The organism is Porticoccus sp. Uisw_050_02 (assembly GCF_047729555.1).
Lineage (GTDB): Bacteria > Pseudomonadota > Gammaproteobacteria > Pseudomonadales > Porticoccaceae > Porticoccus.
This window is the reverse complement of the sequence record NZ_CP159825.1, coordinates 173,015-1,095,760: the sequence shown is the minus strand read 5'-3', so window position 1 is coordinate 1,095,760 and position 922,746 is coordinate 173,015. Positions and strand designations below refer to the sequence as shown.

Annotated in this window: 853 protein-coding genes, 26 tRNA genes, 2 other RNA genes, 6 pseudogenes and 1 riboswitch (2 of these 888 only partly in view); of the genes and pseudogenes, 386 read left to right on the top strand and 501 right to left on the bottom strand. The window is 41.1% G+C overall.

The features are described from left to right. Positions 1-276 carry the 3' portion of a hypothetical protein gene (locus tag ABXT41_RS05255; RefSeq protein ID WP_415390475.1) on the top strand. It extends 141 nt beyond the left edge of the window, so the window shows 276 of its 417 coding nt (coding positions 142-417); its start codon lies off the left edge, out of view; its stop codon occupies positions 274-276. A 20-nt stretch (positions 277-296) separates the two neighbouring features. Here ABXT41_RS05255 and ABXT41_RS05250 read toward each other — a convergent pair whose 3' ends face one another. Then, a complete protein-coding gene (locus ABXT41_RS05250) occupies positions 297-920 on the bottom strand; it encodes a glucosaminidase domain-containing protein (RefSeq protein WP_415390474.1) in 624 nt (207 codons plus the stop codon). Between the two features lie 184 nt (positions 921-1,104). On the opposite strand from ABXT41_RS05250, the gene rnr reads away from it, so the two are divergent. The 13 genes and pseudogenes from rnr to ABXT41_RS05185 all read left to right on the top strand — a co-directional run bounded on the left by rnr (position 1,105) and on the right by ABXT41_RS05185 (position 13,450). Then, positions 1,105-3,444, top strand: coding sequence for a ribonuclease R (gene rnr / locus ABXT41_RS05245; RefSeq protein WP_415390473.1), 2,340 nt, complete (start codon positions 1,105-1,107; stop codon positions 3,442-3,444). 11 nt (positions 3,445-3,455) lie between these two features. Then, positions 3,456-4,220, top strand: a complete 765-nt coding sequence (gene rlmB / locus ABXT41_RS05240; protein WP_415390472.1) for a 23S rRNA (guanosine(2251)-2'-O)-methyltransferase RlmB — start codon at positions 3,456-3,458, stop codon at positions 4,218-4,220. Between the two features lie 22 nt (positions 4,221-4,242). Then, complete coding sequence (locus tag ABXT41_RS05235; RefSeq protein ID WP_415390471.1) at positions 4,243-4,884, top strand: CDP-alcohol phosphatidyltransferase family protein; 642 nt, start codon at positions 4,243-4,245, stop codon at positions 4,882-4,884. 225 nt (positions 4,885-5,109) lie between these two features. After that, positions 5,110-5,565, top strand: a pseudogene (gene rpsF / locus ABXT41_RS05230) (30S ribosomal protein S6); the annotation flags it as partial. Between the two features lie 137 nt (positions 5,566-5,702). Beyond that, positions 5,703-5,933: a 30S ribosomal protein S18 gene (gene rpsR / locus ABXT41_RS05225; protein WP_415390470.1), complete on the top strand. Its 231-nt coding sequence runs from the start codon at positions 5,703-5,705 to the stop codon at positions 5,931-5,933. A 9-nt stretch (positions 5,934-5,942) separates the two neighbouring features. Beyond that, entirely contained in the window at positions 5,943-6,791 is an 849-nt protein-coding gene (locus ABXT41_RS05220) for a hypothetical protein (RefSeq protein ID WP_415390469.1), read from the top strand. A gap of 59 nt (positions 6,792-6,850) precedes the next feature. Continuing rightward, positions 6,851-7,303 carry a 50S ribosomal protein L9 gene (gene rplI, locus ABXT41_RS05215; protein ID WP_415390468.1) on the top strand — a complete coding sequence of 151 codons (453 nt, stop codon included), beginning with the start codon at positions 6,851-6,853 and terminating at the stop codon, positions 7,301-7,303. Positions 7,304-7,415: 112 nt separating this feature from the next. Next, positions 7,416-8,780 (top strand): replicative DNA helicase, encoded by a 1,365-nt coding sequence (dnaB, locus tag ABXT41_RS05210; protein ID WP_415390467.1) that lies wholly within the window; start codon positions 7,416-7,418, stop codon positions 8,778-8,780. A gap of 17 nt (positions 8,781-8,797) precedes the next feature. Continuing rightward, entirely contained in the window at positions 8,798-9,643 is an 846-nt protein-coding gene (gene panC, locus ABXT41_RS05205; protein WP_415390466.1) for a pantoate--beta-alanine ligase, read from the top strand. Between the two features lie 11 nt (positions 9,644-9,654). Further along, positions 9,655-10,035 carry an aspartate 1-decarboxylase gene (gene panD, locus ABXT41_RS05200; protein WP_415390465.1) on the top strand — a complete coding sequence of 127 codons (381 nt, stop codon included), beginning with the start codon at positions 9,655-9,657 and terminating at the stop codon, positions 10,033-10,035. 128 nt (positions 10,036-10,163) lie between these two features. Further along, the gene (locus ABXT41_RS05195) at positions 10,164-10,649 is read left to right on the top strand and encodes a YajQ family cyclic di-GMP-binding protein (protein WP_415390464.1); all 486 of its coding nucleotides are present in this window, start codon (positions 10,164-10,166) and stop codon (positions 10,647-10,649) included. Between the two features lie 91 nt (positions 10,650-10,740). Continuing rightward, a complete protein-coding gene (acs, locus tag ABXT41_RS05190; protein WP_415390463.1) occupies positions 10,741-12,678 on the top strand; it encodes an acetate--CoA ligase in 1,938 nt (645 codons plus the stop codon). A 52-nt stretch (positions 12,679-12,730) separates the two neighbouring features. Continuing rightward, positions 12,731-13,450, top strand: a complete 720-nt coding sequence (locus ABXT41_RS05185; protein WP_415390462.1) for a YebC/PmpR family DNA-binding transcriptional regulator — start codon at positions 12,731-12,733, stop codon at positions 13,448-13,450. Positions 13,451-13,518: 68 nt separating this feature from the next. On the opposite strand, the gene ppa is transcribed toward ABXT41_RS05185, so the two are convergent. Beyond that, the gene (gene ppa, locus ABXT41_RS05180) at positions 13,519-14,055 is read right to left on the bottom strand and encodes an inorganic diphosphatase (RefSeq protein WP_415390461.1); all 537 of its coding nucleotides are present in this window, start codon (positions 14,053-14,055) and stop codon (positions 13,519-13,521) included. Between the two features lie 248 nt (positions 14,056-14,303). Continuing rightward, a riboswitch (TPP riboswitch) is annotated at positions 14,304-14,403 on the top strand. Between the two features lie 52 nt (positions 14,404-14,455). Here ppa and ABXT41_RS05175 point away from each other — a divergent pair. The 4 genes from ABXT41_RS05175 (at position 14,456) to ABXT41_RS05160 (ending at position 18,358) form a co-directional block, all read left to right on the top strand. After that, a complete protein-coding gene (locus ABXT41_RS05175; protein ID WP_415390460.1) occupies positions 14,456-16,708 on the top strand; it encodes a TonB-dependent receptor in 2,253 nt (750 codons plus the stop codon). A gap of 68 nt (positions 16,709-16,776) precedes the next feature. Continuing rightward, a complete protein-coding gene (locus ABXT41_RS05170) occupies positions 16,777-17,025 on the top strand; it encodes a hypothetical protein (RefSeq protein WP_415390459.1) in 249 nt (82 codons plus the stop codon). A 2-nt stretch (positions 17,026-17,027) separates the two neighbouring features. After that, on the top strand, positions 17,028-17,621 hold the full coding sequence (pnuC, locus tag ABXT41_RS05165; RefSeq protein WP_415390458.1) for a nicotinamide riboside transporter PnuC: 594 nt from the start codon (positions 17,028-17,030) through the stop codon (positions 17,619-17,621). After that, positions 17,618-18,358, top strand: coding sequence for a choline/ethanolamine kinase family protein (locus tag ABXT41_RS05160; protein WP_415390457.1), 741 nt, complete (start codon positions 17,618-17,620; stop codon positions 18,356-18,358). Before pnuC ends, ABXT41_RS05160 begins: the two co-directional genes overlap by 4 nt. On the opposite strand, the gene tatC is transcribed toward ABXT41_RS05160, so the two are convergent. From tatC to ubiE, 8 genes are all read right to left on the bottom strand, one after another. Next, on the bottom strand, positions 18,355-19,104 hold the full coding sequence (gene tatC, locus ABXT41_RS05155) for a twin-arginine translocase subunit TatC (RefSeq protein WP_415390456.1): 750 nt from the start codon (positions 19,102-19,104) through the stop codon (positions 18,355-18,357). The genes ABXT41_RS05160 and tatC overlap by 4 nt on opposite strands. Beyond that, positions 19,101-19,379 (bottom strand): Sec-independent protein translocase protein TatB, encoded by a 279-nt coding sequence (gene tatB / locus ABXT41_RS05150; protein ID WP_415390455.1) that lies wholly within the window; start codon positions 19,377-19,379, stop codon positions 19,101-19,103. Before tatB ends, tatC begins: the two co-directional genes overlap by 4 nt. A 53-nt stretch (positions 19,380-19,432) precedes the next feature. After that, positions 19,433-19,654 carry a twin-arginine translocase TatA/TatE family subunit gene (gene tatA / locus ABXT41_RS05145; RefSeq protein ID WP_415390454.1) on the bottom strand — a complete coding sequence of 74 codons (222 nt, stop codon included), beginning with the start codon at positions 19,652-19,654 and terminating at the stop codon, positions 19,433-19,435. 44 nt (positions 19,655-19,698) lie between these two features. Continuing rightward, complete coding sequence (locus ABXT41_RS05140; RefSeq protein WP_415390453.1) at positions 19,699-20,037, bottom strand: phosphoribosyl-ATP diphosphatase; 339 nt, start codon at positions 20,035-20,037, stop codon at positions 19,699-19,701. Then, positions 20,034-20,417, bottom strand: coding sequence for a phosphoribosyl-AMP cyclohydrolase (gene hisI, locus ABXT41_RS05135; protein WP_415390452.1), 384 nt, complete (start codon positions 20,415-20,417; stop codon positions 20,034-20,036). The genes ABXT41_RS05140 and hisI overlap by 4 nt, the downstream gene beginning before the upstream one ends. A gap of 87 nt (positions 20,418-20,504) precedes the next feature. Beyond that, the gene (ubiB, locus tag ABXT41_RS05130) at positions 20,505-22,124 is read right to left on the bottom strand and encodes a ubiquinone biosynthesis regulatory protein kinase UbiB (RefSeq protein ID WP_415390451.1); all 1,620 of its coding nucleotides are present in this window, start codon (positions 22,122-22,124) and stop codon (positions 20,505-20,507) included. Positions 22,125-22,126: 2 nt separating this feature from the next. Further along, a complete protein-coding gene (locus tag ABXT41_RS05125) occupies positions 22,127-22,804 on the bottom strand; it encodes an SCP2 domain-containing protein (protein ID WP_415390450.1) in 678 nt (225 codons plus the stop codon). Between the two features lie 11 nt (positions 22,805-22,815). Continuing rightward, complete coding sequence (gene ubiE / locus ABXT41_RS05120; RefSeq protein WP_415390449.1) at positions 22,816-23,565, bottom strand: bifunctional demethylmenaquinone methyltransferase/2-methoxy-6-polyprenyl-1,4-benzoquinol methylase UbiE; 750 nt, start codon at positions 23,563-23,565, stop codon at positions 22,816-22,818. Positions 23,566-23,828: 263 nt separating this feature from the next. Between ubiE and ABXT41_RS05115 the strand changes: the two genes are divergently transcribed. Beyond that, positions 23,829-24,878 carry a hypothetical protein gene (locus ABXT41_RS05115; protein ID WP_415390448.1) on the top strand — a complete coding sequence of 350 codons (1,050 nt, stop codon included), beginning with the start codon at positions 23,829-23,831 and terminating at the stop codon, positions 24,876-24,878. A gap of 30 nt (positions 24,879-24,908) precedes the next feature. On the opposite strand, the gene ABXT41_RS05110 is transcribed toward ABXT41_RS05115, so the two are convergent. The 4 genes and pseudogenes from ABXT41_RS05110 to ABXT41_RS05095 form a co-directional block, all read right to left on the bottom strand. After that, positions 24,909-25,328, bottom strand: coding sequence for a GFA family protein (locus tag ABXT41_RS05110; protein WP_415390447.1), 420 nt, complete (start codon positions 25,326-25,328; stop codon positions 24,909-24,911). After that, a complete protein-coding gene (locus ABXT41_RS05105) occupies positions 25,325-25,705 on the bottom strand; it encodes a glutathione S-transferase N-terminal domain-containing protein (protein ID WP_415390446.1) in 381 nt (126 codons plus the stop codon). The genes ABXT41_RS05110 and ABXT41_RS05105 overlap by 4 nt, the downstream gene beginning before the upstream one ends. 184 nt (positions 25,706-25,889) lie before the next feature. Further along, positions 25,890-26,819: a 30S ribosomal protein S6--L-glutamate ligase gene (rimK, locus tag ABXT41_RS05100; protein ID WP_415391457.1), complete on the bottom strand. Its 930-nt coding sequence runs from the start codon at positions 26,817-26,819 to the stop codon at positions 25,890-25,892. Positions 26,820-26,912: 93 nt separating this feature from the next. Continuing rightward, positions 26,913-27,269: pseudogene (locus ABXT41_RS05095) on the bottom strand (ATP-dependent zinc protease); the annotation flags it as partial. Positions 27,270-27,387: 118 nt separating this feature from the next. Between ABXT41_RS05095 and ABXT41_RS05090 the strand changes: the two are divergent. Both ABXT41_RS05090 and ABXT41_RS05085 read left to right on the top strand, forming a co-directional pair. Next, a complete protein-coding gene (locus tag ABXT41_RS05090) occupies positions 27,388-29,064 on the top strand; it encodes an NAD(P)/FAD-dependent oxidoreductase (RefSeq protein WP_415391456.1) in 1,677 nt (558 codons plus the stop codon). Positions 29,065-29,153: 89 nt separating this feature from the next. Further along, positions 29,154-31,376, top strand: coding sequence for a YgiQ family radical SAM protein (locus ABXT41_RS05085; RefSeq protein WP_415390445.1), 2,223 nt, complete (start codon positions 29,154-29,156; stop codon positions 31,374-31,376). Between the two features lie 11 nt (positions 31,377-31,387). Here ABXT41_RS05085 and ABXT41_RS05080 read toward each other — a convergent pair whose 3' ends face one another. After that, positions 31,388-31,771: a gamma-butyrobetaine hydroxylase-like domain-containing protein gene (locus ABXT41_RS05080; RefSeq protein WP_415390444.1), complete on the bottom strand. Its 384-nt coding sequence runs from the start codon at positions 31,769-31,771 to the stop codon at positions 31,388-31,390. A 244-nt stretch (positions 31,772-32,015) separates the two neighbouring features. Between ABXT41_RS05080 and ABXT41_RS05075 the strand changes: the two genes are divergently transcribed. The 4 genes from ABXT41_RS05075 (at position 32,016) to ABXT41_RS05060 (ending at position 34,796) form a co-directional block, all read left to right on the top strand. Further along, on the top strand, positions 32,016-32,423 hold the full coding sequence (locus ABXT41_RS05075) for an LEA type 2 family protein (RefSeq protein WP_415390443.1): 408 nt from the start codon (positions 32,016-32,018) through the stop codon (positions 32,421-32,423). Positions 32,424-32,495: 72 nt separating this feature from the next. After that, on the top strand, positions 32,496-33,179 hold the full coding sequence (locus ABXT41_RS05070) for a M15 family metallopeptidase (protein ID WP_415390442.1): 684 nt from the start codon (positions 32,496-32,498) through the stop codon (positions 33,177-33,179). 3 nt (positions 33,180-33,182) lie between these two features. Next, positions 33,183-34,022, top strand: a complete 840-nt coding sequence (gene cysE / locus ABXT41_RS05065; protein WP_415390441.1) for a serine O-acetyltransferase — start codon at positions 33,183-33,185, stop codon at positions 34,020-34,022. A gap of 246 nt (positions 34,023-34,268) precedes the next feature. After that, entirely contained in the window at positions 34,269-34,796 is a 528-nt protein-coding gene (locus ABXT41_RS05060) for a Smr/MutS family protein (RefSeq protein WP_415390440.1), read from the top strand. 80 nt (positions 34,797-34,876) lie between these two features. Here the strand turns inward: ABXT41_RS05060 and ABXT41_RS05055 are convergent, their stop codons facing one another. Both ABXT41_RS05055 and ABXT41_RS05050 read right to left on the bottom strand, forming a co-directional pair. After that, entirely contained in the window at positions 34,877-35,455 is a 579-nt protein-coding gene (locus ABXT41_RS05055) for an SPOR domain-containing protein (protein WP_415390439.1), read from the bottom strand. 95 nt (positions 35,456-35,550) lie between these two features. After that, on the bottom strand, positions 35,551-37,791 hold the full coding sequence (locus tag ABXT41_RS05050) for a primosomal protein N' (RefSeq protein ID WP_415390438.1): 2,241 nt from the start codon (positions 37,789-37,791) through the stop codon (positions 35,551-35,553). A gap of 135 nt (positions 37,792-37,926) precedes the next feature. Here ABXT41_RS05050 and rpmE point away from each other — a divergent pair, with 135 nt between their 5' ends. Further along, a complete protein-coding gene (gene rpmE / locus ABXT41_RS05045; protein WP_415390437.1) occupies positions 37,927-38,142 on the top strand; it encodes a 50S ribosomal protein L31 in 216 nt (71 codons plus the stop codon). A 182-nt stretch (positions 38,143-38,324) separates the two neighbouring features. Continuing rightward, a complete protein-coding gene (locus ABXT41_RS05040) occupies positions 38,325-39,377 on the top strand; it encodes an alpha/beta fold hydrolase (protein ID WP_415390436.1) in 1,053 nt (350 codons plus the stop codon). Between the two features lie 10 nt (positions 39,378-39,387). Here ABXT41_RS05040 and ABXT41_RS05035 read toward each other — a convergent pair whose 3' ends face one another. Continuing rightward, complete coding sequence (locus tag ABXT41_RS05035) at positions 39,388-40,653, bottom strand: DEAD/DEAH box helicase (RefSeq protein WP_415390435.1); 1,266 nt, start codon at positions 40,651-40,653, stop codon at positions 39,388-39,390. 250 nt (positions 40,654-40,903) lie between these two features. Between ABXT41_RS05035 and ABXT41_RS05030 the strand changes: the two genes are divergently transcribed. The 5 genes from ABXT41_RS05030 to ABXT41_RS05010 all read left to right on the top strand — a co-directional run bounded on the left by ABXT41_RS05030 (position 40,904) and on the right by ABXT41_RS05010 (position 45,407). Next, a complete protein-coding gene (locus ABXT41_RS05030) occupies positions 40,904-41,443 on the top strand; it encodes a tetratricopeptide repeat protein (protein ID WP_415390434.1) in 540 nt (179 codons plus the stop codon). A 135-nt stretch (positions 41,444-41,578) separates the two neighbouring features. Beyond that, positions 41,579-43,150 carry a Re/Si-specific NAD(P)(+) transhydrogenase subunit alpha gene (locus tag ABXT41_RS05025; RefSeq protein ID WP_415390433.1) on the top strand — a complete coding sequence of 524 codons (1,572 nt, stop codon included), beginning with the start codon at positions 41,579-41,581 and terminating at the stop codon, positions 43,148-43,150. A 13-nt stretch (positions 43,151-43,163) separates the two neighbouring features. Then, on the top strand, positions 43,164-44,561 hold the full coding sequence (gene pntB / locus ABXT41_RS05020; RefSeq protein WP_415390432.1) for a Re/Si-specific NAD(P)(+) transhydrogenase subunit beta: 1,398 nt from the start codon (positions 43,164-43,166) through the stop codon (positions 44,559-44,561). A gap of 130 nt (positions 44,562-44,691) precedes the next feature. Beyond that, on the top strand, positions 44,692-44,907 hold the full coding sequence (locus tag ABXT41_RS05015; protein WP_415390431.1) for a TIGR02450 family Trp-rich protein: 216 nt from the start codon (positions 44,692-44,694) through the stop codon (positions 44,905-44,907). Next, positions 44,904-45,407: a hypothetical protein gene (locus ABXT41_RS05010; RefSeq protein WP_415390430.1), complete on the top strand. Its 504-nt coding sequence runs from the start codon at positions 44,904-44,906 to the stop codon at positions 45,405-45,407. The genes ABXT41_RS05015 and ABXT41_RS05010 overlap by 4 nt, the downstream gene beginning before the upstream one ends. Positions 45,408-45,451: 44 nt before the next feature. Here ABXT41_RS05010 and ABXT41_RS05005 read toward each other — a convergent pair whose 3' ends face one another. The 3 genes from ABXT41_RS05005 to ABXT41_RS04995 form a co-directional block, all read right to left on the bottom strand. Next, positions 45,452-46,774, bottom strand: a complete 1,323-nt coding sequence (locus ABXT41_RS05005) for a DEAD/DEAH box helicase (RefSeq protein WP_415390429.1) — start codon at positions 46,772-46,774, stop codon at positions 45,452-45,454. A gap of 76 nt (positions 46,775-46,850) precedes the next feature. Further along, positions 46,851-49,970 carry an efflux RND transporter permease subunit gene (locus ABXT41_RS05000; RefSeq protein ID WP_415390428.1) on the bottom strand — a complete coding sequence of 1,040 codons (3,120 nt, stop codon included), beginning with the start codon at positions 49,968-49,970 and terminating at the stop codon, positions 46,851-46,853. A gap of 13 nt (positions 49,971-49,983) precedes the next feature. Then, positions 49,984-51,039 (bottom strand): efflux RND transporter periplasmic adaptor subunit, encoded by a 1,056-nt coding sequence (locus tag ABXT41_RS04995; RefSeq protein WP_415390427.1) that lies wholly within the window; start codon positions 51,037-51,039, stop codon positions 49,984-49,986. A gap of 274 nt (positions 51,040-51,313) precedes the next feature. Between ABXT41_RS04995 and ABXT41_RS04990 the strand changes: the two genes are divergently transcribed. After that, complete coding sequence (locus tag ABXT41_RS04990) at positions 51,314-51,718, top strand: acyl-CoA thioesterase (protein WP_415390426.1); 405 nt, start codon at positions 51,314-51,316, stop codon at positions 51,716-51,718. Positions 51,719-51,782: 64 nt separating this feature from the next. Next, entirely contained in the window at positions 51,783-52,436 is a 654-nt protein-coding gene (locus ABXT41_RS04985) for a hypothetical protein (protein ID WP_415390425.1), read from the top strand. A gap of 164 nt (positions 52,437-52,600) precedes the next feature. Here ABXT41_RS04985 and ABXT41_RS04980 read toward each other — a convergent pair whose 3' ends face one another. The 5 genes from ABXT41_RS04980 to ABXT41_RS04960 form a co-directional block, all read right to left on the bottom strand. After that, positions 52,601-61,285 (bottom strand): autotransporter domain-containing protein, encoded by an 8,685-nt coding sequence (locus ABXT41_RS04980; protein ID WP_415390424.1) that lies wholly within the window; start codon positions 61,283-61,285, stop codon positions 52,601-52,603. A gap of 442 nt (positions 61,286-61,727) precedes the next feature. Continuing rightward, positions 61,728-61,803, bottom strand: a tRNA-Phe gene (locus ABXT41_RS04975). Positions 61,804-61,888: 85 nt separating this feature from the next. Next, positions 61,889-62,161, bottom strand: a complete 273-nt coding sequence (locus tag ABXT41_RS04970; protein WP_415390423.1) for an oxidative damage protection protein — start codon at positions 62,159-62,161, stop codon at positions 61,889-61,891. Between the two features lie 3 nt (positions 62,162-62,164). Further along, on the bottom strand, positions 62,165-63,247 hold the full coding sequence (gene mutY, locus ABXT41_RS04965) for an A/G-specific adenine glycosylase (RefSeq protein WP_415390422.1): 1,083 nt from the start codon (positions 63,245-63,247) through the stop codon (positions 62,165-62,167). Then, a complete protein-coding gene (locus ABXT41_RS04960) occupies positions 63,247-65,139 on the bottom strand; it encodes an AsmA family protein (RefSeq protein ID WP_415390421.1) in 1,893 nt (630 codons plus the stop codon). Before ABXT41_RS04960 ends, mutY begins: the two co-directional genes overlap by 1 nt. Positions 65,140-65,508: 369 nt before the next feature. Here ABXT41_RS04960 and hisB point away from each other — a divergent pair, with 369 nt between their 5' ends. From hisB to hisA, 6 genes are all read left to right on the top strand, one after another. Next, entirely contained in the window at positions 65,509-66,102 is a 594-nt protein-coding gene (hisB, locus tag ABXT41_RS04955) for an imidazoleglycerol-phosphate dehydratase HisB (protein WP_415390420.1), read from the top strand. 201 nt (positions 66,103-66,303) lie between these two features. Then, positions 66,304-66,933 carry an energy transducer TonB family protein gene (locus tag ABXT41_RS04950; RefSeq protein WP_415391455.1) on the top strand — a complete coding sequence of 210 codons (630 nt, stop codon included), beginning with the start codon at positions 66,304-66,306 and terminating at the stop codon, positions 66,931-66,933. Positions 66,934-66,951: 18 nt separating this feature from the next. Next, a complete protein-coding gene (locus tag ABXT41_RS04945; protein ID WP_415390419.1) occupies positions 66,952-67,557 on the top strand; it encodes a MotA/TolQ/ExbB proton channel family protein in 606 nt (201 codons plus the stop codon). Between the two features lie 2 nt (positions 67,558-67,559). Continuing rightward, the gene (locus ABXT41_RS04940) at positions 67,560-67,979 is read left to right on the top strand and encodes an ExbD/TolR family protein (protein ID WP_415390418.1); all 420 of its coding nucleotides are present in this window, start codon (positions 67,560-67,562) and stop codon (positions 67,977-67,979) included. Positions 67,980-68,085: 106 nt separating this feature from the next. Further along, on the top strand, positions 68,086-68,739 hold the full coding sequence (hisH, locus tag ABXT41_RS04935) for an imidazole glycerol phosphate synthase subunit HisH (protein ID WP_415390417.1): 654 nt from the start codon (positions 68,086-68,088) through the stop codon (positions 68,737-68,739). A 115-nt stretch (positions 68,740-68,854) separates the two neighbouring features. Continuing rightward, positions 68,855-69,595 carry a 1-(5-phosphoribosyl)-5-[(5-phosphoribosylamino)methylideneamino]imidazole-4-carboxamide isomerase gene (gene hisA, locus ABXT41_RS04930; protein WP_415390416.1) on the top strand — a complete coding sequence of 247 codons (741 nt, stop codon included), beginning with the start codon at positions 68,855-68,857 and terminating at the stop codon, positions 69,593-69,595. A gap of 31 nt (positions 69,596-69,626) precedes the next feature. Here the strand turns inward: hisA and argF are convergent, their stop codons facing one another. The 5 genes from argF to ABXT41_RS04905 all read right to left on the bottom strand — a co-directional run bounded on the left by argF (position 69,627) and on the right by ABXT41_RS04905 (position 74,479). Beyond that, entirely contained in the window at positions 69,627-70,529 is a 903-nt protein-coding gene (gene argF, locus ABXT41_RS04925) for an ornithine carbamoyltransferase (RefSeq protein ID WP_415390415.1), read from the bottom strand. Between the two features lie 7 nt (positions 70,530-70,536). Next, a complete protein-coding gene (locus ABXT41_RS04920; RefSeq protein WP_415390414.1) occupies positions 70,537-71,706 on the bottom strand; it encodes an aspartate aminotransferase family protein in 1,170 nt (389 codons plus the stop codon). Positions 71,707-71,843: 137 nt separating this feature from the next. Then, positions 71,844-72,611 (bottom strand): PepSY domain-containing protein, encoded by a 768-nt coding sequence (locus ABXT41_RS04915; RefSeq protein WP_415390413.1) that lies wholly within the window; start codon positions 72,609-72,611, stop codon positions 71,844-71,846. A gap of 43 nt (positions 72,612-72,654) precedes the next feature. After that, the gene (locus ABXT41_RS04910) at positions 72,655-73,284 is read right to left on the bottom strand and encodes an FMN-binding protein (RefSeq protein ID WP_415390412.1); all 630 of its coding nucleotides are present in this window, start codon (positions 73,282-73,284) and stop codon (positions 72,655-72,657) included. Further along, positions 73,259-74,479, bottom strand: coding sequence for a porin (locus ABXT41_RS04905; protein WP_415390411.1), 1,221 nt, complete (start codon positions 74,477-74,479; stop codon positions 73,259-73,261). The genes ABXT41_RS04910 and ABXT41_RS04905 overlap by 26 nt, the downstream gene beginning before the upstream one ends. Positions 74,480-74,729: 250 nt before the next feature. On the opposite strand from ABXT41_RS04905, the gene ABXT41_RS04900 reads away from it, so the two are divergent. The 5 genes from ABXT41_RS04900 (at position 74,730) to ABXT41_RS04880 (ending at position 78,802) form a co-directional block, all read left to right on the top strand. After that, positions 74,730-75,011 carry a hypothetical protein gene (locus ABXT41_RS04900; RefSeq protein WP_415390410.1) on the top strand — a complete coding sequence of 94 codons (282 nt, stop codon included), beginning with the start codon at positions 74,730-74,732 and terminating at the stop codon, positions 75,009-75,011. A 65-nt stretch (positions 75,012-75,076) separates the two neighbouring features. Beyond that, a complete protein-coding gene (locus ABXT41_RS04895; RefSeq protein WP_415390409.1) occupies positions 75,077-77,170 on the top strand; it encodes a TonB-dependent receptor in 2,094 nt (697 codons plus the stop codon). Between the two features lie 198 nt (positions 77,171-77,368). Next, the gene (gene grxD, locus ABXT41_RS04890; protein ID WP_415390408.1) at positions 77,369-77,689 is read left to right on the top strand and encodes a Grx4 family monothiol glutaredoxin; all 321 of its coding nucleotides are present in this window, start codon (positions 77,369-77,371) and stop codon (positions 77,687-77,689) included. A gap of 182 nt (positions 77,690-77,871) precedes the next feature. After that, positions 77,872-78,477 (top strand): peroxiredoxin, encoded by a 606-nt coding sequence (locus tag ABXT41_RS04885; protein ID WP_415390407.1) that lies wholly within the window; start codon positions 77,872-77,874, stop codon positions 78,475-78,477. Positions 78,478-78,595: 118 nt separating this feature from the next. Next, positions 78,596-78,802 carry a SlyX family protein gene (locus ABXT41_RS04880; protein WP_415390406.1) on the top strand — a complete coding sequence of 69 codons (207 nt, stop codon included), beginning with the start codon at positions 78,596-78,598 and terminating at the stop codon, positions 78,800-78,802. Positions 78,803-78,835: 33 nt separating this feature from the next. Here the strand turns inward: ABXT41_RS04880 and ABXT41_RS04875 are convergent, their stop codons facing one another. Next, positions 78,836-81,127 carry an NADP-dependent malic enzyme gene (locus ABXT41_RS04875; RefSeq protein ID WP_415390405.1) on the bottom strand — a complete coding sequence of 764 codons (2,292 nt, stop codon included), beginning with the start codon at positions 81,125-81,127 and terminating at the stop codon, positions 78,836-78,838. Positions 81,128-81,337: 210 nt separating this feature from the next. Between ABXT41_RS04875 and ABXT41_RS04870 the strand changes: the two genes are divergently transcribed. Further along, positions 81,338-81,637 (top strand): 2Fe-2S iron-sulfur cluster-binding protein, encoded by a 300-nt coding sequence (locus ABXT41_RS04870; protein WP_415390404.1) that lies wholly within the window; start codon positions 81,338-81,340, stop codon positions 81,635-81,637. Between the two features lie 79 nt (positions 81,638-81,716). Here the strand turns inward: ABXT41_RS04870 and rnt are convergent, their stop codons facing one another. Both rnt and pyrC read right to left on the bottom strand, forming a co-directional pair. Beyond that, positions 81,717-82,328: a ribonuclease T gene (gene rnt, locus ABXT41_RS04865; protein WP_415390403.1), complete on the bottom strand. Its 612-nt coding sequence runs from the start codon at positions 82,326-82,328 to the stop codon at positions 81,717-81,719. 28 nt (positions 82,329-82,356) lie between these two features. Further along, positions 82,357-83,397 carry a dihydroorotase gene (gene pyrC / locus ABXT41_RS04860; protein WP_415390402.1) on the bottom strand — a complete coding sequence of 347 codons (1,041 nt, stop codon included), beginning with the start codon at positions 83,395-83,397 and terminating at the stop codon, positions 82,357-82,359. 224 nt (positions 83,398-83,621) lie between these two features. On the opposite strand from pyrC, the gene ABXT41_RS04855 reads away from it, so the two are divergent. The 4 genes from ABXT41_RS04855 to alr all read left to right on the top strand — a co-directional run bounded on the left by ABXT41_RS04855 (position 83,622) and on the right by alr (position 87,349). Next, positions 83,622-84,842, top strand: a complete 1,221-nt coding sequence (locus ABXT41_RS04855) for an argininosuccinate synthase (protein ID WP_415390401.1) — start codon at positions 83,622-83,624, stop codon at positions 84,840-84,842. A gap of 63 nt (positions 84,843-84,905) precedes the next feature. Next, positions 84,906-85,295, top strand: a complete 390-nt coding sequence (gene gloA / locus ABXT41_RS04850) for a lactoylglutathione lyase (protein WP_415390400.1) — start codon at positions 84,906-84,908, stop codon at positions 85,293-85,295. An 18-nt stretch (positions 85,296-85,313) separates the two neighbouring features. Beyond that, a complete protein-coding gene (locus ABXT41_RS04845) occupies positions 85,314-86,171 on the top strand; it encodes an aminotransferase class IV (protein ID WP_415390399.1) in 858 nt (285 codons plus the stop codon). An 83-nt stretch (positions 86,172-86,254) separates the two neighbouring features. Continuing rightward, positions 86,255-87,349, top strand: coding sequence for an alanine racemase (gene alr / locus ABXT41_RS04840; protein WP_415390398.1), 1,095 nt, complete (start codon positions 86,255-86,257; stop codon positions 87,347-87,349). Here the strand turns inward: alr and ABXT41_RS04835 are convergent. Next, complete coding sequence (locus ABXT41_RS04835; RefSeq protein WP_415390397.1) at positions 87,342-88,445, bottom strand: phosphoribosylaminoimidazolesuccinocarboxamide synthase; 1,104 nt, start codon at positions 88,443-88,445, stop codon at positions 87,342-87,344. The two genes, alr and ABXT41_RS04835, sit on opposite strands and share 8 nt — an antisense overlap. Before the next feature lie 127 nt (positions 88,446-88,572). Further along, on the bottom strand, positions 88,573-88,968 hold the full coding sequence (locus tag ABXT41_RS04830; protein WP_415390396.1) for a DoxX family protein: 396 nt from the start codon (positions 88,966-88,968) through the stop codon (positions 88,573-88,575). 191 nt (positions 88,969-89,159) lie between these two features. Between ABXT41_RS04830 and fabV the strand changes: the two genes are divergently transcribed. From fabV to ABXT41_RS04800, 6 genes are all read left to right on the top strand, one after another. Further along, positions 89,160-90,347, top strand: a complete 1,188-nt coding sequence (gene fabV / locus ABXT41_RS04825; RefSeq protein WP_415390395.1) for an enoyl-ACP reductase FabV — start codon at positions 89,160-89,162, stop codon at positions 90,345-90,347. A gap of 53 nt (positions 90,348-90,400) precedes the next feature. Next, the gene (gene lpxL / locus ABXT41_RS04820; RefSeq protein ID WP_415390394.1) at positions 90,401-91,330 is read left to right on the top strand and encodes an LpxL/LpxP family Kdo(2)-lipid IV(A) lauroyl/palmitoleoyl acyltransferase; all 930 of its coding nucleotides are present in this window, start codon (positions 90,401-90,403) and stop codon (positions 91,328-91,330) included. A gap of 121 nt (positions 91,331-91,451) precedes the next feature. Continuing rightward, a complete protein-coding gene (gene dapA, locus ABXT41_RS04815) occupies positions 91,452-92,333 on the top strand; it encodes a 4-hydroxy-tetrahydrodipicolinate synthase (RefSeq protein ID WP_415390393.1) in 882 nt (293 codons plus the stop codon). Positions 92,334-92,367: 34 nt separating this feature from the next. Continuing rightward, positions 92,368-93,417 (top strand): outer membrane protein assembly factor BamC, encoded by a 1,050-nt coding sequence (gene bamC, locus ABXT41_RS04810; RefSeq protein WP_415390392.1) that lies wholly within the window; start codon positions 92,368-92,370, stop codon positions 93,415-93,417. A 3-nt stretch (positions 93,418-93,420) separates the two neighbouring features. Continuing rightward, positions 93,421-94,182 carry an MBL fold metallo-hydrolase gene (locus ABXT41_RS04805; protein ID WP_415390391.1) on the top strand — a complete coding sequence of 254 codons (762 nt, stop codon included), beginning with the start codon at positions 93,421-93,423 and terminating at the stop codon, positions 94,180-94,182. Positions 94,183-94,718: 536 nt separating this feature from the next. Beyond that, positions 94,719-95,531 carry a class I SAM-dependent methyltransferase gene (locus tag ABXT41_RS04800; RefSeq protein WP_415390390.1) on the top strand — a complete coding sequence of 271 codons (813 nt, stop codon included), beginning with the start codon at positions 94,719-94,721 and terminating at the stop codon, positions 95,529-95,531. A gap of 33 nt (positions 95,532-95,564) precedes the next feature. On the opposite strand, the gene dapE is transcribed toward ABXT41_RS04800, so the two are convergent. The 7 genes from dapE to map all read right to left on the bottom strand — a co-directional run bounded on the left by dapE (position 95,565) and on the right by map (position 103,775). Beyond that, positions 95,565-96,713 (bottom strand): succinyl-diaminopimelate desuccinylase, encoded by a 1,149-nt coding sequence (gene dapE / locus ABXT41_RS04795; RefSeq protein ID WP_415390389.1) that lies wholly within the window; start codon positions 96,711-96,713, stop codon positions 95,565-95,567. Positions 96,714-96,724: 11 nt separating this feature from the next. Beyond that, complete coding sequence (gene dapD / locus ABXT41_RS04790) at positions 96,725-97,759, bottom strand: 2,3,4,5-tetrahydropyridine-2,6-dicarboxylate N-succinyltransferase (RefSeq protein ID WP_415390388.1); 1,035 nt, start codon at positions 97,757-97,759, stop codon at positions 96,725-96,727. A 39-nt stretch (positions 97,760-97,798) separates the two neighbouring features. Continuing rightward, complete coding sequence (locus ABXT41_RS04785; protein WP_415390387.1) at positions 97,799-98,158, bottom strand: ArsC family reductase; 360 nt, start codon at positions 98,156-98,158, stop codon at positions 97,799-97,801. A gap of 151 nt (positions 98,159-98,309) precedes the next feature. Continuing rightward, the gene (nth, locus tag ABXT41_RS04780) at positions 98,310-98,963 is read right to left on the bottom strand and encodes an endonuclease III (protein ID WP_415390386.1); all 654 of its coding nucleotides are present in this window, start codon (positions 98,961-98,963) and stop codon (positions 98,310-98,312) included. A gap of 8 nt (positions 98,964-98,971) precedes the next feature. Then, positions 98,972-100,177, bottom strand: a complete 1,206-nt coding sequence (dapC, locus tag ABXT41_RS04775) for a succinyldiaminopimelate transaminase (protein WP_415390385.1) — start codon at positions 100,175-100,177, stop codon at positions 98,972-98,974. Between the two features lie 89 nt (positions 100,178-100,266). Then, positions 100,267-103,005: a [protein-PII] uridylyltransferase gene (gene glnD, locus ABXT41_RS04770; protein WP_415390384.1), complete on the bottom strand. Its 2,739-nt coding sequence runs from the start codon at positions 103,003-103,005 to the stop codon at positions 100,267-100,269. After that, a complete protein-coding gene (map, locus tag ABXT41_RS04765; protein WP_415390383.1) occupies positions 103,005-103,775 on the bottom strand; it encodes a type I methionyl aminopeptidase in 771 nt (256 codons plus the stop codon). Before map ends, glnD begins: the two co-directional genes overlap by 1 nt. A gap of 315 nt (positions 103,776-104,090) precedes the next feature. On the opposite strand from map, the pseudogene rpsB reads away from it, so the two are divergent. The 28 genes and pseudogenes from rpsB to ABXT41_RS04625 form a co-directional block, all read left to right on the top strand. Next, positions 104,091-104,816: pseudogene (gene rpsB / locus ABXT41_RS04760) on the top strand (30S ribosomal protein S2); the annotation flags it as partial. Between the two features lie 216 nt (positions 104,817-105,032). Further along, positions 105,033-105,896, top strand: coding sequence for a translation elongation factor Ts (gene tsf, locus ABXT41_RS04755; protein WP_415390382.1), 864 nt, complete (start codon positions 105,033-105,035; stop codon positions 105,894-105,896). An 81-nt stretch (positions 105,897-105,977) separates the two neighbouring features. Continuing rightward, positions 105,978-106,715 carry a UMP kinase gene (gene pyrH, locus ABXT41_RS04750; RefSeq protein WP_415390381.1) on the top strand — a complete coding sequence of 246 codons (738 nt, stop codon included), beginning with the start codon at positions 105,978-105,980 and terminating at the stop codon, positions 106,713-106,715. Beyond that, positions 106,708-107,265 carry a ribosome recycling factor gene (frr, locus tag ABXT41_RS04745; RefSeq protein ID WP_415390380.1) on the top strand — a complete coding sequence of 186 codons (558 nt, stop codon included), beginning with the start codon at positions 106,708-106,710 and terminating at the stop codon, positions 107,263-107,265. Before pyrH ends, frr begins: the two co-directional genes overlap by 8 nt. A gap of 14 nt (positions 107,266-107,279) precedes the next feature. Then, a complete protein-coding gene (gene uppS, locus ABXT41_RS04740) occupies positions 107,280-108,041 on the top strand; it encodes a polyprenyl diphosphate synthase (RefSeq protein WP_415390379.1) in 762 nt (253 codons plus the stop codon). A gap of 2 nt (positions 108,042-108,043) precedes the next feature. Further along, the gene (locus ABXT41_RS04735; RefSeq protein ID WP_415390378.1) at positions 108,044-108,886 is read left to right on the top strand and encodes a phosphatidate cytidylyltransferase; all 843 of its coding nucleotides are present in this window, start codon (positions 108,044-108,046) and stop codon (positions 108,884-108,886) included. A 19-nt stretch (positions 108,887-108,905) separates the two neighbouring features. Then, a complete protein-coding gene (gene ispC, locus ABXT41_RS04730) occupies positions 108,906-110,081 on the top strand; it encodes a 1-deoxy-D-xylulose-5-phosphate reductoisomerase (RefSeq protein WP_415390377.1) in 1,176 nt (391 codons plus the stop codon). A gap of 52 nt (positions 110,082-110,133) precedes the next feature. Continuing rightward, positions 110,134-111,486: an RIP metalloprotease RseP gene (gene rseP / locus ABXT41_RS04725; RefSeq protein ID WP_415390376.1), complete on the top strand. Its 1,353-nt coding sequence runs from the start codon at positions 110,134-110,136 to the stop codon at positions 111,484-111,486. Positions 111,487-111,557: 71 nt separating this feature from the next. Further along, positions 111,558-113,894, top strand: a complete 2,337-nt coding sequence (bamA, locus tag ABXT41_RS04720; RefSeq protein ID WP_415390375.1) for an outer membrane protein assembly factor BamA — start codon at positions 111,558-111,560, stop codon at positions 113,892-113,894. Between the two features lie 61 nt (positions 113,895-113,955). Further along, positions 113,956-114,477 (top strand): OmpH family outer membrane protein, encoded by a 522-nt coding sequence (locus ABXT41_RS04715; RefSeq protein WP_415390374.1) that lies wholly within the window; start codon positions 113,956-113,958, stop codon positions 114,475-114,477. Positions 114,478-114,516: 39 nt separating this feature from the next. Continuing rightward, complete coding sequence (gene lpxD, locus ABXT41_RS04710) at positions 114,517-115,530, top strand: UDP-3-O-(3-hydroxymyristoyl)glucosamine N-acyltransferase (RefSeq protein ID WP_415390373.1); 1,014 nt, start codon at positions 114,517-114,519, stop codon at positions 115,528-115,530. Between the two features lie 43 nt (positions 115,531-115,573). Continuing rightward, the gene (gene fabZ, locus ABXT41_RS04705; RefSeq protein ID WP_415390372.1) at positions 115,574-116,008 is read left to right on the top strand and encodes a 3-hydroxyacyl-ACP dehydratase FabZ; all 435 of its coding nucleotides are present in this window, start codon (positions 115,574-115,576) and stop codon (positions 116,006-116,008) included. Positions 116,009-116,013: 5 nt separating this feature from the next. Beyond that, positions 116,014-116,790 carry an acyl-ACP--UDP-N-acetylglucosamine O-acyltransferase gene (gene lpxA, locus ABXT41_RS04700; RefSeq protein ID WP_415390371.1) on the top strand — a complete coding sequence of 259 codons (777 nt, stop codon included), beginning with the start codon at positions 116,014-116,016 and terminating at the stop codon, positions 116,788-116,790. A gap of 3 nt (positions 116,791-116,793) precedes the next feature. Further along, complete coding sequence (gene lpxB, locus ABXT41_RS04695) at positions 116,794-117,936, top strand: lipid-A-disaccharide synthase (protein ID WP_415390370.1); 1,143 nt, start codon at positions 116,794-116,796, stop codon at positions 117,934-117,936. Between the two features lie 70 nt (positions 117,937-118,006). Further along, complete coding sequence (rnhB, locus tag ABXT41_RS04690) at positions 118,007-118,612, top strand: ribonuclease HII (protein ID WP_415390369.1); 606 nt, start codon at positions 118,007-118,009, stop codon at positions 118,610-118,612. A gap of 160 nt (positions 118,613-118,772) precedes the next feature. Continuing rightward, complete coding sequence (gene dnaE, locus ABXT41_RS04685) at positions 118,773-122,270, top strand: DNA polymerase III subunit alpha (RefSeq protein WP_415390368.1); 3,498 nt, start codon at positions 118,773-118,775, stop codon at positions 122,268-122,270. Positions 122,271-122,461: 191 nt separating this feature from the next. After that, a complete protein-coding gene (locus ABXT41_RS04680; RefSeq protein ID WP_415390367.1) occupies positions 122,462-123,409 on the top strand; it encodes an acetyl-CoA carboxylase carboxyltransferase subunit alpha in 948 nt (315 codons plus the stop codon). Between the two features lie 194 nt (positions 123,410-123,603). Further along, positions 123,604-124,962 (top strand): tRNA lysidine(34) synthetase TilS, encoded by a 1,359-nt coding sequence (gene tilS, locus ABXT41_RS04675; protein ID WP_415390366.1) that lies wholly within the window; start codon positions 123,604-123,606, stop codon positions 124,960-124,962. A gap of 195 nt (positions 124,963-125,157) precedes the next feature. Continuing rightward, positions 125,158-126,783 carry a CTP synthase gene (locus ABXT41_RS04670; protein ID WP_415390365.1) on the top strand — a complete coding sequence of 542 codons (1,626 nt, stop codon included), beginning with the start codon at positions 125,158-125,160 and terminating at the stop codon, positions 126,781-126,783. Between the two features lie 3 nt (positions 126,784-126,786). Continuing rightward, entirely contained in the window at positions 126,787-127,656 is an 870-nt protein-coding gene (kdsA, locus tag ABXT41_RS04665) for a 3-deoxy-8-phosphooctulonate synthase (protein ID WP_415390364.1), read from the top strand. A gap of 64 nt (positions 127,657-127,720) precedes the next feature. Beyond that, entirely contained in the window at positions 127,721-129,007 is a 1,287-nt protein-coding gene (gene eno / locus ABXT41_RS04660) for a phosphopyruvate hydratase (RefSeq protein WP_415390363.1), read from the top strand. A 96-nt stretch (positions 129,008-129,103) separates the two neighbouring features. Next, complete coding sequence (locus tag ABXT41_RS04655) at positions 129,104-129,382, top strand: septum formation initiator family protein (RefSeq protein ID WP_415390362.1); 279 nt, start codon at positions 129,104-129,106, stop codon at positions 129,380-129,382. 30 nt (positions 129,383-129,412) lie between these two features. Next, positions 129,413-130,108, top strand: coding sequence for a 2-C-methyl-D-erythritol 4-phosphate cytidylyltransferase (ispD, locus tag ABXT41_RS04650; protein WP_415390361.1), 696 nt, complete (start codon positions 129,413-129,415; stop codon positions 130,106-130,108). Then, a complete protein-coding gene (gene ispF / locus ABXT41_RS04645) occupies positions 130,105-130,572 on the top strand; it encodes a 2-C-methyl-D-erythritol 2,4-cyclodiphosphate synthase (RefSeq protein ID WP_415390360.1) in 468 nt (155 codons plus the stop codon). The genes ispD and ispF overlap by 4 nt, the downstream gene beginning before the upstream one ends. A 105-nt stretch (positions 130,573-130,677) precedes the next feature. Then, entirely contained in the window at positions 130,678-131,769 is a 1,092-nt protein-coding gene (gene truD / locus ABXT41_RS04640; RefSeq protein ID WP_415390359.1) for a tRNA pseudouridine(13) synthase TruD, read from the top strand. A gap of 35 nt (positions 131,770-131,804) precedes the next feature. Further along, positions 131,805-132,476, top strand: coding sequence for a protein-L-isoaspartate(D-aspartate) O-methyltransferase (locus ABXT41_RS04635; RefSeq protein WP_415390358.1), 672 nt, complete (start codon positions 131,805-131,807; stop codon positions 132,474-132,476). 32 nt (positions 132,477-132,508) lie between these two features. Beyond that, the gene (locus ABXT41_RS04630; protein ID WP_415390357.1) at positions 132,509-133,450 is read left to right on the top strand and encodes a DUF368 domain-containing protein; all 942 of its coding nucleotides are present in this window, start codon (positions 132,509-132,511) and stop codon (positions 133,448-133,450) included. A 50-nt stretch (positions 133,451-133,500) separates the two neighbouring features. Next, a complete protein-coding gene (locus ABXT41_RS04625) occupies positions 133,501-134,217 on the top strand; it encodes a peptidoglycan DD-metalloendopeptidase family protein (protein ID WP_415390356.1) in 717 nt (238 codons plus the stop codon). Between the two features lie 4 nt (positions 134,218-134,221). Here ABXT41_RS04625 and ABXT41_RS04620 read toward each other — a convergent pair whose 3' ends face one another. After that, positions 134,222-135,022 carry an inositol monophosphatase family protein gene (locus ABXT41_RS04620; protein ID WP_415391454.1) on the bottom strand — a complete coding sequence of 267 codons (801 nt, stop codon included), beginning with the start codon at positions 135,020-135,022 and terminating at the stop codon, positions 134,222-134,224. Positions 135,023-135,290: 268 nt separating this feature from the next. Between ABXT41_RS04620 and trmJ the strand changes: the two genes are divergently transcribed. From trmJ to der, 16 genes are all read left to right on the top strand, one after another. Continuing rightward, complete coding sequence (trmJ, locus tag ABXT41_RS04615) at positions 135,291-136,040, top strand: tRNA (cytosine(32)/uridine(32)-2'-O)-methyltransferase TrmJ (protein ID WP_415390355.1); 750 nt, start codon at positions 135,291-135,293, stop codon at positions 136,038-136,040. 130 nt (positions 136,041-136,170) lie between these two features. Next, positions 136,171-136,605 (top strand): Rrf2 family transcriptional regulator, encoded by a 435-nt coding sequence (locus tag ABXT41_RS04610; RefSeq protein ID WP_415390354.1) that lies wholly within the window; start codon positions 136,171-136,173, stop codon positions 136,603-136,605. A gap of 43 nt (positions 136,606-136,648) precedes the next feature. Then, complete coding sequence (locus ABXT41_RS04605) at positions 136,649-137,863, top strand: IscS subfamily cysteine desulfurase (RefSeq protein ID WP_415390353.1); 1,215 nt, start codon at positions 136,649-136,651, stop codon at positions 137,861-137,863. A gap of 32 nt (positions 137,864-137,895) precedes the next feature. Further along, positions 137,896-138,291: a Fe-S cluster assembly scaffold IscU gene (iscU, locus tag ABXT41_RS04600; RefSeq protein WP_415390352.1), complete on the top strand. Its 396-nt coding sequence runs from the start codon at positions 137,896-137,898 to the stop codon at positions 138,289-138,291. Between the two features lie 23 nt (positions 138,292-138,314). After that, the gene (iscA, locus tag ABXT41_RS04595; protein ID WP_415390351.1) at positions 138,315-138,638 is read left to right on the top strand and encodes an iron-sulfur cluster assembly protein IscA; all 324 of its coding nucleotides are present in this window, start codon (positions 138,315-138,317) and stop codon (positions 138,636-138,638) included. Positions 138,639-138,671: 33 nt separating this feature from the next. Beyond that, the gene (hscB, locus tag ABXT41_RS04590; protein WP_415390350.1) at positions 138,672-139,202 is read left to right on the top strand and encodes a Fe-S protein assembly co-chaperone HscB; all 531 of its coding nucleotides are present in this window, start codon (positions 138,672-138,674) and stop codon (positions 139,200-139,202) included. 24 nt (positions 139,203-139,226) lie between these two features. Next, positions 139,227-141,098: a Fe-S protein assembly chaperone HscA gene (gene hscA, locus ABXT41_RS04585; RefSeq protein ID WP_415390349.1), complete on the top strand. Its 1,872-nt coding sequence runs from the start codon at positions 139,227-139,229 to the stop codon at positions 141,096-141,098. Position 141,099: 1 nt separating this feature from the next. Further along, complete coding sequence (gene fdx / locus ABXT41_RS04580) at positions 141,100-141,438, top strand: ISC system 2Fe-2S type ferredoxin (RefSeq protein ID WP_415390348.1); 339 nt, start codon at positions 141,100-141,102, stop codon at positions 141,436-141,438. A 14-nt stretch (positions 141,439-141,452) separates the two neighbouring features. After that, complete coding sequence (iscX, locus tag ABXT41_RS04575) at positions 141,453-141,653, top strand: Fe-S cluster assembly protein IscX (protein ID WP_415390347.1); 201 nt, start codon at positions 141,453-141,455, stop codon at positions 141,651-141,653. 290 nt (positions 141,654-141,943) lie between these two features. Next, complete coding sequence (gene ndk, locus ABXT41_RS04570; RefSeq protein WP_415390346.1) at positions 141,944-142,369, top strand: nucleoside-diphosphate kinase; 426 nt, start codon at positions 141,944-141,946, stop codon at positions 142,367-142,369. A 39-nt stretch (positions 142,370-142,408) separates the two neighbouring features. Further along, positions 142,409-143,569: a 23S rRNA (adenine(2503)-C(2))-methyltransferase RlmN gene (gene rlmN, locus ABXT41_RS04565; protein ID WP_415390345.1), complete on the top strand. Its 1,161-nt coding sequence runs from the start codon at positions 142,409-142,411 to the stop codon at positions 143,567-143,569. A gap of 22 nt (positions 143,570-143,591) precedes the next feature. Next, a complete protein-coding gene (ispG, locus tag ABXT41_RS04560) occupies positions 143,592-144,707 on the top strand; it encodes a flavodoxin-dependent (E)-4-hydroxy-3-methylbut-2-enyl-diphosphate synthase (RefSeq protein ID WP_415390344.1) in 1,116 nt (371 codons plus the stop codon). Next, complete coding sequence (gene hisS / locus ABXT41_RS04555) at positions 144,704-145,978, top strand: histidine--tRNA ligase (protein ID WP_415390343.1); 1,275 nt, start codon at positions 144,704-144,706, stop codon at positions 145,976-145,978. The genes ispG and hisS overlap by 4 nt, the downstream gene beginning before the upstream one ends. Positions 145,979-145,990: 12 nt before the next feature. Beyond that, complete coding sequence (locus ABXT41_RS04550) at positions 145,991-146,686, top strand: YfgM family protein (RefSeq protein WP_415390342.1); 696 nt, start codon at positions 145,991-145,993, stop codon at positions 146,684-146,686. Next, a complete protein-coding gene (gene bamB / locus ABXT41_RS04545; protein ID WP_415390341.1) occupies positions 146,683-147,888 on the top strand; it encodes an outer membrane protein assembly factor BamB in 1,206 nt (401 codons plus the stop codon). The genes ABXT41_RS04550 and bamB overlap by 4 nt, the downstream gene beginning before the upstream one ends. A 99-nt stretch (positions 147,889-147,987) precedes the next feature. After that, positions 147,988-149,385 (top strand): ribosome biogenesis GTPase Der, encoded by a 1,398-nt coding sequence (der, locus tag ABXT41_RS04540; RefSeq protein WP_415390340.1) that lies wholly within the window; start codon positions 147,988-147,990, stop codon positions 149,383-149,385. A gap of 16 nt (positions 149,386-149,401) precedes the next feature. On the opposite strand, the gene argS is transcribed toward der, so the two are convergent. The 4 genes from argS to ABXT41_RS04520 all read right to left on the bottom strand — a co-directional run bounded on the left by argS (position 149,402) and on the right by ABXT41_RS04520 (position 154,698). Further along, positions 149,402-151,138, bottom strand: coding sequence for an arginine--tRNA ligase (argS, locus tag ABXT41_RS04535; protein ID WP_415390339.1), 1,737 nt, complete (start codon positions 151,136-151,138; stop codon positions 149,402-149,404). Between the two features lie 149 nt (positions 151,139-151,287). Then, positions 151,288-152,454 carry a cation:proton antiporter gene (locus ABXT41_RS04530; protein WP_415390338.1) on the bottom strand — a complete coding sequence of 389 codons (1,167 nt, stop codon included), beginning with the start codon at positions 152,452-152,454 and terminating at the stop codon, positions 151,288-151,290. Between the two features lie 47 nt (positions 152,455-152,501). Then, positions 152,502-152,999 carry a DUF934 domain-containing protein gene (locus ABXT41_RS04525; RefSeq protein ID WP_415390337.1) on the bottom strand — a complete coding sequence of 166 codons (498 nt, stop codon included), beginning with the start codon at positions 152,997-152,999 and terminating at the stop codon, positions 152,502-152,504. Continuing rightward, on the bottom strand, positions 152,992-154,698 hold the full coding sequence (locus ABXT41_RS04520; protein WP_415390336.1) for a nitrite/sulfite reductase: 1,707 nt from the start codon (positions 154,696-154,698) through the stop codon (positions 152,992-152,994). Before ABXT41_RS04520 ends, ABXT41_RS04525 begins: the two co-directional genes overlap by 8 nt. Positions 154,699-154,941: 243 nt before the next feature. Here ABXT41_RS04520 and ABXT41_RS04515 point away from each other — a divergent pair, with 243 nt between their 5' ends. Beyond that, a complete protein-coding gene (locus ABXT41_RS04515) occupies positions 154,942-155,067 on the top strand; it encodes a hypothetical protein (RefSeq protein ID WP_415390335.1) in 126 nt (41 codons plus the stop codon). Positions 155,068-155,156: 89 nt separating this feature from the next. Here the strand turns inward: ABXT41_RS04515 and ABXT41_RS04510 are convergent, their stop codons facing one another. Both ABXT41_RS04510 and metH read right to left on the bottom strand, forming a co-directional pair. Then, complete coding sequence (locus tag ABXT41_RS04510) at positions 155,157-155,390, bottom strand: DUF2970 domain-containing protein (RefSeq protein ID WP_415390334.1); 234 nt, start codon at positions 155,388-155,390, stop codon at positions 155,157-155,159. Between the two features lie 8 nt (positions 155,391-155,398). Further along, positions 155,399-159,094, bottom strand: a complete 3,696-nt coding sequence (gene metH / locus ABXT41_RS04505; protein ID WP_415390333.1) for a methionine synthase — start codon at positions 159,092-159,094, stop codon at positions 155,399-155,401. A 430-nt stretch (positions 159,095-159,524) separates the two neighbouring features. On the opposite strand from metH, the gene nfuA reads away from it, so the two are divergent. Then, positions 159,525-160,106 carry a Fe-S biogenesis protein NfuA gene (nfuA, locus tag ABXT41_RS04500; RefSeq protein ID WP_415390332.1) on the top strand — a complete coding sequence of 194 codons (582 nt, stop codon included), beginning with the start codon at positions 159,525-159,527 and terminating at the stop codon, positions 160,104-160,106. Positions 160,107-160,136: 30 nt separating this feature from the next. Here nfuA and ABXT41_RS04495 read toward each other — a convergent pair whose 3' ends face one another. The 3 genes from ABXT41_RS04495 to ABXT41_RS04485 all read right to left on the bottom strand — a co-directional run bounded on the left by ABXT41_RS04495 (position 160,137) and on the right by ABXT41_RS04485 (position 167,610). Further along, complete coding sequence (locus ABXT41_RS04495) at positions 160,137-161,210, bottom strand: 3-deoxy-7-phosphoheptulonate synthase (protein WP_415390331.1); 1,074 nt, start codon at positions 161,208-161,210, stop codon at positions 160,137-160,139. A 173-nt stretch (positions 161,211-161,383) separates the two neighbouring features. Continuing rightward, entirely contained in the window at positions 161,384-164,878 is a 3,495-nt protein-coding gene (locus ABXT41_RS04490; RefSeq protein ID WP_415390330.1) for a UvrD-helicase domain-containing protein, read from the bottom strand. Continuing rightward, on the bottom strand, positions 164,875-167,610 hold the full coding sequence (locus ABXT41_RS04485; RefSeq protein ID WP_415390329.1) for a PD-(D/E)XK nuclease family protein: 2,736 nt from the start codon (positions 167,608-167,610) through the stop codon (positions 164,875-164,877). Before ABXT41_RS04485 ends, ABXT41_RS04490 begins: the two co-directional genes overlap by 4 nt. Positions 167,611-167,872: 262 nt before the next feature. Between ABXT41_RS04485 and ABXT41_RS04480 the strand changes: the two genes are divergently transcribed. The 3 genes from ABXT41_RS04480 to ABXT41_RS04470 all read left to right on the top strand — a co-directional run bounded on the left by ABXT41_RS04480 (position 167,873) and on the right by ABXT41_RS04470 (position 170,597). Then, a complete protein-coding gene (locus ABXT41_RS04480) occupies positions 167,873-168,514 on the top strand; it encodes a glutathione S-transferase family protein (protein ID WP_415390328.1) in 642 nt (213 codons plus the stop codon). Between the two features lie 155 nt (positions 168,515-168,669). Further along, positions 168,670-170,022: a DNA recombination protein RmuC gene (locus tag ABXT41_RS04475; RefSeq protein ID WP_415390327.1), complete on the top strand. Its 1,353-nt coding sequence runs from the start codon at positions 168,670-168,672 to the stop codon at positions 170,020-170,022. Between the two features lie 62 nt (positions 170,023-170,084). Continuing rightward, the gene (locus ABXT41_RS04470; RefSeq protein ID WP_415390326.1) at positions 170,085-170,597 is read left to right on the top strand and encodes a DUF2489 domain-containing protein; all 513 of its coding nucleotides are present in this window, start codon (positions 170,085-170,087) and stop codon (positions 170,595-170,597) included. Positions 170,598-170,652: 55 nt separating this feature from the next. Here the strand turns inward: ABXT41_RS04470 and ABXT41_RS04465 are convergent, their stop codons facing one another. The 5 genes from ABXT41_RS04465 to ABXT41_RS04445 all read right to left on the bottom strand — a co-directional run bounded on the left by ABXT41_RS04465 (position 170,653) and on the right by ABXT41_RS04445 (position 175,236). After that, positions 170,653-170,979, bottom strand: a complete 327-nt coding sequence (locus ABXT41_RS04465; protein WP_415390325.1) for a DUF1330 domain-containing protein — start codon at positions 170,977-170,979, stop codon at positions 170,653-170,655. 89 nt (positions 170,980-171,068) lie between these two features. After that, a complete protein-coding gene (locus ABXT41_RS04460; protein WP_415390324.1) occupies positions 171,069-171,365 on the bottom strand; it encodes a hypothetical protein in 297 nt (98 codons plus the stop codon). 117 nt (positions 171,366-171,482) lie between these two features. Beyond that, on the bottom strand, positions 171,483-171,902 hold the full coding sequence (locus ABXT41_RS04455) for a cupin domain-containing protein (RefSeq protein WP_415390323.1): 420 nt from the start codon (positions 171,900-171,902) through the stop codon (positions 171,483-171,485). Positions 171,903-172,013: 111 nt separating this feature from the next. Further along, positions 172,014-174,248, bottom strand: a complete 2,235-nt coding sequence (locus tag ABXT41_RS04450) for an NADP-dependent isocitrate dehydrogenase (protein WP_415390322.1) — start codon at positions 174,246-174,248, stop codon at positions 172,014-172,016. A gap of 418 nt (positions 174,249-174,666) precedes the next feature. Further along, the gene (locus tag ABXT41_RS04445) at positions 174,667-175,236 is read right to left on the bottom strand and encodes an autotransporter outer membrane beta-barrel domain-containing protein (RefSeq protein ID WP_415390321.1); all 570 of its coding nucleotides are present in this window, start codon (positions 175,234-175,236) and stop codon (positions 174,667-174,669) included. Positions 175,237-175,591: 355 nt separating this feature from the next. Here ABXT41_RS04445 and ABXT41_RS04440 point away from each other — a divergent pair, with 355 nt between their 5' ends. The 4 genes and pseudogenes from ABXT41_RS04440 to ABXT41_RS04425 all read left to right on the top strand — a co-directional run bounded on the left by ABXT41_RS04440 (position 175,592) and on the right by ABXT41_RS04425 (position 180,670). Next, the gene (locus ABXT41_RS04440) at positions 175,592-176,023 is read left to right on the top strand and encodes a hypothetical protein (RefSeq protein ID WP_415390320.1); all 432 of its coding nucleotides are present in this window, start codon (positions 175,592-175,594) and stop codon (positions 176,021-176,023) included. 51 nt (positions 176,024-176,074) lie between these two features. Further along, positions 176,075-176,632: pseudogene (locus ABXT41_RS04435) on the top strand (ABC transporter ATP-binding protein); the annotation flags it as partial. 160 nt (positions 176,633-176,792) lie between these two features. Then, entirely contained in the window at positions 176,793-179,429 is a 2,637-nt protein-coding gene (locus ABXT41_RS04430) for an FtsX-like permease family protein (protein WP_415390319.1), read from the top strand. Next, positions 179,417-180,670, top strand: a complete 1,254-nt coding sequence (locus ABXT41_RS04425) for a lipocalin-like domain-containing protein (RefSeq protein ID WP_415390318.1) — start codon at positions 179,417-179,419, stop codon at positions 180,668-180,670. Before ABXT41_RS04430 ends, ABXT41_RS04425 begins: the two co-directional genes overlap by 13 nt. A gap of 370 nt (positions 180,671-181,040) precedes the next feature. On the opposite strand, the gene ABXT41_RS04420 is transcribed toward ABXT41_RS04425, so the two are convergent. The 7 genes from ABXT41_RS04420 to ABXT41_RS04390 all read right to left on the bottom strand — a co-directional run bounded on the left by ABXT41_RS04420 (position 181,041) and on the right by ABXT41_RS04390 (position 187,358). Beyond that, positions 181,041-183,017, bottom strand: coding sequence for a hypothetical protein (locus tag ABXT41_RS04420; protein WP_415390317.1), 1,977 nt, complete (start codon positions 183,015-183,017; stop codon positions 181,041-181,043). Between the two features lie 171 nt (positions 183,018-183,188). After that, positions 183,189-183,395 (bottom strand): cold-shock protein, encoded by a 207-nt coding sequence (locus tag ABXT41_RS04415; protein WP_415390316.1) that lies wholly within the window; start codon positions 183,393-183,395, stop codon positions 183,189-183,191. Between the two features lie 134 nt (positions 183,396-183,529). After that, entirely contained in the window at positions 183,530-184,612 is a 1,083-nt protein-coding gene (trmA, locus tag ABXT41_RS04410; protein ID WP_415390315.1) for a tRNA (uridine(54)-C5)-methyltransferase TrmA, read from the bottom strand. A gap of 82 nt (positions 184,613-184,694) precedes the next feature. After that, positions 184,695-185,048, bottom strand: a complete 354-nt coding sequence (locus tag ABXT41_RS04405) for a 4a-hydroxytetrahydrobiopterin dehydratase (protein WP_415390314.1) — start codon at positions 185,046-185,048, stop codon at positions 184,695-184,697. Between the two features lie 23 nt (positions 185,049-185,071). Continuing rightward, positions 185,072-185,386 (bottom strand): TusE/DsrC/DsvC family sulfur relay protein, encoded by a 315-nt coding sequence (locus ABXT41_RS04400; protein ID WP_415390313.1) that lies wholly within the window; start codon positions 185,384-185,386, stop codon positions 185,072-185,074. A 6-nt stretch (positions 185,387-185,392) separates the two neighbouring features. Next, positions 185,393-186,043 (bottom strand): Bax inhibitor-1/YccA family protein, encoded by a 651-nt coding sequence (locus ABXT41_RS04395; protein WP_415390312.1) that lies wholly within the window; start codon positions 186,041-186,043, stop codon positions 185,393-185,395. Positions 186,044-186,164: 121 nt separating this feature from the next. After that, positions 186,165-187,358, bottom strand: coding sequence for a patatin-like phospholipase family protein (locus tag ABXT41_RS04390; protein WP_415390311.1), 1,194 nt, complete (start codon positions 187,356-187,358; stop codon positions 186,165-186,167). Between the two features lie 261 nt (positions 187,359-187,619). On the opposite strand from ABXT41_RS04390, the gene msbA reads away from it, so the two are divergent. The 11 genes from msbA to ABXT41_RS04335 all read left to right on the top strand — a co-directional run bounded on the left by msbA (position 187,620) and on the right by ABXT41_RS04335 (position 197,473). Further along, entirely contained in the window at positions 187,620-189,506 is a 1,887-nt protein-coding gene (msbA, locus tag ABXT41_RS04385; RefSeq protein ID WP_415390310.1) for a lipid A export permease/ATP-binding protein MsbA, read from the top strand. Continuing rightward, the gene (gene lpxK, locus ABXT41_RS04380) at positions 189,507-190,571 is read left to right on the top strand and encodes a tetraacyldisaccharide 4'-kinase (protein WP_415390309.1); all 1,065 of its coding nucleotides are present in this window, start codon (positions 189,507-189,509) and stop codon (positions 190,569-190,571) included. Positions 190,572-190,635: 64 nt separating this feature from the next. After that, positions 190,636-191,400 (top strand): 3-deoxy-manno-octulosonate cytidylyltransferase, encoded by a 765-nt coding sequence (kdsB, locus tag ABXT41_RS04375; RefSeq protein WP_415390308.1) that lies wholly within the window; start codon positions 190,636-190,638, stop codon positions 191,398-191,400. Between the two features lie 10 nt (positions 191,401-191,410). Beyond that, positions 191,411-191,890, top strand: coding sequence for a low molecular weight protein-tyrosine-phosphatase (locus ABXT41_RS04370; RefSeq protein WP_415390307.1), 480 nt, complete (start codon positions 191,411-191,413; stop codon positions 191,888-191,890). After that, positions 191,890-192,942, top strand: coding sequence for a UDP-N-acetylmuramate dehydrogenase (gene murB / locus ABXT41_RS04365; protein WP_415390306.1), 1,053 nt, complete (start codon positions 191,890-191,892; stop codon positions 192,940-192,942). The genes ABXT41_RS04370 and murB overlap by 1 nt, the downstream gene beginning before the upstream one ends. A 2-nt stretch (positions 192,943-192,944) precedes the next feature. After that, positions 192,945-194,819, top strand: a complete 1,875-nt coding sequence (gene uvrC / locus ABXT41_RS04360; protein WP_415390305.1) for an excinuclease ABC subunit UvrC — start codon at positions 192,945-192,947, stop codon at positions 194,817-194,819. A 41-nt stretch (positions 194,820-194,860) separates the two neighbouring features. Continuing rightward, positions 194,861-195,430 (top strand): CDP-diacylglycerol--glycerol-3-phosphate 3-phosphatidyltransferase, encoded by a 570-nt coding sequence (gene pgsA, locus ABXT41_RS04355; RefSeq protein ID WP_415390304.1) that lies wholly within the window; start codon positions 194,861-194,863, stop codon positions 195,428-195,430. 87 nt (positions 195,431-195,517) lie between these two features. After that, positions 195,518-195,591, top strand: a tRNA-Cys gene (locus ABXT41_RS04350). A gap of 80 nt (positions 195,592-195,671) precedes the next feature. Further along, a tRNA-Leu gene (locus ABXT41_RS04345) sits at positions 195,672-195,758 on the top strand. Positions 195,759-195,954: 196 nt separating this feature from the next. Continuing rightward, positions 195,955-197,169: a tyrosine-type recombinase/integrase gene (locus ABXT41_RS04340; protein ID WP_415390303.1), complete on the top strand. Its 1,215-nt coding sequence runs from the start codon at positions 195,955-195,957 to the stop codon at positions 197,167-197,169. A gap of 73 nt (positions 197,170-197,242) precedes the next feature. Continuing rightward, entirely contained in the window at positions 197,243-197,473 is a 231-nt protein-coding gene (locus ABXT41_RS04335) for a helix-turn-helix transcriptional regulator (protein ID WP_415390302.1), read from the top strand. Positions 197,474-197,964: 491 nt separating this feature from the next. Here the strand turns inward: ABXT41_RS04335 and ABXT41_RS04330 are convergent, their stop codons facing one another. Next, a complete protein-coding gene (locus ABXT41_RS04330; protein ID WP_415390301.1) occupies positions 197,965-199,119 on the bottom strand; it encodes a hypothetical protein in 1,155 nt (384 codons plus the stop codon). Further along, positions 199,116-199,397, bottom strand: coding sequence for a hypothetical protein (locus ABXT41_RS04325; RefSeq protein WP_415390300.1), 282 nt, complete (start codon positions 199,395-199,397; stop codon positions 199,116-199,118). The genes ABXT41_RS04330 and ABXT41_RS04325 overlap by 4 nt, the downstream gene beginning before the upstream one ends. 192 nt (positions 199,398-199,589) lie before the next feature. On the opposite strand from ABXT41_RS04325, the gene ABXT41_RS04320 reads away from it, so the two are divergent. From ABXT41_RS04320 to ABXT41_RS04255, 14 genes are all read left to right on the top strand, one after another. Next, positions 199,590-200,015 carry a hypothetical protein gene (locus ABXT41_RS04320; protein WP_415390299.1) on the top strand — a complete coding sequence of 142 codons (426 nt, stop codon included), beginning with the start codon at positions 199,590-199,592 and terminating at the stop codon, positions 200,013-200,015. 68 nt (positions 200,016-200,083) lie between these two features. Further along, the gene (locus ABXT41_RS04315) at positions 200,084-200,698 is read left to right on the top strand and encodes a hypothetical protein (RefSeq protein WP_415390298.1); all 615 of its coding nucleotides are present in this window, start codon (positions 200,084-200,086) and stop codon (positions 200,696-200,698) included. A 76-nt stretch (positions 200,699-200,774) separates the two neighbouring features. Beyond that, positions 200,775-201,077, top strand: coding sequence for a hypothetical protein (locus ABXT41_RS04310; RefSeq protein ID WP_415390297.1), 303 nt, complete (start codon positions 200,775-200,777; stop codon positions 201,075-201,077). A gap of 108 nt (positions 201,078-201,185) precedes the next feature. Continuing rightward, positions 201,186-201,470 (top strand): DUF6804 family protein, encoded by a 285-nt coding sequence (locus ABXT41_RS04305; protein WP_415390296.1) that lies wholly within the window; start codon positions 201,186-201,188, stop codon positions 201,468-201,470. A 54-nt stretch (positions 201,471-201,524) separates the two neighbouring features. Further along, entirely contained in the window at positions 201,525-202,304 is a 780-nt protein-coding gene (locus ABXT41_RS04300) for an MORN repeat-containing protein (protein ID WP_415390295.1), read from the top strand. Further along, positions 202,305-203,423, top strand: coding sequence for a hypothetical protein (locus ABXT41_RS04295; protein ID WP_415390294.1), 1,119 nt, complete (start codon positions 202,305-202,307; stop codon positions 203,421-203,423). 37 nt (positions 203,424-203,460) lie between these two features. Beyond that, on the top strand, positions 203,461-203,937 hold the full coding sequence (locus tag ABXT41_RS04290) for a hypothetical protein (RefSeq protein ID WP_415390293.1): 477 nt from the start codon (positions 203,461-203,463) through the stop codon (positions 203,935-203,937). Next, positions 203,937-204,920: an MORN repeat-containing protein gene (locus ABXT41_RS04285; RefSeq protein WP_415390292.1), complete on the top strand. Its 984-nt coding sequence runs from the start codon at positions 203,937-203,939 to the stop codon at positions 204,918-204,920. The genes ABXT41_RS04290 and ABXT41_RS04285 overlap by 1 nt, the downstream gene beginning before the upstream one ends. A gap of 1 nt (position 204,921) precedes the next feature. Then, positions 204,922-205,476, top strand: a complete 555-nt coding sequence (locus ABXT41_RS04280; RefSeq protein WP_415390291.1) for a hypothetical protein — start codon at positions 204,922-204,924, stop codon at positions 205,474-205,476. A 62-nt stretch (positions 205,477-205,538) separates the two neighbouring features. Beyond that, on the top strand, positions 205,539-206,282 hold the full coding sequence (locus ABXT41_RS04275) for an MORN repeat-containing protein (protein WP_415390290.1): 744 nt from the start codon (positions 205,539-205,541) through the stop codon (positions 206,280-206,282). A 17-nt stretch (positions 206,283-206,299) separates the two neighbouring features. Further along, positions 206,300-207,001, top strand: coding sequence for a hypothetical protein (locus ABXT41_RS04270; protein WP_415390289.1), 702 nt, complete (start codon positions 206,300-206,302; stop codon positions 206,999-207,001). A 120-nt stretch (positions 207,002-207,121) separates the two neighbouring features. Further along, a complete protein-coding gene (locus tag ABXT41_RS04265) occupies positions 207,122-207,631 on the top strand; it encodes a hypothetical protein (RefSeq protein WP_415390288.1) in 510 nt (169 codons plus the stop codon). Positions 207,632-207,652: 21 nt separating this feature from the next. Continuing rightward, positions 207,653-208,132 carry a thermonuclease family protein gene (locus tag ABXT41_RS04260; protein ID WP_415390287.1) on the top strand — a complete coding sequence of 160 codons (480 nt, stop codon included), beginning with the start codon at positions 207,653-207,655 and terminating at the stop codon, positions 208,130-208,132. A 64-nt stretch (positions 208,133-208,196) separates the two neighbouring features. After that, the gene (locus ABXT41_RS04255) at positions 208,197-209,123 is read left to right on the top strand and encodes a hypothetical protein (protein WP_415390286.1); all 927 of its coding nucleotides are present in this window, start codon (positions 208,197-208,199) and stop codon (positions 209,121-209,123) included. 158 nt (positions 209,124-209,281) lie between these two features. Here ABXT41_RS04255 and ABXT41_RS04250 read toward each other — a convergent pair whose 3' ends face one another. Continuing rightward, positions 209,282-209,476: a YHYH domain-containing protein gene (locus ABXT41_RS04250; RefSeq protein ID WP_415390285.1), complete on the bottom strand. Its 195-nt coding sequence runs from the start codon at positions 209,474-209,476 to the stop codon at positions 209,282-209,284. 171 nt (positions 209,477-209,647) lie between these two features. Between ABXT41_RS04250 and ABXT41_RS04245 the strand changes: the two genes are divergently transcribed. The 7 genes from ABXT41_RS04245 (at position 209,648) to ABXT41_RS04215 (ending at position 216,618) form a co-directional block, all read left to right on the top strand. Then, complete coding sequence (locus ABXT41_RS04245; protein ID WP_415390284.1) at positions 209,648-211,501, top strand: hypothetical protein; 1,854 nt, start codon at positions 209,648-209,650, stop codon at positions 211,499-211,501. Between the two features lie 2 nt (positions 211,502-211,503). Beyond that, positions 211,504-212,265, top strand: coding sequence for a hypothetical protein (locus ABXT41_RS04240; protein WP_415390283.1), 762 nt, complete (start codon positions 211,504-211,506; stop codon positions 212,263-212,265). Beyond that, positions 212,258-213,361: a hypothetical protein gene (locus ABXT41_RS04235; protein ID WP_415390282.1), complete on the top strand. Its 1,104-nt coding sequence runs from the start codon at positions 212,258-212,260 to the stop codon at positions 213,359-213,361. The genes ABXT41_RS04240 and ABXT41_RS04235 overlap by 8 nt, the downstream gene beginning before the upstream one ends. Further along, the gene (locus ABXT41_RS04230) at positions 213,358-214,083 is read left to right on the top strand and encodes a hypothetical protein (protein ID WP_415390281.1); all 726 of its coding nucleotides are present in this window, start codon (positions 213,358-213,360) and stop codon (positions 214,081-214,083) included. Before ABXT41_RS04235 ends, ABXT41_RS04230 begins: the two co-directional genes overlap by 4 nt. Positions 214,084-214,112: 29 nt before the next feature. Continuing rightward, the gene (locus ABXT41_RS04225; RefSeq protein WP_415390280.1) at positions 214,113-214,604 is read left to right on the top strand and encodes a DUF805 domain-containing protein; all 492 of its coding nucleotides are present in this window, start codon (positions 214,113-214,115) and stop codon (positions 214,602-214,604) included. A gap of 746 nt (positions 214,605-215,350) precedes the next feature. After that, positions 215,351-216,304 (top strand): hypothetical protein, encoded by a 954-nt coding sequence (locus ABXT41_RS04220; RefSeq protein ID WP_415390279.1) that lies wholly within the window; start codon positions 215,351-215,353, stop codon positions 216,302-216,304. A gap of 137 nt (positions 216,305-216,441) precedes the next feature. Then, positions 216,442-216,618: a hypothetical protein gene (locus tag ABXT41_RS04215; protein WP_415390278.1), complete on the top strand. Its 177-nt coding sequence runs from the start codon at positions 216,442-216,444 to the stop codon at positions 216,616-216,618. Between the two features lie 58 nt (positions 216,619-216,676). On the opposite strand, the gene ABXT41_RS04210 is transcribed toward ABXT41_RS04215, so the two are convergent. Continuing rightward, positions 216,677-216,910, bottom strand: a complete 234-nt coding sequence (locus ABXT41_RS04210) for a hypothetical protein (RefSeq protein WP_415390277.1) — start codon at positions 216,908-216,910, stop codon at positions 216,677-216,679. Between ABXT41_RS04210 and ABXT41_RS04205 the strand changes: the two genes are divergently transcribed. The 13 genes from ABXT41_RS04205 to ABXT41_RS04145 all read left to right on the top strand — a co-directional run bounded on the left by ABXT41_RS04205 (position 216,911) and on the right by ABXT41_RS04145 (position 228,981). After that, positions 216,911-217,054, top strand: a complete 144-nt coding sequence (locus ABXT41_RS04205) for a hypothetical protein (RefSeq protein ID WP_415390276.1) — start codon at positions 216,911-216,913, stop codon at positions 217,052-217,054. It begins immediately after the preceding gene. Positions 217,055-217,476: 422 nt separating this feature from the next. Next, positions 217,477-217,959 carry a toxin-antitoxin system YwqK family antitoxin gene (locus tag ABXT41_RS04200; protein ID WP_415390275.1) on the top strand — a complete coding sequence of 161 codons (483 nt, stop codon included), beginning with the start codon at positions 217,477-217,479 and terminating at the stop codon, positions 217,957-217,959. Between the two features lie 536 nt (positions 217,960-218,495). After that, positions 218,496-219,122: an alternative oxidase gene (locus ABXT41_RS04195; protein ID WP_415390274.1), complete on the top strand. Its 627-nt coding sequence runs from the start codon at positions 218,496-218,498 to the stop codon at positions 219,120-219,122. A 290-nt stretch (positions 219,123-219,412) separates the two neighbouring features. Further along, positions 219,413-220,228 carry an outer membrane protein gene (locus tag ABXT41_RS04190; RefSeq protein WP_415390273.1) on the top strand — a complete coding sequence of 272 codons (816 nt, stop codon included), beginning with the start codon at positions 219,413-219,415 and terminating at the stop codon, positions 220,226-220,228. Positions 220,229-220,349: 121 nt separating this feature from the next. Beyond that, positions 220,350-221,354 carry a CobW family GTP-binding protein gene (locus ABXT41_RS04185; RefSeq protein ID WP_415390272.1) on the top strand — a complete coding sequence of 335 codons (1,005 nt, stop codon included), beginning with the start codon at positions 220,350-220,352 and terminating at the stop codon, positions 221,352-221,354. A gap of 219 nt (positions 221,355-221,573) precedes the next feature. Then, positions 221,574-223,313, top strand: coding sequence for a protein adenylyltransferase SelO (locus ABXT41_RS04180; RefSeq protein ID WP_415390271.1), 1,740 nt, complete (start codon positions 221,574-221,576; stop codon positions 223,311-223,313). A gap of 126 nt (positions 223,314-223,439) precedes the next feature. Continuing rightward, positions 223,440-224,072 carry a peroxiredoxin gene (locus ABXT41_RS04175; protein ID WP_415390270.1) on the top strand — a complete coding sequence of 211 codons (633 nt, stop codon included), beginning with the start codon at positions 223,440-223,442 and terminating at the stop codon, positions 224,070-224,072. Positions 224,073-224,664: 592 nt separating this feature from the next. Then, the gene (locus tag ABXT41_RS04170) at positions 224,665-225,609 is read left to right on the top strand and encodes an SPFH domain-containing protein (RefSeq protein WP_415390269.1); all 945 of its coding nucleotides are present in this window, start codon (positions 224,665-224,667) and stop codon (positions 225,607-225,609) included. Between the two features lie 3 nt (positions 225,610-225,612). Beyond that, positions 225,613-226,071: an NfeD family protein gene (locus tag ABXT41_RS04165; protein WP_415390268.1), complete on the top strand. Its 459-nt coding sequence runs from the start codon at positions 225,613-225,615 to the stop codon at positions 226,069-226,071. Positions 226,072-226,486: 415 nt separating this feature from the next. Then, a complete protein-coding gene (locus ABXT41_RS04160; RefSeq protein ID WP_415390267.1) occupies positions 226,487-227,509 on the top strand; it encodes a hypothetical protein in 1,023 nt (340 codons plus the stop codon). A 56-nt stretch (positions 227,510-227,565) separates the two neighbouring features. Further along, positions 227,566-227,724 (top strand): hypothetical protein, encoded by a 159-nt coding sequence (locus ABXT41_RS04155; protein ID WP_415390266.1) that lies wholly within the window; start codon positions 227,566-227,568, stop codon positions 227,722-227,724. A gap of 10 nt (positions 227,725-227,734) precedes the next feature. After that, positions 227,735-228,448 (top strand): MORN repeat-containing protein, encoded by a 714-nt coding sequence (locus ABXT41_RS04150; RefSeq protein WP_415390265.1) that lies wholly within the window; start codon positions 227,735-227,737, stop codon positions 228,446-228,448. Then, positions 228,445-228,981, top strand: a complete 537-nt coding sequence (locus tag ABXT41_RS04145) for a hypothetical protein (RefSeq protein WP_415390264.1) — start codon at positions 228,445-228,447, stop codon at positions 228,979-228,981. Before ABXT41_RS04150 ends, ABXT41_RS04145 begins: the two co-directional genes overlap by 4 nt. A 157-nt stretch (positions 228,982-229,138) precedes the next feature. Here the strand turns inward: ABXT41_RS04145 and ilvD are convergent, their stop codons facing one another. Continuing rightward, entirely contained in the window at positions 229,139-230,818 is a 1,680-nt protein-coding gene (gene ilvD, locus ABXT41_RS04140; RefSeq protein WP_415390263.1) for a dihydroxy-acid dehydratase, read from the bottom strand. Positions 230,819-231,185: 367 nt separating this feature from the next. Between ilvD and ABXT41_RS04135 the strand changes: the two genes are divergently transcribed. Beyond that, positions 231,186-231,782, top strand: coding sequence for a hypothetical protein (locus tag ABXT41_RS04135; protein WP_415390262.1), 597 nt, complete (start codon positions 231,186-231,188; stop codon positions 231,780-231,782). A gap of 7 nt (positions 231,783-231,789) precedes the next feature. Here the strand turns inward: ABXT41_RS04135 and msrA (ABXT41_RS04130) are convergent, their stop codons facing one another. Further along, positions 231,790-233,067 (bottom strand): peptide-methionine (S)-S-oxide reductase MsrA, encoded by a 1,278-nt coding sequence (gene msrA / locus ABXT41_RS04130; protein ID WP_415390261.1) that lies wholly within the window; start codon positions 233,065-233,067, stop codon positions 231,790-231,792. Positions 233,068-233,207: 140 nt separating this feature from the next. Between msrA (ABXT41_RS04130) and ABXT41_RS04125 the strand changes: the two genes are divergently transcribed. Beyond that, a complete protein-coding gene (locus tag ABXT41_RS04125; protein ID WP_415390260.1) occupies positions 233,208-234,479 on the top strand; it encodes an O-acetylhomoserine aminocarboxypropyltransferase/cysteine synthase family protein in 1,272 nt (423 codons plus the stop codon). 119 nt (positions 234,480-234,598) lie between these two features. On the opposite strand, the gene ABXT41_RS04120 is transcribed toward ABXT41_RS04125, so the two are convergent. Next, entirely contained in the window at positions 234,599-235,027 is a 429-nt protein-coding gene (locus ABXT41_RS04120) for a phosphate-starvation-inducible PsiE family protein (RefSeq protein ID WP_415390259.1), read from the bottom strand. A 195-nt stretch (positions 235,028-235,222) separates the two neighbouring features. Continuing rightward, positions 235,223-235,627 (bottom strand): surface-adhesin E family protein, encoded by a 405-nt coding sequence (locus tag ABXT41_RS04115; protein ID WP_415390258.1) that lies wholly within the window; start codon positions 235,625-235,627, stop codon positions 235,223-235,225. A gap of 150 nt (positions 235,628-235,777) precedes the next feature. On the opposite strand from ABXT41_RS04115, the gene ABXT41_RS04110 reads away from it, so the two are divergent. Then, positions 235,778-236,011, top strand: a complete 234-nt coding sequence (locus ABXT41_RS04110) for a hypothetical protein (RefSeq protein WP_415390257.1) — start codon at positions 235,778-235,780, stop codon at positions 236,009-236,011. A gap of 109 nt (positions 236,012-236,120) precedes the next feature. Here the strand turns inward: ABXT41_RS04110 and ABXT41_RS04105 are convergent, their stop codons facing one another. After that, entirely contained in the window at positions 236,121-236,522 is a 402-nt protein-coding gene (locus tag ABXT41_RS04105) for a hypothetical protein (protein ID WP_415390256.1), read from the bottom strand. Between the two features lie 370 nt (positions 236,523-236,892). Here ABXT41_RS04105 and ABXT41_RS04100 point away from each other — a divergent pair, with 370 nt between their 5' ends. After that, complete coding sequence (locus ABXT41_RS04100; protein ID WP_415390255.1) at positions 236,893-237,219, top strand: rhodanese-like domain-containing protein; 327 nt, start codon at positions 236,893-236,895, stop codon at positions 237,217-237,219. A gap of 86 nt (positions 237,220-237,305) precedes the next feature. Further along, positions 237,306-237,920, top strand: a complete 615-nt coding sequence (locus tag ABXT41_RS04095) for an SOUL family heme-binding protein (RefSeq protein ID WP_415390254.1) — start codon at positions 237,306-237,308, stop codon at positions 237,918-237,920. Between the two features lie 54 nt (positions 237,921-237,974). On the opposite strand, the gene ABXT41_RS04090 is transcribed toward ABXT41_RS04095, so the two are convergent. Further along, positions 237,975-238,391 carry a hypothetical protein gene (locus ABXT41_RS04090; RefSeq protein ID WP_415390253.1) on the bottom strand — a complete coding sequence of 139 codons (417 nt, stop codon included), beginning with the start codon at positions 238,389-238,391 and terminating at the stop codon, positions 237,975-237,977. Between the two features lie 102 nt (positions 238,392-238,493). Continuing rightward, positions 238,494-240,935: a bifunctional [glutamate--ammonia ligase]-adenylyl-L-tyrosine phosphorylase/[glutamate--ammonia-ligase] adenylyltransferase gene (glnE, locus tag ABXT41_RS04085; protein WP_415390252.1), complete on the bottom strand. Its 2,442-nt coding sequence runs from the start codon at positions 240,933-240,935 to the stop codon at positions 238,494-238,496. A 111-nt stretch (positions 240,936-241,046) separates the two neighbouring features. On the opposite strand from glnE, the gene ABXT41_RS04080 reads away from it, so the two are divergent. Then, a complete protein-coding gene (locus ABXT41_RS04080) occupies positions 241,047-242,612 on the top strand; it encodes a SulP family inorganic anion transporter (protein WP_415390251.1) in 1,566 nt (521 codons plus the stop codon). Between the two features lie 13 nt (positions 242,613-242,625). Here the strand turns inward: ABXT41_RS04080 and ABXT41_RS04075 are convergent, their stop codons facing one another. Next, positions 242,626-243,402 (bottom strand): SDR family oxidoreductase, encoded by a 777-nt coding sequence (locus tag ABXT41_RS04075; protein ID WP_415390250.1) that lies wholly within the window; start codon positions 243,400-243,402, stop codon positions 242,626-242,628. Between the two features lie 378 nt (positions 243,403-243,780). Here ABXT41_RS04075 and ndhC point away from each other — a divergent pair, with 378 nt between their 5' ends. The 14 genes from ndhC (at position 243,781) to ABXT41_RS04005 (ending at position 258,888) form a co-directional block, all read left to right on the top strand. After that, on the top strand, positions 243,781-244,203 hold the full coding sequence (gene ndhC, locus ABXT41_RS04070) for an NADH-quinone oxidoreductase subunit A (RefSeq protein WP_415390249.1): 423 nt from the start codon (positions 243,781-243,783) through the stop codon (positions 244,201-244,203). Next, entirely contained in the window at positions 244,200-244,838 is a 639-nt protein-coding gene (locus tag ABXT41_RS04065; RefSeq protein WP_415390248.1) for a NuoB/complex I 20 kDa subunit family protein, read from the top strand. Before ndhC ends, ABXT41_RS04065 begins: the two co-directional genes overlap by 4 nt. Positions 244,839-244,865: 27 nt before the next feature. Further along, positions 244,866-246,617: an NADH-quinone oxidoreductase subunit C/D gene (gene nuoC, locus ABXT41_RS04060; RefSeq protein WP_415390247.1), complete on the top strand. Its 1,752-nt coding sequence runs from the start codon at positions 244,866-244,868 to the stop codon at positions 246,615-246,617. Further along, positions 246,614-247,132 (top strand): NADH-quinone oxidoreductase subunit NuoE, encoded by a 519-nt coding sequence (gene nuoE, locus ABXT41_RS04055; RefSeq protein ID WP_415390246.1) that lies wholly within the window; start codon positions 246,614-246,616, stop codon positions 247,130-247,132. Before nuoC ends, nuoE begins: the two co-directional genes overlap by 4 nt. After that, positions 247,132-248,454, top strand: a complete 1,323-nt coding sequence (gene nuoF / locus ABXT41_RS04050) for an NADH-quinone oxidoreductase subunit NuoF (protein WP_415390245.1) — start codon at positions 247,132-247,134, stop codon at positions 248,452-248,454. Before nuoE ends, nuoF begins: the two co-directional genes overlap by 1 nt. A 3-nt stretch (positions 248,455-248,457) precedes the next feature. Further along, positions 248,458-251,253, top strand: coding sequence for an NADH-quinone oxidoreductase subunit NuoG (gene nuoG / locus ABXT41_RS04045; RefSeq protein ID WP_415390244.1), 2,796 nt, complete (start codon positions 248,458-248,460; stop codon positions 251,251-251,253). Then, positions 251,246-252,217 carry an NADH-quinone oxidoreductase subunit NuoH gene (nuoH, locus tag ABXT41_RS04040; protein WP_415390243.1) on the top strand — a complete coding sequence of 324 codons (972 nt, stop codon included), beginning with the start codon at positions 251,246-251,248 and terminating at the stop codon, positions 252,215-252,217. Before nuoG ends, nuoH begins: the two co-directional genes overlap by 8 nt. A 2-nt stretch (positions 252,218-252,219) precedes the next feature. Next, a complete protein-coding gene (nuoI, locus tag ABXT41_RS04035; RefSeq protein ID WP_415390242.1) occupies positions 252,220-252,735 on the top strand; it encodes an NADH-quinone oxidoreductase subunit NuoI in 516 nt (171 codons plus the stop codon). A gap of 76 nt (positions 252,736-252,811) precedes the next feature. Next, the gene (nuoJ, locus tag ABXT41_RS04030) at positions 252,812-253,342 is read left to right on the top strand and encodes an NADH-quinone oxidoreductase subunit J (RefSeq protein ID WP_415391453.1); all 531 of its coding nucleotides are present in this window, start codon (positions 252,812-252,814) and stop codon (positions 253,340-253,342) included. Then, on the top strand, positions 253,342-253,656 hold the full coding sequence (nuoK, locus tag ABXT41_RS04025) for an NADH-quinone oxidoreductase subunit NuoK (protein WP_415390241.1): 315 nt from the start codon (positions 253,342-253,344) through the stop codon (positions 253,654-253,656). The genes nuoJ and nuoK overlap by 1 nt, the downstream gene beginning before the upstream one ends. A gap of 2 nt (positions 253,657-253,658) precedes the next feature. Next, positions 253,659-255,494 carry an NADH-quinone oxidoreductase subunit L gene (gene nuoL / locus ABXT41_RS04020; RefSeq protein ID WP_415390240.1) on the top strand — a complete coding sequence of 612 codons (1,836 nt, stop codon included), beginning with the start codon at positions 253,659-253,661 and terminating at the stop codon, positions 255,492-255,494. Further along, complete coding sequence (gene nuoM, locus ABXT41_RS04015; RefSeq protein ID WP_415390239.1) at positions 255,494-257,008, top strand: NADH-quinone oxidoreductase subunit M; 1,515 nt, start codon at positions 255,494-255,496, stop codon at positions 257,006-257,008. The genes nuoL and nuoM overlap by 1 nt, the downstream gene beginning before the upstream one ends. Continuing rightward, positions 257,005-258,420, top strand: a complete 1,416-nt coding sequence (locus ABXT41_RS04010; protein WP_415390238.1) for an NADH-quinone oxidoreductase subunit N — start codon at positions 257,005-257,007, stop codon at positions 258,418-258,420. Before nuoM ends, ABXT41_RS04010 begins: the two co-directional genes overlap by 4 nt. Positions 258,421-258,447: 27 nt before the next feature. Next, positions 258,448-258,888, top strand: a complete 441-nt coding sequence (locus ABXT41_RS04005; protein ID WP_415390237.1) for a CBS domain-containing protein — start codon at positions 258,448-258,450, stop codon at positions 258,886-258,888. A gap of 43 nt (positions 258,889-258,931) precedes the next feature. Here ABXT41_RS04005 and ABXT41_RS04000 read toward each other — a convergent pair whose 3' ends face one another. Continuing rightward, on the bottom strand, positions 258,932-259,372 hold the full coding sequence (locus ABXT41_RS04000) for a hypothetical protein (RefSeq protein ID WP_415390236.1): 441 nt from the start codon (positions 259,370-259,372) through the stop codon (positions 258,932-258,934). Positions 259,373-259,442: 70 nt separating this feature from the next. Beyond that, positions 259,443-260,003, bottom strand: a complete 561-nt coding sequence (locus tag ABXT41_RS03995; protein ID WP_415390235.1) for a hypothetical protein — start codon at positions 260,001-260,003, stop codon at positions 259,443-259,445. A 336-nt stretch (positions 260,004-260,339) separates the two neighbouring features. On the opposite strand from ABXT41_RS03995, the gene ABXT41_RS03990 reads away from it, so the two are divergent. From ABXT41_RS03990 to hrpA, 10 genes are all read left to right on the top strand, one after another. Beyond that, on the top strand, positions 260,340-260,996 hold the full coding sequence (locus ABXT41_RS03990; RefSeq protein WP_415390234.1) for an MBL fold metallo-hydrolase: 657 nt from the start codon (positions 260,340-260,342) through the stop codon (positions 260,994-260,996). Positions 260,997-261,070: 74 nt separating this feature from the next. After that, entirely contained in the window at positions 261,071-261,691 is a 621-nt protein-coding gene (locus ABXT41_RS03985) for a dUTP diphosphatase (RefSeq protein ID WP_415390233.1), read from the top strand. 4 nt (positions 261,692-261,695) lie between these two features. Continuing rightward, a complete protein-coding gene (gene ttcA, locus ABXT41_RS03980; protein WP_415390232.1) occupies positions 261,696-262,553 on the top strand; it encodes a tRNA 2-thiocytidine(32) synthetase TtcA in 858 nt (285 codons plus the stop codon). An 83-nt stretch (positions 262,554-262,636) separates the two neighbouring features. Continuing rightward, positions 262,637-264,430 (top strand): DNA polymerase III subunit gamma/tau, encoded by a 1,794-nt coding sequence (dnaX, locus tag ABXT41_RS03975; RefSeq protein WP_415390231.1) that lies wholly within the window; start codon positions 262,637-262,639, stop codon positions 264,428-264,430. A gap of 180 nt (positions 264,431-264,610) precedes the next feature. Beyond that, positions 264,611-265,204 carry a recombination mediator RecR gene (gene recR / locus ABXT41_RS03970; protein WP_415390230.1) on the top strand — a complete coding sequence of 198 codons (594 nt, stop codon included), beginning with the start codon at positions 264,611-264,613 and terminating at the stop codon, positions 265,202-265,204. After that, the gene (rnd, locus tag ABXT41_RS03965; RefSeq protein ID WP_415390229.1) at positions 265,204-266,361 is read left to right on the top strand and encodes a ribonuclease D; all 1,158 of its coding nucleotides are present in this window, start codon (positions 265,204-265,206) and stop codon (positions 266,359-266,361) included. Before recR ends, rnd begins: the two co-directional genes overlap by 1 nt. A 31-nt stretch (positions 266,362-266,392) precedes the next feature. After that, complete coding sequence (locus tag ABXT41_RS03960; protein WP_415390228.1) at positions 266,393-266,686, top strand: YcgL domain-containing protein; 294 nt, start codon at positions 266,393-266,395, stop codon at positions 266,684-266,686. 21 nt (positions 266,687-266,707) lie between these two features. Then, positions 266,708-267,175, top strand: coding sequence for a YcgN family cysteine cluster protein (locus tag ABXT41_RS03955; RefSeq protein ID WP_415390227.1), 468 nt, complete (start codon positions 266,708-266,710; stop codon positions 267,173-267,175). 546 nt (positions 267,176-267,721) lie between these two features. Then, entirely contained in the window at positions 267,722-269,404 is a 1,683-nt protein-coding gene (locus ABXT41_RS03950; RefSeq protein WP_415390226.1) for an AMP-binding protein, read from the top strand. A gap of 10 nt (positions 269,405-269,414) precedes the next feature. Further along, complete coding sequence (gene hrpA / locus ABXT41_RS03945) at positions 269,415-273,347, top strand: ATP-dependent RNA helicase HrpA (protein WP_415390225.1); 3,933 nt, start codon at positions 269,415-269,417, stop codon at positions 273,345-273,347. An 85-nt stretch (positions 273,348-273,432) separates the two neighbouring features. On the opposite strand, the gene ABXT41_RS03940 is transcribed toward hrpA, so the two are convergent. Then, on the bottom strand, positions 273,433-274,680 hold the full coding sequence (locus ABXT41_RS03940; protein WP_415390224.1) for a putative porin: 1,248 nt from the start codon (positions 274,678-274,680) through the stop codon (positions 273,433-273,435). 411 nt (positions 274,681-275,091) lie between these two features. On the opposite strand from ABXT41_RS03940, the gene ABXT41_RS03935 reads away from it, so the two are divergent. From ABXT41_RS03935 to ABXT41_RS03925, 3 genes are all read left to right on the top strand, one after another. Beyond that, the gene (locus tag ABXT41_RS03935) at positions 275,092-275,880 is read left to right on the top strand and encodes a VacJ family lipoprotein (protein WP_415390223.1); all 789 of its coding nucleotides are present in this window, start codon (positions 275,092-275,094) and stop codon (positions 275,878-275,880) included. Positions 275,881-275,962: 82 nt separating this feature from the next. Next, a complete protein-coding gene (locus tag ABXT41_RS03930; protein ID WP_415390222.1) occupies positions 275,963-277,141 on the top strand; it encodes a PP2C family protein-serine/threonine phosphatase in 1,179 nt (392 codons plus the stop codon). A gap of 1 nt (position 277,142) precedes the next feature. Next, a complete protein-coding gene (locus tag ABXT41_RS03925) occupies positions 277,143-277,634 on the top strand; it encodes an STAS domain-containing protein (protein ID WP_415390221.1) in 492 nt (163 codons plus the stop codon). A gap of 20 nt (positions 277,635-277,654) precedes the next feature. Here ABXT41_RS03925 and ABXT41_RS03920 read toward each other — a convergent pair whose 3' ends face one another. Both ABXT41_RS03920 and dusA read right to left on the bottom strand, forming a co-directional pair. Further along, a complete protein-coding gene (locus tag ABXT41_RS03920; protein WP_415390220.1) occupies positions 277,655-278,095 on the bottom strand; it encodes a TerB family tellurite resistance protein in 441 nt (146 codons plus the stop codon). A gap of 18 nt (positions 278,096-278,113) precedes the next feature. Further along, positions 278,114-279,124 (bottom strand): tRNA dihydrouridine(20/20a) synthase DusA, encoded by a 1,011-nt coding sequence (gene dusA, locus ABXT41_RS03915; RefSeq protein WP_415390219.1) that lies wholly within the window; start codon positions 279,122-279,124, stop codon positions 278,114-278,116. Positions 279,125-279,321: 197 nt separating this feature from the next. Between dusA and gltX the strand changes: the two genes are divergently transcribed. Next, positions 279,322-280,806 carry a glutamate--tRNA ligase gene (gene gltX, locus ABXT41_RS03910; protein ID WP_415391452.1) on the top strand — a complete coding sequence of 495 codons (1,485 nt, stop codon included), beginning with the start codon at positions 279,322-279,324 and terminating at the stop codon, positions 280,804-280,806. A 68-nt stretch (positions 280,807-280,874) separates the two neighbouring features. Then, a tRNA-Ala gene (locus ABXT41_RS03905) sits at positions 280,875-280,950 on the top strand. Between the two features lie 58 nt (positions 280,951-281,008). Here ABXT41_RS03905 and ABXT41_RS03900 read toward each other — a convergent pair. Both ABXT41_RS03900 and ABXT41_RS03895 read right to left on the bottom strand, forming a co-directional pair. Further along, positions 281,009-281,308: a hypothetical protein gene (locus ABXT41_RS03900; protein ID WP_415390218.1), complete on the bottom strand. Its 300-nt coding sequence runs from the start codon at positions 281,306-281,308 to the stop codon at positions 281,009-281,011. Between the two features lie 550 nt (positions 281,309-281,858). After that, on the bottom strand, positions 281,859-283,136 hold the full coding sequence (locus ABXT41_RS03895; RefSeq protein WP_415390217.1) for a citrate synthase: 1,278 nt from the start codon (positions 283,134-283,136) through the stop codon (positions 281,859-281,861). 316 nt (positions 283,137-283,452) lie between these two features. On the opposite strand from ABXT41_RS03895, the gene sdhC reads away from it, so the two are divergent. The 13 genes from sdhC to ABXT41_RS03830 all read left to right on the top strand — a co-directional run bounded on the left by sdhC (position 283,453) and on the right by ABXT41_RS03830 (position 298,581). Then, positions 283,453-283,830, top strand: a complete 378-nt coding sequence (gene sdhC, locus ABXT41_RS03890) for a succinate dehydrogenase, cytochrome b556 subunit (RefSeq protein WP_415390216.1) — start codon at positions 283,453-283,455, stop codon at positions 283,828-283,830. Then, positions 283,821-284,195 (top strand): succinate dehydrogenase, hydrophobic membrane anchor protein, encoded by a 375-nt coding sequence (gene sdhD, locus ABXT41_RS03885; protein WP_415390215.1) that lies wholly within the window; start codon positions 283,821-283,823, stop codon positions 284,193-284,195. Before sdhC ends, sdhD begins: the two co-directional genes overlap by 10 nt. 16 nt (positions 284,196-284,211) lie before the next feature. After that, complete coding sequence (gene sdhA, locus ABXT41_RS03880) at positions 284,212-285,978, top strand: succinate dehydrogenase flavoprotein subunit (RefSeq protein ID WP_415391451.1); 1,767 nt, start codon at positions 284,212-284,214, stop codon at positions 285,976-285,978. Between the two features lie 22 nt (positions 285,979-286,000). After that, the gene (locus ABXT41_RS03875) at positions 286,001-286,705 is read left to right on the top strand and encodes a succinate dehydrogenase iron-sulfur subunit (RefSeq protein WP_415390214.1); all 705 of its coding nucleotides are present in this window, start codon (positions 286,001-286,003) and stop codon (positions 286,703-286,705) included. A 75-nt stretch (positions 286,706-286,780) separates the two neighbouring features. Continuing rightward, positions 286,781-289,612: a 2-oxoglutarate dehydrogenase E1 component gene (locus ABXT41_RS03870; protein ID WP_415390213.1), complete on the top strand. Its 2,832-nt coding sequence runs from the start codon at positions 286,781-286,783 to the stop codon at positions 289,610-289,612. Between the two features lie 55 nt (positions 289,613-289,667). Beyond that, positions 289,668-290,858: a 2-oxoglutarate dehydrogenase complex dihydrolipoyllysine-residue succinyltransferase gene (gene odhB, locus ABXT41_RS03865; protein WP_415390212.1), complete on the top strand. Its 1,191-nt coding sequence runs from the start codon at positions 289,668-289,670 to the stop codon at positions 290,856-290,858. A gap of 31 nt (positions 290,859-290,889) precedes the next feature. Then, entirely contained in the window at positions 290,890-292,332 is a 1,443-nt protein-coding gene (gene lpdA, locus ABXT41_RS03860; protein WP_415390211.1) for a dihydrolipoyl dehydrogenase, read from the top strand. Between the two features lie 70 nt (positions 292,333-292,402). Then, positions 292,403-293,572: an ADP-forming succinate--CoA ligase subunit beta gene (gene sucC / locus ABXT41_RS03855; RefSeq protein ID WP_415390210.1), complete on the top strand. Its 1,170-nt coding sequence runs from the start codon at positions 292,403-292,405 to the stop codon at positions 293,570-293,572. Continuing rightward, positions 293,572-294,444: a succinate--CoA ligase subunit alpha gene (gene sucD, locus ABXT41_RS03850; protein ID WP_415390209.1), complete on the top strand. Its 873-nt coding sequence runs from the start codon at positions 293,572-293,574 to the stop codon at positions 294,442-294,444. The genes sucC and sucD overlap by 1 nt, the downstream gene beginning before the upstream one ends. Positions 294,445-294,627: 183 nt before the next feature. Next, positions 294,628-296,586 (top strand): molecular chaperone HtpG, encoded by a 1,959-nt coding sequence (htpG, locus tag ABXT41_RS03845; RefSeq protein WP_415390208.1) that lies wholly within the window; start codon positions 294,628-294,630, stop codon positions 296,584-296,586. A 56-nt stretch (positions 296,587-296,642) separates the two neighbouring features. Beyond that, entirely contained in the window at positions 296,643-297,659 is a 1,017-nt protein-coding gene (locus tag ABXT41_RS03840; RefSeq protein WP_415390207.1) for an NAD(P)H-dependent glycerol-3-phosphate dehydrogenase, read from the top strand. A gap of 42 nt (positions 297,660-297,701) precedes the next feature. Next, positions 297,702-298,076, top strand: coding sequence for a DUF4389 domain-containing protein (locus tag ABXT41_RS03835; RefSeq protein ID WP_415390206.1), 375 nt, complete (start codon positions 297,702-297,704; stop codon positions 298,074-298,076). A gap of 217 nt (positions 298,077-298,293) precedes the next feature. Continuing rightward, complete coding sequence (locus ABXT41_RS03830; protein WP_415390205.1) at positions 298,294-298,581, top strand: hypothetical protein; 288 nt, start codon at positions 298,294-298,296, stop codon at positions 298,579-298,581. Between the two features lie 22 nt (positions 298,582-298,603). On the opposite strand, the gene folE is transcribed toward ABXT41_RS03830, so the two are convergent. After that, positions 298,604-299,149, bottom strand: a complete 546-nt coding sequence (folE, locus tag ABXT41_RS03825) for a GTP cyclohydrolase I FolE (protein WP_415390204.1) — start codon at positions 299,147-299,149, stop codon at positions 298,604-298,606. 278 nt (positions 299,150-299,427) lie between these two features. Here folE and aroC point away from each other — a divergent pair, with 278 nt between their 5' ends. From aroC to ABXT41_RS03805, 4 genes are all read left to right on the top strand, one after another. Next, positions 299,428-300,510, top strand: coding sequence for a chorismate synthase (gene aroC / locus ABXT41_RS03820; protein ID WP_415390203.1), 1,083 nt, complete (start codon positions 299,428-299,430; stop codon positions 300,508-300,510). A 30-nt stretch (positions 300,511-300,540) separates the two neighbouring features. Next, a complete protein-coding gene (locus ABXT41_RS03815) occupies positions 300,541-301,701 on the top strand; it encodes an MFS transporter (protein WP_415390202.1) in 1,161 nt (386 codons plus the stop codon). Positions 301,702-301,775: 74 nt separating this feature from the next. Beyond that, positions 301,776-302,039: a hypothetical protein gene (locus ABXT41_RS03810; RefSeq protein ID WP_415390201.1), complete on the top strand. Its 264-nt coding sequence runs from the start codon at positions 301,776-301,778 to the stop codon at positions 302,037-302,039. Positions 302,040-302,135: 96 nt separating this feature from the next. Then, positions 302,136-302,777: a TetR/AcrR family transcriptional regulator gene (locus ABXT41_RS03805; RefSeq protein ID WP_415390200.1), complete on the top strand. Its 642-nt coding sequence runs from the start codon at positions 302,136-302,138 to the stop codon at positions 302,775-302,777. A 44-nt stretch (positions 302,778-302,821) separates the two neighbouring features. On the opposite strand, the gene ABXT41_RS03800 is transcribed toward ABXT41_RS03805, so the two are convergent. Then, the gene (locus ABXT41_RS03800; RefSeq protein WP_415390199.1) at positions 302,822-304,456 is read right to left on the bottom strand and encodes an electron transfer flavoprotein-ubiquinone oxidoreductase; all 1,635 of its coding nucleotides are present in this window, start codon (positions 304,454-304,456) and stop codon (positions 302,822-302,824) included. Between the two features lie 265 nt (positions 304,457-304,721). Here ABXT41_RS03800 and ABXT41_RS03795 point away from each other — a divergent pair, with 265 nt between their 5' ends. Beyond that, on the top strand, positions 304,722-305,477 hold the full coding sequence (locus tag ABXT41_RS03795; protein WP_415390198.1) for an electron transfer flavoprotein subunit beta/FixA family protein: 756 nt from the start codon (positions 304,722-304,724) through the stop codon (positions 305,475-305,477). Beyond that, positions 305,477-306,421 (top strand): FAD-binding protein, encoded by a 945-nt coding sequence (locus ABXT41_RS03790; protein ID WP_415390197.1) that lies wholly within the window; start codon positions 305,477-305,479, stop codon positions 306,419-306,421. Before ABXT41_RS03795 ends, ABXT41_RS03790 begins: the two co-directional genes overlap by 1 nt. Here ABXT41_RS03790 and xthA read toward each other — a convergent pair. Together xthA and ABXT41_RS03780 are read right to left on the bottom strand one after the other, a co-directional pair. Further along, on the bottom strand, positions 306,418-307,230 hold the full coding sequence (gene xthA / locus ABXT41_RS03785; protein WP_415390196.1) for an exodeoxyribonuclease III: 813 nt from the start codon (positions 307,228-307,230) through the stop codon (positions 306,418-306,420). The two genes, ABXT41_RS03790 and xthA, sit on opposite strands and share 4 nt — an antisense overlap. Positions 307,231-307,235: 5 nt before the next feature. Continuing rightward, positions 307,236-309,365: a carboxy terminal-processing peptidase gene (locus ABXT41_RS03780; protein WP_415390195.1), complete on the bottom strand. Its 2,130-nt coding sequence runs from the start codon at positions 309,363-309,365 to the stop codon at positions 307,236-307,238. Between the two features lie 205 nt (positions 309,366-309,570). Between ABXT41_RS03780 and ABXT41_RS03775 the strand changes: the two genes are divergently transcribed. The 6 genes from ABXT41_RS03775 to ABXT41_RS03750 all read left to right on the top strand — a co-directional run bounded on the left by ABXT41_RS03775 (position 309,571) and on the right by ABXT41_RS03750 (position 313,929). Then, positions 309,571-310,353 carry an SDR family oxidoreductase gene (locus ABXT41_RS03775; RefSeq protein ID WP_415390194.1) on the top strand — a complete coding sequence of 261 codons (783 nt, stop codon included), beginning with the start codon at positions 309,571-309,573 and terminating at the stop codon, positions 310,351-310,353. Positions 310,354-310,355: 2 nt separating this feature from the next. Beyond that, positions 310,356-310,766 carry a 2-amino-4-hydroxy-6-hydroxymethyldihydropteridine diphosphokinase gene (gene folK / locus ABXT41_RS03770; protein ID WP_415390193.1) on the top strand — a complete coding sequence of 137 codons (411 nt, stop codon included), beginning with the start codon at positions 310,356-310,358 and terminating at the stop codon, positions 310,764-310,766. Positions 310,767-310,832: 66 nt separating this feature from the next. Beyond that, positions 310,833-311,813: a malate dehydrogenase gene (locus tag ABXT41_RS03765; RefSeq protein WP_415390192.1), complete on the top strand. Its 981-nt coding sequence runs from the start codon at positions 310,833-310,835 to the stop codon at positions 311,811-311,813. A 160-nt stretch (positions 311,814-311,973) separates the two neighbouring features. Continuing rightward, positions 311,974-312,450 (top strand): thioredoxin-dependent thiol peroxidase, encoded by a 477-nt coding sequence (gene bcp, locus ABXT41_RS03760; RefSeq protein ID WP_415390191.1) that lies wholly within the window; start codon positions 311,974-311,976, stop codon positions 312,448-312,450. A 75-nt stretch (positions 312,451-312,525) separates the two neighbouring features. After that, positions 312,526-312,861, top strand: coding sequence for a preprotein translocase subunit YajC (gene yajC, locus ABXT41_RS03755; RefSeq protein ID WP_415390190.1), 336 nt, complete (start codon positions 312,526-312,528; stop codon positions 312,859-312,861). A 159-nt stretch (positions 312,862-313,020) separates the two neighbouring features. Then, positions 313,021-313,929 (top strand): 5'-nucleotidase, encoded by a 909-nt coding sequence (locus ABXT41_RS03750; RefSeq protein ID WP_415390189.1) that lies wholly within the window; start codon positions 313,021-313,023, stop codon positions 313,927-313,929. 10 nt (positions 313,930-313,939) lie between these two features. Here the strand turns inward: ABXT41_RS03750 and ABXT41_RS03745 are convergent, their stop codons facing one another. From ABXT41_RS03745 to ABXT41_RS03735, 3 genes are all read right to left on the bottom strand, one after another. Next, positions 313,940-314,725 carry a sulfite exporter TauE/SafE family protein gene (locus tag ABXT41_RS03745; protein ID WP_415390188.1) on the bottom strand — a complete coding sequence of 262 codons (786 nt, stop codon included), beginning with the start codon at positions 314,723-314,725 and terminating at the stop codon, positions 313,940-313,942. Between the two features lie 156 nt (positions 314,726-314,881). After that, positions 314,882-315,217, bottom strand: a complete 336-nt coding sequence (locus ABXT41_RS03740) for a hypothetical protein (protein WP_415390187.1) — start codon at positions 315,215-315,217, stop codon at positions 314,882-314,884. Positions 315,218-315,264: 47 nt separating this feature from the next. Continuing rightward, positions 315,265-315,996: a phosphoadenylyl-sulfate reductase gene (locus ABXT41_RS03735; RefSeq protein ID WP_415390186.1), complete on the bottom strand. Its 732-nt coding sequence runs from the start codon at positions 315,994-315,996 to the stop codon at positions 315,265-315,267. 214 nt (positions 315,997-316,210) lie between these two features. Here ABXT41_RS03735 and thrH point away from each other — a divergent pair, with 214 nt between their 5' ends. Next, a complete protein-coding gene (gene thrH / locus ABXT41_RS03730; RefSeq protein ID WP_415390185.1) occupies positions 316,211-316,828 on the top strand; it encodes a bifunctional phosphoserine phosphatase/homoserine phosphotransferase ThrH in 618 nt (205 codons plus the stop codon). 22 nt (positions 316,829-316,850) lie between these two features. Here thrH and pabB read toward each other — a convergent pair whose 3' ends face one another. Next, positions 316,851-318,239: an aminodeoxychorismate synthase component I gene (pabB, locus tag ABXT41_RS03725; RefSeq protein ID WP_415390184.1), complete on the bottom strand. Its 1,389-nt coding sequence runs from the start codon at positions 318,237-318,239 to the stop codon at positions 316,851-316,853. A 165-nt stretch (positions 318,240-318,404) separates the two neighbouring features. Here pabB and rraA point away from each other — a divergent pair, with 165 nt between their 5' ends. Beyond that, on the top strand, positions 318,405-318,899 hold the full coding sequence (gene rraA / locus ABXT41_RS03720; RefSeq protein WP_415390183.1) for a ribonuclease E activity regulator RraA: 495 nt from the start codon (positions 318,405-318,407) through the stop codon (positions 318,897-318,899). 79 nt (positions 318,900-318,978) lie between these two features. Here the strand turns inward: rraA and ABXT41_RS03715 are convergent, their stop codons facing one another. Further along, positions 318,979-320,574 (bottom strand): isocitrate lyase, encoded by a 1,596-nt coding sequence (locus ABXT41_RS03715; RefSeq protein ID WP_415390182.1) that lies wholly within the window; start codon positions 320,572-320,574, stop codon positions 318,979-318,981. A 215-nt stretch (positions 320,575-320,789) separates the two neighbouring features. Between ABXT41_RS03715 and ABXT41_RS03710 the strand changes: the two genes are divergently transcribed. Both ABXT41_RS03710 and ABXT41_RS03705 read left to right on the top strand, forming a co-directional pair. Beyond that, entirely contained in the window at positions 320,790-321,728 is a 939-nt protein-coding gene (locus tag ABXT41_RS03710) for a LysR substrate-binding domain-containing protein (RefSeq protein WP_415390181.1), read from the top strand. Positions 321,729-321,865: 137 nt separating this feature from the next. Continuing rightward, positions 321,866-324,067: a malate synthase G gene (locus ABXT41_RS03705; protein WP_415390180.1), complete on the top strand. Its 2,202-nt coding sequence runs from the start codon at positions 321,866-321,868 to the stop codon at positions 324,065-324,067. A gap of 62 nt (positions 324,068-324,129) precedes the next feature. On the opposite strand, the gene ABXT41_RS03700 is transcribed toward ABXT41_RS03705, so the two are convergent. From ABXT41_RS03700 to ABXT41_RS03680, 5 genes are all read right to left on the bottom strand, one after another. Next, a complete protein-coding gene (locus ABXT41_RS03700; protein WP_415390179.1) occupies positions 324,130-325,068 on the bottom strand; it encodes a cupin domain-containing protein in 939 nt (312 codons plus the stop codon). Positions 325,069-325,121: 53 nt separating this feature from the next. Further along, positions 325,122-326,489, bottom strand: coding sequence for an adenylosuccinate lyase (gene purB / locus ABXT41_RS03695; RefSeq protein ID WP_415390178.1), 1,368 nt, complete (start codon positions 326,487-326,489; stop codon positions 325,122-325,124). Between the two features lie 166 nt (positions 326,490-326,655). Next, entirely contained in the window at positions 326,656-327,282 is a 627-nt protein-coding gene (gene hflD, locus ABXT41_RS03690; protein ID WP_415390177.1) for a high frequency lysogenization protein HflD, read from the bottom strand. A 51-nt stretch (positions 327,283-327,333) separates the two neighbouring features. Continuing rightward, on the bottom strand, positions 327,334-328,464 hold the full coding sequence (mnmA, locus tag ABXT41_RS03685) for a tRNA 2-thiouridine(34) synthase MnmA (RefSeq protein ID WP_415390176.1): 1,131 nt from the start codon (positions 328,462-328,464) through the stop codon (positions 327,334-327,336). 100 nt (positions 328,465-328,564) lie between these two features. Beyond that, positions 328,565-329,161, bottom strand: a complete 597-nt coding sequence (locus ABXT41_RS03680; protein ID WP_415390175.1) for a pseudouridine synthase — start codon at positions 329,159-329,161, stop codon at positions 328,565-328,567. Positions 329,162-329,491: 330 nt separating this feature from the next. Here ABXT41_RS03680 and clpS point away from each other — a divergent pair, with 330 nt between their 5' ends. Both clpS and clpA read left to right on the top strand, forming a co-directional pair. Then, positions 329,492-329,845, top strand: a complete 354-nt coding sequence (clpS, locus tag ABXT41_RS03675) for an ATP-dependent Clp protease adapter ClpS (protein WP_415390174.1) — start codon at positions 329,492-329,494, stop codon at positions 329,843-329,845. Positions 329,846-329,863: 18 nt separating this feature from the next. Beyond that, positions 329,864-332,134 carry an ATP-dependent Clp protease ATP-binding subunit ClpA gene (clpA, locus tag ABXT41_RS03670; protein WP_415390173.1) on the top strand — a complete coding sequence of 757 codons (2,271 nt, stop codon included), beginning with the start codon at positions 329,864-329,866 and terminating at the stop codon, positions 332,132-332,134. A gap of 24 nt (positions 332,135-332,158) precedes the next feature. Here the strand turns inward: clpA and infA are convergent, their stop codons facing one another. The 4 genes from infA to trxB are packed head-to-tail and all read right to left on the bottom strand — an operon-like array spanning position 332,159 to position 334,899. Then, positions 332,159-332,377 carry a translation initiation factor IF-1 gene (gene infA, locus ABXT41_RS03665; protein WP_415390172.1) on the bottom strand — a complete coding sequence of 73 codons (219 nt, stop codon included), beginning with the start codon at positions 332,375-332,377 and terminating at the stop codon, positions 332,159-332,161. Positions 332,378-332,436: 59 nt separating this feature from the next. After that, positions 332,437-333,192, bottom strand: a complete 756-nt coding sequence (locus ABXT41_RS03660; RefSeq protein ID WP_415390171.1) for an arginyltransferase — start codon at positions 333,190-333,192, stop codon at positions 332,437-332,439. 28 nt (positions 333,193-333,220) lie between these two features. Then, positions 333,221-333,943 carry a leucyl/phenylalanyl-tRNA--protein transferase gene (gene aat, locus ABXT41_RS03655; protein ID WP_415390170.1) on the bottom strand — a complete coding sequence of 241 codons (723 nt, stop codon included), beginning with the start codon at positions 333,941-333,943 and terminating at the stop codon, positions 333,221-333,223. Between the two features lie 5 nt (positions 333,944-333,948). Continuing rightward, positions 333,949-334,899: a thioredoxin-disulfide reductase gene (gene trxB, locus ABXT41_RS03650; RefSeq protein WP_415390169.1), complete on the bottom strand. Its 951-nt coding sequence runs from the start codon at positions 334,897-334,899 to the stop codon at positions 333,949-333,951. A gap of 218 nt (positions 334,900-335,117) precedes the next feature. Between trxB and ABXT41_RS03645 the strand changes: the two genes are divergently transcribed. From ABXT41_RS03645 to gorA, 6 genes are all read left to right on the top strand, one after another. Further along, on the top strand, positions 335,118-337,439 hold the full coding sequence (locus ABXT41_RS03645) for a DNA translocase FtsK (protein WP_415391450.1): 2,322 nt from the start codon (positions 335,118-335,120) through the stop codon (positions 337,437-337,439). 2 nt (positions 337,440-337,441) lie between these two features. Continuing rightward, positions 337,442-338,089: an outer membrane lipoprotein chaperone LolA gene (lolA, locus tag ABXT41_RS03640; protein ID WP_415390168.1), complete on the top strand. Its 648-nt coding sequence runs from the start codon at positions 337,442-337,444 to the stop codon at positions 338,087-338,089. Positions 338,090-338,163: 74 nt separating this feature from the next. Continuing rightward, a complete protein-coding gene (crcB, locus tag ABXT41_RS03635) occupies positions 338,164-338,535 on the top strand; it encodes a fluoride efflux transporter CrcB (RefSeq protein WP_415390167.1) in 372 nt (123 codons plus the stop codon). 16 nt (positions 338,536-338,551) lie between these two features. Beyond that, complete coding sequence (gene serS / locus ABXT41_RS03630; RefSeq protein WP_415390166.1) at positions 338,552-339,838, top strand: serine--tRNA ligase; 1,287 nt, start codon at positions 338,552-338,554, stop codon at positions 339,836-339,838. 25 nt (positions 339,839-339,863) lie between these two features. Continuing rightward, positions 339,864-341,243 carry a siroheme synthase CysG gene (gene cysG / locus ABXT41_RS03625; protein ID WP_415391449.1) on the top strand — a complete coding sequence of 460 codons (1,380 nt, stop codon included), beginning with the start codon at positions 339,864-339,866 and terminating at the stop codon, positions 341,241-341,243. An 18-nt stretch (positions 341,244-341,261) separates the two neighbouring features. Beyond that, complete coding sequence (gene gorA, locus ABXT41_RS03620) at positions 341,262-342,614, top strand: glutathione-disulfide reductase (protein ID WP_415390165.1); 1,353 nt, start codon at positions 341,262-341,264, stop codon at positions 342,612-342,614. A 277-nt stretch (positions 342,615-342,891) separates the two neighbouring features. Here gorA and ABXT41_RS03615 read toward each other — a convergent pair whose 3' ends face one another. The 7 genes from ABXT41_RS03615 to ABXT41_RS03585 form a co-directional block, all read right to left on the bottom strand. Further along, complete coding sequence (locus ABXT41_RS03615) at positions 342,892-343,791, bottom strand: Brp/Blh family beta-carotene 15,15'-dioxygenase (protein WP_415390164.1); 900 nt, start codon at positions 343,789-343,791, stop codon at positions 342,892-342,894. Next, a complete protein-coding gene (locus ABXT41_RS03610; protein ID WP_415390163.1) occupies positions 343,775-344,917 on the bottom strand; it encodes a lycopene cyclase family protein in 1,143 nt (380 codons plus the stop codon). Before ABXT41_RS03610 ends, ABXT41_RS03615 begins: the two co-directional genes overlap by 17 nt. Then, on the bottom strand, positions 344,914-345,801 hold the full coding sequence (locus ABXT41_RS03605) for a phytoene/squalene synthase family protein (protein WP_415390162.1): 888 nt from the start codon (positions 345,799-345,801) through the stop codon (positions 344,914-344,916). The genes ABXT41_RS03610 and ABXT41_RS03605 overlap by 4 nt, the downstream gene beginning before the upstream one ends. Further along, positions 345,798-347,264 carry a phytoene desaturase family protein gene (gene crtI / locus ABXT41_RS03600; protein ID WP_415390161.1) on the bottom strand — a complete coding sequence of 489 codons (1,467 nt, stop codon included), beginning with the start codon at positions 347,262-347,264 and terminating at the stop codon, positions 345,798-345,800. Before crtI ends, ABXT41_RS03605 begins: the two co-directional genes overlap by 4 nt. Then, positions 347,261-348,199: a polyprenyl synthetase family protein gene (locus ABXT41_RS03595; protein ID WP_415390160.1), complete on the bottom strand. Its 939-nt coding sequence runs from the start codon at positions 348,197-348,199 to the stop codon at positions 347,261-347,263. Before ABXT41_RS03595 ends, crtI begins: the two co-directional genes overlap by 4 nt. A gap of 71 nt (positions 348,200-348,270) precedes the next feature. After that, the gene (locus ABXT41_RS03590) at positions 348,271-349,014 is read right to left on the bottom strand and encodes a bacteriorhodopsin-like (RefSeq protein ID WP_415390159.1); all 744 of its coding nucleotides are present in this window, start codon (positions 349,012-349,014) and stop codon (positions 348,271-348,273) included. Between the two features lie 154 nt (positions 349,015-349,168). Beyond that, positions 349,169-349,876 (bottom strand): bacteriorhodopsin-like, encoded by a 708-nt coding sequence (locus ABXT41_RS03585; RefSeq protein ID WP_415390158.1) that lies wholly within the window; start codon positions 349,874-349,876, stop codon positions 349,169-349,171. Between the two features lie 374 nt (positions 349,877-350,250). Between ABXT41_RS03585 and ABXT41_RS03580 the strand changes: the two genes are divergently transcribed. Together ABXT41_RS03580 and bioA are read left to right on the top strand one after the other, a co-directional pair. Further along, positions 350,251-350,940 (top strand): orotate phosphoribosyltransferase, encoded by a 690-nt coding sequence (locus ABXT41_RS03580; protein WP_415391448.1) that lies wholly within the window; start codon positions 350,251-350,253, stop codon positions 350,938-350,940. A 104-nt stretch (positions 350,941-351,044) separates the two neighbouring features. After that, positions 351,045-352,343, top strand: coding sequence for an adenosylmethionine--8-amino-7-oxononanoate transaminase (gene bioA / locus ABXT41_RS03575; protein WP_415390157.1), 1,299 nt, complete (start codon positions 351,045-351,047; stop codon positions 352,341-352,343). A 30-nt stretch (positions 352,344-352,373) separates the two neighbouring features. Here bioA and trpS read toward each other — a convergent pair whose 3' ends face one another. The 17 genes from trpS to rpoE form a co-directional block, all read right to left on the bottom strand. Then, positions 352,374-353,411: a tryptophan--tRNA ligase gene (trpS, locus tag ABXT41_RS03570; RefSeq protein ID WP_415390156.1), complete on the bottom strand. Its 1,038-nt coding sequence runs from the start codon at positions 353,409-353,411 to the stop codon at positions 352,374-352,376. A gap of 97 nt (positions 353,412-353,508) precedes the next feature. Further along, entirely contained in the window at positions 353,509-354,798 is a 1,290-nt protein-coding gene (locus ABXT41_RS03565) for a M18 family aminopeptidase (RefSeq protein ID WP_415390155.1), read from the bottom strand. A 107-nt stretch (positions 354,799-354,905) separates the two neighbouring features. Continuing rightward, complete coding sequence (locus ABXT41_RS03560; RefSeq protein ID WP_415390154.1) at positions 354,906-355,706, bottom strand: undecaprenyl-diphosphate phosphatase; 801 nt, start codon at positions 355,704-355,706, stop codon at positions 354,906-354,908. Positions 355,707-355,723: 17 nt separating this feature from the next. Continuing rightward, entirely contained in the window at positions 355,724-356,410 is a 687-nt protein-coding gene (gene tsaB, locus ABXT41_RS03555; protein ID WP_415390153.1) for a tRNA (adenosine(37)-N6)-threonylcarbamoyltransferase complex dimerization subunit type 1 TsaB, read from the bottom strand. 13 nt (positions 356,411-356,423) lie between these two features. Then, on the bottom strand, positions 356,424-357,455 hold the full coding sequence (gene hemH, locus ABXT41_RS03550; RefSeq protein WP_415390152.1) for a ferrochelatase: 1,032 nt from the start codon (positions 357,453-357,455) through the stop codon (positions 356,424-356,426). A gap of 72 nt (positions 357,456-357,527) precedes the next feature. Further along, positions 357,528-358,181, bottom strand: coding sequence for an adenylate kinase (gene adk / locus ABXT41_RS03545; protein WP_415390151.1), 654 nt, complete (start codon positions 358,179-358,181; stop codon positions 357,528-357,530). A 112-nt stretch (positions 358,182-358,293) separates the two neighbouring features. Next, positions 358,294-359,118 carry a nucleoside triphosphate pyrophosphohydrolase gene (gene mazG, locus ABXT41_RS03540; RefSeq protein WP_415390150.1) on the bottom strand — a complete coding sequence of 275 codons (825 nt, stop codon included), beginning with the start codon at positions 359,116-359,118 and terminating at the stop codon, positions 358,294-358,296. After that, complete coding sequence (gene cysM, locus ABXT41_RS03535; protein WP_415390149.1) at positions 359,111-359,998, bottom strand: cysteine synthase CysM; 888 nt, start codon at positions 359,996-359,998, stop codon at positions 359,111-359,113. The genes mazG and cysM overlap by 8 nt, the downstream gene beginning before the upstream one ends. Positions 359,999-360,154: 156 nt before the next feature. Then, complete coding sequence (gene acpS, locus ABXT41_RS03530; RefSeq protein WP_415390148.1) at positions 360,155-360,526, bottom strand: holo-ACP synthase; 372 nt, start codon at positions 360,524-360,526, stop codon at positions 360,155-360,157. Then, a complete protein-coding gene (gene recO, locus ABXT41_RS03525) occupies positions 360,526-361,248 on the bottom strand; it encodes a DNA repair protein RecO (protein ID WP_415390147.1) in 723 nt (240 codons plus the stop codon). The genes acpS and recO overlap by 1 nt, the downstream gene beginning before the upstream one ends. Positions 361,249-361,272: 24 nt before the next feature. Then, on the bottom strand, positions 361,273-362,175 hold the full coding sequence (gene era, locus ABXT41_RS03520; protein ID WP_415390146.1) for a GTPase Era: 903 nt from the start codon (positions 362,173-362,175) through the stop codon (positions 361,273-361,275). Continuing rightward, positions 362,156-362,839 (bottom strand): ribonuclease III, encoded by a 684-nt coding sequence (gene rnc, locus ABXT41_RS03515; RefSeq protein ID WP_415390145.1) that lies wholly within the window; start codon positions 362,837-362,839, stop codon positions 362,156-362,158. Before rnc ends, era begins: the two co-directional genes overlap by 20 nt. A gap of 19 nt (positions 362,840-362,858) precedes the next feature. Beyond that, a complete protein-coding gene (gene lepB, locus ABXT41_RS03510; RefSeq protein WP_415390144.1) occupies positions 362,859-363,608 on the bottom strand; it encodes a signal peptidase I in 750 nt (249 codons plus the stop codon). Positions 363,609-363,615: 7 nt separating this feature from the next. Beyond that, complete coding sequence (gene lepA / locus ABXT41_RS03505) at positions 363,616-365,415, bottom strand: translation elongation factor 4 (RefSeq protein WP_415391447.1); 1,800 nt, start codon at positions 365,413-365,415, stop codon at positions 363,616-363,618. Positions 365,416-365,609: 194 nt separating this feature from the next. Further along, a complete protein-coding gene (locus ABXT41_RS03500) occupies positions 365,610-366,059 on the bottom strand; it encodes a SoxR reducing system RseC family protein (RefSeq protein ID WP_415390143.1) in 450 nt (149 codons plus the stop codon). 109 nt (positions 366,060-366,168) lie between these two features. Beyond that, positions 366,169-366,780 (bottom strand): sigma-E factor negative regulatory protein, encoded by a 612-nt coding sequence (locus ABXT41_RS03495; RefSeq protein WP_415390142.1) that lies wholly within the window; start codon positions 366,778-366,780, stop codon positions 366,169-366,171. A gap of 81 nt (positions 366,781-366,861) precedes the next feature. Continuing rightward, positions 366,862-367,446, bottom strand: a complete 585-nt coding sequence (gene rpoE / locus ABXT41_RS03490; protein WP_415390141.1) for an RNA polymerase sigma factor RpoE — start codon at positions 367,444-367,446, stop codon at positions 366,862-366,864. A gap of 156 nt (positions 367,447-367,602) precedes the next feature. Between rpoE and nadB the strand changes: the two genes are divergently transcribed. After that, complete coding sequence (gene nadB / locus ABXT41_RS03485) at positions 367,603-369,222, top strand: L-aspartate oxidase (protein ID WP_415390140.1); 1,620 nt, start codon at positions 367,603-367,605, stop codon at positions 369,220-369,222. A gap of 14 nt (positions 369,223-369,236) precedes the next feature. Here nadB and ABXT41_RS03480 read toward each other — a convergent pair whose 3' ends face one another. Beyond that, positions 369,237-369,494, bottom strand: coding sequence for a succinate dehydrogenase assembly factor 2 (locus tag ABXT41_RS03480; RefSeq protein WP_415390139.1), 258 nt, complete (start codon positions 369,492-369,494; stop codon positions 369,237-369,239). A gap of 100 nt (positions 369,495-369,594) precedes the next feature. Here ABXT41_RS03480 and ABXT41_RS03475 point away from each other — a divergent pair, with 100 nt between their 5' ends. Together ABXT41_RS03475 and ABXT41_RS03470 are read left to right on the top strand one after the other, a co-directional pair. Beyond that, complete coding sequence (locus ABXT41_RS03475) at positions 369,595-370,581, top strand: YgfZ/GcvT domain-containing protein (protein ID WP_415390138.1); 987 nt, start codon at positions 369,595-369,597, stop codon at positions 370,579-370,581. A gap of 84 nt (positions 370,582-370,665) precedes the next feature. Further along, positions 370,666-371,079, top strand: a complete 414-nt coding sequence (locus tag ABXT41_RS03470; protein ID WP_415390137.1) for a PGPGW domain-containing protein — start codon at positions 370,666-370,668, stop codon at positions 371,077-371,079. Here the strand turns inward: ABXT41_RS03470 and ung are convergent. Beyond that, positions 371,076-371,786 (bottom strand): uracil-DNA glycosylase, encoded by a 711-nt coding sequence (ung, locus tag ABXT41_RS03465; RefSeq protein WP_415390136.1) that lies wholly within the window; start codon positions 371,784-371,786, stop codon positions 371,076-371,078. The two genes, ABXT41_RS03470 and ung, sit on opposite strands and share 4 nt — an antisense overlap. A gap of 154 nt (positions 371,787-371,940) precedes the next feature. Between ung and ABXT41_RS03460 the strand changes: the two genes are divergently transcribed. The 3 genes from ABXT41_RS03460 to ABXT41_RS03450 all read left to right on the top strand — a co-directional run bounded on the left by ABXT41_RS03460 (position 371,941) and on the right by ABXT41_RS03450 (position 374,057). Continuing rightward, entirely contained in the window at positions 371,941-372,489 is a 549-nt protein-coding gene (locus tag ABXT41_RS03460; protein WP_415390135.1) for an inner membrane-spanning protein YciB, read from the top strand. 107 nt (positions 372,490-372,596) lie between these two features. After that, positions 372,597-373,673 (top strand): COX15/CtaA family protein, encoded by a 1,077-nt coding sequence (locus ABXT41_RS03455; RefSeq protein ID WP_415390134.1) that lies wholly within the window; start codon positions 372,597-372,599, stop codon positions 373,671-373,673. An 84-nt stretch (positions 373,674-373,757) separates the two neighbouring features. Beyond that, a complete protein-coding gene (locus tag ABXT41_RS03450) occupies positions 373,758-374,057 on the top strand; it encodes a c-type cytochrome (RefSeq protein ID WP_415390133.1) in 300 nt (99 codons plus the stop codon). Between the two features lie 81 nt (positions 374,058-374,138). Here the strand turns inward: ABXT41_RS03450 and purL are convergent, their stop codons facing one another. The 8 genes from purL to guaB form a co-directional block, all read right to left on the bottom strand. Continuing rightward, positions 374,139-377,582, bottom strand: coding sequence for a phosphoribosylformylglycinamidine synthase (gene purL, locus ABXT41_RS03445; protein WP_415391428.1), 3,444 nt, complete (start codon positions 377,580-377,582; stop codon positions 374,139-374,141). After that, positions 377,551-378,006, bottom strand: a complete 456-nt coding sequence (locus tag ABXT41_RS03440) for a hypothetical protein (RefSeq protein WP_415391427.1) — start codon at positions 378,004-378,006, stop codon at positions 377,551-377,553. The genes purL and ABXT41_RS03440 overlap by 32 nt, the downstream gene beginning before the upstream one ends. A gap of 123 nt (positions 378,007-378,129) precedes the next feature. Next, complete coding sequence (gene tadA, locus ABXT41_RS03435; RefSeq protein WP_415391426.1) at positions 378,130-378,606, bottom strand: tRNA adenosine(34) deaminase TadA; 477 nt, start codon at positions 378,604-378,606, stop codon at positions 378,130-378,132. Positions 378,607-378,696: 90 nt separating this feature from the next. Then, positions 378,697-379,701 (bottom strand): metal-dependent hydrolase, encoded by a 1,005-nt coding sequence (locus ABXT41_RS03430; protein ID WP_415391425.1) that lies wholly within the window; start codon positions 379,699-379,701, stop codon positions 378,697-378,699. Next, positions 379,701-381,011 carry a dicarboxylate/amino acid:cation symporter gene (locus tag ABXT41_RS03425; protein WP_415391424.1) on the bottom strand — a complete coding sequence of 437 codons (1,311 nt, stop codon included), beginning with the start codon at positions 381,009-381,011 and terminating at the stop codon, positions 379,701-379,703. Before ABXT41_RS03425 ends, ABXT41_RS03430 begins: the two co-directional genes overlap by 1 nt. Further along, on the bottom strand, positions 381,008-381,304 hold the full coding sequence (locus tag ABXT41_RS03420) for a hypothetical protein (protein WP_415391423.1): 297 nt from the start codon (positions 381,302-381,304) through the stop codon (positions 381,008-381,010). The genes ABXT41_RS03425 and ABXT41_RS03420 overlap by 4 nt, the downstream gene beginning before the upstream one ends. Positions 381,305-381,412: 108 nt before the next feature. Further along, positions 381,413-382,987: a glutamine-hydrolyzing GMP synthase gene (gene guaA, locus ABXT41_RS03415; RefSeq protein WP_415391422.1), complete on the bottom strand. Its 1,575-nt coding sequence runs from the start codon at positions 382,985-382,987 to the stop codon at positions 381,413-381,415. 97 nt (positions 382,988-383,084) lie between these two features. After that, positions 383,085-384,554 (bottom strand): IMP dehydrogenase, encoded by a 1,470-nt coding sequence (guaB, locus tag ABXT41_RS03410; protein WP_415391421.1) that lies wholly within the window; start codon positions 384,552-384,554, stop codon positions 383,085-383,087. Between the two features lie 201 nt (positions 384,555-384,755). On the opposite strand from guaB, the gene xseA reads away from it, so the two are divergent. Both xseA and pepF read left to right on the top strand, forming a co-directional pair. Beyond that, complete coding sequence (xseA, locus tag ABXT41_RS03405) at positions 384,756-386,135, top strand: exodeoxyribonuclease VII large subunit (protein WP_415391420.1); 1,380 nt, start codon at positions 384,756-384,758, stop codon at positions 386,133-386,135. Further along, the gene (pepF, locus tag ABXT41_RS03400; RefSeq protein WP_415391419.1) at positions 386,125-388,014 is read left to right on the top strand and encodes an oligoendopeptidase F; all 1,890 of its coding nucleotides are present in this window, start codon (positions 386,125-386,127) and stop codon (positions 388,012-388,014) included. The genes xseA and pepF overlap by 11 nt, the downstream gene beginning before the upstream one ends. A gap of 43 nt (positions 388,015-388,057) precedes the next feature. On the opposite strand, the gene ffs is transcribed toward pepF, so the two are convergent. Next, an RNA gene (gene ffs, locus ABXT41_RS03395) (signal recognition particle sRNA small type) lies at positions 388,058-388,152 on the bottom strand. 258 nt (positions 388,153-388,410) lie between these two features. On the opposite strand from ffs, the gene ABXT41_RS03390 reads away from it, so the two are divergent. From ABXT41_RS03390 to ABXT41_RS03375, 4 genes are all read left to right on the top strand, one after another. Then, positions 388,411-390,072 carry a peptide ABC transporter substrate-binding protein gene (locus ABXT41_RS03390; RefSeq protein ID WP_415391418.1) on the top strand — a complete coding sequence of 554 codons (1,662 nt, stop codon included), beginning with the start codon at positions 388,411-388,413 and terminating at the stop codon, positions 390,070-390,072. After that, complete coding sequence (locus ABXT41_RS03385; protein ID WP_415391417.1) at positions 390,072-391,007, top strand: ABC transporter permease; 936 nt, start codon at positions 390,072-390,074, stop codon at positions 391,005-391,007. Before ABXT41_RS03390 ends, ABXT41_RS03385 begins: the two co-directional genes overlap by 1 nt. Beyond that, positions 391,008-391,916, top strand: a complete 909-nt coding sequence (locus ABXT41_RS03380) for an ABC transporter permease (protein ID WP_415391416.1) — start codon at positions 391,008-391,010, stop codon at positions 391,914-391,916. It abuts the gene before it with no gap. A gap of 81 nt (positions 391,917-391,997) precedes the next feature. Further along, positions 391,998-393,698 carry an ABC transporter ATP-binding protein gene (locus tag ABXT41_RS03375; protein ID WP_415391415.1) on the top strand — a complete coding sequence of 567 codons (1,701 nt, stop codon included), beginning with the start codon at positions 391,998-392,000 and terminating at the stop codon, positions 393,696-393,698. Here the strand turns inward: ABXT41_RS03375 and dbpA are convergent. The 3 genes from dbpA to msrA (ABXT41_RS03360) form a co-directional block, all read right to left on the bottom strand. Next, positions 393,676-395,067 (bottom strand): ATP-dependent RNA helicase DbpA, encoded by a 1,392-nt coding sequence (dbpA, locus tag ABXT41_RS03370; protein WP_415391414.1) that lies wholly within the window; start codon positions 395,065-395,067, stop codon positions 393,676-393,678. The two genes, ABXT41_RS03375 and dbpA, sit on opposite strands and share 23 nt — an antisense overlap. A 169-nt stretch (positions 395,068-395,236) precedes the next feature. After that, positions 395,237-395,590, bottom strand: coding sequence for a hypothetical protein (locus tag ABXT41_RS03365; protein ID WP_415391413.1), 354 nt, complete (start codon positions 395,588-395,590; stop codon positions 395,237-395,239). 297 nt (positions 395,591-395,887) lie between these two features. Beyond that, positions 395,888-396,577: a peptide-methionine (S)-S-oxide reductase MsrA gene (gene msrA / locus ABXT41_RS03360; RefSeq protein ID WP_415391412.1), complete on the bottom strand. Its 690-nt coding sequence runs from the start codon at positions 396,575-396,577 to the stop codon at positions 395,888-395,890. Positions 396,578-396,641: 64 nt separating this feature from the next. Between msrA (ABXT41_RS03360) and ABXT41_RS03355 the strand changes: the two genes are divergently transcribed. Continuing rightward, entirely contained in the window at positions 396,642-397,316 is a 675-nt protein-coding gene (locus ABXT41_RS03355) for a glutathione S-transferase family protein (RefSeq protein ID WP_415391411.1), read from the top strand. Between the two features lie 23 nt (positions 397,317-397,339). On the opposite strand, the gene ABXT41_RS03350 is transcribed toward ABXT41_RS03355, so the two are convergent. The 15 genes from ABXT41_RS03350 to ABXT41_RS03280 form a co-directional block, all read right to left on the bottom strand. Beyond that, positions 397,340-398,539, bottom strand: coding sequence for an O-succinylhomoserine sulfhydrylase (locus tag ABXT41_RS03350; protein WP_415391410.1), 1,200 nt, complete (start codon positions 398,537-398,539; stop codon positions 397,340-397,342). Between the two features lie 64 nt (positions 398,540-398,603). Continuing rightward, positions 398,604-400,133, bottom strand: a complete 1,530-nt coding sequence (gene purF / locus ABXT41_RS03345; RefSeq protein WP_415391409.1) for an amidophosphoribosyltransferase — start codon at positions 400,131-400,133, stop codon at positions 398,604-398,606. 50 nt (positions 400,134-400,183) lie between these two features. Further along, a complete protein-coding gene (locus ABXT41_RS03340; protein ID WP_415391408.1) occupies positions 400,184-400,678 on the bottom strand; it encodes a CvpA family protein in 495 nt (164 codons plus the stop codon). Positions 400,679-400,758: 80 nt separating this feature from the next. Beyond that, on the bottom strand, positions 400,759-401,283 hold the full coding sequence (locus ABXT41_RS03335; RefSeq protein WP_415391407.1) for an SPOR domain-containing protein: 525 nt from the start codon (positions 401,281-401,283) through the stop codon (positions 400,759-400,761). 38 nt (positions 401,284-401,321) lie between these two features. Then, on the bottom strand, positions 401,322-402,704 hold the full coding sequence (locus ABXT41_RS03330) for a bifunctional folylpolyglutamate synthase/dihydrofolate synthase (RefSeq protein WP_415391406.1): 1,383 nt from the start codon (positions 402,702-402,704) through the stop codon (positions 401,322-401,324). Further along, a complete protein-coding gene (gene accD / locus ABXT41_RS03325) occupies positions 402,682-403,575 on the bottom strand; it encodes an acetyl-CoA carboxylase, carboxyltransferase subunit beta (RefSeq protein WP_415391405.1) in 894 nt (297 codons plus the stop codon). The genes ABXT41_RS03330 and accD overlap by 23 nt, the downstream gene beginning before the upstream one ends. A 39-nt stretch (positions 403,576-403,614) precedes the next feature. Continuing rightward, positions 403,615-404,430 (bottom strand): tryptophan synthase subunit alpha, encoded by an 816-nt coding sequence (gene trpA, locus ABXT41_RS03320; RefSeq protein ID WP_415391404.1) that lies wholly within the window; start codon positions 404,428-404,430, stop codon positions 403,615-403,617. Between the two features lie 70 nt (positions 404,431-404,500). Further along, a complete protein-coding gene (gene trpB, locus ABXT41_RS03315; protein WP_415391403.1) occupies positions 404,501-405,706 on the bottom strand; it encodes a tryptophan synthase subunit beta in 1,206 nt (401 codons plus the stop codon). Between the two features lie 41 nt (positions 405,707-405,747). Next, positions 405,748-406,368 carry a phosphoribosylanthranilate isomerase gene (locus tag ABXT41_RS03310; protein WP_415391402.1) on the bottom strand — a complete coding sequence of 207 codons (621 nt, stop codon included), beginning with the start codon at positions 406,366-406,368 and terminating at the stop codon, positions 405,748-405,750. A 113-nt stretch (positions 406,369-406,481) separates the two neighbouring features. Next, positions 406,482-407,267 (bottom strand): tRNA pseudouridine(38-40) synthase TruA, encoded by a 786-nt coding sequence (gene truA, locus ABXT41_RS03305; RefSeq protein ID WP_415391446.1) that lies wholly within the window; start codon positions 407,265-407,267, stop codon positions 406,482-406,484. Positions 407,268-407,400: 133 nt separating this feature from the next. Continuing rightward, entirely contained in the window at positions 407,401-408,519 is a 1,119-nt protein-coding gene (gene asd, locus ABXT41_RS03300) for an aspartate-semialdehyde dehydrogenase (protein WP_415391401.1), read from the bottom strand. A gap of 62 nt (positions 408,520-408,581) precedes the next feature. Next, positions 408,582-409,655: a 3-isopropylmalate dehydrogenase gene (leuB, locus tag ABXT41_RS03295; protein ID WP_415391400.1), complete on the bottom strand. Its 1,074-nt coding sequence runs from the start codon at positions 409,653-409,655 to the stop codon at positions 408,582-408,584. A gap of 50 nt (positions 409,656-409,705) precedes the next feature. Further along, complete coding sequence (gene leuD, locus ABXT41_RS03290; protein ID WP_415391399.1) at positions 409,706-410,353, bottom strand: 3-isopropylmalate dehydratase small subunit; 648 nt, start codon at positions 410,351-410,353, stop codon at positions 409,706-409,708. After that, positions 410,350-411,783: a 3-isopropylmalate dehydratase large subunit gene (leuC, locus tag ABXT41_RS03285; protein WP_415391398.1), complete on the bottom strand. Its 1,434-nt coding sequence runs from the start codon at positions 411,781-411,783 to the stop codon at positions 410,350-410,352. Before leuC ends, leuD begins: the two co-directional genes overlap by 4 nt. Positions 411,784-411,856: 73 nt before the next feature. Next, positions 411,857-413,632, bottom strand: coding sequence for an acyl-CoA dehydrogenase (locus tag ABXT41_RS03280; protein ID WP_415391397.1), 1,776 nt, complete (start codon positions 413,630-413,632; stop codon positions 411,857-411,859). A gap of 336 nt (positions 413,633-413,968) precedes the next feature. On the opposite strand from ABXT41_RS03280, the gene ABXT41_RS03275 reads away from it, so the two are divergent. Genes ABXT41_RS03275 through ABXT41_RS03265 form a run of 3 tightly spaced genes read left to right on the top strand, consistent with a single transcriptional unit; the run spans position 413,969 to position 418,727 of the window. Then, positions 413,969-414,907, top strand: coding sequence for an ABC transporter ATP-binding protein (locus ABXT41_RS03275; RefSeq protein ID WP_415391396.1), 939 nt, complete (start codon positions 413,969-413,971; stop codon positions 414,905-414,907). A 1-nt stretch (position 414,908) separates the two neighbouring features. Further along, complete coding sequence (locus ABXT41_RS03270) at positions 414,909-417,773, top strand: Gldg family protein (protein WP_415391395.1); 2,865 nt, start codon at positions 414,909-414,911, stop codon at positions 417,771-417,773. A 12-nt stretch (positions 417,774-417,785) separates the two neighbouring features. Further along, positions 417,786-418,727: a DUF4340 domain-containing protein gene (locus ABXT41_RS03265; RefSeq protein WP_415391394.1), complete on the top strand. Its 942-nt coding sequence runs from the start codon at positions 417,786-417,788 to the stop codon at positions 418,725-418,727. A 2-nt stretch (positions 418,728-418,729) separates the two neighbouring features. Here the strand turns inward: ABXT41_RS03265 and ABXT41_RS03260 are convergent, their stop codons facing one another. From ABXT41_RS03260 to ABXT41_RS03210, 11 genes are all read right to left on the bottom strand, one after another. Beyond that, the gene (locus ABXT41_RS03260) at positions 418,730-419,509 is read right to left on the bottom strand and encodes a TatD family hydrolase (protein ID WP_415391393.1); all 780 of its coding nucleotides are present in this window, start codon (positions 419,507-419,509) and stop codon (positions 418,730-418,732) included. Positions 419,510-419,581: 72 nt separating this feature from the next. After that, positions 419,582-420,538 carry a DNA polymerase III subunit delta' gene (gene holB / locus ABXT41_RS03255; RefSeq protein WP_415391392.1) on the bottom strand — a complete coding sequence of 319 codons (957 nt, stop codon included), beginning with the start codon at positions 420,536-420,538 and terminating at the stop codon, positions 419,582-419,584. Between the two features lie 3 nt (positions 420,539-420,541). Further along, entirely contained in the window at positions 420,542-421,180 is a 639-nt protein-coding gene (gene tmk, locus ABXT41_RS03250; RefSeq protein WP_415391391.1) for a dTMP kinase, read from the bottom strand. Between the two features lie 17 nt (positions 421,181-421,197). Next, on the bottom strand, positions 421,198-422,157 hold the full coding sequence (gene mltG, locus ABXT41_RS03245) for an endolytic transglycosylase MltG (RefSeq protein WP_415391390.1): 960 nt from the start codon (positions 422,155-422,157) through the stop codon (positions 421,198-421,200). A gap of 53 nt (positions 422,158-422,210) precedes the next feature. After that, positions 422,211-423,056, bottom strand: a complete 846-nt coding sequence (gene pabC / locus ABXT41_RS03240) for an aminodeoxychorismate lyase (RefSeq protein ID WP_415391389.1) — start codon at positions 423,054-423,056, stop codon at positions 422,211-422,213. An 87-nt stretch (positions 423,057-423,143) separates the two neighbouring features. Further along, positions 423,144-423,380, bottom strand: coding sequence for an acyl carrier protein (gene acpP, locus ABXT41_RS03235; RefSeq protein ID WP_415391388.1), 237 nt, complete (start codon positions 423,378-423,380; stop codon positions 423,144-423,146). A gap of 183 nt (positions 423,381-423,563) precedes the next feature. Then, positions 423,564-424,307: a 3-oxoacyl-ACP reductase FabG gene (gene fabG / locus ABXT41_RS03230; RefSeq protein ID WP_415391387.1), complete on the bottom strand. Its 744-nt coding sequence runs from the start codon at positions 424,305-424,307 to the stop codon at positions 423,564-423,566. Between the two features lie 24 nt (positions 424,308-424,331). Beyond that, positions 424,332-425,282: an ACP S-malonyltransferase gene (fabD, locus tag ABXT41_RS03225; RefSeq protein WP_415391386.1), complete on the bottom strand. Its 951-nt coding sequence runs from the start codon at positions 425,280-425,282 to the stop codon at positions 424,332-424,334. 46 nt (positions 425,283-425,328) lie between these two features. Next, positions 425,329-426,375: a phosphate acyltransferase PlsX gene (gene plsX, locus ABXT41_RS03220; RefSeq protein WP_415391385.1), complete on the bottom strand. Its 1,047-nt coding sequence runs from the start codon at positions 426,373-426,375 to the stop codon at positions 425,329-425,331. A 26-nt stretch (positions 426,376-426,401) separates the two neighbouring features. Next, positions 426,402-426,581, bottom strand: coding sequence for a 50S ribosomal protein L32 (rpmF, locus tag ABXT41_RS03215; protein ID WP_415391384.1), 180 nt, complete (start codon positions 426,579-426,581; stop codon positions 426,402-426,404). Positions 426,582-426,606: 25 nt separating this feature from the next. Continuing rightward, a complete protein-coding gene (locus ABXT41_RS03210) occupies positions 426,607-427,152 on the bottom strand; it encodes a YceD family protein (RefSeq protein ID WP_415391383.1) in 546 nt (181 codons plus the stop codon). Between the two features lie 184 nt (positions 427,153-427,336). Here ABXT41_RS03210 and ABXT41_RS03205 point away from each other — a divergent pair, with 184 nt between their 5' ends. Beyond that, positions 427,337-427,978 carry a Maf family protein gene (locus ABXT41_RS03205; protein ID WP_415391382.1) on the top strand — a complete coding sequence of 214 codons (642 nt, stop codon included), beginning with the start codon at positions 427,337-427,339 and terminating at the stop codon, positions 427,976-427,978. Positions 427,979-427,997: 19 nt separating this feature from the next. Here the strand turns inward: ABXT41_RS03205 and ABXT41_RS03200 are convergent, their stop codons facing one another. Together ABXT41_RS03200 and rluC are read right to left on the bottom strand one after the other, a co-directional pair. Continuing rightward, positions 427,998-428,642, bottom strand: a complete 645-nt coding sequence (locus ABXT41_RS03200; RefSeq protein WP_415391381.1) for an HAD-IA family hydrolase — start codon at positions 428,640-428,642, stop codon at positions 427,998-428,000. Positions 428,643-428,645: 3 nt separating this feature from the next. Continuing rightward, positions 428,646-429,593 carry a 23S rRNA pseudouridine(955/2504/2580) synthase RluC gene (rluC, locus tag ABXT41_RS03195; protein ID WP_415391380.1) on the bottom strand — a complete coding sequence of 316 codons (948 nt, stop codon included), beginning with the start codon at positions 429,591-429,593 and terminating at the stop codon, positions 428,646-428,648. 396 nt (positions 429,594-429,989) lie between these two features. Here rluC and ABXT41_RS03190 point away from each other — a divergent pair, with 396 nt between their 5' ends. The 12 genes from ABXT41_RS03190 (at position 429,990) to ABXT41_RS03135 (ending at position 445,951) form a co-directional block, all read left to right on the top strand. Beyond that, positions 429,990-430,145 (top strand): hypothetical protein, encoded by a 156-nt coding sequence (locus ABXT41_RS03190; protein ID WP_415391379.1) that lies wholly within the window; start codon positions 429,990-429,992, stop codon positions 430,143-430,145. Positions 430,146-430,235: 90 nt separating this feature from the next. After that, on the top strand, positions 430,236-432,872 hold the full coding sequence (locus ABXT41_RS03185; protein WP_415391378.1) for an Rne/Rng family ribonuclease: 2,637 nt from the start codon (positions 430,236-430,238) through the stop codon (positions 432,870-432,872). 142 nt (positions 432,873-433,014) lie between these two features. Continuing rightward, a tRNA-Ser gene (locus ABXT41_RS03180) sits at positions 433,015-433,102 on the top strand. Between the two features lie 95 nt (positions 433,103-433,197). Next, positions 433,198-434,580 carry a tyrosine-type recombinase/integrase gene (locus tag ABXT41_RS03175; protein WP_415391377.1) on the top strand — a complete coding sequence of 461 codons (1,383 nt, stop codon included), beginning with the start codon at positions 433,198-433,200 and terminating at the stop codon, positions 434,578-434,580. A gap of 210 nt (positions 434,581-434,790) precedes the next feature. Then, positions 434,791-436,215, top strand: coding sequence for a hypothetical protein (locus tag ABXT41_RS03170; RefSeq protein WP_415391376.1), 1,425 nt, complete (start codon positions 434,791-434,793; stop codon positions 436,213-436,215). A gap of 399 nt (positions 436,216-436,614) precedes the next feature. Next, positions 436,615-438,639: an autotransporter domain-containing protein gene (locus ABXT41_RS03165; RefSeq protein ID WP_415391375.1), complete on the top strand. Its 2,025-nt coding sequence runs from the start codon at positions 436,615-436,617 to the stop codon at positions 438,637-438,639. Positions 438,640-438,768: 129 nt separating this feature from the next. Beyond that, entirely contained in the window at positions 438,769-439,236 is a 468-nt protein-coding gene (locus tag ABXT41_RS03160; protein WP_415391374.1) for a hypothetical protein, read from the top strand. Between the two features lie 323 nt (positions 439,237-439,559). Then, entirely contained in the window at positions 439,560-440,105 is a 546-nt protein-coding gene (locus ABXT41_RS03155; protein WP_415391373.1) for a recombinase family protein, read from the top strand. Positions 440,106-440,684: 579 nt separating this feature from the next. Then, complete coding sequence (locus ABXT41_RS03150) at positions 440,685-442,106, top strand: cryptochrome/photolyase family protein (protein WP_415391372.1); 1,422 nt, start codon at positions 440,685-440,687, stop codon at positions 442,104-442,106. Between the two features lie 73 nt (positions 442,107-442,179). Further along, entirely contained in the window at positions 442,180-443,028 is an 849-nt protein-coding gene (locus ABXT41_RS03145; RefSeq protein WP_415391371.1) for a PA4780 family RIO1-like protein kinase, read from the top strand. Between the two features lie 127 nt (positions 443,029-443,155). Next, on the top strand, positions 443,156-444,763 hold the full coding sequence (locus ABXT41_RS03140) for an ABC-F family ATPase (RefSeq protein ID WP_415391370.1): 1,608 nt from the start codon (positions 443,156-443,158) through the stop codon (positions 444,761-444,763). A 39-nt stretch (positions 444,764-444,802) separates the two neighbouring features. Continuing rightward, entirely contained in the window at positions 444,803-445,951 is a 1,149-nt protein-coding gene (locus ABXT41_RS03135) for an aminotransferase class V-fold PLP-dependent enzyme (RefSeq protein ID WP_415391369.1), read from the top strand. Between the two features lie 48 nt (positions 445,952-445,999). On the opposite strand, the gene ABXT41_RS03130 is transcribed toward ABXT41_RS03135, so the two are convergent. From ABXT41_RS03130 to sohB, 3 genes are all read right to left on the bottom strand, one after another. Continuing rightward, positions 446,000-446,422, bottom strand: a complete 423-nt coding sequence (locus ABXT41_RS03130; protein ID WP_415391368.1) for a DUF4399 domain-containing protein — start codon at positions 446,420-446,422, stop codon at positions 446,000-446,002. A 56-nt stretch (positions 446,423-446,478) separates the two neighbouring features. Continuing rightward, positions 446,479-446,757: a BolA family protein gene (locus ABXT41_RS03125; RefSeq protein WP_415391445.1), complete on the bottom strand. Its 279-nt coding sequence runs from the start codon at positions 446,755-446,757 to the stop codon at positions 446,479-446,481. Between the two features lie 127 nt (positions 446,758-446,884). Then, positions 446,885-447,910: a protease SohB gene (sohB, locus tag ABXT41_RS03120; RefSeq protein WP_415391367.1), complete on the bottom strand. Its 1,026-nt coding sequence runs from the start codon at positions 447,908-447,910 to the stop codon at positions 446,885-446,887. Between the two features lie 270 nt (positions 447,911-448,180). Here sohB and nhaB point away from each other — a divergent pair, with 270 nt between their 5' ends. Continuing rightward, entirely contained in the window at positions 448,181-449,689 is a 1,509-nt protein-coding gene (gene nhaB, locus ABXT41_RS03115; RefSeq protein ID WP_415391366.1) for a sodium/proton antiporter NhaB, read from the top strand. Between the two features lie 36 nt (positions 449,690-449,725). Here the strand turns inward: nhaB and dnaQ are convergent, their stop codons facing one another. From dnaQ to ABXT41_RS03100, 3 genes are all read right to left on the bottom strand, one after another. Continuing rightward, the gene (gene dnaQ / locus ABXT41_RS03110; protein ID WP_415391365.1) at positions 449,726-450,451 is read right to left on the bottom strand and encodes a DNA polymerase III subunit epsilon; all 726 of its coding nucleotides are present in this window, start codon (positions 450,449-450,451) and stop codon (positions 449,726-449,728) included. Between the two features lie 41 nt (positions 450,452-450,492). Then, positions 450,493-450,930, bottom strand: coding sequence for a ribonuclease HI (rnhA, locus tag ABXT41_RS03105; protein ID WP_415391364.1), 438 nt, complete (start codon positions 450,928-450,930; stop codon positions 450,493-450,495). Between the two features lie 79 nt (positions 450,931-451,009). Beyond that, on the bottom strand, positions 451,010-451,804 hold the full coding sequence (locus tag ABXT41_RS03100; protein ID WP_415391363.1) for a class I SAM-dependent methyltransferase: 795 nt from the start codon (positions 451,802-451,804) through the stop codon (positions 451,010-451,012). Positions 451,805-451,953: 149 nt separating this feature from the next. On the opposite strand from ABXT41_RS03100, the gene gloB reads away from it, so the two are divergent. Further along, positions 451,954-452,721: a hydroxyacylglutathione hydrolase gene (gene gloB, locus ABXT41_RS03095; RefSeq protein WP_415391362.1), complete on the top strand. Its 768-nt coding sequence runs from the start codon at positions 451,954-451,956 to the stop codon at positions 452,719-452,721. A gap of 161 nt (positions 452,722-452,882) precedes the next feature. Further along, positions 452,883-454,136: a LysM peptidoglycan-binding domain-containing protein gene (locus tag ABXT41_RS03090; protein WP_415391361.1), complete on the top strand. Its 1,254-nt coding sequence runs from the start codon at positions 452,883-452,885 to the stop codon at positions 454,134-454,136. Between the two features lie 36 nt (positions 454,137-454,172). On the opposite strand, the gene nqrM is transcribed toward ABXT41_RS03090, so the two are convergent. The 10 genes from nqrM to ABXT41_RS03040 form a co-directional block, all read right to left on the bottom strand. After that, positions 454,173-454,436 carry a (Na+)-NQR maturation NqrM gene (nqrM, locus tag ABXT41_RS03085; protein ID WP_415391360.1) on the bottom strand — a complete coding sequence of 88 codons (264 nt, stop codon included), beginning with the start codon at positions 454,434-454,436 and terminating at the stop codon, positions 454,173-454,175. Positions 454,437-454,438: 2 nt separating this feature from the next. Then, entirely contained in the window at positions 454,439-455,494 is a 1,056-nt protein-coding gene (locus tag ABXT41_RS03080) for an FAD:protein FMN transferase (RefSeq protein WP_415391359.1), read from the bottom strand. Between the two features lie 40 nt (positions 455,495-455,534). After that, on the bottom strand, positions 455,535-456,758 hold the full coding sequence (gene nqrF / locus ABXT41_RS03075) for an NADH:ubiquinone reductase (Na(+)-transporting) subunit F (protein WP_415391358.1): 1,224 nt from the start codon (positions 456,756-456,758) through the stop codon (positions 455,535-455,537). Between the two features lie 22 nt (positions 456,759-456,780). After that, positions 456,781-457,398: an NADH:ubiquinone reductase (Na(+)-transporting) subunit E gene (gene nqrE, locus ABXT41_RS03070; RefSeq protein WP_415391357.1), complete on the bottom strand. Its 618-nt coding sequence runs from the start codon at positions 457,396-457,398 to the stop codon at positions 456,781-456,783. Next, on the bottom strand, positions 457,398-458,051 hold the full coding sequence (locus tag ABXT41_RS03065; protein ID WP_415391356.1) for an NADH:ubiquinone reductase (Na(+)-transporting) subunit D: 654 nt from the start codon (positions 458,049-458,051) through the stop codon (positions 457,398-457,400). The genes nqrE and ABXT41_RS03065 overlap by 1 nt, the downstream gene beginning before the upstream one ends. Before the next feature lie 14 nt (positions 458,052-458,065). Continuing rightward, positions 458,066-458,836: a Na(+)-translocating NADH-quinone reductase subunit C gene (locus tag ABXT41_RS03060; protein ID WP_415391355.1), complete on the bottom strand. Its 771-nt coding sequence runs from the start codon at positions 458,834-458,836 to the stop codon at positions 458,066-458,068. Beyond that, on the bottom strand, positions 458,829-460,031 hold the full coding sequence (locus tag ABXT41_RS03055; RefSeq protein ID WP_415391354.1) for an NADH:ubiquinone reductase (Na(+)-transporting) subunit B: 1,203 nt from the start codon (positions 460,029-460,031) through the stop codon (positions 458,829-458,831). Before ABXT41_RS03055 ends, ABXT41_RS03060 begins: the two co-directional genes overlap by 8 nt. A 2-nt stretch (positions 460,032-460,033) precedes the next feature. Then, on the bottom strand, positions 460,034-461,407 hold the full coding sequence (locus ABXT41_RS03050; RefSeq protein ID WP_415391353.1) for a Na(+)-translocating NADH-quinone reductase subunit A: 1,374 nt from the start codon (positions 461,405-461,407) through the stop codon (positions 460,034-460,036). 264 nt (positions 461,408-461,671) lie between these two features. After that, on the bottom strand, positions 461,672-463,132 hold the full coding sequence (locus ABXT41_RS03045) for a glyceraldehyde-3-phosphate dehydrogenase (protein WP_415391352.1): 1,461 nt from the start codon (positions 463,130-463,132) through the stop codon (positions 461,672-461,674). A 150-nt stretch (positions 463,133-463,282) separates the two neighbouring features. Further along, entirely contained in the window at positions 463,283-463,888 is a 606-nt protein-coding gene (locus ABXT41_RS03040) for a hypothetical protein (RefSeq protein ID WP_415391351.1), read from the bottom strand. 291 nt (positions 463,889-464,179) lie between these two features. Here ABXT41_RS03040 and mfd point away from each other — a divergent pair, with 291 nt between their 5' ends. Together mfd and ABXT41_RS03030 are read left to right on the top strand one after the other, a co-directional pair. Further along, the gene (gene mfd / locus ABXT41_RS03035; RefSeq protein WP_415391350.1) at positions 464,180-467,644 is read left to right on the top strand and encodes a transcription-repair coupling factor; all 3,465 of its coding nucleotides are present in this window, start codon (positions 464,180-464,182) and stop codon (positions 467,642-467,644) included. Continuing rightward, positions 467,641-468,381, top strand: coding sequence for a CsiV family protein (locus ABXT41_RS03030; RefSeq protein ID WP_415391349.1), 741 nt, complete (start codon positions 467,641-467,643; stop codon positions 468,379-468,381). The genes mfd and ABXT41_RS03030 overlap by 4 nt, the downstream gene beginning before the upstream one ends. An 88-nt stretch (positions 468,382-468,469) precedes the next feature. Here the strand turns inward: ABXT41_RS03030 and ABXT41_RS03025 are convergent, their stop codons facing one another. Both ABXT41_RS03025 and nagZ read right to left on the bottom strand, forming a co-directional pair. Next, positions 468,470-469,567 (bottom strand): mechanosensitive ion channel family protein, encoded by a 1,098-nt coding sequence (locus tag ABXT41_RS03025; protein ID WP_415391348.1) that lies wholly within the window; start codon positions 469,565-469,567, stop codon positions 468,470-468,472. Between the two features lie 33 nt (positions 469,568-469,600). Beyond that, positions 469,601-470,620 carry a beta-N-acetylhexosaminidase gene (gene nagZ / locus ABXT41_RS03020; protein WP_415391347.1) on the bottom strand — a complete coding sequence of 340 codons (1,020 nt, stop codon included), beginning with the start codon at positions 470,618-470,620 and terminating at the stop codon, positions 469,601-469,603. 312 nt (positions 470,621-470,932) lie between these two features. Here nagZ and lexA point away from each other — a divergent pair, with 312 nt between their 5' ends. Beyond that, positions 470,933-471,547: a transcriptional repressor LexA gene (lexA, locus tag ABXT41_RS03015; RefSeq protein WP_415391444.1), complete on the top strand. Its 615-nt coding sequence runs from the start codon at positions 470,933-470,935 to the stop codon at positions 471,545-471,547. A 16-nt stretch (positions 471,548-471,563) separates the two neighbouring features. Here lexA and ABXT41_RS03010 read toward each other — a convergent pair whose 3' ends face one another. The 4 genes from ABXT41_RS03010 to ABXT41_RS02995 form a co-directional block, all read right to left on the bottom strand. Next, positions 471,564-471,815, bottom strand: coding sequence for a hypothetical protein (locus ABXT41_RS03010; protein WP_415391346.1), 252 nt, complete (start codon positions 471,813-471,815; stop codon positions 471,564-471,566). A gap of 92 nt (positions 471,816-471,907) precedes the next feature. Further along, complete coding sequence (locus tag ABXT41_RS03005; RefSeq protein ID WP_415391345.1) at positions 471,908-472,426, bottom strand: DUF6586 family protein; 519 nt, start codon at positions 472,424-472,426, stop codon at positions 471,908-471,910. 62 nt (positions 472,427-472,488) lie between these two features. Beyond that, positions 472,489-475,125: a type I DNA topoisomerase gene (gene topA / locus ABXT41_RS03000; protein ID WP_415391344.1), complete on the bottom strand. Its 2,637-nt coding sequence runs from the start codon at positions 475,123-475,125 to the stop codon at positions 472,489-472,491. Positions 475,126-475,378: 253 nt separating this feature from the next. After that, the gene (locus ABXT41_RS02995; RefSeq protein WP_415391343.1) at positions 475,379-475,879 is read right to left on the bottom strand and encodes a hypothetical protein; all 501 of its coding nucleotides are present in this window, start codon (positions 475,877-475,879) and stop codon (positions 475,379-475,381) included. 178 nt (positions 475,880-476,057) lie between these two features. Between ABXT41_RS02995 and ABXT41_RS02990 the strand changes: the two genes are divergently transcribed. The 4 genes from ABXT41_RS02990 to ABXT41_RS02975 are packed head-to-tail and all read left to right on the top strand — an operon-like array spanning position 476,058 to position 480,190. Continuing rightward, entirely contained in the window at positions 476,058-478,100 is a 2,043-nt protein-coding gene (locus ABXT41_RS02990; protein ID WP_415391342.1) for a transglycosylase SLT domain-containing protein, read from the top strand. After that, complete coding sequence (locus tag ABXT41_RS02985) at positions 478,097-478,918, top strand: TatD family hydrolase (protein ID WP_415391341.1); 822 nt, start codon at positions 478,097-478,099, stop codon at positions 478,916-478,918. Before ABXT41_RS02990 ends, ABXT41_RS02985 begins: the two co-directional genes overlap by 4 nt. Positions 478,919-478,931: 13 nt before the next feature. Then, on the top strand, positions 478,932-479,144 hold the full coding sequence (locus ABXT41_RS02980) for an RNA-binding S4 domain-containing protein (protein WP_415391340.1): 213 nt from the start codon (positions 478,932-478,934) through the stop codon (positions 479,142-479,144). A gap of 29 nt (positions 479,145-479,173) precedes the next feature. Then, positions 479,174-480,190 carry an NADP-dependent oxidoreductase gene (locus ABXT41_RS02975; RefSeq protein ID WP_415391339.1) on the top strand — a complete coding sequence of 339 codons (1,017 nt, stop codon included), beginning with the start codon at positions 479,174-479,176 and terminating at the stop codon, positions 480,188-480,190. 33 nt (positions 480,191-480,223) lie between these two features. On the opposite strand, the gene ABXT41_RS02970 is transcribed toward ABXT41_RS02975, so the two are convergent. From ABXT41_RS02970 to ABXT41_RS02930, 9 genes are all read right to left on the bottom strand, one after another. Then, entirely contained in the window at positions 480,224-480,475 is a 252-nt protein-coding gene (locus tag ABXT41_RS02970) for a glutaredoxin family protein (RefSeq protein WP_415391338.1), read from the bottom strand. Next, on the bottom strand, positions 480,468-482,657 hold the full coding sequence (gene rlmKL / locus ABXT41_RS02965; protein WP_415391337.1) for a bifunctional 23S rRNA (guanine(2069)-N(7))-methyltransferase RlmK/23S rRNA (guanine(2445)-N(2))-methyltransferase RlmL: 2,190 nt from the start codon (positions 482,655-482,657) through the stop codon (positions 480,468-480,470). Before rlmKL ends, ABXT41_RS02970 begins: the two co-directional genes overlap by 8 nt. A 17-nt stretch (positions 482,658-482,674) precedes the next feature. Then, positions 482,675-485,362, bottom strand: a complete 2,688-nt coding sequence (gene pepN / locus ABXT41_RS02960) for an aminopeptidase N (RefSeq protein ID WP_415391336.1) — start codon at positions 485,360-485,362, stop codon at positions 482,675-482,677. 66 nt (positions 485,363-485,428) lie between these two features. Further along, positions 485,429-486,238 carry a DUF2797 domain-containing protein gene (locus tag ABXT41_RS02955; RefSeq protein ID WP_415391335.1) on the bottom strand — a complete coding sequence of 270 codons (810 nt, stop codon included), beginning with the start codon at positions 486,236-486,238 and terminating at the stop codon, positions 485,429-485,431. Positions 486,239-486,271: 33 nt separating this feature from the next. Beyond that, complete coding sequence (locus ABXT41_RS02950) at positions 486,272-486,556, bottom strand: YeaC family protein (RefSeq protein WP_415391334.1); 285 nt, start codon at positions 486,554-486,556, stop codon at positions 486,272-486,274. Between the two features lie 52 nt (positions 486,557-486,608). Then, positions 486,609-487,280, bottom strand: coding sequence for a rhomboid family intramembrane serine protease (locus ABXT41_RS02945; RefSeq protein WP_415391333.1), 672 nt, complete (start codon positions 487,278-487,280; stop codon positions 486,609-486,611). A gap of 17 nt (positions 487,281-487,297) precedes the next feature. Beyond that, positions 487,298-488,191 (bottom strand): NAD(+) kinase, encoded by an 894-nt coding sequence (locus ABXT41_RS02940; protein WP_415391332.1) that lies wholly within the window; start codon positions 488,189-488,191, stop codon positions 487,298-487,300. A 270-nt stretch (positions 488,192-488,461) separates the two neighbouring features. Further along, a tRNA-Asp gene (locus ABXT41_RS02935) sits at positions 488,462-488,538 on the bottom strand. Positions 488,539-488,556: 18 nt separating this feature from the next. Beyond that, positions 488,557-488,632: transfer RNA gene (locus ABXT41_RS02930), tRNA-Val, on the bottom strand. A gap of 123 nt (positions 488,633-488,755) precedes the next feature. Here ABXT41_RS02930 and queD point away from each other — a divergent pair. Continuing rightward, entirely contained in the window at positions 488,756-489,112 is a 357-nt protein-coding gene (gene queD, locus ABXT41_RS02925; protein ID WP_415391331.1) for a 6-carboxytetrahydropterin synthase QueD, read from the top strand. 16 nt (positions 489,113-489,128) lie between these two features. On the opposite strand, the gene ABXT41_RS02920 is transcribed toward queD, so the two are convergent. From ABXT41_RS02920 to thrS, 11 genes are all read right to left on the bottom strand, one after another. Beyond that, on the bottom strand, positions 489,129-490,037 hold the full coding sequence (locus ABXT41_RS02920; RefSeq protein WP_415391330.1) for a TIGR01777 family oxidoreductase: 909 nt from the start codon (positions 490,035-490,037) through the stop codon (positions 489,129-489,131). Positions 490,038-490,094: 57 nt separating this feature from the next. Then, positions 490,095-491,438 (bottom strand): phosphomannomutase CpsG, encoded by a 1,344-nt coding sequence (locus ABXT41_RS02915; protein ID WP_415391329.1) that lies wholly within the window; start codon positions 491,436-491,438, stop codon positions 490,095-490,097. Between the two features lie 142 nt (positions 491,439-491,580). Beyond that, positions 491,581-491,657: transfer RNA gene (locus tag ABXT41_RS02910), tRNA-Pro, on the bottom strand. Between the two features lie 102 nt (positions 491,658-491,759). After that, on the bottom strand, positions 491,760-492,116 hold the full coding sequence (locus ABXT41_RS02905; protein ID WP_415391328.1) for a MerR family transcriptional regulator: 357 nt from the start codon (positions 492,114-492,116) through the stop codon (positions 491,760-491,762). Next, complete coding sequence (locus tag ABXT41_RS02900) at positions 492,100-492,399, bottom strand: integration host factor subunit alpha (protein WP_415391327.1); 300 nt, start codon at positions 492,397-492,399, stop codon at positions 492,100-492,102. Before ABXT41_RS02900 ends, ABXT41_RS02905 begins: the two co-directional genes overlap by 17 nt. Next, positions 492,399-494,783, bottom strand: a complete 2,385-nt coding sequence (gene pheT, locus ABXT41_RS02895; protein WP_415391326.1) for a phenylalanine--tRNA ligase subunit beta — start codon at positions 494,781-494,783, stop codon at positions 492,399-492,401. The genes ABXT41_RS02900 and pheT overlap by 1 nt, the downstream gene beginning before the upstream one ends. 67 nt (positions 494,784-494,850) lie before the next feature. After that, positions 494,851-495,864, bottom strand: coding sequence for a phenylalanine--tRNA ligase subunit alpha (gene pheS, locus ABXT41_RS02890; protein WP_415391325.1), 1,014 nt, complete (start codon positions 495,862-495,864; stop codon positions 494,851-494,853). A 98-nt stretch (positions 495,865-495,962) separates the two neighbouring features. Beyond that, entirely contained in the window at positions 495,963-496,319 is a 357-nt protein-coding gene (rplT, locus tag ABXT41_RS02885; protein WP_415391324.1) for a 50S ribosomal protein L20, read from the bottom strand. Between the two features lie 32 nt (positions 496,320-496,351). After that, on the bottom strand, positions 496,352-496,543 hold the full coding sequence (gene rpmI, locus ABXT41_RS02880; protein ID WP_415391323.1) for a 50S ribosomal protein L35: 192 nt from the start codon (positions 496,541-496,543) through the stop codon (positions 496,352-496,354). 117 nt (positions 496,544-496,660) lie between these two features. After that, positions 496,661-497,161, bottom strand: coding sequence for a translation initiation factor IF-3 (infC, locus tag ABXT41_RS02875; protein ID WP_415391443.1), 501 nt, complete (start codon positions 497,159-497,161; stop codon positions 496,661-496,663). A 59-nt stretch (positions 497,162-497,220) separates the two neighbouring features. After that, positions 497,221-499,146 (bottom strand): threonine--tRNA ligase, encoded by a 1,926-nt coding sequence (thrS, locus tag ABXT41_RS02870; RefSeq protein WP_415391322.1) that lies wholly within the window; start codon positions 499,144-499,146, stop codon positions 497,221-497,223. 237 nt (positions 499,147-499,383) lie between these two features. On the opposite strand from thrS, the gene ABXT41_RS02865 reads away from it, so the two are divergent. Then, positions 499,384-499,459 (top strand) — tRNA-Val (locus ABXT41_RS02865). Positions 499,460-499,493: 34 nt separating this feature from the next. On the opposite strand, the gene uvrB is transcribed toward ABXT41_RS02865, so the two are convergent. Further along, the gene (uvrB, locus tag ABXT41_RS02860) at positions 499,494-501,509 is read right to left on the bottom strand and encodes an excinuclease ABC subunit UvrB (RefSeq protein WP_415391321.1); all 2,016 of its coding nucleotides are present in this window, start codon (positions 501,507-501,509) and stop codon (positions 499,494-499,496) included. Between the two features lie 126 nt (positions 501,510-501,635). Between uvrB and ABXT41_RS02855 the strand changes: the two genes are divergently transcribed. After that, positions 501,636-501,711 (top strand) — tRNA-Asn (locus ABXT41_RS02855). A 155-nt stretch (positions 501,712-501,866) separates the two neighbouring features. Here the strand turns inward: ABXT41_RS02855 and pyrF are convergent. The 9 genes from pyrF to gyrA form a co-directional block, all read right to left on the bottom strand. Continuing rightward, positions 501,867-502,565 carry an orotidine-5'-phosphate decarboxylase gene (gene pyrF, locus ABXT41_RS02850; RefSeq protein ID WP_415391320.1) on the bottom strand — a complete coding sequence of 233 codons (699 nt, stop codon included), beginning with the start codon at positions 502,563-502,565 and terminating at the stop codon, positions 501,867-501,869. Then, positions 502,565-502,855, bottom strand: coding sequence for a lipopolysaccharide assembly protein LapA domain-containing protein (locus tag ABXT41_RS02845; RefSeq protein ID WP_415391319.1), 291 nt, complete (start codon positions 502,853-502,855; stop codon positions 502,565-502,567). Before ABXT41_RS02845 ends, pyrF begins: the two co-directional genes overlap by 1 nt. Positions 502,856-502,960: 105 nt before the next feature. After that, on the bottom strand, positions 502,961-503,245 hold the full coding sequence (locus ABXT41_RS02840; RefSeq protein ID WP_415391318.1) for an integration host factor subunit beta: 285 nt from the start codon (positions 503,243-503,245) through the stop codon (positions 502,961-502,963). A gap of 80 nt (positions 503,246-503,325) precedes the next feature. After that, positions 503,326-505,008: a 30S ribosomal protein S1 gene (gene rpsA, locus ABXT41_RS02835; protein WP_415391317.1), complete on the bottom strand. Its 1,683-nt coding sequence runs from the start codon at positions 505,006-505,008 to the stop codon at positions 503,326-503,328. Between the two features lie 118 nt (positions 505,009-505,126). Next, positions 505,127-505,816 (bottom strand): (d)CMP kinase, encoded by a 690-nt coding sequence (gene cmk / locus ABXT41_RS02830; protein ID WP_415391316.1) that lies wholly within the window; start codon positions 505,814-505,816, stop codon positions 505,127-505,129. Continuing rightward, a complete protein-coding gene (locus ABXT41_RS02825) occupies positions 505,813-508,032 on the bottom strand; it encodes a bifunctional prephenate dehydrogenase/3-phosphoshikimate 1-carboxyvinyltransferase (RefSeq protein WP_415391315.1) in 2,220 nt (739 codons plus the stop codon). Before ABXT41_RS02825 ends, cmk begins: the two co-directional genes overlap by 4 nt. A gap of 3 nt (positions 508,033-508,035) precedes the next feature. Continuing rightward, on the bottom strand, positions 508,036-509,142 hold the full coding sequence (hisC, locus tag ABXT41_RS02820) for a histidinol-phosphate transaminase (protein ID WP_415391314.1): 1,107 nt from the start codon (positions 509,140-509,142) through the stop codon (positions 508,036-508,038). Between the two features lie 30 nt (positions 509,143-509,172). Then, complete coding sequence (pheA, locus tag ABXT41_RS02815; RefSeq protein WP_415391313.1) at positions 509,173-510,258, bottom strand: prephenate dehydratase; 1,086 nt, start codon at positions 510,256-510,258, stop codon at positions 509,173-509,175. Positions 510,259-510,296: 38 nt separating this feature from the next. Then, positions 510,297-512,852 (bottom strand): DNA gyrase subunit A, encoded by a 2,556-nt coding sequence (gene gyrA, locus ABXT41_RS02810; protein WP_415391312.1) that lies wholly within the window; start codon positions 512,850-512,852, stop codon positions 510,297-510,299. A 179-nt stretch (positions 512,853-513,031) separates the two neighbouring features. On the opposite strand from gyrA, the gene ubiG reads away from it, so the two are divergent. The 3 genes from ubiG to ABXT41_RS02795 all read left to right on the top strand — a co-directional run bounded on the left by ubiG (position 513,032) and on the right by ABXT41_RS02795 (position 515,264). Then, positions 513,032-513,739 carry a bifunctional 2-polyprenyl-6-hydroxyphenol methylase/3-demethylubiquinol 3-O-methyltransferase UbiG gene (gene ubiG, locus ABXT41_RS02805; RefSeq protein WP_415391311.1) on the top strand — a complete coding sequence of 236 codons (708 nt, stop codon included), beginning with the start codon at positions 513,032-513,034 and terminating at the stop codon, positions 513,737-513,739. Positions 513,740-513,769: 30 nt separating this feature from the next. Further along, on the top strand, positions 513,770-514,444 hold the full coding sequence (locus tag ABXT41_RS02800) for an HAD family hydrolase (protein ID WP_415391310.1): 675 nt from the start codon (positions 513,770-513,772) through the stop codon (positions 514,442-514,444). Positions 514,445-514,517: 73 nt separating this feature from the next. Next, the gene (locus ABXT41_RS02795; RefSeq protein WP_415391309.1) at positions 514,518-515,264 is read left to right on the top strand and encodes a YciK family oxidoreductase; all 747 of its coding nucleotides are present in this window, start codon (positions 514,518-514,520) and stop codon (positions 515,262-515,264) included. 17 nt (positions 515,265-515,281) lie between these two features. On the opposite strand, the gene rluB is transcribed toward ABXT41_RS02795, so the two are convergent. The 4 genes from rluB to ABXT41_RS02775 all read right to left on the bottom strand — a co-directional run bounded on the left by rluB (position 515,282) and on the right by ABXT41_RS02775 (position 518,418). Further along, entirely contained in the window at positions 515,282-516,103 is an 822-nt protein-coding gene (rluB, locus tag ABXT41_RS02790) for a 23S rRNA pseudouridine(2605) synthase RluB (protein ID WP_415391308.1), read from the bottom strand. Continuing rightward, the gene (gene scpB, locus ABXT41_RS02785; RefSeq protein ID WP_415391307.1) at positions 516,093-516,824 is read right to left on the bottom strand and encodes an SMC-Scp complex subunit ScpB; all 732 of its coding nucleotides are present in this window, start codon (positions 516,822-516,824) and stop codon (positions 516,093-516,095) included. Before scpB ends, rluB begins: the two co-directional genes overlap by 11 nt. Positions 516,825-516,845: 21 nt before the next feature. Then, complete coding sequence (locus ABXT41_RS02780; protein ID WP_415391306.1) at positions 516,846-517,664, bottom strand: segregation and condensation protein A; 819 nt, start codon at positions 517,662-517,664, stop codon at positions 516,846-516,848. Positions 517,665-517,794: 130 nt separating this feature from the next. Then, on the bottom strand, positions 517,795-518,418 hold the full coding sequence (locus tag ABXT41_RS02775; RefSeq protein WP_415391442.1) for an L-threonylcarbamoyladenylate synthase: 624 nt from the start codon (positions 518,416-518,418) through the stop codon (positions 517,795-517,797). Between the two features lie 185 nt (positions 518,419-518,603). Here ABXT41_RS02775 and ABXT41_RS02770 point away from each other — a divergent pair, with 185 nt between their 5' ends. The 6 genes from ABXT41_RS02770 to ABXT41_RS02745 are packed head-to-tail and all read left to right on the top strand — an operon-like array spanning position 518,604 to position 522,224. Then, positions 518,604-519,308, top strand: a complete 705-nt coding sequence (locus ABXT41_RS02770) for a VC0807 family protein (RefSeq protein ID WP_415391305.1) — start codon at positions 518,604-518,606, stop codon at positions 519,306-519,308. Positions 519,309-519,321: 13 nt separating this feature from the next. Then, complete coding sequence (locus ABXT41_RS02765; RefSeq protein ID WP_415391304.1) at positions 519,322-519,621, top strand: YciI family protein; 300 nt, start codon at positions 519,322-519,324, stop codon at positions 519,619-519,621. After that, positions 519,618-520,022, top strand: a complete 405-nt coding sequence (locus ABXT41_RS02760) for a hypothetical protein (RefSeq protein ID WP_415391303.1) — start codon at positions 519,618-519,620, stop codon at positions 520,020-520,022. The genes ABXT41_RS02765 and ABXT41_RS02760 overlap by 4 nt, the downstream gene beginning before the upstream one ends. Positions 520,023-520,069: 47 nt before the next feature. Beyond that, positions 520,070-520,639, top strand: coding sequence for a peptidylprolyl isomerase (locus ABXT41_RS02755; protein WP_415391302.1), 570 nt, complete (start codon positions 520,070-520,072; stop codon positions 520,637-520,639). 1 nt (position 520,640) lies between these two features. Further along, positions 520,641-521,411, top strand: a complete 771-nt coding sequence (locus ABXT41_RS02750) for a pyridoxine 5'-phosphate synthase (RefSeq protein WP_415391441.1) — start codon at positions 520,641-520,643, stop codon at positions 521,409-521,411. Between the two features lie 42 nt (positions 521,412-521,453). After that, positions 521,454-522,224 (top strand): TrmH family RNA methyltransferase, encoded by a 771-nt coding sequence (locus tag ABXT41_RS02745; protein WP_415391301.1) that lies wholly within the window; start codon positions 521,454-521,456, stop codon positions 522,222-522,224. A 6-nt stretch (positions 522,225-522,230) separates the two neighbouring features. Here the strand turns inward: ABXT41_RS02745 and ligA are convergent, their stop codons facing one another. The 14 genes from ligA to ABXT41_RS02675 all read right to left on the bottom strand — a co-directional run bounded on the left by ligA (position 522,231) and on the right by ABXT41_RS02675 (position 536,945). Further along, positions 522,231-524,261 (bottom strand): NAD-dependent DNA ligase LigA, encoded by a 2,031-nt coding sequence (gene ligA / locus ABXT41_RS02740; RefSeq protein WP_415391300.1) that lies wholly within the window; start codon positions 524,259-524,261, stop codon positions 522,231-522,233. A 1-nt stretch (position 524,262) separates the two neighbouring features. Beyond that, the gene (zipA, locus tag ABXT41_RS02735) at positions 524,263-525,090 is read right to left on the bottom strand and encodes a cell division protein ZipA (protein WP_415391299.1); all 828 of its coding nucleotides are present in this window, start codon (positions 525,088-525,090) and stop codon (positions 524,263-524,265) included. Positions 525,091-525,224: 134 nt separating this feature from the next. Beyond that, a complete protein-coding gene (smc, locus tag ABXT41_RS02730) occupies positions 525,225-528,743 on the bottom strand; it encodes a chromosome segregation protein SMC (RefSeq protein WP_415391298.1) in 3,519 nt (1,172 codons plus the stop codon). A gap of 60 nt (positions 528,744-528,803) precedes the next feature. After that, positions 528,804-530,012, bottom strand: coding sequence for a c-type cytochrome biogenesis protein CcmI (gene ccmI, locus ABXT41_RS02725; RefSeq protein WP_415391297.1), 1,209 nt, complete (start codon positions 530,010-530,012; stop codon positions 528,804-528,806). After that, complete coding sequence (locus ABXT41_RS02720) at positions 530,012-530,521, bottom strand: cytochrome c-type biogenesis protein (protein ID WP_415391296.1); 510 nt, start codon at positions 530,519-530,521, stop codon at positions 530,012-530,014. Before ABXT41_RS02720 ends, ccmI begins: the two co-directional genes overlap by 1 nt. Positions 530,522-530,568: 47 nt before the next feature. Next, positions 530,569-530,937, bottom strand: coding sequence for a carboxymuconolactone decarboxylase family protein (locus ABXT41_RS02715; RefSeq protein WP_415391295.1), 369 nt, complete (start codon positions 530,935-530,937; stop codon positions 530,569-530,571). A gap of 210 nt (positions 530,938-531,147) precedes the next feature. Beyond that, positions 531,148-531,672: a DsbE family thiol:disulfide interchange protein gene (locus ABXT41_RS02710; RefSeq protein ID WP_415391294.1), complete on the bottom strand. Its 525-nt coding sequence runs from the start codon at positions 531,670-531,672 to the stop codon at positions 531,148-531,150. Positions 531,673-531,738: 66 nt separating this feature from the next. Further along, the gene (locus ABXT41_RS02705) at positions 531,739-533,691 is read right to left on the bottom strand and encodes a heme lyase CcmF/NrfE family subunit (RefSeq protein ID WP_415391293.1); all 1,953 of its coding nucleotides are present in this window, start codon (positions 533,689-533,691) and stop codon (positions 531,739-531,741) included. Between the two features lie 52 nt (positions 533,692-533,743). Continuing rightward, entirely contained in the window at positions 533,744-534,217 is a 474-nt protein-coding gene (ccmE, locus tag ABXT41_RS02700; RefSeq protein WP_415391292.1) for a cytochrome c maturation protein CcmE, read from the bottom strand. 73 nt (positions 534,218-534,290) lie between these two features. Then, positions 534,291-534,476, bottom strand: a complete 186-nt coding sequence (gene ccmD, locus ABXT41_RS02695) for a heme exporter protein CcmD (protein ID WP_415391291.1) — start codon at positions 534,474-534,476, stop codon at positions 534,291-534,293. A gap of 54 nt (positions 534,477-534,530) precedes the next feature. After that, a complete protein-coding gene (gene ccmC / locus ABXT41_RS02690) occupies positions 534,531-535,283 on the bottom strand; it encodes a heme ABC transporter permease CcmC (protein WP_415391290.1) in 753 nt (250 codons plus the stop codon). Between the two features lie 34 nt (positions 535,284-535,317). After that, on the bottom strand, positions 535,318-535,989 hold the full coding sequence (ccmB, locus tag ABXT41_RS02685) for a heme exporter protein CcmB (protein ID WP_415391289.1): 672 nt from the start codon (positions 535,987-535,989) through the stop codon (positions 535,318-535,320). 2 nt (positions 535,990-535,991) lie between these two features. Next, positions 535,992-536,657 (bottom strand): cytochrome c biogenesis heme-transporting ATPase CcmA, encoded by a 666-nt coding sequence (gene ccmA, locus ABXT41_RS02680; RefSeq protein WP_415391288.1) that lies wholly within the window; start codon positions 536,655-536,657, stop codon positions 535,992-535,994. Positions 536,658-536,768: 111 nt separating this feature from the next. After that, positions 536,769-536,945, bottom strand: coding sequence for a PA3496 family putative envelope integrity protein (locus tag ABXT41_RS02675; protein WP_415391287.1), 177 nt, complete (start codon positions 536,943-536,945; stop codon positions 536,769-536,771). Positions 536,946-537,319: 374 nt separating this feature from the next. Between ABXT41_RS02675 and ABXT41_RS02670 the strand changes: the two genes are divergently transcribed. After that, the gene (locus ABXT41_RS02670) at positions 537,320-537,859 is read left to right on the top strand and encodes a DUF2062 domain-containing protein (RefSeq protein ID WP_415391286.1); all 540 of its coding nucleotides are present in this window, start codon (positions 537,320-537,322) and stop codon (positions 537,857-537,859) included. Between the two features lie 16 nt (positions 537,860-537,875). Here ABXT41_RS02670 and ABXT41_RS02665 read toward each other — a convergent pair whose 3' ends face one another. The 17 genes from ABXT41_RS02665 to ABXT41_RS02585 all read right to left on the bottom strand — a co-directional run bounded on the left by ABXT41_RS02665 (position 537,876) and on the right by ABXT41_RS02585 (position 556,293). Next, complete coding sequence (locus ABXT41_RS02665; RefSeq protein WP_415391285.1) at positions 537,876-539,111, bottom strand: ABC transporter permease; 1,236 nt, start codon at positions 539,109-539,111, stop codon at positions 537,876-537,878. Between the two features lie 2 nt (positions 539,112-539,113). Beyond that, positions 539,114-539,833: an ABC transporter ATP-binding protein gene (locus ABXT41_RS02660; protein ID WP_415391284.1), complete on the bottom strand. Its 720-nt coding sequence runs from the start codon at positions 539,831-539,833 to the stop codon at positions 539,114-539,116. Next, positions 539,823-541,067 carry a lipoprotein-releasing ABC transporter permease subunit gene (locus ABXT41_RS02655; protein ID WP_415391283.1) on the bottom strand — a complete coding sequence of 415 codons (1,245 nt, stop codon included), beginning with the start codon at positions 541,065-541,067 and terminating at the stop codon, positions 539,823-539,825. Before ABXT41_RS02655 ends, ABXT41_RS02660 begins: the two co-directional genes overlap by 11 nt. A gap of 126 nt (positions 541,068-541,193) precedes the next feature. Then, entirely contained in the window at positions 541,194-542,618 is a 1,425-nt protein-coding gene (gene sthA / locus ABXT41_RS02650; protein ID WP_415391282.1) for a Si-specific NAD(P)(+) transhydrogenase, read from the bottom strand. Between the two features lie 143 nt (positions 542,619-542,761). Next, entirely contained in the window at positions 542,762-544,639 is a 1,878-nt protein-coding gene (locus ABXT41_RS02645) for a SurA N-terminal domain-containing protein (protein ID WP_415391281.1), read from the bottom strand. 128 nt (positions 544,640-544,767) lie between these two features. Beyond that, complete coding sequence (locus tag ABXT41_RS02640) at positions 544,768-545,043, bottom strand: HU family DNA-binding protein (RefSeq protein WP_415391280.1); 276 nt, start codon at positions 545,041-545,043, stop codon at positions 544,768-544,770. 135 nt (positions 545,044-545,178) lie between these two features. Further along, the gene (gene lon, locus ABXT41_RS02635; RefSeq protein ID WP_415391279.1) at positions 545,179-547,587 is read right to left on the bottom strand and encodes an endopeptidase La; all 2,409 of its coding nucleotides are present in this window, start codon (positions 547,585-547,587) and stop codon (positions 545,179-545,181) included. A gap of 144 nt (positions 547,588-547,731) precedes the next feature. After that, positions 547,732-549,021 carry an ATP-dependent Clp protease ATP-binding subunit ClpX gene (gene clpX / locus ABXT41_RS02630; protein ID WP_415391278.1) on the bottom strand — a complete coding sequence of 430 codons (1,290 nt, stop codon included), beginning with the start codon at positions 549,019-549,021 and terminating at the stop codon, positions 547,732-547,734. Positions 549,022-549,105: 84 nt separating this feature from the next. Beyond that, positions 549,106-549,744 (bottom strand): ATP-dependent Clp endopeptidase proteolytic subunit ClpP, encoded by a 639-nt coding sequence (clpP, locus tag ABXT41_RS02625; RefSeq protein WP_415391277.1) that lies wholly within the window; start codon positions 549,742-549,744, stop codon positions 549,106-549,108. A 48-nt stretch (positions 549,745-549,792) separates the two neighbouring features. Then, the gene (tig, locus tag ABXT41_RS02620) at positions 549,793-551,127 is read right to left on the bottom strand and encodes a trigger factor (protein WP_415391276.1); all 1,335 of its coding nucleotides are present in this window, start codon (positions 551,125-551,127) and stop codon (positions 549,793-549,795) included. Positions 551,128-551,165: 38 nt separating this feature from the next. Next, positions 551,166-551,250, bottom strand: a tRNA-Leu gene (locus ABXT41_RS02615). 186 nt (positions 551,251-551,436) lie between these two features. Beyond that, positions 551,437-552,615: an acetyl-CoA C-acyltransferase FadA gene (fadA, locus tag ABXT41_RS02610; protein WP_415391275.1), complete on the bottom strand. Its 1,179-nt coding sequence runs from the start codon at positions 552,613-552,615 to the stop codon at positions 551,437-551,439. Between the two features lie 58 nt (positions 552,616-552,673). Continuing rightward, complete coding sequence (fadB, locus tag ABXT41_RS02605) at positions 552,674-554,854, bottom strand: fatty acid oxidation complex subunit alpha FadB (RefSeq protein ID WP_415391274.1); 2,181 nt, start codon at positions 554,852-554,854, stop codon at positions 552,674-552,676. Positions 554,855-554,881: 27 nt separating this feature from the next. After that, positions 554,882-555,781 carry an aspartyl/asparaginyl beta-hydroxylase domain-containing protein gene (locus tag ABXT41_RS02600; protein WP_415391273.1) on the bottom strand — a complete coding sequence of 300 codons (900 nt, stop codon included), beginning with the start codon at positions 555,779-555,781 and terminating at the stop codon, positions 554,882-554,884. 236 nt (positions 555,782-556,017) lie between these two features. Next, positions 556,018-556,093: transfer RNA gene (locus ABXT41_RS02595), tRNA-His, on the bottom strand. A 25-nt stretch (positions 556,094-556,118) separates the two neighbouring features. Continuing rightward, positions 556,119-556,195 (bottom strand) — tRNA-Arg (locus ABXT41_RS02590). A 21-nt stretch (positions 556,196-556,216) separates the two neighbouring features. Next, positions 556,217-556,293 (bottom strand) — tRNA-Pro (locus ABXT41_RS02585). A 163-nt stretch (positions 556,294-556,456) separates the two neighbouring features. Between ABXT41_RS02585 and folD the strand changes: the two genes are divergently transcribed. Beyond that, positions 556,457-557,308 (top strand): bifunctional methylenetetrahydrofolate dehydrogenase/methenyltetrahydrofolate cyclohydrolase FolD, encoded by an 852-nt coding sequence (gene folD / locus ABXT41_RS02580; protein WP_415391272.1) that lies wholly within the window; start codon positions 556,457-556,459, stop codon positions 557,306-557,308. A gap of 43 nt (positions 557,309-557,351) precedes the next feature. On the opposite strand, the gene cysS is transcribed toward folD, so the two are convergent. Together cysS and ABXT41_RS02570 are read right to left on the bottom strand one after the other, a co-directional pair. Further along, complete coding sequence (gene cysS / locus ABXT41_RS02575) at positions 557,352-558,761, bottom strand: cysteine--tRNA ligase (RefSeq protein ID WP_415391271.1); 1,410 nt, start codon at positions 558,759-558,761, stop codon at positions 557,352-557,354. A 56-nt stretch (positions 558,762-558,817) separates the two neighbouring features. Continuing rightward, positions 558,818-560,488: a glutamine--tRNA ligase/YqeY domain fusion protein gene (locus ABXT41_RS02570; RefSeq protein ID WP_415391270.1), complete on the bottom strand. Its 1,671-nt coding sequence runs from the start codon at positions 560,486-560,488 to the stop codon at positions 558,818-558,820. A gap of 152 nt (positions 560,489-560,640) precedes the next feature. Between ABXT41_RS02570 and ABXT41_RS02565 the strand changes: the two genes are divergently transcribed. The 3 genes from ABXT41_RS02565 (at position 560,641) to ABXT41_RS02555 (ending at position 562,988) form a co-directional block, all read left to right on the top strand. Further along, on the top strand, positions 560,641-561,579 hold the full coding sequence (locus tag ABXT41_RS02565; protein ID WP_415391269.1) for a DMT family transporter: 939 nt from the start codon (positions 560,641-560,643) through the stop codon (positions 561,577-561,579). 106 nt (positions 561,580-561,685) lie between these two features. Next, positions 561,686-562,195, top strand: coding sequence for a peptidylprolyl isomerase (locus ABXT41_RS02560; protein ID WP_415391268.1), 510 nt, complete (start codon positions 561,686-561,688; stop codon positions 562,193-562,195). Between the two features lie 76 nt (positions 562,196-562,271). Further along, positions 562,272-562,988: a UDP-2,3-diacylglucosamine diphosphatase gene (locus tag ABXT41_RS02555; protein ID WP_415391267.1), complete on the top strand. Its 717-nt coding sequence runs from the start codon at positions 562,272-562,274 to the stop codon at positions 562,986-562,988. Positions 562,989-563,010: 22 nt separating this feature from the next. Here ABXT41_RS02555 and ABXT41_RS02550 read toward each other — a convergent pair whose 3' ends face one another. Both ABXT41_RS02550 and ABXT41_RS02545 read right to left on the bottom strand, forming a co-directional pair. Continuing rightward, entirely contained in the window at positions 563,011-563,970 is a 960-nt protein-coding gene (locus ABXT41_RS02550; protein WP_415391266.1) for a quinone-dependent dihydroorotate dehydrogenase, read from the bottom strand. Between the two features lie 146 nt (positions 563,971-564,116). After that, entirely contained in the window at positions 564,117-564,731 is a 615-nt protein-coding gene (locus ABXT41_RS02545) for a tRNA-(ms[2]io[6]A)-hydroxylase (RefSeq protein WP_415391265.1), read from the bottom strand. Between the two features lie 362 nt (positions 564,732-565,093). On the opposite strand from ABXT41_RS02545, the gene ABXT41_RS02540 reads away from it, so the two are divergent. Both ABXT41_RS02540 and ABXT41_RS02535 read left to right on the top strand, forming a co-directional pair. After that, entirely contained in the window at positions 565,094-565,297 is a 204-nt protein-coding gene (locus tag ABXT41_RS02540; RefSeq protein ID WP_415391264.1) for a hypothetical protein, read from the top strand. After that, on the top strand, positions 565,294-568,098 hold the full coding sequence (locus ABXT41_RS02535) for a bifunctional aconitate hydratase 2/2-methylisocitrate dehydratase (RefSeq protein WP_415391263.1): 2,805 nt from the start codon (positions 565,294-565,296) through the stop codon (positions 568,096-568,098). The genes ABXT41_RS02540 and ABXT41_RS02535 overlap by 4 nt, the downstream gene beginning before the upstream one ends. A gap of 50 nt (positions 568,099-568,148) precedes the next feature. Here ABXT41_RS02535 and ABXT41_RS02530 read toward each other — a convergent pair whose 3' ends face one another. Continuing rightward, positions 568,149-569,147 carry a rhodanese-related sulfurtransferase gene (locus ABXT41_RS02530; RefSeq protein ID WP_415391262.1) on the bottom strand — a complete coding sequence of 333 codons (999 nt, stop codon included), beginning with the start codon at positions 569,145-569,147 and terminating at the stop codon, positions 568,149-568,151. 195 nt (positions 569,148-569,342) lie between these two features. Here ABXT41_RS02530 and ABXT41_RS02525 point away from each other — a divergent pair, with 195 nt between their 5' ends. The 12 genes from ABXT41_RS02525 (at position 569,343) to ABXT41_RS02470 (ending at position 582,400) form a co-directional block, all read left to right on the top strand. Next, a complete protein-coding gene (locus tag ABXT41_RS02525; protein ID WP_415391261.1) occupies positions 569,343-569,831 on the top strand; it encodes a molecular chaperone DnaJ in 489 nt (162 codons plus the stop codon). A 440-nt stretch (positions 569,832-570,271) separates the two neighbouring features. Then, a tRNA-Arg gene (locus tag ABXT41_RS02520) sits at positions 570,272-570,348 on the top strand. A 112-nt stretch (positions 570,349-570,460) separates the two neighbouring features. Further along, positions 570,461-571,585 carry a tyrosine-type recombinase/integrase gene (locus tag ABXT41_RS02515; protein ID WP_415391260.1) on the top strand — a complete coding sequence of 375 codons (1,125 nt, stop codon included), beginning with the start codon at positions 570,461-570,463 and terminating at the stop codon, positions 571,583-571,585. A gap of 511 nt (positions 571,586-572,096) precedes the next feature. Beyond that, a complete protein-coding gene (locus ABXT41_RS02510) occupies positions 572,097-573,137 on the top strand; it encodes an acyltransferase family protein (protein ID WP_415391259.1) in 1,041 nt (346 codons plus the stop codon). 358 nt (positions 573,138-573,495) lie between these two features. After that, positions 573,496-575,070 carry a hypothetical protein gene (locus ABXT41_RS02505; RefSeq protein ID WP_415391258.1) on the top strand — a complete coding sequence of 525 codons (1,575 nt, stop codon included), beginning with the start codon at positions 573,496-573,498 and terminating at the stop codon, positions 575,068-575,070. A 447-nt stretch (positions 575,071-575,517) separates the two neighbouring features. After that, positions 575,518-576,201: a class I SAM-dependent methyltransferase gene (locus tag ABXT41_RS02500; protein WP_415391257.1), complete on the top strand. Its 684-nt coding sequence runs from the start codon at positions 575,518-575,520 to the stop codon at positions 576,199-576,201. A gap of 546 nt (positions 576,202-576,747) precedes the next feature. After that, a complete protein-coding gene (locus tag ABXT41_RS02495) occupies positions 576,748-577,188 on the top strand; it encodes a ferritin-like domain-containing protein (RefSeq protein ID WP_415391256.1) in 441 nt (146 codons plus the stop codon). Between the two features lie 596 nt (positions 577,189-577,784). After that, positions 577,785-578,120: a hypothetical protein gene (locus ABXT41_RS02490; RefSeq protein WP_415391255.1), complete on the top strand. Its 336-nt coding sequence runs from the start codon at positions 577,785-577,787 to the stop codon at positions 578,118-578,120. A gap of 220 nt (positions 578,121-578,340) precedes the next feature. Continuing rightward, a tRNA-Thr gene (locus tag ABXT41_RS02485) sits at positions 578,341-578,412 on the top strand. A gap of 400 nt (positions 578,413-578,812) precedes the next feature. Further along, a complete protein-coding gene (locus ABXT41_RS02480) occupies positions 578,813-579,766 on the top strand; it encodes a hypothetical protein (RefSeq protein ID WP_415391254.1) in 954 nt (317 codons plus the stop codon). Positions 579,767-580,287: 521 nt separating this feature from the next. After that, positions 580,288-581,808: an FAD-binding domain-containing protein gene (locus ABXT41_RS02475; RefSeq protein WP_415391440.1), complete on the top strand. Its 1,521-nt coding sequence runs from the start codon at positions 580,288-580,290 to the stop codon at positions 581,806-581,808. Between the two features lie 28 nt (positions 581,809-581,836). After that, a complete protein-coding gene (locus ABXT41_RS02470; RefSeq protein ID WP_415391253.1) occupies positions 581,837-582,400 on the top strand; it encodes a demethoxyubiquinone hydroxylase family protein in 564 nt (187 codons plus the stop codon). A gap of 245 nt (positions 582,401-582,645) precedes the next feature. Here ABXT41_RS02470 and ABXT41_RS02465 read toward each other — a convergent pair whose 3' ends face one another. From ABXT41_RS02465 to ABXT41_RS02450, 4 genes are all read right to left on the bottom strand, one after another. Next, positions 582,646-583,041 carry a surface-adhesin E family protein gene (locus ABXT41_RS02465; RefSeq protein ID WP_415391252.1) on the bottom strand — a complete coding sequence of 132 codons (396 nt, stop codon included), beginning with the start codon at positions 583,039-583,041 and terminating at the stop codon, positions 582,646-582,648. Positions 583,042-583,422: 381 nt separating this feature from the next. Continuing rightward, a complete protein-coding gene (locus ABXT41_RS02460; RefSeq protein WP_415391251.1) occupies positions 583,423-583,623 on the bottom strand; it encodes a hypothetical protein in 201 nt (66 codons plus the stop codon). Positions 583,624-584,019: 396 nt separating this feature from the next. Further along, positions 584,020-584,766, bottom strand: a complete 747-nt coding sequence (locus ABXT41_RS02455; protein ID WP_415391250.1) for an FkbM family methyltransferase — start codon at positions 584,764-584,766, stop codon at positions 584,020-584,022. Between the two features lie 313 nt (positions 584,767-585,079). Further along, positions 585,080-586,657 carry a hypothetical protein gene (locus ABXT41_RS02450; RefSeq protein ID WP_415391249.1) on the bottom strand — a complete coding sequence of 526 codons (1,578 nt, stop codon included), beginning with the start codon at positions 586,655-586,657 and terminating at the stop codon, positions 585,080-585,082. A gap of 875 nt (positions 586,658-587,532) precedes the next feature. Between ABXT41_RS02450 and ABXT41_RS02445 the strand changes: the two genes are divergently transcribed. Continuing rightward, entirely contained in the window at positions 587,533-587,724 is a 192-nt protein-coding gene (locus tag ABXT41_RS02445; RefSeq protein ID WP_415391248.1) for a hypothetical protein, read from the top strand. Positions 587,725-587,792: 68 nt separating this feature from the next. Then, positions 587,793-588,002, top strand: a complete 210-nt coding sequence (locus ABXT41_RS02440) for a hypothetical protein (protein ID WP_415391247.1) — start codon at positions 587,793-587,795, stop codon at positions 588,000-588,002. Between the two features lie 33 nt (positions 588,003-588,035). Here the strand turns inward: ABXT41_RS02440 and ABXT41_RS02435 are convergent, their stop codons facing one another. From ABXT41_RS02435 to ABXT41_RS02405, 7 genes are all read right to left on the bottom strand, one after another. Beyond that, the gene (locus ABXT41_RS02435) at positions 588,036-589,355 is read right to left on the bottom strand and encodes a 2-oxo acid dehydrogenase subunit E2 (protein WP_415391246.1); all 1,320 of its coding nucleotides are present in this window, start codon (positions 589,353-589,355) and stop codon (positions 588,036-588,038) included. A 60-nt stretch (positions 589,356-589,415) separates the two neighbouring features. Further along, entirely contained in the window at positions 589,416-592,064 is a 2,649-nt protein-coding gene (gene aceE / locus ABXT41_RS02430) for a pyruvate dehydrogenase (acetyl-transferring), homodimeric type (RefSeq protein WP_415391245.1), read from the bottom strand. 288 nt (positions 592,065-592,352) lie between these two features. Continuing rightward, the gene (gene katG / locus ABXT41_RS02425; RefSeq protein WP_415391244.1) at positions 592,353-594,635 is read right to left on the bottom strand and encodes a catalase/peroxidase HPI; all 2,283 of its coding nucleotides are present in this window, start codon (positions 594,633-594,635) and stop codon (positions 592,353-592,355) included. A 230-nt stretch (positions 594,636-594,865) separates the two neighbouring features. Beyond that, positions 594,866-595,123: a hypothetical protein gene (locus ABXT41_RS02420; protein ID WP_415391243.1), complete on the bottom strand. Its 258-nt coding sequence runs from the start codon at positions 595,121-595,123 to the stop codon at positions 594,866-594,868. A gap of 100 nt (positions 595,124-595,223) precedes the next feature. Continuing rightward, complete coding sequence (gene queE, locus ABXT41_RS02415; protein ID WP_415391242.1) at positions 595,224-595,889, bottom strand: 7-carboxy-7-deazaguanine synthase; 666 nt, start codon at positions 595,887-595,889, stop codon at positions 595,224-595,226. Continuing rightward, positions 595,886-596,545 carry a 7-cyano-7-deazaguanine synthase QueC gene (gene queC, locus ABXT41_RS02410; protein ID WP_415391241.1) on the bottom strand — a complete coding sequence of 220 codons (660 nt, stop codon included), beginning with the start codon at positions 596,543-596,545 and terminating at the stop codon, positions 595,886-595,888. Before queC ends, queE begins: the two co-directional genes overlap by 4 nt. Positions 596,546-596,580: 35 nt before the next feature. Then, the gene (locus tag ABXT41_RS02405) at positions 596,581-597,093 is read right to left on the bottom strand and encodes a glutathione peroxidase (RefSeq protein WP_415391240.1); all 513 of its coding nucleotides are present in this window, start codon (positions 597,091-597,093) and stop codon (positions 596,581-596,583) included. 258 nt (positions 597,094-597,351) lie between these two features. On the opposite strand from ABXT41_RS02405, the gene ABXT41_RS02400 reads away from it, so the two are divergent. Both ABXT41_RS02400 and ABXT41_RS02395 read left to right on the top strand, forming a co-directional pair. Beyond that, the gene (locus tag ABXT41_RS02400; protein WP_415391239.1) at positions 597,352-597,801 is read left to right on the top strand and encodes a TlpA family protein disulfide reductase; all 450 of its coding nucleotides are present in this window, start codon (positions 597,352-597,354) and stop codon (positions 597,799-597,801) included. Positions 597,802-598,010: 209 nt separating this feature from the next. Then, on the top strand, positions 598,011-598,319 hold the full coding sequence (locus ABXT41_RS02395) for a M48 family metalloprotease (RefSeq protein ID WP_415391238.1): 309 nt from the start codon (positions 598,011-598,013) through the stop codon (positions 598,317-598,319). Between the two features lie 36 nt (positions 598,320-598,355). Here ABXT41_RS02395 and ABXT41_RS02390 read toward each other — a convergent pair whose 3' ends face one another. Then, the gene (locus tag ABXT41_RS02390) at positions 598,356-598,799 is read right to left on the bottom strand and encodes a DUF3429 domain-containing protein (protein WP_415391237.1); all 444 of its coding nucleotides are present in this window, start codon (positions 598,797-598,799) and stop codon (positions 598,356-598,358) included. Between the two features lie 158 nt (positions 598,800-598,957). On the opposite strand from ABXT41_RS02390, the gene ABXT41_RS02385 reads away from it, so the two are divergent. Then, positions 598,958-599,512 carry a lipocalin family protein gene (locus ABXT41_RS02385; RefSeq protein ID WP_415391236.1) on the top strand — a complete coding sequence of 185 codons (555 nt, stop codon included), beginning with the start codon at positions 598,958-598,960 and terminating at the stop codon, positions 599,510-599,512. A gap of 150 nt (positions 599,513-599,662) precedes the next feature. Here the strand turns inward: ABXT41_RS02385 and ABXT41_RS02380 are convergent, their stop codons facing one another. The 6 genes from ABXT41_RS02380 to ABXT41_RS02355 form a co-directional block, all read right to left on the bottom strand. Continuing rightward, entirely contained in the window at positions 599,663-599,848 is a 186-nt protein-coding gene (locus ABXT41_RS02380; RefSeq protein ID WP_415391235.1) for a DUF6435 family protein, read from the bottom strand. 88 nt (positions 599,849-599,936) lie between these two features. Continuing rightward, positions 599,937-600,689, bottom strand: a complete 753-nt coding sequence (locus ABXT41_RS02375; protein WP_415391234.1) for an SDR family NAD(P)-dependent oxidoreductase — start codon at positions 600,687-600,689, stop codon at positions 599,937-599,939. Next, positions 600,689-601,219, bottom strand: a complete 531-nt coding sequence (locus ABXT41_RS02370) for a DUF3833 domain-containing protein (RefSeq protein WP_415391233.1) — start codon at positions 601,217-601,219, stop codon at positions 600,689-600,691. Before ABXT41_RS02370 ends, ABXT41_RS02375 begins: the two co-directional genes overlap by 1 nt. Positions 601,220-601,271: 52 nt before the next feature. After that, positions 601,272-602,426: a class I SAM-dependent methyltransferase gene (locus tag ABXT41_RS02365; protein WP_415391232.1), complete on the bottom strand. Its 1,155-nt coding sequence runs from the start codon at positions 602,424-602,426 to the stop codon at positions 601,272-601,274. A 12-nt stretch (positions 602,427-602,438) separates the two neighbouring features. After that, positions 602,439-603,206 carry a DUF1365 domain-containing protein gene (locus ABXT41_RS02360; protein WP_415391231.1) on the bottom strand — a complete coding sequence of 256 codons (768 nt, stop codon included), beginning with the start codon at positions 603,204-603,206 and terminating at the stop codon, positions 602,439-602,441. Beyond that, positions 603,200-604,471 carry an NAD(P)/FAD-dependent oxidoreductase gene (locus ABXT41_RS02355; protein ID WP_415391230.1) on the bottom strand — a complete coding sequence of 424 codons (1,272 nt, stop codon included), beginning with the start codon at positions 604,469-604,471 and terminating at the stop codon, positions 603,200-603,202. The genes ABXT41_RS02360 and ABXT41_RS02355 overlap by 7 nt, the downstream gene beginning before the upstream one ends. 305 nt (positions 604,472-604,776) lie before the next feature. On the opposite strand from ABXT41_RS02355, the gene ABXT41_RS02350 reads away from it, so the two are divergent. Together ABXT41_RS02350 and ABXT41_RS02345 are read left to right on the top strand one after the other, a co-directional pair. After that, positions 604,777-605,832, top strand: coding sequence for an inverse autotransporter beta domain-containing protein (locus tag ABXT41_RS02350; RefSeq protein WP_415391229.1), 1,056 nt, complete (start codon positions 604,777-604,779; stop codon positions 605,830-605,832). Positions 605,833-605,890: 58 nt separating this feature from the next. Then, positions 605,891-606,862: a hypothetical protein gene (locus ABXT41_RS02345; protein ID WP_415391228.1), complete on the top strand. Its 972-nt coding sequence runs from the start codon at positions 605,891-605,893 to the stop codon at positions 606,860-606,862. Between the two features lie 86 nt (positions 606,863-606,948). On the opposite strand, the gene ABXT41_RS02340 is transcribed toward ABXT41_RS02345, so the two are convergent. Both ABXT41_RS02340 and ABXT41_RS02335 read right to left on the bottom strand, forming a co-directional pair. After that, positions 606,949-607,656: an SDR family oxidoreductase gene (locus ABXT41_RS02340; protein WP_415391227.1), complete on the bottom strand. Its 708-nt coding sequence runs from the start codon at positions 607,654-607,656 to the stop codon at positions 606,949-606,951. Next, the gene (locus ABXT41_RS02335) at positions 607,653-608,042 is read right to left on the bottom strand and encodes a thiol-disulfide oxidoreductase DCC family protein (protein ID WP_415391226.1); all 390 of its coding nucleotides are present in this window, start codon (positions 608,040-608,042) and stop codon (positions 607,653-607,655) included. Before ABXT41_RS02335 ends, ABXT41_RS02340 begins: the two co-directional genes overlap by 4 nt. Positions 608,043-608,310: 268 nt before the next feature. Between ABXT41_RS02335 and ABXT41_RS02330 the strand changes: the two genes are divergently transcribed. From ABXT41_RS02330 to ABXT41_RS02300, 7 genes are all read left to right on the top strand, one after another. Next, on the top strand, positions 608,311-609,426 hold the full coding sequence (locus ABXT41_RS02330; RefSeq protein WP_415391225.1) for an NAD(P)/FAD-dependent oxidoreductase: 1,116 nt from the start codon (positions 608,311-608,313) through the stop codon (positions 609,424-609,426). A 67-nt stretch (positions 609,427-609,493) separates the two neighbouring features. Next, on the top strand, positions 609,494-610,234 hold the full coding sequence (locus ABXT41_RS02325) for an HNH endonuclease family protein (protein WP_415391224.1): 741 nt from the start codon (positions 609,494-609,496) through the stop codon (positions 610,232-610,234). 112 nt (positions 610,235-610,346) lie between these two features. Beyond that, entirely contained in the window at positions 610,347-611,057 is a 711-nt protein-coding gene (locus ABXT41_RS02320; protein WP_415391223.1) for a 16S rRNA (uracil(1498)-N(3))-methyltransferase, read from the top strand. Positions 611,058-611,182: 125 nt separating this feature from the next. Further along, positions 611,183-611,824, top strand: coding sequence for a glutathione S-transferase family protein (locus ABXT41_RS02315; RefSeq protein WP_415391222.1), 642 nt, complete (start codon positions 611,183-611,185; stop codon positions 611,822-611,824). A 40-nt stretch (positions 611,825-611,864) separates the two neighbouring features. Further along, positions 611,865-613,796 carry a polysaccharide biosynthesis protein gene (locus ABXT41_RS02310; protein WP_415391221.1) on the top strand — a complete coding sequence of 644 codons (1,932 nt, stop codon included), beginning with the start codon at positions 611,865-611,867 and terminating at the stop codon, positions 613,794-613,796. A gap of 89 nt (positions 613,797-613,885) precedes the next feature. After that, on the top strand, positions 613,886-615,178 hold the full coding sequence (tviB, locus tag ABXT41_RS02305) for a Vi polysaccharide biosynthesis UDP-N-acetylglucosamine C-6 dehydrogenase TviB (protein WP_415391220.1): 1,293 nt from the start codon (positions 613,886-613,888) through the stop codon (positions 615,176-615,178). Further along, positions 615,175-615,750, top strand: coding sequence for a sugar transferase (locus ABXT41_RS02300; protein WP_415391219.1), 576 nt, complete (start codon positions 615,175-615,177; stop codon positions 615,748-615,750). Before tviB ends, ABXT41_RS02300 begins: the two co-directional genes overlap by 4 nt. Positions 615,751-615,780: 30 nt before the next feature. Here ABXT41_RS02300 and ABXT41_RS02295 read toward each other — a convergent pair. The 8 genes from ABXT41_RS02295 to msrB all read right to left on the bottom strand — a co-directional run bounded on the left by ABXT41_RS02295 (position 615,781) and on the right by msrB (position 620,161). After that, positions 615,781-615,868, bottom strand: a tRNA-Ser gene (locus ABXT41_RS02295). A 134-nt stretch (positions 615,869-616,002) separates the two neighbouring features. After that, entirely contained in the window at positions 616,003-616,563 is a 561-nt protein-coding gene (locus ABXT41_RS02290) for a nitroreductase family protein (protein WP_415391218.1), read from the bottom strand. Positions 616,564-616,637: 74 nt separating this feature from the next. Then, on the bottom strand, positions 616,638-617,462 hold the full coding sequence (gene queF, locus ABXT41_RS02285; protein WP_415391217.1) for an NADPH-dependent 7-cyano-7-deazaguanine reductase QueF: 825 nt from the start codon (positions 617,460-617,462) through the stop codon (positions 616,638-616,640). A 23-nt stretch (positions 617,463-617,485) separates the two neighbouring features. After that, positions 617,486-618,259 carry an ABC transporter permease gene (locus ABXT41_RS02280; protein ID WP_415391216.1) on the bottom strand — a complete coding sequence of 258 codons (774 nt, stop codon included), beginning with the start codon at positions 618,257-618,259 and terminating at the stop codon, positions 617,486-617,488. Next, positions 618,256-619,200 carry an ABC transporter ATP-binding protein gene (locus tag ABXT41_RS02275; RefSeq protein ID WP_415391215.1) on the bottom strand — a complete coding sequence of 315 codons (945 nt, stop codon included), beginning with the start codon at positions 619,198-619,200 and terminating at the stop codon, positions 618,256-618,258. Before ABXT41_RS02275 ends, ABXT41_RS02280 begins: the two co-directional genes overlap by 4 nt. A gap of 229 nt (positions 619,201-619,429) precedes the next feature. After that, positions 619,430-619,505: transfer RNA gene (locus ABXT41_RS02270), tRNA-Gly, on the bottom strand. A 35-nt stretch (positions 619,506-619,540) separates the two neighbouring features. Beyond that, positions 619,541-619,616, bottom strand: a tRNA-Glu gene (locus ABXT41_RS02265). Positions 619,617-619,768: 152 nt separating this feature from the next. After that, complete coding sequence (gene msrB / locus ABXT41_RS02260; protein WP_415391214.1) at positions 619,769-620,161, bottom strand: peptide-methionine (R)-S-oxide reductase MsrB; 393 nt, start codon at positions 620,159-620,161, stop codon at positions 619,769-619,771. Between the two features lie 91 nt (positions 620,162-620,252). Here msrB and ABXT41_RS02255 point away from each other — a divergent pair, with 91 nt between their 5' ends. Next, positions 620,253-621,482 carry a pyridoxal phosphate-dependent aminotransferase gene (locus ABXT41_RS02255; protein ID WP_415391213.1) on the top strand — a complete coding sequence of 410 codons (1,230 nt, stop codon included), beginning with the start codon at positions 620,253-620,255 and terminating at the stop codon, positions 621,480-621,482. A gap of 37 nt (positions 621,483-621,519) precedes the next feature. Here ABXT41_RS02255 and ABXT41_RS02250 read toward each other — a convergent pair whose 3' ends face one another. Continuing rightward, positions 621,520-622,608 carry a 4-phosphoerythronate dehydrogenase gene (locus tag ABXT41_RS02250; protein ID WP_415391212.1) on the bottom strand — a complete coding sequence of 363 codons (1,089 nt, stop codon included), beginning with the start codon at positions 622,606-622,608 and terminating at the stop codon, positions 621,520-621,522. Between the two features lie 44 nt (positions 622,609-622,652). After that, positions 622,653-623,222: an elongation factor P hydroxylase gene (locus ABXT41_RS02245; RefSeq protein WP_415391211.1), complete on the bottom strand. Its 570-nt coding sequence runs from the start codon at positions 623,220-623,222 to the stop codon at positions 622,653-622,655. 244 nt (positions 623,223-623,466) lie between these two features. On the opposite strand from ABXT41_RS02245, the gene ABXT41_RS02240 reads away from it, so the two are divergent. After that, positions 623,467-624,168, top strand: a complete 702-nt coding sequence (locus ABXT41_RS02240) for a hypothetical protein (protein WP_415391210.1) — start codon at positions 623,467-623,469, stop codon at positions 624,166-624,168. Positions 624,169-624,203: 35 nt separating this feature from the next. Here ABXT41_RS02240 and ABXT41_RS02235 read toward each other — a convergent pair whose 3' ends face one another. Then, the gene (locus tag ABXT41_RS02235; RefSeq protein ID WP_415391209.1) at positions 624,204-624,440 is read right to left on the bottom strand and encodes a YheU family protein; all 237 of its coding nucleotides are present in this window, start codon (positions 624,438-624,440) and stop codon (positions 624,204-624,206) included. Positions 624,441-624,560: 120 nt separating this feature from the next. Here ABXT41_RS02235 and ABXT41_RS02230 point away from each other — a divergent pair, with 120 nt between their 5' ends. Next, entirely contained in the window at positions 624,561-625,082 is a 522-nt protein-coding gene (locus ABXT41_RS02230) for a glycine cleavage system protein R (RefSeq protein ID WP_415391208.1), read from the top strand. Between the two features lie 29 nt (positions 625,083-625,111). On the opposite strand, the gene ABXT41_RS02225 is transcribed toward ABXT41_RS02230, so the two are convergent. Further along, positions 625,112-625,882, bottom strand: coding sequence for a VIT1/CCC1 transporter family protein (locus tag ABXT41_RS02225; RefSeq protein WP_415391207.1), 771 nt, complete (start codon positions 625,880-625,882; stop codon positions 625,112-625,114). Between the two features lie 156 nt (positions 625,883-626,038). Between ABXT41_RS02225 and trmL the strand changes: the two genes are divergently transcribed. The 6 genes from trmL (at position 626,039) to cmoB (ending at position 633,723) form a co-directional block, all read left to right on the top strand. Beyond that, complete coding sequence (gene trmL / locus ABXT41_RS02220; protein ID WP_415391206.1) at positions 626,039-626,503, top strand: tRNA (uridine(34)/cytosine(34)/5-carboxymethylaminomethyluridine(34)-2'-O)-methyltransferase TrmL; 465 nt, start codon at positions 626,039-626,041, stop codon at positions 626,501-626,503. Between the two features lie 27 nt (positions 626,504-626,530). Further along, positions 626,531-627,133, top strand: a complete 603-nt coding sequence (gene fldB, locus ABXT41_RS02215) for a flavodoxin FldB (protein ID WP_415391205.1) — start codon at positions 626,531-626,533, stop codon at positions 627,131-627,133. Positions 627,134-627,153: 20 nt separating this feature from the next. Further along, positions 627,154-629,241, top strand: a complete 2,088-nt coding sequence (mnmC, locus tag ABXT41_RS02210) for a bifunctional tRNA (5-methylaminomethyl-2-thiouridine)(34)-methyltransferase MnmD/FAD-dependent 5-carboxymethylaminomethyl-2-thiouridine(34) oxidoreductase MnmC (RefSeq protein WP_415391204.1) — start codon at positions 627,154-627,156, stop codon at positions 629,239-629,241. Between the two features lie 112 nt (positions 629,242-629,353). Then, entirely contained in the window at positions 629,354-632,284 is a 2,931-nt protein-coding gene (locus tag ABXT41_RS02205) for an insulinase family protein (RefSeq protein WP_415391203.1), read from the top strand. A 10-nt stretch (positions 632,285-632,294) separates the two neighbouring features. Continuing rightward, on the top strand, positions 632,295-632,699 hold the full coding sequence (locus tag ABXT41_RS02200) for an acyl-CoA thioesterase (protein ID WP_415391202.1): 405 nt from the start codon (positions 632,295-632,297) through the stop codon (positions 632,697-632,699). 4 nt (positions 632,700-632,703) lie between these two features. Further along, entirely contained in the window at positions 632,704-633,723 is a 1,020-nt protein-coding gene (gene cmoB, locus ABXT41_RS02195) for a tRNA 5-methoxyuridine(34)/uridine 5-oxyacetic acid(34) synthase CmoB (RefSeq protein WP_415391201.1), read from the top strand. 16 nt (positions 633,724-633,739) lie between these two features. Here the strand turns inward: cmoB and ABXT41_RS02190 are convergent, their stop codons facing one another. The 6 genes from ABXT41_RS02190 to ABXT41_RS02165 all read right to left on the bottom strand — a co-directional run bounded on the left by ABXT41_RS02190 (position 633,740) and on the right by ABXT41_RS02165 (position 639,297). After that, positions 633,740-634,294, bottom strand: coding sequence for a flavodoxin (locus tag ABXT41_RS02190; RefSeq protein ID WP_415391200.1), 555 nt, complete (start codon positions 634,292-634,294; stop codon positions 633,740-633,742). 37 nt (positions 634,295-634,331) lie between these two features. After that, positions 634,332-635,561: a hypothetical protein gene (locus ABXT41_RS02185; protein WP_415391199.1), complete on the bottom strand. Its 1,230-nt coding sequence runs from the start codon at positions 635,559-635,561 to the stop codon at positions 634,332-634,334. 5 nt (positions 635,562-635,566) lie between these two features. After that, positions 635,567-636,391 carry an outer membrane lipoprotein-sorting protein gene (locus ABXT41_RS02180; protein WP_415391198.1) on the bottom strand — a complete coding sequence of 275 codons (825 nt, stop codon included), beginning with the start codon at positions 636,389-636,391 and terminating at the stop codon, positions 635,567-635,569. Between the two features lie 76 nt (positions 636,392-636,467). Then, the gene (locus ABXT41_RS02175) at positions 636,468-638,804 is read right to left on the bottom strand and encodes an efflux RND transporter permease subunit (RefSeq protein WP_415391197.1); all 2,337 of its coding nucleotides are present in this window, start codon (positions 638,802-638,804) and stop codon (positions 636,468-636,470) included. 183 nt (positions 638,805-638,987) lie between these two features. Continuing rightward, positions 638,988-639,064 (bottom strand) — tRNA-Arg (locus ABXT41_RS02170). A gap of 156 nt (positions 639,065-639,220) precedes the next feature. Next, positions 639,221-639,297: transfer RNA gene (locus ABXT41_RS02165), tRNA-Arg, on the bottom strand. 219 nt (positions 639,298-639,516) lie between these two features. Here ABXT41_RS02165 and pgi point away from each other — a divergent pair. After that, on the top strand, positions 639,517-641,124 hold the full coding sequence (gene pgi, locus ABXT41_RS02160) for a glucose-6-phosphate isomerase (protein WP_415391196.1): 1,608 nt from the start codon (positions 639,517-639,519) through the stop codon (positions 641,122-641,124). Between the two features lie 436 nt (positions 641,125-641,560). Here the strand turns inward: pgi and ABXT41_RS02155 are convergent. From ABXT41_RS02155 to ABXT41_RS01935, 45 genes and pseudogenes are all read right to left on the bottom strand, one after another. Further along, positions 641,561-641,719 (bottom strand): annotated as a pseudogene (locus ABXT41_RS02155) (phosphomannomutase); the annotation flags it as partial. Continuing rightward, positions 641,715-642,647 carry an NAD-dependent epimerase/dehydratase family protein gene (locus ABXT41_RS02150; protein ID WP_415391439.1) on the bottom strand — a complete coding sequence of 311 codons (933 nt, stop codon included), beginning with the start codon at positions 642,645-642,647 and terminating at the stop codon, positions 641,715-641,717. The pseudogene ABXT41_RS02155 and the gene ABXT41_RS02150, both read right to left, overlap by 5 nt. 14 nt (positions 642,648-642,661) lie before the next feature. Next, complete coding sequence (locus ABXT41_RS02145) at positions 642,662-643,576, bottom strand: glycosyltransferase (RefSeq protein ID WP_415391195.1); 915 nt, start codon at positions 643,574-643,576, stop codon at positions 642,662-642,664. A 4-nt stretch (positions 643,577-643,580) separates the two neighbouring features. Next, the gene (locus ABXT41_RS02140) at positions 643,581-644,882 is read right to left on the bottom strand and encodes a hypothetical protein (protein WP_415391194.1); all 1,302 of its coding nucleotides are present in this window, start codon (positions 644,880-644,882) and stop codon (positions 643,581-643,583) included. Beyond that, positions 644,882-645,463, bottom strand: a complete 582-nt coding sequence (locus tag ABXT41_RS02135; protein ID WP_415391193.1) for a class I SAM-dependent methyltransferase — start codon at positions 645,461-645,463, stop codon at positions 644,882-644,884. Before ABXT41_RS02135 ends, ABXT41_RS02140 begins: the two co-directional genes overlap by 1 nt. Positions 645,464-645,714: 251 nt before the next feature. Next, entirely contained in the window at positions 645,715-647,175 is a 1,461-nt protein-coding gene (locus ABXT41_RS02130; RefSeq protein WP_415391192.1) for a hypothetical protein, read from the bottom strand. Positions 647,176-647,192: 17 nt separating this feature from the next. Next, complete coding sequence (locus tag ABXT41_RS02125) at positions 647,193-647,927, bottom strand: WbqC family protein (RefSeq protein WP_415391191.1); 735 nt, start codon at positions 647,925-647,927, stop codon at positions 647,193-647,195. Next, the gene (locus ABXT41_RS02120; protein ID WP_415391190.1) at positions 647,927-649,012 is read right to left on the bottom strand and encodes a DegT/DnrJ/EryC1/StrS family aminotransferase; all 1,086 of its coding nucleotides are present in this window, start codon (positions 649,010-649,012) and stop codon (positions 647,927-647,929) included. Before ABXT41_RS02120 ends, ABXT41_RS02125 begins: the two co-directional genes overlap by 1 nt. A gap of 94 nt (positions 649,013-649,106) precedes the next feature. Further along, a complete protein-coding gene (locus ABXT41_RS02115; RefSeq protein ID WP_415391189.1) occupies positions 649,107-650,336 on the bottom strand; it encodes an aminotransferase class I/II-fold pyridoxal phosphate-dependent enzyme in 1,230 nt (409 codons plus the stop codon). A 28-nt stretch (positions 650,337-650,364) separates the two neighbouring features. Next, positions 650,365-651,171: a sulfotransferase family protein gene (locus ABXT41_RS02110; protein WP_415391188.1), complete on the bottom strand. Its 807-nt coding sequence runs from the start codon at positions 651,169-651,171 to the stop codon at positions 650,365-650,367. A 23-nt stretch (positions 651,172-651,194) separates the two neighbouring features. Next, positions 651,195-651,887, bottom strand: coding sequence for a class I SAM-dependent methyltransferase (locus ABXT41_RS02105; RefSeq protein WP_415391187.1), 693 nt, complete (start codon positions 651,885-651,887; stop codon positions 651,195-651,197). Further along, positions 651,880-652,770 carry a glycosyltransferase family 2 protein gene (locus tag ABXT41_RS02100; protein WP_415391186.1) on the bottom strand — a complete coding sequence of 297 codons (891 nt, stop codon included), beginning with the start codon at positions 652,768-652,770 and terminating at the stop codon, positions 651,880-651,882. The genes ABXT41_RS02105 and ABXT41_RS02100 overlap by 8 nt, the downstream gene beginning before the upstream one ends. Before the next feature lie 143 nt (positions 652,771-652,913). Then, entirely contained in the window at positions 652,914-654,035 is a 1,122-nt protein-coding gene (locus tag ABXT41_RS02095; RefSeq protein ID WP_415391185.1) for a DegT/DnrJ/EryC1/StrS family aminotransferase, read from the bottom strand. Further along, positions 654,032-654,445: a sugar 3,4-ketoisomerase gene (locus tag ABXT41_RS02090; protein WP_415391184.1), complete on the bottom strand. Its 414-nt coding sequence runs from the start codon at positions 654,443-654,445 to the stop codon at positions 654,032-654,034. Before ABXT41_RS02090 ends, ABXT41_RS02095 begins: the two co-directional genes overlap by 4 nt. Positions 654,446-654,460: 15 nt before the next feature. Then, complete coding sequence (locus tag ABXT41_RS02085) at positions 654,461-654,883, bottom strand: MaoC family dehydratase (protein ID WP_415391183.1); 423 nt, start codon at positions 654,881-654,883, stop codon at positions 654,461-654,463. Next, complete coding sequence (locus ABXT41_RS02080; RefSeq protein ID WP_415391182.1) at positions 654,873-655,625, bottom strand: N-acetyltransferase; 753 nt, start codon at positions 655,623-655,625, stop codon at positions 654,873-654,875. Before ABXT41_RS02080 ends, ABXT41_RS02085 begins: the two co-directional genes overlap by 11 nt. Positions 655,626-655,636: 11 nt before the next feature. Beyond that, a complete protein-coding gene (locus tag ABXT41_RS02075) occupies positions 655,637-656,965 on the bottom strand; it encodes a glycosyltransferase family 61 protein (RefSeq protein ID WP_415391181.1) in 1,329 nt (442 codons plus the stop codon). Beyond that, positions 656,962-657,705, bottom strand: coding sequence for an ABC transporter ATP-binding protein (locus tag ABXT41_RS02070; RefSeq protein ID WP_415391180.1), 744 nt, complete (start codon positions 657,703-657,705; stop codon positions 656,962-656,964). The genes ABXT41_RS02075 and ABXT41_RS02070 overlap by 4 nt, the downstream gene beginning before the upstream one ends. Positions 657,706-657,710: 5 nt before the next feature. Continuing rightward, on the bottom strand, positions 657,711-658,499 hold the full coding sequence (locus ABXT41_RS02065; RefSeq protein WP_415391179.1) for an ABC transporter permease: 789 nt from the start codon (positions 658,497-658,499) through the stop codon (positions 657,711-657,713). An 18-nt stretch (positions 658,500-658,517) separates the two neighbouring features. Next, positions 658,518-659,174, bottom strand: a complete 657-nt coding sequence (gene cysC / locus ABXT41_RS02060; RefSeq protein ID WP_415391438.1) for an adenylyl-sulfate kinase — start codon at positions 659,172-659,174, stop codon at positions 658,518-658,520. Between the two features lie 198 nt (positions 659,175-659,372). Beyond that, on the bottom strand, positions 659,373-659,918 hold the full coding sequence (gene rfbC / locus ABXT41_RS02055; protein ID WP_415391178.1) for a dTDP-4-dehydrorhamnose 3,5-epimerase: 546 nt from the start codon (positions 659,916-659,918) through the stop codon (positions 659,373-659,375). 2 nt (positions 659,919-659,920) lie between these two features. After that, a complete protein-coding gene (gene rfbA / locus ABXT41_RS02050; protein ID WP_415391177.1) occupies positions 659,921-660,802 on the bottom strand; it encodes a glucose-1-phosphate thymidylyltransferase RfbA in 882 nt (293 codons plus the stop codon). A 2-nt stretch (positions 660,803-660,804) separates the two neighbouring features. Continuing rightward, positions 660,805-661,710, bottom strand: coding sequence for a dTDP-4-dehydrorhamnose reductase (gene rfbD, locus ABXT41_RS02045; RefSeq protein WP_415391176.1), 906 nt, complete (start codon positions 661,708-661,710; stop codon positions 660,805-660,807). Further along, positions 661,707-662,774, bottom strand: coding sequence for a dTDP-glucose 4,6-dehydratase (rfbB, locus tag ABXT41_RS02040; protein WP_415391175.1), 1,068 nt, complete (start codon positions 662,772-662,774; stop codon positions 661,707-661,709). Before rfbB ends, rfbD begins: the two co-directional genes overlap by 4 nt. Before the next feature lie 367 nt (positions 662,775-663,141). Beyond that, positions 663,142-665,463 (bottom strand): efflux RND transporter permease subunit, encoded by a 2,322-nt coding sequence (locus ABXT41_RS02035; protein ID WP_415391174.1) that lies wholly within the window; start codon positions 665,461-665,463, stop codon positions 663,142-663,144. A gap of 59 nt (positions 665,464-665,522) precedes the next feature. After that, positions 665,523-666,578, bottom strand: a complete 1,056-nt coding sequence (locus ABXT41_RS02030) for a WD40/YVTN/BNR-like repeat-containing protein (RefSeq protein ID WP_415391173.1) — start codon at positions 666,576-666,578, stop codon at positions 665,523-665,525. 198 nt (positions 666,579-666,776) lie between these two features. Beyond that, complete coding sequence (locus ABXT41_RS02025; protein WP_415391172.1) at positions 666,777-668,225, bottom strand: DUF1329 domain-containing protein; 1,449 nt, start codon at positions 668,223-668,225, stop codon at positions 666,777-666,779. A 92-nt stretch (positions 668,226-668,317) separates the two neighbouring features. Then, positions 668,318-670,102 carry a DUF1302 family protein gene (locus tag ABXT41_RS02020; RefSeq protein WP_415391437.1) on the bottom strand — a complete coding sequence of 595 codons (1,785 nt, stop codon included), beginning with the start codon at positions 670,100-670,102 and terminating at the stop codon, positions 668,318-668,320. Positions 670,103-670,589: 487 nt separating this feature from the next. Continuing rightward, the gene (locus tag ABXT41_RS02015) at positions 670,590-671,573 is read right to left on the bottom strand and encodes an NADPH:quinone reductase (RefSeq protein ID WP_415391171.1); all 984 of its coding nucleotides are present in this window, start codon (positions 671,571-671,573) and stop codon (positions 670,590-670,592) included. Between the two features lie 24 nt (positions 671,574-671,597). Continuing rightward, a complete protein-coding gene (locus ABXT41_RS02010; protein WP_415391170.1) occupies positions 671,598-672,863 on the bottom strand; it encodes a thiolase C-terminal domain-containing protein in 1,266 nt (421 codons plus the stop codon). 97 nt (positions 672,864-672,960) lie between these two features. Then, positions 672,961-674,571 (bottom strand): class I adenylate-forming enzyme family protein, encoded by a 1,611-nt coding sequence (locus ABXT41_RS02005; RefSeq protein WP_415391169.1) that lies wholly within the window; start codon positions 674,569-674,571, stop codon positions 672,961-672,963. 15 nt (positions 674,572-674,586) lie between these two features. After that, on the bottom strand, positions 674,587-675,438 hold the full coding sequence (locus ABXT41_RS02000; RefSeq protein WP_415391168.1) for a hypothetical protein: 852 nt from the start codon (positions 675,436-675,438) through the stop codon (positions 674,587-674,589). Between the two features lie 2 nt (positions 675,439-675,440). Then, on the bottom strand, positions 675,441-677,720 hold the full coding sequence (locus tag ABXT41_RS01995; protein WP_415391167.1) for a hydantoinase B/oxoprolinase family protein: 2,280 nt from the start codon (positions 677,718-677,720) through the stop codon (positions 675,441-675,443). Between the two features lie 15 nt (positions 677,721-677,735). After that, complete coding sequence (locus ABXT41_RS01990) at positions 677,736-679,883, bottom strand: hydantoinase/oxoprolinase family protein (RefSeq protein WP_415391166.1); 2,148 nt, start codon at positions 679,881-679,883, stop codon at positions 677,736-677,738. 65 nt (positions 679,884-679,948) lie between these two features. Further along, positions 679,949-680,353 (bottom strand): acetone carboxylase subunit gamma, encoded by a 405-nt coding sequence (locus tag ABXT41_RS01985; RefSeq protein WP_415391165.1) that lies wholly within the window; start codon positions 680,351-680,353, stop codon positions 679,949-679,951. After that, positions 680,353-682,290 carry a hydantoinase/oxoprolinase family protein gene (locus ABXT41_RS01980; RefSeq protein ID WP_415391164.1) on the bottom strand — a complete coding sequence of 646 codons (1,938 nt, stop codon included), beginning with the start codon at positions 682,288-682,290 and terminating at the stop codon, positions 680,353-680,355. The genes ABXT41_RS01985 and ABXT41_RS01980 overlap by 1 nt, the downstream gene beginning before the upstream one ends. A gap of 494 nt (positions 682,291-682,784) precedes the next feature. Beyond that, positions 682,785-682,875, bottom strand: a tRNA-Ser gene (locus ABXT41_RS01975). A gap of 146 nt (positions 682,876-683,021) precedes the next feature. Then, positions 683,022-684,257: an aspartate kinase gene (locus ABXT41_RS01970; RefSeq protein ID WP_415391163.1), complete on the bottom strand. Its 1,236-nt coding sequence runs from the start codon at positions 684,255-684,257 to the stop codon at positions 683,022-683,024. A 168-nt stretch (positions 684,258-684,425) separates the two neighbouring features. After that, positions 684,426-687,026, bottom strand: a complete 2,601-nt coding sequence (alaS, locus tag ABXT41_RS01965) for an alanine--tRNA ligase (protein WP_415391162.1) — start codon at positions 687,024-687,026, stop codon at positions 684,426-684,428. Between the two features lie 110 nt (positions 687,027-687,136). Next, positions 687,137-687,487 carry a histidine triad nucleotide-binding protein gene (locus tag ABXT41_RS01960; RefSeq protein WP_415391161.1) on the bottom strand — a complete coding sequence of 117 codons (351 nt, stop codon included), beginning with the start codon at positions 687,485-687,487 and terminating at the stop codon, positions 687,137-687,139. A gap of 45 nt (positions 687,488-687,532) precedes the next feature. Then, on the bottom strand, positions 687,533-687,718 hold the full coding sequence (locus tag ABXT41_RS01955; RefSeq protein WP_415391160.1) for a Trm112 family protein: 186 nt from the start codon (positions 687,716-687,718) through the stop codon (positions 687,533-687,535). A 158-nt stretch (positions 687,719-687,876) separates the two neighbouring features. Next, positions 687,877-688,740 (bottom strand): M23 family metallopeptidase, encoded by an 864-nt coding sequence (locus tag ABXT41_RS01950; RefSeq protein ID WP_415391159.1) that lies wholly within the window; start codon positions 688,738-688,740, stop codon positions 687,877-687,879. Positions 688,741-688,755: 15 nt separating this feature from the next. Beyond that, positions 688,756-689,214, bottom strand: coding sequence for a regulatory protein RecX (locus ABXT41_RS01945; RefSeq protein ID WP_415391158.1), 459 nt, complete (start codon positions 689,212-689,214; stop codon positions 688,756-688,758). A 134-nt stretch (positions 689,215-689,348) separates the two neighbouring features. Further along, positions 689,349-690,395, bottom strand: a complete 1,047-nt coding sequence (gene recA, locus ABXT41_RS01940) for a recombinase RecA (protein WP_415391157.1) — start codon at positions 690,393-690,395, stop codon at positions 689,349-689,351. Between the two features lie 217 nt (positions 690,396-690,612). After that, entirely contained in the window at positions 690,613-691,770 is a 1,158-nt protein-coding gene (locus tag ABXT41_RS01935) for a class I SAM-dependent RNA methyltransferase (protein ID WP_415391156.1), read from the bottom strand. 239 nt (positions 691,771-692,009) lie between these two features. On the opposite strand from ABXT41_RS01935, the gene fdxA reads away from it, so the two are divergent. Further along, positions 692,010-692,333, top strand: coding sequence for a ferredoxin FdxA (fdxA, locus tag ABXT41_RS01930; RefSeq protein WP_415391155.1), 324 nt, complete (start codon positions 692,010-692,012; stop codon positions 692,331-692,333). Between the two features lie 82 nt (positions 692,334-692,415). Here the strand turns inward: fdxA and sppA are convergent, their stop codons facing one another. Genes sppA through arsC form a run of 4 tightly spaced genes read right to left on the bottom strand, consistent with a single transcriptional unit; the run spans position 692,416 to position 695,590 of the window. Beyond that, the gene (sppA, locus tag ABXT41_RS01925; RefSeq protein WP_415391154.1) at positions 692,416-694,266 is read right to left on the bottom strand and encodes a signal peptide peptidase SppA; all 1,851 of its coding nucleotides are present in this window, start codon (positions 694,264-694,266) and stop codon (positions 692,416-692,418) included. After that, complete coding sequence (locus ABXT41_RS01920) at positions 694,263-694,634, bottom strand: DUF2069 domain-containing protein (RefSeq protein ID WP_415391153.1); 372 nt, start codon at positions 694,632-694,634, stop codon at positions 694,263-694,265. Before ABXT41_RS01920 ends, sppA begins: the two co-directional genes overlap by 4 nt. An 18-nt stretch (positions 694,635-694,652) precedes the next feature. Next, positions 694,653-695,246: an NAD(P)H:quinone oxidoreductase gene (gene wrbA / locus ABXT41_RS01915; protein WP_415391152.1), complete on the bottom strand. Its 594-nt coding sequence runs from the start codon at positions 695,244-695,246 to the stop codon at positions 694,653-694,655. Next, a complete protein-coding gene (gene arsC, locus ABXT41_RS01910; protein WP_415391436.1) occupies positions 695,246-695,590 on the bottom strand; it encodes an arsenate reductase (glutaredoxin) in 345 nt (114 codons plus the stop codon). Before arsC ends, wrbA begins: the two co-directional genes overlap by 1 nt. 105 nt (positions 695,591-695,695) lie before the next feature. Between arsC and ABXT41_RS01905 the strand changes: the two genes are divergently transcribed. Both ABXT41_RS01905 and ABXT41_RS01900 read left to right on the top strand, forming a co-directional pair. Next, the gene (locus tag ABXT41_RS01905; protein ID WP_415391151.1) at positions 695,696-696,940 is read left to right on the top strand and encodes a YihY family inner membrane protein; all 1,245 of its coding nucleotides are present in this window, start codon (positions 695,696-695,698) and stop codon (positions 696,938-696,940) included. Further along, on the top strand, positions 696,931-697,431 hold the full coding sequence (locus ABXT41_RS01900; RefSeq protein WP_415391150.1) for a TlpA disulfide reductase family protein: 501 nt from the start codon (positions 696,931-696,933) through the stop codon (positions 697,429-697,431). Before ABXT41_RS01905 ends, ABXT41_RS01900 begins: the two co-directional genes overlap by 10 nt. Here the strand turns inward: ABXT41_RS01900 and hda are convergent. Beyond that, positions 697,421-698,125, bottom strand: a complete 705-nt coding sequence (gene hda / locus ABXT41_RS01895; RefSeq protein ID WP_415391149.1) for a DnaA regulatory inactivator Hda — start codon at positions 698,123-698,125, stop codon at positions 697,421-697,423. The two genes, ABXT41_RS01900 and hda, sit on opposite strands and share 11 nt — an antisense overlap. Then, positions 698,125-699,240: a DUF2066 domain-containing protein gene (locus ABXT41_RS01890; protein ID WP_415391148.1), complete on the bottom strand. Its 1,116-nt coding sequence runs from the start codon at positions 699,238-699,240 to the stop codon at positions 698,125-698,127. Before ABXT41_RS01890 ends, hda begins: the two co-directional genes overlap by 1 nt. 160 nt (positions 699,241-699,400) lie before the next feature. Between ABXT41_RS01890 and purM the strand changes: the two genes are divergently transcribed. From purM to ABXT41_RS01875, 3 genes are all read left to right on the top strand, one after another. Then, a complete protein-coding gene (gene purM, locus ABXT41_RS01885) occupies positions 699,401-700,459 on the top strand; it encodes a phosphoribosylformylglycinamidine cyclo-ligase (protein WP_415391147.1) in 1,059 nt (352 codons plus the stop codon). A 3-nt stretch (positions 700,460-700,462) separates the two neighbouring features. Further along, the gene (purN, locus tag ABXT41_RS01880) at positions 700,463-701,134 is read left to right on the top strand and encodes a phosphoribosylglycinamide formyltransferase (RefSeq protein WP_415391146.1); all 672 of its coding nucleotides are present in this window, start codon (positions 700,463-700,465) and stop codon (positions 701,132-701,134) included. Positions 701,135-701,338: 204 nt separating this feature from the next. Then, positions 701,339-701,986 carry a DUF3108 domain-containing protein gene (locus ABXT41_RS01875; RefSeq protein ID WP_415391145.1) on the top strand — a complete coding sequence of 216 codons (648 nt, stop codon included), beginning with the start codon at positions 701,339-701,341 and terminating at the stop codon, positions 701,984-701,986. Here the strand turns inward: ABXT41_RS01875 and dcd are convergent. Both dcd and apbC read right to left on the bottom strand, forming a co-directional pair. Continuing rightward, entirely contained in the window at positions 701,976-702,548 is a 573-nt protein-coding gene (dcd, locus tag ABXT41_RS01870; protein ID WP_415391144.1) for a dCTP deaminase, read from the bottom strand. The genes ABXT41_RS01875 and dcd overlap by 11 nt on opposite strands. Positions 702,549-702,634: 86 nt before the next feature. Further along, positions 702,635-703,462 carry an iron-sulfur cluster carrier protein ApbC gene (gene apbC / locus ABXT41_RS01865; RefSeq protein ID WP_415391143.1) on the bottom strand — a complete coding sequence of 276 codons (828 nt, stop codon included), beginning with the start codon at positions 703,460-703,462 and terminating at the stop codon, positions 702,635-702,637. A 155-nt stretch (positions 703,463-703,617) separates the two neighbouring features. Here apbC and metG point away from each other — a divergent pair, with 155 nt between their 5' ends. From metG to ABXT41_RS01825, 8 genes are all read left to right on the top strand, one after another. Beyond that, complete coding sequence (gene metG, locus ABXT41_RS01860) at positions 703,618-705,687, top strand: methionine--tRNA ligase (protein ID WP_415391142.1); 2,070 nt, start codon at positions 703,618-703,620, stop codon at positions 705,685-705,687. A gap of 120 nt (positions 705,688-705,807) precedes the next feature. Further along, the gene (gene rsxA, locus ABXT41_RS01855; protein WP_415391141.1) at positions 705,808-706,383 is read left to right on the top strand and encodes an electron transport complex subunit RsxA; all 576 of its coding nucleotides are present in this window, start codon (positions 705,808-705,810) and stop codon (positions 706,381-706,383) included. 10 nt (positions 706,384-706,393) lie between these two features. Further along, positions 706,394-707,026, top strand: coding sequence for an electron transport complex subunit RsxB (gene rsxB / locus ABXT41_RS01850; protein ID WP_415391140.1), 633 nt, complete (start codon positions 706,394-706,396; stop codon positions 707,024-707,026). Then, a complete protein-coding gene (gene rsxC / locus ABXT41_RS01845) occupies positions 707,023-708,990 on the top strand; it encodes an electron transport complex subunit RsxC (RefSeq protein ID WP_415391139.1) in 1,968 nt (655 codons plus the stop codon). The genes rsxB and rsxC overlap by 4 nt, the downstream gene beginning before the upstream one ends. 12 nt (positions 708,991-709,002) lie before the next feature. Then, positions 709,003-710,127 carry an electron transport complex subunit RsxD gene (gene rsxD, locus ABXT41_RS01840; RefSeq protein ID WP_415391138.1) on the top strand — a complete coding sequence of 375 codons (1,125 nt, stop codon included), beginning with the start codon at positions 709,003-709,005 and terminating at the stop codon, positions 710,125-710,127. Next, on the top strand, positions 710,117-710,791 hold the full coding sequence (rsxG, locus tag ABXT41_RS01835) for an electron transport complex subunit RsxG (RefSeq protein ID WP_415391435.1): 675 nt from the start codon (positions 710,117-710,119) through the stop codon (positions 710,789-710,791). The genes rsxD and rsxG overlap by 11 nt, the downstream gene beginning before the upstream one ends. Then, positions 710,784-711,497: an electron transport complex subunit E gene (locus ABXT41_RS01830; RefSeq protein ID WP_415391137.1), complete on the top strand. Its 714-nt coding sequence runs from the start codon at positions 710,784-710,786 to the stop codon at positions 711,495-711,497. Before rsxG ends, ABXT41_RS01830 begins: the two co-directional genes overlap by 8 nt. Positions 711,498-711,648: 151 nt before the next feature. Continuing rightward, positions 711,649-713,385, top strand: a complete 1,737-nt coding sequence (locus tag ABXT41_RS01825) for a DEAD/DEAH box helicase (RefSeq protein WP_415391136.1) — start codon at positions 711,649-711,651, stop codon at positions 713,383-713,385. A 45-nt stretch (positions 713,386-713,430) separates the two neighbouring features. On the opposite strand, the gene ABXT41_RS01820 is transcribed toward ABXT41_RS01825, so the two are convergent. Genes ABXT41_RS01820 through ABXT41_RS01810 form a run of 3 tightly spaced genes read right to left on the bottom strand, consistent with a single transcriptional unit; the run spans position 713,431 to position 718,108 of the window. Beyond that, positions 713,431-714,009 carry an SIS domain-containing protein gene (locus ABXT41_RS01820; RefSeq protein ID WP_415391135.1) on the bottom strand — a complete coding sequence of 193 codons (579 nt, stop codon included), beginning with the start codon at positions 714,007-714,009 and terminating at the stop codon, positions 713,431-713,433. A gap of 47 nt (positions 714,010-714,056) precedes the next feature. Beyond that, entirely contained in the window at positions 714,057-716,984 is a 2,928-nt protein-coding gene (locus ABXT41_RS01815) for an insulinase family protein (RefSeq protein WP_415391134.1), read from the bottom strand. 56 nt (positions 716,985-717,040) lie between these two features. Next, complete coding sequence (locus ABXT41_RS01810; protein WP_415391133.1) at positions 717,041-718,108, bottom strand: AI-2E family transporter; 1,068 nt, start codon at positions 718,106-718,108, stop codon at positions 717,041-717,043. A gap of 255 nt (positions 718,109-718,363) precedes the next feature. Here ABXT41_RS01810 and ABXT41_RS01805 point away from each other — a divergent pair, with 255 nt between their 5' ends. Continuing rightward, entirely contained in the window at positions 718,364-719,758 is a 1,395-nt protein-coding gene (locus ABXT41_RS01805) for a M48 family metalloprotease (RefSeq protein WP_415391132.1), read from the top strand. Positions 719,759-719,781: 23 nt separating this feature from the next. On the opposite strand, the gene nadA is transcribed toward ABXT41_RS01805, so the two are convergent. The 15 genes from nadA to ABXT41_RS01730 all read right to left on the bottom strand — a co-directional run bounded on the left by nadA (position 719,782) and on the right by ABXT41_RS01730 (position 731,625). Continuing rightward, entirely contained in the window at positions 719,782-720,789 is a 1,008-nt protein-coding gene (gene nadA / locus ABXT41_RS01800) for a quinolinate synthase NadA (protein ID WP_415391434.1), read from the bottom strand. A 175-nt stretch (positions 720,790-720,964) separates the two neighbouring features. Then, positions 720,965-721,040: transfer RNA gene (locus ABXT41_RS01795), tRNA-Lys, on the bottom strand. A 111-nt stretch (positions 721,041-721,151) separates the two neighbouring features. Further along, complete coding sequence (locus ABXT41_RS01790) at positions 721,152-721,919, bottom strand: tetratricopeptide repeat protein (protein ID WP_415391131.1); 768 nt, start codon at positions 721,917-721,919, stop codon at positions 721,152-721,154. Positions 721,920-722,048: 129 nt separating this feature from the next. Beyond that, positions 722,049-722,525, bottom strand: coding sequence for an OmpA family protein (locus tag ABXT41_RS01785; RefSeq protein ID WP_415391130.1), 477 nt, complete (start codon positions 722,523-722,525; stop codon positions 722,049-722,051). Between the two features lie 66 nt (positions 722,526-722,591). Then, positions 722,592-723,878: a Tol-Pal system beta propeller repeat protein TolB gene (gene tolB, locus ABXT41_RS01780; protein ID WP_415391129.1), complete on the bottom strand. Its 1,287-nt coding sequence runs from the start codon at positions 723,876-723,878 to the stop codon at positions 722,592-722,594. Between the two features lie 3 nt (positions 723,879-723,881). Next, complete coding sequence (locus ABXT41_RS01775) at positions 723,882-724,394, bottom strand: energy transducer TonB (protein WP_415391128.1); 513 nt, start codon at positions 724,392-724,394, stop codon at positions 723,882-723,884. Between the two features lie 155 nt (positions 724,395-724,549). Further along, complete coding sequence (gene tolR / locus ABXT41_RS01770) at positions 724,550-724,978, bottom strand: protein TolR (protein WP_415391433.1); 429 nt, start codon at positions 724,976-724,978, stop codon at positions 724,550-724,552. Positions 724,979-724,980: 2 nt separating this feature from the next. After that, complete coding sequence (gene tolQ / locus ABXT41_RS01765; RefSeq protein WP_415391127.1) at positions 724,981-725,655, bottom strand: protein TolQ; 675 nt, start codon at positions 725,653-725,655, stop codon at positions 724,981-724,983. Further along, complete coding sequence (gene ybgC, locus ABXT41_RS01760) at positions 725,652-726,080, bottom strand: tol-pal system-associated acyl-CoA thioesterase (protein WP_415391126.1); 429 nt, start codon at positions 726,078-726,080, stop codon at positions 725,652-725,654. Before ybgC ends, tolQ begins: the two co-directional genes overlap by 4 nt. A 25-nt stretch (positions 726,081-726,105) precedes the next feature. Then, positions 726,106-727,113 (bottom strand): Holliday junction branch migration DNA helicase RuvB, encoded by a 1,008-nt coding sequence (ruvB, locus tag ABXT41_RS01755; RefSeq protein WP_415391125.1) that lies wholly within the window; start codon positions 727,111-727,113, stop codon positions 726,106-726,108. Between the two features lie 89 nt (positions 727,114-727,202). Further along, the gene (gene ruvA / locus ABXT41_RS01750; RefSeq protein WP_415391124.1) at positions 727,203-727,841 is read right to left on the bottom strand and encodes a Holliday junction branch migration protein RuvA; all 639 of its coding nucleotides are present in this window, start codon (positions 727,839-727,841) and stop codon (positions 727,203-727,205) included. A gap of 18 nt (positions 727,842-727,859) precedes the next feature. Next, on the bottom strand, positions 727,860-728,408 hold the full coding sequence (gene ruvC / locus ABXT41_RS01745) for a crossover junction endodeoxyribonuclease RuvC (protein ID WP_415391123.1): 549 nt from the start codon (positions 728,406-728,408) through the stop codon (positions 727,860-727,862). Between the two features lie 167 nt (positions 728,409-728,575). After that, a complete protein-coding gene (locus ABXT41_RS01740) occupies positions 728,576-729,118 on the bottom strand; it encodes a hypothetical protein (protein ID WP_415391122.1) in 543 nt (180 codons plus the stop codon). Positions 729,119-729,234: 116 nt separating this feature from the next. Further along, positions 729,235-731,007, bottom strand: coding sequence for an aspartate--tRNA ligase (gene aspS / locus ABXT41_RS01735; RefSeq protein ID WP_415391121.1), 1,773 nt, complete (start codon positions 731,005-731,007; stop codon positions 729,235-729,237). Between the two features lie 183 nt (positions 731,008-731,190). Further along, positions 731,191-731,625 (bottom strand): HIT domain-containing protein, encoded by a 435-nt coding sequence (locus tag ABXT41_RS01730; protein ID WP_415391120.1) that lies wholly within the window; start codon positions 731,623-731,625, stop codon positions 731,191-731,193. Between the two features lie 86 nt (positions 731,626-731,711). Between ABXT41_RS01730 and ABXT41_RS01725 the strand changes: the two genes are divergently transcribed. Continuing rightward, on the top strand, positions 731,712-733,463 hold the full coding sequence (locus ABXT41_RS01725) for a proline--tRNA ligase (protein WP_415391119.1): 1,752 nt from the start codon (positions 731,712-731,714) through the stop codon (positions 733,461-733,463). 36 nt (positions 733,464-733,499) lie between these two features. Here ABXT41_RS01725 and secF read toward each other — a convergent pair whose 3' ends face one another. The 4 genes from secF to queA all read right to left on the bottom strand — a co-directional run bounded on the left by secF (position 733,500) and on the right by queA (position 738,700). Further along, positions 733,500-734,417, bottom strand: a complete 918-nt coding sequence (gene secF / locus ABXT41_RS01720; RefSeq protein WP_415391118.1) for a protein translocase subunit SecF — start codon at positions 734,415-734,417, stop codon at positions 733,500-733,502. 10 nt (positions 734,418-734,427) lie between these two features. Beyond that, a complete protein-coding gene (gene secD, locus ABXT41_RS01715; protein ID WP_415391117.1) occupies positions 734,428-736,290 on the bottom strand; it encodes a protein translocase subunit SecD in 1,863 nt (620 codons plus the stop codon). A 216-nt stretch (positions 736,291-736,506) separates the two neighbouring features. Then, positions 736,507-737,622, bottom strand: a complete 1,116-nt coding sequence (gene tgt, locus ABXT41_RS01710; protein ID WP_415391116.1) for a tRNA guanosine(34) transglycosylase Tgt — start codon at positions 737,620-737,622, stop codon at positions 736,507-736,509. Beyond that, positions 737,612-738,700, bottom strand: a complete 1,089-nt coding sequence (gene queA / locus ABXT41_RS01705) for a tRNA preQ1(34) S-adenosylmethionine ribosyltransferase-isomerase QueA (protein ID WP_415391115.1) — start codon at positions 738,698-738,700, stop codon at positions 737,612-737,614. Before queA ends, tgt begins: the two co-directional genes overlap by 11 nt. A gap of 154 nt (positions 738,701-738,854) precedes the next feature. On the opposite strand from queA, the gene ABXT41_RS01700 reads away from it, so the two are divergent. Further along, a tRNA-Leu gene (locus ABXT41_RS01700) sits at positions 738,855-738,941 on the top strand. An 824-nt stretch (positions 738,942-739,765) separates the two neighbouring features. After that, positions 739,766-740,167, top strand: a complete 402-nt coding sequence (locus ABXT41_RS01695) for a hypothetical protein (RefSeq protein WP_415391114.1) — start codon at positions 739,766-739,768, stop codon at positions 740,165-740,167. Between the two features lie 31 nt (positions 740,168-740,198). On the opposite strand, the gene ABXT41_RS01690 is transcribed toward ABXT41_RS01695, so the two are convergent. Next, positions 740,199-740,474 carry a polyhydroxyalkanoic acid system family protein gene (locus tag ABXT41_RS01690; protein ID WP_415391113.1) on the bottom strand — a complete coding sequence of 92 codons (276 nt, stop codon included), beginning with the start codon at positions 740,472-740,474 and terminating at the stop codon, positions 740,199-740,201. A 140-nt stretch (positions 740,475-740,614) separates the two neighbouring features. Here ABXT41_RS01690 and ABXT41_RS01685 point away from each other — a divergent pair, with 140 nt between their 5' ends. Next, positions 740,615-741,073 carry an RDD family protein gene (locus tag ABXT41_RS01685; RefSeq protein WP_415391112.1) on the top strand — a complete coding sequence of 153 codons (459 nt, stop codon included), beginning with the start codon at positions 740,615-740,617 and terminating at the stop codon, positions 741,071-741,073. A 61-nt stretch (positions 741,074-741,134) separates the two neighbouring features. Here ABXT41_RS01685 and lptG read toward each other — a convergent pair whose 3' ends face one another. Next, the gene (gene lptG, locus ABXT41_RS01680) at positions 741,135-742,367 is read right to left on the bottom strand and encodes an LPS export ABC transporter permease LptG (protein ID WP_415391111.1); all 1,233 of its coding nucleotides are present in this window, start codon (positions 742,365-742,367) and stop codon (positions 741,135-741,137) included. Next, positions 742,367-743,473, bottom strand: a complete 1,107-nt coding sequence (gene lptF / locus ABXT41_RS01675) for an LPS export ABC transporter permease LptF (protein ID WP_415391110.1) — start codon at positions 743,471-743,473, stop codon at positions 742,367-742,369. Before lptF ends, lptG begins: the two co-directional genes overlap by 1 nt. Positions 743,474-743,597: 124 nt before the next feature. On the opposite strand from lptF, the gene ABXT41_RS01670 reads away from it, so the two are divergent. From ABXT41_RS01670 to ABXT41_RS01660, 3 genes are all read left to right on the top strand, one after another. Beyond that, a complete protein-coding gene (locus ABXT41_RS01670) occupies positions 743,598-745,094 on the top strand; it encodes a leucyl aminopeptidase (RefSeq protein WP_415391109.1) in 1,497 nt (498 codons plus the stop codon). After that, positions 745,087-745,515, top strand: a complete 429-nt coding sequence (locus tag ABXT41_RS01665; RefSeq protein WP_415391108.1) for a DNA polymerase III subunit chi — start codon at positions 745,087-745,089, stop codon at positions 745,513-745,515. The genes ABXT41_RS01670 and ABXT41_RS01665 overlap by 8 nt, the downstream gene beginning before the upstream one ends. Positions 745,516-745,662: 147 nt before the next feature. Next, positions 745,663-748,431: a valine--tRNA ligase gene (locus ABXT41_RS01660; RefSeq protein WP_415391107.1), complete on the top strand. Its 2,769-nt coding sequence runs from the start codon at positions 745,663-745,665 to the stop codon at positions 748,429-748,431. Between the two features lie 37 nt (positions 748,432-748,468). On the opposite strand, the gene lysS is transcribed toward ABXT41_RS01660, so the two are convergent. Further along, positions 748,469-749,980, bottom strand: coding sequence for a lysine--tRNA ligase (gene lysS, locus ABXT41_RS01655; RefSeq protein ID WP_415391106.1), 1,512 nt, complete (start codon positions 749,978-749,980; stop codon positions 748,469-748,471). Between the two features lie 72 nt (positions 749,981-750,052). After that, positions 750,053-751,148 (bottom strand): peptide chain release factor 2 gene (gene prfB, locus ABXT41_RS01650; protein ID WP_415391105.1). Its coding sequence is split into 2 segments (ribosomal slippage): positions 750,053-751,075 and positions 751,077-751,148, totalling 1,095 coding nucleotides; the frame shifts between segments, so codons are not numbered across the junction. A 229-nt stretch (positions 751,149-751,377) separates the two neighbouring features. On the opposite strand from prfB, the gene ABXT41_RS01645 reads away from it, so the two are divergent. After that, positions 751,378-753,279, top strand: a complete 1,902-nt coding sequence (locus ABXT41_RS01645) for an ATP-binding cassette domain-containing protein (RefSeq protein WP_415391104.1) — start codon at positions 751,378-751,380, stop codon at positions 753,277-753,279. Positions 753,280-753,302: 23 nt separating this feature from the next. Here ABXT41_RS01645 and recJ read toward each other — a convergent pair whose 3' ends face one another. The 13 genes from recJ to ffh all read right to left on the bottom strand — a co-directional run bounded on the left by recJ (position 753,303) and on the right by ffh (position 765,373). Then, on the bottom strand, positions 753,303-755,063 hold the full coding sequence (gene recJ / locus ABXT41_RS01640) for a single-stranded-DNA-specific exonuclease RecJ (protein ID WP_415391103.1): 1,761 nt from the start codon (positions 755,061-755,063) through the stop codon (positions 753,303-753,305). A 90-nt stretch (positions 755,064-755,153) separates the two neighbouring features. Beyond that, positions 755,154-755,420, bottom strand: a complete 267-nt coding sequence (locus tag ABXT41_RS01635) for a hypothetical protein (protein WP_415391102.1) — start codon at positions 755,418-755,420, stop codon at positions 755,154-755,156. 110 nt (positions 755,421-755,530) lie between these two features. Further along, entirely contained in the window at positions 755,531-755,833 is a 303-nt protein-coding gene (locus tag ABXT41_RS01630) for a HopJ type III effector protein (RefSeq protein WP_415391101.1), read from the bottom strand. 129 nt (positions 755,834-755,962) lie between these two features. Then, complete coding sequence (locus ABXT41_RS01625; protein ID WP_415391100.1) at positions 755,963-756,796, bottom strand: 23S rRNA (adenine(2030)-N(6))-methyltransferase RlmJ; 834 nt, start codon at positions 756,794-756,796, stop codon at positions 755,963-755,965. A gap of 63 nt (positions 756,797-756,859) precedes the next feature. Beyond that, positions 756,860-758,257: a threonine synthase gene (gene thrC, locus ABXT41_RS01620; protein WP_415391099.1), complete on the bottom strand. Its 1,398-nt coding sequence runs from the start codon at positions 758,255-758,257 to the stop codon at positions 756,860-756,862. Between the two features lie 73 nt (positions 758,258-758,330). Then, on the bottom strand, positions 758,331-759,635 hold the full coding sequence (locus ABXT41_RS01615; RefSeq protein WP_415391098.1) for a homoserine dehydrogenase: 1,305 nt from the start codon (positions 759,633-759,635) through the stop codon (positions 758,331-758,333). A gap of 210 nt (positions 759,636-759,845) precedes the next feature. Beyond that, positions 759,846-760,604: a DsbC family protein gene (locus tag ABXT41_RS01610; protein ID WP_415391097.1), complete on the bottom strand. Its 759-nt coding sequence runs from the start codon at positions 760,602-760,604 to the stop codon at positions 759,846-759,848. A gap of 37 nt (positions 760,605-760,641) precedes the next feature. After that, positions 760,642-761,547: a site-specific tyrosine recombinase XerD gene (xerD, locus tag ABXT41_RS01605; RefSeq protein WP_415391096.1), complete on the bottom strand. Its 906-nt coding sequence runs from the start codon at positions 761,545-761,547 to the stop codon at positions 760,642-760,644. Positions 761,548-761,725: 178 nt separating this feature from the next. After that, entirely contained in the window at positions 761,726-762,082 is a 357-nt protein-coding gene (gene rplS, locus ABXT41_RS01600; RefSeq protein ID WP_415391095.1) for a 50S ribosomal protein L19, read from the bottom strand. Between the two features lie 75 nt (positions 762,083-762,157). Further along, the gene (gene trmD / locus ABXT41_RS01595; protein WP_415391094.1) at positions 762,158-762,922 is read right to left on the bottom strand and encodes a tRNA (guanosine(37)-N1)-methyltransferase TrmD; all 765 of its coding nucleotides are present in this window, start codon (positions 762,920-762,922) and stop codon (positions 762,158-762,160) included. A gap of 52 nt (positions 762,923-762,974) precedes the next feature. Next, on the bottom strand, positions 762,975-763,532 hold the full coding sequence (gene rimM, locus ABXT41_RS01590; protein WP_415391432.1) for a ribosome maturation factor RimM: 558 nt from the start codon (positions 763,530-763,532) through the stop codon (positions 762,975-762,977). A 24-nt stretch (positions 763,533-763,556) separates the two neighbouring features. Continuing rightward, positions 763,557-763,802, bottom strand: coding sequence for a 30S ribosomal protein S16 (gene rpsP / locus ABXT41_RS01585; protein ID WP_415391093.1), 246 nt, complete (start codon positions 763,800-763,802; stop codon positions 763,557-763,559). 179 nt (positions 763,803-763,981) lie between these two features. Beyond that, positions 763,982-765,373, bottom strand: a complete 1,392-nt coding sequence (ffh, locus tag ABXT41_RS01580; RefSeq protein ID WP_415391431.1) for a signal recognition particle protein — start codon at positions 765,371-765,373, stop codon at positions 763,982-763,984. A gap of 295 nt (positions 765,374-765,668) precedes the next feature. On the opposite strand from ffh, the gene ABXT41_RS01575 reads away from it, so the two are divergent. Both ABXT41_RS01575 and ABXT41_RS01570 read left to right on the top strand, forming a co-directional pair. After that, positions 765,669-766,460 (top strand): inner membrane protein YpjD, encoded by a 792-nt coding sequence (locus tag ABXT41_RS01575; RefSeq protein WP_415391092.1) that lies wholly within the window; start codon positions 765,669-765,671, stop codon positions 766,458-766,460. A gap of 133 nt (positions 766,461-766,593) precedes the next feature. Then, positions 766,594-767,886, top strand: a complete 1,293-nt coding sequence (locus tag ABXT41_RS01570) for an HlyC/CorC family transporter (protein ID WP_415391091.1) — start codon at positions 766,594-766,596, stop codon at positions 767,884-767,886. Between the two features lie 13 nt (positions 767,887-767,899). Here ABXT41_RS01570 and ABXT41_RS01565 read toward each other — a convergent pair whose 3' ends face one another. Next, complete coding sequence (locus tag ABXT41_RS01565) at positions 767,900-768,082, bottom strand: DUF1289 domain-containing protein (RefSeq protein ID WP_415391090.1); 183 nt, start codon at positions 768,080-768,082, stop codon at positions 767,900-767,902. 180 nt (positions 768,083-768,262) lie between these two features. Between ABXT41_RS01565 and ABXT41_RS01560 the strand changes: the two genes are divergently transcribed. From ABXT41_RS01560 to feoB, 3 genes are all read left to right on the top strand, one after another. Next, on the top strand, positions 768,263-768,805 hold the full coding sequence (locus tag ABXT41_RS01560) for an NUDIX hydrolase (protein WP_415391089.1): 543 nt from the start codon (positions 768,263-768,265) through the stop codon (positions 768,803-768,805). A 120-nt stretch (positions 768,806-768,925) separates the two neighbouring features. Next, positions 768,926-769,159 carry a FeoA family protein gene (locus tag ABXT41_RS01555; protein ID WP_415391088.1) on the top strand — a complete coding sequence of 78 codons (234 nt, stop codon included), beginning with the start codon at positions 768,926-768,928 and terminating at the stop codon, positions 769,157-769,159. Next, positions 769,156-771,486, top strand: coding sequence for a Fe(2+) transporter permease subunit FeoB (gene feoB, locus ABXT41_RS01550; protein WP_415391087.1), 2,331 nt, complete (start codon positions 769,156-769,158; stop codon positions 771,484-771,486). The genes ABXT41_RS01555 and feoB overlap by 4 nt, the downstream gene beginning before the upstream one ends. A 27-nt stretch (positions 771,487-771,513) precedes the next feature. Here feoB and ABXT41_RS01545 read toward each other — a convergent pair whose 3' ends face one another. The 9 genes from ABXT41_RS01545 to efp form a co-directional block, all read right to left on the bottom strand. Continuing rightward, the gene (locus ABXT41_RS01545) at positions 771,514-772,806 is read right to left on the bottom strand and encodes an adenylosuccinate synthase (protein ID WP_415391086.1); all 1,293 of its coding nucleotides are present in this window, start codon (positions 772,804-772,806) and stop codon (positions 771,514-771,516) included. Positions 772,807-772,837: 31 nt separating this feature from the next. Beyond that, positions 772,838-774,019: an ATP phosphoribosyltransferase regulatory subunit gene (locus tag ABXT41_RS01540; protein ID WP_415391085.1), complete on the bottom strand. Its 1,182-nt coding sequence runs from the start codon at positions 774,017-774,019 to the stop codon at positions 772,838-772,840. A gap of 67 nt (positions 774,020-774,086) precedes the next feature. After that, positions 774,087-774,956 carry a protease modulator HflC gene (gene hflC / locus ABXT41_RS01535; RefSeq protein ID WP_415391084.1) on the bottom strand — a complete coding sequence of 290 codons (870 nt, stop codon included), beginning with the start codon at positions 774,954-774,956 and terminating at the stop codon, positions 774,087-774,089. Then, positions 774,957-776,087: an FtsH protease activity modulator HflK gene (gene hflK, locus ABXT41_RS01530; protein ID WP_415391083.1), complete on the bottom strand. Its 1,131-nt coding sequence runs from the start codon at positions 776,085-776,087 to the stop codon at positions 774,957-774,959. 111 nt (positions 776,088-776,198) lie between these two features. Then, positions 776,199-777,491 (bottom strand): ribosome rescue GTPase HflX, encoded by a 1,293-nt coding sequence (hflX, locus tag ABXT41_RS01525; RefSeq protein ID WP_415391082.1) that lies wholly within the window; start codon positions 777,489-777,491, stop codon positions 776,199-776,201. A gap of 25 nt (positions 777,492-777,516) precedes the next feature. After that, positions 777,517-777,762: an RNA chaperone Hfq gene (gene hfq / locus ABXT41_RS01520; protein ID WP_415391081.1), complete on the bottom strand. Its 246-nt coding sequence runs from the start codon at positions 777,760-777,762 to the stop codon at positions 777,517-777,519. A 54-nt stretch (positions 777,763-777,816) separates the two neighbouring features. Next, positions 777,817-778,869, bottom strand: coding sequence for a tRNA (adenosine(37)-N6)-dimethylallyltransferase MiaA (gene miaA, locus ABXT41_RS01515; protein ID WP_415391080.1), 1,053 nt, complete (start codon positions 778,867-778,869; stop codon positions 777,817-777,819). Beyond that, on the bottom strand, positions 778,835-779,797 hold the full coding sequence (gene epmA, locus ABXT41_RS01510) for an EF-P lysine aminoacylase EpmA (RefSeq protein ID WP_415391079.1): 963 nt from the start codon (positions 779,795-779,797) through the stop codon (positions 778,835-778,837). Before epmA ends, miaA begins: the two co-directional genes overlap by 35 nt. A 30-nt stretch (positions 779,798-779,827) precedes the next feature. After that, on the bottom strand, positions 779,828-780,391 hold the full coding sequence (gene efp / locus ABXT41_RS01505; RefSeq protein ID WP_415391078.1) for an elongation factor P: 564 nt from the start codon (positions 780,389-780,391) through the stop codon (positions 779,828-779,830). Between the two features lie 53 nt (positions 780,392-780,444). Between efp and epmB the strand changes: the two genes are divergently transcribed. Further along, a complete protein-coding gene (gene epmB / locus ABXT41_RS01500; protein WP_415391077.1) occupies positions 780,445-781,464 on the top strand; it encodes an EF-P beta-lysylation protein EpmB in 1,020 nt (339 codons plus the stop codon). 19 nt (positions 781,465-781,483) lie between these two features. Here the strand turns inward: epmB and serB are convergent, their stop codons facing one another. Next, positions 781,484-782,704 (bottom strand): phosphoserine phosphatase SerB, encoded by a 1,221-nt coding sequence (gene serB / locus ABXT41_RS01495; RefSeq protein ID WP_415391076.1) that lies wholly within the window; start codon positions 782,702-782,704, stop codon positions 781,484-781,486. A gap of 124 nt (positions 782,705-782,828) precedes the next feature. Between serB and ABXT41_RS01490 the strand changes: the two genes are divergently transcribed. Further along, positions 782,829-784,055, top strand: a complete 1,227-nt coding sequence (locus ABXT41_RS01490) for a hypothetical protein (protein ID WP_415391075.1) — start codon at positions 782,829-782,831, stop codon at positions 784,053-784,055. Between the two features lie 56 nt (positions 784,056-784,111). Here ABXT41_RS01490 and ABXT41_RS01485 read toward each other — a convergent pair whose 3' ends face one another. Both ABXT41_RS01485 and ABXT41_RS01480 read right to left on the bottom strand, forming a co-directional pair. Further along, complete coding sequence (locus ABXT41_RS01485) at positions 784,112-784,936, bottom strand: peptidylprolyl isomerase (protein WP_415391074.1); 825 nt, start codon at positions 784,934-784,936, stop codon at positions 784,112-784,114. Between the two features lie 75 nt (positions 784,937-785,011). Beyond that, positions 785,012-785,920, bottom strand: a complete 909-nt coding sequence (locus ABXT41_RS01480) for a hydroxymethylglutaryl-CoA lyase (protein WP_415391073.1) — start codon at positions 785,918-785,920, stop codon at positions 785,012-785,014. Between the two features lie 95 nt (positions 785,921-786,015). Here ABXT41_RS01480 and ABXT41_RS01475 point away from each other — a divergent pair, with 95 nt between their 5' ends. Then, positions 786,016-786,735 carry a methyltransferase domain-containing protein gene (locus ABXT41_RS01475; RefSeq protein ID WP_415391072.1) on the top strand — a complete coding sequence of 240 codons (720 nt, stop codon included), beginning with the start codon at positions 786,016-786,018 and terminating at the stop codon, positions 786,733-786,735. 19 nt (positions 786,736-786,754) lie between these two features. Here the strand turns inward: ABXT41_RS01475 and ABXT41_RS01470 are convergent, their stop codons facing one another. Continuing rightward, positions 786,755-787,366 carry a pseudoazurin gene (locus ABXT41_RS01470; protein ID WP_415391071.1) on the bottom strand — a complete coding sequence of 204 codons (612 nt, stop codon included), beginning with the start codon at positions 787,364-787,366 and terminating at the stop codon, positions 786,755-786,757. A 348-nt stretch (positions 787,367-787,714) separates the two neighbouring features. On the opposite strand from ABXT41_RS01470, the gene sat reads away from it, so the two are divergent. Further along, positions 787,715-788,908, top strand: a complete 1,194-nt coding sequence (gene sat, locus ABXT41_RS01465) for a sulfate adenylyltransferase (protein ID WP_415391070.1) — start codon at positions 787,715-787,717, stop codon at positions 788,906-788,908. Positions 788,909-788,933: 25 nt separating this feature from the next. Here sat and mce read toward each other — a convergent pair whose 3' ends face one another. From mce to scpA, 5 genes are all read right to left on the bottom strand, one after another. After that, positions 788,934-789,338 (bottom strand): methylmalonyl-CoA epimerase, encoded by a 405-nt coding sequence (mce, locus tag ABXT41_RS01460; RefSeq protein WP_415391069.1) that lies wholly within the window; start codon positions 789,336-789,338, stop codon positions 788,934-788,936. A gap of 40 nt (positions 789,339-789,378) precedes the next feature. Beyond that, a complete protein-coding gene (gene meaB, locus ABXT41_RS01455; protein WP_415391068.1) occupies positions 789,379-790,356 on the bottom strand; it encodes a methylmalonyl Co-A mutase-associated GTPase MeaB in 978 nt (325 codons plus the stop codon). A gap of 77 nt (positions 790,357-790,433) precedes the next feature. Beyond that, entirely contained in the window at positions 790,434-792,422 is a 1,989-nt protein-coding gene (locus tag ABXT41_RS01450; protein WP_415391067.1) for an acetyl-CoA carboxylase biotin carboxylase subunit, read from the bottom strand. A 62-nt stretch (positions 792,423-792,484) separates the two neighbouring features. Beyond that, positions 792,485-794,020 (bottom strand): acyl-CoA carboxylase subunit beta, encoded by a 1,536-nt coding sequence (locus tag ABXT41_RS01445; protein ID WP_415391066.1) that lies wholly within the window; start codon positions 794,018-794,020, stop codon positions 792,485-792,487. A gap of 6 nt (positions 794,021-794,026) precedes the next feature. Beyond that, on the bottom strand, positions 794,027-796,183 hold the full coding sequence (scpA, locus tag ABXT41_RS01440) for a methylmalonyl-CoA mutase (protein WP_415391065.1): 2,157 nt from the start codon (positions 796,181-796,183) through the stop codon (positions 794,027-794,029). A gap of 298 nt (positions 796,184-796,481) precedes the next feature. Here scpA and ABXT41_RS01435 point away from each other — a divergent pair, with 298 nt between their 5' ends. The 3 genes from ABXT41_RS01435 to ABXT41_RS01425 all read left to right on the top strand — a co-directional run bounded on the left by ABXT41_RS01435 (position 796,482) and on the right by ABXT41_RS01425 (position 799,832). Then, entirely contained in the window at positions 796,482-797,423 is a 942-nt protein-coding gene (locus ABXT41_RS01435) for an AraC family transcriptional regulator (RefSeq protein WP_415391064.1), read from the top strand. 51 nt (positions 797,424-797,474) lie between these two features. Next, a complete protein-coding gene (locus ABXT41_RS01430) occupies positions 797,475-798,962 on the top strand; it encodes an NAD-dependent succinate-semialdehyde dehydrogenase (RefSeq protein ID WP_415391063.1) in 1,488 nt (495 codons plus the stop codon). A gap of 87 nt (positions 798,963-799,049) precedes the next feature. After that, positions 799,050-799,832 carry an alpha/beta fold hydrolase gene (locus tag ABXT41_RS01425; protein ID WP_415391062.1) on the top strand — a complete coding sequence of 261 codons (783 nt, stop codon included), beginning with the start codon at positions 799,050-799,052 and terminating at the stop codon, positions 799,830-799,832. 15 nt (positions 799,833-799,847) lie between these two features. On the opposite strand, the gene gcvP is transcribed toward ABXT41_RS01425, so the two are convergent. After that, positions 799,848-802,703 carry an aminomethyl-transferring glycine dehydrogenase gene (gcvP, locus tag ABXT41_RS01420; RefSeq protein WP_415391061.1) on the bottom strand — a complete coding sequence of 952 codons (2,856 nt, stop codon included), beginning with the start codon at positions 802,701-802,703 and terminating at the stop codon, positions 799,848-799,850. An 82-nt stretch (positions 802,704-802,785) separates the two neighbouring features. After that, positions 802,786-803,913, bottom strand: coding sequence for a glycine cleavage system aminomethyltransferase GcvT (gcvT, locus tag ABXT41_RS01415; RefSeq protein ID WP_415391060.1), 1,128 nt, complete (start codon positions 803,911-803,913; stop codon positions 802,786-802,788). 126 nt (positions 803,914-804,039) lie between these two features. Here gcvT and ABXT41_RS01410 point away from each other — a divergent pair, with 126 nt between their 5' ends. Next, on the top strand, positions 804,040-804,888 hold the full coding sequence (locus tag ABXT41_RS01410; RefSeq protein ID WP_415391059.1) for a LysR family transcriptional regulator: 849 nt from the start codon (positions 804,040-804,042) through the stop codon (positions 804,886-804,888). 1 nt (position 804,889) lies between these two features. Here the strand turns inward: ABXT41_RS01410 and ABXT41_RS01405 are convergent, their stop codons facing one another. Further along, positions 804,890-805,594 carry an NrdJb gene (locus tag ABXT41_RS01405; protein ID WP_415391058.1) on the bottom strand — a complete coding sequence of 235 codons (705 nt, stop codon included), beginning with the start codon at positions 805,592-805,594 and terminating at the stop codon, positions 804,890-804,892. 14 nt (positions 805,595-805,608) lie between these two features. Then, the gene (locus ABXT41_RS01400) at positions 805,609-807,759 is read right to left on the bottom strand and encodes an adenosylcobalamin-dependent ribonucleoside-diphosphate reductase (RefSeq protein ID WP_415391057.1); all 2,151 of its coding nucleotides are present in this window, start codon (positions 807,757-807,759) and stop codon (positions 805,609-805,611) included. Between the two features lie 717 nt (positions 807,760-808,476). Between ABXT41_RS01400 and ABXT41_RS01395 the strand changes: the two genes are divergently transcribed. After that, on the top strand, positions 808,477-808,956 hold the full coding sequence (locus ABXT41_RS01395; protein ID WP_415391056.1) for an FKBP-type peptidyl-prolyl cis-trans isomerase: 480 nt from the start codon (positions 808,477-808,479) through the stop codon (positions 808,954-808,956). 123 nt (positions 808,957-809,079) lie between these two features. Here ABXT41_RS01395 and rimO read toward each other — a convergent pair whose 3' ends face one another. The 7 genes from rimO to ABXT41_RS01360 form a co-directional block, all read right to left on the bottom strand. Next, a complete protein-coding gene (rimO, locus tag ABXT41_RS01390; protein WP_415391055.1) occupies positions 809,080-810,450 on the bottom strand; it encodes a 30S ribosomal protein S12 methylthiotransferase RimO in 1,371 nt (456 codons plus the stop codon). Between the two features lie 98 nt (positions 810,451-810,548). Further along, on the bottom strand, positions 810,549-811,205 hold the full coding sequence (locus ABXT41_RS01385; protein WP_415391054.1) for a CoA transferase subunit B: 657 nt from the start codon (positions 811,203-811,205) through the stop codon (positions 810,549-810,551). 17 nt (positions 811,206-811,222) lie between these two features. Then, the gene (locus ABXT41_RS01380) at positions 811,223-811,924 is read right to left on the bottom strand and encodes a CoA transferase subunit A (RefSeq protein WP_415391053.1); all 702 of its coding nucleotides are present in this window, start codon (positions 811,922-811,924) and stop codon (positions 811,223-811,225) included. 207 nt (positions 811,925-812,131) lie between these two features. Next, positions 812,132-812,425, bottom strand: a complete 294-nt coding sequence (locus ABXT41_RS01375) for a DUF2288 domain-containing protein (protein ID WP_415391052.1) — start codon at positions 812,423-812,425, stop codon at positions 812,132-812,134. A gap of 79 nt (positions 812,426-812,504) precedes the next feature. After that, entirely contained in the window at positions 812,505-813,701 is a 1,197-nt protein-coding gene (locus ABXT41_RS01370) for an NAD(P)/FAD-dependent oxidoreductase (RefSeq protein WP_415391051.1), read from the bottom strand. Between the two features lie 97 nt (positions 813,702-813,798). Then, entirely contained in the window at positions 813,799-814,083 is a 285-nt protein-coding gene (locus tag ABXT41_RS01365) for a GIY-YIG nuclease family protein (RefSeq protein WP_415391050.1), read from the bottom strand. Beyond that, a complete protein-coding gene (locus tag ABXT41_RS01360; protein ID WP_415391049.1) occupies positions 814,083-814,658 on the bottom strand; it encodes a SprT-like domain-containing protein in 576 nt (191 codons plus the stop codon). The genes ABXT41_RS01365 and ABXT41_RS01360 overlap by 1 nt, the downstream gene beginning before the upstream one ends. A gap of 103 nt (positions 814,659-814,761) precedes the next feature. On the opposite strand from ABXT41_RS01360, the gene ABXT41_RS01355 reads away from it, so the two are divergent. Genes ABXT41_RS01355 through ABXT41_RS01345 form a run of 3 tightly spaced genes read left to right on the top strand, consistent with a single transcriptional unit; the run spans position 814,762 to position 816,521 of the window. Next, complete coding sequence (locus ABXT41_RS01355) at positions 814,762-815,583, top strand: PHP domain-containing protein (RefSeq protein WP_415391048.1); 822 nt, start codon at positions 814,762-814,764, stop codon at positions 815,581-815,583. Between the two features lie 59 nt (positions 815,584-815,642). Further along, positions 815,643-815,981, top strand: a complete 339-nt coding sequence (locus tag ABXT41_RS01350) for a hypothetical protein (protein ID WP_415391047.1) — start codon at positions 815,643-815,645, stop codon at positions 815,979-815,981. 45 nt (positions 815,982-816,026) lie between these two features. Next, on the top strand, positions 816,027-816,521 hold the full coding sequence (locus ABXT41_RS01345) for a methylated-DNA--[protein]-cysteine S-methyltransferase (protein ID WP_415391046.1): 495 nt from the start codon (positions 816,027-816,029) through the stop codon (positions 816,519-816,521). Here the strand turns inward: ABXT41_RS01345 and ABXT41_RS01340 are convergent. Continuing rightward, a complete protein-coding gene (locus tag ABXT41_RS01340; protein WP_415391045.1) occupies positions 816,518-817,003 on the bottom strand; it encodes an FKBP-type peptidyl-prolyl cis-trans isomerase in 486 nt (161 codons plus the stop codon). The two genes, ABXT41_RS01345 and ABXT41_RS01340, sit on opposite strands and share 4 nt — an antisense overlap. Positions 817,004-817,104: 101 nt before the next feature. Here ABXT41_RS01340 and ABXT41_RS01335 point away from each other — a divergent pair, with 101 nt between their 5' ends. Both ABXT41_RS01335 and ABXT41_RS01330 read left to right on the top strand, forming a co-directional pair. Beyond that, positions 817,105-818,001 (top strand): putative RNA methyltransferase, encoded by an 897-nt coding sequence (locus ABXT41_RS01335; protein WP_415391044.1) that lies wholly within the window; start codon positions 817,105-817,107, stop codon positions 817,999-818,001. 72 nt (positions 818,002-818,073) lie between these two features. Beyond that, on the top strand, positions 818,074-819,261 hold the full coding sequence (locus tag ABXT41_RS01330) for a hypothetical protein (RefSeq protein ID WP_415391043.1): 1,188 nt from the start codon (positions 818,074-818,076) through the stop codon (positions 819,259-819,261). Between the two features lie 10 nt (positions 819,262-819,271). Here the strand turns inward: ABXT41_RS01330 and ABXT41_RS01325 are convergent, their stop codons facing one another. From ABXT41_RS01325 to rlmE, 28 genes are all read right to left on the bottom strand, one after another. Continuing rightward, on the bottom strand, positions 819,272-819,748 hold the full coding sequence (locus ABXT41_RS01325) for an FKBP-type peptidyl-prolyl cis-trans isomerase (RefSeq protein ID WP_415391042.1): 477 nt from the start codon (positions 819,746-819,748) through the stop codon (positions 819,272-819,274). Positions 819,749-819,835: 87 nt separating this feature from the next. Beyond that, positions 819,836-820,624 carry an ABC transporter ATP-binding protein gene (locus ABXT41_RS01320; protein ID WP_415391041.1) on the bottom strand — a complete coding sequence of 263 codons (789 nt, stop codon included), beginning with the start codon at positions 820,622-820,624 and terminating at the stop codon, positions 819,836-819,838. Positions 820,625-820,638: 14 nt separating this feature from the next. Beyond that, positions 820,639-821,619, bottom strand: a complete 981-nt coding sequence (gene lipA / locus ABXT41_RS01315; protein ID WP_415391040.1) for a lipoyl synthase — start codon at positions 821,617-821,619, stop codon at positions 820,639-820,641. A 78-nt stretch (positions 821,620-821,697) separates the two neighbouring features. Next, positions 821,698-822,381 (bottom strand): lipoyl(octanoyl) transferase LipB, encoded by a 684-nt coding sequence (lipB, locus tag ABXT41_RS01310; RefSeq protein WP_415391039.1) that lies wholly within the window; start codon positions 822,379-822,381, stop codon positions 821,698-821,700. Positions 822,382-822,387: 6 nt separating this feature from the next. After that, positions 822,388-822,708 (bottom strand): YbeD family protein, encoded by a 321-nt coding sequence (locus ABXT41_RS01305; protein WP_415391038.1) that lies wholly within the window; start codon positions 822,706-822,708, stop codon positions 822,388-822,390. After that, entirely contained in the window at positions 822,705-823,865 is a 1,161-nt protein-coding gene (locus tag ABXT41_RS01300; RefSeq protein ID WP_415391037.1) for a D-alanyl-D-alanine carboxypeptidase family protein, read from the bottom strand. The genes ABXT41_RS01305 and ABXT41_RS01300 overlap by 4 nt, the downstream gene beginning before the upstream one ends. Before the next feature lie 138 nt (positions 823,866-824,003). Continuing rightward, positions 824,004-824,900: a septal ring lytic transglycosylase RlpA family protein gene (locus ABXT41_RS01295; protein ID WP_415391036.1), complete on the bottom strand. Its 897-nt coding sequence runs from the start codon at positions 824,898-824,900 to the stop codon at positions 824,004-824,006. 25 nt (positions 824,901-824,925) lie between these two features. Then, positions 824,926-825,933, bottom strand: coding sequence for a lytic murein transglycosylase B (gene mltB, locus ABXT41_RS01290; protein ID WP_415391035.1), 1,008 nt, complete (start codon positions 825,931-825,933; stop codon positions 824,926-824,928). A gap of 54 nt (positions 825,934-825,987) precedes the next feature. Beyond that, positions 825,988-827,145: a rod shape-determining protein RodA gene (rodA, locus tag ABXT41_RS01285; protein ID WP_415391034.1), complete on the bottom strand. Its 1,158-nt coding sequence runs from the start codon at positions 827,143-827,145 to the stop codon at positions 825,988-825,990. Next, complete coding sequence (mrdA, locus tag ABXT41_RS01280; RefSeq protein ID WP_415391033.1) at positions 827,142-828,983, bottom strand: penicillin-binding protein 2; 1,842 nt, start codon at positions 828,981-828,983, stop codon at positions 827,142-827,144. Before mrdA ends, rodA begins: the two co-directional genes overlap by 4 nt. A gap of 121 nt (positions 828,984-829,104) precedes the next feature. After that, positions 829,105-831,246, bottom strand: a complete 2,142-nt coding sequence (pnp, locus tag ABXT41_RS01275; RefSeq protein WP_415391032.1) for a polyribonucleotide nucleotidyltransferase — start codon at positions 831,244-831,246, stop codon at positions 829,105-829,107. Between the two features lie 231 nt (positions 831,247-831,477). After that, a complete protein-coding gene (gene rpsO, locus ABXT41_RS01270; RefSeq protein WP_415391031.1) occupies positions 831,478-831,744 on the bottom strand; it encodes a 30S ribosomal protein S15 in 267 nt (88 codons plus the stop codon). 69 nt (positions 831,745-831,813) lie between these two features. Then, the gene (gene truB, locus ABXT41_RS01265; RefSeq protein ID WP_415391030.1) at positions 831,814-832,746 is read right to left on the bottom strand and encodes a tRNA pseudouridine(55) synthase TruB; all 933 of its coding nucleotides are present in this window, start codon (positions 832,744-832,746) and stop codon (positions 831,814-831,816) included. Positions 832,747-832,748: 2 nt separating this feature from the next. Next, positions 832,749-833,159, bottom strand: a complete 411-nt coding sequence (rbfA, locus tag ABXT41_RS01260; protein WP_415391029.1) for a 30S ribosome-binding factor RbfA — start codon at positions 833,157-833,159, stop codon at positions 832,749-832,751. 15 nt (positions 833,160-833,174) lie between these two features. Continuing rightward, complete coding sequence (gene infB, locus ABXT41_RS01255; protein WP_415391028.1) at positions 833,175-835,712, bottom strand: translation initiation factor IF-2; 2,538 nt, start codon at positions 835,710-835,712, stop codon at positions 833,175-833,177. A gap of 29 nt (positions 835,713-835,741) precedes the next feature. Further along, positions 835,742-837,235 carry a transcription termination factor NusA gene (gene nusA, locus ABXT41_RS01250; protein ID WP_415391027.1) on the bottom strand — a complete coding sequence of 498 codons (1,494 nt, stop codon included), beginning with the start codon at positions 837,233-837,235 and terminating at the stop codon, positions 835,742-835,744. Between the two features lie 21 nt (positions 837,236-837,256). After that, positions 837,257-837,709 (bottom strand): ribosome maturation factor RimP, encoded by a 453-nt coding sequence (gene rimP, locus ABXT41_RS01245; protein WP_415391026.1) that lies wholly within the window; start codon positions 837,707-837,709, stop codon positions 837,257-837,259. A 145-nt stretch (positions 837,710-837,854) separates the two neighbouring features. Then, positions 837,855-837,931, bottom strand: a tRNA-Met gene (locus ABXT41_RS01240). 234 nt (positions 837,932-838,165) lie between these two features. After that, the gene (locus ABXT41_RS01235; RefSeq protein WP_415391025.1) at positions 838,166-838,798 is read right to left on the bottom strand and encodes a hypothetical protein; all 633 of its coding nucleotides are present in this window, start codon (positions 838,796-838,798) and stop codon (positions 838,166-838,168) included. A 147-nt stretch (positions 838,799-838,945) separates the two neighbouring features. Next, positions 838,946-839,173 (bottom strand): hypothetical protein, encoded by a 228-nt coding sequence (locus ABXT41_RS01230; protein WP_415391024.1) that lies wholly within the window; start codon positions 839,171-839,173, stop codon positions 838,946-838,948. Between the two features lie 49 nt (positions 839,174-839,222). Next, a complete protein-coding gene (locus ABXT41_RS01225; protein ID WP_415391023.1) occupies positions 839,223-839,912 on the bottom strand; it encodes an ion transporter in 690 nt (229 codons plus the stop codon). 349 nt (positions 839,913-840,261) lie between these two features. Continuing rightward, positions 840,262-840,346: transfer RNA gene (locus tag ABXT41_RS01220), tRNA-Leu, on the bottom strand. Between the two features lie 17 nt (positions 840,347-840,363). Continuing rightward, a complete protein-coding gene (gene secG, locus ABXT41_RS01215) occupies positions 840,364-840,705 on the bottom strand; it encodes a preprotein translocase subunit SecG (RefSeq protein ID WP_415391022.1) in 342 nt (113 codons plus the stop codon). 35 nt (positions 840,706-840,740) lie between these two features. Beyond that, complete coding sequence (gene tpiA, locus ABXT41_RS01210; RefSeq protein WP_415391021.1) at positions 840,741-841,469, bottom strand: triose-phosphate isomerase; 729 nt, start codon at positions 841,467-841,469, stop codon at positions 840,741-840,743. Between the two features lie 115 nt (positions 841,470-841,584). Further along, positions 841,585-842,943 (bottom strand): phosphoglucosamine mutase, encoded by a 1,359-nt coding sequence (gene glmM, locus ABXT41_RS01205; protein WP_415391020.1) that lies wholly within the window; start codon positions 842,941-842,943, stop codon positions 841,585-841,587. Then, a complete protein-coding gene (gene folP / locus ABXT41_RS01200; RefSeq protein ID WP_415391019.1) occupies positions 842,940-843,782 on the bottom strand; it encodes a dihydropteroate synthase in 843 nt (280 codons plus the stop codon). The genes glmM and folP overlap by 4 nt, the downstream gene beginning before the upstream one ends. 144 nt (positions 843,783-843,926) lie before the next feature. Then, positions 843,927-845,825: an ATP-dependent zinc metalloprotease FtsH gene (gene ftsH, locus ABXT41_RS01195; protein WP_415391018.1), complete on the bottom strand. Its 1,899-nt coding sequence runs from the start codon at positions 845,823-845,825 to the stop codon at positions 843,927-843,929. 119 nt (positions 845,826-845,944) lie between these two features. Further along, a complete protein-coding gene (rlmE, locus tag ABXT41_RS01190; RefSeq protein WP_415391017.1) occupies positions 845,945-846,568 on the bottom strand; it encodes a 23S rRNA (uridine(2552)-2'-O)-methyltransferase RlmE in 624 nt (207 codons plus the stop codon). A gap of 276 nt (positions 846,569-846,844) precedes the next feature. Here rlmE and ABXT41_RS01185 point away from each other — a divergent pair, with 276 nt between their 5' ends. Then, entirely contained in the window at positions 846,845-847,147 is a 303-nt protein-coding gene (locus ABXT41_RS01185; RefSeq protein ID WP_415391016.1) for a YhbY family RNA-binding protein, read from the top strand. Between the two features lie 16 nt (positions 847,148-847,163). Here ABXT41_RS01185 and greA read toward each other — a convergent pair whose 3' ends face one another. The 7 genes from greA to grpE form a co-directional block, all read right to left on the bottom strand. After that, positions 847,164-847,640: a transcription elongation factor GreA gene (gene greA / locus ABXT41_RS01180; protein ID WP_415391015.1), complete on the bottom strand. Its 477-nt coding sequence runs from the start codon at positions 847,638-847,640 to the stop codon at positions 847,164-847,166. Next, positions 847,637-850,858, bottom strand: a complete 3,222-nt coding sequence (gene carB / locus ABXT41_RS01175) for a carbamoyl-phosphate synthase large subunit (protein WP_415391014.1) — start codon at positions 850,856-850,858, stop codon at positions 847,637-847,639. Before carB ends, greA begins: the two co-directional genes overlap by 4 nt. Then, complete coding sequence (carA, locus tag ABXT41_RS01170; protein WP_415391013.1) at positions 850,842-851,984, bottom strand: glutamine-hydrolyzing carbamoyl-phosphate synthase small subunit; 1,143 nt, start codon at positions 851,982-851,984, stop codon at positions 850,842-850,844. Before carA ends, carB begins: the two co-directional genes overlap by 17 nt. A 268-nt stretch (positions 851,985-852,252) precedes the next feature. Further along, positions 852,253-853,071 (bottom strand): 4-hydroxy-tetrahydrodipicolinate reductase, encoded by an 819-nt coding sequence (dapB, locus tag ABXT41_RS01165; protein ID WP_415391012.1) that lies wholly within the window; start codon positions 853,069-853,071, stop codon positions 852,253-852,255. A gap of 105 nt (positions 853,072-853,176) precedes the next feature. Continuing rightward, positions 853,177-854,292, bottom strand: a complete 1,116-nt coding sequence (dnaJ, locus tag ABXT41_RS01160) for a molecular chaperone DnaJ (RefSeq protein ID WP_415391011.1) — start codon at positions 854,290-854,292, stop codon at positions 853,177-853,179. A gap of 157 nt (positions 854,293-854,449) precedes the next feature. Next, a complete protein-coding gene (gene dnaK / locus ABXT41_RS01155; RefSeq protein ID WP_415391010.1) occupies positions 854,450-856,393 on the bottom strand; it encodes a molecular chaperone DnaK in 1,944 nt (647 codons plus the stop codon). A gap of 105 nt (positions 856,394-856,498) precedes the next feature. Next, on the bottom strand, positions 856,499-857,104 hold the full coding sequence (gene grpE, locus ABXT41_RS01150; RefSeq protein WP_415391009.1) for a nucleotide exchange factor GrpE: 606 nt from the start codon (positions 857,102-857,104) through the stop codon (positions 856,499-856,501). 189 nt (positions 857,105-857,293) lie between these two features. Here grpE and recN point away from each other — a divergent pair, with 189 nt between their 5' ends. Beyond that, positions 857,294-858,973: a DNA repair protein RecN gene (recN, locus tag ABXT41_RS01145; RefSeq protein ID WP_415391008.1), complete on the top strand. Its 1,680-nt coding sequence runs from the start codon at positions 857,294-857,296 to the stop codon at positions 858,971-858,973. A gap of 15 nt (positions 858,974-858,988) precedes the next feature. Here recN and fur read toward each other — a convergent pair whose 3' ends face one another. Continuing rightward, entirely contained in the window at positions 858,989-859,393 is a 405-nt protein-coding gene (gene fur / locus ABXT41_RS01140; protein ID WP_415391007.1) for a ferric iron uptake transcriptional regulator, read from the bottom strand. A gap of 74 nt (positions 859,394-859,467) precedes the next feature. Between fur and ABXT41_RS01135 the strand changes: the two genes are divergently transcribed. Further along, positions 859,468-859,878, top strand: coding sequence for an outer membrane protein assembly factor BamE (locus ABXT41_RS01135; protein WP_415391006.1), 411 nt, complete (start codon positions 859,468-859,470; stop codon positions 859,876-859,878). 112 nt (positions 859,879-859,990) lie between these two features. Here ABXT41_RS01135 and ABXT41_RS01130 read toward each other — a convergent pair whose 3' ends face one another. The 3 genes from ABXT41_RS01130 to ABXT41_RS01120 are packed head-to-tail and all read right to left on the bottom strand — an operon-like array spanning position 859,991 to position 862,184. After that, the gene (locus ABXT41_RS01130; RefSeq protein ID WP_415391005.1) at positions 859,991-860,338 is read right to left on the bottom strand and encodes an RnfH family protein; all 348 of its coding nucleotides are present in this window, start codon (positions 860,336-860,338) and stop codon (positions 859,991-859,993) included. Further along, on the bottom strand, positions 860,338-860,772 hold the full coding sequence (locus ABXT41_RS01125) for a type II toxin-antitoxin system RatA family toxin (protein WP_415391004.1): 435 nt from the start codon (positions 860,770-860,772) through the stop codon (positions 860,338-860,340). The genes ABXT41_RS01130 and ABXT41_RS01125 overlap by 1 nt, the downstream gene beginning before the upstream one ends. Then, the gene (locus tag ABXT41_RS01120) at positions 860,772-862,184 is read right to left on the bottom strand and encodes a sodium-dependent transporter (protein WP_415391003.1); all 1,413 of its coding nucleotides are present in this window, start codon (positions 862,182-862,184) and stop codon (positions 860,772-860,774) included. The genes ABXT41_RS01125 and ABXT41_RS01120 overlap by 1 nt, the downstream gene beginning before the upstream one ends. 141 nt (positions 862,185-862,325) lie before the next feature. Between ABXT41_RS01120 and smpB the strand changes: the two genes are divergently transcribed. From smpB to ABXT41_RS01100, 4 genes are all read left to right on the top strand, one after another. Next, positions 862,326-862,805, top strand: coding sequence for an SsrA-binding protein SmpB (gene smpB / locus ABXT41_RS01115; protein WP_415391002.1), 480 nt, complete (start codon positions 862,326-862,328; stop codon positions 862,803-862,805). 77 nt (positions 862,806-862,882) lie between these two features. Further along, positions 862,883-863,258, top strand: a transfer-messenger RNA (tmRNA) gene (gene ssrA / locus ABXT41_RS01110). A 97-nt stretch (positions 863,259-863,355) separates the two neighbouring features. Further along, positions 863,356-864,624 carry a tyrosine-type recombinase/integrase gene (locus tag ABXT41_RS01105; protein WP_415391001.1) on the top strand — a complete coding sequence of 423 codons (1,269 nt, stop codon included), beginning with the start codon at positions 863,356-863,358 and terminating at the stop codon, positions 864,622-864,624. A gap of 193 nt (positions 864,625-864,817) precedes the next feature. Further along, the gene (locus tag ABXT41_RS01100) at positions 864,818-865,111 is read left to right on the top strand and encodes a hypothetical protein (protein WP_415391000.1); all 294 of its coding nucleotides are present in this window, start codon (positions 864,818-864,820) and stop codon (positions 865,109-865,111) included. Positions 865,112-865,381: 270 nt separating this feature from the next. On the opposite strand, the gene ABXT41_RS01095 is transcribed toward ABXT41_RS01100, so the two are convergent. From ABXT41_RS01095 to ABXT41_RS01070, 6 genes are all read right to left on the bottom strand, one after another. Next, positions 865,382-866,839 (bottom strand): DUF5906 domain-containing protein, encoded by a 1,458-nt coding sequence (locus ABXT41_RS01095; protein ID WP_415390999.1) that lies wholly within the window; start codon positions 866,837-866,839, stop codon positions 865,382-865,384. A gap of 463 nt (positions 866,840-867,302) precedes the next feature. Further along, the gene (locus ABXT41_RS01090) at positions 867,303-867,647 is read right to left on the bottom strand and encodes a hypothetical protein (protein WP_415390998.1); all 345 of its coding nucleotides are present in this window, start codon (positions 867,645-867,647) and stop codon (positions 867,303-867,305) included. A 28-nt stretch (positions 867,648-867,675) separates the two neighbouring features. Then, complete coding sequence (locus tag ABXT41_RS01085; protein ID WP_415390997.1) at positions 867,676-868,128, bottom strand: hypothetical protein; 453 nt, start codon at positions 868,126-868,128, stop codon at positions 867,676-867,678. A gap of 16 nt (positions 868,129-868,144) precedes the next feature. Further along, positions 868,145-868,864, bottom strand: a complete 720-nt coding sequence (locus tag ABXT41_RS01080; RefSeq protein ID WP_415390996.1) for an MORN repeat-containing protein — start codon at positions 868,862-868,864, stop codon at positions 868,145-868,147. After that, positions 868,864-869,445 (bottom strand): hypothetical protein, encoded by a 582-nt coding sequence (locus tag ABXT41_RS01075; protein WP_415390995.1) that lies wholly within the window; start codon positions 869,443-869,445, stop codon positions 868,864-868,866. The genes ABXT41_RS01080 and ABXT41_RS01075 overlap by 1 nt, the downstream gene beginning before the upstream one ends. After that, on the bottom strand, positions 869,445-869,684 hold the full coding sequence (locus tag ABXT41_RS01070) for a hypothetical protein (protein ID WP_415390994.1): 240 nt from the start codon (positions 869,682-869,684) through the stop codon (positions 869,445-869,447). The genes ABXT41_RS01075 and ABXT41_RS01070 overlap by 1 nt, the downstream gene beginning before the upstream one ends. Positions 869,685-870,222: 538 nt before the next feature. Between ABXT41_RS01070 and ABXT41_RS01065 the strand changes: the two genes are divergently transcribed. Then, positions 870,223-872,208, top strand: coding sequence for a hypothetical protein (locus tag ABXT41_RS01065; RefSeq protein ID WP_415390993.1), 1,986 nt, complete (start codon positions 870,223-870,225; stop codon positions 872,206-872,208). A gap of 393 nt (positions 872,209-872,601) precedes the next feature. Here ABXT41_RS01065 and ABXT41_RS01060 read toward each other — a convergent pair whose 3' ends face one another. After that, positions 872,602-873,585 (bottom strand): hypothetical protein, encoded by a 984-nt coding sequence (locus ABXT41_RS01060; RefSeq protein ID WP_415390992.1) that lies wholly within the window; start codon positions 873,583-873,585, stop codon positions 872,602-872,604. A 384-nt stretch (positions 873,586-873,969) separates the two neighbouring features. Here ABXT41_RS01060 and ABXT41_RS01055 point away from each other — a divergent pair, with 384 nt between their 5' ends. Continuing rightward, positions 873,970-874,524, top strand: a complete 555-nt coding sequence (locus tag ABXT41_RS01055) for a recombinase family protein (protein ID WP_415390991.1) — start codon at positions 873,970-873,972, stop codon at positions 874,522-874,524. 123 nt (positions 874,525-874,647) lie between these two features. Here the strand turns inward: ABXT41_RS01055 and ABXT41_RS01050 are convergent, their stop codons facing one another. The 4 genes from ABXT41_RS01050 to ABXT41_RS01035 are packed head-to-tail and all read right to left on the bottom strand — an operon-like array spanning position 874,648 to position 876,283. After that, complete coding sequence (locus ABXT41_RS01050) at positions 874,648-875,013, bottom strand: hypothetical protein (RefSeq protein ID WP_415390990.1); 366 nt, start codon at positions 875,011-875,013, stop codon at positions 874,648-874,650. Next, complete coding sequence (locus ABXT41_RS01045; protein WP_415390989.1) at positions 875,003-875,314, bottom strand: heavy-metal-associated domain-containing protein; 312 nt, start codon at positions 875,312-875,314, stop codon at positions 875,003-875,005. The genes ABXT41_RS01050 and ABXT41_RS01045 overlap by 11 nt, the downstream gene beginning before the upstream one ends. An 11-nt stretch (positions 875,315-875,325) precedes the next feature. Then, complete coding sequence (locus ABXT41_RS01040; RefSeq protein ID WP_415390988.1) at positions 875,326-875,970, bottom strand: hypothetical protein; 645 nt, start codon at positions 875,968-875,970, stop codon at positions 875,326-875,328. Beyond that, positions 875,963-876,283 (bottom strand): metal-sensitive transcriptional regulator, encoded by a 321-nt coding sequence (locus tag ABXT41_RS01035; RefSeq protein ID WP_415390987.1) that lies wholly within the window; start codon positions 876,281-876,283, stop codon positions 875,963-875,965. Before ABXT41_RS01035 ends, ABXT41_RS01040 begins: the two co-directional genes overlap by 8 nt. 222 nt (positions 876,284-876,505) lie before the next feature. Here ABXT41_RS01035 and ABXT41_RS01030 point away from each other — a divergent pair, with 222 nt between their 5' ends. Then, on the top strand, positions 876,506-877,012 hold the full coding sequence (locus ABXT41_RS01030; protein ID WP_415390986.1) for a DUF2237 family protein: 507 nt from the start codon (positions 876,506-876,508) through the stop codon (positions 877,010-877,012). A gap of 151 nt (positions 877,013-877,163) precedes the next feature. Here ABXT41_RS01030 and ABXT41_RS01025 read toward each other — a convergent pair whose 3' ends face one another. Beyond that, positions 877,164-877,313: a DUF2256 domain-containing protein gene (locus tag ABXT41_RS01025; protein ID WP_415390985.1), complete on the bottom strand. Its 150-nt coding sequence runs from the start codon at positions 877,311-877,313 to the stop codon at positions 877,164-877,166. Positions 877,314-877,356: 43 nt separating this feature from the next. After that, positions 877,357-877,911: a carboxymuconolactone decarboxylase family protein gene (locus ABXT41_RS01020; RefSeq protein ID WP_415390984.1), complete on the bottom strand. Its 555-nt coding sequence runs from the start codon at positions 877,909-877,911 to the stop codon at positions 877,357-877,359. A 149-nt stretch (positions 877,912-878,060) separates the two neighbouring features. Between ABXT41_RS01020 and ABXT41_RS01015 the strand changes: the two genes are divergently transcribed. The 3 genes from ABXT41_RS01015 (at position 878,061) to ABXT41_RS01005 (ending at position 882,797) form a co-directional block, all read left to right on the top strand. Then, entirely contained in the window at positions 878,061-878,975 is a 915-nt protein-coding gene (locus ABXT41_RS01015; protein ID WP_415390983.1) for an efflux RND transporter periplasmic adaptor subunit, read from the top strand. Further along, positions 878,976-882,086 (top strand): efflux RND transporter permease subunit, encoded by a 3,111-nt coding sequence (locus ABXT41_RS01010; RefSeq protein WP_415390982.1) that lies wholly within the window; start codon positions 878,976-878,978, stop codon positions 882,084-882,086. It begins immediately after the preceding gene. 72 nt (positions 882,087-882,158) lie between these two features. Next, positions 882,159-882,797, top strand: coding sequence for a class I SAM-dependent methyltransferase (locus ABXT41_RS01005; RefSeq protein ID WP_415390981.1), 639 nt, complete (start codon positions 882,159-882,161; stop codon positions 882,795-882,797). A 26-nt stretch (positions 882,798-882,823) separates the two neighbouring features. Here ABXT41_RS01005 and ABXT41_RS01000 read toward each other — a convergent pair whose 3' ends face one another. Beyond that, positions 882,824-884,194 (bottom strand): Do family serine endopeptidase, encoded by a 1,371-nt coding sequence (locus tag ABXT41_RS01000; protein WP_415390980.1) that lies wholly within the window; start codon positions 884,192-884,194, stop codon positions 882,824-882,826. Between the two features lie 139 nt (positions 884,195-884,333). Here ABXT41_RS01000 and ABXT41_RS00995 point away from each other — a divergent pair, with 139 nt between their 5' ends. The 4 genes from ABXT41_RS00995 (at position 884,334) to dxs (ending at position 888,526) form a co-directional block, all read left to right on the top strand. After that, positions 884,334-885,350 carry a quinone oxidoreductase family protein gene (locus ABXT41_RS00995; RefSeq protein WP_415390979.1) on the top strand — a complete coding sequence of 339 codons (1,017 nt, stop codon included), beginning with the start codon at positions 884,334-884,336 and terminating at the stop codon, positions 885,348-885,350. A gap of 60 nt (positions 885,351-885,410) precedes the next feature. Next, entirely contained in the window at positions 885,411-885,644 is a 234-nt protein-coding gene (locus ABXT41_RS00990) for an exodeoxyribonuclease VII small subunit (protein ID WP_415390978.1), read from the top strand. Beyond that, entirely contained in the window at positions 885,644-886,537 is an 894-nt protein-coding gene (locus tag ABXT41_RS00985) for a polyprenyl synthetase family protein (RefSeq protein ID WP_415390977.1), read from the top strand. Before ABXT41_RS00990 ends, ABXT41_RS00985 begins: the two co-directional genes overlap by 1 nt. An 87-nt stretch (positions 886,538-886,624) precedes the next feature. Further along, entirely contained in the window at positions 886,625-888,526 is a 1,902-nt protein-coding gene (gene dxs, locus ABXT41_RS00980) for a 1-deoxy-D-xylulose-5-phosphate synthase (RefSeq protein ID WP_415390976.1), read from the top strand. A gap of 23 nt (positions 888,527-888,549) precedes the next feature. Here dxs and dinG read toward each other — a convergent pair whose 3' ends face one another. The 11 genes from dinG to ABXT41_RS00925 form a co-directional block, all read right to left on the bottom strand. Beyond that, a complete protein-coding gene (gene dinG, locus ABXT41_RS00975; protein ID WP_415390975.1) occupies positions 888,550-890,718 on the bottom strand; it encodes an ATP-dependent DNA helicase DinG in 2,169 nt (722 codons plus the stop codon). Between the two features lie 124 nt (positions 890,719-890,842). Next, the gene (locus tag ABXT41_RS00970; RefSeq protein WP_415390974.1) at positions 890,843-891,994 is read right to left on the bottom strand and encodes a 1-acyl-sn-glycerol-3-phosphate acyltransferase; all 1,152 of its coding nucleotides are present in this window, start codon (positions 891,992-891,994) and stop codon (positions 890,843-890,845) included. Positions 891,995-892,051: 57 nt separating this feature from the next. Further along, the gene (locus tag ABXT41_RS00965) at positions 892,052-893,059 is read right to left on the bottom strand and encodes an aspartate carbamoyltransferase (protein WP_415390973.1); all 1,008 of its coding nucleotides are present in this window, start codon (positions 893,057-893,059) and stop codon (positions 892,052-892,054) included. A gap of 67 nt (positions 893,060-893,126) precedes the next feature. After that, a complete protein-coding gene (gene sbcB, locus ABXT41_RS00960; protein ID WP_415390972.1) occupies positions 893,127-894,554 on the bottom strand; it encodes an exodeoxyribonuclease I in 1,428 nt (475 codons plus the stop codon). An 88-nt stretch (positions 894,555-894,642) separates the two neighbouring features. Further along, positions 894,643-896,163: a fumarate hydratase gene (locus ABXT41_RS00955; protein ID WP_415390971.1), complete on the bottom strand. Its 1,521-nt coding sequence runs from the start codon at positions 896,161-896,163 to the stop codon at positions 894,643-894,645. A 77-nt stretch (positions 896,164-896,240) separates the two neighbouring features. Further along, on the bottom strand, positions 896,241-897,035 hold the full coding sequence (locus tag ABXT41_RS00950) for a hypothetical protein (RefSeq protein ID WP_415390970.1): 795 nt from the start codon (positions 897,033-897,035) through the stop codon (positions 896,241-896,243). 136 nt (positions 897,036-897,171) lie between these two features. Continuing rightward, the gene (locus ABXT41_RS00945) at positions 897,172-897,810 is read right to left on the bottom strand and encodes a urate hydroxylase PuuD (RefSeq protein WP_415390969.1); all 639 of its coding nucleotides are present in this window, start codon (positions 897,808-897,810) and stop codon (positions 897,172-897,174) included. A gap of 160 nt (positions 897,811-897,970) precedes the next feature. Further along, entirely contained in the window at positions 897,971-899,638 is a 1,668-nt protein-coding gene (gene groL / locus ABXT41_RS00940; RefSeq protein ID WP_415390968.1) for a chaperonin GroEL, read from the bottom strand. A gap of 75 nt (positions 899,639-899,713) precedes the next feature. Beyond that, positions 899,714-900,007: a co-chaperone GroES gene (locus ABXT41_RS00935; protein ID WP_415390967.1), complete on the bottom strand. Its 294-nt coding sequence runs from the start codon at positions 900,005-900,007 to the stop codon at positions 899,714-899,716. 155 nt (positions 900,008-900,162) lie between these two features. Then, complete coding sequence (locus ABXT41_RS00930; RefSeq protein ID WP_415390966.1) at positions 900,163-900,618, bottom strand: FxsA family protein; 456 nt, start codon at positions 900,616-900,618, stop codon at positions 900,163-900,165. A 23-nt stretch (positions 900,619-900,641) separates the two neighbouring features. Next, positions 900,642-901,958 carry an AmpG family muropeptide MFS transporter gene (locus ABXT41_RS00925; RefSeq protein WP_415390965.1) on the bottom strand — a complete coding sequence of 439 codons (1,317 nt, stop codon included), beginning with the start codon at positions 901,956-901,958 and terminating at the stop codon, positions 900,642-900,644. Positions 901,959-902,129: 171 nt separating this feature from the next. Here ABXT41_RS00925 and ABXT41_RS00920 point away from each other — a divergent pair, with 171 nt between their 5' ends. Together ABXT41_RS00920 and ABXT41_RS00915 are read left to right on the top strand one after the other, a co-directional pair. Further along, positions 902,130-902,963, top strand: coding sequence for an ABC transporter ATP-binding protein (locus ABXT41_RS00920; RefSeq protein ID WP_415390964.1), 834 nt, complete (start codon positions 902,130-902,132; stop codon positions 902,961-902,963). Between the two features lie 9 nt (positions 902,964-902,972). After that, the gene (locus tag ABXT41_RS00915) at positions 902,973-904,028 is read left to right on the top strand and encodes an ABC transporter permease (protein ID WP_415390963.1); all 1,056 of its coding nucleotides are present in this window, start codon (positions 902,973-902,975) and stop codon (positions 904,026-904,028) included. 28 nt (positions 904,029-904,056) lie between these two features. Here the strand turns inward: ABXT41_RS00915 and ampD are convergent, their stop codons facing one another. After that, positions 904,057-904,602, bottom strand: coding sequence for a 1,6-anhydro-N-acetylmuramyl-L-alanine amidase AmpD (gene ampD, locus ABXT41_RS00910; protein WP_415390962.1), 546 nt, complete (start codon positions 904,600-904,602; stop codon positions 904,057-904,059). 228 nt (positions 904,603-904,830) lie between these two features. Between ampD and nadC the strand changes: the two genes are divergently transcribed. The 3 genes from nadC to ABXT41_RS00895 are packed head-to-tail and all read left to right on the top strand — an operon-like array spanning position 904,831 to position 906,541. Beyond that, a complete protein-coding gene (gene nadC, locus ABXT41_RS00905) occupies positions 904,831-905,670 on the top strand; it encodes a carboxylating nicotinate-nucleotide diphosphorylase (protein WP_415390961.1) in 840 nt (279 codons plus the stop codon). Next, a complete protein-coding gene (coaE, locus tag ABXT41_RS00900) occupies positions 905,670-906,281 on the top strand; it encodes a dephospho-CoA kinase (RefSeq protein WP_415390960.1) in 612 nt (203 codons plus the stop codon). Before nadC ends, coaE begins: the two co-directional genes overlap by 1 nt. A gap of 29 nt (positions 906,282-906,310) precedes the next feature. Next, positions 906,311-906,541: a DNA gyrase inhibitor YacG gene (locus tag ABXT41_RS00895; RefSeq protein WP_415390959.1), complete on the top strand. Its 231-nt coding sequence runs from the start codon at positions 906,311-906,313 to the stop codon at positions 906,539-906,541. Here the strand turns inward: ABXT41_RS00895 and mutT are convergent. The 14 genes and pseudogenes from mutT to ABXT41_RS00825 form a co-directional block, all read right to left on the bottom strand. Continuing rightward, positions 906,538-906,936, bottom strand: coding sequence for an 8-oxo-dGTP diphosphatase MutT (mutT, locus tag ABXT41_RS00890; RefSeq protein WP_415390958.1), 399 nt, complete (start codon positions 906,934-906,936; stop codon positions 906,538-906,540). The two genes, ABXT41_RS00895 and mutT, sit on opposite strands and share 4 nt — an antisense overlap. Beyond that, the gene (gene argJ, locus ABXT41_RS00885) at positions 906,936-908,153 is read right to left on the bottom strand and encodes a bifunctional glutamate N-acetyltransferase/amino-acid acetyltransferase ArgJ (RefSeq protein WP_415390957.1); all 1,218 of its coding nucleotides are present in this window, start codon (positions 908,151-908,153) and stop codon (positions 906,936-906,938) included. Before argJ ends, mutT begins: the two co-directional genes overlap by 1 nt. A gap of 79 nt (positions 908,154-908,232) precedes the next feature. After that, positions 908,233-910,950: a preprotein translocase subunit SecA gene (secA, locus tag ABXT41_RS00880; RefSeq protein WP_415390956.1), complete on the bottom strand. Its 2,718-nt coding sequence runs from the start codon at positions 910,948-910,950 to the stop codon at positions 908,233-908,235. Positions 910,951-911,116: 166 nt separating this feature from the next. After that, complete coding sequence (gene lpxC / locus ABXT41_RS00875; protein ID WP_415390955.1) at positions 911,117-912,031, bottom strand: UDP-3-O-acyl-N-acetylglucosamine deacetylase; 915 nt, start codon at positions 912,029-912,031, stop codon at positions 911,117-911,119. Positions 912,032-912,225: 194 nt separating this feature from the next. Continuing rightward, positions 912,226-913,398, bottom strand: coding sequence for a cell division protein FtsZ (gene ftsZ, locus ABXT41_RS00870; protein ID WP_415390954.1), 1,173 nt, complete (start codon positions 913,396-913,398; stop codon positions 912,226-912,228). A 41-nt stretch (positions 913,399-913,439) separates the two neighbouring features. Further along, on the bottom strand, positions 913,440-914,678 hold the full coding sequence (ftsA, locus tag ABXT41_RS00865) for a cell division protein FtsA (RefSeq protein ID WP_415390953.1): 1,239 nt from the start codon (positions 914,676-914,678) through the stop codon (positions 913,440-913,442). Positions 914,679-914,789: 111 nt separating this feature from the next. Next, positions 914,790-915,557, bottom strand: coding sequence for a cell division protein FtsQ/DivIB (locus ABXT41_RS00860; RefSeq protein WP_415390952.1), 768 nt, complete (start codon positions 915,555-915,557; stop codon positions 914,790-914,792). Positions 915,558-915,593: 36 nt separating this feature from the next. After that, on the bottom strand, positions 915,594-916,502 hold the full coding sequence (locus ABXT41_RS00855) for a D-alanine--D-alanine ligase (RefSeq protein WP_415390951.1): 909 nt from the start codon (positions 916,500-916,502) through the stop codon (positions 915,594-915,596). A gap of 37 nt (positions 916,503-916,539) precedes the next feature. Beyond that, positions 916,540-917,961 carry a UDP-N-acetylmuramate--L-alanine ligase gene (gene murC, locus ABXT41_RS00850; protein WP_415390950.1) on the bottom strand — a complete coding sequence of 474 codons (1,422 nt, stop codon included), beginning with the start codon at positions 917,959-917,961 and terminating at the stop codon, positions 916,540-916,542. Continuing rightward, positions 917,958-919,001, bottom strand: a complete 1,044-nt coding sequence (murG, locus tag ABXT41_RS00845; protein ID WP_415390949.1) for an undecaprenyldiphospho-muramoylpentapeptide beta-N-acetylglucosaminyltransferase — start codon at positions 918,999-919,001, stop codon at positions 917,958-917,960. The genes murC and murG overlap by 4 nt, the downstream gene beginning before the upstream one ends. A gap of 13 nt (positions 919,002-919,014) precedes the next feature. Continuing rightward, positions 919,015-920,084: pseudogene (ftsW, locus tag ABXT41_RS00840) on the bottom strand (putative lipid II flippase FtsW). A gap of 104 nt (positions 920,085-920,188) precedes the next feature. Continuing rightward, positions 920,189-921,544: a UDP-N-acetylmuramoyl-L-alanine--D-glutamate ligase gene (gene murD, locus ABXT41_RS00835; protein ID WP_415390948.1), complete on the bottom strand. Its 1,356-nt coding sequence runs from the start codon at positions 921,542-921,544 to the stop codon at positions 920,189-920,191. A gap of 7 nt (positions 921,545-921,551) precedes the next feature. Then, positions 921,552-922,634, bottom strand: a complete 1,083-nt coding sequence (gene mraY, locus ABXT41_RS00830) for a phospho-N-acetylmuramoyl-pentapeptide-transferase (protein WP_415390947.1) — start codon at positions 922,632-922,634, stop codon at positions 921,552-921,554. Continuing rightward, positions 922,635-922,746, bottom strand: partial view of a UDP-N-acetylmuramoyl-tripeptide--D-alanyl-D-alanine ligase gene (locus tag ABXT41_RS00825; protein ID WP_415390946.1) — the 3' portion only. The gene runs 1,268 nt beyond the window's last position; only the last 112 of its 1,380 coding nucleotides appear in the window; the start codon falls outside the window, past its right edge; its stop codon occupies positions 922,635-922,637. It lies immediately after the preceding gene.

Below are 922,746 nucleotides of genomic sequence, written 5' to 3'. Positions count from 1 at the left end.
AAAGCAGTTGCTCATGCATCCAAAAGCTTTGAACTGAGATGCCAGATACTTGAAAATTTGAGCCAAGAATCTTTCCCTGAATCAGAAATAGATATGCTGTCCATGGAGATTATTAGAAAATCTAATGCTAGAAATGGAGAGTATGCCTATGAGAAAAAGCTATTTAAGGGGGCCTATCAAATCTCCATACAAATAAAGAAACAGTTAGCTGAGGCTCATGACGGCCAAAATAACTTTAACAAAAAGCCAAGAATGAGAGTTTCTGGAGGCGTTTAGTTTACATCATTAAACTTCCGTTATAGGCTCGTATCGTGACTAATATAACCATTATAGTTGATAATCTTAGTTAGCTCACTGCCGTATTCGGCGCCTTTTTCAGAATATTTATCTAAATACTTGACTAGCTCAAGTGGATTTTTGGTGAGAAGTTTCTGTCGATTGAATTCCTTAAATGCCTTCCCATTACTTATAAGATTATAATAGTCACGGACGCTATCGGAAACAGAAGAGTATTTTTTTAGCCAGATAGTTTTAGAGCCTCTTTTTTCGTTAGCGGAGATACGGTCATCCTTCTTGCTAAAAGACCAAACACCAAAATAGTTATTGGCTTCTTTGGCGAATCGAGAAGTGCCCCAGGCGCTCTCCATCGCTGCTTGGGCTATAGCAATACTCTTAGGGTGTGGATATATCCGCTCCTTAAGTTCTTCTAGGTTAACACTGTTGTATCTTTTAATTAATAATTGTATTTCTGAGATGGCATTATTTTTTTCTAAAACTTTGATTTCTTTATAAATTAGCATACGTTCGTCGAATACTTCGTCGATAGCTGGCAATATTATTTTATGGAAGTATGCTTTTTTGTCAGCAACTGAGATAATTTTGTCTTTATGGTCATCATCGGATGATATGAATTGATACAAAAATAAGCTTATTATTGCTAAGACGCTTAGGCACATGTTTTTATAGTTCATGTCATGTCACTTTGTTTTTTATAAGTGGTTGGTTAATTTTAAAACAATATGTTTTGATAGCATGCAGTAATTTGATCATTATTGAAAATAAAAAAGACCATCTCGTAAGACATTATCATTTAATGAAGAAAAAATGAAAAAACATATCAATAAAGATTCTTTTGCTGAAAGAGAGGCTGCGAAGTATGACAACCCTATACCCAGCCGAGAGTATATCCTTGATTTTCTCAGCAAAAGCCTAGGTCCGCTTACCCATGAGGAATTATGCTTAGATTTTAGCATACAGGATGAACGTGCCTGTGAGGCAATCAGACGTCGTCTAATTGCAATGGAACGAGATGGGCAGCTAGTCAAAAATCGCGACCATGCTTATGGTGCTTTGAATAAAATGAATCTTATAAAAGGCAGGGTTATTGGCCACCCAGAGGGCTTTGGTTTCGTTACACATGCGAATGGAGGGGGAGATTTATACCTGTCTAGTCGTCAAATGCGGAGAGTCTTAGATGGAGACGAGGTCCTTGTCAGAGCTGCTGGGATAGATAAGCGCGGTCGACAAGAGGGATCTATTGTCGAAGTGATAGAGCATAGAACAAAGACTTTGGTCGGTCGATTCTTCATGGAGAACAGCATTCAGTTTGTCAGGCCTGATAATCCAAAAATTACTCACGATATTATGATTCCTGTTGGCCAAAACAATAATGCAGAATCAGGGCAAATTGTAGTGGTCAAAGTTGTTGTGCAACCGAGCAGAAATAATCTGCCTTCTGGCCACATCATTCAGGTTCTGGGAGGGCATCTGGCTCCAGGGATGGAGATTGATATTGCTGTGCATAATTATGGTATTCCAAGCATATGGCCTGATTTGGTATTGAGCGATGTTGAATCTATTGATGATGAGGTTTCAGAAAAGGATAAAAAATCTAGGGTAGATTTACGCCATTTGCCATTTGTAACAATTGATGGCGAAGACGCTCGAGACTTCGATGATGCGGTATATTGTGAGCCGCGTGCCCGAGGCGGCTGGTTATTATATGTTGCCATTGCGGATGTCTCCCACTACGTTCCTGTATCAAAAGCTCTGGATAAAGAGGCATATAAAAGAGGAAATTCTGTATATTTTCCTCAACATGTTATACCTATGCTGCCAGAAAAATTATCCAATGGTTTGTGCTCTCTTAATCCCCATGTGGACCGCTTGACGTTAGTTTGCGAAATGACGCTAGACAAAAATGGAAGTGTGACGCGATTTAGATTTCTGGAGGGGCTGATCCATTCTCATGCTCGCCTCACATACACCCAAGTAGCAGGAATTATAGCCCAAAAAAGTGACATCAGGAGCGGCATTCGAAAACAGTTTCACCTTATAGCTAAGCACATAGATAACTTAACAGATCTTTATTGTGAGCTACTTAAGGCAAGAAAACTAAGGGGAGCCATTGAATTTGAATCTCAGGAAGCTCAGATTATTTTTGATGCGGAGCGAAAGATTCAAGAGATAACCCCAGTTATCCGAACACAGGCTCATAGGTTAATTGAAGAGTGCATGCTTTGCGCTAATGTTTGTGCAGCTAAATTTTTGAAAAAAAATAAAATTCCTGCACTATATCGGTCTCATCAAGGACCTAGGCAGGAAAAATTAGATAATCTTAGAGAGTTTTTGGGAGAGTTAGGCCTGGGTTTACCGGGCGGAGATGACCCCAGCCCTAAAGACTTCCAAGGAATTCTTTCCCAGACTTTTGGGCGCCCAGATGCCAGTGTTATTCAGACAGTCATATTACGGTCAATGAATAGGGCCGCTTATACGCCAGAAAATGATGGCCACTTTGGTTTAAATTACGCTGAGTATACGCATTTCACTTCCCCTATTCGTCGCTATCCTGATCTTTTGGTGCATAGAGCGATTCGATATTTAATTCGCAAGAAGCAAAAAGCCCTGTACACGCATATGGTCGCAGGCGCTCCAATTTTAAGTCAGGCCCAGATATACCCTTATGATGAGAAATCTCTAGCAACTGCTGGCGAGCAGTGCTCAATGGCAGAACGAAGAGCAGATGAAGCCACTCGAGATGTTGTTAATTGGCTGAAATGTGAGTTTTTGGTATCTCGTGTGGGTGAAGAATTTTCCGGTGTTGTTGTTTCGGTTACTGGGTTTGGATTATTTGTACAGTTAAGTGAAATGTATATTGAGGGTTTGGTTCATATAACCGGTTTGCCAAAAGATTATTATCATCATGAAGTGGCTCATCATCGTTTGGTAGGGGAGAGAACTGGTAGGATTTTTCGTCTTGGTGATAAATTGAGAGTCAAAGTTGCTAGAGTTGACCTAGATGAAAGAAAAATTGATTTTGAACTTGTAGAAAAAGAGCAAAAGAAAAGCGAAAAAACTACTAGGCATATTAAAAAATTATCTAAAAAACTTAGCTCTAGCAGAAAAAAGCACCCTAAAAAGAAAATAAAAAATAAGCTTAATTAGGCAGGCCGTTAATGACTGAAGGTACAAAAGAAAAATGTAGCCATGAATGCGAGTGGTTGTTTGGGTTGCATGCCGTCCAGTCTGTATTGAAAACTTCAGGATCAAAAATTCAAGAATTGAAAGTCCAAAAAGGACGTGATGACCAGAGATTAAGAAAAATTATTAATTTAGCTGAACTTCAGGATATCCCAGTTATATGGGTTCTGCGGTCAGATTTAGACGCTCTATCAAACGGCCCTCATCAGGGCGTAGCGGCTCTTTGCGAGGGGGCTGGAGTTCAAGACGAGAATTATTTATTTGCACTTTTGAGTTGCTTGAATCGGCCTCCATTTTTGTTGATTTTAGATGGAATAACAGACCCTCATAATCTTGGTGCCTGTATGCGCTCAGCTGAGGCAGCGGGTGTTCAAGCGATAATTGTGCCCAAAGATAATGCTGTAGGTGTAACGCCAACAGTGCAAAAAGTTGCTAGTGGTGCAGCAGAAATAATCCCGCTCGTTGTTGTTACGAACCTATCTCGAACATTAAAACAACTTCAAGAAAGAGGCATCTGGATAATAGGTGCTGCAGGCGAAGCAGAGCAATTAATTTATGAGACAGACTTGAAGGGCCCATTGGCCATTGTCATGGGTGCAGAGGAAAAGGGTTTACGTCGCTTAACAAGAGAGAATTGCGATATATTGGCCAAACTTCCTATGATGGGGCTTGTCAGTAGCTTAAATGTTTCTGTTGCCACGGGTATCTGTTTGTTTGAGGCTCTAAGGCAAAGACAATGAAAAATTGATGCTAGGTTAGGATATGGGTTTAAAAGAAGGAAGGACCATAAAAGATAGGGTGATCAAAAATAATCAGGCGGCTACTGATAATTTTGTTCTAAATTTTCCTAATGTGGTCAGCTCAATTAGAGTGGCATTGGCTCCATTCCTTGTTTATTTAGCGATAGAAAAGCAGGCGGATATTTTTTTATGGATTCTAGCTTTTTCATTAACTACAGACTGTTTAGATGGATATTTAGCCCGGCGCCTCAATCAAGTAACAGAATTTGGCGTTAGGCTCGATAGTTGGGCTGATTTAATTACATACTTAGTCATGCTGATTGGGTTATTAATCTTGTGGCCAGCAGTTTTTCATAGCGAGCTTAGCTATTTAATTATCTCGGTTAGTTGCTGGATTGTTCCATTGTTGGTCTGCGGATCAAGATTCGGTTGTTTTCCTAGCTATCATACATTTGCGGCTAAAATTGCATCTATCGCAATTGCACCAGCTTATTTTATAGCGACCCTGTTGGGGGATGCTGTGTTCTTACGAGGTGTGTTGTTATTCTATGTTTGGGTGGCATTAGAGCAGGTCATCATCACTTCAATTTTACCTCGATGGCAAAGTAATATCGCAGGATTTTGGGTTGCAGCTGAGATAGCCAGAAATAAGAACGAAAAATAATTTTTGATATCAACTATCCTCTGATAGTGATTCCACATCTTTTAATTCAGCCTTAAGACTGAAATTCTGTATCTAAAATAGATTCCAATAAAGATGTATACCCTCGATTTATACTTGAAATACCAAGATTCTCACCGTAAAATGCGCGCCTTTGTTTTACTTAGAGCAAGATACTCCTTGTTGCATCGCATTGGGCGAGCACCTATTTACCCGTAAGGAGGTAAAATGCGTCATTACGAAATATTATTTATGGTTCATCCAGACCAGAGCGATCAGGTTTCTGGGATGATCGAACGCTATTCCACTACCATTGCTAGCGGTAATGGGAAAATCCATCGCCTAGAAGATTGGGGTAGACGCCACTTAGCTTACCCTATAAATAAAATTCATAAAGCTCATTATGTGCTAATGAACATTGAATGTAATCAAGATGTATTGCAAGAACTGAATACTAATTTTCGTTACAACGATGCCGTCATTAGAAGTGTGGTCTTTAGCTGCAAAGAAGCTATTACTGAAGAATCTTACATTTTAAAGGCTGACAAGTCTGAGAGGTCAAATCGTCGCGAGCGCTCAGAAACGAATTCTGATAGAGCGACCCCGGTTGAACCCCCAAAACAGACTGAAGCAACTAAAGTGTCAGCTGATGAGCCCGCAGAAACTGCAAAACCAGCTGATGAGCCCGCAGAAACTGCAAAACCAGCTGATGAGCCCGCAGAAACTGCAAAACCAGCTGATGAGCCCGCAGAAACTGCAAAACCAGCTGATGAGCCCGCAAAAAAGTCTGTTGATGAATCAACGGAAAAGGAGAGTAAATAATGGCTCGATTCAACCGTCGTCGTAAGTTCTGTCGTTTTAGCGTCGAAGGCGCTGACCAGATAGACTATAAAGATCTTGAGATGCTAAAACAGTATATTTCTGAAACAGGAAAAATTGTGCCAAGTCGTATTACTGGCACCAAAGCTAAGTATCAGAGGCAACTGTCAACTGCTATTAAGCGTGCTCGTTATGTGGCGCTATTGCCTTATACCGACAGCCACGGCGGGTAGAGAGATTTCTTGATGCGGGCCTTAGCTGAATTTATTATGCGCGGCCGCATGCAAGCCGGATTAGTTGCTTTTTTTGGCAATCTTGTTCCTTTTTTTTCTCCGGCTGCAGTTTCTCTGGTTACGTTAACTAGAGGATCATCAGAGGGATTTTTATTGGCACTCTGGGCGCTAATGCCATTGCTAGTAATCCTCTTTACTAGTAACGACGCTAACGCTATCGTGATGCTGCTATCTATTGTAAGTGTTGTCTGTGTATGGCTAGCCTCAGAGTTAATGAAGTTGAGATCTTCATGGCCTGAGGTGCTGATTTTTATTGTAGCAATGAGCGCTATATCAACTATATTGATGGCTATTTTTTTTGCTGATAAGTTGACGGCATTGGAAATCTTGATTGCAGAGTTTTTCAAAGGGGCTCAGCAGTACGAAAATAAATTTGCAATAGGTAGAAATTTTTTAGTTGGTGTTGCTGGCTATGTCGTTGCGCTAACTTCAGTTTTTTCGTTGATGTTAGGCCGTTGGTGGCAAGCAGCACTTTATAATCCTGGTGGATTTAAGCTAGAGTTTCATCAATTGCGATTTAGTGTGACATCCTCTGTTATTATTTTAGTGGGAATGTTTATTTTTGAGTATGTTTTGCAAGACTGTTCGAGCTGGGCGAGCTTATTAAGCTTGCCGCTAATGCTGAGTGGAATCGCCTTATTGCATTACGGTGTGACGTTCTTTCAATTAAATAGTTATTGGTTGCTCGTTTTTTATGCGGCGCTCTTATTTTTGAGTCCATTAAGTATTATGCTAGTTGGGGTTGGATTCCTGGATAGTATTTTTAATATACGCTCACGATTGAGTAAGCATCCTTAGTGCGGATGTGTATTTTATTTTGCGCGACAAACAGGTTTAAATAATAGAGGATATCCGAGATGGAAGTTATTCTTCTGGAAAAAGTTGGAAATTTAGGAAACATTGGCGATAAAGTTAATGTTAAGCCAGGTTATGGCCGCAATTACTTAGTACCTAATGGCAAGGCAGTGTTTGCTACTTCAGCCAATATAGCTGATTTTGAAGCTCGTCGTTCTGAACTAGAGGCTGCTGCATCAGTTAGTCTTACTGAAGCAACTGCTCGTGCAGCTAAGATAGAGGCAATAGGCCCTGTGACCATCACTGCAGTTGCCGGGGAGGAAGGTAAGCTTTTCGGCTCTATTGGCACAAAAGATATTGCTGATGCAATAATTGGTGCTGGCATTCAAGTAGAGAAAAGCGAAGTAAAGTTGCCTGATGGCTCTATACGAGAAATAGGCGAATTTGATATTTCTATCCAAGTGCACGCTGACGTTACTCAGGTGGTGAAGCTTGTGGTTGCTGCTGAGGAATAGTGCGACTATTCACTACTATACCGATATCGGTAATAATGGGGCGCTGCACAGCTGTATTGACTGTGTCTCAGTGCCTTTTTTATAGGCGATAGTTCTTATAGGTAGTGTCACTATGGTTAAAAATCAGACCATTGAAGAGAATCAATTACCGCACTCGATCGAGGCGGAGCAAGCTGTGCTTGGCGGTCTGATGCTGAGCAACGGGTCTTTTGATGCTGTTGCTGAGTTTGTTGCCGAATCTGATTTTTTCTCTCAAGACCATAGACTGATATTCCAGACCATGAGAGCTTTGTCTGTTGAAAGCAGGCCTCTGGATGTCATCACCCTTTCTGAAACCCTTCAAAATACCAATGAGCTCGATCATGTTGGTGGCGCCTCTTACTTAGTGGAGCTTGCTAATAATACGCCTAGTTCGGCCAACGTCATAGCTTACGCTCAAATAGTTTTAGAGCGCTCAATAATTCGACAGCTGATAACCGCAGCCAGCGATATTGTTAAAAAGGGCCACAATCCTCTTGGTTGGGATAGCAGTAAACTCTTGGCTGATGCAGAAAAAAAACTCGCTGATATTATAGAAAATAGACCTAAACTTGGTGGTTTTCAAGGCATCAATGCACTAATCGAGGAATCTTTAGAGCGTATAGACGAGCTATTCAATAGTGAAGCTGAGATTACAGGCCTAAGTACTGGCTTTGCAGAATTAGATAACATGACTTCCGGCTGGCAGAAATCAGACTTAGTTATCGTAGCTGGAAGACCCTCTATGGGTAAAACCTCTTTTGCTATGAATATGGTTGAACATGCAGTTTTAAATCAAGAAAAACCCATACTTGTTTTTAGTATGGAGATGCCTGCCAACCAATTAATAATTCGTATGATGTCATCTTTGGGGAAAATTGATCAGACTAAAATGCGCTCAGGAAACTTATCTGATGATGACTGGCCTAGATTAAGCAAAGCTGCATCACGCCTCAAAGACAGGCCTCTCTATATTGACGACACGCCAGGCATTTCGCCGATGGAACTGCGCAACAGGATTCGCCAGTTAGCCCGCGAACATGGAGATATTGGTATGATCATGGTGGATTACCTGCAATTGATGAGCGGGAGTGTTCCCACTGAGAACCGTACTAATGAAATCACCCAAATTTCACGAGAGTTAAAAAATATAGCTCGCGAGTTTAACTGCCCTGTTTTAGCCTTATCTCAGCTTAGTCGAAATGTGGAGCAGCGCCCCAATAAAAGGCCTATTAATTCAGACCTTCGTGAGTCTGGGGCAATTGAGCAAGATGCCGATGTTGTTTTGTTTATCTATCGTGATGAAGTTTACAACGAAGAAACTACTGAGAAGAAAGGGATCGCTGAAATTATTATTGGCAAGCAAAGAAACGGGCCTATTGGAACCTGTGAGTTAACATTTATTGGCAAATATACTCGCTTTGAAAATCTCGCTAGAGATTACTCTTCTGATCAGTAAGCATTTGGGGTCAAGGAATGGAGATTTTTCGAACAATCAAAAGCATTAGATCGATGCTTGATGGGGCTCGACTTCAAGGAAAAAAAGTTGGCTTTGTTCCAACTATGGGGAATCTTCATCAGGGCCACATAGAGTTAATAAAGCTAGCACAAAAGACAAGCGATATAATCGTCTGCTCCATTTTTGTTAATGGCCTTCAGTTTGGCTTGCATGAGGATTGGGATAAATACCCTAGGACTTTTCAAGCAGATTGTGAAAAACTACAAGCAGTATCATGTGATGTGCTTTTTTATCCTGATGAAAATCAAATGTATCCTAATGGTTTGGGCTCTCAGACACGAGTTATCTGCTCTTCGATGACTGAATACCTCTGTGGCGCGAGCCGACCTGGACACTTTGAGGGGGTAACAACTGTAGTATCAAAATTATTGAATATCATTCAGCCTGATAAAATGATCCTAGGGAAAAAAGATTACCAGCAGTTAGCAATATTGCATCGCATGGTTGAAGATCTTTGTTTTCCAGTGAATATTGTGGAAGCTGACATTCATCGCGAAACAGACGGTCTAGCCATGAGTTCGCGTAATTCTTACTTAACAATTTTAGAGCGCCATAATGCTGGCCAGTTGCATAAAAGTTTGAGATGGGTTGCTGACAAAATACGCTTAGGGGATAGAAATTTTACGGCTCTTGAAAAAGAGGCAATTAGACAAATACATGAAGCAGGCTTTAAGCCTGACTATATTTCTGTTTGTAACAGCAAAACACTTGAAATGGCGGAAACTAATGATGCAGATATCACTGTGTTGGGAGCCATGTATGGCTCCTCCGCTCGATTAATTGATAATATTTCCCTGAACTAGAGGAATAGACTATGTTGAGCACTTTACTGAAAGCTAAGTTGCACATGGGTTCGATAAGCCAAGCAGAACTTTGGTATGACGGCTCATGCGCCATTGATTCTAATTTACTTGATCTTGCGGGGTTGAGTGAATTTGAAAAAATTGATATTTATAATGTTAATAACGGTGAACGACTGACTACTTATATCATTAAAGCTGAAGCCGGCTCAGGTATCATCTCGATGAATGGTGCAGCTGCGAGAAAGTGTCAGGTTGGTGATCGAATTATCATTGCTGCTTATGCCCAATATGAGATAGATGAGGTTGTCGAGCACAAGCCAAGACTAATTTATCTGCATGCAGATAACTCTGTTGACCGCACAACTAACACGATACCCGTCCAGACACTCTAGCGTAGAATTAAGATCGCTAGTTATTCTGCCATTGTTTGAAAAATAGCCATAAGGTCTCAAGCTAAAAACCTTGAGATTTTTTTGATAATTAGATAATTTCTCGTTAATAGCTTACTAGGATTCTCTTAATGCCTTCATTTGATATTGTTTCAGAAGTAGAACTAGAGGAAATTCGCAATGCCGCAGATAATACTGTTCGTGAGATAGCCACACGTTTTGATTTTAGAGGCGTTAGTGCGCATGCTGAGTTTGATAATGGCGAGGTGATTCTTTCCGCTGAAGCCGACTTCCAGTGCCAGCAGTTGTTAGATATGCTGCGAGGAAATTTAGCGAGAAGAAAGATTGACCCTTATGCTATTGATCCCGAGGAAAAATCACTGCACAGTGGAAAAATATTTTCTTTGAAGGTTCGGTTCAAACAGGGAATCGATCAATTAATGGCCAAAAGAATCATTAAATTAGTAAAAGATGCGAAGATAAAGGTTCAGCCTGCCATTCAGGGTGAAAAGTTACGAGTTACCGGTAAAAATAGGAATGACCTGCAAGCTGTCATTGCACTAATTCGCAGCGCGGATCTTGGGCAACCCTTTCAGTTTGATAATTTTAGAGATTAATTTAATTTATATGATGTGTAGTTTAAATTGACAGATATCAGTGATGGTAATTTGAGTTCTAAGATAAGAAATTATAGCGGGGGAGCGACGAATGTCAGAAGCCAAGGTGTATCCTGCTCATAAGGCGTTTGCAGGCAAGGCTCATGTAAATCTTAAAATGTATGAGAAAATGTACCGTGAATCTATAGATAGCCCAGATAATTTTTGGTCCAAACAAGCAAAAGATTTTTTAGATTGGAGAAAACCCTGGGATCAAGTTAATTCTTATGATTTTGATACAGGTGAAGCTGCTTGGTTTGCTGGAGGCCGGCTAAATGTCACAGTTAACTGCATTGATAGACACTTGGCTACCAAAGGAAATCAAACGGCTATTATTTGGGAAGGCGATAACCCTAAAAATAGCCAAAAAATTACCTATCAAAAGTTAAGCGACCAAGTAAATAAATTATCCAATGTGCTTAAATCTCGTAACGTGCAAAAGGGAGATAGAGTGTGCATTTATATGCCTATGATCCCAGAGGCGGTTTATGCCATGCTTGCTTGCGCACGCATTGGCGCCGTTCACTCTGTAGTTTTTGGTGGATTTTCTCCAGATGCCCTGAAAGATCGTATTCTTGACTCCGACTGCCAGGTAGTCATTACAGCTGACGAAGGGGTTAGAGGTGGACGTAATATTTCTTTGAAGGCTAATGTTGATACTGCTATCAGTCATTGCCCTTTGGTTCATACTTGCTTAGTTATTGCTCATACTCACGGTGTAATTGATTGGTCAGAAGGTAGAGATGTCTGCTATCACAAGGCAATGGTGGATGCAGAAATACACTGTGAGCCTGAATGGATGGATGCCGAAGATCCTTTATTTATCCTTTATACTTCAGGTTCTACAGGGAAACCAAAAGGCGTCCTGCACACAACGGCAGGATATCTGTTGCAGGCTGCTATGACACACAAATACGTCTTTGATTATAAAGATGGGGATGTTTATTGGTGTACCGCAGATGTTGGGTGGGTTACAGGGCATAGCTACATTGTCTATGGGCCATTATGTAATGGGGCAATAACATTAATTTTCGAAGGCATTCCAACCTATCCAGATGCATCTCGTTTTTGGCAGGTTGTGGACAAACATCAAGTGACAATTTTTTATACGGCCCCAACGGCAATTCGCACGCTATTGGGCGCAGGCGACGAATTTGTTCTAAGTACAGATCGCAGCTCTCTGCGCTTGCTGGGAACAGTCGGAGAGCCTATCAACCCAGAAGCTTGGGAATGGTATTATAAGACCATTGGTGAATCTAGGTGCCCCATTGTTGACACTTGGTGGCAAACAGAGACGGGGGCTCATATGTTGACTCCATTGCCTGGCGTCCATGATATGAAACCAGGTTGCGCAACCGCCCCTTTTTTTGGTGTGCAACCCGTATTACTAGACAATGAAGGTTGTTTAATTGAAGGCCCCGGAGAGGGAAATTTAGCGATTAAGTCTTCATGGCCATCCCAAATTCGTGGCGTATATGGCGATATGGTCCGTTTTAAAGATACCTATTTTTCATTATTTCCTGGCTATTATTTTACGGGAGACGGCGCGCGTCGTGATAAAGATGGGCACTACTGGATTACCGGTCGAGTAGATGATGTCTTGAACGTATCAGGACACCGCATGGGTACGGCTGAGATCGAAAGCGCACTGGTGCTTCATTCTGATCTAGCGGAGGCAGCAGTAGTAGGATGTCCTCATGACATAAAAGGCCAAGGCATATATGCATACATAACACTAATGTCCGGAATACAGCCGTCAGATAACTTGTATGCTGAACTGTTAGCTATTTGCAGAAAAGAGATAGGCTCCTTTGCGAAACCAGATCAGATCCAGCTGGCACCGGGGTTACCAAAAACTCGTTCAGGTAAAATTATGCGTCGAATTTTGCGTAAAATAGCAGCTAATGAGATAGAAAATCTTGGTGATACTTCAACATTGGCAGATCCTTCTGTAGTCAAGGATTTGATTAAAAATCGACTGAATCAATAGATTTTGACTCAAAGGTTTTCAGTATAAATTATCTTGAGGGGGTAACAGTGATATGGGTAGAGCCTACCAGAATCGCAAAGAGTCTATGGCAAAAACTTCTGATATGAAGGCTAAAGTATACAGCCGTTATGGTCGAGAAATTTATGTTAGCGCCAAGTCTGGAGGCGCAGATCCTAGTAATAATCTATCATTGCGCAGTTTGATTGATCGAGCTAAAAAAGATCAAGTTCCAACGCATGTGATTGATAAAGCTATCGAAAAAGCCAAAGGCGGAGCTGGCGAAGATTTTTTTCCTGCTCGCTATGAAGGTTATGGCCCAGGGGGCAGTATGGCCATTATTGAGTGCCTGACAGACAACCCTAATAGAACGTTTGGTGATGTTCGTCTTGCGTTCACCAAGACTGACTGCAAGATTGGCACGCAGGGTAGCGTTGCCCATCAATTTGATCATGTAGCTATTTTTGTGTTTGATTTTGATAATGAAGAAGCTGCTTTTGATGGCCTAATGGCTGACGATATAGATGTCACTGATATTGAGTATGATGATGGAAAAGTATCTGTTTTTGTTTCACACACAGATTACTTTAAAGCAAAACAGTCGTTGTTAAATAGCTGTGGCGAGGTAGATTTCGAGGTTGATGAAGTGCAGTTTATTCCGCATGATTATGTTTTTATTGAGGGTGACGACACTGTTTTGTTTGATAAATTTATGACGATGCTAGACGAGCTAGATGATGTCCAGCAGGTGTATCATAATGTTAAATTGTTGTAATTATTAATAATAAAAAAGCCCTGCAATGCAGGGCTTTTTTGTTTGGATTAGAGCGCTGTTGTTGGCGCTTAAGATTCCTCTTGAAGATACCGTTCACGTGATGCGTTGATTTCAAGACACGCAGCTGCTGCGTTATCCCACCCTTCAACTTTAACCCATTTTCCTGCCTCAAGGGTCTTATAATTTTCAAAATAGTGTTGAATTTGTTTGATTAGAAGTTCTGGCAGATCACTAATTTCACTCACATGATCATATAGCTTGGTCAGCTTAGTGTGAGGGACAGCCAGCAGTTTTGCATCGACACCAGATTCGTCTGACATCTTTAGCACACCAACAGGTCGACTGCGAATTACTGCGCCTGGCATTACAGGGTAAGGGGTAACCACTAATACATCTAGAGGATCGCCGTCTTCAGATAATGTTTGAGGGATATAGCCATAGTTTGCCGGATAAAACATTGGCGTGGCTACAAATCGATCGACAAAAATAGCATCCGCATCTTTGTCGACCTCATATTTAATAGGATCATGATTGGCTGGTATTTCTATAACCACATTAATATCATGGGGAAGGTCATTGCCAGCAGGGATCTTGTTGTAGCTCATGTCTTTTTCTGTCTCGTAGTTAAAAGTATTAATATAAATGCATGTAAGCACATTCCATGAATTTCTATGGATCTATAGTTTTCAAAATAAATCGAATTATACTGTTGGAGAGCATTTATTGCTAGCTCCACCTGGGGGGATATTCGACAGAAAAGCAATCTGAAGATATTTTTATTTCATCGATTTACAATTATTGCTATTTAAAAAATATTCTGTAAAATTATTTTGTAATTCGCCATGATATGGTGATTATTCCTAAGGGGAGGCTGGCAGCCTGAGACATCTTCGGATGGACCCTTTGAACCTGATCCGGATAGTACCGGCGTAGGGATAGGACGCAGAATTCAACGTTCCATCTTTCCCCTTCCGGGTCTCTTGACTTTTGTTAATGAGGCTTTATATGTATTTAGTGTCTAGAAAAATAAAAACTACTCTTGCAGTTATTTTATGGATTGCATTTCACCTTACAGCTCAAAACTCTTATGCTTCCGGTGAGCTGAAAACCACCTCTGTTGATTCTCGATCTGAAGGTTCTATAGCTCAAGCTTTGGAGGTCGAAGAAGATACTTCGCCTACAAATGAAATTTCAGAAATTGAGGAAGATGGCTTGATTGCTGAGGTCGTCGTTACAGCAAAATTTCGCGATATAAACGTATTGGATACAGGTAATAGCATTACCGTGATTAACAGCAAGACGATTAATCGACGTGAAGCCCAGCATATTGAGCAGGTGCTCAACTTGGCACCTAATGTAAATTTCTCCAGCGGCTCATCTAGAGGAAGATTTTTTCAAATCCGCGGAATTGGTGAACGCAGTCAGTATGTTGAGCCCATTAATCCCTCTGTTGGACTCTTTATAGATGGTATTGATTTTAGTGGGATTGGCGGGGCCGCAACTATGCTTGATATTAGGCAGGTTGAAGTCTTTAGAGGCCCGCAAGGTACAAGCTATGGAGCGAACGCCATGGCAGGGTTGATTGATATTCAGTCGAATGATCCCTCGGAAAAATTTGAAGGCAGCGTGGAGTCATCATTTTCTGAATATGAAGCTCGAACATTTTCCAGTGTGTTGAGCGGCCCTATAACAGATGATATGGGCTACCGTCTTGCTGTGCAGCGCTCCAAAAGAGATGGTTATGTAGAGAATGAATTTCTTAATCGAGATGATACCAATAATATTGATGAGCAAACTATTCGAGGAAAATTACATTGGCGGGCTAGTGATAGCCTAAATATTAAGATTGTTGGATTGTATGTTAATGCAGAAAATGGATACGATAGCTTCTCATTAGATAATACGCGCCATACTTTTTCTGATCAACCCGGTCACGATCGCCAGGAAACATTGGCATTTTCTGTAGAGAGCACATGGAGCAATAGTAGTAATTTTGATGTGGTTTCCTTGATAGGGCGCTCTAATCATGATACCGAGTACGGTTTTGATGAAGACTGGAGTTATGCAGCTATATGTTCAGATTATGCATGTAGTGGCTCAGCATATGAGTCTGTTGATAATTACAGACGTGATAGAGTAACAACAACGCTAGATTTTCGTTTGGTATCAAATGATCAGGGATTGCTTTTTGATGATTCCACGGACTGGGTTGCCGGAGTTTATTTTCGCGAGCAAAAAGAATCTTTATTGCGTGAGTGGACCTATGATTCTGATTTTACCAGCGACTTCGATACCAAAAATTATGCCATCTATGGGCAATTAGGAAGCCAGCTTAGTCATAAATTAAGACTAACAACTGGGTTGCGGTTGGAGTACCGGAATGCTGATTATATGGACAGAGCATCTGTTGGTTATGCAAAAGGTGAGCGTCTTTGGGGGGGGCGATTGGGGTTAGAATACTTTGCAACAAACAATACTATGATCTATGGATTAATCTCGCGGGGCTATAAAGCAGGCGGGATTAATAGTAGCTCATCGCTAGATGCTAAAAATAAAAAGTTTGATACCGAATATTTATGGAATTATGAGACTGGTATAAAAATGGATTGGTTTGATGGAAAATTAAATGGCCAACTAGCAATATTTTATCAGCAGCGACATAAAATGCAGGTAAAACAATCTTTAGTGGATTGCTCCGGAGGGGGTGCGTGTACGTTTACTGATTACTTTGAGAATGCTAAAAAAGGTGCCAACTATGGCACTGAACTGGAGCTCAACTGGCTCCCTTTTTCTGGCGTGAATTTTTATAGCAGCTTAGGTTTATTGAAAGCAATATTTAAAGATTATGAGAGTTACTCTCATGTTGAGGTCGACAGACATGCAAGCAATCCTACCCCTAAAGATCTTAGCGGAGATAAGCAGGCTCATGCGCCTTCATATCAGTTCGCACTAGGCGCTGAGTTAGACCTTACAGCTAATCTTGTTGCAGGGTTAGAGGTAGAGGGAAAAGGGGCGTTTAATCTCTCTCCTCGCCACAATGCAAAATCTAATCGTTATGAATTGTTAAATTCTCATTTGAATTATAGGTATGGCGTTTGGGATTTCTCTCTTTGGGGGAGAAATTTGACAGATCGTGATGTGATTGTGCGAGGATTTGGAAGTTTTGGTAATGATCCTCGAAAAAATTATGCACTAGAACCTTATTATCAGTTTGGTGAGCCAAGAGTGATAGGTGCAACAGTTAAGTTTAACTTTTAAGATATTCCAGTCTTGACGTTATAGATTAGAGAGCAGCATTTATTTTATTCTTTTTTTAGGGGGTCGCTATGGAGTTGACTATTGATATCAGCATGTATCCCAATCAAGAGAACTTTGTTGTCCCTATTGATGGATTTATAGAGAAAATCAATAAATATAGTGACTTAAAAATAAAGACCTTTCCTACTAGCACTGTAGTGCAGGGAGAGTATAGCTATGCAATGAATGCAGTCCAAGAAACTATCTTGAGTTGCTATAAAGAATTTGGCATGGCGGTCTATGTGGTGAAGTATATTCCGGCCTATGAGGCTCTTTAATCATGGAATCATGGCTAAATTTAAGCTGGATAACTCTTGAAACATTGGCGGTAGTCCTAGCTTTTGGTTACTTGGCATTTGCTATACAAGAGAACAGCTTATGCTGGTATTTTGTTTTTTTTAGCGCAGCAATTTATGTGTGGATTTTCTTTGATGCCAGGTTATACATGGTGTCCTTGTTGAATGTCTATTATGTGCTGATGTCGCTTTATGGTTGGCAGCAATGGCGAAGGGGGGGAACGCAACAAACAGGCTTGCTTATTTCACGCTTAACACCTTTGTGTCATATCCTAGTAGTTAGCTTGGTTAGTTTGTTTTCCTTGATTATAGGGTATTTTCTGGGTGCATATACTGATGCGGAGTTGCCGTATTTGGATTCTTTTACGACGCTAGGATCAATAGTGACAACGGCAATGGTGGCAAGAAAAATTCTTGAAAATTGGCTGTATTGGATTTTTATTGATGGGGTTTCAATCTATTTGTATTTCAGCCAGAATCTTTATCAGACTGCCGTCCTTTTTGTGCTTTATGTCATATTGGCTATTTTGGGTTACTGCACTTGGCGTAAGCGCTATCTTGAGCAGAATAATCTTTGAGTAGGGTAGAATTTCTTCTAGAGAAAACACTTTCTGGCTGGAGAGGTTGGAGGACCTCTTGGCCTGATGAGCCTAGGGTTGTTAGGGAGCTACTAGGTGGGCGAACTAACCGATCTTTTTTGGTTAAATCTGGCGCCTATCAGGCAGTTGTTAGAATAAACAATGAAGATAGTATAAGTTTAGGTATCAATCGTCATCAGGAAATAGAAATACTTTCCCTGCTTCAGGAGTTCGATTTTTCTCCTAAAGTATTATTTGTGGATAGCCATACTCTAGTTAGTGATTATATTGAAGGTTATCAATGGCTTGAATCTGATCTTAACGCGCCATTAAACATAAAAAAAGTTACTAAAATTATAAATAAAATTCATAGCGTCTCGCTTCCATGCCATGCTGTAAAGCGAAATTATTTAAGCTATTGTCAGTATTACATACGACAATTACCAGTTTCGATATGCACTTTAGAGAAATTATTTTTTGATGAGCTGCTTCATGTGGCTGCAGCTATAGACAGCCAGACCTGGGCGCCAGTAATTAATCATCATGATATTGTTCCGGGAAATCTGATAGAAGCCACTACTGGATTATTTCTGATTGATTGGGAATACGCTGCTTTTGGTCACCCAGAAATAGATTTAGTTAGACTGCATGGGTTAAGTGATAAAATTTCAATAACTGAGAAGATATTTTTTTTACAGCAGGGCCTTGATAGGCTTTGGTCTCTCGTGCAAAGTTAGCTTGCTGCACTTTTTTCTATTGATTCAGGTTTGATGATTTTGCTAAAAGCAATGCCTAGTTCAAACAACAGCCACATGGGTATCGCTAGAAGGGTTTGTGAAATTATATCTGGCGGAGTCAGCAGCATGCCCAGCACAAAGCATATAACAAACACATAAGGACGTCTTTTTGCTAATTGGGTTGGATTTACGAGGCCCATCCATGACAGAATTACTATTGCGATGGGAATCTCAAAGCTCAAGCCGAATGCAAAAAATAACTTAAGGATAAAATCGAGATAACTTCGAATATCTGTCATTACTAATACACCCTCTGGGCTTACACTAGTGAAAAATGTAAAGATTAAAGGGAAAACAATATGGTAAGCAAAAGCCATTCCTCCGTAAAAGAGAGCAACGCTAGAAAGAAATAATGGGACCACTATTTTTTTTTCACGCTGGTATAGGCCCGGGGCGACAAAAGCCCAAATCTGATAAAGAATAAATGGCATTGCAGCAAATACGGATAACACTAAGGCTAACTTGAAGGGGGTTAGAAATGGTGATGTTACATCAGTAGCAATCATCGAGGATGTTGCTGGTAGATGAATTGTCAGAGGCTCTGATATATAAATATAGAGCTCATTACTATAAGCAAACAATCCTAAAAAAATAATAAAAATCACCACGATACATTGTAGCAGTCGATTTCTCATCTCTAGTAGATGAGCCACTATCGGTTGTTTTGATGATGGTGTATCAATCATTTTGAGTCATCTTTAGGAGTAATGGCGGTGGCTTCTTTTATTGTAGTGGCGGTGGTTTTGAGGTCGCGCATAATTTGCTCATTATGCAATTGTCGTTTGACGTCATCCATACCCACCTCATCTTCTAGTTGCTGGCGTGCAGATGAAAACACTTGCTTAAACCTGCCTAGCCAGAGGCTGATAGAGCGCACTGCTTGAGGCAATCGCTTCGGTCCCATTACGATTAAAGATACTACAGCAATTAAAAGTAGCTCCAAGAAGCCAATATCAAACATGGATTTAACCTATTTTATATGTTAAAAATAGCGAATATTAGGCATGAGAGCAGTTATTTTGCAGTTTTATCATCATCATGCTTGGTATTGCTTTTGACCTGCTTCTCTATGGATGCATCATTGGTTTCTGTATTTGATACGTTGCTTGATACGGAGTCTTTGAAGCCTTTTACTGCTCCCCCTAAATCAGATCCAATACTGCGTATTTTTTTTGTTCCAAAAATTATTGCAACAATGACCAAGATAATGAGTAGTTCTTGCCAGCCAGGTATCATAGCGATATCTCTTTTTTGTGATCTAGGTTATTTTAATATTAAGTTTATTGGTTTTTGATTCGTTGTTTTTTTTCTTCAAGACCTGATAAATCAAACCGACGTTCCAGTTCTTTCAGTACTGATTGGGCATTCTCCCCTAAATGAGACAGCATAACTAATGAATGAAACCATAAGTCTGCTGTTTCATAGATTAATTTTTTAGTATCCCCGGTTTGCTCTGCATCCCGAGCAGCCAGAAGGGTTTCGATGCTCTCTTCCCCAACCTTCTCTAGAATTTTATTTAATCCTTGATGGTGAAGACTGGCCACGTAGGAATCCTTAGGATCAGATTTTCTTCGAGCTTCAATAGACTCTGTTAGCTTAGTCAACACATCAGCGCTCATGTATATATCTCTCCTGGGTTTTTAACGACAGGATCTACTGTAAGCCATTCTCCGTCCTGCAATATTCTATAAAAACATGAAGCTCTTCCGGTATGGCAGGCTATACCACCTATCTGCTCAACCTGCAAAATCAGCACGTCGCTATCGCAGTCGAGACGTATTTCTTTTACATGCTGAACATGCCCAGACTCCTCACCTTTATACCACAATTTTTTGCGCGATCGAGACCAATAAACAGCACGCTGCTCTTGTACGGTGAGCGCCAATGCTTCACTATTCATCCAGGCGACCATTAACACTCTGCCTGAAGTAGCATCTTGCGCTACGACGGGAAGTAAGCCGTTTTCATCCCAAGTAATTTTGTTAATAAAGTTATCCATAGTAGTTATTATGACATCTGTTGTTATATCAGCAATATTGATTTTAGGTAAATAAGCTTAAGTGCTGAAAACTATTGCATGATGATGCTATTTTAGCAGCATCATCATTAATCCAATCATAACAAAGATTAGGCTATTTTCTGGTATGTTATTAGCAGTTTCGGACCAATTTGAAAGCCCTAATCCTAACCCGACACCTATTAATGCAGGCCCTATCCAGTCTCGTATTATTTTTTTCACAGAAACTGATCTATTCAAAACAGAAGGTGGAGTAGCAACAGATTTTTGTGTGTTAGCCTGAAGATTCTCAAGTCCCTGAAAAATAAGTTGTGGCATCTGCGGAAGCTGTTCTAGCCACTCTGGACCATGGCGTTTTAATTTTTCAATAAACGCTTTTGGCTTAAATCGTTCTTTGAGCCAGCGCTCTAGAAAAGGATGAGCGGTATCCCATAAGTCTAAATCTGGATAAAGCTGTCGCCCCAATCCTTCTATATTGAGTAATGTTTTTTGCAGCAGAACAAGAGACGGTTGTACCTCCATATCGAAACGGCGCGCAGTTTGAAACAAGCTAACAAGAATATAGCCAAATGAAATATCTCGTAATGGGCGCCCAAAAATAGGCTCACAGACTGATCGAATAGCAGAAGTAAATTCGCCTATATTGGTATCTTCCGGCACCCAGCCAGACAGAACATGTAGTTCAGCTACTTGACGGTAGTCGCGTCGAAAAATGGCGAGCAGATTTCGTGCCAGATAGTATTGATCAGCATCTGTAAGGGTTCCGATGATTGCGCAATCGATCGCAAGATATTTTGGTTCTTTTGGGTTGCTACAATCTACAAAAATATTACCGGGATGCATATCAGCATGAAAAAAATTGTGTTCAAACACTTGTGTGAAAAAAATTTCCACGCCTCTTTCCGCTAAGACTTTGAAATCCACATTATGCTGTTGCAGCGCCCCTATATCTGTAACAGGTGTCGCATAAATTTGTTCTGCTACCATTATATTTTGGTTTGTGTATGCCCAGTGGATATCGGGAACATAAAGCATGCTGGATTTTTCAAAGTTGCGGCGAAGTATGGAGGCATTCGATGCCTCGCGTTGTAGGTTAAGCTCATCAAAGATTGTGACTCTATAATTGTTGACTACCTCTATAAGCCTCATTCTCGGTCCATCAATAGTATTTTTTTCTAGCCATGTAGCGATAGACAGCATTAACTGAATATCTTGTTCAATTATATTTTTTATATCAGGACGAATTACTTTAACGACTACTTTCTGACCATCCGGGAGCACTGCAGAATGGACTTGTGCTACAGACGCCGACGCCAGAGGCTCATGGTTGAATTCTTGAAATAAATCGTCAATACTTTTATTAAGAGCCTCTTCGACAATAGTGACAAATTGCTCGTTATTAAATGGAGCGACATTATCTTGAAGGTGGCTCAGTTCAGAGCATATATCGGATGGGATTAAATCGGGGCGAGTCGAGAGTAGCTGGCCAAGCTTAACAAATATAGGCCCTAGGTTCTCCAGGGCAGCCCTCAGTCTTTCTCCTCTGGGTTTGCTGGTATTAGGAAAAAATTTCGTGACTACAAATAACAGTCTTAGGCTGCGAGGTAGCTTTTCTTTCTCGACAAATGTATCGAGTCGATAGCGCACAAAAACACGGATAATAGTAGCTAGTCGACTAATTTTCGACATTTTTAGGTATCCTTTACGTGTTTCAAGTGTTTATTATCATTTAAAAAAATACTATCCATCTTGTTTTTTACTTTGCTGGTGCGAGCTGCTAGGCGCTCCACTTCGTTACGTGTATGTTGAATTGCCTCATTGAAGTCAACAACCTCATTGAGGCTTGGTGTTAAGCGTGCCTCTTCTTGACTAAATTCCACAGCCCCTGTTACAGCTCGTTTGAATATATTTTTCTTCCAGTCGATAGATGACCTTAATGATTTTCCAATTAAATGTGCAGGAATATCACCAATTAGATCTGAAAGCCCAGTTTCCCATTCTATGTCTAGATTTTTTAGAAGCTGTTGGAGCTGGCCAAGCAGCTCTTGGTCACCGGAAATTGTGACGCCTGAATCAAAAAAAGAGACGCGCTGATCGCCATTAATAGATAAAGAGCCTAAAGATAGGACGCTTCCCTTAAGGACGGCATCTGCAGCGCCTTTGTGATGATGCTCTAAGTGGACCGTTTTTCCCCCGAAAATAATATAGAAAGAAATTGAGGGAGATGTGCATTCTATTTCAAGAACCTTATTTCTTAGCCTGCCAATAGCATTTTGACTAGAGTGATCATATTCTAGCGCCTTATTGAGAGTGACCTCAAGAGACTTTAGAGCTGGACCTTTAGCTTTTTTAAAAATTTTATTTTTCATAAGATCGAGAATCAAGACTTAAAACCTCGATGTAGAGCGACGATGCCGCCAGTCATATTATAATATTCAGTGTTTACAAAATTAGCAGCTGTCATCATATTCTGTAGGGTATTTTGGTCTGGATGCATGCGTATGGATTCCGCTAAATATTGGTAACTATCGCTGTCATTAGCTATAAAGTCACCAATTTTTGGGAGTAATTTAAATGAGTAAAAATCATAGAACTTTTTAAGAACAGGGTTGGATGGCTTGGAGAATTCTAACACCAATAAGCGGCCACCAGGCTTTAATATGCGGTTCATGGACCGGAGAGCCATATCTTTATCGGTGACATTTCTTAGACCGAAAGCAATGGTAATGCAGTCAAATGTGTTATCTGGAAATGGCAAACATTGAGCGTCAGCCAAAGTGTAAAGAACCTGATTTGAGCATCCCATATCAATCAGCTTGTCACGCCCAATTCTCAGCATAGACTCATTGATATCAACTAATATTATTTTCCCTGTTTTGCCTACAATCTTTGAAAATTTAGCAGTTAGATCACCTGTGCCGCCAGCAACGTCTAGTACTGATTGCCCAGCTCTAACTCCAGATAATTCAATAGTGTAGCGCTTCCAGAGCCTATGAACACCTGCAGACATCAGGTCATTCATTAAATCGTATTTTGCAGCTACAGAATGAAATACGTCAGCCACCTTTTTGGCTTTCTCCTCAATGGGTACAGTTTTGAAGCCAAAATGTGTTGTTTTGTTATCTGTCATTGGAAAAATACACGCTCTTGTGGGGGGATCAATTATATACCGATGTTATCTCGTTGTCCTTGAGCGCGCTAGCTAAGGATGCTGTTGGCAGAAACCTGAGTATTTTTTAATTAATTAAGGCGCGCCATGTTTTGCATATGACTACATTTTTTGATGCCAATATCTGATGGTTTGTGTCGTATATTTTTTGTTAAAATGCTAGATTAAACCCTGTTTTATTGACGAAACCCTGTACAGGACATTCAAAGACACTGGGAAGTAAAATGCGCTTAATTATTATTTTTATGACAACCTTTGCCATATCTGCTTGCTTGCCTTTAAAGCAGTCAAGTTACTTAGCGTCTTTTGTTAAAGAGAAGCCTTTATCGACTTTACCGGAAGTGAGGGATGTGCAGGTATCCGGTGATAGAAAAACAATTAAAGTAGAAAATCGGGCTGTTGTCCCTTATTTTGAGGTTATTTTCCATGATATAAATAACCCTATTTTTTCTGAAACGGAAGAGAGTAATGAGCAGATAAATTCAAAATTAGTGGGGATACCCGTTGAGCTACTCCAGCGTGTTACAGATCAATCCTATAGGTATTTTATGAGTGAAATGAAAGCACAGGGCATAGAGATACTTCCCATTTCGTCATTAAGTAACTCACAGACGTACCAAAAATTTTTGATGAGCAGGACTGAAGAAAAAGTAGATGTAATGTCTATTTCGCCATCGGGAATGAAATTGCCTAATTTATCAGACATTAAAGGCAAACAGATAAGTAAAATTATGGATGAGATGAATGCCTCTGTTATGGATGTAACTTTGTATGTAAATCATATGGACAAGATTCAAGACGAAGCATCAATCTCAACTAATGGTCTTAAAGTTGAGCAAAAAATTTCTGTGACCAGCGGCTCTAGGATGAAATTTTTTGGGTTAGAGGCCTCCAGATGCCAAGGATATTGCTTGAGTCCGGTGGTGAGTGCCAAATTGGGCAAGTCGATTTACAGTACTGAAAAGGTAGGAGATCTTGTACGAAAAATAAAAATATCTGAAAAGATAGAGCCTGAAAAACAAACAGCTATGAAGCAAGGAGACCTTAAATCACAGGCTATTGACCTTAGCAGAAAAGCAGTTGATCTTAGCGAGAAGGCTATAGATTGGGTTTCCACACTTTCAGCAAAAGACGATGATGCTGCTGTATATGAACTTCATGCAGATCCAGTTGAATATGAAAAAATTGTTAGTCAAATCTTAAGAGACTCAACCAAAAAATTAGTCCACGGAATTACTTATTATGACCCTAGTGATATAAAGGCAGATAAGTAATCAGATAGCGGTTCTTAACTTGAGTTTGATTTATTTAGTAGGGAGCTCATCATGTTTAAGGAGTTCACTTACATCCCTGTGCCATAAAGCTTTGGATTTCCAAAAAATATTTTGCATTGGTCTTATTGAGGGGTCAGTGTCCAGTGTTCCTGCTGGAATGACAATAGCTTTCTTGGTCTTTCCCAACCATGGGAGGGAAGATCCACATTTTTTGCAGAAAGCTGTAGCGAAGTGTTTCGTCTCTTTGGGTTCAAAGCACTGAACTAGTAGTGCGCCCGCAGTCCACCTGAAGTGCTCTTTTGCAATTAAAATGTTTGATGCAAAAGCGCTACCCGTAAATTTTCTGCACCTACTGCAATGACAATACTGAAATATGCCTAGATTTCCAGAAATTTCATAGGCTACCTGTCCGCACAGACAGCTACCTCTGGCAATTTCGCTATTAGTCATGCGCTACTTGTGGCCTCAGCCACTCTGTCTTCTAGGTATTTAATAATATCTGATGACTCATACATCCAGTGTATATCAGTATCATTGGCTTCAATTTTTAGGCAGGGAACTTTTAATTTTCCACCAGCCTCAAGCAATTCTTGGCTACTGTGGTCGCATAATCTTGGATCGATTAATTTGACAGACAAGCTATGTTTCTTAATTGTACGTCGAACTTTTACACAAAAAGGACATGCTGGATATTGGAATAAAGTAAGGCCGGCAGTTTTTTCATTTAATTTAGCTTGTGAGGATGGATTTCTTTTAATGATTTTAGGAGAAAAGATCCAATTGAGAGATAGAATCAGTGAGCCTAATATCCAGCGAATAACTGCCATTTTTTATGCCTATTGAATAAGAATTTTTTAGTTTTTTTCCCAAAAAGGGCTATTTATCCGGTAAGTATAACTGATGAAAAGCAACCGATAAAAGAATAAAATCTTGTGTTGGTTTATTAATTTTTTTGTTTATGCTATAAAAATTTATAGTGCCTAAATTCTGATCGTTGGCATAGTTAATTAGTTATATCTGCCAATTTAGTTTTTTTTCAATCGAAGCAATTATCATTCCTGCAATATCTTGCCCCGTTGCAGATTCGATTCCTTCAAGTCCCGGGGAAGAATTCACCTCTAACAGCAGCGGTCCTGATTTAGATCGAATGATATCGACCCCAGCTACCTGTAAGCCAAGTACTTTAGCTGCCTTTATGGCGAGCATTTTTTCCTCCATCGTTATTTTTACTACAGATGCTGTGCCTCCTTGATGAAGGTTGGCGCGAAATTCACCAGGAGCCGCTGATCTTTCAATCGAAGCAACAACTTTCCCGTTGATCACAAAACACCTTAAATCTTTCCCATTGGCCTCTTTGATAAATTTTTGTACCAAGAGGTTTGCACGTAAAGATTTAAACGCGTTAATGACGCTTTCTGCAGCTTTTTGTGTTTCAGCCAAAACAACGCCTCTTCCTTGTGAGCCCGTTAGTAATTTTACGATTAGTGGTGCGCCTCCAACCATATTGATGAGATCTTTTGTATCTATAGGCGAGTTAGCAAAGCCAGAAGTAGGAATGTTAATGCCATTTTTTAGCATAAGCTGTAACGAAAATAGCTTATCTCTTGACTGAGAAATGGCGGTAGATGTGTTTGTTGTATAAACCCCCATGCTTTCAAATTGGCGAGCTAATGCTGTACCATAAAATGTTGCGCTAGGCTTAATACGAGTAATAACAGCATCTAGATTGCCAAGTAATTTTCCTCCGCGATAATGTGCTTCAGGCTTGGTAGCATCTAGCTTCATGTAGCATTGCATCACATTCAGAAAAATGATGTTATGACCTCGTTGCTCTGCAGCTTCAAGTATTCTTTGGTTGCTATACAATTCTTCGTTGCTTGCAAGCAGCGCTATATTTAAGCCGTTCTTTGTTGTTTTTTTCTTGCCGTAGAGTTCTGAAATTTTTTCATCAGTAATATCTCCCATTAGGCATACTTCGGCTGGATCAACAATAAGTCTTCCGTTCATCGCTTCTCGGCCTAGAAGCATCCTAAAGCCCATAGAGTCACGATTAGCAAGAGTGAGCTCTATCTCCCAGAGTTCATCGCCTAATTTAAGTGGAGCGCTTACAACATACCGAGTTTCTGTCAATCCGGTCGAACTTTTAATGACCCTTTTGTCTATAACGGCGCGCTCACATCTGACTACTGTTCTCCTATTTTTTTGTATGGGGTGAACCTCAAAGCTGACCCAAGATACACCATCTCGATGAAAATTTTGTATGTTGAATGCCTGTATAGATGAAGTTTTTGCGCCAGAATCTACTCTGGCCCTAATAGCATGTAGGCCTAAAGCAGGAAATGAACACCATTCTTCTGATCCAATGGTTTTTTTGTTAGCTGATATATTCAATATGTTGCCTCTTAGTAAGTATTTTAGCCCATCATGATGTTAAAATAATTTAGCCCACTGCGCTAATAGTTAGATTATAGTGCGTCTATTTGGATCCAAAATTAACGATAAAGCTGACATGTTACGACTTAGTGATATTAGATTACATCTTAATCATACCGATGAAGAATTAAATAAAGCAATAATTGAAAAGCTGAACCTTGCAGATGAAGATTTATTGGGGTTTAGTATTTTCAAGAGAAGCTATGATGCACGAAAAAAGACTAATATTGTCCTTATATATCAGTTGGATGTAATGTTGACGACTATTGCGCAATGTAGGGTATTGGAGCAGTACAACGATCAGCCATTCTTGACGTTATCTCCGGATAATAGCTACCATTTTGTCGCGAAAAATATTGAAAATTTTCCTCAAGATAATCAGTTTCGCCCCCTTATTATTGGCTTTGGTCCCTGTGGGATCTTAGCTGCTTTAATTCTGGCGCAAATGGGATTTAAGCCAATAGTGTTAGAGAGAGGCAAGGATGTAAAATCTCGCACTCGAGATACTTGGGGGTTTTGGCGGAGCAGTAAGCTTAATACGGAATCTAATGTGCAATATGGAGAGGGCGGCGCAGGCACTTTTTCTGATGGTAAACTTTGGAGTCAGGTAAAAGATAAGCGATATCTGGGGCGTAAAGTTTTAACTGAGTTTGTGAAAGCGGGTGCTCCAGAAGAAATCATGTATGTTAGCAAGCCACATATTGGGACTTTTAAGTTGGTGCCAATGGTGGAAAATATTCGCAATCAAATTATTGAGCTTGGTGGAGAGGTGCGCTTCGAGACCAAAGTAGATTCAATCATTCGAGACACTTTGCCGTTGCTAGAAATTAAAGAGGGCCTTGTTGGTAAAAATGTAGGTCAAATTGCTGGTGTTGTTTTAGATTCAGGTGAGGTTATAAAAAGTCGACATGTAATTTTGGCTATCGGCCATAGCGCCAGAGACAGTTTTCAAATGCTTTTGGAGCAGGGTGTTTATATTGAGCCCAAACCTTTTTCTATTGGATTTCGTATTGAGCACCCTCAAAAAGTTATTGATAAGGCTAGATTTGGCGAGCATGCAGGGCACCATATTTTGGGTGCTGCAGATTACAAGTTGGTGCATCATTGTAAAAATGGACGCAGTGTGTACAGTTTTTGTATGTGCCCAGGAGGCACTGTTGTAGCTGCCGCTTCTGAGGAAGGAGCCGTCGTCACTAACGGGATGTCGCAATATTCTCGTAATGAGCGCAATGCCAATTCAGCCATTGTGGTTGGAATAAACCCAGAGAAAGACTACCCGGAGCACCCATTGGCTGGTATTGATCTTCAGCGACAATTAGAAACTCTGGCTTACAAGTTGGGTGGATCCAACTACAACGCTCCCGCGCAGCTTGTTGGCGACTTTCTTCAAAACAAACCATCCGATAAACTTGGGTCAGTCACTCCATCTTATGCCCCAGGCATAACTTTGGGTGACCTTGGTCAGGCGCTACCTTCGTTTGCTATTGAAGCTATCCGTGAGGCAATCCCGGCATTTGAGGATAAAATAAAAGGTTTCTCTATGGCAGATGCAATTTTGACTGGCGTGGAAACTAGAACTTCTTCTCCTGTCTGCATAAGACGTGGAAAGGACTACCAGAATATAAATACTCGTGGACTGTATCCTGCGGGAGAAGGAGCTGGCTATGCTGGAGGTATTTTGTCTGCAGGTATAGATGGAATAAAAGTGGCTGAAGCTGTAGCTTTAGACATACTAGGAGCCCCTACTACATAAGCTTTAGGCCTTTGTTCTTTCCGATAGATTGATTTAGATAAGAACTACAATTTTCTGTATAATATTTCCTTTTTGATTATTTGATCATTATGACTACTTTAACTGTCCAGCCATATATTCCTCAGTCTGCTCCAGCGCTGTTTTCTCACCGTAAGTATTGGGCAGAATGCTATGGTATTGCCCCCTTTCTCCCAATGAGCCGACAGGAGATGGACGAACTGGGCTGGGATACCTGCGATATTATTATTGTTACCGGTGATGCTTATGTTGATCACCCTAGTTTTGGTATGGCGGTAATCGGCAGAAGTCTGGAGGCACAAGGATTCAGGGTTGGAGTTATCGCTCAGCCAGACTGGAGTTCAAAAGATGCCTTTATGGGGCTAGGTAAACCAAATCTTTTTTATGGTGTTACATCAGGCAATATGGATTCCATGATTAACCGCTATACTGCAGATCGACGCATTAGGAACGACGATGCGTATACGCCCAATAATGCTGGTGGAAAGCGCCCAGATCGAGCTGTAACAGTCTATTCTCAGCGCTGTAGAGAGGCATACAAAAATGTCCCATTAGTGATTGGAAGTATTGAGGCTAGCTTGCGTCGTTTAGCTCATTATGATTATTGGACTGACAAAGTTCGTCGTTCTGTTTTGGTCGACTCCACCGCAGATATCTTGCTTTATGGTAATGCAGAGCGGGCTATCATTGAAATTGCTCATCGCATTTCTTCGGGAGAAAAAATTTCTGATATTACTGATGTGCGTGGAACAGCATATATTTCCAAGAAGATGCCTAATGGATGGAGAGAAATAGATTCTACTCGCATTGATGCTCCCGGAAAAATAGATCAACTTTATAGCCCTTATGAGGCGACCGACCAAAAAAACCCTTCGAATTGTCCATCAAATACAAAGAGTCTTGAGCAGGATAAAAATAATATCCCACAAGTGCTTTCTATACTGCCTAGCCCAGATGCAAAATCTTCGGATGATGATAAAGTCTATATCAGGCTGCCATCTTACGAAAAGCTTAGAAATGACCCGGTTCTTTATGCTCATGCATCGAGAGTCTTCCATAAGGAAACTAATCCCGGTAATGCCAGGGTTTTGGTTCAACGCCATGGAATCCATGAGCTTTGGGTAAACCCTCCACCGATTCCTTTAGATACAAAGGAGATGGATTGGGTTTTTGATCACTCATATCAGAGGGTTCCCCACCCAGTATATGGAGATGCAAAAATTCCTGCTTACGAGATGATTCGATTCTCTGTCAATATCATGCGTGGTTGTTTTGGCGGCTGCACATTCTGCTCCATCACTGAGCATGAGGGAAGAATTATACAAAGTCGCTCTGAGGACTCAATCATTAGTGAAGTTGAAAAAATTAGAGATATGGTTCCTGGTTTTACTGGCACCATATCTGACTTAGGTGGCCCCACTGCAAATATGTACAATCTTACTTGCAAAAGCAAAGAAATCGAAGAGAGCTGCCGAAGACCCTCTTGTGTGTTTCCAGGTATATGTAAAAATTTGATTACTGACCATAGCCCTACTACTCAGTTATATCGTCGAGCTAGAAATGTGCCTGGAGTAAAGCGGGTGGCAATTGCCTCAGGTTTACGATATGACCTGGCGATAGAGGATCCAGAGTACGTAAAAGAATTAGTAACACATCATGTTGGAGGGTACCTAAAAATTGCCCCTGAGCATACTGAAGATCAGCCATTATCGATGATGATGAAGCCAGGAATGGGTGCATATGATAGCTTTAAAAAAATGTTTGATAAGTACTCTAAAGAAGCAGGTAAAGAGCAGTACTTAATCCCATATTTCATTGCTGCTCATCCGGGAACCACTGATGAAGACATGATCAATCTGGCGATTTGGTTGAAAAGCAATGAATTTCGAGTAGATCAAGTTCAGAATTTTTATCCATCTCCCATGTGTGTTGCTACCGCAATGTATCACTCTGAAAGAAATCCTCTGAAAAAAGTTAAATATAAAAGCGACAAGATTCTTAGTGCAAAAACGAAAGCGCAGCGCGTGCTACATAAGGCCTTGCTGCGTTATCATGATCCAGATAATTGGGCTTTAGTTCGAGATGCTTTGAAAAAATCCGGTTTTGCTAAGCTCATTGGCGAAGGTAAGCACCATTTGGTCCCATCAGAGGGTGCAGAACAAAAAGGTAAGAGATTGCAGATGAGAAGAGGGCAGATAGCATTAACCCAACACAATGGCTTGCCACCTCAAAAATTTAAAGCAATAACAAAAAATAAAAAACCTAAAAAGGGCCTCAAAAGAACTCGACTTTAATAAAAAGAAAATTATTTTGGTTGCATTAGCTGCACAATTTGAACATCTGGCTCTCGACTTTTTTCCGTATTATGCAGTGCCGTTAAGTATGCATGCCAATACTTGGCATGATTGCTAGCAAGATCATAAAGATAACCCCAGGTGTATATACCACTGTCGTGCAAATCACTAAAAGTAAGCTTGAGAGCATAGTTTCCAGAAGACTCTACATTGCAGATTTTAATGAACTTTTTGCCATATTGTAAAATCTCTTGCCCTTTTCCATGCCCGCGGACCTCTGCGCTAGGCGAGTGAACACGGAGATATTCACCCGTAAGAATAAAATGATCACCATTGCTGTATTCTAAAGACAAACTACCTTCTTTTTTGCAAAGTTTTATTTTGATCGGAGCCATTTGGTCGACCTATTTGTAACATTAATTTAATTAATATATTGTTTTAAGTGAGCCACAAAATAACTGCACTCAATGGTAAAGTATGAGTTTAAATATCGAATGTATTCTGTGCTGTAATGTTGCAGTCTGCAAGAATCATTTTTTAGTAGTTAAGTAAATTTTAGCTGAATTGGAAGTTTTAATGAGAAAAATGAAGGTATGTGGGCTGCTATTATTTGCTATCTTTTTAAGTTCATGCGCCTCAATGACGACCACCTACGAAAAACCAGAAGTAAGTTTAGTGAGTTTTCAGCCGTTATCTCGCAAAGGCATGGAGCAGACGATCGTGATTCAGTTAAACATCAAGAACCATACTAAGAAAGAATTAAGTATATCAAAATTTTCTTACAGCCTTAAGGTAGAAGAACTGGAAGCCGTTAGGGGTGTATTTTCTAACTTAAAACCCATACCTGCTTTTGGTGCCACCAAGATAGAATTTCACGCAACTATGAATATTTTTTCTGCTTTCAGGATTTTGGAATCTGCTATTAAAAGCAAGAATGGTGCTATTAGATATGCGCTAAATACCAAGATTCATTCTGCATGGTGGAAACTTGCATCGACCTCGGCGAAGTCTGGTCAGATCAACCTAGGTAGCACGTACAACCTTTAGTTTATAGTTTGAATTTTTAGTTCTATATTGATGGCTTACATCAAATAAAGTGTTAATTTCAGAGAGACATGCATGGAAATAACAACGGATACTATGAGTGGAAAAAAGCAGGCGCATTTGGTTGCTGTAAATAACTCATGTTTGTTGCATGCAGAAGTTGTGACTCCTTTTTCTGAATTAAAAGCAGCAGCAGCGATCCACGGGTTTGATCTGCAGATAATTAGTGGATTCCGCTCATATGAGCGTCAATTACTGATCTGGAATGAAAAAGCCTCAGGAAAGAGAATATTGCTAGATGACCTGAGTCATCCTTTAGATGTAAGCTCACTGACCGACAAGCAGCGAATTTTTGCTATTTTGCGTTGGTCTGCGCTACCCGGTTGTTCTCGACATCACTGGGGTACTGATATGGATATATGGGATGCTGCTGCAGTTCCAGCAGACTACCAGCTTAAATTAATTGCCTCAGAATACGATCCAGGGGCCCCGTTTTACGGTTTATCCTGCTGGCTGCGTCAGTATTCAAAAGATTTTGGTTTTGAAATGCCGTATTCTGTTGATCGTGGGGGGGTAGCAAGGGAGCCTTGGCATTTAACTTATGCCCCTTTGGCTAAAAGATTCGAAGAAATATTAGATCTATCATATGTACGCTCAACAATAGATGTTAATGCGCTAGCTTTAGGTGATGCTGTAATTGAGTATCTCGATGAAATATTTCTGAAGTTTATTGAGAATCCAAACAGAATAAATGGCTGAAATATGAGTCAGTACAAAGGTAATAAGAGGTCTGCTATTGGAGGTCGCTCGGCTGCTGCGATCGAGGATTCGTTGTGGGCTTTAATTTATAGTGAAGTTGATGAACATGCACGTGCAGAGCCTTTGCTGTGTAATTTTTTGCAAAATGCAATACTTGCTCATAGCTCTTTGGAAGATGCACTTTCTTGGGTTTTAGCAGAACAATTAAAGAGCGAAACCATGTCCGCGGATAGTATCAGGACGCTTGCTAGAGAGGCATTCAAGGCTGATGATTCTATAAGAAAATACATCAGAATGGATCTTTCTGCCTACGTAGAGAGAGACCCTGCTTGCCATCAATACTGTCTTCCTTTGCTTTATTTTAAAGGATTTCACGCTCTACAAATCTATCGTGTTAGCAGTTGGTTGTGGGGAAAAAATAGAAAATATTTAGCATTGTCTTTGCAGAATAAGGCTTCAGAAATTTTTTCTGTAGATATTCATCCTGGCGCAAAAATTGGTGGTGGGGTCATGATTGATCACGCTACAAGTTTGGTTGTAGGTGAGACAGCCGTCATAGATGATAATGTTTCTATGCTACATTCTGTGACACTGGGGGGTACCGGCATAGGGGCCGTGGATCGACATCCTAAAATTCGCACTGGAGTAATGCTTGCTGCAGGAGCAACAATATTAGGAGATATTGAAATTGGGAAAGGAGTAAAAGTAGGTGCAGGCAGCCTTGTGCTAGATTCGGTTCCTCCCCATACAACGATAGCAGGAGTGCCGGCAAAAATTGTTGGATCCCCAGATGAGAATGAACCATCCAGAGAAATGAACCAAAAATTAACCCGGACTAAATAGACTTAAGATTGTATCAATAGCTGGCTGATTCGCCTAAAGACCAAGATTTGTCAGCAATCTTGTTATCAGTTGTTGTATTTTTTGGCACTTGGTTGCCAATTGGATTCAATTGATTTGTATAGATCTTGGATTATATTTTTGATCGACATGAGTAATATTAAATTGGAATTTTAGTAGGTTGTCAGTGTTAATAGTTGAGATAAATTTTTGATTTACACAGCTATAGCAAAAGGAGAACCATCATTTATGAAAAAAGACGATTCAGAATCTTTTCAGCAGCAGATGGCTGATGTGAAGCCCTTGCAGGCGAATAGGGTTTATTTGCATAAAAGAAAAGACCAGATTCCTGGCATAGCTAATCGCAGGGACGCTGCTCAAAACACTCTTTCAGCTCATACTTTAGAGCCAATAGAATTGACAGGCCAGATAAGACCAAGAGATATCCTAAGCTATAGACAGGAAGGCCTGGAGGACAAAATTTTTAAAAATTTACGTCAGGGCAAGCTCCCTATTGATTCAAAAATCGATCTTCATCAGATGACTGTTATGCAAGCTCAGTTTCAAATTTCAAGATTTATACATGAGTGCATACTTGATGGTGCCCGTGTCGCAATTATTGTTCATGGCCGTGGAGAAGGGAGGGAGAGGCCAGCTTTGCTAAAAGGCTGGACCAATTATTGGCTAAAACAAATAGATTCAGTACTGGCTTTCCATAGTGCCCAGCCCCAGCATGGAGGAACAGGAGCTATATATTTATTATTGGATAAAAAATGACCCCGCCAAATCTTATTTTAGGCACTAGGTATCTGTTATCCCTGAATTTAGCTTGAATATTCTTCGGGATACCCTCATGCCTATCTTGATGGAAGCTGACTTTTCCTTTTAAGGAGTAGCGACTCAATTCTATGGTCGGCTAAGATTTTTTTTGCTTCAGCCAGCGCTGATGGATTGCTGAATGGGCCAACGATCACGCGGTGCCATGCTTCATTTTTGTTAGAGATTACTTTCTCTATTACTGTATTCAAGTTGAGCAGTAGAAGTTGGGCACGCAGATTGTCTGCTTCTGCTTCAGTTCTAAAAGACCCTGTTTGAAGTAAAAAGATATCGTTTGAATTGTTTTCTTTGCTGGAAAACGTTGTTATTTTTGGTGTCTTCGTAACCATCACCTCAGCTTCTTTTAATAACGTGTAAAAGTTAAATTGAGGCTTGCTCTGTTTGTCACCAGAAAGATCGGTCAAGTTGTTATTAGTGCGCGCTGGGTTTCGCTCATTCGATATTTCTGATAGCTTAAATAAAGGTATGATTAGAACGCCAAGAAATACCCCTGCAAGAAATACAAGCCAAGGTGACCAAACTTTATTGTTTGATTTTTTTTTCGCCCCTCTTAAAGAGGAGCGAACCTTTGGTGGCTGCCCAGCATAATCTTTCGTCATGATCTTTATGCGCTCCTAGGATAAACGTATTGTATTGCTAAGCTAGTTTTTCGGCTAGTTATGATTGATGTTCTCTCAGGCTTTAATTGGTTGCTTTAGCTTATGTCTTGGGGATCAACGTCTACCGACCAGCGAACACGCCTGGCCAGCGATGAATTTTCAACCTTGAGGCAGAGTCTTTTTATTAGCCCTTGGAGCTCCCCGCGGTCTGCGCAATAGATACTAAGTATATGTCGAAAGCGATCATTGCGCCTTTCCATTGTTGCAGGCAACGGCCCTAGGTAGTTAACTTCTGTATTTTTAGGGGGTAGAGATTCTGCGCATTGCCTATAATATTTTAAAAAATCAACTGCCGCCGCGTTATTTGTAGCCTCAGACCTAATGATGGCCATGTATCTGTATGGTGGAAGCCGAGCAAGTTTTCGCTCTTTGCGGATCTCTTCACTAAAACCTTCGTAGTCATTTGATATCAGGGATGAAATAAAGGGGTGATCGCAATAAAGGCTTTGTAGTATAACAATCCCAGATTTTTCGCCTCGCCCTGAGCGACCAGCAACCTGAGTGATAAGCTGACCCATTCTTTCTGGTGCGCGGAAATCAGGACTGAAGAGTCCGCCATCAGCATCTAAAATTCCGACTAATGTGACGTTAGGAAAATGATGCCCTTTGGCCAGCATCTGTGTTCCTATCAATATACAAGGATTTCCTTTATTGATTTGAGCCAGCACTTCTTTCATGGCAAGTTTTCTGCGAGTGGTATCGCGATCCACTCTTAAGATTAGTGTATTTGGAAACAAGGCTTTCAGTATGTCTTCGCTGCGCTCAGTGCCTTGGCCAATGCACTCAAGCTGTGAGCTGTGGCAAAAGGGGCATTTTGAGGGTATTGGGCTCATACGCTCACAGTGATGACATACTAAGCGATTAGGTGTTCGATGCACTGTTAGCCTTGCTTCACAGCTGGAGCAATTAGAAATCCATCCGCACTCATGGCAGGTTAGGGTTGGTGCAAATCCTCGTCGATTTAAGAAAATCAACACCTGATCTCCTTCTGACAGTGCTTGAGTTATAGCCTCAATCAACTCTCGTGAGTAACCGTTAGTTAATTTGGACTTACGAATATCGACAGGGATCCAGCATGGAGCAGAAGCTTTGCCGGGACGACGGGATAATACCAACTTGGTATACCGGTTTTTTTCACAGTTATATAAAGATTCAAGAGATGGTGTGGCGGAACCTAAAATCAAGGGAATAGATTCTTTTTGCGCGCGAATAACAGCTAAATCTCTAGCGGAATAACGATAACCTTCCTGTTGTTTGTATGAGCTGTCATGTTCTTCATCGACAATTAATAGCCCAGGTGATTTTAATGGTGTAAATATTGCTGATCGTGTACCAAGAACAACAGACGCTTTTCCTGTGCGTGCTGCATCCCATGCGAGACCCTTCTCCCTGTCGGTTAGACCAGAGTGCAGTACAGCGATACGGCAGTTAAAGCGTTGTTTGAAACGATCAAAAGTTTGTGGGGTGAGGTTAATTTCAGGGATCAGAACTAACGCTTGTTTCCCGCAACGAACTACTTTTTCAATAGCCTGAAGATAGACCTCAGTCTTTCCGCTACCAGTTTCTCCAAATAGCAGGTAGGGGTTAAAGCTGGTTACGTCAATGCTATTTAGGGCTGCTTTTTGCTCTAGATAAAGATCAAGGGGCTGCTCAGCGAGAAGATCATTCTTGCCATGCACTGTACTGACCTTTTCTGATACATTGGTCAGCGCGATTAAATCTTTCTCTGCTAGCTGTTTTAACGCAGGAAATGAAATTTTTCGCCGCCTAAGGTCATTCTGGCTTATGACTTCCTCAAGGTGAAATAAAGCAAGAATTTCTTGCTGCCTCGGGGCTCTACTGAGTTGCTCGAGGGAAAAATTTTGTCCCTGTTCTGTTATGCGCCAGTGCTTTATTGTCTGAATAGGCAGATCCTCTCCTTTTCTTAGCAGAGCTGGGAAGGAATGGAAAAGGGCATCTCCAATAGGGTGTTGATAATAGTTAGCCGCCCAGACGTATAATCGAAAAAGATATTGAGGAATTAAAGGCTCATTATCAATTATAGATGCAATAGGCTTAAGTCGAGATAGAGGAAGGTCGCTGGTATTGTCAATCATCACGATAATACCGACGATTTTTCGATGCCCAAATGGAACGAAAACCCTTGTTCCGGCGCGCAGAATTTTGCTATCCGACACTTCGTTTTGTGCTACTGGGGAAAGATAATCAAACAAGCGCCTTAATGGTGATGGTACAGCTACGCGATAGACTGTCTGTTTGTTGTTAGGGTTTATCATTGTCGAGTATTTTCTTTAAAACCTTGAATGCACAGTAGTTTCTGGTAGTATGCCTTTTCGGTTAAAAAGAGACATATGGTGCCTAACAGTATGATGATTGGGTGGCGGTATGCAAGACATTGAGGCAATGAAAACATGAAAACAGATATTCATCCAAATTATGGCAATATGACAGCAACATGCAGTTGTGGCAATGTTATAGCTGTGGGTTCAACAAAGGCTACTACTATTCATCTTGATGTGTGTTCTTTATGCCACCCTTTTTATACCGGCAAGCAAAAAACTGCAGATACAGGCGGACGTATTGATCGATTTAATAAGCGATTCGCTGGGCGGTCTGCCAAGAAATAATATTATTAATTCTTGTCTCTTGAGGCAAATGATTCGGGCTCTTGGTTAATTTCTTGAGCCCGTTTTTTTTGCTTAAACTCTATATATCTTTTTTTTTTCAGTATTTCTTATATTGAGTCTTTTGATAGGATGCTAGATGCTGATACAGTATGTTTTTGTATATTGGAAGAAGGAGATTTTAAATGCTAGAAAATGACTATTATTCGCAAGAAAATCATGGCCCATACACTCTTTTTAATCTCGGTGATTTCAAGCTAGAAGACGGCGGAATGATAAAAAATTGCCAACTCGCCTTCACTACTTTTGGCAAATTAAACCCTCAGAAAAGCAATGCAATTCTTATGACCACCTGGTACTCGGGCACGAGTAAGATTATCGAGCAAGTTTATGTGGGAAAGGACCATGCTATTAATCCAGATAAATACTTCATTATTGTAGTGAACCAAATTGGCAATGGGCTATCTACATCGCCCCATAATATCCCAGCTCCGAATGGAATGGCATTGTTTCCAAAAGTGCAAATAGGGGATGATGTTCGCGCCCAACATAAATTAATTACAGAGATGTTTAACTTAGACTCCTTGGCTCTTATTGTGGGTGGTTCTATGGGTGCCCAGCAAACTTGGGAGTGGGCTGTACGCTATCCTGAGATGGTCAAGCGTGCTGCCGCTATTGCTGGAACGGCTAAAAATACATCACATGATTTTTTGTTTACAAAAACATTAAATGAAGCAATTACTTCAGACCCAGCTTGGGAGAATGGTTTCTATAAAAAGTCTAACGCAGTATGCGAGGGGTTGCGCCGACATGCAGATTTATGGTCTGTGATGGGTTATAGCACTGAAATGTTCAAACAAGAATTATGGCGTGATATTGGATTTTCTTCTCCTGAAGAATTCTGCGAGGGGTTTACTCAGGCTTATTTCGCACCCATGGACCCTAATAATTTGTTGTGCTTGGCTTGGAAATGGCAGCGAGGCGATGTAAGCAGAATAACAGGCGGAGATCTTGAAAAAGCACTAGGCCGAATCACTGCTAAAATGTATGTAATGCCCATTAATACAGATATGTTTTTTCCGCCCAAGGACTGCGAAGATAACCAAAAAATGGTAGAAAATAGTGAGTTTAGAGTGATTGAGACCAGCTGGGGTCACCTGGGATTACTTGGTATGGATCCTTTGTACATAGAGCAGATTGATCGTCACTTGGAAGAGCTGCTAGCAGCACCCGTTTAGCGAAAAATAATTAGGGTCTATTGGAAAAAGATTGCGGTATTCTAGGTTGGAGATCAAGCCCTTTATTTTTTTTGGGGCCTAAAATCTTCTTTGAAGAGCTAAGTTTTTTCGGTTTTATTATTAATCCCGAGTCGGGCACATTGTGATTGGGCTCAAAACCATCGATTATTTTTCGAGGTAATACTCTTTTAATGAGCACTTCAATCTCATGTAGTGCTATGAACTCATCTGCACTCACCAAAGATACAGCTTGCCCTGACAGCCCCGCTCTTCCAGTCCGACCAATTCTATGGATGTAGTTTTCTGCAATAGTAGGTAGATCAAAATTAACTACTTGCTGAAGTTTCTCAATGTCCAGCCCTCGAGCGGCTACATCTGTAGCAATAAGTATGGCTGTGATACCATTCTTAAAGTCGGATAGAGCTTTAACCCTAGAGGCTTGGTTTTTGTCCCCATGAATTGCAGCAGCTTTTAGCCCTTTAGTATCGAGAAAACAGGCAAGTGTATCCGCACCTTTTTTTGTTTTAGTAAAAATAAGGACCTGAGTCCAGCCATAAAGAGAGATCAGCTCTACTAGCAGGTCAGGCTTAAGTTTCTTGTCTACTGGAATAATCCATTCTTTGATACTGGTGGCCGTTGTATTTTCCGGAGAAACTGATATTTCAATGGGATTTTTAAGCAATTGGGCGGCAAGGTTTCGAATATCAGCAGAAAATGTGGCTGAAAACATTAAATTCTGGCGATGATTTGGTAGTAGAGAGAAAATCTTGCATATATCCTTTGTAAAGCCGAGGTCCAGCATGCGATCGGCTTCATCTAGAATTAGTATTTCTAGCTGTGGAAATTTGACTGCATTTTTATTATATAGATCTATGAGTCTTCCGGGAGTTGCTATTAGAATATCAGCCCCTTTACGAAGGGACATCATCTGAGGGTTTATTTTTACCCCACCATAAACTACGATTGTTCTTAAAGAGAGGAATCTGCCATATTGAGACGCATTTTCTCCCAGCTGAATAGCTAATTCTCTTGTGGGCGCCAGTATAAGTGATCTAGCTTGATTGGATTTTGCTTTTACTCCCCTCGTTAGCAGTTCAAGCATTGGAAGTACAAAACCAGCTGTTTTTCCAGTCCCAGTTTGTGCGGCAGCTATAATGTCTTTGCCTTGCAAAATTAGTGGGATTGATTTGGTCTGGATGGGGGTTGGACTAAAGTGCTGTTCTTCCTTTAAAGCTTTTAGTATCTCTGTAGATAGGCCAAAATTGGCAAAACTCATAGCATGTGCTCGTATACTTTAAAAAAGGTATGGCAATAATTAGGTGATTGCAACTGTAAAAATCGAATTTTTATTATGAGCGCAACCTGCAAAAAATTTATTATACATACAAGAGCAGGTATATGCTTTTATCTTAGAAAGTGAGCAACAAGAAAAATGTAGTATTCTTGGATCGATATTAAGATAATTCTTTCTACGTGTAAAAAATTGCCATATTTAATTGACTCTTAGCCAAGAACAGGGAATTTTAATGAAAAGTGTATTGCATTATTTTAGTTTGATTTTTTTAGCTCTATGGGCGACAGCCTCTTATAGTGCCTCCATTGAAGAAGCATACGATATTATTAGAAATGGCAATCCTGAGGTCGGGTATAAAATGCTTCTTCCCTTTGCAGAAAAAGATGATCCCAGGGCTTACTATGGGATTGCTCTTCTTTATAAGGACGGCTGGGGTGTACAGAAAAATAGCAAACAAGCCATAGATTTTTACCAGAAAGCCGCGGATCGGGGGCATCAAAGAGCAATGTTTGATTTGGGGATGTTTTATCAAAATGGATATTTAGTTAAACAAGATTATGTTGAAGCGATTAAATGGTATGAAATGGCCGCCAATAAAGGCTATGCAGCAGCAATGTATGGCTTAGGGGGGCTTTATTTTAATGGCCTTGGTGTTAAAAAAGATCAAGATTTAGGGAAATCTTGGTTCACTAAAGCCGCGAGTTCTGGTTTTGCCCCAGCCATTGAATTTCTTGATGAAGCATATAATTTTGGAATGTCTTCAAAAAAATAATATTTATGTATAGGAAGAATAACGTTCGGTTATAGCAGTAATTTCTCTGATGCGATAGTATCGTGTTAAGTCTTTATTCGTAAATAATGGTTGCCATGCCTGGTTAGATACATAGTGCTAAGGAGGGAAGTATTGATGATGAAGTTAGGTGTACCTAAGGAAGTATTTCCAGATGAAAAAAGAGTAGCGGCAACACCGGCCTCTGTCCTGAAATTAATTAAGCTTGGTTATGAGGTGGCTGTAGAGTCGTGCGCTGGCATGGCGGCACACTATGACGATCAAGCCTATACTGATGTAGGGGCCTCAGTATTGACTGAAACCGAAACGCTTTGGAGACAATCTGACTTTATTTTAAAAGTACGCGCACCCATGACTCATCCAGGTCTAGGGGTCCATGAAGTGGACCTGATGAAACAGGGCGCCTATATCGCTAGTTATATATGGCCTGCTGAAAATTCAGAACTGCTAGAACAATTTTCCTCAAAAGAGGCTACGGTTTTTGCTATTGATAGCCTCCCTCGTATTAGTCGTGCACAAAAAATGGATGCCTTGAGTGCGATGGCTAACATTTCCGGTTATCGTGCAGTTATTGAGGCTGCAAGCTATTTCGGACGTTTTTTTACTGGCCAAGTTACAGCTGCTGGTAAAGTTCCTCCAGCAAAAATCATGGTCATTGGTGCCGGTGTAGCGGGATTGGCTGCAGTGGGAACAGCCAACAGCATGGGAGCCATCGTACGTGCATTCGACACTCGATTGGAAGTGAAAGAGCAAGTTGAAAGCATGGGTGCTCAATTTCTAGAGCTAGATTTTTCGGATGAAGATGGTGGGGGTGGCGGAGGTTACGCCAAACAGATGAGCGATGAATTTATCGCAGCTGAAATGGCATTGTTTGCTGAACAAGCAAAAGAAGTTGATATTATTATTACTACAGCGCTTATTCCGGGAAGACCGGCTCCTAAACTTATCACTGAGGCCATGGTTCAGTCTATGAAGCCAGGGAGTGTAATTGTCGATTTGGCTTCGGAACGTGGTGGTAACTGCGAGCTCACTGAGCCAGGAAATGTAGTAGAGCGACATGGAGTTACCCTTATTGGCTATACCGATCTACCTAGTCGTATGGCGAAAGTTTCTAGTGATTTATATGGAAGCAACTTGGTTCACTTGCTGTCTGATCTAACTCCAGATAAAGATGGAAATCCTCATGTAGATATGGAAGATGTGGTGATTCGCGGGGTTACAGTTGTTAATGGTAAGAAAGTCACCTGGCCACCACCGAAGGTTGAGGTTTCGGCTGCACCGTCCTCTGCTGCAGCAAAAGAAGCAATTGAGGCTCCTGCGGTAAAAGAGCCTACTTTTTTAGATAAGTGGCTTGGCAAAAGTGCTCTTTTGGCTTTTACTTTGGCTGTGTTGATAGGTGTTGGGGGCTATGCTCCAGAAAGCTTTCTAAGTCACTTCACTGTCTTCGTGCTAGCCTGCTTTATTGGTTACCAGGTTGTCTGGAACGTCACAGCGTCATTACATACGCCGTTGATGAGCGTAACTAATGCTATAAGCGGTATTATTGTGATAGGAGCGATCCTTCATTTGATTGCCGCCGAGAATGGTACTGTTGGTGTTATGTCTTTTGCTGCAGTTTTGATTGCAACTATTAATATAGCTGGTGGGTTCAGAGTGACTCATCGCATGCTTAAAATGTTCCGCAAATAGGAGGCGCATATTTATGGGTACAGGATTCGTTAGTGTGGCCTATGTTTTGGCCAGTGTGTTATTTATTCTCAGCTTGGGCGGTCTAAGTCATCAAGAGTCGGCTCGTCGGGGTAATCTTTTTGGAATAGCAGGGATAGTTATTGCTGTTGGTGCAACTATCGCTGGTGTCAATATTGGTATTGGCGGAATTTCGACTATTGTTTTAGCATTAGTTATTGGTTCTATTGCAGGGTTGTTTCTCGCTAATAAAGTAGAAATGACGCAGATGCCCCAACTAGTAGCTCTGCTGCATAGTTTTGTTGGTTTGGCGGCAGTTTTGGTGGGGTTTTCGGGACATCTTGAACCGCTAATTGCAACTTCTGGCGCTGAGCATTCCATCAAGATGGTGGAGATATTCTTGGGTATATTTATTGGTGCTATTACCTTTACAGGATCATTGATTGCTTGTGGGAAGCTTGAAGGATTGGTATCTAGTTCCGCCTTAACTCTTCCAGGAAGACATGCAATGAACCTTGTGGCTTTGGGTTTAGTGGTTGCTTTAGGTGCATGGTTTCTCGAGACAGGGAGCCTGTCAGCCCTGATTATTATGACATGTGTGGCATCTGTATTAGGCATCCATCTTATTTTAGCTATTGGCGGCGCTGATATGCCAGTCGTAGTATCTATGCTGAATAGCTACTCTGGTTGGGCGGCCGCATCCATTGGATTTATGCTAGGTAATGACCTGTTGATTGTTACTGGAGCGCTGGTTGGCAGTAGTGGCGCTATTCTTAGCTACATCATGTGTCGTGCGATGAATCGTTCTTTTATGAGTGTTATCTTGGGTGGTTTTGGTCAGACATCCGGAGGTTCAGGTGCTGCTGTCGTTGATACTGATATGACAGTGCAAGAATCCTCTATAGAAGAGGTATGTGAAGAGCTGGCTTCTGCTCAATCTGTGATTATCGTACCGGGCTACGGCATGGCTGTTGCTCAAGCGCAAAGCGCAGTAGGTGAAATCACGAAACTTCTTCGTGATAGAGGGATAATGGTGCGATTTGGTATACATCCTGTAGCAGGGCGTTTGCCGGGGCACATGAATGTGTTGTTGGCGGAAGCTAAGGTGCCGTACGATATTGTATTGGAGATGGATGAGTTGAATGATGATTTTCCGACCACTGATGTGGTGCTAGTGATTGGTGCGAATGACACTGTCAACCCTTCTGCTATGGATGATCCGAATAGCCCTATCGCCGGTATGCCTGTTCTAGAAGTCTGGAAGGCCGCTCAAGTAGTAATATTGAAGCGTGGGATGGCTTCAGGTTATGCCGGTGTTGATAACCCTCTCTTTTTCAAAGACAACTCACGCATGCTGTTTGGCGATGCTAAAGATAGCGTTGACAAATTGCTTGGAGGCTTGAGAGCTGTTTAATACTAAAAAATAAAGCGCTTTGTTTTTTAAAATTCAATGAAGCAGGGCGCCTTGTTTATTTTTTGAGCATGTTGGTCCATATTGGCTCTACAAGGTATGTTGGTAGCAGCTTAAAATATCGAGAATGCTAGTGAATCAGATTAATCCACAAAAACTGCTTAACAGTAAATGGACAGCCATTAGGCCAGAAAATAACGAAAAACATTTCATAGTTACAAAAATCCAATTTGATGAGCAAGGAATCGTTACTGTTTGTTCTATAGAGTCGGTTTTATCAAACCGTATGATGTCTCTGTGCTGGAGGGATCTAAAAGACCAGAATGCTTGGGCGCATGGTTGGATATGAAGACAATTCTTGTAAACGATAAGATGCAAACTGATTACTCATATGATCTAGTTGCTCCTATGGGTAAAAAATTTAGCGCTATTTTTGAGCCACAACTTACTCCAAAAGAAATGTTAGCTTTAGGAGTATTTGGTGGAAAATACATGAATGATTGTAGGGTCGAATTTCCTAGTGATTGGTTTGCTGAAGCAAGGCTGAGTCAGACTGAGAAGAATATTGGCTTAAATTATTTTTCTGTAGATGCATCTCAACCACTGAGCGAGTGGAATAAAAAGGGGTGGATACATCCTCAAGATCCTCGAGGCTGGTTTCAGTGGTATTGTCGATATTACATGGGCAGGAGAACGCACGATGAAGACCTCCGGCAAATCAAGCGATGGAGGGCGTTTAGTCGACACGCAGGGGCAGTAAAAAAATATTGCGAGCCTTATGACTTGGGCTGTAGAAAAAAACAAAGGCAGGCTTTATTGCATTGGGCTTACGATTCTAGAGATATGTAAAATATTCTTAGGATTACTGTAAATAAAAAATTATTAAATAATTTTCATTTTGTCTTTAATAACACTCCAAAGCCATCACCTTTTCCAGTAAGAGGCCGGGCTTCTTTTGATCGCTTCGTGACTGCAGTTTTAGACTTCCCTTTTTTAGAATTTTTAGCACCCTTTTTCTCAAGCTTCTTTTTCTTTGTGCCGGCTATTTTCCCAGAATTTTTAAGATTTTTTGGGCCGCTATAGCTGGCTGTGAGCCCCTTAACTATTCTTCGCTCAAAACGGATTTTCAGGTAGCGCTCGATGCTAGACATTTGATTCCAGTCGTTGGCCTCAATTAAGGTAATCGCCTTACCTTTTTCTCCAGCACGACCGGTTCGCCCAATACGGTGTATATGTTCGTCTCCAGATAGCGCAAGGTTGAAATTGATAACTAACTCTACATTGTTAATGTCTAATCCGCGGGCTGCCAGATCGGTAGCAACAAGTATCTCTATGCTACCTTGACGAAATTTATGTATGATTTGTTTTCGGTCGCTTTGGGGTATCTCGCCGTGGATACAAGCAGATCGATATTTTTTAAAGCTCAGCAAGTTACTGAGTTGCTGGCACTGTATTCGGGTTTTACAGAAAATAAAGACTTTCTGTGCTTTCTCCTCATTGATCACCGCTTCAACCAACGCTTCTTTATGTTTTTTGTGATCACACAAAATAATTTGTTGAATGATTTGTGGAGGAAGTTGTCGAGAGGGATCAACTTCTATAAATTTTGGATCCATAAAGGTTGCTTTGATCCGCCCAAGCTCTTTGTGGTGAAGTGTTGCTGAAAACAGTAAATTTTGCCTCTCTTGGCTACAGCTTGCTGCAATCGTATGCATATCAATAGCAAAACCCATATCAAGCATTCGATCTGCTTCGTCTAATACCAGAATCTCTAGATCATTAAGATCGGGCGTCCCTCTTTCAATATGTTCCACCAGCCTCCCTGGAGTTGCTATGAGAATTTCTGGATTTTTTCTGAGAGTCGCCACCTGATATTTAAATGCCTCCCCTCCAATAATGAGACCGCATTTAATGTAAGTGAAAGATGCTAGCTGCTCTAGATAGTTTTTTGTTTGCAATGCTAATTCTCGCGTGGGAAGCAAAATAAGAGCACGAGTGCCAGACTGAGGGGCGTCCTGCATCAAGATGCGCTGCAATATAGGTAGTAAAAATGCCGCAGTTTTTCCGCTACCCGTCTGCGCTGACACCATTAGGTCTTTACCTTCTAGTATTAGTGGAATTGCTTGTTCTTGAACATCCGTAGTCTCAATTAAAGCCATTTTGTCCAAGGCTTTAAGGAGTTGTTTGTGTAGAGAAAGAGAGTGAAAAAGAGTCAATGGAGCCTTCCTGAGCTAATGTGTCTGATTTATGGTTAAGTTAAAACAATTAGTAACTTCTTAATATTTAAGCGGACTATTTTTTTTTACGATTAATAAAGTCTAGAGTTGTTGGGATTATATTTTTTATAGAAGAAAGCTTCCCCATCAGTTCTTCTCCCATTACCAACAGGCAGGGGGTTAGAGCAAGAGTTAGCAGAGTGGCAAACGCCAACCCTCCGGCAATCGCACTAGCCAGTTGTGTCCACCATTGTGTAGAGGGAGCACCAAAGCTAATACTGCGGTCAAAAAGGTCTATATTCATGGCCAGCACCATAGGCATTAACCCAAGGACGGTAGTAAAAGCCGTTAAAAATACAGGACGGAGCCTTCTTCGGCCGGTTTCGAGGGCAGCATCAATGGGATTGAAGCCATTTTTACGCATGCGATTATAGGTATCTATCAATACTATGTTGTTGTTAACTACAATACCGGCCAATGCGATAATACCTAGTCCAACCATGACTATTCCGAAGGGTTGCGCTGTTATGAGGAGTCCTAAAAGCACTCCTGTGGTAGAAAAAACGATAGCAGATAACACTAGAAGCGCTTGGTAAATAGAGTTGAACTGGGTAACCAAAACTAAAGCCATTAGTATTAATGCCGTCAAAAAAGCACCAAGAAGAAATTGCATGGCTTCCCGTTTTTCTTTATCTTCCCCTTTAAAATGGATGTATACCTGAGAATCCGGGTTAGTGGATTTTAAAATTTTCACCAGTGCTTTGAGTTGCGTATCTGGCAGCACATCTTCAGCAACATCGGCTTTTAATGTGATAGTTCGATGCGCGTTAACTCGGGTGATGGAGCCACTCTTTGGAGCCGGCTGTATAGTTACAAAATTTCTGATGGGAATCATCCCGGCCGCTGTGGAGATGCGTAATTGATCCAATTGGCCTAAATGACGATCGCTGGCGGGGAATCTAACCATAACATCCACCTCATCATCGTTGTCATCTGGACGGTAATCCGTCACTTTTATGCCTGAGGTAACCATTCTTATTGACTGACCAAGTGTTGCTATGTCTGCGCCATAACGAGCAGCTAAAGCTCTATCAACTTCAATCTGCCATTCAATTCCTGGCAGGGGTAAATTATCTTCAATATCTACATAGCCGCCCTGATCCTCCATAAGTTGACGAATTTTTTTCACAGCAGGTGGTACTCGAGAAAAATCATAAGCATTAAATTCAAGATGTATTGGCTTGCCTGCTCCTGGACCATCTTTGGATTTACGAAATTCAAGTTTAATGCCTGGAATACCCGAAGTCAGTTCTCGCATTTCATTGAAAATCTGTACAGCGGGCCGCCTTTCATCCCAATTTAGAAATTCTAGTTGAATAGTTCCAATGACATCCGCTGCAGTATCTTTTCGATTCTCTTTGTTGAATGAGCGAGCATATACTGAGCGTATCTCTTTCATGCCTGATATTTGATCCTCTACTTTTCTGACAATCTTATCTTTTTCGTATATTGAAAGATCGCCTCTAGCTTGGATTTGAATTAAACCAAATTCAGGCTCAACTTCAGGGAAGAACTCGAGGCCTTTACTCAAGAATCCATATAAAATAAAAACACTTGTCATTACAGCAAGAGCTATTCCTAGGGTTTTTACCGGCATTTTCAAAAGTTTTCCCAGAAACCAGATATATTTTTCTGTGATAGGCCCACTAACTGCCTTGCTCGCTATTTTGTTTTTTTGGTTAATAGCTTTGCCCAACACAGGAATAAAAATTAACGCCATGGATAAAGAGGCAATTAAAGCAATGATTACTGTGATGGGCAAAAATTTCATAAACTCTCCCACCATGCCAGGCCAAACAAGCAACGGCATAAAGACTGCGAGGGTAGTGATGGTCGAGGTGGTTATTGGCCAAGCCATTCGTTTCGCTGCAGAGAGGTAGGCCTCTTGCGGCAGCATCCCTTCATTCATTCGCCTGTCAGCTAGCTCAACTACAATGATTGCACCATCAACTAACATACCAACCACAAGGATAAGGCTAAATAGAACTACAATGTTAAGAGTGTAACCGAGAGTATTTAATACAAGTATTGCTGCAAGAAAGGAGCTCGGTATCGCAAGACCAACTAGCAAAGCAGAACGAAATCCTAGGGCAGCAATCATGATAATAACAACAAGAATGATTGCTGAAAGAATGTTGTTTTGTAGGTCGTTCAGCATGGCTCTAATTTTGTTTGATTTGTCTTGCATGTAACGCACTTCTAGCGAAGCTGGTAGTAATTTTCGTTCGGCTTCAACAAGTTCTCTGACATCATTAATGGTTTCAATAATGTTAGCGCCAACTCGCTTCTTGATTTCTAACGTTACGGCAGCCTGTCCTCCAACTCGTGCAAAACTTGACGGATCTTTATAGCTTCGTTTGATGCTAGCAACTTCGCCAAATGTGACCACGCGATCGCCTTCGACTTTGACCGGCATACTTAACGCGTCTTCCATATTTTCGATAACACCTGGTACTTTGAGCACCAGTCGACCAGCTCCGGAGTCTAATGCTCCAGCTGCCACTAAAAGATTGTTATTGCGGATAAAAGAGAAAAGCTCCTCATATTTTACTTGGTACGTCTCCATGACAGCTGGATCTACCACTATCTCAAGAATTGCTTCTCGATCACCGCCAATGTTTGCCTCTAAGACGCCGGGTAATGATTCAATCCGATCCTTCAGGGATCGAGCGATCCCAACTAAGCTGGTTTCAGGCACAGGGCCAGATAAGGAGACAGTCAGCACAGGAAATAAAGCCACATTTATCTCTATTACATCTGGCTCATCTGTATCGTCTGGAAGTTCCGTTTTGGCTGTATCGACTTTTTCTCGCACATCTGATTTAGCTTTTTTACTATCAAATCCTGCACTAAATTCAAGTTGAACTGAGGCGTATCCCTCTCCAGAAGTGCTCTTCATTTCCTTCAGTCCTGTTATGGATTGTAATTCTTTTTCCATCGGTTTAACGAGTAGTCGTTCGGCGTCCTCTGGTGAGATACCTTCATGTCTCATAGAGACGTAAATAAACGGAATAGCAATGTCTGGCTCAGCCTCTTTGGGTATATTCTGATAGGCAGTGGCGCCAAAAATTAAAACAAATAGTAAGCCAAGAAGAACAGTTCTACTGCGTGAAAATGCGAGATCAATGATCGTCATCGGAATAACAGCCTCAAGATGGGGGAACCCCTTTCACAGATTCACCCTCGTTAACAAATCCGTGACCCTGAGTGATAATTCGCAGCGTATGAGGCAGGCCTGTTATCCAAATTCCTTTTGCTTCTGTACGCAGGAACTGAACGGGATGGAAATTAACTAGGCCTTTTTCAGTTATAGATTTTACTCCCACATTACCCTGGACATCCAAGGAAAGACTTGCTGCGGATATAAAGTGAGCAGTCACATATCCTGTGGTGATATGCATTCTAGCACTAGCCCCAGACTTAAGCGTTCTAGCAGGATTGATTAGTTCTGCCTCCACCTTGAAGCTATGGGTTTTTTCGCCTCCAGCGTTGGCAATATAACTGAGTTTGCCTTTAGCTTCCTGTCCGTCTAGCAGGTGAACCTTGACCGCTTGCCCAAGACGTAGTTTTCCGACACTTTGTTGTGAAACATAACCTACCGCTTTGACTGTTGATTCATCTAAAATAAGAGCGAGAGCGTCCCCTTTTTCGACATGACTTCCAACTTCCACCATACGGTCTTCCAGTACTCCGCTAAATGGTATTTTAATTAAGATATTTCCTCGTTCTGACACCATCTTTCTAAGGTTCTTTTCAGCTATTGCAGCTTCATTGCTGGCTGTCTCGAGCTTAGGCTTTATGGAGGGATTGCTGAGCGCTAGTTCCCGTAGTTGTGATTCTTTATCTTTAGTCGCCGTCAGTTTTGCTTTAGCGCTAAAAAATTGAGCCGATCGATCTGCTGTAGCTAACCTAAAAAGAAGAGATCCATCTGCAAAAAAAGAGCCTTTTTCTCCTATAATTTTTAGCACATGCGCCGCAGTATGCGATCTGATTGTTATTTTTCTCAAGGGCCTTATATCACCTTGCACAACAATTTCATCTGAAATCTCTTGTGAGGTAATCTCTGTGGCTTCTACAATCATTTTTTGCTTTAGGTCGGATAAATTTGATGAGTCGGGCACCTGAGTAGCAGAGAATAATCCACTAAGCATCCATAGCGCGACTACTGAGCTTATTATTAGTGAAAAGCGAATCGATTTTTTCATAATTATCTTTTAAGTATATTATTAAGTTATTCGATTAGCGCCCTAAGGGGCAAGTCTTTCGGCTCCCTACCGAAAGGCTGTTTTATCGGTAACGGGGAGATGTATTATGCAATACCTCTTATATTAAGAAGTGACCGAGGTTGTTTTATATGCTCATAATAGTATGGCCAAGCTTTTAATAAAATAATTATTAAAGCACAGAGAAAAGATTTACTAATGGCAGCGTTAAATTTGGCTATAATTCAAACATATTAGATAATAAATTATTGGGGTTATGATGCTTTTTCGAACTAGAAAAATGATTAGCGCTAGGGACTTAAATTCAAACGGCACTTTATTTGGCGGCCGAGTTCTGGCATGGATTGATGAAGAAGCATTTATATTTGCGACTTGTCAAATTGGCTCTGAAAAATTAGTCACTAAGCTGATTTCTAGGGTTGAATTTGTTTCCACAGCTAGAATTGGAGATATTGTCGAAATAGGTACCGAGCTAATCAGTCTCGGGACGACTTCGTTAACGCTATCCTGTGTTGTTAGAAATAAAAAGACTACCAAGGTTATCACCCAGGTTTCTGAATTAGTTTTCGTTCATGTTGATGAGGATGGTGTTCCGTCGCCGCACGGGATCACAAAACCTATTGATGATGTTGTGTCTAGCGGAAGAGGCTTTACGGCATAGCCTCTTTCTTTGATCCAAGCATGTTGAGAACAGCAACAAAATTTAGCTAGCTGGCATTTATTTTATGAAAAAACTTTCTCAGAATGAATATTTGGTAAAACGTCACAGGGCAGAGGTTGTTGAAGCCGATGGTTTTGGCGACAAAGTGTTATACCTTCCTGATGGAACTTACTTTAAGTTATTTAGACGTAAGCGATTAATTTCGTATTCGTTAGTTTTCCCATATGCGAAACAGTTTGCGCTAAACGCATTAAAACTAAAAAAACTTGGTATCCCCACCGTAACAGTTATCGATGTTTATCGTATCCCTTCAGTGCAGCGAACAGCTGTGCACTATGATGCTCTGGAGGGTTGCATACTGAGTTCTTTATCTTGTAAATTTGATGAGGATTTAATGTTTAAATTTGGTGAGTTCCTCAGATATCTTCACGATAACGGCGTCTATTTTCGCTCACTTCATTTTTCTAATGTGGTTCTTACCCCAGAAAATAACATTGGTATTATTGATATCGCTGACATATATTTCAAGGAGTTTTTAACTCGCTCGCTCTCTTTGAGGTTAAGAGTCAGAAACTTCAAGCATATTTTTAGGTATGCAGAAGACCAAAGAATTTTAAGCGAGAGGTTGGAAGCTTTTGAAAAAGGATATGAATCTAGAGGCCAATCAGTTGTTACACGTCAGATATTAGAAAATATGTGCATGAAAGATTTCAAATAATACTCTACGCAATCTACTTACCTCCTTCTTTTGCCAACACACCCAGCTAAACAATTATAGGATGAATTTTCGGGGTGATGTAGTTTTTATTCCAAGAAATGGTGCCCAGAGACGGAATCGAGCCGCCGATAGGAGGATCATAAGGTCTGTCGATGATATTGTGCCTAGCGGAAGAGGTCTTGCTGAATAGCCCCCATCCTGCGAGCCCAAGGTCTCACTGAGCCTCTAGCTGTTGACAGATTTTTAGATGCCCTCAGTGCTTCTGCCTTACTTTCATAGTTACCGTATATGACGCTAAACCATTGACCATTGTTTCTTTTGTGCTTAAAGACATGCAATTCTTTCAAGCCTTTGTATTGTTGGATATATTTTATGGCTGCTTGTTCTGTTGAGACTCCAATGAGTTGCAAGCTGTAGTTGCTAGGATTCTTAGAGTTTATCCAGTTTCGACCTGATGTCGCTGCTGGAGAGAGAGCCTCTACCGCAAAGAGGGCTACTTGTTTGGCAGAATCAAATAAATCCTTTTGAACGGCATCCAATTTACGGATCCAAGGTTTTGTTGAACCGCTGGCGATTATCATCTTGGATGCCTCGAGCGCCTCTGCCTTGCTTTTGTAATTGCCGTATATAACGCTAAACCACTGAGCATTATTCTTTTTACTTTTAAAGATGCGTAGTAGCTCTGAGTATTGTTGATACCGGATATATTCTTTTGCCGCCTGTTCTGTTGAGACCCCAATGAGCTGCAATGTATAGCTATCTGATTCTCTAGAGTTGATCCAGTCTTGGCTTGAAAGCATGGTCAAAGACGTTTTCCGTAACATCTCTGTTAGTGGATTTTTTGAAATGCTAGTTTTTTCATAAGTAGCAACAGACAAGTGTGGCACCTTTGCTTTATTGCGATTAGCTCCTCGCCTTGGTGTCTGAGTGGGTATGCCGACTAAATCAAATGTCCACGAAAGATTAAGATAAATGCTGTCACTGTATGCGTTCAGCGACCCTGGCTCTTTTCTCTTTTCAAAGCCAAGGGTGGCATCAAGGTTGTCTTGAGAAAATACTTCGACACCCAGCCCAATTTTCCAGTCAGTATTGGATGCATTGCCTGTCTGTAAGTTATAAATGGGATGATTTGTGATGTCCTTTTGTGAAACATAAGACATTTTTGCATCAGATACATCTGTTATACCAAAGCCATACTCTAGTTTTGCAAAGGGCTTGATAGTCGTGTCGTTTAATTGGAATGCATAATGCATATCTGCCCCAGCAGAAATTCTAGTATTGATCATATATTGATCTTCAAAAGTTAACGCTGTGTAAGCGCCACTTTCGCTGAATTCATCAAACTTTGTATAAGACATATCGATCTTGCCATATGGAGAAATTGCCCAACTATTTTTGCCGCCTTTACGACTGCCATTAAGTTCTAGAGCTCTTAGCGATAGCGATCCATATAGTTGATTTGCATCACGATCACCCTTAAGGATGCTGAGTTCATCTGTGCGGGTGGTATCGTATTTTAGGTGCCCATATCCAAGAGCAGCCTCAAGAATGGATTCGTTATATCCAGGGAAGGCGCCATAGAGAGACAGACTATAATTGTCAGACTGAATCTTTGTTTTATCTTCCCCAATATCGGTCTTATCTTTCCCTATACCTAACGCCACCCCTAGTAGTCCCATATTATTTTTTAAGGGTTTATCCATACCTAGATGGAGGGATTTATTTTTAGACTCCATAGAGGACGAGTTAGTTTTTCCAAGAGTAATTTCGCCGCTACTCCAGAATGACCAGTTGCCTATCAGTGGCCCAAAGGTTGGATTTAGGCTACCTATGGCGCCATCCCTAATTTTTGCTGCTTTATTAATGGCAACATTTTGAAGAGTAGATGTAAGATCGATACTGCTCATCTCGCCTTGAGCGCTTTCAGCTTGAGCTGTATTTTGGAGTTGACTGTTATTGCATAATGATCTGTTTTTCATAGATGTAGGAGTGATTTCAGAGGTAGTTTTGCTAGGATCTGACTGCTCTTCATAGATGCTGGTGAACAGATCCTGCTGGATCGCAGTATAGCTACGAATCTGCGGACTGAGCTTGGCGAGCGTTGGAGGCATATTTTTCAGTGCAGCAAGTGCTCTCGCTTTGGTCTCAAAGTCGCCATAAATAACACTAAACCACTTGCCGCCACTGTTTTTATTTTGAAAAATATGTAAACCTAATAGAGCCTGATAGTTTCTGATATAAAGAACTTTTGCCAGCGGATTAAAAGCTTCTTCTGTTGCAACCCCATCAAGTTGCAAGGTGTAATGGTTGGAATCTCTGCTCTTTATCCAGTCTCGGCTTTGCTTGACAGAATCCGTCATAACTTGCTCGATTTGAGAAGATTTTAATTCTTTTTTTGTTGGCGTATTAATTAAATTCCCAGTTTCCTTGAAGCACTGTTGTTTGGTAGCTTTGCTTTCAACAGCTCCTGTTAACGGCCCTTGAGGTGCTGGCGTAGTGTTCATGATCGAATTGAGCGCTTCATTTTTAAAACGAACTTTGATGCCCTGATAAGAGGTTTTCTCGCTACCTTTATTACGGTCTAGCCAGCTTAATCGATGATGAATGGCATCAATATTAGTGTAACTCCATCGACTAGCAATATCTTGAGTTGCTTTTAAGCTATCTACAACATCTTGCTTAAGAGTCGGATCAGTCAAGGTCTGCTCTTTTATGGTGACGATCCAGTCTTCAGTGTCACTCGCACCGGTATCATCTGTCGCAGTGATAGTGATTTCATAGGTGTTGTTGCTGTTGCTATCCACTGGGTTATTCCAATCACGCGCCACCATAGTCACCACTCCGGTGGAGGAGTTGATGCTAAAATCGTCCGCGTCGTTTCCACTGATTGTATAAATCATCGGAGTGACCGGCGTGCCAGTAAGATTGGGGGTTATGCTCGTGTAGACGGTGCCTTCCTCAATAGCAATATCATCAATACCAGTAATGCTAAATTCACCTAAATTGACGACAGTGACAACCCAGTCTTCAGTGTCTGAATTACTGTCGGTATCTGTTGCAGTGATGGTTAGCGAGTAAGTGTTATTCGTGTCGTTATCCACGGGATTCTCAAAATCACGCGCCACCATAGTCACCACTCCGGTGGAGGAGTTGATGCTAAAGTCCGCGGCATCAGTGCCGCTGATAGCATAAGTGACAGCTCCAACAGGTGAGCCGTTCACAACGGGGGTTACACTCCCGTAGCTAGCACCTTCATCAATGTTGACATCATTGATTGATTGAAGTGTAAGTCCTGCTTCAGATACATCGGCTATCGTGACAACCCAGTCTTCAGTGTCTGAATTACTGTCGGTATCTGTTGCAGTGATGGTCAGCGAGTAAGTGTTGTTGGAACCTGCATCTGCTGGTTCTTCATAGTCCTTCCCTGTCATAGTGACGACGCCAGTGGAGGAGTTAATCGAAAACTGGCTAGAATCGTTGCCACTGAGTGCGTAAGTAACACCAACAATAGGTGTCCCAGTAATATTAGGAGTCACACTGGTATAAGTGGTGTTTTCATTAATGGTGACATTAGAAATAGTGTCGATGGTAAAATCAACTGCCTCGTTTATGTCTACTACCGTTACGGTCCAGTCTTCGGTGTCGGTGTTTCCATCGGTATCGGTGACGGTGATCACAAGGTCATAAGTGTTACCGGTGTCGCTATCTACAGGGTTCTCAAAATCACGCGCCACCATGGACACCACACCAGTAGAGGAGTTAATAGTGAAGTCAGCAGCATCAGTCCCGCCGATAGTATAGGTGACCGTGCCGATGGGTGTCCCGGTGAGCGCCGGAGTCACACTAGTGTAAGCAGCGTTCTCATTGATATTTAAATCAGCAATGGCGTCTAGGTCAAAGCTGGCGGCTTCCACGACATTTAACACCGTTACGGTCCAGTCTTCGGTGTCGGTATTGGCGTCTTCATCGGTGACGGTGATCACAAGGTCATAAGTGTTACCGGTGTCGCTATCTACAGGGTTCTCAAAATCACGCGCCACCATGGACACCACACCAGTAGAGGAGTTAATAGTGAAGTCAGCAGCATCAGCCCCGCCGATAGTATAGGTGACCGTGCCGATGGGTGTCCCGGTGAGCGCCGGAGTCACACTAGTGTAAGCAGCGTTCTCATTGATATTTAAATCAGCGATAGGGTTAATAGTAAAGCCGGAGGCTTCCACGACATTTAACACCGTTACGGTCCAGTCTTCGGTGTCGGTGTTTCCATCGGTATCGGTGACGGTGATCACAAGGTCATAAGTGTTACCGGTGTCGCTATCTACAGGGTTCTCAAAATCACGCGCCACCATGGACACCACACCAGTAGAGGAGTTAATAGTGAAGTCAGCAGCATCAGTCCCGCCGATAGTATAGGTGACCGTGCCGATGGGTGTCCCGGTGAGCGCCGGAGTCACACTAGTGTAAGCAGCGTTCTCATTGATATTTAAATCAGCGATAGGGTTAATAGTAAAGCCGGAGGCTTCCACGACATTTAACACCGTTACGGTCCAGTCTTCGGTGTCGGTGTTTCCATCGGTATCGGTGACGGTGATCACAAGGTCATAAGTGTTACCGGTGTCGCTATCTACAGGGTTCTCAAAATCACGCGCCACCATGGACACCACACCAGTAGAGGAGTTAATAGTGAAGTCAGCAGCATCAGTCCCGCCGATAGTATAGGTGACCGTGCCGATGGGTGTCCCGGTGAGCGCCGGAGTCACACTAGTGTAAGCAGCGTTCTCATTGATATTTAAATCAGCAATGGCGTCTAGGTCAAAGCTGGCGGCTTCCACGACATTTAACACCGTTACGGTCCAGTCTTCGGTGTCGGTATTGGCGTCTTCATCGGTGACGGTGATCACAAGGTCATAAGTGTTACCGGTGTCGCTATCTACAGGGTTCTCAAAATCACGCGCCACCATGGACACCACACCAGTAGAGGAGTTAATAGTGAAGTCAGCAGCATCAGTCCCGCCGATAGTATAGGTGACCGTGCCGATGGGTGTCCCGGTGAGCGCCGGAGTCACACTAGTGTAAGCAGCGTTCTCATTGATATTTAAATCAGCGATAGGGTTAATAGTAAAGCTGGCGGCTTCCACGACATTTAACACCGTTACGGTCCAGTCTTCGGTGTCGGTATTGGCGTCTTCATCGGTGACGGTGATCACAAGGTCATAAGTGTTACCGGTGTCGCTATCTACAGGGTTCTCAAAATCACGCGCCACCATGGACACCACACCAGTAGAGGAGTTAATAGTGAAGTCAGCAGCATCAGTCCCGCCGATAGTATAGGTGACCGTGCCGATGGGTGTCCCGGTGAGCGCCGGAGTCACACTAGTGTAAGCAGCGTTCTCATTGATATTTAAATCAGCGATAGGGTTAATAGTAAAGCCGGAGGCTTCCACGACATTTAACACCGTTACGGTCCAGTCTTCGGTGTCGGTGTTTCCATCGGTATCGGTGACGGTGATCACAAGGTCATAAGTGTTACCGGTGTCGCTATCTACAGGGTTCTCAAAATCACGCGCCACCATGGACACCACACCAGTAGAGGAGTTAATAGTGAAGTCAGCAGCATCAGTCCCGCCGATAGTATAGGTGACCGTGCCGATGGGAGAGCCAGTATATGAGGGGGTTACGCTGGTATAAGCAGCGTTCTCATTGATATTTAAATCAGCAATGGCGTCTAGGTTAAAACTGATTTCTGATACTATATTCGTTACCGTGACAATCCAGTCTTCAGTGTCTGAATTACTGTCGGTATCTGTTGCAGTGATGGTCAGCGAGTAAGTATTGTTGGTGTCACTATCTGCTGGCATTTCAAAGTTTCGCGCCACCATGGACACCACACCAGTAGAGGAGTTAATAGTGAAGTCAGCAGCATCAGTCCCGCCGATAGTATAGGTGACCGTGCCGATGGGTGTCCCGGTGAGCGCCGGAGTCACACTAGTGTAAGCAGCGTTCTCATTGATATTTAAATCAGCGATAGGGTTAATAGTAAAGCTGGCGGCTTCCACGACATTTAACACCGTTACGGTCCAGTCTTCGGTGTCGGTGTTTCCATCGGTATCGGTGACGGTGATCACAAGGTCATAAGTGTTACCGGTGTCGCTATCTACAGGGTTCTCAAAATCACGCGCCACCATGGACACCACACCAGTAGAGGAGTTAATAGTGAAGTCAGCAGCATCAGTCCCGCCGATAGTATAGGTGACCGTGCCGATGGGTGTCCCGGTGAGCGCCGGAGTCACACTAGTGTAAGCAGCGTTCTCATTGATATTTAAATCAGCAATGGCGTCTAGGTCAAAGCTGGCGGCTTCCACGACATTTAACACCGTTACGGTCCAGTCTTCGGTGTCGGTGTTTCCATCGGTATCGGTGACGGTGATCACAAGGTCATAAGTGTTACCGGTGTCGCTATCTACAGGGTTCTCAAAATCACGCGCCACCATGGACACCACACCAGTAGAGGAGTTAATAGTGAAGTCAGCAGCATCAGTCCCGCCGATAGTATAGGTGACCGTGCCGATGGGTGTCCCGGTGAGCGCCGGAGTCACACTAGTGTAAGCAGCGTTCTCATTGATATTTAAATCAGCGATAGGGTTAATAGTAAAGCCGGAGGCTTCCACGACATTTAACACCGTTACGGTCCAGTCTTCGGTGTCGGTGTTTCCATCGGTATCGGTGACGGTGATCACAAGGTCATAAGTGTTACCGGTGTCGCTATCTACAGGGTTCTCAAAATCACGCGCCACCATGGACACCACACCAGTAGAGGAGTTAATAGTGAAGTCAGCAGCATCAGTCCCGCCGATAGTATAGGTGACCGTGCCGATGGGTGTCCCGGTGAGCGCCGGAGTCACACTAGTGTAAGCAGCGTTCTCATTGATATTTAAATCAGCAATGGCGTCTAGGTCAAAGCTGGCGGCTTCCACGACATTTAACACCGTTACGGTCCAGTCTTCGGTGTCGGTATTGGCGTCTTCATCGGTGACGGTGATCACAAGGTCATAAGTGTTACCGGTGTCGCTATCTACAGGGTTCTCAAAATCACGCGCCACCATGGACACCACACCAGTAGAGGAGTTAATAGTGAAATCAGCAGCATCAGTCCCGCCGATAGTATAGGTGACCGTGCCGATGGGTGTCCCGGTGAGCGCCGGAGTCACACTAGTGTAAGCAGCGTTCTCATTGATATTTAAATCAGCGATAGGGTTAATAGTAAAGCTGGCGGCTTCCACGACATTTAACACCGTTACGGTCCAGTCTTCGGTGTCGGTATTGGCGTCTTCATCAGTAGCGGTAATAGTGAAGGAGTAAGTGTTACCGGTGTCGCTATCTACAGGGTTCTCAAAATCACGCGCCACCATGGACACCACACCAGTAGAGGAGTTAATAGTGAAGTCAGCAGCATCAGTTCCGCTAAGAGTGTAGGTGACCCCAACAATAGGTGTCCCAGTGATGTTAGGAGTTACACTGGTATAGGCAGCGTTCTCATTGATAGTAACATTAGAAATTTCATCGATGGTGAAACTAACTGGTTCATTTACATCCGCTACCGTCACGATCCATGGCTCAGTATCATATCTCCCGGCTTGATCTGTGGCTCGGATGGTCAGTGAATAAGTGTTGTTGATGTCGCTATCTACAGGATTTTCAAAATCACGCGCCACCATAGTCACTACTCCGGTGGAGGAGTTGATGCTAAAGTCGGCGGCATCAGTCCCGCCAGTGATAGTGTAGGTAAGAAAACCAGAAACAGAGCCAGTGTACCCCGGGGTGACACTGGTATAGGCAGCGTTCTCATTAACACTGACATCAGCAATGGCATTGAGTGTGAAAGCCGATCCTTCAGACACTTGGGTTACCGTGACAACCCAGTCTTCGCTATCGTTGTTTCCGTAAGTATCGGTCGCGGTAATAGTTAGCGAATAAGTATTGTTAGCGCCACTGTCCACCGGATTGTCATAGTCTCGCGCCACCATGGACACCACACCAGTAGAGGAGTTAATAGTGAAGTCAGCAGCATCAGCTCCGCTAAGAGTGTAGGTGACCGTACCGATGGGTGAGCCTGTGAGTGCTGGGGTTACACTGGTGTAGGCGGTTCCTTCAGCAACAGATACATTGCTAATAGCATTAATTGTGAAGTCTGTTGTAGCCTGTGTAATGACACGAATGTAGTCACCTTTTTGACCGTTGGCGGTACCAACTCTTAATGTTTTGTCATCAGAACCAATACTAATCCAGTCACCAGCAGATGTAGAGCTAGAGGTGTTGTTGCCATAAATGGATCCGAATTCAAAAGCACGCTTGCTGGCAGGGCTAGTAGGGTAGGTGGCGCCAGATTTTGAAACCCCCGTTCGAAATATAGTGTTGGATGAACTGGTATATATACCAAGAATTTTATTTTGAAATACTATTTGCCCTATTTTGTTCTGTCTATCTGAATTTGAATGATCATCGTTCAGGAATACTAAATAGGAGTTAACCGGAAAATTTGCAGTGTTCCGACTGGCTGAAGTGTTTGATTCGCCACTATTGACGGCGTTATAGGTTGGCAGCTGGACAGTGTTAATATTTTCACGCTCAAGGACGACAATAAAGTCATATCCGGAACTAGATCGTTGACCATTGCCACATGAATCATCGCGAGAACACAAGTTGGTTGCAGTGTGCTTTTCTTCTACATAGCTGTTGACGCTGGTAATGCCATAATCTGCATTCGCGGACAATGGAATTAGAAAAAGTAGACATAAAAGAAATATAGTCTTGAAGCGGTCATTTGTTCCGAAAAATCCAATACAACCCATTTTTCGGAACCACCTTAAAATTAACAATTTGCCCGTTCAATTTTCAAATCACTGATAATGAGCTCACTGTATTTTTAGCAATTAAGTAGATTTTATCAAAAAAATTGAAGGAAGAGCAAGCAGGATAATGATTGTTGCTGTGAGTAGTGTTTTTATTTCCCTAACTCATCCTTTAGTTTTTTCTTACAAAGGGTAATTTAACTTAGCTTAGTTTGATTTTGAGGTATAAAGATTTCATCTTTTTAATACAAGATGCTTATTTACGTATTTTCAATTTCAGCTATTTTGTATGGGGGTGGGTACTATTAATAACAAGGAAGCGGAATATAGCCCCCCATGCCCTAAATTTAGTCTACATTTTAGTCTACATTTGAAAGTTTTATTATGAAGAAGGCTTGAAAGCCAACGGTAGTAGTGGGTACAGAGAGGTATAAAATAAACGTGGTGCCCAGAGACGGAATCGAACCGCCGACACGAGGATTTTCAATCCTCTGCTCTACCAACTGAGCTATCTGGGCGTAATAAAGATGAAACAATGGACCTGCAAAAAGAAGCGCGTATTAAACCTCCTCATCTTTGTATCGTCAATAGTATCGCAGTAAATTACTTTGAAGTGGACAAATACCCTTCAGCTTGATCAATTTCTTCGCCCGAAAAAAACTTATCTCTTTGTTCATTTAGATAGGTTCTCGCTGTGAGGTCCATCATATTTAAATGCTTCTCATTAATCAGCCGAGTTTGATGCTCTAGCCACTCATCCCAAGCTTCCTTAGAAATGTTGTCAAAAATCTCAAGTCCTTTGGGTCCTGGAAAGGGTTGGGTGTCAAGACCTTTTGATTCCTTGCCTATTTTTTTACAAAACACCATACGTGCCATAAGTTAACCTCTTTTTTGTTTAATTTCACCTAGTAGGCTTGCTATAGGTTTGGCTATGCCGATCTCTAATGGTGTGTTGGGGTTATACCAGAGAATGTCCTGCTTAGCTAAAGCACTTTGAGGATCACATTCTATCATGACTGGCTGGTAATCTAGATGAAAGTGGCTAAAAGTATGACGTTTAGTTGGAAGTATTGTCCATGATTTTGCGGACTGATTAAGGTGCTCGCAAACAATAGAGATGTCTTTTTCATCGTCACATTGAGGGAACACCCATAGCCCGCCCCAAAGTCCTTTAGACCGGCGTTTTTGTAGTAAAAATTCACCACTTGAATTAGAAATCATCAGAAAAAAACAAGTTTTTGTGGGGATTTTTTTGGTAGGTTTTTTTGCCGGATAACTTTCTGGATTTCCTGCATTAAAGCTTTTACAGTCAGATTTAACAGGACATTCCTGGCATCTAGGTTTTGTTCGGGTGCACAGGGTAGCACCAAGGTCCATGATCGCCTGCGTGTAGTCTGCTGTCCTTTCTTTTGGCGTACGCTTTTCGGCAATCCCCCATAGGATTTTTGTCGTTGCGCTTGCCCCAGGCCAACCGCTGATAGCTTCATGCCTTGCAAGCACCCTCTTGACATTGCCATCAAGAATGGATGCAGTTTTCTGATAAGCAATAGCGTATATTGCTCCTGCTGTCGATCGGCCTATTCCTGGCAGGTCTTCTAGTTCCTCCAAACTTTCCGGAAAGTTACCATCTAGGGTGGATGTGAGCAGCTTTGCTGTCTTGTGTAGGTTCCTGGCGCGAGCATAGTAACCAAGTCCACTCCAATGATGAAGGACTTGATCTTCGGTTGCTCCAGCTAGACTTTTTAGGCTAGGAAAGCTGGCCATAAAGCGTTGGTAATAGGGGATCACAGTGCTAACTTGAGTTTGCTGAAGCATAACCTCGGAAATCCATACTCTGTAGGCCGAAGGATTATGTTGCCATGGCAGATCTTTGCGACCATACAGATCAAACCATTGCAGCAATTTAGACGCAAATAACTTTGCGTGGTAATCTGGGGTTATTTTACGGACGGCGATAACCACTATTTAAACAGGCCTTTTAGTAACGTATCCATGATCTGCTCTTTGACGTCTTTAGGCTCAGCTCCCCCGCTTTTTTCTGCACCTGCATCAGATTTGGAATTTAGTAAGCTGTTAATGAGTTTTTCTTTGATTGTCTCTTTTAAGAGCTGTTTGATAAATCCTTTTTCAGGAAGGCATCTCATGCTGCCATCTGGTGCAAATGAGCCGCTGCAGCGCAGAGGTAGATCTTTATTTCTTATGCTTTTGCTTTTAATGGGACAACCGGATTCAGAGGTTTGGTCCCCTTTAAGGTTAGCCTTTATTAGTACACTATAAGTTTGTTCTTTTAGGTTAACTTGACCATCCCCGGAGATAGCAAGATTGCCCAGACCACTGGTTAGACTAGGTATGGTAACGATTTTATTGTCTAATGAAAATTTGGTTTTTAAGCTCTGTAGTTCAGTGTAGTTAGGCCATGATTGGCTGGACAGGGCACGTTTTTCTATGATGGACGCCATCTCACAATAGCTTTGTTCCACATTAATTATGTTGAGCTTCAGGTTTTCTGCCAACAGCTCACCGGCCCCATGCATATTGTCGATTAGTATATCTTGAGTATCTCCTCGACTAGTTGCACTAAAATCTGCGGAGAGCGTCCCACTGATATCTGATAGATCCACAAGAGATGATAGCGCTTTATTTATATTAATATCCTTGAGCGTGTTGGAAAATTCTATACGAGGCATGTTGCTGCTGAGATCAATTCTTGTCGTTGCTTGGAAGACGCCATCAAAAACTTCTCCAGACAGGTCTGTTATTTCTATGACCTTGTTGTTGGAAAATAAGTTCAGGTGAAGTTTGCTAATAATGATTTGATCAACACTAAAGCTATCCAGGCTTATCTCGATATGACCCTTGCCGCCCTCCAGTAGAGCAAGAGGTACAACAATAGGAGAAAGCAAAGCTTGTGCGGCAGATCCTTTGTGATTTGATAGCTGGTCATTAGTAGCTTTTTGGTCAACTTTTTGCAAGGCTGTAGGCAGAATTAAATCAGTACCTCTGAGCTTTATGTTGAGTTTGCGGGGGCTAGTCAACTTCAGCGAGGCATCACCGTTAATAGTGAAATCATCCGAGTTAAACTTAATATTATCTAGAGTTAGCAATTTTTCTAGCTGATAGTTAGCATTAAAACTTAAGGCAATGGGCAGATTTTCGATGCCATTAACGCTCAACTTTGTGGATTCTAGCGCTATCATTTTTTCTTTTTCATGAAATATAATTTGAGAGCTGAAAGTTACATCAATTGGAATTGGATAGTCTGGATGGATGGTTGAAAATTGTAATCCTACAGAAAATGGTTTTTCATCTAAATTAAGATTTTTTCCGGTAAGATTTAGTTTTTCTACAACTGTTTTCTGTTGGGCTGCTGAGACAACAGTAAGCTTAGCATTCTTGAGATTTAGGCCATCAATAGCAAGCTCGAAGGGGAGGGCTGGAATGCTTATATCTTGTTTTTTTGTGGAGGTAATTTTAGTCGAGGCGACGACAATATTTTCAGCTTCTGCGGTTGCCTGAATGGTAATGTCTGCACCATAGATCGATATCGTCTTGAGGCGTACGGTGCTAGACAGTAGAGCCATCCAGTCTAGACTGAAGTCAGCCTGCTCAAAACGAATCTCCGGAATATTTTTTCCTGATATCGATGTAGCGCCGGCATTAACTGCCAGATTTGGGAAGAATGACCAGCTAAGATCACCATCTATTGCTAGATCGACACCATTTTCTTTGGCAAGTTTTGATAGCTCAGGTTTATAGCTATTTGGATCTACGCCTACCATTAAAAACGATGCCGTTGTAATAGCAACTATGCCAAGTAGACATATTACCCAAATAAAAGCTTTTAATAGTTTCAATTAGATCGCTCCTGTGGCGACATTTTTGTATTTATCCCAACATCCACCAAAACCATAGACTGCTAAGTAGGTTACCATAGGTTAGCATTTTACCTGTAGGTGCTTTATTTATTCTAGTTAATGAAGCTTCTTGTATCTTTTGTTTATGATAAAAGTGGAAATTTAAGGGCATATAAAAATTATTCCTAATATAAGTTGCAATAAATATACCCTTATTCTGGAAGGGCTCCTTCGCTAGCACTATAATGAATGAGAATGGGCTGAATGAAATTTTTTATGTATGATCATCTTGGTTTATAGAATGATGGTTGTTCTAACAAGTCTGAATGAAAAGAATCTTGTTTTATATAAAGTGTTTTGGAGAAATACATGACGCAACGAAAAGCTAAAGTGAGTCGCGACACGCTTGAGACTCAAATCTCTGTTGAGGTTAATATTGACGGCACAGGGCAGGCAAGCTTTGAAACTGGCGTACCATTTCTTGACCATATGCTCGATCAAATTGCGCGACATGGCCTCATAGATCTTACTGTGAAAGCTAAAGGTGACACTGAAATAGATGATCATCATACAGTAGAAGATGTGGGCATCACTATTGGGCAGGCGTTCAAACAAGCGCTCGGAGATAAAAAAGGTATTCGTCGCTATGGCCATGCTTATGTACCTCTAGACGAAGCTTTATCTCGTGTTGTTGTGGATTTTTCGGGGCGCCCTGGATTAGAGATGTTTGCTGATTTCTCTCGCCCTAAAGTTGGAGATTTTGACGTAGATTTAACCTATGAATTTTTTCAAGGATTTGTTAATCATGCAGGAATTTCACTGCATATTGATAATTTTCGCGGCAATAATGCACACCACCAAATTGAAACAATTTTTAAGGCATTTGGCCGCGCTTTGCGTATGGCCGCAGAGTTTGATCCAAGAATGGCAGGAGTGATGCCCTCAACAAAGGGGTCACTCTGAAATACTTAAATTTGATCATCTCATTGAAAAATTACTGAATAGAGGCTTTATGCAGCTATTTTTTGTGCCGTAACCTCCGCTAAATTAGTTTGTCGATTATTCGGCAATGAAATTTTACCTAGTTACTGATAATTACTTATGTTAGCCAAACTTAAAGATTGTTTAAGCCGATTTAACATAAAAGACGCGCTTTTTTTGTCAATGCTCATTCATGGGATACTGATAACAGATCTATTGATTTTAAAATTTGATAAAGCTGAAAGTAGCAAAGAATTGATGAACTTTGAGGCTATTCTGTTATCAAAAAGTGTTCTAGAGCCTTCTCCTCCTTTGGCAGAAAAAGCCTCTGAGGAGGCTGACTCAAAAATAGTAGAAGAATTCGAACCAGAAATTACGAAAGATAATATTGCATCTATACAGGAAGAGATAACTCCTGTTGAACCCGAATCAGTTCAACAGCAGCAAGAATCAGCAGTATCCGCTCCAGAGCCGGTCGAAACTCCAGAAGTAGGAGAGGATGATGCAAGAAATGCTGGATTGGCAGCATTAGATGACTTTAGTCGGCAATTTGCAATGCATGTTGCACAATATAAAAAATACCCCAGAATTGCCCAACGTCGAGGATGGCAAGGAGAAGTCGTCCTGCAGGTTAAATTGACACATCAAGGGAAATTGATCACAAAAGAGCTAAAAAAATCAAGTGGGTTTAAAGCTTTAGATAAGGAAGGCTTAGATATGATCGATAGGGCAGCACCCTTTCCAGCGCCGCCAAGTATTTTAAGTGGAAAAATATTTACAATTTTAGTGCCAATTAAATTTACATTGCTTTAACTTTATCAGGAAAAAATTATGTGGGAAGTAATTCAGGCTGCAGGTTGGCCAATATGGCCATTAATTTTCACTTCCATAGTGGCTTTCGCAGTTATCATGGACCGGCTAGTTGCTTTGCGAGATAGCGTCGTAATTCCAGAAAATTTAGTTAGCGATCTAGAATTACAGTTACAGGATGGCCCGCTAGATAAAGAGGTGTTAGAGCGGCTCAGTAAAAGCTCTTTATCAGGCTTAATGCTAGCTACTGCTATTGAAAATCAAGGCGAGTCACCGGAAATTCTTAATGATGCTATCGTGAAGACAGGTGACTCTATTAGTCATCAATTAGAAAAATATCTTTTTATTTTGGCAATGATTTCAACAGTAGCACCCTTGCTGGGACTGTTTGGCACAATTGTGGGAATGGTGGAACTATTTAGTTCTTTTACAAGTAATGGTCAAGATGTGGAACAGTTTGCACGTGGAATTTCTGTTGCACTGTATAATACTGGCGGTGGTATTGTTGTAGCAATCCCAGCTATGATTGGTTATAAAATTTTTCGTGCAAAGATAGATCATCAGATTCATGTTATGGAAAATAATGCGCAGCGAATAATTAATTTTTGCAGTGTTGAGGGTAAATAAGCATGCGCTCAAAAAGAAGAAATCACGATGACGATATAGAACTTAACTTTATTCCGTTAATAGATGTTTTATTAGTAGTGATTATCTTTCTAATGGTAACGACGACGTTTGCGAAGTTGAGCGAAGTTAAAATTAATTTACCTATCGCTGAAAAAAATCAAGTAAATGAAGAAACGGCACCCATTAGGGTCGAAATCACCGAAGATGGCCATTATTTCATCAATAACGAGCCCCTGGTCTCCACTGAAATTGAAAGTATCGCGAACGTTTTGAGAGAACTTGCGCAAGACAAGCAAGACACACAAGTCATTATAAGCGCTGATGCAAACGCTCGCCATCAGTCTATCATTAACCTCATGGAGGCTGCTCGAAAAGCTATGCTGAGCAAGATTGCGTTTGCCACAAAATCTAATAATGAATAGTAATATTATGGAGAATAATTTTAAGTTTACCTTTAGGCTAAAATTTGCCTCCCGGCTTCATTAGGTAAAAATTGCGTAATTAAAAACCCCACTGGTATCAAGGGATATGACAGATTTTCGTACAAAGATTGCCGTACTAGATTATGGTATGGGGAACCTTCATTCTGTTTCTAAAGCTTTGGAGTATATAGCTCCTCGAGCGGAAGTGATTGTGACGGAAGATCCTGTAGAAATTGATAGTGCTGATCGCTTAGTTTTCCCTGGCGTAGGCGCCATGCGCGACTGCATGTTAAATATTCGGCGTCTTGGGTTTGACAAGCTAATACTCAAAGCGATAACTGAAAAGCCAGTTTTGGGTATTTGTCTGGGAATGCAGGCATTGCTGGGGCATAGCGAAGAAAATAATGGAGTTGAGTGTCTGGATGTCTTTTCGGGCAGCTCTAAGTTCTTCGGCCATAATATGCGTGATACCAGTGGAGAAAAGCTAAAAGTACCCCATATGGGCTGGAATCGTGTTCACCAAGAAATGGACCACCCTATGTGGCAAGGTATTGAGCAAGATGCGCGTTTTTACTTCGTGCATAGTTATTTTGTCGAGAATAACTTTACAGAAATTGTAGCTGGAACCACTGATTATGCATTTAAATTTGCAGCAGCACTCACGACAAAAAATTTATTTGCTGTGCAGTTTCATCCGGAAAAAAGTCATTCGTCTGGGTTGCAGTTGCTCGAGAATTTTGTGACCTGGAAGGGTATCTGAGGACCTCAAAGAGCACTTATTTTTTTATATGAGTCAGAATATTTTGCTGAGCATGTGTGCACCAAGGCATGCATATATTTTGTGTGGTGTGTAGTTAACCTATAGGAATAAATTTTTGCTAATTATACCGGCTATTGATTTAAAAGACGGACAGTGTGTGCGCTTAAGGCAGGGTCGCATGGAGGACTCTACAGTATTTGATGGAAATCCTGTAGATATAGCGGGACGCTGGGTTGATGCTGGAGCTCGCCGATTGCATTTGGTTGATCTAAACGGTGCTTTTGCCGGCAAGCCGGTAAATAGTGACGTAGTTGCTGCTATCTCTCAAGCATATCCTGAACTACCTATTCAGATTGGTGGTGGTATCCGTAGCGGCGATATTATCGAGACCTATCTTGCCGCAGGCGTGATGCATGTAATCATAGGGACCAAGGCTGTAAAAGATCCGAGTTTCGTGACAGACATGTGTAAGCAATTTCCTGGTCATATTATTGTTGGTATTGATGCAAAAAAAGGTCTCGTAGCAACTGATGGCTGGGCTGAAGTGACAGATGTTAAAGCTACAGACTTGGCTAAAAGATTTGAGCATGATGGCGTTAGCGCCATTGTTTATACTGATATTGATCGCGATGGAATGATGCAGGGCGTTAATGTTGAAGCTACTGTATTAATGGCAAAGGCCTCTTCTATTCCCGTTATTGCCTCAGGTGGAATCACTAATATGGAAGACATTGTGGCGCTCAATGGCGTGGTTAAGCCTGGTATTTACGGTGCTATTACCGGAAGGGCAATCTATGAAGGAACTTTAGATGTTGCCGCCGCCCAAGATTTATGTGATCGGCAATCAGTCAAGTAGGAATCTAGCACTGTTGGCTGACAGGTTTTATCTATTTAAGAAGCAATTCTATCAAGGCCTTCTGTGAGTGAAGTCTGTTTTCAGCCTCACTCCATACTACAGACCACTGAGACTCCATGATGGTCTCGCTTATTTCTAGCCCGCGATATGCAGGAAGGCAATGCATAAACAAAGCGTCAGCGGCAGCTAAACCCATTGCCGCTTCGTTCACCTGAAACCCAGAAAAAGCTTTTTTTCGTAGCTCACTTTCTGATTCTTGCCCCATAGAAGCCCAGGCATCAGTTGCCACTAAGTTGGCTCCAGAGATGGCTACAGTTGGATCACGCACTAATGTGACGTGACTACTTAATTGATTGAGCAGTGTGGAGCAGGGTTCGAATCCTTTTGGACAGGCAATCAGAAGTTCAAAGTCAAGCATTTCTGCTGCATGCATATAGGATTGACACATGTTATTACCATCCCCCACCCAAACGACTCGTTTCCCTTGAATGCTACCTCTGTGCTCAATATATGTTTGCATATCTGCAAGCAGCTGACATGGATGATGATCATCGGTTAGAGCATTAATCACAGGGACTGAGGAGTACGCTGCAAAATTTTCAATTGATTGCTGGCTGAATGTCCTCATCATGACGATGTCTACCATGCTTGAGATTACTCTTGCCGAATCTTCTATGGGTTCGCCGCGGCCAAGTTGCGTATCGTTAGGGGAGAGAAAAAGTGCATTGCCACCTAGTTGAGCCATGCCTGTTTCAAAAGACACCCTAGTTCGTGTCGAAGATTTTTCAAAGATCATCGCCATAACCTTGCCTATGAAAGGCTGATAGATAACCCCTTTATGTTGGGCTTGCTTGAGTTCAGCGGCTCTCTCTAAAATTTTTTTAAATTCTTTTTTTGATAAATCTTTGAGTGTTAAAAAATGTCTAGGTGTCATTTCTCTATTATCCTTGTTCGATCACATCAGTGAGAATATTGACTAAAAGTTCAGTTTGTTCATTCGTGATATTAAGAGGGGGAAGTAGTCGAATGACTGATCCAGCGGTAACGTTAATTAACAGTCCCTGCTCGGCTGCACTATCAACTAAATCTTTGCAAGGAAAGTCGAGCTGAACCCCAATCATGAGACCTTGGCCCCGTATATCGATCAATTTCGAGCAATTTAAAAGCTTGTGTTGAAGTTGCTCCTTGATATAGTTTCCTTGCTCTTTAGCCCTTGAGCAAAGCTCTTCATTGATGATGGTTTCTACAGTAGCAAGCGCCGCAGCGCATGCTAATGGATTTCCGCCAAAGGTGGATCCATGACTACCAGGATGCATTAAATCAGCTGCTTTTTTACCGGCAAGACAGGCCCCAATAGGGACACCGTTGGCCAAGCCCTTGGCTGTAGTTACAATATCGGGAAGAAGGTTATATTGCTGGTAGTTAAAATAAGACCCGGTACGGCCGTTACCTGCCTGAATTTCATCTACTATCATCAACCAGTCATGTTCATCGCAAATTTGACGTATTTGCGGCAGATAGTCTGCATCAGGAACTATAACTCCCCCTTCGCCTTGTATTGGCTCAACTAGAATCGCGACTATATTCTTGTTATTTTTAGCAATTGCATTGATTGCATCAATATTATTGTAGGGAGCCCGAATAAATCCCTCTAGCAGCGGCCCAAACCCAGTTTGGTAGCTTTTGCTCCCCGTAGCTGACAATGTCGCTAATGTTCTACCATGAAAAGAATTTTCCATCACAATAATAGTGGGTGCAGAAATATTTTTTCCACTTCCAAATAATCTTGCCAGCTTGATCGCAGCCTCGTTAGCTTCAGCCCCAGAGTTGCTAAAGAATAATTTCTCCATACCAGAGATAGCTCTTAGTTTTTCTGCTAGCCGCTCTTGTGTCTGAATGTTGTAGAGATTAGAGCAGTGGATAATAGATGCAGCTTGAGTCGATATAGCTTCTGTCACGGCAGAGTGTGCATGCCCTAGGCCACAAACCGCAATCCCTGATAGCGCATCTAGATACCGCTTGCCGAGATCATCCCATACCCAGGAACCTTCGCCTTTGCACAGGGTAAGTTTTCTTGTACCGTAATTATTCATTAATGCACTGCTGGTCATACTTGTTACTCTGCTATCTATGAGAAATAAGGATTAAGCCGCTGCGCTAACTTAAGAACGAAAAAAGGCAGCTGCTGCTGCCCACAATCAGAATACTATAAGGATTTTCTTGAATTGGCAATGGCTAGAAGGACTGATTAATAGTCCTCTTTCGGGGGCTTAATTTTCACCTTGCGGCGCCCAAGCCAAGACCATAGGCCCGTTATAGCTAAAAAGCAGGTTAACAAACCAATAAAGTCGAAAAATAGAACACCTATGTTGCCAAAAAAACGTCCACTATGTAAATCTAAAATAAGCGTCTCTAGAGAAATGCCAGGTAGTTGCGAGTCTTGATTGAGTTTCAGTCTAATCTCTGACGGGAGAGATCTTGATGTTTGCCACTGTTTAATTTCAGTCTTGCTAGGCAGAATCTCAAGTGTTTCAAGATCTAACGATAATATTTGTGAATTAGATTTGATGAAGGTTGTATTATAAAAGTATCCGAGATTGGTTGTGTCTTTAGGTAAGCCGTTTGACAGATTAATTTTTTCTACAAGCTCTCCACTAGAGGTAAGGATAACTAGCTCATCAGTACATAACGCTAATAAAAATTCAGGCGTTACCACACCACTAAGAAGGGGAGGGTTGCAGCTAGCAACAGGCTCAGTATCCAGAAATAATGTCCTCTCCCCAGGATGATGTAACCATTTTTCGCCAACTAAAAAACCTGACAACGAGGCTGTTTCAAACCCATACCAATCAAGCAGCCATGCTGAGCTTAAGATTTTTTTATTGAGCCCTGCAGCTGGCGAATGATTTAACAATACCCCTGTGATAGCGAGAAGAACTAGCATTAGCGTTACCGATAAGCCAACTCGTCGATGCCACCGCAGGTTAAAAGAAATATTTTTTGGTTTACTTTGCATCAAGTAGGGACTTCCTATGGTGGGGTATGGGTATTTCTTATCGTTATTTCTTTAGGGTCAATACTTGTTGATGGTAAAAGAGGGCAAGTCTAGCCGTCTTGTTGAGCGCCCTAACCGATAATGTTGCCCCTGTAATACCATCGATATATTGGTCTAATTTATAATCAGTCGTCATTTTTACATTCTTATACTGATTCGTAAATGATGGATAGCGGACTTCCCATCCGCGTGTTTCTCTAAAAGCTAAAACCTTCACATGCTGTATGTGAAAATTCTCCAGAGTGCCGTTTACCAAGATACCAATAGTGATGGGCTTCTCTTTTCCAATTTCCTCTAATATCCAAGCAGTTTTTTCGCCTTCCTGATAGTACCTAACACGCATTCCTCTGACATTGCGACCAAGAATGTCACTTGATTGCTTTTTTAGCTCCGGAGTCAGCCAAAGTGATTTAGCTTCAAGTATTGGCGAGTTGAAATTTTCAGATAAAAAATCAGGGGTCGTTTGATAGGTTTTACTGTATACATTGCTTGAGATCAAAGCGGAGAGGACCATATGTAGAAAAAAGAAAGCTACATATGTAGCTTTCTTTTGAGTACCCTTTTTTTTGAGGGACAACAGGCCTACAACTTTAGAGATAATATTAATTTTAGAAACTCCAGCCAACGCCAACATTATAACCCTTGTATTCTGCCCCGCTGTCATTGTTTTGATCAAAGTAGTCTACTTTAAGCACGACTTGCTCATGTATCCAGTAATTGAAACCAAGATCAGCTTGTTTTTTCTCTGATCTCTGGTTGCCGCCAGCAGTATTATCATACTGGTTGAAGCGAGCAAAGACTCCTAGCTTGTCAGTGATTTGGTAAGATGGCTCAACATACCAACCTTCTTGTTCATCTGCGCCCGCTTGGATGATTTCGATATCGCTATCGAGATCCCAGTGAGCATATAGCGCCCTAAAACCGAATGGACCGTTTTTATACGCCACATGCGCTTCAATTAGGAGGGCGCTAATACCTTCTTTTCCAGATAGCTTTTCACCCTGCCAGATATCCCCTTGATGCTGAACGGTGGTTGCTAACTCAAGACCTGGTGCACCGGTGTATTTTAGACGAGCTGTATATGCAAGATCATCACCTTTGGCTTTGCTGACCTTCTGACGACCATCGCGAATTTTATAGTTGCCAGCACTCGGACTGATATACAGGCCCGAATGAGCGCCCGCATCATAGCTAAGGCCTTCACTGATTTCGCCGCTGAACATTGCACCACCTTCCCACCATGTAGACGGGATAATATTTTTCTCGATAGGGTTGCGCTCTGTACCATAGAAAGTTTCAGGCTCATGTGTTTCGTTGAGCATGCCAACAGGTATCAAGAATACACCTGCCTTGGCCCTATGGTTGTCAGCGTAGTCGTATTCGACATAAGCCTGTTCTACCTCAACTTCACCAGACTGTCCTTCACCAGCAACACTGTGTTCGATCTCAAATTCTGAAAAAAATCTTAACTTATCGTTGTATTGATGGCCTGCAAATAATACAAATCTATGGAGGTCAAACTCATTTTTTGAGTCTGCTGAGTTGTCAGAGCTATGATTATTGTAATGAAGCTCGCCATAGCCACCTATACTTGTCTTGCTGGCCCACTCAGCTAGCTTTGCTGCTGGACCTGATGTGACTTCTTCTACAGCAACAAATGCAGATTCAGTTTTGGCGTCATTCTCAGACAGACCTTTTTTTAAGCTATTTATTTCTGCTTGTTGTTTTTGGATCAGCTCCCACATTTCATCCAAACTGGGTCTTGAGTTAGCCTCTGCTGAAAGAACAGCAAATAAAACTAGTCCGACTGTCATTATGCCTCGCAACATAGATCCTCCTTTTTTAATCAATTTTTATGTTAAGTGAGAGAAGTAGAGTTGGCGCAAGTAAAGAATCGCATAAACTGTATCGCCATTTTGATAATCATAACCTATCTAAATGCAAATGAGAACAGTTATCATTATCATTGTTCATTAAAAAAATAATATGGATTTTTGGCTTGTATTTTTTCTTGAAGAGGTAGCGGTATTGCTATAACATGCAGTCCCTTCATGGTACAAGTGAATTAGTTAAGTCGTCATGATAAGTAAGAAAATTTTATTATTAGCTGCATTTTTTTTTAGTTTTTCTTTTAATGTTCATTCAAGTACAGCGCACAGTATTGAGCATTTTGGTTATGATCATAGCGGTTCCGCTGAATGCCAAGATTGCAACCTAAGACAACAAACAGCCAAGCTACTTAATCCTCTAGAATTTTCTGATTTTAGCCTATTAGTTTTTTCAGCCCCCAAAAGTGATATCTACGAAGACAGTCAAATTTTTCGCAGACTATTGCTGACAAAGCAACCCCAAGCCCCATAAGCAATTCCTAGAAGTAAAACTTAGTTTAATTATTTTTTAGCTAAATTCTTTATAGGAATATTACTATGCGTCATTTTATGTTGTGCATTCTTGCGGTGTGCTTTTCAGCACATGCTGAGAACGTCAAAATTAATATACAAGAAATACCAGTAACAGCGAATCCGCTTAATTTATCTTCTAGCGAGATGGTTGCCCCGGTAAAGATAATCAGTAACAGCGACTTAAGAAAAAATAGCTCTGCTTCTCTTGGGAGAAATTTAAAAAACATACCAGGTATAAGCAATAGCGGGTGGGGTGATGCCATTGGTCGACCAGTTATCCGTGGAATGGATGGCAATCGAATCAAAATCCTTAATAATGGCATGGAGGTGAATGATGTTTCTGCCATGTCAGGCGATCATCCTGTAGGCATAGATGCTTTACCTGCAGATCAAATTGAGATCATAAAAGGTCCTACATCTGTGATTTATGGAGGTGGCTCTGTTGGTGGAACTATTAATATTATCGACCATGCTATTCATACTGAAATCAGTAAAGGACTTCATGGCACCTATGATTTAAATCATGGCGGTTCTCTTAGAGAAACCACAAACTCGCTTTCAGCAGATTATGGTTTTGAAAACATCATGCTGCATTTTGATGGATTTAAACGTGACAGCAAGAACCTAAAGATACCTGGCGACTCGGTATCATCCAAGCTCAGCAAATCAAGGGCAGCAGAGGGCGAACCCCTTGCCAGGTCAGCTAATGGCAAAAATACACTCAATAATTCATATAATGACAGTCAAGGAGGTTCTCTTGGAGCGTCCTACATCTTCGATGATGGATACACTGGTTTTTCATACAAGGGCTATGATCTGGAATACGGTAATCCAATTGAAGATGGCGCAATGATGGATGTTGAGTCAGATAGGTATAATTATGTATACCAAATAGATAACCTCTGGTCTGGCATCAATAGCCTAAAGTTTGATACAAGTTATACTGAATATGAACATAGTGAATTAGAGCCAAGTGGTGAAGTCGCTACTCAGTTCTTAAGAAACACCTATGAGGGGAAAATTGAGCTAACTCATTCTCTGATTAGTCAAGCAAAAGGTGTTGTCGGCGTTGATTTTGGGGCATCGAGATTTACTAAAAATCTTGGTGATCCAATGATCGCAAATAACGATTCCAAAAAAATATCATTATATATGTTGGAAAAGTTTTCTTTTAGCAACCAAGAGCTTACATTGGGTCTGAGGCAAGGTTACGTCAGATATAATGGCAATGATTTTGTGAGTGATGATGGATGTACTCACGATTACACAGAAGAAAAAGATTGTGAAGCTTCTGGTGGAGTCGAAAACTCAACTAGCTTCGAGGACTCTGAAAAAACATTTCAGACTTCAAATATATCCCTAGGAACAAAGATGCAGTTAAGGTCTGATCTGTCGCTAGGTGTTACTTTGAGTCATATACAAAGAGCGCCTGCTTACGAGGAATTATTTGCATATGGTCACCATCATGCGACAGAAACAATTGAACAGGGAGATAGAGGTCTTAGTGAAGAGCGCTCAAATTCATTGGATGTGACGCTAGAATGGGTTGGTAAAGATAAAGAATTTACATTCTCTCCTTACTATACTCGCTTTAATAGTTATATAGCCTTGTTGAATTCTGGACAGACTCAAAAACATCTCCATGAGGGCGAAGAAGAAAGTGAAGGTATTGGAGTTTATAAATATCAAAATATCCCAGCTGAATTTTATGGCTTTGAGTTCCAGGGTGGTTTTGACTTAACTAAAAACTATAAGTTAAGTATTTGGGGTGATTATGTCAGGGCTAAAAATAGAGATGGAAGTGATGATTTACCCAGAATACCGCCACTCACTTTAGGCGCTGCTGTCTTTGCTAACTGGGGCGGCCTAACGAGTGATTTAAGTATGAGGCAAGTTTTTAACCAGAGTAAGATAGGCAAGTATGAGCTCAAAACTGATGATTATTTTGACCTTGCGCTTAATCTAAGCTATCAAATTCCTGCAAAAAAATCGGTAAGCATTTTTATAAAAGCTGAAAATTTACTTGATGAAGATATTAGAGACCATGCCTCATTCATAAAAGATCAGGTTTTATCTGGAGGAAGGTCAATCACAGGAGGAATTTCATATAATTTTTAAAGAAATACGACTATCAGGTAATTATTCCATATTGCTCTACACAGGCCACTTTGGTTGTCTGTGTAGAGTAGGTAATAATTATACTTTTTGAATGGATAATTTTTAGGAAAGAAATGGGTTTAGCGAAATCAATAAAAGAGCTAAAATATCAACAAATGAATTTAGTTATATTTTGTTTCTTTCTGGAGATGTAAATTAATGGATATTATGGACACCATTCGCGAGCAAATAGAAGAGAACCCTATTATTCTTTATATGAAAGGATCTCCAAATGCACCGCAATGCGGTTTTTCTGCGCGCACTATAGAGGCGCTCACTGCTTGCGGTGAGCGTTTTGCTTTTGTGGACATATTGACTAACCCAGAGATTCGATCGAATCTTCCTCTATACGGAAACTGGCCGACATTCCCCCAGCTTTGGGTAAAAGGTGAGCTGATTGGAGGTTGTGATATTATTGCAGAGATGCATGCAAAAGGTGAGCTAGCCCCATTAATCAAAGAGGCGTCCCAAGCTGCTTGATTTGGTTTCTGGCTCCAAGCGCAGACGGCGTAGTTAGTTGTTAGTGTTTGCCTATAAATGCTATAGAAAATTACAATGTAACTGCCATCTTTGATAGTGTAATATTACCATTGTTATCTTAAAAGGATGATGAGATAGCTGACTGTCTTGGCTGTTTAATTACGACAAAAAGGAGTTTTATTATGGGAGTATTAGTAGGCAAACAGGCCCCAGACTTCACTTCTGGTGCGGTACTGGCTAATGGTGAAATTGTTGATGAATTTAACTTGCATGCAACCATCAAAGGAAAGAAAGCGGTCATCTTCTTTTATCCTTTAGATTTTACGTTTGTATGCCCTTCAGAATTAATTGCATTTGATCATCGTATCGAAGAATTTAAGAAACGAGGCGTTGAAGTAATAGGTGTTTCTATTGATTCTGTGTTCACTCATAACGCATGGCGCAACACAGCGATTAACGACGGCGGTATTGGGCAGGTAAGATACCCGTTGGTTGCTGATATGAAGCATGAAATTTGTCAAGCTTACGATGTTGAGTTTGGGGACGCTGGAGTTGCTTTCCGCGGCTCATTCTTGATTGGTGAAGACGGTATTGTGTACCATCAAATCGTTAATCATTTGCCATTAGGGCGTGATATCGATGAAATGCTTCGTATTATTGATGCGTTAAGTTTTCATCAAGAGCATGGCGAAGTATGCCCAGCTGGCTGGAAAGATGGCGATAAGGGTATGGCGGCATCTCCTGATGGGGTTGCATCTTATTTGGCAGAAAATGCAGATAATCTTTAATTTCGACAGACAAAATTAAAGATTATATTTTCAAGCTATTTGGGAATACTATAAAGACCGCAGAAGAATATTCTGCGGTTTTTTTTGTTAGACAGATAACTATTTTTTGGAGACTCTAGTGTCTATAGAAAGAATAATCGAGTTGGAAACTAAGCTGGCCTACCAAGAAGACACTATTCTTCAGCTCAACGATGTAGTATGTCGACAGCAAAATCAGATCGATGCGCTGCTCAAGAGGTATGAGCTATTGGCCTCATCAACAAAGATATTATCTGATAAGTTTTTAGAAGAGACTGAAGAAACAGTTAGACCCCCACACTACTAAATAATTGTGCTGTCACTCTAGCTAAGATTTACCTTAGCTCTCAGTCTCCACTTGATCACCTGTGGTGAAAAAATCCGACCCCATCATAGCTGTAGTATTTAAAATTCCCCTCCCTGAGACCGAAGGTATCAATATATGTGCTGGTTTTTCTAGACCATTAAGAAAAGGCCCTACAAGACGAGCATTGGTGAGCGAGCGGATCAAACCCAGAGCTATGCTTGCAGCATCCATGTTTGGCATAATCAATACGTTTGCTCTTCCGGTAATGTTGGTGCTATTACAAATAGTCTCCCTGAGTGTTTCATTGAGAGCAGACATAGCATGCATTTCACCATCAATTTCAGTATGAGAAATTTCAATGCGAAGTTTTTCCGCAGCTCGTTTCATTTTATGAGCTGACTGGTCGTCATACGTTCCGTAGTTGGAGTGTGATAGTAGAGCGACTTTGGGCGTGACGCCGCATCCTTTTACAAAATTGATCGCATCTTTTGTGATATCAACAATCTGCTCTTCAGTGGGATTTACATTAATAAATGCATCAGCCAGAAATAGCGGCCCATCATCCAATAGTAAAATGCAAACAGATGAAACGCTGCTGTTGTTATTGCGCGGAGGAATGATACTTGTAATCTTGCTGAGATGTTGGTCATAGCGACCAGATTTTCCGCAGATTAATCCGTCAGCATCTCCCAATGCCACCATGATAGATGCAATCACTGTATTGTCTGTATGTATTGAGTTCCTTGCGGTTTCCACAGAAATACCAGCACGCCCCACACATTTATGATAATGCCGCCAGTAATTTTCATGATGATCGCCATCCTCAGGATTAAAGATCTGCAGATCAACACCCGGGGTGATGCGTAAGTTCATTTCTTTGATTTTACGGTCAATTACAGCGGGCCGACCAATCAATATTGGCGTGGCTATTTTTTCGTCAATAACACCTTGCATAGCCCGAAGTACGTCATTATTTTCACCTTCAGCATAGGCTATTCTTGGCGGATTTCTTCGGGCTCTTTCGATCATAGGTTGCATAAATAGCTGACTACGATTGACGTAGCTATGCAGTTTATTCCGGTATGCTCGAAGGTCTTTTATTGGTCTGGTGGCAACACCACTTTTCATGGCTGCTTTGACAACGGCTAAGGGTATCTCTTCAATAAGACGAGGATCAAACGGCTTAGGAATAAGGTAATCTGGGCCAAATTTGAGGTCTTCTCCGACATAGGCTTTAGCAACTACCGGCGAAACTTCTCGGTGAGCTAGATCGGCAATAGCCTTTACGCAAGCTTGTTTCATTTCATCATTGATTGTGGTTGCCCCGCAATCTAAGGCACCCCGAAATATAAAAGGAAAACAGAGAACATTGTTGACTTGATTTGGATAATCAGAGCGGCCTGTTGCTATGATGGCATCAGGTCTAGCAGCCTTAGCCAATTCGGGCATAATCTCAGGCGTTGGGTTAGACATAGCAAGTATTAATGGATTGGGCGCCATCTTTTTGACCATATCTGCTTTTAGAATTCCTGGACCAGACAGGCCTAAAAATAGATCGGCGTTTGCTATAGCGTCATCAAGGGTTCTATCACTGGTTTCAACTGCATAATCTTCTTTCCAGGGGTTCATTCCAACCCCTCTACCTTTGTATATGACGCCATTACGGTCAATCATTCGAACATTTTCTTTGCGCAGACCCATCGTTACAAGAAGGTTTACGCAGGCAATACTTGCCGCGCCAGCGCCAGTCACAACAATTTTTATGTCCTCTATATTTTTTTCTACGATTCGCAGACCATTGTATATGGCTGCAGCCGACACAATGGCTGTTCCATGCTGATCATCATGGAAAACAGGTATGTTCATTCGCTCTCTTAATTTCTGCTCAATAAGAAAGCATTCAGGGGCTTTAATATCTTCTAGGTTGATACCACCAAAAGTTGGCTCAAGCGAGGCAACGATATCTATGAATTTATCTGTATCAAGCTCGTCAATTTCGATATCAAATACATCGATATTGGCAAATTTTTTAAATAAAACTGCCTTTCCTTCCATCACAGGTTTCGATGCTAGGGGTCCTATGTCTCCAAGACCCAAAACTGCGGTCCCGTTGGTGATTACACCGACAAGGTTGCCGCGAGCAGTAACTTTATCTACGTCTGCAGGGTTTTTTACAATATAACCACAAGCGTAAGCTACTCCTGGTGAGTATGCCATGGCTAGATCGCGCGCATTAGCCATTGGTTTGGTAGGTCGGATTTCCAGTTTTCCTGGCGAGGGTTCCATATGATAGCGAAGAGATCTTTCTTTGAATGAATCGTCCATCGTTCTTTCTCGTAATTTAAGGATCAGGGTAATTTTGGGTTAAATTCTAATACCCTGAGAATTCGATATTCTAACGCGAGAGTGAATATTATTCCTAAGAAAATTGCCTTATTCTAATTTTAATTATTGAGTTACTGGGGGGTTATGCTTTGAATATAGATTTATGATGTAAGCAACAATGTTATCAGCAACAGGTACGAGGCAAAAAGTATGTCGCTTATCCATTATATTGAATCTAATGGTGACGAATATGAGATCGAGCTAGCTCTTGATAATTCGGTGATGCAGAGTCCAGCAGAGTCTACAATTGACGAAATTCTAGCTGAATGTGGAGGGAAATGCCTTTGCGGGACTTGTCACTGTTATGTCGATGAAGATTGGGTGGGCAGAGTGGGGGAAGCGAGTGACGCAGAAAAAATCATGCTAGAAATGGTTGTTGACCCCCAGACCAATAATCGACTGAGCTGTCAAATAGTAGCAACTAAAAAAGTTAGACGGATTGGTAGTTAGGCTACCTAAATCGCAGTATTGATAAACCTAGGCCTGCTTAGGACGCTTACCAGCATGTTGTATGTAGATAATTTTCTGATTAATCCCAGCCTCCGAGCTCGCCCCACTTGTTGACTACCTTGCAGAATAATTCTGCAGTTCTTTCTGCATCATATAGTGCAGAATGAGCCTCACTATTATCAAACTCTATGTCTGCAGCCTTGCATGCTTTCGCTAAAACTGTTTGTCCGTAAGCTAGACCGCCTAATGTAGCTGTGTCAAAGCATGAAAAACTATGGAATGGGCTTTGCTTGATATTATTTCGTTTGGCAGCGCTGTTTAAAAAACCGAGATCAAAATGAGCATTATGGCCAACCAGAACAGCCCTACTGCAGCGAGCCTCTTTGGTTGCATCACGAATTTCTTGAAAAAATAAATTTAACACTTCCTCTTCATCTAAGGCTATGCGGTAAGGGTCATTTGGGTCAATTCCTGTTATATCGAGAGCGGCTTGTTCAATATTTGATCCTTCAAATGGAATCACCGAGTGAAAAATATTACAGTCTGGCCTCAATATACCTTCATCATCAATGGAGAGAGTGACGGCCCCAATTTCTAAAAGGGCATCTGTTTCGGAATTAAAGCCACCTGTTTCCACATCGACTACAACGGGCAAGAAGCCCCTAAATCTGTCCGACATTAATTGATGCATGAGTCCGCCACTTAAGTTAGTTGTCAGGCTATGTTACTTGCCATTGCCTCATTTCGCCTGCCCCAAGCGGGGTGATTGTATTTTTCATAAAAGGTAATTTAGTAGGATTCTTCCAGGGCATTTTTTTTAGCGTGATAGTATCGATATTGCGAGGAAGTCCATAGAAGTCCGGACCATGATGGCTAGCAAAACCTTCAAGCTTATCAAGAGCTCCAGCTAACTCAAAGGCTTCTGCATAGAACTCAATGGCTGCATGATTTGAGTAACAGCCGGCGCAACCGCATGCATTTTCTTTACTGCATGTTGTATGTGGCGCGGAATCAGTTCCAAGAAAAAATCTAGGATCGCCGCTAGTAGCCGCAGCAATTAGTGCTTTTTGGTGGACGTCTCGTTTCAGAATAGGCAAGCAGTAGTAATGAGGCTTAATTCCACCTGCAAGCATGTGGTTACGGTTATATAGAAGATGTTGGGGGGTAATGGTTGCAGCCAACCCATGAGGTCTTTCAGCTACAAATTGCGCGCTTTCCTTTGAGGAAATATGCTCAAGAACAATATTGAGTTCGGGAAAATTATGGATTAGTTTTTGTAACTGCTGGTCTATGAAAACAGCCTCGCGATCAAAAATATCAACGTTATGGTCATTAACTTCGCCATGAAGCAGCAAGGGTATTGATTCTTTTTCCATCTGTGAAAGAACGGAGGCGATGTTGCTTAGTTTTGTGACCCCTGAATCAGAGTTTGTGGTGGCGCCAGCAGGATAATACTTACATGCGAAGATTTGACCAGAGGCTTTAGCTTGGCTGATTTCTTCTGGCTTTGTATTGTCAGTAAGATATAAGACCATCATGGGTTGCCATAGTGAACCAGCCGGCCGACTCTCTAAGATACGATTACGGTAAGCCATAGCTTGCTTTGTATTCATCACTGGCGGGTTTAAATTAGGCATGACAATAGATCTGCCGAAGTATCGTGCAGCGTCTGGCACAGTATGAATTAACGCTTCATTGTCTCGCAAATGAACATGCCAATCATCTGGTCGAGTGATTGTTAGCTGTATTTTATTTGTCATTTTTGCTGCGCTTCTAATCATTTTTTAGTTAGATTCGGTACTGAATGCTACCGGAATTTAGATATGCTTTATAGTAAGTAGCACATAATTATAACCTTTCTTATTGGTATGCTTGTTGTTTTCTGTGTTTATTATCGCTTGTTTGCTGTGAAACTTGTCAACAGCATATTAGAATAGTGAGTATTGGTGGTTGTCAAAGTTGTCTAATCAGGAGTTTATTTATAGTGTCCGAGATCAAGAAGGTGGTTTTAGCTTACTCTGGAGGTCTTGATACCTCAGTAATTGTCAAATGGCTGCAAGAAACATATCAGTGTGAGGTGGTAACTTTTACAGCCGATATTGGCCAGGGGGAGGAGGTAGAGCCTGCAAGACTCAAAGCTGAAGCTTTAGGTGTTAAAGAGATCTACATAGATGATTTGCGTGAAGAGTTTGTTCGCGATTACGTATTTCCCATGTTTCGTGCAAATGCTATTTATGAAGGCGAATACTTGCTAGGCACTTCAATTGCACGCCCTTTAATTGCCAAGCGATTAATTGAAATTGCTAACGAAGTAGGCGCTGATGCCATATCCCATGGCGCAACAGGTAAGGGGAATGACCAGGTGCGTTTCGAGCTAGGCGCTTATGCTTTAAAGCCAGGAATTAAGGTGATCGCCCCGTGGCGTGAATGGGATTTGAACTCAAGAGAAAAACTGATGGATTACTGTGAAACCCATCAAATCCCTGTTGATTTTTCTGGGAAAAAGAAAAAATCACCTTACTCAATGGATGCAAATTTACTGCATATTTCGTATGAAGGTGGGGTTTTAGAAGATCCATGGATGGAGTCAGAAGAGGATATGTGGCGTTGGACGGTTTCTCCAGAGAAGGCGCCTGAGAAACCTACCTATGTAGAGCTCAGTTACGAAAAAGGAGATATTGTTGCAATTAATGACCAGTCCATGTCTCCGGCAGAAGTGCTAACCTATTTAAATAAAGTGGGTGGCGACAACGGTATAGGTAGGCTGGATATAGTTGAAAATCGTTATGTTGGCATGAAGTCTCGGGGTTGCTATGAAACCCCAGGCGGCACAATTATGTTGCGTGCGCATAGGGCCATTGAATCACTGACCTTGGATCGCGAATCGGCGCATCTGAAAGACAGCTTGATGCCTAAATATGCAGAGGTTGTTTATAACGGATACTGGTGGTCACCAGAACGTTCAATGCTTCAGGGGCTGATCGATGCTACACAGGATGTAGTTAACGGAACCGTGCGATTGAAGCTATACAAAGGCAATGTTGTTGTAGTGGGTCGTAAGTCGGAAGATAGTTTATTCGATGAAAAAATTGCTACCTTCGAGGATGACGATGGAGCTTATGATCAAAAAGATGCTGAGGGCTTTATAAAGCTGAATGCGTTACGCCTAAGGATTGCTGCAAATAAGGGCCGAAAACTAGGCTGATGTTTACGATAAGGTCCATTCCTGGGCTGTTTAAAAAGTATTTAGCCGGAGAAAATTCAAGATATGCGCTTACTACATACTATGTTGCGTGTTGGAGATCTCAATCGGTCTGTGTATTTCTATACTAATATTCTAGACATGAAGTTGCTGAGAACGAAAGATTATCCTGAAGGTGAATTCACATTAGCTTTTTTGGGTTATGACGACGAATCAGTTAGTACTGTTCTTGAGTTAACCCATAACTGGAATATAGACCATTACAACCTAGGCGATGGATATGGGCATATTGCTATTGGGGTGCGAGACGTCTATAGCGCTTGCGAGCAGATAAGAGCTTCTGGTGGGGTTATTGTGCGTGAACCCGGACCCATGAAGCATGGCAGTACCTTGTTGGCTTTTGTGGAAGATCCTGATGGCTATAAAATAGAGTTATTGTCCGAAGATGAAGCATAACTATCTGGTGGGTATTGAATGAGTATAGTTTTTTTGAACCATGCTTATCTTCCTGCGGAGGAAGCTAAAATATCACCAATGGATAGAGGGTTTCTGTTTGGGGACAGTATTTACGAGGTGTTGCCCTCATACAACGGCGAGATAATTGGATTTAACCTTCACATCAATCGCTTGAATAGGAATATGTCTGCAATAGGCATTAGATTGGAATGGCCTCATGACGAATGGATGAAGGTGTGTAAAGCCCTTCTTGAAAAGAATGGTCTTGGTAATTTGGGCATTTACTTGCAAGTAAGTCGAGGCACAGCTCCTGTACGTTCGCATGCTTATACAAAAGATATTGATCCAACAGTTTTTGCTTTTTCTTTTGAAATTAATCCGGAGCAGTCGGCAAGCAAGTCGAAGGTGACCCCTTACAAAGTGGCTACAAGCCTCGATCTTCGGTGGGCTCGTTGTCAAATTAAGTCTACGGCATTATTAGGCAATGTTATGCATTTCCAACACGGACATCAAAAAGGTTTTAACGAGACGCTGCTTTATAATGACCACAATGAATTGACAGAGGGCAGTACCTGTAATGCCTACATAGTTAAAAATGGAGTAATCTCTACACCATCGCTAGATAACCACGTTTTACCAGGAGTTACCCGACACATCTTACTGGATCTTTTGCGAAGAAATGACTCCATGCAAATTGAGGAGCGAGTTATTTTAATGGATGAGGTGTTTGCTGCTGACGAGGTTTGGGTGACTAGTTCTTCTAAAGAGATAATTCCAGTTATTGAGGTTGATGGCAAGACAATCGGAAACGGTGAGGTTGGAGACGTATGGTTGGCCGCGCAAAAAATTTACTCTATCGGGAAAAGAGGCTATTAAGATAGTTAGCTTTTCTATTTTTATGTAAGCTCGCTTATGCGATAAGTGTCTATAAACGGTTGCGAAGGAGTGTTACCTGCATTATGTCTCGTCCCACTAAAGCATTAATTGATCTGGATGCATTGAGATATAATTGCAGTCTAGCCAACAGCCTGTCTCCTTGCTCTAAAACGATGGCAGTTATTAAGGCTGATGCATATGGACATGGCGCGCTAGCTGTTGCTCAAGCCCTTAAGGATGTTGTGGCAGCTTTTGGCGTTGCTTCGACAGAAGAGGCCGTCGAGCTTCGTGACGGTGGGGTTAAAAATCCAATTCATTTACTTGAAGGCACATTTTCTGATGATGAGGTTATGCTCGCCTCAAAATATGGATTTTCTCTTTCATTAGTCAATGAAAGCCAAAAACGAGCCATACTTGGCGCCAAACTCCCTTCCCCGTTAGATGTTTGGATTGATGTTGATACAGGGATGCATCGTCTTGGTATAGCCCCAAAAGATTTGCTAACCACCTATCAAGAGCTATTGGCTTCAAGTAATGTGACAAAAAATATTGTTTTGGCTACCCACTTTGCTTGTGCTGATGATGCAAATAATGACTTCACAGCAATACAGTTAGCTCGCATTAATGAAGCAATGAATGGGCTCTCCGTGCCTACCAGTTTTGCTAATTCAGCAGGGTTGCTGGACTGGCCACAAACGAGATCAGACTGGAATCGATTGGGTCTCATGCTTTATGGAAGTTCACCATTTACATCACATCAGGATGAATCCACTACCTTGCAACCAGTAATGACGCTAAGGTCTGAAGTTATTGCTCTTCGTTCTATCGAAGCCGAAGAAACGGTTGGCTATGCCGCCACTTGGACAGCTCGCCGTCAGACAATTATTGCTACTGTGGCAATAGGTTATGGCGATGGCTATCCCCTTAGTGCATCAAATGGTACGCCGGTATTGATTCGCGGACAACGATGCCCCTTAGCTGGCAGGGTCTCCATGGATATGATTACGGTAGATGTAACAGATCTTCCATCTGTAGAGATGGGAGATGAAGTTATTCTTTGGGGGAAAGAGCTCTCTGTTAATGAGATTGCCGAAAGCTCTGGCACTATTAGTTATGAGTTACTCGCACGGATGCCTTCTCGCACCCCTCGATTTTATACGGAAGATTATACTAGGTAATCAAACCATATTCTTTTCTGAGTATTTCTATGATCTCAGTCTTGGGATTCTCTGATAGACCTATTTTTTCACCGGTAATCTTTTCGGCAATAGAAGCATAAGTTTTTGATACAGCCATTAGCATTTCTTCTGGCAGTTCGGTGTCTCTAGCAATGGCTTGGCGCTCATCCATACGATCTTTATTTAATAATATATCAGGATCAGGGAAATAGTTAAGCAGTAACTGACGAAAATCTTCCTTTGAATTTTCTATTATTTTTCCATCTCTGTAGCTGGGCCCATCCCAAATTCTTGAAGAATCAGGCGTACCAACTTCATCCATATAGATTAGCTTCTCGTTTCCTTTTTTGTCTGTAATGTAACCAAATTCAAATTTTGTATCCACAAAAATTTGATCTAACTTAGCTAGTTCAGCACTTATGACATCAAAACCCTGCGTTAGCAATGTCTCATAAAGATTGATATCAGAGATATTTTTAAAATTTAAAGCTTGATAGTTAGAAGTCATATCAGCCCGAGTGATGTTGACATCATCTATTTCAGGTATACCCGGCAGGCCTTTTAAAATTCCTTTGGTTGATGGTGTAATCAAAAGCTCAGCGAGTCTCTGGTCTTTTTTTAGTTCATTTTTAATCTGGATCCCGCAAAATTCACGCTCACCTTTAGAATATGCCCTCCACATAGAGCCAGTAATATATTGCCTGCATATGGCTTCAATCATTAAAGGCTTTGCTTTTTGTACTATCCAGACAAAGGGGTGGGGAATATCAAGAATATGGCTATCAGCTAAATTTTTTTCGCGGAACAACTTGAACCAATGATTAGAAATAGCATTAAGCGAGGCCCCTTTCCCTGGCACTCCGTTCATCTCTTTCTCTCCATGCCAAATACAGTCAAAAGCAGAAATTCGATCGCTAATTACCATGACTGCTAGTGGAGCATCAGGGGCTAAATTGTAGCCCTTTTCTTCTATTAGTCGCTGACTATCTTCGGGTGTGAGTGAATAGACTGAACGGACTTTTCCGCTATGAATTGGTCTATCTGTGCGTATGGGCAGATCATTGTTAATAGCTAGTATTTTGTCAGCAAGGGCCACTCTAAATCATCCTATTTTGTTATCTTTTTGGTTATTCTTCTCATAATTGAGTTTTTTGGCACGAAATTCTACCAGATGATGCTTGCGTTGTTACATATTTCGACCTCTTGGCGCTAAAATTAAGAATCTAGCTTGGCCTGACCGCATATTGCCCACTGCCTTGTAGAAAAATTATTACTGCTCCAATAAGATAAAAGCCCTGAAGCTCTAGAGCCCAACCACCATAATTGTCGGTTTGTAACAACTGATGGCTATGAAATAGAAGAATGGCAAATATCATATTAATAGCTATTATAAATGCTCCGACGCGTGTCTTAATGCCAATGATGATCATCAGGGGAGCAAGCACCTCGCCTAAGTAGACACCGTAAGACAGGAGAGGATGCAGGTTAAAATCTGCTAGATTTTCTCCTATTTTTTCGATTGATGAAGGGTCTATTATTTTATCTATACCGTGAAATAGGAGCAATATTCCCACAGCTAAACGCAGGGATAACTTGGCGAGAGATTCACTATGAAGCATGGCTTTACCTTATCTTAGAGCTAAAAATTTATGTTGAGGTGTTAGTTTTATTGAAAAAGAGAATTTTTGCTAGACCATTTTTTATTTTTTTAGGGTGACCTGATGTCTTGGTGGTCATATCACTACAAGGTATCATAGTACCTCATTTAACTGACAATATGCCTGCTTGGGTATTTCCGTGGAGATTGAGAATGATTATCAAGCCAAAAGTTCGTGGATTTATGTGTATTACTACGCATCCGTTAGGCTGTGATGCGAATGTCAAAGAGCAAATTGACTACATTAAAGGTAAGGGGTCTTTTTGCGGACCAAAACGCGTATTGGTAATTGGATCCTCCACAGGATATGGATTAGCTGCTCGTATTGGTGCTGCATTTGGAAGCGGTGCTGCTACTCTGGGGATATTTTTCGAAAAAGAAGGTAGTGAGAAAAAAACTGGAACAGCTGGTTGGTACAATTCAGCTGCTTTTCACAAGTATGCTGAATTGGATAATTTGTATGCTAAAAGTATTAATGGGGATGCATTTTCTGATGAGATCAAGCAAAAAACAATTGAAATCATTAAAGCTGATCTTGGTCAGATAGATCTTGTTATTTACAGCTTGGCATCCCCCCGCAGACAGCATCCAAAAACTGGCGAGGTGTTTAATTCGACACTGAAACCCATTGGAAAAAATGTTACGTTGCGTGGTATTAATACTGATAAAGAAGAGATACAAGAGTTTAGCCTTGATGCTGCTAGTGAAGAAGATATTGATCAAACTGTTGCAGTGATGGGGGGCGAGGATTGGGAAATGTGGATGAAGTCACTCAATGATGCTGGAGTTTTGGCTAAAGATGCTAACACTACGGCATTTACTTATGTGGGCGAAAAAGCTACATGGGACCTTTATTGGAATGGCACTATTGGGCGCGCTAAAAAAGATTTAGATAAAAAAGTAGAGGGTATTCGAGCGATGCTTTCTGTTACAGGAGGGGATGCTCGAGTGTCAGTTTTGAAGGCTGTGGTCACTCAAGCCAGCTCTGCAATTCCAATCATGCCTCTTTATCTTTCACTATTGTTTAAGGTGATGAAGGAAAATGGTACTCATGAAGGCTGCATTGAGCAGCTCTATCGACTTTACACAGAGTGCCTTTGCGCTGCGGAACCTCGTTTAGATGCAGAAGGTCGATTAAGAGTTGACGAGTTAGAGCTTCGTCCTGAAGTGCAGGAGAAGGTCGCAAATGCTTGGATTAAGGTCACTACAGCCAGTCTGCCTGAACTTGCTGATTTCAAGGGATATAAAAGTGAGTTCCTTAAATTATTTGGTTTCGGTGTAGCGAGTATTGATTACGATGTCGATGTTGATCCTGTGGTTGAAATAAAAAATTTAGTTTGAGCTTAAGTTACCTATAGAACCTATTAATCTTGCAAGTATATTTTTGGTGATTAATGAAAAGTAAGCAGCAGCTTATGTGGAGGCATTTCCACCCCAGACTGTGGCTAACATGGCTTGGATTTGGGTGTTGGAGGCTGGTTGTAATCCTCCCCTATCCTGTAATGATGGGGCTAGGGCGGCAGCTAGGATTATTTCTGCATTTTGTTGGCGGCTATCGTTATGAGATAGCAAAAATTAATTTGACACTCTGTTTTCCAGATATGCCGGAAGCAGCTCGTCTGCAACTCTTGCGTGATAATTTCGTTAGCTACGGCATGGCATTTTTTGAAGTTGGAATCGCTTGGTGGTGGCCCACAAAACGATTGAAAGATATTACTCATGTGGAGGGGGTGGAGCATATTCATGCCCTGCAAAGTCAGGGTGCCCTATTAATGGCTGTTCATTACACAACTCTCGAGGTCGGAGCTTCGGCTCTTATGATAAGACATGGAATTGATGGTATGTATCGTCCGCACAAAAACATTGTTTATGATTATTTTCAGAAAAAAGGCCGGCTTGTAAGAAATTCAGAATCTGAGGTCTATACGCGCGATGATGTCCGGGGAATATTGAAAGGTCTGCGACAAGGAAGAATTATTTGGTATGCCCCAGACCAGGATTATGGCCCTAAGCAGAGCGTGTTTGCCAATTTTTTTAGCATGAAGGCGGCCTCTGTAGCGGCAACTGCCAAATTTGCGACATTGGGTAATGCTGCCGTACTTCCTTTTTCCCATGTAAGATTACCCAACAACAAGGGGTATAAGGTTGTAGTGCATCCACCATTGAAAAATTTTCCATGCGATGATGAAGTGGCTAGCGCGGAAATGATTAATAGGAGGGTTGAAATTATGATTCTCGAACAACCTGACCAATATTTGTGGGCGCATAGAAGATTCAAGACGCGCCCATCGGGAGAATTAAGACCATACCCCAAGAAAAGATAAGACAAAAGATCACTGAAGGGCAGTTATACTAGTCAAAATCATCAGCAAATGCTTGTTCTGCTTGGTTGGTGTCAGTACCATAAGACTTTAAAATTTTTGTGAGCATGCATCGAGGAGCTATATGATCACCGGCAGCATTGTTGCTTTGGTAACACCCATGATTCCTAGTGGTCTTGAGATTGACTGGGATTCCCTTAAGGGCCTGGTCGAATGGCATATTCAACAGGGAACAAATGCTATTGTAGCGGTTGGAACTACAGGAGAATCGCCCACTCTCGATGTGCAGGAGCATATGGCGACCATTGCTGCTATTGTTGAAGATTCAGCTGGACGCGTCCCTGTAATTGCAGGCACTGGAGCAAACTGCACAAAGGAGGCCATCGAGTGGACGCATCGTGCTCAAGAGTCTGGTGCTGATGCCTGTTTGTTGGTGGCCCCTTACTACAACAAGCCAACTCAAGAAGGGCTTTATCTCCACCATAAAGCTATTGCTGAGTCGGTAGATATACCGCAGATTTTGTACAATGTTCCAGGCCGAACTGCATGCGATATGCTTCCCAGTACAGTATGTCGTTTAGCGGAAATTGAAAATATTATTGGGATCAAAGATGCTACTGGTGACCTGGGTAGAGCGAGAGAACTTATTGAAACATGCCCCCCAGAGTTCGCTGTGTACTCTGGAGACGATTCTACAGCAGTAGAGCTAATATTAATGGGCGGACATGGTAACGTATCTGTGACCGCTAATGTTGCGCCACGTCTAATGGCTGATATGTGCAGGCTTGCTTTGGCTGGGGTTACCGATGAAGCTCGCGATATAAATAAATTTCTTTCCTTAGTCCATGACGCTATGTTTGTTGAATCTAATCCGATTCCAGTAAAATGGGCTGTAGCTGAAATGGGGTTAATGAAACATGGCATTCGGTTACCTCTCACTGAACTATCACATGAGCTAAAAGCCCAGGTCTCCAAAGCATTGACATTAGCCGGGCTTTTGAATTAGCAAGAAAATTCTACAAAAAATTGGAGTATGATTAATGGCATCAAACATAAAATTAGTGATGTTGATTTCAGCGGTGCTGGCTATCACTTCTTGTAGCGGCAGCAATGCCCCAATACGCAATCGCGCTAATGACTATCTTCAATCTTCGGAAATTCCTCCCATGAAGGCGCCATCTGAAGCTGCTTTGGGTGAATTATATGTTGTTCCAGATATACCTGTTTCTGGGCTTCCGTTAAAATCGTTTAATGCTCCAAGACCTCAACCTCTCTCAGAAAAGCTATTTACACAGACTGTCGACATAGTATCCTTCTCTGGCAAACGCTGGATTTCGATCAACAAGCCTCCTGCTGAGATTTGGCCTAGATTAAGAAGTATTTTGACGAGGAGCGCGGTCCCAACTGCAAAAATCGACCCCCCCAAAGGGATTTTGGAGACAGGATGGTTGGAGTTTAAAGACGATACTGAGTATAGCCATAGATTTCGTTTTGTTATTTTGCCGGGTGTCGGTGTTAGTAGTAGCGAGGTCAGAATAATCCAAATGCAGGCGCCTTTAGGGGCAGACGGCTCGATTGGTGAGTGGCCAACAGGCTCAATGAACATCTCAAGAGAGAAGGAATTTACCGAGATAATAGCTAACGCAATGGCTGCTGACATCACCGGCAGTTCTGTATCGCTACTTGCTCAGAATATTGGAGGCGATTCAAAGGTCAATGTTATTGTTCCTAAAAATTCAGCACCTTATATCGAATTAAAATTAAATTATGCACGCAGTTGGAATAGCTTGCTGCAATCTCTTTCTTTGGGCGGGTTTTCCGTTGCAGGCCAAGATCAGTCGGAAGGGTATTTTTTGACAGATTTTGTCGAGGTGATTACGGTGAGTGAAGATGAGTCAATACTTGGGCTAGTGAATACTTTTCTCGATAGCCGCAAGGAAGAAAAAGAGCCAGACGCCCTTAAGTATAAAGTAAAAGTTACACAGGAGAAAAATAGTGTTGAGGTGCGTATTACAGACAGAAATAATAAGCCTCTTGAACAGCTTTTAAGTATTAAATTGCTAAAAATTATACGTGGAAATCTTTCTTGATTTATGAGATTTTCTTCGTTAGGTAGCGGCAGCAAAGGAAACAGTACAGTCGTGCAATGTGACGACACTGTGATTCTGATTGATTGTGGGTTTTCGATAAAGGAAACAGAAAGAAGACTGGATTTTTTGGGGTTGCAGCCTGAAGATATAAATGCGATTGTAGTTACTCATGAGCATTCTGATCATATTCGAGGTGTTTTTCCTCTCGCAAAAAAATATAAAATTCCTGTAATGATGACTTCTGGAACGAGCAAGTTTTTAAAAGGCGACCCTCAAGCAGGCTTAACGCTAATTGATACCCACTCAGATTTTTTTATTGGAAAGCTTCAGATAACCCCTGTGCCTGTTGCGCATGATGCACGTGAGCCCGTTCAGTTTGTAGTTAGAGCGGAGGGCTTGACTCTTGGGATTCTGACTGACTTGGGTACTGTAACGCGACATGTTATTGAGTGCTACAAGCAATGCGATGGGTTAATTGTGGAATCAAATCACGATATACGTATGCTTGCGAATGGACCCTATTCTAGTGCTCTGAAGAAAAGAGTGGGTGGTGCCTGGGGCCATTTGAATAACGCGCAAATGCTGTATTTTTTGAAAAATATACAGCTTTCTCAGTTACAGCAATTAGTGATTGGACATATTAGCCAGAAAAATAATAGCGTTTCTCTTGTAAGGGCAGCTATTTCTGAAGTAGGCAATCAACTTGCATCTATTTCTTACGCAACACAGGATGAGGGTTTTCTTTGGGTTAAGCTGAAAATATAGCATACAAATAAATAAGATTTTCTTGGGCGAACTAAGAGGCTTATAACTAGTTGTTTTGCTAACATTTTTTTATAGTATGAGAGGTTTTCCACAATCATACCGATTGCTTCTTATGATTTTTTAAACAACAACCTAAGTTATTGATATTAGAATTTAATTTTATAAGTTATTGTTTTTATTAAATATTTTTAGTTGATTAAAAAATGACCAATTTAACTTAGGCTCCCAAAGCGAGTGGCCCTTACTGAGTTTTATTGAGGTAATCCACAAAGTTATCCACAGATATTGTGGGTAACTTTACGGCATCAAAAAACAATAGATAATCAATAAAAATTCGATAGTTGTCTCTCCTGGGGTTTGCGGATTAGTGCTAAATTTCTCTCTATCCTTGTCCCCTGCGCGCAGGTTGGTTTTTGGGGTGAATATTTGTACTATAAAATAAGTTATATCAGCGATAGTTTTCATGAAAAATATATTCTTTTTTCTTTACACATTACAGGTAAATAAAATTACAGCACTACAAAATGAACTATTTTATGAATAAAAGTTGCATGCCCTTGTGCGTAACATTTTTGGATGGACTCGAATCTTCAGCTTGTGTAATTGCTGCAGATCTTAGTTTACCTGTCTTAGAATACAAAAAAATTGATAAGATGAAGGATGGGACGATTCTGGTCCTAAGCCACCTTGGTTTAGCTATACAGGGGTTAGGTAAAAACTCTCCCGGACCTGTACGTTGTGATTTTATTAACGGCACAGCAAATCACCGTCGTTTGTATGGGGGAGGAAAAAATCAAGATATCGCAAAAGCTGTAGGAGTATCAAATGGTGGATATAAACCGTTTGTGGTAGACCTAACTGCTGGCTTAGGCGGTGACGGCTTTGTTTTAGCCTCATTGGGGGTAAAAATGTTAATGATTGAGCGAAATCCGGTAGTCTCGGCTCTGCTTCATGATGGGCTTGCTAGGGCAAGAAGCGAGGTAACGGATACAGGGACTGATTTGGAGAAAATATTGAAACGTATTTCTCTGGTGCATGGAGATGCGGATTTTTACCTAAGGGGTCTCGAAGAAACATCGAGGCCTGATGTTTTTTATCTTGATCCTATGTTTCCATGTAGAGAAAAATCAAGCAAAGTAAAAAAAGAAATGCAACTACTGCACCAGTTGCTGGGGTCAGATGATGATGGATCCAGCCTCCTTGCTTTGGCAAAAGAAAAGGCAAGATACCGTGTTGTAGTGAAAAGATCAGCCCATGCACCATTTTTGGCGAATCAACAACCCGGGTATTCTCTGAAAGGAAAATCAACTAGATTTGATATTTACCCGCTAAAAAAATTACCTAGTTGAAAAATACCGATTTTAAGCGACTGATTTTTGGTTCTAGATAAGTAGTTTTTCAAGGATTCTTTGATAGATTTCACTCAGGCAGTCAAGACCCTTAACGCTCGTACATTCGTTAAGCTGATGGATGGTGGCATTGATTGGCCCCAACTCAACAACTTGGCTTCCATGGGGTGCAATGAAGCGACCATCCGATGTACCCCCTGCAGTCGATAATTGAGTTTTTATACCAGCCACCTCTAAAATACTTTCTACTGTTGATTCTACCAGAGAGCCCTTGGAGGTAAGGAATGGTTTTCCGCTCAACACCCATGAGATTTTATAGTTGAGATTGTGTTTATCTAAGATTTCTTCTGTCCGGGCTTTAATTTCTTTTTCTGTAATCTCAGTCGAATACCGAAAATTAAACAATACTTTAGCTTTTTCTGGGATCACATTGGTGGCTCCTGTGCCACTTTGAATATTAGATATTTGAAAACTTGTAGCCGGAAAAAATTCGTTTCCTTTATCCCAGCATTCAGCCACTAGGTCAGACAACGCTGGTGAAATGTTATGAATGGGGTTGTCCGCTAACTGGGGATATGCAACATGCCCCTGAATACCTTTGACAGTCAGCTCTGCCCCCAATGACCCCCTGCGACCGTTTTTGATCACATCGCCAACGATTTTCGTGCTTGAGGGTTCGCCGACCAAGCACCATTCAGGAATTTGGTTAGATTGCTGTAGCCACTCAATGACTTTTATTGTTCCATCTGTGGCTGGCCCCTCTTCATCGCTAGTGATAAGAAAAGCAATTTTTCCTGGATGATCCGGATAAGTTAACACAAACCTTTCTGCCGCAGTGACCATTGCTGCTAGAGAACCCTTCATGTCGGCAGTACCTCGCCCATAAAGCAGGTCCCCTTCTATTAGAGGTTCAAATGGAGGGCGAACCCAGCTTTTCACATCACCGATTGGAACGACATCTGTATGACCAGCAAAACAAAATGTGGGTCCCGTTGCTCCATGCACTGCCCAGAAGTTTTTTACATCGCCGCTAGGGAGGTTCTGGATACTGAAGCCGGCAGATTTAAGGCGACCAATCATTAGGTCTTGGCACCCAGCGTCATTAGGTGTGATAGATTCACACTTTATTAATTCGTAAGCCAATTGCAGTGTTGTGGAAAGTTCTGGTAGAGCGGTATCCATGTATTTGGCCTTTAGTTTGAAGAATGCAAAACTTCGTTTAATTCTACAGCTGAATGATTGGTTAGACATTCGACTGCACCTGTTTCGGAATTACGTCTAAACAGAAGATCATTTTTACCAGCCAAGTTGCGAGCCTTGGTTTGAGTCACAAGCTTCGCACAATCATCCAGCAGGCTAACTTTTGTACCCGCGGTGATGTATAGGCCTGCTTCAATAGTGCAGCGGTCTCCTAAAGGGATACCTAGCCCAGAATTAGCGCCTAACAGACATTGACTCCCTATAGTGATAACAATTTGTCCGCCGCCCGATAGGGTGCCCATGGTTGAGCTCCCGCCACCTAAGTCAGAGCCTTTTTTTACAAACACCCCCTGTGAGATGCGTCCTTCAATCATGCTTGTATTTTCCGTTCCAGCATTAAAGTTTACAAAACCCTCATGCATAATAGTGGTTCCTTCCCCAATATAAGCCCCTAAGCGAACTCTTGCTGTATCAGCAATTCGGACTCCTGATGGCACTATGTAATCAACCATCTTGGGAAATTTATCTATACTTGTAACTGATAAATTGGAACTTCTCAGACGAGAGGCCAGCTGGCGTTCGGCAAGTTCGTTAACATCGATAGCACCCTCATTCGTCCATGCAACATTTGGAAGGACCCCAAATATTCCAATAAGGTTTATATTGTTTGGTTTGACAAGCCTGTGTGAAAGAAGGTGAAGCTTTAGATATCCCTCTGGCACCGAAACCACAGGACTGTCAGTTTCTAATATGGTTGCTATGACTGGCCTCTCAGTATTTTTTAGTTGGTTTACAATTGAGGCAAGATTAGATTTGTTTGTGTCTAGAAATGCATTAGAAAGCTTCTCTAGCAGAGCCTTATTTAAGGGTATAGCATGGTTTCCACCAGCGTACCCTAGTGTTTTTTTTAGTATTTTCACCAAAGATTCGTCAGGGTTTAATTGGGGTTCTGGGTAAAAGACTTCCAGCCATGCAGTACTTTTATTTTGAGTACCAATACCCAAGCCAAAGCTAAAGATTGTTGTCATTTTTATACTTCCCGAATGAAAATTATTAAATAAACTACGTTAAGATTGGTGAGCAAAAATTGCCTTGTACTGACCTAATGTAAATCCAACATGGATAGAGCCATCTACATCTAATATAGGCCTCTTAATCATTGTCGGTTGCTCCAGCAGTATTTGTATGATGTTGAGCCCAGAAACTTTTTTTTGAGTTTCCATAGGAAGCTTTCTCCATGTGGTTCCTCTTTTATTAAGAATAACTTCATAGCCAACCGCAAGCACCCATTTTTCTAGCATAACCCTGGTCAGCGTATCGGTTCGCAAGTCATGAAACTGGTGATGTATGTTGTTTTGATTGAGCCATTTAGTCGCTTTACGTATCGTGTCGCAGTTTTTTATGCCATACATCGTAATTTTGTTCATATTTTTATCAAAACATAGTGATAGAATTTTTTTTCATCTGAAATTATAGAGGGATAGTGCGGTAGTTACCAAAAAATATACCTAATTTTTTTTAATTAAAAAATGAAAACTGTAATTAAAAAGTCAGGAGGAGTTGGGGGCGATTGCAATATCAGGATTTTTTGGTCCTCAAAGGCTTTTTTCTGTTTGGATATAAAGTTGTACAGATTTCACAAATTGTGCCGTCGCAGCTCCAAGCGGAACAAAATTCACGACCAAAATAAATAAATTGCAGATGAAGGGCGCTCCAACTTTTTTTGGGGAATAAAAATTTTAAATCTTTCTCTGTTTGGGTAACACTTTTCCCATTGGTGAAACCCCATCTCTGAGCCAAACGATGAATATGAGTATCAACTGCAAATGCAGGATGACCAAAACCTTGCGAGATAACAACGCTAGCTGTCTTGTGGCCAACTCCAGGTAGACTTTCAAGCGCTGTAATGTCTTCTGGTACTGCGCCATTAAACTTCTCAACGAGGATACTTGACAGTCCAGAAATAGCTTTAGATTTTTGTGGAGCTAGACCGCAGGGACGAATGATGTCGTATATGTCTTTTATTGGCAGGGTGGACATGCCCATTGGATTGTCCGCTTTCTTGAATAATGCAGGGGTAATTTGGTTAACTCGAGAATCGGTACATTGTGCAGACAGCAGAACTGCAATAAGTAAAGTATAAGTATCCTTGTGTATTAGAGGTACGGGTGGAGAGGGGTAGAGTTCATTCAGTCTATGGAGGACATAGCTTGCCCTTTGTTTTTTTAGCATGGTTTAGTTTAACTGGAAGATGCAATAAGTTGTTTGATTCTTTCTGCCGCTTCTCGGCACTCTTCTACAGTGGCCACCAAGGCCATTCTTACGTAATTTTCTCCAGGGTTGCTGTTATTTGAGAGCCTCCCAAGATAACGACCAGGTAATACGGTGACGTTTTGCTGAGAAAATAATTCCCTAGAAAAAATTTCATCATTACCTACTCCTGCAGGAAGAATGTTGACCCAAAGATAAAATCCTGCATCCGGTATGTTTAATGGCAAAGAATCCCCTAAAATCTGTTGAAAGATTTGGAATTTTTGGCGATATTTCTCTCGGTTCTTTTTTACATGCACTTCGTCGCTCCAAGCAGCGATGCTGGCTGATTGAGTGATAAGAGACATAGCGCATCCGTGATATGTCCGGTAGCGCAAAAACGATGCAATAATATTTGCGTCTCCTGCAATAAATCCAGATCTTAGCCCGGGCAGATTAGAGCGTTTTGAGAGGCTGTGAAAAACGATGCAACGAGCGTAATCATTGCGTTGCATTTTGGCGCAAGCTTCTAGCAAGCCAGTAGGTGGATTATTTTCGTTATAGTATATTTCTGAGTAGCATTCATCGCTTGCGATAATAAAATTATGTCGATCAGCAAGGTTAATTAATTCTTGCAGAGCAGTCATGCCAAGCACTGCACCACTAGGGTTTCCGGGTGAACAGATATAGATTAGTTGACACGCATCCCAGACTTCAGCTGTGACAGAACTAAAATCTGTCAAAAACCCTGTTGCCTCGTTACAGTTAAGAAAATGCAATCTTGCCCCAGAAAGGAGTGCGGCCCCCTCATAGATTTGATAAAAAGGATTAGGGATTAGGATAAGTGGATGATTTTCTCTATCAATAGTGGCTTGAGCAAAGGCAAAAAGAGCCTCTCGGGTTCCATTTGCTGGCAATACCTGTGTGTTTGCATCTATGTCTTTTAATATAAATCGATTTTTTAACCAATCTGAAATTACTTGCCTGAACTCCAGAGCTCCTTTTGTACTTGGATACATTGATAATTTATGCATTGAGGCTGCAATTGTTTCTTCAACAAAGCTGGGTGGTGAGTGCTTTGGTTCTCCGACTGACAGTGATATATGAGCCAATTCTTTTGGTGGTACAATCTCAGAAAGCAGTGATGATAGCCGTTCAAAAGGATACTGGTGAAGTTTATCAAGGTCTCTATTCATTGTTGTTGTATCGTAAGTTGATGGTTGGTGGTTGATTTTTCCAAAATAGCTTAGTAGTTTCTATCACTCTTAGTTTGTTATTGAATTTTTTATTCCCAAAGATTCATCTTTTGAAGTGGTGCGCCCTCTATTTGCTCCATTACTCGAGCATCAAGTTCGTAACAAACAGTCTCTTTTATCTGCGCGCATAAAAGGGGATCACTTAAGGGTTGATAGCCCATGTCTACCAGATGAAAAATGTCTTCAACCCGCTCTCCTAGGGTTGAGATTTTTGCGCTAAGTAGTCGTAAGTTGAATTTCATGAAAATCTGACCCAAATGCATTAGCAGGCCAGGCCTATCTGGTGTAATGACCTCAAGCATTGTGCTCATTTTGTCGATATCATTGCTGATATTTACAATAGTGGCCATGCTAAATTGCTTAAGAGTTGATGGAATTCTTCGTTGCACATCTACAACAGATTGGTTGGTGTTTTGGAATGCTTTTTTTAGCGCCGCCTCAATCTGTGCGATGACCTTAGTCTGACCTCCAAATGGTTTGCCTGATTCATTAAGGACATAAAAAATATCAAAAGTGTTTTCTTTTGTATCTCTATGTAAGCTGGCATCCAAAATTCTTAATTGCAGCTTGTCAAGCGTGGCTGCGGTTATAGGAAATACGTTATACAGGCCGTTAGTATGTATGAATATCTGTGTAGCAACAGGAGCCTCTACTCCTTTGTCTTTTATTAAGATGACCGGGATTGCTATATCTTCTTTCTTTGAGATCGCTACGGTGTATCTAGCAATATCATCCGCGCTCTCTTTAAGAAAGAACTCGCCATCAAGATCGCCCCATATTTTTTTGACAATTTCACTATTGACGTTATCTTTAGCCATCTCTTTTATAGCAGCAGTTTTGGTGTTTAGCACCCAACTCTCTCGGCTCACTGGATTTTCAAGCCCTCGACTTAAGGCTTTTTTCGTCTCAGTGTATAATTGGGCCATAAGAGATGCTTTCCAGCTATTCCATAGTGCTGGATTGGTGGCAATTATGTCAGCCACGGTAAGCACAAGCAGATAGTTTAATCGAACCTGAGTGCCAATTACTTTAGCAAATTTATGAATAATATCCGGGTCAGAAATATCAGATCGCTGAGATGTACTAGACATCAATAGGTGATTTTCCACCAGCCATGAGACCAACTTGACTTCTTCTTCTGAAAGACCGTGACGCTTACAAAAATTAGCAGCGTCCACTGCGCCTAAAACAGAATGATCACCCCCTCGACCTTTGCCCATATCGTGATAGAGTCCAGCAATAAACGCTAGCTCAGGTTTTGGTAGTTGCTTGTACACATGGGAAGTCATTGGGAAATTATGAGCCACCTCCGGCTTGTCAAAAGTACGCATATTTTTAATTAACTGAAGTGTGTGAGCGTCTACAGGGTATTGATGGAAGAGGTCATGCTGCGTTTGCCCGATAATTTTCCCAAATTCAGGCAAATACCTTCCCAGTATGCCATATCTAGTCATACGTTGAAGCTGAGTGGTCATACTATGAGGCGATCGCAATAAGCGCAAAAACAGCGCTTTGTGGGCTGATGAGTTACGGAATGGCTGATCGATTAATTTGCGATACTGGCGAATTTCACGAATTGTAGCAGCACGAATACCTAGGATATTTTTGTTTTCGCCTAGCAGACAGAAAATTTCAAGAAGTGCTGATGGGTGCTTGGCAAAAACATGATCGCTAGTAGTTTCAATGTGTTGATTCCTCACGATAAAGCGCTCATTTAGTAAATAGTTTTCCTTGGCCCTATCTTTGCGAATAATTACTTCATCAAGATATTGAAGAAGAACGTCATTTAGTTCGCGAATAGATAACACTACTTGGTAGTAGTGTTGCATAAATTGCTCGACACCTAGTCGTTTTTCACCATCCTCATAGTTAAAAATTTTTGCAATTTTGCGTTGATGATCAAATAGCAAGCGCTCTTCTGGCCTTTCTGCTGTTAAGTGTAAACAGTAACGCACTTTCCAAAGAAAAGCCTCATCTCGCTTAAGTCGAAGATATTCTTCCGAGGTAATAAAATCATCGCCAATCAATTCTTCTAAAGAGTCAACATTGAAGTGACGCTTGGCAACCCAATTGATCATTTGAATATCTCTCAGCCCTCCCGGAGCTTCTTTGATATTCGGCTCTAGGTTGTACTCAGTATTGCCATGTTTTTCGTGACGCTCATTTTGTTCCAGCAGCTTAGCCTGAAAGAATTTATTTGACGGCCAAATTTTGAGAGGCCATATCCTTGAGGCTCCTGTCTTTCTTACCATGAGCCGCCTAAGCCCTTCTTCACCGCATATTGTTCTCGTTTCCATCAGGTTGGTTGCTATAGTGATATCATCTTTCGCGGCTTGAATGCAATCCGATATTGAGCGAACACTGTGACCGATCTTTAGTTGAATATCCCATAGAAACGCCAGAAAACCTTCTATGTCTTCTCGGTAACGGCTTGGTTTGCCAGAGCGAATTAAAAGCATCAGATCAACATCTGATTGAGGGTGAAGTTCGCCGCGCCCATAGCCACCTACTGCTACAAGCGATATTTTTTCATCCCAGTCAAATTTATTCCATGCATGTCGAAGAATTAGATCAATAAAGGAGGTCTTTTCTGCAATTAATACTGAGGTTTGCTCTCCCTGATAAAATCTGAAGTCAAGATTTTCATTGGTTAGACTGATAGCATTTTTGAATACTTGAATATGATCTTTTTTTAATAAATCGCTACAAAATTGCTCTTCGTTAAAAAGAATTAAACATTTTTTAGAGATTGTAGCTGGTTTTGTCATCAAAAATTTTCTTCACTACGGGCGGTTAGAACCTCAACTCCACTGGCAGTAACAGCAAGAGTGTGCTCCCATTGAGCGGATAGTCGGCCGTCCACAGTCTCTACTGTCCACCCATCTTTTTTTAGTTTAGTGTGATGTCTGCCGGCATTAAGCATAGGCTCTATCGTGAACGTCATGCCCTCTTGTAACTCATAGCCTGTGTCAGGCCGTCCAAAATGAAGCACCTGGGGATCTTCATGAAACTCTGTGCCTATGCCGTGCCCACAATAGTCCCTTACGACGCTATAATAATTGCTTTCAGCATGTTGTTGAATGATATTACCAATGTCTCCAAGGCGAACGCCCGGCTTTACTATTTCTATGGCCTTATAAAGACTTTCTTGGCAGATATTGACTAGTCGTTTGGCATGACTGGTGGGGGTTCCTACAAAAAACATCTTGCTTGTATCTCCAAAATACCCATCTTTAATAACAGTAATATCTAGATTGACAATATCACCATTTTTTAAGCGCTTGTTTTCTGAAGGTATACCGTGACAAACAACGTGGTTAACTGACGAGCATATAGATTTAGGAAAGCCTTTATAGTTTAAAGGCGCAGGTATAGCTTTCTGAACATCCACGATATGGTTATGACAGATTTGATTTAACTCTTCAGTTGATACGCCGGATATAATATAGGGCTCGATTAACTCTAGGACTTCTGCAGCAAGTTTTCCAGCAACACGCATTTTGTCAAGTTCGTCAGAATTTTTTATATGAACAGGCATAAATTTTTTCCGTATCAAAAATTTTTTTGAAGAATATTTCTGTATATTATATAGGATTGCAGCTTAGAATTGGAATGCTCCAAGCAATCCAATTATATTATAGATTTAAAGATTATTTTCTTTCACAAATTGTCTTAATTATGGTATAAAGCGCACCGCTTTGAAGCTATTATCAACACTAAAGTGAAGCTAGTATTAAGCAAGAAATAGAGACTAATGACGCGCATATATCGACACGCTTGTCTGGGTGCTTGCTTTGCGGCAAGTTGACTTGTGGGGTGTATGTAAGTTTAACCCTAATTTAAGGAAAAAATTATGACAGCTGTAAGCATGAAAGATATGTTGCAGGCTGGGGTCCATTTTGGGCATCAGACTCGCTACTGGAATCCAAAAATGGATAAGTTTATTTTTGGAGCTCGCAATAAAATCCATATTTTGAATTTAGACCATACCGTCCCAGTCTTTAACGAAGTGTTGGGGATGATTCGCAAGATGGGCGCTAACAATAATAAAGTTTTGTTTGTTGGTACCAAGCGAGCTGCACAAAAAACCATAGCTGAAGAGGCTCATCGAGCAGGAATGCCTTTCGTTAGTCATCGTTGGCTAGGAGGGATGTTGACTAATTATAAAACGATTCGTGCCTCTATTAAGCGTTTTCGTGACCTTGAAGCCCAGAGCCTAGATGGAACTTTTGACAGACTTACAAAAAAAGAAGCCTTGATGAGAACCCGATTAATGGAAAAGCTTAATAATTCCATCGGTGGTATTAAGGATATGGGGGGGCTTCCGGATATATTATTTGTGGTAGATGTTGATTATGAGCGTATTGCGATACAGGAAGCCAACAAGCTTGGAATTCCTGTTATTGGCATTGTTGACACAAATAGTAATCCTGATGGCATTGATTATGTAATTCCTGGAAATGATGACGCGATTCGCGCAATTAAGTTATTTTGCTCTGCTGTTGCTGATTCAATCTTAGAAGGAAGAGCTGATGCAAATGTTGTTGTAGCCAAGGACGAGTTTATTGAAGTAGAGGCAGCTACAGAGACTAAAGGTGAGCTCGCTAAAGCAGAAATTACTGCTGATTTAGTCAGTACTCAAGATAAGAATAAATCTACCACGATAGAAACAAAAGTCGTTCAGGCAGAAATATAAGCTGCAGAGTAATGGTTTAAGCTTGTTCAAATGAACATTAAGGGGGCTCTGCCCCCTTTTTCGAATTCAAATGATTAAAATAAAGCAGGGAGTAAGATAATGGCAGCGTTTTCTGCATCTATGATAAAAGATCTTCGTGACCGCACCGGTCTTGGAATGATGGAATGTAAAAGAGCTTTGGCAGAGTCCGAAGGAAATATCGACAAAGCAATTGACGATCTTCGTAAATCTAGCGGTATGAAAGCTGCTAAGAAGGCAGGCCGCATAGCTGCTGATGGTGTTGTTGCTCTGAGGCTGTCTCAAGACAACACTTATGGTGTGATGATTGAAATCAATACTGAGACAGATTTTGCGGCTCGCGATGAAGGGTTTGTAAAGTTTGTCGAGGTCTGTCTTGACAAAGCTTTTAATGAAAAGTCATTCCATTTTGATGAATTTATTGCAAGCATGGAAGATTCTCGGCAGGGTTTAGTCCAGAAGATAGGCGAAAATATAAGTATTCGACGAATTGAGACAATGGAGGCACCAGTTATTGGGACTTACATACATAGCAACAATCGTATAGGTGTTTTAGTAGGGCTAACGGGTATCAATACTACTGTTTCTAAAGATGTTGCCATGCACATTGCTGCAGTCAACCCTCAAGTAGTGAAGCCAGAAGATATGCCTGATTCTTTGGTGGAAAAAGAGAAAGAAATTTTTATTGCACAGGCTAAAGAAAGCGGTAAGTCAGAGGAGATAGTTGAAAAAATGAGTACTGGTCGTATTAATAAGTTTTTATCAGAATCCAGTCTCATCAATCAACCTTTTGTCAAGAATCCAGAAATTACAGTAAATAAATTGCTAGAAGATGCTGGCGCCGAGGTCCTCTCTTTTTGTCGATTTGAAGTTGGTGAAGGAATTGAAAAGATTGAAGTAGATTTTGCTGCAGAAGTAGCCGCACAGATTAGTGCAGCTAAGTAAAATAAAAACGGAGGCCTAGGTCTCCGTTTTTATTTATACTCAGAAAAACAGCGCCAAGAAAGATAACCTTGGAGTAAAGATATGCCTTCTATTGGAGACAAAAAGTATAAGAGAATACTGCTGAAGTTAAGTGGTGAGGAGCTAATGGGCGATGAGGGTTTTGGTATTGATCCAAGAGTGCTAGATCGGATGGCTCTCGAGATAGGTCAGTTGGTTGGTATTGGCGTTCAAATAGGCTTAGTTATTGGAGGAGGGAACTTGTTTCGAGGCGCTGCACTTAATGCTGCCGGAATGGAGCGTGTTACTGGTGATCATATGGGCATGCTGGCGACTATGATGAATGGTTTGGCTATGAGGGACGCCCTTGATCGTAACAATATTTCTGCGCATGTAATGTCTGCAATTTCAATGAGTGGTGTTATGGAGCAATATGATCGTCGTAAGGCTACACGTTATCTTGACAGCGGGGACGTGGTAATTTTTTCTGCGGGCACAGGAAACCCTTTTTTTACCACTGACTCTGCGGCATGTTTGCGCGGTATCGAGATTGATGCAGAAATCGTTTTAAAGGCGACCAAGGTTGATGGCGTATATTCCTCAGACCCGCTATTAAACACTGATGCTACAATGTATCCCCGTCTTACTTATGATGAAGCTTTAGAAAAAAAATTAGGTGTAATGGACTTAACGGCAATTTGTTTGTGTCGCGAGCATCACATGCCTCTCAGGGTCTTTCGCATGTCGAAACCTGGAGCGCTCTTAAATATCGTGGTAGGTGGGGACGAGGGAACTTTGATTGAGGAACAACATAATGCTTGATGATTTAAGGCAAGATGCAGAAGAGCGTATGGTTAAAAGTGTAACTGCGTTATCTCACGCTTTTAATAAAATTCGCACAGGGCGAGCTCACCCCAGTTTGCTGGATGGTCTAGTAGTATCTTATTACGGTGTCGATACACCGCTATCCCAAGTTGGGAATGTTAATGTTTTGGATGCTCGAACTTTGTCTATTTCTGTGTGGGAGAAAAATTTAATACCAGAGGTAGAGAAGGCAATCCATAAATCTGATTTAGGATTAAACCCATCATCTACTGGAGAGCTTGTCCGTATTCCCATGCCGCAGCTAACAGAGGAAACTCGGAAGAATTTTATAAAAAAAGCTCGCGCGGAGGCAGAAAGCGCTAGAGTGTCTGTTCGTAATACTCGACGTGATGTTCTTTCAGATGCAAAAGAATTACATAAGGAGAAAGAAATTACTGAGGATGATGAACGAAGAGTGCAGGATGATATCCAAAAAATAACTGACAAATATGTTAAACAAATTGAAGAGGTCTTGGCCGCCAAGGAAATTGATCTGATGGAGGTTTAGCTCAAGGCCATCCTATGAAAAAATCTATAAAAATTGTAGCCCCTGTAAATCCTTTGCGCCATGTAGCGATTATAATGGATGGCAACCATCGATGGGCCGATGAGATGGGCTTGCGTGGAATCGAAGGCCATAAAATGGGTATCGAAAGAGTTCGCGATGTTCTCGATGCTGCCGAAAAATATAATATCAGCACACTTACGCTTTTTGGGTTTAGTAGTGAAAACTGGAAGAGACCAAAGATAGAAGTCAAAGCCCTGATGTCCTTGCTAGCCTTATATCTCAAGAAAGAATTGAAAAATTTAAAAAAGAAAGGTGTGAAACTAAAGGTTATTGGCCGCAGAGAATACTTCAGCTCAAAATTAATTAAATTAATTGAGGATACTGAAGCCGCAACAGAAAATGGTAAACGTACTTTGGTGCTAGCCTTGGATTATGGAGGAAAATGGGAAATCACAGAGGCTGCAAGAAAAATCGCACAATACATTGAGTCCGGCCAGTTGAATCCAGATGAGATAACTGAGGGTATCGTCAACGAAAACATGTGTCTATCCGAACTGCCTCCTCCTGATATCTGTATTCGCACCGGAGGAGAGCAGCGAATTAGCAATTTTTTGTTGTGGCACATGGCTTATACAGAATTTTATTTTACGGATTGCTACTGGCCATCTTTTGATGGCGCAGCTTTTGATGCTGCAATGCTTGATTACCAGCAACGACATAGACGTTTTGGTAAACGAGAAAAAGTATTGCTTAATGCAGAAATTAACAGGAAGTAGATGTGCCTAAAAAGAGAATTATAACAGCCATATTTATAGCTATAATTTTTAGTGCTGCATTATTTTTTCTCGAGTCCTATGCATTCTCTGTTTTCTCAGCAGTCGTAATTGTTTATGCGGGCTGGGAATGGGCGAGATTGTCCGGTCTTCTCACTCCTCCTTTAAAGCTGCTCTATGCTTTCTTTGTATTAAGCATCTTGATTCTATCAGGCTACATTTTAGGTCTAGCCAAAACAACACCAATTCATTTGGACACTGCTAAAGTCTTAATGACTTGGCTTGTTCCGTGGTGGGCGATAGCTCTGTTATGGATCCAAGGGTATCCAAGTAGCGCTGTACTTTGGGGTAGTCGTTGCGTGAGAGGGTTAATGGGGTTGCTTGTTTTGGTTCCAACTTGGCTGTCAATAGTAATTTTAACTTCTTTAGATAATGGAAAATGGTTAGTTTTTGTTGTTGTTTTAATCGTTGCATCTGCTGATATTGGAGCCTATTTTTCTGGCTCCAGATTCGGAAAAAATAAGCTTTCTCCAAATGTAAGTCCCAATAAAACCTGGGAAGGCTTCTTGGGAGCGATAATTGCGAATCTCTGTTTAACTTTTTTGCTTGGGATTTTTTTAAAGTTAAATTTGACAGAATGGTTAATGTTATTTTTTATCGTAATGGCCACAGTTTTAGCTGCTGTGGTTGGAGATTTACTGGAAAGCATGATGAAACGCCATCGAGGGGTGAAAGATAGCGGAAATATCTTACCAGGTCACGGCGGTGTTTTAGACCGCGTGGATAGCCTTACTGCTGCATTGCCTGTTTTCACCTTAATTTTTATTTATAGTAGCTTTCAATTATGAAGGCCAGTTGTGGTAATTTATGCAGATATTAACAGTTCTGGGATCAACAGGATCTATTGGTGTTAATGCTCTAGATATCGTTTCTCAACACCCGGATCGATTTAAGATTTTTGCTCTAAGCTGCCATACGAGAGTCGCTGATCTGGCTGCTCAGTGTGAAAAATTCAAGCCTGTTTTCGCTGTAGTTTCTGACCCATCAAAAGTAGATACTTTGAAGAGATTACTTAAAAGCTCCTCTCCAAATACAAAGGTTTTATCTGGAGTTGATGGTTTATGTCTTGTGTCTAAAGATCTCTCAGTCGACACAGTGGTGGCAGCCATAGTCGGTGCTGTTGGGCTATTACCAATATTGGAAGCAGCAAATGCGGGAAAAAAGATTTTATTAGCAAATAAAGAATCTTTGGTTATGGCGGGCTCCCTCCTGATAGATGCAGTGCGTCAAGCCGACGGCATGCTACTACCGATTGATAGTGAACATAACGCGATATTTCAATGCCTTCCTTCTGATTATACAGGCACTCAAAGATGCGGCGTTCGTAAAATATTGCTAACCGCATCAGGCGGCCCTTTCAGATCGGTTGACTTGGATAGCTTGCGAACAATGACGCCAGACCAGGCTTGTTCTCATCCTAACTGGACGATGGGTAGAAAAATATCAGTAGACTCTGCAACTATGATGAATAAGGGGCTTGAGCTGATCGAAGCTTGCTGGCTTTTCGGTGTCTCCCCTAGTGAAATAGAGATTGTCGTCCATCCTCAGAGTATTATTCACTCAATGGTAGAGTATCTAGATGGCTCTATTTTAGCCCAATTAGGGAATCCTGATATGAGGACTCCAATTGCACATGCCATGGCGTGGCCTGAAAGAATTTCTTCTGGAGTAAGCAGCCTAGATATTATTAATGCGGCACGCTTAGATTTTGAGGCACCAGATTTGTCGCGCTTCCCTTGTTTGGCTTTAGCTATACAGGCCGCCCACAAGGGAGGTAGTGCGCCTATTGCGCTGAATGCCTCCAATGAGGTGGCGGTGGGGGCTTTTCTTGAAAATAAAATTTTATTTACACAAATATCAGAAGTTGTCGCCATAGTTTTGGAAGAAACAGCAATAGTAGAACTAAGTTCATTGAATGCTATTCAAAATTGCGATCGTCGGTCTCGAGAATTAGCAGCAAGACTTGTTATAAATCATTTTTAGAAGTAATTTAACTTATAAGAAATTTTCTAATTTAGACTAAAGCGGAGGCTTAGTGGACCTACTTTCAACAGTTTTTTATACATTGCTCGCATTGGCCTTATTAATATCCTTTCATGAATTTGGTCATTTTTTTGTAGCCAGAATTTGCGAAGTGAAGGTTATATGTTTTTCTATTGGTTTTGGCCCCAAGGTCTTAGGCTGGCGTGACAGCAGGGGAACTGAGTTTGTTTTGTCAGCACTGCCTCTTGGCGGCTACGTTAAAATGGTTGATGAGAGAGAAGGTGACGTACTCCCGGAAGATTTAGCTTTTGCTTTTACTCAAAAAACTGTTTGGCAGAGAATGGCTATTGTTTTGGCGGGCCCCGCAGCTAATTTTCTGCTGGCAATTCTTATTTATTGGGCATTATTTCTGCAGGGGGTGACAGGCATAGTGCCCATTATTGGATCAATTTCTCCTGATTCTATTGCTGATAAGGCTGGTCTTAAAGTCGGACATCAGATTGTAGCTGTTGATGGAAAGAAAACCCCAACATGGCGTAAATTTCATGAGCAGCTTTTAGGTCGCATGGGAGAGTCAGGTGTCATTAGTTTTACAGTTAAACTACCTGGTGAGCCTGCATACTATAAGCATCATGGACAACTCGAAAACTGGATGGCTGGAGATGAAAAATTAAATCCATTGTCAAGTATAGGGGTGGTGCCCTATGCTCCTGCAGTGACTCCTAGGGCTGACACCATAGTTCCCGGTAGTCCAGCAGCGCAAGCCGGCCTGATATCTGGCGATCTTCTCTTGTCTGCTGATAATCTCCCCCTGACAGAGTGGGCGGCATGGGTAGCATATGTTCGTGATCGACCTGAGGTAACTATAGATATCAAGGTGAAGCGAGAAAATGATGTATTTTATACAAAAATAACTCCTAAAAAAATTGTATCAGACGCAGGAGATGTTTTTGGTCAAGTCGGAATATCTGTGAAGTCAGTAGATTGGCCGGAAAATATGTATTTTAATGTTGAATACGGCCCGCTTGGCGCGCTAGCTGAGGCGTTCAGTAGAACCTGGGCAACTTCTGTTATGATTCTGGACTCAGTTAAAAAGATGCTGATAGGTGACATATCGATAAAGCACTTGAGCGGGCCTATTAGCATTGGTAAAGTGGCCGGCAAGTCAGCCGAATATGGACTGGCAGCCTATTTAGGATTTTTGGCATTACTGAGTGTCAGCTTAGGTATTATGAATTTGCTGCCAATCCCAGTTTTGGATGGTGGGCATTTTTTGTATTTTGTGATTGAAGCTATCAAGGGCTCGCCTTTGCCTGAAAGAATTCAGATGCTGGGCTTCAGGGCAGGTATATTTTTGGTGGTTGGGTTGATGTCGTTAGCCCTGTACAATGATATATTAAATTAATTTTTTGTAGTTAATGGCACGGGTGATTGTTTTTAGCGCAATCAAGGTTAAATTAAAAAAAGAGTAAATTGATGTCAATGAAATCCCTTTTCCTTTTTTTATGCCTGCTCGTGGTTTCTCTCAATGTTCGCGCAGAGATATTTCAAATTGAAGACATCAGAGTCGATGGCCTTGAGCGCGTTTCATCGGGCACTATATTCTCCTCACTGACTGTCAGCGTTGGAGATACCATTGATAGTGAAAATATTCGTAATCTTACAAGAGATTTATTTCGATTAGGATTTTTTGATGATATAAAAATTTCTCGCGATGATGGCGTGTTAATTATTTCCGTTTCAGAGAGGCCTGCGGTAGCTAAGTTGATTATTGAGGGCAATACGGCCATTCCAGAGGAGACCTTAATAACGTCTTTGAGTGATGCTGGATTGGCTGAGGGGCAGATTTTTCGTCAGGCAATTCTAGAGGGAATGAGTCAAGAACTTGAGCGACAGTACGTAAAGCAGGGTAGATATGGTGCTGGAATCGACATAGACGTTGAGGAGCTCCCTCAAAACAGGGTGGTAGTAACGATTAAAATAGATGAAGGTGATGTTGCAGCAATATCAGGTATTAATATTGTTGGAAATAAAGATTTCGATGACGACACCCTTAAGATTTTGTTTGAATTAAAGAAATCTAATTTATTATCTTTTATTGCTCAAGATGATAAATATAATCGAGAGAAGTTAACTGGAGACATAGAAAGACTGGAATCTTGGTATCTTAATAGAGGTTATCTTGATTTTTCAATACAGTCTACCCAGGTAACTATTAGCCCAAATCGCAAGTCAGTCTTTATAACAATAAATATAAACGAAGGCAGTATTTACACTGTTTCTGAAATTCTTCTCGCTGGTAATCCTACTATATCCGAGGATGAGATTAGGGAATTGATTATTCAGAAGAAGGGAGAAACGTTTTCTCAGGTGATTATGACCCGCTCAGCAGAAAGAATTTCTGCTCGGCTAGGTAACGATGGATACGCTTTCGCTGAGGTTAAGGGCGTCACCCAGATGGATGAAAAAGCCAAAACTACCCAATTGACATTTTACATAGATCCTGGAACCCGAGCTTATGTCAGACGGATTGAGTTTCGTGGAAATACCAAAACAATGGATGAAGTTTTGCGACGAGAAATGCGTCAAATCGAAGGTGCTACTGCTTCTAGTGAGAAGATTGCGTGGTCCAAGAATCGACTGCAGCGAATAGGATTTTTTAAGTCGGTAGAATCTGAAACTCGTCCTGTTCCTGGGGTAAGTGATCAAGTCGATGTTTTTTATACAGTGGAGGAGCAACCCTCAGGAACTGTCGGAGCAAGCTTGGGGTTTGCGCAGACATATGGACTTACCCTGGGCGCCAATATAGCGGAAAGTAATTTCCTCGGTACCGGCAACAGATTAAAACTAGGTTTAAGTCAAAATGGCTTCCAAACAAATTTATCCTTGAATTATTCGGATCCATATTTTACAGATGACGGTGTTAGTGCGGGCTTTATGGTTTTTGCACAAAAGAAAGATTATGACGAAGGAAACATATCTAGCTATACGACAGAAAGCCAAGGGGCCTCTACTTCATTCAGCTACCCTATATCTGAAGTTCAAAATATTGGTTTTGGGCTTGGATATGAAAATCTTGAGCTTGATTCTGGCGGATCCTTCAAGACAAGACTTATGGAAAAATTTTTAGATGAAGAAGGAGAAGATTACCATATATTTACTAGTAATTTATCCTGGGGGGTGTCCACTCTTAACGGCGCAGGCCTTGATGCAACAAGGGGTCAATCGCACAGAATATCAGCAGAGTTAACTTTGCCGGCGGGTGATCTGAATTATTATAAGTTTAACTATGATGGTCAATTTTTTCATTCATTAAGCAGAGACCTCACTCTGCATCTACATTCAAATTTTGGCTATGGAGATGGTTACGGCAACACTGAAAATCTTCCATTTTTCAAGAACTTTTATTCAGGAGGTAATGGTTCAGTTCGTGGTTTCGAGCAAAATACACTTGGCCCGAGAGACGTTCCTCTGACGGCCGGCTACGAACATGAAGCCGAGCCTTTTGGTGGCAATGTTGTTATGGAGGGTACAGCAGAAGTTTTATTCCCTATGCCATTTTTGAAGGATAAGAGACTTGTTCAAATGACCGTCTTCATGGACGCTGGTAATGTCTTTTCCGATGACTGTGGAAACACTTCAGAGGACTTTTGCCAAGAGCCAGATTTAGCAGACTTGAGGTATTCTATGGGCATTGGGGGTACATGGAAGAGTAGTTTTGGTCCCATATCTGTTAGTTTTGCAGTGCCTTTTAATACAGGAAAAGAGGATGAAAAAGAAACATTCCAGTTTAATATGGGTGGTGGATTTTAAAGTATAGTAGGAACCTGCATAAAAAAATAATAACTAGATTTAAACTTATAAGGAGAAGAAAGTGCGTATAGCAAATATATTAATATTGACCTTGGCGACGTTAATCTCAGTAAACGTTACTGCAGAGCAGTCCATTATGAAGATAGGCATCGTGGCCCCAGATGCTGCGTTGTTTAATACCGAATATGCTTTAGCTGAGTTTAAAAAAATAGAAACAAGTAAAGAATTTTCAGCCATGAAATCGAAGTTTGACGGCCTATTGGAGGAAGTTAAGAAACTAAATACAGAGATAGAAAACAAGGGCATGACCTGGTCTGCCCAGCAGAATCAGGATGCTCAAAAAAATATGGGTTTTCTCAGGGCAGATATAGAGCTAATTCAGAAAAAACTTCAATCTGAGCAAAAAGCATTACAGACAAGAGTTGTGAAAGCCATGGAAGATAAGATCAAAGAGGCCCTGCAAGAGATGATCAAGGAGGAAGAAATAACACTCCTTCTTAGGAAAGAGACAGCTATCTTTGGTGGCGCGAATGTAGATTACACATCAAAGCTGATCGATCGGCTTAACAAGAAAATGAAATAACTCTCTTGAGCGAAAGAAATATATTGAAGCAGATAAAAAATGCCTAGTTATTCATTAGACTATATAGCTAAACACATAGAGGCAGAGCTAGTAGGCGACAGCCAGTATAAAATTTCTGGCTTAAATACTATAGAGAAAGCAGATTCGGCAGAATTAACATTTTTGGCGAATCCTCTCTATAAGCAATTTTTATCTTGTACTAAAGCAGGGGCAGTAATTATTTCGCGATCAGGTTTATCGGATTATTCTGGTAATGCACTTGTTGTGGACTCCCCTTACCTTGCTTATGCGCTGGTGTCAGCGCTTTTTAATAAAGCACCTATTGTAGCAGCAGGCATCCACCAGACAGCAGTTATTGCGGTTAGTGCTAAAATTTCCAAGACTGCCGCGATAGGCCCAAATGTAGTGCTTGGAGAAAATGTGACTATTGGTGCCAGTTGTCAGGTGGGTGCTAATACTACGATAGGCGACGGCTCTATTCTTGGGGATTATTGTAAGATTTATTCAAATGTTTCTATTTATCATGGAGTTACCATAGGTAGTGAGACCATTGTGCATAGCGGCGCTGTTATTGGGGCAGATGGATTTGGTTTTGCTAGGAGCCCAAACCATTGGACAAAAATTCATCAGTTAGGTGGAGTCGTTATAGGTAAGAGAGTAGAAATCGGTGCCTGCACCACTATAGACAGAGGAGCCCTCGGCGATACCGTTATTGAAGATGGTGTAATTTTCGATAATCATGTGCAAATTGCTCACAATGTATATGTTGGTGAAAATACAGCTATTGCCGGATGTTCCGGCATATCAGGAAGTACGGTAGTGGGTAAAAATTGTATTTTTGCCGGACAAACCGGAGTATCAGGCCATTTAAAAATTTGCGATAACGTTCAAATTACTGGCGGCAGTATTGCTAGGCAGTCAATATCTGAGCCGGGCTCATATTCATCAGGAATAATGCTGACTCATACGAAAAAATGGAAAAAAAATGCAGTTCGTTTCAACGAGCTAAATGACCTAGCTCAGCGGCTCAATGCATTAGAAAAAAAGATATAACTTTCGGTACTACTTTACCTTTTAGGTGTCTAGAGATAACTTAATGAATATAAATGATATAAAGAAGCGTTTACCCCAAAGATATCCATTCCTTTTGTTGGATCGTGTTGTAGAAATAGATCCGGGTGACAGAATTTTGGCCTATAAAAATATTACAGCTAATGAGGATGTTTTTAATGGGCATTTTCCTAGTACACCAATTTTCCCAGGGGTAATGATTATCGAAGCGATGGCTCAAGCAGCAGGAGTACTGGGTTTTGTTACTGCTGGCAAGTATGCAGACGATGATGTGCTGTATTTGTTCGCTGGAGTGGATGGTGTTCGCTTCAAGCGCCAGGTTATACCTGGAGACAAGCTGACGTTAGAAGCAAAAATTGACTCAGTGAAGCGAACAATTTGGCGATTCAAATGCAGAGCAACCGTTGACAACGAGTTGGCCTGCGAGGCCACCATACTCTGTGCTTTGAAGTCGGCCTGAAGATTATGTCTCTTATTAGCTCAAGTGCAATCATTCACCCTACTGCAGAATTGGCTGAAGGCGTCGAAGTTGGACCCTGGACCCTTATAGGTGCCAATGTCAAAATTGGAGCCGGCAGCGTGATCCACGCTCATGTTGTCATAAAAGGCCCAACTGTTATAGGTAAAAATAATCGTATTTTTCAGTTTTCTACCATAGGTGAGGATACACCAGATTTAAAGTACGCAGGAGAGCCCACTCGACTAGAGATAGGCGATAATAATACTATTCGTGAGGGGGTTACGATTCACAGAGGGACTGTCCAGGATAATAGCTTGACCCTTATCGGTAGCAATAATTTGATGATGGCCTATGTGCATATAGGCCATGATTGCGTGGTGGGAAATAACTGTATTTTGGTCAATAACGCGTCCCTCTCTGGCCATGTTAATTTAGGTGACTGGGCAATTCTTTCGGGCTATGTACTAGTGCATCAATTCGTCTCTATTGGAGCACATACTTTAATTGGGCCGGCAGCATTTTTACCCCAAGATGTCCCTGCTTACGTTACTGCTTTTGGCTCTCCTGCAGAACCTAAAACTATTAATTCAGTAGGTCTTAGACGCAGAGGTTTCAGCAAGGACGCCATTTTAGCGATCAAGCAGGGGTACAAAATACTTTACCGCCAAGGACTTTCGCTAGATGATGCGCTGATAAAGCTTCATGTGCTTGCATCGCAATATTCTGAGGTTAATCTATTGTTAGATTCAGTAAAAATGTCTTCACGCGGAATCATTCGCTAAGCTATGATCCAGCCTTATAAAATAGGAATAGTTGCAGGGGAATCTTCCGGCGATCAGTTGGGCGCTGGGCTAATTTGCGCACTAAAAGTCTATTACCCTGATGCAATTTTCGAGGGAATAGGTGGCTCCAAGATGGCCAAAGAGGGTTTTGTGTCACTGTTTCCTATCGACAGGCTTTCTGTGATGGGGTTTATTGAGCCATTAAAAAGACTACCAGAATTATTTCGAATTAGAAAAAATTTGTTTCAGTATTTTTGTGATGGAAAATTTGATCTCGTAGTGGGTATTGATTCTCCAGACTTCAATCTTGGCCTAGAGGAAAAATTACGGAATAAAGGTATTAAAACTGCCCATTACGTAAGTCCTTCTGTATGGGTATGGAGGCAAGGCAGAGTTAAAAAAATTGCTCGCGCTGTCGACCTAATGATTACATTATTTCCTTTTGAAAAATCTTTTTATCAGCAACATAGTATACCTGTAGTATGTGTTGGGCACCCCTTGGCGGAAGAGCTTCCAATACAGGGGGAAAAAAATAAAGCGCGTCAAGCATTAGGGTTAACCGATGGACCAGTTCTAACATTAATGCCTGGAAGCAGGGCATCAGAAATACAGAAGTTGGGGAGTTTATTTTTAAATGTAGCGCAACACTGCAAAAATAGCTTGCCTGACTTGCAGGTGATTATTCCTGCCGCTACCCTAGAGCGCAAGTCCCAGTTAGATCAAATACTAGATGATCATCCATTGCTGGAAGTGGTACTTTTGGATGATCAGTCACTCCTAGCGATGGCAGCAGCAGATGTAGTGTTACTCTCATCGGGTACGTCGACGCTAGAGGCTATGCTTTTAAAAAAACCCATGGTGGTAGCTTATCGCTTAGGAAGGCTAACTTATGCCTTGGTTTCAAGAATGGTGAAAGTTAAATATGTGGCACTACCAAATCTTCTTGCGGGCGAACCGTTGGTTCCGGAATTCCTGGAAGAGAACGCAACTATAAAAAATCTTTCAGGTGCAGTAATGAGGTTTTTTGAGCACCCTGAGCAGGCAAAAAAGCTACAAAAAAGGTTTATATCTATCCATGAATCACTAAAATGTGGTGGCAATGAAGCAGCGGCTAAGGCTCTGGTGGCGTTGATCGGCGCCCCCTAGGTATGGGTGACTGCTGTTTTTGTAGCCTGCTGGGGTCACTAGGTATTTAAAATAGATTGAGAGTTTGAGTGTGGTATTTGCTGAAAAAAAAGTACTCAGGTTAGCATATCAAGGCTCGTTGCTTGCTGGCGTTGATGAGGCTGGCAGAGGCCCCTTGGCTGGCGATGTTTTTTCTGCTGCAGTTATCCTTCACCCAGAAAATATTATTTTTGGGCTTGCAGACTCAAAGAAACTCTCTGAGAAACGTCGCCAAGAGTTAGCTGTTGAAATTAAAGAAAAAGCACTGTGCTGGAATGTAGCGCGATCTACGGTGAAAGAAATAGATCGCTTCAATATACTTGAAGCAACCATGATGGCTATGGAGCGTGCCGTTGAAGGATTAAGGATAGATCCAGAATATGTTGTGGTTGATGGAAATCGTTTGCCGTTATGGCGTTATGCTTCAGAGTCTATAATTAAGGGTGATGACAAGGTCCCCTCTATTAGCGCAGCATCAATTCTTGCCAAGGTTCACAGAGATGAAGAAATGATCGCTTTTGATAAGTTATATCCAGGTTATGGGTTTGATTGTCATAAAGGCTACGGAACAAAAAAACATTTTGAGGCTATAGGGAGGTTGGGCCCAAGCCTTATACACAGAAAGTCCTTTGAACCCTTTAAGAGTATGGATGCTTAAGTACTGCAACTGTCTTTGTATAATTATTCTTTCTATATAATCATAGGGGCTGATGCAGTAGGATAAGCAGTAGACTTCGATCTGTGTTAAGTCGTAAATTTATACAATGCAAGATATATTTGGCCTTAGGTATTAGGGCATTTTATAGGTTTAATTTTTTATGTCTGCGCCTTCATTTGTCCATCTCCGCCTGCATAGCGAGTATTCTCTTGTTGATGGCCTTGTGCGCATAAACCCTCTAGTGAATAGGGTGGTTGAACTAGGCATGCCTGCTGTTGCCCTCACAGATGTTACAAACTTCTTTGGTTTGATTAAATTTTACAAAGCAGCACATCTTTCCGGAATAAAACCTATTTGTGGCGCCGACCTCCGTGTTCGAAGCAATATTGAGGGCATCAAACCATTTGATCTTACATTCCTAGTGATGAATTTACAGGGTTATCAGAACTTAACAAGACTGATCTCTCGCGCTTACCAGGAGGGGCAAGTGCGTGGCGAGCCTTTGGTTCAAAAGCGCTGGATCGAAGAATCATCAGAAGGCTTAATCGTACTTGGCGGACATCAAAGTGATATTGGACAAGCATTGCTATCTGGGAACAAAAAGCAGGCTGAGGAGTGCTTGCAAAGCTGGCTTAGTGTCCTGCCTGAGCGATTTTATTTGGAGCTGAATAGGACTGGGCGGCCAGGCGAAGAGGATTTTATTCATAATGCAGTACAACTTTCTTCGATGTTTGATTGCCCTTTAGTTGCCACCAACGATGTTAGGTTTCTTGATTCTAGTCATTTCGAGGCCCATGAATCTAGAGTCTGTATTGGCCTGGGATATGTGTTAGACGATCCTAGGAGGGTGCGCACATATAGTGACGAGCAACACCTTCGTTCAGCAGAAGAAATGACTGAACTTTTTAACGATATACCTGAAGCTATTGAAAATACAATAGAGATTGCCTTGCGATGCAATCTGGAGCTTAAACTAGGGGAAACCTTCCTGCCTGAATATCCTGTTCCAGAGGGGCTGACGAAGGATGTATTTTTTGAAAAACTATCTGTGGAGGGGCTAGAAAAGCGTCTCTCAAAAATACTCGGTACTCTTGACAAAAGCCTAGAGAAGGAAAGAAAAGTATATTTTGACCGACTTCACTTTGAACTTGGAATTATTATTAAAATGGGCTATCAGGGCTACTTTTTGATAGTCATGGACTTTATTCAGTGGGCCAAAAAAAATGACATTCCTGTAGGTCCCGGTCGAGGCTCTGGAGCTGGCTCTTTAGTTGCTTACACCCTTGGTATTACAGACCTTGATCCCTTGCAGTATGGCTTACTTTTTGAGAGATTTTTGAATCCAGAGCGGGTTTCTATGCCAGATTTCGATATAGATTTCTGCATGGACAATCGTGATAGGGTTATTGCGTATGTTGCAGATCGATACGGCCGTGATGCTGTTTCTCAAATTATTACCTTCGGAAAAATGGCAGCTAAAGCTGTAGTTCGTGATGTAGCAAGAGTCCAAGGCAAGCCTTATGGTTTAGCAGATAGATTATCCAAAATGATTCCCGCTGATATTGGGATGACCCTTGAAAAGGCTGTTGAGCAGGAAAATATCCTGAAAGATTTTTTAGCTAGTAGCGAGGAAGCTCAAGAAATATGGGATATGGCACTTCAGCTTGAGGGCATTACTCGGAATGCAGGCAAGCATGCTGGAGGTGTTGTTATTGCGCCAACAAAACTTACAGATTTTTCTCCGTTATACTGTGATGAGTCTGGAGAGGGTCTTGTTACGCAGTTTGATAAGGATGATGTAGAAAGCGCAGGCTTGATAAAGTTTGATTTTTTGGGGCTAAGAACACTCACTATAATAGATTGTGCCGTAAAAATTGTAAATCAGCGGGGGCAGAATACAAAAAATGAGCCCCTTGTAATTAATGATATTCCATTAGATGACTCTTTAACCTATACCCTTATACAGAAAGGCGAGACAACGGCTGTATTTCAGTTAGAGTCCCAGGGCATGAAAGATTTAATGAAGCGCGTAGAGCCCAATTCTTTTGAGGATATTGTCGCGTTAGTGGCTTTATATAGGCCTGGTCCGCTTGAGTCTGGCATGGTGGATGATTTTGTTGACCGTAAACATGGAAGAGCAAAAGTTGCTTATCCTGATGAAAAATTTCAACATGAAAGTCTTAGGCCCATCTTAGAACCCACTTATGGTGTCATTGTATACCAAGAGCAGGTAATGCAGATCGCTCAAACTCTTGCTGGATATACTTTGGGTGAAGCAGACCTTTTGCGCCGCGCCATGGGTAAGAAGAAGCCAGAAGAGATGGCGAAACAGCGAGAAATTTTTGAAACAGGGGCGCAAAATCAAGGCATTGATCCTAGCCTTGCTATAAAAATATTTGATTTAGTGGAAAAATTTGCTGGGTATGGCTTTAATAAATCTCATTCTGCCGGATATGGGCTTCTTGCCTATCAAACTGCTTACCTAAAAGCACATTACTTGCCTGAATTTATGGCAGCAGTTTTGTCTGCTGACATGCAAAATACGGACAAGGTGGTAAAGTTGGTTGAAGAGTGCGGCGATCGAAGCTTAGCACTGCTGTCACCAGATATTAATCGAAGCACCTTCTGTTTCAAGGTCTCTGATCAGGGAGAAGTGATCTATGGGCTTGGGGCTATCAAAGGCTTAGGTGAGGGCCCTGTCGACAGTATCATCTCTGCAAGAGATAAAGACGGAGACTTTGTTAGCTTGTTTGATTTTTGCTCAAGGGTAGATGGGAAAAAAATCAATAAACGCTCTCTAGAAGCACTTATCCGTTCAGGGACAATGGATAGTATAGGGCCAATTGGCGAGATAGGGTTTAAGCGTGCAGTTATGCTGGCAGCAATGAGTGAGGCAGTCAAGATGGCTGAGCAGCGGACTCATAACGCTGTTAGCGGGATGACAGATCTTTTTGGAGACAAGGCGTTAGAGTTATCCCCTGAATTTGGGTACAAGAATTTTAATGATATTCGTTGTGAGACTGTCAAGGAAAGGTTGGGGGGAGAAAGGGATACATTGGGACTATATGTGTCTGGACACCCAGCTGATGAGTATATCGATGAGCTGGACGGCTTTATCAGACATCGTATCTGTGAATTAAAACCAGAAAAATCTACCCAGACTGTTGCGGGCTTGGTTGTGGGTACAAGAATGATCAGAACACGAAGTGGCGATAGCATGGCCATTATTTCCCTCGACGATAAAAGTGCTCGAATTGAGGTAGCAGTTTTTTCTGATGTTTTTAGTAGCTGCCGTGAAAAAATTATTAAAGATGAATTTTTAGTGGTGCAAGGGCAGGTATCTATAGACGATTATACTGATGGAGTTAAAATGCGCGCAGATCAAATTAATACTTTGTATGAGGCCCGGCTCAATCATTTAAAAAGTATTGTTATTGACTTGAGCAATGAGGATTTTCAGGAGTTTACTATTCGTGATATTTCTGAAATTATGCTTCCATATAATGAAGGAAAATGTCCAGTTCGTATTTGCTATAGCAACCCTAAAGCTTTATGCGAAATAGCCCTAGATAAAAAATGGCTGGTATCCCCTAAGGATGAACTATTGCAGAGATTAAAAGAAATGGTTGGTAGCGAGATGGTGCACTTAAGATTCTAGGCATGTCGGAAGTATTTACAGGTTAAAAATTAAGTGCCAGCACGGCTTATAGCCAAGCAATAAATCTTAACTTTCATTTATTTAATTAATTAGAAATTTACTCCCGACACGATATGTGTTTTTATCTAGCGAATTTTTTTGGATTTAAATTTTTGTCTTTTTGGTATAAATATTATGGATGATAGTCTTACATGAACTTAAATTATTTGGATTTTGAGCAACCTATTGCGGAGCTGGAAGCAAAGATTGAAGAGCTTCGTTTGGTGGGCAACGATAGTGATATCAATATTACCGGGGAAATCGTCAAGCTTGAAGAAAAAAGTCAAAAGCTTACTAAGAAAATATATTCAGGCCTCACTTCTTGGCAAACTGTCCAGATTGCAAGGCACCCTCTTAGGCCACATGCTACAGATTATATAAATCGGGTTTTCACCGATTTTGATGAACTGCATGGTGATAGACATTTTGGAGATGACAAAGCCATCATAGGCGGTATAGGGAGATTGGCCGATAAGCCAGTTGTTATTATCGGCGAAGAGAAAGGCAGAGGTGTTAATGAAAAAGTATATAGAAATTTCGGGATGCCAAAGCCTGAAGGGTACCGCAAAGCCTTGCGTTTAATGGAGATGGCTGAACGCTTTAAGATGCCTGTTGTCACACTAATTGATACACCTGGAGCATATCCAGGAATCGATTCTGAGGAACGCGGAATTAGTGAGGCTATAGCCAGAAATCTTGCAGTTATGTCTCGCTTAAAGACACCTATAGTATGCACTGTTATCGGTGAAGGTAGCTCTGGCGGCGCATTAGCTATCGGCATTGGTGACCATCTTAGCATGCTCCAATATTCTACTTACTTTGTTATTTCACCGGAAGGTTGTGCAAATATTATCTGGAAAACCTCAACTAAAGCTGCTGAAGCAGCTGAAGCGATGGGTGTTACATCTACAGTTTTACAGGAGCTAGGAATAATAGATGAAACTATTTCTGAGCCCAATGGCGGGGCGCATCGTAATATTGAGACTATGGCAGCTAGCCTTAAAGAGTGCTTAATTAGACAGGTCGATGAGCTTACCGAAGTCCCTATTGATGAGCTGCTTGAGAAGCGTTATAAACGTTTGATGAGTTATGGTAATTGATAAAGTATGCTTAATTGCAAAAGAAAAATATTGTTGGGCATTTTTTGAAGCGTCTCTGTTTTATTTGTCAGCCCTGCTGGGCGTTATACGCTCTATTGTGATTGAAAAATCTATAATTTTTTAGCGCACTATTTATTGTCATTTCTTTTGATTGCCAGTAACGTTGTACTTTAGTTTAAAATTGCAGAACCTTAATGTCGCTTCAAGTCTCTTGTCTTTCTAGATATTTTCCCACGTTTAACAATGCTGAGCACCTTTATGTTGCCTATAGTGGTGGACTGGATTCTCATGTATTGCTTCATATAATGGCTTCTTTGGTTGGACCAAAATCTTTTACCGCGATCCATATTAATCATCAATTATCCATAAATGCAGATAACTGGCAGCAACATTGCAAAGACTGCTGTTCCAAATTGGGGGTACCTCTAATTGTCGAGACCATTAAGGTTGAAAATAAGGGCTTTGGATTAGAGCAGGCCGCGAGAGAGATTCGTTATGATATTTTTAGAAAATTACTAGATAAAACTGATTTATTGCTGCTTGCTCACCATGCGGATGATCAGGCTGAGACAGTTCTTTATAGGCTACTTCGTGGCGCTGGCACAAAGGGCTTGTCCGGAATGCCTATATCTAGGCCATTGGGTCTTGGCGGGCTATTCAGGCCATTGCTAGCATTTTCTCGAGCTGATCTTGAGTCCTACGCTTCCATTCATGGCTTGGAATGGATAGAAGATGAAAGCAATAAAGATGTGAGCTTTGATAGAAATTTTTTGCGACATAAAGTGTTACCGATAATATCTGAACGCTGGCCTGACTGCTTGTCTAAACTGAATCATACTGCAAATCTTTGTGCAGATTCGGGCCATTTGACAGAAGTTCTGGCTGCACAAGACCTTACTGGTATGTCTGAAAAGTCTGAACGCATTGGCTGGAGTATTTCTATTGATGATCTTGCATGTCTAGAGGAGTCAAGACAGGCAAATGTGCTCCGCTATTGGGCCTCCGCGCATAGATTACCATCACCCAGGCATAGTGTTCTTAGGGTGGTTTCAAATGAAATGCTATTGGCGCGTCCTGATGCTAGGCCTTTAATAGTCTGGGCCGGCGTACAGTTACGACGGTTTAAAAAAAGATTATACCTCTTACCAGCAGATTCTAGTGACTCAAATCACTATGTAGCGGACACAGGAGAGTCGGCAATAACTATGCAGCCAAGTATAAAATGGGATGGAATTAATCAAATTATGCTGCCTAACAAGGGAAGCATATCAACAAAGTTATTAAGTACTGGGGGATTGAGAATATCCAAGCAGTGCGATATAGAGATTCGCTTCCGTGCTGGCAGCGAGCGTTGTAAGCCATTCGGACGCAGTGGCTCGAATACACTAAAAAAATTATTTCAAGAGTATGCTCTTGAGCCTTGGCTTCGTAGCAAGGTGCCGCTTATTTATATTGACGGGAAGTTAGCAGCAGTTGGCGACTTGTGGATTTGCGATGGATTTTTTGCCTCAGCAAATGAGCTCGGTGTTGAGCTACAGTGGCGATTTTTTTAGCAGTCTACACTGTAGTAATAGATTGAGACAATCAGCCATCTCTGGTAGGCTAATTTATCATCATAACAACTAAAATAGTTGCCCTTCTGTTCTTGAAATAATTTTTTATTTTGATGATATAGGGATATATTTTATTCAAAAATGTAGCTTAATCGAGCTATTTACGTTGAGCCTAGTGTACTGACAGGGATCCAAATGACGCGTTATATATTTGTTACAGGTGGTGTTGTATCTTCTTTAGGGAAGGGTATTGCGGCAGCCTCGCTGGGTTCCATTCTTGAGGCCCGAGGCCTCAATGTTACGATTCTTAAACTAGACCCATACCTGAATGTCGACCCCGGAACCATGAGTCCCTCACAACACGGAGAGGTTTTTGTAACTGAAGATGGCGCTGAAACTGACCTTGACCTTGGGCATTATGAGCGTTTTTTATCTTCGAAAATGTGCAAACGAAATAATTTTACTAGCGGAAAAGTGTACGAAACAATTCTTCGTCATGAGCGCCGAGGGGACTACCTTGGGGCTACGGTGCAAGTAATCCCTCATGTTACAGATGAAATAAAGAGACGTATTTTAGCTGGTGGTAAAGATTATGATGTAGCTATTGTTGAAATTGGCGGCACAGTCGGGGATATTGAATCACAGCCTTTTCTTGAGGCTATACGACAATTAAAGCTAGATCTTGGGTTCAGTCATTCTATCCTTATCCATCTGACACTTATTCCTTATATTGCTACAGCAGGGGAAACTAAAACTAAACCAACACAACATTCTGTTAAGGAGCTCAGATCTATTGGCTTGCAGCCAGATGTCTTGTTATGTAGAAGTGTGGTTGAGCTTGATGAAGGTCAGCGCAAAAAAATAGCCTTATTTACTAATGTAGAAGCACGAGCAGTTGTGACATTATTGGATGCTAGGAGTATTTATTCTATTCCTCGTGACCTTCAGACTCGAGGACTCGATACCGCTGTTTTAGAGCAACTTGGCTTGAGTTGCAAAGAACCAGATCTTTCTGATTGGGACTGGATTGCAGAAAATCACCTAAATCCAAAGCATGAGTTGACTGTCGCTATGGTTGGCAAGTATACGGAGCTTTTAGATGCCTATAAGTCACTCAACGAGGCATTGACTCACGGAGGTATTCGTAACCAGACCAAAGTAAATATTCGTTATGTTGATTCAGAGAGCCTTGAAAGCGAATCATCACTTCTTGATGGTTGTAGTGGAATTCTTGTGCCTGGTGGATTTGGTGTGCGCGGTGTAGAGGGAAAGATTAAGGCAGCCAATCACGCTCGAGTTAACAGAATACCTTATTTGGGAATATGCTTAGGCATGCAGGTTGCGATGATCGAATTTGCACGCAATGTTTGTAATTTAGGTGGTGCAAATAGCACGGAGTTTGACCCTAAAACACCGCATTCTATTATTGGATTGATAACCGAGTGGATTGACAGTAGTGGTGTGATAGAAACACGCAACGAAGATTCAGACTTGGGTGGAACAATGAGATTGGGTGGGCAGGCTAGCTACTTAATTCATGGCACTATGGCTCATAAAATATATGGTGCTGATACAGTTTTTGAGCGTCATCGTCATCGTTATGAGGTGAACAACAATTATGTAGCTGGGCTGCAAGAGGGCGGAATGAAGGTTGGTGCTTGGTCGGAGAATAAAACATTAGTTGAGATGGTTGAAATACCTGAACACCCTTGGTTTGTTGCCTGTCAATTTCATCCAGAGTTTACATCTACTCCTCGCGAAGGCCATCCGCTTTTCACAAGTTTCATAAAGGCAGCGCTTAAGCATTCTAAAAGAGTCTAATTTATGTCTATATCAAAAATATCTGTACCATCGATAACCATCAATATTGATGGTATATCGGTAGACAATAATGAGCCTTTCGTGTTGTTTGGAGGCGTTAATGTACTGGAGTCTCGAGATCTTGCAATGCAAGCAGCAGAGCATTTTTGTGAGGTGACCCAAAAACTTGCTATACCTTACATATTCAAAGCATCGTTTGATAAAGCGAATCGTTCGTCTTTTTATTCTTATCGAGGGGTTGGGATAGATGAAGGACTAAAGATATTTCAGGAAATTAAAGAGACATTTCAGATTCCAGTTATCACAGATGTACATGAGCCCCATCAAGCAAAAATGGTAGCAGATGTCTGCGACGTATTGCAGTTACCTGCTTTTTTAGCCCGTCAGACCGACTTGGTAAAAGCTATGGCAGAAACTGATGCTGTTATAAATATAAAAAAACCTCAGTTTCTTAGCCCATCACAGATTGCTAACATTGTAGATAAATTTAAAGAGTGTGGTAATAACAAGCTTATTCTTTGTGAGCGCGGTACTTGTATGGGGTACGATAATCTTGTTGTGGATATGCTGGGCATTCGAACTATGAAAGACACAAGCGGTGGCTTCCCCGTTATTTTTGATGTGACTCACGCACTTCAGTGTCGAGATCCCCAGGGGCTTACTTCTGGTGGGCGCCGTCAGCAGGCCGCAGAACTAGGAAGGGCAGGCATCGCTGTTGGTCTAGCCGGTTTATTCTTAGAAGCTCATCCGGACCCAGATAATGCAAAATGTGACGGACCTAGCGCTTTGCCGTTACTCAAGCTAGAGCCTTACCTGGCTCAAATGAAAGAGATAGATGATCTGGTCAAATCTCAACCTGCATTTGAAATATAATTAATTTAAAATTTTTAAATAGATACTATATGAGAGAGTATTTATTTTTTTGGAGAATTTATATATGAGCAAGATTGCTGATATCAGAGCCTATGAAATACTAGATTCTAGAGGTAACCCAACGATAGGAACGGATGTGATTTTGATGGACGGCAGTATTGGTTCAGCCTGTTCACCATCTGGTGCCTCTACAGGCTCAAAGGAAGCTCTTGAATTGCGAGATGGAGACCAAAGTCGTTATTTGGGAAAAGGAGTTCTTAAGGCTGTCGATAATGTAAATAAAATCATTAAACCGTTTTTGCTGGGTGTCGATGCTATTGATCAGAGGTCGCTAGATATGTTGATGATCAAAGCGGATGGAACAGAAAATAAGTCTAGATTTGGCGCAAATGCTATTTTGGCTGTGTCGCTTGCTGCATCAAAAGCGGCAGCTATATCGCGCAAACTGCCTCTTTATGCGCACATTGCAGACATTAACGGAACTCTTGGCCAATACAGTATGCCTGTGCCGATGATGAATATTATTAACGGAGGGGAGCATGCAGATAACAATGTTGATATCCAGGAATTTATGATTCAACCTGTTTCCGCCAAAAATTTCTCTCAAGCACTACAAATGGGAGCTGAAATTTTCCATTCACTAAAAGCAATACTTAACAGTAAAGGCCTTAGCACCTCAGTGGGTGATGAGGGGGGATTTGCACCCAATTTGTCTTCAAACTCTGAAGCCCTTGTTCTTATAGAGGAAGCGGTAATTGCTGCGGGCTACCATTTAGGTAAGGATATAACACTAGCCTTGGATTGTGCTTCCTCAGAGTTCTATAATGATGGTAAATATGAATTACTTGGCGAAGAAAAAATATACAGCTCTGAAGAATTCACTGATTTTTTGGCAGATCTTTGTGATCGATATCCGATTATTTCAATTGAGGATGGACAGGATGAATCTGATTGGAGCGGCTGGAAATATCAAACTGAAAAGTTGGGCCACAAAGTTCAATTAGTGGGAGACGATCTTTTTGTTACTAATACGAAAATTTTAAGTAAAGGTATTGAGCTCGGTGTCGCAAATTCAATTTTAATCAAATTTAACCAGATAGGCTCTTTAACAGAAACGCTGGATGCCATAAAAATGGCAAAAGATTCAAGCTATACTGTCGTCATTTCTCATCGATCGGGTGAAACGGAGGATACCACTATTGCGGATCTTGCTGTTGCAACTGGTGCTGGGCAGATAAAGACCGGTTCACTATGTCGATCCGATCGTGTTGCAAAATATAATCGTCTGTTGCGTATAGAGTCAGAACTTAAGGGCACTGCACCTTACAGAGGTTTGGGAGAATTCAGGTAGCCTCTCTAGTTATATTAGGCTCTGGCATAATAATTTAAGAGGCTGCCCTTTGTGGTTCGCTGACGTGGTTAATTTTGTGCGGTAGAATGGCTTGTTATGCGCTGGTTGTTAATTGTACTTATTTGTTTCATGCTCCTCTTGCAATATAGCTTGTGGGTAGGTGAGGGCAGTCTCGCTCACAAGCATTCACTTCAGCGTGAAGTTATCGTACAGCAGAAAAAAAATGAAACTCTGCGAGAAGAAAATTTAATACTAGCGGGCGAGGTAAAGAACATTAAAGGTAGCATGGAAGGTATTGAAGGGGTCGCTAGAAAAAATCTTGGCATGATTAAGAATGGCGAAACTTTTTATATGGTTATTGAAAAAAAAGACTAACCGAAAACTCCAATATATGACAAGCAAAATATGAAAAGCTGGGTAATAGTCCCTGCTGCTGGAGCTGGGAAAAGGTTCTCCCTAGAAGCTCGCAAACAGTATGCAAAATTTCTTGATATGACTGTGCTTGAATACACCCTAAAAAGATTGCTAGCAATAGATCACATCAAGATAGTTGTCGCTGTGAGCCCTGAAGATAAAGCATGGCGACAATTGGCTATATTTAAAAATACTTCTATTGAAGTGATTTTTGGCGGCAAAGAAAGGGCAGATTCAGTTCTTTTGGCCCTAGAGCATATCAAAGATGAAGCCAAAATGAATGACTGGGTATTGGTTCATGACGGTGTAAGGCCGTGCGTTAAAGTTGCTGATATTATAAATTTAATGGATCAGTTGAGCTCTCATGCGATAGGTGGGATTCTTGCTGTACCTGTTGTTGCAACGATTAAGAGAGCCACTAGTAAGGCTGAAATAAAGGCAACAGAAGATCGGTCAAGGCTTTGGGAGGCTCAAACACCCCAAATGTTCCGCTTTTCGCTACTCCTGGAGGGCTTAAGGCAGGCATCCAGGGCTAACTGGCAGCCCACTGATGAATCTGCTGCAATTGAAAATCTGGGGCATATGCCTCGAATTATTGAGGGCAGCCACGATAATATTAAGATTACTCGAAGGGAAGATATAGTGATTGCTGAAGCTATAGCATTATGTCAGCAGGAGTGGTCATGAGAATAGGACAGGGCTATGACGTTCATGCATTTGAAGAAGGTGACCATATTGTTATTGGTGGAGTTAGAATTCCTTTTAAGTGTGGCTTAATGGCTCACTCAGATGGAGATGTCTTGATACATTCTTTATGTGATGCCATTCTTGGCGCCGCCGCACTTGGTGATATTGGACGACATTTCCCCGATACAGACCCTCGTTATTTTGGCATTAATAGCCGTGAATTATTGAGAGCCACAATTACACTCGTTTGCAACAAGGGGTATCGTGTTTCAAACGCTGACATAACTGTTGTTGCTGAAACCCCTAAGATGGGGCCACACATTAATGAAATGGTTAGCAATCTTGCGTCTGACTTAAGATGCGATGCTGATCGTATTAATGTTAAAGCTACAACAACTGAAAGCTTGGGATTTGAGGGTCGAGGAGAAGGGATAGCTTGTCATGCTATCGTCTTGCTTGTTTGAAGATATAAGATAAAAAAATATATCGCCCCTGTGCTCATACTTTTTTTGAAGCATTGCTTGATTGCAATCTGCTTGGTAGTTTTTGCTAGCTGGAGGTTATTCTAAATGACGAAGGTGGGCGCTATAAACAAAAAATTCTCTATATCTTTTCCATCAGCCTACAGTCATTTGGGAGCAGCTGCTTTTTTTCGCAGCGAGCTGGAAGATTTTCGTGTTGAAGAGAAGTTGGGGTTTTCTCTCTCTGGGCAAGGAGAGCACCTTTATCTTCAAATAGAAAAAAGAGGAGATAATACTCGCTGGATCGCACAATTGCTTGCAAAACATTTTTGTGTTGACGAGTCAGCTGTTGGGTATTGTGGTCTGAAGGATCGTAGGGCTGTTGCCATACAGTGGTTTAGCGTGCACTTGCCTGATAATGAAAAGCTAATCGCTCCTGGAGTAGTAAGAATCGAAGATACAAGATTTCAACTAATAAAATCTTCTTGGCATGACAGAAAGCTTCGAAGAGGGCAGCACAAAGAAAACTACTTTACAGTAAGGTTGCGAGAAGTCAGTGGAGATAAAGATCTTTTGGATTTTCGCCTAAAACAGATCGCTTCTCAGGGGGTACCAAATTACTTTGGAGAGCAACGATTTGGTTTTAACGGTAAAAACTTGATGGAAGCTGACTCTTTATTAAGAAGAGAGTACGGAGCCGAAAGAAAAAGAGGGCAAAAAAAACGTAATTCACCCCGAGGAGGTATATATTTATCTGCTGCTCGATCTTACTTGTTTAATTTAGTTTTGGCAGAGAGGGTTAGAAGAAATTGCTGGCAATCAGCCAGTAAAGCCCTGTGCTCTGTTGGCAAACTTCCAGACTTTAGTGATACCGGTCCAATGTGGGGTCGCGGCAGGTGCATGGAATCTGAGGAAGTGTGTAGATTTGAGAATAAAGTGCTTTTAGAGTGGACGGAATGGATGAATGCTCTTGAATTTAGTGGTTTGCAGCAGGAGCGACGCCAATTGGTCTTAAACCCTAGAGAGCTTAGCTGGAAATGGTTTTCTCATGACAAAATTTCGGAAGATATGTTTGATTTAGAGGTATCATTTTCACTGCCTCCAGGTAGCTATGCGACCTCATTATTACATGAATTTCTCGATGTTAAAAAATCATATCTGGAAGAAATTCCAGTGCTAGCAACGAGTGATTCAATCTAATATAGTTTAGGCGTTAAAAAAATGAGGGCTGCGAGTTGAATACTGTTGATTTTAGTGGGGTTGGAATGACCTCGCAAAGAACTAGAGAGCGGCTCATTCAGCGACTCACAGACCAAGGCATTAAAGACAAGAGGGTGCTGGACGTTATTAGAGTAACTCCTCGTCATTTATTTTTAGATGAAGCCTTGTCTCATAGGGCTTATGAGGATACCGCATTACCAATTGGGTTTAGTCAAACTCTGTCTAGACCTTATGTGGTTGCGCTTATGACAGAAATTTTACTATCACTAGGGCCCCGTAAAAAAGTTTTAGAAATTGGGACTGGATCTGGCTATCAAGCCACTGTTTTAGCGCAGCTTGTGGAAAAAATATACAGCGTTGAGCGCATAAAATCTTTACAGGACAGGGCTCGCGAAAGATTAAGAAAACTTGGGGTGCGCAATGTCAGGTTGACTCATGGCGACGGCTCCCTTGGGTTGATGGAGTTTGCTCCTTATGATGCTATTCTTAGTGCTGCGGCACCCGGTGAGGTTCCCGAGGAGTTACTTCTTCAGTTGGCCCCTGATGGTATTTTGATTATTCCTGTAGGATCGAGCCATGAGCAAGAACTGCGAGTTATCATAAGGGACGGTGATAGCTTAAATTATACAGAAAGAGTGGCAGAGAAGGTCCGTTTTGTGCCGCTCATTGGTGGGCTTTCTAGTTAGTTTCTTTGGTTACCATAATCTTGGCTAAGAAGATGAAAAAAATTAAACATTGGTTGCTAATTTTTCTGAAGGGAGCGGTCATGGGGGCTGCTGATATTGTTCCCGGAATTTCTGGGGGAACTGTTGCTCTTATAACAGGAATCTATACGGAGCTTCTTGAGTCTATCAGCTCTATTAATCTTCATTCATTGAAGGTGTTAAAAGCCCAAGGTTTTTTTAAGTTCTGGGAAAAAGTGAATGGTAATTTCTTGTTGAGTCTATTTTGTGGGATTTTATTTAGCGTAGTTTCTTTTTCTCATGTGATAAATTATTTATTGGCGACAGAATCTATATTGATATGGTCTTTTTTCTTTGGGCTCATCCTTGCATCAGCTGGATATATTATTCGACACCTTCCATATTTTTGTTATAAAGAATCTATAGGTTTGTTGGTAGGAGTGGTAGTGGTAGTTGCTATCTCTGTTGTGCCAAAAATGTATGTACCGGACGATCTTTTTATATTATTTTGGGGTGGAGCTATAGCTGTCTGCGCAATGATTCTTCCTGGTATCTCCGGTAGCTTTATCTTATTGCTCCTTGGGATTTACCCTATTGTTATTAGCGCCATTAGCCAACTGCAATGGAGCGTTTTATTGATATTTATCTCAGGTTGTATATTTGGTCTTTTGGTTTTTTCGCGAATGCTATCAGCCCTCCTGAGGGCTTATTATTCGGTCACCATGGCGACTCTTGTAGGATTTGTATTGGGGTCATTGATTGTGGTCTGGCCATGGAGGGATGCTGTAGGGGTGACTCTTACTTATGCAGGTATTGAATTTATTTGGCCCCATAGATTACTTATACCGGTGGATTTTCTCGCTGCAACCGGCCAAGATCCTCAATCATTTTCAGCATTTAGCTGCATGATGCTTGGCTTAGTTGCTGTGATGGCGCTAGACTTTTTTGGTAGACAACCCAAAATACCAGGGGGTTAAGGTTGCAGCTCTGGATTTCTGCAAATAACTTTTCAATAGGTCTCAAATGCTTGTTTTGGTGTGCCAGTCTTTTTTTGGCTGGTTGCCATAGCTCCTCTGCTCCCGTTGCTTATCGCCCGCAACCCCTTGCTGAAAAAATAAATTATCATATTGTTTCGAGCGGAGAGACTTTGTTTTCTATCGCTTGGAGGTATGAAACTGATGCCAAAAAATTAGCTTCAATAAATGGTATTCGCAGCGTTGATAAGATATACATAGGCCAGAAAATATCACTTGATGGCGGACGAGATCCTGCCAGCAAGAGCTCCTCCTGGGTTGAACCACGAAAGACCACGCATCCCACTGTCTCCAATACCCAAAAACTTAAAAATGATAAACCGTTACCTCTTCTCTCTTTGAGCTGGAGGTGGGACTGGCCGACTAAAGGAAAGATATCAAAAAAATTTAATAGCTCTAAATTATTCAAAGGTATAGATATAGAGAGCTACCCTGGAGCTTCAGTTGCTGCTGCTGCTCCAGGTCTCGTGATTTATGCTGGAAGCGGCCTGCGTGGTTACGGAAAGCTCATTATTATAAAGCATAGTGGTACTTTTCTGAGTGCGTATGCTCATAACAAGAAAATTTTTGCAAAAGAAGGACAGCTTGTTAAAGCGGGTCAGAAAATTTCAGAAGTAGGGGGAGACTTGGTCCAACCAAAGCGTTTATATTTTGAGATTAGAAAAAATGGAAAGCCTGTCGATCCATTAAGATACTTACCTAAAATTTAACTTTTTACAGGTGACCCAAATGCCTCTGAACTACCTGAAGGGTCGATTTGAAAACTTTGGGTGTTGCGCAAACAATATTGCCACTTTTTAGATAGGTGTTGCCGCCATGAAAATCACCTACCATGCCCCCAGCCTCTTTGATTAACAGTACTCCCGCAGCAATATCCCATGGCTTCAAATTCATTTCCCAAAAAGCATCAAACCTGCCTGCCGCCACGTAGGCCAAATCAAGTGAGGCGGCACCCAGTCGTCTGATCCCCGAAGATTCTTTTGCTAAATCATTAAGGCAAGCTAGGTATGCATCCATATACTCTATTGATGGGCTGCTAAAAGGGATACCTGTTGCGATTAAGCTTCCAGATAAGAATGGCTGGCTGGAGATCCGAATTCTGTTCCCATTCAAAAAAGCACCTCTCCCGCGACTTGCAGTGAACTCCTCCTGTCGCATTGGATCTACAATGACAGCATGCTCTATCTTGTCTTTATGTTTGCAAGCAATAGATACCCCAAAGTGTGGAACACCATGAATAAAATTTGTAGTGCCATCCAGCGGATCAATTATCCACTGGTAGTCGCTATCTTCACCTTCTAAAAGTCCAGCCTCTTCGCTCACTATGGTATGAGCGGGAAAGGCTTTACGTAAATGATAGATAATTTCTTTTTCTGCTGCATAGTCAATATCTGTGACAAAATCATTGCGACTTTTTTCGTCAATGCGTACTAGATCTATGCGTTTTGTCGCCCGTAGGATTAAATCTCCTGCTTTGCGTGCAGCACGAAGTGCAATATTTACCATTGGTTCCATTTTAGGATATTCCAGCAAGGATAAAAGACAGGATTGTAACAGAGGCTTGTGCTTCATGTTAGGTTTCACTTTGAGAAAAGGTTGTGATTTCATTGTGCCTTCCTGATAGAATCCTTTTAGTTTTTCCAGTCCCTATATGGGCTTCTTAGTTACATTTTTTTTGCAACATATTGGTTTTTTCTATTTTTTGAAATGTGTAGTTATTAACTGTCTACCCTGTTTGATATAAGAAAATTTTTTTAGATGTTGCGCTCTTGAAGGTCACCACATGAAAAACTTTGATAGGGTACGAATCGTTCTTGTCAACACAAGTCATCCAGGAAATATAGGTGCAGCTGCGCGAGCCTTAAAAAATATGGGGCTATATCGTTTATATCTTGTAGAGCCAAAAGACTACCCAGCAGACCAGGCTGTTTGGAGGGCCGCCAATGCCCTTGATGTTTTAAATAACGCTGTTGTTGTGGATGATCTGGATACCGCTCTTTCTGGTTGTGGTTTGGTGGTAGGCACGAGTGCTCGCGAGCGACGTATACCTTGGCCCCTAATGAATCCTCGTGAGTGTGGTGTTCGGGTTTGGAAGGAAGCTGCCGAACACGATGTAGCGATTGTTTTTGGTCGTGAGGACAGAGGCCTAACTAACGAGGAGCTCCATAAGTGCACATATCACGTCCATATCCCATCAAATCCAGAATATAGCTCATTAAATATCGCATCTGCTGTGCAAGTCCTTTGTTATGAAATTCGTATGGCTTCCTTGATGGATGATGCTGGCTGCGTGCCTTCTTTTGATGAATGGGATCAGCCTCCAGCAAAAACAAATGATCTAGAGTTATATTTTGAACACCTAGAGCAAGCTTTAGTAGATATAGGTTTTCACGACAGAGCTAACCCTCGTCAGACCATGACTAGGTTGCGCCGCTTGTATAGCAGGATACGCCTAGATGAAATGGAGCTGTCTATATTGCGAGGTGTCTTGACGGCTATTAGAAATGCAGCGCATAAGATAAAAAATCAATAATCTTTTTAATTACATGCCAAGTACCCTACTAAAACAATAGGTTATTTACTTGACTAAAAAGGTTGGTTATATCATAATTTGCATGATATTTTTACTTTAGTATCAATAAATAAAAATGCGAGGTAATTAAATGCGGCTGACAACACGAGGCCGGTATGCGGTTGCAGCAATGTTGGATCTTGCAATGCATCGAGATAATGGGTCGGTTAGCTTGGCGGATATCTCTAGCCGCCAAGGAATTTCACTTTCTTACCTCGAACAATTATTTGCTAAACTACGGCAGCAAAAGCTGGTTATAAGCACACGAGGCCCTGGTGGTGGTTATAGGCTATCTCGCGATACTCAAGATATAAACGTTGCAGAGATCATTGATGCAGTCAATGAGTCCATTGATGCGACAAGTTGTAGCGGTAAAGGTAATTGTAATAAAGGCGATTTATGCTTAACCCACGATTTGTGGAACGACCTGAGCATCCAGATACACCGTTTTTTGCATAATGTTAGTCTTGATAGTCTTGTTCATAAGCATGATGTCCAGCTTGTTACCTTGCAGCAAAATAGCTAGCTTAATCCTAGTATAATTTTTTATGGTTACCAGGAAATAAATAATGAAATTACCTATCTACTTAGATTATTCATCAACAACTCCAGTAGATCCTAGTGTGGCTAGGATGATGTCAGACTGCTTGACGGGAGATGGAAATTTTGGAAACCCTTCCTCTCGATCGCACTCGTTTGGCTGGAAGGCTGAAGCTGCAGTTGAGAATGCTAGGGCGCAGGTAGCAAAATTACTCAATGCCGATCCAAGAGAAATTGTTTGGACCTCTGGTGCTACCGAGGGAAACAATCTTGGAATAAAAGGCTGCGCTCATTTTAATCAAAAGAAAGGCAAGCATGTTATTACCTCAAAAATTGAACATAAGGCTGTTCTTGATGCTTGCAGACAGCTTGAGCGTGAAGGGTTTGAGGTGACTTATTTAATTCCTGATGCAGAGGGAATTATTCAGCCCCAAATGGTTAAGGATGCTATTAGAGAAGATACAACGCTGGTTTCCTTGATGCATGTGAATAATGAAATTGGAACAATAAATGATATTGCAGCTATCGGCGAAATTTGTCGTGAGCGAAAAGTAGTCTTTCATGTAGACGCAGCTCAGAGTACTGGAAAAGTACCCATTGACGTAGAAGCAATGAAAGTTGACATAATGTCATTGTCGGCACATAAAACTTATGGCCCTAAAGGTATAGGGGCGCTATATGTTCGGCGTAAACCGAGAGTGAGGATTGAGGCACAGATACATGGCGGTGGCCATGAAAGAGGTATGCGTTCCGGTACGCTGGCTACTCATCAAATTGTAGGTATGGGAGAAGCTTTTCGTATTGCCGGAGAAAAAATGATTGAAGAGCAGCAGAAATTTTTAGTGCTAAGAAACCGTTTGTGGGATGGAATATCTGATATGGAGTCTGTCCGAGTGAATGGTTCTATGTCGCAGCGTGTTGCAGGGAACCTTAACGTTAGTTTTTCTTACGTTGAAGGCGAATCCCTGATAATGGCACTTAAGGATCTGGCTGTTTCTTCAGGTTCAGCATGCACTTCAGCGAGCCTTGAGCCTTCTTATGTACTCCGCGCTTTGGGTTTAGATGACGAGCAAGCCCATAGCTCTATTCGCTTTTCTTTTGGGCGTTTTACTACCGAAAAAGAGGTAGATTACGCCATACAAAAAGTTCGTGAAGCAGTGACAAAACTGAGAGAGCTGTCCCCCTTATGGGATATGTATAAAGATGGTGTTGACCTAAGCCTTGTTGAGTGGGCTGCACACTAGGAAATACTGGTTTTAAAATTAGGGAGTTTATTATGGCTTATAGCGATAAAGTGCTTGATCACTACGATAATCCTAGAAATGTCGGAAAATTGGATGATAAATCTATGAATGTTGGAACAGGAATGGTAGGTGCTCCAGCTTGTGGTGATGTAATGCGATTACAGATACAAATAAATGATGATGGAATTATCGAGGATGCCAAATTTAAAACCTACGGGTGTGGTTCCGCTATAGCCTCCAGTTCTTTGTTAACAGAATGGGTTAAGGGAAAAACCTTAGATGAAGCCTCGATCATCAAAAATACTCAGATTGCCGAAGAGCTTGCTTTGCCTCCAGTTAAAATTCACTGCTCAGTTTTAGCGGAAGACGCGATTAAGGCAGCCGTCAAAGACGTACGCCAAAAACGTAATTCTGCAGATCAACAATAAGTGGTTAGAGGAGATATAGAGTAATGGCAATCACAATGACACCGGCTGCTGAACAGCACGTAGTTAAACATTTGGCGCACAGAGGTCATGGTGTTGGTATACGTCTTGGGGTGAAAACAACAGGCTGCTCAGGCTTATCTTACGTTCTTGAGTTTGTAGATAAGTCAGACCAAAGTGACTTAGTTGTTGCCAGTGGCGAGGCAAAACTTTTTATTGATCCTAAAAGTTTTGCTTTTCTTGACGGAACTCAGCTAGATTTTGTGAAAGAGGGGCTCAACGAAGGATTTGAGTTTAAAAATCCGAATGTTAAAGATGAGTGTGGTTGTGGTGAAAGCTTCCATGTGTAGTTAGCTATTATAGGATTATCCAGACTGAAAGCTATGAATTTTTCTTGTGACTATTTTGAACTATTTGGATGCCCTATAAACTATAAGATTGATTTAGTGCTATTAGATAAACGTTACCATGAGCTGCAATCTAAATTTCATCCCGATCGCTATATGAGGGAATCATTACACGAGCAGCGTTTAGCTGTGCAGTACGTGTCATTTGTTAACCAAGCATATGCTGAGCTTAAGTCTCCATTATTCCGTGCAAAATATTTATTATCCCTGCAAAGCATAAATTTTTCTGATGAAACCCATATTGTTCATGATCCCCTGTTCTTGATGGAGCAGATAGAGTTAAGAGAAAAATTGGCAGACATACGTGAGACAGATCAGGTATCTGTTGCGTTGGAGAAGCTCAAGGAAGATGCTTCCTTGAGATATACAGAAATACAAGAAATGTTTGAGGGGCAATACAACAAAAACGATTTTCAAGTCGCTTTTGACTCCCTAGCAAAGATGCAGTTTGTAAGTAAGTTCTTGGATGAGATAGAGCGGCTCGAAGAAGAGCTTGACGATTTTTAATTAAATAACTTAAGCGGTAATATTTTGGTTCTCTTGCAGATTTCGGAGCCTGGGCAATCCCCAAGCCCCCATCAACGTCGACGAGCTGCTGGTATAGACCTTGGCACAACCAATTCTCTGGTAGCTTCCGTGAGGAGTGGGACTCCAGAGGTTCTGCTGGATGCTGATAATCAATATTTGCTTCCTTCTGTTGTACGTTACAACGCCCTAAAGGAATCGACAGTGGGATATGCAGCGTACTTGCAGTTATCCACCGATCCATTAAACACGTTAAGCTCCGTTAAACGTTTTATGGGGCGCGGCATTCAGGATATAAAAAAACTTGGAAGCCAGATGCCTTATGAGCTTACAACTCAAGTAGACGGAGGCATGCCAAATTTTAAGACTGTTGCTGGCGATGTTAGTCCAGTAGAGGCTTCAGCCGAAATATTGAAGGTACTTGTGTCTCGATCAGAAGAAGCTTTAGGTGGCACTTTGGATGGGGTGGTTTTGACAGTTCCAGCCTACTTTGATGAAGCCCAAAGACAGGCCACAAAAGACGCAGCTACCTTAACTGGCGTAAAAGTATTAAGACTACTCAATGAGCCCACTGCTGCTGCTGTTGCTTATGGCTTGGATCAGGGAGCAGAAGGTATTATCGCAATTTACGATTTTGGTGGAGGCACTTTTGATGTCTCCATTTTGCGGTTATCGTCAGGAGTTTTTCAGGTTCTGGCTACTGGCGGTGATTCATCCCTAGGTGGCGACGATATAGATCGAGTGGTTGCTCAATGGTTTTCTGAGAAAGCTGGCTTCAGTGACGATCTTAGTCCGTCCTTGCAGAGAGAGTTATTAATGTCTGCTCGTATAGCCAAAGAAGAATTATCAGAGAGCATATTCACTGAAGTCAATGTAGCGGGATGGACAGGTGTATTAAGTAGGGAAAAATTTAATTTATTGATAAATCCGCTAGTCGATAAAACTTTAGGCTGCTGCAAGAGAGTTTTGCGTGACGCTAAACTTAAAGCATCAGATATCACTAATGTTGTGATGGTTGGCGGCTCAACAAGAACCCATTTGGTTCGTCAAAAAGTTGCCGATGCCTTCCATCGAGAGCCATTAGTAAACATTGATCCTGATAAAGTAGTAGCCTTAGGGGCTGCAATACAGGCTGATCTGCTTGTAGGAAATAAGCCTGATGAAGATATGCTACTTCTTGATGTGATACCCCTGTCTCTTGGCCTCGAAACCATGGGAGGGTTGATGGAAAAAATTATTCATCGAAATACCACAATCCCTATTATAAAATCTCAAGAGTTTACAACATTTAAGGATGGCCAAACCGCGATGTCTGTTCATGTGTTGCAGGGTGAGCGTGAGCTAATTTCTGATTGTCGATCTCTAGCCCGTTTTGAGCTGAGAGGCATACCTCCTTTGGTGGCTGGAGCGGCTAAAATCCAAGTTAGCTTTCAAGTAGATGCCGATGGATTGCTTAACGTTTCGGCAAAAGAGCTAGCTAGTGGTGTGGAGTCCCGTATTGAGGTAAAACCATCTTATGGATTAAATGATAAAGATATTGCCAGAATGCTCCAAGAGTCTTATGGGAGCGCAAAAGAAGATATGCTTGCAAGAGCGCTTCGGGAGCAACAAGTTGATGCCAGAAGAATGCGTGAGGATTTGTTAGCTGCCTTGAAGAAAGACGGTCGTGAGTTACTCAGTGATACGGAGTACAGTTGCTTAGAGTTAACTGTTCGTGATCTAGATAAAATTTGTGATAGTCAGAGCTATCGAGAAATTTCTCATCAGATAGAGGCAGCATCGAAAGCTAGCGAAGAATTTGCTGCAAGAAGGATGAATGTTAGCATCAAAAAAGCTTTAGCGGGCCATAGTCTTGATGATATGGAGAGGGGGATCTGAAATGCCTAAAATAATATTTCTTCCCGATTCTAACTTATGCCCTGAAGGTGCTGTAATAGAGGCTCAGCCTGGTGATAATATCTGTGAGGTTGCCCTCCAAAACAATATTGATATTGAGCATGCCTGCGAGTTGTCTTGCGCATGCACTACCTGTCATGTCTATATTAGAGAGGGTTTTGATGTTCTTATGGAGGCCGATGAATTAGAAGAAGATTTCTTAGATAAAGCATGGGGTGTAGAGCCTGATTCAAGATTGAGCTGCCAAGCCATCATTGCAGATAAAGACATAGTTGTTGAAATACCAAGATACACCATTAATATGGTTTCTGAAAAGCATTAAAAAAGGGGTATGATATGTCAATAACATGGACTGATGTCCAGGATATTGCAATCGAACTATCTGAAGTTCATGAGGATATTGATCCGCGTTATATTAATTTTGTAGATCTTCGGAACTGGGTTATAGCATTACCTGACTTTAATGATGATCCAGAGCGCTGCGGTGAGAAAATTCTTGAAGCAATCCAGTCTGCCTGGATTGAAGAGCTGGAATAAAAATTTCTGATACCCTGCTATATTATAATGATAGCGCCAAGTGCTACTTCCCTTTACAAGTGCTACTTCCCTTTACAAGTGCTACTTCCCTTTACAAGTGCTACTTCCCTTTAGTTGTCAGATATTGCTATCCTCCTTTTTAATGGTCATTATGCTCATCCTGTCAGGGAGTTAACTCCTTGTGGCCTAAGGTATTCAAGGGTAAAATTGCTCGTCCTGTCATCAAGCAGTCAGGTGTATTGAAGGACACTGATTATTCTAATTAAAAATACATTTCCGGAGAGAAATTAATGGCTATTGAGCACACACTTTCTATTATTAAGCCTGATGCAGTTACAAAGAACGTCATTGGTGAAATATACAGTCGTTTTGAAAAAGCTGGCTTAAAAATTATTGCATCTAAGATGCAAAATCTATCTAAAGATAAAGCAGGCGGGTTCTATGCTGAGCACAAAGAGCGCCCATTTTACTCTGATTTAGTTGACTTCATGACTTCCGGCCCTGTTGTTATTCAAGTGCTAGAAGGTGATGATGCAATTATTATTAATCGTGATTTGATGGGAGCAACTAACCCAAAAGAAGCCGAATCAGGGACTATACGTGCTGATTTTGCTGATTCAATTGATGCAAATGCCGTACATGGGTCTGACTCTACGGCCTCTGCTCAGCGTGAAATAGCTTACTTTTTTAGTGATGATGAAATTTTTTCTCGCTAACTATTATTGTTACGACAACCGCTTAGAGCTTAGATATACATGACTTTATTGTCTGCCGACAAAGAACTTGATGTGAAACCCCAGAAGACTAATCTTCTGGGGCTTTCTCCTGAAAAGCTAGTAGTATTTTTTGAAAGTATCGGCGAGAAACCATTTCGAGCGACGCAAGTCATGAAATGGATTCATCAGATAGGTGTAGATGACTTCGATCAGATGACCAATCTTGCAAAAAATCTCCGTGAAAAAATGAAAGCTATTGCAGAAATTAGAGCACCTGAAGTTGTTAGTCATCATGAATCTGCAGATGGTACATGCAAATGGATTATACGTGTCAGCGGTGGCGACTGCATTGAGGCTGTCTTTATTCCTGAAAAAGACAGGGGAACATTATGCATCTCCTCCCAGGTCGGCTGCTCTTTAGATTGCAGTTTTTGCGCTACAGGGAAGCAGGGGTTTAGTAGGGATCTTACTGCCGCTGAAGTAATTGGACAGTTGTGGATTGCGGCAAAATTTTTTAATTCGTTAGGACCAAAAGCAAACAGAGTTGTTAGCAATGTGGTTATGATGGGCATGGGGGAACCGCTTTTAAACTTTGATAATGTAGTTGATGCCATGGGGTTAATGCTGAATGATAATGCATATGGCTTATCCAAGAGACGCGTAACGTTAAGCACCTCTGGAGTAGTGCCTATGATTGATAAGTTATCCGAGGTAAGTGACGTCTCTTTGGCTATTTCACTGCATGCTCCCAATGATGAACTACGTAATCAGTTAGTTCCTATAAACAAGAAGTACCCTATCGCTAGCTTGCTGGCCTCCGCGCAACGTTATCTTGACAAGATGCCAGACGTTCGTCGTAAAATCACCATAGAATATACGCTAATGGATCGAATTAATGATAGAGATGAGCATGCTCGAGATTTGGCCAAGCTACTGAGCAGCCTCCCCTGTAAGATTAACCTGATACCATTTAATCCTTTTGATCAATCAGGTTATAAAAGGGTGACAAATACCGCTTTATACAGATTTAGAGACATACTTCAGGAGGCGGGACATACAGTCACGGTTAGAACCACACGGGGAGATGATATCTCTGCAGCTTGTGGCCAGCTAGCAGGGGCTGTAAATGACAGGACTAGACGAAGTGAGCGTTACATGCAACAACATGAAAAGCAGCCTGTTAAATTTGTGGCTAGCTGAAAAATGACAAGGTAATTTTAGCATGCATATGAAATCACCCATTAAACGAAGAGTGTCGCGTCAAATAATGGTAGGTACGGTGCCAGTTGGTGGTGATGCGCCGATTTCAATACAAAGCATGACTAATACGGAAACTACGGATGTTAGCGCTACAGTTCAGCAAATACAAAGCATTGTGAATGCTGGAGCTGACATTGTACGTGTTTCTGTGCCCTCAATGGAAGCTGCTGAGGCTTTTGGGAAAATACGCAAGCAGGTCGAAGTCCCTCTGATAGCTGACATTCACTTTGATTATCGTATCGCTCTTCGTGTTGCAGACCTAGGTGTTGATTGTTTGCGAATTAACCCAGGAAATATAGGTAGAGAAAAACGTGTGCAGGCTGTAGTAGACAAAGCTCGTGATTTGAATATACCGCTTCGCATTGGAGTAAATGCGGGGTCTCTGGAAAAAGACTTACAGAAGAAATATGGAGAACCAACATCCGACGCTTTGGTCGAGTCAGCAATGCGTCATGTAGAAATCCTAGATAGTATGAACTTCGATAATTTCAAGCTGAGTCTTAAAGCATCAGATATTTTTATGGCTGTCGATGCTTACCGAAAAATAGCAAAAATTATTGATAATCCGCTACATATCGGTATTACCGAGGCAGGCGGCTTGCGGGGCGGCACTGTAAAATCATCTATTGGGCTGGGTTTGCTGCTCATGGATGGCATAGGAGATACGATTAGAGTGTCACTAGCTGCTGATCCCGTAGAAGAAGTTAAAGTGGGCTGGGATATGCTCAAAAGCCTAAAATTGCGCAGTAAAGGCATAAATTTTATTGCTTGTCCTAGCTGCTCTAGGCAAAATTTTGATGTAATTCACACGATGAACGTACTTGAAAGTCGGCTTGAGGATATAACGGTCCCCTTGGATGTTGCAATCATTGGGTGCGTTGTAAATGGGCCTGGAGAAGCAAAAGAGGTTGATATCGGACTAACTGGAGGCACCCCAAATAATTTAATATATATAGATGGTAAACCTAGCCAAAAACTATCTCAAAATAATTTAGCCGAGGAGCTTGAGGCGTTAATTCGAGCTAAGGCAGCGGAAAAATCCCATCAACTAGAAAGTCTGATAGTGAAGTCTTCATGAAGAAAATTCAATCAATCCGAGGCATGAACGATTTGTTGCCAGGCGATTCTGCCTGTTGGCAATATTTAGAAAGTTCAATATTCAAGTTATTGTCACAATATGGTTATAGGGAGATACGGTTTCCTCTCCTAGAGTCAACGGATCTTTTCAAGAGAACCATAGGTGAAGTTACCGATATTGTTGAGAAAGAAATGTACTCTTTTGATGACCGCAACGGCGATAGCCTCTCATTGCGTCCAGAAGGTACAGCTGGTTGTGTTAGGGCTTGCGAAGAGCATGGCCTTATCTTCAATCAAGTGCAGCGCTTATGGTATCAAGGACCAATGTTTCGCCATGAGAGACCACAAAAAGGGCGCTTACGACAATTCCAACAGATAGGGGTGGAAGTTTTTGGCCTTGACGGTCCTGATATAGATGCAGAGCTTATTTTAATGATCTCGCAGTTATGGCAAATACTAGGCCTAGCAGATTCAGTTACGCTTCAATTGAACTCGCTGGGAACTGCCCAGTCAAGGGATGCTTATCGTGAAGCGCTAGTCTCTTATTTGGAGGAAAAGAAAGATCAGCTAGATGAAGATAGTCAACGTCGGTTGCATACAAATCCAATGCGTATACTTGATAGTAAGAATCCAGAAATACAATTATTGTTGAATAAAGCGCCAGATTTACATGACTTTTTGGATGATGCATCCCTACAACATTTTGAAAAACTTTGCTTAATTCTTGATACACTCGGCGTGTCATATGTAATCAACAAGAGATTAGTTAGGGGGTTGGATTACTACGGCAAGACAGTTTTCGAATGGGTTACTAGCCTATTAGGCTCACAGGGCACAATTTGTGCAGGGGGCCGGTATGATGGGCTGGTTGAGCAGCTAGGGGGCAAGAGCACCCCAGCAATAGGTCTGGCTATGGGGGTGGAGCGGTTGGCTTTGCTTCTTGACGCAGCAGCAACGTTGCCTGATAGTATCGCGCGACAGGTAGATGCGTATCTTATCCCTGTTGGCGACGTAGGAATAAAAGTACTTGAGTTAGGGCAGATGATCAGAAGATCCTGCCCAGCCTTAAGGTTGCAGAATCATTGTGGTGGCGGCAGTCTTAAAAATCAAATGAAAAAAGCTGACAAAAGTGGAGCCATAGTGGCTTTAATTGTTGGTGAAGATGAGGTGGCTGAAGGCAATTTAACTGTTAAATTTCTTCGTGAGGACAGGCCTCAGATGTCAGTTTCTGTGGACGAATTGATTGAGCTGTTGAATATTAAAATTAACTAATGGGGAATAAGTGTGGCAGAGCATCTTAGTGATGAAGAACAGTTGGAGAATTTAAAGAAATGGTGGCGGGAGTATGGAGTTGTTGCCATTACTGTTGTTACTCTTTCGGTAGGGGGCTATTTTGGCTCAGTTTTTTATAAAGAGAGACAGCAGAGCCAAGCAGAAGAGGCATCAGTGTTATATCAGCAAATGATGGAAGTTGCACTGGTTTCCCCCGATCAAACACTAAATGATACTGAGTATAAGCTAGCCGAAGGGCTGGCCTCCCAGCTGAAAGATTCTTTTAGTGGTAGTCAATACGCACGTTATGCTGCGCTTCTTATGGCGAAAATTTTTGTTGAAAAAAATGATCTAGATGAAGCAGCCAGAGAGCTGAAGTGGGCATTAAATGATGCGGATGAAGGGCTAGAACTTGTTATAAAGCTTCGTCTAGCAAGAATTGAGGCTTCGCGGGGAAATATAGATCTTGCATTGGCTATGATAGACGATACTGATGCCGGCACCATGGCTTCTGCTTATTCCGAGGCCCAGGGTGACTTCCATCTAATGAAAAAAGATGAAGTTTCTGCATATAAGTTTTATTTGCAGTCTTTGGATCAGTCTTTGGAGCATGACAGCTCTCATGTTCAGGTTCTTAAGCTAAAACTCAATCAGGTAACCCCTGCCACATCTAATATAGATAAAAATTCCTCTGGAGAAGAGAATTGATAAAGATAGGATTGCTTGCCATTATTATGGTTATGTTGACGGGCTGTGGTCTGTGGTCTACCGCACAAGAACAATGGCAGGCTATTGAGGAGTTGGTCCCTGGGTATGACCATCCAGAAGAAGAGGCAGCAATACAGAAATCAAAGCCCACTAAGTTGTTTGATGTGGATCAAAAAGTAAGCCTGGTGAAATTATGGTCTTCGAGTGTAGTTGGAAGCTATGATGCGGTTGGATTCGGCCTAAGACCTGTTTTCTCAGAAGATAAAATCTACGTTGCTGATAAAAACGGTCTTGTGGTTTCTCTTGATGCCATTTCCGGTAAAACAATATGGAAGGTAGATCTAGACCTTCCTTTAGGCGGAGGTGTTGGCATTGGTGGCGAGCAAGTTTTTGTTGGCAGCGAGGATGGCGATATTATTGCACTTAATGCTGACAATGGGGCTGTAATCTGGCAAGTGAAAACATCTAGCGAAATCCTTTCTGCGCCCTCAGGTAATGGAGATATTGTTGTTGCTCAATCGCAAGATGGACGTATTTATGGCCTTGATGCCCAGAATGGTGAGATACGGTGGCAACATGAAGTTGAGGTTCCAATATTAACGCTTCGGGGAACAAGCACCCCTGTAGTGAAGGGAAATATTGTTATTGCTGGCTTCTCTACAGGTAAACTCTATGTTTTCGCTGCAGCTACAGGAGACACTATATGGGAACACCGCATTGGGATACCTAAGGGTCGTTCAGAGTTAGATAAAATGGTAGATATTGACGGAGATCCTTTGTTGATTGGAGATACTGTATATGCTGCAAGTCATCAAGGCAGGATTGCGGCTATCGACAAGACTGGAGGGGCCTTGTGGTATCAAGATACTAGTAGTGTTCTTAGCCCTGCTTATGGCGAAGGTCATATTTATATCGTTAAAACAAGCGACAAGATCGTTGCAATGGATGAAGCCAGCGGGGCTATTTCTTGGGTTAATGCTTCTTTGAAGTACAGGGATCTAGGCCCTCCTTTGATTATTGGTGGATATTTGTTGGTTGCAGATTATGAAGGATACATACATGTCCTGTCTCAAGAAGAGGGAGATTTTTTGGGTCGAGCTAGAGTGGATAGGCGTGGTGTAAGTGCTCCTATGATTGAAAATGAAGACATTCTTTATGTGTTAGACAACGATGGTGCTGTTAGTGCGTATAAGCTGAAATAATATAATCGTTGTTTTTTTCGTGTAGAATGCCGCCTCTATTCTTAGTAGGCGGCATTTTTTATTGCTGACTATAGTAAATTAATATATTGAGCTAAATAAATGATCCCGGTATTTGCCTTGGTAGGCCGTCCAAATGTAGGAAAATCAACGCTATTCAATCGGCTGACGAAGACCCGAGATGCTCTAGTGGCTAACTATCCTGGCCTGACTCGTGACCGCAAGTATGGTGAAGGAGAGATGCTGGGAAGAAGATTTATGCTGATAGATACGGGCGGTATCACTGGAACGGAGGAGGGTATTGATTCTGCTATGGCAGAGCAATCCATGCAGGCTATAAAAGAAGCTGATGCCGTGCTCTTTATTGTGGACAGCAAGGCTGGCCTTACCCCTGTAGATTTGCAGCTAGCTAAGTATTTGAGAGAACAGGAACGTATAGTTTATTTGGTTGCCAATAAAATAGATGGCGTTAACCCAGATGTTGCTATTGCAGAATTTTTTGAGCTAGGCTTAAGGAACGTTTACCCTACGACGGCAACTCATGGGCGCGGTGTTAGGTCGCTAATGGGTGATGTTTTGGAGCCGTTTCCTGAGATTGATTCAGCAGATAGCCCTAATAGCAAAGAACGTGGGATCAAAATTGCTATTGTAGGTAGACCTAATGTTGGAAAATCCACCCTCGTAAATAGAATTTTGGGCGAAGATCGAGTGGTGGTTTTTGACGAGCCTGGCACGACTCGAGACAGTATTTATATCGAGTATGAAAGAGAAGACAAAAAGTACACTCTAATTGATACTGCTGGAATTCGACGGCGTAAGAATATCTCTCTTACGGTAGAAAAATTCTCAATTGTCAAAACCCTGCAATCTATAGACGACGCTAATGTTGTCGTGTTGCTTATTGATGCTCGTGAAGGATTAGTAGATCAAGACATGCACTTAATGGGCACAATAGTTGATTCAGGTCGAGCCTTAGTTTTAGCGGTAAACAAGTGGGATGGCTTGGACCTCTATGACAAAGAACGCATTAAGTCTGAGCTAGAGCGTCGGTTGCATTTTGTAGGGTTTGCTGACTTACATTTTATTTCTGCTCTTCATGGGACCGGCGTAGGACATTTGTATCAATCGATAGAGAACGCCTATGCTTCGGCAACAGATAAGTTAAGCACCAACAGATTGACCTTGATTCTGCAGGATGCCGTGACCCATCATCAGCCACCGCTGATTAGGGGCCGACGCATTAAGCTGCGTTATGCTCATGCTGGTGGTAAAAATCCACCAATCATAGTGATTCATGGAAACCAAGTAGAAGAAATCCCAAAACATTACAGTCGCTATCTAGAGAAAACTTTCTGCAAGGCTCTTCAGTTACACGGGACGCCAATTAAAATTGAATACCGATCCGGTGAAAATCCTTACGAAGGCAAAAAAAATAAGTTGACAGCTAGACAGGTATCGAAAAAAAGAAGATTAATGAGCTACGTTAAAAAGAAAAAATAAAGATCGTCTTGTGCTGCTACATTTTCTCCATAACCTCTATACCAAGCAGATCAAGACCTTTCGCTAACGTAAGTGATGCTATCTTAGATAGAATTAAACGACTATTTTTTGTTTGTAGTTCAACATTCTCTTTAAGTATTGGGCAGTGCTCGTAAAAGACCATATATAAACTAGCTATTTCATAAAGATAACTGCATAGAATATGAGGGAATCCTTGGTCGGCCACTTGATCTAAGATTTCACCGAAACAAAGAAGCTTTAGAGCTAGATTCTTTTCCTGCTCGGCGACTATATTGACACTTCCAGTGATATCGTTTTTTTTGATGCCAGCTTTCTGAAAGATACTATAAATTCTGGTATAGGCGTATTGAAGGTAGGGTGCGGTGTTCCCTTCAAAGCTAAGCATGGAGTCCCAGTCAAAAATATAATCATTGGTTCTAGTCTTGCTTAGGTCTGCATATTTCACTGCCCCTATACCCACTTTTCTGGCAATACTGCTTACTTCGTTTTCAGGTAAATTTGGATTTTTTTCTGCTACCAAAATGGCGGCTCTTTCAATGGCCTCCTTAAGTACACTGGTTAATTTAATCGTGCCCCCGCTGCGAGTTTTAAATGGCTTCCCATCCTTACCCATCATGGTTCCAAAGGCATGATGCTCCAGAGAAACATTCTCGGCAACAAAGCCAGCTTTTTTTGCTAAAACGAACACTTGTTTCATATGCAATGATTGGCGTGCATCTATAAAATATAAAACCCTATCGGCCTGCAAAATGTCACTACGATAGCGTAGTGAGGCCAAATCAGTCGTGGCATATAGATAGCCGCCACCTGATTTTTGAATAATGACAGGACTTGGATTACCGTTTTTATCAGCCAGCTCATCTAGAAAAACTACCTGCGCACCTTGATCTTCGACCGCAAGATTTTTATGTTTTAGGTCATTCAGTATGTTGTCAAGATCGTCATTATAGGAACTTTCAGGTCTGATATCGTTAGATTTTAGCGTTACATTCAGATCGCGGTAAATAGCTTCGCTATGAGCTATTGATATATTGATAAATTTTTGCCAGAGCTTTCGACAGTCTTTGTCGCCTGATTGTAGCTTTACGACGTAAGCTCTTGCTTTATCAGCAAAAATTTTATCTTCGTCGAAATGTTTTTTTGAATGCTGGTAAAAAACTTCAAGATCACCTAAAGCTAGCTGAGCTTGCTCTCCTTCGCTTAGTTGCTCTTCTAACTCCGCAATTAGCATGCCAAACTGCGTGCCCCAATCGCCCATATGGTTTTGTCTAATAACACTATGGCCTAGATAATCTAAAGTGCGAGCCACAGCATCACCAATGATTGTGCTACGGAGATGTCCGGCATGCATTTCTTTGGCAAGATTGGGCGAAGAATAGTCTATAACTATTTTTTGAGGCGCTGGTTTGCTAATACCTAAGGATTCGTCAGAACCAAGTGATGTTATTTGTTGGCTTAAAAAATCTGCAGACAAATGGATATTTATAAAACCAGGTCCAGCAATTTCTACTTTTTCGATGATTTCGCTTGGATCAAGGTTGTCTAGAATCTGCAATGCTAGTTCGCGAGGGTTGGCGCCTATGATTTTAGCTGCAGCCATTGCTCCATTTGCTTGAAAGTCGCCAAATTCAGATCTTGCGCTAACAGAAATACTAGGAGAGCATTTTCTAGGTATCCCCGCCTTCAGCATTGCTGATTTAAAATGTTGATCTAGTAGTATTTTGATGTTCATAAATATTTAATTGCTTATGTTAACCTGCGATGCTCAACATTATGAATGATGATTGTAGTTTGCTGCCACTTAAAAGCCAGTTTTGACACCAAGAAACTACTACCATTTTCCTTTAGAAGAGAGTTGGTAAAGTTGCCGGGTACCCACAATTAATCTCTTCTAAGCTTGCTGTTTGTAGCAATTGGGCTGGGAAAATTATATATAACGATATAGCTGGAGATTAAAAATGTAAAAATCGCTGTTGCTTGTATGAGATGCGATGCCAGCTCTCCAATTACAGCAGCCTTATAAGCTACATATGCAATGAGAAGAGAAAATTCGCTAATTTGCCCCAAACGGAAACCTATATCCCAAGCGAGATCTTTTTTTTCACTTTGCTTTTCCAGTAAAAATCTAAAGATGACGGGCTTTGCTGTAAGCATTGCAACAGCCAGCACTGCTGCGGCTAAAGCAACTTCTGGCAGCAAACTAAGGTTAAAGCCGGCGCCTACGGAAAAGAAAAACATGATCAGAAAAAAATCACGAAGCGGTTTTAACTTTAAGGCAATATGTTGAGAAATGGGGCTGGAAGCAATGGTTATTCCAGCTATAAATGCGCCAATCTCTCTTGATAGCCCTAAAACCTCTGCAATTTCTGATAGTCCCATGCACCAGCCAATAGACAAAAGAAAAATGTACTCACCCATTTGGTCAAATTTAGCAATAAGCTTCAATAAGACTAGCTTTACAAAACCCCATGCGAAGAGAACTAGCAATGGTAGTGTTAGTAAGGTTAACCCAATTTGGGTTATGTCAATCTGCCCGCTTGCACTACTCAGCAGAATAAGTAAAACGAAGATCGCCAAAAAGTCCTGCATTAATAGCAATCCAATTATCATTTCGCCAACATGGCGATGATGCAAAACGGTAGTCGGCAGTAACTTGATGCAGATAAGAGTGCTCGAAAACATCATAGCTGCCCCAATAACAAGACATTCAGTGGGGCTGTAATGAAACAGATGTGCAATAAAATAGCCTATCAGAGAAAATATAAATGAGCTGATGAATGTTACAACAGTAACTTTTTTCAGGGCCGACACTAAAGCTTGAGGCTGAAGGTCTAGCCCAAGAAGAAACAAGAGAAAAATAATACCAATTTCTGAAATTTCGGATAGGAGGTTTATATCTGGGACCCAGCCGAAACCAAATGGACCAATTAGTACTCCAAGCGCAATATAGCCAACAAGAAGTGGCTGCCGACCATAGATGGCGATGGTCGCAACTATCGCTGAGCCGGTAAAAATAAAAAAGAACGACTGGAATACAGCTTCGTTCATGTCAGTGTCCCTTGTAACGCAATTACATATGAAAATTCTTTGATGCGTTAATTATTTTTTGAGGAATTTAGAAGAAACAGTGGTTCGGGGGGCACAATTGCGCCTTGGTAGCTTTCGCCAAAATCATTAAATGATGAGAGTGCTGATTCTAAATCAGCACCTTCTTTAAGATCGAAGGATGTAAATCCGCACCGCTTAAGATAAAAAAGTTGGTCTTGGATGGGGTTTCCAATAGCCCGTAGTTGGCCATTAAAGCTGTATCGCTCCCTGAGGAGCCTGCCTATAGAAAATCCTCTACCATCAGTAAAGGCTGGAAAATTAACTGCAATTAACGGAAAGAGGTTAGCTTCATGCCCAACTAGCTCAACTGCTTCATCGCTATCAATCCATAGCCCGGCAATCATAAGATTGAGGCTTTCTCTGTTGTCTAACCAGTATTGCATTGGCAGCAAGAGCTTCCCTAAGGGTAACGGACCGCTAAAGTCTTTCTCTATGATAATCCAAGAGTCATCGACTATCTGCGTATCTTTAATAATTTTAGGCATGTTTAAGCCCTTGATCTTTATGCATATTTGATATTTTTTTGTCTTTGGGGTAGACACTTTCTTTAAACGGGGTGACCCCTATGCGGCGATATGTGTCAAGGAATAACTCATCACCTTTGCGCTGCTCAATATAAATAGTAAGAATTTTTTCTACTACTTCAGGGACCTCGCTTTCGCCAAATGATGGCCCCAGGACACCACCTAGAGACGTGTCACTACCAGCATTTCCACCGAGCTGGATTTGATAAAACTCGGCACCTTTTTTGTCTACCCCAAGTATCCCAATATTTCCCACATGATGGTGCCCGCATGCATTCATACAGCCTGAGATATTCAAAGAAAGGTCACCTAAATCATAAATATAATCAATGTCATCAAATTTTCGCTGGATTGCTTCTGCTATAGGTATTGATTTTGCATTAGCTAGAGAGCAAAAATCACCACCAGGACAACAGATCATATCTGTCAGGGTGCCAATATTTGGGGTAGCAAAACCACTAACTTTTGCTTTTTCCCATAACTTAAATAGATCAGACTTTTTGACGTCAGCTAAGACTAGATTCTGGTTATGAGTCGCTCTGATTTCGCCAAACGAGTAAGCGTCAGCTAAATCTGCAATGACTTCCAGCTGCGAGTCAGTTACATCTCCAGGCGCAACCCCGGTAGGCTTTAGTGATAGTGTTACTGAGGTATACCCTGGAATTTTATGGCTTCTGGTATTTCGTTGTAGCCATTTACCAAATGCGATGTTATTTTCTGCCAATATAGCTAATTCTTCGTCTGAGATCTTGTTATCAAGTGATTCATAGGGTGGCTGAGTAAAAAATCCCTTCACTCTATCTATCTCCTCCTGGGTTAATCTGCCAAGAGTATCTTTGGTGTATTCCCATTCATCTTCCACTTCTTGCGCAAAGACTTCAGCTGTCCAGGCTCTTACCAGAATTTTAATTCTAGCTTTGTATTTATTATCTCTGTTTCCGTGGCGATTGTAGACTCTTAGTATGGCATCAAGGTAGGTAAGCAGATCTTTTTGGGGCAAAAATTCGCGAATCACTGAACCAATAACAGGCGTGCGACCTAAACCGCCCCCTGCAAGCACCTGAAAACCGATTTCATCGGCGCTGTTTTTAACAATTTGAATGCCAATATCGTGCACTTGTATGGCGGCACGATCACCCTCAGTGCCACAGACGGCAATTTTAAATTTACGCGGAAGGAATGCAAATTCTGGGTGAAAGGTAGACCATTGTCTGATTATTTCACACCATGGGCGAGGGTCTTCTAGCTCATCTTGCGATACACCAGCAAACTGATCAGAGGTTGTATTTCGTATACAATTACCACTTGTCTGCACTGCATGCATTTGAACTTCAGCAAGTTCCCCTAATATTTTTGGCACATCTTCAAGCTGGGGCCAATTTAGTTGGATATTTTGGCGGGTGGTGATATGACAATAACCTTTGTCATATACTCGAGTAATGTGAGCTAGTTTTCGCACTTGTGCTGAACTAAGTAGGCCATAGGGTACTGCAATACGTAACATTGGCGCTAGACGTTGAATATACAACCCATTTTGCAGGCGCAAAGGAAGAAATTCTTCATTTGTAAGCTTTCCGGCCAAATAACGGTCAGTTTGACCTTGAAATTGAGCGACGCGTTGCTCGATAATTTTTTGATCTTGTTCGTTGTATATGTACATAAAATAGTTAACAGAGGTAGTAGTAGAAGTTTAAGAATGCTTTATTATCTATTATTGACGGGCAGAATAATAGAATTGGGTGAACTTTAAAGAGGATAATCAGACTTTTAGTGCTATCGAAACTTAGCTGTACTGAAATCATTATGGAGGTTCAAGAGAGACGACAACACAAAACGATGCTGATACAATTACCGATTAATAGAACATTTAATGTAAAGTTTGGGTAGATGCGAGGTCGATGGTATGCCAGAAGAAGTTGTTACTAATCAGATTGATAAAAAAGATGATAGCGTAGTCGATGCTGTGGCAGCGGTTGCTGTAGCGTTTATTATTATAGTCGGATTTGTTTTTTGGTTGAGCAATCAATAAGAATAATTATTATAGCGTATGGCTGATATAAAAAATGGTAATTTTTGCCATTTTTGGCGCTCATTTTCTACATTGATTAATTGAAGTTGCTAGGCACCCGAACTGTTTAGTACCCATTTAACAGCCAGTGTAATACAAAAAATAAAAATCACAGTAAATATAAGACCTGATACGATAAAGCTGTATATGTTCCCGTACTTAAAGTCCCTAATTCTATTTTTATTGCTTTGCACTCCAATAAATGCAGCTAAAGTACTGGCTACAATTGCCCAGAAGTTTGGTTTTTTATCAGCTTGATCGAGAGTGGGGTCTTTTTTTAACATCACTCCTCCTATATGTCCTGTAAGTTTGGCCTTAACCATCTTTGCATAGTCTCCAATGAGGCTCCTTTTCGTGCTGCCAGACTTTCCAGCTGATCCTGATTTATCTTTCCGACATTAAAGTACTTTGACTCAGGATGAGAAAAGTACCAGCCGCTAACTGATGCTGCTGGGCTCATAGCAAAATTTTCAGTAAGCTTTATCCCTGCATTATTGGTCACGTTTAATAGCTTAAATAGTTGTTCTTTTTCTGTATGGTCAGGGCAGGATGGATACCCGGGTGCTGGCCTGATACCTTGGTATTTTTCTTTAATTAGCGATTCATTGTCTAGAGTTTCATCCGCGGCGTATCCCCAGAACTCTTTCCTAACCCTCATATGTAAATGCTCAGTAAAAGCTTCCGCAAGGCGATCAGCTAAAGCTTTGATCATGATACTATTGTAGTCATCACCTTTTGCCTCATACTCAGCGGACAGCTCCTCAACGCCCGTGCCGGTTGTGACGGCAAATGCTCCTATGTAGTCATTTTTGTTGGAATCTTTTGGTGCTATAAAGTCTCCCAAAGAAAGCATTTCTGCAGAGCTGCTATTTTTTGATGTTTGCTGTCTAATATTATGTATTGTAATCTCTATTTCAGAACGAGACTCATCTGCATAAACTTGAATATCATCTTGATTGACTGTATTGGCCGGCCATAACCCAAATACTGCGGTAGCCGTTAGCTGCCCTTTTTCGATGAGCTCTTTTAGCATCACTTGCGCATCATTAAATAACTCAGTCGCGACTTTTCCTACTACTGTGTCACTAAGTATCTTGGGGTACTTTCCTGCAAGATCCCATGTAACAAAAAAGGGAGTCCAGTCGATAGAATCTAGCAATAACTCAAGTGGATAATTGTCTAACACTTGAACCCCCAGAACGCGAGGTATCGGCGGGGTGTACTGCTGCCAATCCATTACGGGGCCAGCCTCTTTAGCTTCGACATAAGTAAGAGCGGCATTTCTTGGTTTTCGATTGATCATCCTAGCGCGAACTTGCTCGTAATCTGTTTGGATTTGAGTAACATAGTTGTCTCGCTCCTCTTTATTGAGAAGCTTGCTGGCCACCCCGACAGCCCTAGAGGCATCAGGAACATAAATTGTTTGATTTCGATGATAGTTAGGATCAATTTTAACCGCTGTGTGCGCTTTGGACGTAGTTGCTCCACCAATGAGAAGCGGAAAATTTAAGTTTTGACGCTCAAGCTCGCTGGCTATATGAACCATTTCATCCAGAGAGGGCGTGATAAGCCCAGATAGGCCAATAATATCTACGTTCTCTTGTATGGCAGTCTCTATAATTTTTTCAGCTGAAACCATGACACCCAGATCAATCACCTCATAATTATTGCAGCCAAGGACTACTCCAACGATATTTTTACCAATATCGTGGACGTCACCTTTTACTGTGGCCATCAATATTTTCCCATTATTTTTTGCCTTCCCCCCTTTTTCGCTTTCAATAAAGGGTTGAAGGTGAGCAACCGATTGTTTCATTACTCGAGCAGATTTGACCACTTGCGGGAGAAACATTTTTCCCTCCCCAAATAAATCGCCCACTACATTCATTCCATCCATTAGGGGACCCTCAATCACATGGAGGGGTCGTTCTGACTTAATGCGGCACTCTTCGGTATCTTCGATGATATAAGTAGTTATTCCTTTAACTAAGGCGTGTTCTAAGCGTTTTTCAATTGGCCATGAGCGCCATTCTATATCTGATTTATTTTCTTTATTAGGCCCATCGACATGATAATTTTGAGCTATAGCGACGAGATTCTCTGTGCTTTCAGGTGAAAGGTTTAGAATGACTTCATCTACTTTTTTGCAGAGCTCTTCAGGGATCTCACTATAAACTGTTAACTGTCCCGCATTAACAATACCCATGCTTAAACCAGCACGAATGGCATAGAGGAGAAATACTGAATGAATGGCTTCCCTTACTGGATTATTTCCACGGAATGAGAATGAAACATTGCTAATCCCCCCAGATATCAGAGCGAGAGGCAGGTTCTGTTTAATCCATCTAGTACTTTCAATAAAATCGACTGCATAGTTGTTATGCTCCTCTATACCTGTTGCAACTGCGAATACATTTGGATCGAAGATTATATCTTCCGCATTAAACCCAACTTCATTTACCAAGATGTTATAGCTGCGCTGGCATATTTCTTTTCTACGTTCTAGGCTGTCAGCCTGACCTTTGGTGTCAAAAGCCATAATTACAACAGCTGCCCCATATTTTTTACACAATTTTGCTTGCCTTACAAAAGGCTCTTCGCCTTCCTTTAGGCTAATAGAGTTTACAATACATTTTCCTTGAACCCACTTTAGGCCTGCCTCGATGACGTCCCATTTAGAAGAGTCGATCATCAATGGAACTTTTGATATGTCTGGCTCAGAAGCAATTAACTTAAGAAAAGTAGTCATAGCATGATGCGCATCGAGCATGCCTTCATCCATATTGATATCGATGATTTGGGCACCATCTTCTACTTGTTGACGCGCTACAGCTAAAGCTTCTTCATACTCCCCATCTAATATTAATTTTTTGAAACGAGCGGAGCCTGTAACATTGCAGCGTTCCCCTACGTTTACAAACAAGGAGTCTTCATAAATAGTATAAGCTTCTAGTCCAGATAGGCGGCAGGCGGGCTTTATCTTGGGTATCAGGCGAGACTTAAACTGTTTGACGCTATCCGCGATATCCTTAATATGCTCTGGTGTTGTTCCACAGCAACCACCAATAATGTTAACTAATCCAGATTCAGCAAATTCAGCAACAATTGCTGTCATTTCTTGTGGAGTTTGATCATATTCACCAAATTCATTTGGCAATCCAGCATTAGGATGTGCGCTAACAAGGGTGTCGCAAAGTCGAGACAGTTCCTCTATATGAGGTCTAAGCTCTTTTGCTCCCAGCGCGCAGTTAAAGCCAATAGAGAAAGGTTTTGCGTGAGCAACTGAATTCCAAAAAGCTTCAGGTGTTTGCCCTGAGAGCGTTCTTCCGCTAGCGTCTGTAATAGTCCCTGATAACATGATTGGTAAATCGAAACCCAGTTTTTCGAAGGCTAGCTTTACTGCAAAAATTGCTGCCTTCGCATTTAAAGTGTCAAAGATTGTTTCTATTAATATAATATCGCTGCCGCCAGCAATAAGCCCTTCGGTTGCTTCGATATACGTTTCTACCAGCTCATCAAAACTAGTATTGCGTGCAGCGGGATCATTAACATCAGGAGATATAGATAATGTTCGACTGGTTGGACCTAAGACCCCAGCAACCCATCTAGGTTTTTCTGGTGTAGCAATTTGATCACAGGCCGCTCGTGCAAGCTCGGCGCCAGTTTTGTTTAGCTCATATACCAATGATTCCATGCTGTAATCAGCAAGAGAGACTGAAGTAGAATTGAATGTGTTGGTTTCAATAATATCGGCACCAGCTTTTAGGTAGGCCAAATGTATATTTTGAATGATATCCGGTTGAGTTAAAGAGAGAAGGTCATTGTTGCCCGCCACCGCTTGATTAAAAGACTTGAAGCGCTCACCCTTATAGTCGGATTCATTAAGCTTATGCCTTTGAATCATCGTACCCATAGCACCATCAAGAATTAAGATTCGATGGAGTGATTCTTGGTATAATTTTTTTATACGAATATCGCGATTGTTCAATTTTTGGTCCATAATTTTTTTATACTATTTTTTTCAGCAGAAGCATTAGGATTGTGAAAGAATTCTAATAGCTCTTTTGCTGTAATAGTATTGCTTAATAGGTAAAGATTTTATCATGTTACTTAATCTATATCAAAATATTTTGATATAGATTTTGTTAGACTGCATCTTATATCTTTTGATCTGTGGAGATTAAATATTTTTATAGAACCTTCCATATCAAGAAATGAGAGTATAGTTTAACAGGAATAGACTTTGGGCATCTTAAATTTTGGAATCAATTAATATTCTTTGCATTGCCCTTATGTACACATAAAATAGCATCTTGCCCCAGTTGAGTTGATTGTCGATATAAGGTAAGAATGTTAAAGTAAAGCAACCAGCTTGATTAGATAAAACTTTAGGTAAATAAATAATTTTAGGCACAAAAATGTTAAATATCACCATCACAGAATCCGCGCAGAAGTATCTTGCCGAGCTACTTGTTAAGCAAGATACAAGTGGTATTGGAATCCGTATGTTTGTTTCTGACCCGGGAACACCTAAAGCTGAAACTTGTATTGCCTATTGTCGTCCTGGTGAAGAGAAAGAAGATGATACTATCATGGAATTTACTGGCTTCAAGGCTTATTTTGGACAGGCAAGTCTGCGATTTTTAGAGGAGGCCACGGTAGATTACTCTGATGATAAGTTTGGCGGCCAGCTAACAATAAGAGCTCCAAACTCTCGGATGCCTAACATCGACGATGATAGTCCAATCGAAGATAAAATTAATTATGTTCTGCATAATGATGTTAATCCCGGGCTGGCTGCCCATGGTGGAAATATTAGCTTAGAGGAAGTAGTGGACGATATTGCTATTCTTAAATTTGGCGGTGGTTGTCAGGGCTGCGGATCGGCCGATGTCACCTTAAAAGAAGGCGTAGAGAAAACCATGATGGACAAGATCCCTGAACTTAAAGGCATCAAGGATGTGACAGACCATACCGACCGAAGCAAAGCATATATGTAACCTTAGCGGGTTATCTCGCGATACACACAGCTAGCTGTTCTCTCTATCCCTCAGTACATCTTTTAATTTATCACGCATTGTTCGTATTGTGATTTCAGTGGTTGCCCAATCAATACAGGCATCGGTTATAGATATACCATACTTAAGGTCCTTGGTATCAGCCGGCAGGCTCTGATTTCCAGCATTAATGTTGCTTTCAATCATCATCCCTATAATCGATTTATTTCCTTCTAGGATTTGATTGGTGACATTTTCCACCACTAAGGGTTGCAGCTCATGATTTTTATTTGAATTAGCATGACTACAGTCAACCATAATGTTTGCTGATATTCTTGAGGATTGCAGCTGTTGCTCAGCAAGAGAAACACTGACTGAGTCGTAATTAGGCTTTCCATCACCACCACGAAGTACTACGTGAGAGTATGGATTTCCTGCTGTTGTTACAACAGATACATTGCCTTCAGAATTGATGCCTAAAAAGCGATGCGGGCTAGCAACAGATTTCAGTGCATTGATCGCAACGGATAAGCTGCCATCAGTACCATTCTTAAATCCTACTGTTGAGGAGAGGCCTGAGGCCATTTCGCGATGAGTTTGAGATTCTGTAGTTCTGGCACCAACAGCAGACCATGCGATTAAATCATGCATATATTGAGGAGAAATGGGGTCGAGAGCCTCGGTGGCTGTCGGCAGTCCTATTTCAGCTATATCCAGCAGCAGCCGCCTTCCTATATGAAGCCCTTCAGTAATCTTAAATGAGTCATTTAAATGGGGGTCGTTGATAAGCCCTTTCCATCCCGTGGTGGTCCGAGGTTTTTCAAAATAGACCCTCATCACCAAGCATAGAGTGTCGCTAACTTCTTCAGCTAGAATTTTTAGTTTTTTGGCATAATCTATAGCGGCATCAACATCATGGATAGAGCAGGGACCAACAACAACGAATACTCTGTGATCTTTTCGATCAAGAATATTTTCGATAGCATTTCGGCCATCAGTTATTGTTTTTCGTGCAACACCACTAATTTGTATTTTTTCTTTTAGAGCCTTAGGCGTTATCAATATTTCCTGTGATTCAATATTGATGTTTTCAACAGCTTGTATCATTTGTTTTATGCACCGACTAATATTTCATTTCTAATGTCACCATTCTACATGAAAATTTAACACATAGGGCATAGAAAAGACTCCAAAAAATCCTTGAAGACTATGATTTATAGAGATTTATACCATATTTTTGATTGCCATCAGCTAAATATTAGTCGTCACTCGATACAAAATTATGACTGGATAGTTTCCAGGCATTGTATTAATGGAAAATAAAGGCTTATTTTTGTGGGCAAATTATTCATTTTCTTGAGAAGGTACTGGTAGTGTTTGAGTTGATCTTTGTACTGGGCAACTTCGCGTTGTAAAAAAATATCTTGCGGTTCTCCTTTCATTGGTTCGGTTGATTTGTAATCAATAATCCACTGAATACCCTCCATGATGAAGCAGCGATCTATAATAGAAGTGTGAGATGCACCATTTTTTAACCCTTGATATCCGATAGCATGCTCATGTCTGCTTTCTTGGTGACTGGATTCAAAAATCCAATGATTTTTTTTGTCTTTGAGGCAGCCATTAATAGCGCGTTCAAGTAGGATTAGGGGTTGATCGTAGTTGATAACCCCAAGTTGCTGTAGTTGTGATTGCCAGAATGGCCGTTGATCTTGAATTCTCTTGTTATCCCATTTATCAATGCCATCTAATACAAGCTGTCGTAATGTGCGATGCAAAATAGTACCGGTATGGCGAGCAACCACATTAGTTAATGATATGGACTCCAGTATTTTTTTATCTAGATTTATTAGATCGATGTTATTTTTATTGAAAGTGGATGGTGGAATCCAGTCAACAGGAAGTCTATTTATGGATCCTAAAACGACAGCGGGGCTGACATCACTGCTGTGTTCATCTATGGGTTGATAGCGATGTTCTTTGAAAGAGACCGATGGATCGACCTTAAAGCAGTCTTTGTCTCTATTGCTCCCAATAAGAGCCTTTAGCAGACTACTAGCTATCGGATCATTGTACTCTTTCGGATTTTTTTTATCAGAATTGATGGCATATGTTAAATGTAGTTGTTTGACAGCTCGGGTGACCCCAACATAAATTACTCTGGTTGTTTCCAGCTTTTCTCGCAATACCTTTTCTTTTCTAAGGTGATCAAACAGAGGGTCATGGTCTTGGCCAGTTTTCTTGAGCGGAGCAATAATAAGCCGGTTTTTCCCTGTTTTATTCAACCGTTCATGCCACAGAACCAGTGGATGATCGCTAGATTTTGATTGCCTATTTAGGCCGGGAATTATTACTGTATCAAACTCCAAACCTTTTGCTTTATGGATGGTCATGACATGCAAGCTTATATCGGCTTGTTCGTTAGGCTTTGCGTATAGCTTCTCTAAAGCTCTTTCAAATGTTGCCCAGTCGGTAATCTGGCCAAATTTTTCATGTCGTTCCAATAGGTCAAAATATTGCTGACAATCACTAAATTCTACGCTTGAGCGCAGCGAAGCGATGCCGCCAAGTTCAACCCAGACAGCCTCCACCCAAACTCTAAAGGGTTTTCTGTAGCGCTCCTCCCAGTTTTTTTTCATAACGGCGCTGATGCGGCAGAGTATCTTTTGACCGCTTTCTGAAATTCCTGAAATCTCAGAAGATCGAAACAGATTTGCCATAACAAGAGGATAGCTCTTTCCTGATGACGGACCATTTTCTTCTGGAGCAACATAGTTAGCTACTTGGAATAGATCATTAAGGTCTAGTCCGCACCAAGGGGCTCTTAAGATAGACAACCAAGCGACCCGATCAGCTGGCGAAATCAAGGCCCTGGTTAGAGACTTTAGGTCAATAATAGGCATACGGCCGCTCAGAGGGTCGATCTCTGTGGCTTGCCAGCTAAGACCTTCTTTCTGTAATGATACAAGAATGTCTGTTAGCGCTCTGCGTTGACGAACCAGAATAGCGATAGATCCTTTGGGACTTTTTTTCTTTGCTTGGCAAACCAGCGATGTTATATGAGCAGCTTCCGCTGCTGACCCCTCTGGGTTTGGGTAGTCAACGAATGCATCGATGGTTACTGACTTTTCGTTTTGACTTAAGGTGGATTGAGGGCTTTGATGGAACGCAGTCGATGCTCTGTAGCTGATGGATCCCCGGCTGATATTATCTTTTTCGGGAAAAGCGCCATCAAAGGTATGATTGACCCATTTAACGATTGTGTCTTGTGATCTGAAGTTCACTGTTAGATCAAGAGGCTCGAGCTGTATACCGCCTATCGGTGAAGTTCTTATTTGTATGAATTGCCCCACATTCGCGCCACGCCAACTGTAAAGGCATTGCATTGGATCGCCAACAATAAATAGACTCCTGCCATCATCAGACTGCCATCCTCTGGTTAGACTCTCCAAGAGGTTAAACTGTACTGAAGAAGTATCCTGAAATTCATCTATTAAAATATGTTTGATGGAATAATCTAGTTTAAGCGCAAGTTCTGTAGGTGCCTCATCTGTACCTAGGGCGCGCAAGGCTGCTAAGGTGATTTCTGTGTAGTCGCATGCTTGGTTTTTTTGAAATGCTACGGCCAGATGAGCATTTAAAACTTTAAGTAGTAAAGAAAGCGCATTAATTACCGCCCATTGGTTGTCATTATAGGAAGAGGGCGGCAGGTGACGTATATCAACTAGAGTTTCAAGAATACCGGGAATAGATTTTAGTTTATCAATCAGAGCTAACAGAGTAGTTTTTTTTAATTGTGCCTGTGCTTTAGATTCTTTTTTATCTTCAACACCCTCTATAATTGTTGGAAATCCCTGTTTCGCAGTGCATTGCATCCTCCATGCTGGCGCTCTTTCATCTTTTGTCATGAGCATTGCGCAGAGCCCCAGCCATTGATGATATTGATCTACATTGGCTTCTGGGAGTTTTTTTAACCCCAGACACCATGTCATATCACCGCCCTTTAGAGAATTGCTAGCAGCATAGTCCGCCAATAACGCAATCTCCGATTCATGGGGTGCTAATAGCTGCTTAGCATCATAAAGAGTTTCTTCTAGTACTTCATTTAGGTTTCTTTCTAGATCGTCTCTAGCGTCATGAGCTTGATACAGCTGCCCAATGAATTGAACTCGGTTTTCTAATAACCCAGTCAATAATAGTTCAAGTTTATTGAGATCATTATCTAGATGAGATAAAAGTGTCGCTACTGCACTCCCCAGCGCATCATTTTCCTCAAGCATCGATAGAAGGACTTCTGCTATCACTTTGCGACAGAAGGTGGTTGGACTGTCTAGAAGCTCGGAATGTTGACCGATATTACTTTCAATGGGCAGCTGTGACGCTAGTTTTCGGCAAAACCCATCGATAGTATTAACTCGTAATCGAGACGGATTTTCGAGTAAATTCCAGCCTCTTTTTTTATTTTGAGCTAACGCTTTTAATGCAAGCTCTATAGTTATTTTTTGATGCCCCTGGAGTTGATCGGCGCTCTCATTGAGTGTGATTATTTTTGATGCATCAGTTAAATTTTTAAAAACACGATGCTGCATTTCATGGGCAGATTTTTTTGTAAAAGTCATGCACAATATTTCTTCTGGGTCGTTAACGACAGCAAGTAATCTTAATACCCTTTGAGTTAATAGCTCTGTTTTACCCGATCCCGCTGGCGCTGAAATAGCGAAAGATCTAAAGGGTTCTAGAGCGACCTTTCTTACTTTAGCATCCAGTATTTTCATGATCCTAACCCCTCTTTTTGTGCTGCATCAGGGTTTTTTTCACTTGACGATAGTTCCATGTAAAGTTCCATGTCATTATCATCTATACGATTAAGAGGCTTAAGATATTCTTCATATCTCAGATCATTTTTTGTGATGTATTCTACGGCTGCGTATCCTTGTAAAAACTCTTCAGCCAGTGCTTTTAGTGAGTCCTCCCATTGTATTATGTGCGCACTCAAATCCTTTTCTGTTGCGCTAACATTTGGCGTTAGGCCTGACGTTTCAGAGAGTCCTATGAAGCTTTGTCCTGATATGTGTATTTTTCCTAAAACTGCTGCCGCTATTGGGGTCTTGGAAAAAACTGCATACAGTGGAACCTGCGGTTCTTTAAGGCGATCTCCCTCCCAGTCAGCCTTAGGGCTCTCACCTGTTTTGTAGTCAATAATGATTTTTCTTCCATCTTTTAGCTGGTCTACGCGGTCTATTTTTAGTTTCAGGGGGAGACCGTGGAAATCACCTGTCATCTCTTGTTCTACAGCGAAAACAGAGAATGGAATCCGCCCTTTTTCCATGTCTAGCCATTGAAGCAGTAAGCGGGATAAACGTATTTTTTCCAAAGAGGTAAATTTTGGCCTAAAGATATCTGGCCGCGCTCTTTCCCAGCGTTTGAGTGCTTGGTTGATACTCATAGCTACTAGCTCGACAAGAGCCTTTTCTGTTAGGCTGATTAACTGTTCATGAGTGATAATCTGCTGCCAAAAAATCTCCATGCATCGATGAATAATGGAACCTCTATCTGCAGCGGATAAACCTAACTCAGGGGTCGGTGTATCTTTTGCTCCCAAGCGATGAATCGCAAACGCATTGAATGGGCAAGAGGCCTGATGTTTAAAAATTCCACTTCCACCTAGAATAGTTTCATCAGCCAGGTTGATGGTTGGGCCCTTTATGCAAGATATTTTGTCCAGAGTTATAAGACTCTCTTCCCTGTAGGCTGACGGAGCCAGAGAAAGATGACTGATATCTTCATAGTTGATTTCTGTTAGATTAGCAATTAGATGGCTTGCCTCGCGTGAGTCAGATCCATCAGTTTCACTAAAACTACAAACAGTGTCATTAGATGCCGCTTTCAGCCTGGTAAGTTGATTTCTGGCTAGTTCTAATTCTTTCTCTGGAAGTGACTTCGGCGTCATGAATTCTTTTTGAAGGCTCAATGGTAGAAGAGAATATGGGGTAACGTTCGCTGGCCAGTTATCGTTATCCATACCGGTTATCCAGAGATGATCAAAACATAATGCATTGCTTTCCAATAACCCTATGATCTGAATGGATGCATTTGGAGAACCAGGTTGAAAGATAGACTTATTGGTTACCTGCGACAATTGTCGCAACGCATCTTGTAGCGTAACCTTTAAGCTGAGTTGATCTAGGGAAATGTAACGCTCAAGTGCATTCAGCCACTGTTGATGTTGTCGGTATTCAGCGTCATTGAGGTCTCTTTGTCCTGGCCAGCCAAGAATAGCTAGCTGCTCCTGAAATAACAATATCCAGTCTGAAAAACTATTTTTAGATGACATCCGTGCGAACAGATCACGTGCCTCTCTACAGAAAGCACTTTCTTTTTGGGGATCGTCACTGCTGATGTTAGATTTTTCTGAGAACTCAAGCTGGTTAATAAATTCAGCGTTAGATATAGGGTTTTGAGCAAGATTTCTAAGTTTTTTCTCTGTTATCGCGCGAGTCAAAAGTGTGCTATTTCTCCCCCAGAAAGGAGAATTAAGTAGACGGCAAAAATTCTCAAGGGGGAGTTGATTAAAGTTGAGTGACAGTAAAAGCAATGCTGATGAAACAAGCGGTGTGTCGTTTAACCGAATACTAGTTGAAATATTGTATGAAGATGAAGATTTAGCTTGGGGGCAATCAAGGCTACTTGGGCCCAGTTCCTCCTTAACTATTCTCCCTAAATCCCTTTTTGAGTCAGTCAAAGTGGGGATAATGATTCCTATTCGATGAGTAGGGTGCTTTTTTTGTAGTAGGTCTGCCCACCTAGCTGCAGCTCTTATTTCTTGATGTGGATCAAAAAACTGGGCGCGCACTATTTTTGCTTGTTTCTTCTCTACGCTATTTGATAATGCTGGTTCTCGTAGGATTTTTTCTGAGGCTACCTTCAGTAGACTTGCATATAAGGGAGGCATGCTATCAAAACCGAGCGTAATAATACGATTTTGTGGAGCCAAAATATTGGCTTTATAGGCCTCTAGTAAACCTAAGACACTATCAGCCTCAGTAATAAATTTGTATATTTTTAGTTTTGACTGGAATCTTAAAATCCATTGATGAAAAAGAGGCGAATCATCTTTGAGCCGCGCAAGGGGGATTTCCCATCTCTGCATAATATTATAGCTATCTCGCGCAAGACCGGAAAAGTTCTCAGGCATCAAACCATCTGGCTTCTCAGGCTCCTCCCTGATGACCCCTTCCCAGATTAGATGTTCTGCTTCTTCTGAGATGATCGCTCCATTTGGAATCCCAGTGACTGCGGTATCACAGCAATCTAGCCAGGTTTCTTTAATCCAGTGCTCGATGGCAAAAATTTCAGGTTTGGTCCAGCTGATAATTCCTTGTTCTATCTGATGCTGGGCCCAGCTTTCATGTATTTTTTTTGCGAGGCGATTGGTCGCAGTTAGTATTAATGATCCTGATTCAATCTCTTTTTTAATTATATGAATATCAAAAAGTGGGCGCATCATGGCAGGCAACTTTCTTATCCTAGGAGCGCTCTATAATCGCATAATATTCTACTTCAAAAAAGTAGTAGCTGGATTGAAGAAAAAACCTATCTTTTTAAAAATTTTATAATTGAGTCAACTTTTTTGCTAAAGCTTCAGATTTGCCAAGATAAAAATCACCAAAAAGCTACTTTGGCTGTTTTATATGCGGATGTTTGTTGTTAGTGTAAGAAAAGAAAACTACATCCCTACGGATCACTTGGCTTAAATTACAAAGAGGACAATGGCTATGATACTTTACGACTGCGCTGTAGCGCCCAATCCAAGACGAGCACGTATGTTTATTGCTGAAAAAGGCTTAGACATCCAGAAAATCGAAGTCGATATTATTGGCGGGGAAAACCTTAAAGATGCGTTCCTATCCATCAATCCGCGTGGATTACTTCCTGTCTTAGAGCTAGACGATGGCACTAGATTTGATGAAGTCATGGCTATTTGCAAGTATCTTGAAGAGGTCTATCCGGAAACCCCTTTGCTAGGAAAAACTCCGCTAGAACGAGCAACAGTCGAGTGCCTGCAACGCAAGATGGAGTTTGATGGGATGATCGCCATCGGTGAGGCTTTTCGTAACAACAAAAAAAATGAGAACTTCACATACCGCAGTCTTCCAGGAAATGACGCTGTTGGAGCCATAGAGGGTCTGGTAGATAGAGGGCAGAATACGCTCAACAATTTTTACGCCTGGCTGGAGCGCTACCTAACGGAGAATACGTTTGTTGCCGGTGATTCGTTTACAATGGCTGACATTACTGCTTTCTGTGCTGTTGATTTTGCCAAATGGGTTGAAAGAGAAATTCCAGAAGGTAATGCTCGGTCTCTTGAGTGGTACAATAAAGTCTCTATGAGAGACAGCACAAAAGCCTGATAATGGTTAGTTTAAAACAGTCTATCGATAGCTCTGTAAGCCAGCTTACATGCCCGAACTACAACTTTATAGCCCTGAGATGACTTGCAGATTTCGAATAAATGACACTAATAGCGATATCAAATATACCGACTTAGCCAGGAGTAAGATATTTTATGGACGTAGCTGGATATAGTCTTATATTTATTTTTGGTAGCTTTGTTGCTGGGGCAGTAGTTACTTTGTTGGCCTTCAGGATTCACAACCACTACAAGCAGGCTGCATCTGACCTGGTAGTAAAAAACTTAATTCATGAGCTAGGTGTGACTCGGGATGCATTGGCATCAAGGGAAAAAGATGTTGCGTTACTTAGTTCTGATAAAACTTTACTAGAGGTCCGCCTAGAGAGCGATAAGATTAGATACGAAGAACAACTGGCGCTGCTAAAGCAAGCACGTGAAAGCTTAAGTCAAGAATTTGAAAATTTAGCTAATCGCATTTTTGATGCCAAGCAAGAAAAGTTCTCAAAGGAGAGCAAACTTGCGCTCAGTTCCTCTATTGACCCGTTACGCGAGGAGATAACTGGGTTTCGCAAGCAGGTAGAAGAGGCTTACCATAATGAAAATGCCAATAGGAATAAACTGATTGGACAGGTAGTAGAATTGCAAAAACAGGCACAACAGGTGGGAGAAGATGCGGTCCAGCTGGCAAGTGCATTAAAAGGCGATAGTAAATTTCAGGGAAATTGGGGGGAGGTTGTATTAGAGCGATTGCTCGAGGATTCAGGTCTCACCAAGGGTCGGGAGTATGTGGTTCAATCGTCTCGTTATAATGATGAGGGGCACCGTCGGAATCCAGATGTGATTATTCATATGCCTGATCAGAAAGATTTGGTCATCGATGCAAAAGTTTCACTAACGGATTATGAGCGCTATTGTCGAGCCTCTGATTCGAAAGAAAAAAAGTTGTTTTTAAAGCAACATGTCAATTCAATTAGAAATCATATTTCAGGCCTAAGCCGCAAAGCTTACGAGCAGCTAGAAGGGGTTAACACACTTGATTTTGTGTTGATCTTCGTACCCATAGAGGGAGCTTTTATGTTGGCCCTTCAGAATGACGACACCTTGTGTAAAGATGCCTATGATAAGGGAATTCTTCTTGTAAGCCCGAGCACTTTACTGGTTGTATTGAAGACTGTTTATAATGTATGGCGCTACGATAAACAGAATCGTAACGCTGAAAGAATCGCTATAGAAGCTGGAAAACTCTACGATCAGCTTGCCTTGGTAGTAGACTCTTTGGATGAAATTGGACGCCATATAGGAAAAAGCCAAGACGCCTGGGATCAGGCAAAAAATCGCTTAGTTAACGGGCGAGGGAATCTAGTCAAAAGGTTTGATGATATCAGGAGGTTGGGAGCTCGCAGTAAGCGAAAAATTCCAGAGACATGGAGCAAAGAGGCTTTGGATCAAGAAGATGCATCGTTGCTTCAGACGGATGCAGAACAAAAAGATGATTTGAAAATATAAAGGTTTTTATTAACGCTGAGTATTTTCCGATCATTGGCTGAATATAGACGAAGACAGAAACCATGAATCCATTTTTTTACACAGCATTAATAGTGAGCGCAGCGCTGATACTTCTTTTGCTGGGCGGGTATGCTTTCTTTCTTTACCTAGAAGTGCGCAAAAAAAACTTGCAGCAGAAACAATCTGCCATCGCTCTTTCGGAAGAGCTGGCCAAACGACAGATTGGCCATCAAAACAGTATTCGAGTGATTGCTTCAGCGCTAGTTCAAGGCCAGGTGGGGTTAACAGAGGCAGCCATAAGAATAAGCAGATTATCTTCCTTGTTGAACCTTGCAGATAATAGTGACGTCTACCAGGTCTTTAGTCAGCTTGCTCAGGCTACTTCACATATTCCAATTTTAGAGAACTGGAAGCAGCTAAGCAGAAAAGAACAAATTGATTTTGATAAAGAGAGGGTGTCCATAGAAGACAGTTTTCGAGATTTCATCTTGAGTTCGGCGCAAAAAATACTTGATTTACAGTCACGCAAATCAGATGAAGAGAGCCCTCTTTTTTATTCAGTCGGTAAAGAGTGAATAGGAGTAAAAAATTACACTCTGTCATCAGATTAGTATGCGGAACAGTGCCCAGCTAGCTTGCTACAAGATATGGAACTGTGCCTGCAGCATCGCTGCTGTCTATTATCTGAACAGTGCTGATGCTTCCTTTCACGCGAGAAGCTCTAAATTCTTGGTAGTCTGGGTCATCAACGAAGGCCTTTGCCGCATCCATGCTGGGAAATTCAACTAATGCTATCAGTGATGCCTCGGTGGGCTTACCTTCTACATGTGTAATATTCGAACTTCTGGATAAATATTTCCCCCCATGCTTATGCACAATGTCATGCACATTGTTGGCATATCCAGAAATCCATGATTCATCTGTAACGATGACTTCTCCAATTAGGTAGGCGGGCATACTTTTCTCCGTTGTTAGGAAATCAATCAGAATATTATATGAATGACTGGGAAACTTATAGCTCATAGCTTGTTTTTAATGACAGATTCTTACAGGTTCTGCATGTAGAAGCTAATGGCAAGCCAAGGCAGGTAGAGTATTGCGCCATAGGCTATAACTTTCTGTAGTGGTTGAAGTGTGTAGTTAGGGTTAGCTATGATTGCCTCTTTATTCATTTGTAAGGATGTTGATATCTGTAATGCAACCAGCGCATAGAGGAAAGGAACGACTATCCCAGGGACCAGTTGATTGATCTCAGGGGGCGTTAACTTAAGACATGTTATTAAAATAATAATAAAAATAGAGCCGTAATAGGGGACTTTTTTAGCCTTAACAGGTTCTTTCATGATGTCGAAATTTTTCCAGAGAAAATACAACATGGAAAGTGGGCCAAAAAATAAAGAGCCGAAAAAAATTTGAAGAGGCGAGTAGATGGCTTTGTTTTGAATCTCTATGTTATTCATTTAAGGGTTTTCTACAGCGATGCGATCTTTGCCAAAAAATTCAGGGGCTTGAACTGATAATACTTTGAGTGGCTCGGAAGATGTCACCCTGACGGCATGAGGTGTGCCTTTGGGTATTCTTAAGTAGTCTCCTGGTTCTATCGTAAGGTATTTGTTGCCTTCTTGAAATTCCCCTGTGCCCTCTAATACGTAGATAGTTTCTGTATGATCAGCATGCTTATGAAGCGGAACATGGCTTTTTATGACGATTAAAAAATCAGTTGAATGACTATCACTAGAAAGTTTCTGGACATAAATATTACCAGCAGTATCAGGTATAGGTAAATCACCCAGGGCAAATCTTTCAGATTGCGCTGGCGATACCCCAATCAACATGATTGAGGTTAGCAGAATAATCGAAAGTAAAGTATTAGGAATCATTAGCTTTTCATCCATAGGTTTTGGATTAAATTTTTCAGTTCTTGGTAGGCTTTATTCCACCCAGGGCCGAAAAATCATCAATTAAGGCTAATATCAGCTCAAAAAGACTGCTTATGAAACATTGCTCAATAATGTATTTAAAGTCTCGCTTGGACGCATAGCCTTCTCAACTTTGACTGGATCAAGCTGGTAGTATCCACCAATGTCGATCTTTCCTCCCTGGCAAGCAATAAGCTCTTCGACAATAAGCTGTTCATTATCGCGAAGTTTTTGTGATAGCTCATGGAATATCTTTTGAAGGTCGGCATCATCTTTTTGTGCTGCTAGATCTTCAGCCCAGTACAAGGCTAGATAAAAGTGACTACCCCTATTATCAAGCTCACAAACCTTGCGAGAGGGCGACTTCCCTGTTTCTAGGAGTCGACCTGTTGCCCTATCAAGCGAGTCTGCCAAAATTTGTGCTTTTGGGTTACCTGTTTTGATCGCAATATCTTCTAAAGAGACAGTCAATGCGAGGAATTCACCTAGCGAGTCCCATCGTAGGTGACCTTCCTCGACAAATTGTTGAACATGTTTTGGTGCTGAGCCTCCGGCTCCTGTTTCAAAAAGTCCTCCACCTGCCATTAGTGGCACAATAGAAAGCATTTTTGCGCTAGTGCCTAATTCTAAGATAGGAAATAGGTCAGTTAAATAGTCGCGTAATACATTGCCTGTAACGGAAATGGTGTCTTTGCCGCCTTTCAGTCTTTCCATGGTTAGGCGTATGGCTCTTTCTGGGGTCATGATTTCAATTCGAAGACCTTCTGTGTCATGGTCTTTTAAATATCTTTTCACTTTTTCTATCATTTGAGCATCATGTCCACGCTTAGCATCAAGCCAGAAAATTGCAGGCATGTCACTGGCCCTCGCTCTTTTTACAGCTAGTTTCACCCAATCTTGAATAGGCGCATCTTTAGCCTGACACATTCGCCATATATCACCTTTTTCAATATTTTCATGCTGAAGTACTACTTCTCCGCTCTTGGTGACGATGCGTATGGTGCCATTTGCAGGCGCTTCAAATGTTTTGTCATGAGAACCATACTCTTCAGCTTTTTGAGCCATAAGACCGATATTAGGCACGGTACCCATAGCTGTAGGGTCAAATGCATCATGATGCTTGCAAAAATTAATAACTTCTTGATAAATGGTGGCGTAACTAGTATCTGGAATGACTGCTTTTGTGGATCTTAGCTTGCCGTGTGCATTCCACATCATACCGCCATCGCGAATCATTGCAGGCATCGAGGCGTCAACTATAATATCGCTGGGAACATGTAAATTAGTTATACCTCTATCAGAGTCAACCATGGCCATCTCTGGCCGTATTTCATAGCATCGACGAAATTCTGTTTCAACCTCTACTCGCTTAGAATAAGGGAGTTGATCAATTTTCTTGAAGACACTGCCGACACCATCGTTAGGATTCACTTCAAGGTCAGCTAGTGTGGAAGCGTACTTTTCAAATGCATTTTCATAGTACACGGTGACAGCATGTCCAAAAATAATAGGATCAGATACTTTCATCATTGTCGCTTTAAGGTGCAAAGAGAACAGCAGGTCTGCTTTTCTAGCACCTTCCATTTCTTCATCTAGGAACTTTCGGAGCGCTTTGACGCTCATAAACATAGCACTTACTAGCTCACCTTTCTGAACAGCAATATTGTCTTTAAGTAGGGTTTTTTTTCCTGAACTATCGACTAGCTCAATGCTAACCGTCTCAGCATTCTTCATCGTTGTGGCTATGTCGCTACTGTAAAAGTCTCCACTTCTCATGTGAGCCACATGCGTACGTGAAGATTGACTCCATTTACCCATACGATGAGGATGCTTGCGAGCAAATTGTTTTACTGCTCCTGGGGCTCTGCGATCGGAGTTTCCTTCTCGTAGTACTGGATTTACAGCACTGCCGAGGACTTTCGCATATTTATTTTTTATAGCTATGCTTCCAGGAGTTTTAGTGCTTTCTGGGTAGTCGGGAATATCATAACCTTTTGATTGAAGTTCGATAATGGCTTCTTGTAGTTGCGGAATAGAAGCGCTTATATTTGGTAGTTTAATAATGTTGGCATTTGGATCTTGTGTTAGCTCTCCTAGCTCATGCAGTGCATCGTTTGCTCTTTGTTCTCCCTTAAGTTTTTCCGGAAATGCAGATAGAATTCGAGCTGCTAGAGAAAGATCTGACGTTTCTACTACAACGCTTGCTGCCTTGGTAAATGCATTGACAATGGGTAGCAAGGAGTATGTTGCTAATGCTGGCGCTTCATCTGTTTTTGTATAGATTATTTTAGAGATTTCTTTGGTCATTTTTGGCCCCTCAGAAGGCAGTTGATGCTTGCTGAATCGCTCATTGCTAACTACTGACTAGACGGCGATTGTCATCTTATTATTAACACATAGTATATAGAAAAATGCTTAAATTTAAAAGATTGTAAAAAAACTACATTGAGTAAAAAAAGAGAATTTCTTAAAACCAGGCATTAAAAAATTAGTAGAACTATTATTTAATTATTAAATTTTTTAATATAAAAAATTACCTGTTTGATAAAAATGGTAGTTTTTCATTTACTGCAGATTTAAGAATTAGAGGGGCGTGGTATATCCACGACCCTCTGTGCTGATTAGGTTGATTTGTTTTAAAGCACTACTGGCTGCAAAGATACTAAAACTAGACCAAGTTATGTATTGCCATACAAATGTCTATCCATACAAACACCTAGCCAGACTAGTGGAAGGTGTATTCAACACTTAAATGACCGGCCTTATAGTCTTCATCGCCGTTACCCCCTAACTCAACATCAGCCACTAAACTGAGCTTATCGCTGCTGGCTATTCGTATACGAGCACCCACAAAACTACTGTAGACATTCTCATCACCCACGTTGCTAAATTTAGACTTACTACCGCCTATGCTGATCTCGGTATCATCATCATCGGTATAACGCGAGTTGATACCCGTTCTTAACTCAAACTCACTGGTTGCACTATAAGCATAGGCTGCAGCTATCTGTAGCTTGGTGGATAAGGCTTGTATCTGACGATCATCAACGGACAGGTTAGATTGAGTCGTACCTCGCTCAGAGTGATCATCCAACCAAGCGACACTGTAGTTAACACTGGCAGACGGTCGCAGCTCAACGCGTTCATATATTTTGTACGCAGAGGCAATGGTCACAGAAGGACTGATAAAGAGACTGCTAAAGTCTGACTTAGCCACTTCTCTACCGTTTAAGTTATCAATGACCAGACGCTCATTATCATGGCGACCATAGCCCCCCAAAAGCGAGGTGGTCAATGTAAAGCCTTGTAACTGCTGACTGGTGCTACCACTTCTTTATTTATTTAACGTGTTTCAGGGGGCGGGGGAGGGCTTATGGTTTGCTGCTTGTATATAGTACCCGCCCAATCTTTTAAAAGCTGGATTTGAACATTCTTCCTTTAATAGTTATTGTGTAAAAAAAGGAGAAGAGGTAATTTATGTATGTATTTTTTTTGATAGTAGGGACTTTAACAACTATATACCTAAACTATTTCAACGGTGAGGCAGATGCACTTTGGTTCAAATTTAAAGGGATATACTGTGAAGTAGACTTCTGATGTGAACCTCTTGGTTATGGGTCTTATTCTAAAAACTTAAGGGGTTTTATATCATGTTTGATAAAATAAAAAATAAGTCAAAAGATTTAAATGATTCTATTAAGGAGAAAGTAGGGGAGTTGGGTGGTAAAGCTACGTCATTTTTAGGTGATGGATTGTCTGAAATTAACGGACTTAAACCTGTATTGGAAAAATCAGGATTTATCATAGGTGACGTTTTTTTTGGCTTATCATTTCCACCTAAAATCGGCATCATCGTTGAACAAAAAGCTGGTGGAGTCAAAAACCTTGATAATCTCTCTGATAATGAAAACTTATCTAAGCTTCAGTCAGCAATAATTTCCTCTATACAAAAAGTTTATAAAATGAATGAGATGGTAGAAAACCATGATCACACCATTGGTCAGATTGAAATTGAAATAGGGCTACCACCAGGTATTAAAGTGCATTTAAATTCAAAAGAATCAAGGGCATTTGCTTCTTAAATAAAACTTCTAAATGTAGCCTAACTATCCACTAAAAAGCATTAATAAAACATGTTAAAAATAGTCAATATCTCAAAATCATTTGAAGACGGTACGGCACAACAAAAAATATTAGATCGACTCTCGTTTGTGATTGAAGCAGGTAAAAGTGTCAGTATTCGAGGGGCGTCTGGATCGGGAAAATCGACTCTGTTGCATCTGCTGGCTGCCCTAGATAAACCAGATGAGGGTCAAATACTGCTGGGCGGCATACTAAGGTCAGACACAACCAACAATATAACTAACGATATAACTGCATTGTCGGAGTCACAAGCCGATAATTACAGGATGTCGACAATTGGTATAGTGTTTCAACGATATAATTTGATAGACGTAGTATCGGTGCTCGACAACATTTATTTGCCAGCCAGACTCAATGCTATTAACGGCCGCCCAGTCGATGTAGGCTACATCGACACTATAATCGAGGCTCTGGGCGTCTCAAAGCATATCAACAAACTACCCAATCAGCTCTCGGGAGGCGAACAGCAGCGAGTTGCGATTGCCAGAGCGTTAGCGCATAAGCCTAAATTACTGTTAGCTGACGAACCTACCGGTAACCTAGATAACAAAAACTCAGACATTGTTAGTCGCCTATTGATAGATACCTGCGCACAACTTAAAACAACACTGGTATTAGTTACCCATAGCGAAAGAGTCGCCAAACTCACCGATCAACAAGTCTTTTTGAGTGAGGGTCGTTTAGTGAGCGAGGCGAGTTAAACCCATTTTGATAAAAATCACACTTTTTTTTAAACTACTGTTGAGTAGCTACAAATCCACAAAATTTAGTGTGTTGATGCTTATCGCATCGCTTTTAATTGCTGCTTGTGGCTTATCTACCGTATTAATCGTTAATGCTAGCGCCAAACAAAGCTACGCCAGTAACAGTACTTTTTTGATCAGCAATGTTAAATATCAAGTTATCCCTAAAAATGCCCAAGCCATACTTGCCAAAAGCGATTACGCATATTTGCGCAGGCTCGGCTTTAGCCAACTTATCGCTGTCGCACAAACGTCAACTCATATCTATGCCGAGCAACAGACGCAGACACAGCTAGAGCAACAAAAAGTCTCTATGCGTCGAATAGACATTACGGGCATCGATACCATCGCGCTAATGCCTTTAATAAGCAGTGGCGTCAAGAGCACAGGTCTTTCATCACGCCAAAGTGATCAAACCGCAATACTCACCGCTATTCCTTTTTCTATGCCTGCCGTTATTGTCCACCCCTCCCTGCTAGCGCAACTGATCGCCAATAGTGATGTATCCATTTTTGACAAGACATTAAATAATTTTTCAATTCCTTTTAATGACGGCAATGATGCTGCTAACGGCAGTAATAACAATGCCGATGTGGAGACGCCAGCATCAATAAAAACAATCGCTTTACCCAAACTCGTTGTACTTAAAGACCCTAGTTTAGGCAATGACATGGTGACCGACATTGGCGAATTCTATCGCTTGTTTCCTGGTAGTAATTTAAAGAGTTTACTGTTGGTCAGCGCAAAGCCGGGGCCAGAACTCGATGGACTCGTCAAGGATCTTAGCGCCGTTTTACCTACACATTTGCAGCTAGTTTCGTTGAGTGATGGTGCACCTCAAGGCGAGCTTACCAATAGTTTTCACATGAATTTATTGGCCATGGCTTTATTGATGTTTGTCGTGTGCTTATTCATTGTCATCAACGCTGTCAATTTACTCATCAACGCACGCATGCCTTGGTTTAAGATTTGTCGTCAACTAGGCTTCCCTCGCTACGTTATTTTTGTCAGCCAAATTGTAGAAATTGTGTTAATTACTTTTGTGTCCGTCTGCGCAGGTATTTATTTAAGTATTCATTTATCTAATATCGTTGCACCAACGGTGCAGGCCACGCTCGAGGGTTTATATGGCATAGAAATTGGGTTTGGCAACACCTCGCTCTTAAGTCTGTTTTTACAGGTATTTGGCATCAGTGTGTGCGGCAGTATTGCTGCGACCGTGGCGCCCTTTAGTTCAAGCAACCAAGCTTTACATTCAACGCAGACGCACGATAACTTGACGGCTAATCAAGCAAAATGGCAACGCAACTTTTGGGTGTTATGTATTCTGTTTGCGCTGCTAGCGTGCGCTATATTGTATACTGCAACAGCGCTATGGTTATTACTCGTCGCTACCGCAACACTCATATTATCGGGCTGTAGCTTATTACTAGCTAATTATCCGCGGGTGATTGATGCAGTCTATCGGCTGATTCCGCCTCGCTTTATTATGCTACGTATTAGCACCAAACAAAGTAGCGCTTTATCAGGTAAAACTAAGGTTGCCTGCTGTGCATTTTTTATTGCTGCCACCAGCAATATAGGCATGAACTTAATGGTAGACAGCTTCAGAGGCGCAACCGTGTCGTGGCTAGAATCGCGGCTAGCGACAGATTATTATCTGTATTACGAAGGCAATGTAGATATAGCGGCAATCGGGCACGAGGCCAAAGTAGAGGTGTTTCAGCGCTTTGAAAATAATACTACCTACGAGGGTACCGTACTGCAGCAACATAGCTATCCATCCACCAAGCAGTTTAAAGACGCGATGGTATTTGATAAAGTAGACAATAAAGCTGACGCCTGGCAAGCGTTTCAACAGACGAATGGAGTCTTCGTTAATCAGCAATTTGCGTTCGAGTATAAACTTGACATTAATGACATGATCAATGTTTCGCATCCATCGACGCAACGCTTAACGGCCTATGTCATTAAGGGTATTATTTATGATTTTGGTAATCCTTATCGGCAAATTCTGCTACCACTATCTCAATTTGATGCTGCAATCTCCAAAAGTACAATTTATGCCATCAATACAGATGTAGCGGGACTCGAACGGTTTAAAGTCGCACTAGACATACAAGGCATAGACTCGGAGAAATCTTTATTGGATGCCGCACAACTATTAGCTACATCTAAACAAACTTTTGATCGTACTTTTATTATTACTGATGGGTTAAATATAGTGACGCTGCTAGTGGCTGCGTTATCTCTCGCCTGTGCAATAGTGGTATTAATGAATGATGCTCGACCACAAAACATGCTATTGCGTAGTTTTGGTGTGTCGGCAATTAAAACCCAGCTACTTGCTCTCTTTCAGTATTTTTTACTATGCTTCATCGCTCTTATTTTTGCCACACCCTTTGGTATTTTATTGAGCTGGGTGCTTATTTATGAAATTAATCTACAAGCATTTCAATGGACTTATCCACTTCAAATCAACGCCATAAAAATTCTTCAAATTTATGCAGTTAGTTTAAGCATTGTGCTGTTAATCATCGCTATACCCATTATAAAAGCCGGTAAGCGCCCTTTGATGGAGGATATTCGATGGCTAAATTAAATAAAAAAATCGTCAGTCTCAGCCTAGCAGGTGTGTTTTTATTGAGTACTTACTTCGTTGTAACTTCGCAGATAGCCCTTAAGACTCAAGCTAACATGTCGGTTTTTGGTCGGAACGTGTACGAGCAAAATGATGATTCTAATAATGCCTTAGCGAGTAATATGGGTAAAAAAGCTGATCCAGATTACCGCATGAGTTTTCCGCAGGATCACGGCACACACGATCAATTTGATATCGAATGGTGGTATTTAACTGCTAACTTGCAAGACGAGGCTGGCGATCCCTACGGCTTGCAGTGGACATTATTTCGATTTAAAAACTCACGCCCAAGAAGCTCTCAAGCTGATGAGAATAACTCGTCTTCGTCATTAAAGAATTCTCCTGTTATGTTAAATGAGTCGACTGTATCTTTAGATAAAAAGTGGCATAACGATCAAATATACATGGCACATGCATCCATTCACTCATTAGATACCCATTGGTTTTCCGAAAAATTTGCTCGTGGCGGGGTCGGTAATGCGGGGCTTGCAGTGTTGCCACTGAACTTGTTTATTGATGATTGGCAATGGCTAAATAGTGATGGCGATACAGGACTGTTTCCGTCGACACTGACCTTTAGCGCAACCGATACCTCAAAACCAAACGCAGAGGCGAGCGCTACATTTACGCTGAATCAGACGGGGCCCTTGGTGCAACATGGTGACAATGGCTTTAGTGTAAAATCGAACAGCGGCCACGCGTCTCACTATTATAGTGCGCCTTTTATCAGTATTGAAGGCGAGCTAACGCAAGCCGTCGATACCGTAACGACCGCGCCTATAAAACTTAAAGGTCAGGCGTGGTTTGACAAAGAGTGGACCTCTCAATTACTCGATACTGGTACTCAAGGTTGGGATTGGTTATCACTTCATTTAGATGACGGCAACAAAATAATGGCTTTTAGAATGCGCCTAAAAAATCAAGATGATTATGTGACGGGATCATACATCACCAGCACCGGCGAACAAATCACACTGCAACCAGGCGATCTAACGCTACAGCCAGTATCTGTTAAAAAGGTGGATGGTAGGCAATTACCTTTAATCTGGAAGCTGATAATCCCCAGTAAAAAAATAGACCTAACCATATCGACATTAAAAGATAAGCAGTGGAATAACGCCGCTGTTCCATACTATGAGGGAATGGTCAAGATTGAAGGCTCTCATGGTGGCGTCGGCTTTTTAGAATTGACCGGTTACTGAATATATTGCCAAATAACTAGAGAAGATTTGCCTAGAGAAACATGGTGCAACTAGAAGTTTGTTTGATTGGTAAAAGAATAATTAAAAAGGATTATACGTCCAATCCATAGACCACCACAGCGGAATTGATACCGTAAAAATAAATAACCAAAGTACTATCTTTTTCTTCACGCTCATACAATCTCTTCCCCTTGTAACCCTTATACAGCCTACATTTAACAGGTATGGGTGATGTATTAATTGTTGTTGCTATTACTACCTTATTGTAATCTTCCTAGAAACCAAACAGCTTTGTCTATATTCACTACCTTACCTTGTTTAGTGTCTTACTCTTAATTGCTACATTTATCTGCACCACTATGATGAGTAGTTAAAACCCTACTGTGTAATTAAAGTAAAGAGTCTTAGAACTAGTCTTGGTGTAGGCTAACTCTTGATACTGCGCTTGTACTGAAAAAGCTTGATTTGGGGTGATATAATAAGTAGCACCTAAAGTTACTACTGGTCTGGTTTTATTGATACTGGTATTTAGATCGACTGGTGTGAGTCCAGTTATGGTTGAAGAAGTGGCTTGGATTTTATCCACATTGTTACTTACATCATGTTCAACACCAAGAGCTCCATTAAGTGTGACTGTATTGTCGAGCTTATATTTGGCTTTCATACCCATAATTACTGTAGTCGATTTATCTTCTAAGGTATTAAAGGTCAAAGGATTTTCGACTCCCGTCTCGGTATAACCATCTTGTTTGATAATAGCACGACGCGCAGCAAGGTAGGGGCGGTAAAAATTAGCTCCATCACTAAACTGGTATGACACTTCAGCAACATAACTTTGTACATCAATCTCGGTTTTACCTTTTCCTTTCTCTGCCTCACCTATTTCGCTTCTGGTAATGGTCATATCTTTTACTTGGTAAGCATTGGCTACTCTGACTTGAAAACCAAGATGATTAGCAAACTGGTTCCATACTAAGTTTCCACCGATCATAGGTCCTTTATTGCTCACCTTTAGACCTCTGGGATTCTTTCTTGTGACTTGTTGGTCGACAAACCCTGAAGCGCGAAAGTTCTTGTTAAACTTTTTACCCCAAACAAACACTGCCGCTGAGCTTGACGAGTCAGAGTTATTATTAGCATTTACATCTGTGTGACGACCCCCTATAGAGAAACAGTTTCCTTTTTGATTAAATAAATCGCAATCATAAGTATTCATGTTGGCAAAATTAGCGGTGGCAGATTTGTGTAAAAGTTGTGAAAATTCTGAGGCAATACTATCCCCAATTTCCTCAATAGTATCTATAGTATCTTCCGTCATACATCCTATACAGCCACCTACAACTAAGTCCCATAAGTTGGCAGATGAATTCTCCAAGGTCCACGCCCAGGTTCTTCCATCATAGGAATAATAACCTGAATGTCCTGCGGTAATATTTGATGCTTCTAAGCCATCAATGACGCTAGCATAGGTAGTATTATTTTGTAAAACAGACCCTGCATATATACCAAAAGAAGTTGTTCCGCTAACGGTACTAAAAATTATTTTTCCGTAGTCTGAAGTACTATTAATGACAGCATTATAATTGGTTGGTATTTTTCCATAATAAGTAAGTCCACTTTGGCGGTTATTTAGGGTGGCAATAGAAGTAGTTCCTCTCACATAAATATCATACGGGTCATCCCCCGCGGTAGTAATAGTCCCAAGATTAGTTATAGTAATTTCAGAACTGTCATCAATATCAATACCACGACCGTTTAGCAGTCGCGTTTCACCTTGAATATTGAGATTCCCGTTAAGCGTGATGGTGGCATTGTTGCTACCACTTATTAAGATACCAGGAGTATCATCCCCATTGGTAGTAATATTTCCGTTTAGCGTAAAGTTGGTATTGTGTTCAACAATATTGGTGTAACCATAAGACAGATATCTATTTGTAGTAATATTCCCGTTCATTGTGATGGTGTTGGAGCCAACACCTACAGCGTTTATAATACCATAGAGACCATTAGCGCCCGTATTAATATTCCCATTTATCGTGATGTTGTTGAGGGAACTGCTACTTATGTAGACGCCCGGTGAACCATTATCACTATTTATATTCCCAGTATAATTGACGGTGTTACGGTCAGCACCGTTCAACCATATACCAGACGAGCCACCGCTAACCGATATATCACCCGTTAAGTCGAAGGTACCATCGTCCATACCAGCAGCTATAAGACATCCGTCTGTTGCTACAGTACTAGTGCCACTGACACACGCATCTTTAGCCATTACCTGGGAAGTAATAGAGAGAGTGATGGCAAGACTGACCACCCCAATAGATTGGTAAATAGTTCTATGCATAATATTTTCGATTCACCTGGTTAGTATTCAGGTGACTAAGTAAGGGGAAACAAAGGCACTAGCTTTCTAGAAATGGAAGTTCTAGGTAACAAAAGAACCTAAATTTTTGGCAAAAAAAAGCAATAGGTTAATTTAACCTATTGCCGGGGTGTGCGCATGTAGTCTGATAAATTATTCAGGTACTACGTTGTTTGCACACGGTCCTTTTTGTCCTTGACCAACTTCGAACGTTACTGCTTGGCCATCATTTAAAGTTGCGTAACCGCCGCCGTTTTTAATTTCTGAGTGATGTACAAACAAGTCCTTTCCGCCATCTTCTGGAGTAATAAAACCAAAACCTTTGTCTGCATTGAACCACTTAACTGTACCTTTACTCATAGTAATCTCTTTTATTTTCATGTTTGTTTGTTGCAGTATTCTGCACATGCATTATAACTTTATATTCAGTAAAAACTACTTAACGTGAAAAATCTTAGAGTATATAATCTAAGTCTTTGATAATAAAAAGTTAATTATTTTTTTATTTTAAGAAAAACACCACATTCTAGGTGCGGAGTATAAGGAAATTGATCAAAAACAGCGAAATTTTCTATTGAATGAGTCCCCTCGAGCATGGCCATATTTTCCATAAGTGTTGACGGGTTGCATGAAACATAAAGAATATTGTCAAATTTTTTCACTAATTTTAGAGTTTCTTCGTCTAGGCCTGAACGGGGAGGATCTACAAAAATTGTGCTGAGATTATAATCATCCAGATCAACATCTTTTAATCTTCGAAAGGGCCTGATTCTATCCAATGCCTGTGTCATTTCTTCACTAGACATCCTAACAATGGTGACATTGTTTATATGATTTTTTTCTAGGTTATAGTGAGCAGAATTTACTGATACTTTTGATATCTCAGTAGCTAGAACTTTCCTGAAATTTTGGGCAAGCACGCAGGTGAAATTCCCATTCCCGCAGTATAGTTCTAATAGGTCGTCGTTACATTGCTTAGTTTGGCGCAAAGCCCAACTAAGCATTGCTTGATTAATTTTTGCATTGGGCTGAGTAAATCCTGTTTCAACTTGCTTATATTGGTACTCTTTGTCATCCACCAGTAATTTCTCTATCACATAGTTTAGACCGATCACTGTCTTTTTTTTACGGCTACGACCTATGATATTTGTGGCTAACTCCTGCTGAAGATCAATGGCAGCTTGTCTCCAGTCTTCATTTAGTATCTTGTGATAGATGAGAGTGATGACTGAATCGCCATCAAGCGCCGTCAGAAATTCAGCAGAAAAAAGCTTCTTTTTAAGGGCATCATTAGCATTAATCTTTTCTAGTAGCGGGCTCATAAGCTCGTTTATTTTTTTAGAGCCTACTGGAAAGTCAGAGATAACATAGGGGCGTTTTTCTCCAGGCGTATTCATCGCATAATGGGCATTTCCATCTTCATGCCAAATGCGAAATTCTGCTCTCATTCTAAAGTGAAGGGTGTCTGATTCATGCACTTCAAGGGGTGGATGTTTGGTTCCGGCGAATGTTTTCTTGAGGCCAGCTAATTTTTCGTCAAGCAACTGTCGATATTTATCCGGATGAGCTTGTTGCACGATTCAGCCTTTTAGGTCGAGTTGATAATAATTTTTTGAAGACTTCTGAATGCCTGATGCTTGATGCAAATAGTGTTTAGATTTAGTTTTTGAAGGCCTCGTCAGTGCGCGCTGCCATAATAAAGTCGTTCTTGTGAAGCCCCTCAATTTTATGAGTCCACCAGGTAACGATCACCTTTCCCCACTCCAGCAATATAGCTGGATGATGTTGGGATAATTCTGCTAACTCACCAACTTGATTCGTGAAATTTAAGGCTTTCCTGAAATCACTAAAACTAAAGACTCTTGTGAGCTGAGGGACACCCTCATGAATTTTTATACTCCAGCTGGGTATTAGCTTTAGCAATTCAACTGCCTCAGCATCTGATACGGTGGGCGCGCCTATGATGCATGCTTCGCAGACTTCCTGTGAAAAAGATTGGCTAGTTGTTGGCATATGAACCCTATTTTGATTGTTAACTATAAACAGTTTTTTGGTTTTGGCAGCCCAGCCAGCCTGGCTGTTATTTTGACTGGGCTTGGCGGAAATAATTGCATTAAATAGATGCTGCGCGCTTTACTAATATCTAGGTTGATAGCTATAAGCTTGACTAATGGCCGCATAGATGGCGAAAAGCCGTAATCAGCATAAAATTGTCGGGCTAAATATAATATTTCGATGTGTTGTTCGGTGAGCTGAATGTTTTCTTCAGCAGCAAGCTGTCTGGCAGTTTTTTCAGACCAGACAGCAAGGCTACTGAGAAGGCTAATATCTTTTTCTATTACGCGTTCCATACATCGTTAGTCATCACGCATTCCTATGAGATGCAGCAGGCTGACAAATATATTATAAAGCATCAAATACAAAGTAACGGTAGCAGAAATGTAGTTGCGCTCACCGCCATGGATGATGGCGCTGGTTTGCCACATGATGACACCTGATGCGATCAGCAGGAATATACAAGAAAGCACCAAAGATAATCCTTGAATCTGAAGGAAGACGTTCGCAATCGCGGCAATGAACGCGATAATCATGCCTGTCATCAGAAATCCGCCCATGAAAGACAACTCCTTTTTGGTAACAAGGACATAGGAAGAGCAGGCGAAGAAGATAAGCGCAGTTCCACCTAAGGCCGTTAAGATTAGCTGAGGGCCAGAGGTTGAGAGATAGAAGTTTATTATTGGGCCGAGAGTGAACCCCATCCACCCAGTTAGTGCAAAAACCCAAAACAAGCCTGCCGTGCTATTTTTGTTTTTCTCCACCATCCACAGGCAACCTATGTATGGAATAAGCATCCATAGACCCATGTAGGGTGCATTGACGGCCATTGCTACTGCACACATAGCGGCACTAAATACCAAGGTCAGCGATAGCAGAGTATAGGTATTACGCAGCACCTTTACTGCTGCTGGATTTAACGAACCAGAGACGATTGATTGTTCTAAAGCCATAGCAATATTTCCTTTTAGCTGAGATGTTTAATTAGATATATTTTACAATGTGTAAATTTCAAATCAACCACTATCGTAGTAATAACATATTATACGCCAATGGATTTTTTGTTATTTTTGGTCACTCTTTAAGGAACTCGGTGATGGCTTGCTGTTTTGCTAGACCATCTTGGTAGCCTAATTCTACCAGTTTACTGCAAAACCCTTTAGAAAACATTACATAGCTAGCAATCTCTATTCCCTCGCTGCGAGTTGTTAGGCCCATTATCTTCAAAAAGAAGCGCATACTTAAAGGTAATTCCTTGAAGTAGTTTCTAGCCAAAGTACCAATACTTTTAGAGGGCGAAATGGCTAGAAACTTAATAGGTCGAAGATCACTAATACCTTTTGCTTCTCGTGTTTCAGCAGGTAGGATTTCGGCAAGCCTATTGATGTTCCTGAGGGTTTCTAGGTCGCTGTCAATCGCGTCTACAAAGGCGCTATTGAGTATGTGGCCAATAATTTTTGCGCTGGACGGCGGACTATGTATGTGCAGATTTGTAGCATCACTCAGCGAAGGTGGTTCACTTGAAGAGTTGTCATTTACTCCAATAATGAATATTTTATTTGCGCCAAGATGTAAGGCAGGACTAATAGGCTTGAGTTGCTGAATAGCTCCATCACCGAAGTAGGATCCCATGATTCTAGTTGTAGGGAACATGACAGGGATTGCTGTAGAAGCCATGATGTGATCGATGGTGAGTTTTGAGCGGATCCCTATACGCCTGGATCTTACCCAAGGCTGAAGCGTTGCTTCTCCATCATAAAAAGTGACTGACTTGCCGTCGCTGTAGCTAACGGCAGTAATGCTTACAGCTGTGATTCTTTTGTTATTTATAGACTCGTTGATGGCCTCAAAATCTATCAGCTCGTTCAGTAACCTCCTAAGAGGCGTGTTATCTAACAATGCTTTGGGTTTTTTTTGCGTATAGTTTTTATTGAATATAGAAAAAAATATCATGAGGGTATTTTTCAATACACCAAGCAGATCCGACCTATAAATGTTGTTGGCCTCCAGCCCACACCAAATAGACTCAATTTTTTTTATTCTAGATTGAAAAGTACGCTGATTTTCTGAACCATGACAGCCAGCAATAGCCAGAGCATTGATCGCACCAGCTGAGGTCCCGCAGATGATCGGAAAGGGGTCACTAGTTTCTGGGGGCAGTAATTCTGCCACGGCTTTGAGTACACCAGCCTGGTAGGCTGCTCTTGCACCTCCTCCAGAAAGTACCAACCCAAATTTTGAGCCGCTAGCGTTGATGTCTTTAGCCATAAGTAATGCTGAAACCCTATTAAAAATATTTTAAACTATTTTAGGTTAAATGGCCTCAATACCTAAGACCGATATGTTTTTAGCATGTAACTTATCATATGATCTTTTTTTTGAGAAAAAAACTGAACCTATACAATTATGTAATAATTAAAAAAACTGATTCTCGGTAAGAACAATTGATAGTATTAGTATGCATTAAAAAAGCTCATGAGCTTTTCTTTTGGTAAACTAATTTTTGTACCATAAATTTAGGAAGCAATTGTGGCTCAACAAGAACCTGATTTGCAGCACCCAAAAATGTCTAGTCTTCAGATTTACATAAGGTTGCTGTCTTATGTCAAAAGATACCTCGGTATTTTCTTCTTAAGTATCTTGGGTTTGATTATTTTTTCGTCCATGGAGATTGCTTTTATTGATCTGTTTGGATACACCGTCAATGCTATTGGTGGTTTGACGGCTGATTCGGCGGCTATGCCAGAAAATGTTAAGCAAAATGGTGGGCTAACTGTATTTTTAGTGGAAGTTTTTACAGAAGAAGGTGAGTTAATAGATACCCGCTGGGTCGTGCCTCTAATCATGATCTTGATTGCTGTGGTGAGAGGGGTGTCTTTTTTTATTGGTGGATATTGCATGACTTACGTATCACAAATACTGGTACACAATCTTAGAGTTGATGTTTTCAATAAATATACCTCTCTTCCTGCTAGTTATTTTGATGCCAGCATGACTGGGCACTTGGTGGCTCGAGCAACTTATACGGTATCTCAAATCACTCAAGCCGCTACAAGTGCGTTAAAAATAATGATTCGTGAGGGCGCCCTAGTCATCGGTTTGATTAGTTACTTGTTTTATCTTAACTGGAGGCTGGCATTAATTTTCATGATCGTCCTGCCCCTTATTGGACTAATAGTCCTCTCTGTCAGCAAGCGCTTCAGAAGGCTGGCCTTGAAAATACAGTCATCCATGGGCGACGTGGCCCAAGTAACCCAGGAGCTTGTTAGCGGCTACAGGGATATGCATTTATATGGTGCAAAGTATTTCGAGCGTACACGAATGAAAGCTGCCAGTAAGAATAGCCGCACACAACAGATGAAATTATCTGTGACAGAGTCAATCAGTACCCCAGTGATCCAGCTGTTAGTTGCAGCTTCTCTTTCATTTTTGATGTGGCTTGTTCTTGACCCCAGTGTTTTGTCACAAATGAGTGGTGGTGATTTCGTGAAGTTTTTGGCATCAGCCGCGTTGCTCGCTAAGCCTATTCGCGCGCTGTCGGGAATAAATAGTAAAATTCAGCAAGGAATCGCCGCAGCTGGAACATTGTTTGCCACCCTTGACACAAGTGAGGAGGTTGATGAGGGCGTCCTTGAGAAAAATCAAGTTGACGGACAGTTTGAATTCACGAACGTCAATTTTGCATATGCCGCTAACGAAAAAAATGTGCTTAACGGGATAAATTTCAGCGTACAGGCGGGCGAGACAGTTGCTATTGTTGGTCGCTCTGGTAGTGGTAAAAGCACACTAGTGAGTATGATTCCGCGTTTTTATGAGATGGGTAGCGGAAAAATCACTCTGGATGGTAAAGATTTAAAAAGCTATAAGCTTGAGAATTTGCGGAGCCATATGGCGCTAGTTTCTCAAAAAGTAAATCTGTTTAATGACTCTATCTATAATAATATTGCCTATGGCGCTTTAGCGAAATGCTCAGAAAAGGAAGTTAGAAATGCCACCAAAGCAGCGCACGCTTTAGAGTTTATTGAGCAGTTACCCCAGGGCTTTGATACCATCATTGGCGATCAAGGCGTAAAACTATCCGGAGGGCAGCGCCAGCGCTTAGCTATTGCTAGGGCGATCCTAAAAGATGCACCGATATTGATACTCGATGAGGCAACATCAGCACTAGATTCGCAGACAGAGCGCTACATACAAGAAGCGTTAGAGGGGATTATGCGAGGGTGCACTACATTTGTTATCGCTCACCGGCTTACAACAATAGAAAATGCAGATAGAATTTTGACCATGAGCAAAGGAAAGATTGTCGAGCAGGGAAAACATGCAGAGCTGCTGGAACTGAATGGCCATTACGCCAAACTGCACAATAAGATCACTATAGAGCAAAAGAGTCCTCCTGGTGATGGAAAATTACAATAGATGAGACTTTCTCTCATGCTTGAAAAAGCCTGGAGTCGACACTTGAGCTGGATACTTTTACTGGTCCCTTTCTCATGGTTGTTTCGGTTACTGGCTGGCGTGCGTCGTTTATATCAAGCTAGACTAGTGCCAAATCCTCCGTTAACCGTTCCTGTGGTTGTAGTGGGAAACATAAGTGTCGGCGGCACTGGAAAGACCCCATTGGTAGCGGCACTCGCTCATTGGTTGCAAGAGCAGGGATACCACCCTGGAGTTATTAGTCGGGGATATGGAGGAAGAGCTTCTCGGTATCCTTTGCTGGTGACAACCAATTGCTCGCCCTTGAGCGTTGGAGATGAGTCATTGTTATTGGCAAATATATGTCCTGTTGTGGTTGATCCTGACCGTTACCGGGCGGCCATATTTCTGCTTGAAAAGACAAATTGTGATTTGATTTTGAGCGATGACGGGTTGCAACATTACCGTCTACCTAGAGATATAGAAATTGCTGTAGTGGACGGAAAGAGGCAATTTGGCAATGGACAGTGTTTACCAGCCGGCCCCCTAAGGGAGCCGGTAAAAAGATTAAAGGAAGTAGACTTCGTTTTAACAAATATGACAACTTCTGATTTGCTGGACAAAACCAAGGATCGCAAGACAGCTTCTTTGCAAAATAGCACCTCATTTGCTATTGAGCCAATCCAACTAAGGCAGTTAAATTCTGACGAGGTTTTGCCAGTGACAGGTTTATTCGATCTCAACCAGCCAGGGAAGATATGGTTTAAAGACTGGGGATACGGTCTACAGGTTCATGCAGTTGCAGGCATTGGTAGCCCTGAGAGATTTAGAGATACTCTAGGGAGCTTAGGTCTTGATCCTCAGCTCCATCATTGGCCTGATCATCATAATTTTAGTGGTGAAGAGTTTGCTTTCCAAGACGACTGGCCGATCATCATTACTGCAAAAGATGCAGTAAAATGCACACATATAATCAATGATAAAATTTGGGTAATGGATGTGCAGGCTGTGCCTGATTCCTTGTTCTTAAAGGGTCTATTAGAGCAATTGCGTGAGCTAAAGTCTTGAATTTTTGCAAAAATTAGAAGGCTGGTAGAAGTTAAATTTTTAACCAAAGCAGAGTGTAAGTAGTATGAATTTTACAGTTATTATCCCTGCCCGTTATGACTCCTCAAGATTACCAGGGAAGCCTCTTATGGATATCGCTGGAATGACAATGATCCAGCGGGTATATACCCAGGCTCAAAAAAGTAATGCTAATCAGATTATTGTGGCCACAGATGATCAAAGAATATTTGACCACGTGGTGAGTTTTGGTGGCCAAGCTGCCATGACATTAGCAGATCATCAGTCTGGAACGGATAGATTACAAGAGGTGGCAGAAAAGCTCGAGCTGCCTGCCGATCATATTGTTGTCAACGTTCAGGGAGATGAACCGCTGATTCCTCCTGAAGCAATCAACCAGGTGGCTGATAATTTGGCGACGAATTCTTTGGCGGGAGTGGCGACTCTCTGCGATCCTATTGATATTGACGCTGATCTTGTTAGCTCTCACGTGGTTAAAGTGGTAACGGATAATAATGGTTTGGCATTATATTTTAGTCGCGCATCAATACCGCATCGCCGCGAAATAACAGATGTTAATGCTGGTGGAGCATCGTCAATTTTTAATCCTATGCGCCACATAGGCATATATGCCTACCGAGTATCAATGCTGAACCAATTCGTCTGTTGGCCGGCAGCCCCTATTGAAAAATTGGAATTTTTAGAACAGTTACGATTTATGTGGTACGGAGAAAGAATACACGTAGGACAGGCGACTTCCCATGTACCTAACGGTATTGATACAGAGGAAGATTTGCAACACCTAATTAGTCTACTAAAAAAATCATCATAGGTTAGAGTTAGTGAAAGAACCCATCAGAGTGTTATTCGTGTGTCTTGGCAATATATGCCGATCACCCACCGCGCATGCTATTTTTGAAAAAAAAATCATCGATGAGGGCTTGCAGCACAAAATTATTGTAGATTCTGCTGGAACAGGAGATTGGCATATAGGACGAGCCCCAGACCCTAGGGCCTGTGAAGCAGCTTTTCAGCATGGTTACGATCTTACACAATTGAGGGCACGCCAAGTAAAGCCAGAAGATTTTAGTGAATTTGATTATGTGTTGGCGATGGATAAGCAGAATCTTTTAGATTTAAAGGTAATGACCCCGCCACAATTTGTGGGCCATCTGGGATTATTTCTAGACTATAGCCGCAGTGAAAAAAAAGAAGTTCCTGATCCATATACTGGCGGAAAAGAAGGCTTCGAAGAGGTGCTAGATCTTATTGAAGATGCTTCTAATGGTTTGTTTGAGCATTTATCTGGGCAGCTAGCCTGATGCTGCAAATTACCAAAAAAGTCTCTCTTCAAAAATACAATACGTTCGCTCTCCCATCAACAGCAGAATATTTTTGTTCTGTTTCTTCGCAAGCTGAATTATCCGAAGCGCTTGCTTGGGGAAAAAAGCACAAACAGTCAATTATTATATTGGGGGCGGGCAGCAATGTCTTATTGGTTGGAGATCTAGCCGGGCTAGTTGTTCATATATCAATACTGGGCATTGAGTTAACTTCTCAGAAAGAAGATGATCTGGTGATCAAGGTGGGTGCTGGTGAAAATTGGCATCAATTGGTACTAAAAACTCTTGAAATGGGCTGGAATGGCCTTGAAAACCTATCATTGATACCCGGCTGTGTGGGTGCCGCACCGATTCAGAATATTGGTGCGTATGGGGTTGAATTGAGCGAGAGATTTGATTCCCTTGAGGTGACACATAAGGCAACAGGCGATGTGAGAAGAATGGATTTGAGTGACTGTCAGTTTGGCTATCGAGATAGCTTCTTCAAGCAATCAGGCCAAGATGAATATATCATCACAGCAGTGAGTTTCCGTCTTTCGGCTAAACCAGACATTTGTATTGAATACCCGGCGCTTAAGCAGGCTTTAATGAAGCTTCACACGCAACTGCAGATGAAGCATGGCCAGAGCTTCCATGAAATTTTAACCCCAAAAATGATCTCCGATATCGTGTCCTCTATTCGTCGTTCTAAGCTTCCTGACCCTGCCATTATTCCCAATGCAGGTAGTTTTTTTAAGAATCCGGTGATTAGTTTGGAGGCTGAAACTGCGTTGAAAAAAGAGTATCCAGATATAACTAGCTATGATTTATATAATGGCAACATGAAGATTGCCGCAGGTTATTTGATCGAAAAAGCTGGATGGAAGGGGTTCCAAAGAAATGGAGTGGGGGTACATGACCAACAAGCTCTTGTGCTTGTCAATTTAGGTGGATCTGGGTATGAACTCTTATCTTTAGCATCAGATATTCAGGCGTCTGTTTTAGAGAAATTTGGTATTGCATTAGAAATTGAACCAAGAGTGTACCAATAGCCATGACTACCGATAGTCCGTCGTTTGATGCGCAGTCTTTCTTAAAAGGGCTCACCCAAAGACCAGGCATTTATCAAATGCTAGGTGAGAACGGAGCAATTCTTTATATAGGAAAAGCAAAGAATTTACGGAAACGTGTGGCCAGTTACTTCTCTAAAACAGGCCTATCAATAAAGACCCAGGCATTAGTAAATCGTATCATCACCATTGATGTGACGGTGACGCAGACAGAAATCGAAGCCTTGTTGCTTGAACAGAACCTTATTAAGCAAAATTTACCTCCTTATAATATCTTGTTGAGGGATGATAAGTCTTACCCGTATATATTCCTTTCAGATCAAGATAAATATCCGCAATTAGCATTCCATCGTGGAAGCAAGAGGCGACTAGGTAGTTATTTTGGTCCTTTCCCTAGCGTTCAGGCCGTACGCGAAAGTATGAGTTTTTTGCAAAAAACATTTAAGGTCAGACAATGCGAGGATAGTTTTTTTAAAAATCGTACTCGGCCTTGTTTGCAGTATCAAATTAAGCGCTGTACGGCACCTTGTGTCGATCTAGTAACGCCTGAAAGTTATCATCAAGACGTCGATTATACTAAAATGTTTCTTGAGGGGAAAAGCGATAATCTCATCAAAAAATTTGAAGTAGAAATGGACTGGTCCTCAAAGAATTTAAATTTTGAGCATGCTGCCATTTTGCGAGACCAAATCACCGCATTAAGAAAAATACAGGCAGAGCAAGTCGTTGAGTCAGGCAACAAGAATATTGATATCGTAGCAGCTTCTCAGGACGGCTCACAGGGCTGTATCCATATCCTGTATATTCGACAGGGGAGAATTTTAGGCAGTAGAACGTTTTATCCACGCGTCCCATTGGCGACCTCTCCGGGAGAAATCCTAGAGCATTTTATCCCACAATATTATCTGCGAGATGGTGGAAAAGGGGATTTTCCAAAAGAAATTGTCGTAAATGCTAAACTCGATGATAGCGAGCTTTTTGCCTCAGCCGTCTCTTCTGTTGCTGGATATAAAATTGAGTTTAAGTGTAGAAGTCGAGCTATCAGAAAAAAGTGGATTGAGCTGGCAGAACAAACAGCCAATCAAAATCTTAAAAGTCTCATTATCTCCAAACAAAATTTGCTACAAAAATTTGAAGCTCTACAAAAATTGCTCAACCTGCAAGAGCTACCAGGCCGGCTTGAGTGCTTCGACATTAGTCATAGCAGCGGAGAAGCAACGGTGGCCTCCTGTGTTGTTTTTGATACTAATGGCCCTCTCAAGTCAGATTATCGCCGTTTTAACATTAAAGATATAACAGCGGGAGATGACTATGCCGCTATGGAGCAGGCATTAACTAGACGCTACAAGCGATTACAAAAAGGTGAAGAAAAGTTGCCAGATATTTTGTTGATAGACGGTGGCTTGGGCCAGTTAAAAAAAGCGGCCAATGTTCTTGAGGAGCTAGGTGTTATCGGAGTTGAAATTGTCGGAGTGGGTAAGGGGAGAACCAGAAAATCTGGCTTTGAGACGCTTTTACTTGCCCCTTCATTAGGCTCGGAAGGCATCATAGATGCTAAAAATGACTATACAGAATTAGTCCTGGAAAGTGATTCTGCCGCATTATTGTTAATTCAACAAATTAGGGATGAGGCGCATCGATTTGCTATCACTGGCCATAGGCAGCGAAGGGACAAAAAACGAAAAACTTCAAGCCTGGAGGAAATAGAAGGTGTTGGCCCTAAGCGTCGGCGTGAATTGTTGCGTTTTTTTGGCGATATTAATGAGGTTAAGCGAGCGAGCGTCGCAGAGCTTATGCGTGTTCCAAGCATAAGTAAAAAGGTAGCTGAATCTATTTACAGTATCCTGCATAATGAATAAGTTGTTACTTTTATCCTCCTGATTTTTTCGGTAGTCAAAATATGTGGAATTTGCCAAATATATTAACGCTCCTGCGTATTTTACTGATCCCAGTGTTTGTAGTTGTTTTTTATCTTCCCTGGGAGTGGAAGCATATTACTGCCGCCTCTATTTTTGGTATTGCAGCAGCGACTGATTGGTTAGATGGCTACTTAGCGAGAAAGCTTGATCAGCACACGCCATTTGGCGCTTTTTTGGATCCTGTTGCAGACAAGTTGATTGTTTCGGCCGCATTGCTTGTACTGGTTCAGGTTCACGCAACGTTGCTATTTGCTCTTCCTGCACTAGTGATAGTGAGCCGAGAAATTATAATATCTGCACTGCGCGAGTGGATGGCGGAGCTTGGAAAGCGAACCAGTGTGGCTGTAAATTATTTGGGAAAAATTAAGACCGCCCTTCAGATGATTGCGATCACAGTGCTTCTTGCTGCAGATCCGACCAAACATCCTGAATGGGATATATTAGGCACCATACTGCTGTATATCGCAGCTGTTCTTACTTTATGGACGATGGTTATTTACCTTCGTGCCGCATGGCCAGAGCTATCTTCAATGCCTGATTCGCAGGATTAAATATATTTTCTTTGAGTTTATTGTCGTATTAGTGCAGCTTCAGACTATTCTTTAATGAGCCTCTCGGGTACAATTCTGCCTCCAAAAGGCGCGGTGGCAGAGTGGTCATGCAGCTGACTGCAACTCAGTGTACGCCGGTTCGATTCCGACCCGCGCCTCCATTTTAGACTGAAAGAATAGAACAGCCAGCATGGTGAGATTCTAGAACAAAAATTGGTAGTTTAGCCCATCCATTGACTATGCCCGGATGGCGAAATTGGTAGACGCAAGGGACTTAAAATCCCTCGGTGGAAACACCGTGCCGGTTCGATTCCGGCTCCGGGCACCATTTCTTGTTTTCCCCTAGTCCAAACCCGTCCATACGGTCCTTTAGTAAACTTTAATTTTACGTTAAGTATATGATTTAATTGATTAATTAATTTTATTTACAATACAGTTGTCTATAGTGATCCATTGACATCCATAATTTTTGGGGGTATTTTTGGGGGTATCTTACTTCACTCATTACCTCGGTACCCCCAATTATGGCATTGACGCATATTCAAATTACTAAAGCCAAACCCCGCGATAAATCCTACAAGCTATTTGATAGCGGAGGCCTATATCTTCTAGTTAACCCTACGGGCTCAAAGTGTTGGCGGCTCAAATATCGTTTTAACAACAAAGAGTACCTTTTGTCCTTCGGTCAGTATCCTGATGTCACTCTTGCTGAAGCCAGAGAGGCTCGCGATAAAGCTAAAAAGTTTCTCGCGCAAGGTCTTGATCCAAGTGAAATCAAGAAAACTAAGTTGCGCCATGATAAAGAAGAAGCGGCCAATACATTTGAGTCAGTTGCTTTGGAGTGGCATGAAAAGCATAAGGTGAAATGGGTCAAGAAAACTGCTGATAGGACAATGAGTATGTTGAAACGACATATTTTTCCATTTATCGGCAGTACCGCTATGAGTAAATTAAAACCCGCTGCGTTGTTGTGTGCTATTCAAAAAATTGAATCTCGAGGAAATATTGAAACGGCGCATCGTGCGCTTCAAATTTGTGGCCAGATATCCAGATTTGCAATTGCAACTGATAGGGCGTCGATGGACTTGAGTTCAGTACTAAAAGGCGCTTTAACTCCAGTTAAGGTCAAGCATCATTCAAGCATTACTGACCCAGATAAGGTTAGTCAGCTCCTTCTTGATATCGATAACTATGAAGGTGCCTATCTGACTCAACAGGCGTTACAGTTGGCTCCTTTGGTATTTGTTCGCCCGGGAGAGCTGCGTCACGCCGAGTGGGCTGAAATTGATTTCGAAAAGAAGGAATGGAAAATCCCCGGGGAAAAAATGAAGATGAGGCTGCCTCATATTGTCCCGCTGTCAAAGCAAGTATTAGTTATTCTTAAAGATTTGCACGGTCATACAGGGCATCTGCAGTACCTGTTTCCTGGGGCTGTCAGCGTTAAGCGACCTATGTCTGAGAACACAGTCAATGTTGCATTAAAACGCATGGGCTACAAGGACAAGCATACGGCACATGGCTTCAGAAGCACCGCATCAACCATATTGCACGAACAGGGTTTGCGACACGATGTTATTGAGCTCCAATTGGCACATAAAATCGGAAATCAGGTATCGGCTGCCTATAATTATGCGACATACCTGCCAGAGCGTCAGAAGATGATGCAACACTGGGCTGATTATCTGGATGGTCTAAGAGGTGGCACAAACGTTGTTTCAATCAATGGAAAAACCATTTAAAGGCATACAGAGAAATTTCGATATAAATCTCGATGAGAAACAGATAATTTTTATTTATTAAGAGTGAAATACGATGCAAGCAGAGACACAAAACACCCAGTCTGGGTTTTATAGATTACCAACCGTGCTAACTAAAATTCCAGTTAGTCGATCAGCCTGGTGGGCTGGAATTCAGTCTGGAATTTATCCGCCGGGGGTAAGAATTGGACCACGAACTACAGCTTGGCTTCAATCTGATATAGATAAATTATGCATTCGTCTTAAAGGGGGGCACCTATATCCTATAGAGCTAAAGAAAGAGTAGCTCGTTCGGCTTTTTGTTGTGGAATTGTTCGGTACTATACGTAGGCGCCACCTACGTTGTCAGGCGTTCGGTGTTTTTTTAGGGTATACATCAGGTTTTGAATATATAGACACCCAAGACAATTGCCGGCGCAATATAATTGGCAAAAGTAAAAGGTATTGTCCTATAAAAAAAGTACGAACAACCGAACAATAGGTAATAATAATAATAATAATATTATATATATATAGAGAATACGCGGCTTTGCGCCTTATCAACTGTCTCTCAATTCTGTTCGGTTTTTTAACTGTACAAATAGAACACGAACATAGTTCTGCCCGCGAAAACAGTAAATCATTTATGGGGAAGTTTAGTAATCTCCGCGCAGGCGTTGGTGTAATATTATCTGAAGCAGATGTTAAAAAAAGACTGGCTGTAGATTTTTAGCCTTGCAGTGTAATTCTTAGAGATTTAATTCTAACGCTAACTGAGAGTTGTTTTCGTCAAGACTGCTACCCTTTTTTATATTTTTTTAAAGGAGTAAATGGCTTGCCATTGCGCGTAAGTTTCATTTTTCCAACACTCTTGTATGCTTTGAATTCACTAGTGGCTTCATAAATTTCCTCGCCTGCAGTCATAGTCACTGTGCCTTTAGAGTCCCAGAACCCATCTTTCCAGCCACCAGTGTATTTGTTGTTATCATCATAAATACAGGTCCCCTGGCCATTACGCTCATTGTTTTTCCACTCACCGACGTACTTTTCGCCATCGGCATAAATACGGGTTCCTTTGCCGTGTTGCTCACCATCCTTCCATTCACCGACGTACTTTTCGTCATCACTCCAGGTCATTGTGCCTTGTCCGTGGCGCTTACCATCCTTCCATTCACCGACGTACTTTTCGCCATTACTCCAGGTCTGGATCCCCTGGCCATGAGGCCTGTTGTCCTTCCATCCACCAACATATTTAGTGCCAGTATCGAAAATACAACTCCCCTGGCCATGGTATTGGCCATCCTTCCATTGTCCGATGCATTCATAGCAACCGAGAACAGTAAAAATACCTTTTCCGTGAAACCGATCATCCTTCCATCCACCGACGTATTTATCACCATTAGGCCAAGTATGGGTACCTTGTCCATGAAACAGGTCGTGCTTCCACTGACCTTCATACTTAAACTTGGGGGATTTTGTTATGACCGCATAGGGGCGATTTTTTTTACCGAAATATTCCTCTCGAGACAGCTGACGTCCGAGCCTTAGTTTGGGATAACTATCTAGGTCATCACTAGTCATTACACCTTGTCCGTGACGCTCCCCGTCTTTCCATTTACCGACGTATATCTGGTTGCCAAGGGGATGAATAAAGAGGCCTTGTCCATTCATGTCCCCATTCTTAAATGCACCAGTGTAGGTGCCACCTTCGGAGAAGTTACAGACACCTTGCCCATGACGAGCACCGTGCTTGTACCCGCCGATGTATTTTTCGCCAAAGTCATAACTCATGATGCCTTGGCCATGATAGCGGCCATCTTTAAACCCGCCGACATAACTTCCACCATTACGTCCAGGCCAGGTCATTGTGCCTTGTCCGTGGCGCTTGCCATTTTTCCATTCACCCAGATAGATATCTCCGGAGAAGTACTTGATTGACGATGATATCTTCATTCCTTAGTCTCTCGGATATATCCTACGATTATTGCGGGTCTATCCGATTCGATCTGCTTTTCAATCATTACGCAACGATTAAGGTTAATATTTTTAGCTAGCTCATCATTACTGGAGCACTGGTAAACTTTTTTTTCACAATCAGAGCAGAAGCGCACTTCGCCTTTTGTGGAAAAACGCCACCATTTCTTATTTTTTGACTCAACAACTGGCATTGATTGCCATGATTTTTTACATTCAAGATCAAATACACAGTTTTTGATGTGATGTTCAAGCATATCATTCGCCTTTGGTTACAAGCATCTAGGTCAATAGGGCTGTTTCCCTTTATTAAATAAAGATTTACTGACTCGACAAGGCTTGATGTCGTTCTGAATGCTAGCCAAAGCATATTGTTTGAAAATGTTTTTCATCAGAGTATTCTCTACTGAGAAAGGAAAAGCAAATACAAGACTTAATGGAGATTAGTTATGGGCTGGTTCAGCAAAGATATAGACGGCAAGGACTTATTTAATCATTTTGTTATGACGGTAGGCTCCGTTTACTTAATGTACACAAAAACTCTTAAAAAAGAATTTAACTCTAATACGGAAGAAGGGCTTGAATTTTTCAAGAAATTTGCTTGGATATTAGAAGGCAAGACGCATGATTATTTGCCTCGTGGAGTTAAAGCAACTAAAGAGCAGGAGCTTACTGTTCAGTTTGCTAGCGAGCTAGTTAGAGATGCTTTATTTTCTGATAAACAACCCGAAATCAAGGAATATGTGATACGTTTTGCAAAATTATTTGACGACAATCATGGCAACGGATTCAGTGCTGAAGATTGGAAGGATTCATCAATAGAAGAATTTAGATTAAAACTTATGAGTTACGATTGTTGTTTCATACCGTTATAGGCTAGAGGTCAAACAATGAAACCACTTGAGCATACTCTGTAAATCTAAGAGAACAGGGGATTATAGAAATGAAAACACTTCTCACCGCCACACTACTAATCCTGCTTGCACTCCCTAGTTATGCTGATTGGAAAAAAGGAGAACAAGATTTTATTTCCTCATGCGAGGCAACTACAGCGAAAAATTACAATGTTAGGGAATCAAAACTTTATTGCGGATGTTTCTATAACAAGTTAAGCAAAACAATCAGTTGGAGCGAAGCTGCAAAGCTTTTTAAATCAGGCAAATTTATCACTGACGCAAGGGTCAGCCCAATACTTACATCTTGTCTTTCGCTTATAGTGAAAAATGAACACAGAGATAAGTTGTGCCATCATACATCTGCTGAGATAAACAAAGAAACGCCAATTACGCTTGATAGGATTACATCATTAAGCAGAACAATGTGTATGGACGGAAAAAAACTAGTTTACTACTACCTTATCAAATCAGGCGACGCAGGCGATAAAATTACTTCTAGCGTCGTTAATAAACAATTGCAAAAACATACAATAACTGTCGCATGCTCAACACCTGCAACGCTCTCTTTGTTGAAATTGTTTGACTTAGGGTACATTTATTATACTGACACCAATAAATATATCGGTGAATTCGCCATCACATCATCAGATTGTGATAATTAAACGATGAAGCTATTATCATTAATCGTCTAAACCATGGATAGCAAGTATTTTTAATAAATAAGCAAAGGATGAATAGATGGCTGCATTAATGGGTTTATTATATATTGGAATTATGATTGCAGGTATTGCTCAAATTGGCTTAGGTTATATAGGAATTGAAGACTGGCTCGGGAGCGGCTGGGCTGTAGGTGCTGTTGCTGTAGCTTTCATACTACGATTTATGTTGCCGTTAACAGTGGGAACTTATTTAGCAGTGACTAGCGTATATGGATATGATACGTGGGTTGGAGTTTTAGTTGCCGCTCCAGGCTTGTTGCTCATAGCTCCAGCACTCGTAACGGAAGTCTTCTCAAAAGTATTTAAATCAAAACAATCCTAAAGGTATCTGTTGAGAGAAGAATTAAATGTTTACCCCGATCAATTTTCCGATGCTGAAAATTTGTATCGTTATTTAACTGGAAGAGAGCTCAATCTAATGGGTGAATAAATGACAAAAAAAATCCTCTACATTCCAGCCATATTACTTTTCATTGCTATCTTTGGTTTACCTTATGGCTACTACACTTTACTAAGGTTAGTTGTCACAGGAATTTCAATTTACGCTGCATTTTTTCTTTTTGAGAGAGATAGCTTTAATTTCTGGGCATTTTTGGGTATAGCTTTATTATTTAACCCCCTGATACCTGTCCACCTATCCAGAGAAGTATGGTTTCCAATAAATATAATCGTTGGAGTTTATTTTACAATCACTGCATATAGGGCATCCAGCTAAAAAATACCACTCATTGCATTAATACATAAACTGACTCTCAGTGAAGGAAGATAAATGTTCGGACTATTCGGTAAAAAGTCTCCAGAAGAACTAAAAAACCAAACCTTCACCACTGAAGACGGTGATCACTACATTGGTGAGCTGGATGTGGATCAACCAGATGGATTTGGTACATTTACTTGGGCTGATGGTCACATCTATAAAGGTCAGTGGAAATGGGGAAAATTCAATGGCAAGGGCAAGATGACTTTTCCAGATGGCTCTATCTATGTGGGATCGTTTAAAACAGGGAAATTTCACGGAAAAGGAACTTTGACGCAGTCTGACGGAACAACATTTATCGGTGGGTTTGTTAAAGATTATCTTGATGGTGAGGGAGTCATTATCTATCCAGATTCATCAAGATATGAAGGCAACTTTAAAAAAGACAAAAGAGAAGGTCATGGCAGCTTGCATGGAAAAGAGGAAGGCTGCTATGTAGTCTATAAAGGCGGATATAAAGATAACCTAGAGAATGGCCAAGGTTACATGCTGGTCACCAATGAAGAAACGGGTGAGTGGGTGAAGTATTTCGGTGAATATAAAGATGGCTTACCACATGGCACTGGCGCTGAATTTCATAGTGATGGAGAGCAGCGATTAGGCGTTTGGGCCCATGGCGAATATATTGGTGAGTGGGGTACAGAACTCCCTAAAAAGATGCAAAGAAAAGCTCGCAAGCAAAAGAAAAAAATACAGTCCACAGCTACCTCACAATCCGCCCCCATTGATGATGGAAAGATTAAGGACTTCCAGCAATATAAAACACTAATATCAAATATCTTTAAGGAATAAATGAAAACTCTAATCATAGCAACAGTCCTTATCCTAATAGCACTCCCTAGTTACGCTAGTGATTTACCTCCTTGTCCTGAAGACACTTACCATAACTGTTTTGGCACTATTACTTTTGATAATGGCAATAAATATGTAGGTGAATTTAAGGATGATAAGAGACACGGCAAAGGCACATTTACTTGGGCTAGTGGTGATAGATACGAGGTTGAGTTTAAGGATGATAAATATCACGGCAATGGCACTATGGCTTATGCTAATGGCAATAAATACGTAGGTGAGTTTAAGGATAATAAGAAAAATGGCAAAGGCACATTTACTTGGGCTCATGGTGATAGATACGAGGGTGAGTTCAAGGATGGCAAGGAAAACGGACAAGGCGCATTCACTGTGCCTAATGGTTCTTCATACGTAGGTGAATTTAAGGATGGTAAGTATCACGGCAATGGCACTATGGCTTATGCTAATGGCAATAAATACGTAGGTGAGTTTAAGGATAATAAGAAAAATGGCAAAGGCACATTTACTTGGGCTAGTGGTGATAGATACGAGGTTGAGTTTAAGGATGATAAATATCACGGCAATGGCACTATGGCTTATGCTAATGGCAATAAATACGTAGGTGAGTTTAAGGATAATAAGAAAAATGGCAAAGGCACATTTACTTGGGCTCATGGTGATAGATACGAGGGTGAGTTCAAGGATGGCAAGGAAAACGGACAAGGCGCATTCACTGTGCCTAATGGTTCTTCATACGTAGGTGAATTTAAGGATGGTAAGTATCACGGCAATGGCACACATACTTGGGCTGATGGTGCTATATATCGGGGCTACTTTATAGACGGTGTGAGAGCTGGCAAAGGCGCATTCACTGCGTCTAATGGTTCTTCATACGTAGGTGAGTTTAAGAATGATATGAATCACGGCAAAGGCACTTACACTACTACTACTGGCGAACTTCTATCAGGTATATTTGCTAATAATAAATACCTTTACAAGTCAGTTGAATCAGCTAGAAGTGACTGTGCTAAAGAAGCAGGTAAAGCAGGTACTGAATATGCCGCCAAACAAATAGAGAAGACCTGTCTAGCAGAGAAACAATTAGAACCAGAATCTTAATCTTGGTATGAATGGTAGAGAATAAGGATTATACGAAATGAAAACACTGCTCACCACCTCTCTCATCTTTGTTTTGTTGTCCCTTGCATCTCATGCCTATGCTCTTCCTGATTGTACTGATGAGCGTGAGACTCTGGATGATTGTACGGGAAGTTATGTTTGGGCTACTGGTATGAGATACGATGGAGAGTTCAAGAACGGTTTACCACACGGCAAAGGTGCTACAACTCATCCTAATGGTGACAGATACGAGGGTGAGTTCAAGAACGGCGATAAGCATGGCAATGGTACATATGCTTATTCTAATGGTTCTTCATACGTAGGTGAGTTTAAGAACGGCAAGTACAACGGTAAAGGGACTACTACTCTTGCTGATGGCACTATATTCATAGGTGAGTTCAAAGATAACGAGATGAACGGACAAGGTACTCTTTGGGTTGAAGGTAGAGTAATAAGGGGCATATGGGCGGATAATAAATATCTTTACGAGTCAGCTGAATCAGTAGATAAATAATGAAACTACTACTCACGCTACTTCTAATACTATCCCTGCTGGTTCTGCTTCAAGGGTGTGCTAACAATAGAACTATAAACGAGGGTGACCTCTTGTATTCTGTTATGAGTAGCAAGACATTTTCTAATGGTTCGTATAAAGGTGAGCTAAAAGATGGATTTCCTCACGGCAATGGCACTTTGACTTACAGTAATGGTAATAAATACGTAGGTGAATTTAGATACAATACTCTCAATGGCAAAGGCACTTTGACTTACAGTAATGGTAATAAATACGTAGGTGAATTTAAAGACAATGCTCTCAATGGCAAAGGCACTATGACTTATGCTGATGGCGGCAAATACATAGGTGAGTTTAAGGATGGCGATAGGCACGGCAATGGCACTATGACTTATCCTAATGGTGATAAATACTCAGGTTCATTTGATATGGGCTGGAATGAACAGATTACTATTTATAATGGCTTTGCCAAAGGCACTCTGACTTATGCCAGTGGTGTTAAATATGTAGGAGATTTTGTGGGTGGTTTATCCCGTGGTAGTTTCCACGGCAAAGGCACTTTGACTTATCCTAATGGTGATAAATACTCAGGTTCATTTGATATGGGCTGGAATGAACAGATTACTATTTATAATGGCTTTGCCAAAGGTGTTTATAACTATGCTGATGGCAGAAAATATGAAGGTGAAATCAGGCATAAAAGTCCTCATGGTAAAGGCACTATGACTTTTCCTGATGGCAAAATTCAATCAGGTGTCTGGGATGATGGTAATTACCTTTACGATTTAGCTGAGCAGCAAGAGCGAGAAAAACAAAAAAAAGAGGCTCAATTAGCTGCTCAAATAGCTGCTCAAAAGCAACGTATAGCCTCTCAAAAGCAACGCATTCTTTCAAAGTTAAAGCCGTATATGGAGGATTGCCAAAACATAGGTTTCAAGGTTGATACTAAGAAATACAGAGAATGTATTGTGGAGTCAATTTGATATGAAAAAATTATTTCTGATGGCTTTATTTAGCGTCATTTCAGCACAAGCACACTCGGATATCTTGTCTGAAGATTTGATGCAGGTTTGCGAAGTGATTGGATATGAATCCAAAACAGAAGAGTTTGGTGCGTGTGTTTTAGCTTTAAGGGATAAAGCAAAACTTAATAAAATAGCAGAACTCAAGCAACAACATCGTAAAGCAGCTGAAGCAAAATTTGCTGCAATGCATGAACGCCAGCAAAGACAGCATCAAGAGCAATTAAATTATTATCGCCAGCAACAACAACAGTACGAAGAGCAGCAAGCCAAAATTCAAAAAGAGAAAGAGAGAAAACAGAACCTAGCACTTATGGAAGTTGGCTTACGAATGATGGGAGGGCAAACCATGCAGGATTCTATTTCATCAACAGCAGGAACACTTCCTATTCCTCAAGCGCCAACTGCTCCTAGCCTTGAAAGTTTTCAGAATCAAAACCAACGGATAACTCTTCCTAACGGTTCTTTTTTTGATTGCACCTATAATCCCACTTTTAAAACTACGAATTGTAATTGATGGGCGGTCTGCAGCATAAGCTCTAGCTGGTTTAATTAGACAAGAATAAGGACTCATGCGAAATGAAAATACTACTCACACCACTACTGCTAATTCTAATAGCACTCCCTAGTTACGCTAGTGAGTTACCTCCTTGTCCTGAAGACAAAACCCAAACTTACCATAACTGTTTTGGCACTATGACTTACCCTAGCGGTTCTTCATACGTAGGTGAGTACAAGGATAATAAGATGCACGGTGAAGGCACACTTACTTGGGCTGATGGTGGTAAATACGTAGGTGAGTGGAAGTATAGTAAGAAGCATGGCAAAGGCACATTTACTTGGGCTAATGGCGATAAATACGTAGGTGAGTATAAGGATGGTAAGAGGCATGGCAAAGGCACATACACTTGGGCTGATGGTGCTAAATACGAGGGTGAGTATAAGGATGGTGATTGGCATGGCAATGGCACTTTTACTTACCCTAGCGGTTCTTCATACGTAGGTGAGTACAAGGATAATAAGATGCACGGTGAAGGCACACTTACTTGGGCTGATGGTGGTAAATACGTAGGTGAGTGGAAGTATAGTAAGAAGCATGGCAAAGGCACTTTTACTTACCCTAATGGCAAAGTTGAATCAGGTATATATGCTGATAATGAATACCTTTATGATTTAGCTGAACACCGTAGAAGAGAAGAAAATAATGCTCGCACTGAATGTGCCAAGGAAGCAGGTAAGGCAAATACAGAATATGCAGCTAAGAAGATTGAAGAAGCCTGCTTAGAGCAAAAGGGATACGGTAAGGCTTGGTATGAATGGTAGAGAATAAGGATTAAGAAATGAAACTAAAGCAAATAACACTATTATTAATATTGACGCTTCTTTTTGGGGCAAATGCATCGGGAGAAAGTAGAGTAAAGTTTGGCGATTCTTATATGCTTCTACCAGAGGTTGAGGGATTATGCTTGCTCGGCAATCATCCTAATGAAAAAATAGCTTTTGAATATTTCAGTGAGCTACAATTTTCTAGTGGTAACAAACTTCTTCAGTATTGGGTTAATTGTAAAGTTCAAAAAAAAATAAAAGATGGTTCAAGTGATGCTGAGCATAAAGATTGGGTTATGGTGCTTGGACAAATGTCTTCCCAGAAAGAGAAAACTTTTCCTAAATATGATCCAGAAAAATACAAAAAGAGTATAAAAGCTGCTTGGAAGGATTTGGATATCCACCACATACAAGAGCAATTCAATAGTTTGTCAAAAAATCAATCGAAAAAGTATTTTGATAACCTTGATCTTCATTTTCAGATGTCAGACACCATTAATTTGGGTATCTTATCTGAAACTGACTCGGTTCATACGGGAGTCATTATGAAGGTTGAAGGTTCTAATAAGCCCGTAGCTGTTGTGACTGGGGTTAATCTTATAAAAGGCATTCCGATGTCCTTTAATTTTTATAGCTCATATGAAAATAAAGATACAATTAGGCGTCTGTTGTTAGATTCCGAGCACTACTCTGCTAAGTTGATAAATATGAACTAACCAGATTTTTAAAAGTTGAAGCTGAAAATCAAATTTTTTAAATGGTGTAGAACAAGATAAGTCCACTTACCTTGAGAATGGACAACTCTGTACTTCTAAAGATTGGAGGGATTGCTTGTAATGAAAAAACTACTCCTGTTCTTATTACTAATACCTAATCTGGTAATGGCAGAGATATGGAGTTTTAGTGATACTTCTGGATTCTGGTCTTCTCCAACTTCTGAACTAACTATAAACTCTGAAGATTTATTAGTTAACGTACAAATTTCTTGCGCTAACTTTTACAAACAACCTCGTCTGCTAATAAATATCCGTTATGAGGGGTACGATTGGGATGAGATTAAAGGAAAATTTACAGTGGTTTTGAAGGATAACCACGCAACTGAGATTCTTAAAAAATATGAATTTGGGAGAACTAAACTTTACCTTAAATCTGGAGTTATGCAATCTAGTGAAGATGATGACAGTGAGATTATTAATCTAATAAAAGCTGGTAATTCTATTCAGATAAACTACACCACTTTTGATGCTAAAAGTGATGGTAAGGAAATTAATAACGAATTACATGCAAATTGGAATACAGATTTATTTAAAAAGGAATTTACCAAGTTAAATGCTACCTGCAAATAAATCATTAAAATAGAAAGAGAAATGAAAACACTACTCACACCACTACTAATAGTATCTCTATTTTTAATATTCAATCTGTTAGCTCATGCAGAAACTACAGAAGGCTTAGTAGTTAAAATAGCTGATGGCGATACCTTAACGCTCCTTACTGGTTCAAATGAAAAAATAAAAGTTAGATTAGCTGGTATAGATACACCAGAGAGAAAACAGCCTTTTGGTAGCGAAGCCAAACAGGCACTCTCTAAATTAGTTTTTCAAAAAAAAGCTTTAATAGAAGTAGAGACCAAAGATAGATATGGAAGAACAGTTGGTATTGTTTTCGTTGACGGTCAAAATATTAACTACGAATTAGTTAGGCAAGGTATGGCTTGGGTGTATAGAAAATATACTAATGATGAGATTCTTTATGAGCTTGAGGCTCAAGCTAAAACAAAAAAGACTGGACTGTGGGCTGACGCGAAACCTATAGCACCGTGGAGCTGGCGTAAGGGTGTACGTTAAGTAAACTAGGAATAAATTAGAATCTAAAGGCTGGCTTGATTGGTAAACGAATAAGGATTAAGAAATGAAAAAACTTCTTACATCTGCACTACTTGTATCTATATCTTTAACTGGGTGTGCCGCAAATAAGATTTGGGTGTCTGATACAGTAGGCTCTCAAGCACAGGTTAACGCAGACTTAGCTGCATGTGATAATTATGCGAGAACTGGAATAGATACTTCTACCAAAGCCCCAGATAAACCAAAAGTTTACGATACTGACTGTAGAGGTGGTTTCGGTTCAGTCAGCTGTACAACAACAGAGAAGGATCCTCCAAATTCTGCCGCTAATGCAATTGGATATGCTTTAGGAAAAGGGCTTGCTAACGGAATAATTATGGGGAAAAAGAAAAAAAACTGTATGAAAAACAAGGGATATCAGTTAGTTAACAAGAATCAGGTATGGAAAAAAACAGTTAGAGAAAACCCATCTCTGCGTGAAGTTCCAGAAGGAATGAAAGAAGGAAGCGCTGAACATGCCATGTGGCTCAATGGAATTAAAATGGATACCAAGGATGCAGTGTCACCTAAAAAGGCTCAACCTGCCCCGCTAGCGTCTATGGCATCAATTACTGATAAGTTTTGGGATGACAATCCTGAATATAGCGCTTTAGCTGAAAAGTATGGTTTCAAGCACCCAGAAAAAGCATCTATTGCCCAAAAAATGAATCCTGAATACCTATCAGTTGCAGAGAAAGCTGTTTTTTCAAAAGGACATGACAGTATGGTTTTTTGTTGTAGAGAAGAATTACAGGGTCTGCTATTAAAAATGATTCAACCTAAGCATCGTACAGCGATAGGGCAGACGATTTTGGAGCATACCTCTTCCGCTGAAGAGTTGATGGTTGAACTCCTGAAGGATAAACATGCTATTGGTGAATATGTCATGTTGGCTGGCGAGCAAAGAGTAAAGTTTTTTGCGAGTTATCTCGAAAGATTAAACGGAAACTAACGTTTAGCAGAGAAAGGATTAGAACCGTATGGCTGATTAAATATAAGTATAGACATATAAGCTACAATAAACAGTTATTAGTTGATCACTCTAGAAAAAAGCATCTTCCAAGAAAATTCCCTCAAGCTAACATATAAAAAACTAGAAATTATTCTTACTTAGTGGCAGTGATACCCGCCAGTTTTGGTCTCACGATGACAGCCAGAGCTGTTTGTACGCCCGCTGTGGTCGTTACGTATCTCAATTCCAGTTATACTTTTTTGGTCGTGAGTATGTTCTGAAATGAATCCAAGACTGACAGCGCTACCAGAAACAACTAAAGCGAGCAATGCAAGCATTATGTTTTTCTTCATTTTTGCATTTCCTATATTTGATATATACGATTTTATTAATATTTGGAATATGTTGCAATGACTTACGTTTTATCGAAATAAGATAGACTTAAGTCAGTTTTCTGTCTTTCATCAAATATCTACTATATAGTTAAAATAGTCAAATATTACTTTAAATTTATAGAGGTGGTTATGGGGTCAGTTATCTTGTTGATCGAAGGGCTGTCTGCATTAAATCCGATGCTGCCGATTATAGCGAAGATAAGTCTGATAGCCTTAGTTATTCTTATCGCCTGGATTCCTGTCTCGTTCATTGCTTGGGTTATTTCCGCTGCTTTTAGCAAAGCTTTGGAGGCATTAACGGACTCGATTGCGCTGATATCATCAAAACTTTTTTTTCTATCAAGGAAGTGCAGCGCTCGATCTAGCAGGCTGATGAAAGTTTTTTATTCAAAGTACTCAACAGTTGTTTCTTTTGATAGCCCTAAGTTTGAACTAAATGAACATCCTTTGCGGCAGTCTGTCGATGATTTTTATCAGGAATTTAAGCTAGTGCCAGCTATCTCTTTTGATAGAGAAGCTAAAAAGTCCGCTTTGATTTTACAGCTGAATACATCACTAGGCGAACTCAGTGGCAATATTGGGCAATTAAATGATGTAAGTATTCCACAGCTTGAGCTTAATAAGGACCACGAAGTGCTTAAAAAAAAGGCCTTGAATCAGCTACGGATGTTTATTCCACTTCTTATCTGTGTAGTGATGGTTAATTCCGCTCTTTTGTATACCGTTTTTGATGATTTATTTGCAGGAAGAGAGGTGTTTGATGTTTCATATGCAGCTGTTGTAGCTCTTATGTTCACGATGATTGAGCTAGGTGTAGGTGCAATATTCGGTTTTATGGATTACGAGAGCAAGCAAAACCTCGGTGCTGCTCCGAGTCGTATAACCCACATATTTGGTTGGTCTATAGTTTTTTTCTTGGCAATGGTGGAGCTTCTTCTTTATTTCATGGTTGGTACCGGCGAATCAGGGTTTGATTTTTTGGCTAGCGGAGAGATCATGGAGATGTTTGTGAATGGTGGGTTTATATCTCTCCTTGGCCCTTCTATTGTATTCGCGCTTTATATATTCGGCCATTCGTCCAGCATGGCGTTTTTTAATTATTCAAGGGAAACTGATTTTGCCAGGTTTGAGCGCGATCTTAATGATAAGAACACTATGTTCAATATTATTCAGGACGGTGTAGACAAAATCTCTGAGGCTATCAAGGGAATAGTAGCGCAAATTAGAAAAGAAAATATAGATCTTAACAAAATTTCGGCAGAAGAAATTTCCGTTTCATTGAATCAATTTGGAGAAAATCTAGATAGAAGAGTTAACTCCATAAATGAAGCGCTGAAAAATGCCGAAATAGCAGAAACCCCGGTTCCTGAGATAGAAACACAGGTGCTTAACCTGGAGGATACAACCTCTTTTCATAGAATAAATTTAGTCTACTTCCTTATGTTTGCTGCCTCCATTTTGGTAATGACGATTGCACTCCCTGCTGAATTTTCTTTAGGAGATTTGTCAGTTAGCGGCACCTTAGAGCACGTAGCGGCAGCAATTTTGATTGTTGCGCTCGCAACTTTTGCCGGATTGTCATTGATGTCCAACGTGCTGATTTCCCAGACAACCGATGGTCTTTTAGCAAAAGCGATATTAGAGGGGGCGACAATATTAAATATGATAACTGCAGCTATAATTACCGCCCTGTGTTTGTTGGTAATTTATCTTATCTTTAGCCCTATATCCCTAACTAAAAATATCATCCCTTTTATTTTTTGCTTGCTCTCTATGGCAGGATCTTTTGTTGTCGGACGGAAATTATTTCAGGCTGTAGGATCTTGGTATGCAATGTCTCAGGCGGTCTGGATAAATATAAAGTCAATAGTTTTTTCTTGTCTTGGATTCTCTTTTCTACTCTTGGGAAAGTTAATTTCTTTGATTGATCCGATGCTAAGAAGTGTGTCATTCCCCAGTCGTTTTATTTTTCGAAAGGTTTAAAAATGCGTACCCCATCTTATTTATTTGCGATTGTTGTATTTTTTATTGGAATTTTTTCTTTTGTTTCTTCAGGCCTCGCAAGAGATCTTGAATCAAACGTCATTGTTTTGATGGATTTTTCAAATTCTTACTTTACTCCTGACCGCGTTAAAAAAGAAATTCCCAGAAACATCAATACACTTGCCGGATTGATTGCGTCAAAAGCAGATGGACCAAAAAAACCATCCTTGATTCAAGTTCTTCCAATTCATTCAAAAAGCGAAACTTCAGGTGCAGTTTGTGAGTTTAGGATACAGCGAAAAAAACTTGTAGGTCGCAAGGACAAAGATTGCGGTGCTGTGGATGAAGATTTTTGTTCAGATAGCATAGAGGAATTTGAATCTTATTTAAAAGAAGATTGTGTTGAAAGAATTGTAAAGAACAAAGTGGACGATCAAACGGATATATCGGGAGCGTTGGCGCTAGCATCTCAGCTTGGGCTAAGTCAGACCGATAAGGCCAAATACTTAGTTATTTTTTCAGACATGATGGAGTACCGTACTGCTGACAACCCTTTCAGTAAAATTGATTTGTCTGGGTTTAATATTTTGGTGGTCTGCGGAGGGTTTATTAATAATGAGGACAATACCCCAAAACTTTGTATGAATGAGCAAGAAGACTGGAGGGCTCGATTTGAAGGATTAGGGGCACAGAAAGTCTACTATGTTAACGAGAGAGGACGATGGACCAGCAAAATAGGCAAGGAATTTTTTGAAAATGACTGATACTCAGAATACGAATCAAGAAAATAGAACACAACGGCCCATCATTTCTTTAGATAATGATGCATCTGCCGAAAAAGTGTTGAAGGAAGTGTATTTTGATCCGAACGAAACAAAAGACAAGCTAAGGCGTTATTTTCTTATAATATTTGCAGTGGGGCTGCTGGTAATTCTTCTGCCTCTACCTAGTTTCTTAGACGGAAGTTCTGGATATATGCGTATTGGCGCATCTTGCTTGTTGATGGCGACTTACTATCTGCTGGGCGCAAAATACACCAAATCATCTAATACGCGAGCCGTATTTGCCGACAGCTTATATTACCTAGGGTTCTTATTTACCTTTGCTGCGCTTGTGGGTGCTATGGTTCAGCTAAATGACCTTAATATTCAGGTCATTATTGGAAAAATGGGCCCAGCACTAGTAACCACCGTTATTGGGATGGCAGCTCGAATTTACTTAACTCAATTTGAACCAATAACTTCTGAGCCTGAAACTGAGGTTCTTCATTCCCTCGGCGCACTAAGCTCTAATGTAGTGTCAGCACTAAAAAAACTGGAGGCAAGTTCAAAAAATATGGAGGCTAGTTCAAAAAGTAATGCTCAAATTATTGAGGCTTTTCAAGAAACCTCGACAGCTCAAATGGCTGTATTCATAGCTAAATTAAATCAGATAGATACTAGCCGCTTACAAAATGATTTTAATGACCTAGCAGCAGCAATGAGTAACACGACCATTTCTGTAAAAAATCTAGCAGAGATGAGCAACAAGACGCAGTTTATTGTTGAGGAGGCTAAGACAAAATTTGATGGATTGGATGATGCTCTAGAAACTGCAAAAAATAATCTATTAAGTGCTGGAGATATTTCTAGTGACATCAATCAGCTTAATCAAACTGTAACCGAGTCTTGCAAAAGAATTACTGAGGTCTCAGAAAAAGTTGAGAGTCAAGCAATAGCTGCTACAACAGAAGTTAGCGCATCGGTCGTACGAGTCACGCAAGAAGTGAGAAAGACAGAGGAAGAGGCGAAAAAACTCGGTGCAGCATTAAATCAAACTGTCACCAGTGTCGTAGATTTTTTGAATAAACCCCGCAAATGAACAGTAGGTCAGAAGAGCGCAAGTCTGACTTAAGAAATACAACCGTTATGGAGGTTATCCTGGCGGTTATTATTGTCTTGCTTTGTTTTATTTACATGAAGGATACAGATCTTGTTAGAACCATAGATTCTTTCGATATTCTGCAAGAAAAATCAAAAAATCAAAAAAAAGAGATTAAGAATCTGGCTGATAGCAATCTGGAACTAAAAAAACAGAACGCCGATATAGTTAAAAAAGTCGATTTACAAGCTAGCCAAATTCGTCGTTTGAAGAAAATGATTACCGCATCTCAGGGTGGAACTAACTACCATGAAGATTTGGCGGCTGAGAATAATCTATTAAGAGAAGAAATAGAGCATTTAAATCGAACGACTTTAGTAGCAGGCAGAGGTGGCATTGACAAGCCACGTTGCTCTGTAGGCAAAAAACAACTGTCAGCTATCGGCCATATAATCAAAACTGGTGATCGTTATGGTTTTTCCTTGAGAGGAGACAGCGAACAAAAATCAGCTTTGATGGTAGTTCCAGGCATCAAAGGATTGATTGATAGTACCCCATTCACGCTCTCAGAATTTAAATACTATGCACAGCGAATACATAGTTTTACTCTTGAGCAGAGTCCGCAGTGTATTTTCTATGTTAGTTTTAACCTTGATCAGATGACTGGCTCAGAAATTAAGATGTTCGAGCGGTATTTTTACAAAATGGATAGAAAAAACTAATGAGGAAGTTGGCTTTTAAGCTGTTGCAGATGAAACTTTTGCTCCATTGCTATGGAAAGCCTGCAACTGTTATTTTTTATATATTTAATCCACTGAATTCCTCTTGTGAGAACTTAAAAAAATGGCACACAAAGCTTGTTGGAATTTCTAATTTTATTAAGGTAGGGTCTCATATGAATTTTTTTAATGCTGTAAAAATATGTTTTGTTAAATACACTAATTTTTCTGATCGAGCGAATAGGTCAGAGTATTGGCTGTTTAGTTTATTTTTAGGAATTGTATATACGGTAGCATGGATTATTGATGGTGGCCCCTGGGGACCCTTGTACAGTACTTCTTTGGTTATTTTCATCATCCCAAGTATAGCGGTATGCGTAAGACGCCTTCATGACGTTAACCGATCGGGGTGGTGGTACCTTCTTATAATTACAATTATTGGTTGCATTCCTCTTATATATTGGTCTCTAAGGAGAGGTGATGAGGGGGATAATCGATTTGGGTCTGAGCCCTCAGCGCAATGAGGAAGAAATCAGGCCTAGGCCCCTTGGTAATTCGTAGCAAAAGGATTACTTGTCGTACTGCAGCTAATTAAACGGAGTTTTTCTGCAGTCAAATCCAGATATAGTAAAATCTTCTTTTGATTTTTCTTTGATCAATTCAAATAACTTGAAGCTTTTTAGGGGGTCTCCCCCGAGTCCGTTGTATATATACAGTAGAGCGATCATAGAACCCTGTTGATACATTTTGTAGAATCAAAAAATGATCTTCAGTAAAGCATAAACAGGAATCGGGGGATTATTTATATAGATTCCAATGTATAAGGTATTGTGGGACTCCAGAAAATAATTGAGGGGGTAGCCGGGGGGTAGGGTATCGCGTACTGCGAAAAAATCATTGCTGCCTGGGTTAGTAGTAAAATTAATTGGGGGTATAATTGGGGGTACCGAGACTTAATAGATATAATTTTAATATATAAAACAGTCGTTTAGCCTCACTATTCGACAGAGGCTCCGGGCACCATAATCTATTTTATACCTCGCTACATCCCATACCACAGTTGGCTTTTAGACTCCCTGCTATATAAAAACTTCCAAAGTAGTCTAAAAAGTAGTCTATTTATTTAGGGCACGGGGGCTATATTCCGTTTCCTTGTTATTAATAGTACCCACCCCCATACAAAATAGGTGAAATTGAAAACCACTTTACTTGAGAGTACTCTGTAAAATAGAAGTTATTAACAATAGAGTAAGAGTTTGAGGTTTTTAGTGTGAGTTTCAATAAATTATGCCCTTTATTGCTTTTTTTAATGTTGTCTATCGCTTGGACATCTCAAGTACAAGCAACTTGTGACAGAACTGGTGCTGACGGACTCAATGATAACGGTGTAATTGCTAATGGTAGCGGTCAATTTAGTTACATTGTTACAAATAATGGTCAGACCAATCAAGTTAGTTGCGAAGAAGATCCTGATGAATATGGCCTAACATTTTTTAAACTTGCTATTTGTAAATCGAACCCGATTTCTGGAGATTATTCAACTTGCGCCGATCTGGGTGATGCTGATTTATCAGCAGGATTAGATCACACGATAGCGCCACCTGCTAAAACAGTTTTGAACACAGGATCTATTGATGTCCCTGCAGGCGATTACAATTATATGGTTGCGATTATTTCTAATAAAATTTCGATTACGCATACTCAACAGTTTGCAAATGATTTGATGGGTAGAACGGGTCTAGGAAAAACTTGCTGGACAGTTAGTAAAATCATAGCAAACACTGGGACCTTAGGAAGCGCAGGCTATGTTCATGATCTATATGGAAGCTTGTCAAATACTAATACCCGCCTCGGGATGTCATGGGAGTGTGGTGATGCTGGTAATGAAAATCCTGCCCCCTCAAATTCAATTATTGCTTCATTTGATGGGTGTGATGCTTCGTTTTCTGCGACTAGTGAAGGGACAACATCAAATGGCACTGTTGGTGGAAGGTTACTGAAGGCTGATAATACCGATGCAACCGATTGTGAAAATGCAAGTCGTATCAGGTGGGTGATTAATTATTCATCACCGCTAATTGTTAAATCGACTTCAACCTTTGATTTATCTTTTAAGACTACCAATGCTTTTGAAATTTCGCTTGGTGATCTTGCTGCAGCTATAGGTTTTGCGGTAAAACCATCGATAAATCCTCCTGAGGCAATTTTAGTAACGAAGCACTAAACATTCTTGAATAACAGAATAGGGCGGGGCTACTAAACATATTGCCACTTTTATAAGTACCCACCCCCATACAAAATAGCTGAAATTGAAAACCACTTCACTTGAGCGTACTCTGTAAAAAAGGAAAGGAGATTGCTATGTGGTGTAAATCAACCTTTATCAGATGGATTGGTTTTTATTTTTGGCAAGAGTATGACGTCAGCAACAGAGAGCATCAGTGGAGGCAGAGGCGAAGAGAAGGAAAATCTCCCGCGGACGAAATTGAAAAAGTAGAAGCGGGACTTAGAAGCCAAAGAAGCCAAAGAAATAGATAAAACCTGTCTAGCAGAGAAACAGTTGGACAACTTGAGTTATAGTGTATTTTTATGAGAGTTAGAGCCAAGGATTGTTCTGTCTGTAAGGATGCAAAGGAAGTGCTGTATCGGTGTCGATACCAAGGTTTGAAAGATTAGGCGTTTCACTGTAGGAAGTGTCTGACGGACGTTCAATCCAGATATGAAGAAACGTATCAATATGGTGGAACTTGGAAGAGTAAGAAGAGCTAGATTTGGTAGAAAAAGAATAAGGATTAATACGAAAAGAAAAACTAAAGGATGAGTTAGGCAAATGGTTCTACGCATACTATCGGGGCTTATAGGCTTTACTCTAGCCTATCTTATTGGTGTAAGTGGTTATGTTTTAGAGGTTTTAGGTATTCTTATTGTAATTGGTATTCTTATTGTTTGGTCTGTAAATAAGAGAGGCAGCTAAATCTCGCGAGAGTTTTTTAAGGAGTTTTTATCAGGATGCATTAAAAGTTATCTTGCAGCGATGGCAGCCAGAAGAAAAATTTGATGAGTTTTTTAATCCATAAGCCTTTAGCACATTCCAAGAAGCTCCTCTCATGCCACCCAATCATTTAAAAGCTGAAATTGAAAATCACTCCGCTTGAGCGTGCTCTGTAAAAACAGGAATAGGATTAAATTAACTTCAATAAGGACATAAATTATGGAAGGTCATGGATTAGGAATATCAATTATTGTGGTTTGGACAGTAATCTATTATTTTTTACTAAGCAGGTTATATACAAATAAACCGAACAATAAATCAATAAAATAATAATTAAGAAATGAAAACTCTAATAACCATACTCTCTTTCATCACCCCTATCGTCTCCAAGTTGAACTAAGACTATGTGTGACTTGGTGCAACGTGATGCCGTTTACTATAAGAAATTCTCTGACGTTCCCTTTTCTGGAAAGGTAACTGGGTCATTCAACGGTTCAATAACGAATGGTAAGAGAGAAGGTGCGTGGATTTGTTACTACGCTGGCGGTCAGTTACATTACAAAGGTAACTACAAGAACGGTAAGATGGAAGGTGAGTGGATTACTTACCACCGTAAAGGTCAGTTAAATTCCAAAGGTAATTATAAGAATGGTAAGAGAGAAGGTGCATGGGTTGAATTCCATGATGATGGTCAGTTAAAGTGCAAAAGTAACCATAAGAATGGCAAGAGAGAAGGTGCGTGGATTTGTTACTATGACAATGGTCAGTTATTTTTAAAAGGTAATTATAAGAATGGTAAGAGAGAAGGTGAGTGGGTTGAATTCCATGATGATGGTCAGTTAGGTAACAAAGGTAACTATAAGAACGGAGTGAAGATTAGTGACTGACAGAATATGAGATGGGATGTAAAAAAAGAATTCACACCCAACTGGTGATTAGCAGAAGTACTAAATCGATGTCAGGCGGGTGGAATTTCAATTGGGACAAGCTTGCAACGCTTTCTGAAATTAAACCTCTTCAAAATCGAATGTTAGGGATGCGCTTTTAGTTTCGATAGCAAATTTATATTATTCTCTTAAAAATCTAAAAACTACTCATCAAAATAGCCCTATCAACCCATTTATTTTAATTACTGAACCCTTTAACCTTTAATTTTGATTTTTCAATTTCGTTCAAACTGTGTATGTTCAAACCGATTAGCTTTGGTTGTAAGTTCAAAATACAAATAATGCGTATAAGTTAATCAGTATATTTTGAAGTAGTAAATTGGAGTACACTTATCTCGTTGTTTAAATTCAATTTATTATTGTCGAATAAATATATACAGTAAATTAAACTCAGAGCAAGTCTTTATAAATTTTACGCAACATGATGAGCGTAGAGATACAGATTTTTTATCAACATTTCCCGAAATGGAAGACTGGTGGAACATTTGAAAGGAAGCAAAGGTAACGATATGAGAAACTGGTTTGCAGTGTCAATGACAAAGTTTTTCCGTTTCATGGCAGACACATTCTTTGCCAAACGTTATGGACATAGAGCAATAGTGTTAGAAACTATAGCAGGTGTACCAGGCATGGTTGCTGGCATGTGGTTACACATGAAAAGTTTACGCAAAATGAAAACAGGATATGGTCCAGATATTAGAGAAATGTTAGCAGAAGCAGAAAACGAGCGAATGCATTTAATGTTTTTCATAGAAATAGTACAACCAAATTTATTTGAAAGACTGTTAGTTTTATTTGCACAATTAATTTTTATGATATTTTATACAATACTTTACATAGTAAGTTATAAAACAGCACACAGAATGATCGGATGCTTTGAAGAAGAAGCAGTAAAGAGTTATACAGATTATTTGGGTATGGTAGAACAAGGTGAAGTAGAAAACGTGCCTGCACCTAGTCTAGCAATTGAATATTACAAAATGAAAAAGAATGCAAGGTTATCAGATCTTATAAAATGTGTAAGAGCAGATGAACAACATCATAGCGAAATTAATCACAAATATGCAGATGGTGATACTTCTTATAATAGAAAATGGACGTAGAAAAGATTGTGTATGCTCTCTAAAAAAGAGTTATTACCGTTTTATTTGAAGTATAGGCAAATGACTTATTGCATTCTACGCAATTGACATAAGTTGCCTTGATATTTCCTCCAATAGGGCTATTCATGTTGCTCAACCTCCGGGCGCCATCCTAAGTTTTTCCCTAGTCCAAACCTGTCCATATGGTCCTTTAGTAGACTTAGCTTTTTGTATTAAAAAAATCAAATCTTTATACCTCAAAATCAAACTAAGCCATAATTCGCGAAAATTTACTGAAGGCACATAAAACAATGAAACTAAGTAAAATATTATTGCTCCTTTTAACTGCTTCATCTGCAAGTTTAGCTCTAGCAGGCGGAGGAAGTTATGATGACCCAAGCATCTCACCTGCTGCTACTCCAACAGCTGCTCTAGCTAATTCAACTTCACAAAAAGAAATGAAATTAAGTGATGGCTTTAAGGGTTTTTATATCACAGTCAAAGGCGGTGTCTCAGAATCAAGGGATGCAGGAGAGATGCATGGCGATGCTGGCGGTGGTGAATATGATATTAAGGATAGCAACTTAGGTACTGGACATGTTTTTGGGTTAAGTGTAGGTAAACGTATAAACAATAACTTTAGGCTTGAGTTAGAGTTCTCACAAAGAGATGAGTTAGAATACGATGCCAAATTCACTAGCGAACCCTCGGTTTCAAAAGGGGTAAGAGATAAAGCAGACATAGATACAAAAAGTGTATTTATTAATGGTTTTTATGATTTTGAATCCTTTGTCATCAGTAATACATCAGTAACACCTTATTTAGGTGGAGGTATTGGTATTTCAAGAAATGAATTGGGTACAGTTACTGAAACATCGACTGGTGGTACTGTTTTTATTGATGGAGACAAACTATCACAGTTCGCTTACAAATTTGCAGCAGGAACATTGGTAAGTCTAACAAAAAAGTTATCTATTGATATTAGTTACCAGTATGTTGATTTAGGTAGATTCAAGTCAGGTAAAAACCTTTCCAATAATGGAGTACGGAGTGCCCTAACTAAAGAACATAACGGCGGTGAAATCAAAACCCAAGAACTGATGATTGGCTTACAATACAAATTTTAATTAGCTTGCCTACGAAAGAATAATGGTTAATACGAAATGAAAAAACTCCTCACACCATTACTGCTGTTACTCTTTGTAGTCAATGCTGCTGCTACTGATTTTCCAGATGTTATCAATACAAATGAAGTCTGATCCACAGAAAATTTCAGCAGTCCCCACAAATATAATTACTGGTTTTTTAGGTGTGGGAAAGACCTCAGCTATATTTCATATCCTTAAGTCTAAACCCGTGAATGAACATTGGGCGGTTTTGGTAAACGAATTTGGCGAGATCGGTGTAGATGGCAGCTTATTTGAAGGTCAGTATAGTGAAAAGCAAGGTGTATTTATTCGTGAAGTGCCCGGAGGATGTATGTGCTGCGCCGCAGGGTTGCCGATGCAAATTGCACTCAACCAATTGCTTGCACGTGCTAGGCCGGATCGCTTGTTGATTGAGCCTACTGGGCTTGGGCATCCCAAGGAAGTGTTGCAAGTGCTTTCGGCGGAGTACTACCGGGGAATTCTTGATTTACAGAAAATATTGACCTTGGTTGATGCTCGCAAACTCTCAGATGAACGCTATACCCAGCACCAAACGTTTAATCAACAAATTGCCATTGCAGATATTATTGTCGGTAACAAACTGGACTTATATCAGGGCGAAGACAAGATAAAACTTGAGCGCTATGTGAAGCAATATGGAGCTGCTGAAGCTCAAACGATATTTACGAAATATGGCGAAATAGCACCTAATCATTTAAAAGGAAAAACGGCGGCGACAGTCAGGGGCCATCTTCACAGTTCGGCTGAAGCAAAACCTTTATTATCCGAAGCTCCAATTCCCGAATGCGGTTATATTAAAGCCATCAATGAAGGTGAAGGTTTTCATAGTATCGGTTGGCGATTTTCACCAAGCCGTGTGTTTGATTATGAAGAATTATATTTGTTTCTGAGTGGCATAAGCGCCGAAAGAATGAAAGCTGTGTTTATTACTGAAAGAGGTGTAGTTGGCTACAATCTAACCTCTGATACCTTGACAGAAATTGAACTGGATGACTGCATAGAAAGTCGTGTTGAAATTATTTCTGATAATGTTAATGATAAATGGGAAGCACAGCTCATGGGCTGCGTTCGCTCCGATGCTTAAAACCGCAACTAAAAAACGTTAATATCTTACTCTGAACCGATACCTTTTCATATGGTCCTTTCCTTGTGTTACTTTACTAATTATGAGGTGATGTGTATTAGATGGTTAGATAATCTTTACGACCTTGCCATGATTTTTACACTCAAGATCAAATACACAGTTTTTGGTGCGATGTTCAAGCATATCATTCACCTTCAGTAAGCAAGGATGAGTAGACCTATGAAAAATCGACTGCCCCAAGAAACCTCCCCAACCATCACGACGCTCGACGATCTTGCAAAGTTGGCAAACTACTCGCTGATGGATACGCTCAACTGCGATCCTGACGCAAAAGCAGACGGAGTCGATCATGCGCCACGACAAGTTTTTACGGGCCACTATGTCCCCATCAATCCCGCGCCAATCAAAGACCCCGAGTACGTCGTTCACAGCAAAAATTTTTTCCGCGAACTTGGCTTCGCCGACAGCATGGCTCAGTCGGCCGACTTCGTCCGCATGTTCTCCGGCGACATCTCGCACGTTCCGAAGCCGATGCGCAAGGTGGGTTGGGCGTGTGGGTACGCATTGTCCATCTTCGGTACCGAATACATACAACAGTGCCCGTTCCAAACCGGCAACGGATACGGCGACGGTCGCGCAGTTTCCGTGCTTGAGGCCGTCATCAACAGTCGACGCTGGGAAATGCAGCTAAAAGGTGGAGGCCGGACGCCATACTGCCGCGGTGCCGATGGTCGCGCCGTCCTGCGCTCAAGTGTTCGGGAGTTCTTAGCGCAGGAGCACATGCATGCGCTCGGTGTGCCAACGTCGCGATCTCTGAGTTTATACGTTTCAAAAACGGAGAAGGTGAAGCGGCCGTGGTATTCGGAGAGCTCGCGCTCGCAGGATCCCGATATGCTTATATCAGAGGCAGTCGCCATTTCGACGCGCGTCGCACCGTCGTTCATTCGGGTAGGTCAACTCGAGCTCTTCGGTCGCCGTGCGCGCAAGAAAGAACACCCGAAAGCGATGGAAGAGCTTGAACAGATTGTGTTGCATTTGATCGATCGTGAGTACGCTGACGTCATCGATAAGAAACTAAACACTGCCGAAAAACTGGTGTTACTCGCGCGTGAGTTCCGCAGTCGCCTGACGTCGCTTGTGGCGAATTGGATCCGCGTCGGCTACTGTCAGGGCAACTTCAACAGTGACAACTGCGCGGTCGGTGGCTTCACGCTCGACTACGGTCCATTCGGATTCTGCGATGTGTTTAACCCGCACTACCAGCCATGGACGGGTGGCGGACATCACTTCGCGTTTCTGAATCAAGCCGTGGCAGCGGAACGCAACTTTCACATGTTTTGTACGGCGTTGTGGCCCTTGCTGGCATCACTGACATCGCATCAGGACTATCTGCGACAGCTTGACGAGATTCGAAGTGGCTTTGCGACAGTGATGCAAGTGCAAATGGAGAAAATGTGGGCTGCCAAACTTGGACTCGGCACTTTTCACGTGGCGTTGTTCAGTGAGCTCGAAACGCTCATGGTGCAAACTCCTGTCGATTACACTCTCTTCTTCCGCGAGCTCTCGATGGTACCCGACGACATTGGGCCACTCAAAAAAAGCTTCTACGATGACTCCGAAGAGATGGATAAGCGCTGGTCAGAGTGGCTCGAAAAATGGAAATCTCTTATAGTCAGCGCCAGTACGACCGACGCGAATACTGCGCAGCCCCCTTCCCGTGACGAGCTTTCTAGGCAGATGAAACTCGTCAACCCAAAATACACTTTGCGAGAATGGTTCGTTGTGCCTGCGTACAGCCAGGCGACTGCGGGGAGCTACTCTCTAATTCGAGAGCTGCAGGAAGTCATGACGCAGCCCTACGCCGAGCAGTCGAAGGAGGTGGAGGAGAAATACTATAGGCCCAAACCGTCTGAGTTCTTTGAAATCGGGGGATTATCGTATATGAGCTGCTCGTCATGATTTTTCGAAAACTGATTGGCCAGCTTGCGGCCTACGTGTGCCAAAACCGAACCGGTGATGAGCGCAAAGGCACTCTTTGAGTACTTCACAGTATGACAAATATTAACTTATACAAGGAATATAATAATGGCACTACGTATTGGCGACACAGCACCCAATTTCACCATTGCAACAACAGCTGGTGAAATTAACTTTCATGATTGGGCAAAAGGTAAATGGGTTTTTTTCTTTAGTCACCCAGCAGATTACACCCCTGTTTGTACGACAGAAATGGGTAGAACAGCCCAACTAGCACCAGAATTTGAAGCACGTAATTGTGCACCACTAGGTCTTTCGACAGATACTGTTGAAGAACATTTAGGCTGGACTAAAGATGTGAATGCAACGCAAAACACATCACTTAAATTCCCGATTATTGCTGATGTCGATAGAAAAATTGCAGAGCTTTATGACATGATTCATCCATCAGAAAGCAGTACAGCGACAGTACGCTCTATCTTTATTATCGATCCAGAACACAAAATTCGTTTAACGATGACTTATCCAATGGCAGTGGGTCGTAATTTTGATGAAATCTTACGTGTCATCGATGCACTTCAAATTGGTGACAAACATGGCATTGCGACACCAGTAGAATGGCAGGCAGGCGACAAAGTCATCATTCCACCGACAGTTAGCAATGCTGATGCGTCGCAGAAGTTTCCACAAGGTTTTGATGAAATTCTGCCGTACTTACGTTATGTAGACGTGTCTAAATAACGAAGAGTAAGCCAAAAAAACAGAGGCAAGGTTAGAGCCGCGAGCACTACTGGCTGTTCCGCCCGGCATCTCTATAATTGGCCAAGGCCACACTTTTTTAGGCGCTTGTTCTGGTTGCGTGGGACCTGGTGCTGTGATTTGTGAATTGTAGTTTTTTATGATTTCTTGGTTATGGTGTATTTTCATGAGAGTTAGAACTAAAGATTGTTCTGTCTGCAAGGATGCAAAGGAGATACTGTATCGGTGTCGATACCAAGGTTTGAAAGATTGGGTGTTTCATTGCAGGAAGTGCCTGACCGACGTTAAATCAAGGCATAAAGAAGCGTATCAATATGGTGGAACTTGGAAGAGTGAGAAGAAGTAATCCTATAAGCCGCTTCTAATATAGATGCCCACTTATAGACTGATTTTATATTTTGGGTGATTGGGCTGGGCGTACGTCGTCAAAACCTTTTGGACATATTTTAAAATAAGTGCGCTGTGAATCGTATTTATTGAAAGATTGGGGCTTTTTAAATGATAATAGCAATTAGGCCGTATCTATTAATTAAAATTTATGTATTAAATTAGCAAAACATCGAGGAAGAAAATAATGGGCATTGTATTTGAATATTTATTAACCACGCAAACACTTGTATTGGTTTTAATTGTAATTGGACTTAAAAGCTCAATTAAATTCGTTCCGCAAAATCGTGCTTATGTGATCGAACGTTTTGGTAAATATCAGTCCACAAAAGAAGCTGGATTAAATTTTATCCTGCCCTTTATTGATCGCATTTCTGCTGATCGTTCTCTTAAAGAAAAAGCCGTCGACGTGCCGGAGCAAAGCGCTATTACGAAAGATAATATTTCCTTGTCTGTAGACGGCGTACTTTATTTTCGTGTGCTTGATCCATATAAAGCGACTTATGGCATAGATGATTATGTGTTTGCTGTAACTCAGCTGGCTCAAACTACGATGCGTTCTGAGCTGGGTAAAATGGAGCTTGATAAAACGTTTGAAGAGCGCGACATATTAAACACCAATATTGTAGCTGCGATTAATGAGGCTGCAGGTCCATGGGGTATTCAAGTACTTCGTTATGAAATAAAAGACATTGTGCCGCCTCAGTCAGTTATGGAAGCCATGGAAGCACAGATGAAAGCCGAGCGGGTGAAACGTGCCCAAATACTGGAGTCAGAAGGTGATAGACAATCAGCTATTAACCGAGCTGAGGGTGCAAAAGCATCGGTAGTGCTAGCAGCCGAAGCAGAAAGGGAGGAGCAGGTTTTACGTGCAGAAGGTGAGGCTAAGGCGATTGTGGCTGTTGCATCAGCTCAAGCAGAATCTCTTAGACAAGTGGGTCAAGCAGCGGCAACTGAAGAGGGTCAGAAGGCAGTACAACTTGATTTGGCGACCAAAGCAATTGAAGCTAAACTTGCTATAGCGAAAGAGTCTTCAGTAGTTTTATTGCCCGATAACGGTACTGATGCGGCCAGCATGGTTACTCAAGCAATGACGATTATAAGCACGCTTAATAAGAATGTTGCGAGCTAAAAAATGAATTGGATCAGCAGTAATTTGTCTGAAAGTTTGATTATAGCTGGCTTGGCATTGCTTGTTATCGAAGTTGTGGTTTTGGGTTTCTCAACCTTCGTTTTGTTTTTTGTTGGTCTTGCAGCGGTGGCAGCAGGGGTGCTTATGATCGTTGGTGTTGTCCCCGATTCAATGCTCAGTGCATTATCCAGCGTGGGAGTATTAACAGCCTTATCGGCCATGCTTTTGTGGCGCCCGTTAAAGTCCATGCAAGGTAACGTTGAAAGTAAGAAAGTTACGAATGATTTAGTTGGACATAGTTTTATTTTAAATGACGCTGTGTCTATGACCAAAAACCCTACATACCGTTATTCAGGTATCGATTGGAATCTTAGCAGCCAACAAGAATTGTCAGCAGGCACCCTAGTTGAAGTGACCGGGGTTGCTGTTGGGAAATTCATCGTTCAAGAAAAAGCATCATAGGCCTTTATTTTTCTTCCAACACCATTGCTAGTCAGCTAAAAAATAGCGTTAGGCGGAGTATCTGCAAAGTAAAATTAATGTCCATTATGTTATCTTCTATTCTTTATCAATTAAAAGAATTTATTCCAGAGCCCCAAGTCAAAATCATCAAGTTTTGTTTCTTTTTTCGCCGCTTTTTTCCACCTGAAAAAGTCATAGAATTGTCCATAAAATATTAATATTTTGAACTTAGATGCTAACCTAAACATTACTAAAACAGGCTGCTACCCTTTTTTTATTTTTTATGTGAAACATAAGGTGTGGTTTTCAGGAATCGGGATTACCACCTGCTCTTGAGCTGTCCTATACTGTAGCAGTACTATATCGATTATATGCCGATGCAATTGAGCACGATAATAACAAGAGGATAGTATCCATGAAAAAAATCAAAGCTGTGGTCTATGGTGTTGGGACAATGAACTCGATCATTACCCGTATGTTGCTCGACAAGGGAGTCGAGATTATTGGAGCTATTTCCCGTAGCCCGGCAAAAGTCGGCAAGGATTTAGGGGAGCTCACCGACCTCGGGCGCCAATTGGGAGTTGCCGTAAGCAATGATGCAGCAGAGGTGTTGAGTCGTGGGGCCGATATCGCAGTCATTGCTGTCAACAGCTATATGTCCGATGCACAGGAGCAGCTTCGCCTATGTGCTGAGCACGGCGTCAATGCGGTGACACTGTCTGAAGAAGCACTGTACCCGTGGAAGACTTCGCCGGAAATTACTGCGGAACTCGATGAGATCGCCAAACGCACCGGTGTGACTTTGACGGGTTCCGGCCATCAAGATAGCTATTGGCTCAATATGGTAAGTATGCTGATGGGTACGACTCATCATATAAACAACGTGCTGGGGCAGGCTAGCTGGAATGTCGATGATTATGGTCCCGAATTGGCTCGCGAGCAACAGGTTGGAACCACTACGGAGCAGTTCAGCACCTGGCTGGAGTCCGCTTCACGTCCACCCACCTTTGGTCGTAACGTGTTGGATGCACTAGTGGCAGATACTGGGCTGACGCCTATATCGGTTACGACGACGTCGCAGCCGGTATTAGCGATTGAACCTCTACCAGTCGCCTCGTTGGGAATCACGGTTGCCGTTGGCGATGTTCTTGGTTTTACCGATATCGATGAAATTAAAACTAGTGAAGGGCCGAGTTTTGTATTCGAAATGACCGGTTGTGTGTATCGGCTTGATCAGACTGACATGAACCACTGGAAAATAGCGGGGGAGCCCGACGTTGAGCTGTCCAATGGGGCTGTCCCCACTGCAATGACCACCTGCACCCAGCTGGTCAATAGGATTCCCGATGTGATTAACGCCCAGCCCGGTTTTATCACTGCCGAGAAATTACCCCGGCTGCGCTATCGGGCATTCAGCTTGGAAACCTACTTATCCTGACAGGGTTGGCTGGGGGTCGGAAGATATGAGTTTTTATTGACGGAGGCCACAAAACGATGACTACTGAATCCTCAACAAAAAAAGAAATACTCAAGCTGGAGGCTACAAAAGAAGCCCTGCTCAGTGAAGATGACATCCTCTGGGATGAAGTTAATGCCGCTGAAAGGGACTTAGTTTACTTAAGGCGAGCTCTGGAAGCCAGCCAAAAAGGATAAGGGTTAAAAGATGAAAAAACCGCTAGAGACTATAACTTTTTCTAATGGCGATAAGTACATTGGTGAGCTAAAGGATGGCTATATCAATGGTCAGGGCACTTTACATTTAGCTAATAGTGCTTTTTATAAGGGTGGGTTTAAGAAAGGAAAATTTCACGGTGAGGGAATTTTAAATAGCCCTAGTATTGGCGAGTACGTAGGCCAGTTTAAGGAGGGTCATGCATGCGGCGAGGGAGTAATGACTTATCATATTGGGCATACATATTCAGGTCAGTGGAGCAACGATAGAAAGCATGGAGAGGGAATCTATACAGATAATGCTGGTGCTGTATATGAAGGCCAATGGAGAAATGACAAGAAGCATGGAGAAGGAACCTTAGCTTTTGACGATGGTAATAAATATTCTGGTAGCTGGGTGGATGGGAAAAAACAAGGAAAGGGCTCATACAGCTATCCTGATGGTTCAAGCTATGTCGGAGAATTCTTTGATGGCGAATATCATGGATGTGGTGTCTATACTTATCCTGGTGGTGGTAATTATGCTGGTGAGTATGAATTTGGTAAGGCTAATGGGCGGGGTATGCTGACCAAGCCTGGTATTGGAAAATATGTCGGTGAATTCATGAATGATAAAGAGCATGGGAAAGGTATTTTTACCGATATAAATGACAAAGAGTATGCATGTGAATGGAGAGATGGAAAAAAGACAGAAAAAGAATTATGAACCAGCAAGCTTCCACTCGACCTGAGTCAGCCATCAGCTTATTTTCGGTTAAATATACGCTCATCTATATTTTCTTGGTGCCATTTATCAATTGGACCTTCACTTGGGCTGTGATTTGGGAGGTTTTACCGGGCTGGGCCTTTAACCCGGTGACTATTGTGACTGGCCTAGTTCTGGTGTTTCGTGATTTCTCGCAACGTGAAATCGGCCATAAAGTCCTTATCGCTATGTTTGTTGGCTTATGTCTCACCTATTGGACAACTGGAACTGATTTAGCCTTAGCCAGTGGACTGGCTTTCATTATTGCTGAGCTGGTCGACTGGATGCTCTATACGTTCTCAAAGTTGCGTCTGTCATCACGAGTTTTGCTATCATCAGCTTTGGCCGCGCCGATTGATACCAGTGTGTTTTTGTTTATGGCGCAAGCTATGGTGCCTGGAATATTCACGGTGCCAAACATAACGATGTCTGTCATGGGTAAGTTGGTAGGTGCATTTATTGTGTTTTTGATGTTACGTAGCCGTAAACTCTAACTAACAAAAGAAATAAGGATTACAGACACTAAAAATTTTAGTGTCTAATAAAAACAAGCACTTACAAGGGGCGTGAAATTTTTATGTAAACAGAAAACCTAATATGGGCAAGTTAAGCCAATGCGACATACGGAATAGCCACACAGCTAGAAAATCCCTAAAGGTCTTTATCGGTAACCGCCCCATATGAAGCCGAGTTTACTGTTTTAGCGAATTTTGCAAGAACACCCCGAGTATATCTTGGGTTTGGTTTCTCCCATTTTTTTAACCGATTCTCAATTTCTTTCTGAGATATGGCTATAGCCAGTTCTTTAGTAACTGCATCAATCGTAATTTCGTCACCATCTTCTACAATCGCCAAAGGACCACCTTCATAAGCTTCTGGTGTAATGTGCCCAACTACAAATCCATGGCTACCCCCTGAAAAACGACCATCAGTTATCAGCGCTACATCTTCTCCCAAACCTTTGCCCACTATTGCAGAAGTTGGACTTAACATTTCCCTCATGCCAGGACCACCTTTCGGACCTTCATATCGAATCACTACCACATCGTTTTTAACTACAGTACCGTCTAGTATGCCTTTTAGGCTGTCCTCTTCAGAGTGAAAGACGCGTGCTTTCCCAGTAAACTTTAATCCTTCCTTGCCGGTGATTTTTGCTATTGCACCTTCTGGTGCCAAGTTGCCGCGTAGAACGACTAAGTGGCTGTCTTTTTTAATAGGATTATCTAAAGAGCGTATGATTTCCTGGCCTTCTGGATAAGCTTGAACATTAGCTAAGTTTTCTGCTACAGTTTTACCAGTTACCGTTAGGCAATCACCATGTAGATGGCCTGCATCCAGGAGCATTTTCATCAGAGGCTGCAAGCCACCAATTGCAATTAACTCAGACATTAAGAAACGACCACTTGGCTTCAAGTCAGCTAACATAGGTGTCTCACTGCCAATTCGAGTAAAATCCTCGAGCTGTAAATCTACGCCAATGGTATGCGCCATTGCCAGCAAATGGAGCACAGCATTAGTAGAGCCTCCAAGAGTAATAACTATTTTAATAGCATTCTCAAAAGCTTTTTTAGTCATAATATCCGAAGGTTTTATATCATTTTTAACTAATTCAACAACCGCAGCTCCTGCTCGGTTGCAATCATTTAGCTTTACATCGGATATAGCTTCTTGAGCTGAGCTATTTGGCAGGCTCATTCCTAAAGCTTCAATGGCTGACGCCATGGTGTTTGCAGTATACATTCCACCACAAGAGCCTGGGCCAGGAATAGCAGTTTCTTCAATATTTTTAAGTTGTATGTCGGAAACAGTGCCTTTTGCATGCCCACCAACAGCTTCAAACACGGAGACTATGTCAGTTCGATTTTTACCAGGCTGAATAGTACCACCGTAAACAAAGACAGAAGGCCGATTCAATCGTGCCATGCCCATTAAACAACCAGGCATATTTTTATCGCAACCACCAATAGCTACAATGCCATCATGCCCCATGCAGCCAGATACTGTTTCAATCGAGTCAGCAATAACCTCACGTGATACTAATGAGTACTTCATACCTTCAGTACCCATAGAAATACCATCTGAAATCGTAATTGTATTGTAGATAACACTTTTGCCTCCAACGACCTCTACGCCTTTGCCAACCTCTTCGGCCAATGTGTTGATATGCATATTACAAGGCGTGACCATACTCCAGGTGGAAGCAACTCCAATTTGAGGTTTTTTAAAGTCAGCATCACTAAATCCTACTGCGCGTAACATGGACCGGCTAGGGGCTTTTTCAGCGCCATCTACGACGATGGAGGAATGTTTACGATTTTTTGTATTGCTCATTATTTGATCCTTACTTTATTGGAGTAGCTAAGCCGCATTATAGAAAGAATCCAGCACTCTGTCAGGGTTCTCTAAGCAAACATATTTATTTGGAGCTTTTGTTTCCTTCCAGCTTGGTATCTGGTTTTTTTAGCGAGCTCATGTAAATCTAATTGATGTCACCATAAAGGTATTTTAGCATGCCTCTGTATAAACCTATTCTCCAACAGTAATTCCTGTCACTAGGTGCAATGCAATGTTTCAGTAGCGTTTTTGCGCTCAGAAGCTTAAGGTAAATCAGTAATCATATGCTGATGGAGACACAAATGGAGCACGCGCAAGTTTTACAAATACTAGAAGGCGACTCCTCCCAAGTCTTAGTTCCAGATTGGGGAAAACCGAAGCAATTAAATTATTGGCCGCATCAATTTTAACTTTGGTTATCCCAACATTAGTCGCTTCCTGGTTAGGGTTGACACAGATCCTTTGGATAATTCCACTAGTTGTTGGGTATGGATTATATTTAGGTTTAACGAACGAAGTTGTTTTTTATGCTGACAATAAAGATGTTTGGAATATAGCTGGAATGGGTGTAGCACCGATAGTCGTATTATTGATAGCTGGAAGTTTCATGCCAAATGACAGTAGTTCATTTGTAGCAGGCATAGTTGAACTTATAATGCTTGCTGGCATGGCGGCATCAGCGGCATGGTTTGGTATAAAAAGTTGCAATGCAACTGTGCTAATGAACACAGGAGTCGATTTTCTTAAATTGGTCGCAGTATCTGTATCTAAAGTAATCTTGGTATTTGTATTTGCATTTTTAATGATTAGTAGTTTAAGTAAAGCACTTAAGGGTGACAATCCAGGTGATCTTGAAAAGGGCTTAATAATTTTCGCTATTGTCGGTTCTATCGGGGCTTGGTTGCGCCCAAAGATAATAAATACACAGAAAGTGTTTGAGAAAAGAGGAATGGTTTTCTGAAAGGAACCTAAATTTCCGCCCTTTTTTTAAATTCGAGGACTGTTGCATTAATACAATATCTTGGCAGCCCATTGGGGCCATCAGGGAACATATGCCCTAAATGTATGTCTGAAACAGCTGATCTTATTTCTATCCTGCTCATCCCAAAACTATTGTCTATTTTAGAATAGACTGCGCCACTTATTGGCTTTGTGAATGACAGCCATCCACTAGAAGAATTAAACCTATCCTGTGTATCAAATAACGGAGCCCCGCTAATTTTATCAACAAATATTCCATCAGGAGTATTTTTAAAAATACTATATTCTTTGCAAAATCTTCCATCAGTCGCATCCTCAAAAGCTACTTTATATGCATCAGAGTTGCCAAGCTTGAAATAGCCGAGAGCTTGATAGAATTCTTTCGATGACATGTAGCCTTGATGGCCAAAGACCTCCTTACCATTCTGTAAGAAAATAATAGTTGGCGTGGCCCATGTGGGCGAATTAATGTTTAAACCATCCAGTTGACTGGCTAACCTCAGGGTTATAGGTATATCTCCCAGGTAATGCTTGATCGTTTCAGACTTGAATTTTTCACAGTAAGGGCAATAGCCTCGAGGCTCGATAATGACTATGTGCTTGCCCTTTTTCAAACCATGATTATCTGGCATTTCTAGTTTGCTGTTAATATTAAATTTGACTCCTGTGGAGTGATCAGGGCAGTATCCGTTTGGATTTTTTGCAATATAGTCTTGATGATGCGCTTCAGCGGCATAAAATGTTTTTAGTGATTTGACTTGTGTCACGATTGTTCCGAAACCTGATTCGAAAAGGAGCTTCTGGTATTCCAGAAGAACTTCCTCTGCAGTCATTTTTTGTGCCTTACTGGAATAGAGAATTAGTGATCTATATTGGGTTCCTACATCGTTTCCCTGTCTATTTAGTTGTGTGGGGTCATGAGATTCAAAATAATGCTTCAAAAGCATTTTGGTTGAAATGATGTTGGTGTTGTAGGTAATCTCAACAGCCTCGGCATGATTGTCAGGATTGAACTTATTTTCTAATTTCGTAATCTCTGTATAGGCAGGCTTAACGTTTATGCCGTCGGAGTAACCTGATACTGCGCTCATTACACCTTGTAGTGATTCGTAACCCTTTTCGGCCCCCCAAAAACAACCCGAGCCTAAAACTATTCTTTCGACGTGGGAAGTCGATAGCACTTCGTCGTTGGCAGCTAAGGAACCAGCGGCAAAAACCAATAGTAAAAATAAAATTTTCTTTATTTTAAAAGAACTATTTTCCATTTCAAAAAACCGTATTAATTAAATTAACGTGAAGAATCTTATACTATCTTTGCATGTATTTATTAATATAATTATTATAAATTTTTATTCCCTCCAATTCTCACTCATCATAGAGATAACTATTACTAAGGACATTTCTTATGAATATTGAAACTCAAGCGATTCATGCTGGATTTCAGGATGATCCAACAACCCGTGCGGTCGCTGTACCTATATACCAAACCACATCATATAGTTTTCGTGACACCCAGCATGGTGCAAATCTTTTTAATTTAACTGAGCCTGGAAATATTTATACACGCATGATGAACCCAACCACTGACGTACTCGAACAGCGTATGGCTGAATTAGAGGGTGGTATTGGTGCGCTGGCACTGGCATCTGGCATGGCGGCAATCACAGCAGCCATCCAAACCGTTGCGCGTGCTGGAGATAATATTATCAGCGTTAGTCAGCTGTACGGAGGTACTTACAATTTTTTTGCGCATTCTCTGCCTAATCAGGGGATTGAGGCACGCATGGCTTCAGGTGATGATATAAATGCGCTGGAAGCCTTAATTGATGACGATACCAAAGCACTTTTCTGTGAGTCTATAGGTAATCCTGCAGGTAACATCGTTGATATTCAGGCATTATCAGATATGGCGCATAAGCATGGTATCCCCGTCATTGTCGACAATACAGTCGCAACACCTATTTATTGTCGTCCATTTGAACAGGGTGCAGATATTGTTGTTCATTCCTTAACTAAATATATTGGAGGGCACGGCACATCTGTGGGTGGCATTATTATTGATTCAGGTAATTTCCCATGGAAAGACCACCCTCGTTTTTCTGTGTTTAATCAGCCGGATCCGTCCTATCATGGGATCATATATGCCGATGCAATGGCCGAAGCTGCATTTATTGGCCGTGCTCGTGTTGTGCCGCTACGCAATATGGGTGCTGCAATTTCGCCCTTTAATTCATTTTTAATCTTGCAGGGTCTAGAAACCCTTGCTTTACGCATGCAACGACACACTGAAAATGCCCTAAAAGTTGCCGAGTATTTGTCTGTACATAGCTTGGTTGACTGGGTAAATTATGCAGGCCTAAAAAACGATAAGTATTATCAGCTTTCCCAGAAGGTTGTTTCTGGGAAACCATCAGGAATCTTAAGTTTTGGCATTAAAGGTGGAGAGATTGCTGGCGCGAAATTTATCGATAAGTTGCAGCTTATCAAGCGTTTAGTAAATATTGGTGACGCTAAATCTTTGGCATGCCATCCTGCAAGTACAACTCATCGCCAGCTGAACGATGATGAGCTAAAGTCTGCAGGAGCTAGTCGTGAAATGGTTCGAATTTCTGTAGGTATTGAGCATGCTGACGATATTATTGCTGACATAGAGCAAGCTCTCGGAAATAACGTGTGACAACAGATTGGAAATGAAAAAAGAATATTAAGTTAGAACTTAGAGATTGATTTGGGGTCTTTCGTTAGTGGTTCATCCGGAAGACTTAAATTATAGAGCTTGCCTGTAAAGACTTTTTATTATGATGCATCTTTGTCTTCTTTAAACTCTTTCTTTTTTTCAAGGCTTACTCTATCTTTTAGGCTCATAATGTAAGCTGATCCTGACAAAATTAGTATAGCCCCAGCTTCTCCAACTAAAACTAATGCGTCCATATCTTTGCTTTGCATTATAATTAGTCGGCATAGAGCGGTTATTGCAATAATTATCGGCAGAGTAACAGGGATTCTGTTGGTGCTATAAAAAGCACCTACCATTCCTATAATCTCAACATATATAAAAAGCATAAAAAGATCAGACAAGAGAATATCTCTTGCTTCGTACATCGCAAACAGATACTGAGCTGCTGCTATACAGGTTGCTATACCAATTAATGCTAGGAGGGCTTTTTCACTTACGACGGTGGTCCAGTGAAGGCTTCTTTTTATTTTGGGTAGCTTAAAATCCATAAGCTAATCATAAGCCACTCTAGAGCTTTAAGCTAATTTTATGCATTATGCCTGCACTTTAGATCTTTACAGAGGCAATCATATAATGATCAATTTTTTTGACTTTAAATTTTACGGCCCAGGGAACCTGACTGGCTCTTCTTTTAGTGCGCTCCAGTCTTCCATTGTATGCTTCGGGTTGCTTCTCTTGCAGAGCTATAGTTTTTGGTTAACAGCTTGCTCACAAGCTGTTTTGAGCGCAGCCCCTTTTGACGTAGAAGAAGTATGAGCGAAAGGATATGCCCATTCTTTGTCATGAGTATTTTCAGTAATACTATCCCCCTGACCCATCTGCTGCTTATGGAACATCCATCTAATTCCCCTTTCTCTTGATCGTTTGCAGTCTGCCTGATGGTATACAATTACAGATAAATCGCCAAATACCGGCTTTTTGTAATTTGTTAATGAGTAGTAGTATAAAAAGTTATCAATTTTTTTTATTTTACCAAAATCTACGTAAATAGTATTACCGCTACTAGTACTCTTGGCCACCTTGATCCATTCTGCATAAGAAGGAAATGAGAGCATTACTGGTATTATCAAGGTAAGCAGTCTTTTCATTTCTCTAATTTCTCTTGGATTAACTTTATGTATGTATCTTGTAGTATTGGTTCTAGCATTTAATCAAAAGCTTGATTTAGCATTAATTCCCGTAACTAGAAAATATCTAATTTTAAGACTATTATTTCAAAAAATAACATGGAGTTGAGAATGAATATGTTGTATGCACTCTGTCTTGCTGTATCTGTGGGCTTAGCGCTCTCTGTTTTTGCTGACCCACATGAAGCAAGCGGCCATACTAGGGAGTCAGCCAACAAAAAAGAGCAAGAGAAAAAAGTGCGTAATTTATGCGATAAAAAAGCACGACTGGCTCCCACATCATACTCCGCGAAAACAATCAAAAAAGCCTGTTTAAAAGAGGGGGGTATCAAAAAAAGTCGCTAGACAGGCAAGTAATAATTGATGCTACAGCCCAAGAAGCGTTGCAAAATAACCTGATTGCTAAAAGGGACAGAACCCCGCCCAGTGTTCATATTAGGCACAAGGTAGTCACTTAGTTTGTATCGGTTCTCTTTGGTTTCCACAGAACAGTATTTTTTGTTTTTAAGCGATTTACAAATAATTTGTATTTTGACTGCTCTTTTTCCCATTCAATTAGCCATTTGTGCCCGTCACGCTCTGCGTCAATAAATACTGCATTCGTGATTATTAATGGAATTATCACAGCCAAATGTATGATGATGCTGGTCACAATACTGTAGTTGATGAAACCTAAATAAAATGAGGCAATAAGTCCGAAAAAAGCGCTCCATATAGCAAATAACACTAACATGAAATATCCCTGTAAGACTGGGCATGGAACATACTTTAATGGATTATATTTTACATCCATGACAGCTCTCCAAATAAAAACAAGGAACATAGTTGCTCTTCTAAAAAGATTTGGTTTTTTCATGTCGCTGCTTGTCCCCATAAATGTTTAATCGATTGTACAACTATAAAGAATTGAGACAGCATCGCCAAGCTATATTGTCATACTGTATATTTAAGATTAGAGAATAGGGTCAAGCAGATGTATTCTGTAAGAAGGTAACAAAAGGGTGGAGATATGAAGATATTACAAAAATATGCTTTGTTTTACTGCTGGATTCAATCTCAAGTGCTTATGGCGCACATCATAGGGCAGTTGAAGCGAATGAGCCTGACGCCGCATCCTCGGGCCATGAGAGTCATAAAGACCATAAACCTATCAAGAGCTCTGAATAAAAAAACAAAAATATAAATATCAATATAAAAGTTGATCGAGTTAATAGGGATGTTAAAAGATGGTACAAGCAATCACTGCAACAGAGGCTTTTGCTCTTATTAAGGATGATAAGGCAATTTTAATTGATGTGCGCGAAGCTGATGAATTCAAAGGCGAACATATTGTTGATGCGCTATCTGTTCCTCTTAGCTCGCTGGAGGATGGATTTAAGATACTCGATCTTCCAAAGGATAAAATATTTTTATTCCAGTGTCTAAGGGGAGGTCGAGGTCAAACAGCATGCGAGCACATACAAAGGCTTGGGCTGTATCAAAATAAAATCATTAACCTCGAAGGTGGAATTCAGGCGTGGAAAAAGAGTGGCCTGCCCGTGATAAAGTCATAATATGAGACCACCAAAAGATTCAACCCAGGTGTTAATTAATGATAAATCTAAAGATTGGTTTGACTGGCAGAGGAAAATAAAAACTGATGAACAATTTAATTTTAGCCACTCTTTTCTTGGTCTTAGGCAGTGCTAGCTCTATGGCTGTAGAAGAGGCCACATATACAAGTATCTTTTCTGATGAAAATTTTGAAACAAGATATTATGATCCGCAAATCCTTGCTGAAATAGAAGTAGATGGAGATTTTGAGGGAGCGGGAAGCAAGGCATTTAGCCAGCTATTTGCGTATATTTCCGGAGAAAATACTTCTCAGAAAAAAATTAAAATGACCGCACCTGTTGCTCAGACTAATGGTCACGAGATGCTAAACAGGACTACACCTGTTAGCCAACAACAAAAAAACGGTAAATGGTTAGTGAGCTTTATGATGCCATCGGGCCTTTCTTTGGAAGAACTGCCTCAACCCAAAAATCCTACTATTAACCTTCGTCAGCTTCCTGCGAGGCATGTTGCCTCTATTCGATACTCTGGATTTTGGACCGAAAAGGACTATTTTTATCATTTAAATTTGCTGAATAAATGGATATCTAGTCAGGTGTTACATGCTTCTGGCGCACCTATATGGGCGCGTTATAACGCGCCATATATGCCATGGTTTATGAGAAGAAATGAAATATTAGTGCCGATTAAAAAGCCTTAAAGATTCAATATAAGGCGCTATTATGCCCAATATGCCTTAAGTAAAGTCAAAGTTTTAGTCACTGCTGCTTTGCTCCTCAAATAACTTATCCCAAGAAGAGATAACCTGCGCTCGCTCAATGGAATATTTTGAAGCTTTTGTAATAAGTGGTAATTTTTGCAACTGAAGCCTATGTCCTTCGGAACGATAACTCACATAAGACTGGATTAAATTTTCTGCGTCTTTAGGCATCATCAAGCCGTTGCTCCCCAGGTATTTTAGAATTCTAATGTTATCACTCCAGCAGGCTAAATTAGTAAACTGATAGGCGTAAGATAAAACCTGAAATTGAACTATAAATTCGATATCAATTATCCCGCCAGCGTCATGTTTTATATCAAAAGTGGCGCTATCAGCACTTATGTTTTCTGGCTTGCTCGCCTTTTTTAATTTTCTTTTGACATTATTTTTTTCGATTATGCTGTTGCGCATTTTTTCGCGCATCCTGTATATGTCATTTGCAAGTTTTCCGAGTTCTCTTTTTCCTGACATAAAATCTGAGATCGCAGATCGTTAAATTTTTCAATCAATGTATTAGACCCACCTACAGGTCTCTGCTCTCACTAATGCTTGATGTTCCCATGTCCAGGCATCGTTTATCTGATATTTTTCAAATGCTGCCAATGAAGAGACAAGCATGCCTGAATTTCCGGAGGGCCTGAGGCGCACATCTACATCATAAAGTACACCAGAAGCTGTTCTAGTGGTCAAAATATGAATAATTTTTTGCCCCAGTCTTGCAAAAAATGTAGAGTTATCAATAGATTGATGACCATCTGTTGATTTATTTTCACTGGCATCATAAATAAATACTAAGTCAAGATCTGAGTTGTAACCTAACTCTGCACTGCCAAATTTTCCGTAACCTATGACCAAAAATTCTGGTTTTTTGTTCGCATGGCCCAAAGGGTGGCCATAAAGATCAACCATGTGAGTCCAGGCAATATCGACAGCATGAGTCAAAATGACTTCCGCCAGCAAGGTTAAGTAATCGCTGACCTTTACTAGAGACATGGCGCCTATTACCTCACAGGCTGCCACACGTAATGTATGCGAAAGCTTAAAGTAGCGAAGCGATTCCATTTGTGCGCCTAGATCGTCAGAAGGCGTTCTTAGTAATCGTTGCCTTAATTCATCTGTTAGCTTGTCTTTACTGGGAAGACTGTAAAGTAGCCGGTGGTCTAGTAGTTCATCTAGCATCGCAGGGTTGCGCGATAGTTCCTCTGTAATCCAAGGGCTGGCCGAACAGAGCTGAAGAGCCACCTTCAGTGCCTTTGGGTTCTCTTTAAGTAAAGACAAATAGGGACTGCGACGCGCTATTGATTCAATTAATTGAAAAATACGAGCCAATGTAATCGTATTGCTCTCTAGGCTTGCACAGACAGCAATGAGATCTGGCATGAGGGCATCAAGACGAATACGTGTCTCTGCAGCCATAAATAGAACTGATCGACTTTGCTGTAATCCTCTAATGAGGCTCAAGGCTTCCTGAGGGTTGACATAACCAATCGAATTCAATTTTTCTACCATGTCTTCATCTGAGCCTGACTGCCAGATATCTTGAGCTTGAGTAAAATACTGCTTCTCATCATCGCTTTTATCATGTGTAGGCTCATTGACAATAACTGATTTGAATAGCAACCCAATCGCAGAACGATGTTTCTCAAGACCGCATGAAAATTCTCTCCAGCTATCAAACCCCATCAGGTATGCAATTTTAAGTTGATCTAATGCCTTATCTGGCATCATGTGGGTTTGAAGATCCCCCATCCCTTGTAAGATATGTTCTACGTTGCGCAAAAATACATAGCCTTTATTGAGTGTGTCGATCTCTAGGGTAGGTAGTAATTTTTCAGACTCTATTAGGACTATAGTGTTCCTTAATGACTGAGACTGAAAACGTGTATCGCGCCCACCATGCATGATTTGAAAGGCTTGTACTATAAATTCTACTTCTCTAATACCACCAGCGCCCAGTTTGATGTTATTCGCCATGCCTTTTCTTTTTACTTCTTGATTGATCAAAACTTTCATGTTGCGCAACGATTCTAAAGTGCTAAAGTCAGTATATTTTCGGTAAACAAAAGGTCGTAATATGGCCATTAACTTAGCCCCAGACTCAGAGTTTCCAGCCACTACACGGGCTTTAACCATAGCATAGCGCTCCCAGTCTCTCCCCTGGGTCTGATAATATTTCTCTATGGCATCGAAGTTAGATATCAAGTCCCCACTTTGCCCATAAGGACGCAAACGCATATCCACACGAAATACAAAGCCATCATCATTCTTGGTGTCTAGCACCTGTATGAGTTTTTGGCTTAGGCGTACAAAAAATTCTTGATTACTTATACTACATGGACCGCCTTGAGTTTTTCCATCCTCTGGATAGGCAAAGATTAGATCGACATCTGAAGATATGTTTAGCTCCCAGCCTCCCAATTTTCCCATCCCTAGTATTACCATTTCCTGTAGTTCGCCCCTAGAGTTAGTAGGCGTCCCCCATGTTTGACAAGCTATGTTGTGAGAAAATTTTAGGGCAACTTTTAGGCACACCTCAGCTAAAGAGGTCATATCAGCAGTAGTTTCCTTTAGGTCAGCTTCTTTGCTGAAGTCCCTCCAAATAATGCGTATTATTTCCCGATTCCGAAACTGCCTTAATATTTTAAATAAATCATCTTCGGTCTCGGTACTGCTTAAGATTTTTGACAGGCGATACTCCATACCATCCTGCCCATAGACTACATAAAGATCACCAGAATCGATCAGCTGCTTCAAAGTATCGGGTTTTTTACTGCATGACATGGCAGCAAACTCACTACAGCTCCATACTTTTTTTAGCTGCCAGGATAGTTTGTTTTTGCCAGTCAGTACCGACATAAGCCACTGTAATTGCTTTGTGGTAGCTACATGCTTGAAGTGATGCAAGCGTAACTGCCACTGCTTATCCAGCAATGTAGGTAGTGTTTTCTTGTTCATTTTAAGTTCAACTTAATCCTCATATTTTCAATTATAATGGCAATAGTCGGGTTTAGGTTAGTATTCAGGCTGCGCTCTGATAAGATGCTGCATTTTTATCGGAAATCCGCCATGTTTAGTCTAATTATCAATAAAGAGTCTAATGTAAAAAATGACCTGCTTTCTGGATTAACCGTTGCTTTGGCCCTGGTTCCTGAAGCGGTGGCCTTCGCTTTTGTGGCAGGAGTGGCGCCAATGGTTGGCTTGTATGCGGCATTTATCATGGGGTTAGTGGCTGCTGCATTAGGTGGTCGACCCGGAATGATCTCTGGCGCCACTGGCGCCATGGCTGTGGTGGTAGTAGCGCTTGTTGCGAGTCACGGTATTCAATATTTGTTTGCCGCTGTGGCGCTGGCCGGGCTATTGCAAATTATGTTTGGAGTTTTTCGTTTGGGTAAGTTTATCCGTCTAGTCCCTTATCCAGTAATGCTAGGCTTTGTTAACGGCTTGGCTATTGTTATTTTCCTAGCCCAACTCAGCCAGTTTAAGGTTATTAATGCCTCTGGGGCGCTAGGCTGGATGCAAAATGGACAGCTTTATTTGATGGTAGGATTGGTAGCATTAACCATGATGATTATTCATTTTTTGCCTAAACTGACTACTGCTGTGCCCGCATCATTGGTTGCTATTATTATGGTGACGCTAATGGTTCACGGGCTCAGCATGGACGCTCGCACCGTCATTGATTTTGTTCGTGATATGTTGCCAGCAGCAGAGCAAGCAACAGCAAGCCTAGAGGGAAATCTACCAAGCTTTACTATTCCTCTCGTTCCTTTTTCTCTCGAAACTTTAAAAATTATTGGCCCTTATGCAGTTATCCTGTCATTAGTAGGCTTGATTGAATCGCTGCTGACACTTTCTTTGATTGATGACCTTACTAACACGCGTGGTCGGGGCAACCGTGAGTGCACTGCTCAAGGATTAGGCAATATTGCTAATGGTTTTTTTGGTGGAATGGGCGGTTGTGCGATGATTGGCCAGAGTATGATAAATATTAATTCTGGTGGTCGCGGTCGATTGTCTGGCGTTACTGCAGCGCTAGTATTACTGGCATGTATCTTATTTGCAGCTAACCTCATCGAGATGATTCCGTTAGCTGCTTTGGTTGGCGTGATGTTTATGGTGGTGTTGGGTACATTCGAGTGGGCCTCTTTTCGTATTTTTCGCGGCATGCAAACAAGCGATGCACTTATCTCCATCTTAGTGGCGTCAGTCACCGTATATGCTGATTTAGCCATTGCTGTGATTGTCGGTGTCATTGTATCTGCACTGGTGTTTGCTTGGGAGCACGCAAAGCATATCGCCGTCACTACCTACATAGACGAGGATGGTTGGAAAGTTTATGAACTTCATGGCCCTATATTTTTTGGTTCAGTGAGCAACTTTAAGGAGTTATTTTCACCAAAGGATGACCCCAATGATGTGGTAATTGAGTTTAAGAAATCTCGGGTCTCTGACTCTTCTGCCATCGAGGCATTGCATGGATTAGCTCATAAGTATCAAAAATTGGGAAAAAAACTGCATCTTCGCCATCTTAGCGAGGACTGTATGCAGCTACTAGATGATGCAGCTCGTTATGTAGAAATTAATGTGAACGAAGATCCTCGCTATAAAGTGGCAGTGGACGTGCCTGATTAAGGCAGCAATGCCTTCATAGCCAGTCCCAGTGGGCGCGTGCTTTACGTGGTGCATTTTTTATTACAATGTCCCATAACCAAGCAGGAGTCGCACGCATAATGACAGCAGCCCACCTCATTTGCCAAGGGAAGATGATAAATTTTTTCTTCCTCTTGATGGCTTTGGAGAATTTTCTTGCTGCAACTTCTGGAGCCATCAGAAAAGGCATGGGGAATCCATTCAGGTCCGTCATCGGTGTTCTGATGTAACCAGGGGTGATCGTTGTAACTGCCAACCCATCTGAGTTGAGCTCCACACGTAAGCTTTCTAAGTAAGAAATCACAGCAGCTTTTGAGGCGCTATAAGCGCCTGCCCCAGGTAAACCTCTTATACCTGCAACACTGGCTATTCCTACAAGACTGCCTTTTTTTTCTTTTTTCATAGCTAAAAGGAAGGGCTGAAAGGTATTCACCATTCCAATAAGGTTGATGTCAATGACTGCTTTGAATATTGCTGTATCAGTTTTATTTTCGGTCAATGTACCAGAGCTAACTCCGGCATTAGAAATCACAATATCTGGCACACCGTGCTGGAGCATAAAATGCTGGGCAGCTTGATTTAAGGCCTCCTCATCTCGAACATCAGCAGCATAAATAACACTTTCTACCTCTAAGCTATTTTTTAGGGACAGCAAGAGTCTCTGGCGGCGGGCAACCAACCCTAGAATAGCGCCTTGATTGGCATATTCGTGAGCAAGCGCTTGGCCGATTCCGCTAGAGGCGCCGGTAATAAAAACCTTGAGTGCCGCCATCTAAACAGTCTCATATAAGTTTAGTGGAGCGATTAAGTCGCTCAGTCTAGTTACCCCAAAAGGGAAGTATATCTTCCTATTGAGTGCATCAAAATATACTACTTTAGTATACCTATATAAATATTTGATATTAATTTATTTTATAAAAATATATTAGATAATTTTCGAATTCATTATTCACAATGCGTAAGCATGGGTAAGTATGACTGATTTCAAATAAGTCTTTTTATCTGAGGTTAAATTTTTATTGTATTCTTTTTAAATATGGATAATATGATTTGAAATCATATTATTATTTTATAATATGGATAATATGATTTAAAGTTATGAGTATATGAGTTCAGCCTAAATTTTTTTGAACAGGGGCGAGAAAAGGCGATGGAAAATCAGTATGCAAATGAAATTTGGCCCCTGGCAATCTATTTTGGCATGGTCATTATGTTGGTTGTCACTATGTTGGCGCTTTCTTGGGTACTTGGTCAAAAACGTCGCGAGGCTGCCACTAACGATCCTTTTGAATCTGGGGTTGTTTCAGTTGGCGGATCACAGATACGCATATCCGTAGAATTTTATTTAGTTGCAATCTTCTTTGTTATTTTTGATCTCGAAACACTGTTTATTTTTGCTTGGGCGGTAGCTTTTTTTGAATTAGGTTGGGCAGGTTATTTATCCATCACAGTGTTTATTGGCGTACTAGTCTTGGCTTTAGTTTATCAGTGTCGCTCTGGTGCATTGGAGTGGGGAAATAAGACCCGCACCGGTCTCCGTGAAGATCAACTAACTACTGGAGAGTCAACATGAAGTGGAGTCTTACATCCCCTGAGGACGCTAATGCTACAAGTCTTAGTGATGATTTTGTGGAAGAGCAGATTAAACGTAACGTAGCTTTTGCCAAACTAGAAAATCTTATTGCCTGGGGTCGAGCCCATTCTTTGTGGCCATTTAATTTTGGTCTTTCTTGTTGCTATGTGGAGATGGCCACCGCGTTTACTAGCCGACATGATATAGCACGTTTTGGCTCAGAAGTGATTCGCGCTACGCCACGCCAAGCAGATTTAATGGTTATCTCAGGAACATGCTTCCTCAAAATGGCGCCTGTCATACAACGTCTTTATGAGCAGCTACTAGAGCCTCGATGGATTATCTCTATGGGCTCCTGTGCTAACTCTGGGGGTATGTACGATATTTATTCAGTAGTTCAAGGTGTTGATAAGTTTATCCCCGTTGACGTGTATGTTCCAGGGTGCCCCCCGCGACCTGAAGCCTTGATGCAAGGATTGATGATGCTTCAAGAATCTATAGGCAAAGAACGACGACCGCTCAGCTGGGTTGCGGGAGATCAAGGTATTATTAGGCCGGAAAAAGCAAGCATGCGGGATCAGTTAACTGCTGAACGAATAATGGCTACCGAGCTAAGAGAGCCAAAAGATGTATAGAGATACACAGACCATTAAGGGGTAGCAATGCAAGCAGCGGAAGCTATAACGACAAGTATTGTCGAAAGTTCACTGTATCGAAAATTCGGTCAGGAGCTATTTATTTCTCAGCAATGTGCCGATCAAAAGTTAACTCTTTGGGTTGACCGCAATCGTCTAATTGAAGTTCTTCAGTTTCTCAAATTATCATTTCCCATGCTGTACGATTTGTTTGCTATCGATGAGAGAACGAGAGCCAACCGCGCCGGACAGCCTGATTCAGATTTTACAGTGGTGTATCACCTGTTGTCTCTCGACACCAATGAAGACATGCGTATCAAGGTAGCATTGGAGGAATCTGATCCGGATCTTCCGACATCCGTTGGTGTGTGGCCAAATGCCAACTGGTATGAGCGTGAAGCTTGGGATATGTTCGGCGTTACTTTTGCTGGCCACCCAAATTTATTCCGTATTCTGTTGCCGCCAACATGGGAAGGGCACGCCTTAAGAAAAGATCATCCAGCGAGGGCCACCGAAATGGCCCCCTTTGAAATGGGCCCAGAGCGGGTTGCAAAAGAGCAGGAGGCATTGAAATTTCGACCCGAAGACTGGGGTATGAAAAAGTCTAATGACGATAATGAATATATGTTTCTTAATCTTGGACCAAACCATCCCAGTGTGCATGGTGTTTTTAGGATTATGTTGCAATTAGATGGTGAGGTGATTGTCGACTCCGTGCCCGATATTGGTTATCACCACCGTGGTGCAGAAAAAATGGGTGAGCGTCAGACTTGGCACACTTACATACCCTATACGGACCGAATCGACTATCTTGGCGGGGTAATGAATAACCTTGCCTATGTTCAGTCGATAGAAACCCTAGCTGGCATCAAAGTCCCAGATCGCGCCAAAGTGATTCGTATTATGCTTTCCGAGTTATTCCGTATTTCTAGTCATTTGGTTTTCTATGGCACTTTTGTTCAGGATGTCGGTCAGATGTCCCCAGTTTTTTATATGTTTGCAGATCGAGAGCGATTATTTGGCATCATCGAGGCCATCACCGGCGGGCGAATGCATCCTGCTTGGTTCCGCATTGGAGGCGTAGCACAGGATCTTCCTAATGGTTGGGAGGCCATGATTCGTATATTTATAGATTCGATGCCGGCACGACTAGATCATTACGACAAGATGTCGATGCAAAACAAAATGCTTAAAGATCGTACTGTAGGCATTGGAGCTTACTCCCAACAAGAAGCTATTGATTGGGGCGTTACTGGCCCCAGCCTGAGAGCCACCGGCAGTGATTGGGATGTTAGGAAAAAACGTCCCTATGGAGGCTATGATCAGTTTGAGTTTGAAGTTCCCACTGCCGTTAATGGGGATTGCTACGACCGCGCAGTACTTCGAATTGAAGAAATGCGCCAAAGTCTAAAGATTATTCGCCAGTGCATTGACAACATGCCTGAGGGTCCCTACAAAAGTGACCATAGTGCCACCACGCCTCCGCCTAAAGAGCGGACCATGGAGGACATTGAGACGCTTATACATCATTTCTTGAATGTTAGCTGGGGCCCCGTTATCCCAGAGGGGGAGGCCTCCATAATGATTGAGGCCACAAAAGGGGTCAATAGCTACCATCTGATTAGTGATGGCGGCACTGGCTCCTATCGTACTAGGATTCGAACACCTTCTTTTCCACACTTACAGCAAATTCCACTGATCAGCAATGGACTGATGATTCCAGATCTGATCGCTATTATTGCAAGTATCGATTTTGTTATGGCGGACGTTGACCGATGAATAACTCACAAATGATCCAAACTGATTTAACAGGGGTACTTACCCAGGAAGAAATCTTAAAGATTGACGCAGAGTTGTCGCATGTCCCTTATAAGTCTGGAGCTGCTATTGATGCACTAAAAATTATTCAGGCAAATCGTGGCTGGGTCTCGGACGAATGTCTGCAGGCTATAGCGAGACACCTTGAGATGTCATCGGAAGATCTTGAAGGGGTGGCAACTTTTTATAATCTAATCTACCGAAAGCCGGTGGGAAAAAAAGTAATATTATTTTGTGACAGTGTCAGTTGCTGGATTTGTGGTTGCGATAGCATTAAAGCTAGAGTGACCGAAAAGCTTGGTATTGATTATGGTCAAACTACCAATGATAACCGTTATACATTGCTTCCAGTTCCTTGTCTTGGCGCTTGTGATAGGGCGCCGGTAATGATGGTTGGTGACGATCTATTGACCAATCTTACCGAGGATAAGGTTGACCAGTTATTCCCTGATAATCAAGCAGAGGATGACCTGTAATGGAGAAAGTGCTAACTCGAAATATTGGAACTGACTTAAAACCTACTAATCTGGATGCCTATGAAAAAAATGGTGGTTATCAAGGCTTAAAGAAAGCCATGAAAGGACTGTCACCTAAGGATTGCCAAGATCTTGTTAGTGCCTCTAATTTAAGGGGGCGTGGCGGCGCTGGGTTTCCTACAGGAGTGAAGTGGAGTTTTGTCCCAATGGGAGAGAATTGCACGCCAGGACATAAATATCTGGTGTGCAATGCTGATGAAATGGAGCCGGGGGCTTTTAAGGATCGATTGCTTATGGAATACGATCCGCATCAGTTAATTGAGGGCATGATCCTTGCTGCTTATACCATCGATGCTGACCTGTCCTATATTTTTATTCGCGGCGAATATATTGTCTCTATACAACGGCTTCGGGACGCATTGGCAGAATGCTATGCAAAAGGATATCTCGGTAAAAATATTCTTGGGGGTAGCTTTTCTCTCGACATGTACGTCCATCCTAGCGCTGGGCGCTATATTTGCGGAGAAGAGACAGCATTAATTAATGCCCTTGAAGGAAAGCGTGCCAACCCTAGAGCAAAGCCACCATTTCCACAGGTGAGCGGTCTCTGGGGGCGCCCTACTATCGTTAATAATGTTGAGACGCTTTGTAATATTCCACATATTGTCGATCGTGGGGCCGAGTGGTTCAAATCGCTGGGGAGCGGTGAGGATAGCGGAACAAAATTATTTGGCGTCAGCGGTAGGGTAAAAAATCCTGGTTGCTGGGAGCTACCAATGGGTACGCCGATTAGGGAGATACTCGAGGGCTGCGCTGGAGGTATGCAGGATGGGTTGCAGTTAAAGGGCTTTTTGCCCGGAGGAGGATCAACTGACTTCCTGATCCCAGAACACCTTGATCTGGCAATGGATTATAACGTAATAGGAAAAGCCGGTAGTCGCATGGGCACCGGTACGTTGATTATCCTGGATGATCAGACTTGCCCCGTTGGCATGGTGCTTAATTTAATTCGTTTCTTTGCCCATGAGTCCTGTGGGTTTTGTACTCCCTGTCGCGAGGGATTGCCTTGGACGCGACAGGTTTTACTTGATATCGAAGAGGGTAGAGGCACCAAAAAAGATCTGGATACGTTAGCCTTTCAGATTAACTACATAGGGGCAATTGGTAACACCCATTGTGCTCTGGCGCCGGGTGCCATGGAACCATTACAGAGCGCGATGAAGTATTTCCGTGAAGATTTTGATCGCCATGTTAGTGGTCATTCTTGTCCTTATGGTTCGCACTCAAAATCTCTCTCGCAGAAACACTCTGGAGGTTATTAAGCTATGCCGAAGATTTACGTAGACGGTCAGGAATTGAGCGTCAAAGAAGGCGAAAATATCCTTGAGGCCTGTCTTAGTGCAGGGATCAATCTGCCATATTTCTGCTGGCATCCAGCGATGGGGTCCATTGGCTCTTGTCGGCAATGTGCGGTAGTGCAGTATCAGAACGAAGAGGATACCGACGGCCGAATTGTAATGGGCTGCATGACCCCAGTGACTGAAGGCGCAAGATTTTCTCTCAATGCCAACAAGGGGGTTGAGTTCCGCGAAGCAGTGGTTGAGTCTCTTATGCTTAACCACCCTCATGATTGTCCAGTCTGCGGAGAAGGTGGGGAATGTCATTTACAAGATATGACAGTAATGGTTGGCCATCGCGACCGTCGTTATACAGGACTAAAAAATACACATAGAAATCAGTATTTAGGGCCTTTAATTAACCATGAAATGAACCGCTGCATTACTTGTTACCGCTGTGTTCGCTACTATGATGATTATGCTGGCGGCACCGATTTATCGGCGCAGGCATCCCATGATCATGTTTATTTTGGGCGTCATGAGGATGGTGTGCTTGAGAGTGAATTTTCTGGTAATTTAGTAGAGGTTTGTCCTACTGGTGTATTTACGGATAAACCATTACTGAAGCAGTACACTCGGAAATGGGATCTGCAGTCAGCACCCTCAATCTGTAACGGTTGTGCTGTGGGTTGCAATATTTCTCCGGGTGAACGCTACGGTAAACTTAAGCGTGTCCATAATCGTTTTAATGATGACGTTAATGGCTATTTTCTTTGTGATCGTGGGCGCTTTGGTAGCGGTTATGTGAATAGCTCACTAAGATTAGATTATGCTGGATTGCGCAAGAAAAACGGCAGCTTCCAGGCTATTCATCAGCAAGCCGCTGTTGATAAAGTCGCTAGGTGGGCAAAAGGCAAAAAGATCGCTGCGATTGGCTCACCCAGAGCTTCTCTTGAAGCTAATTACCTACTTCGAGAGTGGGCCGGTAAGGATAACTTTTCCGCTGGCTTTTCTGAACATGAAGGCCAAGTTATTCATACAATTTCTACCATGCTTTCCAGAACAAATGCCTTGTCTCCTTCGATAAAACAAATGGAGGCTGCTGATGTTGTGCTGATTCTTGGTGAGGATGTCACTAATACTGCACCCAGAGTTGCTTTAGGTTTGCGCCAAGCTATTCGAAACAAAGCATATCAGCTAGCAGAGCAGGCGGGTTTGCCAAAATGGCAGGATGCTGCAGTGCGAAACTTAGCTCAAGATCAAAGATCACCAATGATCATTGTTTCCCCTATAGGTACGCGTCTTGATGATGTCGCCAGCCAGTTAATCACACTAGGGATAGAAGATATTACTCAGTTTGCTGCTGCAGTGGCTGATGTTGTCTCTGGAAAACACATCAAAGATGTCGATGTTAATGCGGTGGCTCAGCTACTCAAAGATGCAGAGCGACCATTGATTATCAGTGGATCTAGCCTCTTGAGTGACTCCCTGGTAAAAAGTGCCGCAGTTATTGCAAGCAGACTTGCCGTAGATAATAAGCAAACTATGCTTAGTTATTGCATACCTGAATCTAATAGTCTCGGCGTAGCATTACTTGCTGAAGATACCAAAAGTATCGAGGAATTAATTATCCGAGCTGATAAATTTGATGTCTTGTTACTTTTGGAGAACGATTTACATCGTCGCATTAGCCCAGACCAGATAGATCAACTGAAAAATTCAGGAGTTAAACTCGTTGGCCTTGATGTTTTAGAAAATGAAACACTTAGCGCCTGTGATTTAGTTCTTCCGGTAACTTCTTATGCGGAATCTGAAGGTACGCTTATTAATAGTGAGGGCCGAGCACAGCGTCATTATCCAGTATTTGAACCAGCTGCAGAGCGCATGCCAAGCTGGAAGTGGATTTTAGAGCTGGCGACTGCTTGCGAGCACACTAAGATTGTCAAACTGACTCATTTTGATGAGATAGTTGAATCCTGCGCTGATAGCTGCAGTCTGTTTGGCCAGTTGACCCAAGTGGCTCCAGATCATAAATTTCGTAGCCATGGATTAAAAATTTCCCGTAAGACCCATAGGTATAGTGGACGCACTGCTATTAGCGCGAATCAGTCTGTTCATGAGCCGTTACAACCAGTGGACCAGGAAACGCCACTAACCTTTAGCATGGAGGGGATTAATCTCGAACAGGCAGCGTCACTGACACCATTTTACTGGTCGCCTGGGTGGAACTCTAATCAATCGCTACAGAAATTCCAAGCCGAAGTGGATGGACCGTTGTCTGGCAATTCGTCTGGCCAACGATTAATTGAACCAAAACTTGATTTAGATCCTAATTGTCTGCTGTCAGCCCCTAGTCTATCAAAGACTTCGATCTCCGATCGATTAAAAATTAAGCCCGATGAAAGTCAATTAGTACCGATTTATCGTGTTCATGGTAGCGATGAGTTGTCGTCTTATACTGATGAGATTGCAGAACTAGCGGGGGAGGCTTTTGTTGCTATCAGTGCAGCTGTTGCAGAGCAGTTGAATGTTGTAGAGGGCGATGGACTCATTGTGAGTAACGCTGATGGCGATCTATCTCTAGAGGTAAAGATTCTTAATCGAGTGGCAAGCGACTGTGTTGGTTATAGCGCAGGATACACTAAAACCAATAGTTTGCGAGCAGGTAACTTGGTGGTCTTGAGCAGGGACTCTAAATGGCAACGTCGGATGCCGCAGTTAATTGCAACAGATAGCGGTAACAAGCGCCCACCTAATAATATCGAGGGGTCTGCGCATGTCTGAGTTAATGCCAGTATTGCTAGCTCTGACTATTCTTGTTGGTGGTGTTAGCCTTGCGGCAGTAATTACTTGGTGGGAGCGACGCTTGCTGGGCTTCTGGCAGGATCGTCTTGGACCTAATCGTCTCGGACCATTTGGTATTGGCCAGGTCGCGGCAGATATGATTAAGCTGTTATTTAAGGATGATTGGGTGCCTCCATTTTCCGATAAAGTAGTTTTCATCTTTGCCCCAACAGCAATTGTTGTGGCGATGATGATGGGCTTTGCAGTGGTACCTTTTGCCCCTAACACCTACATCTTGGATGTTAATATCGGCTTATTATTTTTTTTGGGCATGACTTCTTTAGCGGTTTATAGCGTTCTTTTGGGGGGTCTGGCTTCAAATAATAAATATGCATTATTAGGGGGACTGCGCTCTGCTGCACAGATGGTCAGCTATGAAGTATTTATGGGTCTTTCTCTTATGGGTATTGTGATGATGACTGGAAGCTTCAGTCTCGTGGATATAGTCGAGGCACAGGCTGACACTTGGTTTTGCTTCTCGCAAACACTCGGATTAGTCGTCTTTGTAGTGTCTGGTATTGCTGAAAGCCATCGATTGCCTTTCGATTTACCTGAAGCAGAACATGAACTAACAGCTGGATTCCATACTGAATATGGCGGCATGAAGTTCGCTATGTTTATGCTTGGGGAATACCTTGGGTTAATACTGATTTCTTGCATGATAGTAACGTTGTTTTTTGGCGGATGGATGGTTCCAGCGCTCATTTATGATTGGTTGCCACCCTTCATCTGGTTTAGCGTAAAAGTATTTTTGGTAATTTGCTTTTTTGTGCTCTTGAGGGCGGCGATTCCTAGACCTCGTTACGATCAACTTATGTCATTGGGATGGAAGGTCATGCTACCAATTACCTTGATTAATTTATTAGTGACCGGTGCAATACTTCTAAAAATGAAGGGAGCTTAAATATGCTTAGTCAACTGCAAACCATGTGGACAATTCTCAAGCATACCTTTACCAAAGCGGAAACGGTCCAGTATCCAGAAGAGATGCCTTATCTTGCGCCACGCTATCGCGGCCGTATCGTGCTGACCCGAGATCCAGATGGCGAAGAACGTTGTGTAGCCTGTAATTTGTGCGCGGCCGTCTGCCCTGTTGATTGCATTGCACTGCAAAAAGATACTCGTGAAGACGGTAGCTGGTATCCCGAATTTTTTCGTATCAATTTCTCTCGCTGCATCATGTGTGGCATGTGTGAAGAAGCTTGTCCGACTTACGCCATTCAGCTGACGCCAGACTTCGAAATGTGTGAATACGATCGTCAGAACATGGTCTATGAAAAAGAACATTTGCTAATTAATGGGGTTGGCAAATACCCAGATTACAATTTTTACCGTGTTTCCGGTCTGCAGACCGCCTATAAGGATAAGGGTGAAGGAAAAAATGAAGCCCAACCCATAGATGTAAAAAGTCTTATGCCATGAAACTGCATGCTGATATTTTTGAATGTACCTGATATATAAGGCCAATTTATGACTTGCGAGGTTAGACGTGCTTGAAATAATACTTTTTTATATCGCTGCCACAGTCGCGCTGGTTTCTACTATATTGGCTATGACTAGAGCTAATGCCATTCACGCGCTGATTTATTTAATAGTCTCTCTTTTGGCGGTAGCGGTGATCTTTTATTTGATTGGCGCGCCATTCGTTGCGGCATTAGAGATCGTCATTTATGCCGGAGCCATTATGGTTCTATTTGTCTTTGTGATCATGATGTTGAATCTTGGTGCAAAAGGTGATGCCCGTGAGAAGACATGGATGAGGCCGTCGGTGTGGGTGGGCCCAGCACTTTTAACGATTGTCTTGTTTGCTGAATTGCTCTACGTGATTTCTTCCGCTGAAGGCCCTGTAAGCACTGGTGTTGTTGGCGCCAAGCAAGTGGGATTGAGTCTGTTTGGGCCTTACGTTTTAGCGGTTGAAATTGCTTCCATGTTGTTGCTTGCTGGCTTAGTAGGCTCATTTCATTTAGGACGTCGCTATCTGGACAGAGCTCCTTCAAGTGAACTAGGGCACCAACAGGAGGGAGAATAGTGGAAGGTTTAAATATACCGCTCAATCATATTTTATTAATTGCTTCATTGCTTTTTGTCATTGGCATGCTGGGCCTAATGATTCGCCGCAATATTATTTTTATCTTGATGTCACTTGAAGTCATGCTGAATTCGGCTGCATTGGCTTTTGTAGCTGCTGGAGCCCATTGGGGACAACCGGATGGTCAAATTGTATTTATGTTGATATTGAGTATTGCTGCTGCTGAGGTGGCTGTTGGGTTGAGTCTGGTGTTGCAGGTGCAGCGCCGCTTCAGATCGCTAGATATGGATAGTCTCGACTGGATGAGAGGATGATTATGCGCGAACTCATTGGATTGATACCGCTTATCCCCTTGCTTAGTTCGGCGACACTCATGCTATTCGCCGGACATTTGTCGCGATTTGCTATTGGCTTACTGGGGGTTGGCTCTGTAGGGATTGCCGCAATACTGACAGCAAAAATGGGAATAGACTTTTTAGGTAATCCTGAGGTTTTCAAAGTAACTCTGTGGACCTGGATGCAGGTAGGCACTTTTTCTTCCGACGTTGCTTTTTATTTTGATGGACTAACATTGGTAATGATGTCTGTGATTACAGGGGTCGGATTTTTAATCCACTTGTTCTCTACAGAGTTTATGGAAGAAGATGTTAGCTATGCACGCTACTTCGCTTACCTAAATATGTTCGTTGCTGCCATGTTGATTTTAGTAATGGCAGACAATCTGCTTCTTCTTTATCTTGGCTGGGAAGGGGTAGGGGTGTGCAGTTATTTGCTAGTGGGTTTTTGGTATCAGAATTCTGCCAATGGCTATGCTGCGCGCAAGGCATTTATTGTCACTCGTATTGGTGATACGTTGATGGCGCTGGGATTATTTTTGCTATTTACTGAGCTCGGTACTTTGGATATCCAGGCTCTTGGAGACGCCGCTAAGGATAAATGGCAAGTGGGTGACAGTATGCCACTTATCGCCTGCCTTCTTATTTTAGGCGGAGCGGTTGGCAAGTCAGCTCAACTGCCTCTACATACATGGCTTCCTGATGCTATGGCTGGCCCAACCCCTGTTAGCGCATTGATTCATGCGGCAACGATGGTGACAGCTGGAGTCTATTTGATTGCACGGACCCATGAACTTTACTTGTTCGCCCCAATAGCAATGATTGCAGTAGCACTGGTAGGTTTAGCAACTTCTTTAATGGCGGCCTTCACTGCGCTAACCCAGCATGATATTAAACGTATTCTTGCCTATTCAACGATCAGTCAGATCGGCTATATGTTCTTAGCCCTAGGTGTAGGTGCATGGACTGCCGGAATCTTTCATTTAATGACCCACGCTTTTTTTAAGGCTCTATTATTTCTCGGCTCCGGAGCTATTATTCATTGCCTGCATCATGAGCATAATATTTTTAAAATGGGCGGCTTGCGAACTCGTATGCCGGTGACATTTTGGAGCTTCATGATTGGCTCAGCAGCTTTGGCGGCATTGCCAATGACATCAGGATTTTTTAGCAAGGATCAGATTCTCTTACAGGCTTATCAAGTTGATGGTATAGGGCCTTGGTTGTGGTTTGGGGGATTGGTGGGCGCGTTGTTGACGGCTGTGTACAGTTTTCGATTAGTATTTGTGGTATTTTTTGGCCAGGTCAACACCGAGCCAGACAAGGATACTGGTTGGCGAATGGTCATACCTTTAAGCTTACTTTGTATTTTAGCCATGATGGGGGGCTGGATTATCATTCCGGTCACTCAGGTTTTTCCTCTGGCAGTTTTCGAGCACCCCGCCCACTGGGTTGAATACGTCTCCATTGCGGTACCAATTGTCGGCGTAATCATCGCTTACCTTATATTTCTTGGCGGCCAGCTCAAAGTGGACGTATTCACTAATTCTTTTGTTATGCAAAAACTGCAGCAATTTTGGTTTAGCGGTTGGCGGATAGATTGGCTATATGATCAACTACTGGTAAGGCCTTATTACGGTCTAGCTAGGGCTCTGAAGTTAGAGCCAGTGGACAATTTTTATAGGCTTGTTGTGACTATAAGTCAAACATTTAATCAGTGGTTATCTGCAGGTCAGAGCGGGCAGATGAGACGTTATATAACTAGCATGGTATTTGGCTTGATTGTACTGCTGGCCATTTTGGTGAGGGCTTCTTGATGCTAATGATTAATTTGATACTCATTCTACTGATTGGAGGGGTTGTTGCGATATTTTCGGAGCGACTGGGTGCCGATGTGCCTCGTAAGGTAGCTTTGGCAGTAGTTATTATTGATTTAATTTATCTACTGATAGCGCTTTCGACTATTCCCCAGCTGGAGACGCTACAGGCACCCGTGCCCAGCGATCCGGAAACCTGGTTGATGTATTATAGTGTTGAGTGGATTCCGGCTTTTGGTATTAAAATTGAATTAGCCTTAGATGGGTTAAGCATGCTGATGGTTTTGCTGACATTGATATTAGGTGCTGTGGCAGTAAGCGCCTCATGGACAGATATCAAAGTTCGACAAGGTTTTTTTGAAGCCAATCTACTATGGACGCTGGCTGGTGTTCTTGGTGTCTTCATGGCTCTAGATTTGTTCCTGTTTTTTTTATTTTGGGAGGTTATGTTAATCCCGATGTATTTTATGATTGCTATTTGGGGCCACGAAAATCGCGGTTACGCAGCCATGAAATTCTTTATTTTTACTCAGGCTAGCGGTCTTTTGATGCTGGTTTCTATATTGGCATTGGTCGTAATTCATCATGGTAATACTGGTGTTTGGACCTTTAGTTATTTCGACCTGCTGAGCGCTCAAATTGCCGCACAAACTGCATTTTGGTTGATGCTCGGTTTCTTTGTCGCTTTTGTTGTTAAGCTTCCTGGGTTTCCTTTTCACACCTGGCTGCCAGATGCTCATACTCAGGCACCCACCGCCGGTAGTGTCATTCTTGCAGGAATATTACTCAAAACTGGCGCTTATGGGTTGATTCGTTTTGCTGTACCTTTATTCCCTCAGGCGTCAATGGAGTTTGCTCCTGTTGCCCTCTGGCTAGGTGTTGCCGGAGTTATTTATGGGGCAATTTTGGCTTTCGGTCAAACGGATTTTAAGCGCTTGGTTGCCTACAGTAGCGTGAGCCATATGGGCTTTGTTCTCCTTGGAGTGTATGCCTGGAATATCTTGGCACTACAGGGAGCGGTTATGCAAATGGTCGCGCATGGATTCAGCACAGCGGCATTGTTTATGATTGCAGGCTCACTTCAAGAGCGCTTGCATACTAGGGATATGCGTGAGATGGGTGGCTTATGGCAGAATATGCCGCGTATGGGCGCTATAGCCATGTTTTTTATAGTAGCATCTCTTGGGCTTCCTGGTTTAGGTAACTTTGTTGCCGAATTTTTGGTACTACTAGGCCTTTTTCAAGTGGACCGCTTGCTTGCCGTTATCGCAGCGCTTGGTTTGATCACCGGTGCCGCCTATTCGCTATTATTGATGCAGCGATCATTTCAAGGTGAGCCTGACGAAACACGCCAGCTGGTAGATTTTGGGACAAGAGAAATGCTGACCATGGCTGTGATGATGACTGCACTCATTGTATTGGGTATCTACCCGCAGCCGATATTAGATATTTCTCGCCCAGTGGTAGAAAGCCTGATTAGTTTCTCGAGCATCGTGACAGGAGGTTCCTTATGAACGGAAGCCAGATGCAGGCGTTAATGCCGATACTGATGCTGAGCTTGACGGCTATAGTTTTGATGATCCAGGCCTCCATAAAGCGTGATGAGAAGGCGACATGGATTATTACTGTAGTAGGAATATTGTTGGCTTTATGGGGCGCTGGATATGCCAGAGACTTTTCGCAACCTGTGACAATTTTACTACAAGTAGACAATTGGGGATTATTTTTTACCGCGCTTGTGCTGCTTGCATCTCTGGTTACAGTGGTGCTTTCACAGGATAGTTTTTCCTCGGAAGGGGGGAGCAAAGAAGAATATTACCTTTTGTTAGTGTTATCAGCTCTTGGAGCTGTAATTTTGATTCAATCTAGCCATATGGCCTCTCTGTTGCTAGGTATGGAGCTAATGGGGGTCGCTCTTTATGCGATGATTGCTTTCCCAAAAAAAGGGCTTTTACCCCTCGAAGCGGCAGTTAAATATTTGGTATTGTCAGGGTGCGCCTCAGCAATTTTATTGTTCGGGTTTGCGTTGCTTTACGCTGCAACTGGCGAGTTAAGCTATAAAGGAATTGGTGAAAAAGCGGCTCTTGCCTATATTAGTAACCCTCTATTAGTGATGGCCGGCACCGCTATGGTTACAGCAGGTATTGCTTTTAAATTATCCTTAGTACCATTTCATATGTGGACGCCTGATGTTTATCAGGGTGCACCGACACCCGTGACGGGATTTCTTGCAACCGTATCAAAAGGGGCGGTCTTCGTCGCACTGGCTCGTATCTATATGGATGCTGAGTTGCATCAATACGAGTCTTTGATTTTGGCGCTCTCTGTACTGGCAGCCTTTTCAATGCTGATTGGCAACTTGCTCGCTCTACTGCAAGAGGATATCAAACGCTTATTGGCTTACTCATCGATTGCTCATTTTGGCTACCTGTTAATCGTACTGATTGCACTCACTGGCAGCGAGATGGCGAGCGAGGCGGTAACCTTTTATTTAGCAGCTTACATATTGACTACGCTTGGAGCATTTACCGTGATAGCCAGAGTCTCTAGAGAAGATCAACAAAAAAGCCAGATTTCAGAATTTGAGGGACTTTTTTGGAGGAATAAAATTCAGGCGACCGCCCTTACTATAGCGATGCTTTCATTTGCAGGCATACCCCTTACCGCAGGGTTCATGGCTAAGTTTTTTGTGATTAATGTCGCTATTCAGGGGTCCCATTGGTTTTTGTTGAGTGCGCTGGTTATCGGTAGTGCTATCGGTATTTATTATTATCTGAGAATTATTTTTTCTATGAGCAAGACGTCTGGCAATGATATCGGGTTTAGGGATCGCTCTGGAGATATAACAGCACTATTGCTAACGGTATTGATTTTAATGCTGGGTAGTTGGCCGCAACCATTTATCGCTTTTGCCGGCGGGCTCTAGTGAAACCAAAAAGGTAGGGAGAATATTATGCCTTTACGTTCAGTTGATTTGTGTGATTATCTACTATCCAATCCGGTGACGATCCGGCCAGATGAAAATATATTTCATGCCATTGATGTTATTATTAAAAATAAGATCTCTGGTGTCTGTGTGGTTGATAATAATGGACATCTAGTGGGAGTCTTATCTGAGCTTGACTGTATGCGAGCTGTCCTTGGTGCAACCTATAACGACGGCTGTAGATCCGGAGGAAGCGGCTATGGTAGTGTTGTTGAGTTTATGACCACAAATATCGATTCTTGTGAGCTGCATGCGGATATAGTAGATGTGGCCGCTGACATGCTCAGCAAAGGCCATCGCCGTCGACCAGTATTGGATAATGGTAAGCTGGTTGGACAAATTACTTGTCGTAGATTATTGGCAGCGGTAAGCAAGTTCGCTTGTCCGGAAAACGAACTTTATACATAATTTTTAGCTTTCTGCTTGGTTATTGCAGAGTCGTTTTAAAAAATTATTCCCAAAATTTCCATTTAATTTTTTTGTTAAGGCTGTCTGTCTCTAATAAATTTTCTGGTAAATCTTCCTCATAAGGGATACATGGCCGCCCGCTTGATTTTTTTATCGCACAAGCTTTTACCGGTAACTTTTTTTCATCAATGAATGACTCTACTGCTATCTGTGGACTGCTTTGCGGGTTGGATAAGCAATACCCATCTAGCCAGCCTGTGATAACTTTTGGATCTGCGCTGTGTAAAACCCCTTCAGGATGTTTTCCTGTATATTCATACTTATTGTAGGCCGACAAAAATCCTTCTAACCAGTAAAGAGTAGCTTGTTCGGACTGATTCTGGCGAACACTGTCCCATTGCTCGCAATTTTTGGCGATAGGGCTCATAGGTTGGGCATGCAGCTGAGATAATGGTAGTAAAATCAATAATAGAAAAAATCTCATACTCAGTTCCTTAATTTTTTATATTAACTTGGATTAACCTAAAAATAAGTCTAGCACCACGCGGATTTGATCATATTTTTTCTTCTGGAATGGCATTTAGCATAGCTTTAAAATAAGCGTCAGGTATTTTAATTTGGTCGTTTCTGTTTCCAGATATAGTGATGTTTAGGCCAGAGACGGAACCGTCAAAGAAGTAGAGAAAGTTTAAAGGTATAGCCAGCTTTTCTTCATATTGGCATATAGCGATAGAACAATTTCCGCCTGTTTTCGATAGGACTTGCAGCGGCAATTTCGCCTCATCTTGAGCGTTCACAGCGCTTTCATAAGATCTAAAATTCTTACTATTATACCGAGCATTTATATAAATTGTGTAATGGTCCGCGCCCTCTAAATCAACAATACGCATTAGATAGATGTCTGAAAAATTTTTAGATAGAAATTGATTGGAAGTTGAAAAATTTGGTCCATAGGTTATCTCACCGTGCGCTGCATCTTGACGAATTTCTATATGGTTACCTATGCTTTCAGCTGAGCGCCAATCAATAGAGGGCTTGGTCGCTGCTTCAGCTAAAATTTGACATACGAATACAGTGGATGAAATAAGAATAAGAATATGAAAAAAGGTCTTCATTTACTAGATCTCCTTATTTTTAGTGTTTAAAGACTGTTAAATGTATCGCTTTTAGGCCTCTCATCGCAAGCTAAAGGCGTTTGTGGCGATTCTTATTACGACATGTTAATTTTAGAGGTTCAACATTAAGGATTTTTAAAAAAAAAACAAGGTATCTAAATTAAATTTATAACTTAAAACCAACAATTACCAATTGATATGAGATTTAAACTCTCTTGGCGTTTGATAAATATGGGAGATTTTAAGTTCTTGGTCTCATTGTTTTGGGGTTAATCATTCTTGATCCTGTGCTAACATAAATGATCTTTTTCTAAACAGTTTTCTGATCGGTTCCATATGTCACAGAATACACCAGTCAACGAAAAATATATTATAAGAACTTTTCCTGTTGGAGTTTTGCAGTGTAATTGCACTATTGTCGGCGATCCAGTTAGTCAGCTGGCTTTAGTTGTAGACCCCGGAGGCGATGCGCGAGTTATTCTCGAACTATTGACTGACTTGAACTTAAAAGTAGTCGCTATTATTCATACGCATGCACATTTCGATCACATACTTGCTGCAGGTGAGATCAAAGAGGCTACAGGAGCCTCTATTTATCTCCATGAGGGTGATTTTCCTCTTTGGAAAGGTTTGGAGCAGCAGTGTTCGATGTTCGGCTTTCCTAGTGACGTCAAGCTACCAGATCCTGATTTTTACCTTAACGATGATCATGATCTTGGTTGTTGTGGAGGAGTTGCTATACACACCCCTGGACATACACCTGGATCAACTAGTTTTTGGTTTGAAAGAAGCAATCTGTTGATTGCTGGCGATACTCTGTTTAAGGGTGCGGTGGGCCGCACAGATTTTCCTGGAGGTAATTTTGAGCAGATCACAGCTTCTATACGTGAGCGCATCTATACGCTGAATGAAGACGCTATTGTTATTGCTGGACATGGCCCACCCACAACAATAAGGGATGAAAAGCATGGTAATAAATTTGTTAGACCCTAGTCTATTGTCTGCTGAAATCATTGATTTGACAGCAGGTGATCTGTAAAAATAAGCGCCAAAAATGGAGCGATAGCATGAAAGAGCAGATTTTGATAATGTTGGATTTGCAAGATGCCATGAACAGAAAGGTGAATGATGATTGGGTGAATCAAGAGTTCTCCTGGTATCGTGCAATTTGGGTTGAATGCGCAGAACTAATGGATCATTACGGTTGGAAGTGGTGGAAGAAACAAACGCCAGATGCCGAACAGGTAAAGCTAGAGCTCGTTGATATTTGGCATTTCGGTTTAAGCATACTACTACTTGAGTCTAGCAGTAGGGAGGATATCTCTTCCAATATAGCTAAACAGCTATTGAGTTCAAAACCATCCGGAGATTTTCGTGATGACCTTGAGAGCTTTACTTTTGCTACACTTCAAAGTAAAAGTTTTGATATTGCTGGATTCTCATCTCTGATGACCGGTATTGGGCTAACTTTTGATGAGCTATATGTCAGCTATGTTGGAAAGAATGTGTTAAATTTTTTCCGACAAGATAATGGCTATCAGGATGGAAGCTATCGAAAAGTATGGTCTGGAAAAGAAGACAATGAGCATCTAGTAGAGCTAATAGGGGAAATGGATAAAAGCAGCAAAAATTTCAAGGATAACCTATATCTGGCGCTTGAGAATCGGTACTCCGAGAGTGGACGCTAAATTCATGAATATTGATGTTGCACTAGATCAAAATATATTAGAGTTGCGTAAAGATCGCCCTGAGCTCAATAAGCTACATAAGCGCTTGCGCCGCAATATTGGCAATGCCATTTCAGATTACAATATGATTGAAGATGGCGACAAAATTATGGTTTGCCTATCTGGAGGCAAAGATTCCTATTGCATGCTAGACCTACTGTTGCATCTCCAGAAAACTGCCCCCATAAATTTTGAAATCATTGTAGTCAATTTAGACCAGAAGCAACCTGGATTTCCAGAAAAAGTCCTACCTGCTTATTTAACCAAACTTGGTGTTCCTTTTCATATTCTTGAAAAAGATACCTATAGCGTCGTCGTTGACCTTGTCCCTGAGGGCAAAACATATTGTGGTCTCTGCTCTCGCTTAAGAAGGGGTACTCTTTATGGTTTTGCACAGGAAATTGGGGCAACTAAAATTGCTTTAGGTCACCATCGCGATGATATTATCGAAACACTTTTTTTGAATATGTTTTATGGTGGAAAATTGAAGACAATGCCACCCAAACTTTTAAGTGACGACAAGAAAAATATTGTGATTCGCCCGCTAGCCTATTGCAAAGAAAGTGATTTGGAGAGATATGCTGAAAAAATGCAGTTTCCTATTATCCCTTGCAACTTATGCGGTTCGCAGGATAATCTGCAGCGACAAGTTATTAAAGAGATGCTTCAGGACTGGGAGAAAAAAAATCCCGGACGATTGGAGAGTATTTTTTCTGCCACAAAGAGTGTGGCACCCTCACAACTTGCAGATATTGGATTGTTTGACTTCAAAAGCTTAAAGATTGAGAGGGAGGAACGTATTGGCGCGATTAATGTTGTATAGGCTGCTTTCTTTTTTAGTGCTGGCATGTTGATTCTATAATTTTTTTAAATGAGTGTTCTAATACACGATTCGGTTACACATATATGACTTATCAGGTCCTGGCTCGCAAATGGCGACCACGTATTTTTAGTGAAATGGCTGGGCAGGAGCATGTGCTCCGCACTCTCATCAATGCGCTTGACCAGGATCGACTGCATCATGCGTATTTGTTTACAGGGACTCGCGGTGTTGGTAAGACAACTATCGCTAGAATTCTTGCGAAATGCCTTAATTGTGAACAAGGAGTAAGCTCATCCCCTTGTGAGACCTGCAGCGCTTGTATTTCAATAGCTGAAGGACGTTTTCTTGATTTGATAGAAGTTGATGCGGCATCAAGAACAAAGGTTGATGATACCCGCGAGCTTTTAGAGAATGTTCAGTACGCCCCATCTGTTGGGCGATTTAAAGTGTACTTGATAGACGAGGTACATATGCTCTCTACGCATAGCTTTAATGCTTTGCTAAAGACGCTAGAAGAGCCGCCAGCCCATGTGAAGTTCTTGTTTGCTACCACTGATCCGCAAAAGTTGCCTGTCACTATTTTGTCGCGTTGCCTGCAGTTTAATCTTAAGAATATTAGCCCCGAGATTATTGTTGAGCACCTAAAGTATATTTTAGGCAAAGAAAAGATTATTTTTGAGGAGCCAGGACTCTGGTCGCTAGCTAGAGCGGCAGATGGAAGTATGCGGGACGCATTGAGTCTAACCGATCAGGCTATATCCTACGGTGGAGGAAAGCTAACAGAGTTTGATATCTCTAATATGTTGGGCTCTATTGATCTTGCGGTGATTGCAGAAATAACAAGAGGGCTGATACATAGAGATGGACCGGGAATAATGACGTCAATTCAAAAAATGTCAGAACTTGCGCCAGACTACAGTACTGCCTTGGGTGACCTGTTATCTTTACTGCACCGAGTGGCTGTAGCCCAAGCAATCCCTGGTGCTATTGATAACAGGCAAGGAGATAAGGATCTTGTCTTGGAGATTGCTGGTAATCTAAGCTCAGAAGATGTGCAATTATTTTATCAGATCGCTTTGCTAGGACGGCGTGACCTGCCATTGGCTCCAGAGCCGAGAATAGGATTCGAGATGGTTATGCTGCGAATGCTAGCCTTTCATCCTGTTTATGAAAATAAAATTGATCCACCTGTTAAGGTGCAAACAGCTACTGATGAAAGCATAGTCATTGCGAATGACGTTCCCATCGTACCGAAAACTGAGCCAAGGGAGGCGAGCGAGCTAGAAAAAAAGCCTGAAGATGCCAAGATTGATCCTAAGCCTTCTGATTCGAGATCAGGGAGCTTAGGTGCTAATAATGTCGAATCACTGAGGCCTGCTGACACGCTAGCTGATTCTGGGTATGAGAAGAATTCTTCACCGTTGGCCGAACTTGACGTAATGGAACCAAAAACCATTACTGTGGATGTTTCGAGCAAGGTCTTGTTGGAACACGCTTCTGCAGAGACGTGGTTTAAAATTTACGAGGGGTTGACCATAGGAGGCCTCCTGAAAAATATCGCTGCTAATTTAGCGTTGACCGCAGTCCAAGGCGTAGACCTATTTTTTGTGTTAGATGAAAGTCAAAGTGCAATCTATGGCCCTGCTCATGAGGGCCGCCTTGCTGTGGAACTTTCAGTATATTTTGGGACGCCTGTTAATGTTGCAATTGAAGTTGGCGTGGTTGTAACTGAGACTCCTCAATCTCGTCGTGCAAGACTGCAAGAGGAGAAACAGACAGAGGCCACAGAAAATCTTCAGTCTGACCCTAATGTGCGTGATATTATGAATGTTTTCGGTGGCGTGCTACTTAAAAATACAATTAAAGCAATTGATTAATTATACGTTACAAATATATGAATATTAAAAAATTTTTATACTTAGGGTAATGTAAAAATATCTTTAGAACTTCAGGTGTTATTTTAAAGGCTGCATACTTCTCTATGCGCTAGGGTCGATTTTTAATAAAATCAACAAAATTTATGCACTTATGCATTTATGCAGAAAGGGGATTGGCGGATGTTTGGACCAATTATTGATGAGCTTATAGCTAGCCTGCGATGCCTGCCTGGAGTAGGCCCCAAGTCTGCTCAACGAATGGCGCTGTATTTACTCGAAAGACATCGTGATGTCGCATATCGTCTAGCCGCATCACTGGAAGCAGCTGCTGATAAAATTGGTCGCTGTCAATTGTGCCGCACCCTAACAGAAACTAGTACCTGTATTCTTTGCAGCAATTTTCGTCGTGACCCATTACAGCTTTGTGTCGTTGAAACACCTGCAGACCTCTTGGCTATAGAGCACAGCGGCACTTATAGGGGGCGTTACTTTGTTTTGTTAGGTCATCTGTCTCCTATTGATGGCATTGGACCAGAAGAAATCGGAATAGATCATTTGATAGCTAGACTGTCTGAAGAAAATATAACTGAATTAATACTAGCAACCAATTTGACGGTAGAGGGTGAGGCAACCGCTCATTATATCAGCGAAAGAGCCAAGGCTTGTGGAGTTGCAGTTAGCCGTATTGCTCATGGCGTACCTATGGGAGGGGAGCTAGAGTACGTAGATGGCGGCACCTTATCGCACGCATTTAGTAGCCGAAAGAAAATTTAATGGACACCCCTTTAAGTGGTGATCAATTTTTACTACCTACACCTATTCTTGTTAGCAATACTGTGGAATTGCAAGATTGCATTGCCCAACTAACTGACTGTGACGCGATCGCAATAGACACAGAGTTCATGAGGACAGACACATTTTTCCCGATACTAGGCTTGGTCCAGATTTTTAACGGTAAGGATTGCTGGTTGATTGATCCAGTTCCTATACCAAACCTTTCCCCTCTTGCCGATTTATTGACAAATAAAGAGATTGTTAAGGTTTTTCATTCATGTTCTGAGGATATTGAAGTATTAAAGCATGTGTTGAATTGCATCCCAAGGCCATTGTTTGATACACAGATTGCTGCTGCATTTGCTGGCTATGGTTTTTCTAAAGGATACGCTGCTATCGTTGAGGCTATACTAGGTATTCATGTTGAAAAAAGTGAAACTAGGTCTAACTGGCTTCAGCGTCCCTTAAGTGAGAATCAGCTAGGGTATGCCGCTTTAGATGTGATTCATTTGCTGCCAGTTTACAGGCAATTATGTGAGGTTCTCGTGCAATTGGACCGCAAGCTATGGGTTGATGAGGATATGATGTCGCTAGTAAAAAATGCCTCTGATAAAGAAGATTTGAGTCTATATTTCCAAAAAGTTAAGGGCGCTTGGCAGTTTTCACCCCAAGATCTTTCTGCGCTTCAAGTGCTCTGTGAGTGGCGAGAAGCTGAAGCCAGGAATAGAAATAGGCCACGAGGCCGCATAATTGACGATAAAACCCTTCTTGATATTGTGCTTAAAAAGCCTGAATCAAAATTAGACTTATCCTCAATGGAGGGAGTGCATCCTGGTTTGATCCGGCGCTATGCTGAAAAATTATTAGATTTGTTGAGTGACGGGCTAGCCAAGCCAGAAAGAGAATATCCCGGGATACTGCCAGAGCCATTGCCTAGAAATTCTAGGGAAATGGTCAAGAAATTGAAGCAGGTTGTGAGCACTCAGGCTGAACTGCTGAACCTCGCCCCAGAGGTATTAGCAAGAAAACGAGATATTGAATTCTTAGTTCAAAGTATTATGAAAAAAGAGGCTTGTTTGCCCAAAAATATTGCCTTTGGATGGCGTGCTGGTGTGATAGGAAAGTCATTGCTAGATGCCGCTAACGCAGCAGTTTGATTAAATTTCTTGTTAAATTAATAAACTTTTAGTGAGACCCCTTGTGCAAAAAATTTGTAGTATATACAGAAGCCCAAAAGAAGAGGGTATGTATTTATATGTAGATAAAAAGAATGAGTTAAAATCTGTTCCTGGGGAACTTTTAAAAAGGTTTGGGAAGCCGGAATTAGCTATGACGCTCTTAGTTACTCCGGAAAAAAAACTGGCTCGTGTTGATGCAGGGCGCGTTTTAGAGATGATTGAAGAGAATGGGTTCTACCTGCAAATGCCGCCAACTCCTGCATATGATATGCAGTGGCTGCGAGACAAGAATAGTAAATTATGAGCGCATCTTTATAGGTGTTTTGTGGATAGGGTTGCCGGGAATAGTAAAGTGAATCAGCCGTCATGGACATATAAGCCTTTGAGTCAGATGTCCCCCAAAGAATGGGAGTTGATTTGTGACGGCTGTGGTAAGTGCTGCCTACATAAGCTAGAGGACGATGACACGGGGGCGATTTTTGATACGAACGTAGCCTGCTACCTTTTAGATGAAACGAGCTGCCAGTGTGGCGACTATCAAAATAGACTCACGCTGGCTCCCAATTGTTTTAAACTAACCCCTCAGAATATGGCGGGGCAGAGCTGGCTGCCTAGTACTTGCGCCTATCGTTTGTTGTATGAAGGCAGCCCTTTGCCTAGATGGCATCACTTGGTTTCTGGCAATACTAAGTCTGTTCATTCTTCCGGTATATCTGCTCAAGGAAAAATAATTTCAGAACATGATGTGTGCCAGGATGAAATGGAAGATCATATTGTCCAATGGGTAAGTTAGCTGTGCTTTACTATTAGACTAAAGAGTATTGATGAATGTTTGGGGAAATGATTAAATTTTTGGAAGTCAAATTTATGCATTGTTAGATTTGCTTTTTTATCAGCAAGTAATGCGGAGTATATATGTATTCAGTGGAAAATTATTACTGGGGGCTACTTGGTTATTATCTTGGATCTTTGATGGTCATGTCTTTTTTCTTTCGATTTAGAGAAATAGTCCCTAGCGGGCATTTTCGAAATCTTTTGTTGATCTTTATTGCCGCGGTGCTATTTGTCCCAATATATGTTGAGTCTGGAAGTTATTTTTTGGCACCCGCTTGGTTTGCGAGTCTTATTGAAGGGGTGTCGGGAAAGACAGGACAGTCTTATTTTCGAGGGACGTTCACTATCTTTATTTGGTATTTTTTAGCCTTATTTTCATATATTTTATATTGTAGATCTAGACCAAAAAAGCTTTCAAACCGTCGAAATTAGACTATATTTAAATGACTCTGATGGGTGATTAGTAAGAGAAGGATGGCAGGTAAATATTTACAGGAAAGAAGTGATGGAAGCAGATAGATCAATCAAATCTGTAAATGAAGCTGTTTGTAAGGCTAGGTTGGATTATTCTTTTCCTGATTCCTTGGAGTCGTCACCACTTAAATCATTACTTGATGTTTTAGAGCAAGCTGTCGCTCGATTTCCCAAGCAGCCAGCTGTTACCTCGCTAGGAAACACTCTTAACTATAAAGAGCTAGACACTCTTTCAACGACATTTGCTATTCACCTAAAGCAATCTACAAGTTTTCAAGCTGGCGATCGAATAGCTATTCAGATGCCCAGCTTATCTCAATATCTAGTGGTAGCATATGGGGCGTTTAAAGCTGGCCTAGTGGTGGTAAATATTAATCCACTTTACACGGAGGTGGAGCTTGAATATCAATTTTCTCATGCTGGTATTAGGGGGGTAGTGGTCTTCGATAAATTTTTACCAGTGATTGAAGCCGTTGCTAAAAAAGTCTTTATAAAGCATATATTTGTTGCAACTCCTTTTGATCTGCATCCCCCGGTAAAGCGTGAGGTGATGACGATTATTCTTAAGCTGTTAGGGAGGTCTGTGCCTTTTGGCAAAGCAACACCGTTGCGTCAAGCGCTTTCTGGTAGTATTGATGACAATTTTATTCCTGCTACATTAAATCCTGATGATATGGCTTTACTGCAATACACAGGAGGCACAACAGGCGTGTCGAAACCTGCAATAATTAGTCATGGAAATCTTATTAGTGTGGCTCGTCAAGGATGGGTGGCTCTTGAGCACTCGGGCGCTAAAATGGGCGTTGAGCGTATTGTTTCTCCTTTGCCACTTTATCATATTTATGCCTTTGCACTGGTTCTCACTATTGGAATTTATATGGGTTCCCATACACTGTTGATACCCAACCCTAAGGATATTCATGGCTTTGTATCACTATTAAGAAAGTGGCCCGCCACAATGTTTTCTGGGTTAAATACGTTGTTTGTTGCCTTGATGGAGCATCAAGATTTCAAGAAAATAAATTTTTCTGCTCTGAAAATTACCTTATCCGGCGGTGCTGCGTTGGTTGCTGCCCCAGCTGAAGCATGGAAATCCATGACCGGTTGCGAGATCAGCGATGCTTATGGTTTAACAGAGGCTTCTCCAATTGTTTCTTTTTGTCCTAAGCATTCTGGAAAAATTGGCTCAGTCGGAATAGCCATGCCAGAGACAGAATTACGTATTGCTGATTCTAGCGGAAAACCTTTAGGCGTTGGCGAGCATGGCGAAATTTGGGTTAAAGGCCCACAGGTAATGCAAGGGTATCTGAATTTTCCCGAAGAGACAGTAAAGACACTCACGGAAGATGGGTGGTTAAAAACAGGGGATATAGGCTCTGTTGATACCGATGGTTTTCTTTATGTTCATGACCGACAAAAGGACATGATTATTGTTTCTGGATTCAATGTGTATCCAAATGAAATTGAAAATGTGATTTCTCATCATCCAGATGTCACCTATTGTGCTGTTATAGGTGTGCCTGACGACGATTCCGGCGAAGCCGTAAAGTTATTCTTGGTGAGCTCTAATTCCAACTTAACAGAAGAAGAGGTGCGGTCTTTTTATGCCAACCAGTTAGCTCGATATAAATGGCCAAGAGATATAGTGTTCAGGGATGAATTACCTTTGTCGAATATAGGTAAAGTGTTGCGTCGAGAACTACGAGATAATTAAGTGATGGGTAATGAAATTGACACAAAATGAAATAATTCTGTGGCGAAAAAAAATCGCTGTCAGCCTAAGTGTCGATCGCTATTCATTAGGCCAAGTACTGGCAAGAATTGGCCATTGCGCTGAGACGGGTCAAGCTGTTGATGTTGAGTTAAAGCGCTTTATCAAAAAGTTGAATCATTCCTGCGAACAGCGTAGTTTGCGCTATGCTAGTATCCCTACGATTAAATACCCCGAAGATTTACCTATTGCTGAGCGTCGTGATGAGATCAAAGAAGCGATTTTGAGTAACCAGGTTGTTATTATTGCTGGAGAAACGGGCTCAGGAAAAACAACACAGTTACCTAAAATCTGTTTAGATCTGGGTCGTGGCGCGACAGGCCTTATAGGGCATACCCAGCCAAGGCGAATCGCTGCCAGAACCGTTGCTAGCCGTATTGCCGAGGAGCTTGGGCAGCCCCTTGGCGAAACTGTGGGATACCAAGTTCGTTTTAATGAAACAAGCAGTGAAAATACACTAGTTAAGTTAATGACGGATGGTATATTGCTGGCTGAAATTCAACACGATCGTTATTTTAGCAAATATGACACCATCATCATCGATGAGGCCCATGAAAGGAGTCTGAATATTGATTTCCTACTCGGTTATCTGAAGACTATTCTTCCCAAGAGGCCTGACTTAAAACTGATTATTACCTCTGCAACTATAGATCTAGAGAAGTTTTCTCAGCACTTTAACGACGCGCCAATTATTGAGGTATCTGGACGCACATATCCAGTTGATCTCGAATATATCCCAGTATTAAAGGATCGAGATTTAGGGCAGTCCATACTGGACGCGGTGGAGCATATTTTAGCGCTTCCTGAGCGTGGGGATATATTGGTTTTTCATAGCGGAGAAAGAGAGATACGTGAAACAGCAAGTGTATTACGGAAGGCGCAACTCCCCCACCTCGATGTTGTGCCTCTATATGCGCGATTAAGTCTGTCGGAGCAAACTAAGGTCTTTTCGCCTCACAAAGGCATCAGGATCGTTCTTGCGACCAATGTTGCGGAAACCTCCCTAACAGTCCCAGGAATACGTTACGTTATCGATCCAGGTACAGCCAGGATTAGTCGTTACAGCTATCGAACAAAAGTACAACGATTGCCTATCGAGCCTATCTCTCAAGCAAGCGCCAATCAACGCAAAGGTCGTTGTGGGCGAACAAGCAACGGAACATGTTTTCGATTGTATAGCGAAGAGGATTTTAATGGCCGCCCCTCATTCACTGATCCAGAAATTATTCGTACCAATTTGGCCTCAGTTATTTTAAAGATGCTGAATTTGAAAATAGGGGATATCCGAGATTTTTCATTTTTAGAGTCTCCCGATAATCGTTTAATAAATGATGGATATAGCTTGCTGCAGGAATTGCAGGCCGTAACTAAACAGTCTGGATTAACTGAGATAGGTCGAAAATTATGCAGAATCCCGACAGACCCCAAATTAGGAAGAATGCTCCTAGCTGCAGAGGATGAAGGGGCCCTTAAAGAAGTTCTAATTATCATTTCAGCATTGAGTGTTCAGGATCCTCGGGATAGACCGCCAGATAGCCAGGAGGCTGCAGATCTAAAGCACCGACAGTGGAAAGATAAGGAGTCTGATTTCAGCACTTTAGTTAATTTATGGAGACACTTTGAGGAGCAACGACAAGACTTAAGCAGGAATCAATTTGATAGGTATTGCCGTCAAAATTTTGTTTCTCCTCTAAGAATGCGTGAATGGCGAGAGTTGCACCATCAGCTTCATGGCATATGTCGTGAGCTAAAAATAAAAGAAAATCCTCAGCCTGCAGGTTATGAAGCTATCCATAGATCCTTGCTGCACGGATTGTTGGGTCAAATTGGTTGCCGACGAACAGCTGTTGACAGTGAAGGTGCAGAAAAAAAACAGGAAAAAATTAGCAAAGAATTTACTGGCACAAGAAATCGTAAGTTTTATGTGTTTCCTGGCTCATCTGTTAGCAAAGCTCCACCTCCATGGTTGATGTCTGCAGAGATGATTGAGACCTCAAGGCTGTTTAGTCATCATAATGCAAAAATAGACCCAAGCTGGCTGCCTACCCTGGCTGCTCATCTGGTCAAAAAAACCTATAGTGAACCACATTACAGTGTCCGCAATGGCCAGGTGATGGCTTACGAAAAACAGACACTTTACGGCTTACTGATAGTAGACAAAAAACGCTGTGCTTACGGGAAGATCAATCCAGTAATTTCACGAGAAATATTTATTCGTGCTGCCTTGGTGGAAGGTGGATACCGGGGGAAAGGGAAATTTTTTGACCACAATCTTAAACTTCAAGATAGCCTGCTGAATATTGAGTCTAGGACTCGCCGCAGGGATATATTGGTGGATGATTCGGTCATATTTGATTTTTACGACCGCTTAATTCCTGAAGATATAGTGACTTTGTCTGGATTTGAGGCTTGGCGCAAAATAAAAGAGCAGGCGCTGAAAGGTGGTGCCTTAAAGTTCCTGCATATGAGTGCCGATTTGTTGAGCCAAGACAATCATTGTCACCCCGATATTTCTGAATTTCCAGACACTATCGAGTGGGATGGCGTCTCATACCTCGTGTCCTATCATTTTGAACCTGGGCACGTTAAAGATGGGGTGACTGTTACAGTGCCAATCGGTGTATTGCATCAAGTACCGATGCATCTTTTTGAGTGGCTTGTGCCTGGAATGCTCCGTGATAAATGCATCGCTCTTGTTAGAGGCCTGTCTAAGCCTATTCGTAGAAATTTTGTGCCTGTTCCTGATTATGTAGATAAAGCTCTGGAGTCGTTGAAGCCCTCAAATGTGAAGTTGACCGAGGCATTAGGCATTCACCTTAAATTACAGGCTGGAATCGATATACAAACTGACGATTGGAATCAGGCGTTTTTAGATAATATTTATCGTATCAATTTTGAACTAATCGATGAGTCTTCTTGCGTCCTTGCCATGAGCAAAGATTTAGTAGGCTTGAAAACGCAGTATCGAGAGAAAATATCTGACACACTCGCTCGAGCGACAACCGATACGATTGAAAAAAAAGATCTAAAGGATTGGGAGTTTGAGGACTTGCCGGAGGTGTATTTGATCCTTCAAAAAGGGCTCACCATTCGCGCCTATCCTGCGTTGGTTGTTGAAGAGAATGTAATCAATTTAACCTTACTCGATAATCAAGAGTTAGCGACAAATAGGACATTGTATGGGTTGACTCGGTTACACCAAGCTATAGATTTGGCCTCAGTGAGATATCTTAAAAAAGGCTTATTGAATGGAATGGATCTTCAGTTAAAGTTGGCTGGGCTTGGGGGAAAAGAGGGATTGATTCAGCAAATAATAGATAAAGCCTATTTTTTAAGTTTTCTTGAAGGTCAGGTAATACCCAGGAATAAATCTGATTTTGAATCCAGGCATGCAGAAGGAAAAAATAAGGTTGTTTCAGCAGCTAATGAACTCGATGCGATGGTGTCGCCTTGGACTTCTTTAATTGCTGATATTCGACGAGAGATGAAGAAGCATAAATTGTCTTATATGGAAACTGTTCAAGATATTGATCAGCAGCTCAATATGCTTTTTTGTGATAGATTTTTGTTTCAGACGCCAATGAAGCTGCTACAACAATATCATCGATACCTAAAGTCGATCCTTTGTCGTTTAGAGAAATTGCATCAGAATACAAATAAAGAGCAAAGCCAGATACTAGAGATACAGGACTTAGAGAACCGCTTGATAGAGCAAAATAAATTAATGGGAGAATCATCCTTAGCTACTATAGCTGAGTTTTGGGAGCATCGCCTTTTACTTCAAGAATATCGTGTATCTATTTTTTCTCAAGCCTTAAGGACTGTTGTTCCTGTTTCAAGAAAGCGAATTAATCTTCATTGGAAAAAATTACAAAATCTGATTTAAAGATTTTTTAAGACATGCACTGCTATTGATACAAAAAAAAGCGACTCAAAAGAGTCGCTTTTTCCTCTGTGGGAGCCTTTATTAACTAGAACTTAGTTTTTAAATCAACCTGAAGGCGCTCGTAGTCGTATTGCGTTCCACGCGACTCTTTTCCGTACTCAGTGTCGAAGTAAATAAGAGCTAATGAGGTATTTTTACTTAAGCCTAAAGCAGCGCTTAACTTAGAGCCTTTGGTGTCGGTTCCACCGCCACCAAAATCTGAATCAGTGTGCCCACCAAAGGTTGCGTCTTGCTCGAGATCTTGGTGAGCGTAACCGAATGCGAAACCACCTTTCTTCTTGGCACTACCAACTTTGACACCATAAACGAAACCAGTATCTTCTTTGGGATCAGAAATACCAGTTATGTCAGAATCACCGTCATTCTTGATATAATCAGCATAAAAGGTCGACTTTTGACCTGCGATTTTAGTTTTGACTTCTGCAAAAACTTGTTGTATTTCGTAATTATAAGCATAAGTCGTTCCGTTCTTGCTGTTACCGAACTGATCTGTCATTACATCAGCGAGCTCTGAACCTGAAAGTGGTATGTTGTAGTAACCTAAACCTACAGTAACCTTAGTATTCTTGTCGACTTTAAATTTATAGCCAACCTGTGCACCATAAGTTTCAATGATGTCATTATTGCCGCTAGAGCCATCATCACTATTCAAGAAATTATAGCCCAACGTTGCAAAGACATTATTGTTTTTATACTTTATATGTGCACCCTCTGGCCTTAAATCACCATCGAAAATTAACCCACTTTTTCCTGGCTTAAAATAAGGTACTTTCGTTTTACCAGCAGTCAAAGTCATATTGTCATAAAATTTCCAAGAAATATAACCTTGGTCAAGTACAATACCCTTATCTGAGTTACCTCCATTAAAAGTTGAGTTAGAAGACACGGGGTCTCCACCATTAGTACCCGTGGCTAGGGCAAATCCTGCCTTTACGTCTTCGGATACTTGTGCGGTCACACCAAGGCGGGCACGTATACGCGAACGGTTGCGATCGTCAGCTCCTGCTGCTGCAAGTTTACGATCATCTTCTATGGTTTCATAACGATAGCGCATGTCACCTTTGATTTTTATTTTTTCTGCCCAGGCCAACTTCTTCTTACTCTTGCCTAGGGTCGCAGTGTATGTGTCCATGTTGTCAAGGCGTTTAGACAGCTGAGCCATCTGTGCTTTTAATTCTGCAATAGAGTCTTCGTTGTGAATACTGCTACTGGCCATAGTAAAAGGGCTGAGGATTAATGTTGCAACAACTAAGAAAAATGCAATATATTTCATTTTATGAAACTCCAATCTTTTTTATGTGTCAAGAGTAAATTTTTTAGCTTACTTTTAGTCGGTTTAAAGTTTGAACAAAATTACAACTAACAAAATTACAACTAAAGTGTTTCTTCTGTACAAACTATGTCGCCTATTGTCGCGGATATATATTTCATTTTTATGACTAGTTGAGATTTAAGAATAATTTTATTTTTTTATGGAACTTTTTTTATATAATAGAAATGAAATGCATTTTTAGTGGATCAAGAGAGGTATTTTGAGCTGTTCTGTTATAGAGTAGAACATATAATTGTTCTTCCGGTATACCTGAAAAAAACGAAGGTGTAGAATTAGCAAAATATATACCAGCAAGCCAATTTTTATAGCTATAAATAATAATAATTTTTGATTAATACTGAGGATTATAGAATGAAGCACACAGCGCTATTGTTAGCCGGAGTCTTGTTATCAGGGCAAGTATTTAGTGGCGGTGACCCTGAGTCATCTAATGAAAGTACAGCTCCTGCATTATCTTATGAAAACTCAAGTAATAGCTCTAGCTATCAATCTGAAGCTCTTGATCAAAAACTTAACTTGGATTACTCGATCTACGATCCATGGGAAGGATTTAACAGAAAGATCTTTGCCTTTAATGACACGATTGATACCTATGCGTTTAAACCCCTAGCTAAAGGGTATCGGTTTGTTACACCTGATGTTGTGGAGGAGGGGCTTTCCCGCGTATTCTCTAACTTGGGCGAGCTCGTCAATATTGCCAATGATTTGATGCAGGGTAAATTTAAGCAAGCCACCAATGATACTGGCCGATTCCTTATTAACAGTACTGTTGGCCTAGGTGGATTTTTTGATGTAGCAGATAATCTTGGGTTGCCAAAAAATGAAGGCGAAGATTTTGGTCAGACCTTAGGTTTTTACGGTGTTAAAGAAGGCCCATATTTAATGCTGCCTATTTTTGGTCCCAGCACACTTCGTGATGCTCCATCAAGAGTGATTGATCAGCTGCTCAACCCAATTTCTGAAATAGACGATATACCTGCTCGTAACGCCATATATGGTTCAGATGGGCTGACTACTCGAGCTGAATTGCTGAAAGCGGAAGCACTTTTTAAGGGTGACAAGTATGCATTTTATCGTGATATTTATCTTCAGCGCCGTCAATATTTAGTTGATGACGGAAAGGTAGAGGATGATTTTTAGTTCACTATTTAGTGACATGCAAGTTTTCTAGCTCGAAATCAGTCCGCTATTAACTTTATATGCCTGAGTACTCGGATAACCTATGTCAATTAAAGGCGACCTCTTTATTGTATCCGACAGTTTGGATAACTGTCGGATTTTAGAAGAGGATTTGGTTGATACGGACTGGCAGGTAACTCAATTCGAAGACATCTCTGAAGCCATAGCTGCTATTAAAACAAAACGACCTGCTGTAGTAGCTTTAGATTTGCCATTGGACTTAATGCAAGATAAGTTTTTTGCCCTACTAAGCTTAGACTCAGCGACTGCTTATATAGTTATTTTGCCTGAGGTTAATCCCCGTGAAGTTGCAAAATTTTTCCATCAAAATGCCTCTGATGTCCTAATTAAACCTTTTGCTGAAAATCGTTTTCAGGAAGCAATAGAGCGCGCTTCTGAATTTAAAAGCTTGATCCGTCAAAATCTAGAATATCGTCAGCAGTTAGAGCAAGCTAATCGTGAATTAAATGATAGTTTGCATCTTCTTGAGTTGGATCAAATTGCGGGAAGTCAGATTCAGAACAGCCTGCTACCGCCTACACCACTACAAAAAGATAAGTATGAGATAGCTTACAGGATTTCCCCTTCGTTATATTTGAGTGGCGATTTTGTTGGATATAATATTTTATACGATCGCTATTTGGTTTTTTATGTCGCAGATGTATCAGGACATGGATCATCCTCTGCTTTTCTTACTGTGCTGCTAAAATTCGTATTTAGTCGTCTCTTAAAACGCCATAAAGCAAACAAAGACTTAGATGCTATGTCGATGGCTCCGAAGGGTTTCATTGAACATATTAACAGACAAATTATGGCACTTGATTTGGATAAGCATTTGACTATTTTTGCCGGATCCCTGGATATGCAAAAAAATATTCTTCGTTATTCGGTAGCGTCACACATGCCTATGCCAGTGCTTATTTCTAATGGTGGTATTCAGACTCTAAAGGGGAGAGGCAAACCTGTCGGGATCTTCAGTAAGTGTAGCTGGGAAGTTCAGGAGATAGAATTACCTGATAAGTTTTTGTTAGCTTTGGTTTCAGACGGTGTTCTTGAGCTCTTGCCTGGTAAATCACTCAAAGAGAAAGAAAAATTTATTTCTGATTCGGTCTCTCAGTCAGACGAATCTATAGAGGACATTTGCGAAAGGCTAGGTGTCAGTAAAACTAAAAAAGATGCACCAGATGACGTCACTGTCTTAACTTTGCGGAAGGGTGAATAAGGTGGCTCCCGGTAAAATTTTAGTATCACAAGACGGCCGCTCGTATATTATTAGGCTAGTGGGGGATGTGCGAGTCACTTTGTGTGCATCATTAAACAATTATATGGAGGTTATTTTCAAGTCTGAAAAAATTTCCGAAATAATAGTTGATATGGTTGATACCGAAGGAGTGGACAGCACAACTCTCGGTCTTCTTGCTAAGCTGGCCATTTACTCTAATGAGAATTTTAAAATACGACCTATCGTTTTCTGTCCAGATGAAAGTCTTTATGAAACGCTTATGGTTATGGGGCTAGATGATGTGTTTAAAATAGTGCAAAGACTGCGATCAAGGCTCGAGGATTATGAAGAGCTTTCTGTTGAAGACCCATCAGCCGTAGCGGATAGGACCAGACAACAGGTCTTAGACGCGCATCGCTTGCTGTCCTCTTTTAATGAAAAAAATAAACATGAATTTTTAGATTTAATTCAAGCGCTCGAAAAAGGACGGTAATTTTTTATAGCTTAACAGCGCTATTTTTTGGCTTTTTGTTTGGTTTTTATAAAATCTGCATGAGGCACATAAATAAGCTCTGCTATTCGTCGAATAATAGCTTCTTCGTGCTTATCAAGCACCTCATCGGCAAAGGCGATTTGCCAAAGATTTTCAATTAAATCCCTCTTCTTTTTTGCATCAAATTGATCATTGATGAGGCGTGTAAACTGATAGAGTGAGGTAGCCTCATCAACTTCTTCCTTTGCGAGATCTAGAAGCTGATCAATTTCATTCTCTCGCAGATCGAATTGATGATCGAATATCTTTTTAATGGCAAATAGTTCTTTATTTGAAATTTTACGATCAATCACCATCACTTCTACCATGAGTGCCGCCGCAGCTAGGTGTTGTTGGTGTTGCTCATCACCCATAGGGTCAATGATTTTAGTGGTAAAAAATTGCCGAATGTTATTGATCAATGGAAGGACTCCTTAAATTTATTGTGGCATGACATGATTTAGTGCTTCAAAAAGAATATCAATACCAGCATTGGGGTAATGGGCATTCTCGCTAATGTGCTGTCTGAATTTACGACCCCCGGGAACTCCCTTATATAATCCAAGGAGATGTCGAGTCATATGACTCAATTTAACTCCTGATGATAGTTCATTTTCGAGGGTTTGAGCGAACTGTCTGATGACTTCTTTTCGTGTAATTTGAGGTCTTTTGCTTTGGTATATCTTCTGATCAACGTCAGACAACAAGTAAGGATTTTGATAAGCTTCTCGCCCCATCATCACTCCATCAACATGTCTTAGTATATCCAAGGCATGCTCTAAAGTTTTTATTCCTCCATTGAGAATGACTTCAAGGTCTGGGAAATCACGCTTGAGTTGATATACGTATTCATAATTTAAGGGAGGAATCTCTCGATTTTCTTTCGGGCTTAGGCCCGTTAACCACGCTTTTCTAGCGTGAATAATAAATGTTTGGCACCCAGCGTCAGCTATTGTACCGACGAAGTCTGATAGAAATTGATAACTTTCATCATCATCGATACCAATTCTATGTTTAATAGTAATTGGAGTGTCAGAGGTTTCTTTCATGGCTTTAAAGCACTTGGCGACCAATGGGGCATCTTTCATGAGCGCGGCACCAAAGTTGCCTGACTGAACTCGATCACTAGGACAGCCACAATTGAGGTTAACCTCATCGTATCCGTAGTCATTAGCAAGCTTGACGCTTTGAGATAAAGCCTCTGGGTCGCTCCCTCCTAGCTGTAGAGCAATTGGGTGTTCCGCCTTGTCATAATGCAAATGACGTCTAGTATCTCCGTATATCAGCGCACCAGTTGTGATCATCTCTGTATAAAGCACGGCATGCTTGCTCAGTAAACGATGGAAAAGACGACAGTAACGATCGGTAAAATCCATCATGGGGGCAACAGAAAAACGCCTGTTTAGCCGGATTCCTGACGGAGCTTCGATGGCATGCGTGTCATTTGACATTGAGTCTAGCCGTTGGTTTCTGAAAGATGACATTATATCTGGAAATTCCCTCATATGGCTTTAATTACGGGTGCCTGCTGTATGAATTTTAATGATATGAAGAAATCTTATCTTTTATGAGGATAACAAAGTGATTGAACAAATAAAAAAAGTATAATGGGTATCAGTATATTAACTTTTTATTAGCGGGATACATGATGTCTATTCGTACACGAATTGCTCCATCGCCCACTGGCGATCCGCATGTAGGGACTGCTTACATAGCACTGTTTAACTTATGTTTTGCTCGTAGTTCTGGTGGTGAATTTATTCTCCGCATAGAGGATACTGATCAAACTAGAAGCACGTCTAGCTCAGAGAAAATGATTTTTGATTCCCTTAGATGGCTTGGACTGGATTGGTCAGAAGGCCCTGATATCGGGGGAAAATATGGCCCCTATCGTCAAAGTGAGCGACTAGACATATACCATGATCATGCAATGGATCTCGTTAATAGGGGGCATGCTTTTTATTGCTTTGCCACGCCTGATGAGCTTAGTCTTATGAGACAAGACCAGATGTCTCGCGGCGAAATGCCAAGGTATGATGGAAGAGGTCTCAAGCTGTCTAATTTAGAGATTCAGGAAAAATTAAGCCGAAGTGAACCTTATGTTATTAGACTAAAGGTTCCCGAGGAGGGTGATTGTCAATTTGTTGACCTTTTGAGGGGTAAAATCGTTATCCCCTGGTCTCAGATTGATATGCAAGTCTTACTAAAAGCTGACGGCATGCCCACATATCATTTGGCAAATGTAGTAGATGATCATTTAATGGAAATTAGTCATGTGATACGCGGCGAAGAGTGGATCAATTCAACACCAAAACACTTGCTGCTCTACCGTTATTTTAATTGGGATATGCCTCAATTCTGCCATCTTCCTCTGCTAAGAAACGCAGATAAGAGCAAGCTCAGTAAGCGCAAAAATCCTACCAGTATTAATTTTTACAAAGAGATGGGCTATTTGCCCGAGACAATCTTAAATTACCTCGGAAGGATGGGTTGGTCGATGCCAAACCAGGAAGAGAAATTTACACTGCAACAAATGTTAGATAACTTCGATATTACCCAGGTTCATTTAGGTGGACCTATATTTGATGCGGAAAAATTAGATTGGCTAAATGGATGCTGGATTCGCGAAGAGCTAAGTGATGCTGAGTTTGGTGATCGTGTTGCTGAGTGGGCCTTCAATAAGAATCACCTTTCAAGAATGATCCCTTTAGTCAAAGAAAGGGTTGAGAAGTTTTCTGATGTTGTCCCCATGCTAAGCTTCATGTTTTCTGGCATGCCGATTCTTCAAGAGGCGAGCTTTGAGCATAAAAAACTCGATAATGAGTCCGTGCGTCAGATATTGCAATACAGTAGTTGGCGTTTAGATACAGTAACTGAATGGACGCGAGACAATTTGTATCAAGAGTTAAATCAAATTGCAGTTTCACTTAATCTAAAATTAAAGGATTTTTTATTCCCATTATTCATAGGAGTAGTCGGTGCTCCTTCTGGCCCACCATTATTTGATGCGATGTCTATTTTGGGCCCAGATATTGTGCGTGCTCGGTTAAGAAGTGCCTTGGTTGCCGCTGGAGGCGCGTCCAAGAAACAGCTTAAGCAGTGGGAAAGTGATTACCGTCAACAAGCTAAGTAGTTTGGATAGCGATAGGGTTTTGACTTGACAGTCATATAGGCTATCCCTAAACTTGCGATCCTTTTTATGGGGCCTTAGCTCAGCTGGGAGAGCGCAACACTGGCAGTGTTGAGGTCAGCGGTTCGATCCCGCTAGGCTCCACCATTTATAAAAGTAATAATGCTGCTATAAACGTAAGTGCTGTTAATTTTAGTTTCATTATTTAATTTTCATCACTCGTCTTTTTAGGGTTATTTTTCCAAGGAGTTCTCCATGAAGGTAAATCATCTCTGTAGGAAATTGTGTCTGCCCATAGTGCATATGAACTATAATAATTTTTATACCCTTCTATAAATTCATCTGATTTATTATGTAAAGTTTTACTAAAGAGTTGTTTAAAATCTTCTGGATGTTCTAAAAACTCATTCCAGAGCTCTAGGTCAAATCCATCAAGTTTTATTTCTTCTTTCGCCGCTTTTTCTCCATTTGCAAAAGTCATAGAATTTTCCATAAATTTTTTCATTTTTTAATTTCATTTTTTTATTTAAAAGGTCTAAAAAATTAGTACATAAGCAGGATCCCATGGCTAAACCCCATCTACGAAACTCCACAACCACATCTGACGGCTTTCGGTTTCAAATCTTTTAAGATAATACTCTACCTCTACCTCTAGCTTAGAATACTCTTCTCTATCGCGATCCTGCAAGGCCTCATGCTCGAGCTTGAATCCTTTTATTTGCCAACAATAAAAACTGACTATACAGAGAAGATATAATACTATTCTAAAACACTTCCCCTTAATTACCTGCTTGCTCTTTTTTACAGAATACTCCCGATTGGAAATACTTTTAAAGCACACCATTTTGCATATGGACGAGTACTACAGTAAGTCAAATTAAAAAGGTTTTGTAGGTAACTTTGTAGGTAGTTTTGTAGGTAGATTATTTTTAAAGCTAGACCCCAGCGTCTAAACTACTTTTCAATAATGCCTTATGCGCTTTTTTGGGCGGAAAAAAGGCCGTAGATTAACTATGGCCTTTTGATTGATATTGATTAAGATTTATTTTCTACAGCTATGCAGGATAGCTTCGCTTACCATAACCAGTGTAATGTTGGCGTGGCCTGCCAATTCGATAAGGACTGCTGAGCATTTCATTCCAATGAGCAATCCATCCAATAGTGCGGCCGGTAGCAAAAATTACTGTAAACATCTCTGGAGAGATGCCAATCGCTTTCATAATAATTCCGGAATAAAAATCAACATTGGGATAAAGCTGCTTCTCAACAAAATATGGATCATCTAGCGCTATTTGCTCTAAACGCTTGGCAATTTTTAGTAGAGGATCATTTTCTAGACCAAGCTCGGCTAATACCTCATCACAGCTAACCTTCATAACTCTAGCTCTGGGATCAAAGTTTTTGTAGACCCGGTGCCCAAATCCCATAAGGCGAAATGAATCTTCTTTGTCTTTAGCTCTAAGAATAAAGCTTTCAATATGTTTTTCATCACCAATTTCTTCTAGCATTTCAAGCACTGCTTGGTTTGCGCCGCCATGAGCGGGACCCCAGAGCGCAGCGATACCGCTAGCTATGCATGCATAAGGGTTGGCTCCAGTAGAACCAGAGAGACGGACTGTAGATGTAGAAGCATTCTGCTCATGATCTGCATGGAGCAAAAAAATTAAATCCATCGCTTTTGCTAACACCGGACTAACAGTACTTTCTTTTCCAGCAGTTCCAAACATCATGTTTAAGAAGTTTTCAGCATAATCAAGACGATCATCTGTAGCTACAAAAGGTTGGCCGATAAAATGCCGATGACACATGGCGGCCAAAATAGGCATTTTTGCTACCAACCTGTAGATGGTAAGCATCCGGTCTTCTGCGCTAGTGATGTCGGTATTCGAGTTGTATGTTGCTGACATAGCGGCCACAACTGTACACAGCATTGCCATAGGGTGGGAACCCCTAGGAAATCCTTTGAGGAGTTGCTCGGTTGAGCCATCTATATTTCGGTGCTTTTGTATAGATCTTAAAAAGTTTTCTTTTTCTGAACTTGTTGGAAGCTCTCCATTGATTAAAAGAAAGCAAGTTTCAAGAAAATCTGATTTTTCTGCGAGCTCTTCAATTGGGTAGCCTCGATGAAGAAGAACGCCTTTATTGCCATCAATGAATGTGATTTTTGACTCACAAGCTGCTGTAGCGCCAAAGCCTAGGTCTAGCGTAAAACACCCTGTTTGCGGTATCTTGGCTATATCTATTACGTTATGTCCGATCGTGCTGTTTAAAACTGGTAGCTCTATAGCATCATCTGAATGTTTAGACGACAGATAAAAATTCTTGCTGCTCATTGGGCTCTCCTACGATATTTCAAATCAAGGTCTGCCAGCAACAAAGTGCTTAGCAATAAAAATACAGTGCGAAACTATAGCGCGATCCGCTAATTTGTCAATTTTAGGCGCACATTAATTTCGAATAAATTTTATGAATAACCGGTATTGTGTGGCACATCTTCATTGTAAGAGGGGTGCAATGTACATATAATTGCCAACCAACCGAGTTCGTTAAGATAGCCATTCAGCAACACTTATTGAATTCATTGAGCTTACAAATTTTCTTGCCTGTATTCTGAATTTTCAGACAGGTAATTTTAAGGTATAGATTATTGTGAATAAAAAAAGACCTGTTAACTTAGATATCGGAACAATGCATCTTCCCATTACTGCTTATGTGTCGATTCTTCACAGAATCTCCGGAGTTGTTTTATTTGCCATTGTTGCGCTTTTCCTGTGGATGTTGGATTCAAGCTTATCCTCCGAAGAGGACTTTAACTCACTCAAAGAGTGTATGACTAGCCTAATTCCTCAGATTATTATCTGGCTATCATTAGCCGCTTTAGCTTACCACTTAGTGGCAGGCTTGCGGCATATGGTCATGGACTTTGGTTTTGGTGAAACATTAAAAGGTGGGCAGTTGGGAGCTAAGATAGTTTTAATCCTTTCAGCCTTGCTGATTATTTTGGCGGGAGTTTGGATATGGGTGTAATAACAAATATCACAAGTTTTAGCCGTAATGGCCTATCTGACTGGCTGTTACAGCGTGTTACAGCGGTTATAATTACAGTATATATTTGTTTTGTAACATTTTATTTTTTAGCTCAGCCGAATTTAGATTATGATCAGTGGCGAAATTTGAATGGATTATTTTCAATGAAGGTGCTGAATGTTCTGACAGTGGTGTCTATTGCAATCCATTCTTGGATTGGTCTTTGGGGCGTCCTGACAGATTATGTAACCGTGAGGCTGCTTGGCCCAAAAGCAACATTTTTACGTGTTCTATTTCAGATAGGTATGATCACAATCACGCTGATATACCTTATTTGGGCACTTGACATAGTTTGGGGAATTTAAAGACATGAGCACTAAAATGAAAACTATTTCTTTCGACGGACTTATTATTGGTGGCGGCGGTGCTGGAATGCGTGCGGCCCTACAGTTATCCCAGTCTGGTTACAAAACAGCAGTCATAAGTAAAGTTTTTCCGACTCGTTCACATACAGTCTCTGCTCAGGGTGGTATTACGTGCGCTATTGCTAGCGATGACCCCAATGATGACTGGAGATGGCACATGTATGACACGGTCAAAGGTTCTGACTACATCGGTGATCAGGACGCTATTGAGTATATGTGTTCAGTTGGCCCTCAGGCGGTATTTGAGCTTGATCATATGGGTTTACCATTTTCTCGAACTGAAGAAGGGCGTATTTATCAGCGTCCTTTCGGGGGCCAGTCCAAAGATTTTGGTGCAGGGGGCCAGGCAGCTAGGACCTGTGCTGCTGCAGATCGAACAGGCCATGCTCTTTTGCACACCCTTTATCAAAACAACATTAAAAACGAAACAGTATTTTTTAATGAATGGTATGCGGTTGATTTGGTAAAAAATGATGACAATGCTGTTGTTGGTGTGATTGCTATAGATATAGAGACCGGTGAAACGGTATTTGTTAAGTCAAGCGCGACTGTCATGGCTACTGGTGGAGCTGGCCGTATTTATGCATCTACAACTAATGCTCATATTTGTACTGGTGACGGGATTGGTATGGCTCTTAGGGCAGACTTTCCAGTGCAGGATATGGAGATGTGGCAGTTTCATCCCACTGGAATTTATGGAGCAGGCACTCTAGTGACTGAAGGTTGTAGGGGTGAGGGCGGCTATCTGATCAATAAAGATGGAGAGCGTTTCATGGAGCGGTATGCTCCAAATGTTAAAGATCTTGCAGGGCGTGATGTTGTCGCTCGCTCTATGGTTCTTGAGATACTCGAGGGTCGAGGTTGCGGAAAAAATGGCGACCATGTGTTGTTAAAACTAGATCATCTTGGAGAGGATGTGCTAGAAAGTCGTTTGCCAGGGATATGTGAGCTCTCAAGGACATTTGCGCATGTAGACCCAGTCAAAGAGCCTATTCCTGTTGTTCCTACCTGTCATTATATGATGGGAGGGATCCCAACAAACGTTGATGGCCAAGCATTGACGCTTGATGCAGCAGGCAATCCTGAGGCCATTGAGGGCTTGTATGCCTGCGGAGAAGCAGCATGCGTCTCTGTTCATGGAGCCAATCGACTGGGCGGAAACTCTTTACTTGATTTAGTAGTGTTTGGAAGAGCATCAGGCCTGTTTATCGAAAAGGCTCTTCGTGAAGGCATTGAGCTAGCCGATCCAACGGAAGAAAATGTTAATGCTGCTATGAAAAGATTGAATGCAATTAATAGCGGTAATAAGGATGGGGAGCCTGCAGGTGTGTTACGTGTTGAACTGCAAAAGATCATGCAGAATTATTTTGGCGTTTTTCGTCGAGGCGACTATATGCAGGAAGGCATTGAGCAGCTAAAAGCTTTACGAATTCGCATAGAAAATGCTCGTCTAGATGACACTAGTAATGTTTACAATACTGCACGTATTGAGGTGCTAGAGCTGCATAACTTGCTAGAAGTGGCGGAGGCTACTGCTATTACTGCAGAATGGCGCAAAGAAAGTCGTGGAGCTCATGCTAGAGAAGATTTTTCTGAACGTGATGATGAGAACTGGTTATGCCATTCTATGTACTTTCCTGAAGATAAGCATGTAGACAAAAGAAAGGTAAATTTTTCACCCAAGACTATGGACGCTTTCGAACCGAAAGCCCGCGTCTACTAACTAAATAAGGATTTATTGTATTATGTTGAAAGTAAGTATTTATCGATATAATCCTGAGGTAGATGAAGCGCCTTATATGCAGGATTATGACTTTGACACCCAAGGGGAAGATCTTATGGTGCTTGATGTGCTCGGCATGTTAAAAGCTAAAGATTCTTCTATTTCCTACCGTCGATCTTGTCGTGAGGGCGTGTGTGGGTCTGATGGTATGAATATTAATGGTAAGAATGGGCTGGCTTGCATAACTCCTTTATCTGAGTGTTTAAAAGGCAACAAGTTAGTGATTCGTCCATTGCCGGGCTTGCCCGTAATTCGTGACCTTGTTATAGACATGAGTCAGTTTTATGCTCAGTATGAGAAAATTCAACCTTACTTGGTCAACAATCAGCCTGCACCAGGTATAGAAAGACTGCAGTCTCAAGAAGATCGTGCGAAACTAGACGGGCTGTATGAATGTATACTTTGCGCTTGCTGCTCAACAAGCTGCCCTTCGTTTTGGTGGAATCCCGAAAAATTTATTGGTCCTGCGGGACTCCTGCAGGCCTACCGCTTCTTAGCAGATACAAGGGATACCGATACAGAAAATAGACTAGCTAATCTCGAAGACCCATTTAGCGTATTCCGCTGTCATGGAATTCAGAACTGTGTTGCAGTTTGCCCAAAAGGGTTAAATCCGACCAGGGCAATTGGGCATATTCGCAATATGTTGTTGAGAGGTGCTACTTAGATATATCATCTAAGCTTGTTAAAGATTTTGAAGCAGTAATCTCTGTGATTGCATGTTAAAAAGAAGGAAAAATAGATGCCTGAAAGTATCATGCAGCAATTTTTAGATAGCTCCTATCTATCCGGTGGAAACGCCGCATATATAGAAGATCTATATGATACTTACCTTCACGACCCAAGTAGTGTTTCTGATCAGTGGCGCTCATTTTTTGACACTCTTCCTCGCACGAATGGACAAAATGCACCTGATGTGTCGCATGCCACTATTATGGCTCACTTTGAGCAAATAGGCAGGCGCAGATCTCGACCCATGACTAATCCAGGTTCGGGTGGTGAAAATATTGAGCATGAGCGAAAACAAGTAAAAGTGCTTCAGCTTATCATTTCACATAGAAATAGAGGGCATCAGAAAGCACAGCTAGATCCCTTGAGTTTATGGTCTCGTGACAAGGCCCCAGATCTAGAACTTTCTTTTCACGGGCTAACAGATGCTGATCTGGATACAACCTTTCAGTCTGGAATGTTATTTTTTGGAAAAGAAGAGACGACTTTAAGAGAAATTATTTCAGGATTAGAAGAGACCTATTGTCGTCATGTGGGAGTAGAGCACGGACATGTTATAGATTTGGCAGAAAAACGATGGCTGCAGCAGCGTTTCGAAAGTGCTAGATCTAGACCTAACTACGACGACGACATGCGTAAATATGTGCTACAGAGATTGACAGCAGCAGAAGGGCTAGAGAAACATTTGGATTCAAAATATCCCGGAACAAAACGTTTTGGTTTAGAGGGTGGCGAATCTATGATTCCCATGCTGGACGGAATAATACAGCGCGCCGGTGAGTATGGCGCAAAAGAAATCGTTCTCACTATGGCGCATAGAGGCCGTCTGAATGTCCTGGTTAACGTCCTTGGAAAAAATCCTTCAGATTTGTTTGCTGAATTTGAAGGGAAAAGACATGTAGATACATCTGGTGATGTTAAATACCATCAGGGATTTTCATCGGATGTAATGACTCCTGGAGGAAAAGTTCATTTAGCTTTGATGTTTAATCCTTCTCATTTGGAAATTGCAGCACCAGTAGCTGAGGGCTCCGCCAGAGCTCGACAGGATCGCCGCGAAGACATCGAGGGTAATGAAGTTCTTCCAATAGTAATTCATGGTGACGCTGCCTTTGCAGGACAAGGTGTCGTTATGGAAACATTTCAGATGTCACAGTTAAGAGGCTACAAAACTGGTGGCACAGTTCACGTAGTCATTAATAATCAGGTTGGTTTCACAACCAGCATCAAGGAGGATGCCAGATCAACCGAGTATTGCACTGACATAGCAAAAATGGTTCAGGCTCCCATTATTCATGTCAATGCTGATGATCCGGATGCGGTGATGTTCGTTACTTTTCTTGCAATGGACTACCGACAGCAATTCAAAAAAGATATCGTGATTGATTTGATCTGCTATCGACGGCGTGGCCACAATGAAACTGATGAGCCGTCTTCCACGCAGCCTTTGATGTATAAAGTTATTAAAAATATAAAGACAACACGTGCACTCTATGCAAGCCAATTAGTTGAGGAGGGTGTGGTTACTCAGAAAGACGCTGAGACCATGCTAAAAGAGTATAGAGGTACGCTAGATCGCGGTGAGAACGTTACCAACAGCTTAGTTTCTGAGCCAGACATTGCACCTTTTGTTGATTGGACTCCTTACTTGAATCAAGGCTGGGATGTGGCGGTAGATACCACATTTTCTATGACACAACTGCAGGCTCTTGCTAAAAAAATCACGAAGGTCGAAGACGGTGTCGTGATGCAGCGCCAAGTTGAAAAAATCTATGAAGATCGACGAAAAATGGCGCGTGGAGCATTGGCTCTTAACTGGGGTATGGCTGAATTGCTTGCCTATGCAACATTGCTTGAAGAGGGTTACCCTATAAGGATGACAGGGCAGGATATTGGTCGAGGTACTTTCTCTCACCGCCATGCTGTCATCCACAACCAGAAAGATGGACAAAGTTTTATCCCTCTCAAAAATGTACCTAAAAAACCTTCAGATTTTGAAATTTACGATTCTTTTTTGTCTGAGGAAGCGGTATTAGGTTTTGAGTATGGTTACGCCTCTACTTCTCCAAAAGGGTTGGTTATATGGGAAGCCCAGTTCGGTGACTTTGCTAATGGTGCTCAGGTAGTTATAGATCAGTTTATTACTAGCGGAGAACACAAATGGGGGCGCATGTGTGGCTTGACAATGTTGCTACCTCACGGCTATGAAGGCCAAGGTCCTGAACACTCTTCGGCACGCCTGGAGAGATTTCTTCAGTTGTGTGCCGAGCATAATATTCAAGTGTGTGTACCAACTACCCCAGCCCAGGTGTATCACATGATTCGCCGACAAGCCATTAGGCCGATGCGCCGGCCGCTTGTGGTGCTGAGCCCAAAATGGATACTGCGTCATAAGTTAGCAACCTCCTCAATGGAAGATTTGGCTAACGGTCAATTCTTTAATCTTATTCAGGACAGAGAGGCGGATAAGGCCAAGACTAATCGTTTAATTCTTTGCTCTGGTAAGGTTTATTATCATCTGTATGAGGCAAGGCAAGAGAAAAATATCGATGATGTCGCTCTGGTTCGTATTGAGCAGCTGTATCCTTTTCCGGACAGTGAGTTGTCAGAGGCATTACAGGAATACACCAACCTAAAGGATGTCATTTGGTGTCAAGAAGAGCCAATAAACCAAGGTGCGTGGTATAGTAGCCAGCATCATATGCGTAGTATTATTAACAGATTTGATGAAAACTTGACTCTGAGTTATGTCGGGCGCAAGGCCTCTGCTGCCCCAGCATGCGGATATATGTCTCTTCATCTAGAAGAGCAAGAAAGGTTTATCAACGAAGCTTTGAATTATTGATTATTGATTATTGGTTGAAGTTATAGCGCTATTTTAGATCAAGGAACTGAAGAACATGAGTATTGAAATAAAAGCACCCACATTTCCCGAATCTGTACAGGAAGGAAGTATTGCTACTTGGCATAAGCAGCCCGGAGAAACTGTTTTCAGGGATGACTTATTGGTCGATATAGAGACAGATAAGGTTGTTTTGGAAGTTGTGGCTCCTACTGATGGAATTTTAGCAAAAACTTTAAAAGAAGAAGGAGCAATAGTCCTAAGTAACGAGGTTATAGCCCTAATTAACGAAGGCGCAGCAGCTGCTTCAGTGGTAGAAGTTAAAGAAGAGCCTGTTGAAAATAACGGTCAAGAGAAAACGGCAAGCCCATCAGCAAGAAAGCTTGCGAGCGAGCAAAATGTTGATTTGCAGGCTGTTACAGGTAGCGGTAAAGATGGCAGAATCACCAAGGAAGACGTAGCCCATGTTGGTGGTAGTGGCATCCCTGAGGTTCAGGCTGATTCTCGCACAACTGCTAGTTCCTCTATCTCTATTCCCGTAGGGGATAGGATAGAAAAACGTGTGCCAATGACACGCATGAGAGCTCGAATAGCAGACAGGTTACTGCAAGTAACGCAAACAACAGCAATGCTGACCACCTTTAATGAAGTTGATATGCATAAAATTATGGATCTTCGCTCAGAATTCAAAGATGAATTTTCAAAGATCCACCCAGGTGCACGTCTTGGTTTTATGGGATTTTTTGTCCGTGCAGCAACAGAGGCTCTAAAACGCTTTCCTTCAGTCAATGCATCTATTGATGGTAGTGATGTTATTTACCATGGATATCAAGATATAGGTGTTGCTGTTTCTACCGAAAAAGGTTTAGTGGTCCCAGTGTTGCGTAATGCAGAGAACATGAGTATTGCAGATGTCGAGCGAACCATTGCGGAACTTGGTGCAAAAGCCCGCGACGGAAAATTAACTATGGAAGAAATGACGGGCGGAACTTTCACAATAACTAATGGCGGAGTGTTCGGATCTTTGCTATCGACCCCCATATTAAATCCACCGCAAGCAGCTATCTTAGGGATGCATTCTATCAAAGAGAGACCAGTTGCCGAAAATGGATCGGTTGTTATTCGCCCTATGATGAATCTCGCTCTATCTTACGATCACCGTATAATAGATGGCCGCGAGGCAGTAAGTTTCTTGGTTGCTATTAAGGAAATGATAGAAAATCCAGCTAAGATTTTACTTGAAATATAAGATATAAAATATTGAAATTTAAGAGAATATTATGTCCAACAGTTATGATGTTATTGTTATAGGGGCAGGTCCTGCAGGTTACGTTGCAGCCATAAGAGCGGCGCAGTTGGGGTTGAAGACTATCTGCATAGAAAAATGGAGAAATGCAGAAGGCGAAGGGGTTAATGGAGGAACTTGCCTTAACGTAGGATGTATTCCCTCAAAATCTCTTCTTGATAGTTCTTACAAGTATTATGAGGCCAAAAATCAGCTTGGTGTGCATGGCATTAGTGTCGGCGATGTATCCATTGATTTGACAGCTATGGTCGATAGAAAAAATAAAATCATCAATCAACTTACGGACGGTATTGCGGGGCTATTCAAGAGTAATGGCGTTGTGTCTTTGTTTGGCAACGCTAAGCTTCTTTCGGGGCGACAAATTGAGTGCGTAACCCATGACGGCAAAACACAAATTCTTACGGCGGATAATATTATTATTGCCACAGGCTCTAAGCCGATTGATATTCCGGTAGCAAGAGTTAACGGAGCTACTATAGTCGACTCTAGTGGGGCCCTGGAAATCACGGAGACCCCAAATAGATTGGGGGTTATCGGCGCAGGTGTGATTGGTCTGGAGCTTGGAAGTGTATGGAACAGAATAGGTAGTAAGGTTGTATTGATTGAAGCTATGGATGATTTCCTTTCTATTATTGACCAGCAAATTGCCAAAGAAACAAGGAAGATTTTCACTAAACAAGGCATGGATATTCGTCTTGGATCGCGTGTTACGGGTACAAAAGTCAAAGGAAAAGAGGTAATTGTTACCTATAAGGATAGTGCAGGCAAAGAAACTAAAGAGGTATTCGATAAGCTGATTGTCTGCGTAGGCCGAACGCCTTATACGGAAGGTTTATTGTCGCCCGATAGCGGAGTTAATCTTGATGAAAGAGGTCGTATATTTGTTAACGAGCAGTGCGAGACTACTGCATCAGGAGTTTGGGCTGTTGGTGATGTTGTAAGGGGACCCATGTTGGCCCATAAGGGTTCAGAAGAGGGTGTCATGGTTGCTGAGCGCATTGCGGGCCAGAAAACACAAATAAATTACGATATTATACCTAATGTTATTTACACTCATCCTGAGGTTGCTGCTGTTGGAAAGACAGAAGAGCAGCTAAAGCAAGCCGGTGAGTCTTATAATGTTGGAGTTTTCCCATTTGCTGCAAGCGGCCGCGCTATGGCAGCAAATGATACAGATGGCATGGTAAAGATAATTGCTGATGCCAAGACTGATAGAATTTTGGGTTGTCATATTGTGGGTCCTAGCGCCGCCGATCTTGTACAGCAGATTGCCATTGCTATGGAATTTGGCTCTAATGCCGAAGATATCGCTATGACAGTCTTTTCTCACCCCACCTTATCTGAAACTGTTCATGAAGCAGCACTAGCTGTGAATGGTCATGCTATACATATGCCGAATCGCAAAAAACGTGGTTAAACATTCTTTTTTCGAACTCTAGGTGTATATTTTCATTTAGAGCCCTTATTTTTCTACGATAGGAAAAAATATGAATCTACACGAGTATCAGGCAAAACAACTTTTTGCTGAATATGGGCTCCCAGTTTCTAAGGGTATAGCCGCTGAAACAGCATCTGAGGCCATATCGGCTGCTGATATTTTGGGGGGAGATCGCTGGGTGGTTAAGGCGCAAGTTCATGCAGGGGGAAGAGGTAAAGCCGGCGGTGTAAAGCTAGTAACCTCCAAGGCTGAAATTGAAGATTTCTCGCGCAAATGGCTAGGCAATCGTTTAGTGACCTACCAAACGGATACTAGTGGTCAGCCAGTTAGCCGGATCTTGGTGGAGGAATGTAGTGATATTGACCAAGAACTATACTTAGGCGCAGTTATTGATCGCTCCACTCGCCGTATTGTTTTCATGGCGTCAACTGAAGGCGGCGTTGAAATAGAAAAAGTGGCAGAGGAAACTCCAGAAAAAATTCTCAAGGCGACCATTGATCCCCTGATTGGTGCTCAGCCCTATCAGGCTAGAGAGCTTGCATTTAAATTAGGCTTAAATCCCACTCAAATAAAACAGTTTACTAAGTTGTTTTTGGGTCTAGCCCAATTATTTCAGGACTGTGATTTGGCGTTGCTGGAGATCAATCCGTTGATTATTAACTCTGAAGGTAACTTGCATTGCCTGGATGGTAAAATAAACATCGATGGTAACGCCATGTACCGTCAACCAAGATTGCGCGCCATGCACGACCCCTCGCAAGATGATCCTCGTGAAGCGCAGGCTACACAATGGGAGCTTAATTATGTTGCTTTAGATGGAAGCATTGGCTGTATGGTTAACGGCGCAGGGCTGGCTATGGCTACGATGGATATCGTAAAGCTTAATGGTGGCGAGCCAGCAAATTTTTTAGATGTTGGCGGTGGCGCAACGAAAGAGCGGGTAATTGAAGCCTTCAAGATAATTCTCTCTGATAAAAATGTAAAAGCAGTTTTTATCAATATTTTTGGTGGAATAGTTCGTTGTGATTTGATCGCTGAGGGTGTCATAGGTGCTGTAGAGGAGGTGGGTGTAAAAGTTCCAGTTATTGTGAGACTAGAGGGAAACAACGCAAAGCTAGGCTCTAAAATATTGGCAGAAAGTGGACTAAATATTATTGCGTCAACTAGCCTGACGGACGCTGCCCAGAAAGTAGTTAAAGCGGCAAGGGGAGACAAGTAATGGCTATCTTGATAAATAAGCAAACTAAGGTTATCTGTCAGGGATTTACTGGTGGCCAAGGTACCTTTCATTCAAGCCAAGCAATCGAATACGGTACTAAGATGGTAGGGGGTGTAACCCCAGGAAAAGGTGGCACAGCTCATTTGGGTCTACCTGTCTTTAACACCGTTGTAGAGGCTACCTATAAAACTGGAGCCGAGGCTTCAGTTATTTATGTTCCGGCACCTTTTTGCAAAGACTCTATAATGGAGGCGGCAAATGCCGGCATTAAGCTTATTGTCTGCATTACCGAAGGCATTCCGACATTAGACATGCTGGCTTGCAAAGTTAGGTGCGACGAAATGGGCGTTAAATTAATTGGCCCAAATTGCCCAGGTGTAATCACTCCCGGAGAATGCAAGATAGGTATCATGCCTGGAAGCATCCATCTTCCTGGCAAGGTTGGCATTGTTTCGCGATCTGGCACCCTTACTTATGAGGCGGTTAAGCAGACCACTGATTACGGTTTTGGTCAATCTACATGTGTGGGTATTGGTGGCGACCCAATACCTGGGTCTAATTTTATCGATATACTCTCATTATTCGAAGAAGATCCATCCACTGAAGCTATAGTAATGATCGGTGAAATTGGCGGGACTGCTGAAGAGGAGGCCGCAGCTTATATCAAGGAGCACGTCTCTAAGCCTGTAGTTTCTTACATTGCCGGGGTAACGGCTCCTGCAGGTAAGCGTATGGGGCATGCGGGCGCCATTATCTCTGGAGGCAAAGGCACTGCTGATGAAAAATTTGCAGCGCTAGAAGATGCTGGAGTAAGAACCGTACGCAGTCTCGCTGATATAGGAAAAGGATTACAGGGCATCACCGGTTGGTAAGTACCGAAAAGTATAAAAAGCGGCTTTAACGAGCCGTTTTTTATTGCCTATCATCTAATAGTTTTATGAATTTTTTTAACTTAAGGTTGTTTTTTCTTCTATTGCCCCCATTTTATAAATTATGTGTACTTAGATGTTCCGTTAAAAATACTAGAAATTAATTAATAGGGAATTTTTATAACTATGGCTGTTGAAACTCGCGGTTTTCAGACAGAAGCAAAGCAGCTTCTACATTTAATGATCCACTCTCTTTACAGCAATAAAGAGATATTCTTGAGAGAGTTAATTTCTAACGCATCTGATGCGGTTGATAAGCTTCGTTTTGAGGCCCTTACTGACTCCTCGCTTTACGAAGACTCTCCAGACCTGAGGGTTCGCATCAGTGCTGACTCTGAAGCAGGCACCATTACTATTCAAGATAATGGCATAGGCATGTCACGCGAGGAGGTTATTGACCACCTTGGGACAATTGCAAAATCAGGAACGGCCCAGTTTTTAAGTAACTTGAGCGGCGACGAGAAAAAAGATTCGCAACTAATAGGCCAATTTGGGGTTGGATTTTACTCTGCATTTATTGTCGCGGATAAGGTTGTTGTTGAAACTAGAAGGGCTGGATTGCAAGCAGGCAAGGCTGTTCGTTGGGTTTGTGATGGCGATGCTGAGTACACAATAGAAGATATTAAAAAATCAGATAGAGGAACATCTATCACCTTATATTTAAAAGAGGATGAGCTGGAATTTTCTGCAGATTTAAGAGTACGCAGTACGATTAAGAAATACTCAGATCATATTTCAGTGCCTATTGAGGTAAAAAAACCTTCACCTATCCCGTTAGATGAAACCGAAGAATCCAAAGAGGGGGAGAAAGCGAAAAAAACCACAAAAACCAAGAAAACCAAGAAATCCAAGAAAAATGAGGATGAAGAGTTTCAGACAGTTAACGCAGCCACAGCTCTTTGGACTCGACAAAAAAGTGACATCAAGGACGAAGAGTATCAGGAATTTTATAAGTACCTGTCCCATGATCTTCTTGATCCCTTGTCTTGGAGTCACAATCGAGTTGAAGGTAAGTTGGATTACACTAGCATACTTTTTATTCCCTCCAGCGCGCCTTTTGATCTCCACAATTATGAGGCATCCAGAGGCTTGAAGTTGTATATCCAGCGCACCTTTATAATGGATGATGCTTCGCAATTCCTTCCAAGATATCTTCGATTTGTTAAGGGAATTTTGGACTCTAGTGATCTTCCTTTGAATATTTCTCGTGAAATACTACAGGGCAATTCAGATGTTGACAGCATGCGTAGCGCTTTAACAAAAAGAGTGCTGGATATGCTGGAAAAAATGTCGAAAGAATCCCTTGATCAATATATGAGCTTCTGGCATATTTTTGGTAGTGTTCTCAAAGAAGGCCCCGCTGAAGATTTTGTTAATCGCGAGCGTATTGCGAGTCTATTTAAGTACTCTACCACCAAAACAGAAGGATCAGAGCAAACAGCAAATTTTGCTGATTATATAGCTCGAATGAAAGAAGGGCAGGATAAGATTTACTATCTTGTTGCAGAAAACCTAAATGCTGCTCGCAACAGTACCTATCTTGAAGTTTTTCAACAAAAGGATATCGAGGTTTTACTTCTGACTGATAGGCTAGATGAGTGGACTCTGTCCCATCTTTTTCAGTTTGATGGAAAGACTTTGCAGGATGTTACAAAGGGCGATCTAGATGAGTCTATTTTTGGCGGTCCCGAGAAAATAGATGAAAAAAATGAGGTAGAATCTTCAGAAATCATAGAAAAAATTAAAGCTAACCTAGCTGGCCGAGTCGATAGTGTACGTGAAACACGTCGATTGACTGGTTCTCCAGCATGCTTGGTTTATGCAGAGCATTCATTAAGCCCTCAGATGCGAAAAATGATGTCTGCAGCCGGACAGGAAGTTCCAGAGGATTTACCTGGCCTTGAAATAAACCTTACTCATTCCTTGGTCGTACTTCTTGGTGAAACCAGCAACGATGAAAGATTTGGTGAATTAACCGAGCTTCTTTATGATCAGGCAATACTTTCTGCTGGGCAACAATTAGATAATCCGTCTTTATTTGTAAAAAGACTCAATCAATTGTTATTTGATGGAAAATCTGATTGATAGCTATAGTTTAAGAGTTAGGACTATAATCCGACAAACAACATTGAAGTCAAGCCATGGTCTCATTCGGTAAGATAGTAGTTTTGGGCGGAGGCAGTTTCGGTACTGCCTTGGCCAACATGGTCGCTGAAAATGGGCACAAAGTTGTCTTATGGATGAGAAGCGAAGAAAATGCTAAGAAGTGTTCGCATTCTCGCGAAAATGCCAGATACCTACCAGGTTGTCTGCTTGATCCTAGGCTAGAGTTTTCTTCTGACTTGAAAGCTTCTTTGAGAGATGCTGATGTAGTATTTTTTGCTGTACCCAGCAAAGCATTCAGAAAATTAGCCAATGAGGCTAGTAGATATGTTGTTTCAGGCGTTCAGGTTATTAGTACAGCAAAAGGTATTGAGATCGGGACATTTAAATTAATGAGCCAGATTCTCGAAGAGGAGCTACCTCAAGCTCGGGTGGGTGTCATTAGCGGACCTAACCTCGCTATAGAAATTGCTAATAAAGCAATTACAGCCACCGTAGTAGCAAGCAACAATCCTCAGGTTTGTTGCGATACCCAGCAATTGCTAAGTTCGTATTATTTTCGTGTTTATGCCAATTCAGATAGGCTTGGTGTTGAGCTTGCAGGGGCGTTGAAAAATATTTATGCCATCGCGTCAGGTATTTCTGCTTCTATGAAAATGGGTCAAAATACAGTCAGTGTACTTGTTACCAGAAGTCTAGCTGAAATGAGCCGGTTTTCTGCTGCTCTTGGGGCTAATCCTATGACTTTTTTGGGATTGAGCGGTGTTGGAGACCTTTTTGTGACCTGTACCTCACCTTTAAGTAGAAATTATCAGATTGGCTTAGCTTTGGGTCGCGGCCTTTCTATTGACGAGGCAACAGTAGAAGTGGGGCATGTAGCAGAGGGAATAAACACAACCCGAATGATTAAAGAGGAGGCTGAAAAGTTACAAATCTATATGCCGCTCGTGAATGCCTTATACGAAACAATGTTTAATGGTAGGCCTGTAGAAGAGGTTTTAAAAACTATGATGCTTGCAGAGCAAAATACCGATGTGGAGTTCATAGATAAGTAGTTTTTATGTCTTGCTGGCCTGAAAAATAGTAGTGAGGACTGAATGGAAAATCAAACTAAAATAAATTTGCGTAATATCGATAACTGGATTCGAGCTTTGTACATGGTTTTGTTTGGACTCCTGTCTATTGTTTCCCGAATCATTGTATTTATTGTTAGCTTCATGCAATTTGCAGTAGTAGCTTGGTCTGGAAAACCAAATAGAAACCTACAATCTTTTGGCCAAGGAGTTTCTATATGGACGTGCCAAGCATTTCTATTCCTAACCTACAATAATGATCAAAAGCCGTTCCCCTTCTCAGATTGGCCTGAGGTTGAGCTACCCACAGAGACTGTTGTCGAGCAAGATCCATCTGCTTCTGAAGTAGATGATATACCTACTTTTGTTGAAAAAGATGATAAGAAGCCAGAGGTATAATTAAAAGTCCAGTAAACAATTAACCTTAGGTCACAAAGTGGTTATCTACCTGCTTCGACATGGTTATTCTCCTTATGATTTGACCATGTGTCAGCGTGTATTATCTCTTCAGGGCAGAATAGACGCTCAGAAAGTAATTTTCTAGCATTTGGTTAAATTTGAGAAAATTCAACTCATCGTATGCAGTGCAACAGCTCGTACCAAGAAAACTCTCCAGGTGGTCTCCGACGTTCTAAGCTATTCAGAAAAAATATTAACGGATAATGCGTTGTGTTACGAGGGAAAAGTTGACATAGTTCAGGCATACATCGATGCGCTCATAGATAAATGTAGTCTAAAAAGCGTACTTTTACTTATCCGTCAGCCCTTGATTGGTAATATCTTAGAGTGCATTACTGATGGAACATGGCTAGCATGGTCCATGAATGCTAGCTCTTTGGCAGCTATTGAGGCAATTGGCTTTTCTCGAGGATGCAGTGAACTTAAACTGATGACTCACCCTTAGTGTACAAAAATCGTCTCGAGAGCTAATCTTTGAGGAGAAAAAGAAACTCGTTTCTTGTGGCCTGCTGATCACGGAAACAGCCTAGCATTGCTGAAGTTTTCATAATAGAGTTTTGTTTTTCCACACCTCGCATCATCATGCACATATGCTTAGCTTCTATGATAACAGCAACCCCAGATGCCCCTGTGACATCTTCAATTGTTTTGGCGATCTGCGTTACTAGATTTTCTTGAATTTGCAAGCGTCTCGCGAACATGTCTACTACTCGTGCGACTTTTGATAGACCTAGAACTCTGCCATTGGGAATGTAGGCTACATGACACTTGCCAATAAATGGCAATAAGTGATGCTCGCAGAGCGAGTAAAGTTCAATGTCCTTAACTACAACCATTTCTCTAGACTCGGAGGGAAATAAAGCATTATTGATAATCTCTTCAAGGTTCTGATGGTAGCCTCTAGTGAGAAAACTAAACGAATCCGAGGCCCTTTTGGGAGTGTCAATCAAGCCAGGTCTGGAGATGTCCTCACCAGTGGACTCGATAATTTTTTTAAAGCAATCTATGGTCATTAACGCCTTCTCAGTTTTTAGTTTAATGTGATTGAAGTTGAATGAATCTAATAAATGAATTTTTATTTTAAATAATGATTTTTTGAGCATTTAGAATAGCACAAACTTTGGGACAGATGTTTGCTGCAATGTTAGCAATTATGACTAAATTGTTAAATAATTTTCATGTAATAGCTACTCACGCAAAGATATCTAGATTATCGTCTATAATATGATAATAATTTTTTGTGTGCCTCTGACATTATGATATTGTTAGATGAATATATTTGGATGTGTTTATGTCAGGTAATACTATTGGAAAACTGTTTTCTGTAACCACTTTTGGCGAGAGCCATGGACCATCTTTGGGTTGCATTGTTGATGGGTGTCCTCCTGGTCTTGAGATATCTGAGGAAGATATACAGTACGATCTAGATCGACGCAAACCAGGGAAGTCTCGCTATACCACTCAACGCATGGAGGGTGATGAGATAAAAATATTGTCAGGTATTTTTGAAGGAAAAACAACGGGCACACCTATAGGCCTGATAATCGAAAATACTGATCAGCGCTCAAAAGATTATTCTAATATTAAAGACCAATTTCGACCCGCTCATGCCGATTATACTTATCAAAAAAAATATGGCCTTCGAGATTATAGAGGAGGGGGCCGCTCATCGGCTCGTGAAACAGCCATGCGTGTTGCAGCAGGAGTTATTGCTAAAAAATATTTATACCAAAAAGAAGGAATTGTAATTAGAGGATATTTGTCTCAACTAGGCCCCATAAAAGCAGAAAAAATTATTTTAGAGGAGGTGGAAAATAACCCTTTCTTCTGTCCAGATCCCGACAAAGTTTCAGAGATGGAGCTTTACATGCAGGCTTTGCTAAAAGAAGGTAATTCTGTTGGTGCTAAAATAACAGTGACAGCAAGCAATATGCCTGTAGGTTTAGGAGAACCAGTGTTTGACCGTCTTGATGCAGACATAGCGCATGCGTTAATGAGCATTAATGCAGTAAAGGGAGTTGAAATAGGCTCTGGTTTTGATTCGGTCAGTCAAGTGGGCAGCGAGCATCGAGACGAAATCACTCCAGATGGCTTCCTATCGAATAATGCTGGCGGTATTTTGGGTGGGATTTCCACTGGGCAGAATATCGTTGCAAATATAGCCTTGAAACCAACAAGCAGTCTTCGTATACCGGGTCGTTCAATTGATGTAAATGGCAACCCTATAGAGGTTGTCACGAAAGGCAGGCATGACCCTTGCGTGGGTATTCGAGCAACCCCGATAGCTGAAGCAATGCTAGCAATTGTACTAATGGATCATTTGCTAAGACAAAGGGCCCAAAACTTTGATGTTGTCATCAGCTCAACACCATAAGCTATAAAATCTTATCTAATTGTGAAAAATATGCCCCAGCTATTAGTCCCATATTGGCGCTTATCAGCCTTCTATTTCTGTTTTTTTGGCCTACTGGGTGCCCTGCATCCTTACTGGTCATTATTTCTATATTCAAAAGGTTTCAGTGTTACCGACATAGGAATTTTACTGGCTATACCTATGGCTACAAAAATGATTGCTCCCAATATTTGGGGATGGCTGTCTGATTATACAGGGAGGAGGTCGGCCGTTGTTCGACTGGGTGCCTTCCTTTCTTGCCTCTGTTTTCTCGGTATTTTTATCGATCAAAAATTTTGGTCGATTGCATTAGTGATGATTGGATACAGTTTTTTTTGGAATGCTATTCTTCCTCAACATGAAGTCATTACCATGAGCTATCTTGAGAAAGCTCCAGAGACCTATAGTCGAATTCGTTTATGGGGCTCTGTGGGGTTTATTGCCTCTGTGCTAGGCGGTGGATTTTGGTTTGACTCCCATGATATAGATACACTACCTATTGTTGGACTAATGCTTTTGATTGGTATCTTTTTATCTAGTATATTTGTACCTAATGCTACGCTTGGCTCCAATAGAAAATCTAGCGATAGGTTTATTTCGGTAGCAACACGAACCCCTGTAGTTGTATTTCTTTTGGTTGGCTTATTGATGCAGCTTTCCCATGGCGTGTACTACAGTTTTTTTAGTATTTATTTGGAATCTTTCGGATATAGTCGTGCAGGTATTGGTGCTATTTGGTCTATTGGGGTAGCAGCAGAAGTCATTGTGTTCTTGATGATGTATAGATTGCTTTTGCATATTGGTGTGCGATTAATTGTGCTGGGCTGCCTATTTTTTGCGACATTGCGATGGCTAATTATAGGCTACTATGCTGACGAATTATGGCTATTAATTTTAGCTCAAGTTTTACATGCATTCACTTTCGGCGCTTTTCATGCCGCCTGCATGGAGTGTGTCCGCAGATTTTTTGATGTAAGCTGCCAAGGAAAGGCTCAAGCGTTATATAGTTCATGCTGCTATGGCGCTGGTGGGGCTATTGGCTCTTACACTGGAGGTCTTGTCTGGGATGTGACGCCGATTTATGCTTTTAATTATGCAGCATTATCGAGTTTTATTGCCTTTCTTGTTGCATGGTTTTGGCTAAGGGATGCAAAATTGACCCTTGATAAATAATTGAAGGCACTCTATTAATAATAACTGTTAGTAACACTACTATTAGCCTCTTTAGCCATAAGAAAGGACTTAGAATGAAGTATATATTTATAGCTCTAATTGTAGTGACTGTAGTGTGCTGGTACCCAAGGTATGATTTGTTTGTCAAAGAGAATTTTTTTGACGAGCACCGATCGTTGGTGCAGGCTGGATTTATGACTACTGTCGGTTGCCATAAGGCGGCTAATAAAATGAAAGTAAAATATTATATGTGTGAACCAAAAGTACAATGGCGGAGGTGGTTCTTGGCTGATGATGCAAAAGCTACAAATAACCAATCAGACCTGCCTTCGTATTGAAAAAAGAAAAACACAGATAGCGCCTTGAAGATTTTACTTTAGCGGTAAGCTGTATAGGAAATTATGTTTCTTGAATAATTACTTAGTGATACTTTAATGCCAAAATATGACATCAATATTCATAAATTTCATGAAAAGAAAAAAAGATTTCTTGCGCGAGAACAAGCTATCATAAATAGCGCTATACGATTAGCAAAAAAACAAGGTATAGCTAATATTACGATTTCTTTGATTGCTAAGCATGCAGGAATCGGTAAAGGAACAATCTATAAGCATTTTATTTCCAAGACAGAAATATTAATGCGCATCTTGCTTGATTACGAGAATAAAATTATAGCCAGTCTTCAGCTGAGCATGGGGGCGACTGATAGCGATCCCTTTGCCCCTATACAGCTTTATCTTAAGATGCGCTTGGCTGACCCAAGGCTAGATCGTCTTATGCAGCAGCTGGAAGACCAGCTAAAGTATGATATTCAGGTTGCTAAAAGTATGGCTCAATTTTATGCTTTAAGGCGCTCTAATATAGCCTCCATCAATGAAGCAATTCTACTGCTTATTAAAAAAGGTTTGTTGCAAGACGCGCCCTCATCGCACTATTATTTTTCATATCTTGCCTTGGTTCAGGGAGCTGTAGATTTATCTCTAGCAGGAAATTTTAAGCTTGACACTGATGATAGAGAGAGTTTTTTAAGCTTTATTCTTGAGATTGGGACCACTATGGGCAAGACATCAAGTTAATTGGCATCTGGGGTGTACTGGCTCACTTTGTGCTTAGTAATTGTTCACATGTTTGGATAATTTGGGCCTCCTCCTTCAGGGGTCACCCAGTTTATGTTTTGAGAGGGATCCTTGATATCACAAGTTTTGCAATGAATGCAATTCTGCGAGTTGATCTGAAATTTCTTAGATCCGTCATTGTTGGTTAATATCTCATAAACCCCTGCTGGACAGTACCGTTGTGCAGGCTCGTCAAAAACAGGAAGATTATAAGATATAGGTAAATCCTCATCTTTCAGCACTAGGTGGTTGGGTTGATTGCCTTCATGGTTGGTGTTGGAAAGAAATACTGATGACAGCTTATCAAAACTAATGATACTGTCAGGTCTCTTGTAATCAAGAGGCTTCGATTTGCTCGCTGTGTTTAGTTTAGAGTGATCAGCTTTTGGGTCTCGAAGAGTCCAAGGTAGCTTGCCGTTAAATACATTGATATCTATGAATGCGTAAATAGAGCCAAGCATGTTTCCCCATTTGTGTTGCGCTGGACCAAAATTACGCTGCATTTCTAGTTCTTTGTAAGCCCAGCTATCTTTGTAGGTTTCCGAGAAACCTAAAGGATCCGTATGCTTTTTATTTGTCTGAATTGCTGTAGCAATAGTTTCTGCTGCCACCATTCCAGATTTCATTGCACAGTGTATGCCTTTTATTTTTGCATTATTTAATGTGCCTGCGTTGTCTCCGATCAGGATTCCGCCAGGAAAGGTCATTTTTGGTTGTGATTGTAAGCCGCCTTTTGCTAATGCTTTTGCCCCATAAGAAATTCTTTTTCCGCCCTTTAGATGTTTTGATATTAGAGGATGATGCTTGTAGCGTTGAAATTCATCATAAGGGCTTACAAAAGGATTGGTATAGGAGAGATCAGTAATGAGACCAACTACTATTTGATTGTTATCAGCATGATATAGAAAACCACCACCAGTTGATCCACTCTCGTTCAGCGGCCATCCTGCACTGTGAAGCACTAGGCCAGGCTGATGGATATCTGGTGGTATCGACCAGAGCTCTTTTATTCCCAAACCGTAATGCTGTGGATCGCAAGCATCATCCAGGGAAAACTTTTCAATAATCTCTTTGCCTAGATGCCCTCTGCAGCCCTCTGAGAAAAGAGTATATTTTCCTCGAAGTTCCATACCTGGGGTATAGGAGGCTTTCTTTTCGTTTTTAGCATCAACTCCCATATCACCTGTAACAACGCCCGCAATAGCACCATTGTCGGCGTACAGGACACTTGCTGCAGGAAAGCCCGAAAAGATTTCCACGCCTAAATTTTCCGCTTGCTCCGCCAGCCAGCGACATAGGTTGCCTAAACTGATAACGAAGTTGCCTTTGTTAGACATAGTCTTTGGCGCAAAAAAAGAGGGAATTTTTATTGCTTTATTTTTAGTAAGAAAATACAAGCTATCTTTAGAAACAGGAGTGCTAGCTGGTGCCCCTTGGTCTTTCCAGTCTGGAAAAAGTTCATTTAAGGCTGTTGGCTCCAAAATAGCACCGGAAAGTATATGAGCGCCTACTTCTGATCCTTTTTCTAAAACAACAACTGAGATATCCGCATTCATTTGCTTTAATCTGCATGCAGCCGAAAGGCCGGAAGGTCCGGCGCCAACAATAACCACATCGTAGTCCATATACTCAAGATCCATTGGGCGCTCCTTGATGATTTTCTGTGATAATTTGAATTATTGCAAAGGATAGATATCTCTTGCAAAGATAAATCTTCCAGATCATCCTAATATATTACTTTTTACGGGGCCATCAAACATTATAGGGATAATTTTGTATCCCTATAAACAAGAAATTGATTTAAAATACCATGTAAAGTATATTTTTAATTCCACCCCAAGACTAGTAAGTCTTTGAGGTATAGCAGAAGTTACAACTCTATAAAAGGTATCAAAGGATTTTGCCATGAAGGTGCTGGTTGCTATTAAGCGTGCTGTAGATTACAACGTTAAAGTTAGACCCAATTCCGATGGTTCAGGTGTTGATCTTAATAATTTAAAAATGTCGATTAATCCTTTTTGTGAGATTGCCGTAGAGGAAGCTGTTCGACTTAAAGAGAAGGGCGCCGTTACGGAAATTATTGTCGTATCCTTGGGGCCTCAGAAGGCACAGGAGCAGGTTCGTGCTGCATTAGCCATGGGTGCAGATAGGGGAATTTTAATTAAGATTGAAGAGACGATAGAAATCGAACCCTTAGCGATTGCAAAATGCCTGAAGATCGTTTGCGATGAAGAAAAACCTGATCTTGTATTGATGGGGAAACAGTCGATAGATGGCGATAATAATCAAACAGGACAAATGTTAGCTGCATTGGCGAGATATCCGCAAGGAACATTTGCCTCTGAGGTGGTTATCGATAATGGTAGTGTTTTTGTGACTCGAGAAATTGATGGTGGCCTTCAAACAATTAAGCTTGCCTTGCCTGCTATTGTGACTACAGATCTTAGATTAAATGTACCGAGATATGCCTCTCTTCCAAATATAATGAAAGCGAAGCAGAAGCCTATTCGTGAAATAACAGCAGAAGAACTAGGTGTTGATATCACTTCGCGTGTTTCTATTGTGAGCGTTAGTGCCCCCGTAGGCCGCCCTGAAGGAGTTAAAGTAGGCAGCGTGGATGAATTACTAGATAAATTAAAAAATGAAGCGAAGGTTATATAATGGCCATACTAGTTATTGCAGAGCATGACAATAGGAACTTAAAGACAGCAACACTTAATGCTGTTGCTGCAGCTCAAGTTCTAGGCGATAGTATTGATATCTTAGTGGCTGGTTTTGGTTGTGAGACAGTTGCTACCGAGACTTCAAGGGTCCCAGGAATCAAAAGGGTTCGACTTGCAGATAATAAAGTCTATGCTAATCAACTTGCAGAGAACGTTGCTCCATTAATCGCAGAAATCGCACCTGAGTATTCGCATGTATTAATGTCTTCGACAACTACAGGAAAAAATATTATTCCTCGCGCGGCTGCATTGATTGACGTACAGTCAATTTCTGATGTCATAACTGTTGAGGCTGAAGATATCTTTAGACGTCCTATATATGCAGGAAATATCATTGCAACAGTCAAAAGTAACGACGTAATTAAGTTAATGACAATTAGGACAACAGCTTTTAACATTGCTGCTTCTGAAGGCGGTTCTGCTGCAGTTGAAACTCTTAACAGTATTCATGATTTCGAGAAATCAGAGTTTATTAGGAATGACTTGGCTATTTCTGAAAGACCAGAGTTAACGTCAGCAAAAATTGTTATTTCTGGTGGTCGAGGGATGGGAAGTAGCGAGAACTTTGGTTTGCTGGAAAAAATTGCTGATAAGCTAGGAGCTGCAGTTGGAGCATCAAGGGCTGCAGTCGATGCAGGCTTTGTTCCTAATGATATGCAGGTTGGTCAGACCGGAAAAATTGTTGCTCCAGAGCTTTATATTGCTGTAGGAATTTCTGGTGCTATCCAACATTTGGCGGGGATGAAAGACAGTAAGGTCATTGTTGCGATCAACAAAGATCCCGATGCTCCTATTTTTCAGGTTGCAGATTATGGTTTGGTAGCAGACTTGTTTGATGTGATGCCAGAGATTGATGGCAAGTTATCAGAATATACAAGCTAGATCTTTAGTGAAATCCAGACCGGGCAATGATCTGATGGCTTGTCCATCCCTCTTGCTGTGTGATCAATTCCTACGCTAGATATCATGTTAGTTAGTGATTTGGAAGTTAAAATTAAATCAATTCTCAATCCGCGCTTAGGCTCCATTTCAAATCCGCGACTGCGATAATCAAACCAACTATACCTGTTGATTTCTTTTGGGTGGAAATGTTGATAGGTGTCGGTTAGCCCCCATTTTTCTAACCTTTGCAGCCACTTCCTTTCTTCAGGAAGAAAGCAACACTTCCCCGTGCGCAGCCAACGTTTTTTATTTTCATCCCCTATACCGATATCTAAATCCATTGGCGCCACATTCATGTCACCCATAACAAGCAAGAGATCGTTGGGGTTGTATTTGAACGCAAGATGATCTGCGAGATCGGAATAGAATTTTTGTTTATATGGAAATTTTTTATTATGCGAGCGGGACTCTCCTTGAGGAAAATATCCATTCAAAATGCTTATTTTCTTGTTTTGAAAATTAAATTCTCCAGTGATTAAACGTTTTTGATTTTCATTGTTATCATGTGGGAACCCCTTATCGCTATTAATTATTGGCAATCGATAGAGGAGCGCTACGCCATAGTGACCTTTTTGTCCGTGAAAAGTGACGTCATAGCCTAATTCTTGTATATCTTTTACTGGGAACTCTTCATTGGAAACCTTGGTTTCTTGTAGGCCAATAATGTCTGGCTCATGGTTACTGATAATAGATTTTAGCTGACTTATTCTGGCCCTAAGCCCATTGGCATTAAAAGACATAATTTTCATATTTATTAACGTGCTCTTGCTTGCTTTTCTGAAGATAAAAATATGTGATTCAAATAATCTGCAAAAATATTACCAGCCTCATAGAGTATTAAATCTTTCTCTGACAAAGGGCGTTGATCCTCATCTTTGTTTTTATCCTTGCTTGCATTTTTTTCAGAGCGCCACTCTTCTATAGATACATAATTTTTCTGTTTTTTGGCTTTGCGCCTCTTATTTTCTATTGCTAGCAAATTGTTGTCATATTCCTGTGATTGCATTTTCCGTTTCTTTTCATTCAAGGAAAGCTCCTTGATCGATGAGCGTTCTTTTATGAGACTGAGTTCTTCTTTTAGGTAAACTAGATCAGGGTCCTCTAGGAGTCTTTTGTGGTGCGAGCGTCGCAAAATGTCTATTGGAGGATTTTTTAAGAGAGCGCTCCAATAAATGCTATGCTTTGCTGGAGCAATGGTATCCCAAGGCAAAGCATTTTTTAGAGCGCTCTCTCCGACTCTTTCGATATCATAGGGAGAGGGTAGTTCAATATCTGGAATGATGCCGAGAAGTTGAGTACTTTCGCCAGAAACACGATAAAATTTAGACTCAGTGAGCTTTATTTGACCTTCTTTTAAGGGTAGCTGGATTTGAACTGTCCCTTTGCCGTAACTTTTAGAGCCGACAATAAGTCCTCTGTTGTAGTCTTGTATTGCTCCAGCAAAAATTTCAGAAGCTGACGCACTCAACCGATTGATTAAAACCAATAAAGGTCCATTGTAATAAATACTAGACCTTGACTGGTGAGCCCGGGAAGTAACATTGTTAGCGTTCTTTACCTGGACAATAGGACCTTTGCCAATAAATAAATCAGTTAACATTGTTGCCTCTTGAAGGAATCCTCCACCATTATTTCTTAAGTCAAGAATGAAGCCATCTACATTTTTTTCTGTATGTAGTTCATTGATGAGCCGCACAACATCTTTAGTTGTGCTTTTAAAATCAGGGTCATTGCTGTGAAGCGCATCCACGTCGAGATAAAAAGTAGGGATCTCAATTACACCAATTTTATAGATATGATTATTCCCATCTACAGTTGTAGGAACTTCAATTATTTCGGATTTCGCTGCTTGTTCTTCAAGTTGTATTTTATCTCTCACGATCTCAATTTTTTGATTAGCACCTGTTATGCTGCCTTTCGCTGGAACAATTTCTAGCCTTACAAGACTGTTTTTCTTTCCTCGGATCAATTCAACAACATCATCAAGTCGCCAGCCAACTACATCAATAAAGTCTTGTTTTTTTTGTGCTACAGCAACAATTTTATCACCAGTCTTAAGAATGCCTTGTTTGTCAGCGGGACCGCCTTTAATAACGCTTACAATGGTTGTGTGCTCTCCATCTAACTCAAGAACAGCTCCAATACCTGTTAGTGATAGAGATAGCGAGATTCGAAAATTCTTCATCGATCTCGGGGATAAATAAGATGTATGCGGATCAAAAAGACCAGTTAGCGCGTTCATATAGAGCTGAAAAACATCTTCACTATCACTTTGATGGATGCGTTTTTTAAGATTAGTGTATCGTTTTATAAGAAGTTTTCTAACTTCTTCCGGATCTTTGTCGTTTAGTTTTAGCCGAAGATATGCTTCCTTGGTTTTTTTGCGCCAGTAATTATCGGAGTCCTTTGTGGAATCTTGCCATTTATTAGCTTCTGTATCGATGGATAAAGACTCATCTTTATTTAGATCAAATATAAACCCGCTCTCAAGCAGGGCGATATTTTCTTGAAGTCGTTTCGATGCTCTTTGCTGATAACGTTTATATATAAAAAATCCAGGACTCAGATCCCCAGATTTTAGTAGGTCATCTAACTTAAATTTCCATTTCTGAAATTCGTTTATGTCTTCTTGAAGGAAATAGCTTTTTGTGGGATCTAAGAGCCCAAGGTATTGGGTTAATAAATTTTGTGAAAGGGCGTCATCTATGGGTTGTTTCTGAAAGTGTTGAGTTGTCAGTTTTTTTATAATATCAACGGTTGTTTCGGCCTGATTGGAGCTAAAGGTAATACTGTCCTTATCGACTTGAGCGATACTCTCAGCTGTCGAGAGAGGGCTGAGCCACGTTGCTTGGATAATTACAGCTAGCCGTAGTAAAAAAAACATTAGGCCTCCATTTTGTTTTATGGGCGGGTTTATATCCTAGTGTATCAAAATTGACTGGATATAAGCCTCTTAAAAATTTAAATTTACAGGATTGCTTAGGCAGTCTAAAAAAATTAGTAGGTCAAATACTGCAATACAGGGACTGCAATATCGCTGAAATAGAGATATGCTTGCATAAAATATCCACAACTAGGCTATATCCAAGATGAACAACACTATACGTCCAGCAGCATTGGTTACCGGTGGCGCCACCAGACTAGGCTTGGCTTTTGCAAATTCTTTAGCTCAAGCGGGCTATGATGTTGCTTTGCATTATAACGGCTCTGCTGCTGCCGCAGATTTAGCTGTAAAAAATATTGAGAGCCTAGGTGTTGCATGCACTACCTTTCAGGCAGACTTGTCTGAGCCTAATCCTGGGGAGCTTATAAACAACGTACTGGAATCCTATCCAAATTTAACTGTCTTAATTAATAGTGCTTCAGTTTACGATGCGGCAACAATCAGTAATACAGATATTGGGATGTTGCAAAAACAGTTTACAGTCAATTTTTTTGCACCTTTCCTTCTCACCCAGGCTTTTGCGAAGGGCTGCGCTCTCAGACCCGACCCTAGCGGCGTCGTTATCAATATTTTAGACAACAAAGTCTCTTTTCAGCAGTACAGTTATGCCGCATACCTTCTTTCAAAAAAATCCCTTGCTGAGTTCACTCGCCTTGCCGCTATTGAATATGCGCCGCATGTTCGTGTAAATGCTATAGCTCCAGGAGTTATTTTACCCGGAAGCGAGAGAACCTCTGATTATCTGGCATGGAGGATTGAAGGAATACCTCTAAAGATGCAAGGCAAAGCTGATCATCTTTTAAGGGCAATGAACTATCTGCTGGCAAATGAATTTGTGACAGGGCAAATTCTTACGGTCGATGGAGGAGAGGGTATCAATCACCAAGGTTTAAATGCAGAGCAGTTTAATAAAAAAGAAGAATTGTAAAAATGACGTTAAATAAACTCAACCAGGTGGTTATTTCAGTGGGATCGAATATCAACCCCTTGTCAAATATTAAAAAATCACAAAATATTTTATCTAAAGAGGAAAAATTTATTTATTCTGCTGACATTATTGAGACTGACCCTGTTGGGTATTTGGAGCAGCCTAATTTTCTTAATACAGCATTCTTGGTTGTTACATCCCTCGATTATGAAGAGTTTAATGCATACTTAAAAGATATAGAAGATCGTATGGGTCGCGAGAGAGGCTTAAATAAAGCCGGACCAAGAACAATTGATTTGGATATTATTGTATGGAATGGCAGGCTTTTGACGGATGACTACTACAGTTACGATTATGTCTCTATTCCAGTAAATCAAGTCATTGAGTTTGAGCGCATTGATATAAAAATTTAGTGAAATTTTTTAGTATTTCCTTATAATGCGCATCATTATTATTCTAATTAGAAATGGAGAAATATTGTGAAGGTACCTGTTCGTGTAGCTGTTACTGGAGCCGCTGGTCAAATTAGTTATTCTTTGCTTTTCCGAATTGCATCTGGGCAAATGCTTGGTGAGAATCAGCCTGTAATTTTGCAAATGCTGGAAATAACCCCAGCCTTAGAAGCTTTAAAAGGTGTAGCTATGGAATTAGATGATTGCGCTTTTCCTCAGCTCGAAGGTATGGTGTGTACAGATGATCCTAATGTTGCTTTCAAAGATGCAGATTATGCATTACTGGTGGGCGCTCGTCCTCGCGGCCCAGGAATGGAAAGAAAAGATCTGCTTGAAGCAAATGCGGCTATATTTTCTGTGCAAGGTAAGGCTATTAATGATAATGCTTCAAAAGATATTAAGATATTAGTTGTTGGTAATCCTGCAAATACCAATGCCTTGATTGCACAAAGAAATGCTCCCAATATTGATCCACGACAATTCACAGCTATGATGAGACTTGATCACAATCGAGCTAAAACACAAATTGCACAAAAAACAGGTAAGACGATTAACGATGTTACCAGTATGCTAGTTTGGGGCAATCATTCTGCTACTCAGTATCCAGACCTTCATCAAGTTAAAATTTCGGGTGAAACGGCTATGAACCTTGTTGATCACGCATGGTATGAGGAAGATTTTATCCCAACTGTGCAACAACGAGGGGCGGCTATAATTAAGGCACGAGGCGCCTCCTCTGCAGCCTCTGCTGCCAACGCTGCAATAGATCATATGCGTGATTGGGCGCTTGGGACGCCAGCTGATGATTGGGTAAGTATGGGTGTATTTAGTGACGGAAGTTATGGTATTACTGAAGGACTCATATACTCCTTTCCTTGTATTTGCAAAAATGGCGACTGGAAAATTGTTCAAGGGCTAGAAATTAACGAGTTTTCACGATCAAAAATGACTGCTACTGAGCAGGAATTGATTGAAGAAAGAGATGGAGTTAAACACTTGTTGCCGTAACATTTTTTTTAAAAGCGCCAAATAGGGCGCTTTTTTTAATCAATAAATAAATTTTATTTTAATTATCGCTGGTTAAGCATATAAAATATTGCATGAATTTTTTTGGATAACCGTTAAGATAAAAAAGCTTTAAAAACCAATCTATAGAAGAGGTGGGCGCATGAATTCCCCAAGAGTAGAAGAGCAGGCGCCAAGCTTTGAACTGCTAAATCAGTGCGGCGAAAGTGTCTCACTTGCTGAATTTAATGGAAAAAAAAATGTTGTCTTATATTTTTATCCAAAAGCAATGACACCAGGGTGTACTGTTCAGGCATGCGGGATAAGAGATAGCGCATCTGAATTCCATGATTTTGATACTGTAGTGCTAGGCATTAGCCCTGACGCGTTCGCAAGACTTGCGCGCTTTGAGGAGAAGCAGGGGTTAAATTTTAATCTGTTGTCAGATGAAGATCATGTTGTGACTGAGTCTTATGGATGCTGGGACATGAAGAAATTTATGGGTCGAGAGTACATGGGAGTTCTAAGAAAAACATTTATTATTGATAAAACTGGAAAGATATCACTAGTGATGGATAAAGTTAATACTAAAACACATCACCAGGATGTATTATTATGGATAAAAAATAATTTATCTTAACGGATCCAAAAATTTTCAAGCAGTTATTAAAGTTCTCGGCTTAACATAACCCAAATTACTAACTAAGGAAATTCAATGTCACTAGATCTTCTCCATGCTGTACTTGCAGCCCCTGTGCCCGTAGCGCAAGAACAGAACCCTCTTTATACGCTCTTGATGTTCGCTGGTTTATTTGCGTTTATGTATTTTCTCATTATTCGCCCTCAAAAAAAGAGAGCAAAAGAACACAAGGAGCTAGCGGCATCATTAACCAAGGGTGATGAAATTGTTATGAATAGCGGGTTGCTTGGAAAAATATCTTCGCTAGACGAAGAATATATCACGATCCAGGCCGCTAATAACGTTGAGTTGAAATTTCAAAGAGCTTCGGTGCATGCTGTGCTTCCAAAGGGCACCATAAAAAAAATCTAATTAATTAAGGTCACTTTTGCGGCTTTAATTTCGTGGATATGTAGCTACTTAAGTGCTATTTTGGTTACAAGTATTCGGATCGAATGTAGTTTTTGGCAGCTATTTCTCTGTCGTTCTGAAGAAGAATTTTTTTAGAATTGAGCCGAGGGTGCATATAAAGTGCCAGTAAATTTTGGTGATAAGCTAGTAATAGCAATTTCCTCCCGAGCATTGTTCAACTTGGATCAAAGTCATAAAGTCTATCAAGAACACGGCCTTGATGCTTACTTTAAATATCAAGTTGAACATGAAGATGAAATTCTTGAGCCAGGCGAAGCTTTTCCTCTTGTCAAAAAACTATTAAGTATAAATGAAAATCTAGGTGGAGAGCCTAGAGTAGAAGTTATACTTTTGTCTAGAAATTCCGCAGACTCTGGCTTACGAGTATTTAACTCCATACAGCAGCATCAGTTGAATATTACTCGTGCAGCTTTTTGCGGGGGTGAAAGCCCGTATCGTTATGTAGCAGCTTTTGGATGTCACCTTTTTTTGTCAAACAATGCAGAAGATGTCCGTAATGCTTTGCGTAGCGGAGTGGCTGCCGCAACACTCATGGCATCTAACGTGAAAGAAAAACCTGGAGACGAAATTCGCTTTGCGTTTGATGGTGACGCTGTGTTATTTTCTGACGCATCAGAGAGAATATACAAAAAAGATGGGCTTGATGCTTTTACAAAAAATGAAAAAGTATCTGCAAGACAACCAATGGATGGCGGCCCTTTTAAGAATTTTCTCTATGCGCTACAAGCACTACAAGCAGAATTTTCAGAGAAAGCCTGTCCTATCAGGACTGCCTTGGTTACTGCTCGATCTGCTCCAGCGCATGAGCGAGTAATAAGGACTCTTAGGGCTTGGGATATTCGTATTGATGAGTCATTGTTTCTTGGTGGTTTAGAGAAGGGTCAATTTCTGAAGTCTTATGGCGCAGATGTATTTTTCGACGACCAGCAAAAACATTGTGACTCAGCCAAGTCTCATGTTGCTACAGGGCATGTTCCTCACGGTATTGCTAATGAAGAAAACAGCTAGTTCATTTGTATCAAAATATTATGAATTTAAATCCTATTCCCAGCAAAATTGAGGCTAGAACTGGTTGCAGCACATGGCTGGGAATTTTTGCTGCTAGCTTTGTCCCTAGATGAATGGCAGGCAATGAGCCTATTAGCAGGCTTGCCAATAAAACCAGATCAACGTTACCCAGCAGGAATAAATGGCTTAGTCCTGCTATCAAGGTTAAAGGAACTGCGTGAGCAATGTCTGTTCCTATTACATGTAATGCAGGCAACTTAGGGTACAAAATCATTAGAAGAGCAGCGCAAAAAGCACCAGCACCAACTGAAGATAGGGTCACAAAAACTCCTAAAATAACACCAACACTAAAAGTTATCTTTTTTGTATGCTTCTGAAAAAAAGAACCCACCGCACCGTGTGGTTTATCAGACACATCCTTTAAAAATCGATTGAATAATATGACTAAAGCGGTAACCACAAGCATCACCCCAAGACTTGTGGTTAATAGCGGTCGATAGTCTTCTGCATTGGTAAATACTTTGCTAAGGAGGATAACGGTGATGATTGATGCTGGAATACTTCCGGCAGCCAAACATGCAACGAGATCCCACTGGACGCTTTTTTGTCGAGCGTGCGCAATAACTCCGCTCGATTTGGTGATGGAGGCGTAAAGTAAATCTGTTCCAATAGCTACGTTATAAGGTATACCAAAAAGGATGAGAAGGGGGGTCATGAGTGAACCCCCACCAACGCCTGTCATGCCTATAACAAGTCCAACAAAAGCACCTGAAGCTACGTATAGTAGAAAATCCATCAGTATTTAAGTTTCCATATCTACATGAAAGGCTGGCAACTTTACCAATTTATAACTATTACTTCAAAGTAATAGTTTTTTATATTTTTTTGGTTGTTGTTCTTAAAAGGCATTCATTAGGACATCGTCACGATGAAATTGAATTACTTGAAGATTTTAAAGAAAATTTAGGTCTGGATTATCATTAAGAATTTCTTTAAGTTGATCTTCTTCTGTAATTTTTTGACCCAAGACCTCCTTTACAAATTTGAAGTATATTGTATAGACTTCAGGCGACCTACCTTCCTTCTCGACAATAAAAAAAGGTGCTCTATCAGCGCTATATAGTGCTGCTAGAACCATTCCGGGTGAGCTGGGGTCACGCTCGTCAGCAATTATCACTTGATCTATGAACTGATTTTGGTCTGCAGCATTAATTTTATCTTGTACTTCCTTGCATTTTTTACAGAAATTTCCATCTAGTTGAATTTTTTTCACGAAGGTGATTTTCATGGTGTATGTCCTGAGCCATAAATTACCAGGTTGTATTTACATGGTTTTTATTTTTTTGTATTAACCTCATGTAGGCCGCATTCTTTTGCAGTTGCTTCCTCCCACCACCATCGACCTTCTCTCTCATGCTGACCTGGCCCTGTAGGCCTAGTACATGGCTCGCATCCAATACTTACAAAGCCTTTGTCATGTAGCTCGTTGTAGGGCAAATTATTTTGGCGAATATACGCCCAGACTTGCTGAGATGTCCAGTTTGCTAGAGGGTTAAATTTCACTAGTTTCTCTTGGGGGCGAGAAAAAGCCATGTCATCCTGAATTACGGGAATAGCAGATCGAGTCCCTGGGCTTTGATCGCGCCTTTGTCCTGTAATCCAGGCATCTAAAGTTAGAAGCTTGCTACGCAATGGACCTATTTTACGAATACCACAGCATTCTTTGTGGTCATCTTTATAAAAGCTGAACAAGCCTTTTTCGCGAACTAGATTATTTAGTGCCATTGTATCTGGAAATACTATGTCAATTTTAACTGAATAGTGGTCTCTAACTTTTTCGAAAAATCGATAAGTTTCTGGATGGAGTCTTCCTGTATCAAGAGAAAAAATTTGAACTTTTCCAGGAGAGATCTTATGAGCCATGTCTATCAGGACTACATCTTCAGCACCGCTAAAAGAAATAGCAATATTTTTAAATTTACTTAAGGCGTAGGCCATGATTTCTTCTGGAGCTTGCCCTGAAAGCTGCAGGTCTATATCTACTATTGGTAAAATTTGATCTGACATTGAATTATTTTATATCCTATGAAGATAAATAATGTTGAAATGATACCAGAGCTAGGACTAAAGAAGAATAATCAGATGATGTATGATTAATATATTATTTCTTTATAACAGTTTTATCTTTTAATGTTGTTAGGATCTTATTGCGCTACTTCCTTGAACTGGATAAAGTGGCGAATTATGGTTTTCTTTTTTCTGCTTAACTGAGGAATAGTTTGTGGAGATTGCATGTTTGGATCTGGAAGGTGTGTTGATCCCAGAAATTTGGATCGCATTTTCTGAAAAAACCGGTATTAATGAACTCAAAAGAACTACGCGCGATGAGCCTGATTACGATGTGCTGATGAGGTATAGGTTGGATGTCCTGAAAAAAAATGGTCTTGGTCTGACTGAAATTCAGGAAGTTATTGAAACTTTGGCCCCGCTTGATGGGGCAAAAGACTTTGTAGACTGGTTGCGCGAGCGCTTTCAGGTTGTAATTCTTTCAGATACTTTTTATGAGTTTGCACAACCGTTGATGAGGCAACTGGATTTTCCAGCATTATTTTGTCATACGTTAGAGGTTGATGAAAATAATAATGTAGCAGGCTATGCGTTACGGCAAGCCAACCCTAAACGCCAAGCAATTGTAGGTTTCAAGAGCATGTACTACCGCACTATTGCGGCGGGTGATTCTTATAATGACACCACCATGCTAGCTGAAGCAGATGTGGGAATTTTGTTTCATGCTCCTAAAAAAGTAATTGATGAATTTCCTCAATTTCCTGCAGTAAACGACTTTGAGGCGCTAAAAAAAGAATTTATCAAAGCAAGCAATCGAAACTTGAATTTGTGAGACGTTTTTTAATTGTAAACTCTTATGGTCGATTGTTAGTCTCTTGAATTGTATTTGATTTTATCAGCAAGCTGATTTTATCAAATATTTCTTGATATTCGTCTGCTGCATTTGAATCTGCAACTATACCTCCGCCTCCCCAGCAATGGAGACGTTCTCCGTCAGATATAAGGGTGCGTATGGCAATACTGGTATCCATTTTTCCAGTTATGCTTATGTAGCCTATGCTTCCGCAGTATACTGATCGCTTGCATGACTCAAGCTCATCAATTATCTCCATAGCTCTTTTTTTTGGTGCTCCCGTGATAGACCCCCCGGGAAAGCAGCGGCGAAGTAGGGATATGGGTGTTTCATTTTTGCGAATAAGGCCTGTGATTGTACTTACCAGATGGTGAACATTTTCAAAGCTCTCGATCTCGAATAATCTCGGCGTTTGTATTGAGCCAGGAATACAAGATTTTCCTAGATCGTTTCGCAATAGATCTACAATCATTAGATTTTCAGCTTTGTCTTTTTTGCTATTAATAAGTTTTGTGATCTGAAGAATGTCATCTTCTTCTGTGACCCCACGACTGATCGTACCTTTGATGGGCTTAGTTTCCACTTTATTTCCATCTAATTTTATAAAGCGCTCTGGCGAGAAGCTCAGGATTGCTTGTTTTGAGTCTCCTAATTGATAGTAACAGCTGTATGGTGCCGGAAGGCTTCTGCGTAATTCTTTGTAGAGCTCCCAGTTGTCTGCTTTGAATTCTGCAGAAAAGTGTTGGGCGTAGTTAACCTGATAGCAGTCCCCAGCAAGAATATAGTTTTTTACTTTGGCAATAGCAGACATGTAGCAATCTTTCTTGGTGGTCGATATAAAATTTCTATAAATATTTTTTTCTTTTTTATAAATATCTTGTGATTTATTGTTAATGCATTTTATTACTTCTTTTCTTAATGACGACAAACAATCAGCATTAAAAAATAGCCAAGATTTTTTAGAAAAATGGTCTAGAACTAAAGCCCATTGATAGTGACCAATCCTCATATCCGGAAGACTGTCGAGTTTCGGTGGTTGATCTCGCATAGGTTGGTCTAGATCATAACCAAAATAACCTGCCAGACCGCCTATAAACGGATAGTCGTCATAATGCAGCCCTGTCTTTTTTAGCGATAAAAATAACTGCTCACACAAATCAAAGGGATTTTCACTGGAGATGGTTGTGCTTTGGGTTGTAATGATTTGAGTTTCTTTCCCTCTTGTTTCCAAAACTACTGATGGGCTCGCAGTGATGATATCAAACTGACTGCTTGAATAGGCGGGCCTTCCTGCATCTAACCATATGGCATCCGGCAAGTGACGAATTGATGCAAAAAGATCTTCAGCGCTTTGCTGGTAGGGGAGATTAATGATTTCAACGTTCTGCATGATGCAGTAGTTTACGTTACTTCTTTTTAATTTCAATCATGATGAGGCTTTATGACTCTTGGTCTTTACAGAAGGCCACAGAAAGTAAAAAATAGACTATGCAAATTAAAGAATAATAAAAACACTTCTTGGCAGAAGGCAGTGTTTTTGACCTTAGGAGAGCATATGAACTATTCAACCCCCAATCTGTGTGATGAATACTTTGAGCTAATAGATGTTTTAGAACCCATGATGACTAGTTATGGTGGCAGAGATTCTTTTGGCGGAGAAATTGTTACAATAAAATGCTATGAAGATAATTCACTAGTTAAAGAAAATGCGGGGAAATCGGGTCATGGAAAAGTTTTAATTGTTGATGGGGGAGGCTCATTGCGTCGAGCATTACTAGGGGACTTGATTGCAGGTGATGCATGCAGGAATGGATGGGAAGGTATGATAATCTATGGATGCGTCCGTGATGTAGACGCTTTGGTTACAATGGATCTGGGTATTCAGGCAATAGGTAATATTCCAGTAAAAACTGAAAAACGTGGTATTGGCGATCTAAATATTCCTATAACATTTGGGGGTGTAACATTTAGTCCTGGCGCATATGTCTATGCTGACAATAATGGCATTATTGTATCCTCGACACCGCTATCTTCTAGTGCGACCGAATAACTAAAAGTTAACCAAAAACAATAAAAAGGCTGCTTGCGCAGCCTTTTTATTGTTCTTATGTGGCTACACTATGAATAAATTAAAATTGATTCATAGTGTTGTCTTTGCCTGAGGCTTTCAGTGCAGCCTCACCAGCAAAATATTCTTTATGGTCATCACCCATATCAGATCCAGCCATATTTTGATGCTTGACGCACGCAATGCCTTGGCGTATCTCTTTTCGCTGCACTCCAGCGACATAACCTAGCATGCCCTGGTCTCCAAAATAATCTTTTGCTAGATTATCAGTAGAAAGCGCTGCTGTATGATACGTCGGCAGAGTGATCAAATGATGGAAAATGCCCGCTTCTCTTGCCGCATCTGCCTGAAATGTACGTATTCTTTCATCTGCTTCTGCAGCTAACACGGTTTCATCGTAATTAATGCTCATAAGATCATCGCGATTGTATGATGAAATGTCCTTACCTTCAGATAGCCATAGATCGTATATTTGTTGACGGAAATTTAATGTCCAATTAAATGATGGACTGTTGTTATAAACAAGCTTTGCATCTGGGACTTGTTCTCTAATGGCGTTGACCATTGCGCCAATTTGAGCAATATGAGGCTTCTCAGTTTCAATCCATATTAGGTCTGCACCATTTTGCAGAGAGTTTATGCAGTCTAGTACACAGCGAGCCTCTCCTGTTCCTTCTTTAAACTGAAATAGATTAGACGGAAGGCGTTTAGGGCGCAAAAGCTTCCCACCTCTATTGAGGATAACATCACCATTTTTCATTGAGTTTAAAGAAACTTCTTCGCAGTCAAGAAAGGAATTGTATTGATCGCCTAAATCTCCAGGCTCTTTTGTTACAGCAATTTGTTTAGTTAGACCAGCACCCAAGGAGTCAGTGCGAGCAACAATAACTCCGTTGTCCACCCCAAGCTCTAAGAATGCATAACGCACAGCACGTATTTTGGCAAGAAAGTCCTCATGAGGAACAGTTACTTTGCCGTCTTGGTGACCGCATTGTTTTTCGTCAGAAACCTGATTTTCAATCTGAATACAGCAAGCCCCAGCTTCAATCATTTGTTTTGCCATCAGATACGTAGCTTCAGCATTTCCAAAGCCAGCATCGATATCAGCAATAACAGGAACAACGTGTGTTCTATGCGTATTGACCTGCTCTTGTATATCTTTAACTAAGGCTGAATTGTCAGTATTCCGCGCAGCATCAAGTTGACGGAATAGTCCACCAAGTTCACGCGCATCGGCTTGACGCAAGAAGGTATAGAGTTCTTCAATTAGACTGGCTACCGATGTTTTTTCATGCATTGATTGATCGGGAAGGGGACCAAACTCTGATCGAAGAGCAGCAACCATCCACCCAGACAGATATAAATAACGACGATCTGTGTTTCCAGCAAAGTGTTTTTTGATGGAGATCATTTTTTGCTGACCGATAAAGCCATGCCAACAGCCTAGTGATTGAGTGTATTTGGAGGAATCTGCATCGTAGGCAGCCATATCCTTACGCATTATATCTGCTGTATATTTTGCAATATCCAGACCGGTTTTGAATTCGTTTTGGGCGCGCATCCTAGCAACTGACTCTGGATTAATTGCGCTCCATCCACTTCCATTACTTTTTCGTAACGATTCAACAGCATCAATATTTTTAGTGTAGTTCGACATTTGAGATCCTTGGTCTTAGAAGAATTAGAATTATGATTAATATTTCATAAATTATACCGATCGACCTATTATTTATACACTATATGATAATTATTATGAGTATTTTTTACATGAATGTTTATATGTGGCAATAAGACTATTATTTATGTATTGTATGGATGTTAAATTAAGTATTTACTAAATGAATATACATAAACATTATGGTATGAATACATATGACTATGCGTAATATAGATTTAAATTTATTAGTTTTTTTGGATGTGCTCCTTAAAGAAAGAAATGTAACCCGGGCGGCAGAAAGTTTAGGTATCAGCCAACCGGCTATGAGTAATGGACTTAGGCGTTTACGCGACCTGTTTGGCGATCCTTTGTTGGTGAGAACAAGTGATGGTATGAAGCCAACAGAAAGAGCAGAGATGTTGCAACCAATGGTACGAGATGTTCTTGCTTCTGTTGAGAAAGCTGTAGAGCCAAGTCAGGAGTTTGATGCAGCCGCAGCTGACAGAGTCTTTAGGATCTCTGTTAGCGACTATACTGAATCTACTTTATTGCCTCATTTGATGCGAAGACTTCGCTCGGAGGCCCCGAATATTACTCTAGATGTATTGACGCCGAGCGATATCAGCTATCAGGATGTAGAGCAGGGGACAGTTGATCTTGTTATCAATAGATTCGATGTTTTGCCGCAATCCTTTCATCAGATGACAGTATGGCGAGATACTTTTTCATGCCTCTTGAGCCACCACAATCCAATAGTAAATAATTTTAATCTGGATTCTTATTTAGATTCTGGACATGTCTGGGTAAACAAAACAGGCATGGGTGTCGGTGTGGGCATGGAGCCGGGTGCTACAAAAACTCTTGGGTGGGTCGATGAAGCTCTCTTCAGCATAGGAAAACAAAGACGAATACGAGTATTTACAAGACACTATCAAGCTGCAATGCGTTTAGCAGAGCTGCGTGACCTTATTGTGACTCTTCCTACAAAAGCCGCCAGACTGCTTGCAGATAACCCGAATGTCGTAATTTTTGATCCACCTTTCTCGATTCCTGAGATAGAGTTAAAAATGGCTTGGAGTCCTCTAGTACAGCATAATCCAGCGCATCAGTGGATACGCCGATTGATTGCTGATGTTGCAAAAAAACTAGATTAATTTTTATATTGCTATGTAAGGCATCATGTAGTTTATTCGCATAAAAAATAACGGAAATAAAGTTAGTTAAGTTGATTAATGCTTAAAAATTTCCATACAATTAAACTTTTATTTAATTCTTACTTATAGGATCAATTATGGCGGAGCGTATTAAGGTGGCTGGCTTGCAGGTCGATAATTCAATTTACAGTTTGGTGAATAACGATATTATTCCAGGAACATCTTTAGATATAAGTGCTTTCTGGGAATCTTTCGCTGATATTGTTAGCAGGTTTTCTCCATTAAATAAGCGCTTATTGGCTAGACGTGATTTATTACAACAGGAGATAGATTGCTGGCATCAGAAAAATTTTAATCAGTTTTTTGATTTTTCTTCCTATAAGAAATTTCTGCAGGAGATCGGTTATTTGGTTCCAGTCGGCCCTGATTTTAATATAAACACAAAGGGTGTGGATCCAGAAATTACTTCTCAAGCGGGACCTCAGTTAGTTGTACCTGTAATGAATGCTCGTTTTGCATTAAATGCTGCTAATGCGCGATGGGGCAGTTTGTACGATTCACTCTATGGCACTAATGTAATCGCAGAAGAAAATCATGCGCAGAAAACAAAACAGTATAATCCCGAACGGGGCGCTAAGGTGGTTCAGTATGGGAAGGAGTTTCTTGATAGATCTATCCCTCTAGCCGGAGGCTCGCATATTAATGTTACAAAATATTTTCTTCATGATGGTGTGCTTCAGGTAGAACTAGAAGATGGTATTGTTACTGGTCTTTTGGATCCTTCCCAATTTTGTGGCTATGCCGGAGAATCGGAATTACCAGAAATTTTACTTTTTAAAAACAATGGATTGCATTTTGAAATTCAAGTTGATAGTAATACAGAAATAGGCAGGTCTGATCCTGCTGGAGTTAAGGATATTCTAATAGAAGCAGCCTTAACGACAATTATGGATTGTGAAGATTCAGTTGCAGCAGTTGATGCCGAAGATAAGGCTTTGATTTATCGTAACTGGTTAGGGCTAATGAAGGGCGACCTAGAGGAAACCCTGACAAAAAACGGAAAGACTCTGATTAGAAGGATGAATCCTGATCGTACATATAAGCAATTTAATGGCGAACCCTTGATTCTTTCTGGACGAAGTCTGCTTTTTGTGCGTAATGTCGGCCATCTGATGACTAATCCTGCTATTTTGGACTCAAAAGGTAATGAGGTTCCTGAAGGGATTATGGATGCCGTTATAACCAGCTTGATAGGTATGCATGATATCCAGGGAAGGGGGGCATTTTGTAACAGCAAAACAGGGAGCATCTACATTGTTAAGCCTAAAATGCATGGTCCTGAGGAGGTAGCCTTTACAAATGATCTCTTTGATGCGGTTGAAGATGCTTTAAGTCTTGATCGCAACACGTTGAAGGTTGGGATTATGGACGAAGAACGACGAACTTCTGTTAATTTAAAGGAATGTATTCGTGCTGTTCGAGATCGCGTTGTATTTATTAATACAGGATTTTTAGATAGAACAGGTGATGAAATCCATACAAGTATGGAGGCGGGCGCTTTTGCCCCAAAAGGACAGCTTAAAACTATGCCGTGGATATCAGCTTATGAAGACCAAAATGTTGATGTAGGCTTAGCCTGTGGTCTTGCGGGTAAAGCGCAAATAGGTAAAGGGATGTGGGCGGTTCCAGAAAATATGGCTGATATGATGCAGCAAAAAATCAATCATCCTTTGGCGGGTGCAAACACAGCCTGGGTCCCTTCTCCTACGGCAGCGGTCTTACATGCTTTGCATTATCACGATGTAGATGTTTTTGCCCAACAAAAGCTTTTGTCTAAGCGTCCAGCCGCTAATATTGATGATATTTTGACAATACCTTTGCTTGAGGAAGAACTGTCTTCAGATAAAATTGAGAAAGAGTTAGAAAATAATGCTCAGGGGATATTGGGGTATGTTGTTCGCTGGATAGATCAAGGTGTGGGTTGCTCAAAAGTGCCAGATATTAATAATGTTGGATTGATGGAAGACAGGGCTACACTTCGCATATCAAGTCAACACATAACAAATTGGATCAGACATGGAGTAACTACCGAGCCTCAAGTCCTAGAGGTGATGAAGCGCATGGCCCAAGTGGTCGACCAGCAGAATGCTAGTGATCCTTTGTATCAAAAAATGTCACCAGGATTTGAGCAAAACACAGCTTTTTCTGCAGCCTATGATCTTGTCGTTAAGGGGGCCAAGCAACCGAGCGGTTATACCGAACCTCTTTTGCATGCATACCGAAAAAAATCAAAGATCCTTAGTTTGGCAAGCATATCGACAGCCGAGCTAGAGGAGTAACTGGCATGTTTGCGGATAATGTGGTTTTGCTACCAGTTGAGACTGCTAGACCACACCGCCTGTTATATCTTTCGTTCGCCGTTAATATAGTGTGTTTTGCCTATTTGTGCGATACGTAGCTCACCTAGAGCTTCTGATAAGTCAGGATATTTTGGTAGCGTCATGTATCTTGCAAACCATTCATTGAGTAATTCATCATTCTCAATAAGGTTATTTAGCATTAATTTGGCTTGCTGAATAAACATCGGATCTATCGTAGTTTTCGCCATGGCCATGGTGAGCGGCGGGTCTTTATAGTGGCTTGAGTGATTTTGTGTCATGAGCATGTTGGTTAGATCGCCCAGCATATCCGTCAGAGATGGCGATCTAAATCCGATTGAGTATGTAAGGCAATCATTGCATGCCGTCCCCCAATGTGCCAATTTTGGTGGCACATAAAGTATATCTCCAGGGCCCAAAAGCCACTCTTGTGTTACTTCAAAGTCACTGAGTATACGCAAAGCTGTGTCTGGTAATACTGGAGTTGTGGAATCGCAGGTTTGGCCTAGCTGCCACTTTCGTTGACCTAGGCCTTGTAGTAAGAAGACATCATAATAGTCAAAATGAGGCCCAACACTTCCTCCTTTTGGAGCATAACTCACCATAATGTCGTCTAGGCGCCAAGGAGGGAGAAAGTAAAATTGGTCCGCTAGTTTTTTGACTTCTGGGACCCATAGATTTACAGCCTGAACTAGTAATGTCCAGTGTTTTTCTGGTAGATTCCGAAAAATGGACTGATCGAAGGGTCCGAATTCCAGACTCCAGGGTTTCGACTGCCCTTGCTCAAAAACAAGCCTTGATTCAATATCTTCATCGAGCGATAAGCCTGCTAGCTCATCTTTAGATAGCGGAGATTCAAAATTTGGCAAAGCATTTCGTATCAATAGAGGTTTCTTTTGCCAATACTCCGATAGGAATTGATCAGCAGAGATTCCGCCTAATACAGATGGGAAGTCTTCCATTAAAAAAGATCCTGTAGTAAAAAGCATAATATTTATGAACTTAAAGGAGCAATCTAGACAGCTTTAGCTTGTTCGACAGCATTACCGATATACGTAGCTGGAGTGAGTTTTCTGAGCTCTATTTTGGCTTCGTCAGGTATTTCCAGAGTTTCAATAAAATTTAATAATGTAGTTTTGGTGATACCTTTTCCTCTGGTAAGAGCTTTAAGTTTTTCGTATGGCTCTGGAATATTGTAACGACGCATTACCGTTTGAACTGGTTCAGCTAAAACCTCCCATGTATTATTTAAATCTTCAGCTAAGCGTTCGTCATTAATATCTAGCTTGCTTATACCCTTGAGGACAGACTGGTAGGCTATCAGACTGTATCCAAATCCCACCCCCATATTGCGAAGGACTGTAGAATCAGTTAGATCTCTCTGCCAGCGTGAAATAGGTAGTTTTTGAGATAAATGTGCAAATAGCGCGTTGGCTAAACCGAGATTTCCTTCAGAGTTTTCGAAATCTATTGGATTCACCTTATGCGGCATTGTGGATGACCCTATTTCCCCGGCCACTGTTTTTTGTTTAAAGTAGCCTATTGAGATATAACCCCACATGTCACGATTGAAGTCTATTAAAATGTTGTTAAATCTGGCAATCGCATCGAATAATTCAGCTATATAATCATGAGGTTCAATTTGAGTAGTGTAGGGATTCCAGTTTAAATTTAGACTCACAACAAACTCTTCAGCAATGGCAGCCCAGTTGATATTGGGATATACCAAAACATGAGCATTATAGTTTCCGACAGCCCCGTTAATTTTTCCTAGTAGCACTACTTTCTTAATCTGCTCTATCTGGCGTTTTAGACGATAAGCAACGTTAGCAAATTCTTTGCCCACTGTTGTCGGTGAGGCTGTCTGCCCATGTGTGCGAGAAAGCATTGGAACATCTGCATATGTTCTTGCTATTTCGGACATTCTGGAAACTACTGCCTCAGCATTTGGTAATAAAAAATTATCTTTTCCTTCTTTTAGCATCAACGCATAAGAAAGATTATTTATATCCTCAGAAGTGCAAGCAAAGTGAACGAACTCAGATATTCTTGCCAGCTCTAAGTTTTCTGAAATACGTTCTTTTATGAAGTACTCTACTGCTTTGACATCATGGTTTGTGGTGGCCTCTATTTCCTTGATACGCAAGGCATCTTGTTCGTTAAAATTAGAGGCTAGGGCATCAAGCGTCTTTTTAGCGCTATCACTTAATGTTGATATTTCTTTTATTTTTGGATGGTTAGCCAGTTTTTTGAGCCAACACACCTCTACATAAACACGATATTTTATTAAGGCAAATTCACTAAAAGCAGAGCGAAGGCCTTGGGTTTTGCTAGCATAGCGGCCATCAATTGGCGAAATCGCTGTTAAGCTGGAAAGATTCATTGTTAGGTCCGGTAAGGCTTTTTAAGGGTCTTCTTATACTAGATCAATTTAAAGAATTTAAATCTTACAATAATTCTCATATCATTGCAGAAGAAAGTGCATTGTAGCCTTAAATTTGATTCTAGAAATTATTGTTATTTAACATCGCTCATGCATTATCTGCATGTTAGCTTGTGTTTAAAGCCTTTGTTTGGCTTAAAATATATCTTTTGTTAAAGATTAGATGACGTCTTCGCCCTCCAAGCTGATGAAAAAGCATTGCTGATCGAATAGCCGAAAACAATAAGCATCTGACACGTTCAACGATACTTTTTTGCCCTAAGTGGTCAACACATCCGTGTACAGTTATTCGGTACTTTAGGGTACCAAAACTATCTTGATAAATTTGAGCAATGTTGGATATAACATTAGAATGTGTAGTAGAAAAATATTCTGCTTGGGCTATGCATTTGTCCAATCTTTGTCTGACCATAAGAGACATCGCTTTATTGCTCCGAAGTTTTTCTGCTAAATATATTGTGCCAATGACGTAGCGAAGTGTTTCAGAAGCCTTTATATCAAGCCTCGAATTTAAGAAGTCCTGTATAGATTCAATTCCAGTATCTAAGTTATCAGGGGATCGAAACATAGCGAGTGTATCTCTAGGGTCCTTGTGAAGCAGACTCTCCATACTTATTTTTAGCTCTTTTTCGGAAACTAGCCCATGTTTTGATAGCTGCTCAACGAGATGGCATGATTGAAAAATGCCAGATAAGGCTAGCAGTTGGTCTTTGGTGGGTTTATTGAATATCACTATGTATTATCAGCTTTTATAGATTATTAATTAATTATCATTTTTTTAGGCTTATTTAATGACACCTCCGCCAAGGCATATACTGTCTCGGTAAAGTACTACCGATTGGCCTGGCGTCAAGGATCTCTGAGGAGTATTGAACTTCATTAAATAGCCACCTTCAGTTTTTATTACCTGGCATTGTTGGTCATCTTGGCGATATCGAGTCTTTGCTTGACACGAAAAGTCTGTGTTTTCATTTTTGATTATTTCCTCAGGTAATCCGTTAATCCAGTGCAATTCGGACACTTTTAGGCTATCAGAGAAAAGCAACGGATGGCTTCCCCCTTGAACTGCAATGAGAGTGTTGCGCGACAAGTCTTTTCCAGACACATACCAAGGGTTGTCGTCTGAAGTTTTCAGTCCACCAACACCTAAGCCTTGCCTTTGCCCTAATGTGTAGTACATCAAACCAGAATGTTGGCCAATAATATCTCCATCGGACGATTCAATATTACCTGGCTGCCCGGGTAGGTATTGTTCAAGGAAATCCTTAAATCTTCTTTCACCAATAAAACAAATCCCAGTTGAATCTTTTTTCTTTGCTGTTATGAGGCCGTACTCTTCGGCAATTTTTCTAACCTCAGTTTTTTTCATTTCCCCAATAGGAAATAAAGTTCGAGAAAATGCGGCCTCGTTCACAGCATGCAAAAAATAACTCTGATCTTTGCTGTCATCGATTCCTTTCAAAAGATAGGTGCGCCCATTCTTTGTTGACGTTCGCGCATAATGCCCTGTGGCTATATAGTCACCACCCAATAGCTCAGCATAATCAAGAAATACTTTAAATTTAATTTCTTTGTTGCATAAAATATCAGGATTTGGCGTCCTGCCGCTTTTGTATTCTTGTAAAAAAATTTGAAATACATCATCCCAATATTCAGATGCAAAATTTACACTGTGAAGAGGAATTTTTAGCATATCCGCTACAGATTGCGCATCAGACATATCTTGTTGAGCAGTGCAATATTCAGTTCCATCATCTTCATCCCAATTCTTCATGAACAGGCCTTCCACAACATAACCTTGTTGCTTGAGCAGCAGTGCTGTGACAGAAGAATCCACGCCACCAGACATTCCGACGATCACTTTCGTTTTTGCAGCCTGAGTGCTGAGAGTAGTTTTTTTCTTAAAGGTAGGCATAAGCTTAATGATTCTACCGGTGGGTTAGCAGTAAATCCAATTAATACGTTCTGATGGCTTCATATTTCTTCTGGTTGCATGGGGGCTCTATAGGTTTTTATTATGTGTGAGGTAGGTATATTTTTTGGCAACGATATTCGCCAGGAAGCATACCCCCCAGCTTCCATGCCCCAATTGCATTGCGAATTAGCCGGAGGGTCGGAAAGCCTACAGATGCAGTCATTCTTCTGATTTGTCGATTTTTGCCTTCCTTGATGCGAAGCTCTATCCAGCTAGTTGTTAGGCTTGGTCTATTTCGAATAGCTGGTTTTCTTGGCCAGACTATAGGCTCATTTATTATTTTTATTTTTGCTGGACGTGTCATTCCATCATTAAGCATAACCCCTGCTTCTAGTATTTTAATTGCGGCCAGGGTGATTGTGCCCTCAATTTGCACCAGATAGGTTTTTTCCATTTTGTATTTTGGATTTGAAACACGCGCTGTTAAAGGCCCGCTACTTGAAAGTAGCAAGAGACCCTCAGAGTCAAGATCGAGCCTACCCATTGGGTATACGCTAGGAATATCTATGTAGTTTTTAAGCCCCGGATGTCCGTCATTCTCAGAAAATTGACTTAAAACTCCATATGGCTTGTTAAAAAGTATAAGATCGATCATATATATATATCCATAAAGCACTGAAAAAATTATATTTTTCATCTACCAGTATTTTCTTGAGGTAGTTTGCAGTTTTTTGCATAAGAATCAGACAAAATCATCTTGATAAGCGTGTGTAATGTTGGCTATAACTTGATTATTTATCAAAAGATAATATATTTAAGATTCAGTGGTATCTGACTTGAAATTCACTAATTACCACCCAATATAAACGAAACAGTATTTTTGTACAGAGCAGAACTTAGATTGATTATTTTGACCTGTTGTGACTAAATATAAGGCATATGGAGTTGAAATAAAGTCTGTGTGGACGCCATCATAAGGTGAATAAAAAGTAACATTAAAATTTTTATGTATATGAATAATTTCTTTATGATAAAACTTGGTGCTGATAATCAGGACTCGGAGTGGGGTGGCGATAGCGCTGTTGCTCTTGAGGAGTCAAAACCAAAGTTAAAAAAACCACCTCTCTATAGGGTAGTCATATTTAATGACGACTATACCCCGATGGAGTTTGTTGTATCCCTTTTGGGGTCGATCTTTGGTATGGGCTACGAGGATGCGACAAGGGTGATGCTAAAGGTGCATACTGAAGGTAAGGCAGTTTGTGCTATATATATTCGCGATATAGCTGAAACAAAAGCCCAGCAGACTAGAGAGTATGCTAGGACTCACGAACACCCACTACGCTGCGAAATAGAACCAATAGATGATGAGTCTAACTAAAAAAGATAAGGGATTTTTATGCTAAGCAAAGAGTTAGAGCTAACGCTAAATGATGCTTTTAGATGCGCAACAGAAAAACGTCATGAATTTATGACTGTCGAGCATTTATTTTTGGCTTTGCTTGAAAATGAATCAGCAGCTGGCGTCTTAAAATCCTGCGGTGCTGATATAGCAGTGTTAAAAAGAGATCTTGATGAGTTTATTGACTCCACGCCATTGATATCTTTAGATAATGAAGATCAGTCTGTCCGACCAACATTGGGGTTCCAGCGTGTATTGCAGCGTGCTGTTTTTCATGTCCAGTCATCAGGCAATAAAGAGGTAGATGGGTGTAATGTTCTTGTAGCTATTTTTAGCGAACAAGAGAGTCAGTCAGTCTATTTTTTGCATGCGCAAAACATAACTAGAATTGATGTAGTTAATATCATATCTCATGGAGTGCCTGGCCATGCGGACCAACCTGAAGGTGTTCTTGATGATGCTAACATGGACGATAATCTTCAGCCTGAAAGTACAAAAAAAGCCAGTCTCTTGGATCAATTTACCACTAATCTAAACATTCAGGCTCAGCAAGGAAACATAGATCCTCTCATAGGTCGAGATCACGAGGTTGAGCGAGTCTCACAAATCCTAGCCCGTCGTCGTAAAAATAATCCATTATTAGTGGGTGAGGCAGGGGTTGGAAAAACAGCGATTGCTGAAGGCTTGGCAAAAATGATCGTAGATGGTGATGTCGCTGATATTCTTGCTAATTCGGTTGTGTATTCTTTGGACCTAGGAGATTTGCTTGCAGGCACTAAATATCGTGGAGATTTTGAGAAACGCTTCAAAGGTGTTCTTGCTGAGCTAAAGAAAAAAGAAGGCGCGATTCTCTTTATTGATGAAATCCACACTATTATTGGAGCTGGCGCAGCTTCTGGCGGTGTCATGGATGCCTCCAATTTGTTAAAACCTATACTCACGTCAGGCCAAATACGCTGTATAGGATCTACAACCTATCAGGAGTATAGGGGAATTTTTGAGAAGGACAGAGCTCTGTCTAGGCGTTTTCAAAAAATAGATGTTCCGGAGCCTACTGTTGAAGAAACTATAGAGATCCTCAAAGGATTGAAGTCAAAATTTGAAGATCATCATCAATTGCGATTTTCCCAAGCTGCACTTAAAACCGCTGCAATACTTTCTTCGCGCCATATAACGGATAGATATTTGCCAGATAAAGCTATTGATGTAATAGATGAGGCTGGCGCTTATCAGCAGTTATTATCCTCGTCAAAACGAAAAAAATTGATCAGTGTTGTAGACATTGAAATGATCGTTTCGAAAATTGCAAGAATACCAGCTAAAAGTATATCTTCCTCGGATAAGCTGCAATTGAAAAATCTTGAGGAAAATTTAAAAATGGTTGTCTTTGGGCAAAATGAGGCAATTTCGGCTTTAACCACCGCCATCAAGCTATCTCGTGCCGGCCTGAGGGATGGAGGAAAACCCATTGGGTCATTCTTGTTTGCTGGCCCTACGGGGGTCGGTAAGACAGAACTGTCTAAACAGTTATCTGAAGTTATGGGCATTGAGTTACTCAGATTTGATATGTCTGAGTATATGGAACGCCATACTGTGTCGAGGCTGATTGGTGCTCCCCCAGGCTACGTAGGGTTCGATCAAGGGGGCCTGTTGACAGATGCGGTCACTCAGAATCCCTATGCAGTGATATTGCTTGATGAGATAGAAAAAGCTCATCCTGAAGTATTTAACTTACTTCTTCAGGTTATGGATCACGGGACCCTAACAGACAATAATGGACGTAAAGCTGATTTCAGGAATGTCATACTGATTATGACCACCAATGCTGGCTCGCAAGAGATGAGCCGGGCCTCTATGGGCTTCACAAGCCAAGACCACAAAACTGATGGCATGGAAGCATTAAAGAATGTGTTTACCCCTGAGTTTCGTAATCGCTTAGATGGTATTATTCAATTCCGTCCATTGGGTGTTGATGTCATAAATACAGTAGTAGATAAGTTTTTATGCCAGCTGCAGCAGCAGCTGGATGACAAACGTGTTGTACTAGATGTAGATGAAAGTGCTAGGAAGTGGCTTGCAGTCAATGGTTATGATGAAAAAATGGGCGCGCGTCCTATGCAAAGATTGATCCTTGAAAAAATAAAAAAACCACTTGCCGAGCAGGTTTTATTTGGAAGTCTTGTTGGTGGGGGTGTGGTAAAAATTACTGTTGAGGATGAAGAAATCAGCGTTAATATTGAATCAGAAGCTGAGGTATTAGCCACATAAATAACAATAAGAGCCGTTTTATTGTTATCTTGCCCTGTAAGTTATACGACCCTTTGATAAATCATAGGGCGTTAGCTCGACTTTCACTTTGTCTCCAGTGAGTATGCGAATGTAATTTTTGCGCATTTTTCCAGATATATGCGCAAGGACCACATGGCCATTTTCAAGTTTTACTCGGAAGGTTGTATTAGGAAGCGTATCTATCACTTCCCCCTCCATCTCTATTTGTTCTTCTTTTGACATAATTTATGCTATCTCCAATCTTACAAGCGAGCCGCATTCTGCCTGAAAAAATCACAAAGTCAAACAAGCGGAGTCCATTGGCGGTCCTTAAGTATTTCTAGGGGTCGATAATTAGACTTATATGCCATTTTAGGACTATCTTTAATCCAATAACCCAAATAGAGATAAGATAGCTCCATCTCTCTTGCTAGCATAATTTCGGATAAAATAGTAAAAGTGCCCAGACTTCTCTTTTTGTGTTGGGGTTCTGTGGAATAATAGGTATAAATTGCAGATAAGCCATCTTCCAGGATATCGACAACTCCTGCAGCGATTAACTCATCGCCACACCTAATCTCTACTATCCTGCTATATTCGCGTAGATTACCTATAAAATCCCTAAACTGATTCAGATTAGGTGGAAACATATCTCCATCTGCATGCCTTGTATTTATATATCGTTTGTACAAAGGGTAGTGTTCTTGCTCATCAATTTGCGTTGATATCCAAACGGTTAAATCTTGATTGCGAGAACTACAGCGTTGTTGTTGGCGGCTGGGTTTGAATTTTTTGACTACCAGTCTTGCAGATATGCAGGCATTACATGCTTGGCATCTTGGCGCATAAAAATATTGACCGCTTCGACGAAATCCCATGTCTGAAAGTTGAGAATAAAACTGTGGATCTACTTCGATGTGTGAGTTTACTTCTAGGTTCAAGTCAGCGGAAGCAACAAATGCAGTTGTTGCTTCATTGCCCGGCAGATAGCTGCATGGATGAGGATCAGTCAAGAATAACCTTATTCTTCGTATATCTGGTGTTATATCGCGCGACATAATAATATTTTAATCATAGTTAAGGTTTTCAAGTACGGTCTAGATCAATTATACACTGCCATTGGCTGGGCCAAAAGCTTGGATTGTTTTGTAAAATTTCTAATTTTGAGAGAAATTCTTTTCGTGGTAGCTCTACACTACCCATAGACGTCAAATGATCGTTAGGTATCTGGCAGTCAATTAGTCCATTTTTTGTATATTTTTGCATTAAAAGAGCAAGCTGAACCAGAGCAATTTTTGATGCATTTGGCTTTAAACTGAACATTGATTCACCACAAAATACATCACCTACAAGCACCCCATACAGACCACCAACTAGATCGTTTTCTAGCCAAATTTCAAGTGAGTGAGCAAAACCTAACAAATGTAAATCTAAATAGGATTTTTGCATATTGGCATTTATCCATGTGCCATCACTACTATTTCTTCGCGACGTAGCGCAATGGCTCACAACAGATTGAAATGCACTGTTGATTCGTACTTCCCAGGAATAATTTCTGATAATTTTTTTTAGAGAACGAGAGATTTTTATGTCTTTCGGATAGATAACTGATCTTGGATTTGGTGACCACCATAGAATTGGTCGACTTTCTTCATACCAAGGAAATATTCCTTGCTGGTATGCCTTAAGCAGGGTTTCTGGTTTAAGGTCGCCACTGAAGGCTAGAAGACCATTGGGTTCTTCTAGCGCAGTTTCTGGATCAGGAAAGTTTAGATTACAGGAATCCAGACAGGCAAGGGCAGATAACAATCTAGTTACGCCAAGTCGTCAAGGTATTTTTCTGCATCTAGTGCAGCCATGCAGCCAGATCCAGCAGAAGTTATTGCTTGGCGATATACGTGGTCAGCTACGTCTCCGGCTGCAAAGATACCTGGAATACTGACAGCTGTTGCATTTCCCTCTAATCCGCCTTGAACAATAATATACCCATCCCTCATTTTTAGTTGGCCCTTAAAAATGTCCGTATTTGGCTTATGTCCAATAGCTATAAATACTCCACTCACTTCAATGTCTAAGTCTATTTCTTTTAGTGTGCTCCTTAATGCCAATGACGTTACACCTGCGTCATCACCTTTTATTTCGTTTAGCTTATAATTCCACAGTATATTGATGTTGCCATTTTTGGCCCGCTCTAAAAGTTTGTCACGTAGTATTTTTTCTGACTTTAGCGTGTCCCTGCGATGAATTAATGTGACCTCGCTACAAATATTAGAGAGATAAAGTGCTTCTTCGACTGCAGTATTTCCACCACCGATAACAGCTACTTTTTTTCCTCTGTAGAAAAATCCGTCGCAAGTAGCGCATGCGCTGACACCTCTGCCCATAAAAACTTCTTCAGATGGGAGCCCTAAATACTGGGCAGAGGCCCCGGTGCATATTATTAATGAATCGCAGCTGTAGCTGCTACTTCCTTTTAACTGAAAAGGTTTTTTGCTTAAATCAAGACTATCTATGTGATCAAAAATAATTTTTGTGTCAAAACGCTCGGCATGTTCCTGCATTCGCAACATAAGGTCTGGACCCTGAAGGCCATGAGGATCACCCGGCCAATTATCAACATCTGTAGTGGTAGTTAATTGCCCGCCTTGTTGTATTCCGGTGATGATGACTGGATTGAGGTTTGCTCGTGCTGCATAAATTGCCGCAGTGTAACCAGCAGGGCCAGACCCCAGAATAATTAATTTATGGTGTTGAATTTCTGACATAAAAGACTTCCAAATATAAGTGAATATTTTCAATATAATAATGAATATGCATTAATAGGAAAAGTAAGATTTTACTATCGCGCTTATTTATCAAACTTATAACATAATCTTATGAGATTGGTCTCTAGTATTTACAACCACTGCGTTTACAATAGCCTTATAGATAGTTAATTGGGATGGCAGTTTTGAATAGAGAAAAACAACCTAATAAGCCCTCATTGGCGAACAGCGAACAATTGCAGCCGTCAAAAATTAAGCTTATCTTAAAAGAGGGGGCTCTCATTGGTTGGCTATTTGTATGTATATATTTATTAATTGCACTAGCAACCCATTCTTCTGAAGATCCTGGTTGGTCGCATGCCGGCAATGCTGGCTATGTTTTGAATGCTGGCGGATCTTTAGGTGCCTGGCTATCAGATGTGTTTTTTTCTTTGCTTGGCTGCGTGGCTTACCTGCTACCTATGCTGCTTGCATTAAAAGCATGGAACGTATTTAGAACCCACCGTGATAATAAGTCTGGATTTGATAGCCTCGTGTTCATCCTTCGTATTTTAGGGCTTACGATGGTTTTGGTCAGCGCAACAGCCTTAGCTGCTCTCCATTATGGCAGTCTGGAAACCTCATTGCCTTTCGGTGTTGGTGGTATTCTTGGTTCATCGATAGAAGTGGCAGCAACGGCTGCCTTTAACAGTATAGGTAGCACCCTTATTTTAGTGGCTATTTTCTTGTTTGGGATGACAGTTTTCACTGATATATCTTGGCTTGCCCTAATCGAGTGGATTGCTAGCGGAGTGTTAAGACTCAGTGAATATGTAAGTCGTCGTATAGCTACACTGAAAGCAAAAAGAAGCGAGAGGATTCAAGCCATGCTGGCACAACAGCATCGCAAAGAGGTTAAAGAAACCCGGGCGGAAAGAGATGTAACCAGGAGGCCTTTAAGTATTCAGCAGCCATCCAGGAAACCCGCATCTAGCAATCGTGTAGAAAAAGAAAAACAGACATCTTTTTTTATAGATAAAAATCTAGCGACGCTTCCAGCGTTAGGCTTGCTGGATAAGGCTGACAATAATACAGGCAAAGCCTTTTCTAAAGATTCACTTCAAGCCATGTCCAAGCAGCTAGAGCTAAAATTACAGGACTTTGGCATCAGCGCCGAAGTAATAGAAGTATTGCCTGGACCAGTTGTTACGTGTTTTGAGATACAGCCAGCTGCTGGCATCAAAGCGAGCAGAATAAGTGGTCTTTCTAGAGATCTTGCGAGATCGCTTGCAGTTGTTAGTGTCAGGGTGGTAGAAGTGATACCCGGGAAATCTTATGTCGGTATTGAAATCCCTAACGAACATCGCGAAATGGTACGTCTTAGTGAGGTTCTTTCTTCCGAGGTTTATGAGCAGGCAAAGTCGCCATTAACTTTAGCTCTTGGTAATGATATTTCTGGCTTGCCTGTATGCGCTGACTTAGCAAAAATGCCGCATTTGCTAGTAGCCGGAACTACTGGTTCTGGAAAATCTGTTGGCATTAACTCAATGCTATTGAGCTTGCTGTATAAATCCACCCCAGAAGATGTGCGGCTTATTTTAATTGACCCTAAAATGCTGGAGTTATCTGTTTATGATGGTATTCCTCATTTGCTGACACCGGTTGTCACAGATATGAAGGATGCAGCCAGCAGCTTAAGGTGGTGTGTGGGTGAAATGGAGCGCCGCTATAAGCTAATGTCGGCACTGGGAGTTAGAAATCTTGCTGGCTATAACAAAAAAATTATGGATAGTATTGCTGCAGGCAGCCCTCTTGTTGACCCACTGTGGAAGCCAGATGAATTTTTTAATGAAGAAGATAGCAGCTCGCCTCCTAATTTAGATAAATTACCTTGTATAGTGGTTGTGATTGATGAATTTGCTGACATGATGATGATTGTCGGCAAAAAAGTGGAACAACTCATTGCCCGTATTGCACAAAAAGCTAGAGCGGCGGGTATACATTTAATATTGGCCACCCAGAGGCCTTCGGTGGATGTTATTACTGGATTGATTAAGGCAAATGTTCCCAGCCGAATTGCTTTTCAGGTTTCCTCAAAGATTGATTCAAGAACTATTCTTGATCAAAGCGGGGCAGAGTCGCTTTTGGGCCACGGTGACCTTCTTTATCTTCCTCCTGGGACAAGTATACCCATTAGGGTTCATGGAGCGTTTGTAGACGATCATGAAGTCCATAAAGTTGTTGCAGATTGGAAGAGCAGGGGTGTTCCAGAGTATCTAGAAGACATAACAAGCGAGGCGATCACTAGTAATATTCCTGTCCCAGGTTATGGTGATGACGGAGGGGGTGGCGATCAAGAGTCTGACCCTTTGTATGATGAGGCTGTTTCTTTTGTCATTCAAACACGGAAGGCATCAATCTCTTCTGTCCAAAGAAAACTACGTGTTGGTTATAACAGGGCGGCAAGACTTGTAGAGCAAATGGAAGCATCAGGCGTTGTAAGCGAAATGGGCTCAAATGGTAACAGGGATGTCTTGGCTCCAGATAATTCTGGAGATTAGCTATGAAAGATACGTTGGTTGTTATATTTTTGGTTCTCATCTGGGGTAACTTTGCTGTTAAGGCAGATGGCCAGCTAAAAAATGATATTGCCCCGACGTGTACAGCTAGCTTGCAAGATGTGCTTTCCTCTATTCGCACTATAGACACTGACTTCAAGCAAATAACCTACACTGAAAAAGGCGAGATTATTCAAGAAGTAGAGGGCCATTTGATAGCAGAGCGGCCAGGGAATGTAAGCTGGATTACTAAAGCTCCAATGGAACAACACATTATTTCTGACAATGAAAATCTATGGATCTACGATCCCGATCTTCAGCAGGTATCTATCGGTGAATTTAATCATGAATTATCTAAAAATCCTGCCATTTTATTGGTCGGTAGTGTTGATAACATTGAGTTAAGCTACAATGTGAGTTGCAAGCACAGTAGCACTAATGATTTTTTACTTACCCCTGTTGCCACTGATAGTCTTTATCAAAAATTAGAGATGAGTTTTATTAACAAGACTCCTGTCTCCATGGTGTTGTCCGACTCCCTTAGCTATAGAACTGAAATTGATTTTATAGATACCCGCATGAATCAGATTCTTGCACAGAAGAGTTTTCAGTTTTCTCCGCCTGAGGGTGTAGACATCATTAGGTATAAATAGAAAAGATCTTTATGGTAGCCTTTAGTGTGGCTATTTTTTTAAATATTCGCTGCTACGAACAAGGAAATTATATAATGCAATGGTTGGCTGTAGCTTTTGGCGGGGCTTTGGGTGCCATGGGGCGCTTTGCTGTAAATACAGCTTTTGTGCCTATGTTTGGAGGCAGACTCTTTATGAGCACACTAGCAGTCAACGTAGTTGGCTCTGCTCTTATGGGCCTCTGTTATGTCTTGATTATCGAGAGAGGAGTTTTTCCTGCTGAGCTTAAAAATATTCTGATGGTTGGCTTCTTGGGAGCGTTTACTACCTTTTCTTCTTTCTCGCTAGATACCCTCGATTTATGGCAAAATGGCCAACCTATACTTGCTACTGCTTATGTGGTTTTAAGTGTCGCTTTGTGCCTTATGGGGACGTTAGGTGCAATTTTTTTGACTCGTCTTTTCTAGGAATCATTTAAATCTTATGTTGGATATAAAACTTATTCGTTCTGAACCTGAAAAAATTGCCGCAAAACTAGTGATCCGTGGTTTTGTGCTAGACGTAAAATATATTAATGGGCTGGAGAGAGAGTATCGTCAGCTCCAAGATGCATCTCAATCCTTGCAGTCAGAAAGAAATGCATATGCAAAAATGATGGGCAAAGCTATTTCTGAAGCTAAAACTCAAGAAGAAATACCTCTACTAAAAGAGAGAGGTGAGGAGTTAAAACAAGCTTGCATCCATGCAGAAGAAGAGCTCAATAAAATACAAGATCAGCTTGAAGATTACATGAGCGGTATTCCAAATTTGCCAGATGATCATGTGCCGCCGGGGACTAATGAGGACGATAATCTAGAGATACGGCGCTGGGGGAAACCTCGCGATTTTACTTTTGAAGTTAAGGACCATGTTGATCTGGGCGAGCTTTCAGGGATGTTGGATTTTCAAGCTGGCGCAAAGATTACCGGCTCACGCTTTTCGGTTATGCGTGGTGGAATCGCTAGGATGCATAGGGCTTTAAGTCAATTTATGCTCGACACTCATCAAATCGAACACGGCTATGAAGAGGTAAATGTCCCCTATCTTGTCAACCGAGAGTCCCTTTATGGCACTGGACAGCTACCAAAATTTGAGGAAGATTTATTTAAACTACAAGACGAAAGAGAGTTTTACCTAATCCCCACAGCAGAGGTACCGGTAACTAATATATACCGTAATGAAATTATCGATGCCAGCCAGCTACCGATAAAGCTTACTTGTCACACTCCCTGCTTTAGAAGTGAGGCGGGGAGTTACGGCAAGGATACTAGAGGGATGATCCGTCAACATCAATTCGAAAAAGTAGAGTTAGTACAATTTGTGGAGCCAACAAAATCGGCTCAAGCGTTAGACCTCATTACGGACCACGCCGAAGCACTATTGCAGAAGCTAGGCTTGCCTTATAGGACGGTTATGCTGTGTGGTGGGGACATAGGGTTTTCAGCATCATGCACTCATGATATAGAGGTTTGGTTGCCCTCCCAGAAGCGTTACCGTGAAATATCTTCTTGCAGTAATTTTCGTGCATTTCAGGCCCGTCGTTTAAAAATTCGCTGGCGTAATCCTGAGACAGGTAAGCCTGAGCTGCTTCATACACTAAATGGATCAGGCTTAGCTGTTGGCAGAACACTTGTTGCTGTAATGGAAAACTATCAACTTGAAGATGGCTCTATCGAAATACCCAAAATACTTCAGAGGTACATGGGCGGGCAAACAGTTATTAGCAGTTGAAAATAAATCGAGTTACATTGATGCTATGGAATTTCTCCCCTTGTTTCACAACATTAGAAATCGTCGCTGCGTAGTTGTCGGTGCTGGATCTATAGCGCTAAGAAAACTTCGGCCTTTGTTAGAGGCAGGTGCGATAATTGATGTTATAGCACCAGACATTGATGAAAGAATAAAAGAATTAGCTAAAAAAAATTCTTTAAATTTAAATAAAAAATACTTTGAAAACAAAGATTTAAATGACGCTATTCTTGTTATTTCTGCCACTAATGTAAAAGAAGTCAATATTCAAGTCTCAAATCATGCTCAACTATTAAATATTCCAGTCAATGTTGTTGATCAGCCTGAATTGTGTACCGTTATCTTTCCTTCTATTGTTGATAGGAGTCCCATGTTGGTGGCCATCAGCAGTGGCGGTTCTGCGCCAGTGTTGGCAAGAATGCTGAGGACAAAGTTGGAAGCAATAATTCCTTCAGGGTATGGCAGTCTGGCCAAGCTTGCAGGTAAATTTCGCCCACTGGTTAAAGAAAAAATTTCCGACCCAAATGGTCGAAAAGCTTTTTGGGAGGATGTGTTTTCAGGAGATATAGCCGAACTGATTTATTCAGAAAAAAATGAAGCTGCTGAAATCGAGCTACAAAAAAAAATAGAACACAATAAGGCCGAAAAATTAGGTGAAGTTTATCTTGTTGGCGGCGGTCCAGGCGACCCAGACCTTTTAACTTTCAGGGCATTAAGATTGATGCAGAAAGCAGATATAGTCCTTTATGATAGGCTGGTATCTAAGGAGGTATTGGCTTTGGTTAGAAGGGATGCCGAGTTGATATTTGTTGGAAAAACAGCAGGTGATCATCCAATTACTCAAGAAAACATAAACAAAAAATTAGTTGAATTTGCCCAACAAGGGAATCGTGTTCTTCGCCTAAAAGGCGGAGATCCATTTATTTTTGGTCGAGGAGGGGAGGAGATAGAGCACTTGGGTGACCATGGAGTGCCATTTCAGGTAGTGCCTGGCATTACAGCTGCTTCAGGTTGCGCAAGCTATGCAGGAATTCCTCTGACGCATCGCGATCATGCGCAATCTGTGCGGTTTATTACAGGTCATCAAAAAAATAATGAATTAAATTTAAATTGGGCAGAATTAATTGCACCAAATCAAACCCTAGTTTTTTATATGGGATTAAACGGACTTGAGATAATCTGTGAAAAATTAATATCTTTTGGAATGGATTCGCTCACACCTGCAGCCTTGATAGAAAAGGGAACAACTAGAAGTCAGCATACATATGTAGGAAATTTGTTAACCCTGCCAGGCAAGGTAAGGGAAGGTAAAGCAAAGGCACCAACATTAATTATTATTGGTTCAGTGGTTTCGCTGCACAGTAAGTTGTCATGGTTTAAATGCTAGATTTATTCGGATTTTTTTATGAAGTATGATTTTGATTTATTTGTAATTGGAGCTGGATCGGGTGGTGTCAGAACGGCACGCATGTCAGCAAGTAAGGGTCTTAAAGTAGGTATAGCTGAATATCAGGCACTAGGTGGTACTTGCGTTAATGTTGGGTGTATCCCAAAAAAACTATTCGTTTATGCTTCCGAATACAGCCACATTTTTGATCAAGCCGAAGGATTTGGTTGGAGTATAGCTAAAACTGAGTTTAATTGGGATATATTGCGAGAAAACAAAAATAAAGAAATAGAGCGGCTAAATAAAATATATAACAATCTACTCGATCATGTTGGGGTGAAAGTAATACGAGGTAGGGCATCTATTCTTGATCCTCATAGTGTAAAAGTGGGCAATAATGTCTACACGGCCAAAAATATCTTAATTGCAACTGGTGGAACACCATATATTCCAGAATTTCCAGGAAGCAAACTGGTTGTGACTTCAAATGAAGCATTCTATTTAAAAGAATTACCAAGAAAAATTATTATTGTTGGCGGTGGTTATATAGCAGTTGAGTTTGCTGGTATCTTCAAGGGTCTGGGTGTTGAAACACATCTTGTTTATAGGGGGCCTTTATTTCTGAAAGGTTTTGATAGTGATGTTAGAAATAAAATTAAAGAAGAATATGAAAATCAAGGAGTTGTATTACACTTCTCAACAGATGTTGAAGAAGTTAAAAAAATAAATAGTGGATATTGCGTACGATTGTCTACAAAAGAAGAGATTGACGTAGATCTAGTTATGTATGCAACTGGACGAATACCTAATATTAAAGATCTGGGTCTAGAATCATTAAACATTAAAACCAAAAGCAACGGTACAATCATTGTTGATGATTACTTTAACACTTCAGAGCCTAGTATATATGCATTAGGTGATGTCATTGGACGTATTGAGTTAACCCCGGTAGCTATAGCTGAAGGTATGGCTCTATCTAATTTTTTTGTGACAGGAATGCGGTCATCAGTCGATTACACCAATATACCAACAGCCATCTTTAGCCAGCCAAATTCGGCCTCTGTGGGGCTAACAGAAGAGGAAGCGATAAAGATTCACGGAATCGACCTACGCATCTATAAAAGCCAGTTTAGGCCGATGAAAGCAACTCTAGGTGGTGGAGACAGCAAGGTTTTCATGAAGCTGATTGTCATACATAGTTCTGATGTAGTTATTGGATGTCATATGGTTGGAGACTATGCTGGAGAAATCATTCAGGGTCTTGCTGTTGCGATAAAAGCAGGTGCGACGAAGCAAAATTTTGATAGCACTGTCGGTATACATCCGACAGCTGCAGAAGAGTTCGTAACAATGAGGCAGCCTGTAGATTAGTTTTGATTTGAAAAGGACTTCTGTTGCTCTGTGTATAATTGCGCATAATGTATATTATGTTAAATACAATGCTATAACTAGATTGGATACATAGTCTCACCTGTAGCCATGTAAACCCGGGATGTTAATACAATAGCTGCAATCTATTTGCTAGCCAGTGTAATGTTAAGCGCACTTTAGTAATGAGATGGAAATTTTTTTAATAAACGTTTTTATAAGGCTGGGGTTAGCAATAAGTAGAGCATATTAAGTGGCCCTCTTTTTGGTATCTAGCTTGTCAGGACCCAACTAAATCTTTGAGCCGTGGAAGTAGCATGTGTGCAATTGTAAGGCTTGCTAGCACTGGGAAAACAATCAGCAGGCTACTGAGATCATAGCTCCATTCAACCAGGAAGATAAATAGCGAAATTGGCGCTGTAAAAATAATCAACCATAATGCATCAGGTATAAACTTAAAATCGAAGGCTAGCATGGCTCTGAGGCCATGTAGTCCACAAAAGTATAGACCAAACCATACAAGTGGGCTCAGGTAATAAGCTAGGATGATTAAAAGAAACAGCTCTAGTATTGCTAGTTTTAAAGCAACAGGCTCTTTTTTCTCTTTTTGTAACATTCTAAAAATTAAACAGGAAACAAAAATAAGGATGCTGAGTACGACTAGCATCCTTATAACGCCAAAGATTTCAGTGCTAATGCTTACTGAGGTCAATTCAAGAAATAAGAGATAAACAAGCGAAGGCTTAAAGAGGACTGGAAGGAATGTCATTGTAAATCCCCAGCAAATTTTGGGTATCAATCCTTTGTTACCCAAAAAACTTAGGTCAGATAAGCCAAAATGGATGGACGACAGCAATAAAAGCAAAACCAAGCCGCAGAAAGGTGAATAAATCCAAACTATCGCCCCCAGTGAGACTAACAGGATATAAAGTGCATATAGTTTGATTTTAGCGCCCACTTTATCAGAGTGCTCCCAGATTATCTTACCATCAAGCGCCCCATGGCCAACACCAAGAGTACCAATAAGACACAGGGAGAGAAAAATAATAGTATTACCGATACCATTGAGTGATATGTTGATGTCTGCCAAAGAACTAGACTGCGATGTTAGGCATATATAAAGAATAACAAGAGAGAGAGAGATAAAGGATATTTGATGTCTGTTAATTTTGGTCATCATCTTTTACTTTAAAAAGCCCCTTAAGCATAAGCATTTTTGGCATACTTAATAATATGCCGATTAGGTCTGATCTTGAAGCCTCGTCTGACAGAAACCTAACAAGAGATGGCATAGATGCCCTTTCAAAAAGTGTCATAAACAAATAAGGCCCTTTTTCGGGATGACTATAGATAACATTGAGAAAAATTTTATCAAGCCAATTCAGCAAAAAGTTGGGCTTGTATTTAAATTGAGATATATTTCTCTCGTTAATATTCTGCAATTGTAATGTTAGCACCCAGTTAGCAATTCGCCTCATTGAGTACCCCGATGAGGCTCTTATCATTCCGGCGCCGGTGCCAATTCTTAAAATTCCTTGTTCCTCGTCAGGATCAATAACTGCCATGGGGATGATTGCTTTTTCCTGTCTTATAGTTTTATAAGATCCATATTTTTTTAGAAGTTTAGCGTGGCTGCTTTCAATTTTCTTAAGATTTGGTAACGATGAGAAAACTGTGGTTTCAACAAGCGCCCTCTTTTCTGAAAATGGAAGCAGGTAATTAAATTCAACTTCATCTTTGTTGTGACGGAATGACATTAACGTTACTTCATTAGGGTTAAATTGTGCCTGGTCAGTTTCTATTTCATGGCCAATAAAAGCTTGCTTGATAAATGATGACTTGATTTCATGAGGCTTAAAGTTGCTTCGACTATCAATAATACATTTTGTGTAATATGTTCCATTGGTTGTTGTTATCTCATGGGTGCCATTTCTGTGGATTATCCGGTCAACCTTTTCATTACTGATAGTTGTAACTTTTGGCGCGCAAGCCTCCGTTAGTTTTTTTAGGGTCTCTCCGCCATCAAAGCAAACATATTTATACGGATTAATATGTCTTTTGATTTCAGTACCGGCTTCATTGAGTGCTACCTTGCTCCAGATTTTTTTGGGCTTTAGATGGAATTGATCTGTGATGTTGTGCAAGCCAGGCCCCTCCCAAACACAGAAGGTTTGATCCTGTTTGATGCTGTTTTTTTGCTCTAAAAGTAGAATAGACTGATTAGTAGATTTCTTTATGTATTGACTCAAAAACATTAGGCTAGAGAGCCCTGCTCCAATAACGATTAGATCGTGTATATTTTTCATTCTATGTGTGCATCAGGAAGAGCTGCTAGGGGCCGATGAAGATCTTTGTTATGGTTGTCGATGCTTTTCTTCTTTTTCCACTGAAGAAGTACCTTAATTGTAATCAGAATTTTTTCAGCTTTATTTAGATAAACGCGCGAACTCTGATACGGTATTTTGTTGCTAGTAATTTTCCCACCAATAGCCTGGTAAAGTTTAGCTGCAATCATTACTGCTCTTGCAGTTTTAGGGGGCAGATGCATAATCCCTTTTTTACCGCTCTCATAATAACCATCTGCATAGCTCAGAAGCAGATTTCTTGTACTGTCAATCTTCCTTGCATCACTGTTGGATGGATTTTTAAATTTTTCAAGTGGTAGATTAATCATATTTTTTGGTAAATAAATTCTCTCTATTTCGGCATCCTCTCTAATATCGCGACATATATTGGTAAGCTGCATGGCAACCCCAAGATCAATAGCAAAATATTTTAACTGATGATCTTTTATTCCGATAACATCGCAAATCATCAAGCCTACGGCACCGGCAACTTGATAGCAATACACAAGCAATTCATCAATATTTTTGGGCTGATTGTATGCAATATCACTTGCCTGGCCCTTTAGGAATTCTCTAATAATAGCCTCTCTGGGTAAGATGCTTTTTTTCATTCCTTTAAATTCGTCAAAAGCGCCAGAGAATTTATCCTTCTCCCATGCATTGGCAATGGAATAAAAGTCTTCGTAGAAGCCATCCCCAGCAGGAGCATTATCTATTAAGTCATCTATGCGGCGACAAAATGCATAAATCGCATATAAGTGCCCAGCAGTTTTTTTTTCAAGAAACCATGTCGCCCAAAAAAAAGTCTTCCCGTGTTGTCTCATTACTCCTGAGTAGTTGCTCATGAGTATATAATCTTTTCAACTACTTTAGCGGAATTGATCACTCCAGGGACCCCAGCTCCAGGATGAGTCCCCGCCCCAACATAAAATAAGTTTTTGTATCTATCATCTTGATTGTGAGTTCTAAACCATGCTGATTGGGTTAAGATTGGAGCAATTGAGAACCCGCTACCAAAAGGTGTTCTATAGTTTTCTTTGAAGTCCTCCGGTGTCATTGAAAAGACTTCCCTCGCGTTTGTAGTAATTCCAGGCATGATTGTTTTGTCAAGTGCTTCTAATATTTTTCTAGAAAAGGATTCTTTAATCTCCCCCCAGTTTTGATTTCCTTTTAGGTTTGGCACTGGCACAAGAGCGTAGTAACTATCATGGCCTGTTGGCGCAAAAGACTTATCGGTGCATGTAGGCCTATGTAGATATATTGAAAAATCATCTGCCAAATGGTGGTTTTCAAATATATCCTCTAAGAGTTCCTTGTACCTAGGCCCCATCCAAATTGTATGATGAGCTACATTTTCGTAGCATTTAGTCGAACCAAAAAATAATACAAACAACCCCATGGAATGTTTTGCATATTTTTTTATTAGACGATTATGCATAGAAATCTTTTCATTTTTTAGTAACTCTGTTGATACTTGGATTGGATCAGCATTACTAACAACATAATCAAACGCTTTGCTTTCACCATTCGTAAAGTTAACTCTGGTTATTAGCTTCCCAGATGTAGAAAAGTGACTGACATCAGAGTCATAATTTATTTCAATGCCGTTGCGGATCATTAGTTTTTCTAGCTCTGATACCAGCTTGCCTGTACCACCCATGCAGAAGAAAATTCCCCATTTTTGTTCTAATGCATGAATTAGAGAGTATATGGAAGAGGTGGTAAAAGGGTTACCCCCTACTAGTAATGGCTGTATTGAAAATGCTTGACGTAAGTTGGGGTGCTTTAAGTGTTTAGATACGAAGCTGTACACAGACCGATAACCCTTCATTTTTATAATAGCTGGCGCATATCGAAGCATTGTTGTCAGTTTACCAAAGGGGTGGCCTGCTAATTTTTCATAGCCAAGCTTAAAGATTGCTTCTGACTCTTTGAGCATGTTGAAATAACCTGAAACATCCTCAGGGGATATTTCTTTAATCTGAGCAAGCATTTTTTCTCGATCTGGGCCGTAATCAAATTCAGTTTGATCATGAAAGTGGAATCGATACCAGGGGTCCAGAGGTCTGAATTCCAAAAAGTCTTCTAAATTCTCTCCAAACAAGCTAAATAACTCATAAAATAGATTAGGGGCTGTAATTACCGTGGGTCCAGCATCGTGCACGTAGCCGCCCCTCTCAAATACCTGAGCCCTTCCTCCCAGCTTGCTTAACCTCTCATAGATGGTTACTTGGTCGCCTTTTGCCCTTAGTCTTATTGCAGCAGCAATTCCACCAAACCCTCCTCCAATAACAGCAATTTTTTTCATATTAACTCTAACCTTTTGGCGATTTCATCTTTTAATGACTCAATAACGGGCTGAATAATTATAGGTAATCGATGTACATTATTCATGGCATTACTCAATATATGAGCTACTTCATTTTGTGATTCCTTAAAATGTTTTTTAGAGATAAAATCATTAAGTTTTTCTGGTTGACTGAATACAATCTCTTTTTCTGAGCTTGATAGCCCGTCTAAAACCCTGATAATCATAAAATTTGGATGCCCTTTAAGAAAGTCAGAAGAAGCTTCTTGTTCGCAACCCGTAATGTTTTCAATGTCGTTTAAATACTGATAGGCGAGCCCAAACTCGTTAGAAATTTCTTTTAAAGCTAAGCATTCATCTTCAGATAATTCTCTACATCGAAACATACCCATCATAGGCAATGCAATTAGCGGAGCTGTTTTTTCGATAGCTATTTTTCGACACTGATCTTTATCGAGGGTTCGGTGGTCCAAACTTACATCCAATGATTGCCCAAATATAATTTCTTTTACTGAGCATGACAGGAGTTTTAATAATATATTTTGATGCCAACCTTGTTCAATCTCGGTTAGCTTCCTAAATGATTCTGCAATTAAGTAATCACCAGTGCATATGGCGGCAGGAATACCAAACTCTTTCCACAACGATTTCTTTCCTCGCCGCATTGAGTCTTCATCGCAGATATCATCATGTAGAAGCGAGGCGCTATGGATAAGCTCGCATACTACTGCCCACTTAATGTAGGTTTGGCTAGACAACCCTAGGAGTCCACCAGAGGCCAATGCTAGCCTAGCTCTTATCCATTTTCCTTTGGATTCATTATGATGCTTTAACCAGTCAGATATAAAAGACTCTTTTACGTCAAAACTTTTAGCAAACTCTTGCTTCACAACATGAAGAAATTCATCTGCCTCTGGAGGCATATGGTATTTCATAGGTTTTCTCATATATTATAGTATAAAAAAACGCGCCACTTAGGCGCGTTTTTTCTGAAGCTCCCTGCTAATTAAGCACCAGCATCAGATTTGCGTTGAGCAATCATATAAATCATAACACCGAAGCCTGCTTTAGCAATAACATCAGCAATAGTATATCCAACTTGTACAGCTGGGTTAATTACCCCTAGCTCCAAGCTACTATTACCAAGCATTGGTAGAATAAATACTAATGGATAAAAGCACCAAGATAGGAGTGTTAAAGTTCTTGCATTAGCAACTAAGCCTTTAACATCAGCAGGCTGAGCTTCTATTGATGCGCTCAAACCTCCAATCAACTCTTTTACAATATAAAGGAAGGGGATCATTGCAGCAATCCACCACATCCAACGTTCATCACCTGTAGTGGCAACTTCACCTGGGTAACCCAGAATAATCATTAATGCTGAAGCGATTGCTAGCTTGGTGCCTTTAGAGTAAGTATCTTCTTTACTTAGCCTCATTACTAAAATTAGTTCTAGCAAAAGCAAAGGAACGGTTAATAGCCAATCAACATAACGATATGCGTCATTGAATGCTGCACCAGTTGAGGTTACTACGCCTTCTTTTAAAGAATATGCATGCTCGAAGCTTTCAAACATTCTAACGTAATGATAGAACGCGATTAAGCATACTAAGCCTGACAAAGTAAGCGCTGTTCTGTAGGCTGGAGCAACTTGAGAGCGCTGAGCAAACATGAACACTGTTGCTGCACCGAATGTTGCGATAGCAAAAGACAGCGAGTTAAACACAAGATTATAGCCGCCTAATTCCATTCTATTTCCCTTTAAGAAAATATAATTTTTATAATATCTTCTATAACCTGATTCAGATAAAACCATGGAAGGTATTATAAAAATTAGCGCTATAGGGCTAAATGAAGTGCCCCATAACGCCAAACTTGCTACTTGGTATTCGAACTACAGGTTATTAAGCCTTAGACGAAGAAGTAGCTGCTACCCAGATAACAACACCGAATGCAATCTTGTTAACAAAGTCAGCAAGGTTGTAAACAAGGTTTAGGGAACTTGCTGCATCTACAGACATAGTTCCATCTGCGCCAACACCTAAGAAGTAGCCTATTGGATAGATTGACCACCCAACAGTCACAATCAAGCGTAGTGCGTTGAAGGCAGTTTTACTTGCTTCAGTACCTTGAGACGCGCTGATTTCGCTAGCTTCACCTAGGAATATCTCGTAGATGATATAGATCCAACCAGCCATACCGATGGCGAATCCAAGCCAGATATTCATTGCTCCAACTTCTCCAAGATACCCACCGACTAGCATCACAACCGATGCAACCAGTAGCTTCCAGAACAAAGCAGCACGAACTACAGCTATAGCAGAAAGAATCAAGAAGAACTCGACAATCTGCAGTGGCACAGTCAATAACCAATCAACGTAGCGGAAAACTGTAGGGCTTGCACCTGTATCGACCCAAACTCCTCGCATGTAGAAGTAGTGAATCGCTGCGATACCAGTTACCATTGCGGCAACAGTTAATGATGTTTTCCACTTGCCTTCCGCGCGGTCGCGCTCAACAGTGAAAAAATAAGTTGCCGCAACCATTGCTGCGGAAATAATCCAGAAACTAACTCCTGTATAATCACTAGGATTCAAACCTGTCGTTTCCATGTTTCTCTCCCTTTACTATTGTTGTTTTAGTTACGTAACACACAAAATGAAGTCCATTATTGAAACTTCACGAAAGCCTTATAGTACAAGTCTCTGCTTGCTTAAGGGTTTACGCATAGTAAAGATGAGGTGCGTAAGCAGATTAGTCAATAATTTTTTTGTAAGTTTCAGCAATTAAATATACCTTTTTAAAAAATACATAATAATATCATATACATGTATTTTTTTTATCAATATGATAGTTTTAATCTATGATTACTTACACATGCAAGCCTTGATTCAATGGATAAAGATCTACGCATGAATAAATAGATTAAATCCGCCTATTCTGGCAATATTATGAATATTAAAATTTCAACGTGTCTTCTGGGGTAATGATGTCTTTTAATAGCTTTCCTGATAAAAAAATTATAGCTAATTTAAGCGCTAAAATGCTTTTAGAAATAGGCGCAATTAATTTTAGACCAAATGATCCATTTATACTTACTTCAGGCAAGACTAGCCCTGTGTACATTGACTGCAGAAAGATTATCTCTTTTCCGAGAGTTAGGTCCGCCCTGATGGATTTTGGTGCCTCCATCATACTTAGGGATATTGGATTTGAGTCTATTGATGCTGTTGCGGGCGGCGAAACTGCTGGAATACCTTTTGCTGCTTGGTTGTCAGAGCGACTTTCCTTGCCAATGCAGTATGTGAGAAAAAAACCGAAAGGTTTCGGAAGGGACGCCCAAATAGAGGGCTTTATAACTGAAGGGTCGAAGGTTTTGCTGGTAGAGGATCTAACTACCGATGGCCAAAGCAAAATTCTTTTTTGTGACGCTCTTCGTAAAGCAGGTGCCCAGGTATCGGACACTTTTGTTATATTCTTTTATGACATTTTCCCCGAGACGCGTGAGAATTTGGCAAAAAATGGCGTTAACCTCCACCACCTTGTCACCTGGTGGGATGTTTTGGCTGTCTGCAAAGAGACTAGCTTTATAGATATTAGCTCTATTTCTCAAATTGAGAATTTTTTAAACTCCCCAGATGAATGGTCCCTAAATAACGGAGGAAAGGAAGTTTAATTATTTAATAATTTCATTATCTTATAATATTTTTATAATGTTATTTATTGTATTTTACAAAGCTATAATCAGCCATTTTTTCGTTCCCAGAACTAGTAACCACTATGATTAAATCACTTACGCCCGAACAAGTCGCTTTTATTGACAAAGAGCATATTTGGCACCCCTACTCTTCTTTGTTAGACCCAATTCCAGCCTATCATGTGGTCAGCGCCACAGGTGTGCGTTTGACTTTGTCGGATGGAATAGAGCTTATTGATGGCACATCATCTTGGTGGTCAACCATTCATGGCTACAACCACCCTATTTTAAATGAAGCCATAGTAACCCAGATGAGAAAAGTTGCTCATGTCATGTTTGGCGGCATAACCCATGAGCCAGCAGCCTTGTTGTGTAAAAAATTAGTTGATATAACTCCGATTGGTTTAAATAAAGTCTTTCTGTGTGACTCTGGGTCTGTGAGTGTAGAAGTTGCACTTAAGATGGCCCTTCAGTACTGGTCATCGCAAGGGCGCCATGATAAGTCTCAGTTTCTTAGCTTTAAGAAAGGTTACCATGGAGATACCCTGGGCGCGATGTCGGTATGCGACCCCCACAGTGGCATGCACTCTTTATTTGGAGACACTCTTGCCAAGCAATTTTTTGCAGAACCACCAGGCTGCAGTTTTGACGGTGTCTGGGAGGAGCACTTCTTGTCTGATGTTAGGCTGAAGCTTGAGAGGTGCAGTCAGACTATTGCCGCGGTTATTATAGAGCCAATCATGCAAGCTGCCGGCGGCCTTAATTTTTATTCTCCATCTTATCTAGCAGGATTGCGTAAACTATGTGATGAGTTCGATGTTTTGTTGATTGCTGACGAGATAGCTACTGGTTTTGGGCGTACAGGTAAGCTGTTTGCATGCGAATGGTCAAATATTACTCCTGATATTCTTTGTCTGGGGAAAGCGCTAACAGGGGGTTATATGACCCTAGCTGCAACGCTATGCACTAGCAAGGTAAGCGATACAATTTGTTCCGGAGGGTCTGGAATTTTTATGCATGGCCCTACATACATGGGGAATCCTCTTGCATGCGCTGTTGCAAATGCAAGTATTGAGTTGTTGCTTGGCAGTGATTGGGAGTCTGATATTTCGAGGATTGAAGCTCAGTTGTCTGATGAGTTGTCTGAGGTTGTTTCTTGCAATGCTGTAAAAGATGTTAGGTGCTTGGGGGCTGTAGGTGTTGTTGAAATGCTACATCAGGTTAATGTTGGGGAAATTCAAAAAGAATTTGTCGCGGAAGGCATATGGGTCAGGCCTTTTGATACCAGAATTTATATCATGCCGGCCTACAACATCTCCCCGAAAGACCTAAACAAACTTACTGGTGGAATTTCTAGAGTCATCCGCAAGGTCTTTCAATAACCTTGTCTTTGTTGGGCTATTAATGTGATTCTACGAACTTCCCTTTTCTAGTGAATATAAACCTACAGCCTTATTGAGCTTTTCTAAAAAAGGGACGCTATAAGTTCGAGCCTTCCTCGCTCCTTCACACAAGATCGACTCTATGTAATCTGGGGACTCCATTAGCTCGTTATAGCGGACTCTGGGACCCTCGATCTCTCCATTCACAAGCTCAAATAGTTGTTTTTTTGCTTCACCCCAAGCGATACCGTTTTCAAACTCTTTGCGCATATAGTCGGTCTGCTTCTGTGGCGCAAATGCTTTCCAGATCTGGAAAATAGCTGATGTTTCAGGATCCTTGGGTTCTCCTGGCTCCAACAAGTTTGTTTTGATCTTGTTGATATGTTTTTTTAGTTGATTTTCAGGCAAAAATAGCGGGATTGTGTTGCCGTAACTTTTGCTCATTTTCCGACCATCCAATCCTTGAAGTACAGCTGTTTCGCTATCGACGACAGCCTCTGGTAAAGAAAAGTGTTTCCCATAAAGATAGTTAAATCGCTGGGCAATATCGCGAGCCATTTCTATATGCTGTATCTGGTCCCTCCCTACAGGAACTTTCGTTCCATTAAACATTAGAATGTCTGCGGCCATTAGTACTGGATATGAGAATAACCCCATAGCTACACCAAAGTCATTATCTTCTCCGGAGTCTATATTCTTTTGAGTTGCATCCTTGTATGCGTGTGCCCTGTTCATGAGCCCTTTTGGAGCAATACAGTTTAGGTACCAGCATAGCTGGGGAATTTCTGGGATATCAGATTGACGATAAAATGCAACATTATTGGGGTCTAAGCCGAACGCTAGCCATGTTGCGGCAATTTCTTGGGTAGATTTATGAACAACTTGCGGATCCTGACATTTGATTAGAGCATGAAAATCAGCGAGAAAATAATAGGCGCTCACATCGTTTTGCTTGCTTGCGGCTATAGCCGGCCTTATGGCGCCGACATAGTTGCCAAGATGTGGTGTTCCTGTTGTAGTGATGCCTGTCAGCACTCTTTCTTGCTTATTTTTTGTTGTAGCTTTCATTGAAAATTCCGCTGATGTACTTTTTTGGATTATAGCGTTTTATGGGCCAAGGGGGCACTTTATAGGTTCTATTTGAGCCAGATGATCCAATAGTTCCTTAAAGTTTCTCTATATCAAGAAAAGCGCTCAATGTCTGAAATAAATAGTATGCATCATTTGCTCCTGCAAGCTCACGAATTGAATGCATGGCAAATGTAGGAACTCCTACATCGATAGTTTTGACGCCAATATTGGCTGCTGTGATTGGCCCAATGGTGCTACCGCAAGGTATGCCTGCTCGGCTAACAAAATACTGGGTTGGCACGCTAATCTCTTTGCATAAGTTTTTTAAAAATGATGAGGTTGTGCTGTTCGTGGCATAGCGTTGATTCGCGTTAACTTTAATTACAAGACCTTCATTTATAACAGGAGCATGATTTTCATCATGCTTACTAGGAAAATTTGGATGTATGCCATGCGCGTTATCTGTGGAAATAAGGATTGATTGCGCCATTACACGTGACTTTTCCTCAGGTTCGCTATAGATTCGATCCAGCAAGGACTCAAGAAATGAACCATTCGCGCCTATTGCAGAGGTGCTTCCTACCTCTTCGTGGTCATAGCAAGCCAATACACTAGTTATTTGCTTGTTAGAATTCAGCAATGCTTGTAATCCGGCGAAACAGCTCAAAAGGTTGTCGAGTCTTGCGCTGGATATAAAGTCTTTTTTAAAGCCTATCAGAGCCGGCAGTTGGCAGTCATAAAAATAAAGATCATAATCCAGTATTGATACTGAACCTGAATGAGCTGATGGAGGCAACTCTTTAGCAAGGATTGACCTAAAGTCTTCTCTCGTATTCCCGCATTTATATAGTATTGGAAGCATGTCTGTTTGAGGATCAATAGAACGATTATTGTTTGCATCTCTATCTAAATGAATAGCAAGGCTTGGGATGATGCCAACAGGTCGCTTCATATCGATCAGCGATTCTTGTAACTTTCCCTTTTCTGTTTGGTAGCTTACTTTTCCTGCAATCGAAAGATCTCTATCAAACCAAGGGCCCAAAAGGGCTCCACCGTAGACCTCTACCCCGAGCTGATAGTAAGAATTTTTATATACTTCGGGCTGAGGTTTAATTTTTAAGCAGGGGCTGTCAGTATGCCCCCCCACCAAACGAATACCCGTCTCTACCGAGGGCTTCATACCAAAAATAAATACGATGATAGAAGAGTCGTTGCGGGTGACATAGTACCCGTTCCCATTGATTAACTGCCATCTTTCCTCTTCTTTGAGATGTTGAAATCCAGCTGCATCCAATGATTCCTGCATGTTCGCTACAACATGAAACGGTGTCGGTGAATTTTTAATAAAATCAAGTAGATGTTTATTATACTTCTTGTGATTCATGCCATTGTCCTAATTAATCTAAATCTTATCGTTGATTAAATTTTACTGCCTTGTGATCTTACAATATAGCCGAGTCTTAAGATGATTTTTCTTGCAAAAAATTATACTTAAGCGTTAATCACTATGATTAGCAAGAAAATGCCTAAGATAAGCCTATAAATTACAAATGGCATCATTCCTATGCGGTCAATCAAGCCAATAAAGAAATGTATGCATACATACGCTGCAACAAACGATAACAAAGACCCTATAGCTAGATCTCTCCATAGAATTTCAGACTGTTCGGCTAGCTGTGATACTTTGTAAAGACCGCTTAATAAAATGATTGGAATGGCCAAGAAAAATGAAAACTTGACTGCAGCAGTTCTCTCAAAGCCTAAGAATAGCGCGGCAGTAATTGTAATACCTGACCTTGATGTTCCAGGAATCAAGGCTAAAGCTTGCGCGCATCCAACAAACAGAGCAGATTTCCAGGTAAATGCGTAGATACCTTTGGATTTAGAGCTTCGATAATCAGCTAACCCTAACGCCAATCCAAAAATAATCGTAGTGACCGCGACTACAAGAATTGTTCTTAAGTGTAGCTCTATAAAGTCACTGAAGATTAAACCCGCCAAGGCTGCTGGTATTGTGGATAAAATTATATGCCACCCTAGGCGGCTTTCGGGCGAACTTTGGTCATTAAAAAGACTGCGACTCCAGCAGATTGTTAGCTGTTTAATGTCATCATAGAAGTATATAACGACAGCTGCTAGAGAGCCTAAATGGATGGCAACATCAAAGGCCAAACCCTGATCTTGCCATCCAAGTATTGCTGAGGGCAAAATGAGGTGCGCTGAGCTTGAAATAGGCAGAAATTCTGTAAGGCCTTGTATTGCCGCGAGCAATATTATATGCAGCAAGTCCATTATTAACTGCTCCTACTTTACTTAACTTGGCGTAATTTTTTATGTTTTTTCCATGTGATCTGATTTCTTAGATACACCGGGCTGGCCTCCTGAATGTCAATTACCTCACCTTTTTCGATTAAAGGGCAGGCTATTTTGAATATATCTTGAGCTTCGGGAAGCAAGCCATCATGACAAGAATCCAGAGATGCTTCAGGTAGCCTATCGCTGTAATTTAGTCCATCGCCAATTATAACACTAGGATATTTTAACACCGTATTGAGAGCCTCTGGGGGCGATACGCAATCAGCGTTAACACGCGTCAAATTAGTGGAATTATAGTTAAATTGAGCCCAGTATATTTCATGCATACGAGCATCTAGCATCGGAATTATATGAGCATCTGTTTGTATTTTAAGTTTTCGAATAGCGGTATAAGCTAACGTTTCAAGGGTTGATACAGGCAAAACTGGCAAATCTGCACCAAAAGCCAGCCCTTGAACAATACCAAAGCCTACTCGTATGCCAGTAAAAGAACCTGGTCCTGATGTAAAGGCAATTACACTTATTTGGGATAGCTTTAAGCCGCCCTTGCCTAGCAAAGTGTCTACCATCGGAAGTATCAATTGAGTGTGATCCCGTTCAGCAATTTGACATTGTGTGATCAACTCACCGCCCATAAGTAGAGCGGCGGAGCAAGATGACGTTGTTGTATCTACTGCCAAGATATTCATCGTGTTAGTAAAGTCTTTTCTTGGCAATATCTGCAAGTGCGGATATGAATAATGGTGAGTCATTAACGCAGGAGATATAGCTATATTCTTTACCGCCAGCATCCAGAAATAATTCCCGATAAGAAATATTCAACTCTTCCAGTGTCTCAAGGCAGTCGGCAGTAAAAGCAGGACTTATAATATCAACGGACGTCACTCCTTCTTTTATACAGGCAAGCAATTGATCATCGATATAAGGTTGCAGCCATTTTTTGGGCCCAAATCGAGATTGAAATCCCATGGACCAATCTGATTCTTTTAGTTCTAAGTTTTTAGCTAGAGCATTAGCGGTAGCTATGCAGTGGTTTTCGTATGGGTCGCCTTTGTCAGCATATTCTTGTGGTATACCATGAAAAGACATCAGCAGTTTTTCTTTTTTGCCATTTTTTTGCCAGTGAGCTCTCACACTTTCTGCTAAGGAATCAATATATCCAGAGTCAGCCGAATATGACTTTATAGTAGTTATATCAGGAACGTCTCTAGCCCCATGAATTATATTAAATATTTGGTCATATATTGCGCCGGTGGTTGAACCAGAATATTGCGGATACATAGGCAACACAACAAAGTGCTCTATTCCTTTTCTTTTTAGATCATCAATAATAGCTTTAAGAGAAGGTTCGCCATATGTTACTGCGCTTAATACTAGGGGTGCATCATCATTTAAGCTCTCATTTAATTTAGCTTGTAGCGCTGAGACCTGACGTGAGGTAATTGCCCTTATTGGAGAACCTTTGCAGTTAATCCTGCATTCTTCATCGCATTTGACATCAGCTGTTTTGTAGCACCCTTCCCACCAAATTTCTTGATAAGCATTAGCTACTTTTTTTGCCCGCAAAGGAATTACAATACATCTTAGTATGGGCCACCATAAGAGCTTCGGAGCTTCTACAACACGACGATCAGATAGAAATAATTTCAAAAAACTTGAAATTCCCTTAGGAGTTGGTGTTTCAGGAGTCCCAAGATTTATTAGGATGACAGCGCTTTTTTTCATAATAGGTATATTTCCTTAGACCAATAAAAATGGGCTCAATGAGCCCATTTTGCATTGCTTGCTGGGTTGATATCAAGCTAATGCAGATTCTAATCTTTGCTGTACCTCATCAAGAGGGCCGACACCATCAATACGATTGCAGCTTAGAGTGCCGCCTGCCTGTTTTGATGCTAGACTTTGATAAAAATCAACCAAGGGCTTGGTTTGGTCATGATAAACTTCGAGGCGGTTACGTACGGTAGTTTCAGTATCGTCTGGGCGCTGAATCAATGCCTCGCCAGTAATGTCATCTAAGCCGTCTTTTTTTGGTGCATTGTACTTAATATGATAAACGCGACCAGAGCCTTCGTGAACACGACGACCACTTAGGCGAGCAATTATTTCTTCATCTATTACGTGAATCTCTATCACTTTATCTATCTCAATACCTTCAGCTACAAGCGCTTCAGCTTGTGGTATTGTTCTTGGAAATCCATCGAAAAGAAAACCGTTAATACAGTCCTTTTCTTGAATGCGCTCTTTCACTAAAGCAATAATTAAATCATCAGAAACTAATCCTCCTGATGTCATAATATCTTTGGCTTTTAATCCTAACTCTGACTCGGCTTTAACAGCTGCGCGCAGCATATCGCCAGTAGATATCTGGGGTATAGAAAATTTCTCTGTAATGTACGTTGCTTGTGTACCTTTTCCGGCACCTGGCGGTCCTAAAAGAATAATTCTCATCTAACGTCTCCATTTTCAGGGGAAAATAACAATAAATAAATTATTTGACGAACAATTTAAGGACGCAAACATTACACATAAACTCTTTAGATCACAAGAAAACAGCTGTTTATTAAGAGTTAATTTTGGTTTTCGCTTCATCCCAAAGACTTTTCAGTACTTCTGCGCTAACCTCGGGCATATCGTTATCACTAGTTTTGAGCTGGTCTTCGATATACTGAAATCTATGCTCAAACTTACAGGATGATTTGCGCATAGCTGTTTCTGCATCTACGCCTAGATGTCTGCAAAGATTGACCATTGTAAACATCGTATCCCCGAGCTCCTCCTCTATTCCTTTTTGGTCGGCTTTATCAATAGCTTCTTTTAGCTCTTGTGTTTCTTCATAGATTTTACTGAAGACTCCATCTATGGATGGCCAATCAAAGCCTTTGCTTGCTGCTCTTTTTTGTAGTTTTTGAGCGCGAATTAATGATGGAAGGCTGGCTGGTATATCGGATAAAACGGAATGCGCACCTTTACTTTTACGCTCTGCAGCCTTTAAGGACTCCCAATTTTTCTTTATGAATAGCTCATCATGAAAATTTATAGATTTGTCTCTCTTACTTTCTAGGGTTCCATCTGGAAAAACATGAGGGTGCCTTAATATGAGCTTCTGTGTTACCGAAGAAACAACATCATTGAAACTAAACAGAGATTTTTCATGCGCTAGTTGACTGTAAAATATTATCTGAAAAAGTAAATCTCCCAGTTCTTCTTTTAGATGAGAGAAGTCTTTGCTCTCTATGGCATCAATGACCTCATACGTCTCTTCTATGGTATGCGGGATAATCGTTTCGAACGACTGCTTTATATCCCAAGGGCAGCCGGAAACTGGGTCTCTTAGTCGCCCCATTAGATGCAGTAAGTCATTTATGTGCATATTTTTTCTAGACATAAACGCCTGATGAGAGGTAGCGATCGCCTCTATCGCATATAATGGCAACTATTACTGCAGACCGGACGATCTTTGATAACCTTAAGGCTGCAGCCACATTTCCACCAGAAGACACACCACAAAAAATGCCCTCCTGAGTTGCCATCAGTTTCATGCAATTTTCAGCTTCCTGTTGACCCATATCCATAGTTTTATCGACACGGGATGAATCATAAATGCTAGGCAGATATTCTTTTGGCCAGCGCCTAATACCAGGAATGCTGGCACCCTCTTCTGGCTGCAGTCCTATAATTTGAATGTCCGGATTTTTTGACTTTAGGTAACGGGAGACGCCCATTATAGTACCAGTAGTGCCCATAGAGCTCACAAAGTGGGTTATTTTTCCTCCAGTTTGCTCCCAGATTTCGGGGCCAGTATTCTCGAAATGAGCTAAAGGGTTATCAGTATTGCCAAATTGGTCGAGAACTTTGCCTTTTCCGTTTATCTCCATTGATTTTGCTAAATCTCTGGCCCCCTCCATGCTCGCTTCTTTTGAAACTAATATGAGCTCTGCTCCATAAGCAAGCATCGCTGCTTTTCTCTCTTCAGTGTTGTTTTCTGGCATGATAAGCGTCATCTTATAGCCTTTAATAGCAGCGGCCATAGCAAGAGCAATACCAGTATTTCCTGAGGTAGCTTCAATAAGGGTGTCACCTGGACTGATGTCGCCGCGAGCTTCTGCATGCTGAATCATGCTAAGGGCCGGCCTGTCTTTAACAGACCCAGCAGGATTGTTCCCTTCAAGCTTCACAAGAATAGTGTTAGAGGTTTTTCCATGGATTCGCTGCAACTTAACCAGAGGTGTTTTACCTATGCAGGACTCAATAGTTGGATACGACATAAAATTTTTAACCTCGGTAAGATTGCTATCAAAAATGGCAGTATTATTTTGTCTAATAAATTATATCTTACATCTTCATCTATATTGTTGCCTTATTTTGAAGACTTTGTGGGTGATGAAACGTAATAGCGCCTAACTGGCTGGATGCTTGAAAGGCTAAGACAGCACGACAAAGGCTACAACATGGCTAACTTCGTCTGAAAGACTGACCAAGGACTGTGTTGCACCCAGCAACTCCATTCTTGCTTTAGCTGCACCTGATAATAATAAAATTGGAGCCCCTAAACTATTGTTTTTTATTTCAATGTCTTGCCAAGAAATTAAGCCGATACCTGTTCCCAAAGCTTTACTCGCGGCCTCTTTCGCTGCAAAACGTTTGGCTAAATAGCTGATTGATTCTTGTTTTTCTTGAAAAATATTGAGTTCAGCAGGGCACAGAATTTTTTCTGCAAATCGATTTTCATAGAGATCGTAGGCCCCTTTGATTCTTGATATTTTTACTATATCCGTGCCTATACCAACAATCATTAATTAATCAACTCCGTATTAGTTGCTTTTAGCTTACTAAACAAATTACGGCTTAGTAGCGGTTTTTCTCCAATATGAGGCTCTAGGGCTAGACGCATCAATCGTTTCGCGGTCAATGGAATTGCATTAAAGTCATGATTCTTGAATGCCAGAAGCTCCCCCCCCTTAAATAAGTTAGCAGATGCGCCTTTGCTGTAAATACCCTCTTTTAATGAAAATCCAATATTTGGTTCAAACCAATATTCTTTTTCAGGACTAATTTTCTCGCCAGTTTGAGCATCGGCATCTAAAACTAGCGCGTAACCTAGCTCTTCAAGAAGACTGAATTCAAAAGTACGCAAGCTGTGCTCTATTGGCTCATTGCCAGCTAGCTGAGCTAACACATGAGCGTAGTTATCATAAATTTCTTCATGTGGATCGTTTTCAGCTAATAAGCGTATTAGTATTTCATTTAAATAAAACCCGCAAAAGAGGCAATCGCCTTTTAGTGTAAGAGGACTTGATGATTGCTCTACATGAGTTAAGGTTTTAAGTTCAGTTTTGCCTGCCCAGCCAATCAACAACTGGGTATAAGGATTTAACTTTTTTGTCCCTATTTTTGCGGCTCTGGCACCTCTTGCTACAGCGCGAAAACGACCATAATTTCGTGTGAAAAAATCCACTAAGAGGCTTGTTTCTCTATAAGGGCGGGTATGAAGAACAAATGCTGGCTCAGGCTGCATAGAAATCAATAGCTGTAATTGAATTTAAAACTCATAACCAAGACTTTGAAGGGCTCTATCATCATCAGACCATCCTCGGCGAACTTTAACCCATAAGGATAACATAACTTTATTTTCTAAAAGTCGCTCCATGTCAAGACGGGCATCTTGACCTATCTTCTTCAAACGAGCGCCTTTGTCTCCAATGATGATCTTTTTTTGTCCTTCTCTCTCAACCAATATTAATGCATTTATGTGAATAATTTTTCCTTCATGCTTGAAACTTTCGATTTCAATCGTCGCCTCATAAGGGAGTTCTGCTCCAAGTTGCCGTGTTATTTTTTCACGGATTAGCTCGGCTACGAGAAATCGTTCGCTTTTATCAGTGACTTGCTCATCTGGAAAATAGTGCACTCCTGCCGGAATAAATTTCTTTATTTCCAGCTCAAGCTCTTTGAGTTGTTGTCCGTGTAGAGCCGAAATAGGAATTATTTGAGTATCAGGATATTGTTTAGCAAGACTCTGAATATGAGGAAATAAATCAGTTTTAGAGATTAATCTATCAAGCTTGTTGATGGCAATTATTACAGGAGAGCCAGCCTTAAAGACCTCTTCTGCTACCCTCTGATCTGTCTCATTCCATATATCTCGGTCAATAATAAAAACAATAACATCCACACCTTTTAGTGCGCTCTCAGCAGCCTGATTCATGTAACGGTTAAGTGCTTTTGTTTGATCAAAATGCAGACCTGGGGTGTCGACAAAAATGATTTGCGTATCACCTTCAGTTTTAATTCCTAGCAAGTTGTGCCTTGTTGTCTGAGGTTTTCTTGAGGTTATGCTAAGCTTCTGACCTAAGATATGATTAAGTAAGGTTGATTTTCCAACATTCGGTCTCCCGACGATAGCTGCATAGCCGCAGTACTGCTCAGTCTTGTCTTTTGTCATTTGAAAGCCCTATTAATGCTTTTGCAGCAGCTATTTTTTCAGCGTCTCTTCTGGTGGCGCCCTGCCCTCTTGTGGGGCTCTTTAGGCCTTCAGCTTTACATTCAACGGTAAATTTTTGATTATGTGCTTCGCCGGATATTTCAATTATTTTATAAAAAGGTAAAGGTTTGTTATGAGCCTGCATGAGTTCTTGAAGTTCTGTTTTAGAGTCTTTTCGACCGCTTATCTCTAAATTTTTGAGTCTAGAATCAAACCACCTGAGCACACAGATACTGCAGGACTCCATTCCATCGTCAAGATAAATAGCGCCAATGATAGCTTCAACAGAATTTGCCAGAATAGATGATCTAAAGCGGCCCCCGCTTTTCATTTCTCCTCCACCGAGCAGCAAGTGATCGCCAATTTGAAGTTCATTCGCTACTTCTGCGAGGGTTTTGCCTTTAACCAAGTCCGCCCTATATCTGCTAAGCTCACCTTCTTTGCTGTTGGGTAAAAGCCGGTATATTGCATGACCAATGATAAAATTAAGGGCTGAGTCACCCAAAAACTCTAATCGTTCGTTGTTGCTCGAACCAAGACTTCTGTGGGTTAGAGCAAGATCTAATAAGGAGAGATCTTTGAAGTCATGACCGATGCGTTTTAAGAAGCGTACTTTTTCCATCATCACTTTGAGTAATCAGCCATCATTTTATTTCCCCGACTCTTGAAAAACTTGGGATGCTATTAAGTGACTTCCAGTGCATCCAAGTTAGAATAGCCTTACCGACTATGTTTTCCTCTGGTACGGCGCCCCAAACTCGACTATCGCTACTGTTGTCTCTGTTGTCACCAATCATGAAATAATACCCCTGCGGTACTTGAGCTGAAAAGTTTTTTCCAAGCCTGCCCGCCAATTTTTTTCTTTGTATTGGGTGTAATACGCCGTTAAGATTTTCCTCTTCTACCGCGTAGCTTGAATTTTCTGGCAACTCGAAGTGCGGTGTATATGTGGCTATTTCTCCATTCACGTGAACAATATTATTTAAAATATGTATTTTGTCTCCAGGCAATCCAACTACACGCTTAATGAAATATCGATCATCATGTGGAGGAATAAAAACCATAACATCGCCTCTTTGTGGTGATCCGACGTCAAAAAATTTAAATCCTAAAACAGGAAATCTTAGCCCATAGCTAAATTTATTTACCAGAATGTAGTCGCCAATTTTTAATGTCGGAATCATAGACCCAGAAGGAATCTGAAATGGCTCAAAAATAAAAGATCGAAGAATAAAAACACAAAGCAACACCGGGAAAAAAGAACCAACCCATTTGATAAACGACGAGATAATGCTAGAGCCGCCTTGTTTGGGCAGTATTACTTTGTTTATCAGCATAGCACTTGCGCTTATGGTGACAAGCAATAAGAGCACTAAGGGAAAATCAATATCCATTCAAGCCTCAATTATCTGTTTTTAGTACAGCCAAAAAAGCCTCTTGGGGTATCTCAACATTACCCACGCGCTTCATCCTTTTTTTACCTTCTTTTTGCTTTTGAAGTAATTTTTTCTTACGAGAAATATCCCCACCATAGCATTTTGCAGTAACATTTTTGCGAAGAGCTTTAACTGTAGTCCTGGCAATAACATGACCACCAATTGCCGCCTGAATAGCCACATCAAACATTTGCCTAGGAATCAATTCTTTCATTTTTTCTGTCAGTTGGCGACCAATTCTTTGTGAGTTAGCACGATGAAGAATCAGAGCCAGTGCATCAACTCTATCATTATTAATTAAAACATCTAGTCGGACCAACGGTGCTGACTCAAATCTTGTAAAGCTATAGTCGAGAGATGCAAACCCCCGACTGACAGATTTCAGTCTATCAAAGAAGTCCATAACAACTTCACTCATGGGTATTTCATAAGATAGGGATACCTGTCCGCCAATAAATTGTAAGTCTTTTTGTATGCCTCTCTTCTCCACGCAAAGATTGATGACGTTGCCTACGTAATCCTTTGGCACTAGTATATTAGCCTCGCATAAGGGTTCACGCATTTCACTCACTTGGGCAGGATCTGGAAGATCAGTTGGATTGGAAATATAAATAATATCCCCATTAGCTTGCAAAATTTCATAGACAACCGTTGGCGCTGTAGTGATTAAATTGAGGTCGTATTCTCGTTCAAGTCGCTCCTGGATAATCTCCATATGTAGTAAGCCAAGAAATCCGCAACGAAAGCCAAAGCCTAATGCATCTGAATTTTCAGGCTCAAAAAAAAGTGACGCGTCATTTAGTGTGAGTTTTGCTAGAGCTCCCCTGAAGTTCTCAAAGTCATCTGAACTGACAGGAAACAGCCCGGCATAGACCTGGGGTTTTACCTTCTTAAAACCTGGCAAAGAAGGCGTCTCCGGAGTACTGAGGTGGGTAAAGGTGTCCCCCACAGGGGCTCCAAGAATATCTTTAATCCCGGCAACCATAAAACCTACGCTACCTGCGCTTAAAAGACCTGTTTCTTTTCTCTTAGGTGTGAAAATACCCACAATATCTACAGTATGAGATTTTCCTATAGATTTAGTAATGATTTTATCTTTGGCTTTTAGTGTTCCTGCGGTGACCCTTACCAAGGAGACAACTCCTAGGTAAGGGTCAAACCATGAGTCAATAATCAAGGCTTGTAATGGTGCGTCAATGTCTCCGACCGGGGATGGCACCTTGAGAATAAGCTGCTCCAAGACGTCCTCTATGCCCAGTCCCGTTTTAGCGCTGCAGTGAACTGCCTCTTTGGCGTCTATACCAATAATATTTTCAATTTCTTCGATGACGCGTTCTGGATCTGCTTGCGGTAAATCCATTTTGTTTAAGACAGGGATCACCTCAAGTCCTTGAGTGACAGCCGTATAGCAATTTGCTACCGATTGCGCCTCTACGCCTTGCCCAGCATCCACAACCAGCAGAGCCCCTTCGCAAGCGGCTAACGATCGAGAGACTTCATAAGAGAAATCTACATGCCCTGGTGTATCGATGAAGTTGAGCTGGTAGGTTGCTCCATCTTTGGCTTTATAGCTTAAGGTCACGCTTTGAGCCTTGATCGTAATTCCTCTTTCTCGCTCAATATCCATTGAATCTAAAACTTGCGCAGACATTTCTCTAGACTCGAGGCCCCCGCAATGCTGAATAAAACGATCAGCAATTGTAGATTTGCCGTGATCAATATGAGCAATAATAGAAAAATTTCGAATATGATTTAAGTCGGACAAGTGGCTCTTTTTCATTGTGAACAGTAATTTTTTAAGAAGAAATCTTTGGATGCGAATTCTAGCCTATTTGATTTGTAGACGCTACGAAATGCCTGAAATGAAGAGACCCTTGGTGATCTTTTATGGGGAGGTTTTATATTTGAGTTTTAATCTTTTAAGAAAAATGAAAAACTGCAAAGAGTAAGCCAGACCGGCTATCCAGCAGAGTATGTCTGCTCTAATAGTATCGGATGAATTTCATTATTATTGCGGTTTAAGTACGAGTAGATTCTTACAATGAGTCCTCCGGCACACAAGGCAATAATAGCGATCAAGGCAGTAATGATATCATTTGCCGAGAACTGACTAATAAACAACACCGCTAAGACCATTACTGTTAAGGGCAAAAAATATGTCAATAAAGTTCCAGTTACGATTACTTTTTCTGGAATTCCTATCACCACTTTGTCATGCATATGAACTTTCTTTAAGTCAAATAAGCCTGGTAAAACTCTAATTGCAGTAGTTTTTCCGGTCGCTTTTGCAATCAATCGTTGGCCGCAACCCTTTTCAGCCACACATGTCTGACATGTCGATTGTTGTATGGTTTCAACCCATAGTTCATTCTCTTGGATGGACACTACAGTCCCTGTTTCGTGGATCATATGATAGCTCTAGAAATTTTTTTATATAAAACAAAATTATATTATAGCTTCGATTTTTATAAAGCGAAGTTTTGTTTTATAAAAAGCATTTTTGACAGAAGAAAAACTGTTAGTTGGCCGTCATATCTTCAGTTTTTTGATAATGATTCAGCAGACCATCTAGGTACCTTTGAACTTGCTCACGCGTTAGCTCGTCGCCAGTGTTTGTACTCTGTAGGGTAATTTTTTTAGGCAAATCATGAAGCTTTTTTGATGTGTTTGAAGTGCTCACAGTTCGAGCAGATATGGGCGGAATACCAAATTCGGCTGCTGTACGTAGATTTGAAGTTACGAGATTGAGCTGAATGTTATCTGTGACTGCAAGTGATGGGGAAGTAATAGCTGGATGCTTGTCTTGCTGGACGCTTATCAATACAGCGGCAGCTACAGATGCAGCTACAGCAAAGCGCCCCAACGGCTTAATAAAATGATTAACTAATGCGGCGGATCTATAGGATTTTTCTGATGCTATAGCAGTATTAATTGCAATAGAAAAATCTATAACTTGTGATGGCAGTTCTTGATGCATTGTAGCGGCAGATATCTGGTGGCGGCGCCAAGAATCACGCAAGGTATCATCAGCAGGAATTGTTTTGAGAAGTCTGCGCACCTCAAGTGCACTTGCCTCACCATCCATCAAAGCCGAAAGAGCTTCTTTTATTTCGATATTGTTGGTGCTCATGTGTATAGTTTCCTTACTAAATTCTCAAGTGAACTTAATACTTATGACCTGCATGAAATGGAAAGGTTCCATTTTAATAAATTAATTTTCTAGTTCTTTGATTTTTTCTTCCAGCGATTCTCGAGCTCGGAATATTCTTGATCTCACTGTACCTACAGGGCAGTCCATTATGTCTGCAATTTCCTCGTAACTAAGACCTTCAAATTCACGAAGCATTAGAGCAGTACGAAGATCTTCAGGTAGGTTTTCTATTGCGACGTTAATAACAGATTGCAGCTCATCTCTGTAAAGAATATTTTCAGGTGAGTCAACATTATGGAGCTGCTTGTTTTCTTCAGAGTAGTCGGAATCATCAACGTTAATATCAAATGCTGGGGGGCGCCTGTTGCGTGCAATTAGATAATTCTTTGCAGTGTTGACTGCAATACGGTATAGCCATGTATAAAAAGCACTTTCCCCACGAAAATCCTCTAGTGCTCGATAGGCCTTTATAAAAGCTTCTTGCATCACATCATTAACTTCATCAATATCTTTTACGTATCTAAAAATAATTGCATGAACTTTGTATTGGTATTTTATTACAAGCAGGTCAAAGGCTCCCTTATCCCCTTTTTGAACTCGAGCTACTAGCTGCTTGTCAGTAACTTTTTCCTGCTCGCCTTTCATTGGAATTTCACTCTTTAGGTATTAATTTTGACCGATGTTTCAAGCGGTAAGATTGCTGACTTATGTGTAGCTTTTTAATATAAAATAGCAGAGAAATTTCTCATCGACTACTATAATAGTATCACTAGTTGTTAGTTTTATGACATAAGAGAAAATATGAATACCATTTGCACTCAGGAAATTCTAATAATAGGTAGCGGCGCCGCAGGAATGACTGTGGCTCTTGAACTTGCGGTTAAATATAAGGTCGGTATTCTGAGTAAAAGTGCTATCGAGTCTGGCTCTACCTGGTGGGCTCAAGGAGGTATTGCTGGGGTATTTGATCATCAGGACTCCACAGAGTCCCACTATCAAGATACATTAGAGGCGGGTGCTGGACTTTGCCATGAGGAAGCTGTGAGATATACCGTTGAAAGCGGCCCCAATGCTATCCATTGGTTGATCGAGCAAGGCGTAAAATTCACTCAAAGTGAAGACAAAAAATACCATTTAACCAAAGAAGCTGGCCATAGTCATCGTCGTATTTTTCATGCTGCAGACTCCACAGGAAAAGAAGTGTCCACCTCGTTAGCGGACAGAGTTAAAACTAACCCTAATATCCGGTTATATGAAAACCATGTTGTTGTGGACTTGATCACTCAGGCTGACAAAAACTCTAGTCGGGTTCGCTGTACTGGAGCCTATGTGTTGGATGTACAAAAAGATTGCGTGATAGTCTTTCAGGCTAAATCTGTTGTATTGGCAACAGGTGGTGCCAGCAAGGCATACCTTTATACAAGCAACCCTGATGGAGCAACTGGAGATGGAATTGCCCTCGCCTGGAGATCGGGGTGCAGGGTTGCAAATCTTGAGTTTAATCAATTTCACCCCACATGCCTTTATCACCCAAACGCAAAATCTTTTTTACTGACAGAGGCGCTTCGCGGAGAAGGAGCTTACCTTAGACTGCCTAATGGAGAGCGGTTTATGTCAAAGTTTCACCCCAAGGAGGAGCTAGCGCCAAGAGATGTGGTTGCTAGAGCAATGGATTATGAGATCAAAAGACTAGGCTGCGAATGCCTTTATCTAGATATTACACACAAGCCTGTTAGTTTTATCGACCAGCATTTTCCTTCAGTTAAGGCATATTGCCTTTCCTTCGGAATTGACATTAGCAAAGATCTTATTCCTGTTGTGCCCGCCGCTCACTATACATGCGGGGGTATTATGGTTAATAGTTTGGGCCAGACAGATCTTTGGAATCTTTATGCTGTTGGTGAGACCGCATTTACTGGCCTTCATGGTGCGAATAGAATGGCCAGTAACTCTCTTTTGGAATGTGTTGTCTATGGACGAGCAGCTGCGAAAGCTATAAGTGAGTCGATTTCCAGTATCCCAGAATTTGATATTGCTAATCCTTGGGATGAAAGCAGAGTTACCTACTCTGATGAAGATGTAATTATTTCACATAATTGGAATGAGCTACGACGCTTTATGTGGGATTATGTCGGCATTGTTAGATCACAAAAAAGGCTGGAGAGAGCTGAGCACAGAGTAAAATTACTTCAAAAAGAAATTCAAGAGTATTATAGCAATTATAAGATTGGGAAGAATTTAATAGAGCTTCGTAATCTCGTACTTGTGTCTGAGCTAATCATTAGGTGCGCCAAGCAGCGCAAAGAAAGTCGAGGCCTTCACTATACTTTGGATTATCCGGAGTTGTCCTCCATTGCAAAGGATACCATTATGGTCCCTATTAATTTTGCTGCTCAGAATATTGTAGTTAACAAAAATTAAAATGTTACCATTAACTAGGCTATATCTGGACGAGTTAAGGCCCTTGTATTCCTTATAATGCCAATAATTTTCTGTAAGTCCGGATCATCTGAAACTTTACTTTTAAGGAGCCAGCTCCATAAATCTTGGTCTTCACATTCAAGAAGCTTCCAATATCTTTTTTGATCATCCAAATCAAGGGTAGGGTAAATTTTTTCAAGGAAGGGTAAAAGCATTAAGTCTAATTCAAGCATGCCTCGTCGGCTTGCCCAAGAAAGTCTGTTTATATTCATCTGAAACTGCCCTTTTGTTTTAAGGTAATGGGAATGGATTATAGTGGAACTAGTTAAGTTTACCCACTAAGATATAATCCTCTTTTTTTTTTGGATTTATATGAATAATTGGCATTCTTTTTTGCAGCTGCAAGCCCCATCTTTTTTAGGCGGCCACAGCATATCATTCGATGAAGCTTCCTTTAATTATACTGCCGACCTGGAGGGGTGCTCATATTTTTCACCATTGGTGCATTTGGGTGCCATCTTGGTTGAAGGAAGTGATGCTAGGAAATTTCTTCAGGGGCAAGTAACTTGTGATTTAAATGAGCTATCTCAAGATAATAGTATTTGTGGTGCCTGTTGCAACCCTAAAGGGCGCACTCTTGTGAATTTTCAACTTCATGAGATTGACGACCAAAAATTATTGGTGGTTATGCATCACTCGCTTGTCATTTCCATGAAAGATGAGCTTTCCAAATATGCTGCTTTCTTTAAAGTTCAACTTGTAGACGTGAGTGATGCATATATATTTTTTGGTATTGCCTCCAATTACGCCATAACAAAAGATAAGGCACCTTTCTCCTGTTCAACTTTTCACTATAATGATGGAAGAATTTTAGCTGTCTGTACATTGGAGCAGGCGGAGAGTCAGTGGCTGGAGCTTAAGGGCAGCAGCAGCCCTATCGGAACAGATTCCTGGAGACTGCTAGACATACAGTCAGGGCTTGCGCTTTTGCAGGAAGAAACGTCGGGTATTTTTATACCGCAAATGCTTAACTTGGATTATCTAAACGCTATCAGCTTTAAGAAAGGGTGCTATACCGGTCAAGAAATTGTCGCCAGAATGAAATATTTAGGCACACTAAAGCGCAGAATGTATCGTGTTGCTATAACAGATGCAGCTTCTCTTTGCACTGGAATGCCTTGCTGTTTTCCTGGCACTGAGCAAAGTGTTGGTAGCGTGATATCTGCAGCATATGCTGGCAATGATACTCATCAGTTGCTATTGGTTCTTACTGATGATGCTGCTAACAAAACACAGCTGACGATAGGTTCTGGTAACATAAAAGAAATTGAGTATTTGTCGCTTCCTTATATAAAATAATTTAAATTAACTATTAGTATAGCTATACTTTTTAAATACTGGCCCTCTAGTCGAATATTGATCATATTGTACAAGGAGCTGCCTATGCTTGACTGGGTTTCTGCAAATCAATCGTTGTTTGTTTGGTTGAGTTCTTTATCAGTACTTACCTTTGTGGGGAGTATAGTGGCTTTACCCTGGCTGGCTGGAATGATTCCTGAGGATTACTTTTTAGATAGCAAGACAGCTCAAGAAAATACGAATAGATCCCCCTCTTTTTTAAGATTGCTAGCAGTGGCCGGGAAAAATCTATTCGGTTTACTGCTTCTGTGCGCAGGAATCCTGATGCTTTTTCTTCCAGGACAAGGACTGTTAACAATTATTGTAGGCTTGCTGCTGCTAGACTATCCTGGGAAAAAAATATTTGAGAGACGCATAGTGCGCTACAAGTCTATATTACAAGGCATCAACTGGATTAGAGTTAAAGGTGGGCACTCATCAATCAAGCTGGAGCGCTAGGCTACAGGAAGTACGACCCAATCGATTTCCTTCTGGCCATGCATATGAATATATTTGTTTGTTAAAGAAAAGTGTTTGCAGCCCAAGAACCCCCTGTAAGAGGATAATGGAGAAGGATGCGAGGCCTTAAGAATAAGATGTTTATTTGGGTCTATAAACGCGCATTTTTTTTGCGCTTCTTTACCCCACAACAAAAAAACTAAATTTTTTCGTTGTGCATTAAGCTCCTTTATTACCTTAGTCGTAAAAATATCCCAGCCTATCGTTTGGTGGCTTCCTGGAGCGCCCTGCTCTACTGTAAGAGATGTGTTTAACAACAAAACTCCTTGCTCAGACCAAGAGCTCAAACAGCCATGTAACGGCTTTGGTATGCCTATATCATTCTGGAGTTCTTTGTAGATATTGTATAATGATGGAGGGATATCTGCATCAGCTCTAACCGAAAAACTTAACCCATGAGCCTGTCCGGGACCATGATAGGGATCTTGGCCTAAGATAACTACCTTTACCTCCTGGGGTGTAAGCTTATTGAAAGCTTCAAACCAATTAAGCGCATCAGGATAGATAATCTTTCCTTTTGTTCTTTCGTTATCTAAAAAAAACTGCAGACTTATCATATATGGCTTATCAAACTCCGCCTCCAAAATATCCAGCCAAGATGAACTAAGATAGTCTTTTATTGGCAATAGTTTGGGTGGCGTTACCATTATGTATTTTCCGGCCAAAAGCTTAGAGAAGAAAAGTTAGATATTTAATCATGTTTTAAGCCGGGAGCAAGTTAATTTCTTTTTAATAACTCCATAATTGTTTGAGCTATGTGCTACATTTGGCTCACAAAGGTTGTCGGACAGGCAAAGTATCATGAAGATCTTTTCATTTTTTTTTGAAATTTTACCACTTGTGGGATTTTTTATTGGTTTCCACTATTACGGCATATATGCAGCAGGGGTGGTATCGGTAGTTACAGGAATATTCGTATTAGCCATATCCTGGTATCGCAATAAACGATTATCGTTGTTCCCTGTATATTTGATTTTGCTTTCTGCGGTGTTTACATTTGCAGCAATTTTTTTTGATGCTAGCGTGTTTATAAAAATTCAACCCACCATTACTAATGGATTTTTTGCTCTTATTTTGCTTGGAGGGTTGTGTTTTGGGCGACCCATGATGCAGGTATTTTTTTGCCAACAATTCAATCTTACTCGCGATACTTGGATTAAGCTTACTTATCGCTGGGGTTGTTTTTTCTTAATTCTGGCAATTGCCAATGAAATTGTATGGAGAAATAATCCAGAATCTGCTTGGGTTAGCTATAAGACTTTTATCGTGGCCCCGATGTCTCTTTTGTTCATGCTTTGTCAATTGCCATTGACGTTAAGAGGTCAAGATAAGACATCCAAGGAAAAATGAATAGACGGCTGTATATGCCTGAGTAATCTTCAAAATAAGCAATTCATTATTGCCTGATTATTTAATTCTATTAAAATAGATAAATATTTTTTCATGTAAAAAATCTCATGACTACACTTAAAGCTAATGCAACCCATAGTCGTCAAATTTACATTTGGCTACTTTTTTGTGCCGGCATGATTTTTTGTATGATCGTTTTAGGCGGGGTTACTCGTTTGACTCACTCTGGTCTTTCAATGGTTGAGTGGAAGCCATTAATGGGGATAATTCCACCATTAAGCGATCAGGATTGGCAAGATAGCTTCCAGAAATACCAACTATTTCCAGAATACCAGAAAGTTAACAAAGGGATGAGCATTGAAGAGTATAAGTATATTTTTATGTACGAATATCTTCATCGCATCTTAGGTCGAATTATAGGAATAATCTTTTTAATTCCTTTCTTATTTTTTTATTTTACAGGGCGTATTCAGGAGAAATTAACACCTAAGTTGTTAGCTATTTTTGCTTTAGGTGGCTTTCAGGGTTTGTTGGGCTGGTACATGGTGAAAAGCGGGCTCATTAACAATCCTTCGGTTAGCCAATACCGTCTTACAGCACACCTTGGTAATGCGGTTGTTATTTATTCGTACATTCTGTGGGTTGCATTTGGGTTAATGGGAGAAAGAAAGGCCTCTTTTATTAGATCGGTGTCTGATATTGGCAAGCTCTTAAGGGTCTCTGCCTACACCATCACGGCATTGTTGTTCCTTATGATCCTTTCTGGGGGCTTTGTAGCAGGAACTCGCGCAGGATTAGCCTACTCTACATTTCCGTTGATGGGTGAAACATTTATTCCCTCAGGATTGTACAGTATGATGCCTTTTTGGTTGGCTGCATTTGAAGACGTGACTACTATCCAGTTCAATCATCGCATTCTTGCGTATATATTATTCGTAATTGTGTGTAGTTTTTCTATTAACGCCTTATACAGGCTTAAATCAATAGAATTGCGAGCTGGCGTAGTTTGTATGGCTGTATTGCTGATTGCTCAGATTTGCTTAGGTATAGCGACTATATTAATGCATGTACCTGTTGTATTTGCAGCGGCTCATCAGGCGACTGCTGTAGCATTACTAACAGCTTCATTATTTTTGAGTCGCTCCTTCTGTGACATCAAAAAGATACTACAAACTACAGGTTAAGAATTATTGTATTTGTTTCTTGCTGTGCGTATAGATGGTGTCTAAATTTTTTAGGCCGTAACTTTTTATAATTTGGAGTTTTAAATGAAAAAAATTGTAGGTTTAGCAATTATTTTGGTTATAGCAGCAGCATCCCCAGCTTTTGCTGGAGATGCTGCTGCTGGAAAAGAAAAAGCAATGGTTTGCGCCGGCTGCCATGGCGCCGCTGGAATTAGTGCAAATCCCATGTGGCCAAATTTGGCAGGCCAGCAAGCTGGCTATCTAGCAGCGCAAATAAAGCACTTCAGAGATGGCAAGCGAATAAATGCGATGATGAACAATATGGTTAAAACGCTGTCTGATGAAGATGCTGACAATTTAGCAGCTTACTATTCTGGACTTTGATTAAGTCAGTATTAGTGGGAAATCCCCAGTAGCCAAGTAGTTATTGGGGATTTTCTAATCAAATTTTAATCTTTTGATGGGCTAATCAACAAACATTCTAGCATTACGAAATAACCGTAACCATGGGCCATCTTCCTTCCAATCACTTGGATGCCACGAGTTTGTAACTGCACGAAATACCCTTTCTGGGTGAGGCATCATAATGTTAGCTCGGCCATCAGTGCTGGTGACGCCCGTAATCCCCATCAATGAACCATTTGGATTTGAGGGGTAACGTTCTGTTGTTTGCTTAAGGTTATCTATGAATCGAAGTGTTACGCCACCTGAAGAGTTGTATTTTTTAGCTTCACTATTGTTTTTAAACTCCACTCTACCCTCACCGTGAGCAACTGCTACAGGCATGACTGAACCAGCCATACCTGATAGCAATACAGATGGGCTGGGTTCAATGCGAACTAGCGAAAACCTAGCTTCAAATTGCTCAGAAGTATTTCTGATAAACTTTGGCCAGCGCTCCGCCCCAGGAATCAGCTCCTTTAGGTTAGATAGCATCTGGCAGCCATTGCAAACCCCTAAAGAGAAGCTATCATTTCGATTAAAAAATGCTTGGAATTCTTCTTTTAATCTTTCATTGAATAAAATTGTTTTTGCCCACCCCTCTCCGGCCCCCAAAACATCTCCATAAGAAAAGCCACCACAGGCCACCAAGCCTTTAAAACTATTAAGCTTTACTCTTCCGCTCAGGAGATCGCTCATATGGACATCAATGGAATCAAATTCGGCTCGATCGAAGGCTGCAGCCATTTCAACTTGGCCATTTATACCTTGCTCTCGAAGTATTGCAATGCGAGGCCTTGCAGCGCTGTTGATATAAGATTTGGTGATGTTTTCATTTATATCGAAGGCTAAATCAACACTGATACCTGGATCGTGAATAAGTAGCCCATCAAACTCCTGTTTCGCGCACTCACTGTTGTCTCTTTTTGCTTGAACCTGAAAGCTTGTCTCGCTCCAGTCTCTCAGTAACTCAAGAAAGTTTTTGCTATACAACAGAACACTGTCGCGACTAATAGTAATTGCTTCTGAGCTGTTTAACTTTGCAATTGTAGTTGCGGAAATATTTATTTTAGAGAAATATTTTTTGACATACTCGGCGCTTTTTGTGGCGATTTGTATTACAGCGCCCAACTCTTCATTAAAAAGGATATTTAGTGAATCAGCCTTCTGTTCATCTAAGTTAATATCAATCCCAACATGCCCTGCAAAGGACATCTCGACCAAAGTTGTAAATAAACCACCATCTGATCGATCATGATAGGCAATAATGTTGCCATCGTTATTTAGCTCTTGAATAGCTTCGAAGAAAGCCTTAAGTATTCTAGTGTCGTCTACATCTGGACTGTTATTGCTGAGCGTATTGTATGTCTGAGCAAGTATGGATCCCCCCATACGATTTTTATTTTCACCCAAATCAATATAAAGAAGTATCGTGTCGCCTAGGTCATTTTTTAGCTGGGGTGTGAGAGTTTTTCTTACATCTCGGACTGGTGAAAATGCAGTAATTATGAGCGACAGAGGGGAAGTTACAGCTCTGTTTTCTCCTCTTTCTTTCCATGAGGTGCGCATAGACATAGAGTCTTTTCCTACTGGAATTGTGATGCCTAGTTCGGGACAAAAATTCATTCCTACTGCCTCAACAGTGCGATAAAGTTTTTCGTCCTCTCCTGGCTGCCCTGATGAAGACATCCAGTTTGCTGATAATTTAATATCTGAGATCTGCTTGATATTACAAGCAGCAATGTTTGTAATGGCTTCGCCAATTGCCATTCTTCCAGATGCCGGAGCATTCAATAGCGCAAGTGGCGAACGCTCCCCCATCGCCATAGCCTCGCCACTGTAGGAATCGTAACCGGAGGTAGTGACAGCGCAGTCTGCAACAGGCACCTGCCATGGCCCAACCATTTGGTCTCTTGCTACTGTCCCAGTAACGCTTCGATCACCTATAGTAATCAAGAAGCTTTTACTGGCAACGGTTGGATGCTTTAACACACGATCAATTGCTTCATTGATTGAGATCCCAGAGAAATCAAATGAGGTTAAAGCTGATCGCATGGATTGTATATTTTTGTGTATCTTAGGAGGGCTACCAAACAATACCGACATAGGTAAATCAATTGGATTGTCGCCAAAATGTTTATCGGAGAGCACTATTTGTTTATTTGTTGTTGATTCCCCAACAATGGCATACGGGCATCGCTCTCGTTGGCAGATTGCTTCAAATACAGCCATATTGTCAGGACTAATTGCCATCACATATCGTTCTTGTGCTTCATTGCACCAGATGGCAAGAGGAGACATGCCTAATTCATCGTTAGGTATATTTCTTAGTTCAAACTTCCCCCCACATCCCCCATCTTTAACTAGCTCCGGAAAAGCATTAGACAGACCGCCTGCTCCCACATCATGAATAAACGCAATTGGATTCAAGCTGCCAAGTTGCCAGCATTGATCAATCACTTCCTGACATCGGCGTTCCATCTCTGGATTTTGACGCTGCACGGAAGCAAAATCTAAGTCTTCAGCGCTCACTCCGGATGACATTGATGAGGCTGCTCCACCCCCCAGGCCAATAAGCATAGCGGAGCCACCAATTACGATAAGTTTACATCCCGCATCGAATTCAAACTGCTCAACATGCTCGGTTCGGATGTTGCCGTAACCGCCGGCAATCATTATCGGCTTGTGATAGCCGCGTCGCTCACCCTCGTGGTCCATTTCAAACACTCTAAAATACCCGCAAAGATTAGGTCGCCCGAATTCATTGTTGAATGCCGCTCCACCTAGGGGACCATTAATCATGACATCTAAAGCAGAAACAATCCGATCAGGCTTGCCATAGGGTGTTTCCCAGGGCTGAGTGAATTCTGGAATATTAAGATTGGAGACGGTAAATCCAGTTAGCCCAGCTTTGGGTTTTGACCCCCTACCTACAGCTCCTTCATCTCGTATTTCTCCTCCGGAGCCCGTGCCCGCACCGGAAAAAGGAGATATAGCGGTTGGATGATTATGAGTCTCAACTTTTATTAATATATTGACTGGCTCAAAGTACGACTCATAAGTCTTAGTTGTAGGATTTGGGAAAAATCTTCCAGCATCTGTACCGACTATAACTGCAGCATTGTCATCGTAGGCAGAAAGAACATTTTCATCGTTTTTCTTATAGGTATTCTTGATCATTTCAAAAAGAGAACTACCCTCATCTTTATTGTCAATAGTCCAGGAGGCATTAAATATTTTATGGCGACAGTGCTCTGAGTTAGCTTGCGCAAACATCATTAGCTCTACATCAGTGGGATCTCTTTGAAGATGAAAAAAGCTAGAGACTAAGTAGTCAATTTCATTGTCAGCCAAAGCTAAACCTAAATCCATATTAGCTTTCTGCATGGCGGCTTTTCCTTCAGTCAGCACAGGTATTGTCATTGTTTGGGCTGGATCATGGGCCACAAAAAAGAGACTCAACTTCACTCATAGCCAAGAAAATCGCTTCTGTCATACGGTCACAAATTAAAGAATGTAGAAGCTTGTTGGCAGTAATATTTGTATTACCTTCAAGATGGTACGCAATCCCCCTTTCTATGCGGCTAACTGATGATAATCCGGCGTTATGTGCGATATTTGTAGCTTTGGTTGACCATGGGGAAATGGTGCCAGGACGAGGTGTAACCAGCAAGAGGTCACCTTTTGGTTGAATAGCGGCAGCCCTAGGGCCATATTTTAGCAACGAAGCTATAATTAAGGATTCCTCGGCTGTTAGTGCTTTATTGACCTCAACAAAATGAATATATTCGACATAAAGAGCAGTTACAGAGGACTCTATATCCTGTATAGATGTAAGTAATTTCTGATTACGAAATTTAGAAAGCGCTGGCAAGCCTTGGAAAATAAGCATTTTTAATAAGTCTCGAAAGCAATCATAGATTTATATCTATTGTACTGGAAATGTCCCATGTTCGTCATGGGATGACGAATTGTTGCCTTATATAAATATGCAAAAGTTAACGTTTCAAGGGCTTTAGGTTAAAGATCTTTTATTTTTGAAAAAATTGCTTATTAGGGCGCCACACTCTTCGGCTATAACTCCGCCCTGAACATCAAGTCTATGATTGTAGTGAGGCAGGATGGGCAACTCCAGGTTACTAACAACCGCTCCCGCTCTTGGTTCAAGAGCCCCATAAACTAATCGTGCTATGCGAGCATGTATTATTGCTCCAATACACATTGTGCAGGGCTCTATTGTCACATACAGAGTCGCACCTGATAGCCTGTAATTTTTTATATTTAGTGCCGCATCTCTGAGGGCTGAAATTTCAGCATGCGCTGTAGGATCGCAACAAGAGATTGGTGAGTTGTAGCCTCTGCCAATCATTGTATGATCCTTCACTATTAATGCTCCAACAGGAACTTCACCTATACTTAAAGCTTTTTTTGCAAGACTTAAAGCTTTTTTCATCCATTCAGTATCTATAGAATTCAATTCTTTATTTTGCATTTATAATCCTTTTTCTATTTCGATATAACTAGAAAAAATTTACTGTATTTTCTTCGTGCATTCAAAGCATTCTTGCCTCAAAAATACACTTTAATCGCCAAAAATCATTAATAATAAATCTTTGAATCTACCCTTAGATATATTGCGAGTACTAATATATTTAACATGCTCACTAGCCTCAGCACTTTTGTTTAATTCTATTCCCCACAGGCCTGATATTTGGTTTGGCAGCAGAGAATATCTTATATCGATAATTTGATTTGGATGTTCGGGTGATGCAGCCAGATAATCCTGGCTGAACCAGTTGAATCGCTTTATATCATGCGCTTGTTGAGATGCATTATCTAACCATGCGAAGTCTCTTGAGATGTTAAGTTTGTTGACGCTGGTTCCCGGGAATATTTTTTTTCTTGGAAGCAGTCTTACCCCATCCGTATAAAATTTTCCGTTTGACTCATAGATGACTTTCCATAAAAATACATTAGCAAAAGTAGGTTTTGCGACAATACGATCAACTTGATGACCCCTGTCATCAGCTAGATCTTTACCGATATCAAGCGCCTTATCATTCAAGACTAGGCCGACCGCCAGGTAGAATAAAGCCCAAATAACAGCAAATCTTGCAAAAGATACCTTCGTTAAATAAATGCTTAAAAATACAAATATAATTAACGGGACAGTAAACAAAGGATCAATGATAGAGATGTTGTTCCAGCTGATGCGCTCATAACTAAAAGGCCAGAAAAGCAATGTCCCGTAACTTGTACATCCATCTAGAAGCCCATGAGTGCCATAGCCAATTGTTGAAGATATCCATACTTTTTTAAAGGAAATGGATTGGCGTATTTTGGAAAAAAGAAAAAATAATGATGCGCAAATCAGGCCGCCAAAAGGAATAAAAACGAGAGCATGGGTAAATTGTCTGTGGAATTCTAAAAAAAGAAGAGGGTCCTCATGGGATTGTATAAAAATATCTAGATCAGGAGCCATACCAGCCATGAAACCAATAAAACCCACAAGACCCAATAGCTTCTTATTTTGGACCGCTGATTGTGAAAAAGATGCGCCTAGAATGCCCTGGCTGACTGGATCCATTATCTGTCTTTTCCAGTGAGCCCAATATGTATTTTGGTCTGCTCTCCAGACAAACGGGATATAATCGTTGCACATACCATATCACCCCAGACATTAACGCTGGTGCGACACATGTCTAGCAATCGATCAAAGACCATTAAGACACCAATTGCCTCAACTGGCAGGCCAATACTGCCCAGGATGATAGCGATAGCCACCAAGGAGGCAGAGGGAACTCCTGCAACACCAATGGAGGTCAGCAAGGCAACAACTACAATTGTAAATTGAATTCCAAAACTTAACTCCAAACCGTATGCTTGCGCAAGAAACATTGCAGCTGCACACTCATACAAAGCAGTCCCATTCATGTTTACAGTTGCACCAAGCGGTAAAACAAAACTTGAGATACCGCTAGAGACTCCTACATTTTTTTCAAGGACCCTCATAGTCACTGGCAAAGTTGCAGATGAAGATGCTGTCGAGAAGCCAGTAAGCAGCGCCGGTGATGCCGCCTTGAGCATACTCAGCGGATTCACTTTTGCAATCAATCTTAACAACAAGGGCAGTACTATTAGGGCATGAGCGCACAGCGCAACAAATACCGTTAAAGAAAATATCGCGAGAGGCCTTACTGCGACGAAGCCTGTTTTTGCTATTACTCCTGCGACTAGGCCGAAAACACCTATAGGAGCAAACCTCATGATCCATTCAGTCATGCTCATCATTACCTGAAAAGTCGCACTCCAAAAGCGAAACAATGGATCCTTTAGGTCAACGGGTAGTTTTGTCATGAAGTACCCAAAAAGAATGGCAAAGAAGATCAATCCAAGCATTTGACCCTCTGCGGCTGCTTTTATAATATTCGGTGGCACCATTCGAGTAAAAATACCTGCTACGTCGCCTATACCCCTACCTTCTATCCGTTGCTCAATAACTACCACATCATGATCATTCAATGCAAGAAGCTCGCCCGCAGGCTGACCATTAACATAACCGGGGGATACGAGATTAATTAAACTTAATCCAATCAGTATGGCAAGTAGCGTGGTTGCTGCATAAAAGCTTAGTGTACGAATCCCAATTGACCTAAGATTCATGGAGACACCCATGCCGGCCACTCCAACAATTATAGAAGATACAATCAGCGGGACAATGATCATTTTTAGCGCGTTAAGAAAAAGATTTCCGATGTATTCAAAAATTGTGATGTACGCAATACCCAGAAATGCATCAGGGGGACCATTAGCTGACCCTTGCTTTAAAATTGAGCCCACCACTGCCGCTAAGGCTAGCGCAATCAGTATTTGCCAATGAAGTGATAATTTCTTCATTTAATACCCACTATTGCATCATTTTTCCATTCACCGCGATGTTCCTCGCCGTCAGCGTAAGTATAGATACCATACCCGCTTCTTGTGCTGTTCTCGAACCCCCCTACATATCGATCTCCGTTGGAGAAGCTGTAGGCTCCTTGCCCGTGCGGCATGTCATTCCTGAACTCACCAACATACTTGCTGCCATCGACAACAGTTAAAGTACCCTGTCCGTGATACTTATCATCCTTGAATTCACCGACATATTTGCTGCCATCCGCATCAATGTAAGTGTTTTTCCCGTTTTTCATTTAACTTCCATTTCAGTTTCCAATTCATTGCACACAGAAAAAACTACTTCCACTTAGTAGTAACGTGGTTTTTATATTATTTAATATCAATAACTTAAACTATAATAACTACTCCCACTCAATAGTTGCAGGCGGCTTACTAGAAACATCATAAACCACTCTAGATATCCCTTTAATTTCGTTAATTATTCTATTGGATACCTTTTCTAATAAATCATAGGGAAGGTGAGCCCATCTTGCAGTCATAAAATCAATTGTCTCTACGGCTCTTAGCGCAATCACATATTCATATCGACGAGCGTCCCCTACTACACCTACAGACTTTACGGGAAGAAAAACTACGAATGCCTGACTTGTTTTATGATACCAGTCTGAATTATGTAGCTCCTCGATAAAAATGGCGTCTGCTTCTCTCAGTAAATCGGCATACTCCTTCTTAACTTCCCCTAAAATTCTGACACCCAGCCCAGGCCCCGGAAATGGGTGCCGGTATACCATGTGATAAGGAAGCCCTAGCTCAACACCAATTTTCCGTACCTCATCCTTAAACAGTTCACGCAAAGGCTCAACTAGCGCCATTTTCATAGCTTTAGGAAGACCGCCCACATTGTGGTGAGATTTTATCACATGAGCCTTTCCGGTTTTAGAAGCAGCTGACTCAATAACGTCCGGATAAATGGTTCCCTGTGCCAGCCATTTAACGTCTTCAATAACTGTAGCTTCTTTGTCAAAAATGTCTATAAAGGTCTTACCAATGATTTTACGTTTTTGTTCAGGATCAACCTCTCCTGCAAGTCTTTTCAAAAAGAGCTCTTCCGCATCAACACGTATAACCTTTATCCCCATATTCTTGGCAAACATGTCCATAACCTGTGCACCTTCATTTTTTCTCAGCAATCCATTATCTACGAATACACAAGTTAACTGATCGCCAATCGCCTTGCTCAGCAAGGCGGCAACAACTGATGAATCAACGCCACCTGACAGTCCCAGTAAAACCTTATCAGCTCCAACTTGTGCACGAATGGACATTATGGCGTCTTCAGCAATCATAGCTGGAGTCCATGATTTTTCGCATTGACAGATGTCAACAATGAACTTCTCAAATATACCCATACCTTGAAGCGTATGGGTTACTTCAGGATGAAACTGCAAGCCATAAAATTGTCTAGATTGATCAAACATGCCTGCAATTGGACACGAGTCAGTTGAAGCCATCAGCCTAAAGCTCGATGGCATCTTTGCAACCTGATCACCATGGCTCATCCATACATCAAGCCAACTACAACCTTTTTGGTCAATTTGGTCTGCCAGATCTTCGAGCAGCAGGCTATCGCTATGAACTTTTATTCGGGCGGAACCAAATTCATGAGCATTTGAGCTTTGAACTTCACCGCCCAGTTGCTCTGCCATCGTTTGCATACCGTAGCAAATACCTAATACGGGAACCCCTATTTCAAATACCTGAGTGGGGGCTCTTGGAGACTTTCCTTCTGCCACAGATTCTGGGCCACCTGCTAATATTATCCCACTGGGATTATATTCAACGATTTCAGCATTACTCATATCAAATGCCCGAATCTCAGAATATACACCAACCTCTCTTACTCTTCTTGCAATAAGCTGGGTATATTGGGAGCCAAAATCAAGAATTAGAATTTTTTTAGATTTAATATTAACCATAGTGAATTATAAGGCCATCTGTCTGTTTATTAATAGAGAGCTAAAAAGGCTGCAATTCGCAGCCCCTTTATACATAAGTAAATTCTAAATAGAATAATTATCTTCGAGGATAATTCGGCGCTTCTTTGCTAACGGATACATCGTGCACATGGCTTTCATTCATTCCCGCCGTAGTAACACGAACAAAGGTTGGCTTTGTCCGCAATGTATTTATATCTACGCTACCGGTATAACCCATAGCAGACCTCACTCCGCCCATCATTTGGTGAATTATAGATGCTATCGGACCCTTGTAAGGAACACGCCCTTCGATGCCCTCTGGCACTAACTTTTCTGCACCTTTAGAAGAATCCTGAAAATAACGATCACTCGAACCAATTGTTTGGGACATGGCGCCCATAGATCCCATTCCGCGATAGGACTTATAGGTGCGTCCTTCGTAAAATTCTATCTCGCCTGGAGATTCTTCTGTTCCGGCGAACATTGAGCCCATCATGACAGAGTGCGCACCAGCCGCTAGGGCTTTAGCGACATCACCAGAAAAACGAATACCCCCATCAGCAATAATAGGGATATCTTTGTTCTTTAAGGCTTCAACAACATTAGCTATAGCTGTGATTTGAGGCACTCCGATACCGGTAACAATCCTAGTGGTACATATTGAACCAGGGCCAATCCCAACCTTTACACCGTCAGCACCTGCCTCAGCTAATGCTATTGCAGCTTCTGCAGAAGCAATATTCCCGGCGATTACATCTACTGATGGGTGTTGATTTTTAATTTGACGAACACGACTTATAACATTGAAAGAGTGTCCGTGGGCTGTATCTATGACGAGCACGTCAACTCCAGCCTTTATTAAAGCTGAGACTCTATCATCTGTATCTGGACTGGTGCCGATTGATGCCCCTACCCTCAGACGACCTTGATCGTCTTTGCAGGCATTCGGGAACTTTTCAGCTTTATCTATATCTTTTACAGTTATTAGGCCGCGCAATTGAAACGCTTTGTTAACAACTAATATTTTTTCTATTCGATGCTTGTGAAGCAAGCTTTTGATTGCTTCAGCATTAGCACCCTCAAGCACAGTAACTAGCCTTTCTTTGGGTGTCATTATCGCTGACACAGGTAAATCTAGACTAGGCTCAAAACGCACATCGCGACGCGTGACAATACCAACAAGTTCGCCATCCTCTAATACCGGGACCCCAGAAATGTTGTATTCCGCAGTTAGTTCCACCAGTTCTCTGACTGATGCAGAGGCATTAATGGTTATTGGATCCTTGACAACGCCACTCTCGTATTTCTTAACAGCCCGAACCTCTTGGGCTTGATGCGCGATACTCATGCTTTTATGAATAATACCAATACCGCCCTCTTGAGCTAATGCAATAGCAAGCCGAGACTCAGTAACTGTATCCATTGCAGCTGAAACAAGAGGTATATTTAGATCGATAGATCGGGACAAGCGGGTTTTAAGTGAAACATCTTTTGCGGTGACCTCGGAGTAGCCGGGGACCAATAGGACATCATCGAAGGTTAATGCTTCTTCAGCTATTCTTAGCATCTGTTTAGCTTACCTCATCATAAAATTTTTTTTAACACTGTTGGTTTCTGGCAAAATAAACAACAAACAGAGAGCGATTAAAGCAAGCGAGCTATTATAAGCCTACGGTCAACGAAAAACACTATTTTTAATCTATTGTCTAAATAAGACCTCGCAACAAATTTAAACTATGAATTTATTCGTTGACTCCAGGCGACAAGAATGGAGAATAAAGTAATGGAAAGATCACTTACCACATATACCGTTTCCCAGCTCAACAAAAGAGCTCGTCAGTTGCTGGAAGCTCAGTTTCCTTTAATTTGGGTAGAGGGAGAAATATCCAATTTATCTAAACCTGGGTCTGGTCACTGGTACTTTACGCTTAAAGACGAAGTTGCCCAAATAAGCTGCGCTATGTTTCGTAGCCAAAATTCTAAAAGTCGTTTTATGCCTGACAATGGAGCAAAGATATTAGCTCGATGTAGAGTGAGCATTTATGAAGGCCGCGGAGACTTCCAGCTTATTATCGAACATATTGAAAAAGCAGGATTCGGCGCCCTACAGAGACAATTTGATGAGCTAAAAGAACGCTTGTTGCAGCAGGGTATGTTTGATGCCAAACACAAACTAGCTCTGCCAGCCTACCCAAAAAGAATAGGACTTATAACGTCGCCTACAGGGGCAGCTGTGCAAGATATATTGTCGGTTCTAAAAAGGCGATACCCAGCAACAAGAGTCACTATTTATCCAAGCATAGTGCAAGGGAGTAACTCTCAGGGCAATAGTGCTGCATATGAGCTCGCTAATAGGATAACTTGCGCGAATACAGATAAAACTTGTGATGTTCTTATTCTTTCGCGTGGTGGTGGATCACTAGAGGACTTATGGGCATTTAACGAGGAAAAACTTGCTCAAACTATTTACGATAGCAGTATTCCCATCATCAGTGCTGTTGGCCATGAAACAGACTCAACGATCGCTGATTTTGTAGCTGATTGCAGAGCCGAAACCCCCTCCGCAGCTGCTGTGATTGTCAGTCCTGATGCTAACGCACTTATTCTTGATTTTGAGCGAAAAGAAGAGAACTTAAAAGAAATTATTTTTCGTCACTTGCAAGCAAAGGGGCAGCGTGTGGATGGCCTATATCGCAGAATACGAAACCCTGTCGATTTTCTTTTATACGTCAAATCTCAGCTAACAAACCTAAAGCTAAGGCTTCAGCAGAGCACCGCAGTAAAATTTCGGAATTACAGCATTGTCTTAAGAAATCTTGATGAAAAAGTTACGCGATCACATCCTAGTAATCAACTTTTTAGCCTTTGGGGTAAAACCGAACTCTTAGAGCAACAGCTGAAAAAAGGTATTCTGACGCTTTTGGCTCAAAAACAGCAGGAATGGGGAAATACGGCAAGACTTTTGCATACAATTAGCCCTCTGAATACTCTGCAAAGAGGTTATGCTATTGTTTTGAATAAGCAAGAAAAAGTGTTACAACATATTGCCAATATAGGGATTGGTGATCAAGTGTCCACCAGACTAATAGACGGCATGCTGCTTAGCACCATTGATGAAATAATACCGGAAAAAAATAATGACGCATAAATACAGTAGTTTTTTAGCAATAGCACTATTTTCTGTGTATTTGATTCAGCCAATACTGGCACAAAGCGCAAGTCCGGCAACAGAAAAATATACCTTAGAAGATAAATCTTTTGTTTGGGATCTGCATGATTTGTATCCAGACGTAAAAAGCTGGGAAGAGAAGCGTGTTAAAATATCTGCACGCATAACAAGACTCGGGGATTGCAAAGGTAGGCTGGGCGAAAATAGTGCAGTTCTAGCCTCTTGCATGAACAAGATTACCGGTGTCTACAAGGACCTACTGAAGCTCTATACGTACGCCTTTTTAGCAAAAGACACTGATTTGGCGAACTCCAAATTTCGTGAGCGATCCTCTTTAGCTCAAACACTGTTAGTCCAGTTTGGCGAAGCTGTAAGCTATGTAAATCCTGAACTGGTGTCCATTGAGAGCACAAAAATACACACCTACCTAAAAGAATCTTTGGCGCTCAAAGAGCATGATTTTTATATTTTAAATACTCTACGCCAATCAAAACACATTCTTTCTCCTAAAGAAGAATCAATTATTGCAGCTCTACAGGATACTATGAGCACTGCAGCTAGTGCCTACGAGGTACTAACTAACGCAGAGATTCCTTGGCCAGAGGTAACGCTATCAGATGGTAAAAAATACAGGTTAGACCCATCAGGATATGCTTCAAATAGGGGTTCTTCTCTTCGAGAAGATCGAGAGTTAGTATTTAATGAATTCTGGGAAACATTTCAGAATTACAAACAAACATTAGCTATCACTCTAGAGGGACAGGTAAAAAAAGATGCCATTATGGCAAAAATTAAGGGTTATAGCTCTTCGTTAGAACAAGCCTTGGCTGAGGATAACATCCCTAGAGAGGTCTACGAGGCCTTAGTTTCCACCGTTAGCACAAAGGTATCAAGCCTCCATAGACTTATAGGTCTTCGACAGCGAATGTTGGGTCTAGATCAAACAAAATATTACGATATTTATCCCTCTGTAATCTCAATAGATAAAAAATATAGTCTCGAAGAAACCAAATTGCTGACTATAGAGGCATTAAAGCCATTGGGTAAAGATTATATAAACACATTCACAGAAGCAGTTAATAAAAATTGGATGCATGTGCACCCAATTCAAGGAAAAAGAAGTGGCGCATATGTTATGGGAGCCGCTTACGATGTCCACCCCTACATATTATTAAATTTTGATAATACGCTGGAGTCAGTCAGTACTTTTGCCCATGAATGGGGTCATGCTATGCATTCTTTGATAGCTAATCAGTCTCAACCCTTCACAAAAGCAGACTATGCAACATTTATTGCCGAAATTGCATCTACTGCTAACGAAGTGCTGCTTTTTGATTACCTGCGAAGGAATGCAGTAGATGATCAGGAGCGCTTGTACTATTTATTTAAAGAGCTTTCGCAGATTAGAGGTACTTTTTTTCGACAAACACAGTTTGCAGAGTTTGAGTTAGCGATTCATACATTGATAGAAAATGGTGGCGCACTGTCGGGAGACAAGCTCAACAAAATATATGGCGATATACTTAAACGCTATTATGGTCACAACGAAGGGGTTATGGATATAGATGATCTTTATGCGGTTGAATGGGCCTATATTCCTCACTTCTATCGCAACTTTTATGTCTATCAATACGCCACCTCTATTTCTGCCGCATATTTTCTTACGGACAAAATATTAGATGGAAGTCCTGAAGCCCAACAGAATTTTCTAGGCATTCTTCAAGCGGGCGGCTCTGACTACCCTTACAAGATTCTTATGAATGCAGGTGTTGATATGGCATCCTCAGAAGTTTATGAAGCAGTAATTCGACGTATGGATATGCTTATGGATGAGGTGGAGCTTATTCTTGGCAAGTAGACTTGGCTGCCTTCAGTGCTGAAGATTAAAAACTGGTGGCTCCCCCTGCCAGCCGTATCCTGCACATAATTTAACTACTACCGTTGCTCCCTTCCGGGCCTGGCGGGGTTCGCAGCAAATTATTGCAAGGGACCAACAGGGGTCACCATAAACTATTAAAATCAATGAAGCTCTGGTAGTCAATCGACTCAGGGAAAATAGTCCCTGTTTATGCGCATTTTGATTTTACGGAGAAATGCCTCTAAGGTTAGCATTATGTGCGGTTCATTAATGTATTTCAATGAAGCTTTTTGTAAAACTATAATTCAGACTAGCGTTTCACTGGCTCTCTGCTTAACATGAAGAAAATAGTGGCTTTAAACAATCTGTATAATGGTATTAATATTTGGGCTAAATATGTTCAAGGATAAGAGCCTCAGAAGACAACTCGGTCCCCTCAGCCTATTATTGGCTTTGCTGATCTCCACAGCAGGATGCGGCAGCGGTGAAAATAACGTCACTGCTGGTAATAAAAATGGCATTTTGCACTGGGGAAACGGCACCGACCCTCAGGAGTTGGATCCTCATATTGTTACCGGCATCCCTGAGCACCATATTCTCACCGCTCTGCTAGAAGGGTTAGTTGCAAAAGACCCTAAAACATTAGAGCCAATTGCTGCAGTTGCAAAAGAATGGCACATTAGCGAAGATCGTAAAATTTACACATTCAAGTTACGACATAACGCATTATGGTCCAATGGCGACTCCTTAACAGCTCATGATTTTGTTTGGTCTTGGTGGCGCGCTTTGCAGCCAAAGCTAGGAAATCAATATGCCTACATGCTGTTTCCTATTGCTAACTCTGAAGCTTACGCTAAAGGCGAGATAGGCGATTTTTCTCAAGTTGGCGTGAAAGCTCTGGATGATTACACTCTCAAAATAACACTCACACATCCCACGCCATACTTTCTTCAGCTATTAGATCACTACAGTATGTTTCCCTTGCATAGGGCTACCATTGAGAAATTTGGTAAAGCGCATGAGCGCGGCACATTATGGACACGTCCGGGAAATTTTGTAGGCAATGGTCCGTTTTTATTAAAAGAATGGCGACTATTTCAATCTATCGATGTTACTAAAAATCCTTACTACTGGGATGTCGAAAATGTGGCTCTAAATGGTATAAAATTCCACCCAATAGAAAATGTAACAACAGAAGAAAGGATGTTTCGTTTGGGTCAGCTGCACAAAACATCAAGCATCCCTATTGATAAATTGCAGGTTTATAAAAACAACAAACCAAACCTTTTATACGCTCACCCATACCTTGGCAGCTATTTTTATCGATTTAACACAAAGCTCCCTCATCTGAGCGACAAGCGTGTGCGAAAAGCCTTAGCAATGAGCATTGATAGGAAGCAATTAACAAAAAGGGTAACAAAAGGCGGCGAATCTCCGGCTAGCACTTTTACCCCACCCGGCACACTTGGATATACCGCTAAATCTGGATTCAGCTTTGACCCCGCTAAAGCTCGCGATCTTATGGCTCGTGCTGGCTATCCCAATGGAGAAGGATTTCCTATGACTGAACTTTTGTATAACACATCAGAAGGCCACAGGAAAATTGCCGTAGCTATTCAGCAAATGTGGAAGGTACACCTAGGCGTTAACATTACTCTAAGTAATCAAGACTGGAAGGTCTACTTGGATTCAGTTAATAACGGCAACTATGCGATAGCTAGGGCTGGATGGATTGGGGATTATGTTGACCCAAACACATTTCTCGATATGTGGGTTTCTGAAGGCGGTAATAACCGTACGGGCTGGTCAAGCGCTCAATACGATGATTTAATTATAAAGCAGGCCCCTATCTCTTCAAACAAAGCAGAGAGATATCGAATCATGGCTAAAGCCGAAGCAATTCTACTTGAAGATATGCCTATACTTCCTATCTATATTTATAATAGTAAAAGCTTGGTGCATCCGAGTCTCAAGGGGCTTCAGCCAAATATTCTAGACTATGTTCTTTATAAAAAACTTTCCCTTGATCCGTTGTTTGACAGGGAGAAAGTAGACTAATGTTTCGTTTTATTTTAAGTAGATTACTTCAGTCAATCCCTGTGCTGCTAATTGTTATCGCCACAACTTTTTTTCTGGTGAGGGCTGCCCCTGGAGGCCCATTCAGTGCTGAAAAATCAGTTCCACCTGAGGTTGTTAAGGCGCTAGAAGCACAATACAACTTAGACCAGCCTGTTTGGCAGCAATACATTAGTTACATGAGCGATCTAATTCATGGCGATTTTGGACCCTCTTTTCGCTATCCTGGGCGAACTGTAAATGAACTGATCGCAGCCGGTTTGCCCGTTACTGCTGAATTGGCTTTTTATGCAATGTTGATAGCTGTCATTATTGGTATCAGTGCAGGCGCATATGCTGGCCTTAGGCCAAATACAATACACGACTATCTGCCCATGTCAGCCGCTATGATTGGTATTTGCATGCCTTCATTTTTAATGGGCCCTCTTTTAGTGTTAGTTTTTGGCATTGAGCTTGAATGGCTTCCTATTTCTGGCTGGGGAAATACTCCAGGTGATAAAATATTGCCTACTTTGACCCTAGGATTAGGATATGCGGCTTTTATTGCGCGTCTAAGTCGAGGGGGAATGCTGGAAGTGATGACACAAGACTATATTCGTACAGCTAAAGCAAAAGGCTTGCCTCCTACAACTATCGTCCTAAAACACGCTCTTCGTGGCGGCCTGACCCCTGTGATCGCCTTTCTTGGACCTGCCTTTGCTGGACTTCTAAGCGGTTCTTTTGTTGTAGAGACAATTTACCAGATCCCAGGGCTCGGTCGATTTTATGTGCAGGCTGCTTTTAATCGAGATTACACAATGATTTTAGGAACTACAGTCTTTTTTGCAGCGCTTATCATTTTCTTTAATTTGCTGTCAGATGTTATTGCTGTTTGGTGTAATCCAAAACTTCGCCATCAATACAGGTCGGACAACTAGATGCCCAGACCAATTCAGCATAACAAAAGTTCTTTAACCCAAATTCTTCCATCTATTGAAAAAAGCACTTCATTGTGGATGGATGGATGGATCCGTCTTAAAAAGAATACCTTAGCTATCGTCAGCCTAGGCATCCTAGTCCTTTTTTGCGCTGTTGCGCTCCTTACACCAATTATTGCTCCCTACGGTTACGAGGAACAAGATCTTCTGTTGGGCGCCGCAGGCCCTTCTCTAGCGCACCCATTGGGTACTGATATTTTTGGTCGAGATATGTTGACCCGAGTAATGTATGGAAGTCGAATTTCTCTAGCTGTTGGCTTCTTAGCTAGCTCTGTAGCAGTTTTTATTGGAGTTATCTGGGGTACTATTGCGGGATACTCCGGAGGTCGTATTGATGCGGCCATGATGAGACTAGTAGACATTCTTTATGCTATGCCTTTTATGATTTTTATAGTACTGCTTATGGTCGTCTTTGGTAGAAATATATTACTTTTATTTTTAGCCATTGGAGCCGTAGAGTGGCTCACAATGGCGCGCATTGTCCGCGGACAAGTGCTGACACTAAAGCAACAACAGTTCATCGAGGCCGCTTTGTCGCTTGGGTTGTCTCACTGGACAATTATCCGCCGATACTTAATTCCGAACATTCTTAGTCCTGTTATTGTTTATACAACCCTAACCATACCCAGTGTAATGCTGCTGGAAGCTTTTTTAAGCTTTCTTGGCTTAGGGATACAGCCTCCTGAGAGCTCCTGGGGACTACTAATCTCTTATGGTGTGGAAACTATGGAAGAATATCCGTGGCTTATTTTCTTTCCTGGTCTATTTTTATCGATAACGCTATTTGCACTAAATTTTCTAGGAGATGGCCTACGAGATGCACTGGATCCCAGGACATCAAAGGACTAAAACTACTAGATAATAAAACTTATAGTTATTTCTATAAAGTTTATTTAAATTACTAATAAATAAAAGATGTATATTAAAAATATGGCATTACTTTCGGTTAAAAATTTAACTATCCGCTTTCACACACGCAACGGTATTATTAAAGCGGTTGAAAATATTAGCTTTAGTGTAAATCGTGGAGAAACGCTAGCAATCGTTGGTGAATCCGGATCAGGGAAATCTGTTGCCTGTTATGGCCTGCTTGGGCTTGTTCCCATGCCACCTGGAAAAATAGAATCAGGTGCCGCCTACTTTAATGACATAGACTTAATTCAAGCCAAAGAACAGGATCTTCAAAAAATCCGCGGGAATGACATAGCTGTTATTTTTCAAGACCCAATGACAAGTCTTAACCCCTATCTAACAATAGGTGAGCAGCTTACTGAGCCATTAACAACCCATAAGGGTAAATCACGCAGTGAAGCAGTCATAATGGCTATCAAAATGCTTTGCGAGGTCGGCATCAAAGATCCGGAGCAAAAAATATACAGTTATCCTCATGAATTTTCTGGAGGGATGCAACAACGGGTAATGATTGCCATGGCTTTAATGGCCAAACCGAAACTGCTCATATGCGATGAACCAACCACTGCGCTAGATGTCACTACTCAGGCGCAGATACTCATTTTGATCAAAGAACTTCAAAAAAAATATGGTATTGCTGTGATTTTTATCAGTCATGATCTCGGTGTTGTGGCTGGCATAGCTGACAAAGTTGCCGTCATGAAAGAAGGATTAATTGTAGAAGAAGGGAATACCGAAGACATTTTCTACAACGCTAAAAACGCCTACACACAAAAATTACTTTCATCCATTCCTTGCGGAGAAAAACAACTAGCACTCTGTGATGAAAATATGATTTTTCTGAGAGTTAACAATTTAAAAGTATTTTTTCATAAATCTAACTCTTATAGCCCTTGGTCTTTTGCCAATATGTTCTCCGGAAAAGACAAGAAAATAAAGGTTATCAAGGCGGTTAATGATATCTCTTTTGAGATAAGACGCGGTGAAATACTTGGGTTAGTTGGGGAGTCCGGCTCAGGTAAGTCGACATTAGGTCGAGCAATACTGCAGCTTACGCCTATAGCTAGCGGAAATGTAGTCTTTGATGATATGGACCTTACTCTATTGCTTCCTAGCAAGAAGACATCTGTTCGTAAGCGCATGCAAATGATATTCCAGGATCCTTATTCTTCATTAAATCCTAGGATGAGCGTGTATGATACATTAGCAGAACCATTGCTATATCATCGATTGGTATCGCGCAAGGATGCGGCAAAAGAGGTTTTAAGATTGATGGATGATGTGGGGTTGGCGAGATCTGCTGCTAGAAAATACCCTCATGAGTTTTCTGGCGGGCAGCGCCAGCGTATTGCTATAGGCCGCGCTATCTCAACTAAGCCAGAATTCATAGTTGCCGATGAGCCCGTCTCAGCCCTTGACGTAACAGTACAAGCACAAATTCTCGAATTAATTTTATTTTTGGTTGATAAGCACAATCTAACCATGATGTTTATTTCCCACGATCTATCGGTAGTTCGTTACATAGCGGATCGTATTGCAGTGATGCGTCATGGGAGACTAGTGGAGATGGAATCTACTGCTGATATTTTCAAAACCCCATCTCAGGAGTACACCAAGCAGTTAATTGCAGCAGTCCCGCTTGCAGACCCTATAAAAGAAAAAGAAAGGCAGATTATTGCAGGAAACAAGTTGAAGTTTATGACCCGCGAATCAATCTGACCCTGAAAGACCGGCCTTTTAGCTTCCCGGTACCTAGCTTATGCAAAGCAACCTTGTATACATCAGAACTAACTGCAACAAAAGACCAGTTATCTGAAATATTGATTTTTCCTACCTGGGAACCATTAATCCCATTCTCTCCTGTTAAGGCTCCAAGAATATCGCCAGCACGTATTTTTTGTTTTTTTCCGCCATCAATCTGCAGGGTTTCCATTGGCGCCCTAGGTGGATTTTTTTCTAGAGCCTTAGTTCCCGGTAATTTTTCAGGGATAATAATTAGACTTAAATATGCCTCTAAAAGATTAACTCTATGACGCTCTTTTTCGCTAAAAAAGCTGTATGCGTTGCCGGTATTTCCCGCCCGACCCGTTCGACCAACACGATGAATATGCACTTCTACATCTCGTGCAAGTCTGTAGTTTATGACTGCAGCAAGAGCTTCAATATCTAGACCTCTGGCAGCCACATCAGTAGCAACAAGGATAGAGGCGCTTTTGTTGGCAAAGCGAATCAGAGTTTGATCTCTGTCTTTTTGTTCCATATCTCCATGCAAAGCCACCGAGCTAAATCCAAAACTTTCGAGCTGATCAGCAATCTCCTGAGTTTCTTTTTTAGTTTCACAAAAGATGATGGCTGATTCTGGGCGACTTTCAAGAAGCAATAAGCGCAATACTGCCAACCGGTGTGCCTCATCATTTATTTTATAGAAATGTTGCTTTATAGTACTTTTTTCTTCGGAAGCTGCGATTCGCACGATAACTGGATTGGACATTATACGTGAGGAAATAGACTGAATTTCGTCTGGATATGTGGCGCTAAAAAGCAACGTTTGGCGTTTTTCTGGAAGCTGATTCATTATGGCATCAAGTGAGGACTGAAAACCCATATCTAGCATACGATCAGCCTCATCAAGCACCAGCATAGTTACGCTATTCAGACTTAGAGTTGCCTTATTAAGATGATCAAGTATTCGTCCTGGTGTGCCAACAACAATATGAGCTCCATGCTCCAAAGATCCAACCTGAGGACCAAATGGCGTTCCGCCACAGAGGGTCAACACTTTAATATTGTGAATTGTGCGTCCAAGTTTCCGTATTTCGTTAGCGACCTGATCTGCCAGCTCACGAGTCGGACAAAGGACTATTGCCTGTATGCGGAAATTTTTTACATCGAGCCTACTTAAAAGGCCCAATGAAAATGCAGCTGTTTTTCCTGAACCAGTAATACCCTGACCGATAAGATCTAGGCCTTTCAAGATATCAGGCAAGCTTTTAGCTTGTATGGGCGTCATTTCAACATAACCCAAAGAAGAGATATTTTTAATCAAATCTTCATTTAAGTTAAGAGAGAGAAAGCTTGTGTCGCTCAAGGTATTTTCCCCTTAATTGTATTAGCAACTAACATCTGACCAGTTGATGGGAGAATGAAGGCTGAAAACTACCATAAGAAGCAGCAAGAAAGCTGGTAGTAAAAAAAATCCCAGCGGTCAATAACTCGCTGGGATTCAGTATTTTCTACACTAAAGAATAGCTTAAGAATTACTCTTCCTGTGAAAGAAGCCACATAGTGTGCTCTACACTGCCTTCCTCTATGCCTTCTGGTATTTCACGCAACTTAGGATTTTCAACAACACCCTCAAGCTCTCTATTCTTCATTACCTCACCTTTCTCGTTAACATACTCGCCAGGCTTCAAATTTTTTGAAATAGCAAATGCTGGAGCTGGTGCAGTTGAAGGATCGGACGAACTACCAAATTTTTCTGTATTGAATTTGCTGATATTATCATTTGTCGCTTCACCTGCTTCTGGTGCAGCGGCTTCTTCTGACTTTTCAGCACATGCGACCAAACCTAAAACTAGGACAGACACACCAAGTAACTTAATAAAATTCATGCTCATATTCCTCTTAAAAATTTACTTCAAAAATAAACCAAAGCAGTCAGAAAATAAGAACCTCTAACTGTCATTAACCCAAAAACTTACAACAATATTAAACAGTTTTTAGCAATTTTAAATCATTGTTAAGAATTGTCGAACGCCGATTTTAATGACCTTTGCTCAATAAATCTATAGGCAGAAGGCACCTTTATTGAAATTTTAACTAATATTACTGAATATTGAAAATATAACTATATATATCAATATTTTATAAAAAAGTCTCGCTTTAATTTTTTTATTAGATCAAAAGGCTTAAGCACTCTTAACTCCCGTACCCTTTAGTCCGCAATATCCATTAGGATTTTTTGCTAAATACTGTTGGTGATATTTTTCTGCATAATAAAAAATCGTGCTTGGTAGTATCTCTGTCGTTATGGCCGGATACCCTGACTGTTTTAAGTTTTCCTGATAAGCATTTTTACTGCTTAATGCTAAATTTAGTTGTTCATTTGTGTGACAATAAATCACGGAACGGTACTGCGTTCCTTGATCATTCCCTTGCCGCATACCTTCGGTAGGGTTATGCGATTCCCAAAAAATATTAAGTACCTCTTGCAAAGTTATCTGCGCGAAATCGAATACAACTTTTACAACCTCTGCATGTCCAGTTAAGCCAGAGCAAACTTCTTCATAGGTTGGGCTTTCAGTGTGACCACCAGCATACCCTACGGCCGTTGTATATACTCCTGGCTGGGACCAGAACCTTCTTTCGGCCCCCCAAAAGCAACCCAAACCTAAGACAATCTCGTGTAAATCATCTGGGAAAGGTGGGGTCAAAGTGCGTCCATGAATGCAATGAGTGTAATAGCTAGCCTCCTTCTGACCTTGTTCTGATAATGCATTTTTTGCATCAACTATTTCGTTCTTAATTAAATGACTAAACATATCCAACCTCAATCCGTCTAATATTTGTAAAAAATTAATTTCTTGCTCGGTCTTCATATGCTAACTTACACTAGATTGCCAAATAACCGCAGCTCGATGTAATGACTCAGCGAGGATTTTTATGATTGAACTATATACTGCAGCGACTCCCAATGGTCATAAAATCAGCATTGCGCTAGAAGAACTTGGGCTCACATATAAACTTAAAGAGTTGAAATTGAGCAAGAATCAGCAAAAAGAACCCGAGTATTTGAAGCTTAACCCAAATGGTAGAATTCCAACTATTGTCGATCATGATAATAATGATTTCACGGTTTTTGAATCCGGAGCTATTCTAATTTATTTGGCTGAAAAAACAGGTCGACTACTACCTAATGCTCCTGATGAGCGATCACGTGTTTTGCAATGGTTGATGTTTCAAATGGGAGGCATAGGGCCAATGATGGGGCAAGCAAATGTTTTTTTTCGATACTGGCACGAAACTTACCAGCCTGCTATTGATCGCTATCAGAATGAAATAAGACGCTTATTTGGGGTGCTGGATACTCACCTAAAGGGAAGAGAATATCTTTCAGAAGAACTAAGCATAGCTGATATATCAAGCTGGCCATGGGTGAGGATTCATGGGTGGTCTGGAGTTGAGATAGAGGACTTCCCTAGCCTGTCTTCTTGGGTTAATCGGCTTGGTGAGCGCCCTGCTTTCATAAAAGGCATTAACAATCCGCCCGCTGAATACGAAGATGATACCAAAAAAGATGATTTTGTTGAAGGTGCACAAAATATGCTCATAAAATGATTGGCATATTTTGCTAGCAAAATTTACAGGGCTTTCAGTCCTTGCAAGAGATCTTCTTTAAGATCATCAATATCTTCCAACCCAACAGCCACACGAATAAGGTTACCTGTAATTCCTGCCTCTTCTTTTTGCTCTAAGCTTAAACGCCCATGGGTCGTTGTAGCTGGATGAACTATCGTTGTTTTTGTGTCTCCAAGATTAGCGGTCAATGACATTAACTTCGTACTATCAATGACCTTCCATGCCTCTTTTCTGTCCCCCTTAACTTTAAATGATAAAACACCGCCAAAAGCAGTCTGTTGTCTAGAAGCCAGCTTGTGTCCTGGGTGACTTTCAAGACCTGCATAAAAAACCTCCTTCACTTTTGGTTGCTCCTGAAGCCAAATCGCTAATTCCATAGCGTTACTTGAATGAGCATGCATGCGTAGTTTCAGGGTTTCTAACCCTTTAAGAAATACCCATGCATTAAATGGGCTCATAGTGGGGCCTGCTGTTCGGATAAAAGTTAAAACTTGACCTATGAGTTCTTTGCTACCGGCAACTATACCGCCGAGGCAGCGGCCTTGACCATCTAGGTATTTTGTAGCTGAGTGGATAATCAGGTCAGCACCAAGTTTTAATGGTTGCTGTAATGCAGGGGTACAGAAGCAGTTATCTACCACCAACAATGCGTTATTTTTTCGGGCAATAGCGGCAACTGACTCCACATCAGCAACATCGCACAACGGGTTTGAAGGCGTTTCTAGATAGAGTATTCTGGTTTGTGGTCGCATAGCTTGATGCCACTGATCAAGATCGGTCAACGAAACAAAGGTTGTTTCTATTCCGAAGCGAGATAAGTATTTATCTAGCAAAACAGTAGTTGCCCCAAAAACACTACGAGAGCACACAATATGATCGCCCGCCTTAAGAAAGGTCATGCAGGTGCTCAAAATAGCCGCCATACCAGAAGAAGTCGCAACTGCTCTCTCAGCACACTCTAATGCAGCAATTCTTTTTTCAAGAATACTTACTGTTGGGTTTGTGTATCGTGAATAGACATTTCCTGACTGTTCGCCAGAGAATCTAGCAGCCGCTTCAGCCGAATCTGTAAAGACATAACTAGAGGTCAGAAACAAAGGTTCTCCGTGTTCGCCTTCATGTGTTCTAACATGGCCAGCCCTAATAGCTAATGTGTCAAACTTAAAATCAGAATGAGGATCATTGACATCATCTATATTCATTTATTTTTCTTCCAAAATTAGTCAATCTGCCATTTTGTACAAGATCAGTTTAATTAAAATTTTACTACGTATCTATGCCTGAATTATGCAAACCAATAGACTGGTTGATGTCTAATTCATTTTTATTGGAACCATTTTTTGCTGAATCATTTCTTTCGGTATCTATTTTTTTAAGGTAATCTTGATTAATATCTCCGGTAACATAGTGCCCATCAAATACTGCGCAATCAAATTTTTTGATATTTGGATTGCCTTCTTTGACGCTATCCACTAAATCATTTAGATCTTGATATACTAAAAAATCAGCTCCAATGAGAGAGGAAATTTCTTCTTCAGTTCGATCATGGGCTATCAGCTCTTGTGCGGACGGCATATCAATACCGTAGACGTTAGGATGGCGGACAGGGGGGGCTGACGATGCCATGTAAACTTTATTGGCGCCAGCATCTCTTGCCATTTCTATAATTTCTCTTGATGTTGTTCCGCGAACAATGGAATCATCAACGAGTAATACATTTTTACCCTCAAATTCAACCTTCACAGGATTTAGTTTCTGGCGAACAGATTTTTTTCTTTCTTTTTGTCCCGGCATAATAAAGGTTCGACCGATATAACGATTTTTCATGAAACCTTCACGAAATTTTACCCCTAACTCCTCAGCAATTGCCTGGGCAGAAACACGGCTTGTATCTGGGATTGGAATAATTACATCAATATCTTTATATATGGATAATTTTTTTATTTTTTGTGCAAGCTTCTTGCCCATCCTCAATCGAGCTTGGTACACAGATACCTTATCAATAATCGAATCAGGTCGAGCGAAGTAAACGTACTCAAAAATACATGGATTCAGTTGAGGGTTTTTAACACATTGTTTTAAATGTAATCCTCCTTCTTGATCAACATACAAAGCTTCACCAGGATCCAGATCTCGAATAACGGTGTAACCCAAAACATCCATAGCCACACTTTCAGATGCGACCATATACTCCATTCCTGTGCTTGTTTTGCGTTGGCCGTAAATAAGAGGACGTATACCATAAGGATCTCTAAAGGCCACCATTCCGTAATTAGCTATCATTCCTACCACTGCATAGGCGCCACGACACCGTTTATGAACGCGCCCAACAGCATCAAAAATGTCCTCTGTCGAGGGCTTGGTCATTTCTTGTGCAAGTAGTTCATGAGCAAATACATTGAGCAAGGCTTCAGAATCAGAGTCAGTATTAATGTGGCGTAGATCAGTACTGAAGAGTAATGCCATTAATTCATCTGTATTTGTCAAATTTCCATTATGAGCCATACAAATTCCATACGGAGAATTTACATAAAAGGGTTGCGCAAGCGCTGGGCTAGAGCTACCGGCTGTTGGGTAACGGACATGACCAATGCCGATATTACCCTGCAGTTCGTTCATATGACGGGAATGAAAGACATCTTTCACTAGCCCGACACCCTTTCTTTGATTAAATCGACCATTATGACAAGTCATGATCCCTGCAGCATCTTGGCCACGATGCTGCAACATAGTTAAAGCATCGTAAAGTTTGAGCTTTACGTCTGTTTTTCCATAAATTCCGACGATTCCACACATGGATTTTCTAGCCTCTTTCTGCAGATGTTAGTCAATTTAATTTAATTTACTTAAAACAGGTTTTTTAGGAAATTTAAAGCGAGCGATCCTATTTCTTGTGCCCAATCCTGATAGGGAATCAGGTATGGAATAAAGGTTGACTCAATCCACCACTGCGCATGTGCTGCAGGAAAAACTTTTGGGGTTATAATTAAAAACACCATGATAATAGTTAAAGCACGTGCAATCCCAAAGACTATACCTAGCAGTCTGTCAGTACCAGATAAACCTGAAACCTGAATTAATTTTCCTAGCAAATAATTTACAATACTCCCCGTTAGCAGGCAGACAATAAATAAGGCAATCCAAGCAACTAAAGTTCTTAGAAACGAAGTATCGATTAAGTTTACCATCAACACGGCAAAATCATCATGAAATATAGATGCAATAACTGCAGCTAACACCCATACAAAAAGGGACACAACCTCTTTTACAACGCCCCTGACTGCACTGATGATTGCAGAAATGCTTATTAGTCCCAAAATTATCCAGTCAGCTGAATTCATGATTTAGGCGCCATATTGCAATACATAGGTACGGGTAAAATTTTAAAAAAATAGAATTGTAACAGAGCTCTTGCATAACTTCAGGGCTCAAAATACATTAAATGTGAATCAAAGCCATATTGTTTATCCAAGACAGTTTTATCGTTAATCAGCGTTTGCTTTATAATTTTTGGTCCCACAAAAACACGACTGACAGTGCTCTTGCTATCTTTCAGGTCTCTGACAAAAGACCTATACCCATCAACTGAAAGTTTTTCAGAGAGGGCTATAGCAGATTTTTTTTCCGGGAAGCTACCGACTTGCAGCACCCAAGCTAAAGGAATTCCTTCGTGTGACAGTGATGGAGTTTTGTCGTCAAGAGAGCTGCCCGACTGACTTGATCTACTTTGTGGCTGGAATATTTTTTCATCGGACTTCGCCGATATGATATTCTTAGATCTAATCGGCATCGAAACAAGAGTGCCAATATTTCTATTTACTGGGATCACAGAAGTCTCATCTACTTTTTTAGACATGAGGCTTTCAATAAGCAATGGTACAAATATAACCGCCAAAGCAGACAATGTAGCAGCATACATTATGTATGATTTTACGGCGCCTCTCATAAATAACACTCCTGGTTGATGGTAACTTAAAAACTCAGCTAATTTATATTCTTTAGCCAATTAAGGACAGAGCCGACAACAACAAAAGAACCGAAAACAACTACAGTATCTGCAGGCTTTGCATTACTGATGGCCTCTTTAATGGCTTTTTCTGAAGACTCTCGCTCAAAAACTTCAATTTTTTCTGAACCAACATCAAGACTGCCTCCTGGCTTGGAGTGATTTCTATGCATTTGCTTGCAGATTCTCGCTTGCAAGTGATCATTATATATAGAAGCAGCGTTGCGAGCTCTAGATGCTCTAGAATTGCCGGGTATATCGCAAAAGTACCAAGTGTCAACTATTGGTATCATGGGCTCTAAAATACCCAAAATATCTTTATCTGACATCATTCCTGCTATTGCTACAATCCTACCTTTTGCTGAATGAGCTAATCGTTTAGATAGCAACTCCGATGCTTGCGGGTTATGCGCTACATCCAAAATAATGTTTACACCGTCTACACATAACCTCTGATAGCGACCATCCAGTCGTACAAGACTCAGAGCCTCTTCGAGCAAGGATGAACTTAGACTTGGATCTAAAAGTACTGCAGCCTGTAAGCCGCATGCCACGCTAGCAGCTGGAAGAAATGCAGGTGCTGGTACGCCAAATTGCTCGAAAGAAAAATCTTGTCCATTTATTAAAAGTTTCACCTGTAGGCTACCAGCAGTATCCAGAACTCCCTGAATAGGTTGCATGTCGCCATAAATCAGAGGAATCCCCTTCCTTCCTATGCCAGCTTTTTCAGCCCCTATGCCATCAAGATCATGGCCAAGCCAATCCTGATGGTCAAGCGCAATACTGGTGATAATTGACATGCATGGGTCCATAAAATTGATTGCATCCAGCCTCCCCCCAAGCCCAACTTCAAGTATTGCAAAATCTAATTTTTCAGAAGCCATAATTAGTAATGCTGCTAAAGTGGAGAATTCGAAATAACTTAAGCTAATAGGACCTCTTGCTAGCTCTATTTCCTCAAAGGCAGAGCAAATCTCCGCATCAGTTGCATGGCAGCCATTAATGCTTATTCGCTCATTGTATCTGATCAGATGCGGCGAAGTGTATGTGCCCACTTTGTGGCCGGCAGCTCTTAATATACCATCAAGGATTGCAACGCAAGAGCCCTTACCATTGGTGCCACCAACCATAATAATTTTTTTAGCGGGACTAACAAGATGTTTGACCCCAATCTTGGAGCTGTCTCCGCCATGCAGACGATTCTCTTCTTTTATGTTTGAGTTAGCTAATTTATCTATTTCAGAGGATGAAAAGCCGAGCTTCATCGCAACTCGGGCTATGCGATTTAACCCAAATTCAATTTCTGTTGGATGATTTACTTCTAGAAGACTTAACCACTCAGATAGAGTTTTTTGTGGCATCTGCACCGTCACTTTTAGTTGCATATGTGAGCTTAGCAAGCAAAGAGGCGAGTGTATCTCTCATCTTATGCCTAGCTATTATCATATCAATTGCGCCATGTTCGAGTAAAAATTCTGCACGCTGAAATCCTTTGGGTAATTTCTGGCGAATAGTTTGTTCAATAATATTTGGTCCAGCAAAACCAGCTCTAGCGTTTGGTTCCGCCGCATTAATATCGCCAAGCAACGCAAGACTTGCCGAAACACCGCCATAAACTGGGTCCGTCATAACAGAAATATATGGGATTCCATTATTCTTTAGTTTTTCTATTACAGCGCTAGTTTTTGCCATTTGCATAAGAGAAATTAAGGCCTCCTGCATCCGCGCACCGCCAGTTGCAGAAAAACAAACCACTGGAATATTATTCTCAAGAGCCAGATGAGCAGCACGGGTAAATCGCTCTCCAACCACATAACCCATAGATCCACCATGAAAAGAAAACTCAAAAGCCATAGCCACAACAGGCATACCTTTTAGCCTCCCTTTGATCGCAATTAAAGCATCATCCTCCCCTGTGGACCTTTGCGACTCAGTAATTCTATCTTTGTATTTTTTAATATCTTTAAATTTAAGTCGATCGATAGGCTGAACCTCAGTTGCTAGCTCCTGTCGGTCTTCTTTATCTAAAAATATGTCCAGCCTACGCCTTGCACTTATTCTTAGGTGATGCTCACACTTAGGGCAAACTTCTAGATTTTTTTCAAGCTCTGGACGATATAAAGGCGCACTGCATTTTGGGCACTTTGTCCATACTCCCTCAGGGACGTTTTGGGTGCGATCCCTTGTCTTGGTATCAGGACCTTTTGGACGAATTTTTTCCAGCCAACTCATAATATTTCTCGCTTAGTCATTTATTCGCAAGCTCAGTTGCTACTTATCAAGTGCATCGCGTATATCTTTAATAATAACTGAAACTGTTTCAGCGTATATTAAGGGGTCGAGTTCCCCCAGTTTTGCAAGATCAGCAATTTTATTAACTATAGCGCTTCCTACCACTACACCATCAGATACATCTGCCACCGCCCTTGCGGTCACGCCGTCCTTAATGCCAAATCCTACACAAATTGGGAGCTTAGTTAGCGCTCTAATACTACTAACATGATCTTTTACAGAATCAACATCTAAGTTGGCAGCGCCAGTAACACCATTTAATGAAACATAGTAAACAAAACCCCCGGCCATGTTGGTTACTTTCTTTTGTCTTATCTGACTGCTTGTGGGCGCCAAAAGGAATATATTCTCTATATTAGATGCCCTTAACTGTTCATTGAATACTTCTGCCTCTTCTGGTGGCAGATCGACTGTAAGAACTCCATCTACCCCAGAAACAACCATACGTTCTATAAATTTTTCATATCCCATTCTTTCAATCGGGTTCGTATAACCCATCAATATCACCGGAGTATTGACGTCAGTTTCTCTAAATTTCTTTACCAAAATTAAAGCTTCATCAAGACTGCTGCCATTCTCTAGTGCTCGCTCATGGGCACGCTGAATTACCGGGCCCTCTGCTGTTGGATCTGAAAAAGGAACCCCAATTTCGATAATATCACTTCCGCTGTCAACCAGAGCATGCATGACGGGAAGCGTCACATCTTTTGCGGGATCACCTAATACAACATAAGAAATAAGAGCCTTCTTGTTTTTTTGACTAAGACTCTCAAAACATTTGTTAATTCTATTCACAAACAGCGCTTCCTATTTAATTAATTCATTTTATTGAATATGATGCTAGCTCAATGCAGCAGACAAAAGCTTACAATGAAATACCATCAATCTCTGCAACTGTGAGTATGTCTTTGTCACCTCGACCAGAAAGATTAATGATGATGGTTTGATCTGAGTCCATTGTTTTTGCTAGTTTTTCTGCATATGCAATTGCATGGCTTGTTTCAAGGGCAGGAATAATCCCTTCTATTTGAGTTAGCGTGTAAAAAGCAGCCATAGCCTCATCATCGTTAACAGTAACGTAGTTTACTCGACCAAGATCTTTTAGCCAGGAATGCTCGGGGCCGACACCAGGATAATCCAAGCCAGCCGATATCGAGTGAGTTTCAATGATTTGTCCATTTTCATCTTCCATTAGATACGTGCGATTTCCATGGAGAACACCAGGAACTCCGTCATTTAATGGCGCGGCATGCTTTCCTGAGGCCACCCCAAATCCTCCAGCTTCAACGCCATACATAGCAACAGATTTATCGTTAAGAAAAGGGTGGAACAAGCCAATTGCATTTGAGCCGCCGCCAACACACGCAACCAGGGCATCTGGGAGCTTTCCTGTTTGAACCAGTGATTGCTGGCGAGCTTCACGCCCCATAACAGACTGAAAATTACGAACGATTTCTGGATATGGGTGCGGCCCACAACAGGTACCTATGATGTAAAAAGTATCATCTACATTGCTAACCCAATCTCTTAAGGCTTCATTGAGGGCATCTTTTAGGGTCTTTGACCCAGAAGTAACAGGAACTACTATAGCCCCAAGCAGCTTCATACGATAAACATTAAGTGATTGACGACGAATATCCTCCTCACCCATAAAGATATGGCATTCCAGCCCCAGTCTAGCAGCTACAGTCGCAGTAGCAACGCCATGCTGTCCTGCCCCGGTCTCTGCAATTATTCGCTTTTTTCCTGTGTATTTAGCCAACAAAGCTTGACCAATAGCACTGTTTATCTTGTGCGCACCAGTATGATTAAGGTCTTCTCTTTTTAAGTAAAGCTGAGCCCCTCCGATTTTTTTGGTCCATCGTTCTGCAAAATAAAGAGGGGAAGGTCTTCCAACATAATGGGCTAGATCATAGTCAATTTGAGCCTGGAACTCAGGGTCATCTTTTAGCCTTTCATACAAAGATGTAAGTTGATCCAATGCATAGACTAGTGTTTCAGAGACGAATCTACCTCCATAAGGTCCAAAATGGCCACTCTCATCTGGCATCTGATCGAAATTCACACTCATTACACACTTCTCCAAAAAAATAATCTATGAGAATAAAACACTTAAGCTTTAGAACAGCGATCAACAAACAGCTGGACTAATTTAGAAGATTTAATCCCAGGTGCTGCCTCCACGCCACCACTTACATCTAGCGCGTAAGGCTTTAGTGTCGAGACAGCCCTATCAATATTATCTGGACTTAATCCGCCTGCAAGAATTATAGGGCGACCCCGAAGAGAAGCGAGACGATTCCAGTCAAAAATTTCCCCTGTGCCGCCATATTTATCCTGAGACCACGAGTCAAATAAAAATCCTCGAGCGGAAGGATATTCTAAAATTGATTTATTTGGATTTAGATCATGATGCATTCGTATCGCCTTAATGTAAGGTCTAGAAAATTGATTACAATATGCTTCATCTTCATCGCCATGGAACTGTAAAATATCCAAGTCAACCAAACTAATTGTTTCTTTGACTTGCTCAACGGAAGCGTTAACAAAAAGTCCCACAACTGATACAAACGGACCAGCAGCGGCGGCTATTACAGCAGCAGTACCTATCTCTACGAATCTTGGACTTGCAGAATAAAATACGAGCCCTATAGCGTCTACGCCAAGGTTGACTGCCATAGTGGCATCTTCTAGCCGAGTTATTCCGCAGACTTTTACTCTAGTTCTATTCACAATAAACTCGATTCGCAAGATTGATGAAATACCAAAGATTTATTGTAGCAAAAAGGTATTCCCAAGCCTATGATTTTAGAGCAAACCTGTGTATGCCATGTACAGTTTTACATTTAGTCTTGAGATGAGATAATTTGAGGGCCTAAGTTAAATTTAGGAATCTTATATCTTGAAGGATAGTTTACCCCGCACAAGTATAATCCATTGCTAGGGGCGGTAGAAGAAGCCTTGGATCGATCACAATCTTTTAACAAACTGCCAAGCCATTCAGGCTCCTTCTCCCTCCTCCCGATAGAAATCAAACTACCTACTATATTTCTAACCATATGGTGAAGGAATGAATTAGCGATAATTTCAAAAATTACAAACTGAGATTCCCTCCAAACCTTCACAGAATATACGTCCCTGTTGGGGGATAATGACTGACAGCCAGCAGCCCGAAAAGAAGTGAAATCATGCTCGCCCAGTAATTTTTGAGCGGCAACTTCCATCAACTCTTCATCCAAATGAATTCTTTCCCATGTAAGCAGCCGATGGTAAAGGGCAGAACGATAAAACTGATTAGAAATAATATAGCGATACGTTCTTGCTGTTGCGCTAAAGCGAGCATGGAATTGAGCAGCTTTCTCTTCAGTCCAGTGAACACGAACACCTTTAGGTAAATTTGCATTTACCCCAAGAAGCCATTGCCGAGAAGATCTTTTTGCGCAGGTATCAAAATGTACGATTTGGTTAGTTCCGTGTACGCCAGTATCTGTTCGGCCAGCACAAACTATAGAAATAACCTCATCTCCTACAACTGAAAATGCTTTTTCAACTTCAGCTTGCACGCTTGGACTATGATTTTGTCTCTGCCAACCGCAATAATCACTTCCATCATACTCAATGGCAGCGGCAATCCGTGTTATCCCGTCTGGTAGATTCTCTCCATTTGGTACCTGACAATTTAGCGTATATACCCAAGTTTTATATTTAATAGAGTTAATTTATTTATATCCTATATTTAGAAAAATATTTTAAAAAAATTAGAATCTAAGCTGCATCTAACAATATTTTTAACATTCTCCGTAAAGGCTCTGCAGCCCCCCATAAAAGCTGATCTCCAACAGTAAAGGCTGCAAGATAATCATTTCCCATGTTCATTTTTCTCAATCTCCCTATAGGGATATGCAAGCTACCGGTTACAGCAGCAGGAGTTAACTCGGACAGCGTCGAGTCACGGTCATTTGGAATGACCTTAACCCAGTCATTCGCATTGTTTAAAATATCCTCGATTTCATCAATTGGGGCGTCTTTAGCGAGCTTAATTGTGAGTGCCTGACTATGACTTCTCATCGCACCAATTCGAACACAAATGCCATCGATTGGTATCAGGCTATCAGAAGAATAACCAAGAATTTTATTGGTTTCTGCCTGCCCTTTCCATTCTTCTTTGCTTTGACCAGTTTCAAGTTGGGTATCAATCCAGGGAAGAAGACTACCTGCTAGTGGCGCACTAAAGTTATGTATTGGAAAATTTTCACTAAGCATAATTTCAGATACCTTGCGGTCAATCTCTAAAATCTCTGATGAAGGGTCTATGAGTTCAGACTGCACCGATTGATATATCCCCCCCATTTGAGCGATAAGTTCTCTCATATTTTTTGCGCCGGCACCTGATGCTGCTTGGTAGGTCATAGATGAGGCCCATTCCACCAAACCCTCTCTAAAAAGACCTCCAAGTGACATCAACATTAAGCTAACAGTACAATTACCGCCCACAAAGTCTCTGACTCCATGAGTGATGGCATCTTTTATTAAACTTAAATTTACTGGGTCCAAGACAATTGCGGCACTTTGAGACATACGCAAATTAGAGGCTGCATCAATCCAATAGCCATCCCATCCAGCTTGTCGCAATAGCGTGTGCACGGCTTTCGTGTAATCACTGCCCTGACAGGTCACAATAATATCCAGCTTGGACAAAGACTCAATGTTGTTTGCATCTTGCAGCAACGTAGATTCCATCCCAATAACTGGACCTAAATTTCCAAGCTGAGAGGTAGTAAAAAAAATTGGCTCAATTTGGGAAAAATCATCTTCCTGAAGCATTCGATTTATTAATACCGAGCCAACCATTCCACGCCAACCAATAAATCCTACTTTTTTCATCTGATTTCAACCGTTAAGAATTCTTTTACGCAAGCAATTATTTTTTATACACCGAAGGCTATCTATAGCGCAGCCGCTACCGCGTCGCCCATGTCTGAAGTGTTTACTCTTATATTGCCCTGACTGCAAATATCTGGAGTACGCAGACCAGCATCCAAAACGTCACTTACTGCGTTCTCGATGGCGTTTGCCGCTTCATTTTCACCAAAAGAGTGGCGTAATAGCATGGCGGCAGATAGTATAGTTGCCAATGGGTTAGCAATTCCTTGACCGGCAATATCTGGAGCAGATCCGTGACAAGGCTCATAGAGCCCTTTGCCATTCTTGTTCAGTGATGCGGAAGGAAGCATCCCTATCGATCCTGTTAGCATTGCTGCAGCATCAGACAGAATGTCTCCAAACATGTTGCCTGTAACCACCACATCGAATTGCTTGGGTTCTTTCACTAACTGCATTGCTGCGTTATCTACATACATATGAGAAAGAGTGACCTCAGGATAGTCACTGGCAGTTTCTTCTATAATTTCTCGCCAGAGCATTGATGCCTCAAGAACATTTGCTTTGTCTACCGAGCAAACACGCTTATCTCTAAGCATAGCAGCATCAAAAGCTAGATGTCCGATACGGCGAATTTCAGACTCACAATACTTATATGTATTGAAACCTTCTTTTTCTCCATTTTCTAGAATACGAATGCCCCGTGGCTCTCCGAAGTAGATGCCGCCAGTGAGCTCTCTAACAATCAGAATATTAAGGCCTGAAACTATTTCAGGTTTAAGCGACGAAGCCGCTACAAGCTGCGGATACAAAATAGCTGGCCTTAAGTTACCAAAAAGCTCAAGGTCTGAACGCAATTTCAAGAGTCCAGTTTCCGGCCTGAAACGACGATCTAGGCCGTCCCAGATCGGTCCGCCTACAGACCCCATTAATATAGCATCACATTGATGTCCTTTTTCAAGAGTCTCTTCTGGGCAAGGATCTCCTGTCTCATCGTATGCTGCTCCACCAAGCAAGCCTTCGGTCATCTCGAAATCTATAGAGTATAGCTGAGAAATTTTACGAAGAACCTTTATTGCCTCATTGACGATCTCAGGACCTATACAATCTCCCTTAAGAATAAGTAACTTCTTGCCCATTTAAAAATTTCCTTTTTTCAATCAAAATAGTTGCGTGTTAACGACAAAAGCTACTTAATTGCACCAAAAATCCATGGGGCATTCTTCATGTGCTCCACTTCATAAGCGCAGATTAAATCACTTTCTTTTAGCGTTAATCCAATTTCATCCAAGCCCTCCAACAATGCACGCTTGCTAAATTCATCGATATCAAAGAAAAACTCATCGGAGGAAGGCGTAATAACAACCTGTTTCTGTAGATCTACAGACAACTGATAACCTTCAGTAATTTCTACCTGATCAAAAATATATTTAACTATTTTTTTACTTAAAACAATAGGTAATAATCCATTTTTAAGGCAATTTGTAAAGAATATGTCAGCAAAGCTTGGTGCAATAATCACTCTAAATCCATAGTCCTCTAAAGCCCAAGGTGCATGTTCGCGACTAGAGCCGCAACCAAAATTTTCTTGAGCTAAGAGAATCGAAGCACTAGTGTAGCGTGGGTAGTTAAGAGGAAAATCATCCCTTAGAATTCTAGATTTACAGTCCACTCCAGGTTTACCCTCGTCCATATAGCGTAACTCATCAAAAAGATTCTGACCAAACCCGCTACGTTTTATGGATTTCAGAAATTGCTTGGGGATAATCATATCGGTGTCAATATTAGGGCGATCTATTCCAACCACCAGCCCCTTGTGTAGCGTAAAAGTCTTCATTGGGCCGTCTCAGTATAAAAGCGAGCATCTATGATATGACCAGCTATAGCTGCAGCTGCAGCCATTGATGGGCTGAGCAGGTGTGTTCTTCCTCCGCTACCCTGTCTCCCCTCAAAATTACGGTTAGATGTTGACGCGCAATGCTCGCTAGGGGCCAATTTATCAGCATTCATTGCCAAGCACATGGAGCAACCAGGCTCCCTCCAGTCCATTCCAGAATCCATGAATATCTTATCCAAACCCTCTGCCTCTGCTTGCGCTTTGACCATCTGTGAGCCCGGGACTACCAAAGCATGCTTTATAGTGCTGGCAATCTTTCTGCCTTTAACAATAGAAGCTGCTGCGCGCATGTCCTCTATACGTGAATTTGTACAAGAGCCAATAAAAACAATATCTATAGGGATATCTGTTATGAGAGTGCCCCCCTTTAAGCCCATATAACTCAAGGCTTGTATTATTGCCTGTCTTTTCTGAGGGTCTTTTTCGTCATTTGGATCAGGGATAACTCCATCGACCGGAAGCACCATTTCCGGTGATGTACCCCAGGTAACTTGGGGTGCGATGTCTGCGCCATCTAGTTTAACTGTTGCATCAAATATAGCGTCTTTATCGCTTTGCAATAAATTCCAATGGCTAACTGCTTTAGTCCAAGTATCGCCGGTTGGAGCAAATTGACGATCTTTAAAATACTCAACAGTTTTACTATCAACGGCAACCATACCCACTCTAGCGCCAGCCTCTATTGCCATATTACATACCGTCATACGGCCCTCAATGGACATATCTGAAAATACTTGGCCTGCAAACTCAAGGGCATAGCCAGTTCCACCGGCAGTACCAATCTTCCCAATAATAGCTAGCACAACATCTTTTGGTGTAACACCTGAGCCCAAACTACCATCTACAGTAATAAGCATATTCTTCATTTTTTTTGTTACCAGACATTGTGTTGCCAGAACATGTTCTACTTCTGAAGTACCTATTCCGTGAGCTAGGCAGCCAAATGCTCCGTGTGTAGCCGTGTGGGAGTCCCCGCATACCACCGTCATGCCAGGCAATGAGGCTCCCAGCTCCGGGCCCATTACGTGTACTATTCCTTGGCCCATTTCATTCATTTTAAATTCACGAACACCAAAATAGTCGCAGTTATCATCAAGAGTTTTAACCTGAATCCGTGATGTCTCATCTGGGATAGCATCAACTCCAGCAGCTCTTTCATCGGAATCTGTAGAAATATTATGATCCGGAGTGGCAAGATTCATGTCGAGACGCCATGGCTTTCGACCTGCCAGCCTTAAGCCCTCAAAAGCTTGTGGTGAGGTAACTTCATGCAAAATATGTCTATCGATGTAAAGTAGCGCAGAGCCATCCTCTCTCTGGCTAACCAAATGAGACTGCCATAATTTATCGTATAGTGTCTTTCCAGTCATCTTCATTATCCGTGTTCTAGCTAGTTGTTATTTCAAATAAAAATTTCTTATTTCTTTTAAATGCTAACTCTTTTTAGAAATATTTCACATCCAGTGCCATTATACTCTTAGAGCCTGCCCTGATTGCTTCTAGGTAAGCAGTATTACGCGGCATTACCTGCTCTGCATAAAAAATAGCTGTTAATATTTTATTTTTGTTAAAAATAGCATTTCCTGAACTTTTATCATTGAGATTGCTTGCTACAATAGCGCTTTTTGCCAACATCGCTCCTGCTGCAGTTCCCCCCATTAGCATCATCACATTAAAAGCGGATGCACAAGGAATCGTCCAATCTTGTTTTCCCTCAGTCAGCAAGATGGTTATTGCCTCTTTGCAGGCTGCTAGCGAGGCCTCTAGACTATTTGCAAGGACCTCAAGCTTAGCGACTCTAGAATCTCGAACAATTAGAGAAAGATCCTCTAGAAGCTCTATTGCAGCCTTACCTTTATCTCTGGAAAGTTTGCGACCTACAAGATCTAGTGCCTGTATTCCATTGGTGCCTTCATAAATAGGTAGTATTCGAGCATCCCTCATATGCTGCGCTGCACCAGTCTCTTCAATAAACCCCATTCCGCCATGAATCTGCAATCCTAAAGATGTAATCTCAACGCTATTTTCTGTACACCAGCCTTTAACAAGCGGCGTAAGTAAATCGATACGTCGTTGATGGTATGTTTTCCGTTCTTTGTTGTCTGATTTATGCATGTAGTCTTCATGCATAAATGCAGAGTAGGTAAGAGCTCTGCCGCTTTCAATCAGAGCTCTCATTGTCATTAGCATACGACGGACATCTGGGTGATGGATAATAGTTGTGTTTTTGTTATCGGGGGTGCTTCCTTGAACTCTTTCTTTGGCAAAATATACTGCCTGCTGGTAGGCTCTCTCGCTAACTGAAATACCCTGCAAGCCAACAGCAAGTCTAGCTTCATTCATCATTGCAAACATATAAACTAGGCCCTGGTTTTCATCGCCAATAAGGTATCCTATAGCACCGTCTTTTTCTCCAAAAGATAAAGTACAGGTTGGGCTAGCATGTATACCAAGCTTATGCTCAATGCCAACACAACGGACGTCATTTCTTTCTCCAGCCTCTCCGTTGTCATTAATTAAAAATTTAGGCACTATAAATAAAGAAATTCCCTTTACGCCTTCGGGTGCACCTGGAGTACGTGCAAGCACCAAATGAATAATATTATCGGTAAAATCATGATCCCCCCAAGTAATATAGATTTTTTGACCACTAAGAAGATAGTGATCTCCATTGAGCGTGGCTTTCGTTTTTACAGCCGATAAGTCTGATCCAGCCTGAGGTTCAGTTAAGTTCATGGTGCCGGACCAGGCACCAGAAATAAGATTGCTTAAATACATCTTTTTTTGGTCACTGCTACCATAAATATTTAAAGCGGTTACCACCCCCTTAGTTAACATCGGGCAGAGACTAAACGCCATATTTGCTGATTGAGACATCTCGTCTACAGCCACAGACAACAGCATAGGTAATCCTTGTCCGCCAAAATCTCTGCTGCCTGTTAATCCTGGCCAGCCCGCATTAACAATTTGCTTATAGATGCCATCCAGAGCAGGGGCGGTAACCACCCTGTCGCCATCTAATCTTGACCCTTGAGAGTCAGCAAGCTTGTTGGTTGGCGCCAGAACTTCACCATAAAAACGCGCAGCTTCGTTGAGGATAGCATCCACCATATCTGGAGTGGCATCTTCGAATCCAGGAAGTTTTGATATGCTGGGCATCTCCAGCACATTGTTAAGTAAAAATTTAATATCATCTAATGGTGCGCTATAGGTGGTCATACCGTCATATCCTCTGAACAAATACTACTAATGCTGCATGACAACATATTAAATACATATGTGTCGCGACTTACCTAAAAAATATTTAATTTTTTAGGTAAAAAAGGTTGAATTATAAAAAATTAATCGTATCTTTGGTAAATTAATTAAGAGAACCCAAAGGGCTTTCGTAGCTAGTCATTATATATAAAAAGTATCTTTTTAGTGTAGTATGCAAAGCTTCTTAAATTTGCCTTCGCATAGCTACAATAAAAAAAGCTTATAAGGCAGATATCATCTTTTTCAGAAAATATAGAAATTTGAATTACGGAGTCCATGATGCTGGAAGTTAACAAATTGACAAGACTATATGGTGATCTTAAAGCAGTCGATGATGTCAGCTTCAAAATAGCTAAAGGTGAAATAGTCGGATTGCTTGGGCACAACGGTGCGGGTAAAACTACAATCATGAAAATGCTTAGTGGATTCATAGAATCAAATCATGGCACCATTAAAATCAACAATATCAACCTCAAAGATAATCCTAAAAAAGCACAGAAGGACATTGGGTACCTGTCTGAAAATTTACCTATCTACCCAGAAATGATTGTGGCTGATTATCTTGATTATGTTAGTGAGATTAAAGGGATAGATGAAAACCAAAAAATATCAGAAATAAAACGAGTAATTCAGGCAACGGATATAGAATCAAAGATTCTTTCTCCCATATCAACCCTATCTCGCGGCTACAAGCAACGTGTGGGTATCGCTCAGGCTATTCTAGGTAAGCCCAAACTATTAATTTTAGATGAGCCGACAAATGGCCTTGACCCTAAACAAACGAATCTTGTGAGGACATTGATTCGCGATCTCTCAAAAGATGCAACCGTGATTCTTTCGACACACATTATGCAAGAAGTTGATGCTTTGTGTAGTAGAGCGCTTATTATCCGAAATGGAAAAGTAGCTGTTGATGCAGAGCTAAAAGAGTTAAGAAAAAGTAACCACTTATTGCTCTCATCTTCGCTAACCAAGGATGAGATAATTACAGCACTTTTATCTATCGATAACATTAGTTCTGTTGATGAACTACTAACAGAAGATAATTCCGTTTTTTCTTACCGCATAGAGCTTAAAGATATAATCGAAGATGACGCAATTATTGGGCAAATCGCTAGATTAATTGTTTCTTCTGGAGCTAATCTTTATTCCATAAACAAAGAGGTCAAAGATCTAGAGGCTTTATTCAGAGAGGCTAATGACCTTTCCTCAAGCACAAATAGAATGGATACTTAAAATGAACAATTCATCAAAAAATATGAAGTTAATTTGGCGTATTGCATCAAAAGAAATAACCTTATTTTTTGCATCTCCTACTGCTTACTTATTTTTAGCAACATTTGCAGCAGTTTCTTTGTTTATATTTTTTTGGGGGGAGTCATTTTTTTCAAGAAACATAGCTGATATCCGGCCATTATTTGAATGGATGCCCATTCTTCTCTTGTTTCTTACAAGCACCTTGACAATGAGACTTTGGAGTGAAGAGCGAAGAACTGGTACTCTCGAGCATATTTTAACTCAACCACTACCTCTTTGGTATTTTGTAGTTGGAAAATTTGTTGGCTGCTTGGCATTGCTTGCGATCGCGCTTATTATCACCGTACCTCTACCTTTGACTATATCTCAGCTTGGTGAGCTTGACTGGGGACCAATAGTAGCAGGCTATTTAGCAGCCTTTTTTCTTGGCGCAGCATACCTCTCTATAGGTTTGTACGTATCGGCAAAAAGTGATAATCAGATAGTTAGCCTTATTTGTGCTGTTTCACTATCAGGATTATTTTATCTAATTGGAACAGCTACAATTACTGATTTTTTTGGAAATCAGGCTGGCGAATGGTTTAGGTTGCTTGGAACTGGGGCTCGTTTTGACTCTATTACTCGAGGAGTAATAGATATCAGAGATCTCTATTATTATTTAAGTATTATTTTTGTTTTTTTATCTCTTAATATATTCACGCTAGAAAAAGAGCGCTGGGCAGAAAATACTTCGACCCCACGCCATAAAATTTGGCGTAGCGTTATAATCCTCGCTGTCATTAACATAGTCAGTGTCAACTTATGGCTTGGTCAGATCTCATCTCTTCGGATTGACACAACCCAGGGCAAGCAATATTCCATCTCTTCCTCAACAAGAGAATACTTGAGTCAGCTAGAAGAGCCTTTACTGATACGGGGTTATTTTAGCGGGAAAACTCACCCCATGTTATCTCCCCTGGTTCCTCAAATAAAAGATCTAATTCGCGAATATAAGATTGCCGGCAAGGGTAAAATACGCATTGAATTCATAGACCCCGTGTCCAGTATAGAGACAGAAGAAGAGGCAAATCAGAAGTATGGTGTTAGGCCAATACCACTTCAGGTGGCCGATCGCTATCAATCAGCTATAGTTAATTCATATTTCCATATTTTAGTGGGCTACGGTGAAGAGTTTGAGGTCCTAGATTTTCAAGACTTGATCGAAACAAGAGCACAGGGAGATAAAAATTTTGAAATAGTTCTTCGTAATCCAGAGTATGATTTGACTCGGAGTATCAAAAAGGTGCTAAACACCTATCGAAGTGGTGGCAATATCTTCGACTCCATCGAGGGGAAGCTTGCACTGAACGCATATATTTCTAATGATAGCCTTTTACCGAACGACCTAACCCTGCATAAAAATGATGTTTTAGAGCTTTCAAAGGAGCTAACGCGAAACTCTAAGGGTCTATTCTCATTAAATATAATTGACCCCTATGAAAATAGTAGTTCTGGCGCCAAAAAACTATCTAAACTATATGGACTGCAGCCCTTGTCACTAAACAAGCAGTTTGCAGGTGATTTTTTCTACTTTCATCTCATTCTTGAAAAAGATGGAATGGCCATACAGGTTCCTTTGGAAGACAGGACTAAGGTTAGCCTTGAGCGAAATCTCAAGGCAGCCATAAAGCGCTTTGGGGAAGGCTTCGTAAAAACTATTGGCATAGTTCAACCTAAAGATGATCCAAAATTAGCCCAAATTGGCCTATCTGTTCCAAGATTTACAGAGCTGGCTGGCTTTTTGGGCACAGACCTAAATATTAGGGATGAGGATATCAGCGATGGGCGTGTTTCTGGAGAAATTGATATTCTTCTAGTTGCTGCACCAAACGGAATGAAACCCAAGGAAGTCTTTGCTGTCGATCAATTTTTAATGAAAGGGGGGTCAGTTGTTGTAATGTCTTCTCCTTACACTATGACTATAGGTCAAGGAGGGCTAGGTTTAGCGAAACTTGAGGGTGAATTCAAAGACTGGCTGAAACACCACGGTCTATTCATGGAAGAAACACTAGTTCTTGATATGCAAAACAAAGCATTTCCTTTACCTGTTATGCGGAAAGTTGGTGGTAACCAAGTCCAAGAAGTGAGAATGATTGAATACCCCTACTTTGCAGATATTCGCTCCAATGGATTCAATTCTGAAAATCCTATTACTGCAAATTTAGAGCAAGTCACAATGGCTTGGAGTTCACCCATCAGTATCGACGAAGAAAAAAACAGCCCAAGACAAGTCATTGAGCTAATAAGGAGCTCTGAAAAATCATGGCTTTCAGATGATACTGAAATCATGCCGGAAATTGATAATGAAGGTGTAATGCCCTTTAGTCGCACTGGTGATTTTGACTCGCACCTGCTAGGCGTTGCAATAAAAGGTGGATTTTCTTCCTATTTTTCTGGAAAAGAGTCCCCTCTTACTTTGGAAGAGGTCGACAAAACAGATATCATTACGCGAGATGTTTTGGAAAAATCACCAACGGCCTCTCAACTCATACTATTTAGTTCTAATGATTTTCTTAGGGATCAGACTCTAACAATTGCTAATTCCGCTATTGGTAGTGAGTACCGAGGAAGCATGGATCTTATTGCAAACACTATAGACTGGGCTCTTGAGGATGCCGGCCTTCTAAGCATTCGCTCACGCGGCCATTTCAATCGCACACTGCCTTCAATGGAATATGGCTCCCAGTTATTCTGGGAATACTTAAACTATGGGTTAATTGTTATGTCGCTACTAACAATAGCGCTGGTAAGAACACGTCGCAAAAAATTAAAACAACTTCGCTATACAACTTTACTGACTCGATAAAGGAGAGCGATAATGAAACAACTAAAATTCTGGCTAACAAGCCTATTGATGCTTCAGGTGCTAATTGCAGCAACTCTTCTGTGGAGCAACCATCTTGAATCTGTCGCACATAAGCCAAAACCAATTTTGGATATCGACTGGGCAAGTATTGACAAGTTCACCATTGAGGACACAGGTGGCGGGATCACTTTAGTAAAATCCAATAGCTCATGGTCGCTATCAAATCAACAACTGCCTGTAAGTACTGCATCTGTTAACGCTTTTTTTCGTAATCTAAAATCATTAAAGACTGGTTGGCCAGTTGCAACTCTACGCGATAGCCATGAAAGATTTAAGGTCTCGGACAGCAAATTTGTGAGGCGTGTAGAACTTTTCAAGAATAACACTTCTGTCGGGAAGTTGTTGTTCGGAAGCTCGATAGGGCTCCGCCAATCAAATGTTCGTCAAATTAACGACGACACTATATACAACGTCAAGCTGGATACTCTTGATATCAGTGCAAATGTTGGAGAATGGTTTAATAAATCCTTGATTGCGACAAATAATATCAACATGATAAAAGCTGCCGATTACAGGCTGAAAAGAACTGGTGCAAGTTGGGAATTTGACCGATCAGGGCCATCCATTCTTTTGGGGAAAGGCTCACCTAAAAGGCTAGATCAAAATAAAGCAGATGAATTGGATCAACTACTCTCCAGTCTAAAAATCCTAAAAATTTCTTCATTTAATCCAGATACCCAGCCAAATGCTTCTGAAAAATTACAAGTAGACGTTACTGATGATACAGGCAAATGGATCTACACATTCGTCAAATCCGACAATAGCTTTTATGTGACCCGGAGTGACAGAAATGAATATTTCACACTCGATCAAGCTGTGTATGAAAAAATTGCAGGCATTAAAAAAGTAGATTTAATTGTTAGCGAGACAGGATCGAACCCTAACGAAAAATAATCTTATAAATTAGAGAGAAATAACTGTTGGTAGTTATACGATGTTGTTTCGCAGACTTCATCTAAAGTAATTTCTTTGATCTCAGCAATCAGCTTGGCTACCTCTGATACATATTTTGGTTCATTGCTCTTGCCTCTATGAGGAATAGGCGCTAACCAAGGTGAGTCCGTTTCTATTAATATTCGATCCAAGGGAATTTTGCTTGCCACGTCTCTTAAAGAGGCCGCATTTTTAAAGGTAATAATTCCAGAAAATGAAATATAAAAATTTAACTCGATTGCCTCGCAAGCCATTTCTAATGTTTCAGTGAAGCAATGAAGCACTCCGGCAGATCTTATATTTGCATAATTGCGCAAAATCTCAATCGTTTTATTGTGCGCCTTTCTAGTATGGACAATTACTGGCTTCAGGAGCTCACTAGCAGCGCGCAAATGAACAATAAAACTTTCTTGCTGCCAGCCAGAAGACTTTTTGCCATAGTGATTATCTAAGCCTGTCTCACCTATAGCGACTACCTTAGGATGGCGAGCAAGAGCAACTAGATCACCAACACTAGGGATAACCGGAATAGAGTCTTGCAGAGGGTGGAGCCCAATTGACACATCGACATCACTGTATTTGGCAGCTAAATCAAGAATCTTTCTAGATGACTCGATATCAATACCAACGCTGAGAAAACGATGCACGCCTGCCTCTCTAGCAGCATCAAGTAGACGATCGAGGGATCCTCCATAGATGCTTAGGTCTAGACGGTCGAGATGACAATGCGAGTCTACAAACACTATAAAATCCTTACTTTTTGTTGCGGTCTGTTAACCATTTAACTCGGATAGCTTAAAAAGTTATTTAAGTACTTATTTATTTTTTTTAAATAGCTGCTGCCAGTTAATCAGTAGTTCTTCCCAAATCAATAATAAATTAAGATTGGCTGGGCTTTGTACTAATTTTTTCGATTGAATCAATCTATCCATATAGCGAAAAGACAGCACAGGAGAAGTGATTTTAGCTCCAGATCTAATCTCCAAGACTAGCTTATAATATAGCCAATCTAAAGCCATGTGAGGATCGTTTTCTTTACATGCTTCAGCAGCACTTATGGCTGAAATCTTATGTGTAGCCAGATCATCCAGCAATCTATCAAACTTACGACGAGATTCAAGAAGACCAGTTTCTGTAAGCTTGATGGCTAGAAGCGGGCTACCGCTAGCATATTGAATCAGTTCCTCTATGTCTTCTCTGGGCGCTAAATTCTTTGATAGCCATAATCTCATCTCCGGAAGTGAGGGAACTGGAAATCTTACTAGCCGGCATCTACTTTTTATAGTCACCAACAGTCTGCTTGGCTGATGACAGATCAATAGTATTAAGGTTTTTTCTCGGGGTTCTTCGAGATTTTTTAACAATGCATTTGCTGCGTTAAGATTCATGGATTCCGCGGGATTAATGATGACCACCTTCCATCCACCCTGCTGTGATGTTTTCGCAAAAAATTCACCCAGCTCACGAATACTATCAACACCTAGAGTTTTACTTTTGTTGTCTGGCTCCAGCCTCCTTAAATCAGGGTGATTGTCTGCAAAAATAAGCTTACATGCCTTACATTGACCGCAAGCATGGCCATCTAGCGAACTAAGACACAATATTCTCTGGGCAAACGATGCAGCGAATTGATATTTACCGACATGGCTTGGCCCCACCAGGTTAATGGCATGAGGGAGTCGGTCGTTCTCTATATCGAAATTCAACTTTTCCCATTGAGATTTTTGCCAAGAAAAATAAATATTAGGTGCATCTGGGTAAGAGTCAAGCATGATTTATTTTACCTCATGCAAAAATTCTTCCAAAGCAACCCCAAGCTCTAGTTGAACTTCTGACAAAGTATTTGAGGCGTCAATCACTCGATATTGCTGAGGGAAATCAGATGCCCTTGAGAGATAACTACCTCTGACCCTCTCAAAGAATTCTATTTTTTCTTGCTCAAATCGATCTGGCTTACTTCTACCTAGAGCCCTTTCAAGCCCTTGTGTGACAGGAATATCTAGCAATAAGGTTAAATCTGGACGTAAATCCCCTTGGACAAGGTGCTCTAAGGTGGAAATTTTTTCACTCGAAATACCGCGACCTCCGCCCTGATAGGCGTATGTAGCATCAGTGAATCGATCGCATAGCACCCACTCCCCTCGATTCAAACTTGGGATGATCACTTCAGCAAGATGTTGGGCTCGCGCAGCAAACATTAACAGCAGCTCTGTACTCTCATCCACTATTTCATTTCTGGGCACCAGCAATAGATCGCGAATACTTTCCGCGATAGGTGTACCTCCTGGCTCTCGGGTCAATATGTGTTTTATCTCTTTTTCATCTAACCATTTTTTAATAAACGCCATATTGGTCGTTTTTCCAACGCCCTCTGCCCCTTCAATAGTTATAAATTTTCCCAATTTTTTATTCATAAATAGCCAGTCTAAGCTCACGGGTTTGAATGGTAGTCTGATTTTCGGTTTAACTGATACTGCTTCACTGCGTTTAAGTGTTCATCTAGACTGGCGGAAAAAAAATGGCTTCCATCCCCCTTTGCAACAAAATACAGAGCATCAGTTTTCAGTGGATGGAGCGCTGCATAAATGGAATCTCTACCAGGCAGGGCAATTGGAGTGGGCGGAAGGCCTTTAATCACATAGGTATTGTATGGTGTGGCTTTCTTTAAGTGACGCCGTGTAATATTGCCCTGATACTTATCTCCCAAGCCATATATTACGGTGGGGTCTGCCTGCAAGCGCATCCCTTTTTTCAGCCTATTGACAAAAACAGCAGCAATATTTTTCTTTTCAGAGGTGGAACTGGCCTCTTTTTCTATGATTGAGGCCAATATCAAAGCCTCATAGGAAGATCTATAGGGTAAATCAGGGGCTCTTTGCTCCCACTCTTCCTTTAGCGTTCTGTTCATAGCATCATGCGCTAATTGAAGAATTTCAATGTCACTATCCCCCTTACTATATAAATATGTGTCAGGGAAAAAAGCCCCTTCAAACTGAGAAATTTTTCCACCAAGGGTGGCAATAATCTCTGCATCGCTCAAACCATTCAACTGATGAGATAGTTTTGGCTGTCTAGCCAGCAGATCCAAAAAGTCTCTAGAGCGTAGCCCTTCAGGTATAGTTAATTTGTATTTAACTACATCTCCATCAGTCAAGATTTTAAGAATATTTTTTAACGAAGAACCTGGGTAAATCAAGTATTCCCCGGCAAAAATAGATGTCTGGCTGCTGGCTTGAGCATAAGCTACATAAAGTTTTGGCCACGAAAGAAGCCCTTTTTTTGATAACTCATCTGATATAGCGCTTAATCCCCTACCTTTCGGAACAACTAGAACCAAGGGTTCTTTTAGTTCTGTAATTGGAGAATCAAGAAAAGAAGAAAGTCGTTCCATTGAAAATATAAAGCTGAGGCTTATCAAAAATGTCCATAATAACTTTTTACGCCTCACTGGTAGCATGGAAAAACCTTATATAGTTCTTTTTGTATCTTCTGGGTGTAATTGCCCCTAGGCCAGCTACAGTGACTATCAACAGATAACACCGGTAAAATTCCAGCAATAGAATTACAAATAAAAACCTCATCAGCAGACAGCAAATCATTCATAGCTAGCTTAACTTCTTTAACAATATATCCAGTGCTTGGAAATAAATCATCCATGAGGTATCTACGCATGACGCCAGCAACCCCGCATTCTGTAATCTCGGGGGTAATCCAGGTTCCTGATTTAAAAATAAAAATGTTGCTACTTACGCATTCAACCACATAGTCATCCTGATTTAACATCAGTCCATCATAAAATTCATCTTCCCATTCTGCTCGCGCAACAACCTGATCCAATCGATTTAGATGCTTAATGCCTGACAGCAAAGGGGAGATGGGCAGGCGATGCTGACAACACTTTAATGAAACTCCTTGTGCTCTAGGCAAAGAAAAGTTTGTATCAATGGGGTACCATTGTAAAATATAACAAGTGCTGTTTGGTTTGTTGTAAAAATATCCTCTTTTCCCGCTGCCGGCTGTAACAATAATTTTTACAACTCCGTCTTCAGGAATCATCTCCAAGAGCTGGTAAAAGTATTTTTTTAGGAGCGCTTCATTGCAAGCGATGCCAATAGCTCTAGCTCCTTCAGTTAACCGCTCAAGATGGTACCTTAAAAGTGGTGCTATCTTATTGGATATTTTGATGGTCTCAAATAATCCATGTCCATAAGACAGCCCCCGATCGCTAACCAAAATAGAGTCTGCTGGCTCGCCATTTATAAAACAAAGAAATTCATTATCACTGCTCATAAGTAATTAAACCAAATATATCGATTAATTGCAGGCAAAAAAAAAGCCGCTTAGTACAAGCGGCTCTCTAAAGGCTTCTAGCTTAAATTAAACAATGTTTGCATTAATATAGTCTATCGCATTTTGTACAGTTGCAATTTTTTCAGCATCTTCATCGGGAATCTCTGTGTCAAATTCCTCCTCTAAAGCCATAATTAACTCGACAGTATCTAATGAGTCAGCCCCAAGATCTTCAACAAAAGATGAAGATGTCTTAACATCTGCTTCTTTCACGCCAAGTTGCTCAGCAACCATTTTTGCTACACGTTCTTCGATGCTACTCATGAATCATCTCCCGTTTCTAAAAAATAACTAAATCGCTGAGTGAATATTTTTTAACATCACGATTGCAACCTAATAATAAATATTCTATAAAATGACTTTCGTCAGTCGCGCATTTTACATCGAAATAACACGCCTTGTAACTAATTTTGAAAAAATCATTATTTAACTATATAAAACAGTATCTTATGACATATACATGCCACCGTTTACATGGATATTCTCTCCTGTAATATAGGCTCCAGTATCTCCTGCTAGAAAATTTACAACTTCAGAAATCTCTTCTGGTTCACCCAATCGACCTAGCGGAACTTGAGATAAAATCATATCTCTATTTGCATCTGGAAGGTTTTTGGTCATGTCTGTGTTGATAAATCCTGGTGATATAGTATTAACAGTGATGTTGCGCGGGCCAAGCTCTTTGGCTAAGGAACGAGTAAACCCTCCAACACCAGCCTTTGTCGCAGAATAGTTTGTTTGTCCCGCATTACCCATAGAGCCAACCACAGAACCTATCGTGATGATTCTCCCCCAGCGAGCTTTTGTCATGCCCCGCAGGCAAGCTTTCGATAAACGATAAATAGCGTTAAGGTTAGTGTCCATAACGTCAAGCCATTCCTCATCCTTCATGCGCATCAAAATATTGTCCTTGGTTATACCTGCATTATTAACTAATATCAAAGGAGCCTCATAGTGACACTTTATTGACTCCATCATATGATCAATTGAATCTTTATCGCTAACGTTTAATATCATTCCTTGGCCTTTTATATTTTTACTTAAAAAGCGCTGCGATATACTCTTTACTCCTACGTCAGATGTCGCTGTAGCAATAACTGTGGCGCCGAGTAAACCTAACCCATCTGCAATAGCTGCACCTATCCCTCTGCTTGCGCCCGTTACAAGTGCTACTTTGTTCTCAAAACTCATAATAAAATCCTTTTTAATTTCATATTAAATCTCTGATAGGGCTAGATTTAGTGAAGTGATATCCTCAGTTGAATATATGCCGAGAGAGCTGTTAATTCGCTTACACAGCCCGCCCAACACTTTACCGGCACCACACTCAACTAAATCACTGATGCCTTTTTGAGCTGCGAAATTAATACAATCTACCCATAAAACAGGTCTCGAAATCTGCTCTATCATTAAATTTTTAATTTTCTGTGGGTTCAACTCAGTTTCAGCATTAACATTATGAACTATCAATACTCGAGGGGAAGAAAAGTTAGTTCTATCTATATCTTCACTCAACCTCTGAGCAGCCGGCTTCATCAAGCTGGTGTGAAAAGGTGCACTTACAGGTATAGATACAGCTCGCTTTGCACCAGCCTCTTTGCAGCTGATCATAGCTCTATTCACAGCGGCTAAATTCCCAGCAATAACAACCTGACCGGGTGAATTAAAGTTGACTGCCGTCACCTCTTGGTCCTGACAACTTTCCCTACAAATGGACTTAATGGTTTTATCATCAAGACCGATGACAGCAGCCATAGCGCCCTCACCTAACGGAACCGCCTCTTGCATATAAGCACCGCGGTTCCTAACAAGTCGGACAGCGTCCTTGAATTCCACCACTTCAGAACAAACAAGGGCCGACCACTCCCCTAAACTATGCCCGGCCATTATCTCAGGCAGGGGACCCCCCTCTTGTCTCCACACCTTCCATAAAGCAACACTGGCTGTGAGCAATAAAGGTTGGGTACGCTCAGTGAGCATAATCTCTTCTTTTGTTCCATTCTGTGAGAGATCCCAGAGGTCGTAAGACAACACATCTGAAGCCTCAGAATATGTTTCTATAATTACTGGATATTTTTTAGCTAATTCCGCAAGCATGCCAATTTTTTGTGACCCCTGGCCTGGAAAAATAAAACCCAAGCCCTTATGTACAGAATAGTTTTCCATAAAATAACCTCAATATTATCTTTGGCTAAAAATAGTGCCATTATTTTTAGAATATAAATTTTGATAGTTTATCTTTAATCTTCTGAGGCAGGTCCTCTTTGGCCTCAAGGATAGCTACAGCCAGTGCACAAGAGAATCCATCAATACCTGAGCTGCCATGACTTTTTACTACAACCCCGTTAAGGCCCAGCAAGCTAGCGCCATTATATAAAACAGGGTCTATTTTTTTATAGAACTTTTTTAATGAAGAGCGAGCCAAAAAAGCTCCAAATTTTCCTAGAAAACTACGTGATAGCTCCTGATTTAAATAATGCCGGGCTAATAAAGCAACGCCTTCGATAGTTTTTAAGGCAATATTTCCAGTAAATCCATCACATACAGCAATATCTGCCACCCCTTTCAGCAAAGAATCACCCTCAATAAAACCTATATAATTAAGATCGCTATCAGTTTCTAGCAACTTAGCTGCATCATGTATCTCTTGGCGACCCTTTGTGCCCTCAGTTCCAATATTCAACAGACCAACAGTAGCGTACTGAATGCCATTAACCACTAATGCTTTTTGTGACGCCATAAGTGAAAATTGGTGCAGTTGCTCGCCAGAACAGATGATATTCGCGCCCAAATCTAAAAGGTAGGTATAACCACTGATGGACAGGGAGGAGTTATTCAATGTAGGGACCTTTGTGCAGATTGCAGGACGACTTATGCCTGGCAAACAACCTAACTCCAAAATCGATATCGCCATAAGAGCACCAGTATTCCCCGCACTCACGCAGGCGCTTGCCTCGCCACCTGAAACCAATTCCAATGCTCGCCACATAGATGATTTTTGTTGGTTTCTAACAGAAAAAGACGGCTTTTCGCTCATTGAAATAGATGATGAGCAGTGATGAATAACAAAACGATCGACATCAATGTTACGTATATTTTGGTAGGCGTTAATCTGTTTCTGTATCTGGACTGAATCACCAAAGAAAGCAATTGATACCGAAGGATCCTCCATGAGGATATCAAGAGATGCAGGTACGGTAGCTTGAGGACCAAGATCCCCGCCCATCGCGTCAACAGCAAGACATAAGGAATCAGTCAAAAATCTACAGCTGATCTGAAGTGATTCTAGTCGTTGGAAACTTCAACGACTTTTTTCCCGCGATAAAAGCCTTCAGCAGAAACGTGATGTCTGTGATGCTTTTCACCGCTCACTGGGTCAGTTGAGATGGTTGGCGCTAATAGCGCATCATGCGACCGGCGCATACCACGCCTAGAACGGGTTACTTTGCTCTTTTGAACGGCCATGAATTACTCCTGATAAAACAATTTATTATTTGTCAAAAATACTATCTTTAAGTTCCCTTAATACTTCAAAAGGATTTTTTGGTGAATCTATTTTTTCATTAAACTCTTTTTCAGAAGACAGGCTACCTAAATTCACACTGCATGCAGTTTCATCATGATAAATCACAAAAGGCAACGCTAGCAACAGCTCATCTTCAAGCAACTCGGCTATATCACCCTCTTCTGCCACAATCCAGGGGTCCAACTCCTTCGGTAGTGTACCTGCTTCATCTTCCGTCCAAACAATGCCTATAATTGTATCACACTGAAGAGGTAACGACATTGCATCTAAGCAACGATGGCAACTTACTAGCACCGTAGTCGAAGACTTAATGTGGATCGCTTTGCGACCACTATCTTCTACATGAAACACCAAGCTAGATATGATCGGTTCACTAATTTTTATGACAGCCTCTGCGAGTCTGCTACATAGATCAGGGTCAATCTGACCAGTTAATGTCGCACCTTGTTTTGCTAGCTGCCTAGGGTCGATAAACTGGGGTAAAATATTTGCTTGGGGTACACTTAACATAAGGCCGCAATGATAGTGATGCTACCTGATCCTGTCAAAGAAAACTTCTTAAAAAATCAAGCATCTAGAGCTAATCAAGCGTAACTTTTTACCCAAGAAGAAAAAATCACTAAAAATTAACGCCTAAAAGCCACATAAAATAGTAAACTAATCTTTGAACTAAACACTGAAAGAGCTGCCCTGGATGTTGCCAAATATTGTTCTTGCATCATCATCAAAATATCGAAAAATGCTAATGGAAAGACTAGGTCTTTCTTTTGTTTGTGTACCCCCAAATATAAGCGAAATAAGAAAGGATAGAGAATCAGCTGACTCTCTCGTAAGGCGGCTATCTGAAGAAAAAGCTCGAGCATTATCGAAAACATATACTGAAAATTTAATTATTGGTTCAGATCAAGTTGCCGTATTGAATCCAGCGCCATTGAATACAAAAAAATTAAGCTTCCCTTATGCTAGCGACCCCTGTTTCAAAAGGGACGTAGAATTCCTATGCAAGCCCGGGACACAGGAAAAGGCAACCAGTCAACTAAAAGCCCAGTCAGGAAAAAGAGTGACATTTCTTACTGGAATATCAGTACTAAATACAACAAAAAATTTAATCGAAACTGATGTAATAATAACTGACGTTATATTTCGAAGGCTTCTCGAGACAGAAATTACCACCTACTTACAAAAAGAGCTACCATACGACTGCGCAGGAAGCTTCAAGGCAGAGGGCCTAGGTATCAGCCTTCTTGACGCTGTTTATAGCTGTGACCCAACAGCGCTAATTGGGCTTCCCCTTATACGACTAAGTAAAATGCTACGAAAAAATCAATTAAATTAGATTAAATATAAATCTTAAATTATTGATTTATATAATAATTTATTTCTATTAATTTATCTATACAGCCTAAGGGGTGGTATTTATCAAATCGACTCGGACAATGAGCGCCATAGCTGACGCCTATAGAGGAGACCCCTGCGCTAACCGCCATAGCTAGATCATACTCTGTATCTCCTACCATTATTGCATCACCTGGCAGTACGTTAAATTCACTAAGAAGCTGATTCAACATCAATGGATTTGGCTTGCCTGCAGTTTCATCAGCACATCTACTTCCATGAAAAAAATTAATCATCCCTCTCGCTTTTAATGTTCTATTGAGACCAACCCTGCTTTTGCCGGTTGCAACAGCCAAAAAATAACCTTTACTTTTGAGATCTTCAAGCACCCCTAGAGCTCCTTCAAAAAAAGGTGCCGGAGTTCTATCCGCCTCAACAAAGTGACGCGAATAAGCGCTACACATTAAGATTATTTGGCCTTTAGTAAGGCCAGGAAAAAGCCTACAAAAGCTCTCAGTCAGTCCCAACCCAACGATCTCTCTTATATCGCTGAAACTAGGGGGAGCAAGGCCTTGATCTTCTGCAGAAGAGCGCACGCAAGAAGCAATTTGTGACAAAGAGTCACACAACGTTCCATCCCAATCAAATATCAGTAATTTTGCCAAAATTTAGTGATCCAATTTTTGGAGATACCTGGAAAGCTCCGGTGGGATTGGAGCCTCAATAAGAATTTTTTTTCCGCAAGGCGAAAAAAATTGTATTTTTAATGCATGTAAAAACATACGGCCCAAGCCCAATCTTCTAGCATCGTCGTTATAGTCATCAGAGCCGTATTTCACATCTCCGGCCAACGAGCACCCTACATATTGAGCATGAACTCTAATTTGATGAGTTCGACCTGTCTCTAATGTCGCTTCCATCAACGTAGCGTTATCAAATCTCTGGACAACAGAAAAAACTGTTACTGAACTCTTGCCCTCCGAATCAACTCGAACAATTTTTTCTCCAGACTTCTGCTCAGAAGCAAGAAGGGGTGCATCAATTCGCCTTCGACCTCGAGGCCATCGACCTGAAGCTAGCGCATAGTAAACCTTAAGAATACGCCTAGCACGCATTTCATCTTGAAGAAACCTTAACGCAGAACGCTTTTTTGCTACAACTAAACATCCAGAAGTATCACGATCTATACGATGAACAAGCTCCAGGTAAGATTTATCTGAACGAGTAGCCCTAAGTGCCTCTATCAACCCAAGACTTATCCCGCTTCCACCATGTACAGCCAAACCAGAAGGCTTATTAATAACTAATAACAGATCATCTTCATATAAAATGCTAGCCTCCAGCGAATCCTGAAAACTTTGACTAGGAATAATTGGTGTGTCTCTTTGCGCTACACGCACAGGAGGAATTCTTACTTGGTCGCCTTCAGCTAACTTGTACTCAGGCTTAATGCGGCCCTTATTGACCCTAACTTCACCTTTTCGGATAATTCTATATATGCGCGACTTAGGAACGCCCTTGAGGGCTGTAAATAAAAAATTATCCAAACGCTGCCCTGCGTTATTAGGTGAAATCACAATCAGCTGAACAGCGACTTCGTTTGCAGTAATATTCATTTTCAGTAAAATTCTTCTAGTAAAATTTTTTAACTAAGATTGGCTAGACATTGTAGCAGTTAGGCTGCCTTTTAGTAAAAATAGCGTATAAAATCTATCTGTAAGATGTTTAGATTGCCGGTGATGCCTGCGGCTGATACAATAGGACGTAAGTTTAATTTTTAAAAAATTAAGTATATGATAGATTAAGTAGCTTGAGTAAAGAATAAAATAAAGTCTTTGTTTTTTAATTTAAAAGCGCTACAAACAAATTTTAGGGACTACTGCGCAAGCATAAATCTTCGCAGTATCCATTTTTATAACCACGCCAAAGGTGCATGGGTTATAGCATGAAGATCGGGTGGAAAATATTTTTTAAAGCGGTAGAAGCAAGAATACTAGTGAGGGAAATATCATATGACAACCCCTCCAAGAGAATTAACAGAGATGGTATTTACTGCCCTAACAAATAAAATGGTTCATAGCACATCAGGCCAAAACTCCGGAAGGAAGCAAATGACTGATAAATATCAAGAAATAACAAATAAAAAGACACTTACAATAGCTGGGTGATTCTTTTATATTCTTGATGTGCGTGTGCGCCAAATCCCCTCAATCGCTCCTGCGATGATTCCGCTGCCCGAAATACAGGACAGTAAAATAATGAAACGCATGCTTATTAATGCTACGCAACCTGAAGAGCTAAGAGTTGCTATGGTCGACGGTCAGCGCTTATATGATCTAGATCTAGAAAATCGAACTCGCGAACAACACAAAGCTAATATCTATAAAGGAAAAGTTACTCGAGTGGAGCCAAGTCTAGAGGCTGCATTTGTTGAATACGGAAATGAGAGGCATGGCTTTCTACCGTTGAAAGAAATTGCTAGGGAGTATCTTTCTGAGGGACCGATAAAGGAAGGCTCAGAAATTATAGTGCAAGTCGAAAAAGAGGAGCGCGGCAACAAGGGTGCTGCACTCACTACTTTTTTAAGTTTAGCTGGACGCTACCTTGTTTTAATGCCGAACAATCCAAGATCTGGCGGTATTTCAAGGCGAATAGAGGGAGAAGAAAGAAATGAGCTAAGAGAGGCTTTAAGGCAGATCACAATACCTAGCGGTATGGGTGTTATTGTCAGAACCGCTGGAATTGGTCGTACGGCTGAAGAGCTTCAATGGGATCTTGATTATCTTGTGCAGCTATGGGAAACCATCAACAAGGAGGCTACAGCAGCTAAAGCTCCTCAGTTTTTATTCCAAGAAAGCAACATCATTATTCGTGCAGTACGAGACTATCTTCGAGAAGATGTGCGTGAAGTGCTGATTGACAATAAAGAGGCATACGACCTCGCAGCTGCCTTTATATCACAAGTAATGCCAAACTTTTCTACCCGAGTAAAACTTTATGAGGAGGCCACTCCTTTGTTTACTCGCTATCAAGTTGAAAATCAAATTGAAACTGCCTTTGAGCGTGAAGTAAAGCTACCTTCTGGGGGTGCTATTGTAATAGATGTAACAGAAGCTCTTATTTCTATAGATGTCAATTCCGCTCGAGCTACTCGAGGTGTGGATATCGAGGAAACTGCTCTCCGTACTAATCTGGAGTCAGCAGATGAGGTTGCGCGTCAATTAAGGCTTCGAGATATGGGTGGACTGGTAGTCATTGACTTCATTGATATGTCATCACAAAAAAATCAACGGGATATCGAAAATCGTATGCGTGAGGCTCTTGAGGTTGACAGAGCAAGAGTGCAAGTCGGAAAGATATCTCGCTTTGGACTCTTGGAAATGTCACGCCAGCGTTTGCGGCCATCATTAAGTGAAACAACATCAAAACTATGCCCCAGATGTCTAGGGCAAGGTAGCATTAGAGGAACAAGATCGCTGTCACTTTCAATCTTGCGCATTGTAGAAGAAGAGGCGCAAAAAGAAAATAGTACAGAAATTCGCACTATAACCCCAGTATCTGTAGCAACTTTTTTGCTTAATGAAAAGCGCAAAGAAATCCTTGAAATAGAAAAGCGCCATAATATTAAAGTGGTTGTGATTCCAAATGAAAAGCTTGCAACACCGCACTATGAGGTTCAAAGAATTCGAGCACAGGATGATGCTAGAACCGAATACAGTTATAAGCTGACGGATACTATATCTACAGATCTTATTCCTCCTGATACGGACACTGTAAAACCAGTTCCTCCTGCTCTTCAGCCGGCAGTTAAGAATATTGCGCCATCGAAATTTACCCCACAGCATAAAGCTGCGTCTAGCAAAGGTGGGTCTAGCTTTCTAAGAGTTTTATTTAAAAAAGTTTTTGGATCATCAGAAAAAACAACCACGGAAAACGAGAAAGGATCCTCTTCAGGCACCGCTCAACGACGCCCCCAGAATAGAAACAGGCGACCGGACAATCGAGGGAAACCTCGAACCAGCCAGAATAACAGTAATCGCAATCGAGGCCGTGGTAATCAGCAAGCAGGTGGCGACAATCCTGAGTCAAAGCAAATTGCCAAGCCTGAGTCGATACAGAAAGGCTCAGTAGTGGAAACACCAAAGGTGGAAAGCGGTGCAGGCAATAATACAAGTACCCCTAAAAGTCACCCTCCAAAAAGAGAAGGAGGAAGACGCAGTCCTCGGCAACGACGCGAACGCCAAGATGTGCCCAATGAACTGTTAGAGGAAAACTCAATTCATCAAGCCGAAAAAACCGCGGAAAATCGTATTATATCTTCAGGGCCACAAAACCAAAAGAAAGCAGAGTCAACTACAATAGAGACTACAAGTTCAAATGATGAGAATCTAACTGAATCTCCAAAAATAGATATAATAGAAACAAAAACAGAAGAAGTTTCGGCAAAAGCAGAGCTAGAAGCAGATACCAGTAAAACAGCTGTGTCCAAAAAACCTAGGAAAATAGCTGCACAAAAGAAGACGGCAGCTAAGGAAATTAAAGAATCTACAACTAAAGAAGCAGAAGTTGAGCCTAAGAAAACTCCAAAGAAAGCGGCCCCAAAAAAAGCGGTCCCAAAGAAAACGGCCATAAATAAGACTACAAAGGCTGAAACAAAAGACAGTGATGCGACGCAAGCGCCGACGAGGGCTAGCAACGACCCAAGAAAGCAACCAAAACCAATAGCAAAGGTGGCCATAGAGACAGTGATCCTCGAGCCATCTAAACTGATATCATCGGATGCTGTTGCAACTACCCCCGCTCTTGCGACAACTAAAAATATCAAGCGACCCGCCAATGACCCAAGATTAAAGCGGAAAAACAAGAACTCAACTGAATCAAATGAAACTACATAGAGGTAAAGATATAATTGAAATTACTTTTATCTCGTCCTTGTATCGACAAAAAACAACGGTATAATTCCGCAACTTTTGGGATCTAGCGAGAAAATATAACTCAACTTCTCATAAATGAAGCATTTTTTCCCAAAAAAATCCAGGAGAGGTGGCAGAGTGGTCGAATGCACCGGTCTTGAAAACCGACGTACCGAAAGGTACCCAGGGTTCGAATCCCTGTCTCTCCGCCATTTATTACAAACCCCAGTATTCAAGGGGTTAAGAGCTTCGCTTACATAACAAGTGTAAGTAGAAATGTAAGTAAAATGTAAGTAAACTTACCCTCATGAAATATGTTAATCACATGAGCGGTAAGTGGTACTGCAGGATTAGACCTAAAGCTCACCTACGCCCTTTCCTTCCTATCAAAACTCTTGAGTACAGCAAGAAGCTAGATGCTACCTCTGCTAGTGAAGCTGAAACTCAGGCTATTCCTATCATTGCTAAATGGCTATATGAAATCCAAGTAGCTACAGAAGCCTATGAAGAAGCAGTAAATCCCTCGCCCGTTATTGCTGGCTCTCAAGAGAGAGAACTAGATGAAATCAAAAAGAAGGTATTCTTAAAAAAAGACGATGAAGTAATACACGAGGACGATATAGAGCAACTAGAAGACTGGGTAATGAATCAGTGGTCTGATGCAGATGACAACCCTTTTGGAAGCACACCCTCAAAAGACTTCTTATTTTTGCAAGAGATGTCAATCAGACGAAGTAAAGGCAGCAGAGATATGATGCCCACTGACTTTTATCTTAGAGAGTACAGAGCTTTCCTTGATGACCTGAGAGATAAGACAGCAGATTTATATATTAGTAGAATAGTGAATCAGTTTATTCCTAGGTTTCCTTATCTGTATAAGAAGGTGGTTACAACTCCCCTACTTCAAGATTGGATTGATAGCTACACCGAGTTACCGAGAGATGAGAGACCATCTAGTAAAACATTACGCCAATATCTTCACGCTATCAGAGGTTATATTGATTGGCTGAAGAGAAAGAACTACTTAAACCTAGATACTTCTGGTTTTCGTGAAGTGAAGATGCCTAGAGATACTAAGCTCAAGAAAGCAATAAAGGTATTATCATTTCAAGATACTGAACTGAAGCAACTATTATCAGCAAGTGAAGAAGATACCTGCCTAAATGATTTAATTAAATTGGCAATGTATACGGGTGCTAGGATAGAAGAGCTAATGCAGCTAAGGATTCAACACATTCGTAATGAAGCACTAGGTTTGGTTATCAGTATTGAGATTATTACTAGTGACGAAGGAAAAGAGATATCTGGCAAAAGCGATAATGCAGAAAGATTGATTCCTGTTCACCCAGAAGCACAAAGCATAGTTAAGGAACGAATCAAAAATAGTAAGGATACCTACCTGTTTAAAGCTACACCAGATAGAGAGGGTAAACGGGCTAATGCTATTGGTAAGCGATTTGGTCGTTTAAAGACGAAGTTAGGCTTTAAAAGAAACCAAGTTTTTCACTCCATCAGGCATACAGTCACAACAAAGCTAGACAGAACAGGGATACCTCAACCTGTTATTGCTGATATTATTGGACACGAGAAACAAAACATAACACAAGATACCTACTCTGACGGTATTACTCTAGAGTATAGATTTGAAGTTATTAATTTACTTGTGTATAAACTTTCTAAAAGCATATAAGTATGTATCTATATGCTTCCCTATTATTGCTAATTAAGTCATTGATTTAATTACTTTTTTAATAGCTAACGAACATACCTCTAGGAGCTTATATAAGGCGATTCTAGGGACTTTATGATGTAGTGCTATGATGGTATTAAAAGTCCTTTTATTTGTTCATTTAATACCTTTTAATTCGTTTAAAAACAATTAGTTATTGTAGTGATGAGTATGGATAAAATTGTAAGAAGCAACTCCAATTTGTTAGATAAACATTACTGGTCTGAACACAAAGGACTGTCATTGCTTTGTAATCACCTCTGGCAAGAATACTTCCATAATGACCAGCTCAATAAAGAAAACCAAAGGCATAAAGGGAAGTCTAAACCTAAGAATGTATTTAGAAATCTGTTAATCAATTTATATGTAGCATGGCTTGAAGATGAAGAGAAATCTATTGCTGTGTCTATGACAAAGAATACGTACAAAGTGAACTCACGCTATAACGCCATTAAGATTAGCTCCAAAATAATAGACATGGTGCATAAGCTAGAGAAGAAACAACTAATTGATACGAGACAAGGCTCAGAACAAAGTGGAAGGGTCACTAGAATCAGAGCAACCACCAGCTTAATGAAACAGTTTGCAGCGATAAACTTTTGTATGCTTGAAGATTTAGAACCTGCTTACACAATAAAAGAATTAGTGGTACTAAATAAGAAAGATGAGGACGATAAAAAGCAAGAGCTAGAGTATTACGATACATATCAAACAGAGAAAATGAGAGCTGAACTAAAGAGCTACAACAAGCTAATCAATGAATCACACATTGATATACCAACACTTAAGCAACCTGTCATCACCAGAACATTCTGGAATCCTAAGAAACAAAAGTATCAAAAGATACCAGTACAAATCACACACCAGCACAAACTATTAAGAAGGATATTCTACAGAGGCTCGTTTGATTATGGAGGTAGACTTCATGGTGCATGGTGGCAAAGTATAGGCAGCGACTACAGGTCTCAAATTTACATCAACGGAAAACCAACAGTAGAAGCAGATTACTCTGGGTTACACATTGCCCTACTCTATGGACTAAAAGGCAAACAACCACCCAAAGACCCATATATGCTAGATTATGCCCTTGAAGGCTTTAACAAAGACGAACAGAGAGCTGTAGTTAAAGGTCTGGTGCTTAACTCCATTAATGCAAGCACAGAGAAGTCTGCATTTGGAGCTTTTAGACAGAAACAACCCACTGGAACAAGAGAGAAGAAACTAAAGAATCAACAACTCAAACTATTACTAGATACTTTTTGTACCCAACATCCTTTAATCCAAGATAGTATCTGTAAAGATAAAGGTGTTGAGTTAATGCGTTTAGATGGTGAAATAGCAATAAAAGTAGTGAATCATTTTACTAGTCTTCATATACCTGTACTGACAATCTTTGATTCATTCATTGTAGAAACAGATAAAGAAGAGGAATTAAAGAATGTAATGAAACACGCTGTTAACTCTTCATTAGGCTTCAAGGTCAATATCAAACTAGAAGAAGGTGTAACAACACCAGACCATAAACTTAAACCAACACTAGAATATAAACGTAGACTACTTAAACACCAACAATGGATACAACAACTCACCCTATAAACATGTTAAATAAATAAAGAAGTGGTAGTAGCAGTCAGTTATCAAGAGTAAGACACTAAACAAGGAAGGTAGTGAATATAGACAAAGATATTTGGTTTCTAAGGAACTTATAATAAGGTAGTAATAGCAACAACAACTAATACATTACCCATACCTGTTAAATGTAGGCTATTAGTGGCTCTTAGAGTGATAGCTTCCCCCCAACAACAACACATACTGCAATAATGTATGCTTTGAAAACATAGATTGTATTCCTAAGGGTCATTATCTTGACCTTTAGGCACCCTTTAAAATTCAACCATTGATTACCCTTTAGGGTCTAATAGAGCATCTGTCTTATTTTGATAGAGTGCCTTTGTCTCCCCTTAGGGCAACTTATTGCAATTAAGGAGAGACATCTTGTCTACGTTCCGTCTTGGGCATGCTGTGCCCCACACCCTTACACGTCCACTGGTGATTGCCATAGCACTGATGCTGGCAACACCGACTTTTGCTGATGTTGTCACTATCGTAGATGGCCAAATTGTGACTACCCAGCAGACACCTGATGGTGATGATACTATTGTCATTGAGGCGGGAGGAACGTTGACTGTCGGTGGTGGACTTGATGCAATTAAAGCTGATGGCCCTAATAACATCATCACCAATAGCGGGGCCATTAATGGGGTCTACGGCATTTATTTAGACACCACCGCCACCAACGCCACCATCACCAACAGTGGGATCATTACTATTACTGGGGACGTCGCAAACAGTGACGGTATTCTATCACTCGGCGCTAAGGCCATCATCACCAACAGTGGGACCATCACTGGGGGCGATGCAGGCATTGATTCAAGGGGCAATAACGCCATCATCACCAACAGTGGGACCATTAATGCGGACGATGACGGCATTGATTCAAACGGCGCTAACTCCATCATCACCAACAGTGGGACCATTACTGCGGCCGATAACGGCATTCTTTCATACGGCATCAACACCATCATCACCAACAGTGGGACCATTACTAGCACGGGCAGTAGCGGCATTGAATCATACGGCGCTAACGCCACCATCACCAACAATGGGGGCATTACTGGGGACGGCGCAAACAGTGACGGCATTCATTCATACGGCATCAACACCATCATCACCAACAGTGGGACCATTAATGGGAGATACGGCATTTATTCAACCGGCGCTGACACCACCATCAACAACAGTGGCCATATTACCGGTACAAGCTACGACGCCGTGCGCGGTGTTTCTAATGACAATCTAACGCTTAATTTACTCAAAGGCTCACAGCTCATGGGGGCTATTGATTTAGGTGGTGCTGGGGATAACGATACGGTCAATATCCATGGCGGTAGTGTGTCGGCAACGCTCACTTTTGAAAACACTGAGAACATTAATCTGCTGGGACCGGGTCTCAAGCTCAGCGGGGATGTAGTAGCTGTCTCGGTTGATGGTACAGCTGAAGCTGCACGCAGTGTGGTGTTGTCAACGATCACCAGCGATATCCATGATCAGATCGCTCAACGTACCTACCTGCCTGCTGCGCCTCAACCGGTCAAAGCGGTTACATCAACGGTATTGCCAGGTCTGCAATTTAAGCAACACAAGCCAGTGGCTTGGATACAGGTTCTTGGGGGTGACTCCGATCGTGATGCTGAAGACAATGCTAGAGCCTATGAGCACGACTACGTGGGCATTAATGGGGGCTATGAGTGGGATCTTGGCCTACGCCGAGTGGGTCTAGTGGGAGGTGTTGTCAACAGTGACACCGACGGGAATGAGAACTCGTTTAAGAGTGATACTGAGCATTTTTACTTAGGGGCTTACACCAGTCAACAATTACAAGGCTTTACATTGACCACCTCGCTTTTGGGGGGCTATGGTCGCCATGATAATGAGCGTCTGGTTATTGATAACTTGAACGGTAGAGAGGTAGCTAAGTCAGACTTTAGCAGTCTCTTTATCAGTCCTTCTGTGACCATTGCCTCTGCGTACAAAATACATGAACGCATTGAGCTAAGACCGTCTGCCAGTGTTAACTACAGTATCGCTTGGTTGGATGATCACTCTGAGCGCGGGACCACTCAATCTAACCTGTCCGTTGATGATCGCAAGATACAAGCCTTATCCACCAAGCTACAAATAGCTGCAGCCTATGCTTATAGTGCAACCAGTGAGCTTGAGTTAAGAACAGGTGTCAACTCGCGTTATACCGATGATGATGATACCGAGATCAACATAGGCGGCAGTAAGTCTAAGTTTAGTAACGTGGGTGATGAGAACGTCTACAGTAGTTTTGTGGGTGCTCGTATACGAATAGCCAGCAGCGATCAGCTCAGTTTAGTAGCTGATGTTGAGTTAGGTGGTAACGGCGATGAAGACTATAAGGCCGGTCATTTAAGTGTTGAATACACCTTCCACTAGTCTGGCTAGGTGTTTGTATGGATAGACATTTGTATGGCAATACATAATTCTGTTGCTAACCCGGGCAGCAATGCATAAATCAATATATGGCGTTTTATTTATCGGCCATCAAACTCAAAAGGCGCCTTCATGAGACATTTATGTATTATATTGATAATTTCATTTTTATCAGGATGTTCTTCTTTTAAGGACATTACCAATCCATTAGAAAAAAAAATACCGAAGACAAATCTAAGTAGCACCAACCTAGAACCAATAAAGACAATTGATACAGAACTTTATTTTTACAGGCCAAAAAGCTTTTTAACTATAGGGCAAAGAGTTGAGCTTCATTTTGATGGCAAAAAAATTGGGACCCTTGGTCACAACAAAGGATTGCACTATAAGACTAAAACAGGTACGCATAATATAGCTACAAAAGTTGGTTTAAGCCTTGGTCTTCCTGTGACGGGTCTAGGTGGGGCATGTAAGTTTTCCAAAGATTTCTTATTCACTAAACCAAAACATTATTTTGTAATTAAATATCGTATGGGCTTGCTTTGTGGTGAGCATAGAATACTAGAATTAGAAGAAGAGGATTATAAAAAATTAATGTAATTTACTGATTTTTTTATTCCACCAACTTCATCAATTTTATATGTGTGAGCCTACTATAGATACGAACAAAGCAGTTTAGACCCCCCGCCCCCTATTTGATTTCTTAGAAATTCTAAGTAAAGAAAAGATTTAAAAAGCAGTAACAGCAAGCATTAGCTAGCGTATCTATAAGTGTACATACGAATACACTATATTCTTTAGTAAATGAATACAACCAAGCCCTTATGTTTTGGTAGTTAATTACATTACTCATCTAAGTCTAGATATGTGAATACAGTAGAGGTATAGTAGAAACAACTACACCGACTTGGAGAATGTAGGCAATGAGATTAGGTTATAAGAGAGTAAGTAGCGTAGACCAGAACACAACCAGGCAGTTAGATGGAGTTGAAGTTGATAAGGTCTATGAGGATAAGTGCAGCGGAAAAGATACAAATAGACCAGAGCTTCAACGCTTATTAGATAGCATGAGGACTGGTGACACTATTGTTGTACATGACATTAGTAGATTAGCTAGAAACCTTACTGACCTACTTCAGCTAATTGAAACCATAAACAGTGCAGGTTGTGAGCTACAGTTTACTAAAGAAGCCATAACCTACAACAGAGAAGATAAGAACCAGAAGCTAATGCTATCCATTATGGGTGCTGTTGCTACGTTTGAACGAGACATGATTAAGGAAAGACAAGCTGAAGGGATTGCTATAGCCAAAGCCAATGGAATCTACTTCAACAGAAAGCAGTCTAAAGCTATAGATAAAGAAGGCATAGTAGAGGCTATTAATGAAGGAATGTCAGTTAGGAAAGCTGCTAATAAGTTTAATGTAGCACCATCAACTGTATCAAGGATTAAGAAAAAAGTTGCTTAAAATGTAAGTAAAAATGTAAGTAGAATGGTCTGAGAAGCACATTATATATAACTTTTAATAACTTAAGTGCAGATGTCATCGTCTCCCTGTCTCTCCGCCATATTCTACCTCTGAAACTCTTGCTTCGTAAGAGTTTCAGAGGTAAGTCTAGGTTTATAATCTACGTTTAAGTTACCAAAACTCATGAATTGACAACAATGTCTTTTTTCGCAGTACGCGACACCCCGCCCCCTGAAACATGTTAACTAAATAAAGGAGAGTGAAGATCAATTGGCTGTCTAGAGTAAGACGCTAAACCAGACTATATTTAAAATTATTTATCGGGATCACGCATCCTCCCCTGTGCTATGATCTTGCATAAATAATCACCCTTATCATCGAAATCTCAAAGCACCATGAAGGAAAACTAGGTGACTAAGTTCTTCTGGGTCCTAAACTTGATTTTTGTTACTTCTTTTGCTGTCATTACCATTGGCGCGAATGATTTAAATATCTATAAATTTCTTAACTACAGGATAATTGAGCTGCTGAGCTGGCTCCCCCAAATGCAATAATTCAAAAAAGGAAAAGAGAGGATTCATGAGAGATATTGCTATTCACTGGTTTCGACAGGACCTGCGTTTGTCCGACAATCCAGCGCTCACTGCAGCATCGCAACATGAAGGCGTTTTCCCTATTTACATTCTAGATGAAGGTAACGCCGGCGAATACTCCATGGGCGCCGCAAGCAAATGGTGGCTAAACTCCTCACTAGAATCATTAAATACATCTTTAGACGGCACTTTGTCGTTATATAGCGGTAATCCTATCGATATTTTGATGGATATCATTAAGCGTCACAATGTTAATGCTGTGTACTGGAATCGTTGTTATGAGCCATGGAGAATTCAGCGTGACACACTAATAAAAAAAGATTTAAACGCGCAAGGTATAAAATCTGAAAGCTATAATGGTTCTTTGCTGTGGGAGCCATGGGCAATTAAAAAAAGTAACGGTGAATGCTATAGTGTATTTACACCTTTTTATCGAAAAGGATGTCTGCAGGGGGAAACGCCGCGTGAGCCTCTACCTGTTCTGAGCAACATCAAGTATTATTGTGACACGAAGAAAACTTTGAGCATAAATCAGTTGCAATTATTGCCATATACCCCATGGAATGAAAAACTTGACTCCCATTGGACTATTGGAGAAAAAGAGGCAAGAGTTCGTTTTCAAAAATTCATAGACGAAGATTTATCTCAATATAAAAATGGAAGAAATCTCCTCTCTAAACCTTATGTCTCTAGACTCTCACCTTACCTGCATTTTGGAGAAGTCTCGCCTAATCAGCTATGGCACAAGGTTCACAACACATCAAATGATACGAACAGTGATCATTTTTGCAGTGAGTTAGGGTGGCGTGAGTTCTCTTATAACCAACTATACCATTATCCTGATCTACCCAAGAAAAATCTACAGCCTAAATTTAACCACTTTCCATGGATAACTGACGAGACTGCACTTCAGGCATGGAAAAAAGGTCAAACCGGCATACCTATGGTAGATGCAGGTATGCGTGAACTGTGGCAAACAGGCTACATGCATAACCGTGCGCGGATGATCGCAGGCTCTTTTTTAGTCAAAAATCTTGGAATTCATTGGTGTCATGGCGAACGATGGTTTTGGGATACTCTAGTTGATGCTGATCTTGCAAATAATAGCGCAAGCTGGCAATGGATAAGTGGCTGCGGAAGAGACGCTGCTCCTTATTTCAGGATTTTTAATCCTGTCATACAAGGGCAGAAATTTGATCCCGAAGGCGACTATGTGCGGCGATTCATACCCGAAATCTCACCACTACCAAACAAGTACCTTTTCAATCCATGGGATGCACCCGATTCCATCCTAGAAGAGGCCAATATAAAACTTGGCAGTACATATCCAAAACCTATTATAGATCTAAAAATATCTCGCGATAATGCCCTTGAGAAATTTGCTCAACTTTCTTCGCTATCTGAGTAAGTAGGGGTGCCCAGCCCTCCCCCTTTAACGTTATACTACTTAGTACAAAATATAAGTCCCGTGTAACCATGTAATGAAAATACCAAAAAGAATTCAACCGTTGATTGACGATGGATTAGTCGATGAGGTAATCCGTTCAATTATGAGCGGCAAGGAGGCAACGTTATATGTGGTTAGATGTGGAGCCTCAATAAAATGCGCAAAAGTATACAAAGAGGCTAACAAGCGAAGTTTTAAAAAATCTGCACAGTATCAAGAAGGCCGAAAAGTCAGGAATACCCGTCGTGCCAGAGCTATGGAAAAGGGATCCAAGTACGGAAGACAGCAGCAAGAAGAAACATGGCAGAATGCTGAACTCGATTCACTTCGCAAGGTAAATGACTCGGGAGTTAGGGTGCCTGAAACTTTCGGCTGTTTTGACGGAGTTTTACTGATGGAGCTGATAACAGACCCGGAAAATCAAGTTGCTCCGAGGCTTGGTGATGTATCTATGTCTAATAAAGAGGCTCTTTTAGGGCATTCTGTTCTTATGGGGTTTATTGTTCGCATGCTGTGTGCAGGAATAATTCATGGCGACTTGTCAGAATTCAATGTATTAATAGGCAAAGATGGCCCCGTTATCATAGATCTCCCTCAAGCCGTAGATGCTTCGTCTAACAATAATGCTGAAATGATGCTGAAGCGAGATGTAAACAACATGACTCGGTATTATTCAAATTATGCTCCTGAGCTTTCAGACACAAAATATGCCGAAGAAATATGGAGTTTATACGAAGATGGGGAATTGCACCCAAATGCAGTACTTTCTGGTGCATTTAAAGAATGCTCTGAGCTAGCCAATGTCGACACTGTCATGCAGGAGATAAAGGCCGCCTTAGCAGAAGAAGAGGCTCGACTTGCTAGAGTTCAAGAAGCTGACTAAAAAAATTAATCTTTACTAGGGCTAGCTTTACTCGACGACATTGAAGCAATTCTCTATAGTGCTGTTTTTTTAAAATCATTCAATCAAAAACTTACTATTTATTTCCTGAAACCCAAAAGGTATTTACTTGATTACTGCTGCAAATATTACAATGCAATTCGGTCCCAAGCCCCTCTTTGAAAACATCTCCGTAAAATTTGGTCATGGCAATCGCTATGGTCTGATTGGGGCTAATGGCTGCGGAAAATCTACGTTCATGAAAATACTTGATGGCAGCCTTTCACCCACATCTGGAAATATATCAATAACGCCAAACGAACGAATAGGCGTGTTAAATCAAGATCAATTTTCTTTTGAGCAATATAGCGCTATAGATACTGTAATCATGGGGCACACAGAATTATGGGCTGTCAAACAGGAGCGTGAACGCATATACGGTCTCTCTGAAATGTCAGATGCAGACGGCATGAAGGTGGCCGACCTAGAGATACGCTTCTCTGAATTAGATGGCTATAGCGCTGAAAGTCGAGCTGGGGATTTTCTACTAGGGGCGGGCATCGAAAAAGAACTTCACTTTGGCATGATGTCTGAGATTCCTCCAGGCCGGAAACTAAGAGTACTGCTAGCTCAAGCACTTTTTTCAGATCCTGACATATTGTTACTAGATGAACCAACAAACAACTTAGATATTGCCACCATTAGATGGTTAGAGGCGCTCCTTAATGAAAAAAAGAGCACAATGATTATCGTCTCGCATGATCGTCATTTCCTTAATGCGGTATGTACGCATATGGCTGATATTGATTATGGGGAATTGAGGGTTTATCCGGGAAATTACGATGACTTTATGACTGCATCAACCCAAGCACGCGAACGCCTTTACTCAGAAAATGCCAAGAAATCTGCTCAAATTGCTGATCTTCAGCAGTTTGTAAGTCGCTTTTCAGCCAATGCATCTAAAGCTAAACAAGCCACTTCTCGGGCAAAGAAAATCACCAAAATACAACTTGATGATATTAAAGCTACCAGTCGAGTTTCACCATTTATTAGATTCAAACAGGCCAAAAAACTTCATCGACAGGCATTAATTTTAGAAAAAATTACTCACCAATATGATGAGATGTTATTTGAAAATGGTAGCTTGATCTTAGATGCGGGTTCTCGTTTAGCCATCATAGGAGAAAATGGTGTTGGAAAAACTACCCTACTTCGTTGCCTTATAGATGAAGTTTCTCCCACCAGCGGTGCTATTAAGTGGTCAGAAAATTCGGCACTCGGTTATTGCCCGCAAGACAGTACATCAGAATTTGAGAACAATTTAGATTTATTCAATTGGATGAGTCAGTGGCGAAAACCGAACCATGATGATCAAATTGTACGAGCTACGCTTGGTCGATTATTATTTTCTACTGATGCCTTCAAAAAGCCGGTTAAAGTTTGCTCTGGCGGGGAAAAGAATAGACTGTTATTTGGCAAACTCATGATGATGGACTCAAATGTCCTTATTATGGATGAACCAACCAACCACTTAGACATGGAGGCTATCGAATCACTGAATTTAGCTCTTGAAAATTATGATGGCACTTTGATTTTTGTCAGCCATGACAGAGAATTTGTTTCATCTCTAGCAAATCATATAATTGAAATTAAAGACAAAAAACTTGTACACTTTAAAGGCTCCTACGAAGAATACCTTGCTAGTCAAGAAACAATAAAAAATTCTTCTAATTTTTAACTAAAACATTTCAGAACTTCCTGATCATGAGGATTGCATATGCCCAGCTTACTCCCTAACACAGACCCAAATGGACTATTGGAGTACTCAGTAGTATTTACTGATCGCTCTCTAAATCATATGTCGAGGCGTTTCCAGGAAGTTATGGTTAATATCTCACGTACATTAAAAAATGTATATAACGCACGATCTGTTGTGGTGGTACCGGGTGGCGGAACATACGGCATGGAGGCAGTAGCCAGGCAGTTTGCTACTAACAAAAAATGTTTAGTTATAAGGAATGGTTGGTTTAGTTACCGCTGGAGTCAAATCCTTGAAATGGGTTCAATTGCCTCTGAAATAACTGTACTGAAGGCAAGACCTACTGATTCCGAAAAAATTAACGCTACCATGCAGTTAGCGATGACTCCGGCCCCAATAGAAGAGGTTGTTCGTCAAATAAAAGCCAGTAAACCCGCTATAGTCTTTGCCCCTCATGTGGAGACCTCAGCGGGTATGATTCTTCCTGATGGCTACATATCGTCTATCGCGGAGGCCATTCATTCAGTCGGGGGACTATTAGTCCTGGACTGTATTGCTTCTGGCGCTCTGTGGATCGATATGAAGCAGTGTGGAGTTGATGTTCTAATTAGCGCCCCTCAAAAAGGATGGAGTGCGTCACCTTGTAGCGCCCTTGTGATGCTAAGCGACAAGGCCAGAGAAGAAGTCGAAAAAACTACAAGTACTAGTTTTTCCTGTGATCTTCGTAAATGGCTACAAATCATGGAGACTTACGAGAATGGAGGTCATGCTTATCATGCAACTATGCCAACTGATGCATTACTTAAATTCAATGACGCTATGAAAGAAACAGAAGTCTATGGATTTGAAAAAGTCAGGCAAGAACAGCAAGATCTTGGAAGAAAAGTTAGAGAGCTGCTGGTGTCTCAAGGGTTCAAGAGTGTCGCTGCAGAAGGTTTTCAAGCGCCAACTGTTATTGTCAGCTATACCGATGACATAGACATCCATAACGGGAAAAAATTCATGGCTGAAGGTGTTCAAATAGCTGCTGGAGTTCCCCTACAGTGTGACGAAGGGAAAGATTACCAAACTTTCAGAATCGGCTTATTTGGTTTGGATAAACTGCATAATATAGAAAGGACCGTGGGTCATCTAGAGCTAGCCTTAGAGGGTGTCCTTCGCAGATAATTAAACGCAGTGTGGTTTCGATACAAATCTATATCGAGAAAATACCCTTTATTTTATCTCTATTCTGATCTTTTTTGATATGACTGGTTTTTTATGCGGGATATGAGAGTAATCACCGAGCATCAACTGCAAAGTATGGTGCCCAGGAGACAGGTTGATAACGGTCTCTGTTTGGCCTAAACCAAAATGCCGATGCTTCTCGTCACTAGGTATCGGTGTATTAAAATCTGGTAGTGTGTCTACGTCAATCAGCAAGTGATGATGGCCTGTATTGTTAACCTTGACCCCTGCTGGAGAGACACCCATTCCTGAAAGCCCAAATCTAACCCTGACTGGACTAGTGTTAACGGAACCATCGGCTGGAGATATAATGTAAACCTCGGTACCCGCATCAAGAGACTGACTGTCTGCATAAGCTAAAACTGAAAAAAAGAAAAAAATAAGTGCCAGTAGCCGATTTGTATGCTTCATCTATCTATACCCCAGTAGTAAAAATTTAATAATCTGAATACTTTTTATAAGAACCTCTAATCCGGCCAGCTCCCACCCATGCAGTTTGGAGAATCCATTGTCTTTTCAACAGACGTCCATTCTTGCGGTGTGTATGTATTCAAGGACAAGGCGTGCAGGCCAGACTGAAGCTCATGTGCAAGCAATGCATAAACTAACTGGTGACGCTGAACAGGAGATTTCTTGTCAAAATCACTGCTTACTATAACAACCTTAAAGTGTGTTTCTGAGTCCACTGGAACAGAATGCTTATGACTTTCATTCTCTATAATTAAAAATGAAGGGGTCAAAGACACCTCTAATTTGTTTTGGATGGCCTGATAAAATGTCATAAAATATATTAAATCGAGGTGGTTATTAATGATTATACTAAACGTAAATCACGATGAATACGAACTATAAACTATCCCCTAACCACAGATTTTAAAAGAAAGATTGATTCGAGCGCAACCTGTTCCACCACTTTAGCAATAATCTGTCGGCGCTGCCCTCTGCAGCCAACCCCATTTTCTCTGGCAAGCTCTTATGATGTATATATTTTACTTTATAAATTTCTGCATCAGACGCCCTATCCATAAGATACTCATCGCTAGTCATTATATCATCGACCAAGTTTTTCAGCTTAGCGTCGGTACCCAGCCAAACCTCACCAGTAGCTATAGTATTTATGTCAACCCCAGACCTATGCTCCGATACAAAGTTTTTGAACAATTCATGAGTTTTATCCAAATCCTCTACAAATTTCTCCCTATCTTCCGCAGTGTTCTCACCAAACATAGTGAGCGTTCGTTTGTATGCACCCGCTGTGTGAAGCTCCACATCAATATCATGTTTTTTTAACAAACGATTGAAGTTGGGTAGCTGTGCGACCACTCCTATCGAGCCAATAAAAGCAAAAGGTGCACAAAATATTTTATTTGCGACGCAGGCCATCATATATCCGCCACTTGCAGCGACCTTATCCACACAGATAGTTAGAGGTATAGATTTTTTCTTAATCCTGTGAAGCTGGCTCGACGCAAAGCCATAGCTATGGACCATTCCCCCCATACTTTCAAGTCGAACAACTACTTCATCTTCAGGTCTAGCTTGATTTAACACTGCAGTAACCTCTTCACGAAGATTTGTCGCTGCAGATGCTTTCACGTCACCATCAAAATCAAGTAAAAAAATTCTTTTCTTGGAGGTTTTTAATTTTTTTGATTTTTTAAGTATATTTTTTTTATACTTCTTGACCTCTTTTTTTTCAGAATCATTAAGTATAGATGCTGCCAAAATATTACTAGCTGCATCCATAGCTTCGTTCAAGTGAGTAACCTGCAACTGGCCCTTGTTATTTCGGCGGCCTTTGGACCCCAGACTCGCTACAGCAACCAACAAAACCAATCCGGCTATCACAAAAGTAACTGTTTTTGCCAGAAATATGGCGTATTCAAATAAAAAATCCAATTCTATTCCTCTCTTATTCTTGAAGCATACAAACCCAAAAAATTTTATTGAGTGTACCACTATGGTGGTAAAAAATTACATTAAGTAGTGCCCAAATTGACTGCTATCGTTTGAAATCCAGCAGATAAAACACAAAGTATTCATTATCCATCAAACTCTTTGGTAATTTCCATCAATGACTGCTATGGCATCAACCCACAAAAATGCTAATCTATCTATTATCTTAATAAAAAAAATTCATAATTATAAAAATAAAATTTGGGGGGTCATATGTCTCAATCAACACTGCAAGCCTATGGTAAAAATTTCTTAGGAGCTTCGCCAGATTGGTATAAATATACAATTTTAACCTTTTTAGTTGCAAACCCTATACTTCTTTTCAGCGTTGGAAGTTTCATCACTGGCTGGTGTTTAATAATAGAATTTATTTTTTGTTTAGCGATGGCATTAAAATGCTATCCGCTTCAACCAGGAGGCTTACTAGCCATAGAGGCTGTGGCATTAGGGATGACGAGCCCTGAAACAATTTACCATGAAGCTCATGGTAATTTTGAAGTGCTCTTATTGCTTATTTTCATGGTTGCAGGGATCTACTTCATGCGAGATCTGTTACTCTACACCTTCACAAAAATTCTCATTAAAGTAAAATCCAAAGCACTTTTATCGCTCTTGTTTTGTTTCGCAGGAGCTTTTTTGTCAGCTTTTTTGGATGCATTAACCGTAACTGCTGTGCTCATAAGTGTTGCAATTGGATTCTACTCTGTATACCACAAAGTGGCCTCTGGAAAAAATCTACAGCATAACGAAAAGCATGACCACTCCGACGATACGGTCGTGCTAGACAAAAATCAAGAGGATCTTGAAACATTTCGGAGCTTCCTGCGCAACTTGATTATGCATGGGGCGGTAGGAACTGCATTGGGTGGTGTGACTACATTGGTGGGAGAACCACAAAATCTACTGATAGCCGAAAAGGCTGGCTGGAATTTTATAGAATTTTTTATGGTTATGGCTCCTGTCACAATGCCCGTCTTAGTTTGCGGTCTTATTACATGTGTTCTTTTAGAGAAATTACGTTGGTTTAGTTATGGCGTTACACTTCCCAATACAGTAAGGACTGTGCTGGAAGAATTTGATATCGAAGAATCCAAAAAATTAACTCCGAAACATAAGGCCACATTGATAATCCAGGCCCTAGTTGCGCTGTTTCTAGTTGCATGCCTGGCGCTTCACTTAGCGCCTGTCGGCCTCATTGGTTTATCAGTTATCGTGCTACTTACGGCTTTTAACGGTATCGTTGAAGAACATCGCCTTGGTCATGCTTTCGAGGAAGCATTACCTTTTACAGCATTGCTTGTGGTGTTTTTTGCTATTGTTGCTGTCATACACGATCAGCACTTATTCAAACCAGTTATAGATGCTGTGCTTGCAATGGAGCTAAGCGTTCAACCGGTAATGTTTTTTGCGGCTAACGGTATACTCTCTGCAATTAGCGATAATGTCTTTGTAGCGACTGTCTATATCAACGAAGTTAGAGCCGCATTGGATGCAGGAACAATCACTAGAGAACACTTTGACCTGCTGACAGTAGCAATAAACACAGGGACAAATCTTCCTAGCGTCGCAACACCGAATGGTCAGGCTGCATTCTTGTTTTTACTAACATCAGCGCTAGCACCTCTTATTAGGCTCTCGTATGGGAGAATGGTAATGATGGCCCTACCTTACACTATAGTTCTGTCTACGGTTGGCTGCCTAGCAGTCATTTACCTGCTGTAAGGAAGAATGGATACAGCATACTAGAAGCTAGAGATGTCAGATAATATCTCTAGCTTCTAACCATAGGCATCTACCATTACTGGCTTCATTAATTCTAGATAATTTTTCATTATGGGCCACAACCTCACACTCGCTAGCCCGAATAACCTTGAGGGGGGATCGATCGGGATTTAATCGGCGTATATCATTTTCCACTATGCCTTCGCGTGCGCTTCCATGGCTACCTAAAACAAAATCAATCTGGCCTCCTGTCATCAGCAGGTAAACGTCTGCTAATATTTCCGCATCCAGTAAAGCACCGTGAAGCTCACGCTGCGAATTATCAACAAAATATCTCTTGCATAGAGCATCTAGGTTATTTCTTTGCCCAGGGTGTCGTTGGCGCGCCATTACTAACGTATCTACAACATCGCAAATATTAACAACAGATGTAATTTTTCCTTTTAGTTTCGCTAGCTCGTGATCAATAAACCCGACATCAAATGGTGCATTATGAATTATCAGTTCGGCGCCACTAATGAATTCTAAAAACTCATGGGATATCGATGAAAAAGTGGGTTTATCTGTGAGAAAATCAGTTGTTATTCCATGTACATTGACAGCGCCTTGGTCAATTTCTCTTTCAGGATTTATATACTGATGATAATGGCGGTCAGTCATTCTTCTGTCAATCAACTCAACGCAACCAATTTCAATAATTCGATGATTTTCGCTTGGTTCTAAACCGGTAGTCTCTGTATCTAATACAATCTGTCTTGTCATGGTGGTTACCCTCAACAGGCTTAAATAGATTAAACTTAAACTTAGCTACTTAGCTCGTCTATCCCCTGGTTTGCCAACTGATCTGCCATCTCGTTCTCTCGATGACCACTGTGCCCCTTAACCCACATCCATTCAACCTCATGAGAACTGGCTTCTTTCTCAAGACGCTGCCACAGGTCAACATTTTTAACTGGCTTCTTATTAGCCGTCTTCCACCCACGTCTCTTCCAGTTATCCATCCAGCTTGTTATTCCTTGGCGCACATATTGAGAATCTGTTGTCAGAACGACCCTCGAGGTCTCTTTTAGTGAGGCCAAAGCTTCTATTGCAGCCATCAGCTCCATTCTATTATTTGTTGTTAGGCGGTCGCCCCCATAAATTTTTTTTTCATTGTCGCCGTATCTTAATAGTGCCCCCCAGCCGCCAGGCCCCGGATTTCCTCTGCATGCACCATCAGTAAAAATTTCAACTTCCTTCAATTACCTTCTCCTGGAGTTTGCTATCAAAAATTATTTTCTCAAAGACGACAGCCAAATTCAGCATCTCATGCTGAAATCCTCAGGAATTCACTGAGGACTTTTTAGTGGAAGCCGTGACTGGAATGCTCAAAGATTCCCAACTTGTATTTTCAGAAAATATTGCTCGAGAAACATATTTTTTTGCAACAATAATATAGAACGCCCCAAAGAACATCTGATACTTATTTGAAATTCTAGCCAAGAGCCCATCTGCATTCCGGCGACTAGAATAACTGCAAGGGGGAGGACAATCCCTAGGCAATGGTTTAGTAGGCCTTATACTTAAGAGCTTCAGCCAATCTAATACTCGTCCTCGCCGAAGCCCATGATGGCGCCATACTGCATTAGAAGAAAACAGACGAACAGGGAATTTTAGCAAGCCAAACATACTTACAGGGTTAAAAATTATCATTACGATATAACCGGATGGCTTCAACACCCTGGACGCCTCCTTTAGAACCTCGTGGGGGTGCTGTGAAAACTCTAGTGCATGATGAAGAAAAACAGTATCAATCGTTTCCGACGGTAATGGAAGCGTATCAAAATCTGAAACAGCGCTATTTAAAATATTTGTATTTAGCGGGCCAAATGAAAAACTATGCAGATGGTTCGACCTCAAAGACAAGTTCAGCTGAGATACCAATCCTAATTGCATCATCCTGTGAGAGTTAATGTCTGGCAAAATATTTTTCAGCGCACTACTTTCTTCCTGAATAATATATTTCCCATATTTTGTTGCAGTCCAATTTTTAAAGTGATCTTGTGACTCAGGCAATGGAGGTATTTGCTTATTTTTGTCTAAAAATTTTCTGGCTACCTTTAATATGCTTAACATCTTAAACACTAAAAACCTCTTTGGGGGCCCGAGTTTATTTTATTTAAACTTACAATAAAGTCTAATTTTTTATTATTGCCTATAGTCATTTCTTTTAATAGTTTATTATGCAGATCCTATACAAATGAAAATAATGTTAGGGTCTAGTCATGTCGTTTCTCATTCACACCGTTCGGGCATTCAGAGATAATTATATTTGGTTTCTTCAACCAGAGGGCACCAAGTCTGCTTACGTTGTTGACCCTGGTGATTCAGCGCCAGTGCTAAAACAGCTTAATGTGCTAGGACTTTCATTGGATGGTATTTTAATTACACATCATCACCCAGATCATGTTGGTGGTGCAGACGAGCTACTAAATCACTACTCAGTGCCGGTTTATGGACCAGAAGGAATAAAGCAAGTAACCCGAGTAGTTCGGGACATGGATACCCTAAATATAGCTAACCACACATTCCAAGTCATAAGTATACCAGGCCATACGCTGGATCATGTCGCTTATTATTCTGCTGATGCAGCTATATTGTTTTGCGGGGATACACTATTTTCAAATGGATGTGGTAGATTATTTGAAGGCACTCCAAAACAAATGTTTAGATCTCTTTCCTTGCTGTCCTCCCTTCCTCCTGAAACAAAGATTTATTGTGGGCACGAATACACAGAAACTAACACGCGTTTTGCCATGACAGTGGAGCCAGAAAACAAATCCTTGCAAAAATATGCAGAAGAAATAAGGCTGTTGCGTATTCAGAATAAGCCGACAATACCATCAACAATAGGGCTAGAGCTGTCCACCAACCCTTTCTTAAGAGCCGCTGAAGAAACAATCCAAAATGCTGCAAAAAAATATAGCAAAAAGGCATATCTTTCTACAGAGGAGACATTTGCAGCTATCCGTAAATGGAAAGACAGCTACTAAGGGTTAATATTCTTATAGAGTAAAAATAAAGAGTCATATTAACATCAAGAATTGATTGATGTTGATATGACAGATACAATTAAAAATCATTCGCAATGCCTTTCATTTAAGTTTCACAAGTGACAATGCACTTAAAAATACCAACATTTACAGCATGTCTAATGCTTCTTATCTCAGGATGCGGTCATCATCAGCAGATAGAGGAAGTTAGCCGCCTTCCAGATACAAAAATTATTAGCGCTGAAGTTAAAATAGCACCCCCTACTTCAATCTTGCCAGCACAAAAAGATCTATGGGTTAGACTAAGACAAGGCTTAGATCTTCATCAGCACTACAGTCATCCGGAGCTAGGCAAAAAGAAGCACTGGAATCAAAACAAGCAAAATTACATTAACCAAATAACAGCAAATGGCAGCCGCTATATGCATCATATTATTGGTGAACTAGAAGCCAATAATATTCCACTGGAGCTTGCTCTCTTGCCGGCAATCGAAAGTGGGTACAATCCTTTATCTCATTCACACAAATATGCATCTGGTTTATGGCAATTTATTCCAGCTACAGCTAGACGATATGGATTAAAAAGAGATACTTGGTATGATGCTCGACTTGATCCTATTGCATCCACAAGTGCTGCAATAGCTTACCTGAAGTATTTATACCGGCGCTTTGATGGGGACTGGCTGCTGGCTATAGCGGCCTATAATGGCGGCGAAGGGAAAGTGAAAAAAGCTATAAAGAAAAATGAAAAAAAAGGAAGGCCTACTGACTTTTGGTCATTAGAACTACCAAAAGAAACGAAATCTTATGTCCCTCGACTATTAATGCTATCAAGAATGGTGGCTAATCCAAAAAAATACAATATTGATCTACCGCTCCTTATTGATCAGCCTTATTTTACAAGCATGGACTTAGTTAACCAGATAGACATCTCACAAGCAGCTAGGATGGCCGGTGTAGACGTTACCGAAATGCGCCTACTCAACCCAGGTTACAAGCTAGGAGTAACTCATCCAGAAAGCCCTCAGACACTCCTGCTACCTCTCCAGTCAAAAGAAATCTTTTTGATTTCTCTGGAAGAAACCCCTAAGGAAGAGTGGTACCCAATAAATATATACACAGTCAAAGAAGGGGATACTCTTTCGGAGATAGCTCTCAAAAATGGCCTGAGTACCGAGTCTTTAATTCGCAGCAACACCATTCGCAGACATATTATTCAAGTTGGCCAAAAGATAAAACTGCCTGGGACTGGACTTGATTCAAGTTCAGTCACCCATAGAGTGAAAAGTGGTGATTCTTTATGGAAAATTGCAAAAAAATACAACATCTCAGTAAAAAATATTACTGCATGGAACGACATAAATCTTAAAAAGCCGCTTAAAATTGGAAAAGAGCTAAAAATAAGCATCAACTAAACTGCTTGGCTGGCTGAATTTTATGGGATCAAAAATCTATTTTTCTTTAGCCTGACTGGAGGCATCGTAAGCCAGACTAATATCGCTATTTTTTGTTATCTTTTCTTTACTTTCTTGAAATAATTCATCGCATTTGTTTGGGTCATCTCCACACAAATCGCAGGTATAGTCACTTTCATTTAAAGCTGCACCTATGCCACCACAAGATCCCTTTAAGGGGGGTTTTCCCAGAACTACGCCAACAGCCATGCCTGCCATAATTAGCACCAAAACAAAAAATGCAAGTAACGACTCGAGCATAATTATTCTCCAAGTAAATAAGGGGAAAAAGCCGAAGAATAAACAACATCAAAACTATCTAACCTCTTCACCAAAAAATATGCTGGAATACTATTATCTTCAGCAAGAACAAGGGCCTTTTCGGGCCCCAAAACCATCATAACTGTAGCTAAGGCGTCTGCTTCAGCAGCACTTTTAGCAATAACGGTAGCTGAGGCTAGTTTATGTGTAATAGGGTAGCCTGTTCGTGGGTCGATAGTATGAGAGTACCTCTTGCCATTCTTTTCAAAGTAGTTTCGATAATCCCCAGAGGTTGCTACGCCAGAATCCTTTATCTGGATAACTTGCTGTACACCATCCTGCATAAAAGAGGGCTTTTCAATGGCAATACGCCAACTTTTACCATCTAATCTTTCTCCCTGGATTCGCAGCTCTCCACCTACCTCTATTAGGTAATTTTTTGCCCCCAATGAATTCAGTAATTCAGCGACAGTATCTGCAGCATAACCTTTTGCTATAGCTGAAAGATCAATTTTAATATCACCAAGTCGTGTTGCTAAATATTTTTTCTTATCTATAGCAAGCTTATCAAATCCAATGAGCGGAAGAAGGTTGTCGATCAGCTCGCGGGACGGAACAACATCCTTAGATTTTTGAGGACCAAATCCCCAAAGATCTACTAACGAGGACACAGTTGGATCAAAATATCCATCAGACAAAACAAAAATATCCTGAGCTATTGATAACACATATATCATTTCTGGAGAAACAGTTTGAGGTTGATTTATTAGAGAATCATTGAAAAGCATAAGCTCAGATTTTTTGTTATATGTTGTAAATATCTTATTAATTTTTTGCAACTGATCATCTATTAATTTTCTTGTATTTCTCGGAAGAAGTTTATCTGCTGTGACTATCTTGACTTGATAAGTTGTACCCATAACTTCGCCAGAATAGACTAATTCTTCTGGAGGATTAGCGCAGCCAACAAGGCCTATAAAAAAGAAAACTGGAAGTAAGAACATAGCTTGATTGTGGGGAATTTTTAAAAAAAACGAGGCGCTAAGCCCCGTTTTCACTAATTTTATAGTCCTTAGAAGCATTTTATGCACTAAATGGTCACCCACCAAAATCATCAAGGAATATATTATCTCTCTCAACCCCAAGATCAAGCAACATGGAGATGACAGCCGAGTTCATCATGGGCGGGCCACACATGTAATATTCGCAGTCCTCAGGTGCTGGATGCTCCTTTAAATAGTTCTCATAAAGGACTTGATGGATAAATCCTTTATGTCCGTCCCATTTGTCTTCTGGTTGCGCGTCAGAAAGAGCTAGATGCCATTCAAAATTATCATTTTCTCCGGCAAGAGTATCGTATTCATCATTATAAAAACATTCGCGCATTGAACGAGCGCCATACCAGAATGAAATCTTACGATCAGTTTTTAATCGACGAAGCTGATCAAACAAATGTGATCGCATTGGCGCCATTCCTGCGCCTCCCCCAATGAAAACCATTTCGGTTGAGGTCTCTTTAGCAAAGAATTCACCAAATGGGCCAAAGACATTAACCCTATCACCAGGCTTTAAGTTGAACGCCCATGAGGACATAACCCCGGGTGGAATACCCTCTGTTCCAGGAGGCGGCGTTGCACATCGAATATTAAATTTAACTATTCCTTTTTCTTCCGGATAGTTGGCCATTGAGTAAGCTCTGATCACAGACTCATTAACTATAGATTCATGTTTAAAAAATCCGAAACGATCCCAATCAGCTCGATATTCGTCCTCTATATCAAAATCACTGTATTTAACATGATGTGGGGGGCATTCTAGCTGGACATAACCGCCAGCTTTAAAGTCAACACTTTCACCATCAGGCAAGCGGAGGGTCAACTCTTTAATAAAAGTGGCAACATTAGGATTGGCTTCAACGGTACATTCCCACTGCTTAACACCAAAGACCTCTTCTGGAACAATAACTTTCATGTCCTGCTTTACAGCGGTCTGGCAAGACAACCGCCATCCCTCGCTAGCCTCACGTTTAGAAAAGTGAGACTCTTCAGTTGGCAGCATAGAACCGCCGCCTTCAGTAACAATACACTTGCACTGAGCACAAGTACCGCCGCCGCCACATGCAGATGCAAGAAATAAACCAGCATTAGAGAGGGTTAATAGTAATTTATCACCAGATGGAACAGTAATATCTTTTTCGCCATTAACATCAATTGTAACCAGCCCTGTACTGACCAACTTCTCTCGAGCAGCCAAAATAAAAGCAACCAGAGCTAATACAACAGCTGTGAACATTCCAACACCAAGCAAAATCTCTAAGTTCATAAATATTTTTTCTCCACAGCTATCAAAGGTCTATTCCACCAAAAGACATAAAGCCTAACGACATGAGGCCAACAGTTATAAAAGTAATTCCTAAGCCCTGAAGGCCTTCAGGCACATCGCTATATTTAAGTTTTTCGCGTATACCAGCAAGCGCCACAATTGCTAGCGCCCAACCAAAGCCAGCACCTAATCCGTATACTGTGCTCTCAGCTAAGTCATAGTCACGCTCAACCATAAACAAAGCCGCGCCTAAAATTGCACAATTAACGGTTATTAACGGCAAAAAGACACCGAGAGCGCTGTAAAGAGCCGGAACGTATTTATCTAAAAACATTTCCATAATTTGAACAATAGCAGCGATAACACCGATATAACTCAACAGCCCAAGAAAACTCAAATCCACCTTATCCATACCTTCTATACCAGTCCATGTTAAGGCACCTTCGGTTAGTAAGTATTTAAATATCAAATAGTTGGCAGGTACAGTTACCACTAAAACTACAATGACAGCAATACCAAGACCTATGGCAGCTTGAACCTTCTTAGAAATGGCTAAAAATGTACACATCCCCAGAAAAAAAGACAGAGCCATATTTTCAATAAAAACAGACCGGACAAATAAACTTAAATAATGCTCCATCAGGCAGCTTCCTCCTTAGACGAATTTGGCGCAATCTTGAAATCAGGAGCCTCAACTTGGCCTTTCTTCCAAACCCTTAAACCCCAAATAAAAAGACCAATTAAGAAAAAAGCACTTGGTGGCAAAAGAAGCAGCCCGTTTGGTACATACCAGCCTCCATTGCTAGCTAAAGAGAAGATCTCAAAGCCGTATAGATTGCCTGTTCCAAATAGCTCTCGGATAAACGCTAGCGCTAATAATATTACACTGTACCCAAGGCCATTTCCAATTCCATCCAAGAAGCTACTTACAGGCGGATTCTTCATTGCATAACCTTCAGCTCGCCCCATAACAATGCAATTAGTGATAATTAACCCAACAAATACAGAAAGCTGCTTGCTGATATCATAAGCTACGGCTTTAAGCACCTGGTCAACAAGAATAACCACAGAAGCTATGATGGTCATCTGTACGATGATTCTAATACTGCTTGGAATTTGATTTCTTATCAGCGATATCAGCATACATGAGATTGCTGTCACAACCGTTAAGCTAATACACATAACCATGGTAACCTTCAGGCTAGAGGTTACAGCCAGCGCAGAGCATATTCCCAAAATCTGAAGCGCAATTGGATTCTCATTAAAAATTGGTTTTAATAGGATGTCACTCATTTTACTAGCCAAGATTAAGCCTCCCCTGCGCGCAGATTGGAGAGAAACGGAGAAAATCCATTTTCACCCATCCAGAATTTTATTAGGTTATCTACCCCGCGGCTTGTTAAAGTTGCTCCAGATAAACCATCTATTTCATGTATTGATTCAGATCGACTCAGGTCTACCTTGCCTCTAACAACGGTCAATGCTTGCTTATTGTTTGCATCGTAACTTTTCTTACCTATCCATTGTGCTTTCCACAATGGATTATCGATCTCACCTCCCAGACCGGGGGTTTCAGCATGCTCATAGAAACCAAGCCCAGCAACAGTGTTTAAGTCAGCCTCTAAGGCAACAAACCCATACAATGTTGACCAAAGGCCGTATCCTTTTATAGGTAAAATAATTTTTTCTAAGCCTGCGTCTCCCTCTACAACATATACAATCATATACTTAGGAAGGCGACCAATCTTAGCAATATCAGCATCTCCAAGGTCAACAGATAACTCGGGATCCTTGGAGGCTTTTCGTTGGTTGTAGCTATCCAGATCTACTGCGTCGGTAAATTTTCCTGTGGCCAAGTCGACCGCTCGAGCAGTTATACTGGCAAATTTTGCATTAACGTCATCGCCTTTTTGCAACATTCCTGCAGCAGCAAGTACATTTGTTTTTCGATCAAGATCCTTGTTAGCTTGCTGAGCTGGTCGCAACAAGACAGCTGCTGTAGACACAATCACCGAACAAACAATACAAAGCACTAAGGCAACTTTAATAGTTTTTAAAGTAGAGTTATTGCTAGCCACGAGCTATTCTCCTTTTGATGTTAGCTTCAACCACAAAATGATCAATGAGAGGAGAAAATAAGTTAGCGAACAATATCGCCAGCATTATTCCTTCAGGGTAAGCAGGATTAACAACCCTAATCAATATAGTCATTACCCCAATCAACAGACCATACCAAATTTTCCCTGTATCTGTCATGGATGCTGACACAGGGTCTGTTGCCATAAAAACCAGCCCAAAAGCAAAACTGCCAACAACCAAATGCCAGTGCCAAGGAACACTAAACATTGGGTTTGTGTCTGAACCAATAAAATTAAACAACGTAGATAGGAAAATCATGCCAATAAGGACCCCCAGCATGATGCGCCAAGCTGCAATTCTTGTGAGAAGCAAAACGACAGCGCCGACAAGAATCGCGAGAGTGGATGTTTCACCAATTGAGCCCTGTTTATTACCAATGAATGCATCGAACCAAGTAAGGTTTTGTTGCACCGCTTCAATGCCATAGTTAGCGGCAACCGAAAGTGCTGTTGCGCCTGTATAACCATCAACAGCAGTCCAGACAGCATCCCCTGATAGCTCAGCAGGGTATGCGAAGAAAAGAAAGGCGCGTCCTGTTAACGCAGGATTGAGGAAATTTTTTCCTGTCCCTCCAAAAACTTCCTTACCAATAACAACACCAAAACTTATCCCTAAAGCTACTTGCCATAATGGTATATCTGGGGGGCAAATTAAAGCGAACAGAATAGAGGTTACAAAAAACCCTTCATTAATTTCATGGCCCCTCACAGAGGCAAAAACAACCTCCCAGAAACCTCCTGCTATAAACGTCACCATATAAATGGGGACAAAATAGACTGCGCCATAAAACATACAATCCCAGATACTCGAAGGATCATGTCCGGCAAATAATGTGATAATAGCTTCATGCCAGTCAGTTACATAGGTTGCTTCCGATGCAGCAAGAATTGTATTTGCCTGAAAACCAAGATTATACATTCCGTAAAACATTGCCGGAAATGCGGCAAGCCAAACAGTTATCATTACTCGTTTTAAGTCAATACCATCGCGAATATGCGAACCATTTTTCGTGACGGATCCTGGTGAATAAAAAATTGTATCGACAGCCTCATAAAGGGCGAACCAGCTTTCTAATTTTCCACCTTTATGAAAATGCGGTTCAATTCTATCTAGATAGTTACGCAATACTTTCACTATCAGCCCTCCTTCTCAATACGTGCCAGACTGTCTCTCAGGATTGGGCCATATTCATATTTCCCAACACAAACATAGCTGCAAAGAGCCAAATCTTCTTCTTCAAGCTCCAGGCAGCCGAGTTTTTGCGCCATTTCCGTATCACCAACAATTAAAGCGCGCAAGAGCTGTGTGGGAAGTATATCCAAAGGCATCACCTTTTCGTAATTACCAATAGGCACCATGGCTCTCTCGCTTCCATTTGTATTTGTGCTGAAACTCAAGTTTTTTTCTTGAACTGAACCCAAAGAAGAAAGGTAAATAGGCATGGCCGAATGTCGCTTAACGCCCAAAGAAAGATAGCGCAAAAATTCACGCTGATATCCTTCGAGGATTATAGCAACCTGAGTATGATAGCGGCCCAAAAAAGAAAGAGCCCCGCCGGCATGCCCGGTAGATGCAATACGACCTGATAACAAAGATCCGGAGATAACTCGATTGTCTCCCCCGTCGGTCTCGTTAACGATCAATTCATTGATATTTGCACCAATGCGGGTTTGCACTAAGCGCGGATTAACAGCTTGAGGGCCACACAAAGCTACCACTCTTCGAGTATCAATACGGCCAGTAGTAAATAATGCACCTATAGCCAACACATCCTGATAGCCTATCACCCATACAGTTTTTTTAGCGCTAACAGGATCTATAAAATGAATGTGTGTGCCAGCAAGCCCGGATGGATGAGGACCACTAAACCTTTGTGGTTGAATGCCATTCAGGTGTTCTCCAGAAATTGTTGCATCATCCGAAATACAAAGATGAATTGGCCCCTCTGTAAGGCGCTCCAACACCAGCAATCCATCTTCAAAGTCTTTTTCTCTCTCAGCAATAACCACATCAGGATTTACCGCTAATGGATTTGTATCAATAGCAGTAACAAAAATTGAGCTGGGTGGCCCAGAAAAGGGAGACGGAACCTTGGAATATGGTCGAGTCCGCAATGATGTCCATAGACCAGATGAAACCAAATTATCAACTACGCTACTCCTAGGTAAAGACGGTAGCTCCGCAGAGGCATACTGTGTAAATTTTTCCTGCTCATCTCCATCTACATCTACATCAATAACTATGGACTGAAAAACACGACGTTCTCCGCGATTAATAGAAGCAACAACACCGGAAGCAGGTGAGGTATAGAGCACACCTTCGGTTCTCTTGTCAGAGAAAAGTAGCTGGCCAAGTTTAACTCTATCACCGACCTTAACCGACATCGTAGGCTTCATACCAATATAATCATCGCCAATGACAGCAACAGATCTAATGATAGGCCCTTTGTGTATAACTTGTTCAGGGGCACCCGGTACAGGAATATCTAAACCCCGAGAAATATTAACCATAGAATAAAACCTAAAAAGCTATTTTTTTAATCAACTGGCGCTCTTAACTAATGTGAACCCCAAATAAAAGCCATGCAACCTTGCAAAAGGATACATTTTGAATACATTTCTTAGAATTTAAAGCCGCATTATTATACGTGATTATAAAAGTACGAACAATTTTTACTACGCACTAAATCGTACTTTTTACCATTAGATACAAAAATTTTGCTCTATGTATTTAGTGAGAAAGTTATCTCATAAATAAAAAATAGACCAAAAAAATTATTTGTTAGGCACCATTCGCCATGAAATCCCAGCCAGCTCCTCTAAACACCTGATCACCTGGCAGCTATAACCAAATTCATTATCATACCAGCAGTACAGAACAACACTGTTTCCATTAACAATTGTTGCTCCGGCATCATAAATGCAGGCATGACGAGAACCAACAAAATCAGACGACACGGCTTCTGAAGAAACAGTGTAATCAATTTGGTTTTGTAGGGCTGAATGTAGAGACATCTTGCGCACATAAGCGTTTATCTCTTCAAGGCTTGTTTCGCGGCCAAGCTGTAAATTAAGGATGGCCATGGAAACATTAGGCGTAGGCACTCTAATAGCGTTGCCTGTAAGTTTACCCTTAAGCCCAGGAAGAGCCTTAGCGACAGCTTCCGCAGCACCAGTTTCAGTCAGTACCATATTTAGTGCTGCACTGCGGCCACGTCTAGATCCTTTATGGTAATTATCAATTAAGTTTTGGTCATTAGTGTACGAGTGGACCGTTTCAACGTGCCCCCTTGTGATTCCAAACTCATCCTGTAAGGCCTTCAAAATTGGAACAATGGCATTAGTCGTACAAGAGGCTGCTGATATAATTTTTGATTTTTGTGTGATTTCATTATGGTTGATGCCATAAACAATATTTGGGATCGACCCTTTTCCAGGGGCGGTAAGTATAACTTTGGCGGCCCCTGGGCACTGCAAATGAAGATTTAAGCCATCTTCATCACGCCAGGCTCCTGTATTATCTATTAGTATGGCGTTATCTATACCAAATTTTTGATAATCTACGTCCCTAGGTGAATTTGCATAAATAACCTGAATAGGGTTTCCGTTACACACTAAAATATTTTCATCCTCTAAAACTCGGATAGTCCCCTCAAACGCACCATGGACAGAATCACGACGGAGTAAGCTTGCCCGTTTACACAAATCATTCTCACTGGAACCTTTGCGAACCACAATAGCCCGCAATCGAAGCATGTCTCCGCTACCAGTTTTTTCTATAAGCAGGCGAGCCAAAAGGCGGCCAATACGTCCGAATCCGTAAAGAACAACATCTTGTGGTTCAGGGATCGGTTTGCTCATATCCCCAAGATCATCACCAACTTCATTCTGCAGAAAATCTAATAAATCAAGCCCTTCTATGGATTCTTGGTATTTGACGGCTAACTTGCCTAGGTCGATATGGGCTGGCCCCAGATTCATTTTTGATAATGCTGTAATTAAGGGGAATGTTTCATATTCTGATAATTCATTTTTTTCAATTTGACGCACAAAGCGATGTGCTTTCATTAGCTCTATCACAGAACGGTTAAACATACTCTTGCCATACATATACAAAGAAATGTTCTTTTCTCGGTACAGTCTACCAATTAAGGGAATCATTGCCTCAGAAAGCGCTTCACGCTCTTTCCAGTCTGCAAAGAAGTCTGCGGGTATAGGACGAATATCTTCTGTCACTAGGTCAAGCCTCTTACTTTAACTATGGAAATATAAATATATGCGCCTTACCAAGGCACGCTATTATCAAGGGTCAACCTCTTGAGAGCAACCCAGTTAAACCAAAAAAATAGGCGGAAAAGACAATTCACCAGCTAAAAAAATTATACACTAGAACGGGAAAAATACTTTAGTGGCTACATTTTGAACGACAGTTTTGATCATTCGATTATTTTTTCCAGCCATAATTTTCGCCAGCATATCCTGTGTTGCTATCATTTTTCCGAACAATCGCTCATAACTCAGATTGTCCATCTCTCCATCTCTACTATTTGTTAAAATTAAGGGTTCTTTCGAACTATTTTTAAAAGTAGTAATGCGCCAAAGTGCAGTTTCTAGGTTGCGAGCACTCAGGTAAAGATCCTGCTCTTTTAGCCTGGTATAAACAAAGAATTCGTGTTGGTAGCCATAAGATCTTCTTATCATGTCAGTTAACCCAGCCATAAAAACAAAAACTCTATCTCCTTGATAGCTGTTATCAAGCGAGAACTCCATGGCTTCTATGCCGTTTTGTGGTATGCCTGGTATATCCAACCTTCCTGGTAATTCAAAGATTTTCTTCAGTCTATCCTCCGCTGTGTAAGTCTTTCTATTAGACCCATACCTAACACGAAGATATTTAGGATTTCTTTTATAAAGTTTAACTGTAAGCTCTCTAAGTAAAGACTCGATCTCCATATAATGGTGATCGGCAACTTCATCTACATCTGATTTCATCACATCTTTCAAATTAAAATTTTGGACGGAGCACCCGCCGAGTATTACCAAAAAGAGAAACGCGCATGAAGAAGTTGTTAAGTGAATAAACTTGTGCAACTGAAACCCCAAAAAATTAATTAAAGCGAACATCTGCAAAAAATTCTATTGTGCGACAATGGATTATATCAATATACGATAACCATCGCTAAAATAACCCCCCAAGGGATCTTGCAGCAACTACAGAAATCTCTTCGTCGGAGATATGTATCATAAATATCAACCCAACCAATTTAAAGTGCTAAACATGCTATGTCTATTTTAAATTTTCCATCACCTGTTTTGCCTGGCGACAGGGGCTTCTGGGGAGGTGCTTTTGGTTCAGGATTGTCACTCAGCGTTGCTGAAATTTCCCAGCAACGCCAAGGCTTAATTCTAGTGATTGCTGCATCCGCCAGGTCCGCCGCACAGATAAAGACTGAAATCGCTTTTTTCTTAGGGGATGACACTAAAGTATTTCATTTTCCTGACTGGGAGACGCTGCCATATGACCAATTCTCCCCTCATCAAGACATTACCTCTCAGCGGCTAAAAACATTATTTAGCTTGCCGCAAACACGTTGCGGCGTTGTAGTTGTACCAGTAACGACTATGATGCATCGAATACCGCCTGTAGAGTTCGTAGGTAGTCGTTCTTTTGATTATAGCGTGGGAGATCATCTAGATCCTCAAGACTTGCGAAATAAACTACAGCATAGTGGATACCGGCTTACAGAAACGGTTATTGAGCACGGCGAGTACAACATCCGTGGATCTATAATAGATATTTACCCGATGGGGGCCTCATTACCTTTTCGTATCGATCTTTTTGATAATGAAATTGAAAGTTTGAGGACTTTTGACCCAAATAGTCAGCTTACTCTAGAAAAAATCAATCGCCTTTTTTTGCTTCCCGCCAAAGAAATTCCTTTGGATGAAAAATCTATACAGTTATTTAAAAACAAGTGGCTTGAACGATTTGATATCGACCATCAAAAATGCTCTGTATATTTAGACATAGACAAGGGAATAACACCACAAGGGATTGAATACTATCTCCCATTATTTTTTGAAGAATGCGCAACTCTATTTAATTATCTTCCACAAGACTGTCTCGTTATTACTGAAAGTGATGTGGAGTCCAGTGCAGAAAACTTCTGGAGAAGTGTAAAAAATCGTTACGAGGAGTGTAACATTGATAGCACACATCCCCTTCTTTCTCCAAGTGAGATTTTTCTCCCAGTTAATGAGTTTTTTGGTGCCCTAAAGAAATACCCACGCACCGAAATATCAGAGCTAGCAACTAACGCAACTGAATCCACCAATAGCTTCACTTTAAATTTTCAACCCATGCCTCATATCGCTATTAATAACAAAGCAACGGATCCTCTCGAGCATCTTAATAAATTTTTAAGCTCTTCAGCTAGACGTGTTTTGTTTTGTGCTGAAACCAAGGGGCGCAGAGAAGCCTTAAGCTCATTATTAAATGGCGGGAAAATTGCCCACAAAGAAATCGACGACTGGGAAGATTTTATAGCCAGCGAGGATACTGTCTGCCTTACCGTCTACCCTATAGAGAGAGGATTATATTTAAATAATCCAAATATTTGCCTAATTACAGAATCTGAACTATTTGGCCTTCAGGTCATACAAAATCGGCGGCGAAGTATCCAGAAGTCTGAACCGGACCAGATTATAAAAAACCTTTCAGAGTTACATCTCGGAGCTCCTGTTGTTCATATAGAGCATGGTGTAGGGAGGTACCGAGGACTAAAAACCATACATTCAGAGAACTGGCCACAAGAGTTTCTTGCTCTAGAGTATGCTGAAGAAGCTAAGCTATATGTGCCAGTCTCGTCTCTTAATCTAATCAGCCGATATGGTGGAGGGGACGAAGAGTTAGCGCCACTACATAGACTTGGTACAGAGCAATGGCAAAAAGCAAAAGATAAAGCTCTCAAGCAAATCTCTGATACAGCTATAGAATTACTGGACATATATGCTGTAAGGGCCGCTAAAAAGGGTTTTGCCTGTACAGACCCATTAGAGGAATATCAGATATTTTGTTCTGACTTTCTCTACGAAGAAACTGCAGACCAACTAGAAGCAATTCAGGCAACAAAAAAAGATATGCTTTCGGAGAAACCCATGGATAGACTCGTCTGTGGTGATGTTGGTTTTGGCAAAACAGAGGTGGCGATGAGAGCTGCATTTATTGCAACATCAAGCAATAAGCAAGTTGTAATGCTTGTCCCCACTACCCTATTGGTGCATCAACATGTAGAAAATTTTCGCGATCGATTTGCTAATTGGCCCATAAAAATAGCTGAGCTATCCCGTTTTCGTACAGCAAAAGAACAGGAAGATATTTTAAAAGATGCAGCCCAAGGCAATATTGATATTTTAATTGGAACTCATAAGCTCTTACATGCAAAGGTTAATTATAAAAACTTAGGGTTACTGATTGTTGATGAAGAGCACCGATTTGGAGTAAAGCAAAAAGAAAAAATTAAATCTCTTCGAGCAGAGGTAGATATTTTAACCCTTACAGCGACACCAATTCCACGAACGCTAAATCTCTCAATGTCTGGGATTAGAGATCTTTCTATTATTGCAACACCTCCTGCAAAAAGATTGTCTGTAAAAACATTTATTCGCGAAAACCAGACTGAAGTTATTCGTGAGGCTATTTTGCGTGAAATTCTTCGAGGCGGCCAGGTTTTTTACTTGCACAATGAAGTGAAAAATATTGAGATAATAACCAAGCAACTTTCCGATCTTGTGCCCGAAGCAAGGATAAGTTTTGCGCATGGACAAATGAGAGAGAGAAATCTAGAAATGGTCATGTCTGATTTCTATCATCAACGTTTTAATGTTTTGGTCTGCACCACCATTATCGAAAATGGTATTGATATTCCTAGTGCAAATACTATTTTAATTAATCGAGCAGATAAGTTTGGTCTTGCGCAACTTCATCAGCTTCGCGGCAGGGTTGGCCGTTCTCATCATCAAGCATACGCATATCTATTAGTTCCTGAAAAAAAATCATTGACCCCTGACGCCCTAAAGCGTCTTGAAGCCATCAGGGATACCAATCAACTTGGATCGGGGTTTACAATAGCTACGCATGACCTAGAGATCCGCGGAGCAGGAGAGCTTCTGGGTAAAGGGCAAAGTGGCCATATACATTCTATTGGCTTTACCTTATATGCAGAGCTGCTAGAGAGAGCTATAGAGGCCATACGCAAAGGAAAGCTACCTGACTCAATCATGGTGCTTGACGAGGATGTCGAAATTAAGCTCAATATCCCCGCACTGATACCTGAAGAATACCTGCCTGATGTACACACTCGATTAATCATGTATAAGCGGGTAGCAAACGCTGTATCTGACGCTGAACTACATGAGCTTCAAGTTGAAATGATAGATCGGTTTGGATTGCTCAGCGACCACTTAAAAAATTTATTCCAGGTAACTTCTCTGAAACTTTATGCTCGATCAATAGGGATCAGCAGACTGGAGACTGGGCCTGAAGGTGGACGAATCGAATTTAGCCCTAATACCTCAGTGGAACCACTTGTTATAGTGGAGCTAGTTCAAGACCAACCAAATATTTATCGTCTTCAGGGTTCCAGCACTCTCAAATTTAAATATAAAATGGAAACAGCAGCACAGCGCATACAGCAAGCAACTGATCTGCTGTATCTGCTAGCCCCTGCTGTGAGCAGCCGCCAATGAAAATACTATCAAAATATACGATATTCTTGACTTTTTCTATGCTACCTTTCGCCGTTCTGGCAACACAACAAAGCTGGGCAGACTGGTACCAAGTTGAAGTTATTATCTTTAGTCAAACAGGTCCTGCAGATAAAGAACGGCATCCAAGCAAAATGAGTATCAATTATCCTAAAAATATTCGCGACCTAAAGGGCTTAACTGCTGCAAGCCGAGGTTTTGTTAATCTTGAAGTCCTTCAAGGCAATATCCCTTCTAAAGAAGAATCTTTTGTTGCTCTTGAAGAAAAAGACCTAATAATGAACCGCGAACACACAAAAATCATATCTTCTCAAAACTATAATATTCTTTACCATGAATCATGGCGCCAACCGAGCTTAAAGGAACAAGAAAGCCCATGGGTATCAATTAAAGGTGGGGAAAATTATGGTCAAAATCACGAATTAGAAGGCAATATTCGATTGATAAAAAACAATTATCTTCGTTTTGAGGCAGACATATGGGGGAAAATTTTTGAAAAATCAAAAGAAACCAAAAAAAGGTTTTCTTTTTTTAAAGAAAAGGCAGGCACGGCTGCAAATACATCCATTATAGAAATTTTTAGGCTTAATCAATCCACCAGAGTTTTTGCGAACAAAGCAACATACCTAGATCACCCAAAATTGGGAGTAATTGTCCTGGTAACTGAATATAAAAAATCAGAAGAAGCCGTCCAGATTCAAAATATCGAACATCCGTAAAGATTCAAATCAATAAAATCTGCAATCCTCAAGCGTCCATATTGCAAAAAATTATTTTCTTTGGTGTCGCTATAAACTAATAACAAAGCTAATTTGACTCATCATGAACAGCCGGATCAGACCTCATATGCAATGTTGAAGTTGGAAATGCTATTTCTGCATTATGCTTTACGATAATGCTAGCCACTTTTAGTAACACATCTTGTTTGATTTTATGATAAAGCACCCATTTGGTCGTTTTGGTAAAAGTGTAAATAAAGAAATCGGCCGAAGAAGCGGCGAAGGCATCAAAATTCACGATTAATATTTGGTTGCTATCAATATCTTTATGTTCAGACAGCATCTTATGAACGTCTGAGACAATTTCTTCCATTTTATCTAGATCATCATAACGAATGCCTACCGTTTCATATATACGGCGATTCAACATTCTCGATGGGTTTTCTAAAGATATGCTATTAAAAATAGAATTTGGTATGTATAGCGGCCTCTGGTCAAATGTTCTGATCCTAGTCAAACGCCACCCAATATCTTCCACAGTACCTTCGATTTCTTGATCTGGAGATCTAACCCAGTCTCCAACTTTAAATGGCTGATCAAAATAAAGCATCAGGCCACCAAAAAAATTAGCCAAGAGATCCTTGGCAGCAAAACCAATAGCCAGCCCCCCCACCCCACCGAATGCAAGCAATCCAGAAATACTGTACCCAAATAACTGCATCGCAATCAAAATTGCTGTGATAATGACTGAGGCGCGCAATAATTTGCTCACTATTTTAGCTGTGGCCGCGTCGAATGGCTCTATCGTATATTCAGGGTGAGACAAATTACGCTCCGCCCGTTTAATCAGGTTAACCAAAAATAAGGCGCAAAGAAAAATTATAGCGGCTCGATTAATCGAGCCAATAAACTCATGAATTTCTGAACCTGCAGCTTTTGAAGCTACAGACGCCGCTAAATTAAAACTGATAATCCATATAGCCCAAACAGCGGGGCGCCTAGAGGCCTCAATAATCGCATCGTCCCAAACTGTTTTAGACTTAGCGGCTTGACTCTCAAGAAAATTTATCAGCTTGTTAGCCATTTGCGCCATAACAAATGCAAGGATAACAAGCAAAAAAATCTCCAACACCCACAGATAATAGCCGCCTGTCAAATCAACTAGCCAATTTTCTAAAACTGCCATAACAACTATTCCTTATTAATTCTACGTTAAGCTTTACTTGCCTTTAGGTAAAGCTAAGAGCTTTGCATTCACTGATTTCCACCGATCATCTTCAATCAAGCTATCCCATGATAATGTTACCTGGCGACTCATTCTGGATAATCTTGCTGATGGCACCCAGTTGTAGGATTCTAAAAAATCTAGCACCTCAATAACACCCTTCCGATTATTGCAAACTAAAACCATATCACAGCCAGCCTGAAGTGCAGCTTTAGCTTTGTTTGTGTAACCACCAACAATATCTGCACCCTTCATAGATAAATCATCGCTAAAAATAATTCCATCAAATTTCAACTCTTGTCTTAAGATTTTCTTTAACCATAACTCTGAAAATCCTACAGCATTTAAATCAATCTTAGGATAAATAATATGCGCTGGCATTATTGCATCTAAGCTATCAGCTAGACTCGTAAAAGGGATAAGATCGTGACCACGTAGCTCCTCTAAAGACCTTTGATCCAAGGGAGTTTCATGGTGGCTATCAGCACTTACACCTCCGTGGCCTGGAAAATGTTTTCCAGTAGCAGCCATTCCAGCTTCATGCATGCCTTCAATAAACAATTTGGCCGCCTTCGTTGCCAGAACTGGGTTATCAGAAAAAGATCGGTCTGCAATTACCTGACATTTATCTTTATCTAAATCAAGGACGGGAGCAAAACTAAAGTCTATGCCGCATGCCACTATTTCGGAGGCCATCAACCATCCGCAATCCTTGATAAATTTCTCTGCATATTCTGACCTAGAACCTAGAATCTCCCCTAGAGTCTTCATCGGCGGAATTTTAGTGAACCCATCACGAAAACGCTGCACCCTCCCGCCCTCTTGATCGACACAAATCAAAAGATCTGGTCTTATCATTCTAATGTCAGAGGTCAGAGATGTTATCTGCTCTCTACTTTGAAAATTTCTTGAAAAAAAGATAACCCCACCAATATGTGGGTTTGTTAATAAATGCTGTTCGGGGGCACTTAGCGAAAGGCCGCTCAAGTCAATTATTAAAGACCCTAATAACATAACACCTTCCTTTGAAATCTAGCTCACTAGTATAAGCTCAATTATATGCTGTCAATAGTAAACCAGATATGGGTACATTTTTACTTAATAATAGATTAATTATTTTTTGAGTAAGCACTATAATTTAATATCCGGACCCTGTAGTAAAGAATAAAGAAGCTAGTCAGAAAACCAAGTCATCTAATTGTCCGAAAAAATCCTTTGATATTAATGTAGCTTTAAACATATACTGTTAATAATTACAGTCTATATTTATTAACAGCTATAAATTTAACATAAATAGTAAATTTCAGCGTAAAAAAGGAAACAATGATGCGTAATTCCTCTCTAACGGCAAGGCAAGAGCAAGTTCTCAACCTGGTCAAGACGCATATTCAGGCGACTGGTTATCCGCCTACTAGGGCTGAAATAGCTACTGAATTTGGTTTTAAATCGCCCAATGCAGCAGAAGAGCACTTAAGAGCGCTAGCCAAAAAGGGTGCAATTGAAATGATCTCTGGAACCTCTCGAGGAATTCGCCTGCTAGAGGAAGAGCATAGCGGATTGCCTTTGGTTGGACGCGTAGCAGCCGGGGAAGCTATTTTGGCAATTGAAAATATTGAAGACTATCTAAAGGTGGCTCCAGACATGTTCCACCCTAGAGCAGATTTTTTATTAAGAGTTCAGGGCCGAAGTATGAAAAATATCGGAATAATGGACGGCGATCTCCTTGCTGTCCATAAAACAAATACTGCAGAAAACGGAGCAATCGTAGTTGCAAGAATTGAGGACGAAGTGACTGTGAAGCGCCTAAAAGTAAGCCCTAACGCCTATGAGGTAATTTTAGTACCAGAAAACGAGGAATTGGATCCAATCCTCGTTGACTTGAGAGCACAAAATTTTACAATTGAGGGTGTTAGTGTAGGGGTGCTTAGGACAAAATTTTAGTTAAGCTAACTTAAATCTAATGGATCAGGCGAGATGTACCGGAAAAATTATTTTCCTCTTCTGCTGACTGCAGAATATCCAGATCCATCTTATCAAACAAATCAATTCCTGCTTCAATCATAACTTTAGCAAGATCAATTTTTGATTCATCCGAAAACCCTTCAACTTCCCTTGAAAAGGAAATACGAATTAACGGTTCATCAGTATCATTGCCTCTTTTGAGGGCAATATCGCCATTAGGTAGCACAACTATTTCAAAAAAAGACATTCAATCATTCCATCTATTAAATAATACAGAAAATTATAACAGAGGTGCTTGCGAATACTAAGCAGGCATTTACAAAAATACGCTAACAAACATCAACATTCATACATAAGCTCTCGATGCCTCTTAATCATTTCAACAAAATCTTGCCTCCAGGCTGCTAGCAACTGGTAACTTAAGTGTATGTCATCATCCAGCTGCTTAACTTCAAGCAAAGAAGAAGACTGGGTATGGCTTTTACCAACCTCTAAAGAAGGGGGCAACGACAACTGTTTAAAAGCAGCGAGAAGCTGAAAAAGCCAACTAGAGCTACTCTCTGTCAAGCTTTTAATTTCTTGGATTTCGCTCGGCTCTTTGTTGATGCCACGAAGCCCCGCATCCAAGCCCTGTACAGAAAAGATTGATTCAGCTAATTTATATTGATATGTAGCAGCAATCTCTCTCAAGTAATTGAGATAAGCGCATTCAATCTGATAAAGTGCTGACTGACATAAAACGATTTCGAATTGATGCGAGTTATTTTCCTCTAAATAATCTTTTTTTGAAGCACCTTGATTTAGTAAAATATCACAAAAAAGTATCTTTTGGTTCACCACAGAAAGATAAGGGTTCATGATGGTTTTTACTCCTTTCGGTTATCTCCGATAATTTTAGATTTAGTTTTTATGGCTATAAATTATTTTTTAGTCACTTTGCGACCATCCTCTATCTTCCAGCAGCCATCAGTATAACGCCCTTTCCACCCCGTAGGTTTTCCGCCTAATTCAGTCTGAACATAATGCACTTTGTTCTTTCTATCAAACCGCACAAGTGCTTGCAGGCCCTCTGGATCCTGCTGAGGAGCACTAAAAAGATACTTATACTTGGAGTCAATTGCATCTTTATATGGAATCAATTCAACTACAAGCGGCGCTCTTGTCTCTCGATGTTTAGGATATTGGCTTGCAGCAAGAAAAATACCTACAGCGCCATCTCGCAATATATAATGATCTTCTACTTTAACACACAGCAAATCTGGCATTGGTACTGGGTCCATCTTTGGTGGAGCAGCCTCTCCGCTTCTAAGAAGCTTGCGGGTGTTCTTGCAATCTTCCGAAGTGCAACCGAAATATTTTCCGAATCGACCATCTTTTAAGTGCATATCCATTCCACACTTATCACACGATAGAGATGGGCCCTCATAGCCTTTGAGCACAAAAACTCCTTTCTCAACCTCAAAGCCTGAACAACTAGGATTTTTTCCACAAATATGAAGCTTTCTGGTTGTATCAACAAGATAACTATCCATAGTTGTGTCGCAAATCCCACAACGATGCTTATGGATTAACTGTCGCGACTCTGCTTCATCATCATCAACATTGATGGCCTCATCGCCAGAAGTGAGATTAAGGGTACTTTTGCATCGCTCCTTAGGAGGTAAACTATAACCAGAGCAGCCCAAAAAGACTCCCGTGGCACCAGTTCTAATAGTCATTGGCCTCCGACAATCTTGTCGCGGGCAATCTAAATCAACTAATGTCGGCTCATTAAGCCGCATACCGCCCTCTTCGGACTCAGCTCTGGATAGGCTTGCAGAAAAATCAACATAAAAATGATTCAAAACATCTTTCCAATTGCGATCTCCGCTTGCTACATCATCAAGATGGGTTTCCATTGCAGCAGTAAAGCCATAATCCATAAGATCAGAAAAGCTTTCATTTAAACGAACTGTAACAATATCGCCTATTTTTTCTGCGTAGAAGCGCCGATTATCCACTCTTACGTAACCAGCCTCCTGAATTCTTGAAATAATTGCTGCATAGGTGGAAGGTCTACCAATTCCCAGTTTTTCCAGCTCCTTAACCAAGGCGGCTTCAGAAAAACGGGGCGGAGGCTTAGTGAAATGCTGCAAAGGTACCAAAATATTCAATTTCATTACATCGCCGACACAGAGGTCAGGCAGCTCGTCATCATCATCTTTTTTACGGAGCAATGGCAATGCTTTAAGGTATCCATCAAAGCGCATAACACGGCCCTTAGCTTTTAACTCATAGTCAGCCGCCCCAACCTTTACTGTGGTACTAGTAAATTCAGCAGGCATCATTTGACAGGCAAGAAATTGTTGCCAAATCAACTGATAGAGCTGTTTTGCGTCATCCATGTCAATCAAATCATCAGGCGCAATATCAACATTCGAGGGTCGAATAGCCTCATGTGCCTCTTGTGCGTCCGATTTGCTACTGTAAGTATTAGGTTTTTCTGGTAAATATTTCTTGCCAAAATGTTGTTCAATATAACCCCTGCATGCCGTGACAGCATCAGCACTGAGATTGGTTGAGTCTGTTCTCATGTATGTAATGTATCCCCCTGCGTAAAGGCGTTGAGCCATAGTCATAGTTTTTTTAACGCCATACCCAAGCCTAGTGCTAGCAGCCTGCTGTAGGGTTGATGTGATGAAAGGAGCAGAGGGCTTGCTCCCTGTAGGTTTGTCTTCACGCTTAATTATACTGTAGCTAGCAGGGTGCAAGGCTTCCATAGCTGCATGTGCTTGCTCTTTATTTTCAGGTAGAAAGTTTTCGCCCGAGAAGCTCTTTACTTCGAAACGAATTTTTTCGCCAGATCCGGACTCAAGGTCTGCATGCAATGTCCAATACTCATCTGGATCAAATGCCTTAATTTCTCTTTCTCGCTCTACAATTAGCTTAACTGCGACCGACTGAACTCGGCCAGCTGATAAGCCTCTAGCAACTTTGCTCCAAAGTAATGGAGAAACCATAAATCCCACCACACGATCCAAGAAGCGGCGAGCCTGCTGAGCATTTACGCGATCTAAATCAAGCTCAGTCGGTTTAGAAAAAGCTTCCTGAATGGCTTTTTTAGTAATTTCGTTAAATACCACTCTTTTGTAGCGATCTTCGCTGCCACCAATAATTTCTCTAAGATGCCAAGCTATTGCTTCACCCTCTCTATCCAGATCTGTGGCCAGATAAATAGTATCGGCATTTTTGGCTAATTTTTTAAGTTCAGCGACTACTTTTTCTTTTCCGGGCAAAATTTCGTATCGAGCCTGCCAATCTTTTTCTGGGTTGATTCCCATGGAGCTAAACAGCTTTTCCCTGGCTTTTTTTATTTTATGGATCATCTTCTCTTCAGTCGGCATACTGCGGGTGATAGCAGCAGCTCGAGATCGAGCCAAAGGATCAGTCGTCGGCACACCCTTTGATACATCGCGAATATGCCCAATACTTGACTTGACAATAAATTCTGAGCCCAAATATTTATTGATGGTCTTGGCTTTGGCTGGCGATTCAACAATAACTAATGATTTTCCCATTGAATTATATTACTCATTAAATTAAATTTAACTACGATAAAGCCTACCCATTGCCAATTTCTTTACCAAAAAGGACCACACGCCCTCTTTGAGGTCGCTTTATTGGTACAATGACTACTAAAAGCTTGAAGAATAACTTATTACGAAGAGCATCTATTTAGATTAAACAGAAAGTATCAACGAAGCATGAATATACATCGACAAGCAGTAGGTTGGCCAAGAAAATTTTACTTTTATTTATAAAAATTTACTTCTAAGCATTACTGCATATATTTTTTCTTAGCAAGAAAAGCAGCTTATAGACGGTAATCACATCTTCTAATCCTCCGTGCTCCTTCCAGTATATTATCAACCCATCACTCCTCGCCTCTAATCCAAAAATATCAGCCGGAAGGCCATCTAATACCAATCCGATAGCATCCATGATGAGGTCATTCGATTCTCTGCTCAACCATTGCCAGCGGAGCCAAGGAGATGGACTACCCCTTGAAACACCTTTCGCTAACAACCAGTCCTCCATTCGGGGTTTTTGTGATCGCGGTGAATCAGGTATCCACGGCAATCTATAGGTAACGCAATCCAGTCTCGTTTCCCCTTGCCGGGCATCAGGGGGCGCACTGAGACTTACGATTAAACCTAAACGCGTAGCCTCTTTTCGCATATTTATCATAAGATTTTGACGAGGCGATTGTCGAAACCACATGAGAGGTGAGAGAATAACCAATAATACGAATGCAATTAATAGATACGTCATTGTTTGCTAACACTTTAATTTATTTTTCAGGTATAAGGCTATAAAGCCGCTATATAAAAAAGCTTACATCAGCTCTTTTTTATATCAAATCTAGTAGCTATGATAGGCGCAAATACATGGAATCTTCTAGATTTAAAATCTATTCATTTTTTATAACAGACAATACATTTACATTTTTATGGAACGAAATAACGATACAGCTCTCTGCAAGAAATGGTTAATATTTTTTACGCCGCTATTGCTTCAATCATCATTGCTGGCATTAGTTCTTTTGCTACCTCTAAAATCATGGGCCTCCGAAAAGAAAATAACAGAAGCCTCTCTAGAAGCCCAGCGAGAAAGCTTTCATCTTGCTTATAACGCACTTCAGGTTAGGGACAAAAAAACCTACTTAGATCAGTACGCAAAACTGGACACCTATCCCCTGAAGCACTATTTGGAGGCTCTGGAGTTACTTCAAAGAATTCATAGCCTCCCAAAAGAGCATGTAAGGCAATTTTTAAAACGGCATAATGAAACAGCTATCGCAGACGACATACGCCATCACTGGCTGGAAACTTTACGCAAACGAAACAAATGGCAAGATTACTTAATCGACTATAAAAAAAGTGGGGCCTCAACAAAACAGCAGTGCTACTACCAGCTGGCAAGAATTAAACGCAACAGTGATGATAGAAATGATGCGATCTTAGGTGCAATCAAGCTATGGTCTGTTGGCAAATCTCAACCCAAAGAATGCGATAAACTGTTTTTAATCTTAGTTCAAGGCAACTATATTACTGAAAATATTGCATGGCAGCGCTACATTAAATCAATCCTAAATCGTCAATACCAATTATCAAGGTACTTGCTACGATTTATTGCTGACCCTGAGCATCAAAAACTAGCAGACAAAATTTATCGAATATATCGCTACAAAAATGCTGTGACCGACCGCAAGCTATTCACCAGCAATGAGCTGCAATTAAACAGCGCAGAGATACATGAGGCTCTTTCCTACGGGCTACGCCGACTAGCAAAAAAAGATGCGTCTCAAGCGCTTGAGTACTTTGATGCATATAAAACAACGCATCATTTCAGCGCCGAACAAACAAGCAAAGTTGTTGCCGCATTGGTCAAAGGATTTTATTTTCAAAATCAGTTAGAAGCTTCTGATCAGTACCTCACAGAGAACATCACCCTAGCAGATAGTAAACTTCTTGAATGGCGCACCCGACAATCTATTCGATCTGGAGACTGGGAAGATACGTTGCTCTGGATAAAAAGTATGCCTACAAACCTAAAAAATAAACAAGTTTGGAGGTATTGGGGCCAAAGAAGCAAAGATCTATCTGAACAAAAAATAGCTACCAGCAAAAGCAGCTCATCGATTACCCAAAGAAATTACACCCACTTGTCTCTTGAACGTAGCTTTTATGGATTTTTGAGCAGTCAGTGGTTAGGAATAGAGAATAGCATGAATCACAAAGACTCAGCTTTGGGCCTGCAAGAACTATTAAAACTAGAAGAACGGCCTGGGATGATTCGCACTAGAGAGTTGCTCCATCATAAGCAATATCTTTCTGCGCGTAGAGCGTGGAACCAGACCACGAGAAAATTCAACAAAACAGAATGGATATTAGCGGCTCATTTATGTAAAAAATGGCAATGGCATAATGGCGCTATAACCAGCATGATAAGGGCAGAATACTGGGATAATATTGAACTACGCTTTCCGGTTTCTTTTGAAGGTGAGTTTCAAGAACACTCAAGGTTAAATGGAATTCCGAAACATTGGTTAATTTCTCTCGCTCGCCAAGAAAGTGCTTTTTATGTGAAGGCGTTATCGCCTGCTGGGGCAAAAGGATTAATGCAGCTAATGCCATCAACAGCGCGCGCGGTGGCGCGCAAAAATTTCGCGCCCTACGAAGGTAGTGATGACCTATATGACCCTGAGAAAAATATTGCCCTAGGTAGTCTTTATTTTCGAGAGATGCTGGATCGCTTCAATAACAATCGTATCCTAGCAATAGCTGCTTACAATGCAGGCCCCAGCAGGGTACAACGCTGGAATAAAATAACTGCAGGAAAACTCCCATTTGACGCTTGGATTGAAGCTATTCCTTTTAAAGAAACCCGCAACTACGTACAAAATGTACTGGCTTTTTCGGCAATATATGCCAAGAAATTAGGCATCCATGAGCAAATGATAAGCGAGCAAGAGAAAATGCAGCGACTATGACTGATCTATATCGATGTGAAAGTCCGTTAATTGATATAGGGGTAAATCTTACTCACGCAGCCTTTGATAACAACTTAGTGTCTGTCTTGGACCGTGCGCAACAGGCTAATGTAAGCAAGCTAATCATCACCGGTACAGATGAGCGAGAAAGTGTACGTAGCTTAAATCTTTGTCAAGATGTGGCATTAGATTATCCTAATATGCTGTATACCACATGCGGCATACATCCTCACAATGCCAAAGAATTTAACACGGAAACCATAACCAACCTGAAGAGCCTAGCTGCCAACAAAGAAGTGGTTGCGATTGGAGAGGCGGGGCTTGACTTCCATCGCAACTTTTCACCTCCCAAGGATCAAGAAAAGGCGTTTGAAGCACAACTTGAGCTAGCAGTCGAATTGCAGCTACCTATGTTTTTGCATGAAAGAGATGCGCATCAACGCCAACTGGCAATATTGAAGCAATACCGCGATCATCTAACAAGCGCTGTAATTCACTGCTTTACAGGCGATCAAACTTCTTTATTTAACTATCTCGATCTAGATCTACATATCGGTATTACAGGGTGGATTTGCGACGAAAGGCGCGGTCAAGAACTACAAAGAATTGCTAAAGATATCCCATTAAATCGATTGATGCTAGAAACTGATGCGCCCTACCTTTTACCAAGAACGATGAATCACACAACCAAGAAAAAAATAAACGAACCGGCATTCTTGCCTTGGGTGTTAAGTGCTGTTGCCGATCAGCGGGCTGAGACCATGCTGGAAATTGCAGAGGAGACCACGCTAACATCAACCCTCTTTTTCAATCTATAACTGAGCTCAAAAAATGAAAGATGTTCATATAAACAGGGAGCCTGTTGAGCTCTATAAAATACTGAAATTTGAAGGAATGACTGAGAGTGGCGCTGAAGCTAAGATCGCTGTTGCTAGCGGCCTAGTAAAGGTAAATGGTGCTACTGAAACCAGAAAAAGGAAAAAAATTATTTCTGGGGATATTATTATGTACAACAATGAAAAAATGTATGTGCGGTTGGTGTAAAAAATTATTCAAACTTTATAGGTAAATATATGACTGCTTGCAAGAACAAACAAGTGCTGCTTATATCAAGACCTAAAGGTATTCCCACAGCTGATAATTTTCAAATTGTAGAATCGGTATTACCTGTCATTACCAGGGATCAAGTTCTTGTTCGCAACATATATCTATCTGTAGAGCCAGCAATGAAAGGATGGGTTAGTGCTACTGAAAATTACGCCGAACCAGTTGCATTAAACAGTGTTATGCGGTCTTTCGCTACAGGCGTGGTCATTGACTCACTCCACCCCAACTTTCTTCCAGGAGAGTTTGTTACAGGACTTTTTGGATGGCAAGAATATGCTCTAGTCGAAGCAGGTGTCATTGATCGAAAAATAGCTGCTCATTCGCTACCTATATCGACATCGCTTGGCGTTCTTGGTCTAAATGGAATGACAGCGTACTTTGGGCTTCTAGATATTGGGCAGCCTCTTTCAGAAGAGACTGTAGTTGTATCAACAGCTGCAGGAGCTGTTGGCTCATGTGTTGGTCAAATTGCCAAATTAAAAAACTGTCACACGATAGGGATCACCGGAAGCCAAGAAAAAGTAGATCTATGTAGGCAGCTGTATCAGTATGATCAAGCCATCAATTACAATGATGAGAAATTTGAGAAAGAGCTTGCCCAAGCCTGCCCTAAAGGTATTGATGTCTATTTTGACAACACCGGGGGTATAATTAGTGATGCCGTTTTGCAACTATTGAATATCGGCGGACGTATTGTAGTCTGTGGCACCTCATCGATAAGCAACTGGGAAGAGCACCCTATTGGGCCCAGGCAAGAACGAAAAATTCTAGTAAATCGAGCGCGTATGGAAGGATTTTTAGTCTTTGACTATAAAGAGCGATATCCAGAAGCATTAGCAGCTCTCACTGAATGGGTGAGCGCCGGGCTAATAAAGTATCGTGAAGAGATCTTATGTGGAATTGAAAAGGCGCCTTGTTCAATTTCATCTCTTTATCGAGGGAAAAATCTTGGCAAATGTCTTATTCAAATATACAAAATATAAGCATAGCTTGGGCTAGCATCCATCTATTAAAAATTATAAGTGATCCTTTGAAGCCATAAGGTGCTTTATTTGCCTTGCAGTAAAAGGCCACCCTTTTTCTTCGCCTTGCGGCGAAACAATCACAGGTATTCGAAGCCTATACTTTTCGTAAAGCAGATCATTGCTCGTAATACTAATCTCGTGAAGCATCCAGCCTGTGTCGTTCAAAACATCAGCTATAAGCGATTTCGCTTGCTCACAAAGATGACAACGGGAGCCAACATATAATATAAAAATTTTATTCATAGTGACGGATTAACCAGCAATTATGAATTTTTTGATTCCTCTGAAAGTCCGGATCAAGTGTTTTTTTGGTTATATTCTCAACCCTATAGTGTTCTTCGATGCTTGTAGACATAGAAAAATTTCTAAAGTTGTTAGAAAATACAAGAATCCCGTTAGGAGCAAGAATCAACATAGTATCCTTTATTAATTTCACGTGATCACGCTGTATATCCAACACTGAATCCATTTTTTTTGAATTAGAGAACGTTGGCGGATCGAGAAAAATTAAATCGAACTGCGTCTCTCTGTTATTTACCTTAGTCGCATTAGCGAGCCAACCAAGGCAATCTTCTTTGAGTAGCTGATGACAGTTAATATCCATTTTATTTAAAATAAAGTTTCGTTCCGCCCAATCAATATAGCTGCTCGACATATCTATACTTAGGCTAGATGTAGCGCCGCCTAAAGCAGCATGTACAGTAGCTGTCGCCGTATAGCAAAATAAATTAAGGAACCGTTTACCTTTAGCCATATCGCAAATCATTCGACGAACTGGTCGATGATCAAGAAATAAGCCTGTATCTAGATAAACCGCTAAGTTAACTTCGAATACAGCCTTCCCTTCCGTTACATTAAAGCTAGCGCTCTTCTCTTGATGGCCATCTTTTCGTTGGTACTGGCTGTCACCTTTTTGTCGTCGACGCTCCTTAAAGAATGCACGGGAAGTATTTCCCCTCAAATGTTGGCTGATGACTTCACGAACCTCACCTAAGTGTTTTTCTGCTTGGTGTGACTCTATGTCTGACGGGGGAGCATACTCTTGAACATGAATAGCCTGATCGTAGACATCAACAGCGACAGCATATTCGGGCATATCGGCATCATAAAGGCGATAACAGTTAACTTCAGATTGATTTATCCACGAATTCAATTTTCTAAAATTTTTCTTTAGGCGGTTAGCAAACATCTTTGCGCCTTCTGTCATTACAGTCTCATGATCCACTGGTGTCTCTTGAGGGGAGATCACATCTATCTTTTCAGCTTCGCTTCGAAGTTGGTATAAAAGAAATTGGCTGGGAATGGCACCATTAAATAACTTATATTTTTTATTTGCCCTAAGCCGCAACTCTCCAGCTAGCTCAGCATTGCTTGTCATTATCGCTAAGCGCCATCCGGGGCACTCTCGTTTAGCTAACTCCCCAAGACTCTGATAGAGGGGCCTCAATTCCTCAGCATCCCCCCAACGCTCGCCATAAGGGGGATTGCAAATCATCAGGCCATGTTCTATTTGAGTGTGGGTGGGTATTTTAAACGCCAACATAGGCTTAGGTGTTACTCGCACATGCTTATCAAGCCCAGCAGATGCTATGTTTTCCTGAGAGGACTTAATAGCCCTGGAGTCTTTGTCGTAACCACGTATTTCGGGCAGATTTCTTGCAAGCCCCAACTGACATCTATCTATAGCATCCTGTCTAACTCCACCCCATAAAACTTTGTCATGCTGCAACCAACCATGAAATCCAAATTTTTCTCGATTCAGATTTGGAGCAATATCTGCAGCCATCATGGCTCCCTCAATAAGCAAAGTGCCACTCCCGCACATAGGGTCAATAAGCGCTCCGCCTTGGGCTGAAATATCCAACCAACCAGCACGTAAAAGTAAAGCAGCGGCTAGGTTTTCCTTTAAGGGAGCTGCTACCATAGCTGCTCTATATCCACGTTTATGGAGGCTGTCACCTGACAAATCGAGGCTAACATTTACTTGATCTTTAGATAAACGCACATTGATACGAATATCTGGATTTTTTAGGTCAACATCAGATCGGTCGCCAAAATACTCTTGGAGGGCATCGACAATACCGTCTTTTACCCGCTGAGCTCCAAATTGAGTATGACGAATTGCATCATTGGATCCAGAAAAATCAACAGCAATACTTTCACGCGGAGTTAGATGCAAATGCCAAGGAACTTTTTTAATCCCTTGATGCAAGTCATTGTCATTGATCACTTTAAATTTAGCTAAAGGCAGCAGTATCCTGTTAGCAACACGAGACCAAAGGCAGGCCTTGTAAGCAAAACTTACAGCCCCTTCAGCAAAAACGCCAGCAACTGTTAGGCCGACTTTGTCTGCACCAAGGGATTTAAGCTCACTAGCGAGCAATTCTTCAAGACCTTTTGGGCAGGTAGCAAAAATTTTATTCATACATAAAGACCGCACTCTTAGAGGCTTTTAGAAACAATTTCATATGTATCTCTAGACAACTTTTTCGTTGAAATAATTCTATCCAGTTGTGCTCTCATAAGCTCACCGCGCGCTTGCGGAAAACTGCGCCAGCGAGTCAAGGGGGTCAATATTCTTGCAGAAATTTGCGGATTTATCTTATCTAGAGCAAGCACTTGATCAGCAAGAAAGTGATAGCCAGCGCCGCCTTCACAGTGGAAGTTAATTGGATTATTAGAGCAGAACACGCCAATCAATGATCTAACTTTATTAGGATTCTTAAAATCAAATGCAGAATGCGACATTAGAGCTTCTACCCTTTTCAGGCCCCCAGGCAAAGAACATGAGCCTTGGAGTTGAAACCACTGATTCAATACTAAAGGCTCATGCTTCCATTCTTCATAAAATTGATGCAAGGACTCCTTTGCAAGACCTATTGCGTCAGACCTAGAATCGTTAATTAGGGTGGCTAAGGATGAAAGTCGATCCGTCATATTATCAGCGCTATAAATTTGAGACTGAAGTAGCTGCAATGAGTCCTCTGTTTTTCCATTCGAGAGATAACGCAAAGCTAGGTTCTTCAAGCTACGTCGGGCAGCCTCATCCGCATTATAAACATACTCGCTAGAAGACAGATTACCTACATATAGATCTCTCCATTGATCAGCAAGACCTTCCCCTAGCTCATTCAGTATAAAGTTTCGGACCGCATGGATCGCCTCAACATCAATCTCCTCTGACAATTCAGCCATTATTAACTCTGAGGGCAATGTTAAAACTAATGCTTTCATTGCAAGATCATTACCAGGCTCTTCAATAACACTGGAGAATGCCTTACTTAAGCGAGGGTTGAGTGTTAGTTTGTTCTCGACACGATATTGACAAAGCATCGGCTTCATAAGGTTGATGGCCAGCTGCTGAGACGCGTTCCAACGATTAAACCCATCCTCGTCTCGTGACATGAGAGCAGCCAAATCATCCAGTGAGTACGGGTACTCTAACTTAACTGGGGCAGAGAAATCCTGCAGAAGCGACGGGACTGGATATTCGGAAATATTATCAAAGAAAAAGGTTTGCTCTTCTTCTGTTATCTCTAGAAGCACAGATGTATCTGCGTTACTAGAAAGAGGCAAGGCTCCCTGGCTTCCAACTAACCCCACCCTAACTGGTATATGATAAGTATCCTTCACGTTCGATTCGAATATTGAATTTTTCGCTGCTTGACATGACTGCTTAAAGCTCAGCTTGTATTGCTGGGTCTTTAAGTCATATTCACTGTTAACTGTTAATTTTGGGGTTCCTGACTTTCGATACCAGGTCATAAATTGACCAAAGTCACGGCCACTCACTTCAGCCATCACTGACACAAAGTCATCTATAGTCACAGCCTGGCCATCATATTTTGAAAAATAAAGATCCGATCCTCTGCGGAATAATTCAGGCCCCAGCAATGTACAAATCATTCTGACAATTTCGGCACCCTTTTCATAAATAGTGACCGTATAAAAATTTGAAATTTCTATATATGATAAAGGCTGCACAGGGTGCGCTGTCGGTCCTGAATCCTCTGAAAATTGAACTGTTCTAAGGAAATTAATATCTTCCACGCGTTTAACTGAAGGTGAGCCCATATATGCAGAAAATTCGGCATCCCTGAAAACTGTAAAACCCTCTTTTAGGCTCAGCTGAAACCAATCTCTACATGTCACCCTATTTCCAGACCAATTGTGAAAATACTCATGAGCAACAACAGCCTCCACTCTCTTAAAGGCATCATCCGTTGTTGTTTCTGAATGAGCCAAGACACATGAGGTATTAAAAATATTTAACCCCTTGTTCTCCATGGCGCCCATATTGAAATCATCTACAGCGACAATCATATAAAGATCTAGATCATATTCCCTGCCAAAAACCCGCTCATCCCAACTCATGGCATTCTTTAGCGACTGTATCGCATGGCTACATTTTCCTATATCTTTCGGCTCAACATACAATCGAATATCGACATGCTTACCAGAACAGGTTGCAAAGCTGTCTGTCACCATAGATAGATCGCCAGCGACTATAGCAAACAGGTAGGAGGGTTTTGGAAAAGGGTCATGCCAGGTGGCCCAATGGCGTCCTTTATTTAGATCTACTCCAGCGCTGTTGATAATGGGTGGCATATCGCCGGCGTCCACCAAGTTTCCATTAGACAGCAACACCGGGCAAACCAACCTATCTCCAATAATGGTTGTTGTAAATTCAGACATGACATCCGGGCGATCCAGATAATATGTAATACGACGAAACCCCTCAGCTTCGCATTGAGTGCAGTACATTGTACGAGACTTAAACAGTCCCTCCAACGAGGTGTTGTTCTTAGGAAATATGAGCACTTCTGTCGTGAGAACAAAATGATCAGGCACAGAATAAATAGTAATGTCATTTTCTGTCAAACTATAGTGTTCTGAAGTTAAAAAATCGCCGTTGATCGAGATGGATTGTAGCGTTAGCTCTTGACCAGCAAGCTGCAGGCTCTTTTTTAAACACTGGCTATTTGGATTATGCCTAATGGCCAATATTGCTAACACCTGAACTGAATCTTCTAAAATTTCGATACGTAATTCTGTTTTATCGATCAAGAAGCTTGGGGCTTCATAGTCACTCAAGTATGTCGTTTCTGGGAGAAAATTCTTGGTTTCCATTGGTTGCCTGCCTTAGAGTTAGCGGTATTTAGAGTATTGAGAGCAAAAAACTGCTTGCATGAAGACCTACAGAGAGATATCCACATGGTAAGCTGTATATTTTCTAACATTAATTACGCCATTATCCAGTATCAAGTACTGGCCTTTTATGCCCATCAAAGTGCCTTCAATTTGAGGATTTTTATCTACGTTATGAGAAACCACCTTAAGTGGATATTCTAGGACTGGGTACTTAATAGCCAAAGGTTCAACGCTTTCAGTTCGCTGGAGTGCTTCAAGACCAAACCGATTTTCAAGTTGCAGTAGATCTTGACAACAAAGCTCATAAAGAGAATCTCTAGCGCCAGCAAGGTCAATAGAAGGAATGGAACCCTTCAACATAGTGCGCCAATTAGTTCTATCTGATATGTGCTTGCGCAGAACATCTTCAACAAATCCAGATTGCTGGCGCGTTTTCACACGAAAAATTGGCAATGCTGCTATAGCTCCTTGATCAATCCAACGAGTCGGTAGTTGTGTTGCTCTTGTAATACCCACCTTAATGCCGGAAGAGTTCGCTAAGTAAACGATATGATCTACCATACAGTGATCCATACCCCAATCAGGCTCTCTGCAGGTGCCCGCATCGTAATGACATCTTTCTGGGCTCATGATACAAATATCACACTGAGCTAGACTGGCGAAACATGGGTAGCAATATCCTTGATTGAAGCTCTTGTTGCTACGCCGACCGCAATGGATGCAGTGAATCGACCCTGTAAACGAAAGCCTAATTACCTTACCCAGCTGCTCATTCAGAGAAATTAACTGGTCATCAACTGATAGCTGATAACGAACAGATTCTAATCCCGAAGAATCGGGTAATGTCGTCTTCATTTTTTTAAGATATCCAGAAAATTCAGGCAAAACCTAATCCTGCCACTTAATAGGCTGCTCAACATTTTCCTGCATGCTGCCGTTTCCTTCAGTAACGCCTGCATCACACAAATCTTTCTTTTTCTTTAAAGGGATATAACCCACACGATTTTCATGGGATTTATGCGCCGCGTCATAAGCTATCAAAACCTGCATGCTATACTCACGCTGCTCTTGGGTCAGCTTTAAGCCATTGGGCCATTTACCTAGCTCTACGGCAGACTGTATATTTTTATAAACTTCAGGAGAAATCGATTCAATGAGTTCTTCAAAATCCATGACTTACCTTAATCAATATCTTTTATTAAGCTTTCAGCAATATGAGATTATATCACTGCAAATAATTAGGTCTATTTCGACCATGAAGGACCCCTAAGGTAACACCACTAGCTAATCCGATGGCATGGGCTGCATTAGCAATGCTTACGTCCATAAAAAAATTTACAAGGCCGCTAATCCCTAAAATTAACCAAAAAAACATGAAGCCTATTAGGCCGCGGGGCACACTTAATTCTGAAACAGGTGATATTTTTTGACGAATCCAAATAAATCCTAGCAACCCATACACAACCCCAGACAAACCGCCAAACAATGCAGCGCCGCCCAGTAAATACTGCCCAATGTTAGAGCATGCTGCTATTAAGACTATGTACACAGCTAGCCTTGGACTGCCAAGAAAATATTCAATCTTTTGTCCTAAAACCCAAAACAATAAAGCATTAAAGATCAAATGAAAATACCCAAAATGTAAGAACACTGGGGTAACTAGCCTCCAGTATTCTGCATTATCAACACTGCTCGATATAGAGCTAAAAATAATAACATTATTATCCAAACTGTAGTCTTGTATTGTAAGCCAGTGGACCAAAAGGGGGAACCATTCAACAACTGAGGTCCCTATAACACTTAATAGTAAGACCATCACCACAATCGGAGCGTTGCTCAACTGCAGACTTAAACTGCGGCTATCAAACTGCAACATAGTATTTTTATCATCTGCCATTTACCAATAAACCCTTGTCATCTATTTCGATTACTTGAGCCCAGTCGACTACCCCAGCCTAACTTTGTGCGACAGGTTGCGTAAAAGCTATTGTCTGCTTGATGAATAAGCCTTAATGGCTGCATTTTTTTCTCAATACAAATGACATCGCCCGGCTGAGGGATGAGGTCATTTTGACCGTCACAAGTCACCATTGAGTGCTCATTACGCAACCCAAGCTTAATTTCTATGCTGCTATCTCCTCCCACTACAACAGGTCGACTGGACAATGTATGTGGATTCATGGGGACCAAGACAATGGCATCCAGGTTGGGGTGAAGAATAGGGCCACCGCCAGAAAGGGCATAAGCAGTAGAGCCAGTTGGTGTTGATACTATTAAACCATCAGATCGCTGACTATAAACAAACTGTTCATCTATGTATAACTCAAATTCCATCATCCGCAGGGAACTACCTGGATGTACCACAACATCATTGATTGCTTCGCCAGAATTTATTTTTTCACCTTTTCGAGAAAGTGAAATTTCAAGCAAGAAGCGGTTTGACACAATGTAATCGCCAGCTAAAACACGAATTAACTGATTTTCCATATCATCTGGCTGAATATCTGTTAAAAATCCCAACCTGCCCCTATTAACTCCGAGAAGCGGTATATTAAGCTCTGCCACACTTCTTCCTACACTTAGCATGCTGCCATCGCCGCCAACTACAACGACCAAATCCAACTTGAGCTCTTCGTCCAGATAATCAAAAACAGGTAATGTGTTGTTGGCAACTAACAACGCTGTCTTTGATTCCAAGGCAACTGAATAACCTTCTTTTTCTAAAAAACGACACAAGCGTTTTAAGGGCTCGGTTACCTCAGGAAGCTCCACATTAGCAATAAGTGCAATATGCTTAAAAGGTTTCATAATCAGCCGCCATAAAGTGAATTAAATGCTGCTTTCACCCCAAAGAGATTCAATGTAAGTATTATATAAAAAAGCCAAGTAGATTGTGCAGTTTGCGGTAAAAGGCTGCGTAGTTTAGGTAAATAATTGAGGATTTATGTATTATGAAAAAACAACATTAGCGCTAGCAGCAGCGTCAATTGTAGCTTATTTATCCGGACAGTATACGCTTAATGTTTTTATCACTATAGCACTCTAGGAATCTTTGATGTCAAGGGCTAAAAGCATAAATGGCGGACCGGACGGGACTCGAACCCGCGACCTCCGGCGTGACAGGCCGGCATTCTAACCAGCTGAACTACCGGTCCGTATATGCTTTCTTAGCTTGGTGGGTGGTACAGGGGTCGAACCTGTGACCTACGCCTTGTAAGGGCGTCGCTCTACCAACTGAGCTAACCACCCCCTTGAAAGAAGCCGCATTTTACCGGAATATGAGGTCTTGTCAAACATTTCAAGCTGTCTTGGTATATACATAAGAGAGACATCAACTTAAGATATAAAGCAATATATATTACAGAGAATTACATGGAAATTTTTAAAGATTTTACTTTTGAGGCTGCCCATTTTCTGCCCAATGTTCCTGATGAACATAAATGCAAAAGGCTGCACGGTCACTCATACCATGTGACTATACATATTGAAGGGGAAATAGATCCAACAAATGGTTGGGTGATGGATTTTAGTGAGCTAAAAAAGCATTTTAAACCAATACATGATCGGCTGGATCATCGCTTTTTAAACGACATAAGTGGGCTTGAAAACCCCACCAGTGAGAATCTGGCTCGATGGATATGGGGAGAAATGAAGTCAGAATTACCTACACTTTGTAAGGTTCAGGTAAGAGAAACTTGTACCTCCGGATGTATATATACGGGTAACTAGTCAGGTATCGAGCAAATTAATTTAATATATCATTCAAGGCTGACTGAATCTTTGGATATTGAAACTCGAATCCAGTTTCTAAGGCCTTCCTAGGTAAAGCTCGCTGCCCTGTCAGTAGAAGCTCTTGGGCCATTTCGCCAAATACAAAAAGCGCAATAACTGAAGGCATATTAAAAAATACAGGTCTTGATAATGTCTTGCCTAGCGCGCGAGTAAAATCTAAATTGGTTACAGGGTTTGGCGAGCAGGAATTTATACCCCCAACTATACCAGCATGATCAATGCAATGAAAAATAAGGTCAATTTGATCGTTTATATGAATCCATGGCATCCATTGCTTGCCGTCCCCCATCCTTCCACCTAGACCCGCCTTAAATGGCGGAACCATACGGGAAAGAGCGCCCTCTCCGTTGCCCAAAACTATACCAGTACGAAGATAGCAGACCCGAGACCCCAGTTCATCGAACTTGAAGGCGCTATCCTCCCATTTAGAACATAGATTATGACTATAGCCCTCACAGAAAGGAGTCTCTTCATCAAAAATTTTATCCCCGCCATGACCATAATATCCGACTGCAGAACCGCTAATAACAACTTCAGGCGCTAGACTCCTATCGCTAAAATATTTAAACAAATTATTGGTAACGCCAACACGACTATCAATAAATTTCTGTTTAAGACTCTTCGTCCACCTGCTAGAAACCAGTGGCTCGCCAGCTAAATTCAAAATACAGTGAATATTTTGACTTTCTGGCAATTCCTCCAAACTTTCTATTACCTTAACTTCAGGCAAACAGATTTTAGCTTTGTTAGCATTTCTAGATAATGCAATTATGGTGTAATGCTTTCTTACTGCTGATGCGCAAAAATTTCTTCCAATAAAGCCTGTAGCTCCCGTTACTAATATTGTTTTTTTTTCTATCATTGAGTGCACCAAGATAAGCTAGCCAGTAAATTAAAACTTATGCTGCATAATAATATGCTATAAAAAACGTAAGATTTCTTCGGTTTTGGATTCCATTAATTCACAAGTGATAGCTTCAACATTTAGCCTTACAACAGGTTCCGTATTGCTGCTTCTAAGATTAAATCTCCACCCCTCAAAAATCATACTTAATCCATCAAAATGATCCACCTCGACAGCTTTTTCATTATAGAAAATTTCTAAATCGTTCAGCTTTCCGGTTACATCTTTTATTTCACGGTTAATCTCACCGGAGCAAGGATATTTCTCCATTCTTGATTTTACCATTGAAGATAGACTCTTGCCTGAAACACCTAGCAGCTCAGCAGTTAGCAACCAAGGAATCATCCCGCTATCGCAATAAAAGAAATCACGAAAATAATGGTGTGCGCTCATTTCGCCACCATAAACCGCATCCTCCTTGCGCATTGCTTGCTTCATAAATGAATGCCCGCATTTGCTTTGCACTGGCGTACCACTAAAATCTTTACATATAGCCTGAGTGTTCCAAAACAAACGAGGATCATGAATAATTTTTTCATTTGGAAGTTTACGCAAGAAGGCTTCTGCTAGCAGACCAACCACATAATATCCTTCGATAAACTCTCCAGACTCATCAAACAAAAAACAACGATCAAAATCACCATCCCAGGCTATACCAAAATCTGCCTTATGCTTTCTTATCGCATTAGTTGTATGGTATCTATTTTCAAGCAAAAGGGGATTTGGTATTCCATTTGGAAAAGCGCCATCTGGTTCATGATGAATCTTAATAAATTCAAAAGGTAGGTGGGGCTCCAGAGCATCTAAAACTTTTCCAGCGCCACCATTACCAGAATTTATAACAATTTTTAGTGGCTTTAATTTAGAATCATCAATATAAGTGAGCAAATGAGCAACATAAGCGTCAAAACAGCTTGTTTTCTTATAGGATCCAAGAGCATCATCTTCAGGAGTAAGAAATATGCCTTCTTCGGCTATCTTTCGAATATCCAGCAATCCGGTATCACTGCTCACAGGTTTAGAGTGTTCCCTGACAAGCTTCAATCCGTTGTAGTCTATTGGGTTATGGCTAGCTGTCACCATAATGCCGCCATCTACTCCAAAGTAATTTGTAGCAAAGTAAATTTCCTCTGTGCCACAAAGTCCGATATCTATAACATGGACCCCCTCGTCTCTCAGACCATCAGTAAGAGCAGATTTCAAGGTAGCGCTTGAGTTTCTAACGTCCCCCCCCACAACCACTGCTGTTGGAGACAACCAGCGAGCATAAGCCCGACCAATTCGATAAACTATTTTTGGCGTCAGCTCATCATCTAGTTTTCCGCGAATATCGTATGCTTTAAAGCAATCTATTTTCATGGGTAATCCGAAAAAGAATTATCTAGCAATTTGATCTTAAGGTTATCTTATTATAAATAAGCGCACTGCATCCAAAAATACAATCAACGGGACTAAAGCTAAAAAATATAGCCAGCCTCAATAAGCAGATATTATTAGAAGTTGGTCGGGGCGGCCGGATTTGAACCGACGACCACTACACCCCCAGTGTAGTGCGCTACCAGGCTGCGCTACGCCCCGATGTTAAACCTAGAGTAGGCGCACATAATACAGAACGAGCAATGCAATTCAAGATGCCGTTACTATTTAGACTTTTTTAAATTTAACATGGCGTCTGTTAGGCTAGCTTTTGAGGTCTTGGAGGAGTGATTCAAGCTCACTAACTGTTTGATCAATAACTTGTCGAACTTGTGTCGCATCTTCTTTTGCTTCTCCGCCTGCTAATTTCTGGCGAGCTCCGTCAATAGTAAAGCCTTGCTGATAAAGCAGCGAGCGTATTTGACGAATCATTATCACATCTTGGCGCTGATAATAGCGTCGATTGCCACGCCTCTTAAGAGGGCTAAGACTAGGGAATTCTTGCTCCCAGTATCGCAATACATGGGGCTTAACTTTGCAAAGACCACCAGCCTCACCTATAGTGAAATAATTTTTACTAGGTATAGGCGGCAACTGCTCACTGCTAACTGATTCCAACATATCCTTCAACTCGGGATTTTAATTTTTGTCCTGACTTAAATGTGACGACTCGTCTGGCAGAAACAGCAACTGATTCTCCTGTCTTAGGATTGCGTCCTGGGCGACTTTTTTTATCGCGAATCTCAAAATTTCCAAAGCCAGACAACTTCACCTCTTTATTTTTTTCTAAAGATGATCTGATTTCCTCAAAAAACAACTCCACCATTTCCTTAGCCTCCCTTTTATTTAAACCAAGCTCGTTAAAGAGCATATCTGCAAGGTCAGCTTTAGTTAATGCCGTCATTATTGATCCCTAAGAATTCCTGAAAATTTTACTTCTATAGCTCTTGCAATAGAAGCAACAGCTTGATTTATCTCACTATCCTCAAGGGTGCGGGAAGTATCCCTAAAGGTCAAGCCCAAGGCAATACTTTTATTGTCAACCTTGATACCTTTTCCTTTATAAACATCAAATATTTTTATATCTATGAGTGTTTTCCCTGCCTCAGCCCTTACGGTCTTACATAAATCTCCCGCTGTAACATCTTCATGGACAATAAATGCCAAATCTCTTCTCACCTCAGGAAATTTGCTCACTTCAGCAAACCGAGGCAGCTTATCTTCAAGAATTGACTGCAGATGTACTTCAAATACAAAAATAGTTTGCGTGAGACCTAATATTTTTTGGACTGCAGGATGAACTTGTCCCAACCAGCCAACCAGATGTCCGTTACGCCTTATCTGTGCGCACTGACCAGAATGTAGGCAAGGGTGCTGCCCTTTGATGAATTCGAACTGCTCTGAGGCAGTATAAGGGCTTAATAATGACTGCACATCTCCTTTTAAATCAAAAAAATCTACCAATTCTGCATTAGTATGCCAGTTTTCTGGCATACGGTGTCCAGTGATGGCGCCGGCAATCATAGACTCTTGCTTTAAGCCGCTATCGCTAGGAGAAAAAACGAGCCCAGTTTCAAATAAACGAATCCTGCTCTGCTGTCGATTTAGGTTATGCCTGATAGCGGGCAGCAAACCAGACCATAGCGTTGTTCTCATCACAGACATATCACTAGAGATAGGATTAACTAAAGAGATCACTTCAGCGTCAGGTGTAAGTTGACGTTGTATTTCAGGGTCAACAAAGCAATATGTTATTGCCTCGTGGTAGCCACGAGCTATCAGCTGATTCCTTAAGCCTGGCAGCTCACGTCGAGTCTCTAAAAAACTTGTTATCGGAAGCTGAGCTGAGGGTGTCGCGACTGGTAAGTTTTCATAGCCATAGATCCTTGCCACCTCCTCAATCAGGTCAGCCTCAAGAGAAAGGTCAAAACGCCAACTGGGTGGACTGCAGTGCCAACCAATCCCTGATATTTTTCTTACAGCCAGCCCGAGCCTATTAAGTATATCCTCGACCTGGCTGCCTTCAATGGTCAGACCTAGCTGTTGTTCAAGTCTAGCATGCCTTAAAGTAATTTCAGTTTCTTGAAAAAGATCAGCCTTATTCTCAACAATGGAAATAGGACCAGCTCTACCTCCAGCGATCTCCAATAATAGAGCCGTGGCACGCTCAATAGCAACCTCTTGTAACCTTGGATCAACTCCACGCTCAAACCTGTGTGAAGCATCTGTATGCTTACCATAAGCTCGAGAACGGCCAGATATAGCAATTGGGTTGAAATAAGCGCTCTCGAGAAAAATATTACAAGTATTTGAGCTTACTGCCGTATTGTCACTACCCATAATTCCAGCCATGGCTACAACTTTATCTTTATCGGCAACGACAAGAGTATCCGGAGTTAATACTACTTTGGAGCCATCCAATAAACTTAGCATTTCTCCCTTTTTAGCCATCCGGACCAAGACCCCTCCATTAAGCTTATCCAAATCAAAAGCATGCATGGGCTGCCCTAGCTCAAGCATTACATAATTTGTAACATCTACGACTGCATCTGTACTACGCAGCCCACTTCGTCTAAGTTTTTCCTGAAGCCACAATGGTGAGCTTACGGTCATGTCTACATTTTTTATAATCCTTCCCGCATAGCGTGAGCAAGCCTCACTCTCATCTACCTGGATAGAAAAAGTATCAGTAATACTGGAGCTAACAGACAAAAAACAAGGCTCGGAAAAAGGGACTAAATTTAAGACAGCGGCTTCACGAGCAACACCTCGCACACTAAGGCAGTCGCCTCTATTGGGGGTAAGATCTATATCAATAATTTTATCATTCAGTTTTAAGTAGTCGCGAAGATTGAGACCTACAGGGGCGTCTAAAGGTAGCTCTAGTAGACCCTTTGATTTATCAGACAGGCCCAGTTCATCAGCACCACAAAGCATTCCAAATGACTCAACATCACGAAGTTTAGCCAGCTTTATCTTAACGCTACCTGGAAGTCTAGCGCCGACAACAGCAAAAGGAACTTTTATCCCTTGGCGTACATTGACCGCACCACAAACAACCTGTGTAACATCTTCCGGCTTGATTGAAACTTGGCATATTTTTAGATTGTCAGCATTAGGGTGCGGCTCTACCGACAAAACATGGCCAACTAATACATTTTGAAAATCAGGAGCAGCATCTTCAACAGCATCAACCTCCAATCCAGCCATAGTTAGCTGGGAAATTAGCTCTTCTGTATCGACAGGAAGATCAACCCATTCTCGTAACCAAGATTCACTCAATTTCATTGATTTGTTGCCTAAAATAATTTATTAAAAAATTTAAATTAAGAATGCTATGCTGGCAGACTATTTTTTAAAATTGCCGTAAAAATTGTAAGTCGCTTTCAAAAAATAAACGCAAATCTGTTACGCCATAACGGAGCATGGCCAACCTCTCAACACCCATTCCAAAAGCAAAACCAGAATATTTTTCGGGATCTACATTGCAATGAGACAATACTGTTGGGTGAACCATCCCGCAACCCATAACTTCTAGCCAGCCAGTATTTTTGCAGATACGGCACCCTTTTCCTTTACAGTTAGTACACTGCAGGTCAACTTCTGCAGAGGGCTCAGTAAAAGGAAAGTAAGAAGGACGAAAACGCACAGGTAAATCTTCCTCAAAGAATGCTTTTAAAAATTGATCAATTGTACCTTTCAGGTCTGCCATGCTGATATTTTCATCTAAAATCAAACCTTCGACTTGATGAAACATAGGAGTATGCGTCAAATCAGAATCACAACGATATACACGTCCTGGGCAAATAATGCGTATTGGAGGCTCTTGAGATTTCATAGTCCTCACCTGAACAGGAGAAGTATGAGTCCTTAAAACTTTATTCTGGCCAACATAAAATGTATCATGCATTGCCCGAGCAGGGTGATGCGCAGGTATGTTTAAAGCCTCAAAATTATGGTAATCATCTTCAATTTCCGGGCCCTTTTCGATTTTATAACCTATACGTAAGAAGAAAGACTCAATACGCTCCATGGTATGCGTAACAAGATGTAAAGAGCCTCTCTCATCACTCCGACCGGGCAACGTAATGTCTATCGATTCTTTTGCTAGCTGTGACTCAATGGCGTTATATTCAATAGCTTGTCGCTTCAAGTCAATTTCTGCCAAGATCCTCTGTTTTACAGCATTTATTCGAGCCCCCGCTTTAGGTCTTTCTTCGGGAGATAGGCTGCCCAGCTCCTTAAGAAGACTTGTAAGTAAACCTTTTTTACCCAGGTAATCCACTTTAGTCTGTTCAAGAGACTTAAGATCAGGCGCCCTATTCACAGCATTACTCGCTTCACTCTCAAGAATCTCGATATTTTTCATTCTCTACCTCAGTACAGGCTTAATTCTAAAAAAAAGGGAAAGAGCAAAAGCCCTTTCCCTTTTATATTGCCATTATTTTGCATTACTTAACATAGATGCTAGGCAAGAGCTGCCTTCGCTTGCTCCGCGACAGCAGCAAAAGCTATCTTGTCATGGATGGCAAGATCAGCCAAAACACGGCGATCAAGATCAATATTCGCTTTCTTGAGGCCGGCTATCAAGCGACTATAACTTATACCCTCAGAACGTGATTGCGCATTGATACGAGTAATCCAGAGTGCTCTAAATGTACGTTTTTTTACACGGCGATCACGGTATGCATACTGGCCTGCTTTAGTGACTGCCTGTGTCGCAACACGAAATACACGGCTACGAGCACCATAATACCCCTTAGCTAGTTTTAGAATTTTTTTATGACGACGGTGTGCTGTTACACCTCTTTTTACGCGTGGCATCTTTTATCCTCTCAATAAATTAATTAGCTAGTTCAGTCGCGAAGCATGCGCTGGATTAATGGAGCGTCTGAAACACCCATAATCGTTGTTCCACGCAAATTGCGTTTACGCTTTTGTGACATTTTTGTGAGGATATGACTTCTATTAGCATGCTTGTGCTTATAGCCTGCGCTCGTTTTTTTAAAGCGCTTAGCAGCGCCGCTATGTGTCTTTGCTTTTGGCATTTTAGTTCTCCGTTTAGACGGGGTTTAAATAAAAAGAAGCTCACTCCCGGACAGTCTGCCAAGGGCTGAACGCGGGTAATGCATGTATTGCTTCTTCAGTGTTTTTACTGTTAAATTTTATTTTTTCTTCGATCTTGGAGCTATAACCATAGTGAACTGCCTGCCCTCCATTTTAGGGAATTGTTCGACAGCGCCAATTTCATCGAGATCTGTCTCGATACGCTTAAGCATTTGCATTCCTAGCTCTTGATGGGCCATCTCTCTACCACGAAATCTAAGCGTTACTTTGGCTTTATCTCCATTTTCTAAAAATCGAGTCATATTTCGTAATTTTATTTCATAGTCGCCTACATCTGTTCCAGGTCGAAATTTCATCTCTTTAACTTGAGTTTGTTTTTGTTTTTTTCGCTGAACTGCTTGTTGTTTTTTGACTTCAAACAATTTTTTACCGTAATCCATAATCTTACAAACTGGTGGTTCAGCATCTGGAGAAATCTCCACCAAATCCAAGCCTGCAGTTTGGGCTTGCTTTAAGGCTTCGTCAATTGAAGCGATACCTGCTTGCTCACCATCGGCATCAATGAGACGGACTTCCTGAGCTTCTATTTCTTCATTCATAAGGGAGCGCTTCACTGAACCCTTTCCGTAAGCTTTCTTAATAATTTATTCTCCAAGCATTAATTTTCAAAATTCATACGTCCGCGAAGTGAAATATCTCTCTCCAGCAGCATAACAAAGCTAGAGATCTCCATAGCCCCGAGGTCTTTTCCGTTCGAAGAGCGAACAGTAACTGTCTGGGACTCGACCTCTTTATCGCCTATAACTAACAAATAGGGGATTTTCTGAATTGTGTGCTCGCGGATTTTAAAGCCGATCTTCTCGTTTCTCAAGTCATTTTCGATACGAAAGCCTTTGTTTTTCAAGGAATCGACTAAATCTATCACATATTTGGCCTGACTATCTGTAATATTCATCACTACAGCTTGGCAGGGAGACAGCCATACTGGGAAATTACCCTCATAGTGCTCTATTAAAATCCCTATGAATCTTTCAAAAGAACCTAGTATTGCCCTATGCAACATAACAGGTACTTTTCTGGATCCATCTTCTGACACATACTGTGCGCCTAGCCTCTCAGGCATAGAAAAATCCACCTGTATGGTTCCACACTGCCATATACGCCCAAGGCAGTCTTTAAGAGAGAATTCAATTTTTGGGCCATAAAATGCCCCTTCTCCTGGTAGCAGATCATAATCCAGATTTTTTGAACTCAAAGCTTTTATGAGAGAATCTTCGGCCTTATCCCAAACCTCGTCACTGCCCACTCTGCTTTCAGGGCGAGTTGAAAGCCTAATAATAATATCATCAAAACCAAAATCCCTGTAAACCGAAAATAGCAAGTCAGTAAACGTAGCCACTTCATCTAGAATTTGAGATTCGGTACAAAATATATGGGCGTCATCTTGGACAAAACCCCTGACTCGCATCAAACCCTGCAACGTACCTGAAGCTTCATCACGATGACAAGAGCCAAATTCAGCTAGCCTTAGAGGTAAATCGCGATAACTTTTTAGCCCCTGGTTAAAAATCTGTACATGACAAGGGCAGTTCATTGGCTTTACTGCAAAATCATCAGCTTCAGATTGCACGGTAAACATATTTTCACGAAATTTATCCCAATGCCCAGATTTTTCCCAAAGAGATCTAGCTACAATTAATGGGGTCCTAATCTCTTGGTAACCGTTCAAGCGCTGTATATCACGCATATAGCTTTCAATTACAGTATAGATGCTCCACCCCTTAGGGTGCCAGAAAATCATGCCTGGAGCTTCTTCCTGCAGATGAAATAAATTAAATTTCTTCGCTAACTTTCGATGATCTCTTTTTTCCGCCTCTTCAAGCTGATAAAGATAAGATTGTAATTCTTTTTTGCTTCTCCATGCTGTACCGTATATACGTTGTAACATCTGGTTTTTTGCGTCGCCCCGCCAATAGGCGCCAGCAACCTTCATTAGCTTAAAATGCTTCAACTTTCCTAATGACGGAACATGGGGACCACGACAAAGATCTTCAAACTCATTCTGCCTATACAGAGACAGCGTTTGATCAGAAGGGATATCTTCAATAATTTCTGCTTTAAATTTCTCACCAAGACTCAAAAAGTGACTTACAGCATCGTCACGTCCCAGTTCTCGCCTAACCACAATAGCGTCTTCGGCCACCAGGCTGCTCATTTTTTTTTCTATAGCATCTAAATCTTGTGGCGTAAAAGGTCTTTCATACGAAAAATCATAATAGAAACCGTTCTCTATAACAGGGCCAATTGTAACCTGAACCTCTGGAAATAAAATCTTTACTGCCTGTGCCATTAAATGAGCCGTACTATGACGAATTATTTCAAGCCCTTCTTCGGACTTGCTGGTGACAATTGATAGTTCTGCGTCAGATTCAATAACATGAGACAAATCAAACAACATACCATCAACTTTTCCTGCTAAAGCATCGCTAGCAAGACCTGGACCGATATCAGCTGCTACGTCATAAACGCTTATTGGAGATGGATAGCTGCGCTGACTGGAGTCAGGAAGAGTGATAATAAACATTACATGTGTCCTTTCCAGTGGTGACCGCTACCAAGGGTCACGTGGTAAATGCTATATCTTACACATATAGCATTCTATGAGAAAGTTGCCATTCTACCTGCTTAAAAGAGAGAATCAAGAGAGCTTATCCGTTTACGGGCTATTATGTAGAGAGTTGGAAATTTACTTGTCACGATGCCACTGCGCTGTTAAATTACGCGCCTCTTGCAGAATGACACATAGCAAGTGGGAAATAGCAGGCACGTAGCTCAGGGGTTAGAGCACCACCTTGACATGGTGGGGGTCGGTGGTTCGAATCCACTCGTGCCTACCAATGATTATTTAATAAATGCGCACTTTTTTCATCATCAAGCAAGCCCGTCAACTATTTCCTTTAAGCAAGCAACTTCGTCACGTATGCTTGCGGCAACTTCAAAATCCAAATTTTTTGCGCTTAAAAACATTTTTTCTTCTAACACAGTGATTTTTTTCCATATGTCGGACTCACTGTGAAGGCCTGACCTATCAAGCAAATTAACTTCATTCAAATCTGTGATCTTGCGTGGCTTCTTCCCAGGAATTACAGCTGCACCATCCATTATATCTGTTACTGATTTTACAATTCCCTTGGGGGTAATATCATGATCTTTATTGTACTGAATCTGCGCCGCACGACGATTTTCCGTTTCTTTTATAGCTCTATCCATTGAGCCGGTTATTTTGTCTGCATAAAGAATGGCTCTTCCTTCCACATGTCTTGCTGCTCGACCAATTGTCTGAATCATTGACTGCTCTGAACGCAAGAATCCTTCTTTGTCAGCATCAAAAATAGCCACTAAGGCCACTTCTGGAATGTCTAATCCTTCTCTCAGTAAGTTTATACCCACAAGAACATCGAATTTTCCTAAACGTAAATCCCTTATGATCTCTATTCTTTCTACGGTATCTATGTCTGAATGAAGGTAGCGCACTCGAACATTATGGTCACTAAGGTAATCAGTAAAATCTTCGGCCATACGCTTGGTTAATACAGTAATTAGTATTCTTTGTTGCTTCGCTACACATATATTAATCTCAGACAATACATCATCAACCTGAGAGACTGCCGGTCGCACAAAAATCTCAGGATCAAGCAGGCCAGTAGGTCGAACAACCTGACGAACTATTTGCCCTTCAGTAGCCGACTCATATCTGCTAGGAGTCGCAGAAACAAAGATCATCTGTGGAGCCAAATTTTCCCATTCATCAAACCTTAACGGCCGATTATCAAGCGCTGAGGGAAGACGAAAGCCATACTCTACCAATGTCTCCTTTCGTGAACGATCCCCTTTGTACATCGCCCCCAGCTGAGGAATGGTTACATGTGACTCGTCGACTACCAGCAAAGCATCATTAGGCAAGTAGTCGAACAATGTAGGAGGAGGGTCCCCTTGCTCCCTTCCAGAAAGATATCGAGAATAATTTTCAATACCATTACAGTAGCCAAGCTCAGACATCATCTCGATGTCGTAACAAGTCCGTTCTCGTAACCTCTGCTCCTCAACTAATTTATGAACAGACCTTAGTTGCTCCAGTCGCACTGCAAGCTCTTCTTTTATTTTATCAATAGAATCATGTATCACTTGTCGAGGTGTCACATAATGTGACTTTGGGTATACAGTTATTCGAGGTACGCGTCTTAAAACTTCACCAGTTAAAGGATCAAATAATGAGATATTTTCAACGACATCATCGAAAGTTTCTATTCTGACTGCCTCCTGCGCAGAATCAGCAGGATATATATCAATAACATCGCCGCGAACACGATAAGTTGAACGCTGAAAAACAGCATCATTTCTTGTGTATTGCAGCTCAGCTAGGCGACGCAAAATTGATCGCTGGTCTATTAAATCGCCCCTGACCAAGTGGAGCAACATTTTCATATAGGAAGCAGGGTCCCCTAATCCATAAATAGATGAAACTGTAGCCACAACAATAACATCCTTGCGCTCCAGCAAAGCTTTGGTCGCCGATAGTCGCATTTGCTCTATATGCTGATTGACGGAAGCATCTTTTTCAATAAAAGTACCAGACGATGGCACATAAGCTTCTGGCTGATAGTAATCATAATAAGATACGAAATATTCAACGGCATTATTAGGGAAAAAATCCCTAAACTCACCATAAAGCTGGGCAGCTAAAGTTTTATTGTGAGCAAGGACGATTGTAGGTCGCTGCACTTTATCTATGACATTCGCGATAGTAAAGGTCTTGCCTGACCCAGTAACACCTAGCAATGTTTGCGCTGCCAATCCTGACTCAAGACCTTCTATTAGCTGTTTAATCGCTAAAGGCTGGTCTCCTGCTGGAACATAAGAGCTTACCAAATTAAATAATTTTGACACTAATACAGCCTTATATTAAAAAGATAAAGAGTTAGCTCTATTATAGGCTATAAGTGCCTATAAGTTGATGTGGGATTAAGGTTGACTCACTCTTTGTCGATATATAAGATACCCGCGTCATAACGATCCGCCTTAGCTCAGTTGGTAGAGCAAATGACTGTTAATCATTGGGTCGCTGGTTCGAGCCCAGCAGGCGGAGCCAAACAAAAAACGTATGTAAATTTAGCTTCTACATGCACTTATAGGCGATCTTAGGATCGCCTTTTTATTTCTCCCATCATCGCTCTCTACCGACTGTGCTATATTTTATTTAGATTTTTGGAGTCTAGTTTAGAAAAGAGAGCCTCTAAAGAATACTTATGAGATCTCATCAATTATGAGCTTTAATGCTTCAGCAGGATTTAACGCCTGGGTAATTGGGCGGCCAACTACCAAATAACTACTTCCGCTAACCATAGCTTCGGAGGGCGTAAAAATTCGACGCTGGTCGTCTGACTTAGCTGCAATGGCGCGTATACCCGGAGTGACTAAGATAAAGTCTTCGCCGCAGGCCTTGCGCAATTCTTTAACTTCTCCAGCTGATGAAACCACACCGTCCATACCTGAATTTTTGGCAAGAGCAGCGAGTCGAAGTGCTTGTTCTCCAGGGGTCAAGGAAATGCCAACATCACTTAAATCATCACTAGAAAAACTAGTTAAAACTGTCACAGCGACAAGCAGCATGTCACTATTATTTTTTTCTAATGTATTTTTTGCTTCCTCCATCATCCTCTTTCCGCCAGAAGCATGAACATCTGTCATCCAGACACCCATATCTGCAGCAACACCAATAGCACCAGAGACCGTATTGGGGATATCATAGAATTTAAGATCAAGAAAGATATCAAAACCTTTTTTGATGAGATCTGAAACAACTTCTGGGCCGGCATGGGTAAACAGTTCTTTACCAACCTTGAGCCTGCAAAGTGATGGCGTAACTGAATCAGCGAACCTGATGACATCTTTGGTGTCGCTATAATCAAGAGCAACAATAATCTTTGGATCGCTAGTCTTCATTATTTTTCTTCCTTGATATCCGCTATGGAGGATTTTAACTTAACATACTGTCTATCAGCTCTTCGTAATCTATAATTTAATCTAATTAAGGTCGAAGAGGTGACTAGCAGTGAAGCTATACATCCCATTGAGAAGCTTCCAAGCAACCACAACCCAAGGGGTAAAGTGTTCGACGCAAAGCCAAAAATCTTGAAAGATGCCGGGTCTGGATTATCGATGACAATCCAGGCTCCCAAAGCGACAGAAATAAAAGTAATGAGCAACCATAAAATATTTTTTAGTGCTGACACGAGAACTCCAAGAAGAACCTAAAAGGAGAGCCTTTTCCTCTACTGCAACAAAGATATTTTTGGCTTTGCTTTAGGGTTAAAAAATAACTTGAGCGGAATTAAATTTTATACAGGAACGTTAACTCTTTCGCGTAGCTCCTTGCCAGGCTTAAAGTACGGTACTGATCTGCTAGCTAATTCTACCGCTGCTCCTGTCTTCGGGTTTCTCCCAATACGGGAAGCACGGTGATGCAGGCAAAAACTACCAAAACCTCTTATTTCGATTCTCTCATTCGCAGAAAGTGTTTGGATCATTTTCTCTAAGATCATCTTAATGGCGAGATCCACATCAACCGGAATAAGCTGATCCTGTTTACTTATAATAGATTCTATTAGTTCTGACTTTGTCATAAATTTCTATACGGTTAGTGATTACATTAATTGAATCAAAACAAGAGGTAGCAATTTCTACCACCCCTTGCCTTATAGCGTCAACTCTCTTTGTTTTCCATCTGAGCTTTAATTAAATCGCCTATAGTAGTTGGAGTTACGCTCTCTACTTCTGATTTTTTGTGCTCTTTTATTGCAGTTTTTTCCTCTTCTACATCCTTGGCTTTGACTGATAAAGAAATTATCCGATTCTTTCGATCTATATTAATAATTTTTGTCTCTATCTCATCACCCTCTTTCAGAATTTTAGATGCATCATCAACCTTTTCTCGCGACAGCTCTGATGCTTTCAGTTGCGCTTCAACACCGTCACTCAGAAGAATGACTGCTTCTTTGGCATCAACTTCCTTAATAGTGCCAAGAACAACTGCCCCTTTGTCATATTCAGACACGTAACGAGCAAAAGGATCATCAGCTAATTGCTTGATGCCCAAAGAAATGCGCTCTCTTTCAGAGTCTATAGACAAGATGACTGTTTCTACCTCGTCTCCTTTCTTATAATTACGGACAGCCTCTTCACCAGCTTCATCCCATGAGATATCAGAGAGATGGACCAGCCCATCAATGCCTCCATCTAAACCGATAAAGATACCAAAATCAGTTATGGACTTAATGTTTCCAATAATTTTGGCACCTTTTGCATGCGTTGTTCCAAACTCATCCCAAGGGTTCATAAAGCATTGCTTGACACCCAAAGAAATCCTACGGCGCTCTTGATCAATATCCAGAATCATAACTTCCACTGTGTCACCAAGCTGAACCACCTTAGATGGATGAATATTTTTATTAGTCCAATCCATTTCAGATACATGAACAAGACCCTCAACCCCATCTTCTAGCTCAGCAAAACAACCATAATCAGTAAGGTTGGTAACTGTAGCGGTGGTCCGAGCACCTTGCGGGTAACGACCTGTTATGTCAGCCCAAGGATCTTCGCCCATTTGCTTCATACCCAAGGATACACGATTGCGCTCACGATCAAATTTCAATATTTTTACATCAACATCATCACCAACATTTACTATTTCAGACGGATGTTTTATGCGCTTCCAAGACATATCAGTTATATGCAATAGGCCGTCTATTCCACCAAGATCAACAAAAGCACCGTAATCTGTAAGATTCTTTATCAAGCCTTTAACCGTGGCCCCTTCTTCAAGGTTAGCAAGCATCTCATCACGCTCAACAGTGTTAACTTGCTCCATAACGGCACGTCTAGACACCACAACATTATTGCGCTTCTGGTCAAGTTTTATGACCTTGAATTCTAGTGGCTTATTTTCTAAGTGCGAGGTATCACGAATTGGACGAACATCTATAAGAGACCCTGGCAAAAATGCACGCAAACCTTGAACTTCGACTGTAAACCCACCTTTCACTTTACCGCTTATAATTCCTATAACTGCCTCTTCTGCCTTCAGTGCAGCATCGAGGATAATCCAGGATTCAGCAGCTCGAGCCTTTTCTCTGGACAATTTAGTTGCACCAAACCCGTCTTCTACTGCCTCAAGAGAAACTTGTATTTCATCGCCAATAGCGATGGCGGTTTCACCGTTATCATCAAAAAACTCTTCCTTGGGAATAACACCTTCAGATTTAAGACCGGTGTGGACAGTTACCCAGTCTTTATCAATATCAGTAATGACGCCGGTTATAATCGCGCCGGTATTCATCTCAACTGTTTTTAAACTTTCTTCAAATAATTCTGCAAAATTCGCGTTCATCGGGACACCTATAGGAAAAATAGAACCATTGGCTCTACAAGCCACATCACCAGTTATGTGGGTTATTAATAAAAAGTAATGTGGCTTTTCTGGTTATTTGCCGCAAATACTTGGCTATTTACTGAGGGTGTATGCCATTTTTTTTAGCAATTTCTAACCCCAGTTCTAATACTCCATTAATGCTCATATGTGAGCTATCAATGATTACAGCATCATGAGCAGGAACCATTGGCGAAGATTTGCGAGTCATATCTCGTTCATCTCGCTTTTTGACCTGCTCTATGAGACTGGCAAGACTAGCATCTTTACCCTTATCCATCAACTGCTTATGTCGTCTTTTAGCCCGAATTTCAGAGTTTGCCGTAAGGAAAATTTTAGCGCCCGCATCAGGAAATACAATAGTGCCCATATCACGCCCATCCGCAACAAGACCAGGATATTTGGCAAAAGCACGCTGTCTGCTCAGTAGCGCGGTCCTCACCTCCAGGTGGGCTGCAATAGTAGAGGCATCTGAACCAATATGCTCATCGCGGATAAGAGCGGATACGTCTTCACCCTCCAGTATCACCTGCGACTCAAATTCACTATTCATATTAAAAGAAATATCCATATGAGCAGCCAGTACAGCTAGCGATTCAACATTACTTAGATCTACAGCATGACGCATAGCGGCCAATACTAATAATCTATAAAGCGCGCCACTATCAAGATAATGAAACCCAAGCTTAATTGCTATTAACTGGCAAATAGTCCCTTTTCCTGCGCCACTTGGGCCATCTATAGTTATTACAGGCACGCAATTAATCATCTTTTTTCCTCACTGATACTCAATCCAGACTTGTTCGCTTGCTCGACAAAACCAGGAAATGATGTGGCAACATTATTGCAATTGTGTATTAAAATAATTTCTTTTGCTCTTAAGGCTGCAATACTAAATGCCATCGCAATACGGTGATCGTCTTTGCTGTCTATCTCTCCACCTAAAATTGAACCACCTTCGATCTCAATGCCATCTGGTGTGGTTGTTACATCTATTCCCAATACAGTCAAACCATCTGCCATAGACTGGATTCTATCACTTTCTTTGACTCGCAATTCTAAAGCGCCTCTGAGAATAGTCTTTCCAGTTGCACAAGCTGCTGCTACAAACAATACCGGAAACTCATCAATAGCTAAGGCAACCTGATCTACCGGAATTTCAATCCCGTGAAGTGGAGCATAGCGTACTTGAATATCAGCGACAGGCTCGCCGCTCACTTCTTTTTTATTGGAGAGCCTTATATCGGCCCCCATCATTTGCAAAATATTTATTACGCCAATTCTTGTTGGATTTACTCCAACATGAGGCAAGATAACATCTGAGCCTGGGGCAATAGAGGCGGCTACCATATAAAAAGCTGCTGATGAAATATCTGCAGGCACGTTAACTATAGTGGATTTTAATTCCCCCTTCCCTCTCAGGCTTGCAGAAAACTCTTTTCTATCAACATGGTAGCCAAAGCCTGCCAACATTCGCTCTGTGTGGTCACGCGTGGCAACTGACTCTATCGTGGAAGTCTGGCCCTTCGCATATAATCCTGCCAATAGAATGCATGATTTAACCTGAGCACTTGCCATTGGTAGCTTGTAATCTATGGCTTTAAGATCGACCCCACCCTTTATTTTCAAAGGTGGCAACCCATTTTTATTCATTGCAATTACTGCACCCATTTTTCTCAAAGGGCTTACTACGCGCTCCATCGGTCGCTTTGACAAAGACTCGTCGCCTGTTAAGACCACATCAAACGACTGAGCAGCCAGCAATCCAGAAAGTAACCTCATAGATGTGCCAGAATTACCTAAATATAAAGGTCCAGAAGGCGCCTGTAGTCCGTTTAATCCAACCCCGTGTACCTCAACGCATCCTTTGGCGGGTCGCTTTATCACAACGCCCATATCTCGAAATGCTTGCAGTGTAGCTAAACTGTCCTCTCCTTCCAAAAAGCCTGATATATTGGTAACACCGTTAGCGATGGAACCCAAAATAATAGCACGGTGAGAAATTGACTTATCTCCAGGCACCACAACCTTGCCTTTAATACAACCACCTGGGGACACTCTATAATCAACAGTCTGAGCTATGGGTTTCAAATAAGTCTTGTTTTCTCGCATTTGATCAAAATGGTTTCTTGTTTCTCGTGCGTGCGCAAAAACATCCAATAAATATTCGCTATCTCCAAGAGATATAGCTTGCTTGATGAAATCAATATGTTTGGTTAAGTCACCTAGAGCAGAAGTAATTGCTTTTTTGTTTGCCATCACTATGTCATGCCACATAACAGGATCGCTTGCAGCTATTCGAGTAAAGTCACCAAATCCTCCAGCGGCGTAACGAAAAACTTCTTGGTTTTTTCTCATGCTTGATAACATGTCCACCAAGGCATACGCCAATATATGGGGCAAATGACTAGTGGCCGCTAAAATTTCATCATGATCTACTACTTTCATCTCACTGACTGATGCGCCCACTCCAATCCATAATTTCTTGACCCTATCAATATGGTCACAACCAGTGGCAGAAGATGGAGTTAAAATTACTTGATGATTTTCAAATAAGAATGCATCAACTGCCCCAATACCGCTTTTCTCTGAGCCAGCAATAGGATGACCGGGAACAAATTGCGAAGGACTGCAACGATAAACTTCATTAACAGCTTCGACTACACTGCCTTTTACGCTTGCCACATCTGTAATTGTTACCAGCTCGCTCAGTAATGGCTGAAGCTGAGAGATAATAGCTGGGATTGCAAGTGTTGGGACAGCAATAACAACGAGATCTCCGTCTCCCATCTCTGTAGCGATATCTTCAATATCCTGTACCGCTTTATCTATAATGCCTGTTTTTATTGCCTCGTCTAACGTTTTGTAATCGCGAGAGCTTCCTATGATTTGATCGTACAGATTGCGATCTTTGGCAGCTTTTGCCAAGCTACCACCAATCAATCCTAACCCAATCACAAGCAAACGTTTTATTTTTTTTGCCATAGATCACACCTCTTTGGAGTCAAGAAAGTCTTTTAGACTACCAAGAAAACGTTCATTTTCTTCATGTGTTCCAATTGATACACGAAGGTGATCTGGCATTTCATATACATCTATAGTGCGAGTAATAACACCCTTTTTAAGTAGTCTTTTATGCAAACTATGGACATTTCCTGGGGTCTCTATCGCGATAAAGTTACCAACAGAGGGTATAAATTTAAGGCTTAATTCATTAATTCCGGCGATCAACTGCTGGTATCCATTGCGATTAATTTCAATACTTTTTTGTAGGTATTCATGATCATCAAGTATTGCTGTTGCTGCCGCCAAAGCCAAGCTATTTACATTAAACGGTTGCCGTACACGATTTAAAATCTCTGCGATACTTGAGTGCGAAACAGAGTAGCCAATGCGCAAAGAGGCTAACCCATAAGCCTTAGAAAAAGTACGTGTAACAAGCAAATTAGGATGCTCATTGATTAGCCCCAATACTGTTTCATACCCTGGAGCATCCACATACTCAAAATATGCCTCATCAACAACGACTAGCACATTTTCAGGAATACCCCCCATAAAGGTTTTAATTTCCGCGAGCCCAACACAAGTTCCTGTTGGGTTGTTAGGATTTGCTATAAAAATTAAACGAGTGTCGTCCTCAATGGCCTCAGACATAGCCTGCAGGTCGTGTCCCCAGTTTTTAGCTGGCACAATAATTGATTTAGCATTTTGAGCGGCAATTGCAAGCTTGTAGACTAAAAAAGCATGCTGGGAAAAAACAGCACTATGGTTTGACCCTAGAAAAGATTTTGCAACCAGCTCAAGCAGATCATTTGACCCATTACCAAGAGTTAGCTGGCTAGACTTCACCGATAGCTTCTCTGCCAGTTTTTGCTTCAGGTGATAGCCATTACTGTCAGGATAGCGAGCAATATCATCCAAAACATTAATGATGGCTGATTTAGCAATAAGACTGGCACCTGAGGGATTCTCGTTACTGCAAAGCTTAACCACGTCGGAAATACCAAGCTCTCGCTCCACCTCTTCAGCTGCCTTTCCACCTTGATATGGCATTAAATTCTGTATGCCCGGCAGCGCCAAGCTTTTAAAGTTCATGGTCATAATCTTACCAAATATCAATGTCTACTATAAAACTGCTTTCGGATAAGAGCCAAGAACACGTAAATCCATTACAATTTGGCTTACTTCAGCAAGAACTTTTATTATAGCGGGGTCATCCTTGTGGCCCCTAAAGTCAACAAAAAAAACATAAGTCCACTTACCTTCTCGAGAAGGACGAGTTTCAACACGTGTCAAATCCACCCCTTCTCTATAAAAAGGAGCCAATAAGTTGTACAAGGCACCGGGCTCATTTTTAGCCGCAATAATAATAGATGTCTTATCCTCCCCACTCTGTAAAATTTTCTCTCTTCCAATAATCAAAAAACGAGTTGAGTTATCTGGCCTATCTTCAATTTTTTCTGAAAGCTTTTCCAAATCATAGAGCTCGGCTGCCATATCGCCAGCAATTGCGGCTGAGCTCCATTCACCTTTAATTCGCTTTGCCGCTTCAGCATTACTGCTCACTGCAATTCTTTCTGCCTTAGGATAGTGAGCATCAAGCCATTGGCGGCACTGGGCTAATGATTGCGAATGAGAATACACTCGGGTGATTTTATCTTTATGTGTGCTCTGGCCAACCAGTAAGTTATGATGAATACGAAGTTCAACCTCACCACAAATATTTAAAGAGGACGCCAAAAAAGCATCCAGAGTGTGATTAATGACCCCTTCAGTAGAGTTTTCTACAGGGACAACCCCGTAGTTAGCTGCTCCGGCATCTACTTCTCGAAAAACCTCATCTATCGCATTCATCGAAACAGTCACTGCAGAATTCCCAAAATGCTTAATTGCTGCTTGCTGGGTAAAGGTACCCTCAGGGCCCAAAAAAGCTACCTTTATAGGCTGCTCTAAAGCCAAACAAGCTGACATAATTTCACGGAATAACCTTGCGACCTCCTCGTCCCCTAACGGTCCATTATTTTTTTTCATCACATTGCGCAGCACATTGGCTTCACGCTCAGGTCTAAAATAAACAATATCGCCCGAAATTTCCTTTACCTTTGCAACTTTTTTCGCACAACCTGCACGCTGATTAATTAATTCTAATAGCTGAGAATCTATAATATCTATAGATTTTCGCAATTGAGCGAGTTTCTTTTCATCTGACATGCCTACTACCTTTATGCATAATTATCAGTACTCTTTTTTTATTCTTCTGACTCAAATTTTTCAACATAATCCTGCTCTTCTATTCGAGCCAAGCCAACCATTATCTCCTCATCTTTAAGACGGATAACTCTAACACCCTGGGTGTTACGTCCCAATACTGAAATTTCATCACACCTTGTTCGCACCATAGTCCCTTGATCGGAAATTAGCATAACTTCATCTCGATCAAACAATTGCACTACTCCTACTAATGGACCATTTCTCTTGCTTGCCTGCATGGCAATCATTCCTTTGCCGCCACGCCCTTTGGTAGGAAACTCACCGAGTTTGGTTCGCTTGCCATATCCATTATCTGAGACAGTTAAGGCGTAACCATTTTCTTGAGGGATAATCATAGATAATACTTTGTGCTCAGACGGCAGGCGCATCCCGCGAACTCCTTTCGATACTCGACCAACAGACCTCACATCCGATTCTGCAAACCTAACAGCCTTGCCTTCACTACTAAAAAGCATCACATCAGAATTACCATCCGTGATAGCACTGCCAACAAGGTAGTCTCCGTCAACCAAATCAACCGCCCTTAGGCCAACAGATCTAGGTCGAGAATATTGAGTTAGCGCAGTCTTCTTAACCGTTCCATTTGCAGTGGCCATAATTATAAATTTATTTTTATCGTACTCTGAAACCGGCAAAATGCTACTTATACGCTCGTTTTCACTTAAGGGCAAAAGGTTTACCATAGGTCTTCCTCGTGCATTTCTTCCCGCCACAGGAATCTGGTAAACCTTTAACCAATAAACTTTGCCGAGGTTTGTGAAACATAAAATAGTGCTGTGCGTACTCACAATCAAAAGATGCTCAACAAAATCGTCATCCTTTACAGCAGTTGCGGACTTGCCTGTGCCTCCCCGGTGTTGAGACTGGTAATCACTCAATGGTTGAGTTTTAGCATAGCCGCCATGAGATATTGTAACCACCCTATCTTCTTCGGTAATTAAATCTTCTACTGTGAGATCATGCTGAGACTCTACTATCTCGGTACGCCTATCATCTCCAAACTCTTCACTAACAGCCTGTAATTCTTCTCGTATAAGCTGCATCAAAACTGTCGAGTCCCCGAGAATTTTTAAATACTCAACAATCTCATCTAGTTTTTCGTCATACTCAGCAAGTAACTTGTCATGTTCCATGCCGGTAAGTCGGTGTAATCTTAACTCTAGAATCGCTTGGGCCTGAGTAGGCGAAAGATAGTACTGGTCATCGCGCATACCACAATTTTCATCTAGATCTTCTGGTCGGCTGACTGCACCTGCTTTTTCCATAATCTTAGCAGCAACAACAGCATTCCAGCCTGTTGAAATTAGACGCTCTCTAGCCATAACTGGCGTAGAGGAGGATTTAATCAACTCAATAATCAGGTCAATATTAGCTATTGCAACCGCCAATCCCTCTAAGATATGGACTCGCGCACGGGCTTTACGAAGCAGATAAACTGTACGACGCGTAACCACCTCACGGCGATGACGAACAAACACCTCGATCATTTCTTTTAAATTAAGGGTCCTTGGTTGGCCGTCCACTAAGGCTACGACGTTAAAACTGAATCCATTTTGTAGCTGTGTTTGAGAGTAAAGATTATTTAAAACCACCTCACCCACTTCTCCACGCTTAGTTTCAACAACCACCCTTAATCCATCTTTATCAGACTCGTCACGAAGTTCTGATATGCCCTCAATTTTCTTTTCTTTAACCAGCTCAGCTATTCGCTCGATAAGACGAGCCTTGTTTAATTGATACGGAAGCTCAGTAATAACTATAGTTTCACGGCCTGTTTTTTCATTTACTTCAACAGTCGCTCTAGCCCGAATAGAAATACGTCCTCGTCCTGTACGATAAGCCTCTACTATTCCCGCTTTACCATTAATAATTGCAGCTGTCGGAAAATCAGGTCCCGGTATATGCTCCATAAGCTCATTTATTGATATTTCAGAATTATCAATAAATGCCAAACAACCGCTAATAATTTCCTTTAGATTATGCGGAGGTATGTTTGTCGCCATACCTACAGCAATACCAGAAGAGCCGTTCACCAGCAGATTAGGGACGCGGGTGGGCAGCACAATAGGGATTAATTCATTTCCATCGTAATTCTCCACGTAATCAACCGTTTCTTGATCTAGATCTGCCAGCAGCGAGTGGGCAATTTTAGCCATTCTAATTTCGGTATAGCGCATAGCAGCTGCAGAATCACCATCAACGGAACCAAAATTTCCCTGACCATCCACCAGCATATATCTAAGTGAAAAATCTTGAGCCATACGCACAATGGTGTCATAAACTGCAGAATCACCATGCGGATGATATTTGCCTATGACATCTCCAACAACTCTAGCTGATTTCTTATATGGCTTGTTCCACTCGTTTTTAAGGACGCTCATAGCGAACAAAACACGTCGATGGACTGGCTTTAGGCCGTCTCTTGCATCCGGAAGAGCCCTTCCGACGATAACGCTCATAGCATAATCAAGATAGGATTTTTGCAATTCATCTACAATATTTACAGATAGAATTTCTTGGGCTGATTCGCTCATAATGGAATATATTCCTTATCTGGTAGTCGATGATAAAATTACAAAAATAGACTTAATATTATAACATAAAAGATTTGATCTTTGTGCCTGCATATCGTTGTTTAACGATCCATTCTACAGAGGTATACTAGTAATCAACAATCAAAAAAATTTACTTAAACGAATATGGAATTTCATTAATGCCGGAACTTAATATCGATCATAGCGAAATTGAAAAATTCGAAGTATTGGCAAGTCGCTGGTGGGATAAAGAAAGTAAATTCAAACCTCTGCATGAAATTAATCCATTGCGTGCTAATTGGATTGACAGGCATTCTCCTGTATCAGGAATGAAATTGCTAGATGTGGGCTGCGGAGGCGGCATATTAACCGAATCTATGGCTCAAAGAGGTGCGATAGTTACTGGGATAGACATGGGCAAAGCACCTCTTGCCGTCGCCAAGCTTCATAGCCTAGAAACTGGTATTTCAGTTGACTATCAACAATGCACTGCAGAAGAGTTTTCTGTCGCTCAGTCTGAGCAGTTTGATATTGTTACCTGTCTTGAAATGCTGGAGCATGTGCCTGATCCCAGTTCTGTAATTAGAGCTTGTTCCAACCTAGTGAAGCCCGGCGGTCATCTGTACTTTTCAACTATAAATCGAAATATAAAATCCTATTTTTTTGCTGTTATAGGCGCTGAATACTTATTAAATATACTGGCAAAAGGAACCCACGATTACAGTAAATTTATTCGCCCATCTGAAATAAGCGGTTGGCTTAGAGACAGCAACTTAGAACAAAAATCGATAACAGGCTTAACTTACAACCCCTTTAGAAAGACCTACCGTTTAAACGAGAATGATATTGATGTTAACTACATGATCTATGCTAAAAAACCTTTCTAAAAAATCATATGACTAAAGCTGAAATCAAAAATGCATAAAAGAACAGCACGCTTTAAAGCAGTTTTATTTGACCTGGATGGTACTTTGCTTGACACGGCGCCAGATTTTACTATTGCTGCAAATATACTCCTGGCAGCAAAAATGCTACCTCTGACAACAGAAAAAAAAATCCGTCCATCGATCTCTGATGGTTCGGCAGGGATAATCTGTAATATTTTCATGATGAATCACTCTAGCCCATATTTTGAGGAGACACGACAGGAACTATTGGCTTTTTATAGGGAGCATCTAGCAGATAAGACTCAACCTTTCATAGGCATAAGCGTGCTATTGCTTGAGTTAAAAAAATACAAAATTCCATGGGGTATTGTGACTAATAAGCCTGAGGTCTACACCATGGCTATACTTGATAAGCTAAAACTGAATCCAAGCCCTGGGGCAATAATATGCCCCGATCATGTTCAACGAATCAAGCCAGATCCAGAATCTATTTTTTTAGCATGTAGGCAATTAGGAGTAAGGGCGGAAGATGCTGTATTTGTTGGGGATCACTACCGAGATATCAAAGCAGGAAAAAATGCCGGAGCATCAACTATAGCAGCTGCTTATGGGTATATCGATGAAAAAGAGACTATCTCTGACTGGGGTGCTGACTATGTCGCCGAGCACCCGGAAGATATATTGAGCTTAATTTTCTATCCATAATTCCTATCAAATGATTTTACAAAAATCAGCACTTATTCACAGACATCAATCTCACTTAAGAGCAGCCAACGTAATGGATTTCAAGAACTTTGTAGCACCAAAAGATCACCTAAAAGGAAAAATTATCGCTGTTACTGGAGCAAGCGACGGTATTGGTGCGATCGCGTCAACAACTTTCGCGTCTTACGGAGCAACAGTTATATTAGTTGGGCGGACAGTATCTAAACTAGAAAAAATATACGATGCAATAAAACTATCGGGTGGCGCAACACCAGGAATTTACCCTATTTGCCTGGAAGGAGCATCAGAGCAGGATTACCAAGACATGCATGACCGGTTCGAAGAAACATTTGGTCGTATTGACGGCCTGCTCCATAACGCAGGAGTTCTGGGCCAACGAACGCCTATAGCTAACTATAAAATGGAGTCATGGAAAACAGTCATGCAGGTGAACGTATCATCTCCATTTATGCTAACCAAAGCACTACTTCCACTTTTAGGAAAATCAGAAAATGCTTCGATAGTATTTACCACATCAGGGGTTGGTCGTATCGGAAAAGCTTATTGGGGGGCATACTCTATATCAAAGTTCGCAACTGAAGGATTCTCTCAGGTGCTAGCAAGCGAGCTAGAGGGGACAAGTAATATTAGGGTTAATTGCATCAATCCTGGTCCAGTCCGTACTCGCATGCGAGCAGCCGCTTTTCCTGCAGAAAATCCAATTACAATAAAAACTCCTGAAGAAATTATGCCCTCATATCTTTACTTAATGGGCAATAAAAGCATCGCAGTTTCAGGTTTTTCTTTGGATGCACAATAACTTTAAAAAAAAACAAGCTACTTGGCCCCACCTGAGCGGAGTCGCTTCACCTGCCTATTTCTCCTTTCCTTCTCGTTTAAAGGTATTGCTTTATTTTTTTTTGGAACAAACATTTTTACTGAAGCCAGCAAATCATTAAGCGGAACTTCGTCAAGCTCTATCCACTGCCCTTTGCCAACATAAGATGGCAAAAAAATTGGTCCAAAACGAACGCGTTTAAGCCTATTTACCTCTATATTTTGCGACTCCCATAATCTTTTAACTTCTCTATTGCGGCCCTCCATCAAAGCAACCGTATACCAGCCATTCGTTCCAACCCTTTCACCTACAGCAATGTCGCTAAATCTGGCAACTCCATCATCCAGCATCACTCCTTCGCGGAGTCGTTGCAACATATCATCATCAACTGCGCCATGAACCCTCACTATATATTCACGATCAATTTGCGATGAAGGATGCATTAATTTATGGGCTAAATCCCCATTATTGGTAAATAACAACAATCCAGTAGTGGCGATATCCAGTCGGCCCACAGCTATCCAGCGCTCCCCTTTTATCCTAGGAAGACAATCAAAAACAGTTTTTCGACCTTCGGGATCAGACCGGGTACAAACCTCCCCTTCAGGCTTATTATACAGAATCACTCTAACACGCTGATATGCAGGCAAATGAACAGGCTTGCCATCAATCAAAATAGCATCCTCAGTTGTGGCTCTATCACCAGTAGTGGCTATCTGGCCATTAATTGTAACGCGGCCTTCTGTTATCCAGCGTTCTAATTCTCGGCGTGAGCCATATCCTGCTCTTGCTAATATTTTTTGTAATTTTTCAGATATCATTCTTTGATGGCTCTAGGGGACTATAGGTTATTTGATTGTTATTATGTGTATCTTTTACAGTAGTTTTATTCTGGGTCACATCGCGGTCAGCTTTCTCTATTTGCAATACAGCGTCCAAAGCAAGCTCAGCATTCATCTCTCCAATATCTTTTATTTCGTTAAGAGCAGGTAGATCTTTTAGGTTTTTTAGATCAAAGTAATCTAAAAAAGAATTGGTGGTGGCATACAGTGCAGGTTGTCCTGGGATGTCCTTATGCCCTACCACCTTTATCCAGTCACGCTCAAGCAGCGATCTGATGGTGTCCGAACTAACTGAGACACCTCTAACCTCTTCTATCTCTCCGCGCGTTACTGGCTGCTTATACACAATAAGAGACAATGTCTCTAAAAATGCTCTAGAATATTTCCTTGGCTTTTCTTCCCAAAGGCGATTAATCCAAAAAGAAAACTCCTCTTTTACCTGGAAGCGATACCCGCTAGCAGTTTGCTTCAGCTCAAAGCCGCGACCATTACAGCTTAATCTAATTTCCTCAAGGGCTATATGAATATCTGCTAACAGGGGCCTTTGGTTGCCTTCCTTAAAATCAAGAACTTTAGAGTCCGATGGCTCAGGAGTAGCAACTTCTTGATTGAATAGTTTTTTTATCTGCTTGATATCTAAGGGGCGACCAGCAGCTAATAGGGCGCCTTCAATAATCATTTTTAATTGACTAACTTCCATTTTTTAACCTAAGTAAAAATTTCAACATTGGGTCTTAATATGAATTGGAGCATATGATTCGCTCTGTACAATTTCTATAAGAGACTCTTTGATTAACTCCATGATGGCCAAAAATGTAACAACCACTCCAGTCCTTCCCTCGTCCAAGTCAAATAAATCAACAAAAGGTACAAAATTTTCACCATTTAGCATACTCAACACTCTAGACATTCTTTCTCTGGTTGAAATTTTCTCTAAGTCAATTTTATGACTTTTGTTCATGTCGACCCGAAGAAAAACATTAGATAGCTCAACCAAAAGCTCTTGTATTGATACTTCAGGGTATGGGCGAACCTTCTTAAGATCTGGCTCCTGTGCTGAAGCCATGAATATATCTCTTCCGAGACGGGGCAGACTATCTATATCTTCAGCTGCCTGCTTAAACCGTTCATATTCTTGCAGGCGACGAATTAGTGCTGAACGAGGATCATCCTCCTCCTCAGCAGCTTCCTGTCTAGGCAATAGCATTCTAGACTTTATTTCAGCAAGCATTGCGGCCATGAGCAGGTATTCAGCCACTAGTTCGAGCTGCATCGCTTCCATCAAGTCAATGTAGCTCATATATTGACGAGTAATTTCAGCAACGTTTATCTCTAAAATATTTAAATTTTGTCGTTTTATCATGTATAAGAGGAGGTCTAGTGGCCCCTCAAAAGCCTCTAAAAAAACCTCTAAGGCATTCGGCGGAATATATAGATTTTTTGGCAAAGTTGTAATTTCAGCCCCCATCATGACAGCACAAGACGCGTCTTTATCTTGAGGGGACACAATAGTACCAATATCTTTATTTAGGGTTTTCAAGAAAAATCCATAAGCTTTTTTTAGACATAATTTTTGATGAAAAATAATTACTCATATTATACTGCGATTAATTGATTCAGCTAGCGAGCCAAAATGGCACAAAAAATTACAGATATTAAATTAAGCATGCTCAGGGCGCAAAGTCTTCAAATTTACCGATGCCTTGTCTCGTGATTTCAGGATACGCACCACTGAAATCTACTACAGTCGTAGACTCAAGACCACAATAACCGCCATCAATGATCAGATCAACGCTATGTTCTAGCATGGAGCGCATATCATGCGGATCAGTGAGCGGGTAATCATCTCCAGGCATGATCAAACTAACACTCATGATTGGTTCGCCAAGCTCCTCCAGAAGAGCCAGAGCGACCTGGCTTTTTGGGATTCTTAAGCCGATGGTTTTACGTTTTTGATGCAACAGCCTTCGAGGAACTTCAGATGTACCCTCAAGAATAAAAGTGTACGGACCCGGAGTGTGAGCCTTGAGAGACCGATACAACTGATTATCGATTTTAGCGTACAGCGATAATTCTGAGAGATCTCGACACATTAATGTGAAGTTATGCTCTTTGCTTAGCTGTCTAATCATACGAATTTTATCTAATGCTTTCTTGTCTCCGAGATGACAACCTAAAGCATAGGCAGAGTCTGTAGGAAAAATAATTAACCCTCCCTTTCGAACAATCTCTACAGACTGCCTAATCAGTCTTAACTGAGGGTTTTCTGGATGAATTGAAAAGAATTGACTCATCATTTGCCTCTGTTGCTAAAAATCGATTGTCTCATACGCAGTTATGTATGGGCAGAAAAAGCTTTAGTTTCAGCGCTAACAGACTAGATTCATTTTCAGCCCTCGATAAGTGACGTACAATGAAAAAGTAAAAATTCTTGCGATCTGCAAGCAATAATTTCATTAATAAGAATAGATCAATATATATGTCAAATAAGAGCGGTCAGAGCGATAGTCTTTTGTTGAATATTGCCTTTAATATCATTATTCCAACCTTAATACTTATAAATCTAAGCACTAGTGAATACCTAGGCACAAAGTTAGCAGTTGCGGTAGCGCTAGCATTTCCAATCATCTACGGCCTCAAAGACTTCATAATGATAAAAAAACTTAATGCTTTTTCGGCACTAGGCGTCATTAGCATCTTGTTGACGGGGGGCATCAGCCTACTGGAACTCAACCCTATATACATAGCTATAAAAGAAGCTGCTATACCTGCAATATTTGGCATCGCCACCCTGGTATCTTTGAAGACACCATATCCTTTGGTTAAAACATTCTTATATAACGACAAGGTCATACAAACTAAGCGGATATCAGCTATTATCAAAAAAAATGGATCTGCTGAATATTTAGAGACTTGTCTTACAAATGCCTCATGGATAGTTGCATGTTCATTCTTTCTTTCATCCTTACTAAATTATATTCTTGCCGTTTCAATAATCACAAGTCAGCCAGGAACAGTTGAATTCAATGAACAGTTGGGGACAATGACTGCTCTTAGTTTTCCTGTGATTGCTATCCCAGCAATGCTAGTTCTTCTAGGTGCATTATTTTATTTGTTTAGAGGGATCAAAAAATTAACAGGGCTTCAGTTGGAAGAAATTATTCAGCATAACGATAGTAAATAGAAGGATTAAATTGATGTGGTATGCAATATACAGCGAGGACAAGCCGGATAGCTTGAAAAAAAGAATGGGTGCGCGCCCTGCACATTTAGCCCGATTAGAAGAGCTAAAAAACCAAGGACGATTATTCGTTGCTGGACCACATCCAGCTATAGATAGCGAAGAGCCAGGCGATGCCGGATTTACAGGTAGTCTGATAATTGCAAAATTTGGCTCTCTTGTATCAGCTAAATTTTGGGCAGATAGCGATCCTTACGTAAAAGAAAAAATTTACTCCAAAGTAACCGTAAAGCCCTTCAAGAAGGTATTACCATGAATAACAAAAAATTTATCTCACAAAAATTTTTGATAAAAAAAATTCTTATCCTAGCTGCCACCCTTGTTGTTATAGCCCCTTTTCAGGCTACAGCTCAGACAAAAGAATCAACCTTGCACGCAGCAAGCGAGATTACAAAAAAACCTTATCAAGAATTAAGCGCCATCAATCAAACCACTGAAGTCACCATTTCGGCCAACGAGAAAATTCAGGTGCTAGTTAGGCAGAACGCTATACTTAAAAGTGAAAATGATATCTTAAGAGGGGTAAACAGCCGGCTCTCCAAAAGCCAAAGAAATACATGGTTTTTGTATGGAGCATTCGCGGTTTTATTGGGAGCATTACTGACATCCATCATCCCCACATTTGTTCGCAAAAAAAGTTATAATGAATGGAAGTAGAGAATGCAAGTCTAGCGTGAAAATTGCTTATCAACAGGGGTAAATCTATGTACAAAAAAATATCTATCATATTTTTTTCTATTTTTCTTGCACTGCCATGCTATGCGGAAAAAAATGTACCGCAAGTCACGTTAACGACAAATATGGGAGAAATATTACTAGAGCTATACCCAGAAAGTTCCCCTGTAACTGTAAAAAATTTCCTAACCTATGTTGAGAACAAATATTATAATGGACTGATTTTTCATCGAGTGATTAATAGATTTATGATCCAAGCAGGAGGATTTAATGAAAATTTAACTCGCGTGAATCCAACAGAAAAAAGCATCAAAAATGAATCATCTAATGGGTTAAAAAATAAGAAATTTACTGTTGCTATGGCAAGAACACAGGATCCAGATAGCGCCAAAGCTCAATTCTTTATAAATGTCGCAGACAATAGAAGTCTTGATGCGCAATCGAGCAAGCCTGGTTACGCAGTATTTGGTAAAGTTATTGGCGGAATGGATATAGCTGAAAAAATATCTAAACTGCCGACCCAGCGAGTCTCTGGAATGGCAGACGTCCCCACTGCAACTGTTAAAATCATAAAAGCACGCATTACAACTGATAAGTAAAATTTTGAATAAATCCCTTAGTGTTAATTTAAATAAAATTGCTCTTATTCGTAATTCGCGTGAAGGCGACTACCCAAGCATTCTGGCGCATGCAAACATATGTATTAATAGCGGAGCAGACGGAATTACAGTGCACCCAAGACCTGACTTGCGACACATAAAACCTCAAGATGTATATGACCTCAGTGCTCTGATTTCAAAATTAAAAGATCTAACTAAAAAATCTGTTGAATTCAACATTGAAGGCAACCCCTTTGCTGTTAAAAGAGGTAGCTTCCCAGGCTTTATCGAGCTAATCGACGAGACACAGCCAGATCAATGCACATTAGTCCCAGATACCGACTCGCAACTAACCTCGGATCATGGTTTCGACCTGAACCTGACTAGCGATAAATTATATCCAGTTATTAATCATTTAAGATCCTTAGGAGTTCGCGTAAGCCTATTTATGGACCCTGATGTAGGTCAGATAAAACTTGCTTCAGAATTAGGCGTAGAGCGCATCGAATTGTTTACTGGGCCATATGCAGCAGCATGGGGAACAGAGGAACTGGATAATGTTTTTGAGCGGTACTTCGAATCAGCACAGCTTGCTCATAAATTGGGCCTAGGGGTCAATGCCGGGCATGACTTGAATCTAAACAATCTTGCAAAATTTTCGACTATTCCTGCACTTCAGGAAGTTTCCATTGGTCATGCCTTAATTGTAGATGCTATTGCAATGGGACTTGAAAAAGCAGTTTTATCTTATAAAAATATTCTAACAACCTAAGACTTGTTTGTTACGATCGATTAACGCTAAAGGAAATAACTTGTGGCCGACACAAAAGAGCATCTAAAGCGTAAGCATTTTTATGACAAACTGCTGACTATTTATGGAAAAAAACCGGTCCTAGAAGCGCTGGAAGATCCAAGCATAAATTTTTTTCGACTACACCTAACAGAGACCAAGAAACCAGGAGACTTTGAAAAAAAAATCATCAATCTTGCAGAAAAACGCGGAATTGAAATAGCACGTCATACTCGTCAATCCCTCTCGCGTATATCTCGAAACATCAATCAAGATCAAGGAATAGCAGCTGATCTTGAATATCATAATTATCAGCTTTTTGATAACTTTATAATAAAAATTCCCAAAGGAAATTTTACTCTTATTGCGCTAGATGGGATCACAAATCCTCAAAATTTAGGGATGATTATTCGCTCTGTAGCAGCAAGTCCGTGCTACGGAATCCTTCTACCCAGTAAAGGAACAGCAGCTATTTCTCCCTTGGTTGTCAAGGCAAGCGCAGGCGCATTATTCAAGAGCACCCTAATACACTGCGACACTTTGGAGGAGGCGCTTCCGGAACTAAAAAACCTGGGAGTTGAGACTTGCACTTTGTCAGCTGACGGCAAAACACCAATCAATGAATTTAAAATTAAGTCACCAGTAGTATATGTCTTGGGGAATGAAACAACAGGTGTGTCTGAAGATATTAGAAATATTTGTTCTCGCCAGATAAGGATACCTATGAATAATGGTGTCGAGTCACTAAATGTAGCTGTAGCAGCCGCTTTGTTGGCATTTCATAGTTTATTTTAAAACTCTCTAGAGTAAATTATTTTGCCTAAACAGCTGCATTAAAGTGCTTTCATCTATCACTTTAATATTTAATTCATTTGCTTTTTTTAATTTCGAGCCTGCCGCAGCACCAACAACAACACAGTCAGTGTTAAGCGAGACACTTCCAGCCACCTTTGCACCTAAAATCTGAAGCTTTTCTTTAGCCTCGGGTCGCCCCATAGCCTCCATCCCTCCAGTAAGAACCCAGATTTGCCCGAATAAAGGCAAGGGTTTCTTTTTATCTAGTGTGGATTTAGGCCAGCATATGCCGATACCTAAAAGTTTTCTTACAACTTCTATATTTTCCATCTGTGAAAAAAATCTATGTATAAAGCCTGCTGCAACTGGCCCCACATCTGAAACATTCATGAGGCCCTCTAAACTTGAGTCCTGTAGTGCCTCGAGGTTCTTGAAATGTTGCGCCAAAGAAAGCGATGTCGCATCACCGATCTCTCTGATGCCCAATGAATACAAAAAGCGCGGGAAAGTGGTTATTTTTGATGCTTCTAGTGCACTTAGTAAATTCTCAGCAGACTTCTGTCCCATTCTCTCTAGTTTGCTCAGTTGATCAATATCCAGCCGATATAAGTCATCTACCGACGATATCAGCTCTTGATCGACTAGCTGATCGACTAATTTTTCCCCTAGTCCATCAACATCCATAGCCTTTCGTGATGCAAAGTGCTTAATAGCCTGTTTCCTTTGAGCGGAGCAAACAAGGCCGCCAGAACATCGTATGGTCGCCTCCCCATCAACCTGAATAGCAAGAGAATCGCATTCCGGGCAACGCACTGGGAAGATAATTTCTTTTGCTGAAATTGGACGTTTTTCAAGAATAACTTTTACAATCTGAGGGATTACATCACCAGCACGACGGACTATAACTGAATCCCCAATTCTAATATTCAGCCTTCTTATTTCATCTTGATTGTGAAGGCTTGCATTACTTACAGTGACTCCGCCAACAAACACAGGCTTAAGTCTTGCTACAGGAGTAATGGCCCCCGTGCGGCCGACCTGGAATTCAACAGCCTCCAGGCAGGTGATCTCTTCTTGAGCAGGAAATTTTCTAGCAATCGCCCAACGAGGTGCTTTGGCGATAGATCCCAGTCGCTGCTGGTAACTAAATGCATTTACTTTAAATACAATGCCATCAATCTCATAAGGTAGGCTGTCTCGAGCTTCAAAAATCTTGAGATAATAATCTGCACAGAGGTTTATACCTTCAACTACTTCGGTGTAGGGGTTTACAAGAAATCCCCAAGATTCAAGCATCTTTAAAGTTTTAATATGTGTAGCTGGGCAGTCCTGTCCTTCAATTTTACCCAGACTGTAAACTGACATCTCCAAGGGCCTGGAAGCAGTAATTTTCGAATCTAGCTGACGCAAACTGCCAGCCGCAGCATTCCGCGGATTAACAAAAATTTTCTCGTCATTCAATCTAGCTTCATGGTTTATTTTTTCGAAACCTATTTTTGGTAGATAAACTTCACCTCTTACTTCTAGTAGGTTTGGAGGTGTGTCTGTTTTCAACCTCAAGGGTACTGAATGAATAGTTCTTACATTATCTGTTATGTCTTCTCCAACCAAACCATCGCCACGAGTTCCTCCGCGCACTAAAATTCCATTTTTATAAAGCAAGCTAACTGCAACGCCATCCAGTTTCGGTTCACACACATAAGATAATTTTCCCTGATATTTTAGACGCTCAGTCACACGATGGTGAAAATCTACTAGCTCCTCATCATCAAAAGCATTATCTAAGGAAAGCATAGGAGCAATATGAAAAACTGCTTTAAATTCTTTTAGCGGCTCTCCTCCTATACGCTGTGTTGGCGAATCAATCTCTTGTAATTCAGGGTAAGCTCTTTCAATCTGCTGAAGTCTTCGAAGCAAACGATCGTATTCAACATCAGGAATGGATGGATTGTCTTGGGTATAATAAAGATAGTTATGCTGGCTGAGCTGCTTCCTCAAAAGAGCCGCTTCAAGGGTTGCCTCGTCAGCATCTATCATTTTAGATTCCAGAAATATGAGTTCGACTATAGTCCGCTATTCGCTGACGATAATGTTCTTCGGTTTGTCTAGTAAAAGCACTACGACTTTCATCCTTTAAGTCACCATTAAGCTCAATAGCAAGATTCTTTGCAGAGTTCAACAGGGCATCTAGCCCTGTCATGGGGCTTTTGATCTCATCCATTGCAAAAAAAAGACTAATACTTGGTGTTGCCATACGGGGCATCTCGTCTAGATCAAAAGTCCCGGGCTTAACGGAATTGGCAAGGCTAAAAATAATAGGCCCTGATCCGCCCTGCTCTGCATGAAAATGAAAAATCTTTTTAGAACCATAACGCAAACCTTGAGACAAGAACGCATCTAACAGAGACCCCCCTTGAAAAATAGAACCCTTTTTTGCCGCAATGTGTAACACAACAATACTGGGCACTGCAGTTTTTTTATTTGCACTTAGATTCCCAGTAGATCGGCCATCATCTTGAGCTACAGCAGGTTTTTGTAGATCTAAATTAGGCTGTTCGGGTGCTGGGGAATCTACTATAAAATCTGATTCATTAAACCCATCTATCTTCTTAGTTTTATGTTTCATTACATCTAAGCTACCATCATCCCGATATCCAACTACACGAGCGCCGCCGCTAGGGAACTCAGAACTAACTCCATCAACCTCTTCGGTGTATTTTTGGGCAAGAGCATGAGATTTTTGGGCAGGCATTTGTATATTATCATAGCGAGCATTACGGATACGGCGAATAACATGCAATATAACGGCCAGGAAAACCAAAGCACCTAAGGCTACTGTCATTTCTTGCGGGCCAAACTCAATCATAAAAAACCTATGATTTATCTAAAATAAAAAATATGCGTCTAACTAAAACTTAAGTTACTTTAATATAAGTTAGCTAGAAGTAACATTGTATTTTTATAGAAAAAATAAACGACTACTATTCGCTTACCAGGGTACTAGGCTCCAGCAGACTCTACTACTTGGTTAATATCAACACTTACAAGCCGAGAAACACCTGCTTCATGCATGGTCACGCCGATTAACTGGTTGGCCATCTCCATAGCATTTTTATTATGTGATATATAAACAATCTGCACTCTAGACGATATCTCTTTTACCATTTTCGCATAGCGATAAACATTTGAATCATCTAATGGCGCATCAACCTCATCCAGCATGCAAAAAGGGGCCGGGTTGAGATAAAAGATAGAGAACACCAAAGCGATTGCTGTCATTGCCTTTTCGCCACCAGAAAGTAGATGGACTGTTGTATTCTTCTTGCCTGGAGGTCTGGCCATTATAGCAACACCAGCCTCCAGTAAATCATCACTTGTTAGCTCAAGATAAGAGCGTCCTCCACCAAAGAGCTTAGGAAACAATTCCTGAAAAGAAGCATTAATCAAATCAAATGTTTCTTTAAATCTAACACGGGTTTCTCTATCTATTTTTCGAATAGCACTCTCAAGAGTTGCCAATGCTTCTTCTAGCTCGTCATTCTGTTTATCTAGATATTTTTTTCGCTCAGACCCAACACTATATTCGTCAATTGCAGCTAAATTAATTGGCCCCAGGCGCTGAATACGATTGGATATTTTTTCTAGAGCTTGCTCTAAATCAATAAGCTCTAATCCATTTGGCAATAAAATAAGCAAGTCTTTAAGATCAAAACCATATTCACTGATTTGCTCAACTATAGTCTGACTACGTGTCTCTAAATCTTGTGATGACAAGCGCTGCTGTTCAAGCAAAGATCGCTCCTGCTGAATATCAGCCTCTAGGGAATTTCTTTGCTGCTCAAGATCGCGCATTAAATACCCCAGCTCTTCAACCTCTCTTCTGGAGCCAAGCAACTCATTCTCGGCCTTAAGCCTTAGTTCTAACTGAATAGCCAGCCCCTCTTTTAGTTCTACGCTTGGATCCTGATCCTGATTGAAAGATTCACGCAATTGCTGTCTTTTCTCGCCCAAACGAGCTGTCTGGTTTTCTAGCCGTTCGATACCCTCAAGAATAGACTGCAATTTTGTGCTTACTGATTTCTCCCTCATTGCTAAATCATGTGCTTGGTCTCGATCAGCCTGAGACACTCGTCTGATATCATCTAAAATAATTCTTTTTGCGTCACGCTGAAGTAGCAACCTCTCTTTTTGTTGTACGTTATTTTTTATCGCATCTAAGGCTAAATCTAATCTTTCATGAGCATCTGATAAGTTTTTTTGTTCAATTTTTTTCTGCGTATTAGTTTCTTTTAGCTCATCTTTCATTCTTTTCGAGCGCACAGTAAAATGATTCATCTGTATTTCATTTGCATTAATTTTAGAGCGCAATTCTGCCTGTTTATTTTGCTTTACCGCTAAATCATTCCTATCAGTTTCTCTTTGAGACTCCAGCTCCCACAATTGTTGTTCATTTATATGTTTTTGTTGCTCAATTTTATCAGTTTGTACTCGGCAATCTACTAGTTCTTTTTCTAAAGATTCCAGCTCTATCTTTCTCTTTAGCGTCCCTTTAATTGAATCCTGATCTCGGGCAATTCGTAACCAGTTTTGCCCTAACCATAGCCCATCTGGGGTCACCACAGACTGGCCAGTCTTCAATTTACCTCTAAGTGCTAATGCAGAGTTCAAATCATCAACTGCATAAATATTATGAAGCATGACCGGAAGATAGTTATTCGAAGACCCACTCTTAATTTTACCTAAAAGAGATTTAGATATATCTAGCGAAATAGTGGCGTCTTGATCATAAGAAGAGCGCTCTATCAAAATTAATTCGCCCTGAGCTAGCGAGCCCATACTGATATCCAAACTATCGAGTGTTTCTACACATACTGCCTGCAAGTAGCCCCCTAAAACCACCTCAATTGCAGTCTCCCAACCAGATTCAACCTCAATTTTTTCAGCTAAACGCGGATTTTTCTCAAGATTTTTGCGTTCTAGCCAAAGTTGGCTTTTATCATCACCCAGTAACGATTTATCCAAAGCCTCTAGTGAAGATTTTCTGCCTGACATGTTTTGCAGGCTGGTTCGAGATTCATCTAGGCGGGCATCTAATAACTGCGCATTAATTCGGAAATTGTCAATTTTGACTGCTATCTGCTCCAGATTATATTTTTTTAAACTAAGCTCCGTTTCTGTTTCTGCTAACTTTTTTCCTAAAATATTCAGCTCTTTCTTCAAAGAAATATCGCTTAAACTCTGGTATTCACAAGTAATTTTATCTATTTTTTCAGTCAAGCCGCTCAGCAGCTGCTCCAAGAAATTAATCTTTGATTGCTGCACTTCGCCTTGCTGGGATGGACCTGAAGAATTTTGTATAAATTCATCCCAAGAAATATGCCAGGCTTTCATTTCTTCTTCGGCCCGCTGAAGCGAGGATCGCGACAAAATTTCTTTTGTACGAGTTTCTTCAAGCACGGGGAGTATTTCCTGTAACTCTAACTCCAAAGCTTTTCTTTTTTCACGATCTAAAAATAAATGCCTCTCAGTCTCAATAAAGCTCTGCTCTGTTTCTTCAAAGTCTTTTTTTAGCTTCTGCGCGCGATCCTGCATATATTGAATTGCCTGCTCAATTCGAGACACTTCAGAGCCTGCCGAATAGTACCTGTCCTGAATTAAATTTAACGAATCACTAAGCTCAGTGTAGTTAATACGGTGTTTTTCTAGAACACCATCACATTCAATACGACTAGCGACTGTTTTCTCTATTTTTAAATCATGCCCTGCAATAACCTTAAGGTGCTCAGCAACATGTTTCGCCATAAAGCGCCATTTTAAAGCTAGCAACTTGGCTTTATTTTGTCGCTCATCTTTTTTCAACTCTGTGTATTTTTCTGCAGCTCTAGCCTGGCGTTCAAGCCGATTCAGTTGATTTCTCAGCTCCTCGCGTATATCAGCAAGTCTTTCTAAGTTTTCCTTTGTTCTCTTAATCCGGCTTTCCGTATCTTTTCGGCGCTCTTTGTATTTAGAGATGCCTGCGGCCTCTTCAATATAAACACGAAGCTCTTCTGGCCTAGCGTCAATAAGGGTCGATATCATCCCTTGTTCAATAATTGCATAACTTCGTGGACCCAAGCCGGTGCCTAAAAAAATATCAGTAATATCTCTACGGCGACATTTATCACCATTTAGGTAATAGCTTGACTGACTATCTCTTGTAACTTTCCGCTTAATGGAGATCTCGCTCCAGCTAGCATATTCCCCGCCGAGACTCCCATCGGAATTATCAAAAACCAGTTCAACAGAGGCCTGGCCGACTGCTTTTCGGCTACCGGAACCATTAAAGATAACATCTGTTATCGATTCCCCACGCAATTGCTTCGCGGAACTCTCACCCATAACCCAGCGAACTGCATCTATGATGTTTGATTTTCCACACCCATTGGGCCCAACTATCGCACACAAACTACTGGGAAGCACAACTGTAGTGGCATCCACAAAGGACTTAAAGCCAGCCATTTTAATGCACTTTAAACGCATGAATATCTCTTCTCACGGTGTATTGCAATATGCTAAACGAGCTTACCTGTAGTCACAAGCCTATATCTTCTTATCAATCTGTATCTTTACAGTTCGTGACCCCTGCACCTTGATCTTTCCAGTTGACCCCTGGTAATCGCCATGAGAAGGAGTCGCAGAACCTGATACAGAAACTCTAGCAAAAATCTCTAAAAAATCGACTGAGGATAAAATTTTTCCACCCATCATAGACATAGTATCGTCCAAAATAACAGTTGCAGGGAAATCGCCCACAAGCAACTTTATTGCCGCCAAAGGCTTTGGTTCCCCTCCCCATTCTTTCGCATAAACATACATAACCTGACCCTTTGTAATTTTATACTCTGGAGATACCGAAATCTTTATAGATAGAGTGAAAATATCCTCCTTAAGCAGTTTTTGAGCATAGGAAATTCCTGATTTTAGTGCATCAGCCTCTGCGGTGTTTGCAGGAATGACCAACAATGCATTCTTCCAACTCTTAATGGCTAACTTGTAACTATTTGACTCAAAATAGCGGATCCCTTGAAGGCCCAAAGCTATTGGGTTGCTTGGGTTTAAACTTAATGCGTCGTCTAAAATAAGGTTTACCTTCTCGCTAAATTTTTTATCTTCTAAAAAATATGTTGCCTGCGCATATTCTGACATTAACTCGGAATCATTAGGTCTAGCATTTAAGGCCTCGAAATAAGATGACTGTGCGTCCCTGAAATTACCATCTTCCATTTGAAGTTGCGCCAATGTCACCAGATAAAATGGATGATCGGGCTCGCTCAGCAGCCTACTAGACATTTTTTTCTGTATTTTCTTACTTAAGGCTTTACGGTCTATGTCGTTCATAGGAATAGAGGCACGTTTTTTTAACAAATCTGTAATATTAAGATCAGCGCTGGCACCCAAGTAATGGTATAGGCTAAACACAAATATAGGCGTCAGTAGCAAACTAAGGAGGATTATCCATGCACCCCTATCTGCATACTCTTTTTTTGGATACTTGGATTCATTTACCGCATCCAACAGCAAGATGCGTTTTTGCTCCAACAAAAGTTCAGAGTATTCTGTATCGTCAATTACACCCCCTGCCAATTGGAAGTCTAGCTCTGCTTGTTGATCTTTAAATGCAAGAATATTTTCTGCTATTTTGTCATCAGGGCGCAGGGTTGGGATTTCCTGCCGGATCCTACTTTTAAGCAAAGGAATAATAATAAAAATTGCAGCCAAAAGGGTAAGAAAAGCAAAAACTAGCCACATCACTTGCTGACCCCATCGGAATCAAGGTGTCTATTTTTATGGGTCTCCATCAAGAGCTCCTCTAAATGAAGCTGTTCACTGGCCTTAAATTTAACAACAGTTTGATTTTCAGCTAAACGAGAACGGCGTATAAAAAAAACAAAGGTGAGGCTAATTAAAAATAAGGCGCCCGGGGCAAACCAAAGAATAAAAGTCGTTGTCTTTAGGGGGGGGCGGTACATCACAAAGTCACCATAACGGGCCACCAAAAAGCTAACAATGTCGTTATCGGACTTGCCTGCTTCAAGCATAAAATAAACTTGGTCTCTTAAATCAACAGCTATAAGTGAATTTGAGTCAGCTAAATTTTGATTTTGACATTTCGGGCAACGCAGCTCATTGCTTAAAATATGGTAACGATGGCGAAGCTGCTCTGAAGAAAAAGATCTCGCCTCTAAAGCCAAAGCGGTCGAGCCAAATGGCATCATCAATAATAATATCATCAGAGTGATGTATAACCTTCTACTCACTTGTTTTTCCTTGATTTACAAATTAGCAACATGTAACGTTTTGCGTCTTATTCCTCAAATGCTTTTTCTGCAGCACGAAATGCTTCTTGCAAGGCAGGGGCTCCAATGTAGGGTGCTGTATGCAACAGTATTTCCTGTATTTCTTCTTTGGAGCAACCATTATTAATTGCGCCACGAATATGGCCTTTAAGCTCTATCGGGGATTTTAGTGCGGCCAATACTGCTATAGTGATAACGCTACGTATTTTTAATGGTAGCGTCTCTCTGCTCCAAATAGCCCCCCAGCAGTTCTCATTGATATAATCCTGCACAGGTTTGCTAAAATCTGTAACAGAATCCATTGCTTTATCAACAAATTTATCCCCCATAACTTGACGACGGGTGGCCATACCTTTTTGATAATTCTCATGAGCCATTCTTTTCCCCTTTTTAGGCATTTATGTAAGCATGTAAGCATGTAAGCATGTAAGCATGTAAGCATGTAAGCATGTAAGCATGTAAGCATGTAAGCATGTAAGCATGTAAGCATGTAAGCATGTAAGCATGTAAGCATGTAAGCATGTAAGCATGTAAGCATGTAAGCAAATTTTAAATCTTATTGATTTTTGTCAATTGTTTTAATAAATCTACTTAATGCTCTCCCAAACAGGAAGAAGATGGTCATACCAAATACGATCATCTATCACCCCAACATGCTTGTATCTAATTATACCCATTCCGTCTATCAAATAGGTCTCAGGGGCGCCAAAGACACCTAGATTCATAGCAAATCTACCAATGTTATCAATAATGCTTAAAGCATAAGGGTCCTTCATTTCAAGCAGCCAGTTCTTAGCTTTTTTCCCATTATCCTTATAGTTTAGACCAACAATACGGACGCCTTGCGAAGAAAGCTTGAGTAAATACGAGTGTTCAATTCTGCATGAAAAACACCAAGTAGCCCATACATTCAGTAATGACGGTTCGCCTAAAAAAATTTCCTGACCTACATATCGATCCTCGTCACCCAAAACACGTAAAGAGAATTCAGGAACAGAGCGATCCAGCAATGCAGAAGGCATAGCATTAGGATCACGACCTAATGCAACTACTAGGAATACAGCAACTATGATGAAGATCAACAGGGGTAGGAAAAGTTTCAGTCTATACACTAACTGCACCATATGAGTTTTATCATTTTGTGTGACTCCCGCCAAAGCATATTATTTTCTGTAATGTTATGCATGGACAGCCTTTCTTCGGTTAATCCTGTAACGCCGATCTAGCAATGCTATTAATGCCCCTAAAGCGATAAAAGCACTGCCAAGCCATATCCATATTACAAAAGGTTTTACATACACGCGGAGTGCCCAAGCTTCACCTTTGAGAGGTTCCCCTAAGGCTACGTATAGGTCGCGGAATATCCCGCTATCTATCGACGCCTCTGTCATAGTTTGACCGCTGGCTAAATACCGACGTTTCTGGGGATAAAGTACAGCAACAGCAGAATCATCTCTAGTGACAGCTATCTCTGCCTGATCAGCAATATAATTTGGACCCTTAAAGGGACCTATGGCTACAAATTTAAACTGGTAGCCGGCCACATTAACCTGATCTCCGGGCTCCATACGAATATCACGTTGTACGCTATATGTGCTTGTTAGACCAACACCAATGATGCATATAGCAACACCAATATGAGCAACAACCATCCCATAATAGCTTGCATTTAGCCGAATGAGTCCATGCAGGACTGATCTAGAGGTTTGTGCAGATTTCCTCCACACATCCCTAAGTGTAATAAAAATAATCCATAATGCTACCATTACTGTTACAGCAGCAATAGGTTCGTAACCTTCATAAAAAAATGGAAATAGTCCACCTAAAAAAATCGAACACACCAAGGGGCCATTAAAGTAATGGCGCACACTGACTGTAGTGCTTCTCTTCCAGCGCAACACAGAGCCAATCGGCATTAAAATCGCCAGAAGCAAGGTTAAAGGCACAAAAAATAAATTAAAGTAAGGGGGTCCAACAGAGATTTTCCCCCAGCCTAAAACGTCTGCAATTAACGGGTACAATGTGCCCAGAAGAATCACAACTGTTAGGCTCATTAAAAGTAGATTGTTAATAAGTATAAACATCTCTTTAGACAAATCAGAAAACCCTGAAGGAGCGTTCTTTGTTGGTCCCTTAAGGGCAAAAAGTAACAACGAGCCCCCAATCACAATAACAAGAAAGGTGAGAATAAAAACACCCCTAGTAGGATCTGAGGCAAAAGCATGAACTGACGTAAGCACCCCGGAGCGTACCAAAAAAGTACCTAGGAGGCTTAGAGAAAAAGCGATAATGGCAAGTAGTAATGTCCAGCTCCTAAACACCCCGCGCTTTTCGGTTGCAGAAAGGCTGTGGATTAAGGCTGTACAGACAAGCCATGGCATAAACGAAGCATTCTCTACTGGGTCCCAAAACCACCATCCGCCCCAACCAAGCTCATAATATGCCCACCAACTTCCCAGAGATATTCCTAGGGTCAAAAATATCCAGGAAACAAGAGTCCAGGGTCGGACCCAACGAGCCCATGCTGAATCAGTGTCGCCAGACAACAACGCAGCAATAGAAAAAGAAAAGGCAACAGATAGTCCGACATAGCCCATATAAAGCATAGGAGGATGAAATATCAAACCGACATCCTGCAATAAAGGGTTTAAGTCAGCCCCTTCACTGGGGAAAAAAGGTAAGCTTCTGTCAAATGGGTTTGAAGTGAACAGCAAAAAAAAGTAGAAACCTACACTAATAAAACCCATCACAGCTAGAACTCTCGCAACTAAGTGTGCAGGCAAGTTAGCGCTGAAAATTGATACAGCTGAACTCCAAAGGGCAAGGATAAAAACCCAGAGCAATAATGAACCCTCATGAGCGCCCCATACCGCACTTATCTTGTACCGATCAGGTAATAGTGTATTTGAGTTTTCAGCAACATATCTAACAGAAAAGTCATCATTGAGAAAAAGAAAGATTAGGCACCCAAAGCTGATCAACACAAATAGAGTCTGTGCTGCCACGAGAGGCCTGACGGTAGACATCCATAGGCGATTCCCTGCAAAGGCACCAATTTGTGGAATTATTGCCTGCATGAGAGCTAAAGCTAGCGCAAGTATTAATGCAAAATGGCCGTATTCAGCTATCATTATTTTATCCTATAGCTATACCCCTGTTTGTCGACAGGATTCAAGCGGAGTCTTAGTTATTGTTCAGGCTACCAGCCTCAGAATTTAATTTTTTAGTATGCAGACGAGCTTCATCCATGGCAAAAGTCACTTCTGGAGGCATGTAATTTTCATCATGTTTGGCCAAAACTGTAGATGCAATAAAGATAAAATTCTCATCAAGTTTTCCTGTCGCTACGGCGCCGCCGCCCTCAGCAAACATATCAGGAAGGATGCCTTCATGCTGCACTTTAACTTCTGAAACCCCATCTGTTACCTTGAAAATGCTTAGCAACGAGTCTTCGGCTCGGATCAAACTTCCCTCTACAACCATTCCGCCTACACGAATATTTACGTTTATCGGAGCCTCACCAAGAACTACACTTGAGGGGGTATAAAAAAGATTAATATTTTTCCGTAAAGCAAAACTCATCAAACCGACTGCAATAGAAGTCATCACAACAATAAAAATTACCATAGTTAGGCGATAACGTCTTAAGGGGTGCATAAGTTTCTCTCAAAATAGAACTGACAAATAGAGATTTTTTATCTATTCGAAAAAAATCAACAGGCATCAATACCTACGAATATCCAGTGGAATCATAATGACGCTGTTTCTTTATCTCTTTAATTATATTTTTTTTGCGAAAAAAGGGAGCGACAAGCAAAAAAGCCAGTACACCCAGTGATGAAAAATAAGCAACCCAGACATAGTAGCCGTGGCCCCCCATATACAAAAAATCGTTAAAATTCTCGAACTGAAACATTATTATCGCCTATAAACCGAGATTTCATAAGATTAAACCTTACGCATAGCTAGATTAAGGATCATTATTCTTATTCGTGAACACAAGATCTTGAACCCATTTGGTGCGACGCTCTCTATGGAGTATCTCAACACGAATACTGGCAACTAGGGCTATCGCATAAAGAAAATAAAACCCAACAATCATGACCAGCAAGGGCTGGAACATATCAGGGTGCATAGAGGGTGCTTCAGTAAATCTAATAGTAGCGGGTTGATGCAGTGTATACCACCAATCTACTGATTTATAAATAATAGGAATATTGACCGTCCCCACTAAAGCCAGTAAAGCTGCTGCTTTGCTAGATAATCCTTTATGTTCATATGAGCTCTGAAGAATAATCACCCCGAGATATAGAAAAAATAGGATCAACATAGATGTAATTCGTGCATCCCATATCCAGTAGGTTCCCCAAGTGGGTTTCCCCCAAATGGCACCTGTCAAAAGGGCCACAAAGGTAAAAGCTGCGCCAATTGGCGCAGCTGCCTTCATAACCATATCTGCAAGTTTTATCTTCCATATAATGGCAATTGCTCCTGCAGCTGCCATTATGTAATAACCCACCAAGGCGAGGAAAGACGATGGAACGTGAATATAAATAATACGGAAACTATTCCCCTGTTTGGCATCTTGGGGCGCGAAACCGAGACCCCAAACCAAACCTAGAGAGATAAAAAATAACCCCAACATGGAAATCCAAGGCAGGAATTTACCGCTAGCTTGATAAAACCAGCGGGGTGAAGCTAGTCGATGAAACCACTGCCACATATCTACGTTTAGCCTTTTTTGCTTAACATTTAAATCACCCCTGAATACTTAATCGCAATGCACCTGCAGTTACATAGGGCGCAACTATCAACGACAAAGCTAACAATGATCCTATTGTCGCTAACGGACCTATTACAGAAAATCCATTAATTGCGAGTTGAACTGAATTAGCTCCAAAAATTAATACTGGCATATAAAGAGGCATAACGATTAAAGGTAGTAAAAGCCCCTCTTTGCCCAAGGGTAGAGTTAAAGCGGCCCCAACAGCTCCAAGCAAACTTAAGATTGCAGTTCCCATCAAAAGACTCAACACTAAGGCTGGGTAACCTGCATCCGGCAATGACAACATCATACCTAAAATAGGCGCTAAAAGTGACAATGGCAAACCAGTGACAAGCCAGTGAACAATTATTTTCGCTAATACCATAAAGTATAAAGGCTGGGGCAAAATAATAATTTGTTCAAGAGTTCCGTCATCGTAGTCATTCTGAAACAAGCTATCTAACGATAAAAGCGATGCTAGCAAAGCCATCACCCAAAGAATACCCGGAGCAATTTCACTAAGCTTGCTTGACTCTGGCGTCAGCCCAAGAGGAACTAAAACTATCACTATAAAAAAGAAAATTACAGGATTAGCAAGATCGCCTCGATGACGTATTGCTACTAGCAAGTCACGTCGAAAAATTACCATAAAACCTGTATTCATTATCAACATGCCTGACGAGAAGAAACTAATGAAATGCGCTTCATATTTTTGATTTCTAAATCATGATGTGTTGAAAGAACCACAATGCCGCCCCTGTTTAAGTGATCAAGAATCAATATTTTTAATTCTCTCGAGCCCTCTTTATCAAGAGCAGAAAATGGCTCATCAAGGATCCATAGCTTGGCTTCGGCAACATGAAGTCTTGCTAATGCAGCTCGACGCACCTGACCAGCCGACAAGTGAGAACAAGCGATACTCTTATATTTAATCAAACCCGTACGTTTTAATGCATCAGAATCAGACAAAGAATTACTTTTATTTAACCTACGCCACCAAATTAAATTTTCCTCAGCAGACAATGATTCATTCAATCCTGGCTGGTGACCAAGAAACAGCACATTTTTTAGATACCTTTCGCGAATATAGGTTACATTTTCTCCCTGCCAGGTAATTTCCCCCAAGTAAGGACTTAAAGCCATAGTAATCAAGCGCAATAGTGTAGTTTTTCCGGAGCCATTTGGCCCTTCGATTTGCAAGATATCACCAAACTCGAGGCTCGCATTAATGCCTGAAAATAATAGATTTTCATTTCGATGAAACTCAATATCCCTAAGAGTGAGAATACCCATTAAAGATGAATTGGACGCAAAAGCATTTGTGTCAGACAACAGATTGTAGCCTAGCTGTAAGTTAAGTGTTTATTATGCCAAAAAATGCTGGCATGAAGAAGGCAAAAGACAACTAAAGAATTGAAGTGACCCTAAAAATGCCCTAAAAATTTACATATCAAAATGATAATCTTGAATAAATTTTTGTAGCCGCAATCCTTCTAGCTGATCCTCAAGTCTGCGCCTGACATCCGCTTCAAACGCAGCTGAGGTAATTATTGCTTTTGCTTCGGTAAAATAATCTTCTGCATCAAAGGTATCATCACTCAAGTCATTATCTTTACCCATGCCGAAATTTCTCTATCTCGACATAAAGCACCGTAGCGGTAAAAAACTACAACTTATATTTGCAATAAACAGGCTTAAAATTGCATATCGTCAAGAAAAATATTACTTTTTTATTTAAAAAAAATTAACAGCTACAAAAAATAATCATTAAGAATTTTAACCTAATAAGGCTCTATTTCTTGAAAAGAAAAAATGGTTTTTTTCTTTAAAAAATCTGCCAGCACTTGATTAATCTTATATTTTTGCCATATCCATTATTGCACACACATCATTGTTAGTCTTTTATCTGCTGCAGAATCAACATAATCGGTAGTGTGTGCAGGAAAAAATAGTCATAATCAGGCTCTAACTTCAACCATACAGACTATTTATGTATGCCCAAAAAATTCCTAAACCGCTGGCTTCCAGCTCCTCATAAAATTTTAAATAGCCGTGCTATTAAATGGATGGGGCCCTTGTTTATGGATCCTAATTTATTTCACATAAATAGAGTATCTATATCGACTTCATTTTTTATTGGCCTTTTTGTTGCTTTTTTGCCCATACCTGGCCAAACAATTCTTGTGGCCCTGCTTGCCTTTTTTTTTCGCAGCAACCTACCTGTGGCTGTTGCACTTGTATGGATTAGCAACCCTTTAACTATTGCACCATTATTTATGTTTACTTATGGTATTGGCGTTCTTCTGCTTGGGTTGGAATTTACAGCCTTTACCATTGAGCTATCATGGAGCTGGGCAATTGGTCAAGGCAAGTTGATATGGCTCCCTCTACTAACAGGCAGTCTTGTAGCTGGTTTTATTTGTGGTGGTTTAGGTTATATAGCTATACATCAGTTGTGGAAATGGAAAGTTCTTAGAAACTGGACGCTACGTCAAAAAAAGAGGAGTGATGTGCAGCCTAAAAATACCCAATAAGTATAAAATTATCTATTTATTCGTATCTTAGCTCATTCGCTGGCTTAATCTTAGCTGCCTGCAACGATGGGTAGATGGTGACAATCAGATTTAATGCTACTGCAACCAAAATTACTAAAAATACATCACTCCAGACCAGCTGAGATGGCAGGTAATCAATAGGATAAACCTCAGATTCAAGAAAATTAAATCCTAGCAATGATTCTAGTTTATTTACAACAACAGGGGCGTTCAGGGCGCCCAAGATGCCAATTATGGCGCCCAAAAAAGAACCCACTAGCCCAATAAGGAGGCCTTGGGTCATAAAAATCAAAGCAATTTCAAAATTTGTTGCGCCCTGAGTTTTTAATACTGATATAACAGAACGCTTATCTATCACCACCATCATAAGCATTGAGACTACATTAAAAACAGCAATGGCTAGAATGAAAAAAACTAGAAGTAATATCATCTTACGTGACATTTTTATCGCATGATAAATATTTCCATGTGTCTGGACCCAGTCAGAAAGTAAATATCCTGAAGGTAAGGCTCTGATAAGCCTGAATCCTGTCTCTCTTGCATCAAAAACATTATTTAACTTAATTTGAATGCCTTGAGGATCTTTCAGGCCGGCTATTTGTGTAACTGCTTTGAGCGGACCTAAGACTAGCTTTTGATCAAGAGGCGTATGAGTGTTAAAAATTCCTCCCACCCGAAAAGAAATAATTTTTGGTGCAAATTCATCATGATCGAATGTCTTGGCTTGAGGTGCTAGTAGCACAACCCTATCACCGGTCTCAACGAATAATTTATCTGCAACCCCTTTGGCTAATAAAAAGCTGTTCTCTCTCTCCTTAAATGAAGAAAGTAGTTCAGAAGACAGGAAGCCTCCAATAAAATCTTTGCTTTGAGGCGCCCCTATACCAAGCAGCTCTACAGGCAAAGCCCTGCCATTACTTGTCAGCATGCCATCCACTTTAGAAAAAGGTGTAGTTGCACGCACATTGGGGTCAGATTCTAGTAGCTGAGTTAACGCAGAGATGTTATTTACACCGTCCTCTTTAAAAATTTGCACATGAGGCACAGACCCGAGTATTGTCGACTCCATCTCCCTTTCAAAACCATTCATAACTGACATCACCAAAATAAGCAATGCCGTCCCTAAGGCCAGTCCTGAAATAGACAAAAAAGAAATGAAAGATACCAAATTACTATCGCTACCCGACGTGAAGCTCCTCCACCCAATAAAAATAGGAAAAAGTTTAAGCATTGCTAATCAGCCTGTGGTGACTTGTTATTTGAATTTTTTTCCAATAAAACTCCATGTTCCAGGGATAAGATTCGATCCATTTTTGATGCAACACTGCTGTCATGAGTAACAATAATAAAGCTAATTCCAAATTCAACATTCAGACCAAGAAGCGTATCAAGAACAGCCTCAGCAGCAAAACAATCGAGGTTTCCTGTAGGCTCATCCATTAACACGCATGCAGGATGTGCAACCAGCGCTCTTGCAATGGCCACTCTTTGTCGCTCTCCGCCTGAAAGGGCTGAAGGTTTATGCTCACACCGATGAGCTAAGCCTACTTGTGACAAAATTATTTTTGATCTTTGTCGCGCCTCTACTTTTCCGATCCCTCTGATCAATAAAGGCATAGATACATTTTCTATAGCAGTAAATTCTGCAAGAAGATGGTGAAATTGGTACACAAAACCTAAATATTTGTTTCGCCATAAGGCGCGTTTATTTTCGGTCATGGAGGCCCAGTCAGCACCCATCACTTCGATGGAGCCTTGTGATAGATCGTCTAAGCCGCCTAGTAGATTGAGTAGCGTTGTTTTTCCTGAGCCGGAGGTACCAATAATAGCAATTTTTTCACCTGCACGAACTTTTAATGAAATATTATTTAGTACTTTTACTTCAACATTAGATTCAATATATGACTTAGATAATTCTTGGCACTGCATTACCCATCGATGACTATCTATCATAGCGAAGCGCCTCTGCAGGGGAGACTTGAGATGCCCTTAAAGCAGGGTAAACTGTAGCTAAAATACTTAGAATTAAACTCATACAGCACACCAGCAGTACATCTGCCCACATCAATTTAGATGGAATTTGGCTAATAAAATAAACTGCTGGATCGAAAATATGAACTCCGGTCTGCTGTTCAATCCAACTCACAATATCTCCTATGTATACTGCCAATATACACCCTAAAGTTGCCCCTACAATCACCCCCAATATACCAATAATGCAACCTTGGATCATAAATATACCCGCTATCGTGCTTTCTTTCGCTCCAAGCGTTCTTAGTACAGCAATATCACGTCTTTTACTGGAAACCATCAATACAAGACTAGCTATGATATTAAATGCTGCTATGGCGATAATTACTGACAGCAGCATCCCAACAATTTTTTTCTCCATCTTTATAGCTTTAAATAAGCTACTCATCTCAGTAGTCCAAGTCTTTATGCGAAATGATGGGTTTATACTTTTCTTAATAAAAGGAATCAGGCTCATGACATGAAATGGATCCTCAACCTTTAGTTTTATTCCAGTGACACTCTTACCAAGACGATATAGTTTTTGAGCATCCACATAATGAATAAATGCCATGCCACCATCTACCTGCGCTCCTACTTGGTAAATTCCTCGTATATAAAAACGCTTATACCGCGGGAAAACACCAACTGGGGTAACATTCAGTTCAGGTAATGACAGAACCACTTTATCTCCAACAGTGACACCTAAAGAACCGGCTAGCATGCTACCAATCAGCATTCCATATTGACCAGGCTCAAGATCGTTGATTTCACCTGCAATCATATGGTCATTAATTGAGCTGGCGTTGACTTCATCTGGCGGTGAAATACCCTGCAATAGGACACCCTGACTTAAAGAAGAAGATGACAGCAAACCATAGCCTTCAACAAAAGGGGCGTACCCTTCAATATGATCAAATTTAAGCAATTTTTCGCCTACTGGACCCCAGTTTATTATTCCTGATGAGTTTGTTACTGAGATATGAGGCAGTACATTAAGAATGCGCTTTTTAATCTCATGCTCAAACCCGTTCATTACAGAAAGGACAACAACTAAAACCATAACTCCAAGAGACATAGCAACAAAAGATATCAGTGAAACAAAAGAGATGTAGGAGTTGTTCCGCTTGCTTCTGATATAGCGAAAACCGATACTCAGGGAAAGATTAGTTATCATAACAAATACCCTGAAATAGAATTTATTATGCCAATTAAAGCAAATTTTCCAATTTTACGCCCATTAATTGTCATTATCTTATTTGATTATTATCTAGCGATGTACTTTACACATATAAAATAATTATCAACTTATATTAAAAGCCAATTTTCTGGATTCACGACTCAACCTATTTATGCCATTAATAGCCGCTAATCTATAGGCTTCAGCCATCGTCGGATAGTTAAAGGTTGTGCTAATAAAATAATCTAAAGTGTTGGCATCTCCAGACTGATTCATGATTGCTTGTCCAATATGAATAATTTCTGCAGCTTCAGCACCAAAACAATGGACGCCAAGTATCGCCAAGGTTTTCTGATGAAATAAAATCTTTAGCACGCCCACCTCTTCTCCAGAAATATGCGCTCTTGCTATATTTTTAAAATATGCCCGTCCAATTTCATACGGGACCTGCTCCTTAGTTAACTCTGACTCTGTCTTCCCAACAAAGCTGATCTCAGGAATAGTCCATATTCCTGTTGCGACATCATCTACATGATATACCTTTAAGCCACACATATGTGCCGCAGCAGAACGACCTTGGTCGTAAGCTGCTCCAGCTAAAGCAGGCCATCCAACAACATCGCCGGCAGCATAAATATTAGCCAACGAGGTCTGATAGTCTTCATTCACTGCTATCTGTCCTCTTTTGTCTAGATCCAAGTCTATCTTATCTAAGCCCAGGTTTTTCGTATTGCCAGTCCGACCATTACACCAAAGAATAGCTTCTGCATGAATTCTTTTTCCTGACTTAAGCACCATCGTGACACCATTGTCGCGAGTCTCAATTTCGGCATATTCTTCTTTGTGCCGCACAGTGACATTTAAATCTCGCAACTGATAGCTCAAAGCATCAGAAATTTCATCATCAAGAAATTCTAATAGGCCTTCCCGAGTATTTACCAAATCAACTCGAGTGTCTAAACCAGAAAAAATGGAGGCATATTCACAACCTATTACCCCTGCCCCGTAGATAATAATATTACGGGGATTATGGTCTAGCTTTAAGATAGTATCGCTATCAAACATACAAGGATGATCAAAGTTAACGTCTTCGGGATGATAGGGGCTTGATCCGGTGGCAATTAAAAAATTTCGACTTTCAATTTTCTCATTGGTGCCATCTGCTTTTCTTACAATTATATTGTTTTTGTCGCAAAAAGTAGCCCGCCCAAAATGGAGCTTTACTCTATTCCGAGAGTATTCGTGTGACCTGATCTCTACTTGCTTGCGAATAACCTCTTCAGCTGACCTCATTACATCTGAAAAAGAAAATAATCGGGGTTCGCCTACTGCTCGAAACATCGGCATAGTATTAAATTGAACCATTCGCCTAACTGCATGACGAAGAGCCTTAGATGGAATTGTTCCTAGGTGCGTACAGTTTCCTCCGACCATAGGACGATCATCAACAACAGCTACTGACCAGCCCTGCTTGGCTGCAGACATAGCTGCACCTTCACCTGCAGGGCCACTGCCTATAATTACCAAATCATACTTGTAATCGGCCATTGATTGCCCCTCCAGAAAGCTAACGGCATTAGCTTTAACTAAGACATAAAATATTAAACATTAAACATAACCAAAAAATGCTCTAACTGATTCTTTGGCAATACTCTTGTGCGGAAATATACTCTTGCAACAAGACAGCTTTATTACTCTGAAGCAATGTCTGCGTTCTCATGCAACAAAGCAATATAGGCCTGATAGTCTCGACTAGAGTTAGCGGACGATCTGGAGGAAACCATTGCTTGTTTTTCTGTAAGACGAAGTGTCTCGTAATTGCCAAATGCAACCTTAGTTAAAGCTACCAACACATAGTCTCCATTTGGCATTATTATATAATCAACAGCAGGATCAACATCAGGCAATCTCATAGAGAAAACAGTAATTTTCCTAATATAGTCATCTTTATTCCCGCCATCAATCTTAGTGTTGAAGCTGACCTGCCAAGCAAGACCTTCAGCCCTAGCAACAGACTCGATACTCTCTCCAGACTTAACAAGCTCTTTCAACTTGGAGCCATAAGTCACAATATTTTCAGATGCTACTTCATATTGAATAGTTTTTTTAATTTGAATCTTAACGTCAGTTAATGGCTGTACTTTTGGGGCGGAACGTTCGCGTACAGATAACACTAAAACATGGTCATCGGAAAACTCAATCACTTCGCTAGCATAACCATTCTCTATGACCGAAGAACTAAAAGCAGCGTTTATGACTTTCTTGCTGGCGGCTACACCTTCTCCACCTGACCGTCCAAAAAAATCAGAGACACTTAAATCTAGCCCCATCGTACTGGAAACATCTTGTAGTGATGTGGCGTTATATGTCAGCTCTTTTAGCTCCTCTATTTTTTCAGGCATTAACTCTGCAGCGATCTGCAGTCGAATTTCTTCACGAATAGCAGGTTCTAATAGCTCTCTATTTGGTATTTCTATCTCTTTCTTTTCAGATAACTTTAAAAGATGAATTCCCGCTTTTGTTTCTATAATCTCCGAAATCTCTCCGACAGCAAGCCGCTCTAAGGCCAAATCCAGCTCAGAAGGAAGATCCCCTAAGCGAACATAACCAAGATCTCCGCCTTTTTCTGAAGTTAGAAAATCATCAGAGTATTCCTCTGCCAATAAGACGAAATCTTCATTATTTTTTAATTTTTCTTGTATAGCAGTCATCTTAGTTAAATGGCTATTATCTGCTTTTTTGTCTAAAAGAATATGTGCAGCACGGTATTGTGTGGCCAAAGAAGCGGCCTTAACTTTTTCTTGATAGCCTTCCTCTATGAGGCTAGCATCTACAGATATGTCTCCTAAAAGATCAGAAGACTTTAATTCTATATATTCAATCAGCACCTGCTCTTCTGTCATGAATTGTGGCATATGATTTTCATAGTAATTGCTAATATCCTCGTCTGAAGGCTGGACAGCATTTTTTTGCGCCTCAATAGGAATCGTTAGGTAATAATAATCGCGAGTCTGGCCTAAAACCGTCGCTATTAATTCCTGCTCTTTTTCTGTAGAAAATCCCGTTGCAACAACACCTTTAAAGAACTGCTCAGCCAGTAAGTCAGAGTAAATAGCCTTATAGTGGGAGGTTGGCGTATAGCCCATCTGTTTTACTACAAACTCGTAAAGTTCAGGATTAAATCTACCATTTGTTTGAAATTCAGGGACCTGGACCAGCAAAGAATTAATCTTTTTCTTAGATATAGCCATCCCCATGTCAGATGCAGTTTGTTCCTCTATCTTCTGCCTGATGAGGCGCTTTAGGACAGCTGGCCTCATGATTTTGTCATCCAAAAGGGATGGATCGATATCCTTCACTCTACTGCTAATTTGTTGCTTTCTAACAAGAATTGCTTGCTGAAGACTCAGCTCTGAGATGGAATCGCCATTAATATTAGCTACCTCCTTTGCAGTGGCCCTGGTCTCAAATAAGGCGTCAACACCAAAAAGCGCAAAAGGGATTATAATGATAACAACTAAAACACTTTTCGCTACACCACTGAGATTATCACGAAAATCTTGAAGCATAAGTTTCTCTTGGTAGTAAAATACAGTACGTCTTTACAGGAAAATTAATTAATTATATAAAAAAAGACGCATCACAGATACGTCTTTTAAATAAACCACCAGAATGCTAGCCGGCCTAAAAAGCACTACTAAGAATTTACAGCATCCTTAAGAGCTTTTCCTGCTTTGAAGCTAGGTACATAAGCAGCCTTAATTTGAATTTCTGCACCTGTCTGTGGATTACGTCCTGCACGTGCCGCACGGTGCTTCACAGCAAAAGTACCAAAACCTACAAGAGAAACTTGATCTTTCTTTGCTAGCGCACCAGAAACTGCTGAAATTGCAGCATCAAGAGCACGTCCAGCTGAGGCCTTAGACAGGTCTGCAGCATCAGCAATTGCATCAACTAATTCAGATTTATTCACAATAATTTCCTTTTTATTATGGTTATTTAAACTGCTCACCAGCGACACATAACCCCTTACATATACTAATCATATTCAACGGTTAATGTCGTCACATGAACTTTATACCAACCCACTGCCAGTGGGTCAAGCAATTTAATGAGTATTAATGCGGGGTTCAGACATATCTTTAGCCTTAATGGATTCTTTCTCTTCTTTTTTGTACTCCTCATCAGACAGAGGGGCCGGTTTTGCTAGCAGGGCTATGTCTAAAACCTCATCAATCCACTGTACAGGAACTATCTCAAGATCATCTTTTATATTATCAGGTATTTCTTTCAGATCGTGCTTATTCTCATAAGGTATAATTACTTTTTTGATGCCTCCGCGGTGGGCTGCAAGAAGTTTTTCTTTCAATCCTCCGATTTTCAAAACTTCGCCCCTCAAGGTAATTTCTCCGGTCATAGCAACATCAGCTCTCACTGGTATCCCTGTTAGGACCGACACAACAACTGTACACATAGCAATGCCGGCACTTGGGCCGTCTTTTGGGGTGGCACCTTCTGGGACATGAATATGGAGATCCAATTTTTGATGGAAGTCACGATGCACACCCAGTACCTGAGCTCGACTTCTCACCACAGTTAAAGCTGCTTGAATTGATTCCTGCATCACATCGCCCAAAGAACCGGTTTTTATAACTTTTCCGTTACCCGGTATTGCAGAAGACTCTATAGTTAAAAGCTCTCCGCCCACTTGAGTCCAAGCTAGACCTGTAACCTGACCAACTTGGCTTTCTTCTTCAGCGCGGCCAAAATTATATCTTTTTACGCCAAGCAGCTCTTCCAGCCCCTCAGTTGTAATTGAATAGGTTTTTTTTGTTTCTTCACGTACATGTTGGGTTACAACTTTCCTGCAGAGTCTTGCTAATTGTTTTTCAAGGCCACGGACACCAGCTTCTTTAGTGTAATAACGAATAATATCTATCATAGGTTTTTCTTGCAGGCATAATTCTTTTTCCGTCAAACCATTCGCTTTAAGTTGTTTTGGTAAAAGATATTTAAGTGCAATATTTAACTTCTCATCTTCGGTATATCCTGAAATACGAATTATCTCCATTCGATCTAATAATGGAGCAGGAATATCCATTGTGTTGGCGGTACATATAAACATCACCTCGGAAAGATCGTAGTCAACTTCAAGATAGTGATCGTTGAATCTATTATTTTGCTCTGGATCAAGAACTTCCAACATGGCAGAAGAGGGGTCGCCGCGATGATCGGTGCCCATTTTATCTATCTCATCAAGCAAAAAAAGAGGATTTTTCACCTCCACTTTAGATAATTTTTGTATTAATTTTCCAGGCAGTGAGCCTATATATGTACGCCGATGACCTCGAATTTCAGCTTCATCGCGAACACCACCAAGCGACATGCGTGCATACTTTCTACCAGTTGCCTTAGCAATTGACTCACCAAGAGATGTTTTCCCCACGCCGGGAGGGCCAACCAAGCAAAGCACTGGGCCTTTTAGTGTCTTCACGCGCTGTTGCACAGCAAGAAATTCTAAGATGCGTTCTTTCACTTCATCTAACCCGTAATGATCTTCATTAAGGATGTACTCTGCTCGCTTAAGATCGTGTCGAACTTTTGAGCGTTTTCTCCAGGGAACACTTACAAGCCAATCAATGTAACCTCGTAACACTGAAGCTTCAGCTGACATAGGAGACATAGCTTTAAGTTTCTTAAGCTCTGTTTTGGCTTTTGCTAACGCATGCTTTGTCATCCCAGCATTCTTAATTTTTCCAGCTAGTTGAGCTAAATCATCCTCTTCATCCGTATCACCAAGTTCTTTTTGAATAGCTTTCATTTGCTCATTTAAAAAATATTCCTTCTGACTCTTTTCCATTTGTTTTTTGACGCGGGTGCGTATCTTTTGTCCAATATCAAACAACTCGATCTCTGATTCCATTGAAACCAATAAGAGTTCAAATCGATCAATAAGGGCCATCATTTCTAAAATATTTTGTTTTTGCTCAAGAGGAAGAGGAAGATGATTGGCCAAAGAATCAGCCAAGCGACTTGCATCAGTTATAGCGGCAACGATACCCATAGTCTCAGTTGGTATTTTCTTGCTTAGGTTTCCATACTGTTCAAACTTGTCTAATGCCAACCGCATGATCGTCTCCACCTCAAGATCATCAAGCTTTCCAGCTGAAAATATTTCATACTCCGACAAAAGGTATTCATCTATATCTTCAATGGCCTTAATCTTGACCCTCTCAACCCCTTCGATTAAAACTTTCACAGTTCCATCTGGCAACTCAAGTATCTGCAAGATAGTCGCCAGTGTTCCCACACTGTAAAGATCACCTGCACATGGATCATCCTTTGAAGCTGATTTTTGCGTAACTACCAATATTTTTTTTTCTTGAGACATCGATTGATTTAGGGCTGCTATAGACTTCTCTCTACCCACGAATAACGGAATCACTGCATAGGGATAAACCACCACATCACGCAAAGGCAACACAGGTAATTTGTTAAGTACAGATAAATCTTCCATTCGTGAACCTCGTCTTGAGAAATTAAAAAATTAGACCAGTTAAGAGTATTGGGGCGCGTCAGCTAAAAGCAAGCCTGAGTAACAAATATAGTTTACCAATAAAAAAGGACCCACTGGGTCCTTTTTTAGGAAAAAGGGCAACAACTACTCCCCTGCTGCCAGCTTAGGGTCAGATCCCTCATATACCAAGAGAGGGTCAGATTCCCCGCGAACAACTGAAGCATCAATAACCACTTTGCTGACATTTTTTGCGGTCGGTATACTATACATAGTATCCAGTAGGATGCTCTCAATAATGGAGCGGAGACCCCTCGCTCCTGTTTTCCGAGCCAATGCTTTTTGGGCTATCTCTTCCGAAGCATCTCGACGCATGTCCAGCTCAACACCTTCCATTTCAAACATTGCGCTATATTGCTTAAGTAAAGAGTTTTTTGGTTCGGTAAGTATATTGACTAGAGCATCTAGATCTAATTCCTCTAAAGTAGCTATAACAGGAAGCCTCCCAACAAACTCAGGTATTAAACCATAACGCACTAAATCTTCAGGCTCTAGGTCAGCTAACGTCTGCCCTATATTTCTATTATCATCCTTAACCTTAACTGTTGCACTGAAACCAATACCAGTATTATCAGATCGATCCCTGATCACCTTTTCTAAGCCCGAGAAGGCCCCGCCACAAATAAACAGAATATTGGACGTATCAACTTGAATAAACTCCTGCTGGGGGTGTTTTCTTCCGCCCTGAGGTGGGATTGAAGCAACAGTTCCTTCGATCAACTTTAATAAGGCCTGCTGAACACCCTCTCCAGAGACATCGCGAGTAATAGAAGGATTATCCGACTTGCGAGAAATTTTATCAATTTCATCCAGGTATACTATACCTCGTTGAGCCTTATCTATGTCATAATCGCATTTTTGTAGGAGCTTCTGAATAATATTTTCAACGTCTTCGCCAACATAGCCAGCTTCAGTTAACGTCGTCGCATCAGCAATAGCAAAAGGGACATCAAGCAATCTTGCTAGAGTCTCAGCCAGAAGAGTTTTTCCACTTCCGGTAGGTCCCACTAACAATATATTACTTTTGCCGAGCTCAACATCAGAAGCTGAGGGAGACCCGCTACGCTGCAAGCGCTTATAATGATTATAAACAGCGACAGCTAATATTTTTTTTGCTTTGTCTTGACCAATGACATACTGATTCAGTATTTCTTTGATTTCAATAGGTTTTGGAAGGCTAGCAGGGCCATCCGGCCCAGCTTCAATCTCTTGAATTTCTTCCAAAATAATATCATTGCAGAGCTCAACGCATTCATCGCAAATAAAAACCAATGGGCCTGCTATCAGCTTACGCACTTCATGCTGGCTCTTATTGCAAAAAGAGCAATGAAGCAATTTATTTTCATCGCCACCATTATTTGTTGTCTCGTCTTTCATGGGCCCTTGTCTCCTAGTTAGAATATGAGGATCAAGAAAAATTTATAGCAATATCATTTATAAAGTACTAATTTTTTAATGGAATCAAAGGCTTTTTGGGCGCTTATCTAATACCTGATCTACCAAACCATAGGCCTTCGATTCTTCAGCGTTCATAAAATTATCACGTTCCGTATCTAACTCAATTTTTTCTATTGCTTGCCCTGTATGCTCAGCAAGACATTGATTAAGCCTATCTCTTATTTTTAATATTTCTTGGGCATGAATATGGATATCAGAAGCCTGCCCGTGAGCGCCTCCACTCGGCTGATGAATCATATTACGGGAGTTAGGAAGACAAAATCGTTTACCTGGGGCACCCGCTGCCAGCAAAAAAGCACCCATACTAGCGGCTTGTCCAATACACATAGTGCTGACATCTGGGCTAATAAACTGCATAGTGTCGTAAATAGACATTCCAGCAGTAACTGAGCCACCGGGAGAATTTATGTACAAATGAATATCTTTTTCTGGATTCTCCGATTCAAGGAACAGCAGCTGAGCAACTACAAGATTTGCCATATAATCTTCGACAGGGCCAACTAAAAATATAACCCTTTCTTTCAGTAAGCGCGAATAAATGTCATAAGAGCGCTCACCACGAGCAGTTTGCTCTACAACAATGGGCACCAGACCACCTGCATTTTTTATATTTAAGTCTGTTAAAGAAGAATCAAATTTCATATCTATCTCGCTTAAATCAATTATATTTCAACGTATTGTAACCGATAATTAATTTTTAGTTGCGACCTGGTCGGGGTCAGGCGCTATTGCTTTCTGGTAATCTTGCGGCTCATCTAAAACTTTTGCCTGCGATAAAACAAAATCAACCACTTGATCTTGCAAAACATTCGCCTCAATACTCTTAAGAAGCTCTGGGCTATTGTAGTGATATTTCATCACCTCTTCTGGCTGATCGTAAGACGCTGCTATATCCTGAATTCGGCTTTTTACTGCAGCTCCATCCACATCCATTTTATTAGATTGCACAATCTCATTCACTACTAAGCCAACAATAGCTCTACGCTTTGCTTGCTCTTCAAACATTTCATCAGGTAGCAGTGAGGGGTCAAAAGTATTTTCACCGCCATCACCTCCAAGATTTTTCGCCATTTGTTGTTTTAGGCTAGTAATCTCAGTTGCAATTCTTGTCAAAGGAACTTCAATGTCGCTATGCAGAGTGAACAACTCATGCATCACACGACTTTTGACTTTTCCCTCGAGGGCATTCTTAAGGTCACGTTGCATATTTTGTAGTACCGCAGAACGAAATACTGGCTCACCGCCAGCCTTCAGACCAAAAAGAGTAAAAAACTCATCATTCATCTCTGGCAATAACGGTTCTTTTAATACATTTAATTTAATTTTAAATTCTACTGATGCGCCACGAAGTTCTTCGGCTTGATAGTTTTCAGGGAAAGTTACAGGGATAGTCTTTTCATCCCCCACAGACATCCCGATTACGCCTTCTTCAAATCCAGCAACTGCAGTACCACCACCTATCTCTAGAGGATAATTTTCAGCAGAACCACCATCAAATTCTTTGCCATTTTTGAGCCCTACATAGTCGATGGTCGCCTCGTCATCTGCAACTGCAGCACGATCCACCTCTGACCATGTTGCATGCTGTTTACGTAATCCTTTAATCATTACATCAACATCGGAATCTTTTACCTCAGCCAACGGTTTGGCAATTTTTATCGTTGTCAAATCCGCCAAATCAAAATCTGGCAAAACTTCAAAAGTAGCAATAAATTCTAGATCCATACCTGGCTTGTCGATCTTTGGTTCTATAGCTGGAGCACTAGCTGGAGTAAGATTTTCTTGAGTCACCGCATCATAAAAGCAAGTTCTAACAGTTTCGCTAACAACCTCCTGGCGAATGCCTTGGCCATAATGTTGATTTACTACATTTAAAGGCACTCTACCCGCCCGAAAACCATCTATTCGAACAGTTTTAGCGGCTTTTTCAAGACGCTCTTTTACCTCATTTCCGATGCGTTCAGCTGGAACCACAATGGTCATTTTTCGCTCAAGACTAGAAATTGTTTCAACGGAAACCTGCATGATGCCCCTCAAATATAAATTGTTTCAAAACTATTAAATGGTGCGGACGGAGAGACTCGAACTCTCACACCTTGCGGCACTGGAACCTAAATCCAGCGTGTCTACCAATTCCACCACGTCCGCTAAATATCGAAATTTATAAAACCCAAGAAGGGATATTATCCCCTACAAACAAAGGGGGGGATTTTGCCACAGAGATATCGACCAATCAACAAAAAGAGATGAAAGTAACCGAAAAGAAAGGGTGTCATTTTCGATATATAGAAGAAGTTGGGGGGCAATACTGATCTGATATTAAACATTTTTAAGCTACCTTAGTCTTTCAAAAACTGTAGCTACTCCTTGCCCCATGCCAACACACATTGTCGCGAGGCCAAACGTAGCATCTTTTTGTTGAAGAATATTTAGCAACGTTCCAGAAATTCGAGCTCCAGATGCACCAAGCGGGTGACCTAGGGCAATAGCCCCGCCATTAATATTAACCTTTTGCTCGAAAACATCCAGCAAATCGAGATCCTTCAGTACAGGCAATGATTGTGCGGCAAACGCTTCGTTTAATTCAATGTAATCAATATCGCTAATCGTGAGGCCAGCCTTTTTTAACGCAAGCAGCGATGCAGGGACTGGAGCATAACCCATGACAGACGGATCAACACCCGCAATCGCCAATGAAACTATCTTTGCTACAGGTTTGAGTTCTAGTGATTTAGCCCTTTCTCCCGACATAACAAGCATAACTGCAGCACCATCAGTAATCTGTGAAGAAGTTCCGGCTGTAACAGTTCCGTTGACTGGATCAAATGCTGGCCGCAATCCAGATAAAATCTCAACCGTTGTCTCGGGCCTAATGGTCTCATCCTCTCTCATGAGATAAAGGCCCCCATTATTATTATGGCCTTTTATAGGGATGATTTCGTTTTTAAATAAGCCCTCATGTCGAGCTTGGGATGCCATTCTATGAGAACGCGCGCCAAATTCATCTTGCTGTTGCCGACTCACATCATGAATTCTTGCTAGGTAATCTGCTGTTACGCCCATCATGCCAGAAGCTTTTGCAACACCAAGAGATAAAGCTGGATTGGGATCTACACCAGACGTCATTGGCAGGTGGCCAAGGTGTTCAACCCCTCCCACTAAAAAAATATCACCCAAATCAGACATAATGTTTGCAGCAGCCATATGTAAAGCTGACATAGAGGAACCACAAAGTCGATTAACAGTAATTGCTGGGACTTCATGAGGAATCCGGGTGCGGAGGGCTGTCATTCTAGCAACATTAAAGCCCTGTTCTTTTTTTTGCATCACACAACCCCATATAACATCGTCAATCTCATTAGGGGCAACAGATGGATTGCGCTCAAGAAAACTTTCTATAAGGTCTGCGCCAATTTCATCAGCTCGACGATTGCGAAACGAACCGTCTTTTGACCTAGCCATAGGGGTCCGGGCAACATCAACTATCACAACATCTCTTGACTTAAAATTCACAACTTATTGTCCTCTGCTTGACCGAATATCGTCGAAAAAATTAATAACAAATAAATAGCTATCTGTCGTAGTATTTTTCTCCTTTTGTAGCCATTTCGCGCATCCTTAAAGTAGGCTCGTACAGTTTCCCTAAATGTTTAAACCTATCCGCCAATTGACAAAATACATCAAGACCGATCTCATCCATCCATCTAAATAAACCACCACGAAAGGCTGGAAATCCAAGACCGTAGATCACAGCCATATCTCCTTCTGATGGCGATCCTACAACACCCTCCTCCAAGCAAAGAGCAATCTCAACACACATAGGAACCATAAACCGAGTCAAAATAGAGTCATCACTAAATTCAATGGAGTTGACATCAGAACCATTAATACAAGTTTTTAGAAGCTCGTAGGTTTTACTATCTGCTATTTTTCTAGGCTTCCCTCGGACATCGTTTTCATACAAATAGTAGCCTTTTCCATTTTTTTGACCAAGACGATCATTTTCAAACAACAAACGAGTTGGCGATACATCATATATTTCTTTCATTCGGTCTGGGTACCCGTCCAAAATGGACGGAAAACAATGTACAGCTGTGTCAAGGCCAACAACATCAATTAGGTAGGCTGGGCCCATAGGCCAACCCCAGGACTCTATAGCTTTGTCTATTTGCTGAAAATCAGCACCATCAACCAGCATCATATCAAATCCAAAAACAGCAGGAAAAAGCACTCTATTAACCAAAAATCCTGGGCAGTCATTTACCACAATGGGCTTTTTTCCTAATGCAATCGTATGAGCCACCGCCAGTCCAATCGTTTCTTCAGAGGTTCTTGTTCCTCGGATAATCTCCACTAAGGGCATAGCATGGACTGGGTTAAAAAAGTGCATTCCACAAAACTGATCGGGGCGCCTCAGGTGGCTAGCCAAATAATCAATAGAAATTGTCGAAGTATTGGAAACCAATATTGCCTCAGCCGGAATTTTTTCTTCCATATCAGTTAATACAATAGATTTTATTTTGGCATTTTCAACTACAGCCTCAATAACAATTGAGGTATTTTCGGCACCCTGGTAAGCGAGTGACGGAATAATTCTAGAGAGAGCACCACCAGCACTTAATGCAGACATTTGACCCCTATCAACTCTTTTAGCCAGTAATTTATTGGCCTCATTCATACCCAGTGCTAATGAGTCACTATCTATATCTTTCATTAAAACAGGGAATCCCTTGAGAGCGTTCTGATAAGCAATTCCTCCACCCATAATACCGGCACCCAAGACTGTGACGTGCTCAACTAATTTGGAGGCTTTTTTCGCATATTTTTTAGCTACAGAATTAACGTATTGATCACTGGTGAATATGCCTACCAAGGATCGGCACTCTGCCGTTAAAGATAATTTACTAAAAGCCTGAAATTCTACCTCTAAAGCGGCATCTCGCTTCAATTTTGCTGCCTTAGATAAGACATCCAAGGCTACGATTGGCGCAGGATAACTGGCTCCAACCTTGGTAAGGATAACAGCACGAGAAGTATTTATAGCCATGGCTAGTTCATTATCATTAAGCTGCAAAGGCATTTTTTTTTGCTTGCGACGTTTTTTGTAATCAAGGCAGCCGTTTGCTGCAGCAGTCAACATTCTCAAAGCCTCTTCTCTCAACAGTTCAGGCTCAACTATTGCATCTACAGCGCCGTCTTCTAAAGCTTGCGCTGGTTTCTTGTGGCTACCTAAGGCAATCCACTCTATGGCATTATCAAATCCTATTAATCGAGGCAAGCGGACAGTTCCGCCCCAGCCTGGAATAATTCCAAGTTTTGTTTCCGGCAAACCTACAGAAGCCCTGCTCGACATCACACGAAAGTCGCAAGCAAGGCATAACTCAAAACCACCGCCTAGAGCGAAGCCATTAATTAAAGCGATCGTCGGATATGGTAAAGATTCAATTTTATTAAATGCATTGTTCGCCTTATCAAGAAAGGTTTTCAGATCTATCATATTACCTTTAAATACAGCGCTAAACTCAGTAATATCAGCCCCTGCAATAAAAACACTCTTGGTGCTAGTAAAAATAAGTCCTTTTGCATCAGGCTGATCGTTTAGGGCCAATAGCGCATCAAGAAGTTCATCTAACGCTGCTTGATTAAAAATATTCACAGATCTATTTATTGCATCAAAGCTCAATTCTAGAAAGCCGCTATCAAGCTGCTGTAGTTTTAAAAAATCACCTCGAAAAATATCCTTCTGCAACATGAATACCCCTTAGGAATAAAAAGCTATTTAAAAAAATATTCCATAAATGATTAACATATAGATAGAATACTGGAGTATATAATATAGACCTCTGTTTAATTTTTTTATCTTTTTCCCAATCAATCTAACCTTAAAGATGTAAGGGAATAAACGATTAATGCCTCCAATTTTATCGCCATCCATATTTTTAGTGGTTGTGGCTGCCATAAAAATTCGAGAAAAAAGTTCATTTATCCAGTCAACCAAAAAGAAACTTACTGGTCTTTTGACGTCCAGGAATAATACGATTCTATTGGTATCTGTTTTATTTTCAGCATAATGGATAAAGGTTTCGTCAAACATGACTGCCTCTCCGTCTTTCCAATAATATTTCTTACCATCTACAAAAATGAAGCAGTCTTCAGAATTTGGGGTTATCAATCCTAGGTGGTACCTAAAGGAGCCCGCATAAGGATCACGATGCTTGACCAATCTGGCCCCCGGAGGAAGCATAGCAAACATCGCACCTTTTATACTTGGGATAGAATTAATCAAATCTACAGTCTTTGGACAGAGCTTATTCGCTGAATAAAGAGAGGCGCCGTACCATTTTAAATAAAAGCGCTTCCATCCAGTTTTGAAAAATGAATTAAAACCTAAGTCATCTTTTTCTTTTGAAGACTTTATCTGAGTATCATCATTAAGCCTAACAGCCTCGTCTCTTATGACTTTCCAGTTATCTTTAAGTACTTTTAATTCAGGAAAATGGCCAACATCAATATATACGGATTTCTTTATCGTAGAAAAACCATAGAACAAACAATTTATCGGCCCAAAGATATTAGAATGATCACTTATTTTACGGATCAGCTTATTATGCTGAACGTCGCCTCTATTTTGCACATAAAATGCACAAATAATAAAAATAAAAAGTACTGTTAATCCCATATCAAAGTCCAAAAAAATGACCTAAGGTTCAATTTGAATCAAGACGTATAGTTTTATTTGATACTCTTGCGTTGCCATCATCAAAGTAAAGCATTTTCTTCGTGAAAAAATCCGCCTGTTGACCCCTCAGCTAAGCGATGGTCTAACAACCAAAACAACAAGAGTAAACATCAATATTAATGTAAAAAGGGTGCAAAAAGAAATTTAGTTGAAAATATAAGGAGTTTTAAATCAAATGGGGTGGCTGACGGGGCTCGAACCCGCGACCACCGGAATCACAATCCGGGGCTCTACCAACTGAGCTACAGCCACCACTGCTTGAATTGCTCGTGCTGGATGGCGCGCCCTGCAGGATTCGAACCTGCGACCTACGGCTTAGAAGGCCGTTGCTCTATCCAGCTGAGCTAAGGGCGCTCAACAACTTATCCAAAATAATGGTCGGGGATGAGGGATTCGAACCCCCGACATCCTGCTCCCAAAGCAGGCGCGCTACCAGACTGCGCTAATCCCCGTCGTCACTTTTACCCTCGAATCGAGAGGTAGGCATGATACTGACGACAGACGATCTAGTCAATTAAAAGCAATAGGTATTCTCTTCACAGAGACCGCTTGAAATGAGAAGATGGTTGCCTATCAAGACCTGTTCGTTCTTTTGATTTAGGAGTCTTTAATTTTATGAAAACCCAAATACTTGATGGGAAAGCTATCGCTTTAAAAACTGAAGCAGAGCTACATGAGAGGGTTGCTCGCATCAAAGATGCAGGTAATGGTAGGACGCCCATGCTTGCAACTGTTCTTGTAGGTAGCGACCCTGCTTCTGCCACGTATGTTCGCATGAAGCAAAATGCATGCAAACGAGTGGGCATGGATTCCATCGCGGTAGAATTGCCTGAAACTACAACTACAGAAGAACTCTTAACTAAGATCAAAGAATTAAATGCTAACTCTCTATGCCAAGGAATCCTTCTTCAGCATCCCGTGCCTCCTCAAATTGAGGAAAGAGTTTGCTTTGATAGCATTGCATTGAATAAAGACGTTGATGGAGTCACCTGTCTCGGCTTCGGGCGCATGGCAATGGGCGAAGAGGCTTATGGGTCAGCTACCCCTCAAGGTATAATGCGCCTTTTAAGCGCCTACAAGATTCCTGTTGAAGGAAAGCATGCTGTTATCGTTGGTCGTAGCCCTATTCTTGGTAAACCAATGGCAATGATGATGCTTAATCAAAACGCCACTATCACCGTCTGTCATTCGCGCACCAAAAATTTGCCTGATATTATTAAAAATGCTGATATTGTTGTCGGTGCCGTAGGGAGGCCTGAATTCATAAAGGCAAGCTGGATTAAAGATGGCGCAGTAGTTATCGATGCCGGCTACCACCCAGGCGGCATTGGTGATATCGAGCTCACTCCACTTTATGATCGTGTCTCTGCAATAACTCCAGTACCTGGTGGGGTGGGGCCAATGACAATTAACACGCTTATTTTTCAAGCTGTAGATGCCGCGGAAAAAAATAGTGTAAAAATTTAAGATTGACGGAAGATACGTATATTTTGCGCTACTAAAAGATTACCTATCCTCTTCTCCAAGAGGTGCCCTCACGAGAGTCTTCTAGCACAATACCTTGAGCAAGCAACTTCTCTCTTATGCGGTCAGCATCTAAAAAATCATGATTTTTCTTTGCCGTTATTCTTTCCGAAATCAGGGCCTCTATCTCGCTAGAGCTAATACTGTCAAGCGCATCCACAATAGTTCCACCTTGCATAAATACTTCTGGATTAGAATCTAAAATTCCAAATATATCTCCAAGAGTCTTCAGCTCGCCCACTAGTAAGCACGCCTCAGCTTTATCTGTTACAGCGAGAGTATTAATCTGACGAATCATGTCGTACATGACAGCCAAAGCCTCCCGTGTATTAAAGTCATCATTCATAGCTAAGATAAAGCACTTATAATATTTTCGGTTTTTGAGGTCGTTGAGCGGCAAGGACTGGACATCAGGAAACTGTCTAAGAGTCATATAGAATCTTTCTAATCCTGTTTTCGCTTCGATTAGGCTCTTTTCAGAATAATTTATAGGGCTACGATAATGGCTAGAAAGCAGAAAATAACGAATTATTTCTGGGTGATATTTTTTCAGCACCTCCTTAATAGTAAAAAAGTTTCCAAGCGATTTGGACATTTTTTCATCATCAACCCTTACAGCACCAGCATGCATCCAATAGTTTACGTATTTTTCTCCAGTTGCAGCTTCACTTTGAGCTATTTCATTCTCATGATGAGGAAACGGCAAATCTGGCCCTCCCCCATGAATATCAAAAGTAGCTCCAAGGCAACAAGTTGACATAGCAGAGCACTCAATGTGCCATCCAGGTCTTCCTGAGCCCCAAGGAGAATTCCAGCTAACCTCTTCAGTCTTTGCGCTTTTCCATAAAGCAAAATCACGCTGATCTTCCTTGCTTAAATTCATATCAATGCGTGCATCTATCAGCAAGTCTTCAGGGTTGCGCTTACTTAATTTACCGTAGTCAGAAAAACTGCTTACCCGATAATAAACATCGCCGTTTTCTGCAGCATAGGCATGATTTTTATCAATCAACACCCCAACCATAGCAATAATTTCATCAATATACGCGGTAGCCCTTGGCTCCATGTCTGGGGGCAAAATTCCCAATAATCTTTCATCTTCATGCATAGCGTCTATCATACGCTCAGTCAGAACTGAGTAGAGCTCAGCATTTTCATCTGCCCTATTTAAAATCTTATCGTCAATATCCGTGATATTCCGAACATAATTGAGATTCCAGCCCTGTGACCGTAAATACCTAGCAATTACATCAAATGCTACCAGTACCCTTGCATGTCCAATATGACACAAGTCATAAACGGTTACCCCGCAGACATACATATTGATATTGCCCTGAATTATCGGTCTGAAAACTTCTTTCTGGCGAGTCAAGGTGTTGTATATATGTAGCGTCATAATTTGATCAATTTAATGCCTAAAAAAAGAAAATAATTTTGTGAAATACTCTAATGTTAAGACAAAATATCCGTCCAACTAGATCGAAGCGCGATGGTCTGGTTAAATACAATTTTTTTCGAATCTCCGCTATGACTATCTTTACAGAAGTAGCCTTCCCTCTCAAACTGATAGGGTACACCTATCTCAACATCGGCTAAACTGCGTTCCGCCTTGCAGTTAGTCAGTATCTTCAGTGATTCTTTCTCGATCATCTCAAGAAAATCCTTATCACCTGAATCAGGCAAGGGATCGCTAAACAAACGATCATATAGGTAAACATCGCAATCAACACAATTTGTAGCGGACACCCAGTGAACCACCCCTTTAGGTTTAATACCATCAATAGGATCTTTTCCTAGCGTCTCAGAGACCAAAGTCGCATTGACTTGAATAACATCTCCTGTCTCATTTTTTAAGTAGTCGTCGGCCTCAATTACATAGCAATGACGCAATCTAACGCGCCTACCGGGAGAAAGTTTTTTATTAAGTTTTTTGCTGTATTCTTCCTTAAAGTCATTTGCATCAATGTAAATTTCTCGGGTAAAAGGAAGATTGCGATCGCCTAACTGCAACTCATGGTGACAAGGGGCCGGTAGTTGCTCTAAATGCCCCTCGGGGAGATTAGTAATGACTACTTTTAAAGGATGCAGAACTGCCATGGCACGAGGAGCATTCTTATTTAACTCATCACGAATAAAAAATTCAAACTGAGAGAGATCTACTAACCCGTCAGTTTTTGCTACTGCAAGACTATCGCAAAAATTACGAACGGCCACTGCTGGTACGCCACGACGACGCAACCCTGAAATTGTTGGTAAACGAGGATCGTCCCAGCCATCCACATAGTTCCCATCTACTAGCTGCTTAAGTTTTCTTTTGCTGGTCACACTGTAATTAAGATTCAATCTTCCAAATTCAAATTGACGCGGCTTAGAAGGCACAGGGAGGCTATTAATAAACCAATCATAAAGAGGCCTATTAGATGTAAACTCTAATGTACATACTGAATGACTAATACCTTCAATGGCATCTTCCAGGCAATGCGCAAAATCATATGCTGGATAAATATTCCATTTATCACCTGCGCGATGGTGCGGCATTTTCTTAATCCGATACATGACCGGATCACGGAGACTGATATTTGGTGAGGCCATATCAATCTTTGCCCTCAATGTCATGGATCCTTCTGCAACATCCCCATCTTTCATTTTTTCAAGAAGCTCTAAACTTTCTTCAACGGAACTTTCTCGAAATGGGCTATTTGTTCCCGGGGCAGTCAGAGTACCTCGATTTTTTCGCATTTCTTCGCTGCTTAATTGACAAACATAGGCTTTCTTTTCACAAACTAGATGTTGAGCCCAAGCATAAAATTGATCGAAGTAATCAGAAGCATAACGAACCTCTCCATGCCATTGAAATCCGAGCCATTGAACATCCTTAATAATAGCTTGAACGTATTCTTCGCTTTCTTTCTCTGGATTTGTATCATCAAACCGAAGATGGCAATTGCCACCAAACTGTTGCGCTAGACCAAAATTCAAACAAATAGACTTGGCGTGACCAATATGAAGATACCCATTAGGCTCTGGGGGAAACCTGGTGACAATCTTAGTGATAGCGCCCGTTCCTAGGTCGCCACTTATTGCCTGCTGAATAAAATTGAGTGGTTTATTATCGTCTGCCATACTGACGGCCCCAGTGAGGCTCTTCTCCATAATTAAGAGTAGGGTTAAAAAGAGCAACCATTATAGCCTCCAGAGTCTTGCGTATAAACCATTGACGTTAGAGTTTTGTAAGTTTCCATCCATCTAAAATTTTCAGAATAAGAAAACGGGCTATGATTAAATCAAATACACGCGCTATTCTCTATCTGCAGCTATGTCTTGTGTCTTTTTTGCTGGGAGACACCTTATTAAAAATGTTATTTAACAGTATTCCTACAGGTCAGTTAGTGTGGTTCAGAACACTAGCATCTATCCTAGCGCTACTAATCTTTATAGTCAGCACCGGGCGAATGCACTTACTCAGAACCTCTAACCCAGCCCAGCACGTATTCAGAAGTCTTTTTTTTGGATTAATTAGTGTTGGCTATTACCTATCAGTTAAATATTTCCCCCTTAGTGCCGTTGCGGCAGCTCTAGCAGGGGCGCCTATTTTAATTGCCGCTATATCACCATTTATTCTTGGAGAAAAAGCAAACAAAATACAATGGATAGCGACGATTTCCGGCTTTATTGGCGTTTGCTTTGTTCTTAGATTAGATGCTGAAGGCTTCAGCTGGGTTTACATATCACTACTTAGTCTTCCTTTTTCATACGCAGTGCTCATTCTGTGGGGTCGAAAATTATCGAAAACTGATTCAGATTGGGCCATTAATTTCTACCAATTTATACCTCTATTAATTGCTGCTAGTTTTTGGGAACAAGACCAATGGATCCCTATAAGTTCATTGCAATTAGCCGGCATGCTAGTATCTGGAACAGCTGGAGCCATTGGCTTCATGCTCTTAATAGCTGCATTTAGAATCGCCAAACCAGTCGTCATCGCTCCTTTTGAATACAGCTATATCTTGATGGCTTTAGCGGTAGATGTTTTATTTTGGCATCTAATCCCTGACACGCTTATATGTATTGGAATTACTTTGATTGTGCTTTGCGGTATAATACAAGGCTGGCAATCCAACATAGACAATACGGACAATACGGACAATACGGACAATACGGACAATACGGACAATACGGACAATACGGACAATACGGACAATACGGACAGTTAAAAATTCTAAACAGGATAAGTTTTTATAGGTCATAGAAGGTTTAATTCTATAAAAAAAAATGTAGAATGCCGCCCTAAAAATTATTTAACACAGGATTACTTACCATATGATTACCCTCCACACCAACTTTGGCGACATAACCATTGAACTGAACTTTGATAAAGCCCCGCTATCCGCAGCAAATTTTCTCCAATACTGTCGAGATGATTTTTATACCAACACTATCTTCCATCGTGTAATCGATGGCTTTATGGTCCAAGGTGGTGGCTTTAATGAAGAAATGAAACAAAAAGAAGGCCGAGACCCTATTCAAAACGAAGCGGACAATGGTCTCGTGAATGATATTGGAACTTTAGCGATGGCAAGAACCAATGATCCACATTCTGCAAGCTCTCAATTCTTCATTAATGTTGGCAGCAACGGTTTCTTAAACCACTCAGGGAAAAATTCCCAAGGTTGGGGTTATGCTGTATTTGGAAAAGTGACTGACGGTATGGATGTTGTGAACAAAATAAAATCTGTACCGACTGGCAATAAAGGGCCTCACGGGGATGTTCCTGTTGATACCGTATCCATAGAAAAAATTACCATAAGTGATGTCTACAGCGGCAAATAACCAACTATGTAAGACTGCCAGAGGCAATAATCTTTGGCAGTCTACTTAACTAACCATATTCAGATAATTAGGTTAAATGTCTACATTACTTATTTCTGATTTACACCTATCACCTCAATGTCCGGCAGTAAGCGAGGCATTTTTTGGTTTTTTAAAAAATGAAGCCGTACACTCTAATGCGCTCTATATTCTGGGAGATTTATTTGAAACTTGGATTGGCGATGATGATCCAGAACCTTTCTCTCGCCAAGTAATTTTAGCACTAAAAACAGTATCGGATAGCGGGGTATCTGTCTATTTCATGCAAGGCAATCGAGATTTTTTAATTGGTAAAAAATTCTCACATGACACCGGCTGCACTCTTCTTGATGATTACCATACATGCGAGCTTGAAGGCAAAAAAGTATTACTGCTTCATGGTGACACTCTCTGCACTCGCGACAAGCAATATCAGCGATACAGGCGTATAGCTAGGAGTCGTTTATTGCGCTGGGTGTTGATGCATCTACCCCTAAAAGTAAGACAGCGCATAGCGGCAAAATGGCGATCTCAAAGTATGGAGTCTAACAGCAACAAATCAGAAAATATCATGGATGTTTCGCCGCAAGAGGTTGAGCAAACCATGAAAAAATATTGTATTGATACAATAATACATGGGCATACACATAGGCCGAATCGACATAAGCATCTACATGGAGAAAGATTGGTCTTGGGTGACTGGGGTCAAAATGGGTGGTTTATACGCATTAAAGACAAGGGAGCAATCGATCTAGTATCTTTCAAAATAAAATAAATAGGCAGCTGTATTTATAGAGCTAATCTGAATTAATGATCTCATCAACTAAAGAAGGACCTCTGTAAATCAACCCAGTGTATATTTGGACAAGATCTGCACCACAGTCTAGTTTTCCTTGGAAATCACTAACACTCATAACACCCCCAGAAGCTATTATAGGGAAATTCTTTCCAGTTAGAGATCTTAAGGTAACTAAGACTTTAGATGATAGTTCTAATAAAGGTTTTCCGCTTATACCGCCCTTGCCAGAGAGGTGGTCATGAACATTTGAAGTATTGGTGCAGATTATTCCATCTATATTCTTTTCCAAAATGATTTCTACAAGCAACTTAAGATGAGAGCTATCTATGTTGGGAGATATTTTTAGAAATAAAGGAACATACTCATGCTCTTTCGACAACTCAATCTGTTTTAATTTTAAACTGGATATCAAATCAGAAAAGTACTCTTTATTGAAAAGATCTCTGAGGCCTTCAGTGTTTGGAGAAGAGATATTGATTGCTATATAGTCAGCATAAGGAAAGACTTTTTCCAAACATATCAAGTAGTCATCTTTTGCCTTTTCTAGAGGTGTATCAGAATTCTTGCCTATGCTAATCCCAAGAGGGATAGAAGATTTTCTTTTTGAAACATTTTCTACTAAATAATCAACTCCTTTATTATTAAAACCTAGACTATTTATCAAGGCTTCTTGAGAGCTGACCCTAAACAACCTTGGCTTTGGATTTCCCTTTTGAGGTCTTGGAGTGACAGTCCCTATCTCCAGAAAACCAAACCCCAAAGATGCCAAAGGATCAATATAGTCTCCATTCTTATCCAGCCCGGCCGCCAAACCTAGCTTATTAGCAAAAGTTATACCTTTTAAGGATGTTTTATTTAGAGTGCTTCTCTTTGGAATCTTAAACCCTACTAAATGCAGTAACTTTAGGGACCATAAACCTAAATCATGAGCAATTTCCTCTGGAAATAATCTCATCATTGAAGTGCAGAAAGTTAAAAAAAATAGTATTAGTTTCGTAAACATAAAATCATTATATGTTCGCTGTCATTAGAATAATAAGAAAAGTATTAAAAATAGTTTCTTTTTTATTAAAAAATAGAGCTAAAGGTACAAGCTTATGCATTTCAACTTGGGCTCAATGGGTATCCAGAATGAAAATAAAATGTATCGTCTGATGATTCAATTAATAATTGCTCCTGCTCACGAATAATTAAAACACGATCATCAAAAGATCTATCTGGAATGCTCTTCGCCAATGTCAGATAATCTTGGAAATGCCGCCCTTCCGATTTGAGCAAAGATAAATAAAATGTTTTTAGCTCATCGTCAAGAAATGGAGCCAGTTTCGCAAACCTCTCACAAGATCTAGCCTCAATGAATGCTCCCACTATAAGCGAGTCCATTAACCTCGCAGGTTCATGTGTTCTAATTTTTTTCCTTAATGCTGAAGCATACCTGGAAGCATCAATATTGTAATACTCTATGCCTCGAGCCTTCATAATAGTAATTACCTGTTCAAAGTGGCGCATTTCCTCACGAACCAAGCGAGACATTTTACTGATTAGCTCGTAGTTGTCGACGTAACGGTATATCAAATTGAGGGCTGAACTCGCTGCTTTTTTTTCACAATTAGCGTGATCAATTAATAAAATTTCTTGATTATTTAGTGCTTTTGACACCCAGCTTTCTGAGGTTTCGCATGCTAAAAAACCTATGACTTCTTTTGTATATTCAGGCATCACCAGACTTCATCCTCATTAAAATATTTTACTCAATCAAGATATAGCTGCTATTTGAGCTTAAGCGGCTATCTTATAGTAATCACTATCTTACCATTATGCCTTCAAGTAATTCGCGCACAAAAGACGTGCTGATGACAAAAATATAAACCCTTGGTTATCATCAAAAAATATAACTTTTACATGAAATTAATAATTCACCACTCCCCTTTAATAACTAATTTATAGTAGAATAATGCCCCGATACAAAAAGTGTCCAACAGAATTAAAGGGTTAGCTGCAAAAAAATTATCGGCCGCTAAAAACAGAAACATAATAAAATTGAGCTGGCTAAGCATCCATGTGAGACGAGGATTTAGATTGTGTTAGAAACATACCGTCAGCAAGTAATTGAACGCTCTACCGAAGGAGTTTCACCAAAGCTACTTTCCCCAGAATGGACAGCAGATCTAGTAGGGTTAATCAAAAACTCTCTTGCTGGGGAAGATTCGTTCTTGCTGGGCCTCATAGCAAACCGTGTTCCTCCTGGTGTAGATGAAGCAACTTACTGTGAGAAATTTGAATGAGCTTATATTTAGAGTATATGGATGAAATCGCCACCCGTAAAAAGGATCTAGGATTAAATCCAAAACCAATTGACAGCGCTGATTTGCTGGCAGAGATAATTGCCCAAATCAAAGATACCGGGAATGAGCGGCGTGAAGATTCCCTGAAGTTCTTTATTTATAATACGCTACCAGGCACAACCAGGGCTGCTGGCGTGAAAGCACAATTTCTGAAAGAAATCATTCTGGGTGAATCTGTCGTTGCAGAGATCACAGCAGAATTTGCCTTCGAACTGCTCTCGCACATGAAAGGCGGCCCCTCTATTGAAGTTCTGCTCAATCTTGCTCTGTCTGACGATGCAGTCGTTTCCAAACCAGCCGCTGACGTTCTGAAAACTCAGGTATTTTTGTACGAAGCCGATATCGATCGTCTGACCGCCGCTTTTAAAGCCGGCAATGCCATCGCTAAAGAGATCCTAGAGAGTTACGCACAAGCCGAGTTCTTTACCAAACTGCCTGAAATTGACGAGACCATTGAAATCGTCACTTATATTGCCGGTGAAGGCGACATCTCCACTGATTTGTTGTCTCCAGGTAATCAAGCGCACTCACGTGCCGACCGTGAATTGCATGGCCAGTGTATGGTGACCCCAAAAGCCCAACAGGAAATCGTTGGGTTGCAGAAAAAATACCCGAACGCCAAAGTGATGCTAATCGCTGAGAAAGGCACCATGGGAGTCGGCTCTTCACGTATGTCTGGCGTCAACAACGTTGCCCTGTGGGCCGGTAAGCAAGCTAGCCCATACGTGCCGTTCATCAACATCGCTCCAGTTGTTGCCGGTACCAACGGTATCTCTCCAATCTTTTTGACCACCGTTGACGTTACCGGTGGTATCGGTCTCGACCTGAAAAACTGGGTTAAAAAAGTAGACGTCAAAGGCAACACCGTTTTTAACGATAATGGTGATGCTGTGCTGGAAGAGGCTTACTCAGTGGCTACCGGTACTGTGCTTACCATCAACACCAAAGAGCACAAGCTCTACAACGGCGACATAGAGCTTGCAGACGTTTCTTCTGCGTTCACACCGCAAAAGATTGAATTCATGAAGGCTGGCGGTTCTTATGCTGTTGTCTTCGGTAAGAAGCTACAGACCATTGCAGCTGATGTTTTAGGGGTTAAACCCGCTCTGGTTTACGCGCCATCGAAAGAAATTTCTATTGAGGCTCAAGGCCTGACTGCTGTTGAGAAGATTTTCAACAGGAACGCTCTGGGCGTAGCTTCCAATACCCCGCTGCACGCCGGTTCTGACGTTCGCGTTAAAGTGAACATCGTCGGCTCCCAAGACACTACTGGTCCTATGACTTGTCAGGAACTGGAAGCCATGGCTGCTTCTGTGATATCGCCAAGTGTTGACGGTGCTTATCAGTCTGGCTGTCACACCGCATCTGTTTGGGACAGCAAGGCAAAAGCCAACATTCCTAAGCTGATGTCGTTCATGAATAATTTCGGTCTGATCACCGCGCGCGATCCTAAGAACGCTTACCACGCTATGACCGACGTAATCCACAAGGTGTTGAACGACATCACCGTGGACGACCGTGCCATCATCATCGGTGGTGACTCACACACCCGTATGTCTAAGGGCGTTGCTTTCGGCGCAGATTCGGGCACTGTAGCTGTCGCACTAGCTACCGGTGAATCAGCTATGCCGATTCCTGAGTCTGTGAAGGTTACCTTCAAGGGTGACATGAAGAGCCACATGGACTTCCGCGATGTAGTGCACGCCACTCAGGCGCAGATGCTCAAGCAGTTCAATGGCGAGAACGTGTTCCAGGGTCGTATCATCGAAGTACAGATCGGCACCCTACTAGCCGATCAAGCTTTCACTTTCACCGACTGGACTGCAGAGATGAAGGCGAAAGCCTCTATCTGTATCTCTAATGATGAAACCCTGGTCAAGTCGCTGGAACTGGCTAAGAGTCGCATCCAGATCATGATCGACAAGGGCATGGAAAACCATGTGGATATGCTGCAAGGCCTTATCGGTCTGGCTGACAAGCGTATCGCTGAAATCCAGTCGGGAGAGAACCCTGCTCTGGCTCCAGATAACAATGCTAAGTACTTCGCAGAAGTGGTGGTTGATCTGGACCAAATCGACGAGCCAATGATTGCTGACCCGGACGTAAACAACGAAGACCCCTCTAAGCGCTATACCCACGATACTATTCGTCCAGTGTCTTACTACGGCGGCAACAAAACCATTGACCTGGGCTTTGTCGGTTCTTGCATGGTGCACAAAGGCGACATGCAGATCATCGCTCAGATGTTACGCAACCTTGAAACTCAAGGCGAGATCAATTTCAAAGTACCGCTGATTATTGCGCCACCCACTTACAACATCGTTGATGAGTTGAAGGCCGAAGGCGACTGGGAACTGCTACAGAAATACGCCGGTTTCGAATTTGACGATGTCGATCCTAAAGGCGCCGCTCGTACGCAGTACCAGAACATTATGTACTTAGAGCGCCCGGGTTGTAACCTGTGCATGGGTAACCAAGAGAAGGCTGCTAAAGGCGATACGGTACTGGCTACCTCTACTCGCCTGTTCCAGGGCCGTGTGGTTGAAGATACTAACGAGAAGAAAGGTGAGTCACTGCTAGCCTCTACGCCAATGGTTGTACTGTCTAGCATATTGGGCCGTATCCCAACCATCGAAGAGTATAAAGCCGCCGTTGAGGGCCTTAACCTGACCGACTTCGTGCCACCTTCGGCAGACCTGAGTGTTGAGCCACAAGCTATGCCGGTGAGGCTTATCGGCTAGCTTCTGATTTTTAACTGGCTCAATATATTAAGCACTTGAATATTAAAAATTTACCTCTTATCTATATTGCGTTGCTTGTTTTTTAATTCTATTTTTTTCTGCCTGCGATTAGACGTTTGCGATTCTATTGAGGAGCCAAGATGTGCCTCCCCTCTTTTTTTAGACAAATTCATTTGCTTTTCTCTGTCTGCAAAACGCCTTATTTGCTCAACACTGTGCTCACCATAACAATAATGACAGCTAACTCCTTTTTTGTAGCTCTCATGTTGTATATTTTTTTGTGTTAACGGCATACGACATGCGTGGCATTGATCATAGCTACCTTTTTCTAATTTGTGATTGACCGTGACTCGGTTATCGAAAACAAAACATTCCCCCTGCCACCTGGAAGAAGATTCAGGGACATTTTCAAGATAGCTAAGTATCCCTCCTTTGAGATGATAAACCTCGTCAAAACCATTCTGTTTTAAGTAGGCAGTAGATTTTTCGCAACGAATACCGCCAGTGCAAAACATTGCTACTTTTTTATGTTTATTAGGGTTCAATGTATCAGTTATATAATTAGGAAAATCCCGAAATGTCTTGGTTTCTGGATTTATCGAATTTTTAAAAGTTCCAATTTCTACTTCATACTTATTTCTGGTGTCTAGGAGTAGCACTTCTGGATCATCAATAAAAGTATTCCAGTCACTAGGGTCAACATAAGTGCCAACCAGGGTATTAGGATCAATATTATCAACGCCCATTGTCACAATTTCTTTCTTTAACTTTACCTTTGTTCTATAGAATGGGAGTTCATTTACATAAGACTCTTTAATTTCTAAATCTGAAAAGCGACTGTCTTCTCCCAACCAAAATATAACCGCATCAATACCTTTTCTCGATCCAGCGATGGTGCCATTAATGCCCTCAGGGGCTAAAAGAAACGTACCCACCACTGACTCTTTAAGCATTAGACTATATAGAGGGGCTCGAAATGTCTCGAAATCAGGAAATTCTGCGAATCGGTACAATGAAGCAACTACAACACTCAAGTGGGTATTTTCCATATTCTTTCTCGTTGCCACCGTTATAAATGGCAGGGTGATACAAAAATTTGTACTATCATCAGCACTTTGTTAGGTGCATTTTAATTACATATAGCCTTGCACTCAAGGCCACCTAAAATCACTATCTCATCTATCGACAATTGCAATGTCACAAGCTATTGTCGTTACCTATAATAACCATTTAGGCAAAATACTATGGGTTTATTTTTAGCGCTTATGATTCTTGTAGCTATAGGCTATAAGTGCTGGGTAGGACTTAAAAGGTGTCCTCCTGAACAGCGCAGAAAACTTCTTATTAAAAGCGTCTTATTTGCTCTTATTACAATAATAATTGCACTGGCAATAACTGGAAGAGTTTCTTGGATAATGGCAGCTATAGCTGCCTTGGTACCTCTTGCAAAAATTTTTCTTGGTCTTGCTTGGCGAGGTTTTCCATTCATTCAGGCATGGATGCGAAGCCGGAAAAGCAAAACAGGCGAAAGCTTTTCTGCAAAGGTAAATACTACACTAACAGAAGCCGAGGCCTGGGAAATTCTTGGGCTCGAATCAGGGTCCAGCAACGAAGATATCATTCAGGCACATAGGGTGTTGATGCAAAAACTTCACCCTGATCGTGGAGGAAATAACTATATAGCCACAAAATTAAATCTTGCACGGGATTTGCTTATAGAGAGAAAAAATTAACTCTTACTGTTAGTGTCACGCAATAGCATCATGGAGAAAATTCTAGAGCCCATCAATTGCGACACGCCAATATGCCATATCCAAGGCATTTGCCAGCTCAAGCCTATTTTAATGCAGGCGCAGAGTGAGCATTTGAATCACTTAGATAAATATATTAGCGGATTTAATCAATCAAAAGATAATTGAGTGGATTGAATTTAGATATGTTTCCCCCGCCCCCTAACTGATTATCCAAGAACTTTTCAAGACACAAAACTTTTTAAACTGTATGAATAGACCAAACGATAGTAGAATTATAAATGTTAATTAGTTCACCCACACTACGCCCACAATCAGAGGTAGCACTAGGGGTATTTAATTGAAGTAGTAGGTTGCATGAAGCGATAATAGAAAAGCGATTGATACTGTATTTACTAGCTTTGAAAGAAATTAAAAATCACGTCCCGGTGGCACAGCTGGATAGCGCGGCCCCCTCCTAAGGGGCAGGTCAGAGGTTCGAATCCTCTTCGGGACGCCAATTAATACATGACTTACATCCAAATCAGTGAAACTGTAGTAGTGGAAAATTGACATTTGGGTGCAATTAGGGTGCAATGAAACTAAGGATTCATTAACTTAGTAAGGTTGCTATGGCTACCATCTACAAACGAAATGGCAAGTGGCGAGTCCAGATTCGTCAAGCAGGATTTAAAGACATATCTGAAGCATTCCCCTCAAAGAAAGATGCTGATGCCTTTGCAAAAATAACTGAAGCAAAAAGAATACAGGGAACTTACATTGACTCAAGCGTAGCTTCTGATACCAATTTCGGTGATTGCTTAGATAAGTACGAGCAAGAACAAACAGTAGCGAAACGAAGGTCTCTAAGACAACTAAAGTCCCAGCTTAATCTAATAAGACAGTCTGACTTAGTTAAGCTCAGCATCCTCAATATAAAGCCTCCTGAGATAGTAAAGTACAAAGAACAGCGAATGGCTCTTGGTATCTCATCTGCTACCTATATCAAAGACCACAACCTATTGCATAGGCTATTTGAAGTCATACAAAAGGACTGGGGTATTGAGCTACCTAATGGCAATCCTGTAGCAAAGGTCTCTACACCGAAACACACAAGCCCTACCAGCAGAAATAGAAGACTGGTTGGCAATGAAGAAGAGTTACTGCTTAGAGCCTTAGATAAAAGCTCCTATGAAACAGCTTTGGTTGTGAGGTTATGTCTTGCTACTGGTATGCGTAGAGGTGAACTGATGAATATCATGATTAGGGACATAGACCAAAAAAGAAAGTGCCTGGTGATTCCAAAAACCAAAACAGATCATGCTAGAGAAATCCTCCTTACAAATGAGGCTTTTGATGCTTTAGCTAAACAGTTTCTGGTTATAATTAATAGCGTGAGACAAATCTACCCTGAGGCTGTAGAAGTTAGTATTGCTAAACTTCAAGGCAAAGGTAAGGTTGTTAGCCTTGAGACTCCTAAGGATATAAGTAATAGTTTCATGGTATTCCATATGAAGCCTGATTCAATCACCAAGGCATTCTCTCGTGCTTGTAAGCTGACTGGCATTGAAGGTCTCACCTTTCATGACTTGAGGCATGAGGCAATATCAAGACTATTTGAACTGGGATTAGATATGATGGAGGTCAGTCATATATCTGGTCATAAAGATTTTGCTATGCTGAAGAAGTACACTCATTTGAAGCCTGAATCTATCCTTGAGAAGATGCAAAGGAAGCAAGCAGAACAATACAACTGACGATAATATCGCTCCTTGATTGTAAGGGGCTTGGTAGCAGGAACTTGAGATGGACTTAGATTTTGCTCTGAAGTTTATAGTGCTGTTCTCACTATATTGCTGGGTGTACATACTTGGCAGAAGAAAGATTGAAATGCTAATCAAACAGCCTGATACTCCAAAGATTATAAAAGACTGGGGATTGGGAGCGTGGCTTGTATCAGTGTCGGTACTGACTCTGGTAATCAGTGATGTGATCTTCTAGTTAATCGCCTTAAGTGGCTTCTTGGAGCTAACCTTGAACAAAAGCGAAACGCTATTGACTCAATTGAATACAAGATAGATTAGGATAAGAAAGTTGTTAAGTTGTTTGGCTGTATGGTTGACGCAATCACTGACTGGCATAGTGAGGCGCTATGCAAATACTTTTGTCACAATACAGCACGTTCGAAAAGACGTAGAAAAAACGCGCTGTTCGTCGTCTAGTTGAATCTATAGTATGAGGGTAATTCTTAATCAGCGAAGGTGAGAGATGAGCTCTAGGGTAGATAATTGCTTCGATGAAGTTCGTTTTATACTGGCTTTTATTGTCTTGGTTGCGCATACATCTGTCCTTGCGACTGCAGAACAGTTAGCTTGGTTTACAGGGTATTTTGATTCAAATTTTGCAGTAAAGGGATTTTTTGCAATCAGTGGCTATCTTGTAACGAAAAGTTATCTTTCAAGCGGCAGCTACATTCAATACTTTGAAAAGAGAATTAGACGAATATATCCCGCATATGTTCTTGTATTAATCTACTGCGTAATAGTTGGGTTTCTCACAACAGATTTAACCTTGACTGAGTTCGTTAGCAACTCACAATTTGTGAAATATTTGGGAGCTAATTTAGCATTCTTAAATTTTGTCCAGCCGAATCTTCCAGGTTCAATTCCACTCGCTGAAGTACAAGCACTGAACGGTTCTCTTTGGACAATTAAAGTAGAGTTAATGCTATATTTCACCGTTCCTGTATTGCTCATTTTGCATAAAAGGATTGGTGCATGCGCTTCTTTGTTCATCTGCTTTGGACTTGGTATAACGTGGTATCTATATTTTACCCAGTATTTTCCTCATCCTATTGGACAAACAATTTCTAGACAATTTCCTGGGCAGCTACCATTTTTTGCATTCGGTAGCATGCTGGGTTTCATTGCCCTAAATAAGGTTTCTACTGTTTCAGTAATCATTGTTAGCTTGATTTATTTCGTGCTTCTAAAGTCCAGTGTTGAGAATCCGCTTCGTGAAATTATGACTATGTTCATCTATCCGTTTTTTGTTCTGATGGTAGCCAAATCTCGACTATTATCGATTGGGATAGGAAAGTTTGGTGACTTGTCATATGGAATATACCTTTTCCATTTTCCTACTATACAGATGTTAGAACACTTAGGGCTTTACAAATTTAATCCGTATGTCGGCTTTCTCGCTAGTGTTGTAATTACAATAACGCTTGCTGCATTTTCTTGGCATGCGGTAGAAAAGCGCTTCTTAAAGCGTTCTTCACATTACATTACAGCGACAAAGATTGCTTAATTAATGAATGGTTCAATGGTCAAAAAAGCCAAGCGACGACTTTCGTAAGTTGTTGCAAGAGCGCATTGATAAAGTTAATCCACGTCGAGCACTTACTCCTGTATTACCATAAATTCTCCTTTCATATAAACTTCCTAAAAGTACATAAATATATGTCTATATGCTTCCCTATTATTGCTAATTAAGTAATTGATTTAATTACCTTTTTAATAGATAGCCGATATGGCTCTAGGAGCTTATATAAGGCGATTCTAGGGACTTTATGATGCAGTGCTATGATGGTATTAAAAGTCCTTTTATTTGTTCATTTAGTACCTTTTAATTCGTTTAAAAACAATAAGTTATTATAGTTTTAAGTATGGATAAAATTGATAGAAAACACTCAAGATTATTAGATGTTTATCTCTGGTCAGAGCATCAGGGATTATCCTCTCTTTGTGATGAGCTATGGGAAGAGAATTTCAAACACGACCAACTCAATAATACTAACAGCACCAAATACAAGAAGATGTTTAAGTTAGTCGTGCTTAATCTTTATGTTGTTTGGTTAGAAGATGAAACACTAGCAGTTGGTTTATCAATGTCACCTAACGAATATAAGCAAGGTTCTAGATACAGTCAGTTATTCATCAGTAGGAAAATAATCCCTATTGTTAGAAAGATGCACAAGAAAGGCTTGATTGAACTACTTAAAGGGTCTGAACAATCTGGTAAGACTACAAGAATCAGAGCTACCAGTATCTTGATAAAGGAGTTTGAAGCATTAAACCTGTGTCAGTTTAAGGACATCGTGCCTAGATTTATCCATAGTGAGCTCGTGGTATTACAAGAAACAATCAAAGTTAAAGGCACGAAAACGAAGAAGAAGATACTTCACGAATACGAAGACACCACTGCTACTAAGCAGATGAGGCAGTATATGAGGAGCTACAACGACCTACTTCATCACACCCACATAGATATACCAACACTAACTAAGCCTTATATAATCCACAAAGATAAGTTAATTAAAGTCTCTCATCTGAATAAATTGGTTAAGAGGATATTTTATAGAGGCTCGTTTGAACTGGGTGGCAGACTTCATGGAGGCTTCTGGCAACAAATAGGTTCTCAATGGCGTTCTCAAATCTATATGGATGGTGGGGCTACAGTAGAAGCAGATTACTCTGGTCTACATATCTCTCTACTATTTGGATTACAGGGAGAACAACCACCAGCAGACCCTTATACACTGGATTATAAGCTAGCAGGCTTTAATAAAGTAGAACAGAGAGCAGTGGTTAAACGCCTAATGCTCAACACAATTAATGCAAAAGAAGAAACTAAAGCATTTAATGCATTTAGAGATAAGGCTAAAACGACAAAAGAGAGAAAGCTAAAGAATATTCAGCTTAAAGAACTACTAGATGCATTCTGTACCCAGCATCCTTTAATCAAAGATAGTATCTGTAAAGATAAAGGTGTTGAGTTAATGCGTTTAGATGGTGAAATAGCAATGGCTGTTGTTAATTACTTCACTGAAAGAGGCATCCCTATTCTATCGGTACATGACTCTTTCATCATTCATTGTGAGAAATCCATAGAACTTAAAGAAGCAATGAATAAAGCAGTAAGTGATGCTGTTGGTTGTAAAATTAACATCACTCAAGAACATCAAGGTTTAGACGAAGTAGAAAAGATAAGAGATGGAGACCCAGAGTCTAATGTTTCTTTTACAAATATAATGAGTATAGACAAAATAACTAAAGAATATGAACAACGCTTACATGAACACGAAGAGTGGAGGATTAGTGGTATTAACTGTCTTAAAGGCTATATGGATATAGCTCTAGTACAACCTAATCTTTATCTAACGTTATCTAAGTCAGCAGAAGAACATATGAGGCTTACTAAGTTAGAACAAGAAGAAGCAGATACATCATCAAACAACTAACTGCTGTTGGTTAATATTAATAATTAATAGAAGAAGTAAGTTATATATAGAAACAATATCTACTATTAACAGCTAATCTCTCTTTTTTTTAATGGTTTAAGTAGTAGTAACAATAAGAAGCAGAAGCAGCAGCAACCATTAACCCATTACCTATACAGCTGTAAGCCAATGATTACATAGCTTGTAGAGAGGTGCTACTGCTGAAGATAAGTAGTAGTGGTGTGATTAGTGTTTTCATTTCGTATTAATCCTTGTTCTTATCTAATCAAACCAGCCTTTGGGTTTAAGTCCATGTTCAGCCAAATAAGTTATTTCAACCTGTCTAACATCCGCGTGAAAGTTATTTCATTGCAGTTATAACTTCTTTAACTATAAATTATGGTTATAATTCTCAGACAGCGCTCACTCTAAATTTTATTTAAATCCCGCTCAAGGAGAGAACTATAGATGTTAACCAGAATCGATGATTTCTTTGCCTTTTTGGGTTTAAGTAAAAATGAGACGGAATCAGGCATACAACTGTCAACAGAGTACGGTGAAAAAGCTATAGGTATGACACACACTAATGACTACAAAGCCCTTGGTGCGGTTGTACTTCATCACAAGCCTAAGCGAATTTTTGAAATTGGTACATATAAAGGGCTTACTTCGGATTTTTTTCTAAATTTAAACTCCGATTGCGAAGTGGTTTCGATAGCCTATAAAAATCCTTGGTGGAAAATATTCAGTGCAATATTCAATAATTCTGATCTGCCTAAAAAATTAATTGGATCTGAAGTCCAAGACAAGCATCGTTCTCGGTTTACACAAATATACGGAAACTCTCATGCTCTAAAAACAGAGTCTTTTATAAAAAAATACGGTCGGTTTGATGCGGTTCTGATTGATGGCGACCATTCCGGTAAAGGGGTTGCACTGGATACTATTTTTGCTAGGACTATTTTAAATGAGGCAGGAGTGATTCTGTGGCACGATGCCAACCCTAAATCTAAGTATATGGATGTAAGAAAATATCTTGAAAATGAATTAGAGCTAGATGCCATAGCGACTCGCGATGATTTCATCGGAGGTATTGCCTACTGGAGTTCTGAACTGGAAAGCCGCTTGAAGTCGGAGGCTGGAGTCACTTAGCAGATGTGAGTGGATCGTTAAGCTGGCAAGTGGCGTTTTAACACCTACTGCTATTAGATAATCCCCAGAGTGCCCGGATATTTTCGGGCATTTTTATGTTTGTTGGTTTTTCAAATCCAGCTATTTTGTATACGGGTGGGTACTATATACAAGCAGCAAACCATAAGCCCTCCCCCGCCCCCTGTCCTGTTGTTCAAGAATATTTATAAGTACGAGAAATTCTCTGTGCAATCTCTGTGCAGTGAAATACATCTGATAATACGCAGTAGATATAAGGTAGGTGTATAAGGAATAAGCTAAAACATAGGTATATATTGGTCTACAGGCTGTTATCAGTGAGGTATAAAAAGGATTAAATACTAGATACGTCTCCCTCCTAAGGGGCAGGTCAGAGGTTCGAATCCTCTTCGGGACGCCAATTAATACATGACTTACATCCAAATCAGTGAAATTATATGTAGTAGAAAATCAACCCTTAAACCACTTATAATAACTTCAAGCAACACATAAGAAAATTTAAGCCACCAAATAGAGATAGAGGTTTTTATGGAGATGAAGGAAATAAATTCAGATGCTGTATGCAACATTCTAAATGAAATAATGGAGTATGAGTTAGCAGGAGTCGTGAGATATACCCACTCTGCCATGATGGTAAGTGGACCATACAGACTACCAATTGTTACTTTTTTGAAAGATCAGGCCTCTGAATCTTTAGAGCACGCACAACATGCCGGAGAATTAATCGTTGGATTAGATGGCCACCCCAGTCAACGTATTGCGGAGATCAAAGAAACTCACAAACACTCAATAAAAGACATCCTTGAAGAAAGCTTGGCTCATGAGCAGGGTGCACTTGAGCTTTATAAGAAATTTTTAGGGAATGTTGCAGATAGATCTATTTATCTAGAGGAATATGTGCGTGGCCTAATAGGACAAGAGGAGCAGCATGCACTAGAACTAAAAGCAATGCTGAAAGATTTTGGGTAAAAAGAGATCTTAAATGATTCAATCTCTAAGGATAACCTAAATTTTAGACTACAATTGTATATTCTTTACCAAAGATGGAATTTAAACCCAATGTCAGCATTGGGTTTAAATGACTGTAAAATAGAAGTTATTAGCAATAAAGTAAGGATTTTTGCTGTGAATAGTTTCATCTTTTAATCTTTTTTTTTCAGGTTCGTGAGCTTGCGTATTCTTTGAGCCCTTCAAGGGAATATAGCTTTTGGGGCCATTTGAAGGTTCAATAGCAAGCCATCCAAAGCTAACTCTTCAGATTGACTGGCAATTTTAATTTCATTAATCTTACTTATGTTCCTTCTAGTGCAGAAGCCACAACAGCTAGAGTCTCCCTGTTAAATGTTTACTACTACTAATTCTTAGAGATTCTCTTTGCCAGTCAAACCAACTGCTTTTTTCCGTAATCTCTCTATCATGCAATCCTTTTAATACAAATGATAATGATAACTATTATCATTATCATTTGTATTAAAATAGGGTATAGTTCTGGAAATAGCGTACAGAGCAATTTGCGCGACTATAAATCAATTGCTCAAAAAAACTGAGCACAAGAGGTTTTAAAGATGACACAAAAAATCAACCAACAAACACGCAGAGCAAAAATAAAAGACCAGCCATTTGTAAATTTACTGATGCCAATAGGTTCAGATGCGGGAAGAGAAGATCTTGAAAAACAAAGAGCCCGTATAAGAAAGATCAATAGAACTGCAGCAAAGAAAATATTTGTGCCATTTTCAACAAATATGGAGCAACGAAAAGCTGCAATAGAGCTCCGAGCAAAGGGCAGGAAAATTGTATCAGGCTTGCCTGGTCAAGTTCCTGACTATGAAGACTTAGAGTGCTCGCTTCAACTGATTGAAATGGGCGGACAATTTATAGTAGTGCCGATCGAAAAGTAGGGCTTTAGACGGAACTTTATTAATTGAATTACTGAAAGGATTAAATAGGTACAAGTGCTTTTTATATTTATAGATTTTTTATTATTTAAGGTGTGCTTTTATTTATGAACCAAACCATTTTTTAGATAACCTTTTCTTCTATAAGTAGTTCTTCTCAATCTGTTTAGCGGCGTATGCAGTATTTTTACCTACTTTTTTAGCGCATCAAAATCAAGCAATGGTGGCTGTAGCTCAGTTGGTAGAGCACAATCTTGTAAAGGGGTCGCGGGTTCGAGTCCCGTCAGCCACACCATTTGACACCAAAAAGCTTTCCCTGCGATATATGAACAAAGCAGTTTAGACCCCCCCCGCCCCCTTGAAACATGTTCATTAAAATAAAGAAGAGTGGGAGTCAATTGGTTGTCTAGAGTAAGGCACTAAACAAGGAAGGGTAGTGAGTATAGACAACGCTATTTGGTTTCTAAGAAACTTATAATGAGGTAGTAATAGTAACGACGACGACGACAACTAATACATTACCCATACCTGTTAAATGTATACTAGTAGTGGATCTTAGAGCTTCCCCACCAATAACAACGCATGCTGCAATAATATATGTCTTGTATGTCTTTTATTTCTTTAAGTCACTCATTACAATGAGGTCAGTTTAATCATTGATTTACCCTTTAGGGTTGTCGCAAGAGGTTTTTAGTGTGAGTTTCAATAAATTATGCCCTTTATCGCTTTTTTTAATGTTGTCTATCGCTTGGACATCTCAAGTACAAGCAACTTGCAGTAGGACTGGTGCTGACGGCCTCAATGATAATGGCGTAATTGCTAATGGTAGCGGTGGGAATAGTTACATTGTTACAAATAATGGTCAGACCAATCAAACTAGTTGCGAAGAAGATCCTGATGAATATGGCCTAACATTTTTTAAACTTGCTATTTGTAAATCGAACCCGATTTCTGGAGATTATTCAACTTGCGCCGATCTGGGTGATGCTGATTTATCAGCAGGATTAGATCACACGATAGCGCCACCTGCTAAAACAGTTTTGAACACAGGATCTATTGATGTCCCTGCAGGCGATTACAATTATATGGTTGCGATTGTTTCTAATAAAATTTCGATTACGCATACTCAACAGTTTGCAAATGATTTGAGAGGTAGAACGGGTCAAGGAAAAACTTGCTGGACAGTTAGTAAAATCATAGCAAACACTGGGACCTTAGGAAGCGCAGGCTATGTTCATGATCTATATGGAAGCTTGTCAAATACTAATACCCGCCTCGGGATGTCATGGGAGTGTGGTGATGCTGGTAATGAAGATCCTGTCCCCTCAAATACAATTATTGCTTCATTTGATGGGTGTGATGCTTCGTTTTCTGCGACTAGTGAAGGGACAACATCAAATGGCACTGTTGGTGGAAGGTTACTGAAGGCTGATAATACCGATGCAACCGATTGTGAAAATGCAAGTCGTATCAGGTGGGTGATTAATTATTCATCACCGCTAATTGTTAAATCGACTTCAACCTTTGATTTATCTTTTAAGACTACCAATGCTTTTGAAATTTCACTTGGTGATAATAGTGGAGCTATAGCTTTTGCGGTAGCACCAGCGATAAATCCTCCTGAGGCGATTTTAGTAACGAAGCACTAAATATTCATAGTCAGATTTTTTATTATCTCTAAGAAATAAATATATATTATTAGTGAGCTCATTATGAACAATTAACTGTTGGATTCTTTTATCTTTAAAGTTGTTGCTTGGCTGTGACTGCCAAGCAACAAAACCTTCTTCAGTTATTCCCTCATCAAAACTATGTCTTCCTTGAGATGCTCCATAAGTGACTATAAAAACAAAGTCATTTTGCCTGTTATTGCATTCAAGTAAAAAACCACTTGGACATCTTGAAGAATTTATAAAATGTTTCTTGCAGATCACTGCTTATTAAAAATTTTAATTTAACCGCAGCCTTTATTTGATAATAATTTCTATAAGGTACATAGCCTTGATACCAGCTACTCCATTTTTATCTTTTTTTTATAATTTACTGTATATTTAAACAGTTAATTATATAATTAAGACTTTATTGTTCATATAACTCATATATCTTGCAAAATATTTATTAATTACAGCTATATGATTTTAACTTTATGTATTGATAGGCTGATCATTTGATGCAAGTAGTATGGTTTAAAAGGGATATTCGAATCTATGATAATGAGGCGCTTTATGAGGCTAGCAAGGTTGGAGCTATCTTACCGATTTATATATTCGAGCCTGAATTGTGGCATCAGGCTGATTTAAGTCACCGTCATTACGTGTTTCTTTGCGATTGTCTGGTTGAACTAAAGACAGCACTCCAAAAAATTGGACAAAATCTAGTCATAAAAACAGGTGCCGCTGTAGAAATTTTACATCAAATTCACGAGAACCATCAAATTGATACTCTTTGGTCTCATCAAGAAACTTGGAATGACTGGACATATCAGCGTGATCGAAAAATCAAGAAATGGGCTTCTCAAAATTCAATAAAATGGAATCAACCAACACAAAATGGAGTAGTTAGAAGCCTAAAAAACCGTAATGGATGGTCAAAGAATTGGTATGCCAAGATGCAGGAGCCCATTTATAGTGAACCAAGGAAACTTCGAAATCATATATATAATTCCGATGACACTCCAAGTGCAAAAGAACTAAGACTTAAAGATGATAACTGTTCGGTTATACAAAAAGGTGGTCGCTCAGAAGCATTAAAAATGCTGAATAGTTTTTTTTCTGAAAGAGGGTGCAACTATACAAAACATATGTCTTCGCCAGTTACAGCTTTCGATAACTGCTCAAGATTATCGACCCATCTTGCTTTTGGAACTATTTCAATACGTGAGGTTTTTCAAAAAACTGAAGCAGAAAAAAAAGCCCGTGTAGGTGCTTCAGTAAAAAGTAATGATTTATGGGGAAGATCGTTGCGTACTTTTTCTAGCAGGCTTCGTTGGCATTGTCATTTTATACAAAAGCTTGAGGATGAACCACGAATTGAATATGAAAACATGCACTCAGTTTACAACACACTAAGACAAGACCCTATTAATCGGACATACTTTGAAGCTTGGAAAATTGGTCGAACTGGGTTTCCAATGGTGGATGCTTGCATGAGAGCACTCATTTCAACCGGTTGGCTAAACTTTCGCATGAGAGCAATGTTAATCAGCTTTGCTAGTTACCATCTATGGCTACATTGGCAAGAGCCAGCAATTTATCTAGCTAGGCTTTTCACAGACTATGAACCAGGAATACATTATAGCCAAATCCAAATGCAATCAGGTACGACTGGAATTAACAGTATTCGTATATATAATCCAATCAAGCAAGGCATAGATCATGATCCAGAAGGAAAGTTTATTCGTAAATGGGTTCCCGAGTTATCCGCTCTTGATGCTAAATATATTCATAAGCCATGGGATAGTCCAATATCGGTAAATGAATACCCATTGCCTATTATCAACGAAAGATATGCGAGAGAAGCAGCTGCAAAAAATATCTATACGTTAAGATATAGCAGCATGCACAAAGAGGTTTCCAAAGACATCTTAAAAAAACATGGAAGTAGAAAAAATAAATACCATATAACTAAAATAAAAAAAAACAAGGGAAACTTATCCATCCAAAAAAACTTACAACAAGAAATGCCTTTTTAGCAAAAAAGATCAGGGTCATAAATCTATAATGAAATCTAACGATGTACTCAAAGAGTTTAAAGCAAAAAATATAATTATACCGAAAGAGCTAATCCCATGGATGAGATCTAACCATGCAGGTGAAACCGGTGCCGTATGGATTTATAAAGGTGCGAAGTGTGTATTTTGGTCAAAAAAAATTTACCAAATGGCACTAAATCATGAAAAATCTGAAATTAAACATCTCATTATTATGCAGCATCTTGTTGGCGACTCAGAAAGAAGTAAGCTGTTAATTTTATGGAAGATTATGGGATTTTTGCTTGGATTTTTTCCATCCTTATTAGGCCATAAAACCTTTTGTATTACTATTAACGCAGTGGAAACATTTGTAAGAAAACACTATGAAGAACAAATAAATTACCTCACAGGAAATGAACGTTACTCTGCACTTTTATATGTTCTTCAAAAATGTTGTTTTGATGAGATCGCTCATCAAAAAGATGCGGAAAAACAGATTGCTGGTCTAAAGTTTTCAAGTATCGCAAGAATATGGTTTTCAATTGTAGAGTTCGGATCTGCAGTTGCGGTTAAAGTTGCGAAAAAGATTTGATTTTTTAAATGTAAAAAAAATTATGGTGGCTGATACTAGATTTCAGGCCGATTGATCGCTAATTTCTTTTATTGCTTCAGTAAATTTTAATGTCGCCACAGAAATGCAAAAACTACCGCCATACGCATCAATCAAAGATAACACTACTTACAGATGTGGTTCTTGGAGATTCTCTTTGCTAGTTAAGGCAGCCTTTAGATTCTACGCCGCACATATAAGGGTCTGAGCTTTAGTTTAGATTTATATCACTCACCACAGATTGCTTTTAGAATTGCTTCTGATGATGAGTTAGATTGAGGATATTCCCATTCTTGGTTTTTAGGACTGTAATTATTCTCTCTATCCTCAGACCCAAGACCCATAGGTTCTTTATAGTTAATAAAGCTCAAATCCTGATAACGCATTAACATGCAATCAACTTTTTTATGAGTTTTTCCAGACAAATGGCCATGCATGCATGCTTCCGGGCTATCAGACAAAGTCCAAAAGTAAGAATGTCCACCTTGTTTTTTAATGCTTTCAAAATCGACATAGTAATCAGTTCCATCAGTAATTTTAGCCACTTTGGTCCATTCACTAAAAGAAAGTGATGGAAACACCAATGTGAGCACTAGTAGTAATAGTGTAAGTAGTGTTTTCATTTCGCACGATCACTTTTTATTTTCTATTTGAAAGGTCTGAGAATAAGTAAATAAACGGGGCCCATAAATAAGCCCCGCCTACGAAACTCCATAACCACATTTGACGTCTTTCGGTTTCAAACCTTTTAAGATAATAGTCTACCTCTAACTTAGAGTATTCTTCTCTATCGTTACTCTGCCAGGCCTCATACTCAAGCTTGAATCCTTTCATTTGCCAATAATAACAGCCGACCACACAGAGAAAATATAGGCCTATTCCCACAGAATTTCTCCTTAATTAATTACTTAAAGATTAATGCAACTAAAGATATTAGCGTATTATTTTGAAGCTATTAAAATATATAGGATTAATTAATTAGATCTTGTATTTTTATTTAGATTTTATTTATCTTGCCCATCTTTTTTATCATGGTCATCATGGTCATCATGGTCATCATGGTCATCATGGTCATCATGTGCCTTTTGATCTTTATCAGCGGCATGCACTTTATCAGCGGCATGATTTCCACCACAATGGCTGGCATAAACATTTGTCATTGCACTTAACATCAAAATAAAAAATGCTACTGTTAATTTTTTCATATCTTAGTCCTTTGTTTTTTTATTGTATTTATATCTTAACCTACAAGAATAAATTTTTGCTAATTATACCGGCTATTCATTTAAAAGACCGGCAGTGTGCGCGTTCAAGTGAAGGGGTTTTCAATTTCAGCTTTTAAAAGATTGAGTGGTTACTATATACAAGCAGCAAACCATAAGCCCTCCCCCGCCCCCCTTGAAACATGTTAAATAAATAAAGAAGTGGTAGCACCAGTCAGTTATCAAGAGCAAGACACTAAACAAAGAAGGGTAGTGAATATAGACAAAGATATTTGGCTTCTAAGAAACTTATAATAAGGTAGTAATAGCAACAACAACTAATACATTAACCATACCTGTTAAATGTAGGCTATTAGTGGCTCTTAGAGCTTCTCTTCACTAGTCAGGGAAATTACAATAGTACCCATCTTCACCTATTTTATTAATTAGAGGGTAGCCTAGAGATTCAAGGAAACTAATAATAGGTGCTGGATTATAAGACTCAACCTGTAGAATACATTTGTTGTTACGAAGCATATCTCGCATACCATGCAAAGCCTGAAGTTCATGTCCCTCAATATCTATTTTAATTGCGATAAAGCTGCCCACTACTGCTTCGATAATGTTATCTAGCCTATCAACATGAATTTTAGTCTCTTTAAATTGTTTTTTATTAGATTGAACATTAGCAGAAAAATCAGTCGCTTTAATTCGTGAGCGTCCAGTGCTGTTCCCTGTATTTTCCATAAAAGCGACTTCGCCAATTTCATCACTTAGTCCAATCATTTTGACTTCAACAAAATTATGAAGATTATTTAGCAATAAGTTTGCGCTCAACTGGCAAACATTCGAAGATACTGGCTCAAAAGCAATAATCTTTTCAATGGACTGCAGGCTGGAAACATTAAGTGAATACAATCCAATGTTAGCTCCAACATCAAAAAATATCGTACATCCAGCCTTATTGATTAGATTCAAAAAATAATCGAGCTGTTCTTTTTCGTAGCCGACTTCAGTAATAATCTTGCGGTCAACGCTATTCCTATAGTTTAGGAGGTATTTCAGCCCATCCCTATCAATGATTCGAAAAACATTACGCCTGAATCCTCCATACCAAAGACGGTATAGCTTGCTTAGTAACTTCATTGCTTAGAATCCATTTCTTAATCCTTCCTTGATTTTTTAAAATAATAATCCTAAAACTAAAGATTTCCTAATTTCAGCTTTTAAAAGTTTGGGCGGTTATGAGAGGAGTTTCTTGGAATGAGCTAAAGGTTTATGGAATAATTATTTAAGCGGGAGGGGAATATGGCTTGAGCATCCACCCAAGCCATTTCGATAATGCGACGTTTTTCAGTATTTTCATTTATTCCTTAAAGATATTCGATATCAATTTTTTGTATTGCGTAAAATTCTTTATACTTTCATTAAAATGGACAAGCAATTAAAAACTATACAGTTACATTTTTATAACCTTATAAATATTTGCTCTGTTGCCTTTTCTGTCTCTAGTATGATGAATTTTTTCAAGCCTGAGCTTCTTCATGGACTCCTTAATAGTTTCGCTATATTTTTTTTCGACAAGAATAATATAATCAAAATGAAGATAGCTGGTTAAAGTATTTGTTAAAGAATTTGAAGCGCAGGTATTAATTTTTTCGCCATTTTCTTTCTCTAGGTTGACGATAGTTTCGATATTTTTCCGACATATTATCGAAGATGATTCTTTAGTGTCAAAATAATATTCAATATAAATATTGTCTGTCATCAAAAGACTTTTACTTGGGACGTTCTGTGCAGACCAAACTGCGATATCCTTAATATAAGACTTACGATGTGACATCGTCAAAGTATCAATTAAGTTATAAAAAAGACATAGAGCAACAATAGACAGAGGTAGAATTTTCTTTTCAAGCCATAAAAACTCAATACCTAATACCAAACGGTGAGCAAGAAGTAGAAATAAGCCAATTAGCGCCATAACTAAATATCTAGAGGTAACAAAGTATTCCTTATATAAGAAAAAAATCAATATCAATATATTGACCAGAAAAAAATATATGAATAACTGTTGATATAATTTCGCAGAAGTATGATCACCCTTAGAGGCAGCCATAAAGTAAACTATAATGTAGCTAAGTGAAAACCCTTCAAATAATTTCAAAATTAGCATCAAGAACATGCCAGTTAAAAAAATAAAAGTGGCATAGTCCTTGGAGTATTTGTTTAAAATTTGACTTTCTATAATACCTGTAGCGTGAGTTAGCTTTTCAGTATAAAAACTTAAGTCAATGTAAGTTGAAATAGGTGCTCCATCAAATTTCGAATATGCAGCTACGACATCAAGCTGGCTTAGTAGAACTATCAAAATCGCAAGCACACCTATTATCGATAGATAGGAAGTCAGTAAAATTTCCTTGAAAGCTATGAAGTTTTTTTTCGTTTTAATCAGCAGCAAAAACAAAGGAAGAGCGAATAATATAACGCTACCTTCTATTCGAAAAAAAATAGCAGCTATCATAAAAATTTGCCAAAGCGATGCATTTTTTAAATTTGGCGACTTAAGGAAAAGCATAAATTGATAAAGAGCAAGGCTTGTAAAAGCCCAGTAACCGCTATCGCGAAATATATAGTCACGATATTCATTAAGCGGCATAAAGCAGGTGATCAAAAGAGCGGCAATTGCTAATTGTCTATGTGTCGACATAATAAGTCGGCATATCAGAACCAGCGCATCGGTTAGCAACACAAAGAAAAAACTATTTATAATGAGTGCAGAAGACTCCAAAGATATAGATGTTAGCTGGTGAAAATACGCGATGATAATTGAATATGTCGGCCAATTATAAAGTGCTACAGAGGATTGAATGCCTTCAACTAAAAATAACTCAGCTGCCTTTATATATAGAATCCCATCTTGATTGATTATGTCATCAAAAAGAATTACGAATAGCGAAATCAGGAGGCTTGCAAAAGCTGTGCAAATTCGAATTTGAATAACACTAAGATAAGATGGTTGGTTGTCAGTATTATGCATTTCTAAATTATCCTGATAAATCGAGATCAAAAGCACCAAATTTTCTCTATGATTTGGATAATTAATGATATTTACTCTTTATCTTAACAATTTAATGACACGATGATAAGTCCGCCTATATGTTTGTTAACCTGAGTGCGTATGGGTAAAATACTATATGCATGATACATAAGTGCTTCCTAGCTTAACTACTTTGTATGATTGTTATAAAAAGTAGGTAGTGAGTATAGACAAAGATGTTTGGCTTCTGGAGAACTTATAATAAAGCAGTAGTATAATAGCTAATATATTACTCATGCCTGTTGAATGTAGCCTGCTAGTGGCTCCTAGAACTTCTCTCCACTAGCCAAGGAAATTACAATAAACCCATCTTCACCTATTTTATTAATTAGAGGATAGCGATCATATGACGATCTCATTTGTAAAAAGAAAAATGGATGTCCTTGATAAATTTTTTACAATTACTAGGAGTCGACAGCTGCGTCGATAAAAAATATGGTACTTTTACTTTATGCTTTGATTGGAATTACTGCTGTTGGTATCTTGTGTTTCTTATTAAATGACTATCTAGATAAAAAGTTAGTAATCTTTATTTTTAGCATACTTTCTCTGGCTGGCTTGGTTCTATCGGTGCTGAATGATCAGCAAGACTTTACACCCTGGCTTATATGCTCATTACCACTCACTATTTATTTAATCTATATAGCTATCTTTAGGGGTAAGAAATAAAAGAAAAAAGATAAGCCTAGGTGACACTAAAAATTTTTCGAAGACCACAACAACCCGCACTTTCTGTTTTACAAAATCTGAGAAAATATTTCTAGCAAAAAATATCTACAACAAGCAATGCGAAAAAATACTAAGGAGGCAACGAAATGCACTCAGAAAAAGAATTAATGAAAAAAACAAAAGCAGAGTTAATTGGAATGATTAATGCAGATAGCAATGCGTATAAAGCCAGCGAAGAGTTGCCTGCGCTGAAAAAAAAACTTGTTCTGTGGCGGACCGGTTGTGCTTTTTTCGCCATATTGTATCTAATAAACTGGATTGCTCTTGCCATCCGCTAATCTACCTACCCTCACCAAGAAAAGCAGAAATAGAGCATGGGGGTTAATACTATGAAGAGGGGTAAGCAGTGGGTTATTTTGATATAGGAGTGTATATTTTCCTCGCCATTGCGGCGCTCATCTTGATGGGAGCAGCTGTAGTGGTTTATAGAAGCAAAAAAGAAAATAGCACTGGTGTAGAAACAGAAAGCACCACACCTTTGCTTGTCCCCCTTCTAGCTATCGCCACTTCTGGCTTGGCCTTAGTATTTATAAAATATGTATTATCCTCATTTTAATTTAATACCATTACTTCTCTGTAGCTATTTTTCTTAAGATGAAAAGTAATCAACATCGCCAAGTAATTTAATTAGATGCACCAGAAAACGACCGGCCTCTGCGCCGTTAATGGCGCGATGATCATAGGACAACGCTAGCGGTAACATAAGGCGCGGTACAAACACACTACCATCCCATGTTGATTTCATTTGTGATTTCGAAACACCCAGAATACCAATTTCTGGGGCATTAATAATGGGAGTGAATCCATTACCACCAATAGCGCCTAAGCTAGACAGAGTAAAGCAACCGCCCTTCATTTCTGCAGGGCTTAGCTTTCCATCGCGAGCTTTATTAGCCAGCATTGCAACATCTACGGAGATATCCCAGATATCCTTTTCATCAACATCGCGAATCACTGGCACAACTAGTCCGCGTGGCGTATCGACAGCCATACCGATATGGATATAATGCTTTTGTATAAAGTGCTTGCCGTCTACTGCAAGAGAACGATTGAATTCTGGGTTCGACTGAAGTAACGAGCCTATCGCTTTAATTAAAAAAGCCACTAGTGTAACGCGCTTTTCTTGCTTGACTTTGAGTGATTTTCGAAATACTTCTAGCTCGGTGATATCAGCCTCATCTAATTGGGTGACATGCGGGATGCTCCTCCAGTTGCGCTGCATATTAGCCGCGGTTAACTTTTGAATCTTGCTCATTTTGATTGTTTTAATGACACCAAACTGACTAAAGTCAACAATGGGTGCTGGCGATATTCCTATGTCGCCTGATACCTTTTCTGTTGTCGATACCCTGTCTTTCATTACTTTCTTGACGAAGTTATTGATATCGTCTTTTAAAATACGCCCCCTAGATCCGGTTCCAATAACCTCAATTAACGATACACCTAATTCACGAGCGAATTTACGCGCGACCGGACCAGCATAAATATCAGTCGCTATAGTTTTCCCAGAACCTAATTCGAAGTCCGCCATCTCAAACCGCTGTACAGTTGACACTGGTATAGATGCTTTCTCCATGACTGCTTCGGGTTTATTTTTTGCCATCACCACCGAAGAGGACGCTTCAATCGCTTTCTCTTCAGGCGGATTCTCAGCATCAGCTGGCGTTTCTTTCGCCATATCAATCTCAGCAATAGCATCACCGACGTGCACTATCGCACCTTCGGTAACAAGGTATTTTTTAAACACACCAGCCACAGGACTAGGCATGTCCATGGCCGCCTTATCAGACTCGAGTACCAAAAGTGAATCTTCTAAGGCAACAACATCGCCAGAGGCGAGACCCAGGTCAATTACCTCAACTGTCTCAGCCCCACCGAGATCTGGCACCATCACTATTTGTATTGGCACATTGATTCCTCTATTAGTCAGAGATTGGCGTTTAGTGACACACTGCTGGTGCACCCACGCTTAAACATACAGTGGATTCGGTTTTTCTGGGTCAATCCCAAATTTTTTCATCGCTTTAGCAAGTATCGAAGTTTTTATTTTTCCTTCGTCAGCTAGCATTTTCAGTCCTGCCAGTACTATAAAGTAGCGGTCAACCTCAAAGAAATTACGCAACGTAGCGCGGCTATCACTGCGACCAAAGCCATCTGTGCCAAGTACATAGAGTGGAAATTGGATATATTTACGTAACTGCTCCGCATGATTCTTCATGTAGTCAGTGGCAATAACGACGGGTCCAACGCTACCCTCCATCTGTTCTGTTATGTAGGATTTTTTAGGCTTACTCTCAGGATGCAGTAAATTCCATCGATCGATTTTCTGGCCATCGCGAGTCAGCTCATTAACGCTGGTTAAGCTCCAAATATCTGACTCAACAGAGAAAGACTCGCGTAGAATCGTTGCCGCTTCGCGCACTTCATTGAGAATAGCTCCAGATCCCATCAACTGTACTTTTAGCTCAGTATCGGCGCCCCTGAAAAACGAATACATACCCCTGACAATACCTTCTTCAGCGCCCTCTGGCATGACTGGCTGACTGTAATTTTCATTCATGGTGGTCAAGTAGTAGAAGCAGTTTTCTTTATTTTTGTACATGCGCCTAACACCATCTTGAATAACAACCGTCAGCTCATAACTATAGGATGCATCATAGCTTTTACAGTTTGGCACAGTGTTGGCAAGAATATGGCTATGGCCATCCTGATGCTGCAATCCTTCACCATTCAGTGTGGTTCTACCAGCCGTGGCGCCAATAAGGAAGCCTCGCGCCTGACTGTCTCCAGCCGCCCATATCAAGTCACCAACACGCTGAAAACCAAACATCGAATAGAAAATATAAAAAGGAATCATCGGGCGACTGCTTGTACTGTAAGCAGTCGCTAGAGCCAACCAGGCTGACATGGCACCCGCTTCATTTATGCCCTCTTCAAGAATGACGCCTTTTTTATCTTCTTTGTAATACATGATCTGCTGATGATCATGTGGTACATACTTCTGTCCAGAAGATGTATATATGCCCAGCTGGCGGAACATACCTTCCATACCAAAAGTGCGCGCCTCATCTGGTACAATTGGTACCACAAAACTACCGATGGTTTTGTCTTTAATTAATACCGAAAGGATCTGCATAAGCACCATGGTGGTTGAAACTTCACGCTCACCGCTGCCTTCTAACTGCTTTTTGAATGCCTTTAGTGTTGGTACATCCATAGCCTTAAAGCCAGACTTCCTCGAAGGCAGAGGGCCCCCTAGCTCCCTGCGGCAGCTGCGTAAGTATTTGAGCTCTGGGCTGTTTTTATCGGGACGATAGTAGGGAGCATTCTCTAGCTGTTTTTCTGGTATCGGAATACCAAAACGATCACGAAAACCGCGTAGACTATCTAAATCGAGTTTTTTTATCGAATGCGTATTATTAGCGGCTTCATCGGCACTTCCTAACCCGTAACCTTTCACTGTGTGCGCCAAAATAACTGTCGGTTGATTCTTATGAGCAACAGCTTCAGCATAGGCTGCATAAACTTTATAGGGGTCATGGCCGCCGCGATTAAGGTACATAATTTGCTCGTCGGTCATATCTTTCACCAACTCAAGTAACTCAGAATACTTGCCGAAGAAGTGTTCGCGAGTGTAGGCGCCGCCATTAAATCTGTAATTCTGTAACTCACCATCACAGACCTCATTCATGCGTCTAATCAGCAGACCGCTTTTATCTTTTTCTAGCAGTTCATCCCAGTGACGCCCCCATATAACTTTAATCACGTTCCAGCCAGCACCACGAAAAATCCCTTCAAGTTCTTGGATAATTTTACCATTACCTCTTACCGGCCCATCGAGCCTTTGCAAATTGCAGTTGACAACAAAAATTAGATTTTCAAGTTGCTCGCGCCCTGCTAATGAAATAGCACCTAAGCTTTCAGGCTCATCACATTCGCCGTCGCCCAAAAATGCCCAGACCTTGCGATCACGGCGTGCGACTATGCCGCGCGCCGAAAGGTAGCGCATGATATGGGCCTGATAGATCGCTTGAATGGGGCCAAGACCCATAGAAACTGTTGGAAACTGCCAGTATTCAGGCATTAACCAAGGGTGCGGATAAGAAGACAATCCGCCGCCGCCAACCTCACGACGGAAGTTATCCATTTGCGCTTCACTAATGCGGCCCTCTAGAAATGATCGCGCATACATGCCAGGAGAACTGTGGCCCTGAAAGAAAATAAGGTCACCGAGATCGTCGCCATCAGCACCGTGAAAGAAATAGTTAAAGCCAACATCATAGAGGGTCGCCGCAGAGGCAAAAGTGGCAATATGGCCGCCGATACCTTCGCTCTTTTTATTGGCGCGCATCACCATCACCAAAGCATTCCATCGCACTAGCGAACGAATACGGCGCTCCATAAGAAGGTCGCCAGGCATACGCTTTTCACGCGGAGGACTAATAGTATTGTGAAATGGAGTGGTAATCGAAGATGGCAGCTTTATGCTCTGGCTGCTAGCATGAGCCTGAAGTTCGTTGAGCAGAAAGGCTACCCTGTCTTCGCCGTGGACTTTGTATACCGAGTCGAAGGCTTCGAGCCACTCTTGCGTTTCAAAAGGGTCTACATCGTGGGTCATATTTCACCCATCAGTTACCAAAAAGGTGATACAAGACAATCTTACTCTCTATTTGTCGTAGCGCGCAACACTTCCTTATGTACCATAGGCAGGCACATCAGAAGAGGTAGATATGGATCCGCCCGCCGTCGAAAAATTATTTCATCTAATTAATTTTTTTATGAAAAGATTATAGAAAAGCCCCCAATACTACTGGAGGCTTTTCGAAGTGCTACTCTGCTATCATGATCTTCCTGAAAAAAAGCTTAGGGCGCCACATATCAGCAGTTTTTTTATTTATGCCATAGATTAAATATCATGCTTAAGGTCGAAGCGATCCAATCGCATAACCTTTATCCAGGCTTTTACAAAATCCTTAACAAATCGCTCTTTCGAGGTATCAAAGGCATAAGCTTCAGCAATAGCGCGCAGCTCGGAATTTGAGCCAAAGATTAAATCAACTGGTGTCGCGGTGTATTTTACCTCACCAGTTTTGCGATTTACTCCTTCATATACCCCTTCAATGTTTGCTTTGCGCCACTTAGTGGCCATATCCAAAAGATTCACAAAGAAGTCATTGCTAAGCACGCCAGGATTATTCGTAAACACGCCATGGCTGCTGCCATCTGCATTAGCGCCTAACATACGCATGCCGCCCAATAATACCGTCATTTCTGGCACAGTTAAAGTTAGCTGATCAGCCTTATCTATTAACATCTCTGTTGGAGGTCGATAGCTTTCATCTTTATTAAAATAATTGCGGAATGCATCTGCTTTTGGCTCTAACATAGCAAAAGAATTTACGTCTATTTGCGCTTGAGTTGTATCACCCCGGCCTGGAGTGAATGGCACTTCAATTGATATACCCCCATCTTGGGCTGCTCTCTCAATAGCCGTCGCCCCAGCAAGTACTATTAAGTCTGCCAAAGATACCTTGCGACCCAAAAATGAGTTATTAAGAAATGAGCTATTAAAGCCTTTTTGGATAGACTCCAGCTTTTCAAGCACCTTGGTCAATTTCGCTGAATTATTAATCTTCCAGGTATTTTGAGGAGCTAGTACGATTCGTGCACCATTAGCACCGCCACGCATGTCTGATGCACGAAAGCTCGAAGCTGAGGCCCAAGCAACAGCTACCAACTCTGAGTTACTCAGACCAGATTCAAGAATTTCTTCTTTTAAGCCAGCTATATCGCTGTCACTAACCATCTTGTAGTCTGGTTTTGGCACAGGATCCTGCCAAATTAATTTCTCTTCTGGTACTTCTTTACCCAAGAAGCGTGCGCTTGGACCCATATCGCGATGAGTTAACTTGTACCATGCTTTGGCAAAAGCCTTTTGATATTCTGCTGGATCCGCCAAAAAACGTTCGGCGATCTTTTTGTATTCAGGATCAAATTTCAATGCAAGGTCAGCTGTAGTCATCACAGGTGCATGAAATTTTCCTTTTATATGCGCATCTGGCACAGAGCTCTCTAAACCTTTGTTCTTTGGTACCCACTGAATCGCACCTGCAGGACTCCGAGTTTCCTCCCATTCGTTATTAAGCAAGTTCTCTAAATACAAACTAGTCCACTGTATTGGTGCTTGCGTCCAAGCCCCTTCAAGACCGCTAGTGGTTGTATCTTCAGAGTGACCTTTGCCGCATTTATTTTTCCAGCCTAATCCTTGGTTTTCAATAGGGGCTGCTGCTGGTTCTGGCCCAACGCAGTCCTTGGGTTTGTGAGCACCATGCATCTTGCCAAACGTATGGCCGCCTGCAATTAAGGCAAGTGTCTCTTCATCATTCATTGCCATACGCCCAAAGGTTATACGGATATTTTTTGCAGAACCTATCGGGTCAGGTTTACCTTTCGGGCCTTCAGGATTCACATAAATCAGACCCATATGAGTTGCACCTAAAGGCTGCTGAAGTTTCCCATCTCGCCCCTCGCGATCACTTGCTAACATTTCAACCTCTGGACCCCAATAAACTAAATCAGGCTCCCAGTCATCAGAACGCCCCCCTGCAAAACCATAGGTTTCAAAACCCATATTTTCAAGAGCAACGTTACCCGCAAGAATCATTAAATCAGCCCAAGAAAGAGCCTCGCCATATTTTTGTTTTACCGGCCAAAGCAACCGGCGCGCCTTATCAAGATTGCCATTATCCGGCCAGCTGTTAAGAGGGTCGAAACGTTGCTGTCCACCACCACCACCACCTCGGCCGTCAAATGTGCGGTATGTGCCTGCACTATGCCAAGTCATACGAATAAAGAATGGTCCATAATTTCCATAATCTGCCGGCCACCAATCTTGTGAGGTCGTCAGTAATACGTCGATGTCTTTCTTGGCAGCATCAAGATCGAGTGACTCAAAAGCTTTTGCATAATTAAATTCTTCACCAAGTGGATTAGAGCGAATGTCATGATCACGCAAAGGAGACAAATCGAGCTGATCAGGCCACCAAAATTGATTAGATTTCGTTTTAATCGAATTCTCAGCTATAACTATCTGAGAAGCTGCAATAAAAGATACTAAAGCTGCCAAAAAAACACCTAATAATTTATACCTTCGCATAATGTCACTCTCTCTATTTAAATCGTCTGACATGATTAGAGCTAACTATAATATCTTAGTCGCTAATAGTTAAATTCTGTTTTTTTATACCTCTAATAGCTTACCTCAATAGTCTGGCTGGGAGACCTTTTTATCTCCAGCGGCTTCTAAGGCTTTTAAGTGCGACCCTTCTTCATAACTATAGAAAATATAATCAATGGTTTTACTTTGGTCTGACAACAATTTTTTTGAAATTGAAATTGAATTTTTAGGCAGGATAGATTCTATTTAACTACGAAGGTGGGAGTCTTGAGTGCAGCATGATTGTATCTTTTGCGATAACTATACTTGTACAGATCTTCAGGGCTTTCGAATACCTCTCTATGGCCCGCAAGATCATAAACTATCCAGTAAGTATTTCTACTCACAAGAGTATAGCCTATTTCCATTAACTTCATTTCAGACTTTTCAATCAGTTTTGATTGTTTATCAGCAAAAGTTTTCTCTTCACTCCAACTGAGGGCTTTTATATTGCACTTCACAAATTAACTCAATCAATATCTAAAACGGCAATCTAATTTATCTTCTTCAAAGAAAAAAGTAAAGGTATCTACCCCTTATGAACATAAAGGCTTCTGAGATTCAGGAAATATTCAATATATTGTGCGTCTGCAGATTCAGTCGCCACTTGGGGTTATTCAAGCAAAATTTGATTGTTTTTTGCGTAATATCATCTTGATTTGGGTATATCGCCTCTTTAGTTGAAATTAATGCCATCGGTGTCAAATAAAAATAATCAGCCTTAATATGTAAAAAACTGTCCGGCATAGCATCCGCTTGGGGGAAGACCAGCTTAAGTTCATCACATTGATTGATCACAACCTTTGACGTCCCCTTGGGGCTACAACATACCCAATCGATGCCTGCAGGTAGTGGCAATGTGCCGTTTGTCTCTATCGCAACTTCAAATCCAGCTTGGTGAAAATGCCTAACAAGATCATCATCCATTTGAAGAGCTGGCTCCCCTCCAGTACATACCACAAAAGGTTTTCCGCCTGTTTTTTTTGGCCAGAGGTCGCTCACTTTTGATGTTAAATCAGCTGCAGTCTTGTACTCTCCACCATTTTCGCCATCAGTACCCAGGATATCAGTATCGCAGAAATTACAAATAGCTTCAGCTCGACTTTCTTCTCTACCATTCCATAGATTGCACTTGCTGAATCTGCAAAAAATAGCCGGTCGGCCAGATTGAGCACCCTCTCCTTGTAGCGTATAGAAGATTTCTTTTATCTTGTAGGTTTTCTTCATTGCTCATACCCCGAAGGATCGCTCATGCTATTGCAAGCAAAAGCCTCCATTCTCTCAAAACAGGCGCCACATTTACCACAAGCCGTGTCTTTTCCGTTATAACAACTCCAGGTTTTAGTGTAATCCAAACCCATCAAGAGACCATCTTTTACAATCTCCCCTTTGTCGTAATTTAAATAAGGGGTAACAATTTCAATAGGCTGATAATTTGCAACAGCGCACACATTATTCATTTTTTCTACAAACTCTGGCCGACAATCCGGATAAATCGCATGATCACCAGAGTGGGCACCATAAAAAACTTTCTTTGCTCCAATAGAAATTGCATAACCAACTGCAAGAGATAGCAGGATCATATTTCGATTTGGGACAATAGTGGACTTCATGGTTTCATCGGCATAATGGCCTTCAGGAATATCAATATTTGAGGTAAGCGAGGAGCCCTGAAGGAGCTCGTTAATAGCAGTGATATCAATTATTTTATGTGGGATATCTAGCTCTACGCACGCAGAAGCGGCGTATTCAATCTCTTTGGCATGTCTTTGGCCATAATTAAATGTCACAGCTGATACTTGGAGGTCATTTTTGAGAGCACGGTTCAAGAGGGTGTAAGAATCCATTCCGCCGGAAAAGATCACAACAATTATTTCTGACATAAAATTATTTCTACCTAAAAACTAACATCGATCGATCAATATGACTGCTCATTAACCCCTAGGGCCAATTCAACGGCCTTCACAACTTTATTAGAGAGAGGGCTGGTTACAGAGGAATAAGCGGTAATCAGTTCGCCCTGGTCATTTAATAAGTATTTATGAAAGTTCCATCGAGGGGCTCCAGATTGTTGTTTTGCCCAGAGATAAAACGGGTGAACATCTTTTCCTTTTACATGAACTTTTGATGTCATCGGAAAATTAACATTGAAGTTAACTGTGCAAAAAGTCTTGATTTCGTCTTCCGACCCAGGCTCTTGGCTCATAAAGTCGTTTGATGGTACCCCGAGCACAACTAAGCCTTGATCTTGATACTTTTCCCATAAACTTTGCAGTCCTGCATATTGTGACGTAAATCCACAGCGTGATGCTGTATTCACCACCAATAGGGTTTTGCCGGCAAAACTAGATAATGGCAACAGCTCTCCATCAATGGAAGTAAACTCAAATTGATGCGCACTACTACCTTTGCTTAACTCTTTTTTCCCCATATTACCTGATCCCCCTTCAGTTACCTCTGCGCAGACAAAAGACTGGCATAAAAGAAAACAGCAAACTATAAACAATCTCATCATGCTACCTTTACGTTCTACGTTTATACTAGTTGGCTTATACCGCAGTATTATAGCAAGGACCGGCAAAAAACTTAATTTCTGAATACAAAAAATATGATTATAGCCCTAAAAAAATATTTTCTTTGTCTCTTGACCATAGCGATATTGTCCGTCAATGCCTCAGCAGAGAAGCTAATGGATATTATACCCTCACCTACATCACTACCCTCTATGTCTTTTGATGATGGAAATCAATCTGTAGGAATAGAAAAATTTTTAGGCCGCTATGTTTTGGTTAACTTTTGGGCAACATGGTGTGTTCCGTGTATAAAGGAAATGCCGGCCCTGGATCGATTAGCTGAAAGCTTCTATGAAAAAGATCTTACTATTATCGCTATTAGCCAGGATGCGGGCGGATTCAATGAAGTGAAGCCCTTCCTGAAATCTATGGCACTGAAAAAAATTCTAGTTTGGTATGATAAAAAGAATGAAGGCTTTCGCGACCTGAACTTCAAAGGTTTACCTACAACTGTACTGATAAATCCAAAAGGATTTATGGTGGCAAAATTAGAAGGAAGCGCTGAATGGGACCAAGGTTTACTTGTGGAGCAAATAAAAAATATAGTCGCAGAAGAAGTCCAATAAATAAATGCATAAATTTCTAGCGCGCACGCGAATCAGATTTTTATTTCTTTATTTTTATATATCGATCATTCTTTTTTCGATCCTAGCAGGCTGTGCGCCGACTTCTCAAATTGCTAAAGGCAGCAGCCATGAAGTACATGTTGAGCGTAACTGAGAACTCATAGAGGCGGAAAAAAGGCAATTATTGGTTAGGTGGCATTGTAAACATTGTGGCTGCTGACTATGGCATCAATACCCAGGGAATATTTGGGAAAACTACATCCAGCCTATTCAGCCAAGAGTTTGAAAGAGGCGCCGACTATGTTGGAATGTACTATCTCGCAAATGCTGGAATCGATACCACTCATGTTGCTGGATTCTGGCGAAGAATGGCCATTGAACACCCCTCAGGAATCAAAGAGAATCATGGCGCTAGCCACCCCTCAACAGCTGAGAGATGGGTAAATTTGGGTGCTGCGCACAATGAAATTCAAAGCAAAATACTGAATGAGCTACCTCTTTTGCCGGAAAGAAAATAGATTCCATGATGTATGGTCAAAAAAAACCCTAGCATTCTAGACAATGAATAGGGTCATCAAAAAATGCAATCCAACTACAAGACAGGTAAGCCTTAATCGCATCTTCCGATACGATAATGATATTTCAGAGGCTGAAAAAAATACTGCATCAGTCTTAAGTCCTGCCAAATGGATCGCGCCTAAAGTAATCACCGCAAAAGGTAAAGGAAGAAATAACAATCCAGCCCAAGCCATTACAGGTGCCACAGTGCTTACCACAAACCTTGCACGAGAACGATGATTGTAGGTCAACGCCATGCCCCAATGAATTCCACTCATAAATGAAATAATAACAGCGGAGTAAATCGAAAATCCCCGAATTGAAATGTCCTGGAAATCTTCCATATAGTTTGCTGTCAACAACGATACTACGAAAGGAGCTAACCCAAAATATCCAAGATATATGGCTATCCTCTGGTCATGATTTTTTTTATCGTTCATTTCCACCTCATGTACTGCAAGTAACTAAAATCAAACATTTCTTCATTGATAGCTTTAACTAAGTAGCTCATAAAAACCATATCATTCTTTAAATGATCATTAAACTCCCACTAACTCTAGATAGCAGACCAACCCTGTGTCAAACTAGTTCAATGCTAATGAAAAATTTTATTTTCGCTACTATATTAAGCCTCGCTAGTTGTATTGTAATTGCAGATGAAATTAAGCCAGTCGACAATTTTAATATTGCCCGGTATTTAGGAAAGTGGCATGAAATTGCTAGACTTGACCACTCATTTGAACGAGGTATGAGCAATGTTTCTGCCGAATACTCCATGCGCGATGACGGAGGACTCAAAGTGCTCAATCGAGGGCTCAAAAAAAATAATCAATGGAAAGATGCGGAAGGTAAGGCTTATTTTGTTGGTGCCGAAAATAAAGGTCATCTAAAAGTATCATTTTTCTGGCCTTTTTATAGCTCATATATAGTTTTTGAGCTGGGTAATAATTATCAATATGCCTTTGTTACAAGTGACAGTAAATCCTACTTATGGTTACTCTCAAGAACTCCTTGTGTAGCGAATAGCTTAAAGGAGCATTTTGAAAAAAAGATTGGCAGCCTAGGATTCGATAAAACTGAACTTATTTATGTCGATAATAGCTGCGATAACCTAAAAACCTTTAGCACTAAGGCTGAAAATCTCAATGAATAAAAAAGAACACGCAAAAAGACTACCCTGCAGGGGATGCTTACCAGACTGTAAGTATTATTCTAAATGCAACGGCTACCCATGGAATATGCCCGATAGATCTATCTTGGGGCTCATAAAAAATCTATACGCTAAGTGGTTTCACAGATAAGGTTAGTCACTAGCTTTGATGCTAGCTTCTAGGGACTGAATTTTTTGAAGAATCTGATCGGCCTCCCGAGTGAGTTCGGAATATTTAAATATATCCCCCGAACGTTGTGCCTCCATACCTTCTTTTAATTTACTCATATATTCAGCATTTAATTTTTTTAACGGATCCTTCTTAAACAGTCCAAACATAATATTTTATCCATATAAATAAATATAATAATTGAGTGGTTTTCATATAAATCAGCCTACTTTCGACTTTTTTAAACGTTAACTACTGTTATTTTAAACGAGCTCTGATTTTCCTCATCAACCAGAAATAAACTGAATACGGCAGCAAACTAAGCAACTTCAAGCAGTTGGCGAACAAAAACGGGAACCTTACCTCAAAATGCTTGCTCTCAATTGCTTTCACGATATGCTTAGCCGCCTGCTCAGTTGACATCAATGAAGGCATCCTGAAATTATTAAGATCAGTAAGTCTGGTTCTAACAAATCCGGGGCTAATAAGTTGTACTTTTATGCCATATTCAGATAAATCACAATTTAGATTTTCTGCTAAATGAATAAGGCCAGACTTGCTGGACCCGTAGCCTGTGTCATTTGGCAGGCCACGATAACCAGCAATGCTAGAAATTAGGACAATATGCCCACTTTTTTTACCTATAAACTCCGGTACAGCTTGACTTAGCACCCTAACCGCGCCAACTAAATTTACATTAATCATTTTTTCTATCTGGGCCACATCAATATTCTCTGCGGTCATTGGCGCATAATAGCCAGCACAGTAAATAATAGTATCAATCGTTGTTTTTTTATTGACTATTTCTTTCCAGCAGTCCTCTACAGACTGGCTGTCGCCGACATCTAATGGACATATTATTGAGCTTGCTTCTAACTCAGAAGATAAATCAAGGAGTCGTTCTTCATTTCTAGCAGACAAGATTAAAGAATTATCGACATTTTTCCCTAGCTCCCGAGCAACAGCTCTGCCAATTCCTTCACTTGCCCCAATGAGCCAAATTTTCTTCATTATTTCTTCTTCATGACCAAAACAATCTCACCCACTTTAAAACCAAATTTTTTCATTGAGGTGCGATTAACAATTGTATTTTTTTCTGTAAGATACATCCAATCATCCATATCTAAGTTCATGGTTGAATCTTTGTAGGGTATGTTCAGGACATAATTTAAATTGACTGCGTTGCCATTCACCCGCCCCTTGGCTTCTCCCACCACATCCTCGGCAGAACCGACGAATGTAGACTCATCAGAGAAAACAATCTTCCATGTTCTTTGAGTTTTTTCTCCATCATCAAAAATAAACCATTCTTCCAGGATACCAACATCTCCGTCCCATGTGCCCTTAAGAGTGACCGTGAAACTTCTTGTTTGTCTGCCCTGAAAATCAAATAAACTGCCCCAGCCCTCCACATCTCCGTCAAAAAATGTTTTCAGGTCTATCTTTTTAGCCTTGTCTCCATAATAGTCTAAGGAGTTGTTAGTGCAGCCAGAAAAAATAAAGCACAAAATACCCATTACCAATAGTTTAATTTTTTTCATACAAAGCCTATGATTCCATAAAGTTAAAGAAAAGCTATTAACAGATATCTATTTAATTCATTATTTCAACTTGCATAACGCTTGTTCTACCTGAGTTAAAGCCTGCAATACAAATGCTGAGATAAAACTCCCAAGATCGAAGAAAAGACTCTGAGCACCCACCAATTAGTAGCTGATCTTTTTGTGCCATGAAATTTTTCTTCCATTTCTGTAGCGTCCAAGCGTAGTCTTTGCCAAATTCAAATACTTCGCCGACTCCTAATTTTGAATCTTTCACCCTTTTGCAAAAAACCTTTTTGGAAGGTAGCATGCCTCCGGGAAAGACGTGATGCCTAATATAATCACTTTTTTTACGATAACTGGAAAACACCTCATCATCAATGGTGATCGTCTGTATCATTGCCTTGCCATCTTTCTTGAGTAATCTCTTTATTTGATCAAAATACAGTTTCCAATACTTTTCACCGACTGCCTCAAACATTTCAATAGACACTATACGATCGTATTTTCCTTCTATTTCTCGATAGTCCTTCATTAGAATATCAGCATTTCCATTTAATCTTTTTTTAGCATAATCGTGCTGTTTATTAGATATAGTGAGGCCGGTTAATTTAGCGCCCGCGCTCGCTGCCTCCTCGGCAAAACCTCCCCATCCACAACCAATTTCTAAAACTTTTGCATCCTTTATGTCCAGATTCTGAATTATACGTTGATACTTATTGATTTGAGCCTCTTTTAGGCTATCAGTAGGATTTTTACATATAGCTGAAGAATAGGTCATTGTAGAATCCAGCCAAGACTCATAGAAATCATTTCCTATATCATAGTGTTCTAGTATATTTCTTTTGCTGCCATAGATGGTGTTTGCCCGAACCCATTGGTGATGCAAATAAAAGAATAATTTATTAAAAAAACTGGCTTGTCCGCGGTTCTTAATGTTGCCTAAATTGAAACTGCAATAAGTCAAAAATTCTGCAACATCCGAGCTGTCCCAAAATCCTAAATGATAGGCCTCACCCAGGCCTATGTCCCCCCTCTTCGCTATCATACTCATCACGACCCAATCGTTTATTCTCAAATCGCACTGGGGTCCTGAGCTGTCTCCAGAAAAAACTATTTCTTGAGAGTCAGGCAAGTAAATAGTTAACTGGCCGACATTGGCTGCCTCAAAAAATCTCTTTAAGGTGTTGATGTATTTGACGCTCATAATTTTTTAACCTTAAGTAATATCGATATCTGGTTTTTTGGGTGTTGGCCTAAATGGAATTTTTTTGAACCAAAGACGAAATGCATGAAAATGAATAAAAAATAGTACCTTAAATGTTATAAACGGTAACGAGAGAAAATATGCAGCCAGATTCCTGTCATTAAATTTTATGATTTCTCCATGTATGGCTGTCGAGATCAACCTCTCACCCTCATCAAAATAATCTATATCTATTTTCATATTGGCTTCATTGATATCAAATTTAAAATCATAGTGCCCCCTGACCTGGCAAAAAGGCGAAACATGAAATACTTTTGGTTGGCTAATTGTAGTCAAGCGAGTAATTGGTTCCATTTTTGGGTTAAAACACAAATATCCATGTCTTTCATTGAAGGTATTGTTCACTTCAGCCAAAACTATGCGCAAAGCACCTTGCAAATCAAAGCATAGCCAGAAACTAATGGGGTTAAAGCCCCAGCCTAAAGCCTTCGGAATTGTTAGCAGATAAACACTATCGATGCAGCCGGAATCGATAGCCTGCTTGTCGAGTATCTCGGTGATATAAAATCTAGGGTCGGCAAACTTTTTAAAGCCATAATCCTTCCAGAAGATACTAAAAAAATTAAACCCTTCCACTGAAAAAAATCTGGTCTTTATAGCCGAAAAAGTTGCGCTTAACTTCAAGCAAACATACAACATTTTATGAGAAAACTCGTACTCCTTTGGACGGTGTCTTTTATGAAAGATCTTCATTTTTACGAGAGAGGAAGATTTCAACATAGCTTTCTTTCGGTCATTTTTTCAAAAATGCTGGTTGCGCTCCATACGCCATCTTCATGAAAACCATAGCGTAGATATGCCCCGCAAAACCAGGTATGGCGATCGCCCTGTATTGCATTTAGCTCTAACTGGCCTGCAATAGCGGCTTCATTAAACACTGGGTGATAAAACTCATGGACATCGTAGATCTTTTCTTTAGGAATGACTTTGACCGGATTGAGGGTCACAAATACAGGTGCTAGCGGATCTATATGCTGCAATTTATTCATCCAATAAGTCACGGCAACGCTGTGATCTTCTTTCTCTTTCTTGTAAAGATAGTTCCAGCTACTCCAGCATTTTCGTTGTTTTGGCATTTGATCGAAATCACAATGAGTAAATGCGATATTTTTTTGTTTGGAAAATTTCTCCAAAATCATTTTTTCTTTTGAGGTCACAGATCTCAAAATATCAAGCGTCTCAGTTGGGTGGCAGGCAAATATCACTTCATCATAAATTTTTGCTTCCTGGTCATGCTCCTTTATCTCGACAGAGTCACTTGAGCAATCAACATATTGAATGGAGGCATTATTAACCAAACACCCTTTTTCTTGAATCAAGGCAACTAGGGCCTCCACATAAGTCCTACTTTTGTGCTTTATCGTGTGCCACTGCGGTCGGTTCCTAAGACTCAGCAAGCCATGATTATCAAAGAAATTGACGAACGTGGCTGCAGGAAAATCCAACATCGCTGCTGATGAGCAGCTCCAAATTGCACCGCCCATCGGCAGAATATAATAATCACGGAACCATGACTTGAGTTTCATTTTTTTAATTAATTCGCCCAAAGAAAGATGGGGAAATTTTTTAACAAACCTCTTCGCGCTAGCATTGAATCTTATGATATCCAGCACCCCTCTGAGCATCTGAAGGTTCAATAAATTTTTTCGCTGGGCGAAGAGCGCATCAAGAGAGGTTCCAGCCCACTCTAAAGCGCCATCATCAACTGAAATAGCAAAAGACATCTCTGTATCTTTAATTTCAATCCCAATGTCTTGCAATAACTGATTTAGCTTAGGGTAGGTCCTATCATTTAGTACAATAAAACCTGTATCTACCTCTAAGGTTTTACCATCCCCTGTCGTTATTGCAATTGTCCTACTATGGCCCCCAAATACTTTATTTTTTTCATAGACAGTTACTTCGCAGGAATCCTTAAGGAAATAAGCAGCACTTAGTCCGGCAATACCAGAACCGATAACCGCTATTTTTTTCTTTTTTGTCATAAAGGGTTCAATCTTGTCGTCTTTAAAATAATTGTCTATATAGCGTCAAACTATAGCTGATATAGCATGCCTTAATCTCTATATAGCTGAGGATGAAGCAACATCACACTAACAAAATAATATCATTTAAAAGTAAAGAAAATAAGGAAATAAGGAAATAAGGAAATAAAATAAGGAAATAAGGAAATAAGGAAATAAGGAAATAAGGAAATAAGGAAATAAGGAAATAAGGAATGTTGTAGAAATAAGAAAATTAAGTATGTTATAATTAGAGCTTAATATATAAATTAAGCGCACATTATTATATGAAAAATATTAAGTTTATTGCCCTGGTTGTATTAATGTTTTCGCCCGTCAGCGCATATGCAGACACTCTGACTAGCAGCCCTTTTTCACTACTTCCTGCAGGAAAGCAGATTCTAGCTGGTGGAGGTCCGCCGGACCTAACCCTCAACGACCTTAAATCTCTCAAGGGCATGGCGACTCAAACGAGCTCGCTTAGTGCTGAATCACTAAAAAGCGATGCGCTTAACGCGCTTAACAACAAAGGCGCTGAAATCTCCAAATCTTATTTAGAAAAATACTTCCCAACGGTTGAGCTAGAGCTCGATATGATGAACGGATCAAATCCCACATCAAGCATCTTAATTGTAGCCCCTCTCTCGGATCCCAGTGATTCTATCAATACATTTTTTACGCAAGACAGCATCTATTACTCAGATAATCGAACCACAGTCAACCTAGGTGTTGGGTATCGTCGTCTCATGTTAGATAAAAAACTGATGCTAGGGATAAACGCGTTTTATGATCATGAATTTCCTTACAATCATCAGCGCACGAGTCTTGGTTTCGAGGCTAGAACCACTGTCGGTGAGATAAATGCAAACGTCTACAATAGTCTAACAGACTGGCGAGATGGGAGAGATGGCTTAGATGAAAGAGGTCTAGACGGGCGTGATATTGAAATCGGTATGCCTTTACCTTATATGAATTGGGCGCACATTTTTGCTAAAGCGTTCACCTGGGATAGTGAGCTCAGCGGCGTTAAAGATATCTCTGGCACCAGCCTATCTATTCGTGCAATACCGCCTGGATTACGCGGAGTGGAAGTTGAGTTTGGTAGGGTTAACTACGGTAATACCTCAAGCAATGCTCAGAAAGATGCCAATTTTTTCAAAATCAGCGTGAACTTAACAGAGCTGTTCAAAACACCGGCCGATGCTGCACCGCTGATCAGCAAATATGCTTATCAGCTTGATGACATGGAAGCAAAGCGCTACGAGAAAGTACGTCGTGAAAATAAAATTTTTAAACAGATGAAAAGCCAGGGTGGTCAGCAGGTGCAAGTTTCAGGATACTAGCGGTAAAAATAACCGAACTAGATCTGTTTAATAAATTGACAGTTTAAGGAAAATAAACATGACAAATACACGCAAGTGGCTAATGATTTTAATACTTCCGTTCATTTTCGCTTCATCTTCTGCCTTGGCAGCATTTGCTGACAATCTTAGCCACGTCTGCGAGAAATCTTCTGGTAGCATCATCAAGGTATATGCAGGACTCGGGGCTCCAGCTGGCAGTAGCCCCTTCAAACAGGCGGCAGATACAAGCAACGATGGCGATCAGTGCTCGGAAATTCCTGATGCTTACCGTATTAATATATATAAATTTGGTACATGTACAGCAGACCCGTTTGCAGCTAATGACTTTTCAACTTGTTCATATTTCATTGACTCTGAGGCACCGGTGGTTCATACCATTCAAGGAGTTGGCGCACCAACACCTTTAGCTACGACTGGTGTTATCGCCCCAGGAACCTACGGTTATGGATTCATGATACTCGACAACTCCCTCGAGGTTAAGCATACACAAACATACGATACAGCTATGTTTTCAAACCCTGATGGTGGAGGTATAGTGTCAGGAACTACCTGCTGGTCCATAGCATACACCACTACTTATGGTGGTTTTGATCCTGCCTTGCGCGACAATGGGTCAGTCACAAGCACCGGAATAGAATGTGGTACAGCCGCAGATGCTGCCCCAGCATTCACTAAGGAAATATTTGATTCAATGGGGGGAGGATTCGGCGAAGAAGCCTTTACGGCTACCGATGCAACCTCTTACACACAGCCGAGTGGCGACTCTATGAAAGCCAAGTTGCTGCAAGCTGACAACATAAGTGTTGCGACTGGTTTTGGTGACGCAAAAAGAATTTTTGCCAGAGTTGATTTCGCAACAGATAAGGTTGTAACAGCATCAAGCAAATTCGAAATCAAATTCAAGCTTACAGATGCAGTCTCTGTTGACTCAGGCTTTGACGGTGCCAATCAATACATTGTTAAAATGGGCGCAGACCCCTTTCAAGTGGACGTCGTAGTCACTGATTAAAGCCATCACTCTTAGTTGCGATGCTCCTCAGAAAAACCCCTTAAAATCTAAGGGGTTTTTTTATTCAAGCGTTAAAAAAATCAATTCTACCACGGCAGCTCTTCGCCATCCCAGTTCCAAAATCGGCCACTTTTTTGCGGATTCAGCCCATGGATCACCTCTAACAATAATCCAGCTGTATGGTTTGTAGTGAACAGCTTATGTTCGGGAACGTTTGTTTGAAACGGCATAGACAGCTGCGTATCCGTTGTCCCTGGATGCAATGCTGCCACACAACAATTTGGCAGCTTCAGGCGCCACTCCAGCGATAAAGTTTTTAATGCCATATTCAGTGCTGCTTTTGATGCCCTGTAGCTGTACCAACCACCTAGCCTATTATCCTGAATGCTTCCAACCTTTGCTGAAACTACAGCAAAGACGGTTGGTGACGAGGCAAGTATAGATCTAAAAAAATACTTGGCTAACAATAAAGATGGGAGAGTGTTGATACGGAAACTGTCCATAAAAAAATCTGGCTCGATAGAACGAATTGCTTTTTCTGGTCCTTTTTCTTTTGTATGAAGCATCCCTACACAGTTAATAATCCAATCCACTTCCTTCACTTCGGATGCAAGTTTTTTGAAACTCTCTTCATGGGTCACATCCAGTTGGTGCCAATTCAGTCGATCATGTGTAAACGAGGGCAGTGCTTGTCGATAAGTCGCATGTACGATAGCGTCATCATTTGACTCCAGTATGGCATTTACTAATCCCGCGCCTATACCCCCATTCCCTCCCACGACAAGGACTTTCAATTATCGTCACCAGCACAGGTATCGCAGCCATAAAGACGCTCGTATCGTCGTTCTGCCCACAACTTATAAATATAATTTGTTACGTCGCTAAAGAGAGGCCATAGCAGCGGCTTAAATAACCAGCCCCAACGGGTGTGAGACCAGGCTCTAACAGTTGCCGGAATTCCCTTAAGCCAGTCCCCCTCAGCGGTCATCAGATGCAGCACTTTTAGCATCTCCAGCTTTGTGGGCATATGTTGGTCAACTTCACATCCGTGAACATCCACAAAGGATAGGCCGCCGCCATTCAAACGCCTCAATGCTTTTATTTCTTTAGTGCACATGGGGCAAGAGCCATCAAAATACAACACATCTTGGGTGTTATCTTTGTCAAAAAAATTTGTCATAATGCGCTCTTTATTTTACGATTGTCGTGTTTAAGGCAATGATGTGAAGATCTGGAATGAAAAGACTGACTGCTTGGTCGCTTCTATTTCTTCGTGCTGATTTTTATATTATGTCGAGATTGCTAGATTAGACCTCAGTTATTAAAAAAACTAAAAATTTATGACGAAAAAAGAATAGAGATTTTCAAAAATTCCTTGCCTGCAATCCTCATTATACTAAAATTCCAAAACAAACTAAACAGTGGAGATATTCTTAGTGGTTAGAGTCATGGACAGCACATCCCCGAAATTAAAGACTAAAACTGTTGGTATTATTGGCGCTGGGATTGCAGGGCTCTCTTGCGCCAAGACTCTCGCGCAAGCAGGTTATATCGTTGAAGTATTTGACAAAGGGCGTAATCTATCTGGACGAATGGCCACTAGGCGAAATGATTTCTCAGAATTTGACCATGGAGCCCAATATTTCACTACAACGGATCCTGATTTCAAAAAAGAGGCTGCCGGCTGGATTGGTGTAGGTGTTGCGCAGTTGTGGTCCCCGAGAATATCAGTTTTGGGTGATCCGGGGCCCGTGAAAGCTACCACAAGTCACGCAAAACGTTTTGCCAACTGGGTGAGTGCAAATATCGCGCAGTTGCGCTCTCCAAACACCACCAATGTGGAACGTTTTGTTGGCGTTCCAAAAATGACAACACCGGCTGCACTTATGGCCAGGGGACTTTCTGTTAATTTAAACACAACCATAGGGTCTGTATTTATTAGACCTCAAAGCTACCCTAGATGGTCACTAAAAAGCAAGGAAAATGGCGTTATAAAAGGTAGCTTCAATATTGTGATCGCGGCTATTCCTGCACCTCAAGCAGTCGAGCTATTTAAAGAAGTCTCACCCGCGCTCACTACGATTGCTCAAGATATAAAGATGTCTGGATCCTGGGCTGTCATGCTCAATTTCAATGAAAAAATAGACTTAAAGTTTGACGCTGCCTTCGTCAACAAGGGCCCACTAAGGTGGATTGCCAGAAACAGCAGCAAGCCAGAAAGAGGTGGCCATGAAGCCTGGGTGCTTCACGCAACATCAGAATGGAGCGAATCACACATCGATGCTTCCGCAGAGGAGGCTGCACAACTGTTAATCAAAGAGTTCTTGGCTCTCGGGGGCTCTCCTCCTGATCAATATCAAGCTCATCTTTGGCGCTATGCAGAAGCAACGCCTCCATTAGATATGACTTTTGCTTGGGACAAAGAAAATAATCTAGGTATGTGTGCCGACTGGTTGAATCAAGGCAAGGTTGAAGGTGCATGGTTAAGCGGAAGAAGGCTTGCAGAAAATATCATTCAATCCTTATCAGACAGAGATCCGCTCAAGAACTACTATAGCGTATAGTCGCTAGCTAAAATTATACCGAAGTGCCACTCCTGTGTAATAATCAATTTATTCAGATTACGTGGTTATGCAAAATTTAACTAGATTCTTGATAGTGTTGATTGTCTTCGCCCTACCCTATGCTAACTGCCTGCCTGATAACATAGTCAAAAAGAGTAAGCGTGCTATATGTCATGGCGCAGCGAGTCCGTACTACTCAAATATTAAACACTTTCAGCCATTCGCCTCTCTTGAGGGCTGTATTAAAAGCGGAGGAAAGTTGCCTAAAATCTCTGCTGACCACTCCCAGTCATTTCGCACTAAAACGGCTAAAGAGCAAGATTCGCAAAAATATCATCGCTCTATGTTTGGTGGATGGATTGATAAAGATCAAGACTGTCAAAATACACGCCATGAGATATTGATAAAGTTATCCGTTAGTCGGGTGGACATGAAGGCTAACGGTTGTACGGTTAGTCGGGGTCTCTGGAATGACCCCTACACAGGAATGGTTATTCATCGGGCCAAGGAGATGGATATTGACCACCTAGTCCCATTAAAATGGGCTTGGATTCATGGAGCATCGTTGTGGCCACCCGAGAAAAGATCTGCTTTCGTTAACGATGAAAATAATCTGTTTGCTGTGACAAAAAAAGTAAATCAAGAAAAAGGAGCTAAGGGGCCTCTGGAATGGCTGCCGCCCAATGAAAAATTTCACTGCTCTTATGTTCGCGCTTTTAACCAAGTAATAGAAAATTATACTCTTGCGCTATCAAATACAGAGGCAAATCATCTCCAATCTTTACAATTATCTTCCTGCGGGGACTAACTGGACCCTATAAACCACTCAACGTTAGGCTTTATGTTTGATATAGTTAAGTCTCACACCAAAGCGAAAAACCTCCTGCCAACAAAAGCACTTAAAGCCCAGGCAATCACTCATGAATTTGATGCTTTTAGAACATACGGACTTTATAGGTGAAGGAGTGGTCAAGCTATCTGATCGTCGACTCAAGCACATGCTAGAGATACAAAAAGTCAGCGTTGGCAGCTGTATAAAGGCTGGGGTTATCAACGGTCAACTAGGCACCGCAACGATTACAAGAATTCAATCAAATTCCGCATTCTTGCAGGTATCATTAACAGAGGATCCACCGAAAGCATTGCCTCTAATTCTTGTCCTTGCCCTGCCGCGCCCTAAGATGCTTAAAAGAATTCTTCAAACTATAGCCACATTGGGAGTTAAAGAGCTTTATTTAATTAATACCTGGAAGGTAGAAAAAAGCTACTGGCAAACGCCCTGTCTAAACAAACTTTCTATCAAAAAAGAGTTGCTGTTAGGTCTAGAGCAAGGCTGCGACACCCTGCTCCCAAGGGTGACTATAAAAAAACGCTTTAAGCCGTTTATAGAGGATGAATTGGCCGAAATGGCTAGTAATACCTATTCTTTAGTCGCACACCCTAATGGTGACACCTCTTGCCCTGTCGGTGTAACTCAACCCACAATACTAGCCATTGGCCCTGAAGGCGGGTTCATCGAATATGAAGTAGATAAATTTACAAAGATTGGCTTTCAGCCTATTTCCATGGGAAGTAGAATCCAGCGAGTAGAGACCATTATCCCATCGTTGCTAGGGAAAATTTTTCTATAAATAAAAGGAACCATTTTGAAGCTCGTTCTTTACAATAAAAATTTCAAACACACATAAAAAAGTGTACTCTTTTGATCTGAAGAAAATATAAATTTGTACTATCTCTCTGTAAAAAAAGGATATCAATGGCTATGATACTTTACGACTGCGCTGTAGCGCCTAATCCAAGACGAGCACGTATGTTTATTGCTGAAAAAGGCTTAGACATCCAGAAAATCGAAGTCGATATTATTGGCGGGGAAAACCTTAAAGATGCGTTCCTATCCATCAATCCGCGTGGATTACTTCCTGTCTTAGAGCTAGACGATGGCACTAGATTTGATGAAGTTATGGCTATTTGCAAGTATCTTGAAGAGGTCTATCCGGAAACCCCCTTGCTAGGAAAAACTCCACTAGAGAGAGCAACAGTCGAGTGCCTGCAACGCAAGATGGAGTTTGATGGGATGATCGCTGTCTCAGAGGCTTTTCGTAACAACAAAAAAAATGAAAACTTCACATACCGGAGTCTTCCAGGAAATGATGCTGTTGGAGCCATAGAGGGTCTGGTAGATAGAGGGCAGAATACGCTCAACAATTTTTACGCCTGGCTGGAGCGCTACCTAACGGAGAATACGTTTGTTGCCGGTGATTCGTTTACAATGGCTGACATTACTGCTTTCTGTGCTGTTGATTTTGCCAAATGGGCTGAAAGAGAAATTCCAGAAGGTAATGCTCGATCTCTTGAGTGGTACAATACAGTCTCTATGAGAGACAGCGCAAAAGCTTGAGCTTGATCGATAATAACAAATAACAGAGATCATCAAATAAATGTTAAGCGTAACTGGACTATTTTTTTCAAAAAAAATGGATGATCTTCCACGTCTTGCTAAGCAGTTTATCGTGCTTGCTACAGATGCAAGTCTTTGTGTGCTGGCAGTTTGGATCGCCTTTTATCTCAGACTAGGTCAGCCTATCTCTTATTCTGAAGAGTCCATCTTAGCAGCAACAATATTTTCTATAATCTTCGCCCTGCCCATCTTATTTTTCTCGGGCATATACCTCAGCATCTTTCGTTCTTCAGGAAGCGGAGGGATATTTTTAATTATCCGGGCAATCGGACTATATGCTTTTGTATATGCAGGCCTCATTACTGGCATTGGGGTTCTAGGAATCCCAAAAACCATAGGGTTAATTCAGCCGCTGTTATTGACAATTTTTATCACAGGGTCCAGATGGCTAGCTTTTGTCTGCCTAAGCTCGCGATATCACGGTCCATTACCAAAAGCCCTGATCTATGGCGCTGGTAAAGCGGGTCAGGAGTTAATCGCCGCTCTCGATATAAACAACCAGATGAAAATAGTTGGATTTCTGGATGATGATAAAGAACTACATGGCCACACAATCAATGGCAAACCGATTTTTTCGCAAGAAGAACTGCCAAATCTAATTTCATCTAAAGGTATCACGCGGATATTGTTAGCGATACCATCCGCTAGCCGACGACACCGAAATGACATCATAAAACGTATTGAAAATTACCGGATTTCTATTCACACCATACCCAGCTTACTGGATCTAACAGAGGGCCGAGTGACGGTTTCTAATCTACAGGAGCTTGATATAAACGATCTATTGGGTCGCGAAACAGTCAAGCCTGATGGTCTTCTGCTGACAAAAAACATTACTGGTAAAGTTATGCTGGTAACAGGGGCAGGAGGATCAATAGGAAGCGAGCTCTGCCGACAAATCATTCAATATAATCCAAGTAAGTTATTGTTGCTAGAAATCAACGAGTTTGCCTTGTATTCCATTCATGCTGAACTCGAAGAATTCCAAGCCAGTAAAAATTCTGATATTGAATTAATTCCATTACTTGCCTCTGTGCAAGATAAAGATCGTATGCAAGCAATCATATCCACCTGGAAACCTAACACCATTTATCATGCAGCTGCTTATAAACATGTGCCGCTAGTGGAATATAACCTAACAGAAGGGATCAAAAACAATATTATCGGAACACTGGTAACCGCACAAGCGGCCGTTAAAAACGAGGTTTCAAACTTTATACTTATATCTACCGACAAAGCAGTTCGTCCAACTAATGCCATGGGTGCCAGCAAGCGCCTTGCTGAATTATGCCTGCAATCTTTGTTTGCACATCAAAAGCATTCCAAAAAAACACAATTCTCTATGGTGAGGTTTGGGAATGTAATAAATTCATCAGGGTCTGTAATTCCAAAATTTCGCAAACAAATACAGGCTGGCGGACCCATCACTCTAACTCATCCGGATATCACTCGTTACTTTATGACCATCAGAGAAGCAGCGCAATTAGTCATCCAGGCCGGCTCCATGGCAACTGGTGGGGATGTGTTTATCTTGGATATGGGTGAACCGATTAGGATTGCTGATCTAGCTCAACGAATGGTTAGATTGTCGGGACTGACTATTCAGGATAATCTTAATCCCGATGGGGATATAAAAATTAGCATCACTGGTATCCGACCAGGAGAAAAACTTTACGAGGAACTGTTGCTTGGCAAAGATCCTCGACCGACATCCCATCCCAAGATTCAACAGGCGCATGATGCGTTTATTAGCTGGGAGAAGTTAGAGGTTGACATTAATTTACTACAAAATGCATTTATTCAAAATAACTTGCTTTTAACGCTCAGTATTCTCGAAAAACTTGTCACAGACTACAAGCCAAGCACTACAATAGTCGACTGCATGCATTTAGCGCTAGAGCGACAAAAGTAACACTGGTGACACTATGAAGAATTGCTTGGCGTTTCCGCCAGCCTTTACTATAGTTAAATTCATTCTTACTATCGAGAGAATCTTAAGATATGACCCACAGCGCCCCACAATCAATATTTGACTTAAAACTTGCTGTTGTTGGTCTTGGTTATGTTGGCCTGCCACTTGCTGTGGAATTTGGGAAAAAATTTCCCCTTATCGGTTTTGATATTAATATCAGTCGCATTGAAGAGTTAAAAAAAGGCATTGATAAAACACTAGAGGTTACAGATAAAGAAATTAAACAAGCAAGTTATGTGACCTATACAGCAAACCATGACAACCTAAAGAATGCTAATTGCTACATAGTCACCGTCCCGACTCCGATCAATAAGGATAAGCGGCCCAATTTAATGCCGTTACTTAAAGCAAGTGAGACAATCGGCAAGGTCTTAAAAAAAGGTGATATCGTAATCTATGAGTCAACAGTTTATCCCGGCGCAACCGAAGAAGATTGTGTGCCAGTGCTTGAGAAATACTCAAACCTTAAATTTAATGAAGACTTCTTTTGTGGCTATAGCCCTGAACGTATTAACCCCGGCGATAAAGAACATCGTATCACCAGCATCAAAAAGGTCACCTCCGGCTCGACGCCAGAAATTGCTGACCTTATCGACACTCTTTATAATGAAATCATTACCGCCGGGACACATAAAGCGAAGAGCATAAAAATTGCTGAGGCTGCCAAGGTTATCGAAAACACCCAGCGTGATCTCAACATCGCTCTTATTAACGAGCTTGCTATCATTTTCAACAAGATGGACATCGACACCCAAGCAGTACTCGAGGCTGCTGGCAGCAAGTGGAATTTCCTTCCCTTCCGACCCGGCCTTGTAGGCGGACACTGCATCGGTGTAGACCCATACTATCTGACACATAAAGCTCAGGCGATCGGCTACACTCCTGAAATAATTCTTGCCGGCAGGCGAATGAACGATAACATGGGGGCTTATGTTGCCTCACAATTAATTGGGGCGATGAGCAAGAAAAAAATTCAGATCGAGGGATCAAAAATTTTAATCATGGGGTTGACCTTTAAAGAAAACTGTCCAGATTTACGCAACACTAAGATTATAGACATCATTCATGAATTAGGAGTATATAACGCTCAGATCGATGTTTACGACCCCTGGGCAGACAAACATGAAGCACAGGTAGAATATGGGCTCACAATGACAATGGAGCCTTTACCTGGCGCCTATGATGCTATCATCATTGCTGTTGCGCACGATAGATTCAAGGTAATGGGTGTCGAAAAAATTCGACGTTTTGCCTCTCCCGAGCATATTATTTATGACTTAAAATACCTGCTAGATGAAGCATCATCGGATCTGCGTTTATGAGCGAATTGAATCAAAAAATTCTACGTTCGATGGATTTATTCTTTTCTTTTTCTGGTTTAATGCTATTTTTTCCATTGCTACTTCCTATATTAGTTTTTGACAGCATTGGTTCTCGCACGCTCTTGTTTAAACAAGAGCGTATAGGTCGCAACCAAAAACCTTTTATTCTAATAAAATTTCGCACCATGCTGCCAGGCACGCCATCTATTGCTTCACATCTTTCCAGCGCATCTGCGGTAACATCGGTCGGGAAAATTTTACGTCGAACAAAACTAGATGAATTGCCGCAACTATGGAATGTACTCAAAGGTGAGATGAGTCTTGTTGGCCCGAGGCCCTGCTTGACCAATCAGAATGAGCTGATTCAGGAGCGTGAGACACTCGGGGTCTACGACATCCGTCCTGGTATTACAGGTCTAGCGCAAATTCAAGGAATAGACATGTCCAACCCACAGCTGCTAGCGGAGGTTGATGCAAGGATGTTGACAACACTCAATCTGAAGAATTATTTTCGGTACATTTTTTTAACGCTTATGGGCAAGGGTTTGGGTGACAAAATAAATCTAAACTAAAGGAATAATAGCCAAAAATTGATTAATATATGGCGGTGAGAGAGGGATTCGAACCCTCGGTACGTTACCGTACACACGCTTTCCAAGCGTGCGCCTTAAACCACTCGGCCACCTCACCATAAAATAATTTTTTTCTTAGACAGTGGGCCATATGGCCGCCACACAGCAATATCTCTTGCACTAAAAAATCCAAGCTTCTAGCGCAAATTAAAGCGATTGAACTCTACACAACCACTCCTTAAATAGCAATCGTCAAGGCCAAGATTGAAAATAATCTTTGGTGTTCATTTTGGGGGCCTTGGCTTCACAGCCAGGGGAAGCAGTCCCTAGGTACAAAAAACCAACGATTGTCTCACTCATTGTTAAGCCTAGTTCGGCAGAAAATTTACTATCGTAAGCTAAATCACCAGTGCGCCAAACAGCTCCTATTCCCTGCGCATAAGCCGCCGTCAACATATTTTGTGCTGCTGCTCCAGCTGAAATAATTTGCTCTATTCGCGGGACCCTGGAGTGATCTTTAATGCATGCAATCACAATCACAATAGTTGGAGCTCTCATGGCCTTATTAGCAGCCAGCTCACATTTTTTTTCTGACAGATTGTCTGTTTTTTGTTTTTCAGCCGCAATAAATAATTCACCTAATTTTTTTCGACCGTCCCCCTCGATCATCAAAAACCTCCACGGGCGCAAGCGACCATGATCGGCAGCCCTAAGTGCTGATTTTTGTATATTCTCAAGAACCTGAATCGTAGGACCAGGGGCAACCAGTCTTGTGCTAGACGCCCTATTCTGCAAAGCAACTAATGCATCCATTTTTCACCTATACAAAAAATAAGTATTTCTCATTATAGCAGGTCGCCTGCCTGAAAAATAAGTAGTCTCTCTGTTCACTGACAAGATATGCGAATTAATGGTGGATGTATTTTTCTCGAACTACGATAAGGATTAATATCTAAACCACCTCGACGAGAGTATCTAGCATAAACTTCCAATTCTACAGGTCGACAACGGGCATATATCTCCGAATATATACGCTCAACGCATTGCTCATGAAAATCTTGATGGTGGCGGTAAGAAATAATGTATTTGAGGGCGCCCACAGCATTAATCGGGTGTCCTGTATATCTAATCATAATACTAGCCCAATCAGGCTGATTGGTGACGGGGCAGTTGGTCTTCAGCAGATGACTATAGAGTGTTTCTGTGATTATCCCACCACTTTCTTCTGCGGATAATAACGAAGGATCTGGCTTATAAGAATCAACGACAACATCTAGATCATCCAGTAATATACCTGAGAATGAAGGGAGTCCGCGAATATGGAAATCACCCAGGCTATACATATGGACATCTACCCGGCCCTCTACGCAGCTTTCGATATCTTTTTTCATTAGCGCTGAAATACCATTACTAGACTCACACTTCATTTGGTTCAAGGAGTTCAGGTATAACTTTAAAGACTTGGATTCCACTATATTCTTTGTTTTACATGATACAGTGATCTCAGCGATAGCAAACTTAGGCTTACCCTTTAAATCCAACCAAGAAATCTCGTAGGCTGTCCAAATATCCACCCCATGAAAGGGGTAATTATCATCAATTTTGATTGCTTGTCGCCCATTTTTTCTGAGGATAGGACACAATAAACCTGAATCATAATCTGACGGATATGGAGTATTAGCGCCTAAAATAAAATTATTATCAGTGGCCATAAGCACCTATTTTTTATGTCAATTTACGTTCTAAGACGTTTTCCTTGATTAAGCAGATATGAAGCATAGCAAAATAAAACAACACAAAGAGCAGCCACCATAAAAAATGCCCAGCCTACACTAATGTCAGATACCCCCAAAAGGCCATATCTGAACGCATTAACCATATAAAGAATAGGGTTTATCATTGAAATATCCTGCCAAAATTTAGGCAACATCTCCATGGAATAAAAAACCCCGCCTAAGTATGTAAGTGGCGTCAAAATAAAAACTGGAATGATGGATATATCATCAAAACTATTTGCATAAATAGCGTTAATGAAGCCGGTTAGCGAAAATAGTACTGATGTAAGAAAAACAATAGTAACAGTAATAGTAATATTATGGACCTGAAGGTCAGTAAAGAATAGAGACAAGCATGTCACGATAGATCCTACAGCCAACCCCCTAATCACGCCCCCAATTACATATCCAGACAAAAGAACATAACTTGGGACAGGGGAAACTAACACCTCTTCAATAGACTTCTGAAATTTGGCACCAAAAAAGGATGAGACAACATTACCGTATGAGTTAGTGATAACAGACATCATGATTAATCCAGGAACGACAAATTCAATATAAGAAAACCCTGCCATACGCCCAATACGAGGGCCTATCAAAGTGCCAAAGATTACAAAATACAAAGCAATAGTGATTGCCGGGGGTAATAATGTCTGCGGCCAGATACGAGTAAATCTTCTAATCTCTTTTACCAAAATGGTAACAAAAGCTATCCACTGCTCTCTAACATTCATCCTGATACCTCTTCAGTTTTCTCTTCATGAGGCTGGACAAGCGAAATAAATAATTCTTCTAATCTATTAGTCTTGTTTTTCATGCTCAGAATCTGAATATCTTGAGCGGTCAGGTTCGCAAATAGCGCATTCAGGGACTGATGCTTTTCAATCTCGACTTCAAAGCTATTGGAATTAATCAGATGCCCTTTATAGCCGTCCATTCTCGGTAATTCAATTAATTTTTCATGTGTATCAAAAATAAAGAACTCCGTGTTGAGCTGTCGTAACAACTCACGCATTGAAGTATTCTGAATAATTTTTCCACGATCAATAATTGCGACATTTCGACACAAACTTTCAGCTTCTTCCAGATAATGAGTAGTTAGGATTATTGTTGTCCCGCCCTCGTTGATTTTCCTAAGAAACTCCCACATAGATCGTCTTAACTCTATATCGACACCAGCTGTAGGCTCATCCAGAATAAGTAATTTTGGCTCATGGATAAGAGCTCTTGCTATCATAAGTCGCCTTTTCATTCCTCCTGAAAGCATTCGCGGGGTCTGGTCACGTTTGTCCCACAAACCTAAAAGTTTTAGGTATTTTTCTGCTCTTTTTTCAGACAATTTTCCTGGAAGGCCAAAATATCCACCCTGAGTCCTGACGATATCAAAAATCTTTTCAAACTGATTAAAATTAAACTCTTGCGGAACAACCCCAATATTTTTTTTAACTAATGAGAAATCATCGTCTATATTTGCCTCAAATACGCTAACCTTGCCAGAAGTTTTTTTAACTAAAGAGCAAATAATACCTAAAATTGTTGACTTTCCAGCTCCATTTGGCCCCAAAAGTGCAAAAAAATCCCCTTGCTGAACCTCAATATCAACGCCTCTTAATGCCTGGAATCCATTACCGTACTCCTTGTGCAGACTTGTAATACATAAAGCTAACTTATTCATAGTTTAATATTCTATTTTTAACTGTGACTTGAGGTTTAATCATAAATGGTTGTCTGCATAAAAAATTTAACGGTCTAAGAGCGCACCTTAAGTATTTAATTAAAAAGATCAGCCTAGTATGCGCAAAAAAAGAATAGACATTATTTTCTGTATGGTGTGGAAAAATAACAACTATAAAATATGAGCCAAAAAAAAATGTAATACCTAATTTGATATTACACTTCTTAATTGGAGCGGGAAACCGGGTTCGAACCGGCGACCTCAACCTTGGCAAGGTTGCGCTCTACCAACTGAGCTATTCCCGCGTTTTCTTTGTCATAAAAAACAAAGTAACGAAAAATGGCGTCCCGTAGGGGAGTCGAACCCCTGTTACCGCCGTGAAAGGGCGGTGTCCTAGGCCTCTAGACGAACGGGACCAAAATTTTCCCATAAAGACAATATGTCTTCTTTAAAAAAAGGGAGGCGCGCATTCTATGAAGCAGGCTCTATGCTGTCAAGCCCACTCTTTAACTTAATCAACTTAATCTAAGTTGAAAAAAAATATGCAAACTTAAACGCAATCTACGTTTTATGTTTTGACTAAATTAAGGGAAAGAGAATTTATGCAATATCGCAAACCTGTTGGTTTTGGTCCATCTGTAAACACGTGGCCCAGATGAGCCCCGCAGTTAGCGCATAGTGCTTCCGTACGAACCATTCCATGACTATGGTCTGAGTTTTCATTAACCGCATGCTTATCAATTACATCAAAAAAACTAGGCCATCCAGAACCAGAATCATACTTTTTTTCTGAATGAAACAAAGGCTTACTACAACAACAACATGCATAAATTCCTGCAGCTTTTTCATCGTTGAGTTGCCCAGAAAAAGCTCGCTCTGTTCCTTTTTCCCAGCAAATATTAAATTCCTCAGAAGTCAGTTTTTTTCGCCAAATTTCTTTACTAGTATTTTTGTCATTCATAACATCTATCTCCTACTTTTCTTAGCTATAGAATCAATTTGATATACAATAGATGAATTATCATCACACGACAGCTTTCAATAAGATTTATATGCAACATATTAAGAAATCAAGCAAACTAAACAATGTCTGTTACGATATTCGCGGTCCAATTCATGATCATGCCAATCGTCTAGAAGAAGATGGCCATCGTATTCTCAAATTAAATATCGGCAACCCTAGCGCTTTCGGTTTTGAAGCGCCGGATGAAATTATACAGGATGTCATTCACAATTTAGCAAAAGCTCAGGGTTACTGTCACTCAAAAGGCATATACAGTGCTAGAAAGGCTGTAATGCAACGCTGTCAAATCATGGGAATTTCTAATGTCGAAATTGACGATGTTTTTTTAGGGAACGGTGTCAGCGAGCTGATAGTGATGGCAATGCAGGCCTTGTTGAATAACGATGATGAGATTCTTATTCCTGCCCCAGACTACCCTTTATGGACAGCAGCTGTAACTCTGGCTGGAGGAAAGGCTGTTCATTACCTGTGCGATGAAACAGAAGATTGGCAACCAAATATTGACGACATAGCCAGTAAAATTACAGCAAAAACTCGAGGTATCGTTGTAATAAACCCAAATAACCCAACGGGAGCAGTCTATAGTGAGTCCGTTTTACGACAAATAATTTCACTGGCTCGGAAACACCAACTAATAATCTACGCCGATGAAATTTATGACCGTATTTTATTTGATGAAGCAAAACATATTCCGCTTGCTAGTTTAGCGAATGATGTATTATGTATTACGTTAAACGGCTTATCTAAAACCTATAGGTTGGCAGGCTTTCGTTCTGGCTGGTTAGTGGTAAGCGGAGCTAAAGATATCGCTCAAAGCTACATAGAAGGCCTTGAAATGCTTTCTTCTGTTAGGCTGTGCGCCAATGTACCCGCAATGTATGCCATACAAACTGCCTTAGGTGGATATCAAAGCATTAATGATCTGACTTGTCCTGGTGGAAGATTGCTACTTCAGCGAGACAAGGCATGGTCGTTACTCAATGAAATACCAGGTGTAAGCTGCGTAAAACCAAAAGCTGCCATGTACTTATTTCCGCGTCTCGACCCCAAAATATACCCAATAGTCGATGATGAGAAATTTGTCTTGGATTTACTATTAGAGCAAAAAATTCTTTTGGTTCAAGGTACAGCGTTTAACTGGCCGAATTCTGATCATTTCCGTATTGTCTTTTTACCCAGAGAGGACGATATAGTTGAAGCTATTGACAGGCTATCCAAGTTTCTTCTAGATTATCGCATCAAACATGGCACTAATTGAAAACTGATTCGACATAAAAATTAATTAAACAAAACTGCTAAGCTGACTTGAATCCGAGTATTGATAAACTTTTAGCTAGAAGCTCATCACTATTTTTTGCCAAACAGTAGTGCTGGAACTCAAATCTTTGCGGGAAATTTTTCCTCAAACGATCAAACTCCTGTGGATGGCAGGCCTCTTTTTTGAGCAAAGACTCTCTCATAAGATGATCTATTTTTTTTACATCAAAAGTTTCTAGCACGGCCTCCGCAAGAGAACTAGATGTCAATTCAAAAATTTCATCCCTAACAATTGGAATTGGAGTGTCAAACCCATAACTAGAACAAAAAGCATCAAAAATCATTTGAGTGCCCTTAATTTTTCCATCATAACTATAACCTGCTATATGCGGAGAGCATATATCAACTAGCTTCAGCAGCCCCAATGAAATATCGGGCTCACCTTCCCATACGTCAAGCACCAACTGCCAAGACTTCTCCGAAAAACAGCGCAGTGCTGACTGGTTATCCAAAACAGCACCCCTGCTAGTGTTAATCAATAAAACGTTTGGCGCAAGATTACGCAAAACTTGTTCATTGAATAAATGATAGGTGGGGTAAAAGCCTGAGTCCGTCAAAGGTACATGGAGAGACAAAATATCTGATTCTAAGACTGCCTCGAAAGTAACTAGATGAGGATTACTTGCTGCCGCAAGAAAAGGATCATAGCAGCGGCATTCTACTCCTAGGGCACGCAAGATTTTATATAGTTTTCCCCCAATAGCTCCACACCCAATGATCCCGATAGTTTGCTCCATCCAGTTAGAGCGAAGAGTGCTCAAAACTGAAAGAACATACTGCACTACTGCGTTGGCATTACATCCAGGAGCATTGGCAAATTTAACGCCTTTGTGTTGAAGATAACTTTGATCTATATGGTCAGCACCGATGGTTGACGATCCGACAAACCTTACCTTGCTGCCCCCTAAAAGGCTTTCGTTTACTTGTGTTACTGATCTGACCAGCAACACATCAGCTTGCTGCACATCATCAGCCGTAATGTCACGTCCAGGAAGCATTGTTATCTCACCATAAGGAGAAAATAACTCTTGGACTAAAGGCATATTATCGTCAGCTATAATCTTCATTGAGCGCCATCCTTTCTTGCAAATCTTATTATAACGACTTAATTTCAAGAAAACTGATAGAGGGAAGAACTAAATGGTTGTGTTTTAAAAAAGTGCGACAAAGCCTTTGCGAATAAGAGTCCTCGTTCTGGCATAGGTTCCCGACACCAAATATGGGTCTGCTCAAGAACTGATTGTAAAAAATAATGACTAGTATCAATTTCGCCCAATAGATTATCGGTGCTGACAGTGAATGAGTGTGACGCAGCAACAGAAAAAATCCACTCTAGCGCCTGAGGTCGAACCTCAACTTTCTCAAATATTTTTTGCTGAATCTCTGATCTTCCATCTGGGTGATACCAATATCCATAATCTATTAAATTTCGTCTTTTTTCACCAGCAAGACACCAATGAGCAATTTCATGCAAAGCACTAGAAATGTAGTCCTGACAAAAAATAAGTCTATTGTGCTTACAGCTATAACTTGCCGGCAGATAAAGCGGTTCGTCTGCCCCGCCCTCCAGATGAGTATTCAAGGAATCAGAAAATAAGTCATTAAAAATAGCAGTTAATTCCTCTACTTTTAATTTTTTTGGAATTTTTATAACCCGAGGAGCACTTATATCAGATATCAATGTACGGTCACCTTTTCTGCTAAAAAATAGCATCATACTATCCAATGGAAAGGCAATAAATATAGAATTTGCACGTTGGGATGAGGCTTTCTAAAAAAATTACACTATATGTTGTACTTTTATCTTATCAGTAGTACCTTATATTGTGTATTGGGTATATAATCAGTACACCATAATAACTGTTATGGAAAAATAATTTTTTTGTTGCCATTGCCTTATTATTAGACAATATTGGGGAAGTATTATGACCACCTCAACATCCAACAGCAATCATAACAAAGATAATGTTATTGATATCTTTACTCAAAAACCTTACTCCTCATCTTGCAATCACCGCATTATACGCCTTGCACCAGAACTTGATGGTCTTGAAATGATTTATTCGAATGAGACGAGCCCCGAAAAATTATTTAGTGTCAAGATTCTCTGTTGGGCCCTGAGGGCTGATGGTGAAGTTGTTGGCTTAACTCCTTGGCTGGACGAGATAGTATCCTGCCCTCTGATAAGCGACCCTGTTAACGGTTATTGGGAAGGCTATTTTAATCCAGATAGCGATGAGGTTTTTCATGAGGCTCCTATCCACAAAATTATAGAGCTAGAGACTGCTGCTGAATACTATGAAAGAGATCTTCAAACTGATGAAGATATAGTGCAGGAAATACCTGACGTAATCGGCACACATGCTGTTCTCTCAAGCGATGGTTTTAAAAATTTAACGCTAAAAGAAGTGGTGAGCTGGAGACTATTAAGCAGTGGCGCCATAGAATGCATGCTCATAGATGATGCAAAAGTTGTCAATACGCCAGTTTTGCCTGGTGACGACTGCCTTTATCCTTGCAAAACAGAAGAAGCATTTCGATACTTCTTCCAGCATCATATTGCAAATAAGATTAAGGCGCGCGATCCTGAAGCCCTTGAGGCTATTTCAATGCTTGTTGATTCTTAATTAGTCAAAATTAACAGGACTCTATCCATTCTAATTTACAATTTTTGGGTAATTTCTATAAAATCATTTTTGCTCAGAAGGTTGCAGCTTTCCGTCTCTTGATCGAATGTTAGGATTACGTCACCTTGTGATATTTTTATTCTTGCATGTTCAATCTTTTCCTTTAAGCTAACCTCTCTGTCCCCATAATCAGTTCCATCCCTGTTAATAAATTCCTCTATAACAGATGTAAGTAAATCTGCTGGAAGTTTATGCGATGGTATCTCAATCATTTTCTGCTGCCCCCTTATACCAATACATGAAACTACACTTATGCTAATACAGCCTAGTATCAATATCGCTCATTCTAATTGTATGCACTATAATACATGCATATCGATATAGGTCTTACAATGAATCACTATCTCACACTCACTATAATTTCTGATGATCGCCCTGGTGTTGTCGAAAAAGTCGCAACAATAGTTGCATCTCATGGTGGAAACTGGCTCGAAAGCAACATGTCTAGATTGGCTGGGAAGTTTGCTGGGATACTTCTAGTAAATGTCGGAACAAGGCAGCAACCAAAGCTACTACAGGAGCTTGGGGCACTTAGCACAGAAGGCATTAAGATTATAGCGGAACCAACTACCGAGAGTGATCAAGAACTAGGTGAGCATTTATTATTAACCTTGGTAGGTAACGATAGGCCTGGAATTATCGGCGAACTCTCATCAATACTGACTCGACTTGATGTCAATGTAGAAGAGCTCTGTACAAATTGCGAGGATGCACCTATGAGTTCAGAAACTTTATTCAAAGCCTCTGCAGTCATTAGCTTTTTAAATTCGAACATCCAAAGAGAAGAGCTTCGATATGAGCTAGAATTATTATCTGATGATTTGATAGTGGAATTAGAAGTATTGAGTGATTAGCCTAGTCTTAAAGACTGCTAATGGCTACGTTAACCTAGCAAATTTTTCAAAATTGACCCCACCCCGTAAGCCATAGCAGCAGCAATACCGCCAACAGCAACTGTTTCCATACCAGAAAGTAACCAATAGTGTGATACAAATCTTCCTTTTAGTGCGCCCACCCAGAAAAATGCAATACCTGTCATAAAGGCAGCCCAGCCAAAGGCGTCATCAACAAGGCCAGGGGACATCCAGTTAGTGACATAGGTTATTAGCGGAATAAAGCCAACCAAACAAAAAGCACTGAAGGTTGCAAGGCCAGACTTTATAGGATCATGGGCCTGTAAAGACATCCCGTGCTCATCCTGAAGCATAGCATTTACCCAGGCTTCTTTGTCAGAAGTTATCACTTTAACTGTATCTTCCAACAGCTGCCCCTCAAACCCTTTTCTAGCAAAAATTTGCCTGACTTCTTCTTTCTCCCCTTCAGGGTGCCTATCTATTTCATCATATTCTATCTGACGAATTTTGGCTCGATGCTGATTTTCTGCGCGAACCCCTAGAAAATTACTGGCAGCCATACTAAACCCGTCTGCTAGCAAGTTAGCCAAACCCAGTATAATAATAACTTCTGCTGACATCCCGGCACCGGCGACACCAGCAACAATAGCAAATGTTGTAACAGCGCCATCCACTGACCCATATATGAACTCCTTAACGTAAAAAGAATCAGGGCCTTCATCAAGTCTTTGTGCAATCAGGTCTGGTCTATGGTGATCCTTGTAATGATCCATACCGCCTTCCTTGCTATATTTATCCACAAATACCTCTGGTGCTTAATAAATAATGCTACTAGCTCATGATTCCGTATAATATAGCAATAAAATTAGCGGCATGGCTATTTTCCACTCAAGCCGCACAATACCTTAGAAAAGCAACATGTGTACCGCACTAATAACCACATAACTCCGAAAATCATGCTAAACATAGTTTTATTTGAACCTGAAATTCCGCCAAATACTGGTAACATTATCAGACTCTCAGCCAATACAGGCTTTGCGCTTCATTTAATTGAGCCTCTGGGTTTTGAGCTAGACGATAAACGTCTCAGGCGCGCAGGCCTAGACTATGCCGAATGGCAAGAAGCCAAAATACATTCCAGCTGGTTTGAGTTTATAAAGAATCAGGCTCCTGAGCGAATATTTGCGATCAGCACAAAAGGTTCGACTTGCTATACCAGTGTAAAATTCAAAGCTGGGGATACTTTGGTATTTGGTCCAGAGACAAGAGGCCTAACACAAGAATTTCGCGAAGATCTGCCGTTAGAGCACATACTGCGTGTCCCTATGCAGCCAAAAAGTCGAAGTCTTAACTTATCTAATACTGTCGCATTGGTTGTTTACGAAGCATGGCGACAGTTAGATTTTCAAGGTGCTATCTAGTAAAAATTGCCCAAAGGGGAAAGAACCATGACGAGTCCGCTGAAGATTAGCCCCGCCATCAACAATAATCATATGACTATTGGTTTGTTTTACGGTACTTCGACCTGCTATACAGAAATGGTTGCTGAAAAAATAGCAGCTAACCTGAACAGATCAGATAACAATAAAACTACAGTAGACCTTTATAACATTACCGAGGAGCCTATTTCGTCTATGGAATTGTATGACTACCTAATCATAGGAATACCCACCTGGGATTATGGTGAGCTTCAGGAGGATTGGGAGAAGGTGTGGGATGAAATTGATACTCTAAATCTAAGTGATAAGACTATCGCGCTATTTGGCCTAGGTGATCAAATAGGCTACCCAGAATGGTTCCTTGATGCTATGGGTTATTTGTGGGCAAAAGTCTGTGCTCAAGGTGCCATAACTGTAGGTTATTGGCCTGTATCAGAATTTAAATTTAATCAATCCAAGGCTATGACTGCAGACCAGCAATATTTTGTCGGTCTGGCAATAGATGATGAGAATCAGTTCGAACTAACAGATAAGCGTATTTCCAGCTGGTGTGCACAAGTTTACAAGGAATTCCAACTAAAAACTAACCTCCATCAATCTATTAAAATTTAATCTTGCCTGAGCAAGCGATCATGCATCCCAAAAAAATTACTGCACTCGAAGCAGAACTTACCTGGAGCAACAGCATAAGTGCTACCTCTTTGTTATTTGATAGCCTATATTTTGATGGCTATGCTGGTATCAAGAAAATCCGACATACCTTTTTAGAGCAGAGCCCTCTCATAGCCCAATGGAAATCACACAATAAAGATTTATTCTCTATCGGTGAAACAGGATTTGGGGCTGGATTAAATTTTCTAATAACGGCAAAAGCATGGCTGGAATATTGTGATACGCAAAAAAATAAAAAAATCCTTCATTTTGTCTCTGTGGAAAAATTTCCTTTATCAAAAGAAGACTTAAAGCGAATTTTATCCTTAGTACCGGAACTTTTTGAGTTAGGGCAAGAACTACTTGACGTCTACCCACCTCCAATTTCTGGAATCCATAAACTATACCTGGCAAAGAAGCGCATAGTCTTAACTCTCATGTATGGTGACGGATACGATATGTTTTCATCAATCAAAAATAGCGACCACCCATTTTTTGAACGGCAAAATAATCCTGTTTTCGATACATGGTTTTTAGATGGATTCTCTCCCACTAAAAATAAACACATGTGGTCAATTAAGCTCCTCAAGGTAATCGCTGATCTGAGCCGACTGGGTACTACTATTATTGCTTCTACCTCCGAAGAGATTATAAGGCAGAGGCTAGAAAAAGTTGGTTTTTCTATCGGAATCACACCGAAGCTTAGTTGTATAAATAATACACTGGTGGGTATATTTAAAAGTCCCATCTTGCTACATATATCCAAAGAAAGCTGGGTTCCTTCTCGGTTTCATTCACCACATAAAGCTCCTTGGTATCTAACACCGGAGGCAAAAAAACCAAAAACAGCTATCGTTATAGGTGGAGGGATTGCAGGCTGCTCTACGGCTCGATCATTAGCAGAGCGAGGAATTTCTGTAATCTTGATAGAGCGTCATGAAAAAATAGGGCAAGAGGCCTCTGGGAACCCACAAGGGATTCTCTACCCTAAGCTTTCTTCAAGTATTTCACAGATTTCTCGTTTTGGAGTCACAGCCTTACTTGCCGCTAGCAGATATTACAATAATCTCCTCGATAGCGACGTAAGTCACTATTTAGGAGATAGATGCGGGGTATTGATTTTACCAAAATCGACCCATGATAAGAAAAATTTTAAGAAAATAGCCTCTCTATTTCCTAGTAGTTTTGTTCAGCTACTTAAAGATAGGGTGCTTGATCGGCAAGCTGGGCTGCCTTTAGTGAACAGACTCGGGTTATTTTTCCCTAAGCTTGGATGGATATGCCCTCCAAAAGCATGCGAGTCCCTCATAAAACACCGGCTGATTACAGTCCACAAAGCAGAAGTTAAGGACATTAATCTAAGAAGTGAGCCAGAAAAAGATTGTCAGTCTTGGAACGCATTGGATCACGAAAACAGAGTCATAGCATCTGCTCCAGTCATGATTATTGCTTGCGCATTCAACAGTAGTAAGTTTAACCAGACAGCTCATCTCCCTATAAATAAGGTTCGAGGGCAAACTACAATGACACCCCCAACGACAAGAAGCTCATCACTTAAAACTATTCTCTGTGGCAAAGGTTATATGCTTCCAGTGCTGGATGGAACGCATACCCTGGGAGCAACTTACAATTTAAATGAAAATGAAACAGATACTCGCATAGAAGACCATAAAGCCAACATTAATCAACTAGAAATGATAGATCCGGCATTAGTGCAAAATTTTGAAGAAATCGATGTAACTACACTTAATGGCAGAGCTTCATTTCGATGCACTACGCCTGATTTTTTGCCTATTGCGGGACCGGCACCTAGGCTCAATGACTATGTCATAAATTACAAATTGATGAGGGAGGCAGGGCGTGCGCATATACCTATCCCAGGATCCTGCTGGGAAGGATTGTACCTAAACATCGGTCATGGATCACGAGGGCTAAGCTACGCTCCAATATGTGCCGATCTTGTTGCCAGTCAAATATGCGGAGAGGTTCCGCCCTTAGAGCTAGATTTACGGCAAGCAATACATCCAGGTCGCTTTATTATTCGAGATATAAAAAAAGGTAAGCTATAGAATTACTTTCTCTCAAAAAATTCTAACTCCATCTCTTTTTAAAATAGCTAGACAACGTCTCCACATGTAGAATACTCACTATGTTCAATACACCCAATTATTTAGGTCTTTTATGAGCGCACATGCGAGTCTAGCAACATGTACTGCCTTTGAGTTGTTGCGCAAAGAGCGTATTGATTCTCTTAATATCGAAGTATCTGAATATCGGCATAGTAAAACAGGCGCCCAACACATCCATATAGCAGCAGAAAATACCGAGAACGTATTTTTAGTGGCACTCAGAACTGTACCCACAGACTCTACTGGAATTGCTCATGTCTTAGAGCACACGGCACTATGTGGCAGTGAAAAATATCAAGTACGCGATCCATTTTTTATGATGGTGCGTCGATCTCTAAATACTTTTATGAATGCCTTTACTAGCTCTGACTGGACAGCATACCCATTCGCAAGTCAAAACAAGAAGGATTTCAACAACCTGCTAGACGTATACCTGGATGCCGTCTTCTTTTCTCGATTAAATGAACTGGATTTTGCACAAGAGGGTCATCGCATAGAATTTAAAGACCCAAATAATACTGAGTCAGAGCTTGTTTTTAAAGGCGTCGTGTTTAATGAAATGAAAGGTGCCATGAGCTCAATTACCTCTATTTTATGGCATACGCTTTGTAAATATCTTTACCCTACAACTACTTACCAATTTAACAGCGGCGGCGCTCCAGAGTGCATTCCAGATCTTACCCATGATCAATTAAAAGCCTTTTACAAAACTCACTACCATCCTTCTAATGCTATATTTATGACCTTTGGGGACATTCCTGTAGATGAACTACAGACTAACTTTGAAGATAAAGTACTGCATAGATTCGAGCCACTAGACATAAAAATTTCTGTCCCAGATGAAAAACGTTACTCTAAGCCTATCGCCATTCAAGAAAACTACGCCTTCGATGGAGAAGAAGGCATAAAAAATAAGACTCATATCATAATAAGCTGGTTGCTTGGAAATACTACTAATCTTGAAGAAAATATGGAGGCTCAGCTATTGTCCAGCATCTTACTGGACAATAGCGCCTCGCCTTTACAAAAGGCTCTCGAGACCAACAACATAGGACTGTCACCCTCCCCATTGTGCGGCCTTGATGACTCACAACGAGAACTTTGTTTTGTCTGTGGCATTGAAGGCAGCGAGCCAAAACATGCAGATGCACTAGAAGAGCTGGTGATGGGCGTATTGAGAGATGTGGCGGAGAATGGCGTGCCCAAAGAAGAAGCAGAAGCATCGTTACACCAAATGGAACTCGGTCAGCGTGAAATTGGCGGTGATGGGTACCCTTATGGTTTGCAGCTTATATTGACGGCTCTAACAAATGCAACACATAGAGGCGACCCAATTGCCTTGCTGGATATTGACTCAACCCTGCAAAAACTACAACGTAGCATTCAAAATCCTGATTATATCAAGCAGCTTGTTCGTCGGCTTCTTTTAGAGAATACCCATAGAGTCAGACTTACCTTGGCCCCCGACACCCAGTTATCAAAAAAGACAGAAGCCCTTGAAGCTGAACGTTTGGCTGCCATAAAAGAAAGCCTAGATGAAGCCGGTAAGCAAGCTGTGGTCAATAAATCGATGCAATTAAGTGAGCGCCAACAACAAAAAGATGATGAATCAGTACTGCCCAAAGTTGGATTAAAAGACATCCCGAAAAAAATGTCGCGCTCTACCGCTTCAAAAAAACATCAAGGATCACCACTGCTTAATATTTACAATACTGGAACTAATGGTCTTGTGTACCAGCAAGCAATTATTCAGCTGCCCAAGCTAACCGAAGAGCAGATCAATCTTCTACCGATTTATAGCCATGGTCTTACTGAGCTAGGTGTTGGTGATAAAAGCTACCTTGATACGCAGCGCTGGCAATCTCAAATCAGCGGAGGGGTCAGCGGATTTTTGAGCGCCAAAGGACTTCCTCATGATGCACAATCATTATCAGGCCACTTGATTCTCTCAACTAAAGGTCTAGCAAAAAATCAATCCAAGTTGACGGACTTGATGCAGGCAACGATAGAGGAGCCGAGATTTGATGAATTACCCCGAATCCAAGAGTTAATTGCGCAAACTCGGGCACGACAGGAATCGAGTATTACCGGTGTTGGTCATCGGTTAGCTATGACTGCAGCTTCACGCGGAGCAACGCCAGGAGCAAAACTAGCCCACCAGTGGGGAGGCCTGGAATCAATCCGGCATATCAAACAACTAGATGCCTCTTTAAAAAGCAGCCAGGACTTACTTGGGCTTGGAGAACAGCTAACTGAGTTGCATAGACTGGTATTGACTGCTCCACGAAAATATTTATTGATAGGAGAGACTGACAAGTTCGACTATAAGAGCTTAGAAAGCAATCCCTGTTTTGCGGAATTAAAAAAATTGGGCTTCAAGGCCTTTAGTCCTACTCATACGACTTGCCGTGTCTCAGAATTTTGGAAACTAAATACACAAGTTAATTTCTGTGCCAAATCTTATTCAACTGTTTCTGTAGCACATCCAGATGCCGCCGCCCTTCAAGTATTAGGTGAGTTTCTTCGCAATGGATATTTACATAGAACGATTCGAGAGCAAGGCGGGGCTTATGGTGGTGGAGCCACACAAGACAATACTACCGCAACTTTTAAATTCTTCTCTTACAGGGATCCTCGCCTAGCAGCCACATTGGATGACTTTGATCTGTCTTTGGATTGGTTGCAAAATGAAAAACATGAACGGATCCAAGTAGAAGAATCAATTCTGGGGGTCATTAGCTCTATTGATAAACCATCCTCTCCTGCTGGGGAAATTAAACATGCCTTTCATGCCGAGCTTTATGGTAGAAACCGAGAAGTTTTAGAGCTGTTCAGAAACCAAGTCCGAGAAGTAACCTTAGAGGATTTGCAGAGAGTTGCAGACAGGTATCTCAAAAAAGAAAGTGCCAGCATCGCGGTAATTGGCAGCAACGAGAACTCTGCTGTCGCAGATACATTAAACCTTTCATTAATGACTCTTTAGGAGGCCATGTATGTTTCAAACAACACTAGAACCTCGTTTTTCGGAAACAGACATTTTAGGCCATATCAATAACACTGTATTTCCGGTGTGGTTTGAGGTCGCTCGACAAGACATATTTAAACTGGTCCATCCAACGCTAACTCATAATGACTGGCCCATGGTGATCGCCCGCATTGACGTAGACTTCATCCGCCAAACTCAATACGGGAGCACGGTTTCCATTAATACCTATATTGCAAGAATAGGTCATAAATCTTTCACGGTCTCTCATGAAGCCTGGCAAGATGGCTCTTTGGTTGCTAAAGGAGAAGCTGTTCTAGTCTGGTTCAATTATACTCAAGAATGCAGCTGCCCTATTCCTGAAGATATTTGTTTGTTGCTCAAAAAACATTTGCAAACTGCTCACAATAATTAAAACTATGAACCTCCCCAAACAATCAATCATCAATTTTTCAAGCTTTATTGATGTAATTTCTAAGGGGCCTTTATCTTCTTGGGCAAAAATACTCCCCGAGCAAATTGAAAAAACTATGTCAACGGGACGTTGGGGTGATATGCCGGCTTGGGAGCTAGCCCTCAAAAATCTTCCTCAGATTACCCCCTCGACAGTAGATTTAAAAAATGGTGTGCTAATAGGGAGTCCTAACGATTGTAATGACGAAACGCTTACCCGTCTCAGAACGCAACTCATGGGCCTCCACCCATGGCGAAAAGGGCCTTTTTATCTGTGCGGTCTTGATATCGATACGGAATGGCGCTCAGATTGGAAATGGAACCGAGTGCTGCCTCACATTTCTCCACTTGCAGACCGTCTGATACTAGATGTGGGATGCGGAAATGGCTATCACTGTTTGAGAATGCAGGGTGAAGGTGCCAAAAGAGTCATAGGTATTGATCCATCCGTCAAGTTTGTTTACCAATTTTACGCCATCAAGCATTTCATCAATCAAGCCATGAATCAAAATAAACCTGCTGCAGGGCTCCCTGTTGATGTCCTGCCAGTTGGCATTGAACACATGCCCGCTGCACTAAAATTCTTTGATACAGTTTTTTCTATGGGGGTACTGTACCACCGCCGATCTCCCATTGATCATCTAGGTGAATTGCAAAATCTACTTCGACCTGGAGGCCAGGTTGTGATTGAGACTCTAATAATAAATGGCGGGGCTGGCGATGTATTCGTTCCCAAAGGTCGTTATGCCAAGATGGCTAACGTTTGGTCGCTGCCCAGCGAGGAAACAATGTTATCCTGGATGAAGCAGTGTCAGTTCAAGAACGCTCGGATGGTGGATGTTTCTACCACAAGCCTCCAAGAACAGAGGTCTTCAGACTGGATGCAGTTTGAATCTCTAGTAAATTTTTTAGACCCAGATAACCCCAAGCTAACAATAGAGGGCCATCCAGCCCCAATGAGGGCGGTATTCATCGCCGAAAACTGAGAGCAAGAGTGAACAACTAGTCATTGATCTCAGCAAAATTTGAGTGGAGATTAAACTCAGCATGTATTTGCAAACACCATCGGTTAAGTCGGTCAGAAGACAGCTCCGACTGCTGATCTTCATCAAGCGCCAATCCCACAAAATGTCTTCCAGCATGGTTCTTTAGCTTGATTTCTGCTTTTGAGGCAGAGTAATCATAGCCATCTGTGGGCCAATAACCCACTATATGGGCTGCTGTTTTGCTAACCACCTCATAAAGTAAACCCATGGCATCCAAGAAAAAATCAGCGTAACCAAACTGATCACCGAGACCAACAAATGCTACAGTCTTGCCAGAAAAATCTACGGCCTCTATATCATCCCAAAACTCTTCCCAATCTGATTGAATTTGACCAAAATCCCAAGTAGGAATACCAAGGATTAACTTGTCGTAATCAAGAAAATTTAGTTGGGTAACTTCTCCAATGTCATGGACATCAACTACTTCTTCTCCAAGCCTTCGTGCAATGCGATAGGCTGTAGATTCAGTGTTTCCATCATCACTTCCAAAAAATATTGCAATTTTTTTCACTATTATCTCGGCTTCTTATGTCCTAAAGAATAACTCTTTAAAAGAATCGGTTAATCTGTAATTGAATGTAATTATCTCTGCTAAATGGATGGAACGACTCGCCTGGCTCTGAATGCGCTATTAATCTTACCTGTAGCTCTAACACGACGTCTTCTTTAAGACGACTCTCTGCCTCAATGCTATAAAAAGCTTCTGACGTTTTATTATCAACGACAACTCCAGCTAGAATTGATCCATCTTGCATATTATTTAGTACCCACCTAGCACCTATAAAGACATCATTATCAGCACTAGTAGCTGCTTCGTAAGAAGAGCGATTATCATACTGGTACTCCAAAAGCACCCCAACATCACCTGCGCCTTCAAAAACCTGATAAAAGGTATACTCAAATCCTGCTATGCTAGCAAAAAATGACTCCTCATATCCATCTCGAACAAAAGACTCCAACTTCCAGAGCCAAGAACCCCTGGTGTACTGCAGGTCAAGCCCAATCTGCTCCATTTGATCATAATTGAGAACCACATCTGAATTATTAGCACCCACCCCTAGCCTAGGATCTCGATTTGTTCCATTAAAGTAGTGCAACCCCAAGTCTATATCACCGAAGTAATGACTGTATCGCAAAGCAAAATCAAGATGCTTTCTTTTATTTCCTGATTCATATTTAGCGTTATCAGCATCGACAGGAGATGCAGCTCGTAAACGACCATTTACCCCAGGAAAAGATCGCTCACGAAAATAAGGCAGCAAATAAAAACTGAGCAGCCCCCAGTCTTTTTGAAGTGCCAAGCTGATCATTGGCTGCCCAAGTTTATCTTCCTGGTCAAGATCTTCGACTAAGTCTGTTTGATTGATAACATCCACAAGGTGCACAGATTCAGTAACACCCCAAAAAATTCTATTGACCCCAAAAAGAAGTTCTATTTCTCCGTTTTTGTAGGCCCAATAAGCTTCTTTTAGGTCGAAATGAGAGCGTTTGTCATCATTTTCATCCCATCGAGCAAAGGGTATGAAGGATACGCGCTGGCTATTATCTTCACTACGCCAGCGCACCTCCCATTCACCAGAAATTGAAGATTCAACATCGCTAGAATTTTGATCTGCCCATAACGCATCTTGAGTAAATCCTCGAAGCTGAAACGCAACATTACCGCTAATGTCTAATTCTTGGTTGTCAGAAATCGCATTATTTGCAATCAACAAGGCGAAGAGCCCGGCAAGACCCAGTACTAAATATTTTGATAATAGACAGGAAGAATCTTTCAAGTGGTCTACCTCAGTCCAGGAAGTCGACCTTTAACAAAATCAATATCAGTCAAGCCAACTTTAAATTTATATTCACCATAGATCAAATCACTACTTTTTTTTGTCTGCAAATTTTTCATTACCAGGCGATGAGGTCGCCAATACTTTTCTTCATATATACGATAATCTTCAAAGATAAGTTCTTTTAATAAGCTTTCTTTGCGGTCATAAAATTCTATCTTGCGAAGCTGATAGTCAGCACTATCAACCCATGCTATTTGCTTGGTGTACCCAGAATTTTCATAAAGAGGAATACGCTCAATAACATCACACGTTAGGCTTCCACACGCCTCTTGTTTTAGATAGTTATATTTGAATTTATTTAGCTCACTAGCAGTAAAATCCTCAAATGCGAACTCAGAACCAACAAACGGGCCAGACTTATTCCTTGAAGAGATCCTCTTTACTCTTTTTAAAGCCGGAAGATACAGCCACTGGTCGTCTGATTCCAGCATTTTTGCGTGAGAAAGCAGCGCGGTACCCTCTATATCTCTTGGGGTTGAAAACAATATTAAGCTTTTATCTCCAATAGACTCATCAGGCACTTCAAGTGTTGTAAATCGCAACGTTCTAGATGCTGACTTACCTGCAGCATTACGTAAAATCATTGTCATTTCAGTCTCGCTGTCACCAAAACCTCGATCAGACCGATCAGACCTGGCGGCAAGATTAAAGCCTTTTTCATCGAGACTTTCTGCTAGAACAGCATCTATATCTAGCTGTATCCCTAGAAGAACGCTGATAAAAAATATTGATCTGATATCTACAACATATTTTTTGATTAAGTTCACTTTTAGCATCCCTCAATAGTTTACGTCAGTACCGCCATTGCTTAATACAAGTATAATTTACTTATAACTCAAATCTTTAGGGTCGCTTTCTCTCTATATCAATAACCAAGAGGAGGGCCGGCAGCAATAGAAAATCAAGCAGCAAAGCAAATAATATTGAAAAAATCGTCATTAGCCCCAGATCAACATTCATCTTAAAGGCCGAAGCAGTCAAAACAAGAAAGCCGCTTATCAAAATGATCGTATTAACAACAATAGCCATACCAACACTAGAAAATGCATAACGAATGGACTCTTCTACAGAGAGGCCTTTTTCATTTTTAGCGCGAACATATTTAGACAAAAAATGCACAGTGTCATCAACAATAATTCCCAAAGAAATAGAAGCAACGGTGGCAACAGAGAACCCCACTTCCCCAAAAAGTAACGCCCAAGCACCAAAGGTCATCAGTAGCGGCAAAGTATTAGGCATCATGCTCAATAATCCTAATCGCAAACTCCTCAGTGCAATCATCATAATCAGGGCTATGGCTAGAATTGCGACGCCAGTCCCAAATATCATGTTATGTATATTGCGTTCTGTAATATAGGTAAACATAACTTGTGCACTAGTAGGTTGAGACTGCATATATTCTGGCAAATTTTGAGCCATCCATTTACGAGAACTGTCTAAGAAATTTTTTGTCTCGCTAGTACTGGCTTTTTGTAGCATAGCTGTGACTCGAGTTGCAGACTTATCAACATTTATACGATCATTTAAATCAAGCCCATAAGGCAAAGATAGCTCATATAACAATAAGTACTGGGCAGACAGCTCACGACTATCGGGTATGCGATAAAAATCCTCATCATCGCCATGCATATTTTTGTTTAAACGCTTCATGACATCAGTGATAGAGTAGACGTGAAGAACTTCAGGTTGCGTGCTCAGAAAATCAGTGAACTCTTCAAGATAATTTAGGTACTCGGGCTCACTAACGCCCCCAGTATTTAGTGCAGGAACAGAGAACTCAATAGGATACAAACCAAAGTTCTTAAGCGCCTGGTCTGACTCCCTACGAAACTCGATACTTGTATCAAAATATTCCACCCATTGATCATTGAATGAAATCGTCGGTATAAATCCAGAAAAAACAAGTACTATCAAGCTTGAGCCAACCAATATTTTTCGGAAATTTGATATCACAAAATCAGCTAACGAGCCCATCACTCTTTGTGTCCATTCTGTCTCTTTAGTCATTTTTATGCTCACCGGCAACAAACTAATCATTGCCGGAAGCAACGTAATGGAAAACAGCCAGGCTGCCAAAATACCTACAGCCGTGATGTTGCCTAAATGCCAAAAAGGAGGCGAATCAGAAAAATTGAGCGCAAGAAAACCAACAATGGTGGTGATTGAAGTGATAGCAACTGGCATAAAGTTAAGACGTACAGCTTCTGATATTGCTTCAGATTTTGTCAGCCCCTCTCGCATAAGAGTACGAAGAGATATTAGTATATGAACAGAGTCTGCGACTGCCAAGGTAAGTATCACTGTAGAGGCGCTCATGGATATCGGTGTGAGTTGGACGCCAAAAAAACCTGCTGCACCCATACCTACAACAGTAGAAAAAGCAACTATTAAGAAAATTACAATAGTTCCAGCAAAAAACCTGAGTATCAACCATGACATCGTCAGTATTACCAAAAACATCAAAGGAGTGAGACTTCCTGCATCCTGTAAGCCTACCTCTGAAAAAGCATTATTAAGCATTGAAACGCCTGTAAGAGAAATATTGACTCCGCTAAACTCTGTCTCTATACGTTCGCGTAGCTCTCTTGCCGCAAGTACCGCTTCAGGTACCTCTAGCACGCTAGCTTCTGGATACTGCAATACAACATTAACAGCCGTCACACCGCCTGAAGGTGTGACTAGGTTATTTACTAACAATGGCTCATCTAAGGATATTTCTTTACGAAGAAGCAGTTCAGATGGAGACAAATTTTTGGCATCAATGACAAGATCTGAAACTATTAGCTCATCGCCAATTGCCCTGGTATATTGAAAATTGGTAACGGAGTCTACGCGAATCGCATAGGGTATTTTCCAAGCTTCAGCTGTCAGTTTCTCTACCGCATCCAAAGTGGTGTTTGTGAATGCAGTCTGTTTCTCTACACCTAAAAAAGGTTCAACAACAAACAAAATATTGTCATTTTTTGTGTATGTAGCCTGCAGGTCTTCAAAGGCAGAAAGCTCAGGATTTTCATCAGAAAAGAAAGTGCGGTAATTGGAGGCAAACTCCAATTCCCCCATTCCTCTGCCAAAGCCAGCAGTGATAATAATGGCAAGCAATAAAACGGCCCAACGGTACCTAATAACGCTATCAGTGAATCGTAATGAGAATTCGTCTATTGCTTTAAAATAGCGCTCCATCAATTTGCCCCATACTGTGTGCGACTAGTGATTTACTGATCTCAATCGAAAGAATCAAAAAAATTCTTAGTCATCTTATACCAGACATATTAGGGATCATATAAAACTGAAAAAACCCACCAAAAAAATTTAGGGGTAACGCTCTATGGCTAGCATGCAGAAGTAGGATATTATTTTGTAAGATGGCGCACCCGGAAGGATTCGAACCTTCGACCGCTCGGTTCGAAGCCGAGTACTCTATCCAGCTGAGCTACGGGTGCGTTAAGGCAAACAATCGATCAACTACTAACTAAATGGTATCTTATACTAAGCACATTACGGATCATATAAAACTCAAATAAACCACTTAGCTTAAAACTAGACCTTTCATATCAAAATAAAAAAGCTTGCCATTACTGGAAAGCTTTTAATTTGAATGGCGCACTCGGAAGGATTCGAACCTTCGACCGCTCGGTTCGTAGCCGAGTACTCTATCCAGCTGAGCTACGAGTGCATCAAGGGCGCGTAATATAAGAAAGTAGCGCTTTTTAGTCAAGCTGAAAGGTTGCAACCCGTATAATTAGTCTACTTAATCATTGAGCCTAATGGGCCAATAAAAGCTTTAAGGTGCTAATCATCAATTACCCTCAAATTAATGATAACCTGCAATCTTTGCTTTAAACTCTAGATCTAGAATTATTCTGATGATATCGGACAGCTTGGAGCTTTAATCTTGGCAAATAATCACTTTGACGTAAATCCCACCACTCTTCCCGCATGGCAAGAGCTAACAAAGCATGCGTCATTATTGAAAGAAAAGCGCATAGAGACTTTATTTGCTGAAAACAAGCTGAGAAATAGCAACTTTTCGATTAAACACAAAGGCTTTTTGTTAGATTATTCAAAAAATTTAGTCACCGAAGAGGTGCTACTCTCGCTTTTCTCGTTGGCGGACCAAGCTTTACTCAAAGATCATACGGCTGCTTTTTTTGCTGGCGAAAAAATTAATACTTCAGAAAAAAAATCTGCGGTTCATATGGCCCTCAGGGGACATAAAAAAGATAACTACAGAAGCGAAGGCGAGCTCATTTATGGACAAATCGCCTACAGTCTTAGTAAGGTCAAAGATATAAGCTCAAAAGTCAGAAATGGTACTTGGTTGGGCTCCACAGGAAGGGCCATAACAGATGTTATACACATTGGCGTTGGGGGCTCTGATTTAGGGCCAAGAATGGCCTGCCAAGCCCTCAGGGCTCATGCGCATGAATCAATCAATATACATTTTATCTCAAATGCCGACGGCTCTGAAATATTAGCAACCATCAAGACTCTTGATCCAGAGACCACCCTTGTAATTATTGCGAGTAAGTCATTTTCAACACTGGAAACAATGCTGAATGCAGACACTACCATGAGATGGCTGCAAAAATCTTTAGGCTTAAAAAACCCACAGTCCTCCACCCATGTGATCGCTGTAACAGCGAACAAACAAAAAGCCGCATCATATGGCATTGACCCCTCAAGAACTCTTGAATTTGAGGAATGGGTAGGCGGACGATTCTCTTTATGGTCTAGCGTTGGGTTATCAGTGTCTATTTATATAGGGCATGATAATTTCACTCATATGCTAGACGGTGCACGTGAAATGGATATCCATTTCAATACCGCCCCCTACGAGCATAATTTGCCTGTTATGCTCGCATTAATAAGTATCTGGAATAACAACTTTCTAAATGCACATACGTGTGCAGTTATCCCCTACTGCGAGCGTTTATCACTGTTTCCAGCATATCTTCAACAGCTTGAAATGGAGAGTAATGGGAAATCTGTCTCCCTTAATAACGAATCATTAGAGTATGCAACAAGCCCAATAATATGGGGCAAGACGGGGTCAGACGCACAGCATGCATTTTTCCAACTATTGCACCAAGGCAGCCATTTTGTACCTGTAAATTTTATTGGCTTTATTAACGATAAAACGAGCAATAAAAAACATCATGATTTTCTATTAGGTAACCTCATTGCCCAGTCATCTGCATTAATGATAGGAAGGTCAAATGAAGAACTACCTATGTATCAGAAACAGCCAGGCAACAATCCATCCAATACGCTTTTAATTGATGAGCTGACGCCCTCAAGTTTTGGTGCGTTAATAGCGCTTTATGAGCATAAAACCTTTATCCAGGGCAGTATATGGAACATAAACTCCTTTGATCAATGGGGCGTAGAGTTAGGGAAAAAAATGACAGAAAACCTGCTAGATACCAACAAGAGCCTTGAATTTATTGATACCTCAGCACAATATCTTTCCCTCTATATAAAAGAACACACATCATCATGAGACCGCTTTTGTCCAGCGAATACTGACTGTATTTCATAATGATTAATCAGCAATACACTAACACTTGGATGCCCTGACCTATTAAGTTATCGACCAATGCATGACCTACAAACCCAGTAGCCCTAGTGACTAGTGCCCGCATCCGTACCACCTTAAAAAATAAACAGAACGAGACAAATCGCCAGCCCTAAACGGTCAATGAAGCGTCGCCTCGACTCGCTTAAGAGGCAAAGCAACTTAAGATTTGATAGAATTGAGGGCTTGGCCACCAAGCAAGCGATGGTGTTCAGTTGAGGGTCTTGGTTGATTGAAGCGCAGACCTGACTAACTTTGGCGACTGCACCGTGATACCAGCCCTGCTGTAGTTGAATTAACCGTGTCCACTTGGCGAGCATACCGCTGTTGGCATCCACTACGTTTAACGTATGCTGGCGACTACCAAGCTTGAGAGTGTTTTACCAGTGCCTAACACTAACTCGCACACCAATAACCAAGGAATCATGCCGCTATCGCAGTATGCAAAATCTCTAAAATAATAATGGGCGCTCATTTCATCCCTATAAATGGCGTTTTCTTTACGCATATGCTCTTTAATATTTGAGCATGCTCAGAAATCCCTCGTTAACGCTTACTGGTGGCTTCCATCCGAGCAACGTTAAATTTCTTGAAATATCGACTTGAAGCGTACCATTTAACCGATCAAAAAAAGAACGCTTACCGATCAATATCAATATAAACTTAAGCGACAATGGGTGTACATAAAACAACCTATCGGCCTTACCCATCGCCTTCGACAATCGCTCTATCAGGACTTTTGTTGACATGTCATCTCCATCACTCACCAAAAAAGTTTGTCCAGCCGCCGCCGGATGCTCAATGCAAGTCTGGATAAAGCTAACCAGATTACCAATACCCACAAAACTTCTTCTGTTACCTGATAGGCCGCCAAATGGCAAAGGAAAACCCAGTCTAATAAAACGAATAAGTGCCGCAAAGTTTGCTTTTACGCCAGGGCCATAAACCAATGGGGATCGAATGATGACAACTTCCATGCCCGTCTCTTTAGAAATCTCGCCCAAGGCTACCTCAGCCTCCATCTTAGACACCCCATAAGCGTCCATCGGATGCATCTCTGATTTATAGGTAAGCGGGGAACCAATCATCGAGGTCTCTGCACAACTCTTCACCGAGCTAAGATAAATAAATCGCTTTACGCCAGAAGACGCAGCCTGCCTTGCAAGGTTTTTAGTGCCCTCAACATTTACCATTCTAAAAGCTTCAAGCGGGTTCTGACTTGATTCGTTCATCACATGTACTCGTGCTGCCACATGCACAACCACCGAACAGCTCTGCAAGGATTCATCCCAATCAGTGAATGCACCAATACCATCAATCTCATGAAAATCAACGCAATTAAGCAAAACTTGAGCTCTAGGCCGAACAGGGCAGCTAACGTAAATACCATCCTTAACCAGGGCGCTAACCAATGCACGGCCCACGAACCCAGAAGCACCGGTCACCATCATTTTTAAATGACTCACGACTTAATTGGCCCTAGAATGACCATTAACATACACATCACTAAAAAAAGTAACTGATCCCTAAACCTTCTACGGCAGGAAAAAGCGTTAAACATCAGCCTTAGATACCCTAAACGTGTTTCAGTAAACCAATCACGTACAGGCGCCTTTTTAGCTAAACCTAAGGTATCCGCAATAAGTGCTGCCTGACTTATCGCCCAGCCACTCAAAATATTCTTAAGGCGCGATTTAAAAGCGCTAAAGCCAGAATTAACACCAACCTGATTCTTTGCGTGCTGACGGTAATGCATCCCTGAAGTCTCATCGATGATCCAACGATAACCCCTCGACCGAGCAAAGGCATAAGTAAACCAATCATGCAGTGCAATTTTTTGCATTTTTTGATGATGCTCAATAATGAAAGCTTGCAGCTCAAACGCGAGCTTAGCCGAGATAACATAGGTACAACCAGGACCAGCCGCCTCGAACAAGAAGTCCCAGCGCACCTGCGGCTGTGACTTGTTAACGAATACCTGACGACCATCAGGCCAGAACGCGGTCACGTTACTCGAGTAGCCATCAGCACCAGATCTTGTTAATGCCTCACAGGCCCTCAAGAGTTTATTCGGAAACCAAATATCATCCTGATCAGAAAAGGCAACATAGTCGAACCCAGAGAAGTTGACCTCCTGGATTAACCGGTAGAAGTTGGGGCCAGCACCACCAAAGCCTTTACCGTGAGGCAGGATACGGATACGACCCTCGCCCAACGAGAGCTGGTCAATGAACTGCTCGGTACCGTCATCTGAGCGGTCGACACTCACAAATAAGGAAACATCGACCGAGTTCTGGGCGAGGATCGAGCTGATCTGATAGTCAATCAAAGCTCTACCATTGTACGCAGCAAGAAGAACCGCAATTTTAGCATCCATAAAGTTAGCCCTCTCTCCATAGCTGATTATAGTGACGCCAAAGTATTAAAGATAACGGGAACACAATTAAGCTCTGAACAACGAGCATCACTAGCACCACCCCAGATGATGTTGAATGGGCCTGCAGTATCGATCCAGGTAAAATCAGCAATGCTCCTACGACCGAAACCCAGACCAATGGCTCACGCCTAAACGACCTTAACTGGGCGGATAGCGCACCATTGATATGATAAAAAAACACAAAAACCAATAACCCAACAAACTCCCAGAATGGGAGCAGCCGACTAATATAAGGGGTATCCATCAGTAGCAAAAATATAATGACTAACGCCATCGCACCTAATAAAAAAACACATACGGATTGAATAAAATCACGCCTGAAGATATGATCAAGGATTAGCCATTCACGTCTTGCAACCGCCTGTGACATCATGGGAACATGTCTCGCAATCCATGATTGAGCAATGATTCCCAACATATGTGCAACGGTCAGCGACAAACCCATTCGACCTGCGACAACTGGATCTTGATAGTAGAAAAGTATAGGAGTTGCCAGCTGAGACATAAAAAAAACGCAGACCCAATGCAGCCCCAGCCGCCATTGGTGTGGCCATATAGTGGAGAGCCAATCAAATTCATCTCCGCTGAGCGTCCGGATCACCGTCCAAATTAAGCCAACCCTTCTAAATAGCAACCAACAACACACCACCAAAAACCCCGCAAATGGCATCATGACCGCAGCCCATAGCCATGCTCCTGAAGATAAGGCTACCCAAGTAAGTAGGGCGCCCAAGATACCCTGAACGAGTCTAACCTTATACACCTCGGAAACCTCTCCCGTGCCCTCCACAATCGCCAGGAATGGAAGGGTCATCATGTTGGCACCCGTAAGCAGGATAAGCGCAACCCAAGGCCCCATCCACATCAGTATACTCATGCCTGGCGACTGACGCTGACTAAATAAATGATTACCCACCAGGAACGCCAGGACTACAAATAAAAGCGCCATGAATAGGTACATCCTGGCCGAACTTGATAAGAAGGATTGAAACCTATCGGACCCATCGCCCCCAACACGGCCGCCATCTAGCCAATGGAGGTTAACGAACATGTGAGCGCTAAGCTGAAGTAACGCTGCCGAGAGGCCCATCTCAAAGATTGAGTAGAGTGCCGCGATACTGATGAATGTATAGTACCAACCCTGCTGCTCATGGCTCAGGGTTGAGGTAATCACCGCTACGGTTACCAGGCCAGCACAGCCTTGCCAGAGCCTTTGACCGACTACTAATGTGAGAGGACTTCGCATTATTGTTTATCTTGGAGCTTGAGCGTCCAACGCGAGTAAATGCAGTACTGCCTAATTGTCTGACTTAGAAGTACTGACTTAATGAACGGGGTGTACAGAAATTCTTCAATGGTGAAGCCTAACCTGTCTGCTAATTCAGTTAGGCTATCTTCGTTGTAGTAGACCTTATGGTCAGAGTCGCAGAGCTGTCCATACAGACCTGGAACACCGATCACCAGGAAGCCATCGGGGTGCATCACGCGCTTAATCTCATTAAGGAGGGGCACCGGATCGAGGATGTGCTCGAGCACATTATCAAGCAGCAGCGAGTCAAAACTAGCCGTATCAAATGGTAACTGATCAAATGGCATCAATTGAGCCGCTAAGCCACGCCACCTACAAAACTCAATATTAAACTCGTTGACATCGACCCCGACAGAGCCCGGCCGGTATTTAAGCATGTCGCCGATACCACAACCAACGTCCAAGACTCGCCCCTTGAGCAGACTGTTGATCCTTGGATATAAGAAAAAACGACGATAGAGCCTCCCCATAAGGGATCTCTTTTTTAGATATTCAAAATACGCTTGATTGTTGACCATGTCTAAGCTTGCAGAAATTCAAGCCATGATGTAACCATAGTTTGGAATATGGCGCAACACCAACTACAACTTATTAAAGAAGGCCGCCAAATAAAGACTAAAGGTTCCACGCCAGGTCTGACGGTACAATCCGCAGACCTCGAGCTTCTTAATCCGCTGAAGGAAGCTCCCGCCCCTCAATCTAATAAATAGCGCTAGTGCTTTTTGCTGAACTCATCTGATCCAAACCCAATAGCTTAATTTTTCAAAAGTCATGCAACAAAAGACTTCCATCTGCGATAGGTGCGATAAAGAAAACGTCTAATTGCACCTACACAAGAAACTTGATTTGAAATATCCAGCGCCTGCTGTAAATTGTCTGGGGTATAGCCCTCATACAAAGGGGGTGCCGCTAAGGGGGCAGCATCTTCGGCTAGTGCGTTTTTAAGGATATCTTCACTATAAAAGTCCAAATATCTGCTCCTTGCCATCTTACCGAGGTTTTTCAATGTAGCTACATTAACATGTTGAACAAAATCGCATATCTCATTTGGATTTCTCCATACCAATGCACTTTCGTAAGCCATATCAAAAGTCCCCAGCAATCTGGATGTGCAGTGACTATGAATAGCAACAGGTACACCAGCGCCCATTGCTTCTATTAGAGTGCGTGCGCCTCCATATGGAAAAGATGTAATGTATAGATCAACATGATACTCATGCAATGCTTTCCACACACTAGGAACAAAAGGAATATACACAAAATTTGATTCAGGCACCCCTAATCGACGCAAGTTACTACGAATTCGCCTCAATGCCATGGCGGTTAATCGACCAATATGAATATGCTTTCCACCAAAGGCATGCAGCAGTTCGGGTATTACATCAACGTACTGAATAAAATAAGGAACCTCAACTTTATTAAAACCAGCAGCCGTACAAGTCACTAGGTTTGAACCATATTTAAACTGCAATGACTCAGGGCGCATGCCCATATCCTTAACTGCCATAGGTAAATAACGATTACCTTTTATATCTAACTTATCTCTACAGTAATGAAAGCCCATAGGATGAATGTCAACATGGTCCGCATAACTTAAATGCACACCAAGACATAAATGATGATCGCCATGATGATAAAAATGCAATTGGTACCCAGCATCAGGTTGAACAGCTGCTACAGCAACACTATCTTGGTGATGATTGAAAAGCCATACACCAGTTGGTTTTAACGCTAAAATTTTTCGTTGTAGCCAATCAAGTTTGTCGATATATTTACCACGAGGAGCATATTCAAAGGACACATTTTGAATAGAATCGAATCGGTGCTGAATAGACTCTTGGTCAGTTAGGCCGCCAACTCCAGTGACCAATATGACGCTTCGTGTTGAAGGTGCCAAACGAATAATATCTGCAAGAACTGCCGTATGCCCCCCAGATGCTTGGAGTTTACTAACCACATAAACAACTACATTTTCTGAGTTATCAGCTTGCTTATCATTATCTGGCAACGGAAATTTACCGTTTCTCAATCTATACAAATTAACAGCACCAACTTCTTGACATAAATCATCTAGTAATTTAGAACCAAAAATTTGAGCAGTGTTAATCGGTTCGCAAAAAATTTGATCAACCAAACGATGTATCGAATACAAAGCTGCATCAAGATTACCTGCAGATACATGTGCTTTTATCTTATCTTGAAATTGAGCGATTGAATGCATGGGTGCCATGATGAAAATAAATACCTCTAAAGTAATTGGCTAGTGCATTTTTTAAGAGATATATTATCCATCAGTACATTACGTATATCATCTGGTGAATTCCACATCATGACATCTAATACTGAAAGATGTGGCTCGTATTGATATGGCTTTGTTATATATTTAAAGTCTGAGAACTCAGCAAAATATAACGCTATTTCTCTTTTTTTAAAATCTGCCACATTAAATATCTCTTTTCCACCAAGCGGATTAACATACCCACTCGCGCCTAATTTCTGACAAATATGGGGAGCCCAATCGCCAGCTTTTAAATTTAGTGGATATTCTAAATTTAAGTGAGAGCAGATTTGAAATGAGAACTTTATGTTCAAATAGTCACAAACAGCACTTAACGCACTTACATTTAAATTAACAAGTAAATCGTCAATTGCGTTATCAAATGTCCTATTAACCAATTCAAATACTTGATTAAAGTATGGTGCTTTTTTCTTATAATGCGCTAATTTAGCAAGTGTTGTTTGTTTTGCATTCTGCAAGTTTAATACCTTGGCCTCAGAAGTTTTGATTGAGATAGAAGAATTAGAAAGTGGCACTGTTACATACTGCCAGCCAGCATTAGGATGAAGTATGCGATTCCGATTCATCCATGTCTTAGGGGTATATTGTGTAATATCAAATACAACCCACTGATCAACCGCATTAATCAGTGCAAAATGCCCCAAATACGGAAAGAAATAGGGCTGCATAATCCCTAATCTCATTATTTACGCCTCTCAAAATAAGACTTTAAAGCATGGGCGTGATGATGTGCCCTATCCACAATCTCACAAATACTCTCAACTGCATCTTCATCCACTATTGCACCAACAGGCAACTGAATGCAGGCCGCGCAAAGATAATCTGTTGCAGGTAAGTTTTGATTGTATTTCGCATGGTTATATTCAATACTACGATGTGTACCTGGATAGAAATATCGTCTTGCATTCACATTTTCCGCTTTAAGCACAGCAATGAGAGAATCTCTTGATAGCCCGAAAACACTTTCATCTACCTCACAAACAATATACTGATAATTTGAAAATGTTACCCCTGCTGGTTTCACCAACTTAATGCCTGGAATATGCTTTAATTTTTTCTCATAGAGATCGAACAGCAGCTTATTTTTTTGTTGATTTTCAGGGAAGTCTTCTAAACTCATCAATGCAATAGCGGCTTGAGCTTCAGACATTCTACCATTTGACGTTTTAACCACAGGCACAGGAACACCTGCACCATAGCTACTTCTAATATTTCGCAAGCGAGCGGCTAAAAAGTCATCGTTCGTACACAAACATCCCCCTTCTGTAGCGCTTAAAACTTTAGTAGCATGGAATGAGAAAACTTCAAGGCTGCCAAAATTCGCAATGCGAGTATCGCCAACTTTACAACCAAAAGCTTGCGCAGAATCAAAATATAGCTTTAAATTACGTGACGAAGCAAATGCCTCTAAGGCCACAGGGTTGCAAGCGCCGCCCCATAAATTAACCCCCATAATACCAGTGACATCATCATCCACAAGGACATCTATCTGTTCAATTGCAATTTGATGTGTTATTGGATCAACGTCACAAAATACTGGTTCTATTCCTGTCCAACTAAGTGACTGTGCAGATGCGATAAAAGTAAACGAGGGCATTATCACTTTACCTTTTAACTCTAAGGCTTCTGCCGCCATCATCAATCCTATCGTGGCATTAGTGACACAAATAACATGTTTCACATTTAAATATGATTCAAGCTTTTTCTCTAACTCCTGAGCAAGCGGCCCTTGATTTGTATAATAATGGCGATCAAAAATTCCGCGCATTGCACTTTTGTACCGATCCCACGATGGAAAATAAAGCTGTCCAACAGGTAAAGACTTAGAAAAAACAGGCGAAGCACCTAGTATGGCAAAACTATCAATTTGTATGATTAATGTCCTCTTTTCTTTCTATATTTTTTTTAATTTCATCTTGCTTAACGTGAATAAAAGCCAGCAACTCCACAATATCATCAATATCGTCCGTGGTCACAAAATCACCACATGGTAAAAGCATAAATCGTGAAGAAATTTGATCTGTATCCTTTAATGTGGCGGGCACGAATGGGTAGCTCATAGGTTTTTGATGCAATGGTGGATAGTAATAAACTCTAGCGAGAATGTTCTCACCATTAAGCAACGCTACAGTTTTATTTCTATCTAAAGACCAATCCTCTAGTAGTTCTACAACAATATTTTTATAGCTCGTCTTATACTTCTCATCAAACTCCAATAGTCGTATGCTTGGTATCCTTGAAAGTTGCTTACGATACTGCATATAACGTTTTTTATTATCAACTACCACTTGCTCTATTACATCCAAATTAGCTAAAGCCATCGCCGCATGCACTTCATTCAGCTTAGCGTTGAGTCCTCCAGGAATAGTACAATTATCTGGTCCCTCAAACCCGAAGGTACGTAATCGTTTCAATTTATGCGTAAGCTTACTATCATTAGTTGTAATGTAGCCACCCTCAAAGCCATTCAGTAATTTACTCGCGTGCATAGAAAAACACTCTGCGTCACCAAATTTACCAACTTTCCCTATATTTTCAGATTCATACATTGACTCCACGGAGTCAAAAAGCACCGGTATTTCATGCTCAACACCCAACTGCACAATACCTTCAATATCACAACAATTTACTATAGGATGAACTGCTAATACAAGTGCAGTTTGATCGTTAATACAGGCACTGACGGTATTGCTACTTACAGCTAAAGTTTGCGGATCCACCTCACAAAACCTTGGTTTTAAGCATGCCCATGCAGCAATATCTGCCATTCTGCGATAAGTCAAAGATGGCATAATAATTTCCTGCTTTCCTTTAATGGCAAGGGAGGTCATTGCTAATGCCAGTGCCCAAAATCCACTACAAACAGTAATACAAAACTCTGCCTGATGAAATTCAGCAAGGCGTTTTTCTAACAACTGCACTAAAACACCATTATTTGTATAGAATTGTCGATTAAAAAACTGTTTCGAGTATTGTAAAAAATTATCATAATCAGGTTGCACTAAACTTGAGGTTGATTTTGGCTCACTAAGAAGCTTGCTTCCCCCAAAATATGCTAAGTCTTGCACAGATTCTTTAATTTTAATATTCATAGATTTGATAATTTATTAAATAATATTGCTATATAAACTGCTCTAACTCAGTACCTTCAATCTCATTCAAACACTCTTGAACAATTTTTGAATCTAGCTGGCCTCTCCAATTTTCTATTAGCTGAGGTTTTTTAAATACCGAGTGTTGATGATTGTCATGCTTGCTTCGAGAAAGTTTTATAAAATCTATAGTTGAATCCTGCAATGGCAGATTAAAAAAATCAAACATTTCTTCAACATAAAGTGTAGTGTTAGCCACAATATTTTCATACCTAATGATTTTATGCCTATCTGGATATTGCTCTGTTAATCTCAATGCGTTGGTCGTAACTTTCTTCCAGTCATCAAATCCCCAAAATTCACCTACTCCCACTTTTCTGCACGCACCTGACTTCCACTCTTCTAACGGATTAGCTGCACTAGGAAACTCATTTGGATTACTAAGCCAAGAATACAATGTTGCGCATGGGTGGCGGGCAACATAAATGGATCGCACTTGACTGTTCAGTTTTAAAATAAATGGCGTTAACTGATGGAATCTATTGGACTTAATCACTAAATGTGATGGTTTTTCAATCTTTTCTTGGAAAGATGGAATTAAGCCACGTTTACGAAGATGTTCCTGATCGAGAAATTCCGAGTTTGTACTATATACCGCTCTAAATAATCGCTCCCAATCTTCCGTCGTACTATTTTCGTCTAAAGAATTTTTAAATTCATATGAAAATAGAGGGCAAAACTTCAATCTTACATCAGGTGAAGATGAAAAGATTTGTGAAAGCCAAGTTGTTCCAGAACGTGGCATACCAGAAATCCATCCTACCTGTAGCTCCATACTAATTTTCTTTAGCTCCATACTCATTTTGTCAAAATAACATCATAACGATAATGTGCAGCATAATATTGTGTAGGCATTCTACGAATAGTCGCATGCCAACCAGTATGCTCAGCCAATAGAATAAACTCCTCTTGGGTGCGCCATATTCCTATGGGAGAGTCTGGATCACTAATAACAGCAGCCTCGTACGCGCGCTCCCCGTAGAATGTATCTACTAAATCTTTATCTGGGCAATTGCCAATAAAAATACGCTCTAAATTTGGGAATTTTGTATTTAACAAACTAAGCATCTGTTCCGCCGCATCAAAATCAACATACGGAAAAGATCCATAACACACCATTTTTGTGAATTTGTATGGAGTGGTTGGTGATTTACAAAAGTCCAGCGCATCTTGAAACAGATAAATTTGACTATCAGGATTAGCAAAATATGTGTTCGCAATAGATATTAGATATTCCGAAAAATCAACGCCAACACCACCACTACAAGAGTTAATTAACAAAGTGCTTAAGGCGCCGTTGCCACAACACAAATCAAGCAAAACATCATTTGACTTCAACTCTAATCCGTTCGTCACAGCATTAACAATCATGTCAATTTGCTCCTGAGAAACAGGAGTGCCATTTACTGTGCGTTTAACCTGCCCCCAAAAATCATCAGGGCTACAGTTTTTTGGATGCTCTTTATAAAAAGAAAATCGTTCTTTATTCATTCACTGGCCCTAAAATAAACTTTCTCATCACTTTTGAATGGTGCCTAAGCCCCTGCAAAGCGATATGCATCCTGTATTTAAAAGGTATTGATTTTTTGATGCTATCCATCAGCCTAGCATTTGCTGCCGCTTGATGCTCTTCAGACTTACTTGTCCAAACGCCCCGACCTGTAACACGATAGCAACTCATTACCTCTTGTATGTTATGCACTTTACAACCACTAGCAAGCATCATATGCATCAACACCACATCACCATGAGCATATTTATTTTTAAATGTAGGCGGGAGAAAAAAACCATGGCCTAAATATACATTTCTCCAAACAAGGCTAGTCGTGTGTACATAAAAAGCATATCGTTGTTTAAGTAAAATTAAATCAAGTAAATTAAATGTATGTCTATCAGGCTTAATAATACTTTCTTCCTTGGTAGTTTCATTTCGCATAACAGTATTACAGCTGCACCCAGTAAAATCCGTATTCTCATCCAAAAATGCTATTTGCTTAGCTAGCTTATCGTTAGTGGTCCAATAATCATCCCCAGCCAATAAGCACCAGTATCTGCCACGCGCATCGGGTTTATTATGATAAAAAGATTTTTTACCTGATCCTTGATTAACTCTACTTGTATAAGCTTTAATTTTATCAGGATACCTTTGAACATAATCATTCAATATCTCTGCACTTTTATCTGTGGAAGCATCATTTAAACAATAAATCATGCTTGAGTATGGCATCACTTGCATTAAAGCACTGTCTAGCGCATCTGCCAATGTCGCCTCATGATTGTAAATAGCCATTACAATGCTAATATCTTCTGGTTCAGCTAACTGTGGAATCTGAACTTTTAAAGTTAATGGTTTTGCTTTAGGTATGTTTTTCATATGCGTTTTATATTTCAAAGTATAGTTGTTTTACTTAGAAATTTTAGCGTCCAATAGATTTTCAAGCGTCTTTTTAGTGTACCAGCATGACGGGATCATGTACTAAAAATGCAAATTTTTTATTCACCTCTATCTCACAAATTTCAGTTTAATTGGCTCTTAAAACTACGCATAACATCAACTACTGTAACAATTTCTTTTTCTGTTACAGCGGATGACATAGGAATACTGAGCACCTCATTAGCCAAGGTTTCTGCAATAGGCAAATTAAATTTTGAGAACTCTGTATAACAAGCTTGCAGGTGAGGTGGGATAGGGTAATGAATAACGGTAGCTATACCCTGTTTATCTAAATAATCGCGTAAAGCATCCCTATTTTTACTGCGAATAACATATAAATGCCAGACAGGTTCGGCCCATTCAGGAACATTAGGTACTTCTAAGCCCACATTTTCTAGGTTTAGATTTTGAAGTTGTGCTGTATAACTGTTAGCCACTGCACGCCGACTCTCATTCCACTTATCAAGCACCCCAAGTTTTACCCTTAAAAATGCTGCTTGCATTTCATCCAACCTAGTGTTGTAACCAGCAACTTCATGCTTATATTTCACTTGTGACCCGTAATTGCGAAGAGTGCGGACTTTATCTGCAATGGCTTTATCATTGGTTAATATTGCACCTGCATCACCTAATGCGCCGAGGTTTTTACCTGGGTAGAAGCTGGTTGCCGCGGCGTGACCTAGCGAACCCACTCGGCGACCTTTGTAACGTGCACCTTGTGCTTGGGCAGCATCTTCAATAACAACCAAGCCATACTGCTTGGCAATTGCATTAATTGGATCCATATCTACTGGCTGACCGTATAAATGCACCGGGATAATGGCTCGCGTTCTAGGTGTAATAGCCGCAACCAAAGCATCGGGATTAATATTGTGTGTATTAATGTCTGGTTCAACTGGAACTGGTGTGGCGCCGCATTGACTCACTGCCAGCCAAGTTGCAATGAAGGTGTTTGATGGCACCAAAACTTCATCTCCAGGACCAATTTCATAAGCTCTTAGTAATAAATGAATTGCATCCAATCCATTACCTAGACCAACACAATGCTTTACTTCACTATAAGTAGCAAATTCAGATTCAAACGCCTCAACTTCAGGGCCAGTGATAAACCAGCCAGAATCAAGCACGCGCTTAAAAGCGGCTTCAAGAGGCTCACGAATTTCTTCATGAAGTCGTTTAAGATCAAGAAAAGGAACAACCATCATGCAGCTCCATGCACATCAGATATAAATTTAGAATAATCGCGATAATAATCATCTTCATCAAAATAATTTGATGCTAATACCATACATACCGCACCAGATGAAAAATTATCAATTTCTCGCCACATCATTGGGCATACATAAAGCCCATAATAATTACAATTCATGTGAATCGTTTTTTTCTCGTGCCGATCATCAAGATGAATATCAAAAGAACCCGACATGGCTATAATCAATTGGTGTAATGCTTTGTGTGCGTGCCCACCGCGCTCTGACCCGCCAGGAACGTCATAAAGGTAATACACACGTTTAATATCAAAAGGAACATGACGCCCTCCGCCCTCTATAAAAGTCAGGTTTCCTCTTGGATCATTTATTCTTGGTAAGTCAATTATTTTGCAGTGTTCAATCATAACTCTACCTTCCGTCTAATCTGCTGTATCTGGCACATATATTTCAGCTTCACCATTTATAACAGTTTTGCCTTTTACCTTGCATATTGTTTTAAAAAACACTCTTGATTTTTCTTTGTCAATTTTAAAAATCTCAACTGAAGCTTTAACCGTATCGCCAATATACACTGGCCTCCTAAAATTCAAGTTCTGTGAAACGTAAACACAACCATATCCTGGCAACTTGGTTCCAAACAATGCCGAAAAAAAACCAGCACTCAAGAGTCCGTGAGCAATTCTTTTCTTAAATCTAGATGTTTCCGCATATTCTTCGCTCATGTGCACAGGATTATTATCTCCCGATAAACCTGCAAATGCCTTTATATCCGCATCAGTAATAGTTTGTTCATAACTTTCTATCATGCCAATTTCAAGACGTTCAATTTGACTATTTATCATTTTCATTACTCCACATATTCACAACATCTTCAGGGTATCCCCTAAAGAAATGCGCTGTCCATGGATATGCTGGACGCCGAGTTCCATCTTGCAGTCTAATTTTAGTTGTACTGCAAACTTTCTCCGCAGGAGAACCCATATATAACATATTTGGCTCAGCATCTGATTTTAAAGATGAATGCGCTGCAATGAGTGCACCTGAGCCAATTTTTACACCAGGTGAAATAACACTCATTGTTGCTATAACGGCATAACTACCAACCGTAACGCCTTTTAGAACATTACTTGGAGGATGTGGATCATTTGTGAGTACTACATATGGAAATATCCAAACAAAATTTTCAATAACTGACATTTTTCCAATATGGACATTTGAATGGAATCGCACAAAATCACCAATAACACAATCGCCTTGTATATCTCCTAGAGTTCCTATTTGTAAATTCTTTCCTGCTCTTGTGTCTTCGCGCACAGTTACGCGATGCCCGGTAATTAAACCAGCACCAAAGCTAGAAGATTCATAAAAAATAGAATGTGAGCGAATAGTGGCGTTTTCTCCAAAAACCAAAGGGGATCCATCGCCAAGTGCTGTCTTAATACCTATCTCACAATATGCTCCAATTTCACAACCGGTAGGAATCACTACATTTTCATGAATAATACTAAATGGCCCCACTCTAACGTCATCAGCAATTTTGGCTAGTGGATGAACAATTGCTGTACTATGAACATATTGCCTCATTGTCAACTTCCTTATTTTATTGATGCCATCAAATCATTCAAATCAACACTAAAGTCAGCATGGACATCATCTCTACTATTTTGGGTAACGCCTAACACATAAGTCACCCGATTATCCACTGTACAAGCCATATTCTGCCAATACCCATAACTTGTATCCTTTAATTCTGAAATTAAAATAATAATTTTTGTTTCTGGTTTACAAAAAATCAAGTTTGCAAAAGCCGCACCAGTTGCACCAACAATCATATCTGCATTAGAAAAAATGGTCACCTGCTCAACAAAGCTTAATTTTTCTGGCTCTATTACCATAAAACCTTGTGTAATCAATGCGCTTTGAATTTCGTCCGTATTACTTACATTTCTATAAGTAGAATTACGTTTAATCCATATTTTTTTATGCGTTACATTAGCTTCTGTATTGGATGATAGCGTAGCGACTTTACTTTTAATTAAATCACGCATACCTAACAATACTGATGGGCTAAAAATACCATGCGAATGATCAGAGAAATGATTAGTATGCGGTCTGCGCCCAAATGGCACATAACCGCATGAAGAAACCACTTGCAAAGATTTCACCTGCAATGGCTCCCCTTTTTCTAAACCTATCAGTTGTGCGTCTTCACCTACGACCATTTCTAATGCTTGCATTAAATTGATATGTAATTCATAGTCAATTATTAAGGGGGTGGCTTTGTTGGGATGCGATTGCGTATAAACAAAAACTTTGGGTAGAAGTTCTGTCATAAAGTGTGCGTAATTTGTACTCACTGCATCAGTGAATAAAGCCCCTTGATCTATTGTCATATCTGTTTCAATGCTAGAAAGCCGAGTAACTAACTGCTTTTTTGCATTAACATATAAGCGCCCATGTAGCTCTTCACTCGTATAATCATGGCTGATGCGAAAAAGATTGTGCCCAATAATCGCTTGATTAGTGTGCACAAAATTGCTGGAGCCTATCACCATAGCATCAGCTATCGTTGTAACAAATATCTCAGGAAACTCATAGCTTGCTGATATTTTAATGTTACTTGATTTCTCATTAGGATAAACACTTGGCTTACCTAGCGAAACTTTTTGTTTTGGATGCACCAACAACCGATTATGAACAATCGCAGTGAGTTGCTTAAATTTTAAAGGCTTAAATTTTAAATGAATAAATTTAATTAAGTGCTTCCAACCCCATATCGCTGTCTTACGAATGGGAGCATACTGGCGCAAACGCCGCAAATAAAACTTGCCTATAGTGCTTCTTCTAAATAAATTTAAAACACTTACATCATCAGCTTGTGAAGCACCGTGCTGACCATGAGCAACACGGTGTACTTGAATCATTTATTTTTACCTGATTGTAAATAATGATCGATCACTATATTTGATTCGCCATCTTCTTTAATCTGTCCATGATCCATCCAGATGACTCGGTTACAAAAGGTTCTTAGTAATATTGGGTTATGTGAAACGAGCACCATGATTTTAGATTGATCAACGATGTGCTTCATTCTATCTGTGGCTTTTTGCACAAAGCCTGCATCTCCGCCAGCAAACATTTCATCAAGTATAAGCACTTCTGGTTGTACGGCTGTTGCTAAAGAAAATGCTAACCTAAGGTACATTCCAGTAGAGTAATATTTAACTGGCGTATCAATAAAATCTTCAAGCTCTGCAAAAGCAATAATCTCGGGTTCTAATATTTTTAATTGATCTTTGCTATATCCAAGTATGGTGCCATTTAAATAAATATTTTCTCTTCCTGTAAATTCAGGATGAAAGCCTGCGCCGATTTCAAGTAATGGGGCTACGCGCCCACTAACACTTACATGGCCTGTAGATGGTTCATAAATTCTACATAATGCTTTTAATAACGTGCTTTTACCTGCGCCATTGCGCCCTACAATACCAACACGCTCACCTTGTTTAATATCAAAAGAAACATTTTTTACCGCAAAAAAATCTGAAAAACCAGATTTTTTTTGGGATTTAAAGAATCCAGAAATATAGTCTTTTAACGACGGGGAACGGTCATGATAAATATGAAACTTGATAGATAAATTATTAACAGAAATTTTTGACATTATGTTCACAGCCTAAAGACAACTTTCTTTTCGTATCGGATAAATATAGTCACACCAAAAGCCATTGATAACACCGCAAAAAATATTGCATTTGTGATTACTGGCAACGAGGGAAGCACTGTTTCTACCAAAGGTGCCCTAAAGAGCTCTATATAAGATGCTACTGGGTTCATGGTAACTAGCCAAGCAATTTTACCAGCCAGCATCTGTTTGTTGTATAAAATAGGTGTAAGGAAAAACAACGCTTGCATTGCAACTGTCATGATGTATTGCAAGTCTCGGAAAAACACTGTTGCAACAGAAACAATAAGCGCTAAACCAAAAGCAAAGAAAAATAGTAGCATAAAGGCAATTGGCAAGAAGATAAGAGACCAAGACAAAGCCCCCCCTAACAAAATTATTATTAAAAACAATGCAATAAACGATAAGAAGCTATCAATTAGCATCCCTAACGACACACTTAATGGAAATAGCAATTTAGGGAGATATATCTTCTTGATTAGACTCTCGTTACTGATAAACGCAGAACTAGATTGCACTACTGCTGAATTAAAAAAATTCCACGGTATCATTCCCGCGAATAAAAATATGGCAAAAGTTTTTAGTTCTACTTTAAAAAGACTCGCAAAAACAATTGCAGTCACTGACATCATCAGCAATGGGTTAATTAAGGTCCACAAATAGCCTAAAGCTGTGCGGCGATAACGCAATATCAATTGTTGCCGCACTAATTGTCGTAAAACTGGCGCAAACTTTTGCAACTCCAGCCAATGCATATAAATAGTTTTAATCATAATTTTTATTAAATCAGCTCAATACGCTTGTAAATCAGGCGCTGTGTCAAAGTGGAGCCCACAAATACCATGATGCACTATTACTTTTTCCACCTGTTGCACACAAGTACTTAAAGATTCAGCACCCGTACTTAAATGTAGCTCTGGTGCTTCAGGTGCTTGATATGGGGATGAGATGCCTGTGAATTCTGCAATTTTACCAGCGCGGGCTTTTTTGTATAGACCTTTTACATCCCGTGTTTCACATACCTCGATAGGCGCGTCGCAATAAATTTCGATAAAGTCACCGCGCTCGACCATGCCGCGCACACGTTCACGCTCGGCACGATAAGGTGATATAAATGCAGTTAAAACTATTATACCCGCCTCCATAAAAAGTTTGGCCATTTCACCAATGCGTCTTATGTTTTCTTGTCGATCTTTTTCAGAAAAGCCCAAGTCACCACATAGCCCATGGCGTACATTGTCACCATCTAATACAATGGTTTTGCAGCCCTGTTGATGCAGGGTCTCTTCAACTGCATGTGCAAGTGTAGATTTACCCGAACCTGATAAGCCAGTAAACCAGATAATTGCACCACGATGACCGTTTTGCCCTTCACGCCGCGCACGGGTGACGGTGGCATTATGCCAAACAACGTTAGCTGAGGTTTGTTCTGTCAGATTAGAGGACATCCGCAAACCCTTTTCTGGTTTTTTGGAATAAAGCATAACCCGCCCAAGCTAAACCCATGGCCGAACCTTTGTAGCGACCGACGACTTCACACTTAGTCATTTGCACAATGAGCTGGCGGTTGCGCCAAAGACTCTTAGCCAAGACTACGAATGATGTGGGTTGAGCTGCATGCGGGTTAATTGTTGTTGATGCGTGGGTCATGCAAAGTGTTCCTCTGTTGCTAAAGTTTTGGCTTGTTGATCTTTTGCGGACAAGATGGGTTCACCGTTAATCGGCCATTTTATATCCATAGTAGGGTCATTCCAAATAATACTGCGCTCAAATTCTGAGGCATAGTAATCGGTCGTTTTATATAGGAACTCTGCGGTATCCGAGAGCACCAAGAATCCATGCGCAAAACCTTCAGGCACCCATATTTGTTTATTATTGTCGGCAGATAAGACTTCACCCACCCACCTGCCAAAGGTAGGTGAACTTTTGCGAATATCCACTGCTACGTCGAACACTTCACCTTGCACCACACGCACCAACTTACCCTGAACCTGCTGAATCTGGTAGTGCAAACCTCGCAATACATTTTTAGCTGACTTACTGTGATTATCCTGCACAAACTTAACTTGCCTGCCGATAGCTGCCTCAAACTTCGCATGGCTAAAGCTTTCAAAAAAGAAGCCACGCTCATCACCAAATACTTTAGGCTCTATTAGGAACACATCTGGAATGGCTGTCGGGGTGATATTCAAGGCTAAAACCCTTCTTTAAGCAGGCGCTGTAAGTATTGTCCGTAGCCATTTTTAGAAAGTGGCTGCGCCAGTTTTTCCAATTGCTCGGCGTTAATAAAGCCATTGCGGTAGGCGATTTCTTCAGGACACGACACTTTTAAGCCTTGTCTATGCTCGATGGTTTGAATAAAATTACTCGCTTCAATTAAGCTCTCATGGGTGCCTGTGTCTAGCCAAGCATAGCCACGACCCATGACCTCTACTGTGAGCTGTTGATTCTCAAGGTAAATACGGTTCAAGTCAGTAATTTCTAACTCACCACGAGCCGAGGGTTTAAGGTTGGCGGCCATGTCTACCACCTGGTTGTCATAAAAATACAGCCCCGTCACCGCATAATTGCTTTTAGGGATTGTAGGTTTTTCTTCCAAAGTGGTCGCCCTGCCGTTCTTATCAAAACTTACCACACCATAGCGCTCAGGGTCTTGCACGTGATAGGCAAACACCGTTGCGCCCTGATCTTGCGTCATGGCTTTTTCAAGTTGGGGTTGCAAATCATGGCCATAAAAAATATTATCGCCCAGCACTAAGGCACTAGGGTCGTTGCCAATAAAATCTTTACCAATAATAAACGCTTGAGCGAGGCCATCAGGGCTCGGCTGTACCGCATACTGCAGGTTAAGGCCCCATTCGCTACCATCGCCAAGAAGCCGCTCGTAGAGTGGGATATCTTGTGGCGTAGATATAATTAAAATATCCCGCATTCCCGCCAACATCAACGTGCTCAGCGGATAATAAACCATCGGCTTGTCGTAAATGGGTAGCAGCTGCTTGGAGACCACCTTTGTCACAGGATAGAGCCGGGTGCCGGAGCCACCTGCGAGGATAATACCTTTGCGTTGTGTCATTATTATTTTCCCAGAGATTCATTAAGCATGCGACTGACGCCAGTTTGCCAGTGCGGCAATTTAAGATCAAAGGTATTCTGCAGCCTTGTGGTATCTAAGCGTGAATTCATTGGGCGTTTGGCAACCGTTGGGAAGGCGCTGGTGGGCACAGCCTGAATTGCCTCTGGTGACACCTTAATCTCAACACCCGCCTGACGTGCGCAGTCAATGACGAAGCTTGCATATGCGTGCCAGGAGGTTTGACCGCCGGCGGTGAGGTGATAGAGCCCAGCGACCTCAGGCCGTTGCATTGCCGTACGGATAGCGTGGGCGGTAACGTCGGCCAATAAATCAGCGCCTGTGGGGGCGCCGACCTGATCATCGATGACCTTGAGACTGTCACGTTCCTGCGCCAGCTTAAGCATGGTTTTGGCAAAGTTACCGCCACGCGCCGCATACACCCAGCTAGTACGAAGTATCAGGTGCCTGCAGGCAGCTGAACGGATAGCCTCCTCACCTGCCAGCTTCGTTTTTCCGTAGACGCTTAAGGGGTCGGTCATGTCGACTTCCAGCCACGGCCTGTCGCCACCCCCATCAAACACATAGTCCGTTGAATAATGCACAAGCCATGCACCTAGGCGTTCAGCTTCCTGCGCCAAAACACCTGGCGCAAGTGCATTAATAGTGCGGGCTAATTCTGGCTCACTTTCAGCCTTATCAACCGCAGTATGCGCCGCCGCATTCACGATCACATCCGGCGCAACGTCACGAATAGATTCGGCAAGTCCGCCAAGGTTAGTGAAGTCACCACAAAATTCTTGGCTATCGAAATCAAGCGCGATTAAATCACCTAATGGTGCGAGACTGCGCTGCAACTCCCAGCCCACTTGACCATTTTTACCGAAGAGGAGGATCGTAATTGGCTTCACTCAACTCGTTCCACATAATTTTTTTCGAGCCAGTCACGGTAGCTACCGGAGAGGACGTTATTCACCCAGTCTTGATGCTCAAGGTACCAGACCACCGTCTTGCGAATCCCTGTCTCGAAGGTTTCCGTAGGCTTCCAGCCGAGCTCACGCTCGATCTTAACCGCGTCGATCGCGTAACGCCTGTCGTGGCCAGGTCGGTCGGTCACATAGGTCACTTGCTCGAGGTAGCTTTTGCCATCCGCACGCGGGTTCATCTCGTCAAGAAGCGCACAGACACGCTGCACGATCTCGATGTTCGGTTTCTCGTTCCAGCCACCGACGTTGTAGACCTCACCCAGCTTACCTGCCTCGAGGACACGGCGGATCGCACTGCAGTGATCCTTAACATAGAGCCAGTCACGGATTTGCTGGCCGTCACCGTACACGGGCAATGGCTTGCCAGCCTGGGCGTTGACGATCATGAGCGGAATCAATTTTTCTGGGAAGTGGTGCGGCCCGTAGTTGTTCGAGCAGTTGGTCGTTAGCACGGGCAAGCCGTAGGTGTGATGGTAGGCTCGTACCAGATGGTCGGAGGCTGCCTTGGAGGCTGAGTATGGGCTGTTAGGCTGATACCTATTTTCTTCAGTGAATGCAGGGCCATCCTGACCTAGTGAACCGTAGACCTCGTCGGTCGAGACATGCAGAAAACGGAAGCTGGACTTAGCATCTTCACCCAAGGCACCCCAGTAGGCCCGAACTGACTCGAGTAAATGACATGTGCCAACAACGTTGGTTTGAACGAAGTCCTCGGGACCGTGGATAGAGCGGTCGACGTGGCTCTCGGCTGCGAAGTTGACCACAGCACGAGGTTTATACTTGTTAAGGAGTTCAGGAACTAGCTTGATATCGCCAATATCGCCGCGAACAAAAATGTGGCGCGGGTCGTTCTCGAGGGAAGACAGATTGGCAAGGTTGCCTGCATAAGTCAGCAGGTCAAGGTTGACCACAGACTCGTCACAGAGAGCGAGCCAATCCAACAAAAAATTGGAGCCAATAAAACCTGCACCACCAGTGATGAGAATCATAATGCCGAGACTTTCATTAGTTTTAAAATATATTCAGTCGCCATTTTATATCGATTAAAATAAAAGTCTAAATAGACTAGAAAAAAAATTAAAACCCCTAGTCGATAGTACAGTCACTGAATATAACATATATAATAATTAATTTTTGTATGTTGCGGGTAAAAACGCGCACCTAAACCCGCAACAGGAAACATGGCCTTGGTAATTTTTTGCATGAATAACCAACCTTTTTTATGCAGTACTGACTGACTGCATTAAGCTAAAAAAATATATCTTAATTGGTAATCTGAAATCAATAAACTAATTAATCAATAAAAAAGGCCCTTTCAGGCCTTTTTTATTGATTAGCAATGTCAATGGTATTTGCTTATCTGTCTTCCCTAAAGATAAATTTAGGCTTGAAGATATAAGCCATCGAAGGCATTAAGAACAATGCACTCAGTGCTGATACACATAACCATAGCCCAATCAACATTCCCATTTCTGCTTGGAAGCGAAGAGAGGAGAACAACCATACACCGACACTAGCAATCAATACAAAGGCCGTTACCAGCACGCCGCGTCCAGCACAATGCAAAGACAGGCTGATTGCTTCAGGAACAGACTTACCAGAGTCAAATTCCATCTTCATACGGTCACAAATGTACAGCGCATAGTCGACGCCTAAGCCAATTCCTAATGCGGCTACAGGAACAGTATTGATATTCATACCGATATTCTGCCAAGCCATGAATGCAAAGGTAACCATGTTCGCTAGCACTACAGGAACCATGAAGAACATACCTGCAATACTTGAACGATAAACAAGGATACACATCATCACAAGAATGAAGAGCGCAAGTGCGATTGACTGGATTTGACCAGATAGAATCACTTCGTTAACCGCTGCAATTACACCGATTGTCCCGCCAGCTAGGCTAAAATTAACATCTGGATTAGACGCTTGGAATTTCTTAACCCTTGCAACGGCAGTCTGAATAGTAGGTCCACGACGATCCGCAAAGAACATAGTGATCGATGCATTCATGCGATTCACATCTGTAAAGCGGTTAAGGTCGCCAGGTTCAGCGGCCCTTTCGTACATATAGATTAACTCAGCATTATTGGTTGTAGTGGAACCCAGCTCTGTGTATCTAAAGTTACCCTCACGAAGGGTTTCATTCACAGAGGGAAGAATGTCCGAGAGCGAAATACTTCCGCCGATTTCATCTTGCTGCTCCATATAACGCTGGAAGCGCAACATAGTATCCAAAACATGGACATTTTTGATCTGATTCTTTTCTTCACGACCAACAACAACAAACATCCGATCAGCACCAGGAAACTGGGTGTTAATCTTAGCGGAGTCATCATTATACAAGTGAGATGGCCACAAAATCGGTGATCCAGGATTCGCATCGCCAATAGTTAAGTCAACCGCCCGATAAGTACATCCAATGAACACTACTGCCGCAATTGTGACGACAACATACCTAGCTTTTGTTGATGCAATACTTACACAAAAACTAAGAAAAGGGCGAATGATCAACTTATCAAGATTTAACGGGTGAGCGTAAGCCTTTGGTTTTTTAACATACGACAACAGGATAGGAGTAAGTACGATGGAGCTTACTGCAACCGTTCCAACCCAAACTACTGCAAGCACTACTAGTTTTTGTAGTAGAGGTATAGGGCTAATAGCAACAACAGTCACACAACCTGCATCCGTACCAATGCCTAATAATCCAGGTCTCAACAAGTCTTTCAATGTTACCTTGGCAGCGGTATAGGAATCAGCATTATCCCCTTGATTCTCGATCTCCTCATGGAAGCGAGTGATCATTTGAACGGAATGGGATACCGCTCTTGCCGTAATAAGCATGGCTACTACGACCACTAGTGGGTCAAAGTGTATTCCGACTATTTGTGCTACGCCTAAGGCCCAGATTGCACTGATGGCACCCGCCAATAATGGCAAAAGCGTACCGCGCCAGGTCCTGTTAATCAAAAACAAAAGGATTAGGAATATTAATCCAGCGTAAGTAACCAGCTCCATAGTTTCAGGCAGAAAATGATCTACCCAACCATAAAGAATAGGGTTACCTACCAGAGAAATATCTACTGCATCATTATCGAGTCTTCTTACAAGCTCGTAGGCTTGCTTATAGACAAGATTAGGGTCAAGCAAGCTATCAAAGAAATCTACTGTGATCAGCGTCGCAGAAAGATCTTTTGAAACATAAGGCCCATACACTAGAGGACTACGTAGGATAGCCTCTTTAATACGGTCAATATCCGCTTGGGTTTCTGGAAGGTGTGGCCACATATACGGGAAGCTTTGAATTCCCTCCGTTGAAGCACGCACTTCTTTCAGCTTCTTACCAGCAATTGAGTAAATCTGGAACTCATTAATGGCATCAACCTTGTACAATCCATTCGTCAATGCATGAATCTGCTCAAGGACGGGCATCTGAAAGATATCACCTTCTGTCGACTGAATCATGAAGGTGATAATACTTGTCCCACCAAAAGTCTTCTTAAACTCTTCGTGAATTTTAATATAAGGATGGGTTCCAGGTTGCAGGTCCTCGAAGACCGTCTTTACATCTATGCGTACTGCAAATGTAGCAAGAATAGCAGTCAAGGCAAGCACTGTTGCCAAAACTATTTTTCTTTGCTTTATACAGAAAAGTGCGAAATTCTCTAACATTCTATTCTCCAACAATCCAATTTAGCCCGAATAGGCAGACCCAAGCAGTTAATTTTTTATTAATCGTGCAAAAGAGTCCACTCGCGAGTTTTCAAATCTAGCGAACCTACTGTTGCGCCGACCGCTAAGCCTTTGTCACCGACAATAACCATCTCCGAGTGAGATGTGTAGTCAGTAGCGGATATATTCATTGGCTCGAAATCGGTAAGGTCGCTGGTAAATGTCATCCATTTACCCTTATTGCCGATGGCAACCCATCTATCGATTGCATCAGACCATTGCACATCCATCATATGCTCTGTCATGCCTGATTGCTGTGGAGCTATATAAGTCCATGTTTCCCCAGCATCTCTAGTACTGACAGTTACGCCAGCTAGGCCCACGATAGTGATTTCATCATTATTTTTTGCATCGATAGCACCGAAGCTGTTGGGGCTATCAGACTGAATCTCTTCCCATGCAACTCCATCATCACGCGTAATAAAGATACGCCCAAATTCAGCAGCAACGTAATAGGTGCCGTCAGGTGTCTTAACAACATCATTCATAAAGATATCATCTAGCTCGCAACCACATTCAGCCTTAAGTCTAGCCCAGGTCTTGCCGTAATCTTTTGAGCGTAAAACTGCACCCATTTCACCAACAGTGACAGCTTCACCGCCTGCATAGGTATGCACTTTTAGTAATTTGTTTGCTATATCAGATTTTGGTGAATCAACGGTTGTCCAATTTTCTCCGCCATCTTCTGTGACGACAATGACGCCGTCATTACCAACTGCAACCGCACGATTTGGTTCATCTTTCCATGCAGAAATATCTTGAAAGTGGACCATAGTAGTTGAGTCTTGCACCTTCCAAGAAACTCCGTTATCGGCAGATGAAAGCATAAGCCCGTAATTGCCCGCAGCTAACCAGTTCTGATCGCCTTGGTGAGCCAAGCCGTACACTCTGTCTCTAACATTAATCGAAGCCGGAACTACTTCATTAATAATTACCGTAGGCTTAACGAACAGTCCTGCATACAGCAGCGTTCCAACAATTGCCCAAGGCATAATTCCTATAATTGTGAGTACAAACCGTTCTAATCCAGTTTTCTCGTGTACAGCAGCGTTCATAAAACCCCCAAAAATAAACATACATGACATTCGAATGAAGTCATAAAAATTCTGTAAAAGCCGATCTTAATATATTTTGCTGTTCTATTTCTTATTGTTCTTGTTCTTGTTCTTGTTCTTTGTAGCTTAAAAAAAACATCCCGGAGGGATAGTTAGCAAACTCACTAACAACCCCTCGCGGAATGGTCTAGATTGATACTAACGTGCTAACTGAATAAGAGTTTTCAGTGTTACGTCTTCTTCTTGCACAGAGTCAGGGTTAGCTTTCATGTTAGAAGACCAAGTAGTAGAGAACTCAGCTTTCCAATCAATGATGTGACCAACAACTGGCATCAATGCTTGGTAACCGTCATCACCATAATCGATACGATTTTGGAAGATAAAGGTTTTCCAGAATTTACCGTTTTTATCGTACGCTTCACCCAAGTAAGGACGTGGGTAATCGATTTCCATATAAACGATTTTCTTGCTGTACGGATGCTCGTCAGGAGGAGTTCCCTCAATAACGTACACTTCACGTGGTTCCCATTGAACTTGTTCGTTAGGGAAGAAGTGAGGAGGAGTATCCATATCTACAGCAGGGAATTCCTTAATAGTATTTTTGAACGCAAGGTCAACAGTAACTAGTGGAGCGTGAGCAATAGCCCAGATCCAACGCTTACCGTTCAACTTAACTTCTTTATACTTAGTAGGAACCGCATCCCAGATATCCCAATCATCGTACAACTGTACTGTACCACCGATTGGATCCATCCATGCGTTACCTGAAAGACGACGTGCACGACGCACAGACTTTAGGTATGCATAAACGTCATCAGGCTTCTGTGAAGTCGGATCGTTGTAGCGTACAGAGAAGATACCAATACCTTTAATGTCTTGTGGATAAATTGCCACAAGTACAGTTTTTTGCAAGATAGTGCCGTCACCTTCAGATACTGGACCACCGTCTAAACGGCCTTCCATGTAGTAACGACGAGCCCACCAACGCTGAATACGTTCCATGCCTGAATGAGCATCCAAGAACACCCAAGAGATGTGACGTAGATCCATTGTTGCACCATAAGTAGGTGAACGTAGGTTCCAGATTAGTTTACAACCTGCAGCAGGATCATCCATGCTTACTTTTTGCGGATCGAAAAACATACCTGCTTTCCAACCAGAAACAACACCACAGTTACTACCATTAGCTGGAGCACCGTAAACAACATCGGCCGCACCATCTATTGTAGCTTGCATGTATTGTGGATCCATTTCGATAAACTCTGAATGACGAGTGTTAATCATCAGGGCTTTCTCACGAATCATCCATTCAACGTTGTCAGTAATCATGCTGCCAACAGTTTTTCCTTCAAAACAAAGACCTTTAACAGCGTCAAGGTTTGAAGCCTGGATCACAACACCTGCTTCCATTGCCTCACCAGTACAACCACCTAGTGCTTCAATAGGAGAAGGACCGCCATCCCAGCGACCTGCTGCGGGTGGTTCACCGTAAAATAATGCGTTTGGCGCAGTGCCGTCAGCAGTTTTAGCTACGTAGCCTTTAGGCTTGCTAGCATCATCCGCCCAATCTGCTTTAGCAAAGGCTTGAGATGCCCCTACTAGCAGTCCTAGCGATACTACCGAAGTAGTAATTAGCTTCATATACATAATAATACTCCAAGTTTTATTTAGTGATGTTTGCACAACTCATACATCGTACTCATTGTGCAAACATACTCAAACGAACTGTCAATCTTATCTTAGAACTGTCTAGTCAACTTAAATACAAGCTGATTGTCGCCAGCGAAGTAATCCATAAAGCCAGCGCTGTTTTCTCTCTTACCTAAGAGAGCATCACCGCCGCCATTATATGCTGCTCTTGCTCCACCTCCGCTGCCACAACCAGTGTTGCCAGATAGTTCTTCGTGTCCATATGCATCAGCAGACACGTTACAGGTTTTCTTCGCATCACCGTCGTTGAACCAAAGATCGGCTTCAACTTTTAGACGCCAATCATCACCCCAAACAAACTCTACCGCAGGAATAGCGAAACCGCCGCCTTTAGTCAAGTCAGTACCAGCCACGAATGACGGGTTAATGGTGTCACGATGGAAGTTCATTAATGTAAAGATAGTCAAGTAAGCAGTATGTTCTTTCTTTTGTGCACCGAAAGAAGCAAATTCTACGATCTGATCTTTATCATCATGAGACAAAATCCAAGTGTCAAACAACTGAATACTAGACAATGAAGGACGATGTGTTCCTAGAGACTCCATCCACTTAAATTCCTTATCGATACGGAACATCATATTGATGGTATCTTTCTCGATTACACCGTTCCAACCAGGTAGATCCGAATAAGGAGAACCGAAGTTGTATGGTTTATTAGGAATGAAAGCAATTTCCATACTCATGGTTGCATCCAGTGGTTGATTAAATCCGGTCATAGTGAAGCCGAAAATATCAATCTCAGGGTACATCCAATCACCTAACAGATTTCCGGTAGTCGCTTCATCGTTACCATAGGAATTAGTCGCACCCTGAATACCGTAGTAGTCGTAAAAACCACCATCTAAGTAACCATTAGAGCCTGGAGATGAAAGCGTACGAGCACCATTAGTACCAGTTGAGCTGTGTGGGCTCATGATAGGTGCTGGATTGAAGGTTTTCATATAAGCAAATGAATAGCCTATTGAACCCCATTCTCCATTCCAACGAATACCGTAGGTCATGTCAGACCAGTCGCCTGATTTATGATCGGTGCGATATGAATCAGTGAACTGCGTGAAATCGACTCCGCGATAAGGATGTGGAATCCAACGTCCGCCTTCGATGTTGTAGTTGCTACCCATGTCCTCTGCGCGATCCCAACCTGGACGAATGTACCAGTTTAAGCTACCACCAAGTTCATAGAAGTCTAACCTGAAGTTAAACAACATTAAGGGCTTGCGCCATTCTTCATTATTCTCATAGAACAAACGACCACGGTAATCGTAGCCATGCACCACGTCCATAGCTTGGAAGAAATCACTTTCACCCCAAACTAATTGTTGGCGTCCAACACGAACCATCAATCGATCATCGAATAAGTTAACGTCGAAATAAATTTCACGCAAAATATCCATGGCGTCGTCAACGGTATCGTATTGATCCATGAAGGATCCATCTTTACCATTCTGGCCTGGGTAGCCGCCTATAGCACTTCCGCCGCCCTCACCATTTTGTTGACTATAGTTACCCTGAAGACCGAACTGGTTAGCCGTAGCTCCCATTCTATTTTCTAGGTCATCTAGGTAGTCAGTTTGCATTTCTTTATCAAAACGCGTAACGATTTTCCAATTCAAAGGACCCGTTTTCACATCGAAATCCAAATGCAGAACTGCTTCTGCTTGGTTCATGCGATATTTGTCATCTGCATTTGTTTCATCGTTATCTTGCAACATCACGCCTACTGTTGTTCTCAGATAGCCGCTCCAGTTAAAGTTATAGAAGGGTTCATTGTCCCCTCCGTAGCCATACGCAGAGAAAGCATTGCTGCTTCCCATGAGAAGGCCCCCAAATCCCAGCAGAAGGCCGCCGACCTTCAAAATGCTGGTGGTTGTTGTTCTCACCATTTTCTTCTCCCACTTATTACATTGGATACAATTGAACACCGTTAAATAACCACGGCTTTGCACAATATATGCCCGTTGCGCAGCAGTATCAAGCATGTTTAGGTCTAAAGATGACATTTTTGTGAAAAAAAAATGAAGAAAAAATATATTTTTTCGAAAAAAAAAATAAAAATATAAAATAAAGTACTTTAAAAACAGTTATTTAAACTAACATATAAGAAAATGTGATGGGTGACATAACGCTGATTACTCATAATGAAAAAAGTTCAATTTAATGCCTATTATGTGAAAAATAACTTATATCTTAGTAATTCTGCACCAAATTATGGCTCAAATTACACAGAATGTCCTTTTAGCACCCATAAACTCCTGCATTCTGCTCAGCTCTGCTCAGCTCAGCTCATCTCAACATTCAATCTCACACCCGGAGAACAACAGCCCCATAAAAGCCGCCTTTCTCTACAAGCTCATGTGCCGTGGCTGCAGCATCTAAAGGCAACCGATGGGCAATCCTGTGTTTGAGTAAATGCCCATCAAGACTGGATGAAATGTCACGCACGGCTTCTTGCTTGGCCTCTTCAGGCATTGCATAGACAAGTATCAAGCGGAGGGTGAGATCAAGAAACATCATCTTTCTGAATGGAAGCGACGGTTCTGGAACCTGCATAGAGCCGTAAGTAGCAATAACGCCACCCACACCTATCAAATCGAGCACACCCTGCAGATTTTCGCCAAACTCTCCATCGATCACACGATCCACACCCTTTCCGGATGTCATGCTTAAAACAGCCTGAGAGAGGTCAGGTCCACTATAAGTACAGACCTTGTCAGCACCTGCTGCCAAGCTGTCCTCTTTGGCTTTCAGGCTTCCAGCTGTAGCAATCACCTGGGCGCCTGCTTGTTTAGCCCACTGAATAGCGTAATTGCCGACTCTTCCGGCTCCGCCCGTCACAAGTACAGTCTTTCCTGCTACAGGTCCATCTGAAAAAACACACCGATGTGCTGTCATGGCAGGAATCCCCATACAGGCACCCTCATCAAAACTAGTGGCTGCTGGCAAAGTCACCGCACGATTTGATGGCATGGAAACATATTCAGCGGCAGTGCCAAAACGTCGGCTGTATTGGCACTGATAAAGCCACACTCGCTCACCCACCCTAGATGCTGAAACTCCAAGACCGACCGCTTCAATAACACCAGCGCCATCACTATGAGGGACAATAAATCCATGATCCAGCAATCCAGGTGACGGGCCAGCGCGTTTTTTAACATCTGAAGGATTCACTGCAGATGAATAGATACGAATCAAAACCTCGCCACTGCCAGGCGAAGGCTTCTCTATATTGGAGACTACCAAGACATCTAACGGGGAACCTAAAGTATTAAATGTTATGGCTTTCATTAGTCCGCATCCTCCTTTAAGGATCTACTGAATTCTTCTCAATACAGACACACAATTGGTGACGCCAGATCCACCAATATTGGCTGTCATGGCTATTTCAGCGTTCTCTTTGGCTGCTATGCCAATGGGCTGGCCTGTCAACTGCTTATAGGCTAACGCATGCATCGAGGCACCGGTAGCTCCCACTGGGTGTCCTTTTGCCTTCAGTCCTCCAGATAGATTAATAGGGCAATCGCCCTCTGGATCAAACTTGCCTTCCATTAAATCAAACCCAGCACGCCCAGGCTCGGATAATCCAATCGCCTCAGCACATAGCAATTCATTTATTGTGAAACAATCATGCACCTCTGCAAAATCCAAATCAGCTACACCAATACCAGCCTCCGTGCAGGCAAGCTCAACAGCGCGACGTGTTGCCTGTAGTTCATGCAATCGACCCTTGCGACCATTAAGCATCATTCGATCAGTAGTATGTCCAACGCCGCTCAGCTCAACTGCATGCTTGAAATTACTTTTAGCATTGTCGGATGAAGTCAGTACAACTGCCGCCGCACCATCAGTAATCAAAGAGCAATCATGCAGTCTTAGTGGTGGTGCGATCATAGGGTTGCTGCCTTTACCCTCATCCGGTAAATTAAGAATAGCCTCTGCTGTAACCAATTGGTTCTTGTCTGGCAGGCTACCCGCACCAAAGTGCGCCAAAGGATTTTGGATTCCATTACGATAATTAAGGGCAGAAACATGGGCTAACATAACTCTCAGTTGATCATCGGTCAGTTTGTGTTTTTGTTGGTAGGCTAACCCAAGCTCTGCAAACAACCCAGGGAACGTCATACCGTGCTTCCCTTCTTCCGGCCAATAGGAGCAACATGACAAAGCATGTGTCACTCCAGGCGTGTTGAGAAGACTCATTTTTTCAACACCCAGAGCAAGGACATGCTTGAAACGTCCAGAAGCCACCGCATAAGCAGCATTGTAAATGGCCAAAGAGGAAGTGGCGCAAGCCCCCTCTGTCCTTGTGGTTGGCTTAAATAACAGCCCTTCCGGATCAATCTCTAGTGCTAAGGGGCCAACATGCTCTTGGTTAACGAACAATGATGGGGAGCAGGACCCAACCCAAATCGCATCGATATCTTTTGCCTCAAGACCTGCATCTGAAATTGCACCCGATCCAGCTTCAATTAATAGCTCATAAAAAGTCTTAAGATCTTCCACTGTACCAGCGTCGCGATCGCGCTTAACAAACGCACCAAATTTTGTATTATATGCACCAACTATACTGACATTCACAATGAGAACCCCTCTAATTAATTACAAGTATTTTATATACCAACGAGAGCGCCCTGTCTTTACGGCCAATAATCAGCCAGCACAGGTGACACTTCAATTAAATCTTTCTTTTCTGGTCATCCCAAAACATTGCACGTAACTCTTTTTTAAGGACTTTCCCTACGGGACTTCTAGGCAGCTCATCGAAAATAAGAACCTGCTTGGGCGTCTTAATGCTGCCTAATTTTTCCTTACAGCACCGAATGATCTCTTCCTTGTCGGGAATCACACTGGCATCTTTCAATTCAATCACCGCGGTAACCTGTTCGCCCCATTTCTCGTCAGGCAGCCCAATCACAGCGCAATCTTTGATACCCGGCATACCCCATATCAGTTGCTCTATTTCGCCAGGATAAACATTAAACCCTCCGGAGATAATCATGTCACCCTTTCTGTCTAGAATTGAAAGGTAGCCACATTTATCTAGCACACCTATATCGCCAGTTAACTGCCAGCCATCAACCCTAATAGCATTAGTAGCCTCGAAGCTTCTATGGTAACCCTTCATCAGTAAGTTTCCTTTTACAGCGATCTCTCCCTGCAGTCCCTGAGGAAGCATGCATCCGCTATCATCGACAATAGCGAATGTAATTCCAGGGGATGCTTTACCACAAGAGCCTAATATCGAATTATTTTCTGATGCTAAAGCACTAACATGATCCTGGGTCGATAAGAATGCGCATATCATCGGGGCTTCGGCCTGGCCATAAGTCTGGACCATGACTGGACCGAATATAGACATCGCCTCCTTGAGTTTTTTGGTAGACATAGGTGCCGCGGCATACCAAAAATAGCGTAGGCTAGCGTAGTCGTAATAATTAACTCCACTAAAAGCGAGCAGCATATAAATAGCTGTCGGGGGAAGGAACAGACTTGTTACTTTGTGTGCCTCTATAGCGGCAAGTAGTTTTTCTGGCGAAAACCCGTCCATCACGACAATGGAGCCACCTTCAAGTATGGTTGCAAAAGAGCCAATTCCTGCCGCATGGGTCATTGCTGCAGCAACAAGATAGCAAGGCGGAATATCAGTGACTGGCATTAGCTGGCGTTGAATATTAACGATTGCCCCCCAAACAACATGGTCCCACTCTGCAAGCTTAGAATCTCCAGTTGTACCTCCGGTAGCAAATAAAGAGACAAGCGCGCCTTTGGACAATTCAAGGGGTTGGACGTCTTCCGAATTTTTCTGATGTAGGTTGCTGTCATATGAGCGGCCATACTCAGCTGTTTGCCTAAGGAAAGAAAAATCAAAATCGGCGATTTTTTTTCCGTCCAGCCAGGCCAACTGCTCTAAACTAAAGCGCTCGAAGATCTCTGGATGGTCAATAGAAATCGTCTCATCAGCAAACAAGAATTTGGCATCCGATAAATCAATCAGCTTAAGATTGGCATTAAAAGTATTTCTGATATTCAGAGGCAACCAAATTGCACCTATACGAGAAATAGCAAAGATACAACAATAGGCAGCAACAGAATTTGGCGCATAGGTTGCCACTACATCTTGAGATTTAACTCCTCTTCGTACTAAAAATGCAGCGAGATGAATCGACGCATTAACCATTTCTTGATAGCTGAGAGACAACTGACTATCTAAATCAAAAAATCTAGCGTCTTGGTCTCCAGCATCAGAAAGAGCCGTGCTTTGATCTAAAAAATCAACAAGGCGCATATTGTATTGCCTTATTTACATTTTAAGTGAAGAGAGGGTCTCCAGAACTTTTTCAGGGTTGACGTCAGCAGGAATAGACAGGTATAGAAAACCCTTGGATTCCTGGGTGCCGCCATTCGTCCAGAGCGACTGAGAGATATCAACGCCAAGTGATTCAGCAGAGGCGACTGACTGCTCAGGGATAATAGTAAAATCAATCTCGACTGGTGCGCTAAATCCGCCATCCAGGAAGGGTAATTGCAAGCCAACAGACCAGCGATAATGTTTCGCCACATTAAATACAGGCTGATACCAAGATATTTCCTCAGTACTTTCTGGCATAAAGCTTGGATCTTCCACCAACAGGATGCCAGATAGGTTTGTTTCGCTGAAATATCGTAGGAAATCTGCCATATACATGGAGGCAGTGTCTATAGCCATCTCATCAGGCTGAAGATCGTTTCCTGTCGCACGCTTATGGGCCCTAACTAGCAAAGTTCTTGGGGATGGGATAACTAGAACAATGGGTGCTGAATTACCGTAATTGTTATCGACTGCAGTCAAGACTTCAGCAAGAAGCTCTCTAGGTGCATAGGCCTCCAATAGCGTCTTTAAGGCAAAAGTAGCGCGAGTTTTTTCAGCCATGGAAGAAACTGCGCTAGCGTCCTCCTCCATCCAGTGATGAAAGAGATCCCAAATATCCAATACCACTACGTCTGCTTTTACTAAAGAGTGAGCTTGCGTGTAATATGCCAAATAAGAAGCTGGAGTAACCCAAGGGTTACTGTCATTTCCAAGCAACAGCGTTTTTGCATACTCATTAAAATTTACCCAAAGTCGAGGAGAACCCTCCCCCGACGATAGGTAATTTACCAGATCAACGGCCATTGTTATGTCCTGTTATTTGTAGCAACAATCCCTGCCTTTTTTCTCACTACTTCAAGTTCTTTCTCTAGCTCACCAATTCGTACATCTTTCGGATTGATCATGTAGTTTGCACCAGGATTGTTAGCATCCCTTAGATCGTCATTGCTACCGCAATACACTTGCTCGTTGTTTCCATTCCATGAACCATAAAAAGGTACGTCATCTGGCGGAATGTCTCTTACATGCTTCTTAACAAACTCCGCATAAGGCACACCCTGCTTTTTTCTTTGTTCGCGATATTCATCACGCATTTTTTTCGTTGCAGCTTCATCAACAGCAAGTGTTTTTTCGTCAAATACCACCTTGTAGAGTTTTTTGGCCCAATCCGGAGATATAAGCGACTCCTCTATATCCATGATCACCAGAGCTGGATCACGCTCGAGTAGATCTCCATACCCACCACCAGAGCCCTGAGAAATCATATAAAGCTCACCGCGCTTAGATATTTCAAAACCTAACCCTAAATGCTGGGTGGTATAAATAGCATTTTCAAATGGCTGCTCATTCATAATTTCAGGTATAGAGTGTCTCATCCTTTGAGGATCGTTAAGCATAACGTCATATACATCGGTGCCTGAAACCCTGCACAACGGCATTGCACCTGCCGCATAACCACCAAATAAACCCTGAATGGTTGGAGCCTTCGAACCTTGACAGGACGTCATAAAGCCCCACGCATCGCTATCTTTTGTTGAAGCGATTTGAGTATACCCCATGCCACCTCGATATTTACCTGGAGCCTGAGTATCCATAGTCATTTTTTTAGAAACAAGCTGAAGGAAAGGAACATCTTCTTCGTTCATCTCCTGCTCGCCAATATCTGCCATAGTTGCAAATATTGGAGAAAGCGCATGCTCTCCATCTCTATCCATCCGAGCACCACCACCCATTCCATTAAGGTCTGCACACAAGTTACCCAAGGTTTCCCCGTGCTGATTCACGCCACCCCAGATAAAGGTATTAATCATATTATGCCAAGGAGCCAGTACGCGTGTAAATTTCTCAGGAGCACTATAAAGAATCTTTGCAGTTGCATGCTGAGCTACAGTGAAGCTATGGAAGATTGACATCAAGCTCTGAGAGTTTGGCGCAGCATAAGTACAGTCAACTATTGACCCCAGCGTAGTCTTAAATTCAACAGGAGACAAACCAGCTTGCCCTCGAGGTAGATCAGGCCAGATGTGATTCATGAATGCTTGGCCAACCATTCCCTTCATACCGGGAAGTTGGGTATTAATAGCACGATTAGTGAACTCTGGGCTGCTGCCAGAAAAATCAAAAATTAACCTATCTCCTTTCTTTACGAGAGTTAGGTTCATTTTAATAAGCGCATTTTCACGCAATGTGCTATCCATGATCGTATGTGTGCGGACAGTCATATCCGGCCACCCACTGATCCTACGTCGAACCTCTTCAACTACACTCTCATTCGTATATCTCAAGCAGGCTGTAAGGGCATCAGGGCCTTCAGAGGCAAAAACCTCCTTAATTCTCTGCTCTAGACGCATACAGGCAAATAGTTTCACCTTCATATCTTCGTATTGTAATTTTGGCTCACGAACAGAATTCTGCAAGAAAGTCAGCAGATCTCTTTTAATTTTATAATTCTCCACCACTTTGAAAGGAGACATTTTCAAGCCTTCATCAAAAGATGTCTCAGCCATAGTAGGCATACCACCAGGTTCGATAGCACCACATTCTCCCTCATGGACAGTGGAGGCGGCCCAACAAATTAACTTGCCTTCATGAAAAACAGGCAGAATCATGCTTTGATCGGTATTATGCACATTGCCGTATCGAGAATCATTATGAATGAATCCGTCACCTTCATTAACACCAACTGTTTCTTCGTCTATCCAGTTTTTAATAATAAACTTGATAGGGTGATGCACTAGGGCAGAAAAAATCAACACGCCACCAGCACTACCAATGGTTAAATCACCAGAAGCCGAATATATGCCAGTGATGATGTCGCCCCATTTTGCTCCAGGAGCTGCACCCATCTGCTCTACCATTTCGAATCCCTCTTCGCACGCAGACTGAAGGCGGTCACGAATGGAAGCAATTTGGTTTAAATCGGTGTATTCGTCCATACACCTTTCTTCTGTTTCAGTCCTAGGCATAATGCGATGATCTCGCATGATCTCAGGATCTGGGCCAAGAAATAATGTTGTATCCTTAAGAAATTTTTTGATTAATTTCTGATCTTGAACATCAAGTTCAATATTTGCATCCTTATTCATGATATATCCACCTCTTTAATTCTTGTCTTCTGTACGAAGAAACCAAACTGCACCTTGTTCAGCAGAAACATATTTCCAGCCTGGCTCGATCAGATAAGTTGTTACCTCTGACGATACAAGACCGGGGCCGACAATCTCTGTTCCTGGTGGAATATTTGCCTTATCCCAAACAGGTGTTTTAACAGGTTTTCCGTCACCCACAAAGTAGCACACACGGGTAGCTGTTGGGGCAGGTGGAGCAATACGCTCGCTCTGCGCTATCGGTTTAATGTGATCGAATTTGACTGTGTCATGCTCCACATAAGAAGCTACACGTATTGTATTGATGCGAATGCCAGCTTCCGGAGCCTGGCTGCCCTCACCGAAACGCTTACCATAGTCGCTTGAAAACTGATCAAGAATATTCATCACATCCATGACAGACTCAAGAGAATGCTTTGAAACCACTACTGTAGTTTGAACCAATTGGTTTCCATAGCGCATATCTAGCTCTAGTGAGTGCTTGATATCGCTAACAGGCTGACCTTGTCTGACAAGGTCAGCCTGGCCGCGCTTGCTTAGCTCAACAACAAGATCATTGAACCGAACATAATTATCGAACACTTTTCGAGCAGTAGAGTCATACAGCACCATGAACAACGATGTTTCATGAATGTGCATTTGATGCATATTACCTGCACCCACTGCAGAAAAAACAGAGCTCATTGGGGTAGCAAGAATCTTGTTGATTTTTAACTTAGAAGCAATACCACAGCAATGCAGAGGCCCGTTACCACCATAAGCTAGCATGGTAAAATCTTTCGGATCGTAACCGCGGACTCTTAGTTCTGTATTGACGCCATTAGCCATATTGCTGTCTACTTTTTCTTTGATCAGCAATGCAGCTGCGATTGGTTCCACATCCAAATCGTCACATAAGGCTTCTTCAATGGCAAACATTGAACGCTTAGGGTTAAGGGGTATGCTGCCGCCTGCATAATTTTCCGCATCAAGGTAACCTAAGGCTAAATCCGCATCTGTCACCGTGGGATTCATTCCGCCTCGGTCGTAACAAGCTGGACCAGGGTCGGAGCCGGCACTTTTGGGACCAACCGCAACAGCGTTGTACATACGATCAAACGAAGCAATGGAGCCTCCACCTGCACCTAGAGTAACTAGGTGAACCATAGGGACTGATACTAGCCATCTGTCAATAACGGGATTGAAGTCATAATGCTTAATTCCCCCCTCAACGACGATACCAATATCGTAACTTGTTCCTCCCATATCTGTGGCGATCACACTTCCCAGATCCGCCTCTTTAGCGAGATGTTCTGCAGCACTAATACCAGATACTGGGCCAGAATGAATGGTCTGCAGCGCATCTGTAGAATTCAACTGAGCCATGCCACCCGAGTTGTGAATGACGAGCATAGGCTTGGAGTATGAGTTTGCTCGGAGATTTTGTTCAAGCTGGCTCATAGCGTGGTACATAGTAGAATGCAAATAGCCATCCACAATTGCTGAGGTAGCACGCACATATTCACCCTTACGACCTGCAACACGATGAGAAAGAATAACAGGAATAGAGCCAAGCAAATGCGTGGGATACTCTTCCAGCAAAATTTCCTCTACTCGTTTTTCATGTGCAGGGTTTACTACCGAATTAACCAAACATACTACGATGACTTGCGCGCCTTTATCTACCAAGGTTCTTATCTTACGACGAACATCGTCTTCATCAACGGGCATGACTAGCTCGCCCTCAAAACCTAAACGTTCGCGTACACCTTCAATCATACTTGGCAGTACAAGAGGTGCTGGTCTTTGTGCATCAGGAAGATTTTGTTTGCCTAGATCATCCAAACCTTCGCCGTATCCACGCGCCCTACTCAAGGGCACCATTGCCTCATAACCAGCCGTTACTAGCATGCCCATACGAGGACCCTTATGCTCAATCAAGGCATTAGTGCCTAACGTGGTTGCATAACGAACCGAGTCAACACCTGCTAGAAGTTCCTCCATACCCACACCAAGTTCTTGATAGGCCTTTTCAAGAGCCTCATTAAAACCCAACGCAAGGTTTTGATGTGTCGTCAACGCTTTAGTTTCGATGTACTTGTTGTCCCACACTACAAAGCAGTCAGTAAAAGTACCACCGATATCTACAGATATACGTTTCATAATTTTATTTCCTAAAACTTTAAAGCTTATGGATTATCTTCCTGTAAGAGAATAAGTCCGCTGCATTAATGATTATGGCCGTGAGTCCTGTCTACTAGAACATTAGGGCCTGTCGTAGGCTCCGTAAGTTCCTCTCTTGTGCTCCACTGCTCTTTAAGAGCATCTACATCCACTTCCATATCATAAAGTGGCATATGCCCAGGGAAGGTGTATTCAACCTCCACCTGAGTAGCGCAGGACGGGCAGTAAAATTCATAGATGCTCACCCAGTCTTTATCAGGGCAAAAAGTGAAGTTATATTTTTCTGGATCGATAACAGAAGGATGGATATCTTCTGGATCTCTCTTGTACACCAATAAACCTTCTTTATAATTTCCGCGGGCCGGACCGACCGTATGATCACATACACGGCATTCCCAGTTCTCTGAATCTAAATCTATTCGAAGATATTCAGTCATTAATACTTTCATTATTTGGCTCCCTTTGTTAAACAAATGTCGCCCAATTCAGTTACAACAAAACTCCATCCTTGACGAACCAAGCATGTAAAGTATTCCTCTTCAATAACTGCTGGACCAGCACCATGATCGCCAGGCTTCATGCTACTCACACCATAAACTGGTAAGTCGCTCCACTCTCCGTTATCTCCAAAAATGGATCGAACGTTATCTTTTTTTGCCACAGCACCCTTGGACACTTTGGCCTGTAATTGACTCTCTGCTCTGAGTATTTTTCTAGCAGAGAACTCTAATATGACCGAGTCTGAACCAGACAAAGATTTAGGAAATGCAATCTCATTAGCCAGCACATGAACAACCTCGCTATCCTTGCTTGTGCCAACAAGCTGAGCGGTAATTTGATAATCACCTTCAGAATAACCCTCTGCAAACATATCTCGACCAGCCTTCTCTGCCAAGCCGGTATATGCTAACTTTAATGTCTCATTTTTATAGTCAGCTAGAACAACTGCATAGCTTTGCCCTATGTCACAAGATCCGATACCGTAAGCGCTGAACACTGCCGCAGTTTTTGGAATAAACACAGTTCTAATGCCAGACTTATCGGCTACACCACAAGCACTCATTGGGCCGGCCCCACCAAATGCTAGCAAGACAGTCTCATCAGAAACAGTAGCGAAACCAGTTAGCTCATCAGCAACTTTTTGATCATAAGCATCACGTAATTTAAGAAGGGCTTCGTCAGAAGAAACGCCCAAAGGAGTAGCAATATTTTCTTCTATAGCAGCATGAGCTCTGTCAATATCAAGCTTCAATCCGCCGCCAAAAAAAGTTTGAGGATCAAGCAGTCCCGTCAAAAGATTGACATCTGTCATCGTAGATTCTTTGCCGCCACGACCAAAACTTGCTGGTCCAGGTACCGCGCCTACGCTTTCTGGTCCCACCTTAATATCTTTCCCGTTAACGGATAAGATAGAACTTCCGCCAACACCCGGGCTTGCTATCTCACAAAGACCGAACGAAATAGGCACCCCTTCCACATTGCCATGACGTGATTCTTGTACGGTATGATTTACTATATGCCCGATATCTGTGGTGGTCCCACCAATATCCATAGAGACCACATTAGGAAGTTTGTACTGCTTGCTAAATTCTTTAACGCCCTCCATTCCGCCACGAGGCCCAGAACTATATGTTTTTAATGCAATAGTTTTAGCAACTCGAGATGCATCGCCATCATTACGAAAAATAAGTAATGGATTTTTTGTTCGATATTCACGTAAACGATTTTCTGCGTTATACAAGAAACTTTCCATCGCAGGATGCAAAAAAGAGTTAACCAGCGCTGTCCAACCACGACGGCTAGGAGAAATATCTTCAGCTAGCTCACTAGCAAACAGCATAGGAACAGCACCCAGAAGGTGCCGAGGGTAATTATCAAAGGCAATTCTTTTAAACTGAGACTCATATTGAGTTGCTTTATCAACATCAAAACAGACCACAACCCGATTTGCTCCCCTTGCAGTCAATCGGGTAATAGCAGTTGTAGTTTCAGTTGCGCGCTCTGCGTCCTGCAAATCAGTTAGCTCTATTTCTTCCACACGATCGCCCACAAGAAAATCAAACAAATCTTGATCTTGCTTTCTCATCAGACTAATTAAATCTGTATGCCCCTTATTGATAACGATTCCTAGCTTGGGGCCCTTGCGTTCCACAATAGCATTAGTACCTTGAGTAGTTGAATATCTTATATGATCAACTTCAGCGAGTAATCGAGCAACGTTTTCTTCACCATATATGGCTTTTGAGACATCCTTTAGTCCATCAAAGAAGCACTTGCTTAAATCATAAGGTGTAGTGAGTGTCTTTGTTTTATAAAAATCATTATCTTTCAGCACACATATATCTGTGAGGGTGCCGCCGTTATCGATATTAATGAGCATTCCCATATCGAGCTACCTTCGTTCTTAAATTGCTAAATCAGGTCTCTATTTATTGTGACCCATGAGGACAAATATTTATTCTACGAGCATCTGCAAAAGTTAGCAATAACTGTAACTTTTCCAGAAAACAACCAACCACTCGAATTATAAAAAATTTGCTTCTTTTGCTTTTTTTTAAACTATAGTCACTATAGTAATCAATAAAATTGAAACAAGGTCTAATTTTATCCAATAAACTCACTAATTGTTTCAATAAAGTATAATTTTTTAGTGGTCAAAAAAACAGGTGTTAGGATTAGTCTACTTTTTTCTGCTATTTTTTATTTGCTGAGCCACTCTTAGGCGAGCTATTTAAGCTATCACTTGAGTCATCTTCCGAAACTTCTTCAGACAAGATAAATATTTCACGGGAATAAAAGTCCTTTTTACTCACAATCTTGCTCATAAAAAAAGGGTTTAGCTAACAGCCTAAACCCTTTAGTGTTACTTACCTTTGTAAGTGGCGGAGAGAGAGGGATTCGAACCCTCGATAGGGTATTAGCCTATACACCCTTAGCAGGGGCGCGCCTTCAGCCACTCGGCCACCTCTCCAAAATATGCAGCTCTCAATAACTGATAAATCCAAAAAGAGCATCTAAATTCGAGGCGGCATAATAACAACACCTCTTCAAAAATCAAAGCTGATCAAACAACTTTGGTTTTATTTTTTGTATGCTTAGGATAGTCAACCTAAAAAATTATTTTAAAGGCCTAGCATCGTCATCTAACTCAAACACACTGTGCAATGATCTCACCGCCAAATCTAAAAAATCCTCAGCAATCACAACCGTGATTTTAATTTCTGATGTGCTAATCATCTGAATATTAATATTTTCTCTACCTAGCGTAGAAAACATAGTCGCAGCGACGCCTGCATGAGAACGCATTCCCACGCCAACCAAAGCTAGCTTGGCAATATTGGCATCAGCTTCCACTGAAGTTGCACCTAATTCCATTGCAACCTTGTTCAATACAACTTCTGCATTCTTCATTTCATCTCTGTGGACGGTAAATGTTAAAGATGCTGTCTTATCTTGGGCGACGTTCTGTACAATTACATCAACCTCGATATTGGCTCGGCCAACTGCACCTAGAATTCGAGCGGCGCTCCCAGGAACATCAGGAATCCCTCGCACTGTAAGCTTAGCTTCATCACGATTAAAAGCGATGCCAGAAACAACAGGCTTTTCCATATTGTCATCATCCTCAAGTGTAATTAAAGTGCCAGGGCCCTCTTTGAAGCTAGATAGAACCCTGAGAGGAATTTTGTATTTCCCAGCGAATTCTACGGCTCTTATCTGCAATACCTTAGAGCCTTGACTGGCCATTTCGAGCATTTCTTCAAAAGTAATATGATCCAGACGTCGAGCATTTTTAACCACCCGAGGATCTGTTGTATAAACACCGTCTACATCCGTATAAATTTGACACTCATCTGCTTTCAATGCAGCAGCTAAAGCCACAGCAGTAGTATCAGAGCCGCCCCGCCCTAATGTTGTGATATTTCCGCGCTCATCAACGCCTTGAAAGCCAGCAACTACGATTACCTTTCCTTCATCAAGGTCTTGCTCCATACGATGGGAGTCAATGGCTTCAATCCGAGCCTTAGAGTGCGCGCTATCTGTAAGAATACGCACCTGTGATCCAATATAGGACTTGGCTGCACAACCACGTTTATGCAGCGCCATACACAGCAAAGCAATTGTGACTTGCTCCCCAGTGGATACCAATACATCCATTTCGCGAGAACTGGGATTTTTTTGGATACCATTTGCTAGTGCAATCAGCCGATTAGTTTCGCCGCTCATAGCAGAGACCACTATAGCTATATCGTCGCCACGCTTCCGAGCGTCGCAAATTTTTTCAGCTACAGCCTCAATCTTTTCAACAGTCCCAATTGAAGTGCCACCAAATTTTTGAACCAGTAAACTCATGTATAACCTAAACTCTAAGATATTATTTTTTGCAGATTGAATGTCGAGCTAAATCTCTCACAATAAGCTAAAAGCAACTTACAAAAAGGTGGGCAATTAAACAACAAAACACTATAAAAGTTAAGGTATATCACTCACACAAAGCCAGCCATTGATCAACCCAAGGTTTCAACTATTCAGTTTTTCTTCGACCCAGCCAAAAACGGAGTTAACTGCTTCTGGTAGCGCCTTAATATTTGTACCTCCCCCTTGAGCCATATCATGACGACCTCCACCTTTACCATCTAACTGGGAGGCGACAAAACCCATTAAATCACCGGCATGGATCTGCCTAGAGATATCTTGGGTAATACCAGAAACTAGGAAAATTTTATCTTTATCGATTGCTGCCAGTATCACCACGCTTTTACCCAGTTTGTACTTTAACTGGTCTACTGTATCACGAAGTGTTTTGGGATCTATTCCGTCAATGATCGCCGACAGCACCTGAATACCTTTTATTTCCTTAGCTGCAGAAAGCAGTTCAACACCGGCCAGGTTAGCCATTTTTCCTTTCAATCGAGCATTTTGTTTTTCTAATTCTTTAGATTCAAGCAATAAAGCCGTCACTTTTTGCGCAATATTATCAGGACTGGCTTTGAGAGTATGACATACAGCCTCCAAATCGTACTCTAACTTATTAACGTAAGTTAACGCCTGTTCACCGGTCACTGCTTCAATGCGACGAATGCCTGCAGCAATGCCTATCTCAGAAACAATCTTGAACAGGCCGATATCGCCGGTACTTAGAGCATGAGTTCCGCCACACAATTCTACAGAAAAGCTATCCCCGATAGTCAGCATTCTCACCTCATTGCCATATTTTTCACCAAACAAAGACATAGCACCTTTATTTTGAGCTGTTTTCATATCGCAGATATCAATTTTCACTACTGTATTTCGACGAATTTCTGCGTTGATAACACCTTCTATGGATTTCCGTTGTTCGGGCGAAATGCCTTCAGTATGACTAAAATCAAAACGAAGACGTCTGCTGTCCACTAGCGATCCTTTTTGCATAACATGTTCACCTAAGGTTTGCCTTAAAGCTGCATGCAACAAATGAGTAGCGGAATGATTAAGCCCCGTAGCTAAACGATCGCTAGCATCAACCAATGAATAAAGTTTTTGTCCCACATCAATAGACCCTGAAACCACTGTACCAATATGCAAAAAATGCAAGTCCTTTTTTTGACAATCCTTGACCTTAAACTCGCTAGAATCAGCTCGCAAACACCCATGATCTCCAGTCTGTCCACCAGACTCAGCATAGAAAGAAGTACTATTGAGCACAATGGTAGCCTCATCACCCTCGGAAACGCGATCAACTAACTCTCCCCTCAGAATCAATGCTATAACGTTGCCTTCGCCTAAAGTAGAATCATAGCCAGTGAAATCAGTCTCTCCATCAAGTTTTAGCTGCTGTATGTAGTCAGTATTAAATTTTCCAGCAGCTCGAGCCCGCTTGCGTTGAGCTGCCATAGATTTCTCATAGCCCAGCATATCCAATGACAAGCCCTTTTCTCTCGCAATATCATTAGTTAAGTCAACAGGGAATCCATATGTATCGTAGAGTGCAAAAACGACATCTCCGGAAATAACATCGCCCTCCAGTTCACTTAAAACAGAACTCAATAATGACATGCCCTTATCTAAAGTTTTTTCAAATTGCCGCTCCTCTTTTAGCAGCACTTCCTCAACATGCGCGCGAGCCCCAATGAGCTCTGGGTAAGCATCCCCCATTATATCGACCAGGTCTGATACCAGGTCATGAAAAAATGGTTGATTCTGACCCAGCTGGTTACCATGGCGAATCGCTCGACGAATAATACGACGCAATACATAGCCTCGACCCTCGTTAGATGGCAACACCCCATCTACGATTAAAAAACTACAAGAACGAATATGATCAGCTATCACCCTTAATGATTTATTTTCTAAATCACTAGTCCCTGTTGCCTTAGCTGCAGCTTTCAATAATGCCTGAAAAAGATCTATATCATAATTATTGTGCACGCCCTGCATAACTGCAGTGATACGCTCAAGTCCCATTCCAGTATCAATAGAGGGTTTTGGTAAAGGCTCCATGGTGCCGTCAGCTTTTCGGTCATACTGCATAAAAACTAAATTCCATATCTCAATATAGCGATCAAGCTCATCATTATGGCTACCAGGCGGTCCGCCAGGAATATCCTCCCCATGATCGTAAAAAATCTCAGAGCAGGGACCACAGGGTCCTGTATCTGCCATCTGCCAGAAATTATCTTCGCCTAATCTAGAAAAACGGTCTGGGCTTACCCCTATCTCGTCCAGCCATATACTTGCCGCCTCATCGTCTGATTCATGAACAGTAATCCACAGGCGCTCCTTAGGTAACTGCAATTCTTCTGTCAAAAACTGCCAAGCAAGCCTGATTGCGTCACGTTTGAAGTAGTCCCCAAAGCTAAAGTTTCCCAGCATTTCAAAAAAAGTATGGTGTCGTGCTGTGTATCCGACATTCTCTAGATCGTTATGCTTTCCTCCAGCCCTCACGCAACGCTGGGATGAAGTGGCGCGCACATAATTACAGTTTTCGTTCCCTAAAAAAACATCTTTAAACGGAACCATGCCAGCATTTGTAAACAATAACGTTGGGTCATTTGCAGGAATCAAACTACTGCTAGCCACTAACTCGTGGTTCTGGCGTTCAAAATATTTCAGGAATGCATTACGAATTTCAGCAGTTTTCATAACTAGTTAAACCCTACAGCTTTATTCAGGCTGCTTTAGAATGATAATGTCACGCAGCCAAATATGGCTGGCATTTATTCAAAAGTTACATTACAGACATCAAGGCTTCATCAGAAGCTCAAGTTATTTTCAACGAACTTTTTATTGCCAAGCAAGTGCAGGTGCAAATGGAAAACCGTTTGTCCGGCCCCTGCACCATTGTTTATTACTACGCGAAAGGCTTCATCAATACCAGTTTTCTTGGCCATATCATTAGCTACCGTCAGCAAGTGTCCCAGTAACTCTTTATCATCAAGATCGGCTTTTGCTAACATAGAAATAGGCTTTCTCGGAATGATTAGCAAATGCGTGGGCGCCTGAGGAACAGCGTCTTTTATAACAACACAATACTCATCCTCATACATGATATCAGCAGGAATATCGCCAACCATGATTTTCTCAAACAGTGTTTTATCTGCCATTTTTCACTACAACCTTACGCTTGGTTCTAATTTTTTAACTGCTGCTTATCCTAATTTCTCATCAGCGGTTAACTGACGTGCTTCTATTTCAAGCATAATCGGGATACCGTCTCGTACGGGATAAGCCAGTCCACTAAGGCGACAAATCAGCTCATTATGTTCTTTGTCATACTCTAATGGCCCTTTGCTCATGGGGCACACCAAAATATCTAGTAATTTCTTATCAATCATGGCGCTCTCCGAAATAAATTATTACTACCAGTAAGACAAGTTTAAGCCAAAGACAGCCCCAACACTATGCCTCTAGAGCAGACAAAAGATATGGGTCTAAAGAATTACTTTCTTAGCCTGATAGTTACGAAATTAAGTCCACGGTTAATTAAAAATAATTAATCATCCGCAGACGGTAAGCGCTTTAACACCAACTCTGGGTCTAACCTTACCTCGAACCAGTTAATGCGCCAATCTAAATGAGGCCCAGTTGCCCTTCCTGTAGCACCAACTTTAGCTATTAAATCACCTTTTTTGACTCTTTGGCCGACAGACAACAACACCTCGCTCAAATGGATAAACGTTGAGCTAACACCGTAGCCATGATTAATGATTAATGTTCCACCAGAATAGAACATATCATGATGAACCAACTCGACTATTCCCGGCGCCGGCGCATAAACGTTGGCACCCACTGGGGCTGCAATATCTAAGCCATAATGAGGATTACCCGAGGATCCGTTATAGACTCTACGACTACCATAAACCCCTGTAATTCTTCCCTCCAAAGGCATCCTAAACCCCGACAAAAAATCCAAAATTTTTGTGTCCTTGCTTCTAGCAAGTCTAACTTCAGCTGCCTCTTTACGAATTCTGTTAAGCGCTCCAATAGGCGGTGTAACTGTTTTTTGAGGAACACCAAATACCTGTTCTTCCTTATATTTTCGTTGCAATACTGGAAATATATAGTTTTTTTGCTTGTCACCGAGAGTACTGGAAGTAGTTAAAGTAATCTCTGGTGGCGCATTACGCCCGAGCCCAAAAACATACAGACCGTTATCGTCAACCCGTATCTTTCGACCCATAAATTCTAGCTTTAAGCCTGGAGCAATATGACCAACCACCAAAGATCCCTGAGTTAGAGTGTCTTGCAATTTAAACCCATAGGCGCTGGATACCAAACAAAAAACTGTCGCTATCAGCGTACATCGAAAGCAAGCCGCTCCCACATGAAAATAATTATATTTTAAGTATTCTTTCAATTGGCTTGCTCGTCATCATTTAAAACATGCGGATATATGATCTGACTTAAATCCGCGATATTGCAGAAAATTGCTACGTTTTACTTTATCGGAAAATTCATCGCAAGTATCAGATCCATATTTTTTACTCAATGCCTCTTTTGCTAGGCAGAGCCAATTCGCCCCGCTTTTAATCAAAGCTAACTCAATAATATTTTTGCTTACGCCGCGAGATTTTAGTTCGGCTTGGATGCGGATAGGGCCATATCCTCGCCTTATTCGGCTAGTCACAAGCATCTCAGCAAACCTCTGGTCGGATTGGAGATTTTGCTGTTTCAGTGTGACTACGATTCCCTCGACTAAATCAGGGTTATCTGGCAATTTGTCAGTTAACTTGCTTAATAATTCAACAAAAGAATACTCTCGACGAGCAAGCAAAGATAGCGCTCGATATCTAATAATGCTTAACGGGTTATCATTATTTAACTTTGTCATGGGTAATATGGTTGAACTTCCTGCCTCATATATTAATGATCATTTTTGATTTTATGGTAAGTCATAAAAAAACCGTATCTTGAGAATAAAGTACGGTTTATTTTATGTAAAAGAATACTTAGTAAAATATAATCTTAAGTTTCTATTTTACCTTTTGCACTGTCATCTTTTTCTACTTTACTTTTCTTCTCTACTATAGGCATTAACTGAGCTCGAATCTTTTGTTCTATCTCGCTTGCCACGTTAGGATTTTCACGTAAATACTCACACGCATTTGATTTACCTTGGCCGATCTTATCACCATTATAGGCATACCATGAGCCGGCTTTTTCAACCAAACCGCACTGGACCCCAAGATCTATAACTTCACCCAGTTGGTTGATTCCCTGGCCGTAAAGAATCTGAAATTCACACTGCTTAAATGGGGGGGCAATTTTGTTTTTAACAACTTTAACCCGCGTTTCATTTCCAATAATTTCGTCGCCTTCTTTTACCGCTCCTATTCGACGAATGTCCAAGCGTACAGATGAATAAAATTTTAATGCATTTCCACCTGTGGTGGTTTCTGGATTTCCAAACATTACGCCTATTTTCATGCGAATTTGATTAATGAAAATTACAAGGCAGTTTGCATTTTTTATATTCCCAGTTAACTTCCTCAATGCTTGCGACATTAATCTTGCCTGTAAGCCTACATGATGGTCCCCCATATCTCCTTCAATTTCAGCACGAGGAGTTAGTGCGGCCACCGAGTCTATTACTAGTACATCAACAGTTCCAGACCTAACCAGCATGTCAGTAACTTCTAATGCTTGTTCTCCTGTATCTGGCTGTGAGACAAAAAGATCGTCAACCTTAACACCTAATTTTTCTGCATAAATAGGGTCTAAAGCATGCTCTGCATCAATAAAAGCACAGGTTCCTCCAACCTTTTGCGCCTCAGCAATAACCTGCAAGGTTAATGTAGTTTTTCCCGAGGATTCAGGTCCGTATATTTCCACTATTCGGCCTTTGGGTAATCCTCCTATTCCTAGACATACGTCCAAGCCCAGAGATCCTGTGGAAATCGCTGGCACAGCTTGATGCTCTTTGTCACCCATCCGCATCACTGTTCCTTTACCGAACTGTCGTTCGATTTGCGCCAGTGCAGCCTGTAGAGCTTTTTCTTTGTTAGGGTCCATGATTACTTCCTTTAGCCTTTTGAAGATTGAATAATTGCTACTTGATTTATAAACTTTTAAGTAGCTTAACTTAAATTTTTTATACTGTATAGTCATACAGTAGTCTATTTTGGACCCTCAATCTAGGATCAATGGCACCTATAATATTTCAATCAAAATTATTACTGATTTGCAGTCTTTTTCTAATCATTTTTTAAGTCACGCATGAGCTGTTCGACTAAGTTAAAGAAAGCGTTATAACTGTTTCGTAATGATAGGTTCCTGGAAATAAATCAATTAAATGGATTTTCTTAATTGTGTATTTATGCACCAATTTCTGCAAATCTCTAACCATGGTTGCCGCATTACAACTCACGTAAATTATCTGCTTAGGATTAAAAGTGTTCGCCCATTGCTGTAAACCAGTGAATCCTTTTCTTGGCGGATCGACGATAAACATATCATATTTTGAATATTCCGAGCGAGCCCTGAATGTCCTCAATGCGGTCTCAGAGAATAAATCTAAATGCACAAAATTCAATTTCTCTAAGTTAACTCGGTCTGGGGCGAAATCAACCATCACTCTTTCAACTAACGGATTGTCCGTAACAATCATATTTGAAAGATTTCCATTTCCGGAAAATAAATCTAATAATGTATTTTTTGCACCTTCTCGTGCCTTGTTGTCTCCTATCTCATTGAAAACAGCAGTTTTTAGCACTTCATTCATAGCGTTATTAACTTGACTAAACCCCCCATGAGCATATGGTTTGTTCCACTCAATTCTAGCGCCGCTCTCAGTTAAAAATAATTCACAATGACCTTCAGCTGCATGATTCTCAGTCCAGCTCTTATCATTATAAAGTTTATCAAGCTCAGTCTTTAACTCTTTACTTAATAATAAACATTTTGGTACTTCAATCACATTGTTTGTTGTGCCGTCTATCATGCCTATATATTTATGCCGGTAATGTAGCTGTACACGATTACGATACCCTAAGCGCTTTTGGGCTGGGCTGACCATTATCTCAGGAATGTCGACATCAAAACGCTGCAAGTGATGCTTTAAGGCTTGTGTTTTATAGCCTAACTCACTCTCGTAATCTGTGTGCAGATAATGGCATCCAGGACAGCTATCGAAGTGTTCACATTCTGAGCTCTTTCGGTTATCGGCTGTCACGTCCAGCGTCTCTAGCCTCGCAAATTTTACCCCCTTGCTCGCCTTGGTCAAAGTTGCAGTTCCTGTCTCCCCAGGCAAAGTCTTTGAAATAAAACATGGTTTTTTATCAACGATTGCAACACCCTGGCCAAGCGGATCCATGCTATTAATCTCAAACTTAATAGCAGACTGAGTTATTTTACGTTTAAGCTTTATGTTATTTTTTTTGTATTTCAAAGGAACGCCTAATGTTAGGAGAGTTGTAGGACAAATAATCTGTTAGATATCTTATCATTCTTTCAATTATCCTTCCCGTATATGCTGCTATTTTGGCTATTATGGCTAGCTAAACTTGCAAGGATCTACTTAATATTTATTAAATTAAATAATATTGAGTAGATATTGTTTAAACACAGGATTTGATTTCTGTATAATGCGGCGCTGATCAACGTCCAAGTCTTAGGGAGAATTACACAATGACATTTATCGTCGGCGAAAATTGTATTAAGTGCAAATACACAGATTGTGTGGAAGTATGCCCTGTAGACTGCTTTTATGAAGGCCCTAATTTTTTAGTCATTCACCCCGATGAGTGCATCGATTGCGCGCTCTGCGAACCAGAATGTCCTGCAGGGGCTATATTTTCTGAAGATGAATTACCTGATGACCAACAAGTATACCTAGAGCTAAACACTGAACTAGCTCAAGTTTGGCCAAATATAACCGAGAGAAAAGAACCCTCGGTGGATGCTGAAGAATGGGATGGGGTTACAGGGAAGCTTCAATATCTAGAACGCTAAAATCCAACACATAAAGCTACATACTTTTAAAAATCGGCTTCATTTTAATAATTTAGCTGGTTTTTTTACCTCTAAAAAATAACTATTCAGCGCACTCAAAGCAACTTAAATATATTCCTCTCGGGTCATTTAATTCTGTCATCAGAATAAGTTTTTTAGCGAATCCTTTAAGTTTGGCTGTCAAGCTTAAAGGATTCCATTTTTCAGGAAATGCGCCGACTAAAAATCCAAAATTAACCCCATCAATCTCTTGTAAAATTTTCTCACGAAAGTCTAAAGGACGAGTCAACTTTAATATTTCATAACCATCAAGATTTGCAGATTTTGCTGCAGAATCCAAAGATTGCGCTAAGCTGCCTAATTGATCGACTAATCCTAAGTCTAGAGCTTTTTTTCCTGTCCAAACACGACCCTGTGCGATCAAATCTACTCCTTCAATACTACTGTTCCTTGCTTCAGCAACAATGGCTAAAAATTGACTGTAAGTGTGATCCACCCCTGCCTGAATAATTTTTTTTGCATGATTAGACATAGGTCTAGATAACTGAAAAATATCAGACAAGGCTGTGGTTCCTAAGCCATCACTTTGAACTCCCAGATCTTGCAAGGTATCTTCAAATGTAGGAATAATGCCAAAAACACCAATAGAGCCAGTAATCGTAGTTGGGCTAGCCCAGACCTCACTGGCGCCCATGGCTATCCAGTATCCTCCAGAGGCTGCAACTGAACCCATAGAAACTACTACAGGTTTTCCGGAATTCTTTAAAGATACCATCTCTTGGCGAATCACTTCTGAAGCGAAAGCACTACCACCAGGACTATCTATGCGTATCACTGCAGCTTTTATCTTGTCGTCTTCACGAGCCTGCCTTAACAATTTAGACAAACTCTCGCTGCCTATTAGGCCATCAGGTTGGTCGCCCTCACTAATAACGCCTTTGGCTACAATTAGGGCGACCTGATTCATGCTAATTTTACTGCCCGAGGGTTTTGATTGCTGCTCTATATACTTTAGATAATCCGAAGAGTCTATATGTTGATAGCCGCCGTTATCTGCTAAACCTGAAAGTAATATCAGCCGAGCCATAACCTCCTGTCTACTCGATAACTTATCTATTAAACCAGTATCCAACGCTAGTTTCGCAGCATTACCTTGATGCTTTAATAATTTTTTTCCTAAATTATTAGCATAGTCATTAATAGACCCTTTGCTCAACCCTCTTAAGCCCTCTACTCTAGTCGTATAGGTATTCCAGATTTCATGGATCCATTGAGAGGTATGCTTTCGTGAAGCCTCAGACATGCTTGAGCGAGTAAATGGCTCTATCGCGTCCTTATATGTTCCTACGCGGAAAACATTAACCTTAATACGTAATTTATCTAGAGCTTCTTTTAGATAAATAGTATACCTACCATAGCCTTCTATTATTACTGAACCCATGGGGTGAAGGTGTATTTCATCAGCATAACTTGCCAAATAATACTGCTCTTGGGAGTAACTGTCTCCGATGGCAACAATAGGTTTGCCACTGGATTTAAATCGCATCAAAGCTTCCCCCACTTCCTCTAATTTGCTAATGCTTCCGCTCGTAAGATAATCTAATTGCAGAACTAAGCTGGTAATACGGGGATCGGTGGCTGCATAGTCAATAGCATCGATTAGCTCAAAGATTGACGTTTCAGCTGCAGTATCACTTTCATCTAGAAATTTTTTAATTGGAGAAATAAAGGTTTTTTGGTCTACCAAAATACCATTCGGGGAGATCTTTAGGGCGGCGCTCTCTGGCAAAAATTCGGTTTCATTATCAAAAGAGATTCCAATAAAGGAAACAATTATGAGTACTATAATCAGACTTACTAGTCCTTGGGTTAAAAAAATTAATCCTTTGAAAAGCTGTATTAAGGGGCCTAAAAATCTTCTTTTAATGCTCATTCAGAATCACTCTGATAAAGCGAATATTGCTTCCATCTACTATGCATCATAGCAACGCTAAACATAATCACCAATATGATTATTTCCAGCACATCGACGTAGTTAGAGCTAGGTGAAAAGAAGTTATCTACCGCTACTATAAAATACAGCAACACCACAAAGCATAATATTGAGATAGTCTTATATTTCTCTTTATACAACCCAGGCAAAAGAATAATTAAGGGTACAAATGTAAAAATTGTCAAACTAAGGGGAATTGACCGGATAAAACTATTAGCAAGCAAGGCTAAGCCAAAAAGCATTATGCTTCCCCACGTTAACCTACGACAGACATGTAATTTTTTACCCAGACCAGAAATAACTTTCATATCGATAATATTTCCTAGTTAAGAATGAGGGGCTAGTCGTTTCGCCAGTCTAGCAATTCGTTTACCCAGAGCAATACATAATTCTGATTCCTCTGGGGCAATGTCGTCAAAATCTTTACCTGTTTGGCAGGATGCACCATACGGGGTTCCACCCCTAGTGGTACTATGGAGAGCTTTCTCGCTATACGGCAGACCAACTAAAATCATTCCTTGATGCATTAGAGGCAACATCATGGTCAAGAGGGTTGTTTCTTGTCCGCCATGAAGAGAGCCGGTGGAAGTAAACACGCCGGCCGGTTTTCCGATTAGATCTCCATTCAACCAAATATCTCCCGTCATATCCAAAAAATACTTAAGTGGAGCAGCCATATTTCCAAAACGCGTAGGGCTTCCCAGTATTAAACCAGCACTATCTCTTAGATCTTCCTGGGTGCAATAAAGATGTCCTGTTGTTGGGATATCTGGCTCAGTGCTCTCGCAAACAGTCGATATAGCTGGGACCGTTCTGATTCTGGCCTCTAGGCCAGCCCGCTCAATCCCACTCCCTATCTTTTCAGCCATGATCTTAGTGTTACCAGAACGTGAATAATAAAGAACCAAAATATATGCCATTAGATAATCTCCAATACTTGTTCGGGTGGCCGCCCAATCACTGCTTTATCGCCATTAACTACTATGGGCCGCTGTATAAGCTTTGGATGTCTAGCCATTGCATCAATAAGCTGGCTTTCTGTTTTTTCTTTATCTGACAATTTTTCTTCTCTATAGATATCTTCATTTGTCCTTAGCAGCTGGCGAGCCGGAATCCCAAGTTTTTTTAAAAGATCCCTTAATACTTTTACTGTTGGTGGTTTTTCAAGGTACATCAAAATATCTACAGCAAGTCCTTTTTTCTCCAAAAGGGCCAAGGCTTGTCGAGATTTAGAGCAACGGGGATTGTGATAGATGCTAATCATGGTCTTTGTAAGAAGAACCTCTGTATAATTGAATAAGCTAGCCATACATTTTAGCTGAAAACTGGTCATTAGGGCTACCTGGGTTTACACATAAGAGACCAAAGGATGTATTTTATGCACCCAAGACAACGAATGATTGTGCATTTTCTTCGGCACCTTTCTGGTCGTTTCGTTGGTGATGCTTGTGGCCAAAGCGCCTCAGCCTTAACCTATATGACTCTTTTTGCAGTCGTCCCCATAATGACTCTAATGTTTTCAATGTTTTCCTTGGTGCCAGCATTTCAAGGCCTTGAAAATAAAATTCAAGCATTGATTTTCAGCCATTTTTTACCGCAAAGCGGGGCAGAAATACAACAATATCTGACTGAATTTTCAAATCAAGCACGAAAATTATCAATCTTGGGGGCAGTAATCCTTTTGGCAACGTCTTATTTAATGCTAGCAAATATAGAAAAAACTTTTAATAAAATCTGGGGCAACACAAGTTGTCGTCGAGGCCTGTATAGCTTTCTTTTATATTGGGGGGTTCTCAGTATTGGTCCCCTATTGATCGGTATTGGCCTGGCGATCCACGCATATCTTCTTTCTTTTCAGCTGACAACCAATGAGACTGACACTCTAGGCATTATTGGCTCAATGCTTAAAATTTTACCATTGCTATTTACATGGGGAGCTTTTAGTTTTCTCTTTATTGCCATCCCTAACTGCAAAGTATCTTACCGATATGCCCTTATCGGTGGCTTAATTACCTCTATGCTTTTTGAGTTAGCCAAAATTGGTTTTGGCATATTTATATCCTACTCTAGCTATACTAATATTTATGGGGTCTTTGCAATATTTCCTATATTTCTCATCTGGATCTATTTGATGTGGATTATTGTTCTTGCTGGAGCAGAACTGGTTCGATCGCTAGAAACCTTCAAATCTGTTTGGGGTGAGGATCGTTTTTCTGACTTCGTCGCAGTTTTGATAATACTATGGGAGTGCTGGAACAAACAGCAAGAAAACAAAACTCTTTCTAATAAAAATATGCTCACAGCAGGATTTGAAGAACAGCATTGGATGAAGCTACGAGATCAATTGCTTAAAGAGCATATTTTAAAAGAAACCAATAACGGCCATTATGTTTTAATAAGAGATCTTGCACATATCAAGCTTACCCATCTTGCATCTTTGTCTAACAATGGATCTGTCACTATCCCTAAACACACAAATACTGAAACACTCGTCATTTATCCGTGGCAACGACAACTAACTGACATTTTAGATCAAACAAACATGGCGGTTGACGACACTTTTTCCTCGACAGTTTTTGAATTATTCTCCAATGAGTCTCGTCAGTGCAAGTAACTACGGATAACAAACTGCGCGCTTCTTTAATTGTTTTATGGTTGGGGTTATTACTCTTATGTTTTTTAATCGCCTCTTGTCAAAAAAATGATACTGTCTACACACTTACTGACGGACAAAAATTAAACTTTTACGATTTCCGCGGACGCATAGTGCTGATTAATTATTGGGCCATATGGTGCAAGCCCTGCCGAACAGAAATACCCGAACTTAATGCTTTGCAGAAAAAATGGGGTAATGATGTTGTTGTTCTTGGGGTGAACTATGACGGCATACAGGGAGATGAATTAAAGATGCAAGCGAAAAATATGGGCATCAATTTTCCTATATTAACGAGAGACCCAAGAGAACAGTTCGGCGTCGCGCCAAGCGGAGTGCTTCCAGAAACGCTAGTCATTGACAAGCAAGGTGCGCTGCAAGCTGTTCTATTGGGACCGCAAACTACTGAAAATTTATTAACTATAATTAATAGCAGCTCCGCTACCAACTAAATATCTTCTTTACGAAAGGTATACTGAGTTTTCGCTGCGCTTGCAATGAAGTTTCTTCAAGTACATCAAGGCAATGCATTAGGGATTTCATTTCTCTTGAAGCCCTAACAATCATATATTTAGCCACATCATCATTCAGCTTCATTCCTCTGCGTAGAGCACGAAATTGGAGAATTTTTAATTTATCGCTATCGTCCAACATCGAAAGTTGAAATATAGGGGCTGAGCTGCAGCGAGACTGCAAATCAGGGAGCTTTAATGAAAGCTCTCGGACAGGGCAACTCGAACCCAGCAATAAAAATTCACTTGAGTCTCTAATACGGTTGTATAGATTAAACAACGCCTTCTCCCAGCCAATTTTTCCTGAAATTGCCTGAATGTTATCAAGACAAACTAGCGATACGCCTTCCAGCTTACCCAGCAACTCCTCAGGCGAGTAATCTAAAAATTCAGACAATGATAAATATTGAGATGACAACCCTTGCGAAAAAGCCTTATGACAACTGGCTTGCAGTAAATGGGAAACGCCACTCCCGTGGGCGCCCCAAAGATAAACAAAAGGATTATCATGGGAAAGAAGCTGGTTTCTAAGGACTTCAACTGCAGTATAATTGTAGCTATTGTCCTTTAAAAAAAAGTTCTCAAAGGTAGCGTCATCATTCAGTTGAACATTTAAAATAAGCTGCTTTGACACTAACGACCCTGCCATATAAATTGCAATTGCGGTTTGGGTAAAAATGTCGCTCCCCGTTTTTCAATATCAACAAGGATAGGACCTTTAAAATTATTAACATTCTCTTTTATTCGTCGATCCCTTCGAAAAGTTTCCAGCAATAGAAGCTCCTCACCCCCCGTATGAAGCTCCAAACTAACTCTGTCCTGGTCAATAATTTTTACCCTCAAGTCCCGAACCATCTCCAAAGACTCCAGGTAACTTATTGCCTCTCTAAGTGAGGCGTAATCATTTATATTCTGGAGCTGGAGGACTATTTTCTCAGTATTTTCTTTGGGAATATAGGAATATCGAGAAGCCATCGTATCGACAATATGAGGTACAATTTCGTCGAACAATTTCGGCAAGCTGTTCGCCATTGTATGCTTTAATTCAATAGAATTATTCGCTGAAAAATCCCAGGAGGCGTTCCACTGACCAGAAGACCCCTGGAATAGGCGCACTGCGACCCAATATTTGGCAGTATAGCGATCGGAGGCGATCGAAAGTTTCTTTTGGTCAAGATTCCAAACATCCACTTCAAAAAAATTTTTGGTATCCTTTAAGTCCAGTAGGGGGAAAACTAATGGCGCACCCCTGTTATCCATAAGTCTCCGTAATGCTTCTGTCGTCTCAGGAAATTCTTCCTGTGTCATAAAGCGAATTCCTTCTACTGGATCTTCAATTACAATCCAAGCGAGCAAAAAATGTCGGTCAGCCGGCCAAATTTTTAATCGATATTTTTGTATCAATTTTCCAACCTCAGAGGGGTCATAATTGAAGCTAATACCAAGCCCCGAATTTGCGCTCTTAATTTGCAGCGGATCGACATAACCCACATAAGAAAAATCTGCCACAAAGCTTTCAGGGCTAGGGTGGACTAGGCCTTTCAAGGGTTGGCTTTCACCTGTAATTTTTACTAATATCGACTCCAAGCCAATACTCATAGCTTTCAATCTTTCCTTGTCGCCTTGATTGGCCACAGGCACTATAACTTCATGGAGATTAGCTACGATATCAGCACCCACATAAGCAGAAAAAAAGACCGTCATAGAAAGCCAGGCTAGCGTATTTTTGAAAAAAGAAAAAAAATTCATAACATAATTGTATCAGTAGAGTGCAGATAGACGCATTATCTGACTGTCAGTTCCCTTGTTTTAATATAAAATAACCTATCTGCTAATTCTTTTTACTGAAAAAATTAGTAAAAACTAGGTGCTGAACAGCAACACAACCAACTTAAGGTGGTCAGAAGCAATGCATGACGAAAATACTCCCTCTCTGAGCTACAAAGATGCCGGTGTAGATATAGATGCTGGAAATACTCTTGTGGAGCGCATTAAACACGTTGCAAAAGATACTCGACGACCAGAGGTTTTGTCAGGACTAGGTGGGTTTGGCGCTCTATTCAACCTACCAAGCGGGTACAGAGAGCCTGTTCTTGCTTCTGGAACCGACGGTGTCGGAACCAAGCTAAAGCTGGCTGTGGACCTCGATATCCACAACACTATTGGTATTGACTTGGTTGCAATGTGCGTAAACGATCTCTTGGTTTGCGGGGCTGAACCGCTATTTTTTCTCGACTACTATGCTACTGGAAAATTAAACATTGATGTAGCCGCGTCTGTAGTCTCCGGTATAGGTGAAGGATGCAAACTTGCTGGTTGCTCGCTAGTAGGTGGGGAAACTGCAGAGATGCCAGGAATGTATAAAGAAGGAGATTATGATCTTGCTGGCTTCTGTGTTGGCATAGTAGAAAAATCTGAAATCATTGATGGTGCCAATACTTGCGAGGGTGACACTTTAATCGGACTTGCTTCTAGTGGTCTTCACTCCAACGGCTACTCTTTAGTTCGAAAAATTATTGAAATTTCGAATACCGATATTAAAAACGAATTCATTGGCGGAGTTCCATTGGGAGAGGTGCTGCTAGCTCCAACTCATATCTATGTAAAATCGATTTTAGCTTTAGTAAAAAATGCCCATATGAAAGTTCATGCTATTGCGCATATAACTGGTGGAGGGCTTCTAGAAAATATTCCCAGAGTGTTGCCAAAAAATACTAAAGCAATTATTAACACTAAAAGCTGGAAGCAAGCGTCTGTGTTTGATTGGCTTCAAAAAAATGGCAATGTTGACCCTATAGAAATGTATCGCACCTTTAACTGCGGCATTGGAATGATTATCTGCGTATCAAGCGCAGAAAGTCGAACAGCACTAGATATACTTCATGCTGCAGGGGAAGAGGCATTTATTATTGGCAGTATAGTTCACGCTGAAGATGATGATAAAAAAGTCGTGCTAAAGGGGCTCTAGAGCATGACTACAACGCGCAGATCTAGATTGGTTATTTTGTTATCTGGCAGCGGCAGCAATTTGCAGGCACTTATAGATGCAATAAATGGTGGAGTGATTGAGGCTGATATAGCTGCGGTCATTAGCAATAAGCCTGAGGCTCTAGGACTAAAGCGCGCTGACGATGCGGGCATCAAGCATGCGGTCATAGACAATCTGCAATTTTCAAGTAGAGAAAATTTTGATCAAGCATTGTGCAGAGAGATTCAAATTTATAAGCCAGATCTGGTTATTTTGGCAGGCTTTATGCGTATCCTTACATCAAAATTTGTTGAGAATTTTGATGGACGCATCCTGAACATACACCCATCTTTACTACCTAAATACCCCGGCCTTCATTCGCACCAAAAAGCAATTGATGCTGGTGATTTAAATGCTGGAGCTACAGTGCATTTTGTCACAAGCAAGCTCGATGGAGGACCCTCCGTTCTGCAGGCAGAAGTACCCATCTATCAGGATGACAGTGCAGAGGTATTGGCTCGCCGTGTTCTAACAAAAGAGCATCAAATTTACCCCTTGGCAGTCCAGTGGTTCTGCGCAGGACGACTTTCTTTAGTTGATGGAAAAACTTATCTAGACTCAGTGGTATTACCTAAATATGGCCTAACTTTCACTGACACTACAACGGAGAAGTAATATTGTATGCTGAGATCGTTTCTTACTTGTGTTCTGCAAAAATCTACGCATTTAATTAAAAATCAGAGGTTGATTGGCCAAGTTAAATCTAGGCTTTATTTTGCCTTAAAGAAACGTAATCTCAGCATATGCATATTATGCTGCGTTAGTCTGTATTCCGCCGCATATACTAAAGCTGATACGGGGGAGATTAATCTTCTTGCGTTGACACCCTACAATCTCATTTATTCTGGCTCATACAATGGGATGGATGTGAAGATCAGCCGAAATTTAACAGGCAAAGCAACGGCCTACACGCTAAGTACAACGGCAAACAACATGGTTAGCGATATCAGCGAACAAGCAATTTTTGAAATGAATGCTCATGGCGCTATTGTTGAATTGAAATATCGAGCCACGCGCAACATGTTCGGCCTAAAGAAAAAAGAGCTATTGCTCTATGATCAAACTACCGGTATTGCTAGCTATGAAAGCAAAAAGAAGAAGCGTCAAATTTTATTAAGTGATGCTCATTTTAACCAGCTCACTTACCAGATAAAACTACAAAGTGACTTGATTAATGGCGCCACTTTTTTGAATTATCCTATAATCAAAAAAGGTAAAGTGAGAATTTATCGTTTTGAAATTCTGGGAAAAGAGACACTTAAGACGCCCTTAGGAGAAATCAATACACTAAAAATTAGAAAAATACGGGAGGGGAGCGATAGAGAAACGTTTTTATGGTTTGCTCCTCGCTGGAATTTCATGTTAATTCAACTATGGCAGCATGAAGCAGGTGGAGGTGACTATAGAATGTTATTAGAAAACGGCACGCTAGCAGGAAAGGAACTAGGTAGCCTCACTACGCTTTAGGTAAGGTAACTCCAGTCTGTCCCTGATATTTTCCTCCCCGGTCCGCATAAGAAACCTCGCAAATTTCATCGGACTCAAAAAACAACATTTGAGCCACCCCTTCATTTGCATAAATTTTTGCGGGCAAACTGGTTGTGTTGGAAAACTCTAGAGTGACATGACCCTCCCACTCTGGCTCCAAAGGGGTCACATTAACTATAATTCCACAGCGTGCATAGGTAGATTTACCTAAGCATACTGTCAACACATTTCTCGGAATCCGAAAGTACTCTATCGTGCGCGCTAGCGCAAAAGAATTAGGAGGTATGATGCAGTAGTCGCCTTTTATATCAACAAATGCATCTTCATCAAAATGCTTCGGATCAACTGTCTTTGAGTGAACATTTGTAAAAATTTTAAACTCATCAGCACACCGAACGTCATATCCATAGCTCGAGACACCATAAGAAATCACCTTCTCGCCACTGGGGTTAGGTTGACGCACTTGTCTACCAACAAATGGCTCAATCATTCCCTCTTTTAACGACATTTGTGTGATCCATTTATCGGACTTAATGCTCATAGTACTTAACTTCCCAAAATTATTTGATAACAAAAGTTCTGCATAATACCTTTTTGGTCGGCTTGATCAAAGTACGCAGCTAAAAGTTACTCAATAATAATTTCTGGACCATTATGAGATACGGTATTTGCCAGCACAGTGGTTATTTTAAGTGAAATATTTCGATACACATGACTCTCAGAACATTCAGGATCAAAGTACACAGAAGGCTTCCCATCGTCGGCCCGCTGGCGAATATCCATGGAAAGAGGCAACACACCTAAAATCTCCGCACTATATTCAGACGCGACTATCTGGGCCCCATCTTTCCCAAAAATATGTTCGTGGTGCCCACATTGACTGCAAACATGAACTGCCATATTTTCAATAATACCAAGCACGGGGATGTTGACCTTATCAAACATCTCAATAGCTCTTCGAGCATCCAACAGAGCAACATCCTGAGGCGTGGTAACAATCACTGCGCCAGACAGCTGCGCTTTTTGCGCCAATGTCAGCTGAATATCTCCTGTGCCAGGTGGCATATCTACTACCAGGTAATCCAATTCACCCCAAATGGTTTGGGTCAGAATTTGCAACAAAGCGCCACTAGCCATTGGGCCTCTCCAAACTACTGGCGTGTCTTTTGTCATCAGGTACCCTATAGACATAGACTTTAAACCTAATGTCTCTAAAGGTGCAAAGAATTTTTCTTGAACTATTTCAGGTCTTACATTTTCTGAAACACCAAGCATTAATGGCAAACTGGGGCCATAGATATCAGCATCAACAATACCAACTCTATTTCCAGCTGCCGATAACGCAAGGGCTAGATTAACTGCTGTAGTCGACTTGCCAACGCCTCCTTTACCAGATGCAACAGCAATCACATGCTTGACCCCTATAAGGCCTTCCTGAATATCACCTTCAGCCATATCAAATCCTCGTAAAACTAATGAAAATCTAGGGGAAAACCGTTACAATTAACCTCCTAAATAACATAGTGCACTTTAATTATACAGGTATGCACAACTTGCTAAGTCAATAAATTTTTAGCCTGCATACAAATGACAAAAAATAACAGTCAAGCATGATGCCAAAACAAACAACTAAATGTCGAAAAATTCTTGTTACAAGCGCGCTACCCTATGCCAATGGGCCAATACATCTTGGGCACCTAGTAGAGTATATCCAAACAGACATCTGGACGCGCTTTCAAAAAATGCGCGGCCACGAATGTTATTATGTCTGTGCTGATGATGCCCATGGTACAGCCATAATGCTCAAGGCTGAAGAGCTGGGTGTTACTGCTGAAGAATTAATCGCCCAAGTTCACACTGAACATGAGGAAGACTTTCAGGGCTTCTTGGTTCAGTTTGATAACTATTACTCTACTCACACAAAAGAGAATAGAGAGCTTTCAGCGCTTATATATAATCGTTTACGCGACAGCGGGCATATTGCTGTTCGTGAAATTATCCAAGCATTCGACCCAGAGAAAAACCTGTTTCTTTCGGATCGCTACATTAAAGGATCATGCCCAAAATGCAAAATAGAGGGCCAGTACGGAGATAACTGTGAAGCATGCGGGGCAACTTATTCGCCTCTTGATTTAATAAATCCAGTTTCAACTATTTCTGGGGCAACCCCCATAGAAAAAACATCTATGCACTATTTTTTTAAGCTTCCAGAATTTTCAGAATTTTTGAAAAAATGGACTCGTGATGGGCATCTTCAGAGCGAAGTAGCCAACAAACTAAATGAATGGCTCGTTTCAGGCTTACACGAATGGGATATAAGTCGTGATGCACCTTACTTTGGGTTTGAGATCCCTGGTGCACCAGGGAAGTATTTTTATGTTTGGTTGGATGCACCAATTGGCTATATGGCCAGTTTTAAAAACTTATGTGATCGATCAAATCTTAAATTTGAAGATTTTTGGGATAAGGAATCTAGCGCTGAGCTATATCATTTTATCGGTAAGGATATTATTAATTTTCATGCTTTGTTCTGGCCTGCGATGCTGCATGGCGCAAATTTTCGAACTCCTACCAAAATTTGCGTCCATGGATTCTTAACGATAAATGGTAAAAAAATGTCCAAATCTCGAGGTACATTTATTACAGCCCAAAGCTACCTTCAGAACTTAAATCCAGAATATTTACGTTATTATTTCGCATCCAAATTTTCTGCTGGAGTAGATGACCTTGACTTAAATTTAGATGATTTTATGCAGAAGGTTAACAGCGACCTAATAGGAAAGATAGTAAACATAGCTAGCCGCTGTTCAAACTTTATTACCAAAGGAAATGACGGGGTGCTTTCTACTACAATTGAAGATGAATCGCTATGGCTTCAAATAACTGGCGCAGCAGAAAGTATCGCCAACCACTACGAAAATCGTGAATTTGGTAAAGCTATGAGGGCAATCATGGCCCAAGCAGACGCAGCCAACGAATATATTGCTTTTAAGGAGCCATGGAAGCTAGCTAAGGACCCTGAGCAAAGACAAGCGGTATTGGATATCTGCTCTCTTGGGATCAACATGTTTAGGGTTTTAATGGTCTATCTTAAGCCTGTATTGCCAGCCATGTCTGAAGTTGTTGAGGGATTTCTCAATGAAAAACTGAGTTGGAGTGGGCTATCTCAACCGCTCATTAATCATAAAATAAATGCTTTTGAACCCCTAATGCAAAGAATTGAGCAGAGCCAAATAAACTCTATGCTTACAGCGAATAATGCGCTTGTTACAGCTCATCTGGATCAACACAAAAAGGTATCAGAACATATGACTTTAGAGGCAAAATTTGAACCAGCGCCAATAGAAAAAATAGCGGCTGAAATTAATTTTGATGACTTTATAAAAGTTGATCTAAGAGTAGCGCTTATCACCAAAGCGGGCTATGTTGAAGGAGCCGACAGATTACTTCGACTTACCATAAGCATTGGCAGCGAAACAAGAAGCATTCTCTCTGGTATAAGGTCATGCTACGAACCTAAAGATCTGGAGGGTAGACTGACAGTTATAGTTGCAAATCTAGCGCCACGAAAAATGCGTTTTGGTGTATCTGAAGGGATGGTTCTAGCGGCTGGCGACAATGACGGGATATACCTGCTATCGCCCGACAGTGGAGCAAAACCAGGGCAAAGAATTACGTAAATTACATCTTGGTACAAAATAACTACAGCTTATGACTAATATATACTAGGAAAATTATTGTTTTATGCTTATTGCACACTACGTGAAGCTATAATATATAACCTCTTGAGATGAGACAAAATGCAAGAATTTGCTGTTATTTTAATTAGCGCTATATTTGTGAACAATTTTGTTCTGGTTCAGTTTTTGGGCCTATGTCCTTTTATGGGCGTATCAAGCAAGCTTGAGACAGCAATTGGTATGGCTGGAGCGACAACCTTTGTGCTCACAATTGCTGCTATGTCTAGCTATATGGTGAATAATTGGATCTTGGTGCCATTGAATATCGAGTATCTTAAAACTATCTCATTTATTTTAGTCATTGCTGTTGTGGTCCAGTTCACTAAAATGTTTATTGAAAAAAGTAGTCCTTTGCTTTATCGAGTGCTTGGGGTTTTTTTACCGCTAATTACCACTAACTGTGCTGTATTAGGGGTGGCATTACAGAACACCACCAAAGCACATACATTGTCAGAGTCAACACTATACGGTTTCGGTGCAGCAATAGGCTTTTCTTTAGTGTTGATATTGTTTTCGGCCATGCGCGAACGTCTTACTGTAGCTGATGTTCCTGAGCCATTCAAAGGCGCTGCTATAGCCATGATTACTGCTGGATTGATGTCTTTAGCTTTCATGGGTTTTGGTGGATTGGCATAAAGGGGGAGGAATGTACGATATTATTATCCAGCACCCTTTGTACTCAGCACTGTTAGCTCTAGCGGGCCTTTCAGTTATTTTTGGCGGAATATTAGGTTATGCCGCCATTAAATTTAAAGTAGAGGGAGATCCAATTGTCCAACAAATCGATAAGCTTCTCCCTCAAACGCAGTGTGGTCAATGCGGCTACCCAGGCTGCAAGCCTTATGCGCAAGCTATAGCGGATGGGGATACTATAAATAAATGCCCACCTGGCGGACAGACAACCATTAATGCTATTGCTGACCTGCTAGATGTTGATGCACCCAGCCTAGATTCTGAGCATGGAGAAGAAAGTGACACCAGAACTATTGCTTATATCCGTGAAGACGAATGCATAGGGTGCACTAAATGTATTCAGGCATGCCCAGTAGATGCAATTCTGGGTGCCGCAAAATTAATGCACACAGTTATTGTAAGTGAATGTACAGGCTGTGATCTTTGTGTCGATCCATGCCCTGTAGACTGCATAGACATGCTTCCAGTAAGGAAAGGCCTGTCTGACTGGAAATGGGGCCTGCCCCCATCAGTTAGGGAGCAACTAACACCATCTAAGCTTAGTGATATTATTGCATCGGACACCAACGGAGCAAATACTCCATGAGAAAAATATGGAATCTTATTGGAGGAGTGCATCCCCCAGAAAATAAGCACCAGTCTGTGAAAGACTCTGTGGGCTCCCTCCCTTTGCCAGAAAAATTAATCATACCTCTTAATCAACATATTGGAGCACCATCTAAAGCAATCGTTGCTATTGGAGACAAAGTTCTTAAGGGACAGGTGTTGGCAAACCCAAAGGGAGTCTTAAGCGCAGGCGTCCATGCTCCAACATCAGGCCTGGTGTCCGACATAGGCGACCACCCTATCCCCCATCCATCGGGCATGTCAGCACACTGCATCACGCTAATACCTGATGGAGAAGATCAATGGATAGCCCATGAAGGATTAAGCAACTACCGAGATCATGTCCCTGAAAAATTATTAGAGATAATAAGGCTTTCAGGAGTGGCTGGACTTGGAGGAGCAGGTTTTCCGACAGCCGTAAAATTAAACCCACAAAAGCCTATCTCCACATTAATCCTTAATGGTACAGAGTGTGAGCCCTACATAACTTCAGACGATATGCTGATGAGGGAGCATCCAGAAGACATTGTTCAGGGTATCGAAATATTATCCTATATCCTTGGTGATCCGAAGGAAGTTGTAATAGGGGTTGAGGATAATAAGCCTGAGGCTTATGCAGCCCTAAAATCTTACTTGAAGAATACTACTATTGAACTAGCGACATTTGAAACTCGCTATCCCTCAGGTGGCGAAAAACAATTAATACAAATTCTTACTGGAACAGAAGTACCCGCTAAAGGACTTCCATCAGATATTGGAATTGCATGCCTAAATGTGGGCACAGCCTATGCTGTATATCGAGCAATTGTATTTGGAGAGCCTTTGATCTCTCGTATCACGACAGTGACTGGTAAGGCTTGTACAATCAACAGAAATTACGAAATCTTAATTGGAACTCCTATTAGCCACCTGCTTAAACATAACGCCTTTAATAAAAAAAATTGTTCTCGATTAATTGTTGGCGGCCCCATGATGGGCTTTGCATTAGAAAATCTAGACATCCCTGTCATCAAAACAACTAACTGTATTCTTGCTCCCAGCGAAGAAGAATTTCCCTCTCCTCAACCAGCCCAGGCCTGTATTCGCTGTGGCATGTGCGCAGAAGCCTGCCCAGCAAGCCTGCTACCCCAGCAACTTTTATGGTATGCGCAGTCAAAGAATTATGAAAAACTTGAAGTACAAAACCTTGCAGACTGCATTGAGTGTGGAGCTTGTTCTTATGTCTGTCCTAGTAATATCCCTTTGGTTCAATACTACCGCGCTAGCAAAGGAGAAATGAAAAAACAAGCTGAAGAAAAGGTAAGTGCTGATAGAGCCAGGCAGCGTTTTGAATTTCAAAAAAATCGTAAAGAAAAGGAAATTTTTGCAAAAAAAGTCCAGCGAGATGTTCGTCTAAAAGCTGCAGCGCAGGCTAATAAAACTTCTGGGACCGAAGGGATAATTCAGGCGGCCCTGGATCGAGCTGAAGCCAAAAAATCTTCTCCGGAAGATCAGCACTCTAGATCCACTCGCCGTATTGCGAGATTTGAAGACCAACTACGCTCTGCACAGGAAAAACTAGAGTCGCTAAAAGAGGGTGTTACTAGTGATCAGCACGAGCAAGCCAAGGCAGCTGTTGAGGACGCCAAAATCCGACTCGCTGAAGCCATTTCTAGCCATGGACTGAGTATGCCTATATCGAATCCTTCAGAAACACCTGATTCTGCCTCCGAGGCTATTACAAGGGCTCAAGCCAAAGTTACCATTCAGGCTGGTCTTTCTGATGAAGAAAAATTATGTAATACGATAGTCTCTTTGACTGCTCGACTAGAAAAAGCAACCACTAGATTAGAAATTGCCAAGACTGAAGGGTCAGAACATATTGACGCTTTTACTGTTGCGGCTGACAAACTAAAAGAGAAATTGGCGACAGCTGAAGCTGATCTGTCAAAAATCAGAACGTAACGGATATTAGTCATGGCTTTGCTGAAACTCACATCACCACATGCACATAGCGCTCAAAATACAGCGCGTGTAATGCAGCTGGTAATACTGGCAACCATCCCCGGATTATTCGCACTCACATTATTTTTTGGCTGGGGCTCCCTAATAAATGTCACTCTCTCATGCATGGTGGCGGTAGGCTCCGAAGCACTTGTAATAAGACTGCGAAAGCGTCCTATTATGTTTTACCTAAAAGACTACAGTGCTATTCTGACAGCTGTACTTTTGGGTATATCATTGCCCCCGCTAGCACCCTGGTGGATAGCTGTAGTTGGCACCTCTTTTGCCATTATTATTGCCAAAAACCTTTATGGTGGGCTTGGCTATAATCCGTTCAATCCTGCAATGATTGGCTATGTAGTTCTGTTGATATCTTTTCCAGTGCAAATGACTGCATGGCCGGCACCAGCAGAGCTCTACCCTTCAGATATGCAAGTTCCAGGATTATGGCATTCAATACAAATTGTTCTACCTTTACTGAATCCTGATACCTTATCAGGCGTATCTGAAACTGCATCTGGAACCATAGACGCATATACAGCAGCAACGCCGCTAGACACCTTTAAGCAAAATACTGGTCTACTGGTAGACCAATTCTATAAAAAGGAGCTCTTTTTTAGCCAAGGAACATGGGCAGGTCTTGGTTGGGAATGGGTGAATATTGGATTTCTACTCGGTGGATTATTTTTACTTTATCGAAAAATATTTACTTGGCATGCACCACTGGGAATGCTGCTGTCGCTAGCCTTGTGCTCGGTTATTTTCTATGACAGCGGAAGCTCTTCAAGTCTTGGTTCGCCATTATTTCACCTGCTGAGTGGCGCAACCATGTTTGGTGCTTTTTTTATCATCACAGATCCAGTCACATCAGCTACTAGCAATAAAGGCAGGCTCATCTATGGGGCGCTTATCGGTGTATTGATTTTTATCATTCGCAGCTGGGGAAGTTATCCAGACGCTATTGCGTTCGCTGTACTTCTAATGAATTTTGCTGCGCCACTGATAGATAACTACACTATGCCGCGAACTTATGGGTATAGTAAGTCTGGAGTTAAATCTAACAAAAAACGGAAAGAGGACCAAAGTGATGCTAGGTAAATCTATCCGATTTAACAGTCTTGTTCTGGGTATTTTTGCCTTAACAACAGCGACACTTCTCTCATTTACTTATGAGGGCACTAAAGATCGCATTGCCGAAGCTAAGCGAGAGGTTGCCAAACGAGCGCTACTTGAAATTGTTCCACTAGCAAGGCATGACAACGATATTTTAACAGATATCATCAAGGTTCCTGAAGAATATCTATCTACCCTGGGAATAAAGGATGGGGAGATAAATCTTGCGCGTAGCAACGATAAGCTTACTGCAATTATCATTCCTGCTATTGCACCAGATGGTTATAGTGGAAAGATTCAAATGTTAGTCGGCATAAATATAGATGGAACTATCGCGGGCGTCAGGGTAATTTCTCACAATGAAACACCGGGGCTTGGTGATAAAATAGATCTCAAAAAAAATGATTGGATTCTTGGTTTTGATGGAAAATCTTTAATCAACCCAAAACCAGAATTCTGGAAAGTAAAAAAAGACAAAGGCAACTTCGATCAACTTACTGGAGCAACTATTACCCCCCGTGCAGTCATTACACAAGTATTAAAAACGCTCCAATACTTTAAGCAAGACAAGGCGAGACTCTTAGAAGCAGCCAAGCTAGACAGCTCAAAACAAGATGCAATACTAATAGAGGCGATAATTAATGGCTGATATCTCCTACAAGGAAATAACTACCAACGGACTTTGGAAAAATAATCCTGCTCTTGTGCAGCTTTTAGGGCTGTGTCCGCTTCTAGCTGTGACAGGCAGCGTAGTAAACGCCTTAGGATTGGGTCTTGCCACCATGCTAGTCCTAGTTGGCTCAAATGCAGCCGTTTCCTTAATAAGAAAGCAAGTATCAGACGCTGTAAAAATTCCAGCTTTCGTAATGATCATAGCGACATTTACAACCTGTACCGAGTTGCTCATGAAGGCGTTTACCTATGAGCTTTATTTGATACTAGGCATATTTATTCCCTTAATCGTCACTAATTGTGCCATTCTGGGAAGAGCTGAAGCTTTTGCAAGCAAAAATACCATTGCATCATCAGTATTAGATGGGCTAATGATGGGGTCGGGCTTTGCAATAGTATTACTTGTTATTGGAGCAATACGTGAAATTTTTGGGGTAGGAACAATTTTCGCTAACATGGATTTGCTGTTTGGTCCTATTGCAGCCAACTGGAACATCAACTTATTTGGTGAAGGATATGGATTTTTAATACTAGTGTTGCCGCCAGGTGCCTTTATTGTTACAGGAATGTTAATTGCATTAAAAAATCTTATTGATAGCAAGCTAGCGCAATTAAATGCGACCAAGAAAGAGCCCCTAAAGAAAGGCGCAAAAAGAATGAGGACTACAGGGACTATTGCATAAATATAACGCTACCCCTGTAAAATTCATCCATCATACTGCGTCATGACCCACAAAAATCCTTTCTCCCTCAAAAGGATAGGCGTATACTCGCACATCTTACTTAATCTCACTTTCTGTTCCTGGAATTCACAGCAACACAGGTTTCATTTATATGCTACCCCCCGATTTCGAATCATTGGGCATTGCCGACTCAGTGCTTAAAGCCGTCAAGCAATTAGGTTACGAACAGCCATCTCCAATTCAAGCACAAAGTATTCCGATATTACTCAATGGAGAAAATTTACTTGGTGTTGCTCAAACAGGTACTGGGAAAACTGGTGCTTTTGCCCTACCTTTATTAAGCCGCCTCAATAGCGATCAGAAGACTCCTCAAGTTCTAGTATTAACACCCACTCGCGAACTTGCAATTCAAGTGGCTGAGGCATTTCAAACCTATGCTAGGCATCTAAAGAAATTTCATGTGTTGCCTATCTACGGCGGCCAAGATATGAGCACTCAACTACGTGGACTAAAGCGAGGAGCGCAGGTAATTGTAGGTACTCCCGGAAGGATACTCGATCATATTCGACGACGCAGCTTAGTGTTAAATCAGCTTAATGCTCTAGTTTTAGACGAAGCTGACGAAATGCTCCGGATGGGCTTCATTGATGATGTTGAAACTATTCTAGCTGAGACCCCTGATGCATGCCAAAGAGCCTTGTTCTCAGCCACAATGCCCCCAACTATACGCAGAGTTGTCAAAAAATATCTTGGTGATGCCAAAGAAGTCAGCATTGTTTCAAAAACAAAAACTGTTGAGCGCATTACGCAATTTTATCTTACAGTCAAGGGCCACCAAAAAATGGAGGCCCTTACACGCATACTAGAGGTAGAAGAATTTGATGGTATGTTGATTTTTGTCCGGACAAAATCTGCCACACTGGAAGTAGCTGAGAAACTTGCGGCTAGGGGATTTTCAGCTGCCGCTCTTAATGGTGACCTCAGTCAAATACTACGTGAACGTACTGTAAATCGTTTAAAAAAAGGTCAAGTAGACATTGTTGTAGCCACTGATGTGGCTGCTAGAGGTCTAGATGTTGAACGTATAAGCCACGTAATCAATTATGACATTCCGTATGATAACGAAGCTTATGTCCATCGTATCGGTCGGACCGGAAGAGCTGGACGTGATGGTAAGGCAATCTTATTTGTTGCGCCCAAAGAGAGCCGTCTTCTTTATTCGATAGAAAAATCGACAAACCAAAAAATCACCCTGATGAGACTTCCGACCGGAGATCAGGTTAGCGGTCAGCGTATACAGCAATTTCAGGAACGGGTTTTACAAAGCTTGAATGCCAAGGATCTTGAGCGCTTCAAGGGAATTTTGCATAAGTTATGCGAAGATAATGCTATATCAATATCTGATATAGCTGCAGGCCTTGCATCTCAACTGCAGCAAGAACGCCCACTTTTTCCAGATATGCCTTCCTTAGATACCACATTTAACGACAGGCAGACGCATGCCAAACCTAATCGCTCCAGGCCTGAACGCTCTGAGAAATTCAAGAAACGAGTAGATTCTGGAAAAAATCGTAGCTCAAATAGCGGTATAGCAATGGTGACTTACCGGATAGAAGTGGGTAAAAATCAAGGTGTTATGCCAAAAGATATCGTTGGGGCCATTGCAAGCGAATCAGGTATTGAAGGACAAAATATCGGACGTATTAAGTTGCATGATGAACATAGCACCGTTGAGCTACCAGAAGGTATGCCAAATGATATATTCCAACACTTAAAGCATAAGGTGCGTGTAAAACAACAACCTATGAGGCTAAGTCTTGATGGCCCAGGTGGTCCAGCAAAGGAGTCTGCAGGAAAAAGAAGGCCTAAAAATTCTCCCAATCTCTGATTTAGCGAAAAATATAAATATAGGCCTAGTATCAAGCAAAAAACTTCACGAGATCCCTAACTCTATTTCAATCAACTCGCAAAGAATATGCCCGATCAGAATATGTGACTCTTGAATCCTAGCTGTTGTGTCTGACGGGACAACTAAAGCATGGTCAATGTGAGCCAAAGCATCGCCACCACCTTTGCCCAGCAAGCCAATCGTAGCGATACCCATATCTTTTGCAGTTTTAAGCGCTTTCAATATATTTTCGCTTTGACCTGAAGTGCTAATCCCTACTAATATATCTCCAGAACGGCCATGCGCTTCGAGCTGTCTAGAAAAAATATTTTCATATGAAAAATCATTTGCTACACACGTAAGAACTGATGTATCAGCATTAAGAGCCATTGAGCGCAATGGGCGCCTATTCCTCTTAAACCTACCAACCAGCTCTGCAGCCATATGCTGACTATCTGAAGCGCTGCCACCATTTCCGCACCAGAAAACTGTACCCCCGTTCAATAAGGACTGTGCGAGAACTTTACTAACTATTAAGATAAGCTCAGAAAGAGCACCTTTGGTAGCTTCCACTGATTGAGTATGCTCTAAAAAATTACGCTGAATTACCTGACTGCTCGTCATGAGATTTCCTTCGATTACTTGATATAAATACTACTACACGATTCAAGCTATTCATGTATATTTATAATATTGGTGGGGAGACTAAAAATTGCTCTACCTCTCTTAAACTGTTGTTCGTTAAAAGCAGGTCCTGGGCTGTTGTCCAGCTGTAAGGAATATCCAGATCCAACCACTAGAGAATCATACAGTCCGAGAACTTCAGCATAGGTTAACTGCTTCACGGCAAACATCAGAGCATCTCGATGACTAAAGCTGTAATCATGCATATTTATGCTCCCCCAGAGCCTAGATGAATGCTCAACTAAACTCTTGGGTTTTTCTCGCAGCCTCAAAAGTACTGCTTCCTTATGTCTCTCAAACTCTTCTCGAGGCGTAACTTTAAGCTTCCTAAAAAAGCTTAGCAAGAAATCATCAATCGATTTCTCCAAATCAGGAATTATAGCTTTAGGGGACTGTACCAATAACCCAATACCAGGGACTCTACCAACTGTTCTGTCCACTACAGCTACTATATAGCCAAGCTGTTGCTCAGTACGTAATTCATGGAAAAAATCTGAACTCATTAGCTGCTTTAGCAAAATCATCCCAGCAGCTTCTTTTACGCTGTCGTTGCGGCCTTGGTAGTAACGAAGAATGGCAAAATCGTCGTGCTCCATTGCGAGATGTACTTGCAATTTTTCTCCGGCGACAACCTTAAAAACCTTTTGATTCAGCCAACCATCAGGGTTCTTTACTTCGAAATACTGTCCTATATTGCTAGCAATTGATTTAGCATGAGCTAAATCAATATTACCGCTTGCAAGAAGCTCAATAGTAGATCCTACGTATAGCTGATCAATAAATTCAATAAATTTACCTTCATTGAAGTTTGATAGAGCATCGGCAAGCTGCTCCGGTCCCCATGATGCCGGATCAAGCAGATCGCCTGCCTTTAAAAGTAACTGTTTATACGGTGATTGCTTTTCATTATTTCGCCATTCTCGAATTAACTCTTTCCTTAATCGCGTCAATAAAGGACTTTCAGGTCTGGCGTGATCACCCTGAAGCCTCGTATGCATTGGCTGTTTAAGTTTTTTTTCTTCATGTACTGGTGCCAATAAATCTTTAGCGATCTCTTCCACTAGAAAAGATAGCTTATTATCAAAACCACTAACAAAAAAATCTACGCTATCAGCCTGCCTATAAACGCCGTAACGCAAACCTGTAAGGGTTGCGGCATAATTAGACTCGTTAAGTCTTTCGTTTACCAGTCGTAAGTACAAATCTACCATTGCGGCCTCAGATGCACTTTTTATTGTTCGTGTTTTCACCGAAGCATGAAATTGAGCTTTGGGTACCTGATAATGAGAATCCAGATAATACCAAAGACGATAATTTTCTGCGTCAAATAGCACTGGGTTGCCTGCAGGTGATGTTTTATCTGATGATCTAATTTCAAAGCTGCTAGGAATAAATTTGTTTGGCGACGGGAGTTGCAGAGACTTCAAAACGTCTTTTTTCTTTATATTCGGAAGAGCTTCTAGCTTATATGGCGCCTGATAAAGCATCGAAGCTTTTTCGATTGCAGCCTCCGGAGCCATCAAAGTAACTAGCGCATTGCGAGGCGTCATCATTTTCAATATTCGAGAAATAAGATCAGGATTATAGATATTATTAAGATAAGGGCCACGTATCACCTCCTCGGGGGGGTATTCATGTAGCTGTTTGGATAATCGACTAACACGATGCATCGAACTACCCAGCTCTTCATAGCGAAAGGCGACATTAGATAAGACGCTCTGCTCTAACCAGCGCCACTCCTCTACCCCTTTCTGAGAAATTAACTCTATCTCCTGGAAAATTAATTCAACCACCTGCTGCCAGCTTGATACTCCTTTGGGTGTCAATCCGACCGTGATATCAAAAGAGGTGCCGCTTGTATCAGAAAGACCCTCTCCTGAACTCAATGCTTCCGCCCATCCATTTCCTTTTAGCAAAGACAATAGGCTACCTTTCCCCTCATCACCAATAAGGTTAGCAATATAGCTCAGCGGCTTTTCTCGATAATAGCCGTGCATAGCAGGCAAAGGGATCGTAACGGTTAGCTCTCGTAACTCTTGAATAGGTCGAAGAGAAAGAAGTAGGGGAAGGGAGTCCACCCCAAATAATGGTTGCCCGTGCTTTGGCTGCAAAGTCTTATAGTTATTTACTTCTTCAAACTTAGATCTAACCATCAGCTCCATCTCATCTAATGTTTGAGGAGCAAGAACCACTAAAGCCATTCGATTTGCAGAATAATGTTCTTTGTAAAAAGCTAGCAAATCATCTCGTACAAGATTGTCTTTGGTATCGGATAAAGTTTTCAAATTGCCCACACTAAATTTTGCTGCAGGATGGTCAGGATTTACTATTTGAGAAAAGACATCTCTTTGACGACGATAATCATTTTTTATCCGTGCCATATATTCTGAATGCACAGCATTCATCTCTCGATTAATGTATTCAGCATCAAAGGAAGGGGCTACAAAGAAGCGTGCGAAACGATCCAGTGCTGATTCAAACTTGGTAGGGTTTATATCAAAAAAGTAATTAGTGTGCTCAAACGAAGTATAAGCATTGTGCTGACCTCCGTGCTGATTAATATAAGATTGATACTCATCAGGGTCCGGGTACTTGTCTGTCCCCAAAAATAGCATGTGCTCTAGAAAATGTGCCAACCCTTGACGTCCTATTGGGTCATGCGAGCTTCCTACAAATACGTCAAGAGAAGCTGCCGCCTTATCAGACCTGCTATCAGCAATCAACAATACCTGCATCTGGTTGGGTAGTGTTATATAGCGATACTCAGACTCATCAGTTTCACTTTTTTCGATCTCAACTTGATGAGCTTGCGTTCCACCAGTCAGACCACTAAAAGAAAGTGGCAACCCTAACGCCTGATTGTGAAAAAGCATTAGTAGCATGCTGCATACGTATGTTAATAATATATTTTTCATCGAAATCCATAAAAAACTGCATAACTTATAGCTGCTATGACTTAGGAGTTTAGTTGCTATGACTTAGGAGTTGCTGATGTAACGCAAGGCCATGCACTATACAGCGCTTTCACTAAAGTCGCCAAAGGGATTGCAAAAAATACGCCCCAAAATCCCCAAAATCCTCCGAATACTATCACAGCCAGTATAATTGCTACTGGATGTAAGTTAACGGCTTCTGAAAACAACAAAGGAACCAGCACGTTTCCATCTAACCCCTGGATGATTGCATAGACCCCCAGCAATAAAAATAAATCACCGCCCCAACCCCATTGAAAGTAAGCCACCATTGCGACTGGTATTGTCACCAGTAAAGCGCCAATAAAAGGCACGACGACAGACAAACCAACCAACAAGGCTAGCAAGGCAGCATAATTCAAACCAAGAGCCAAAAATGAAGCATAGCTAACAAACCCAATAATTAATATCTCAATAGCTTTTCCGCGTACATAATTAGCCATTTGAGCGTTCATCTCATGCCAAATTTTCCACATCATAGGGCGTTCAGAAGGCAAAAGACTAGACATAAATTCTAAAAGTTTATCTTTATCTTTCAGCATAAAAAAAACTAATAAAGGGACTAAAATTGCATACAAAACAAGGGCAAGAATATTAGGAAAAGTGTTTAATGAGAAACCCATCAGGTGCTGAGCGATACCACCCAATTCTTTCGAGATCTGGCTTAGTATATCCTTTATTTGACTTGCAGAAAAAATTTCCGGAAATTGCTCAGACAGCACTAGTAGCATGCTTTGCCAATGTTCAAACATGACGGGAACTTTGTTTGCTAAATTTAGGGCCTGACGACCTATTAGAGGTAAAAGAACAACTAAAACAGCAGAAAAAATACCTACAAAAAGCAAAAAAATGACAACCACCGCAACTCTTCTAGAAACACGACAAAGAACCAAGCGGTTAACCCCTCCTTGCAACAGAAATGCAAATATAAGGGCTGCAATAAAAGGCGCGAGTATTTCACCCAAGGTTATTAGCACAACAAAGATAATAGCCAGTAACGCAGTCAATAAAACCGCTTCTTCTTCTCCAAAGTAGCGATTCACCCAATTTCCAAGTACTTTTAACATTCAGAACTCCAAGCTTGTCGATAGATGCTAGTCAACATAGATTACGAGATCAATGATCAAGCCACAAGAGTATTGAATAAAATTTTCGACACCTTTATGTTCTTAAGGCTAAAATGTACCCAATGTTATCCATTTAATCTTAAACTTACAGCGGCACTATAAAATACCGGACATAAAAAAATTCCAATGATCCAACTATCGCTATTGATTAAAAATTTACGCTATTCAGTGCTAACTTTATTAGCCCTAATGTTCATGAGCACACCTATTAAAAGTGCCGACATAAAACTTCCGCTGCTAGGCGACACTTCCTCTGGTAGCATTTCTCAACAAAAAGAATATGAGCTTGGTCGAGCCTGGCTTAAAGCCTATCGCAGCAGGATCAATGAACACCATGATCCCCTGTTGACCGATTATTTAGAACAACTCATTTACAGGTTAGCATTTCGAAGTCAGCTGCAAGATCATCGATTAGAGTTAATAGTTGTCGATAACCCTACATTGAACGCTTTCGCTGTACCTGGGGGAGTAATTGGAGTTCATACAGGCTTATTTCTCTTTGCAAAATCAGAGGCCCAACTGTCTTCGGTCCTTGCGCATGAAATCGCTCATCTTAGCCAAAGGCATTTTGCGCGCCGCCTAGAAAGTCGAAAAAAAAATCAAGTAGCCAACATGGCAGGTTTACTCGCCAGCCTAGTCTTAGCAGCAACAATAGGCAGTGATGCCGGCATGGCCGGCCTCACTGCAACTCAAGCTATGGGGAGAAATGAAAGCTTACGTTATAGCCGGCAAAATGAGCGTGAGGCCGACAGACTTGGTTTAAAAACAATGCTTGCAGCTGGAATCGATCCAGAAGCCATGTCTACTATGTTTGAGGCGATGCTTAAGCTTACAAGATATACTGGGAGTCAAGTTCCGGAATTCTTACGAAGTCACCCTCTCACTGAAAACCGCGTTACAGACGCCAAGAATAAGTTAAGTCAGCTACCAAAAAAAGAGTATTCTGATAGCTTTGAATTTCACTTAATACGCGCTAGAGCAATTATTGCCATAAACAATAACCCCAGCCTATCTATTGATCATTTTAAAAATGAATTAATTCTTTCAAAAAATAGCCAGGCTGCACTCTACGGAGCATCGCTTGCCTATATCAGCCTAGGCAAATATTCAGAAGCCAAAGATGCAATCGATCAATTACTCAAGGCTCTACCAGATCAACTGCACTACAAAATGGCTGAAATTGAACTTTACCGCCATCAAAAAAAATATGATCTTGCTATTGAAAAAACTAACCAGCTATTAAGGTATCAACCAAACAGCTATCCATTAAGAATGTCTCTTGCTGAAACATATCTAAAATCCAATCATTTTCTTAAATCAGAAACATTGCTAGATTCACTGGCAGCAACTCATTCAGAGAACCCTGAGGTATGGTTTTTGCTTGCAGAAATTCGAGGACTGGCAGGCAACATACCTGGAGTTCACATGGCTAGAGCTCAATACTTTATTTTAACCGGGGTGTTTGACCAAGCCAGAGATCAACTATCTTATGCCAAGAAGTTGCTAATTCATGATTACAAAAAAATATTAGTTATCGACCAGCAACTTAAAAACTTAAACATACTAGAAGAGAGGATAAAAGCTCTATGATGATTCTCTTGCAGAGCAGCTAACTACAACTGTTGCTTGTGGAAATCCAGCATCCGCTGTAAAGAGGCCATTGCTTTTCGGCTAATATTTTTCTCTACGGAGATTTCGTTGTGATTGAATTTCAGTGATTCCATAAGGTTTTTAAGGTCATTCATTCCCATCCAGGGGCAACTGGCACAGCTACGACAAGTAGCTCCCTCTCCTGCTGTCGGCGCTATAATTAACTCTTTTCCAGGACACGCCTGTTGCATTTTATAAAAAATTCCAACATCAGTAGCTACGATCATCTGTTTGTTTGGCAGAACACCTGACGCCTTAATAAGCTGCGAAGTCGAACCAACAACATCAGCAATCTCAACTATGGCTTCAGGTGATTCCGGATGAACAAGTAGTGCTGCATCAGGATATATTTTCTTTAGCCTGGCTATACCTTGAAACTTGAACTCTTCATGCACAATACAGCTTCCATCCCACAACAACATGTCAGCGCCAGTTTTTTTCTGAATATAGCTGCCTAAGTATTTATCTGGAGCCCAAAGAATTTTTTTTCCACAGGCATCAAGGTAGTCAACAACATCTAGCGCAATACTAGAAGTGACGACCCAGTCTGCGCGGGCTTTCACAGCAGCGGAAGTATTTGCATAGACAACAACTGTGCGATCCGGATACTGGTCACAAAAATTACTGAAATCCTCAACAGGGCAGCCAATATCAAGCGAACATGTTGCCTCAAGAGTAGGCATCAAGACTGTTTTTTCTGGTGTCAAGATTTTAGCTGTCTCACCCATGAATTTAACGCCTGCTACAACAAGCGTAGAGGCTGTATGACTGTTGCCAAATCTTGCCATTTCCAAGGAGTCAGATACAAGGCCGCCTGTTTCTTCTGCCAGCTCCTGAATCAAAGGGTCGGTATAATAGTGAGCAACTATGACTGCATTCTTATCATCAAGTAACTGCTTAATATCTTTCTTGTATGTCGCTGCTTCCTCAGATGTACATTCAACTTGTTGTTGAATTTTACCCAGATGCATCTCAACCGCACGATCGCTCCTGGGCTTGTCAATAAGGTCTAGTCTTGAAAAATTTGAGTTTAGATGTGAGTCCATAACGAATTTTCAGTCGATACTCTCTATTGGATTTTAACACATATTATTTGTATATCGAAAAACAGAGTTAGGCAGAAAAAAATTATAACTTCTTAAGATATGGTGGGTCGTGTTGGGTTCGAACCAACGACCAATTCCTTAAAAGGGAACTGCTCTACCAACTGAGCTAACGACCCGCTTGAAGAGGTGCATATCTTACCCATGAAGAATGAAAAATCAAGTTTTAATTCAACAGCAACCACTCAACCTAAAGCTAACGTTTTGATATAGCTAGGGGAGACCTAGGGCTAGAAATTTTCATCAAGATATCTCCTCGCCAACAAGGTGGCGTTACTATCGCTTGATGCAATACTCTCAAGCAGTTTCTTTGCTTTGATCATATCCCCCAGCATGAAATATACCTGCCCTAATTTAAACTTAGCATCTGAGTATTTTTCATGCGCAGGGTGATCTTCATGGATTACAGAAAACGACTGGCGAGCCAAATCTAGCTCGCTTTGAAGTAAATATATCTCGCCAAGCCAATAATATGCATTAGCAACATATCCACCTTTGGGGTATGCAACAATATGTACTTTAAATCCAGATATGGCTTTATTTATATCGCCTGATTTTAGGTAAGCATAAGCTTCATGGTAATGATCTCTCTCTTTCTCTTCACTCAACGGTAGTATTACTGGTTGAGTGTTATCTGGGACCTGCTTGGATAATATATCCAGAGTTTTACCAGCAGCTATACTTAAAGTTGATCCAGGCTTATTGGTCTGTTCGGAAAGCCGACGATCCAAATTAAGATAATTTTCTATTTGTCTTTTTGAAAGCAGTTCTACCTCATTCCTTAACTCTTCCACCATACCTCGGAGCACTTTAACCTCTTCTTTTAGAAGCTGCCCTTGATAGTGAGGGTCATACTGAAGAGATTGCGAGTCCGCACTTAAATCAACGGAGTTATTAGTAGTTTCCAGTTTTTTGCCAATCTCTGAAACTGGGGCAGCGGCAATAACAGACATTGAAAAAATAGCCAAACAAACTACAACATAATTATATGGGGGCATACAACAAGGTGCTCCTAACAATGACTGATTAAGGTTTTTTGGGTGCCAGCAGGCTATCACCTAAATATATGTCGAATTGAACTTTTAACACCAGACGCTGTATATTTTAATTTTACGCTTGTTAAGCTATCATTTTAATTCTACTCGACGATTTAGCGCCCAAGAGCCTTCCTCGCTTCCTGAGACAGCAGCTTGCTCTTCTCCATAGCTAACCACTTCGATCAATGACCTATTAACTCCTTCTTGAATTAAAAAGTCACGGACAGCGTTCCCTCTGCTTTCTCCTAGCGCCATATTATATTCGCGGCTACCGCGTTCATCAGCATGGCCCAGCAAGCGAATATTAATTCGGTTGGATTGAAGATTTTGAGCATGAAGACGCAATGCAGATCGCGCTTCAGCATTCAGTACAACCTTATCAAACTCAAAGTAAAATACACGGGAAACTCTACTGTCCGTTCCTATTGAAGAGCCTCTTATGGAACTATCATCAACCGATCCTGTCGTTATATTATCACTTGGCATTGTTGCTACAGAAGAGCAGCCCGCTAATAAAACAGAGGAGATTAAGGCTATTGCACTATATTTGTAAGTTGTAATTTTCATTATATTTTCCTATTAGGAGATGATTATATTTCTCTGATTGTGCCTGATGATCTTTGTTCTAATTTTTTATTTTGGGGACCAAGCAGGCTCACGAACATCCCCCTGGCGACTTGGTAGAAAAAACTTAACCCCTGCATCTAGCGAAACTGCCGCTAGGACCCCTTTATTATTTTTCTTTGTCGCATAAAGTAGCATAGCACTATTTGGTGCTACTGTCGGCGACTCGTCTAGGCTCGTGTTAGTTAAAACCCTTAAATCTCCAGTCACCAAGTCTTGCGTTGCAATATGAAACTGCTTCTCGCTCTTATGGATCATAACCAAAGTTCTTCCATCTGCAGCAAGTCTTGGTCTTGCATTGTATGCGCCATGAAATGTTAAACGATTTACTTTGCCTGTCTTGAGTTCTAATTTGTATACTTGTGGCGACCCACCCCTGTCTGATGTAAAAATTAGAAACTTACTGTCTGGTGACCAACATGGCTCGGTATCTATTGCAAAATGATTTGTGTGTCGAGCAAATTTATGACTCCTCAGGTCAAAGGTATAAATTTCAGGATTCCCGTCTTTTGAAAGAACTAGTGCTAATTTTCTCCCATCTGGAGACCAAGATGGGGCTCCATTTAATCCCTTAAAATTAGTTAACTGCTCTCTGTTAGCATTAGATAATTTTTGACGAAAAATGGCAGGTCGACCTGTCTCGAATGAGACATAAACTAATTCTTTTGCATCAGGAGACCACGAGGGTGACATTATAGGATGATTGGATTCCAGCAACAGTTTTTCTCTAGCGCCGTCTGCATCTGCAACCATTAGTTTAAATCTAGTTTTTCCATTTAACGCCACAGCAGTCACATAGGCTATGCGAGTTGAGAACGCTCCGGGGATGCCTGTTACAGCCAGATATACTTCATCGCTAATATGATGAGCCAGATCACGCAATTGCCCTATAGAGCCTTTCGCAACCTTTGTGAAAGCCACTCTAGAACTATGCACCTCTATAAGGCTAAAGGTAATTTGATAAACTCCATTATGTAGCAAGGCGTTCCCAACAAGAAGGTATTCCACACCCAGGATTAACCAGTCACGCGCATACACTTCTTTGACTGACCTGGGAAAAGACAACATATCCTTCCTGGGAATAGGACCAAAAAGGCCGCTTCTCCTAAGGTTCTCCTCTATAATATCGCCTATGTCTTCTGGTAAAATTGCGCCATCTTGGGTGATGGGAGAGATTCCAATTTTAGTAGGATTGTCTACTCCTTTTGTAATCTCAATCGTTAAGCTTGCAGTTGTTGCAACTGGATAAGCTAAAGCCAACAAAAAAAATACTGAAATAACACTAATTTTTTTCACTTTTTATAACCTCAAGTCATCTGGCCTGAAAACTAGACGTAACTTTCTAAAATTTTTCTCAAATGCCTGGGCATCTAGCTGCTGTAATCTCTCAAACCTACCTACCTTATGAACTGCTTGTTGTGCGGAACGATCAAAAGCCTCGCTACCACTAGATTTAACCATTGTTACATTAATTACCTGGCCAGTTGGCACCAACTGAATAATTAGAGCAACCTCCATCCCTCTTCTAGCACTTGGGGGTCTATTCCAATTAGCTTCAATTCTTTCCATGATGTAAGCGGAATAACTAGCAGTTAATTTTTCATTATCTTGATCTAACGCTAACTGTTTTTCTGCCTCCAGTGCATCAGGTACATGCCTTTTGATTTCTTCACGGTCTTCTTGCAGTTTTGGTTTAGATACTTTTTTAGGCTTTGGCTTTGGTTTTGATTTAGATGCTTTTTTAGGCTTTGGCTTTGGTTTTGGTTTAGATGCTTTTTTAGGCTTTGGTTTTACCGCATTATCTAAATTCACAAGTTTGGCTTGTATATATTTCGGAGATATGACTTTACTAGGCTTAGTTGTCTCTCCCCATTTGCCAACCAAAAAATAGATTACCAAGCTATGCAGAATGAAGCTAAAGAGAACGGCTAAAAACAACGAAATAGGTCTTTCAGATAACATGGTAGTTAGTTTTTTCTAAGCGGTTCGGTTACAAGGCCGACAGACGGCGCTCCAGCATTCTGCAAATCACTCATCAGTCTCACGACAGAACCATAGCGAACACTGGCATCCCCCCAAACTAAAACAGATGTTTTGGGTTCTTGGCGCAATACTTTTTTCACCTTTTTTATAATCGATGTTAATGGTTCCTCCATATTTCTCCCATTACCCAAATCAAGATAAAAGGTACCGTCAGCCTTAATTGAAACAATTAAGGGGTCTCTATCATTTTTACCTAAAGGCGCAGATGGGGCATTCGGCAACTCAACTTTAACACCCTGCATGAGCAATGGGGCGGTCACCATAAAAACTATCAACAGCACTAGCATTACATCGATATAAGGAACAACATTGATTTCAGCAACCAATCGACGCTTATGCTTTGAAGCCTTTATAGTCACTTACTATAAATCCTGCGGTGTAAAATCGTGGACAATTCTTCTGCAAATGTCTCATAGCTATTAAAAGTAGTGTCGGCAGCTGAAGAGTATCTGTTATAAGCGAGTACTGCCGGAATTGCTGCAAAAAGACCCATAGCAGTTGCTATCAATGCTTCCGATATTCCAGGAGCAACTACTGCTAATGTGGCCTGATGCACATTAGCAAGCCCGCGGAATGAATTCATAATACCCCAAACAGTCCCAAATAAACCAATATACGGACTCACAGAGGCAACGCTGGCGAGGAATGGTAAATGCTGATTTAGCTTTTCCTCTTCACGCGATAAAGCTACCCGCATCGACCTTTCAGCTCCCTCCATAACCGCATCTGGCTCAACACCGGCTTGTTGCGATAGCTTACTAAATTCGCGAAATCCGGCTCGGAATATACTGGCGAGACCCTCTCCACCATCCCTGCCTCTAATATCATCGTATAGCTGATTAAGATCTATTCCTGACCAAAAATCATCTTCAAATTGACGCAAATTATGTGCCGCATTTCTTAAATACAATCCTCTCTGAATAATCACCACCCAAGATACAACTGATGCAAAAAAAAGTAACAGCATAACAAACTGTACTAACAAGGAAGCATTAACAATCAAGCTCCATAAAGATAACTGTTCAGTCATTCGCCGCGCTCTCCTTTCTCATTTTTTATTTCAGCTTTCAACTTTTTCAACATATCCTCCGGTATTACCTGAGGTTTCTTTTTCTCGCGATCGATGCACGCCACTTTGACCTCCGCCCTCACTAAGACATCATTTCCTCTGAGCACGCCCTGAGTGACAACAAACGAGGTTCGCGACACATCTTTTAGTTGTGCTGTTGCGGTAATTTGATCATCCAAAACTGCTGATTGAATATATTTAATATTTACAGAGTGAACAACAAACTGCAGGCTGCCAAACAATGCTGGCTTATCGAAACCTAAAGTGCGTATTAATTCTGTTCTAGCCCGTTCAATATACTTAAGATAGTTGGCGTAATATACTATGCCTCCGGCATCAGTATCTTCAACATACACGCGGATAGGTAAACAATATTTTTGCGTCATTTATCCATGAACTCCAAATTATTAGCTATTTTTTTGGCTCTTTTAAACCAAAATGCTCATAGGCTCGACGCGTTACTATTCGCCCTCTCTGTGTGCGCAGCAGATAACCCTGTTGTATTAAATAAGGCTCTATAACATCCTCTAAGGTATCTCTTTCTTCGCTAATCGCAGCTGCTATACTATCTATTCCCACAGGTCCGCCATCAAATTTTTCAATTATCGCAAGCATTACCCGACGATCCATATGGTCAAAACCAGCGGCATCTACATTCAACATATTTAACGCCATATCAGCTATATTTGATGTAACAACCCCGTCAGCCTTTACATCGGCATAATCTCTAACTCGACGCAAAAGACGATTTGCTATACGCGGCGTTCCCCTTGAGCGACAAGCAATCTCCTGAGTACCCCTATCATCTGTCGTCACACCAAGAATTTTAGCTGAGCGAGAGACTATTGAACTCAACTCCTCATCAGAGTAAAACTCCAGTCGTTGAACAATGCCAAAGCGATCTCTCAAAGGAGAAGTTAGCAGACCAGCCCTAGTGGTAGCGCCAACAAGCGTAAAGGGCGGTATATCAAGCTTAATTGATCGAGCTGCTGGTCCTTCGCCAATCATAATATCTAACTGATAATCTTCCATAGCAGGATAAATAACTTCTTCAACCACAGGACTCAGGCGATGAATCTCGTCGATAAAAAGCACATCTCCTGGCTCAAGATTTGTCATCAATGCGGCAAGATCTCCAGCTTTTTCAAGAACTGGACCGGAGGTGGTCTTTAATCCAACACCCATTTCATGGGCAATAATATGAGCTAAAGTTGTTTTTCCAAGGCCAGGGGGGCCAAAAATCAAAGTATGGTCTAAAGGCTCACTTCTTTTGCGTGCTGCACTAATAAAAATTTCCATCTGCTCTCGCACTACCCGTTGTCCCACATAATCATTAAGACTCAAGGGCCGAATGGCGCGATCAAAACGCTCTTCCCGAGCATCAGCTTCAGGAGATATTAGTCGGTCAGTTTCTATCATATTTTAATTATATCTTTATATAAGGAAGAGATCCTATGAGAACCGTTCAAAAAATTATCTTCTGTTAGCGCTTTCTCTATAAGACAAAGTCAGATTTTCACCATACTCTTGAGGGCCAATCGAATTAATTTTTCACTGACTTGCTCGCTATTGCTATCTTTTTCTTCATCAAAACTTCGTGCAGCAGCACCAATCATTCGAGATGCTTCTTGAGGCTTATATCCTAACGCAATTAACACGCTTTCAGCTTCCTCTTGGGCGTCCAACCTACCACGGAACGACACTCCACCAGAAACATTTTCCGAGGCAGCTGCATCCCCAAAAGAAGCAGGCAAGCGATCACGCACCTCAATTATTAAACGCTCTGCAGTCTTTTTTCCAACGCCCGGAAGCTTAACTAATCTTTCTGTATCATTCGCCTGCACTGATTCATAAAAATCTTTAGTTGTCATACCCGACAGTATAGTTAAAGCCATCTTTGGCCCAACACCATTAACTTTTATGAGCATACGAAATAACTCACGTTCACTAAATTCACTAAATCCATATAGCTGCTGGACATCTTCTCTAACAACCATATGAGCGTAAAGGGTAGTCTTTTCACCGCAATTTGGCAGCGCAAAAAAAGTAGTTAGAGAAACCAGCAACTCATAACCAACACCCTGTACATCAACCAGCAATTCTGGTGCTTTCTTCTCTAGCAAGATCCCTGAAATTCTACCAATCAAATAAATATCCTCATAAAATCAACCAAGTGGAGTGGCGACTCGTTTAAGTCTTCCCTTCGAATAACGATACGATCCACCTAAAGCCAATCCCATCGAATTAGTTTGAGCATGGCAAAGCGCCACTGCAAGAGCGTCGGCTGCATCCTCAGCAGGCGCAGACGGCAGTCCTAATATATGCTTAACCATATGCTGAACTTGCTCTTTGCTGGCTGCCCCGCTTCCAACAACTGACTTCTTTACTGTGCGAGCAGCATATTCCCCTATAGCCAGTCCTGCTGCAGCACCAGCCACGATAGCCGCCCCTCTAGCTTGACCTAGTTTTAGGGCAGCACTGGGGTCGCGAGCAAGAAAAACTTCCTCTATAGCCATTTCTTCTGGTTGGTACTGTTGAATTAACTGGGAGATACTATCAAAAATTATCTTTAAGCGGGCAGGCAATGCTCCGGATGGTAGGCGAACGATTCCGCTGGTAACGTATTCAATTTTAGAGCCAGCCTGAGCCCCTGTCTTGATAATACCAAAGCCAGTTTTACGAGAGCCAGGATCCACACCTAAAATCAAAGACATACAACCGCCATCATTCGAATACTGTATATTGTCACAGTATCTTAAAAAATAAAAAAAACAACCCTAATTTTTTCAAGACAGTTTTTATTTTTGTAAATTCATAGATTTTTTGGTAAAAAAAAGCGGCCTAAAAGCCGCTTAAGAAAAACTCTGTATGTCTAAATACATTACTCTTTTTTTGTAGCTGGTTTTTTTATAGCTGGTTTTTTTATAGCTGGTTTTTTTATAGCTGGTTTTTTTGCAACCACTTCTTCAGCAACCACTTCTTCAGCAACCACTTCTTCAGCAACCACTTCTTCAGCAACCACTTCTTCAGCAACCACTTCTTCAACAACCACTTCTTCAGCAACCACTTCTTCAGCAACCACTTCTTCAGCAACCACTTCTTCAGCAACCACTTCTTCAGCAACCACTTCTTCAGCAACCACTTCTTCAGCAACCACTTCTTCAGCAACCACTTCTTCAGCAACCACTTCTTCAGCAACCACTTCTTCAGCAACCACTTCTTCAGCAACCACTTCTTCAGCAACCACTTCTTCAGCAACCACTTCTTCAGCAACAACAACAGCCTGCTTAATTATTCCAGCTTCTACAAGAACATTTACTTTATCTATTCCATTTATAATCTTTTTAAAAGCATCTTCTACCGCGTAACGTCCAGAACGCTTTTGATAAATAGTGTACTCATCAGTCTTTTTTAATACTTTCATCTTTCTCTCCTTAGATTACTCGTTGGTTTTTAAGTGCATCTTTCTTTAATTTAATTTAGTCCTACCAATATAGATAAGCGAACCGGTCAACCTATTAAACTCAAGCTACTAGAGATTTAAACTACTTTTTTCTTTTCTTTGAGTTGTATATTCATCTCTCTTAGTTGCTTGACATCAGCATATCCTGGGGCATCAGTTAGGAGACAAGCGGCTGTTTGAGTCTTAGGAAAAGCAATAACATCACGAATAGAATCGCTGCCTGTCATAAGCATAACAAGTCGGTCTAAGCCAAAGGCCAAGCCACCATGAGGGGGGCACCCATAACTTAATGCCTCCAAGAGAAATCCAAATTTTTCTTGGGCATCCTTATCGTTAATCCCAAGAATATCAAATACTGACTTCTGCATCTCTAGGTTATGAATACGTATAGACCCACCACCAAGCTCAGTGCCATTTATTACCATATCATAAGCTGCTGATAGGGCTTCCCCCGGATTGCTTGCTAACTCCTGAGGAGTGCAAGATGGTCGAGTAAACGGATGATGTAATGATGTCCAGCCGCCCTCTTCAGTTTCTTCAAACATAGGGAAATCAACGACCCATAGAGGCGCCCATCCACAGGTATACAAATCTAAATCTTCACCCAGCTTGCACCGCAAAGCACCCAAAGCGTCAGAAACAATTTTCTCTTTATCTGCACCAAAGAAAATTAAATCACCATTTTCTGCTTCTGTGCGCTCAAGTATTGCTGCACGCACCTCGGAAGGAAGGAATTTAACAATTGGTGATTGTAGGCCTTCTTCTAGGTCATCCTTATTGTTCACCTTAATGTAGGCTAAACCTCTGGCACCATATATACCTACAAATGAGGTATAGTCATCGATTTGTTTTCGGCTAATAGTGCTTCCTCCGGGAACACGTAAAGCGGTAACGCGGCCTTTCGGATCTTTGGCTGGACCAGAAAAAACTTTAAACTCCACACCAATCATTAGATCTTTAATTTCTACTAGCTCAAGAGGTATTCTCAAATCTGGCTTATCGCTGCCATACCTAATCATTGCCTCGCTATATGGCATACGAGGGAAATCTCCTAGGTCGGCGCCCAGTAGCTCTTGAAAAACAGAGCGAATCATTCCCTCACTAACTTCCATAACCTCCTCTTCGCTAATAAAAGAGCCTTCAATATCTATCTGGGTAAACTCAGGCTGACGGTCAGCACGTAAATCTTCGTCACGAAAGCATTTTGCGATCTGATAGTACTTGTCTACGCCAGCAACCATAAGGAGCTGCTTAAACAATTGTGGGGATTGAGGTAAAGCAAAAAACTTTCCTACATGGGTGCGACTAGGAACAAGGTAATCTCTAGCTCCTTCAGGAGTAGCTCGAGTCAAAATAGGGGTCTCAATATCCAGAAAACCTTTTCCATCAAGATGATTTCGCATTGTAGCGGTCACCTTAGAACGAAAAAGCAGATTCTTTAACATTTCAGGACGACGCAAATCCATATAACGATACTTTAAACGAACATCTTCCCCTACTTTACTATGCTCATCTAGCGGGAAAGGTGGCGTCTCAGAAGCATTTAATATTTCTAACTCTAGCCCATATACCTCTATTTCGCCCGTTGGCATCTCAGAATTAACTGTCTCTGAGGAGCGGGCCCGGACTTTACCTTTTACCTTAAGCACATACTCACTACGCACCGTATCGGCAGAACTAAAATGCTCGCCTCCATCTGAATCAAAAACTACCTGAACGATCCCTTCACGATCACGAAGGTCAATAAAAATAACACCGCCATGGTCCCTTCGGCGATGCACCCAACCACAAATTGTGATTTCTTGATTAATGTTCTTGGAAGTAAGAGCACCGCAATAAATTGTACGCATTATTTTTCCCATATTAATACAAGCTCTGCTGAAGAGCCTGTCCATACCTATAGAGTTATAGCCCTATAGGTATGGATCTCAAAAATTCTGGCATTATACATCATGAAAACGGGCGCTAGAAGAACAGATCTTGTCTCATGATCGCGAGCCGAAGATCTGCAACGATAGATTAGCGCACATCTTTCAGATTGGGCGCTCGATAAAACTAAAGTCTTTTCCGGCAAGAGACAGGCCCATTGACTTAATTCGAAGCTGCAGTTTATCTTTTTTGTATTCAGTCTGAGGCGCAGCAGCCCATACCGGATTCGGCCAAGAAGCATCGTTCTTATAGCGAGCAACATGATGCACATGCAACTGAGGAACCATGTTACCTAAAGCTGCAATGTTAATCTTGTCAGGCGCAAACAATTTCGCCATCGTTTCAGCCAATAAACAAGATTCTTTTATTAGCTGCATTCTTTCTTGATTCGACAAATGGTAAATTTCTGTAATATCAGGTTTTTTTGGCACCAAAATAAACCAAGGATAACTTGCATCTCGATGAATAAGAAGATTTGATAGCTCAAATTCACCAACAGGTATACTATCCTGAATTAACCGGGGGTGGAGCTTAAACATTTAAATACCTCCCTACTTTATATCAATACATACGGGCATCGTAAAATACTCTCTTTTGCGTTAACCGCCAAGATAAAGAATAGATTATGCGCGCTAGCAAATTTCTCATTACCACAAAGAAAGAAATCCCTTCTGATGCAGAAGTCATTAGCCATCAGCTAATGTTGCGAGCAGGAATGATTCGAAAGTTAACCTCAGGCCTATATACCTGGCTTCCCATAGGATTACGCGTGCTACGCAAAGTGGAAGCTATCATTAGAGAAGAAATGGATAGATCTGGGGCGCAAGAAGTCCTGATGCCTATAACCCAACCTGCCGAAATTTGGAAAAAATCAGGTCGCTGGAAAGAGTACGGCCCAGAGCTTCTTCGAATAAAAGATAGGCATGATCGATCTTTTTGCCTAGGCCCAACTCACGAAGAGGTCATCACTGACTTGGTTGGGCACGAAATTCAAAGCTACAAACAACTACCCGTTACTTTTTATCAAATACAAACTAAGTTTCGGGACGAAAGACGTCCTCGTTTTGGCGTTATGCGATCTAGAGAATTTTTAATGAAAGATGCTTATTCTTTTCATGCCTCTGAAGAAAGTCTTCGCCACACATACGAGTTGATGCATCAAACCTATACTAATATTTTCAAACGAATAGGCTTAGATTTTAGGTCTGTTATTGCTGACACTGGTAGCATTGGCGGAAATCATTCACATGAATTTCACGTTTTGGCCGCATCCGGTGAAGATGCTATTGCTTTTTCAACTAAAAGTGATTTTGCAGCGAACATTGAGACAACTAAAGCGGTTAACCTAGAGAAAAAGACCTCAAACAACAGACAGCAACTACAAAAAATTGAAATATCACACCAACATAGTACTGTAGGGACAAATAAGCTCCCAGATACAGATAAAGTCCAAACAATTAAGATAATAATTGTGCTGGCTGAGCCCGATATAATACTATCTAACGATGATCAGGCTATTTCGATCAATCCATTAGCGGCGTTGATCTTGCGTGATGATCATGAGCTCAATACTGTTAAATCTCAAAAAATTAGTGGCATCAAATCACCACTGACTTTAGCGAGCCAAGAGATCATCAAAAAACAATTCGGTTGTGATATCAGCTTCTTGGGACCGGTAGGTCTTAACATCCCTGTGATTGCTGACCATGCTGCTAGCCAGTTAATTGACTTTACATGTGGAGCTAACAAAGATGGTTTCTATCTTACAGGAGTCAACTGGGAGCGCGACTGCCCAGATGTAAGAGTCGAAGATATTAGGAATGCCGTCCAAGGAGACCCTAGTCCAGATGGTCGAGGAGTATTAGATATCAAGCGTGGTATAGAGGTTGGGCATATCTTTCAACTGGGGGCTAAATATAGTAAAACTATGAACGCAACAGTGCTCAACGAAGAAGGTAAGGAACAGACGATGTTTATGGGTTGCTATGGAATCGGGGTCAGTAGAATTGTAGCTGCTGCTATTGAGCAAAATAATGATGCCAGCGGTATTGTATGGCCAGATGCATTGGCGCCTTTTCAAATTGCATTGATCCCTATCAATATGCAAAAATCTGAGCAAGTAAAAATAGTTTGCGAAAAAATTCACTCTGAGCTTGTAGGTTTAGGGTTCGATGTTCTCTTTATGGATCAAGACAAATCGCGCCTAGGCGTCATGTTATCAACCGTTGAGCTTATCGGCCTACCTCATTGCATAGTGGTTGGGGAAAGAAGTTTAGAGCAAGGAGTCGTTGAATACCGCAATCGCCGATATTCAGAAAACCAGAATATCTCTCTCACAGATCTCAATCAATTTTTACTCCAGAATATAAAACGCTAAGCCATTAATCAGATCAATAAGCGCCGCTTTATTTAGCTAGGGTAGCTCATTTATCTCTGCGTCCTCTTTTTCAGAAGGCATTAAATCTTCTCGCTGTAGGCCTAAGGTAAGAAGCATGTTTGATGCCACATAAATTGACGAGTAAGTTCCAATAAAAACACCCACTATTAACGCAATAGCAAAATTATGAATCAACTCTCCACCAAATAAGAATAATGACACTAGCACCAGCAGTGTAGTCAGGGATGTTACTAAGGTGCGACCAAGAGTTTGGGTTAATGATTTGTTAATTACTGTTTCGATATTAGAAATACGCAACAATCGTAAATTTTCTCGAATCCTGTCAGATACAACTATGGTGTCATTCAGCGAATATCCTATAACTGCTAATACTGCAGCTAAAACAGTAAGATCAAATTCCAAGCCGGTAACGGAGAAAAATCCAAGGGTGATAATTACATCGTGAGCCAGCGCAACGACCGCACCTAAAGAAAACTTATATTGAAACCGAATAGCGATATACATCATAACAACCAGCAAGGCTACAAGCATGCCAAGGCCACCATCCTCTCGTAGCTCTTCCCCTACCTGAGGCCCCACAAAGTCGACTCGACGTAAAACAACATTAGGCTGGTTGGTTTGAAGTGCTTGTAGGACCGCATCAGACAAGCCTGATTCAGGCTTTCCCTGCATGCGAATAAGGACATCTCTCTCAGACCCAAAGTGGACAACAACGGGAGCCTCAAAGCCGGCTTTAGTTAGCTGGGCTCGGATATCTATCAAATTAGCTGACTCTTGATAGCCCACTTCAATCTGAGTGCCACCAGTAAAATCTAACCCTAGAACCAACCCTTTGGTGCCAAAAGAAACAATAGATCCAATAATTAGAAAAATAGAAAGAATGAACGCTACTTTCCGCTGACCCATAAAATTAACAACACTATCAGTGATCATATCAGCTTTCCTAAATCCAGATTTTTTCTATGGTGCGATTACCATAACTCAAGTTAACTAACGCTCTGGTGACAATAATAGCCGTAAACATGGACACTAAAATACCGATGGAAAGAGTCACCGCAAACCCCTGTACGGGGCCAGACCCAATAACAAAAAGAATAATAGCAACTATAAGAGTTGTTACATTAGCATCTACAATTGAAACAAAGGCTCGATCGTATCCAGCATTAATAGCAGACTGAGCAGGTAAACCGGAGGCTAGCTCTTCTTTGATTCGCGAAAATATAAGCACATTTGCATCTACCGCTATCCCTACTGTCAAAACAATGCCGGCAATACCAGGTAATGTTAAAGTTGCCTCAAGCAGTGACATGAAGGCCATCAAAATCAATAAGTTTAAAGTCAAAGCGATATTAGCAAAAAGACCGAATAGCTTGTAATAAATTAACATAAAAGCAATTACAAGAAGCATACCAATCGTTACAGATTTGACACCCAAAGAAATATTTTCAGCTCCCAGCGATGGACCAATAGTCCTCTCTTCTACAAAATACATTGGGGCGGCCATAGCGCCCGCCCTCAAAAATAATGCTAACTCAGAAGCTTCACGCGGACTAGTCAAGCCGGTAATTTGAAAACCAACACCCAGGGCGCTCTGAATAGTCGCCAAATTGATAATTTTCTTATCGACATAGCGCTCAGAAACGGCTACCCGCTTACCAGTGTCATCAGTGTCATATTTTCTTCCTACCTTGTATTCAATAAACAGGACCCCCAGACGACGTCCAATATTATTTCTAGATATGCGGTGCATTCTGGCGCCACCTTTACTATTTAAGGTAATACTCACATTGGGAGTTCCTTGCTCGTCAAAACCGGCAGAAGCCTTGGACACATGATCACCTGTAATTACCACCGTGCGCTTTAAAAAAGCGTCTTTAATCCCTCTGTCGCGGACATAGTTTTCACTGAATTCAAATCTTTCGCGATTGGTAGATCCAGCTTCCGCCTCTAACCTGAACTCTAAATTTGCCGTTTTACCAATAATTCGTTTAGCCTCGGCAGTATCCTGCACGCCAGGTAGCTCGACAACAACTCTATTTCTTCCCTGGCGCTGAACAACTGGCTCTGACACTCCTAATTCATTCACACGATTACGCAATGTCGTTAAATTTTGGTTAATAGCGTAGTCTTCAATTTTTTTAATTTCTGATTCCAGCATTTCAGAGTGAATGATAAAAAAACCGTTTTCTTCAGTGCTCTTTCTAGTTATGCCTCTAAATTTATTACGCAAAATACTGCTTGCTTTCTCTGCCTCAGCCTTAGTTTTAAAAACACTGACTATTAACCTCCCATTCACTATTTTTACAGACTCGTAACGTAGTTTTTCTTCTCGCATAGCAGCACGCACTTGGGTAACCGTGGTCTCCATTTGCTTTTCTACAACCTCATCAGTATTTACTTCAAGCAAAAAGTGGACTCCTCCTCGAAGATCAAGGCCGAGCTTCATTGGAGAGGCTCCAAATTTAGACAACCATTCTGGAGTTGTTGGAGCCAAATTTAATGCAACAATATAATCAGGGCCAAGCTTATCCTGAATAACTCGCTTTGCAGGCAACTGCTGATCAATATCTTTTAAGCGAAGGAGGCCGTTTTCTCCACTTACTTCTTCACCAAAATATTCAATATTCGCCACTCTTAATGCATTTGTAATTTTATCCATCACCGGCTGGTCAATTACCATTTCTCCGTTCTGCCCAGAGATTTGTAATGCAGGGTCTGCCGCAAAAAGATTAGGTAAGGCATAAACAACACTCATAACTATGGTTACAAGAATAAAAAGATAAGTCTTTAAAGGATAATTATTCATAAAATTGTTCTTTGTGTGGCATAAAAATGATCAAGGCTCGCATTATAGGCTGAAAACAGTCTTCTTGTGAGGCCTGCTAAAGATTATTTTTAGGCTTTTAAAGTAAGAGTCTCTGAAAAACTACTCTTTTTTTCAATGCTACACTTAATAAAATAAAATCAATCAGCTCTTACTGAAAAAGCAGCAGGCAGCTGCCATTGGTTGTCCTTTAATTAATTAAAGTCCTTGTTCCTGATAAAATTGTGCTGAAAAATCATCTAATCGATGCTCTTTTATCGCTTGGCGTACATCTGTCATGAAATTCTGATAATAACGTAGGTTATGAATAGTATTTAACTGCGCTCCAAGCATTTCTCCACATTTCTCTAAATGATGGAGGTATGCGCGGCTAAAATTTTTACAGGTGTAGCAATCACATTTTTTGTCTAACGGCCCAACATCATATCGATATTGTGCATTTTTAATTTTAACCACACCACAACTAGTAAATAAATGGCCATTACGTGCATTACGTGTAGGCATAACGCAGTCAAACATATCAATACCGTGCTTTACTGCCTCCAGAATATCCAATGGTTTCCCCACACCCATCAAATAACGGGGCTTATTGTTGGGCATTTTAGGTGTCAGTGCATCCAACACCCTAAGCATGTCTTCTTTGGGCTCGCCCACAGAAAGGCCACCAACGGCATAACCATCAAACTCTAACTTTTCAAGACCCGTTAAAGATAATTCGCGTAAATTTTCATACATGCCACCTTGGACAATTCCGAATAATGCGGAAGAACTATCGTCATGTGCTTTCTTACTGCGCTCTGCCCAACGTAAAGATAGCTCCATAGAGGCTCGCGCGTCTTTCTCTGATGCAGGATAAGGCGTGCACTCATCAAAGATCATTACAATATCAGCTCCCAGGTCCTTTTGGACCTGCATTGAGGTCTCTGGGTCCAAAAACACTGGGCTGCCATCAACAGGAGAGCGGAAAGAGACGCCTTTATCAGTAATTTTTCGAATCGATCCCAAGCTGAAAACTTGAAAGCCTCCAGAGTCAGTAAGGATTGGACCATGCCACTGCATAAAATCATGCAAATCTCCATGAGATTTGATTACCTCTGTTCCAGGCCTCAACATCAAATGAAAAGTATTACCTAAAACTATTTGGGCGCCAATATCTTTAATATCTCGTGGCAACATACCTTTCACTGTGCCGCACGTCCCAACAGGCATAAAAGCGGGTGTTTCTACATTGCCTCGAGGAAACTTAAGTCTACCTCTCCGAGCATTGCCGTCTGTAGCGTCCAACTCAAAAGACATTAAGCACTTACGTCTCATTTAAAATATCCCTTGAATACACTTTGGTGATCGGTAGTTCGTTGACTGCATTTAAGTTACGAGTTAAAAACATGGCATCGCCATAACTAAAGAATCTGTATTTTTTGTCAATAGCTTGATGGTAAGCGTTCATTATCTCAGAATATCCTGAAAATGCGCTAACTAGCATTAATAGTGTAGACTCAGGCAAATGAAAGTTTGTCACCATGGCATCCACCACCTGAAATTCATAGCCGGGATAAATAAATATATCTGTTTCACCCTTCATGGGCCTAAGGACTCCATCAGCAGCTGCACTTTCTAGGCAGCGGACACTAGTCGTTCCAACAGCAATTACACGCCCTCCTCGCTGGCGTGTTGCTACTACTTTTTCGCAAACACTCAAAGGTACATCTATCACTTCTGAGTGCATTACATGCTCATGAATGCTATCAACGCGCACAGGCTGAAATGTTCCAGCACCGACATGCAATGTGACATATGCCATGTCAACACCCAAGAGGGACAGTTGTTCTAGTATCTCTAAATCAAAATGCAGTCCTGCAGTTGGTGCAGCTACTGCGCCAGGTGTTCTAGCATACACCGTCTGATAACGCTCCCTATCAACAGCTTGGTCAGCTCGTTCTATATAAGGAGGAAGAGGTGTATGGCCTGTAGATTCAAGTATGTTCATCACGGATTGGTCGCTAAGAAATCTAACCATAAATAAACTTTCTTGACGGGTTTCAACTATAGCTTCAATTCCACCATCAAATATGATTACTGTGCCAACTTTAGGCGACTTGCTGGCACGCAAATGAGCTAAAACTCTTTGGTCGTCAACCAGTCTTTCTACCAACATTTCTATCTTGCCGCCAGTATCTTTTAATCCAAATAATCTTGCAGGTATAACCTTAGTGTCATTAAAAACCATCAAGTCTCCAGGCTTCACTAAAGAGACAATTTCATAAAATGATTTATGCTTAATTTGCCCATCCTGAGACCCCAGAATCAGCATTCTGCTTCCTCTGCGCTCAACGCTTGGCTCATGGGCTATTAGGTCGACTGGTAATTCGTAGTTAAAATATTCTCGTCGCATAACAGGTTGTATGTCGCTCTCATTGAATGCAAAGTCCGCAAGGGTAATAGAAATAGGAGTCCATAGCTAGCGTCTCTGAGATTAAGCGCTCCGTTAGGCGAGCGGTATATTCTCACTTGCTTCTACGAAGGTCACTGCTATAATCGTGCTCCGTGCCAGAGTGGTGAAATTGGTATACACAGGGGATTCAAAATCCCCCGCCCTTAAAAGCGTGCCGGTTCGAGTCCGGCCTCTGGTACCACTCCTTATTTTTCTTTAGTCCAAGCCTGTCCATATGGCTCTTTAGTAAATTTTAACTTTAAAGTAAGTATATGATTTAATTAATTAATAATACAGCTGTCTAGTATTAGACTTTGTCATACATTGGCAGCCTGAAATAATTGTTGGTATATTTTTTGGTATCGTTTTTAAAATAACCTATTAGATAGCAAGATACCCGAAAAATATCCGGGCACTTTTGAAGCAATCTGGTGGCAATAGGTGCTAAAAGCCATATGTCAACTCAGAAGTCACTCATCAAATCCTCTCTGAGGCTGGCCGCAAAGGCGCTCTATCAAGACTTGGCGCCTGCCTAATATTTAGCTACAACCGCTAATGTCTGATGTGCTTGGATTAAAAAGGAGAGTTGAGCAACCGTCTTCTTGAACTCGCCTAGTTCTACTAATTCCTCACGAAGAGAACTTATAGCTTTCTCGGCCTTATCAGCCCTATCCTTGCTAGCAGACGTCCTTTTTTTAGCTTAGAAATCTGGAAGTTCACCTGTGAATATCTAGTAGAATCTTTTGTGCTAGTTTTTTGGGTGGGCACAGAAGATCGATGGGACTTTCCAAATTGATAATTCAATCCTGCCCTAAAGACCACTGAAGGAAGACTACAAAGGACTAGAAGCTTTATATGCTTCAAATTATAAGAGCTTCTTTGTGCAGCAAAAAGCCAACTATTTTTTATATGAAGATAACTTGTGTAAGATAGGCTATGATTTGAGTTGTTGTAAAAAAATACTGGGATTTAGCCATCATCCATGTGTCAACCAAGCTAATGCCTACATCATGAGACATAATTTTTATGAACAAATTTGCACTGATTGTGCTGTCTAGTCTTTTCTTTTTTACGGCGAACTCTTACGCCAATGATGGAGAACTTTACACTTGCCCCGTGAAGGAAGTATACAAAACCGGGGCTGGCAGATCTATCGATATGCCTGGAGGCACTGTCAAATTTACAATTAATGGGGAAAAAATTGTTGTAACTAACCCTAGCGTTAACGGTTTCGGTTCGATCCCATTAACTATAATACAAAGAAATGGAAATCAAATTAAAGCAAGAAGCGACACCGTCATGTTTACATATAAGGTCGTATCTCGGGAATTTGTGATTCATACCGGCATTGCCCCTATGAAATTTGATGTAGACGTGGGCCATAAAGGTAGGCAAATGAGGATTTTTGGGGTATGTAATCCGCAATAGATTTTTCTTTTTGTACCAAGAAAGAGATTATTTATGTAATGTAATCATCCAAATAACTATTTATCTCTAACTCTATTTTTCCCCTGATCGCGCTCATTAGAAGTCCTAGCTTAACCTCAACTTTTACCATGGACTTATCAAAACTTATTTTAGCGTCTGCCCCGTGATAAGCATAATGAGCCAAATTGCTCTCTAGCTGATAATCTCCACCAAATTTATCTTTGAGTTTTTTGCCGAGCCTTTCAATTAGATCCTGTAGCTGTAGCTCATCCATATTATGATTTTTTTCAATTAAAATTTTGCTCATATTTCAGCCTTATGATTTTATAACCTACCCAAGTAAAAGGTACATTCAGTGCAAATGCAATACTAAGAAAGTCCAAATGATGTCAATGTATTTATTGCTCACAAGAGATACAATTATACTCGACCTAAAGAGTGTTAAACATGAACAAAGAGACCACTAAATTAAAAATATCCGCAAATCTTTTTCGGCGACTCATGGCTATGCTGTACGACTCTTTATTGCTTGTAGGTATTATTTTTGCTTTTGGAATTATTGTTTTTATCTTAAGGCGCTTAGCGGGAGACGACACATTACAGGCGCCGAGTGATGTTGCCCAAAGCATCATCACTCTGGGTATGTGGCTAAGCTGTGCATCATTTTATGTATGGTGCTGGCATCGCAACGGACAAACATTAGGGATGAAGTCATGGAGGCTTCAACTGCAAGATTATGACCAGAAACCTCTTTCTTGGGAAAGATGTTGGTTGCGCTGTATTCTTGCGCATATTTCATTGGTATCTCTTGGGGTCGGCTATTTGTGGTGCATAATTGACAAGAAAGGAAGGTGTTTTCATGATATTTATAGCCAAACTAGAGTCATAGTTTTAGCTAAAAAATAACGCAGCCTAAGCATTCAATCAAAGCTTATGTGGCGATGAGGCTAATTATCTGGAGTCATTCTTAGGAGGCTCGTCTCAATAATATAATCCCTATAAAGGTGCACACCATTGCAGGAAAAATAACTGCGATAAAAGGAGAGAGCCCAAACACAATACTAGCAGGACCAAGTAGATCTTGACTGATTCTAAATACAATTCCCACCACTACTCCAGCAAAGATACGATAGCCCATAGAGACTTGGCGTAATGGCCCAAAGATAAACGAACTTGCGATCAGGATCAAACTGATCACTGTCAGTGGTTGTAAAGCTTTTCGCCAAAAATCTAACTCATACCTAGAGGCATCCTGCCCTTGATGTCTTAAATAATTGCTATGTTTGTTAAGATCTCGCATGGAAAGAGAATCAGAAGGCAGTGAAGCTATATTCAGCAACTCTGGTGATAACTCAGTGCTCCAATCTTGTGTTACAAACGTTTCTACTCGAGTGCTATTTCCTTCAAAATAGGTTACTGCTCCAAGCTCTTCTACCCAGGTTTCACCTTGAAATGAAGCTCTACCTGCAAAGCTAGCCTTCTTTAAAACGTGATTATCATCAAACTGATAGCGAGTTACCCCAAATAATATCCCGCCAGGATAAATTGCATCAAAATGCATAAATTCATTGCCTTCTTTATTCCAAAGACCGCTAGCAGATCCTTGGGATAATTTTCCTTTAGTTAAAAGCATCCGTCGGCTCTCAGCATACTTCTCGGAATAAGGAACAACATATTCACCAAACATCGCACCAAGTAAAACTAGCACCATAATTGGACGAAGAACTATCCACACAATACGAAGCAATGGTACACCAGCAGCACGAATTACGATCAATTCAGAATTATTTGCCAAGCCGCCCAGACCAACAAGGCATCCAATCAAAGAGGCTGTAGGAAGAAATTCATAAATTCTAGCGGGTATAGTTAACGCAACATAAACAACCATCTGGGCAAAAGTATACTCTATGGTGATGTCCCCCACCCCGTCAATCATGGCGCCGATGGCATCAAGAATAACTATAATTAATAACACTAGGCCTATGGAGCCAATAACCGAAATTGCTATGTAAGTCGACAGCCTTTTCATCGACTTAAAATCCCTTAGTACAAAGGCACGCAATTTCTCCCATCTATGAAAAAAACTAACTTCAAATACTTCTTGATTTCGAAAATATTTTGCTGCGTATGTCGGTAGTTTTTTATTCGATACAAAAGTAGATAATTTTCCTACAAGGCGCAAAAAGAAATTCCGATTCATCACTTGGCTACCAAGATATTACGCTGTTTTATCTTTAGCTTAATAGATTGAAAGAACAGCAAAAATAAAGCAATCAATACAAACAATGCGTGGACAACCCATAACCCAACCGCAGGCAGGAGAGCCCCTTCTTCTACCGCACCGCGGGCACTATTTAGCATCACCAAGTAAACCATATAAAGCAATACTGCTGGTATTATCTTAGAAAAGCTTCCTTGTCTTTGGTTTGTTTTACTTAAGGGAACAGCTATCAGACTCATCACCAGCACTAAAATGGGAACAGAAAAACGCCACTGCAAAGCGGCTATATGCGGTAACTCTTTAGAGGCCATTAACTCCGAGGTAGAAAGCGTATCAGTTTTTTTTCTAACACGGCGACTCGAATCCTGCTTTTGCATAGATTGCCCGTATTCCTCAAAACGGGTCATCTGATAATCTGCTTGTCCGGGCATCCCCTGAATGCGATAACCATCCCGAAGAACAAGGTAGTCTACGCCATCATCATCACTCTTTTGTTCACCAGTTTCGGAAACAATTAGGACCAGCTGTTTTCCATCTTCAGCATCAGGGTGATGCTCAGCAAGAAAGACGTCAAGCATCACGCCATCCTCATTTATTTTTTCAGCATAAGTCACTCCTTTTCCCTTTTGGAGTGGGTAAAAATGATTAGCAGCCATGCCATCCAAGTTTCCGCGAGCATTTTGATCCGAAATAAGTATTCCAGCCGCCCGTGTGCCATTAGGCGTAGCATAAAGGCTCAGATAGGACACCAGGAGCGCCACTATTAGCGCCGGGGCCAATGTATAAGCCGCTAATCTGTTTTCACTCATACCGCATGCAATCATGACTGTCATTTCATTTTGAACATATAGGCGCCCATAGGCCAAAAGGATTCCCAAAAAGCACGCAAGAGGTATAATTAATTCCAAAAAACCAGGAAGACGGGCGCCAATAAGAGAAAAAAGGATTCCTGCGTCCATGTCACCCGCAGCAGCCTCTGCAAGATATTTAACAAAACGGCCGCTCATGACGATCATCAGGAGTACCGCGGAAACTGCAAATGCAGACGCTAAAAAGTCACGCGCAAGATAACGAAAAATGAGCAATATAAAAATTCCTGTTATGTTTTAATATAAACTTATATTCCGACGGTCTTTGATACTCAAAGGGGCTCATCTTGCTAAGTGTACGTCGATTTAAACCTCTCACCAACTAAACTTTGGAGAAACAATGCAACTTACTGCCGCTGCCTGCGACCTTCTTACCAAAAAAACTGACTGCCTAGTGCTAGTTCTTGGGAATCAACAAGATGATCCCCCCTTGCAGTCACCAAAACATATAGACACCACAATAGAGGATTTGATCAAAAAATTAAAAGAAAGCGGTGATATTAAGGAAACTATAGGCAGCTCAATCGTAATTAATAATCCTGATGGACTACAAGCGAAAAGGTTACTAATATTTAGCAGTGGCGAGAAATCACTTAATGAGCAGTCATTTATTAAGCTTGCGACAAGTGTTGGAAGTAAACTTATTGGTTTACCTATCAAGGATGCATTGATATCACTAGAAGACATAGCTATTTGCGGACGAGAAAAGACATGGGAGGCACAACAATTTTCTCGAATTCTGGGCGAACAAAACTATTCTTCTGGCTCTCTTAAAACTAGTATCAAAAAAATTCCATCCCTAAAAAAAGTTACTCTTGCCCTATCATCGGCGGTAGATTTACAAAAAATTAAGCAAGCATGTATTTTAGGTTCGTCGATAGCAAAGGGGGTAAATCTGTCTCGATATCTGGGTGATCTACCAGGGAATATATGTACGCCTTCCTATCTAGCCACAGAGGCAGAAAAACTTGCAGCCCAACATCCTCAGGTTGCCTGTAAAATATTAAATGAAAAAGAAATGACAACTCTTGGAATGGGGTCTCTGCTATCAGTCACTGCGGGTACTCAGCAGCCTGCTAAAATGATTATTTTGCAATACTTTGGGGCTAATAAAAAAGATAGTCCTGTCGCACTTGTCGGGAAAGGAGTTACTTTTGATTCCGGAGGAATAAGCCTAAAGTCTGGCGCTGGCATGGATGAAATGAAATATGACATGTGTGGTGCAGCTAGCGTTCTAGGGATTTTTTCTATGCTAATTGACATGAATCTTCGCCTGAATGTAGTTGGTATAATACCTGCCGTAGAAAATATGCCGGGAGGTAGCGCAATCAAACCTGGTGATATCGTTACAAGTATGTCTGGTCAAACTATTGAGATCTTAAATACTGATGCAGAAGGACGACTAATTTTATGTGATGCACTCACATATGCGAACCGATATAAACCAAAAATCATGATAGATATTGCAACCTTGACAGGCGCATGTGTAATGACTTTAGGCGGTCATGCTAGCGCCCTACTCAGCAATAATGATGCGCTCGCAGAGAGTCTAGAAATTGCTGGTAACTCTAGTGGCGACAGGGTTTGGCGGTTACCTCTTTGGGGTGAATACGACAAGCAGCTAAAAAGTAACTTTGCTGATATGGCTAACATCGGGGGGCGAACAGCCGGTACAATTACTGCTGCTTGCTTTCTTGCTCGTTTCATCAAGAATGGTGCCTGGGCTCACCTAGATATCGCTGGGACAGCATGGAAAAGTGGAGCTGACAAAGGCTCCACTGGCAGGCCTGTGCCTTTATTGGCTGAATTTCTAATAAAAGAAGCTAGCAATGACTAATATTATTTTTTATCGCATTACGGGAGACTATGATGCAGCCATATTGCTTGCTTGCAAATTAACTGAAAAAGCTTTTCAGCAAGACCTGCCCGTACTTATTCATTCACCGGAAGAAGCTATATCGGAAAAAATTAATGAAGAGCTGTGGGGTTTCAAGGCGACTGCTTTTCTTCCCCATCAGATTGAAGAATCTCCATCTGCTCCTATTTCTATTAGTCATCATTTAGATCCAGGAAACCATGACGCACTACTTATTAATATGTCCAGTCATGTTACGCCTGACTGGTTTTCTCGCTTTCGAAAAGTGGTAGAAATTGTGTATGATGATGCGCAAGTAATTGAAAAAAAACGTCAGCGTTACAGTTTTTATCAGGGCCGAGGATACCCTATTAAGTACCATGACTTAACTCGAACCGGCTAGCTAAAAAGTAATATTGAACATAAGTTCATCGACGTAGTCATATCTATCCCTTTATAATTTACGCCTTTTACAGATACGGTATTAGTTTCTTCAGCAAGCGAAAATGAAACAAATCACACCATTTTTTTAATAATGAAACGAGCACCCATGGAAAAAACTTACTGTCCTAAAGATATTGAAATCCAGTGGTATCAAATCTGGGAAAAAAATGGTTATTTTAAGCCTTCAGGCCATGGGGCTTCGCCATATTGCATAATGATACCGCCGCCAAACGTCACCGGCAGTCTACACATGGGTCATGGTTTTCAAGAAGCCATCATAGATGCCTTGATACGCTACCAGCGAATGAAGGGTAACGATACTCTTTGGCAGGTTGGCACAGATCACGCTGGAATAGCCACCCAAATGGTAGTGGAACGACTACTCAATAGCGAGGATGTAACTCGCCATGATTTAGGTCGGGAAAAGTTTATTGAGAAAATTTGGGATTGGAAAGAAGAATCAGGCGGGGCAATCACCAAACAACTTCGCCGATTAGGTGCCTCACCAGACTGGTCAAGCGAACGCTTTACTATGGATGACGGTTTTTATAAAGCCGTTCAAGAAGCTTTTATTAGAATGTATGAAGACGATCTCATCTATCGGGGAAAAAGACTCGTAAATTGGGACCCTAAATTACATACCGCTATCTCTGATCTTGAAGTAATTTCCAAAGAAGAAGATGGAAATTTGTGGCACTTTAAATACCCATTATCAGATGGCAGTGGATCTCTAACTGTGGCCACTACTCGTCCAGAAACCATGCTAGGGGATACTGCTGTCGCTGTACACCCCGAGGACCAGCGATACAAAAAACTTATTGGTAAGCATATTACACTGCCTCTCACCAACCGAAAAATTCCAATAATTGCTGATGACTATGTTGACCAAGATTTTGGTACGGGTTGCGTAAAAATTACTCCAGCACACGACTTCAACGACTACGAAATGGGACGGCGTCACAACTTACCCATAATCAATATATTTAACCATGATGCTGAATTAAATGAAAATGTACCCGCTGTATATGTAGGAATGGACAGATTTGCCGCTAGAGAAAAAATTATAACCGACTTAGATAGTCTAGGATTGCTTGATAAAATTGATGCCCACAAACTAAAAATACCTCGTGGCGATCGTTCTGGGGTTGTCATAGAGCCATATCTTACAGATCAGTGGTATGTAAAAACATCTCCTCTAGCAAAAAAAGCGGTTGCTGTAGTTGAAAGCGGTGACATCGAGTTTGTACCAAAACAATATGAAAATATGTACTTTTCTTGGATGCGAGACATTCAAGACTGGTGTATATCTCGTCAACTTTGGTGGGGACATCGTATTCCCGCTTGGTATGACGATAAAGAAAATGTTTATGTTGGCCGGTCTGAACAAGAGGTGCGCAATAAAAATAATCTTAGCGATATAGCACTCACACAAGATAACGATGTTTTAGACACTTGGTTTTCATCGAGTCTATGGACTTTTGGTACTCTTGGCTGGCCAGAGACTACCGAGCTTCTAAAAAAATATCACCCCACAAGCGTCCTGGTAACTGGATTCGATATTATTTTCTTTTGGGTTGCCAGAATGATCATGATGAGTCTCTACTTCATGAATGATGTTCCGTTTAAAACAGTCTTCGTTCATGGCTTAGTGCGTGACAGTCATGGCGAAAAAATGTCTAAATCTAAAGGAAATGTGATTGATCCTATTGATCTGATTGACGGCATTGAATTAGAGCCCTTGGTCGCCAAACGCACATCAGGGATGATGCTACCCCAGCTATGTGAAAAGGTTGACAAGCAAACGCGCAAAGAATTTTCGAATGGCATAGAGGCCTATGGCACAGACGCACTTCGCTTTACCTATTACTCCCTGGCATCAACCGGGCGAGACATTAATTTTGATGTAGGAAGAATTGCAGGTTTTCGTAATTTCTGTAACAAGATATGGAATGCTGCGCGCTATGTGCTAATGAATACAGAGGATCAGGACTGCGGTCAAAATAATCATGATAACTATGAGCTCTCCCTTCCAGATCGATGGATTATTAGTCGCTTACAACAGGCTGAAAGCACAGTTGCAGAGGCAATTGCCGACTACAGGTTTGATCTGGCCTCTCAAGCTATTTATGAATTTATATGGAATGAGTACTGTGATTGGTATCTGGAGCTATCGAAACCTGTTTTATGGGATGATACCTCTAATCCCCGCCTTCAGGTGGGAACTCGTCGTACACTCGTTCGAGTTTTAGAGGCCACCCTTAGAATGACTCATCCATTTATGCCATTTATTACGGAGGAAATTTGGCAACAGATAAAAACTTTAGCAGGGGCTAAAGGCGATACTATTATGCTTCAGTCATACCCTGTTTCAGATAATACGCTCATAGATGATGAAGCTATTATGAACATCGAATGGCTTAAAAATGCTGTTATTGGCATTCGCAATATACGCGGTGAAATGAATATATCTCCAGCTAAGATGCTAACAGTTTATTTGCGCAACGGATCAAAAGAAGACAAATGCCGCTTAGATGAAAACAGGCCTTTCTTGATGAAACTCACGCGCCTAGAGACAATAACATGGCTTTCTCCTGGGGAAACCGTCCCAGCGTCTGTAACAGCACTAGTGGGTGCAATGGAAATTCTTGTACCAATGACTGGATTAATTGACAAAGCAGCAGAAACTATACGACTTGGCAAAGAGCTAGAGAAAATTCAAAAAGAAGCAAAAAATATAAAAGGGAAATTGAACAACGAATCATTCGTCGAAAAGGCTCCTCCAGCAATTGTCGCAAAAGAAAGGGATCGACTGGATGAGCTAGAAGCAACTTCTGCAAAACTTGTACAACAGAAAGAAAATATTGCTAATCTTTGAAAAACCCGTTTTCAGCCTACAAGCGAGTATTTTAAATCTATTCTGGGCGCATATGCGGAAATAATAAAACATCCCGTATCGATGGAGAGTCGGTTAAGAGCATCACTAAACGATCAATACCAATTCCTTCTCCAGCAGTCGGCGGTAACCCGTACTCTAGCGCTCTAATATAATCCGAATCATAGTGCATAGCCTCGTCATCTCCAGCATCTTTTTCGGCTACCTGCTGATGGAACCTTTCTGCTTGATCTTCTGCATCATTGAGCTCAGAAAAACCATTAGCTATCTCTCTTCCACCCACAAAAAATTCAAATCGATCGGTTACAAACGGATTAGTATCACTACGACGCGCAAGAGGCGAAACCTCTGTTGGATATGCTGTAATAAAAGTTGGCTCATCCAGTAAGTGCTCTACAGTTTTTTCAAAAATCTCGATCTGCACCTTACCCAAACCCCAGATATCTTTTAGGGGAATGTCTAAAGCTACTGCTATTTTTCGAGCTTGAACATCATCGTCTAGATCTTCTTTGGAAATATCAGGGTTAAATTTCAAGATAGAGTCAAAAACTGAAATTCTTTGGAATGGTTTAGAGAAGTCATAGATCTTCTCCTGAATCACCTCGCCTTCCTTATTCTTGAGTGTATTGCCAACTTTGGAGCTCCCCAATACTGCAAGAGCTAGTTTACGCAACATATCTTCTGTCATATCCATTAAGTCAATATAGTCTGAATAAGCTTGATAAAATTCAAGCATAGTGAATTCAGGATTGTGACGAGTAGACAGCCCCTCATTACGGAAATTACGATTAATCTCGTATACTCTCTCGAAACCTCCAACTACCAATCTCTTGAGATATAATTCTGGCGCTATACGCAAATACATATCAAGATCTAAAGCATTATGGTGTGTAACAAAAGGACGAGCGGCGGCGCCACCAGGGATCGTTTGAAGCATTGGTGTTTCTACTTCCATAAAATGGTTATCATTCAGATAACAACGGATGAAATTAATCACTTGCGAGCGAATTTTAAACACATCGCGGGATTCAGAATTAACAATCAAATCAACATAACGTTGTCGATACCTCGTCTCTTGGTCTGATAGGCCATGATGTTTATCGGGAAGAGGTCTCAATGATTTTGTTAGCAGAAAATTTTTATCCATGCTAACGTACAAATCACCTTTGCCAGATCTTTGTAGCGCCCCGCTCACACCCACAATATCACCAAGATCCAGGCTTTTGGCGAAAGGGCGCGCTTCCTTGGCCACATAAAGCTGTATCATTCCAGACATATCCTGGATCACCATAAAAGCACCGCGATTCCTAGTCACCCGACCAGCGACACTCACTTGATGCCCTTTGGCCTCAAGAGCTTCCTTGGATTCGCACGCATACCGGTCTTGCAGATCACCAGCTAAATATGTACGCCGAAAATCATTAGGGAAAGAACTAACATTATTGGCGGCAGCCTGTTCACGAATTAGCGCCAATTTAGCCCTTCTTTCGGCAATCAATCTATTCTCATCTTGTGGTGATTCGTTGCTCATATGTTTTCCGGTCGATTCAATTCTGAATTATTATGTCTGCAAAATTTGTATTTTCAATCAAGACCTGTTTATTTACAAACCTGCTTTTAGTGAAGCTTCTATAAATTGGTCTAAGTTTCCATCCAGAACTGAATTGCAGTTACTAGTCTGGACGTTAGTCCTTAAGTCTTTTATTCTTTGGTCGTCTAAAACATAAGAACGGATCTGACTGCCCCATCCGATGTCTGACTTAGAGTCTTCTAATGCTTGGGCGGCCTCGCTTCGTTTAAACATTTCCTGCTCATAGAGTCTTGCTCTAAGCATTTTCCAGCAATTATCTCGATTTTGGTGCTGAGAGCGCTCACTCTGGCACTGAACTACCACCCCTGTCGGTAGGTGTGTCAACCGTACTGCTGAGTCTGTCTTGTTGATATGCTGACCCCCAGCGCCACTGGCTCGATACGTGTCCGTTCTTACATCTGCTGGATTGATATCAATCTCAACATCATCATCTATTTCTGGAGACGCAAAAACAGAACAAAACGAAGTATGCCTGCGATTTCCTGAATCAAACGGAGACTTTCGAACCAATCGATGCACCCCTGTTTCTGTGCGTAGCCACCCAAAAGCATACTCGCCCTCAAAATGTATTGTGGCGCTTTTGATGCCAGCGACTTCCCCAGGAGAAGCCTCTTCCAAGATTGTCGTAAAGCCTTTAGCTTCACCCCAGCGAAGATACATACGCAAAACCATCTCCGCCCAATCTTGAGCTTCAGTTCCACCAGAACCTGACTGAATGTCCAAATAAGCATTATTTTGATCCATTGGACCAGAGAACATTCGACGGAACTCGAGTTTAGCCAGCTGGTCTGACAGGACAACCAGCTCGGACTCTATCGACTGAATGGCGTCAGCATCTTTTTCCTCAAACGCTATTTCTAGAAACTCCCAAGCATCAGAAACACCTAAATCTAATGCATCTATGGTTTTGACTACCAGCTCAAGGGCCGATCGCTCACGGCCAAGATTTTGAGCGCGAGTAGCATCGCTCCAAACATCAGAATCCCCTAACTCTAACTCAACCTCAACAAGACGATCTTTTTTGTTGGTATAGTCAAAGATACCCCCTGAGCGTATCAGTTCTTAACTGAAGATCCTTGAGGGTATTTTTAATAGGATTGATTTCCATTAAATACTGACACCTGAAAATTAGAACAGGAAGCGAATTCTATCGGAATCCTAGCTCCTTCTCTACCTACTTAGGCATTCAAACAAACGACAAGGCTAAAAAATCACCCAATAACAACCTTAGGCACAACTATTCTCATAGATTGCACGTACATTGGCACGAAAATCAAAAACTCTGTTAAAATTCGCGTTTATTAATATCACCAATCACATAAGCATTAGAGTTAATTATGAGTTTAATCCGTCTCGATGATATATCTATTGAATTTGGCGATTTGCCATTACTCAATAATACCAGTTTTTCCGTAGAACCAGGAGAGAGAATCTGCTTAATCGGGAGAAACGGAGCTGGAAAATCGACTTTACTTAAAATTATCAATAGAGAAGTTAAACCTGATTCTGGTGAACTCCACTATAAGCAACACTTACGCATTAGTCAGCTAGAGCAAGCTCTGCCGACAGCTGTTGATCGCAAAGTTTTTGATGTCATTAAGGATGGTCTAGCCGATCAGCAAGCACTAATTGATCAATTTAATCAGCTTGCGGTACAGGCTCTGGATAAGCGAGGACTAAGTGAACTGGAGCAACTACAGGCACAAATTGATGCCGGCGGAGGCTGGCAGATTGATCAGCAAGTTGAGACTATTATTAGCCAGCTAGATCTTCCTGCTAATAAAACACTAGCTGAGCTTTCTGGAGGCTGGCGGCGTCGGGTTGCTCTAGGCAAAGCGCTGGTTTCCAGCCCGGATCTATTACTGCTAGACGAGCCAACCAACCATTTAGATATTAGTACAATTGAATGGCTGGAGCATAAAGTGAGGGGATACCAAGGCAGCGTCATCTTTATTACTCATGATCGAAATTTTCTACAGAAGCTAGCAACGCGCATCGTGGAAATAGAGCTTGGCCGACTGATCAGCTGGCCTGGGACCTTTAATAATTACTTGCTTCTCAAAGAAAAAGCAATAGAGCATGAGCAGACTCGTAATGCTCTATTTGACAAACGTTTAGCAGAAGAAGAGGTTTGGATCCGTCAAGGTATTAAAGCTAGGCGCACACGAAATGAGGGGCGTGTACGCGCACTGCTAACAATGCGAGAAGAGCGTATGCAAAGATCTAGCCGCCAAGGGAAAGCTAAAATTAGTGTCGAAACATCAGATCAATCTGGTCGAAAGGTAGTTGAGGCACGTAGTCTTTGTCATGGGTATAACGGTGAGATCCTCATGGATAATATCAATATCAAGATACGGCGAGGCGATCGGATAGGTCTGATTGGCAATAATGGCGTAGGGAAATCTACTCTACTTAAAATTCTTTTAGGACAAATAATTCCTGACAAAGGCTCCGTGAAGCTAGGCACCAACCTAGAAATAGGTTATTTCGATCAAATACATCGAGAGCTAGATACCGAGAAAACTATTGCCGAAAATGTAGGTAACGGCAAAGAATACATAAAAATTAACGGCAAAGAGCGTCATATTATAGGCTATTTGCGTAACTTCTTGTTCTCCCCCAAACGCGCCATGACTCCAGTAAAAGCACTCTCTGGAGGCGAACGCAATCGAGTTCTTCTGGCTAAGCTGTTCACGCAACCCAGCAATCTGCTAATACTAGATGAACCAACAAATGACCTTGATATAGAAATGCTTGAGGTGCTTGAAGAACAACTGGTAGAGTACGAAGGAACGCTGATTATTGTTAGTCATGACCGTAAATTTCTTGATAACGTTGTCACAAGCGTATTAGTTTTTGAAGAAGAAGGACAAATCCAAGAATATCTAGGAGGCTATAGTGACTGGGAAAATCACGGCAAAGTGCTAAAAATTGCTGACAATGAAAATACTAAAACAAAGCTCGATGATAATCCCAGCAACTCAACCAGCATCAATGCAAAAAAAATAATGCCAACCAAGCTAAGTTACAAGCTACAGCGTGAACTTGACATGCTACCGACGCTTATCGAAAAACTAGAAGAAGAGATAGCTGCCATACAGAAGCAAACTACCACACCGGAATTTTACCTTAAGCCATTCATAGAAACACAATCTGTATTGGATGGCATGGCAAAAAAACAAGGGGCTCTATATGCTGCCTCAGAACGATGGCTCGAACTTGAAGTTGGTAAAAACTAAGCATTGAGCTCAATCAAGTATAATTACAAAATGAAAGATTCGACTATTAACTGCAATGATTCTCTTCCTTGCCAAAAATTAATGTCCATCTTGTAAACGATCTGCACTTTTTCTTTTTTTTCGTCAGGCCAGCTATTCATATCTACATTAAATGCGATGGCATCAATTAGCTGACGTTGATTGCTGTCTACTGATAGTAGCAGCTTAAGGTGTTTTTCACCCACAATACGCTGACTAGCAATATAGAATGTTCCTTGAAATAACGGCTCTGGAAATTGTTGCCCCCAGGGGCCAGATTCTCTTATTAGGAGCCCATTCTGTAGATTCAATTCTTCCGGTGTTAGCTCACCGTCTACGAATATTTCAGCCTCTAGATCAGAAGGCGTCAATTGGCGCCTAACTTCTAGATCAAAGGCCTCAGAAAAGGTACTATAATCTTTCGCTTTAATACTCAAACCTGCTGCCATCGCATGCCCTCCAAACTTGCTTACTAGCCCTGGATGCTTTGTTGCTACTGCCTCTAAAGCATCACGAATATGCAATCCAAGAATTGAACGCGCAGATCCCTTATATTCTTTTGTATCATCATTCCCGCCGGCATCAGCAAAAATAATGACTGGACGATGCACGCGATCTTTAATTCTAGATGCAAGCAGGCCGATCACTCCTTGGTGCCAATTGCTGTCAAATAAGCATAGTCCCCAGGGTAGTGTCTTCTGGTCTATTTCGAGATGATTGAGAATTGCAACCCCCTCTTCCTGCATGCCTGCTTCAATCTTTCTTCTCTCAAGATTAAGCTGATCAAGCTGCAGCGCATACTCTGTTGCGGTACTAGGGTCATTTTCTAGGAGACATGCAATGCCAATACTCATGTCATCTAGCCGGCCAGCGGCATTCAGTCGTGGCCCTACGATAAAGCCTAAGTCAGTAGCAACTAACTTTTTGGGGTCTTTGTCTGCCAAAGCTAATAATGCCTGCAACCCCGGCCTCGATCTCCCAGAACGTATACGTAACAACCCCTGATGCACTAGTATTCTGTTGGTGTGGTCAAGAGGAACAACGTCCGCTACAGTCCCAAGTGCAACTAAGTCAAGCCACTCTGCCATATTTGGAGGAACAATATCATTGCCCTCGAACCAGCCAGTCTCACGCAACCTTCTTCTCAGGGCACTTAACAGGTAAAACACTACTCCAACGCCAGCAAGATTTTTGCATGGAAAATCGCAGCCATGTTGATTTGGATTTAAGATGGCATCTGCAGCTGGCAACTGAGGTCCTGGCAAATGATGGTCAGTTATCAGTATCTTGATCTCGGCCTCCTTCGCTGCAATGACACCTTCAATGCTAGATATGCCATTATCTACTGTAATGATAAGGTCGGGATTTCGTTGCTTTGCTATATCAACAATCTCAGGAGTCAAGCCATAACCAAACTCAAAACGATTAGGAACGATGAAATCTACATATTTCATTCCCATAGCACGAAGAGCCAACATAGCAAGCGCCGTACTGGTGGCCCCATCAGTATCGAAATCACCCACTATTAATACGCGCTGCTGCTGCTCTAGCGCCTCCTCCAGAAGCCCTATGCTTTCTTCTAGCCCTTTCAGGCTGTTGGGTAGAAATAAACCTGCTAGAGAGCGATCTAACTCTTCTTCTCTGAAAATCTGACGACCTAAATATATTTTTCTCAGCAAGCTGGGCAATTTGTTGTCAAAATGGCCAAGCTCTAGATCTACTTGACGATGCCTGATATTTGGTTTTATGCGCGCAGGTTGTATCAATACTTCCCCTCACAAAACATTTTATTTAACTTCAATCGACTATAAGAATTTATAGTTTTTAGTAGCAAGCCTAGCCAACCAAGCGACTGATCATTCATAAACACAGGTAGATTTCAGATCAGCAACTACCCCTTTAATCCAAACTCTATCTTCTTCTCCAAGATGTTTTCTCTTCGAGATACCAAATTGACGGATCGGTTGTATTATTTTAGAAACCATTTTCCTTATTTCCTCAAGTTCGGCATCCTGATACATAAGGATAGAGAAGTTTTCTAATTCGTTCTGCGTATAACTGTCATCCAGTACTTTCAGCAAAGAACTTAAAAGATGCTTGCGCGCCTCATTTCTTATATCCATAATTTTTATCTTTTGTTAATTTTAAGTCTATAAAGCAATGCAGGATCTATTTTGTTAACAAAAAAAACCTATTTCAAAATTAAGGCTTCAGCCTCAAATTTAACCCCTACTCATCCATATTGCATAAAATTTCTTATATTTTGATGGGTGTCTGCGAAAGGGGTTTCCAGCACACCTTTTCGATAAAAATCACCAAAACATTGCAGTACTTGATTTTCAGTCAGTCCACTAAGATGGCCAAATGCGAATATCTTACAAGAGCTACTATTCTCCCCTTTATTATTCACAGCCTCGCCATTTGAAAACGCAGTTTCTTTGAAGTGGTAATATGTATCGATAATAGAAATAGTATCATGAAAGAATATCTTATCTGGGGAACTCTTTAATAACTGAAAATACGCATCTAAGTTCATCTAATCTCACCTGAGTAGAGGCTTGTCAACACTCTTTTTTCTTAAGTTGTCAAATTATGGAGATTTATCATATTTTTTTAAACTAATCACAAAAATATAGGTCATGAATTATAGCCAGAGACATTCTCTCTATTCAGCCACCAGAACGTCACATCTAAAAAGAGCGTTGTCCGCAGTACTCAATGATTTTGATAGCCTTGGTAAAATTGTAGCCATTTTCCCAAAAAGCCGCCATGGCGGGTTGATCACGAACATACCAGAAGAAGTCATGCCTCTTGTATCAGAATCTTGATCAATGCCAACCTCAAAGCGCTGAATATTGTTAATTCCACTTTTAATAAATTTCTTTTCCAGTCGATCAATTTTGTCTCTGCTCACCACTGGGTACCAAACTACATAAATTCCCGTTGAGAATTTTTTATAAGCCTTGCTAGTGATTTCGTAAACCCTCTCATAATCAACTTTAACTTCGTATGAAGGGTCAATCAAAATCAGTCCTCTACGCGAAATAGGTGGCAGTAAAGCTAGCAACCCGGAAAAGCCATCTTGATCATATATTCTTACACGACGATCATGCGCTATATTGGCCTCCAGTAGTTGAAAATCCCTTGGGTGAAGCTCATAGAGCCAAGCCTTATCTTGTGCCCTCAAAAAATACTGAGCAATCAATGGCGACCCCGGATAAAGAGTCGCCGATGGAAAGTTATTGCAAGCATCAATGACTTCAAAGTATTTAGAAAGTTCTGGCCAATCCTTTCTGTGAATCTTATCGATTCCCTGGATGTGCTCCTCTAATTTTGTCGCATGACTTGAGTTGAGGTTAAACAAGCCAGCTCCCGCATGTGTGTCAACATAATCAAAAGATTTATCTTTTTTAGTCAGGTAATCAAATATTTCAACGAGAACAATATGTTTCAGCACATCGGCAAAATTTCCAGCATGATATGAGTGCCTATAGCTCAACAAAACAAAATCCTATCTTGCTTGAAGGGATGCTCACAAAGGGAAAATAACTGTCTTTAACAATCAACGGATGTTATCAGCAATGAATTGTTGCACTACCTCTATATTATTAGGCTGCACAGAATAACTTTCTTTCCTGTCAAATAAATCTGCCATATATCGAGGCAATTCAGGTTCATTAGAGAATCCCGCTTTACGTATCGATTCAGGAAATTTTGCAGGGTGGGCTGTAGAAAGACAGACTACGGGAATATCTTGCCGATAAAGTGTTTTACGTGCTGCTTCAACACCAATAGCGGTATGGGGGTCCAAAAGGTACCCAGTGGCTTCCCAAAAGTGAGTCATCACCTGAGTCATGGTTTTATCATCCAACCGATAGCTTGTAAATACTGCTCGAGCCTTAGTTAATGCTAGATCGCTTAAGATTAATTTGCCCGTTGTTTTAAAATTCAACATTAAGTTGTTAATAGCCCCGCCATCTTGATCATAAAGATCGAACAGCATTCGTTCAAAGTTGCTAGACACCATGATATCCATAGATGGTGAAAGGCTTTGCACTAAAGTCTCAAGGCTATGGTCATTATTACTAATACATCGGTGCAAAATATCATTAGCATTTGTAGCAATAACTAGCCGATCTATCGGTAGACCCATTTTTTTTGCCAGATAACCTGCAAAGATATCTCCAAAATTTCCAGTGGGAACTGAAAATGATACAGCGCGGTGAGGAGCGTCTAATGCCAAACCTGCATAAAAATAATACACAATCTGGGCCATAATTCTTACCCAGTTAATCGAATTAACTGCTACAAGTTGGCGATCAGGTGGCAGAAATGATTGATCTCCGAAGCTACTCTTTACCATATTCTGGCAATCGTCAAAATTTCCCTCTAGGGCTAGATTGAAAACATTTTTCTGAAGAACTGTCGTCATTTGTCTGCGTTGTACTTCAGAGACCCTATTGTGAGGATGTAAAATAAAGATATCTACATTATCACTATGGCGACATCCTTCAATTGCTGCTGAACCAGTATCACCAGAAGTGGCACCCATAATAACTACACGTTGATCCTTTTTTTTCAAAACATAATCCAGCAGATTGCCGAGAAATTGCAAAGCAAAGTCCTTAAACGCTAGAGTGGGACCATGAAATAACTCAAGAATAAACTCGTTATGGGCAGTCTGTACGAGAGGGGCGATAGCATCGTGACGAAAAGTACTATAAGTTTTTTGAATCAACTCTCTTAATTCATCGTCTGGGACTTCTCCATCCACAAACGGTGACATTACCTTGAAGGCCAGCTCCTGATAAGATAAAGAAGCCCACGAAGCGATTTCTTCTTTGGAGAACTGAGGAATTTTTTCTGGCACATACAAACCCCCGTCACTCGCAAGGCCTGCCAACATTGCATCCTCAAATGATAATGCGGGGGATTGCCCACGCGTACTAATATATTTCAAGATAACCACCTACCTGACTGACCTTCGCTTACTATCTTTAATTTAGCTGCTTGCCGAGATGCTTTACAGTTGCTCAAATCAATGACTCAACCCTTATCCTGACGACATCACCCGCTATCACTTCTAGAGCCTGGATTTTTTCCACAGCCTTATCTAGATATTTCTCCAGAGTGCTATTAGTCAGAAGAATCAATTGAGCGTGATCCTTGCCTGCTGCAGGCTCTTTTTGAATCACAGCCTCAATACTTATATTTTCTTCACTCAAAGCCTTGGTGATTTGAGTCAGCACCCCCGGAACATCTAGAGCAGTAATCCTCATATAACTGGCAGTTTCTATCTCACTAATAGGCAGCACATTGATTTGCCTCAACTGATCCGACTGAAAGCCATAATGTGGGGTACGCTGCTCTGGTCCAGCCCCCAATGTTCGAGCAATATCACAAATATCAGCAATTACTGCAGAAGCAGTTGCCTCGGCACCAGCTCCAGAGCCATAGTACATGCTAGGCCCAACTGCATTACCTTTGACTAATACTGCATTCATAACTCCATCTACATTAGCTATTAAACGCTTCTCAGGTATTAATGCTGGGTGGACACGTAATTCGATTGCGTCGTTTCTTTTTCTAGTCACGCCTAGGTGTTTAATTCGATATCCAAGCTGCTCGGCATATACGACGTCTTGGGGTTCAATTTTGGCAATTCCTTCAGTAAAAATCTTATCAAACTGTAAAGGGCACCCAAATGCCAAGGAGGCTAAAATAGCTAGTTTATGTGCTGCGTCGATACCCTCAACATCAAAGGTAGGGTCAGCTTCAGCATAACCAAGTTTTTGAGCTTCTTGCAAAACATCCATAAACTCACGATTCTTATCTCTAATTTCAGTCAAAATGAAATTAGAAGTTCCATTAATTATTCCTACAATCCATTCAATATCATTAGCAATCAACCCCTCTCGAATAGCTTTCACGATCGGAATACCTCCAGCTACTGCGGCTTCAAATGCAACGGTAACGCCTTTCTCTACAGCGGCGGCAAAAATTTCATTACCAGACTCAGCGATTAAAGCCTTGTTGGCAGTAACGACATGCTTCCCGTTAGCAATAGCTCTTAACACCAAATCCCTGGCAACTGTAGTTCCACCAATAAGCTCTACTAAAATATCAACATCAGGGTTATCTGCCACAGAGAATATGTCTCGAGAGATGTCTATTCCTGTTAAATCACAATCCGCGTTATCACGTCTGGCTCCAACCTGGCACACAACAATCTCACGACCCACACGAGCGCTAATCTCTTTGAGATTTCGACTTAGCACATTAATTGTGCCGCTTCCTACAGTACCTAAACCACAAATACCGATATTTACAGAATTCAATGTATTCGCCCTGATTTTAAAGTTAGTTTTTACGCCTAAAATAAAAAATAATCATCACAAGCATAGGTTCAATATAACGCTTTAACCTCTACATGAAAAACTAAGGGCTTGCGCCCAACAAGAGGTTCGCAACCATAATAGTCGGCAATGTAACTGTCAATGGTAGTGGCAAAGTTTAAGCACAAACTACTGAACCACCAATCCCCTAGGTTACTCAATCCCCATGACTACCAATAGCTCTTTAGCCGGACGGTAGCCCATCAATAGCGTTCCATCCCCCAAAAGCATCGTAGGTGTGCCTGTAATACCTATTTCTTGACCGAGATCATATTGATCAGCAATAGGATTTTCGTTACAAATATTCTCAGGGATAGTTTCACGATTCTTTAAAGCTGACAATGCTTGTTTTTTATCACTAGCGCACCAAGCAGAAGTCATTTTCTTATATGAGTCAGAACCAATACCCGCTCTCGGGAAGGCCAGATACCTGACCTCTACGCCCCGCGCAGAAAGGTCAGACAAGGTTTCATTATGAAATTTTCGACAAAAATGGCAATCCACATCAGTAAAAACATAAAGGATTGCTTTAGTCTTGCCTGTTAATGAAGGAAATATGATCACATCATCCAAGGGAATAACATCCATTTTATTTTTACGCATCTCTGTAATATGTTGAGCTACAACAGGTACAAACTCTCCGGGCCGAGCATGGTACATCTCTCCCGCTATTGCATATTCTCCTGCTTCTCCGACATAAAGAAACTGTGTAGTATTAACTCTAATCAGATAAAGGCCTTGAATTTGTGTCTTTTCTACATTTCCAAAGTTTAAATCTGGGCGAGATGCTTTAAGTGTATCTGTAATTTTTTTAGCAACCTCCACAGACACACCTTCGGCAGCTACTGGTATAGCAAAACATAGTAGGCAAAATGCCACCAAAATATAGGATCTTATTGTTAACAAATTCATATTTTCTTCACCATAAATATTTATTTTTTTGTGCAGTCTAGCCCCTAGGGTGATGCTCGGCATGCAACGCTTTCATGCGACTATTAGCTACATGAGTATAGATTTGGGTGGTCGAAAGATCACTATGCCCCAACAATAATTGAACCACTCTGAGATCAGCACCATGGTTTAATAAATGAGTTGCAAAAGCATGGCGGAGTGTATGTGGTGAAATAGGCTTTTCTATTCCTGCATCTTTAGCATGCCGCTTCAATCGATGCCAAAACGTTTGTCGTGTCATCTGTTGAGCTCTAGTGCTAACAAATAGAACATCACTTTGAACCTGATTTAACAACATGGGTCTTGAACACTTAAGATACCTGTCCAGCCAACTCATTGCTTCTTCCCCTAAAGGCACAAGTCTTTCTTTGCTGCCTTTACCAAATACCCTGACAACTCCTTGACGTAAATTTATCTCATGTAACCTTAAGCTTATCAGCTCTGTTATCCTCAACCCAGAAGCATAAAGAACTTCTAGCATAGTTCTGTCGCGTAACCCCAAAATATCTTCAACATTTGGAGTGGCTAGTAATATTTCGATATCATCTTCAGACAAGCTCTTAGGAAGTGGGCGCCCTAATTTTGGATTACCCACTAACGCTGTAGGGTCTATTTGTATCTTTTTTTCTCGTAAAAAGTGGCGATAAAATCCGCGCAAACATGACAATTGCCTTGCTGTGGTTCTTGCAGATAAGCCTTGCTCAAAGCGATGCGATAGAAATATTTGTAAGTTTTGGCGCACAACTGCTAGCAGTTTGATGCCTTGAGGATCGAGCCATTTAGCAAAGCTCCTCAAATCACGACCATAAGATTCCAGACTATTTCGACTTAACCCTTTTTCCATCCATATGGAATCAAGGTAGCTATCAATAAGAAGCTGATTGGCATTGCTAATAACAGTCATATTTTATTCTAAATACCCGAAACTTCAGCACTGAGCACAATAGTACATATTACAACCTATAGTGCTCAAGAGGCTACTCCGTCAACTGATATCTCAATAATTTTATTCAACAAAAAAGGCGCTAGCAAATAGCACCTTTCTTTTTGAGCCAACCTTGCTCACGAGAGCTAAGTTATATTTAGCCTAATTTTTCTTTAATACGCGCCTTACGACCTGACAGTTCACGTAGGTAATATAACTTAGCTTGTCGCACATCCCCACGACGAGAGACAGCTATACTTTCAACCTGCGGACTATAGGTTTGAAAAGTACGCTCCACGCCAATACCGTTTGATATCTTACGCACAGTAAAGGCAGAATTGAGGGCACGATTGCGTTTAGCAATCACAACACCTTCAAAAGCCTGAAGGCGCTCACGCGTACCTTCGATAACCTTCACCTGCACCACAACAGTATCACCAGGTGAAAATTGCGGGAGTTCTTTACCCATCTGTTCCGCTTCGATTGCTGCTATAATTGAATTTTTACCGCTCATGGTTTGCTCCTCAGCTTTTATAATTTGGTGCTATTCACCTTTTTTTGAGTAGCGTCGAACAGAGAGGAAAGCAACCTACTTGCTTTCGTCAGTCGACTCTTCTGAAACACTATGTTTAGCTAGACTATCAAGTATTTCTTGTTGCTCTTCATTAAGCGTCATACCTTCTAACAAGTCTGGTCGTCTCTGCCAAGTTCGTTTTAGTGACTCTCTTAGCCGCCATTGCTTAATATCTTTATGGTTTCCTGACAATAATACATCCGGAACTTTCAAATTTTCGTAACATTCAGGTCTCGTGTAGTGAGGGTGATCCAGTAAACCCTCTGAGAATGAATCCTGCTGTGCAGACTCTTCATGACCTAGGGCTCCAGGAAGCTGACGCACTATTGTATCCATTATCACCATAGCAGCCAACTCTCCACCGCTAAGCACGTAGTCACCAATAGACCATTCTTCATCAACTTCTAGCTCAATCAACCTCTCGTCTACACCTTCATATCGTCCAGCGATCAATATAAGATTCTGATCGACAACCAATGACTTTGCACCCTCTTGGTCTAACACCCTTCCTTGAGGAGATAAGTAAATAACCTTAGCTTCACCTCCTATCCACTCTCGTGCTTCTCTGATTGATTGACGCAATGGCCCAACCATAAAAACCATTCCGGGGCCGCCACCATATGGCCTATGGTCTACCGTCTGATGGCGATCAACAGTATGCGTTCTGGGGTTGAACGTCTCAACATCAACAAGACCAAGTTTAACAGCGCGGCCACTTACACCATAATTAAGTACCGCATCAAACATTTCAGGAAATAGCGTGACCAAAGCTATCTTCATTGCCGCGCCCCCATGACTTATTTGATGACTCCAGCGTTCTACTTAAGTGCTTTTAAAATTCAGCATCCCAGTCCACTTCAATCTTTTTAGAAATAAGATTTACAGTCAAAACAACCTGCTTCGTGTAAGGGATCAGCCTCTCTTTAAAGTCCAAGCTATCGATATCACCTTTTACCTCAAGCACGTCATTTGCACCGGTTTCCATTAAACCGGCCACAACACCGAGATCAATTCCGTCTTGAATTGAGATAACTCTCAATCCTTCAAGTTGATGCCAATAATACTCATTTGAATCTAATTCCGGAAACTCTGATCGCTCTACTGCAATATTTTTTTGGCATAACTCTTGTCGAGCAATATCTCTATCATCAAAATCTAATATTTGAACAATCAAATTTTGACTTGCCACCTTGTACTGGACAACTTGAATCTCTTTCCAGCCTTGATCTGTTTGTAGCCACCAAGGCTTATAGTCAAAAATATTTTCTGGTTCATCAGTATATGGATGAATTTTAACCCATCCTTTAACGCCATGAATAGTTGTGATTCGCGCCACCACCACAAGATCTGGCGGGCTAGATGGCCCTGAAACAACAGATATCCGGCTCACTTCAGTCAAAAAGTCTTATCAGCATCAGGCTGCAGCAGATTCTTTTATCAAGCGAGAAACGCGATCACTCATACCTGCACCGAGTCCAACCCAGTGCTGAACTCGATCAGCGTCTACGCGGAGACGCTCTTCCTGTCCTCGTGCCACAGGATTAAAGAATCCAATTCTTTCTATATACTTACTATCACGCGCCCGACGACTGTCAGTAACATGAATATGATAAAAAGGGCGTTTTTTGGAGCCCCCACGAGCTAAACGAATTGTTACCATGAAGCTTCTCTTTTTATTAACTATTTCAACTTACCGGCCATGAATTGCATTATTAAAATATAATCAAATGCAATGCAAAAACCGAGGATATTCAAAGGCGCGAAATTATAACCAAAAGATCTCAGCGAGTACAGTTTTAGCTTAACCTGCGAAAAATAAACAGATCTATCAAGCTGTTATCAGAAAGGACTTTTTCCGCTCCCCCCCGGAAAAATACCTCCTCCAGGCGAGGGCATACCTCCAGACATTCCCTGCATCATTCGCTGCAACCCTTTACCTTTCATTTTTTTCATCATCATCCCCATCTGCTTGTGCTGCTTTAACAAACGGTTTAGGTCTTGAAGCGTTGTACCGGAACCTTGAGTAATTCGGCGTTTACGAGAACCATTTAAAATTTCTGGCTTACTACGCTCCAGAGAGGTCATTGAATCAATAATAAATTCCATTCGAGAGAAATTTTCTGCCATATCTGGTTTTGTGGGCATTTGCGGCATATTTCCCAGCCCAGGCAATTTCTCCATCATTCCCGATAGTCCACCCATATTTTTCATTTGCTGCAACTGATCCTTTAAATCATTTAAATCAAATCTTTTGCCCTGTGAAACTTTCTTTGCTAGCTGCTCTGCTTTTTTATGATCAACCTTCTGCTCAACCTCTTCGATCAGCGACATAACATCGCCCATTCCGAGTATGCGAGATGCTATTCGCTCTGGATAAAAAGGCTCTAGTGCGTCTGTTTTTTCTCCAGTCCCTAAAAATTTGATTGGTTTTCCTGTCACCTGCCGGACAGAAAGCGCCGCGCCGCCACGAGCATCTCCATCTATTTTGGTAAGAATAATCCCAGTTAAAGGCAAAGCATCGCTAAAGGCTTTGGCGGTAACAACTGCATCCTGTCCAATCATAGCGTCAACGACAAATAGTGTTTCTACTGGATTAACTGCTGCATGTATGCACTGAATTTCATCCATCAAATCACTATCAACGTGAAGACGTCCGGCTGTATCAATTAGCAGGACATCCATAAACTTTATCTTGGCAGATTTAAGGGCGCCCGAAACAATATCGACAGGGTTTTGCGAGGGCTCGCTGGGATAGAAATCAATACCGACTTCATTCGCTAATACCTCTAGCTGCTTTATTGCGGCCGGCCGATAAATATCGGCACTTACAACCATCACTTTTTTCTTTTTCTGCTCGACGAAAAATTTTGCCAGTTTTGCAACAGAAGTAGTTTTACCAGCCCCTTGTAAACCGGCCACCAAAACAACAGCTGGGGCTTGGGCAGCAAGATTCAGCTCCTCGTTGCTATCGCCCATCACATGCTCTAGCTCAGCTTGAACAATTTTTAAGAGCTGCTGACTCGGGGTAAGGCTCTTAGCGACATCTTGCCCTAGAGCGCGCTGTTTGACGGCTTCAACAAAGTTTTTTACTACTGGTAAAGCAACATCTGCCTCAAGAAGGGCCATTCGAACTTCTTTTAACGTAGCCTGAATATTTTCTTCAGTAAGATTTGCTTTGCCGGAAATTTTTTTAAAGGAGCTAGCTAAGCGATTGCTAAGATTCTCAAAAATTGCCATAGTCAGTTTTCCATCATAGGGTTAATCAATTGGGTTCTTTTTTATCATATCTTAAATATTTTTACGTATAGCCTCGATAAACCTTATCTAAATTTTTGTAATTTATATTGCCATTCAGTTTCTTGGGCCAAGTTCCTGCAAAATGTATTCAGAGTTTTTTCTACTAGTCCTCAGGGTCTTTTTTTTAAAACTAACAGGCGTGCGCCAGTCCTTTTCGCTGAACCATATCTATGGCACACTTTGATATTATTGTAACACCGACATAAATAACAAAAGAACAAAACATACTATGTTTACCGCTACCGCTTCAATTGCACTTTATCTGATCTCAAGCTTTTATCTGGCTTTACAGCTTAGCAAGGGCGGAGCACAAAGAACTACTGTTTTCTTCTTAATCGCAACTTTAGCTATAGCTGCCAATGGCTACGCAAGCTTCCAATGGCTTATCACTGATCAAGGAATAAACTTTGGCCTACTCCCGATGACAACTGTCATTGCGTTTACAGTTAATTTCATTGTGCTAGGTAGTCGCCATCGAAAACAGCTCCAAAATTTGTTTTTGGTTTTATTTCCCCTAAGCGCGCTAATAATTTTTTTGGCTATGACGGCCAAGGATGCTGAAATAACCTCTTCTGAAGTTTCAATCCAGATGGGCTTTCATGTCTTGACTTCAATTTTATCATACAGTTTACTGACCCTTGCCGCCTTTCAGGCATTATTTTTATCTCTTCAAGAATGGAGATTGCGCCATAAGCATTTTGGAATTTTTTCACAAATTTTTCCGTCCATTCAGACAATGGAGTCTCTCTTATTTGAAGCACTCTGGGTTGGTTTTGGCTTATTGACGCTATCGCTAGCAACAGGTTTGATATTTTTTGAAGATTTCTTTGCACAGCATCTTGCTCATAAAACATTTTTCTCGATTTTTTCTTGGATATTTTTTGCTATTTTGCTTTGGGGTAGGCACACACAAGGCTGGAGAGGAAAAACTGCCGTACGCTGGACGCTGTCTGGATTCATCACCTTAGCTGTTGCTTACTGGGGCACCAAATTCGTTTTAGAGGTACTGCTTTCCAGCTAACTAATTAATACAGTTTATAAAAATAAACGTCTCAATCATCAATAACATTATTGATATATCCATAGAATGCTTGCCAATCTGCGCAAAAATCTTCAACATACATCCTCTATAAGAAAAAAAGGTTCCACATTCTTTGAACGACGCTCCCATAGGGTTGCTATTTTCTATTCTCGGCGGCCTGTTAATACTATCAGCATTTTTTTCTAGCTCAGAAACCGCGATGATGTCTCTCAACCGGTATCGGTTGGATCATCTCAAAAAAAATCATCGTGGAGCCCGGAAAGCCCACAAACTCTTAATGCGCCCAGATAGGTTGATTGGGATCATTTTAATCGGTAACAATCTTACCCATATCCTTTGCTCAGCAATTGCAACGGTCATAGCGATTCGACTCTATGGCGATGCTGGTATATTTTTCGGCACACTACTGTTGACATTGGTAGTGCTCATATTTGCCGAAGTCACCCCAAAAACGGTGGCAGCGCTACATCCAGAAGGTATCGCTTTTTTCTCTAGCCACATACTTAGACCACTCCTAATAGTATTTTATCCTTTTGTATGGCTGGTAAATCAACTTTCGAATGGACTATTAAGGATTTTTGGAATTAATCCAGACAAAAGTCGAGATGATAGCCTAAGCAAAGATGAACTTCGGACTGTGGTGGGGATATCAAGCGAAAAAACACCAGAGCATGAAAATATGCTCATTAATATCTTGGACCTGGAGGAGATAACCGTCAATGACATCATGGTGCCTCGTAATGAAATTGTGGGACTAAATCTAGATGATGATACGGGAATTCTTTTAGATATCATCATCAATTGTGGTTATACGCGTGTGCCAATTTATAGAGGAGATATCAATCATATTGAGGGTTTTCTTCATATGAAAAACGTTTCTAGATTACTGCGTGCTGGAGGCGAAGGATTTACTCAAAAAGCCCTTAAGCGGTTTGCCCGTGAACCCTATTTCGTTCCAAAAAATACCCCCCTGAACAAGCAGTTGCTGAACTTCAGGCTTGATCGACGACGAATCGGCCTGGTGGTAGACGAATATGGTGAAATTGAGGGTCTTGTGACGCTAGAAGACATCCTGGAAGAGATTGTGGGAAACTTTACCACCAATAAGGCCGAAGATGAAAAATTGGGTATAGTTAAACTCAAGCACAACATCTTTGAAATCGACGGATCAGAAACCATTAGGGATATAAATAAAAGAGCCAACTGGGATCTGCCTACAGGTGGTCCAAAAACTTTGAGTGGCGTGGTTTTAGAGCATCTTGAAAACATTCCGGATGGCAACGTTTCTTTGGAGCTTGAGAGCTATCGTATCGAAACAATAGAGTTAAGCGACAAGAGTGTGTCCAAGCTCCAGGTTAAGAAGCTATTAATAAAAAATAAGCACGAAACAGACAATGAAAGCTAGGGCTATCTGTCGCTCAAGCAAAGGGATTATTTTTTTGAGAACGCTGAAAAGCGTTTTCTATTACCTTAAGACGATCTCGGTCCTCCATTAACATCCATTCTCTAATTTCTCGTGATGTACGATAGCAGCCCACACAAATATCTTCTTCGCTCATAGCGCAGACTGAGACACAAGGCGACGGAACAATGTTAGCCATTTTGAAACCAATAAATAAATAAATGAAGAGACTGTTTTCATGGAATTATTGAATAAATTTTCGTTTGTTGCAACTCTTGAAATTTAGACACATTGAGCACGATATTTTTCCATGACACTTATATATAATAGAATCATATTAACAATTATTTCCATACAACCCATATAACAAGACAATCTTATGAAATTTTGTAGTGAGTGTGGTCATGCCACAAGTCTGGAGACCCCCATTGGAGATAACCGAAAGCGTGACGTATGCATTAACTGTGATGCCATTCATTACCAAAATCCAAAAATTATAACTGGTTGCATTCCAGTCTTCGAGGACCGAGTTTTGTTGTGTCGCAGAGCTATTGAGCCGCGCCTAGGTTTTTGGACTCTACCAGCTGGATTTATGGAAAATAATGAGACTTGCCTAGAAGCGGCACTTCGAGAGTGCGCAGAAGAAGCGAACGCCCATATAGATAATCCGGTTTTTTGTGGCTTATTCGACCTCCCTCATATCAATCAAGTCTACCTATTTTATCGAGGCTATATTAGTAACGGGTCGTTTAGCCCCGGCATTGAATCCCTTGAAGTTAGTTTATTCAAAGAGCATGAGATTCCATGGCAAGATCTAGCTTTTCCTGTCATTGAGCTCATGCTTAAACATCATTTCGAAGATATGAAGATCAGCCATGCGGGAATACAAACAGGTACAATAAATAGCTCTTGGAAAAGCTAGCGCACCCAGCCACTATAATTACCAAAAAAGATCGGATTACCTCTATTTTTATTGCTTATAGCTTATATTTGATTGATAATCATTATCATCTACACTTTAAAAAAGTATTTTAGCTATCAAATGAACATATCCTTTAATCAGCTTGCAGTTGGCGATAATGCTCGAGTTAGCAATCTTGTCAACGTAACTCCATCCTATAGGAACAGACTCATGAGTCTTGGTTTAACACCAGGAACTCTCTTTGTCGTTCAGCATAGAGCGCCCCTTGGAGATCCCATAGCAATAATGGTAAGAGGTTTTCGTCTAAGCATTAGAAGCCAAGAAGCAGAAGGCTTAATGGTAGTAAAGTTATGAATCATGACTTTACTATAGCCCTTGTAGGGAATCCAAATTGCGGAAAAACGACTCTCTTTAATGCACTTACAGGCTCCAATCAAAAAGTAGGAAACTGGCCTGGCGTTACCGTAGAGCAAAAAGTTGGGCATTTTAAGCATGCAAGCGCTAATTTTAAGCTGGTTGATCTTCCTGGAACATATTCGCTACATATTTCATGTGAGGCTGACTCTATAGATCAGCAACTTGCACAACACTTTATATTGGAAGGTAGTGCTGACCTAATAATTAATATAATTGATGCTTCTAGTCTTGAGCGAGGTCTCTATTTAACCACACAGTTAATGGAGGCTGGCACGCCTCTGGTTATCGCATTAAATATGATAGATGTAGCCGATCAAAATGGTGTGCATATAGACCCCTATGACCTGTCAGAAAAAATTGGTTTTCCCGTAGTACCTATGATCGCTAGTCGAAGCGAAGGCACGGGCACATTAGTAGATGTAGCCAGCAACCATCTTTATAAGAATAACCATAAGTCTCAACCTGTTATTGTTTCTAAGCCGCTTGAAGATACAGCAAATAAAATTCTTTCTTTGATGAACCAATATTCGCCAGGGTCAAGTAGACTTAAAGTCACTGCTGTTATGGAGCAAGATGATTCAGTATTGAGCGGCTTCCCAAAAGATCTGCAAGAGGAAGTAAAGGCAGAGGTGAACTTGCTTGAGTCAAAACTCACAATCAGTGTATCGGATACCTTAATTACAGATCGCTATAAATGGATCGAAGAAATTACTGCAGATTCAGTCCATCATGAAACCAAAATAAAAAAAACCTTCTCTGATTATCTTGATGCAATACTGCTTAACCGTTTTTTTGCATTCCCTATATTTCTGGGAATAATGTATTTAATGTTTATGGTGGCCATCAATTTTGGCGGGGCTTTCATTGATGTTTTTGATATGACTGCCGGAGCAATATTTGTTGAAGCTCCAAGACAAATGCTCACAGCTGCAAATTTCCCACTATGGCTGGTAACATTTATATCAGATGGGGCAGGCGGAGGGATTCAACTAGTTGCCAGCTTTATACCAGTTATAGGAACTTTGTTCCTCTTTCAGACATTCTTGGAAGACTCTGGTTACATGGCCCGTGCGGCGTTTATTCTTGATCGATTGATGAGAAGTCTTGGACTGCCTGGAAAATCTTTTGTCCCACTAGTGATAGGTTTTGGATGCAACGTTCCGTCAGTAATGGGAAGCCGGACCTTGGACAGCAATCAAGATCGTCTAATTACAACCTTAATGGCGCCGTTCATGTCTTGCGGTGCAAGGCTAACTGTATACATTCTCTTTGCTACAGCTTTTTTTGCTGAAAATGGGCACAACGTGGTTTTTGGTTTATACCTCATCGGGATTATACTTGCTCTACTAACAGGATTACTGGTTCGTCAAAAAATTCTAAGTCGGGATATATCCCCATTCATTATGGAGCTACCCAACTATCATATCCCAACTCTCAGGGGTCTCTTCACTCATACCTGGCATCGACTGCACGGATTCATAGTTCGAGCAGGAAAAGCTATTGTTTTGGTTGTCATTGTCTTAAATTTCGTAAATTCTATCAGTCTAGACGGAACTTTCAATAATGAAAATACTAGCAAATCACTACTTTCAGTAATCGGTAAAACCATCACACCTGTGTTTTCTCCCCTTGGCATCAAAGAAGAGAATTGGCCTGCCACTGTGGGACTTTTTAGTGGGATTTTTGCAAAAGAAGTGGTTGTTGGCACCCTGGATGCACTTTACTCAAATATGGCTAAAGATAAAAACAATACACCAAAAGAAGCGCCTATGGCCATAGGCGATAGAATTTCAGAAGCCTTTGCTACCATTCCAGAGAATTTAGCTAAAGTGAACTCAATGTGGAAAGACCCGTTTGGGCTAAGCATGGGCAATCTGGAAGATGAACAAAGTTCTGCAAAAGATCAAAACATAGAAGTTTCCACCATTACTCTTATGCAGGAATTATTTGATGGCCCGGTAGCTGCTTTCAGTTATATCCTTTTTATTCTTCTTTATATGCCCTGTGTTGCAACTTTAGGTGCGATTTACAAAGAAGCAGGAAAAGCATGGGCAATTTTTTCGGCCACATGGAACACTCTGCTTGCGTACGGAGTGTCTGTTATTGTCTATCAGGTGGGTACTTTTGCTGCGCATCCGCAACAATCAATGCTATGGATCGCTAGCATGGCGTTAATGCTATTTTGCAGCTATCTATTGCTTATAGCATACGGAAAAACAACAGCCAAAAATGAAAACTTAATACCGATTGTTAATTTACACTGAAAACTATACGTCATGCTGCAAAAAGTATTACTCAAATGGATGACGAACTACAATAGTCTCTACTCTGTCAGGCCCAGTAGAAACAATATCTACAGGGGTATCCAGCAAGTCTTCAATGCGCCTAATATAACTTCTAGCATTAACAGGAAGCTCACTTAACGACTTAGCTGCTACCGTAGACTCGACCCAACCAGGCATTTCCTCATATACAGGGATTAGGTCTTCATAGTCATCAGCGTGACAAGGAATTCCTGTTTTTTTACCCTCAGTGTCTTGATATGAAACACAGATCTTAATGACTTTAAGTCCATCCAACACATCCAATTTCGTCAAACAAATTCCAGACACTGAGTTGATGCGAATAGCTTGCTGAAGAGCTGCAGCATCGAACCAGCCACAGCGGCGCTCTCTTCCTGTAGTAGCACCAAGTTCATGGCCTTTGATACTAAGATGTTTCCCTATATCGCAAAATAATTCTGTCGGAAAAGGTCCAGAGCCAACCCTTGTAGTGTAAGCCTTAGTGATACCCAAAACATAGTCTAGGTATAATGGTCCAAATCCACTCCCTGTTGCTGTAGAACCAGCAGTAGTGTTGGAAGAGGTTACAAAGGGGTACGTACCGTGGTCAATATCTAATAGTGACCCTTGTGCGCCTTCAAACATTATATTGTCGCCACGCTTTCTAGCTAAATGCAGGATATTAGTGACATCGTCAACCATAGGTTGTAGTTCATCCGCCCAAATTAAAGCTTTAGAGAGAGTATCTTTATAGCTCACAGCCTCTGCTCCATAAAAAGAGGTAAGCATAAAATTATGGTAGTCCATCAACTCTTTTAGCTTTAATGCAAACTTGTCTCGATTAAATATATCGCCTAAACGAAGACCTCGACGAGCCACCTTGTCTTCATAAGCAGGGCCAATACCTCTACCAGTAGTACCTATTTTGGCTTCACCTCTAGCTTTCTCGCGCGCTTGGTCAAGAGCAATATGTACCGGCAATATTAATGGGCAGGAGGAAGAAATGCGCAATCTTTTTCTTACTGGAACGCCCTGTTGGTGAAGCTCCTCCATTTCTACCAACAAAGCATCAGGAGATAAAACAACTCCATTTCCAATCAAGCATAAGACGCCCTCACGAAGAACTCCTGAAGGAATGAGATGCAATATTGTTTTTTTGCCATCAATAACAAGCGTATGGCCTGCATTATGACCGCCCTGAAACCTAGCAACCAAAGTGGCCTGATCTGTCAATAAATCGACAATTTTACCCTTGCCCTCGTCTCCCCATTGGGTGCCAAGGACTACTACATTTTTACCCATTTGATCTCTCTAGATTCATTAAAAAATTTGGTTACACAGGAAGGATTTGAAATTTTCCATCAACTAAGATCAACTGTCGATCGCAGCCCAACTCATCGTAATCTGGCTCTTGATCAGGAAACCCAAGAATGACTCGATCGCCACTTAGTCGCAGGTTTTGTATCGCTTTATACTGATCGTGGCTATCTGTGACTGGCGAAAAGATCCCTGAAGATGGATCTTTTTGATTTTGAGTAAACTGAATCAGCGTGTGCAGGCTCATATTGAAACCAGTTGCTGCGCGAGATCTGCCAAAATTTTTACCCACATGATCATATCTGCCGCCATTACCAACAGCCTGCCCCACATCTGGGGCGTATGCAGCAAAAACTAGCCCAGTATGATAATGATAGCCCCGCAACTCGCTTAGATCAAAGCATAGTTCAAGCTCAGGATTGCTTACCTTTAAGGCATCAGCGACTGATTGCAGTTCGTCTAATGCAAGTTCAACCTCTGCTGGAGCTTCAGCGAGAAATTCTCGCGCCTGATCCAACACAGAGATATCTCCTGCCAGATCAACCAAGGATCGTAACATTTCTGCATGCGTGCCATCTTGTATATTTTTAGAAATCCAAAAATTAAGCTCTGGGATGGATTTTCGCTGAACCAAATCAAATAGCTCTTTTTCTTTATGATCTGGCAGGCTTAGCACTTCAAGAAAGCTCTCATAAATACCGACATGGCCAAGATCTAATCGCGGATTTTTTAAGCCAGCCAACGCCAATGTTTCGATCATTAACCGAATAACTTCGATGTCTGCGGAAAGTCTTGACTCGCCATAAAGTTCCACCCCGATTTGAATTGGTGATCGACTTTCTAGCGGATATCGGGGTTTCGTATAGAGCACAGGCCCCACATAACTCAAACGACTGGGACCTTTTCGTTTCAGGCTGTGTGAGTCCATACGACTTGTTTGTGGTGTGATATCAGCACGCACGCCCATCATCCTTCCGCTTACCTGATCGGTTAGCTTGAACGTCATCAAATCAAGATCTGAACCAGTTCCACTCAAAAGAGACTCAGTAAACTCCACCAATGGCGGGATTACCAAGTCATAACCCCAAGAATAATATAGATCTAAAGCCTGTCGACGCAATTTCTCCATTTTAAGAGCTTGCTCAGGCAATACATCCTCAATACCATCTGGCAATAACCACTGATTAACTACAGCCATTACATCTACCTGCTTGATCTAAATTTGCTCATAGGTCACAAAAAATTCCAATCATCCCATTCTTAAATTATTCACCTTTTTGGCTGTTCAAGTAACGAAAGAAGTCACTCTTTGGGTCCACCAAAAGTACATCACCTTTATTCGCAAAGGATTTTCTGTAAGCAGACAAGCTGCGGATGAAGGCGTAAAATTCTGGATTTTTTGTATATGCAGCAGCATAAGTAGAGGTTGCAGTTGCATCACCCTGGCCTCGGGTTTCCTCAGCGATCCTATACGCGTTGGCCAGCAAAATTGTCTTCTGACGGTCCGCATCTGCGCGTATTTTTTCAGCCGATTCGCGCCCCTCAGAACGCAATATTCTAGCCTCTTTTTCACGCTCGGCTTTCATTCTCCTATAAACTTGCTCGCTTACTTCTGGCGGTAAATCAATTCCCTTAACGCGAACATCCACCACCTCGACCCCTAAGGATTGACCAAGAGTTAAATTGAGCTTATCTGCTAAGTGTTTCATTAGCTGATCACGCTCACCAGACACCACCTCGTGTAGTGTTCTTGCGCCAAACTGATTACGCAGGCCATCATTCACACGGCTAGCTAAGCGCTCCTGAGCTACAGCCTGATTGCCGCCAGTTGCCCTGTAGTAAACATCTACATCAATGATTCGCCACTTAGAAAAAGCATCAACAATTAGCCTCTTCTTTTCTATGGTAAAAAAGCTAGCAGGATCTGCATCCAACGTTAGAACTCTGCCATCAAATTTTCTAACCTGATCAACAAAGGGAATTTTATAGTGCAATCCTGGTTGAATATCAGTTTCTATAAGGCGACCAAACCTTAATTTGACACCTAGTTCTGTTTCTTGAATGACATATAAGGAACTGCTGCCAACTAGGGCCAACACCAAAAGAAGTACTAAGGATAAAGAACGACTAGTCATCTAACGACCCTCCCTTGATCTGGCTGAATTCTGGCGACTTGAGTTGCTATCATATTTTTCATTAGAATTACTTGACCCATATGCCGGTAGTTTTACTTGCGATGAACTTGATTGCATAATTTTATCCAGAGGCAGATAAAGCATATTATTGCCGCCCTCAACATCAACTAGCACCTTTGTGCTGCTACTCATAACTTCTTCCATTGCATCCAAATAAATTCGTTGGCGTGTTACTTCTGGTGCTTTATTGTATTCCGACAACAACAGCTCAAATCTCTTCGATTCACCCTGCGCCTCCGCAACCACTTGCTCTAGATAGCCGTTAGATTCTTCAATCAATCGCTGGGCTTGGCCTCTGGCTTCAGGAATAATGCCATTCGAATAAGTCTGAGCTTCATTAACAAGCCTCTCTTTGTCTTCTCGAGCTTTAATCACATCATCGTAAGCAGCCTTGACTTGGCTAGGCGGTTTAGCTTCCTGTATATTGATTTTACGAACCTTTATTCCCGTGCCATAGTTATCGAGATAAGTCTGTAATCTAAGCTGAACCTCATCACCAATTTTTAAGCGCCCTGTAGAAACTACCTCATCTAGCTTGCTGCTGCCCACCACATGGCGTAATGCACTATCAGAAGCTTGACGTAAGCTCAGTTCAGGATCTTTTACATTAAGTACAAAAGATTTTACATCGTTAATGTTGTATTGCACGGTGAGTGGCAACTCTACAATATTTTCATCTTCTGTCAGCATTTGACCTTGACTTGAGTACTGGCGTTCCTCAGTAACGCGAACCTTCGTAACGCTATCTACTAAAGGGGGATTCCAGTGAAGTCCAGGCCCCATAGTGTCCAAGAATTTCCCTAGGCGCAAAACAACTGCCTGTTCTTTTTCATCAACTTGATAAAAGCCTGTTATGCTCCATCCAATAATTAGAACAGTCAGGATGAGTCCAACCAAACTCTTGTTGCCACTTCCGCCGCTTGATTTTTTTCCACCGCCACCGCCAGAACCGAAGATGCTCTCTATACGAGATCGGATTTTTTTCAACGCCTCGTCAATATCTGGAGGGCCATCACTGCTGTTATTGGCGCCCCAAGGGTCTTTGCCGCCTCCAGGTTCATTCCAAGCCATAATAATCTCCAAGTTTTTTATATTTTGCGTAGTTTTACCAATTGTACCCTGCCACCAATTAAATACTATTACTTCAAGACCAAAATATACTATTTAAAAAAATATAAATATTTAATTAATCTCAGTTAACTGAGTAGGATTTATGCTCAAATCCTTTAGTATCCGAAGATAGTCTATCCTGGGAATTCTGACTTTTAATAAAGAATCACCGTTATCCCTTAAGGTCTCAGCTATGACTGCATTATTTTGATAAAAAATAGCTCTCAATTTTCCCATACCTGGGGTGATCTTCAGCTGCTCACAAATCATATCCTTAGACAACAACTCAGACATTGCTTGCAATAATAGTTCACACCCAATTCCAGTTTGAGCTGACAGCCAAACCGCAATCGGCCTGCCGCTTGCATCTCGGTCTATCTTTTGGTCAGTTTGGTCCAGTAGGTCTATTTTATTAAAAATAATCAGTGTTGGAAGTTTTAGGGCACCAATTTCTGACAACACATCATTAACATGTTTGATATTAATCTGCCGCATTTCAGAAGGTGCATCTACCACATGCAAAAGCAACGTAGCACTTGCAGTTTCTTCTAGTGTAGCCTTAAAAGCTTCTATTAGTTTATGCGGTAAGTGGCTAATAAAGCCCACCGTATCCGCCAGAATGGTGGAGCCAACATCATCTAGATCTATATGGCGCATAGTCGGATCTAATGTTGCAAAAAGCTGGTCAGCGACATAAACGCTTGATGCCGAAAGTCTATTAAATAACGTTGATTTACCTGCATTCGTGTACCCAACCAAAGAGACAGTAGGTACTTCTGCTCGCTCACGAGAACGACGACTCTGATTTCGTTGACTTCGTACCTTCTCCAGCCGCTTAAGAATAGACTTAATTCGAGCACGTAATAATCTTCGATCGGTTTCCAGCTGAGTTTCTCCTGGACCTCGTAATCCTATACCTCCTTTTTGTCGCTCTAGATGAGTCCATCCACGAACCAGTCTTGTTGACATATGTTGCAATTGCGCTAGCTCGACCTGCAATTTACCCTCGTGTGTGCGAGCTCGCTGTGCAAAAATATCGAGGATTAGCGCTGTCCTATCCAATACGCGACATTCAAGTTCGCCCTCTAGATTTCTTTCTTGGCTAGGAGAAAGGCTATGATTAAAAATTACAATATCAGCACAGTACTCGCAGATTGCTTGCTTTAGCTCGTCAAGCTTGCCGGTGCCAACGAAATATTTTCGATGGGGGGTACTTCTGGATCCAGCAACCAAGAAAACAGGATCTCCGCCTGCAGAAATAACCAATTCTTCAAATTCTCTCGGATCTTCTGGTTCGCGCTCACTATCTAATTTTAAGTGCACTAAAATAGCAACTTCACCAGAATCTGGACGCTCAAAAAACAATTAGCACTCCCTATAGCTCAATAGTTTAATTTTCATTTTCATCACTCATATCAATTTCTGGCAACCGCACGCTACGGGAAGGGACTATGGTGGAAATGGCATGCTTATACACCATTTGACTTACTGTGTTTTTTAACAATACTACAAATTGATCAAAGGATTCTATCTGCCCTTGTAGTTTAGTTCCGCTTATAAGAAAAACAGAGACCGGTATGCCCTCTTTGCGTAAAATATTTAAGAAAGGGTCCTGAAGATTATTTCTTTTTGACATTAAAACTCCTCTATTCCAATGCTTATTGGCATACAACACTAGTGGCTGGTCGTTCTACCTACAATACTGCTGCAAAACATTCCTGTATACACATGAGTCTTTTAAAATTTTTAAGCAATCAGCTAATGCTTTTTCAGAAAAAACTTTTTTTTCATCTGCATAATTAATGTGGATTTGATGTAAATGGGGCCATTTTTTCAACCAAGTCAACTGACGCTTAACAAGTTGTCTTGTCGCTATAATGCCTAGACGGTATACCTCATCATAACCAATATCTCCCGATAAATATCTCCACATTTGCTTATATCCAACAGCGCGCAGAGAAGAAAGATCTGGATGTAGGTCTCCTCGCTCATATAGTACCTGAACCTCAGACTCAAAGTCTGCATCAAGCATTAATTTAAATCGCCGCTCAGTACACTGATTTAAATATAGTCGATCCAACGGCATTAGTGCGATCTGCACAAGCTTGTAATCATTTAAGATAGACTCAATTAAGCTTCCCTTCTCTTGCTGATTTCGCTTTATGAGGGACAAGGGCTTACCTGTTATCTGAAAAACTTCTAATGCCCGCTGTATACGTTGAGAATGATTAGGATGCAGCGCTCCAGCAGACTCTGGATCAATCTCTGCAAGCTGAGCATGCAAATAAGGCCACCCTTTTTCTCTCGCATCAGCTTCAATTTTTTTGCGTATTTTAAGGTCAGATGGCGGGTTATCTGCCAGACCATCAAGAAGCGCTTTAAAATAAAGCATTGTTCCGCCTACCAATAACGGGATCCCGCCTTGTCTAGTGATATCTTCCATTTCTTTTCGAGCATCTTGTGCAAAATCGGCCGCAGAATAGGCTTCAGAGGGATCTCGAATATTGATTAATCGATGGGGAACCTGTTCTAGCAATTCTCGGGTTGGTTTTGCCGAGCCGATATCCATTCCCCTGTAGACTTGTGACGAATCAACACTAATCAGTTCAACAGGTAGGTGATTTCGAAGTGCTACCGCTAAATCTGTTTTTCCTGAAGCCGTTGGCCCCATAAGAAAAATAGCAGGAGGGAGAGAATCATTAAGCGAGCTACTCATGGCTGATATCATCTGAGATACAGGCAAATGGCATCACCTGAGAAATTTGATCCATACCTAACAACTGCATCAGTAACCTATCCACCCCCATTGCCACCCCCGAGCAAAAAGGTAGTCCAAATTCTACAGCATCCAGAAGATTATCATCTGCAGGCATGATTTTCTTACCTGCAGTTTCACGGAGAGATGCATCAGCAGCAAACCGGCCTCTCTGTTCGTCTGGGTCATTAAGCTCCACATATCCATTAGCCAGCTCTACACGATTCAAATAGACCTCAAACCGTCTGGCTACCACATTGCCTTGAGAGTCTTCTTTCAATCGAGCTAACGCAGATTGACATTCTGGATAATCATGAATAAAAATCAAGCTATCTGGAAGGTTTGGTTCAACAGAAAAACTAAATATTAAATTAAGGCAGTCACTACGATTGTCTCCAAAAAAATCTCTATTGGATGCAATTGAGGCTATCTTTTGCAACTCAACAAGAGTTGCTTTATGCGGATTCAAACCAATTACCTGCTCAAAAATATCTGCATATTTTAGAATTTGATGCTTACAATCTAGACCTAAATTCTTAATAAGCGTTGCAAATTCACTCATCAACTGATGCTCATCAAACCCAAGACGATACCATTCAAGAAGGGTAAATTCTGGCTGATGGTAGCGTCCAATCTCCTCTGCACGAAAAGCTTTACCTAATGAGTAAATGGAGCCAGAACCAGACGCAAGCAATCTCTTCATAAAGTATTCTGGCGAACTCTGCAGATATTTTCTTTCTCCAGCCATATCGATCTCAATACAGTCGACATGCAGATCAGTTACCCCAGTTTGTCCTATTAGAGGAACATCCACCTCCAAAACTTTTCTGTCCTTAAAGAAGTTGCGAATCACAAAAAATAACTCCGATCGAAACTTTAGGGTCTCGATCGTAGCTGTTGGTCTCCAATTGCTCATAGTCAGTAAAATTTTTGCCTTGCCTGGTAGTTAGGCCCGACTTATATATTCTCCAGTACGGGTATCAACCTTAATTATCTCGCCAATATTTAAAAAAAGCGGCACTTTAACTGTTGCACCAGTACTTAGGGTGGCCGGCTTAGTGCCTCCCTGAGCAGTATCACCTTTTAGGCCTGGGTCAGTATCTGTAATTTCCAGCTCCACATGATTAGCCGGTGTAACTACCAAAGGGGCTCCGTTGTGTAATGTTACCATCACAGTATCTTGCTCTCTAAGCCAGAACGCCGAATCACCAACAACGTTTTTATCAGCCTGGTGCTGCTCGAAAGTGTCAGGCTCCATAAAGTGCCAGTGCTCTCCATCGTTATAGAGATACTGCATATCCGTCTCTGCTACATCAGCGCCCTCAAGGGATTCTCCAGATTTAAAAGTTTTGTCCCAGACGCGTCCTGTTTTAAGATTACGCAAACGAACGCGACTAAAAGCCTGACCTTTGCCAGGTTTGACAAGTTCATTTTCTAGGATACTGCAGGGATCGCCATCCATAATTACTTTCAGACCGGAACGAAATTCATTGGTAGAATAGTTAGCCATTGTTACCTCAATATTCAATAAATTATTTTAAAGCACATATATAAGAGACCGCTATGATAACCCGTTCTATTGCATCTGTAGATAGTCTTACCTGGCAAGAGCAGCTCGCTGAAAGTATTCGAGATCCAAAAAAACTACTCGAGTGGCTTGAGTTCGATCAAAAAATAATAGACAGCCTGTTGGGCGGGGCCACAGAGGCTAGCAATGATTTTTCATTGAGAGCGCCGAAAGCATACCTGAAACGTATTACAAAAGGCGACCCTAACGATCCATTATTAAAGCAAATTCTCCCATCAAAAGAAGAAATGTATGCGATACCCGGATATACAACAGATCCATTAGAGGAAACAGAAGCAAACTTAGTCCCTGGATTGATACACAAATATCCAGGCCGCGTATTATTAGTTGTTAGTACTAATTGTGCGATTAATTGTCGTTATTGCTTTCGACGTAGCTTCCCTTATCAGGAAAATAAGCCAGGCCGAGGTGAGTGGGAGCAAGCGCTAGCTTACATTCGCAATAATACTTCAATAACTGAGGTTATCTTTAGCGGAGGCGACCCTCTTGCGGCTAGCGACAAACAGTTACGCTGGCTAACTAATGAGATTTCCAAAATACCACACATTCAAAGACTAAGGGTGCACACAAGGCTCCCTATCGTTATTCCAGACCGAATAACAGATGACTGTATAGAGTGGCTAACATCAAGTCGCCTATTGACCTCACTGGTCATTCACAGCAATCACCCTAAAGAGCTAGATGTCTCTGTAGCTGCTGCTCTTAACCGTCTTTCTCAAGCAGGAGTAATACTTCTCAATCAAACAGTGCTGCTTGCAGGAATTAATGATTCAATTGAAGTGCTTCAAGAGCTGAGTGAACGGCTTTTCCAAATGAAAGTCTTGCCTTACTATCTACATCAACTGGACAAGGTAAAAGGTGCGGCCCATTTTGAAGTAAACGACGCGACGGCCAAAGCCCTAATTCTTAAGCTTACGTCGAGACTACCTGGATATTTAGTCCCAAAACTAGTGCGAGAGATTCCCGGCATGCCAAGTAAAGCTCCTCTGCTTTAGTTTTTTGTCCGTCAGGATGTTATTCCCATCGCGAGACATCCCTATCACTAATGCCCATTAAATAAAGAATGCCATCCAAACCAACTTTAGATATAGATTGCTTGGCAGTTGCCTTCACCAAAGGCTTGGCTCTAAAGGCAATTCCTAGGCCGGCAATACTTAACATAGGTAGATCATTAGCTCCGTCTCCTACTGCTATAACCTGCTCTAGGCTAACCCTCTCACCAGCGGCTATATTCCGTAATAATTCGGCTTTCCTGGCGCCATCAACGACTTCTCCTGTAATATTTCCAGTCACTTTACCGTCAACTATTTCAAGTTGATTTGCATAAACATAATCAATCCCTAGTCTTTTCTGAATTTGACAGGCAAAGTAGTCAAATCCACCCGAAAGAATAGCTGTCTTATAACCTAAAAGTCTAAGTGTAGCCATTAGCTCTTCGGCACCCTCTGTAAGCTGTAAACGTTCAGCTACTTTCTCTAGCACCGATTCATTGAGGCCCTCTAAAAATCGCAGACGTCGGCTAAAACTTTCCTTAAAATCCAGCTCGCCCCTCATGGCAGCTGCGGTTATTTCAGCAACTTGTTCGCCAGCCCCTATTTCTTTTGCCAGCTCATCTATCACCTCAGCATCAATCAGCGTTGAGTCCATGTCAAAAACAACTAAACGACGATTGCGACGAAAAATGTTCTCTTCTTGGTAAGCCATATCAACATCCATTTCACTGGACATTTCAAGCAATGAGGAGCGAAGGACAGCCAAATCTAAAGGCACCCCACGTAAAGAGAACTCCACGCAAGACCTGCTACTGCTTTCCATTCGATCCAAGGACATCCTCCCGGAGAGACGAGTAATTTTGTCTATGTTAAGGCCATGCTCAACTGTAACAGCAGTTACACGAGCGATATGCTCAGCTGTAACCTTTCGCGATAACAAAGTTACAATATGGCGAGGCTTGCCTTGCTGATCAACCCAGTTTGAATAATCCTCATCAGCGATGAGCTGAAAACGAACCCTCATGTCTATCAAGCTAAGGGAGGAAAAAATTTCATCCTTTATTTTTTCTAACTGATGACCTAAAGGTATTCTCGCCAATAATCCAAGATTTAGATTATCATGTATGACGGACTGGCTAATATCCAAGATATCACACCGATGATCCATCAATGCCTCTGACACAGCTTGTGTTACCCCAGGCTTATCATCGCCCGATATGTTAATAAGTAAAATTTCTCTCACAATTGATTCCAATATAAAAAATACAAGCTAATAATACTGCCGCCCTCTATATTGGGTATTATAGAAGGACGACCGATAAGATAGAATGAGTCTAATCTGATAAACCTTATGGGAATAATTAAGAATGGGCAAGAACAAAAAATCTTATGCAAAATTGTTGCCTACGTTTACCATAATATTCTCTTTAACTTTTGCGAGTCTAAGCGCAATAATATTAAGTGTAGAGTTAGACTCAATAGCTGATGAGCAAGAAAATTATCTAGGGCAGGCTCTGTCATCACAACTAGCTAAAGTGTCTCGAAATTCAATCATCAACCAAGATAAACTGAGCCTCCAGATAGAAGTAGACGACATGCTAACCATTGAAGGTATTCAGTATGTTGCGGTGCATGACGCATCTAGAAGACTTCTGGTAAAAGCTACGAAATCCGCCAACAGGACTTCCCTGGCAAGTAATGCAACCCATACTTACACCAGCGCCATAACTATAGAGAATGCTACTGCAGGCTATGCTCTAGTCCGATTCGACCAAGAATTTTTTGCGGCATATTTTCAAACTTTGCGCTTCGCAATCGCTTTTTTATTTGCTAGCATATTTTTTATACTAATATATTTATCAGCCAAAATAGGGAAAATTCTTTCATTTAGGCTCAATCATCTTATTCAACAGCTGCCTGGGGATAATAAAGAGACTATGGATGAGTTGAGTGCACTCGAGCACCGGCTAAAACCTCTAATAGCAACTAGAAAAGAAAATCAACAGCCCTATGCCGAACAAAAAGTAGAGGATTATGCGCTTTTGGCTATTGACTGTAAAAATTTAACTATCTTAAAAACAAGAGTAAATCCAGAACATCTTGAATCTGTTATGTCTCAGTTTGATGTTCTGGTTAACGATGCTGCGGAAATTTATGGAGCGACCAGACTAAGCGCAGGACAGCGCAGCATATACCTGCAATTCAAAGGAAAGTCGGAATATGATGATCACCCTCTTAGGGCTTTATACTGCGCCACTGCAATTCATGACTTAAGTAAAAAATTACTCGACACACAAGGGATAAAGTTAGAGCTAGCTAGCGTAATATCAAATGACACACAAAAATACTCCAGATCTCAGATCCTTAATGAATCGCATTGTGAGGCGCACTTGAATTCACTTCAGTTAATGCTAGAACAAGCGGTTGATGGTGAAATACTTCTAGATGCACCAACTAAATCACATGGGTCACTCCAAGATATATCCTTATATCCTCCCAGCGAAAAAAGCATACTATTTAGAGTTGAAGAGTTAAATGAGGACAGCAAAGAATTAATCTCACAGCAGATTGCTATTCTAGGCCGTGATATGTAGAGATACTTGCAGCCAAGACATGGGCTAAGGACTGCACAAGAAAATGTTAGTTTACTTTATGCCGGACGACCGATTTTAAAATCAACACCCTGAATGTCTGCCGCATCAATTAGCTGATGAATATATTTAGAAATTTCTATGCGGTGGCCAATTTCTATCAACATATCAGCGATATCACTTTTAACCTGATCATAATCTAACTGTTTCGCTGGTATTTTTTTATCAATGTAAACTACATGAAAGCCGAAATTAGACTTAACAGGCTTGTCGGCTAAGCCTTCTCTAAGAGCAAAAACTATTTTTTCAAATTCTGGAGGAGTTTGACCTCGCCCAATTCTACCTAACGTTCCGCCGGTCTCCTTAGAAGGGCAGCTAGAATGCTCATCCACCAAGAAATCAAACTGATCTAAAGAGTCTTTTAACTTTAATATTAATGATTCAGCTAATTTTTTTGCCTGAGATCTTTCATTTTTTTTCTCAGGAGTAGCACCTATCAAAATATGCTTTAACTCCAGCATCTCTTGGGTGAAAAATTCAACTTTATGTTCATCATAGTACTTCTCACATTCCTCTTCAGAAACTTCATCTGACTTTGCTATTTCCTTCTCAATAAGCCTGCCAATTATAGTTTCTTCGACAGGTATGTCGCTATCTTTTGGAAGACGCTTATTCAATCCGAGCTCTTGGGCTTTTTGGACAAGTAGCAACTGTGTAATCAGGACCTCAGATGACTTTTTAATCATGTCTTCCGGAGAATCCGTCGAATGATGCGACATCTCCTGAATTATCTCAGCAGGACTAATCACAGTTCCGTTTACGGTGATTTCTTTAATATCTTGTAATTTTTTTTCTGTGGATTCATTCTCAGAAGAGGAGTTCATAGGGGCTCTCTAAATTAGCATTTGTTAGTAACAGTAGTTAAGGGGTTGCAAAATACAATAAAAAGCATGCCATTATCAAGTTAATGCTATAGAAATTTTTGATCCATTGCTTCTTTCAAGCTCTTTGGAAATAAAGCGGCCGGCTTCAACAATTTTTTCTAAATTTATGCCATGCTGGATATTTAGCCCATTAAGCATATAGATCAGATCTTCAGTGGCAACATTCCCTGAAGCAGTCGAACCTTGAGAATTTTTTACATAAGGACAGCCACCTAAGCCGGCTATAGAGCTATCAATGACAGAGACGCCCATCAACAAAGAAGCATAAATATTTGCTAGTGCTTGGCCGTAAGTATCATGCAGATGCACAGCAATATTCTGGATAGAAATTTTTTCCGCTACTTTTTCAATCATTCGAGAGATGTTGCCTGGTGTACCAACACCTATTGTATCGCCCAGTGAGACCTCGTAACATCCCATCTCGCTGAGTCTAGCAGCTAGCTCAGCGACTTTAGTTGGATCTATGTTTCCCTCGTAAGGGCAGCCCGCCACACAAGAAATATAAGCCCGCACAGGTATATCTTTATCTGCAGCAGCCTTGAGAACAGGCGTAAAACGTTTCAAACTCTGATCAACAGAGCAGTTGATATTTTTTTGACTAAAAGATTCGGAGACTGTCGTAAAAATAGCAACTTCTCCAACATTAACTGCCATAGCACGATTAAACCCTTGTAGATTTGGGGTTAATGCTGAAAAGGTGACACCTTGCCTTTGCTTAATACCACGAAAAACAGCATCACTAGTAGCCATCTGAGGGACCCAGCTGGGGTTCACGAAACTACCCGCCTCGATATAGCGAACTCCTGCGTCCACCAAAAGATCGATCAACTCTATTTTTAATTTAGCGCTAACCAATTGCTGTTCGTTTTGAAGGCCGTCTCTTGGGCTTACTTCTACAATTTTGACTTTTTTAGGCAGTGTCATAGGCTTATTCTAACTGTTAGATTGTCTGAGAGCATTAGATAGTTTAGTGATAATATGGCGTAACTAAATGCTTCAGTTATAAGAAGGAATGCGAAATGACAAAGGTGGGCGATGGATTACCTGCAGATAGGGCAAATTGGAAATTTAATGGGGAGGTTGTGGATTTATTTGATGATCATATATCCAGATCAGTTCCCCTCTACGAAGAGGGGCATGATCTCATATGTGATATGAGTGATTTTTTTATTAAGCCAGACTCTTTATGCTATGAGGTAGGTTGTTCTACAGGCACCCTGACCCTAAAGCTTGCGATACATAATCAAAAAAAACCAGAGGCCCGCTTTATTGGCATAGATATAGAAAAAGATATGATCAAAAAAGCCAGCGGTAAGGCCACTAAAATAAAAGGGTTAAATGTTTCTTTTATTGCTGACGATGTCATCGAATTAGAGATGGATAACGCAGATTTAATTGTTTGTTACTATACCATTCAATTTATAAATACATCAGTGCGTCAAAAATTAATCGACAAGCTTTATAGCAAATTAAACTGGGGAGGAGCTTTATTGTTGTTTGAAAAAGTGCATGGTGCAGATGCACGCTTTCAGGATATTTTGAGTGCCCTATATAGCGACTATAAAATTCGCCAAGGCTATTCAGCTGATGAGATTATTGCTAAATCTAGAAGCCTAAAAGGTGTTCTCGAGCCTTTTTCCACACAAGGTAATTTAGACATGCTCAAGAGAGCTGGATTTGTTGACATCAATACAGTCCAAAAGTACCTCTGTTTTGAGGGATTCCTGGCTATTAAGTAAGATCGCTCAGTAACTTATCTTACAGCTGTGATAAGTAAGTATCCAGCCTGTCTGAATTCATCATAAAAGCTGATTTCTTATCGATTGCTGCATTTTTTACCTCACTGAGGTTGACAGCTTCTCCAACTTGAATAACGCCGATCATAGCCATCATAGCATGTGGATCACATTGGTAGACGTAGACCCCTTCACTATCCAGCTTGACGGTTATATCTTGGTTTAATTGTCCAGCCCAACTAGAGGCGCCCTCTGGAATCATGCCGTCCATGGAGACTGAATTATGCGACATATCTGTCGCTTTAAAATGGATGGTATCGCCTTTAGATACTTTAATCACAGCAGGCTCAAAAACCATACTTCCGCCGGAACCAGAATTTAACATCTTTATAATATGCTCTGAACCTTCTGAAAGTTCTACTTTTGGAGCAGATACAGTACTCACAATAGCCGGCATAGAAGTGGCTATATCTTTTTGTAAAACCACCTCACCTATCGGAGTGAGTCGTTCAGCAATTTCTTTTTCTTGTTGGGGGGTAAGTATCAATTCTTTTTCATCAGACCCACAACCTGCAATCCCTAGAAATATCACCAGTGATGCAACAGCAAAGCCCATTTTTGTAAATTGGCTCATTCTCTTCTCCATGTTATTCGTGCTTAAGGCAAGATAGGTACATATATTGCGAAAATATAAAGGTACATTATAGCGGCATAAATGCCAATCGTGAACGCTGTTTTCGCATTTAATGTTACATCATGTAGTCATTTTTACATGGTAGCATTCAACAAAAGCAGCTCCGCTCTTGTCTTGGGTGGAAAAATAAAGAAATACTCGATATTATGCAGCTCTCACAAAATCAGGCGCAACCAAGATTTAAGTTTAGAGAAATTGGGCCGGATATTCCTCCGATGAGCTCTACTTGCACTTTATAATTATAAATGCAGCTTTCATCAGACAATTAACCCCACAGGAGAGCATCACGTGATCAAGCCTCATGGCTCGGCAAAACTAAATCCACTGTTTGTATATGATAAAGAAAAGCACGATAAGCTAACGCAAGAGGCATCCTGCTTGCCTTCTCTGGTCATGAATTCTTCAGCTGCAGCCAATGCGGTGATGCTGGGTGCCGGCTACTTTAACCCCTTGAAGGGCTACATGAATCTCAAAGATACGCTAAGTGTTGCCAAAACCTTACATACAACACAGGGATTATTTTGGCCAACGCCAATCATCAATTTCACTGATGACATTAGTGAGATAAAAAGTGCTAAACGTATTGCTTTAAGAGACCCAAACACTCAGGGTCATCCGGTCATGGCCATCATGGACGTGGATGATATCGAGTTAGTTTCCGATGAAGCAATTCAAGCTGTAGCAAAAGAAATTTTTGGTACCGCGGACCCCAAGCACCCAGGATTTTCTACATTTTCTAGCTTAGGTAATCATCTAATTTCTGGAAAAATTGAAGTGCTAAATTTCAGTTATTTTAAGCATGATTTTCCAAATACGTTTAGAACAGCACAAGAGATCCGTGATGAAATTCAAGCTCGAGGCTGGGAAAAAGTTGTAGCTTTTCAAACTCGAAATCCTATGCATCGAGCGCATGAAGAGCTATGTCGGATGGCAATGGAGCGACTTGATGCAGATGGTGTAATCGTTCATATGCTGCTCGGCAAATTAAAGCAAGGTGACATTCCTGCATCTGTTCGTGATGACTGCATTCGAAAGATGGTGGAATTGTACTTCCCAGAAAACTCAGTCATGGTTAATGGGTATGGTTTCGATATGCTTTATGCTGGCCCAAGAGAAGCAGTTCTTCATGCCGTTTTCCGACAAAACATGGGTGCCACACACTTAATTGTGGGTCGAGATCATGCTGGTGTCGGAGATTACTATGGAGCGTTTGATGCTCAAACAATTTTTGATGAAAAAGTACCAGCTGGCTCACTTGAGATAGAAATTTTTCGCGCAGACCACACCGCATACTCAAAAAAATTAGACAAAGTAGTAATGATGAATGAAGTGAAAGATCACACACATGAAGACTTCGTCATACTATCTGGCACTAAAGTTCGACAAATACTAAGCGAAGGAATTGCTCCTCCTCCAGAATTTTCTCGACCAGAAGTAGCAAAGATACTCATGGAGTATTATCAATCTGAAAACAGCGGCTAAGGGTTAGCCGCCTCTGCCCGCTTCTCTACACTTGCTCTAACTCTATGAGGGTGCCGCATAAATCCTTTGGGTGAAGAAATATAACAGGCTTCCCGTGAGCGCCAATTTTAGGCTCCCCGCTGCCCAGCACTCGTAACCCTTGACTGATACACTTTTTCTTTGCATCAATAAGATCTTCGACCTCATAACAAATATGGTGCATGCCTCCATCAGGATTATGCTCTAAAAACTTAGCTATTGGAGAATCCATTCCAATAGGCAGAAGCAGTTCTATTTTGGCATTAATTAATTCTATAAATACTACTCGCACACCGTGTTCTGGTAGGTCCACTGGAACAGAGACTTTTGCGCCTAATGCGTCACGATATACAGCTATAGCTTTATCAAGATCGGCCACGACAATAGCTATATGATTAAGATTTCCAATCATGAATCACCTTCTTATTTCCTAATTCGCATCTATTTCTCATCTACCGTCTAAATGTTTGAATCAGTCTTTTTGCTGCAACTGTAGGAGGCAGCAAGCCTTCTTTTACCTCACGCTCTAAATCTTCAGCTAGAGCCATAACTAACTTATTTTCTTTTAGTTCCGTCAGAAGCTCATCGGCAGTTTCACTCCACATCCAAGCACAGGATTGCGCCGTTCGACGTGATGATATTTCTCCAACATGCTCCAATAAATTCCGATATTCAATAACAGCCTGCCATGCCACATCAATACCCTGGCTGGTAAGGGCAGATATTGCCTGCACTCTAGCTGTCCAATTCAGACTCCGGCTATGCAGAAAATGTAGCGCCAACTGGTAGTCAGAAACTGTACGGTTAGCCGCAGGCAGCTGGTCTCCATCAGATTTATTTACAAGAATTAAATCAGCAAGCTCCATAATGCCGCGCTTGATCCCTTGGAGCTCATCTCCACTGCCAGGCGATAACAACAGTAAAAACATGTCTGTCATTTCTGCTACAAGGGTTTCCGACTGACCTACCCCAACAGTCTCCACAAAAATCACATCAAAACCGGCGGCTTCGCACAATAATAGTGTTTCTCGCGTTCTTCGGGTCACCCCGCCTAATGTTTTACCTGCTGGAGAAGGGCGAATATATGCATTCTCTTTTCTTGACAAGACCTCCATCCGCGTCTTATCTCCTAGTATGGAACCTCCGCTGACAGAGGACGTCGGATCTACTGCCAAGACGGCAACTCTATGACCCTGATCAATAACGTAATTGCCAAATGATTCAATAAAAGTTGATTTACCTACACCTGGAGCACCAGAAATTCCAATCCTAATAGAATTACCAGTATGCGGGACAAGAAGTTCAAGCAACTCTAATGCATCCTCCCTGTGAGTCGGAAGAACTGATTCAACTAAAGTGATAGCTTTAGATAAAGCCCGCCTGTCACCAAGCAGTACATTTTTTGCCAGCTCGCTACAAGTCAACTGCAATATTATTACCCCTTCAGCACAATATTATTTCCTTAAAGCATCGAATGCAAAATAATACAACCATAAGCACGTATCACTTACTTGAATTCAATAATTAGTTGTCCAACCGCTAGGATATCTCCAACATTAGCCGGGGTCTTTTTAACTACCCCTTCAGAAATAGCATGCAAGCTATTTTCCATTTTCATAGCTTCTACAATTGCCAACTCTTGACCTATCTTAACAATATCGCCAACTTTTACTGTTAGCTTGATAAGCAAACCAGGCATTGGAGAAAGCAAGTGTTTCGACATATCGGGTGGTTCCTTAGTCAGCATATGACAACTAAGTTCTGCCACTCTAGGAGAGACGACAAGAGCTTCTTTTTTTGCACCTCGGTGAAATAAATGGAGGGCTCGCCCTACTTCATCTACCTGAAGGCAAATAGTCCTACCATTGATTTTTGCCTTAAATAAAGCTTCACCAATATGCCAATCAGTTGCAATACAATAAACTGTATCGTCAAGCGTAACGCTATAAGTTTGATTAGAATACTCAACTGTTACTTGATGCGCAGTAACCCCATTATCCATAATGACAACCAGTTCTTCTAGCGGAACATACTCATGGCCAGACAACTGGCCAGAAATCATGGCCCCTCTATCATTATGCTTTTTATGGATTACTGTAGCTGCTACAACACAAATAGCAGGGTCATCCTGAAATACGAGACCAGGGTTAAATCCATTTGGATACTCATCGTTAATAAAATTAGTTGTGAACTCTCCAGAGCTAAAACGAGGATGGGCTACAAGAGCACTCAAAAAACTGATATTGTGTTGGACGCCACGAATATAGTAAGCATCTAAAGCATCAATCATTCTCTCAATGGCCTCGTTGCGATCAGATCCGTAAGCTATTAGCTTTGAAATCATAGGATCATAAAATCTTGATACCTCGCCGCCTTCAGTTATCCCGGTGTCAACTCGCACCCCTTCACCTTGCGGTGAAATATAGCGCCCTAACCTACCCATGGAAGGCATAAAATTTAAAAACGGATCCTCTGCATAAACACGAGCCTCTATGGCCCACCCCTGAAGACGTATGTCCCCCTGGGACAAAGGAAGCTTCTCTCCCGCAGCAACACGAATCATCAATTCAACTAGATCGAATCCAGTTACTGCTTCTGTAACTGGATGCTCTACTTGCAGGCGAGTATTCATTTCTAAGAAATAAAAATTCATGTCTGAATCTACAATGAATTCAACTGTACCTGCAGACTGATAATCAACAGCCTTGGCTAATAATACAGACTGCTCTCCCATTTTTTTCCGAACTGCCTCTGTTAAAAACGGCGAAGGAGCCTCTTCTATAACCTTCTGATGACGGCGCTGGATAGAGCACTCGCGTTCGCCTAAATAAACGATATTTCCAAACCCATCAGCCATTATCTGGATCTCAATATGACGCGGGTCTTTAATATATTTCTCAACAAAAATACGTCCATCTCCAAAACTTGAAAGAGCCTCACTTGTTGCACGCTCAAAACCCTCTATACACTCTTTTTCGTTCCAAGCCACACGCATGCCTTTGCCGCCGCCACCGGCAGAAGCCTTTAGCATAACTGGAAACCCAATACCTTTTGCAACTTCTACCGCTTCGTCAGAGTTTTGTACGATCCCGTCATATCCGGGCACTACATTAACACCAGCCTTGATCGCTATCGCCTTGGAGGTTATTTTATCTCCCATAGAATCTATGGCTTTTACGCCAGGACCAATAAAAGAGATGCCTGCGGAGCCCAAAGCTTGGCAGAATTTTTTATTTTCAGACAAAAAACCATAGCCAGGATGGACCGCATCAGCTCCTGAAGCTTTGCAGGCATCTATAATTTTTTCAATCACAAGGTAGCTTTCTACAGAGGGAGAGGGGCCAATATATACAGACTCATCAGCCATCATCACATGCAAGGCATCCCTATCTGCATCCGAATAAACTGCGACAGTTGGAATACCCATAGCCTTTGCTGTTCGGAATACACGGCAAGCAATCTCACCTCTATTTGCTACAAGAATTTTTTTAAACATACACTATCTTCTATTAAAAATTACATTTATATCGAACAATAGATTTAAGAATTTTTAGTTATCTATAGGGGGATATTTCCATGTTTTCGCCACGGATTTTCTATATCTTTGTTGCTTAGCATGGCAAGCGAGCGAGCGATTCTCTTTCTAGTATCTCGAGGCAAAATAACATCATCGATATATCCACGTTTTCCTGCTATAAAAGGGTTGGCAAATTTTTCACGGTACTCGACCTCTCTCGCTTTAATTTTTTCTGAATTCCCAATGTCTTTTCTAAAGATAATTTCCACTGCACCTTTTGGCCCCATTACAGCAATCTCTGCTGTTGGCCATGCAAGATTTACATCTCCACGAAGATGCTTAGACGACATCACATCATAGGCTCCACCATAAGCTTTACGTGTTATTACTGTCACTTTAGGTACAGTACATTCAGCATAGGCATACAATAGTTTAGCGCCATGCTTGATGATGCCCCCATACTCCTGACTAGTGCCCGGCATGAACCCAGGGACATCAACAAATGTTAAAACTGGTATATTAAATGCATCACAAAAACGTATAAAACGTGCTCCTTTCTTTGATGCATCAATATCTAAACAACCAGCAAGCACTAATGGCTGGTTGCCGACAACTCCCACCGTAGAACCGTCAATACGAATAAACCCAATGATCAGGTTAGCTGCATAATTGGGCTGTATTTCAAAAAAATTTCTTTCATCGGCCACCTTAATGATGAGCTCTTTCATGTCATAGGGCTTATTGGGATCATTAGGGATTAGCGAGTCCAAAGAGTTTTCGATACGATCAGCAGGATCGTCTGTTGGCCATATAGGCGGCTTTTCCCGATTATTTGCTGGCAAAAAAGAGATGAAATGCCGTAAATTAAGCAGGGCATCTATATCGGACTCAAAGGCCAGATCAGAAACACCTGATTTGCTAGAATGGGTTATCGCACCTCCAAGCTCTTCCGCTGTGATTGTTTCATGGGTAACAGTTTTAACAACATCAGGTCCTGTTACGAACATATAAGAGCTGTCCTTCACCATAAAAATGAAATCTGTAATTGCTGGTGAATAAACAGCGCCGCCTGCACAGGGGCCCATAATCATAGAGATTTGAGGAATAACCCCTGAAGCCATAACATTCTGCTGAAATACATCTGCATAGCCGCCTAAAGAGGCTACACCTTCCTGAATCCGGGCACCACCGGAATCGTTCAAACCAATAACTGGTGCACCCACTTTAATTGCCTGCGCCATTACTTTGCATATTTTTTCAGCATGTGTCTCTGATAATGAGCCACCAAAAACTGTAAAATCCTGACTATACAAGAATACCAATCTACCGTTAATAGTACCGTATCCGGTCACCACGCCATCGCCAGGAATGTGCTCTTTGTCGACACCAAAATCGGTACAGCGGTGCTCTACAAAGATATCCCATTCTTCAAATGTATCTCGGTCAAGCAACAGTTCAATGCGCTCTCTAGCGGTTAGCTTGCCCTTCTGATGCTGGGCATCAATGCGTTTTTGGCCACCACCAAGGTGTGCTTGTTTTCTTTTTTCTGCTAGCTGCTCGATAACCTCGTGCATCATATTCTCCTATTCTTCATTATCAGCATTTCTACAAAGTAATTCGAGAATTTCTGCAGCAGCAGATGGGATATTCGTGCCTGGGCCGTATATAGCAATAACCCCACCATCGTATAGCTCCTGATAATCCTGAGGAGGGATAACGCCACCACAAACTACTTTAATTTCTGCTGCCCCATGATCAGCTAAAGCTTTGATTAACTGGGGTACTAACGTTTTATGTCCGGCGGCTTGAGAAGAGACCCCTACTATATGTACATCATTTTCGATTGCCATACGAGCAGCTTCTTTTGGGGTTTGAAACATGGGGCTAATATCCACGTCAAAACCAATATCAGCAAATGCTGTAGCAATCACTTTGGCTCCCCGATCATGTCCATCCTGTCCCATTTTTGCCACCAGCATGCGTGGCCGCCTACCAGTATCGATCGCAAAGGCTTTTACTTTTTCCTGGATGGCAGAAAACTCTTTATCCCCCTCGTAGGCGGAACCGTAAACACCACTAATAGTTCTTGTCACAGCCTGATGCCTTCCCCACTCTTTTTCTAATGCAAAAGAAATTTCACCAACTGTTGCTCGCAATCGAGCAGCATTTACTGCCAAATCCAACAAATTCCCATGCCCTGTGGTCGCTGACTCAGTGAGGGCATCAAGAGCATTCTGACATAAAACATCATCACGTTCTTGACGAATTTTTTTCAATTTTTCAATTTGAGAGTCACGGACAGAAGTGTTATTAATATCAAGAATCTCTATGTTTGGCTCCTCTGTTAGCTCAAATTTGTTGACGCCAACAATAACCTCTTCGCCTCGATCAACTCTTGCTTGCTTTAATGCTGCTGCTTTCTCTATGCTTAATTTAGGCATACCAGTTTCAACTGCCTTGGTCATTCCTCCCATATCTTCCACTTCATCAATTAACTCTCGAGCCGCTTTGACCAGCTGATCGGTCAGTGTTTCTATGTAGTAAGACCCAGCCAAGGGATCCGCCACATGAGTGACACCTGTTTCTTCCTGGATCACCAGCTGAGTGTTTCTAGCGATACGAGCAGAAAATTCTGTTGGCAAACCAAGAGCCTCGTCGAATGCATTAGTGTGCAATGATTGCGTACCTCCAAGGACAGCAGACATAGCCTCAATGGTTGTTCTGATTATATTATTGTAAGGATCTTTGCTGGTTAGGCTGACACCGGAAGTTTGGCAGTGTGTACGGAGAATTAACGCTGCTTCATTTTTGGGGGAAAATTTCTCTTTCATCAACGTTGCCCATAAAATTCTAGCCGCACGAAGTTTTGCTATCTCCATAAAAAAATTCATGCCAGTTGCAAAAAAGAATGACAATCTGGGGGCAAAATTATCAACATCCAGGCCACTATTTATAGCTGTTCTTACATACTCAATACCATCTGCAATCGTAAAAGCTAACTCTTGAACATTGGTGGCTCCAGCTTCCTGCATATGATATCCGGAAATAGAGATAGAATTGAACTTGGGCATATACTTAGAGGTGTAGCCGATAATGTCAGCGACAATACGCATCGATGGAGAGGGAGGATAAATATAGGTATTTCGAACCATAAATTCTTTAAGAATGTCATTTTGCAAGGTGCCCATGAGCGCTTCAGCTCTCACGCCCTGCTCTTCGGCAGCAACAATAAAGCTCGCCATCACTGGCAATACAGCCCCATTCATGGTCATAGAAACTGAGACTTTATCTAAGGGGATATTTCTAAAAAGGATTTTCATGTCTTCAACAGAATCAATGGCAACACCGGCTTTGCCAACATCTCCCTCAACACGCTCATGATCAGAGTCATAACCGCGGTGTGTAGGTAGATCAAATGCTACAGACAATCCTTGCTGGCCAGCCTCCAGATTACTACGGTAAAATGCATTAGATTCCTCTGCAGTAGAGAATCCTGCATACTGCCGGATGGTCCAAGGGCGCCCTGCATACATGGTAGCTTTTGGGCCACGTTTAAATGGCATGAAGCCAGGAAGGCTTTCCTGATATTTCAGCCCAGTAACATCTTCGGACGTGTACAGAGGTTTAATTTCGATTCCTTCTGGAGTTTTCCATAGCAAGCGATCTAAGGTTTGGCTCTTGATTTCTTTTTTAGCCAAGTCTGTCCAATTGGAATAATTGGGTTTAGACGTATCTGTCATTGGGGGCGTCCTCGCATAAGTTAAATAATGACTGTGCAGTTATTATTCACTAGCATAACAAAGTGTTGTATTAGTTTTACTATGAATGAGCCATAAAGGATGCACAAGGTCCAATTTTACCTCTAAAACTCACTAATTAATTCATAAAATAAATAAAATACACTATAGTATGGTTAATTTTTAAAAGAAACTCACCGATTTTATACAATATCTTAAGGATCAAGTTATCGCTACAATTTCACATCATCATGTCCTGTCCTGTCTTTATGGAATACGTCAAAATAATTTTGACCCTAAGGTGCTATTGGCGCGAGCTGGTATTAATCCAACCTTAATAGAGCAGACAGGATGCAGAATCCACACTGATCAAGTGGCACGACTTTTCCGTCTAGTTCAGACGCAGCTAAATGATGAATTTATGGGATTTACTGCGCAACCATGCAAATATGGCATATTTCAAATGTTTTGCGAGCTTTCAGATCAATGCAAAACATTAGGAGACTTATTGGAGAAAATGGTTCTTTTTTATAATTTGATTATAGATTCTGTAAAAATACAACTCCACACAAACGACAACAACATCACTGAACTGCAATTCCATTTAATGCAACCTGAGCTTGACCCCGAGCACTTTTTAGCTGAATGGCTTTTAGTGACATGGCATCGATTCTCTAGCTGGTACATCGCAGAGACTATCCGCCTAAAAGGCACCTGTTTTAGTCATGAAATGCCAGCCCACATAAAAGAGCTTCGCGTTATGTTCCCTGGAAACCTGTCATTTAAACAAGCGCGAACCAGTATCTCATTTTCTCATAAATATCTAACAAAATCGTTAGTGCGAACGACCAGAGAATTAAATATATTTCTAGCCAACCACCCTGCAGAAATCATGACAATTCCAGGGGATAAAGTGAGCCTAGAATCTCAAATTGAAAGAGAAATTATGCAGAGTAGTTCACAAAAACTTATTTTTCCAAAAATAGAGAATTTGGCTAGACTTCTAAACTTAAAACCTTTAACTCTCTATAGGCGACTAAAAGATGAAGGCACTAGTTATCAAAAGATAAAAGATAACATACGACGCGAAACGGCTATCGACAAGCTGGTAAAAGGCAAGCTCTCCGTTGAAGAGGTTTCAGAGATAGTTGGTTTTATTGAACCTAGATCGTTTACTAGGGCTTTCAAAAATTGGACGGGGCTAACCCCAAGAAATTATTGCAAGTATCAGTTATTGAAATAAAATACTAGACACTTTGTCTAAGTATTTTGCTCATATTTAACTAGGCTACGCATGAACAAGACCTTAATATTACATGACTTATCACTACTCAAAACTCAGTCTTTTATTGATGGAGAGTGGATATCTTCTGATACCGGGCACACTCTTGCCGTAAAAAATCCAGCTAATGGAGCTGTCATTGTCGATGTGACTAAATGTGGGGCTACGGAAGCTAAAAGAATGATTAGGGCAGCAAGTGCAGCTCAAAAACTATGGGCCAAGACGAACCCCAAAGATCGATCAAAATTAATGCGCAAATGGTACAACCTGGTTATTGACAACAAAGAAGATCTTGCTCAAATTCTTACAGCAGAACAAGGCAAGCCTTTGGCTGAGGCACGAGCAGAAGTGGTCTATGGAGCAAACTACATTGAATGGTTCGCAGAAGAAGCTAAACGCATCTACGGGGATCTGATACCTGAACCAACAAATGATAAAAAACTATTTGTTATCAAGCAGCCGATAGGCGTTGTAGCATGCATTACTCCCTGGAATTTTCCTTGTGCTATGTTGGCTAGAAAGATTGCTCCAGCACTGGCTGCTGGATGTACAGTTGTATGTAAACCTGCCAGCGAGACGCCCCTTTCCGCTATGGCTCTCGTTGCTTTGGCTGAACGAGCTGGTATTCCAGAGGGTGTTATAAACGTAATAGTTGGCGATCCCGAAGAAATCGGGTCTGAGCTCACCAGCAATCCACTAGTAAAGAAACTGTCTTTTACTGGGTCTACAGCCGTAGGGAAAAAGATCATGGCTGCCAGCTCAAGTACTGTTAAGCGCACCTCTATGGAATTAGGAGGAAATGCGCCATTTATAGTATTTGATGATGCAGATATAGATCTTGCTGTGCAGGGGGCCATAGCCTCAAAGTATAGAAATGCCGGTCAAACATGCATCTGCGCCAATCGATTTCTTATCCAATCGGGCGTTTATAAAGAGTTTTCTAAAAAACTCACCGATGCCGTAGGAAAGCTTTCTTTGGGCTTAGGGGCTGCAGAAAACACCTCTATTGGGCCTTTAATAAACGAACAAGCTGCTGATAATGTTTGCGCGCTCATTAAAGATGCTATCGGCAAAGGTGCGACAGCACTAATCGGCGGGGGTCGCTCAAAACTAGGCCGTAATTTTATAGAGCCCACGGTTCTTGATAATGCCGTTAAATGCATGCGGATTTTTTCTGAAGAAATTTTTGGTCCTGTAGCTCCTTTATTCAAATTCAATACTGAAGCTGAAGCTATCGCACTAGCGAATGATACAGAGTATGGTTTAGCAGCCTATTTTTATACTCTTGACAACAATCGAATTTGGCGAATTTCAGAACAACTAGCCTATGGTATCGTTGGCATCAATGAAAGTATGGTCTCAAATGAAATGGCTCCTTTTGGTGGTATAAAACAATCAGGGCAAGGCCGAGAAGGTTCAAAATACGGCCTTGATGATTATCTAGAACTGAAATATATTTGCCTTGGTGGGCTGGAGTCACAAGACGGCATGTTTAGTTGATGTTAGAGCTTCAGTTATCAAGAGCCATCTTCTGGCAAAAAAATAATTCTTTTCTAAAAACTTACTAACTCAAATAAACTGACGATTGTGAAATTAAAATACTCTACTCAAGGTGCTGGCGAACCTTTAATATTACTGCATGGCATGTTTGGCTCTAGAAGCAATCTGGGCTTATTGGGTCGAGTGCTTTCAGATAAATATATGGTCATCGCACCGGATCTTCGGAACCATGGTCAATCTCCCCACAGCGAGGAAATGAATTATCCCTGCATGGCCAACGATATCATCAGGCTGATGAATGATTTAAATCTTAGTCGGGCTGCCTTAATAGGTCATTCCATGGGTGGAAAAATTGCTATGCAAGTAGCATTGAATCATGCCAACAGGATCAACAAAATTGTCATTGCGGATATTTCGCCTGTCAATTATGAGTCTGATCGTTATGGTGAAGTAATTGCAGGACTAAATGTCTTAATTAAAACAAGGCCATCCTCCAGAACGGAAGCAGACAAATTACTATCATCCTGTATTAAGAATGGCGCAATCAGGGCATTTCTTTTAAAAAATATTGTTCGTGGAATAGATGGAAAATTTGACCTACGGCTTTTCATGAAAGGTATTATCGCTAATTACCATGATAAGTTAACCTCAGCTCCTGCCGGACAACCGTTTATAGGCTCTTCTCTTTTTGTCAGGGGAAAGAATTCCCCATACATACAAGACAAGCATCTTGATGAGATATTAAGATTATTTCCTAGAGCACAATTGAAAACTATAAATAATGCTGGCCACTGGTTACATACTGAAAAACCGGAGGAATTCAATCAAATTATTATCAATTTTTTGAATTTACAGGTCGATCTAGAATAAATTTCTGGCAGCTAATCACTCGTAATCCGAGGTTGGCACACAAGCACAAATTAAATTCTTATCCCCATGCACATTGTCAATTCTGCCAACTGGAGGCCAATACTTTGAGTCTCTTAGCGATGCGAGAGGGTAAGCCGCTTTCTCTCTTGAATAACTTCTGTTCCAGTCATTAGCTGCTACTATATCAGCAGCATGAGGCGCATGACAGAGAGGGTTGTCATCCACGGGGTACTCACCTTGTTGTACAGCGAAAATTTCCTTTCGGATTTCTAGCATAGCATCACAAAAACGATCTAGTTCATTTTTGGATTCACTTTCAGTAGGCTCAATCATCAAGGTGCCTGGAACGGGAAATGACATGGTAGGAGCATGGAAGCCATAATCAATAAGCCGCTTTGCCAAATCGTCGACTGAAACTCCAGCATCATCCTTAATCTTTCGCAAATCTATAATGCATTCATGTGCGACTCGATCATTCGCTCCCGTATAAAGAATTGTATAATCGTTTTTGAGGCGACCTGCAATATAATTTGCGCTTAAAATAGCTACCTCAGTCGCATGCTTTAACCCCTCCGCTCCCATCATTTTCATGTACATCCAGGTAATTGGAAGGATGCCGGCACTACCCCATGGGGCAGATGAAACAGCATTCACAGTAGAATCTTGAGTGAACTTTTGGTGTCCTGGCAGATAGGGCGCTAAATGCTGACTAACCGCAACAGGGCCAACTCCAGGACCACCACCACCATGAGGGATACAAAAGGTCTTATGAAGATTTAAATGAGAGACGTCCCCACCAAATTTTCCTGGCTTACAAAGGCCGACCATGGCATTGAGATTGGCCCCATCAATATAGACTTGACCCCCATGCTGGTGGACTATATCGCAAATTTCAACAATACCTTCTTCAAATACTCCATGTGTTGAAGGATAAGTCACCATAATAGCTGCTAAATTATCAGCGTGCTCCTCCGCCCTCGCTCGAAGTTCTTGTAGATCGACATTCCCTTTCTCGTCGCAACTAGTTACCACTACTTTCATGCCACACATCTGAGCAGAAGCAGGATTTGTGCCATGAGCAGAACTAGGAATTAAGCATATATTGCGATTTGAGTCTCCTCGACTCGCATGATAGGCACGAATGGCTAGCAATCCAGCGTATTCTCCCTGAGATCCGGCATTGGGTTGCAAAGAAACTGCATCGTACCCTGTCACAACACAAAGCATGGACTCGACTTCTTTGATCATTTCCGTATAACCTGTCGTTTGATCAAATGGAGCAAAAGGGTGAATATTCGCAAATTCTGGCCAGCTGACAGGTATCATTTCTGCTGTAGCATTCAATTTCATTGTGCATGAACCAAGAGGTATCATTGCACGATCCAGCGCAATATCTTTATCTGAAAGTTTTCGCAGATAACGAAGCATTTCGGTCTCTGAATGGTAAGTGTTGAATACCTGATGAGACAAAGGAATATCTTCGCGTAATAATCCAACTGGCAGCCCACTGATTGCCAAAGACTCCACCTCATTGACGGTTAAATTCGTATTTTTATTAAACACACGCCAAAGAATTTCTATATCTGTCGAGCAAGTGGTTTCATCAAAAGAGACGCCCAGATGAAGCTCATCGATGATTCGCAAATTAAACCCTGCGGAAACAGCTGACCTGTGGATTGCAGTAGTATTCTGACCTGTAACTACAGTGAGTGTGTCAAAAAAACTATCATTCACTGGCATATACCCAATTTTCTTCAAACCAGATGAAAAAATGGCTGTAAGACAATGTACTTTTTGAGCGATACGTTTGAGTCCAACAGGGCCATGGTAAACTGCATACATACTTGCCATAACTGCTAAAAGTGCTTGCGCAGTACAGATATTACTAGTGGCCTTTTCTCGGCGGATATGTTGCTCTCGAGTCTGCAAGGCCAATCGGTAAGCTGGCTTCCCGCTGCTATCAAGAGAGATGCCAACTAAACGACCTGGCAGTGAGCGCTTAAATAAGTCTTTTGTTGCCATGTAAGCTGCATGCGGCCCTCCGAAACCTAGCGGGACACCAAATCTCTGAGTGCACCCTATGGCTACATCAGCGCCTATATCACCAGGACTTTTGAGCAACAATAAGCTTAAGATATCTGCGGCCATAACTACTAGTGCTTGCTTCTGGTGAGCAATTTTCACAACTTTGCTAAAATCTCTAATTGCTCCATCTTCACCTGGATACTGCAGCAGTACTCCAAACAAATCATGCTTTTCAATCTCAGATGGATCCCCGATAACAACATCCAAACCCATTGGTTCTGCTCGAGTCTTAATTACATCGATTGTTTGCGGAAAACAATGCTTATCAACAAAAAATATCGCACCTTTAGATTTCGACATCCGCCGACAAAGTGTCATCGCTTCAGCCGCTGCAGTTCCTTCATCTAGCAACGATGCACTCGCTAAATCCATTCCAGTCAGATCAATAATCATTGTCTGGAAATTTATCAATGCCTCAAGTCGTCCTTGAGAAATTTCAGGCTGATAAGGGGTGTAGGCTGTATACCAGGCGGGGTTCTCGAATACATTTCGCAAAATCACATTGGGTGTAATGGTGTTATAGTAGCCCTGACCAATGAGAGTTTTTAGCACCTTGTTCTTGCTGGCGATGCTTGCCAATTTGTCCAATGTTTCTTGCTCTGTTGCCGCGCAACCTAAATCAAGGGATTCAGAAAAACGAATTTTTTTCGGGACCACTGCATTAATAAAAGAATCCAAAGATTCATACCCAATACTCTGGAGCATTGCTAGCTTGTCTTCATCGGATGGACCTATATGTCGACGAATAAACTCATTGCTATTGGACAGATCTACTAGTAATTTCATGCAGCAATATCTCTATATTTTTAATTAATATTTCGTTGGCGTTAAGTCTTTAATCGATAGCACTAATAATTAGATCAATTCTTTATCCGCGGTAATAACGATTTGGCACAAATGGCATTTTCTGAACAAAAACTGGGTGTACTTTGCCGCGTACAATTGCTCCAAACTCAGTACCTATTTTTGAATACTCTGTCTTTACATAACCCATAGCTAGCGGGGCATCAAGGGTTGGACCAAAACCGCCGCTAGTGACAATACCGATGACTTCATTTTTTTTGTTTACAAGTTCGGCGCCTTCTCGAACTGGCGCTCTCCCTTCTACTTTGAGGCCAACACGCTTTCGTGTAGGGCCATGCATTGTTTCTTGAAAAATAATTTCAGCACCAGGGAAGCCCCCAGATTTTTCACCATCCGAACGACGGGATTTGCTAATACTCCAAAGCAAAGAAGCTTGAATAGGGGTAGTCTGGGCATCAATATCATGGCCATAGAGGCAAAGTCCTGCCTCTAATCTTAATGAGTCCCTAGCACCCAAACCAGCAGCCCTTACCCGCTCGTAAGATAACAGCTTGCGAGCCAATGGTTCAGAAAACTCAGGCGGGGCAGAAATCTCAAATCCATCTTCGCCGGTATAGCCAGAACGAGTTATATAGCAGTCGATTCCAGCTAAATTAACGCGGGAACCTGACATGAATAGCATTTCTTGTGACTCCGGAGCCAAATCTTTTATTACTTGTTCGGCAGCAGGTCCTTGTAATGCAAGTAATCCTTGATTCTCCATGTGGTCAATATTAAATCCATCAAGATTATCTCTCAAATATTTAAGATCTCGGTCTTTACAACCCGCATTAACGACAAGAAAAAAACAGTCCTCCGACCACCGTGTAATCATCAAATCATCGAGAATTCCTCCATGATCATTAGTCAGCAAAGCATAGGTCTGTTTATTAACGCCTAGGCTCTCTAGCTCAACAGGAATCAATGTCTCGAGGGCTTTCGCCACACCTTTTCCTGTAATAATTATTTGCCCCATATGAGAAACATCAAACAATCCGGCATGTTGACGAGTATGTAAATGTTCTTTTTTTACGCCACTCGGGTATTGCACTGGCATCTCGTAACCCGCAAAAGGCACCATGCGTGCATCTAATTGTAAATGAAGATCCTTAAGCGGCGTGGCCTTGAGCGTATTACTGTTATTTTGATTCATAGCTATAATTTTCTAAATGTAGAGAGCTGCATATAAAAATATTATTTTAACGTTCATATATGAATTGGTAAAATTAATAGTTAAAATACATCCATAAGTAATATAAATACTACTGAATTAAACAATATGACCAATATTCCTACAGCACTCCTTAGATCATTCGTTACTGTCATCGAATTGGGTGGCTTTACCCAAGCTGCGGAGTGGCTGGGCCGATCGCAACCAGCAATTAGTCTTCAGTTAAAGCGTCTGGAAGGAATGCTTGAACAAACTCTACTTGTTCGAAGCGGACAACACTTAGAGCTTAGCCCGTCAGGGCATTTACTATTCAAATATGCCAAACAAATTTTAGCTATAAATGATGAAGTTGTATCCCGATTCAGCAAGAGCTCAGTGAGCGGTCAAATTCATTTTGGCATTCCCAGTGAATTTGCCACCACTTTGTTGCCAAAAATCGTAGGTCGTTTTGCGCAAGCATACCCAAATGTCACCCTTGAAGTCACTTGCGCTTTAAGCAAAGATCTTCTATCGATGTCTGGCCGTCTTCGTTATGACCTTATCCTAGCACTACATGACGATCCATCTTCAGCCGGAAGCAGCCTTGTTAAAGAAGATGAACTAGTCTGGGTGAGCAGCACTGATAGTGATGCTCACTTGCAAGCAATACTGCCATTAATTGCTGCTCCTGAAGGATGCATCTATCGCAAACGAGGAAAAGAAATCCTCCAGAAAAATCGAAAATCTTGGCGCGTCGTTTATACAATACCTGACCTAACCGGCATTCAAGCAGCCATTAACGAAGGGTTGGGGGTAACAGTTTTAGCCAAAAGCACCGTTCCTGAGAATCTACGTATATTAAAAAATAATGAGAAAATTCCGAAGCTGGGAAAGGTTGGGGTTAGCCTCATATCTCAAAACAGTGATCCCAGTGAAGCGATCACTAGGCTAATGGAGTTCGTTAAAGCCTCACTCTAACTTAACCGCATTTGGACTCGCCACAATTTAAGCAAGTCATACAGCCATCCATCAAAATAGTAGCTTTGGTCATACACTTCTGACAAAGACTTGCACTTGGAGGAAAAGCATTATCTGTCTCTCCATTGTTGTCAGCAGAAGATATCCTTGAATCGTATTTTGCTCTCTTTTCAGCGAGAATATCTTTTTGGTGTTCACCCAGCTCTGCAACTTGAATCATACCTATTTTAGTCAGGTGTTGCTCAATAGCTTCACCAATTTCTGCAACTAAAGAAGGCATAAATTTTCCGCCGCGCTTAAAGTAGCCCCCCTGAGGATCAAATACCGCTTTCAACTCTTCAGCCAAGAAAGTGCAATCTCCTCCTTTTCGAAACACTGCGGAAATAACCCGAGTTAATGCTACCACCCACTGAAACTGCTCCATATTTTTTGAATTAATAAAAATCTCAAAAGGACGCCGTTGCTCATTATCAGTGTTGGGATTTAAAATAATGTCATTAATAGTTATATACAATGCATGCTCAGACTGAGGGGTTTTTATTTTATAAGTGGACCCATACAGCTCATCTGGACGGCTCACATGCTCTGTCATTAGCTCAATCGCGCGCACCAAAGGTTCAGGTTCAGGTGCGATTGGTGGCACTGCATCATTTGATGGTGATAATACCTGATAGCCTATAATTTTTTGGTCTAACTTTATCTTCATATTTCATTACTCAATTAAAATTTACCGTAATAGCCTTCTTTTAAGGCATCAAACAAATTAGCGGCAGTATGCATTTCACCATCATACTCAACCTCATCATTTCCCTTCACTTCGACATTCGAGCCATCTTCCAATGTAAATTGATAGGTTGTATTTTCTAAATCTTTCTCTGTAACCAGCACACCCTGAAATGCTTCAGGATTAAAGCGAAACGTTGTGCAGCCCTTTAGTCCTTTTTCATATGCATAAAGATATATATCTTTGAATTCTTCAAAGTCACAGTCTGTGGGAACATTAATAGTCTTTGATATCGAAGAATCAATCCATTGTTGAGATGCTGCTTGCACGTCAACATGATTTTTAGGTTGTATGTCGGCACTAGAGACAAAGTAATCAGGGAGCATTTGCTCATCATTCTCTGCAAAAGGCATCGCTTCTGGATTAATCAGCTCTCGATAGGCCAATAACTCATAAGAAAATACATCCACTTTTTCTTTCGACTTTTTCCCTTCTCTAATCACATTACGTGCATAGTGATGTGCGAAGCTTGGCTCAATGCCATTACTGGCATTATTGGCGAGCGACAACGATATCGTCCCCGTTGGAGCAATAGAGGAGTGATGGGTAAATCTACAACCCACATCCGCTAGCTCTTCAATCAATTTTGGGTCGACTTCTGCGATCTTTTGCATATATTGACTGTAACGAGAATGAAGTAGCTTACCCTTGATCTTGTCTCCTACAGCAATTCCGTCTTTAGTCATTTTTGGGCACTTTCGAAGCATTGCTTCGGTTACCTCGAAATCCTCGTTCATTATTGGAGCTGGGCCTTTCTCTTTAGCCAAACTTAAACCTGCCCGCCAGCCAGCCATAGATAGCTCACGGGAAACTTGTTCTGTAAAGGCTAGTGAATCAACAGAGCCGTAAGGCATAGTCAACATCGTCATAGTCGAACCTAAGCCTAAAAATCCCATGCCATGGCGACGTTTATTCATGATTGCTTCTCGCTGACCTTCTAAAGGTAAGCCATTAATTTCTACAACGTTGTCTAGCATTCGAGTAAACACAGAGACCACTTCGCGATAAGCTTGCCAGTCAAACTCTGCCTTGTTCGTGAAGGGATTTTTTACAAATTTAGTCAGATTAACCGAGCCCAGCAAACAACTGCCATATGGTGGCAACGGTTGCTCTCCACAAGGATTCGTTGCACGGATATCCTCGCAAAACCAATTATTATTTTCCTGATTGACTTTATCAATCAAAATAAAACCTGGCTCTGCATAATCATAGGTGGACGTCATAATAACGTTCCAAAGATGCTTAGCTTTAACAGTCTTATACACACGACAGGCAACCAAGCCTTTACTGTTGGTCACATAACCTTTTACAGTAGGAAAGTCCCTCCATAAGAGGCTAGCATCCTGAAGATCAACTTCACCCTGATCCACCTCTTTCTGTAAAACGGGAAAACTTAAAGGCCAATCCTCATCATGCTTAACCGCTTCCATAAATCCTTCCGTGATCAGAAGGGACATATTGAATTGCCTTAATCTTCCATCTTCACGCTTGGCTTTAACAAAATCTACCACATCTGGATGACTGACATCAAAAGTTGCCATTTGTGCACCACGACGACCGCCGGCAGAAGAAACGGTAAAACACATTTTGTCAAAAATATCCATAAAGGAGAGAGGGCCAGAAGTATATGCTCCAGCACCAGACACATATGCCCCTTTTGGTCGCAATGTGGAAAATTCATACCCAATACCACAACCAGCTTTTAGTGTGAGTCCAGCCTCAAGATTTTTATTCAGGATATCCAGCATAGAATCTTCAACGATGCCAGAAACAGTACAGTTAATTGTAGAAGTTGCTGGTTTGTGCTCCAGAGCGCCAGCGTTGGAAATTATTCGGCCTGCTGGTATTGCTCCATTACGCAATGCCCACAAAAAACGTTCATACCAAGCCTCTCTTTTTCCTTTATCCTCGACATCCGAAAGGGCTTTAGCAACTCGCCGATATGTTGCGTCTATAGTTTCATCAACGGGGTCACCTTGTTTATTTTTTAATCGATATTTTTTATCCCAAATATCAGCAGACGCCTCTTGTAATTTAACATCTATAATTTGAGGTCTTTCGCCGGTTTGTATTGCTTCAATTGACATAATATTCAGCTTTCCTTTGTATTTGATCTTTATTTCTACGAGAGATTTTAATGACCCTGTATCACAATATCTTTCATAGGCATGGCTTATTAAGCATTAATATAGCCAAATTTATCTTATTTTTTTAATACTAGCTACTACTGCAAATCCAATTCTAGTATACAAGATATAGTGTTTGTTTCCAGCAAAAAACACTACAAGTTGTATTAAGAAAAAAAACCGCCAAAAACAAAAATCCATTCATCTTGTTTTTTTCCTTCAATCCATAACAAAACAGTAACTTACCAACAATCGTACAGCCAACAGGATTTCATCTTTCACTAAAAAATTTAACCCCTATTGACCAATATACACAAAATTGGTCATAAAAATTATTTTTTAATGCATGCGGTTCTTATGGGCACCTTATACCTGGAAAAACCAAATGCTTCATGGATAATCATGCGCTAGCTGGAAAAACATTAACGTTTGATATCAAAATTACAGAGGTTCGGAAGGCTACCGAGGAAGAGCTTACTCATGGTTATATTTTCATCCCCCACAAACACTAAAAAATATTTTTTAATACATGCAGTTCTTATGGGCACCTTATACTTGGAAAAACCAAATGCTTCATGGATAATCATGCACTAGAAAAAATATCTATATAACGAAGCGTTCCATGGCAGCCAAATCTATTAGTGGTTGCTTAAAAACTGTGAAATCAAGAGGCCACCAATGATAATTTCTCAAAACTCCACCGTACTTTTTCATTATTCGTTATCTGATAAGAGTGGAAATAAAATTGACTCATCTCCTGCTGACGAACCACTGTCTTATATCCATGGGCATGGAAAGATTATTCCTGGTCTTGAAAAAGCAATGGAGGGGAAAAAATCAGGTGATGTGATGATAGTAACCATTGAGCCCAAAGATGCCTACGGAGAAAGACAGGAGAAAATGGTGCAGCAAATCCCTCGAGCATCCTTTCAAGCTGAAGACATCAAAGTCGGAATGCGCTTTGAGGCGACAACACCGAATGGGGCTGTGTCGGTGGTAGTAACTGGCTTGACTGAAGAAACAGTTACCGTGGATGGAAATCACGCGCTAGCTGGAAAAACATTAACTTTTGACATTAGAATTACAGAGGTTCGGGAAGCTACCGAGGAAGAGCTTGCCCATGGTCATGTTCACGGCCCCGGCGGGCACGAACATTAAAAATCTTTTAATTCAAGATCCAATACTCTCATTAATCAAAAAAGCTGGCATGAAAATATGACCACTTCTTTGATTAATTTATATCTATTCGTGAACATAACAAGAAAGAAAAAATAAAGCATTCTATGAGAAAACGATCGCACCCCAAAGATCGTACTCATCCGCATATTCAATTGAAACATCGATCATATCTCCAGGCTTTAGGCCAAGACTTTCGATGCTTTCAATGTCATTAATAAAGACACTGCCATCAATTTCAGGTGCATCGGCAGCGCAACGGCCAATAGCACCCTCTTCGTCTATCTGGTCAATGAGAACCTCTATTGTTTGGCCTACTTTTCGCTGTAATCTTCGAGCACTAATAACCTGCTGAACCTCCATGAAGCGATTCCAGCGATTTTCCTTTACCTTTTCAGGCACATGGTCAGGAAGATTGTTAGCTTTGGCTCCATCTACAGGGGAATATTTAAAGCAACCCACGCGATCTAATTCTGCTTCTTTCAGCCAATCTAATAATATCTGAAAATCTTCTTCAGTTTCTCCTGGAAAGCCGACAATAAAAGTACTGCGAATAGTCAGCTCAGGACAAATAGCGCGCCAAGATTTAATTCGCTGCAAGACTTTCTCCTGATTACCGGGGCGCTTCATTAATTTAAGAATCTTAGGACTGGCATGCTGAAAAGGTATGTCCAGATAAGGAAGAATCTTGCCCTCGGCCATTAGCGGAATCAGTTTATCTACATGAGGGTAGGGATACACATAGTGCAATCTAACCCACACTCCAAGTTCGCCCAACGCTACAGCCAAATCCTGCATTCGAGTTTCAAGTGCGCCGCCATCAACAAAGTCCAATTTATATTTTACATCAACACCATAAGCACTGGTGTCCTGGGAAATCACTAATAACTCACGGACGCCTGAATCAACTAACTTCTTTGCTTCTTCAACTATTTCGGCAATAGGCCGACTAACCAGCTGGCCTCGCATGTCGGGAATAATACAAAAAGTACAATGATGATTGCAGCCTTCAGCTATTTTCAAATATGCATAATGCGGAGGAGTAAGCTTGACGCCTATTGACGACAACACGTCATCATAAGGTTTAAGGGGGCTATCTTTATTATTTTTAGGAGCAGGATTGTGCTCATGCACGGCCTTTAAAACTGACACCACATCTGCTGGGCCGCTCACGCTCAGAACTTCTGGATAAAAAGATCTTATAGCCTCAGCATCAACACCTTTGCCCATACATCCTGTCACAATAACCTTTCCGTGCTTTTTTATTGCCTCGCTTATAGCATCCATCGACTCCTGTTTTGCTGAGTCAATAAAACCACAAGTATTAACGATAACAACATCTGCATCTGTATAATTAGGGCTGGTCTCATACCCGTCTAGCTTAAGATTCGTAAGAATTCGCTCAGAATCAACCAAGGCTTTGGGACAGCCCAAGGAAATAAAACCAACTTTTTGCGTTTCTACAGATTCAGACATACAAGCTCGAGTTGAAATAAGGGGTGCGCTGCGCAAAGAGAAGATCCTAAGAAAAAGGTCTCCAGACTCGGAAACCTTAATTGCCTAAAAGTAAGCGATCAAAACTTCATTTCAGGGACACTATCTGGAACGACTAAAGCTCCGGCAGTTTTTTCAACAATCTCTTCTATAGAGACCCCAGGAGCACGCTCAACTAAATGAAATTTTCCGTCATATATTTCCAAGTACGCCAAATCAGTTAAAACTTGCTTAATGCAACCAGCACCAGTCAAGGGAAGCGAGCACTCTGATAACAATTTTGATTTACCGTATTTATCTGCATGGGTCATCATGACAACTATATTGTCTGCCCCAGCTACCAAGTCCATAGCCCCGCCCATACCCTTTATGAGCTTTCCAGGAATCATCCATGAAGCTATATTTCCCGAAGCATCAACTTCAAAAGCCCCGAGGACAGTTAAGTCTACATGGCCGCCACGAATCATAGCGAACGACTCGGCTGAGGAGAAAATTGATGCGCCAGTTGCTGTAGTGACTGTTTGCTTTCCAGCATTAATTAAATCAGCATCCACCTCGTCTTCTGTTGGAAATGGGCCCATACCAAGCAATCCATTCTCAGACTGCAACATAACCTCCATCTCTTCTGGCACATGATTTGCTACCAATGTAGGGATGCCTATACCTAAGTTAACGTAATAACCATCCTGAAGCTCGCGCGCCACCCGAATAGCCATTTGATCACGAGAAAGTGACATTATTTTTATCCCTCCGATTAGTTTTCGCGGACTGTACGCAATTCGATGCGCTTCTCAAACGTACCTTGTATTAGTCGATCAACATAAATCCCAGAGGTGTGGATATGCATAGGATCTAACTCACCTGGCTCAACAATTTCTTCCACCTCCATGACTGTAATTTTTCCAGCAGTTGCCGCCATAGGGTTAAAGTTCATAGCTGTATGTCGATAGATTGCATTACCAAAGCGGTCTGCCTTCCAGGCTTTAACAATAGCAAAGTCTCCCGTAACAGATTCTTCAAGAATATATTTACGTCCATCAAATTCACGCACATCTTTTCCCTTGGCTATATCCGTTCCGAATCCAGTAGCCGTATAAAAAGCAGGAATGCCGGCACCGCCCGCTCTCATTTTCTCTGCTAGCGTTCCTTGTGGAGTTAGCTCCACCTCTAGCTCTCCAGAAAGAAGCTGCTCTTCGAACATCTTGTTTTCACCCACATACGAAGACACCATTTTTTTAATTTGACGATCTTCTAAAAGAATTCCAAGGCCAAGACCATCGCAACCACAGTTATTGGAGATAATTGTCAGCTCCTTGGAACCCATCTTTTTGATCTCTTTGATCAAATTCTCAGGGATACCGCAGATACCAAAACCACCGGCAATGACAGTCATTCCATTTTCTAAGCCTGCCATCGCTTCTTCGTAGGTGTTGACCACCTTGTCGAAACCTGCCATGAAACTAACTCCTTTATTAGATTTTCTATTTTCCTAGAGCACTCAACCCCGAGCTTTTAAAAACTTTGCGAAGGATCCTATATGAAACAATATTTATCAAGATTAAAATTACAATAGATTGATTTATATCCGCAGCAAGCACAAAGAAATCATCAATAAAATTAGAAATTCATGAGAATTCAATCAAGCGTAAAAAAATATTATACCCTATAAACTGGAGTCTTTTATTGGCTGAACCAGCACCCAAGGCTTTACAACTACCGACCATAATACAGTATCACCACTCAACCATTCTAAGGCTTGCTGGTCGCTGACCTTATTAATCAGATTGCCTGACATCCATTGCTGAACTTTCAACTTGTTATCTAGACAGATATCCAGAGCCACATCAATCAAATCGAGTTCTGAAGATACATAAATAACTGTGCCATTGGCAAAAAAGGTTTCTACCTCTTTCCAATAAATTTTTGCTGTTTCAGCATTTAATTCTTCTCGATCCATTATAAAGCCTAATGTTGTGTAGTGGCCAAAAATTCCTGATTAATTGTTATTTCAAATATAACAACTAATAGTTTCGCATTTAAGCAACTTTTCCGGCAGCAAATCCAGATGCCCAGGCCCACTGAAAATTAAAGCCCCCAAGGTGGCCAGTGACATCTAAAATTTCACCAACAAAATACAATCCAGGCTGCCTCTTACTTTCCATAGTCTTGGATGAAATCTCGCCAGTTTCAACCCCCCCAAGTGTAACCTCAGCAGTACGATAACCCTCTGTGCCTGATGGCTTTAACTCCCAGCTATGAATGCTATCAGCAAGGGTTTGAATTAATGTCTCCGAAAGCTCAGCAATAGGCACTTCTTTTTTCTCCAGCCACCAGCACTTCTCAAGTTCTAATACTAAATTTCTTGGTAGCAGTTGAGAGATAATTGTTCTCAACACTGCCCTAGGTTGCTCAAATTTTTGTTTGACTAGATGCTGAAAGCAGTCTGTAAACGGCAGTAGGTCTAACCTAATGGACTGCCCTTCCCTCCAATAACTTGAAATTTGCAATACTGCAGGGCCACTTAGGCCACGATGGGTAAACAATACACTCTCCAAGAACTGATGCTTACCAGTTGATAAGCGCACTGGTAACGATAATCCAGATAATTTTTCTGACAACAATTTAAAACTATCCGTAAAAGTAAAAGGCACCAAGGCTGGACGCAATAAAGTAATCTTATGCCCAAATTGCTCTGCCAGACGATAACCTATATCAGAGCCCCCTAGTGTTGGAACTGAAAGCCCTCCAGATGCCACAATCAAAGACTTGGTCGTAAACTTTCCCTGATTTGTATATAGCGTAAAATTTTTCTCAGAACGCTCCCTAGTCTCATATTTATCAATTAAACATTTTGTCGTAATTGTTACTTTTGCTTTTTCAGCCTCTATCAGCAGCATGTTAAGGATATCTTTTGACGAACTATCGCAAAATAGTTGTCCCAGGGTTTTCTCATGGTACTTAATGTCATGCTTACAGACTAGCTCTATAAAATCCCATTGAGTGTAGCAACTCAAAGCAGATTTACAGAAATTTAGGTTATCTGACAAAAAATTATCTGATTCAACATGCAAATTAGTGAAGTTACAGCGACCACCGCCAGACATGAGTATCTTCTTGCCTGGCCTATCTGCAGATTCGAGCACTAAGACTCGACGCCCGCGCTTACCAGCTGTGATGGCGCACATTAATCCAGCGGCCCCAGCCCCAACAATGATTACATCCCAAGCATCCAACTGCATCTCCTTACCTAGAGTTAAGAACGTGCACATTTTATGAGGCGCAGGCAAAAGATACCATAGGCGCAATGTTTATCTAGATAAGTTAGAAAAATTAACAAAGTAGGCCTGAATGTTTAGCTGCACTTACCATGAGAAGTTTTTTATCCCGAGTAAAAGATTTTATCTCAGCTTCGCGCTTAGAGGCGCTACTACGATTGTGCCCGGACTCAATAAAAACAATCTTTTCAGGCTTTCTGCCCTGAAAGTATTTAGCCCCCTGCTTGCTATTTAAGTGTTGCTGAAATCGTCGGTGCACATCTACGGTGATCCCGGTATAAAGAGACCCATCACTAGCCTTGATAATATAGACAAACCAAGAACTGCGAGGTTTAGACATCAAAACTCCTGATATTTTAGCTTAAGCTTGGCTTGGCAATATCGACAAAGATAGCAAGCCTGATTACGCACACATTTATTATGCCGATAAGTACTAAGCTGATGGGTTTTGCAGTCGCAAGTATATTCAAATCTTCGATGGCTATAACAGGGTATACCTGTCATATCAAAGTCAGCAGTGACACTACTGTCAGCCCCAAAGATCTGCATTATAGCTTTCCATTCTGATCCATGAGGTTTCACTTTTCGGGGTTGATGGAGACAGTTAACCAAATAATGCGCCACCTCATGAGGTACTGTTATAGCTAAATTTTCTTCATAATATTTAGCGAAAAGCCAAGGATTGTAGCGAATTTTTCTTGATTTCTCTTGCTTCCTTGTAGAAGACTGCCACTTATACATGCCCGCTATTCTTCCTTTTAAGTCAAATACAACAGGTATCATGCTAAATTTTTGATTAAAATATTTTGAACCAAGCTCAATGAAATTCCTAGTATGCCCTACAACTTGGCTCTGCCTTAAGTCATCAATAGGGGTTATAATAGCGGGGTCTATTTTGGTTGAAGAAATATTCATCAGTGAATTATACCTGACAAAAAAATAGCTTCGCACTTAAAATCTCTACAAATGGATGCATGAAAAAACTAAAAAATAAATTAACTAAAAAATGTATAACCCCATGAAATACGACCTACATTGCCATAGTAACTGCTCAGATGGAACGCTAACGCCAATAGAGCTGGTTAGTCGAGCCATAGAGATGGGAGTCCAAACGCTTGCCATTACAGACCACGACACAATAAATGCCTACCATCACCTCAACCTAAAAGAAAGCCTACCGATCAAAATTATCCCTGGTATTGAATTCTCAAGCTGTTGGGGGAAAATGAATGTTCATATTGTTGGGCTCAACGTTCAACTTGATAGCGATTCTTTAAAAGCAGGAGTTGCGTTCCAAAATACAGCAAGGCAAAAAAGAGCAACTATGATTGCAGATAAACTTGATCAACTGGGCTTCAAGGAGACCCTCGCTGGAGCAGCCGCTATTGCCAATAATGGTAATATTGGTCGTCCTCATTTTGCACAATACTTAGTTGATATTGGAGCTGTTTCTGACATCAACCAGGCTTTTAAAAAATTTCTTGGGTCAGGAAAACCTGGCGATATAAAACAGTTTTGGGCAGATATTCCACAAATTGTCCGATGGATTAACGAGGCAGGTGGAACCGCGGTATTAGCTCATCCAAAAAAATATCAATTAACTCGGACTAAGCTCAAACATCTATTAGATAACTTTATTGAGGCTGGAGGCCAAGGCATGGAGGTGATCTCAGGAAGACAGGATGCTAACATCACGAAAGATTTAGCTGGCCTTTGTGTGGAAAAGAAACTGCTAGCGTCTTGCGGGTCTGACTTTCATCGGCCGGGGCAAGCATGGGCCGAATTAGGTCGCATCTCCGAATTACCTATAGCATGCTCACCTGTATGGGAGCACTGGTAGAGCTGACTATAGTCAATACTGGTGCTATACTAAAAAAAGTTTAATCATGGCGAAAAATTGTGAAAAAAATACCAACTAAAGCAGACTTAAGAGATGAACTACAAAGACAGATTGATCAATTCACTTGCAAAGGCGGAAAAATAGAACAAGTAGACAAAGGTGTTACTGGCAGAGAGAGTCCTCACGCAAGCCTGAAAACACCACTATTTAATGAGCCAAAAATAGCTCGAACCCCCTTGACAGAGGTGATTGCTGCTTTGGATGCTAGAAGTAAATCAAAGTCTGCGCTTAAGAAAACAAGCAAACCCAAAGAAAAAGAAAAAGAAAAAGAAAAAGAAAAAATAATCTATGATGACTTCGGTGAGCCGCTAAGAAAAGTATGGACGAGTCCACAGTAGCCAAAAAGTTACACACAACCTCTTAATAAGAGGCATGCAAACTTAATGCAAAATTTTAAAAATTACACTGACTACATGACCTCGCCTCTTGGCGTTATAAAAATCAAAGCATCAAAATATGGCATAACAGGTATTGAATTCACTAGTCAGAAAAAGTTGCCTTCCTTGGGCTGCAGGCTCACTGAACAATGCATAGTAGAACTGGCTGAATATTTTGCAGGAAGGCGAAAAATATTCAATCTACCCTTGGATCACAAGGGTACTGATTTTCAAAATTCTGTTTGGTCCGCACTGCAGGATATCATTTTTAGCGAAACCATTTCTTATGGGGTAGTTGCCAGCATGGCGGGTAAGCCTGCAGCTGTTCGCGCCGCAGGGACTGCTCTCAAAAAAAATCCCATTGCTATTATTGTGCCCTGTCACCGTGTTATTGGAAAAAATGGCACATTAACAGGTTATTCTGGTGGACTGGAAAGAAAATCTTGGTTACTCGCACATGAGGCTTATTATGAGAATCAGTTATCACTCGGCAATAATTAGTGCTGATGACCTCCAATGCCGTGTGCATGGCCATGGTCAATTTCCTCCTGAGTGGCTTCACGAACGTCAACAATCTCAATATCAAATATAACCATCTTTCCCGCCAGGGGGTGATTGGTATCTAAATCGACATTAAACTTGCCTATTTTAATTACCACCCCTTGACGTACTCCACCGTCTGTTTGAATTGATACAGCCATGCCGACTTTTGGTTTTACTTTTCCCATCAAATGCTTGATAGGGACGCGCTGATGTCGACCCTCTTCTCGAATACCAAAACTTTCCTCTGGAAGCAAAGTTACGCTAAATATATCTCCAGTGTCTTTTTCTGTCATTACAGCTTCCAGTGCAGGCGTAATAGCACGGCGACCGTGCAAATAGACGCTGGGGTTACCGGCATGAGAGTTTTCTAGCTCTTCTTGGGTTGTCGCATCGCATAAACGATAGTGGAAGCTCACAACAGCATTATGTTTAATTTTCATTGAGCCTCCCTATTTTTTACTTATATCTATATTATTGGGCTCTATTATACTTACGACCAACAAATATCGTTATTAAATACCCACCTAAAAAATAATTTTCTATGGCAAATAATAATCATGTATCAATCTGGGTCTGCCCAGTGTGTAAATTGCCGCTAACAAAACCATGTATTGGCCCTGAAAAAAATTCAGAGGGTACCTTAACTCAGCAGTGGCTGTGTGATAACCAGCATAGTTTTGATATTGCGAAAGAAGGCTATATTAATCTCTTACTGCCGCAACAAAAACGCTCGCCTTCTCCAGGCGATACCAAGTTTATGGTAAGTAGTCGTCAGGATTTTTTAAGCCAAGGCTACTATCAACCTCTCTCTGAAAAAATCACTGAATTAACCAGCAGCCACCTGGGAGCCAATTCAATTTTACTAGACAGCGGCTGCGGTGAAGGTTATTACTTGCAGCAACTTATAGCACATAAAAGTGACATTCATATATTCGGAATAGATATATCAAAAGAGGCAACAAAAATTGCAAGCCGTCTCATAAAAAATGGGCATTTTGCTGTTGCAAGTAGCTTTAATTTACCTGTTTTAACCAATTCCATTGATTGCTTGTTACGGATATTTGCACCAGGGGATAACATAGAAGCAGCACGAGTACTGAAGAAAAAAGGTGTGTTAATTGTTATTTCACCAGGTCCTAGACACTTATTTGCACTAAAAAAATTACTCTACAAGGAAGCCAAAGAACATACGCCTCAAGAGGCGCTTGATAATTTTTCACTTTTAGACGAGGAAAAGGTTAGCTACCGGCTTGAAGTGAAAGGCGCTAAACAGATCAGCCAGCTAGTATCGATGACGCCGCTTTACTGGCAGACCGATAAAACAGCCCAAGACAATTTGAATACTTTAGCATCATTATGCACAGAAATAGATTTTGTAATTCGAACCTACCGTCCCATTAAAGATAACGCATGGGCCAATGCATCGATTAAACAGTAGCCATTTAGCTCTTTATGTAAAAAATATCATGTTATAATTAAGATAAAGAATTCATACCAAAATGGACTCTCAATGGGAATTTTTTTCAAAGAAAACAGATTTTTTTCATGGGTTTTACCTAGAACTTATGCTTTACCCCTGCTGATTTATTTTATTTTCTTGGCAGCATCACCCTCTATGGCCGGCGATCCACTAAAAGGCCTCATGCTGAAACATAACGATACAGTCTGGCTAGCTGTCGGAGGAGGTCTCCGTCTTCAAACAGCCTCACGCAATAGCAACACGGACGATAGTTCAGAGTTCTCAATCAACAGTATGCGCCTCTATATATCTGGCCAGCTCCATAAACACTTAAAATTCAATATTAATACAGAAAAATACGAGGGCGATTCGATGATGACTATCGATGCTCTATTAAAATTTGAGTTTAATCCTTCTGCTAATTTATGGGTGGGTAGAACGCTAGTACCCTCTGACCGTCCTGGACTCAATGGCCCTTATTCCTCATTGAGCTGGAATCAATATCGTCAACCTTTATTTTCCGCATATCATGTTGGGGCTGGGCAGCTAGGACGAAGTGAGGGGGCTGTATTTTGGGGAACAAAAGAGAGATTTCAATATTTATTGGGCGCCTTTGATGGCCTAGAAGATGACTATGGTAACGACTCTGATCACTTATTATATGCAGCCCGACTTGCTTACAACTTTCTCAATGTAGAGCCTCAGCCTGGCCACTACTATACTAGTGCTACTCATCATGGGGCTCAAGGCAATATTCTAACAACTGCTGTAACTCTTCAATCCCAGTCTGATGGCACTGGCAGCACCTCCGAATCAGGTGATTTTTTCGGGTACGCCTTTGACGTATTCTCTGAAAGAATTTTACCCAACCAAGGAGTTTTTAACTTTGGGGCTGGCTACAAAGAAATGGATACAGACCTCAATACTATATCAAGGCCAGCAGATGCAACCGTTGAATGCTTTTGCATCTTTGATGGTGATACGTTTTATACTACAGCGGGCTACTTGTTTCCAAATAAAGTTGGGCCTGGAAAACTACAACCCTATTTTCGGCACACAGAAAATAATCCTAGCGGAGCTAAAAGTAGCGCTACAACAGAATGGGGCACTAATTACATTATTTTTGGCAATAAAACGAGCTTAAACCTCAACTATGCCCGCGGGGATGCAAATGCCTCTGGGTATGCTGGCAACAAAACAGATACAGTTACACTGGGGCTACAGTTGCAATTTTATTAGGTTATCAGCGCTAGATGTTAGCGCTGGATTGCGGCTTTCCCTGTTTTATCTCTTCAAGTGTTGCCTCGCGAATATCTACAATTTCAATATCAAATGTTAATGTTTTGCCTGCCAAGGGGTGATTGAAGTCTATATCAACATTAAACTTTCCAACCTTTGCAACAGTCACAGGGCGAGTCCCTTCTACTGTCTTTAAAGGGACTATCATACCAGGCTCTAGTTTTCCCTCTTGACCAATACTTTTCCTTGCAACTCTTAGTCTATTTTTGAGATTCAGTCGACCGTAAGCCATCTCGGGTTGCAGTGTCACGCAAAACTTATCACCTGCCTCTTTTCCTGACATTGAATGCTCTAGCGTTTCTATCATGTTTTTGTGGCCATAAAGAAACGCACTAGGCTCTTGCCCTGCAGAATTTTCAATGATCTCGCCATCCTGATCTGTCATTTTATGGTGGAACAAAACGATACTATTTTTTGCAATCTTCATATTTAACTCTTTCCTGATTTTTTGTTACCGGCCACTATCTGCATATATTCATGCTGAAGAAAGGTTGCAAATTATCCCGTGTTCTCTCTACGCTGGCAAGACCTGATAAAAACCAGCCAACGCTACCACCCTCAGGGGAACATCAAACAACCGCGACATATACTGATCCGTTAGGAGTTCAGTCTTACATCCATCCGCAAAAATTTTTCCGTCTCGCATCAAAATCACACGTTCTATTTCTGGTGGTATTTCATGGATATGATGAGTGGCCAACAAAATAGTTTTTTCTTGGCCAAGGAGCTTTCTAAGGATATCAAGATACTGATAGGTTGCACTTAAATCCAAGCCGCTTGTGGGTTCATCAAAAATCATATGATCCGGATCATGAATCAAGGCACGTCCCAACAAACAACGACGCTGCTGGCCAGTAGACATCTGGCGATAAAGGCAATTTGCTAGACTCTTAATACCCAAGTATTCTAATATTTTTTCTCCGCGCTTTAATTCAAGCTCGGTGATCTCTTGATGATGAAATAAGCCAATCGAATTGTGTAACCCCGAAATTACGACGCCCAAACCACTAATATCAGGAACAAACCCTACCTGCAAATCAGCTGATATTAATCCTATTTTTTCTCTGAGCTCCCAAAGAGTTGGCATTTCCATACCCAGTATTTTTACAAAAGAATTATTTTTAGTAACCGGGTAAATCTCTCGAGACAAGAGTTTCAGCAAAGTACTTTTACCTGCCCCATTGGGGCCAATAATAGCGCAACTTTGTCCATATTCTATAGACAGGGAAAAATCATCAAATACTTTTTTTTCATCACGATAAACAGTCGCATTCAGGATATCTAAAAGCTTAGGATGTGACATCAGTGGAGCCTTTTTTAATGCACTTTCTCACCTTTGGCCTGCTTATCTGCATGGTAAGAAGAGCGAACCAGTGGGCCAGAAGCCACGTATTTAAATCCAATGCCATACCCATATTCTGCATACTCAGAAAATTCGTCTGGGTGCACAAAACGAGCAACCGGGAGATGATTTTTAGACGGCTGCAAGTACTGGCCAACTGTTATCATATCAACATCATGGGCTCTGAGATCATCCAATGTACGCAATAACTCGTCTTTAGTCTCACCGAGACCAACCATCAAACCAGATTTAGTGGCCACACTCGGATTATAATGTTTATAGTCCTGCAGTAATTTGAGAGACCAACCATAATTAGCGCCAGGTCGAGCCTCCCGATACAAACGAGAAACAGTCTCCAAGTTATGGTTAAAGACATCAGGTGATGTTGCCGTCAGAATTTCCAAGGCCGCTTCCATGCGTCCACGAAAATCTGGGACCAGCACCTCCACCTGAAGACTGGGACTTAAAGTCTTTGCTTCGCGGATACAATCAGCAAAATGCTGTGCGCCTCCATCTCTCAGATCATCACGATCCACTGAAGTAATTACAACATATCGCAACTTCATTTCATAAATAGCCTTGGCTAGGCTCTTGGGTTCATCTAAATCAAGCGGATTTGGCTTGCCATGGCCCACATCACAAAATGGACATCGACGAGTACAGATCTCCCCCATAATCATGAAGGTGGCTGTACCATTGCCAAAACATTCACTAAGGTTAGGGCAAGCAGCTTCTTCGCAAACAGTAGACAACTTATTTGCTCGCAGGATATTTTTAATTTCCTGAACTTTAGGTGAGGATGATATACGAATTCTCATCCAATCAGGCTTGCGAAGAATTGTTTCAGTGGGTATCACTTTGACTGGTATACGCTCTACTTTTTCAGCACTACGGAGTTTTTCTCCCTGCTTGATACGTCGCGTACGCTTAGGGGCGGCTGCATTAAAGTCTGTCATATAAAGGTTACTCAAACGAGTTGCTGGCTAGACTATTTCGGTCATAGAAGAAGCACACATGCCATCGCCATATTGCAACTAATGGTCTAATGTAAATTCGACTTTATATTCATTATAACCCAAACTTTGGGCCAAAATGTTTGAAATACACTTAAAAATATCAATCAAAGGGACTCTTTCCTCTAAAAAATCAATCATCTGGGTCATAGGGATACCTAAACCGCAGGGATTAATTCTGGACCAAGGACCCATATCCATATCAATATTTAAATTAAACCCATGGTAGCTATAGCCACGACGTATCCTCAAACCTAAAGATGCAATCTTTTTGAGTCCACCCAAATCTCCTGCTGCATCGCCCACAAAAACTCCTGGAGCCCTAGGATCTGCTGTAGCCTTGATATTCCAATACGCTAGAGTCTCTATTATCGATTTTTCGATTAAAGTCACAATATCTCTCACGCCAATACCAAGACGCTGCATATCTATCAGTATATATCCAGTAATTTGACCTGGGGCATGATAGGTCACATGCCCACCTCGATCACTTTGAACAACTGGTATATCTCCAGGCGCAATAAGATGCTCTTTACTGCCCGCTTGGCCTTGAGTAAATACAGGGAAATGCTCTAACAACCAAATTTCGTCTGGCGTACTTTTTTGTCGCTCAGATACAAACGATTTCATTGCCGCAAAGGTATCAAGATACTGGCAGCAGCCTAGATGACGAACAATTAGAGGCAACGAAGGGGGCTGTCGCATAAAAATTTATATAACCATTTTGACCAAGGGGCTAACCTTCAGGTCATCAAACAAGGCTTGCAACTGATCAACGCTAGTGGCTGTTATAGTCACAGTGATTGCCTGAAAAGTGCCATTTTTGCTATCCCTAATAGTTGTTTTTGATTGATCGAAGCCGGGAGAATAGGCTTCCATCACTGCCGTCACTAGTTTATACAGATTAGGTCCCGCCTCACCTAAAACTTTAATAGGATAATCGCAAGGATACTCAATTTTAGGGGCCCCTAGCGATTCATCCCTGTTAATTTCTTCCATAGTCATGGATTTTAATACATCTTGATCACTCATTCTTTTGAGGAGACCCTAAACCATATTTCAATTGCGTCCCATAACCTCATAAATAAACTAGCCTCGTCTATTGCTTTCTGGGCACTCACAGGGAGCTCAAGCAGTTGCTCGCCTTCTAAACTGATGGATATTCTGGCTATTTCTTGTTTTTCAAAAATTGGCGCTTCAATCATTTCATCTAATAATATTTTAGCATTAAGGTCTTTCTGGGAACCCTTGGGTATGGTGAGGTAGACGTCCTCAGGCACAATAAGATTTACCTTATTTTCAGCGCCATACCAAACCCGCACATCTTCTTCTACGATATCGCCAGCAGAGTAAATTTTACCTGTTTCGTAGTAGCGGAATCCGTAAGCTAGGAGCTTCTGGGACTCCTGTGCTCTAGACTCTTCAGTGCTTGCTCCCATTACCACGGAAATAAGCCTCGTACCATTTCGAACAGCTGAGGCTACAAGGCAGTATCCGGCTTCTTCTGTATGCCCAGTTTTCAAACCATCAACCGATCTATCGCGCCAGAGCAATCGATTGCGGTTAGGTTGATTTATGCCGTTATATTTAAAATACTTTTCAGAATAAATTTTATAATAATGGGGATGGTCTTGTATCAGTGCGCGTGACAACAAGGCTAAATCTCTAGCTGTAGTTAAATGCCCTTCGTCAGGCCAGCCCGTAGCATTACTATAGTACGTGCCAGACATTCCAAGCAGTGCAGCCTGCTGATTCATAACATCAGAAAATGCTCCCTCGCTGCCGGCAAGGTGCTCAGCCAACGCTATAGAGGCATCATTGCCGGACTGAATAATCACCCCGCGTAATAAATCAATCACAGAAACAGATGTTCCCTCCCGCACCCACATTTTGGATCCGCCCTTTTTCCAAGCAGTTACACTAATAGGGACTTGATCATCTTCTTTTATTTTGTCGCTAGCTATATCTGATGCCACAAGATAGCTAGTCATTATTTTTGTCAGACTAGCAGGGGGCAGCTGTTGATCTGCATTATTCTCAATCAGGACCTTACCGGTGTTTGCATCTATTAGGATCCAAGCATTAGCTGCCAGCGTTGGTGGTGCTGGCATTAATATCTTTCCATGAGCCGATGCCGCAAAACTCAACAAAAAAAATACTGGCCAGAAAATTAAAATTTCTTTTCGCATAAAAATAACCCGCTTCATAAGGTAGTTAGACCGGAGGATAGGTAAAATAACAGATCAATAAAGTGCTTGTATTGCCAAATTAAACAGCTTTTAAATACGTAATAATTCTAACATGGGTCCAGTCTCTTATCAGAAAAATTACTGATATACCAAAAATTTCCCAATTCCCTCATGCCTCTTAACAAGAGCAGTTGTTTCTTTTATCTGTGCCTTGCCTCTTATGGGACCAATAATTACCTTAAATAAAACCCGAGGCTCACTATAACGATGTATATTAATCGGGTGCTTAATCAGGCCCTGCAATCTCTCAATAAGACTATTAGCGGCAGCTTCTGAACCAAAAGCCGCCACCTGAATAAAGGTGCCAGAAATAACCTCGCCCTCTTTCATGGTGGGCCTTACAGCGAAAGACGGGGTGGCGCTCTGTGATTTTATCCTGCCGTTTTTGCCTGCAGGCCTAGATCCGTCATCTACTTTTTTTTGATATTCAATAGGATCTATGGCCTCGATCTCAACATCAGCAGTACCGCTAGAGAAATAACCCAATTTTTTTGCTGCAACAAATGAAAGATCAATTATTCGATCCTCATGAAAAGGCCCTCTATCATTTATACGAACGATAGCATTTAACCCATTCTCCAGATTTGTGACTCTCGCATAACTTGGAATAGGCAAACTTTTATGTGCAGCCGTCATGCCGTACATGTTATAGAATTCGCCATTAGATGTTTTTCGACCATGAAATTTGTATCCATACCAAGAAGCTACTCCGCGCTCTTTGTAGCCAGCGGAAGAAGGGAGGACCCGATATGTTTTTCCCATAACCACATATGGGCTAAAGTTCCCTGCCTTTGTAATCAATTCTACTTTTGGTATAGCGTCAGCAATGTTTGCAATATCAAAAGTGATGCTTGGAATATCATCTTCTGGAGGCGGCCCGTCTTGACGCACTTGACCGCTACCATTTTTAATACCAGTCTCACTGCAGCCAACCAGTACGGAAAAGATAAGAGCCGGAATGATACATCTAAACAATTTTTGTATATTACAAAACCAGATTTTAATGGGATGCTTGCCTCTTATTCTTAGCTGTTCGCTCCAAAATTAACTGACTGAGCTCATGCACTGCCATTGCGTACAGGTGGCTATGGTTGTATCGAGTAATCACGTAGAAGTTATGAAGTCCCAGCCAAAACTCTTCCCCGTTCATGCCTTTTAACAAGACCGGTAAAGCTTTAAATTCAGTCGGCAATATCTGAGCGGGAGAAAATCCTAGCACTCCTAACTCACCAATAGTTTTATTCAGTTTAAGCTTATTGACCAGAGATGAGTCATAGCCTTTAGAAAAACTAGCAGGAACAATTACTTCTTCACCCACCTTCCAGCCATGACGTGAAAAATAATTGGCCACACTGCCTATGGCATCAGTTTTATTATTCCATATATCTGAGAATCCATCACCATCAAAATCGACAGCATAGCTGCGATAACTGCTAGGTATAAATTGGCCGTAACCCATCGCTCCGGCATAGGAACCCTTGAGGGTCAAAGGATCTTGGTTTTGTTCTACGCATAATAATAAAAAATTCTCTAATTGTTTGGTAAAAAACACACTGCGCTTCGGGTAATCAAACGATAGTGTCGCTAGCGCATCAATGACACGATAATTTCCCTTATTTCGACCATAAGAAGTTTCCACGCCAATGATCGCAACTATCACCTCTGGAGCCACATTATATTCCTTGGAAGCCCTAGCTAAAGTATCAAAGTTTTCGAGCCAAAACTTGACCCCTTGATCAATTCGTCTCTCTTGAATAAAAATTTTTCGATATTGCTCCCAAGTTTTAACCTTCTCTGCAGGGCGGGTCATCGCGTCAATAATAGACTGCTGTTTGCTTGCATTTTGAAGCAATGATTTAACATAAGAGCGCTCTAACTTATACTCACTCACCATTCTATCTGTAAATATATGGGCATCGGGATGCACTGAATAGTCAGCCATCACAGATAACGGAACCAACAAAAATGCAGCAACAAAAACAAAGGTTGTTCTTGCATATATTTTCATATTTAACTATCTCCTAAGATGTCCCCATGAATAAATTTGGCGGTGACTAGCAAGCTAACCGCCACGCTTTTTTTCCATATCATTTTTCTCTGTACTAATAGCCATCAAAATACCAAACCCGCACATCAGCGTCACAACAGATGTTCCGCCGAAACTCATGAAAGGTAGTGGCACACCGACTACAGGCAGAATACCTGACACCATCCCCATATTCACAAAAATATAAACAAAAAATAAAACTGTATAGCTCCCCGCAAATAACATGCCGAACATACTCTGTGCTCTAACACTAATAAGGAGGCATCTTGCAATAAGGGCGAAGTATAGAGCTACAAGCAACAGCACCCCAAATAACCCAAACTCTTCTGCAAAAACAGCAATAATAAAATCTGTACTACTCTCTGGAAGAAAATTTAACTGAGACTGAGTGCCATGTCCCCAGCCTTTGCCGTTGAAGCCCCCAGAACCAATGGCAACAGTAGATTGAATAATATTCCAAGCTGCACCAAGCTTGTCAGACTCTGGATCAAATAAGGTAATAATTCTTTGTTTCTGGTAATCATGCAGTACATACAGCCAACCCATGGGTATTACCACAGCTAGCGATAGGGAAGAAAAAATTAAATAACGCCCTGGTAACCCGCTCAGAAATAATACAGAAAACCCCGCAATCGCGATCAAGATTGCTGTCCCTAAGTCAGGCTGATTTGCAACTAAGCCTACAGGGATAGCAATAAATAACAATGAAAAAAATACATGCTTAAAGCTAGGAGGAAAAGATCTTTTGGCTAAATAACTAGCCAAAAGCAAGGGGATCGAAACCTTAATAATTTCCGAAGGTTGGAACTGAACACCTATACTTAGCCAACGCTGTGCACCATTTTTTTCTATGCCAAATAATGGCACCATTATTAATAATAAAATACCTCCCAAGTAGGGAAGAAACGCCCAACGTTCAAAAAAACGAGGGTGAATTTGAGCTAGCGCAATCATTGCGATAAACCCAATACCAAACCGAACAAGCTGAGACTTTACAAGAGAAATATTTTGACTGCTGGCGCTAAAAAGTACTAGTAGTCCGACCGTAGACAGAATCAAAAGCAACACAATCATAGGAATATCGCAATGAAATCTATTCCACTGGCTACGGGTATCGTAAAAAGCGGAATTTCCTGGACGCATTTGTCGGACAAAATCATTTTGGGTCATCATAGCCCCCCTAACGCCTCAGGATAAAAATTCATATAGGCATCCATAATTTTTCTAGCAACAGGAGCGGCCTGGGATGAGCCGGATCCAGCATTTTCTATAACTATCGCTACTGCAATCTTTGGATTTTCTCTTGGGGCAAAGGCTACAAATAAAGCATGATCGCGATTACGTTTTGCGGTAGCTCCTGCATCGTATTTTTCTTCTTGTTTGATCTTTATCACCTGCACGGTGCCAGTTTTTCCCGCAATTTTGTAGTTAAGGCCCTTACTGATACCTCTCGCGGTGCCTTTGGCGCCATGCACAACATCCTCCATCGATTGGTGTACATAATTCCAATGATTTTCTGAGATTTCAATTTTTCTCTTTACTGGTAAGATATTCTGCTGATTCTGAACCAACTGCGGTGTACGCATTTCGCCGCGACTTGCTATGCCTGCGGTCATAACAGCCAACTGTATAGGCGTAGTCAGAGTATATCCTTGTCCTATACTTACATTTACGGTATCACCTGTATACCAACGCATGCTCCGAGCTTCCTGCTTCCAGGAACGTGATGGCATAATTCCCTTTCGCTCAAGAGGCATATCAATGCCAGTCTTTTGCCCAAACCCAAAAGCCGAACCGTAGCGATCAAAAGTATCAATAGACATAAGATTGGTCAGATTATAAAAAAAAGTATCACAGGATTGAACGATTGCATCATGCAAGTGGATATTATTTCCATGCCCTCCTTTTTTCCAGTCTCGGTATTTGTGCTCTGAATTAGGTAGCTTAAAATAGCCAGGGTCACTTATTCTATAGTTTTCATTAATCACACCTTCGTCTAACGCAGCCAAACCATAAACAGGCTTCACGGTAGATCCTGGAGGGTATTGTCCGCGCAGAGCTCTATCAAACAAAGGCAATTCCGATGAGTGAGTTAATTCACTATAGCTCTTATGGCTTATACCAGAAACAAATTCATTTGGATTAAAACTTGGAGCACTAGCCATCGCGAGGACCCCTCCGGTATCAATTTCTATAACTACAATGGCTCCTTTTTCTCCCTCCAGCAACCTATAGGCTTGACGTTGCAGTCGATAATCCAAGTATAGATGTAAATCCTTTCCATCAATAGGACTCTCGCGCTGAAGCAGCCTCATCATACGGCCTCGATTATTAACCTCTACCGTCTGATAACCAACTCTGCCTAAGAGGTCGTTTTCATACTTTTTTTCTAGTCCGGTTTTTCCTAAAACAAGGGTTCCTGTGTAAAGAACAGGGTCCAGTGTATCGATCTCATGATCGTTTATACGCCCTACATATCCAAGCGCATGGGCAAAATTTTGTCCAAAAGGATACTCTCTTAACAGCTTAGCGGTCACCAAAGAACCCTGAAGATGATATTGATTAACAGCAAGTATTGCCTGTTCTTCTTCGCTTAAGTCCATTTTCAGTAGAACTGACTCGAAAGGTCGTCGTCGTCTATTTAGTTGCTTGTAAAACTGACTTTTCTCTTTATCAGATAGAGTGATCAGGCTAGAAATTTCTTCCAACAACAATCCAAGATCATCAGCTCTCTCAATAACAACAGACAAACTAAAGCTGATTCGGTTCTGAGCTAGTAAAACTCCATTTCGATCGTAAATCAATCCACGTGTAGGAGCTATGGGCTCAACCAGAACTCGATTGCTTTCAGATCTCGTCATAAATTTTTCGTATTTAATAACCTGCAGATAATAGTAGCGACCGAGCAGTATGGAGACCAAAAGCACCATCAAAGATGTCCCAAAAAAAAGTCGGGCACGAAACTGCTGTCGTTCAAACTGAGGTGATTTAAAAGGGTGGTGATTATCCATACTTAAGATTGTAACTCCAAGCTACTTTTTTTCACTGAAAAATCATCATATAACAAAAAATATCCATAAAAAAAGCGAGGCATGCCTCGCTTTTAAAAAAATACTGAAAAAATTTACAACATTATTCGGCTGACTCTCCTGCACCCTCCTCATCAACTGCCGCAATAATTTTTTCCTCTACATCTACTTTTACTTCCTTCATAGAAAGTTTAATTCGTCCACGGGCATCAACATCAAGCACTTTCACGCGAATTTCTTGACCCTCTTTGAGGTAGTCTGTTACTTTTTCAACACGCTCTTCTGCGATTTGAGAGATATGTAGGAGGCCATCTGTACCAGGCATGATAGTAACAAATGCACCAAAATCAACAATTCGAGCCACGGTGCCTTCATAAATACGGCCCACTTCGGCTTCTGCAGTAATCTCTCCGATACGGAAAATAGCGTCATTGAGTCCGTCAGAGTCATCGCTATAGATGCGAATAGTTCCGTCATCACTAATATCAATGGTAGCCCCAGTTGTTTCTGTTAAAGAACGAATAGTAGCTCCACCCTTACCAATAACATCACGAATCTTATCCGCATCAATTTTCATTGTATGGTAACGAGGTGCTGCTTCGGATACCTCGTCGCGAGAACTAGCAAGAACCTTGTTCATTTCACCAAGAATATGCAGTCGAGCATGAAGAGCCTGCTCGAGCGCGGCCTCCATAATTTCTTCAGTGATACCTTCAATTTTTATATCCATCTGGAGCGCAGTAACGCCTTGTGCTGTACCTGCCACTTTGAAATCCATATCACCCAAATGATCCTCGTCACCTAAGATATCTGTCAATATTGCAAATCCACTTTCTTCTTTGACTAAACCCATGGCAATGCCGGCCACTGGAGCCTTTAGTGGAACCCCTGCGTCCATCAAAGATAGGCTTGCTCCGCACACCGAAGCCATTGAGCTAGATCCATTAGATTCAGTAATCTCGGATACCACGCGTATAGCGTACGGAAATTTTTCAGCAGAAGGTAATACCGCGTTAATCCCGCGTCTAGCCAGCTTACCGTGACCAACTTCACGTCGGCCTGTAAATCCCATTCGGCCACATTCACCAACAGAATAAGGAGGGAAGTTATAATGCAGCATGAAGGGATCTTCACGCTTACCTTCCAGAGCATCAATCAGCTGCGCATCTCTCATGGAACCCAAAGTGGTCGTTACTAACGCCTGAGTTTCTCCGCGTGTGAATAACGCAGCGCCATGGGTCTTCGGCAATACACCAACCTCTACATCAATAGCCCTAACAGTTTTGCTATCGCGACCATCAATACGTGGCTCACCGCGAGTAATGCGGCCACGCACAATTTTCTTCTCAAGCTTTTTAAAACCATCACGCACGTCTTCTTCGCTGATACCGGCTATCTCGCTCACTAAGCCCATCGCATCGCTGCGAAGGCCTTCAAGCAGAGCTACTCTTTCCTGTTTGTCTGTTGTACGATAAGCATTGTCTAGATCGTTACCTATTTTGGAACTAAGGGCATCTGCAAGCTCTAAATTTTGTGACGCTGGCTGCCAATCCCATCTCGTTTTAGCAGCCACATCAGCTAAATCAGTAATAACTTGGATCACTGCTTGCATTTCTTGATGAGCAAAAAGTACTGCCCCCAACATAATATCCTCTGACAGCTCATTTGCCTCTGATTCCACCATTAACACTGCGTCTTTAGTCCCCGCTACAACCATGTTCAAGTCTGACTCAACCAAATCAGAGTAAGTTGGATTGAGGGTATAACCAAGATCTGATGTGTAGCCGACGCGAGCGCCGCCCACAGGACCATTAAATGGAACTCCAGAAATAGACAAAGCAGCAGATACCCCAATCATAGCTACAATATCTGGATCAATATCTTTTTCTGCTGATATTACAGTACAAACTACCTGCACTTCATTTTTGAACCCATCAGGAAACAAAGGGCGGATAGGGCGGTCTATCAGCCTAGAGGTAAGTGTTTCTTTCTCATTTGGTCGACCTTCGCGTTTAAAAAATCCACCAGGAATTTTACCAGCAGCGTATGCTTTTTCAATGTAATGAACACCAAGAGGAAAGAAGTCTTGTCCATCTTTGGCCTGCTTGTCAGCAACAACCGTACAGAGCACTGATGTCTTGTCCATAGTACACAAAACTGCTGCAGTTGCTTGACGCGCAATACGGCCAGTTTCTAATGTGACAGTATGCTTTCCATACTGAAATGTTTTTATTACAGGTTTCATAAAATTTATTTCCTAATAGTTCTTAATAGCATGAAGCTTTAAAAAAATACCAGAAATTAAGCTGCTCGCGTTACCAATAATTACCCGTAAAGTTTAGATTTTATTTATATTAATTTTTTATTCAAAATCTAGATAATTATAGGTAACTCGATCAGCCATAATATACAAAAGGTATTGTTTTCACTTCCCTTATAATTATTAACGGCTCCCAGGGGAGCCATTAATCACTTCTTATCGACGTAGTCCAAGCTTAGCAATTAATTGCGTATAGCGACTAGCATCCTTGCCTTTAAGGTAATCAAGCAGTTTTCTACGTTGATTTACCATGCGGATTAGGCCACGACGCGAATGGTGGTCTTTTTTATGATCACCAAAATGGCCTTGTAGTTTATTAACATTTGCTGTTAGTAAAGCGATTTGGACTTCTGGAGAACCAGTATCACCTTTAGACTGAGCGTTATTTTTAACAATTACTTCTTTTTCTTCTGCATTTAACATATATTTCTCCAATATGCGGCTTAAGATTCAGGATGCCCGCGCATATTTACAGGTATCCTATGAATAAAATTAAATTACTAAACGCTTAGGGGCTAGCTTGCCATCAATTGTGATTTCACCAACACCCAAAAACGAACCATCCAGATGAAAGACCCGCACTATATCGCCTTCTTTGCCTTCGCGATAGGCCTGTGTCGTCATTACGGCCTGTCCTTGGCAAAAATAAAAAGCAACATCTTCAGGCAAATAGATAGCTATTAGGTGTTGAATGCCAGCATCCATAGGCTTAAGCAAGCAATCTAAACTAGCTGTAAGCCTAGACTCGCCTATAGATTCCAGCTCCCCCATAGTAATTGAATCTTTTTCATCAAACTGACCGACAGCGCCTCTATGTAGTTTTGACACATAAGCGCCACAGCCTAATCGAGAGCCTATATCTTCAGCCAAGCTTCTAATGTAAGTCCCTTTACTACAATGAACCTTTATGTCTGCCTCTGGAAATTCACCAAAACGAAACCCTATCATCTCTAAAGAGTAAATTATCACATCACGGGCTTTTCTATCTACACTTATTCCCTGTCGAGCCAGCTTATATAATCGCTGTCCTTCATGCTTTAGTGCGGAATACATCGAAGGTACCTGCGCAATATTTCCACGAAATTCAGCCAAAACTGCTTCCACTTTTTTTGCGGTTAGGTCCTCAGCGCCCAGCTCAGAAACTACCTCTGACCCAGAATCTCCACTAGCGGTGGAGACGCCAAAGCGAATGGTTGTATTATATTTTTTATCTGCATCCAAAAGAAACTGGGTAAATTTTGTTGCTTCTCCAAAACAAATTGGTAAAACCCCTGTCGCTAAAGGATCGAGACTACCAGTGTGTCCAGCCTTAGCAGCAAGAAACAAATGTCGGGCCCTCTGTAATGCGCCATTAGAAGAAATGCCAAGTGGTTTGTTTAGCAGCAAAATTCCATTAACTTGACGTCCTTTATTGCGGCGCCCCAACGCTAATCTTCCCCAGAATGGTCTACAGGTTCATCTGGATTTATCTGGTGTTGCTTATCCAAGTATACCGCTCGCTCTATTATAGCCGTCAAGTCTTGGGCTCTTTTGCCGCTATGATCATATATAAAGCGAAGATGGGGAGCGATACGCAACTGCATTTCACGAGCAACTCTGGTTCGCAAGAATCCCGCAGCACCGTTTAGTATTTCTGTAGCTTTTCGACTTTCTTCTTCGGACGATAGTCCTACAAAAGTAACGTATACCTTGGCATTAGCAAGGTCGCGGTTAACCTCTACAGCAGTGATATTAGCCATTGCTAACCTAGGGTCACGAACTTCATCGCGGATCAATTTAGATAGTTCTCGCTGAAGAGCGTCGGATACTCTATCTTTACGTGTAAATTCTCGAGGCATAATTCTGAGCCTTGTTTATAGTTTCCGAGCTATCTCTGTAATCTCATAAACTTCAATCTGATCACCAGATTTGATGTCATTATAATCTTTCACCCCAATACCGCATTCAACGCCATTTCGAACTTCGCTAGCTTCGTCTTTAAAGCGCCTCAATGATTCTAATTCGCCCTGATAAATTACCACACTATCTCGTAACACTCGGATCGGTTTATGTCGAAACACTACGCCCTCTATAACCATGCAGCCAGCAATCGCACCAAATTTTGGCGACCCAAACACATCACGCACTTCGGCGATACCAAGAATCTCCTCTCGCCTTTCAGGAGACAGTAACCCACTTAATGCTTGCCTTACATCATCCAAAACATTGTATATGACACTATAATATCGGAGATCTAACCCCTCTTCTTCTGATAAACGACGAGCTGTATTGTCAGCTCTTACGTTAAACCCTATCACTGCAGCACGAGAAGAAACTGCCAAATTAATATCTGATTCGCTTATACCCCCAACCCCTGAGCAAATAACTTCTATCTCTACCTCTTCATTCCCCATCTCGTGAAGAGCAGCCAATATAGCTTCCAAAGAACCTCTAACATCGGCCTTCACTACTATAGGTAAGCGACTTTTCTCCTCGCCACCCTCAAACGTAGCGAACATGTTTTCTAACTTTGCAGATTTCTTGAGTGCGGCCGCCTCATCGCGGACTCTATTTTGTCGGAATTCTGCCAATTGTTTTGCTTTGCGCTCATCACTTACTACAAGAAATTCATCGCCAGCAGCTGGCGGCGCATCCAAGCCTAATATCTCTACCGGGATTGAGGGGCCAGCATCTGTTACTGTTTTTCCTGCTTGATCGCTCATCGCTCGAATGCGGCCAAGACTCTCTCCCGCGAGCACCAAATCTCCTTTTTTTAACTTTCCTGCCTGAACCAAGACTGTTGCAACAGCGCCACGGCCTTTTTCTAATCTTGACTCAATAATCACTCCTTTGGCGGGAATACTAGAAGATGCTTTTAATTCGAGTAATTCTGCTTGTAGTAATACCGCCTCTAACAAATCATCAATACCTACGCCTGTCTGTGCGGAGACCTCAATGAACTGGGTATCTCCACCCCAACTTTCAGGAATAACACCCGCTGCAGACAGTTCATTAGTTACTTTTTCAGAGTCAGCAGATTCTTTGTCAATTTTATTTATCGCAATTATGAGAGGGACGCCTGCTGCCCGAGCATGCTGTATCGCCTCTTCAGTTTGTGGCATGACCCCGTCATCAGCAGCAACCACCAAAATAATAACGTCTGTACTCTGTGCACCACGAGCACGCATGGCAGTAAAAGCAGCGTGTCCAGGCGTATCCAAAAAGGTGATCATTCCCTTTGGGGTATCTACGTGATATGCACCAATATGCTGGGTAATACCTCCAGCCTCTGCTGAGGCTACTCGACTTTTGCGGATATAATCAAGCAGCGATGTTTTACCATGATCGACATGGCCCATGACCGTAACAACGGGGGCCCGCGTCACCAGGAACTCCTCTACTGGGGTCTGCAAAGCTTCTATCATTGCTTCTTCTTCTTTTGATCCAGCAATAGAAGAAGTAGTATGACCAAGCTCTTCAGCAACAAGAATCGCAGTATCTTGATCTATAGGTTCGTTAATTGAAACTACAGTCCCTAGCTTCATTAGAGCTTTAATAACAACAGTAGCTTTTACTGACATCTTTTTCGCCAAGTCGCTGACAAGAATTTCTTCTGGAATTTCTACGTTGCAAAAAATTTTGTCCGTTGGTTTTTTAAATGTATGCACATTCTTAACCTTAGCAATCTTCACACCAGTGCGAAGCCGAGGCTTATTTTCTTCTTCTGATTCTTCTTCGGCTGCTTTCAGTAGATCTACAATTTTACGTTTAGGTTCTTTGACCGCGGCGCGTTTTTTTGGTTTCTTAGCTATCTCCTCTTTTTCGTCATTGACAGGGGCGATATCATATACTTTTGCATGCTTTTTAATGGTCTTTGTTGGCTCTACTGGAATTTCGTTGATATCACCAGAAACCGGGTTAGAGACAGTAGGCGCAACGTTATTTTCAACTGATTGATTTTTCTTCTCTTCATTGTTAGACCCAGAATCTTGTATAATTTCTTGAGATTGTGCTTCTGATACGCGACGAGAAATTATTGCCGCTTGTCTTTGATCTTCAGCATCAATAGTTGTAATTTCTAGATTTTTATTTTCATCAGGATTAACCTCAATTCCTTCATCATCACGCTTCACATAAGTCCGTTTTTTGCGAATTTCAACATTAACTGTTTTCCTGCCAGCACTTGTCTTCAAGGTGCTTAGAGTTTTTCGCTTGAGTGTAACTTTCTTTGGATCACCAGATGTACCACCATGCAAACTTTTCAAGTGTGCTAGCAATATTTGCTTTTCTTGGTCATCGACAACCGCATCGGGCTTATCTTGCGATAAGCCTGCTTCCTGCATTTGACTCAGCAGGCGCTCCACAGATGTCCCCACAAGCTTGGCAAGCTCACTTACAGTAACTTCAGCCATCAATATTCCTCAATTATGAGTCTTCTAGATCAACTATTGCTGTCTTCGTCAGCAAACCAGGGCGCACGTGCAGTCATAATCAATTCGGCCGCTCGTTCTTCATCTATACCATCAATATCTAGCAAATCATCTACTGCCTGTTCAGCTAGATCTTCCATCGAGATGATATGACAAGCAGCCAGCTTTTTTGCTAGCTCTTCATTCATGCCATCCATTGCCAGCAAGTCTTCTGCCGGATGCAAGGTATCCTGCTCAGAAGATAGGGCTATCGACAACAAGGCGTCTTTAGCCCTAGCGCGCAGCTCTTCTACTAAATCTTCATCAAATCCGTCGATACCTGCCATTTCTTCCAGTGGAACGTAAGCTACCTCCTCAAGAGAGGCAAATCCTTCTTCAACCAAGACTGTAGCGATATCTTCGCCTATATCAAGCTGTTCTTTTAAAAGGCCAACCAGACCCTGAGACTCTTTTTCTTGTTTTGCTTCAGCCTCATCAACTGTCATTACATTAATTTTCCATCCAGTTAACTCAGACGCAAGACGAACATTTTGTCCGCTACGACCAATGGCCATTGCTAAAGAGTTCTCTGAAACAGCTACATCCATTATTGTTAACTCTTCATCAACAACAATAGACTCCACTTCAGCTGGGGCCATTGCATTGATGACCAATTGTGCAGGATTGTCGTCCCAGAGGACGATGTCTATTCTCTCTCCATCCAGCTCATTAGACACTGCTTGTACTCGTGCGCCTCTCATCCCTACGCAAGCGCCGATAGGATCTATTCGCCCATCGTTAGTTTTTACCGCAATCTTTGCTCTTGAGCCTGGATCTCTGGCAGCCCCACGAATCTCAATAACTTGTTCTGCAATTTCGGGAACCTCAATACTAAATAGCTCTATCAGCATTTCGTTGCACTTACGGCTAAGGAGGAGTTGTGGGCCTCTATTTTCAGGATTAATGCCCTGCAATATGGCTCTCACTCTATCATTTACTCGAAATACTTCACGTCCGACCAATTCTTCACGAGGCAGAACACCTTCAGCATTATTACCAAGATCAATCAGCACATTATCACGCGTTACTTTCTTCACGGTTCCACTGACCAAGCTTCCGACTTGCTCAATAAATAAATCAACAACCAGAGCTCGTTCGGCATCTTTCACTTTTTGAACTATTACTTGCTTTGCAGTTTGGGCTGCAATTCTCCCAAAACCAATGTCTTCAATTTTTTCTTCAAAGACATCGCCAGCCTTAAGATTAACGTCTTTTTCGTGAGCCTCCTCAATAGTTAATTGAGTACCAAGCTCAGCCATAGTTTCGTCATCCATCACTGTCCACCAACGAAAAGACTCGTAACCACCCGTCTCGCGATCAATAACCACGCGAATATTAGAATCTTCGTCATAGCGTTTCTTCGTCGCCGTTATTAAAGCCTGCTCTATGGCTTCAAAAATAACCTCTGAAGATACGCCTTTTTCGTTTGAGACGGCTTCTGCCACCATCAAAATTTCTTTATTCATTTTTCAGCCTCGCAACTGCCCTTAGAAGGAGTGGACAATATTCGCCCTTTCAATGCTATTAATTGGGAAGATAAATTCGCAACCATCAGCTGCCAATAGAACGTTTTCCCCCTCTATGCCATTTAAGCACCCCTTAAAATTACGTCTGCCTTCATAAGGCAAGCGTAATTTTAAAACAATTTTTTCACCTTTATACTGTTCATATTGAACCAATGTATACAGTGGTCTATCCAAACCAGGAGAAGACACTTCCAGTGTATACTCACTGGTGATCAAATCTTCAACGTCCAGCAAGCTGGCAACCTGTCGGCTCACTTTTTCGCAATCTTCAACTGTAATGGGATCATTTTCAATATATATCCTCAGCATAGCACTACGCCCAGAAGACAAATATTCCAATCCCCAAAACCTGCATCCCATGGCATCCACCACTGGGACAACTAAAGCTACAAGTGCATCCTGTCTCGTTGCCACTAAAACCTCTCGACTTTCTCAACCAGGGCGACATTCAGTCACTCTTAGTGACTTAGGCCACCTAACAAAAAGCCCCTAAAAGGGGCTTTTTGAACGTGAGCTATTTCATCACATCAACATAGGAAGATCACCCTATGTAAATATTTGGTAGCGGGGGCTGGATTTGAACCAACGACCTTCGGGTTATGAGCCCGACGAGCTACCAGACTGCTCCACCCCGCAACAAATTTTTTCAACTTAACTTAATTGATGGTCTTCACAAAATTGCAATTGTCATCAAGCTATAATCCCTAAAAGGTCTTGCCTCAAAACTCCTGCACGGCACTCTTGAGAGGCGAAGATTATAGAGATCAGATCACGCTCGGTCAAGATAAACCCCTGCAAATACCCAGTCTTTTCTTTATCATTTTTAATTACTAGCCATACAGCTCCAACAGACTGGTGGCCCAACTATTCCTAGCGACAGATTGGCCAAATCTGATAGAAATGCCTGCATTTGAACTTTGCTTCACAGCTAGCAAGTTGCCCTTGGTAGGTTTTTACCTGACGGCCAACTTTTTTTGCAATTTTACGCAATGAATTTTTTTTAAGATAACTTTTTCGCTTATAGCCACCGCGACCCTCATGGTAGGCCAAGTACAGATGCTCGGCATTAACACTGCTAATACCCAAAGTTTCTCGGCTTTTTTTGTTATACCAACCAATAAAATCAGTGGCGTATTTCATATGGGACCTTCTTGAAAAAAGAGACCCTCTTTCTTTTTCATACTCTGACCACACTGCATTCTGAGCTTGAGCATAGCCATATGCAGAAGAAGATCTAAACCAAGGAATTATCCCTAACAATTTATCTCTCGGTGGTTTTACGTCATGCCTAAAAGATGACTCCTGTTTAATAAACGCAATCTGGGTAGAAATACTTGTTCCCCATTTTTCTTGAGAGTCTCTAGCATAGTCGTACCATTCGGGATTCTCGTCAAATATAGAGCAAATATTAGACTGGTTGCTGGGCGGCTGAGGACTAGAGAATATACAACCAGCCAGAAGAGGGCTCAGCAAAAAAATTATTAGCAGGCTTTTTTTTGACACTTAAACCCCTGTCAATTTGATTTAATTATTATTAAATCACTTTAGACTATGCTGCACCAGTGGGCAATAAATTCGTATTATAAGCCTTCAAAGCTGCCAATAACCATTACTAGAATTTGTTACAGCAACCCACACCTGCCCTCCATGCTAATTCTTAACCTTATATCCGTGCGTTTCTAGACAAGTTTTTTCATCTAAGAATTTAGGCTTTGGTTTAGCTGCATCTTCAGCGCAAGAGGCACGCACTGTTCTTTCTTCTTCTGCTTGATCGGGAGTAGTTTTATACTCATGTTCGTTTGCCTCATGGTGAGCACCATAAGCGCTTGACAATCCAGCCAGCAACAAAGCAGCGCACATCTTCTGTATCATTTTCATATTTTAGTTCCTTTTGTGTCCAAATTTAATTAAATTTTAAGTTAGTGGTTTATTTTGTAATATTTGACTTGGATACCACATCAACCAATACAGCAATTACTAAATTTAAGAGCACCACGGCTGTTATAAAAACAAATGAAACAAAATACACAAATGCCCATGGATACAAAGCCTGCATTGGCAACATTACTGTCTCCCAGCTAGAAAGAGTCATCACTTGCACTAAAGTCAGCAACGAAATACCTAAGTCGGCCCATCTTGCTGGATCATCTACAGAAAATAACATAGATCCTATCGCTGCATAGATGTACAAAATAATAAATAAAATTAACATCACATAGCCGCATCTTGCCAGTGACTGTAATAATGCCTCGACCAAAGCCTTTAGCTCTGGAACGACAGATATTATTCTCAAGATTCTAAAAATTCTCAGTAATCTTAATATCAGAACAGATGATCCCGCAACAGGAACTAGAGAGGCAAGAACTATAACTGAATCAAAAAGATTCCAGCCATCTTTAAGAAATAATGATTTTTTTTCTTCTCCTAAGAATCTTATTGATAGCTCGATAACAAAAAATATAGTCACAAAATAATCTAAAAAAACAAGCATGTTTACATACTTATTACTTGCTTCGTATGTCTGAAATCCCACCAAAAGAGAAGACAATAGAATAATAGCGATAACTGCGCCCTGAAATCTTCGATCCTCTCTTATCTTAGTAAATCTATGAACCATTGGCATTTATTCCATGTAGAAAAATTTGCTATGTGAAACATTCTTATAATAATGGGATTATGGAGAAATTTTATAAGAATGCTAGTGTCGACAAACAACTGAAAACTTAACGACAAGAATGCTGGTAACCATACACTAACTGTCTATGTATATTTTTAAGCGCTTACTCAGAAAGGCACTCTATCAAAATAAGACAGAGGCTCTATTAGACCCTAGAGGATAAATTAATAATTAAATTTTAAAGGGTGTTTGAAGGTCAAAGTAATGACCCTTAAGAATACAATCTATGCCCACAAGACATAAATTATTGCAGCATATGTTGTTATTGGTGAAGGTTATTTGCACAAATTGGTGCCCAAGGCCGGACTTGAACCGGCACGACTTTCGCCACTACCCCCTCAAGATAGCGTGTCTACCAATTCCACCACTTGGGCAATTTTTTGCTTAAACTTCATTTTGGTATATCAGAGGCTTCATCAACAATATCAATTTTCGGCAGCTCAGTTTCTGCTGACTGTTGGATGGCTTCTAGGTTAGGAAAAATACCTTCCTTTAAAGTTGAACGATCTTTTGCTGTGACAGCTAGAGCAAAACTAGTAACAAAGAAAATTGTCGCAAGTATAGCTGTAATCTTGCTGAAAAAATTCCAGCTACCCGCACTGCCAAGCATAGTTTGCGATGCGCCAGAACCAAAAGATGCGCCAGCCTCTGCACCTTTTCCCTGTTGCAGCAAAATCATGCCAATAATGGCTAGTCCCGTGAGAATATGTATGATTAATGTTAATTTTTCCATTGTCTTAATTCAGCCAAATTATTAGTTAATTGCAATTATGCCATTTGGCACATCTCACTAAATGCGCCAATATCTAAAGAAGCGCCGCCAACAAGAATCCCATCAATATCCGCCTGACCAAGCAGCTCAGCAGTATTGGCAGGAGTGACACTACCTCCATATAAAATTCTCGTCTTTGCCCCAAATTCACCCAATTTTTCGCGAATGTATTGATGCACGAGCTGGATCTGATCAACAGCTGCAGACTTGCCAGTCCCGATCGCCCAAATAGGCTCATAAGCAACGATTGCATCAGAAAAGCAGCTTACTCCAGCGCAGTCTAACACTGTATCTATCTGTGCAGAAATAAGGCCAAGAGTTTCACCTTGTTCTCGTTGTTTGAGGGTTTCACCCAAACAAAGAATAGGCTTCAACCCAGCTAGCTGAGCCTGATAAAATTTTTCTGCAACCTGGCGATCATTTTCCCCGTAGAGGCTACGACGCTCAGAATGACCCACTAAGCAATATTGACAACCTATATCTCGCAACATCTCAGATGACACTTCACCAGTGTATGCGCCAACCTTGCGTTCAGAAACGTTTTGCGCGCCTACAGCAATAACTGTATCTGAGAGACTCGCTAACACTTGCGGTATATAAACATAAGGAGGAAAAATAATAACGTCTGCCTTGCATTCTAAGTCAAGCAAACCTGCCACTAAAGTAGCTATATTTTTCTTGTCGCCGTTCATTTTCCAATTTCCGGCTACTAAGGAACGACGCATAATTTATTGGTATCCTAGCCCCAAAAAGGGCGCAATCTTATCTGAGATATTAGCATTGTTCAACCACAGGAGCATTAACAGCCCAACACCCTGCGCCAGATTAAAGCTTTTTTCGTTATCTGGAAAAATCTACTCCTGCTTCAGCCTCAACAACACCTGCCACTCTTAAAGCGACTCTATTGGCCAGTTCGGCATCTTCAGCCTCCACCATAACTCGTACAACTGGCTCAGTTCCCGAGGGGCGTAGCAGAATACGACCGCAATCTTTCAGCTCGCTCTCAGCTAACAGAACAGCCTCTTGTATCGCAGGGCAATTTTTGAGACTAAACTTCCCTCCAATGGGTACATTAATCATATATTGCGGGTACTTGTGCATTTCTTTTTTAAGCACATTCAGCGATGTGTTTGTTTCACGTATAGCATATAGAACCTGTAATGCGGCAACCACACCGTCACCAGTAGTAGTCAGATTACTGCAAATAATATGGCCTGAGCCTTCCCCGCCCAATTGCCATTTTCGTTGTCGAAGAGCTTCTATTACATGTCGATCGCCCACTTGTGTGCGCGCAAATGGAATCTCTAAGTCCATTAGCGAATTTTCCATACCTAAGTTACTCATCAAAGTTCCAACAACACCGCTACAGCCACCGTTTTGGTGACGATGTTTGGCTATAACAAATATTAACTCGTCACCATCTATCAGTTCGCCTTTATGATCTACAAACATAACTCGATCGCCGTCTCCATCAAAAGCGATACCCATATCTGCCTCTTGCTTCAAAACTGCATTCTGTAAGATCGCCGGCTGCGTCGATCCACAATCTTGATTAATATTAAAGCCATCAGGCTCAACAGCAATTTCAATAACTATTGCCCCTAACTCGCGAAATACACTAGGGGCAGTAGTGTATGTAGCTCCATTTGCGCAATCCACAACGATCTTTAAACCCTGTAAGTTACTTCCTGATGGTAGCGTGCCTTTACAAAATTCAATATAACGCCCTGCAGCATCCTCTACCCTAAAGGCCTTCCCTAGTTTTGAAGAATCTTCTGTTATTAAGGGTTTTTCTAGGTATGCCTCTATGGCTTCTTCTATCTCGTCAGGTAACTTAAAACCATCGGCGCCAAAAAATTTAACACCGTTGTCGTAAAAAGGGTTATGTGACGCGCTAATTACAATACCAGCCTGAGCTCGAAAAGTTCGCGTCAAGTAAGCAATAGCAGGAGTTGGCATTGGCCCCAGGAGCGCCACATCTACTCCTGCTGCAATTAATCCTGATTGAAAGGCGGACTCAAACATATAACCTGATACTCGGGTATCTTTGCCTACAATAATTAGCTTACGCCCGTCACTTCTTTCGCTGAATACCTTACCTGCAGCCCAGCCCAGCTTTAACATAAAATCTGCGGTTATGGGCTTAGTTCCGACTCGACCACGTATACCGTCTGTACCAAAGAATTTTCTATCAGTCATATTTCTTCCTTTACAGCATGTAGCACTTTCAACACATCAGCGGTAGCAGCTACATCATGAACTCGAATGATATTAGCGCCTCTTTGTACTGCTAACATTGCTAAAGCAACACTGCCAAATAATCTTTCATCTAGAGGTTTACCTAAAATTTCACCTATCATTGATTTTCTAGAAACTCCTACAACCATAGGAAAGCCTAACTCACTTAATTTATTTAAACTACGAAATAGCTGTAAATTATGCTCTAGTGTTTTACCGAAGCCAAATCCAGGATCAATGAGTATCTTTTTTCTTTCAATCCCACCAAACTCGCAGATACCAGCACGTTCCAATAAAAAACTTTTTACCTCGTCAACCTCATCTTTATAGCTTGGAGCAAGCTGCATGTTAGCCGGCTCTCCATTCATGTGCATCAAAACAACAGAAATATTTGCCATAGCAGCTGCTTCAACTGCACCCTTGCGGGACAAGGCTCGCACATCATTAATCATCACAGCACCAACATTTGCTGACTCCGTGATAACTAATGGGGAGCTAGTATCTACCGACACAAAGGCGTCAAAACGTTCTACGATAGCTTCGACTACAGGCACCACTCGATCAAGTTCTTCATTAACACCTACCGGTTCCGCTCCGGGCCTAGTGGACTCGCCGCCTACATCGATGATACTAGCGCCACTCTTCAGGTATGAGTCTACTTTTTCGAGTGCCAAAGAAATATTGATCTGGTGATTTCTGTCGCAAAGAATGCCTCCATCAAAAAAAGAATCTGGAGTTACATTTAGAACTGCCATTATATGGGGAGAAGAAAAATTTAAACTGAAAGAGTTTGTCTTCATTAGAGCTTCATCAAAAGTGAATTTCGTGCAGCACTAAAGCAACTAGAGCCATTTAAAACTTAAATAATGACCACCCACCTCTAAACAAGAAATTTAAAAATTCGCTTAAATAAGCCTGCATTTCTGCTAGCAAAAATAAATATCTTAATGCTCTTCGGCAGGGGTACCAGCCAAATCAGTATCATCTATTTTTTTATTCTTTTTCTTTTTGGTCGCACTGCCAGAATCATGATTATCCCAATTATAAGGGGGGCGAACTGTCCTTCGCGCCATCAAATCGTCAACTTGCTCAAGATCAATGGTCTCATATTCCATCAAGGCATTCTTCATAGCATGAAGAATATCTATATTATCCTTTAGAATCTGCACAGAGCGAGCATAGCAATCATCGAGCATCTGTCGTACTTCAATGTCAATTTCTCTAGCAGTGTCTCCAGAGTAAGCAGACTTCGTCATGCCTGGGGCTTGTCCCTCTTCCTCACCATAAAGAACAGGGCCCATTTTATCCGATAGCCCCCAACGACTGACCATATTTCTCGCCATTTGGGTAGCTCTTTCAATATCATTAGAGGCCCCGGTAGTTACACCATCTGCGCCATGGATTAATTCTTCTGCTATTCTGCCGCCAAACAAACTACACAATTGGCTCTTTAACTGAAGTTTTGTGAGGCTATACTTGTCTTCTTCTGGAAGGAATTGCGTCACTCCCAACGCACGCCCACGAGGAATAATTGAAACCTTATGCACAGGGTCGTGCTCAGGAACCAACCTACCAATAATGGCGTGTCCAGCCTCATGGTAAGCAGTATTTTCTTTTTCTTTTTCAGACATGACCATAGAGCGTCGCTCAGCACCCATCATGACTTTATCTCGAGCTTTTTCGAACTCCTCACCACTAACAACCCTTCTGTTAGCTCTGGCGGCAAATAATGCCGCTTCATTTATCAAGTTAGCTAGATCTGCGCCAGAAAAACCTGGGGTACCTCTAGCTATTACGCCTAAATCAATTTTTTCATCAAGTGGAACTTTTTTTGAATGAACTTTTAATATTTGCTCTCTGCCTCGAATATCTGGCAACCCTACATAAACCTGACGATCAAATCTTCCCGGACGAAGCAACGCTTTATCCAATACATCAGGACGATTTGTAGCAGCAATGACAATTATTCCTTCATTGCCTTCAAAGCCATCCATTTCAACCAACAGCTGATTTAACGTTTGCTCTCTTTCATCGTTTCCACCGCCATGACCGCCGCCACGATGACGGCCAACAGCATCAATCTCATCAATAAATATAATACAGGGTGCCTGCTTTTTAGCTTGCTCAAACATATCTCGAACACGTGAGGCGCCAACGCCAACAAACATCTCTACAAAATCTGACCCAGCAATAGAAAAGAATGGAACCTTAGCCTCACCAGCTATAGCTTTAGCTAATAATGTTTTACCTGTGCCGGGCGGACCAACCATGAGAACACCCTGAGGAATTTTGCCTCCTAAGCGCTGGAAGCGCGAAGGGTCGCGCAAGAAATCTACCAGTTCGTGAACTTCTTCTTTTGCTTCATCCACACCAGCTACATCAGAAAATGTAGTATTGACCTGATCAGGTGCCAACAACCTTGCTTTACTTTTACCAAAACCCATTGGGCCGCCTCGGCCGCCTGAGCCCCCTTGCATTTGTCTCATAAAAAACATAAATATCGCAAGGATTAAAAGAATTGGAAAAGCTGCAATCAGGAGCTGGCTCCATAGACTTTGCGGTTCTGGATCTCGCCCTTCAACTTTTACACGATTTTTAAGCAGGTCACCCATCAAGCCATCATCGGATACCGCAGGCCGCGTTGTTTTGAATGCTGTTTTATCTGTACTGAAGCCTTCGATTATAGACCCCTTAACAACTATACTTTCAACATTACCCCGCTGCACATTCTCCACAAATGTAGAGTAGTCAATAGAATTATCAGGAATTGGAGCATTAAAATTTTGGAATACCGATAGCAAAACTGCAGCAATAATCAGCCACAAGATAATGTTTTTCATCATGTCATTCAAAGAGAAATCCCCATTTTTTATTTACTAACTTTAGTCAACAAATTAGCGTTTTATTCCACAACTGCAGGGCTTAATTATCACGGAACCTTGCACCACTTAATACTAAATACTCAATTTTTAAAATCTTTTGCCACAACATAAACTTCTCGCGAACGGGGCCTAGAAGCATCGGGTTTGCGCACTGTGACTCGCTTAAAGCGTTTCTTTAACTCAAACATGAATTGATCAAAACCCTCCCCATGAAAAACTTTAACAACAAAATTTCCGCCAGGTTTCAAGACCTGTGTAGCTAAATCTAAAGCAAGCTCGATTAAATACATAACCTTAGGCTGATCAATTCCTTTCATACCACTCATGTTGGGGGCCATATCAGAAATTACAAGGTCCACTAAACCTTTTTCTAGTGAACCAAGTATGCGTTGCAACACAACAGGGTCCGTAAAATCTCCCAAAATAAAATTTACATCTACAATTGAATCCATGTCAAGTATATCAGATGCTATCACCTTTCCTTTGGGGCCGACCAATTTAGCAGCCACTTGAGACCAGCCTCCAGGTGCGGCACCAAGATCAACAACAACTAAGCCAGGATATAGCAGCCTATCTTTTTGATTGATTTCTAAGAGCTTATAGCTAGCACGAGAACGATAACCGTCCTGCTGAGCCTGCTTCACATAATGATCACGATTATGCTCTTGCAACCACTTTTGACTGCTTTTCGAGCGTGTTGACATATTAATCTACCGAGGTTTTTAGCTATCATCAAAGGGAAGTTAATCAGTATTTAAATCTTGTCATTTTATTTTAACAGCAACTAAATCAAAAATACCGCATCACATAAAAACACCGAAATAAAGTTTTAACACATAAAAATAATAACCAGTATAAAATGCGTGCCGAATTATCGTAATGGAAGCCCAATCAGCTTAAGATTTCACCTATAATGACTAATCGCGGTTCTGTTAGAAGCAATCGATAATCAGTACAACTTAAATTAAGAGCAATAATCAATGAAAATTTCCAATGAAGACAAAAAGCAATTACGACGGTTAGGCCACAACCTAAACCCAGTTGTTACAGTTGCAGGTAATGGGTTAAGCAAAAATGTTTTAGCTGAAATTGATCGAGCGCTTAATGATCACGAGCTCATCAAGGTTAAAATCTGTGGTGGTGACAGTCAAGCTAAGTCCGAAGTCATTAAGGAAATTTGCGGGCAACTTTCCGCTCAAACAGTTCAATCTGTTGGTCACATAGCGCTAATATTGAAAAAATCAGAGAAGCCAAATCCTAGATTATCCAATTTGCTGCGATAATTTAAGAATTTAATTCTTAAATATACCTCACATCGTCAATTTCATATTCCACATCTCCGGATGGGGTCTTGACTAGAACCACATCACCAACTTCTTTTGCAACTAATGCTCGAGCTATGGGAGACTGGTATGAAACTTTATTTTTCTTGATATCCGATTCATCATCACCAACTATTTGATAGTAAGTCCGCTCATCTGTTTCTAGATTCACAATATACACAGTGCTGCCAAAGATCACCTTGTCCCCAGAAGGAATTTCAGTGACATCAATAATTTGAGCATTACTAAATTTAGCTTCAATTTGCTGAATGCGTCCCTCTGCAAAACTTTGCTGTTCTCGAGCAGCATGGTATTCGGCATTTTCCTTAAGGTCGCCATGCGCACGAGCTTCAGCAATTGCTGCAATAATTCTTGGGCGATCAATCTTCTTTAGTCTCTCTAGTTCGATACGGAGGTTTTCAGCTCCAGATAAAGTCATAGGCACCTTACTCATTCTTTACCCCTTAAATGAAGATCCTGCAATTTGTTAACCTTTATTTCACCTTGAATCTGCAGGGCCATACAGACAGCCTCTCCACCTGCCAAAGTGGTTGTGTAGTAGACCCCATGCTGTTCAGCGCTCGAGCGGATTGGCGCAGAAGCCGCGATTGCTTGACGACCCTCAGTTGTATTGATGATGAGATCAATCTGATCATTTTTAATCATATCAACAATATGAGGACGACCTTCTTGGACTTTATTGACAGTTTCCACAGAACAACCGGCATCGGACAAAATTCTAGATGTGCCCTCTGTAGCTACTAATTTGAACCCTATATTTATCAAACTAATAGCAACATCAACGATGCCACTTTTATCTGGATCTCGCACACTCAAAAACGCCGTTCCTTTAGAAGGTATTGGGTTTCCAGCACCTAGTTCTGCTTTAAGATAAGCCTCTGCAAAGGTGCGCCCAACACCCATTGCCTCACCTGTAGATTTCATTTCTGGGCCAAGAATGGGGTCTACACCCGGAAACTTATTGAATGGCAACACAGCCTCTTTGACGCTAAAAAAATTAGGTGTTATTTCTTTAATGAAATCCTGATCCTTTAGCGAGACCCCTGCCATGCAGCGAGCAGCCACCTTAGCCAAAGATATACCTATACACTTAGATACAAAAGGGACAGTTCTAGCAGCACGAGGATTTACCTCAATCACATAAACTTTACCGTCTTGCCATGCTAACTGTACATTCATTAGGCCTTTAACTTGAAGCTCAATAGCCATAGTTTTTACAATTTCACGCATTTCATTCTGAACATCACTGGGAAGACTGTATGGTGGCAAGGCGCAAGCGGAGTCCCCTGAGTGGATTCCCGCCTGTTCGATATGTTGCATAATTGCCCCAATAACTACATCTTTCCCATCAGAAACAGCATCTATATCTACCTCAATAGCAGAAGACAAAAAGTAATCTAGTAATATCGGGGCATCTCCTGACACTTTAAGGGCCTGATCCATATAGCGAGCCAGCTCGTCTTGTTGGTAGACAATCTCCATAGCTCTTCCGCCCAGAACATAAGAGGGGCGGACAACTAGTGGGTATCCAATCGCTGTCGCTGCATTTATAGCGTCCCCAGAAGAACGAACAATAGCGTTTGAAGGCTGAAGCAATTCTAACTTATTAATCATTCCCTGAAACCGCTCTCGATCTTCCGCTAAATCAATAGCATCGGGTGTTGTTCCAATAATTGGCACCCCTTCGTCTTCTAAAGCCTGCGCTAGCTTCAATGGAGTCTGTCCACCAAATTGGACAATGACGCCTTTAGGATTCTCCACATTTACAATTTCCAATACGTCTTCTAGTGTAACTGGCTCAAAGTACAAGCGATCAGATGTATCGTAATCAGTAGATACTGTTTCAGGATTACAGTTAACCATGATGGTTTCATAGCCATCTTCACGCATTGCTAAAGCAGCATGCACACAACAATAATCAAATTCTATGCCTTGCCCAATTCGGTTAGGGCCTCCACCCAGTACTAAAATTTTATCACGCACCGATGGTTGCGCCTCGCACTCTTCTTCATAGGTTGAATACATATAGGCTGTGGAGGTTGAAAATTCAGCTGCACATGTGTCCACACGCTTAAATACTGGACGCACATTAGCTGTATGCCGAAAAGTTCTAAAGTCTTTCTCGCTGACATCTAGTAGTGCCGCTAAACGTTTATCGGAAAATCCTTTGCGTTTAAGACGAAAAAGTTGCTTTGCATTAATAACATTCAGTCGAAGTCCTTCAAGAGATGCTTCTTCTAGAATCAAATCTTCTATCTGAAAAAGAAACCAAGGATCAATAGCTGTAAGTCTGAACACCTCGGAGACATCCATGCCTGCTCGAAAAGCATCGCCAACATACCAAATACGCTCTGAACCAGCGACTCTTAATTGATGTCGCAATTCAACCAAGTCATCCTTCGTGGTAATATCTATCTGTTTCTCAAAACCTGCCGACCCAACCTCTAGCCCTCGAATAGCTTTATGTAGAGATTCCTGAAAAGTGCGACCAATAGCCATAACTTCGCCTACTGATTTCATTTGCGTAGTCAGTTTAGCATTAGCTTGGTTAAACTTTTCAAAAGCAAATCGAGGAATCTTTGTTACCACATAATCAATACTGGGTTCAAAGGAAGCTGGCGTAGCACCTCTGGTTATATCATTCTGGAGTTCATCTAAGGTATAGCCAACTGCCAATTTTGCTGCCACCTTAGCAATAGGAAAGCCTGTGGCTTTTGATGCCAGCGCAGAGGAGCGGGATACTCTTGGGTTCATCTCGATAACCACCATCCTGCCATCATCTGGGTTGACTGCAAACTGCACATTTGAGCCACCTGTTTCGACACCAATTTCTCGCAGCACTGCAATAGAGGCATTACGCATAATTTGATATTCTTTGTCTGTGAGCGTCTGAGCTGGAGCAACAGTAATAGAGTCACCTGTATGAATGCCCATTGGATCTAAGTTTTCAATGGAGCAAACGATAATACAATTATCATTTGTATCTCGTACTACCTCCATTTCAAATTCTTTCCATCCAAGTAAGGACTCATCAATTAACAACTCATTAGTTGGCGATAACTCAAGTCCACGTCGGCAGATCTCAACAAATTCTTCTCGGTTATATGCTATTCCCCCTCCTGATCCTCCCATTGTGAATGATGGTCGTATAATACAAGGGTACCCAAATAAGTCTGGAACTTTGAGCGCTTCCTCTAGGCTGTGCACAATAAGCGCTCTAGCAGTCTCCAAGCCAATTTTCTTCATTGCGACGGCAAAAAGACTTCTATCTTCCGCTTTTTTAATTGCATCTTGGTCGGCGCCAATCATCTCCACGTCAAATTTATCTAGAACCCCTTCTCGATGAAGGTCTAAAGCACAATTCAGCGCTGTCTGCCCACCCATAGTTGGCAACAACGCATCAGGCTTCTCTTCCTCAATAATTTTTGCAACAGTGCGCCACTCTACCGGTTCGATATAAGTGGCATCAGCCATAGAAGGGTCTGTCATGATAGTGGCAGGATTAGAGTTCACCAAGATGACACGAAAACCTTCGTCCCTTAAAGCCTTGCAAGCTTGCGCGCCAGAATAATCAAACTCACAGGCTTGACCAATAACAATAGGCCCAGCCCCAAGGATTAAAACGCTTTTAATATCAGTTCTTTTTGGCATAACTTATCAATTCAAAAAAGTGGTCAAATAATAGGGAGGCCTCATGCGGCCCTGGACTGGCTTCGGGGTGCCCCTGGAAGCCAAAAGCTGGCTTATCTGTTCGATGTATCCCCTGAACAGAACCATCAAACAGTGAGTAATGTGTGACACGAAGAGTGGACGGAAGTGATCTCTCATCAACAGAAAACCCGTGATTTTGACTGGTGATCACAACTTTTCCAGCTCCAATATCTTTTACTGGGTGATTGGCTCCATGATGGCCAAATTTCATTTTCATGGTTTTCGCACCACTAGCTAAGGCCAACAGTTGGTGTCCTAGGCAAATACCAAATATCGGAATGTCCGTCTTCAGTATTTCTCTGATAGAGTCCACAGCATAAGTGCATGGCTGCGGATCTCCTGGTCCATTAGACAAAAATATACCATCAGGATTCATTTCTAATACTTCAGCGGCAGATGTTTGAGCAGGAACTACAGTCAGGTCGGCACCGCGATCAACAAGCATCCGCAAAATATTTCGCTTAACACCAAAATCGTAGGCGACGATCTTATAAAGGCTATTCTTTGATTGCTGATGGCCAGAACCAAGCTTCCAGCTCCCTTCTGTCCATTTAAAAACAGTAGTTGTAGTAACTACTTTAGCAAGGTCTACCCCTTCCAGACCAGCAAAATCACAAGCAACTTGCAGCGCTACCCCTTCATCAATATCACCCGCCATAAGACAGCCACTTTGAGCCCCTTTTTCCCTAAGAATACGAGTCAATTTTCGAGTGTCAATATCTGAAATACCTAAGATATTTTTTTCTTTCAGATAAACATCAAGACTCCGCTCCGAGCGAAAATTACTAGCTAGCGCAGGTAAATCTCTTATTACTAAACCAGCCGCCCAAATACGTGACGACTCTTCATCTTCAGTATTTGTACCGGTGTTACCAATATGAGGGTGCGTAAAAGTAATAATTTGACGCGCATAGGATGGGTCGGTAAGAATTTCTTGATAGCCAGTCATCGATGTATTGAAGACCACTTCTCCACTAGACAAGCCTTCAGCACCAATGGATCTGCCTTTAAAAATAGTACCATCTTGAAGCACCAAGATAGCCGACCGATGAGAATCGGTATTCAATGCAACCTCCTTAACGACAAGTAGTAAATTATCAGTACTAAAAGCAAGCCTGCTTTACTTCATTTCCCAGCATACACATGACTGGATAAAAACAAACACCGAGTAGCAAAAAGCGAGGTGAAACAACTTGTTTCACCTCGCCTCTACAATGCTAGATTACATTCACCTAATATACGGGTTTAGGGTGTTAAAATAGTGCTAACAAATATATTATTATAGTAGGCGAACGGTTGCGGGCTGTCCAGAAAATACTTGCCCAAAAACCATCTTATCGTTTGAGGTCGAGCACATCCTGCATGTCGTACATACCGTTTTCTTTGTTCGCTATCCACTCAGCTGCCCTAATAGCTCCTCGAGCAAACGACATGCGACTAGAGGCCTTGTGAGTAATTTCAACCCGCTCGCCTTCAGCAGCAAAAATTACAGTATGATCTCCTACAATATCACCCGCCCTTATTGTTGAAAATCCAATAGTTTTTCGGTCTCTGGCCCCTGTTTGTCCTTCACGTCCATACACTGCAGCTTTTTTCAAATCTAGACCTAATGCGCGTGCAGCAATTTCGCCCATACTCAAGGCAGTTCCTGATGGTGCATCTATTTTATGTCGATGATGGGCTTCACAAATCTCAATATCAACTTCATCCCCCATGATCCGAGCAGCCAGATCAATTAATTTAAAGCACAGATTTACGCCTGTACTAAAATTAGAGGCCATACATAGCGGTATTCTTTCTGAAAAAGAGAGTAATTGGGTTTTTTGACTATCCGTAAACCCGGTTGTTCCGATCACAATACTTCTGTCTTTCTCGGCACAGAGCTTTGCATTTAATAGCGTGTTCTCGATAGAGCTAAAATCAATTAGCACGTCAAAGTTATCGATCACATCTCTGATATTCCCAACTAATGGAACGCCTAGATGACCAGCGCCTGCAAAATCACCTGCGTCCGACCCCACAAGTGTACTGCCTGGCTTCACGATAGCAGCCGCCAACAGAGTATTAGGGTTAAGCGTTGTAGACACAATCAAGGCTCTACCCATTCTCCCAGCAGCACCAGTTATTGCAATTCTAGTAGAGTTATTTTTCATAACGTCAATAATCTTATTTTAGAATTTTCAGAACAATAAAATTTTATATTAAGCATTCTATTATGGCCACTTTAATACAATCACATCAACATTACCTATCAATAACTATATAGTAAATCCATCAAAGAATTTCTTTACACCTTTAAACCAAGAAGCTTTTTTAGGCGAATGCTGTCCCCCATTCAGACTTTCCTGCAGCTTACGGAGTAATGTTTTCTGTTTGCTATCAAGATTAACTGGGGTTTCTAGTATTACTGTGCAAAATAAGTCTCCGACCCCAGAACTTCGAACGGTTGTGACGCCTTTGCCCTTGAGTCTAAATGTAGTGCTAGTTTGAGTTTCCTGAGGAACTTTTAATTTAACAGGCCCTCCCAATGTGGGGACCTCTATCTCATGCCCCAAAATAGCGTCAATAACACTTATCGGCAATTCGCAGTATAAATCTCGTCCATCCCTTTGAAAAAGATTATGTTTTCTAACATTCATCTGTACATATAGATCTCCAGATGGGCCTCCTTCTGGGCCAGCTTCACCTTCCCCGCTAAGACGGATTCGATCTCCGGTATCAACTCCTGGTGGCACTTTTACGGAAAGAGTTTTACTCTCCTCAACACGTCCTTGTCCTCGACAACCTAAACACGGGTCGCTGATAACCTTTCCACGACCGTGACATTTCGGGCAAGCTTGCTGCACAGAAATAAACCCCTGTGACATTCTTACTTGACCATGACCAGCACAAGTACTGCAGGTGCTAGGAGAAGAGCCTTTTTTACCCCCAGACCCATTACATTGCTTGCATGCACAAAGGGTAGGTATCTTAATTTTTACTGTCTTGCCCTTTATTGCATCTTCTAACACCATATCTAAATTATATTGCAGGTCTGACCCGCGCATTGGTCCGGCACGCTGTCGGCCTCGAGACCCACCAAAAATATCCCCAAAAACATCACCGAAAATATCACTGAAATTTTCATTACCACCATAACCCCCAGCGGAACCGGCAGCAGCATGGCCGTACTGATCATAAGACGACTTTTTTTCTGGATTCGAAAGCACCTCGTAAGCCTCGGAGGCCTCCTTGAACACATGATCCGCATCTTTGTTATCCGGATTACGATCAGGGTGATTTTTCATCGCTATTCGGCGATAAGCTTTTTTTATATCTTGTTCAGGCGTATCTCTTGATACACCAAGGACTTCATAATAATCACGTTTAGACATTTGCTATCTACTTCTGTATGTAAATTTTTCTGCCAAAGACAGGGGTTAAGTCAGCTCGATGCTATTTTTCTGTAATTCAAACATAGCAAAGCGCGAGACTAGCCCGCGCTTGCAATCGACAATACTATACAATGAAAGTATACGCTTAGCCGAAGACTTACTTTTTATCATCTTCTTTTTCAGGCTCAGCATCCACCTCTTCAAACTCAGCATCTACTGCATCATTAGTATCAGCAGAAGACTCTGTTTCTTCTTCGGAGCTTTCTGCTTCTGCAGCAGCAGCCTGCTCAGCGTAAAGTTTTTGGGCAAGGACGCTCGAAGCCTCAGAAAGTTTTGCGGCAGCAGCATCTATGGCTTCTTTGTCGTCGCCTTTAACAGCAACTTCAACTTCTTTTACAGCAGCCTCAATAGCTTCTTTTTCTTCATCTGTAGCTTTATCGCCTGCCTCTTGAACAGTTTTTGTGGCCGCATGAGCGAGTCCATCTGCAGCATTTCTCGCTTGCACTAACTCTTCAAATTTTTGATCTTCAGCGGCATTCGCTTCTGCATCGTTCACCATTCCTTCAATTTCCTCATCAGACAAGCCAGATGAAGCTTTAATCACAATAGATTGTTCTTTGCCTGTAGCCTTATCTTTTGCGTTTACATTCAAAATACCATTTGCATCAATATCAAAAGTTACTTCAATTTGTGGCATCCCTCTCTGAGCAGGGGGAATATTAGCCAAGTCAAAACGACCCAAAGACTTGTTGCCTGTCGCTTGCTTTCTCTCGCCCTGAACAACATGCACAGTTACAGCTGTTTGATTGTCTTCAGCCGTAGAAAAAATTTGTGATTTTCGCGAAGGGATCGTTGTATTCTTCTCAATTAGTGGAGTAGCTACACCACCCATTGTCTCTATACCTAAAGTAAGCGGAGTAACATCCAGCAGCAATACATCTTTCACATCACCAGCAAGCACTGCACCCTGAATAGCCGCCCCCATAGCGACCGCTTCATCTGGATTTACATCTTTACGAGGCTCTTTACCGAAAAAAGTACTAACCTTTTCTTGTACCATCGGCATACGTGTTTGACCGCCAACGAGAATCACATCATCGATATCCGAAATAGATTTCCCTGCATCTTTCAGAGCCATCTTCAAAGGCGCCATAGTGCGCTCCACCAGCTTATCAACCAAAGACTCAAGCTTTGATCGAGTTAGCTTGACTACTAGATGTTTTGGCCCAGTAGCATCAGCAGTTATATATGGCAGATTGACTTCTGTTTGCTGGCTAGAAGAAAGTTCTATTTTAGCTTTTTCTGCAGCTTCTTTAAGACGCTGAATAGCCATAGGATCCTTAAGCAAGTCAAAATTATTTTCCTTCTTGAACTGCTCGGCTAAGTACTCAATCAAACGCATATCAAAGTCTTCGCCGCCTAGAAAAGTATCTCCATTCGTTGAAAGGACTTCAAATTGATGTTCGCCATCTACGTCAGCAATTTCAATAATAGAAATATCAAACGTACCACCACCTAAATCATAAACAGCGATTACACGATCACCTGGGGTCTTGTCCATCCCATAAGCCAATGCAGCAGCAGTGGGCTCATTAATAATTCTTTTAACATCAAGTCCAGCAATTTTTCCGGCATCTTTTGTTGCTTGTCGTTGAGAGTCATTGAAATATGCCGGCACAGTTATCACTGCTTCGGCAATAGACTCCCCTAAGTAATCTTCTGCAGTTTTTTTCATTTTTTTAAGAATTTCAGCAGAAATCTGTGGGGCAGCTCGTTTCTCACCATTTACTTCGACCCAAGCATCACCATTGTCTGCCTTAACAATTTTGTAAGGCACCATCTTAATATCTTTTTGAACTACATCATCTTCAAAGCGACGGCCAATCAAACGCTTTACTGCGAACAACGTATTAGCTGGATTGGTTACTGCCTGACGTTTTGCAGACTGTCCAACTAAAATCTCACCACCATCAACAAACGCAACAATAGATGGCGTGGTGCGAAGACCTTCAGCGTTCTCTATTACTTTTGGTTTATTGCCTTCAAGTACAGCAACACAAGAGTTGGTAGTACCTAAGTCAATTCCTATAATCTTACCCATGGTTTTTTCTCCGGGATTAACATAACTTCAAATTCAAAAATCATTTCTAATTAATAATATTGGCCCATTGTCGAAAATTTCAACCTTTGCCTTATTATTTCTTTGTTAAATATTATTTTTTTCAGCCCCTGCTACTACAACCATAGCAGGACGAACCAAGCGATCATTCAGGGTGTACCCTTTTTGAAATACATCTACAACCGTATTAGGGATTGATCCAGGCATTTCAAGTATACTCATAGCCTGATGAAGCTCAGGGTCAAACACTTCGCCCTTAGGGTCTATCGGCAACACCTTGTATCGTGCCAAAACGTCCTGAAAGCTTTTTAGTGTAAGCACTACGCCTTCAGCCAAAGACTTAAGATCTTCTTTATTCTGATCAATACTTTGAAGTGCCCGCTCGAGGTTATCGACAACGGGCAACAGTTCAGCTACAAATTTATCTAATGCGTATTTGTGAGCATTTTGAACATCGCGTTCTGAACGACGCAGAATATTTTGCATCTCCGCCTGATTCCGCAAAGATTCATCTTTGGCTTCCAGCAGATCTGCTTCAAGCTTGGCAAGCTGTAGCGATAAATCCGACTCTTCATCAACAATAGGATCTATTGACTCTGGCTGCTCTGAAGAAACTACTTTAGATTCGTCCGTCACGCCATCGATAGCATCATCAACAACCTCGCCAGATTTTTTATTTTTCTTGCCTGCCACAAACAACCTCCTTGATACTCACTTTCATTAAATTTAAACCAAGCTAAAATCATACAAAAGCCTAAAGTCTCATCTAGCTATGTATGCTTATATTGGGTCATCAAAAAAAGTTTCAAGGGCAGACGCATCAGAAAAATCTGTATAAGATTAACAATATGATCTTCATATTAAATTAACACGAGAACGATTTTGCTTTTAACGCTAATTGTCAAAAATTTTACTTTAGTGGAGTATCTTGAAATAGACTTCAGTAAGGGCATGACTGCCCTAACAGGGGAAACTGGTGCAGGAAAATCTCTGGTAGTCGATGCGCTATCGATGGCGCTAGGCGACAGGGCAGACACTGAGCAAATCCGAAGCACAGCCGAAAGGGCTGAAGTCTCTGCAGTTTTTGATGTCAGCAAGGTGCCTCATGCCAAAAAATGGCTCAGTAGCTATGATTTTGATGCTACAGATGATGAATGCGTACTCCGAAGGGTTTTAACGAAAGAAGGTCGGTCCCGCGGCCATATCAACGGGCAATTAGCCACAATGCAACAGTTGCGGGAGTTCGGGGAAACTCTTATTGATATTCACAATCAGCATGAGCATCAATCACTGCTTAGGCGCGAAACCCATTGTTATATTTTAGACAATTTTGCTGCTTGCCTTAACCTAACAAAAAAAACCCAAGAGTTTTTTTATCAATGGATTTCTGCTCAAAAAAAACTCACAAGACTTGAAAGCATGTCTGCAGAAATAGTCGCATCTCGAGAGTTACTTTCTTTTCAGGCTGAAGAACTTGATGAGCTTGGTATTTCTGAAAATGAGCTAGAGTCACTTGAACAAAAGCAAGTAGTACTTTCAAATGCAGAATCAATAATCACAGACAGCCGATCGCTTCTTCAAATATGCTCGGAAGAGGATCACTTTAATCTTGAAAAAGCTCTAAATAGCTCTCTGCAAATACTACAAAAAATTCCCACAAAACCAGCTGCTCTGGAGGAAGCTGAAAGATTGCTTGTGAGCGCGCAAATTGAAATTCAAGAGGCTGGTAGGGAAATTCAGCAACACCTAAATAACTTTAATGCTGAACCAGAAGCACTAAAAAAAATAGAGGCCAGGCTTAGCGAGGTATATCAATTAGCAAGAAAATATAAAGTCTCGCCAGAAAAACTCTACCTCAAAAATAAAGAATTAAAAGATGCATTAAAAGATCTTTCAATAAGTCACGATGAAGAAATACTTCTTAGAAAGCAAACAATCGAACTGCATCAAGATTACCTGACGGCAGCCCAACAGTTGACCAAGAAAAGGAGCTTCGCAGCCAAAAAACTTGCCGCAGCGATACAAGAGCAACTTGAGCTGCTTTCTATGTCTGGTGCGCAATTTATAACCAATCTCACGCCACTCGCAAATGATAAGTTTGGTGCGCATGGTCAAGAGAATATTGAATTTCTCATTAGCGCAAATCCAGGAGAGCCAGCGAAAGCTCTTACTCGTGTTGCATCCGGCGGCGAGCTATCTCGAATCAGTCTTGCTATTCAAGTAATAGCGGCCAAAAATTCATCTATTCCAACACTCGTATTTGACGAGGTCGATGTAGGAATTGGCGGCGCTACCGCTGATATAGTAGGAAGAATGCTTCGTCTGCTCGGACATCGAGGTCAAGTCCTTTGCATCACCCATCAACCTCAAGTGGCAGCTCAAGCTCATAACCATATGCTTGTAAGTAAAAATACGGAAAAAAATATTACATATAGCAATATAACTACCTTATCTGGCACTGAAATAATACATGAAATTGCACGAATGCTTGGGGGGACTAACATTACGACTACAACCTTAAGCCATGCGAAAGAAATGATCGAATCAAATAAAGAAATCTGATTTAGCGATAGTAAGCTATTTTTTTCTTACATAGAGAACTAGGCTATGGCAAACCAGCTCAAATCCGTTATCAACAGCAATGCTTTTTTGTAGCTCTTCAATTTCAGCGCTATGAAACTCAACCACTTTTCCGCTATCAACATCAACCATATGATCATGATGGCCGCCGCGTTCAATTTCATAAACCGCAGGGCCATTATCAAAGTTATGTCGCATTACAAGTCCTGCAGTTTCAAATTGAGTCAAAACACGATACACCGTAGCAATTCCAACATCTTCCCCGGCTTCGATGAGCTGACGATAGATATCGTCGGCGCTTAAATGAGATTCAATGGAGCTCTCTAAAATGTTTAATATTTTAAGCCTAGGGGCGGTGACTTTTAATCCTGCATCACGTAATTCACTATTTTCGTCATTCATTCCTTTCTAAACCCTTCTATAGATAGATTGTATTCTGTATTATCAACCGTTGATGTAATAACGGAAACCCCATAATGCATTTATCTGCAAAAATACTATGCTATTTAGTCTTGGTTCTGGCTATACCTGGATGTTCGAATTTTTCTATGCCAAAAATGCCAACATTCGATCGCAGTCTTATTAAGCTACCGGAAGTATACAAATTTGACATACAACAAGGTAACGTCATCGATCAGACTATGATTGATCAGCTCAAACCGGGGATGACGAAATCTCAAGTAAGATTTATTATGGGAACACCACTCGTCGCAGACACCTTCAATCAAGATCGTTGGGATTATTTTTATAGCTTAAATCCAGCAAAGGGCCCAGAGGTTAGAGAAAGAATGGCCATTTTTTTCAAAGAGGACAAACTAGTAAGTCTTCGAGGTGATTTTATGCCCAATCCAGAACAGACCGAAGAAACGATTACTCCAGACAGCTAATCATGGGCTCATGCCACATACAAAACCGGCTAATATGCTTGGCGACTGGTAAATTCAGTTAAATCTATCTGAGAATAACAAACCCAAGCATCGTATCTGGTCCAGCAATCCTTTAGTCTGAACTTTCAAGATTTCTTATTTTTGACGTGCTGGCCGCTTTTTCTGCGCGACGTCGTCTGATTTCTTTTGGATCAATAATGAGCGGCCTATATATTTCCACCCTATCCATCCGCTCAAGCACTTGATCCTTTGGTGGTTTTAAACCTTTGGTGCCAAGCGTTTTCCCAAAAATGCCCATTTTTACATTCTCAATATCTATCTCCGGAAACTGCGCGGTAATACCAGATTTTTTGACCGCCTCAAATGCTGTTGTTCCACTAGGAACCTGTAGCTCTATTATCTGCTGTCTCGCTGGCAATGCATAAGCAACCTCAACCGGAATTAACTCTTTTTTCGCCATTAGCCATATACCTCTTTTGCCCTACATGCTAAAGCATCAACAAGATTATTAGCTACTAAAGTAAACAGCTGGTTTGAGGCTAAACTTACAGAAAAATTATTAAACTCAAACTCCAAATCCAAAGACACTTTGCAGGCATCTTCGTTCAGCGCCTTAAAAGACCACTCTCCTAAAAATTTGCTGAATGGACCTTCATCTAAAGTCATGCTAATACGCTCTGGTTCATACAAGGTATTATGAGTTGTAAAACTTTGTTGTAGAAAACCTTTCTTCAAATCCAGTCGAGCCAGCATAAAAGATTTATCTTGCTTGAGAATTTTGGCACCCACACAATTTTTCATATACTCGGGATAACAAGCCACATCATTAACTAAATCAAACATCTGTTGCGCCGAGTAGGCCACCAAAGCCGTCCGATTGATGGCTGTCAACATTACGTCATTCTCGGGTAAATACCCATAATAAGCACAGCCGCCACAGCCAAAGGCGAGATATATCGTACAGTCCACCGCCAAACACAGGATAATCCTTGATTGTCACCAGATAGTTCCTCTTGAACCATTTTTTCTTTTACAAACCAACCAATAAAAATTGCCACAAATATCCCCGTTAACGGCAACATGATGTTAGCAGTAATAAAATCTATTAGTTCAAAGAAATTAAACCCAGCAATTTTTACTTCGGTCCAGATATTAAACGAGAATACGCTACCTAACCCAACAACCCAAGTAACCATGCCCAATAATAAACTTGCTGTGATTCGACTAAAACCCTTCGATTCAACCAAGTGGGCTACAGCTGGCTCAATCAGTGAAATTGATGAGCTCCATGCTGCCAGACTGACTAGCACGAAAAAAATAGTTCCAAAAAATAAACCGCCTAACATATTACCAAAAGCTACGGGTAGGCTAACAAACATTAATCCAGGTCCTGCGCTAGACTCAATACTAGGATTTGCAAAAACAATGGAAAAAATAACTAACCCTGCGATCAACGCTACCAATGTATCCAAAACACCTACCATGAGCACATTTGAGAAAACTCCAGTATTGCTTGGCATGTATGCTCCATAGACCATCATTGCCCCCATTCCGATGCTTAATGTAAAAAAAGCATGCCCCAGGGCTACCAATACTGACTGCCATGTAAGGGATCCAAAATTAAACCCAAACAAAAAATTAAAGGCACCAGTGAGATCTCCTTGCTGATAGCCAAATACTAATAAGCCTATCAATAGCAAAAACAAAAGAGGCATCAGGATTTGAGAAGCCAAGCCCAAGCCTTTATGTATTCCGCACATAACAACAACAACAGTCATCAACATAAATAACGATTGCCAGAAAATCAATTCATTCTTATCTTTCATCAGGTCATCAAAAATAGTGCCGGCTTGTTCAGCAGTTACATCCTGAAAGACTCCGGAAATCATATATTCGATGTAATTAAGGGCCCAGCCAGCAATGACCGAATAATAAGACAATATCATCAGTCCGGCAGAAACACCCATCCAACCAATAACGCCAAAACTTTTGCTCGCACCAGACTCTTTAATTAAATTTCGAATGGTATTGATAGGGCTTTGTCTACCCATGCGCCCCAATGTCACCTCAGCAACCATAATTGGGAGAGCTACAATTGCAATGCATGCTATATACACAAGGACAAATGCACCCCCACCATTCTCGCCTGCAATATAAGGAAATTTCCAAATATTTCCCAAGCCTACCGCAGAGCCAGTAGCTGCCAGAATAAAAGTCCAACGGCTAGCCCATGTGCCATGCAGGCTTCCTTGGGTGTTATTTTTATTGTTCTGAGAGGGAGCTTCGGGATGAGAATTTTTCAACATTAATCCTGCCTAATTTTTAAAAATTTAATTGTACCGACAAATTGGGCGGTTAAAAACCAATCAAGCTACACTATTTATTTTTCATCTTAACATACAAGAAAATCATAGGAGCTTGCTCCGTCACTCTCTATAATCATGCTTATGGGAAAACAGCCAAAAAAAATACAGAAAAACCCGATCATTGCTCAAAATAAAAGAGCTCGCCACGACTATCACTTAGAAGAAAAATTTGAAGCTGGATTAGTCCTGCAGGGATGGGAAGTAAAAAGTTTGCGGGCTGGAAAAGGGCAGCTAGCGGATAGTTTTGTGTTGCTGCAAAATGGTGAGGCCTATCTCATGGGTACCCATATAGCGCCATTAAATACGGCTTCAACCCACTATGTCACCAATCCTGGTAGAAACAAAAAACTCTTATTGAACAAAAAAGAACTGTCTCGCTTATTTAATGCCGTTAACCAAAAAGGGCATACATGTGTTGCGTTATCTATATATTGGAAAGGGCACATTGTAAAATGTGAGATTGCTTTAGCAAAAGGCAAGCAAGCTCATGACAAGCGTGCCTCCGAAAAAGATCATGACTGGCAGCGCCAAAAACAACGAATCATGCGACACAACGTCTAGTCTAGCTCGTTTTTTAAATTTCTTGCCCAATAACTTACATCAGATTTGTCGATACCTGTGTTAATATAATTTCTTAAGGGGGCGTTCTGGATTCGACGCCGGTTACAAAACCCAAGGTGCATGCCGAGATGGTGACCAATCTCGTTAATCCAAAGTCGCAAACTATTAGTTGCCAACGACGACAACTACGCACTCGCCGCCTAAGAAACGGTAGGGAGCCATCTGACTGGAGCCGTGCTTGTGCGTCCAGAGTCTTTCGGGGCTATCAGGTGTCATACTCATAAGATCGTGATGAAACTTGTCTGGGGTAGACTCACTAAAAACTTACTGGAATCGTAATTTACGTACCCTGCCAGCCGGGTTGTGAATTATTAAATTAATGACTGAACTAAGCATGTAGAGCCTTCGGCAGAGGACTGACGGACGCGGGTTCAATTCCCGCCGCCTCCACCAATATAGTTAAAGCCCAGTTTATAAGGGCTTCAAAGAAACACTCCCACAAAGATTGGGAGTAGAATTGGGAGTAAGATGGGAGTAAACTTCTTCCACTATGAAATACGTTATCAAGAAAGATAAACGATGGTACTGTCGTATCGTTCCTAAAAGGCATCTGCTTGCATTCCTTCCTATTAAAACCAAAGAATATATTAAGATATTAAAGGCTAATACTGCTAGTGAAGCTGAAACGCAGGCTATCCCTATCATTAATAAATGGTTGAACGAAATCAATCGTGCTGCTGAGCAGTTTGATAAGGCTAATACACCAACACTCGGTGCAGAAGAAATATTAAGAACCAAGCACACAGCTAGTGAAATCACAGACGAAGAATACGATATTGTCCAAAGGTGGATTGATTCAAGCGATAGCTATGAGGAATCAAAAGAACGAAAAGCCGTAGTCAAAACTAAGAACGCAATCTTAAGCAGCGCTTATGTTGCAGAACACAGAAAATCATTAAAGCATCTAAACCCTAAGACAGCAGAGCAACGCATCAGCAGGTTACAAAAACAATTCATTCCTAATTTCAAATATCTGAGTGCAACCACCACCACAGAGCTTAGTATCCAGCAGTGGGTTGACAGCTATACTGAGCTTGAGAGTCCACCTAGTCATCAGACCTTAAGTCAATATTATCAATCGGCAAGACTCTACATTAAATGGTTGCGTAAGAAAGGCTACTTCAAACTACCTACTGATGTATTCCAAGAGATAGAGCTACCAGATGAAAAAGAGCTGACGCCCAGAATCCCTAGAAAATCATTTAAGGATGATGAGCTACGACTGATACTTGAGAATATAAAAGATAATGAGTTAAAAGATTTGACCTATATCGCTATGTACACAGGAGCAAGGATAGAAGAAATAATGCAGTTGAAAGCAAAAGACTTACAAGAGTTAGATGATGGCTATCTGGTTCAAATTGTTGATTCAAAGACTAAAGCAGGAATCAGAGAAACACCTAGCTCAAAACATATCAACCAACTTATTAGAGAACGAATAAAAGATAAACAACCAAACGACTACATATTCCCAAAAGGTTCTAAGAATAAATATAAAATTAGAAGTGATAATTACAGCAAAGTCTTTGGTAGATTAAAAAAGAAACTAGGCTTTACAAGAGATTATGTTTTTCATTCTATTAGAAAGACTGTAGCAACCAAGCTAGAACAAGCTGGTATTCCTGAAAGTGTTGCTAGTGATTGCATTGGTCATGAGAAGCTAACGATGACTTATGGTTTGTACTCTGATGGTTCTAGTTTAGAACAAAAGCGAAACGCTATTGACTCAATTGAATACAGCGTTAACAAAAAGACATAGTACAAATCAAATAGACTGCACTTACTCCTGTATTACCATAAATTCTCCTTTCATATAAACTTCCTAAAAGTACAGGAAATATGTATCTATATGCTTCCCTATTATTGCTAATCAAGTCATTGATATTTTAAACACTAAGAGTAATATAACTTTTGGGCATACTAAATATAATTATAAAAAATGGGTAATAGTTATGAAGCTCTTAAAGTTATTAATAGGCTCGTTAATATTCTGTTTTATGATTTCAGGTAATGCATTTGCTCTAGAGAAGCTAAATGTTGAGCAATCACTTGTGCAGCCTAATTGTGCAACAGAAGCACAATCTGCAATCTCTGCTTTATATGCAGACGTAGATAAATCAAAGCCACTTGAACTAGCAATTGGCTCATGCGGTTTCAAACCTTTCAAACCACTAGGCTGTAAAAATGGTAGAGCTGTTTGTCAGTGCAGAAGTAATAGCTGTGAGTGGATTTGGTATTGTGACTAAGCTAGTAATTAGTTAGTTAATCTATTTCCTAAGGAAGTTGCACCACCCTACGGGAATCTAATGGGGGGTGCTAGGTACGCTAGGTCGGCTAGGTCTTGCTATCACTGAGTTTCAGGGTGCTAGGTTTGTGCTAGGTTTGGGCTAAAATTGCGTAGGTTTTTAAAAAGGCACTCAATTCACCACGAGAAAGATACGATATTAGTAATTAGCACCACCAAATTAATAATAAATACTTCCAAATCTCATGATGAATGAGTGGGGAAAAACTAGTTAAACTGGCTTAATCCATTCCTTCTTCTCGTGATAAGTAAAGAAACCCTCCCAATTACTGTGTTTATAAAGTTTAGAAGAACCACTTGTTGTTATTAGTGAAGGGGGTGAGCCGTTAGCTCTTTCTATCAGGCAACCATCACGAAGGTAAATCTGAATACCAACTTCACCTGAATGCCTAGTGGTACGTTTCCAGCGCTGTCTTCCTTCAAAAGGAACTAAGCCTACTTCTCTAAGCTTGTGATTCAGAGAACGGGGTGTAAGGCGGTTTGGTATCATGAGGTGATTAAATTCTTCAGCAGACCAAAAAGGTTTCTCCTGTTTGAGTCTCATCTCATATTGTATTTCAGCAATCACTGGGCATGATATTGATAATAAAATATCACGCTTTTCGTCTGTCATCATTGCTGATGAAGCTATATTGAAATCACTGATATCTCTTTGCTCTAGTAAACTGGCTATAGCTTGGTAACCCCCTTTATTCTTTAACCAATTATCAAATCTATTAAAATACTCATCCTTATATTCGGGTGATTTAAAGTTGTGTTGGAACTTACTCACGAAGAATCTTCTATCGTTTTGCTCTAAGAACGTAGGTGGTGAGTTGGAGAACATCATTAAGTTTGCAGGAATTTCATAGGTAGCAAAGTGAGTATTTTTCCTATCACTCTCGGTCGTAGATTGCCCTGTGAAGCCCTTAATCTTACGAAATAGATTGCTATCAACCCGCTTCTTTACTTCCTCTACAATGAGCCATTCCTTACGCCAGACATCAACAGAAGAACCAGATTCTAGCTTGCTTTCATCAAGCACAGTAGTGACAGCAGATTGACCGAATACTTCTTTGATAACACCACCAACGAAAGAAGATTTTCCCATTCCACCTAGTTCACCATAAAGATAAACAGCTACATGAGGCTTCTTGAAATGACATGTATTTCTGTTTTGATATTTGTAAGCGAGTAAATCCAGAAAGTAACCCACCTTTTCTTGACTGCCCATCATTGTTCTTAAGAAATCACAGAAAGGTTGAACATTACATGGTGGATAAACAGGTCTTACTTTAGATGGCTTCCAGAGGTTAGGGTAATACCTTCCATCTTGATTGATGACAGCATGCTGGTTGGGTCTGTAATAATCTTTATCTAAGATAACTGAACAAAAGAAGCATTTGTTATCTATTAAATTATCAGCCCATTTGATTATATGAGCTTTATCTCCAGTATAAGCATCGGGATATTTCCCTAATAAATGGAGGGTCATATCTCTTAATTGATATTTATTAACCCCTCGCCTTACATCATGCAGGCTATCGTAGTAATTAGTATTACCACCTGCGTCTGATATAACGAAGTAATGCTGCTGAAGATAATCAATTATCTTTTGCTCTTGTTTGAGCGGAGAAGGTTTAACATTAGAAATATTGGACGGTTCTATAGCGTGAAGTTTTGCATTCATAATTCTTAATTCCCTATTAAATAAATTGAGAACCTGCTATTGCAGAAGGCTCTGTTTAATCGTGCGTATTTATTTAAATGAGTTTTTAGTACGGTACTAAGACGACTGTCTTAATATTACCCCTAGCAAAAAAGAGTCATTTTCTTTCTTTACTTTTAAAGGTTGCCTCAACAGGTGAGTCCTGAAAGAACTAACAAGAGACCTCTAAATATCAGGTAGAGTTTTAGCTGTTTTACTAAAATATCTGATGCCCTAATTATATCATATTTCTACCATTATGTCAATATTAATATGGTTGTGATTGTAACCATAAATATGGAAAATAAATGTCTAAAAGGTAGGCTGTAAACTACTGATTTTATTGAAGTTTTTATTTAATTAACTCTTTTATTATATTGGTAAAATCGCTAAGAACAGTACCAGTGCTAGGTTTACTGATAATATATTTGTCCCTTTTTGTGCATTACTCTACAAAAATTGCAAAACTATAACTAGATGAACACGAACTACCCCATGACTGAGTCGTAAAATCACCTCCAGACTTTGCACCCATATTTATTGAATAGTTTGTTGACTGCATACCCGTTCTATCTCCATCTGAATCATACATAGAAATTTTTATACGCTTTTTTCCCAATGATTGATTGTTCCTATTCACCCACCTACCATCATAAGTACTATATAAACAACTAAGTTCTTTTATTACTAACCCTGGTATGTTTGTATTAAAAGTCTTAGCATTAGCATTAGCTATAAAGAATAATGTAGTTAGGGTTAGTAGTAGTGGTGTTAGTAGTTTTAGTTTCATTGTTTTTTTCTCTTCTTTTTAGTTATTATCACTTTCCGCACCAGTAAAAGGGATAGTTGGTAAGGCCCCTATCCATTGCGTAATATTTGCCATTTACCATACTCTCTTTTTGTTCCCTAAATATTCTTCTTTGATTCGTACTTGTATAGAAAACATTTTCGACCTTCAGATATTCCCAATTGTCTTCATCAAACACCTCAAGAGTTTCTTTTACAGTCCATAGCGATGCAAAGTTTGTATTCTTGGCAATCCATTCATCTTCGTGTTTTACCGTTTGGAGATAAGTATTCGTGTTAGATTCAGGATGCTGCAACAGGACTTTATTCGTATTTACATTAACTTTTATATTCATGTAACTTGATTTCTTGCAATTATTACATGACCTTGCATCAGCCTCAGTTGGACAATCATATACCGTTATTTTCTTTGCAAAGACTTGCGAGGTAATTAAGAGTAAACAGATTGTGAGTAGTATTTTCATTTCTTAATTCCTCTATCTACCATTCATACCAGGCCTTACCGTATCCCTTTTGCTCTAAGCAGGCTTCTTCAATCTTCTTAGCAGCATATTCAGTCCCTGCCTTACCTGCTTCTTTAGCACATTCAGTGCGAGCATTATTTTCTTTTCTATTTTCTTCTCTTCTACGGTGTTCAGCTAAATCATAAAGGTATTTATTATCAGCATATATACCTGATTCAACTTTGCCACTAGCCCAAGTGTAAGTGCCTTTGCCAGTTTTCTTATCATCCTTGAACTCACCTTTGTATATAGCACCATCAGCCCAAGTGAATGTACCCTTGCCATTTCTCTTACCATCCTTGTACTCACCTACGTATTTATTGCCATTAGCCCAAGTATATGTGCCATTGCCATGCCTCTTATTATCCTTGTACTCACCGACGTATTTAGCACCATTAGCCCAAGTAAATGTACCTTTGCCGTTAAACCTATCATCCTTAAATTCACCTACGTATTTTTCACCACTAGGGAAAGTGTAAGCGCCTTGTCCGTTTTCCTTACCATCCTTAAATTCACCTACATATTTATTGCCATTATCAAAAGTAATAGTGCCAAAACAGTTATGGTAAGTTTGGGTTTGGTCTTCAGGGCAAGGAGGTAGCTCACTAGCATAACTAGGAAGTGCTATTAGAATTACACTAGCATAACTAGGGAGTGCTATTAGAATTAGTAGTAGTGGTGTGAGGAGTGTTTTCATTAGTAGTTTCTACATTGCACTGTATTGTTAATATATTCGCATTTTTGGTTTTTTGGTGCTTCCATTGCCTCTCTATCTTTCTCTCTTTGTTTTTCTTCTTTCTTTGTATTTGCAAGGGATTCTCTATAGCTCAATTCTAAAGATGAAAAGGCTGTTGCAGCATCACCGATGGAAATTTCTTTTTTATAAAGTTTTATTGCGATAGCGTCCCTTTTATTTAACATACTTGCTCTAGCGTTACCAAGTTCATCAAGGCTATCAGTGAGTGAGACTGATTGTCCTGAACAGCATATTTTATAAGCCTCATAACCTTTTAAGTAAACAATTGCTTCGTCATCTGTAAGATATTCAGCATTCACCTTCTGAGAAACAGATGCTATCTTGATATGGAAAGGATGCTTTGAAGCAGGCTCGTAGAGTCCATACTTTTCAATTAGTGTCTTGTAATCTGAGTGCGTCATCCAGAATGAACTATCTTGAGTCTTCAGGTCTTTAACGTTCTTATATACATCCACAGCACCACATCCAGCTAAAGACATAACCAACAGTAGAAGCAGTGCAGATTTAATTAGTGTTTTCATTATTTATCTACACAGATATATTCTGAATTACATCTTGGTCTAATACACTGCATGTCAACGAGTTCAGCATTTTTACCTCTAGTTTCACAGTATGCTTGTGCACCTTCCAAAGCATTACCAATTCTACCTGTGCCATGTTCTGAAAAGACCTTATCTCCAGAAGTAGCAATAGGTTTAACTGCCCAGCACCCAGTAGCTAGAATTGCTATGAATGTAAGTGCTATTAGTTTTAGTTTCATTGTCTAACCCTATTCCTTTTTTTAAAATCATAATCCTAAAACTAAAGATTTCCTAATTTCAGCTTTTAAATGATTGGGTGGTTACTATATACATAGCCCAAGCTGAGAGACCCCCCCCGCCCCCCCTAAAACACGTTAACTAAGTAAAGGAGAGTGGGAGTTAGTTAGTTGTCTAGAGTAAGACACTAAACAAGGAAGGTAGTGAATATAGACAAAGATGTTTGGTTTCTAAGGAACTTATAACAAGGTAGTAGTAGCAACAACAACTAATACATTACCCATACCTGTTAAATGTAGGCTATTAGTGGCTCTTAGAGTGATAGCTTCCCCCCAACAACAACACATACTGCAATAATGTATGCTTTGAAAACATAGATTGTATTCCTAAGGGTCATTATATTGACCTTTAGGCACCCTTTAAAATTCAACCATTGATTACCCTTTAGGGCCTAATAGAGCATCTGTCTTATATTGATAGAGTGCCTTTGTTTCCCCTTACTTAGTCACCTGAATACTAACCAAGTGAATCGAAAATATTATGCATAGAACTATTTACCAATCTATTGGGGTGGTCAGTCTTGTCATCACTCTCTCTATTACTTCCCAGGTAATGGCTCAAGATGCTTGTGTAACTGGAACTAGTACTATGCCTTCACATGGATGTTTTGTTAGTGGGGTTAACGACATCACTTATACCTTAACATCTGATACTCCTATAGCTTCTCCTGCAGGCTTAACTGGAATAAGGATTATGAATTCTGATAGGAATACTCTTAGTTATACTGGAGATATAACTTCTGTAGCTCTTAACACATATGGTTTGTTTATGAGTTCTAGTGACAATAACACAATTACTATAACTGGAGATATTGCTACTGATGGTTATGGAATAATTACTACTCATAGTAACAATAACGATATTACGTTAAATGGAAATATTAATACAAGTAAGTATCTTTCCTATGGTGCTATGATTATTACTGAGGTTAACTCTAACTTTACACTAAATGGAAATATCACTACAACTGCAGTAGATACTCCTGGAATAATGTTATACAACACTACTGACATGAATGTTCTAATAAATAGTAATAGTAATATTAATGTTGAAGGTGGTGGAGGTCCATTTGGACAAGTAGTTGGTTGGGGTCTAGATGTTTCAGGAAGTACTGGAGCTACTATAACTAACCTTGGTACTATTAATACGTTAGGAGCTGGTGCACATGATATCAATGTAAGAAATGCATCTACTATAGCCACCCTAAATAACCGCCAAAGTGGACTTACTTATTATGGAAAAATACCAACCAATTATAATGCTGTCATTAATAGTACTTCAGACTACGGAAAAATAATTTTTAGTACCGTTAGCGGAACAACTTCTTTTGGTATATATGCAGGGTCTGTTTTACAAAATAATACTACCTATGCTAGCGTCATTGATGGCTTAGAAGCATCAAATATTACCGCAGGACATTCAGGTTATTATTCCTATGATGGAAGAACCTGGGCGTGGACCTTGGAGAATTCATCTGCCAACTTATGGGACTTAGTTGTAGGTGGCTGTATAGGATGTATGACGGAAGATACTATAGATACTATTGAGGAAATTGGGGATAGTATTGCCTCAGAATTTTCACAACTTTTACACAAATCTGCCACCGCTAATTTTGCCAACATGAATACTTATGATTGCGATTTATTTAATCAAAAAGGAAACTGTTTCTCTATAGGGGGTCGTCACACAGATGTAAATGCTAATAATAACTCTGACTCGTCAAGCTCAGCGGCAGTGTTTGTTTGGGGTAAAAAGTTTAACAAGAACTTTCGCGCTTCAGGGTTTGTCGACCAACAAGTCACAAGAAAGAATCCCAGAGGTCTAAAGGTGAGCAATAAAGGACCTATGATCGGTGGAAACTTAGTATGGAACCAGTTTGCTAATCATCTTGGTTTTCAAGTCAGAGTAGCCAATGCTTACCAAGTAAAAGATATGACCATTACCAGAAGCGAAATAGGTGAGGCGGAGAAAGGAAAAGGTAAAACCGAGATTGATGTACAAAGTTATGTTGCTGAAGTGTCATACCAGTTTAGTGATGGAGCTAATTTTTACCGCCCCTACCTTGCTGCGCGTCGTGCTATTATCAAACAAGATGGTTATACCGAGACGGGAGTCGAAAATCCTTTGACCTTTAATACCTTAGAAGATAAATCGACTACAGTAATTATGGGTATGAAAGCCAAATATAAGCTCGACAATACAGTCACACTTAATGGAGCTCTTGGCGTTGAACATGATGTAAGTAACAATGTGGATAAAATCCAAGCCACTTCTTCAACCATAACTGGACTCACACCAGTCGATCTAAATACCAGTATCAATAAAACCAGACCAGTAGTAACTTTAGGTGCTACTTATTATATCACCCCAAATCAAGCTTTTTCAGTACAAGCGCAGTATCAAGAGTTAGCCTACACCAAGACTAGTTCTAAGACTCTTTACTTTAATTACACAGTAGGGTTTTAACTACTCATCATAGTGGTGCAGATAAATGTAGCAATCTAGTCTGGCTAGATGTTTGTATGGATAGGTGTTTGTATGGCAATACATAACTTGGTCTAGTTTTATCAGACCTACTGTTATTAGATAATCCCCAGAGTGCCCGGATATTTTCGGGCATTTTTATGTTTGTTGGTTTTTCAATTTCAGCTATTTTGTATGGGGGTGGGTACTATAAATATAGCCCAAGCTGAGACACCCCCCGTGGGGTAAATATTTAGCCACAGATTTAGCCACAGATTTATGTTTTTTTGATGGTAGTTGGTTTTTAAAGCCTTATGAATGGCGGGCTTCAGAGATGATATGAAAGTGCTACCGTGCAGTAATCTAGCATGAGCATCGCAACTAAAAGTGATAACTTTAATCAGTGACTACGACATCCACTTGAAAGGGGTCTGCGCCCATTTTGATGATGTATTGTCGTTCGGCGCCAACGTCATAGCCTGTGTCAATAGCGACTGCATCTGTAAGCTTGAAATTGATTTCGAAGTTGCTTGATGCTGTTACAACCTTATCTGTTGCGAAATCAACTCTGACAAAAATTCTTTTTGCGTTAGCAAAACCAGTCGCAACACTTGCGTTGTCATCTTGCAGCAACTTGGCTCTCATAACGTCGCCACTCGGCTGTGTGTAAGAGCTTGCATCGGTAGCCGTAAAGGCTTCTTCGCCGAATCCTCCCCCCAGTGAATCAAATATTTCCTTAGTGAATGCTGGGGCAGCATCTGCGGCTGTACCACATTCTATTCCGGTGCTTGTGACTGACCCATTGTCGCGCAAGGCAGGATCAAAACCACCATAAGTAGTGGTGTATGCTATGGACCAGCAGGTAGTTCCTGACACTATACCTCCACCAGCAGGGTTTGAAAACATAGCTGTATCGAATGTTTGTGTATGCTTAACCTCGAGGGAGTTGTTGAGTATCATGAATCCATAGCCGTAGGTTCCTGGGGCGATAACACCAGTCGTAGCTAAAGCTGCTGGTACGCCAACTCCTTGAATGGTATGAACCACCGGTGTCTCAGAGTCAATGAAATATGAACAAGTTGAAAAGTCATTAACTGCAAACGGGTCTGCTGTACATGTACCAAATTTATATATATTAATACGGTAAGCATCAGGAATCTCCGAGCAATAACTGCCATCGTTGCTTGTATCTGCCGCCTGTTTGAAGGGGCTACTGCCAGCTGGAGCTGGACTCCCGAGTCCTTGATATACCTTGATGATGCTACCAGAAGATTTCTCGCACACCTTGCTAAGATTATCATCAAATGCTGCCAAGGCAGAAGATGAAACGAAAATGAACGGAAGTATTAAAATCATTAGCCACTTGCGTGTATTTGTCATGTTTATTTTTCTTAAACTATCAATTTATTAAACAGATTACTCTAATTATAGGATTATTCAATTTCAGCTATTTTGTATGGGGGTGGGTACTATATACAAGCAGCAAGCCATAAGCCCTCCCCCGCCCCCTGTCCTGTTATCCAAGAATATTTAAAAGTAATAAGTTTTTCAAACTAACGAAACAAAAGTTTTAAGAAGCAATAGCAGCAAGCATTAGCTAGTGTATCTACAAGTGTACTTACGAATACATCATATCCCATATTAAATAAATACACCTCAAGCCTTATGTTCTGGTACTTGGTCATATTATTGTCTTAAGTCTAGACATGTAAATACACTAAGAGTACAGTAAGAACAACTACACCGACTTGGAGAATGTAGGCAATGAGATTAGGTTATAAGAGAGTAAGCAGCGTAGACCAGAACACAGCCAGACAGTTAGATGGAGTTGAGCTTGATAAGGTCTATGAAGATAAGTGCAGCGGAAAAGATACAAATAGACCAGAGCTTCAACGCTTATTAGATAGCATGAGAAGTGGTGACACTATTGTTGTACATGACATTAGTAGATTAGCTAGAAACCTTACTGACCTACTCCAACTGATTGAAACGATTAACAGCGCAGGTTGTGAGCTACAGTTTATTAAAGAGGCTATCACGTATAATAGAGAAGACAAGAATCAGAAGCTGATGCTTTCAATCATGGGTGCAGTGGCTACCTTTGAACGTGACATGATTAGAGAAAGGCAAAGTGAAGGTATAGCGATAGCTAAGGCTACTGGTGTTTACCTAAAGAGAAAGCAGTCTAAAGCAATAGATAAAGAGGGTATCGTAGATGCTCTATCTAGTGGGGTATCAGTAAGAAAGACTGCTAATAAGTTTGGTGTTGCACCATCAACTGTATCTCGTATTAAGAAGCAGCAACATCAATGGGAGTGAAAATGGGAGTAGATAACCTCTACAACTCCTTTAATCCCTATAATGTTACGGCAGAGGGCTGAATTGGTTCAATTCCCGCCGCCTCCACCAATATAGTTAAAGCCCAGTGTATAAGCGCTTCACTTATAGCAAAGATGGAATGAGGTAAGCAAAAGTAAGCCCAATAATAAAAAATCCTACTGAAATAAAATAAATAATTAATGATAGTTTTTTTGCCTTAGTGCACGCATCCGCTTTTTTTTCGTCTATAGGGCAAGGCAGATTTTTTGCGCGGTATTGGAGCACTCCAGAAATTACGAGCATCGTAAAAGCACCAATAAATATCTGAGCCTTATATATTGAAATAACAATGAGTTGTGGAAATATTGAAAAAAGAGAACTTAGCGCTGCCCCCGCACCAATTGAAACTAGCAACGCAGGTAACGCACAGCAAATAATAGTTCCGCTACTAGCAAATAAAGATAGGTAGTCTGCTAGCTTATTTTTCATTCTCGATCCTAATTTGACTCATAGTGCCAGGAAAAATTTCTATTTTTCGAACATCGTAGCCTGCATCATTGATCACTTTCGTAATAAGTTTATTATCAAGCCCATCTTTCGATTCTATAGCGACAAAGTAATTTTCTAGACTAACAAAAACATCATCAACGTTATCCGCGGCCCTGAAGCTCTTCTCTATACCTTGTGCGCAAAAAGCGCATACCATACCCAGTACTTCAATTTTTTGAGTCAATGCGTAGCTATGCACACTGAAAAGTATTATGGCTATTAGAAATATTGTTTTTTTCATTAAATACTCTCCTAAAATGTATACATGAAATGAAAGGATGCATCTCCATCCGTCGATACTCCAACATCCATAAATATGGATTTATTAATCAATCTAAGTGTAGGCGTATATTTAATTTTGTTATTTAGACTATTGATGTTTTTAGTTTTTAATATGAACCAGGGCTGAATTTCAGTGTACCCTGCTGCATAGAACGAAAAGCCGCCTTCAATTTTGGTTGCATCAAAGTTCTCATGACCAGCTCTTAAGACTTGGTGAGAAACCATTCCGTACATTCTTTTGGTCTCATAATCAAACTGCAAGATTGGGCTTAAATAGACATGATGCTCTTTTATGTTATTTTTTTTTATGCCTATAAAGCCTGCTCCAGCAAACAGCCATAAATTTGCCTGCGAATTAATAGTATTTTTTCTCATCAATTTTCTTAAATAAAATATTTCTCCTGACGTTGTGTCATAGCCGTTACCCTTAGCTCTAACAGTCTTTACGCCAAACGACTCCTTAATAGATGAAGCGTAGCTAGACTCAATACTAAAATAATTTTTGCTCGCTTGAGTCATGCTGGTTGTTGACCCTTTAAAGCTCATCGGTGCTGCATGAATCATAGATTGGTGCGCTGCTAACAGCAAAATAAATATGAAATACAACTTATTCATGTTTTTCGTCACCAACATACAAAACATTTTTCCCCTTATACAAATTTGTTAGCTCTCGAATTTTTTCTTTCTGAGCATTCTTGTCATTTGACTGAAAGGCATCAATCACACAGGATTCAAGGTGCTTTTGAAGCATAATTATTTCGAGTGACTGGCAAGCTGAACTCACTGCCCTTAATTGCGTGATAATGTCAGGGCAATACCTGCCTTCTTCAATCATTTTTTTTATCCCATTCAGCTGACCTATAGCTTTATTCACTCTTGGAATATGTTTTCCATAATCTGGATATTTTGATTCGCAACAATCTGCCATGGTTTGTTTCCCCTAGTCTAACTAAAATACCTTATACCTCTATATGGTATAGGTAAGTAAATAAAATGCAATTGTAAGTAAGGCAAGCGCTGAAGAAGAGACTGCTAGCGGCATGTCGGTTAGGAGAGGTGTTAGTCAGTTATCAAGAGTAAGGCGCTAAACAAGAAAGGTAGTGAATATAGACAAAGATGTTTGGTTTTCTAGAAGAGGAAATAAAAAGTAGTGATAAAGGTAACAACAACTACATTACCCATACCTGTTAAATGTATACTACATGGTGGTTACCAAGGGAGGCGTAAGATGGAAGAAGGGCATAATGAAACTAAAGAGTTCGCTGGAGGTAATACTTCTCCTAGACAACACCATGAGCAAACAAAAAATGTTTTAGGCGGAAAATTGACTTCCTGCTGCAGTGATCCTGTGACTGGCTTTCTAAGGGATGGGTATTGCAATACTAACTTAGCAGATCACGGAACCCATGTAGTATGCGCCATCATCACAGATGAGTTTCTGAGGTTTACTAAATCAAGAGGTAACGATCTAGGTACGCCTCTGCCTGAATATCAGTTTCCAGGGCTAAAAACAGGTGACCGATGGTGTTTATGTGTATTGCGCTGGAAAGAGGCTTATGAGGCTGGTATGGCTCCACTCTTAGATTTTAAGGCAACACATGAGAAGGCGTTAGAATATATTTCCAGAGATATATTAGAAAAATTTCGAATCGATTAGAAAAAATATCTAGTTATCGATACTGTCTTTTTTATTACAGATCCCTGTCAGGATTTTTTTAATCAAATACGCTTAGTCAGACCAGCTTTATAGTTTAAGTCCATTGTATGGGTAAGAATGAAACTTTATATAGAAAATAATTTATCTTCATTTATTGAGATTTATTTTTTTCACTCTTGCATTTTATTGAGCAATATCTAACTTCATTCCAAACTTTTTCCCACTTCTTTCTCCAGCTGAATGATCGATTACATATAGGACAAACTTTCTGTGGGAGGTGTGTTTTTTTCACTCCTTTCATAAATTAATACGCCTTTACCATTATTCTTCCATTCGCCATCCCATTAAACCGATTTTGTCCATTCGAATTTTTTAAACGGTGCATCTACAGGCGTTTTCGCTAAGTGATTGATGTAGTTAGACATCACTTTCTGAGAGACCCCAAGAATTACTTCGAGGATATGGCGGCGAGTAAACCCAGCATTGAGAAATATCTGAACTGTGTCGTTATCCACATTACCTCGGTCGCGAACCACGCTTACTGTAAATGCGCGCAGAGCCTCTAGTCGGTCGCTGGGTAGTGGTGTTTCGTTACGCAGTGCTTCTGATATGTCATCACTTACACCCATGGATTTAGCTATCGCGGTGTGTCCAGGAACACAGTAGTGGCATGAGTGTTCAACATTGATTGCCTGCCAGACTACGGTGAGCTCATCCTTGTCAAAACAGGAGTTAACGAAGAGTTCATGAATACACTGGTATGCTTCAAGCAGCTCTGGTGATTCAGCCATTACTGCGTGTAGCCTTGGAATCATGCCAAAGGCTTTTTGCGACTGGGCTAACAGTGGTTTGCTGGCGCTAGGTGCGCTTTCTTCTGTGTGTAAAGTGAATCCAGTCATAGTGTTCTCCAATTCATCAATTTCTCTTCTTTTTTACAGGTTTACCCCGATTGGAACTATTTTGTATGTACCAGGTTACTATATATACTGAATGAATATTTACTATAAAGCCTGAAGAATACTTTTTTATAATTAAGAGCAGTGCCAATATGATTCACATCACAGCCTTTTTAGTTCTTCTAACACTCATCATCACAGTCTTACCAGTAATGGCAAAAAGATCGTCCCAAGAAGGTCCGACTAGTGTTATTGTCGCGCCTGTCAAAAAAACTATGCTAACTGATCGAGTGGAAGCATTAGGTACAACCAGGTCAAATGAAATGACCTTAATTACAGCCAATACTGCCGAAAAAGTGACTGCGATACACTTTCAAGAGGGCCAGGTAGTTAAAACTGGCGATTTGCTAGTAACCCTGCGCCTAGATAAGCGAGCTATTTTAGCGCCCTTTGATGGTGTTCTAGGCTTACGGGAGGTGAGCGTAGGTGCGCTAGTCCAACCGGGAGACCCCATCACAACAATTGATGATATCAGTATCATAAAAATTGACTTTGATGTGCCATCGATTTTCTTGTCGTTACTACAAAAAGATATGCCGATTACTGGCAAAGTAGCGGCTTTCGGCAACAGAGAATTTGCTGGTAAAATAAAAACGATAAATACACGAATCGACCCTATCACAAGAACGATCAAGGTCAGGGCGATCGCTTCCAATAAAGATCGAATTTTAAAGCCAGGCTTGCTAATGAAGGTTGTCATTATGGCGCATGAGCGTCAGGCGCTACTCATACCTGAAGAAGCCCTCATTAAGCGTGGCGAGAAAAATTTTGTATACATCGTAACCAAAGCTAACAGCCAGCTAAACGCGCAAGAGATTGGGGTTGAGATTGGATCTAGGATACCTGGTGAGATTGAAATTTTGTCTGGGGTAAAGCAGCACGATCAGGTGATCACACACGGATTGTTAAAAATTAAAGATGGCGCTGAAATTTCCATTCGCGCTATAGAAACAGAAAATACTCCATTAGCTGAACTGTTAATACAAAATGTTCATGGTGCGCACTAAATGTTCCTGTCGGATATTTCTGTTAAACGGCCAGTTTTTGCCTCAGTTATAGCCCTACTATTGGTTTCATTTGGCTTGGTTTCATTTTCTAATCTCTCCTTACGTGAATATCCCGATATTGATCCACCCGTAGTTTCTATCAGTACAACCTACCAAGGAGCCTCAGCTAATATTGTCGAAACTCGTATCACTGAAGTAATTGAAGATAGAATTTCAGGAATTGAGGGTATAAAATTTATCTCATCTAATTCATCTGATGGTCGCTCTCGCATCAATATTGAATTTGATATTAATCGTGATATTGAAGCGGCGACCAACGATGTACGTGATCGTGTTTCTGGAGTAATTGACAATTTACCCGAGGAGGCGGAACCCCCTGATATTCAAAAAGCAGACTCAAGCGATGATGTTATCTTATGGCTCAATCTCGTAAGTGACAGACTCGACACTATGGAACTTACAGACTATGCCAAGCGATATCTGCAGGATCGCTTTTCAGTGCTTCCTGGTGTAGCTCGAGTGCGTATTGGCGGTGGGCTAGAATACTCAATGCGAGTTTGGCTAGATCGCACCCAAATGGCAGCACGAAACATCACATTTACTGATGTAGAAAATGCGCTAATAAAAGAAAACATCGAACTGCCCGCCGGAAGCATTGAATCAATTAAGACACAATTTACCGCTCGCATTGAACGCGCCTATCAATCCCCTGAAGATTTTAAAAAGCTAGTTGTTAGCCGAAATAACAACAATGATCTTGTAAGGCTGGGTGATATAGCTCGTATTGAAAAAAGTGCAATTGAAAATAGAACTTTTTTCCGCGGCAATGGAATACCAATGATTGGAATTGGGATTGTCAAGCAATCGAAAGCGAACATTATCACTATAGCTCAGGACGCGATTGATTTAGCAAAACAACTAGGGCCTGACCTGCCTCTTGGCATGGAAATCATCAACTCATACGACACTTCAGTCTTTATACGTAATGCGGTTACTGCTGTATATAAAACGTTATTTATCACTATCAGTTTGGTTATTTTTGTCATTTACATGTTTCTCGGAAATGCTCGTGCAATGCTTATTCCGGCAATTACGGTGCCTGTATCTTTAATTGCAACATTTACGGTTTTATATGCCTTCGGTTTTTCAATTAATCTGCTGACATTGCTAGCTATGGTGCTGGCAATTGGACTGGTCGTTGATGATGCTATTCTGGTATTAGAGAACGTCTCTCGACGCATTGAAGAAGGAGAGCCCCCTCTTACTGCAACCTATAGAGGAACTCGTCAGGTTGGGTTTGCTATTGTTGCCACCTCGCTAGTACTAATCGCAGTGTTTACGCCGATCACTTTTTTGAAAGGAGATCTAGGAAGACTATTCACTGAATTTGCCATCGCGATGTCTGTCGCAGTAGCATTTTCAACTGTGGTAGCCCTATCGCTTAGTCCAATGATGGCATCTAAAATCTTAAAAAAAACAGAGCCTAACCAGCTGGCTAAGAAAATTGATAGCATCTTCGCAAAGGTCAAATCAGCATACTCATCGCTGTTAGAAAAATTATTAGGTTATCGGATGCTAATGATTGGTGTTTTTGCTGCTGTTGCGGCATTAGCCATTTTATTTATCAATATCCTTCCATCCGAATACGCACCCAAGGAGGATCGTGGGGCATTCTACCTCATAGTCACCGGGCCAGAGGGTGCTAGCTTTCAATACACCAAAGAGTACATGGATGAGATTGAAAAACGCATGCAGCCCTATATTGATAGCGGCGAAATCAGCCGCTCTTTGGTTAGGGCGCCTCGACAGTTCGGCGCTCTCACGAGCTTTAATGACGGCATAGTGATTGCTGTGCTGAATGACTGGAGTAAGCGCCGTTCAGCTAAGATTATCATGGGTGAAATTTCTAAAAATATGAGCGATCTTCCTGGTGTTCGCGCATTCCCTGTCATGCGTCAAGGGTTTGGCCGAGGAACCAAAAAACCTGTTCAGTTTGTTATTGGCGGTGGCACTTATGAGCAACTAGGAGAATGGCGCGATACTCTGATCAAAAAAATAAATCAAAATAATCCTGGATTAATCGATCTTGACAGCGACTATAAAGAAACGAAGCCGCAACTACGTATTGTTATCGAAAGAGATCGAGCGGATGACCTAGGAGTGAGCGCGCGCACTATTGGTCGCACGCTAGAGGCTATGCTGGGATCGCGTCGTGTCACCACCTATATTGATGATGGAGAAGAGTATGATGTGATTCTAGAAGGAGAGCGGTCCAAGCAAAATACTCCGACAGACTTACAAAATATTTATGTGCGATCTGACAGTACAGGGAGACTAATTCCGCTAGGTAACCTGATTACAATTGAGGAATACGCTGATGCTAGATCACTAAATCGCTATAATCGTACGCGCGCTATTACAATTGAGGCCGGACTCAAAGAGGACTATTCGCTAGGAGAAGCTCTATCCTTTATGCGCCAATTAGTGCGTGAGCACTTACCTGAAACTGCTGTCATCGATTATAAGGGTACCTCGCTGGATTACCAGAAAAGTGGCTCATCGTTACTATTTGTTTTCGCCTTAGGTTTTGCTGTTGTGCTCTTAGTTTTAGCGGCTCAATTTGAGAGCTATATTCATGCTCTAGTGATTATTTTAACCGTTCCTCTCGCAATTTCTGGAGCGCTAGCGGGGCTATATTTCACGGGAAATTCTTTAAATGTTTATACGCAAATTGGGCTCATTATGCTGGTTGGCTTGGCAGCCAAGAATGGAATTTTGATTGTTGAATTTGTTAACCAGCTACGTGATGAGGGAATGGAATTTTCTAAGGCCTTGATCAGAGCTGCAGAAACCCGTCTGCGTCCGATTGTCATGACATCAATCACAACTATGGCGGGCTCTATTCCTCTAATTTTATCTTCCGGAGCAGGGGAAGAGACAAGAAAAGCTATTGGCATAGTGATTTTATTTGGAGTTCTGGCGGCAACATTCTTTACCTTATTTATTGTGCCTATTGCTTATGACTTGCTAGCTCGCAATACCGGCTCTCCAAGAGACGTTGAACGTCAACTAAACCAAGAGATAAAAGAATTAAATCATCAATCGAGGTAGCCATTCTTATGTTATCTTTTGTAGAATACCCCTACTTTATGAAATATATTTGAATACCATTCCTATCTTAATATGAACTTTGATAAAAAAATATCGTTTGAATTACCTGATGATGCATTTAGTCGGCTGGATGAAACGGCAGATGAAAAATTTTACACCATCCCCAGGTTTGTTGCGCATATCGACTATAGCGCGATAGATGCTGTCACAAATATCTACCGCAAATATCTGCCTGAAAACGGGGACATTTTAGATCTCATGAGTAGCATGCTATCCCATCTGCCAGAGGAAGTAGATTATAAAAGTGTTACCGGCTTAGGTATGAACGAAAGAGAGATGTTTCATAATAAGCAACTGGATACATGGGTGGCTCATAACCTCAACGATGACCCCAGTCTTCCCTTTCATGACAACCAGTTTGATGCTGGCATTATATGTGTGTCTATTGACTATCTAACGAATCCAGTAGCCGTACTAAAAGACATGGGAAGAGCATTAAAAAATGGCGCGCCATTAATTATCACTTATTCAAATCGTTATTTTGAAGCAAAAGCCACGTCAGTCTGGCTGCAGCTCAATGATGAACAACGCGGCTATTTAATCAAATCCTTCCTTTCTGAGGCTGATTCTTTTGGAAATATAGAAATCGCCGATTATTCGCCAGAATTTGGTGATCCGCTGTATGCCGTGATTGCGAAAAATACTGCATAACCAGATCACCAGAAACTAGTCCGCCTCTAGCGAATAACCACATACATTGGGCGTCCATTTCGGCTAATTTGCAATAAAATTGAACTCTGGCTCAATTTCAATGCTTCACTGAAACTATTGAAATCGGTTACTCTTTTTCTGTTGACTCCAACTATTAGATCTCCTGGCCTTAATCCAATATATGCAGCTCGAGAATTGGGCTCTAAATCAACAACCATCAAGCCATTGTTGTCTCGACTTGGCTCTACACGAATACCTTCTAATAGCGGATGCAACTGTCCATCAATAGTACTGGACTGCTGCTTACCAATTCCTACCTGCAGTTTTTTAGCTTTACCTTCACGAATCAAGCTTAACTCCACCTTGTCTCCCACTCCTTTTATGCCAATCTGACTTCTAAGTTGCCCCCCTGAGCTGGTAGCTCTTCCATCAACAGCAGTAATGACATCACCCGCCTTTATACCCGCTTCTTCGGCTTCAGAGTCTTCCGCTACACCTGTTATTAGAACCCCTTGCTGGCCATTTTTTAAATCAAACGCTTCACGCAGTTCAGGCGTAATATCTTGAATAGAAACTCCTAATTGACCTCTCTTTACCTCGCCTGTTGCGAGAATCTGTTCCATGCTCGCTTGAGCCATATTGACAGGGATTGCAAAACCAATACCTACATTGCCTCCTGATGGAGCAATAATTGCTGTATTGATACCGATAAGCTCTCCATTCAGACTCACTAGCGCTCCCCCGGAATTTCCTGGATTAATTGATGCATCGGTTTGGATAAAGTTTTCATAGCCTTCAATCCCCAACCCTGTCCGACCCAAGGCGCTCACTATCCCAGTAGTAACCGTCTGCCCCAAACCAAAGGGGTTACCTATAGCTACAACAAAATCTCCCACATCTAATTTATTGGAGTCACCCAAACGAACCTCAGCAAGATTTTTGGCGTCGATATGCAAAATAGCAATGTCCAACTCTGGATCCACACCTTTAATTTCAGCAGTAAATTCTCGTCCATCCGTCAAAGATACACGCACTTCATCAGAATTTTTTATCACATGATGATTTGTCATAATGATACCTTTTGCGGCATCAACAATAACTCCGGAGCCAGCACTTTGTCGCCTTTTACGAGGTGCTTGTGATTCAGGTCTACGTTTCTGACCCGGTCTGCTTTGGAAAAAACGCTTAAAAAAGGGATCATTCATTAGTGGATTTTGTGCTTGGCTATTTGTTGAAAATGTAGCGATATTTACCACTGCAGGGTTTACCTGCTTTAGCATAGGAGATAGCGAAGGTAGCTTATTTCCAGAAGCATCCGATAAAGGAAACCCAGCATGCGCTGCTGAAAAAAAACAAACAATAAACAGAAAAAAAGCCAAACGCTTCAGTTGAGACATGACTACTCCTAAGTAATTACGATTAAGAGAGCCAAGCCCTCTTAAAAAAAGATTATACAAAAATACTTCATATAAGACTAAAGATGTACTAAAAAATTCCGTAAACTATAGTCGATATATTTAAGTAAAGGATACCACAATGCAAGCAGTCGTATTAACAAGCACTAATGGCCCCAGCTGTCTGAAAATCAAAGAGGTAGAAACCCCATCTCCTATGCCTGGAGAAGTACGAATAAAGTTGGTTGCATCAGCGCTCAATCGACGCGACTACTGGATGACACGAGGCGGTTATCCAGGAACACAGGTGCCTTGCATACCAGGTTCTGATGGAGCAGGGATAATAGATAAAATAGGCGAGGGTGTTAATTCAAGCTTAATTGGTAAAGAAGTTATTCTGTACCCGGCTAGGGCATGGGGAGAAAATGAAGTTTATTATGGGCCTGATTTTCGTGTTCTTGGAATGCCTGATCAGGGCACCTTTGCAGAATTTATTTGCTCCCCCGCAGGAGATGTTCATGCTAAACCAGAACACTTAAACTGGCAGCAAGCTGCAGCTATACCACTTGCTGGACTTACAGCATGGAGAGCAGTGGTCACACAGGCTGAAATACATTTAGGTCAAAAGGTTTTAGTCACTGGGGCAGGCGGCGGCGTGTCTACGTTTGCCATATTATGGTGCCTGCATCTTGGCGCAGAAGTTTATGTCAGCAGTGGTAGTGCAGAAAAAATTGATGCCGCTAAAGCGCTGGGGGCTACTGGAGCTGAAAATTACCAAGATCCGGATTGCTATAAAAAATTACACGAACAATCTGGAGGCTTTAATGCCGTTATTGACAGCGCTGCAGGCGATGCATTAAATAGCGTGCTAAGCACTCTTCTCCCTGGTGGACGATATGTTTTCTTCGGATCCACGGCCGGTGGACCTCCTGATGGTCTTCCGATGGGCAAACTTTTTTTTAACCATATTCGTATTCAAGGAACAACCATGGGCAGTAATACTGAGTTCAAAAACATGGTACATTTCCTCAATAGCAATAAGATTAAGCCAGTAATTGATTCTGCATACCCTTTATCAAAGGCTATTGAAGCGCACATGCAAATGGAAGTATTTGGGCATACGGGTAAAATTATTCTACTCAACGATGCAGTAGGCTGACAATTGACTATGTGTATTAGCTCAGCCACTGCTGCTAATTATATTTTGGAGGACGGCAAAGTGAAAGAATCAAAACAACCTATTGATTTTGAAAAAAAAATCAACGAACTAGAAAAAATAGTAAAAAATATGGAAGAAGGATCCCTAAATCTCGAAGACTCACTAAAATTTTTTGAAGATGGGATTAAAATAACTCGGGAATGCCAGCAGGCATTGAAAGATGCAGAATTGAAGGTTGAGATGCTAACTATGGGATCAGGCAAGCTTGAAGCATTTGAGCCTGAGGATAACTAATGAGTAACAAGTCTTTTGCTGATTTTTTGCACTCTTGCCAACAACGAATCGAGCAAAAACTAACTGTCCTTCTGCCTGAAAAAACAGACTCCAGCAATCTGTTGCATGAAGCAATTCGATACAGCGTTTTAAATGGTGGTAAGCGTTTACGTCCGGCATTGTCTTATGCTACAGCAGAAGCTTTGGGTGGAGTAACTGAAGACACCGACTTAGTATCTATGTCTGTAGAGCTAATTCATGCCTATTCACTCATACATGACGATCTACCATCTATGGACAATGACGCCCTAAGAAGAAATAAACCTACTTGTCATGTTGTTTTCGGTGAAGCAATCGCAATCCTAGCCGGAGACGCTTTGCAAGCAATGGCATTTGAACAACTCACCAAATTTGATAAAGTTCCCCCTAAAACATCACTTCAACTGATCGCCTGCCTTGCAAAAGCAGCAGGGGCAGACGGGATGGTTAAAGGGCAAGTCATAGACATATCCTCTGTTAATCAAACATTGACCCTAGAGGAGCTGGAACTCATGCATCATAAAAAAACTGGTGCGATGATTCATGCTAGCATCATGATGAGCGCACTATCTGCTGGTCTTTCAAATCCATCTGAACTTACAGCTCTTAATGCTTACGGCCTATCTATTGGTCTAGCCTTTCAAGTTCAGGACGATATTCTTGATGTTGTCGGAGACACTAAGGCAATAGGGAAAATAGCAGGTGCGGATGAGGCGTTAAACAAAGCTACCTATGTCCAACTTCTTGGTTTGGATGGAGCCAGAGAAAAAGCCACTCAATTACATACATCAGCAATAAACGCATTATCAGTTTTTGATGAAAATGCGCAACATCTGAGAGAAGTAGCTGACTATATTATCAGCCGAAAGTACTAAAAGTATTTTAAATTTAAAAATCAAACTCGCAGCACTTAAATATAAATTTTGGTGTAGTATTACATCTCAATTTCGGATACCAAATAGATGGCACAAACCTTTAACAATATACCTCTGATTCGACCAGTAACTCCACTACTCGACAGCATTAACGATCCTTCTGACTTAAGGGGGCTCACGTCGGAACAGCTATTGATATTAGCAGATGAATTAAGAGGTTATCTGCTATTTAGCGTGGGGCATAGTGGTGGGCATTTTGGCGCTGGACTGGGCACCATTGAGTTAACGATTGCTCTACATTATGTCTTCAATACGCCGGATGATAAGCTTGTCTGGGATGTTGGACACCAAGCATATCCACACAAAATCCTAACTGGTCGTAGAGAAGAGATACTTTCTGTGCGCAAGGCAAAGGGCTTATCGCCTTTTCCAAACAGAGAAGAAAGCACTTATGATGCTTTTGGCGCAGGTCACTCAAGCACCTCCATTAGTGCCGCACTGGGTATGGCTCTCGCCTTCAAGCTTAATAGCGACACAAAAAAAACTGTCGCCATTATCGGTGATGGTGCTATGACAGCAGGTATGGCATTTGAAGCACTTAATCATACCGCTCATACCGATGCTGACCTATTAGTTATCTTGAACGATAACAATATGTCCATCTCACATAATGTAGGAGGTCTCGCTACCTACTTCTCTAAGATATGGTCTAGTCGTTTCTATAATACAATACGCGAAGGAGGCAAAAAAGTTCTGCGAGCGGTACCTGCAGCTTCAGCTTTTGTTAAAAAAACTGAAGTACACTTGAAGGCAATGGTTGCTCCAGGAATTGTTTTTGAGGAACTCGGGTTTAATTATATAGGGCCCATAGATGGCCATGATGTCCCTCTTTTAATAAAAACATTAAGCAATCTAAAAGCCCTTTCAAGCCCAATTCTTTTACATACAATCACACAAAAAGGTAAAGGATTTGGACCAGCAGAATCAGATCCTGTTGGCTACCATGCATTAAATAAAATTGAGCCAAATGTAACTGCTCCCGAAGAAAAAATCTCAACAAAGCCGCCAAAAAAGAAATATCAGCAAATTTTTGGTGACTGGCTGTGCGACATGGCAGCTGAAGATCCCCTACTTATAGCAATTACACCAGCTATGTGTGAGGGTTCAGGGATGGTTGAATTTTCTCAACGCTACCCAGATCGCTTCCATGATGTTGCTATAGCCGAACAACATGCCATTACTTTAGCTGCAGGCCTTGCCTGCGAAAACACAAAGCCTGTAGTTGCAATTTATTCTACTTTCTTGCAACGAGCCTATGATCAGCTCGTTCATGATGTGGCACTGCAGAATCTTAATGTTTTATTTGCTATAGACCGTGCTGGTCTTGTTGGTGAAGACGGGGCGAGTCATGCAGGGAGTTTTGATATCACTTTTCTCCGTTGCATTCCGAATTTAATCATAATGACTCCTTCCAATGAAAATGAAACACGCCAAATGCTTTACACTGGATTTTCTCACAATGGTCCTGCTGCTGTTCGGTATCCTCGTGGAACAGGCCCAGGAATAGAAATAATTCAAAAAATGACGGCCCTAACTATCGGTAAGGGTAAAATAGTCAGGGAAGGAAAGCGGCTAGCGATCTTAAATTTTGGAGCTTTACTGGAAACCGCAAGATTGGTCGGAGAGGAGCTGAATGCCACCGTTGCAGATATGCGCTTTGTTAAGCCATTAGATGCCGCGCTTATAGAAAAACTATCGTCAGAAAATATACTGCTAGTCACAGTTGAGGACAATGCAGTTTTTGGTGGAGCTGGAAGTGCTGTAAGCGAATGCCTGGCATGCTTAGGTCTTGCTACACACGTGTTGCACCTAGGCCTTCCTGACAAATTTATAACTCATGGAAGCCGCGAATATCAACTAGATCTAGCTGGCTTAGATCAACTAAGTATGAAGCTTTCAATTCAAACTAAACTAAAAGCACTCAATTAAAAGACTCACAGAGTGCTCTAACTTTAAGAAAAGCCTCTACCGAATGGTGGTAAATCAGCCAACAGTTGCTTACCATAGCGCCTGGTGATGATTCGTCGATCCAAAATGGTAATCCTACCTGTGTCTTTCTCTGTGCGAATCAATCTACCACATGCCTGATGTAATCGAATAGATGCCTCAGGCAACATTAAATCCATAAATGGATTGCCCCCCTTCCCTTCTATCCATTCAGATACTGTTGAGTAAATAGGATCATCTGGAACTGAGAAAGGTATCTTGGCAATAATAACATGTCGACAATAACTGCCAGGAAAATCCATGCCCTCAGAAAAACTTGCTAAGCCAAAAATAACACTACCTTCCCCTTCATCAATAGCTAGTTTATGCCGGCGTACAATTTCTTGATGTCCGTACTGTCCTTGAGTCAGGACAATTTTTCTATATTCTGATGGTAGCCCTTCTGACACCAAATCCATCTGTCGGCGAGAAGAAAAAAGAACTAAAGTCCCTTCATTCCAATCAATTAATTCTGGCATCTTTTCAATCAACGCATTCGTATGGCCAGCTGAATCACTTGGGTCAACACCGATATCTGGGATCAACAAAACCCCTGCAGCAGCAAAATCAAAAGCCCCTTCTACCGCTACGCACTCTGTCTGAGCTGGTAGCCCAGTGCGCTGCTTAAAATTATTAAAACTACTTAATGTTCTTAGTGTAGCTGATGTAAGTATAGCGCCGTAACACTGCTTCCATAAATTTGCATGAAAAATACCTCCAGCATCTGTTGGTGATGCAGACAAGCAGATATCCAAATTACCCAAATTTGATTGCTCAAGCGAAATCCAGCGAGCACTAGGAGAGCGCTCAAGGTTATTCTTAAGCTTGCCGTCTTTCTTAGAACCAATATCAGTATTTGCGCTTTGTGCGTAGCTTTTCCACAATCTCTGGACCGCCTCAACTCTACTCTGCCAAACTCCTACTTGCTGAAATAATTGCTCTAGATCTACTTGTGGAAGAGGGAAATGAGGCTCATCCATAGCCTCTCCCAGACTATCCGACAATGTTTTAATTAAGGCAGCTAATGTATTGAATTCTTCTGACACATGCCCAGCAATCTCTCTTATCTCGCCTCCTGGGTCACCTCCGGGGAAACACCAAGAAGGTGTCTCATTATCCGTATTATTTAAAAATTTTTCGAAGATAGGATAACTTAATCCTAATAATGTTTCAGATGCCCCGGCCGCCTTACCTATTTTTTCTAGACGCTTCTGGATATCTGGGGTCTGCAAAAAAAGCGCCAATTTTCCAGCTATTTGCTTCTTGACTTGACCTAACCAATTCATAGTATTTTTTAGACGGCACTGACTCGAGAAATGATTTAGCGCTGTCGCGCCTATTCGATGAGCCTCATCAAAAATATATATAGTGTCCTCGGGAGCAGGCAAAATTACCCCACCGCCCAAGGCTAAATCAGCCATCACTAAATCATGGTTGGCAACAATACATTCAGATTTCTCTAGCTCATCTCTGGCCTTGAAAAAACAGCACTCTGTAATATATCGACAACGCCTCCCTGTGCATTGGCGTCGATCTACTGTCAGCGGGCGCCAATCTACATCTTCCAAAACATCGGACCAGCTATCCCTGTCTCCCAGCCAACTACCTTCTTTCAGGGACTGATCCATAGCACGATAACTTTCTATGATATTAGCCGTTGGATTAAAAGTGATCTCATCCTCAAACAAAAATGCGCCGGCATCCTTTGCTTGCGCGGTATCAAGGCATTGCTCTAACTTAAGGGGGCAAAGATATCGCCCGCGACCTTTAACAAGACTAACACTGTAGTCCCATCCTGCACTTTCCAATAACAAGGGGATGTCTTTATTAACCAACTGCTCTTGCAGCGCAACCGTTCCAGTAGCAATAACTACTTGTTTTCCTAGCAGCCTGGCCAAAGGGAGTGTCGATAACAAATAGGCAATTGTTTTGCCTGTCCCTGTGCCTGCTTCAACTACACAAATACCATCATCAGAAATTTTGCATCCTTCTTCATCCTGCTTAACGCTGCCTATGGTATTAGCGATAGCTGCGATCATTTGCTTTTGCCCAAGTCTTGGCTGCAAACTATTGCCCTCTAAAAACTGACGATAGCCTTGCTGAATCTCTTCTTTTATTGCGTCATCTATCGGCATTATGTTCCATTTGATCAGTAAATACAGGGATCAGAGAAGATTGTAACAGTAGGGGTAGGGTCTCTAAAGGATTTTAAGTAAAAGTAAACCAGACCAACCTCTTGCGAGCAGAAAAGTAAGTTCTCTATAGGGATCCGCGGCGGGCTATTTTTTGAGAAACAGGATTTGCATACATTTCGAGAACAATTTTTTGAGCCTCAGGGGCAATAGAATTGATGCGTTGATTAAACTCATGAGTTATTTTCACCCAATCGCAATCAATCTCTGTAAGCATAATGTCAGTTTCGTTAGTGGACTTATATAATTTATAGTATGCCAATAAGTTGGTGGCATGCAGCTTGTAATTACTAATAATTTGCTGATCCATTGCAAGTGCTGCATCATCTGCAGACGTATAATCTGCCACCAGGGGTTCTCCAAAAGAAACATGCACTGCGCCTTTCCGGCCAACAATACCTTGATATATGCTAAAAAAATCTTCATGTTCATTTTTTTCATAGCTGCCGTTTGTTCTTTTTTCTAGGAGCTCCAGCCCTTTTTCTGCATCAAGGGGGTCAAATTCATACGAAATAGCCACAGGAACCACATTAAGCTCTTGTAAAGCATTTCCAAAGGTTTGGTCTTTTTGCTTACTGAATGTCAGCATTTTTAACAATGCAGGCTCTGTCTTATCCATGCCATTCTTTGCTCGACCTTCCCGTTGAGCAATCCATACTGAAGATTTATCTTCAGCTAACGAAGAACGAATGTACCGCGATAACTGCATTAACGCTGTCATCTTTTCACGTCTCCCTACAACTGATCGCTTAACAACAAAACTTTTATTCACTCGCGCCAGATCAGATACAAATTGTTTAGTTAAAAGATTGTCTCCTATCGCAATTCTTACACTGTCCCTACCATCGTCAAGCAAGGCTACATTAACGAAAGCAGGATCCATCGCTATATCACGGTGATTGCTGATGAAGAGGTATGGTGTATTGCGGTCCAATTTTTCAAGACCGGTGACCGTTAAAACACTACCAATTTCTACTAATAGGTTACCGAAACTCTCTCTTATAGCACTATGAAGATGACTAACTGTTCGCATCTTTGAGAAAGAAGAGCGCAATGTATAAGAAATAACTGGGCGTACCAACCAAGGAGCCCAACGACGTAACCTTGGATACTTGATTGACAAAAGAGTGTCTATAAATTCTCGGTTCTTTGCCAGCCTAGACAAAACAGCAACCACCTCACTATCGTAATAGTGTCTGATATCATCAAATTCATTCATAGTTAAAATGGCTTTTTTTATTAAATGGGAATTACTGCGGAACTTTCCTTGTGGAGGCTAACGGAGATTATGCCAAGGCACATCAGACGAATTTTTTTCTACCAAATGAACCACATCAAGAGTCATGGCAAATAAGGCCATACGGACCAATAAACCATTATCCGTCTGACGAAAAATGGCCAGACTTGGATTACCATCAAGATCTATATCCAGCTCATTCGCCTCCTCTCTGGAGTCCCTAGGCAATGGATGCATAATGACAGTATTGGGCTCACAGTGGGCGGTATAAATTGCTTGATTTAACCTAAATTTACCTCGGTATAAATCAGCCTCATCCTTGCTAGTAAATCGCTCTTCTTGAATTCTAGTTGAATAAACAATATCTACGTGGGATATACTGGATTCAATTTTTTCTGACTCTATTACAGATAAACCCTTACTTCTCATATCTTCTACAATGTTTTTTGGCATAGCTAGGTCTTTAGGGGACACCAGTTGCACGGAAATATTGTTAAACAGCATCAACAATTTACTGAGAGAATGCACTGTCCTTCCATGCCTCAAATCACCAATCATAGCGATGCGAAGCCCATCAATCTTTCGTCCCAAGCCCTTCAATTCTTTTTCAATTGTATATAAATCAAGCAATGCCTGGCTAGGGTGCTCATTGCTGCCATCGCCACCGTTTATGACTGGAACCCGGCTACTCTTTGCAAAATCTGCAACTGAATCAGGTTCAGGGTGCCGCATACAGATAATATCGCTGAAGCCGGACAATACTCTTGCTGTATCGTGCAAGGATTCTCCTTTTGCTAAAGCAGAAGACTCAAATCCAACAGTTTCCCTTACATCGCCACCCAAAAGATTAAAGGCACTACCGAAACTGATACGAGTTCTGGTGCTTGCCTCAAAAAACATGTTGCCAAGAATTGCCCCTTCTAGAACACGGGTTCTTTTTTGCCTCTGAGCGTAAGGCTCCATATGATTTGCCACATGAAAAATAGTATCAATATCAGCTCTTTCGAATTGACTAACAGAGAGAATACTTGCGCCTTCAAATTTCACTTTTCCCTCACAACTAATGCCCATGTATACTTATTTTAGCGACTTTTCCGTATTCGAACCAGCATCTTTATTTGACGTGCAGTTCGCCCAGGATGTCTCGACCCCAATCTTTTAAAGACAGCAAAATATTGCAGTCTTGCTCTGAGAGCTTTTCTGCTGAAAGCAGTTCGTCTATCCTTGAGAAATAACTCTCCAAGGATAGCTGTCCCCCTACGATATCAGTTAATCTCTTGAGGCGCATATTTTTCCAAACAGTTTGCTCTTGCAAACTCAAAGAATCAGGATAATTTTTTGCCCTATAGAGGAATATTAATTCTTGGTAGCGTTTATCTCGAAAAAGTATGCTATTAGCTGTGAGTTCTTGGGGGGACGCCTCTCTCGCTATTGGCAGTAATTTTTTATCAGAATTATCAATGAATCCTTGATATAAAGACCTCTCAGGGTCATCGCTATTCTCAAACACACGCATAGCGTAAACTGCCTGCAATTTCGAGGCCAGATTATTTTTTAATAGCAGTTGGAGATTACTCTCACACTGCTCAAGCGATATTCCTAAGCGTTTCGCGACTAAGCTATCTATCAGTTTAGCTGTGGCTACCACAGGACATTTGTTGACCTCTATGGTTAAAACTGAAAGCTTTTCCTGGTCACTCTTTCGAAAAAATAAACGCTGATAGATCTCCTTTACTGAAAGCTCCAAAAGAGGCTCTAGATCGCCCATCAGATTAAAGCAGATAATAGAATTCTTGTTAGTGGGATGGAGTGCCAACGACAACATTAAAGTCGTATAATAGTTTTCCTTTGGAAGCTTTCCAGATACATGCAAGAATGGCTTGCGCTGACGAACATCAATCAGCTCCATCACCTTATCTTTAAATCGAAGCTGATATACATAATCATATAGTTTTGGTTGATTGGTCATCACTAGCTTAGCCACATTAATTGTAGCCAGTACATCAGACAAAGCATCGTGAGCAGACTCATGATCAATCCCGTTAGCCTGAGTCAAACTAGTCAGCTTAAAACAAGGGGAGCCGTCATTTTTAACTGGCCACTCAATTCCGTCTGGTCTCAACGCTCGAGATAGACGAAGTAGATTTAAAATATCCCACCTAGAATTCCCATTTTCCCATTCTCGGGAATAAGGGTCATAAAAATTACGATAAAGGGTGTATCGAGTAAACTCATCATCAAATCCAATGCTGTTGTATCCGACCCCACATGTATTGGGAAAAGATAGCTCTTGAAGCACCTTTTGAATAAATTCTTTTTCTGGGATTCCTTTTTCTAAAGCTATCTGTGGGGTAATCCCTGTGACTAGACAAGCTTCAGGTGACGGCAATCGATCAATCGGAGGGTAACAATAAATAGTTAATGGCTCACCAATTACTTCTAACCTTTCATTGGTTCTAATCCCAGCAAATTGTGATATGCCATCGCGACTTGGATCTAATCCAAATGTTTCATAATCATACCAGTAAAGACTATTGGCCATGAAAATTCCTAGTTGTTCGCATAGAAAACCAAAAAAAACAGCGCCTATCAATAAACATTATTGTCAATAGAAGCTGGATCGGAATAACTTATTCTCCAAGCTTCAACGCATGCTCTTCAATTTTTGTTTTCCAAATCTCTGGTCCAGTACGATGTACTGATTCACCATTTGTGTCTACAGCCACCGTAACAGGCATATCAACAATCTCAAATTCATAAATTGCCTCCATACCAAGATCTTCAAAAGCCACCACTTTGGCGCCAATAATAGCTTTCGACACCAAATAGGCGGCTCCACCAACAGCCATCAAGTAAATAGCTTTGTGATCCCTAATGGCATCAATTGCACTTGGGCCCCTTTCGGCCTTGCCGATCATTCCAATAAGACCAGTTTTTTCAAGCAAGGTACGCGTGAACTTATCCATTCGCGTTGCAGTTGTTGGTCCTGCTGGGCCAACAATCTCTTCCCTTACGGGGTCAACTGGACCCACGTAATAAATAAATCGTCCGGTCATATCAACAGGCAGTTTTTCGCCATCAGTAATCATTTCAACAATACGCTTATGGGCAGCATCTCTTCCAGTTAATATTTTTCCTGAGAGGAGTATGGTTTCACCTGGCATCCAATCCAATAAATCATTTTTGGTGACTTTACCTAAGTCAACTTTTCTAACACTATCACCTATCTCCCATGAAATTTTTGGCCAGTCTTCAATATTAGGTGGTGTTTGCTTTGCTGGGCCTGACCCATCAAGAGTGAAGTGAGTATGGCGCGAAGCGGCACAATTAGGAATCAGAGCAACAGCCTTGTTGGCTGCATGAGCAGGAAAGTCTTTGACCTTAACATCCAAAACAGTAGTCAATCCTCCTAATCCTTGAGCGCCGACTCCGAGATCATTAACCTTTTTAAATAACTCCAACCGAAGTTCTTCTGCACGAGATGACGGTCCTCTATCTTGGAGTTCTTGTATATTGATAGACTCCATTAGTGACTCTTTAGCCAAGAGCATTGCTTTTTCTGCTGTACCACCAATACCAATACCAAGCATTCCGGGAGGACACCAACCAGCACCCATTTTGGGAACTTCCTGCAATACCCAATCTACCACTGAGTCAGAGGGGTTCAGCATAGCAAATTTAGACTTTGCCTCAGATCCTCCTCCTTTTGCAGCCACATCAATAACTAATTTATTGCCGGGAACAATTTCATAGCTAATAACCGCAGGTGTGTTGTCGCCGGTATTTCTTCGCGCGCCGTCAGGATCAGCTAATATAGATGCTCGCAATAAATTATCTGGATGATTATACGCCTGCCTAACCCCCTCATTAATCATATCGGTAACACTCATACTACCTTGCCATTGAATATCCATACCCACCTTCATGAATACATTCACTATACCGGTATCCTGACAAAGCGGCCGATGTCCCATAGCGCACATACGAGAGTTAATTAGTATCTGAGCCATGGCGTCTTTAGCTGCCTGAGATTCTTCTCTTTCATAAGCGCGATGAATCGCTTGTATAAAGTCAAGTGGGTGGTAATAAGAAATAAACTGCAGTGCATCGGCAATGCTTTCTATAAGGTCGTCTTGACGGATCACAGTCACTTGAAACTCTCCCATAAAATTATTTTAGTACGAGCCCAAAATATCAACACCTTCTTTTAGGCTGATCAATCGGCTCATTAAGGCTTACCGCCTAGCCGCTCTTTTAGTTGCTGTATTTCACGATTAACGCTGAGTCGATGCGCGTCAATTGCTTTAACTGCTTTCTCGTTATCAGTTATACGAGCATTAAGGCCTGCTATAGATAGCCCTCGAATTTGGGCTACTAAGTCACTTATCTCTGACTTAGCAGCCAGAGAAGACACCACCATAGTGTTCACTGTCTTGGTAGATTTATCTAACTTATCAGTCATGCTAGTAAGCTCTTTTTTCTGACTTGCTGTCAAAGTTTTTAGCTTTTCTAAAGCGATACCTTGCAACTTGATCTTTTCTTGCTGCTGGCTAATATTTTTTCTATTTTTATCATAAGCAATAGCCCATAACTTTCTTATTTCAGACCAATGCTTCACTAAGGTAGATTCTTGCGCTCCAAGTCTTGTAACTAGCAGCTCCCCCGACTGATCAAGCGACTCATCTGTGGAAATAATTTTAGCTTCAAGCTCATTGAAGCGATCCTGTAAGCGCGCTAATTGCAGCTCCTGGGATATAAACAAATAGCCCACAATCAACGTAATAAAAAAAAGTATTTTATAGCCGTTAGAGCTTAATGATGCAAGGATGCTGCTTACTTTACTAGGCTCACTCCCCTTGGAAGAAGCTTGATTAGCATAAGCTTTTCCTCTGCCTATCCTTTCATCGCTTTCAGGCACAATGGAATCGATCCTATTAAAATCATCATTACTCATATTTTGGACACCCTCGCAAAAAGATTTAGCTGTTACAGGATCAGAATTTAGATTATACGCTATAGGCATAAAAACTGGCCATCAAGCAGATTTTTTTAATCTCTTAATTTTTGGCATATCGCTGCCATCACGCCTAAAAATAAAATTCTAGAAAAAAAAAGCCCTGAATTTCAGGGCTTTTTTTAACTTGAGAAGGCAAAATACTTTAACAAAAATAAAGTACACCAAATAACACAGCTGTTAGCGTCAAGCTACCATGTATAACGCCCTTCACTGAAGCCATTGGCCCCTGTTTGCCGATCAGGCCATTAATTTCCAGTGCTGCAATAATCACCAAACAGATCATTAAATCCAGTCCACCCACAGCAGTACCGTAACCACTTCCACCCCATTGAGCCCCATGAGGACTGGCCAGCATACCGAAGACCATAGGTGCAGAAAACAACACATTGGTCCTAGATGCTAAAAGAGCTTTAGCGCCGTTTTTGGCGGCATCGCCTTCTTTCATTCCAAGTGCTATTTGCTGCGCAGGCCAAATCACCAGCCAGACATTCAAGAACATCAGAGTTCCCATGGTAGAACCAATCACAATTGAATTATTAAACTGATGGTTATGCGAAAGTCCGCCGAGTAGCACTATCCCAGAAATAAAAGTAAACATGGCGCCCCAGCGGAACCACCAAAGTGCACTTGGTGCCAACTTAGATTTTGCATCAGCCAATGCCTCAGGCGTTGCCTGTTTAAAGTAACCGCCTTGAACAAAATTAAAATAATAGAGCATCCCGATCCATGTGATGCCAAACAACAGATGACCCCATCGAACGAGAAAGTTAAAAAATTCCATATCTATATCCTTAGTATCAAATTGACAGCTAGTATTTTATATACCTAAAACTATAGCCTGTTCTGAAGACCCCTTCAATAAAGTACTCGATATTAGTACACAAACTCCAAACAAAAAGCCCCGAAATTCGAGGCTTTGAGTTCATTCTTGTGGGGTGAGCCTACATCATACCGCCCATACCACCCATACCGCCCATACCGCCCATACCACCCATATCCGGCATTCCACCTCCAGCAGCAGCAGCATCATCTGCCGGGGAATCAGCAACCATGGCCTCTGTGGTTAACATCAAGCCTGCTATAGATGCCGCAGCCTGAAGTGCGCTACGAGTTACTTTTGCGGGATCTAAAATTCCCATAGCGATCATATCGCCATATTCACCTAGCGCTGCGTTATAGCCGAAATTACCTTTGCCGGCTTTGACTTTATCTACAACTACCGAAGCCTCTCCTCCAGCATTTGTAACGATCTGACGAAGAGGGGACTCCATAGCACGCTGAGCTAACCTGATCCCTACATTCTGATCCTCATTATCCCCAGTCAGTCCTTCGATGCCCTGAAGAGCCCGAATCAAAGCAACACCGCCTCCAGGCACAACGCCCTCCTCAACAGCTGCGCGAGTAGCATGCAGAGCATCATCCACTCTAGCTTTCTTTTCTTTCATTTCTACTTCTGTAGCTGCACCCACTTTGATGACAGCAACACCGCCAGCCAGTTTAGCAACCCGCTCTTGTAGTTTTTCGCGATCGTAATCAGAAGAGGTGTCTTCAATTTGTGTGCGAATTTGCTTTACTCGAGCAACAATACCTTTTTTGTCACCAGCACCATCCACAACAGTTGTGTTTTCTTTAGTCATACTGATACGTTTGGCGGTACCTAGGTGCTCCAACGTTACAGCCTCAAGCTCCATTCCTACTTCTTCAGAGATCACAGTACCCCCCGTAAGAACGGCTATATCTTCAAGCATAGCTTTGCGACGGTCGCCAAAACCAGGGGCCTTGCATGCTGCAACTTTTACTATGCCGCGTAAATTATTTACAACCAGTGTCGCCAGAGCTTCGCCTTCAACATCTTCAGCAATGATCATGAGCGGACGGCCAGCTTTTGCTACACTTTCAAGCAAAGGAAGCAAATCGCGAATGTTGGAAATTTTCTTATCATAAAGCAAGATGTATGGGCTCTCATGCTCAACACCCATGGTTTCTTGATTGTTGATGAAGTATGGAGAAAGGTAACCCCGATCAAATTGCATTCCTTCAACGATATCTAGCTCATTCTCAAGACCAGTACCATCTTCAACTGTAATCACACCTTCCTTTCCAACCTTTTCCATTGCCTTAGCAATGATGTCGCCGACATGCGTATCGCTGTTGGCCGATATAGTTCCTACCTGAGCAATAGCTTTTGTATCTGCGCAAGGTTTAGCCATAGTAGCAATTTGCTCAGCAGCTGCAGTAACCGCTTTATCAATTCCACGCTTCAAATCCATTGGGTTCATCCCCGCAGCTACTGATTTTAAGCCTTCATTTACAATAGACTGTGCCAGCACAGTGGCTGTTGTAGTTCCATCGCCAGCATCATCAGAAGCCTTAGATGCAACTTCTTTAACCATCTGAGCGCCCATATTCTCAAACTTATCCTTAAGATTAATTTCTTTTGCTACGGAAACTCCATCTTTAGTAACTACAGGGGCGCCGTATGATTTTTCTAAAACTACATTTCGCCCCTTTGGCCCTAGTGTTACCTTTACAGCATCCGCGAGTATATTAACGCCCCTCAGCATCGGGTTGCGCGCACTATCTCCAAATTTGACTTCTTTGTCCGACATAATATTTTCCTTTCTTAAAAATTCATTGAAACTTTTACTCTACCTAATACAAAGTAGAATAAGTTACATTAACTGTTAGCTAACCATAACTGCTTTGATGTCATTTTCACCAAGAATAACCAGTTCTTCTCCGTCGATCTCAATAGTATCACTACCGGCATACTTACCAAAAACAACTATATCTCCGAGCTTTACGTCTACTGGGCGCACCTCACCACTGTCTAAGACTTTGCCAGATCCTACAGCAATCACAGTGCCTTGATTTGGCTTTTCCTTAGCAGAACCAGGCAACAAAATACCGCCTGCAGTTTTTTCTTCTTCTTCCTTTCGACGAACAACAACGCGGTCGTGTAGGGGGCGAATTTTCATTAGCATTCTCCAACTGTTATGTAAGGCCTCATGAAATATCTAAACTATATTCAACGAGACCAATTTATAAAAAATCTATTAAAACTGGTTTGCACTGAAGCAACTTTATATATGGTGTCACGATCTAATCATTTCAAGGGGCAGTATAAAAATTTTTATTTATCTTCGCCCTCTCTCCAATATTCAGCATCTATGGCTTTTCCCTTATTATGAATCATATCATTGCCTGGCTGCTCTCGGGTAAAGCTTTGGCCATAACTCCTAACAAAAAATTTTGACACTAACCCTGATAAAAAATACATTCTAAGTCTTGGCACTAAACCGGCAAATCCTAGAAGATCAGTGGCAAACCCTGGGACCACCAACAAAGCACCGCTAAGCGCAATAATAACAGCTTCGATCATCTCTTGGGCAGGCAGGCCTCCGGCATTCATTTTTTTGCGGGCGCGGGAAAAAGCTTCTATACCTTGTTGTCTCAGCAAAGAAACCCCTATTCCAGCTGTTAGCAACACAAGACCAATGGTGGGCAAGGAGCCAATTTCATTACCAACTTTGATTAGCAGCGAGATTTCTGCAATAGGCGCAACAACAACAAAGATTAGGTACTTCAAAGTACTAGTTCCTTATGGAAATTTTAAGTTGCATGACCCGCTTTTTTCCACAGCATCCAAGACAAGACTATTGCAGGTATGCCCATTAGTGCAGCATAGGTAAAAAATACCTGGTAGCTAGTAGCATCGACTATGATACCAGAAAAACCACTAAAGAATTTACCCGGCAAAGTCATCAATGAGGTAAAAAGCGCATACTGCGTGGCGGTGAAGGCGCGATTAGTCAGGCTGGATAAATAAGCAATGAAAACAGCTCCTGCAAATCCACCGCTAATATTATCGGCACTTATTGCCATCACTAGTCCATTAATGTCATGCCCCATATTTGCCAAATTTACAAACAATAAATTAGTAACTGCCGTTAATCCAGCCGCCAGCAGCAAAGGTCTATGAGCACCATAACGGACAACACACAGGCCGCCCAAAAATGCTCCTAGCAGCGTCATAAAAAAACCAAATATTTTGCTAATACTAGCAATTTCAGTCTTGGTAAAACCCATATCTAGATAAAACGGGTTAGCCATAATGCCCATCGCAATGTCACTAAGACGGAACACGGCAATAAACGTCAAAATTATTAATGCATAAGAGCCATTCCTTTTAAAAAACTCGATAAACGGAGCCATGAAAGCAACCTGAAACCAATGAATCAAACGATCCCATTTTCCTGTCTTTTCTGACTTTATTGACTTAGGCTTATCTTTATCATCTCGAGCAGGTTCAGGGATAACAAGAACAGTGCCAATGCCAACAAACATCAAAGCAGCCATAAAAAAATATGCAGTGTTCCAGCTATATATATCTGCTATATAGAACGCTCCCGCTCCTGCAACAAGCATCGCTGAGCGATAGCCAAACTGATAACCTGCAGCCAGTGCTCCCTGTATCTCGTCTGCTGCTGATTCAATACGAAAAGCATCGATAGCGACATCTTGAGTCGATGATGAAAAAGCAACTATCACTGCGCATATTGCGAAATTTGACAAGGAAGCCTTTGGGTCGACCAATACCATGGCAACCAACCCAAGCATAATCCCCAGCTGCCCCATCAAAATCCAACTTCGTCGTTGGCCGAATTTCTCAGTTAGCCAAGGGATCCGTATGCGATCAACAACTGGTGCCCAAAAAACTTTGATAGAGTAGGTTATTCCCACCCACCCAAAAAATCCAATACTGCTCCTACTGACATCCAGATCCTGAAGCCAAGCGGTTAGTGTGCTAAATACAAGCAAAAGGGGTAGCCCGGCAGAGAAACCCAAGAACAACATCCTAACTACTTCTGGTCGACTATAAACTCGAAGCGCCTCACCCCAACTTCTAGTACCTTGTTGGAATTTCATTTAATATTTCCTTCGCGGTCAGCACGTTATACTGTCAAAAATTTCAATTAAAAAGATTTATACCCTAACAGATAACACTAATGATGCTATACACTTAATTACTATATGACAGCCATCCTTGAAGTCTTCAATTTAACAAAATCTTTTCGCTCTTTAAGGGCAGTTGATGACGTGTCTTTCGCAATACCCAAAGGGTCATGCTGCGGGCTGCTCGGCCCTAATGGCGCAGGAAAAACTACAACCATTGAGATCATTGAAAATATCAAACAAGCTACCTCTGGAAAGATTTTATATAAAGGAAAATTGCGTGATAGTCAGTTCTCGTCAGAGACAGGTATTCAATTTCAAACAACGGCGCTAATGGATTACCTTAAAACTCGAGAGGTTCTTAAGCTTTTTTCAAAACTGTATCGTCATACACAGTCTATCGATGATCTGATTGAAATATGCCAACTTGAAGAATTCCTAGAAACTTACGCTACAAAACTTTCTGGGGGTCAACGGCAACGGTTACTTTTGGCGATTGCTTTGGTGAACGATCCGGAAATACTATTTTTGGACGAACCTACAACTGGTCTAGATCCTCAAGCAAGACGGAATTTCTGGACACTGATTCGAAATATCAAAAAGCGTGGGAAAACTGTACTTTTAACTACACATTATATGGAAGAAGCTGAGTTACTGTGCGATCAACTTGTCATAATGGATCAAGGGAAAGTTATAGCTGATGGCTCCCCAAGTGCTCTTCTGAAAAAAAACTTTAACCATAGTTATGTTTGCCTTGATCGGGAAGATTTTAATAACGCACACGACTCCAGTCACATCAATTGCATCTCGAGCCCTATAGAGATACGCGAAGACTGCATCGCAATTCCTACCAATGACGTAGAGAAAACTTTATCGGAACTAATATCCAAAAATATCACCCTGCAATCACTACAAGTAAGGAAGCCCTCTCTTGATGACTTATTTTTAAAGCTAACTGGGCACCATTTAAGGGAGTAATCTGAAATAATGAAGCAAATTTTTGCATTATGGATGGCTAGAAACAGGGAATATTATCGAGACAAGGGCTCCCTATTTTGGTCTTTTATAGCAACCCCTCTCATAGTAATTATACTGGCCCTAGCTTTTTCGTCTGAGAGCCAAAAAATATTTCACGCTGGGGTGCTTAGTATCGCACCAACTGCAGTCGATGCCTCTAAGCTAATACCAACAATATCATCTGGTATTTTTTCAAATGAACCCACCATTGAGGTCATAGCATATACAGATTTTGAAAATGCTATCAGCAAAGTACGACTCCATGAGCTGGACATATTCGTCGACCCAGGCGAGGCGAGGCGCTACTGGGTAAACCCTGAATCGGAAAAAGGGTTATTGTTAGAAAAACTGATGCTTGCAGATAAATCACAGTCAGCTAATCTTCAAATTCTTTGGCAGCGCCAAGAGATCAAGGGCCAAAAAATACGCTATATAGACTGGGTAATTCCGGGTATTTTGGCAATGAACATCATGTTTAGCGGGTTATGGGGGATTGGCTATGTCATTGTCCGTTATCGTAAAAATGGAGTCCTTAAGAGGCTACAGGCTACTCCTCTAAGTGCATGGAAATTCTTAGTCTCGCAAGCATTATCTAGGCTGTTCATCATGCTTGCAGTAACCACGATTGTATTTATTTCTTGCGATTTATTCATTGATTTCATGATGATAGGTAGCTACTTGCTGCTGCTCATCATAGCTATAACTGGTAATCTGGCAATTATAAGTATGTCGCTACTTATGGCTGCTCGAACGTCTAGTGAGGACTTAGCAAATGGTATGCTTAACCTTATCAGCTTTCCCATGTTACTTCTTTCAGAATTATGGTTTTCTCTTGACGGTGCCCCTCAATGGCTTCAAGAATTCTCGCAAATTCTCCCACTGACACATTTAGTGAAAGCATCCAGAAGCGTTATGCTAGAAGGTGCAAATTTTTATGACATCGCCCCACAGTTGGGCATCTTGGGTTTGATGACCGTCATATTTATAACACTTGCAGGGGTGTTGTTTCGTTGGGATCAAGACTAGAAATACTAAGCTGATTTTCACACAAAACTTAAACATTAAGAGCTGAAAGATAGCGTTTCCAGTTAAAGGAAGGGCCTGGATCGGTTTTACGTTCAGGTGCTATATCAGAATGTCCGACGATACGGTTCCGTGTCACCAAAGGGTAGCATGTCATCACATCTCTGGTGACGCTAACAAGAGTTTGGTATTGCTTATCAGTATAGGGAGTGTTGTCAGCGCCGATCAGTTCGATTCCAATGGAAAAGTCATTGCAATTCTCATCACCTTCAAAAAATGACTTGCCGGCATGCCATGCGCTGTCATTTAATCCTACAAATTGTATCAATTCGCCCTTACGACCAATCAGTAGGTGCGGGGAAACATGCAGATTAGAGATTTTCTTAAAATACGGATCTATGCTCACGTCTAAGCTATTTAAAAAAAAATCACAGACATAATTGCTATCAAACTGGTCTGGCGGCAAACTAATATTGTGAATAACCAAAAGAGAGACTTTTGCTCCATTTGGGCGATCACTGCAATTTGGCGATGGTTCAGATCGGGCTCCAGTATGCCAGCCATTAGAATTGATCATTAGTGGTTGTCCAGAAATTAATTGATCTTGAGATTTTAAAATTCACTATCTACATACTAAGTAGCTAACAATAAAAGACTTTCTTAAAAAAACATACATGCAATTTTGCATTAAATAAAAACAATATAAAACATGCTCCGTCATATTGCTAATATGGGCCCTATGGGGTCTTTAACACAGCAGTTGTGCTGATATAATATCTATAAAAATGGATGAAATATTTTTGATATGCTGAACAACAAAAAACTCACGGAAGACATTAAAATTAGTGTTGCTAGATCCTTAATCGAAGATATTGGTGACGGCGATATTACGGCTCAGCTAATTCCAAGTAGCACCATGTCTAACGCCTTTGTTGTTACTAGAGATCCAGCTGTTCTTTGTGGCCAAGCATGGTTCAACGAAGTATTCCGCCAACTAGATCCTCATATAAAAATAGAATGGCTTGCTGAGGATGGAGAATCGCTAGAACCAGAACAAATTGTATGCAGGCTCAAAGGCTCTGCTCGCAGTATACTAACAGGAGAAAGGGCGGCTCTTAATTTCCTTCAAACCTTATCAGGCACAGCTACCACTGCTCGAGAGTATGCCAAATTAACATCAGAAATTGATGTAACAATTCTTGATACTCGCAAAACAATACCTGGCTTGAGGCTAGCACAAAAATACGCTGTGGTGGTTGGTGGTTGCCAAAATCATCGTATGGGGCTGTATGACGCCTTTTTGATCAAAGAAAATCATATAACTGCCTGTGGCGGAATAAAATCTGCCGTTCTAAAAGCTAGAGAGATTTCTCCGGAAAGGTCAATAGAGGTAGAAGTAGAAACGATTTTGGAGCTTCAAGAAGCCTTAACGGCAAACGTAGACATGGTAATGTTAGATAATTTTGATCCTAATATGATCAAGCAAGCAATTACCATGAATGCAGGAAAAATCAAGTTAGAAGTCTCGGGAAATATAGACACAATCAATATTACCCAAAAAGCTATACCTGGCATAGACTATCTTTCATCTGGGGGTTTAACTAAAAACTGTCAAGCCATAGATTTTTCTATGAGGTTAATATAATGAGTTTTTTTGTTGGGCTCACAGGGGGCATTGGTAGCGGTAAAAGTACTGCAGGAAACTACTTCAAACAGCTGGGTATAGACGTAGTCAACGCAGATATTGTGGCGCGAAATATAGCAAAGAAAGACTCTATATTCCATATCAAAATCGCCGACTATTTTGGTAAAAAAAGTCTACTTTTGGACGGGAACTTGGACCGAGCATTTATACGTAAAGAAATATTTGAGACTCCAGAAAAAAAAGTATGGTTGGAGACTCTTTTGCATCGCCCCATTCGGAAAGAGATCATTGATCTTCTCACACTATCTGCTAGCTCATACACAGTGCTCGAGTCACCGCTATTAGTGGAGACAGGTCAACACAAACTAATGGATAGAATCCTAGTCATAGATGTGCCAGAAAGCCTGCAAGTTCAACGCACCTCAAAGCGTGATGGCGGCGAAAAAAACACTGTGCAGTCAATTATTAGCTCTCAAATGCAACGCTCAGAAAGACTAGAATTTGCTAATGACATTGTTGACAATACTAGCGATATTAAGGCGCTCAAAATAAAAATAGATGGACTCCATGAGCTTTATTTGACCTTGGCAACACAAAAAAATGTTCAATAAAAAGATACTAAAGAAGGAAAAATGGCAGCATGAAAGAATTAAGCGGCAATAAAAAAATTACCTGCATCGACTGCCCTACATGCAAAATTAAAGTTACTTGGAACGAAGAGTCGTCCTATAGGCCTTTTTGCTCAACGCGTTGTAAACAAATCGATCTTGGTGAATGGGCTTCGGAAGGTTTTAGTATTCCAGGGAATCCTGCTATACAGGGGCTTGAAGAGCCAGGTATAACTGATAGGGATGACACAACCCATCACTAGCAGGGTAAAAATGTCTGGAGTTTATCTACAATCAGCCTATTTGCCTCAGGAAACTGGTACTGATTCAATTGATCAATAGAAACCCAGGCAATAGTTTGTCCTTCATTTCCTCTAGCGTTGCCAGTAAATTTTTCCACCATCCATACATCTAAAATAATAGAACGCTCTGGGTATTCATGCTCAAGCTTAATAAAAGGTCTCATTTCAAGAACAGAAATAGCCAGCTCCTCCTTTAGTTCTCGGAACAACCCCTCAGTCGGTGTTTCGTCTCTTTCTATCTTGCCGCCAGGAAACTCCCAAAAACCTCCCTGAGGTTTATTATCAGGCCTTTTGGTAATAAGTATTTTTTTATTTTTGGCCCAAATAACTGCTGCAACCACGTAAATTTTAAGCACTAGCTACGATATTCTGCATTGATCTTAATATAATCATAAGATAAATCAGTCGTATAGATTTCTTCCGCTGCATGACCGCGATTCAGAATAATATTTATAGAAAAAAAATCTTTAGACATAACTTCTTGACCAAGAGATTCTAGGTAACTCTGAGCTCTTCCACCCTTTTCAGCTATAAGAATGTTATCTAAATAAACCTCTATGCCATCAACATTCAGATCAGAAAGACCAGAGTATCCTATTGCTGCAAGAATTCTCCCCCAATTAGGATCTGAAGCAAACAAAGCGGTTTTTACCAACGGGGATTCAGCTACAGCATATGCCACCTTCAGACACTCAGGCTCATCCTTACCTGCAGATACCTTTATTGTCACAAATTTAGTAGCGCCCTCTCCATCCTGAACAACTTGTTGAGCCAAAGCAATAAACAATTCTTTCAGGCAAGCCAAAAACTTATCCATGTCCTTGGCGGACAATTCTGATACATCAACACCAGAAGCCCCAGTTGCTACTAAAATGGCGCAATCATTTGTCGACATGTCGCCATCGACAGTAATCCGGTTAAATGAGTGCTCGGTCATACTAGCAAGTATATTTTTTAGTAACTCTTGTTCTATCACTGCATCGGTAGCCACGTAAGCCAACATAGTAGCCATATTGGGCCTTATCATTCCTGAGCCTTTTGTGATCCCTGTGATTGTAATTTTTTTTCCAGAAAAGTCTAACTGGACACTTGCACCTTTAGGGCGGGTGTCTGTTGTAAGGATGGACCTTGCGGCTTCGTCCCAACTGGTTGCAGAAAGTGATGCGTATGCTAAAGGCAACGCTGAAATAATTTTTTGTACTGGCAAATATTCTCCTATAACACCCGTAGAGAAAGGCAACACAGCTCTCTCATCAACTCTAGTTATTGCTGCAAGAGCCTGGCATATAGACTCAGCATCCTTTCTTCCTTGATCCCCAGTTCCTGCGTTTGCATTACCAGTATTTATAACCAGATAACGACATTGGGTCGAATAAATATTCTCTTTTGAGATTTGCACTGGTGCTGCGCAAAACGCATTTGTTGTGAACACCCCCGCAATAGAGCTTCCATCTATCATTTCCATCACAATCAAGTCTTTTTTACCTGAAGTCTTGACGCCAGCGCTTGCTATACCTAGCCTAAAGCCTGGCACAGGATGCATTTCAGGAAAATAATCTTTGCCTACCGCCATGATTTCCTCGCTATATTTTTCTAGGCAACATAACTGAGTTAAGCTAATCCAAATAGCATAAAAAATGTGTATAATTAATTCATTGGTTCAATTTACCATGACATTGTTTAAATTTCTTTCCGCTACCACAAGGGCAAGTATCGTTTCTTCCTACTTTTTCAGCTGATCGAACAAACGGCTTACCCTGAGAAAACTTTTTAGTAGCTCCGCTTGATGTTTTGGATTCGCCAATTGCTGAGACCCTATCATGGTTCATTTCGAGTTTTTGTCGTTGCTGAGCCTCTATTTTAGAACGCTCTATTTGTTCGATATCCTCACGATCACGAACTTCAGCCTTACTTAAGAAATGAATGGTCTCTACCTTGATGTTTTCTAGCATTTGTTGAAATAATTCAAACGATTCACGCTTGTATTCTTGTCGAGGATTCTTTTGCGCATATGCGCGCAAATTTATCCCTTGCCGCAAATGGTCCATACGAGAAAGATGCTCTTTCCATAGGGTATCTAATACCTGCAACATTACCTGTCTTTCAATGACACGAATATTTGCGCCAATTGCAGAGGCTTTTTCCTCGTAGACATCTTTAGCTTTTTGCTGAATTCTTAATCGAACTCCTTCTTCATTCAAAAGTTCATCATTATCCAGCCACTTTTGCAATTCTACCTGCAGCTTAAATTCTGATGCGAAATGATTTTCTAGGCCAGCAACATCCCACTGTTCTGCCAAACTTTGTGGAAGGATGTAATAACTTATTGATATGTCAATAACATCAGACATTATACTAGCAATAACTTCGCTAATGTCCTCTTCCACCAACAACTCATCCCTCTGTTGGTAAATTACCTGCCGCTGATCGTTAGCAACGTCATCAAATTCAAGCAAATTTTTACGCATATCGTAATTTCTGCCTTCAACTTTCTTTTGAGCTTTTTCGATAGCACTTGTCACCATCCGATGTTCGATCGATTCCCCTTTTTCCATTCCCAGAGATCGCATCATATTTTTAACTCCATCCGATGCGAACAAGCGCATCAATGGGTCCTCCAGCGACAAATAAAATCGCGATACACCGGGATCACCTTGCCTACCAGCTCTACCTCGCAGCTGGTTATCAATACGTCGAGATTCATGCCGCTCAGTACAAAGTATATGGAGCCCGCCAGCGGCAATAACTACATCATGGCGGACTTTCCATTCATTCTTGATTAGCTGTATTTGAGCCTGAGTAGGATTTTTTAGCTCTGCAACAATTGCTTCCCAGCTCCCTCCAAGAACTATGTCTGTTCCTCTACCAGCCATGTTAGTTGCGATTGTGACTGTTCCAGGCTGCCCTGCTTGAGCGATAATTTGCGCTTCTTTTTCATGGTGTTTTGCATTCAGCACCTGATGGGGAATTTTTACCTTCTCTAATCTTGATGCCATTTCTTCTGAGCTTTCGATGGTAGCTGTTCCAACTAATACTGGGGAATTTTTCTCAATACATGACCTGATGTCTGCAACAACAGCATCATATTTCTCATCTGGTGTAAGGTAAATTAAGTCATTAAGATCTACTCTAGCTACTGGTAAATTTGTTGGTATCACCACAACAGGGAGTCCATATATTTGGTGGAACTCATAGGCTTCAGTATCGGCTGTCCCTGTCATGCCTGATAATTTGTCATAGAGACGGAAATAATTTTGAAAAGTCGTCGATGCCATTGTTTGGCTTTCGCTCTGAATAACAACATCTTCTTTGGCCTCTATGGCTTGATGAAGACCCTCTGATAATCGACGCCCAAGCATTGTTCTTCCTGTATGCTCATCAATCAACACAACCTGCTTATCTTGTACAATATATTCAACATCCTTGCTGAACAAGTGGTGCGCCTTGAGTGCTGACTGGACATGATGAAGCAGTGACAGATTGATTGCGTTATATAGGCTGTCTCCCTCTTGAAGTAAGCCTTCACTTTCAAGCAAGGACTCTATTTTACAGTGCCCATTTTCTGTTAGTTCTATTTGCCTTATTTTCTCATCAATAATAAAATCACCCTGATTTTCCTCAGAATGAAGAACAAGAGTCGAAATTAATTTATTAATTTTTTGGTATAAAGCAGAACTATCCTCAGCAGTTCCTGAGATAATAAGTGGTGTTCTGGCCTCATCAATAAGGATTGAATCCACTTCATCAATAACAGCAAAATTTAGGCCTCTCTGTAACTTATCCTCGAGACGTAAGACCATATTATCGCGAAGATAATCAAAACCAAATTCGTTATTTGTGCCAAAAGTAACATCCGCTTGATATGCTTTTATTTTTTCCTCTGGAGACAAGCCAGAGGAAATAACTCCGACACCCATACCTAAAAATTGATATATAGGTGCCATCCATTCAGCATCGCGATTAGCTAGATAGTCATTCACAGTAACAATATGCACACCTCTTCCAGATAAAGCATTAAGGTATGTTGGCAAAGTTGCCATTAGCGTTTTACCTTCACCTGTTCGCATTTCTGAAATTCGACCTTCATGAAGAACCACACCTCCTATCATTTGGACATCAAAATGACGCAAGCCTAAAGTACGCTTAGCTGCTTCTCGCACAACAGCAAACGCCTCGGGTAGCAGCTGGTCCAGGGATAACCCTTTCTCATAATTTTTCTGAAATTCTTTAGTCTTAAGTCTTAAGTCTTCATCTGGTAAAGCAGAAAATTTTTCCTCAAAACTATTAATACGATCTACAACCTTTCGTATTCTTTTGATTTCTCTATCATTTTTACTACCAAAAAGTTTTGCCAAAAATTTCATTATCATTCCAGGATATATAAGACTAGACGTTTAATTGCACAAGAATAAAAGTAGGGCATGCGGCTCAGATAAGCTATCGAATAGTTCGGTGAATGCTGCTCTCGATTTGCTGTAGTTATTTTTTAAAAAAATAGCATCCATGGCAGCTGCCAAATCATTATATAGGAAAATTTTATGCCGTCAGCAAAGGCTTCGTGTAGGAAATTGGTGCTTCATCGTCATCACCCTCAAAGGTCACTATTTCCCAAGCATCTTTCCGGGCAATCAATTCTCTAAGCAACGAATTATTGAGTCCATGGCCAGACTTATAGCCAATATACTCACCAATTAAGCTATTTCCTAGCAAATACAAATCACCGATAGCATCCAAAATTTTATGCTTAACAAATTCGTCCTCATAGCGTAAGCCGTCTTCATTTAACACCTGAAATTCGTCTACGACAATAGCATTATCCATACTGCCACCACGTGCTAGACCCTGAGATCTCAGATATTCTATTTCATGCATAAAACCGAAAGTGCGGGCACGACTAATCTCTTTTACAAAAGAGGTGGTAGAAAAATCAACTGATGCCTGCAATGTTCGATTATTAAAAGCCGGATGATCGAAATCAATAGAAAATTCTACCTTGAAACCGTTAAACGGCTTGAAGGAAGCAGTTTTATCTCCATCTGAAACACTTATTGGTTTCTTTATTCGTATAAATCGTTTTGGCTTATTTTGCTCTTTTATCCCTGCTGACTGAAGTAAAAAAACAAAAGGACTTGCACTACCATCCATAATAGGAACTTCTGGAGCCGTAACATCAATGATAGCGTTATCAATCCCAAGACCAGCCAGAGCTGCCAACAAATGCTCGACTGTTGAAACACGAACTTCTCCCTTCGTAAGAGTCGTAGAAAGCATCGTATCACCAACATTTTCAGCTGATGCCTGTATTTCCACCATAGGGCTTAAATCAGAACGTCGAAATACAATCCCGGTATCCTCCGGAGCCGGGCGGAGAGTCAGAAAAACTTTCTCGCCGGTATGCAAACCAATTCCAGTGGCGCGGATCATATTATTCAATGTTCGCTGCTTAATCATCTTTTACTATTATCCGGGATACTTTCTCTATGGTAGGTCTGTTGACTTTGATGGCAGAAACCCAATTATTTAGTTAGATGCATACAAAAATATTGATCGGCGCAAATCATAATTCAAACTAAAAATCGTCAAGCTCAATTGACGTACGAAATCAACGATCTTTTTAAAGTGTCACCCTAGAATAATACACTACCTTAATCTGCCTGACAGCGTAAAAATGCTGGAATATCGAGATAATCATCCGAATCAGATCCTGATTTCACATTCAGCCCATCCTCCGATAAGCTACCTTCTTTTCGAAGTACGGCTGGTCGTTCGAATTCAGTGTAATCTGTATCTCCATTTTTTGTCACCTTTACACTCTCGATTGGTTTTGTGTTATCCGCCATTTTGATAGAGGACTTTTGGCTATCAGACATAGTTAAGCCTGTAGCGACAACTGTGACTCTAATTGCTTCTCCTAATGATGGGTCAATCACGGTACCCACCACAGTCGTAGCGCTGTCAGCTGCAAAATTATGTACAGTCTCTAAAACATCATTAAACTCACCCAATGAAAGATCTGGTCCAGCTGTTATGTTAACCAAGATGCCTCTCGCGCCCTGTAAATTAATGTCTTCCAGCAGAGGGCTACGAATAGCTTTTTCAGCAGCTTCACGCGCCCTATCTTCCCCTATTGCCTCACCTGTTCCCATCATAGCTTGACCCATCTCAGACATCACTGTTCGCACATCAGCGAAATCTACGTTAATCATGCCAGGTCGTATTATCAAATCAGCAATCCCCTGAACAGCACCCAGCAAGACATCATTTGCTGCGCTAAATGCCGCAAGCACGCTAGTGGAGCGACCCAGCACCTGCAGCAGTTTCTCATTTGGCACAGTGATAAGAGAATCTACCTTATCTTTAAGTTCTTTTAGGCCTTCTTCTGCCACTGACATTCTCATTTTTCCTTCCCAGATAAAAGGGCGTGTAACAACCGCAACTGTAAGGATCCCTAACTCTCTAGCCACGTCTGCAACGATAGGTGCAGCTCCAGTTCCAGTCCCCCCACCCATTCCAGCGGTAATAAAAACCATGTCAGCACCACGCAAAACATCGGAAATTCTCTCACGATCCTCCATTGCGGCCTGACGACCTACATCTGGATTGGCTCCCGCACCCAATCCCTTTGTGAGTCCACTTCCTATCTGTAAAATTGTGGCGTCAATATCCTTAAGCGCCTGAGCATCAGTATTGGCACATATAAATTCAACTCCAGTAACACCGCTTACGATCATATGTCTTAAGGCATTGCCTCCTCCTCCTCCAACACCTACTACCCTGATTTCTGCACTATCTGGTGTATTATCCACGATCTGAAACATAACGATTACCCCTCGTTTAGCTTTAATTAAAAATAAAATATTTACAAACTATCTTGAAACCACCCTTTCACTGTCTCCATGAAGCTTCTACCATCACCCTTAGCGGTTTTGCCTGACAATGATCCTTCTGATAATTGCTGCATTCCATAGAGCAGCAACCCAACGCCAGTAGAATAAATAGGATTATCAACGATATCAGTTAACCCTCTAACGTTTTGAGGGGACCCGATCCTAACCGGCATATGAAAAATTTCTTCCGCCAGCTCGACAACGCCCTCCATTTTAGATGTACCTCCTGTAAGCACCATTCCAGCAGCCACCAAATTTTCAAATCCGCTGCGACGTAACTCTGCTTGAACCAAAGAAAATAATTCTTCATATCTTGGTTCAACCACTTCCGCCAGAGCCTGGCGAGATAAATCGCGCGGAGGCCTATCTCCGACACTAGGAACCTTTATGGTCTCCTCAGGAGCGGTTAACTTTGCCAAAGCACACGCATATTTAATTTTTAATTCTTCCGCATGAGCAGTTGGAGTTCTTAACGCATGAGCGATATCGTTAGTCACTTGATCTCCGGCAATAGGTATCACTCCTGTATGGCGAATCGCTCCATCATAAAAAATTGCGATATCAGTAGTTCCTCCACCTATATCCACCAAGCAGACCCCTAGCTGCTTTTCGTCTTCCGTTAAGACGGCATAGCTTGATGCGAGCTGCTCCAGAATAATGTCGTCAACCTCGAGACCGCATCTACGAATACACTTTTTTATATTTTGAGCGGCATTTGCTGCGCAGGTTACAAGATGCACTTTTGATTCCAGTCGCACACCGGACATACCTAAAGGCTCGCGCACCCCTTCTTGATTATCAATAATATATTCTTGGGGTAGCACATGAAGAATTTCTTGATCGGCGGGGATAGCAACTGCTCGAGCGGCATCAATAACACGCTCTATATCTAAAGGCAAAACTTCTCGATCGCGAATCGCAACAATGCCATGGGAATTCAAGCTGCGAATATGACTTCCGGCGATTCCCACAAAAACAGAGTTGATGTTACACCCCCCCATTAGTTCGGCCTCTTCAATAGCTCGCTGTATCGAATGAACAGTAGCCTCAATATTAATGACCACTCCTTTCTTTAGACCGGAAGACATCTGCAGTCCAGTTCCCACTATCTCTAGGAAACCTTCAGGGCTCACCGCTCCTACAATAGCTGCAACTTTTGATGTCCCAATATCTAAACCAATTATTAACTGCTCTTCGTTCGAACTAGTCATCTTTTGACCTCATGTTTACCTTCTATGTCTAGGTTTACTGTTGCTCGCTATAAAACATACGTGGCAATTTTTCTTACACCCTTAAGCTTGCATCTATCACATCGATGATTTTTATTTCCATTTCACTGCAACGCCATTTTCGTAACGCATATCTATACTCGCCACATCGGTGCTCTTGGTCTGTAATTCAGACGCCCATACAATTAAGAATCGACGCACTTTTGCTATGATCTGATCATGACCAATTAAAAGCTCTAAACCATTTGACAAGGTCAGCCACCAAACTCCACGGTCGTCCCTCTTTAATTCCATAATTTTCAAACTTGCTGGCTGCAACAACAAAGCAACTTCGCGATAAGTTTTCATCAGCAGGCCTTCCGAATATTCTTCTCCTTGCAATAAAGGCAAATGCAACAAGTTACTATTATTTTCGATCTGTAATATTTCCCCTTGGTTATTTAAGAAACTGTCTTTTCCCCAACGAGCAACTGGAGTCTCCTCTACTACTTTTATCTCTATGTCTCCCAGCCACTTTCGCCTAACAGTAGCGCTTTCTATCCATGAGCGTGATTCCAGAAGAGCTGCGATTGTAGTCAAATCTAGGCTGAGGAATCCTTTATCGGAGACTAGCGGAACCACTGATTCTTCAATTTCTTTTTTGCTTATATTACTAAATATGCCCATTACCGAAACATTCTTAATGGGGACATCAAAAGCAATAAAGAGGTGCCTGCCTCCCCAGATTATAACGACAAAGACTACCACCAAGGGCAACAGTGCTAGCCTCCTAAAAAGCCAATCCAAAAGATTGCGCAACAAGAAAAAGTGTTCTTGTATCTTTGTTGCCCTAATCTCATTACGATTAATTGCCGTGTTCATTTTTAAGACATCCATCTTGAGTTAAAAAAATAATCATCATAAAGAGCTGTCCAGAATCTTTAGGGCCAGCTCATCGAAATTATATCCGGCGGCAACAGCAGCTATTGGCATCAGACTGTGATCAGTCATCCCAGGGACAGTATTTACCTCCAATAAAAAAAACTCTCCGTCTGAATTAGACATTATATCTACGCGCCCCCAACCACTACAGCCGATACTTGTAAAAGCTTCTACTGCTAAATTTGTAAGTAATTTCTCTTCTTCGACGCCTAATCCACACGGGCACTTATAAATAGTGTCATTTGCAAGATATTTTGCGGTGTAATCATAAAATGTGTGATTTGTCTCAAGTTTGATGGAAGGAAGCGTCTCTTCGCCCAATATCGCAACGGTATATTCCGATCCTTCAATCCATTCCTCGGCAATCACAATATCATCGAACTTTGAAGCAATTTTCCATGCCTGCTCTAAAGACTTAGGATCACTAGCCTGACTCATACCTAAACTCGAACCTTCTTGCGAGGGCTTGACTATCACCTTGCCACCCAATTTTCTAAGCGTTTTGTTCCAGTTCGTTTTTTTATCCAGCACGGCAAAATTTGGCGTAGGTAAACCAATACCCTGCCAAAATTGCTTACTATGCAATTTATCCATTGCTAATGCTGATGCCAAAACCCTGCTCCCAGTATAAGGCAGCCCGGAAAACTGCAAGGCACCTTGGAGGCTTCCATCCTCTCCTCCAGGCCCATGCAACATAATCACTGCTCTGCTTAACTGATACTCAGGCAATCGCTGCAAAAAATCCCCATCAACATCAATAAGCACAACATCTACGCCAGATCTAATCAGGGACTCCGACATAAACTTCCCAGACAATAGGGAAATTTCCCTCTCAGCTGACATACCACCAAACAGCACCCCAACTCGACCATACTTTGTCTTCATTGACTGGCTTATTATCATTTTTTTCATCTAGCGAACCCTATATTAACCTTGCATCTGCAAGTATTTTTACAAGTCTGCCGACACTCCCTGCACCCTGGGTAACCAAAATATCTCCAGCCTGGAGTATGTCTCCAAGGACTTCCTGAACATCATCAACACTACAAACATAAATAGGGTCGACTAAGCCTCTTTGTCTTATGCTGCGACAGAGTGTTCTGCTGTCTGCCCCGGGAATTTCATTCTCACCTGCCGCATAAACCTCTAGTAATAACAACGCATCACAACTAGACAACACTTGAACAAAATCTTCGAAAAGATCACGAGTGCGTGTGAAACGATGAGGCTGAAACACCATCACTAACCGCCTTTTTGGCCAACCTTCCCTTATTGCCTTAATGACAGCCGAGACCTCTCGTGGGTGATGTCCATAATCGTCCACTAGCATCACAGTCCCGCTATCTATGGGGTATTCGCCATAAATCTCAAAACGTCGACTGACTCCTTGAAACTCCAATAAGGCCTTTTTGATTGCCTTATCAGAAACCCCCTCATCAATAGCAACAGTGATAGCGGCGGCGGCATTTAAGATATTATGAGCGCCCGGAATATTCATCTCAACAGATAGAGGGCCGACCCCATTAGGTCTATGTAGATCAAAATAACTGTACTGCTGATTAACAGACATATTCTGAATACGATAGTCTGCATCCTCAGAGAAACCATAAGTAAGAATAGGTCTTGAAATATCAGGCAGCATTGCTTTAATCACAGGATCATCAATACATAAAACAGCTAACCCGTAAAAAGGCAGGTTATGAAGAAAGGCTAAAAAGGTTTGCTTTAACTTATTAAAGTCAAAATCATAAGTTTCCATATGATCCGCATCAATGTTGGTTACTATCGCAACCATAGGCTGTAGATGCAAAAAAGAGGCATCGCTTTCATCGGCTTCCGCTACAAAATAAGGGCTTACGCCCAATCCAGCATTAGCATTCACTGCTTTTACGAGCCCCCCAACAACAAAAGTTGGGTCTTTGTCACCTGCAGCCAAAATAGCGGCCAATAGACTGGTGGTTGTAGTTTTTCCATGCGTTCCTGCAACAGCAATACTGTGACGATAGCGCATTAACTCTGCTAACATTTCCGCACGAGAGACTACAGGAATCCTGAGAGTTCGAGCGCCAGTTACCTCTGGGTTATCATGTGTCACAGCCGAAGATATGACGACGACATCAGCACTTTTAATATTTTCTACCGTATGACCCAATTGCACGCTTGCACCCAATTTTTCTAATCGGAGTATATTACCGTTCATCGCTAGATCTGAACCAGAAACCTTGTACCCTTGGTTGATCAGAACTTCTGCTACTCCACTCATTCCGCTGCCCCCAATACCAACAAAATGTATGCATTTCATCCTTCGCATTTCAGGTATAAAATAATTTATCTCGTTACTCATGCTACCTCCATACAAATATCGACCACTAGGTCAGTAGCGTCTACTTTTGCCAATCGTCTTGAATTGATTGCCATAGAGATTAAATTACTTCGATCCCCTAACCACTCATTTAAGATTGATGCCAACCCCTCGGTTGTTAAGTCTGACTCCTTAATCATAATTGCAGCTCCATGCTGCACGAGCCATTCGCCATTTCGAGTTTGGTGATCGTCAACTGCGTAAGGGAAAGGTATTAAGAGCGCCCCGATACCTACTGTAGTCAGCTCTGAGATTGTTAGTGCACCTGCCCTGCAAATAACTACATCGGCCCATTTATAAGCTCCAGCCATATCAGCTATAAACGGCTCCACAGTAATCTTGAAACCAGCATTCTTGTATGCATTCTTAGTATTTTTTAAATGTTTTTTACCAGACTGATGTCTAACCTCAAACCAATGAGGCTTCCCTATAGTAGCTAGCGCTAAAGGAATTTGATGATTAATTGTTATCGCACCAAGGCTCCCACCTAATACTAAGATCCTTAAAGGGTGAGTCTCTCTATTAGAACTAAGTAGCGGCGACTGCAGTGCAATAATTTCACTGCGAACTGGATTTCCAACCCACTCACCCTGAGTGAGTGTATTAGGGAAAGCAGTTAGGACTCGGTTAGCAACTTTAGCTAACAGCTTATTAGTAGTCCCTGCAATTGCATTTTGCTCGTGAATAACCAATGGTAGCCCAAGTATTCGAGCAGCAATGCCGCCGGGTCCTGACACAAAACCACCTAGACCTAAAATAACATCTGGGGACTCTTTGCGGATTACAGCCAGAGTCTGGAATATAGCCCTGACTATAATATAAGGCGCCCTCAACCACTTCATTATTCCAGCGCCCCTTAGCCCTTCTACATCGATATAATCAATAGGGAAATTTTTAGCTGGAACCAGCTCCATCTCGATACCTGCGCGAGTACCGAGCCACGTAACAGCAATATTTTTGCTCCTTAATACCTCCGCCACTGACAGAGCAGGAAAAATATGTCCGCCAGTACCTCCGGCCATTATCATCACCTTATTACATCTCTGCTCTATCACGCCTCACCCGCTTTCCTGTCTCTCGAGTATCACCTACTTCTGAGCTAATTTTCAAAACCAACACCACCATCGCAATACAAACAAGAAGGCTACTCCCGCCATAACTAATAAAAGGTAACGTTAGTCCTTTTGTAGGTAGTAATCCTGAAGTAACGCCTATATTAATAAATGATTGCATTGCCAAAAGCATGGCAATACCAATACAACTGTAAGTGGCAAACCAATCTTTACTTTTCATCGCTTGACGGGCTATATGCAATATCCGATGCACCAACAGCGCATACAAAAATACGACTAATGTAACGCCAACTAATCCAAATTCTTCAGCATAAATGGAAAAAATAAAATCAGTATGAGCCTCAGGCAAATAGTGAAGTTTTTGCACGCTCTTACCTAAACCAGCCCCCAACCATTCTCCTTGACCAAAAGCCATCATTGAGTTTGTTATTTGATAACCAGAATCTCCAGGGTCTAACCAAGGATTCATAAATGTCTTTAAGCGCTCCCATCTGTACTGCTCCATAATGGCAACATAAGATAAGCCAGCAGCAGCTAAAATGGATATTATGCCAAATTGCCAAAGAGCAACTCCCGCAATAAATAACATACAAAAAACTGTGGCACTTATGACTACCATAGATCCATAATCTGGCTCAAAAAATAAAAGAATAATCACTAATCCAACCACAACTAAAGGTTTAAAGACGCTCCTCCATTCGGCTCTAAGTTGCTCTTGATGACGCTCCAAATAACCCGCCAGAAACAAAATGACAGTAAATTTAGCTACCTCTGCAGCTTGCAGATTAAAGGGTCCAAGAGAGATCCAACGCTTACTTCCATTGATCTCCGGTGTGAATAGAACTACCAGCAGCAGCAAAACTGTGACTATGAACAATGGGGGGAGAGTCGGTACCAAATTCGCGAAGGTGCGGCTAGAATGATGGCGGCTGTAATCATGCCAAGCACAAGAAATATTAAATGTCGCTTAAGGTAATAAAAGCCATCGCCATACTCAACCTGAGCATGACTAATTGAAGCGGAATAAATCATCACTAAGCCAATCGTAAGAATAGCCAGCATTGCAAATAAGAGGGGTTGATCTATGCATTGCAGAGAACGCAAAAAACCTTCCCTCGGCTGCAGCGGTCTTGAATTCATCTCAAATCCTCTACTGCGCAGATGAATTTCTCACCCCTATCTTCAAAATCAGCAAACATATCAAAACTTGAGCATCCCGGGGACAACAAAACAATGTCTCTCAGCTGTGCAATTTCGCAAGATGCTCTTACTGCACACTCAATACTTATTGCATAAATAGTGTCTATTTTTCCAGAAACAGCATTACCTATTTCAGATGCGGCTTCGCCTATTAATACAAGCTGCTTAACCGTCCCAGTTAGCGCAGTGGAGAGGGCTGAAAAATCTTGTGCTTTCCCTTGGCCGCCAGCAATCAAAATTATATTATTACAGCCAAGCCCTTTAATGGCTGCCAAAGTAGCGCCTAAATTTGTTGCCTTAGAATCGTTGATATAAGTTACGCCATTTAGAACTCTTATTGTCTGGCATCGATGAGGCAACCCGGTAAATTGACGCAATACTTGTAACATTGACCTCAAGGGAAAATTTACTGCTGAGCCTAAGGCTAAAGCAGCAAGAGCATTGCTTGTATTGTGCAATCCTTTTATTCCAAGTTCGCTTTCAGGCATTAATTTCTCAAATTCATAAGTCAGCCATGATTGACCGTCATCTCCAGAAACTAACCCAAAACCATTAAAATCTGAGCGGTCAAGGCCAAAGCTCCATGTTTTTACTTTGTCTCCAACTAGTGGCGCACTAAGCCTATCATTCCGGTTAACTATCACCTGGCGAGCCCCATTAAAAATCCGATGCTTGGCCTGATGGTAATCAAGTAATGTTTTGTAGCGATCCATATGATCTGCACTAACATTAAGCACTACTGCTACTTCAGCACACAGACTGCCAACAGACTCTAGCTGAAAACTTGATAACTCTAAAACATAAAGCTGCGCATTCTGATCAAGCAATTCAAGCGCAGGCGTCCCTAGGTTCCCGCCAATACCCACCGAACGACCTGCAGCAGTACACATCTCTCCCACTATTGTAGTGACAGTACTTTTGCCATTTGAGCCTGTAATAGCAATAATAGGAGCCTTAGCAGATCGAGAAAATAATTCAATATCATTTATTACTGGGATATTTAACTCGATCGCAGTTTGAATAGCTGGAATTTGCCTAGACAGTCCAGGGCTAAGGATGATCTCATCAGCATTCTTAAAGCTATCAGTAGCGAGCTCTCCTAGCGATATTGATATGTCTGGAAACTCGGCCTTAAACTGTTCAAGCAAAGGGGGGTTTTGGCGAGTATCTAACATCACAAAATGTTGCCCCAATTGAGACAGGTGTCGAGCCACAGAAAATCCTGTAACACCAATACCTACTACCATTTTGAGCTTATTGCTTGCTATTAACTGCCTCATTGGTAAATCCATTCTCTTGCTACCTAAGCTTCAGTGTTACCAAGCCAAGCAATACCAGCATGGCCGTGATAATCCAAAATCTAACGATGACACGAGGTTCGGGCCAACCTTTTAATTCAAAGTGATGATGAATTGGAGCCATACGGAAAATTCGACGACCAGTTAACTTGAAAGAAGCTACTTGCATCATCACCGATACTGCCTCCATAACAAAAATGCCACTCATGATAAAAAAAACAATTTCATGTCTAGTTATTACCGCCACAACACCTAAGGCTGCGCCCAAAGATAATGATCCAACATCTCCCATAAAAATTTGAGCAGGGTACGTGTTAAACCAGAGGAACCCCATACCGGCGCCAACAAGCGCCGCACAAAACACCCCCACCTCTCCAGCACCAGGCACATAAGGAATATGCAAATATTCTGCAAACTCTATATGTCCTACCAAATAACCTATTAGCCCCAAGGCACTGCCAATTAAGACTATAGGCATAATAGCCAAACCATCTAAGCCATCCGTAAGATTTACCGCATTACTGCTGCCGACAATTACAAAATAAGTGAGCACGATATAAAACATACCTAGCGGCAACGCTATATCCTTAAAAAAAGGAACTATTAGCTCGTTTTCAACACCAATACCGCCTATCTTATAAAGAATAACTGCAACTATAATTCCTACCAATGACTGCCAAAAATACTTCCATTTAGCCAAAATACCTTGAGAGTTGTTTTTAATCACCTTTCGGTAATCATCGACCCAGCCAATAATTCCAAACAAAAAAGTCGTCAGCAGCACTATCCAAACATATGGATTAAGAAGATCTGACCAAAGAAGCGTACTAGTAAAGATAGAAAAAAGTATCAATACCCCGCCCATGGTTGGTGTTCCAGTCTTGACTAGATGGCTAGCAGGGCCATCACTCCTAACTGACTGCCCAATCTGAAGGTAAGTCAGACGACGGATCATCCACGGCCCAAAAATCAATGAGATTCCTAAAGAGGTTAGTGCAGCCATGACTGCTCGGACAGTTATATACTGCACTACGCCAAAGCCAGTAAAATACTGCGTTAAGTGGTCAGCTAGCCAGACAAGCATTTAGGTCTCCCCTAATTTTTTTATCAACTGGGATATGTCGTCCATAGCCATGAATCTTGACCCTTTTACCAGGATAGCTGATCCGAAATCAAGCACACCTGAGTTTAAGAAT

Bases quoted from the DNA above. Each gene is read 5' to 3' on its own strand.
- rpoE (WP_415390141.1), bottom strand. From the start codon at position 367,446: ATGAAAGGCGAGCAGGAAAAAGTTACTGACAAGCAGCTAGTAGCTCGA.
- ABXT41_RS04335 (WP_415390302.1), top strand. From the start codon at position 197,243: ATGCAAGCAGAGACACAAAACACCCAGTCTGGGTTTTATAGATTACCA.
- ABXT41_RS02230 (WP_415391208.1), top strand. From the start codon at position 624,561: ATGAATCACTATCTCACACTCACTATAATTTCTGATGATCGCCCTGGT.
- ABXT41_RS02515 (WP_415391260.1), top strand. From the start codon at position 570,461: ATGGCTACCATCTACAAACGAAATGGCAAGTGGCGAGTCCAGATTCGT.
- ABXT41_RS03805 (WP_415390200.1), top strand. From the start codon at position 302,136: ATGCCAAAATATGACATCAATATTCATAAATTTCATGAAAAGAAAAAA.
- ABXT41_RS01565 (WP_415391090.1), bottom strand. From the start codon at position 768,082: ATGGCTAACATTGTTCCGTCGCCTTGTGTCTCAGTCTGCGCTATGAGC.
- ABXT41_RS04010 (WP_415390238.1), top strand. From the start codon at position 257,005: ATGAACGGAAGCCAGATGCAGGCGTTAATGCCGATACTGATGCTGAGC.
- ABXT41_RS05090 (WP_415391456.1), top strand. From the start codon at position 27,388: ATGTTACGACTTAGTGATATTAGATTACATCTTAATCATACCGATGAA.
- ABXT41_RS04155 (WP_415390266.1), top strand. From the start codon at position 227,566: ATGACTACTGAATCCTCAACAAAAAAAGAAATACTCAAGCTGGAGGCT.
- iscA (WP_415390351.1), top strand. From the start codon at position 138,315: ATGGCAATCACAATGACACCGGCTGCTGAACAGCACGTAGTTAAACAT.
- nth (WP_415390386.1), bottom strand. From the start codon at position 98,963: ATGCTAAAAAAACAAAGGGCAAGCTATGTCCTCCATAGACTGAATGAA.
- trpS (WP_415390156.1), bottom strand. From the start codon at position 353,411: ATGAAAGCTACAACAAAAAATAAGCAAGAAAGAGTGCTGACAGGCATC.
- ABXT41_RS03735 (WP_415390186.1), bottom strand. From the start codon at position 315,996: ATGTCAGATCAAATTTTACCAATAGTAGATATAGACCTGCAGCTTTCA.
- ABXT41_RS02375 (WP_415391234.1), bottom strand. From the start codon at position 600,689: ATGAAGAAAATTTGGCTCATTGGGGCAAGTGAAGGAATTGGCAGAGCT.
- ABXT41_RS02450 (WP_415391249.1), bottom strand. From the start codon at position 586,657: ATGCATAATACTGACAACCAACCATCTTATCTTAGTGTTATTCAAATT.
- ABXT41_RS02645 (WP_415391281.1), bottom strand. From the start codon at position 544,639: ATGCTTCAAGATTTTCGTGATAATCTCAGTGGTGTAGCGAAAAGTGTT.
- pnuC (WP_415390458.1), top strand. From the start codon at position 17,028: ATGGAATCATGGCTAAATTTAAGCTGGATAACTCTTGAAACATTGGCG.
- ABXT41_RS01985 (WP_415391165.1), bottom strand. From the start codon at position 680,353: ATGAAAGTATTAATGACTGAATATCTTCGAATAGATTTAGATTCAGAG.
- ABXT41_RS04895 (WP_415390409.1), top strand. From the start codon at position 75,077: ATGCGTCATTTTATGTTGTGCATTCTTGCGGTGTGCTTTTCAGCACAT.
- ABXT41_RS02205 (WP_415391203.1), top strand. From the start codon at position 629,354: ATGAGCGCACATGCGAGTCTAGCAACATGTACTGCCTTTGAGTTGTTG.
- katG (WP_415391244.1), bottom strand. From the start codon at position 594,635: ATGTCAGACGATTTAAATAGAGAGAGTGACATTATGCGAAGGTATAAA.
- rpsP (WP_415391093.1), bottom strand. From the start codon at position 763,802: ATGGTAACAATTCGTTTAGCTCGTGGGGGCTCCAAAAAACGCCCTTTT.
- ABXT41_RS01630 (WP_415391101.1), bottom strand. From the start codon at position 755,833: ATGAACTTAGATGCGTATTTTCAGTTATTAAAGAGTTCCCCAGATAAG.
- ABXT41_RS03990 (WP_415390234.1), top strand. From the start codon at position 260,340: ATGTCACAGAATACACCAGTCAACGAAAAATATATTATAAGAACTTTT.
- hfq (WP_415391081.1), bottom strand. From the start codon at position 777,762: ATGTCAAAAAGAAATAATCTTCAGGACCCTTTCTTAAATATTTTACGC.
- ABXT41_RS01445 (WP_415391066.1), bottom strand. From the start codon at position 794,020: ATGATGCACGAGGTTATCGAGCAGCTAGCAGAAAAAAGAAAACAAGCA.
- ABXT41_RS04620 (WP_415391454.1), bottom strand. From the start codon at position 135,022: ATGGAACCAATGGTAAATATTGCACTTCGTGCTGCACGCAAAGCAGGA.
- bioA (WP_415390157.1), top strand. From the start codon at position 351,045: ATGATTAAATCACTTACGCCCGAACAAGTCGCTTTTATTGACAAAGAG.
- ABXT41_RS03160 (WP_415391374.1), top strand. From the start codon at position 438,769: ATGAGACATTTATGTATTATATTGATAATTTCATTTTTATCAGGATGT.
- purF (WP_415391409.1), bottom strand. From the start codon at position 400,133: ATGTGTGGAATCGTCGGAATTTATGGAAAAACAGACGTAAAGCTCAAA.
- guaB (WP_415391421.1), bottom strand. From the start codon at position 384,554: ATGCTAAGAATAGCTGAAGAAGCATTAACCTTCGATGATGTCCTATTG.
- ABXT41_RS04215 (WP_415390278.1), top strand. From the start codon at position 216,442: ATGTGGTGTAAATCAACCTTTATCAGATGGATTGGTTTTTATTTTTGG.
- tatA (WP_415390454.1), bottom strand. From the start codon at position 19,654: ATGATACCTGGCTGGCAAGAACTACTCATTATCTTGGTCATTGTTGCA.
- scpA (WP_415391065.1), bottom strand. From the start codon at position 796,183: ATGACAGATACGTCTAAACCCAATTATTCCAATTGGACAGACTTGGCT.
- ABXT41_RS02250 (WP_415391212.1), bottom strand. From the start codon at position 622,608: ATGAAGATTATAGCTGACGATAATATGCCTTTAGTCCAAGAGTTATTT.
- ABXT41_RS04005 (WP_415390237.1), top strand. From the start codon at position 258,448: ATGCCTTTACGTTCAGTTGATTTGTGTGATTATCTACTATCCAATCCG.
- ABXT41_RS03710 (WP_415390181.1), top strand. From the start codon at position 320,790: ATGACTATGCGTAATATAGATTTAAATTTATTAGTTTTTTTGGATGTG.
- alaS (WP_415391162.1), bottom strand. From the start codon at position 687,026: ATGAAAACTGCTGAAATTCGTAATGCATTCCTGAAATATTTTGAACGC.
- pheT (WP_415391326.1), bottom strand. From the start codon at position 494,783: ATGAAATTGAGTGAATCTTGGTTACGAGAATGGGTTGATCTTCCTGTC.
- xseA (WP_415391420.1), top strand. From the start codon at position 384,756: ATGGAGAATAAAGTAATGGAAAGATCACTTACCACATATACCGTTTCC.
- ABXT41_RS04800 (WP_415390390.1), top strand. From the start codon at position 94,719: ATGAATAAAAGTTGCATGCCCTTGTGCGTAACATTTTTGGATGGACTC.
- ABXT41_RS03840 (WP_415390207.1), top strand. From the start codon at position 296,643: ATGGTCTCATTCGGTAAGATAGTAGTTTTGGGCGGAGGCAGTTTCGGT.
- ABXT41_RS01230 (WP_415391024.1), bottom strand. From the start codon at position 839,173: ATGAAAATGATACAGAAGATGTGCGCTGCTTTGTTGCTGGCTGGATTG.
- ABXT41_RS04115 (WP_415390258.1), bottom strand. From the start codon at position 235,627: ATGAAAAGACTGCTTACCTTGATAATACCAGTAATGCTCTCATTTCCT.
- gorA (WP_415390165.1), top strand. From the start codon at position 341,262: ATGAAGTATGATTTTGATTTATTTGTAATTGGAGCTGGATCGGGTGGT.
- ABXT41_RS00855 (WP_415390951.1), bottom strand. From the start codon at position 916,502: ATGAAGACAAAGTATGGTCGAGTTGGGGTGCTGTTTGGTGGTATGTCA.
- ABXT41_RS02475 (WP_415391440.1), top strand. From the start codon at position 580,288: ATGCAAGTAGTATGGTTTAAAAGGGATATTCGAATCTATGATAATGAG.
- fadB (WP_415391274.1), bottom strand. From the start codon at position 554,854: ATGTTGCAGAAGGATATTTTTCGAGGTGATTTTTTAAAACTACAGCAG.
- ABXT41_RS01905 (WP_415391151.1), top strand. From the start codon at position 695,696: ATGTATTTTATGCACCCAAGACAACGAATGATTGTGCATTTTCTTCGG.
- carB (WP_415391014.1), bottom strand. From the start codon at position 850,858: ATGCCAAAAAGAACTGATATTAAAAGCGTTTTAATCCTTGGGGCTGGG.
- ABXT41_RS04605 (WP_415390353.1), top strand. From the start codon at position 136,649: ATGAAATTACCTATCTACTTAGATTATTCATCAACAACTCCAGTAGAT.
- ABXT41_RS04270 (WP_415390289.1), top strand. From the start codon at position 206,300: ATGAAACTAAAGCAAATAACACTATTATTAATATTGACGCTTCTTTTT.
- gloB (WP_415391362.1), top strand. From the start codon at position 451,954: ATGTCGTTTCTCATTCACACCGTTCGGGCATTCAGAGATAATTATATT.
- ABXT41_RS00970 (WP_415390974.1), bottom strand. From the start codon at position 891,994: ATGAATGAATTTGATGATATCAGACACTATTACGATAGTGAGGTGGTT.
- ABXT41_RS02840 (WP_415391318.1), bottom strand. From the start codon at position 503,245: ATGACAAAGTCAGAACTAATAGAATCTATTATAAGTAAACAGGATCAG.
- ABXT41_RS04460 (WP_415390324.1), bottom strand. From the start codon at position 171,365: ATGAAAGAACCTGTTAAGGCTAAAAAAGTCCCCTATTACGGCTCTATT.
- purM (WP_415391147.1), top strand. From the start codon at position 699,401: ATGCATGACGAAAATACTCCCTCTCTGAGCTACAAAGATGCCGGTGTA.
- rbfA (WP_415391029.1), bottom strand. From the start codon at position 833,159: ATGCCTCGAGAATTTACACGTAAAGATAGAGTATCCGACGCTCTTCAG.
- ABXT41_RS04480 (WP_415390328.1), top strand. From the start codon at position 167,873: ATGGCTATGATACTTTACGACTGCGCTGTAGCGCCCAATCCAAGACGA.
- ABXT41_RS05110 (WP_415390447.1), bottom strand. From the start codon at position 25,328: ATGACTAATAGCGAAATTGCCAGAGGTAGCTGTCTGTGCGGACAGGTA.
- ABXT41_RS02090 (WP_415391184.1), bottom strand. From the start codon at position 654,445: ATGATTGAACACTGCAAAATAATTGACTTACCAAGAATAAATGATCCA.
- ABXT41_RS04240 (WP_415390283.1), top strand. From the start codon at position 211,504: ATGCGTACCCCATCTTATTTATTTGCGATTGTTGTATTTTTTATTGGA.
- ABXT41_RS01015 (WP_415390983.1), top strand. From the start codon at position 878,061: ATGATTCACATCACAGCCTTTTTAGTTCTTCTAACACTCATCATCACA.
- ABXT41_RS04830 (WP_415390396.1), bottom strand. From the start codon at position 88,968: ATGCTTCATAGTGAATCTCTCGCCAAGTTATCCCTGCGTTTAGCTGTG.
- ABXT41_RS05025 (WP_415390433.1), top strand. From the start codon at position 41,579: ATGATGAAGTTAGGTGTACCTAAGGAAGTATTTCCAGATGAAAAAAGA.
- cysG (WP_415391449.1), top strand. From the start codon at position 339,864: ATGGAATTTCTCCCCTTGTTTCACAACATTAGAAATCGTCGCTGCGTA.
- ABXT41_RS02355 (WP_415391230.1), bottom strand. From the start codon at position 604,471: ATGACAAAAAAGAAAAAAATAGCGGTTATCGGTTCTGGTATTGCCGGA.
- wrbA (WP_415391152.1), bottom strand. From the start codon at position 695,246: ATGGCATATATTTTGGTTCTTTATTATTCACGTTCTGGTAACACTAAG.
- glnE (WP_415390252.1), bottom strand. From the start codon at position 240,935: ATGAACAAGAAAACACTACCTACATTGCTGGATAAGCAGTGGCAGTTA.
- ABXT41_RS02310 (WP_415391221.1), top strand. From the start codon at position 611,865: ATGTTAAGCGTAACTGGACTATTTTTTTCAAAAAAAATGGATGATCTT.
- ABXT41_RS01955 (WP_415391160.1), bottom strand. From the start codon at position 687,718: ATGATTGATAAGAAATTACTAGATATTTTGGTGTGCCCCATGAGCAAA.
- ABXT41_RS02570 (WP_415391270.1), bottom strand. From the start codon at position 560,488: ATGGCAGACGATAATAAACCACTCAATTTTATTCAGCAGGCAATAAGT.
- ABXT41_RS02275 (WP_415391215.1), bottom strand. From the start codon at position 619,200: ATGAATAAGTTAGCTTTATGTATTACAAGTCTGCACAAGGAGTACGGT.
- ABXT41_RS04985 (WP_415390425.1), top strand. From the start codon at position 51,783: ATGAAAAAACTTTCTCAGAATGAATATTTGGTAAAACGTCACAGGGCA.
- ABXT41_RS04530 (WP_415390338.1), bottom strand. From the start codon at position 152,454: ATGAACGAAGCTGTATTCCAGTCGTTCTTTTTTATTTTTACCGGCTCA.
- ABXT41_RS02705 (WP_415391293.1), bottom strand. From the start codon at position 533,691: ATGATAGCTGAATACGGCCATTTTGCATTAATACTTGCGCTAGCTTTA.
- ABXT41_RS04470 (WP_415390326.1), top strand. From the start codon at position 170,085: ATGAATCCATTTTTTTACACAGCATTAATAGTGAGCGCAGCGCTGATA.
- ABXT41_RS05060 (WP_415390440.1), top strand. From the start codon at position 34,269: ATGAAAAAAGACGATTCAGAATCTTTTCAGCAGCAGATGGCTGATGTG.
- ABXT41_RS02900 (WP_415391327.1), bottom strand. From the start codon at position 492,399: ATGACGGCATTAACTAAAGCTGACCTTGCAGATATGCTCTTTAACGAG.
- ABXT41_RS04950 (WP_415391455.1), top strand. From the start codon at position 66,304: ATGCTCATTCATGGGATACTGATAACAGATCTATTGATTTTAAAATTT.
- ABXT41_RS01065 (WP_415390993.1), top strand. From the start codon at position 870,223: ATGCATAGAACTATTTACCAATCTATTGGGGTGGTCAGTCTTGTCATC.
- ABXT41_RS03470 (WP_415390137.1), top strand. From the start codon at position 370,666: ATGCTTGACTGGGTTTCTGCAAATCAATCGTTGTTTGTTTGGTTGAGT.
- ABXT41_RS04080 (WP_415390251.1), top strand. From the start codon at position 241,047: ATGTTTAGTCTAATTATCAATAAAGAGTCTAATGTAAAAAATGACCTG.
- ABXT41_RS02145 (WP_415391195.1), bottom strand. From the start codon at position 643,576: ATGGATGCTAAAATTGCGGTTCTTCTTGCTGCGTACAATGGTAGAGCT.
- ABXT41_RS04065 (WP_415390248.1), top strand. From the start codon at position 244,200: ATGAAGTGGAGTCTTACATCCCCTGAGGACGCTAATGCTACAAGTCTT.
- ABXT41_RS04905 (WP_415390411.1), bottom strand. From the start codon at position 74,479: ATGTTGCGAGGCATAATGACAGTCGGACTAGTTTTATTTGCTGTTCTT.
- ccmE (WP_415391292.1), bottom strand. From the start codon at position 534,217: ATGCACCCCTTAAGACGTTATCGCCTAACTATGGTAATTTTTATTGTT.
- ABXT41_RS02085 (WP_415391183.1), bottom strand. From the start codon at position 654,883: ATGATAAATAGTCAAATTGAACGTCTTGAAATTGGCATGATAGAAAGT.
- ABXT41_RS02135 (WP_415391193.1), bottom strand. From the start codon at position 645,463: ATGGTCAACAATCAAGCGTATTTTGAATATCTAAAAAAGAGATCCCTT.
- ABXT41_RS01475 (WP_415391072.1), top strand. From the start codon at position 786,016: ATGACAAAGGTGGGCGATGGATTACCTGCAGATAGGGCAAATTGGAAA.
- ABXT41_RS02755 (WP_415391302.1), top strand. From the start codon at position 520,070: ATGTACAAAAAAATATCTATCATATTTTTTTCTATTTTTCTTGCACTG.
- gcvP (WP_415391061.1), bottom strand. From the start codon at position 802,703: ATGAAATTACTAGTAGATCTGTCCAATAGCAATGAGTTTATTCGTCGA.
- ABXT41_RS02390 (WP_415391237.1), bottom strand. From the start codon at position 598,799: ATGAACGATAAAAAAAATCATGACCAGAGGATAGCCATATATCTTGGA.
- nusA (WP_415391027.1), bottom strand. From the start codon at position 837,235: ATGAATAAAGAAATTTTGATGGTGGCAGAAGCCGTCTCAAACGAAAAA.
- ABXT41_RS03380 (WP_415391416.1), top strand. From the start codon at position 391,008: ATGCCCAGACCAATTCAGCATAACAAAAGTTCTTTAACCCAAATTCTT.
- ABXT41_RS02335 (WP_415391226.1), bottom strand. From the start codon at position 608,042: ATGACAAATTTTTTTGACAAAGATAACACCCAAGATGTGTTGTATTTT.
- ABXT41_RS02325 (WP_415391224.1), top strand. From the start codon at position 609,494: ATGCAAAATTTAACTAGATTCTTGATAGTGTTGATTGTCTTCGCCCTA.
- ABXT41_RS01470 (WP_415391071.1), bottom strand. From the start codon at position 787,366: ATGAGCCAATTTACAAAAATGGGCTTTGCTGTTGCATCACTGGTGATA.
- ABXT41_RS04090 (WP_415390253.1), bottom strand. From the start codon at position 238,391: ATGCGCAACAGCATAATCGAAAAAAATAATGTCAAAAGAAAATTAAAA.
- lexA (WP_415391444.1), top strand. From the start codon at position 470,933: ATGCGTAATTCCTCTCTAACGGCAAGGCAAGAGCAAGTTCTCAACCTG.
- xthA (WP_415390196.1), bottom strand. From the start codon at position 307,230: ATGAAAATTATGTCTTTTAATGCCAATGGGCTTAGGGCCAGAATAAGT.
- ABXT41_RS04230 (WP_415390281.1), top strand. From the start codon at position 213,358: ATGAACAGTAGGTCAGAAGAGCGCAAGTCTGACTTAAGAAATACAACC.
- alr (WP_415390398.1), top strand. From the start codon at position 86,255: ATGTCTCGTCCCACTAAAGCATTAATTGATCTGGATGCATTGAGATAT.
- gcvT (WP_415391060.1), bottom strand. From the start codon at position 803,913: ATGAATCAAAATAACAGTAATACGCTCAAGGCCACGCCGCTTAAGGAT.
- ABXT41_RS02035 (WP_415391174.1), bottom strand. From the start codon at position 665,463: ATGTTAGAGAATTTCGCACTTTTCTGTATAAAGCAAAGAAAAATAGTT.
- ABXT41_RS03985 (WP_415390233.1), top strand. From the start codon at position 261,071: ATGAAAGAGCAGATTTTGATAATGTTGGATTTGCAAGATGCCATGAAC.
- sdhA (WP_415391451.1), top strand. From the start codon at position 284,212: ATGAAAACTATTTCTTTCGACGGACTTATTATTGGTGGCGGCGGTGCT.
- ABXT41_RS05140 (WP_415390453.1), bottom strand. From the start codon at position 20,037: ATGAGCGCTGATGTGTTGACTAAGCTAACAGAGTCTATTGAAGCTCGA.
- rluC (WP_415391380.1), bottom strand. From the start codon at position 429,593: ATGAATATTACTGCAAACGAAGTCGCTGTTCAGCTGATTGTGATTTCA.
- ABXT41_RS01740 (WP_415391122.1), bottom strand. From the start codon at position 729,118: ATGAAAGTATTAAAAAAGACTGATGAGTACACTATTTATCAAAAGCGT.
- ABXT41_RS01365 (WP_415391050.1), bottom strand. From the start codon at position 814,083: ATGTCTAAACCTCGCAGTTCTTGGTTTGTCTATATTATCAAGGCTAGT.
- ABXT41_RS03580 (WP_415391448.1), top strand. From the start codon at position 350,251: ATGATGTCTTTTAATAGCTTTCCTGATAAAAAAATTATAGCTAATTTA.
- ccmB (WP_415391289.1), bottom strand. From the start codon at position 535,989: ATGAATACAGGTTTTATGGTAATTTTTCGACGTGACTTGCTAGTAGCA.
- ABXT41_RS01380 (WP_415391053.1), bottom strand. From the start codon at position 811,924: ATGGCAGGTTTCGACAAGGTGGTCAACACCTACGAAGAAGCGATGGCA.
- ubiB (WP_415390451.1), bottom strand. From the start codon at position 22,124: ATGTCGAAAATTAGTCGACTAGCTACTATTATCCGTGTTTTTGTGCGC.
- ABXT41_RS04165 (WP_415390268.1), top strand. From the start codon at position 225,613: ATGAATTGGATCAGCAGTAATTTGTCTGAAAGTTTGATTATAGCTGGC.
- msrB (WP_415391214.1), bottom strand. From the start codon at position 620,161: ATGAATGACAAAAATACTAGTAAAGAAATTTGGCGAAAAAAACTGACT.
- ABXT41_RS01405 (WP_415391058.1), bottom strand. From the start codon at position 805,594: ATGAAGATAAAGTTAGACCAAAAAATTATAGGCTATCAGGTATTATCA.
- argJ (WP_415390957.1), bottom strand. From the start codon at position 908,153: ATGGCGGTAGGCAAAGATTATTTTCCTGAAATGCATCCTGTGCCAGGC.
- ABXT41_RS03135 (WP_415391369.1), top strand. From the start codon at position 444,803: ATGCCCAGCTTACTCCCTAACACAGACCCAAATGGACTATTGGAGTAC.
- eno (WP_415390363.1), top strand. From the start codon at position 127,721: ATGAGCAAGATTGCTGATATCAGAGCCTATGAAATACTAGATTCTAGA.
- ABXT41_RS01000 (WP_415390980.1), bottom strand. From the start codon at position 884,194: ATGTCTCAACTGAAGCGTTTGGCTTTTTTTCTGTTTATTGTTTGTTTT.
- ABXT41_RS03610 (WP_415390163.1), bottom strand. From the start codon at position 344,917: ATGAAAAATATACACGATCTAATCGTTATTGGAGCAGGGCTCTCTAGC.
- ABXT41_RS04400 (WP_415390313.1), bottom strand. From the start codon at position 185,386: ATGGAACGCGTAATAGAAAAAGATATTAGCCTTCTCAGTAGCCTTGCT.
- rpsR (WP_415390470.1), top strand. From the start codon at position 5,703: ATGGCTCGATTCAACCGTCGTCGTAAGTTCTGTCGTTTTAGCGTCGAA.
- cmk (WP_415391316.1), bottom strand. From the start codon at position 505,816: ATGATTAATTGCGTGCCTGTAATAACTATAGATGGCCCAAGTGGCGCA.
- ABXT41_RS04900 (WP_415390410.1), top strand. From the start codon at position 74,730: ATGATAAGTAAGAAAATTTTATTATTAGCTGCATTTTTTTTTAGTTTT.
- ABXT41_RS01120 (WP_415391003.1), bottom strand. From the start codon at position 862,184: ATGTTGAAAAATTCTCATCCCGAAGCTCCCTCTCAGAACAATAAAAAT.
- ABXT41_RS02005 (WP_415391169.1), bottom strand. From the start codon at position 674,571: ATGCGCCTTGTTGATTTTTTAGATCAAAGCACGGCTCTTTCTGATGCT.
- ABXT41_RS03475 (WP_415390138.1), top strand. From the start codon at position 369,595: ATGAATAATTGGCATTCTTTTTTGCAGCTGCAAGCCCCATCTTTTTTA.
- ABXT41_RS01990 (WP_415391166.1), bottom strand. From the start codon at position 679,883: ATGAAACGTATATCTGTAGATATCGGTGGTACTTTTACTGACTGCTTT.
- ABXT41_RS04320 (WP_415390299.1), top strand. From the start codon at position 199,590: ATGGGCTGGTTCAGCAAAGATATAGACGGCAAGGACTTATTTAATCAT.
- ABXT41_RS01790 (WP_415391131.1), bottom strand. From the start codon at position 721,919: ATGCCCCCATATAATTATGTTGTAGTTTGTTTGGCTATTTTTTCAATG.
- ABXT41_RS00895 (WP_415390959.1), top strand. From the start codon at position 906,311: ATGAAAGAATTAAGCGGCAATAAAAAAATTACCTGCATCGACTGCCCT.
- ABXT41_RS02535 (WP_415391263.1), top strand. From the start codon at position 565,294: ATGAGCTTATATTTAGAGTATATGGATGAAATCGCCACCCGTAAAAAG.
- ABXT41_RS03425 (WP_415391424.1), bottom strand. From the start codon at position 381,011: ATGAAGAAATTATCACTTCATTGGCAAATACTGATTGCGCTAGCCTTA.
- crcB (WP_415390167.1), top strand. From the start codon at position 338,164: ATGCAATGGTTGGCTGTAGCTTTTGGCGGGGCTTTGGGTGCCATGGGG.
- dnaE (WP_415390368.1), top strand. From the start codon at position 118,773: ATGTCTGCGCCTTCATTTGTCCATCTCCGCCTGCATAGCGAGTATTCT.
- ABXT41_RS04310 (WP_415390297.1), top strand. From the start codon at position 200,775: ATGGCTGCATTAATGGGTTTATTATATATTGGAATTATGATTGCAGGT.
- ftsA (WP_415390953.1), bottom strand. From the start codon at position 914,678: ATGACTAGTTCGAACGAAGAGCAGTTAATAATTGGTTTAGATATTGGG.
- rluB (WP_415391308.1), bottom strand. From the start codon at position 516,103: ATGATATCTGAAAAATTACAAAAAATATTAGCAAGAGCAGGATATGGC.
- ABXT41_RS03040 (WP_415391351.1), bottom strand. From the start codon at position 463,888: ATGAAATCAGATGTAGATGAAGTTGCCGATCACCATTATATGGAGATC.
- der (WP_415390340.1), top strand. From the start codon at position 147,988: ATGATCCCGGTATTTGCCTTGGTAGGCCGTCCAAATGTAGGAAAATCA.
- accD (WP_415391405.1), bottom strand. From the start codon at position 403,575: ATGAGTTGGCTGGAAAAAATTCGTCCAAAAGGTCCTGATACCAAGACA.
- dxs (WP_415390976.1), top strand. From the start codon at position 886,625: ATGGCACAAACCTTTAACAATATACCTCTGATTCGACCAGTAACTCCA.
- ABXT41_RS03175 (WP_415391377.1), top strand. From the start codon at position 433,198: ATGAAATATGTTAATCACATGAGCGGTAAGTGGTACTGCAGGATTAGA.
- ABXT41_RS04910 (WP_415390412.1), bottom strand. From the start codon at position 73,284: ATGTTGGCGTTGGCTGGAGTTTCTAAAATTAATATTATCTCTAAAGTT.
- leuD (WP_415391399.1), bottom strand. From the start codon at position 410,353: ATGAAGACTTTTACGCTACACAAGGGGCTGGTGGTTGGAATAGATCGC.
- hisI (WP_415390452.1), bottom strand. From the start codon at position 20,417: ATGGATAACTTTATTAACAAAATTACTTGGGATGAAAACGGCTTACTT.
- murC (WP_415390950.1), bottom strand. From the start codon at position 917,961: ATGAGTAACGAGATAAATTATTTTATACCTGAAATGCGAAGGATGAAA.
- ABXT41_RS02360 (WP_415391231.1), bottom strand. From the start codon at position 603,206: ATGTTGAAATCTTCCTCTCTCGTAAAAATGAAGATCTTTCATAAAAGA.
- ABXT41_RS04340 (WP_415390303.1), top strand. From the start codon at position 195,955: ATGGCATTGACGCATATTCAAATTACTAAAGCCAAACCCCGCGATAAA.
- ABXT41_RS02555 (WP_415391267.1), top strand. From the start codon at position 562,272: ATGTCTACATTACTTATTTCTGATTTACACCTATCACCTCAATGTCCG.
- ABXT41_RS01575 (WP_415391092.1), top strand. From the start codon at position 765,669: ATGTTTACCGCTACCGCTTCAATTGCACTTTATCTGATCTCAAGCTTT.
- ABXT41_RS00995 (WP_415390979.1), top strand. From the start codon at position 884,334: ATGCAAGCAGTCGTATTAACAAGCACTAATGGCCCCAGCTGTCTGAAA.
- ABXT41_RS02130 (WP_415391192.1), bottom strand. From the start codon at position 647,175: ATGGCACCCATGCATTCAATCGCTCAATTTCAAGATAAGATAAAAGCA.
- ABXT41_RS03495 (WP_415390142.1), bottom strand. From the start codon at position 366,780: ATGAGCACCAACAATATCGAAATAAAAGAAGCTCTTTCGGCTTTGATG.
- ABXT41_RS04100 (WP_415390255.1), top strand. From the start codon at position 236,893: ATGGTACAAGCAATCACTGCAACAGAGGCTTTTGCTCTTATTAAGGAT.
- ccmC (WP_415391290.1), bottom strand. From the start codon at position 535,283: ATGTGGCAGTGGTTTCATCGACTAGCTTCACCCCGCTGGTTTTATCAA.
- ABXT41_RS02380 (WP_415391235.1), bottom strand. From the start codon at position 599,848: ATGTTTGGACTGTTTAAGAAGGATCCGTTAAAAAAATTAAATGCTGAA.
- ABXT41_RS00945 (WP_415390969.1), bottom strand. From the start codon at position 897,810: ATGGAATTTTTTAACTTTCTCGTTCGATGGGGTCATCTGTTGTTTGGC.
- rodA (WP_415391034.1), bottom strand. From the start codon at position 827,145: ATGATGACCCAAAATGATTTTGTCCGACAAATGCGTCCAGGAAATTCC.
- ABXT41_RS04395 (WP_415390312.1), bottom strand. From the start codon at position 186,043: ATGGCTTTAGAACAATCAATCGTCTCTGGTTCGTTAAATCCAGCAGCA.
- ABXT41_RS01375 (WP_415391052.1), bottom strand. From the start codon at position 812,425: ATGGATCGAGAAGAATTAAATGCTGAAACAGCAAAAATTTATTGGAAA.
- ABXT41_RS02765 (WP_415391304.1), top strand. From the start codon at position 519,322: ATGTGGTATGCAATATACAGCGAGGACAAGCCGGATAGCTTGAAAAAA.
- ABXT41_RS01125 (WP_415391004.1), bottom strand. From the start codon at position 860,772: ATGTTGACAGCCATCAATCGGACGGCTTTGGTGGCCTACTCGGCGCAA.
- ABXT41_RS00860 (WP_415390952.1), bottom strand. From the start codon at position 915,557: ATGAACACGGCAATTAATCGTAATGAGATTAGGGCAACAAAGATACAA.
- ilvD (WP_415390263.1), bottom strand. From the start codon at position 230,818: ATGAGCAATACAAAAAATCGTAAACATTCCTCCATCGTCGTAGATGGC.
- trmL (WP_415391206.1), top strand. From the start codon at position 626,039: ATGCTAAACATAGTTTTATTTGAACCTGAAATTCCGCCAAATACTGGT.
- mce (WP_415391069.1), bottom strand. From the start codon at position 789,338: ATGATTGGAAATCTTAATCATATAGCTATTGTCGTGGCCGATCTTGAT.
- ABXT41_RS05010 (WP_415390430.1), top strand. From the start codon at position 44,904: ATGAAGACAATTCTTGTAAACGATAAGATGCAAACTGATTACTCATAT.
- aceE (WP_415391245.1), bottom strand. From the start codon at position 592,064: ATGACCCACGATGTAGACCCTTTTGAAACGCAAGAGTGGCTCGAAGCC.
- ABXT41_RS01055 (WP_415390991.1), top strand. From the start codon at position 873,970: ATGAGATTAGGTTATAAGAGAGTAAGCAGCGTAGACCAGAACACAGCC.
- kdsB (WP_415390308.1), top strand. From the start codon at position 190,636: ATGAATTTTACAGTTATTATCCCTGCCCGTTATGACTCCTCAAGATTA.
- ABXT41_RS01050 (WP_415390990.1), bottom strand. From the start codon at position 875,013: ATGAAAAATAAGCTAGCAGACTACCTATCTTTATTTGCTAGTAGCGGA.
- greA (WP_415391015.1), bottom strand. From the start codon at position 847,640: ATGAGTAAGGTGCCTATGACTTTATCTGGAGCTGAAAACCTCCGTATC.
- ABXT41_RS03900 (WP_415390218.1), bottom strand. From the start codon at position 281,308: ATGAAAAAATTTATGGAAAATTCTATGACTTTTGCAAATGGAGAAAAA.
- ABXT41_RS02405 (WP_415391240.1), bottom strand. From the start codon at position 597,093: ATGGGGAAAAAAGAGTTAAGCAAAGGTAGTAGTGCGCATCAATTTGAG.
- crtI (WP_415390161.1), bottom strand. From the start codon at position 347,264: ATGAAAAAAATTGCTGTTATTGGAGGAGGGTTTGGTGGAATTGCTGCT.
- fabD (WP_415391386.1), bottom strand. From the start codon at position 425,282: ATGGAAAACTATTCTGTACATAAGGGCTTGGGTTTTATTTTTCCAGGC.
- fabV (WP_415390395.1), top strand. From the start codon at position 89,160: ATGATTATCAAGCCAAAAGTTCGTGGATTTATGTGTATTACTACGCAT.
- gyrA (WP_415391312.1), bottom strand. From the start codon at position 512,852: ATGAGCGAATCAGCCCAAGAAATTCTATCTGTAAATATTGTAGATGAA.
- lysS (WP_415391106.1), bottom strand. From the start codon at position 749,980: ATGAGCAACGAATCACCACAAGATGAGAATAGATTGATTGCCGAAAGA.
- ABXT41_RS03780 (WP_415390195.1), bottom strand. From the start codon at position 309,365: ATGTTTTTTTTACTACGGCTAGCTGTAATTATCCAAGCAACGTGGCTC.
- ABXT41_RS03995 (WP_415390235.1), bottom strand. From the start codon at position 260,003: ATGAAGACCTTTTTTCATATTCTTATTCTTATTTCATCCACTGTATTC.
- ABXT41_RS02105 (WP_415391187.1), bottom strand. From the start codon at position 651,887: ATGAATAAAGAACGATTTTCTTTTTATAAAGAGCATCCAAAAAACTGT.
- rlmE (WP_415391017.1), bottom strand. From the start codon at position 846,568: ATGTCAACACGCTCGAAAAGCAGTCAAAAGTGGTTGCAAGAGCATAAT.
- ABXT41_RS01075 (WP_415390995.1), bottom strand. From the start codon at position 869,445: ATGAAAACACTAATTAAATCTGCACTGCTTCTACTGTTGGTTATGTCT.
- ABXT41_RS04420 (WP_415390317.1), bottom strand. From the start codon at position 183,017: ATGCATAGAACTATTTACCAATCTATTGGGGTGGTCAGTCTTGCCATC.
- ABXT41_RS01410 (WP_415391059.1), top strand. From the start codon at position 804,040: ATGACCAATATTCCTACAGCACTCCTTAGATCATTCGTTACTGTCATC.
- fdx (WP_415390348.1), top strand. From the start codon at position 141,100: ATGCCTAAAATAATATTTCTTCCCGATTCTAACTTATGCCCTGAAGGT.
- ABXT41_RS02385 (WP_415391236.1), top strand. From the start codon at position 598,958: ATGAAAAATTTTATTTTCGCTACTATATTAAGCCTCGCTAGTTGTATT.
- ABXT41_RS04655 (WP_415390362.1), top strand. From the start codon at position 129,104: ATGCGCTGGTTGTTAATTGTACTTATTTGTTTCATGCTCCTCTTGCAA.
- ABXT41_RS05055 (WP_415390439.1), bottom strand. From the start codon at position 35,455: ATGACGAAAGATTATGCTGGGCAGCCACCAAAGGTTCGCTCCTCTTTA.
- murD (WP_415390948.1), bottom strand. From the start codon at position 921,544: ATGGATTTACCAATGAGGCAGTTAATAGCAAGCAATAAGCTCAAAATG.
- nagZ (WP_415391347.1), bottom strand. From the start codon at position 470,620: ATGTTATTAGGGTCTTTAATAATTGACTTGAGCGGCCTTTCGCTAAGT.
- ftsH (WP_415391018.1), bottom strand. From the start codon at position 845,825: ATGATGAAAAACATTATCTTGTGGCTGATTATTGCTGCAGTTTTGCTA.
- ABXT41_RS02945 (WP_415391333.1), bottom strand. From the start codon at position 487,280: ATGGCAGATGATAAAAATACTATGTTGCAGTTTGATAGCCGCAGTTTA.
- sucD (WP_415390209.1), top strand. From the start codon at position 293,572: ATGGCTATCTTGATAAATAAGCAAACTAAGGTTATCTGTCAGGGATTT.
- tmk (WP_415391391.1), bottom strand. From the start codon at position 421,180: ATGAATAAAAAATTGGGAAAATTTATAACTATTGAAGGGGCAGAGGGC.
- ABXT41_RS04205 (WP_415390276.1), top strand. From the start codon at position 216,911: ATGGTTCTACGCATACTATCGGGGCTTATAGGCTTTACTCTAGCCTAT.
- ABXT41_RS01450 (WP_415391067.1), bottom strand. From the start codon at position 792,422: ATGTTTAAAAAAATTCTTGTAGCAAATAGAGGTGAGATTGCTTGCCGT.
- nqrM (WP_415391360.1), bottom strand. From the start codon at position 454,436: ATGCTCGAGTCGTTACTTGCATTTTTTGTTTTGGTGCTAATTATGGCA.
- map (WP_415390383.1), bottom strand. From the start codon at position 103,775: ATGCCTGTTCATATAAAAAATTCTGACGAACTTGACAAAATGCGTGTT.
- dapD (WP_415390388.1), bottom strand. From the start codon at position 97,759: ATGACAACAATCTTTAGCTTTGGCTTGGGTATTGGTACTCAAAATAAA.
- arsC (WP_415391436.1), bottom strand. From the start codon at position 695,590: ATGATTAGCATCTATCACAATCCCCGTTGCTCTAAATCTCGACAAGCC.
- ABXT41_RS04940 (WP_415390418.1), top strand. From the start codon at position 67,560: ATGCGCTCAAAAAGAAGAAATCACGATGACGATATAGAACTTAACTTT.
- ABXT41_RS01830 (WP_415391137.1), top strand. From the start codon at position 710,784: ATGGCTGATATCTCCTACAAGGAAATAACTACCAACGGACTTTGGAAA.
- ABXT41_RS01670 (WP_415391109.1), top strand. From the start codon at position 743,598: ATGCAACTTACTGCCGCTGCCTGCGACCTTCTTACCAAAAAAACTGAC.
- ABXT41_RS04390 (WP_415390311.1), bottom strand. From the start codon at position 187,358: ATGGCTAAAGACATCAACGCTAGCGGCTCAAAATTTGGGTTGGTACTT.
- tadA (WP_415391426.1), bottom strand. From the start codon at position 378,606: ATGCAAAATAAAGAATTGAATTCTATAGATACTGAATGGATGAAAAAA.
- ABXT41_RS01430 (WP_415391063.1), top strand. From the start codon at position 797,475: ATGAACAAGACCTTAATATTACATGACTTATCACTACTCAAAACTCAG.
- ABXT41_RS01690 (WP_415391113.1), bottom strand. From the start codon at position 740,474: ATGAGCAAAATTTTAATTGAAAAAAATCATAATATGGATGAGCTACAG.
- rimO (WP_415391055.1), bottom strand. From the start codon at position 810,450: ATGTCTGAATCTGTAGAAACGCAAAAAGTTGGTTTTATTTCCTTGGGC.
- ndhC (WP_415390249.1), top strand. From the start codon at position 243,781: ATGGAAAATCAGTATGCAAATGAAATTTGGCCCCTGGCAATCTATTTT.
- panC (WP_415390466.1), top strand. From the start codon at position 8,798: ATGGAGATTTTTCGAACAATCAAAAGCATTAGATCGATGCTTGATGGG.
- ABXT41_RS01960 (WP_415391161.1), bottom strand. From the start codon at position 687,487: ATGGCAGATAAAACACTGTTTGAGAAAATCATGGTTGGCGATATTCCT.
- iscX (WP_415390347.1), top strand. From the start codon at position 141,453: ATGTCAATAACATGGACTGATGTCCAGGATATTGCAATCGAACTATCT.
- tig (WP_415391276.1), bottom strand. From the start codon at position 551,127: ATGCAGGTTTCCGTTGAAACAATTTCTAGTCTTGAGCGAAAAATGACC.
- uppS (WP_415390379.1), top strand. From the start codon at position 107,280: ATGAAAAAATCTATAAAAATTGTAGCCCCTGTAAATCCTTTGCGCCAT.
- ABXT41_RS02080 (WP_415391182.1), bottom strand. From the start codon at position 655,625: ATGAGGCAATATGTTCATAGTACAGCAATTGTTCATCCACTAGCCAAA.
- ABXT41_RS04405 (WP_415390314.1), bottom strand. From the start codon at position 185,048: ATGCCAACAACTAGCCAATCTTTTTCACAGGAAGTCTGCGAAGCATGC.
- ABXT41_RS03355 (WP_415391411.1), top strand. From the start codon at position 396,642: ATGATTGAACTATATACTGCAGCGACTCCCAATGGTCATAAAATCAGC.
- ABXT41_RS03810 (WP_415390201.1), top strand. From the start codon at position 301,776: ATGAAGTATATATTTATAGCTCTAATTGTAGTGACTGTAGTGTGCTGG.
- tgt (WP_415391116.1), bottom strand. From the start codon at position 737,622: ATGAGACGTAAGTGCTTAATGTCTTTTGAGTTGGACGCTACAGACGGC.
- ABXT41_RS01095 (WP_415390999.1), bottom strand. From the start codon at position 866,839: ATGAATGCAAAACTTCACGCTATAGAACCGTCCAATATTTCTAATGTT.
- ABXT41_RS04125 (WP_415390260.1), top strand. From the start codon at position 233,208: ATGAATATTGAAACTCAAGCGATTCATGCTGGATTTCAGGATGATCCA.
- tolQ (WP_415391127.1), bottom strand. From the start codon at position 725,655: ATGACTGAACAGTTATCTTTATGGAGCTTGATTGTTAATGCTTCCTTG.
- tpiA (WP_415391021.1), bottom strand. From the start codon at position 841,469: ATGCGTCGTTCCTTAGTAGCCGGAAATTGGAAAATGAACGGCGACAAG.
- ABXT41_RS01725 (WP_415391119.1), top strand. From the start codon at position 731,712: ATGCGCGCTAGCAAATTTCTCATTACCACAAAGAAAGAAATCCCTTCT.
- rplS (WP_415391095.1), bottom strand. From the start codon at position 762,082: ATGAGCGGTAAAAATTCAATTATAGCAGCAATCGAAGCGGAACAGATG.
- ABXT41_RS02990 (WP_415391342.1), top strand. From the start codon at position 476,058: ATGGAACGAAATAACGATACAGCTCTCTGCAAGAAATGGTTAATATTT.
- ABXT41_RS04315 (WP_415390298.1), top strand. From the start codon at position 200,084: ATGAAAACACTTCTCACCGCCACACTACTAATCCTGCTTGCACTCCCT.
- purN (WP_415391146.1), top strand. From the start codon at position 700,463: ATGACTACAACGCGCAGATCTAGATTGGTTATTTTGTTATCTGGCAGC.
- ABXT41_RS02980 (WP_415391340.1), top strand. From the start codon at position 478,932: ATGAAAGATGTTCATATAAACAGGGAGCCTGTTGAGCTCTATAAAATA.
- trmD (WP_415391094.1), bottom strand. From the start codon at position 762,922: ATGAAGATAGCTTTGGTCACGCTATTTCCTGAAATGTTTGATGCGGTA.
- rpsO (WP_415391031.1), bottom strand. From the start codon at position 831,744: ATGTTAAATGCAGAAGAAAAAGAAGTAATTGTTAAAAATAACGCTCAG.
- ABXT41_RS04245 (WP_415390284.1), top strand. From the start codon at position 209,648: ATGGGGTCAGTTATCTTGTTGATCGAAGGGCTGTCTGCATTAAATCCG.
- ABXT41_RS02115 (WP_415391189.1), bottom strand. From the start codon at position 650,336: ATGAATATTAAAATTAAAGAATCTGTGCAAGACTTAGCATATTTTGGG.
- ABXT41_RS03790 (WP_415390197.1), top strand. From the start codon at position 305,477: ATGGCCATACTAGTTATTGCAGAGCATGACAATAGGAACTTAAAGACA.
- nuoM (WP_415390239.1), top strand. From the start codon at position 255,494: ATGCTAATGATTAATTTGATACTCATTCTACTGATTGGAGGGGTTGTT.
- apbC (WP_415391143.1), bottom strand. From the start codon at position 703,462: ATGGCTGAAGGTGATATTCAGGAAGGCCTTATAGGGGTCAAGCATGTG.
- lpxC (WP_415390955.1), bottom strand. From the start codon at position 912,031: ATGATTAAGCAGCGAACATTGAATAATATGATCCGCGCCACTGGAATT.
- ABXT41_RS01320 (WP_415391041.1), bottom strand. From the start codon at position 820,624: ATGTCACATCCTAAGCTTTTAGATATCCTGAATGCGACTGTTTATCGT.
- thrS (WP_415391322.1), bottom strand. From the start codon at position 499,146: ATGTTTATTATCACTCTTCCTGACTCCAGTCAGCGCAGCTATCCATCT.
- rpmF (WP_415391384.1), bottom strand. From the start codon at position 426,581: ATGGCCGTTCAAAAGAGCAAAGTAACCCGTTCTAGGCGTGGTATGCGC.
- ABXT41_RS03935 (WP_415390223.1), top strand. From the start codon at position 275,092: ATGAAGCACACAGCGCTATTGTTAGCCGGAGTCTTGTTATCAGGGCAA.
- nuoG (WP_415390244.1), top strand. From the start codon at position 248,458: ATGCCGAAGATTTACGTAGACGGTCAGGAATTGAGCGTCAAAGAAGGC.
- purB (WP_415390178.1), bottom strand. From the start codon at position 326,489: ATGAATCTTTCCAGCTTAACAGCGATTTCGCCAATTGATGGCCGCTAT.
- mazG (WP_415390150.1), bottom strand. From the start codon at position 359,118: ATGTCTAGAAAAAATATGCACATAAATGACTTACTGCATCTAATGGGG.
- ABXT41_RS02955 (WP_415391335.1), bottom strand. From the start codon at position 486,238: ATGAAGACGACATTACCCGATTCTTCGGGATTAGAATCTGTTCGTTAT.
- lpxA (WP_415390371.1), top strand. From the start codon at position 116,014: ATGTCTCTTATTAGCTCAAGTGCAATCATTCACCCTACTGCAGAATTG.
- ABXT41_RS02800 (WP_415391310.1), top strand. From the start codon at position 513,770: ATGCATAAAAGAACAGCACGCTTTAAAGCAGTTTTATTTGACCTGGAT.
- ABXT41_RS04095 (WP_415390254.1), top strand. From the start codon at position 237,306: ATGAACAATTTAATTTTAGCCACTCTTTTCTTGGTCTTAGGCAGTGCT.
- ABXT41_RS01070 (WP_415390994.1), bottom strand. From the start codon at position 869,684: ATGAAACTAAAACTAATAGCACTTACATTCATAGCAATTCTAGCTACT.
- ABXT41_RS01090 (WP_415390998.1), bottom strand. From the start codon at position 867,647: ATGAAACTAAAACTACTAACACCACTACTACTAACCCTAACTACATTA.
- ABXT41_RS04120 (WP_415390259.1), bottom strand. From the start codon at position 235,027: ATGGATTTTAAGCTACCCAAAATAAAAAGAAGCCTTCACTGGACCACC.
- rnt (WP_415390403.1), bottom strand. From the start codon at position 82,328: ATGCATCAATTAATGTCGGACAGATTTAGGGGCTTCTTGCCCGTTGTA.
- ABXT41_RS02505 (WP_415391258.1), top strand. From the start codon at position 573,496: ATGGATAAAATTGATAGAAAACACTCAAGATTATTAGATGTTTATCTC.
- ABXT41_RS03500 (WP_415390143.1), bottom strand. From the start codon at position 366,059: ATGATCCACGAAACAGGGACTGTAGTGTCCATCCAAGAGAATGAACTA.
- ABXT41_RS05070 (WP_415390442.1), top strand. From the start codon at position 32,496: ATGGAAATAACAACGGATACTATGAGTGGAAAAAAGCAGGCGCATTTG.
- rplT (WP_415391324.1), bottom strand. From the start codon at position 496,319: ATGCCACGCGTAAAAAGAGGTGTAACAGCACACCGTCGTCATAAAAAA.
- ABXT41_RS04995 (WP_415390427.1), bottom strand. From the start codon at position 51,039: ATGAAAAAATCGATTCGCTTTTCACTAATAATAAGCTCAGTAGTCGCG.
- ABXT41_RS03875 (WP_415390214.1), top strand. From the start codon at position 286,001: ATGTTGAAAGTAAGTATTTATCGATATAATCCTGAGGTAGATGAAGCG.
- groL (WP_415390968.1), bottom strand. From the start codon at position 899,638: ATGTCGGACAAAGAAGTCAAATTTGGAGATAGTGCGCGCAACCCGATG.
- ABXT41_RS03390 (WP_415391418.1), top strand. From the start codon at position 388,411: ATGTTCAAGGATAAGAGCCTCAGAAGACAACTCGGTCCCCTCAGCCTA.
- ABXT41_RS02065 (WP_415391179.1), bottom strand. From the start codon at position 658,499: ATGATTAAAACTATTTATATGCATTGGCTGGAGTTGCAAAAGTTTGCG.
- htpG (WP_415390208.1), top strand. From the start codon at position 294,628: ATGGCTGTTGAAACTCGCGGTTTTCAGACAGAAGCAAAGCAGCTTCTA.
- lpxL (WP_415390394.1), top strand. From the start codon at position 90,401: ATGAAAAGTAAGCAGCAGCTTATGTGGAGGCATTTCCACCCCAGACTG.
- ppa (WP_415390461.1), bottom strand. From the start codon at position 14,055: ATGAGCTACAACAAGATCCCTGCTGGCAATGACCTTCCCCATGATATT.
- ligA (WP_415391300.1), bottom strand. From the start codon at position 524,261: ATGATAGATGCTGACGAGGCAACCCTTGAAGCGGCTCTTTTGAGGAAG.
- ubiE (WP_415390449.1), bottom strand. From the start codon at position 23,565: ATGACAGATAACAAAACAACACATTTTGGCTTCAAAACTGTACCCATT.
- dapB (WP_415391012.1), bottom strand. From the start codon at position 853,071: ATGAAAAATAACTCTACTAGAATTGCAATAACTGGTGCTGCTGGGAGA.
- ybgC (WP_415391126.1), bottom strand. From the start codon at position 726,080: ATGACGCAAAAATATTGTTTACCTATCCGCGTGTATGTTGAAGATACT.
- ABXT41_RS02070 (WP_415391180.1), bottom strand. From the start codon at position 657,705: ATGTCAAAAATTTCTGTTAATAATTTATCTATCAAGTTTCATATTTAT.
- lipA (WP_415391040.1), bottom strand. From the start codon at position 821,619: ATGACAGACTTTAATGCAGCCGCCCCTAAGCGTACGCGACGTATCAAG.
- ABXT41_RS03150 (WP_415391372.1), top strand. From the start codon at position 440,685: ATGAGAGATATTGCTATTCACTGGTTTCGACAGGACCTGCGTTTGTCC.
- ABXT41_RS02345 (WP_415391228.1), top strand. From the start codon at position 605,891: ATGACAAATACACGCAAGTGGCTAATGATTTTAATACTTCCGTTCATT.
- ABXT41_RS05175 (WP_415390460.1), top strand. From the start codon at position 14,456: ATGTATTTAGTGTCTAGAAAAATAAAAACTACTCTTGCAGTTATTTTA.
- ABXT41_RS02770 (WP_415391305.1), top strand. From the start codon at position 518,604: ATGTCAAATAAGAGCGGTCAGAGCGATAGTCTTTTGTTGAATATTGCC.
- ABXT41_RS01060 (WP_415390992.1), bottom strand. From the start codon at position 873,585: ATGACAAATACACGCAAGTGGCTAATGATTTTAATACTTCCGTTCATT.
- hisH (WP_415390417.1), top strand. From the start codon at position 68,086: ATGACAGATTTTCGTACAAAGATTGCCGTACTAGATTATGGTATGGGG.
- acpS (WP_415390148.1), bottom strand. From the start codon at position 360,526: ATGATTGTTGGTATAGGCACGGATATAGTAAAAATATCAAGAATCAAA.
- ndk (WP_415390346.1), top strand. From the start codon at position 141,944: ATGGCTATTGAGCACACACTTTCTATTATTAAGCCTGATGCAGTTACA.
- ABXT41_RS01730 (WP_415391120.1), bottom strand. From the start codon at position 731,625: ATGTTTAAGCTCCACCCCCGGTTAATTCAGGATAGTATACCTGTTGGT.
- ABXT41_RS02950 (WP_415391334.1), bottom strand. From the start codon at position 486,556: ATGGATTTTGAAGAACTCATTGAATCGATTTCTCCTGAAGTTTATAAA.
- trpB (WP_415391403.1), bottom strand. From the start codon at position 405,706: ATGAGTGTGAATTTCGATCAGATGCCAGATGAGAGTGGCCATTTTGGA.
- dnaB (WP_415390467.1), top strand. From the start codon at position 7,416: ATGGTTAAAAATCAGACCATTGAAGAGAATCAATTACCGCACTCGATC.
- acpP (WP_415391388.1), bottom strand. From the start codon at position 423,380: ATGAGTAGCATCGAAGAACGTGTAGCAAAAATGGTTGCTGAGCAACTT.
- infC (WP_415391443.1), bottom strand. From the start codon at position 497,161: ATGAATGAAGAAATAGAAGCTCAGGAAGTCCGTCTCATTGATGCCGAT.
- ABXT41_RS02775 (WP_415391442.1), bottom strand. From the start codon at position 518,418: ATGAGTCAATTCTTTTCAATTCATCCAGAAAACCCTCAGTTAAGACTG.
- ABXT41_RS03375 (WP_415391415.1), top strand. From the start codon at position 391,998: ATGGCATTACTTTCGGTTAAAAATTTAACTATCCGCTTTCACACACGC.
- folK (WP_415390193.1), top strand. From the start codon at position 310,356: ATGACGTTAAATAAACTCAACCAGGTGGTTATTTCAGTGGGATCGAAT.
- pheS (WP_415391325.1), bottom strand. From the start codon at position 495,864: ATGAAAAATATCGAGATTCTTGAGAGTGAAGCGAGTAATGCTGTGAAT.
- ABXT41_RS02915 (WP_415391329.1), bottom strand. From the start codon at position 491,438: ATGAAAATAGATTGCTTTAAAGCATACGATATTCGCGGAAAACTAGAT.
- ABXT41_RS04610 (WP_415390354.1), top strand. From the start codon at position 136,171: ATGCGGCTGACAACACGAGGCCGGTATGCGGTTGCAGCAATGTTGGAT.
- pyrH (WP_415390381.1), top strand. From the start codon at position 105,978: ATGCCTTCTATTGGAGACAAAAAGTATAAGAGAATACTGCTGAAGTTA.
- ABXT41_RS01560 (WP_415391089.1), top strand. From the start codon at position 768,263: ATGAAATTTTGTAGTGAGTGTGGTCATGCCACAAGTCTGGAGACCCCC.
- ABXT41_RS03385 (WP_415391417.1), top strand. From the start codon at position 390,072: ATGTTTCGTTTTATTTTAAGTAGATTACTTCAGTCAATCCCTGTGCTG.
- ABXT41_RS01545 (WP_415391086.1), bottom strand. From the start codon at position 772,806: ATGGGTAAAAATGTAGTAGTCCTTGGCACCCAATGGGGAGACGAGGGC.
- ABXT41_RS02600 (WP_415391273.1), bottom strand. From the start codon at position 555,781: ATGGGATTAACAGTACTTTTTATTTTTATTATTTGTGCATTTTATGTG.
- tilS (WP_415390366.1), top strand. From the start codon at position 123,604: ATGTCGCTTCAAGTCTCTTGTCTTTCTAGATATTTTCCCACGTTTAAC.
- ABXT41_RS04325 (WP_415390300.1), bottom strand. From the start codon at position 199,397: ATGCTTGAACATCACATCAAAAACTGTGTATTTGATCTTGAATGTAAA.
- fabG (WP_415391387.1), bottom strand. From the start codon at position 424,307: ATGAGTTTTGAGAACAAAGTAGCACTTGTAACGGGCGCAAGCAGAGGG.
- ABXT41_RS03430 (WP_415391425.1), bottom strand. From the start codon at position 379,701: ATGGATCCAGTCAGCCAGGGCATTCTAGGCGCATCTTTTTCACAATCA.
- ABXT41_RS02940 (WP_415391332.1), bottom strand. From the start codon at position 488,191: ATGAAACCTTTTAAGCATATTGCACTTATTGCTAATGTGGAGCTTCCT.
- lolA (WP_415390168.1), top strand. From the start codon at position 337,442: ATGAAAGATACGTTGGTTGTTATATTTTTGGTTCTCATCTGGGGTAAC.
- ccmD (WP_415391291.1), bottom strand. From the start codon at position 534,476: ATGTTTCAGTTCGAGAATTTTAACGATTTTTTGTATATGGGGGGCCAC.
- ABXT41_RS04885 (WP_415390407.1), top strand. From the start codon at position 77,872: ATGGGAGTATTAGTAGGCAAACAGGCCCCAGACTTCACTTCTGGTGCG.
- ABXT41_RS04785 (WP_415390387.1), bottom strand. From the start codon at position 98,158: ATGAACAAAATTACGATGTATGGCATAAAAAACTGCGACACGATACGT.
- ABXT41_RS05080 (WP_415390444.1), bottom strand. From the start codon at position 31,771: ATGGCTCCGATCAAAATAAAACTTTGCAAAAAAGAAGGTAGTTTGTCT.
- hisB (WP_415390420.1), top strand. From the start codon at position 65,509: ATGACGCAACGAAAAGCTAAAGTGAGTCGCGACACGCTTGAGACTCAA.
- trmJ (WP_415390355.1), top strand. From the start codon at position 135,291: ATGAAAAACTTTGATAGGGTACGAATCGTTCTTGTCAACACAAGTCAT.
- dnaK (WP_415391010.1), bottom strand. From the start codon at position 856,393: ATGGGTAAGATTATAGGAATTGACTTAGGTACTACCAACTCTTGTGTT.
- dapC (WP_415390385.1), bottom strand. From the start codon at position 100,177: ATGAATAGAGACCTTGATAAACTTCACCAGTATCCTTTTGAACGGCTA.
- ABXT41_RS00950 (WP_415390970.1), bottom strand. From the start codon at position 897,035: ATGCCTATAGCGTATAATCTAAATTCTGATCCTGTAACAGCTAAATCT.
- clpP (WP_415391277.1), bottom strand. From the start codon at position 549,744: ATGAAATTTGATTCTTCTTTAACAGACTTAAATATAAAAAATGCAGGT.
- ABXT41_RS02560 (WP_415391268.1), top strand. From the start codon at position 561,686: ATGATTACCCTCCACACCAACTTTGGCGACATAACCATTGAACTGAAC.
- panD (WP_415390465.1), top strand. From the start codon at position 9,655: ATGTTGAGCACTTTACTGAAAGCTAAGTTGCACATGGGTTCGATAAGC.
- bamC (WP_415390392.1), top strand. From the start codon at position 92,368: ATGGCATCAAACATAAAATTAGTGATGTTGATTTCAGCGGTGCTGGCT.
- ABXT41_RS03190 (WP_415391379.1), top strand. From the start codon at position 429,990: ATGACAACCCCTCCAAGAGAATTAACAGAGATGGTATTTACTGCCCTA.
- hscB (WP_415390350.1), top strand. From the start codon at position 138,672: ATGAATTTTTCTTGTGACTATTTTGAACTATTTGGATGCCCTATAAAC.
- ABXT41_RS05235 (WP_415390471.1), top strand. From the start codon at position 4,243: ATGGGTTTAAAAGAAGGAAGGACCATAAAAGATAGGGTGATCAAAAAT.
- ABXT41_RS01360 (WP_415391049.1), bottom strand. From the start codon at position 814,658: ATGAATATTTCTTCAACCAAAATAGACCCCGCTATTATAACCCCTATT.
- ABXT41_RS03615 (WP_415390164.1), bottom strand. From the start codon at position 343,791: ATGATGACCAAAATTAACAGACATCAAATATCCTTTATCTCTCTCTCT.
- ABXT41_RS02995 (WP_415391343.1), bottom strand. From the start codon at position 475,879: ATGACGTATCTATTAATTGCATTCGTATTATTGGTTATTCTCTCACCT.
- sucC (WP_415390210.1), top strand. From the start codon at position 292,403: ATGAATCTACACGAGTATCAGGCAAAACAACTTTTTGCTGAATATGGG.
- rfbB (WP_415391175.1), bottom strand. From the start codon at position 662,774: ATGATTCTCATCACTGGTGGTGCAGGTTTTATTGGCTCCAATTTTTTG.
- pyrC (WP_415390402.1), bottom strand. From the start codon at position 83,397: ATGACAAATAAAATACAGCTAACAATCACTCGACCAGATGATTGGCAT.
- lipB (WP_415391039.1), bottom strand. From the start codon at position 822,381: ATGCGACAGCCCCCTTCGTTGCCTCTAATTGTTCGTCATCTAGGCTGC.
- ABXT41_RS04075 (WP_415390250.1), bottom strand. From the start codon at position 243,402: ATGGCGGCACTCAAGGTTTTTATTACCGGCGCCTCTAGCGGAATCGGC.
- ABXT41_RS03005 (WP_415391345.1), bottom strand. From the start codon at position 472,426: ATGAACCCTTATCTTTCTGTGGTGAACCAAAAGATACTTTTTTGTGAT.
- ABXT41_RS04160 (WP_415390267.1), top strand. From the start codon at position 226,487: ATGAAAAAAATCAAAGCTGTGGTCTATGGTGTTGGGACAATGAACTCG.
- ABXT41_RS04425 (WP_415390318.1), top strand. From the start codon at position 179,417: ATGGCTAAATTAAATAAAAAAATCGTCAGTCTCAGCCTAGCAGGTGTG.
- ABXT41_RS02030 (WP_415391173.1), bottom strand. From the start codon at position 666,578: ATGAACGCTGCTGTACACGAGAAAACTGGATTAGAACGGTTTGTACTC.
- pepF (WP_415391419.1), top strand. From the start codon at position 386,125: ATGACGCATAAATACAGTAGTTTTTTAGCAATAGCACTATTTTCTGTG.
- ABXT41_RS02400 (WP_415391239.1), top strand. From the start codon at position 597,352: ATGGATATTATACCCTCACCTACATCACTACCCTCTATGTCTTTTGAT.
- ABXT41_RS04000 (WP_415390236.1), bottom strand. From the start codon at position 259,372: ATGAGATTTTTTCTATTATTGATTTTACTACCATTATCTCAGCTGCAT.
- ABXT41_RS01345 (WP_415391046.1), top strand. From the start codon at position 816,027: ATGCAAAATTTTAAAAATTACACTGACTACATGACCTCGCCTCTTGGC.
- rsxD (WP_415391138.1), top strand. From the start codon at position 709,003: ATGGCTTTGCTGAAACTCACATCACCACATGCACATAGCGCTCAAAAT.
- ABXT41_RS02565 (WP_415391269.1), top strand. From the start codon at position 560,641: ATGATTAAATCAAATACACGCGCTATTCTCTATCTGCAGCTATGTCTT.
- ABXT41_RS03030 (WP_415391349.1), top strand. From the start codon at position 467,641: ATGAAAATACTATCAAAATATACGATATTCTTGACTTTTTCTATGCTA.
- ABXT41_RS04250 (WP_415390285.1), bottom strand. From the start codon at position 209,476: ATGAAGAAAAACATAATGCTTGCATTGCTCGCTTTAGTTGTTTCTGGT.
- ABXT41_RS02460 (WP_415391251.1), bottom strand. From the start codon at position 583,623: ATGAAAAAATTAACAGTAGCATTTTTTATTTTGATGTTAAGTGCAATG.
- ABXT41_RS02120 (WP_415391190.1), bottom strand. From the start codon at position 649,012: ATGCGCGGAATTTTTGATCGCCATTATTATACAAATCAAGGGCCGCTT.
- folP (WP_415391019.1), bottom strand. From the start codon at position 843,782: ATGAAGACAAACTCTTTCAGTTTAAATTTTTCTTCTCCCCATATAATG.
- rlmN (WP_415390345.1), top strand. From the start codon at position 142,409: ATGACTTTATTGTCTGCCGACAAAGAACTTGATGTGAAACCCCAGAAG.
- ABXT41_RS01610 (WP_415391097.1), bottom strand. From the start codon at position 760,604: ATGAATTTGTTAACAATAAGATCCTATATTTTGGTGGCATTTTGCCTA.
- sbcB (WP_415390972.1), bottom strand. From the start codon at position 894,554: ATGGCCAATAGTCTTTACTGGTATGATTATGAAACATTTGGATTAGAT.
- secA (WP_415390956.1), bottom strand. From the start codon at position 910,950: ATGATAATGAAATTTTTGGCAAAACTTTTTGGTAGTAAAAATGATAGA.
- ABXT41_RS05030 (WP_415390434.1), top strand. From the start codon at position 40,904: ATGAAAAGTGTATTGCATTATTTTAGTTTGATTTTTTTAGCTCTATGG.
- ABXT41_RS04265 (WP_415390288.1), top strand. From the start codon at position 207,122: ATGAAAAAACTACTCCTGTTCTTATTACTAATACCTAATCTGGTAATG.
- ABXT41_RS03605 (WP_415390162.1), bottom strand. From the start codon at position 345,801: ATGAGCAACTACTCAGGAGTAATGAGACAACACGGGAAGACTTTTTTT.
- ABXT41_RS03705 (WP_415390180.1), top strand. From the start codon at position 321,866: ATGGCGGAGCGTATTAAGGTGGCTGGCTTGCAGGTCGATAATTCAATT.
- ABXT41_RS02020 (WP_415391437.1), bottom strand. From the start codon at position 670,102: ATGGGAAGCAGCAATGCTTTCTCTGCGTATGGCTACGGAGGGGACAAT.
- lpxD (WP_415390373.1), top strand. From the start codon at position 114,517: ATGCCTAGTTATTCATTAGACTATATAGCTAAACACATAGAGGCAGAG.
- msrA (WP_415391412.1), bottom strand. From the start codon at position 396,577: ATGAAGACCGAGCAAGAAATTAATTTTTTACAAATATTAGACGGATTG.
- ABXT41_RS01995 (WP_415391167.1), bottom strand. From the start codon at position 677,720: ATGAATAAGGATGCAAATATTGAACTTGATGTTCAAGATCAGAAATTA.
- scpB (WP_415391307.1), bottom strand. From the start codon at position 516,824: ATGGAAGTTAGTCAATTAAAAATGATTATTGAAGGCGCCCTATTAGCT.
- ABXT41_RS04415 (WP_415390316.1), bottom strand. From the start codon at position 183,395: ATGAGTAAAGGTACAGTTAAGTGGTTCAATGCAGACAAAGGTTTTGGT.
- nqrF (WP_415391358.1), bottom strand. From the start codon at position 456,758: ATGAACTTAGAGATTTTGCTTGGTGTTGGAATGTTCACAGCTGTTGTA.
- nuoL (WP_415390240.1), top strand. From the start codon at position 253,659: ATGCGCGAACTCATTGGATTGATACCGCTTATCCCCTTGCTTAGTTCG.
- nuoE (WP_415390246.1), top strand. From the start codon at position 246,614: ATGAATAACTCACAAATGATCCAAACTGATTTAACAGGGGTACTTACC.
- lpxK (WP_415390309.1), top strand. From the start codon at position 189,507: ATGAGACTTTCTCTCATGCTTGAAAAAGCCTGGAGTCGACACTTGAGC.
- pabB (WP_415390184.1), bottom strand. From the start codon at position 318,239: ATGCAGAACGTTGAAATCATTAATCTCCCCTACCAGCAAAGCGCTGAA.
- ABXT41_RS01660 (WP_415391107.1), top strand. From the start codon at position 745,663: ATGGAAAAAACTTACTGTCCTAAAGATATTGAAATCCAGTGGTATCAA.
- acs (WP_415390463.1), top strand. From the start codon at position 10,741: ATGTCAGAAGCCAAGGTGTATCCTGCTCATAAGGCGTTTGCAGGCAAG.
- ABXT41_RS04295 (WP_415390294.1), top strand. From the start codon at position 202,305: ATGAAAACTCTAATCATAGCAACAGTCCTTATCCTAATAGCACTCCCT.
- aroC (WP_415390203.1), top strand. From the start codon at position 299,428: ATGTCAGGTAATACTATTGGAAAACTGTTTTCTGTAACCACTTTTGGC.
- ABXT41_RS02290 (WP_415391218.1), bottom strand. From the start codon at position 616,563: ATGGATGCATTAGTTGCTTTGCAGAATAGGGCGTCTAGCACAAGACTG.
- lon (WP_415391279.1), bottom strand. From the start codon at position 547,587: ATGGAAGATTTATCTGTACTTAACAAATTACCTGTGTTGCCTTTGCGT.
- ABXT41_RS01330 (WP_415391043.1), top strand. From the start codon at position 818,074: ATGGGAATTTTTTTCAAAGAAAACAGATTTTTTTCATGGGTTTTACCT.
- mraY (WP_415390947.1), bottom strand. From the start codon at position 922,634: ATGCTTGTCTGGCTAGCTGACCACTTAACGCAGTATTTTACTGGCTTT.
- ABXT41_RS01185 (WP_415391016.1), top strand. From the start codon at position 846,845: ATGAAAATTTCCAATGAAGACAAAAAGCAATTACGACGGTTAGGCCAC.
- holB (WP_415391392.1), bottom strand. From the start codon at position 420,538: ATGCTTGACTCTTACCCAGATGCACCTAATATTTATTTTTCTTGGCAA.
- ABXT41_RS01005 (WP_415390981.1), top strand. From the start codon at position 882,159: ATGAACTTTGATAAAAAAATATCGTTTGAATTACCTGATGATGCATTT.
- ABXT41_RS00935 (WP_415390967.1), bottom strand. From the start codon at position 900,007: ATGAAAATTCGCCCCCTACACGACCGCGTTGTTGTTCGTCGAAAGGAA.
- ABXT41_RS03130 (WP_415391368.1), bottom strand. From the start codon at position 446,422: ATGAAGCATACAAATCGGCTACTGGCACTTATTTTTTTCTTTTTTTCA.
- dusA (WP_415390219.1), bottom strand. From the start codon at position 279,124: ATGTCAAATGACACGCATGCCATCGAAGCTCCGTCAGGAATCCGGCTA.
- ABXT41_RS01040 (WP_415390988.1), bottom strand. From the start codon at position 875,970: ATGAATAAGTTGTATTTCATATTTATTTTGCTGTTAGCAGCGCACCAA.
- ccmI (WP_415391297.1), bottom strand. From the start codon at position 530,012: ATGTGGCTAGTTTTTGCTTTTCTTACCCTTTTGGCTGCAATTTTTATT.
- ABXT41_RS04170 (WP_415390269.1), top strand. From the start codon at position 224,665: ATGGGCATTGTATTTGAATATTTATTAACCACGCAAACACTTGTATTG.
- rsxB (WP_415391140.1), top strand. From the start codon at position 706,394: ATGTACGATATTATTATCCAGCACCCTTTGTACTCAGCACTGTTAGCT.
- ABXT41_RS03480 (WP_415390139.1), bottom strand. From the start codon at position 369,494: ATGAATATAAACAGACTTTCTTGGGCAAGCCGACGAGGCATGCTTGAA.
- ABXT41_RS03700 (WP_415390179.1), bottom strand. From the start codon at position 325,068: ATGGAAGACTTCCCATCTGTATTAGGCGGAATCTCTGCTGATCAATTC.
- ABXT41_RS04255 (WP_415390286.1), top strand. From the start codon at position 208,197: ATGAAAAAACTTCTTACATCTGCACTACTTGTATCTATATCTTTAACT.
- queE (WP_415391242.1), bottom strand. From the start codon at position 595,889: ATGAAGAAAACCTACAAGATAAAAGAAATCTTCTATACGCTACAAGGA.
- recR (WP_415390230.1), top strand. From the start codon at position 264,611: ATGTTTGGACCAATTATTGATGAGCTTATAGCTAGCCTGCGATGCCTG.
- ABXT41_RS02665 (WP_415391285.1), bottom strand. From the start codon at position 539,111: ATGCTTAAACTTTTTCCTATTTTTATTGGGTGGAGGAGCTTCACGTCG.
- ABXT41_RS03460 (WP_415390135.1), top strand. From the start codon at position 371,941: ATGAAGATCTTTTCATTTTTTTTTGAAATTTTACCACTTGTGGGATTT.
- ABXT41_RS02795 (WP_415391309.1), top strand. From the start codon at position 514,518: ATGGATTTCAAGAACTTTGTAGCACCAAAAGATCACCTAAAAGGAAAA.
- leuC (WP_415391398.1), bottom strand. From the start codon at position 411,783: ATGACTGGAAAGACACTATACGATAAATTATGGCAGTCTCATTTGGTT.
- ABXT41_RS04285 (WP_415390292.1), top strand. From the start codon at position 203,937: ATGAAACTACTACTCACGCTACTTCTAATACTATCCCTGCTGGTTCTG.
- ABXT41_RS01035 (WP_415390987.1), bottom strand. From the start codon at position 876,283: ATGGCAGATTGTTGCGAATCAAAATATCCAGATTATGGAAAACATATT.
- ABXT41_RS02125 (WP_415391191.1), bottom strand. From the start codon at position 647,927: ATGAGATTAGGGATTATGCAGCCCTATTTCTTTCCGTATTTGGGGCAT.
- ABXT41_RS03660 (WP_415390171.1), bottom strand. From the start codon at position 333,192: ATGTCGCGCGATATAACACCAGATATACGAAGAATAAGGTTATTCTTG.
- ABXT41_RS04105 (WP_415390256.1), bottom strand. From the start codon at position 236,522: ATGAAAAAACCAAATCTTTTTAGAAGAGCAACTATGTTCCTTGTTTTT.
- ABXT41_RS01010 (WP_415390982.1), top strand. From the start codon at position 878,976: ATGTTCCTGTCGGATATTTCTGTTAAACGGCCAGTTTTTGCCTCAGTT.
- ABXT41_RS02530 (WP_415391262.1), bottom strand. From the start codon at position 569,147: ATGGAAAATACCCACTTGAGTGTTGTAGTTGCTTCATTGTACCGATTC.
- dnaX (WP_415390231.1), top strand. From the start codon at position 262,637: ATGACTTATCAGGTCCTGGCTCGCAAATGGCGACCACGTATTTTTAGT.
- rlmB (WP_415390472.1), top strand. From the start codon at position 3,456: ATGACTGAAGGTACAAAAGAAAAATGTAGCCATGAATGCGAGTGGTTG.
- ABXT41_RS04150 (WP_415390265.1), top strand. From the start codon at position 227,735: ATGAAAAAACCGCTAGAGACTATAACTTTTTCTAATGGCGATAAGTAC.
- ABXT41_RS01300 (WP_415391037.1), bottom strand. From the start codon at position 823,865: ATGCGAAAAGAAATTTTAATTTTCTGGCCAGTATTTTTTTTGTTGAGT.
- murG (WP_415390949.1), bottom strand. From the start codon at position 919,001: ATGGCCGGAGGTACTGGCGGACATATTTTTCCTGCTCTGTCAGTGGCG.
- efp (WP_415391078.1), bottom strand. From the start codon at position 780,391: ATGGCTAACTATTCTACCAATGAATTTCGTTCCGGTCTGAAAGTAATT.
- ABXT41_RS04260 (WP_415390287.1), top strand. From the start codon at position 207,653: ATGAAAACACTACTCACACCACTACTAATAGTATCTCTATTTTTAATA.
- dcd (WP_415391144.1), bottom strand. From the start codon at position 702,548: ATGAGCATTAAGTCCGATAAATGGATCACACAAATGTCGTTAAAAGAG.
- trxB (WP_415390169.1), bottom strand. From the start codon at position 334,899: ATGTCAGAAATTCAACACCATAAATTAATTATTCTGGGGTCTGGCCCT.
- ABXT41_RS04185 (WP_415390272.1), top strand. From the start codon at position 220,350: ATGAAGTCTGATCCACAGAAAATTTCAGCAGTCCCCACAAATATAATT.
- ABXT41_RS02465 (WP_415391252.1), bottom strand. From the start codon at position 583,041: ATGAAAACACTACTTACACTATTACTACTAGTGCTCACATTGGTGTTT.
- asd (WP_415391401.1), bottom strand. From the start codon at position 408,519: ATGAAAAAAGTAGGATTTATTGGTTGGCGTGGAATGGTTGGCTCGGTA.
- gloA (WP_415390400.1), top strand. From the start codon at position 84,906: ATGCGCTTACTACATACTATGTTGCGTGTTGGAGATCTCAATCGGTCT.
- ABXT41_RS04990 (WP_415390426.1), top strand. From the start codon at position 51,314: ATGATGCTTTTTCGAACTAGAAAAATGATTAGCGCTAGGGACTTAAAT.
- ABXT41_RS02660 (WP_415391284.1), bottom strand. From the start codon at position 539,833: ATGATAGATAGTCATCGATGGGTAATGCAGTGCCAAGAATTATCTAAG.
- argS (WP_415390339.1), bottom strand. From the start codon at position 151,138: ATGAACATCAAAATACTACTAGATCAACATTTTAAATCAGCAATGCTG.
- mltB (WP_415391035.1), bottom strand. From the start codon at position 825,933: ATGAAAATATATGCAAGAACAACCTTTGTTTTTGTTGCTGCATTTTTG.
- ABXT41_RS04485 (WP_415390329.1), bottom strand. From the start codon at position 167,610: ATGATGCGCCCACTTTTTGATATTCATATAATTAAAAAAGAGATTGAA.
- ABXT41_RS02175 (WP_415391197.1), bottom strand. From the start codon at position 638,804: ATGGAGCGCTATTTTAAAGCAATAGACGAATTCTCATTACGATTCACT.
- secF (WP_415391118.1), bottom strand. From the start codon at position 734,417: ATGATCACTGATAGTGTTGTTAATTTTATGGGTCAGCGGAAAGTAGCG.
- adk (WP_415390151.1), bottom strand. From the start codon at position 358,181: ATGAGAATTATTCTTTTAGGACCGCCAGGTGCCGGAAAAGGTACACAA.
- folE (WP_415390204.1), bottom strand. From the start codon at position 299,149: ATGACCATAGATTGCTTTAAAAAAATTATCGAGTCCACTGGTGAGGAC.
- sdhD (WP_415390215.1), top strand. From the start codon at position 283,821: ATGGGTGTAATAACAAATATCACAAGTTTTAGCCGTAATGGCCTATCT.
- ABXT41_RS04175 (WP_415390270.1), top strand. From the start codon at position 223,440: ATGGCACTACGTATTGGCGACACAGCACCCAATTTCACCATTGCAACA.
- ABXT41_RS01135 (WP_415391006.1), top strand. From the start codon at position 859,468: ATGCATTTATCTGCAAAAATACTATGCTATTTAGTCTTGGTTCTGGCT.
- clpX (WP_415391278.1), bottom strand. From the start codon at position 549,021: ATGAAAGACGAGACAACAAATAATGGTGGCGATGAAAATAAATTGCTT.
- ABXT41_RS01805 (WP_415391132.1), top strand. From the start codon at position 718,364: ATGAGCACACCTATTAAAAGTGCCGACATAAAACTTCCGCTGCTAGGC.
- rnd (WP_415390229.1), top strand. From the start codon at position 265,204: ATGGACACCCCTTTAAGTGGTGATCAATTTTTACTACCTACACCTATT.
- ruvB (WP_415391125.1), bottom strand. From the start codon at position 727,113: ATGATAGAAACTGACCGACTAATATCTCCTGAAGCTGATGCTCGGGAA.
- fabZ (WP_415390372.1), top strand. From the start codon at position 115,574: ATGAATATAAATGATATAAAGAAGCGTTTACCCCAAAGATATCCATTC.
- ABXT41_RS04450 (WP_415390322.1), bottom strand. From the start codon at position 174,248: ATGACCAAAGAAATCTCTAAAATAATCTATACAAAAACAGATGAAGCG.
- ABXT41_RS03815 (WP_415390202.1), top strand. From the start codon at position 300,541: ATGCCCCAGCTATTAGTCCCATATTGGCGCTTATCAGCCTTCTATTTC.
- ABXT41_RS03330 (WP_415391406.1), bottom strand. From the start codon at position 402,704: ATGCCACAAAAAACTCTATCTGAGTGGTTAAGTCTTCTAGAAGTAAAT.
- glmM (WP_415391020.1), bottom strand. From the start codon at position 842,943: ATGACTGATAGAAAATTCTTTGGTACAGACGGTATACGTGGTCGAGTC.
- ABXT41_RS03930 (WP_415390222.1), top strand. From the start codon at position 275,963: ATGTCAATTAAAGGCGACCTCTTTATTGTATCCGACAGTTTGGATAAC.
- ABXT41_RS02315 (WP_415391222.1), top strand. From the start codon at position 611,183: ATGGCTATGATACTTTACGACTGCGCTGTAGCGCCTAATCCAAGACGA.
- recO (WP_415390147.1), bottom strand. From the start codon at position 361,248: ATGCAGCCTGAGCCAGCATTTGTTCTTCATACCCGCCCTTATAGAGAA.
- ABXT41_RS05035 (WP_415390435.1), bottom strand. From the start codon at position 40,653: ATGAGTTTTGCCAATTTTGGCCTATCTACAGAGATACTAAAAGCTTTA.
- metG (WP_415391142.1), top strand. From the start codon at position 703,618: ATGATGCCAAAACAAACAACTAAATGTCGAAAAATTCTTGTTACAAGC.
- rpmE (WP_415390437.1), top strand. From the start codon at position 37,927: ATGAAAACAGATATTCATCCAAATTATGGCAATATGACAGCAACATGC.
- ABXT41_RS01635 (WP_415391102.1), bottom strand. From the start codon at position 755,420: ATGGATATAAGAAATGAGGCGCGCAAGCATCTTTTAAGTTCTTTGCTG.
- ABXT41_RS01815 (WP_415391134.1), bottom strand. From the start codon at position 716,984: ATGAAAAATATATTATTAACATACGTATGCAGCATGCTACTAATGCTT.
- ABXT41_RS02525 (WP_415391261.1), top strand. From the start codon at position 569,343: ATGGGTTTATTTTTAGCGCTTATGATTCTTGTAGCTATAGGCTATAAG.
- feoB (WP_415391087.1), top strand. From the start codon at position 769,156: ATGAATCATGACTTTACTATAGCCCTTGTAGGGAATCCAAATTGCGGA.
- ABXT41_RS01945 (WP_415391158.1), bottom strand. From the start codon at position 689,214: ATGACAAAGTTAAATAATGATAACCCGTTAAGCATTATTAGATATCGA.
- ABXT41_RS02320 (WP_415391223.1), top strand. From the start codon at position 610,347: ATGAATTTGATGCTTTTAGAACATACGGACTTTATAGGTGAAGGAGTG.
- ABXT41_RS04515 (WP_415390335.1), top strand. From the start codon at position 154,942: ATGCCAGAAGAAGTTGTTACTAATCAGATTGATAAAAAAGATGATAGC.
- ABXT41_RS03800 (WP_415390199.1), bottom strand. From the start codon at position 304,456: ATGGATCTTGAGTATATGGACTACGATGTGGTTATTGTTGGCGCCGGA.
- lepB (WP_415390144.1), bottom strand. From the start codon at position 363,608: ATGGATATTGATTTTCCCTTAGTGCTCTTATTGCTTGTCACCATAAGC.
- mrdA (WP_415391033.1), bottom strand. From the start codon at position 828,983: ATGGATAATCACCACCCTTTTAAATCACCTCAGTTTGAACGACAGCAG.
- ABXT41_RS04110 (WP_415390257.1), top strand. From the start codon at position 235,778: ATGAATATGTTGTATGCACTCTGTCTTGCTGTATCTGTGGGCTTAGCG.
- tatC (WP_415390456.1), bottom strand. From the start codon at position 19,104: ATGATTGATACACCATCATCAAAACAACCGATAGTGGCTCATCTACTA.
- hemH (WP_415390152.1), bottom strand. From the start codon at position 357,455: ATGAAAAAAAGCGCTGTCATCCTAATAAATCTTGGGACTCCTGAAACA.
- grxD (WP_415390408.1), top strand. From the start codon at position 77,369: ATGGATATTATGGACACCATTCGCGAGCAAATAGAAGAGAACCCTATT.
- ABXT41_RS02500 (WP_415391257.1), top strand. From the start codon at position 575,518: ATGTTAACCAGAATCGATGATTTCTTTGCCTTTTTGGGTTTAAGTAAA.
- ABXT41_RS02370 (WP_415391233.1), bottom strand. From the start codon at position 601,219: ATGAAAAAAATTAAACTATTGGTAATGGGTATTTTGTGCTTTATTTTT.
- ABXT41_RS05195 (WP_415390464.1), top strand. From the start codon at position 10,164: ATGCCTTCATTTGATATTGTTTCAGAAGTAGAACTAGAGGAAATTCGC.
- ABXT41_RS05170 (WP_415390459.1), top strand. From the start codon at position 16,777: ATGGAGTTGACTATTGATATCAGCATGTATCCCAATCAAGAGAACTTT.
- hflC (WP_415391084.1), bottom strand. From the start codon at position 774,956: ATGACTAGTCGTTCTTTATCCTTAGTACTTCTTTTGGTGTTGGCCCTA.
- msrA (WP_415390261.1), bottom strand. From the start codon at position 233,067: ATGGAAAATAGTTCTTTTAAAATAAAGAAAATTTTATTTTTACTATTG.
- ABXT41_RS01695 (WP_415391114.1), top strand. From the start codon at position 739,766: ATGAACAAATTTGCACTGATTGTGCTGTCTAGTCTTTTCTTTTTTACG.
- ABXT41_RS03280 (WP_415391397.1), bottom strand. From the start codon at position 413,632: ATGACCACCTATAGCGCACCATTAGATGATATTAAATTTTTACTTAAC.
- ABXT41_RS04520 (WP_415390336.1), bottom strand. From the start codon at position 154,698: ATGTACATATACAACGAACAAGATCAAAAAATTATCGAGCAACGCGTC.
- coaE (WP_415390960.1), top strand. From the start codon at position 905,670: ATGAGTTTTTTTGTTGGGCTCACAGGGGGCATTGGTAGCGGTAAAAGT.
- ABXT41_RS02015 (WP_415391171.1), bottom strand. From the start codon at position 671,573: ATGAAAGCCATAACATTTAATACTTTAGGTTCCCCGTTAGATGTCTTG.
- era (WP_415390146.1), bottom strand. From the start codon at position 362,175: ATGACAAAAGACAAGACTGAGCAGTACTGCGGCTATGCAGCTATCGTC.
- ABXT41_RS02670 (WP_415391286.1), top strand. From the start codon at position 537,320: ATGCCCAAAAAATTCCTAAACCGCTGGCTTCCAGCTCCTCATAAAATT.
- ABXT41_RS04300 (WP_415390295.1), top strand. From the start codon at position 201,525: ATGTTCGGACTATTCGGTAAAAAGTCTCCAGAAGAACTAAAAAACCAA.
- mnmA (WP_415390176.1), bottom strand. From the start codon at position 328,464: ATGCCTACCTTTAAGAAAAAAACTACTCTCAGCACTCAGGCTGCAAAA.
- ABXT41_RS03210 (WP_415391383.1), bottom strand. From the start codon at position 427,152: ATGTTAAGTGTACCCCAAGCAAATATTTTACCCCAGTTTATCGACCCT.
- ABXT41_RS01130 (WP_415391005.1), bottom strand. From the start codon at position 860,338: ATGGCGAAAAAAGAGTTAATTCCGGTTGAGGTTGCTTATGCATTGCCA.
- ABXT41_RS01100 (WP_415391000.1), top strand. From the start codon at position 864,818: ATGAAGCTCTTAAAGTTATTAATAGGCTCGTTAATATTCTGTTTTATG.
- ABXT41_RS03450 (WP_415390133.1), top strand. From the start codon at position 373,758: ATGAAAAAAATTGTAGGTTTAGCAATTATTTTGGTTATAGCAGCAGCA.
- ABXT41_RS02905 (WP_415391328.1), bottom strand. From the start codon at position 492,116: ATGTTGGAATCAGTTAGCAGTGAGCAGTTGCCGCCTATACCTAGTAAA.
- nuoI (WP_415390242.1), top strand. From the start codon at position 252,220: ATGCTTAGTCAACTGCAAACCATGTGGACAATTCTCAAGCATACCTTT.
- ABXT41_RS02470 (WP_415391253.1), top strand. From the start codon at position 581,837: ATGAAATCTAACGATGTACTCAAAGAGTTTAAAGCAAAAAATATAATT.
- ABXT41_RS01020 (WP_415390984.1), bottom strand. From the start codon at position 877,911: ATGACTGGATTCACTTTACACACAGAAGAAAGCGCACCTAGCGCCAGC.
- ABXT41_RS02920 (WP_415391330.1), bottom strand. From the start codon at position 490,037: ATGATAGAAAAAAAAACAATATTAGTAACGGGAGCTACAGGCTTTATT.
- ABXT41_RS02550 (WP_415391266.1), bottom strand. From the start codon at position 563,970: ATGATGAGATTATTTCCAGAGGAAATTGCTCATGATTTAGGTTTATGG.
- glnD (WP_415390384.1), bottom strand. From the start codon at position 103,005: ATGACAAAACCAGCTACAATCTCTAAAAAATGTTTAATTCTTTTTAAC.
- zipA (WP_415391299.1), bottom strand. From the start codon at position 525,090: ATGATTGAGTTTGGCCCGCAAGAAATGACAGTAGCCTTAGGTGCTTTG.
- pgsA (WP_415390304.1), top strand. From the start codon at position 194,861: ATGTGGAATTTGCCAAATATATTAACGCTCCTGCGTATTTTACTGATC.
- ABXT41_RS02330 (WP_415391225.1), top strand. From the start codon at position 608,311: ATGGACAGCACATCCCCGAAATTAAAGACTAAAACTGTTGGTATTATT.
- yajC (WP_415390190.1), top strand. From the start codon at position 312,526: ATGTCACTAGATCTTCTCCATGCTGTACTTGCAGCCCCTGTGCCCGTA.
- ABXT41_RS05125 (WP_415390450.1), bottom strand. From the start codon at position 22,804: ATGAAAAATAAAATTTTTAAAAAAGCTAAAGGTCCAGCTCTAAAGTCT.
- ABXT41_RS03560 (WP_415390154.1), bottom strand. From the start codon at position 355,706: ATGGACTTGCTGCATATAATATTGCTCGCGGCAATACAAGGCCTTACA.
- ABXT41_RS01890 (WP_415391148.1), bottom strand. From the start codon at position 699,240: ATGAATTTTTTTTCTTTTTTCAAAAATACGCTAGCCTGGCTTTCTATG.
- ABXT41_RS03170 (WP_415391376.1), top strand. From the start codon at position 434,791: ATGGATAAAATTGTAAGAAGCAACTCCAATTTGTTAGATAAACATTAC.
- ABXT41_RS01825 (WP_415391136.1), top strand. From the start codon at position 711,649: ATGCTACCCCCCGATTTCGAATCATTGGGCATTGCCGACTCAGTGCTT.
- ABXT41_RS04510 (WP_415390334.1), bottom strand. From the start codon at position 155,390: ATGTTAAAAAAAGACCCCACTCTCGATCAAGCTGATAAAAAACCAAAC.
- fur (WP_415391007.1), bottom strand. From the start codon at position 859,393: ATGAATGACGAAAATAGTGAATTACGTGATGCAGGATTAAAAGTCACC.
- ABXT41_RS04440 (WP_415390320.1), top strand. From the start codon at position 175,592: ATGTTTGATAAAATAAAAAATAAGTCAAAAGATTTAAATGATTCTATT.
- ABXT41_RS02715 (WP_415391295.1), bottom strand. From the start codon at position 530,937: ATGGCTCATGAGAATTATCAAAAAGGTATGGCCACCCGTCGTCAAGTT.
- ABXT41_RS01045 (WP_415390989.1), bottom strand. From the start codon at position 875,314: ATGAAAAAAACAATATTTCTAATAGCCATAATACTTTTCAGTGTGCAT.
- ABXT41_RS01820 (WP_415391135.1), bottom strand. From the start codon at position 714,009: ATGACGAGCAGTCAGGTAATTCAGCGTAATTTTTTAGAGCATACTCAA.
- leuB (WP_415391400.1), bottom strand. From the start codon at position 409,655: ATGGGCAAGAAGTTACTTATTCTTAAGGGAGATTGTATAGGTCCTGAG.
- cysC (WP_415391438.1), bottom strand. From the start codon at position 659,174: ATGTCCTCTAATCTGACAGAACAAACCTCAGCTAACGTTGTTTGGCAT.
- pheA (WP_415391313.1), bottom strand. From the start codon at position 510,258: ATGTCAGATGAAAAGAAACTCGCTCAATTGCGAAAATCTATAGATATT.
- ABXT41_RS01485 (WP_415391074.1), bottom strand. From the start codon at position 784,936: ATGAACTCCTCTTCTGAGAATGAATCCACAGAAAAAAAATTACAAGAT.
- truD (WP_415390359.1), top strand. From the start codon at position 130,678: ATGACGAAGGTGGGCGCTATAAACAAAAAATTCTCTATATCTTTTCCA.
- ABXT41_RS04225 (WP_415390280.1), top strand. From the start codon at position 214,113: ATGAAACTTTTGCTCCATTGCTATGGAAAGCCTGCAACTGTTATTTTT.
- xerD (WP_415391096.1), bottom strand. From the start codon at position 761,547: ATGACTGTTATTAGCAATGCCAATCAGCTTCTTATTGATAGCTACCTT.
- ABXT41_RS01540 (WP_415391085.1), bottom strand. From the start codon at position 774,019: ATGGCTGTAGTTAATCAGTGGTTATTGCCAGATGGTATTGAGGATGTA.
- ABXT41_RS03795 (WP_415390198.1), top strand. From the start codon at position 304,722: ATGAAGGTGCTGGTTGCTATTAAGCGTGCTGTAGATTACAACGTTAAA.
- ABXT41_RS04920 (WP_415390414.1), bottom strand. From the start codon at position 71,706: ATGACCAGCAGTGCATTAATGAATAATTACGGTACAAGAAAACTTACC.
- ABXT41_RS01025 (WP_415390985.1), bottom strand. From the start codon at position 877,313: ATGAAAGGAGTGAAAAAAACACACCTCCCACAGAAAGTTTGTCCTATA.
- ABXT41_RS01980 (WP_415391164.1), bottom strand. From the start codon at position 682,290: ATGGGAATGCTCATTAATATCGATAACGGCGGCACCCTCACAGATATA.
- ABXT41_RS03585 (WP_415390158.1), bottom strand. From the start codon at position 349,876: ATGGAAACGACAGGTTTGAATCCTAGTGATTATACAGGAGTTAGTTTC.
- ABXT41_RS02975 (WP_415391339.1), top strand. From the start codon at position 479,174: ATGACTGCTTGCAAGAACAAACAAGTGCTGCTTATATCAAGACCTAAA.
- ABXT41_RS01480 (WP_415391073.1), bottom strand. From the start codon at position 785,920: ATGACACTGCCTAAAAAAGTCAAAATTGTAGAAGTAAGCCCAAGAGAC.
- ABXT41_RS04465 (WP_415390325.1), bottom strand. From the start codon at position 170,979: ATGCCCGCCTACCTAATTGGAGAAGTCATCGTTACAGATGAATCATGG.
- ABXT41_RS00985 (WP_415390977.1), top strand. From the start codon at position 885,644: ATGAGTAACAAGTCTTTTGCTGATTTTTTGCACTCTTGCCAACAACGA.
- hrpA (WP_415390225.1), top strand. From the start codon at position 269,415: ATGAAATTGACACAAAATGAAATAATTCTGTGGCGAAAAAAAATCGCT.
- ABXT41_RS02495 (WP_415391256.1), top strand. From the start codon at position 576,748: ATGGAGATGAAGGAAATAAATTCAGATGCTGTATGCAACATTCTAAAT.
- odhB (WP_415390212.1), top strand. From the start codon at position 289,668: ATGAGTATTGAAATAAAAGCACCCACATTTCCCGAATCTGTACAGGAA.
- rpmI (WP_415391323.1), bottom strand. From the start codon at position 496,543: ATGCCAAAAGCAAAGACACATAGCGGCGCTGCTAAGCGCTTTAAAAAA.
- ampD (WP_415390962.1), bottom strand. From the start codon at position 904,602: ATGATCAATTCTAATGGCTGGCATACTGGAGCCCGATCTGAACCATCG.
- ABXT41_RS01395 (WP_415391056.1), top strand. From the start codon at position 808,477: ATGATAATTTCTCAAAACTCCACCGTACTTTTTCATTATTCGTTATCT.
- rpsA (WP_415391317.1), bottom strand. From the start codon at position 505,008: ATGAACGCGAATTTTGCAGAATTATTTGAAGAAAGTTTAAAAACAGTT.
- iscU (WP_415390352.1), top strand. From the start codon at position 137,896: ATGGCTTATAGCGATAAAGTGCTTGATCACTACGATAATCCTAGAAAT.
- ABXT41_RS02200 (WP_415391202.1), top strand. From the start codon at position 632,295: ATGTTTCAAACAACACTAGAACCTCGTTTTTCGGAAACAGACATTTTA.
- ABXT41_RS02510 (WP_415391259.1), top strand. From the start codon at position 572,097: ATGAGCTCTAGGGTAGATAATTGCTTCGATGAAGTTCGTTTTATACTG.
- ABXT41_RS01305 (WP_415391038.1), bottom strand. From the start codon at position 822,708: ATGAGTGATCAAGATGTATTAAAATCCATGACTATGGAAGAAATTAAC.
- bcp (WP_415390191.1), top strand. From the start codon at position 311,974: ATGAATTCCCCAAGAGTAGAAGAGCAGGCGCCAAGCTTTGAACTGCTA.
- queC (WP_415391241.1), bottom strand. From the start codon at position 596,545: ATGTCAGAAATAATTGTTGTGATCTTTTCCGGCGGAATGGATTCTTAC.
- ABXT41_RS04235 (WP_415390282.1), top strand. From the start codon at position 212,258: ATGACTGATACTCAGAATACGAATCAAGAAAATAGAACACAACGGCCC.
- ABXT41_RS01225 (WP_415391023.1), bottom strand. From the start codon at position 839,912: ATGGTTCATAGATTTACTAAGATAAGAGAGGATCGAAGATTTCAGGGC.
- ABXT41_RS01920 (WP_415391153.1), bottom strand. From the start codon at position 694,634: ATGAAAGTTATTTCTGGTCTGGGTAAAAAATTACATGTCTGTCGTAGG.
- smpB (WP_415391002.1), top strand. From the start codon at position 862,326: ATGGGAAAACAGCCAAAAAAAATACAGAAAAACCCGATCATTGCTCAA.
- ABXT41_RS02300 (WP_415391219.1), top strand. From the start codon at position 615,175: ATGAGCGAATTGAATCAAAAAATTCTACGTTCGATGGATTTATTCTTT.
- queA (WP_415391115.1), bottom strand. From the start codon at position 738,700: ATGCGACGAGAATATTTTAACTACGAATTACCAGTCGACCTAATAGCC.
- ispG (WP_415390344.1), top strand. From the start codon at position 143,592: ATGCATATGAAATCACCCATTAAACGAAGAGTGTCGCGTCAAATAATG.
- uvrC (WP_415390305.1), top strand. From the start codon at position 192,945: ATGACTACCGATAGTCCGTCGTTTGATGCGCAGTCTTTCTTAAAAGGG.
- ABXT41_RS03680 (WP_415390175.1), bottom strand. From the start codon at position 329,161: ATGAAAAATATAATTTTTTCAGTGCTTTATGGATATATATATATGATC.
- ABXT41_RS03100 (WP_415391363.1), bottom strand. From the start codon at position 451,804: ATGTTAAGCATATTAAAGGTAGCCAGAAAATTTTTAGACAAAAATAAG.
- ABXT41_RS03185 (WP_415391378.1), top strand. From the start codon at position 430,236: ATGAAACGCATGCTTATTAATGCTACGCAACCTGAAGAGCTAAGAGTT.
- ABXT41_RS05085 (WP_415390445.1), top strand. From the start codon at position 29,154: ATGACTACTTTAACTGTCCAGCCATATATTCCTCAGTCTGCTCCAGCG.
- ABXT41_RS03065 (WP_415391356.1), bottom strand. From the start codon at position 458,051: ATGAGTGACATCCTATTAAAACCAATTTTTAATGAGAATCCAATTGCG.
- rsxA (WP_415391141.1), top strand. From the start codon at position 705,808: ATGCAAGAATTTGCTGTTATTTTAATTAGCGCTATATTTGTGAACAAT.
- ABXT41_RS04805 (WP_415390391.1), top strand. From the start codon at position 93,421: ATGAGATTTTCTTCGTTAGGTAGCGGCAGCAAAGGAAACAGTACAGTC.
- cysM (WP_415390149.1), bottom strand. From the start codon at position 359,998: ATGTCGTATCCAACTATTGAGTCCTGCATAGGTAAAACACCTCTGGTT.
- ABXT41_RS04190 (WP_415390273.1), top strand. From the start codon at position 219,413: ATGAAACTAAGTAAAATATTATTGCTCCTTTTAACTGCTTCATCTGCA.
- ABXT41_RS03090 (WP_415391361.1), top strand. From the start codon at position 452,883: ATGCTTCTTATCTCAGGATGCGGTCATCATCAGCAGATAGAGGAAGTT.
- ABXT41_RS02000 (WP_415391168.1), bottom strand. From the start codon at position 675,438: ATGGCCGTTGATCTGGTAAATTACCTATCGTCGGGGGAGGGTTCTCCT.
- ABXT41_RS01335 (WP_415391044.1), top strand. From the start codon at position 817,105: ATGGCAAATAATAATCATGTATCAATCTGGGTCTGCCCAGTGTGTAAA.
- nfuA (WP_415390332.1), top strand. From the start codon at position 159,525: ATGTTAAATATCACCATCACAGAATCCGCGCAGAAGTATCTTGCCGAG.
- bamA (WP_415390375.1), top strand. From the start codon at position 111,558: ATGTCAATGAAATCCCTTTTCCTTTTTTTATGCCTGCTCGTGGTTTCT.
- ABXT41_RS02235 (WP_415391209.1), bottom strand. From the start codon at position 624,440: ATGATTGAGATACCATCGCATAAACTTCCAGCAGATTTACTTACATCT.
- ABXT41_RS02455 (WP_415391250.1), bottom strand. From the start codon at position 584,766: ATGAAGTTACTAAGCAAGCTATACCGTCTTTGGTATGGAGGATTCAGG.
- ABXT41_RS01400 (WP_415391057.1), bottom strand. From the start codon at position 807,759: ATGTCAATTGAAGCAATACAAACCGGCGAAAGACCTCAAATTATAGAT.
- ABXT41_RS03870 (WP_415390213.1), top strand. From the start codon at position 286,781: ATGCCTGAAAGTATCATGCAGCAATTTTTAGATAGCTCCTATCTATCC.
- rraA (WP_415390183.1), top strand. From the start codon at position 318,405: ATGAACTATTCAACCCCCAATCTGTGTGATGAATACTTTGAGCTAATA.
- frr (WP_415390380.1), top strand. From the start codon at position 106,708: ATGCTTGATGATTTAAGGCAAGATGCAGAAGAGCGTATGGTTAAAAGT.
- ftsZ (WP_415390954.1), bottom strand. From the start codon at position 913,398: ATGTTTCAGATCGTGGATAATACACCAGATAGTGCAGAAATCAGGGTA.
- topA (WP_415391344.1), bottom strand. From the start codon at position 475,125: ATGGGAAAATCATTAGTTATTGTTGAATCGCCAGCCAAAGCCAAGACC.
- ABXT41_RS03950 (WP_415390226.1), top strand. From the start codon at position 267,722: ATGGAAGCAGATAGATCAATCAAATCTGTAAATGAAGCTGTTTGTAAG.
- ABXT41_RS00925 (WP_415390965.1), bottom strand. From the start codon at position 901,958: ATGAAATTCCAACAAGGTACTAGAAGTTGGGGTGAGGCGCTTCGAGTT.
- ABXT41_RS04525 (WP_415390337.1), bottom strand. From the start codon at position 152,999: ATGCCTAAAATTATTAAAGATACGCAGATAGTCGATGACTCTTGGATT.
- ABXT41_RS04275 (WP_415390290.1), top strand. From the start codon at position 205,539: ATGAAAATACTACTCACACCACTACTGCTAATTCTAATAGCACTCCCT.
- clpS (WP_415390174.1), top strand. From the start codon at position 329,492: ATGATAAAACTTGGTGCTGATAATCAGGACTCGGAGTGGGGTGGCGAT.
- ABXT41_RS03270 (WP_415391395.1), top strand. From the start codon at position 414,909: ATGAACAATTCATCAAAAAATATGAAGTTAATTTGGCGTATTGCATCA.
- infA (WP_415390172.1), bottom strand. From the start codon at position 332,377: ATGTCAAAAGAAGAACAAATAGAGATGGAGGGGGAAGTGATAGATACG.
- ABXT41_RS01385 (WP_415391054.1), bottom strand. From the start codon at position 811,205: ATGTCACTTTCTCGTGATCAAATGGCTATTCGGGTGGCGCGCGAGCTT.
- clpA (WP_415390173.1), top strand. From the start codon at position 329,864: ATGCTAAGCAAAGAGTTAGAGCTAACGCTAAATGATGCTTTTAGATGC.
- ABXT41_RS01685 (WP_415391112.1), top strand. From the start codon at position 740,615: ATGAACAAAGAGACCACTAAATTAAAAATATCCGCAAATCTTTTTCGG.
- ubiG (WP_415391311.1), top strand. From the start codon at position 513,032: ATGCCGGAACTTAATATCGATCATAGCGAAATTGAAAAATTCGAAGTA.
- ABXT41_RS03340 (WP_415391408.1), bottom strand. From the start codon at position 400,678: ATGAATTCAGCTGACTGGATAATTTTGGGACTAATAAGCATTTCTGCA.
- smc (WP_415391298.1), bottom strand. From the start codon at position 528,743: ATGCGTTTAAAGTGCATTAAAATGGCTGGCTTTAAGTCCTTTGTGGAT.
- ABXT41_RS02760 (WP_415391303.1), top strand. From the start codon at position 519,618: ATGAATAACAAAAAATTTATCTCACAAAAATTTTTGATAAAAAAAATT.
- dnaQ (WP_415391365.1), bottom strand. From the start codon at position 450,451: ATGACAAGACAGATTGTATTAGATACAGAGACTACCGGTTTAGAACCA.
- ABXT41_RS04870 (WP_415390404.1), top strand. From the start codon at position 81,338: ATGTCGCTTATCCATTATATTGAATCTAATGGTGACGAATATGAGATC.
- ABXT41_RS03205 (WP_415391382.1), top strand. From the start codon at position 427,337: ATGTTGCCAAATATTGTTCTTGCATCATCATCAAAATATCGAAAAATG.
- nqrE (WP_415391357.1), bottom strand. From the start codon at position 457,398: ATGGAGCATTATTTAAGTTTATTTGTCCGGTCTGTTTTTATTGAAAAT.
- ABXT41_RS02655 (WP_415391283.1), bottom strand. From the start codon at position 541,067: ATGATAACTAATCTTTCCCTGAGTATCGGTTTTCGCTATATCAGAAGC.
- ABXT41_RS02150 (WP_415391439.1), bottom strand. From the start codon at position 642,647: ATGGTGACCGGTGCTTCTGGGTTCGTGGGCCGTGCATTGGTTAGCGCC.
- ABXT41_RS05185 (WP_415390462.1), top strand. From the start codon at position 12,731: ATGGGTAGAGCCTACCAGAATCGCAAAGAGTCTATGGCAAAAACTTCT.
- ispF (WP_415390360.1), top strand. From the start codon at position 130,105: ATGAGAATAGGACAGGGCTATGACGTTCATGCATTTGAAGAAGGTGAC.
- ABXT41_RS03455 (WP_415390134.1), top strand. From the start codon at position 372,597: ATGACTACACTTAAAGCTAATGCAACCCATAGTCGTCAAATTTACATT.
- fdxA (WP_415391155.1), top strand. From the start codon at position 692,010: ATGACATTTATCGTCGGCGAAAATTGTATTAAGTGCAAATACACAGAT.
- ABXT41_RS03145 (WP_415391371.1), top strand. From the start codon at position 442,180: ATGAAAATACCAAAAAGAATTCAACCGTTGATTGACGATGGATTAGTC.
- ABXT41_RS04455 (WP_415390323.1), bottom strand. From the start codon at position 171,902: ATGATTCCTAATACTTTACTTTCGATTATTCTGCTAACCTCAATCATG.
- ABXT41_RS04680 (WP_415390367.1), top strand. From the start codon at position 122,462: ATGAACTTAAATTATTTGGATTTTGAGCAACCTATTGCGGAGCTGGAA.
- ABXT41_RS03350 (WP_415391410.1), bottom strand. From the start codon at position 398,539: ATGAATATAGATGATGTCAATGATCCTCATTCTGATTTTAAGTTTGAC.
- ABXT41_RS03010 (WP_415391346.1), bottom strand. From the start codon at position 471,815: ATGTCTTTTTTTGAAATAGTTGTGCTACCTAATGGCGATATTGCCCTC.
- pyrF (WP_415391320.1), bottom strand. From the start codon at position 502,565: ATGAAGACTAGCGATCCAAAGATTATTGTTGCTCTTGATTATAGCGAC.
- hisC (WP_415391314.1), bottom strand. From the start codon at position 509,142: ATGAACTTTAAAAGCTTGGCGCTGCCGGGCATACAGAATTTAATGCCA.
- fldB (WP_415391205.1), top strand. From the start codon at position 626,531: ATGACGAGTCCGCTGAAGATTAGCCCCGCCATCAACAATAATCATATG.
- ABXT41_RS05000 (WP_415390428.1), bottom strand. From the start codon at position 49,970: ATGACGATCATTGATCTCGCATTTTCACGCAGTAGAACTGTTCTTCTT.
- ABXT41_RS04305 (WP_415390296.1), top strand. From the start codon at position 201,186: ATGACAAAAAAAATCCTCTACATTCCAGCCATATTACTTTTCATTGCT.
- mnmC (WP_415391204.1), top strand. From the start codon at position 627,154: ATGCATCCCAAAAAAATTACTGCACTCGAAGCAGAACTTACCTGGAGC.
- ABXT41_RS05050 (WP_415390438.1), bottom strand. From the start codon at position 37,791: ATGATAAACCCTAACAACAAACAGACAGTCTATCGCGTAGCTGTACCA.
- ABXT41_RS03590 (WP_415390159.1), bottom strand. From the start codon at position 349,014: ATGGAATTAGGCGGCTATAATCTTGTGTTTAACTCGCTGTCTTTTGCT.
- ABXT41_RS01080 (WP_415390996.1), bottom strand. From the start codon at position 868,864: ATGAAAACACTCCTCACACCACTACTACTAATTCTAATAGCACTCCCT.
- ABXT41_RS02490 (WP_415391255.1), top strand. From the start codon at position 577,785: ATGACACAAAAAATCAACCAACAAACACGCAGAGCAAAAATAAAAGAC.
- infB (WP_415391028.1), bottom strand. From the start codon at position 835,712: ATGGCTGAAGTTACTGTAAGTGAGCTTGCCAAGCTTGTGGGGACATCT.
- ABXT41_RS01355 (WP_415391048.1), top strand. From the start codon at position 814,762: ATGAAATACGACCTACATTGCCATAGTAACTGCTCAGATGGAACGCTA.
- queF (WP_415391217.1), bottom strand. From the start codon at position 617,462: ATGGCCACTGATAATAATTTTATTTTAGGCGCTAATACTCCATATCCG.
- ABXT41_RS04915 (WP_415390413.1), bottom strand. From the start codon at position 72,611: ATGCAAAGTAAACCAAAAAATATTTCTTTTAACCTGCGGTGGCATCGA.
- nadA (WP_415391434.1), bottom strand. From the start codon at position 720,789: ATGCATCTGGGTAAAATTCAACAACAAGTTGAATGTACATCTGAGGAA.
- ABXT41_RS04475 (WP_415390327.1), top strand. From the start codon at position 168,670: ATGGACGTAGCTGGATATAGTCTTATATTTATTTTTGGTAGCTTTGTT.
- pnp (WP_415391032.1), bottom strand. From the start codon at position 831,246: ATGAAACCTGTAATAAAAACATTTCAGTATGGAAAGCATACTGTCACA.
- pepN (WP_415391336.1), bottom strand. From the start codon at position 485,362: ATGGAAACCAAGAATTTTCTCCCAGAAACGACATACTTGAGTGACTAT.
- ABXT41_RS04845 (WP_415390399.1), top strand. From the start codon at position 85,314: ATGAGTATAGTTTTTTTGAACCATGCTTATCTTCCTGCGGAGGAAGCT.
- guaA (WP_415391422.1), bottom strand. From the start codon at position 382,987: ATGGTTAATATTAAATCTAAAAAAATTCTAATTCTTGATTTTGGCTCC.
- ABXT41_RS04970 (WP_415390423.1), bottom strand. From the start codon at position 62,161: ATGGCACGTATGGTGTTTTGTAAAAAAATAGGCAAGGAATCAAAAGGT.
- rsxG (WP_415391435.1), top strand. From the start codon at position 710,117: ATGCTAGGTAAATCTATCCGATTTAACAGTCTTGTTCTGGGTATTTTT.
- pntB (WP_415390432.1), top strand. From the start codon at position 43,164: ATGGGTACAGGATTCGTTAGTGTGGCCTATGTTTTGGCCAGTGTGTTA.
- ABXT41_RS02280 (WP_415391216.1), bottom strand. From the start codon at position 618,259: ATGAATGTTAGAGAGCAGTGGATAGCTTTTGTTACCATTTTGGTAAAA.
- ABXT41_RS02255 (WP_415391213.1), top strand. From the start codon at position 620,253: ATGCAACATATTAAGAAATCAAGCAAACTAAACAATGTCTGTTACGAT.
- cysS (WP_415391271.1), bottom strand. From the start codon at position 558,761: ATGACGCTACATATATACAACACCTTGACTCGCCAGAAAGAAGTTTTC.
- ABXT41_RS02100 (WP_415391186.1), bottom strand. From the start codon at position 652,770: ATGAAAAACATACCTAAAGCAAAACCATTAACTTTAAAAGTTCAGATT.
- sthA (WP_415391282.1), bottom strand. From the start codon at position 542,618: ATGGCCGATTACAAGTATGATTTGGTAATTATAGGCAGTGGCCCTGCA.
- ABXT41_RS04145 (WP_415390264.1), top strand. From the start codon at position 228,445: ATGAACCAGCAAGCTTCCACTCGACCTGAGTCAGCCATCAGCTTATTT.
- ABXT41_RS04670 (WP_415390365.1), top strand. From the start codon at position 125,158: ATGACGCGTTATATATTTGTTACAGGTGGTGTTGTATCTTCTTTAGGG.
- nadB (WP_415390140.1), top strand. From the start codon at position 367,603: ATGAATACCATTTGCACTCAGGAAATTCTAATAATAGGTAGCGGCGCC.
- ABXT41_RS00915 (WP_415390963.1), top strand. From the start codon at position 902,973: ATGAAGCAAATTTTTGCATTATGGATGGCTAGAAACAGGGAATATTAT.
- lpxB (WP_415390370.1), top strand. From the start codon at position 116,794: ATGATCCAGCCTTATAAAATAGGAATAGTTGCAGGGGAATCTTCCGGC.
- nhaB (WP_415391366.1), top strand. From the start codon at position 448,181: ATGTCTCAATCAACACTGCAAGCCTATGGTAAAAATTTCTTAGGAGCT.
- rsxC (WP_415391139.1), top strand. From the start codon at position 707,023: ATGAGAAAAATATGGAATCTTATTGGAGGAGTGCATCCCCCAGAAAAT.
- rplI (WP_415390468.1), top strand. From the start codon at position 6,851: ATGGAAGTTATTCTTCTGGAAAAAGTTGGAAATTTAGGAAACATTGGC.
- nuoH (WP_415390243.1), top strand. From the start codon at position 251,246: ATGTCTGAGTTAATGCCAGTATTGCTAGCTCTGACTATTCTTGTTGGT.
- ABXT41_RS04330 (WP_415390301.1), bottom strand. From the start codon at position 199,119: ATGAAGATATCATCGTCAATCAAGTACTTCTCCGGAGATATCTATCTG.
- secG (WP_415391022.1), bottom strand. From the start codon at position 840,705: ATGGAAAAATTAACATTAATCATACATATTCTCACGGGACTAGCCATT.
- ABXT41_RS05115 (WP_415390448.1), top strand. From the start codon at position 23,829: ATGCGCTTAATTATTATTTTTATGACAACCTTTGCCATATCTGCTTGC.
- pabC (WP_415391389.1), bottom strand. From the start codon at position 423,056: ATGAGCAGTGATAATGAATTTCTTTGTTTTATAAATGGCGAGCCAGCA.
- nuoF (WP_415390245.1), top strand. From the start codon at position 247,132: ATGGAGAAAGTGCTAACTCGAAATATTGGAACTGACTTAAAACCTACT.
- ABXT41_RS02365 (WP_415391232.1), bottom strand. From the start codon at position 602,426: ATGAGCGTCAAATACATCAACACCTTAAAGAGATTTTTTGAGGCAGCC.
- ABXT41_RS03895 (WP_415390217.1), bottom strand. From the start codon at position 283,136: ATGAGCAGCAAGAATTTTTATCTGTCGTCTAAACATTCAGATGATGCT.
- murB (WP_415390306.1), top strand. From the start codon at position 191,890: ATGCTGCAAATTACCAAAAAAGTCTCTCTTCAAAAATACAATACGTTC.
- ABXT41_RS02075 (WP_415391181.1), bottom strand. From the start codon at position 656,965: ATGATTCAAGTACACCGTGTTGCTCATGGTCAGCACGGTGCTTCACAA.
- ABXT41_RS01555 (WP_415391088.1), top strand. From the start codon at position 768,926: ATGAACATATCCTTTAATCAGCTTGCAGTTGGCGATAATGCTCGAGTT.
- cysE (WP_415390441.1), top strand. From the start codon at position 33,183: ATGAGTCAGTACAAAGGTAATAAGAGGTCTGCTATTGGAGGTCGCTCG.
- rnc (WP_415390145.1), bottom strand. From the start codon at position 362,839: ATGATGGAAAAAGTACGCTTCTTAAAACGCATCGGTCATGACTTCAAA.
- nadC (WP_415390961.1), top strand. From the start codon at position 904,831: ATGCTGAACAACAAAAAACTCACGGAAGACATTAAAATTAGTGTTGCT.
- ABXT41_RS03565 (WP_415390155.1), bottom strand. From the start codon at position 354,798: ATGAATCACAAGAAGTATAATAAACATCTACTTGATTTTATTAAAAAT.
- ABXT41_RS02545 (WP_415391265.1), bottom strand. From the start codon at position 564,731: ATGCCTGAATATACAAAAGAAGTCATAGGTTTTTTAGCATGCGAAACC.
- queD (WP_415391331.1), top strand. From the start codon at position 488,756: ATGGAAATTTTTAAAGATTTTACTTTTGAGGCTGCCCATTTTCTGCCC.
- ABXT41_RS03940 (WP_415390224.1), bottom strand. From the start codon at position 274,680: ATGAAATATATTGCATTTTTCTTAGTTGTTGCAACATTAATCCTCAGC.
- ABXT41_RS03835 (WP_415390206.1), top strand. From the start codon at position 297,702: ATGGAAAATCAAACTAAAATAAATTTGCGTAATATCGATAACTGGATT.
- ung (WP_415390136.1), bottom strand. From the start codon at position 371,786: ATGGTAACGCCACCCAAACTATTGCCAATAAAAGACTATCTTAGTTCA.
- kdsA (WP_415390364.1), top strand. From the start codon at position 126,787: ATGTCTATATCAAAAATATCTGTACCATCGATAACCATCAATATTGAT.
- aspS (WP_415391121.1), bottom strand. From the start codon at position 731,007: ATGCGTACAATTTATTGCGGTGCTCTTACTTCCAAGAACATTAATCAA.
- cmoB (WP_415391201.1), top strand. From the start codon at position 632,704: ATGAACCTCCCCAAACAATCAATCATCAATTTTTCAAGCTTTATTGAT.
- rlmKL (WP_415391337.1), bottom strand. From the start codon at position 482,657: ATGAATAAAATTTTTGCTACCTGCCCAAAAGGTCTTGAAGAATTGCTC.
- ttcA (WP_415390232.1), top strand. From the start codon at position 261,696: ATGAATATTGATGTTGCACTAGATCAAAATATATTAGAGTTGCGTAAA.
- hisS (WP_415390343.1), top strand. From the start codon at position 144,704: ATGAAGAAAATTCAATCAATCCGAGGCATGAACGATTTGTTGCCAGGC.
- ABXT41_RS01340 (WP_415391045.1), bottom strand. From the start codon at position 817,003: ATGAAAATTAAACATAATGCTGTTGTGAGCTTCCACTATCGTTTATGC.
- epmB (WP_415391077.1), top strand. From the start codon at position 780,445: ATGATAACCCGTTCTATTGCATCTGTAGATAGTCTTACCTGGCAAGAG.
- nuoC (WP_415390247.1), top strand. From the start codon at position 244,866: ATGCAAGCAGCGGAAGCTATAACGACAAGTATTGTCGAAAGTTCACTG.
- ABXT41_RS04280 (WP_415390291.1), top strand. From the start codon at position 204,922: ATGAAAAAATTATTTCTGATGGCTTTATTTAGCGTCATTTCAGCACAA.
- ABXT41_RS01665 (WP_415391108.1), top strand. From the start codon at position 745,087: ATGACTAATATTATTTTTTATCGCATTACGGGAGACTATGATGCAGCC.
- ABXT41_RS04200 (WP_415390275.1), top strand. From the start codon at position 217,477: ATGTGTGACTTGGTGCAACGTGATGCCGTTTACTATAAGAAATTCTCT.
- ABXT41_RS03155 (WP_415391373.1), top strand. From the start codon at position 439,560: ATGAGATTAGGTTATAAGAGAGTAAGTAGCGTAGACCAGAACACAACC.
- mfd (WP_415391350.1), top strand. From the start codon at position 464,180: ATGTCTATTTTAAATTTTCCATCACCTGTTTTGCCTGGCGACAGGGGC.
- ABXT41_RS02825 (WP_415391315.1), bottom strand. From the start codon at position 508,032: ATGGCAAAAAAAATAAAACGTTTGCTTGTGATTGGGTTAGGATTGATT.
- ABXT41_RS04180 (WP_415390271.1), top strand. From the start codon at position 221,574: ATGAAAAATCGACTGCCCCAAGAAACCTCCCCAACCATCACGACGCTC.
- ruvC (WP_415391123.1), bottom strand. From the start codon at position 728,408: ATGTCTTTGATTTTAGGTGTGGATCCTGGCTCTCGTAAAACTGGCTTT.
- ABXT41_RS02140 (WP_415391194.1), bottom strand. From the start codon at position 644,882: ATGCGAAGTCCTCTCACATTAGTAGTCGGTCAAAGGCTCTGGCAAGGC.
- rnr (WP_415390473.1), top strand. From the start codon at position 1,105: ATGAAAAAACATATCAATAAAGATTCTTTTGCTGAAAGAGAGGCTGCG.
- ABXT41_RS03740 (WP_415390187.1), bottom strand. From the start codon at position 315,217: ATGAAAATCACCTTCGTGAAAAAAATTCAACTAGATGGAAATTTCTGT.
- hflK (WP_415391083.1), bottom strand. From the start codon at position 776,087: ATGGCTTGGAATGAACCTGGAGGCGGCAAAGACCCTTGGGGCGCCAAT.
- dnaJ (WP_415391011.1), bottom strand. From the start codon at position 854,292: ATGTCTAAACGTGATTATTATGAAGTCCTTGGTGTATCAAGAGATACG.
- ABXT41_RS04495 (WP_415390331.1), bottom strand. From the start codon at position 161,210: ATGATACAAGCTGTTGAAAACATCAATATTGAATCACAGGAAATATTG.
- ispC (WP_415390377.1), top strand. From the start codon at position 108,906: ATGCAGATATTAACAGTTCTGGGATCAACAGGATCTATTGGTGTTAAT.
- ABXT41_RS02095 (WP_415391185.1), bottom strand. From the start codon at position 654,035: ATGATGGTTGTTCCTTTTCTTGATCTTAAACGACTTCATGAAGAAATT.
- ABXT41_RS01785 (WP_415391130.1), bottom strand. From the start codon at position 722,525: ATGAAAATTACAACTTACAAATATAGTGCAATAGCCTTAATCTCCTCT.
- ABXT41_RS03365 (WP_415391413.1), bottom strand. From the start codon at position 395,590: ATGAATTTTATTAAGTTACTTGGTGTGTCTGTCCTAGTTTTAGGTTTG.
- ABXT41_RS04290 (WP_415390293.1), top strand. From the start codon at position 203,461: ATGAAAACACTGCTCACCACCTCTCTCATCTTTGTTTTGTTGTCCCTT.
- ABXT41_RS01325 (WP_415391042.1), bottom strand. From the start codon at position 819,748: ATGAAGATTGCAAAAAATAGTATCGTTTTGTTCCACCATAAAATGACA.
- folD (WP_415391272.1), top strand. From the start codon at position 556,457: ATGAAAACCCAAATACTTGATGGGAAAGCTATCGCTTTAAAAACTGAA.
- ABXT41_RS02675 (WP_415391287.1), bottom strand. From the start codon at position 536,945: ATGGGTAAAGATAATGACTTGAGTGATGATACCTTTGATGCAGAAGAT.
- ABXT41_RS03335 (WP_415391407.1), bottom strand. From the start codon at position 401,283: ATGAGAGGCGCCGTAAAATCATACATAATGTATGCTGCTACATTGTCT.
- tatB (WP_415390455.1), bottom strand. From the start codon at position 19,379: ATGTTTGATATTGGCTTCTTGGAGCTACTTTTAATTGCTGTAGTATCT.
- ABXT41_RS02240 (WP_415391210.1), top strand. From the start codon at position 623,467: ATGACCACCTCAACATCCAACAGCAATCATAACAAAGATAATGTTATT.
- ABXT41_RS05105 (WP_415390446.1), bottom strand. From the start codon at position 25,705: ATGGCAGTTATTCGCTGGATATTAGGCTCACTGATTCTATCTCTCAAT.
- dinG (WP_415390975.1), bottom strand. From the start codon at position 890,718: ATGCCGATAGATGACGCAATAAAAGAAGAGATTCAGCAAGGCTATCGT.
- ispD (WP_415390361.1), top strand. From the start codon at position 129,413: ATGAAAAGCTGGGTAATAGTCCCTGCTGCTGGAGCTGGGAAAAGGTTC.
- ABXT41_RS04630 (WP_415390357.1), top strand. From the start codon at position 132,509: ATGAAAAAAATTAAACATTGGTTGCTAATTTTTCTGAAGGGAGCGGTC.
- sppA (WP_415391154.1), bottom strand. From the start codon at position 694,266: ATGAGCATTAAAAGAAGATTTTTAGGCCCCTTAATACAGCTTTTCAAA.
- mltG (WP_415391390.1), bottom strand. From the start codon at position 422,157: ATGGAACGACTTTCTTCTTTTCTTGATTCTCCAATTACAGAACTAAAA.
- serS (WP_415390166.1), top strand. From the start codon at position 338,552: ATGTTGGATATAAAACTTATTCGTTCTGAACCTGAAAAAATTGCCGCA.
- ABXT41_RS02970 (WP_415391338.1), bottom strand. From the start codon at position 480,475: ATGAATAAAATTTTTATATTATATGTTGGCTCCCGTTGTCATCTTTGT.
- ABXT41_RS04980 (WP_415390424.1), bottom strand. From the start codon at position 61,285: ATGGGTTGTATTGGATTTTTCGGAACAAATGACCGCTTCAAGACTATA.
- ABXT41_RS04945 (WP_415390419.1), top strand. From the start codon at position 66,952: ATGTGGGAAGTAATTCAGGCTGCAGGTTGGCCAATATGGCCATTAATT.
- ABXT41_RS04875 (WP_415390405.1), bottom strand. From the start codon at position 81,127: ATGGACGATTCATTCAAAGAAAGATCTCTTCGCTATCATATGGAACCC.
- ABXT41_RS05040 (WP_415390436.1), top strand. From the start codon at position 38,325: ATGCTAGAAAATGACTATTATTCGCAAGAAAATCATGGCCCATACACT.
- argF (WP_415390415.1), bottom strand. From the start codon at position 70,529: ATGACACCTAGACATTTTTTAACACTCAAAGATTTATCAAAAAAAGAA.
- ABXT41_RS01490 (WP_415391075.1), top strand. From the start codon at position 782,829: ATGGGCAAGAACAAAAAATCTTATGCAAAATTGTTGCCTACGTTTACC.
- rfbA (WP_415391177.1), bottom strand. From the start codon at position 660,802: ATGACACAACGCAAAGGTATTATCCTCGCAGGTGGCTCCGGCACCCGG.
- ABXT41_RS01085 (WP_415390997.1), bottom strand. From the start codon at position 868,128: ATGAAAATACTACTCACAATCTGTTTACTCTTAATTACCTCGCAAGTC.
- dapE (WP_415390389.1), bottom strand. From the start codon at position 96,713: ATGGATACCGCTCTACCAGAACTTTCCACAACACTGCAATTGGCTTAC.
- ABXT41_RS02025 (WP_415391172.1), bottom strand. From the start codon at position 668,225: ATGTATATGAAGCTAATTACTACTTCGGTAGTATCGCTAGGACTGCTA.
- tviB (WP_415391220.1), top strand. From the start codon at position 613,886: ATGACCCACAGCGCCCCACAATCAATATTTGACTTAAAACTTGCTGTT.
- ABXT41_RS03265 (WP_415391394.1), top strand. From the start codon at position 417,786: ATGAAACAACTAAAATTCTGGCTAACAAGCCTATTGATGCTTCAGGTG.
- lpdA (WP_415390211.1), top strand. From the start codon at position 290,890: ATGTCCAACAGTTATGATGTTATTGTTATAGGGGCAGGTCCTGCAGGT.
- ABXT41_RS03715 (WP_415390182.1), bottom strand. From the start codon at position 320,574: ATGTCGAACTACACTAAAAATATTGATGCTGTTGAATCGTTACGAAAA.
- gltX (WP_415391452.1), top strand. From the start codon at position 279,322: ATGTCTATTCGTACACGAATTGCTCCATCGCCCACTGGCGATCCGCAT.
- ABXT41_RS01105 (WP_415391001.1), top strand. From the start codon at position 863,356: ATGAAATACGTTATCAAGAAAGATAAACGATGGTACTGTCGTATCGTT.
- ABXT41_RS02110 (WP_415391188.1), bottom strand. From the start codon at position 651,171: ATGGAGCTACAGGTAGGATGGATTTCTGGTATGCCACGTTCTGGAACA.
- ABXT41_RS03420 (WP_415391423.1), bottom strand. From the start codon at position 381,304: ATGAAAAACGGGAAAAACACTTACATTGATGCGGATGGCAGCAAATAT.
- ABXT41_RS03595 (WP_415390160.1), bottom strand. From the start codon at position 348,199: ATGAAATACCATATGCCTCCAGAGGCAGATGAATTTCTTCATGTTGTG.
- ABXT41_RS01970 (WP_415391163.1), bottom strand. From the start codon at position 684,257: ATGAGTTTACTGGTTCAAAAATTTGGTGGCACTTCAATTGGGACTGTT.
- epmA (WP_415391079.1), bottom strand. From the start codon at position 779,797: ATGAGCAATTGGAGACCAACAGCTACGATCGAGACCCTAAAGTTTCGA.
- ABXT41_RS01810 (WP_415391133.1), bottom strand. From the start codon at position 718,108: ATGTTAAAAGTACTTGGAAATTGGGTGAATCGCTACTTTGGAGAAGAA.
- ABXT41_RS03745 (WP_415390188.1), bottom strand. From the start codon at position 314,725: ATGGATTTTCTACTATACGTAGCTTCAGGTGCTTTTGTTGGACTTGTT.
- ABXT41_RS02985 (WP_415391341.1), top strand. From the start codon at position 478,097: ATGACTGATCTATATCGATGTGAAAGTCCGTTAATTGATATAGGGGTA.
- ABXT41_RS03775 (WP_415390194.1), top strand. From the start codon at position 309,571: ATGAACAACACTATACGTCCAGCAGCATTGGTTACCGGTGGCGCCACC.
- ABXT41_RS04490 (WP_415390330.1), bottom strand. From the start codon at position 164,878: ATGAAAATACTGGATGCTAAAGTAAGAAAGGTCGCTCTAGAACCCTTT.
- recA (WP_415391157.1), bottom strand. From the start codon at position 690,395: ATGGACCCTAACAAAGAAAAAGCTCTACAGGCTGCACTGGCGCAAATC.
- dapA (WP_415390393.1), top strand. From the start codon at position 91,452: ATGATCACCGGCAGCATTGTTGCTTTGGTAACACCCATGATTCCTAGT.
- secD (WP_415391117.1), bottom strand. From the start codon at position 736,290: ATGAATAATTATCCTTTAAAGACTTATCTTTTTATTCTTGTAACCATA.
- ABXT41_RS02445 (WP_415391248.1), top strand. From the start codon at position 587,533: ATGCACTCAGAAAAAGAATTAATGAAAAAAACAAAAGCAGAGTTAATT.
- ABXT41_RS01645 (WP_415391104.1), top strand. From the start codon at position 751,378: ATGAGTTTAATCCGTCTCGATGATATATCTATTGAATTTGGCGATTTG.
- lptG (WP_415391111.1), bottom strand. From the start codon at position 742,367: ATGAATCGGAATTTCTTTTTGCGCCTTGTAGGAAAATTATCTACTTTT.
- tsf (WP_415390382.1), top strand. From the start codon at position 105,033: ATGGCAGCGTTTTCTGCATCTATGATAAAAGATCTTCGTGACCGCACC.
- ABXT41_RS05075 (WP_415390443.1), top strand. From the start codon at position 32,016: ATGACGACCACCTACGAAAAACCAGAAGTAAGTTTAGTGAGTTTTCAG.
- ABXT41_RS03440 (WP_415391427.1), bottom strand. From the start codon at position 378,006: ATGCTTATTTTCCAAGGCTTGCCAGCGCTTTCTAAATTTCGTAATCAG.
- ABXT41_RS02350 (WP_415391229.1), top strand. From the start codon at position 604,777: ATGAAAAATATTAAGTTTATTGCCCTGGTTGTATTAATGTTTTCGCCC.
- ABXT41_RS03050 (WP_415391353.1), bottom strand. From the start codon at position 461,407: ATGGTTAATATTTCTCGGGGTTTAGATATTCCTGTACCGGGTGCCCCT.
- ABXT41_RS03025 (WP_415391348.1), bottom strand. From the start codon at position 469,567: ATGGCAGTTTTAGAAAATTGGCTAGTTGATTTGACAGGCGGCTATTAT.